This window comes from Variimorphobacter sp. HTMS_6 (assembly GCF_059717775.1).
Window position 1 is genome coordinate 1,707,745 of sequence record NZ_AP046094.1, and the last position, 752,256, is coordinate 2,460,000.

Genomic DNA, 752,256 nt, shown 5'->3' on the forward strand with positions numbered 1-752,256 from the left:
TATATTTTTTTGCCAACCATCACCTGTTTGACTATCATACATAATTAGATAATTTCCAACGGCAACATACTGATATTTAACTGTTGATGGTTGAATTGGTTGTTGTATCGGAGTATTGTTTTTCAATCCATTCGAAATAAAGAATCCTAAAATAAAAAATCCTAAAATTATTGATGCACATATTGCGTTTACCGATTTCTTTTCCATCAAATTTCCTCCACTTTTGTAGTCAATTATTTACATGGCAATATTATACAATTCATATTACTTTCTATCAATGACTTTGTCCAAAACACTAAGGTATTTTAATTGCCAAACACTGATTGGATACTATAAGAATAGGATTTATTATTATACGTTTTATAAATAAAGCTGCTGTATAGCCTTTTTATTTATGCTCTCTTCTAGGTAGACAAGAAAGTAACAAAAACTTGTTTACTTAGGAGGGAGCATATCATGCTATACAACAGCTTACATTATTTACTATGATTTTAGTTTATAAGGATCGATGAATCACATAAGATTTTTAAAATAATCTTTTGCGACTTTAATATCCTCTTTCATCTTTTGAACCAACTCTTCGAGTGAACCAAATTTAAGCTCCGGTCTAATAAAGTTATGAAGCTCTACTTCTATCGTTTTACCATACAAATTCTCATTATAATCAAAGATAAAGGTCTCTACACCAAGCAGTTCTTCTTCCCCGACCGTCGGCTTGTATCCGATATTGGTCACACCCGGGTAGTAAATTCCGTTAATTCTGGATCTAGAAGAGTAGACACCACAGGGTGGTAATAATTTATTGGAGGGGGGAATCAGATTCGTGGTTGGCATTCCTATCGTTCGTCCCAGTTTTCTGCCGTGAACCACTTCACCACGGATGGAATAAGCATGGCCAAGTAAACCATTCACTTTCTCCATCTCTCCTTCTTTAAGTGCCTGACGGATTGAGGAACTACTAATAGTTTCCTTCTTCCACTTAATCTTTTCACTTGCAATTACCTGATATCCGTATACCTCTTCATATTTCTTTAATAAGGCTACATCACCCTTACGATTAACCCCAAAGCGATAATCATTACCTACTACAATCACCTTAGCATCCAACTGACCGACCAGAACATCTCTTATAAAATCCTCCGGCTCCATCGATCTTGTTTTCTCTGTAAATGGACAGGATATTAACACATCAATTCCTGTTCGCTTCATTTTGGCGATCTTCTCTTCTTCTGTATAAATTAATTCAAATTCTTTTTCTGAAAATAAGTTGGAGGGATTTAGTAAAAAACTAAACATAATTGCAGTCAATCCTTGTTTCTTATAAGAAACCACCTGATCAATCAATTGTTGATGTCCCAGATGAAGCCCCTCAAATTTACCCAAGGTAACCGCACTGTTTTTATACTTGAATTTTGTCCCTGATATATATTCCATAGTATCCCCCGACCTTTCTGTTTCTTTCGAATGGTGGAAACATATCACTGAATATCGATTATGCCAAAAACATCTTAACCGGTTTAAAGCGGTTTTCATCCTTATCATATCGATATATTCCTATAAATGTATTATCTTCATCGTAAACTCTTAAATTACCCGCTGATAGTTCATATTCAGGGGGTAATATATTGTCCGTTGTAAATATATTGCCGTTGTTAATTAGCTTTTGAAACTCCTGCTTTACAATAACCTTTTGCAGATTTTTAAATATATCATCAATCACAACTACATACTCTTCGATACGATTATCCTTAACAAGAGCTTCCACATCGGAAAGCTTTAATGCATTCTCTAAACGAAAATTACCAACTGCGGTACGTTTCAGGCTCTTCATCGTTCCTCCACAACCAAGATCTGCACCAATGTCATGAAGAAGCGTTCTAATATAAGTTCCTTTAGAGCAATCCACAGATAACGTAACCTCATGCTCCACCTCATCATGTCCAAGTATGTGAATTGCATGAATCTTAACTCTGCGACGTTCTCGTTCGATCTCCTGTCCCTGTCTGGCCAATTCGTATAATTTTTTCCCGTTAACCTTGATGGCTGAATACATAGGTGGAAGCTGGTCGTATTCTCCTACATAGCTCATGATTGTTTCACAAATACGATTATAGTCTGCGTTCACTTCACTACGCGTAAGTATCGTCCCTGTGATATCCTGTGTATCCGTAGTTATTCCAAGCTTCAGAACCGCCTCATAGGTCTTGTCCTTGTCCGTGATTAAGTCGACCAGTTTTGTTCCCTTGCCAATACAAACCGGTAACACTCCAATTGCATCCGGATCCAAAGTCCCTGTATGACCAATTTTTTTAATTTTTAAGATACCTCTCATTTTTGCTACTACATCATGAGAGGTATATCCTTTTTCTTTATATATATTTATTATTCCGTTAATCAATTGTCTTGCTCCTACCTAATTCCTTTAGCTGAGCTTCAATATGAGGGGTAAGATTATTAATCACATCATGTACGGTACCGGTCATTGTACAGCCAGCGGCTTTAATATGTCCGCCTCCGCCAAAGTAAACCGCAATCTTGCTTACATTTACCTCACCATTTGATCTCATGCTCACTTTGAATTCACGAAAATCTGTTTCATAAATAAATATTGCTACTTCGGTTCCTTTCGTCACTCGAAGTTGATCGATAATACCATCCAGATCAGCAGAGGAAGCTCCATAAAAATCAAGCATCTTTCTACTTAAGGAAGATATAACCACCTTACCATTCATAGCTAGGATGCTTTCCATCAGACAACGACCCAATACCTGATTTTGTATATAAGTTTTTGCATAAAAGGATTCATCAATCAGAGCCGAGAAAGGGATTCCCTTGCTAATTAATGTAGCAGCCACCTGTAATGTCTTTTGTGAAGTGTTCGAATGTTTAAATACACCCGTATCATGAATCAATCCGACATATAAGGAGGAAGCGATTTCCTTTGTGATGCGCTCTTCATCGAATAAATCAAATAGCACTTCACAGGTTGATGAAGCATCGGGAATCACATGGTTGATTCTACCGAAGCTTTGATTACTGATGTGATGGTCAATATTGATTGTTGTTTTAGCTGTATTAAAATATTTTAATGCATTACCCAAACGGTCTAAACTACCACAATCCAATGAAATAAATATATCATACTCTTCATCAGATTCATAAGAATGCTTTATATCCTCTATACCGGATAAAAGACCGAATTCTTTACCGAAATGTTCTAGATAAACATCGATTTGCTGGAGAGCGAATTGATCTTTATTCTGCTTCAGATATAAATAAAGTGCCGTACAGGAACCAATGCAGTCACCGTCAGGTCTTACATGTCCTGCGATTGCTATTTTTTTAGCACCGATTATCTCTGCATTAATTTTATTCATAAGCTATTCATCCTCTTCTTTCGTTAAACCCTCATCGTCGCCATCTTCTTCATCCATACCAGAAGTTGTCTCCGTATCGGTATCAGATAAGTTCTTATTAACTTCATTAATCAATTTTGACATATGAGCGCCATATTCGATGGAGCTATCAATCACAAAGGTAAGTTCCGGTGTGTTTCTAAGATTCAGAGTTTTTGCTAATTGTCCTCTCATAAAAGAGGATGCACTTTTTAATCCACGTAATGTAGAAGTCTTTGACTCATCATCTCCTAAAACACTGATATATACCTTTGCTGTTTTAAGGTCTGGTGCCACCTCAACCGCTACCACGGAGGTCATCGGATTGATTCGAGGATCTTTTATCTCTCTGCTGATTAACGTACTCAGTACCTTTTGTACCTCACCGTTTACTCTTGTGTTTTTAATACTGTTTTTTCTCATATAATCTCCATTCTGTCAAAGCACTGCGAACTTGGGCGTCAGAAGGTACAGCCAAAGCACCCACCCCGTGTTCCGGGTTAGGTGCGCTTACCTGCATTAATTCCTTATAATGAACTATCTAGGTACTTCAACCATTGCATAGAGTTCAACCCTATCGCCTTCTTTAACTTCATTAAATTTCTCAAATACAAGACCACATTCATATCCGGTTGCAACTTCTTTGACATCATCCTGGAATCTCTTTAAAGATGCAAGATTACCATCATAAATCTTTTCGTCGCCTCTGAACACTCTAGCCTTGCTGCCTCTGACGATCTTACCATCGAGAACATAGGAACCTGCTATAGTACCAATTCCTGAAGCCTTAAAGGTCATTCTGATTTCTGCATGACCGGTTACCTTTTCTTCAAAGATCGGATCAAGCATACCCTTCATAGCAGCTTCGATATCATTAATTGCATCATAGATGACACGATACAGCTTTACGTCTACCTTTTCACGATCCGCAGTTTCTTTTGCAGCATTATCCGGTCTTACGTTAAAACCAATGATAATTGCATTCGATGCACTAGCTAAAATAACGTCAGATTCATTTATTGCGCCAACACCGCCATGGATAATACGAACAGCCACTTCATCATTACTAAGTTTTATCAAACTCTGTTTCATTGCTTCAACGGAGCCCTGAACATCAGCCTTAATAATAAGATTAAGTTCTTTAATGTTACCTGCTTTAATCTGTGAGAATAATCCGTCTAAGGATAATTTAGCTTTGGTATCCTCAATTAATTTTTCCTTACTTTGAGTAAGATATGCTTCAGCGATATTTCTTGCTTCTTTTTCATTATTTGTAGCAAGGAATGTTTCACCCGCATCCGGAACCTCATTTAATCCAAGGATCTCTACCGGAGTTGATGGAGTTGCTTCTTTTACACGTCTTCCCTTATCATCCATCATCGCACGAACTTTACCGAAAGAAGATCCAACCGCAATATTATCACCTACATGTAAGGTACCCTTTTGAACTAAGATTGTCGCAACTGGTCCTCTACCTTTATCAAGCTGAGCTTCGATGACAATACCTCTGGCATTACGATTCGGGTTCGCTTTTAACTCACCAACTTCTGCGGTTAGAATAATCATTTCAAGTAATTGTTCAATACCCTCTCTTGTATGAGCAGATACTGGAACAAAGATGGTATCACCACCCCAATCCTCTGCGATCAATTCATATTCGGTAAGCTCTTGCTTTACTCTCTCTATATTAGCACTTGGTTTATCAATCTTATTGATTGCTACAATGATGGACACTCCAGCCGCCTTCGCATGGTTAATTGCTTCAACGGTTTGTGGCATAACACCATCGTCTGCAGCTACAACGAGAATAGCAATATCGGTTGATTTCGCACCACGTTTACGCATGGAGGTAAATGCTTCATGACCTGGTGTATCTAAGAAGGTAATCTTCTCACCGTTTACTTCTACGATATAAGCACCAATGTGCTGAGTGATACCACCTGCTTCTCTCGAAGTTACATTTGTCTCTCGGATTGCATCAAGCAAGGATGTTTTACCATGGTCAACGTGACCCATAACGCAAACAACCGGAGGACGTTTTTCTAAAGTATCCGGATCTTCATCCTCTTCCTTTAATAACTCTTCGACTACATTTACTTTTACTTCTTTTTCTGCAATAATCTCATAATCAAGTGCAATCTCTTCTGCTTCTTCATAAGTGATTTCTTGATTTAAGGTAACTACCTTTCCTGCAAGAAATAACTTTTTAATTAATGCTGCGGAAGGTTTTTTCATCTTATCCGCTAATTCTTTTATCGTAAGAACCTCAGGAATAATAATAACTTTAATCTCATCCTCTACGACCTGTATCGGCTTTGGTTGAATGAACTGACCTTTTCTCGGTGCAGCTTTAATCTTGAGATCCTTATCACGGTCTACAAGATTTCTGTCTTTATAATTCTTCTCTTTATTGATACGATCACGATTTCTCTTGTTGCTGTTATCGTTCTTTTCTGCTACTTTTTGATCAAGAATCTGCTGATCAAAGGTTTTACGCTCGCCAGGTCTTCCTGCCGGTTTTCTACCCTGTGCAGATCTGTTGTAGCTTGGCTTATCGTCATCATCCTTACCCATATCTTCAAAGCCACGAGTTCCATAGCTTCCCGGTCTCTGTCCACCGCTTGGTCTGGAATAACCCTGACCGCCGCCATATCCACCTCTTTGGCCACCCTGGCCACCTTGACCACCTTGTGGTCTATTACCCTGGTATCCGCCACCCTGAGGTCTGTTGCCTTGGTATCCACCACCCTGTGGTCTATTGCCCTGGTATCCTTCACCCTGAGGTCTGTTACCCTGGTATCCCTGGCCCTGAGGTCTGTTGCCCTGGTATCCTTCACCCTGAGGTCTGTTACCCTGGTATCCCTGACCCTGAGGTCTGTTGCCCTGGTATCCGCCACCCTGTGGTCTGTTTCCCTGGTATCCTTCACCCTGAGGTCTATTACCCTGGTATCCACCACCCTGAGGTCTATTACCCTGGTATCCTTCACCCTGAGGTCTATTACCCTGGTATCCCTGACCCTGTGGTCTGTTACCTTGATAACCTTGACCCTGTGGTCTGTTACCTTGATAACCTTGACCCTGTGGTCTATTACCCTGGTATCCTTCGCCCTGAGGTCTATTACCTTGATAACCCTGACCCTGTGGTCTATTACCCTGGTATCCTTCGCCCTGAGGTCTGTTGCCCTGGTATCCCTGACCCTGAGGTCTATTACCTTGGTATCCTTCGCCCTGAGGTCTGTTGCCCTGGTATCCCTGACCCTGTGGTCTGTTGCCTTGGTATCCCTGACCCTGAGGTCTGTTACCTTGATAACCTTGACCCTGAGGTCTGTTTCCTTGATAACCTTGACCCTGAGGTCTGTTACCCTGGTATCCCTGACCTGCTGGTCTTTGACCATTATTATTGTTCTGTCCCTGTTCTCCTGTGTTTCTTAATGTGGTGTTCGGGCCCTGATATTCTGAAGATTCTACAGATGTATTCTGCTGATCTTGAGATCCATGTTGTCCTTGATTCATTACGCCTTGTCCTCCTGCGGGTCTTTGTCCGGGTGCCCCCTGTTGACCTTGTTCAAATGGTCTTTGACCAATTTGTCTTTGTCCCTGTCTATCATTACCTTGGACGGTTGATTGTGCCGGTTTTGGATTGTTTTGTCGGTTGTGCGACGGTGTAGCTGGTTTGTCTGCGGTATGTGGTGCAGATTGATTTCCTGTATGGGAAGCTACCTTGCTTTGTACCGCTTCGTTGGCCGGTTTTGGTGCTATCTGGCTTACTGGCTTTGGCTCCTTCTTTGATTTTACAAAGTGGTTTTTTATATATGCAACTTCGTTATCTTCCAGTGCACTACTGTGTGTTTTTTTCACTCCAAAGCTCTTTTCAACAAAGTCAAGAATGTCTTTGCTTTCAATAGAAGCATGAGTAATATCATTTATCTCATTTTTAAGCTCAAATATTTTCTTTTTTGCCATACTTACTACCTCCGTTCGTATCACCCGTTTTCAGTTGCTTTTCTATTGCATTTGCCAAACCTTTATCAAGCACTGCTAAAGATGCCCTAAACTCTTTACCCATTGCATGACCCAAGTCGTCTTTTATACCAAAAAAGTAAATTGGCACATTATAGTAAGTACACATGTTAGTAAACATTTTTTTTGTATTGTCCGAAGCATCATCTGCTACAATTACTAATGCAGCTTTACGTTCCTTCACAGCCTTTTCAGTAGAAAATTCACCACTTGCTGCATTCCCTGATTTCATCGCAATTCCTAACAGATTAAATATTTTCTTGTTTTCCGGATTCAAGTAAAATCATCTCCTTCTCCAATGTCTCTATTACTTCCTTAGGAATGCTGACTTTAAGAGAGCGCTCAAGTCCTCTGGTTTTAATCGCTTTTTGTAAACAGCTAAGAGAACAGCATATATAAGCGCCACGTCCATTCTTTTTACCGGTGGTATCAATAATTATCTCATCCTCCGGTGTTTTTAAGACACGGATCATTTCTTTTTTCGTTTTCATTTCTCCGCATCCAGTACACATTCTTAATGGTAATTTCTTTGCCATTTATTCTTTCACATCCTTAATTTCACATAAGCTATCTATCCTTTGCATTAGTTTGTGCCGAGGATTTCGCAGGTACAAACTTTTAAATGTGAAAATTGTTTTTTATTTTCACATTAATATCCCATGCTCTGTGATTCACTCTTGATATCTATCTTAAAGCCGGTTAATTTCGCTGCGAGTCTTGCATTCTGTCCTTCTTTACCAATTGCTAGTGATAATTGATAATCCGGCACAATTACTCTAGCACTCTTTTCATTCTCTTCCACAGCTACTGACACTACTTTGGCTGGGCTGAGTGCATTCTCAATTAACTTCTCAGGATCATCGCTCCAGTTTATAATATCAATCTTCTCATTACGAAGTTCACTCACAATAGTGTTAACTCTTGCACCATTCAAACCGACACAAGCACCAACTGCATCAACATCAGGATTGTTACTCCACACAGCCATCTTTGTTCTAGAACCTGCTTCTCTGGAGATACTCTTAATTTCAACGGTACCATCCTGAATTTCAGTTACTTCTGCTTCAAATAATCTTTTTACAAGTTCCGGATGAGTTCTGGATACAGTAATTCTAGGTCCTTTGGTTGTATCCTTTACTTCAAGAACGTATAATTTGATACGATCGGTTGGACGGAACACTTCTCCTCTAACCTGCTCGCTTTCTGTTAATATCGCATCAACTTTACCAAGATTGATACTTACATTATTTCCTACGTAGCGTTGTACGATACCTGTTACGATATCCTTTTCTTTTCCGCTATACTGTGTAAATAATACTTTTCTTTCTTCTTCACGAATCTTTTGAACCACTACCTGTTTTGCTTTCTGAGCTGCAATACGGCCAAAATTTTTCGGAGTTACTTCGATTGGAACGATATCACCTAGTTCTTTTTTCGCATCCTTCATTTTTGCCTGCGCAAGGCTAATCTGCATAACCGGATCAGTAACTTCATCCACAACTTCTTTCATTGCGTATACATTTACCGCACCTGTGATACGATCAATATTAACCTTTATATTATCCGCTCTGCCGTAATTATTCTTACATGCAGCAACCAATGAATTTTCCAATGCCTCAAGTAAAATTTCTTTGCTAATGTCTTTTTCCTTTTCAATTTGATTTAAAGCTTCAATCAGTTCTTTGTTACCATCCATTTTTCAATATCCTCCTTATTTTCATTAGAATTTTGACTTTAGAAGTCAAACGTCAATCTCACAATTGCAATATCAGCACGATTAAATGCTAAAGATGATTCATCTTCTAGCTCTATAGTAATTGTATCCTGGTCAAATGCAGTCAGGATACCGACGAACTCTTTCTTCTTATTAATAGATTTGTATAATTTTAACTCAATTTCTTCCCCGATGCTTTTTTCAAAATGCTTATCTCTCTTTAATTGTCTTCCAAGACCGGGTGAACTCACTTCAAGGATGTAGGAATCCGGAATAAAATCATGCTTGTCAAGTAATTCGCTTAATGCTCTGCTTACAATCTCACAATCATCGATGGAGATGCCTATTTCTTTGTCGATATAAACTCTTAAAAACCAATTTCCACCTTCCTTTACATACTCAACATCATATAGCTCGAATTGATTTTTTGACAGGATTGGTTGTAAAAGTTTTTCTGTCCTTTGTTCATATTCTTCATGTTTTGTCATTCAAATCCCTACTTTCCTACTCAAATCATGTTTACATACAACCGCTAAGCAAAGAATAAGAGTGGACTTTCGTCCACTCCTTAATTAGTCTTATCATTTAGCACATCTGTTATTATAACAAACGTATCCAATAATTGCAAGTATTAATTTTGATTAAATCTCTGAAGGAATTCTTTTGTTCTTTCATTATAAGTATTCACAAATACTTCTTCCGGGGTTCCTTCTTCAACAACCACTCCCTGATCCATAAATATTACCTTATCAGCGACATCTCTTGCAAATGCCATCTCATGCGTAACAATAACCATAGTTATCTTCTCTTTGGCAAGTTCACGAATTACTTTTAATATTTCACCGGTTAACTCAGGATCAAGCGCGGAAGTAGGCTCATCAAAGAAAAGAATACGAGGATTTAATGCAAGCGCTCTGGCGATAGCAACTCTTTGCTGCTGTCCGCCTGACATTTCACAAGGATATGCATTTGCTCGATCCTCCAAATTCATTTTTTTCAACAACACCATCGCCCTATCTTTTGCGGTGTTCTTATCAATACCAAGAACCTTAACCTGTGCATCCATAATATTACGTAACACCGAAAAATGTGGGAAGAGATTGAAGTTTTGAAAAACGAGACCAACATCCAATATGATTTCATGCAAGGCCTTTGAATCAGAATAACCCACTCCTGAAAATGTATCAACCATCTGTTTTCCACAAACCTCGATTCTGCCATTATCTACTCTTTCAAGTTGAGTAAGGCATCTAAGTAAGGTGGATTTACCAGACCCGGACGGTCCGATGATTGCAACCACTTCTCCTTCCTCAACTCCTAGCGATATATCTTTCAGCACCTGGGTGCCGTCAAATTCTTTCTTTATATTATCTGCCTTTAATAACATGATATCCTCCACTTTATCTCGATTATACGAGCTAGTTACGATAATAATCTAATTTTTTCTCAATTAATTTAAAGGTAATCTCAACTACGGTGTTCATAATTAAGAAGAACAATCCGGCAACCATAATCGGAACAATTGAAAAATATTTTGTACCCGCTGTTGCTGCTACACGGTATAACTCAACTACAGAGATAACCTGTGCCAAGGAGGTATCCTTAACCAAGGTCATAAGTTCATTTCCAACGGATGGGATAACTGTTTTTACCACCTGAGGCATAATGATACGAATAAACGTTTGGTGCTTTGTATAACCCAAAACTTTTCCTGCTTCATATTGACCTTTTGCTATAGAAGCAATTCCTCCTCTGAAGATTTCTCCAAAGTAAGCTGCATAATTAATGGAAAAGGCTAATATACAAGGAATCATTCTGTATGGATATTTAATATCAAATAAGTAAGATGGGGCATACATAAAAAATATCAATTGAAGCATCAACGGAGTTCCGCGGAAGATCAACTGATAGATTCGAATCGGTATACTGATAATTCGAAATCTACTTTTCCGCCCTAAGGCCACAAGAAATCCTAATGGTATAGAAAACAGTATCGTTAGAAAAAATATTTCAAGCGTGGTAACGCTTCCTATTAACATGTTATGTACAAGTGTGTCTATCGGCACCTTATCGATCTTCATAAAAATCTCCATTCTATCGAAATATAAAACACAAAGCATCTCTTCATTCACCAAAACTATGTCTCTAAGTTCTTCGATATTTCATTTAAAGTAATAAATAATTCTTTTTTGCATTCTAACACTTTACCATATTACCACAACGTTGCGTCGATTTCAATTCATAAATCTTAAAAACACCGATGTAATATACTGTAAATAATACAACAAAGCTTTATCGATATTATATAAGGAAATGACATTCTCATTCACCAGATATTAAAAAAAATACTTTCTAAATATTATAATTGACTTTTTCATTGTCCATGAATTAAAATAGTTGCATATACAACAGTTGTACATACAACATACAAGGAGGATGTTATGTTTATCACTGATTTATCCATTCTTACAAGATACAGCCGTACATTTTTCGAACGCAGATTACGAGAAATTAATATCGGATTTAACGAGCAACTCATATTACAATATCTTTACAAATGCGAAAATGTGAATCAAGATACGATCGCAAAACATTTCATGTTGGATAAAGGCTCCATCGCAAAAACTCTCAGTAAATTGGAAAAAAAGAAACTGATTAACCGATTGGATAACCCCAATAACAAACGTGAGAAGCTTATCACCATAACAACAGATGCAAAAGAAATAATGGGTCAGGTAGATGAAGAGTTACAGATATGGCATAAATATCTCTTCGAGGGGATAACAAAAGAGGAAATCAACGAATTTAATAGAATTCTCTCAAAGATGTCCTCTAATGCAGTTAAAGTAATAGACGGAAGGAGCATGAATAATGAAGACAATAAAACAAAATAAAAATTTAGGACTGATTGTTGCGGTTTATTTATTAGGTATATTTATGGGGGCGATTGATACCGGTATCGTAACTCCGGCACGAACTGTAATTCAGAATTTCTTAGACGTAGATGCGAATACCGGTATATGGATGATTACGATGTATACCCTTGCTTATGCGGCTAGCATCCCTGTTATGGGAAAACTTGCGGATAAATTCGGAAGAAAATACATCTACCTAGTTAGTATTGCTTTATTTGGCATAGGTTCACTCTTCTGCGGTTTATCCCAGGATTTTAAAAGCTTCCCTATCCTATTAATCGCACGTGCTGTTCAGGCGATCGGCGGTGGCGGAATTGTTCCAATTGCAAATGCTGAATTTGCAACAACCTTTCCGAAGGAAAAACGCGGAATGGCTCTTGGTTTAATCGGCGGTGTATATGGAATTGCAAATATTCTTGGAGCATCTGCCGGAAGTGCAATACTTGATTTGTTTGGAACGAATAACTGGCAGTTTATCTTCTATGTTAATGTTCCGATCACCATATTTATAATTATAGCCGGAATATTGACCTTATCTAATACAAAAGAAGAAAACGTAAAGAAGATTGATTATTTCGGTATTACAATCTTAGTTGTGATGATTCTTTGTCTGTTATATGGACTCAAGAATATAGACTTCTTCAAATTTGGGGATTCCATCACCAGCACCAAAGTCTATCCTTATCTGATCAGTTTTATTGTTCTACTTCCCTTCTTCCTACTAGCGGAGTCAAAAGCAGAGGATCCGGTCATAAACTTAGAATACTTTAAAAAGTTTTCAATCATAGTAACATTAATTTTATCTTTTATCACCGGAGTTATTTTGATGGGTATGATTTTTGTACCACAATTTTCAGAAAATGCTATAAAAATCGCTTCAGGTAAAGGAGGATATTTTGTATTTATCCTAGGGCTATTTGCCGGAATTGGTGCTCCTATATCAGGTAAGTTAATAGATAAATTCGGAGTGAAACCGGTGCTTGGTCTCGGCTTTCTCTTCTCCGGCATCGGCTCATTATTCCTCATTCTTATTACCACAAATTATCCGAACCTTTTAACTGTCTTTGTCAGCCTTATATTCGTAGGTACCGGAATCGGTTTTACTATGGGTACTCCGATTAATTATATGATGCTTGAAAACACAAAGAAAGAAGAAGCGACCTCAGCTCTGGCTACGGTATCCTTAATTCGTTCCATCGGTACTGCGATTGCCCCAGCTATTATGGTTGGATTTATCTCTCATGCCGGTGCATCTATTCAAGGAAATGTAATGGAACTGTTACCAAATGAAATAAATGTTCCACCTCTTCCTTATGCACAGGAATTAACCGATCGGTTTAATGAATTAAAATCAGATCCAAACATGAAGGATAAACTCGCAGGAGTTGAATTCCCGGATCTTACATCGATGGAAACTATTAAATTTAATATGAGCCCTACAAATAGTAAAATTAAAATTCCCGAGAAAACACTTGAACTACTTAAATCCTCTGATGTCACAACCATTACTACAAACCTCAAGACCTTCTCCTCTGCCATCTTTGAATTAATGACACCGGATCTTACCTCAAAGATACAGGACGGAGTACAAACCGGAATCGACAGCTTAGAATCTGGTGTGTCCGGTTTGGATATGGGGATACAGGGTGTCGAGGCAGCATTAATGAAAGATTCTAAAAACACTGGTCTGCAAATGCAGTTAAAATCCATGAAGGCCGCAGAGGCATCCATGAAAGATACAATCAGCAAAATGACTACATTAAAAAATGCAGTACCAAAATCATTTGAAACTGCAAGTAAAGATTATCGAAAGAAAATTGACCAATTGGGCGGTAAGATAGAACAGAAATTCCAAGATACGTTAAACACCGGATTCCAACAGGTTTACCTTACCGTATTAATCTCTTCGATATTAGGAATATTACTACTAATCTTCTATCGACCACTGAAAGAAGAAAAAGCATAGTTCTTCTTATACCAAATTGCAATATCAAAAGCGTGTGAATACAATCCAAGCAAAGTACGAGGTACCTACGGATAATAATCACACGCTTTTATTATAAAGTACAAATGCACCATTACGTACTTCATCCAAGCGGAAGCGTGTTGCGATGAAATATGATTTCTATTGCATCTTCAATAACTATCTAAATTGACGTTTCACTAATTAAATGGCTTTTGACCTCAATTCATATCTATTGAATTGTAGTAACATCCGTTCCAAACCACTTCTTTGAAATCTCAGCAACTTTGCCTTCCGCCTTTAATTCTTTCAACGCATTCCAAACCTTATCGCATAATTCTTGATTACCTTTTTTGAAACCGATTGTATATTTATCCTCTAATAAGGAATCCGCAAGAACTTTATAGTCCTTACCTCCCTCATTGTTCGCATAGTTTGCAACAACGGAGTCCATCAATACTGCATCGGAATTACCGCTATCCAAATCAAGAAGTGCGGTATTGTAGTTATCAAACGGATTGATTTTTCCTAAGGAATCTTTCAGTTCTTTGTTTTCCTGTGAATCTAATAATTCCGCTGCTGCTGATCCGCCTTGTAAAGCAAGTTTCTTACCGGCCATATCTTTAGAAGTTTGGATATTGCTATCTTTCTTTACTACCAATGCAATTTCATTTTTCATATAAGAAGGAGATAACGTCATTTGATCCTCATTATCTTTTGTTACCGAAAGACCGTTCCAGATACAATCAATATTATTTGTATTTAATTCAATCACCTTAGATTCCCATGAAATCGGCTGTGCAACAAATTTCATATTCAATTTTTTACAGACTGCTTTTGCCAAATCTATATCAAAACCTACAATATTATTATTATCATCACGAAATCCCATAGGGGTAAACGTATCATCAAGCCCTACTACCAGCTTATTACCATCTTCTTTTTTACCACATGCGGCTAAACCAAGTACCATAATTGATACCATTATGAAACATAATATTTTCTTCATCTTTATTCCTCCGATTTCCTGTTTTTAACTTTCCCGAATTATCACTTTACCATACTACCATGAGAACGTATATTTTTCAATCATAAATTTCTAAAAATAGTATCAAATATGACTTTGTTGTAAATATAATACATTTCTACAAAAAATCAGCCCTCGGATTAGCATAATACTAATAAAATATTTGCATTATACCTCTCAGAAAGCTGTAGTTTTATTAATGAAATTATTTAAATACTATATCCTTTTAAAAATCCTTGTTATTTACCTAAAATATGCTTTCCTTTATACATAATTTTATAATCACATCGCTCATTGTCAGTCATATTCATATAAGTTCGATAATCCATATGACACTGTTCTAACACTGTTCCACAATGTAAACAAATAGCATCCGGTTTTCTGGAAACCATTCTAAAATTATAGCACTTCGGGCAAATATAAATTTTCAACATTGTTACGTCCCCCCCATTGTGAAATACGCTTAAAATTATACCATAATTAGAAATTAATGTAAACCTTGTCTTACGATACCACATAAAAATTTGTATAATATCGACAACATTTATTGTAGATTAATCACAATTTATATTTAATATTATACTCCTAAAATCACTCTACACTCTTTAGTGATTCCACCATGTCGATTTTTCTCAATTTATAGTACATTGCGAAGTTAACTAATATAGAAAATAATAGCGTAAGGAGAAAGCTGTACACATAGCTGACCCACTTAATATTTCGACCAAACATTAGCATATCGATCTCTGCGGTAATAATCACATAATGATGAAGTATTACCCCCATCAACATCCCAAATAGGGCCCCAATGACAGTAAGAACGATATTTTCTCGGTATACATAAGCTGCCATTTCACTATTATAAAAACCCAACACTTTAATCGTCGCTAGCTCCCTTCTTCGCTCATTGATATTAATATTATTCAAATTATATAGAACGACGAAGGCAAGAGCACCGGCTGATAGAATCAATATCCATACAACAATATTTAAACTTACCATCACATTTGATAACATATTCTGATAATAACTTGTGTAGAATACACCGGTTACCGCCTTATATTGTAATATTTGATTTCCTATATCAAGTTCCTGTTTTTCATTTAGGTTCGGCATCAGAAGAAGAAACTCATTATATTTTACCTCTTTGTTAAAAATGGATTGATATAGTTGTGGGGTCATATACAGATAATGCGCCATATAATTTTCAGTAATACCGGAAACCTTTACTTTTCCTTCCATCCCTCCTTTATTTAATGTGATCATATCTCCTACTTTTCGCTTCAGTTTCTTTGCAATTTGTTCCGTTATTACAACTCCATTGTTACTCAGAGCATGCTCTTTATGACCTACTCGGTTCCTTAATACGATATAGCTTTTTAGCTGAGATGGATGTTCCGGTATATACAAAGATACTGATTTTGTTATCCCATCAGACGTGATATCCACTGATTCATTTCTCATTCTCATCCATGATTTGATTTCGCTTATTTTATCTAGTTCCTGATCTAGCTCCTTTTTCTGCACCGGTGATGCTTTAGAATCAATTGCAACCGACGCATGAAACATCATTATTTCATCAAACTGTCTGGTATAGATAACAAATATGGAATCCTTTAATCCGAATCCAACTAAAAGCAATGACATACAACCGCCAATCCCGATGATTGTCATAATAAAACGTTTTTTGTATCGAAACAAATTTCTTGCAGTTGCTTTCCAGGTAAATCCTAAGTGATTCCATAATAGAGGTATTCTTTCAAAAACAATACGTTTACCAATCTTTGGTGCTTCCGGTCTCATTAGAACAGCAGGCTTAGAAAGCAGTTCCTTATAGCAGGCTAGAAATGTAGCCAATTCGACACATAATACAGCTAGCAAAGTTGCAGAAGCAAAGTAATACATGTTAAATGGAGCAATAATCTCAGGAATATTAGCGTATAGGGTCTTGTAGGCTGTTATGATAACAGTCGGAAGTACCTTTAAACCGACTGCAGCACCGAATAAACTGCCCCCAATTGTCGCGAGAAATGCATAGAGTAGATATTTCATCGCAATTGACTTCTTCGTATATCCCAATGCTTTTAAAACACCTATCTGCATTCGCTCTTCTTCAACCATGCGTGTCATCGTCGTAAGGCTAATTAAAGCTGCTACTAAAAAGAAGATAGCCGGGAATACCTTACCAATAGCACCGATACGATCTGCATTTTGTTCAAATTCAACATATGCTTCAATACTATTACGATCCAGTACATACCATTTTGTTTTTTTGCTTGTTTGAAATTGCTCATCCTCTATAGACTTAACACGATTTACTACGGTTTTCACCTTATTATTGTACTTATCGGTATAAGTTATCAGTTCTTTTGCTCCTTTTACGGATGCATAAATTGTGGAATATGCTTTCATATTAAACACTTCGGGAAGTACTACGATAAAGCTATTAATCTTTCCATTTCCGATTGCAGTAGAGCCACGCTGGAACGATAAATAATATGGGTTCGAAGCCACACCGACAATCGTAAACTCATCATTTTTCAAAGTATCACTTAATTTTTGCTCCGTTCCCGAACTTAATCTTATCTTATCACCCAACTTATATTTTGTGTTACTAATAAAATAAGAGTCTACCATTACTTCATTATTTTTCTCGGGAAATCTTCCCTCTGTCAGTGTATAACGGTTTAATGTTTTAGTTAAAGCATTTACTTTTAGAACCTGCTCACTTCCCCCAACATCACAAAGCACATCAGCCTCATAGGTAGGCTCTACAGCTTCTATGCCCGGAACATCAGAAACCGACTTTACATCTTCCTCGGTCAAACCCATCGTACTAAGGATACGTATGTCCATTAAGTTACTCTTATCAAAGTATGAGTCTGCAGTCAATCTCATATCCGGATTGGTAGCACGAATACCTGCAAAGAATGCAACCCCTAAAGCAACGATCAGGAATATAGAAAGAAACCGATTCAGACTCCTTTTTAACTCCATATAAAAATCTTTCCATAACGCTTTTTTTCTCATAACACTCCTACCATTCTATCTTATCAATTGACAACGGTTCTTCGTTTATCTTTACGTCATGAACCTTTCCATTTTTAATTCTTATTACTCTGTCTGCCATCTGCACCAATGCAGAGTTATGTGTTATTACGATAACTGTCATTTTTCTTTCCCTGCAGGTATCCTGAAGTAACTTCAATATCGATTTACCGGTCTGATAGTCCAGAGCTCCAGTTGGCTCATCACACAGAAGAAGTTTTGGATTTTTTGCTAATGCTCTTGCAATTGCTACACGCTGTTGCTCTCCGCCTGATAATTGTGCCGGAAAGTTGTACATGCGTTCGCTTAAACCCACTTCACTTAATACCCCCTCAGCCTCTAGTGGATCCTTACATATTTGGGTGGCAAGTTCCACATTTTCCTTTGCTGTTAGATTTTGAACTAGATTATAAAACTGAAACACAAACCCAATTTCATCTCTTCGATATTTAGTTAATTGCTTTTCATTAAAATTTGCGATATCCGTACCTGCTACAAACACTGCTCCATCGGAAGTGATATCCATTCCTCCAAGTATATTTAAGACTGTCGTTTTACCAGCGCCGCTTGGACCGACTACAATTACAAACTCTCCCTCCAATATGGAGAATTCTACTCCGTCCAATGCGTGAATTTCAACCTCACCCATTTTATAAGTTTTTCGAACTTTTTCTAGCTTTATAAAATCCTCCATCATTTCATCCTTCCTAACTGTAAATCATTATTTTCCTTCGCAATTTATTTACCTTATCAACCTTAAATTGATAAATGAATTACTTTTTTAATCAAACCACATAAATTACGTTCAAATTTATCCCTGTTTTTTTACTTATATTTTTATATAATTTGCAAATGCTATCAATATCTACAATTATATTATGGACTTTATTACAAAATATATCAGTTAATGATTTAGGAGGTACTTATGCATATCTATAAGATTATCTTTTCATCCTTCGCATCCTTAGGTTCCCTATTTATCTTTACAAAATTAATGGGAAACCGTGAAATGTCTCAAATGAGTATGTTTGACTATGTCAGCAGCATTGCCTTAGGTTCAATCGCCGGAGAGATGGCAGTTATGTCGACCGACAGTATTATGGAGCCGTTTATTTCTATGTTGATTTTTACTATAACAACTATTTCAATCTCCTTTTTAACTTGTAAATCTATTTATTTGCGAAGATTTTTTGAAGGGCAATGCATCATATTATTCCAGGACGGACAGGTATATGAAAAAAATCTACTGAAAGCAAAAATGGACATAGACGAATTTCTCTCTGCCTGCAGAATATCTGGTTATTATGATCTTGAGGAAGTACACACCGTATTTCTTGAAACGAATGGCAAAATCAGTATTCTTCCGGTCGCGTTAAAACGTCCATCCACACCGGAAGATTTGAATCTGAATCCTACACAAAGTTTACCTCTAGCAAATGTCATTATAGACGGCAAGATATTAAATGATAATTTAAAAAGCACAGGCAAGAATGAAAAATGGGTAGATAAGCAATTACAAAGCAACGGTGTTACCGATATCAAGGAGGTTATCCTTGCTACCTATGATTCAACGCAAAACAAACTGAATGTCTACAAAAAATATCATAAAAAGATGCTTCGTGATATCTTTGAATGAGTGGAATTATGGTCATTCTAGGGACGGTAATTGGCCGAGATATACTATTTCACTTTCCGTGACATAAATTTCAAAACATGTTATTTAATCGTTTTGTGATTCCGCGCAAACTCCGCAATAATTTATAATTCACTTATGGTTATAGTTATCGTTATAAAAACATACTATGTTACAAGTTGTTGATTACGAGGATGATCCCGCATATGCTCTCCAAACCGAAAGGAATCTATATAATTATCAGTGAATTCATTGTACTTTTTGTAATAGCCATAATCTCTATTAGTACAGGCGTAAAGCATGACAAAGCTATCTATGCATCTTTATATGATACGGATAAGAAGTTTATTAAATGGGTCAGTTTTGATGTGTCCGAGCGTGCTATGGAGGATGCTTATGATTATGATGTGAAATCGCAGAAGGAAACGGTAAAGCTTCACTGGATCGAACTACTTGCCTATTTAGGCTGCAAATACGGAGGAGATTTCTCCAGTTATCGAAAAAAAAATCTCGATGACCTAGTAAACCAACTCCAAAGTGGAAAAGATACCATGAAGTCCCTAACAGATGGTATGAAGTTTTATAATTATTATTATGAAGCCTATGACGCTGTATTAGGGGGCTTAGTTGGTGATTATAAGATTGAGGTAAAAGACGAATCAGCTCCTGGTGGAAAACGTTGGCAGGATCAATATGGATTAAAAGCATACCTTCCGATTGCAAAAAATTATCCCTATAGTCACTTTGATGACTTCGGTGTATCCAGAAGTTACGGGTTCAAACGGAAACATCTTGGCCATGATATGATGGGTCAGGTAGGAACTCCAATTGTAGCAGTAGAATCCGGTACTATAGAAGCCCTAGGTTGGAATCAATACGGTGGATGGCGAATTGGTATTCGAAGTTTTGATAAGAGGCGTTATTATTATTACGCACATTTACGAAAAAATTATCCATATAACAAAAATCTAAAGGTAGGTAGTATCGTTCAAGCCGGCGATGTAATCGGATATCTTGGACGTTCAGGATATAGCAGCAACGAAAACGTGAATAATATCAACACCCCTCATCTGCATTTCGGACTGCAATTAATATTTGATGAATCTCAGAAGGAAAGTAACAATGAGATTTGGGTTGATTGCTATAATTTGATTCAATTTTTAAGTCATAATCGAAGCGAAACCGAAAAAGGAATCGATACTAAAGAGTACCACAGAGTATATCAATATATCGATCCGATTGCAGAACATTTTATTAATCATAGCATTTATAAGTATGAAGATGATGAATTCAACATCAAGATATATGAATAAATTTACTTAATTTAAGAATTCAAATATCAAAAAGCCATTCCAACTTATCATAACGGATAAATTATTATGATGATAGTTTGAATGGCTTTTATTTATATGCAAAAGTTAATGTTTTGCACTTCTGATATATATAATCTTGGTACACTGAAGTTTTTATTATTCGTTTGACAACCTAATCAAAATTGTTTCTTTATTTTATCTCTTTTAATAAAACACAGAAACGCTAACAACAACGGTATGATATATTCAAACAGCAAGTTCAAATTAACAATAATGACACGGTATAAATAATTAAATTCAAATTGCGTACTGCTTAAATAGTAGGTTAGGTAAAATATCAAAACTGTTAACGGAGCATAAAGATATTTGTATTCTTTTAAGTTAAATAACCATTCGAAACAACGAACCAGAATGATGGCGAATACGCTGATTGCGATGAAATCGGATAAGATACAAATCAGAGTAACCAGCACTTCAAAGCGTTCAAATACATTAAAAAAGGATATACTTTTAACTGTGATATAGAACGGAAACGGTAAGCTTTTTGTTAAGCTGGGACCGGATATGCCAAAGGTTAGTAAGGTTATTATAAATACCAAAACAGTAAATACGCCCATACTAAACCACAATTTTCTTTTCTGCTCCTTCGTTACATTAATACCGAATTTGTCCGCAAAAAATAAAGCAATTATAATATTACCACCGACCGCTATAACATGCTTCGCGCCTATCACCGTATTTTTTAAATGAATTGTTGAAACCGGCAATAAATAGTCCGTACGAATTCTTGAAATCGCACATACAAACAGAATAACAAGTAATAAAATAACGGCTGACAATGCAAGTTCCGAGAAGCGGAATATGGTTTTTATTCCGCGCACTAATGCATAAAAAACCAATAGGGCCATAATTACCATAAAAAAATCAGATCTGGTATTGGGCATCAATGTAAACTGCAAGGTTAGACTATAAATTGTTACCTTTGCAACAATTCCGATTAATATCCATAATAAATAGGCCAGTATTAAGATCTTTGAAAGAAAGGTTCCCACCAGTTGAACCATGATTTCGTATATATTCAGTCCGGGGAATGAATTGATTAACAGTATTACAATCGCTGTTAACGGTATGGTAGCAATCACCGACCAAATCGGACTTAAATAACCACTTCTACCCGCCTCCAACGCTAAAGCCTCGGGTATCTGTCTTAATATCGATGAGATGGAAATAAACAAAAATAGAAATGATACTTGCCTTAATGAAACTTCCCTATTCAATTACTCACCTCATTTCATATATTTTTCCATAACCGAGGAAAGGCTTGGAAGATAAGGATTTAAAATATATAGCACTCCGAGTGATAAACCGAGAACAGAGAGTACAAAATACAGAGCAAGATTTCTTTTTTCCTTTAGCAGCTTGTCTTTTTGCTTTATAAATGTATAAATTATTGTAATTGAAAATATATATATCATACGAACCTCCGATCATCTTTCGCATTATTCTTCTCCTAGGATAAAGGACTTCGTAACTCTGGAATGAATATCAAATACATAATTTATATTTGAAACCTCATCAGACCAATTCTCTTTGATCCCCTTCCATTCAGAGTAATTTTGTTTTTCCACTAATCTGGCCAAATTCAGTATATCAAGCCCATTCTTTTTGGAATAATCAATCGCTTTTTGAAGTGTTCTCTTAATATATCTATTTTGAGCTTTTGTTAACGAACTCAATTGATCCGTTGTAAAGATGTTCTCCTTCGTTAGAACTTCTTTCACCATCGTCTCAAAATTAAGCTTAATTTCAACCGTAATGTCTTCATCTGCTATTTTTGTTTTAAGCTTCGTATTTGTATAAGTGATTAACAAATTGACTTTGTCATCATCTAGATAAACCGGATAATTCCTTATGATATTTCTTATAAAATTCACTCCATCCGAGGTATCTTTATCAAGATAATCCTTAAGTTTGAGTTTATCAAATACTGTATATCCTTTTATCTGAAAGCCTGATTTATCTGCAATCAGATAAGGAATCATTACGCAGGAATAACTTTGCTTTGTATCATTTAACATATTTACAACCGTATTATCCATTCGAGTAAGAAACTCTTTCTGTTTTTGCTCGATCGCCTCTAGATCCTCATGAATGGTTTGTTTATTCTTCTGCCCTTCTTTAATAAATTCGGCGGCGCTTTTACCTTTTATAACATAGATAAGTCCTTCCATCTTAATGGTTTCTTCCCTCGTCAAAAAATCCAAGCTATCCAAAAGCCCTCTACTGGCTGCACCTTCACCTATTAAAAACGTTCCGGTTTGTGCAAGTGTTAAGGATTTTTTGTTTTTGTTTTTTAGATCTTCCAAAGCGGCAAAGGCAGTTTTCCCTTTTCCTTCTGCAATTTTTTCATTGGAAGCACCACCCTTCTCGGGATCAGTACCTCCTCCTACACTGTATAGCGCACTTAATGTGTATTGGCCTTCTGAATAATCAATTCCTAAGGTTAATACCATATCAATCTCATCGATTTCTTTTCTACTGAAATCATGAGTGCATCCTCCAAATAAGAATGTCACTGATAATATGGTTATCATAAATATAATCATCTTTTTCATCTGCAATATGATCTCCCTGTCATTTTTGCTTAATTCGATTTTCCGGCACTATCTTTTGCGGTCTCTTTCTAAAATATTTGATCGGGAAACGGAAAATTGTATCCTTATGATTACTTTCATCAATATCCACAAATGGTGACATATAAGCGATTCCGTAATTATCAAGGCTGCAAAGATGCGTTAATAAAATAATGAGTCCTACTACCAAACCCAGAAAGCCGCTGGTTGCAGCTAATAATGCAAATGCAAATCGAGTCACCCTGATTCCGCTGCTTAAATCCTGATTAGGCAATATAAAGCCAGCGATACCAGCCAATGCAACGATTACTACCACCAATGGAGACACAATATTTGCAGATACAGCAGCCTGTCCAACTACAATACCTCCAAGTATCGACATAGCTGTTCCTACTGCCTTAGGCAATCGAAGCCCGGCTTCAATCAATATTTCAAAAGCTATGAGCAATCCCAGTACTTCTGTAGAAGAAGAAAATGGTACATTCTGTTTTGCTGCCTGAGTGGACAAGGCTAATTGAACCGGAAGCATCTGGTTCTGATATGTGGTTGCCGCGATATAAAAAGCAGGTAGAAATAAAGTTACCAGCATTGCAATATATCGAATCATACGTAACGAAGAACCAACTATAAAATGACTCGCATAGTCATCGGGAGACTGCATAAGCATCGCTAACTGGCAGGGCAACAGATATACAAACGGAATACCATCTACGATGATTGCAATTCTTCCATCGGATAAATTAGCGGAGACACGATCGGGTCTCTGGGTGTACATTATCTGAGGAAATAAGCTGAATTTATTTTCTACCACATACTCTTCAATAAATGCCGGTGTAGATATATTATCAATATTAATCGCCTGTATCTTTTCACGTATAGTGTTCACTGTATCCATATTAGCAATATTACTTACATAACATAAACATATATCTGTTTTCGATACAGTCCCCGCACTCATATGCTCTATTACTAAATATTCTGAGCGTATTCTTCTTCGAATTAATGCCGTATTGATACGCATTACCTCTACAAAAGCATCCTTGGCTCCCTTCATTACTCCTTCTTCTTCCGGTGCGGATATGGATCTCTTCTCAAAGGTTCGTATATCAAAGATAATCGCTTTTTTCTCACCATCAAAGAGAAATGCCACCATACCGCTCATGACCGATTTTAATACCAGTTGATAATCGTTTTCCTCTTGTGTAAATACATGATACGCACCTCCGCTTAGCATATAATCCATAACGGCTCGCTCTGTAAGACATTGCTTTAGGTTACCATCAATTAATATGGATTGTAAGATCGCCTGATCTGTCAGCTGTGAATTGATCAAACCATCTACACAGAATATATGAAAGGTAATATTATTTTGATTGATTTTGATAGGACGAACTAATACATCAGCGCTTTTTGAGAACAGCTCTTTTATTTGCTGTGAATTGATTATTTGTTCCATTCTCATTCCTGCTTTCCAAACTTTGTTTATTACTCAATTATTCTTTCTTCATGAATGAGAATTTATTCATGTTTTATACAATAAAAAAAGGCCCTCATACTCAGAACATATAACACGGTTCTACTCCCACCGCTAATGCTTCTGTTATTGAGACAGCCTTTTTTGTCACATTCATATTTTAGTCTTTTTTACGCCCATGATATTTTCATGATTTTATTTCCCAAAGAAATCTTCTGCGATATCTTTTATATGTACTGGGTGTACCTTCCCCATAGTGATTCTTTTGAGAAAGTATTCTGCTTCCCCTTCATCATCAGTAAGATTTTCGAGGTAACTATAATGATTTTTATCATTGCTTCCCTCTATATAGCATTCTATGCTATAATATGCGTTTTCAAAAATCAATTGATATGTTACTTCTTTATCCTGTGTACTAACTTTTATTACTTTCGATTTAAATGATTGTTCTACCATATAATTCCGCCCTTCTTTATCTTTAGAGAATTGACTATATGAATGTAATGAATGACACTTCCATTATATCAGTAAATCCAATAATTACGAGTGAAATGTTCGGATATTTCTTATGTATATGATGGAATCGGTGGTACCTATTCCCTTGTTTAGCTTATGATGCTAGTTATTTTACCATTTAATCTATAAATTTGAACAAAGTGTATGATTTAATAGAATTTCACCATCTTTTGCAATATGAAACACTTTATCAAAACAAAAAACGGGCATCATTTCTCAACCCGTTTTTTGTTTATTCTATTAAATAGTTATGAATGTTTATTTTATCTCAATTGGTGCTGCTTCTGACATCTGTTTATAGATTTGATACTTTTCTTTTGCATATTGTTCCGCCTGTTCAAATAACAATTCCGCCTGTTCCGGGAATGCTTTTTCCAGAGAGCTATAACGAACCTGTCCCATAATAAATTCTTTAAAGCTTTCCGTCGGTTCCTTCGAATCCAAAACAAATGGATTTTTTCCTTCTACTTTTAATGCTGGATTGTAGCGGAACAGATGCCAATAACCTGCAGCTACAGCTTTTTTAATCGTTGCCATACTTCTACCCATACCCTCTTTAATTCCATGATTAATACATGGTGCATACGCAATCACAATAGAAGGACCGTGATGCTCCTCTGCTTCTCGGAAGGCTTTAACTAGTTGGGTGTTATCCGCATTGATTCCTACCTGAGCAACATACACATTCCCATAGGTCATCATCATTCTTGATAAATCCTTCTTGCCGGCCTTTTTACCTGATGCGGCGAATTTCGCTATTGCTGCGGTAGGGGTTGATTTGGACGCCTGTCCACCGGTATTGGAATATACCTCCGTATCAAAAACCAATACATTGATATCTTCTCCAGAGGCCATCACATGATCTAAGCCACCGTACCCGATATCATAAGCCCAGCCGTCACCACCTAGAATCCATACAGATCGTTTAGTCAGATAATCCTTCTTCTCCTTGATTTCATTAACTAGTTGTTCTATCTCTACATCGGTAGATACAAAACCATCCAACGCATCAATAACCTTTTTGCTGGCTTCCTCGGAACTCTTGCCATCTTCTTTATAATGAATCCAATCATGGAATGCTTCTTTAATATGCTCTTCCACATTCATTCCATTTAGCTTACGCATATTATCATCAAGTTTATTTCGAATTTGCTTTACAGCAAGATGCATTCCGAAACCGAATTCAGCATTATCTTCGAACAAGGAGTTTGCCCAGGAAGGCCCTTTTCCTTCTCGGTTTACAGTATAGGCAGTACTTGGAGCGGAAGCACCCCATATAGAGGAACAACCTGTTGCATTTGCAATCATCATACGTTCACCGTAAAGTTGTGTTAAAAGCTTAATATATGGTGTTTCACCACATCCGGCGCAGGCACCGCTGAACTCAATTAATGGCGTCTTGAACTGACTGTCTTTATATACCTGTCCATATGCTACATCTTTCTTAAATGAAATACTTTCAACTGCATATTTCCAATTCGCTGACTCTTTCTCTAGTTGTGTCTCAATTGGTTGCATAATCAGTGCTTTCCCTTTGGCTGGACAGACATCGGCGCAGTTACCGCATCCAGTACAATCCATCGGACTAATTTGAATCTTATAATTATAACCTTCAAAGTTCTTACCGGTTGCTTTTTTAGTGACAAAGCTCTCTGGAGCCTTGCTTACCTCTTCTTCACTTAACAAGAAGGGACGAATTACAGCATGAGGACATACATAGGAGCATTGATTACATTGAATACAACGTTCTTCAATCCATTCCGGAACATTGACTGCAATTCCTCGTTTCTCATAGGCAGTTGTTCCATTTTCAAAGGTACCGTCTTCCATTCCTTTGAATGCACTAACCGGCAAATCGCCACCTTTCATTTCAGACATGGGCCGCATAATTTTTCTGATAAATTCCGGTTCCTTTTCATCCGTTGTTGTATCAGCCTGAAGATTCGACCATTCCTTCGGTACCTTTACCTGATGGATGGATTTGATCCCTTGATCTACGGCTTCTTCATTCATTTTTACAATTTTCTCGCCTTTTTTACCATATAACTTATTGATTCCTTGCTTTAATTCTTTGATATAGACATCTTCCGGTAATACCTTAGTTAAGTTAAAGAAGGCTCCCTGCATTACCATATTAATACGATTACCAAGGCCGATTTCTCCAGCAATTTTAATCGCATTGATTGTGTAGAACTTGATATCCTTATCCGCAATTTGTTTTTTCATAATTGCAGGTAGATTTTTATCAAGATCATCGCCTTCCCAAAGGGTATTCAAAACGAACACTCCACCTTGCTTAATACTTTGAAGAACGTCATATTTATGCACATAGGACTGATTATGACATGCAACATAATCTGCATGGGATACCAGATAAGTGGATCTAATTGCTTCTTTTCCGAAACGTAGATGGGATACGGTTAAGCCACCGGATTTCTTTGAATCATAATCAAAATAAGCCTGTACTTTCAAATCAGAATTCTCACCGATAATTTTAATTGCCTGCTTATTGGCACCAACCGTACCATCTGAGCCAAGACCCCAGATTTGACATGCAATCATTCCCTCCGGTTCTGCCTGAATCCCTTTAACAGCCTGAAGTGATGTTTTTGTTACATCATCATCAATGCCAATTGTAAACCCATTTTTAGGGGTGTTTTGCTTTAGGTTTTGATATACTGCTGCAATATGGCTTGGATTAGTGTCCTTTGAACCCAGACCATATCGACCACCATAGATTTCCGGTGCATTATCCTTATCTCTATAACATGTGCATACATCCAGGTATAACGGTTCTCCTATTGCTCCCGGTTCTTTCGTTCGATCAAGTACCGCAATCTTTTTCACTGTTTTTGGCATAGCGGACAGAAAATGATCCATGGAAAATGGTCGGTATAAGTGAACCTTAAGTAAACCGAATTTCTCACCCGTCGTATTATAATAATCAATTGTCTGCTCGATTGCCTGAGTAACGGAACCCATCGCTATAATTACATATTCAGCATCACTAGCGCCGTAATAATCAAATAGGCCATAGGATCTTCCCGTCTTCTCTTTTATTTTAGCAAAATACTCTTCCACAACGGGAATAATGTCCTGATAAAACGGATTAGAAGCTTCTCTACCTTGAAAATAGATATCGGAATTCTGTGCTGTACCGCGTGTAACCGGATGGTTTGGTGATAATGCTCTGTTTCGAAATTCCTTTATCGCTTCCATATCTACCAAATCCGCATAATCACGATATTCGAGCACTTCAATTTTTTGAACTTCGTGAGAGCTACGAAAACCATCAAAGAAGTGTAAAAAAGGAAGTCTTCCCTTAATTGCACAAAGGTGTGCAACAGGAGCAATATCTGCAATCTCTTGCACCGACCCTGAGGCTAGCATAGCAAAACCAGTCTGTCTGGTTGCCATAACATCCTGATGATCACCAAATATATTTAATGCATGAGTTGCAATTGCTCTGGCACTTACATGAATTACGCCAGGTAATAACTCACCCGCTGTTTTATACATATTAGGAATCATAAGTAACAGACCCTGAGAGGCGGTAAACGTAGTCGTCAATGCTCCCGCTTGTAAGGAACCATGAAATGCTCCGGATGCACCTGCTTCTGATTGCATCTCGACAACATTGACTTCCTGATCAAATATATTCTTTCTTCCATTCGCCGCCCACTCATCAGTGGACTCTGCCATACCGGATGATGGGGTAATTGGATAGATTGCTGCTACCTCAGTAAACGCATAGGCGGTGTATGCCGCCGCGGTATTACCATCCATTGTCATTTGAATTTTAGCCATATTCTCCTCCTCGAATTATAATTTACTTCCGTTATCAACCCAATCCTTTGCATCGATAACACGCTCTATTGAGGGTTTATTCACATTATCCTCTTGATATCTGGTTGCGGAATTTTGCCATGCAGCGGTATTTTCTTTATTTGTAGGTTTTTTAGCATTCAGCCTTTTGTTATCTCTTCCATCCAAATGTCCTGTTTCCCGTGGTTGCTCATTCTCAGAAGATGAATCCTTCCCGTGAAAATGTTTCTTATTGATTATCATATAACTACCTCCTTTTACAGTTGAACCCGGATTTTACCGGTTCGAATAAAATCTTTCTAATTAACTTCATCATTTTGATTTAATTAATAAATTATTCTGTACCATTGTTTCCTGTTTTTCTTTATCCTATTACTGATTTATATCTGTTTCAGAAATTTTATATATGAAGTAAAAATATATTAATGAGAATATTAATAACTTGATTTACCAATACAAAATTGTATTCTTAAAGTGAAGATATAAGAAATTCATTACAAAAAGTAAAGTTATAAAAATTTATTATAAAAAAGTGAAGTATAAAAATTCATTATAAAAAGACAGGAGAAACAAATTGCTTTAGCAACTTGTTTTTCCTGTCTTTTTATTTTCTAATATTCACTTAATAAGTTCGCATTCTTAAAAATATAAATCTTGTACTATATAATATTTCTTTTGTTATAAAGGTAATAAAAGAACCCAGCAAGTATTATGAGAACACAGAACAAGAAGAAATAGATAAAAAATACATTCTGTATACTTCCCGACAAAATTACAAATGAGCCGATAGTTGCAAGTACCGGAATAACATAACCCTTAAACTTTCCTTTAATGATGCCTTTTTTCGCTAATCTCATTACAGCAATATATAATATGATATATCCTAAGTAACTAACACCGATTGCAATTTCGGATACATCGCTTTTACCTAACATACTATTCTTCATAGTAACATAATGAATCAATAACCATACTAATGATAATGCATAGGCTAAGATAGCAGAATTAAGTGGCATACCTCCTAAAGATTCCTTCTCTTTTTTAAAGGTTTTACTACTTGGAATCATATTTCGTACCGCCAATGAATGAGGCATACGAATAAAACCGAGCACTAATCCGTTTACTGTTCCAAGTACGGATATCACAACAAATGTTAATACTAACTTTGCACCAACTGATCCGAATAAAATCGTTGCAGCAGAAAATACGGAATCATCTCCAAGTTTCATTACTTTATCCGGTCCTAATAAGGAGGATATTCCAACAAAGTAAGCAACATAGGCTATAAGGATTAATAATGGTGAAATTGTAAGTGCTAACGGCAAGTTTCTCTTGCTATTTTTAATCTCATTACTGATACTGGTGGAAACGATCCAACCATCAAAGGAGAAAGCAATCGGCCCGAAAGCTGCAATCCAACCAAAGGAAGAAGTTGCATCTCCAAAGTTTTTTACACTGTCCATTGTCATAGTTCCTGTATTTCCAAAGAATAGTCCTGCTATTGCGATCAATAATAATGGAATTAGTTTAATGAGCATTGAAGCATTTTGAAAATAACCGCCAAGCTTTGCAGATAGAACATTAACAATAAAGAGAAATGTCATACAGATCAGACCAATAAGAATCTGATTTTCAAGTGTTCCCTTGATATTAAATAACATACAGATAAACATACCGGATACCCAGGAGATTACGGCACTCAATGTTGGATAGTACAAAAAAGTCTGAAACCATCCCAATGAACAAGATGGGCCAGTCCCGACGAACTCTTCCATATACGCGATCAGTCCGCCCGGCTTGTCCGTTAAATTCGCTAAAGAAGAAATTGCCAAACAGCCGAATACGATAGCAATTGCAGCAACCGCAAATATAATAACACCTAATAGTACATTTCCATTTGTATAACCTAATACATTGTCTGCTTTAAAAAATACACCGGATCCGATTACAATTCCGGTTATCATGGTTATCGCAGTGAATAAACCATATTTCCTTTTTTCCATAAAGACCTCCGCAAACCGCATATAACGGTGAAATGAAAGGTAATATATTTTTATAATACAAAAATCAATTCCTAGATATTTACATTATTGTTAATATATATTACTCTTTTAATAATATTTATTATATTATTTGTTACTATTTTATAATATTTTAAGAATTTATGCAATTAGAACTTTAAAGCTTTTAATCGGCAAAGCAATATAACGTTATTGATTACATCGTCAATATACATAATGATATATAAGCAAAAAAATGGCGAAACATATATTCAAAAGCAACTGTAGGAAGTGATGATACTTTGGATACTTGGTATGCAGCCTTATGCATATCAAAATACTTCGTACAAGTGATCGTATTGCTTTGATATATGTTTCGCCATTTTAAAAACTTTAATTCGTATATATAATCATTATGTTTTAGAAACAGGGGTTTGGTTGTTAATATTAATATCTTTATTAAAATACTAATTCTTCAAATATCTCTTTTACAGTAGTCATCTTGGTTAATCGATGTACATTATCTCCACAGAAGATTAATCCGTTTTCTATATCTCCAACTACGGCATTCGTTAATGCAGTAGTGATACAGTACGGAGTATCTTTTGGATTACAATGTTCCAGACAATTATAGCATTTTTTTATCGCTACTCTTCCCTTATCTACAGTCTTTAAGAAAGGATTTGCCAATGCTCTTCCAGGCATTCCTACCGGACTAATTACAATCTTAATATCTTCTTCCTTAGCATTCAAATATGCATTTTTATATTCCTGGCTTGCATCACACTCTTCGGTAACAACAAAGCGTGTTGCGATCTGGACACCATCCGCTCCAAGCTCCAGTACATGTTTAATATCCTGCTGGTCAAAGATACCACCGCCAACAATAACCGGTATTTCTCTATTGTATTTTTCTTCAAATTGTTTTTTGCATTCAATAATTCCTCTGATTTCAGTATCATAGTCTAACTCATCAATATGATCTAATTGTTCTTTGGAAAAGCCAAGATGTCCACCCGCACGTGGTCCTTCAATAACTAGAAAATCAGCGGTTGTATTGTATTTTCTATCCCACATCTTAAGAATTACGGAAGTTGCTTTCACGCTAGATACAATCGGTGCTATCTTAGTCTTAAATCCTTTCACAAGTTCAGGCAGGGATATTGGTAGACCCGCGCCCGATATAATGACATCCGCACCGCCTTCGCAAGCTGCCTTAACATATCGATCATATTGCTTCGTTGCTACCATAATGTTCACACCAACGATACCACCCATAGCAATTTCTTTAGCTTTTGCTAAATGCTTCTTTATTGCATTCAAATTACTCTCTATCTGATGCTTATTAAAATCCGGTTCATCATATCCGATTTGTGCAGTTGATAGGATTCCTATCCCGCCTTCCTTCGCTACCGCGCCCGCAAGCTTTGATCTGCTTACACCTACTCCCATTCCGCCTTGTATAATTGGAATTTTTGCAATTAAGTCTCCGATAATCAATGGTTTCATCGTCATGTTAACATCTCCTATTTAATATTTATAAATTACTCAGCTATATTACTTTGATAATCAAACTATTTCCGTTTAATAATCCCGATGTTTCCATCGGTTGGTTTTATTATATAGCAAACAAAGACTCGTTGTCAATATGTTGTAGTATATTTTTCTATTTTATCTAGTTTCAATTACTACATATATCAATAATCTTCCATTCTTTAATTTATAACATGATATTTGCTCATATATTGAAAGGATTATTAAATATAAAAATAGTATTCCCTCGTATTACATCAATAAATTCACGTTTCTTTTCCTTTCATTATCATATATTATTTAGTTCTTTCAATTACTTTAAAATAAATAATTTAAATTGTTTAATTTCGTGTATATTATTTTCACATTGAGACATAATAAATATCAGATACGATGTATGACTTAACTAACTTGAATATCATATACTCGACTTTTTAAGTATCTATCGTATCGAAGCAAGATGAATTCAAAAGAATTCACTTGTAAAAAAAGAATAGATAGTTTGTAATTCGTCTCAGATTACAGACTGCAATTTCTTGAAAGACAGGGAGATGGTTGCTTTTGGACAGTTTATTTAGTTTAATTGAAAGCTTTGGTAATTCCTCAGTTTGAAAGATAACAAGGTGAATTGAAAAAGGCTAATATTCTCACTATCAAATTGAATATTGCTTAAATTGAGACAAAGGAAAAGGCAAGAATACTGGTTTATTCTTGCCTTTTTCATATTTATTTCTGCCTCCAATCATATCCGGTTGGATTCTGAAAGATTCTTATATCAAATTCTTCTGCTATCGATATGATATGATCAAAGATATCTGCCTGAATCATCTCATAGATTCCCCAATCCGTAACAGCTGTAAATGCATAAACTTCAAGAGGTATTCCATTTTCAGTAGGTGAAAGCTGTCGTACCATCCTAGGCATATCCTCCATTAGATCAGGGTGATGGCTTAAATACTGCTGAATATAGACACGAAACGTACCAACATTTGTTAAGTGTCTTCCGTTAACACGGTTTTCGACATCAATTTCCTGCACTTGTCTCTCAAGCGATAACTCTGTTTCTTTTTCGATTATATAATCTCTCAGATATTCAATTTTCTTATACTTGTCAATCATGTCTTGCGTGCAGAATGTAATACTGTTCACGTCAATACTGATTGAACGCTTTATTCTTCTTCCTCCGAATTCGGTCATTCCTCTCCAGTTCTTAAAGGCGTCAGTCACCAAAGCATAGGCTGGTAAAGTTACAATAGTTTTATCAAAATTTTGAACTTTAACCGTATTTAATGTTATGTCTACTACATCGCCATCCGCTCCGTATTTCCCAACTTCAATCCAATCGCCAATCCTTAACATATCATTAGAGGTTAACTGTATTCCTGCGATAAAACCTAATATCGTATCCTTAAATACAAAGGAAAATACAGCTGCTAATGCACCAATACCGCTAAGTAATACGAGAGGATTTTGATCCATTAAGGTACCAACAATTACGATTATAATGACAATATATATAACAATTTTTACAACCTGTAGCAACCCTTTCATCGGTCTGATCTTCGATATCGAATAAGTACTGTAAATATCATTAATTGCATCCAGAAAAGAATTAATAATAAAAACTGCCATCACCATTATGTAGATGACTGCTCCTCTATGCATTACATCCGACACGACTTTATTATGAAATGATGTAGCAAAAAGATAGATAACAATACCCGGTAAAACATTTGCCAATCTGGTAAATACTTTTCTTTTAATCAAACAATCAAACCAAGTGTATCGGTTTCTTAAAATTACTTTTGCAAAAATCTTTAGCACGATATTCTTTGCTACAAAATTAACCACTAAACTAATTAGAATAATGGAAATAACCAATATAAAACAGGACAAATATCCGACCAAATCGTCATTAACATTATTATTTTTCAATAAATCACTTATATAATCCATCATATTACAAAACCTTTCAATCATTCATTTTCACCATCATGTTCCCTAATTTTACTATTGTATATTCGTGATGTCAAACTTCTATTTCTAAATTTTAATTTCACCATATAATTATTTTTCTTAAAGGGTTAGCAATTTGAATTAGAGGAACCTTTCACAGGGTATTAAGTGAAATTTTTACCAGAGAGTTACTATGTTTAATTTGATTTTAATGTAATTACAATAATATTTTGGTATAATATTCCTACAAATATGCTATCTTCTACTATACAACATCAGATAGCATAAAGACTTCTATTTGAGGAACTATAAAGATGTATAGTATTCAGAAACGAGGTGCAGACTATGTGGTTTTCAAAATCACCGATTGATGTATTAAAAGAATTGGCTGTGGATCCGGATGTTGGATTAAGTACCACAGAAGCAAAAAAAAGACTGGAACAGTATGGTTTTAATAAATTAAAGGGCAAGCCCAAGAAAAGTTTATTCGCACTGTTCTTCTCACAATTGAATGATATGTTGATCTACGTTTTATTAGCTTCAGCGGTTATTACTTTTATCATTCATGAATACTCTGATTCCATTATAATTTTATTAGTAGTAATTTTAAATGCTGTAATCGGCGTCATTCAGGAAGCGAAGGCGGAAAAAGCCGTCGAGGCTCTTCAAAAAATGACCACTCCCAAATCCTTGGTAAAACGTGATGGGATAGCGATTGAGATCAATTCCGAAGAAGTTGTTCCCGGCGATATTGTTATACTTGACGCTGGTAGATTTGTTCCTGCTGATATTAGATTATTTGAAAGTGCAAATCTCCAAATCGAAGAATCGGCATTAACCGGTGAATCCGTTCCTTCCACAAAAGATGCTTCAATGATACTGGGTGATCCTAAGACTCCTGTGGGGGATAAAGCAAATATGGCTTTCTTATCTACGCTGGTTACCTATGGTCGTGGAGAGGGAATTGTAGTTGCCACCGCGATGGAAACTGAGATTGGAAAAATCGCCAAAATCCTGGATGCTGAGAATGATGAAATGACTCCTCTTCAAAGAAGACTGGATGAGCTTGGACGTATTTTAGGTTTTCTGGCAATTGGTATATGTGCCTTTATTTTTATCATTGCTTTGATTCAAAAAAGAGATTTATTTGAGATGTTCTTAACGGCAATCAGTCTTGCCGTCGCAGCAATTCCTGAAGGACTTGCTGCCATTGTGGCCATTGTATTAGCAATCGGTGTTACTAAGATGTCAAAAATTAACGCAATTGTAAAGAAGTTACCAGCGGTTGAGACATTAGGCTCAGTAAATATAATTTGCTCTGACAAAACCGGAACATTAACTCAGAATAAAATGACAGTCGTAAAGCAATATACACATAACCATTATACAGACATTGAGGGAGACGCAACGCACCTTACCCCTACACCGGATGAGATGGAATTAATCAAATCCTTTGTTTTATGTTCCGATGCAACCTATGAAAACGGTCAAGGAACCGGAGATCCTACAGAAATCGCTTTAATTATTATGGGAGATAAGTTTGGATTAACAAAACAACAACTAAATCTCTCTCACAAACGAGTTGGTGAAAATCCATTCGACTCAGATAGAAAGTTAATGTCTACATTAAATATAGAAGGAAATGGATATCGTGTCCATACTAAGGGTGCAATTGATAATATTCTAAAAATATCTTCTACCGCCTTAGTAAATGGCTCTATTGTTCCTCTAACTGAAGAATTAAAGAAGGATTATCTTAACATTGCGGAGAATATGTCCGATTCTGCTCTTCGAGTACTTGGAGTTGCATTTAAAAACAGTAATCAGGTGATTCAGCCTGAAGTGATGGAGAATGACCTTACCGTGGTAGGTATTGTCGGGATGATTGATCCTCCAAGGATAGAAGTACAAGAATCAATTCGAGAAGCAAAAATGGCTGGAATACGACCTATCATGATCACCGGTGACCATAAAAATACCGCCGTAGCCATTGCAAAACAGCTTGGAATTGCAGATGGAATTGAACAAAGTATCACAGGTAACGAGATAGACTCCATATCAGATGAGCAATTTGCTGCTGATATTAACAAATACAGAGTATTTGCAAGGGTATCACCTGAGCACAAAGTTAAAATTGTACGAGCGTTTAAAGCTCAGGGTAATATTGTATCCATGACGGGTGATGGTGTGAATGATGCTCCTTCTTTAAAATTTGCTGATATCGGTGTTGCAATGGGTATTACCGGTACAGATGTTGCAAAAGGCGCCAGTGACATGATTCTAACTGACGATAATTTTACAACTATTGTTCATGCGATTGAAGAAGGAAGAAACATTTATAATAACATCAAGAAATCGGTAATATTCCTCCTCTCCTGTAATCTCGGTGAAGTAATCGCCATATTAGTATCAATATTACTAAATTGGCCGGTACCACTGATTGCAACACAGATTCTGTGGGTTAACTTAATAACTGATTCCTTGCCAGCGATAGCGCTTGGTATGGATCCAGGTGATCCAGATGTTATGAAGCAGAAGCCACGTAATCCAAAGGAAAGTTTCTTTGCTCAGGGCGCAAGCTTTCGAGCAATAGTTGGCGGATTGTTAATCGGTATTTTTACATTAATCGCATTCTATTACGGATTATGGGAGCATGGATATCATATGAATACAACGGATATTCCTGATAATGTACTTTCCTATGCCAGAACTATGGCGTTTATTGTATTAGCAGTATCACAGCTCTTCTATTCCTTATCAATGCGAAACTTTAACAAATCCATCGTTAAAATCGGATTATTTTCTAATCCGTTATTAATCGGTGCTATCCTACTGGGTATCATATTGCAACTCGTAGTTATCTATGTACCCTTCCTTGCGGATGCATTCAGCGTTCAGAGTATATCGGTAATTGACGCAGTTATTGTTATAAGCTTTTGCCTCATCCCCTTGTTCGTAAATGAAATTATTAAGTTCTTTACAAAAAGAAAGCTCTAATATAATGTTATATTTCAGTTCCAAACAATAATAAATAAATGAAGGAGCGGTTGCTTGCAACAGCTCCTTCATTTATTTATAACTGGATTCCATACCAGATTATTTTCTTAATCACGGCTTCTTATTATTATATTATTTTATTAGTTGAGCAACAAATCTACCTAGTACTACCCCAATAATACTCAGAAACAAATTTAAACAAATATTTATAGATCCCATCAGGTACTTTCCTTCACTGATAAGATTAACTGTTTCATAGCTGAAGGTTGAAAAAGTGGTAAGTCCCCCCATAATTCCGGTGGTAAGGAATAGCCTAAGATTCGGGGAGATAGAATCCGTTGATATACTTAACTCCATAATAAACCCGATTAATATTCCACCGATTACATTAACAATTAAAGTACCAAACGGAAATTGATTACCGAATAATTTGGGTGAATGATATGATATGACATATCTTAATGAAGCACCGATGAAACCACCGATTCCAACGTATAGTATCTTTAGCATCTATCCTTCCTCCATAACTTCTACTGTCTAGTATGATCTAATTATCATTCTATTTTTACCAGATGACTAATAATCATTTGCATTATAGCAGTTTTAAATCTCTTTCGCAAATCCAAGATTATTTTATAGTAAATTAGTACATTTTTGTAAAATTCCAATAGAGATTTTGTGGTAAATAATGTATAATACAAACATAGGATGATCAGATTATTTAAAGTAATCGAGATTTACAGAATATTTGGGGTAGGAAATGTTTGGAGGTTGAACATGAAGTATTTTGGAGAAGGGTTAAGCGAAAAACACAAGGAATTAAGTAGTATCATTCGTAAAAAAGGACATCTTGATCAAGCAAAAGAATTATTTCTTGAGATTCATAGTAATCTTCATTCCTCATCCATCTCTGCAGGTCATAAGAATGAATACGATGAATTATTAGAAGGATTGAAGGAGAAAGAATATTCAATTATGCCCACCAGCAAGGATGAAACAATTGCATGGGCACTCTGGCATCTGGCTCGTATTGAGGACTTGACAATGAATATGCTGGTCCATGGACAGGATCAGATCTTTAATGATTATTGGAAGCAGTTAATGAATTCCTCGATAACTGATACAGGCAACGCGCTAAATGACGAAGAAATCATGGAATTCAGTAAAAATCTTAATATCTCTAGTCTTTTAGAGTATCGAGATGCAGTAGGCCATCGCACCAGGGAGATTGTCAAAGATCTGGCTGAGGAGGATATGAAGAGAAAAGTATTACAAGATCATATTGATATGATCTTTCAGGCTGGTGGAGTTACTTCTGATAAAGATTCCATATGGTTACTTGACTTCTGGGGTAAAAAAGATGTTGCTGGTATCTTATTAATGCCACCTACTAGACATATGATGCTTCATATCAATGATTGCTGTAAATGGAAAGAGCATATCCGAACAAAAAACAAATACTATCTTCAATAGTGTAAACCAGAGGGGATGTTGCAAAATTAGTAATTTGTAAAAATAATGTTATATTGCCATAATGCACTGATTAGATAACAATATGGATACTGTCCTTCCAACCTGTGTGTAATGTCAATAACATTGTTCCTAGATAGAATTACTAATTTTACAACATCCCCACTTATAAAATCTCTATTAATAATTAAATAGCCTCAGAACCACGTTCGCCTGTTCTAATACGTACCGCATCCTCGACTTCATAAATGAATATCTTACCATCTCCATAATTACCGGTATTGATTTTCTTCACTACTGTCTCAATAATGGTTTCAGCTACATCACTTGGCACAACGGTTTCAACTTTTACCTTTGGTAATAGATTAACATGTGTTTCAGTACCTCTATATATCTGTACATAACCCTTTTGCTTACCGTAGCCCATGATATTACTGATCATCAAACCGCTCGCATTATTCTCATTTAATATGTGTTTTAAATCTTCTAATCTTTCCGGTTTTATTATGATTTCTAATTTTTTCATTGCATCCTCCATTCCGCCGTTATACGGCGCTGATTTAAGTTTATTAAATCGCTTCTATATTTATAAGCTCCCTATTTCTTAAATCTAGCCAACTGCTTCACCGGTGCATTATCCTCAGAATCATAATCAAGTTCGCATTTTACTAACTGAATATCCGGATATCCGAGAACACCCATTTCCGGAATATCAAGACCATCAAGTTCTACTTCAGGTGCAACTCTTAAGCCCCAAACCTTATCAAGTACCTTGAAGAAGATAAAGGATACACCAAAGCCCCATACAAATAATACGATTACTGCTACAACCTGAGCAACAAACTGACCTGCATCTCCAAAGAACAAGCCGGTAACTCCACTATCAATACCGTTTATACCAGCTCCGTAGGAACCATCTGCAAATAATCCCAAGGCTAAAACACCCCATAAACCATTTACACAGTGTACTGATATTGCACCTACTGGATCATCAAGTCTCATTTTATTCTCTACGAATGCTACGGAGAAACATACTAAGATACCTGCTATTAAACCGATTACAAATGCGGATGCTGCATTTACAAAAGCACAAGGAGCAGTAATTGCAACAAGACCTGCAAGAGCGCCGTTCGCCGTCATGGAAGGATCCGGTTTTCCGTATCTTACCCACATATAGAACATAGCTGCTAAACCACCAATAGCACCTGCAATCATTGTATTAGTTGCTACAACGGATAGTCTAAAATCTGATGCATTTAATGTAGATCCTGCATTAAAGGAAAACCAGCAGAAGAACAATACAATCGTACCGATGATAGCCATTGGAATATCATGACCGGGGAATGCTCTGGTGGATCCGTCTTTTTTAAACTTACCGATTCGAGGGCCTATTACAATAGCTCCGGCTAGCGCAAGCATACCACCCATGGAGTGAACAACAGCTGATCCGGCAAAGTCAACAACGCCATGACCCAAACCGAAATTTTTACCAAGCTGAGACAACCAACCTCCGCCCCATACCCAGTTACCGAATAACGGATATAAGAACATGGAGATAAAGAATGATGTGATAACAACTGCAGAATACTTAACACGTTCTGCCATTGCACCGGTAGGAATTGTTACTGTTGTATCCATGAACACCATTTGGAAGAAGAACAATGCATAGATACCAGGATCATAAACACCAAAACCGGATAACATAAAACCCTTATATCCGATGATACCACCGATTCCCGGAATACTTAACATCGCATTCAAAGCACCTCCGCCGGTTCCCAGCCCGGCCGCTCCACCGGAACCACCAAACTGAAATGCAAATCCACATAAGAAATAACCAATTGCACCAACTAAAAATACCATAAAGTTCATTGTCATTGTGTGCGCTGCATTCTTACCACGGCAGAATCCGGTCTCAACCATTGCGAATCCACACTGGAAGAAGAATACCATAAAGCCCGTAATCATTACCCATGTAAAATTAGCTCCATAATAAGCTTTATTTGCTTGAACTGCAACGTCTGCAAGCTTTTCTGTTCCTGTCGCTGCCACATAAGACTGCCCAGTAGGATCGGATGCTCCAGGTCCTGCTTTATAAAAAGCAAGAGCCAAACCAATCGCCAATGCGACAACTACGACTAACAAACCTATAACTTTAGCTGACTTCTTCATAATCATTACCTCCCTGATTAGTTTTATATTTTTTTACACTAATCCACCTATTTCATATAAGCTTGAGCAACATATATCAATCACAAGCTTGTGTGAATTTAAAATAAAATCCACGAAACTACTTCTTTTTTTTCTTTGACTTTTTAAAGTTACTCCATGAAAATTTTGTATTGCTCTTATAAAATTCTATTTTAAAATTGTCTACTTGAAAGTAATATCGTAGTCCAAGATAAGCAACCAATAGACCAAATACAATTCCAGGTACATTCGCATTCAAAACTTTCATTTTAATATCGAACAACACACTATAAGCACTGAAAAATGCACCTAGAAAAACTATTGTTAAAGTTCCGAAATATAAAAGAGCAATTATAATTTTCTTTTGTTTGTTCATGTTAATCCCTATACTCTGACTGTTCATGTTAACACCTCCTATTCCTTTAAATTGATTTCCGTAATGATATTTATTTAGGAAGGGTCGATCTTGCGACTCTTTCATTTCGGCCTCAATGTATTACTTTGAATAAATAAAAAATGGAGCCAAGGGTATCCTTGACTCCATCGTCTTAACGAAATTATTATATCAATTGAAATTTATCAGTGTTCAACTAAGATTTACAATTGATGTATACTATTCAAATGTGCACTATAACATATTTTTTATACTGAGCTTTTATCAGTACCTGTATTGTCTTTGTGATTTTTTGTTTGGTAAAAAAATCACAGTGCAAAGTTTACACCAACAGCTAAATATACTTTGTTTCATAGGAATACTGCACTTTTCAAACAAATAAAAAGAGGTCAAAACTAAATAGTTCTGACCTCATTGTCGCTAATATTTAAACGATTATGCAAATCGTTTTAAGAAATTCTTAATAAGACATTGCCATAATAGCATACATTTTTTAGCATTACAATAGAGATTGTAAAATCTTAACATAATCTTTATACCGAAGGTATTTTACTTCATTCCGGTATAGATCCATACCGCATCTCTTAAAAATGCCGCCATACCAGGCTTCTTCTTATCATAGTATTTTGTAAATCGTTCATCATCAACATACATTTGTGCAAGTCCGGCATGAGCCTCTTTGCTGTATTGTGGCCATGAATAGGATAACCACTTACGATGTAGCTCTGCAACTTTTTGTGCCTCTTCTCCTGACGGATCGCCGCTTTCAAAGGCTACCTCCAAGCAATCCAATACCTCCTGTCCTAATCTCTCGTATTCCTCGTATTCTTCCTTTGTCATATTAAGCATTTTTTGGTTTGATTGGTTTACCCTTTCCTCACCATACTTTTCTCTAATTTCCTTGCCGTATTTTTGCTCATTCTCCTCGACAAGTTTCTTTTTAAATCCTTCAAATTTTTCTATATCACTCATTTGAATTCTCCCTTCCTTATAATCAATTGTTCTTTGAACATTACCAATCAGAATATCTAATTGTTGTTTTTGCGCAAGGAGATCTTCTAGATGTTTCGTTAACGCAGTTATCTCATCAAAGGAATCTTCCGTTATGATATCCTTTATCATATCAAGAGCGACGCCCATCTCTCGATACAGCATAATCTGTTGCAGCCGATCCACTTCCTTTTGACCATAGATACGATATCCTGAAGAATTGACTCTTGCCGGCTTAAGAATTCCAATTTCATCATAATAACGCAATGTTCTGGTGGTAACTCCCGCTAGGGAAGCTAATTTTCTAACTGTGTATTCCATGTTCCAACCTCCTTATACGATGAGTATAAACCTTCACGTTACGTCAATGTCAAGGGATAAATTTTAATTTTTATTAACTTTTTTAATATAGGTAACCAGTAAAATCTCCTATCTGAATACCTGAATAATATATATTTTTTTTATTGATATATTAATGTAAATGCTATAGCAAGGATATATTCTATTTAAACATTGAAAATTTACCATTATTTGGGTATAATCAGATAAGATATTAGTTCAAAAAAGTACAAGGTGTCTTTAAGAATATCCCTCTTCGTTAGGAGTAAATGCTTATGAAAAAGTTTATAGTTATTATTTTAATTATAGTAGCAATTACCATCTTGTTTTTTGGAAAAGATATATATCATAATTCGGCGGATAAATCACATTGGAGACAATTAAGTTCCAACATTAAAGAAGATAAGATAAATAAAGTTATTTTAGATTCAGAACTTGTTGGTCGTGAAAAGAGTGATTTTTTAAGGGATTTAGCTTCCTCAAAATTTTATAAGAGCAATTGGCGTAAAGAGGGGCCTACTGGACAAATTTTCATCATAGTTTTTAAAGATGGCTCGGAGCAATCTTTTATGTATTGGGGAAATGCAATATTTGAAACAACTTATAATAATGGACAATTTCTAATAAAAAGTACTGCAAAGATTGAACAAGTTTTTAAAAAACATAATCTAACTATAAATTGATTAAATACAATGTTCTTAAATAACGATCAAAAAGGACCAAGTAATTGGTCCTTTTAAAATCTAATATTATCAACATATTCTTGAACATAACGCAAGAATAATTCTTTGTGACTAGATATGTTTAAACTCGTGGGATGCTTCTACAAAATTATTCAGCTTCGTCTGAGCCAGTCCACTATCTATTATTTCTTTCGCCAATTGAACTCCCTCTTTTAGAGATGTGGTTTTATCTCCCACCATTAGGGCTCCCGCTGCATTTAAAATTACAGCATCTCTTCTTGGACCTTTGTTCTTTCCGGAGAATACATCCTTGATCATCACTGCGTTTGCTTCGGGTGTTCCGGTGATAATGTCATTTAATTTGCATCGCTTTAAGCCTAATTCCTCGGGTGTGATGATATAATTTGATACCTTACCGTCCTTTAATTCATTGACCGTAGTATTACCAAACAAAGATATCTCATCTACCCCGCCTTCTCCATATACAAATAATGCTTTGGTATAGCCCAGGGAAATCGCCACCTCAGTGACCATATCTAAAAGCTCCGGTTTATATACCCCCATCACATGCCTCGTAGCTGATGCAGGATTAATAAGCGGCCCGATAATTGTATAGAAAATTGTTTTGATTCCAATTTCCTTCTCTGGGTGAATCATTTTTCTCATAACCGGGTGAAATAATGGTGCATATAAAAATGCAATTCCTACCTCTTCAATCAGTTTTGACACACCCTGTGTACTCTGATGAATCTCAACTCCGAGTGCCTCTAACACATCCGCACTTCCGGATAGAGTTACACTGGACTTACTTCCTGTTTTGGCAACCTTGATTCCACCGGCTGCTGCTACAAAAGCACTTGCCGTAGAGATATTGAAGGTACTTAATCCTCCTCCGGTTCCACAGGTATCCATTAGTTCTTCTTTCGTATTCGGCGTGATTTTGATACAGAGATCTCTCATTGCCTTCGCTATGGAAGAGATTTCATCCAAAGATGGACCTTTCATCAATAGTGCAACCTGAAATCCCATAATTTGAATATCATTAAACTTACCATTATGAATTGCTATAATTGTTTGATATGCTTCCTCTTTCGTCAAGCTTTTCCCTGCGTTCAATTTCAATAAGATGTCATCCGCTAAAGCACTCATTACATGATAGCTCCCTTCATACTTCTTACATACTCTTCTACATAAGGAATACATTCTTTACCATACTCCCCTACGATACGAACGATGGCGCTTCCAACTATGACCCCATCGGATATGGATGCCATACTAGAGGCTTGCTCCGGTGTGGAGATACCAAAACCGATTGCACATGGAATATCATTCACTTCTTTTACCACCTTAATCAATTCTCCCACCGCCGAACTAATCTCGGTTCGCTCTCCGGTAACACCCATGGAGGATACGCAGTACAGAAAACCCGTGGCTTCCTTTGCAATCATTCTTACCCGATCATTCGATGTAGGCGCAATCATTGAGATAAAGGTAATACCAAATTTATCACAGTAGGGTAAAAGCTCCTCCCTTTCTTCATATGGAATATCCGGAACGATCACTGCATCAATACTTACTTTCTTACAGTTATTCATGAAGCGTTCCGCCCCATAGGTATAAATAGGATTTGCATAGGTCATAAATGCAATTGGAATATCCGTAATCGTTCGAATTCTCTCAACCATATCAAAGATTTTATCCGTTGTTGTGCCAGAGGATAGCGCTCGGTAATCAGCCTCTTGAATAACCGGTCCTTCCGCAACCGGATCTGAGAATGGGATACCCAGTTCGATTAAGTCCGCTCCGCTCTTTGCCATCATCAACACCAATTGCTCCGTAATCTCCAAATCCGGATCACCGGCTGTAACAAATGGAATAAATGCTTTTTTATTGTTAAATACCTCTCCAATTCTATTCATATATCTGAACCCCCCTATATCTGGCAATCGCCGCTACGTCCTTATCTCCTCTACCGGATAAGTTAATGACGATAATTTGATCCTTTCTCATCGTTGGTGCCAGCTTTCTTGCATATGCAACCGCATGTGCGCTTTCGATTGCCGGAATGATACCCTCCATACGGGATAGGTATTCAAAAGCATCCACCGCCTCTTGATCGGTAACCGGAACATAGGTTGCACGGTTTGTATCATGAAGATTGGCATGTTCCGGACCGATTCCCGGATAGTCCAGACCCGCTGAGATTGAGTGTACCGGAGCAATCTGACCGTATTCATCCTGACAGAAGTAGGATTTCATACCATGAAATATACCCAGAGAACCGGTTGCAATCGTAGCCGCCGTTTTATCCGTATCTGCACCGAGACCGGCGGCCTCACAACCAATTAAAGCAACTTCTTCATCCTGAATAAAATCATAGAAAAGACCCATCGCATTACTTCCGCCACCAACACAGGCAAGCACAGCATCCGGCAATTTTCCTTCCATCTCAAGCATCTGTTGCTTTACTTCTTTTCCGATTACACTTTGGAAATCACGTACGATAATCGGAAATGGGTGAGGTCCCATAACAGAACCAAGGACATAATGTGTATCTTCTACACGCTTTGTCCATTCTCTCATAGTCTCATTCACAGCATCCTTAAGCGTCTGCGTACCTGAGGTAACTGCATGAACCTTTGCTCCAAGTAACTCCATACGGAACACATTAAGAGCCTGACGATCCGTATCTTCCTTACCCATAAAGATCTCACATTCCATACCCATTAATGCAGCAGCGGTAGCAGTCGCAACACCATGTTGTCCTGCTCCGGTTTCAGCAATAACTCTGGTTTTACCCATCTTTTTTGCTAATAATACCTGACCCAGCACATTATTGATTTTATGAGATCCGGTGTGGTTTAAATCTTCCCTCTTAAGATATATTTTGGCACCGCCTAAATCCTTCGTCATCTTATCCGCGTAATATAACAGAGACGGTCTTCCTGCATAATTTTTTAATAAATCATCTAATTCTTTATTAAAGCTTTCATCATTTTTATAAAACTCATATGCCTTTTCTACTTCATTCACGGCATTCATCAATGTTTCCGGTACGTATTGTCCTCCATGTACTCCAAATCTGCCCTTAGACATCATTTCACGCTCCTTACTTTTGTTATAATATCGATAATTTTTTCTTCATCCTTATATCCATCGGTTTCAACCCCACTACTGATATCAATTGCATAGGGCTTCATCTCGGTAATCGCTTGCACAACATTTTGAGTATTTATTCCTCCAGCCAGAAAATATGGCTTAATCCCTTCTTGAATAACGTTCCAATCAAAGGTTTCTCCGCTCCCACCGTACTCACCCTTCTTAAAGGTATCAAGTAGCAGGTATTCTGCATCGATTGACTGTGAAAATATGATATCCTCAGAATTTTGAACCCTTACCGCTCTGATTATAGGATTTGAAAGTCTGTTTTTTAAATGCTTCAGATATTCCTCGTCCTCATCTCCGTGCAATTGAATAATATCTATAATGTTTTGATTACATAAGTATATTATGTTTTCAATATCTTCATTTACAAATACACCAACCGCCTGAATAGTTGGATTTAGTATAGACTTTAACTCACTTGCTTGCTGGATAGTGACCTGACGTTTACTTTTAGCAAACACAAAACCGATGTAATCAGGATATGCTTTGTTGACATATTCAATATCGATTGTTCTAGTTAAGCCACATATTTTAATTTTTGTCATAAATACTCCTTCGGATATTTAAAACTTGTTCCCTGTAATCAATCCCACAACTTATACTTCATACGATATTCTGATTAACTCCGATTCAGCTATATTTTAAGCCGTAGTAGCTGTTCCTTCTTATCAGGACTTCTCATCAAGGTTTCTCCGATTAACACCGCATTTACTCCGGCATTCTTTAAAACCTTCATATCCTGATGTGTTTTGATACCGCTCTCCGCCACAAATAGAATCTCACTCGGAACCAATCCACGAAGTATTACACTGTTGTTTAAATCCACTTCAAAGGTTTGAAGGTTTCGATTGTTCACTCCGATAATTCTGGCTCCTGCCTGCATTGCTGAATGAACCTCTTCCTCCGTATGTGCTTCAACTAGTGCGGATAGCCCTAACTCATCACATATTTTAATATATCGATTTATCGTGTCCGTACTCAATAAGGAACAAATTAAAAGTACCGCATCCGCTCCGATTATCTTTGCTTCATAGATTTGATATTCGTCAATCGTAAAATCCTTACGCAAAACCGGAATATGAACCGCCTTGCTGATTTCAGAAAGATAATTGTTATCCCCTTTAAAGAATTCTGGCTCTGTCAAAACAGAGATCGCATTAGCACCGGCTTCTTCATAATCCTTTGCAATCTGTAGATAAGGAAAATCCTCTGCTATAATCCCTTTGGAGGGAGAAGCTTTTTTCACCTCACAGATAAAAGCAATATTTCCAATCTCACCTTTGGCTTTTACAACTTTATCAATCGATTCTTCAATCAAACTACTTCCTGATTTTAATGTCTTCTCAAACGCAAACGGTTCACGATTATTAAACTCTTTTCTTCCACTATCGTTAAAAATCATCGTTTTGATTTTCTCCAAAGGAAGGTTTTTCTTCGCTTTCTCTACCCGTTCTATGGTTGACTTTGCAATGGTATCTAAAATCATATTCATCCTGTCCTTTCTGAATCAAATGCTCTATTCATTGGATAATTGAATGAATTTATTCAACTGCTCCATTGCTTTACCGCTGTCAATAATATCACCCGCCATCTTTACACATTCTCTCAGTGTAATATTGTTATAGGTCATATAGAGACAAATTGCTGAATTCAATAATACGATATCACGCTTAGGACCCTTTTCCCCACTTAATATTCTTCTTGCAATATCTGCGTTCGTAGCGGGATCTCCTCCGATTAAGTCTTCCGGTTTACAATATTCAAATCCAAACTGATGAGGATCCAGGAAGAAACTATTTATTTTTCCGTTATTGACTTCACACACAGTTGTTTTTGAACACAGGGATACTTCATCTAGTCCGTCGTGACCATGCACGACCATCGCACGCTTTACTCCTAGATTAGCAAGTACATTTGCCATCGGTTCTACAAGATTTTCATCGTATACACCAAGTAATTGAAGATTTGCATTCGCAGGACTTGATAGAGGTCCAAGTATATTAAAGATGGTTCGTACACCGAGTTCTCTTCGAACCGGAGCGGCATATTTCATTGAAGAGTGATAAATCGGAGCGAATAAGAAGCAGATACCGATTTCTTTTAATATCTTTTCGCTTTTTTCAACCGGAATATCAATTTTTACACCAAGTGCTTCTAATACATCCGCACTGCCACATTTACTGGATACGCTTCGATTTCCATGTTTTGCAACAGGAATTCCTGCCGCAGAGATAACTAATGAGGACACCGTTGAGATATTGAATGTGAATGCTTCATCGCCGCCCGTACCTACTATATCAAGAACATCTCCTTCTCTCTTTACCTTTAAACCAATTTCTCTCATACTCATCGCACATGCAGTTATCTCATCAATGGTCTCCCCCTTCATGCGAATCGCAGTGATAAAAGATGCAATTTGTGCATTGGTAGCGTTACCTCTCATAATTTCATCCATAACCTCTCTTGTCATCTCAAGAGATAAATCTTCTTTATTTAATACATTACGAATTGCCTGTTGAATCATATTATCCTCCAATCCACCGCTCAAGGCGATTATCAAAAATTATTTTTTTATATGTCTTCCCCTGTACCAAGTTCTGATTAATTTTTTTCTATTTAATTTTTATATTTAATTTTTCTATTAATTTCTTTCTATTAATATCTTTCTTATTAATAATTTAAATGTATTTTTCAAACTTCACAGATAAAACTTAGGAATTTGTCAACCATAAACACCTTAAATCTTAGTCAACTACATAATCCTTATCTTTAAGAAGTTCTTCATGATGGTATCGCCCATCGGTGTCAGGATTGATTCCGGGTGGAACTGTACACCATACACATCGTATTGTCTATGCTGTACCGCCATGATCTCGCCCTCATCATCCTCAGCGATAACTAATAGTTCATCCGGTAAGCTTTCCTTTTTTGCAATAAGGGAATGATATCTAGCCGCTTGAATAACCGGTGGTAATCCGTGAAAAATCAAACTGCCGTTCGCTACATGAATATTACTTTGCTTGCCATGCATCAGATGCTTTGCCAAAGTTATTTGGGCACCAAACACCTCGCAGATTCCCTGATGACCCAAGCATACCCCAAGGATTGGAACTTCGCCCTTCATCTCTCGAACGACATCCTCACATACGCCAGCATCTTTTGGATATCCAGGTCCCGGTGAAAGAATGATATGTGAGGGCTTTAACCCACGAATCTCTTCTACTGTTAATTCATCGTTACGAATCACCTTTATGTCCGGGTTAATACTTCCCGCCAATTGTACTAGATTATAAGAAAAGCTATCATAATTATCAATTAATAATATCATTATTCATTCACCTCACTTGCCTTCATGATTGCTTCAATTACCGCTTTTGCTTTATTTTCTGACTCTTCATACTCTTTCTCCGGTACACTGTCAGCGACAATACCTCCCCCCGCTTGCACATATACCTTATCATCCTTTTTAACCGCCATTCGAATAGCGATACAGGTGTCCATATTGCCGGTGAAGTCGATATATCCGATTGCTCCGCCGTATATTCCTCTTGGACCTTTTTCTTGCTCTTCTATGATCTCACATGCCCTGATTTTTGGTGCCCCGGATAAGGTACCTGCCGGAAGAATTGCTTCAATCGCATCCAGTGCATCCTTATCTTTTCTCTTTAAGCCCTCCACCTCTGAGGTGATATGCATGATTCTGGAATATCTCTGAATTCTCATATAGTCAGTAACCTTAACTCCTGCGAATTCTGATATCTTACCCAGATCATTTCTTCCAAGGTCAACAAGCATATTGTGTTCGGATAATTCTTTTGCATCCGCTAACAGTTCTTTCTCTAACGCATCATCCTCTTCCTTATCCTTGCCTCTTGGTCTGGATCCGGCTATTGGGAAGGTGGTTAATTTATCATCCTTTAACCTTACTAAAGTTTCCGGAGATGTACTGATTAGCTGTACATCATCATTTTGCATAAATACCATATAAGGGGATGGGTTCGTGGTTCTCAGCACTCTATAAGCATTGAGGAGATTATCCTTATATTCCGTTTCAAATCTTCTGGATATAACCGCTTGGAAGATATCGCCATTCACTATATATTCCTTTGTTTTTTCGACCATCTTGCAATATTCCTCTTTTGTCACATTACAGCGAAAGGATGGTTTTGCTGATGTATATTGTTTAGAAAACGGAGTCAATTCGGTGATAAATCGATGTAAATTCTCAATATCCGAAACCGCCTTGCCATAGTTTTCAAGAACCTTATCCGTCTTCATGTTTACTACAATAGTAATCTTTTGCTTTAAGTGATCATAGGCAATCACTTTATCAAACAACATTAAATCAAAATCATTGAACTCACTGCTTTCCAGTTTCAATACCGGTTCCGCATATCCGATCATCGCATAGGAGAAGTACCCCACAAGTCCGCCGGCAAACGGGGGTAGATCTTTTAGCTTTGGTGCTTTATATTCCTTTAATAAATCTTTTAAGACTTCAAAAGGCTTTTCTGTACGAAATACTTTGTTCTCATGATGATTATCTTCAATCGTAACCACCTTATCCTTACAGGTTACATGAACAATCGGATTAAACCCTAGAAAGGAATATCTTCCCCATTTTTCTCCACCTTCTACACTTTCAAGAAGATAATATCGCCTGCTAATCTCCGAGATTTTTCGTAACAGCGTAATTGGTGTAATGATATCCGCATAGATTTCCTTGCATATAGGAATAATGCTATACTCTTTCGATAAAGCTTCGATTTCTGAACTACTCGGTGTTATCATAGTTTTCACCTTATTTTTCACTGATGGGTGAAAAATTCCTTTCTATATAATTAAGAAATTATTAATGCATCAAATCATTATATTTTCGAAAAAAATATATTCTTGAGCATAAAAAAAAGCCTCTATCCCTGTAATTTACAGGGACAAAAGCTTATACTTCTGCGGTACCACCCGGTTTGGTGTATAATAAACACCCACTCATTTTGCATACCATCATATGCACCCCACTGATAACGGACAGGGTTCCCGTAAGCGCCTACTTTCTAATACGATAGATTTTGGGCTTCCCTCACAAGTCCATTCAGTTTAACTTTCATAACCGCATTCACACCAACAGCGGCTCTCTGGATACAAATAGTAAAACTTACTTCTCTTGTTCATCGGTTTCTTTATTTACACGAATTATAACAATGGACATAATAATTTGTCAAGCATCTATTCCCATTAATTGTTTTACTTTTTTATAAATCAATAATAATAGTATCAATTCTTACCTATATATAAGAGTTATCAAATATATAATAAATCACATTAGAGTTTGTTATAAGCGGAATCATTGACATCCAATAGGAAATACGATATATTTACATCAAAAATCAACCATATAAAGGAGACTATTTATGAGTAAGAAAGTAGCTATTCTCATGGGCAGTGACAGTGATCTTCCTGTTTTAAAAGGAACCATCAATACTCTGAAAAATTTTGGTATCGGTGTTGAGGCACATGTTATGAGTGCACACCGTACACCTTCCCAGGCATGTAATTTTGCTTCCTCAGCAAGAACAAGCGGATTTGGTGTTATCATATGTGCGGCAGGTAAAGCGGCTCATCTTGCAGGTGTAGTTGCAGCGCACACCACATTACCCGTTATCGGTATTCCGATCAAGTCTTCAACGATGGACGGATTAGATTCTCTTCTTTCTACTGTACAGATGCCAAAGGGTATTCCGGTTGCAACCGTAGCAATTGATGGTTCTGATAATGCAGCAATTTTAGCAGCACAGATTCTTGGTGTATATGATGAAGAGCTTGAACAAAAGTTAACGAAAATGAAAAAAGATATGGAAGATGAAGTGGTTGCGAAGGACACGAAGCTTCAAGGCGAAATCTAATGCTATTTAGCATATCATAATCTCCTTCAATTCCCATGTGTGATGGCAGTATTTTCTATCCATTCGTGTTAATATTAAGAACAGATAGGATTCATATACGCATCTTCTATCTGTTCTTTTTTGTCTATTTTTATTGACATGGGTTGCTAAATAAGTTATATTTAAAAAAATTGAGGTGGTTACAATGACTAAAGGCCAATTTGAAGCAAAGCTGAGTGAAGCAGTCAGCAAGTTCGAGTTTGAATACATGGGTCGAGGGCCAAAACTAATACGTACCCATATTATAAATGATATGATACTTATCCGATTAACAGGCATATTAAGTCCTTCGGAACAAAAACTTACCGATAATCTTCAAGGTATTGAGTTATTAAAAAAGGTACGCTCTGCTTTGTTTGAGGGTGGACGCGGATATCTGGAATCATTAATTACCGATATTATTGATGTTAATATTATTAGTACCCATTTTGATATTAGTACAAAAACCGGCGAGAAAATAATTGTCATAACCACAGACCGAAATATTGACGAATTCATTATAACAAAATAGAACGGACGACGAATAAATTAACTTATTAAAAGGTTAAGTTAGAAGTAAGCCGATATCTTAGTTATAGTCTAGGATAGCGGCTTTTTATATAGTAATTCCTTATAATTATTATTTCATTAATAATATCATAAATTTTCAAAGGAGACGTGGATGATGTTAAACTCAAAGGATTATTTGCAGAAACTAAATTTAGACAGCGAAGTAAAAAGCATACTGACAAATAGCAAACGATTGATTTTCCCAAAAACGCGAGCTGAATTAATTGATTTAAGCTTTGGTAATGAAACCTCCGATTATTTTGAAGTTGGATACCCCGTAAAAGAGAAAGGTATTATAATCGAGGCTAATATAACACGTTGTAAAAATGGCGTAGCTATTAATTATACGGAAGATTATATGCGTCGTCGTGACCCTGACAGTCTTGTAATCGGTGATGATAAGGATACCGACAAGCCAAAATACAAAGATCTTTATAATACTGAATTCGAACCATTACGTAAAGAAACTTTTTCTTGGTTATCCGATCAGGATTTAATTATTCTTCCATTTAAAGCAGGTGGTTATGAGTACGGATATGATGCTCTACTTATCGCTCCAGCAAATGCAGCTTTCTTTGCATGCGGTCTTGCAGATTTACAGGGCTTTTTATGCATCGACGAGATCGATGATAATTTTACACCTAAGGCAATTGTTTATCTTGCACCTCCTTTCCGCCACACTCACTTTGATGGAAAGCAGATTGTTGTTCATAACAGACTTGATGAAGTACATGAAATCTTCTCTTACAACCTATACCCAGGCCCTAGTGCAAAAAAAGGTATCTATGGTGTTCTCTTAAATATCGGTGAACGTGAAGGTTGGGTGACTGCCCACGCTTCTACTGTTAAGGTTATTACGCCGTATGATAATGAAATTGTAATCATGCATGAAGGAGCATCCGGCGGTGGTAAAAGTGAAATGATCGAGCCGGCACATAGAGCTGCTGACGGAAGATTAATACTTGGTGAAAATTTAGCAACCGGTGAAAAATATTACTTAGATTTATCCGAATCCTGTGAGCTTCGTCCGGTAACGGATGATATGGCATTATGCCATCCATCTATGCAAAATAACAGCAAAAAATTAGTGGTTTATGATGCAGAAAATTCCTGGTTCTTACGTTTAGATCATGTTACAGAATACGGTACTTCTCCACAGTATGAAAAATTATTCACCCAACCATCTGAGCCATTGGTGTTCTTTAATATTCAAGCAGTACCTAAGTCAACCTGTCTTGTTTGGGAACATACGATGGATTCTAACGGAAAACCTTGCCCGAACCCAAGAGCGATTCTTCCAAGACGTCTCGTTCCTGATATCGTGTCTGAACCGGTTGAGGTTGATGTTCGAAGCTTCGGTGTAAGAACTCCACCTTGTACAAAAGAAACCCCTTCTTACGGTATTCTTGGTATGTTCCACATCCTCCCTCCTGCTCTCGCATGGTTATGGAGATTGGTAGCTCCTCGTGGCTATAACAACCCTAGTATCGTTGGCGGTCAGGGTATGGTTAGTGAAGGTGTTGGTTCCTACTGGCCTTTCGCTACCGGTAAATTAGTAAAGCAAGCAAATTTATTACTTGATCAGATATTACAATCAAGCAGCACTCGATATGTGTTAATTCCGAACCAGCATATCGGTGTATATAAAGTAAGCTTTAATCCACAATGGGTTGCTAGAGAATATATCGCAAGACGTGGTGGCGCAAAATTCAAACAGGAACATTTGAAAGAAGCTCGTTGTACTCTTCTTGGCTATGGCCTTGATTCCTTAAAAGTAGACGGTCAGTATATCCGCAAAGCATTTTTACAGCCGGAGAGACAGCAAGAAGTAGGAAAAGAAGGTTACGATGCAGGTGCTGCTATCCTGATTGATTTCTTCAAGCAGGAGGCTGCTAAGTTCAATACCGAAGAATTAAATCCTCTTGGTAAGCAAATTATTGAATGTTTATTACGTGATGCTCCATTACAGGATTATATTGACTTAATTCCGATGAGATTTTAATTATTAACGTGCGGCCGACGGGCGCACTAATATAAGGGCTGTTGCAAATATATTTGCAACAGCCCTTTCTTCTATCAGAAACATGTTATTATAACATGTAACTCCTCTTCTATTCTTTAATCTTACTATTCTTCTTATAACCGGTTTTTTCCGTTATATCCTCCGTATCCTCCCTTTACATTAATTACATCAAATCCTGCTCGAGACAATGCGCTAACGGCACTCGAACTCCTTCCTCCTGATTGACACATGATATAGTATTTTTTCTCTTTGTTCAGATATTTCGTAGGAGCTGTAAGTAACTGTCCCATTGGTATATTCTTTGCATGTTTAATACTCCCATGCTTATACTCAAATGGTTCTCTAATGTCAATCAAATTGATATCCGGTAAGATCGGATCAATTTCGTTAATATGAACTGAATTTGTGTTTTCTTTTTGGAATAATGTAAACATAAAATTCTCCTTTCAAACGTTCAATATTTATATTCTATAATGAATTTATACCCCAAAATAGATAATAAGTATGTGACAATATTACAAAGGTAAAAATATTGATAAATATTGCGTGCCTTAGCAAAATGCATAATGTTTATAATATTAATTATGCAAATGCACACACATTTTTATACTACCAATTCTGGTAATCCATGTTATAATAAGTCAATATCAAAATGAAAAGAGGTAAAATGCATGAGAAGAAAAGACCGAGAAATAACAGATTTGGATGAAATCCTTAAAATCATGAAAAAATGTGACGTATGCAATATTGCATTCTTTGACAAAGAATATCCCTATATTGTACCGATGAACTTTGGCTTTTCTACCAGAGATGGAGAGACCTCTCTTTATTTTCACTGTGCTCTTAAGGGCAAGAAATTGGACTTGCTGCGTTCTTATCCAAAGGTTGGTTTTGAAATGGATTGTTCCCATAATTTAATTATTGAAGAACTTGATTGTGAATGTACGATGGAATTTGAGAGCATCTGCGGAAACGGAACAATTGAAATTCTCCCGGACGATCAAAAAATTGCAGCTTTAGGAGAATTAATGAAGCAATATAAGAAACAACCAGGCATGAACTTTAATGAAAAATATGTAAAAGCGATAGAAGTGTTGAAACTTACCGTAAATGAGATGACAGGGAAACGTTTGGACCGTAATCATGGATAAGATCTAAAAACACTATAGATAATATGCCTTGGCACCTTTACTATATAACAACCAAGAGACTACGGATTAAGTATATAACCCGTAGTCTCTCAATATATCTATTCTACTATTTCAAGCCCGCCATTGGTACCGATTCCTTCATAAAGAATATTACCTTGACGATCAGAAAATCGCAATTTCACTACTGCATTTGTGCTCTCTGAGATTGTACGGCACATCTGCCCCTTTACAGGTGCGATTATTTTCCCTCCTTCGGTGTATTGAATACTTAAATCCAGTCGAAATCGGCAATCACGCGTAGTAATCCTTAATCTGTTTTTACTGTAGTATAGCATTTTAATCCAGGATCCATTATAAGTGGTAAACATGAATATACGATCCTGATATCGTAGCATTATGATAAATCCAAGAAAGCTTCCCTTCAAAAATGGAACATCCGCAATATTTACCGATAATGATACATCATCTGGCTGAAAGTGATTGGATTGAAACCAAATCCAGGATTTTGGCATGGATTTACCCCAATCCTTTTCAATATACCCGATTCCATCCGTAAAATCGGTGTTTTTCCCGGATATATTAAGATGTCCAATAATTTCATTTTGAATGCTTATAATATCATGATGGCATTCCATACAAGGTAGATATAAGAAAGGTCCCATTACACCGGGACGAAATATCGTTCTTGGGAACTCCATAATGTTACTGAAATACAAATCCCCTTGGATGCTTAACTCTTTTCCATCAATGTTTAATCTAACCCTGCTCTTGGAGAAATAATTTTCGCCTATCATGATTTCGAACTTATCTTCATTAAACTGAAATTCATCGAGCTCGTAATGAAAGTAACTCACGTTGTTATCTGAATCTAATACCTGTATAAAAGCATGTGTATCCCACTCTCCTATTGAAATTCCAGGTATAATCGCATAAGTGTTCTCCATCTTACTATCGGTAATTTTAAAATACCATCCTTCAAAATAATGCTTTTTTTTATATTTTCCTTGAAATATATCCGGATTCAGTAATCTTCTTATACAATACATAAATTTGGGTTCCTTTAATGTAAATAATATAATAACGCTATTAATTAATGCTATTGTTTTTCTGCTTTTGCCAAAGCATCTTCTACGTTTGGAGATTCACCGTTGAAATCTCCACGAATAATCTTTAATGCTGTTTTTTCCGCATATATCTCATCAGCAGTACGAACGCCCCATTTGCGTACAAGAGGTAATATAGGGCACCATCCCTGAAGAGCATGTTGTATCATAAATCCAGCTACTGCACCGGTAACTAAAAACCATGCACGACTCATTCTGACTCCCATATAGGAGCTCAATAACAGTAATAGGGACGCATTCACTTCCAATACACGTTCTGTATCCCATTCCTGATTTAATTGGCTGATTCTCTGTGTTATCTCCGGTTCTTTACAGTTTTTAAATATATTAAGACTGCTCAGAGTTTGATTTCTGATATCCTCGTTAATCTTTGGATCAGTTTTCATCACTACCTTCTGACCGGTCGGAGGTAGAATACATTTTCGTTTCATATCATCACCACCTTTTGTTTTAATCTAGTATGTGTGATATAAACTAAAATATACAAACAGATGTCAGCTATTAAGTAATCTAAGCATCAACGACTACATACAGTTACTTCAGTATGAATGTTTTTCAATTCATAATGCCAACATATTAATAGGAAGATTGATGATTATTACTTAAACAGAATCTTGAAGTTTAAATAAATGCAAAAAATGGCTGTTTCAATTGAAACAGCCATTTGAATATTTAAGATGCTATTTTTGATTCATACGAATCATAATTTTGTAAATACTTAACGTTATCTCTTTCATATGCTCCGACACCTGCTAATATTAGTAGAAAGAATGGCATAGTCTGAACCCAAAGAAGGGTAACATCTGTAATTCCATGTGCTAAAGAAGCTGCAGAGATTGCCAAGATCAATGATGTGATCATCGTATTCTTCTCTTTAAAGCATATTCTGAAAATCTGCTTATATATTTTTGAAAAATACATTACGACCAGTACAGTACCGATTACTCCAAAATTCAATATTGTATCGATATAGATGCTATGGGAATGCGGAATAACCTGATTCAAATAGGAGCTGTGAAACAAATACATATAGGAGTAATATCCATGTCCAAACCAAGGGGTCTGGGCAATAGCTCCTAACGCTTCACCCCATATTTGCTGACGTAATCTTACGGTAACTTCAACATCATTCAATCTCGGAATAATATTTACCCCAAGGAATAATATCAAAAAGCTTCCTAATGCCGCTGCAAAAAGCCATATTGAAAGTAATCTGTGTCTTTTAAGAACAATCAGAAGCACCGCTACTCCAACGAACACTTCCACCCACACAAACATACTCTTACATAAATACATACTGATTAAATTCACGAATGCTACCATATAGTAAAACCATGGATTCTTCTGCTTTGTCAATACTTTGTAGGCACACACTATAATAACCATGCCGACTACTGTACCGAAGTAATTCGGATAAAAGAAGACAGCAGATACTCGACTACTTCCGTTTTCTAAGTCATTCACTAATTTCTCGACAAGAGCATAACCTGCGCTTGTTAAGCTGAAGGTACAGATTAATGTCATTAATCTTTCAAATAACTCTTCCGTCATGATGTTGCGTATATATAATCCTAATACGGCAGCAAAAATCATAACTACGCCGGTCGCAAACCCCGCTAAGTTACGGTAGATTGCCGGTATAATTAATGAATACGCCATGAATATCTTTAGTATCGTGGCACCTTTATTTATAAAAATCATCTGTCGTGTCTGTTTATTTACCATTAAATAGATTGCTAAAAATACAAGTACGATGGTTGACAGTATGTAGGGCATAAAAATTGCAGCAGCTGTATATATTGCAATATTGGCTCCTACAAGAGATACTTCAACTCGCCGTTTGAGTGCTAAATTTTCTATAACAATCATCCTCTTTTCATTTATGATATTATTATGATTATTGAGTTGATAATCATGGCAAAAAGAATGCTAAATTCAGTAAATTGCTCTTTTCGCGGTTGAAATAAGAATGTGTTCCCAACTAAATATGTATTTTAGCACAAACCAACAAAGGAATCAATATTTTTTCTTAAATTAATATTCCAATCTATACATAATAAACAATTGATTGTCATTATTGTTATTTTTGATGTCATTTTCGGGCGAAACGACGATTTCTTTTATGCAAACATTCCAAACATATATTGTTAATTTACCATTTGCAGGAAGTATCTATGAACACTCAAATCATGTGTCAATTCCGGGTGAAATGATGTTACGAGAATATTATCCTGTCTAGCTGCTACGATATTTCCTTCCACCTCAGCAAGAACTTCTACCCCCTTCGATTTGTCTACCTCTTCTATATACGGAGCACGGATGAAGGTCATTGGAACAACTCCGATACCTTTGAACTCTTTCTCAGCACGAAAGCTTCCCAGTTGTCTTCCATAAGCATTTCTTTTTACTTTAATATCCATTGCAGATAAATATTGATGATTGTCATTTGAGATACTCTTTGCTAACAGAATCATCCCTGCGCAGGTTCCGAATACCGGCGTCCCCTCCTGTATCCGTTTTTGCAATACTTCGAATATATCCAGTTCGTGTAACAGCTTGCCGATCACCGTACTTTCCCCGCCTGGAATTATAATACCATCCAGCTCTTCATCCATTATATCCGCTTTTTGCCTTATCTCAACTCCAACTGCTCCAAGTTGTTCGATTGAATGCTTGTGCTCCTCAAATGCTCCTTGAAGAGCAAGAATTCCAATCCGCTTCATATATATCACCTACCTTTTAGATTCCTCTTTGTGCCATCAATAGCTCAATCTCATCCTCATTAATACCAACCATAGCATCTCCCAAATCTTCAGAAAGCTCTGCCAGAATCTTAGGATCATTATAATTCGTTACTGCTTTTACAATAGCCTGCGCACGCTTAGCAGGATTACCTGATTTAAAAATACCGGAACCGACAAATACACCCTCAGCACCTAACTGCATTAAAAGTGCTGCATCAGCCGGAGTTGCTACACCACCTGCCGCAAAGTTTACAACCGGAAGCTTACCATGTACATGAACATATTGAACCAATTCATAAGGAACCTCTAATTCCTTCGCTGCATGGAATAATTCATCTTCTCTTTTATTCTGCAACTCTCTGATCTGTTTGTTGATCAGTCTCATATGGCGCACTGCTTGAACAACATCACCGGTTCCAGGTTCTCCTTTTGTACGAATCATAGAAGCACCTTCCTGAATCCTTCTTAACGCTTCCCCCAAATCCTTAGCACCGCATACAAATGGTACACTGAACTTGGATTTATCAATATGATAGGTGTCATCCGCAGGGGAAAGTACTTCACTCTCATCGATATAGTCAATTTCGATTGCTTCCAGTATCTGTGCCTCTGTAAAATGTCCGATACGTACCTTCGCCATAACCGGAATCGATACCGCTTCCTGAATACCCTTAATCATCTTAGGATCACTCATTCTGGATACCCCGCCTGCCGCGCGAATATCAGCCGGTATTCTCTCTAATGCCATAACCGCACATGCACCCGCTGCTTCTGCAATTTTTGCTTGCTCCGGTGTTGTAACATCCATGATAACTCCACCCTTTAACATTTGTGCCAGGTTTTTATTTAACTCATATCTTTCATTCATAATAATACCTCTCCTTTTATAAAAATAATTTGTAAAATTCTTGTAGTTTTATAAAACTTGATTTATTATAATATTTATCTGGTGTGATTATAAGCATCAGAAATCAACAACTTGATGGTATCAGATTTTAGTACGAAATGGATATTAATCAATTTTGATTTGGGAATATTATCAGATTTCAGAGAGATCATCAGATTCTTGCTGGATTACCAGATTCTTGCAGCATTATTAGATTTTTTGTGGAAAGGAATTGATAAATTATGGAGTTATTAACATTACAATTAGACTCTGATAGTAAAAAGCCTTATTATCAGCAATTATATTCTTATATTAAAACCGAGATTCAAAACGGAAGAATTCCATTCGATACAAAGCTTCCCTCCAAACGTAAACTATCCTCATATCTTGGTATTAGTCAGAATACAATTCAGGCAGCGTATGATCAGTTAATTGAAGAAGGATATATTGTTGCAGTTGAAAAGCGTGGCTTCTTTGTCTGCAAAATTGATTTTCTTCAGCGTTTAAAGGTAAATACCCATAGCTTAGCAGAGGGTAAAACAGAGTCCCAGGAAGCACTGTTTGATTTTACTTATCATGGCGTTGACATGCCATCCTTTCCATTTGATCAGTGGAGAAAACTCATGAAGGATGTGATTAATGAATATGATGAAGAGCTACTTCGACCGGGAGATTCTTTGGGTCTTTATCGTCTGCGTAGTGCTTTATCAGATTACCTTCATCAATCAAGAGGTGTCAACTGTACCCCTCACCAGATCATAATCAGTTCCGGTACGGAGATGTTATTCCAAACTTTGATTCAGATCTTTCACAAGGACAGCACCTACGGAATTGAAAATCCCGGTTACGAAAAGCTGAATCAGCTATTTACAGGTAATCGTGCAAGATTCGTCCCGATCGGGATAGATCAAAATGGAATGGTTGTGGAGGAGATATTAAACAGCAAAGCGAATATCCTATGTATTGCCCCTGCTCATCAATTTCCTTCCGGTGGAATTATGCCAATCAATCGTAGGGTTCAGCTATTAAACTGGGCGAATAATGGAGATGATCGTTATCTGATTGAGGATGATTACGATAGTGAATTCAAATATAGTGGCAAGCCAATTCCGGCTCTTCAAGGACTGGATACAAACGAAAAGGTAATCTATATGGGATCTCTGTCAAAGTCCATCTCCCCCACCCTTCGTGTCAGTTATATGGTACTGCCCACCCATTTGATGAAACAATTCAAGGAGCGGCTGTCTTATATTCTCTGTCCTGTTCCGATTATGGAGCAGAAGGCATTGTGTAGATTTATTGAAGAAGGATTTTTCGAACGACATTTAAACAAAATGAGAACAATCTACAAGAAGAAACGTGATTCCTTAGTAAAAGCCATCACAGATTTGAATTGCGGAATAGAAATTCTAGGCGCGGACGCCGGTCTGCACCTATTAATTAAAGTACCAAATAACATGACGGAAGAAGAACTGATTCAGTCAGCTTCCTCCGTCAGTGTAAAAACCTATGGAATCTCAAAGTATTATTCCGACCGATCAGCCATTGGCTCTTACCCAACAATCCTCCTCGGTTTTGCTACGATACCAGAAAACAGCATTGAAGAGGCGGTGGGGTTATTAAGAAGGGCTTGGTTTTGATCGATTTAAATGTAAATTGCCATCATATCACACACCCCAATATTGCTGTGCAAGTCTCTGTCCCTGATCAATTTTAGCCCATTGCTCTTCTTCGCTCAACTCATTGCCGCCGTCACAAGAAGCAAATCCACATTGGTGTGAAAGAAGTAATCTGTCTTTTGGAATAATTTTTGATGCCTCATCAAGCAGATTTACAACACGGGATTCATCATCCAGTGTACTTATTTTTGAAGACATTAGTCCCAATACAATTTCGGTATTGGGTTTATCCTTGAAGACCTCCAGCGCTTCCAACGAACCGGCGCGGTCATCATCCCATTCCAGAAAAAAGCGGTCATATTTTAGCTGCTTAAGAAACAGATTAGCAATCTTCACATAAGAACCGCCTCCCATGTTACGAGAATCATAATTGCCGCGACAGTTGTGCGTCCAAATCTTCAACCCCAGGCTATGTCCAAAATCGATAACTGTATTATTAATGTCTATGAATTCAGCAGCAAGTGTATTTACTTCCGCTTGATTTATACTCTCTCCCGTAAAAGGTGAGTTAGGGTTATCGTCTGCAAATAACTCCCATAGACAGTCATCAAACTGAAGAATCTTACCACCAGCGGCAGCAAATTCTTCAACGAATTCTATGTACGCTCTCTGCAAACCTGATTTCAACTCCTGTACATTTTTATAAACCGAGTCTTTACCCCCAATATTATCCGACCATGACAACTCGCCGAATATATGGGAAGGAGACGGAACGCATAGTTTTGTTTCATGATCACCGGCAATCGTCTTCAATCTATTATAAATTCCAATAAAGTGATGGTTTTTGCCGCTGAGGGGTCCGGTAATACACAAACCGATGTCTTTACGAGTTTCATACTTTGAACATCCGTCCGTGTCACGGAAAAAGTAGCCATGGTCAGCAATATAACGCCTTACGCCTCCCAACCCCCAAACAAAATCCAAATGCCACATCGATTTCGAAAACTCACCGTCCGTAATGACAGTCAATCCGTGTTCTATTTGTTTTGAAACTACTGCCTTGGTTGCATCCTCCTCTGCTCTCTCATAACCCTCGAAATCCGTATAGAAGGGATACGTAATATTGTCTCGATGCTCAATCTGACGTTTGTAAGAAAGCAAGTTTTCCGGACGAAGAAGACTGCCGACTATTTGAAATTTTTCGCTCATTGTATTATTCTCCTCTCATTATTGTAATCATATAGATTTGATACAATGAGTATACTATAGGCGGAGAAGTTATGGGTAACACTTAAAAAATATGAGGAGTTATAGCTGATAACTATAACTCCTCTTCTATATCAACGCCATATTCTGCAATCACCGCTTTTAATTCATCAAGATACAATATGGTCTGTCTCGTCAGCTGCATATCCTTGTGTGAAATCCAGCCAACTTCAATGGAGTCATCCACAAGAAGTGGAACCGCCATAATATTTTCGCCGTTTAGATCCGCGCTTACAATTCCCGTAGATATGGTATACCCATTTAGACCAATCATTAAATTAAAGATGGTGGCACGATCCCCTACATGGATGTCTTTCTTTGTATACTCTGTGCTAAGGATTTCTTCCGAAAAATAAAAGGAGTTGTAATCACCCTGCTCAAACGAAAGCTTGGGATATTCGGACAGATCTTTTAGCGTTACAAATTCCTTTTTAGCAAGTGGGTTTGTGGTACTAATGAAAACGTGAGGATTAGCGGTAAACAGCGGATGAAAAGCCAGATTATTTTCGCGAAGCAATTTTTGTAATACCTGACGATTAAAATTGTTCATGTAAAGGATACCGATTTCACTGCGCAGATTTTTAACATCTTCAACAATTTCAAATGTTCTGGCTTCTCGTAAGGTATACTCGTATTCTTCCGCATCCGTTTTCTTGACCATATTGACAAATGCATTCACCGCAAATGCATAATGCTGCGTTGATATGGAACACAACCGCCGCGAAGGTTTCTTATTTAGCCATCTTTGCTCTAAAAGTCCAGTCTGCTCAACGACCTGACGGGCATACCCCAAAAACTCCGCACCATCGGTAGTCAGAGATATTCCTCTTGGGGTACGATTAAAAAAATCATGACCGATTTCCGCTTCCAAATCTCGTAGGGCATTTGAAAGACTCGGCTGGGATATAAACAAACGCTCTGCGGCTTTATTGATCGATCCGCAGTTCACCGTTTCAATAAAGTATTTTAATTGTTGTAGTGTCATTCATACCTCTTCTTTCTATACAATATTTTTTAGGTCAATCCGTGCTATTCATACTCTTGTTAAAAACTTCATATCGGCAAAATTCATTCAATCTACAACTTGTACGGTTGCTTATTCGGTTGCTTGTACGGTTATTCAAAACAGAATTCATAAGGCGTCACTCTGATTACTACCAACTCGCACCTTATAATTCATAAGGTGCGAGTTGGTAGACATAATAATTTACCCAAGTTCCACATTTCTACTAATAGACAATATATCCTCACTATCATTTATATCACCGGAAAAGTTAAAATCACCTTAAACACATCTCCATCGATCTCTACCACAAACTTTCCACCACAATTATTGGTAAAGCTTTCAGCAATTGATAACCCTAGCCCACTTCCTTCTGTTGACCTTGATTGATCGCCCCGGTAAAAGCGTTGTAATATCTCATCCTCGGTAAAATTCATCTCATAGGATGAAATGTTTTTCACCAAGAATACGGCCTCTCTTTCTGATCTAGCTAAGTCAATATACACTCTGGTATCCTTTAATGAATACTTCAATGTGTTATCAATGATATTTTGAAAAACACGGTATAACTTTTTACCATCTGATTTAATCATAACTGATTCATCCGGAAGGGTTATTTTAAACTGAATCCCATTATCCACAATCTTGTCATCCAAGTCGGCTAAGGTTTGCTCCGTTAATTTCTTTAAATCAATTAATTCTTCCTCAAGTGTGATATTCCCGCTGGTACTTTTCGCCAGTTCAAACAAATCTGTCACAATATTCTTAAGTCGTTCTGATTTATTCTGGAGAATTGAGATATAATCAACTGCCACTTCTGTCAAGCCTTCTTCTTTTGCAAGAAGATCAATATAGCTAATAATCGAGGTAAGCGGAGTTTTTAGATCATGGGACACATTCGTTACCAACGCGATTTTCATTCGTTCTGATTGCAATTGCTTCGATAATGCCTCTTCAAATTCTTCATCAAGATGCTTATAGATAAGATTATTTCCATTAATCAACCACAATAATAACGAGAACTCCATAAGGAGTGGCATAAAAATCCAGTATGATCTTTGAGCTGCTAGAATCACTATTGCAATCATAATTATGACCGTAAGGATTAGTAGAAGCGATTGTCTATAGTTTAATTTATAGAATGGCTCATCGTTAGAATCATCATCCTCATCAAAGAAATGTAGATATACTGTATGTATCGCTCCAGATATATGTATTACACTTTGATAAACAAAAGAATGTTTCATAAAATTCCTTGTTCGAAACTTTCTTAATATCGATACGATATACACAAAGCTACAGCTTCCTAACATAACAAATCCGATAATTACACCTACTGACACTCTGATAATAATCATTCTATTTTCAGGAAACATGTTATATAAAGAATGACCTATAAACTCAAATAGTTTCTCTACTAATATCATAGAGATGAAATATAGAAGAAATAGTATATCTGTATATAATTTATCCAACCGTATGAATAAATTCCCGAATTTACGTTCCGAATTTCCAACAATAATTATCGTATAACCTAGCAGTGAAAATGCAATTGTACTAACATAAAAGAGACTCAAACCTCCAATGTTATATTTAAGCCCAAGTAACAGACTCCCCGCAGTTATTGCAATAAACAATAATGATAATAATACTTTGACAACTTTAATATTACTTGACTTTCTCAATTTTGTATCCAATACCCCACACCACCTTCAAATAATTTGGTTCTTTCGGATTAATCTCGATCTTCTCGCGGATACGGCGAATATGTACCATTACTGTGTTTTCAACGGAATAGGCCGGTTCATTCCAAACACGTTCATAGATTTTTTCTGCTGAAAATACCGTTCCCGGGTTGGACATTAGCAGCTCCAGAATCTTGTACTCGGTAGGGGTTAACCTTACTTCCTCCCCGTCCTTATACAATAATTTCGCATCGAGATCCAGCAATAAGCCTCCGTTACGTAGTTGATTGGAATTCTTCTGATTACCGGCATCGCCCAGATGAAGATATCGTCTTAGCTGGCTTTTCACCCTGGCGATTAGCTCCTGAGGATTATATGGTTTCGTGATATAATCATCCGCTCCCATGGACAGTCCAAGAATCTTATCACTATCCTCTGATTTCGCTGATAATAAGATAATCGGAATGTTTTTCTGATCCCGAATCTTCATCGTGGCTGATAGACCATCTAACTTAGGCATCATGATATCTAAGAGGATAAGGTGAATCGTTTGATCCATCAGAGTCTCGAGTGCCTCTAATCCGTCATACGCCTTTATCACCTCATATCCTTCTCTCGCAAGAAGCGTTCCAATTGCATTCACGATTTCCTTATCATCATCAACCACCAGTATCTTTTCCATATCCTCTTTATCCCTTTCTCCGAAAGACTATCTGTATTGTAAATTACAAAACTTTCAAAGTTATTCATAAAAATCTTTCAAGTTTCTTAAGATTTCATTTCTTATCTAACTATCTATTTTATATAGATTAGTTTATATAAATAGATTTCTTTTTATAATACAATTCTTTTATAAATAGATTTCTTTTATTGGACTTGTGTCAATAACGTAGACACAAAAAGTTTAACTTCCTATGCAGCAGCGTCATGCACTGCATGAGGAGTCATATTGTTAATTGCACCGTGAATCCTTTTTCGATTATACCAGGATTCGATATATTCAAAGATTGCCTTACTGGCATCATTGAAATCATAGTATTTTTTATGATTGACCTCTTCTTTTTTTAGTAAGGAGTGAAAGGATTCAATACATGCATTATCATAAGGATTGCCTTTCCTGCTAAAGGAATGCACCATTTCCTTTTGGGTTATTAACTCGTTAAATTTCTGACTGGTATATTGTGTTCCCAGATCGCTATGGAGAATAATTCCCTTTGTACTTTTTACATTTAGGCAGGCGTTTTCTAAAGATTTAATTACAAGCTCTGTAGTCATTGAAGTTCCATATGCATAGCCTAAAATCTTTTTGCTGTAGAGATCCATTACAGACGCAAGATAAGTCCAACCATCCTTTAACGTATGAATATAAGTTATGTCAGTACACCATTTTTGATTTATATTGGTTGCTTTAAAATCTCTATTTAAAATGTTCTCTCTTTCTACCACATTTGATTTAGAGGAATGTGGGTGGAACTTTTTAACTACGATAGAGCGGAGCCCCATGGAAGACATATAACGTTGAACTCTTTTAAGACTAATATTTTTACCTCTCATTATCAGTATCTTATGAATTTTGGGAGCTCCATAGCGGCATTTGCTTTCTGAATAAATCTTATGGATTTCTGCCTTCAACTTTTCAGCTTTAATCTGTCGGTTTGAGGGCACATGAACTAGAGCCTTATAATAGGTGCTCCTAGGGAACTTCAAGGCTTTGCATATAAGTTTAACGGTATACTTTGATTTGTATTTTTCGATGAAGGTAACGATTTCTTCTATCGTTTTCTGGCGAATATGGCGGTAGCTTTTTTTAAGATTTCATTCTCCATTTCAAGTTCAGCAATACGTCTTTTCATTTTTTCGTATTCCTTTGAAGTGATTTCTTCCTTCTCAGATACTTTAATTGGAGATGATTCTTTAATCCATTTATAAATCGTTACATTTGCCACACCATACTCACTACTAAGATAGCTAACTGAACTACCTGATTGATACAGATCGATTATCTGTTGTTTGAATTCTTCCGAATAACGGACACCGTTCTTGGACATTGAATAACACACACCTTTCTTGGAACTATTGTAATGTGTTAAACTTTTCGTGTCCACTGTTATATACTAACACCATATATAAACTTGCATTTTAACAAATTTAATTATTCTATATTAAATGGAATCACTTTGAATTCCGGTGAGCTATCCCCTTACTCCTGATCATTTAATTCCTTTTTAATCGTTCTCCAATCCGGAAGAAACTGATCCATATATCCTTTAAATACATGATTATGACTTCTTTCCAACAGATGAACCAATTCATGAATCACCACATACACCAAACATCGGTATGGTTTCTTCGCCAATTGAAGATTGAAGCAAATCCTCCCGGTCCGAACATTACAAGTCCCCCATCTGGTTTTCATATCACGTATTGTAAATCCGGATGCCTTCACACCGATTACTTTCTCGCATTTTTCTATCACTTGCGGCAGCTTGTCCTTTAATTCCGTGCGATACCATTCATTTAGTATCGCTTCACGATACTCTGCGCTGTCAGCACTTCCATTTCTGATAAACAAATTGATGCTCTCACCATCATAATTAACATTACTGCGTATGGAATTCACATGTACGTTAAGAGGAACTCTATTCCCCCATATTGGAATCAGATCACCATCATCATAATTATTATGATTTTTTTCACTTCTTGCAACTACTTTACTTTGGTGCTCAGTTATCCAGTCAACCTTTGATAATACAAAACTCTTGATTTCTCCTTCACTCATCCTCATCGGGGCAGAGATATGTATTCTTCCATTCGGTGGAAGAATTCTTAAATATACATTTTTTATTCTCTTTTTTTCTATCTCAACAGTGAATCCACTAATTATAATCTCTTTCATATCCTTATCTCTTTTCAAGTAATTATTATTGTTATTTCTCCACATATAATCCAGTAACACTTTACCTTATATTTTTTATCTATCTCATTTCAAAATCTATTCAATATCTGCTCTAAATTATCAGTTCTATGTTCACCTAATCAAATTTATCCAATCAATTACATCTGCTCTAAATAAAACTGTACTAATTACGTCTAATCTTATTTTTTTATTTATATATGTTCCTTTTACATCTATTCTTTTAACTTTTTCTTTTCTTAAATCTTTACATCTGTTCAAATACATCTCTTTCATTATACATGAATGCCCATCTTGTTCCAATAAACAATTTAAAAGTAGCATAATTTCGAAGGCTTGTTTAATAAAATTAATTGTTCCCATGATTATTTTACTAATATCTGGTAATAATGAAGCCATGGAGGTGTATGAATGATTACTTTTATAAAGAATTATGAGATAGAAACAATTAAAAAGAAATTTATCCTATTATATTTATTAAATGTTACAGATATTTTATTTACTCTTGTACTTCTACAAACAGGATTTTTCGCGGAAGCAAACTTTTTTATGGTGAAGGCGGTCAGCAGCCCTCTTGCCAGTGTAATGATTAAAGTCATCCTACCTGCGATCCTGCTTTTTTATATCTACCACCGTATGAAAGCAGCTAATTTAGATCAGCTGAAAGCGGCAAACATCGCAGTAAATATATCGCTCTCAATTTATGCATTCGTTAATGTGACCCATCTGGTTTGGGTTTGTCTGTTACCCTATTTCATGAGTATGTATTAAGTTGATAAGCCATCCTCAAAAGTGAAGTCACACTCCCTCGATTAGATGAAACAGTAATTATGATGAGTGCCTATGCCAAATTCAAGTATGCAATATGCAAATTTGCATGCTTTAAACATCTACCAATGATATAAAGGCTGCTGCTATAGTAAGATATGCTCCCTCCAAAGTAAACAATTTTTGTTGTTTTACTTATCTATCTAGAAGAGAACATATCGATTACATAGCAACAGCCTTTCATTTAATTATGTTATGCGATATTGGGAAGTTTTCGAATTAATTCAAATAAATCCTGGTAACTTCCATTCTTAATATGAGCAATTTCCATATTTTCAGGACAAATCAGATAGTCCGTAAGTAAAAATGTATCCATTCCGAGCTCGGCTGCACACATATCTTCCACCACATCATTCCCTATCATGATGCATTCCTCCGGTTTCTTGCCGATAATCTCAAGTACTTCCTTATAATAATCCAAATTCGGCTTTGCGTAGGAACTTACTTCATAAGTAGTAATATGATCGAAGTCCTCCGGATCTAACCCCGCCCAGGTGATTCGCTTGTGTACTGCCACTTTCGGGAATAATGGATTGGTAGCGATCGCAACTGTATATCCCTTATCCTTGAGTAGTTTGATACACTCCCTGATTAGTGGCTCTGTGGATGTGGTTGCTTTAGCAAGTTCAAACTCATTCTTATAAAAATCATCAAATATTTCTTCCAGATTCTTTGCTTCCGTTCTAATCAGTTTTCGGAATTCATTCCAAAATAATGTTTCATTCGTTGTAGTTCCATCATTTTTAATCATGAATTCTGTTCCGACCATTAATGCTTTGATAAATTCATTTGGGTCATAGCCATAGGGGATAATCTTGGCCGCAACCGCTTTAAGATATACCTCAAGAAACTTTTCCGTGCTTTGCATCGGTAAAAGAGTTCCGTCTAGATCAAAAAGAAAGGTATTCATTTTTTCCTCCATTTAGTCTGCTGATTCTATTAATCATTCGCTTAATAGTAAACTTAAATCAGACCCAGTGATTTTTAATTATCTTAACAAATGATGTGTATCAAATCAATAGATTTTTACCAAATTTCAGAATTTTCCCTAATACCTGACAAACACTTTATTGTAGAGAGGTTCTTATCCTTCACTTCCAACATAATATCTATCGTTTTATCCGGAAGTGAATTATAGTAATTTAAGAATTCCAAAACATCAATCATATCAGAATGACTCCCTGGTTTACCACCTTCTTTTTGCTGGGAATAATGAATTTTTTGCTTTCCATCCTTCTTACTCCAACTCCTCGCACAGACAGTAATCCAATCACTATCCTCTTTCATAATAGAAGGTGGATTTATTTTATGATGCAGATTATCAAATACAATAGGGGCACCCACTTCTTCATAAATCCCAACCACTTCTTCTATATTATAATTCGTATCATCATTTTCAATAACCAGACGCTTCTTGATTTCAAAAGGTAATCTATGGTACTCCTTTATAAACCTTTGTATTGAAAGACTTTTGTCTCCATACACACCACCCACATGTAAGATTAATTTTGATTTCTCATTCATGTGAAGCGAAGATAAAAATCGTTCATGATATTCCAAATCCATAACTGCACGTTCCACCACTTCCGAATTTGGAGAATTGATAATCGTATACTGCCCCGGATGCATCGACACCCGTATTCCTGCCCCATTAATCTTTTCACTTAATTGATCTAGTTCTTGTTGAAATTCCTCCCACCAATGAAGTTGATTTACCGGATGGGAGCCAAATGGAATAATATCAGAACTGATACGAAACAGTTTTATATTATTCTCTTTATTATAATCAATGATATTACTGAGCGCCTCCAGATTCATCCGAATTAATTTTCTCAAATGATCGGGTGTTGCATTTTTCAATATACATCTTGATTGTTTTGTATCCGGCACGTCTACTGTCAGACAAGCATAACCGATTGCCATCTTTTTATCTCCTTACTTTAAAAACGTTCTCTTCCATTCCATGTTCGGAGAATAATCTGTGAGATTTTCCATCCCTGCTTCTTCTTTCAGAAGCTTCATTAAGATTTTTTTCTCCTGCTTAGTAAGGAGGGTCATCAATTCCTGAAGTTCTTCTCCATAGAAGCATTCATTCACAATCTCCGACCAATCCTCCATACTGTGAACACATTCCCTGATCCGATTCAGTTTTAACGAAACGGAAGTAATAACCTGAAGTTCATCGATTAGATTTCTTAAATCTTCATCCTCCATTACTGTTTCATTAACCAGTATATCGATTTCCTCCGCTTGGTCTGGGTAAGAAATAAATATTCTATCCAATGTATCATTTTCAAGATTTTTTTCAACCCTTAATGATAAATCTTGAAGCCAAGGCTTTGTGTAGTTTACGGTATCAGAAGCAATATGAAACATTTCAACTAATTTTTCGAATGCCTTGTTTAATTCCTCTTTTCTCTCATCCATGGTTTGATTGGTTAATCTTTTTGTAAGCCATGATACATCCTTCGTTGTTAAGATAAGCTTAGTAGGTTCTACACCACTGATTACGCAACCAAGCGCATTCGTCAATGCAAGCTCGTACAGATTAATCAACATATGTTCACAATCCTTATGAAATGCTTTCATCAACCCACTTATCTCATATTCTGAGAAATTTAATAAAAACATATTCTCCATCTTTAATCGCTTGAGATATTCCAGTATATATTCCACCCCAATTAATCCTTCTACAGAATGTAAAAGCTGATAATCGATACTTCCTGCGATCTCATCAGCTGAATACTCAATATTATAATCATGAAAAAATTCTGGTATTCCTTGTAGAACAGTATCTTCCAGTGCGATGTGATTTACTTTTATCAAATTATTCTGAACCCAACCAAGAAGATCCTTTGCCTCATTCTTAAGCAAATTAATACGATCCATACCGGCATGAAACAGAGTTTTTAGATCTATGTGAGCCATTACATCTATTTTCTCATGCATATCTGGTATTGATTTAAGATACACTCCGAGACTGTATGATATTGAGCGTAAGATATCCTGCGCCTTTTCAACCGGAACTGAAGTACTTTCTCTGTTCGTGTATCGATCAATCTCTTTTGCTAAAAGTTCAACCAAAGAGAGCTGAATCCTCTCAATTTCATTCAAAGTTAATACTTTTCTTTCACTTATTAATTCAAATAAGGACTGAAAATAAGAATCCTGCTTTAATTCAAACTCTTGGATGTAAGTTATTTTAAAAATCTGATTCATTAATATTCCCCCTCATCCCAATCCAAAAAATCAATATAATTATCTTCATATCCGGTGTTTTCACGATAATACTTCTCTCCATAACGAATATCTCTACAGTAATTTTCCAGTGCAGTTGTGCTTAAGTATTCAATAGCGCCATTGCACACATTGTCAAAGTATTTTTTCATCAATTTTATTAATTCATCATCCGTGAGTTCTTCCAATGACTCATTTTTAAAATGATAAAATATATCCTGCAACTGTGACAAAATGTCAAGATAATAGTCTTGATTAATGTAAGGAGAATCCGCAAATTCAAGAATAATCTTTTGAATTACCCCTCCACCAAATTCGATTCTTCCGCTCTGTTGCAAACTTTCCTTACGATGAATTACTAATGTATTGATATCTTCTTCTGTAAGAATTAACCCATACTTTGATGAATAATCATTGCATTTTCTGACCTCTGTAATCATATGTTGGTTTAATAATGAAACCGGTAAAAGCATAAATAAATCATTCATAATAATAACCATGCCCTTCCTTATAACCTGCTAACTTTAAGCCGCAGAAACAAATTTACTTAGGAAAATATTTTTATAATCATTCATAAGTATTTTTAGAATAGGTATTGACAGCAGCAAAGATATATGATATAGTATAGTTGTGATAAAATAGTTATCATTATATACCAGCTGTTTATCTCTAATTATATGCCAATCTATTAATTAAGTCAACGTTTTATTTTTGGCTTTTTTCTACGGATATTCTAATCTTTTTTATCTTTTGAAACCCAACACAAAATTTATTAATTTATGTTTTTGTACGAATTATGACTAGATATTTCTATAATATAAAAGAGTGTTGAAAATAAATAATTATTTTTCAACACCCCTTTTTTTGTCACGTTCTTACTCATATATCACTTTCTCATCCTCCGTATTTAGATCCAGATTAACGTAGTAGGAACTTAAGGCCGTAATCTGAATTACGACTCTACCCTTAATTTTATCCCTATATTTTATTTTTAAATTTTTAAATATATCGTAAAAACTAGCATCTAGTTCAATCTCACAAGAATGATCATATTCGATGATTACCTTGGTTTCACTTTTTGTAATCATTGGAGGTTTATTTATGCTCTTTTTCTGGGTTCCGATCAGTCGTTTCAACGGACTATTCGGAAGAAGAACTTCCTTCGAAAAGGCTTGTTTATCGATTATCAGTTGCCCTCCGGCTAACATATAAGTCATCCCTCTATTACACCTCCTCAAAATCAAGATAATAACCAAAGGTGGCTGGCTTTTTTGAATTCTTCGTCATCACCCATAACGTATTCTGGTTTGCATATGGTGGCGATTCTCCATCACCATCCGTAAATATAATTAATAAAGGGATCTTTCTTTCATCAGCAAGTTGAAAAACAGGTCGAAAATCCGTACCACCCCTCTTTGATCTTTTTTGATTCATTACAAATGAGCCCAGAGGCACTGGTTCTGAACATTGTGTATCAAATCTGGTCACATACATGGAGGTACCGGTAATCTTATTAATTTCTATCAATTCATGATAGAAGGCATTTACCTGAGAATCCGATATCGATCCGCTTTCATCAATTGCGATCAATGCATTGATTCCGACGGAGCGCTTTGTCCCCGGGAGCTCTTCGTATCTTCTGGATTGTCTTTTATAGGATTTCCGCGTGATTATCTTCCCTCGTCCAGTTAAAAATCTCTTTAGTATTACTCTCCAATTAATATGAATATCCTGATATATCTCCTCTATTTGATTCTCCATTCCCTCTGGTACTTCACCCTCTGTTTTTGCATCCGAAAAGTACTGAGCCAAATTATGTTTTAATGCATTTATTTCTATGGAAGTGGCTGATTGCTCTGAGATTTTTTGTACCTGTAGCTGTTGATCTCCTTCCGAGATTAGGATACTGTCCGACGTAGAAGTAATAAAGGATAAAAACTCTTCCGAATCGGTTAAGATCGCATAATAATATTCCGCATTTTCACCTCTCCGAAATGTTCTCTTAAGTTTTTTTTCTATTCTTTCAACAGTCACACATTCCTGGGAGATATATTTTGATGGAAGTAATTCTTGTATAGCCATATCACACGCGACTGACCATAAAATATTCTCACGATTCTCTCTCCGGTATTGATGCATTAATATCACATGAAGTAATTCATGAAGTACGGTTCCGATTTTATCATTATTTGATAAGCTCTGAAACCAGACCGGATTGTAAGATATGATTAAATCGGGAATGGATGCCATCGTGATTGTAGGGATATGGTTATTTTCTACCATCGTAACCGATGAAGCAATATAACCATAGTACGGATACTCTAATAATAGCTTCATAACCACTTCTTGAATACTCATATCGTCTCCTTATTCTGCAAGCATAATATCAATCATCATTTCACTAATCGATGCAAAATTCTCAGACTGCTCCATAAATATCTCAGCGATATCTATTCGTTGTGCGGCCAGATATTTAAAAAATAGAATTTGCAATTCACTCGGTAAATCACCAACGAATGCATCTACATTTTCATACTCTATCTTTTTATTACTAAGGGCAATCACAACCTTTTTAATAATATAATTCAAAATCTCCATCCTCTTTTGTTCAATAAGATGAAGAATATCCAGTTTGACTTCTCTATAATTCGTAAGTAATAACTTCGTTGAAGGAATTTTGATATCTCTATTTTTCAAAAATCCATGGAAGGATGAGGCTGCCTGCGTTCCGACAATACCAGCCACCAACTCACGTAAAAGCCTATCTTCCAGCTTACAATTATTTAAAACCTCCTGTACCTTAGTCCATCCACGTGGAGTTGGATATTTTGATAATGCGGTCGAATCTGCAGCCTTCTTTACAATAAGTAGCATATCTGGACATGCCTGAAGATATGCCAATACATCATCATTCGGATTATTCTTTAGTGAATATAGGATATAATCTTCTAGATCAGCACTAATTTCTATTGAAATAAAACGATCAATCATCGCATCATCCAGAGAATTCACCATATAATTCATGGTATCAGGATTCATCGTGACTCCGATCGCCCAACCTTTCGCGATGTCATGACCGTTTATCTTCTTCTCTAGTAATAACGGATAAAGTACTGATACCGTGTCACTGGGAACTCTATTAATTTCTTCCAATACAAGAATTCCTTTTGGTGGATACAAACCCTCTTTAATCGCTTGTTTTGTTGGCAGAAACTGAGGAGCAAGATAAACCGTAATTCCATGATCCCTATCCTTATCCGGTAACCCCATAAAATCCGGTCCTTCCAGTGCAGCCCCATACAGACTGATATATCCTATCCCCAATTCATTTGTACATTGCAGGTAGGCTGAAGACTTCCCAATTCCTCTTTCACTAACTAATGCAGTGACACAATCGGTATTTAAATATAGTTGCTTAATACATTCTTTCGCGTCATTAATCTTCATCGCATCTCTCCATCTTTATTTTATATTTTTTTGATACTTACGAAATAATACTATTAATCATCACCATTTACTTTTATTACTATATATTTCCTTTATTTTATCCCTGTGATAATTTTATGTCAAACAACATTTTTCTTAAAAATCCATTGAAAATTTAATTCAAAAGCAATTACCAAAAATCTCAAAAAAACTCTTCAAAGGAATTTTCGTCCGTTTGAAGAGTTTTAATTAAGTTCTTACTTATAATAATGCGTCTAGCCCACGTTCCTTTGTTCTGATACGAACACATTCTGTTACTTCACTAATGAATATTTTACCGTCGCCATATTCGCCTGTTGCAGCTACCGATGTAATTAGGTCAATAATCTCTTCTAATCTTTCATCTGGAATTACAAGTTTGACTTCTGTCTTGGGTAAGGTATTCATAATTATTGTGTTACCTCTAATATATTCGGTAAATCCAAATTGATTCCCACAACCGAATACCTGATTAATTGTAATACCATTTATTTTATTCTTCAGAAGAATATCCTTAAGTGGCTCAAGGCATTCCGGTCTTATAATTGCTTCGATTTTTTTCATAAAAACACGCTCCTGTCTAAACCCTATTTAGTCCATTCCGGTAAAGGATGGGTATGCTGATTCACTATGCTCCGTAACGTCAAGTCCAAGTGCTTCTTCTGCCGGCGTTACACGTATCGGCATGAATACTTTAATTACTGATACGATAATGAAGGTTGCAACTGCAGCAAACACAATTGTTATACCGATCGCTATTAACTGTGCTACGAATAATTTTGTTTCTCCAAATACTAAACCATCCCATTGAGCTACCGGATTGATCGATTTTTGAGCAAATAAGCCGGTCGCAATACCGCCCCAGATACCTCCAACACCATGACATCCAAATGCGTCAAGTGCATCATCATAACCAAACTTACCTTTTACCTTTGTAATGAAGAAGTAGCAAAGGGGACTTACTACAGCACCTATAATTAAGGACGCCCATACCGGAACAAATCCAGCCGCAGGTGTAATCGCAACCAAACCAACCACAGCACCGGTAGCCGCACCAAGTACAGTAGGCTTTCCGTGTAAAATCTTTTCAATTAACATCCAGGATAACATCGCAATCGCTGCAGATGTATTGGTAGTAATGATCGCCTGTACTGCTAAACCATCCGCTGCTAATGCACTACCACCGTTAAAACCAAACCATCCAAACCATAAGAGGCCGGCGCCGATTACAACAAACGGAATATTATGTGGTTTATAGGATACAAGACCAAACTCTCTTCTTTTCCCTAATAAAATACAAGCTACCAAACCGGATACACCTGAGCTGATATGAACTACATTACCACCAGCGAAGTCAACGGATCCAAGTTCACGTAAGAAACCACCGTCGCCCCATACCATATGAGCTAATGGATAGTAAACAATGATTGACCAAGCTATTACAAAAATAAACAATGCGGAGAATTTCATTCTTCCTGCAAGGGAGCCACAAATTAATGCTGGCGTAATAATTGCAAACATCATTTGGAACACTGCAAATAACGATTCCGGTATTGTGCTTGAATATGCCTCATTCGGAGTTACACCAACTCCGTTAAAGAACAGATGGTTGAACCCACCGATGATTCCAGCGTGATCCGTACCAAATGAAAGGGAATATCCCACGATAACCCATAACACAGAAGCAACACCGCAAATAAAGAAACATGACATAATTGTGTTTAATGCATTCTTTCTTCTCTCCATTCCAGAATAGAATAATGCTAATCCCGGTGTCATTAAAAATACTAGTGCGGCACACATAATGACGAATGCGCTATTTCCTAAACTGATTTCCATAATAATCCGTCCTTTTCCAGTAGATTTTTATTCGGAGAAACAAATTCAGGTTACTTCTCCGATTGTGCGTTATAACGTACGCAAAAAGGCGACCTCTTTTAGATTGTCGTCTAAAAGAATGATCGCCTTTGATGAATAAAAACTAACATGAATCGACACATATGTCAATTCCTAAATTTATATTTTTTAAAAAAAGTCACAATTTTTATCATTTTCCCTTCAAAATCCAGTCAAATATATTGTATTTTTGTAAATATATGTTTAATTTCATGATTATCTACTTAATATATGTTATTATTTACCATATAGTAATCACAGTAAACTCAAGTTATAGTTGTATTAATTACAAATAGCGTTGTTATATAGGTATGATAAATTTTATTATTTACAATTACTATGTTGTTTCTAAAATGGATACAATTCTGTTCAATGATTCCTCATATTCTTCATCAGAGGAATTTTTAAAAATCAACAAGTCATCAATAACATTTGGGTCATCCAGTAATGTCGGTACGGTGAAATCACAGTCTGCAATATATTCATCCCAGTGCTCTAGCTTCCAGGTATCACGATCAGAATTACGTGCAATCATACGTTGTTTACACACTTCCTTAGCAGTATCAACCCACACTACTACAAGTCTTGCATTCTTCTCTATTAATTTTTCCTTCAGATTATTAATATAATTAATATCTCTAATCTCTTCTGTAAACGGAGCATTAATTAATACAATATCATCATAATCAAGTGCCTCTAACGCTAAAGCTACAACTGTCTCATACTCATAATCCCTGATATTATCTTCGAAGAACTTAGAACTACGGTTATACTCCTCCCCCGCTACTTGAAAGATTTGTTTGGATAATATAATTAAGGTATCTTTATCCAGGTATACCACATGTTTTAATGTTTTAGAGAGTTGCTTAGAGATAAAAGTTTTTCCACACGCCGGTGGTGAAGTAACTAGTATTAATTTTTTCATTGTAATCCTCCATTCTTCCAATATTCGCCTACCATATTAAACACTATACCACTTCATAAAATTGATATCAAGAAGTAAAGCATAACCGGTTAACAAGTGTATGCAAGTGTTTTATTTCAACTATCCAAAATCAAACATATGATTGATCAATACATGAACAAAAGATAGACAACTTTCATTCATGTTTACTTTAATTTATCATATAATGAATTGAATAAACAAGGGAGTTTAACTATGCCAAATAGCAGGGAGGAATCATCTGTCAGGAAAATGATATTAACCGGAACCGGTCAGGTAAAAGCTGATCCGGATATTGCAATACTCCGCTTTGGAGTTCAGACAAATGGGGAAGATGTTACAAAAGCACAATCAGAAAATGCGATGATAAGTCAACAAGTTCTCGACGCGATAAAAGAACTTGGCGTAACAGACATTAAAACTTTTCAGTATCAAATTGAAAAAGTCTATGATTATGAAAACGGACAACGAATAGATAGGGGTTACTCCGTAAGAAATATTTTTGAAATCAGAACAGCTGATTTAGGAAATGTCGGTTCGATTATAGATGCAGCTGTAGATAATGGTGCAAATGTGGTTGATTTAATTACTTTTGATGTCGCAAACCCAGATGTTTATTATCAGCAAGCTCTTACACTGGCATTAAATAATGCATTTCAAAAAGCGAAAACATTATCATCCAGCTTACGAATCATGTTTAATGCAGTGCCGATTAAAATTACGGAAAACACACCTGTGGTTACTCCATTTTCACCCGTATTTGCAGCAAAAGAGGCTTATACTACACCAGTTGAGCCTGGTACGAAGCAGATTGATGCATCCATCACCGTTGAATTTGCTTACTAATATATAATGTCACTCTAGATGTTAAATATAAATTCACGCAAAATCCATAGCTGCTAAGTTATAAAGTCAATATATTATAAATCATAAGGGCCATTATACTTAATTCCAATAAAGAAAGATTCCTTCCGTATCTTGGATATTAAGTATAATAACCCTTTTCTATCAATCATTACTCATTCATAATTGTTATTATTTATTGTTATTATTTAATTTTATTGAATATTAATTTTTATTGAATATTAATTTTTATTGAGTCATTTTTATTGAATATTATTTTTTCAAATCTTTATTTATAACTGTATTTTTATCTTGGTTTTATCTTGGTTTTATCTTGGTTTTATCTTGGTTTATATCTTATCTCAATTCATATTAAGATAATTATCTCAATTTTTTACCTTCAGTTAATAACTGTAGAGATTTTTCAATACGGTTTTGTCTCGTTTCTGCTTTCTTTGCGCCATCAATCCATAAAACGTATTCCCTTTTACCGGTATAAGACAATTTTTCAAAAGTATTTTTCGCTTCGCTATTGGTTAAAAAGGCCTCAACTAATTCCTCAGGTAGCTCAACAATTCTCTCCTCTTCGTCTTTTTCAATGGTTACAAGAATACGATCTCCAAAGCCCTTTCCGATCAACTTGCGGATATCTTTTGTCATACCAAGCATGTAGCATTCACCCATTCTGACAATTGACCCTCGATACTCCACTCCGTCGAATGTAGCTTTCACTTTTACACGTTTGGCTCCAAAGACACGTTCTACGTCAAAGGGAGGTTCTATATATGCTCCATTCATATCCTTATGCTGTTTAATTTCAGCTGAAAATTCCTGTTTCATATGTCAATCTCCATTATGTCACTAATTTATTGGTTGTATTGATTAGTCAATAGGTTTAATACGGTAGGGTTATATGTGATATCCGAATAATTAGAATTATTCGCATTCCCATTCTTCTCTTCTTTTTCATCTTTGTCATCATGCAACAGGATGTCCAAGAACTTTATATAGTCATCATACGAGAAGATGGCATCCAAATCCTGTGTACTATCCACGATATTAGATGAATCCGATCCAAAAAGATATGAATTATTCGTAGCAATCGTTGTTGGAATGGTAACAGAAGCAACATGCAGGGGTTTTGCATCCACAGTATTATCTGAGTCACTTGATTTTGTAGAATAATTATACTTGTCCGATATCTTAACATCAGAATCATTATAATATCCCATAACCTTTTTCACATAATTTTGAGTTTCCTTAAAAGGTGGAATTCCGCCATACTTCGCTACATTTCCGCTACCGGCATTATATGCGGCTAAAGCCAGCTTAATATCACCATCATATTTATCAATTTTTGCAGCAATATATTTTGCACCTGCCATAATATTCTGCTCCGGATCAAAAGCATCCGTAACACCCAAGCCTTTTGCCGTAGCAGGCATTAACTGCATAATACCTTGCGCTCCACAGTGAGAAAGAGCTTTCGGATTAAAGTTAGACTCCTGCTTTCCGATTGCTTTTAATAAATTTACCGGAACGCCATATTTTTCAGCTGCCTTATCAAATATTTGATCCAAACTCTTTGATTCACCTAAATAGGATTCAAAATCTGTTTTCTGGCTACTGACCTTTTGACTACTTTTATTATAATTACCCTGTTCAACATTTGATACACTGTTTATTTTAGCCATAACACCCTCCACTATATCCAATCGTGGCATCACTTTCAATTTAGTATTTGCATTATCACACTTATCCAACATCAATATTAATCCATTACTATAACTTTTTCAAGCCGATTTGATGTTTTTCTACAGATTTAATAAAAAATATTTCAAAAAATGACATTTCACCTCATAATATAGAATTATTATGCTTAAAATAAGTACAGGCTTCCCACATCATGATAAATCATTTTGTAGGAAGCCTGTTATTATTACATCTTTAGCATTAACAAATCCGGATTAATCATACCGAATATCATGGCCACATGTGCTACTACTAAAAATATTCCAACCAATATTGCATGTAATTTTATCTTACCAAGTTGATCTTTCTTTCTTGCTATTAATCCAAGTTCCAGTAAAGTCAGTCCGAAAAACGGAATAATTCCTGCCAAATAAAAACCTACTGCGATCACATCAGCCGGTCCTCTCCATTCGCCTGACTGTGTCAAAGGTATTACTGCATTAATAAACAGATAAACAAAAATACCCATAAAATATAGTCCAGCAAAAATACCAGTTATTTTACTTACCGTTCTTGCCTTACCAGTGAAGTTTCTGGTATAAAGGATCATTAACTCAGTTATTGCAAGTGTCTCAGCACAAATAACCGGTACTGCCATAAAAATCAAAAGATGCCAGGGCTGGCTGGTTGCTAACAACTCCATATAATGTGTCATAGCATTATTCATAAAATTACCTCCATATTTAAAATATGCATTCATTGTAGTCCACTTTTATGGAGATTTTATGGAGAGGTAAAATAAAATAAAATAAAAACTCCTTGATTCATAAATAGATTTACCATATACTAGTCTCTATCAATTGAATAATATTGAATTTATTCAAAATATAACCAATCCCAAGTTAGGAGGTACTTATTATGTTAATGGAACAATTACAGAAAGATATGATCACTGCTATGAAAGCTAGGGACAAGGTTCGTAAGGATGCAATCTCCACCTTGGTCTCTGCGGTAAAGAAGCTTGCTATTGATGAGGGCTGCCGTGACTCCATCCCAGAGGAACTCGTGGATCGCGCTATTCTCAGAGAATTGAAGCTTGTAAAGGAGCAAATGGAATCCTGTCCTGCTGAACGTACTGAATTAAAAGCAGAATATACTGCAACCTTTGATATTATCTCAGAATATGCCCCTACCATGATGTCTGAAGAAGAAATCAGATCATTTATCCTTACTAATTTTTCTGAAGCAGCTGCTACAAAAAATAAAGGCATGATTATGAAAGGTGTAATGGCTGAACTTAAAGGGAAAGCTGACGGAAAATTAATCAACCAAATTGTCGGTGATCTTTGTAAATAATATCGTCATTAGTACACAATATAAATCCTCAGTGAATTAACTTTCGTTAATGAGTATAACGAATAAGATTATCTCATGCGTTAAATCTCTGAGGATTTTGTTCTTTAGCATCTAGTTGCAAATTACCGTATAATCACTTCTTATCTTTGATATTAATATCTTTAATGACATAATAATATAATTTTCTTTATAATATAAGTACATTTTTCGAGTGACTGAATATTATATTGTAGGATATGAAATTTGGTATCCAAATTTTATAATATAAAAAGGAGTCATTATATGAGTAATCTTCATACGAACAATGTAAGTATAGCATCTTATGGTAATCAACCTTGTCCGGGTGGTGAAACGGCTTGTAATGCAGCTGTTCTCAAATCCGATACTCTTACTAATGCAGAAAATTATCCTTGGTTTAAAAAAGAATTTAAACTCCCAAGAGTACTCTCTGAGTTTGTAGTTCAGATCGATACAGAAGCTAAGGTTAAATTAAATGATGTCGCTTATGAGATTAAACGAGTTGAGAAACAAGTATTTTTAACCCAGTGCAGATTCATTCCTCCGACCGATAAGGTTTTCATCGAAGGATATATCAGAAAAAACATTGAATATGCTACAAGACTCTGCTCAAAAGGTCATGGAATCGGTGGCACAATCAGAGATACCACAATACACATTCCTTTTAAAGCATATACAAAGGTTGATTTTGGTTGCACCAAACCTATTATTCATCCTAATCTTCCTCCAATGGTAGCAAGATATTTTGATGAGCATAGAATGGGCAAGAATATTAGAGAAGCTGACAGATCAGACATTGAAATATTCAACGAGCCAGTTTACTGTGAATTAGAGTGGAGTGCTGTATTCGATGCTAATATCGACGACAGAGGAACACCGATTGATGGATTTATTAACGAAGAGGAATTCCAGGAGTATACTGATAAATCTGTTGTTTATCTTTGCATGAAACTTCTTCAAAACCAGCAGGTATGCTTAAGTGACGGACATGGAAAAGAAGAGAGCAGCGATGATTTCCAAACTTCCGATTGGAATTTCCCAATCACTGACATTATTAAAAAAGATAAATACTAATTGCTAGCTGTTACACTTAATGTGTTAAAACGCCCTGCTTCCAATCTTTATCGGAAGCAGGGCGTTTTGTAACTCTTCTATTATTCAATAACCTTAAGATTCTTTAGAGAAAGATCTAGAATCCTGGCGGAATGCGTCAATGCTCCACAGGAGATAAAATCAACACCAATATCAACCAACTGCTCGATTTTTTCCTTTGTTACATTACCGGAGCATTCCGTTTGTGCTAGGTCTCCTACCATTCCCACTGCTTGTTTCATCATCTCGTTACTCATATTGTCGAGCATGATAATATCTGCGCCTCCTTCCAATGCTTCACCTAACATCTCTAAATTTTCAACTTCCACTTCTATCTTTCTTACAAATGGAGCATATTCCTTTGCCATTATAATCGCTTCCTTAACGCCACCTGCCGCATTAATGTGATTATCTTTTAGCAGTATGCCATCCGATAAATTATATCGATGATTATATCCTCCCCCTACTTTCACCGCATATTTTTCAAAGATTCTCATATTCGGCGTAGTCTTTCTGGTATCAAGTAATTTTGTTTTACTTCCTTTTAGCATATCCACTACAATGCGGGTATAACTTGCGATACCGCTCATTCTCTGAAGAAAATTAAGCGCTGTTCTCTCTCCGGATAAAAGAGCTCTAACATCTGCTGATAATTCAGCTAATAATTCCCCGTTTTTTACAGTATCCCCGTCTTTTACAAAAGTGTTTATATTAGCTGTCTGATCCAGTAATGTAAAGACACGCATAAATACGTCAAGCCCTGCGATAACACCATCCTGCTTACATATTAACTGAACGATTCCTCTTTTACTCGTACGAACCACCGCATTCGTTGTGATATCCTCGCCGGTAATATCCTCTTTTAAGGCCTGTAAAATCAAATCATCCGCATTTAATTTTAATGTTATTTCGTTGTTCATGTTGATTTACCCTTTCTATCTCTTTTAATACGATCTCACGATGTTTTCTTCTTAATTGCTCAACATCTCCATAATTCTTAAAATCAATAAATGATTTGGTATCTTTGTTATATGTAAAAGTTGAAGAAATTTGTAATGCTGCTTCCTTGCCAAACACCAAGCTTTCTAATAAGGAGTTGCTGGCTAACCGATTTGCACCATGTACTCCGTTACAGCTTGTTTCTCCTATTGCATATAAACGCTCCATTGATGTTTTACTATATTGATCAACCTCTATTCCACCCATAAAATAGTGCTGTGCAGGTGTTACTGGTATTGGATCCTTTGTAATATTAATTCCCTCTTCCATGCAGCGTTGATATATATTCGGAAAACGCCTGACAATCATATCACCGGATAAATGAGCCAAAGATATCCATACATGTCTACTCTTTTCTTTATTCATCTGTTCCAATATTTTCTGTGTTAGCAGATCTCTGGGTAATAATTCATCCACAAAGCGTTCCTTCTTTGCATTCAACAAGTGTCCGCCCTCGCCTCTCACTGATTCGGATATTAAAAATCTTCTACCCGGAGTATTCGAATAGAGCGTAGTCGGATGGATTTGAATATAGTTAAGATTTCTTAACGAAACCCTATGCTTTATTGCAAGCGCAATTGAATCACCGGTCAGATGAGGGTAATTCGTTGAATCCTGATATAATCCACCAATCCCACCGGTTGCAAGAATCGTATAACTTGCATCCACTCTTAATATTCGATCTTCCTTGGTTCGCAGTATAACACCATTACAACGATTATTGAAACAGATTAAATCCAACATCTCGGTATCTTCTAATATCGTTATATTGCTTCTACCCCTCACCTGGTTGATTAATTTCTGTGTAATTTCCCGACCGGTTATATCTTTATGATATAAGATTCTAGATGTCGAATGTGCACCTTCCTTTGTATATAAAAGTTTGCCGTCTCTTTGTTCAAATTCTACTCCATAACAGATCAAATCATCAATTACTTGAGCGGACTTTCGAATCATCTTTCTCACAGAAGCCGGATTATTCTCATAGTGACCCGCCTTCATTGTATCTTCATAAAAACTGTTAAAATCATCTTCCTGCTTCAGTACACAGATTCCTCCCTGCGCGAGATAGGAATCACTCATCTCAATCGTACTCTTTGTAATCAATGTTATCTTATTATCCTCAGGTAGGTTAAGCGCACAATATAAGCCTGCCACTCCGGTTCCTATAATTACAACATCCGTTTCTATCATCATGATATATCACCTCTTATTTCGCCAATTCAAGCATTCTTTCCAATGGCAAATTAGCCTTGGTGTAAAGCTCCGGCCTTAATTCTACTTCATTATTCATTAGCTCCAGCTGTTCTAATACTTTTTGTACCGTAATTCGTTTCATATTAGGGCAGAACTGTCTATGTCCTACAGAATAGAATTTCTTTTTCGGGTTTTTCAGCTCCAATTCATAAAGTACCCCCATCTCCGTACATATGATAAATGCCTCTGAGCTGCTCTTTGTGGCAAAATCAATAATACCTGATGTACTTCCGATATAATCAGCGATCTCTAATACATCCCAAGTACATTCAGGATGCGCCAGGATTAGTGCATGCGGATGAGCTGACTTTGCCTTTTCAACATTGTCCCTAGAGATACTGGTATGAACATGGCAAAATCCATCATTTATAATAAAATTCTTTTCCGGAACCATATTTGCAACGTAACGACCGAGATTGCCATCCGGAATGAAATAGATATTCTTATTTGGTAACTCTTTCACGATTTTCAACGCGTTTGCAGAGGTCACGCATACATCAGAATGGGCTTTGATTTCCGCCGTCGAATTAATGTACACAACTACAGCCACATCCTCATACTGCTTCCTTACCTCATTAATTTTATCGATATCTGCCATATGAGCCATAGGACAATCCGCATAGCTATCCGGCATAATTACAGTTTTATGAGGGTTTAAAAGTTTTGCACTTTCTCCCATAAAGGATACCCCACAAAATAGTATAGTATCTTGAGGAACCTCCGTCGCAATCTTACTAAGGTAATAAGAATCTCCGACATAATCTGCAAGTGCCTGAATCTCGCCATCAGTATAATAATGTGCCAAAATAACTGCATCCTTTTCTTTTTTTAACTCCTGTATCCGTGTTATGACTGTATCCACTTTATTATCCTCCTTTATTACGGATATTTCCACGATTATAGCACATGAATATCCATCTGACAAGACACATGTAAACTTATTATATTAACAGTAGGGTAAGGAAAGAACGGATTATGCGAAATGTTTCCTTCCAAAACAACAAGCAAAATCGCCAAATGTTAATATAATATATTAGAAGCAAATAACAACTGCATTTAAAACTTTAATGAACAGGCGATAATCCTTCCTGATTATAGAGCCGGGCCTCCTAATATGGCAGCAGATGAAGTAAAAAGAATATCCGCGGGACAGTACTATGTCCCGCGGATATTCTTTTTAATGATAATAAAATTACTTTTTATTCTTTAATTTTGAAGCTTCTATATTCTCAATCACTCTGTATTTCACAATTCTACGAATTAAATCAAGAGGGATCGGTTGATCAATCGGAAACCGAACTGCCCCCTTCGAACTTTTGTATTTTGATAACTCGTCTTGAAATGCGTCAATGCCGCTAGGTGCTGGATAAAAACCAATGTGTTTTTTAAACGCAGCAAAGTGTACCACATAACCATTTAAATAATAACTGGGCATTTGATAACTGATTTTTTCTTCAGCTTCAGGTGCAGCCCCAACGATTATTTCCCTAATCTCCTTCAAGATGTCCTGAATATAAGGCGGAAATTGTTTAATATATTCATCTACATTAGTAAAAGATTTTGTATTCTCATTCATAGTATTTATCCTCCTAGTATGATATGATTTTTATTGATATGTTCTTGCTTAATGAATAAATTTATTTTATCATTTCATATCAATTTCATCAACCATACCGTTAAGCACAGTATTCAACATATAATGCTATTGTAACCTTTAATTTTCTTCTCTTTAATTGACTATATGTCACATCCTCCACAGTACAATCAAGCTTATCACCAAACTCATCATTCGCATCAAATGGAACACTAACAAAATGATTAAAAAACACTTTCTTTTTTACTACATAAATTTTTTTGCTTTTTTTTGAGCAGTTTAAATTAAGATTAATAAATATCAAACCATCAAACAATAACTTTTTTTCTGTTATAATCTGTTCTTGGGTACCTGGTTCCCCTATTGTAATTAATTGATGCTTTAAGATAGATGCGTCAACCTTATCCGCTATTATTTGATTCTCTCCTATGATAGTGCACGGTACTTTGATATGAAAGAACACATTGAAATGAGTAGAGTATTTTGAGGGATTTGGATTATCACGAATAGTTGGTGGTATTGAATTTCTTTCTTCTATAGAAATCCCCTCTATTCCCGTTAATACTATGATACTATTATATGCGATTGTATTCCTTCTAACTACTTTTCTAATATTGGTATTATATATGCGAAGCTACCCTAATTACCAATTTATAATTGTTTAATTTATATCATAACCGGTAGAGTATAATATCATTTCATTTAACTGCATCGACATACTCTTAATTTCATGAATTGCTCTCTTGATTTCAAGTATGTCGCTGTTTTCATTCTCTATCGTGGCCAGAATCTCTTCATTCGAGGCGGAGTGTTCCTCAGATATACTTGCAATATTACCTACCCTCTCCTGTACCTGAATGAAGCGATCCAGAATATTAGCGATTTTTTGTCTCTCTGTTTCCAATAGTTCAAAAGTTTCATTGATTGCACTTTCAACTTCCGAAAAATATTTTACAACTTCATTCAATACTTGATTACCCGCAATAACGGCTTGCTCTCCTTTATTTACTGTATCCACCGCATCTGCGGAGTTTTCCGATATGATATCAGTGATCTCTTGAATCTTTGTAGTAGTTGAGGCACTTTGCTCGGCAAGCTTGCGAACCTCCCCTGCCACAACTGCAAATCCTTTTCCATGTTCTCCTGCTCTTGCTGATTCTATGGATGCATTTAAAGATAAAAGATTGGTCTGTTGCGATATCTGAGAGATTCCCTCTAAAAAGCTGTTAATCACCTCAATATTTGTCTGAAGAACGGTCACGGTAGAAAGAGCAGCACTAACTGCATTATTTATCGTATTCATCTTTTCGCTCATGGCTTTCATCTTTTCAGTGCCACCAGCTACTTTTTTTGATATCAACTTAGAATTTGAGGATATCTGTTTTGAAATCTCCTTCGTTGAATGTACCTCATTGATTGCTTCCGACATGTTACTATTTATTTCAAAAATACTTTCTGCCTGATGACCGGTTCCGACTGCGATTTCATGCATTGTTTTTTTCGTCTCTTGGCTTGACTCTACAATAGAATTCATATTCTGATCTAATTGTGATACATTCTTAATTAAAACCGAAGAGGTATCTTCCACGCCACTGATTGTTATCTGCAGTTTGGATAATAGCTCATTTACCTCTTTTTCTTTCGCTGTTGCCTTTTTAATAATACTACTACCCCAACGATTTGAAAAATAAATCACTAAAAACATACTATTAATCATTAACAACGCGGATAGTAAAAAGCTGACCGGTCTCTCCATATTGAATAGTATCTTGCTATCAATCGAATAAATAACAACATATGTAACATTCAGAATTACGCAATATGAAATTAATAATCTAGAGGAATAATAAAGACATAATATAACGATGGATGCAGAGATTGTGAAATTGGTACTTTGATCCGAAGAATCATCAATTAGTGCCATAACAGAGGCAGCAAGGATAATGATGCTATAGATAAAGCCCTTGACCTGACTGGGTATGGGAATAAAAAAAAGCACTACAACCACAATTGCAGTAGTAAACACAGGAATTGAAAGATCTATTCCTTCGGATATTGTATTTCCAACAAAGTTATAAATCGTAGTAAGCAAGCACACGGCCAATATAATACAGGTTGAGACAAAATCAGCTTTTTTGAAGTTATAAATATTTTTACTCATAATATTCCCCTTTGTACATTTATACTCTCTTTTGTATAGTGTTTCTTACAATATTTGATAAATGTTTTATGCATATATTACCACTACTGGATTACAATGTAAATATTTAACTGTAATAAATTTGTATATTTTTGTATAAAAAAATCGCTGTAGAATATTTTTTCACTAATTATGATTAGGGTGTTCAAAAGTCCTTATAACTTTCGGTTCACTCAAATCATACAGTAAAAAGAATAATTCTACAGCGATTTAGTTACTTATATTTATAGCATTAATCGATAAATGTTTGTTACATCAGTCTCGTTCAATTTTACAAAATTACCTACTGTTCCATTACGAACATCGCCAAAACAAGCGGTATGCGCCATTTTTTCAATATCTTCTTCCTTGGCACCAAGCTCATTAAAGGTCAAAGGCATCCCAATTGAATGCAGAAATCTCTTAAAGTTTTCTATTCCTGCTTTCGCAGTATTTTCAGGATTTTCAAAATCCATCTGACAGCCCCATACACGAACTGCAAGCTGAGCAAATCGATTTACATTATGATTCATGTTATATGCCATCCAAGCAGGGAATACTGCCGCGAGACCGGCACCGTGTGCACAATCGTAAGTTGCTGAAAGCTCATGTTCAATGTCATGACTTGCCCAGTCTTGGGATCTACCCACACCACAGGAGTTATTATGTGCCATCATTCCTGCCCACATAACATTTGCTTGTGCATCATAATTATCAGGATTCTTTACCGCACGCGGTCCTTCTTTGACCATAGTAAGTAATAAGCCTTCGATCAAACGATCTGTAACTTCTACTTCCTTTGTATTTGTAAAGTATCTCTCAAGCAAATGCGCCATAATATCAGTGATACCGCATGCAATCTGATAAGGAGGAAGTGTCTGTGTCAGTGAGGGATTTAGTATTGAAAAGCTTGGACGTAATGCCTCGCCTGACGCTCCACGCTTATACATTCCCTCTTCATTCGTAATAACGGTATTTGGAGAGCCTTCACTTCCTGCCGCAGCGATTGTGAGAATTGTACCGATTGGTAACGCTTTTGTTACAGGTTTTCCTTGATAGAAATCCCAAAAATCTCCTTCATAAACAGTACCCGCTGCAATCGCTTTTGCTGAATCTATGGAACTTCCTCCGCCGACAGCAAGAACAAAATCCACCTTCTCTTTACGGCATAGTTCTATACCTGTATAAACCAAACCACTTCTAGGATTAGGTTTTACCCCTCCCAATTCAACGAACTCAATACCTTCACTGCTTAATGATGCTTTCACTCTATCTAGTAACCCGGAGCGAACAACGGATCCGCCGCCGTAATGAATTAACACCTTACTTCCTCCGAAGCGTTTTACATACTCAGCGGTATTATTCTCTTCTCCCTTACCGAATACAAAATAAGTCGGACTATAAAAAACGAAATTTTCCATTCAAATGACCTTCACTTTCTAAATGTAATAGTTATATTATATATTGAAAAAAGAATAATACAAGTATCTATCCATAAAAAACAAGAAACGACATGAAAAAAGGAACTTCATCTGATAGGGATTCTATTCTGTCGATGCGGAACTTCTATTCTATGCTGCATATAATAGAATTAGAACATAATCAATGATAAACATAATTAGTGATAAACATAATCAGCGATAAACATAATCAGTAAAGAAATTATTGTGAATTTGAAAAACATAATTCACAGGCACTAACCAACACAATGGGCAGGCAGAACTATTACAAAGTGTATGCCTGCTTAGATTAATATGAGGAAGGGTATGGTGATTTTTATGAATCAATTTGGAATGTCATCACAGGGATTACAGTTACTAAGTGAAAATGTTATGAGAGTTGAAAACGCTGTAATTGAGCAGGTAAATGTAAATAATAATAGATCCGGATATATTTTGATATCAATTGGCAATTCGGATCAGAATGGCCAGAATACTCTTGATCAAATCAGGCTAAATATCAGCAGAAATACGATGATCATAAGTGAAAATGGTGAACCTATGAACATAGATGAATTAGCAAATGGAATGCGTATCGATGCTGAATTCTCTTCAGCAATGACCCGTAGTATTCCTCCACAGTCTAATGCTTATCGTATTATCGTATTAGCAAACGAACTCGGTGTAGCTATCACAGTTGATCGTGTAGTAAGTGTAGATACGGATAATGGTTTTCTTACCACAGGTAATCCATATGATATCAACGAACAGTTCATATTTACAATCTCTGAAGACACAACAATAATTGATCAAAATGGTAGGAACATTCCATTAGCCAATGTCCAACCAGGTAAGATGGTGAATGTTGAGCATGCTACGTTCCAGACAATGAGTATTCCCCCTCAAAGCCCGGCTTATTTTGTTCAAGTACTTTGATATAAAAAGAAATATCTACACAATTTTAAAAAGTGATATTGTTTCACACACACTGATTGGAAGAATATACTTTACTCCACGTGTGTAAGAGACAATATCACTTTTATCTAAAATATTGATTTAAGCTGCGTTAATATAAAATCAGTAACACCCTTAGGATTTTGTGCCTTAATGACCGAGTACGCTATCTTAGGAGTAAAGATTTTTGGATAAAATACAAGATATCTGGACTCCCAGGAGGTTGGTCCGTATTTTTTCTTATATTGATGTAAGGTTTTAAACCCATAAAAGTTGTTCAGATTTTCATAAACAAACTCCAATATTTTGCTGGCCCTTTTTCCGTCTTCTGCAACATTTGCTAGTGGCGCAAGACCAAGAGTGCCCCATTTTACTCCTTCTGATTTCATCTGTGCAAATGCTTCTATGGTTATTTTCTCCATAACACCAATCGGTGCATCATTTCTACGTCTTGTCACATCTGCGTAATAACCTTTTCCGCCTTCGAACGGAACAAATACAATAAATCCAAGCATATTGTTTTCATTATCATATGCAGCAAAATATCTTCGATCCATTGGGTTCTCCAAGGATATCGACCCCAACATAAAGCTTAATTCGCTACTCTTTTTATTATCCAGCCATTCTTTCGAAATATGATGTATCTGGCTTTCAATTGCTTTATCCCTTTTCTCATGAGGTTTATACTCCGATACAGTAACTCCATAAGCAGCAACATGATTAATTGCTTGACGTATCTTTGCTGTTTTTTTACCACTAAGTTGATAGTTTTCCAGATCAAACATTGCTTCTTCACCGTATTTTATATACCCAAACCCTAATTGCGAATATAATGTTAGATTATTACCCATGGTTTGACAGAAGCAGATATTTAGCTCATTTTCTTTACAATAGGTTATGAACTCAGTAATGAGGAGCGGCATATCTTCTACTGAGCTGACCGGGTCTCCGGCACATACCGCTACACCGGCAGTTATTACGTAGGTAATTACACCGTCTACATTTTTTCCAAAATAATATTTTTTATCATCTTCCAAGGACACATACGATATCGGATTGTCTGCATATTGATGTAATAGCTTTCTCACCTTCTCTTTATCGATTGCAGTTATAATTGGTTGATAAATTAATGGTTTTAATATAAACGCTAATATTGTTATGATACCAATCCAATTAATCGCAATGGAGGATTTCACAAAGAATAGTTCTCTATTTGATAAATCTCCAAGAATATTCGGGTCAATATAAAATAATGTTTTAAGCGTATAGCGAAATGCACATTCCATATCATGTAATCTTGTTATTCTCATCTTCAATACAAAAATCGTAAAACAAGTATTTAGAAAAACTAGAGCGCACACTAAAAGTGCCATAAGCATTCCATTCCGTAAACTGATTGGGTTGGAGGCTCTCTTAAATTCTTTGTAATTCAACGTCAAAATTAAAATAATGATCAATTCGATAACGGCAATATGCATGGATAACCGGGTATGATTTGTGATATGCATAATAACAGAAGCCACTAAAAAACAAATCGATATTACCCAAGCCATTCGCATTCTTTTGTACAGACGATAACTAATGAAAATGAAACCAAAGCCAACAATAATTGACAACAATCTGTGAACTGCAAGATCCCTAGGTATAAAAAAAGAATAATAATCCTTAACTCGATGTAAGAATTGAAAACGCTGATAAGGCGTAAATAGTATGTTACCCAACCCCAATAATGAATTAAGTATTACCGCAATAATGATTGATATATTCGTAATAATCATACGCTTTGATTTCTTCATATTTTACACATCCTGACTCATAATAATATTAATATAAGTAGATTAGTACTTAATGTTATTTCAGTAGATAGAATAACAATATTTCACAAAAACATGCTTACATAAATTGTTATATTTCTATAGACTTCATATAACTATACACTTTGATGATAAGTTTTTCAACAGAATAAATGAGCTGTTACAAATTATTTATTTTGTAACAGCTCATTTGTCTATCTAAAAATATACTAGATTAGTTTAATATATATTATAGAAAAAGCTTAAATATCGAAAATACTCCAGCAGAGAGTATAATTGTTACCGGGATGGTAATAACCCATGCGGATACCATTCTCTTAGCTGTGCTCCATTTTACACCTTTCACACGGTTAGCAGCACCTACACCCATGATGGATGAAGAAATTACATGAGTTGTACTAACTGGCTGATGCATCAAGGTTGCAACTTGAATGATTATTGTAGAAGATAAATCAGCTGCTACTGCATTTACCGGTTTAAGCTTCATAATCTGAGTTCCGACTGTCTTAATAATACGCCATCCACCAACACTTGTTCCTAATGCCATAGCCATTGCACATGCTATCTGAACCCAGTGCTGGATTGTCATATCTTTTTGATATCCACCAATTACAAGTGCCATCGTAATAATACCCATTGACTTTTGAGCATCATTCGTACCATGGGAAAAAGCCTGTAGTGCAGCAGTTAATATCTGAAACAATCGAAAGCCTCGGTTTGCTTGTCCCAAGTTAGCCTTCTTAAATAGAATCTTAATAATAGAATACATAATATAACCAACCGTAAGTGCTAAAAGCGGGGATAAGATCAGGAATAATATAATTTTTTCAAATCCATGATACTTAATTGCAGTTACACCTGCATCTGCTAATGCTGCACCTGCTAAGGATCCAATCAACGCATGGGAGGAACTACTTGGAATCCCGAAATACCATGTGAACAAGTTCCATACAATTGCGGAGATCATGGCTGCCATCATTATAGCTGTTCCATTTGCCACCGTATTTAAGTCAACAATCTCGCTCGCAATCGTCTTAGCTACACCGGTAAATAATATAGCACCTAAGAAGTTACAGATTGCTGCAAGAATAATTGCATATTTCAGTTTTAATGCTTTCGTTGATACTGTTGTAGCAATTGCATTCGCTGTATCATGAAAACCATTAATAAAATCGAAAGTTAATGCCAGAAGAACAATTACAATAGTAACTAACATATTTGTCCTCCTACATATTCTTCATTACGATAATGTCCAAAGTCTTAGCAACGGCTTGGCATGCGTCAACGGAGCTTTCTAACATCTCATACAGATCCTTAAACTGAATAATTTTAACGGCATCTGTATATTTCGTAAATAGTTCTCTGATTGCCTGACGCTCCGTGCTATCACAGATCTCTTCATGTGTTTTTACATTGATAGTATGTTCTCTGATCTTCTTGATCTGCTTCGTTGCAAGAAGCTCAATTGCAATAAGTAACTCAGAAGTACAAACACCGATGTTCTTTCTGAACTCGAGCATATACTCATCTGCTTCCGTTAATCCGTACATATCAAAATAAATAGCGATTTCTTCTAATTCATCAACAACATCATCCATCTTCTCAGCGATCATTAAAATATCTTCGTGATCAAGTGGTGTAATGAATGCATGATTTAATTCAACGTTCAATGCATGAACTACGGTATCCCCTTTTTTCTCGTAGTCTTTAATCTTTTCAGCAAATACCTTTAGATCAGTCGTTGAAGCAATTTCAAATGTACTGAAGGTATCACCGCACTCTTTTAAATTCTGAGCGATCTCCAATAATAAAGACATAATTTTATCTGGCTTTGTTTTCATAACTTTTCCTCCATTGAATCTTATTCATGATAAGATTAGCATAATGCTATATGTACTTGGCCGCCTTTGGCTCAAATAGCGATGTAACTATTTGAAGAAATACAACCTTAACAATATTATCACACTTATTTTTGAAATTCAATTGTACTTTGTGTTAATTATGAAAAACTTATGTGAAATGTATGTAAAATAATTTCACATTTCTATATGAAAGTGAAAAAAACTATCAATTCATCAATAATTTACATATTTTTGTTTAGAGAAAAAGCATGTTATATCTCATTATTAACAGTCCATTTAATGGTATTTTAACTGATAATTTCATGATATAACATGCTCTATATTAACTGCTTATTCAATTTATAACGATTATTCTTATATCAACAAAGAATATTTAATTATTACATTTTACACATATACCAAAACCTTGTAATGAACACCGCTCTGAATATTCTTAATTACATTCCCCTCAACCGGTCTTCCATCCAAGTAAACCTCTGTTTCCTCGTTGTCTTCTTTTCGAATAATTTTAACATCAAAGATGGCACCACGAAAACTACGTTTTATTTGCGCTGATTTCCATTCGAGCGGTAGCTGCGGATTCACCCTTAATCCATCAACACAGCCCTGTAATCCAAATAACCCATCAATCAGGCAACGATAATACCAAGAAACGGTACCTGTATTGAACAGATGGCTAGATCGTCCTGCTGTTCTAGGTATCTGCCGATATGCTCCACGGTAATAATTTGGAATAAAGACTGGAAGCTGTCCTCTTTGGATAATATCCTCGGTATCAGAGCCTGGTAACATTTTACGTAGTAATCGATATGCATTCTCCTTTTCACCGACATGGTAAAGTGCATAGATATAGAAAGCTGCAGCGTGGTTATACACCGCTCCGTTTTCCGCTGACCCGGGATGCTTTTGCGTAACACGTCCGACATCCTCCCTCATCGACGTATAGGAGGGGGCTAATTTCTCTACTCCATAAGGTGTTTCTAACTGCTCCTTTACTGCACTCAGCAATTTTTCCTTCTGAATCTCATTCGGAGCCCCGCTAAGCAGCGCCCAGCCCTGTGGATTTAAGTATATTTTACCTTCCTTATCATCACTGATGCCGAATACTACATTATCATCAGTAATTCCTCTTGCGTACCAATCCCCATCCCATAAATAGATATTTATGATCTGGTTCATTTGTTCTGCTTCCTTCTGAAAGATCTTTGAAGTTGTTGAATGACCATATTTATCACAGATATCGGCCCATATAATAAGAGCATATGCAGTAGCAATTGTTAACCACCCCGATATCCCTTTGCCTTTATAGCCAACCATATTCATCGGATCACACCAATCTCCCTGACGAATATAATTAAGTCCTCTCTCATCTCTGTCGTTAATCAACCAATCCATACCACGGTTAATATGTTCATATATAGATACGATTTCTGTAGAATCACTAAAAGGTACTTTTTCATCAAGAATGGAATAATCATTTGTCTCCTCAAGATAAGCGCCAAGACAAATGGACAGCCACACACAGTGATCAGAATGAGGTACCTGATTTATATATTTTAACTCCGCATTTTCATGAAGAATAATTCCATCAGGCATAGAGCCGTTCTGCTTTTGCTGACTTAATGCAAGCAAAAAAGCATCTCTGGTAACCTGAGGCTTAATATAGCTCATACCCATATTATCCTGTAGATAATTACGAGTTTGTGGATCCGTTGTCAAACGATTGGTAATTCCATGATAATACATCTGACGTGGTAACCAGTGATTTACAAAGTTATCAAGATCCTTATCCGGAGTATTGATCTCGATGCAACCCACTCCTTCTCCAATATATTCCCTGTATTTTGCAAGCTCAATTTGAAAACCATCTCGTCCGCTCCAATCGCGTTTTTGGAAATATTTCTTTCGTATATTTCCAACCTCTTCTTTATCTTTTGAAGGACCGAATATAAAGCGATATTCCTCTTCCTGCTCCGGTTCCAACTCAAGGCGATATTGCATCACTGCTACAGGCATCTCATAACGAGCATCCCCTTTTGATAATAACTTTTGCTTAACTCCGGTAGGATTCGTGATTCCACCTTCTCCTTCGAACACCTCGTGATTTACTTCCCAGGAATTTGGTTCTGATTCGGCTAATAGAAATGTCTGATCCTTAAATTCCTTTATTGTATAATAATCTGCATATTTTTGATATGGTGTAATGGAAGAGCAAATAATAGCCTGCAAATCTTCATGAAATTCGCCGGATTGGTTCATCCAAGACATATAACCAACTGTAAAATACGGATATATGCTTATTCTACGATGATTCGATGATAAATTTTTAACCTTAATTGTCCAAAGCTCCATCGGATCTTCTTTGGGAAGGCTTAATTTCATCTCGATTTGAATGCCGCCGCTTGCTAACTTCCATATAATATCATCCTTACCTACGGAAAAATTATATTCTTCATAGGGCACCCGCATCGGTTCGTACGGTGCAGAAAACACTTCACCGCTTTCCTCATCTTTAACAAATACAAATCTACCCGGATGATGTGCATAATATGGCTGTTCCGGTTGCATAAAGGTTTTAGCTTCCAGATTCGGAGAATGAGAATATTTTGCAGGCTCCGGTTGCATAAATTGGGCGATTGCATATCCTCTGCAATTTGCCTGTATCATCATGGATTCATTCCATAAAAAACCGGAGGCCTTAGGAAGACTCGTAGGGTCGGTCAATTGATAATATCTATTATCGTCTGTTGCTTTTATCATACTTTACCTCCTGATATATGTGTTGGTTTAAGATCGAGGTAGTAATACCTCGATCGATATACATTACGTGAATATGTTATATAAGTATATATTAACACAGCATATAACCGCCCTTCATAGCAGATACGGCTAACTTGGTATAGACCGCTAATGCTCCTTTTTTGTATTTTGGCTCAGGCTTCTTCCAAGCTGTTTTTCTTAACGTTAAGATTTCATCAATCTCATCTTTGGCACAGGTCTTACCATCCACTCCAATTATATTGATACTTCTTGAAGGGATATCAATCTCGATTAAATCATTTTCCTGAACAAATGCTATTGGGCCGCCTTCACTTGCTTCAGGAGATATATGTCCGATCGCTGGTCCTCTTGTCGCTCCCGAGAATCTTCCATCCGTAATTAATGCGGTAGTGGATGCAAGTTCCGGATCAGATGCAATCGCTTCCGTTGTATAGAACATCTCCGGCATACCGGAGCCTTTGGGTCCTTCATAGCGAATAAATACAGCATCTCCAGGCTTAATATCCTTCTTTAAAACTGCGGCGATGGCTTCTTCTTCACTATCAAACGGTCGTGCTCTAAGTACTACTTGAAGCATCTCTTTTGAGATTGCAGAATGTTTAACAACCGCTCCCTCCGGTGCAAGATTGCCTCTTAGAATTGCAATTGCACCTTCTTTTTGAATTGGATTCTCATAGGATCTTATCACATCTTCCTTATTAATATTTCTTTCATTTAAATATTTGTAACACCTTTCATAAAATCCACTTTTCTTTAAATCTTCCAGATTTTCACCCAATGTTTTACCGGTTACCGTCATAACATCAAGGTGAAGATGCTCTTTAATTTCTTCCATTATACCTGGAACCCCGCCTGCATACCAAAAATACTCTCCTGGGTAAAATCCACTTGGTCTGATATTAAGTATATACGGAATTTTACGATGAATCTCATCAAAGGTATCCGGATTAATGTCGATATCCAGTTCATATGCGATCGCAGGAATATGAATCAAAGAATTACTAGAGCCTGCAATCGCAGCATGTACCATAATTGCATTTTCAAAGGCTTCCTTAGTCATGATCATTGATGGCTTTAAATTCTGTTTAGCTAGTTTAAGCGCAAGTTCTCCTGCCTGTCCGGCATATTTCTTTAGCTCCAGTGCTGTTGCAGGCATAAGAGCGGTTCCAGGCATTGCCATTCCAAGTGCCTCAGCCATCACCTGCATCGTGCTTGCGGTTCCCATAAACGAACATGCCCCACAAGAAGGGCAAGCGTTGTGCTTAAAGTACTCAAATTCCTTTTCTGATATTTCATTTCTCTCAAATTTAGCACTATAAGTTCCGATCTGCTCTAGTGTCAACATATCCGGTCCTGCTTGCATAATACCACCGGTTAAAATCACCGCCGGCATATCAAGTCTTGCAATCGCCTGTAGATGCGCGGGCATACCTTTATCACAGCTGGCAATGAAAACGCCTGCATCAAATGGAGTTGCACCAACATGGATTTCAATCATATTAGCGATATATTCCCTGGATGCTAAAGAGTAATTCATACCGTCATGCCCCTGTGCCTGACCGTCACAGATGTCGGTCGCAAAATACTTCGCCGCTCTTCCACCGTTATCCATAACACCTTGATATGCTTCCTGAACCAAAACATCTAAATGTGCACTTCCGGGATGACTATGTCCAAAGGTGCTTTCAATGATAATCTGTGGTTTTGATAACTCTTCAACTTTCCATCCCATTCCGATACGAAGCGGATCCATCTCCGGTGCCTTCACTCTTAATTCCTGACTTCTTAACATGTTGTGCTCCTTTTTATCATCACTAAATAATGTGATTTTACTAATCCATATATTTTTTTCTATTAAAAAATACGTGTGTTCCATATTATATGATTTTAAAACTCTATTTTTAAATCTTTTCTTTTTACCGGATTACTATGGGACGGACAAATCCATTCAAAATCCATTGTTCTTAATAACTCAACCGATTTTTTTATCGCTGCATGATCCCAATTCATAAAGGAAGGAGTAATTTTAATTACTCCGTGATTGACACGAAATAAATCACCGGTAAATACAGCATTTTTATAATGAAAAATTGTATGACCAGGTGTGTGTCCAGGAGCATGTACCGCATTAATCTCTCCAAATTTATTACATATACTATAATCACCGCTTATGCTTGGTTCCTCTGGATGAATAACGAGTTGTAGGATTCTCTTAATTCCTTCTCGCTTCTTGTCACCTCTTATATATGGGATATCCAGATGAGGCGCCCAAACTTGTGCCTGTGTTTTATCCTGAATTAATTTAACATTACCAATATGATCGATATCATGATGTGTTAACAGTACTTTCTTGATATCCTTAATTGAAACACCCAATTGATTTAATTCCGTAAGTATTTTTGTAGCTAAACCGGGTAATCCGCTATCGATTAAAATCATCTCCTGCCCTTTGACTAGATATACACGACTACCTTTTGAGCAATCAAGTAGAAATATTTCCTCTGTAATCTGCATGTTTCCCCCCCTTTATAGATTTACATTATATATTAGGATAACTTTTACTTGTAGGTTGTCCGGATATAATTAATAGCTTTATATGACAGTTATATCAAATACATATTACCGTATCAATGTTTTATATTATAGTAAAACCATATTATCTTAACCGATAATTCGTGTCCCTGAAACAGAAAGAGGCCTATGCAATTACTCTTGCTAAAGCCCCTTTTATAAACATTTATCTATTGTTAATTTGTTATTTTATTAAATTCCGATTTGTTAAGTATTCATTACCCCAGTTCTTCATAAATGTAATCATCGGCTCAAGACTCACTCCAGTCTCTGTTAAGGAATATTCCACCCTTGGTGGAATCTCATTATAAACCTTACGATCTACCAGTCCGTGTTCTTCCAAGGTACGTAAATTCTCCGTTAACACTTTTTGACTGATACCTCCTACAGACCTCTGTAATTCATTGAAACGCTTTGAACCATCTATAAGATCACGAATAATCAATATTCTCCACTTATTACCAACCAAGGTAATGGTAGCTTCTACCGGACAAGGACAAATCTTTCTCATAGAAACCTCCCTATGTAACAATGTATCTACATTATACACTAATGTAAAATCTACCACAAGTAGAATAAAACAAGTTACCAAACAGTTACCTTATTACATTAAAGTGCGTACTTGTAAATATCTAATTTACATTTATTATAATATTAGAAAATATTTTTGGAGGTTTTCACTATGAAAGAAAAAATTAGAACTCTGCTAGAACGAAGAAGTATCAGAAGCTATAAGGTCGCACAAATTACAGAAGAAGAATTGAGCATCATCTTAGAGGCAGGACAATATGCACCTAGCGGTATGGGAGATTATAAATGGAAGTTTGTCGTTGTACAGCGAGATGGAGCTATGGAGAAACTTCTAGACGAGATCAATCAGGAATTCGGTCTGGGTGAAAATGCGTTCTATCATGCGCCAACCCTAGTTATCGTATTCACTGATAACAATTCCTGTGCCCCAGTTGAAGACGGAAGCCTTGCCATCGGCAATATGTTAAACGCTTCCCATATCATTGGATTAGGCTCTTGCTGGATTCACGTTGTTCCACAGTTTTTCAAGACCGAACGCGGGAGGAATTTACAAAAAGAATACTCCGTTCCTGCCGATTATAGCTGTGTTGGATCCTGTACCATCGGGTATAGTAATATGACTCTACCAGCTCCAAAACCGAGAAAGGAAGATATTATTATCAGAGCATAAAATATGCTACACTAAAAGCTTTTGTAAAAAATGTCATCACAAGATCAACATAATACAAACATGTTTATATTATGTTGATCTTGCAATAACAACTTTATAGCATCATTGAATAATTCTTTCTATATTAGTCCTTCATTTTCTCAAGCCATAATTCATACAGCAAATCAAGATCCTGCTTAAATTCTCTATCCGTCTATGTATCACCTTTTTCTATCTCTTCTAATACTGCAAACGAAAAGGACTGGGCTCCATACTTATTCCACTCTGAATTCATCGTATTATCCAGGCAGCTGTTTGTCATAATCGAGAAATCAAATTTATTCTTTTGGCCTTTTAAATCCTTTGTCGACTTAATCCACATTCGTCCATTTCCATCACATTTAATGCAATAGATTCCCCCAACTACTGTTCTGCTTTTATAATTATCTCTTAATTCCTTTTTTGAAAATTCATTCATAATTCTAGATACCTTTCAGACCCAAAGGCTTTAACCTTAGGTGTTATTTAATACTTAATACATATTATTCTGCAATCAAACTACTTTAATAAATCCATAATCCATGCTGAGTACAATAATAATAAAGCTTACCGCCCTGCTTTACTCCAAGTCTCCCGACAAGTGATCTTGGCAACCTAACGGATGGGGATTGTTCCGGATATAACTTAAAATATAATAAGCGATCACCGTTTACATACGCAACAAAAGAAATATAATGTGATTTGGTCATATCATGTTCAAATGTAATATAATAATCTTCCTCTATTTCATCAATATTAAGGGTATGCTCTTCGCATGCAAGCTGTCCCTTAAGAGGTGTTAGCTTTCTACCACAACAGGATATATTACCATTACCGGAATTATTGATTACATTTCCACAGCTCTGGCATACATAGAATTTAATCCGTTTTAAATTACCGGAATCTGTTATATTATTCTCCAATTCACCCTCCAGTATCTTTTCAATATTTACTTCAAATATATTAGAGAGCTCCTTTAGTAAGGATACATCGGGGCATCCTAAGCCACGTTCCCATTTTGATATTGTTTTATCACTGATACTCATCATGTCAGCGATCTGTTTTTGGGTCATTCCTTTTTCCTTACGAAGTTTGTATAACAACGCACCAACTTTCATACAATCCAACGTTTTGCCCTCCATTACTATATATTAAAATATGAAATCAATACTTTCAATCAACGCTCCGTAGAGTAGGGTTCAATTACTATTTTACTATAAAACATGATACTGATAAAATATAAGGCACTATCAAAATTGTATCCTATAGACTTTAACAAAGTTATAGGAATACCATTTGAACAGTGCCTTACTATAAATCAAGTAAAAATAATTATCATACCAAAAATCACCCCAAGCGTGCCTTATCAAGAGCTTTAAGATCGAACTTTTTCATTTGCAAAAAAGCCTTCGTTATTCGCTGTACTTCCTCTTCCGTTCCTTGCATCAAGATTTCATTCAGATTAGCCGGAACAATCTGCCAGGATACTCCAAATTGATCTTTGACCCATCCACATTGCTCAGCTTCCGGGACAAATGAAAGTTTATCCCAATAATAATCAATCTCCTGCTGATCCTTACAGGGTACCATAAAGGAAATTGCTTCATTGAAGGAAAAATCACCGCCATACCCATGATCCATAACTACAAACTCTGTACCACCGATATTTAATTCTCCGTAATTGATCTTCGCTCTAGAATCCTGCGCCTCCCCTTCAACATAATAGCTGATATGTCCAATCTTCGAATCCGCAAATACGGAATGATAGTATTCAATTGCATCTTTTGCTTTTCCGCACATCTCTTCTGTAAATAACAAATTAGGCCTAATTTTTGCATGTTCGTTCCGATTCTCATTAAACATTAACTGCCAATTCAGTCCGTATTGGTCACTGATCCATGCGTAGTGTTTACTAAATGGATATTCTCCCAGTGGCATGAGCTCGGATCCGCCTTTACGTAGTTCCTTATATAAAATATCTACTTCTTCTGCTGAATCACATCTTATCATAAGAGAAATCGATGGATTAAATTTAAAATATGGCACTGCACTGATCGATGAAAACATCATTTCCGCAAGTTGAAAATCCACTATCTCCGAATCGCCTGATGGTGTATCAGTAATGGTTGTAACATGAAGGATTTTTGAATCCCGAAACAATTTGGTATAACGGGTTACTGCTTCACGTGCTTCTTTGTCATACCATAAATGAGGTATTATTTTTTGCATAGAACAGTCCTCCTTTAAATTATATTTATAGGAACATCATAAGTTAAGCTTTTTTGAATATTCTTTAATTACTGATACAGAATGCTTGAATTTTTCCTGCTCTTCCGGAGTTAAATGAACCTCAACTACGTCTTGTACACCGTTTCGATTTAAGATTACCGGCACCCCACAGAATACATCACTTTCACCGAATTCTCCTTCCAATAAAGTAGAGACGGGGATAATTTTATTTTCATCATTCATGACTGCTTTTATAATTCCCACTACTGCAGTCGCGATACCATAACAGGTTGTGCCTTTTACCTCTAATATATCAAATCCTACTCTGGTTACACGTTTCACGATATCATCCAGATTTGTATTCTTAAATTCTGGATTATCTTCTAAGATATCTGTAAAGCGCTTGCCCCCAACCGTCACATGTGACCAAGGACACATCTGGCTGTCACCATGCTCACCCATCGTATAAGCCTGTACACTTCTTGGATCCACTCCGATTAATTCACCGATAAAATGCTTTAATCTAGCCGAATCCATCGCCGTGCCGGTACCGATTACCTGATTTTTAGGAAGTCCGGATAATTTGTATACATAATACGCAATAATATCCACGGGATTTGATACTACAATAAAATGCCCACGAAATCCGGATTCCATAATTGGTTCTACGATTGATTTCGCAATATTAGCGGATAATTCTAAGGTATCAAGTCTGGTCTGTCCATATTTCGGTGGAGCACCTGCTGTTATTACTACAATATCAGCATCCGCGCAATCTGTTAGCTCACCAACTGATACTTTTACATTACGATTTAAATATTCTACACAATGACATAAATCCATTACTTCACCACGTGCTTTGTCACGATTTATATCTATTATCATAACCTCATCACAAATACCCTGTGTAATCAGGCTAAATGCTGTCGATGAGCCTACCAGGCCTGCACCAACTATTACTACTTTACTACGATTGATTGTCATCTCAGTTTTTCCTCCATATGTCGCATAATCCAATCATTAACAAGCAATATATACTGCTTATTATTACCATTATATAATGCATATATTTAAATTACAAAGTATTTATTATCTTAGTATAATTATTTTTTGATTAGCATAATGTACTTCATATACTGGTAAAAATCAGTTAAAAGTCATATTCTTGACAACAAATCTCCAATGCATTATTATCTTAGCAATATAAACTTTTTGTATTCCTATGGAAAATAGACTGAAAACTATGATTTTACATACTAATATAAGAAAGGGTATGGTTATTTACATGAAATATTCAACATTAGGCACCAACTTCTATGTAGGAACAGAAGTCCCTGTAATTATCAAAGAAGCGAAGTATTGTGAAGAAAATATTGATGACCGGTTTCGACTCATTCTTATATCGAAAGGCTCCGGTATGATTGAAACATCGGATGGATTTACCCCTTTTGTCGCTCCAACACTGTGTTGCCGAAATGAAACAGAAATTTATAAAGTTCACCCATCACAAAAATGCGAAACAGTAGAACTTGTCTTTCATCCCGAATTCCTTAATCCAGCTTATAATTATCAGTCACTCAGACTACAACCAAAGATATACCTGGAGGGAGATCCTCAGGAAGCGGCTTGGATGAATGCATTTACTCAACGAATGTCGCAATATAATGGAATCATGAATATAAATTCCGGTACGTCTCATCGAATTGAAATGATCTTACAACAAATAAAGAAAGAATTAAATGATCAAAGAGACTGGTATTGGCCCTGTCGTACAAGATCTTATTTATTAGAATTATTATTGGTTATTGATCGAATCTACATTGAACCAATTACCGATGAAGCAATTACTATTTCTGATAAGCATCAACACATTAATGATATTATCGTGTACCTACTAAACCACTACCAGGAGAAGCTTCAGCTTCAACAACTTGCAGAGTTATTTAATATCAATCGAACATCGTTAAATGAGAATTTCAAAGAAGCAACCGGATATACTGTCATGAATTATTTGATTCGCTTGAGAATAAATTTGGCGATGGCAATGCTTAAAGATACTGCCCTTCAAGTGTCTGAAATTATGTTCCGTGTAGGCTTTATAAACACCTCACACTTTGTCAGGTCGTTCAAAAAGATAACCGGAATGTCACCCTCCCAATATCGCGAAATACATACCTGGTTATATAAATAAATGAAAAGGCTGTTACAAAATAAATAATTCTATTGGGGAACAACATATATTGATTTATACACAGGTTGGTATACATGTTAATGTTTTGTATTTCCAAACCGAGTGTTATGACAATACATCTTTATCCTACAATTTATTTATTTTGCAACAGCCTCAAATTATGCTTATATTATCTTATATCATTCATTATTGATTTAGTTGAAACAAACTAATATCCTTCGTCATTGATGAAATGGTAAGGTATTTTCCGTCCTTTGATAAATAAGGAGCCATACCATTCACCTTTGGCATCGGAACAGTTTCCCACGTAGCCCCACCATCCTTTGTTGTAATACCTACGAGTTTATAAGTCTTGGTTGTATAGATAATCGTTCCGTTATTCTCATCTTTGAAATTTATCGCTACAGAAGGCATGGAAGACTTATTAATTGCTTCTCCTGACAGATCCAAAGTTTGCTTCGTCCAAGTTTTACAGGAATCGGTTGTTTTGAATAGTGTTCCATCCATACTTACTATATAACCGGTTTTTTCATTCAAGAAATACATCCCTGCGATAAATTTACAATCCTTTGGCAGGTCAATCTCTTTCCAACTCTTACCACCATCCGATGTTACAGCAAGCGCTTCCGGCGCACCTATATACATTTTCTTTTGATCAATTACTGATAAAAATTTGTTATACTGATTGCCGCTTTTTAGAGGAAAATCTCCAAGCTTCGACCATGTTTTTCCATTATCTTTTGAAAACATATTAACGCCAAAGTTTCCGATGGAAACAAGATAAGATTTATCCAAATAATCCAAACCATATCTACACGCCGATGGCTTCACATTGGCATTTGTCCATGTTTTCCCACCATCTGATGTATAACTAACTGCTCCTTCATATCCTACGGTTACACCTTGTGATTCATTCAAAAAGCCAGCATAAAATACAGCGGTTTCTACGGTAGATGCTGATAATAATTTCCACGGTGAATTATCACCACTTTCAGGTGCCTTCGTTGCCTCTACGGGTTTCGTTGGTGTTACATCACCACTCCCCTGAGCTTCCTTTGTTATGTTTGCATTCGTGTCTGCCGTCTCTTTTTTACCACAGGCCAAACCAATTACACTCAGTAATAATACCATACTTACAAAATAAATTAATCTGTTAGTTTTCATAATTACTCCTCCTACTTAGATTTTTAAGATTTAGTAAAACAAATAATTTTATTCAATCACTATGGCAGTTCCTCCCCCTGTGTTAGTGATTATCTATTTAATATTTGTTCCACAAGCATCATATTAAGGAGTTTATCATATGGTCATAAGTAATTGGTTGCTAATATACAGGAAGTATTATACTATTTACAGATTTAATAAGAGCAGTCAAACATGACAAACATTAAGGGCTATTCCAGAATTAAGGTTACTCGAGGATCACTTTTCCTCCAAGTATTTTAATTCTAAAATAGCCCTTTATGATTTTCGTATTTTAGGTAACCGCTTAAAGTTAGAGATAAAATCTAATGATAAGAGTCGACTCATTTTATTAATATAAATTATTTATTTATTTCTTATAAGCTTAGTTATCTGAATGATTATAGTCGGTATAATTGCAAGTAAATAGATGTAACCGATTTGACTTCCCGTAAGGTCAGAAACCGAGAATAGGTTCTGTAAAAACGGAACGAATAACACCAAATTCAATAAAAGTGTACCGATTAAGAACGCCCATAAACTACTCCAGTTTTTTGAAAAACCGATGTGAAAAATAGATCTATGACTTCTACAGTTAAATCCATGGAAAAGTCTTGCCATCGTTAGTGTTGCAAATGCCATCGAGCTTGCAACCAGTTCATTGCCATTTTGATAACCAATATAAAAAGCAATCATGGTACTAACTGCGATCAACCCTCCCTGTGCCAACAGGATCAATAAAAATTCTTTACTCAGAATACCCTGCTTTGGATCTCTTGGCTTTTGAGAAAGCAAGTTATCCTCCGGAGGTTCCATACCGATTGCAATCGCAGGTAGAGAGTCCGTTAATAAATTAATGAATAGTAAATGTACGGGCTTAAACGGAACGGGAAGTGCTAGCAGAGATGTGTATAATACACTTAAAATACCTGCCATATTACCGGACAATAAGAACTGTATTGCGTTCTTAATATTACGGTATACATTTCTACCGTTTGCTACCGCTTTAATAATAGTTGCAAAATTATCATCGGATAAGATCATCGCCGCAGCATCCTTGGATACTTCTGTACCTGTAATACCCATTGCTACACCGATGTCTGCCTTCTTTAATGCCGGCGCATCGTTAACACCGTCACCTGTCATCGCAACTATATTTCCTTTTCTCTGCCATGCTGTTACAATTCGAATTTTATTCTCAGGTGATACCCTAGCATAGACAGAGATATCACTGATTTTTGCATCTAATTCATCTTCAGACATCGCATCCAGTTCTGCACCGGTATACGCAAAATCACCTTCTTCATAAATACCAATCTGTTTTGCAATCGCTACCGCAGTTATCTTGTGGTCGCCGGTAATCATAACCGGCTTAATTCCTGCTCGTTTCGCATCAGCAACAGCAGTTTTTGATTCCTCTCTTGGCGGATCCACCATGGAGATTAAACCGATAAAGGTATAATCATTTTCATTTTCTAGGGTAAGCTCATCCTCCTTACCCACCTCCTTGTACGCAAAGGCAAGGACTCTTAGGCCATTTTCAGAAAACTCCATATTCTTGTCCAGAATATTTTTCTTATCCTGTTCGGTAATATCTCTGATCCCTGTCGATGTACGTATTTTGATGGTACGTTCTAAAAGAACATCAAGCGCCCCCTTAGTAAGTATCGTCGGAATTCCACGTAGCTCATATTTTGTACTCATTAATTTACGATCGGAGTCAAACGGTATTTCTTCCAAGCGAGTCATCATATCACGAATTTCTTCATCTTGAATTTTTACTTTACGAGCCATTTCAAGTAATGCATACTCCGTGGGATCCCCGATTGCAACCCCATTATGAATCGATGCATCATTTGTAAGTATCGCATTATATAGCAAATATCGATGGAGCTGATTCTTTAAATCAATTTCATCAAAGTCCATTGTTTGTTCATCAATGTATATCTGTTGAACCGTCATTTTATTTTGAGTCAAAGTGCCTGTTTTATCAGAACAGATAACAGATACGGAACCTAAACTCTCTACCGCTTTCAATTCCTTAATGATTGCCTGTTCCTTCGCCATCTTCTGTGTACCCATCGCCTGAACGATAGTTACAATAGAACCAAGCGCTTCAGGAATCGCTGCAACTGCAAGTGCAACTGCAAACATTAACGAGTCAAGAATCGGCATTTCACGATACATACTTAGTAAAAATACCACAGCACAGATTACCATGATTACCAACGCCAATTTACTACTGAAATTATCAAGGCTGACCTGGAGCGGAGTCTTCTTCTCCTTCGTATCATTCATTAATCCGGCTATTTTACCAATCTCTGTGTTCATTCCGGTATCTGTTACTACTACGGTAGCACGTCCATATGTTACAAGACTACCGGAATACACCATGTTAATACGATCGCCCAGAGCTACATCCTCGGTAATATCCTTATCACTTTTATCAACATTTGTAGATTCCCCAGTCAGGGAGCTTTCATTAACCTGCAACGAGAAATTAGTAAGAATTCTTCCGTCAGCGGCTACTAAGTCACCGGCATCTAATACTAATATATCTCCAGGAACCACTTCTCTTGCAGGAATTTCAACCTTTTTATCATCTCTATATACTTTTGCATTAGGCGAAGAAAGCATCTTCAGACTTTCCAACGATTTCTCTGCTTTGATATGCTGTATCGTACCTAACATAGCATTCAAAATAATTACTGCAAATATAACAATCGTACTCTCAAGATGTGCTGAGAACATAGATATAATGGCTGCTACAATTAATATTATTACAAGCAAATCCTTAAACTGTTCTAAAAAAACCTGAATAACACTTTTTTTATCAGCTTCTAATAACGCATTTTCACCTTTTTCATCTCGAATTTTTTGTGCTTGCTGCGTAGACAGACCATCTCTTGATACATTAAGATCCTTAAGTATGTCATCTACCGGCATTTTAAACCATTGCTTCATTTATATCCTCCTTGATACCAAATCAAAATTCATACAATTCAAACATTCTTCCTTTATTATTGCCTTTCAGCAATTAATAAATGTATTTCGTGAGCTTTCATTACTAAATAATGCAATCCATTATTGTTAAATTATCAATGAAGGAAATACATTTTCTATGTATCCATTACCATTACACATGTCCGACATAACATAAACTGCTCAGACTTTTTTTATTCTATAGAATTCAATGACTTTATCACTGATTATAAAATCTTTCCTTTAGAACAAAAAAAGACTTTTCATGGATTTATTTTTAAATAAAATAAATCCACTGAAAAGTCTGGTAACCAAAATTTGGCATGTACCTCCAGGCTGTTAAGCCGCATTGTTGGATGGTACATTAAAACTACTCCCTAATACAGATGTGTTTGATGTATTTTCTTTTGTGACCTCATTATATGGTAATTCCATATAGGTGTCAATCAAAATATGCTAAAATAACTTTAAACTTTTTATAAACTACCATATTATCACATTGCTTTTTCATAGTAAATTATTTATCAATAATACTTTTTTATAGATATCGTTGATCCTACTAATAAACTATTTTCAAGCGTTTTGAACATGGTTTTTAAAATGATCAAGGATTGCTTGCCAACCAGCCCTTTGCATTTCAATCGAATTCTCATTCTCAGCGTCAAACACCTCTACTACTTGTGTGACATCGTTTGCTAATTTATGAAAGGTAATATCAACCCTCCTATTATCATCTAGCGTATATGCAATATTTTCATAATTTTTAACATTATCATACGTACCTGAAAAGTCAAAGCCAAAACTGCCATCCTTTGCTTCCATCCGTGAGCAAAAGCGTCCACCCACTCTTAAATCATTTTCCGCTGCAGTAGTATGCCAATCTTCTGAGGCAGTATTCCATTGTTTGATATGTTCCGGCTCAGCAAAGAACTTCCACACTCTTTCAATCGGTGCATTAATTGTTGTTTTTATAGTGATTTGCTCCATGGATGTCCTCCATTCTCTTTTTTATTACATGTTTCCAATAATTATTATACCATGTTTTTCTACAGATATATTTTTTGTATATCCATGAATGCTTTACGAATTAAATTTTATAGTGAATCAAGGAACTGCCTTTTTCCTAGTTCTTCTGTTTTTATATGCAATTAATGCAATTTTTATTGATGAAAATGTTCCTACCGCTGCGTTCCCATAAAAAAAGCCCATAAAAATACCTGCAGGGAGATTACCTCTGTGTGAAAAGAATATTGATATAATAAGCCCGATGATACTAGCTATTGATGGAATAAAGGATCGAGGTATCGGTAAAAGCATCTTAATTAGCTGTGTTATGATTAAAACAAGTGGAACTGCAATAATTGCATCCCAAAAATTAGTATGAATCGTAGGAAAGCTCTCCATGTTTACCTCCTTATATCTAATGATATATTTTCTGTAAATCATGGAGAGCTTATTCATATTTGTTTGACAAATCAATATGTGAATTGCAACGTTACATCGAAGCTGGAATAAAGATATTAAAACTAGAGGCTCTTCGTAGCTATATGACGTATTTCAGCAAGTATTCACTATTTGAATCACCTGCGAAATATGAATATTTATATTTATTTCAAATCTAAACTTCGAACCTTTTCACGAACCCCAAGTACGAAATTCGGAGAAACCGATAGTTCATCCACACCCATTCTTAAAAATTCTTCGGTAAGTGTGGTGTCAGCACCAAGTTCGCCACAGATTCCAACCCAGCAACCACCCTTATGGCCGTTTTCAACCACCATTTTAATCATTCTAAGAACTGCAGGATGATGAGAATCATAGATATGATCTAATCTTGGATTTTGTCTGTCTATCGCAAGTGTATATTGTGTTAAATCATTTGTTCCGATACTAAAGAAATCCACCTCATCCGCCAGCAAATCACTTATCATAACCGCTGCCGGTGTTTCAATCATCACACCCTGCTCTACCTCACGATAAGGAATTCCCTGATTAGTAAGTTCTTCTTTCACTGCCTTCACAATTTCTTTTATTTTTCTGACCTCATCCACTGATATAATCATTGGATACATAATCGAAACAGTACCGTATACACTGGCTCTGTATATTGCTCTAAGCTGGGTCTTAAAGATATCCGGTTGATTTAAACAGATTCGAATCGCACGATAACCCATTGCAGGATTTTCTTCCTTACCAAGGTCAAAATAATCGACCTGTTTATCTGCACCGATATCCAGCGTACGAATAATCACTTTTTTGCCTGCCATATTCTCAAGGACAGTTTTATAGGTTATAAATTGCTCTTCCTCTGTCGGGAATGTATTCTTCTCAAGATATAAGAATTCGCTACGGAATAATCCTATGCCTCCTGCATCATTTTGAAGAACATTAGCAACATCGGATACACTGCCTATATTTGCATATATATCGATTTTTCTACCGTCTTGTGTAATGTTTTCTTTTCCTTTAAGGCTTTGTAGAAGTTCTTTCTTACGCAAATCCTCTTGCTGCCTTGCCAACATAATCTCGGTAATCTCATCCGTAGGCTCTGTGATAAACTCTCCTTGATAGCCATCCACAATCGCATCGATACCATCACAGTTTTCCTCAAACTCCACACCAATCAATGCAGGAATATTCATCATCCTTGCAAGAATTGCAGTATGCGAATTGGTAGATCCTAATCTGGTTACAAAGGCTAGCACCTTGCTTTTGTCCAGTTGGACAGTTTCACTCGGTGCCAAATCCTCTGCTACCAGTATATAAGGTTCATCAGAATGGAAATCCTGTTGCTTACTTCCGGTCAATATCTTTATTAAACGGTTCGATATATCCTTCACATCCGCTGCGCGTTCTCTCATATAATCATCATCCATGGCGGAGAACATTTGTGCAAAGTTTTCTCCCGTAGTTGCAATAGCAAATTCCGCATTAATCTTTTCATTTTCTATGATATGGGTTACGGAATCCACGTAGTCCTGATCTTCAAGCATCATCTGATGAACCTCAAAGATCATGGCATTTGCTTCACCAACTTCAGTGATGGCTTTTTCATATAGTAGCTGAAGTTCCTCTTTTGCTGTGTTAGTGGCTTCCTTCAAACGAAACATCTCAGCCTGTGTATCTGCAATATGCTTTCTAATTACCTGGTCTTCCGTTTTATGAAATACAAGCACTTTTCCAATTGCTATTCCACCGTATACACTTTTTCCTTCATATTTTTGCATACCTGCACCTATTACCTATTCCCCTAATCCACCGTTAATTGCATCGATAATTCGCTTTAAATCCTCTTCTTCTCCTTCACCGTCACACTGGATTGTAACCTCTGTGCCTTGGCGGACGGCTGCAGCCATAATGTTCAAAATACTTTTCAAGTTAATTATCTTTTGATCTACCAGCATCAGTGTATCCGAGGTACAGAGCTTTGTTACTTTGACCAACTCACCTGCCGGCCTTGCATGAATACCACTTTTATTTACAACTACAACTTTTTGACTTACCATACGATCACCCTTCCCAAATAAAACATAACACTACACATTAAAATGTTCAAATAATATTTTCTCTGCTTCCGTATTCCATAAGCCTTTATGTGCCTTACAGCTAGCATCAAGCTTTGCAAATAATGAATCGGTTTTTCCTAATTCTTCAAAGTCTTCAATTGCTGTAAGCGGCATGTCAAACTGTGTATACGTTAATTTCTTTCCACCAGGAATCTTTGGTAGATTGATCGTGGTTTCTGCAACACAATCTAGTCCTCCGATATGTGTTACCATTACAGCTGGATTAATTAATCTTTTAGAGGATAAATCAATCGCCTGGATTAAGTCATCCGTATTACCGCCAGTTGTTCCAAGAACATGGGAACTTGTGTAATGAACATTATACAAATTGATGGATGCAGAAAATTGATTATCGGAGGGCCCTGCAAAAAAGTTCATACATCCATCGAAAGCCAACAATTTATCTCCCATTTCTGCTACCGCTTTGTTCGGGATATATACGAATACATCATCATAGCCATGGCCTTCTGTTATATTCATCAAATGAGCGATTGGATCCTCATAACTTGAGGTATTGACATAGATAAGCTCCACTCCCTTTGCCTTTGCTTCTTCTTCTGAGATTACTTCTCTGGCTCTGGCAATTTTTGCATCATCAATGTCTGTTACAACAATTCTCTTCGGCTTATTCTTAAAACATAATCCGTAGCTAATTGCACCTAATCCCATCGGCCCACATCCACCCAGAATAATGATATTACCGTCTTCTTTGGTTCCCATCGCGTGGTCATAATTCACTTTATTGGTATGATAATTTGCATGATATCCTCCGAGGATACAGCTCATAGGTTCACCTAAGGATGCTTCAAAGTACGAATCACCATCATAGTTAAGTAAACATCCAAGCTCCATAACTTCCTGCGGAATCACACAGTAGGTACACGCTCCACCGAAAAATTCATAGGAATAACCCGGAGAATCAAGTTTCCCCTGATAATTCAAGGCCGGCTGAAGTGCAAACTTTTGACCGGGTTTAAACTGATCCTTCCATTTGTCACCAACCTCTACGATATCACCTGCAAATTCATGTCCGATAATGATTGGATTAGTTGCGATATTTTTTGGTGCTCGCTTATGCTTTACACCCTGATCTACTAATTTATAGGTTGACATACAGATACTATCACTGATTACTTTTACTAGTATCTCATCCTCTTTTATACTAGGTAATTCAAACTCTTCGCATCTAAGGTCATATGCTCCATACATTCTTACTGCTCTTGTTTTCATTTTAATCGCTCCTCTTTTAGTTTATCTATAATCGAATTAAGTTCACTTCTTGCATTAATTGTTCTACTAATTCCTTGGTCGGAGGTTTTGTTCCGATTGTGGTAACCGCGCCCGCACTGGTCGCAACCCCTAATCTGATACATTCACTCATCACAAGACCCCTATCAATTCCATAAGATAGCGCTGCTACCATGGCATCCCCCGCACCGACGGTGGAATGCGCCTCTACTTTCAAACCAGGCACCTTGATTACTTCATTCGGTAGGATAAATAATGCTCCTTCACTTCCAAGTGATATTGCAACGGTTCCAATTCCGGTAGCTTGTAATTTTCTTCCCATATCAATCAAATCAGAATCTTTTGCACTCCCTTTAAATTCAAAATACTGCTCCAATTCAAAGCGATTTGGTTTAATAAAGTCAGGCTTACCATTAAGTGCCTTTACAAATAATTCTCCATCTGCATCGAGAAATACCCTTGCACCCTTCTTCTTTACAATCTCTATGATATTGCGATATATATCTTTATCCACTCCCTGAGGGATGCTTCCGGCTAATACAAAAAGCGTATCCTTATCTGCCAAGGCATCCAACTTTTCAAGCAATTCCTTAATATCTTCTTTTTTGATAACGGGTCCAGGTTCATTGAATTCAGTAACATTTCCTACTGCATCAACAACCTTCATATTCGTTCTAGTCTCGCCATCTACATGAATAAAATCGCTCTTAATGCCCAGCCCTTTTAATCCCTGCTCAATGATATTTCCACCATTACCACCAATAAATCCGGTTGCTATCGTATTACCTTCCAGATGCTTAATGGTCTTTGATACATTAATTCCTTTTCCACCCGGATCAAGAACGGAGGAGGTGATTCGATTTAAGCCGCTATATTGAAACTCCCCGATATCAACGGTCTTATCAATTGCCGGGTTTAGCGTAACTGTAATTATCATTTGCTAATCTTCCTTTCTGGTAATGAACTCGTATACTTCATCCACATTCATGGTTAATAGTTCTTCCACCGCTTCTTCTTCACTTAACTTCGAAGCAATATTTCCAAGAATGTCCAGATGTTCATCTCCCTTTCCAGCGATGGCAATAATGATCTTAGCAGATTCGCCGTTCCAATCAACACCATCCGGTATGGTCATAATGGCAATTCCTGACGCCAGAATTTCTTCTTTAGCACTCTCTACTCCGTGAGGCAATGCAATTCCATTACCCATATAGGTAGCAAACGTTTTTTCCCTTTCGATCATCGCTTCAATATAATTAAAGTTTACATAACCGCTTTCCACTAGCAAATTTCCTAGCTTTTTGATTACTTCCTCGCGTTTATCTTCTTTACTGTTCAATATAATATTTTTTTTCTGAAGTATATCAAGCGATGCGTTATTATCCTTTTTTGCAAAAAACATATTTTTACCTCGATCTTCAATTTTTAGTCTAGTTAATGTTACTAATGTTATAATAATATTGTAATGTGAAAGTAAGATAGTTTCAATTTAAACAAAACGAAGTTTGTCATCATCCGTTAGTGCCATTCGGAAACGCTCTCACTTTTGTTATACTACATCCAGATACTTATTAAAATATTCTTTCATCAGACGGGAAAGTGATCCTTTAATCCGTATATCATCACCTGATTTCACATCCTCTAAAAAATCAGTATCCTTGATAAAATTCTCACTTAAATGCCCTAATAGTTGGCTGTTTTCCTGCTTATTTTCATCATCGGGAATCAGCATAATCACCACTGCTTTGGTTGATTGCATATAAGGATTCATAAATTTGTCGCGATTGTGCGGTACACAAACATAGAACCCCGTCTCAAAGATCCCCTTCACTCTCGCATGCAATAATGCTATTTCAAGCTCGGGTATAATCTGTGTCGCAATTTCCTCCCGTTTTTTTATCTCTATAATGATTCTCTGCTGGCTTTCTTCATAAGGAGTGATTTTTCTTGCAGCAATTTCAAGTATATCTTGAAATTTCACATGTTCATCAATCTCTAGGCAAAAGAAATTACGTAATATTTCTTTAATTCTACCTGCCAAATCATTAATCTTTTCCATCTGTCGTTCAAAGTCCGAATTATTTTCTCTCTTCTTTGAGGTGGATTCATACTTTTGAACTACCTCGTCAATACGTAACAAATCCTCCTCCGGTAATAGTGGATTCACTTGAACAACCTCAACATCCAAGTCCCCAAGCTCTATACTGGATACAAAGAAATCATTCTTTTCCAGTACAAATTGAGTCAAATCAGTCTTAGCGTATGCATTCAGTATTGCTCTGTTCGTTAAAAAATTATGGAGCCTAGAAACCATTAAACGTGAAATTCCGATTCCACTCGCACATACTACTCCGATATTCACCACTCGTTTATTCGTTTTTTCACTCTCGAGTCGAACCATTGCTGCTCCAAAATGAAGCGCAAGAAATCCTACTTCAGTGTCAGGAATCTCACACCCGGTAGATGCTTTCAAGAACCTTGCTACTCTTACACAGCGTTCAAAAACCTCCGCATACGATTCCTTAATTTCTTTTAGATGAGGGTTTTCAATTAGCATATGGTTACGAAGCCTTACCAATGCGGGTCGTAGATGTGTAGCTAATCCCATTACAAATTCTTCATCTGCTTCTAATATACTTGCTAATTGCTCATCATAAGCAACAATCATACCCAGCACCAGCTCATTGATTTCTTGCATATGTTCGTTTGAAATCATATCCGGTGCGGAATTTGTTCGTTGCAGTTTTGATCCCTTTATATGAAGACAGATGAAGGCAATTTCAATATCCGGTATTTCTACTCCAAATTCATTTTCCAGAGAAAATACAATTAATAATGCCAGATTATAATCTTCATCCTGCTTTAATATCTCTAAGAGTTCTTCGTTTTGTTCAATAATATCTCCTGCAATCACACGTTCAATTGCAATTGTCACATGCAAAATCAGACCGATATAAGATTCCTCGGCCAATCTGCTAATTCTTGTATCCGGTATACTTTCAAAACATATTTTCACTCGATGCAGGATATCCTCATTTAACAATTGATACCTGTTTTTGATATTCTTTATTCCCACCGCTTTGGGAGTAGATATTTCCCTTTGCTTATATAGCTGATTCAGGGTTGGAGAATCCATATTCTTAGAGATGAACTCACGGATAGCAAGTCTAATATTCTTTTCTCTTCCCTGTAATGTAACTCCATACCCTTGTTTTCTGATAATTTCAATATTATAGTTCTGAAACCATGGCTCAACACGTTCAATATCCTTACTAATCGTAGCTTCACTTACACTGAATAAATTGGCATAATAATATAGTTTTTTAGGTGTTTGATCTTTTAAAAGCTCAAGCATTAGATTCTTACGACGCTCCGACTTATCAGCAAAATCCATTTTATTCTGATTTTCAAGTTGATTAAGAAGTAATTGCTTTTGATAATGATCTCCTTCCAGCCATATACCTGTACCGGTTTTGGCACATAGATTGATATTATACTTTTTTAGAATATAGCTGATATAATCTAATTCTCTTTGGACGGTTCTCTTACTGATATTAAGTTTTTGAGCAAGATTTTTAACAGGTAATACTTCCCGCTCGGTTAATAGAACTGATAAGATTTGTCTTACACGTGGGGTTAATTCCATCGTAATCACCTATCTCTTCCTAAATTTGATTAAGGTTTAGCACAGTAAATCAATTTACTGTGCTAAACCATATCATCCTTTATTTTACCTCTTTTACTTATGCGTTTTTCAGTGAAGTTACTAACTCATCATATTCCGGAGCAGTCATGAAATTCGTGATAAGAACCAGCTGTGCATTTGGTGCACTATGAGCCGCTCTCTCTTTTAAACTTTCATGAGTAACCACAATTTGAGCATCACCCGGAATAGAGGAAACGGACGCATGTTCTACTGTAATTGAATCCAGTCCTGCTGCTTTTAATTTCTTGCGAAGAATAGTAGCGCCCATTGCCGAGGAGCCCATGCCTGCATCACATGCAAAGATGATCTTATTAATTGTGCCTATCACGCCAGCTGCTAATGTAGGTTGCTCTGTTGTAATTCCTTTTGATTCTGATTTCATACGATCTTTTTTCGCTTTTGCTGCTTCAAAATCGTCATCTTTACCAAACTTCTTAATCAGTGGTATGGATATGATGAAGGAAACCGCGGCTGCGATAACTACTGCAGCTATAACGCCTACATAATTGCCTTTCGGAGTCATACCTAATACAGCGATAATACTTCCTGGAGCCGCCGGTGCGGATAAACCAGCCTTGAATAAAGTTAATGTAAAGATACCACTTGCTCCACCTGCAATCGCTGCTAATAAAAGGGACGGATTCATCAATACGAACGGGAAGTAAATCTCATGAATACCGCCAAAGAAATGAATGATTACAGCACCTGGGGCAGAACCTTTTGCACTTCCTTTACCGACTAAGCAGTATGCTAATAAGATACCAAGACCAGGGCCCGGGTTTGCTTCCATCAGGAAGAATATTGATTTCCCTGCATCTTTTACTTGTGCCATACCCATTGGAGATAGGATACCATGGTTAATCGCATTATTAAGGAACAATACTTTAGCAGGTTCAATAAACACACTTGCTAATGGTAATAAATGATTATCTACAAAAAATTGAACTGCTGCAGCCAAACCATTTGTCAGAGCTAATATCACCGGAGTAAATCCGTAATAAGCTGGTATAACTAAGATTGCACCAATAATACCAATTGAAAAGTTGTTTACCAACATTTCGAAACCGGGAGGAATGTGACCATCCACTAGTTGATCGAATTTTTTGATAACCCAAGCTGCAATCGGAGCTACAATCATGGCGCCAAGAAACATAGGGGAACCGGAAGCAACGATAATACCCATCGTTACGATTACCGCCATTACTCCACCTCTAACATCTGCTACTATTTTACCACCAGTATATGCAATTAATAAAGGTAATAAATATTTAATCATAGGGTCAACTAATGTAGATAATTTATCATTAGGGATCCAACCTGTCTTAATAAATAATGTAGTGATAATACCCCAAGCGATAAATGCACCAATATTAGGCATTACCATTCCGCTTAAAAACCTTCCGAATACCTGAACTCTTTCTTTCATTAAAAATCCTCCCACGAATACATTATGTAATTGCTACTTGCTAACGCTTGGCCAATACGTTATCTTGATGTTTATATTATAAACTTAAACTCTTGTTTCAAGCAATTTAAACAAAACATACTTTGGCACTAAGTGATAGTGCCATAATAACGATAGCTATCATAAGGATTACTGTCCATACGATAGCTATTTAGAAGGATTTATTAAATTATCTACTTTTATTTAGCACTGCCCACTTCCATCGATGGAACAGGATGTAGCTGAAACAGATGAAGTTGTGACTTCCATAAAATCGGTGATTTCAAAAGTTTTTGTTCCATCATCAAGAATGAAGAACGGAATACCGATAGACCCTTTGTTTATGATTGGTTTAAAAATATCTTCATGGTCACGATAGGATAAAAACTCCTTTAAGATTGCAGTACTTTCTGTTATATTGCGGTAATCAAGCTCAATTGCTTGATTTTGAATTATTTGTGTCTTAGCTTCTACACAGTCCGGACAAATCTCCGCACCATACATAATTAACTTCATATGTCTTCCTCCATGTGTTTCATAATAATATCATTGTTATTTCTAATACAGGTCTGTTACTATTTCATACTATAATTTCTGAAGCTACAATAATGTGCGCTAATATTAGCAACCTTTTGGTTGCATGTCAAGAGGAAAATATCAATCGAAATGCACTCCAAAGTAATATAATTGCCATAATCAGGTTCATAATACGGTAATGTTTAATAAATTGTTTTTGTAAAAGCTGCCCTGCTAATGCCCAAGTGATACATCCTGATATCCCAATTACAGTGTTACATACAACACTTACACTCAATAATAGCTTCGAATGAGAATACGGAAGCAAATAACCGGAATATATCGTAATGGCGTAGAGAATTATTTTTATATTGATAAACTGGAGCAAAAAGCCGGTTAAAAAATCTCCTTTTTCATCACTATGTTCCCTTGTCGGTTTACTAAGTAGAATATGCAAAGCAAGCCATATAATATATACTGCTCCTATATATTTTAATATTCCTGCAAATTGTGGAATATATTCGACTAGCTCCATACACAGCAGAGCGCTAAATACCATTACAAGCAAAAAGCCCAAAGCAATTCCAAACAAAGTGTATTTCCCCTTTTTAATACCTTTCCTACTTACTGCATTGAAAGCCAAAATATTATTCGGTCCGGGTGTATACGCTGTTATAAATGCATACGGTAAATAAGCTAAAATAATGTTCATCTTCTTGTCATCTCCTCATTTTTCTAATATAATACAAATTAATATTAATTAAATCAAATTGAAATTATTGAATTAAAACTTCAAAATTTTCGAACCATTAAGGAGAAACTATGGATATTAAATATCTTCATACCTTTAAAGCGATTGTAACAGAAGGTAGCTTTACCAAAGCAGCTGATAAATTAAATTATACCCAATCCACAATTACATTTCAGATGAAGCAATTGGAAGAGTCTCTTTCTATCAAAATATTCGAAAAGATTGGGAGAAACATGGCACTGACAAAAGCAGGAGAAGAATTGATTAATTATGTTGATCAAGTATTAGAATCAATCGAAAAATTGAATGGATTTAGCGAAAATCTTGCTGAATTAAAAGGAGAATTACATATAGAATCAGGCGAAACTTTACTGTGCTATCAGATGGCCCCCGTACTAAAGGAATTTCATCGTCTTGCTCCGAAAGCCAAGTTATATTTACGATCAACGAATTGCTATGAGATACTGGAAAAGGTAAGAACAGGAAAGGTAGACCTTGGTATATTTTATTTGAATGTCTGCGATGCCGCTGATTTTTTGCAAGCTTATCCGATCGGCGAATGTACTATGGATCTCGTCGCTTCTCCACGTATTAAACAAAATTACAGTGATTTCATTTCACCGAATCAAATTATTGATCTTCCATTAATAATCGATGAGCCTGATTGTATCTTTCGACAGATTTTTGAGGGTTATTTGAGCTCGAAGAACATCAAACTTGATCATACAATAGAACTCTGGAGTATTCCAACGATAAAAAATCTTGTAAAAAATGATGTAGGCATTACCTATTTACCATCCTTTACTGTTAAAAAAGAGCTAGATAGTGGTGAATTGTGCAAGATTAACACCGAGCTGGATAATCAAACGCTAGTGGCTGTGTGTGCTCATCATAAGAACAAATGGGTTAGCCCACTTATGAAGCTCTTTATTCAAATCATTACAAGCCGTAATATTATGTGACGATAGGTACTTTACCCTTTAGCATTGCTTTATGTTCATACATCGCCATATCTGCTTTAATGTAAGATGCATAGATACTACTGTTTTCATTTTTTGTATAGAAAGAATAGCCATACGCAAGTTCCATTTTTTCATCACGAAGTATATCAACATTGCTAATCATAATATCCAGGCAATTCAAGGATGTATCAAGCAACGACCTCGAAATCTCTTTACATAGTACGCAGAACTCATCTCCACCGATTCGATATGTTTTTCCGATTCCTAAGAAACTTTCTTCTAAAATTCCTGCCGCATATTTAATAATTTCATCCCCTACTTTATGACCCATCCGATCATTTATTCTTTTTAAATTATTAATATCTACAATCACAATTGCTACATTACAATTTTCCTTGCGTAATTTTTCAACTTCTTGTTCAAAAGCATATCGATTTCTAATACCGGTTTGTATATCATATTTAAATTGTAATTCACGTAAAAATATATAATACATGACCAAGGATATCGCGGCACTCATCCAAATCAACAAAACATTACTAAAGTTAATCTGAACCATAGAACTTATAACCGGAATGATAATAATAACCAGAAGAAACCGTATCTCCTCATCCTCATACTCTAATCTGTTTTTTATAATTGTTATGGTCATAATCGCTAGGTACAACATCGAAACGAATTCAGGGATCAAAAAATATTCACCTCTGGAATAGATGTTATTGGAATCAACATAAAATACCCAACCGGTTTTATAGCTAAGGACACATACTAATATATTTATATATAAGGGTATGATAAACAAACTTTTGAAAAAACTTTTCACCTTTAAGTTGTTATTAAACAGTACCAAAAGAGCAGTTGTAAAAGGACTTAAAGAAAAGCCCAAACAATCAGCAATTCGGTTAGGGACCACCAAAGCCTTATTCCCGGGAACATCCATTAATATAGTTGATATTTCTAATAGAAGTATCATAATAACAACGAAAGACAGCGCTATGTATATTTTGTTTTTATAGTTATTGATAATTATATTTTTTCTCGCGAGCCCAATCGTAAGTGCAACTAGGATTATCGCAAGAAAGTCGATGTAAATCGAAACTGTCATTTTCTTTCCCTCATCTTTTGAATATTAAAATCACATTTAAGGTTCTACGTTATTTATAATTTACAATTTTACCACATTGCAACATTTATTTCCATTATAATGTTATATATTCCATTATAATCTAGAAAACTTCATAACATTCCAATTTGCTCTATTTAAATATATTTTTAGGCACGAAATGAAATTTTCATCATATGATAATACAAAAGATATCATTATTTTAGGTTTCGACTCATATGTTAAATCATTTATATATAAAACCTTACTGTCATATAACATTATGTAGATATTGTAATCGAACATTGCCCCAAAATAAGGAAATCTTTAATGCATATGAATACGATGCATACATTGGATTAAAAAAAGCGCCTAACTCACACAACTGAGTAGCACTTCTTAAATTCGACAATATTTGTAACAATATTGCTTAGAACTTCGTATAATATTACAGAATAATACATTTTTGTAAAGGAGAATTTGCATGGATTTTTTTACCCTATTTCAATATTTTCTCGTACTAATCGTTCCAGGATTCTTAGGAGCATTGGCATATAGTATCGCAGCACGTTGTAGAACAGAAATCAGTATTAAAGTAGCCTTAATCATTGATCTTATTACCTTTATCATCATGATAACCGGTTTGTATTTCTTCCATGGTGTTGTTACAGTTGCCGCTCTAATTATTGAATTTAATTGTCTAAGCTTTACCAGAAGATACGCATTACTTGCTATTGCTATTGCTATCATCATTGGTGTAATTGCAGGTCTCATCAGAAGATTATTCTTCTGGATCAGACGATAACAGAGAATCTCAAGCTAATATACATTAAAACCAACATTTGATAAGGACTCTACAGGTGTATATTATGATTAAATTAGTTAATCATAATATACACCTGTTTCTGCTTTTTATATAAATCTATGCATAAAATTCTATATTTTATAAGCTCAACGAGTTATTTTCCCCATACTACTCTGTGAATATAATCCGTATAGGATAAGATAATTCGAAGCACCTTATCCGAGACGTTTGGCATGGTGTAATCAAGAACCTCTCTGAGTGTTTCTCTTTTTTGCCCTTCTAGAACCTCCAGCACCTGTAGTATCCGTTCTTTCGTTAATCCGCTCATCATAACAATTGCTTCCTCCATCGCTTCCATCCTCTCATGTGATTGTCTAATATTAATGGCTTTAAACCGAAGTATGGAGGATTCTTCACTAATGGTACCGCTATCACTTAATACAACCTTCGCCTTAGTTTGAAGCTTTAGATAATCATAGAATCCGAAGGGCTTCATCGTCCTTATATATGGGTGAAGTGTAATTTCTTTTTCTTTCATCATCGCACGTGTTCTTGGATGGGTGCTTATAATAATCGGTTTATTATATTTCTCGGCAATCCCGTTTAACGACTCTATGATATGATAAAAATTATCATCGCTATTTACGTTTTCTTCCCGGTGCATTGATACAACAAAGTAATCATTCTCATTTAGCTTTAGCCTGTCTAGTATATCGGATTCTTCAATCCCTTTCATTTTGGAATGTATTACTTCATACATTGGACTTCCGGTTTTAATAATTCGGTCCGCCGGAATCCCTTCTCTCAGAAGATACTCTCTTGCGATTGTGCTATAGGGCATATTGATATCCGCAATATGATCAACAATCTTACGATTGCTCTCTTCCGGTACCCTTTCATCAAAGCATCGATTTCCCGCTTCCATATGAAAGATTGGTATATGTTTTTTCTTGGCGGCAATTGCACACAGACAGCTGTTCGTATCTCCGAGGATAAGTAACGCCTCCGGTTTACATTCCTCAAAAACCCGGTCAATCTTAATTAATATGTTCCCAATTGTCTCCATAGGAGTTCCTGTCGCTGTATCCAGATAATAGTCAGGCTTTCTAATATTCAGATCACGGAAGAATACTTCATTTAATTCATAGTCATAATTCTGTCCGGTATGAACAAGAATATGTTCTATCGCTTCACATTCTTCTAATTTATTTATTACTGCGGATAACCGAATAATCTCCGGCCTAGTTCCCACTACCGTCATAACCTTTAATCTCTTCATTGCATTCTCCATTCTATAGCATACGATCACACTTTCATATGGTAAGTATCCGGATGATTCGAATCAAATATCTCGTTTGCCCATATCAGTATGATCATATCCGTGGATCCAATATTTTCGATGTTATGGACGTAACCAGGAGGGATATCAACGACCTCCGGCTCCTCTCCATCCACCATTATCTTAATTACTTTACTTGTATTAATTTTACGAAGCCGAATCACACCCTTACCTGATACAACCAGGAATCGTTCATGCTTTAACTTATGCCAATGATTCCCTTTGATAATTCCGGGTTTAGATCGATTTACCGATAATTGACCAAAGGTTTCCCCTTTGATAAATTCAGTAAAGGAACCTCTCTCATCAATATTCGTCTTTAGCTTATATTTTAATTGTAATTCGGGAAGATAACTGATGTAGGTACTATAAAGCTTCCGAGCAAACTCTTCAGAAAGATTTGGTAATATTTTATTCTCCCTGCTATTTTTGAATGTAAGCATCAAGTCAATTATATATTGCAATGTAGTTGTATAAGTACTTTCAATTTCATGATAACCATATTCATCTTGATCAATAAGCTTTATCATCTCTTCAATCAGATCATCTATGTAAACAAGATTCATGACATGCTGCGGATCGTGGATTGTAATCGGTAAATTATGAATGATATTATAGGATAATGTTGCGACCACGCTATTATAATTTGGTCTGCACCATTTGCCGAATACATTTGGGATACGAAGGATAACAATTCTGGCACTGGTATCCCGAGCATATGTTAAAAGGATCTCTTCCCCGGCTTTTTTGCTCTTACCATACGGATTATCAAGTGTGGCTTGTATACTCGAGGAAAAAACAATCGGACAGCAATTACCTATGTTCTTTAACTTCTCTATCAGCTCTCCGGTAAAACCAGAATTGTTTTGCATGAATTCTCGATTATCCTTTGGACGGTTTGTTCCTGCCAGATGATAGATAAAATCTGCCTCCTTGCAGTATTGATGAAATAATAGGGCGTCCGTATCCTGATCATAAGAATAAACCGTTACATCCTCAAGTAATCTTAGTGAAGCGATTAAATTCTGACCGATAAATCCATTCGCACCTGTAACCAATATGTTCATGTATCATTCCAGCCCTTCCAAATGTATTAATAAATACTTAAATCAAGAGTATCAAAACTCTTATTAACATCTACCTCGCTCCGATTATATTCGTCAATATGAAAGCATTATTTTACCTTAAGAATCGCGATATATATATTCTTAATCAATTTGCTTCCATTCTTCATTTAGGAGTGATAGGATTAGCGAGTCGTTCCATCTTCCATCATAATAGTAATTCTTCCTCAGTACCCCATCCTGGTGGAATCCCAAGCGAAACAACAGCTTCTTTTTTTTGTAATCAAATTCATAGATTTCCGTCCATATTTTATTCAATCCCAATTGATGAAATGCATATTCAAATAGTAAATCACAGCTTTCCTCCGCATATCCCTCATCATCAATATAGGCATTCTCAAAGCCGATGTAGAGGGATAAATCTGCATGTCGGTGAACCCAGTTAATATAGCAGAGCCCCATACACCCTAGCAGTTTGTCATCACTTCTTCTTCGAATGGAAAACATGATTGTGGACGGATCATTTAACACCTTATTTTCAAACCATTTATTTTGGGAATCACTATTTAATTCAAGATATTCCCGAAAATGTTTTTTAAACTTCTCGGTATTTCTCCATTTCATAAGAATATATAGATCTTCACGCTCCACCGCAGTCAGATATACTTTTTCACCCTTCTTCATATTAAACCTCCAGGCTTACTCATGGCTTTTCAAAAATCCATCCATTTAACACATGTGTCTCCATTTACATCTATGCGTAGCTCTTTCCCAATTACTTGATTGATTTCATATGGAGGGATTCCATCCTTTGGAATCGGTCTGAGCGGATATAAATCTTCTTTCTTAATAATAGAACCGGCATTCATATCCTTCGTGTAATACAATGCTCTTCTTTGTATCTTCGCAGATTCCTGTTCATTCTCTTCCACTTTCTTTACTCCGTCTCCCAACGCAGCCCATAATTCCATGGATTGATTCACCATCTCTCTCCAGGTTCTGGGATTCAATGAAAAACGATGATCGGGACCCATTCTATCGTTGTCGTCTGTAAAATGTTTCTCGATAACCCTAGCACCCAGCGTAATCGCACCCAGTACGGTAATATGGTCATTTGTATGATCTGACAAACCGAGAATCAAATTCGGATAAGATGATGCATAAGTTTTTAATACGTTCAAATTGATGGAACGATAATTATCCTGGCTTAAGGTATAGTTTGTATTACACTGCATCAGAATAATATTTTGATTTGTTTTTTGGATAGCCTTTACTGCACGTTTGACATCCTGCATATCGGAAGCACCGGTTGCAAGTAGCACTGGTTTTCCCTTGGCTGCAATATATTCTACGATGTTAATCCATGTTATATCTCCCGATCCGATCTTATAAGCATTTACATATGGCTCCGCTAAATCAACCGAATCAAAATCATACGGTGAAGTCATATATTCTATCTTTATTTCATCACATTTCTCTTTAAGTCTTGTAGTCCATTCTTTTTGTATACTGCATTCTTCATAAACTTCATAAACGGATTTCTTCCAATTCTTTTGATGGGATATCATCCCTCCCAAAGAATCAAACCCTCCACGGCTTACAATTGTAGAAGCCCGAAAGTTTTGAAACTTCGCAGCATCTGCTCCGCTCTCCTTAGCAAGTTCAATTAATCGGAAGGCTCGCTCTATATCACCATCATGATTGGAAGCGATATCTGCTATAAAATACGGCGGGTTATCTTCATCAATAATTCTTGTTCCGATTGTAACCAATACCTGCAACCTCCTAAATGATTATCTAGTTTTTAATCACTTTGTTTTTCCTCTTAGTAAATCCGGAAAATTCTCTTTATATAGTCTCTTAAACTCTGTCACGCTTTCCCTTGGAGTCCTAATATAAATTCCTAAAGCTTCTTTAATCTTCTCATTGCTCAGACCCATATTCCTCGTTCGTGGTGCTTTAAACTTATAATGCTCCATTGAAACCTTGTTAACGGAACCATCAATACCAAACTCCTCCATGATTGCGACTGCGATATCATATTTTGAAATTGATCCGGTACTACAGATGTGGTATACTCCATTTAATTCTCGTTCCAAGCAATGATCCAGTATTTCACCAAGTTCATTTACCAAAATTGGTGAAAAATAAATATCGAAGAACATATTAAGCTCGATATTACTGATTAGCGAGTTCAAGATCCATTCTCCAAAACTACTTTTTTCCCGGTAATTAAAGCCATAGATATTCGTTCTTATAACTAGGTTATGAGGCTCTGACATCAATACTGCCTCTTCCGCCTTCAGTTTCGTTTTACCATATACACTGATTGGTCCCGGAGGATCTGTTTCGAGATAAAGGGAATCTTTTGTTCCGTTAAATACAGCATCGGTAGAGATAAAAACCATCTTGATACCCAGCTCCTTACATATCCAGGCCAGGTTCTTCGTAGTTGTGTAGTTCACTAAAGCAGCGTACTCGGGATTCGCCTCACACTCATCCATATTCACCAACGCCGCACAATGTATTAATACATCCGTTCTATGCTTAATTAACTGTTGTTTAATCAGTTCCATATCTAGTGCAGAAAACACATTCCCATATACCTTTTCCATCTCGATTTCATGAAGATCTACCCCGGCCACGTGATATTTATCCCGTAATAAAAAAGCGAGATTTGAACCCAGCATTCCGGCTATTCCGGTTATAAAGATTGAATTCATACTCAATTCCCCCGCTCATTGAAGTAATCAATCGTCTTCTTTAAAACATCTGCCTGCTTCATCGCATCCTCAATCTTCCAATAATTCGTTTTAAACTGTAAAAGCTTGCCCTGAAGCTCCTCTGCAACCGGACATAGTCCTTTTTGATAGGATTTAAGATTCTTCTGCAAGATAAACTTCTCCCTCCCGAGTAAATTCTGTTCACTCATCATCGGTTCCAGATAAGTCAACTTCCATGCCGCATAGATTCCGTCTCCACCAAATACCAAAAACTGATCACGGAACTCTTTCCAATTGATTGTCGGATGATCCAGCTTTACCACATAGGTCCAATACGTACATTCATACTCTTCTCCTACATATTGCGGCTTAAGCCATGAGGTTCCTTTTATCGCATTCTCATATAGTAAAGCCACAATAATTCTTCTTGCTACGAGTGCCTCCACATTCTCTAACTGCCCTAAAGCAACCGCTGCACATAGCTCCGGCATGCGATAATTCCATCCCATGGAGACATGTCTGGAATAGTCCGGATCTTGAATCGTCTGCTTTGTTATTTTCGCTTTTGTTGCGCCAACAGCAGCATAGCCCAGGGAGCTGACACGTCTCACTCCCTCCGCCAACTCTAATGAGTCCGTTACCACCATGCCCCCTTCTCCACTGGTGATATGCTTTGAGCTTTGGAAAGAATAGCTTGCGATATGACCGAGTGTTCCTACCATTCTACCTTTGTAGGTCCCTAACATACATTCTGCATTATCTTCCACTACAAGTATATGATGTTCCTTTGCAATCTCCATGATTGCATCCATATCAGGAGATAATCCATAAAGAGATACCGTGATAATTGCCCTTGTATTCGTAGTAATTCTATCTTGAATGGATGGCGGAGAAATTAAGAAGGTATCCTGTTCCACATCTGCAAATACCGGAGTCGCATTCGCCTGTAATACTGCAAAGGCGGTACTGGACATGGTAAGAGGTGGTACTATCACCTCGTCGCCTATCCCAATTCCTGCGGCTTCCAGAATTGCATGCAAGGTACAGGTACCATTTACCAGTGCTATTGCATATTTACGATTTAATTTTTCCGCAAAGGAATTCTCAAGTCTTTGCATCATCTGTGCCCCTTTGGAGGAGCGAAATTCCGAATCAAGCACCTCCATAACATAATTTAGCTCATTTCCATAGATTCGTTTTGTTACTTCTGTTTTCCTTTCCGCTTCTATCGATTTTATATAACCTTCATTCCTGATATGTCCCCTATTAATACCAAGTAATTCCGGTTTTTTATCTATCAAACTCAATACCTCCTGCATAGAGAAGATTTCATTCGGTTTTTTATAAAGTTCTTCATAAACCTTATGAATAAAGAGATAGTCCTGCGGTTTATCGATGGTCCAACGCATATAAGATAAGTCCGTATCATTCTCAAAGTTATGCAGTTTGAATAGTTGTGGGTTTTTGTAGAGAAATGGAGTGACATGTTCTTTTTCGGATGGAAGCGTTGCCTCCAAGAAGCATTTTTTCAGTGCATAGAAGGAAAATACCTCAATATCAATTCCTTCCGGATAAGTTGGGTTGATTGTATTACTCACATAATCATAATCATTCTCACGAAAGATGGATATTGCGTTCTCGATTACTTCAGGATCCTTTAGGGGATCATCTGCAGTTACTCGAACAATAATCTTGGCACCGTATTGTTTTGCACAAAGATAGAAACGTTCCAGTACATTAATGTCGCTACCGCGAAAGACATTGATGCCCTTGTCCTTACAGAATAGTTCTACAGGGTCATCCAACTCATTCTCTGTGGTTGCAACTACCACCTCTTGAATCGATGGCACTGCTAATATCCGATTAATAATCTGTTCCAGAATTGTCTTATCCATCATTGGCATTAATACTTTACCGGGCAATCTGGTGGATGCCATTCTTGCCTGAATGATTGCTACTATTTTACCGGTCATACTTCTGCTCCTTTTTATGCACTAATCTATTTTAGACGTTATCTCTTCTCCATTTTAGCGGAGATGCAATATCCTCATTTATATTTTCAAATTCACTTGCTATCTTATTTATAACGATGGAGTCGATTTGTAGTTGAAATGCTTTTAGATTCTCATAAAGCTGAGTCAGATTATCAACACCAAATATCACACTGTGAATTCCCTTTTTTAATTTTATATAATTCACAGCAATTTCACGCCTTGTATAGTGGTATTGTTCACACAGCTTTTGAAATTTGATTATCTCCTTCTGAGCCATAGGTAGCTTCTGCCCCACTTCCTCCGTATCCATCAGCAATAATCCCTGTAGAAAAATACTTCTCACATAGATATCCTGATCAGACTTTCCCATATTTAATAATTTATCAAATCTCCTGTCAAAGATATTACTTGGTATCTGTATAATATCAAGTCCTTGATTGATTGCATACTCTCCATCCTCAGGTTCATATACCGATACTCCTACCTTCGCAGTTAATCCGATTTTCTTTAACTCTAGCAGAGCTTCCATCGCATACTCATCATATAGATACGATGCATTGTGAAATAATAACCCATGTACCTGGTCGATTTTTAATGAATGCAAAGAGTCCCTAAGCATTTTTTTCGTGTATTCTTTATAGTCACCGTGATCCAGATTATCAAATGCGTTATATGGAAGTTTTGATATGACCTGAAACTGATATTGATACTTCCTATTTTCACAATATTCTCCAATAAGTGACTGTGCTTCACCATAACCACTCGCACTATCTAAGTTCTTGATTCCATGCTGATGGGCATAATCAAGGATTGTAAACACTTCTTCCTTACTTGGTTTTCTCTGCCCCTGTATTCCATAATCCAATCCGAATTGAACCGTACCAAGGCATAATTCCATCTATCCACTCCCCTTATCATACCCTCATACCACACTAGAAGAAACCCATTTCTGCTTTGCAGCAAACTGTCCATCCCTCCTGGTGGAATAGGAACACATACTGGTATCAATTGTCTTCTCCTCCACCGAGAAGGTAATAATTCCTTTTTTATAATCGATTCCATCTAGACCCGGGCGACAGATAGTAAAATCCAACACATAATTACCGGCTTTTAATATTGGTGGTAGATTTACTCTCGCAACATATCTGCCGGGTTCCCTTTTATTTAATAAATCTCGGTTCACATCCGTATCAAAGCTATGACAAACAGCTCCTTGATTCTTATAGATGGAAAATCCCAAGGCAACCCCAACCAGAGGCTTTTTGATCTCATATTCCACCTCAAGAATCATCTGTTCAAACACCTCAAATATAGGACAGATGTTTCCTTTCGCATTTAGTAAACTAATGCGGTAAACCTGAGCATATTCCTTCTTCTCATCCTTTTCATATTTAACGTTTGGAACCAGATCAAGAGATTGCTTTTGGCTGATATACTCCTCAATTACATCCTGCGTTTCCCCGACTTTTATTAATTTCCCATGATCGAGTAAGATGCATTTATTACATAGTGCTTTAATCATAGACAGCTGGTGACTCACAAACAAAACCGTTCTACCACCCTGACTGATGTCCCCCATCTTACCGAGGCATTTTTGCTGAAATTGATAATCTCCTACTGCTAAAACTTCATCCACTACCAGTATCTCGGGCTCCAGATGTGCGGCAACAGCAAAGGCTAATCGTACATACATACCGGACGAATACCGCTTTACCGGCGTATCGATAAAACGCTCAATTTCTGCAAACTCTATGATATCTTGTAGCTTGTCATCAATCTCCTTCTTTGACATACCAAGAATCGCACCGTTCAGATACGTATTTTCCCGTCCGGTCAATTCCGGATGAAACCCCGTACCTACCTCAAGTAGACTGGCAATGCGTCCCTTTACATAGATATTTCCGCTGGTCGGTGCGGTAACCCTTGACAGGATTTTAAGTAGTGTGGATTTCCCTGCACCATTCGATCCTATGATGCCTAAGGTATCTCCTTCCTTAATCTCAAAATTAATATTATCAAGCGCAAAAAGCTTTTCATTTTTATCATAACTTACGGATCCGATTTTAAGATTCGGATCCTCTTTTTTTAAAATTCTTGCAAAAAAACTGTTTAAGTCCTGTGATAACGTTCTACCATTAATTGAACCAAGCCGATAGGTTTTGCATAAATCCTCTATCTTAATTACTGAATCACTCATACTATGCCCTCCCCTATACAGTATCCATAAAGGTTTTCTCTACTTTACAGAAGATAGCAACCCCAATAATCAGAACAACCACGGTAACACAACTACTATAGATCAAGTAAGATAGCGGCAAACTGCCTGATCCTAAAAAGGCATATCGGAATATCTCTGTTACTGCGGACATAGGGTTAAGCATAATTATGGATTTATACTTGTCGGACAATCCGGTGATTGGATAGACAATCGGAGTCGCATACATCCATAACTGGATTCCAAACGTCACAAGAATTGTTAAATCGCGATACTTCGTAGTTAGGGAGGATATAATTATTCCAAAACCTAATCCCATTAGAGCAACTAACAAAACCAGAACGGGGGTAATCAAGATCCATAAATTCGGGTGAACCGGCGAGCCAATAATTACATAGTAAACAACAAATCCGACGAGCATTACCAGCTGAATCATGAAGCTAATTAATCCAAAGATCACTGTGGATAAAGGCATGGTAAGGCGAGGAAAATAAACCTTTCCGAATAACACCGCATTGCTGGTAAAGGTTGTGGCAGTGGTGTTCAGGCAATATGCAAAATAAGACCATAGTGTATTACCTGCCATATAAAATAAAAATTGAGGCACATTATCAGTTGGGATTTTTGCTATATTTCCAAAGACAACTGTAAATATTAATACAGTAATTAATGGACTAAGGATAAACCATAGAGGTCCTAATATTGTTTGCTTATACATTGAGGCATAATTTCTTCTTACAAATAATTTGACCAAATCCCTATACTGCCAAAGCTCCTTTAAGTTAATATCAAACCAACCACTTTTGGGTTTAATCACCATCGTCCAATCTTTTGTATTCACCTCATTATTTTGATTGGATAACATCCTTAAGATTTCCTTTCTCAATACAATCCAATATTCCACCTTCAGTAAGATTTATTAATTTAATCCCTTGTTGTTTAAAATTAGTATTTAATAAACGGTAGCTTTTGAATATATGATGCCATTCAAAAAACATATGCTCACAGCTTATAACAATGCTTTCCTGCTTTTCTTTTTCCTTATCCGGAAGACTGTAAGCATAATTTTTTATCTCTTTCTTTTCTCTTCGGTCAATGAAGTTTAATATTCCTGTACAGTCACAACCTAAGAGATAAATCTCCTTAAATCCCATATAGACGGCAATTGATATCGCACTTTGAACAACAGTGCAGTAATACGGAAGAAGCTTACACAAATCTAATTTCATAAATACTAAATCTTCAATTTCGACTCCATTTGTAAAATAATAGATCGGATAATCTTCTTCCAGCCCTTTTAAACTTTTGTTCTGATATCCGCTACCCTCAAGAAAGATTCCCTTAAGTTTCGATTTTGATGTAAGATTCTTGATGATATCCTCCAATTCACCAAAATAATAAGGATCGGAAAACACATGATAATCAGTATGAATCTTGTCAAAATCCTCTTTATAATAGAGATCATTTACCGTGAAAGTAATTTCATCACTCAACTGCGTTAGATCCACCTCAGAGAGGGAAGGACCATTCCCCAATACAAAGCATCTGGAGCCTTTATGAATATTTTTAAGTTCGCTATTCTTTTTTAGAGCAAGACCTAATTTACTCTTCTTTATCAGTTTGTATTTCTTTTTATAGGAACGTTTTTTATAAACTTTATTTGGTAAGAATTTAGAAAGCATCCGATCGATATCATTCATATAACCACTTCCTATCCTCACACAACATAGTTATAAAGTTATAAGAAAAAACTTTTTTTATTTATACCACATGTTGTAACTCCGCGTTATTATAACATATGCTTTTTATATCAATTGTTGAGTAATCCCACTTAATTCATTACACAGAGCGAGGAATTCATTCCCAACATACTCAACTGTGCACTCATAAAATCTTCTACGAATAATTCGGTATTCAATATTCAACTTACGATACCGGATACAGAAATAAACCAGATCATCCAAAGTTCTTCGGTCGACGCTGCTTTCTAATATATTTATGCAACATGGATACCTAGATAAATATTCAAGGCTGGGACAATTCTCCACTTTATACAGATTAACTATTGGCTTACCGGTACTTATATATTCTAATGTTTTACTCGGTAATTGATTGGTAACACTATTACCAAGATTAATCAGGACATGAGCACTCAGTTCTGCATTAATCGCAACTTCTCTTGTGCGCGAACCATAAAAAAAGATATTACTATCTCCTTCGCCCAGATAGGAACTCCATCTTTCTTTGTCCTCTCCGATAATATGTAGTCTTATACGATCCCTCTTCAGATTTTCAAAAATCCGAAACAATACCCTGGGATTTCTGGTTTCCTGATTAAACCTTCCAACGAATACACAATTCACATAATTTCTAGGCATTATAATATCCTCTTGTACTATAGTTTTCCTTCTCTTTTGAACAATCGGAAAATTAAGTACTTTAAACTTGTTAAGATTCATACCGCAATTATCCGCTATAATCTCACGCATAATTGGGGAAGTTACAATGACCTTATCTGCCATCTGGAATACCTTTGATTGAAATTGTTTTAATTCAGCTACAGAATATTTCTTTATATAATAAAAATTCGTTGCAAACGGATCCTGCATATAGATAATCCATTGAAAATTTTTCGGATACTTCTCCAGGTAGTTTATAATTGGTAAACAGGATTCAAAAGGATAGCATACATTGATTACTGCATGAACATGATTTTTTTCGAGAATTTCTTTCAGTCGTGTGATAGAAAAATAGCTCCAATACTTTTTCTGATATTCCTTATGATTAAAGTAGTCACCTAGAATAGCGAATAATAATTTCCCTGCACTGATTAACTTACGCTTATTAATAAATCCTTTTACTTGATTTTTATCAAAGCTCTCCTTAATTCGATGAATCCGAATATCATTCCATTGTTCTTCCTCCTGATTTTGGTCATCTAATTTTAAGGTCAAGACTTCAACTTCATGTCCCATTCTGATAAAAGCTTGTGATAGGTTATTGATAATCGATGAATTCGCGCTAAAGTTTGGGTAAAAATCGTATGTAATAAACAACATTCTCATCTCAATTACCCTCTTTTCACTAGTTTAGAAGCTCCATATAAACACGAATAAGACTCTTTGCAGAATCCTCCCAAGTATATTGCTTTAAAACAGTATAATATCCGTTTTGTGCTATCTGTGCTGCCTTGTCACGATGTTGCATTAGGAAATCCAATTTCTCAAAAATCGCTCCAACATCATGTGGCTCCACTAACATCCCATTAATCCCATCAATAATTATTTCATCAATTCCTTGATATTTGCATCCGATTACCGGTAATCTGCAAGCCATCGCCTCCAGATAAACACAACCTAACGCTTCATAAAATGATGGCATAACAAAGACATCACACTGTTTCATTATTTGTGCGACCTCATCATATTCGATATATCCGATCATTCGAACTATATTCTCCATATTTAGCTCTTTCACCAAAGTACTTAACGAATCTTCTTCAGGTCCATGTCCAACCAAGTATAATTGTATTATTTCGTCCGAATACTTCTCTGTAAGAAGTTTTACTGCATTTATCAAATAATGATTCCCTTTTATCTTCTTTAAACTTGCAACACTGATAATAGTATAATCATCAAATTTTTGAGTAGAAGGAGTAAACAAATTCGTATTCACTCCATTATATACTGTATAAACTCTATCGTTGGTCAAATAATTTCTTGCACGTTCACATACCTTGTTACTCACACCAACTACAGCATCTGCTCTTCCTATCAAAGCTTTAAGCACATGATTACCACGGCGTTGTAATAAACTTACCAAAATTGGAATCGGATAATCATATAGAATGGATAATCCATGGTAATGTATTACCAACTTTTTTTTATATTTTTGAGCAATACCAGTAAAAATTCTTAGTGTAAATTCATCAAACATATGAATTGATATAATATCATACTGATGAAAATCAAAGCTTTTCTCAAAAACTCGAATATTTCTTCTCAATGCAAGATGACTGAATATCTGCTTATAGAGTGTAAAATAATCAGAATAGTACACCGATATATTCGATACTTCTTTTTTAACAATCTTTTCTTTCAGACTGTAGGTATTGATTGGAACAATTACCTCTACCTTATGACCTAAACTTATTAATGCCTGAGCCTGCTGCTGTATAAAGATACAAAATTGAGGTTTATCACTACTAGGATAATAGTTCGATACAAATAATATATTCATATTTACACTCCGTTTAATAAGGAATCCGCACATAATACTGTATACAGTATTTTAACTTAAATTAATTTAATGAGCTTAGGTAACTCAATCCGGCTTCTCTTTCCGATTCAATTATCTTGTTTGGATATGAAAAGTCAATTTCGTCCATAGTGATTTCATCAACGTTGCTAATAATACGATTTTCTAACCCCAAATGTTTTAATAGTCCACTTATACGTGTAGGCGCCGTGTTTCCAAGTATTGAAAAAAATTTTATATTAAACAAACAGGCGAATGCTGTACCATGAAATGACGTGGTAAGCACATACTCTGCATTCTGCAATAAATATATGAACTCTTCTACTTCAGTATCCTTGATATTGATATCTCCTTTGATATGTGTGAACAGCTCCGTTGTTATTACTACGACCTGATATCCGGTAAGCTGTTTTAATCGGTACAAAGCTTTCTTCATGAAAGGGTGACCCGACATCGGATAACATAAAATATATTTTCCATTAATTTTCCTGACTTTTGAAAAATTTCTCCATTCTTGATTTGTTAACAAAAATACCGGATCATAATTTCTCTGTACAATCAGTTTATTCTCTGTCAATTGCTGTATGTATTCCCTAGCTTCCGCCTCTCGCACAGATATTTTATTAAATGGTTTTACCAAATCTCGAATCTGATTCCTATTTTGTCCGGTAATATAACACGATCCCATACTAACAGCATAGGAGATGCGCTTAACATCTGAATCTCCAAAATCCAAAAAAAATTCTCTTCTGATTATAGTTGAAACATTCCATAGCTGGTCACTTCCAGCAATATACCAATCCGCTTTTGGGGGATCATTTTTTAATTCTTCCAGAGTATGATATTCTCTTGTTAGATTAAGCTTATTATAAGTAAACACCTTAAAATGCCGACATCTTTTACGAATCACATGTAAATCAAGCAAAAACTCTGTTAATCGTACTATATTCACAAGAAAAATTTTTGGTGAACTTCCTTTGATATTATGATATAACTTGTTTTTCTCTGAACAATAATCAATGATCACATTATCAATTGACAGCTTTTTTTGGGCTTGCTGAAGAGCGTACGCCTGTAATACGGCACCGTAATTATATACATTATGGTAAGTAATAGTGGCCGTTACCAATTCATCACTCCTTAATACTAAATCATTTACTTTTTAAGAATTGCTTAATCCATCTCGTCTTATAATATACGAAAGTTTTCATTCGATCTTGAACAGTATAATCCGCATATTTTTTACAGATATATTCATAACCATGATTTTTAAAATCTGACCAGAATTGTTCTCTCGTCGAAGGACACTTCGTCGATTGATTTAGATTATTTTGTTCACAATACTCCTTACTGCTTTCAAATACTTCCAATTTATCTTTTACTGATTCGAAGATATCACTTCCCTTTTGTGTATTAACAAATACCAATGAAATTCCTTTATTGTCATCTATCCCTGGTATCGCTCTCTCTACTCCCCAAAAATCTGCAATAGTGATATCTGCGCACCTATTTATAGAAGCATATTTACAACGATAACAACATGGGCGCAATATTAAGTCATTTATGAACAAATTCATATGTAGCTGTGATAACACACTTTTATAATCTTCTTTTCCGGTAGCGAATACATTTTTAGAGGTCATACTATGCCAACCGTTTATTTTAGTACGAAAATAATGCATTTTAATCTCATGTTTTTTATTTTTTACCAGTTGTTTATACTCCCTCCACATCATATCGCTTGGCACACCATGACAAATAATATCGCATAAAACCAAATTTGTGGTATCCTCCCCCACCAGATATCCTCTGAGTCCTGCAATCTGACACGGTGTTCCGGAATACAAAACCATCCTACCCTCCCGTAGATCTTTTTTCACATTAGTAAACGTATATCCCGTATCGCTTTGCACGTATTTGGAGCCCTTCATCTCATCACGCTTTTTCTTTGATTCAGCTCGTTGATGGCATACTTTTAGATTAATGTCAAAGGCAGCTCCATAAATCACCCCATCTTGTTCAAGTATATAATCTGAAATTGCAGAAAACATCCCTCCAGATGTACTTGATAGTCGAACTGTTTCATCCCTATGTTTTACCCCATAGATTCTTTGCTCGTACACTTCTTCTTTCTTTTCTTGAAATATTGGACATACATCAATACACTCTAAGCAATCGATACATTTTTCATTCTCAATTACAGGATGCGAGAAGCCTTCCTCATCCTCATGCATCGTAATTGCTTTCATTGGGCACACATTCATACATGCATTACAACCATAACAATGATTTTTATGATCATAGACCGTTTCCATAACAATTATCACCTATCCTCGGTTTTAACTTTAATTATAAACTATCTATTTTTCACCAATTTCCTTATACTCCTTATACCAATTGTTACCGATTAATTCCGCTTTGCTACAAGGGCCGGTTAGAAACCTATTACTTACTCCATACTTTTTCAAATCCTCTATCAATAATAACAGCCTTCGTACCGCTTCCTGAGCGTTCCACTCATTAAGAATTGTTTCATATGCCCTACGACCAATCGTTTTGCATACGCTCCTATCCTGAACCAATATCATGACTTTTCTATATAAACTGCGTATATCACCATTCCTAAAAATCATTCCGTTTATTCCATCCTTAATTAGATAAGGAGCCGCTCCAACAGCATGACTTGCCACCACAGCGCACCCACTATTCATAGCTTCATTGATTACAGCTCCCCAGCCTTCCTGAAAATCGCTGGTAGAAAGAAAGATGTCTGCTTTTTCCATATTTATTCTGACCAGGTCAGGTGACATTGCTCCTAATAACCTTACTTGATCATTCAGATTGTATTCATTAATCAACCGTCTGATTTCGTTTTCTTTCTCTCCTGTTCCTATAAAATTCATATTAAAATTAATTCCCTCTAGTTTTAACATATGCGCAAGCTTTAATGATAATTCCGGATGTTTCCAATCAATAAATCGCCCACACCAAAGTATTTCTATACGATCTTTTTGTTTTTTACTCATCAAATCCTCTGGATTGTAGTGGAGTAATTCGGGAAAATATCCCCACTTATAACATTTCCCCACATAAGCCCTATGAAGTAATAGATCACTTGAAGTAAATGCGCTTGCACATAACATAAACAGTTTTTTATTATGATAACGATAATAGGTATTCCAGGTGTTCCATACTCCTCTGGGTGATATAAATCTCCATCTTCCTCTTTTGTAAAACCGCTCACTGTAACGAAATGTGATACCCTCCACATTACTATTCATTCTTTCCGTAATATAAATATCCGGCGCGGAGCCTACAATTACAACATCACTTTCCCTTGCAAGGATAAGTGACTTTTCATAAGCTTCTTTATTTTTTATAACAATCAATTCATAGACATGTTCCTCATTAAACTCAAATCCTTGATTTTTGGACCACTCATTAATATCATTCGTTGTGACAAATGTATAATCTTTTTTCAGAATTTGATATGCAGCCTCACTAAACGGAGTCTGATGGTGTGTTAAATAATTTGAGAAAAATGTAACTTTTATTGCTTATCCCTCCATCTCCTTATACTTTGACATATAAATAAGTATACTTATACTTCCTGCAAAAACAGATCCTCCTACCAAGAAAGCTCCTTCTGTACATGCGTGTATAAATATAAACAACAAACCGATATAGGATATAAATGAGACTTTATTCTTAATTCCATTACTAAGTATATTTAAATATGCTCTAATATAATAAATGTAAAAAAGTACTAATCCTACCAGACCAAGTGAAGTTAGAGCGCTTAACACAGCATTGTGCATGTTCGATAACTTGAATTCACCAAACTTCCCCAACAATAACGAATTACTAAGCTCCCTTAGAGCACTGTGAAAGATATTTCCTCTTGATGAGTAATCTGTTTTACCGCGAAACGAAAAGATACTCAGCAGATTATGTTCATATAAAAACGGATAAGCAACTAAGAAGATTGCTGGTAATAAGAGAATTGCAATAACAAAATATTTACTTAACTTAAATTTTTTCTTAAACAAATCGATTAACAATATGACTCCAGCTATAATAATACATGTTCTGGAGCTTGTTTTAATCAGTAGGTACCCTATATAACCCATAAGTGACAATAGTATTAACTTACTAGATTTTTTTTTATAATAGTGAAATGCACATAAAAGTACAATTAGATTAATAATCAAATACATCGCCGTCTGATTCGGATTTCCATAGCCCAAGGTAAGCCAAGCACTTTCTGTTCCTAAATGTTTTTCATATCCTGCATAACTATAACTTGTAAAGGATAATACAGTATATACCACCGAAGTTAAGATATTAATCAGAAATATAAAGTGAATCATCTTCTTTTCCGGTTGTAAATAATCCATATATAGAAAATAGATCGGCAATGATAAGTAACACCATATACGGATAATATAATTATTGACGCCACAATCACTCATCAGTAAAAATGAGACCATCGAAAAACCCATTATAAAAAAAATAGTGATCAATTGATTTGTTTTATATGGTATATAACGATATATATTATCTCGGATAACAAATAATATCGCTATCAGATTACTAAACATAAAACATCTGTTCGCGAGAGAAACAAAAATTGCTATACCGAAAGGCTGAGCGATGAATATCACTAGATTAGATATAATAGTTATATAGAAGCAAATTTTAAATACAGATAACTTTAATAGATCATCCTGTTGTATCATGTTTTTCATTCAAACTCCTACCTTTCAAGCATTTATATTAATAATCATCCCTCTCTTCTTCTATCATCTGTTGATAAATTGCCTTGTAATTCTTAAACATCTCTTCCTTCGAGAATCTTGATTTAATATTTTCAATACAGTTCTGGCTATATTCTAGTTTCCCTTTGGCATGAATCATATTAATCGCTTCAATCAGCTCCTCCATAAGATCCGTCACTAGCACCACTCCGGTATCTGTGTTCATCACTTCTGCACAGGCAGTTGAGTTATATGCAATTACCGGCGTTCCGCATGCCATAGCCTCTGCTGCTGCCATACCGAATGTCTCTTCCTTTGAAGCGTTAAAAAATACATCTGCACAGTTATATATTCGAACCAGTTCCTCTATGTTATCAGTTCGGTTTATGGCAATTATCCTCTCATTTACACATTGATCCGATAACCCTACCATAACTATACGGAAAGGTGGATTCATATGCATGGATAGACCGAGAAATGTAGCCAGACCTTTTTTCTCATTCCAATAATTTGCTACACCAAGAATGATAAATTCCTCCTGTGATACCCCAAGCTCGGATCTCATATTACTTATCACTGGTTTAAATGATTCCAAATCAATCCCGTTATAAATTGTTCGTAAGCGCAACCCCTTCATAAAGGAGCTCTGTGCACACCCCTTCAACCAGTTCGATACACAGATGATGGTAAGATGCTTCAGTTCTGTTAAAGCTTTTCTTTTTTCCTCATAGACCTGATTCGTTGATCTGTTACATATATCTCTTTCTTCGGGCACTAATTTGCAAGTACATTCCGGACATCCAAACTGATAACCATCACAATTAAGTTCTGTAAAATGATAACACCCTCCTGTGAATGGCCAACAATCGTGCATTGTGTATACAACCGGCCTATTATACTCCTTTAAGAATTTCAATAGCATTGGAAAATGGATGCAATTCTGTTGTATGTTATGAAGGTGAATCAGATCCGGTTTAAGCCGCTTTATTTTATTTATAAGCCTTTTTGTTCCCATGGCTGAATGAATGTTCTTTCTTCCAATATAACGATTTAGCGCTCTTCTTATATAGTTCTGTAAGCGGTTCTCTATTTTAAAAGTTCCTTTCGTATTTGTAGAAAATGCAGAATACGCGATGAAGCTTTGAAACTCGTTATTTATTAAATACTGATGAAGCTCCTCTACTAATCTACCCGTACTTCCAATGCCAGAGGTTATATTAATCTGAAGTATCCTCATATCCTTTGGTGGATTTGATAATGCTTGCTTCGCTATACAATTATTTTCAATCACCTCATTAACTAACATATTCATAACTTTGGTGCCCTGTGTCATAGGGCTTTTTTGTTTCAAGATAAATTCACGTTGAAGGTAACCTTTTGAATATATCGCTTCTTTTGGTAAGTTAATAACCGTAAGAATTGCTTCCCTGATACTTTCCTTGGTAAACTCCTTGATATAATACAAATACTCATCATAATCACGCGGAATACCGTCAAGCCGGTACATCATAACCGGTTTTCCGGTCAGCAGATATTCAATTGTTTTAGACGGAAAGGAATACTTCGTATATTCCTGCGTATTTGGTCTTGGGTTTACTAGGATTGTCGCCTGCCTCATCAAATTCTGAATCTCTTCTGTGGACACATACCCAAAGTAATGAATTCTTTGATCCTTCCTGGCTGCTTTTTCAATCTCTTCCTTGTAATCTCCCATTCCGCAAATCCATAGTTCAAGCCCTTCTACCTTAATATCATGAAAAGCACGAATAAGTTTATCAATACCAAATCTTTGGTTGAGCGATCCTGCATAGAATAAAATATGATGATTTTCCTTATATGGATACTCCATCTCCTCCACGTAAGGTTTGCATATTCCTTCTATCACTACATATGGCTTCTCCTGAATAGCCAAAGGATGAACCATATTTTCAGTCAGAAGTATATAAGAATCTGCCCTTTTTGTATAAATATATTGATATTTCTTAATTGTACTGCGAATGAATTCTCTTATGCTATGCGGCTTACATTCATAGCCAAAGGCATATGGTAAATCAGGTACAATAACACAGATTTTCACATTTTTATAAAGCTTTTTTATACTATATAGAGCCCTTAGGTATGGAAGATACATACTATATGTGATAATAACTACTTCCTCATCTGCATTCTTCCTGCACCACTTTTTTACTCTTTTATGAATCTTTATCATTCTTTGCAACTGTTTAATTACCGGAATATTTAAGTACCCAACTTCCTCATCTAATACCCCTTGCTTATGGGACCATCTTTTTGAAGGTAGGAATAATTGATTAAAACAACCGGGAAATGTACCAACAGATAAGGAGCTAATGATTGTAACTGGCTCTTGAAGGAGGGAATCTAATCCGTTTATCAAATTCCATTGATATGCATTCCCTGCTGCCTGTAATCCGCATTTACTTTTCGATAATACGTTATTTTCCTCCTCTTTACGGTATAACAGTCCCAAGAACAAGATTTTCAATATTTCTAATCCTTTCAAGTTTTTATTTATCACTTAATTTATTACATATCTGCTTCGGTATTAGTTGGTGCCAAGGATTTCGCAAACATAAACTTTAGACATAAAGTATATTATTTTCACATTAATTCTTCATATAATTTAATGTAGCTCCTATACGATACCGATTGATCAAACTTTCTGGCTCTTTGAATACAGGCCTCCTTATCAAACGGATGAAGACAGCTCTTTACCACCGCATCGTATAGCTCCTTAAAATTCTCCCGCTCCACTACAATTCCACAGCTCTCATCTACACATTCCGGGCTACCTCCGCTGTTAAAAGTTACAACCCCTGTACCACAAGCTAATGCTTCAATATTCGTCAGCCCCTGTGATTCCTGAAGTGTCGGATTTACAAAGACATCAGCTGCGGTATAAAATTCAGCCAACTCTTTCACATGATTCGTTTTAGAAATACACATAATGTTGGAAGGGAATTGTTTCTTCTGTTCCTCTGAGACACCAACAAGGATTAGCTGATATTCTTCTCCCAGGTATTTTGCTAATCGGATAAAATACTCCACTCCCTTATACTTACCAAACCCATTTGAGACTCCGAGTACAATATATTTCGCATTAATCTTATATTTATTACGAATATCATTATCGACCGGAGTAAAATCATTAAGATCTATGCCGCTTGGAATCATTTTTTTAGGGAACTTATTCAGATAGCTCTCCTTTACCAGATTATTAAGCCACTTAGATGGTGACACGATAATTAGATGCTCGCATCCATGGATCAATCTTTTCTTTGCATGATAATTCCATTTTGAATTATCTAATCCATAACTGCTTGGATACTCCCTCTTTTGAATACATTTATTACAACCTGTTTTCCACATATCACAGCCAACATAATCAAAATGACAACAATGTCCGGTAAATGCCCAGCAATCATATAAACTCCAGATCACAGGAATTTTAATCGCATTCAGAAATTCAAAAAGCAGCTCTATATTGATGTAATATCCGTGCAAATTATGTAGATGAACAATATCCGGTTTGTATTTTATTATCTTATCAATCAGTATTTTTGTAGCTCCACTTGAGGCAAAGCCAGTTTTATCTGTTAAACGGGTATAGATTGCATGTAAATAAACATCCTGGTTCGTACCAATTCTTATGGTATGGATATCTTCAGGTGCCATGCCCCTCCCATATGCGATACAACATTCTTGCCCTTGTTGAATCAATGCTTGATAAAGACCGGTGGTGATCCTACCGGTGCTGCCTATTCCACATACTGAATTTATTTGAAATATCCTCAATCTCATTCCCCCAAGCGGTCTAACTCTTATCAATGGAAGGTTATTCCCCATTAAAATCCTGCATCATATCTACTATCAGATTGCTAACACAACGATTCGGTTCATATATTTCTTCTGCTATCTTTAACGATATCCTTTCCGCTTCTTTTCTCCAGGTTTCCTCCGAATGAATCATGTTGTTTATTATCTCAATTGCAACTTTCGGATTTTCATAACTGAATACATATCCATTCAACCCATTTCTCACCGTCTCCGGATAATTTCCGACATGATTAGATACCAATAACGGTAACCCGGCCCATAATGCTTCGATACTGCTCAACGGGTTAGCATCAGATATTGAAGGTAGCAAAAAGCAATCAGAACCTGAATAATAATTTAATAGCTCTTGCTGTTTTAAATGGCCGATCAGCTTAACATCCAACTGGTTTTGGTGAGCAAACGCTTCAATCTCATTTTTTAAGCTTCCATCTCCCAGAATAATTATGCTTACTAAATGCTTATACTGAGATTGATTTAATAATTCCAGAAATGGAAAAATTCCTTTTTCCTGTATCAATCTTGCCGGTAGGATAAATATGAACTTCTCTATGGGAAGCTTTAAACTTTCTTTCATTTGGATTCTATCAGATTCCTTTCTTGCATAGGCCTGCTTAAAAAGCGTATCATCCACCAGATTTGGAACAAAATAATATTTAATTCTTTTCTGATTATCATAATATGTTTTTCTCTTTTTCACATATTTCTTTATTAGTTCCAGTGATTTTTCTCCCGCAAACCAGAATCCGTCAAAGTGTTTATAGGTATATCCTCTTATCAAATCTCTAGCTTTTAATTTGAATGAATGATAACTACGACTTTCCTCCAGATGAGATTCTGACCAGAAAAGAAGTTTATATTTTAGCTTCCTCTTCATACGAATGGAGCTCAGCACTGAGGGCGAAAGATAACTTCCTGAAGCAACAAGAATATCCGGTTTGATTTCTTCAATCCTCTTTTTGAAATTTTTATTAAAATGCAAATATATATTTTTAAAAGTAATTGTTTTAGATTCTAATAGTTCACTATAACCACCTTTATATTCCTCATAGTGCCAGTGTCTCCCTGGTTCTGTTTCAGCCATAACGAGTACTGAAAAATCCACACCGATCTCCTTAAAACCATCGTATAATTTATCATAGAATACTTTTCTATAGGGGGATAATATATTTGTTAACAACACAACTTTCATTAAACTCACCAGCCCGTATCCAGATTATTATATCGTCGAACTTATTCCCTGTTTTCTTCATTTTTATCACATGCGGACTTAATTCTCTCATACGCAATTTCGGTATTAAAATGTGTAACCAGATAATGTCTGCTATTTTCTTTCATTCCTTCCAGATCTGATGTATGGGTGCATAAATCATCTAAAATCCTTTGATACTCGGTTATATCCTTGCTTTCACACCACCTGCCAAAGCCACCATCCAGAATCGTAACTCCAACATCACTATTTCGATCCGTTGCTGCGAAAATCGGTAGACCATGATTCATATAATCAAGTATTCTGGAGGGATAATTCGGTATGGTAAATCGATGATCCAAAAAGATCAATCCGACATCACAAGCTTCTATGAGCTCACTTAGCTCCTCTTTCTTTCGATAATCGAGTATTGTAGTATTCTTATGATACTCCTTATCAAGCAATTTCAACTTATAAAAATCCGTACCTGATCCACAGATTACAAAATGCCGGTCTTCTTTCATTTCATTGTTTTTTAATATTTGAATAATAAAATCAACATCCTGAGGCTTTCCAAAGTTTCCACAACAGATAAAGATCGTCTTATCCTTTTGCAAGTGGTATTTCTCTCGGTTTCTCATTCTATCCGGATTTTGATATATAATCGGATCAATCGTATTGGGGCAAATCTCCAGCTTTCGCTTATCTATATAATGATAATGTGTATTGATATACTCAATATTTCCTTGTGACATACACCCAATTCGATCAGAGATACAATACAAGCTCTTTTCTTTGTACTGAAAGTACTTTGTAACAATCCACCTCCAACCACTCTTCTTAAGAATCCCAAGATCCAATGCATTCTGTGGAAATATATCCTTCAGCATCAAATATGCATAGGCCTGATCGCGTTTTTTTACATAACGAATCGTGTTCACCAAAGTGATTGGCGGTGTTGCGTATAGAATAAGGTCAAATTTTATATCCCTAACGTATTTTTTCATTGCAAGCTTATATTTGGTTCCAAGTAATAAGGTAGTAATTCCTTTTTCTAACAAATTGGTTTTCGTTATATTACCAGTTCTAATCCGAAGCACGTCGATTCCACATTCCATTGTTTTTTGAGTAGGTAAACCATATCGTCTTTCTCTGGAACATATTACATACACATGATGACCATGTGTTGTAAAGCATCTTAATAAATCAGGATACATGCCCCTCTCCCTTAGATCGGACAACTCCCCAATGGATAAGAATAAAATATTCATATTGCTTGCCCCGTCGAGTACCCCGAGAAGAAGGATAACTCCTGCTTCACATAATCAAGCTGTAACAACTTCTCTTTGATTTGATCCACTTTCAACCTAGTAGTATTATTTGAATTATATTCTTCCTGTGAGGATAGGAGCATACTTCCTTCCACAAAGTACTTATCATAGTTTAAATCCCTCTTATCTGCGGGTATTCGGTAAAAGCCTCCCATATCCTGTGCCACTAAATATTCTTCTTTTGTTAAGAGTGTCTCATATAGCTTCTCACCATGACGCGTTCCGATAATTTTAATCTCTGTGTCAGATTGGAATATCTCTTTTACAGCTTGCGCTAAATCACTGATTGTCGATGCCGGAGCCTTCTGAACCATAATATCCCCCGACTCTGCATGCTCAAACGCAAATAATACCAATTCCACTGCTTCCTCCAAAGACATTAAAAATCTGGTCATATTCGGGTTTGTAATGGTTATTGGCTGGTTATTCTTGATCTGCTCTATAAAAAGCGGAATTACCGAACCCCTTGACGCCATCACATTACCATACCTGGTACCACAGATTAATGTTCGCTCTGCATCTACTATCTTTGATTTAGCGATAAATACTTTTTCCAACATAGCCTTTGATATCCCCATGGCATTAATTGGATAAGCAGCCTTATCCGTCGATAGACATATTACTTTTTTGACTCCATATTCTATGGCAACCGTAAGGACATTGTCAGTCCCCAGAACATTGGTTTTTACCGCCTCCAAAGGAAAGAACTCACAAGATGGCACTTGTTTTAATGCAGCAGCATGAAATATATAATCCACATCATGCATTGCATTCTTGATTGATTGAATATCACGTACATCTCCTATATAGTATTTAATTTTATCCTCTTTATAGTAACGACGCATATCGTCCTGTTTTTTTTCATCACGAGAAAATATTCTGATTTCTTTTAAATCGGTGTTTAGAAACCTCTTAAGAACTGCATTCCCAAAGCTTCCTGTTCCCCCTGTTATCAGAAGTGTCTTGTTCTGAAACATGATTACACCTCCATACGCCTAGCCGGGATACCGATATAGGTGCCCGAAGCTATGATATCTTTTACAACGACTGCACCTGCACCAATCATGCAGTCATTCGAAATATTTATATTATTTTTAACAATACTTCCAATCCCCAACCATGAATTATTCCCAACAGTTACTGTTCCCGCCACATGAACGCCGGGTGATATATGCACATAATCCCCTATGACATTATCATGATCAATCGTGGAACCGGTATTGATAATACACCCTTTCCCGATAGTGGTACAACAGTTGATTACAACACCAGCCATGATGACGGTACCCATACTGATCTCCACTCCCTCACCTATCACAGAACTCGGATGTATTAATATTGGTATATGAGCACCCATCTTCAAAAGCTCTCCCATCAGTTTTTTTCTGATCGCTTGATTACCAATTCCAACGAATATATCATAATCTTTACAATACTGGTAGACGGAGTTAACATTACCAATTATGTCAAATCCCATAATTGATTGAATCGAAGAATTATCATCTAGAAATGCAATCCGATTCCATTTACCCATATTCATTGCGATATCACATATAACTTTACCATGCCCGCTGGCACCAATGATTAGAAGCTGATCTAAATTCTTTATCATATTACAACAACTCCGTTACTGATCATCATGAGCATACTTTTATTCTCTTGTTACTAATTCATTATTACATTATATAATTTTTCTCATCTCTTAACATGACTCCATCAATAATAGACTGAGCATTTCTCTTTAAATGCTCACAATAATCGATTCCGAATTTTTGTTCAACTTTTATAAAGGCCCGATCCATAGTTGGAGGCCTCACAGTCATATTATGACAATCACTTGAAAGTACGTCGATATAGCCACGCTTCATAGACCGAACAATGAGTCCCCAGTTATCCCCTTCAGTAATGGAGGAGGAATTTAACTGAATCACACATCCTAAGTCGATTAATCTCTTTATACTTTTTATACTCTTTTTTACGGAAGGATAACGCTCTATATGAGCAATCACCGGATAAATATTATAGTAACTCATAAAACGTTCTATCAATTCATAAGTTCTGTCGTTCCACTTACTATACGGTAATTCCGTCAACAGGTATCTGGTATCTCCAATGCACAATAAATTTAAATCGGGGTAATGAAATAAATATTCATGCAATACCGTTTCGCTACCGGGTATTAATGATATATTAGCTGCCTTCAATAAAGACATCGATAGATCCCTTCTCTTTACAAAATCCTCAAGTGATAGCTGCGTCGGATTGAAATGAGGAGTACAGACTACTTTGGAGATATTTTGATTCAAAAGAGATTGGATTAGTAACATCGATTCCTCTACTGACTGCGCACCGTCATCAATATTCGGTAAAATATGCGTATGAAGATCAACCATTTTTATTCTTATAGTAATAATACCTAGATCTTGTATTATTACCCCGATCAATCGATACTCCGTTAATAACAAATCCTAATAAATTAGCTTCAGCTAGATGATATTTTGTCATAGCTTTATTAATATTAGGATGCGATGTAACACCTTCTCGTACCACTAAAACTACCCCATCTACACTCTTTGATAAACTGAGCGCATCTGATACAACATTTACCGGCGGGGAATCAATAATGATATAATCATAATTTTTTTCAAGTCGACTAATTACCTCTTCCATTTGTTTACTTCCAAGCAATTCAGAAGGATTTGGCGGTATGGATCCCATTGGAATTACATGAAGATTTTCATATTTGGTTTGCCTTACCGTTTCAAATTCATTTACCATTCCGGATAACACATCACTGATACCAGGCTTACTTTTTATTTTGAAAAAGCTATGGATTTTCCCTTTTCTTAAATCACAATCAAGCAATAACACCTTTGCACCCATTTGTGCAATTGTAATTGCAATATTCGTACTGGTAGTGCTTTTGCCATCTTCAGGCAACGGGCTACTGATTATAACTTTTTTACAACCGGTTTTAAGGACTGTAAATCGAAGATTTGTCCTCAACTCGTTATAGGCTTCACTAACCTCGAATTTCTTTTTCTCATCGAATGCTCCGCCACTATTTCTTGATATATTAGGGCTAGGAATAAATTTTAATAATCCGAATTTTTTAGAATAATCACTGCTATAGCTTGGTATTGCGCCAATAACCGGAATTTTATATTTTCTAATTAAATCCTCGCTGTTTTTTACAGTAATATTTAGGATTTCAAGTAGGAAACATAGCACAATTGAAATCATAAATCCTAAGAAACCGCCGACCATAGTATTTCGGCTAACATCTGGCCCGGATGGCCCAAGTGGTCGATTTGCCGGGTCAACTACGGATATTTTAGCTGTGCTCATAACACTTTTAATCCAGCTTGGCGCAACTTCTTGTATCGCTTTTGCTATATTATAAGAATCATCCGGACTTAGTGAGGTTACACTAACGCGGAATAATTCTGTATTATTTACGATTTCAATATTGGTCATGGCCTGCAATTGATCTGCGTTATAATTTAATTTACCTTCTGTACTGACCTTTTTATAAAAAGCTTTTGTTTTTAATAAATATACATAGGTTTCTGTGATCTGCTGAGCATATGTTAATTGTGTCAAATCCGCTGCTGACTCGTATTGATTTGGATTAACATACATTTGTACACTTGCCGTATAAATTGGTTTTGTTACACGACTGTTGATAAAATAGAACACGGACAAACCCAATAAAGTGAATACAATGATCAGAATAAAACGTTTCATCAACACTGTAATTATATCTCCCAAAGAATACTCCACCTAGTTATCCTCCTTATATCGAGTTGTTAAATAAACCCCTAACAAACAATGGTATTTCTCCATATATCTTATGTTTACGTGAAGTAATGAGTTCCTTACCTTTCAAATTAGTAGAAGAAACATCGATAACAAATAAAAGGTGACAAAAAAATACTGTTGAAAAATTCTAAAATAAAAAGTATTTTTCAACAGCCAAACATTTCAATATTCAATTAATCGGTTTATTCAAAAACCTCCTCCAGTATTCTTCCGTCACATTGGGCAAATTGAAGCCCTAATACTTTAGCCATCGTTGGAGCAATGTCAACCATCTCAATATCTCTTATATCCTGGCCTTTCTTAATTCCCACACCAGATATTATGAAATTACACCGGTAAACGGGTTTCAATGGTAAATACCCGTGGGTCGCGTACCGCTTTCCCAGCTCCTTAAGGTCTATAACCGGTGGATCAATCAAGCTATCTTCAAAACTATATCCCTTCTTTGCCTCCAGCATATATTTTATAGAGGGTTCCACATGTAAATCATCAAGTTCAGGTCTGTTTAATACCCTCTCGATTCCATAGCAATCTTCCTTAATCGCATTCTCTATAATAGAGAGTGCCAGTTTTTCTGCTTCATCATCGCCCTGTTTAAGATGGAGATATGCACTTCCGCCGGCATTTTGAAGATAAGCTCTCCATTTTAATGCGCCATTCTCTTCATATATAAGACCTTTATCTTTTAACAATGTGTTTAAAGCAACTTTATATCTTACATTAATCTGTCCATGATCTCCCAAGATAAGAAAAACAGTATCGTTCCAGATACCTGCCTCTTCCACTGCACTCATAATCTCTCCAATTCTTCGATCCATACGTTCCAATACCTGTACGACCTCCAAACTGTCCGTCCCATTCTCATGCTTTGCATCATCCAAGTCAATCATGTGCATCAAGAAGAGATTTGGTTTATATTTTTTAATTGTTTCAACCGCGCACTTAGTAGTAAAATCATCCAGGTAAGGTTGACTAATTCCCTTTCTGTAACGACCGAATTTCATCTCCATTTCTATGCTATAAAGTGGTGATCCGTTTCTTAATGACTTAAGAATCTGATTTTCATTTTTTATTGCTCTGATTTCAGGAATATTGTAATTAATTGCAGCTTTTCCAGTAACCGGCCATAGTAAGGAAGCCGTTTTCAGCTTATTCTTTCTTGCCTCATCATAAATATTTGGCACCTTAATATCTCTTCGAAACCAAAACCATTGCTGATCCTTCTCTTCCACAAACGGTTGAAAAGAATTATTATGATAAATCCCATGCCGTTGCGGGTACACTCCGGTAACCATAGTGGAATGAACCACATAGGTCAAGGAAGGATAAACACTTTTTAGTTTATTACTATACGATCCATTTTTAAGCAGGCGGGCTAGATTCGGCTGCTTTACAGCATCATCCCAGTTATCTTCTGAAAATGCATCGTAAGAGATTACGATTAGATGTTTTGCTCTTTGTGAATCGTTCAAATTAACTCTCCCTCACCACAGTAATTTTATTAAGGTCCTTCGGTAATATCAAGAATACCAAGAAGCCACAGATAAATAATGGTATGATTGATAGGATACTGAGTCTCGCTTTCCCGGTAACTTGTGTTGTGAAGGCCATAACGGCCGGCCCTATAATGGCTGAAAATTTACCAAAGACATTATAAAAGCCAAAGAATTCATTGGATTTATCCTTTGGTATAATCTTAGCGTAATAAGATCTGCTTAAGGATTGAATTCCTCCCTGCGCCGATCCAATCATCGCTCCGAGGATAAAGATATGCCATACGGAGGAGATAAAAAAAGCCGCGATACAGGATACAATATAGGTCAAGATTCCAATAATAATCATTGTTCTGGCAGAATACTTCTTAGCAAGAGCTCCATAAAGTATTGCACAAGGGAATGCGATTATCTGAATAATTAACAGAATTCCCAGTAAAGTAAATGTACTCAAAGACTCCTGTCCTAAAATAGAGGTTGCATATGGTACCACCATCTTAATAATCGTGTCCACACCATCAATATAGAAAAAATATGCCAGTAAAAATATAAATACATATTTGTAGTGTGTAATATTTTTAAAGGTAATAAATAATCTTTTAAAGCTATTAATTACCGGCTTGGGTTCCGGCTCAATATAAAACTTTTGTTTCACATGTCTAAGTAATGGAATAGTGAAAAGTCCCCACCATAATGCGGTAATAATAAAACCTATCTGATATCCGATTGCTTTGTCCATCCCTAAAACAAAGATAAGCGCAAGGCTAATTCCGAACGGGATTACACTCAATATGTATCCGAATGCAAAGCCATTCGATGAAACCTTATCCATTCTGTCCTCACTCGTTATGTCTACAAGAAAAGAATCATAAAAGATACAAGAACCGGTGAATCCTATCGTCGATAGGATGAAGAATATTATGAGTATTTGCCACTGGCCACTAGAAGGAGGAACAAATGCTAGCGCTCCTGTCATAACGATTCCAAGAATCGCAAAAAAGAGGAAAAAGCGCTTTTTCTTATCCTTATAGTCAGCTATGGTACCCAATATTGGACTTAATATTGCAATTAATATACTTGCGATTGAATTGTAATACCCTAACCCCATACTTCCATTTGTGGTATGAAACATTCCAAAAACGATCGGCAATAACGCAGTAGTAACCGCCATGGAATATGCCGAGTTACCACAGTCATACATAATCCAGGATCTTTCCTCTTTACTTAATTTCATTGGTGTATCCCCCTTCAATAATCATGTCCCTATTATAACATATTTTAACAGGAAGCAAGCAAAATTCGTGTGAAATGTATGCAATTATAAATCTCATCATAGAACCATATCAATCATATTAAAATCCTCTCACTAATACTATTAACAAACAAATACACGTTTGACATATATTGGAATTCATAATAATATATATGTCATACATGTATAGTATGTTTTAACAATCATAAAATGTCATGACGAATTATTCTATTATTATGAAAGGGATGATGAAATGTTAAGCAGACAACACAGACCAAGCAAAGAATTTATTATTATACTTATTCAAATTATATTTATTTTGGCTGTTCTTTCAATCACATTTTTTCTTCTACCTAAATTGAAAACATCATCAAACTTAACTAACAACGCTTTCATTTTGTCCCAACCTATACTATATCCATTACTTAGAAGTATCTCTTATCTATTCCTTGGTCTTGCTTTCACGATTCCAAAGTTACTCGAACACAGTAAATTAAAAATCAACCCATTGTACTTGGTTATAGAAATTCTACTAATTTTGAGCATTATACTTTTTTTCCCACCTTTATATCAAGGAGGGCGTGCTATCATAGCTTATTCTATACGACCGGGTTATGAAAATGTATTAAATGTTCTATGTATAACGGCTGGATATTTTATTATACCAAGTATCAAATCTACTTAACGGTGTAACAGATATTAATACAAGCACAACTATTTCTAATGATAATATTGTGTATAAAACACAAGCTACCCAGTTACTTTCTAAAACAAAGTCATAATCAAGTCAAACAACTCAAAATTATGTAACAATTGTTTATGCTATAATTTACCGCAGATTATTATTACCAATAAATTAATCGATTTCAAGCGCGAATATAAAAAATAAGTAAACGACTATTTATGTGTCAACTTATTTTTATATTCCCATTTTTTCTTCAATAAACGCAAAAATCTTTGGATAATATTGTTCAATTATCTCTGGCGTTGCATTATAGATTTCATGCTTTGAATCAGGAATTATAATCAACTCAGTACAATTCGAATTACGTACAAATCGTCTATGTCCTCCCGGTTTTACGGTTGTGTCTAGACCTGCTTGAAAAAGCAATGTGGGTGTTTTAACTAACCCTGCATTCTTTTGAAGTTTGTTTATCGCCTGTAAACTTGCAAGTACCCATCCATAAGAGGCTCCGTAGGTCTGATATTTCTCATCCTTTAACCGTTTATCAAACATATACCTATATCTTTCCTCAGATAAACAACTGCTTGTTTTAAACACCGGTATACCGTCAAATGCTCTCTGTCCGATTGCATAGGATTCCTCTAATTTTATCAATTTTAATATCCTAACTGCCATTCTGGCGAATGATACAGGAAGTTTCCCAAAATCCATCTCCATCATAGGTGAGGTTAATATTGCACATGAGAAAACATTCGGATGCTCTTCCAGGTATAATGCCCCGATTGCTCCTCCCATTGAATGCGCGTATAGGACGAGCTTCGCCTGTGGTGAATCCTTTAATACGATCTGTGTTATAAATTGATGAAAGTCCCTGACATATTCATCGTAAGATCGTACATGTACTTTACTTTTATCTTCCACTACTCTCCCGGAATATCCGTGACCTCTATGATCAAGGATATAGACAGAATACCCAGCTTTATTGAAGTAATATATCACCTCCTCAAACTTTTTCGTAAATTCACAAAAACCATGTGATATTACAACACGCGCCTTTTCTTCGGGATGATGATAGTATTCATAATAGATTCTACTATCATCATAGCTTTGAAAATAACCCGACTCACAATATTCCTCTAACTCCTTACTGACCTCATTTATCATTCTGTCCTGATACCCATCATCTTTTAGAAATATCATATCTTTAATTTTTCTTGCTGATTTTTCCATACTCACTCACAACCTTACGCCCTAAATCCGGATAATTTGTAATCATTGTATCAATTTCATTTTCACACAATTGTTTCATATCATTCATATCATTCACTGTCCATACACGAAGTATTATTCCCTTCTTCTTACATTCCAGAATAAAATTCGGATATTGCAGATTATAAAGTGCAGGATGCAGCCCTTCCACTCCGTATCTTTTAGCATAATCCGGCATATCAAGATATCCATCTTCATATAAAAAGCCTGTCTCAACCTCCGGATTTCTTTCCTTTAACCTCATGATACTGTAATGATTAAAAGAGGAATAGATAACCCGTTCCTGTAGTCTCATCTTCTTCGTTAAAGCGAGTACTTTCTCCTCCATCTGAGGATAAAAGATAACTCCGTTCTTTAGTTCCACATTAATCAGCAATCCGGTATCATGGATGAGTCGGTAAACTTCCTCCAATTTCGGTATATTAACGATACCGTATTCCGGATAATTCATATTCACATTAAGAACTCTTAATTCTTCATAGGTATAATCTTTCACCCATCCTACATGGTTACTGACTCTGTCCACCGTTTCATCATGAATAACGACTAACTGACCATCCTTTGTCATCTGCACATCCAGCTCAATTCCGTCCGCACCCATATCAATTGCCTTTTGAAACGCAACCAACGTATTCTCAGGAGCATATCCCGAAGCTCCTCTATGCGCCCATACTGTTGTTCTTTTCATCAAAACAACTCCTCATCTATATTAAATATATGCTATTAAACTTAAAAGAATTATATCATATTTTTCCATCCACAACTATCCAAACTCTGATTTTCACTACAAAAAGAGCGTTTCCAAAAATGATTTTTATACTATAGGATTCACTGACACTATCACTTTCCAATATCAAGGTTTCTCCTAAAGAATAAAAATGGTTGCCAAAAATGTCTCCCTAAGGATCAACATTTTCAGCAACCAATTTAATCATAATTGATTATATTACTAATGACGGTGGCGCATAGATACGTGATTTCAATTCACTATCCAACATATATAAACCTTTTGAATCAGATCCGAATAAGTCATATTTCTTAATATTGTCATCCGCATTCTTCTCTTCTTCACCCTGCTCCTTAATAAACCAATCTAAGAATTGCATGGTACGGAAATCTTTATTCTTGTATGCTTCTTCATAAATCTCATTAATGGATGCAGTGATAAACTGTTCGTGTTCAAAAGCCGCAACCAAAGGCTCACGGAAATCATTAAACTTCTGGCTAGGTCCATCAATGGATGAAAATGTAACTTTTTCACCATTATTTAATAAGTACTTGCGGAATAAAAGCGCATGATCCTTCTCTTCCTGAGTCTGTACAAAAAACCAGTTTTCAAATCCCTCAAGACTCTGATCCGCGTAATAATTCGCCATATCGAGGTAAAGATAGGAAGAGTAAAACTCTTTATTAATTTGATTATTTAGCAATTTTGCAACATTTTTGTTTAACATAATTCATCCTCCTTTAATTATATATATCATTCCATACACCTGAAGTCAGACTGATTATTATAGCTCTTTCAACATATCTTCAGGATTTTTTTCTGCATTTACTTTTGTTACTGCTTTAATTATAACCCCATCCTCATCAATAAGATAGGTGGTTCTTACAACTCCCATTGACTTTTTCCCATACATGTTTTTCTCTTTCCAAACATCATACAATTGGATTGCCTCTAGTTCCGGATCTGCCAATAACGTAAAAGTAAGATTGTACTTATCTGCAAATTTTCTATGAGATTCCACGCTGTCTTTGCTAACTCCGACAATCGCTGCACCCTTTTCCCTAAAATCTGGTTGAAGTGTTCCAAACCCACATGCTTGCTTCGTGCAGCCGGGTGTATCATCCTTTGGATAAAAATATAGAATTACCTTTTTCCCTCTTAAACTCGACAAAGTAATTTTTTCACCATCTTGGTTTAATAGCGTAAAATCAGGTGCAATACTTCCTACCTGTAACATACTCATCACCTCCTATATTATCCATTAATCTTCCATCACATAACCGATCTATTTCTACCGTTGTTTTTCGCTTCATATAATTTACTGTCCGCTTTTTCTATTAATTCATTAACCGTTTCCCCTCGGTACACACCAACACCTATACTTACCGAGAAACGAATATTATTAGTGAATGCCCTATTTTCCACTTTTCGCCTTATGTCTTCTGCAATTTGATACCCATCTATTAATTCTGTATCTTTAAGAATAATTAAAAACTCTTCCCCACCATACCGTCCTACGATATCATTTTTTCTCACATTTTCTTTAAGGATTCGTGATAGTTCTTTCAAAATCACATCTCCAATAACATGACCATAGGTATCATTTATCTTTTTAAAAAAGTCAATATCAACAATTAATATTACGAAAGTAGATTTAACCTCATACCACTTTTCTGATTCTTCTTCCAAACACTCGTATAAATATCTATGGTTATACAATCCGGTTAACCCATCTAAAATCGCTTGATTTTTCAAAACATGATTTTGTTCATGGAGCTTATCTTCCGCCAATTTCATTTCTCTAAATATTGTATCAAAGGGTTCTTTTAACCCTTTCACTATAATGCTTTTATATATAAAATAAAAGGAAAATATCTTGAAAAAATGTCCTATCAAATTAGTTATTCCATAATTACTGGTATAAGATGTAAAGGATAATTCGGATAAAATAGCACAAATCATAGATATAACCAAATACATAAATACCGAATTACTGAAATACCTTTTTAACCGAATCAAACTGCTAATTGATAATACCAAAATTAAGCATATAATATACTCACTGATTATTTTAAATGAGGTCAATCCCACTCCCTCAATAAAGCAAACAGGAAAGACTTTCCACACAAATACACTTAATAATAGGAGTGAAGTAATTATAAATCCTACAACAAAAACTAAATTTAAATCAACTTTCTTCTTTATCCTTATTGAGTTAAATGCAATCAATAAGACAATACTTTCAAAATATCTTGCACCAATCCATAATTGATTAGCATAATAATCATAATCTGTAATTACTCCCATACCTTTAAACGATAATGTATGGAACAAATCAATTACTCCGATAAACAAATATGATACTCCGATTATTATCAAGTAATTATTCTTTAAGTACTGATATTAATTCAAAGTTATGATAAATACGGTAAATGCAATAAAAATACTAAAAATTTCAGCCAAGCTATGGAACAAAAGGTAATGATACAAGCTTGTCAAATATAAACCAATTAATACCCCAATCGAAAAGATGATGTTCATCGTGCTTGCTAACTTATTCTTCATCCAATTCCCCCTAAGTACCTTCCCCTATGCACCGTCCCTTAAGCCGTACTTTAATTATCAGATCTCGCAACAATATTCAGGTCATTCTTTTAATATAAATATAGGGCAGATAGCCGTATTTGAAGCGGTTTCTGCCCTATGTCAATGCTTATAGCTAGATTCCTATGATTCGTCACATAAAATACAACCACTAGGGAATTCCGCTGAGCATGCACCTTCTTCCGGAATAGAATATTCCATTAATTCATCTAAAACATCATTTAATCTGGCGTTAATATTATCCTTATTCATCGCAATTCCTCCTTCTTTCAATGTATCTATTTCTATTAATAGATATTGTTATGTGTAATTTAATAATAGTAATTATTACTATGATTATATTATACATCTATTTTTTGGAATTGCAAGCACTTTTTTACTGACTTTTTATAAATTATTTATTATTTATATTATCTCTCCAAAAATGAACTGGTCTCCAATTCAAAACCTTTTTTGCTTTATCATTACTTAAAAGGGTTTGGTAACTATCAAGCGAAATACGTATATCCTTAACTTCAGGAAATTCTGCTTTCATTAGCTCATTATTTTTTATATCCATACTTGTATCATCCGCCGCCAGATTAAGTGCAATGGAACCTAATCCGTTCGCTTCAATTGCCAGTCTACATGCAACAGCAATATCACGTGCGTCAATATAACTCCACAAAATCACTTTACGCTTCTTAGGGTTATGGATAAAATCCGGAAAGTTTTGATACATCTCAGGCGTTATAACATTACCTATTCGAAAAGAGACTACTTGCATACCACATCTGCGGTTAATCATATCGGCATTTTTTTCATTTACAATTTTGGACAGGCCATAGCAATCTTCCGGTAATTGAGGGTGTTCTTCATCGATCGGAACATATTGGGGCATCAGATTCTGCTTGGAGAAGACGATTCCATAAGAGGATTCACTGGATGCTATTACCGCTTTTTTTATTCCAAGATTAGATGCTGCCTCCAGAATATTGTATGTGGACATTACATTGTTTTGAAATGTTACGTCATTTGGATGACTATACGCTACGGGAATTGCAGCGAGGTGAATAACCGCATCCGCACCGGCAAGAGCAGCATAACAGTCGCCGATATTCATTAAATTGACTGTCATAAAATCAGATATACTTTTTTTAGGCTTTGTTATATCAATATTCAAAACCTCATATCCCATCTCTACGAAATGTTCTACCACGTAAGTACCCAAAAGACCACTTCCACCAGTTATTACTATCTTTTTCATAAGCTATTCTCCTAACTTATTATTCATTTTCATAATTATATATTTATTCTTATTCGATAAAAGAATCATATCATATGATTTTAGTGTAAAAAGCTGGCAAACAGCAGTACATTTAATACCGATATAATGATAGCGATTGTACAAAGAGCTATATTGTGCAGAAGGGAGTTCTTAAACTTACCCATAACCTTTTGGGAAGCAGTTAAATAGATTTGTAAAAACACTGTAATCGGCAGCTGTATACTCAAAAGCATCTGGGAATAAACCAACCCTTGGAACGGATTAGATATCACAAAGATGATCAAAGTTGCAATAATTAATGTTACTCCTACCCCTAACTTTGAATGGAAATCCTTGATATCATAGGGTTCTTTGAAAATTCCAGCCATAATACTTCCACCGGAGATTCCTGCCGTAATTGTTGATGATATTCCAGAAAATAATAAGGCTACCCCAAAGACGATACCTGCACCACCTCCAAGAAGAGGTGTTAATAAATTCTGAGCCTGCCCGAGTTCAGTTACCTTCTGATGATTCGCAAAGAATGTTGCTGCTGCCAGGATAATCATGGAACTGTTGATTGCCCAACCGATCAGCATGGATAAAAGGGTATCCGTAAATTCATATTTTAGTTGCTTTTTTATCACCGCTTCATCTTCTTTATTAAACTCTCTACTCTGAATTATCTCAGAGTGAAGAAACAGATTATGTGGCATGACTACTGCTCCCAACACTGACATTATAATCGGAATGGAGTTTTGAGGAATACTTACAGTAAACCAACCTCGAACCGCCTCATTCCAATTTACATGAACAATTGATAATTCATATAAAAAGGAGAAGCCGATAATGGATACAAACCCAATAATAAGCTTTTCAAGCTTTTGATAAGAATTTGCAAATAACATCCAGATAACCAAAGCGAGAACCATTAATGCACCCACCTTAATCGGAATTTTAAATAATAAGTTAAGTGCAATTGCACCACCTAGAATCTCTGCCATAGCGGTAGATATGGAAGCAAGAACCGCAGTCGAAAGTACTGTTCTGCTTACCCATGGTTTTAAGTTTTTTGTAGCAGCTTCCGCCAAACAATCACCTGTAACGATACCAAGATGGGCAACATTATGCTGGAGTAATATAAGCATAATGGTCGATAACGTAACCATCCACAGAAGCTTGTATCCGTAATCTGATCCTGCTGCGATATTCGAAGCCCAATTCCCCGGGTCAATAAATCCCACAGTAACCAGTAATCCCGGGCCAATATATTTAAATAATTCTTTAACACTTAATCTTGGATTATGTTGCGTTGTACTGAATTTATCCTTAATCCAACCCATAAATATCCTCCTTTGCACGAACATGAGGGATAACTTCTTATTCAACTCTGCCCTATGATATTGATTACTTATTGTCTTATTATAACAAAACTTGTAGAAAGTAACAAGATTCGTTCGTGATAACTAATAATTATAAAATACATAAAAATAAAGATGCCATATTCCAAGCATCTTTATTTTATTAATCAATTCATATTTTATGTAGTTTTCAATTTACTTATTACAAATTAATCTTGTTTTGCTTTACCATAACGGAATGGGATTGAGATTTTTTTATTAAAAAATGCGATAATCGGCCCCATAAAAAATGCCGTAAAGACAGTTCCGACACCCACTGTTGCACCCAGTGCAAAGCCCACTGCAGTACAAATAATATCTGTTCCGATTCTGCAATATTGGAATCTTGCAATCTTCTTCTCGGACATAATAAGTGCAACCGCATCATAAGTTGACACTCCCAAATCACCTACAAAATAGAGAGAGGATCCAAAACACATAATTATTATTCCAACAATTAAAAATGCTATCTTTAACGGTAAGGATGGATTCGGAATTAAGGTATCAAATAACCAGGACGAAAACTGTACCACATATCCCAACAAAAAGATATTAATTACTGTACCAAGTCCAATTTTCTTCTTATTAATAAAGAAGATAGCAATTAACATCAATAAATTGAGAATGGAATAAAAGGCTCCGTATCCGATTGAGAACTTCTTCCACACACCATGTGCTAAAACCTGAAATGGATCCATTCCAAAATCAGTAAAGTTGAACATACCAACACTAAATCCTGCAATTAGTACACCAAATACTGTCATGATAATTCTTTTGTTCTTTTCTTTCATCTGTTGTCTCTCCTTGATGTTATATCATTTATGTCATTTTCAAATTTGAAAATATCATCCGTAAACAACAGTTTACCAAAAATACTATTACTTGTCACCATAATTTATTAACTGGATATCATTACAACCTTTATTATCATATGACATTAGTTATCTACTTTCTTTCGTAACATATTTATATTTCTAGATAACACATGATAATACCGATTAAAGTTCCACTCGATCAGTTTATCTTGCAGTGGTTGTGCTAACTCTTCAAATTTCTTATTCTTTAATATTTCCCTAGTTTCTTGCAAAGTTAGCCGTCCAATTTGCTCTTTGTTCCAGAGTCCTATATTCTCCGGGCAGTTTTCTTGGCATAGTTTACATCCCACGATACAATTGTGAAACTCCTGATTGATCCAATCCGGAAATTCTCCATCTGTTTCATTATAAAAGGTAATACATCGATCCCAGTCAATTCTTTCATGATTTCTTCTAATTGCTCCGGTTGGGCAATGAGTTAAACACACCTTACACTTTTCACAACGCTCCATCCTAAGTGTACCGGATAATTCAACATTCTCTGTAAAAATAAGATCAGAAGCAAATACGGTAAGTCTATGACAGGTTCCCATTCCTTCAACATATAGCAGATTATTTCTACCGTATTTTCCAAATCCACTGATCCCTCCCAGTATCTTTTTCGGAAGCACCACCGGGTAGGAATGGATATGATTTGGAACAAATATCTCATCCACGATATTCTTAATGGTGCATAACTGTTGATCTCTTCTGCTATAAACAGGCGGAATATCTGCTTCAATTGTAAACCCATCCTGTTCAACCTCAATATACGTTGGCGGAGATGGCAATGCGATTATAATCAGAGAGTTGATATTATTATCCAGTGAAAAATCAAAATATTGATCTAACATACATTGATACATCATTGAACCGGTCAGCTCTTTCAAGCTATAATCCCATTCGAGTTGTAGGGATTGTAGCACACTACTAGGAAGGATTTTTATCTTTCCACCGATTTTTTGAATCTCACCCTGCAGCCTAGTGATGACACCATCCATCGCCTAACTCCCCTTCCCAATTGTTTCATCTCTGCATACCATACATTTATACTACCTGTAGGTTTACATACACGCATTTAATCAGTCTTATCTACTTCACATAAGGTAAAGCCTCAGTTACCTGAATGCCGACCACCGGCAACGGCAAAAGTACTGCACTGCGAATCTCATCCAGGCTTGCACCATGAACCTTCGCCTGTTCAATATGGAATGGTAATCCACCATACATCTTCGTTGTGACAAGAACCGCAATATAAGCCAATTCATGCTCCTTCTTTGATAAACTACTCTTCTCGGACAATTTATCAATTGCCCCCATAAATGCTTCACCTACACCATTCGTATCTTTCAAAAACATCTCAAAACCATTTGATACATTCATTTTTTTACCTACCTTTCAAAATATGATAATTTGTTACACCTATATAGATGCAATATAATCATCAAAGATACGGTAGGTTTATACTAATTTCCTGAAAAGGTACATATTTTGTTTGGGTGTCAAATTATATACTGTAATTATTCTTTTGCAAAGATTTCTATAACATGATCATACCAATTTTGGGATGGCTTTTGCTCCGGCATATGTAAATACAAATACGATATTTTTCGCCTTACCTCCTCATTAAGCTGATATCCCTTCTCTTCAAAGTTTAATTCTTGAATCAATTGTTTCGTCCTTTGCTGCAACTGTTCTCTCTTTGATGAGAATTCAATCCAAGCCTTGCATGAACAAGGATTGTTTTCATAGAGTAAATTACAATGATCAGAAAAGAACGAATCTATATTCATTCGTGCACGGTAAAGTAACCCTTTCGCCGCCCCTTTTGAAGTGTCCAGAATCTCTGCAACCTGATCAATTGTAAGTCCAAACATATCAACCAATGAAAATGTGATTCTTTGGTTTAAAGACAATCTTCTTACCATAGCCAAAAAGCATCCGTTTTGTAAGCTTTTTATCTCCTCTGCTACGATTACTTCTTCCTCCGGCAACGGAATAACTTGTTTTAGAAATCTACCTTCCCTCTCAAGCTTATCCCAATCTTCCACCAGCACTTGCTCGTACCCTTGCTTTTTACGAATCTTCATCAGAAATTCATGATAACAGATAGTCCGAAGCCATTTTGACAACGCATTCTCATCCTGTAATGTGTATAAATTCCTCCAGGCTTTCACAAAGGTATCCTGTGTAATATCGGCAGCATCATCCGGATGGCAGGACAACTTTAACGCATAATTATAAATGTATCTATAATAATTGTTAAATATCTGAGTAATGTCTTTCATAAATCCTCCATCTTTGCCATAGCAATCTAAATGAATAATATCACCTTGCCACAATACGATTTCTTCCTTCGGTCTTGGCACTATATAAAGCTTCATCCACTCTTTCATACCACTCCTGAAAGGTTTCATTATATCTTTTTTGAGTAACACCGATACTTAAGGTTTGTTTTCCTGTGATCGGGTGATTATTGTTCTCATAATTCAATCTTACATTCTCCAGAACCTTCATTGCCTCTTCCAGCGAGGTCTTTGGTAGAATGATAACGAATTCTTCCCCACCAAAGCGTATCAACCAATCCGTATTTCGTATGCTTTTAGCCGCAATTTGAGCTGCGGTTTTTAACTGATCATCTCCAACTGGATGTCCCCAGGTATCATTAACAATTTTAAACAGGTCTAGATCCATAATCGCCATTGTTAAGCTCAGATTAAATATATCACTTTGCTTCATTTCTTCAAAGATCATACGATCAAGATAATGACGGTTATACAATCCGGTCAGCTGATCTCTCATCGCTTTCTCAATCAAAACTTCATTTTCTATCGTTTTGATTGTAACGTCTCTGGCTGACGCAAAGATATATTGTCCCATACTTAACTGTATTCTCCACTCGAATATTCGGTAAGAACCATTCTTACAGCGAAACTCACTCGTAAATTCCTGAACTTCGTGGAAATCCAGCATTTTATCAAATTCTTCTTTAATCTGATTAATATCGCTTTCTTGAACAAACTCTGCCATTTGTTTTCCTAGCAATTCTTCTTCCTCATAACCAAGTATCTCTTCGAATTTACGATTCACTTTATGAATCTTCATATTCATATCGAAAACACATAGAATATCCATGTTTATGTTTAAAAAGCTGTCGATTACATTTTCCTGAAAATATTCCTTGGTGGTATCACGAAATGTTGTTACTACTCCAATCAAATGCTCATTTTGCGAAATATATGCGGCAGTTCCTTGTATGTATCGTTCCCCTCCATCTTTAGCCAGAAGGATAACATCACGGATATAAACATGACCTCTTTTTGCAATTAACTCCTTACCGATAATTGGCTCGCATTCCTCTCTTGATTGAATCTCGATGGTATGAAATACTTCTCCAAATGGCATTCCTATTGCTTCCTTTGCAGTCCACCCTGTATACCTTTGTGCAAGCTGATTCATAATTGTTATCTTTCCTTGTTTGTCAGTAACAATAATTCCCTCATGAATCGAATAAAGTATGGTTTCAAAAAGCTCTCTTAGTCGGTTTTCTTCGGCCAGTACTTCATTCTTAATAAGATAGGCGTCCTCCAGCTCATCACGGACTGATTGCAATTCCTGCTCATATCGATTTCTCTTCATAACAGTAACCAGTACACATTCAATATAGGTTTTGCCTTCTTTCACATCAAGTTTTCCATTCATCTGAATCGGAACATCTTCCTTATCCTTTGCTTTTAGCGTTAAATAGATTTCCTCCATCTTCCCGACATTCATGATTTGCATAAGGAATAATGAGTGAAATATGATTTTACTGGCTGACGACAAGTAATGGTCAATATACTGACCAACCACCTGTTCCAGTGGGTAATTAATTAGCTCTATAAAATATTCATTCGCTTCAAGAATCTCTCCCTGCTCATTCATAAGCAAATAACCACATGGTATGTGATGCATTCCGTTATCCAAGCTATTCTTCTCCTCTTCTTTAACCTATCTATCAAGTAAACTTCTGACTTCTAAACACAACTCAGCTAACGAACTCTAAGATACACTCTGCAGTGATTTTTGGCATACTTAAATGAGGATAATGACCCCGTGCCTCTATTATTTTTAGTGAACTACTTTTAATATTGTGATTCAAATAGTGCGCAACCTCCACAGGTACGATGCTGTCAACAGAGCATTGAAGAATTAATGTAGGTGTAGTAACCAGACTCAATTCTTTACGGCAATCAGATAAGAAAGTAGCTCTTGCAAAAGTCTTCATTATCCCTGGGTCTTCGCAGGATAAGGAGTCCTTAAGTTGTTCGGCCAATGCCGGTTTATCCGGATTGTCCATTAAAGCTGCAGCATTTGCACTAGCCCACCCTAAAAAGTTCATCTCCATAAATGTTAATATTTCATTAATATCCTGCTTATCAAATCCTCCAAAATAATCCTTGCCATCGTTAATATAACGAGGTGATGGACTAATTAGTACCATCTTTTTAAAATACGTTGGATTGTGGATGGAAGCCAATAAACCAATCATAGAGCTTACTGAATGACCTACAAAAATCGCATCCTTAATTTCTAGCTCATCCAGTATTTCCTCCAGATCCTTCGCATATCCAAGCAAATCAGAATAACGCTTTTTATCATATTGAGTTTTATCCGAATGACCGGATCCAACATAATCATATAGTAATATTTTATAATTTTTCTCTAAAAAAGGCGTAATGGATCGCCATATATTTTGATCACATCCAAATCCATGACCAAGTACAACAGTCTGTTCCCCCGAACCAATTACATTTACATTATTTCTCTTAAGAATGTGATTCATATCTCTTTCCTCATTTTCATATAATTCAGTAAAGTGACTATTAATAACATGCTATGACATGATTATTTATAATGCATCAAACCTTAATATTGATTTTATCATAGTTTATACTTTACTGTAAATGATATGATTTATTAAGCTTTTCTGAAATTCCGATAATTTTTTCATAACACATATTACGAAACAACTGATAGTATTAACGAAAACCATCTTTACCAATGATATACAAAAAAAGCCACGAGCAAAACATCGCTCATAGCTTAAAAAGGTATAAAGTTCGTGCCAAGGATTACTTTATCTTCCACTGTAATTTAATGACAAACAGATCTCCCTCAATCTTAGCTTCAATTGTACCCTTTAACTTTTCTGTTAACACTTTGGCAATCGATAAACCCAAACCTGTACTCTGGGAATTCCTTGTGATATCACCGGTATAAAATCGGTCAAAGATATAGTTGATATCCTCTTCGTTCATGCGATTTTTATCATTACGAAGCTCAATCACACATACTCCATCCTTGGTATACTGAGATATGCAAAAGAATTTATTTGCATATTTTAATGAGTTTTGAACCAGGTTATTAATTATTCGATTGAACTGAATCTTATCCCCAATAATACTGATTGGTTTCTCTTCGATTTGAATCTCCACTTGAATATTTTTCTTAATAAATTCCTGATAATGTGCAACAACAACTTCCTTCAGAATAGGTTGAATCTCTACCAGTTCATGTAGAATCGGATAATCGTCCGCCTCAATTCTTGACAATTCGTAAAAATCCTGAATAAATCCCTGTAAAACCCTCGCTCTTTTACCGATAATCTCTAAATACTCTTTTTTCTCGTCCTGAGTGGTTTCCTCGTCATTTATCAAATCTACAAAACCGATAATCGAAGTAAGTGGAGTTCGAAGATCATGTGAGATATTCTCTATTTCTCTTCGAATCTGCTCTTCTCTTCTCTGATAAGCGATCCTTTCCTCCTGCCTCTTCTTATAGACCAGGTTAATTCGATAAAATAATCTCTCCATCGTGCGATCCATCATCAGCGCTTTTAACTGACGATTGGAATCCTGTGATTTCCCAATCTCATCCATCTGCTTATTTGCATAACGAATAGACCAACATAGGGTAAATAAGCGTGCAGCCAATAAAATACTGATTATAAATAACGCTAAACATACAAATATCATAATGACTGCACCTCCTTCCTGAATATATTAAAAGATAATTACGGTTTAAAAACCAAGTTTTACTATTTATTTTAACATCTTAATCATGTTCTTTATTAAAAATTTTTTTATTTATTTAATTTCTCTTTTTCGAAAAAGAATATATCCGATTACAACAAATACAAACATCTCGACCAAACCAATAATCCAATAGTTTCTAAAGGCGTCCCCACCCCAGGTTGTTGTGTATGAATTACTTTCAAGATTTAATTTTATTGTGCCAATCATGTTATATGGTAGAATTTCAGAAAATCTTTGAACCAACTCAAATTTCATACCCAGTAAATTAGATATTATTGGAATCGCTAATAATACTCCTATTGTAGAAGCTATCGTTGCTCCGGTTCCCTCGAAGATAAATGCAAAACAATTAGACAATCCTATTGAGAATAGGAACAACGGAAGGCATAATAAGCAGACTCTTATGAGTAACTGATAGTTAGAGCCTGTTGAATGTTCCAACAAAATGTATGCTGCAATAATATGGATACCAATTATTACAACAAATGCAATTAATGCATAGATAATTTGTACAATTAATTTTCCAAAGTATATTGTAAATCTTGTCGTACCAAAAGAAATACTATTTTTCATCGTATGATTGTTATATTCATTACCAAAAACATTGGAGGTAACTATAATACATAAGAATAATACAATAACTAGATTTGATACAACCATGCTAAATGAAAAATTGGTACTCGCATATGGAAATGTACTATCTGATAACTTTACTGAAGCCAGTAAAACGCTGGAGCTGATTAATAATAAGGAATTGATTATTAGGAATAAATACGTTCCTTTTGCATGTAAAAGACGATAGAATTCACTCTTGATATATCTACTCATGGTCATTTCCTCCCACTAATTGAATAAAGTATTTCTCCAAATTAATATCACGGACTGAAATTTCATTCAGTGCGATATTAGAATTGACAACCAGCTTGCTGATGATGGATGGCTGATCGAGATATTCATATAACTGAATCGTACCCTCCGGTGTAACCTTATAGTTTATACACCCTAGCTTACTCTCTAATAAAGCCGTCATAGTTTCTACTTTATCCACCTTTAATTCCAGATATTTATTACATTCTTGTGCAAGCTCTTCACTGGACAGCTGCTTTACCATTTTACCATCATGAATAAAACCGTAATAAGTAACCAGATTAGACAATTCTGTTAATATGTGGCTGGATATCAATATTGTAATATTCTTTTCATGACTCAATTTTAATAATAGATTACGAATCTCAACGATACCGAATGGATCCAGTCCATTAATCGGTTCATCAAGGAATAATATCTCCGGCTTATTCATAAGCGCCAAAGCTAGTCCTAGGCGCTGTTTCATACCTAACGAAAAGGTTTGAAACTTCTTATTGCCCACATCCTCCAACCCTACTTCTTCAAGAGCCTCCTGAACACATTGCTTACCCGGAATTCCTCGTTGAATTCGATAATATTCAAGATTTTGTTTTGCACTTAATTTCGGATAAAAGCTTGGTGTTTCTATAATAGCTCCAATCCTTTTGCGCGCCTTACTCAGATCATTTTCCGTAGTTGCTCCGAATAAAGATAGTTCACCTTCTGAAGCAAATGCCTGACCGGTAATCAATCGAAGTAATGTAGTTTTTCCTGCTCCATTCTTGCCGACCAAACCATAGATTTCTCCCTGCTTAAGCTCCATGTTAATGTCATTTAACACAGTCACACTATTATACGTCTTCTTTAAATTTCTGGTTGTTAAAATAATATCCCTCACCTGAAAGCTCCTTTCCAATATTCCATGTTTTCTTAACACCTATCAGTATAGCGATATACTTTTAACAAGTACTTAAAAAAGTTTAAAGAAAGTATAAAGATAAATATTAATTAGATATTCCAGCGAGAAATCTATTTGTAATTTTAAACGATTATCGAAAACATCCTTTCATCCAAGCGAGAGCGTGTTGCAATGAAATATGTATTCGATTATATATTCAATTCAAGATAACCCGAATTGACACTTCATAAGTAAATAGCTTTTGACTCTCTGCCACATTTATTCATTGTCCATCTTAAACCCAATTCCCCATACTGTTTTTATATAGGATTCCTCATCAAAATCCTTAATTTTCTTACGAATATTACTGATATGAACATTAATCGTATTATCTTCACCATAGTATCCGTTTTTCCATATCTCCTGATATAATTGTTCCTTCGTAAAAACCCTATCCGGATAGGTGATTAATTGAAGTAGTATGTCAAACTCAAATGCTGTAAGGTTGATTGCATTCCCTTTCACCAAAGCTGTTCTGGCGGATGGCTTTACGCCCAAATTCTTAAATTTAAATTCGGCTTCCTCTTCTTCCACCTGCTTAAAAGTCTGCGTTCTGCGTAGCAAAGCTTCCACTCTTGCCAATATTTCATCCCGTTCAAAAGGCTTTACAACATAGTCATCTGCACCTTGTTTTAACGCATTGACCTTATCCTCTAACGATCCCTTCGCAGATATTACAATAATTGGAGTATTTCCATCTTTTCTTATTACCCGTATCAATTCTTCCCCGTTCATACCTGGCAACATCAAATCGAGTAGCACTAAATCAAAGGTGCTCATTGATAACAAAAGCTTTGCTTCCGTGCCGGAATATGCACTGATCACTTGATATTTTTCTTTTTCCAGATAGCGGCGTAATATCCGGTTAATATCCTCGTTATCCTCCACCACTAATATATTAACTTGTCCCATAACGTTCCCCTTTTGACTACATAATTATCCATATTATACCTTATATCAAGAGTGATGTAAAATGTGATATTTCAGCACGAAAAAAGCAGATACCTATGTGATAGATAACTGCTTTCAATATTCCAGGACTTAATGTATTAGTTTGGATTTATCACTCTTCGTTATTTTTTAACTGCAATTCCATCAATGCTATATTATTACGAAACTTTCTGGCCATCTCTCTAGTTATCCTATTCTGTTCGAACATTGACTGAATACAATCTCTCTCAATTTGAAAGCCAATTGTGATTAAATCAATCATTTCGGAAGTATTTTCATCCCTTAATTCTTTCCCTCTATCTGAAGATTGACTATTATCCGAAGATATCTCATTTTGTGAGAGGTTATGATTTCCCGGTAAAATCATTCGTTCTTTCAGAAGTATTTTCATCTGTTCCTGTTCTGCAATCCTACGATCAATAATTATGGAACCGTCATTACTCTTCCTATCATATAGTTGTTGTAATACATATTCATTGTTCTTTCTTTTCAGTTCCATAAACTGACGTCTTTCTTTCTCAAACACATCTCTCTGCTTTTGATTCTCTTTCCATTGTTTTGCAAACAGAAGTATGTGCTTTATTAAGCCTTTATTTACTCTTCTTTTTCTACCTCGATTATTCATCTGTCTTAATCTTGATATATAATGTTCCGCTGTTTCTTTTGAGACTTCACCCAGATTTACAAGCTTTAGGGTACTCTCTTCCTCCCATTGAAGTACCAGTTGTTTCATGCTTTTATCTTCATCCTCCAAATGTTTTTGAGTAATTCCATTTTTCCTCAACTGTTCAGCGCGTAACAAATAATTCATCCTTATATTACTTAAATCATACCTGTTCTCATCTGTAATCATATTTTCCAGTTGCTTTAAAACAGATTCCATGATTTCAAGATATGCTTCATTTTCGTTATCATCCATATCCGTTACATCTTTCCTCTTAATTAACAATGGTAATAGGAAATTAGCTGATAATAAGGACAAAAGAATTACACCGCTTGCCAAAAAAATAATAAGATCTCTTTGTATAAAGGAACTACCGTCCGCAAGGACGATCGGAAGGGAAAGACAGGTAGCCAAAGTAACACTTCCTCTAACCCCTGCCATGCTAATGATTAAACTCTCCGATAACTTTTCACGACGATTTGTTGAAAACACTTTTTTATTTCGATCCAGAATAAAGTATGTCCACAAGAACCGGATTATTATCATTCCCATTGTAATCGCAAAGATATAAGCGATGAGCATGTAGATATAAACAGAGCCGCCAAGCCAGATTGTCTTAATAATTAATGGAAATTGCATACCAAGAATTAAGAATACCAATCCATTAAGAATAAAGGCAATGGTAGACCATATGCTTTTTGAAGATATTTTCAAGGTAGCTATTTCCGGATCGATCCTCCTACTCTCAATAGAATGAATTACACCTGATATAACAACTGCCAGTATACCGCTAACACCAGCCTCTTCTGCAATCATATAAATCAAAAACGGAGTCAATATTCCTATCAAGAGGTGAAAAGTTACGCCCTCCATACCAAAGTCACGCACCCATTTTACAATCAGATATTTAACACCGGTTAAAATCGCTCCTAACACCACGCCGCCTATTGCTAAATATAAAAATTCCATACCAGCTTGAATCAATGAAAAACTCCCTGTAAGCATTGCCATAACGGCAAACTGAAAACTTACAATACCGGAAGCGTCATTGATCAATGCTTCCCCTCCAAGTAAACCATTAATTGTATTTGGAATTTTAATTCTATTACCGATGGAACTCACCGCCACAGCATCGGTTGGAGCCAATGCTGCTGCAAGAGCAAAGGATGCAGCCAAAGGAATTGCAGGGATTAAGCGGTGAATTAAATAACCCAAAATTACAACTGAAAATACAACAAGGCCAAGTCCCAAGAGAATAATCGGCTTTTTCAAACGCCATAGCGTCTTCTTATCACATTGCATACTATCATAGAATAGCAATGGTGCCAGGAACAAGATCAAGAACAGCTCCGGTTCCATGCTAAAATGATACATCCATGGAATGAAGGAAAGAATGACTCCAAGGAAAATCTGAACAATCGGGACAGAGAATGCCGGCAATACCCGATTGATAATATTAGATATCAGGATTGCTCCCAACATAAGTAGCACTCCATAAAAAATCTCCATTTTTTTCTCCTCTTGTATGTTTTATAGAATTCAACAATTGATTCATAGGATTAGCTTACTCCACATTTTTAAACTTAATTTAAATAATATTAAGTTATTAAAAATCAAACTTTTTGAAAAGAAAAATAAAACGCAGCCTGCAATCCAAATAATGGGGTGCAAGCTGCATATACTTTTTCTATGTAATAAATGTATTAATTACTTCAATTTCTATGATTCATAATCCTGTCTTTTTGGATTTTTCGGAAACCACCCCTTTTTCACTCTTTCCCTTTGTTCAAACAATTCATGAATACTCCATAGCAAGGAAAAGCCTAACACAGACAAAAGTGTAGAGGTGATGATCTGGTGAATAAATATCGCACTAATCACCGATCCAATGCCCAGGATGAGAAATACCGGCCATACCTTAATACCAAAATAATATTCTGATTTGATCACAACCGGGTGTAACAATCCAATAATTAAAAATGTACAAATTCCAATGATAAGTCCTGTAAAATTCATAGTCAACCTCACAATCTTATTTCATACTAGTTTAATATGTCTATCCTCTGTCATTATTAACAGATTCATTACCTGTATTATATCAAATATATCATTATTATCAAAGTATAATACCTGATTGCTCATCTTATCATCTTATTTTATCAACTCTTTTTAATCATATTGGTTAAAATTGCGCTAACCGAACTCCCAGGTCAAACGCTTTCTCGCAATCAACAGGGAATTGCTCCTCCTTATACTTCGCCTTCGCCGGCTCAGAAAACATGGAGGATTCGTATTTATTATAATCTGTAAATTGATAAGTATTGTAACAATATAACGTTTCCACTGGCATTCCTAACATTCTTTCAAGCGCCTTCTCATGGTATACCATTTTATCTAAATAACCAACACTTAAGGCATGTTCCTCTGTTACATTCATTGTATACAAAAAGGCACTCGGAATTTTCTTTGGAAATACCGTTGGTGTCTGTATACTATAGATAGAATTTGAAAAAAGTAGGCGTTCCAACAATCCCAATATACCTGATGTAATATTTGAGTAGTAGATTGGAGAGCCAAAAATAATCGCATCAGCATCTCTTAATTTTAATAGAACAGGTGACAAATCATCACGCATGGCACACTTACCATACTCACCACCTTTTCTCTTACAGGCGAAGCAACTCGTACACCCCTTAAATTCCAACTCATACAAGTTTATTAACTCTATATCTGCACCTTGTGAAGCTGCTCCTTCTAAAGTGTTCTTTAGAAGGGTTGCTGTATTCCAACTCTTTCTTGGACTTCCATTGACCGCAATTACTTTCATATAATTAACCTCCGACATAAATATCAATGCACTGAACTTATCTGATATAGTTCACAACATCCATCTTTCTCTTCGGCGCAGGTGCGTGTTCTTTTTCTTTGTAGCCGAATGCTACCCCATAAAATGGTTCATAGCCTTCCGGAATTCCCAGTTCCTTAACTTCATCCTCCTCATTAAAGAAGAAACGCAATAAACCGAGCCATACGGATCCGATGTTTATACTTTCTGCTGCAAGTAACATGTTTTGAATTGCAGCTGAGCAATCCACTGACCAAGCAAGGCCATCCTTTCGCCCTGATACAATAATCAAAGTCGGGGCATGATAGGTTAGATGAAAATTAGGATTCGCACTCATTTTTTGCATCCAATCCACACCTGAATTTTCCATTCCTTGCTTTGCAATTATATTAATTTTCTCCATCAACTCTTCGTTCTGAATCACGGTAAAATGCCAAGGTTGGTCATTATGTGCAGTGGGTGCATAAATTCCGGCTTCAATAATTGCATCTATGCTTTCCTGATTAATTTGCTCCTGCCTAAAGTTTCTTACACTTCTTCTGCTTTTGATTACATTTAAGACTTCATTCATAATAAATCTCCTTAACTGTTCAATAGTTCAAATATATTTTAACTATTTCAATATATCACATCCTATGCTATAATACAATGTAGTATTTATCATTTTACCCTGTTACTTCCTGAGATAATCTTGTGAACAAATGATTTTTCTCGATCTGGTATTTGCATGCAGTAAAATGGCTGCAGATTATAGAAAGGTATGGTTATTACTATGAGGGAATTATTTCATCCATCAAAAGACCAATTAAATTTATCAAATATATTAAATGCACTCGGAGATCCCATCCGTTTAAATATTATAAAAACACTTGCACAACAACAAGAAACTACATGCGCTTGCTGTCAGATCGATATGACAAAATCAGCACTATCCCATCATTTTAAAGTACTTCGTGAGGCTGGATTAATTAATGTTAGAATAGATGGAAAGCAACGTTTCTTATCGATTCGATATGATGACTTGGAGAAACGCTTTCCCGGATTGCTAAGTAATATTTTAAAATATCTCTAAATTTTGATACCAATCATTTTCCTTACTAATATTTCAATAGATACATCAACAATATTCAAAGCTTCCGTTACCTTAGGGAGCTTTTTTATTCTTATTATATCATTATTGCAACCATAGACCGTAATATAAATATCTATTCTTCTTATTCATTCTTCTTATTATTTCTTTTGTCTGTTCTGATTTGTCCATTTAATTTTATCTGATCTGTTGTATCTATTCAGATACATTTATACTCGATTTCACCTTTATATATAATTTCCCTTTATATCATCTTAACTTGACATAATAAAATTATGGCGTTATATTTATTACGATTTCGTAATATCCGGATTCGAAATAAACAAAAGGAGGTTTTCAATTGTTTGAATTGTTAGAATTACTGACCAAGGTAAATGCTCAAATATTAAGGGCGTTATCCCCTCTGGTAAAAGAATATAAAGTTTCGGTCAGCGAATTAATTATCTTATGGAAAATCAATAAGAAAGGCCCTTGTAAGATTACAGACTTCGCTTCGGAAACCGGCGTACCGGCCAGTACGCTTACCAGTCTATTTGACCGCCTCGAAACAAAGGAATTAATAACTAGGCTTCACGATCCACAGGATCGACGATGTATTCTGATACAAGGTACCGAGAACTTAAAAAAACTAATCGATACTATTATTAAAAAAGCTGATCAACGGCTAACTCCTATGTTGGACACTCTTTCTCCTGAATTCATTGACCAACTGCAACAGAATTTAGTCATTTTACAGGAACAGCTTAAACAATATGCAATCGATTCAAAATAGATTTCAAATTATTTATCATGATCTGCTAATTGAAAGGAAAATCATTATGACTGATACAAAAACGAACTCAAAATGGGTTTTACCCATATTTATTGCACTAATCGGCGGCTTTATGTCTATTCTCGATTCCAGCATTGTGAACGTAGCCGTGCCAAAAATGATGCAGGTTTATAATTCCTCCGCTAATCAAATTGAATGGGTTATCACTGTTTACATGCTTGCTCTTGGTGTGGTAATCCCATTCAGCGGATGGGCAGGTGACAAATTCGGATATAAAAATCTATATATCTTTGCACTCATTATGTTTACTATAGGTTCCCTGCTTTGTACCCTTAGCTGGAGTGTAAATACCCTTATCATATCCCGTGTTATTCAAGCACTAGGTGGTGGATTGCTTATGCCAACTATGATGACAATGGTAAAAAAAATAGTTCCAAGGGGTAGTTTTGGAACCGCAATGGGTGTGGTCGGTGTTGCTCTATTAATCGCTCCGGCGCTTGGTCCTACCGTCGGTGGTTATCTGGTGGAGTACGCTGATTGGAAATGGATTTTTACGATCAATATACCAATTGGAATTATCGGTGTCCTTCTATCAATACTTTTCTTACCAAGATTCGAAAAATCCAAGGTGGATCGTTTGGATATAGGCGGCGCTATCTCCTCCGTTATCATGCTTTTCAGTTTACTTCTTGCACTCAGCAAAGCAAGTGATTGGGGCTGGACTTCCGGCAAAACACTTCTTCTATTAGCAATTAGTTTGGTAACTTTCGTTGTATTCTTAATATTTGAATTAAACCTTCATAATCCGTTACTTAATTTGAGAGTGTTTCGCTATCGTAATTTTACTGCAGCCAATATAACAACTTTTATCACTACGGTTGGTTTATTCTCCGGTGTATTCTTTGTGCCACTATTTTTGCAAAACATTAAGGGTATGGGCGCCTTAGATACCGGTTTAATTATGCTTCCCGGTGCACTAATCTCCGGTCTTCTCATGCCGATTATCGGGAAACTATATGATAAGGTGGGACCGAAGCCGCTCGCAATATTTGGCATCATCACTCTGGCTTATACCACTTTTCTATTTCATAATATGGACCTTAAGACCAGTAATTCTACCATTGTTTTCTGGTTGATTTTAAGAGGAATTAGTATGAGTTTTGCCGCTGTATCCGCACAGGCCGCTTCCTTAGATTCCGTGTCAAACGAAGAGGTAGGCGGTGCTACCGCGATATCTAATATCGTATCTAGAGTATCGGGTTCACTTGGAATAGCTGCACTTACCAGCATATTAACCGGCAGAGTGACACATCATGCTACAGATATTGCTACAAAAATGGCTTTGGCAGGAACCAATGCTGCTACCCATACTGCTGAAATCAAGGCTATGTCCTTTGTAAATGGTCTGGATGACATCTTCTTGATTGCATCTTGCTTAACACTTGCAGGCTTAATTCCGGCTCTCTTTCTTAAGAAATCCCCCCAGTCAACTTCTGGTGAATTGAGTACAAACGTTGAGGGAATTGCATAAATTATAGTCAATTTATATGAATTAAAGTTTGTTAAAAATAGAAAAACATATATCCGTAGCAGCAATCTCACATGTAGGAAGTACACAGTTGTACCCTAATTCATCATGCGGTTACTATGAATATATGTTTTTTATTTTTATTAAAAACTAAGCTAAGCTATATTCTTCTATCAGATTTATCACGGAGGCAAGTATTTGTGCAGTCATACCCCATATAATACAATTCTCATATCGATAGAATAAGATATCATAAGTACCGCTTGCCCAGGCGTACTCTCTTCCACCCGGTACCAATTCATATGGAAAATCCTCCGGGAGCTGATGCATTAACTTACTATGATATTGCTCCGGTCTATGATAACGAAAGAAGTTCAGTGGAATTTTTATTATCTCCTCTACTTCCTCCGGGCTAAACGTATCTTTGTATTCTTTCACTTCACCGATAAACGGATGAATCGTAATACTAAATGGGGATATATAAACATCTCCAGGACCTAATACCTCAATCTGCTCAGGAAGTACGCAGAGTTCTTCAACCGTCTCCCGCACAGAACATTCCATCACTGATTCCCCACTCTCCAGCTTACCTCCCGGAAAGCAAATCTCTCCCGGCTGGCGTTTTAGGTGGTTTGCTCTCTTCTCAAATAATAAGTACGCTTCCCCATCCATATGAATTATAGGAATCAAAACAGCATAGTGTCTCGCTTCTTCTTCCCCTATCACACCGACTTTGCGGTTCTTAAAATTTTGATTTCCCAGAATGACAGCCTCCTTTTTCCTATGTATACTTTATTAAAGCATACTACAAGATAAAAATAAAGGCATCGTTCCCAATTCATTCTATATTTTCTATCGTTTTTCTCTGATGTTTAATAACTAATACAGTAAACACCAAACAGAAACCATTGATAGCCAACATAATCATTACAGAACTATAATTTAGGAATATTCCGAAAATACCATATGCGATCGGTAATGTTGTATTTCCAATTAAAGATGACAAACCAAACACTCTTCCCATCATATCCTTCGGTGTATAGTATTGAAGAAGGGATTGCCAAAATACCGACGCTCCGGCGATACTTACTCCAATTAAAGCCAATACCGGCATATAGAGAAGAACTGATCTAACGTTCAATAAAATCATCATACTCACTATGATAAAGCAGGTTCCGACTAATGTTATAAATCCTAGCAAAGACTTCTCAGTAATTAAGGGCTTCTTTCTTAACGAAATAATAATTGCCCCACCGAACAATCCAATTCCTAACATCATCTCAAAGTAACCAAGATTATTTACACCGCTACCATTCAAAATTTTTGCCAAGAATGGTATTGCAACTGTTAATCCACCCATAAAAAAATGTACGACTGCGATAACCTTAAGAACCAACTTTATCTGTTTTCGATTTTTAATAAAGGATATCCCTTCTATCATATCTTTCCAGATCTTTTGTTTTTCTAACGATTGTGAACCTGTTCTTTCAACATGAATAAACGTTGTTAAAAGGGCTGATATCATGTATGATACACCATTTATAAAAAACACGCAGGTTGCACCAAGAATACTAACTGAGATAGCTCCCAACAATGGACCGATAAAGGTACACGCACCACCTACCATCTGATTTAATCCATTTGCTTTCGGTAGCTTTTCTTGTTCAACGATATCCGGAGTAAACGCCTGTATGGCAGGATCAAAAAAGGCTGTAACGACAGACATTAAAAACCCTATAACAAATACCTGCCAGATCAGCAAAAAGCCGCCCCAAGATAAATAGGTTATGATGAGAATCAGTACCCCACGTAATATATCCGTTATTATTAAGATGTTTTTCCGTCTTAATCGGTCAGTCAGTACTCCGGCATAAAATCCTAATATAATGCCGGGAAGCACTGACGTCAGTAAAAAGAAGCCCATGATTGATGGTGAATTTGATTTTTGTAAAATCCACCAAGCTAGTGCAATTGCGTAAAATTTATCACCAATTTGTGATATTATTCTTCCAATCCAAAGCAGCATAAAATTTCTATTAATCATATCCTTGCGTCCCTTTCTATTCCTTTATAGAAAAGTGTAAACTATAAACTTATAGTCAGGTCAATGAAAAATATAAAAATTTATTAATCATAAACGAGTTTATTATTCTCTGCTCGCCACTCGTATTTGCGTAATCTCTTCATCAGGTACTCCCAAATACTCTAAAAACATCTGGTGGGATTCCGGTGAATTTTTTTCAAATTGAATATGTAAAAGATCCATTGTTTCTTCATCCAAACCGGCTGACTTTAGAATCGAAACAAAGGTTTTCGTATCTAGCAGAACCCTTTTATCAGCAGGGTAATTCATTTTCAGCATCTCAACGATAAACCTTTGCTGAAGTCTCAAATATCTAACCTCTTGATTTATCTCATCCAAACGTTTTCCTAATATCTCATGTTTCATGCTGTCTTTATCCAGTATCGCTTTGATCTGATTTAATGGAACACCTGCCTCACGAAATGTACATATCTGATTTAACCGATTCCTGTCCTCCTCCGAATACTGTCTGTAATTACCTGATGTACGTTTGAATGCATGTAATAATCCAATCTTATCGTAATATAACAGTGTGCTTCGTGAAAGTTTAAACTCATCGCATAATTTTCCTATGGAATACATGTACACAACCCCTTTTAAGGCTCAATAAATATTCTTCTTATTTCCATTATATACCACTCTCTTAAACTTATCAAAAGAATTGTAAAAAAGGTTGGTGCAAAAACACTTATTGACAATACCATTTCTGTGCTATCTGAACGGATAAGTGTACCCATTTTTTTAGGTTACGTTGAAAGTATTAAACAAAATAAAAAACTGTTGAAAAATGCAACTCCTACGACGGAATATGATTTTACAACAGCCTTTCATATTAATATCAATTAATCACTTCTGTATTCGTTTTCGTTTCTTCAAAATCACTTTAAATCAATATTTAATAGATACGGATCCATCAGAGCATATCGTGGATTCGTAATATATAATTTCACCTGTTTCACATCTCTCTTAGTCAATATATAATTGAAGGTTGTGATGCGGTTCTGATCATCTTCTTCCATCGAAAAACCACACTCTTCCTTATTCGTTAAATCAACACCGACAAATTGCTGTTTTTCATTCAAACTCTTATATTTTAAATTAATTTGTAGATATCCGTATTTATCATCTCCTTGGGCTGGTAATTTCTCCACATCAGTAATGATTGCAGTACCTTGATCAAATTTCACTTCCTTATTCAGCTTAATTGATTCCCCTTCCTTAGGTATCGGAAATGAAAGCTCTCTTTCCTCATCCGTTCCAACTACGACATAAGGGATGGATAACTGATAATCTTTTGCTCCATCACTGACATCTACCTGATAGCTTCCATTCAAACCGGTTCCATAATAATTTGGTGGGTTGCAAGTTTTTACTCCTTTGTCAGTATTTAAAACCATCTTTTTATTAAAATAATTATAATTGAATTCATCTACAAAGCTAATCAATCTATATTTTGATTTATTGGTAGGATATACATTAATACTCAATAAATCACCATCCATAAATGCATCCGTGGTTAGGCTGATGTCATTATGTGTTTGCGTTGCTCCAATATCATTTAAGCTATTGTAATCCTTTATTTTTGTCAATTTAAAAGTCACTTTAAGATTGTAATCCTTACTTACTAATGTTATCTTTTTACCTTCTTTTATATATTTATTATCAATCTGGAAGGAATAATTGCAATTATAAGAAAAGTATGAACCTGAACCACCACTAGTTAATCCACTACCATAACTTTTAATAACTTTAGTATACTTTTTATGATTCATAAGTAGATATACATCTGGAGCATTCAGATGATCCTTGTTTAAGTGACTATCAGAACCATCTATATCAAAGCGCAGAATCATTGTGTTGTCTTTTACAGTTGCATAAAGTACCTTCATAGTGATGTTTTTGTTCTCAACCGTAACCTGTTTCTGTAATTTATACAGTGCATCAGAATTATTTTCTACAATTCCTTCTCCGGGGATTAGTGTTAATATGTCCTGAACCGCAAGGACTACTCTTTCATGATTGATTCCTGCAAACAGCGCAAGTAGAATTACTGCTGCAGCAGCCACAAATCTCTTCCAGTGAAGTTTCTTCCTATCAGATATATAAGAATCTTTATCCTCGTTACGACTTAAATTTTCCTCACCTGGTGGTTCCAGATCAAGCTTTTTAAACGTTAGCTCTTTAATCTCATTTATATATTCCTTACCTGGGAGTTCTTCTGTTAAATTAATCTTATTCAGAAATTTAGACGTTTCCTCTTTATCAAGCTCATCCATAATTGTATAGATTTCCTCCTCTACAGCAGTCTCCTTCAATAAATCCGCACTCCTACGCTCCTTCATGAATTCCACCTCCTAACGTTACTCTAAGTTTACATAGCCCTCTCGATATCTTCTTATCCACCGTATTGTCACGCAAGGTTAACGCTTTTGCAATTTCCTTCGTCTTCTGCCCCAAGTAATATTTCCTTATGAAAATTTCATGATCCGGCTCTCCTAGTGATTCAATTGCTTCCAGCAACCTTTTGTTCTGTTCTTTATGAATGACCTCTTGCTCCGGATTTAGTCTACGATCAACCCAACGATCTTCATTCTCTTCCATCGGAATAAAACGTAAAGAATTTGTTGATAATTTACGGTAAACATCAATTCCACGATGTTTTGCGATTGATGCTAGATATCCCTTAATGGAACCTTTCTCAGGATTCATCTCTTTTACATGATGATAAAACTCCATAAAAACATCACTAACACATTCCTTCACATCCTCTGCTGTACCTACAGAGGAAATTTTAGAATTAACAACACTATAAACTAAACCGGTATATTCTCCTATGATATAATCCATCGCACGGTTCGGATTTACAGTAAGTTCTGATATCAACTCAATATCATTCATTCACTCGCCCCCTTTTCTTTCCTCTTATCTATTAATTCGTAAGAACATATCATAATCTGACGTAGTTTTTAAAGATTGTTGAACTTCAGTTAAGTATTCAATTAAGTTAAGCGAAGTATCATCGAATAACTAATTAATAATTTTTAAACTTATTTATCCAATATAATAAATGTATACTTTAAAATTAGTTTGATTTTCAAAACCAATATTCAGGAATTAATTTCTACATCCCATCATAACAAAAGCTGATACCACTTATCAACAAGTTTGGAATATCATGGGTTCCATAATTCACCACAAAAAAGCTGTTATTAATCTTAAGATTTCTAACGAGAAGAAAATCGTTGAAAATCTTGATAATAACAGCCTCATTTATTGGTTGAAATCAAAGCAACTTATTCTGAATCAGGGTAACATTTCATTGATAAATATTATCATTTATACTACAATCTAACATTTTACTTTCTCAATTCCACTCCCCATTTTGCTAATTCATCAAGAACCGGCATAAGCTTTTTCCCGGCATCCGTTAAGGAATACTCCACATGAGGTGGGATTTCATTATATTGTTTCCGGTTAATGATATTATTTAGTTCCAAATCTTTTAATGAACTTGTCAGCATCATATTCGTTATACCGACAACTCCCTTTCTGAGCTCATTATATCGAAGTGTACCGTTTTGCGACAACACCCATAATATTGGTAGTTTCCACTTTCCTTCAATCACTCTTAGTGCTGATGACACCGGACAATTTACATTATCTATTGAATACGTAATCATTTCTTTCACCACAAATCCTCCATACACATATTTTTCTTCCTTAGTATATATAAACTGCATACTTGTTTTTTTCTATTCAAGTAATATAATTATACATGAAATAAAAAAGGAATCAATATATGGAGGTAATAAAATGAATGAAGTACTAGAATTTTTAAATGATTGTGGAGTATTTTTTATTTCTACCATCGAAGAAAATCAACCAAAGGTTCGACCATTTGGTTTTGTTATGAATTATGAGGGAAAGATAAGTTTTGCGACCAGCAATCAGAAGCCCATTTTTAAACAGCTATCGACTAATCCTAACGTGGAGATTAGTGCCTCCAAGGATGGAAAATGGATAAGATTAAGCGGAACTGCGGTATTTACTACATCAAACGGATCAAAAACGGAAGCGCTTGAATTAATGCCACAATTAAAACAAATCTATTCCGTTGATGATAATATCTTTGAAATTTTCTCATTGGAAAATGCTGTCGCAAATATTTGTAGCTTTCAAGATGGAAGCAAAACAATAAATTTATAATTCAGAGTATTTTACATATTTGTTATTCGATTCAATAACATAGAGGCTGTTAAACAATAATCTTATTATACGAAAGCATCTCTTTCAAAGATTACTGTTAAACCGCCTCTTTTTATTTACCGGAATCAAATTGTATATTCCACCTGGGGCTGAGCACTTGCTAAATGTAATTTCTCAAGTATTTCACCACGGATGGATAAAAACTCATTTGAACCTCGATCCCGTGGATGGGATAATTTTATTGACCTTATTTCACTTATCTTTCCCGGACGAGGTGTCATAATTACAATACGATCACTTAGATAAATTGCTTCATCTACATCGTGCGTAACTAGGATCATGGTTGCATCATTTTCTTTACGAAGTTCCAGTAGCTTATCTTGGATATCGGCGCGGGTGAAGGAATCCAGTGCTCCCATTGGCTCATCGAGAAGTAATGCCTTTGGTTTATTAATCAATGCACGGGCAATCGCTACACGCTGTGCCATACCTCCACTGATTTGATGGGGGTAGGATTTTTCAAATCCATTCAATCCGATCAAATCGATATAATGTGCCACCTGATCTTTATTCTCACGATATATATGTGTTGCCTTTAATCCGGTTGCAATATTTTGTTCCACAGTCAACCACGGAAACAACCCTCCTTGTTGTACTACATAACCTCTTTGTGGATTGGGAGCCGTGATTTCCTGTCCATCCAGTGTCAGTAAACCGGATTCAGGAAGATCCAGTCCTGCGATAAGTCGAAGTAAGGTTGTTTTACCACAGCCTGAGGAACCGATTATCGATACAAATTCACCAGGGCGGATGGTCAAATTGATATCTTTTAACGCCTCCACAAAGTTATCCTTATCATCTATGTAGGTGCGGTTGACATTTTTGATTTCGATTATAGTATCACTGCTCACTGCTCTTCACCAAACCTTTCTGCCACCTTAGAACATGCTTTTGAATCAAGCTTATTCCCTCCATAATTAAACTGAACAAGACTGCCATCACAATAATTGCTGCAAATACCTTATAATACGCACTCCACACCTTGGAAGCATTAATATAGTATCCTAACCCTCCTGGCTGCCCCATCATTTCAGCCATAACAAGTGTGGTGAATGCAAAACCATTCGCGTTGGTGATACCTGAAAATATTTGAGGTAGGGCATGTGGAATCGCTACGTGAAATACAAGGTAAGGAGTCTTAGCTCCAAGCGTCCTTGCCACTTCAAATTGAGTTTTCGGCGTACTTTGAATTCCTTGTGCGGTTAGTGATGCGATGGAGAACCAAGCACAAATCACAATTAAAAATGAAGCCGCAGCAAAAGGAGTCGGAAACAAAGTTAGCGCAAAGGGCATCCAGGCAACCGCAGGAATAACCCCGGTAATTTTAAGAATCGGAAATACCCAGTAGTGAACCTTAGGAAACCACCCAATCAGTATACCAGTACCCACACCGAATATAACGCCGAGGATAAAACCAACGGCAAATAATCGTAGGGAATATAATGTATTCGTCCATATATAGTCACCTTCCATCAGGAATGCCTCGATGATACGAGCCGGTCCCGGAAAGAAAGGCTGTGGAAGAATCAATAATTTTGTGCCAAGGATATCCCATAATGCTAGCGCACCACCGAGAGCAAATCGAAACGGCGCATGTTTTGCAAACTTTATTCTCCTATCCTGATCAAAGAAGGAGTATAAGGCGATGCCTGCATATAAAAGGATAAGAAAACCTAACACGATACGATATGCATCATTAATACTAATAACCAGTGAACCATATGCATAGGAAGTAATTTTTACTTCAGCAACCTGCCTAAATAATATATTAGCCAGTATCGCAATTGCAAAACCGGCGATTGTAAAAAAGGATGCAAGTAGGAACTTTTGAAAGCTCATTTGCTTTTTTTTGTTCCTCCCCTGTTTAATTAGGGGAGGAACAGTAGAATTATTTAATATACTCAAGGATGATGCCTCCTACTGACCAAGTGTCACGTCAACATTTTGATATGCTTTTTTTACAAAATCAGCCGGCTTAGTTTTTAAGTAACCGATATTATAAAGTTCTGTTGAGAAATAATTCACATCAGACTCGACATTTTGTTTATTTGAGTCACGGTCTTCTTTCGACGGATACTCATACGATTTGATTAATGAAACAGCTAGTTCCTTATCTTCTATCTGTGCGTATTTACCATCTATGATAATCTGCACCGTTTCCTCGGGATTCTTAGATATCCAGTCCTGCGCCTTACGATACGCTCTTAACAATGCCGCTACTTTTTCCGGACTGTCATTCAGCACTTTTTCAGACGCATAAAGGAAGCAGCAGTATTTTCCGGCAAAAGTAGGATCCGTGGATAAATCAAAGATAACACGGTATTTTCCGGTCTTTTCCTGAACAGAACCAAATGGATCCCATAATGCGGCAACATCAATATCTCCTTTATTAAGAGCTTCCACTTCCAGATTACCATCATTGTATGGAAGGAATTTCACCTCACCTTTCTCAGGTTTTGCAGAAATTCCATTTTTCTCAAGCCAAACCGAAGCAACCTGATGAGGGGTACCACCAATTTCATCTACACCAATCTTTAACCCTTTGAGATCCTTTACACCCTGAATTTTAGAATCCTTTTTCACAAGGAATTTAATACACCCATTATGTAAACCATCTACAACCTTAACCTTCACATCGTTTTCGATGGACGGGAAGAACTGAAAGTCACCATTTACAATAGGAATGGTACCATTGTTCAAACCGATTTTACGTGTTTCTGCATCAGCAGAGATCAGATTTACATCAAAGCCTTCTTCTGCAAAAAAGCCTTTTTCATATGCGATATAAATCGGAGCACCGCAAAGCGCACCATCTTTACCAGGAATATCAATTTTACCGAATTTAAATTTCTCGGGAGCTTTTGAAGGTGAATCCGTTGCTGCACCTTTTGTTCCCTCTGTTGACGGATTTGGATTATCCGTGGTAACCGGCTTGCCGGAGCAAGCGCTTAATAATGTGGAAAATGCTAATACAAGTACTACTAAAACTGCATAAAGACTGCGATGTTTCATGAATTTCTCCTCCTTAATATTATATTGTTCCTCTTACATATGCTACATTTATTATATATATGTTTAATATGTTTTGGCTTAAAAAAAATTACCCGATCGATTTTTGGAATGCCTGCTCTAAATCCTTAATCAGATCTGTCACATCCTCTAATCCTGCTGATATTCGAATCAAATTCTCCGGAATATCTGCCACCTTCTTCTCATCCGCTAACAATTCACCATGTGTTGTTTGCGGAGAATTAACGATAAGTGATCTTGCATCACCAATATTTACATGGTAATGAAAAAGTTCGATGGAGTTCAGGAAGGTTTCTCGCTGCTCCCCTGTCCCCTTAAAACCAAAGGATAAGATACCGCCCGCTCCTCGTTTGTAGTCCCGCTGATATAAATTATAATACTTGCTACTCTCTAAGCCCGGATAACGAACCCACTCAACCTGAGAGTGATTTAATAGATACTTTGCAAGAGCTAACGCATTCTGTGATTGCTTTGCAAGTCGTTCGGATATTGTCTCTAAGCCAATGATAGCTAAATAGGCATCAAACGGCGATAAAGCGGCACCGAAGTAATTCAAATAGTTAAAGCGAATCCTACTTGTAAACGGGAAATCAGGAAAGATTTCAGGAAAGCTTCTATGATTCCCATCAATATCTCGTAAGGTATAATACTTCTCACTAAATTGAGGGAATCTATCCGTTTGATAATTAAATCTACCTGCTTCTAACACAAGTCCGGCGATCGCATTACCATGTCCGTTCAACCCCTTCGTCGCAGAGTACACTACAATATCAGCACCATGTGCGATCGGGTTATACAGGTATGGTGTAGCCACTGTATTATCGACTACTAAAGGGATTCCATGCTCATGAGCCACTTTCGCGATTGCATCAATGTCAAGTAGCACGGTATTAGGATTTGATATACTTTCTATATATATCGCTTTTGTATCTGGTTTTATCTCCTCACCAAGTCTTTCCGGTGTTTCAATATTCTTCGCATAATCAAATTCGATCCCAAGTTTTGGATATATCTTTTTAAAACTATCCGCGCTTCCGCCATAGAGATAGGGTGAGGTCAGAATTCTTCCCCCTCCTTCTGCTAGATTTAGTAAGGTATAGCTTATCGCTGCCATGCCGGATGCCAGTGCGATTGCCCCTGAGGCTCCGTCCAGAATTTTCACACGTTCCTCCAGTACTCCAACTGTAGGATTTCCTACACGGGTGTAAAGGAAGCCTGCCTCACGAAGTCCAAATAATCCCGCTGCATTCTCTACATCCCGAAAATCATACGCTGCGGTTTGATAAATCGGAGGTGATACCGCATAGTTATGCTCTTTTGGTTCATAGCCCACCCGCAGTCTTTGTGTATCAAATAAATATTGTTCTGCTGACATGATTTTTCTCTCCTTCTTAATAAAAATTTTGCATCGCTCCTGTCACAGTCGCTACACATAATACCCACCGCCTTTCCTACGTTCCATGACCTGCAACACACATATATATGGATTTAATAGTTATCTTTAATTAATAAATCACTCTTTATCAATTCGTCTATAATAAAAGGTATCTCTCCAGTTACTTCAAATACACGCTTATTATGATGAATCATATATTCCACAGCACTTTCTCCAATCTGAACAACAAATATCGCCTCACAATCACTAATAAGAGTAAGAATCAGTTCGAATTTTTTTTCATGAGCTCCCTGCCCTTGATATGAAACTGGTACCTTACGTGATTCAACATACGTTCCTAATGTATCGATATCATAAATCTGCCAATAACGCGCATCCCCAAAATGTTGATCCACCCTGATATTATCATAACTTGCAAATGCTACTCTCATACGATAAATACATGCCTTCCTTTTGCTATTAATTAGTGACTAGGATTTCGCAGGCACAAACTTCAAATGTGAATTATACTTTTCAATAATTCACATTATCTATAGGTCGCCAGAACATTATGATAGATATCCTCAATCACTCTGAGCCCCCCTGAAAATCCTGCATAATTTGTAGTTAATACCAATCGGTAGGGTGTGGGTACCGATGCTGATAGATAATCATATTCCTTCTCTTTCGCCAGTTCTTTATCCCACCCGCTACCGATTATAATACCTCGACCATCATGCTTTAAACCACGTATAACATCCTGAGCTTTGCCGGCATCCGGTTCAAAATAAATCGGAATTTCTCTTTTATCCGAAGTGCTTTGCAGTTCTTTGCGGATATCCTCATGAAATCGTTCCGGAGTATTATCAACCACAAACTGTTCCTTCGGTACGATTCCGACTTCATGAAGTAAGAATTTACTTAAGGCGACTACATATCCGGCATCATGCAATATGTGTACATGATTCGGAAGGCCATATCGAAATTCTAATAAAAATGTTGCTAAATTATCAATCTCTTCATAATAAGCATCCGATTCATGCTTGATAAATGCAAGTGCCTTTTCCTCATCGATATCAGCACCTTGCTCCAGCGCAAATTCCACCACTTGTTTCAAAAATTTCTCTGTCTCATTTGCTCCGATTGGGATATGAGGAAACCAGGTATACTCTTGCTTATATTTACTCTTAAGATTATCTACAATGGGTTTTCCGTACCAAGGACTGACTAATATATTAATATTAGCTCTTGGTATGGATTCCCACTCACGAACACCACCTGATTCCGGACCGAATAAAACATTCACTTTCAATCCAAGCCCGGTTAAAAGGCGTTTATATTCTGACAAATTCCCCTTCCAAAATGGATCTTGATATGGTATGGAGGCAAATAAATTCACTGTATTTGCTTCACTCTTTGGTTTATTATCTACTTCATAAAGAGAAACATATTGATCGATAATCGCATTTACAACAAGACTATGCGCCTCAAAATTACTTGCTTTAAATCCTGCTGTTTCTACCGATACAATTGGTTTTCCCTCCTCTTGAAATTCTCTAACAAGGCTATCAACATCATCTCCAACGATACCTGCCGTACATCCGGTAAGAACCACCTGTAAATCAGTATCCAGTACTTTATATGTATTCGTAATGATCTGACGAAGTCTATCAATACCGCCGAATACAACCTCTTTTTCCGAAAAATTAGTACAGGGTGAAGTGCTTCCTCCCGCATAACCAGTGCTTCGCTCAAAAAAGCCCTGTATCATATCTCCACAGCCTGGTCCTGAATGTAATATCGGTACCGCCTTTGGGATAGCCACAACACTTTGCAGTGCACCGATTGCACAGGTGTAACGCTCTTGTTCTATTATTCCGCTCATTTATTGCTTCCTCCTGTAAGAAAATAGTGCGGCTCCTGATTCAGCCACCATTTTGTATATGGATTAACCGCATGTTTTTCCAGGTTCTTAACAAATTCATCGTTTTCGAGTGTTTCTAAAATACGTTCCCCGTAATTAACCAGCCCTTCATAACCCATTCCATAATGTTCATCCCCAATTAAAAGTGATGGAATTCCAAGCTTAGCGCCCCAAAGTGTCATACCTCCATGGCGAGCCATCAGGATATCCGGACGAATTTTATTTAAGGCATTCACAAGTTCAAACTCTTGTTTGTTGCACACATTGAAATTCGGTACATTACCATAATCATTCACACGTTGAGCCAGTTGATCATTCTCAACACGTCCGCTATCATAAACCGGATCATGATGGAATATCGCTGCACCGGTTGCATCAAGCCCTAACTCACCAAGTATATCAAGTAGTGCGTGGCCATGCGCTGCACCAGCTGTTACATATGCAGTTTTCCCTTTTAACTTCTCACGTAATGCTTCGATTTTAGGTAAGTATTCTTCCTTTTTCTGTGCAATTATTTTTTCAGCTATCTCTTCTTTCCCGAGAGTCTTACCAAGTGCACGAAACCACCTGTCTGTTTGTGCGATTCCATAAGGCGGTGCTGCCGGAATCTCAGGTACACCAAACTCCTGCTCCAGTACCGCACCCAGATAACTGCCAAGGGTAGAACATGCCTGAACCGTTGCTGCTGCTTCTGAAGAATACTTTAATGACTGAGTAGTAGAATAAGGGGTAATATAATTAGGTACAGCTCCAAATGGTTCAAACCACTCTTTGAATATATCGCTGCCCCAAAAGTTTATAACATTGATAATATCTTGACGTCTTTCCCTCGGTTTTTCAATCAGCTTACGTGCAATTCCGTGATATGCTGCATCAAAGCCTGTCGTCCACACACGGGAACGAAACCCTTCACAGAAAATTGCCACAACCGGAATACCTAACTCCTCTTCTGCCTGCTCACACACACTCTCCACATCGTCACCGATAATTCCTGCAGCACAAGTAGTTAAGACAAAAATCGCATTAACCTTTGTTCTCTCATGCACTTCTCTGATCGCTTTTTCCAGTTTCGCATTTCCCCCGTACACAGTATCCTTTTCCTGTAAGTTTGTGGAATAGATTTTACGTTGTGTTGGTTGTTCCACATCTCTTAATGGTGAATTAACTCGATACGTGAACGCGAATTCATGCAGACAGGATGCACAACCAACCGGTCCATGGCTGATAACAGCACCATCCTGGATCAGTATCGTCATGCAAGCAGCTTTCGATGTAGCACAGCCTAAACATTGGCTAAAGGAACGATTTTTATCCTTTAAACCGCATTGTGATTCATTAACCAGATCTTTTGCATCGCCCTGATATCCGGTAATCGAATTAATTCGTATTTCACGAATCTGCACATCTGGTAATGATAGATTAACTTTTGACATATATAAGTGACCTCCTATTTTGCTAGTTGATTTTTTATTGATTTCTAGATGGGTTATTTGTTTATAAGAGAATTATTTATAAATCTAAAATATCATAGTAAACATACATATATTATATGTTTTATATTAGCGCAAGTTTCCATTTTTGTCAAGATAATTTTCCATTAATTACTTGAATTGTTTATCGTGCCCGTATATTACTATTAAATTACTGATATTACAACAAAAGGAGACGCATAGGATATCTTGCCAACTCCTAATACGTCTCCTTGAAATAACTATATTTTTATTATTTATATTATACCTTTTCTTGCAGGACATTTGGTATGATCGGTAAACCATAAACAGCTTTTACAAGCAAAACATTTGTTAATTGATTCGTCATTTAATATATGATTTGGAAAATCCGGATCTGCTAAGATTGCTTTTGCGACACCTATAAAATCAGCATAATCCTTTTCTAATAGATAGCTAATCTGCTCTTTCCTACGTATTTCATTTACTGCAATTATTGGGAGATTTATTTCTTTTTTTATCATGCTCGCACTATAGGTTATCTCGCTACAGGGAAAGTCCTTCGGTAGTGAGATAATTGGCGGTTTCATCCCAAATGATATGTTTAATAAATCAATTCCGGCTGCTTCCAATACCCTCCCGGCCTCAAGACCATTTTCTATATCAGGTTGGCAAGCTCCCATTCTGACACCAATCATGAAATTTTCAGGTGTGTTATTACGTATCTGTGGTATTACTTCTGTCAGTATTCTTGCTCTGTTTTCAATATTTCCTCCGTATTGATCGGTTCTAGTGTTGAACGAGGCATCAAGAAATTTACAAAATGTAAAGCCATGAGCAAAATGAAATTCTACTCCATCATAACCCAATTCTGCTGATGTAATTGATGCTTGAAGCATATCTGACTGAAGCATATTTATCTCATGAAGTGTCATTTCATTAATATCTCTATCACCACCGGATAATTGCAGAACTGCTGTCACACCCTCAGAGTGACAATTAGTAGCGATATCCCTTAATATTTTAGTATTATCCACCGTCCACAAATTGGTCTTATCCATTGCTCCCACAACATATGTACCTTGTACGATGAGTAATCCTACTCCTCCTTTCGCACATTTAGTATAATGCTCCAGATGTTGTTTTCCGTAAAACGAACCATTATCTCCTTGAAAAGAAAATGTATAAACCGGCTCCATAACAATTCTGTTCTTTATCACATTTCCTCTTATTACATACAAATCCTGCGGTTTTGCCATCACTTTGACCTCCTGAAAACACCAATTAATTATATAAAGTTTGAATATATTCTATATAGAATATCACTTAAAGTTAACTCTAAGTCAAGCGATAACTTTATTATGCATTATGGAAAATCTATTTATTTACTCTTTATATTTATTTCAAAATCCATATAACATACAGCTTTATTCAAATATACAGTTTTATTAGTATACCATAGAGATATTACTTTCTGTTACAGAATGAATATTGGGCAGATATTGTATCACTAGTGACAAGCTCTTAAGCGCTGAGTCCGCATCCTTCGCGGAGAGATTTTTATTCTATAGGTTTCGCTGACTTTATCACTTTGCAGTAATTTCATATAGAATAAAAAAGAAACAAATAGGAATCTTGTAACCCACTCCTATTTGTCTCTATATAATAATTTCTGCTTTCCATATATCTAATCTAACCAAGTAATGGTTCTACCTATTTCATGTTATCTCCAAAACGTAGTACAATTTGCCTTATCCTCAATATTGAACTTTATCATATCCTCAAGTAGATTATAATCAAGTGCGATATCCCATGGCATACGAATCAACTGTTTGGTATATTCGTAACCGGCTTGTGCAATTAGATCGGAGAAATGAGCAATACCGGCGCTTTCCGGCGCTACTGCCATATGTTTTTTCGACACACTGAACCCGATAATATAAGTACCATGATCCGTAAACATAGGTTGGTTCCAAGCTATTTTAGGCTCTAGCGATGGAAACTTACTATGAATCCAGTGAAAGACTTCTTCCATCCTAGCACGATATTCCAGGTTGTCTATTGTTAATAAATAATCAGCGAATACATCTATCATTTTGCCTCCCACTTACAACGTACCGGAGATACAATTGCATCTTCCTTTTTCAACTCTTTAAATGCGTTATCTATTTCTTTACGATCTAAACCGGACAACTTCTCAACCTCTCCTGCGCTAACCGGCTTACCTGCAGCTTTCATCACTTCTAATACAGTTTCTTTTGCACTCATATTTCCTCTCCTTGTATAATTCGAGTAGATAATATCTATAGTAACTCATTAATTGTAATATTATTCTCAGCTCTGAATCCAATCAAATCATTTCACCAATTGCTTAGATAACAATCTTCCTATATTCTTAGGAAATAACGAATACATCCAGCATCCTAAACAAAATCCAAGAAGAGATTCCAAACCTGCACAGATCAATAATATGACTAATATAACCGTACCAGCATTAAGTAAATTACCAGCATACAAAATTGCACCTACCATCGAAAATACTACACCGATACGTGCTGCAAATACTTTAGGTGCTCCATCCACCATATTCTTTGATAAATTTAGTCCGGTAACAATTCCTCTTGCCAAGGTTGCTAAAGGGCTATACTTCGGTTTGATAAAGGCCCGAATTATAAAATCTACAGACAATAGTCCACTAATAATTGCTGCTATATTGATTGATATTTGCCATGCTATATATAACGCTGTCCCCGTTATCAACAGAACAAATCCTGCAACCACTCTGGCTGTAGTATTATCACGTTGTTCTCCGGAAATAGGACATGATAAATTAATTCTCATAATATGACCTTCTTTCAAAAATAATTCTAATTATACTATACATATATGTTATATCTATAATTATGTTTTGTCAATCAATTCCTTAAGATTCTTTATCAGATTAATAAAAATACTACTAAACTAAAACATGCTCTGGTTTATTCTATAATGATACAATTTTATCTTCTCTCACATGATTGATAATGCCTTGTCTTATCACACTAGTCTGTCTTTTCAGTATATATAAGAGCCGTTCCTCAGTCATATAACAAATAAAAAATAACATATTTTTGCAAAAACCGATTGACATATACTTACATTCGATATATACTACATTACATAACTAATGTAGTAAAGGTGGTGATAAATTGAAAATAAATTTTGACAGTATAAAACCCGTATATCTGCAAATCGCAGAGGGAATTGAGGATGATATTATATACGATAAGTTGAAAGAAGGAGATGGATGTTACTCTCAACTCGTTATCGCAAAAGAATTGAATGTAAATCCTGCTACTGCAGCAAAAGGGATTAATTTGTTGGTACAAAAGGGGATTTTGGAAAAACAACGAGGGCTTTCCATGGTTGTAGCAAAAGGAGCGAAAAATATATTAATGAAAGAAAGAAAAGAAAGTGGACTGGTAGAGCTCATCGAGCGATTGACAAGTGAAGCAGATATGCTAAAGCTTTCAGAGCAGGAATTAATTGAGTTAATCAAGAATCACTATCAGGGAAGGGGTAAATAGAATGAATGAAATTGTAGTGCAAACAAATAATCTAAAAAAGCAATTTAGTAAAAATACAGCAATAAATGATCTATCAATAGAAATTCCTCAAAATAGTATAACAGGACTGATTGGGCGTAATGGCAGCGGGAAGACAACTCTGATGAAGATCTTATCCGGACAGCTCGAATTAACTTCCGGAACAGCTTCAGTATTTGGTGAAAAACCAATGGATAATATTAAGGTGTTACAAAATCTTATTTATACTTATCATAACTTTGGATATCAAAAAGAATTGAATTTAAAAACCATATTGCAAAACTATGACACGTTATTTCCCAACTTTGATTTAACGTTTGCAAATAAGCTTATGAAATATTTCGAATTAAGCCCTAAGATGAAATATAAGAATTTATCTCAAGGAATGGGTAGTATTTTTAATTTTCTGACCGCCCTCTCCTGCCGGTGTAGTCTCACCATGCTCGATGAACCTGTTTTAGGAATGGATATTACCGTACGACGTGCTGCATATGACATCTTATTAAGAGAATACACCGAAAACCCTCGAACCTTCATCATATCAAGTCATCTGTTTAACGAACTCGAAGGAGTATTATCCGATGTTCTATTGATTGAAAAAGGGGAAAAGGTATTACACGATAATATTGATGAGATACGTCAAAGCGCTTACCGTATCGACGGTGCTGCCCCACTAATAGATACTTTTATTGGGGACAAAAAAGTATTAGAACGACAAAATAGCTCAGTACAAAGCTTCGCTATAATATACGAACCATTAACTCCTTCTGTAAAAGCAGAAATTGATAAAATTGGCTTAACTCTCTCTACGGTACGAACAGAAGATTTGTGTATCTATCTAACGAAGCAAAACAAGGAGGATCAACTACAATGTTTATGGTAAAAGAAGAATTTCAATATGTCAAAAAACTAACCCTTACAAAGATTCGATCCGGGAAAAGAGGATATATCATTTATTTTTCTATTATGTTTTTTATGATGATCAGTAACTTAATTCCATCTATCGTCATGCTTCTCCAAAACAAAAGTTATCCTTCCATTATTCAAATACAAGAATTTTCATCAAGTATTTTTGGGGGCTTAATGGTCGGTTTCATTATTCTTAATATGATATATCGTAAGGAAAATGAATGTATGGCTATTTATCCTCAAACAAACAATACCCGATTTTTATCCTTCGTGTTAGATTCCTACTATTTAACATTCATTGTATCCCTTACGGTTTTGGTTATGTTTCTAATTGATTTTATTACCTTAAGAATCATAGCTTCATTTAGTAAAAATATAATGTTTGCACTGAATTTTGATATTGGATTTGTCTTCGTAGGGTTTTTTACTTTTTTAGTATATTCCTTATTGATTTGTTCCTTGATTATATTAGTAGGAACACTCATACGTAAATTCGGTTTTTATGCAATTATCACACTGTTTGCAATTGGTGCAACATTAATTATTAACATTATCTGGTCTATAAAGAATGTACCGAAGCTTTTGGGATTTTTTATTTACGAACATAATCTCGTATTTTTTTTCCTGAAAGCAATTATTACCTTTTTACTACTCAATTTAATCTTCATCCTAATAAATCACTATACAGTTTACTACAAGACCAATAAAATCAATAAATCGATAGCTATTATTGTAACTACTTTAGTTCTTGTGTTATCAATAGGCTTTACCTTAATCGCCGGATCCGTTTTCTTTCTGTCACCATTCAGTAACAGTATTACCAATGTCGATAATGTAGACTCACCCTTCAAGAGCATAAGCTTTGATCTGTCACAGCTTGACAAAAATAGCACGATCAAAGTAGTAACAAGCAAAAACATTAAAGACTTAGATGAAAGTAGCCATAATCAATATGATATGTATTTTGAAACACAGGATCAAGATTCAATGAAAGTCACCGGAAACAAGCTTACAATATATTATGATTATCCCTTTAAAATAATAAATGGTATCAATATTACCGATTTCACAAAGCCACATTTTTCAGCGAATATGAAAGGCAATACCCTTTATCTAAACTATGAATACAACAAAGATTTAAAATTAGTCATTCAACCGATTTGGGGAATGGCAAGCCAATTCTCAAATTATAAGAATAAAAATGTTACAACTCAATTTTGGAGTCACAGTGAAAGTAGTTCCTCCGGAGGGGTAAACATAATCATTGAATAACAACATAGAACTTGTTTTTATTCTCAAAGGTAAAATATAGCGTGTAATTTATTTATCCATTAGACAGTTTTAATAGATATGCAGTAAAGGGGCTGTTGCAAAACAAAATAGTTTTGTAGCAGCCTCTTTTCTATGCAGAAACAAAAATGCGGATTCCGAAGAATCCGCAAAAGTGGTATAATTAGGTCATGCGAATAACACAATTACACAAGAAAAATTATACCGAACTTAATCAAGGATATCAACTAGTTTTACCATTAAGTTTGGAAGGTTTGATACCTGAAGATGATTCTGTCCGACTGCTGAGCCACATATTGGAGGGATTAGATTACACAGAGTTGTATAAGGCTTACTCTTCTACAGGAAGAAATCCGGCAGTGGAACCACAGACCATGTTCAAGATCATGACCTATGCTTATTCACAGAACATATACTCAACTAGGAAAATCGAAACAGCATGCCGCAGAGATATTAACTTCCGCTGGCTTCTAGCCGGACAGAAAGCTCCTGATCACGTTACTATTAGCCGCTTTCGAAGAAACTATCTATCAGAAGGAGTGGTTGACCGACTTTTTTATCAGATGGTTCTAGTTCTACATGATATAGGTGAAATTCAGTTTGAGAATGCATTTATTGACGGAACAAAAATCGAGGCAAATGCCAATAAATACACATTTGTCTGGAAAAAAGTTATTCTTAAGAATGAAGATAAGATGATGGATAAAGCTATAAAACTGATAGCTGAAATTAATCTGTCAGAAATCAAAGAGTTTTCTTTTTCAAAGGAAACTGCTATTCAAGATATTGAAGGTATTCTTTTATGGTTATATTCAGAAAAAGAAAGCAGAAAAATCCCATTTGTACACGGTATAGGAAAGCGAAAAACACAGGTTCAAAAATGGATTGAGCAATTAGAGGAATATAAGGAACGAAAAGAAAAATACGATATTGGCAAGGAGCTTATGAAAAACCGAAATAGCTATTCCAAAACAGATGAGGATGCAACCTTTATGCATATGAAGGAAGATCATATGCGGAATTCGCAGTTAAAACCCGGGTATAATGTACAAATCGCGGTTGAAAGTGAGTATGTAACAGGAGTAGAGATTTTTCAGGATAGAAATGATGTGGCAACCTTAATTCCCATGTTAAATGGTATGTTGGAAAAGTTGGGACGTAAGTACACGAACCTTATTGCGGATTCGGGATATGAGAGCGAGGAAAACTATCGATATCTAGATAGAGAAAACATTACACCATATATCAAACCTCAAAGTTATGAGATATGGAAGAAAAAAAGCTTTAAGGATGATATCAAAAGATCTGAAAACATGAGATATTTAGAAGAGGCAGATGCTTATGTCTGTGCGAACGACCGAATTTTGTGGCCAGTAGGAATTCATCATAAGAAATCAGCGTCCGGCTATCGCTCCAGACTTACGGTATATGAATGTGAGGATTGCAATGGATGTTCCTACAAGTCCAAGTGTACAAAAGCGCAAGGAAATAGGCGAATGGAGTTATCTAAAACATTTATTAAGGAACGAAAAAAATCCCATGAAAATATAATGACAGATCAGGGAATTAAGTTGAGAGTTAATCGATCCATTCAGGTAGAAGGAGCCTTTGGTGTCCTGAAAAATGATTATGATTTCAATCGATTTTTAACACGAGGTAAAAACAACGTAAAAACTGAGTTTATTCTTCTTTGTTTAGGCTATAATCTCAACAAACTGCATGCAAAAATCCAAAATGGACGACTAGGAAACCACCTACATCCAGTAAAAGAAAGTGCATAAATTCAAGAAAAGTACATATCTTTATTAAAGTCGCGCTAAAACCCAAAAACAGATCTTAGACAAGGACAATCGAAATGATATGTCTTATTTTTTTTGCCTATAAAGAAAGAACGTGCTGCAAAACCATTTATTAAAACAGTTTTGCAACACGCCCTTCTTTACGACAATCAATTAAACTTTCTCAGTTGAAAACAAATTACACACTGACTTGAACACATATCATGTATTAAATATCTTCTCAATCCGATCCACAATGCTAATCCCGTTTATGCGCATCGATTTATATTCAACAACATATTTATTCTCTAAAATAGGAGCACCTTTTTCTCGGTTTTCCTCCAAATAATCCATATCGATATAATAATTGAAATTCAATAACAACACCATCCTGCGCATAATACTTATAATATATTATGCACAGAATAATAAGATGTTAATCGCACCTCTTTACCATATAGGAAGAGGCTTTTATATTTCTATCGATTCTCTCACTAATATTTACTCCAATCGTGGAAGGTAATTTCTCCTTTGTTACGAACTTATTATCACAGATAGCTGCTGCACTCTTTTTTGCCGGCAGATGGTTGAACAAACTAGCATAATCAATTTTGGACATCCTATTCCTCCTTAATTAGTTTAATCAAACAATATTTTGAGTATATGGCTTCAAATACGTTTAAATATGTATAAATTAATTGGCCTGCTTCATCAGCATACAGCTCATTGACATGTATTATTATATATATGCGAACTGTTTTCGAATAATTATGGAATTCTCCTAATTCAAATTCCAAAAACAGATCATTTTCATAACGATATATTTCGTCTTTTTGAATTACGCTCCTAATTTTTTCAATTTCTCGTTGGTGGTATGCCAATTCTTTTTTCATATATGGATCAAATTCCTCTTCCAAAAGAACTGTAATACTCATCCCATCGTAGTTCTTGGTTATAGGCATTAAAACGCTCTTTAGGATATTGGTGTATTCCGGAAGATTTATGGAACTGGATACATAATTTAATGTACTAAGGTAATTGATAATGCTGTCAATATGGCATATATGATCCGTTATGGTTCGAATCAAACTGGTATTAATATTTAGAGACTCTTTTTGACTTTCCGCTAATTTTTCTGTTACCGTTAGTTCGACTCCTTTAGTTCCTATTCGTAACTCCTTTACCTCAAACTGACGAATAATAAAATAATATATAATAATCGATGCGCATAGGAAAACACCAAAGTTAACCAATAATATATATTGCTGCTGATCTATCCCGAATGTATTCGGTTGATAGGTTTTAAAAAACACTTTATAATGGCAAAAATAATACGCCAGGAACAAAACCATCATAAATGTCCAGTACCCATTTTTCAATAATTTCTTTTTGTTAGCTGTGGATATGAACTTGCCCTTACATAAATAACATAAAAACAAGTAAGAGAATAATGCTGTTCCCATAATTGCAATGAAGACGGAAGAAAATATTATATTATCACTAATCAAGTCCTTTATTACACAACCGGCAACCACTCCAAAAGTTGCCGAAATTACAGAAATCGTAATACAATATAAGCATAATTCCTTTCTATGTTTTCTATTCATTTACTCGTCCCCCATTTCAAACCAGGACAATAGTATATATCTCCCTATTATATGTATATGTTTGGCTCATTTCATATATTACTAAATTTTATCGGATGATGATATTAATATTATCATGTTATAAAAAACAATACTTACAAATTTTGATCCTACATGAATTTATTTATTAATTTGTAAAACAGATTATTTTTAACTATTTTTTTAGTTAATTAAAGCCCTACAGATCATTATGAGCCGACCTCCAATCGCTGGATTTTACATTTTAGGGTCGGTTCATAATCTGTAAGGCTTTTTCATTCACCTAATATTTATTTGTAAATCAACACTTTCTCAGGTTTTGTATTATATTCGAAGGTATTCTCTTTAAAATCTTTATCAAACTCGGGATTAAAATAATAGAAGTTTTTGCTATTCATTTTATCTTTCGTCTTCTCGAGTGCCTCTCCAAATCTTTGGAAGTGTACTATTTCTCTGGCTCGAAGAAATTTTAGGGGCTCTTGTATCTCAGGATCAGGAATCATACGAAGCAAATTATCATAGACCGTTCTCGCTTTTTGTTCTGCAGCTAAATTCTCAGTCAGATCTGTAATCGCATCTCCTTTGGATTGAAATTCAATCGCTGTAAATGGCAATGATGAAGCCGCCTGTGGCCAGATAGCTGTGGTATGATCCACATAATAGGCATCAAATCCTGCTTCTTTTGCCTGTTCAATAGTCAAATGACTCGTTAGCTGATATACCATGGCACATATAATTTCCATATGAGCCAGCTCCTCCGTACCGATATCGGTGAGAAGTCCACCCACTTCTTTGATAGGCATGGAATAGCGCTGGGAAAGATATCGCATAGATGCGGATAATTCTCCATCCGGACCTCCATATTGACTTATAATCATTTGCGCTGTCTTAGGACACTGCTTTGTTATTTTCACCGGATATTGCAATCTTTTTTCATAAACCCACATTAAGCACTTGCTCCTTCCCAGGGCAACGGCCCTTCTGTCCAACAGAAAACAGTTTCATTCTGATCCATCGCATCCGGAATACATAATCTGGTTAATGGATAAAACTTCTGAGCAAATTGTTTTCTAATCTGCGCATACTCATCTGTTTTCTGATGATATAAGCGTAATGCTTGCTCATCTCTCTCATGTGTATCCAAATAAAGAGTTAGATCATCCAGCACAAAACCAATCTGATAAATCTTCTCCATCATTGCTTCACGTTCACTTAACGTTGCACTTTGAGTCCCTTGGGCAATTGCACTTTTCGTACGCAAGACACCTTCGGTAGCAAAAAATGGCATATTTAATTCCTGAAAAATCGTACCAATATTCAGAGCTTCTTCATCATTGTATAATGTTCCCCACTTCTGAATAGGTATGTTTGAAATAGCCAAACAATTATCAGACATAAAAAACTCCTTTCCTACAGATACTTATTGTAATCTAATTTTTCTATTTACAAAAAAATAAAATTTTAAGATTACATTGATAGTATCTGCATAAAAGAAGTTTTTACTTTGGTAATCATCAACTGTTATGGATAACTGTTTTTGAAGAGTCTAATCCCTTCATAACATTGATTATTATTAAATTGATTTCTTATTTTAAACTAATCATTTTCCAACAAATGCTCAACAACCTCTTTTTTCTCAAATAATACACATCCACCTTTATGATCTTCCATAAGAACATTCTCCTGTTGAAGCTTTAAAAATAATTTTGAGCATAGCGCCTCCCTCAAGGTAATATCCTTAATGTTTACATCGGAATAAGGTGAGAACGGGCATGGTTCTGCCCCTCCCTGAGAATTTATATGAAAGAACCCTCTTCCGGCTGCAAGGCAACCGCCGGAACTCTTCTCATCCCCCGGAAAAGAAATAACTATGATATTCTCATATTTTTCTCTCAGAATACATAATTTTTCGTTCAGGAAATCTCGTTCTTCCTGTTCCGGCGCCAAAGGAATACTTTCCTCCGTAACCGGAACATACTCTATGTAAAATAATACTTTACATTCATATTTTATTAATTCTTTAATAAATGCATCGGAGGTAACTTCCTTGATATTCTCCTTTGTAACTGTAACCGAGGCACCATATAAAAGATGATTTTGCATCATCTGTTCCATAGCCGTTATTACGCGGTTATAAACACCTAGACCCCGTCGTCCATCTGTATTATCCTGATACCCTTCTATACTGAACACCGGGATTAAGTTTCTTCTATCATCAAAAAGTTTCATATAAGATTCATTAAACATCGTTCCATTTGTGAAGATGGGAAATATAATACTTGGTGTTTTTCCAGCCATTTCAATTACATCCCGCCGAAGCATTGGTTCACCACCCGCCAAAAGGATAAAACCGATTCCTAAAACCTGCGCTTCTTTAAATATTCTAAACCATTCCTCGGCACTTAACTGATCCGTTCCCTCTTTATCGCCACATTGATTATTCGCCCTAGAGTAACATCCAGCGCAATGAAGATTACAACTATTGGTAATACTTGCTATAAGGAATGGTGGAATATTCTCCCCCTGTTCCTTGGCTTTACGACGAAGTTCTGTCGCTTTTTTACTTGCCAAAGCATATTTTCCGATAAATATACTTTCCTTCGGATCCTTCAAGGTAGCACGGATTGCTCGCTTCACAATCGCTTCCACTCCTCTAGATAAATATCGTTCTAAATTAAAATCCTCTGACACAAATCATCCTCCTATACGCTTATATCTTTTTATCATGATATCTACTCAATATGATAAAAATCTCTTCTTATTATGTTATTCATCACGCCCGTACGTTGTCAGCTAAATTAACTTTATATCAATTAAACCATACACCCTATTATTTGTAAAATAATTATTTAAATGGATTGACATTTTGGTCTATAACATATAGACTAAAACAATAAGGTCTATATATTATAGACCAGCGTATTAACCCAATTTATTCAAATTATTAAACAATAAAATGATTCTGTTAATTTATGTGTATTACAATATCTAAGTATATCTAAATTTATGAAAGGGAGGGCTCAGTATATGAATGATTATAAATTATCCCAAAGCGAAACAAGATTTGCTGAATTAATCTGGCAATATGAACCGATTGGATCCGGAGAACTGGTCAAACTTTGTGATAGGGAATTCAACTGGAAGAAATCTACCACTTACACAGTACTGAAGACACTATGTGATAAAGGTATCTGTGTAAATCAGAATGCTATAGTAAATTCCTTAATAACAAAAGAAGAATTATATGCATTACAAAGCAGAGTGTTTGTTGAAGATACGTTTGGAGGCTCTCTTCCAAGATTTTTGACCGCCTTTATCGGTGGCAAAAAGCTCTCAACAAAGCAAGCTGAAGAACTGAAAAAATTGATCGATGATCATAAGGAGGAATAATCATGAATCTATTTCTTACTGTTTTAAATATGAGTTTAACAGCAAGCTATGTCATCATTTTTATTCTATTGATCAGAATCCCGCTCAAGAAGGCTCCAAAGGTAATCTCTTATGCTCTCTGGAGTGTTGCAGCCATAAGATTAATATGTCCATTTTCATTCGAAAGCATCATAAGCTTATTGCCAATGAAGTCCTCTCCAATTCCGTCAGATCTCTTAACTCAACCATCCCCTCAAATCAACAGTGGTAACACAATAATCGATCATTATGTGAATCAGAATATACCGGAAACCGTTTCAAGTATAGGCACTACGATTAATCCCCTTCATCAATTGATACGAATAGCTCTCATTATTTGGATAGTTGTTTTTGGCGCTATGATTATCTATAGCATTGTTTCAATTATTATATTAAAGTATCGACTAAAGTCCGCACAGAATATTATAAGTAATATCTATGAGTCAAGTAATATAAAAACTCCCTTTGTTTTAGGTTTGATACACCCCCGAATATATCTCCCATCAGGACTCAGCCCGGACGAACGAAGCTTTATTATTCGTCATGAACAAACGCATATCCGTAGATTTGACCATATTATGAAACAATTTGCATTCTTGATTTTATGCATTCATTGGTTCAATCCATTGGTATGGTTGGCTTTTGTACTAATGGGAACGGATATGGAATTATCCTGTGATGAACGAGTAATTAAAGTAATGGGTGGAGAAGTAAAGAAAGGGTATTCTTTATCCCTCCTATCTCTTTCAACTGAAAAGCGAATCCTAAACGGTAATCCTCTTGCATTTGGTGAAGGTAATGTAAAAGGACGAATTAAGAATGTACTAAATTACAAAAAACCGAGTATATGGTTAATTACAATTGCTGTACTTGTGGCAACCGGTATTGGTGTTTGTTTACTCGTAAACCCGAAGAACAACCTTTCCACAGAAGGCATCTCCTCCGATGCAAAACCATCCGTAACAATAGAACCCAGTGTTACACCCACCGTCACCGCTACTATTATCCCTACGAAAAGCGCTCCCCTTCTTAAACTGGTAAATCCCTCATTTGCTCAATATAAGTATAAGGATTCCATTGGAGCAGATATGGTAGATATTGACTATGCCTCCGATAACATAGTAATTATTCATGGTTATTTTGGATTGTTTGTATATGATATCAAGTCACAAAAAATGCTCCGAACATTGAATTTAAAAGCAATTAATTGCAATTATACACAGGGAGATGACTATTGCGAAGTATCCGTAAGCCCTGATGGTAACACGATTCTTTTACACCCTATGTCCAGAAAAACGATGTATCTTTATACAGTGTCTGACAACAACTTATTTGAGACGCATTATCAACCTATGAATAATAAATTCAACAACTTTGTTCCAATGGAACAGGTGATACCGATTGAAAAACAGAAGCAGCCTTACAGCTATTCGGCAGTTAAATTTGGAGAAAAAGATTACGGCTATCTCTCCTCCACTAACATCACGATTGGTTCCATCACGTATGAGAGAGGCAATAAGAAGTACCAATTATTTCGTAATCGTTAAGCCATATTCGTTGGTACCACCCTCTCCGATAGTCGCAGCCGGAACGGTCCAATCAGTGCTACACTCGTTCCGGCTGCTTTTTGTCACCCATCCCTGAAAGCATTCCATCTTAGCACTTCTCTTTCAGCGATTTAATAGCAATTATCAACAAGTCTTTAAGCTATACTAATAATATCTGTAAATATTTACACTTATTAATACCCACTTCCACAGATCGTCATCGCATGACCATCACCACGCACGATCACATGAAGATATTGTTCTTCTGTATTGATTCTACTTAAGAAAGGGCGTATTACATCCGCAGTTGACTTCCTTTTTTTCTCTGGATTATGCTTCGCACTAAACATTACTTTTGAATTCAATCCATATTTGAATTTATTAGAATCTGAAGTTTCTTCTTTATTTATTGATTCTAACTTTCCCGTTAAAGTTGATATGGTCGCTTCTTCCTGTTGATTGAACGAATTACTTGAATCCGGTTTCAACTTGTGAAAGCTATTTACCTGCAACTGCACTTTTAGTACGATTCCGGCAATTGGATTATCCTTCGTCCCATAATTATTTGGTTTACTTGCTGTTACATTACAGACAAAATCATAACCTGGTTTTGCAAATATCTCTACTGGTAAAACCGTAACCTCACTCAGATAATTGCTTTTCTCTTCAAGCTCTCCGAAAGAATTATAAGATATATATAAGGTCATTCCCGCGACGATTTCATTATTAATATTCCTAAAGCGAATCACAAAAGGTCCATACTTCATTGCTTTAAATCCTTGCATATCAGACCATGATGTACGCCGTGGTAAAATCGATACTGTTGTTAAATTTAACGTAATATTTGATTTAAGCCTTTTTGTAGACCTTTTACTAACAATTATTTCTTTTGATGGTTTATCAATAGCTGATTTTTTTTCATTTATTTTAATCATTCTTATTGCCCCTTAGATAAAAATTGTTCCCGAGTGACCATGATACGTTGACACCAAACCGAATAATCAAGCAATCATCAAGTACCCATTATTTATTTTATGACAATATTCGACATATGTGAACAACTTAATTCACAAAAAGGCAGAGCCATGTGAACTGTCTCCCAAAAGTTAGACCAAAAATCTAACAATTGGGGGGTCGGTTCACATGGCTCTGCCTTTTTAATACTAATATATTATCCTGCTAGTTCTCTCTTGTTCTCTTTGACATGCTTCATTAATATGATAAAACATATCAATGCAAAGCAATTTAATGCCGGAAAAATTACAACTTCTGCCACACCCATATCTACTTGATTTAAAGCCTGATTGATAATCATCATGCTAATACAGGTTAGCATTGTAATTCCTTTTACGATAATTACACAAGATAAGAGATATCCAAATGGCTTCTTCTTTATTAATAAGATGCCCGACACAAACGCTGTTGGGACAACGATCCCCAAATCCATTCCTTGTATTACCAGGGTAGAATAATGTTCCAGACCAACGGGAACCATTGAATCAAATATTGAAGGTGCCAGCTTTCCTAGCCATAGCATACCAATTGCAAATCCAATGAACAACTGAAATCCGCCCAATAATTTAACCGGTAGTCGCTCACTAAATCGATCTCTGATTCGACTTATATCAAAAGACATAAGACAAAAAATAAAGGCATATAAGCTAAGTGACATCAAAATTACATATATTATAAAAAAGGGATTGTACATCCATAAAAATGTATATGAGATATATGTATATAAAAAGTATCCCACGGTTCCTGTTACAATCAGCCTCGCTCGAAATGACCCCTTATTCAAAAAATATAATGAGATTAAAAGAAGGGGTATCCCTACAATTAGGGTGAATAAATCAGATGCCTTTCCCTGTGCAACTACCGCAATAGAATCATTCTGATATAATCCATATCCATAGATTTTTATAACTTCCCCGTGAATCGACTTAAAATCATGCTCTCCCGCTCCACCCTGAAGAAATAATCCGGATAAACATGCAATAAATGCAAAAATAGCTATTCCAAATATTAGTATATCAATCACTCTATTATTATTTTTCATAATCACACTCCCTAAGATAGATTTAGAGCATCAGCGAATCTCTGAATATTTTCTGTAAGTTTCTTCGGTTCCGGTTTTCCTTCCTTCGCTGTTGCTTTTTTAATTATATTCGTAATCAATTTATGGGAAAATTTCATTTTATCCATCCTTAACTCCCCACCGAAACATTCTTTGATAAATGCGTGCTTTATCAGTTCATCTGAGAATGAGCTGTTTATCACCTGATCAAAACTTTCCGGTGTTCCGCAACAAAGAAAAATCGCAAAACGTTTGTTCAAAAGATTACTCAATTGCTCCGTACAAAACAGTTTTAGCTTCTTCTGTATCTGTCCAACATAAACGGATCCTCCTATTACCACTTGATCAAATGATTCAAGGGCAGGTACCACTTCTTTCATCACATTTACAGCTACAACTTCTCCTTTTAACTCTTTACTCAGATCCTCCACACACTCTTTTGTAAATCCATAAGTAGTTGCAAACAAAATTAAAGTCTTCACTCTTTAATATCTCCTTCCATTGAGTCTTGTTCCATCATCGTTAAGTTTTCCATCATTTTTTTTAATACAATCGCTGCTGATTTGATATCTTCTTCCCTGATATCTCTGAAAAGTGCTTGGGTAAACTGTGCTCCCTTGGGACCTGTTTTTTCCCAAAACTGAGTACTTTCCTCTGTCAACACCAATCTTGTTGCTCTGCCGTCTTTTTTATCCTTCACCAATTGTAGTAATTTTTTCTCCTGTAGCTTCAGCGCAACTTGCTTTACATTTTGATAGGAACTTCCCATCTCCAATGCGACTTGCTTCAGTGTTGGTGGCTGATCGAATAAATTATCAAGGATAATCGATAAAAACCACTGCTTCGAAGTTACCCCGAACTCCTTCAACTCTCGTTCCATTAGCGTATCCATCTTATTGGCTAACATTATTAGCCCTCCAAATATATACTTTTTATCTGGCATCTGTTCAATTTTGCTCATGTTTATCACACCTTCATCATAAAAATAGGTAATACATTATCTATTTAGATAATATATTACCTATTTTACTTTGTCAATATAATTTTGGTAATATCTTTACATTTAAGGTAGTAATCGGTATAACCTCTCTTCTTATAGTCAGCGGATATGAACAAAGCCGAAGAAATACGCTATTTAACGTTAAATTGTATATCGTAATCGTGAATACAACTTATCAAAAAGGGGTAAAAGCATATTCCATATATACTTTTACCCCTTATAATGACTTATTCTATTAGATCCTGTACCGTTAACAACAATACATTAATAACCAACTAGTATATTGTTATATCGTAAACTTACGAATAATAGACTGTAGATCTTGTGCCAAGGATGCCAAATCTTCACTTGATTTTGCAATTTCTTCAATGGAAGAGGTCTGCTCAACCATCGTTGCTGTAACCTGCTGTGTTGATGCAGAATTTTCTTCTGCAATTGCGGATAGATTTTGTAGAGAATCAAGAATTTCAGCTTTCATCTTATCCATTTCCTGCCCAGATACATTTAACTGTTGAACTTTGTTTTCCGCCTCTTTTATCGCTTCCCGAATGGTAAGGTAGCTGTTTTTATTATTTTCAACACTGTCGGATTGTTCCTGAATAACATTTGCCATATCGCTTATGGTTTTTACTGCATCGTGGGAATTTTTCTGTAAATCTTTAACCATTGCATCGATATCCTTCGTTGAAGATGCAGATTGCTCAGCAAGGCGCTTTATTTCTGTTGCAACAACTGCAAAGCCTCTTCCTGCTTCACCGGCTCTTGCAGCTTCGATTGCAGCATTCAAAGCTAATAAGTTTGTCTGGTCTGCGATAGAAGCAATCACATTACTTGCCTCCCCGATTCGTTTTGAGCTTTCATCTGTTTTGATGATCACATCATATATTTCCTTCGAAGCGACATTATTTTCTTCTGTTTTTTCAGATAAATATTCGATCTCTTTTAATCCTGCATTTAATACATCAACTACCTTTTCTGTTGCTACGTTCAGGCTCTTTAAGTGATCCTGATCTTTTTCAATAACATCACCTAATATATTGGCCTTATAGGAACCATCCTCGGTGTATTTTGCTTGCTCAGAAGCTCCTTTTGCGATTTCCTCCACTGTAGTAGATACTTCCTCGGAAGAGCTGGCTGACTGAAGGGAAGTTGCTGACAATTCTTCCGAAGCAGCGGCTAATTGTTCTGACGATCTGCTAATATCGCTTACCACACTTCTAACACTATCCGTTATACTTTGGAGTGCTCTTGATAAGATACCAATCTCATCTTTTTTATTAAGATACTTTTTATCAATGTCTGAAGAGATATCCAGTTTAGCAATTTTCTCAGATAATCCAACCGTTTTAATGATTGGCTTTGTTATACCGTTACCAATGATATAAGTAATAGCAATACTTAAAATCAAGATAATTACTACAACCATAAGAATTTTATCTTGAAGCTTTGGTATAGACGCTAAAACTTCATTTTGATTCGCGGTGATAACAAATATCCAGTCGGTACCCTTGATACTTGCATAACCTGCATATAAATCACTTTTGTTAAAATTATACGCACTTACCCCATTCTTCTCTTTCAATATCTTTGTAAACAGATTTGACAAAGAGGTTAAACTCTTATCTTTTTTTGCTTCTTCAATCGGTGTAAACTGATTCAGTACCTTTTCTTTGTCCTTATGTGCAATTACTGCACCTGTACCACTTATCATATAACCATATCCGTTTATACCATATCCCGTATCCTTAACAAGATCACTTAATGCATTGCCGTCACGACGTCCAATTAATGCTCCCACAATTTTTCCACCCTTTGTGATTGGTGTTGCTACCATAATAACCGGTTCCCCGGTTACCTTACTGATCAGAACGTCGGAGATATTGGTTTCACCGGCCAAAGCCTTCTTGATATACTCTCTATCTGCCAGGTCACTGATTGAACCGTCCGTATATTTTGCTGTTCCGTCTAATTGAACAACTGCAAGATCTAGGAAATCGGTAGATTGTACTAAGTCTTTTAATAATGGAAGTTGACTATTCCATTTCATATCCTGAATTTCATCTAGTTGTGCTAGTATTACCAGCGAACTTTTTAACGTTTCCAAACGACTTGTTGTTAATTTTGCATCTTCACGTGCTAACGAAGAAAGTGATTTTTCCGCTTCATTTTTCAGTGCATCCTCTGAACTCAATAATGCTGTCAGACTTATTGTTAGTGAAGATACTAAAATCAGTAGCGTAAAGAATAGAACTAATTTTGTTTTTATACTATTAAGTTGTATTTTTTTTAATTTAAATTTCATCTCATCTCTCCATTCAAAATTATTTTCCAATAGGATTATCCTTGTTCGCGGTATATAAGATTTACTTTAACGCCATTATGGTGCGCAAGTGTCGGCAAGCTGACACTTTATTCAGTAATGATATAATTAAGCTGTAAATACTTCGTAGATGTCTTTTTCTTTCAGTGCTTTAAAATTAACGATAGTAATAATATTGTCTTTAAATTTCGCAAAGCCGGTAACCAGATGATTAAAACGCAAGGAACCTGCGCTTTCAATATCATCGGAAGTAATATTGATGATTTCTTTTACATCATCAACAATGAAGCCGGTATCTCCGTCATCTGAGATTAGAATTTTTGATTGTTCCAGGTAACCTCTGTCACCAAGACCAAACTTCTCACCCAAATCATATATTGCGGTCACTTTCCCTCGTAGATTGGTAATACCCTTCATAGATCTCGGCATTTGCGGTACTTTACTTATCTCCACTCTATTAATAATTTCACGGATTTCTGAGATTGTTACCCCAAACAATTCATTTCCCAGTTTAAAAACTACAATCTGTCCCTCTAAATTCACTTATTTGTTCTCCTTTCTCAATATTAGTCGACACACATGAAACATACCCGTCGTATAAATTTCTGTTTATATCTCTGAATAATGACCATGATTCTGTCGTAATGGTTTTACTTGAAAAAGCGCACAAAAAACTGCGGCGAAAAAAAGCCGCAGTTAATAAACCTTATGGTATATACTGTGGTAACCTGACTATCATAGTGCATCGCACCTTAGACTCATGGCTTTGCGTCCTTGCCTTTCGGTAAGTTTGCCTTTATCAAGTATTAAAATTTGCATACTAGTACATCAGAACTATATTTTATTCTACACAGGAAGTCAATGGAAATACTGAATAAAATAAATAGTGAATTTTATAAATAATTATAAATTTTATCCATGACAAAGTAATAATTGATAATTTTTCCACAGTAAATCTTTTGTATTTCGACATTATAACCAATTTATTGACAAATCATTTTTATTTTTTATTCCATAATCAATATTCTCGGATCTACTCTCTTTATTCGACCGGATAGTAAATAAGAGAATACAAAAAATATCGCCATCATAAATGCCGCCGGAACCAGAATTCCAATAAAATTCAGATTTCCCGAAAATTTGGATATTCCCATAAATGATAATAAATATCCCATGCATTGATTAAACATCAAAACACTTATCATTACTCCTATCATAGAACTAAGAGCGGCTACCAGTAAAAAGCGAAGCGCAAATTGTATTCGCAGATTCGTGGAGGTAAATCCAATTGCTTTATAGATTCCGTAATCCTGACGTTCCTTTGCAAATATCTTTGTGCATTGTAGGAATATTACAATAACAACAAATAAGATCGATATTCCATACATTAAATACAAGATACCATTCATGGCAGATACGATAGCATCGATACCTCCAAAACCATCGGAAGAACTCTGTACCTCGATTCTATCACCGAAAGTCTTCTTTAATTCATTTACAATTTCACCCACTTTGGTGCTGTCAGCCAGTTTATACTCATTGCTGATGAAATCTGATGTAACAAGTTTTTCGTACCCTTTTTTGTTTAATGCGATATTCATTCCCATATCATTGGCAAATTGATAGATGCCGGATACCATGAATTTTTCCTTTTTCCCTCCAAAGGATAGGGTAACCGTATCCCCTATACCCACTTTTAGATCAGAGGCAATAAACTTTGTTATCAGTATCTCATTATCATACAAACAGGTTCTGCCTTTTAGAATTGTATTAAATTGAGTCGGATCAGAGCACATAAAGCTGTACACCTTACATCCATTAATCAGTAAATAGGAAGAGGATGTCTGATAGGTTTTTTCTATCGTACTTTTTGAATTAATAAATTTCTCCACATCTTTACTAAGACCGGAATCCCCATAATTTACTTCAACATCGCTATTGATGCAGGTGAATAACTGAAGGAGCCCTTTGCCGTCCTTGCCTATTCCACTCCCCATATTACTTATAATAATCAAAAAGAAAATGAGTAATACGGTTATAACCCCAGAACTGATATATTGTTTTAGATTCGATGTTAATTGACGTAAAGCGAGAAGAAGACTCATCCCTCGTTTTCTAATCTTTACTTCTAGGCGGCTAGAAAAATATACAGCCTCCCGCCCTCCTCTAATGGCTTGGATTGGGGTTATCGATGTTATACTCTTTAATTTAAGCAAAACAAACATAGCAATTATCACAAGTATTCCACAGATCGCTCCGAGGCAAGGAATAAGTGCAACTTGATTGGATACCAACAAGCCGGTTACCGATGATGTCAGGTGGTTTACATAAAATATGATAGGAAACGCTACCGGAATCCCTATCAGAGAACCAATAACGGCACTGATCAAATATTGAAGTTCAAAGATCGATTTTATCTTTCCTGCGGAGAATCCAAGTGCTTTCAGTATTCCTAGATTTACGTATTCCATCTCGATACTGCTAGTTATGCTATGACTCATAACAATAACTGCAACAATAAGCAATACAAGGATAAAAGAAACCAAAAGACCACAGAAGATGTTGGTTGTAAGCAACATATATCCTTTTGCCTGGTCGATGCCCAAAGAACTTCGGGCAAATCCACCTACATCTGAGCTTTCATTGATAGACCGCTCAAAATTCATAAAACCTATTTTACTATCTTTCTGTTTAAATATATTAAACACCATACCCTTTGTAATTTCTTTGGATTTACTTTCATAAAGCTTCTCCAAATCCGTGCTGTTCATCAATATATTTTTTATACCCATCATTGCACTTCCACAAAACGGATCTTCCATAAAATATTTTACAGTATACTGCTTCGGTTCCCCACCGGTTTTAAAGGTAATCCGGTCTCCAATTTTGCAATTATATAACGATTTAAAGCTAATTGGCACAGATACTTCCCCCTGCTTTAACTTCTCTGTTTTTTCCAAAAAACCATTTTCCTTTTTATTAAAAACCAGAAACTGAAAGCAATCTTGTTTATCCGGCTGTAATATAACTCCATCGGATGTATATCCGTTCAAATCTTCAACTGTACTGTATACCGCTTGCACCTTTTTGATGGAATCTACATTAGGATTTTTTTGAATCTTTTCCTGGAGTGATTTCATATCTCCATTTGGTACCTTATCATTGTATAAATGAATAATCATGTCTCCATATCCATCTTCTTCTAGCGCTTTTGAAACCCTTTTATCTGTATTGATATATATCGTAAAAACAGTAGTAAGCGCAAGTGAAACGAGAAACATCAATATCATTATTCCAAAAAAACTGCTTTTCTGGTGACGTATATTTGCCTTTAATAACGTTAACTGCTCCATATCGCACCTCCTACCATTCCAAGGAAGAAAGCCAAGCACTTACTTGAATTTCCCTGCTCTTAATATCCTCACCCCAATAGGGAGGAAGGTTCATCTCACCTGTTATTTTACCATCCTCCAGATATAACAGACGTGTTGCGCGTATCGCTGCTTTTAAATCATGAGTAACCATTACGATACTTTGCCCCTCTTCATTTAACGTGGTAAGTAGATTTAAAACATCTTGTGAATTCTTACGATTTAGTGCTCCTGTAGGCTCATCTGCAAATAAAATAACCGGTTCACTTATAATAGATCTTGCAATCGCTGCACGTTGTGCTTCCCCACCTGATACCTGTGATGGAAGACGATCCTTTGCCTCCGATAAACTTACTGTATCAAAAAGTGTTGCTGCCCTACTCTTTACCTGATTCGCGGATCTATTCTTGTTCAAATATCCCGTAACTGTTACATTTTCTAATAGCGTAAGATTACTTACCAGATGCATTTGTTGAAATACGAACCCAAACTTTTCTGCACGGAGCTTGGCCATCTCCTTTTCCTTAAAATGGCTTATGTTTTTATCTCGAAATTTTACTTCCCCCGATGTAATATGATCCATTCCGCTTAAACAATATAGCAATGTTGATTTTCCGGAGCCGGATGCCCCCATAATTACGGTAAAATCCTTCTCGTAAACTTCCATATTCACATTATTTAATACATGATTTTGCCCGCCATTGTTTGCAAAACTTTTGCACAAATCCTTTGCGGTCAATATAGCTTCTTTCATTTTAAGAACCTCCTAATATATTTTCTGATTAACAGCTTACCAGAATAATTATTAAGAAATCTTTAAGACTTCCAAAATATGATCACTTCTAATCCATCCCCACTGTTTTGTAATATAACTTCACCATCCATCTGATTCATGATGTATTTAACAATATATAAGCCAAGTCCGGAGCCTGGCTTTCCTGCTACATTTTTACCACGATAGAATTTTTGATATACGAATGGAACGTCTTCCGGTAATATACCTTGTCCATTATCTTTAATATGAATCTCATAAACCGACTGTGATGCTTCTGTCCAAACTGTGATTGGAGGCAGCGCATATTTTCTGGCATTATTAATAACATTCTCCAGTACCTGCTCCAGACGCTTTCGATCAATCGAAATAATTTTTTTATCTACGTTACCCCGAATAAGGATATCCTTCTGATCTCCGGACATATCCTCCACGGTCTGTAATATCAACTCACTTATCTCACATTCCTCCTTTTGGATTTGTAATTTATCCAAGTCAGAAAGAGAATGTAAAAACAAGTCATTCGTCAGCTTCGTTACCTCATCACATTTTTTCATTAGTACTGATAGATACCTTTCTCTTCGCTGTGGTGAGGAATCCATATTATCCGCCAACCCTTCCGCGTAAGCGCGAATAGATGATATTGGTGTTTTTATATCATGGGATAACGTTGCAATAACTGTCTTGTTGTTCTCAATTGCCTCTTTCTCACAAGCTCTTGCTTTGATAATCTCATTTCTCATATGATCAAAGCTCCAGGTAAATGCACCAAAGAAATTATTTCTTTCATAGCTAAGCTTAATGTCCATATTCCCTTTTGCAATTTCTCCCGCATACTGCTCCAGTTTCTCAAATGGACGTAATATCACAATATACAGATACAAGAATAGGATCATCACAAATAGAACACAACCGATATAATATATCATTATCATGTTTATCCATGGTTTCAAAGTTTCTTTTGAATTATCTGCCATTAGAGATTCTTGTAGAGCTTCAATCTTATCCTTCACCTTCCCATTTACCTCAGTCAATTTTTCGATTTCATTGAGTGCTATTACCTGTTCTCTGTTTTTATTCTCCTTAGGCAGGAAATTGTATTGAATCAAAAAGAAAGTAGTAACTCCGGTAATCATAATTAGAAAAACCGCTACCATCCTTACTACTTTTGCTTTTATTGATTGCTTCATTCCTTCTCCCCTCCATCCAACCGATAACCGATTCCCCAGACGGTTTTAATGATCTCCGGTTTGGAAGGATCGTTTTCAATCTTTTCTCTGAGCCACCTGATATGTACTGCAACGGTTGATATCTCCACGTCGCTGAACGTGCCCCATACTTCTCGTAATAATGTATCCTTATGAATACTCTCATTCGGATGAGCTGCCATATATGCTAGTAATTCAAATTCTTTTAATGAGAGGTTTATTATAACTCCGTCTTTGGTAACCTGGCGATTTTTCATTGATAAGCATACCTCTTTGTTCATACCAAAGACATATACGTCATTATTTTCTTCAAAGCCATAGGTTCTTCTCAGCAATGAATTAACTCTGGATAAAAGCTCCTTTAACGAATAAGGTTTTGCCAAATAATCGTCCCCACCCATATCAAGCCCTTTCACCTTATCATTCTCACTTGTTCTGGCACTCGCAAATATAATAGGAATCGATGAAATTTTTCGCAATTCCTTACATACTTCAAAACCGGTAATACGAGGTAGGTTAATATCAAGCAAGATCAGGTGAAAAGTATTTTTCTCAAGAAGTTCATATGCTTTTTCACTTGTTTCTGCCAAAGTTACTGTATAGCCGTAATCTTCCAGCATATCATAGACGATTCCGGATAAATCTAAATCATCATCCACAATTAAAATATTACGCTTCCTATTAATTTCCTGCATATACTGTTCTCCTTATTAAAGTGGATTGTTCGGTACTTTTATCAGATTTACTATTTTCTTATATTTTATGGTAAATAATTCATTCTGTAAATCATTAATTGATTGACAACAATATTTAAATCTGGTAATATCTCCATATCAAGAGGGAGTAGCTGACATCCGAAAAATGTTTGCGAAGGCGTCAATACGATTATAATTATAGAAATAATAATACTCTAATATAATCTGCCTCGTAACTAAGTAGCAAGACTTTTGTTGTAACGTGAATCAGGGACGTTGCAATCAAGGTCTTTTTTTGTATTCATAAATATAATAAAGGAGGTAATAATGATTAAGTAATACTATTATAATAAGTTATTAACCAATTGATCCCTGATAAATAATTTAAAAAATAAAGGAAATGAACGATGAATGTATCTGAAAAGAATAAAAATTTATCAAAATTGACCTTAGGAGGTATCCTGGTATCATTGGGTGTAGTTTACGGTGATATCGGAACTTCACCGCTCTATGTAATGAAATCTGTCATACATGGAAATGGCGGACTGGAAAACATCTCCGAGAATTTTGTTTTAGGAACACTATCTCTCGTATTTTGGACCATAACAATCTTAACAACAATAAAATATGTAATGATTACATTAAAAGCAGATAATCATGGTGAAGGTGGCGTATTTTCTCTTTACACACTCGTTAGAAGTAAAGGGAAATGGCTAATCATACCCGCCATGATCGGTGGCTCGGCATTACTCGCTGACGGTATGCTGACTCCTGCCGTCACAGTAACCTCTGCAGTTGAAGGCTTGTCTCTACTACCAAGGTTTAGTAATGTTTTTGGTAATAACCAAAACAACATTATTATTGTAGTTGTGATTATTATATTTCTGCTATTTTTTATCCAACATATCGGTACTGACATTATTGGAAAACTATTCGGTCCGATTATGTTTATTTGGTTCAGTTCCCTTGCCATTTTTGGTTTAATTAATATGACCCATGACCTCACACTGTTAAGGGCACTGTCTCCTCATTATGGAATTCAGCTTCTCTTTAGTCCTGACAATAAGCTGGGATTTTTTATACTCGGAAGCATCTTTTTGGCTTCTACCGGAGCAGAAGCACTATACTCTGATCTTGGACATGTAGGAAGAAGGAACATATATTGTACATGGCCTTTTGTTAAAATAAGTCTTTTACTAAATTATTTTGGTCAAGGAGCCTGGATCCTATCTGCAAAAAACAACCCTAGTTTGCATGATAATGCTCATATGAACCCATTTTTTCAGATGATTCCTGAAGGATTCCTAATATTTGGAATTATAATATCTACTTTAGCAGCTATTATTGCATCACAGGCGCTGATATCCGGCTCATTTACATTGGTGTCCGAGGCAATAAAACTGAATCTACTACCAAGATTACACACCTTATACACTTCAACCACGAAGGGACAAATCTATATCCCTTCTATTAATAAAATTTTATTCATCGCATGTATCGGTATCGTATTATACTTTAAGGACTCCGAGCATATGGAAGCTGCTTACGGTTTATCAATTACGGTTACCATGTTAATGACTACAATATTGTTATTTAGCTATTTAAGGAAGAAAAAAACACCACTGCTACTCTCTATCTATGTGCTTTTATTCTTCGGTATATTTGAAAGTTCCTTCTTCTATGCAAATGTAGTCAAATTCATGCATGGTGGATATGTAGCTGTGATTATCGCACTCCTCATTCTTTCAATCATGTTTATATGGTATAAAGCCTACTCAATTAAGGATCGTTTGATTGAAAATGTCCCTATGAAGGATTACGTTGAACAGTTGAATCAATTACGCCAGGATAAAGAACAGCCCAAATATACCACAAATCTGGTTTGCTTAACCAGTTGTAAGGATCCTACCATGATTGATCGTAAGATTATGTATTTTATTCTTGATAAGAGACCGAAAAAAGCCGATGTCTACTGGTTTGTAAACATCAATGTCACGGACGAACCATATCAGGCTGAATATACGGTGGACACCTATGGCACCTCTTATATTGTTAATGTACACTTAAAGCTTGGGTTTAGAGTTGATCAAAAATTAAATGTCTTCTTAAGGCAGATTTCAAATGATTTGGTAGAAAACGGTGAAATCTCCCCTCAACCATGTAAGTACAGTACAATGCCCGAACGAAGAATCGGTGATTTCCGTTTTGTTTTGATTCAAGAAGTACTCTCCCATGAATCCAATCTAAAATTCTGGGATTCATTAATTTTTAAAAGTAGATTATATATTAAGAAATATACCGTAGCACCATCTAACTGGTTTGGTCTTGATACGAGTGAGGTATATATAGAAAAGGTACCTTTAGTTATCGGAAAACAGAGATGTACTAAATTAAAAAGAAGCCCTTCAAAATAATCTAACTAAAGTAGATTATTATAAGCTCTGCTTCTGATTTTATCATCAATATGCACAAGTTAATGTATTGAACGAAATTACAAAACATGAAAACTGTTTCTCAATTCATAGTCATACATAATCTTGTGCATTTGGTGATTGATTATAATATCAAGCTGAACTATTAACTCAGATAATTTATTTGTTTGATTTTACTTTGATGAATTCAATAGGTTCTCCTTTGTCAAATTCTTCAATAACTTATATAACATATCAACCGATTGCTCAATATAGATTTCGGAATTTTTAACATCTTTATCATACAGAATCTTATGACAAGCATCATCGATTAAAAGATTACAATAATGCTTGTAAACTTCCTTTGATTCTTCATCTTTAAATTGAATCTTAAGAATTTCAAAAATTTCCATGACCTTTTCATCACGTTTTTTTTCTTGCACTGCATCAGCAGCTGCAATGTCTTCATCCAAAAGTTTCAGTGCTGTCATATCATCATGAAATAGCTTTGAAAAATTATGGTTGTCCATCATTAATCTCACAAACACTTTAAATAGCTCTTTACTTCCCTTCTCATCTTGTAAATCGAACGAAGCATGCTCAACCCAGAAACCCTTACTTGGTTCGAATATATTTTTGCTGATTCTATTTAATACTTCGATATAGATCTCTTTTTTATCAACAAAATAAGAATAGACCGAACCTGTAGCCACTCCAGCCTTTTTTGCAATATCAGCCGTAGTAATATTGTAATAACCTTTTTCATTAAAAAGTTGAAAGGCTGCGGTCAGAATCTTTTCATACTTTTCAACAGATCGCTTCTGACTAGGCATTCTCGTTTTTCTTTCCATGATATCCTCCTATTGATAACTGCTTATTATAACTATAGTCCTATAAATGATGAATGTCAATAATATGAAACTAATTTCATGTTTTCTATTGACATTTTCTAATTACAGGAATATTATGTGAATATGAAATTAATTTCATATTTCAATATAATAAAAAGCCTATCCGTGCACGGCTTGAGGCTTATTACAGAAACGAGGTAATTATGAACACAACTAAAAAACGATTTGCTTTTATTGCTATTGATATTGCCTGCTTTCTTACGATTTTAGACAGTACGATTATCAATGTATCCCTTCCAAATATGGCGCAACATTTTCACACAACAACTTCAGGTATCTCCTGGGTAAGCACCGCATACTTAATAGTCTTCTCTTCTCTATTAGTTAATTTTTCAAAAATTGCAGATATATATGGAAGAAAAAAACTTTTTCTGATTGGACTATTAATATTCGGTATCTCTTCCGCCTTTTGTGGCTTTGCAAATTCATTAGAGTTACTGATTCTATTTCGTGTATTGCAGGGCGTTGGTGCTGCAATTCTAACACCATTGACCATTCCTCTCGGTATTGAGTTATTTGGGAACGAATCTCTAGGTAAACTATCGGTTATTGTCGGTTTGACTATATCCGTCGCTGCAGCTTCCGGTCCGGTGATTGGAGGTTTACTTAACGAATTTTTTACTTATCGTGCAATCTTTTATGTTAACTTACCCTTTGTAGCTCTTTCGTTCTTTCTCGGTGCCAAGTATGTTAAGGAGTGCTATGATGAAAGTATTAGTAAGAAGATTGATATCCTAGGATGTATCTTGCTATCCATGGCTCTAGGAGGCATAACCTTCATACTGATAAAGGGGAACGAATATGGATGGAGTAGCCACAGAATTATCGGTTTAATCTGCATATCTGCTCTCTCTGCTCTCCTCTTTGGTATATATGAGAGCAAAACAAAAAATCCTATGATAGATTTTAATTTATTTAAAATCCACTCCTTTTCTGCGTCCATCCTATTAATTGCTGTATTTTTTTATGCTTACATGCCAATCACTTACCTGATCAACTTTTTGTTTGAAAATACATTAGGTTATTCTGTACTAAAAGCTGGGCTTTTAATGGGAATCCCCAGCCTTACCGCATTAATTTCAACACCCTTTATGCCCCTTGTTGCAAAAAAACTATCCACTAAGCTAATCTCAACACTAACCGTAATAATTGCAGTAATAGGAAACATTCTATTAGCTTTTATGAATCGTACCAATTATATGGTGATAATATGCATTAGCTTTATTATCATGGGAATAGGTGTTAGGATTGCTACGATACTCTACCAGACTGCATACGAAGAAATCTCTAAGGATAAAAATGCAATTGCATCCGGGATTCAAAACAGCATGCGTCAGTTGACAGCCTGCATTGCCATCGCACTTGTATCCACCTTAAGTACTCATTATACGAATATAGCGATCAATAACACTAAAGCAGAGATGATTCATGAAACAAACGATAACAAGGTGTTAAATCAAAATGTTAAAAGCGATTTTATCACTGCAATAAATCAAACCACCTCCTCAAGTTCCACAGAAAAATCAAAAGAGATGGTTCATAAGCTATTTGTATCTAAGGAAGCAGCGGTTCTAGCCACCCTATCAAAAGAACAACAACCGGAGGTTAAAGCAAGCTTCAAAGTTCAGGAGAATGAATTAAATAAAATACTTGATCATATCAAGCAAGTCAAAATGGACGAAAGCTTTAAGGTGTATAATAAGTGCTTTATCATCACCGGTCTGATTGCCCTCATCGGTTTGTTCGCTGTTCCCTTTAATCATAAAAAATCAATTGTTTCAGCATCTACTGAATTCTCATGATTTTTAATCAGGTAAATAACTAAAATACCCCAAGAATAACAAAACATATTACTTGCATATCGTTATAGAATTTTATATTCAGCATTATTTACGGGTGAATGTCCATAAATTTTTGATTTGATGCTCCAGTGTATCATAATCCCACAGTGTATTGCTTCTCTCTCTGCAATTTGGATCATTCACCCTGATTTTCCCTTCTTGCATTCCAACCAGCACTATAAAATGACCAGCGGTGGTAAAATCTCCAGGTCTTAGACTACAAATAATCGGATGACCATTCTCTAACTCAGATATAATTGCATTTTTGTTTAAACTAAGCTCACGACCCTGTATACCAAAACTTTGACTTCCTTCTGTCATAAGGCTCCATTTTGTTCCGGTTCCTGTAAGATAAAATCCGTTCTTCATCGCATAATCCGCTACTGCATTCGGCGTTGCATCCTTATTCTTAGTCAAACCTACAATGACCATGGATAAGCAGGTAGGAGCACAGCCAGATAATGCTATATCATTATCTCCATAGGCCATATATCCCCATCTAGTATCCCATTGTAATAATAAAGGAAAGTCGCTTGAAATCTCTTTTTTAGTTAATCCTCCTGATACCGTTCCATCCGCTGATAGATATCCTTTTACAAAGTCAATCATCTCAGGGTTATTGCATAAGGATGAAATCAAATCTTTTGGATATGCGCTCCTATTTTCGTAGATTTCCGAAAAATCGGGATAGTTCTCAGAGAGACTTTGTAATCTGCTAACGATTTCATTCTCCTCACGGACCTTTGGAGCTTCAACATTATACTGCATAACCGGATTGCTATCCTGCTCCTGAGGATCTTTATCATTGTTACTTTTCCCTTTATCATCGTTTTCTTCATTACTGATTTCTTCCCTATTCCCCTCTGCTAAAGATGTAATCTTATGTATGAATTTCACTGAAGATATACCCACAAATATCATTACCAATAGAACAAACGTACTTCTTACGATGAATCTAATCAGGCGCGCCCTACGCCTCTTTTTTGCTCTACGCCTTTTTATCTCAATAATTCTTCGTCTCTCCTCCGGACTCATGTGCTCATAATCATACTGTCTGCATCCGTTTTGTCCATTCATCATTTATCCTTTCTGAAGTGCAAGAACTCTTCCCTTGTTTACTGATATCGTATCAAAATTATACAAGTTATGCTTTCGTTTTCTATTCATAAATCCGTAAGTTTTTCTAATGAAAATCTTACAATTTTCTGATAAAGTATCAAATAATTCAGGGCTGATGCAAACCAACACTATGGTTGTTTATACAGCAGCCCTTTGTATTAAATATTTAACTATGTATCTTTTTATCTAATCACTTTCATATAAATTGTGATAAGATTATTACTCTGCTTTTATCTTAAGATTTTTCTCAACTTCTTTCTTAAAATCAGCAATTGCCTGGTTACGGGATTTCTTACCATCCGAATATGCATGAACTTGAGTTAACCAATAGTTATTGATGTCTATATCATCAATTGTAACGTTCGTACCTTTTGCTTTTTCTGCCGCAGGTACAAATATATCAAACATGTTTTGTCCGCCAAGAAAATCCATCTTACCATCAGACCTTTTCATAACTGTAACAGAAGAAACTGTGTCCTTTCTGCCTAAGCCCAATTTGTCATTCGCCCATAAGTACTGCAGTCCTGTATCTGATGTATCCAGCGTCATCCACTGAATGATTTCTCCTACTTCCTTTTTTGCTCTGGTTGCCTTGTTGGCAATCAGATAGGTTCCTGCCCAGAAGAAATTCTCAGGAGGTTCACACACAGCCCAGTCACCATAGGTTCCTTCGCCAACCTTTTTACCACCACAATGCTCCGTAATAACATAGTTCAATAGCCATGACGGTCCAAAAAATCCAAAGATTTTCTTCTTTCCTTTATCCTGCATGTCATTATACCAACCATCGACCCAGCTTCGATTATTATTGGAATAACCATCTTTCTTAATCGTCTTGGCAATATCTAAGAATGCTTCCCGCTTTGGATCTATCGATAGTTTGCCATCAACAACCCATCCACGATCAGCACTGTTTTCCACCGCCTGCCATAAATCATCCGGTCCGGAACAAATCCCATATCCTTTTTTCTTTAACTCTCCCGCTGCTGTTAAATATTTATCCCAACCCGGACCAATCTTTGACTGAATCTCAGCCGGATCATCTGTTCCCCATACAGCTTCTGCGATTGACCTGCGATAGATAAAAGCACCACCGGTCGACTGATAAGTAAGTCCTACAAGTTTATCGTCCTTATTTGTACCAATATCTGTTATATATGGAGGTATGGAAGCTTCTTTTACTAATTTATCTACCTCAATTCCAAGATCTTGGTATGGCGCTGCATATTGACTTAACTCTCCTTGTGTATACTTCAATGTAAAATACATCTCAGTTCCAAAGATATCCGGTGCGTCGGATCCTCCTGCCGCCAGCCCCTGATCAAGCAAATCCTGGTAACTCGATTCTTCATATGATAAATTTTTTACATCAATATTATAATCAAAATTCGGGTGACATTTTTTGAATTCTTTCATTACATTCTCAAGTTCGTTACTATAGCACCATACATTAATTTTTTTAACATTAGGAACCTCAGTTAATTTTATTTCTTTTACTTCATTTGGTGAAATCGTCGGAGTAATGTGCGAACTTTTTATTTTTTCACTACATCCAGATAATACACTGGTCAAAAGAATCAGAATAAACAAAAATAAAGCAATAGATCTTTTCATGGTGATCTCCTTATTTTATATTTTTCTATATGGTTAACTTTTGTCCAATAAACTAGTAAAATCATGTGTGGTATAGCTTTTTTATAAACATTTTTAATAAAATTCACCTTAATTATATGCGATTTCATATGCCATTACAACCACTATTTTCTAAAAGAGTAAAACTCACCTTCCTAATTCCTGCTTCCATTTAATGAAATCTCGTATCACTTGATCAATGAATTTCTCTACCATTTCTGGGGGGAAAAATTCCGCTTTTACCGGCTCCGTCTCAATATAGCGGGTATGATGTTTTTTTAAAAAGGAAGTCAACTCATCTCTTCGAATCTCACAGATAGTTTCTTCAACCGGAAGACGATATTCTCTCATTTTACTCCAAACTGTATTACTCCAAGGCTCTTTATGATAATGCCAAACTGCTATTTTTCCGATTTCTTTGCGATAATCCAAAAACCAGTTATCTCCCATATAATGTTCTTTGAAGTTTTGAATTGGACCCTTATCCCAATGATAATCAAGGAATAGATGAAATAATACACCTACCTCAAATTCACTCTCCCAGTCAATCGTATCCGCCAGCTCGCGAAGTGCCTGCATACGATCTGAACGATCACGAAAATGGGTATGATCCTTAATAATATGATCTTCTATAACATCGGGCGCAACACTCCCTACGTAAAACGCTACATCGGCATTTGATCTATATCTATATGCAGCTAATACATGAACCATAATTGATGACATAATAACCTCCTGCTCACCATGGTGTTTTTTCATTTAATAATTTATTTGTATAATTATATAAGTCACATACTATTATACTATTTTAATATACAATATCATTTAACTTTAATCTGCGCTACTTTTGAGTAATCTCCATATACCACCTTATTTCCAACCTTTGTATAAGCTCTTACTTTAAAATAGTATGTTTTTTTAGTTTGAAGCTTAGTTTTTTTATAACTAACTGTTTTTGCATTTGTTTTAGCTATTTTAGAATATTTTGAATTCTTGCTAGTGGACATATATATTTCATAACCACTAGCTCCTGTTACTTTAGACCATTTTGCTGTAACAGATTTACTTTTTGAAGAAACCGTGACTTTAGAAGTAGACGGCTTTATGACAAACGTAACTCTTTTACTACCACAATAATTGCCTTTACCTGTGATTAAGACTGTAGCAATTCCGGGCTTCGTATTTGAGGAATACTTAATTATATAATTAGAGCTTCCTACAACACTCTTGCCGTTTTTTAGTATTACAGAAGGCTTCCTGGACTTAGAATTATAAATATAGCTACTAGAAGAAAGCGTAACTGACATACTATTGATTGGCATAGCAGTTATCTTCGTTGTAACATTACCATTAACAGTGTTAAAATTCGGCTTAGTTATCATGTAGTAAATCTTATATGTACCGACATTTATTTTGGTTGGTAATACTGACGAATAATTTATGCTATTTAAGGAGTAAACAATATTTGCACCAACCGGAACACTAACAACCGGCCCATGTGATTTACCATCATAATTAACAACGTTTCCCTTTATATTAATACCGTTAAGATTTGCTGGATTAATTGGAAAGGTCTGCGTAAGTGACCCGCTATATTTCCCATTCCCAGTTAGTACCACGTATGCAATTCCTACATTGATATTGTTCTTATAAGTTATCGTATAATCAACATCCTGTTTTAATATTTGATTTTTATATGTCACGGTTACCGGTGGGTTAATTTGTTTTCCCGTATAAGTTATTTCCTTTAAATTCAAGGATATTTCGGTTGAATCAGTAGTAAACACATTACCATTCGATGAACCATCAAGTACAACATCAGGACTAACGACATACCAGTATCTTGTAGCACTATCAATTGTCACTTTTGATCTTGATAACGGAACCCTGGAGGGTGAAACGGCCGGATCAGCACAATAAAACTCTCCGTCTGTATAATCTGTCAATAATATTCCATGGGAAAAATTATAAATCAAAACTCCTTCCGGATGTTCCTTTAGCATATTAATATAGAAATCCTTTATATCTTTGTATACATTACCATAACTTACAGTAATTCCTTCATAAGTATAATTATGATATATGCCTACACCCTCAAGCCATGCGACAGGCCTTAACGACTTCTCCGTTATCTGATCCCAATCAGGATTACCGTTCATCATTGCTGTTCTTCTTAACATCATAACTGAGGATGCCAAGGTACAAGTGTTTTTCTCTTGCTGCATAACAAAAATCGAATCTTGGTTTATATCTTCAAAGCTAGCAGCTTGAGCCTTTGTTGAATTATGTATTATAAGGTTATTTAGGAATAACAATAATATCAAAGAATAAATTATCCTTAGTAATCGTTTTCTACTCATGAATCCTCCAATCATTTTAACCCTTATAAATAGCTTCATCTGTGTTTTTTGTTATGAATCATTTCCAACCGTTTTTCTTCATATCTTCATTATACAATATTTTTAGACAAATACGAACCTTAAATTTGTACTATCTCCTTAAAAATAGAAGTTTTGACTGATTCCGTTATATATTTCTTCCCTGTTACACCAACTCAAATGTTCTTCTGATAAAGCACTAAAAAAAGTATGACCAACTCTTTCTTCTGTGGTCATACTTTTCTTTATTTTTCTATTTTCTACTATCAAGTACAAACATGGAGGCATCCTACCCCATGAATATCTTCTCACCTGCGTAAAAGGTTTTAGACATAGCCACCTCTCAATCTTCACAATGATATCTTATTTATATCATATAAAAGGGATTGAAACCACTCCAAATTTACTATATGATGAGACATTGAATTCTCTAACATTTTTTTGTAGTGAATTGACAATTCGTAATTCCCGTCTATTGAATCTTTTAACAACTGTATTTTGACCTCCGTCTGTTGGATCTGGGTCCTTATTAGACTCTCAAGATCTTTACTGTTATATTCCTTCGCAAATAAAAGAGCGCCATAAAAGGATAAGTTAATATACTCTGACTTTGATCCATATTTGTACATTAATTTTTGAAACGCTTCACTACCTTGCTCTGTAATATTGTAATGATTGCTCTCTCTTAGGTAATCGATAGAATTCACCAAAGTGAGAAACCCCTTTTCTTCAAGTTGTTTAAGATTATAGTAAAAAGAGCCTTTCGTAAAATTCACAATATATTTATAATGTCTTGCCTCCATCAGAGAAAGAAGCTCATAACCATTCGCTCCAGGATTTTGTATAACTAAGCCCAATATCAACAACGGAATCATGATATAACCCTCCTTTATCCCTGAAAGAATACATCTTTTGAAATCTTATTAAGAGCAAAATCCATATGCTTGATAAACATACTTTCTGTTTGTGTATATTCTCTTGCTATCAATCGATTTAGTGTCTCACTCTCATCCGATAAAGGCTCATTTACATTTCTCTTTTTATCAAATGCATCAAAATATCTTAATCCGAAATACCGTTGCGATATCGCATCAATATGAATTCCATCCGGATTTGATGTTAATCCTTCTGCCGTTACAAAATAACAATTAGGTTGTTCTTGTGAAAATTTTTGAAGAACCGTATTCACTTCTTTATGCTCAACACAATGAAGCCCAAAGCCCGATTGACCAAGAAAATCCGGCATACCCCCTATTATGAGCGGAATTTTCGGTACATTAAGTGCTTTTCTTAACTCTCGCATGATTACCAACAACTTATCATAATAAACTTCGTGTTTTCCATCCCTACTATCACTTTCACCCTGATGCCATAATATTCCTGAAAGAGTACTATTCTTCATCGCAAACTTTGCTTCACTAATCGCATGAAGATATAATTCTCCATCCACAGCCCATTCATCCAAAGTGCTACCACCTTCAGCACAAGGTATTAACCCTACCGTATCTTCTGGATATTTTAAACACCATGCATCTGCAAAAGACGCAGCAAGGCTGGCACCCGCAACGGATCGGTCAAAATTCATCGGCTCCACCATCATCTGCCATCTTCCATTACGAAGCATTTTAATTCTTTCATTTATAATAGGAGAAACCTCATTCAAGAAGCCTCTACCAGCCATATTTGATTGTCCAATCATTAAAAAAGATTTTATCATCCTGTTGTCCTCCGTTATATTTATTAGTCTAATTAGACTGTGCTTATGTATTATACTCTAATTAGACTATATGTCAACAGAAACTTATTGGAACACAATCTCCATGCTTTCTATCCTGCATTATGTGGGAATAAAGTGCATTATGATAACGCATAATATCTTAAATAATAATTACAAGAAGAAGGCATTATTTATGAAAAAAATTCTCTATATTATAGCAAACTCAAAAAAAGAAGAGTTATCATCCAGTAGAACGGTAAGCAGAAAATTAGTCAATGCCATCCTCGAAAAAGTACCCGAGATAGAGTTGGAGCAATTAAATCTTTACGAAGATCATATTCCTCAGGTTAAAGGTTGTTATTATGAAAGTAGAAGTGCAATTGTAAGCTCAGAAGCTAGGAGTAAACTTTCGCCAGAAGAACAAAAAGAGGTTTCGAAAATCGAACAACTCTGTGACCAGTTTAGAGCAGCTGATATTTATGTTCTGGCCGCACCGATGTGGAGTTTGTCCTTTCCTGCTCCTGTAAAAGAATATCTGGATTGTATTATCCAAACCGAAAAGACTATATCGTTTAAAAACAATAAACCGTATGGTCTTTTAGATGACAAACAAAGAATCTTTATCTACGTTCAATCATCTGGTGCCAATATCCCTTGGATATTAAAGCCAGCTCTTTCGAAAGGATTAAACTATGTTCATGAAATCATCAAGTTTATCGGTGTCCAGACTTTTGATGAATTATTAGTAGACGGAACTGGAACAACGGAAGAAGAACGTCAAAGTGCTATAAAAACTGCTACTGATAAAATCCCTCAGCTTATTGCAAGCTATTTTAAATGAGTGTCTTTTACGAATATTTCAGAACAAAATATGACCTATAATCAAGGTGTTAACACCAAGACTATAGGTCATATAATGTCCTTTATAATTTTCAAATAATAACGTAATATACGTATTGATAGTTATATTAATACGAAATTGGAATTGATATATTTGTTTTTACAACCAAACATAGCTCTTTACCATTCATAATAATACGAATAATTCACAAATATTTCATAACGATCTGGGACAATATCATTAAAATCTGAATCATATGGGTAACCAAACTCAAGAAAATCTGTTGAACCAGCTTCTTCTACATCTGCATAGTAACTCGTATATCCTATCGCTTTTCCGTCTTTGAAAAACAAAACTCCTATATTTGTGTAATCAGCACTGGCCTTTCCAACATTTGTTACTTGTGCAATGACAGAGTCAGTTCCTAAATTAGAGGTAACTTTGATATCTTTATAATTGCTCATTTTAGAGGATGTAATAGGCTCAATACTATATAAAATTTTATAACTTTTATAACTGAGAGCTTTATAATCTTTATCATAAGGTCCTTGGAAAGATAACACAAACTTAGATCCCCTATCAACGTAGTAGTTGTCGTCTGATGATGTTCCTAACATCTTTCCATTAGCGTCGTAGAAAACTGCAGTTGCTACTACTTTATATGCAAATTTGTAGGAATTATAAATAACTACATCAACCTCGTTGCCTAAGTTATATTCTCTTTTAACCATGGCATTTTGTGCCAGTTGAGCATTGAACACGTCTTTAACGGTTACTTGGCAGCTATATTTTCTATTTGCAACGGTAGCTGTAATTGTTGCAGTACCTGCTTTAATACCTTTTACCAATCCCTTTGAAGTTACTGTAGCAACATACTTGTTACTACTTGACCATAATATCGGTTTTGTAGTTCCGGATAAACTTAGTGTATAGGTCTTACCTTGTTCTACTAAAATAGCTGTTTTACTTATTCTTATTAACGGTACTGTTACTTTACAGATATATTTTTTATTTGATACTGTTGCGGTAATCACTGCTGTTCCGGCTTTAACGCCTTTGATTACACCCTTACTAGTCACTGAAACGACCGTTGGATTGCTGCTTGACCACTTCACTGCTTTTGAAGTGCCAGACATACTAAGTACAAAAGAATTACCTTGCTCAACGGTAAGTACTGTTTTGTTCATCTTGATTACAGGCACTGTTACTTTACAGGTATACTTTTTATTTGATACTGTTGCAGTAATAGTAGCATAACCGGCTTTCATTCCTTTTACCAATCCCTTGGTTGATACTGTTACAACGGATTTATTGCTTGTAGTCCACTTAACTGCTTTTGTAGTGCCTAACATCTTTAATGAATATGTATTATCCGTGTATAATGTTAAAGATGTTTTGTTAAGTTTGATTGTTGCCGCTTCGGCCTTAATCGGTACTATAAGTGATAAGCATAATACGATTAATGTTAAAAAAGATATGATTTTTTTCATATTGCCTCCCCAATAATATTAATTTTAATAATTGATGTATAAAATGAAATTATCTAAATTACATTTTATTACCGTAATTAGTATAAATTAACATATTTATGATGTCAATAAAATTAAGATTATTTTCCTATAGCTTTATTGACATTATTAGCAATTAATTGATCACGTTACAAAAAAACCTACAGTCAGGTTGAATCACCAAACTGTAGGTTCTCTCTTTATTTTTCTTTATTTTTCTTTATTTTTCTTTACTTTACTTTTCTTTTCTTTCTCTTTTCTTTTCTTTCTCTTTACTTTCTCTTTTTTACCGGTATCCAAATTTCACTTCTATAATTTGGATTCTGAGTATCTTTACTCTCATTCCACAGGATTTCCGGACCTTCAACTGCTTCATATCCTGATGACGGAAACCACTCAGAATATATCCTTCCCCATACATTTTGAAGCGTTTCCGGGAAAGGTCCAACTGACTCAAATACAGCCCATGTACCTTCAGTAATAATAAGCTCATCAAATTCGTTTTGTTCATTGCTTGTCGTAGCGACACCGATGTAGTGATCCAGCTCTCCTTTTTCTTCCATTCTACCCTCTGAAAAATTAGTTGAAGCACTGATAATACCATATGGTTCTACATTTGATAATGCTTTCAATTGTTCAATCACTGAAGATGTAAGCTGACCATACATCTTCGTAATCTCAGGATTAGTACCGTTAAACACGATTGGTACTCTTTTCTTAAATCCAAGTAATTTAAAACCTTCTTTTTCAATAATTCGATAATTCATTTCGCATCCTCCATTAATTGATAATCGGAAGGTCATTCTTGGATACGCTTTAAGCTTACTATTCTCACTTCTAGCTTCCGAAGGAAGAATACCATGCATCGTTTGAAATGCGCGAGAAAAGGAATCCGCCGAGTTATATCCATACTTAACAGCAACATCGATTATTCTAGAATCCTTATTCTTCAAATCCAGAGCTGCTAATGTCATCCTCCTTCTTCGGATATATTCTGACAAGCTTATTCCTGATAAGAATGAAAACATCTTCTTAAAATGGAACTCAGAACATAGCGCGATTTTTGACATCTCACTATAATCAATCTCTTCTGCCAAATGATCTTCAATATATGCTAACGCTTTATTCATATTACTGATTGAATCCATCAAACAACCTCCTTTCCTCTCGAATCATATCAAAGATTTCTTTATCTCATCCGACTATTCATGCACAATATTGTCGGGTTTATATGTAATAGTGAAGTTATTATAACGCCTTAAAGGTACAAGGAACGCCCACTACGCATTTACCGCATACATCTGCATCCCTATATTTCTTCTCATTCTTCATGCACATCGTATAGCAGAGAAATCGGTCAAATCCTTGCTCTGTCAAAGCTCCAGTGGGACATTTCTTAACACAGGCTTTGCACTTGCCGGTACGTTTATACAGACACCGCTCTTCCTTAACAACTGAATCTGCCTCAATCGGTAATGTAGTAATAATAGAAAAAAATCTTCCTGCACACCCTTTTTCTGTAATCAACATGTTATTTAGTCCATACGTTCCATGCCCTGCGAGATAGGCAACATGGCGTTGAGACCATCGGCTCATTAACACATCCTCTAGCATTCCTATATCAGTAGGAGCTACTGCACGATATCCAAGTTCCTTAATTATTTCTATCAAATAATCATTCAAATGAAAACTTAGCTCATTTGTTACCAAGTAAGCATTTGCCCAGATTGCAGAAGTTTCCTCCCCTCCAATATTGCTCTTTACCACTTCTTCTCTAAACGGTATAAAGTATGATAACACACTCAACGCATCGGGGAGAAAATCATCAGGGATGTAATGATTCTCTAATACTATCGATTTTAGTCCTTGAAAATTCGGATCCTTTGCATCAGCATACTTAATAATTGGTTCTTGCCATATGTTCTCTATCCCTACCTGAGCACAATATTGTTCGATAAATTTATTCACTGCTGCTTCAATTTTTTTCTTAATCTCTGGTTTAGCACAATCCTCCATATTGTTTCTCCTTGCTTTTATTTAATGCATACAATGAGTACCAATCTTTTATTAGTTAAAAAGTCTATCATCCTAACCTGTCTTTTGCAAGTGGGAATATAATTGCATAATGAGAAGTTATCAATAATATAAGAAAGAGTATTTGCTCATTCTCTTTTGAACAGATACTCTTTCTTTATAATATTGATAATATTCTGGCTATTTTCCTATATATTCTTTGATTGCTTTTACAACAAGAGCGTGATCCTCTTCCTGAGGCAAGCCGGATACTGTAATTGTACCTACCACTCCTACATTATTAATTCTTATCGGAAATGCTCCTCCATGAGCCGCATAATCAAACGAGCTTAATAGATAAGCCTCCTCCATGGTTCTACCGGAATTACGTAAGGTAGCGCCAATATACATTGAACTTTTATTAAACCGGTTAACCACCCGATTCTTACGTATTACCCACTGATCATTATCCGGTCCAGTTCCTTCAAATGCATAATGAAATAACTGATGTCCGTTACGAGTAATGTCAATCGTAATCACTAATCCTTCTGACCTTGCTAATTCCACCAGCTTTAATCCTAATTCCAATGCAGTATTACTATTAAATTCGTTAAACTGTAGTTCTGCTTCTTGTTTCTCTAGAGCATTAATAAACTCTGTGCTATATTCCATACAAGTCCTCCATACTATCAATACTAATTAATTGATTATAAGTACAAATCAATCTTGAGATAATCTTCTATTGTATGACTACCCTACAATAATTTCTTGCGAACAATCTAAATTCAATAATATTTATTTTTAAGAACAATTTTTAGTATACTCTCTATTCTAATGTACGCTGTAATTTTCAAACATCTGTGATAATGCGATGTCAATCAACTTTGCATTATAGTAAGCATCTTCAAATGTTATTAAAGGTTTTTCTCCATTCAAAATACATCTTCCAAATTGCTCAACCTCCAGCATATAGTTATGAGGACAGTGAATATTAATTTCTTCTGTGCCGGAATCTTTTTTAATAATGATTGTGGTATCCCCTTCTGAGTTAAATTGTACCGGAACATGAATGATACCGGTTTCTCCAACAATCGTATATTCGCTTCTTGATGCACAGTTAAGAGCACAATAGGAGACCGCTTTTAATCCTCCTTCAAATTCCATCATAATACAGCTGCTTTCATCCACACCTGATTCCTTCCCGATCTCTCCGGTAGCATATACTTCAATCGGCTCAGAACCGGCAATGTGGCGAATAATATTCAGGTTATAGCATCCCACATCATATGTTGCTCCTCCTGCCAAGGACTTATCCACTCTAACATCTTCTCTATTCTTTAGAAAATAACTAAAATGTGCTTCGATGAATTTCACCTTACCAATTACTCCCTCATCCACTAAGCTTTTTACCTTCTTGGTTAATGGACTTTGGCGGTAAGCAAACGCTTCCATAAGGATTATTCCATTCTGATCGGCTGCCTCATTCATGGCTTTTACTTCTTCTGCACTTATTCCCAACGGCTTTTCACAAAGCACATGCTTTTTCTTTTGTGCCGCTTTTAGTGTCCATTCATAGTGTAATGCATTCGGTAGTGGAATATATACCGCATCTATCTCCGGGTCATCAAGCAAAGCTTCATAGCTGGTGTATCTCTTAACCGGGTTAAATTTATTACAAAAATCATCTAATTTCTTTCCTGCTCCTCTACTGGCTATCGCATAAAGTACTGCATTTTCCGCACTTAATATTCCGGGAATAACTGATTTCTCTGCGATTCCTGCACATCCAAGAACGCCCCAATTTACTTTTATTTTGCTCATTTTTGTCCTTCTTTCTTATGATTATTAAAACGTAACCCATCTCTTCTCTGTATTACTTTGTAATGCCAGTTCAATTACTCTAATGGTATTACGTGCCTGCTGTGCTGATACTGCAAGATCTTCCTTGCCTAGAATTGCATAATATAGATTTCGGTACAATGAACGATAATCACCTGTTTCACTTTCCACTTTTCCAATCATATGAATTCCGTTAGCTATGGTATTAAGCTTACCGTACAATTCCTCCGGCTCCTTGCCCCAATCACTACATTCATTCGGAACCTTCCCTTTGATGAGTTCATCCTCCTGAACATCCAATCCATATTTCACAAAGGAACCATTTCTTCCATGAACACAATAATGTGGACCCTTTTCCTGAATCAGCATACCGGATTTTAATGTAACTTTTAATCCAGGATATCTTAGAATAACCTCGAAGCAATCATCTACCTCAGTTTGAGCTCTCTGCTTGTCCACATATCCAAATACTTCTTGTGGCAGCCCAAATAGAACTAATGCCTGATCAATCAAATGTGACCCCAGATCATACAGCATACCTGAACCTGGTGATGATTTTTGTACCCTCCAGTTATCCCCTGCTTCTGCAGAGTATCGATCATAATGGGACTCATACTCGATTACTTCTCCAAGTAGCTTGCTATTAATAACTGCTTCTACCGTTCTAAAATCACTATCCCACCTTCTATTGTGATTGACAGTAAGTAGTTTTCCGGTCTTGTGAGATATGTCAATCAACTCATCTGCTTCCTTGCTCGTTATGGTAAATGGTTTTTCTACAATAACATGTTTACCACTCTCCATCGCTTTCTTGGCATATTCAAAATGGAAGCGATTTGGAGTTGCGACTACCACCAACTCAATATCTTTATTATTAAAGATATCCTCTACATCAGAAACAATGACTGCCTCCGCATACTTTTTCTTAATATCAGCTATATTGTCCTGTTTTGTTTCATACACCATCTCCAATTTTAAACCGGCCACACTGGTAAGTATAGGCGCATGAAAGATTCTGCCGCCGAAGCCATATCCGATTAATCCTACTTTTACAATTCTCTCACTCATAATAATAACCTTACCTTTCCCTAACCTGTAACTATTAATCCGTAGACACATGTTTCCCTAAGTGTTTGCTTGTGCTGAGGACTTCATAGTCACAAGCTTCATATTTAAAATATGCACTTTAATAAATTACTTAAATTAATATAGTTTGTATATTATGCTTTTGTAACACCTTTAATTTATCTTCTGCTATTCCATGTTCTGAGATAACAACATCCACCTCTTCTAGATCTACGATAGCAGTTACTCCGGTCTGATTAAACTTGGAGGCTTCCGCAATTACAATAACTTCCTGAGCCCTTAAGCTCATTTCTCTACCAATTTCTGCTCTTAAAAAATCCGTACAGGTAAACCCCAGACTTTCCGTAAAACCACTCATTCCAATAAATGCCTTACTGACACATATCTGGCTTAACGCAAGTTTTGCAAGAGGTCCTACCATGGCCTGAGCATCGTTTTGCAAGTTACCTCCCAGTACTGTTACATGCACATTATGATATCCCTTCATTAAACCGGCAATATAAAGTGAGTTCGTAATAATATTCACTTCTCTGTTTTCTGCTAACTCCCTAGCAAATACAGAATTAGTAGATCCTGCCTCAATTAAAATTGTCTCCCCGTCTTCCACAAGCTTTACTGCTTCTTTTGCAAGCTTCAGTTTTTCGTTATAGCGAATCAGCATTCTCTTTTCAATGGAATCGGATGATATCTGCGCAGCACCTCCATGCGTCCTTTTAAGAATTCCGTCATTCTCCATCTGCGATAAATCTTTTCGGATAGTGACTTCAGAGACCTTAAGAAAATCAGAAAGTTCTTTTACCGTCACTTTAGGTTGCTCTGTCAGTATGGAAAATATTTTATTTTGGCGTTCTTTCAAAGAAACACCCCCTCTATCATACTAATAAAATTATACTCCAAGCTTTCATATGAAGTCAATATACTTTCATATGAAAGCAAAATTATACGTTACATAATTATTCAGCGTCAAAACCAATATTAATTACAGTTATTTCATAACATTGTTCAAATACTTACTTACTAATGATTGGCTATGCATAGGTATCTATGATTAATTATGACACTCCTGGGATAAACTAGTAGATAATGCATAAACATAATACAAATTTCATATGAGGTGATGTAATAAATGATATCAGTAAAAGAAAAAATTATAACAAATAAGTTAGAAAAAAAACTTTACAAGAGTTTCTTTTCCAATTTATTTTCTGATTCTTGCTCCGTAAAATTATGGGACGGCGAAGAAATCACCTATGGATCCGGAGATATTAATTTTAGGATTGTTTTAAATGAACCCTTATCGATTTCTGAGATTCTTGCAGATCCGTCATTAACCTTTGGGGAAGCCTACATGCAAAAAAAGCTTGAAATCGAGGGTAATATTCAAAAAGTTATCGAATCCCTATACAGGAATTCAAAAAGTTTTTTAAGGGACAAGGAGAAATACGGCAAACTAATGAACCCAATTAAAAACACACTAAGAAAAAGCAAAGAAAATATAAGCACACATTATGATATCGGAAATGAATTTTACCAGTTATGGCTAGACAAATCTATGACCTACTCCTGTGGTTATTTTACATCAGATAACGATACCCTAGAACAAGCACAAAAAAATAAAGTGGATTATATACTAAAAAAATTAAACTTAAAAGAAGGTAATACTCTACTTGATATCGGGTGTGGTTGGGGTGAATTAATACTAACTGCTGCAAAAAAATATAATGTTAAAGCACTCGGTGTTACACTAAGCCAGGAACAAATGGAGAAAACCAGCAAAAGAATTGAAGAAGAAGGCTTAGAAGAGCTTGTTGAAGTAAAGTTAATCGATTATCGTCATATAAAAAATAACACATTTGATAGAATTGTAAGTGTTGGAATGATAGAGCATGTTGGTAAAGAATATCTTACAGAATATTTTAAAGTCGTAAACTCCTTATTAAACAAAGGAGGGATATCCCTACTGCATAGCATTACAAGCTTTAATGGTGGTAATAATTCATGGATTAATAAATATATATTCCCAGGTGGATATGTTCCATCGGTTAATGAATTAGTAAGTAATATAACATCAGAATCCTTTTACCTCCTTGATGTAGAAAGCCTAAGAAGGCATTATGCACGAACTTTGGAATGCTGGTCTAATAATTATGAGACCGCCTTACCATTGATAAGCAAAATGAAGGATGAAACTTTTATCAGAATGTGGAGACTTTATCTTAATTCTTGTGCTGCATCATTTAACGTGGGTAATATCGACATTCATCAATTTCTATTTTCAAAAGGTGTTGTGGATGAGGTTCCTATGACGAGAAATTATTTGTACCATTAATATTAATGAGAGATAAAACTACTTATCCATTCATGAATTGATAGGTAGTTTTCTTTTTGTTCGTTCTATTCTTAACTATTCTTTCTCACAAATATTTATCCATTCTAGTATTTCATCTTTACCTATCTTTTAGGGACAATTATTTCATATTATAACATCTTTCCTATCACTTCTCAAAATCCACACAATTTAATAATAAGTATTGCTCCATAAATTTTAGGGGTGAATTTTAAGTTATTTTGCAACTTATTGTTATATACAGAATATTTTGTATTGAGGTGGTGAATTTATGATAAGTGATAACATCGACAATACAAACGAAAAATACTATCTAAAAAAAATGACGAATCCCAATGAAATACCTTCAATTATTAAATCTTGTAAATTACTCAAATAAAGCATATACTATTCAAAGGGCTTAGAGTTCTATCTAAGTCTAAGTCCTTTGAAAAAATATTGCTAAGGAGAAACGATATGTATTCTATTAATGAAGTGGCCAACATATGTGATATTTCCCCCTATACCCTTCGCTTCTATGACAAAGAAGGTTTGCTCCCTTTTGTTTCAAGAAATAGCACCGGTAACAGACAGTTTAGTGATGATGATTTAAATGTTATCAAACTGATTTGTTGTTTAAAAAACACCGGTATGCAAGTAAAAGATATTCGAACATATATTAATTTAGCTATGCAAGGAACTGATACCAATGAACAACGTAAGCAGATTATGATTGATCATCGAAAAAATGTTGTAAACCAAATCGATAGTTTAAAGAAAAATTTAAATATTATTGATCTAAAAATTGCTCTTTATGATAATGACGATGGCACTTCCTTTTCAAAGATATTCGCTGAGCAAGAAGCGAAAAAATAATAATCGACGCTTGATATACAAAATTATTTTACAATCAATCAGACCAGTATAACAGCTCATACTTGATGAGCTCATATCCGAATAAGCTTAACTTACCGGATATGAGCTCTTGTTAATTTTGCAAAATAATTAAGATGTATTGGTATTAAAACATAACCTAAGATTTAAAATAATATTGAATACTTTTGTTAGTTAAACTCTACCTTTGTAAGCTTTTCTGATACATTCCATAATTTTTTACCAACCTGAATGTCTTCTGCCTGTGGTGGAACTTTCGCAAAGGTAGGATATCCTCTCGTCTCACTCATTCGGGATGGTCCATAATAAGTTCCTCCTTTTGCCTCAGGAGCTGTTATGGCATAAAGTGAAGGCCATGCTCCATGCGCTGCCGGTTGAAATAAAAAGGAACCAAAGCGTCGAATAATCCCGGCTGCACTATTCCTTCCTGAACCATTTGGGATCAATTCAGTTCTTGATACTCCGGGATGAACTCCTATACTTGTAATCCCCCATCCCTCTTCATCACTACGACGTTGTAATTCTAATGCAAACATTAGACATGCTAGCTTAGACATTGAATACGTTACCATTGGTTTATACTCTTGCTCCGATTGAAGATCATTAAAATTGATTGCACCATCACGATTTGCTACACTACCCAAACTAATCACTCTAGGATTATGCCCATTCTTTAATAGTGGTAACAGGTGCGCTGTCAAAGCAAAATGTCCAAAATAATTTGTACCCATCTGTAACTCAAATCCGTCCGTAGTAACCTTACGCTTTGGTGGATTCATAACCGCCGCATTGTTTACAAGAATATCCAGACTCTTGTGTTCTGCCCTCAGCTTCTTTCCAAATGTTTCTATTGAAGCAAGATCTGCAAGATCAAGTATCTCAAATCGGATTTTACCGGAAGGAATTACCGCCTTAATCTTTCTGATCGCTTCTTCTCCTTTGCTAATATTTCTACCTGCCATGATAACTTCAGCTCCTGCTCTCGTCATCTCCAAGGCTGTTTCATAACCTATACCACCGGTTCCTGTGATAACAACTGATCTTCCTTTTTGTGATGGAATATCTGCTGAGGTCCAATTCTTTTTCATGTGTTCTGCCATAATAAACTACTCCTTATCCTTAATAATGTTAATTTAATATTCATCGCCTACAGTTTAACTATCACGATATTCTAACGAAAACATAAACCAATCCATTTTCGAATGTCTTTTGTTTATGCTATATAAATGGTAGCACTTAGAGATTTATCGATGTCAAGCATATTTATAAATATTATTTTTTTAATAATTCTACATTTTCAATGCGACAAAAACTATAATTTAAAATTATCTTTTTTATAACTATTAGCTCCACTTCTCTTATATATTATCGCGTTTCCAGTTATTTTTTATATTCCCTAACAGAAAGGAATCTCCCAACCATTCTCCACTTAAAAATCATGGTAAAACATTCGTATTTTAATAAGGTACTAAAAAAAGTGGGGAATCACTTAGAGCCATGTCTAAGTGATTCCCCACTTTTTCTCATATAAAATAATAATTTCATATATTATTTTTTAATATGTTTTATCGTATCAAGTTCTTGCACCCATTATTACTCATGTTATATACGCAAGTCTGATGGTTAAACATAGATAAGCTTTACTTCTTCTTTCTGGAACATATAATACTCTGAAGTACGATAAAGAAGCAAAGCATAGCAGCTCTTGTAATCTGGGGCCACCAAGGATCCTGGCTACCAATCGCTGTAACAACCAGCAGTACAATACCACTTGCTAATACACCGAATAATGTACCAAAGATATTACCTACACCACCGGTAAGTAGTGTTCCACCAATGATGGAAGCTGCAATCGCATCCATTTCAAGACCGGTTGCCTGTTGAACGGAACCGGATCTGGTATGGAATAGATACAGGAACCCGCCAATACCTGCAAGAATACCACAGAGTAAATGTGCATAGAACCTGGTTCTCTTTACATTTATACCAAGCATCAGTGCACTTTGAGCATTACCACCTACTGCATAAAAACTACGACCAAGCTTTGTTTTCTTAAGTAACAAAAACATTAAGCATACTATGATAATTGCTACAACAACACCATATTCCAGCTTTGATTGAATAAATCTGCCTCTTCTGTTAACATCCCCTAAAAATGGTATTAGGATTCGGGCACCAGATAATTTCTCAAAACCTGCGTTATGTACCTGTACCTGATTAACTTCAATCAGAGCAACTAACCCTCGCCCCAAGAACATGCCTGCCAAGGTAACAATAAAGGGCTGCATATCTAGATACGCAACAAGAAATCCCTGAAACGCACCGAACGCGATACCAATCGCCAATGCTAACACCAGCGTGGTGAAAAAGTTGAAGTGATAATTATTCAAGCATACGATACAAGAGGTACAAATCAGCGCAGTGGAACCACCTACTGAGATATCAATACTACCTGTTATCATAACAATTGTTAGACCGCACGCGATTACAATCAGCGCAGCATTTTCATTAAAGAGATTGAAAAACATCTGAACTTTGTTAAACCCTTTATCCCCAAGGAATGCTATAGAAAGAGCATAGATTGCAATAAACAGTGATATCGTAATCGTCAATAAAAAAGCAGTATCGGAAAAAGATTCTTTTCGTTTTAACTTGTTTGGAGCGATTATTGCAGAAGCACTACCTTTCGCTTTATTCAAAAATGACATACTAACCACGCTCCTTTCCATCGACTGCAGTCAATTTTGAGGTTTTTACTCGATTAGCAAAAAAGCTTTTGACCACCGGTGTTTGGATCGCTACAAGTACTATAATAATTACAGCCTTGAACACTGGAACGGCATTTGTATTTACATTCAATGTGGTCAACATCGATGTCAACGTTTGAATGGTATATGCTCCGATAATTGAACCTACCATATTAAATTTACCGCCTCCGAGCGAATTACCACCAAGAGCAACCGCTAAGATAACATCCATTTCAATACTAGGTACTATCGTGTATGGATTAATGGTTTGCACCCTGCTTGCCTGTACAAAACCGGCAATACCAACGCAAAGTCCCAATATAACAAATGTCATAAACTTAATCAAGGCGGGATTTAATCCATTCAAGCTTGAGGACTTCTCATTGATACCTACTGCCTTGGTGTACAGACCAAGATTTGTCTTTTTTAACGCAAGGTATGTGACTGCAACAACCCCAATTGTAATTATAATTGGCATAGGAATAGGAAACCCGGGATAAAAGTTACCATAATATCCAAAAGAACTCACCGCCTTCGGTTTCAGTCCACCCATCGCCATGGAGCCTATTGATCGACCTGCCGTAAACAGTATGAGTGTAGCTACCATCGGTTGTATGTTAAATTTCGATACAAGAATACCATTAAATGCTCCACAAGCCATACCGGCAAGACATCCAAGTAAAAGTGCAACAATAACCGGTGCATGTAAGGCAGCTGGTTGAGTCTCGGTTCCGCATAATACACGCATTATCACACCACCAACTATCGCTACGGTAGCACCAACACTAATGTCCTGTCCTCTGGAGGATGACGTAACAAGAGTCATTCCGATTGCAAGGATAACAAGTTCTGTCGCATTGTTAATGATATTGATTAAATTACCTATTAATACAGGATTTCCAGCACTGTCTTTACCCATACTGATTTTAAGAAAACCAGGATTAATAAACACATTAATTAATAATAGAAAAGCCAAAAATGCAATGGGAATAAACAATCTGTGCCTTGTCAATGTGTTAAAAACCGATACGGTTTGATCGGAATCAAGTTTTTTATTATTTCTCGACATTTTGATTTACTCCCCCCGCAATAGTATACATTATTTTATCCTGTGTCATTTCATCACCTTTTAACTCTCCTACTACATTTAGGTCACGCATAACAATCAGTCTGGAACAGGTACGAAGCATTTCCTCAATCTCAGATGAAATGAATGTGATACTCATACCCTCTGAGGCAAGCTTAAGTACCAGTTTCTGTATTTCAACCTTAGTACCGATATCAATTCCGCGTGTCGGTTCATCAAGAATAAGGTATTCCGGGTGTGTAAGTAACCAACGGGCTAGAATAACTTTTTGCTGATTTCCGCCAGATAACGAGTTAATTGGGGTATCCGCAGATGCGGTTTTTATTCCGAGTAATTTGATATACTCATCCGCAAAGGCTTGCGCCTGTGCTTTCGTAAACGGCCTGAAGAATCCTCTCATAACCTGCAATGCAAGTATGATATTATCACGAACGGATAAATCTCCAATAATTCCGTCCCTCTTACGATCCTCCGGAAGATAACCGATCCCTTTCTTCATCGCTTTAATTGGTGAAGTTATATTAATGTTCTCACCTTTGATTTTCAAATTACCTTTCAAGACCTTGTCTGCGCCAAAAATCGCGCGAACACATTCACTACGACCTGATCCTAGCAACCCAGCAAAACCCGTTACTTCACCCTTGTATGCAGAGAAATCGAACGGTTTAATACCGGAAGCACTTGACAGTCCCTCTGTTTTGATGATAATTTCTTTTTCTCCATCGTTGTCGAATCCTGCTTCATTATGTATTTCAGCTAAATCACCAAGTTCCTTACCCATCATCTTGGCAACAAGCTCAACCTTAGGCAAATCCTTTATTTGATATTCCCCAACAAGTTCACCGTTTCGCAAAACTGTAATTTTATCGCATAACTCGTAGACTTGATCTAGGAAATGGGTAACAAAGATGATACCTACTCCTCTTTCTTTCAGCTCACGCATCAGTGCGAACAATTTAGCTACCTCTTGTTCATCCAGTGATGAGGTAGGCTCGTCAAGTATCAACACTTTACAGTCCATATCAATCGCTCTGGCAATCGCCACCATTTGTTGAACTGCTAAAGAGCAGTTTGACAATTGCTGTGTTGGATCTGCCGGTATCCCAAGACCCTTTAGAATTGTTTCTGCTCTATTGTTGTTCTTCTTCCAATCAACCAACATATTATTGGTTCTTCCTATAAATAGGTTTTCAGCAACCGTCAGGTTCGGGCATAATGTAATTTCCTGGTACACTGTACTTATTCCCAATTTTTGAGAATCCTGAGGCGACTTGATTAAAACCGGCTTATCGTGTCCCTTAATACTAATTTCTCCCAAATCCTTCGAATAGACCCCGGTCAAAACTTTAATTAAGGTTGATTTCCCAGCACCGTTTTCCCCCATCAGTGCGTGGATTTCTCCTTCACATAAAGTAAAATCAACATTCTGTAAGGCACGTACACCGGGAAAGCTTTTATAAATTCCTCGCATTGTAAGTACTTTTTCCTGCATAGTAATAATAATTCAACCTCCGTTCAAGCAAGATATCTTAAAAAATGCGCGGTACCAGAATCTGCGAACTATATCCACACATTCGGCGCCGCGCATTTTGGTCAATATCATACCCTATCAATTTGAATGGTTATCGAACGCTTTAATTATGTATTAATAAGGACGTGCATCAACAACTTCTTTTGTGATAGTGTCACAGTCAAACTCTTCCTCAGCAACATAAGCGTTCTTCTCAACAGTCTCGCCAGCTTCCAATTTATTAATAAGCTCAACAATACGAGGTCCATGAAGAGGATTACACTCTACATCAAGGTTGAATTTACCATCAAGAACATTCTGAAGTGCCCACTTATTCGCATCAAAAGCGATAACCTTTACATCGCCTGTCTTACCATATTTAATACCAGCTGCATCCATAGCATCACAAGCACCACGAGCCATGTTATCATTCTCAGCATAAACTACATTGAATTTTGTGCCTTTTGCAATAAGATCAGCAACAGCCTGCTTTGCAAGGTTCTCATCCCAACCCTTCATGTTCTGATTTAATACGATTTTCCAGCCATTCGCTTTTGCACCATCTTCAATTGCTTTGGAACGTCCAAGCTGTGCGGAAGAACCTGTATCACCACCAAGTACTACAATATTACTCTCTTTAAGAGCCTGTTTCTTTAACCAATCTACTGCTTTTTTACCTTCTGCTTCGAAATCGGAACAAACCATTGCAGTGTAAAGATCTTCAGACAGATCAAGCTTACGGTCAGCCATAATAAAAGGTATTCCTGCTTCTTTAGCAGCCTTTGCTACATCTTCCCAACCTGCTGATTGAAGTCCTAATACAACAAGATAATCAACTTCTTCCTGGATAAGCTGCTGTGCCTGAGAAATCTGTTTTGCATGGTCACCCTCACCGTAAACCATTTTCAGTTCAAAACCTGCTTTACCAAATGCATCCTGGAATGATTTTGTGTTAGCAGTACGCCAGTCAGACTCGTTTGCATTTGTCTGAACAACACCAACAACAACTTTTTTATCAGATTTGTCAGGTGCATCCGTTGTTTTACCAGGTGCCTTAGTTACATCACTTGAGGATGCGGACTTATCTTTGCTACCACATGCAGCAAGTGATAATACTAGTGTCAGTACCATAATGATGGATAATAATTTTTTCATATTTTTTTCCTCCAATTTTTATTAACTCATATATCGAGTTTACTGGTATGTACAAGTATAAATGTCCTATACATAGAAAAATACGGAAATTACTCCAGTCATTGTAGTATATTTTACTGCGATTTTTCTTAATAATGTTTTTGGTTAAGATTCTTATGAAATATGTTTGTTTTCTTACGTTTTACTAGTAACTTCTTCCGACACGATCTTTACTTGCATTTTTTGCTTCAAAGACCTTCTCATCTACATAAGATACCTTAGATACTTTTTTCCCTTTTTCCAATCGATCGATAATCTTTGCGATCAAAGGACCTTGTAGTGGGTTACATTCAATATCTACATTAATTAAGCCTTTTTCCATCTTATCAAATGCTTCCGAAACAGCATCAAAGGATATAACCGTTATATCTCCGTTCACTCCACAGGTTAGCCCTGCTTCCTGTATCGCCTCAATTGCACCAAAAGTCATATCATCATTTTGAGAAATCAGGACATCAATATCATGATATTTCTGTAAAAGTTTATACATTACTTCCTTGCCCTTCGCTTTCGTAAAATCACCGTTTTCCCGTGCAAGAACATTCCAGTTTCCATGTTTATCTGCAATATCATTAAAACCACCGGAACGTCCTATCTGCGCTGTGGAATCCGGTGTACCCTGCAGTTCAACTATATTTATGGTGTCAGTATCTCGCTTTTTTTTCTCAAGGTATTGCTCCAGCCACAGTCCAGCCTTCTTGCCTTCCGCATATTTATCCGTGCCCACACTGGCGACGTATAGGTTATTTTTTCTCGTATCAATCATACGATCCACCAGTATTACCGGAATACCTGCTTCCTTTGCCTCCTCCAAAACAGTATCCCAACCGGTCTCCGTCGTTGGCGCTATCACAATATAATCAACCTCTTGAAATATGAAGCTTCTTATATCCTTAATTTGGTTTTCCTGTTTTTGTCTGGCATTGCTAAAGATCAGAGAAAATCCATTCTCATCAGCCAAGGCTTTTTGGATTGATTTTGTATTCGCTGAACGCCAGTCTGATTCTGAACCAAGCTGCGAGAATCCGACAACAATCAAATCCGAATTCTTATCGTCTGCGTTGTCTTTATCGTAATACTGCTGAATTTTTATCGGTCTCAGGCTACAGTTGACAAGGATAATCGGAATAGCCAAAAAAACAACTAATATAATGATGAGTTTTTTATTCATATTAATCCTCCATACTACAAATACCCATGAATATGAGCATCAGCACACTCTTCTTTCAATCAACCTGGCCGGAATCGTAATCGTAATAATTGTGCCTTCCCCTTTTTTGCTCAGGATATCAAGTCCATACATGCTACCATAATTTAACTTGATTCTCTTATTTACATTTGCTAAACCAAAGCCGGTGCTCTGTTCACTACCAGGAACTTCTACTGCTTTTCTTAGCGCCTTTAATTCCTCTTCATCCATTCCTATCCCGTTATCCATAACCTGTAAGCAGATATCTTCACCTTTTTTCATTCCGGTGACAGTTATCTTCCCTCTGGCTCTAAGCATTTTAATCCCATGATATAAGGAATTCTCAACTAGAGGTTGCAAAGTCAATTTAAGGATCTGATAGTGATACAACTCCTGTTCTATCGCAATCTCATAATCTAGAATATCGCAATATCTGGATTGCTGTATCTGCAGATAGCTTTTAATATGCATTTCCTCTTCTAGAATTGATATGAAATCTCTTCCCTTGCTCACTGCTACCCGGAAAAAGTCAGACAGAGATACTACTATATCAATTGCTTCTCTATTCTTATTTCCTTCAATCAACCAGATAATCGTATCAAGTGTGTTATATAGAAAATGCGGATTGATCTGCGCCTGCAATAGCTTAGATTCCATATTCCTTAAGTTTTCCTGTTCCTGTCTGATACTGTTAACCTGCTGTTCTAATTTTATCGCCATATCATTAAAACTATCGGATAATACCGACAGCTCATCATGATTCTCACAGGAGGTTCTTGTAGTAAAATCTCCTTTTGCAACCAAAGCAGTCTTTTCACATAGCATCTTAATAGGTTTTGTAATGCTGTCGGTTAATAGAACATTCATTAAAAAGGATGCAATAATAATAGAAGCCAGCGCAACAATCATCGTCAGAATCACTCTTGTCACCTGTTTGTTCAAACTATGCCTTATCGCTTCAAAGTTCTTTGTTTCATAATAGATGTAATACTGAATTTCTTCTTGGAATAGCTCAGTTAATATATAGATGTCCGACTCCAGCATCTTAATATTTTCTTCATAATGACCCGGATGATCAAGATTTTCCCGAATTTCATTGATTCTATCCTCCAAAGTGTCCAGATTACGAAGGATACGCTTAATCCAACTAAGACTTTCTCTGCTTGTGGTGATCTCCTGCAGCTTTGTAAAACTTATCCTTGCAGCTGATATCAACTCATAAGGATTTTTTAAATCTTGATTGTCATCAATGGAATCAAAAGTTTCAGCTTCCACAACAATCTTGTACATACTTTCGTCCATCTCTTCTTTGAAATTAAGGTTATAACTATTCGCTGAGGTAATTCTGCGCACAATTGTATCATAAGCCGTACTATAATTATGAAGAGCTGTAATCTGGTATACCGAGAGAATAATCATCGGAATGATGACGATAGCTGCTACCAGAATTAATTTTAGCCGCAGTGGGTATTTAATTGGTTTTTCACTTGTATATTTCGTCATTCTTCGCCTTTCCCCTGCAACCTGTATTCAGACGGCGTACAATTTTGTGTTTTCTTAAATATATAGCTAAAATAATGGGAATCCAGATAACCTACCAAATATCCAATCTCTGTAATCTTTCTACCCGAGCATCTTAAATATTCTTTCGCCTTGGACATACGAAGTTCTGTTAAATATTCGATAAAAGTCATCCCAGTCTCCTGATTGAACAATGAACTAAAATAATTCGGACTTATATTCACCTTTGATGCAACCTTATCAAGCGTCAGATCACTGGTAGCATATTTGTAATGGATATATTCCTTGGCCTTTTCAATAAGTCCTGAATATCTTTTTTGACTACTTTTATTACGCAGTTCAATTGCTCCCTTCAGCAGAGTTTTGTAGAATTTACTGCACTCTTCCAGACTGGTAAGCTGTTCCGTGATATCATTCATATTCTTAATACTGTTATCTATCATTTCCTTTGAATACTTAAGATCCTTCAAGAATTTCATGATGGCGGTATATCCATCCATCATAATATACTGGCGAAAAAGCGTAGAGCTCGTGGCTTTTGTATCGAGTCCGTCAAAATATCTGTCTACGAATTCATCCACATCTTGTATCGTACCCCTCTTTAAGAACTCTTCTAAGAGCGTTCGATCCAGCTTCTCAAGATTCAACTCACTAACGTTAACATGATTACCTACTTGTTCATTCATAATCCGTATATCACGGTAAGATAAGAACTGATCCCCACGTTCAAAATACCTTAAAGAAAAAGCCCTATTTGCATCTAAATAAGACTGCTGTATATCACGGATACGGTGAACAACTCTACCAATTCCTCCAAAATAATGCACCCTGTCTTCGCATATATTGATTAACAGATTACAAAGCTCCTGATTTAACGCATTAATCTGATCCTTACTTTCTCCTAATAAAATAAACGCCCAACCATCTAAACCACGCTCAAAAACTTTAATGTCTGGATAATTTCTCAATGCTTCTTGCATTCCTGCTTCACATTGTACTATTTCATTAGAGTATTCATACATATCCTCTTGTACCTTAAATTGAAATAACATAACGCAAAAAACACTTGCTACCATATTGATACCAAGTTCTTCTTCCTGTCCAATAATCTGTGAAAGCGTTAATTTTCCGCTAACTAACGCATTAAAAAAATCTTTTCTTTTCTCGCCCTGTTTTTGATAAACGAGTAGCTGATACTGCTCAAGTATATGTTTTTCTTTTCGTTCCTTTTCAATAGAAGCAGCCGCATTTTTCACAGAAGCCATAAGCTTTGTCGATGTAACCGGTTTCAGGAGATATTCTGTAATTCCAATATCAATCGCCTGCTGAGCGTAAGCGAAATCACTATACCCGCTTATAATAATGATTTTCAGCTGGGGCATCTCCTTTTTTAATAGCTTGCTTAGCTCCAGTCCATCCATAAATGGCATCTTAATATCCGTAATAAGAATATCCGGCTGTTCTCTTAAAATCATAGGATAAGCTAATTCGCCGTCACTTTCATCCCCGGCAATGATAAATCCTTCCTCTTCCCAATGTATATTGTTCTTAATACCTTCTCTAACTACAATTTCATCCTCTACTATAAAAACCTTATACATGTTTCCCCCCGAATACATTTAATATAAAATTTTAAATCATTTTACGTATATAAATAAGGTCGGCTGTAGAAAGTTGCTAAACGTGTTAATTATGTATTTCTAATTATTCTAATCATACCATAAATCTCCACATATTGCGAAATATTTCTGTATGATTATGGCTATACTCTTGGATTAAAAATATTCCCTCCGAAGTTAAAAATAAAAACTCCCAATAATATAATACCTCCACCTACTATTGTTGAAAGTTCCGGAACTTCTTTTGCAAGGATAAAACCTAAGAAACTTGTTAAAAATGGTGTGACAAACATGTAGTTGCTGACCTGAGATGTTTGCTTTGCCTTTGCAAAGGCCATAGACCACGAAACATAGGCAATTGCGCTGGAGAATATACCAAGTATAACAAGGTAAAACAATTGAATCGTCGGAGCATTCGTTACTTCTTTTACTGAAGCAGGAGAAAAAACAGCTAGCAGGATTGTGCCAAAGAAAATCCCATATGCGGATGTTTGTAATGCAGAATATGTTCTAGTTAGCTTACGCTGCAGAAGATTATACAGGCTAAGAGCTAAAGCCCCCAATAATAACCAGAGTAGTCCAATATTAATTGATAAAATCCCATCCATTAGGGTGAGTATTACAACCCCACTAAATTCAATAGCAATTGCAAGCCATTGAAAGAAACGCAGTTTTTCCTTATAAACAAATCGTGCTATTAAAGCTGTGATTACAGGGACAGTAGAAATTACAACACTTCCTGTAGATGCAGTAACCGCTTTTTGCCCTTGATTAAAGGCAATCATATAAAAGAAAAATCCCAAAGCACCCGCAAGTATAAACTGAGGCAAATCTTTTCTATTCGGTAATTTCATCTTCGTTACTATCGCAACAATCAACAGTATAGCGGAAGCAATCACATAACGAAGGAATCCCAATGAAAATGGTGTAAAATATTGTAACGTTAATCTTGTTAACACGTAAGCTAATGACCAAAATATAATAGTGATTATCGCGTAAATGTGGAAATTATTTTTTATTTTCATATATATTCCCCTTCTCAACTTACTATTTTAAGCATTTTATATTTTATATACACTACGGATTATTAAGACTATAAGAACCAATTTCTCATGTCTTGCTATACGCATTTTAGAAATTTTAACATTCGGTAATAGGTCTGTCAATTTCTTTCACATGATTCAATATCTTAGCTTCTGATGAAAAGATATTGAATCACGAGTTATATATTAACACCGGAACAGAAAGATCATCTCTCCTCTACGTGTACTGTATCATGATTAATTTTGTGAGATATTGCATTAATAAGTTCCTCTGTTGCAGGTACTTCCCCCTTGCTGGGAATGCTTGCTTATAAAATCATTAAAGGCTAAAAAAATAAAGCACGTGGCTGACACCACATGCTTTATTTTTTAACTTGAAACAACCAACTTTCATAAATTCAACTACTTCTGAGATTGACGCACAACTTCTTTCGACAATTTCTCTTTCAAGATGTCGAGTGTATGTTCCGCCAGTCTTTCAATATCCTCTTCAGTAAGTCGATATTTACTTGTATCATGCGTCGTTGGCTTCGGTTCAGTTGGTAGAAGGTCAATAATATTGTGATCAATGAGTACGCATGGTTTGTTGCCGGTTCTTTTCATGAGTTTTTCTTCCAGCCCCGGATTATCGTTCATGGCGCCGCCACTGATTGAGACATAAGCGTATTTTATCGGATGCTTTTTAAGAAATCCAAGATACGAGCGGAGAGGAAATGCTGGCTGCCCCATCCATATAGGGGCCACAAATATAATTAGGTCGTAAGACGATAAAACCTGCTCCCCAGGTTGTGTGAACGGTATCCTTCCCAAAAGTAGGTCTATGGCTATTGTCCCGTTTGTGCGTTTTTTTCGTTCTGTCACCCTGATGTGCTCCACCTTCAATTCCTTTGCAATTCGTGTCGCTATGGCTTCGTTATTGCCTGTTAGCGAGTATGATATAATTGCTGTTTTCATTGTTCATCCTCCAATAATTCATCGAGTTACGGTCATTCTACTAAGCCCTTGAGTGTAAACTCCGTAAGGTATTCCTGCAACCGTGGAAAATATTGTAATCCTATCTCTTCCTTATGTGTGTCGAGATTAATAATAGCAACAAACATAGCCATTATTAGCTCACTGTCAATGTCGGTTCTAATTTTCCCTTCGGCTTGCCATGCTTGAATGAGTGCTAAGGTATCCCGATAAAAAAAATCAATCGTACTCAGGCCGTTCTCATCCCTAAATAGGCGTTCAATCTTATCAAAGACATCCCGATTGTACCACTGCGAAAGAATGGAATTAGTCTTAATGCCTTCCATGTTGAGAGCCATTACCTTCTTAATGAGTTCAAAAGGTTCCTCACTCGGGTCGGTGGCAGCCAGTATCCTCTCCTTTAATGCTTTGTTTTCTTCCAGATAAATCTCCATAAATAACTTCTCTTTGGAGGGATAATATTTATAAAATGTACCCACGGCATAACCTGCCATCTTAGTGATATCTGCGACGTTGGTGTCCTTGAACCCAGTACTACCAAAGAGTTCCTTTCCGCAACGAAATAGTACCGCCTTTTTATCTTCCATATTCTAATCTCCATCAAATGTGTCGTGAATTAAAATTAATTCATCTGTTCATATCATAATCCAATAATGAATGAATGTCAATTATATTCATTCATTAATATATTTTTACACAAGATAAATAAAACCCCATAAATTATTGCATAATTGTTCAAAATAATGTACAATTACTTTATATGCACATAAGTTATTGATTAATTGTTATACTAAACCCATCTATAGTGTAATTACTTTCAAATCATGTTTTTATCTGAGAGCAATTTGATTCTGTTAATGTAATTTCATTTTAATTCAGTAAATAATGTAATAATTTAATTGTTTTATAACTATATGTACATAAATTTGAGATAGGAGAACGTGATGAATTTTTCAAACCTAAAAAGTAAACTAACTATTTTTAACACCACGCTGAAGGAAGTTTTTATTTCCTCACTACCTCTTGCAATAATCATTATTATTGTATGTGTTTTTATCGCACCCCTAAACAACAAATCCGATTACATAAAATTGATTGTCGGTTATTTTAGTGTTGTTGTAGGGCAAGCCGTTTTTTTAATCGGACTTAATCTAAGTATTCTTCCGATTGGTATGCTTGTTGGAGGATCACTTATTAAACTAAAAAAAGCCGCTTATATTATATTCTTTGGTTTGGTTTTTGGTCTGCTGGCTACCGTTGCTGAGCCTGCATTGACTGTTTTAGCCAGACAGACGAATATGGTTATGCCAATTATTAATGAGACCATATTTATATGGATTATGGGCTTTGGAATTGGTGCTATGGTTGGCTTTTCCCTTTTCCGAATTATGAAAGACTTCAATATTAAGATAGTTTTTGCTGTTTTGTATATTTTAACCTTTTTGGTACTTATCTTCGTACCCAATGAATTTGTCGCTCTTGCCTTTGATGGAAGCGGTGCAACCACCGGTGACATCTCTGTTCCTTTTATCTTGGCACTTGGTATGGGTATCTCACTTACTATGTCCAAACATAAAAGTAATGATGATACCTTTGGTATCATCGGTCTGGCTTCCATTGGTCCCATACTAGCTTTATCTATCTATGCAATTATCCTTAACATTAATTACAACGGCGTTTTACCTCCAGAGCAACTTTATGCTCCCGGAACTGAGATTACGATTCGTGAAATCCTATCCGGCAATTTAGTGGGAGTTACTCTTGCACTTGTTCCTGTAATCGTAATCTTCCTACCGTTTCAATTCTTTTTGATCAAACAACCGAAGAAGGACTTTATTAATATTCTACTTGGGGCTGGGATTGTATTTGTCGGATTAATGATATTCCTGTCCGGAATAGACTACGGCTTTGCCTTTGCCGGAAAATACATCGGCGAGATTTTTCTGGAAGCTTCTCGCCCAGAATGGTTTAAGTGGCTGTTACTACTCATCGGATACATTCTTGGTGCCGCGATTACTTTATCAGAGCCTGCGGTAACCGTACTCGGAGAACAGCTGGAGGAAATAACGAATGGTCACATAAAAAAGATGACAATACGAATGACTCTTGCAATCGGAATTGGGTTTGCCTCACTACTTGCAATGGTAAAAATTCTGACCGAGGTAAATATCCTGTGGTTTTTAGTTCCTCTCTATGCAATTTCACTTATTATGATGAAATTCACTCCTAAACTATTTGTTGGATTGGCCTTCGACTCGGGTGGTGTATCCGGCGGAGCTTTAACCTCAGCCTTTTTAACACCACTAACTCTTGGTGTAGCTCAAGCGGTAGCTCAGAAATCCACAACAGGAGGACAGTCAATATTAGTAAACGGCTTCGGAATTATTGCATTTATTTCAGTTACCCCATTGATAGCTGTACAATTTTTAGGTATAGTGTATGATATAGCTCTGAGGAAGGTAGAAAAAGCCGAGCAAGAAGATGAGCTTCATGAATTAGAGGAATTGGCTATAATCGCAAATCGAGGTAGTCAATTGGACTCGCAGGGTAATAAAAATATGCATTTAATTAAAAAAGAGGAGGGAACCAATCACCTTGATGAATTCTGATTATTCAATTGATCATTTAACAGTAATTGCTGCAAGAAAATATAAGGATGATATATTGAAATTAATGCTTAACTCAGGTTGCCACCTAATTGAAGTGGTGTATGCCAAAGGTTCTGTACAAACTGGTTATTTTAAAGATATGATAGGCCTTGTTCCTGATGAGAAAAAGATTTTAATTACTTGTTTGGTAACAAGTAACTTAACACCCCAGCTGATGGAACAGTTTATTACAAAGTTAAATTTTAATAGGCCAAATACAGGGATCGCATTTATCGTCCCTGTTGATAAGTTATCCGTATAATAATGGAGGTTAAAAATGACAAACACTAATTTGAAAGCCTTATATATCGTTGTTAATATAGGTTTCGGTGAAAAGATCGTAGAATATATCCGTACGCAAGGCTCCTGCGGGGCTACTATAATCAATGCTCGCCGTTATAGCTTTAAACATCACGAAATAATGGGAATCAGTACCGATAAAGAGAAAGAAATCGTATTAACAATTGTTGATAACGATGCTGCCGACAGAATTATGAGTAGTCTGAAAGAATACAGCGGCTTTAAATCCGAAGCTCATGGTATCTGTTATACCCTACCAGTATCGAACGCAGTAGGCCTTGGTCAATGCAATTATGATCCGTCCGAGAATAAGAAATAGAATGTTCTATAAAGCGGGAGAAGTGTAATGAATGAAATGCATAATCCAATTATCGTAGAGTTTCCATTGAGGGGAGAATGGCTCTCTCCCAACACACCGGGGACTAAAATTCCAAGCCATGGTACGAATCAATTAGGAACTAGATATGCCTACGACTTTATACAGGTCAATTGGGCTAGAAAAGGCTGGCCTGCTTATCGTGCCTCCTTCCTTCATTATCTTCTTTTTGGTCTTCCATTAACCAAATATTACTGTTGGGGGCAAGAAGTATATGCGCCGTGTGATGGAATTATTGTTAAAGCTGAGGACGGTTATAAAGAGCGGGAACGAACAAATCTTTTTTCTGATGCATTCCGTGCTTACAAAAATGCTCACCAGTTCAATTCTGAAAAAGATAACATACAAACAGTTGCGGGCAATTACATTATTATCAAATATAGCAATCAAGTTTATGCTGCACTTGTTCACCTTCAAACAGGCTCGATTCAGGTCTCTCTCGGTCAGCATGTAAACAAAGGTGATCTTATCGGCAGAGTAGGTCATTCCGGTAATTCCTATGCTCCACATATGCATTTTCAGTTGATGGATAGCGTTGATATCTCTACTGCTAACGGATTACCCTGTGCGTTCAAACAATATGAAGTATTCCAAGATGGCGAATGGCAGAGAGTACTTAATGGAATTCCCACAGATAAAGATAGGATAAGGTATACAAAAAGGAACAAAAAATAACTTCTGCCGTTACAAAGAGTTATTTTTTGTTCCTTTTTCACAGATATTGCATAAATTATTTACTCGATCACTCGACCTGTATAAGGTCTCATAATGTAAAATCCATTTAACATAACACTCGGTTTCAGTTCATATACCGGTAAATCCGCAAGCTGTTTTATAATATTATATTGATTAATAGGTAAATCCGAAAAATCATATATGCTATCCATCTTAATCCATTCGAAATTACCCTTGCCGTTCCATGCACCAGTTACATTCATCGCCTGTGGGTATATCATCGGTTGGCATAGATCAGCACCCGGTGCTCCAACCTTAGGGATGTAACGATAACCAAAAATAGTGATATCTTTATATCCAACTTTATATTGTTCTAATGTTTGCATATCCACCGGCTCGATCTCTGTCATTTTCATTCGAAGAAATGCATTTCCATCATGACTGGCATTGGTAAAATATGCTCCCTTAAATACTTGAATATCTAAGATATCAGCACCTATTTTGGGTTGACCATTCTCTTCCCTTCCTCCTAAAATGGGTTGGATACGGTTCTCCCAAATCACTAGGGGAAAGCTACCCTCCATTTTGTCCTTTTTACCATAATATCGTGCAGGTACTTGAACCTGTATGATGTTGTAACCACCTCCGATCAAAAATTCGCAGCCCTTTAACTGGTTATAAGAAATCGTCAACTCCGGTTTTACCAGTTCAAAGCCTTCCGGAAGATAGTCCGCCAGCTTCTTTTCATCTGTTTTGTATGTAAAATTCATGGAGACACAATCATATGTTTTTATCTCTAAATTCTTATCAAAATCTGATCCTCCAAAAAATGGCGGCATACGGTATGTTTTATTCGGGTCAAATACAAACATAATAATAACCATGCCTTTCTACATAGCCTGCAAACTTTGGGCCGCAGGCACAAATTTGCGTGTGAAAAATCTATGATTTTTCACACTAACCTCCTAAAAATTAAATTCATATAATTTATAACCATACTTCCTCAAAATGTACCGTAAAGATTTTAGCCGGATTCTCTGTCTCTGTTACATTCGGTATTTTCTTTCCTTCCAACTCTCCATATCCGTTTGGAACATAGAATGTAAATCTAAGCGGAACCGCACCAGCTTCTATTGCCTCCATATACTTGTTGATAGCATCTAAAACACAGACGGTTTCTTCAATTGGAGGAAGATATTGATTGCCATATTGAAATGGTTCTGATTCAGAATTACTATCACATGATTTTTCGCCAGTAGTATATCCACCTGAATTAAGAACTTTATCTGCATATTGGAATGCGGAACCATACATAGAAGCAAGATTTATCGTGTTAGGCGATTGTGAACCATAAATATTATTTGTCAAATTTGTGTAGATAACCGTGTCCCAACTAGGCCACATTCCTTTGCCATAATACATTTGCGAGAAATACCTGTCTTCCTTGACATTGTCTGCTTGTGACAACTGATATGCAGTATCCGTAAATCCTGACAAAAGACCCTCTTGTAAAAAATCATGACCAAGCTCATTCCAATTCTTTATCGAATATTTTAATAAATAAGCAGGTAAAAAGTAGCTTTTTTTGATGTCACCATAGGGTTGTGTAACAGATAAATAAAAGTTATCTGCTTGATTAAGTAAAAAGGCTGTTTCATAACCGCGTCCCTGCTCCTCATAGTCAATTATGCCATCATGATTTTCATCATAAGTATCCATATATAACTTGTATAGGGTTGATCCAGTAAGTTTATCGCAAGCCTTTGCATAACTCAAGATGGAGCTTTGTAGATCATGTAGAATCGTGTAATAATTATAATAGAGTGCTTTTGTAATCAGCTCTGAGAACACACCATGATCTACTCTCCCAAGATGCCCTTCAATGGATGCCATTGGGGTACCTGTCTGGCTATCCCATCCCGTTACATAATACCCAAGCTGGCCGATTCCTCTACTTTCAGCAAATTGATACAAGTCATAACGAAACAGTGGGGAATCCAAACCTACATCAGAGCATATATTCTTGCCATTGATGACTGCTACCGGTACATGACGAATGAATTCTGTAGGTAGATTTCTTTCCTTCTTTAACTTCATTCCCAGTTGCATCGGAATGGTCTTAAAGCAATATCTCGAACAGAAGTGATCTAACGCCACGCAATCTAGAGAAGACCATATATATCCTTCTGGAACCCGAACACATCTACCATCTGCATTATGACTATAATTGATCATATTGATTGTATCCGTTATATGAATCATAAAAACCTTTTGACTTTGTACTGCCTTTATTACATCAGTCTGTGTTCCGTTCATCCCTTCCGTTTTGTGCATTATATAATTACCATTCTGATCTCTTATGGGAAAGCGAGTATTTTCATCGATATCAAAAACCCAGGGAGAGTGTGGTAAAGCCGTTCTCAAACTCGGATATCCAGTATTTGGAATTTCATATTTTTTTACAGGGTAAAGTCCGATGCCAAGATTTTTTACCGCATTTGTCATCAGATCCTGCGCGTGCATCTTAAGCTTTGGAATACTTACCAGAACACACCCTGGGTAATTCCTCATATCATCTTCATCTTGCGGGTTACCCCCTATTATTACTTTATGTAAGGTAATCTCCTTAAAGTTTACACCTTCCGGAACCGAAATTGTTCTTGCTCTACTAATTTTATCTTCTAGCTTATTCAGATCATATACCATCAAGCGGTTGGCTGATTTACCGGGTGGATAAAAAGTGCCGGCAACGCTATCTTCATACCCCTTCATAGGATCATCGTTATGTGTAACAGGGTGCTGCTCCTTTAGATACCTCCGAACAAAGTAAAACCCTCCTCCACCGTATACATCATCACTACGTCCTTCAAGCACAGCTTCTGTTGTAATCGTCCTCCCCTCAAGTTTCGTTACGACTGCAGACATTACGAAAGTAACACAGGAAGCTTCACCAAATGCCATCTGATGATAACTGATATTTAGTTTGTCATGAAACCACCTCATAACTGCAGCGATTAATGGCCATTCGGTATTAATTATTGCAGCCATACCTTCTCCATGTGTGTGATAATCGATAATCAATGGGTTCACAAAGTTTGGTTTAAAAAATAATTTTTTACCAGCCTTTATCTCTGCTTGTACCTTACACCCAAAATCTGTTTCTCTATTAAGACCTGACAGAGCATAATCCAGGTTTTCATAGATATAATTGATTTTTTGGGTTATTGAATCCCAGGCTGAACAATCGTCCTCATCGATATATTTCTGTAGTAAAATCGGTATATCGGCGTACGCCATGTATGGATCAAGACGTACTCCCGAGATTGCCGCACCACTGGTATCCACACTTCTCATACCTAATGTGGACTCCACTAGTGATATCTTGTCATCTTTCTTAGTCATGGTATTTCACCTATAAATTCGCTCTATATTACTATATTGTATCATTGAACACTCGGTGCATGTCATAATCCACAAAATATATCTTTTTAATTACGATTATACCTTAGAGCATAGTCACTCACTCATTGTTTAAAGATCATGCAATCTTATTTATCATCTTTCGAGCTTTGATAAAAACTCTTCTAACGACTTCATCATATCAATATCCATTCTATTTGCAAGAACGATCAACCACCATATACATTCACTGAGTTTATGTTCTAATTCAGATTCTTCATCTCCCGATATTGGCCATCTCTTTTGTTGTGCCATTGTCAATCTGCCGACAAGTCCTGCATCCGTTAAAAATGCAAGCGCATCCTCCTCGATCGTCCATTCGCTACCATGGTATTGTCTCTCCAAGTTATGGTATTGATCCCTTATACTTATGGAACGATTTATAATATCGCTTAATCTCATATCAATATTATTCATTGTGTCATCCTCGTATTAATATATTTTGATTTCATTAGCTCTTGACCATTAGAAACATATTGAGTACCTTATATATAGAATTTGCTACTTTTGTGTACATAAGTTCCTCTCCTCGTGTTTTTATATCACCTTATTAATTTCAAAAGATGTTTATAAATACTACCTGCGTGTAATCGAATTCAAGAGCTTAATTTGTTTATAGTAATTCCTAATGTATTCTTACCAAAAAATGTTCTTATAACATTTGCTCGCATTTAGTTACTGTAATCTCCATAACTCTAGTTAGAAACGAAAATTTATTCTTCATCCTATCATATTCCGCACCTGTGCTAATAAACTTTGCTGTACCTTCCAATACAAAACCTGTCCCGGGATAATTATTAAAGCCTGTAACATTTTTGCTTCCTAATGCCATTTTAATTTTATTATTTATTAATATGTTTTCCTCTGTTTTACGCATGATACCTGCAGGAATAAGAATACGTTCATCCTCCGTTACCATCAAATATGAGTTCCACTCATTCACGATATGTGGCTCATCTTTGCCCCAAGTTACTATTGTAACTATTCCCTCATTTTTAATAACTTCATAAAATGTCTCTGATAATTTATTTTTTTGTCTATTCATATTATTCACCAGCAATCTCGATTCTTAAGGTTGTTATTTTCTCATTATGAAGTGTAAAGTGAAAGTCAAGCGGAACCGGGCTTCCCTCAAAATCACCTGAAATCGTCCCAGTAACCACCATTTCTTCGTTATTCTCTACACAATTTGTGATTTCCGTCGTTACGTTAGCAGAACGATTCGCCTCCATAATGTATGCACTAACTGCTTTTGATCCATGATACTCTTCTCCGTCATCTACCAGCAAAGCATCCTTTGCAAAGCACTCTTCAAGTAATTCGTAATCATAGACCTCAGAGGCATGATAGTAGTTTAAAATTGTTTGTGGTAAGGTAAATGTTTTCTTTATCATATTTTTTATTCTCCTTAATATTATCCAAATTCTAAGTTTATATTGTTCTGACAATCCCACCATCAATAGTATGCTCTGCTCCAACAATATAGGACGCTCGATCAGACACCAAAAAAGCAACGAGCTCCGCAACATCCTCCGGTGGGTGTTGATGAACCACCGATATTATTTACCAGGATGTCCACGCCTCCAAATTGTTCCAATATATACTCCACGATTTTGGTTGTGCCATTTGGTGTACTAACGTCTGACTGTACAAATAACTTTGGCTCTTTTAAATTATCCGGAGTGGTCCTGGCTGTTGTGATTACTGTAGCACCGGAATTTGTAAGACGTTTTACAATTGCTTCCCCCATGCCACCCTTCGTACCACCCGTTACAAGTACACGCTTTCCTGCAAACTCGTTTGGATCAATTGATATATGATTAAAATTCTTCATGGATAGACCTCCTTATTATGATTTATGAGAATTTATCATAGAAAGATCATATCAAAGATAACCTGACATCATTATGTCAGGTTATCTTTGATATTTTTTATTAATTTGATTTATTTCATTCTTTATCTTATCCCGTAGCTTTAACGGTGCTAATACTTCCATATCAGCACCAAAGGATAGAATATATCGGATTGCCCAATCATTTTCTGGCAAGGTGGTTACAATTGTATAGGAACCATCCTCGTTTTTAGTAATATCTTTTTCATTGAACTCCTCGTATACACGATATGAACCTTTCGCTGATAGATACAAACACACCTGAATCCACCTTTCCTTTCGATTCAAAGGTTCTTCCTTCGTCCTGACTTTAAAGTTTTTTTCAGCGAAACTCTCCTGTGTTATTATGGCATCAGACATTCTTACAATTTTAAAATTTCTTAATGCATTTTTAGTTAGGCAGACTGCTTCCAGATACCAGGCATTTACTTTGAAGATCAATTTAACAGGTTCAACCCTCCGCATGCACTTTTCACCGGATGAATTGATATAATTAAATTCCAGTACTCTCTGGCTTAAGATGGCTTCTTTTATAATTGTAAACTGGCTCCTACTTCTTTCCTCGCTGCCCCACGGGCTGAAATCCACCTCAATCCAATTTGTTAAGTTTTTATTGAACAGATTACTAAATTTGTTTAATATCTTATCTGTCTCCGGTGATTGCGTTATTGATAGGCTTTGCAGTGCATATAATATCTCATCCTGTTCCCGCTCAGATAGAACTGATTTATCAAAAATGTAATTCTCAAGCAGAGAGATCCCTCCACCCTTTCCCTGAGTCGCATAGATTGGTATTCCTGCGGAGGACAGAGTATCAATATCCCGGTAGATCGTTCTTACCGATACCTCAAAATACTCCGCCAATTCCTTTGCAGTTATGGATTTTTTACTGAGTAAAATATATATAATTTCAAAAAGTCTATTTATCTGCATATTATCGTCGAGCATACTTTGTCTCGACTTTCCCTCCTTTTGTATCTTTTTATAACAAGATAGTACTGCATTCTTACATGTATCCAGCAGAACCAAATATCCCAGTTATATTATAACCTAATAATCTGACAGCATCATGTCAGGTTATAAATAAATTTGAGTCGCTAAAGAAAAAACTAAATTCCTTATACATAAAAAGACCGCTCATATTCAAAACACTTGAATATAAGCGGCCTTTTATAAATAATAATTTATCGATTAATACAATAATATGTATTCTATTTATTAATCAATCCGAGCTGAACCATGCTTTTTGCAGTTGCCATAATTGCTTCCTCTGCTGATCTATGCTGCCAGCCAAGTATCTTTTTTGCTTTTGCGTTACTACAGGCAGTGTTTTGTCCTAAAAATGTCGCTGGCATACGCAAATCTTTGTTAAATAATGCAAGAAATTTCACGAGAAAGTTAGGTATTTCTTTCGTGGAGACATTTTTCGCCGTACTTCCTAAGCATCTTTGCAAAATGTTCGCTTCTTCTTTGTAAGTCAGATTTTCACCCGTTGTTGCGAGGAACCTCTCTCCGATGGCCTCCGAACGAGTCATGGCAAGTAAATGTAAGTCTGCGACATCTCGTACATCAACACAATCAAAACCAATTTTTAAAAGGAGTGGCATTTTGCCATTCAACATCGCACGGATTATTTGATTAGAGTGCGAATAGTCCTGTCCAAGTATAGGTCCCATGACCGCTACCGGATTAACAACCGATAACTCCATATTTTCCTGCTTAGCAAACTCCCACGCTGCAAGTTCTGCCATGGTTTTTGAGCGTTGATAAGCATCAATATTACTCGATAAATTCGTCCAATCCTCTTCCGTAAAAATCTCAGGGTGAGATTTATGTCCAGAAAGTATTGCTCCTGAAGCAGAAGTTAGTACTACCCGTTTCACACCCGCTGCTTTCGCTGCCTTCATTACTCGTAAAGTGCCATCAACCGCCATTTTAACCATCTCATCTCCATCATCAGGACGAGTGGCAGGTGTTGGCGATGCAACATGAATAACATAAGTCGCATCAGTTGCTGCTTCCCTCCAGTTATTATCACTTGTCAAATCAGTTTGAATAAAATCTAGATTTGAAAAATCTGTGATACCCCCACATGCAAGCATTGATTTAACCTCATCCTGGCGTGACATTGTACGAAGCGTTGTACGAACGCGGTATCCTTGATTTAAAAGTTTCAAGATTATATGTACGGCAATGAAACCACTTCCGCCTGTCACTAAGACCAACTCATTATCCATTATAAATTCCTCCTTTAACTAATGTTTCACTTGTAACCTCTGTGGCATTAGTATATACTATCATCAGGTTGAAATCAACACAGATACGTTCATCTGTGACAGTCAAGGAGGTATTGTAATGGCAGCTACAAAGCACGCGCAAAACATCAAAAAGGATACAAAAGATTTTATCACAACAGCCATGCTGCAAATGTTAACAACCGAAAAGTTCACGGCGCTGACAGTATCCCAAGTATGCAAACGAGCCGGCGTAAGCCGTATGGCATTTTATCGCAATTTTGACGGACTTGAGCAGATTATATATGAATATTACCAGCCGAAGATTGCGGATGTTTTTCACATTATTCAACAAAGCTCACAATATTCTGTAAAGTTTGATAGCCAGTTAAAGTTCTTTAACACGTTTGGTGATGATATTCTCACGTCTGTTGACCGTGGATTTGAACCAATTATTCAAAAGATTTTCATAGAAGAAATAACTAAATTTTATGCTCCAGATGGCGATGAATACTGGACAACCTTCATGTCGGCCGGTGTTTACGCGATTTGGCGAAAGTGGTTACTGGATGGACAACAAAAGCCGCTCAATGAAATTATGGACTTTTTGAAGCAGTTTGAGACAATATCTGGCACTGTTAGGAATGTCCCAAACTCTAAATAACTTGAGCCACCGTCTTCTGATACTTTCTACCGATATCGATCACTCATATCTTCACTATTTACTTTCTTATTCCATGTTAACTCACCTGTTTCGACCGCTATTTCATATCTTGCAATTTTGTAATTCAGGCGATCCAGGGTTGCATCAATCTGTTTTCTTTGTTCTAGGAGAACTTTCCTCTGATCAATTAACAACTGAAGCCTTGCGGGGATCGTCGAATCACCCCCTTGAAATAACTTAACGTACTCAATCATAACTTCAACAGGAAGTCCTGCACTTCGCATACATATTGCAAGTTCAACCCAGTTTAAATCACTTTTCTGAAAATCACGAATTCCACCTGAAGTACGAGTAACAGGTGGAATCATACCAATACGTTCATAATACCGCAGTGTATCTTGTGTGATATTATATTTGTTACTCACTTCCTTTATTGTCATAATCCTATCCTCTTATATCGCTCCAACAATTTTATGAGGAACATATAATTCTTCTAGAGATTCTATTTCTTCTTTATTTAATAATATATCAAAGCAACCCACTGCATCATCAAAATATTTCGCTTTAGTTGCTCCTATTAGAGGTGAAGTCACTCCTTTGGCTAACTGCCATGCCAAAGCAATCTGTGTCATAGTGCAATTACGTTTTGCTGCCAGCTCGGATACTCTTTTTACGATTTCCATATCAGTATCCTTTGTACTGTCATATTTTCCAATTGCTGTGACATCTGTTTGACTACGCATTGTTTCAGCTGACCAGGGTCTGGTCAATCTTCCTGCTGCGAGTGGGCTGTATGGTGTTAAAACTACTCCTTGTTCCTTGCAAATCGGTATTAATTCTCTTTCATCTTCACGATATAGAAGGTTGTAATGATTCTGCATTGATATAAACTTTGTCCATCCGTTCTTCTCAGCAGTATTTTGAAGTTTGGCAAACTGATATCCATACATAGCTGATGCACCGATTGAGCGAACCTTTCCGGATTGTACTACCTTGTGGAGAGCCTCCATCGTTTCCTCCACCGGAGTATTATAATCAAATCGGTGAATAATCAGCAAATCCACATAGTCCATCCCTAATCGTTTTAAAGAGCCGTCAAGTTCTCTAGGAATTGCCTCTTTTGAAAGATTTCCTTCATTGAAAAAAACCTTTGTTGCAATTACCACATTATCACGTGACGCATTATTCCTAATCGCTTTTCCCAAATACTCCTCGCTAGTTCCTGCGGAATAACAGTTTGCTGTATCAAAAAAATTTATACCAAGGTTCAAAGCATGTTTAATAATTGTCTCACTTTCTGATTGATTCAATGTCCAAGCGTGCATTTTGCTGGCAGGATCCCCAAAACTCATACACCCTACACATATACGGGACACTTCAATTCCACTATTACCTAATTTAGAATATTCCATAACTTTCACCCTTTCATAATCCAGTTTTTTACATTTGATTTTTCTTGCGCCACAGAAGAACCAAATACCGCAAGTCCTTTCTTTATATCACCATCCGTTGTTAGTTTTCGTAAATCTGATTCACAACTTCCCATACCGCTCTCCTCATGAGTACAGAAGGGGTAAATGGTTTTACCAGTAAAGTCATGCCCTTCTAGGAAAGAATATATCGGTATGGGCATAGTATTCCACCAATTCGGATATCCAAGAAAGATCACATCGTAATCAGTTACATTAATATTTTCTGCAAGTTCCGGGCGTGAGTTCGCTCTAAGCTCATCCTGCGCTTCTGCAGTACAGGCATAGTATACCCAAGTATGCACTTTCACAATTCTTAAAATACTCTTTTTACTCTCCCTAATCTTTTGATAATTCGATTGTAATCCTTGGAGCCAACTCCAAGTCAAGAGCAATTTAAATATAAACGTAAAATGCATAATTAATTTCTTCTTTGCAAGGTTAAAGCGAAAATCAAGAATTTACCTTTACATTCAACTTGTGTTTCAAGAAAACCATGGCAAAAAATAAAATACGGGTATCTAACAATTGACATTAATATTCTAATGGATAGCATTCTGATGATAATGGGTATACATGAAGTTCAATAACTATGCTAACTTCCATCTAGATATTAGTTTAATAAATCATATATCAATTCTCATAATTTTATATTCAGAATCTCGAAATCCTGCTGTCGTATATGCCTTTATTGCTGTCTTATTCTCATGATGAACATACAATCTAACTTCCACCGCTTGTTCCTCTTTTGCTTTATGCATTATATCATGCAATAAAAGTTTCATTAATCCCTGTCCTCGTAACTGTGGATCAATATACATGCTTTGTATCCACCAATAATATCCTCCATACCAATCGCTCCATTCCTTGACCACTGAAATATTACCGATAACAGAACCATCTACCTCTAACACCCAATATTTTGCAATACTCTCATCTTCTAAAGCAGTCTTTATTCCATCCAATACTCTAATGTTGTTAATATCTAATCCCTCTGAGTCAATTGCTTCTGCTAAAGTAAAAGAAATTAACTTTTCTAAATCCTCTATCGTTGCTCTTCTGACAATACATTCTTGTTTGTTTGGCATTTGATACTCCCTTCAACTTCACCTGCAATCTATCATGAGAAATATTAAAATGCTATATACCTTTACCTGAAATTTTACAAGCATAATTATCCAGTAACTTTACTGTACTTCTTATATCTTCTTTTGTAGTTTCAGGGTTGATTGAACATATTCTCAAAACTTTTTTCCCTTTGAGTTCCGTTGTAAGTATAGCGGCATACCCATGATTCAAAGTTTCCTGTGAAATTTGTTGATTTAGTATGTCAAGCTTCTGATCTGTTAATCCTGGAGGGGCATACCGAAAATTCACTATGGCTTGTTGGGCGGGAGAGACGATTTCCCAATACTGATATTTTTTTATTTCATCTTCTGCCCATTTCGCCAACTGAAAACCATGTTCGACTGCATTGCTTATGGCATCTGTACCCATAATCTGCATAGTAGTCCACAGCTTTAAAGCTCGTGCTGGGCGTGTCAATTCTGGTCCTAAATCCCAATAATTTACCTGATCATTCTGGGTGGTTGCATCTTTTAGATATTCTGGGTGTGTATCGAAGCAATTAACAAGATTTCTTTTATCTTGCACTAGGACGGCACTACAACCATAAGTCTGCATTAACCATTTATGGGCATCCCAACTGATACTATCTGAACGTTCAATTCCATTCAAAAGTTTTTTATATTTAGATGATGCTAATATAGAAGCACCATACGCACCGTCTACGTGCATCCAAATATTATACTCCTTACAGAGGTCAGCGATTTCATCCAATGGATCAATACTTCCTGTATTAGTTGTACCAGCAGTTGCGATTATAGTAAACGGGATATTCCCTGCAGAAAGATCATCAGTAACTGCCTTTTTTAAAGATGGCATGTCCATATGGAATTCAGTGTCGGTAGGAATTTTTCTGATCTGATTTGCTCTAAATCCAATGATACTTAAACCTTTTGAAACAGATGAGTGTGTTTGTTCTGAAACATAAGCAACCCCCAATCCATAATTATCTTCTGACAATTTTTCATTACGTGCAATGGTCAGCGCGGTGAGATTAGCCATGGAACCGCCAGACACAAAAATACCAGAGGAAGTATTCGGATATCCAGCCTGCTTACACATCCACCTAATCACTTCCTGCTCAATACAACTTGCACTCGAACTCTGCATCCAACTACCAGCATGGGGGTTATAAGAGCTAGTCATAATATCACCAAGCCATGAATAAAGTGATGTCGGACTCGGTATAAATGCAAAACAGCGTGGATGTTGCATGATAGCTTGATTAGAATAGACCTCTGTCATCATTTCATTAACAACCTCCATAACAGGTCGCCCTTCTTTTGGAATACCCATTTTACGTAACTTTGCTATTGTTTCATCTTCTGCAATTTGGATAACTTTTTGAGACTTCATATTTTCATACGAAGTAATAAAAGAATCTGCAAACTCCTGGATTGCTGTACATAATTGCTCATTTTGTGTTCTACCTACTAAATTCATATCCTCATCTCCATGCACGTTTTTTATTAAAACTCATTACCTTGACTTTTTCTTTCAATTAGAATAACATCAGTTTATAGTTTTGTTAAATTCATAGATTTTATAATATTGTTTAATTTTTTTAATAGGTGGAATATTATGGAGATAAGAAACATAACAACATTTCTAAGAGTTGCAGAGTTACAAAATTTTTCATATGCAGCAGAGCAATTAGGATATTCACAATCTGCTGTTACTGTTCAGATTAAGCAACTAGAACGGGAACTTAATATACAATTATTTGATCGAATTGGAAAGCATGTAAAATTAACAGATGACGGTAAGATATTTATTAATTATGCAACTAACGTTCTGAAATCAGTTCAAGAGGCAAAAGACTTTACTAACAAAAATGAAGCGCCATCCGGAACATTACGTATCGGTGTTGCAGAATCTCTTGCTATCAGTGTTTTACCCCCCATTCTTTTAGAATTTCGGAAATTATGTCCATTGGTTAATACAAGTATCATAACAGGGCTTAATACAGAGCTATTTGATATGATTCGGCATAACGATGTTGACATTATTTATTTTTTGGATAAAATAATGTATTCTCCAGAATGGGTAAAAGTTGCAGAGCGACCTGAATCTATCGTTTTTGTTGCGTCCAGTAGACATCCTCTTGCTTTACAAAAAAATGTACCACTTGAAATAATACTTAAGGAGCCATTTATATTAACAGAAAAAGGGTTTAGTTATCGATATGATTTAGAACAAATATTAGCAGCGCAAGGATATGAAATTCATCCGTCTATTGAAATTGGAAACACAGATATAATTAGTAAAATGTTACTTGAGAATGTTGGATTGTCCTTTTTACCATTATATGTTATTCACGATTATGTTAAAGCAGGTATGCTCGCGGTCATTGATACAGATTGCATAGATATTAAGATGTGGAGTCAACTTGTATATCATAAGAATAAATGGATTACCCCACAAATGAAAATATTTATTGATACTATAAGAAAACACATTAGTCAATAAGAGCCATACTTAACATTAATGAAGAGGATTTTTGTAATGAATTACTCGTTTCGCTTACTGATTACTTTCATCCCTGAATTTCGAAACATTATATAACCGATAAAACTTTGACAAAAAAACTAAAGATTTGATACAAAGTAATTTAAAAATTGTTTTAAGTTTATCGATACATTACCATTCACTTAATACCATTCATAGTTACATTCTACAATTTAAGTCTCCCCTTTTTCACTTTATAATTTTTTTATTTATTCTTATAAAATTTTAATTGACTATAAGTGAATGATCATTTATTATAAAACTATATCGAGGTGGCTTATGAGAAGAAAAGATAATGAAAAAGAAAGATGTATCAAAGAAGCGGTTATAAAGCTTATCCTTCAAGAGGGCTTTCATGGAACTTCTATCTCAAAAATTGCTAAAATGGCTGGTGTTTCACCGGCAACCGTATACATTTACTTTGAAAACAAAGAAAATATGCTGCAGGATATTTATAGCGAGTATTCCGAAGAACTCTATGATTATTTGTTAGAGCAAATCAGCCGGGATATGGAGGGTTATCAACTCATTGAAATGCTCGTAAGAAGTTATTACAACTATATATTGGAGCATAGAGAAGTTTTCAGCTTTGTGGAACAGTTCTCCAACTGCCCTTCCCTGGCGAACAGTTGCTCCGGTAAAACAGGAATCTGTAATATCTACACACTGATCACGGAGATGAAGAAGAATCAGATTATAAAAGATTACAATAATGATAATCTGCTGGCGATTATTTTCTATCCGGTAAAAGCGATTGCGACGGATCATCATAAAACGGAGGAAGAACGAGCGCATTTGCTGCAAGAGATGATCAAAATTATACAGACAGCAATTCTTATATAAGTCCTACCTGCGGGATTATTTTGTCGGATAAAATCTTCAAAAAATCTCGCAATTATTTAACCTATAATTAAATGAACATTCACTTATACTCATAGAAAGGATGATATATATGACAAATTTAGATAATAATAATCAAAAGGGAATTGTAATTCCCGTATCAAATACCGTATTATTGCCCGGCGTTGTGACAATGATTTATTTGGAATCACCGGATGAAGCACAACTACGCTACCTAGAAAGCGATACTACTGCAAATATCGCTCTTCCACTCAAACAAAATGTTGACAGCGAAGAACGATTGGAAGAGGATTTTTACAAAATCGGCGTATCTTTTCTCATTAATAACGTTGAGAGGAAGGAAACCGGCGTTCGCCTGACGGTTGAAATCACTGACAGAGTCGAAGTAACGGAACTTCATATTGAGGACGGCATTATACTAGCCGAATACGAAGTAAGCCCGGATATTATAGATTTAGATGAGAAAGCCAATGAAGAAGTTCTTGGCTACTTGAAAAAACTTGTTCGTGAAATCAGCGAAAAATTCCGTGGTGGAGATCAGTACATTAAGATTGTCAATGAATTTGAAGACATCAATACGTTGATTGGATATCTGAGTCAGTTTATGCCATTGTCAAATCAGGCGAAATATGAATTACTCAAGATAGAGTCCTTAAAGGAACGCAGCTTGCATTTCATGGATGTTTTGCTCAAGCAAAAGGAATCCATCGAGCTAAATATGCAGATAAATGAGAAGTTCACCGAGAAGGCGAATAAACATTACAGAGAACAAATGCTTAGAGAGCAGTTGAGAGTCATTCAGGAGGAACTGAATGAGGGTAAACGGGAAACCACCAAGAAGGACAAAGATTATTTAACAAGAATTGAAGAAGCACAGATGCCGGAAGAGATTAAAAATGCTGCTCTAGAGGAATTGGACAAACTGGAATCACAAGGTCCCTCCGGTACAGAGCAGAATGTAATACGTAATTATTTGGAGCTATTAATCCAACTGCCCTGGCAAAAATCAAAGTCCGAGCCTACGAATCTTGAGAAAGCACGCACGATTCTGAATGAACAGCATTATGGCCTTGAAAAAGTAAAAGATAGAATCATCCAGCACTTAGCAGTTTTACAATTGAAGAGAGACAAAAAAGGCTCTATCCTCCTACTTGTAGGTCCTCCCGGTACCGGCAAGACAAGCCTTGGCAAAAGCATCGCAGAAGCGCTTGACCGAGAATATATTCGATTAAGTCTTGGTGGAATTCGTGATGAGGCCGAAATCAGAGGACATAGAAGAACATATATCGGCGCTATGCCTGGCAGAATCCTACAGAGCATCAAAAAAGCCGGATCTACAAATCCCGTTATGATTCTCGACGAGATTGACAAGTTGATGACCGGAGGTTACAGCGGTGACCCCGCCAGTGCTCTTCTTGAGGTACTCGACCCAGAACAGAACAACAGCTTTACTGATCATTATCTGGATTTACCATATGATTTATCCGATGTGTTTTTTATCGCAACTGCAAATTCACTGGAATCCATTCCGGGACCTTTGCTGGATCGAATGGAAGTCATTCAGATCTCCAGCTATACCTCAAACGAGAAATTCCACATTGGCAAGAATCATCTTATCCCATCTGTGTTACAGGATCATGGTTTAACTAAGGAACAACTGGTTATTGAAGATGATGTATTACAGAAAATTATTGGAGATTATACTCTGGAAGCCGGCGTAAGAGGGCTGAAAAAGCAACTGTCTGCACTGGCAAGGGTAACATCGGAGAAAATTGTCTCCGGTACTACTGCCCTCCCCTATACGATTAAAACTGATGAATTGGAAGATATCCTAGGACGACAAGTCTCAAGGCATGATAAGGCACAACAGGATAATCCTCCCGGTGTAGTGACGGGTCTTGCATGGACACCTGTAGGAGGAGAAATCCTCTTCATCGAAGCCACTGATATGCCGGGCGGCGGGGATGTGATCCTAACCGGAAAGCTGGGAGATGTTATGAAGGAGTCGGCAAGAATTTCCCTGAGCCTTTTAAAATCAAGACTTCCGCTGAATACGGTAAACTTCAAAGAACGTGATCTACATATTCACGTTCCCTCTGGATCAGTTCCCAAAGATGGCCCATCAGCAGGTATCGCTTTATTTACAGCATTGGCATCCCTTATCACCGGAATGAAGGTTAATCCGAAAATTGCAATGACCGGAGAGATCACCTTAAGAGGTGCCGTATTACCAATCGGAGGCTTGAAAGAAAAGCTATTAGGTGCACAGCGTGCTGGCATCACGAAAGTACTCATCCCAAAGGATAATGTTACTGATCTAAAGGATGTTCCGGCAGAAGTAAAGGAACAATTGACCATCATCGCTGTTGAAACCGTAGAGGATGTCCTTCGAGAAACACTTGGGATATCACTACCAAGAATTGAACATATTTTCGTGCCACAGGGATCTAGGGATTTTATTCTAAATGAATAATGGCAAACTAGAACGAGAAAAGGATAGTACTTTATGGGTACTATCCTTTTACTTTTAATCCTTTTACTTTTAATCCCTTTAATTGCTCTACTTACGTTATGCATACAGAAATCTATTAGCAAAACTATTAAATGACGATGCAATGACTTTTTGACCTAATGTATTCGGATGAGTTCCATCCTCACAAAGTAACTCTTTGACATTCCCGGACTTTATAAATTCTCCTCTTAAATCAACTAAAGGAGTTTGTGTTTCCAATGCAATTTTTTCAATCATTTTAGAATAATTCTCCTGATGATAGTAAATGTTTTTGATCTCACCTAGCCACATCAGTATATTTTTTTTATTTAAATCTCTGCAAAACCAATTAAAAAAGTTTTGTGGTTCTAACGGAGGTAATGTAGTCAATATTGGCAATATCCCTTTCTTCTTTAACATATCAATGATATCACAATATGTTTCTTTAAATAGTTCAATTGGAGTATTTGGAGAATAAATACCCTTAGGATTTTCCGAAATTGCTTTCCAATTATAATCACAATCATTTCCGCCGTAATCCATTAAAATTGCGTCGCATCTTATATTTTTCTCCAAGCCTTTTTTGAGCATATTTCTTCCTTTTGTTACTGTACATCCAAAGCTCGAATAATTTTTAATTTGAATCGCGTATTTTTTGCTTAGCATTTCTATATCAATATTATTATTAACATAATATTTTTTATTTTCAGGATTAATTTGAATTCCCTTCAAAATCGAATCCCCGTATACTCCTATATTCATCATTTTATCTAGCATATCTTCATCACCCATTTCTTATTACTTTGTTATATAGTATTCATAACTACATGATAAGCTATTCATTATTATTTGTCAAATTATATTTCTACTAGTATTCTACAAAATGATTATACAGATGTTACCGGTAATTTTCAGATCCTTTAAAGAATTCAAAAATTCAGATACCACATAGAAGAGGCTGGCAATTAATTGCCAGCCTCTTCTATGTCTACTAAATAGTTCCTCTCCGTTTCACATTCAAATAGGATACTGCTGATAATGCTGCAACATTACCCTCTCCCGCTGCTTTGATATACTGATATGGTTTTCCAACAACTTCCTTCTTAGTCCAAGCTGTCTGTTTTCTATACTTCAAGCAACTTTAAAATATCTACTTTTGAAATTAGACCAACCGAACGTTTTACTAACTGTCCATCTTTAATAACAAGTAAAGTTGGTATCGAAGATACCCCATACTTTTGTGCCAGTTCCGGTGCTTCATCCGCGTTCACCTTTACAACCTTTACCTGGTTGTTCTCCAGCGCCACTTCTTCCACAATAGGACCAAGCATTTTACATGGTCCACACCAAGGTGCCCAGATATCTACCAATACCGGTATTTCTGCCTGCAAAACTTCCTGTTCGAAATTATTTAAATTGATATTTTTAACTTCCATCTTAATTCCTCCATTATAAATTTTATTTTTTTAATTAAATAGATACTGCAATACATTTCTCCAATTTTCACATTTCACCTTGCTACTCTTTCTGGTTTTGCGCTTTTAAATTGTATGCAATCTTTACAAATACATTGTATACAATTTAATTGCTAATGTCAAGATACTTTTCATAATATATTTAATTAAACATGTGTATCTTCATCAATCATCTTTCTGAATAACAGTAAAAAACTGCCACCAAAGCCTATCGGCTCCGGCGGCAGTTCATATGTATTTTGGGTTAATGTATTTTGGTTAGTCTATAATCCTTTTGCTTTGAGTCCCTTGACTATATCTACATAGGATTCACAAACATCAAACTCCTGAATATTCTTTCTCATCAAGTCAATCATATCTCCATGCGAAACCCCTCTATTTCTTTTTGTTGTATAACACCCCAAATAGTTACCGTGCTTTGATGACTCCACCGTAACAAAGCCATCGTTTTCCCCTTCCTTCGGTGCAATCAACGCATAGCCGATGTTCAAAGGGAATCCAGCACTGAACATACTACTCATTTTCGATGCAATACTTTGATACAGAACTCCTTCTTTATTCGGAACCTTTTCATTAAACTCCGCGCATTTTTCTGTCGTCAAATCATATATTCCGCTAAAAAAATCCGGTGTTTTATCACCAAGTTTTAAATACATTGAGTTATATTTTTTAGCAAATGCAAGCACAAATTTTTCCGGTAATTTCTCTAATATGTTATCAACAAATCTGCAACCTTTATGAGGCGTGCCTATCGAAGTTAAGGAGGCAATATGTTGCTCAATCCCCAAACAGCTGATTGCATATCTTGCATCTAGCCCGCCTTTTGAATGACCAATGATATTAACCTTATCACAGTGTTCCTTTTCCATGATATTAAGAATTTGCTCTTTGATCTCATTTGCACACACTTCCATGGAAGTTGCTGACTGCTGGCTTCCGTAGTAAATAGTTGCTCCGTTTTTAATTAACTCTCGGGGGATTCTTCCCCAATAGTTAAATACCTGCCAGTCCCTCCAGAATATACCGTGTACAAGTAAGATCGGGTATTTTGTTTTGCATATTTCACTTTCTTTTCTTTGGTTATTTAATTCCATCTTTGATACTTCAAAAGTGTATTCTCTACGAACGATATGACAACATTTCCAAAAAAATATTATATTTAATAATGGAATCCACCAAGTGAAAAACAATAATATTTTTAAAGTAATACCTACTTGTGATGATAATATGATAACACGCAATAGTCCATTCCATAGCAGAATTACAATACCGACCAAAGACACTAGGGAATTGATAACGATGGATGGAACTGGAATTATCCCCACTTTATGAGTTAAAAATATGTATAAATATATCAGTAGTTCACATACAAAAACAACAACAGCATTAACAAGCAACTCATAACCACCCATCATGATTGATAAGTTCTTTGTACCTTCTGTCTGTTTAATTGGAGTGATATTATATTTTAGAAACATATCACTGAAGGAATTGTTCATGACGGCAGCATAACTCTGATAATATACTCCTAGTGCATCCGGATTATCCTTATTAAATTCTTTTGCAAAACCAGTTTTAAACTGTCCACATACTTTGTAAAAATCCGGCTTTTTATCGCCGAGTATTCGAAACCACAAATTCGCAAATACTCCTACTATTCTTATTAATACATTTGGTAATTTAAAAATCACATCCATTGTTTTTGATCCATGATGAGGTGTTGCAATAGTAGTCAAGCTTGCAATCTTAGATGACATATCCAGTGTAGAAATTATATATCTTGATTCTAGTCCCCCTTTCGAGTGAGCGACCAGGTTGACTTTCTCTGCACCGGTCTGTGCAAGTACCTTTTCGATTCTGTTTTTTACTACCTCAGCATTATCTTCTATCGTCGCCCAACTATCCTGCTGCCCATAAAATAATCTACAACCATGCTTTGTTAAAACCTTGGGTATTCTCCCCCAATAATTCAGATGTTTTCTATCCCGAAAGCCAGCCCCATGGATTAAAACAACAGGATACTTTGTCTGACATTTATCACTTATGTAATTCAATTTCCCATTTCTCCATTTCCTCGCCTACAGAAGCCGAACAATAACTTCACACCTCGCCCCGCAACATCAATACACCATCTCCAATTGGCTCGGATTAACAGCAATTCCTATTTTGGACACTGATAACGCGGTTTACCTACGCTACCTTTTCCATATTCAATCGCCTCCGTGGGACATTTACAGATACACGCCATACAGTGGGTACATCTCTTGCCCCAAACAGGCTTATTCTCTAATAACTGAATATTATTCAATGGGCATTCTGTGACGCACTTGCCGCAGCTGATGCATTTATTATCAACCCGAAATTTATCTGCCTTAACAATAAAGGGATAAAACCATACATTAACAACCGAGCTTCTTATCTTATCTGATGTAGATGGTATTATGTTCTGAAAATCAGCTTTATTGTGAATTGTTTCTATGCATTCCTTAATATCTGGCTCTGCTCGCTCTATGATCTGTTTTGCTTCTTCCTGTTCCGGAGCCTCATAAAGAGCTATGTAATTTTCCGGCATTACAATACCCTTTACACCGCGAAATAAAAACCGTTTCTTTTTGCACAGCACGGACAAATATTTTTCTGCGTTTCCTATGTCATTTCCACAGGTCAAGATAAAATATGCTGGTATGTTTTCACTAAATTCTGTTCTTTCAATCAATTGTTCAACTACCTTTGGAATTCTCCATGCATAAGTAGGTAATACAAAAACCAGTGGTTTTTGTGTATCAATACGGGAATTATCGTTTGTCTTTATTCTACCGTTTATGGATAGTAGATCATCTTGTAACGCTTCCGCTAGCCTTTTTGCAATATAAGCACTATTACCTGTTCCACTAAAATATAAAATCATAACTCAACACTCCTTTAAGGCACATATGTAAGAGAAATTTTAATTCACATTCATCCGATTGCTTTTTTCCAACAGTAGGAGCTGGAATGAACTCCCTAAATTCATCTGCTATCATACCTTCCAAATCCCTGCTTACTAGCATAAAACCAACATATATTGATAACATCAGGAAAAATTTCTCTTATCTGAATATATCATAAATCATAATTGTATTTTCCGCCAGCGTTTTTATACGACATTAGCTCTGGGAAGCTCGATATTGAAATTCCTTCTTTCATCACACCCTTCATATATGTTCCCTCCTCAATAATGTTAGGCCAGTCTCGGAATGTTTCCCTCCAAAAAGCATACTGTTTTCAAATCTAACCCAAAACACATTATTCGACATTATTTCATATATTATTATTGTAGATCTTTTTCCTAATTTTAATAAGGAGTGATAAATAATGCAAACTGAAATTGAGAAAATTGCTAATTCCAAAATAGATATTAATACCTGTAATCACTTTGTACCTGTACCATTATGTTATCAGGAAACCATATACACTTGTGGCGTTGCTTGCGCTCAATCAATACTTGCAAATTACGGTATCGTATATCGACAGGATACATTGATAGAGTTGTTACAACAAAAGCCAATATTTGGTACAGATTATCATAACATCATTAACTTTATGCAAAAGCTTGGCTTCCAAGCCTCATTTAACATAGATATGAACATCGATATTGTTAAATCTTATATTGACAACAAAATTACTCCTATTCTTATCATACAGGCTTGGAAAGATGACAATATTGACTATGAATTTGACTGGAAAGATAATCATTATGTAATCGCTTGCGGATATGATGATCATAGGATTATATTTATGGATCCTTTTACACTCGGAAACTTTACCTATATTAACAACTCTGAACTTATGAAACGTTGGCATGTAGTAGATCAATTCGGTAATCATAATTACTTCAGTGGTTTAATTATAAAAAATGAAAACTTGCCAATAATATACAATTCCAATATAATAAAGCATCAAGATTAATTATTTAGTTGAAATGATTTTTCTCGAAACTATATTAATATGGCGGGTAAACAGTTACCCGCCATATCTATGTGCAATAAACTTTAATACTCAAAAACAAATCAATACCTGCCGCCCTGAAAATAATCAATCCTCAACATTCTATTTACCCTTAAAAAGCGTCCATGGCTGCGCCGGGCGATCCTCTAGAAAATCTCTCTGCCATTCCCATTGAGGATGTTCCTTTAAAAACACTTCAACATTGAAAGGTATACAGCACGACCTGCCGTATCTCGCCCAAAAAGAAAAATCTTTTACAAGACTGCTTGATACTACTTTACCATCAACTGCACCTCCGGGATTAAAGGGTTTATCTCCTGTCTTGCCGGTATATTCAAAGGGATCAACATCTGAATGCCCACATATCGTACGATTACTTGGTTTGTATATGCCCAAATAAATATCATAATGATCTTCCAACATTAATGCACCATTCTCTATATCGATTTTTCCATAATTATTCTCCAAAAGTTGTTTCCATCTTACTCTTCGTGCTCCGTTCCCTCGTATATCATTATACTCAGTATCCTCGCACTCAAGATTTCTGATTTGAACATCCTCTGCTTCGTTAAATCCACTAAAATATCCATTCTTCAATTTGTCAAAACTGCTGTACGCAAGACCCAATTCAAAGCGAGCAATTTCATTTGTATTGGTATCTCCAAGAAGCCAGCTATTTGCGATTCCTCCATTATTATCTTTTTCCATGATACATGCCCATTCTTCCATTGTCCTTGCATATTGCTTCGCTTTTCGCACACGCGAAAATTCTGGAACTCCACCTTCTTTATAACTACAAAACCCGTTTATCGTAGTAGCAGTACCCATAATTCCGGCACCCGTAATAAAAAAGTCCGACATGCTGTGAATGAATCCAGGAATGCTTTGCATCATTATTCTATATCCATCCGTAGGTATAATATCAAGAATTACATAAAAGTATTGTGCCAAGAAAAAATCCCACCAAGTATTATGCCCCATCACTATTCCATTATCTTTTGTAGCATTTCCTGTGGCGATAAAAGCACTGCAACGCTCCTTTTTATCATTTACCCAACTCTCCATATTACCTTTATGACTTGGCCACCAATAATATATAAGCTCAATATAGCCATTCATCACCAGTAAAGCATCAAATGGAATTTTATAGCCAGCCGCCTCTGCTCCATCTATAATTCCTTGCATCTCTTCAATATATTCCCCATCAATACGAGGTAAAAAGAGCTTATGTGCTACTTCCATAAAATACTGAATATTTTTTCCCGTATTTAAATATGTAATAGAGGCCAAATTATTAAAAACATTTGAAATATCCTTCGCTAGATGATATCCATGTTGAAATCCTCTTTCACAAGGAGTACCTTCAATATGTAAAAAAGTCCAACCATTTTCTCTGAATAAGTACGAACTTGTCATATTAACATCTTTATCATTATTCATGTATACCTCCCACATCACCATTACCCTTAGTTATGAAAACTGTATGCATGAAACAATTACATGTATGTACTGTTATTCACGCCAATCCCCATGATATATTATAGGTGATTCATCTTATAACAGTATATTCCCCTGCTTATTAATTGTTCATGTAAAAAGATACAAACCCTAAAGCAAAATTCCCCCAAACTTTTAGTCTGAGGGAACTTAAAACACACTTCAATATTTATTTTAATTTTTCAAAACCCTTCATATCAATATATAACCAATCTGAATATATTTATCAATGATATTATCTTCAAAGACGTATATATCTATCATTTGTAAAGGATTGATTGAAATTTCTGAAACTCCTTCTCGGTGCAATCGAAATGCTTGTCACCGACTAAAACTCCGATCCATTGGTTAACTTCCTCTCCTAACTCTAATAAATATAACCAAATCGGACTATAAAACGTTGTTCTTGATGATAAAGTAATTATAACAAAAATCCAGTAAATTACAATATAATAGAGTAATTTACTGGATCGTATCGAATTTAACCAAACAATGATAAGAGAATACCTGCAGCCACAGCGGAACCGATCACACCTGCCACATTTGGTCCCATAGCATGCATCAGTAGGTAATTGCCAGGATTGGCTTTCTGTCCTTCAATCTGTGATACACGAGCAGCCATCGGAACAGCAGATACACCTGCCGATCCAATGAGAGGATTAATTTTACCCTTTGTCACCCAGCACATGAACTTTCCGATTAATAGTCCCCCAATGGTACTGAACATAAATGCTACCAACCCAAGTATTATTATTCCTAACGTTTGTGGTTTCAGAAATTCGGAACCGGTTGCCGTAGCACCAACGGTAACACCAAGAAAAATTGTTACAATATTAATTAGTGCATTCTGAACCGTATCGGATAGTCTCTCAACAACCCCTGATTCTCTAAATAGATTCCCTAACATAAGCATCCCAATTAGCGGAGCCACCGATGGTAATAGTAATATACAGAATATTGCTACCGTGATTGGGAAACAGATTTTTTCCATCTTGGATACCGTTCTCAATTGTTCCATTTGTATCTCGTGTTCTTTTTTCGTTGTAAGTAATTTCATAAGTGGTGGCTGTATTAATGGTATAAGAGCCATATATGAATATGCGGCTATGGCAATAGAGGCTAACAAATGAGGAGCAAGCCGGGTTGTCAGATAGATTGCAGTAGGGCCATCTGCACCTCCTATAATTCCGATAGATGATGCCTCTTGAGGAGTAAACCCAATAATATTAGCTATAATAAATGCTATCACGATACCAAACTGTGAGCCCGCTCCAATTAATAAACTGCAAGGACGTGCTATTAACGGACCAAAATCTGTCATAGCTCCAATACCCAAAAATATTAAGGAAGGATAAATCCCTTTCTTAACCCCTAAATATATGTAATATAATAACCCACCGATATCGCTGGAATCGGATGGTGCATCCATTAATCCCGTTAAAGGCAGATTTGCAAGAAGCATGCCAAATGCAATCGGCAATAAAAGGAGGGGTTCAAATTTCTTCCCAATGGCAAGATATATAAGTACGCAGGATACTATAATCATTAGAATGGACTGCCAGGTGAGAGACGCAAATCCAGAGCCAGCTAATAATTTAATAATTGAATCAATAAACATTGTCGATCTCCTTATTTTTTATTTTTATATATCTGTTTTAATTTCTGATTCATGATCTATTCTTTTCTAATCCTCTGATAATATAAGAAAATATCTTTATTAAAACCCAAAGTATACCTAACACAATAAACACTACTACCATAACAAATAAAGCAACAAGAATCGTTTCAGATATTGACATTTTTTCGCCTCTTTTCTATTATCAAATGTATTAAAAAGTATTTTTCGGTAATAAAAAAAGAGAACTTCAATAACGAAGCTCTCCACCCTTTAAGCTCAAAACTTGAAACAGTTTAATAAACTGCCAACCGGATAATACAAATTAATTTTAACATTTAAAAATCAGACTGTCAATTACGATAGATTCATGTTCAAGCACAGTCACCTGAATTCCAAAACTTTTTAATTCCAGTCTTGGGGCATCACTTATTGCTTCTAAAGAATGCTTTGATGCACAACAAACATAAAAAGGAGGGTTTCCTAGTACCGAACCTCCGCTTTCATTTACTTGCAGATTTTCCAACACTTGGAGACCCTCTACTACTATTATTATTATTATTTATTCTGTAACTAATGAATACGCGGAAATTTTACGTATTCTCCAAGTAATCAGCATGGATAATAGGTAAGAAAACACAACGGTTGCAACTCCAAACGAAACTATCCAATATGGATCTACAATAAATCCAGCTTTCATTACACCCATGCTTTTCATGGAAAGTGACATCATCGGGTTTGTATAAAATGCTCCTAGAAGCGTTCCTATTACAGCACCTATAGTGATTGGAATTGTAAAGCTGATGGAAAGCTGATTCATTAATTGATAAGTGGTAAAGCCTATTGCTTTTTGAATTCCAAGCTCCCGTTTTTTGCGAATTACTGAGGAGCTGATAACAAAATATAATACTAAAGTAACTACAAGCAGGGTAATAACTAGCATTGCTAGCCCCATTGCGGCTACTACCTTCTGATAGGATGCCATCCCCTCTGCCATTCCTTTATCGAAATTTACAGCAGTAAGTAACATGCTCTTATCAAATTTACTCTCTAATTTGGTAACGAATTTTTCGGCATCCGTTCCTTTATCTAAATAAATATATAAGGATTGGTGTTTAAAATTTTTGTTCAGCCTTCCATAGTCTTTTGTAAGAATGGAGGTGTTCAGTCCGCCCATCTGAGAACCGTTTGATAAACCAACTACATTAAATTTTTCCTTATTTTCTCCAAAACCAACAGTAACCTTATCACCAATGGTTTTATTCAGTCTTCCTGCTAATATTCCGGCAAGAGTGATTTCATTTTTATTTTTCGGGTATCTTCCTTCATACACCAGTTTTGTCTCTTTTTTATCATAGTTATCCATTACATAAGCTGCAACTTCCATACCATCGACTTTTATTTTCACTTCGTCTAAATACTGTACCTTCCAAACATCGTCCATATTTTTGATGGTTTTTACTGCTTCTGCTTGATCTTTCTCCGGATTAAGCACCGCAATTGCATTGCAAATTTCCATACCTGGAACCTCAGCAAAAGCTTTTGTATCAATTGTTGTATTGTAATACATAATCACGCCAAATACTCCGCTGAATGTAACTGCAATAAGAATAACAATTATCATTACATTTTGTTTCATACTTTGTAATACAGATTTCAATGCTAAAGCAATCGGCAAATTGCGATTAGCCTTTTCTAGCTGCAAGTGATTTCTTTTATACTTGCGAGCAGTGGTTTCCCCACGGAGTGCATGAATAGGACTCAACTTACTGATATGACGTGCTGCTATGAATGCTATGAAAGTAACAATCAATAGTAATATTAAGAATGCTATCCCACTGATGCCGGCATCAAAACCTTGTTCCCATTTAAGCCCTGATTGTTGCTCAAACACTGAGGAGACTGCTGGTAATGTAGGGTAAGAAAGAGCAATCCCAATAAGACTTCCAATACCCGCAATCAAAGAAAACTGGAGTATGACAGAGAGAATTATTTGCTTACTTGTATAACCGACGGATTTTAAGGAACCAATCTTCATGATATCTTCTTCAATGCTGTTTACAATTCTGAATCGAACGACCAGCAAACATACAATCACAATAATCGCTGCAAAAATCACCATCATCGCCGAAACCATGGTTGCCATCATACAACGAGCCATCTGAATCAGTTCTACATCAATAGTAACAAGCATGGTAGACGGATCAGCTGCCATTAACGAAGCTGAATTTAAATCAAGTAAATCACGAATTCCGTTTTCAATGGATGGTACGTTTTTCACATCATCTACATTCGTAAATACTACATGAGTGAGGTATTCGGGTTTATTTAAAATGCCTTTTACCTTCTGATAAGTATCTTTCGGAAGATAAAAGCTGATATATCCGGTGTCTGTAGAACTAAAGTAGACATCTTCGGTATAACCTTTTACGATAAAAGTCATCGATTTATCTTCTTTTGTTTCTTCATCGGTATATTTAAGAACAATTTTGTCATTTAACTGATAGCCGCTGACCGCTTTGAAAATATCCGGAATATAAACAGACATATCTTCGGCCTTCAAATGTTCACCAACGAATTTCCACTTGCTTATATCTCTTTTTTCATCCATATTAGTGAACATGATCGGAAAGGATTTATCCTCCCCTTTGGATAAAATTTTTGCATCAAGCAGTAGACCTTCCAACGTTTGTGTTTGCTTTACATGTTCATTTTTATCAATATAAGTTTTAACCTCATCTTTATATATCTTATCCGGTAATGCAAAATATGCGTCCGATGATTTAAGTTCCTCTTTTAGATTGCTAAAATAACTGCCATAGTTGATTACAACCAAAAGTCCTGCGTTTAAAAGAAGTGCCGCAATGAGAAACATGATCACCAAAGTCGCAGAGGAAGATTTTGTTTTACGTATATTCGCAATTGCTTGCATCCATAATTTCTTCACATTACCACCCCATTTCAGAAAGGAAGGCTTTGAGCTTTTCATGTCGTGTTTTATCTCCACTCACATATTTACCCAAATTGCATTCACCGCTGATTACACCATCTTTTATATAAATGATTCGGTTTCCACGTCTGGCAGAACGTAAATCATGTGTAACCATAATAATGTTTTGACCCTCATTATTGATATCAGTCAAAACATCCAGCACCGCATTTCCCGATGCAGAATTCAATGCTCCGGTTGGTTCATCAGCAAAAACAACCCTGGGTTTATTTATCAAAGCACGAACAATTGCGGCACGTTGATTTTCTCCACCCGAAAGCTGGGTCGGGAACTTTCTCCATATCATTTCAGTTAAACCAACCTTTTGCAGCATTTCTTTCGCATTTGCAATAATAGACTTTTTGTCTCCACTAACCAAAAGACCGCTTGCCAATATATTATCTAAAACACTCATATTTTCTAATAAGAACATTTGCTGAAATACAAAGCCACAGTTTTTCCTACGAAATACAGCCAACTTATCGTTGTTTAAATTAGCAATATCGGCGTCAAAAAAGTGAACGGCTCCGCTTGACGGTCGATCCATCCCGGATAATGCATAAAGTAAGGTGGATTTACCCGCACCCGATGAACCCATAATAACTGTGTAATCACCTTCATAAAACTCGATATCAAGATTTTTTAATACCTGCTGTTCCTGCGTACCTGACTTAAAGCTCTTATTGAGCTTATTGGTCTTTAATATAGTCTTTGCCATTCTTTCTCTCCCTTTAAAAGTTTTTATTAGAGAATGGAATTCTGAAATACAATTCCTATCATTCTTTGATGCTATTCCAACCTCATTACAATAATTACATTATATTGGTAATTGTTAGAATGTAAATAGCTGTCACTTAAGAGGTGAGTTTTTGAAAGTAAGAGGTGATCTTTTGCTTGTGAAAGTATTAAAATAGGCTCCCAAACACCGAAACCTTCCACTAAGTGCGAATCATCAAGCTTGAGAAAAACAGGTTATGGAATAATGATGTAAATGGCTCATTAATAAAAATCTTTCGATACTGCTTCTGTCGCTTTATCAATAAAAGCTGCAATTTTACTGGGACTTTCCTTCATACCGCTATTGACCCACTTTTCTATTACGGCTATCGTGCCATATGCGGTAAATGTATACCAATTATTGAATAACTTTTGATCAATATACTTTTCTTCCTTCTTCCATTTCTCAATATTTAATTCGTGGCTAATATAAAGAATACGTTCTAATACTTCTTTATTTCCATTCTCTGAAAATAATACTCCACATATATTGCTATTTGCTTTTATATACTTGCAAATTTCATATGATAGTTTTCCATAAGTTTCAGAGTTCAAAGTACGTTCCGCAACCTGTTTGATCTCTTCATATAACTCATCTTCAATATTTGAAAGAAGTTCAAACTGATTCGCATAATGTGAATAAAAAGTATTACGATTTATGTTTGCTTTCTTGCAAATATCTGTCACTGTAACTTTGCTGATAGGATGCTCTTTCATCAGTTCCAGTAAACTGTTTTTTATAATCATCTTTGTATATCTCACTCTGTGGTCTGCCATTTCGTATGCCATAATAATAACCATGCCTTTCTACATAGCCTGCAAACTTTGGGCCGCAGGCACAAATTTGCGTGTGAAAAATCTATGATTTTACACACTACCCTCCCTAAACAATTTAGTGAACGAACAAATCTTATCTGATTTGTAAGATATCGAACGTAATGTTATCGAACTGCCTGTTGATTAACTAACACTGTGTAATTATAATATATTTGAACGTTCAACTCAATCATAATTTTAACTGGAGGTACAAACAATGGGAAATATAACGATAGTTCCTGTATGGATTTTTCAAGATATTTTAGTTCTAATCATTGCCGCATTAATGGTCTTCTATATCATTCAAAACGAAGAGCGTCCAAAGATTGTATTAATGCAATTCATAGGTTTTGTCTTTTTCTACGCCGCAGCCTTTGAAAATGTTGCGGTATCTATGGGACTTTTGGGAAATGAAGGTTTTTACGCATATGGGCGTAGTATCCTAATGATTTTCAACATACCATTAACTGTTCCAATTATCGAATTTCTTATCGTTTACTCAACGTTACGTGTTTTGAAGACGATAAATATACCGTCATGGACGAAACCATTCATTACTGGACTTTGTGCTATGATTTTTGACTTTTCACTGGATCCAGTCGCAGTAAAACAGATTTTTCAGACTTCGGAAGGAATCATTGGCAGGTGGAGTTATTACCCGATCCCTGGTGAACCTGTTATATATGGGGAACCTGTTATGAATTTTACTGGATGGATTTATATAGCCGGATACTGGACAGCCTTTATATTAATCGGTGAATGGTGGCATAAAAAGAAAGGCTATAGTACTCTAGTTGGTTATTTATATCCGATATTGGCTTCCATTCTTTCTCTCGTTTGTTTGGTTTCACCTTTATCCAATTTCTTTAATTTTATGGGACCATTTTTCCCCAGAACTTCTAATATGCAATGGGTAATGTTGATTGCACTTTCTGTAATTACAGTGGGAGTTTTAGTGATAGCCTTCGTTAAGTTCTGGGATCGTCGGTTTGTTAGCTCTTTGAATTACAAAAAAGATTTTCCAATCATGTTTACTTTCCTGGGTATTCCTCTGGTTAATACTATATTCTGCATTATTGGAGGGTACACGCAGGTATTATGGCTTGTTATTCTGGCAGAGGTGTTATTATTGCTCGGCTGGTTTGGAATTTATAGTTTGAATAAAAAGTTTTTTCTAAGAAAGTGCTCCTAACAAGTTAGCTAAAGATTTCTATAAGCAAACTGTAAGGGCTTGCTGCCTGTGTAGAACATAACCGCTTAAGGCGGGAATTTAAAAACGGCGGTTTTTTAATAAAGATATTCTATCGAGACAATTGGAATTATACCCCATTTATTAAGGCGTAATTTTAAGCATAAAAAATCCCCTTATATATCAGATATTTATTTCTGACATATAAGGGGACATTAGGGTTATCGATTACTCATCAATCCACTAACAAATCGAACGTTGTCGCTTATCCATATACCACCAAATGAAACTCATTGCATAATGGAATGACTGTGAATATAAAATTCTTCCTGACTTGGCTGATATTGTTTCTCCAAGCTCTCCAAAACAGCGTCAAAGCGCTCAACTTCTTGTTCATCTAACTCAAATACAGGACTCTGACAGTAAACCCACTTTCTTCCGTCCAAGACACCTGATTTGAGTTCTTTTACCATCATTGGTGACGGAAATGTACCATTTTCAAGACAGACATTGTACCTTTTGCAACTCTTAAAACCACGACTAACATAATTATTCGGATTCCCAAATATTACAATTGTATCATAACCTAGTGCAGACGCTTGTTCAAAGGAGTACTCAATTAGTTTTTTGCCATAGCCCATTCTCTGATATTCCGGCAAAATACATACAGGACCGAAAGTAAGGATATCTTTTTCATCCCCAGACTCTTCAATTAGTCGTGCTTTCGTATACATAATATTTCCGATGACCTGATTATCAACCTCAATCACTAGATCCAACTCCGGAAGAAAGTCTTTGTGAGAGCGCATAATATGAACTAAATAATGTTCATTACACCCCGGAATATACAGATTCCAAAAAGCACTCCTTGTGATTTCTTCCACTCTCTCATAATCTGCTTGCTCTTCCTTCCTAATCTTAATAATCTTGTTCATTTCTAGCCCTCCGATAATTTACTTAAGACCATTTTAGATAATGTATATAACAAAATGCCTATGATAACTGATTGAGCTTGCTTTCAGGTTCTTTGCCATTTTGTACACGTTTTATATTATGCACAAAGAAATCATATCTCTTTTTATGGAATTTGAGTCCGTCAGGCATGCCTGCTGTATGAGGTGTAAGTAACACATTATTCAGATTACGAAGCTCACTATCGATTGGAAGAGGTTCCGTTTCAAACACATCAAGGCATGCTCCCGAAATTTCTCCGTTTTTCAAAGCATCTATTAAGTCCTTTTCATTTACAATTCCACCACGAGCGGTATTGATAAATAGTGCTGTATTCTTCATTTTCTTGAATACTTCTTTGTCAATTAGCTTTTTGGTTTGAGGATTCAAGGCTGTATGTACTGTTACAATATCTGATGTGCTTATAAGATCATCAAAATTAGTTATTTGAGCAATCCCATCAGACTGTGCAACAGCATGTCTTGCATAAACCAGCACATTCATATCAAAGACTTTGCAAAACTCGGCTACTTTTTTACCAATAGCACCATAGCCAATAATTCCGATCGTTTTGCCGCTTAACTCACTTCCAGTATAGTACAATTGATTTTGATCTATCTTGCTTTTCATGAAAGTATCAAGAAAAGGTATGTTTTTATAATAAGACAATATTAATGCCATTACGTGTTCGGCCACTGCCTGAGCATTTACTCCTGCCGCATTGGCCGCCCAAATGCCGAGTTGCGTGCAGGCATCAATATCTACATTATCATATCCAGCACCAGTCTGTACTAATTTTAATTGCTTTGCTTTTGAAAGAAGATCGCGGTCAATCTTCACATGTTCAGGTATGATAACTTGACAATCTTCAATATGATGCAGCATTTCTTCCCCTGGCGGAACAATTACGATGTTCCATTCTTTTGGAAAACTTCTTACAATATTCAATTTTGAAATTTCAGTAAAATAGCCGACTATGAGAACTTTCATTACCAAACCACCTTTCATACTTTATATACAAAGAAATTCGTCTCCTTGTATGTAATTGTATCCAAGGATCATCTTTGCCAAGTACTATGAGAAAAACCTAGATTTCAATGTTTTACTCTCCAATTTAGTATAGTTAGTCCTCCTTATATAGTCAAGTTCTATTCCAGATCCTTATTAGCGACCTATTAATTTCCTTTTATTTTCTATGCTCATTTTTAATATAGATGTTAATGACCTCTCCTATCTTCTACATTTTATTCATTAGCAGTGAAATCAGTGGAAAATGCAAGTTCTTTTTGTGCTTCAAGTTCTTCAAGACGATTTGAAAGTGATTGATGGATTGTATTATAAGCTCCACTACCAAGAGCAATTCTTATTGGTGCCGGCTTTTGGTCAGCACTGTCAATCATGACTTTGACCATTCTAGCAGGATCACCACTAGGAACGATCGAACTATCTTCAAAACCGCGTCTTGCATTATGTGCTTGAGAAATCGAGTAGGCCTCTAGCTTTTGACCCAATACTATACTATGATGTGTAAAATTCGTACGTGCTCCGCTTGGCTCCACTATTGTAAGGCTTATGTTAAAAGGAGCGATTTCCTGTCTTACTGCTTCGCAGAAGCCTTCAATTCCCCATTTCGTTGCATGGTAGAGTGACCCTCCAGAGAATGCAGTTTGGCCTGCCGATGATGAGAGCTGAATGATATGCCCTTCTCCTTGAGCACGTAGATACGGTAAGGAAGCTCTAATCAAATGAATAGATCCAAGAAGATTGGTGTTAATCTGATGAGAGATTTGGTCAATAGTTAATTCTTCCGCTGCACCAATAAGGCCATAACCAGCGTTGCTTACAATAACATCGATTTTCCCAAGTTCCTGGAAGGCTTGACCGACAACCTCATAAATGGCTGTTGTATCTGTAACGTCAAGATGAGCCACTTGAAGAAGAGCACCGTATTTATCCTTAAGGTCATCTACTGAATTCATATTGCGAACAGTACCAGCAACTTTATCGCCCCTCTTAAGAAGTTGTTCCGTCATATGACGTCCGAATCCACTGTTAATACCAGTTATAAACCAAGTTTTTTGTCTCATTTCTCTATACCTCTTTCTTATATGATTTAATAGTTTAAACATCAAGTTTGACAACCATATTATCACATGAAAGATAAAAACATTATATAACAATAATATTTAAAACTTGCCTAATTCTGCAAAGGATTAATTCAATGAATTAATGAGAAATAGATTGATTTTTGATATAATATTTACTATAGTTTTAAAAGCTATTATCATTGAATTATAGAAACGAAGTAAGATGTGGAAATTATCAGCAAATAGTTTAAGAATAAAGGCTGGGTGATAAATATATGCTAGAACAAAATGAAAAATCAAAAGAAGAAGTATTATTTGAAGAAAGTAATCTTATTAAGCAAAAGGCATTGCATTCTATAATTGATATGACAGAGAGGATAGAGAAAACGGATGGAAATACCAAAACAATAATCCCATTTTTTTCGTTTACCAGGCACAGTCATGAAATTCCTATCACTCCCGGAGTTATGAAACCTGCATTTAGTATTATTCTTCAAGGAAGAAAGGAGTTTCATTTCGGAGAGGAGACGATACAATTTAATGCAGGTGATTTCGCAGCGTCTATTATTGATATGCCTTTATCCGTACAAGTGATAGGTGCATCAAAAGAGTTACCTTGCATTAGTCTGCGTATTGATTTTACTACAAGCGAAATTGCTTCTGTGGTGATGGATGCTCATATTGAATTTGACATAAAGAATAAGAAACTTTATTTAGGTACATTTGTAGGGAAATCAGATGAGGAACTGTTGGATTTATTTATTAGACTTTTGAAGCTAATAGATCGACCTAAAGATATTTATTTTTTATCGGAGCTTATTAAGCGTGAAATGATTTATCATCTATTGACTGGAGAGTATGGATACTTGTTTTTTCAACAGTTGCTTGCTGACCAGCAAGCAACTGGAATCGGTAAAGCTATCGAATGGATCAAGGAAAATTATACCCATTCCTTTACCGTGGAAGATCTAGCAAAATCAAATAATATGAGTGTATCAGGACTGCACCATAAGTTCAAAGCTGTAACTGCCATGAGCCCCTTACAATATCAGAAAGAGCTTCGTCTTCATGAAGCAAGACGACTCATGCTAAGTGAGTCGATGGATGTTACTACTGCAGCCATGGAAGTCGGTTATGAAAGCTCCTCTCAATTTACTAGGGAATATAAGCGGCTATTTGGACAGCCACCGCTTAAAGATATAAAAGCTTTGCGAAACAGTTTTGAACATGGTGAATTTCAGAGTAGTATTTAAGGTGTATCTTTTATGGTAAGTAAGTTTACACTCTGTAGGTTTTATGCAGTTACCTTAATCATTATTCAGCCATTTCTCGACCTTAGAAAGCAATGCTTCCCGCAACGCAGGGCGGTCATCTCCCGGCAGTTCCTGGTCTATGGTATGATCCTCACTCTCTATCATACTTGTTAACAGCGCATAACTGGGTCGATAGGCATTGGAGGGATGTACCGATGCAGGTGAAACCGGTACAAGGCTATCCTTTTCATATATTGCATCCAGTGAAGCGATTTTCCATATATCCTCCTCCTTAAAAGCCGTATAAACAAGTCGGACATACGATGATAAATCCATTGGAATGCCATCAATCTCTTTTCTGGTCTGTATACACGCCATGCATACTGCAACCGCTCGCTTACCATTGAGCCAGACAAGGGTATTATAGAGCTTGTGCGGTGCAACAGTTTTCATTTTACTGGATGCCTCGACAAAGCCATATCCATCGCCCTTATACCAGGAAATCGTTACTTTTGCATCTTCCGCATAACATTCCTTCAACTGTTCCCATAATGCATTATCACGGCAGAAGCGTTCAAATTCTATCAGTTCCTTAACGGCGAATTTATCAAGGATGACTTCGACTGTATTTGTTTCTGGTTTGCTAAATAGCATAATGACACCTACTTTCTATTTTTTATATTACTGCTTTTCCACTAATCCAGACTCCTTTGACATTCTTTATTGCCTGAATATCCGTCGTGGGATCACCTTCCACAAGGAGTAAATCAGCTCTTCGTCCGGCAACAATAATACCTCTGTCTTTGAGTCCAAAATAATCCGCAGGTTTGCTTGTTGCACTTTGCAGTGCTTCAACTGGGGTCATACCAGCGTCAACCATGTATGAAAGCTCTGCCTGCAAACCAAAACCGTGCGGTATTGCACAAGGAGCTGTTGGGTCATTGTTGGAATCTGTGCCGGCCAGGATATTAATACCTGCTTTGTGAATTGCCGCAACCGACTGCCGTACAAATTCGTAGTGAAACGGTACCTGGGGATTTTGCTTTTTGACTGATTCAACAATGCCTTTCATCATCCCCATTGTCGGCACCGATACGCACCCCTTAGCAGCCATCGCATCTATAATAGGCTGCGGCAAGGGTATTGCAAAAGGAATGTGCGTTAAAACATCCACACCAGCCTCTATGGCGACTTTATAGGATATTGGAGAAACAGCATGAGCAACCACATGTTTATGCTGACGGTGGGCTTCTTCAACTATGGCAATGATAAATTCGAGTGGAAATTCAGCCCCACCACTAACTCCCTGCTCCTCTAAAAGGATCTTTATATAAGCTGCACCTGAGGAAATCTGTTCATTAACAAACTGAATGGCTTCTTGTTTGCTCTTTATTTCTGCATTATCCGGATATCCCATCTTAGTGCGAACATCACTGTTCGGTGGAAACGCCGGCAGATAGCAGCTCTCGATACTTGGTAAACTGGGCTGGTTTCTTAATGCATCGAGAGCAGTAGCAGACCTGGTTGCCATATCCAACATTGTGGTCACACCGCAATGCGCCGCTGCTTCTAAATCCTGCAGTGAGTCAAGATGAACATGTGAGTCGATAAGGCCCGGGAGAAGCGTACAGCCGGTGCCGTCAATGGTAATTTCACCACTTGTTTTGTCCGTAATTAAACCATCTTCAAAGACTACCGTACCTGTCTTTAAGATATTGGTTCCATTGAAAATATTTGCATTCATTATTGCAGTTGATGCCATAATTATACCTCCTAAATTTTTTATAACTGTGCTATCGTACAGTTTCAGCTACATGTATTGCTTGACTGATAATAAATATAATATTACACTATAGGTGCTTCTACAATGTACACAGATTTAATGTTTTTGAATAAATTGTACCTGTGATTGGACTATTGCACAATTAAGGAGGTTTTTATGAATTTTGATCATGATTCAATGGAAATAGACGATTCAAACATAAAAGTTGCGTTATATATGCAAGAACTCTCTGATGTATTTTTCGCAAATAAGAGTTTGCAAACGCTGATAGATAAAGTAAGAAAGATTTTCGGCCGTCCTTTGATGCTGTATGATTCAAGCTTCAAGGTTCTTGCCGCTTCCTTTGATGCAAGTAGTGTATTTCAGTTTGAATATAGCGATAACGGCAGCCAATACCTCAGCAAAGCTTCCGAAGATTTAATTTACTCTAACCATTCACCGGAAGATAAAAAACCAATTTTGTATTTTAGCCGGAAGGATAAGCCCTTGTTCCAAGGAATGCTTCTTGCTTCTGTAAGAATAGACATCATTGAGGTGGCCAGTTTTATTATTCATGAAGGGGGTATAGCCTTTCAGGAAACAGATTATATGCTGCTTGAAAAACTTCGTGCTCTATTAGCTGCCCAACTTCAACGGAATATTCTCTTAAACCTTGATAACAATCATAACCCTGCTTATATTCTTTCCGACCTTATTGAGGGCAAAACGGACGATAATACATTTCTCCATGGTATGAAATCAAACCTAAATTGGATCAGGTCGAATTTCATATACATTTTAGTTATCTGCAGCAGTATGCAGGAAGCATTCGACAGTAAAGTATCCGTTGTTTTCCAAAGATTAAAGTCTTATATTCCGGTGGGGCAGCGTATCATCTATCACTCTGCTATTGTTGCGTTTGTTGACGAAATTCTCTATGAAACGTTGTTTAATTCCCAAAACGGTACTTTTTCCAAATTCATAGAAGAAAACAATTTATATGTAGGAATCAGCCAGAAATTTTCCTCTCTTTCGGAAGCAAAGAAGCAATATCACTATGCACTTGACGCTCTTGAGATTGGCCAGAAGAGACACTCACATTGTACCTGTTTTGACGAATGTACCTTGTATATTATTTCCGATATGATATTCAACAGGTATGATCCCATGGATATCTGCCATCCGGCTGTTATATTGCTAATAAATTATGACAGGGAAAATGGCTCTTCTCTTCTTAACACATTAAAACAATATATATATTTCTCATCCGCACCGGCTGAGGCCGCAAAAGCACTGAATATCCACAGAAACACCTTGTTCTACCGGATAGGGAAAATAAAAGAGATAACGGGAATCAAGTTAGATAATGGTGACGAAAAAAGCCGGATTTTCATGTCTATAAGATTGCTGGAGAGCAAAGACATAATACTATGAATATAAGAATAATAAGGAAACTACTATCGGAGTGCCAACCATTAAGATTTACAGATTTACTTAGCCCTTGTACTTAGCTTCCATTCAAACCAAAACCATTCAAAAATTTTTGAAATTTCCATTTATCTGGTATATCCATTTCCCAAATCAGCAATCCTAAATATTTTTATAATCATTATTGGCTCAGGAAATTCCTGAGCCAAGTACATCCACGCATTACTCAATATAGTAGTCCCCATATCACATTTATAACACCAACTTATATTTGAATTTAGGAATTTTACGAATGCTTAATACGATTGTTATTGCCATTTCACGTCATAAAAATACCAGGCGACTTTCAGTTTAAGCTTAATATCGTTTCTGTCTTGCTCAGTTTTGTCAATTCAACACTTGTCCTCCACAAATCTTTCCTATTTTTTATGTTATAGGAAAGCTCTGATGATTTAATTTCCTTTATACCGTCAAAATATTTCCCTGTAGTTTCATTCAGTTCAGGATTCAAAACAAGAGAAGCTAATGCCTTACCTGACGTTTCGGCAGTGGTGGCATTTTTATTAAACGAAACTAATACTGGAAGTATATATTTAAGTAAGAGTTTCATTATAGGCGGAAACGTGCGGGAAAACCCCGTGCCCGGCATCTGACCCGGATTAAAGGCGTTAACTGTGATACTTTTGTCCGTTTCTTTCTGTATTTTTTCAGCGAGTTCATAGGCACAATAGATATTGCATAATTTTGAAGTTGAATAACGACACTGACCAACTTTAATCATGCTTTCGTTTTGACTCATTTTCTTAGGATAGGCTAACAGCCTCGCGTTCTCATAGACAGGCGGAGCGACGATTGTCTTTTGCGCTGGATCGTGAGTCCCGCTGCTGACAAAGACGATCCGGCCGGAGTCATTCATTATTCCGAGAAGAAGATTGGCGAGTAGGAAATGTCCAAGATGATTAATTCCAAAGGTACTTTCAAATCCATCCTTCGTATAATAAGTTTTATCAACCATAATTAATCCTGCGTTGCAAACCAAAGCATATAGGGGTGGATACTCAGAATTTAGGAATTTTGTTACAAAGGTTCTTACAGATTCCAAGGACTCAAGATCGAGTTCCAGCGATGTTATATTGGTGTTCTTAGTTTCTCTGATTAATGCATTTACCGCTTCGTTTGCTTTAATAGCATTACGGCAAGCGAGTATAACATGATTATTTTTATCGGCTTTGGCAATATTTTTGGCGCATGCGTAGCCCAATCCTGAGTTCCCCCCGGTTATAATAATGGTTTTTTTACTTGAATTCATTTCTTTTAACATGATTTCACTCCTTTTTATCTGAATTACTATCTAATATGTTGACACCGTCAACTTAAGATAAATATATCTCAAACTGTTGACAGTGTCAACATACAATAGTAAAATAAATAAAGAATAAAGACAGAAATGAGGTTAATATGGTCAATAAAAATGATACAAAACAAAAGCTGCTTGATGTCACCAGACAAATGATTGACACCAATGGCATTAACTCCGTCAGTATGCGTGATCTCGGAAAAGAAATGAATTTATCCAGAAGCGCTGTTTATAGACATTTTAAAAATAAGGATGATTTGCTTGCTGCTATCGTAACTGAAGATTTTGATATGCTAATAAGTCATTTTCATAAATCAATTGAAGAAATAGACGATTCCCGAACGCTTTTTTCTAAAATGTTATATACTTTTTATGATTTTAGTATAAAAAATTATGAACATTATCAATTAATGTTCATAAAGCAATGGGATAAGAATCAGTATGAAAATCTACACACCTCAGCTTTTGAATTATTTAGAATCATTTATAACTGCTTTGAAAAAGCACATGGTCAAAAACATACTGTCAGTAAATCACCTAAACAATTAACAGCAATGGGATCTGCATTTATTATTGGTCTTGTTGAACTTAATTCTGCAGGTCACCTGGAATCTGAAAAGGGCTTTGATGATCCAACTGGTTTGATAAATTCATTTTTAGATTTAATGTTAGTTTGAGTTGTAATACATTGAATTCGTTGTATCACCAAATTATATGCTATTTTGGGGGAGTGTACATCCCACCAAACCCTTTTGTCATCAATAAAAACGCTAAAGAATCGGGCTGAATAACGCATCTTTTCAGGCCCGATTCTTGTTTATTTCTCCAAAACCATAACATATTGAGGTTAACTCTATTTCTTGCCATCAAAACCTCAATTCGTCATCATTATTAACGTCTCATCATGTCCTAGTCAGAGCAATATGACTATATTTTTCTCATGTCCCCCTTCTCAAGGGTAAGCTATTTTTCTGTGAAGGGGAACATATTTTTTATCATTCAAAATTCTTCAATTTCAATCTGTCTAGCGTTTATATAGCAAGCAGCACGTCTCCACATGCCTTGAGTATACAATAATGATGCCGTGAAGACCCACTGGTTCCTTGGCGGAGGGGGTATTTTTCTCAAAATGGATCATTGAGATCATTTTTTCGAAACTCAATTACCACTCTTTGAAGACCAAATGACATTTTATATTTGTCTACCCCATATTAAGCACTTACGAATGAAAATCTAATCCCTCTAAAAAAGAGTCTGGGGGTGAACCCAGACCCCACTTATATTTTCCTTACAAATATAAGTAAATTGCATAGACTCCAGATCGAAATTACAGTACACCATTCCGATGGATTGCGTTATGAACTAAAGCTTTTTTATTGTTCTTTTTATTTCATTGAATGTTTTCATTACTGAACCATCGCCCTTTTTCAGAGCCCGACCAGCGTGTGGTGCAAACTGATCTAAAACAGTTTCAGCACCTTTCTTATATCCCACTTTAGTTGCCTCTTTAATTACGTTTTCTAAGCCTGATAAAATTTGCTTTGCTGCACTCATCTCATTTTCTCCTTTCCGGATTATATGCTTCTCGTTCTTTTTCTAAAAGATTTTTAAACTCATCAGCTAACTGATCAGCATATGTTTCACTAATCACTTCCTCATAGCTCTTGTTACAGTTTTGCTTTGCTTTGTTCTTTTTCTTTTTATGATTTGATATGCTAATTATTTTACTCTTTTCCATTGCAATCAACTCCTAACATACAGACTTTTTTTGCTATCACATCACTTTTTATAGCGACTAAGTAAAATTGAATACCCTTGTCCCTTCTCCAAAGTTTTAAGGTTTGTCCACCAAAGATTACCTTTACTAATTTGGTAAGTATCATCAATCAGCATGTTGTTATCATCTAAATTTATAACAGAGACGCCTAACGCTTGAAAGAAGTTGGTGATTTTCGCTTTATTCTCACCTTTTATCGACATAAATAAACCTCCAATCTAATATTTATAATTACATTTTACACATGAAAATTTTTTATGTCACGGAATGCTTTTTTTAAAAAATCCTTTGGTGATTATGATGTTCCAATATGTCATCAATTCCACTAAAACACAAGGGGGTAATCCCTTCAAATAGTTGTTCTAAATACTTTAATGTAGTTAAAAAATCATAACACAACATAGTATCCATCAAAATATGGTAAAGTTTTTTCTGTAGCTTATTTTTTAAATTGTATAATTGTAAACTACTGGTTTCCCTATAATATCCACGACTAATTTTCTCTCGAAGAAATAAGTACTCTGAAGCTTTTTCATAAGAATTAGCATCACCACTCTCTTTATATTCTTCCAGAAATCTCCTTACAATTGTTGATGCTTTTCTTTTATATTTTGAATTGCTCAAGTAAATCTCCCTAAAGTACACTTTAATATCTAATATGTTCTCAGGATTTGCTATTCGCCCACCATACATAGCGAATAACTCAATAGTTTCTTTTGTCTTATCGAGTTTATCTCGGTATTCGTCAATTGTAATTCCTTCTAAGATTATTTCCTTATGCTGCTCTATAGGAATATCACTATATTTATTAACTTTATATGCATTAGGGACAGGATTAAAAAATGCTGAATCTTCATTTTCTTCATCTTCCAACAATTCAATAACAGAAATATACTCTCCAAAGTTATTTCTCTGTGCCAATATGGAAATGAAGATGGCTATTGCTTCATCAAACAGAACCTCGCATCTTTTCTTAAAGAAGTTTTGATTTAAGCCACTTTCAAAATCAATAAGAAAGGATTCGATTTTAGTTACTATTTTAATTTTAATGCTTTCTTGTAAGTCAGGAATTGTAATTACCCAATAATTAATCATTTGCAAAATAGCATCTTGTACTAAGTCAATTGCAAATTCAAGATTGGTAGAATTATTCTCGATTTCCAACTCCTCAATTTGACATCTCATATTTGATATCATTTCTTTTACATTTTGGGGCCTTCTTCGGATAATTTCTCTATGCATATATTTATAAGAGTTGAGTTTTTCCGGAAAATTGCTTGCTTCAGGTTTATTGATGTAGAAAAAGTCAAATTTCCTCCATTTATCATCGATACTTGAATCTTTGTTATCAATAGAAATTTTATTGATATTAGCTATCAACTTATTACCAATCATTCTATTGTTGTTTTTTAAATTGAATATATGATCTAAAAACAAACCAATTTCAACATCATTAAAAGAGCTAATTGGGAAATACTTAAAAATATCTGCCTTAAAAGAGAAGCGCTCTAAATAATCATCTTTTTCAAAGTGCGTTAAAAGGTTTCTTACATTTCTTGCAAATGTATCCTTTTTGTTTAAAAAATCATCCATCTGCTCAATAGTAAGTTCTTCGCAGTCTAAAACCAAAAGTCTACTTTCCACATATTCATCTATATTGAAATTACTGAGACCCAAAATTCACTCCGCCTTTCACGCCATATAATATTCAAAACAATTTATTAATTGCTGATTCCTTTATCATTCCTCAGATCCTTATATTTAGATTCGGTATGTTATTTATTTGTTTTTGGAGCAGTATTTCCGCATATTCATAGATCCAGTTTCAATCAAATATGCGGAATGGGCATATCTATCGATGCTCGTTTATGCCTGGATGCCTTCACCCATACAAGTTGATATATTTTTTCCCAGTATTCAGCTCCGCAACAATTATATATAAGATTTTCAATACTCATAAAAAGTTCCTCCAAGGTAGTCTTTTTTTATCCTACACAGCAACCAATCTTATACTATTTGCCGCTTCTTTGTAAGGTGAATATATTTTTTCTGTAAATATTGAGGGTTTTTCATCTGTTCGCCTTATATCAAGATGTTTAAAGTCGTCAGTAAGGCAACTAAATTTTCTCCTAAAATAAGTTGCCACCTGATCATTTGCGGTTGTGATGAATAATTGAACTCCCATTAGTGATATTTCTTTGAGCATATCAACTAAATTCATAATATGTACATCATCCAAGTTTGCTACCGGCTCATCAAACATCAAAAAGTTAGGTGCATTTTTGGCCGAGAAATGCAGACATAGTGTCACTGCAAATACTAGTGACAATGCTTGACCTGTACTAACATTGCTAATATCAATAGTCTCTTTTGTTGATTTACGTACAAACTTTATCGTACCATCTTCTATAATCAAATCAGTAAATTCCTCTGGTCTATGAATCATTTTAAAGATTCGCTCAATTCGTTTTGCATTTTCCATTATAAATTGTGACATATTATCTTCCAGTGAAGACAAACCTTCAAATGCTTTTATAGCCCTTTCGCACCTTTCTAATCTCGCTTCAGCTATAAAAAGTTCTTCTTTCTTCTTATTAAAATCATTAAGTAAAGATTTTTTATAGATATCATCCTTTTCTCTCTTCAAATTTTCTTCAAATACTTTCTTTAAATTATAAAATGATACGCACCACTCTTTAATATCAAAGATATCTTCAATAGTTTTAAAAACAGATTTTATATCATTTACACATGATACTAGCTCTTTGTACAAAGAAAATTCTACATTAATTTCCTCATAGCGTTTATTAGTTAATTCTTTTGTCACTAGGTCTGCTTCTAATCTTGACAATTCTTTCTCTATCCAACTCTTTTCTTGAAGATTTTCGAACATTTCAGCCTCAGTACTCTCTTGTTTATTCTTTAAATATGTTGAAAAAGAGTTTATAACGAATTGCTTATTAAATTCAAAATAAATGTCTTTTGTCTCTATCTCATTTATAATCTCAATTTTCCTTTTATTTTTTGAAAGAAAGTCTTCAATTGAATTTACTATTTCATCACAGTTCTTAAATAAATTTATTACGTCAGTTACATTTAATTTAATGTCTATTTTTCCAAGCTGTTCAATAAAATCATTTATTTCATTATTCTTTATCCTTCTAATTTCCATATTTTTTAACTCGGACTTTTTGTCTTGAATCTTTTTACTTAATTCTTGCTCCTGTAAAATAATTATCTCCATCTCACTATCAAAATTACTGTTAAGTATAGCTGTATTATTGATTGCTTCTTCTAAACCAGCAGAATTCATAAAATCATTTCCACATAAAGGACATTTAGAATTATCTTTATGCAATAATTGATAATCTTTTGCAAATCTGAAGATATCTGTCAATATTTTTTTTGTTAAATCACTACTATTTTGTTTCTCGCTTAAACTTTGTTTTACTTCATCATGGTTTTTAAGCAAATTTTGATAGCTCAGGGAGGCTTCCTTGCACATTGCATCGATTCCAGGGTCACTTTTCCCTTCATAATATCTTAATTTTTCGAATTCATTAAGAATAGATTTCAATTTATTGCATTTTGATTTCTTGTCATGATATTCAGATATCAACTTATCACGCTCGCTTTGGCTATCAATAGTTATATAGTCTATTGTTGCATAATTTCTACCAATTTCTTCATATTCAGTTTTTAATTTAACTAGCTTATCATATCGGCTTAGATTTAAACTTTTTTTAATTTTTATATTACTAATCTCTTTCTCTTGATTTTCGATTTTCTCTTTATCAATTTGAATTTCATCTTTTTTCAACACAAGATTATTAAATTTCTTCAGAATATCTCTAAAAGTTTTTACCTCTAATGCAAATACGTCTTTATCTAATCTAGAAACGCTGTATTGTAGTGAATCAAGCATGCTAAGCTTCTCATTTAATTTATATCCGACTGGAATTTCTGATAAGAAATTAAATTTGTCATCAAATAATGTTTCAAACGATAGCTCTTCTAAATTCACTCCTGCTATCTTTTTCTCCATCTCTACAACTTCATTTTTTAATTCTTGCTTTTGATTTTTCCAAGTTCTTTTTAGTGTGTTAAATTTCTCATAATAGTTTTGAATATTTTTCCAAGATTGAGTCGTTTCTTCTCCATAAATTAAGTTTTGCAATAACTCATTTAAATCTCTATTATTATTGTATATAGCATTGGGTTGCATATAATTAAAGATTGCAAAGTTTTCAATTAATCTTGATTTAGATCCCGTTGTTGTGGTTCCGTACCAAGTTAAATCCAATTCTCTACTATCTTTAGCTGTTTTTTTCGATGACAATACCACTTCATCACCCTTGCTATTTTCACAAATTACTTTAATAACATCATCTGACTTACTAATACCACTCATTCCTAGTGCTATTGCTTCACATATAGAAGACTTGCCGCTCCCATTAGATCCAGATATTAAATTTACTAGGCTTGGCGAGTATGTGAATTCGCTATTAAAACAGTGTGTTCGATAATTAGAAAAATGTAATTTGTTTATTTGCTGAATAACAAACATATCCTCACTTGAAGAAGATGTTTGGTTCATAATTGGTCTGCCAATCGGTCTGATTGGCTTTGCATTAACAATATATTCTTCTATACTATTTGAATTCATTTTATTATGTATACATCCATTTAACGAGTGTTCATTTAAATAATTATCCCATTCTAAGACAAAATTGGTTTTTATGCTGGTTTTCATTTTCGAATTTACCTGTCCAAAAAAACCATATTCCAAAAAATCTTTTAAATCATCTATTTCAAAAATAAACTTACGAGCATAATTCTCATCCTTTTCAATTTCATAGCCTTCACTTGAAATCATATTCTTATTCTCAACCATAATAAACGCATAAATATTCCACCTAATATCGTCACGATGTGAATAAAAAATATCCGCTATTATATTTTTTTGAAAAAAGTCAAAATTTTTTATTAATAAATCAAATTGAATATCCAAACAATTTATCACTAAATATTTAGCCACAATTTTCTTATTTTCATTGTTTAAATATTTATATGTTGTATAAATTTCAATATAGTTATTCATAAATAATTTTGTTTCAACTTTATATTCATATTTTAACTGAACTAATATTTCATTAATCTTGTTCATATTGACTTCCTCCAATAAAAATCGAAGTGGTATTTCGAGTAAATGTGCTATTTGAAGGTACTATACTTTTTGACTCATGCGGTTTCTTATATGGAATGTATTTACCATCTTTTCTGTAATAAAGTAAGATTTGATCTCTGTTATCTACGTTTGTTGACTGATAAAGAGCGCTATATACTTTTTCTACTGTTTCTATTTGCGTTGCATCGATCACTGCAAATATACCTTTTTTTATTGACCAATTTGAAAATTCTTCTGGAACTATGTTAACGGCTACATTATAAATATTATTACTTCCACATTCGGCTGCATTACAATCAATTTCAAATTTCACATTGTTGGAAAAAACATTCAGTTCATCAGGAATTTCATTTGTTTCAAGAAGTTTTACTAATGTTGAAAAAAGTTCTCTTTTCTTAGAGGTTCTTTCAACACTATCATCATTCATCGCGATTAATGCTCTATTCGAGATTTCGCCATCACATTTCAACTCATTTTTTAACTCCCCGCCCAAACAAATACTCAAAAAATAATCATTATACAACCAAATACATTTATCGTTACAAGTATTGTCTTTGCACTGTTGAAAAAAAAGTGGTCTCAACAGTTTATTATCTGACATATAAAATTGTGATGACTTATCTTCTTCCATACGAAGGCAATACTTTTCGTTTTGTACCCATTCATCCTTCTCGTATTTATACTTCTCTTTAACCACTGGATCAAAATCCGAGGATAATGTTGAATTAACACCAAAGACCTCTTCTTTTTTAACGTAAAATTTTAATATGTTTTCATTATTCGGAAATCTCCATATATTCATATTTTCGTTTGCAAAGTAAGTACATCCTTTAATCTGATTCTTCATTCTATGCATAAAAACTTCTTGATCAGAACAGATGCTTTTTAGATGAGAATGTCCACTCACTCCTAAATAATTATAATATGTATTTCCTGAGTCACTAATTGTAAACGCCTTATCAATTTTTGTTCCTTTTGCCCAGTTGACTACAATCTGCCTTTGTTTACTTATGCTTTGATCACTGGAAATAAAACTTCTGTTTCCAACAAATCTATAATCAAAAGGCTTTGAATTACATTGTGCATTCACCACTAATGGGTGTTTATACTTAAGACTTGTGATCAATTCTGACATAGAAAGTTGAATCGCATCAGCACAAATTAAAGTCACCAGAACATTTTTAGTATCTACTCCACCATTGAGATCAAAAATATATATTGTATTACCTTTTGATAAGTCATCAGCTTCATGCTCAATTCCTCTATCAGCCATATGATTATTTTTCAATTGAATAACTATTGCCAGTGTATTGGCATCCAAACGAAATAGATAAAATAAAGAATTCACGTGTGTACGATAATTGATATTATCCTCAATATTTATATTTATGTCTTCTTTACCATTCAAGAAACTTATGAAGTTAATAAAATCATTTTTACTTATTCCCGACATGCATAAACACCAAAGCTTTGCCATCTCTGGCCATTTTTGTTTGTTATTCACAATTTCTTCCATTATCTTAAATGGTATAGATCCTTCTGGTGTTAAAACTAGTGCAGGTTGCTTGTTTATGACTAGTTCAAAAAAACTGTTCACTTTTTGAAAGTATTTTTCATCATCACAAAATATACCTCTGTCAGCGCTGTATGATAAAACAGCTGACGGTTGAAATTTCATTATATCGTAAAGTATTTCAGAATTAGTTCTATTTACAATTAATGAAACCTTATTATTAGGTAAAATTTCTGATACTTTTGTATATTCTGTCATGCGCCACCCCCTAAATGCTTTTCACCTTAAAAATTGGAGTACAGTATCAACAACATTGTTATTCCTATTGTACTCTTAGGAGAGGCGTAATACAAGAAAAAATATCCATTTAATTGGTTATATTACAAATTACAACATTCTAATCTCAGCCTGCATTACTGCCTCTTCTTCCATATCTCAGAGTGCCTCCATCTCTTCACTGGTTGCCACAGGGAATTCCATGGGTTCTATATCTCCTTGCTGAATAGCCAGATCAGAAATGATCTCCCGGCATAGATTCGATTCACAAATTTTAATTCATTATTTTCTAACTTCAATCTATTTCCTTTCAATCCTAAGCACTTTGTCTTTTCCAACTCTAACCTCTTGAACCATCTTTCTCACTTTTTCTTCTTCATACTCTCCATCACAAATCCTCTTTCTGAGTTCTTCTTTAATCCAGGTTTCCTCAATTGTAGGTGAACATTCACATGCTTCTCGTCCTTTATCCATTCTTGTAGCACACCTGTATACTACTTTCCCTCGCTCTGTACGTCTCCTGAATGAAGCACCGCATTCTTCACAGACCAGAATATTGGCCAACAAATTCTGTCCGTTATATTTCTTTCCACTTGTCTCTATATTTCCATCACTGTTTTTAATGGATCTTTTTCTATGCTTTATTTCACAAGCAGTTTTAAAGAACTTCTCCTTTGAAATGATACCCATATGAGTATCATACACATAGTATCTGGTTCTTTGTCCGTCATTCTTTTCTCGCTTACCACTCAGATAATCCTGTGTATAAGACTTCTGAAGCATACTGTCTCCCATATATTTTTCATTACTGAGCATTCCAAGTATAACTTTCTCATGCCACACGTTATTACCGGTAGCCGTTTTAATTCTCATAGATTCCAACCTGTTCTTTATCTGCCTCAGAGATAAACCCGCCAGATACCACTCAAATATATTTCTTACAACCTCAGCCTGCTCTTTATTGATAACCATTTCTCCATCAATAACGTCGTATCCATAAAAATTCTTGTAATTATTCAATGTTATGCCCTGTTCAAATCTACTTTGGAAACCCCATGCAATATTTTCACTCATATTCCGTACCTCCTCCTGTGCAAATGCTGCGTATATAGTAATTATTTTTTCTGCAACATCATCTGTACTTCTTAAGTCTTCTTTTTCAAACCATACTGCTATTCCTCTTTCTTTTAGTTTTCTGATTGTCTGCAACATATCAACAGTATTTCCAGAAAACCTACTGATAGATTTCGTTATAACGAAATCTATTTCTCCATTCAGTGCTTTCTGAATCATTGTTTGAAAATTCTCTCTGCCCTTAATTCTGCATCTGCTGCCATAATCCATAAAAATTCCTGCAAATTCCCAATCCGCCTGTTCCTCAATATATTTTGTATAATATTCTATCTGCAGATCTATACTGGATTTCTGGCTCTCATATTTGGTACTAACCCTGCAATATGCTGCTACTTTTAATTTTCTGCTCTCTACTTGCTTCTTAGGTACTTCAATTCTTCTGACCTTTTTCATTTAACACCTGCCATTGACTTGCTCGCAGGTATTTATTCGGATTAAAGTGCCTTCAAACCTATCTGCTCACAAATATGTAAAATATAGTTATGTGTATTCACCATGATTCATATATCTTAGCACATTTGTTAATAGCGAATCTCTGCTTCTCCTTTCGAAATAAATTGTATCAAATTCATAATCAATATCAGTATAAGTGTAATAACATGCATGTTATCTGTAACAAATCGTCTTTATGTAAAAAAGAAAAGACATTAACGTATATTTACCCTACGGTACAATCACGCTAATGCCTACTTTAATTCTGTATTATTTACTTATCCGTTATGATATGTCAAATTGGCATAACTTTTCTGCACTTCTGCCTCAGGCTTTCTGCAACAGAGTTATTACCTCCACATGCCCCGTCCAAGGGAACATATCCACCGGCACTGCCTTCACAGCCTTATAACCCTTCTTCGTAATATACTGCAAATCTCTTTCCAGCGTAACCGGATTGCAGGAGATGTAAACCACCTTCTTCGGCTTTAACTGTACCACCGCATCCATAAACTGTTCGGTGCTTCCGCTTCTCGGAGGGTCCATGAATACCACATCTGCGCTTTCCTGTTGCTCTGCCATCTGGCTCATGAATACACCCGCATCATTACTATAGAACTCTATGTTCTTGGCGTCATTTCTCTTTGCATTAATATTCGCATCCTTGACAGCGTCTTTATTCAGTTCCACGCCGATTACCTTCTTTACATGATCGGAAGCGATAATACCGATTGTACCGATTCCGCAATATGCATCAATAACGGTCTCATCACCTGAGAGCTCTGCCAGTTTGATTGCCTTTTTATAAAGTACTTCGGTCTGAGCCGGATTTACCTGATAGAAGGACTTTGGCGAAAGGCGGAACACCTTATTACATAGGCTGTCTTCAATAAATCCTTTGCCATAGATTACCTGTTCCCTGTCACCAAGTACCATGCTTGTCTGTTTGTCATTTACATTAATAACTACGGTTGTAATCTCAGGATGCTTCGCTCTAAGCGCCTTAACGAAATTATTCTTGGATGGAAGAATCGAAGAAGACAGTACCAATACTACCATGACCTCACCGCTGGAATAACCGGTGCGGATTAGTACATGACGAAGTAGACCGTAACCGCTATCCTCGTCATAGGTCTTGATCTTGAAGGATTTTAGCATTCCTCGAATCGTTGCGATAATTGCATCCGCTTTTTCATTGTGAATACAGCATTGCTCTATCGGAACTACACGGTGGGATCCTTCTTCGTATACTCCGGATACCGGATTCCCCTTACGGTCATGATCAAATACCACATGAACCTTATTGCGATAATTTCTTGGGTTCTTCATACCGATAATTGGTTCCACCTTGCAGTACTTGGAGATAAGGCCTTCTACTAGCTTCTGCTTATCCTTTAATTCCTCTTCATAACTTTTCTTTAATATATTACAGCCACCACATTGTCTGATGTAGGGACATTCTCCGGGTTTCAAAAATCTTTTGCTTCTACTTTTACCCGGCATGTCGCCGGTTTCCCTGTTTCTACGATTATCAGTTCCTCTATCTCTATGATTAACGGTTTCCTTATCACTACGATTTCCGATTCCCCTATTACTGTGGTTTGCGCCTTCCTTGTTACCGCGGCTTACTTTCTCACGAATCGAAGTCTTTGTACCCGCAGAGGTTTTCTCTGCACTAGTGGCCGCCCCCTGGCTCTTCTTATGGCTGCCCTTGATCAATCTGCCCTTATTCAGTTTATCCATTAATTCATAGTCCAGATCCTCGAACTCCTCATAGCTGTTCTCATAAGAAAATGTTTTCTTTCCTGCTTTTGCTGTACCATTATCCGATTTATGACTTCTCTCTACTTTTTTAACCGGGATATTATTTTGCTTTTTTGCACCCTGCTTCTTTGTACTCTGTTTTTTCTTTTCACTCATCGTGATTAAACTCCTTCTCCGTTAAATTCCGGTATAAAGCTGTCGCTTGCGGTTTCTCCTTCTTGGATAAACCCGTTCTCAACGCCTATTTCTATTGCATAATCCACTAATTCCTCATATTCCTCATCCGTTATCTTTCGATTAATCTCAGGATAAGCAGTTACGTTCGGTAGTGGTGTATATTGATTCATAATACTGATATAGATTTGATCCCCATATCTTTCATAGAGATATTTAATTATGTTCTTGGAATCCTCCAAATATCCGGGCAATGATAAATGTCTTACGATTACACCCCGAATCATGATGCCTCGCTCATTAAACTCAGGTTCACCAACTTGTCTTACCATTTCAAAAATCGCCCCCGAAGCGTATTCATAGTAATTCCCACACCCGGAATAACGTATTGCAGGCTCCCAACTTATATATTTAAAATCCGGTAGATATACATCGATATATCCCTCCAACAAACGCAATGTCTCTACCTTCTCATACCCACTGCAATTATATACAATCGGTAATGTGAGCCCCTTCTCCCTTGACAAATCAATCGCTTTTATGATTTGGGGCGCATAATGAGTTGGAGTTACAAGATTTATATTATTTGCCCTTTTTCCTTGTAGCTCCAGGAATATGTCACTCAGTCGTTCCACACTAATCTGCTTTCCAGCCACACCATTTGCAATATTATGATTTTGACAATAAACACATCCCATGGAACAGCCGGAGAAAAATACTGTTCCCGAACCTACTTCACCGGATATGCAGGGCTCCTCCCACATATGAAGAGCCGCCCTCGCTACGATAAGCTGTGATGGCACCTTGCAATATCCAATATGACCATTTAATCGATCTACCCTGCATTCCCTTGGACATAGGGTACACTCTTTTAGCATATGCATCGACTGCCTCTCGATACTCATATGTAACCTCCGCGTTCAATCGAAAAGGGGCGTCCAAGTATGATCGGATACGCCCCCTCATTCTACTGTTTTTATTAGAAGTTTTTTACCTTCTATTATTACCGATTTATCTATCAAGATATTAATTCTATCATATTTTATCCTATAATGCAGATAAAATCAAAGAATTTTTTTATTCCTTCTTACTCATATGAATATCTCCATAAATAGATTGAAGCTACGGATGCATATGGGGCATATCGGTTTTTATATACCACGAATTGCTCCTTTGGTAGTTCTGTCAAACTATAAAGCTTCATAATACCTCTCCGGATTGCAATATCACCATAGCTGATAATATTCGGTCTCTCCATACTGTTAAGCAAAAGCATTTCTGCCGTCCAGGGGCCAATTCCATTTAGGGAAGATAATCGTTTTATCACTTCTTTATCCGGTAAATCATACAGTTCATTTAAATCCAGTGCACCATTCATTACCGTTTCTCCGATTCCTTTGATATATTTTGCTTTCGTTGACTGCATTCCACAGAGACGGATATCATCGATAGAGGCAGCTGCGATAATCTCCGGTGTAACGTCCTCAAAACGTTCCTGCATTCTTCCCCATACTGTTCTAGAAGCCTTTAGTGAAATCTGTTGCCCGATAATGGCAAAGACCAGAGCCGGAAACAAGTCAGGTATGATGACTCGTTCTATCTTTCCAATCCGATCAATTGCTTCACCAAGCAACTGATCTACGCTCTTCAGATAGTCCAACTCCTCATCTCCATATTCAAATATCTTCGTTCTCACTGTCTTCATAATCTTCCCCCATCCCTACGAATCAATGTTTTAACTAAGCAATATTTTATTCTACAATACATCATAGTTATCGGAGTGAGCGATTATTCCGCTTAATTCATACTCCCTCAAATTTTTATCCGCAAAGCTTTTAATACTATTTTTCATAAATTCCTTCAAAATAATACAACCTGTTTTATTTACATAAAATGAAATGAACCTCCATTGTTAGATTATTTGTCCAACAAATGAGGTTCACTTCATTACTTATTAAAATAATAATTATCGATAGATTAATTCTCAACAGCAAACTCTAAGATATTTCAAATATTTCAATTAAGATGTTAAATAACATTTAGGTATAAAATAATTGCAAAATAAAATATGTTAAATTCACCATTTTCACGTTATGGTAAATTTACATTTATTATTATGTTATTTTACATGCATGAACTTTCTTGCCACTCCAACGATTGGTCGGAACAGGATTCCTTCCATCTCCTTCTTTACAACACGCAGCTCTTTACGAATCTGTATATTCTGTGGGCAATGGTGCTCACATTTTCCGCAATCCTTACACAAGGAAGCATACGCTGGCTGTTTAGATAAGCTACCCAGTGTTTGCATATATTTGAAGCGACTTCTCTTTTCGTTCAGTAGGTATTTATCATTATAAGCGGAGAAACATCCCGGAATATTCACGCCTGCAGGACATGGCATGCAGTAGCCACAGCCCGTACACGGAACCTTAGTTTTCTCCATCATAACAGTCTTCACTCGATCGAATACACTTAATTCCTCTTCGGATAATGAGTTCGGAAGTACATCGGAGGCAATACGAATATTCTCTGCAAGCTGCTCTTCATCACTCATACCGGACAAAATCACGGTAACTTCCGGATGATTCCATATCCACCTTAGTGCCCATTCTGCCGGGCTCCGATTCGAATCAAATGTTTTAAATTCATTAATTACCTCAGCTGGAAGATTGTTCACTAACTTACCACCGCGGAGAGGCTCCATAACGATAACCGGAATACCAAGAGAACCTGCTAGCATTAAGCCAGATTTGGTTGCCTGATTATTCTCATCCAGATAGTTATATTGAATTTGACAGAAATCCCAAGGATAAGCCTGAAGAATCTCTTCAAAATCCCTTCTTCCACCATGAAAGGAAAAACCAATGTTTTTAATCGTTCCATCCTTCTTCAGCTGCTCCAACCACTCAATCACACCGATGGATACCATTCTGTCAAATGTCGCTTTATCGGTTAACATATGTAGCAGATAATAATCAATGTAATCGGTTTTAAGCCTTGTACACTGTGTTTGGAATATCTTCTTGGCGCCCTCTAATTTACTCACCATAAAGGGTGGAAGCTTTGTTGCGATTTTCACTTTTTCTCTGTAACCATCCGTAAGCGCTTCGCCTAATAAGCTTTCGCTCTTACCACCATGATAAAAGTAAGCCGTATCAAAATAATTCATTCCTTTATCAATCGCATCACGAATCAATGCGATGGATCTTGGCTCGTCAATATTGTTTCCTTTCATCGGAAATCTCATACAACCAAAGCCTAGTATCGATAATTCATCTCCGTTTTTTCCATTTTTTCTTGTTAACATAATCCAGCCTCCTAAAAATAAGTTTATCCCTATATTTAATTTCTAAATTTCAAGCATTATAATGATTTCTTTATTCGAAAATAATACAATATTGTTCGCGTAGCAAAAAATCCAAATTCACAAATTACTAACAGATAAAGAAAACTTAACATTGATATTGGCTTCACATTTGATACTGTCACATTAAATATCATAAGCAGTATATATAACAAACAGACAGGAAAAAAGCAAAGGGCATAAGTTAATGCGAATCTTCTTGCATGTTTGATTCTACTCTCTTTATCACTATAAAACATTGGTGGGGTATCGGTATACTGTTGCCCCCATACATTTAGTGATTGTATTCTACTTAGTGAAGTAAAAAACAGCCGCCATCCGTTTTCTTTATTCAAGTTAAAATACTGCGGATTTGCTTTGTTCTGATAATCCACAAAGTACTTTACCTTCCTTGATTCCCCTTTCATGAAATAAAAACTGTTTCCAATTTTACTCATTCTATAGAGATTATATCCTCTGCTTTCCATAAGCTCAAGCCACTTTTCTGTTTTATCAGGAGCATAAAACCATGCGAGCCTTCTTTTTCTAATCATTTTCTTTTGATGTTTTAATAGCTTTTCTTCCTTTTTACTTAACAAATTATCCTTCGGTATTGTAAAAGATAAGTCGAGAGTATTCCCACAAAGGTTTTCAAGTTGCTTATTTGTTATGCGTAATTTGAAGTATGTATAAATCAACCAAATTACAGATAATACAATTGCTACTTCAACGCATACTCCAATGATATTTCTTATCGTATCCTGATGAGTAACCATTACATCCGATGAATCATCAACAGTCGTTACATCTCCATTTATTATCGATGAGATAACAAAGACTGATAAAACAGCGATCACTAGAATTGGAATACTGGCCATACATATCAATCCCAAAAGTACAAGTCCTACAACGAATTTCATTTTACGATTTTTATCTAAAAATCCTTGATATGAGGGTTTGACCTGTGGATTTTGATTGCTGGTTCTTAATACTTTATAATGACTATCATGATAAACCAGCTCATAACCGTTACTAACTAAGGACGGAGATATCCCATCGTTTGCTTTTCTTTGATATAAAATTCTGTAACGATATGAGGTATGTTCTGTCTCCTTAAAGTAAAATAATCGAGCAGTATAATTAATCCTTACCAACTCATATCCTCTGGCATGCATATAATTCAACCACTGTTCTGTTTTAAGCACATCGTAGCTCCAAAAAGGTCTAAATACTACTTTACTCATTAAAATAATCCTCCTGCGATAAAGTATCTTGATAAACAAGCTTAATACGATCCATTTCTGCACTTAGTAATAACTTTCCTGCGTCAGTTATTTCATAAGTAGTTTTTCTGTCCTTATCCTCAAAAACCGTAATCGTACCCTCTTTTGTCATTTTACCTAAGGTTCCATATACGGTACCGGAGCCGAGTTTAATTCTGCCTTTCGTTAATTCCTCTACATATTTAATTATTCCATATCCATGCCTCGGTTCGTTAAGCGAAAGTAAAATATAATATGCAGTTTCAGACATCGGAACGTGCGCTTTATTTTTCTTCTCATAATTAAACATATACCCTCCAATACATCACAATATGATATGTCACGTTGTGATTATATCACACTGTGACATACCATTCAATACATCACTTTTAATTTTTACCATTTTTAACTTTTCTATCTAAAATTGTAATTTCAGTTGACACATTCGGTCTATCATGATAGACTCAAATCAGATAAGGTTTATTGCGATAAACCAAATATAAAAGAACAAAAGTTTTATTTATACCATCATAATTATCTGTGCACAGTATAACTATAATTTTTATTTTGAAAGGATTGATGAATGGATATGGAGCAATATAAACTATATGACGCAGAATATAAATTCGTAAGTATTATATGGGAGAAGGAGCCCATCAATTCAACTGAGCTGGTTCGTTTATGCACAGAACGCCTCGGATGGAAAAAATCCACTACTTATACCGTACTAAAGAAGCTCTGCACCCGTGACATTCTTCAAAACCAGGATGCGATTGTGACTTCTCTAGTAAAGCAGGAGGAGATTCAAAAATATGAAAGCAATACCGTGGTAGATAAAACCTTCAATGGTTCCCTACCGATGTTTTTAACTGCATTTCTTGATAATAAGAAGTTAACACCAAAAGAAGCAGAGGAATTAATTCGAATTATAGAGGAGGGAACAAAATGACTGAGCTAACCAATCTATTTTTATTCGTTGTATCAATCAGTATTACCGCCTCTATCGTGGTTGTAGGAATTCTGACAGTTCGCGCATTGCTTAATCGATTCCCAAAGAGCTTTTCCTATGCATTATGGCTTTTACTACTCTTTCGCCTCATTTGTCCGGTTAAAATTCCATTCCGGTTTAGCCTAACTGCGTTGCTCCCAGAGAAACTATTCTCACTTCATAATTCTGCACTTAACACACTTCCCTCATTTACGTATCCAGCGACTGTAACGAACCTCCCCACTGATCCTGCTGTTACGAATCCCAACTCAAATATACCGTTTGTGAATAACTCTTCCAGCTCAAATATGGTCGGCTTCCCATTAACCATCACTAATATCCTAGCAATAATATGGCTGATTGGAATGATAGCATTATTGGTTTACAGTGTGTATTCCTATCTCCTGATTAAACGGAAAGTAAAGAGTGCAACTTTAATCCGATATAATATCTACGAAACAGATCAGATAACAACCGCTTTTGTATGTGGATTTATTAAGCCAAAGATCTACTTGCCGATGAACTTAAAGAATCAGAACTACTATTATATCCTAGCCCATGAGCAGGTGCATTTAAGAAGACGTGACTACTTAATTAAACCATTTTGTTATTTACTACTAATCTTTCATTGGTTTAATCCACTGATGTGGCTATCTTTTATTCTTATGAGCAAGGACATGGAGATGTCCTGTGATGAAAAGGTTATCCGATTATTTGGTTACAATATTCAAAAGGATTATTCCTATTCTCTGCTTTCTTTCTCATGCACAGGGAATCGGTTCATATCCTTTAGCCCCTTGGCCTTTGGGGAAAATAATATAAAGTCTCGGATCAAAAACATAATGAAATATAAAAAGCCAGCATTCAGTGTAATTATGCTATCGCTTATTATCGTAATTGCTGCTGCAGTATTACTATTGACAGATTCTGACACGACCGCACAACCTAATACAAAGAATCAAGTAGCCAATGGGAATGAACTCACTGAAAATACCATATCACTTGATACTACCAACTATCAGATAAAATATAACCCCAAAATAATGGATACCATTGAGGATATCTCATCCAAGTCATATTCGGAAGCCATAGCAAATGAGGTGGAGAAAAATTTAACTGCTATCATGTCCTCTCCAACCACCTCCTCCAATCCCTTTGACTATATTAATGCTCATCGAAATGAATACGAATCAATAATCAAACTTGGGGACGAAGCATTGACTTATCTTATGACACAATTAAGAGATCATCATGCCTCAGGGCTTCGTGGTTATATCATCGTTGAGATCTGCAAGGATATGCTTGGTCCCGGCTACTCGGCTCCAAAGGAATATGAAAACCCAGAAGATTGGTATTACAAATTAGTTACGAATCAAAAAATCTTCCTTAGTGACTTTTCCTATGATGGAAACAATCCGATTGAAAAGTTAGTCTACACAGCCTTAATCAATAAATTCGGCAGCTCCAAACAAGGCTTTACCATAGTAGCGCCTAAGATATTCGGAACATATGAGGAGATGGATTATCTCAAGGTCTTTGTCACAGCTGATATATCCACCTTCGAAATATATAATAATAATGTTACGAATAACTCCGGCAGCGTTATTCCGATGTCATTAACCTTTCAGAAGACCCCCTCCGGCAGTTATCGACTTGTAAAACTAGACCAGGCGATGGACGGAAGTTATTTTACTCCTTCGATTAAAAAATTCTGTACAATGCCGGTTTCAAACAAACCGATTAAAGGACTCGCAAATAAAATCATTAATCATTACGGTAACGATAAAGACATCAGGGACTTATTAAACGCCAACCTTAAGAAGCACCTAGCTAAGAATAAGTTAACAGGAATAACCTATTACTCCATATCCGGAGAAAAAATATATACACAGTAAGTAACGTAAGGGAGGGTGACCCAAAAGTCATAAAATGACGTAAGGGACACCCTCTCTTTGTATCTACGCGAAGGTAAAGCTCGTATCAACCCAGCAGAATCAGATACTTACTTTACTCTTTTGTTAATATATCTTGCCATGAATAATGCAAATCCTATAGAGAATATTATAGATACGATCATAATAAGCTTTAATTCATTTGAAGAATTTGTATACGCACTATTATTATTGTGATTTAAATCTGCAATTTTAGCATCGTTCATTTTGGACAAATCACTAAATGTCTTATCAATACCGCTAAAACATATACTTAAAGTTTTATAATATCCTTGCGCCGCACTAACGTTATTTGATTCCAACGACATCTTTATTTGTGAAGCTATAAATCTGATGTTATTATTTTGTATAGTAAATTCATCAATCTTACTTTTCTCTTCTGTAGTACGATCCTGTTTACTATATGTATCGATATCTTTTTTAATCTGGTTAGCAAGCCCTTTCATTTTATCTTCTAAGACAGGTAATTGTGATTTGTCTTGAAGATAAATCAAATCTTGTATGTCTGAACGATAACTTAACAATTGTTTATCAATACGATTAAGTAACATAACATTACTTGTATTCACTTTTTGTATTAGTTTTGAGGTATCGTTAATCGATTTCATGTTATTGATCCCAAGTATACTTGATATAGCTACAAGTACTGATGTGAAGAGAAATGCTAAAAGTAAAGGGTAAGTGACTTTAAAGTTGCGTGTTTTTGAATTTCGTTTTGTCATAAATGCCTCCGGTCATATTTTTGCCTTAATAATCATGTTGTCTGAAACAAGAGTTGATTCTATCATGCTAATGCTTAAATAGCAATACTATTTTTTATTTACCTTATCTCTTAAGAAAGTAAGAACCTGATCTGACCCGATTGTCTTATTGTTACAGAAATAAGCATGAAGATATGCAGAGTTAAAACTTATGCATTATCTTCATGCTTTTGTTTTTTGTTATATGCTATTTCAATAAACTTTTTATCACTCTATATTTACAAACTAGATGAACAGATTTACGTTACTGTCTTCTGCTTCACCGAGGTAGTAGCCTACGCCACCGATTTTTACACCATCGATCAATTCTTCTTGCTTTAATCCCATTACATCCAGAGACATCTGGCAGGCAACAATCTCAATACCGCTATCCATCGCAGCCTGAATGAGTTCTTCCAGAGAGGACACATTCTTATCCTTCATTACCTTACGAATCATTTTTCCTCCCATACCCATCATGTTCATGTTGGACAGCTTGAGCTTCTTACTTCCTCTGGGCATCATCATTCCGAACATACTGTCCATCATGCCTTTCTTAACCTTTACCTTATCTGGCTTGCGAAGGATATTCAGTCCCCAGAAGGTGAAGAACATGGTTACCTTTTTCCCCATTGATGCTGCACCGTTTGCTATGATAAAGGATGCAATTGCTTTATCCAGATCTCCACTAAATACTACCATTGTTTTATTATCTCGAACCACACCATTCTCCTGGCAGTATACGAGCGCCTCATTGCTGCTACACAGTTTTTTGATAAATGCAGTGATATTACCAGCAGATTTACTTAAATCCAATAATTCGTTATTGGTACGTTTGCACCATGCTTTGATATCTTCATAAAAACCCGGATCGGATGCATCCACTTTAAGAATTTGATCTTCCTTCAGACCATCCATTGCTGCTTTTACCTGCATTAGCGGTCCCGGACAGCATAACCCGCAAGCATCCAAGGTTTTATCATATTCACCAGCTTTTCTGGGTGCTTCTACGGAAGCCACATGAACTGTTTGTGTATCCGGATCAATCTCCTCCGCTACCGAGTTCACAGGCTCATAGACTGGCTTAAAGTTAAGCGAGGATATAGATTTATAACCACCTGTTACATTCATTACCTTAAAGCCATGTTGTGTAAGAATTCGATCTGCCACATATCCACGGAGTCCTACCTGACAGTATTCAACGATCATTTTACTGCTATCAAGCTCGGATAATCGATCTCTTAATTCATCCACCGGAATATTAATAGCTCCCTCTACATGACCATTCATATATTCTAGTTCGGTACGAACATCCACCAGGGTATAATCCTGAGGATTTAGTTGCTCCACATCCCCCCAAGTCGCTACGTGGGATCTTCCCTCAAGCACGTTCTGCGCTACAAAGCCTGCCATATTAACTGGATCTTTTGCTGATGAAAATGGAGGTGCATAGGAAAGCTCTAATTCGGTCAGATCCTCTATCGTTCCGCCGAGTCGGATTGCTGTTGCAATTACGTCAATTCTCTTATCCACGCCTTCATAACCAATACCCTGAGCACCTAACACTTTACCTTCTTCATTAAATATTAACTTTAGGGTCATAGGTACCGCACCCGGATAATAGGATGCATGGGATACCGGATGGATAAAGATAGTCTTATAGTCTACATTTGCTTTCTGTAATGCTCTTTCATTCGCACCAGTGCTTGCAGCACTAAGATCAAAAACCTTAATAATTGATGTTCCTTGGGAACCCTTAAACTTGCTGTTTAGTCCGGCTATATTATCCGCGGCGATTCTACCCTGCTTATTTGCAGGTCCCGCCAATGGAATTGCCGTACTATTCTTTGTGACAAAATCCACAACTTCAATCGCATCACCAACTGCATAGATTCCTTCTATATTCGTTTGCATTTTATCATTTACCAGAATATGACCTTTGGGTCCAAATTCTAATCCGCTACCCTGCAGGAACTTTGTATCCGGTGCAACACCGATTGCGAGAATAACCATATCAGTAGTAATCTTTGTAGCACTGCTTAATGTAACTTCAACTTGATTGCCAACTTCACGGAAGGATTTTACCCCATCCTGAGTGATTAAGGAAACTCCGTTATCTACAAGCTCCTTCTCCGTGAGAATTGCCATATCATAATCAAATGGAGCAAGAATATGAGGTGCCGCTTCCACTAACGTTACAGTTAACCCGCGCTCTTTCAAGTTTTCTGCCATCTCAACTCCCACAAATCCTCCACCGATTACGACTGCACTCATCGTACCCAGGCGATCCACATATTCTTTCACCCGATCAGTATCCGGAATATTTCTTAAAGTAAATATCTTATCACTTTCAATTCCAGGAATGTTAGGACGAAGAGCTTTCGCACCGGGGGATAGAACAAGATAATCATAGTTTTCTTCATAGGTGCCTTTTGTTTTGCTATTCACCGTGACAATCTTTTTCTCCGGGTCAATTTTAACTACTTCACTATTATTACGAACATCGATTTGAAATCTCGCTTTCATCGCTTCCGGAGTTTGAACCAAAAGCTTACTGCGCTCTTTTATACTTTCACCGATATAATAAGGCAGACCACAATTTGCGAATGAGATGTACTCGTCTCGCTCAAACATTATAATCTCAGCATTTTCATCCAATCTTCTTAATCTGGCTGCTGTGGAAGCTCCACCTGCCACGCCACCTACTATTAGTATTTTCTTGCTCATAATCGCCACTCCATTCTTTATAGTCATAATTCTTTTTTCAGGTGCCAAAGATATACTTATCACAATTCATACCATAACTTTAGGTATTATATATCAAATAGTTTTTTAAGATTAAGGCTCGCTAACAATACATGCCCAACTCTTGTGTTAGTTTGTACTGAGGATATCGTAGGTACAAACTTCGGTGTATTTTATGTTTTTCAATAATTCACATTCATTACCGTTAAAAATTATTCCTCCGCAGGAAATAATACCGTAATGATTTCTTTCACTTTTTCATTCGTAACCTGATAAAATACTTCAAGCCCTTCTCTTCGTCCCTCAATAATTCCTGACAAGCGTAATTTCTGAAGATGCTGGGATATCGTTGATTGTGGTGCTCCAAGGCAGGATTGCATATAAGTTACATTGCATTCTCCCTTACTTAGCAATCCCCGTATAATACACAACCGAATTGGGTGGGCTATCGTTTTTAATAATTCTGCTGTCTCATTATAATTTTTATAATTCGTATCCATCGTAACACTCCTCTATATTTGTATTCATTATCTTATTTCATATCTCTTTTTTCATAAAATCCAAGTCTATATATTACTATATTCATATATTACGATATATAGAATTAGTTGTCAACGTTATTACCCTGTCCCTATGTGACATTGTCACAGTTCTATATTTATAACTCCTTAGATCTGTGATATTGTACTTTATGAGCAAACATCTTATCCTATGCAACTGTATGAAGTCGTTGGTGCTTAGGACATGTGTTTTATGTCCTTATGCACCACTACGTACTTCATTCAAGCGAGAGCGTGTTGCTTATGATGCATGCAGAAAATACCAATAATTAAGCTTTCAGATATACTGCAACTGCCTTCCAGTTCTCGCTAGGTCGATAGAATAATCCATTCTCTGTAATCGTTATATCAATCTCACTGTCGGAATAAATCTCCGATATCGTGTAAGCCATTCCCTTCGGAAGCCCAATCACACAATTCTCCAGAGGCCCACCAAAAGTATGAATCACAGCATAGGCATCACCGTTCTCCCCGGTTCGCAATATTCCCTGCCAACCGGATGGATGACGATAGCTGGTAATCGGTGTTCCATATCGGTAAGTAAAGCCCTCCTTGATAATTGGTGCAATCCGTTTATAGAAGGAAATCCCCTGATCAATCATCTTCCAAGCTTCGTCTCCGATATCAATCACATCCCCCGATATACACATTCTTCCGAGAAATGTACTTGCTACGGAATAAGCGATACGTTTTATATCATCCTCCCTGCGTATTACCGCCCATATCTGGCTCTGGCAAGGTAAAATCACACGGTGCATATTTGCTGCAATAATCGGAATCTCCTTGCATTCGTGTGCATCAGAAAAGGACGCCATACTGCACGCTCTCATCATGAGCGGTTCCAACCTATGTCCGCCGGAAGCACAATTCTCCAGTGTAATTCCTGGTACTTCTTTCTTTACCTTTTCTATAAATCGATACCCCTCCATCATGTTATCACGAAGTCCTTCGCCTAGCGAATCCGCTCCATCACATCCTATCCCGACGGTTTCGTTATAATCGATTTTCATATACTCAAAACCATAGGTTTTTAGGGTACCAATCACTTTATCAGTGAGGTATTCTTGCACCCAGGGATCTCTCATATCCCAAAAGCGTCTCATAGAAGTCGTTAATACATTCCCATCCCTTCTTAACAGATGCTCCTCCATCTGATAAGCCCGTGATTTTTCTCCGACATTCTCTATTTCAAACCAAATACCCGGTTTCAAACCAGCCTTTTTAATTGCATGTGTTGTTTTAAGCAGCCCTTCCGGGAATAACACTTTTGATACATTATAGTCACCCATAGCTAGATCCCACGGTATCCCATCTTCCCTATACCATCCTGCATCAATTACAAAATAATCAAACCCTTTCCCATTAATCGCGTTTAGAATTCCCATGATGTTTTCGTGGGAAGGGCATCCCCAGGTGGTACAGTATTCATTAAACAGAACTGGTAAGCTCACCTCACACTCCGGACCTTCATCAAAGAACCGTTTTCCTGCATGGGTGAGTCTTTGTGAGATTTTATCAACTCCACCACCCTGACATACGGATAGAATTGCTACCGGTGTACGAAAACTCTGCCTCGGGGCAATTTTTTTCATCCAATGTCCGAATTCTCGATCTGCAATCCCCCCCGACATAGCAAGTCCATCATCTTTACGGTACAGTTCCATCTGCCAAGAAGAATTATGCGCCAACTGTGCTCCCCATAATACTTCATTCTTCCTATCCTCAACGACCAGATACGGGAAATAGTGATTCACTGCCATTGATCCTACCTGTCCGAAACGCTCCGAACGAATCGCATGACCTGCCCAGGAAGGCTCCAATTGCAATTCCTCGACAGATATACTCTCTATCCTTCCCTCCATACTCCATGCACTTCGCAATCTATGTACTATAAGGGAATCATAGCCATCCTCTTCTATAAATGGGGTGATTCCGCCCAATGAAAAGCTCGATATCATCTCAATCGTAGTTGGCTGTTCGCTCAGATTCTTGAATTCAGAGTACATCTCGATACTCTTACTATTATGATACCACAACAAACAGTGCTCAACCTCATAGCCTCTTTGATCAATTACTATGGTTCTTATCTCCGTTCTGTCCATTCGATTAATTTCCTGCTGACTCTTATACCTAAGACGTAAAGTGGACTCACTCTGGTGCAAGGTTCCTCCGCCGGAATATGCCCCACAATAGACATCTCCAACCAATTTCAATTGAACAAACGAATCAATGACTTGATTTTTCTTATCCCATGCTACCGTTTCTGTATGTTCCGGTAACAACATAAGTTCCACATTCTTTGTTTCACTATCCATAAAATACCGAATTAACATATCTCCCAATTGATATTGCTTTAATAATGATACTTCTCCCATAATACCTCCTTGTAAAATACATACTTCTAGCATAATACAAATCCCAACAATTTTTAATGGATTTATGCTACTTATACATAGCATAATGTGATTTATTAATGAGGATAATTACATCACTAAGCTTTATGCCTGCGAAATCACCGGCACATTCCAACATAACTTCATTAACAAAGCAGTATAATAAATGACAGTAATTAACATTCATTGTTGAAAACACTTACGCCTAATGATATAATAATTCTGTAAATATAATCCATTTCGTATTAGGGGGATAATCATGAAGATTCTCGTTGTAGATGACAGTCATTTTAATTTATCTTCCGTTAAGCGTAATCTAGAAGACATGCCAGAACTGACTCAGATATTATTATGCGATGACCCCAGACAGGCGAAATCAATCGTAGATCAGTATAAAATCGATATTCTGATTACCGATGTCATGATGCCGGCAATTACCGGCTTTGACCTATTGGAGATCTTTCGTTCCGATAGTAAATATGATGATATGCCTATCATAATGCTGACTTCATTAATCGATATGGCGGTTTATAAAAAATGTTTCGATTTGGGTGCATTTGACTACATTAATAAACCTTTTAATACAGTAGAGTTACATTCCCGTTTAAAGGTGGCCATTGATGCTAAAAATAAATCCAACAATCTGAAAACCTTACTCGAAGTAACCAGAAAACAAAATGAAGAACTAAAGATTATGAACGCTGAGTTAACCGAAGCCAAATTCAGTCTTGTACAATCTGAAAAAATGGCTGCCATCGGTCAGCTTGCTGCCGGAATTGCACATGAGATTAATAATCCAATGGGTTATATCAGTAGTAATTTTGATATTCTTAAGAAATATTATGTTAGAATGAAAGAATACATGGATTTTTTTAATCTTGAGATAAGCAGTGATGCATTTTCCTGTGTTGACTGTCATGCGATTCATGATTTACAAGCCAAATATGATGAACTAAAGCTGGGCTTCATCGTAAATGATCTCGAGAATATCTTTGGAGATCTATCCGGCGGTATCAAAAGGATCACAGACATTGTACAATCATTGCGAGTTTATGCGCGAACTTCAAAGGATGACGAAAAGGATAGCTGCGTGTTATTGGAGTTAATTCAGCAGGTTATACTTATTATTAAAAATGAAGTAAAATATGTCGCAACTATTAAACTAGATGTTCCTGAGGATATCACTCTTTATTGTAACAGAATCCAGATAGGACAAGTGTTCGTCAACATAATATTGAATGCTATTCAAGCAATTAATACACAAAACAAAGAAACACTAGGAACGATAAAGATAAAGGCAAGATGCATTGACTGTAAAGTGCAAATCGAATTTTCCGATGATGGGCCGGGAATTTCAAAGGATCACTTGCTCAAAATATTTGAACCATTTTTTACCACCAAGGATATCGGTCAGGGTACCGGACTGGGATTAAGTATCTCTTATGATATTATCGTGAATAAACACAATGGAATCTTTGATGTAAAAAGCGAACTCGGGGAGGGAACTACTTTTATCATTACCTTACCAATGATAGCCGCTGAATAAATCTCACGATTACCTAAGATAAATCAGTGTAATTCTTTGGCTGGCATAATATTTATGATTTTGAGGGTGAAATGCATAGCCGTATTGTTACTGATAATACTATCTCATGAAATGAAAGGGTGTAGAGTTTATGAAAACAATATTGATTGTAGATGATGAGGCTCAGATTATTAAAGCCTTGCAAAGAATGTTTATAGACACTGATTATGAGATTTTAACCGCTGAAAACAGCACGGATGCAACAAAGCTGATGGAAACAAAACCAATCGATATGGTAATCAGCGATATGCGCATGCCACTATTTGACGGTTACAAGTTATTAAGTAATATAAAAGAACGATATCCCCATACGATTCGCATCATACTCAGTGGTTATGCGGATGAGAAGCCGATGTTCCGCGCCATCTTGCATAACATCGCAAAATTATATATCTTCAAACCCTGGAATAACACCAACTTCCTGCAGTATATCAACAAAATATTTACTGTGGAGGATACGTTAAATGCAGATGATTTCTCTGATAAAATCGAAAAATCCTGCCCTACTCCATCTGTATCTGAAAAGTGTGATCACTTGCTAGCACTGATTGAAGAGGAAAACATGGATGATTTAATCGATGCAATGGAAAAGGATCTCGAGATTTCCGACCTATTACTGCAAGTGGCAAATTCAGCAGTGTTTGGTGCTATGCCAAACAAAGTGAAGCAGGCAGCTATCTATATTGGATTACTAAATCTTAAGAGCTTTATGAGATGGGCTGTTGTAGTAGATGCGGTTAAACAGGATGGCAATCCTTCGCAAGAACCATCCCTCTTAATGCAACATGCCTACTTAACTAATCGCATCTTCTTATTCTTATATGAGGCATTCCTTCACAAACAACCACCGGAGGCCGCTATGTTCGCCGGATTAATGCATAATATTGGATTACTGCTTTTAGCAAAGGATGACAAAAAGCAGCTTCCACTATTAACAATTCATGATTATAAATTATTAGAAGCAGATGATAACACAAATCTTCACCAGGAAATTGCAGCCCATATTTTAAGCGCTTGGGATCTCCCATACTCTGTCTATGAAGCAGCCTATTACCACCATAATCCTCTAGATGAAAATATTATTCATAAGGAGCTGGTTTGTGCCGTTCACATTGCACAGTCCTATGCATGGAGAGCACTCGGTGATACAGAACTCGAACCGGTTGCACCTGAGGTATTTGATAGCATTAATATCACTATAGAAGATTTTGAAAAACGCTTAGGAAGAATGTTAAAGCAATTAATAACCACCACAAAATAATCGGAACCGAATATACAAAATACTCGTTACAATAAATTAGGGTTGTTGCATTATGCTATCCGCATAAAACCACGTTTTTATGATATAACTCACTTGGAAAAGTGCCCTTCCAAATCAAGTTTTCATATAATATGGTTTTTTGGTGAACTTCTTGCAACAACCCTTATTTTTATTAAAATATATACTCACTTGCAATAGTCATAACATAGCTACTGATGTTTGTGTTTCTTTCTCCAAAGTATTTAGATATTCCATTGCCTCATCCCTATTTGATCCACACATCTCGGTAGAAGGCTTTAAACTACCACATACAGCAGGTCGTGATGAGGTGCCAAATAATTTACACCTATTATCCTCATTAAGCTGAATACATCGAACACCTGGGGGCTTCCCTGAAGGCATTCCCGGAATTGGAGACGATATTGATGGAGCGATACAACATGCACCACATCCTTCTCGGCATGTTACTACTTCTGACATCCTTCCACCTACTTTTCTGAGTGGTTATTCTCCTGTTCTACAGCAGCATGGGCAAGAAGATTTAAGTAATTCCATGGTCTATTAAAATGAGGCTGAAAGAAGAAATCTACATATGCGAGATCTTCAATCGTCATGTTATTCTGAATCGCTAAGGACAAAGTATTCGCAGACTGAGTAATATCATATTTTGACATTACCTGGCCACCAACAATACGGTTCGTCCCTACCTCATATACTAGCTGCATCAAAAGTTCTTCCGTTGTCGGCATAAACTCAGGTCGATAATTATCCTTTACAACTACTGCCCTAACTTCCAAATCAAAGGATGGAGCACTGGTCACGGTAACACCGGTTGATGCAATGTTATATCCAAATAATCTCAAACCGGAGGTTGCCTGCGTGCCACGGTATTTCACTTTAGGTTCTACGATATTCTTACCAATCAACATACCCATACGAACGGCATTGGTCGCAAGAGGAATATAGGCATTACCACCGTTCGGGTTATACTTAACAGCACAACTGTCTCCAGCTGCAAAGATATCTGGATTACTGGTTCTCATGTATTCATCCACCAGAATTGCACCATTCGGTAGCATATCTACTTTACCTTTTAACAGTTCATTATTCGGACGGAAACCAACACAAAGGATAACTAAGTCTGCCGGATATTCTCCTTTGTCTGTCCTTACAGACTTTACGGCTCCCTCTTCATCCGCATCAAAGCTTTGAACCGTCTCACCCAATGCAAGTACAATTCCACGATTTCTTAAATCATCTTCTAGTACATCGGTGAATTCTTTGTCCAGGTATTTATTCAGTATACGATCCAATCCGTCAATTAAGGTTACTTCCTTACCTGACTCCTTAAATGCTTCTACTAATTCGATTCCTATATAACCTCCACCAACGATTACCACTCTTTTTGCATCTGTTGATTTTTTAATGATCACATTAGCCTGTTCGAAATTTTTGCAAAGAAGAACGTTCTTACTATCAATTCCTGTGATCGGTGGAATAATCGGCCAAGAGCCGGTTGTATTCACAAGCTTGTCATAAGGAACTACAACCTCTTCCTTTGTATCCAGATTTTCAGCAATTACAATTTTTGCTTCAGTGTCAACACCCTTCACATCATGCTTCATATGAACTTTAGCTCCTAAAGACTCAAGCTCAGTCGGGTTAGAGTAGAAAAGTCCGGCAGGATCTTTCACCACTCCTCCCACATATAAAGCAATACCACAGGATAAAAAGGATATATTATCATTTCTTTCAAAAACAGTTATTTCTGCATTCGGATTTTCTTTTAAAATTGTTTTAACAGCACTGGTACCTGCATGGGTACATCCAATTACAACTACTTTCATCTAATCCTCCAATCTTCATTCACTACTGTAGAAACTCTGGCAGTGTTTGAACAAAATTATTTCTTAATAATAGTAATTATTACTGATATTTTATATTATATATCATTCGTATCTATTTGCAAACAACTTTTTGTTAAAAAATGAAAATTTTTTAATCCTACACTATATGCATTTTTTTCTATAGTATTCACTATTATTATCCTTCTATAATTACCAGATCTTATTATAAATAAAAAAGATGCATTAAGACATAAACAGTATGTCTCAATACACCTTTTTCTAATATGAGCACTAAAATTAGATAGTTGAAAAATTGAAATTTTACTACTTTGAAGCACGTATCTATCTTACTTCGTGTGATTTTATTCTATATGAATATAGATAAAATGTTTCAAATATATGTAGATATCAAAAATGATATAATTATCGAACTCAGTTACCTTGTAAAAACCATTCTTTTTTAAGATAAATATTTATATAAACAACTCCCCGTCATCAAAGATAAATCATTTCATACTTAAAAAGAATTTAACAAACAAGAATATAACTGAGTATTTTACAACAAATCCATTGCAACTAATTTTTAACCCGCAGTTCTCTCCCCAAAGCCACAGAGTGCAAAGGATTGGTAATCAATTTGGCAAAGCAACGTTACTAAAACGATTTCGTAATGTAATTCTGAATATTATTTACTTATTATAGAAATTATTACCATAATAATCAAACATATTAATTAAATACTGATAAATCATCCAAAGCAACTCTTCAAGGATTACAAAACTTTCAAAATTCGTAATAATTCACATCGCTTTTTACATTTTTATCTTAAACCTTTTCGTAACTTTTTGCAAGTATTATTTGCATTTTTTTATATTTTCTTACTTAATCGTTTTCGTAAAACACGAAATTTCACTTAACATTTTATAATAATTACTTAAATAACATCAAAAAGTGTCTTCGACACTCTCGGCTTCCCTGCCCCTCATTCATGAGTGAGCCAGGGTTTCGGCCGCGATGTGCAGGGGCACGTCTTTTTCGTCTTACTCCATTTATTAACTTTCGTATATGGTTGCTACATCATGTATTCTACGCTTCATTTCTGTGCGGATATGTAACGGCTCTAAACACTCGCATTTATCCCCAAAACTAAAAAGAATATTGTAATAGTATTCGTTCTCTATGAAAGGAAAATTAACAATGTAATGCTCATCACCGTCTAGCGAAAAGTGTTCATAAGTGCAATAATCAAGTACCCTGTCCATGACAGATTTATGAATACGGATTTTGATTTTTGTTTGCATAGTTGCCAGAATATCAGTAAAATCTAACTGCGGTTTTTGATAATCTCGTGGCGTAAAAAATTCCTCTTGTATTTGTAGGTTTGATGTGCGGGATAGTTTGAACAAGCGAAAATCATTTCTTTTATGGCAATACCCTTGCAGGTACCAATGACTACTTTTTAATACAAGCTGATACGGCTCGGCTGTTCGTGCGGTTTTATTTCCGTAGCGGTCAGCATATTCAAACGAAAGTAACTTGCTTTCCTGTAAAGCTGTTTTGATAATTTCTAAATATGGTTGTATGTTCCTGTTGCCCATCCACGGACTTAAATCTATATATATTTGATTTGCTTTTAATTCAATGTCTTTCGCTCTGTCGGCGGGGATAAAACTCTTGACTTTCGCAAGGGCGTTTACCAGTTCATCACCTCGTATCATGCCCGAAAGACTGGAAAGCCCCATCAAGATAGCGGAAAGATCCCCAGTCGAAAAAACCTTTCTATCAATCTTGTATTTCTGCATGATTTCAAAGCCGCCGCCCACTCCCGATGCCCCGCGAACAGGAATACCCGCCATGTTGATCGTGTCTATGTCGCGGTAGATTGTACGGGGTGAAACTTCAAACATATCTGCTAACTCCTGTGCACCTATACGTTCTTTATCAAGGAGTATCATAATAATGCTGACAAGCCTGTCAACTTTCATCTCATAGCCTCCTTCTAAAATTTCTTTTAATCATTATAGATTGTTGCCATACTATTGTCAACAATTATAAGGTATACTAAAAAAGTAACAAATCAATGTACCAATTAGGAGGAAGCGCTATGCAGAAAAAAGCCTTAGTAATAATCGATATTCAAAACGATATAACAAAGAATTACAAGGATGTTATTGACAACATCAACAAAGCGATTGACCTGGCAGTCAATATGAATATTCATGTTATTTATATAAGGCATGAAAACTTATCAGCCGGCACGAGGACTTTTAAACCCAATACACATGGGTCTGAATTAGCTTCAGACTTGAAAATAGTATCAAAAAATGTTTTTACAAAATACAAAGGAAACGCATTAAGCTGTGAAGAATTTACAGACTTTATTAGTAAAAATGAAATATGTGATTTCTACATAGCAGGTGCAGATGCTGTTGCTTGTGTTAAATCAACCTGTTACAACTTACGCAAAGCAAATTATGGCGTTGAAGTTCTCTCAGATTGCGTTACCAGTTATGATAAAAGGAAAATTGACGAAATGCTATGTTATTACGAAAGTAAAGGTAGTAAAATTATTTGTTTGAATGACCTATTAATTTAAACTCTTTCCGTATTAACCGCATAGCGCGGCTGGCGTATACGGAGACCTTTCATTTAAAGAGAAAAAAAAAAAAAAAAACGATTATACGCAATGCAACCAGCGCGAAAATCGTTTTTTTCCAATACATTTTAACATAATTAGCTCATTTTTACATCTAGTAACTCGTATAGTTCCTTCAAACATCTGATTTCATGATGAACTGTCACAGAGGATAACTTATCTAATCCATTTGGATTAAACCAGCAGGTAGCGATTCCCGCATTATTTCCTCCTTGGATATCAGAAGATAATGAATCACCAATAATAATTGTATGTTCTGCATCAAAGTCCTCGATTCGATCAAAACAGTAATCAAAATATTCTTTCATCGGCTTCTGGTAACCCGTTTCTTCCGATACAAATATTTTTTTAAAGTAACGGTCTAGTCCCGAATCTTTTAATCTTCTTAATTGGGTTTCGGTCACACCATTGGTCACAACATACATCACATAATGAGGATGTAGAGCTTTTATAACCTCCTCCGCATGCTCGATAAAGAAATGCTGCATTCCAAGAAGATCCTGATAGTCATCTTCAAAGGCAATTCCGTCATCTTCTATCCCTATCTGCTGAAACAACAGCCCAAAGCGGGAATAGATCACTGTTTTACGATCCATCTCTCCAAGCTCATACTTCTTCCATAAATCCTTATTAATCTTTTCATAAATCTGAAAAATCTCATCATTTAATGGATATCCGTATTTTCGAAATGCTGCATTTAATGCCTCTTTTTCGCAGGCATCAAAATCAAATAAAGTATTATCCGCATCAAATAAAAGAATTTTATATTCTCCCATGTCAATCTCCAATCTGTTTTCTTTCGTGATACTATTATATCAAAAAAGATAATGTTTACAACCTTGATTAGTCCCATCACCATGAGATGATTTAAAATACTGGGTAATATCTTTCTATCTGTTATGCCAATTAGCATGTTTAAAGCCTAACAGATTCTTGGTAATCCCTCTCCATATAATACATCGATGCTCCGAAGTCCCTGGAGCCTGGTTTTCATTCTCACACCCTTGCCCTCTAGTACCGTACCGATTATCGCAGCATTTTTACCATATCGATTTTTTCGAATAATCTCGAGCGCCTTCTCTGCCTGTGCAGAAGGAATTACTACAATCATTTTCCCTTCATTCGCCATATAAAGAGGATCCAGACCTAATATATCGCAAAATCCCTTTACTTCATCACTTACGGGCAAGCTTTCTTCCCATATCTCAACCGCACAATCGGAGTGTTCTGCTGCTTCATTTAATACAGTTGCCAGACCGCCGCGGGTAACATCCCTCATGCAACGAATATTAATCTTCTCTTTTATCAAACTTTTTACAATGGAAGACAGAGGTGCACAATCGCTTTTAATTGCATTATCAATTCCCATACGCGAAGACAAAATTGCAGCGTGATGTTCCCCGAGATTACCGGATAAGATAACCGCATCCCCTACCTTACAATTTGATATACTAACTCCACTCTTTACAACTTCTCCCACTCCGGAGGTATTGATATAAATTCCTCCCTTGCCTTCAATAACCTTCGTATCCCCTGCCACAATTTTAACCCCGGCTTCCTTCGCTGCCTGTGACATGGATTTTACGATCTTTTCTATTGTATCAAGTTCAGCTCCTTCTTCAATAATAAAGCCGGCTGTCAGATATTTGGGTACCGCTCCCATCATTGACAAATCATTTACTGTACCGCATACCGCAAGCTTACCGATATCCCCTCCCTGAAAAAAGAGCGGTGTCACCACAAAAGAATCAGTGGTATAGGCAATTTTCCCTTTTACGTTCAAAACCGCTGCATCCTCTAGCTTATTTAATGTTTTATTATCAAAATACTTCAAAAAGATATCACTAACCAAATTACTGGTCTGTTTACCACCGCTGCCGTAAGACATATCTATCTTCATATTAGTCACCACGCCTTTCAAATGTTCTTGTACCAGATTCCACAGGCACCTTCTGATGATACCATGCAGGGTCCCACCGCACTCATTGGGGTACATACTTTTTTAAAAAGCCCACAATCTATCGGTTGAATGCGACCAAGTATTACATCGGTACATCTACAACCATTCGGTTGCTTCTCTTCTTTAAATTCGTACTCACTTCCGGCATCATAAGCCTTATACTCATTGCGCAATCTCAGTGCTGAACCTTCAATCACACCGATCCCTCTCCAGCTATCATCCACACTTTCAAAATAATGCTCAACTAGATCCATCGCCTTCGTATTTCCTTCTGTTGTCACTACACTCTGATATCGGTTCGTCACCAACGATTGCCCAGTTTTAATCTGAGTTATGATGTCATACACCGCTGCCAGAATATGCTCGCCTTCAAAACCTGCTATGACAAATGGTTTATGATATCGTGTCGCAAGACTTTCATACGCCTTACTTCCAATTATCGCACTAACATGTCCGGGACTTAAAAATGCATCAATTCCCTGCTCATTCTCACAGATAAAGGTTAATGCAGGTATAATGGTTTTTAGCGAGGTCAGGAGTTTTAAATTTTTTATGTTCTTAGTGAGGATTTCCTCCATCATTAAAGCGTAAATCGGAGTAGTTGTCTCAAAGCCGATTGCCGCAAATACATATTGTATATCGGGTCTATCCTGCGCCTTCGTAATCGCTCCAAGCGGTGAATATAATATCTCCACCTTTGCACCAATTGCTTTTGCCTCCGTCAAGGAGTACTCCCTTCCTTTTACCTTCATCATATCTCCAAAGGTAAGTACGCAGTGATTCTCAAGTCGCGATAATTCCACAAGCCGATCAATATAGGATGTTGAGGTTACACAAACAGGACACCCAGGCCCCGATATCAGCTGTATCTTCGGCGACAACAAACTGCGAATCCCATTCTTGAAGATACTCCCCGTATGAGTCCCACACACCTCCATGATTTTCACCGGTTTTCCATCATAATTCTTTAATTCATCTTTCACTTCCAATAGAGTCTTCATCTGCATCCTCCTGAAGTTCTGAAAATATCTCTAGAATCTCCTCAGCCATATCCTGTTTCATCACTTCGATTACAACACCAGCATGCACCAGCACATAATCACCAATCTCAGCACTGACCAACCTGATATTCACCTGAGTAATATTATTCATGATATTAACCTTGGCTATATCCCCATTTATTTCAATTATCTTACCGGGTACTGCCACACACATAAGCACCAACCTTTCCCTATACAAGCGTCGTGTCAAATTCTTTTACGCATCCTTTTACAAATTCATTTATGAGATATAAGCACATCACTTTACATTGCTCTATTTATTACTTGGATTGCAGCCTAAATATTACTTATAGTTAATCGCCCTGGCAACTGCTCCAATAATTCCGTAGTTGTTTTATTGCCCTCCAGATATTCTTTACCAAGATATACCTGACCTAGGCTAATTGCACCATCATTGGGTGGTACCGCCATATTGGTATACACACAAAAGCCTTTCTCTCGTAATAGCAGCAACGTTCTCTCCGTTATTACAGAATTTTGAAATACTCCACCACTGATAGCAACAGTATTACATTTATGCTTTTCTCTTAATATCTCACAGATAGCACTGATACTTTCCGCTAATGCATAGTGAAAGCCCAATGCCAACGCACCAGTTGAACAATCTGTCCTTAGAGAGCAAAGGTCTGATAAGAGCGAAGAAGGATCTAATTCCAATATCCCCTCACTCTTCGTAATTGCTAATTCAAGTTTAATTGGCTTAATCAAATTTCTCTTTGCCAAAACTGCTTCTTTCTCAAGTAATGCAGCACATTCTCCTTCGTAGCTGTTTTCCTGCGCAATTCCAAGAATGGATGATACCGCATCAAAAAATCGCCCCATACTGGAGGATAGGATTGTATTAATCTTTAGGTCAAGAAGTGACTGTATTAAATCCTTCCTCTCATCTCTCACAAATTCACCAAGGTTATAATTCATCAGGAAGCAGGAAGCTGTTTTTTTCGCATCCTTCATCGACTGATCTCCGCCGATCATCGGGGTATATTTTAAATGTGCTTCTCTGGTGAAATGATTCCCCTCGCATACCAGGAATTCACCACCCCATATATTGCCGTCTGTTCCAAAGCCGGTTCCGTCAAATGCAATCCCAATCACTTTTTCATGTAAATCATGCTCTGCCATGACAGAAGCAATATGCGCATGGTGGTGTTGAATAGAGATAACCGGAAGTCCAAGCTCTTTTGCGAAACGAACAGAATAATAATTCGGATGCATATCACATACCACCAATTGAGGGTTGATTTTTAATAAGGATATCAAATCCTCATACGCCTTTTGATACTCTTTCATAACATTCAGTTCTTCCAAATCACCCAAATATTGCGATACCACTGCGTTACCGTTCTTATATAAACAAAATGCTGCCTTCAGATCTCCTCCAGCCCCAAAGATAGCATGCTTTGCTTCATCGCTCTTTGGTGGTAAAAATACAGGATAGGGTACAAATCCGCGACTTCTTCTTATCAACTGCGGTTTTCCATCAATTATCTTCGCCACCGAATCATCCACGGTTCGCACGATTTTTCTGGTATTGTACAACACTCCGTTGAGATATGGAGATTTCAAGGAGCACATCTTATCATCATCCTTAATAATCGGCTGGTTTGACAGGTTTGCACTTGTCATAATTAACGCTCCACATTCCCGTGTTAATAGTATCTGCAGTGGTGTATACGGTAAAAAAGCACCGCAGTAGATACTTCCCTTATTTGTAGACGGAGCCATCGTATCTTCGTGCATATATAGCAGAACAATTGGGCGGGCATTGGTTCGTAATAATGCTTTTTCTTCCTCAGATACAATACAGAAATCCTCCAGCCCGGAGATGTCCGGAAACATCACCGCGAAGGGCTTCTCTTCCCTTCCCTTTAGCTTTCGAAGATTCTTCACTGTTAGTTCGTTATACGGCGAGCATACAAAGTGATAACCTCCAATTCCCTTTACCGCAACGATCCCGCCATCTTTTATAATAGAAATCGCTCTAGATAGAGCTTCTTCATTGTCATATTGATGCCCGATCCATTCTTTATCCTGCATATCATATTTCCATCGAACATCACCTAAGGAATACATATCATTCTTGCTCTGTTCAGATGAATTAATTTTAATTGTTTTTTGAATACACGTGGAATTATTTATTGATTCTTGGTTGACTTCTTGGTAAATCAGATATGGTCCACAATCATTACAGGATATTGTCTGTGCATGAAATCGTCTTGTATCAGGGGAGATGTATTCACTCTCACAAGATGGACACATCCTAAAGTCCACCATTGTAGTTGTGTCCCTATCATAAGGCACCCGTTCCATAATCGTATATCTTGGCCCACAGGACATACAACTTATAAACGGGTTCCCATAACGACGATTCGATGGATCATTAAGCTCCTCCATACAGACCCTGCAAACCGGTAGGTCCGGTGGTAGAATTGCTACTTCGTCACTGGTCCCGCTTATTATAATAACAAATTCCTCTGTCTGCTTCTCCAGTTTTACCTTAATCTCATCAATTCCAACCTTTTCAATACCAATCTCTTCTATTTCAATCTCTTCTATTTCAATCTCTTCTATCTCAATTTTCACAATCTCAACGCCTATGCTTTGCAGGTTCTTCAGCTCTTTTATAAATCCATTCAGATTCTCTTCTTTTGACTGAACCATAATATCAACATAACCGCCTACATTGCGAACATGTCCTTTCACATTCCACTTTTTCGCAATATGATAAACAAGGGGCCGAAATCCAACCCCTTGTACAATTCCATACACTTTTATTTTTTTTGTAATTATTTTATTTTTTCCATTATCCATGATACAATCTGTTCGAAGCCCTCTCCTGTTTTTCCGGAAACTTTTATTACGGGTGCAGTCTTATTTAACGCCCTTACACCTTTCATAAAAAAGTCTTCGTCAAAGTCTATATAAGGTATTAAGTCACATTTATTGATTAAAATCACATCCGCCTTTTCAAATGCTAACGGGTATTTGTAGGGCTTATCACTACCTTCTGTTACAGTAGAAATCAACATTTTTGCATGTTCACCAATCATAAATTCTGCCGGACATACAAGATTTCCAATATTCTCAATAAAGAGAACGCCATCGGTAAGTTTTAGCTCATCTACCGCATTACCAATCAAAGGGGAATCCAGATGACAAGCTCCACCCGTATTGATCTGAATTGCCTTCACTCCAAGTGACTGCAATGTCTTCGTATCAAAGTCCGCTTCGATATCTCCTTCAATTACATAAGGGGTTACCCCTTGAAGACGTTTTATAATATTAATTAGGGATGTTGTCTTACCTGCTCCCGGAGCTCCCATCACATTAATTGCATAAATCCCTTTTTGTGTTAACGAGGAATTAATCTGCGCAGCTACCTCGTCATTTTTATCATAAACGGATTGCATGATTTCAATTTCTTTATTTTCTGACATAGCAAACCTCCTCTATACTTCGATTGACTTAATGTAAAACTCCTGTCCGATGTCAGTTGGCATACCCTCTCCCTTACAGATAGGACACTCAAAGGTAAAGGGTTTTCTGATGAATAGTTCCCCGCAGTTATTACATTTTAACTTAGGTACCACGCGCTCAATATTGAGTTTTGCTTTTTCACATAGACTACCCTCAGCGATAATATCAAAATACAGTTCAATTGAACTTGCCACATAACCGGAATAATCACCAACCACCAGATTGATGACTTTCACCTCGGTTACATCATATTTGTTTGCGTATTCATCAGCTATCTCAATTATTCTTTGGGTAATTGGGTATTCATGCATTTAATATATTCATCCTTTACACTACCGTCAGACGGTGCAGTATACTGATTCCCCATCGAGAGACATTTTTTCGGACACACTTCATTACAATATTGACATTGAATGCATTGAAGCCGTTCTATGCTCCATGAGGATTTACTTTTATCTACAGTGATTGCACCGGTCGGACAACGTTTTTGACATATACCACAGAATATGCAATCATCAATAGAAATATCAACCTTTCCTCTTGTGCGGTCAAATTTTTCTTTTTGCTTCATCGGGTACAATACGGTGTATGGCCCATGAAACAAGTTTTTAAAGAGTGTCTTTGACATGCTTAATATCGACATACTTACCTCCATGCTCCCCCTAATTAAAGGAAGCGCTTTTTCTTTCCCAATTTATCTTTCAGTACAACTAATGCATGGGTCAATTGTCAGTACTAATATCGGAACGTCTGCAAGGGAACACCCTTTTAACGTTTCAAGCAATGCTGGAACATTTGCAAAGGTAGGAGTTCGAACTCTCAGACGATCAAGATATTTCGTTCCATTCGCTTTTGCATAATACACTACCTCCCCGCGCGGTTGTTCTACACGCATAAAATGTTCTCCATTTGGATTACCCGTTACTTTCACCTTAATGTCACCCTCTGGAATTTGAGCAATGCACTGATGAATCAAATCAATAGCCTGAAACATCTCCTTAATTCTGACATTGGTTCTGGCATAGGAATCTCCTGCTTCATCGATAATTGGTTCGAATTTTAACTTACCATACACAGCATATCCGGTCGATCTAAGATCCGAATCCACACCGCTAGCTCTACCCATTGGTCCTACTGCCCCGAGTTCAAACGCCTGTTGCTTCGTTAATACGCCAACTCCTTTGGTACGTAATTTTACTGAGGTATCATTTAAGAATACATTCGTAACTTCCTTTAATTCTTTATTCATACCGGATAATATCTTATCTATCTTTGATAAAGTCTCTGCAGAAATATCCTTTCTTACCCCTCCAATATCGCATACAGAGAAGATGACTCTTCCTCCGGTCGTCTCTTCGAAGATATCAAGCACTTGCTCTCTCATTTTCCAGGACTGCATGAATAAGCTCTCAAAGCCGAATGCATCTGCGAGTAAACCAAGCCATAAAAGATGGCTATGAAGTCTTGACAACTCCGCCCAGATTACTCTTAAATACTCTGCACGTTCCGGAACTTTTACATCCATGATATCTTCAATCGCCATGCAGTATCCCATGCCGTGCATAAAGGAACAGATTCCACATATTCTCTCAGCTACATAGGTATATTGCTGATAATCCTTTTTTTCTACCAGCTTTTCTAATCCTCTATGTATATATCCAATTCTAGGGATTGCTTCTACAACTGTTTCATCCTCAAGTACTAAATCGAGATGAATCGGTTCAGGAAGAACCGGATGCTGTGGTCCAAAAGGAACTACGGTTCTATTACCCATTACTCCTCCTCCTTCTTCCGAAACGGTGTTTTCACCGAAATCTTATATAACGTGTCGTTGAAGTCAAGATTTATCTTTACTATCTTCGCTCCAAACAGCTCATTAATTTCATTCTCATATAAAAATGAATATGGATATTGTTCGCTAATACTGGGTATCTCTGTCTGATTATCCGTATTAATACGAAGGTTAATCAAATCATAATCCTTATCAAAGGAATAGCTGAGTTCTAAATCATCTTTATTCGTACAGGTTATTGCAACCAGACGATATCCAGAGTCTTTTAATTTTGATACTTCCGACAATAATTCATTCGGAGTAACCGGTTGTATTGTTTGGTAACTCATATCGAACCTCCATACTCATATATTAATTCGCAATCTTTTTACGATTTATTTGCTTTGCTTCTAACGCAGCAAGTCCCCTAACCACACCATCAATAATTGCTTCAGGACGAGCGGCACAACCGGGCACATATACATCTACCGGTAAAACCTTATCCACTCCGCCAACCACATTATAACATTCTGCGAATATGCCACCTGAGGTAGCACAGATTCCGACTGCTACAACCACTTTTGGCTCCGCCATCTGCTCATAGAGTTGCTTTACCACAGGTATATTCTGTTCATTCACACTTCCGGTTATCAATAAGATATCCGCATGCTTTGGGTTACCCGTATTGATGATACCAAAACGTTCTACATCATATAAAGGAGTTAAACATGCCAAAACCTCAATGTCACAGCCATTACAGCTAGAACCGTCGTAATGTAATATCCATGGTGATTTTTTTATACTTTTCATAGAAACCTCCATCTATTTAGCACTCGCAAAAGCGCTATTTCGCTTCTGCCGGTTGGCTTAGTTGAACTATAAGTACTAGCGAAATAGTGATAATATAAATAAATTAGCCGTCCCCATTATCGCCGTAACAATCCATGCTGAGTTAAGTGCCTGTTGCCATTTTAACCTAGCCACCGCATTATCAATCAGTATTTCAAGAAAATAAATCACTGCACAAACCAAAACCGCTATCACATGACTAATCGGCGTTGCAGTAGCAAAAAAGACGTATACCAAAGTTAAAGCAATGATTGTTTCATACCAGTGAGTCACTTCTATCACTGCCAGATCCTTACCGGAATATTCTGTTGTAATACCTTTTACAATCTCTTGATGCCCATGATGAGACATACTAAGATCAAAAGGAGATTTTCTTAATTTGAATGCAATGATAAAGATTAAACCGATAAATACTCCGGGTAGATAGATAATTGCCGGTTTATCATTAGCTATGATTTCTTTGACAAAAAAGCTTCTATTTGCATAATACAAACCGATACAGGTCAACAAAACCATTGGTTCATACGCCATAATCTGAAGCAATTCTCTCTCCGATCCAATCGTACTGTAGGGTGAATTAGAGGCATATCCGCCTAATACAAAAAATACTGACCCTAATGTTAATGCAAAGATCGCAAGCAGAATATCTCCGCCGGTTAGCAGGATTATTGTTGTAAATACTGCAAAGATTAATGAAACATAAACAAAAAATCGGTGCATTGAATTCACTTCAATGGATTCCTTGCTGATTAGTTTGAACACATCATAAAACGGCTGTAATACCGGTGGTCCCTGCCTTCCCTGTAATCTCGCCGATATAACACGGTCAACACCGGTTAAAAATCCACCAACCAAAGGTGCGAAAATGATTATTCCTAAAACCAATAATATTGTAATTATCATATTAAATCATCCCCCCTAACAGAAATATCACTCCAATTACCAATGTTATAATCGATAAGATATTACTCCAAAAGGTTAACCTCTTCGTTCCAAAGTAACTCTCCATATACCAATTTCTCAGTTCTACTTTACGAGTTGTTCCGATTGAGCCGTTGAAGGTTTCATTATCACCGGTGTTCTCGCCTGCCATATAGATCGGTGCTTTTCTTCGCTTATCATTTTTATAAATAGGAATAAAGCTCAATGGTAATATAATTAACATACTAAGCATGATTAACATTAATAAAACGTTACTATCCCCAATCGGAGTCAACGCTTCATTACCGAATATGCCTGACAGATATGGAATCAGTACATATTTAGAGATAATTGGAAATCCAAAGCATGACAACACAACCATTATTCCAAGAATAAAAATCGGTATACTTTCATCCAAATGAAACGCTTGTTTCACACGATCTTTCATATTTGCATTTGACACTAGCTTACCCATCCATTTTGTCCAATAGAATAAAGTAGCTGCACTACCATATGCAAGAATTACCACCGTCAAAATATCGTTAGAATCAATAAATGCTTTCATAGCAACCCACTTTGATATCAACATACCAAATGGTGCCAGGAACATTCCTGCGATACCAATTAACATAAATATTGCCAACCTTGTGGACACTCCCATAAGAATATCCATATTCTCTACATCCCTGCTTCCAATCTGATTTTCAGCTGAACCAACCGAAATAAATAATAGAGATTTCGATACAGCATGAAAGATTATCAATAAAATTGCAGCCCATATTGATTCCTGTGAACCAACACTGGCACATATTACTATCAATCCCAGATTAGCCAAGGTAGAATATGCCAAGATTTTTTTAGCATCACTTTGAGAGATTGCCATCAGCGAACACGCCAGGAAAGTGATTCCTCCTACTAGTGTTACTGATTTTCCCACATAAGTGCCTCCAATCAAAGGAGCTAAACGAATCAAGAGATATACGCCTGCTTTTACCATCGTAGCAGAGTGGAGTAAAGCAGAGGTTGGAGTCGGTGCAACCATCGCTCCAAGTAACCAAGAGGAGAACGGTAACTGCGCTGATTTGGTCAAAGCTGCGAATGCTAATAAGAACGCCGGAATAAGCACCATTGTCTCAGGATTCTTACTCACTAATTCAGATAATTCCAATGTATGAAACTGAGTTCCAATCCATACAATTGCAACCGCAAAAGCAAGACCTCCTCCTAAATTTATAACCAAAGCACGAAACGCATTGTTTCTTGCTTCCGTTGTCTGTGTATAACCGATTAAAAGGAAAGAACATAGAGTTGTAAGCTCCCAGCAGAAATACAGCCAGGTCAGATTATTACATAATACTAATCCGAACATTGCAGATAAAAACAAGAAAAGAATTGCAAAAAAGAAACTCTTTCTCTCTTTATATTCCTTATGATGCTTATGATAGTCTTTCATATAACCAACTGCATATAGACAAATAAGGCTACCGACCAGCCCGACAATCAGTACCATAATAATGGCAAGTTTGTCCAGAACAATTGCAGTTTTAACTTCAATTCCTTCTTTTTGAGTAAATTCAAAGAATAAAATCAATACGGTTTGAACGAAAGAAAAAGCTGACACAAGATATTTCTTGCTTTTGATACCAACTGTGATAATAAATATTGCTACCAATACCTCAACAACTGCCAATACAAGATCAATTGTTTCTTCATGCGGATAGGTAAAGGTTATTCCATTATTAAAATGTAGATATGTAACTGTTACGGTTAATGCAGCAGTTCCTACAGCACTGATTCTAACCAACATATTCCTAACTTTGTCATTACGAACCAGGAAAATAATCAACGCTGCTACCAATGGAAATAAAATCAATACAGAGATTTCATTCATAATTTAGTCACCTTGCCCAATTATTTTTATTATTTTGCGTAATTAATCATACAATTAAGACATCTCTATGTAAATGATATACAACCACTATGTGAAAATTATTGATTAATTCACGTCAATTTTATCTCACTATGATGTATATTGTCAATGATTGTTTTTTTATAGACAATTCCACAATTTTACCCAACTTGCCCGGCATATCTACCAATTATTGCCCAATTATCTGTACCTTTAAAATAGCATCTGTAATTTGCAAAATACCAAAATAACCTAAGGAAATACTTGATAAATCGAATAATTGGTTATATAATAAGATAAAATAATACAAGAAAACTTGTATAACTATTTCAGCAATGATAAAAGCTACGATTCCAGAATTGCTTCAGAGAGCCGGTGGTTGGTGTGAACCGGTGTAACAAGGGATCTTTCCACTTTTTGAGCTGCCGGCGATGAGTCGGAAGGTCAGTACCCTTTATCGTACTGTTGAGTGGTCGGGTAAATAGCCCGGCAATTTGGGTGGCAACGCGGAATCCTTTCGTCCCATGTTATATATGTGGGTTGATAGGATTTTTTTAATTTATAGGTTTGAGCGTCAAAAAGCCTTTAGACCCAAAATAAAAAGCTGAATGTTCAGCAAAATGGAGGAAACAATGTTAGATTTAAAATTTGTCAGAGAAAACCCTGAAATCGTAAAACAAAATATTCGTAATAAATTTCAGGACAATAAGCTTCCTTTCGTTGATGAAGTAATCGCCCTCGATGCAGAAAGCAGAAACGCAAAGCAGGAAGCAGATAATTTAAGATTTGAAAGAAACAAGATCTCAAAGCAGATCGGTGGACTCATGGCACAGGGCAAAAGAGATGAGGCAGAAGATTTAAAGAAACAGGTAACAGCTGATTCCGAACGTTTAGCCGAATTAGAAACAAAGGAAAATGAGTTACAGGATAAAATCAAAAAGATCATGATGACCATCCCTAATATCATTGATCCTAGCGTTCCGATTGGTAAGGATGATAACGAGAATGTTGAAGTACAACGCTATGGTGAACCGGTCGTTCCTGATTTTGAAATTCCATACCATACTGAAATTATGGAAAAACTTAACGGTATTGATCTTGATAGTGCAAGAAAAGTAGCAGGTAACGGCTTCTACTACCTTATGGGTAATATTGCAAGACTCCACTCGGCTGTTCTCTCCTATTCAAGAGATTTCATGATAGACCGCGGTTTTACCTATTGTATTCCGCCTTATATGATTCGTAGCGAGGTTGTTACCGGAGTTATGAGCTTTGCTGAGATGGAAGCTATGATGTACAAAATCGAGGGGGAAGATTTGTTCCTCATCGGTACCAGCGAACACTCCATGATTGGTAAATATATCGATACGATACTCCCTTCCGACACCTTACCTCAGGCTTTAACCAGCTACTCTCCTTGTTTCCGTAAAGAAAAAGGTGCACACGGCTTAGAGGAAAGAGGCGTATATCGTATCCATCAGTTCGAAAAGCAGGAAATGATCGTAGTATGTAAGCCAGAGGACAGTATGGCATGGTTTGATAAATTGTGGCAGAATACAGTAGACTTATTCCGCACTTTAGACGTACCGGTAAGAACGCTTGAATGTTGCTCCGGTGACCTTGCAGATCTGAAAGTAAAATCCATCGACGTGGAAGCATGGTCCCCTCGCCAAAAGAAATACTTCGAGGTAGGTAGCTGCTCAAACTTAGGAGATGCACAGGCACGTCGCTTAAAGATTCGTGTAGTTGGTGAAGACGGTAAGTACTTCGCACACACATTAAATAACACAGTTGTTGCTCCTCCAAGAATGTTAATCGCTTTCCTTGAGAACAACCTCAACGAAGATGGTTCTATCAATATCCCGGTTGCACTTCAGCCATATATGGGCGGCCAGACCGTAATCAAATAAATCTGTGCCAAAAGCAACATGATTGAACAACAGAAAAATACAATATAGTTTAAAAACGGCTTATCATTTGAGATCGCAATCCCATGATAAGCCGTTCTTAAAACTATTGTTAATTATATTACTCCATTCTTGGCCACAACAAACTTCATAATCGGTTTATTAACGAATTATAATATTATTTTATCTACTATGAGTTGCGAAATGCAGAAATACCCTTATATAATAGTAGGGAAGTAAATTCGGCCATCTGCTCGGTCGATTCAATCATTCCATCCTGCAACCACTTCTGTACCACATTTAACGCCCCAGTTACTGTGAAGCTTTGAAGATATTCCGAGGTTCTTGTATCAATATTTTTATAATTCTTCAGTTCAGTAATGGTTTTCTGCTGCGCCAATCGCATGATTTCTCTCTGAAAGTCAGGATCTCCGTTATCACCCAACAGCACTTTACATAATTCTGCATTCTCCGCTACGTACATAAGAATTTCATTCAGCCAATTAACGGATTCCCTATTATGCCTTTGAAAGCATTGACTTTCAATTTGTCGTTCAAATTCGGATATCACCTCTCGTTCCAACTTTTTTAACAAGTCAAATTGATCCGTATAATGGGCATAGAAGGTGCTTCTATTAATATCAGCTTTCTCACACAGCATTTTTACGGATATTTTTGAAATAGGATACTCTCTCATCAAATCCACTAAACTGTTTCTTAACAGCATTTTTGTATACTTTATTCGCCGATCAACTTTTTCACTGTTCATCTTTACCTCCATTCATGCGCATGATTTATGCGCAGAGTAAAAGATTTATCTTTCACTCTTCATTCTCTCCTTTATCCACCCTATGAAATCACAATAAACATAGCTGGATCTAATTATAAATTTTTTATTAATAACCAACATTTCTTTTTAAAATGTGGAGAATTCCTCATAAAAAATAATACTGATGGTTGTAAACCGTCTCTGTGTGTATTATATTTCATAATTGATGATAAATCAACACTCTGTTGTTTATTAATGGACATCAGTTGGTTTACAGCTTGATAATGAAAGGAGTTAATACATGAAACACATTCTAAAATATCGCTGGTTTATCTTAGCATTCTGGCTGATTGCAACATTCTTGCTTACGTTCTTTCAACCTGATGTGAATGCAATACTGAGACAGCGAGGACAAACACCAATCGGAAACGACAGTCCTTCAGCGATGGCAGACTCACTACTCAGTAAAATGGAAACGACGAAAGGTACGAATAACATCTTAGTATTCTATAATAAAAATAAAATTACAAATGATGAGATGAAGCAAATCGAAACCGCAGTCAATTCAATTAAGGATCAAAAATCCAATCTTAGCATGGATGAAATTATTGATCCCTTTAATATTCCCGAAGCAAAAGAATCTTTAATCTCTAAGGACGGTACCACTCTCATGGTCAGCTTCAAGCTCGACAAACAGAAACGTGAAGTGGATGATATTCAATCTGCAATTAATAGTAAGTTAACGAATGTCACTGCAGAACACTATCTTACCGGAGCAGATTTCATCAGCAATGATTATCTGAAGGCCTCCACCTCGGGTGTTGAAAAAAGTGCGGTTTTAACCGTTATCTTTATTTTGTTAATATTGATCATTATGTTCCGCTCTGTAATTATTCCTTTTGTGTCACTAATTGCAGTTGCCTTTTCCTATTTAACATCAATGGGCATCGCGGCTCAGTTAATTGATAAATTTAATTTCCCTGTCACTACACTTACTCAAATGCTACTTGTATTGATTTTGTTTGGTATCGGTACAGATTACAACATCCTGCTATTTAATCGTTTTAAAGAAGAACTTTATAACGGCTTATCCGTGGATGATGCCATTATCAAAACCTACAAAACAGCGGGTAAAACGATTGCATTCAGTGTACTAACCATATTAATCGCCTTCTTCAGTTTAATATTCTCTGAATCTCCCGTATATAAATCGGCGGTTGTTGTTGTTATCGGTGCAACCATGCTATTGCTTGAGATTCTTACATTGACACCATTTGCTATGAAGATCTTAGGTGCGAAATTATTCTGGCCTTCTAAGAGTACCACCGGACACAAGGAAAGCAAAACATGGGATAAAATTGCCAGCTTATCTACAAGACATCCAGTAATATCCGGCTTGGTTATTGCTTTGATTATAGGAACCACTGTAATCTTCCACCAACAAAAACTTAACTTTGATACAATCAGCGAGCTCGGTAATTCATATAACTCAACCAAAGGCTTCTCTATTGTATCCGACCATTTCGGCAAAGGGCAAGCAATGCCAGTTACGGTTGTTATCGAAACAGATAAAGCACTTGATAATAATGAAGGCTTAACCGTTATCGACGATATTACTACCAGACTTCAGAGATTGAAAGGTGTCTCCAAGGTGTCTTCCGCTACACAGCCGGAAGGAAAACAAATCGAGAATTTTTACATAGGTAAAAATATGGAGACAGTAACCGACGGCTTATCCCAGACAAAGGGCGGCGTAAACGAAATATATGACGGTTTAAAATTAGCCCAGGATAAATTATCCGACTCTGATTTTTCTCAGGTAAACAAGATGACTGACGGTACCAAGGATCTAAAAAACGGAGTGTCCTCTTTAACCGACGGACTAAAGAAAATCAAAAACGGCATCAATAACGGTTCCACCAATTCAGAATCTATTTCAAACGGTTTATCTCAGATACACGATAATTTAAAAACGATGAATGGTGCCATAACCGCTTTATCGGATGGCTATACCAAAATGCAGGCAGGATATGTTCAAATGGGAGCAAATTATCAGGGTGCTTCCGCAGCGCTGCTAGGTGTTAAAGATGCATTAAACCAGATGAAGTTAATGGTAGGAGGATTATCCGCTTCCCATCCAGAGCTTAAAAGTGATCCTACCTTTATCGGATTGCAACAAACCATCGACGGAATATTACTAAACTTAAAGGATGTTACTCCTCAGGGCATTCAAATCTTAAATAAAAATTATAACGCAGTTACCTCTAACTTTGATGTTGTTAATAAGAATTTAATTAAAATAAATAACGGTTTAACTCAGATTGTAGCTGGGCTTGAAAAACTCGAAAGTGGTCTTAACCAGGCTTCAAATGGTATGACTACCATCATTACTAATATGGAAAAAGTCACAAACGGTCTTGGCGATATGGAAAAAGGTCAGAAGTTATTATCAGATGGTTTAGCTGGTTTTGGTGATTTCGGCACAAAGCTCTCCGATGTAAACGACGGCTTAAAACAAATCTCCAATGGACTTGACCAAACAAACAACTTCCTTACCCAGCTCAATTCCAGCAAGACCTTTTATATTCCAAAGGAAGCGTTAACGGATGCGAACTTTAAGAAAGCACTCGACATGTATATGTCTAAGGACAGAACCATTACGAAGTTGACGGTAGCACTTAATGATGATCCTTATGCGAAGGATTCCTTAAGCACTGTTACCGCAATCAATAAAACTGTATCAGGAGCATTAAAGGGCACCGTGTTAAACAATGCAAAAAGTGGGGTATCCGGACCAAGCGCTACAACAAACGATACCAATAATATCCTGAATCGAGACTTAAATAGAATGATAATCATCGTATTAATCGGTGTGTTCCTTATTCTACTACTTGTAATCCGTTCCTTCTGGACACCAGTTTTCATTACATTTGCACTGGTAGGTTCGTATTACATTGCAATGTTTGTAATAAACACTATATTTATTAATATACTTGGATACGCCGGAATCTCATCATTTGTACCGTTCTTCGCCTTTATTGCTATCGTATCTCTGGGCGTTGACTATAGTATCTTCTTGATGATGCGATTTAAGGAATATCCGGATTTATCACCACAGGAGGCAATTATTACCGCCTGCAAGCATATCGGCGGCGTTGTATCCGCAGCGGCTATTATTCTTGGTGGTACGTTTGCAACACTGATGCCATCCGGTCTCATTCTTTTAATCGAGCTTTCAGTTGCAGTTATTACAGGATTATTGGTTCTTTGCTTTATTATGCTTCCTGTCTTCTTGCCAGCAATGATTGCTCTTCCGGAAGGCATTAAAGATAGAGCTCATAAGCGTCACTAATATCGTTGTTATACAAAACATTAATACACACTTACTCAAATTTCTAGTAATGCGAATCACATAAGTGGATTAAGTTATCATTAGATTTATACAAGCAAAAGAAGAACGCCTATAAGAAGGATATTTCCTCTACAGGCGTTCTTTTTATATATACTTTATATATGCTTTATTTGCTACGATCATTGCTGACTCATCGATTGAACTACCCTCTATAAATCAGAGAATTGAATCTTATCATTTCTATCACAACTTCAGATTATGTCTGAACTTCCCCCATACAAATCGTTGAAAGTATTGATATGCCATGTCAAAGATTAGAATAGCTCCCTGACCACCTACCACCATCGTCAATATAATTCTTTGATCAATCGTACCGGCAAAGAATAGTTTGGGTAGGAATATCACAGCCGGTATATACATCAGATTAAATACAACGTATTTTATAATCCAACTCACTTTTCTTCGGCTAGCAGGGTTCTTCATCATCAATAACTTATCATAGGAGTATTCAATAATAAGAAGATACATTCCCATTGCACTATAAGTGATACAATATAATTTATTCGGTGCCAGAAGCAAACCAAGGATCAGCCCTGCAAGATAAAATCCGAATGCGAATCGGATATTGGTTTCACGAAAGGCAATCCCGACACAAAAGGAAGCTGCTGCCAACAAAAATAACGTATTAAATTCCAAGATACCGCTTAAAATAATCAAAACTACACATATGGATAATAAAAGACCCAAAAAAGATAATTTTTTCGCATTTAAATGCACGGTATTATATCTCCTCCCATACACTCGCAACAGGAATCCGCGCACCATAAATCACAGCAAAGATTACCTGTTCCGAAGCCTCTTCCATAACCTCCGCCAGCATTGCCTCCACCGTAGGTACCGTAACCACCGTAGCGATTATTCTGATATTGTTGCCCTTGAGACTGCATATGATTTAAAAAATCACGATACTCCTGATTGTCCGGCTCCATATTTACCGCCTGTCTGGCATGATCAAACGCCATAACATTATTTCCGACACCGGCATTGGCTACCGCGCTATAGTAATACCATCTGCCGTTACGAAGTGGAATACGTGATAATGTCTTCAAAGCTTCCATATAGTTTCCGGCATTGATGTAATTAAAAACCATTCTCATCTCATCAGTTTCATTATTTGCGGAGCTGTTAACGCCACTATATCCGTTCTCTCTCTCCTGCATAATTTGGCTATAAGCTTCCTGAACTTCCTTGAATTTTTCCTCTGCAAGCCCTGATAGAGGATTATTCACATAGGAATCCGGGTGATATTTTCTGCTTAATTCTCTATAAGCCTTTTTAATTTCTTCATTTGATGCATTAGGTGATACGTCAAGTATCTTGTACGGATTCGTTATCATTTCCTTGTTCCTTCCTTTTTAATCTATCATCATGTATTTTATTATATTTCGTCCAAACTCCCTCATAAAGAATATTTCGAATAATATCCACATCCACGAGGCATGGCAGCTTCTCAAATTCATTGGTGCATTGCGCTATCATCATATTCAGAAGATTGCCGCAATATTCATCAAATGATTCACTTTCGAACTTTTCTACAAATGGGTTGTAACTTCGTTTTTTTATATCCTTCTCAACATCATCATAAGCATCTAATATATAGATAAATTTTCCCATATAAAAACCTACATTTCTTAGGCTCTGCTCCCACATATCCTGTTGATAGACAAACAGTTCTGACATCAGATCCCCAAAGCATCCGGCCACTGCATCAATATCAGTATCCTTCTTTCGTTCACATTCTTGTAAGCGTGTCAAACACTCTTGAATCCTTAAACATTGTCTTGGATATTTCTTTTCAATTTTTCGATAGTTATGTTTAATTATCTTTGCACCTGCAAGTCCCATTACGCTTTTCTCATCCTGCCAGTCATCTAACAAATGATGGTAGGTAAGTGCTATATTCATATCTGCAACATATTCCGTTATTTCATTACAAAGAGTATCATGCTTACGAATCGGATGTGTGATACATCGATTCTTCTCCCTTGTGGTATCTGACTCATATAATGAAGTGAGTAAAAGAATCAAAAAAGTCATATCATAGGACAATGTCATCTGTCCAAATCGACCGTATTTCTCTTTCAGTGTCTTACACAAACCACAATAATAAGCCTTATATTTATAAAAGTCCTTCATTTTCAATTCCGGCTTATTAATTACTACATATCCAAACATGTGTCCTCCGTTAAATCATTACGTTACTTCGATAATCGCATCAGTAATATCCGAAGTAATCCTTCGAATTGTATAAGTATATCATAAATTCCTCATAATGAAAATGTTTCCGGAAAATATCATAAACTTTTAATAATTTACATCAATTCCTGCACATATTTTACGCGTATATAAAGTTAGAGCCTAGGATTACACAGCCAAAAACTTTGTGGAGATGTTGCAAAATAACATTATTCTTTCAAATTATTATTTTGCAACATCCTCTTCTTTCATTATATTATAATTTTATAAGGGTGGTTGAACGATGATCCCTCAGGATCAACAATTACAACCACCCTTATTTTAATTGAGAACCTAGTATACTAATTAATTCTGGATACTATTTTAATCATGATTGTTAATCTACTAACGTTTGCCCTTATCATAAGGAATCCCTTCCGCCTTTGGAGCACGAGATCTTTTCGATGTAAAGATTAAGACCAACATCGTAGCCACATAGGGAAGCATCTTATAGTAGGTCTGATTAATCCCTAGATTATTTAGGTAAGGGATTAATGCCACCGAGTAAGCAAGTGTTCTAAGGAACGCAAAGAATAATGCGGCAAAAAGAATTTGAAGCGGTTTCCATTGTCCAAAAATCATGACAGCTAACGCAAGGAAGCCGAAACCTGCTACGCCGGTATGGCCGTTAACATTACCATCCATAATCCCAACCGAATAAAAGAATCCGCCGATACCACCTAATAAACCGGATATTCCGACACCGCTGTGTCTCATCAGATATACATTAATGCCAACCGAATCCGCTGCATGGGGATGCTCCCCACAGGAACGTAACCTTAATCCAAACCTCGTTTTATAAAACAAGATAACAGCTATGATTAAGAATAGTAATCCAATATATACCGTAATATATGTCTTTTCAAAAAACAGTGGTCCAATAATCGGTATTTCACTCAAACCCGGTACCTCTTTAATATAAAAATTAACGTTATTTGTAATACCATCACTGTTAAATTTCATTTTACAAAACAATAGGACTACTGCTGGAACAAACATATTTAGTGCTGTACCTGTAATGGTTTGATCCGCTTTCATATTAACGGCTGCGAACGACAAAAGCATAGAATAACATATACCTGCTATGGCAGCTACCAACATACTGATTAATAAGATAAGCTGAGGATTTAATGATGCTCCCTCGATAAAATGCACGGTAATACAACCAAAGAACGCTCCAAATAACATAATACCTTCCAGTGCGATATTTACAACCCCGCTGCGTTCGCTAAACATACCTCCAAGTGCAACCAAAAGTAAAGGAACAGCAACAGGTAGCATATTCTGAATTAAGTAGATAATCGTATTCATCGTTTTTGCCTCCTTACTCTCATCAACATAGCAAAGGCTGAGAAATATATAATTACAGCAATAACAACGTCTATGATTTCCGGTTTATAGCCATAGAAGACACTAACCAATGTTCCACCACGTTGAATATGAGAGATAAATAATGCGGAGAAGATGATACCAATCGGATTGGAGCTACCTAATAATGCTACCGCAATACCGTTAAAACCGTTCGCTGCGATGATATTAACCGGCTCATAGGTCATACTGCTACCTGCTATCGCAGAGGGCGCCAATATTGCGAAGGCACCGCCAAGACCGGCTAGTCCTCCCGCTATGATCATCGTCAATATAGTATTCTTCGTATCATTCATACCTGCATATTTACTAGCATGCTTATTAAAACCGGTGGCTTTGAGTTCATAACCAAAGGTCGTCTTATTCAATACAACAAATAAGATGATCGCGAATGCTATCGCAAAAATTATCCCAAGATTCACATTTGAATTTGTGACGCCAAGTGAAGGAATCTGAGCAGATGAAGGTAAATATGCGGTTCTTGTCATATTCGGAACATACATCTTTGGATTATTGATAACAAACATATCCACCAGATACATACCAATATAGTTAAACATAATTGAAGTAATTACTTCATGAACGTTTAAGGTTGCTTTTAATAATCCAGGGATAAACCCCCATAACATTCCACCGAGCATTCCTGCAAGAATACATACAAGCCAATGAATTCCGGCGGGCATCTTCCACATAAAACCAGCATATAGCGCAAAGAACATACCAAACGTATACTGACCGGAAGCACCAATATTAAATAACCCCATTTTAAATGCAAATCCAACGGATAAACCTGTCATCAGGATTGGTGTGGCATAATAAAACACATCTCCCAACCGTCCAAATCCTCCGAATAACATTGTAGTAAATCCATAGAATGAATTCGCCGGGCTTGCAAATAGCATAACAAAAAAACCAAAGATAAGACCAAGTGCGATCGCCAATAAAGCTGCTGATATTGCCGCCACTCCTTTACTTTTCAACAGCGTATCCGTTTGTGTTTTCAGTTTTGGAGAAATTATATTATTTCGCATATGAATTCTCCTTTACATTTCTTTTTGCACCGGACATATATAGCCCCAGTTCTTGTATTGTAGTTTCCTTCGGATTTAGCTCACCGACGATTTCCCCTTCATACATAACAAGGATACGATCACTGACATTCATGACCTCCTCCAGTTCAAAGGACATTAAAAGTACTGCTTTGCCTTGATTTCTGGTTTCAATCAGTTGTTTATGAATAAATTCTATCGCTCCTACATCAAGTCCTCTGGTCGGTTGTACCGCGATTAGTAGTTTATGCTCCTTGTCAATCTCCCTAGCTATAATAGCCTTCTGTTGATTACCACCTGACATTCCTCTGGCTATGGATACCGGACCATGCCCACTTCTTACATCATATTGTTTGATTAATCCTTCCGCATAAGTTCTAACTTCTCTATTATTTATAAATCCTGCTTTTTGAAACCTCGGCTGCCAATACCTTTGTAAAACGATATTTTCTTCCAGCGTGTAATCAAGAACTAAACCATGCTTATGCCTGTCCTCCGGTATATGGCTCACACCAAGCTTCGACCTCTCCCTAATCGGCAATTTCGTAATATCCGTACCCGCCAAGGATATCGACCCATACTTCACCTTCTCAAGACCTGTAATAGCAGCAATTACTTCTGATTGACCATTACCCTCAATGCCGGCAAGACAAACAATCTCCCCTGCTCTTACGAAAAAGGTAACATCCTTTACTGCATTTTTCTTACTAATTTTCGAGGTCATCGTTATCTCTTTTACAGATAACACTTCTTCCCCTATCCTAGGCTCAGTTTTATCAACACGAAAGCTGACATCGCGTCCAACCATCATTTTTGACAACTCTTCCTTCGATGTGTTCTTTATATCAACAGTGCCAATATACTGACCCTTCCTCAATACCGTACAGCGATCTGCCACAGCCATAATCTCGTTTAGTTTATGAGTTATGAACAAGATGGATTTTCCTTCCTTGGCAAAACCACGCATAATTCCAATTAAATCCTCGATTTCCTGCGGTGTTAAAACCGCTGTTGGTTCATCAAATATAAGAATTTCATTTTCACGGTAAAGCATCTTTAATATTTCAACTCGTTGCTGCATTCCGACTGAGATATTCTCAATCACCGCATCCGGATCAACTTGTAATCCATATTGCTTGCTGAGCTGGATCACTTTTTTACGCGCTTCCTGCTTCTGTAAAAATCCCATTTTATTCGGCTCAACACCAAGAATAATGTTCTCCAGTACTGTAAAAATCTCTACCAGTTTAAAGTGTTGATGAACCATGCCGATTCCTAAACGATTTGCATCGTTTGGATTATTAATTGCTACCTTTTCACCATTCTTCCTAATCTCACCCTGTTCCGCCTGATATAGCCCGAACAAAACACTCATTAGGGTTGATTTTCCGGCGCCGTTTTCTCCCAGAAGAGCATGAATTTCTCCTTTGCGTAATTGAAGGGTTATATCATCATTTGCTTTAAACCCACCAAATTCTTTTGTAATGTGAAGCATCTCTATAATATAATTTTCCATAATTACCTCACTCATTGTTTCATTTATAACCCTTCATTACGATCATCGTGCCTGAACAGTAACCTTTACTAGACCTAGCCCGTTCTTAAGCTCATCTGAAGTAGCAACGCCACTTGCGTCTTTGATTTTTATCTCTCTGACAGGTTTTGCCGAGCCATTGGCAAGAGTAGCATATACTGCGTCATAAGCAGCCTTGTCAAATGTCTTAAATCGGTCGAAAGCATTTCCCTTTGCTTCACCGATAACTTCCGTAGGAAGACTGACACCATTATTTGATGCATTGAATATAGTAGTTTTACCTGCATAGGTGTTCCACGAATTATTTTTATATATTGATTCAAGAACAGAGATAACAGAAGCACCCAGTCCCTTCATCGCAGATGTAACAACGGTATCACTGTCGTATCTTTGGTCAACGTCTACACCGATCACCTTAGTGCCTGATTCTTTTGCTGCTGCCATAACGCTCTTTCCAACAGATCCTCCGCAGGCAAAAATTACCTGAGAACCTTCCTGATACATCGTCTTAGCAAATGCTTTATTCGTATCATTTTCTTCAAAGTTACCCGTATAATGATAGATAACAGATACCGCGCCATCCCCTAACCCTAGTTCCTTCGCTGCAGCTTCAGCTCCCTGTAGGAACCCGTAACCATAAGCTTGCACCGCCGGTACTGCCATACCACCCATAAAACCTAATTTTGTATAGCCATCCTTTACAATTGCATAACCTGCAAGGTAACCGGACTGTTCCTCCGCATACATAACGCTAGCTACATTGGATTCTGTTTTGAATGTCTTGTAATCTGCTGTATGAGGCGCACCATCAAGAAGGATAAACTTAACATTCGGATACTTCGTCTGTGCCTGATAAACAGGTACTTCAAATAAGAACCCGGGTGTTACTACAACCTTTGCTCCCGCTGTAACGGCAGAATCAATAGCCGCTAGATATCCCGCATCATTTGCTTCCTCAGGTTTAAAATATTTATGGGAAATTTTATTGTCTTTTGCAAATTTATCAAGACCTTCCCATGAACCCTGATTAAAGGATTTGTCATCGATATTACCCTTATCGGTAATAAGTGCGATTTCAGAGTTTTGTTTAGCACCACACCCTGCGAATAAAGCACTGACTAAAGTTAGTACCAACATAATTGATATGATCTTCTTCATATAAAATCCCTCCCATATTTATTTGCGGATAGCCGCACGAATAGTTAATTTTCATTCATTTTTATCATCAAATCCATAATGAATGATTGCACATAGTTAGTGCAATAAAGGTTATAAATATAGCATGTTCATCTAGTAGATTTTTATTACAGAAGGAATAATTTACTTTCCAATCTGCTTAATGTTATATTTTACACCTATTTTAATAAATTATTGATTCGCACAATTTCATAATTTCAAAGCACTTTATTGCCTTTACTTGTTTTCTTGTATGCGTTATACTGTTTTAGAATAAAAAGTTTGATTTATGTGTCATAAGACAGATTTAGATTAAGGTATGAATATGAGTATACATATACATCTGACTCGCCTTTCCCTCATGCGGTATAAGACAACCGCAATTGGCCGGTTTTTGCATCTGCATATATCTACACTCATATACGATGATTAATACTGTGAGTGACCTATGACACACTAAACAAAATTACGTTTATGAATACATATTTTTTTGATATTTGGAATTGAAAGAGAGGGTTTTGAGTTATGAAAATAGTAATATTGGCGGGTGGAACCAGTTCTGAGAGAGATGTTTCCCTAGTAACGGGAACAATGATATATAAAGCAATGAAAAACACCAGTCATCAGGTGATTTTATTGGATGTTTTCTTTGGTTATGAGGGAGATACCGATAACGTATTTGATATAGAGAAGGATTGGGCAAAAAATATCAGCGGAGTAAAGGAAAGCAATCCGGATATTGATGAAATCAAGGCACTGCGCAAAGGTAATCCGAACAATTTCTTTGGCCAAGGCGTAATTGATATCTGCAGTATGGCAGATATCGTATTTCTTGCTCTACATGGCGAAAACGGGGAAGACGGCAAGATACAGGCCTCCTTTGATTTGATGGGTATTAAGTATACAGGAACTGACTATACGAGTAGTGCCCTTGCGATGGATAAGGCCATCTCAAAAGAAATCTTCTCCTGTTATAACATCCCCACACCAAGCGGAATTCACGTAAATAAAGGTGAGGCATTTGAATGGAACACCTTCCCCTGTGTCGTTAAAGTGTGTAACGGTGGATCCAGTGTCGGTGTGTCCATAGTAAACTCATCAGCGGAGATGGATCAGGCACTTACTGATGCCTTTACTTTCGGTAATGATGTTATCATCGAGCAATATATCAAAGGACGTGAATTCTCAATCGGTGTAATTGACGGAAAAGCGCTCCCAATTATTGAAATTGCTCCACTTGTTGGATTTTATGATTATAAAAACAAATATCAAGCCGGTAGCTCTGTCGAAACTTGTCCCGCTGTACTAAGCGAAGATATCACGCTTAAGATGCAGTCAATTGCAGAAGATGTATTCAATGCATTAAGATTAAAAACCTATGCACGTGTCGACTTTATGTTAAGCGAGCAAAACGATATTTACTGCTTAGAGGCAAATACACTACCCGGAATGACTCCTACCTCTCTTCTTCCCCAAGAGGCAAAGGCTATAGGGATCGACTTTTTAACTCTATGTGAAAAAATCATTGAAGTATCCTTAAAGAAATACAAATAATACTACGAAGCAGTCACCTTTTGGTAACGTTATTGCTCTGTATTCGATAGATAAACATACCTAAGAATAAAATAATGGGTTAATGAAAAAAGAATGGAGAACAGAATGAAGAATATGACTCTGAAGCATATCGCCAATGCTTGTAACGGACAGATTTTCGGCGATTATGACGCAAATAAAGAGATTAATGGCGCCGTAGTAGATTCGCGTAAAGTTGAAAAGGATTTCCTATTCATCGCTACCGTCGGAGAACGTGTGGACGGCCATAATTATATAAATACTTCGTTTGATCTTGGAGCTCTTGCAACCATCTGTGAAAAGATTCCAGAAGATTCGAAGGGTCCCTGTATCTTGGTTGAGAACAGCTTTGACGCACTAAAGCAAATTGCCACCTGGTATCGCTCCCAGCTTGATATCAAAGTGGTTGGTATTACCGGAAGTGTAGGTAAGACAACCACGAAGGAATTTATCAGCAGTGTTCTGGAGCAAAAATATCAGATATTAAAGACTGAGGGAAATTTTAATAATGAAATCGGCCTTCCGTTAACCATATTAAGAATTCAAGATTATCATGAGGTAGCTGTACTTGAGATGGGAATCAGTGATTTTGGTGAAATGCACCGCTTAAGTAAAATTGCAAAACCTGATATCTGCGTATTAACAAACATCGGACAATGTCACCTTGAAAATCTCGGTTCCAGAGAAGGTATTTTAAAAGCAAAAAGTGAAATATTTGATTTCATGAATGAGAATGGTAATGTATGTATTAATGGTGATGATGATATGCTGCTTACGATTCAAGAGGTCAAAGGGAAAAAACCGATTAAATTCGGACTACATCCCGGCAACGACGTGTATGCAACAGATATTACAACACACGGCTTGTTCGGTAGCACCTGCTCCATTCACATCGATTATAAGGATAGCAATTCAGATCAGACTACACCAAATCAGATATTACATACCGATGTACCCCTGCCCGGTGAACATATGATTCTGAATACACTGGCTGCAACCTCTGTCGGCACTCTTCTCCATATGACGACAGAAGAAATCACCGCGGGGATACAAGAAGTGAAGCCGGTAGGTGGCAGAAGCAATATCATAAAGAAGGATCACCTAACTATCATTGATGATTGCTATAATGCTAATCCAGTCTCAATGAAAGCAGCAATCGACTTACTAGGCAAGGCTGACACCCGAAAGGTTGCGATACTCGGAGATATGTTCGAGCTTGGTGAAAAAGAACAGGAGCTTCATTCTGAGGTTGGCGCTTATGCAAGCGATAAGGTTGATGTACTCCTCTGTATCGGTGCTCTTTCCCACAACATGTATCAAGGTGCATTGGAAGTTGCGAAGAATTTTTCCTCCCATTGTGAGATTGAGTACTTTGAAACCAGAGACGATATGATAAATCACCTGGATGATATACTTAAGATTGATGATACAATCCTTGTGAAAGCCTCCCACGGAATGAAATTTGAAGAAGTTGTTACGCACCTGAGTAGATAAAAAAGTTTGCAAGAGATATTATATGTAGTATATATAGGATTTTGTTCTGACGTAGGCAGATAAATATATTATGTATAAATACGTTTCGTACAGAGTGTGCAATATCTTTATCACTTTACAATAAAAGGAACTATTGAAAAAGTAAGAGCTGGTGCTCATAGGATTTCTTTTTGAAACAATACATTGATACAAATCTATGTATTGTTTCAATCAAGATATCCTTTGAGCGTCAGCTCTTATACTTTTAGAAATCCATCAAACAATATATCGCTTTTTCATTCAACCATTACTCTTACACGTTTGATTTTATATTGATGAATGTTATTTTACCTTACACCACACAATCGCATAATCACTATAAACCTTGACGCCACTTACTATCTTATAAGTTGTAATTTTAAAGTAATATGTAGTTTTAGACTTTAATTTACCTACTGTAATGCTTGACAAATCCTTCGTATATGCTTTTATCATTGTTTTTTTCGTAAATTCCATATTGGTAGACATTTCTACTTGATAATACTGTCCTTTTATTTTTTTCCAACTAATTGTTGCCTGATTCTTCTTACCTTTCACACTCACCACATCCGGTGCATTAGGATTCTTGTACCACACAGCATACAAAGTAGTATTCGAAGCCAGATTTTTTACTGGCTGCTTATTTTTGTACACTACTTTCCCCTTTGGTGACGTTGCCCAGCCAAGGAAAGTGTAATCAACCCTTGTAAACACGGATCCATTCAGGTTCTGACTCTTATTTCTTAATAAGGTTTGATCCTTCATCGTTCCGGAACCGCCATTTTTATTGAATTTAACCAAGTACCGGTCCACATTAAATTGTATGCTTAGGGTTTTACTATTGTAGCAGCTATCGCCGTTTTTTGTAATAATTATCTTAAAGGTGCCATAGCCTTTTGCGGTCACCTTACCCAAAGCATCCACCGTAGCGACCCCTGAATTACTTGATTGGTAGCTTATCTTTCCTGACCCATTTCCACCATATACACCTAGATTAAATGATTTTCCATTATAGATATCTCTTGGCAGTTTACTAATTTTTAATTCACTTTGATTTGCCTTCGTCATGGTTATTTGAAGCCTTGTGGTTTTCCCTCGGTATGTCACTAACAGACTCTGAGCACCAATCAATTTTGAACTATAGCCGCTTACCATGTTTGCTGTAATCGCAATGTCCTTCTTGGTTCCATTATTATAGGATATTGTAATCAAAGCCCCATTCAAATTCAGATTTTCACCATATACATATCTTATTTTAGTCGGTAGCTTTTTGATTACGATACCAGTTTCTGATGGTGCAATAACCGTCACTTGAAAACCTGTAGTTTTCCCATTATAAGTCACAGCTACTGTCTGAGTTCCTATTTTGTTCGAATCATATTTGGAGAGCATGATACCGGTAACACCTATCTCCTTCGTTGTATTGTTATTATAAGAAACAACAAGCACTCCTCCTGTAGGACTTATTCCTTCCCCCTGAAGGTACTTGGTTTTAACCGGGTTACTCTTTATCTTTATTCCGATCACAGACGGGGTTAAGACTGTAACCGGAAGCAAAGTAGTCTTCCCTTGATAAGTCACCAACAGCTTCTGACTTCCAATTACGTCAGAATTATAACCTGTAACCATTGACGAGGTAATCGCAATCTCTTTTTTCACTCCATTATTATATTCAACTGTTAATATTGCTCCTGCTAGATTTAATGCTTCACCTTGAAGATAATTTATTTTACTCGGTTTTGACTTAACTGTAATATTGGTTACTGAAGGGGCTATAACGGTCACACGGAATGTTAATGCCAGCCTTTGATAGGTTAATGTTACTGTTTGATCTCCAATTTGATTTACATTATAACCACTTATCATATCAGGGGTAATGTCAATATCCTTAGTAGATAAGTCGCTGTATATAGCAGCAATCTTTCCTCCGGTAAGATCGAGTGGCTGACCTTGTAGGTATTGATTTTTAGTAGGCAACGCTTTCCAATCAATTTGATTAGCTATAAGCTGGAATGCATAATTATTATTTTTCGCATGTGCTTGAGCAACAGAGTTTTGATCACCATATATAATAAATGATTTAGAAACATTATAAAATGCGGAATTACTTATATAAGTCACACTGTTCGGTATGTAAACACTCTTTAGCGATTCACAATTTAAAAATGCACATACATCTATAGATGTAACACCCTTCATAATAATCACACTATTCAACGCTCTACACTCTGCAAACACTCTATATCCTATCATTGATACGCTTCCAGGAACCGTTATATCTTTTAAGGATTTGCAGCCAAAAAACGCATAATCATCTATGACAGAAACTGAATTTGGTATTTTAATGGCTGTCAGGAATTTATTATTATAAAATGCACTGTCCCAAATATACTGCACCCCATCAGGTATATTGTACTCCACAAGCATACTACCTGGAGGAAAAGTCACTAGTTCTGTTTTATCCTTGCTTAACAATACTCCATAATCATCCGAACAATATGAAACATTATTTGGATCTACCCCTATTTTTGTTAATAAATTGCATCCATCGAATGCATTATTCTCGATATATTCTACACTTCTTGGAATATTAATTTTTGTAAGTGATGTACATCCTGAAAACACATACTCATCAATCCATAATACACTATCTGGAATAACTATATCGGCTAAAGAAATACAGCCGTTAAAAGCATAGCGATCAATATACAATATAGTATTTGGTAAGTTCACTTTTCTCAAAGAAGTGCAACCGGAAAATGTTGATTTCTCTATATAGTCTATACTGCTTGGTATACTTATTTCAGTTAACGAGGTACATTTTGAAAATGCATACATATCAATATATGTCACCCCATATGCAATATTGATATCCGTTAATCCACTGCACTCTTCAAAGGAACCAAATCCTATATAATCAACACTATTTGGAATACTAATTTTTGTCAACATAATACACCCTGAAAAAGCTCGGTCTCCGATTACACTGAGAGTATTTGAAAATTTTATACTCATTAAATTCTTACAATTATAAAAACAATAATCACCTATACTAGTAACATTATTGGGCAATTCGATTTTTTTAAGAAGAACGCATGAATCAAAAGCATCCTTTCCTATTGCTGAAAGCTGATCGGATAGTTTTATACTAAAAAGATTTCCACAATTATAAAAAGCTTTGTCATCAATGTACATAACACTATCCGGTAAATTAATATCAGTGAATGATAAGCATTCCTCAAATGCACTTTCTCCTATTCGGATCAATCCATCTGGCATTTCTAAATTTTTTAATGATTTACAGTTTTTAAATGCACCTTCTCCAATTCCACTAACACCGATTGGTATATTTACATTATTTAATTTAGAACAGTCTTTAAACATCTCTTCACTAATCATCGTTACTTTATTAGGTATGTTGAAATTGGTTATTCCATTGCAATTTGCAAATGCACGAACACCAATTTCTTTTACACTATCGGGTAATTCTATACTGAGTATTCCGCTGCTTTCAAAAGCAGAGCCGCCTATACTTATTAAATTATCAGGCAGTATTAATTCAGTTAAAGTAATACAACTATCAAATGCCGATTTTCCAATTTTAGTAACACTATCCGGAATAATGATATTTTTTAATTTAGCACATCCGTAAAATGTAGAATCTTCAATACTACTAATACCATTAGGAATACTAAACTTTTCTAACGCACTACAATATTCAAATGCTCCTACCCCAATTCTTGTTATTCCACTTGGCATTTTAATACTTGTTAATCTAGTACAGTTTTTAAACATTCCCGAACTAATTTGAGTCACAAGATTTGGTATGGTGATACTTGTTAAATTATAACAATTTCCAAAGGCACTATCCCCAATACTTGTTACACTATCAGGAATATAAATACTCATTAAGGAATCACAGCCCCAAAATACATATGAACCAATATTGGTGACGCTATTTGGTATAATAATCTCATTTAATTTATCACAGTTTTCAAATAAATTATTCTCCATTGAAGTTATTCCGCTTGGTATCGTAATACTTGTAAAGCTGTCACATCCAGAAAAAGCAAATGACCCTATACTGATTAAGCTACCAGGCAAGGTTACATTCTGTAGCATATCGCAAGCATGAAATGCATAATTTCCAATACTCATTAATGAATTTGGTAACTGAATACTAACCAAAGCACAACCGTTAAATGCATAATTTCCAATACTGGTCACCGTATTCGGTATATTAATATTAGCTAACGAATCACATGAAGCAAAAGTAAAATCATTGATCGTAGTTAGATTTTCGGGCAGTGTAATATTTTTTAATTTACCACAATTATAAAATGCATTTTCACCTATACTTGCTACACTATTTGGTATTACTACTGTCTCCAGTTTATCGCACCAGTAAAATGCTTTATCTCCTATGCTTACCAAACCATCCGGTAAGCTTATACTGGTAATTTCGTCACTACTAAAAGCATAATCTAAAATACTTGTAACCGGATGTCCATTAATTTGATTCGGAATGATAAGTTCCTTAGCCGTTCCATGATTACCACTTATCGAAACCTCTGTTCCGTTATCAACCCATGAAACTCCCTCCGGTGTAGTCCCCGTGGTATTTGCATATGTAGTAAATGGTTTCGTAATAAACACCAAAGCAAATACGAATATAATTAATCCGATCTTTTTCATCTAAGCTTCCTCTCCACCTTAAAATACCAAATTTGTCTCATTATTTATATCGTCAATACATGATTCCATTTATTCAAGCTTAAATATCTTATTAATCAATCTATTATAGCTTCTTCTATTTTACTATATTAAGGAAATGTTTACAATAAATTTGGATAGAATTTGGCTAATCAGCCCACATGTTAACTATTTACATATCGCCCACATTATGGTATATTTAACCAAATGGAGTTTTCTTCATTTTATACTATAGTTTGCAACGGCTAAGCCGGGTATTTATTCCTCTCATATGAATGGAGGAATTTATGCGAAAAATCAAGAATATCTTTATTCCAATCTTTTTAAGTCTTGTTCTAGTTTTCACTTTAATCAGTTATCGTCCTGCATCCGCTTCCACTTCCACCCCATTTTCTTTTGTACTTTTATCCAAATATAATGCAACGATGGATATCGGAGATCAACTAAATATTATTGCAATCTCATCGAACGGAAAGAAACCCACCTGGAAAAGCAGTAGTTCAAAAATTGCTTCTGTAAATACATATGGTATCGTAACCGCGAAAAAGGCAGGCTCCGTCTGGATTACTGCTAAAATCAAGGATGCAGAAGCCTCTTGTTATATCACTGTGAATAAGACCAAGGTGGTTATTAACTACTTATCTGTATCAAAAGAACGTGGTGAGACTTTTCGATTAAGCGCAACCACCTCTAACAATTCTGATGTCACCTGGAAAAGCACAAAGAGAAGCGTCGCAACAGTGAATGAATATGGTACCGTAACAGCTCTTAAGCCTGGGGTTACTGAGATTGTTGCAACCGCTGACGGTACTAGTGCGGTCTGCAAATTCACCGTACTATCTCCCACTGTAAGTCTGAACAAAACATCCGTATCGCTCTACCGCGGTCAAACTTTCCAATTGACCGCAAATGTATCATCCAAGATATCTCCCACCTGGAAAACGAATAAGAAAAGTGTTGCGATAATCAGTAAAACAGGAACAGTAACAGCACTAAAGCATGGAACAGCAACGATTACTGCAACCGTGGATAAAGTTGCGGTTGAATGTAAGGTTACTGTACTATCTCCCGTTATCACATTAGATAAAACAGAAATAAAATTAAAAAAAGGAGGTACTACGACTATTACAGCCACAGTATCCTCCAAAAATACACCTGTTTGGTCTACCAGTAACACTAAAATTGTTTCGATTAATTCCAAAGGTGTAATAAAGGCATTGCAAAAAGGCAAAGCCTATCTATATGCTACGGAAGACGGAACAAAGGAAAAATGCACCATCTATGTAACCGAATAATTTTCTAATTGGGGAATAAATATTGCAAACTATAGTATTACATCATTTCTTTTTTAAATCAAGCTCTTAATAACTCAAAAATATATTTCTCTTCAATCGGTTCACTTAACAAAAATCCTTGGATATAATCACAATCATGCTCCGTTAAATATTGCAACTGCTCCTCCCTCTCAACTCCTTCTGCTACCACTTCAATTCCAAGCTCATGGGAAAGGGTGATGATAGAACCAACAATCTGATTCAAGGAATTTGGAGCAACAATCTTGTCTATAAAGGTCTTGTCTATTTTTAATACATTAATCGGTAACATTTGAAGATAATTCAGAGAGGCATAACCGGTACCGAAATCATCTAGTGCAATACGTATTCCTAAATCCCTTAATTGATGAATTACATCAATCACAAGTTCCGGAAATGAAATAAATACGGATTCAGTAATTTCTAATTCAAGGTTATTGCTGTTAAATCCCGTTTTCTCCAATACCCTTTTAATCATGGGAATGAAGGAAGGCTCCAGTAGTTGAATTACAGATATATTCACCGAAACCACTGCAGTCATATCAAAGCGTAACTTAAATTCTGTAAATTTCCGAAGAACGGTTTCCAATATCCATTCCCCGATTTCGACAATTAAACCTGTCTCTTCGGCCACGGGTATGAATTCTCCGGGGCTGATTAGTCCCATCTCGGGGTGTTTCCAGCGAACAAGCGCCTCATAGCCTCTTAACCGCGTTGAACCGCTTATATATTGAGGCTGAAATACCATATATAATTCTTCATTTCGAACAGAAGTCATCAAACCATTCTCTAATCTAACCCTTTTAATCAGTTCCTCCTGCATCTCCTTTGTGTAAAAGCGAAATTCATTCTTTCCTGAGTTTTTCACTTTGGATAACGCAATATCAGCATTCCGAAATAACTCCTCCGCATTGATTCCATCTTCGGGATATTTTGTAATACCAAAGCTTGCTCTGATATAAAACTCTTTACGATGTACAAAAAACGGTTCCACCAATACATTGCGAAATTTATCCAGATAGTGCATCAGCTCCGCTCCCTGAATGTTACGCCTTATGAGAATGACAAATTCATCTCCTCCCACGCGTCCTAGCAGATCTTCCTTATGACAACAGCTTTTCCAACGTTCCGCTACTTGTTCCAAAATCTCATCGCCAATGCTGTGCCCCATGGAATCATTAATTTTTTTAAAATTATCCAAATCCAAATAAACAAGAATAAAGCTGTTATGTATTGATGAAATATTATTTGTTAATAACTCAATTTGATCCAGCATCATTTTTCTATTAGGCATCGCTGTCAGATCATCATAATACGCTAGCTTATGTAGCATTTCTTCATTCTTCTGAACGATTCTACTATATTCAATAACTTTTCTAATCTGCTTATTCAATCGGTTTTTATACTCTGATATAATTAATATAATTCCGATTGATGTAACTGCCAGTATATTTCCCGGTAAAGCAATCATATTTTTTTGAAAGATTACCGAAAACAATGTAGCTACGCAGGTATAGCCACATAATATTACTGCAACCAGATTACTGCGTTTAATGGGACTTAGTGTTAACAATATCACTGCAATTACCTGTCCCTGAGCTATGATCCCAGTAAATGCATCTTTATGCATCTTAAGTCCCAAGATAAATAGATCATATCTTGATTGATTCTGGGATAGCTTCATCACCTGATAATTTAGAAGTACATAAGTGAAGATACAACCCCAAAAAAATACCCAATTGATAAAGCTTGTTTTATGATGCGGGTATAATACATCTAATTTTTCAAAATGTTCCTTATTTGACTCAACCCTCATAAGCAATTTATCCTTTTCTTGGTAATTTCTCTCACAAATGCATAATAACACAATGGTCGTGTTATGTCTACATATTTTTCCATATATTGCCATTCACATATTTTGATTGATACCACTTCTTTCCTTTGATATAATTAATAAATCAATGTATGGGGTGAGTAGGATGAATTTATCACATTTAAGAACAAATAAAAATTATTATTTCTCGATTATCAAGCAGGATTGGCTGAAGTCAGAGGATTGTTTTCCTGATTTTTTAACTTCGATCCCAAAAGAAGCCCAAGTATGTAATGAGCAATTTCTTGATGCTTACTTGAAACGATTTCAAAAACAGCTTGGGCGTTTTCATTCACTCCCATTCTTAAAAAAGTATTGGAAACGTAAAACATTGAATATGTTTCAAGATTTTTTACATAAAGAACAGATTTTTTCCGTTCATCAGCATATGACATCGGAAAACATTCAGAATTTTCAAATAGAGATGATGGATTTTATGCAAGAAGTTAGAACTTTTGCACCGGAGCTTTCCTTCGAAGATATTGGACAAGCCGCCAGAAATTATATTGTCTATGCTATGTTTAAGGTCATGCATAAGGAATACTCCAGCTTTAATAAAGCTGCCTTTGGATACAGTATGCTTTATCCCTTTACTGATAATTATATAGATAGCAGGTCTATCACCCCTCAGGATAAAAAGGCCTACAATCAGCTTATCCATGATAAAATAAAAGGAATACCAACGAATCCTACCTCAACTCATCACCGTAAAACCTGTGAGTTAATCAAAGCCATTGAATCCTTATATCCCCGCGATAATTACTCAGATATCTATGAATTATTATTACAAATGCTCGATGCACAGGAATTAAGTTTAAAGCAACAACACAGGGATCTTTCGTTAACCAAGGAAGAACGCCTCGATATCTCCGTATATAAAGGTGGAATCTCAGTTTTAATTGATCGATACTTTGTTAAGAAAGAATTAACCGAAAAAGACATTCTCTTTTATCTTGGATTTGGATTTTTCCTTCAACTGGCCGATGACCTTCAAGATATTAAGGAAGATTCCTCAAAGGGACACAGTACGCTTCTTACCTACGATACCACAAGTAATGAAGTTGAAAAGCTAGTAAATAAAATATTACATTTTCTACATCACATAACAAAGGATTACCAACCGGATAATATTGCCTTTAAAGAGTTTGTGTTATCAAGTAGTTATCTGTTGATCCTTTCCTCCGTTATCGGTAGCAAAGAATTCTTTTCTCAAAACTATCTTAACCGATTGAGCACTTATCTTCCGGTAAGTCAAATATTCTTAGAGAAATTATTGAATAATAAACCGGAACAAATGGATGCCCAATCTCAAGAACAATATATGCGCAGATTGGATGAACTGATTCGCTAAAATAGTACACAAAAGGGCTGTTGCAAAAGAAAATAATAATTTTGCAACAGCCCTTTTTTATCATTCATATATCTATTCTTATTTAAACTGATGATGACCAAGCTTAAAGGTATAACCTTTGATTTTATTACTGAATGAATGATATTTACTAAAGTCTTTCTTCTTACCATTCACGGTGATATATTTCTGACCATTTAATGCTGCTTTCGCTGCCTTAATACAATCCTTTTCCTTCGCTGATGTAAAACCACCCTTATCATAATCTGCCAACGCTTTCTTTAATGACCCGCTTCTTACAGGGCTGAACTGGCTTTTCTGATAAATAACACTTTTAACTGAATTCGGATAACGCTTTGATCTTACTCTGTTCATAATTACAATACCAACTGCTAATTTTCCGTTATATGATTCCGAACCTGCTTCACAGTATATAATGGTTGACATTAATCTTAAATCTGCTGCTGTATATTTGACAGTTTTCTTTGCTGTTGATTTGGTAGTTTTGGATGCTGCTTTCGTAGTCTTTGCAACTTTTGTTGTCTTAGTTGCTTTTTCCTGTGAAGTTTTAGAAGTTGTAGCCGCAAATGCAGATTCATTCGTAAGGCTAAATACTAATATGCTGATAAACATACACAAGAGAATTTTTCTAAGTTTCATGTTACACTCCTTAAGATAGTCAGCTATATAAATATAACAAAGACTATTAATTTTTTAAAACAAATTCTTTAAGTTTTTAACATTTAGTTAACAACCTTGTAATAATTATACCATATAAATTTAAAATATCAAGCATTTTCTTTCATTTTGGCTTACTTTTAACTAAAAGTGTAATATTTACCAGTTGAATTTGTTATGAAATTGTTAAATCATTACTGATATTGGAAAACAAAAACGGACAAAAAAATAATAATTACATCTCAGAATAAAGTTATATAACTCGATTCTTTCATATAATTATTATTTTGTAATAGCCATTTACTAATCAGAACTTAAAATCCTACAAATTTCAAGTTTTACGCTAACTTCTTCTTGCGCGTAAAGAAAATTGATAATAAAATACTGCCGACCAGAATTGTAAAGATAATCGCAAGTGAAGCAATAATCGATATTTCAATATGGAAAAACAGGATTAATAGTTTTACACCCGTAAAGGTTAGAATTAATGCAACACCGTATTTTACATAAGCAAACTTCTCGTGTAAGCTTCCTAATAAGAAATATAAGCTTCTCAGTCCCATAATCGCAAAAATATTAGAAGTATAAACAATAAATGTATTCGTTGTTATTGAAAATATCGCAGGTATTGAATCTATCGCAAACAAAATATCTGTAAACTCAATCAATATTAAGATAGCAAATAACGGAGTTGCAACTAACTTGCCTTTCTCACGAAGAAAGAATTTTTCTCCCTCCAATTGATCGGAAACAGGAATAATCTTACCAAGTAGCTTTAGCACTTTGCTATCCTTTAAATTACCATGCTCCTCTTTTTTTAGCATCATTCTCAAACCGCTGATAATTAAGATTGCACCAAATATGTATAAGATCCAGTGGAACATATTTACTATGGTAACACCGAGCATTACGAAGATTAATCTCAAAATCATCGCACCAAATATACCATAATTCAGTACTCTCCGTTGATATTCCGATTTTATTCCAAAAGCTGTAAACACCATAATGAACAAAAAGAGGTTATCAATGCTTAAACTTAGTTCAATCATATATCCTCCCAAAAATTGAAGAGCATTTGCTTCCCCTTGTACCATTAAAATACCAATGTTAAAACATAGTGCCAATCCAATCCAAATCAATGCTCGGAACAACGCTTTCTTTGTTGACATAATTCATCCTCCACTTTTTTATTCACAACAAACTAATGCTACCTATTACGCCATAAAATAAGAAAAGACCTTTAACATAACCCAAAACTGAGCTATGCTAAAGGTCTTGCTTTCCATACAGGAGTATAAAGCCAGGCAATCGTTGCCGGTTGTTGACTTTATAACTTTTAAGCTACTCCCCTTTATATAACAAACATATTCTATATGATACATATCTCTTGTGTCAATATAGAAAAACATAATTTAACCATATCTTAATAAATGATACTTCAATTAACGTTGATAAAATCTATTTTTTCTATGTTATTCTTACTTTTTTCAAAAATCAGTCATTAAATAATTATTACTTTATAATATAATTATGCTATGTTTTTTGTTTTTATGACGATTGTGCAAAATAAACAATAAAAGAAACATTTATTACCATTAATATTATTTTGTTTAGACATATTAATTAATTATTTCTTTTTATTTGTAATATTCTTATAAATATAGTATAACTATTATATAAGGTTTTTTATAAGAAAGGAGATTTTCAATGTTTACTACAATTTTAGCATCAGGTTCAGAAGCAGACCTACTTGTTCCTACCCTACATGGATACCATCAGACTTTTTTAATGATTGGTATTGTTATTTGTTTGTTAGGAATATTATTCGGAATCTTACAATTCTTATCTATCAAAAAGATTCCTGCCCATAAGGCTATGCTTGACGTATCAAAGACAATCTATGAAACTTGTAAGACCTACTTAATTCAACAAGGAAAATTCCTACTCATCTTATTCTGCTTTATCGCTGTTTGTATCGCCTTTTATTTTGGCTACTTAAACGGCAAAGGAGTGGGCGGCACTGTCTTCATTCTCTTCTGTACTGTTCTCGGTATGTTAGGATCCTATAGCGTAGCTTGGTTCGGAATGAGAATCAATACATATGCGAACAGTCGAATGGCTTTCAACTCTTTAAAACGTCAACCGATGAAATTAATGCAGATACCGATGAAGTCCGGTATGAGTATCGGTGTATTATTAATCAGTGTAGAATTAGCCATGATGCTCATCATCCTTCTATTTGTTCCATCCGATCTCAAAGGTGCAAGTTTTATCGGCTTTGCAATCGGTGAATCTCTCGGAGCAAGTGCATTACGTATTGCTGGTGGTATCTTTACAAAGATCGCTGATATCGGTTCTGATTTAATGAAGATTTTCTTTAAGATAAAAGAGGACGACCCTCGTAACCCAGGTGTTATCGCCGATTGTACCGGTGATAATGCAGGTGATAGCGTTGGACCTACAGCAGATGGTTTTGAAACCTATGGTGTAACCGGTGTTGCTCTTATTTCCTTCATCTGCTTAGCAGTTGGTACGAAATTAAGCGGTGCTGACCAGACATTATTACAAACAAACCTATTAACTTGGATCTTTGTAATGAGAATATTAATGGTTATTTCCTCCGTAGTTTCCTTCTATATTAATAATGCTGTTAGTGTTGCACTTTACGGCAAAAAAGATAATATTGATTTTGAACGTCCTTTATCCAATTTAATTTGGATGGCTTCTATCTTCTCCATTATTATCACTTTTATCGCAAGTTATTTCTTAATTGGTCCTAGTACCGAAGTAGCTAAGCTTGGAACACACGGTGATTATTTATGGATCGTATTATCCGCTATTATCAGTTGCGGTACATTAGGAGCTGCTTTAATTCCCGAGTTTACCAAACTCTTTACAAGCGTAAAATCCGCTCACGTAAAAGAAACAATCAATGCTTCCAAAGAAGGTGGTGCATCCCTTAATATTCTTTCGGGATTTGTAGCTGGTAATTTCAGTGCATTCTGGATTGGCTTTGTATTTGTAATTTTAATGTTAATAGCTTATTTTGCAAGTACCTTCGGATTAGATAGCCTCATGATTTATCCTTCCGTATTTGCTTTTGGTCTCGTTGCTTTTGGTTTCTTAAGTGTTGGTCCTGTCACGATTGCTGTAGACAGTTATGGTCCGGTAACAGACAATGCTCAGTCTGTTTACGAACTTTCTTTAATAGAAGAAGTTCCTGACATCGCGAATGAAATTGAAAAAGAATTCAAGTTTAAACCTGATTTTGAAATGGCAAAAGAATATCTGGAAGCAAACGATGGTGCAGGTAATACCTTTAAGGCCACCGCAAAACCGGTTCTGATCGGTACTGCAGTAGTAGGTGCAACTATCATGATCTTCTCCTTAATTCTTATTATCCAGAAGACATTAGGTGTTGAACCAGAAACGATCTTAAATCTTTTGAATCCTTACACAATCCTTGGCTTTATGTGTGGTGGTGCTGTTATCTACTGGTTCACCGGTGCTGCTACTCAGGCAGTTTCCACAGGAGCATACCGTGCCGTTGAATATATTAAGAAAAACATCAAGCTTGATGAAAATGCAAGCCAGACCGCTGCAATTGAATCCTCCAAGGAAGTTGTTAAGATTTGTACTCAATATGCACAAAAGGGTATGTTAAATATATTCATTGCGATATTCTCATTTGCTTTGGCTTTCGCATGTATTTTCACTCAGTCTTTAGACGGAGTTAAAACTGCATCTTTCTTTATCTCCTATTTGATTTCCATCGCTACCTTCGGTTTATTCCAGGCAGTCTTTATGGCTAATGCAGGTGGATGTTGGGATAATGCGAAAAAAGGTGTTGAGGTGGATTTAAAAGAAAAAGGTACTCCTTTACATGATGCATGTGTTGTTGGTGATACTGTTGGTGATCCATTTAAGGATACTTCCTCCGTAGCATTAAATCCAATTATCAAGTTCACAACCTTATTCGGTACTCTTGCAATGGAAATTGCAATCTCCGATAAATTCCAGGCTCAAGCACCATATGTTGGTGTATTCTTCCTGATTGTTGCACTTGTATTTGTATGGCGTTCCTTCTACGGCATGAAGATTTCAAATGCAAAATAAATCTTAACCGATTTACCTTAAAAGGGCTGTTGCAAATTTAATTAATTTGCAACAGCCCTTTTTTAATTAAATAAATCCATTATTATTACATCGTAATCTGCCAACCGATCAACTTTCTTTATCTTCTTAAGAAATTTTTCATTATCAGTTACAGTAGGAAGCATGAAAATCCATAATTCTTTCATTTTGAAAAGAACATTGCGATCCCCTGATAGCGTATTCTTATAATCATGATATATTCGATCGTGGAATTCTTTTATAAGTTTTTTCTCTATTCTCGTACCATTCTTTAATTCAGAAACCAATCCCGGGTTGGCTAGCAGCCCACGTCCGATCATAATAGAATCTACACCCGGACATTCTTCCACGAAGGTATTAAAATCATCTATACTACAAATATCCCCATTATAGCATACGGTATTTTTGCTAAGTCGAATCCCCTCTTTGAACATCGTCATATTGGGTTTATTCTTATAATAATCCTCTCTAGTTCTAGCATGAATGATCAATTCCTGCATAGGGTATTTATTATACAGTTCAATTAACGCATAAAATTCATCCGGATCACTGAATCCAAGTCTAGTTTTTATTGAAATATTCGGACCTGACGCTTCAAAGATTTCATCCAAAAACTCCTCTAATTCTTTTGGCTTACGCAAAAAACCGGAACCTCTAAATTTTGAAACTACTGTTCCGGAAGGGCAACCAAGATTTAAATTAACTTCTTCATATCCCAATTGACCCAAAAAACGGGATGTATGTATAAAATCTTTCGCATTATTCGTCATGATTTGTGGTACTAAATTTATGCCGACGTTATTCTCAGGTAAGACATCCTTCAATTCCTTATTCCTTAATTTTGCTTTCTGATTTGGTACTACAAAAGGTGAAAAATATTTATCGATGTGATTAAAATAACTATGATGTGCATTGCGATATAAATATCCAGTTATGCCTTCAAGTGGTGCAAAGTAAAATCTCATGTGTTATAAACTCCTTATCCATTGTTACTTATATGTTCTAATTTTTCTAAGCGTTCTTACCCATTTTCGCTATACTTCCTGTTCTCGTTATTCATATTTGTTCTCGTTATTCATATTTGTTCTCGTTATTCTTATTTGTTCTCGTTATTCTTATTTTTCTCGTTATTCTTATTTGTTCTAGCTGTTCTTGACTATTCTCACTGTTCTTACTCTCTCATCTTTTCTAGTAGCTCTTCAATCTTCGGTGTACATCTTCTTCCACCGCAAGGACCGGAACCTGCTCCGGTAGCTTTTCGCACTTTCTCAATTGTATCAGCTCCATTTTCTATCGCTTTTTTTATGGTAGATCTGCTAATTCCTTTACAGATGCAAACCTTTGTCATTTTATCTAAGATTTCTTCATTCAAATCTCCCATAAAGTTACTCCTTTTAATACAGATATTTTTATTATATATGATATGACCTAAAATACAAAATAATTTTTGACAAAACTATTTTTCACCACACCACTTTTCACCAAATTGTAACTTCTTATTCTACAAATTGTTTCCTTATAACATGTTTTTATACTATTGACATTTAATAATTCCCTTTCATTTTTTACTATAATTATTAAATATTACCAATTCGCTTACATATATAATGAAATATTTGGGAATTATTTAGATTTTCAGGTAATATTTTTTACAATATTAAAAAATTTTATGTAGAAATTGATCATTATATGTGCTATACTTTTCGAGATAACAATTAAGGAGGGTTTCAATCTTGGAAAACAAAAAAATCATTCAAGTCGAGGATAAGGTGCCGTTGAATCTTGCGATTCCGCTATCCCTACAACACATGTTCGCTATGTTCGGAGCATCTGTATTAGTACCTATTATCTTCCAAATCAATCCATCAGTCGTACTGTTAATGAACGGTGTCGGCACTCTTTTATTTATTTTAATCACCAAGGGCAAAGCTCCCGCTTATCTGGGTTCAAGCTTTGCTTTTCTTATGCCCGCAGGTGCGGTAATAACTTCATTAGGTTACCGATATGCTCTGGGCGGCTTTATCGCCGTAGGTATCGGACTTTGTATCCTATCCGCAATCATCTACAAATTCGGTGTAAAGTGGATTGATGTTGTACTACCGGCTGCCGCGATGGGTCCCGTAGTTGCACTCATTGGTATGGATCTTGCTCGAACTGCAGCGTCTACCGGTCTTGTTGTACCAACCGACAAAGTTCCTGTTGTTCAGCCAAACAATGTCATTGTATTTATAGTAACCTTATCTGTTGCAGTATTAGGTAGCGTTCTATTCCGTAAATTCTTTGCTGTTATTCCAATTCTAATTGCGATTGTTGCGGGATATATCACTGCTATATTCGCACACGTAATTAAAGTTAAAGATATCACAACAGCATTACAAACTAATCTATTCGTTGTACCCAACTTCCAATTACCTCAGTTTAACTTAACAGCGATCATAACAATCATACCGGTAATATTAGTACTTGCATCCGAGCATATCGGTCATCAGATTGTTACCAGTAAAATTGTTGGCAAGGATTTAATCAAAGATCCCGGCTTACATCGTTCCTTATTTGCAGATGGTATCTCCACCACTCTCTCCGGTTTTGTTGGTTCCGTACCGACTACCACCTATGGCGAGAACATTGGTGTTATGGCTATTACAAAAGTGTACTCAGTTAGAGTAATCGGAGGCGCAGCCATTATCTCTATGTTAGCATCCGTTATCGGACCGGTATCCGCATTAATCCAAACCATTCCGGGTCCCGTTATTGGCGGTATCTCCTTCCTTTTATATGGTTTGATTGCTGCTTCTGGTATCCGTGTTATGGTAGATGCTCAGCTTGATTTTAGTAAGAGCCGCAATCTGACACTAACATCTGTTGTATTTTTAACCGGTTTATCAGGTGTATCCATTCCGATTAGTGCTGATGGTAAAGTATCATTATCAGGTATGGTACTTGCTACTATCGTTGGTATGTTAATGTCCTTACTATTCTGGGCATTTGATAAGGCAAACCTATTAAATGACAAAGAATAGTTCGTACTTATATGTATTAACTTTGTTGAATACAGTCCATATATAAACAACCTAACTTATGCCACAATATACTCTGTCACTGTGTATTGTGGCATATTACTTATTCCAAGTGATATCTATAATAACTATTATCTTCCCCGTTCGAGTAGCTAACTAACACATTAAATCAATCCATCATGTCAGTAGTAATCCTTATCAACCATTAACCCTTCCGATTATTCTTTCTTATTAATCAACCACAATATTTAAGTTAGTTACATCTATTATCCGTTATTCTCATCCTTTTGTTCTCATCCCTTTATTCTCATTCTTTTATTACCATCACTTTATTCTCATCCCTTACTCTCTATGCATCCTAATATGTGCGCAAATAGTTTTCATATAGCGCTGTTTATACTTCACAAAAATTATCAGTAACATATTTTCCTTATATCAGTTCAAAGGTAGGAACCGACATGAATCAGAAGCCAAAAAAAATGAATTAATCCAATCACAATATAACAAACAGAGCCCTTTACCGAAGATATCCATCCGATAAAAGGCTCTAAATATTATTTTATCCTGCTAAATTCATATCATTACATATCAGTTTAGCTAATCTTAAAGAATCTGATTGCATCTTCAAGCTTTCTAGCATCTTCTTCAAGAACCTTTGCAGCAGCTTGTAGATGTTCAACGGAATCAACCTGGTTTAATGCAGTTGCATTAACTTCTTCTGAAGAAGCTGTTGTTTCTTCTGTTACCGCCGAGATATTTTGAATAGCACTCAACGTATCATCCTTCGCTGACTCAATTGTTTTGAGACGTTTTAATATATCATTTAAGTTAAGAGCTAAGTCATTAACATGACTGCTGATATTATCAAATACCTGAACCGTCTTTGCTAATGCTTCTGTCTGAGAAGCCACAATACTTTCTGCTCTTTCTGCAGTGCTAACCGTTACTTTATTTTGATTATCTATGTCTTTTACGGTATTTTGAATTTGTTTTGCCGCATTTACACTCTGATCAGCAAGCTTCCTGATCTCTTCAGCAACTACTGCAAATCCTTTACCTGCTTCTCCTGCTCTCGCTGCTTCTATCGAAGCATTCAATGAAAGTAGATTTGTCTGAGAAGCGATATTATCAATGATGTTTACAAAACCTTCAATCTTCTTAGATTGTACTTTAAATTCCTGAATCTTATGAATGACATCCTGAGTAATCTCAGAAGTTGCTTTGGATTTATCATTTAATTCATCAATAATATTCTTACCTTCACTAGCTACCACCTGAGTATTATTTGCAATCTGCTCAATCTCATTGGTATTTGTATATACCTGGTTGATCTGATCGGATAGATTTGACATCTGAACCAAACAACGTTCAGCATCTTCTGCCTGCTGAACAATACCCTGTCCTATCTCATCAATCGTACGGGAAATTCCCTTTGTTGCATATAATAAATCACTAGCCGTAGATGATAAGCTTTCTGCTGAACCACTAACTGTTCCACCAACGTCCTGAACTTCACCAATCAAGGTACGCATTCCCTTCATCATATCGGTAATACCGGATGATAACGCATGGAACTCGTCCTTTCTCTTGGTATCAAAGTGAGCAGTAAGATCACCCTGAGCCACCTGGGCAATTGATCTATTCATAACACTGATAACTCTTGTTACACCACCTGCGATAATAACAACAATAATTATTGCAAATAAACAGGATAACCCAACAAAAATAATACTTGTTACTTTCATTGCTGTAATCTGACCTAATATAGTGGACTTTGGAATCAATGCAACCACCATACCATCAGTATCTTTTAACTTACTATAGACAAAAGCATATGTTTTTCCATTATATTTTTCATATGTAAAATCACTTTTTTTGTCGTTCTTTAAAGCTTCTTTATAATATGGTAATTTTTTAAAAATATCCTTCTGATCCTTACCTGCTATTGTTTCTCTTCCATCATTAGAAACATATGCTAATATACTGTTTTTTCCCAGATTATACTGTGATAATGTATCTGTAAGTCCTTGTTTAGAAACATCAATTACAATAAATCCACTGGCACCGGTCGATCTTCGAATAATCGAGGTAGCATAATCATCAGAATTATATGCATCACCACTTGCCAATAATATTTTATCCATGTCTGGATGTTTTCCCATCCAAACAAATTGAGATTTCTTTTCTTTAAGTCGGTCACTTACCTCTGATTTATATATTTTCTCATATAAATAGTCATTCAAAGGACCTGCAGTTGAAATATCAACACCGTTTACACCGATCAAATGAATGTTTGAAATAAAGCTATTCATCTGTTTGCCCAGAGAAATTCTTTGATTGAGGTCTTCAAGCGCCTTTGAGGATTTTTTACTGATATTGTAATCATCTCTGAAAAAATCGTTAACCTTAACATCCAACGACAGCTCCATAGTTGATTTATCAATCATTACAAAACCAAGATTTAAATATGTACTGATTGCATTTACGGTATCATTCGCTCTCTTTTCATAAGTATCTTTTAATGCAGATTCTGAACTACGGTATGAATATACACCATAGAAAGCTAATAAAGCTACTGGAACCATCAAACCGATTGCCAATTTCAACTTAATACTTTGAAATCTGTGCAAAAATGTTGCATTCACCTTTGTTTCCGTCATATTATCATCAGTAATTGATTTCTTCGGAATCATTTTGCTGACTTTAGAAAACGCAGTGTGAATTTGTTTCTTTAAACCTCTTAGTGTTTTCTGTAAAACTTCAAGAGGTTTCGTAATACTTCCTTTATCCTTTTTCATGCTCATAAGCATCCCCCGTTTCAATATTACTGACTTCTTTAATTTTAACATCGAGCGAGTATTAAATCAAGGCATATTAGATTCATTTCTGTGATTATTAGATGAATTTCGTCATTTTTTATAGCCTATTTAGAATATTTTACACAAGGAAGATGGTAATTCTGCTATATATAGACAAATTATTCGAAGTTAAGCAACAAGCAGAAATTTTTGATTCATGATACAATCTAGGCTGTTGCAAAATAATAATTACAAAGTTTTTACTTTGAAAGGTTTTCCTTATTCAAATGCTTATCATCCATGAGTTGGCCCTTTATTCTTTCACTCATGTGCTCCTTCAGGTAAGATTTCTTAACTGGTAGTTTATTCTGATAATCACTACGAATCTGATTATTTACCCTTGTAATTTCTTCTCTCAAATCATTCGCCGATAATCTTATGCCCCCTTGGCCCATAATAATCATTTGCTCTAAAGCATCTGAAGTTGCCACATATACTCGGTACTTCTTACCGATATCATGTGTTATCTTCTCGATATATTGATCCGCTGTTTCCGCTTCTTTTGTATAAACCACATCAATATTATGATATTTCAGTATTACTCCTAACCCACCCTTTACTTTATAAGCATCAAATACTAGAATTACCTTACATTTTTTATAGCCCTGGTAATTGCAAAGGATATCCATCAGTTTTATTCTAGCTCCATCCATATTATCCTTAGCTAAATCACTTAATTCCTCCCAGGAAAATATAATATTATAACCATCCACCAGCAGATACTCCGGCAACCTCTCTTTGATATCACTCGTTCTATGAGCAATATTTTGATCCAAAGTATTGCTTTTTTCATATCCAAATCTATTGCTAGAATGCTTTATCGTTTGCTTTATGGATCCGAAAGTTCGAGCAAATATTTCTTCCAATTCTTTATCCTCTTGCCATGAATCCTTCACGGAATTTCTTACCTGCACGCGAGCCGGAACATCTCTATCCTCATTCGAATTAATCTGACCTTCCATTCCATTCATTATCTTACTGCTATCCAAGTGCATGTATTTCTCGACTTTATCCCATTCAACCACAAAGCCCGCACCATGAGCACAAAATACCGAGCTTGTTGGATTATTTATATCCTTCTCACTATCATATTGTATCCGTTCTAGTACTTCTATGGTATTATGACACGGAAGATATCCCCTTAGGGATAAGAACAATCTTCCCATTCCCTTCGTATAGGCAGTTACTTCTGTCTGGTAACTACGCATCGTCTCGACCGGTGCATATCCGGTAATAATTGTATGTTCACCATCCGTCTCCGGTGAATGAAAGCTTCCACTCATGCGTTGAACATCAGAAATTGCCCTACCTAAATTTATTGTAGGTATTTCCATGCGGAAATTATAATATGGTTCTAAAAGGATACTCTTTGCTTTTTTCAATCCCTGTCTTACTGCCCTGTAAGTTGCCTGCCTAAAGTCACCACCCTCTGTATGTTTTAGGTGGGCGCGGCCAGCTATTAATGTAATCTTCATATCAGTAATGGAGGATCCGCTTAATACACCGGGATATTCTTTTTCCTCCAGATGAGTTAATATAAGTCTTTGCCAGTTCCGATCCAGCATATCCTCACTGCAATTAGTAGAAAACACCAGCCCTCCTCCGGGTTCATTGGGCTCCAGCAGTAAATGTACTTCCGCATAATGTCTTAACGGCTCAAAATGTCCTACCCCAATAACAGGCTCCTGTATTGTTTCTTTATAAACGATATTTCCTTGGCTAAATTCAACCGCAACTCCAAAACGCTCCATTATGATGCGCTTTAATATTTCGATTTGAACCTCACCCATCAACTTAATATGAATTTCTTTTAGTTGTTCAGACCAAACGATATGCATAAGAGGATCTTCTTCCTCCAGTGCTTTTAATTTCGAGAGAAAATGAAAGCTGTCACAATCCTCAGGTAACACGATTTGATAGCTTAGTACGGGTTCCAAAATAGGCAATTCTGTTCCAACTTCTATACCGAGGCCTTGTCCCGGATACGTTTTAGTTAACCCGGTTACAACACATATTGTTCCTGCCTGTGCTTCTTCAACCGTATCATATTTCACACCGGAATAAATTCGAATCTGATCTACTTTTTCCTCCCAGATATCATCAGCTGAATTAATACGGTCATTTCTATCACTGTTACTGAGTAGAGTCTTAACCCTTAAGGCCCCCCCTGTGATCTTCATATAGGTTAGTCTTCCACCCTGCTCATCCCTGCCTATCTTATATATCTTTGCACCGAATTTTTCCGGATAGCTTACTACCTTTGTATAAGTAATTATCCCATCCAAAAAGGACTCTACGCCATCCATTTTAAGTGCAGAGCCAAAATAACAGGGATATATTTTTCGCTCCTTGATTAGTCCCTGGATATCTTTATCAAATATCTCTTCCTCGTTTATATATTTTTCAAGCAAAGCTTCATCGAATACTGCAATGTTTTCTTGCCACTCCTTTGAACCCTTATCTGAGCTAAAATCTATACATGCATCACTTAGAAGTTTATTCATCTCGTTGATTAAGTTCACCTGGTTCGTTCTCTCCAAATCCATCTTGTTGATAAACAAAAAGGCTGGAATCTGATACTTTGCAAGAAGTCTCCATAAGGTTTGCGTATGACCTTGAACTCCATCTATTCCGCTAATAACAAGTATAGCATAATCAAGAACCTGTAGAGTTCTTTCCATCTCCGCAGAAAAATCAACATGCCCGGGTGTATCCAACAATGTGATATTTATATCTCGGTAAACCAATTCTGCCTGTTTTGAAAATATGGTAATCCCACGTTCGCGTTCTAGATCGTGGGTGTCTAGAAATGCATTTTTATGATCTACTCTTCCCAGTTTTCTGATGCTCCCGGCTTGATACAACAAACTTTCTGCTAATGTTGTTTTCCCCGCATCTACATGAGCTAATATTCCGATAACTAGTTTTCGCATTCTTTATCTCCTGTGTTACTTTTTTAATGTTCATTTTCTTTAAAGTATAATACGTATAATACTACTATCTTAAATTATATAATAACGCAAAGCAAGGTATAATATAAGAAAAATGAATCCACAAGTCGGCGAAAACCAATCAAGTGGATTCATTTTTTCAATAACTATATTTATATATACAATTTTAATAGAATTCTAAATACACCAGATTGACATTAACTGGATCGTACTGTGTATTATAATCTTAACAGTTGAATTAGCGCCTGCGGTATTGCTCCAAGCGCATATTGCTTTTCTACCGCACCAATATCAAAAGCTGCCTTAGGCATACCATATACCACACTGGTTTTTTCATCCTGGCCGATTGTTTTTGCACCTTTTCTTCTCATGGACATTAACCCTTTTGCCCCGTCATATCCCATACCGGTTAGTATAACGCCTACAGCATTTGTTCCAGCCTCTTTGGCAACGGATTCAAACAACACATCTACTGATGGACAATGCCCATTCACTTTATCTGAGTTGAACACTTCCACTTTATACTTATCGCCTATCTTCTTCAATCTCATATGTTGATTCCCCGGTGCAATCAAAACTTTACCGGTTTCAACATAATCACCATTTTCTGCCTCTTTCACATTAAGTAATGTTTGATTGTTGAGCCGTTCAGCAAACATTTTTGAGAACATGGGAGGAATATGCTGTACAATTACAATTCCCGGTATATTCTTTGGTAATTGCATTAACACACTACATAACGCTTCGGTTCCACCTGTTGAGGCACCCATAGCAATTACTCTTTCCTTATGGAAGTTGGAATGAGCAACTACGTTACCTGGCTTAACCTGCTCCGAAGTTTTTACATTCGAAGAGGCAGCAATTTTGATTTTAGTAATCAACTCCTGTATAAATATCTGAATATTATTCGATGTTTTATCTACTGGTTTCGCTGCAAAGTCAACCGCTCCGGCATCCATTGCATCAAATACATTATCCGATATTCCGCTTACCATTATTACCGGAATTGAATATTGCGGCAACAATCTTCTGATAAATTCAATCCCGTTCATTTTTGGCATTTCAACATCGCAGGTCATAACATCCGGCTCGAACTCCAGTATTTTATCCCTTGCTTCAAACGGATCTGTAGCCTTAGCAACAACTTCAATATCACTGTCCGCACTAATCCCCCTGATAATTGCTTCGCGAAATACAATACTGTCATCTACTACCAACACTCTAATTTTTCTTTTTGCCATATCTACACCAAATCCCTTTTTTTCGATAGAGTTCTTTCCCTTAATGTAATAGAGGTCGTCGATATACCGACGGCATAACATACTCAAAGTCTGAGCAGCTTCTATTGATTGTTTCTGAATGTCCCAAAAACAAATACCCGCCAGGTTCCATCGCATCATAGAATTTTCGTATTAATCTATCCCGTGTTTCATTGTCAAAATAGATCATAACGTTTCTGCAAAAAATTACATGAAGTTTCTTCTTGAAAGGAAATACATTCTCCATCAAGTTAAACTTACGAAAGAGAACCTCATTTTTTATTAATGCATTAACTATATAATTCTCATTATCATATTTTCGAAAATAATTCTGCTTCCACTGCGGTGGTAACGGTTTAATTCTTTCAGAACTATATATCCCCGTGGAAGCAATTTCAAGTACACTTTCCGATATATCTGTTGCGAGTATCTTCTTGTCCCATAACAATTTGTCTGAACCGAAGAATTCATCCAAAATCATTGCTATCGTATATGCCTCTTCACCGGTTGAGCTTGCAGCACACCATATCCTTAAATCCTTATTCTGGACTGTGGCTTTCAAGTACGGTAATATTTTATCTTGAAAATATTTAAAATGATCTGCTTCTCTCATAAAATATGTATGATTGGTTGTGACTTTATCAATCAGAGTAATCGCTGCCTGACCGGTTATGTCAGAAACAACATAATCATAATAATCATCAAAATTATCAAACCCTGAATCCGTCAAGACATTTTGCAGCCTACCCAAAAACATAACTTTCTTTTCTTTTTTTAGATTAATCCCATAATTTTTCTTAATGTATCCAGAAAACTTACTGAATTCTTTATCTGTTATATCAATCATAATTTCCTCTTTAAATAGTAGGATAATTGTACAAAGGTACAATTAAGGTTAGTACGGATTATCGTTATTCCTGATTATCCATGTAGGTACTCGTATATCAACCACGCCAGCTTATTTGACATTTTCATTACCTTTGTATTAACAAGGACCTTTGCTACACATTATAACAAAAGTCCTTATTGATTGCTATTAGTTATTACGTATTTTAGTATTTTCCAAAGTCCTGATCACCAAGGTTGATTTTTTTAACATTCTTTTCTTTCTCATAGGTAGCTTCAGAACCTGTTCTATTTTTATTTTCTTTCGGTTTATATTCTGAAATCGCAGAATTTTTATTCAACTTTCTCACTTTGAATCTTGCAACCTGATCCTCAAGTAATACTGCCTGACTTGCCAACTCTTCACTTGCAGCAGCACTTTCTTCTGATGTAGCTGAATTTGTCTGAACAACTGTTGTAACTTGAAGAATACCTTGATTAATTTGCTCAATTCCTGCTGCCTGTTCATCAGAGGCTATGGAGATTTTACCAATCAATTCAGCAACATCAGCAATACCACCCACAATCTTATCAAGTGCAGAAGCGGTTTCATTTGCTATCTTTGTACCACCTTCTGACTTCTTAATGGATCCTTCAATCATGGCAGTTGTTTCCTTCGCAGCATTGGAGGAACGAGCTGCAAGATTACGAACCTCTTCTGCTACTACTGCAAATCCTTTTCCATGTTGTCCTGCTCTGGCCGCTTCTACTGCAGCATTCAGTGCAAGAATATTGGTTTGGAATGCAATATCATCAATTACTTTAATGATTTTTGAGATATTCATGGAAGCATCATTGATGTCCGCCATTGCGTTTAGCATCTCTTTCATATGTTCATTACCAACAACCGCGCTGGTTTTGGCGGTATCTGTGATCTTATTTGCTTCTCTCGCATTTTCTGCATTTATTCTAGTCTGTGAAGCAATCTCTTCAATTGATGCGGATAGCTCTGCTATAGAACTTGCTTGTTCGGTCGCTCCTTGGGAAAGTGCTACACTCGAATCCGATAACTGGGTTGATCCTGCTGATACCTGTTCTGCTGCTACGCTAATATTGGACATTACCTCATTCAGGTTATCCGTCATCTTACGGAAGGCATCTGCAAGCATTCCAATTTCATCTCTAGAGTTATGTTTAATCTCAACATTCAAGTCACCCTCAGCTACTTTATTTGCAACCGCAACTAATTTTATAACAGGCTTGCTGATAATACGTGATATCACAATTCCAAGAACTACAGCTAATACTACTCCAATTACTACAATTACAATAACTATCATATTAGTAGTTGCCGCCTCGTTGGAGTATTGTTCCGATAAAATCTTGCCATTCTCATTCTTTAATTTAAAAAGGTCATTAATATTGTTCATAACTTCAGTCACTACCTTAGCACTGGAATCAGCCTGAAGAACCGCTACCGCATCCTGTATTTTGCCATCAACTGCATCCTTCACGATTGAATCCTGAAGTGGTTTATAATTTTCTAACGCCACCTTCAGCTTTGCATAGACTTCTTTCCCTTCCTGTGTTTGAATGGAATCTTCAAATATATCTAAAGATTGATTCATCGAATCATAATATTTATTTATTTTTTGGTTGATCACCTCACGTTTATCCGCATTTTCTTCAATTACAATATTCCTTAACTCCACTCTGATTTGGTGAAAGTTAATCGAAACATTTGCAATATCACCTAACGGAACACCATACTCCCGATAAAGAGCCGTGTATTTCTTATCTGTTTGATCCATGTTATAAAAACCAATGAAGCCTATGATTGCTGTTATTAAAGCAACCACAATAAACCCGGTGATTAATTTTGCACTTATTTTCATATTATTATACCACTTCATATATAAATCCTCCTGTTATTCAACCATCTTCTTTTGTAAGTTAATGATTAGGGTGGTACTGCTCCACATCCTGCTCATTTATCAATTTATCACAATCTAATAATAATTTAACATCACTTCCAACCTTACCAATTCCCTTAATATAGTGATTTCCGCCATTATTAATATCCGGAGGGGGTACAATATCTTCTTCCGGTATCGTCAAAACTTCCGACACACTATCAACGATAAGTCCGATTGAATTATCACCAATGTCGATCACCACTACACAGGTTCTGTCATTATAATCGATCCACTCCTTTTTGAAGCGTAGCCTAACATCCATAACTAGGATTATCTTACCTCTTAAATTAATAATACCTTTTATGTAGTCAGGCAGTTCCGGAACAACTGTGATTGGTTGTATTCCGATAATTTCAGTTACATACTTAATCTCTATACCATATACTTCTTCCCCTAATTGAAATGTCAGAAATCTGCCCCTTTGAGTATCCTCTTCTTCCGTTCGTTCTAAATCAACATTTTCACTCTGTTGCATACCTAACTCACTCCTTTCTTTATCCGTAATATTTTAACCAATTAATCAGAAATGGGTTGCATTCCGAATTTTGATAATACTTCTACTAGTTTCACTGTATCAATTGGTTTTGCGGCATATGCATCACAGCCTATATCAAAGGATGTTTGAACCAATTTAGTTTCTGCTAGTGCCGTCGTCATTATAATTTTTGATCGTTGATCACTCGTAATTCCCTTTTGTGCTTCCAAATCACGTATTGATTTTAACACCTTAACACCATCTACTTTTGGCATCATTATATCCAAACATATCAAATCATAATGTTTATCATCTTTTATGGATATTAAGAATGCATCAAGTGCTTCCAAACCATCAACTACCAAGTCACATTCACCATAACGGCTCAAGAACTTGAATAAAAATTTTCTACTAACTAAATCATCCTCAGCGACTAAAATTCTCATTAACTTAGTACCTCCTTATTTGCCTTTGTTTCATATTAGTAAGTAATAAAGCCTGATATCATGCTATTTATGTTTTTGGCTATTTCCTCCAAATTACCACGACGTGCAGAAAGCTCAATTTTAAAAGATAAATCCTTCAGCTTTATCAGATCCAACTCCTTTGATTTATTTCTAATAGAATGTGCTAATTCTTCTATTAGCATAAAATTTTCCTGCTTCATAGCAGATTCAATTAATTGTATCTTATCCCTCAATTCACTCAGTATATCTTGGGGAAGTTGATCAAATACATTATCTTTCTCTTCTACATACTGCACTTCTCCATTCTCATTAATAAAGATTGCATCCAAAATCAAACTATCATTTTTACCGAATATCGTAATCATATTATCAATCGTATAAAAAAGCTGATTCATATCAATTGGCTTCGATAAATAAGCATCCATTCCCATTGATAAGAATTTTTCTTTATCTCCCTTTAAAGCATAAGCGCTTATAGCGATAATCGGTGTATACTCCCCTCTCTTCTCCATGCCCCGAATCGCTTTGGTGACTTCTATCCCATTCAATTTTGGCATTTGTATATCCATTAATACTAAATCATACTTATTCTTCTTATAAAAATTCAGAGCTTCCAGTCCATCAGAGGATACATCTACGCAATAGTTTCTTTCATTCAACATCTTAATCATAACCTTCTGATTTACCACATCATCTTCCGCTAGTAAGATTTTCAGTGGTTTGTTATCATCATTGATTTTGATTTGTTGATGCACTCGATTTTCAGTCGCTTGTCCGATATAAAATGGAAGTGAAAAACGAAATGTACTTCCTAGTCCTTTTTTGCTTTTTACTGTAATAGCACCGCCCATTAATTCTACTAGATTCTTAGATATTGCAAGCCCCAAACCGGTACCACCATATTTTTTCGTAAACGACTGTTCTACCTGATTAAAACTTTGAAATAGCTTGTTCATATCATCAGCCGAAAGGCCAATTCCGGTGTCCTTAATGCTAAACTCCACAAGTATTTCCTTTTCTTCTTTTTTTACCGTTTTTATAGAGAGCTCCACACTTCCCTTATGAGTAAATTTAACCGCATTACTAAGTAGATTATTTATAATCTGCCTTAGTCGGTTCGGATCTCCAACGATATATCGTGGAATCGAAGATGAAAAACAGTAAATCAGATCTAATTTTTTTTCTTCTACTCGAGGTGTATAGGATTTCACTAAATCCTCAATCAGTTCCTTCATGTCGAAAGTTACATTTTCAATGGATAGTTTACCAGCTTCCATTTTTGAAAAGTCTAAAATGTCATTAATAATATTCAGCAAGGAGTTAGCACACTTTTTAGCTGTTTCTAAGTTATCTCTTTGCTCGAAATTCAAATCCGTCAGCAAAGTCAAATCCACCATTCCCATCATTCCGTTGATAGGGGTTCTGATTTCATGACTCATATTAGCAAGGAATTCGCTCTTTGCTCGATTCGCAGCCTCAGCTGCTTCTTTGGTAGATATCAGCTTGAGCTCTGACTGCTTCTTTTCTGTGATATCTGAAATAATTGTCACAATATCATCCTTGTAAGGGCTATATATTGAGATTGATAGCCACTTATTATGAGTTGGAAGGAAGTAATTATCTATATTGATTTGTTCTCCTTTTATAATCTTATCGAAATTAATCTTAATGATTTCATTCAACATATTGTGAAATAACTCAGAATCGTTTTTCCCAATTATATCATCCTTCGTGATATTAAAAAGAAGCTCAAATGCCCGGTTCACTTCTACAAAGCGCATATCGACCGGATTATGATTATCATCATAGATTAACTGAAAATATGCATATGCACTCTTCAAACTCATAAATAGATAATAATATTTGTCCTGATTAATTCTAATATCCTGTTCTGCTTTTTTTCGTTCTGTAATATCTCGAACAATGCTAAACAAAATTCTTCTGTTCCCTATATTCATTCCCTGGGAGCTGACTTCAACCTGAAATTTACTTCCGTCCCTCCTTTTATGCTCCGTCTCGAAGAAAATACCACCTTGATCAGCTTTATCCAATTGGAGCTTAGTATATCCCCAGTCTTCTCTAATCCTCCGGACATTCATGCCCTCAAATTCTTCTTTGGTATAACCATAGGCCTTTACTGCTGAATTATTTGCATCAATTATATACCCGTCCAGGTCTAGCAAAAAGATAATATCTCTGGCATTATCGATAATCTTACGATAACGTTCTAGTATCTCCTCTGCTTCTTTCAGCTCCATGATATCGGTCATGGTCATAATACAATTTATTTTGTTATTTTCCATAAGTGGTGCAACACTTACCAATAACCAACTGTCCTTTATTTCACCATTTTTATTCAGCGTTTTATTGACCTCAAATTTGTCGCTTGCCTTTCCTTCATGAATAACCATTGTTATGGCTTTATTTAGCTCACAATCCTTACAGTTTAGGCCAAAGCCGCAGCCTTTAGCATTATTATTGCTATTAGAGCATCCGAAACCGGTTCCGAAATACTCTCCGATCACATTATCTCTGGTATTATCAATCATCTGAAGAAATGTATCATTCGCTTCAACAATCTTAAAATTCTCATTTAGCGTCAACATCCCTACCGGTGCGAAATCAAAGATAGTTTTAAAGTTCTTTCTCTCTTTGATACGTTCGATTTCCATGCTTTTTATTTTAGAAATATCACGAAGTATCACAACTACTCCAACAATGTTTTGACTCTTATCTTTTACGGTTGAAAAGGTTGCCGAGATATATTTCATGCTATTTTCTCTTGTATAAATCACAGTATTATTCTGTAACCCTTTCACTTCGTCTTGCTCAATCACATATGAGATCGGGCTCTGTACTCTATCCTTTGTATCAGCAATATAAAACTGTATTACATAATCAAAGCTTTGTTGAATTACTTCTTCTGCATTAATATCTAAGATCTGCTCCGCGGTGTGATTCATGTATAATATCTTTCCGTCCAAATCTGTTGAAATTACACCATCTCCGATACATGCCAAGGTTGCCGCTGCAAGTTCCGGCGTATTGATATCCATATTTTTTAAATCCACTTAAGCACCTCCATTATCAGTATCGGTGTTGATTTATCATCATAGTCTCTCTGTTACATATGAATTAGTCCGAGAACATCCAATATCAGACTTATACTTCCATCTCCAAGCAAAGTACAGCCAGCGAGACCTTTTATTTTATAATTGTCCAACAAATACTTCGGTAGAACCTTAACAACAACCTGTTGTTGACCGACCAGTTCATCTGCAAATACACATACGGTATGACCATCCTGTTCAACAACGATAATGATACCTTCCGTTAAATCAGTAATACTTGTTTGAATATTGAACTTTTTATGTAATCGTAATACAGGGAAACATTGTCCTCGTATTAAAAGCATCTCATTGCCGTCAGGATCAGTTATAAGATTTTGTTTTAGTGGTCTGAGTGATTCTTTTATCGAGGCAGTGGGAATGGTATAGTTGGATTTTCCTACTTTAAGATTCATACCGTCGATAATTGCTAAAGTCAAAGGGATTGAAAGTGTGATTGTTGTTCCTGCATATGGGACGCTGTCCACGGATAATGTTCCGCCTATTGCCTCGATATTCTTTGATACAACATCCATTCCAACTCCGCGGCCTGAATACTCGGATACATTATCCTTCGTTGAGAATCCGGGTAATAGGATAAGACTAAATATTTCGCGCTCCGTCATCTCCTCCGGCTTTTTGGTCAACAGATTATGTTCCATCGCTTTTTTGATGATTGTATCCTTGTTCAGTCCTTTTCCATCGTCCTTGACGATAATCAGTACGTCACTTCCGGAATTCTTTGCCTCTAGCGTCAGTGTTCCAATCTTATTCTTACCGGCATGGATTCTATCCTCCACTGATTCAATCCCATGATCGAGTGAATTACGAACCAAATGCATCAATGGATCCGATATATGCTCAATAATATTTTTATCAACCTCGGTTTCTTCACCGATAATTTTTAACTCAACTTCTTTTTTAAGCTGTTTCGACATATCCCTTACGATACGATTCATCTTCTGAAAGGTTGGAGCTAAGGGTACCATTCGTATAGACATTACAATGTCTTGCAATTCACTGGTTATTTTATTCAATTGTTGCGCAGATTTATGAAAATTATGTAGTTCCAATCCCAATAGTTCAGGATTTTGCGTTACCATCGCTTCTGCAATCACCATCTCTCCAACCAAATCCATTAGTTTGTCCAATTTTGCTACACTGACACTTATGATACTTTGGACGTTTGTATGATGATTTTTATCACTCTCTTTATAAGAAGTATTCGTATCGTTCGCCTTGATAATCCCAGGTGTCTTTACCGGATTTTCTTTCACAACCAATTCGTCTTCCACCGGTTTTGATGATTTCACGCGGTCATATTCTTCCTCATCCGTCAATCTAGTCAACTGCAAGGATTCTAAGAATATCGTTTGCTGAAAAAACTCATCCATTTCCTCATAGGTATGATTTGACTTAAGATAAATTGTAAATCCACTTTGTTGAATGGTTTCTATCGTATCTTCATTATCTATAATATCCACAGGAAAATAGAAAAACTCTTCTGTTAAATCCTTCAAGTTATGGATGATGGTATATGCTCTAATATTCTCCATCTCACATCCTTCTTCAAAGAATATAACCGCTTTATAAGAATGTTTGTAGTCCTGAGTTTTCACCTTGTCATGACTGATATAATACTTTTGATCTTTACTTTGCGATTTCTTCTCAGGTTTCGTCTCTTCATAAAAACCATTATCACTTTTTAAGTCAGATAAAAAGCATTTTAATTCTTCTATCATGGAAGATGCATCACCATCCGGAGCATCTCCATTTTTTATCTTTTCTATTTCAACTTTAATAAAATCAATACCATCCAGCACAAAATCCGATAATAAAGAATAATTTAAACGCTCCGGATTTTTTTCACGGATAAAGTAAAATATATCTTCCATTTTATGAGCTAGTGTTGAAATATTATGAAACATCATGATAGCAGATGAGCCTTTTACGGTATGCATTATTCGGAAAATCTCATTTATTGCTGCGGATGTAAAAACACCTTCTTTTTCACTGGTCAATATAGATTGCTCCAATTGTTCAATCATTTGCGAAGTTTCAAATATGTACATATCTAGCATAGGTTCATTAGCGAATTGTCCTGACATTTTATACCTCCAGCTCGATCAATTTATAATTTTAATATCTTCTTAATCTTAGCAATCACATCATCATCCTTGAACGGCTTAACGACAAATGAGGTTGCACCGCATATAATTGACTCCTTCACCATTGCCTCATCACCTAGCGCTGAAACCATAACCACTTTCGCTTTTGGATCATGTTGTTTAATTAATTTTAATGCTTCTATTCCAGTCATATCTGTCATAGTAATATCCATCGTTACCAGATCAGGCTTAATTTCTTTATATTTTGCAAAAGCTTCTATACCATTTGATGCTTCATAGCACTCTATATCTTCCAACCTCTCCAATAAAAGTCTAATCGTAAGTCTCATGAATGCAGCATCGTCAACAACTAATACCTTTTTCATTGTTCATCCTCCGGAAAATAGTTTATATATGATAAGTCAAAAACAACATATCCATTAATTTTTTTATTTCTCAAAATAATTTTACTTAAGTACACTCACCTATTTCTTAAAGTAAGCACGTAGAATCAAATCTAAAGCTGACATTGTTTTCTCAGTTAGTGAAAACGATCTATCATTTATTCTCCATCTCAAACATGTTTCCAAAACGATTCCAAAGATCAAATCAACTAAATCATTTGAATTCACATCTACTAATAATTCACCATTCGCTTTTGCATCATCAACAATCTTTTTAATAAATGACAGTCGATTGTTCAATATCTTGTTCACTTTATAGGTAAGATCGTTATCATATCGGAACACATCAAACAGTTGTGTGATCGAGGTGAGTGCAGGATAATTCTCGTAATATTCAACCGTAGTACGTATTAAATACTGCACGGAGCCGTAAGAATTAAACTTCTTCATCATTACAGATTGAAAAAGATCCTCATCAAATTTCGCATAATAATCCAGCACCGCAATAAGCAAATCATTTTTATTCTTAAAATGGCGAAATAATGTTGCCTCAGAGATACCTTCTCTTTTCGCTATCTCACGTGTTGATAACCCTTGGATGCCCAAATCATCAATAATATCAATTGTTGTAATAATCAAACTATCTTTTCTATGTATTTTAAATTCCTTCATGCTATCTCCTACCGTAGTAAACACTCACTCCTGTTGTAATTGTTAAAAAATATTTGTCAATACCGTATAAGTTATTGACAAATATTGTTATAATGTTATATCCAATCACTTCACTAAAAGAAATCTACCATAAACTACCTCTATCATTGGATAAATCATTTTATTGGTAATATATTACCACATTATTCTATAAAATAAAACATTTTTCTACATTATTTTCGACACAACACTACTTTTTTCTATTTTTCAATAGGTAAGTCTACTCATAAATCAAATTCCATCCGCATGATCTAATCTTTTTTTCTATATTCATTAGGCGATTTTCCGATGATTTTTCTGAAGTTACGATTGAAAGATCTTAAGTTATTATAGCCACAATTGACCGCAACATCCCCGATTGGTTGATTTCCATTCTCAAGGATATAGCAGGCTTGCGATATCCGATAATGATTTAGATATTCAGTAAATGTCATTCCCATTAACTTAACGAATAATTTTGAAAGATAAGGATAATCATATCGTAAATACTTTGCCACTGACTTTAGGGTACAGTCATTCGAATAATTCTGTTCAACATAAAGCAGAATCTTATAAAGAACCTTAGCTTGAGGCGTTTGTTTGACGGGTATGAAGTCGCTCTGATCAATTAATTCAGAACAAACCGTATATAGAAAGCTTTTCTGACTATAAATTGATTTCAATTTATCAAAATCAAGATCCCCTTCGTAATGCAACACATTATTCGCGGGTACAAGTCCTTTATAATTCATATAAAAATCACCGATTAGTTCCGGTGAAAATAATACTATAGTTATTTCAGATGTATCATGTGTTTTAAATTCATGCATTTGATTTGAGAATACGAAAGCGAGATCATGCTTATTCAAATGAAACTCCTCCTGATTTATCGTTACAGATAAATTGCCTTCATTTACATAGATTAGTTCATATGCTCTATGAAAATGCAAGGGAAAGCTGTAATTCTTAAGTGGGTAATACCATATAAACTCTTTTTCCGCTACACCATGTTTCTCAAAGAAAACCATTTTATCTTCCTCCTAATTGTACTTCGTTATTATTTATATTTTATAAAGTATAATTTCTTGTATCCTCTAAGCCTTTTCGGTCAACAAAAACACTAATATTGTCTCAAATTATACTACAGAATGAATAGAACTCATAGACATATATAATTATAATTATCTCAGATCAATTTAAAGGAGGCAATTATCAATGGAATATCATGTATCAAAAAACGGTTCCGACCAAGGTCAAGGAACCATTCAAAATCCATTTCTAACCATAAATAAAGCAGCATCCATCGCTGTAGCAGGTGACACAGTTACGGTTCACGAAGGTACCTACCGTGAATGGGTGAAACCGAAATATAAAGGATTAAGTGATAAAAGAAGAATCACTTATCAATCAGCTGAGGGTGAGAAGGTTGTTATAAAAGGTTCAGAACATATCAAAAGCTGGAAGCATGTCGAGGGCAATGTATGGAAGACCGTTTTACCTAATAGTTTCTTCGGAGATTTTAATCCATATGAAGAAATTATATTCGGTGACTGGGTCGTTACAATAGAGGAGAGAAAACACCTTGGAGAGGTATATCTCAATGGCATGTCCTTCTATGAAGTAAATGAATACGATAAGCTAAAGAACCCTACTCCAAGAACAGAAGTCCATGATTTTTGGAGAAAAGAAATGGTTCCTGTTCATAATGTTGAGCAGACAAAATATGTCTGGTACACAGAAATGGATGTTGATAACACAACAATTTTTGCTAACTTTCAGGGCGCAGATCCAAATGTTGAATTAGTTGAAATCAATGTTCGTAGATCCTGTTTCTATCCGGAAGCCACCGGCATTGATTATATCACAGTAAGAGGATTCGAGATGGCGCAAGCTGCTTCACCATGGGCTCCTCCAACCGCTGATCAACCGGGTCTTATCGGTGCAAATTGGAGTAAGGGCTGGATAATTGAGAATAATATCATTCATGATGCAAAATGCAGCGCGGTCAGCTTAGGAAAAGAATCTTCCACTGGACATAACTACCGTACAATTCGCAGGGACAAGCCGGGCTATACCTATCAGCTTGAAGCGGTATTCACTGCTAAACAAAATGGATGGAGCAAAGAAAAGATTGGTTCTCATATTGTACGCTATAACACGATCTATGATTGCGGACAAAATGCAATCGTCGGTCATTTGGGATGTGTATTCAGCGATATTCATCACAACCACATCTACAATATTGATTTAAAACGCGAATCCTATGGTTATGAAATTGCAGGCATTAAATTCCATGCAGCGATAGATGTCCAGATCCATCATAACAAGATTCATGATTGTTCGTTAGGTATCTGGTCCGACTGGGAAACCCAGGGTACCAGAATCAGTAAGAACTTATTTTACAATAACCAAAGAGATCTCTTTGTAGAAGTTAGTCATGGACCATATGTGGTAGATCATAATATTATGACTTCCGACTATGCTCTGGATAATTTCTCTGATGGTGGAGCATATATCAATAACCTAATCTGCGGTAAGATGAGACAGGAAAAAGTATTGGATCGAGCTACGCAATACCATGTGGTACACAGCACCAAAGTAGCCGGCTTCTCCTTTATCTATGGTGGAGATGACCGCTTCTACAATAATGTCTTTGTTGGGGCAGAAGGGTTAGCGGGTGTTGGCACCGCTCAGTACAATCCATACACTGCTTCTCTGGAAGAATTTATCGATGAGGTTCATAAAACTCATGGAGATCATGAAGCATTTTTCTCAGTGGAACAACCGGTTTATATCAATAATAACGCATACCTCAGCGGAGCAGAATCTTTTGACCGCGAGCAAAACAAGCTGATTGATTCCAATTTTAATCCGAATGTTGCCATCAAAGAAGATGGTGATGATGTTTATCTTTCCATTGATCTACCGGAAAGCTTCCATAGTATATTAGGTGAGATTCACTCCACTGCCACTCTACAACGGGTTCGTATCGTAGATGCAGAATATGAAAGACCGGACGGAAGTGTGCTGGTTCTTGATACTGATTACTTTGATCAAAAACTCGAGGCTCAATCTCCTCTTGGACCGATCGCTACTTTGAAACCGGGCAAAAACTATATTAAAGTCTGGTAATATATTATTAAATCAACTAACTTTTGATTTCCACCTCGGACTAATCCAAAAAAGAAGCTGCTGCTAAAGAGTAATTCATAAGGAGTATCCCTTAATAGAATTATCATCTAAGCAGCTTCTTTTTGCTATCCTTTTTTTTATCCTTTATTTATCTTTTTTGTTATCCTTTATATCATATAGTTTATGATCCTACTAAAAATATCGTATAGAAAGAGAATTTATTTACATATCAATATTCAAAGTTATTTTTCTATTCCGATTCTAGCAGATATCCCTTTATCAAAAGGATGTTTCACCTTCACGATTTCTGATTCGTAGTCAGCAAGTTCAATTAGCTCACTCTGTGGATTCCTTCCCGTCATTACCACCTCAAGCTCTTCCGGTTTGTTGCGAAGAAATTCTAAAAAGGAATCACAATCAATCAAATTGTAATTATAAGCCCCGATGATTTCATCCAGAATAAGAAGCCCTGCCTCTTCCTTCTTCGCTGATTCAATCACCATTTCTAGATAATGAGTATAAACCTCTTTTGCTCTCTTTTTCGTCTCATCATTCATTCTTGAGTAAAAGCCAAAGGTTTCACCACATAAAAGGAGGGATACCCCCTCCAGCTCACGAAGTATACTTAATTCACTTGATTTATTGTCTTTTAAAAACTGAGCAAATAATACTTTGCCGCCACTTCCGATAAAACGAACACTGAGTCCTATCGCAGTCGTTGTTTTTCCTTTGCCATCACCAGTATAGATATGAATTAATCCCTTCATGCTACTATCCTTGCCTTTCTACATGCCTTTTTCCCATAGAAACTCACCCTTTACAATATAAGTAATGCAATCATACAATCAAACTATAAAATACAGTTTTTGTTAAGCTCCATCCTCCATGATTCGATAAATAGCCGCCATATCAAGATGTTTTCTTAACGAATCCGCTAATATATCATATTGAACTTCCTTATAATCCTTGTAATCGGTTACAGATAAACGATCCGAATTAAGTCCTTTCTCCTGAGCAAGACAGCTTATCAGCTTGCTAGTTGTGGAGCTTTGATCAAAGATTCCGTGAATATAGCTTCCATATATGTTATTATAACTTGCTCCATCTAACTTATCCATACTGTCAATCTGATTCGTTAATGAAGTTAATGAGGACAATTCTTCCTTCATCGTAGAGATACCCATATGAATTTCATATCCTTCAATTATTTCACCGGACAATTCTTTTAGTATTCCCCCCAGCTCAAGAAATCTACCCTTCACTCTCGTCCTTACCTTTTCTTCTTTGAACACAGTATCAATTGGAATCAGGCCTATTCCCTTGATTGTAATGCCTTCTTCCGCGCCGACCTCATCTGCGATGTTTTCTCCCAACATCTGAAAGCCCCCACATACACCAAAAATCACTTTATTCTTAGATGCTGATCTTTTTATAGCTGCTTCCAGCCCACTCTGTCTTAACCAGAGCATATCCTTTGTAGTATTCTTAGTTCCCGGTATGATAACCATATCCGGATCCTTCCAGTCTGATACCCTATCCACATATCGGAGGGATACCCCTTCCATTCGTTCCAGAATATTAAAATCCGTAAAGTTCGAAATCCTTGGCAATCTTACTACTACAATATCGATTAGGCCAATTTCCTTCTTCGTATGAAATCGCTGTGAAAGGCTATCTTCATCCTCAATATCTACATGAATATAGGGTGTTACACCTACAACAGGTATATTGGTACGCTCCTCCAACATCACTGTCCCCGGGTCAAGTATCGACTTATCACCTCGAAACTTATTGATAATTAATCCTTTGACCAGCCTCTTCTCATCTTCCTCTAACAATTCCATCGTACCAACCAATTGAGCGAATACTCCACCACGGTCAATATCCCCTACTAATAACACAGGGGCTTTTGCCATCTTTGCCATTCCCATATTAACGATATCTTCTGATTTTAGATTTATTTCTGCCGGACTTCCGGCTCCTTCTATCACAATGATATCATATTCTTCCTCTAATTGGTGATATGCCTTTAGCACATCGGGAATTAATTGTTTTTTATAGCGAAAATAATCCACTGCGCTCATATTCCCTCGTACTTCTCCGTTTACTATCACCTGAGAACCGGTATCAGTAGTTGGTTTTAATAAGATTGGATTCATTCGAACCGACGGCTTAATTCCTGCTGCCTCCGCCTGCATCACCTGGGCACGCCCCATCTCCAACCCTTCTTCAGTGATAAAGGAATTAAGTGCCATGTTCTGGGATTTAAATGGTGCAACACGGTAACCATCCTGTGCAAAAATTCTGCATAGTCCCGCGGTAATCAGGCTTTTCCCCACATTGGACATCGTTCCTTGTATCATGATTGACTTTGACATCCGATCACCTCCTTCAATACTTGAACTAAATATTCATTTTCCCTGTGGGTTCGAATAGCGATTCGATAATACCCTTCCTCTAACCCAGGGTAATTACTACAATCCCGAATCATCACTTCTTTGGCTAGACATCTTTCATACAAACCCTGCTTCGCCTGAAAGAAGATAAAATTAGTCCAGGAAGGATAAACCTTACACTCTAGTTTTTGAAGCTCCCCAATCAAATATTCTCTCTCCACTCTAATGATCCGGAGTGATTGCTTTACGTACTCTTTTTCTGATAAAGCTGCGATTCCTGCCATTTGAGCAGGAATGGATACACTCCAAGGCTGCATTACCTGCTTCATTCTTTCTAAAAGTTTAATATCGGAGCATACCCCATAGCCAAGTCTGAGTCCTGCCATAGAATAGATCTTAGTAAATGCTTTTAGAAGGAATAAATGCTTCGTCTGATTTACTTCTTCCATAAGTGAATAATCCATACTACTCCTTACAAAATCCATAAAGCACTCATCCACCACCAACTTAACATCACAATTGTTACATTGATTTAACAGCTTTTTCAAAAAGGTTTTCTGTAATAGAACTCCGGTTGGGTTATTCGGATTACAGAGGAATAGAATATCAATATCTTCCGTAATCAAAGGTAAGAAGTCCTCTTGTAGGTAAAACTCCTCCTCTTCCTTTATAATTACATACTGTACCTCACAACCCACAGTTTTTAATGCCTGCTCGTACTCATAAAAGGTAGGGATTGGGATAAGTGCTTTCTTAGGCTTAATTGCTAGCGCTAGGGAGAAGATTAAATCCGCAGCTCCATTTCCACAAATAATCTGATCATACGGTAAACCAATTGAGGCTGAGATTGCTTCCCGCAGCTTAACACAATCCGGGTCAGGATAACAATTTGACTCCTTCACTCCATCGCACGCGGCTTGGATAACCCGCTCCGGAATTCCTAACGGGTTTATATTTGCAGAAAAATCATACTTCACATTATTTTGATAGACATCGCCACCGTGCTTGTACATCTTGTTCTCCTTATCATTTCCTATGTAAATAATAAAATTTGTCCTATAGAATTTTTTAATGATTTTGTATATAAAGAATTTTATAGTATGCTTCATTCACATCTCATTTATTTTAAGGAAAATTTCAGTTACCAATGAAATATTTTCACCGATTCTTTCGTTAATTATATTTAATCACAGGTAAATTCAATTTATTTTACACAGATGATATATTGTATAATCAACCGAATTCCACAAAACAGGATTATTCCAATTATAGCAGTAAGATATAGAAGTTCATTTGCTCTCTTAATATCTTTTTTCTCCACCTCTCGAATTGGGTCACCAATGGTTTGCTTATGATGCAACACTCCAAAATAATAGGCATCGCCGCCCAGTTGGATCTCTAGTGCCCCTGCTGTTACCGCCTCAGTGTGGGCGGAATTAGGGCTTGAATGATGGTGTCTATCCCTATGGTACATCTTCCATGCATTCGCCGGATGATATCTCTTAACAAATGCGGCAAAAATCATCAGATAAGCAGCTATTCTGGCAGGAATATAATTAAGAACATCGTCTAATTTTGCTGCTGCCCGCCCAAAATAAAGATATTTCTCATTCTTATATCCCACCATGGAATCCATTGTGTTCACTGCTTTATATAAAAATCCCAGTACAGGACCACCAATTGCCAAATAAAACATAGGAGCAATGCTTCCATCCGAGGTATTCTCCGCCACAGTCTCGACTGTCGCCTTGATCATTCCTTGTTCGGATAGATTTTTAGTGTCCCTGCCGACAATCATAGAAACTGCTGTTCTTGCACCCTCCACATCATCCCTCATCAATGCATCATGAACCTTCATACTCTCATCCTTTAGGGACTTAGTGGCTAGTAGCTGTGCACAGAATAGTATCTGTACCACCATACTGATATAGGGATTAATATGATTAAGTACAACTATCAAAGCAAGTGGGATTGCAACTGTTATTACAATTACCACAACTACAAGAAACACTCCGGCAATCAGTTCCCCTTTCTTATTCTTAGGGAAAATCTTTCTCAAATATCGGCTGGCAAGCGTAATCAAATTCCCTATTCCACGAACCGGATGCCAGAGCCAGTGGGGATCACCAATGATCAGGTCTAAAAGGAAGCCACATATCAATACGATTACGATATCATACATAAATTCATTATTCTCCCTTCCTCTAGATCAAATAATCCGACATATCCACCTCCGTTATCCACAAGCCAATGATAATACTGGTGCTGCTCATCGCTGAAATGTTCTAAAATACTCATAATGGTGCCACCGTGAACGATTAAAGCAATGCTTTGGTATTCCTGTTGCATGCAATATTTGATGACTTTTAAAAACCCGCTTATCGACCGGGCTTTAAATTCCTTCAAATCCTCTCCTCCTGGAAATGGCATCGTTGCATTACTATCAATCCAATCCTGATAAGCATGATTATCGGACATCTCAAGGTAGTTCTTATTCTCAAACTCACCGAAATCACACTCTTTCAGCTCCTCATATACATGAAACATCCGATCCGGATAGATTAGCTCAGCTGTCTGGCAACATCGAATCATCGGACTTATAAAAACAGCATCCACTTTAGGATAATGGTGTTTACTCTTCTCATTAACGCCGGTCTCACTAAGCGGTTCATCCGTACTTCCGATGTAGCGCTTTGACAGATTTCCTTCCGTGGCAAAGTGACGGATTAACACTACCTCAATCATGCTTGATCACCATCCCTATACCATTCATAACCCGGTGTACTTCCTTCGCTTCCTGTGCAAGTCTGCAACAAATTCTTCCGGTTATCTCTCTATACCTTCTATCATAGGGCTCTACAGGAACTACGCCACATCCAAGCTCATCTACTACGATAATGATGGATGGATTTTTCTCAATTATCTGATCGATCAACGGATCCAGATCTCTCTCCTCCTTCAGCATACGGTCAATCCATAAGTGAAAATGATTTACAATTGGTTTACTTAATAACTCCTCCAAGAAACACTCTTCTCCTCTTTCTACATCCTTCTCATTCATTCCAGTCTTGGTCAGTATATATTCTAATTTACCCTGATAAGCGCCTCCGCTAATTAACCACATAACTTTCCTCCGATTACCACACATATTACAAGTACAAGTTCACATAGTTGCAGGAAATACCCTGCCACATCTCCGGTAATACCACCGAATTCCTTCCTAGACATAAGATAATAATAAAGATAGGTAATTGCTAAACCGATTAGACAAAAAACTCCCAAATATGGATGAATGATGACCATTAATGCCGCACATACCACGATGTATCCCATCATTACATAAGCGGTCACTCTCTTCTTTGCCTCATTCGAGAACATGGCTACCAGTCCGCTGTTCTTTGCCAGAGGGAAGGTAACAACGGATAGACCGCTTAACGCCCTGGACAGAACAAATCCAATTACCAGAAGTGGAAGCACTTCCTTATTCACCTCATACCAGAATCCAAACGTGATCAGATAATATGCCACACATGATATAACTGCAAACGCTCCTGAATTCGGATCCTTCAATATTTCTAACTTCTTCTCCATCGGTTGATAGGAACGAAGTGCATCCGTTGTATCCATAAACCCATCCATATGGATTCCACCTGTAATTATTAATGGAAGGATTATGATGACCACGGTATACAAAATATGGCTCACATCTAGCATACCTGCGATGTAATCCCACAGATAAAGTACACCTCCGATAACCGCACCAATGACCGGGAAGAAACACATTACATATCTCATGTTTTCCTTTGACCAATCCACTCTTGGCATTGGTAATTTTGAATACATCCCGAATGCAATAATAAAACTCCTTATGATACGCATCATACTTCCTGCCTTTCATTTGTTTCTTTATCTCATTTTTTCTTTCTTCCATACAACAGGAATTCCATGAACTACTTCGATTACCTGATCTGCCCTGGTACCGATTCTCTGGTTGATTATACCTAACACATTCATATATTCCAGTGTTGTAGAATCATAGGTAATGCCATCTTCAAAGATGTTATTTGTCACAATAACCAGATTCTCAGACTGACGAATTAAACCTTCTACCCCCGATAAAACCTCTTCGATTGTATTGCCTGCAGCACCGTAAGCCGAGAACATCTCATTTGCAACCAGATTCGACATACACTCTAATAGAATAGAGGAATGTGGGGGTATTGTAATCTTCTTCAGACCGAGAAAGCATTCTATCGTAGAAAAATCCTTGCATTCCCTCATCTTCTGATGCTTCTTGATTTTGATTCTGGTTTCCTCATCAAAAGGTTGCATGGTAGCAATGTATATCAAAGAGCTTTCTTTGTCTTTTGACAATTTCACTATATGATTTTCTGCATATTCTGATTTACCGCTGCCGCTCCCACCGATTATCACTGATATCATAAATCTAGCCATACCTTTCCTTATGAATTATTTATTATATAAAAGTCTTATTCTACTTACAATTATAATGGTTGATATGCTTCTATCTCGATTTCTTCAAAGGTACTCATTTCCCGGTACACCGCTAATGCCATATCCAGTAATGGATATAGCGCTATCGCACCGGTACCTTCGCCAAGACACATATCACATGTAAGGAACGGGCTTATTCCAAGCGCATTTAATGTTAACATTCCTGCGTTTTCCTTGGATACATGGGACGGGAGGATATAGTCACTCACCTTTTGTTCTATCCTTGTAGCAACCAAAGCGGCGACCGAAGAGATAAATCCATCGACCACTATGGGTACGTTTGCCGCTGCCCCACCTAGATATAATCCTACAATTCCGGCGATATCAAATCCGCCTACTTTAGCCAATACATCTAAAGGGTCATTTTTATCCGGAATATTTTTCTCAATAGCCTGCTTAATAACCTTGACTTTTCTTATTAAGCCCTCATCTGTTAACCCTGCTCCCTTACCTGTAACCATTTCCACCGGCACATCCAAAATAACAGCTGCAATTGCGCTACTTATCGTCGTATTTCCAATTCCCATCTCGCCGGTCGCTATGATTTGGTATCCCTGTTCCTTTAATTTGAACACGATATTAATACCTACCTCAATTGCCCTTATAGCCTGTTCCCTAGTCATAGCAGGTTCCCGTGCAATATTCCCGGTACCATAAGCAATCTTATTATGATTCCCCAATCTGGTATCACGATTTATTCCGATGTCTACTGGATATACATCCGCTCCTGCCTGCCTTGCCATTACGCAGGCACAGGATTTCATGTCAAGGAAATTCTCCGCTACAATTGCGGTAACCTCACTTCCGGTCTGTGTGACTCCCTCCTTCACAACACCGTTATCTGCACACATGATTACAAGTGCCTTTTTATTTAATTCTATCTGTGTAGAACCAATAATTCCGGCAATCTTAATTATCCCTTCCTCCAGCTTACCCATACTATGTAATGGTTTTGCGATACTATCCCATCTATGTCTACAGTTTGTCATCGCATGTTTATTTGAACCTTCAATCTCATTCAATATATCTTCAAATTTTTTCAAGAGAGCCTCCGCCTTCTGTTTTATTTCATTCATGATATTCCCTACACTTTTCTAAGAATCGGTAGGGCACTTGTGGATTGGAATAATAATAAAGATGGGGAAAGCCTAATGCCATCGTATCGCTACCATGAATACAGTTCCACTGAGTGTCTCGATTTGGTTTACGGGCAGTTAGAGATGAGCCCAAAGATGTACTTTCAAAATAATGAAACTCATGTCCTCTGACGCTTTCCCCTGTCTTAAATAGAAGCTGATCGTGATTTGCGCTTAATTCAATATATCCAAAACGGTTCAATCGATTTGTCTTATACACCTCTCCATCAATTACACCTACCATCGGATATCTCTGACCTTCAATATTCTCCATACTACGATGCAGATACATAAAGCCTCCACACTCCGCAATACAAGGTAAGCCGTTCATCATTGCTTCTTTTATAGATTCCTTCATCGACACATTCTCACTCAGCTGCTTTGCGGCTAATTCCGGATACCCTCCGCTAAGGATTAATCCCAGTACTCCTTTCGGAAGCTCTTTGTCATACATCGGGGAAAACTCTACAAGCTCTCCTCCCATATCCCGAAGTAGTTGAAGATTATCTTCATAGTGAAAGCAAAACGCTTCATCCATCGCTACTGCAATTCTGACGCTTCCCTCTATCTTCGGTACAACGGGATCTTGATAAGTTAGTTCCGATGTATGATCTGCCAATTCGAGGATCTCATCGATATCAAGCGTTTGCTCTAATATCCGTGCCAATTCATTTAACCTATATTTATAATCCTTCACTTCTTCCGGTAAGACCAACCCCAAATGTCTGCTTTCAATCACAAGATTTGCCACATGTGGAATATACCCCAGTACACGAACGGATAGCTCCTCTTCAATCATTCTCTTGATATCTCCATATAACCGTTCCGAAATCCTGTTAAGAATCACCCCTTTAATATGGCTATCCTGTTTAAAGTTCAGAAATCCCTGAATAATGGGTAATATGGATAAACTCATCCCTTTACAATTTATCACTAGTATAACCGGAGTATCCGTGATCTTGGCCATCTCATAGGAGGATGCCTGATCGGATGTGGAGGAAAGTCCGTCATAAAAGCCCATCACACCTTCAATTACCGAGATCTCACATTCTCCCGCAGTTCGTGCAAATAGATACCTAACCGTATCTGCATCGGTAAAAAAGCCATCCAGATTTTTCGATTTTGCACCGATAACCTTCGTATGAAACATCGGATCGATATAGTCCGGACCACATTTAAAGGCTCCGGTCTTCAGTCCACGATTAACCAAGGCCTGCAAAAGCCCGCAAGTAACCATGGTTTTACCGCTTCCACTCGAGGGTGCACTAATCATTATTCTTGGTAGTTTCATGTAGAATCCCTCCTTCCTATCTGATAATTATTCTTATATCATTATTTATAATAATTCTCTGCCTAAAGCATCCAATCCTCTAATTCTATGCACTTTTATCCAATATGAATAGGTTGATATATTCATTTTTTTGGTTGGAAGACACAACAAAAGGGCTTAAATCGGAATAATTTAATTATTCCAATCAAAGCCCGACTAAAATTATATTAATAATGACAATGATATTTGAATCCTGTCTTTTATTCTGCCGGAATGATCTAATTCATAGAAGGTAAGATCACCTGTCATAATGTGCTCCTTCTGCTCCCGCTTCCCTCCGAAGTGTAGCAAAACAAATATATATGGCAGGTTTCCTGACTTACGGTTATCTTACTTACTGCGGTCTTCTCAGATCCAGGCAATCCTTTCAACCGAAACAATGTTTCCGGCAAATGATTGAAGCTCTACCTTTCACCAATGACTAATTCATACAGCTTTCAAACCGTTTACAGTAGCGGGGGCTGTTGTGGACTTAAACCACATTCCCTTTTAACTTTTTGCAAAGCACCATATTGTAATTCAATATTATATCGGTTCTTATCCTATATTGCAAGGAATCATAGATTTTTCTTTCTACGAAGATATCATAATATCACTCTTTACTTTTTCGTTGGATCTACAGCGGTCTTCACCGTCTCGAATTTATCCCTTGAGATATGACAATATCCAGTTGGATTCTTATCAAGATATTTTTGATGGTATTCCTCCGCTTTATAATAATTTGATAGAGGTTTTACTTCAATCGCGATCTTTTCCTTATATTTTTTCTGCAGTTCCCGGATGGATTCTATTATCACCTCTTCATCCTGACTATCCACATAATAGACACCGGTACGATATTGCACCCCGCTGTCTCCGCCTTGTCGGTTCACGCTTATAGGATTGATTACATCATAATAAAGATTCAGTACAAATGGTAACCCAATTACACTACCATCATATTCCACCTTAACAGTTTCCGCATGGCCTGTGTTGTTATGGCAAACCTCTTCATAAGTTGGATTCTTTGTATTTCCATTGGCATAGCCTACTTCTGTGAATAATACCCCTTTCACATTCTGAAGATACTGCTCAGTACCCCAAAAGCATCCTCCTGCCAAATATATTGTTTTAGTCATAATGATTCTCCTCTCGTAATTTATTAGCATTATTCATCTTAAGGGATTTGTTTATACCTAATTGTTTTTATTACCTCATCGACGAATCACATATATTATGTATGGGAATACAATGCATTTATAAGTTGTATTATATCATAGCACTATATTTTATTTCAATTACTGCTTTCACAAAATCTTTCCAAGGCTTCAAGTACTATTAACAGTTAGTTGAAGTACTATAGTTTATATTTCAAATTGTATGGAATATCATTTGAATTCTGGGCAATATTTAGTTTTCCATAAATCATTTAATTCTGATTTTTACATCTGCTAACGCACCTTGTGTATTGTAACAAGGAGGGTTTCCCGTCGTGAGGTTCACCAATGTAGGTAAGTGACATAGATCCGCAGGAAGTGATACGATTTACTCCTGCCTTATAAAACAAATCGGTTAACTCTTCATACTCATTCTCACTACATGCTAAGCCTACCGTTTGAAGATGCCCCTTATGTATTCTTAATATCTTCATGATTTCGTCTCGCTTAATTGGCATAAGCCAAATGTTACGATATAAAGGAGATGCCTTTAACGAAGGTTCCACATCAATCATAATGCTAAAATCACGTTCCTTACCCTCCACCAGTTTTTGTGTTCCCTCGATTTCTTCGAGCTTGATCATCTCTTTCGTCCAGGTCACCTCTGCCTGCTCATGAATCCCTAATGGTTGAGGTGGATACATTTCCCCCGCTGAGTACAATGCTTCTTTTAATTGAAATGCGCTCTGTTCGAGCAAAGCGATATCATCTATTTCAATAAACAGACACTGCGGAGAGCTGCAAAATTGCTGATCACTTAAGCAAATCTCATGCGCTAATTGCTGAAATGCATTCTCCATATGTTCTCCCGGTGTCATATAAGCAAAACTAATTCGGTGTCCCCATTCAATGATTGGCAAACTGGGAGGTGCGATCATTCGTATACCGCTAATCGCCTCATCAGAGCCCCATACGATAATAGCGTCAGCCACATCTCCGAATTTCTTTATCGTGTCGGTATCTCTTGACGAGATGTCAAAAACATAAATATATGGTTCTAACCTAGGTTCAATTTTCACGAGTTGTTTTAGCAGTTGAAACGAGATGCCTCCTTCATAGGATGGTAGCTTTAATATATTGATATTACCGGACAACAAACCTTCCAACACACTTAATACGGACAGTGCAACCACATTTCCTGCTCCGATATGTATGATTACTCCCATCGGCTGTTGGCGTTCCTGAATATTTTTCTCAACATCTCTCCACCTATAAAAATCATTTCCTAATTCTCGCTCGATTTTGAGTGTCAGCGCTTCCGGAGTAAGTCCATCACGAATCGTATTAATTAAGTCCTCTGCTTTCCAGCTACTCATCCCCATCTCAATCAACTGTTGATGAAATGCTTCAAAATCAGTTTGCTCCACTAATATCTTAATTGCATTGATTACCATATGAGTGTCCGGCGGACCCAGCAATAAATCTTTATTCAGTGTCTCTTCAAGTTTTAAAAGATAATGATTCCGCTCATCTTCTGAAATCACTTTCCCTCGAAAGATATGCTCCATATTATTTCCTCGCCTTTCTTCAACCAGCAAATTATATAACAAATAAATATCTCATATCCTGATTTTCGCAATTTAATTCCCCATTAGTTCAGAAGCGGAAGTTGCACAGGTTCTAGCATCTTTAGTTCCTGCTCTGCCAATTATCTCAAAATACGGTGTGGTAATCCCGCATCCGCATTTACTTCCATCCCTTAGAACTGCCATATCTCCCATAATTACGGAGGAAAGTGGCATGGAGGATACCAGAGGGCTGATAAAGTTTAGAAATCCTGGTTGATCATATCCGAGCGGTTCCAGTGTCTGTACATCTCGAATTACTACCCTGCTCCAAATCGGTACATGCATATGATGATTACAGCACTCCGGATAAGCCACACTATGCTCTACAGCACTATAGAAATCCCTACAATTTTTTGCCGGAATGCCTAGCATTTCCTCAATTAATGCATGAAGGTCTTCTTTTTTAATAGCAATATCATTAAACTTTTTCCATCCCCCACCGGTAAATACAATTGATTTTTTATTTAACTTTAAAGGTTTTATCTTCATTTCCTTCATCGTTGATAACAACATATAAAGATAAGATGGGAATCCCATTATACGAACAGGAAGCTTCTGTTTATCATATTTTATCAGTGCATTCATAATACCGAAATAATCGATCCGATATTCCTCCCCCATCGGTCTGAGCGCGAAAAATTTATGCAGTGCAGGAGCCAAACGTGTCATACCGGTAAGAACCTTAACATTCCCCATATCATTACCGGTCTTTGGCTCATAACCAAGTAATAGATAATTCGTCGGAATAACCGAAACAAACTTATGATAGAACATTGACTTAATAATCATTTTTGTACCAAGTTCCACAGTTCTTTTATCAAGAAAGATTTGGCTTTTCTGACCGGAGGTTCCTGACGAGGTTGCATGAACCTCTACCTCTTCCTCCTTAATACTTTTCACCTCATGTTTTTTAAAATAATCCACCGGAATGGGCGGTATGTCTACAATATCATCTATCTCTTTTATCTGCTCCGGATGAAATCCTTTTTTCTTGATCAGTTCATGATAGAATTCGCAATGCTTATCATGATAATCGATCGATTCCCTCATAGCTGCTAGGAATAATTCCTCGCTGCCTTGCTGGTCATAAATCTTTTTATATTGAAATAACCTCTCTCTTGCCTCCATACTCAACCCCCTTTGAATTCCTTAACCTTTTGGGCATACGAACTCAATATCCCATGCAGAATTATAACATATTTTCCCTTATTCTACAATGTGTCCTATTCTGGTGTTTGTATAGCAAAACTAAATAAACGATGTTAATTTCTCCTACACCTTGAAAAGAGGTGAGAGAAACCAAACACCGTTAAGCAATTTATTTCTGCGTTTGTTATCTTATTGTTTTAATCTATCTCGAATAATGTCTATCAGCCTAACTTACATGATAACGTCCCTTAGGCACAATAAAGGGCGAACCGGATACAGGGTCTTTAATTACTGCGCAGTCCAGTCCATAAACTGTTTTTATCAACTCCTCGGATATTACATCGTCCGGAGTCCCTTGCGCTACTAATTTGCCCTGATGAACCGCGAATATGTAGTCCGCATATCTTGCAGAAAGATTGATATCATGGAGTACCATAACAATCGTAGTTCCTCTCTTGCGATTTAAGTCCGTAAGCAAATCAAGAATTTCAACCTGATAAGCGATATCTAAGAAGGTTGTAGGTTCATCAAGCAGAAGGATATCGGTCTGTTGCGCTAATGCCATGGCAATCCATACTCTTTGACGCTGACCACCGGAAAGCTCATCCACACAGCGGTCACCAAGCTCCGTGATGCCCATGATTTCTAATGCTTCTGCTACTGCTTCATAATCTTCTTTATCCATTCCCTTTAAAAAGGTCTGATATGGAAAACGTCCGCGTGCCACCAGATCAGATACCATAATTCCCTCCGGTACAACCGGGGACTGTGGTAATAACCCTAACAGCTGAGCTAATTTTTTTGATGGAAAGGAACTGATCTTTTTACCATCCAATACGGTATCGCCCGAGGTAGGCTTTATCAGACGAGCCAATGTTTTTAGTAACGTTGATTTACCGCACGCATTTGCCCCAATTATTACACTGATTTTATTACTTGGAATAGCAACATCAATCCCATGAAGTATTGTCTTATTCTCATAGCCTGCTTGAAGCTTTCGTCCCTCAAATTCATGTATCTTATTCATGCTGCACCTCCTGCGCGATTCATTCGTATCAATAAAACAAGTAGATATGGAGCACCCATAATTCCGGTAATAATTCCAACCGGGAATCGAACGCTGAATGCAAATTGTCCAATCAAATCTGCTCCAAGTACCAACGCCGCCCCCACTAAAGCAGATGGGATCGCATTGGATACTCCGGTACCTACTAACCTTCCGGCAATTGGACCTGCTAGAAAGGCTACAAATGCAACCGGTCCTGTAACTGAGGTGGAGAAAGCAATTAAAAATACCGCACTCAAGACCAGAATAATTCGAGTGATATCCGTTCGTACTCCCAATGTAATTGCCGATTGATCACCCAACTCCAGGATTATTAAATGTCTACCCATCAGAATAATGATACTTCCAAAAATCATTACTACCACAAACAAAACCGGAATATTCTTCATCTGCATTCCATTCAGACTTCCGCTCATCCAACGTAGAGCAGCCGGAACATCGTATTGGTTTGCTCTCAGTAATAAAAAGGAAATCAAAGCATTCATCATCGCCTGAATTCCAATTCCGATCAAGATTAATCTTCCTCCTGAAAAGCTTCCACCTCTAGAGAGAAAATATATAATTCCTGCAATAAGTAAACCAAAAACTACAGCCGCTATGGATACCACAGTTCCGCTAATTCTTAAGATAAGAATGCAAAAAACAGCCGCCACGCTGGAACCCGAAGTTACTCCGATAATATCAGGACTGGCAAGCGGATTCCTTAACATGGTCTGAAATGTATTCCCTGCTATACCAAATGCAATACCAACCAGTAATCCTGCCAACATTCGCGGTAAACGAATGCTTCCAATTGCAAAGGATGCTCCCTGAATCTGTTCTCCGAATATTACCCGAATCACTGTGGATAAGGAATAGTTAATATTGCCGAATCGCAGCATCGCACCGGAAAGTACTAGCACCAATACTGACAACAATACTGTCACCACCAGCCATCTTGTTCTTCTTCGAAAATAACCTTTTTTTAATATATTAATATTCTTCTCCGTCATATGGATCGTACCTTTGCTCTCATTGCTATAATTATTAAGATCGGTGCACCGAAAAATGCAGTAATAATACCAGCCTCAAGCTCCCCGGGAGTTCCGATTAGCCTTCCGACAATATCCGATACAGTAAGTAAAACTGCACCGCCAACCGCTGACATCGGAACCGTATATCTCATATCAGGTCCACAGATTAATCGCATTGTATGTGGAATCATAAGCCCAACAAATCCGATGGGTCCTGCCAATGCAGTAGTAGCTCCGCAAAGTATTACACCCGCCATCGCAGTAATTAATCGAATTCTTCCGGTCTTCACTCCCAAGCCTGTTGCCATCTCATCACCAAGTGCCATTGCATTCAGTGCAGGTGTAGCCAAAATACCCACTACAATTCCTCCAATTAAAAACGGTGAAACTGTAATAATTCCTTCCCATGTCGCACCGCTGACACTTCCAACCTGCCAGAAGCGATATGAATTCATTACTTCCGTTCGTGGTAATATGATAGCGCTTACCAAAGAGGATAATGCTGCACTGGTGGCTGCTCCGGCTAATGCAAGCTTAATTGGTGTAGCACCTCCGCGTCCGAGTGATCCGACGCTATATACAAAAAGAGCGCTGAGTCCTGCTCCAAGTAATGCAAACCATAAGTATTCACTTGATGATCCGATATGAAAAAATGCAATACCACTAACCACAAATAAAGAAGCTCCTGTATTCACGCCCAGTATACTGGGATCTGCTATCGGGTTTCTTGTGATTGCCTGCATAAGAGCGCCAGAGACTCCTAAGGAGGCTCCGGCAATCAAACTGAATACGGTTCTTGGAATTCGTTCCCGTACTACTAATGCTTTAATAGATGTATCATCACTTTGAAACAAGTACGTAATCACTTCATTGAATTTTATGTAACGTGCACCAAACGCCAATGAGGCTAAGATACACAACGTTATGCTGATCGTACCGGTTATTGCCAGTATCATTATTTTTGACTTTCTCATTGAACTTTATCAGCTGCCTCTCCGATTCGTTTCAAATATTCATCAATAGTAGCAGGTATCGATAACGCACTTGGTGTTCCAGATGCTGCTAACGGTGTTCCATCCTCAATCAATGTTACGGAACCCCTCTTCACCGCCGGAATCGTACCAATAAGCTTGTCCTTCTGTAATGCCTTTAACAATTTATCATCGCCATAAGCAACAATAACATCCACATCCTTTAATACATCTACATTCTCCGCACTGAGCTCGAGTGCAAATGTTTTGTTATCCTTTGCGAGGTTTAATACACTTTCAGGGAATTTCATACCCAAATCAGTTAAATATGCTGCACGTGGATCTGCAGGCAGATATACATAGAATTTACCCAGATCAGCAGGATTAAAATAGAAGAATGCTGCTGATTTTCCTTTCAGCTGTGGATACTCAGAAGTCTTATCCGTAATCAATTGTTCCAGTTTTTTAACAAGCTCTTCTCCTTCTGTCTTCATACCCATACCGGTTGCATCCATCACTATCTGATCACGCCAATAAGTCTGCCATGCCATAGTCGGATATGCTACCACAGGCGCAATTGCGCTTAACATATCATATTCTTCCTTCGTTATACCGGAATAAGCTGCTAAAATTACATCCGGTTTTGCATTGCTTACCGCTTCATAGTCTAAGCCATCTGTATCATTAAATAGTACCGGTTTATCTACACCAAGTTTCTTAAAGCCTTCAGCAGTCCAAGGTAGTAGCCCGCTATTATCAATAACACCATAATTTGCTTTGGATACACCAACCGGAACAACACCGAGAGCTAAAGGTACATCTTGATTTGCCCAAGAAATTGTAACTACACGTTCCGGCTTCTCTTTAATCACCGTTTCACCAAAAGCATGTTTTATTGTAATCGGATATTTTGTTACCACATCATCCTTTGATGTCTCTTCTTGTTTTCCTGTTGGAGTTGCCTCTGTTGTTTTATCACTATCATCCTTTGTGCTAGTTTTAGAATTTGAGCAAGCGGTTAAAAACATTGCTAATACCATAACAAAAATGATGCTTATTTTGCTGAATTTCATATGTACTCTCCTTTAGTCTCATTCTTAGGTAATGCAATTTATACGGCCAATATATTTTGCCACCTAACGCTTCGTATGTATTCGATCGTTTGTTCAAGAACGAAAGTAGCATATAACAGAATCCCTCCCTTGTCAAGCTATTTGATAATGATTATCAAAATTAATTAATTTTTCTAGAAAAAGAACAGCCCCGATCACTTTTTCAATCACGGCTGTCCTATCTTTTACATATTTTTTCTCTATCTTTATATCCCGTTCTATAAGCCTATAATTCCAGCCCTTTGCTTAAATTTACAATAAAATCCTGCACATTTGTGACAATTCCTCTTGCAGCCAGACTTCCTCTGTCCGCAAGCTTATTCACTGCAAATTCCGATATATCAACACAGTAAAAATACACCTGGCGTATTCTTCCCTCTTTATCGACTCGGTAGGATGGAGTCATATTGCCTGTTGCAATTGTATGGAGCATCGTCGCCATACAAATCACTGTTGTTGCCTCTCTAATCTGATTTCTCATCGCATCCTGCGCTTCATATACATCTGCATGAACTGGCGGAAGAGGACCATCATCACGAATGGAACCTGCTAACACATAGGGAACCGAGTGTTTTTCACACTGGTATATAATTCCATTATCAATCTTCTCTTCTCTGATAAAATCCGCAATGGTGCCGTGGTATTTCACTCTGTTGATTGCATCCAAGTGATTATAGTGACCATTCGGCTGGCTTTCCTGTGTGTAAATATTCTGACCAAGCGCGGTTTTCAGATAAGCCGCCTCCAAATCATGCGTTGCCAATGCATTTCCGGCTAATAGTGCATCTACATAACCGTTCATGATTAATTTGGAGAATGCATCTCTTGCATCATGGTCAAAGGCAAAGGCCGGTCCCATAACCCAAACCACTTTACCATGTTCCTTCTCATGGCGAAGTAGCTCATATATCTCATCATAATCTCTGGAAAATGCGGTTTCTCTTGTTCTGCTTTGGCGAAAAGCAAACACATCCTGTCCCGCTTTTTTCTCATGAAAACCATTCGGATATACATAGATCCCATCCTCACAGTTCTCCGTTCTTCCGGTCACTACTAAATCGCCTTGTTTAAGTAATCGAAACTCCTTAATCTGAATTTCTCCACCTTCATATACCGGCACGCAATCCATTCTACTTTCCTTTGCTAAGATCCAATTTCCACCTATCTTAAAATACTCCGGAAAGATACTCATCGCATGATAATTCTCCGGAGCAACCTGATCCTTTGGCGCCTCCTTTAATAATACTTCAGGCGCATTGACAAACATCTCCTGTGTAAAATCCGGCGGTGTAAATTCACGTAAATGAAAACTCATCTTTTAATCTCCTTTTATTGTATATATATTGTTAATTAATTTCTTTAATACGATCACTGATTTTTCTTTATTTATTTTGAAATATATTCCATATATCCATTTACAAACAAAAAAGTGTTACCCCTCCTACCTTCAAAGACCTACGGTAGAAGCAATAACACTTTTTTTCTTTATCCGGTGACAAAGATATGTTTTACTATATAATCAAATCATAACACAAAAGTCCAAAATTTACCTTGTAAATTTTCATCTTTTTATTAATATTATACTTCCTTAGATAAAAACAAAGGTATAAGGCATAAATTTGAACAGGGATGTATATAGTACTCCTTTTAAGTCTACATAGTGAAAGAGAATAAAGCATTTAAAAATAAATTTATTTTCGTATTATTGAATTTGCTAATGCATTTAAATCTTCACAAGGCTGATATTTTGTTTTATATCCAACATTGTTAAGAACTAAAAACGGATTACAAGCCCTTATTATTATAATCTCACCGTTCTTTTTAGTAATTGTATATAGTACAGATTGACCATCATATTCTCCCCATGAATGATCTTTTTTGTAGACTACAACTTTATTTAAAATCTCTACCAATTTTTGAATCTGTATGCTATCTGTTACCTCTTTCTTTGTATTGGGTGGTTGTACTAGCACCTCGACTTTTATAACATCTTCAGTCTGTAAAACTTTAAATGGTTTCTTTCCTAATATACTTAATGATAAAACTACTAAAATTATTATTACCGCACATATCAAGGACAGAATAATTACCTTTTTCAAAATACATACCCCCCTACTCTAAAAGAATTTGATATTAATATTAATCAGACGAAATTTCTTAGAATTTGGTTCTCTATATTAAATAGAGTAATTTTTCTCTGACTTGCTTTTAGCGTACATCTATTATGAACTATTTCATTTAACAATGAGACATATTATAATTTTTTAAACATCCTTCTATAAATCGTGTCAATAAGACGATCCGGTAACAGTTCCATCATAGCCAGAAGCTTACCTGTACCGACTCTGTAACGAAGCTTCGGACGCTTTGCCTCCATTGCCATTATTACTGTTTTGGCTAGCTTGTTCGGATCATTTTTCTGATTTAGCTCCATGGTCATCATTGGTTTCATCTTTGCTAACAACTTTTTATAATATTTTGTTTGACTCATGGATTGATCAAAATAATCATTGATTTGATGGGTGAGCTGTGTCTCATAAGCACCCGGTTGAATCTTAATGACTGGGATATTAAAATATAACAACTCACGACGAAGACTGTCATTATAAGCCTCAACCGCATATTTTGACAGGATATAGGGTCCCGCAAAAGGCTGCGGGGTCATCCATCCGGATTCTGAGCTGCAATTTATAATACGACCTTCTCCTTTATGTACCATTTCAAAAAATGTGTAGTTAATCCTCACCATACCGGTAACATTCACTGCCAAAAGCTTTTCCACCGCTGAGACACTATCTCCTTCGATCAAAGAAGTAAAATAGGATAAGCCCGCAAAATTTACGATTGCATCCAGCTTATCGGTAACATTTTGCACTGCTTTATAGGCAGCGTCTATGCTTTCCTGATTCGTTATATCTACTCTGAGTGGTATAATATTTGGCAAATCACTCAGCGAAGCCAGTATAGAGTCCTTCGTTCCAAGTGCAAACACAGTCCACTGATTCGTTTGTGATAACGCCCTAATACAGTGTGAACCAAGTCCTCCAGTCGCTCCTGTAAACAACGCATACTTCATAATCTTTCCTGCCCTTCTCACCAATATTTTCTTCATATCATTTTATCAATTACATCCATTATACCATTTATTGCTTCTTTTATCTGTGCTAAATCAAGAATTTATTGATATTTCATTCCATAAATATGTTAAATATTGTTAGTAAAAAGTACTTTTCTTGTTAAAAGATAAGTTTTTGCCAAGAATTAAGAAAATCATATCAATATTTAAGAAGTAAATTAGAAATAATTATGATAACATGAAGTCAGTACAAAAATATAATAATGGAGATATTACTATGGAAAATAATTCAAAACAGAATCAGCCTTTAGTTACTAATATTTACACAGCCGACCCTTCCGCACATGTTTTTGATGGTAAGCTTTATATCTATCCTTCTCATGATTTAGATCATGACGGTCCTGATAATGACAACGGTGATCAGTACAAGATGGAGGATTATCACATCTTATCCATGGATGATGTTGATGCGCCATGTGTAGATAACGGTGAAGCCCTTCATATGAAGGATATCCCATGGGTTAGCAAGCAGATGTGGGCTCCCGATGCAGCTTATAAGAACGGTACTTATTATCTATTCTTCCCTGCAAGAGACAAGGACGGTATTTTCCGTCTTGGTGTTGCAAGCAGCAAAAACCCAGCAGGTCCTTTCAAAGCAGAACCTGATTATATCCCGGGAAGCTTCTCAATCGATCCTGCTGTTCTCGTTGATGATGACGGCAGATCCTATATCTACTTTGGTGGTCTATGGGGCGGTCAGTTAGAAAAATGGCAGACAGGTACCTATGTACCGGATGCAGAAGGCCCAGCAGCTAATGAACCTGCAATAGGACCTCAGGTAGCTGAGTTAAGCGATGATATGCTTACTTTTAAAAGCGCACCACAGGAGATCCAGATTGTAGATGAGGATGGTAATCCTTTAACTGCAGGCGATGAAGATAGAAGATATTTTGAAGGCCCTTGGATGCATAAGTACAACGGATATTACTACTTATCCTATTCCACAGGCAGCACTCATTATCTTGTTTATGCAACCAGCAAAAATCCTCAGGGTCCTTTCACCTACAAGGGCAGAATCCTTGAGCCGGTTATTGGATGGACAACTCATCACTCCATCGTTGAGTTCAAGGGCAAATGGTATCTCTTCTACCACGACAGCTCCTTATCCGGTGGTGTAAATCACAAACGTTGTGTTAAATTTACCGAACTTCACTACAATGAAGACGGTACCATTCAGACAATCAAGCCTTACGAGAACTAATCACATTTAGGAAGTTGTTGTATCTCTTCCCATAAATTTCATAAAATATTGTTTCTTATTAATGGGAACACAGTGATTTTCTAAATAAATCATTGTGTTCTCATATTGTATTTTGTAAATTACAGATTCGTATTGTTAAGTTCTCCTCTTTTGTTCCAATCTATAAGTTATCATCGGTAAGATATTTTTCATAAAACCGAGGTACAAATCCATGATCTCTTTTTTGTTCATTATTCGATTTAGCCAATGTTTCATTAATATTATAGCCTCCGGTAACCGGAATGAATCTCAAATGCTTGAATTTGATTGCCTGTTTCGGACAGGCGTAAACACATCGCAAGCAGCTGTTACAGGACATCTTGAATTTAATCTTATTTCCGGAATCATGGATATTTTGAGCCGGACAATTATGAATACAGTGACCGCATTTTGTACAGGAAGAATTCACATACATATCCCTACCAATCAGGTTTATGAATATTGATGAGAATCTGGATATAAATCCCATTTTTATTCTTAGTCCTAAACCGGTTTTATAAAATTTTCTTTCCCCATCTATAAGTTCCTGACACATTAAGCCTGTTTTTCGTTGGCATGTTTGATAAAGTCCATGCACAATCTCATCGTCAAACTTTTTGACCCAATTACTACAAAGTGAAAATAACCTTTCGTAATACACATCATATCCTTTTGATTTAAGACGACGTATTGAGGATTTTGATACATTAAAATTTATTGGCGCAACCCCTCCTGCTGTGCGAAAGAGAAACACCTTTTTATCCTTCTGTTTTGGAAGAGTTTTTATAAATTTCATCACCAGCTTTGGTGTTGAGTATCCGATCACTTGGCTACCTATTCCTATCAAATCATATTCTTCAACTGAAATATCTTTTTTATTTTTCAAAATATCCTCGATTTTTATTAAATCTACAACTAATTGTTTCTCTCGAAACTGTTCGCTAATCATATTTGCAATTATTTCTGTATTTCCGGTACCCGAAAAGTAAAAAACCCCGATTGATTTCATATTTACCCCCTTTAATCAAATCACTGTTACGTAAGTTATTCTAAATTTTTTTACTTACCCTCATTTTTAATTGATCTAAACAACAAATCCATTGTGTATGTGACAAATGCATCTTCTTCCAATTTAAAATTCTCTAGATATGTTTCACCGGTCACAGAGAGCTGATTAAAAAAACCGGTCATCATAAAGATCAAACTAAAAGATGCCATCGCCGCATTAACGTTCTTATCTATACTTCCATCTTGAATACCTTGCGCAAGGGATGCACTTACTGATTCAAACAATTTCTGATTATATTGAAGTAGCTCCTTTTCTCGATCGCTGTTTGAAGCTGCTCCCTTTCTTACGTGACCGATATAGCCCATCAATTTTAACATGGTTGGATTCTCTTTAAAAAATCTATAGTATCCAGCACTTGATTGGTAAACCTTCTTATATCCCGTAGTCTCTCGCTCCGACGCTTTTGATATATAAACTGAAAGCTTTTTGAAACCCTTAAGTGCTACTGCAAAATATAAATCCTCTTTGTTCGTAAAATACTGGTAGAGGGTTTTTCTTGTAAATTGCGCTGCAGTTGCAATTTCTTCCATCGAAGTAGCATCGTAACCCTTCTCACAGAATATCTCTTCTGCTGCCTGTAAGATTTCTTCCTCTCTCATTTGTTTTTCTCTTTCTTTTCTTGTTAATCGCTCCACTTTAATCTCCTTTATATTCTGCCATACTAAGCTTATATCCGTTTCATACTATTAATTCGTTACATACAATTTATTATATACACATTGTGTATACTTTTTATACTCTCAGCATACACAATGTATACTATCCTGTCAAGACAAAAAAATGCATCCAATTAGTGGATGCATTTTTTATGACTATGTAATTTTATTGTTACTGCTAACACATGAGATTTATTTTTATCTTATATATCCCCTATATCAAGAAGAGTCCTACGACAATCGTTGCAGCCATACCACATAATACCGGAATTAAATTCTTTCTTGCAAGATCGGTTGCTTCTACACCACAAATTGCTGCTACTGGAATTACACCCCAAGGGATAATCGTTCCACCACCAACCCAAACAGTAATAATCTGGCCAAGTGCTGCAAGTGATGCAACGTTAACGTGACCTACTGATGCGAAAGTCTGTGCAATGGAACCAACTAACGGAAGACCTGAGAAGCCGGAACCGTCTAGACCGGTTATAAACCCAACGGATGAAGTTGTTAAAATCATGGTGAACTTTGATAACGGAACATGAACTGAGAGCCAAAGACCAATGTCATTTAAGATACCTGGTGCATCAGGGCTTAAAACTTTCTGTGCAAATTCCTGGCTTCCTAAAAAGAAGAAAGCAGCTATAACAATAACCGGTGCAAAGATCTTCATTGCAAATTTGAAGCCTTCCTTTACATGATCCGTAGTTATCTCCAATGCCTCCCCTAACCCTTTATCCAAAATTGTGATCAAACAGGTCAGGATCAGTGCAGTACCAGCCACAAGAGCAGTTGCATCTCCACCCTTGATATCAAACTTTACCATCGCAATGATGTCAACGATAAATGCAAGTGGCATAAAAATCGCAACAAATAAAGCAAGCTTTGGTTTTTTCACTTTTTTTAATACTAGTTCTTTTTTCTCTACCGTCTTAGTTACTTTATTCGCCTTCGTCTCTTTCACCATCATAAAGAAGGCTACTCCTGCTGTAACAACTGACATCGTAATCCACAACGGAATACTTGCTTTCATCACGGCACTCGGATCAACGCCCGCCGCCTTCGCTGTGATAGAAGGCGCCCCCTGGATAACAAAGTCGGAGGATAATCCGATACCGTGTCCAAATATATTCATCGAAACCGCTGCCCAGATTACAGGAAGTCCAACCTCTCCCGCTACCGGAAGAAGGAGTGCACCAATCAACGCTACTGCCGGAGAAGGCCAGATAAACCAGGATACGATTAACATAGTAAAACCGATAATCCAAAAGGCTGCTTTGTTGTTTTTTATAATCTTTCTGACTGGATGCATCATAATCTCGTCTGCTCCCAATGAAATCATTGCTTTGGACATTGATACAACCAGTGCAATAACTACGATGATACTTAACAGTTCCGTAAATGAACTAATAACCGCATTATTTAAAATCTGAACTGATTTGATTACATTTCCCGTATAAATAAATCCAATTACCAAGATACCTGCGATACAGGGAATTACAATTTCTTTCTTAAACAGTAAAGCAATAAGGATAATTAAGGTGATGATAATAAATGCAATATGCAATGTGGTTAGTTCCATACACGCTTCCTCTCTTTCTTGTTATCTTTTCGGTAAAGACATTACTTTCTTATATCATTACAAGGAGAAAACATTCCAAAGACCTTCATTTTTAATGTTTTCCTCAATTTTCTTTATGTCTGTCTCATATAAACCTAGCTTTTTCATATGATCAAATAGTACGGAACCTGAGAACGTGTATTTTTTACCGAGTCCCTCTTTTGTTTCCATTTCTTCATTCACATAGGCAATCGCTTCCCCAACTGCTGTTTTTCTTGATAATTCAAGTAAAGGTTTGTCCTTTAAAAATCTTGTACAATTATAACCCGCAAGAACTCCTGTCACAATCGCTTCGGTATGCCCTACTAAAAGTCCTGCTTTTTCACCTGCACAAAATAGGTTCTTTATACCTAATACCTTTAGGGCATTCGTTCTTGGAGACATATCAAAATATCTCATAGAATTACCCTTCCCTCCGGCATAAGGATCTTCGTAGCGAGCATTTTCAAAACCAGGTATTTTATGAAGCTTCTCTAGAGTATAATAAGGTGTCATTAATTTTGCATGACCGGTGTCAAGTAAGATTACATTTTCCGCAAATTCTTTTAATGCATATTGTTGACAGGCTTTTACGCTTAAATGATTCTCTATTAGATCTTCAGGTAACGGAATTACAGCAACGCCGGTGTTGTTCAAGGTTTCAACGATTTCAGGTGAGAGAGATTCTTTATATAATTTACAAGAACCACTCATCGCTCCAATGGAATCATCCGCCTTTTTTCCAGTCTTCTCTGTTACACCACAGATTCCGGCAAGACTAACACGTCCGCCGTAACTTGGACATCGAAGTACGCACATCGCACATCCATTACCATATTTACCACAGTTATTCATCGGTCCTGCGGTACCGGTAGTATCGATAAATGCATCTCCCTCATAAACAGAACCCTCTGCTGTTTCAATACTCTTGATTACTCCATCAACTACTTTTGCCTTTATCACCCTTTCTTGAAGTTTAACTTCTACTCCTATCTCTTCGAGATATTTTTTTATCGCAACGGGTGTTTTTGCTATGTCATATAAACTAGCATGTTCATGACCCGGAAAGCTTATATTAGTGTGACGACAGTTCTCATCAATGATTTTGAAGATTTCTCCTCCGCCCATTGCTATCATTTCTTCCGTCGCTGTAAATCTTCCGTTATTTCTCATAATTCCGCCAACTAGGCCTGTTCCTAGGAGCGCATCCGTTCTTTCTAATAAGAGAACCTCAACTCCCTGTAATCTTGCTGAATAAGCTGCGGAGCATCCTGCCCATCCGCCTCCAGTAATAATGATTTTCATTGCATCGCCGCCTTTTCAATTTTATTCTTAAATACGTTTGCCATATTACTACACTAAAATGCATGATATACAAAAAAAACATAGATTGCAATATGATTCTCCTGCATATTTGCTCTATTACCAACATTCTATTCTAAAAGAAGAATTATGTCCATAGTGTACTAATTATTATAAGAATAGTGGACATTGTGTCCATTTTAAGAATAATTCTCATTGACGAAAGGATTGATTAGGCTGTATGCTAATAATGACAGGAGGGGTGGAACATTATGAGCTTATTGATTAGACATATTGTTGAAAACCAGCTATTAAAAGGTGTAAGGATGGTTGCAGGTTTTTCTGGTGAAGAAAATGTAGTATCCTGGGTCAATGTAATGGAGATCTTAGATTCACCGGAATCGGTGCAGCGAGGTGAATTACTGGTAACAACCGGATTCAATCTCCAAAACCAGGAGTTATATTCAAACCTAATTGAGACTCTGAAAAGTAACGGGGTCAGTGGAATTGCAATCCAACCTGGTTATTACATTAATGAAATTCCGGAATATATCCTTCAAGAATCAGATCGCCTTGGTTTTCCTGTTCTAGAGATACCAAAAGATTTGACTTTTTCCGCAATACTGCGTATTCTGATTCAGAAAATTAATATAGGAAAATTAGAAAATGAAATCTTTGATGAAGCCACAAAAATGTTGCTTCAACATACGAATGAAGCATTAAAATCCTATTCTTTGAGACTGTTTGATGAAGATACCGCCAGCGTTGCTTATCTTTTTTATGTTCAACCGATTAATCAATATGCGGTCAGTGACACCACTGCTACCAGCTGCATGAATCGAATCAAATCCTATTTAGACGACCGAGCAGACGATTGTGAATATATCTCTGCTAAAAATGGTGCAGCGGCCTTCCTTATACTATTTGAAAATGAAACCAAATACCTATCCATGATTTATGATTTTAGTATTGAGCTCACCTTCCTATCAGAACAGCAAGGACTGAATTATTATGTAGGAGTCGATCGAATTAAATCCTTAAAATCATTAGGACTTGCTTTTGAGCATGTATTTGAATGCAATGAATTGTTAAAGCATATTCATGCTAAAAGAGGTGTTTGTTCCTTTGACAATATGACATTTATGAAAATGTTCGGGGTTCTTCATCAGAACGAGCACTCTTTTGTGTCTGATAATCAGGCGCTTCAGATACTCCTTAACTATGACAGAATTAACAATACAAATTATGTTCAGACATTACGTTTTTATCTTGCTGATAACTGTAACGCATCAAAAACCGCCTCAAGGCTTTATATCCATAGGCATACCCTGCAAAAGCGTCTAGACAAAATTAAGGATCTATGCGGAATAAGTACTGATGATTATTATGCAAGATTGTACATGTCAGTCTCCTTGCTGTTTCACGATTATTTTGCACTCTAAGCAATCATTACAATAATAATTTCAACAAGGATAATTGTGCTTTTTTCATAACTACTCTTTTTAATATTTGAATATAAAGATATGCGTATTAATTATTGATTTGGTAAAATCATAATGATGCGCTTTTTTTGCACAATTTGTTTTGCCCTAATATTAGAAATTCTTCTTTTTATTACTGATTTGGGAATTATGTGCATATGAATTATTAGTTTATTTCGATACTATTTTATCGCTTAAGCCGTTGACTTTTTTTCGCAAACTGATATAATACAATGCATGGAGTTTAGTGCTTTGAAGTGTTGATACATTGAAGTTTTGATGTCTTGAAGCTTTGAAGCAGTAAATCGCAACACTATAAATCAGGAGGAATTAATTTATGAAAAAAGTTCTTGCTCTCATGCTTTCGTTAGTACTGGTTATGAGCTTAGCTTCCTGCGGTACGACTGAGAAAAAAGACGATACTGCAAAATCCGGTTCTAACGGTTCCAAAACTACATATAAGGTTGGTATTGTCCAGCTTGTACAGCATCCTGCTCTTGATGCAGCAACAAAGGGCTTTAAAGAAGCACTAAAAAAGAAACTTGGTGATAAAGTTGTATTTGATGAACAAAATGCATCCGGTGATTCCGCTACCTGTTCCACCATCGTCGGTCAATTTGTGTCCGGTAATTATGATTTAATTCTAGCAAATGCAACTCCTGCTCTTCAGGCAGCTGCTTCTGCAACAAATAAGATCCCGATTCTTGGCACTTCCATCACTCATTACGGTACTGCACTGGATATTGATAATTGGACCGGTACAACAGGCCTCAATGTATCCGGAACCTCCGATCTTGCTCCGCTTGACAAACAAGCTGAAATGATTAAAGAATTATATCCGAATGCGAAAAAAATCGGCATCCTATACTGTTCTGCAGAGGCAAATTCAAAATTCCAGTCCACCACCATTCAGAAATATCTGAAGGATCTCGGTTTTGAAAGTAAAGAATATACCTTTGCTGATTCTAATGATGTAGCAGCCGTTACGAAGGCAGCTTGCACTGACAGTGATGTAATCTATATCCCAACTGATAATACTGCTGCTTCCTGTGCCGCAACAATCAATAATGTCGCAGAACCAGCTAAAGTTCCGATTATCGCAGGCGAAGAAGGTATCTGTAAAGGCTGTGGTGTAGCAACCTTATCCATTAGTTATTATGATTTAGGATATACCACCGGTGAGATGGCTTATGATGTTCTGGTAAACGGTGCGGATGTATCAAAAATGGAAATCAAATATGCACCGAAATTCACCTATGAATATATGGCTGACCGAGCTGAAAAGTTAGGTGTGAAGATACCTTCCAACTATGAGGCAATCAAGGCTGAATAATTCAGAAGGATAAGATATTAATCGTAGGGGTGCCAATCAACCGGTACCCCTACTTATTTGCGATAACCGTAGGAACTTACCATATATCTTCCTAACGGTTTACTTACTTTTTTAAAGGAGGAAATTTAATGAGTTATTTTGCTTCACTTGACCCAGGTGTTCTCTTGGATTCCTTTCCGCGTAATATCTCTCAGGGTATCATAATGGGTATCATGGCACTCGGTGTTTATGTTACCTTCCGATTATTAGACTTTGCGGATCTTACTGTCGACGGTTCTTTTACCACCGGTGGTGCGGTTACGATTATGCTGACAATCGCTGGTGTTCCAATTCCGATTGCACTATTCATAGCTGTACTTGCCGGTTTAGTAGTAGGAATGGTTACAGGATTATTACATACAACCTTAGGAATACCGCCTATTCTTGCAGGTATCTTGACACAGATTGCACTATATTCCGTAAATTTACGCATCATGGGAATGGCATCTAACAAACCGTTAAATGTCAATAAATATATTCCTTTGCTTTCCTTAAGGAATCCTCTTCATGCAATAATTATAAGTTCTATATTTGCACTTATCCTGATTGTTATCCTGTATTGGTATTTCGGAACAGAGCAGGGCAGCTCCATTCGTGCAACCGGAACAAATCCATCAATGAGTAAAGCGAACGGTATTAATATTAATTTTACCAAAGTTCTCGCTTTGGCACTTTCAAACGCTATGGTGGCTATGGCAGGTGGCCTATTGGTTCAATATCAAGGTTTTGCTGACATCCAAATGGGACGTGGTGCCATTGTTACCGGTTTAGCCGCAGTCATAATCGGCGAGGTGCTGGGTGATGCTATTTTGGGAAAACGTATGAATTTTGCTTTTAGACTTATATTCGTGGTAATCGGTAGTATTATTTATCAAATTGTAGTAGCAATTGTATTATGGCTAAAGCTGAATACTAACGATCTAAAACTATTTTCAGCGATTATCGTTGCCATCTTCCTTGCGGTTCCTTATCTCCAGCAAAAGAAAAAGAATTCCTTTGGCCGTACCGCGAAGAAATCTTTATTTGCAATTAAGTCACATCAAGAGAAGGAGGCAAATTAATATGCTAGACATTATCGATATTCATAAAACCTTCAATGCTGGAACAATAAATGAAAAGATTGCTTTAAATGGAGTTAATCTTCATCTGAATGCCAGTGATTTTTGTACGATAATCGGTGGTAATGGTGCGGGGAAATCAACTACTCTAAACGCGGTAGCTGGTGTATGGCCGGTGGATCAGGGCGCTATTCTGCTAGATGGCAATAACATTACCGGTTTACCAGAGCATAAAAGAGCAGCCTTCCTAGGGCGTGTTTTCCAGGATCCTATGACCGGAACCGCAGCTAATATGGAGATTCAGGAAAATCTGGCTCTGGCATATCGTCGCGGAAAGAGCAGAACTCTTAGTTGGGGAATTAAGAAATCAGAAAAAGAGAAGTATTTTGAATTACTTAAAATCTTAAATCTTGGTTTGGAAGATCGCCTTACCTCAAAAGTAGGATTATTATCCGGTGGACAAAGACAGGCGTTAACTCTGTTGATGGCTACCTTACAACAACCAAGGCTTCTGCTCCTGGATGAGCATACCGCTGCTCTGGATCCGAAAACCGCAGAGAAAGTACTCCAGGTTACTGATAAGATTATTGCAGAAAACAATCTGACCGCATTAATGGTTACTCATAATATGAAGGATGCCATTGCACATGGTAATCGTCTCATTATGATGCATGAAGGTAAAGTAATTCTTGATATCTCAGGCGAAGCCAAGAAAAATCTTACTGTAAAAGATTTGATGCTTGAATTTGAAAAAGTATCCGGGGAAGAATTCTCTAATGATAAAGCAATACTTGCTTAATATATAGAAAGCATATAAGAGCTGTCGCTAACTATTAATCCTTCAGGCAACTAAGCCTATTAAGTGATTATTAATTTGCCACAGCTCTCTTATTATATTAACCTTCAAATAATAATATGAACTTTTCATAGCTCTTTTTCGCCTTCTCCTCCTGCTCCGTTTCGTTCATATGTTGTGTGGCCATATCGCTCAGCATTATTACTAATTCATTCATAAAAGCTATTATTTTTTCAACTTCTTTAAAACATAATATAGGAATACCATTTATTAGAGATGTGATTCTTTCCTGATCAAAACTACGCTTGATTAACATGTTTTTTATTGAGTTAGCCTCTTCATATTCTGTCAAAAACTGTCTAAGAACTATATAAGCGAAATCTTTGTTCTTAATTCGTATTGGAATACGGTACTTCATCAAGCCATTCGGGCAAAATAACAAATTCTCTCCGTAGTCACTGAATCTCGCACATGTTTCTTTACAAAGAATTTGCATACGAGGATCTTTACAAATAATTTCTTTACATAAGTCAATACAAGGCGAATAAGATATTATTTCACCTTCAGTATCAAATAGAGTAATTGGTACATGTATATCTTGATATAATTGATCCATATATTTTTCCAATAAATTTAAATTTATTAAATCACTCAATCTTTCCTTTGAGAATAAGGATTGTTTCATCATATTCGCTCACTTTCATTAATCCCAGAATAGATCAAGATTTCTATTCCATTTCTATCAGACAACATTTTAAGAATCTATCAAATTGCAGCTCTATTGCTTCTTCCTTTATCGCTAACCCTGACAATATCATTTCATATATTATATTATCTTGAAATTGCCTAAAGTAATGATAAAGGTATTCCAAATCCTTATTGCTATAGGAAATATGTTTTGATAGACAATGTTGCATTATAGGAGATAACAAATCAAACTCATCGGATTGATATAATTTATAGATTTCTCTTGCTTCTGTAACCACTTCATCAGGTGCAAATACACGATATCGCATAATAAATTTATGAATCACACAATTATTAATACAGGATTTTATACCACTTCGAAAAACTAAAAACAGTTGCTCTTGATAAGATAAATCTCTATTGAGCTCAATGATTTCTCTCGTCAATGCTAACTGTCCCTCAAGGATCGAAGCATAAATTGCTATAAACATATCTTTCTTCGATTTATAGTAAAAATATAATGATGCCGCTTTAATTCCAATTTCATCACTTACTTTTCTCATATTGGTTCCTTCATATCCTTTTTCAAGCAAATGAATGAAGGCTATTTGATTAATCCGATCCAATGTTGAAGTCTCTTTTTCAATAGTTACATCCATAGTTTCCCACCCCTTTCCCTAATATTTGATGTTTTATCGGGTGATTAAACAGAGTAATATCAGAGAATATACCACCTAACACTCGTTAGGTAGATTATACTATTTTTTGCCACCTTTTTCAATATTTATAAAATTTTCTTAATCTTTAGCAATAGAGATAAGGATTGAACAGAAAAACCATATAAATATAATTAGCATTTTGCCCCACAAAAAATAGCACGCTGTATTACCATTAATAACCTAGTAATACAACTTGCTATTCAATAATTTTATTCTACCATGTTACCTGAGAATATTCGGTTTACACGCATGATAAATTCATCCACATCTATCGGCTTTGTTATATAATCATCCATCCCAGACTGAATGCACTTCTGTCTATCCTCCTGTTGTGCATAAGCTGTCATCGCAACAATTGGAATATGGGCATATTTCAATTCCTCCTTAATTCTTTTTGTTAATTTATAACCATTAATATCTGGCAATTGAATATCCATTAAGATTAGATCCACGTTATTATTTTTAAGTATTTTGTCAACCTCTGATCCGTTATATGCGGTAATTAATTGGTATCCCATCTGAGCAATAATCATCTCCATAACATTTTGATTTGTTGCACTATCATCAATGCTAAGAATTGTTTTCATTTCTTTTTTAGAGTATGATTTTTTTTCTTTATATATTATGGTACTGTTATTCATAACATTACTATTAAGCTCATGGCAGTTTTCATAAGCACAACGAAATGTAAAAGTACTTCCCTGCCCTTTTATACTTGTGCATTTAATTGTACCGTTCATTGCTTCAGCGAATTTTTTCGCAATCGTTAATCCCAATCCGGCTCCTCCATATTTCTTATCAAGTCTGAAGTCCGCTTGAGAAAACATATCGAAGATGAACTCTGTCTGCTTATCACTAATGCCGATACCTGTATCACTCACAATAATTTCTATTATATTATTCTCCAACTCTTTCTCCACAAGCTTCGTTTTCAGTGAAATTCTGCCACTTTCCGTAAACTTAATTGCATTCGATATAAGGTTATTTAATATTTGACGAATCTTTTGAACATCTCCCAACAATTTATCGGGAATTTTCGAATCCAGGTAATACCCAACCTCAATGCCTTTTTCATTCGCTTCTATTGTTAGGTCGTTAAAGCATTCCTGCAGCATAAGTTTCAATGAAAAGCAAGTCTTTTTCACTTCTATCTGGCCATACTCCACCTTAGAGATATCTAGAATATCCGTAACGACACCTTTTAGGGTAATCGTTGAAGTTTCCAATACACTGATAAGCTTATGGTAATCATCATCAATCGATGTTTTATTCTTTAGCAATCGGGAGGAGACTAATATTCCATTCAGTGGAGTTCTGATTTCATGGCTCATATTTGCCAAAAAGATACTTTTCGCATTTGTTGCTTTTTGTGCTTCATCAGCTAAAATCGCCATTCTTTCATTGCTTTCCTTCAGTCTTTCCTCAATCTGTTTTCGATCCGTTACATCCTCATGAGTACCGATTATTCTTGTCGGGTTCCCTTTTGAATCATAGGACTGAATTGTACCCTTTGTCCTTAACCACCGATAGGAGCCATCCCCTGCCAGTATTCTGTACTCTATCGTAATTTTTATATTTTCCTCAATTGCTTTATAATACTGATTTTTAATATACTGGGTATCATCCGGGTGAATTAGCTTAAACCAATCTTTGTAGGCATTTGCCAAAACTTCCTCTCCATAACCGAGCATCGCTCCCAAATCATAATTTGATTTGTAACTTAAACCATCTTTATATTCATAATCCCATATACAGAATTGTCCCCCTTCAAGCGCAATCATTGCTCTTTCCTGGTATTCTTTAATTTCGTCCTTCATTTTAATTAATTCTGATAAATCACTATATACACCGATAAAACCTATTATTGTTTTATTACTATCCGTAATAGGCGAATAGGATACGGATAATTTAACGATATGTCCGTCTTTATGGATTCTGGACGTCTCAACATGTTCGATTGTCTTCCCCAACCATAAAATTTCTTTTATTAATTCCATTTCTTTCTTCCGGTCATTAGGTATAAATTTTTCAATGGGTTTTCCTATGATTTCACTACCTATATAGCCAAGTCTTTTTTCCGCAGCTTTATTCCATATCGTTATGCAAAAGTTATGGTCAACCCCTATAATTGCCTCATCCACAATATCCAATGATACATCAAATATTCTTGCCTTCTTATCCATTAACTCCATCTGTGATATATCTTGAATCACACTGATGACATAATTTCCTTTGCTTTTCATGGTGGTCACGGAGCGAATCTTAACATGCGCTTGTGTACCGTCTTTTTTCAAATGAACCGCTTCAAACTCCAAGCTATTTTTAAGCGCCTCATCCAATTGTCTTCGAACAATAAATTCATTATCCTGTTTGCGAAGATCATATATATTCATATTGATTAATTCATTATAATCGTAACCATAATATTCAAGAGCTTTTGAATTAAAATATTCAATTTTTCCTGATACATTAATTATCAAAACAATATCTAACATATTGTCAAATATTATTTTAAACCAGTCCAATTCTTTCTTTTCCATGTTTTGCCCCCATCCTACGATTATTTATCAAAAGTATTCATTCCCAATTTATGCATACATCATAATATCTCGATACGTAGATATTATACACGCTCCGCACGGCCTGATGAACATATTTTTTAATTGAACTTTACAAAAAAATCTATCAAAACAAACATTTAAATTATACTTTTCAGATAATAATTCGTGCAATTATTATCTTCTCCATAAACTAATAATAACTACTCTCATACCATTTTGATAATGCGCATTTTTTTACGCACACCTTATCTACTTAATATTTATTTGAAAAAATATTAAATAAAGTATTATGCTAATAATATAATAGAAATAAAGAAGAAGATAGTGTGATTTATGAATATATCGGAGAACGAAAAAATATATGGAAATAGCTATGCAGACTTTTTTGTGGAATATTTTGGAATACAATCTTTACTGGATCAATATAAAGATAATGCTGTTCGTATAGTTAATTTTTTTACTGCTGTTGTATATCTTCCGGTAAGTGAAATGTTATCTGATACCTTAGTGAAAGCGAACTATTCCATACCCGCAATCTATGGATTAACAAATGATACTTCACAGGAAACCTCAGGGATTGTCAAATTACGTAACATGCCTACTTTCAATTTGCGTGGTAAAGGTGTATTGATTGGATTTGCCGATACAGGAATTGATTATACGAATCCCGTGTTCCAAAACATGGATAAAACCACTAGAATAGCTGCTATCTGGGATCAGACGATAGAAAGCGATCCAACAGCAACAAATATCCCCTACGGAACAGAATATTCCAGCGAGGCTATCAATCGGGCTTTAATTAGTGATGATCCTTATCAAATTGTTCCTTCCAAAGATGAAGTAGGACACGGTACGATGGTAGCAGGAATTGCAGCCGGCAATGAAGTACCTGAAAAAGGATTTTACGGCGTTGCTCCGGAGTCCGAATTGATCATGGTAAAACTTAAGCCTGCCAAGCCTTATTTAAAGGAGTTTTACTGTATTCCCGAGAACCATATCTGTTTTCAAGAGAATGATCTCCTCTTTGCACTGCAATATTTATTAAACTACGCAAGCTATGTAAATAAACCCATCGTTCTGTGTATATCCTGTGATACCTCCAGGTACTCTCGCGATGGAAAAGATTTATTAAGCAGCTGGTTATCACTACAGGCAAGCTATCCAGGCATCGCCGCTCTGGTACCTGCCGGTAACGAAGGCAGTGCCCGTAGACACTATCATGGAATAATCAATGAATCACCAGGTTATGATACGGTTGAGCTTAACATACCACAAGGTGAAACCGGCCTAACTATGGGTATGTGGGGTTCCTCGCCAAATATCTTCACCATCGATATCATCTCTCCTTCTGGAGAGTATATACCCAAATTAATGGTTAAGTTAAATGAAACTCTGGAGGTTCGATTTGTATTTGAGTCTACAATTATTTATTTACATTATCAAATCGTAGAATCGGATACCGGAGACCAGATGATTTTCCTACGCTTTGTTAAACCCGCGAAGGGAATATGGAAATTCAATGTATACGGAAAAGGATTATTCCCGATGGACTTCAATATCTGGTTACCAATGAATGAATTTGTGTTACCGGATACATATTTTATCCGTTCTGACCCATACACTACACTTTTATCACTTTCCTGTTCTATCATACCAATCACAGTTACTGCCTACAATGCAGCCGATAACTCTCTATTTATCGACGCAGGTTTAGGATACACTCGAAATGATATGGTAAAACCGGATATAGCTGCACCTGGGGTTAACATACTTAGTCCCAGTATAAATCAAGAATTTATTCGTGTCTCTGGAACAAGTGCAGCGGTTGCTCACGCCGCCGGTGTGGCAGCTATGCTTATGCAGTGGGGAGAGGTTGAGGGAAAGTATCGTAACATGAGCACTCAGGATATCAAAGTGTTTATGACACGGGGAGCTCGTAGAGCGACGGATGATATTTATCCTAATAAAAATTGGGGTTATGGAATTCTTGATATCTTCAATGTTTTTGAAAGTCTTAAAAGAGGATAATTCTAAAGAGTAATGATGTCATAACAATCGGATGGGGATGATAAGATATGATACAGGATGATATATATAAAATAACAAGCAATGATTTTATGGATATTATAATTCGATATAATAATAACTCAAATTATTTAAAACCTTTTGAAAAATATACCATTCAAATTATGAATGAAGCTTATGCTATAATTTACATCCCCGTATCGGATCTAGCTTCCATCTCCTTACAAGATATAGGCTATTACTCCATTCCAAACTATTATGCTCTCACTGACGAACAGAGTCTAGATGCATCCGGTGTTCAAAAATTAAGAAGAATTCCATCAACAAATCTAACTGGTAAAGGTGTTATCATCGGAATTATTGACACCGGTATCGACTATACGAATCCTGTATTTATAAACAACGAAGGTAACACTCGTATCATATCAATATGGGATCAAACCATAGAAAGTAACAATACTCCGGTTGCTGTATATCCGACCTATTATGGAACCGAATTCTCAGCAGAACAAATCAATCAAGCGCTAAGAAGCTCAAATCCGTTAAGTATTGTTCCCAGTGTTGACGAAAATGGCCACGGGACAATGTTAGCTGGTATTGCAGCTGGATCTGAAGATAAGACTAATTATTTTAGCGGGGTAGCACCTGGAGCAGAATTAATGATCGTCAAATTAAAAGAAGCAAAAAACAGTCTTAAAGATCTATATTTTATTCCCCAAAATATCAATTGCTATCAGGAAAATGATGTTATGTGGGGGCTTCAATATATTCTATATACTGCAAGATTATTAAATCGTCCGTTAGCAATCTGTATCGGTTTAGGAACTTCACAGGGTGCACATAATGATTATGGTTTACTAAATACTGCCGTAAATCTAGCAGCTGATACTCCACAAGTTGCAGTAAGTGTTTCCGCCGGTAACGAAGGAGGCCTCAAAAGGCATTTTTTTAGTGAAGTAAGTCCTACCGGTGGACCAATCACCGTAGAATTAAATATAGCAGACAATGAATACGGATTTACTATGGAGCTATGGGGCGATCCACCCATGATATACACCATGAACATCCTGTCACCCTCCGGGGAAAAATTTGCAGTCTATGCCTACAAGTTAACACAATCACAAATCGTAAGATTTATATTTGATCCAACCATAATTCATATAAATTTTGTGTTAATTGAACAAATTACAGGTAAAGAGGTAATTATTCTCCGCTTTGAGAAACCATCGCCAGGCAGCTGGCGTTTTGAAGTATTGGGCAAAGGAAATGTTAAAGGTGCTTTTCATATGTGGCTTCCGGTAAGTAATCTCATATCAAAAGATACTTATTTTGTGAACGCCACCCCCTACACAACGATTACTTCCCCAGGCAATTGCTCTTCATGTATTACCGCAACTGCTTATAATTCCATCAACGGTACCCTATTCAATAATGCAGGGAGAGGCTTTTCTACTTCTAATATCATCAACCCTGATTTGGCGGCTCCTGGGGTCAATATTTTAGCTCCTACCCTCAGACATGAATTCACTAGAATAACGGGAACAAGTGCTGCGGCGGCTCATACAACCGGAATCACTGCACTATTACTGGAGTGGAGCGTTGTAAAAAACAATTACCCCGATGTTGATACGGTGAGCTTAAAGAAATTTCTGATACGTGGGGCGAAGAGGGATAGCAGATTAACATACCCAAACCCCGATTGGGGGTATGGCATTATCGATGTATTTAATACCTTTGATGTATTACGTACCATTATTTAGGATATCATGATATCCAGACAACGAAAGAAAATCTGTTACAATTGACTCTTCAACCCTCATGGTTTAAAAAATGAATCAATTGTAACAGACCGTCACAAACATTTCTCAATTATAGTAGCACATTATTTACTCTTTTTACTTTTTATTCGTGATTTTATACTTTTCCCCTGAATCATCATAAGTGATCCATTCACCCATAGGTTCTCCTTTTTCAAAATGCCCCGAACGTTTTATTGTACCATCCGGACGATACCATTCCCACTCAAGACTAATAGAATACAAACTTAACCTCATAAAACTTCATTTATTACTTACAGAGTATTTTTAATTTCATTATTTTTTCAAAATCCTGCATTTTTTCTAGCGTATAAAATTGAAAGGTGCAGGGTTTTGATTTACCGACATTCTTTGTCTCTTTGATAAATTCCACGGTTTGTGGGTTTAAGTCCAACTCATAAATCCGGTCGTTATATTTCTCCGGTAAATAAATAGTAGCTTGAATGTAGCCCTTCCAAGCTGACATCCAAATTATTGTCCTCTTTTTCTTTTGTACCTTGCATAACCAGGCTTTCCCATCCTTATAATAACGCCATTCATGATCCATTCCATGATCGACAAATAATTTTATAAGATACTCATAGGGTCCATAGCCATCACAAAGTGCATTCTTAATCACTTCATCGGTAGGATAAATATTCTCATCTGTTAAATCCATTACTGATTGAATCGATTTCATACTGTTCTCCTTTGCAAAGTTCTAGATATTTACATGTTATTTTGAATACCTATCGCCTCAAAAAATATCTTAATAAGTAAAGTATAATAATTGGTTCAATATTTTTCAATAAAAATCCATATTTATCCTACTGTTTTAATAATTCACATGGTGATAAGTATAAATTATAACAGCCATCCGAATATAAAATCTTCGAATGGCTGAATTTAATATACCTTTTTTATTATATTTGACTATGAGAGAAAAATTGTTTTTGTTGCAACATTTTCACAAAAGGAATAATCATGCTCCACAAACAAAATTGTCGGTTGGATCTCAGTAAGCAATTCTTCTAGCTGCATACGCGAGATAATGTCTACAAAGTTGAGTGGTTCATCCCAAATATACAAGTGAGCTTTTTCACATAAGCTTTTTGCAATCAATACCTTTTTCTTCTGTCCTCCACTGAAATCCTCCATACTCTTATCAAATTGCTCTCTGGAAAAATCCAGTTTTCGAAGAATCGATTTGAATAAACTCTCATCAATCTGATGATTGTACGCATATTCTGATAATCTTCCCATCAAACCGGTGGTATCTTGGGATACATAAGATATAATTAGCTGATCATTCTTTCTAATGACCCCTTGATATGGAATATCTTCTCCCAAAAGAAGCTTTAATAAGCTCGATTTACCACTACCATTCTTGCCCTGTATTACAATTCGTTCTCCTTTGTCGATATCAAAGCTTATCCCATCACAGATAACCCTGTTATCATAAGTGATGGATATATCAATCAGCTCAACAAGTTTATTGTCATGAAAGGATAATGGGAACAGTTCCAGTCTCTCATTGGATTCAATATTCTTCAGTAATTTTGATTTTTCCACTATCATGTTTTGCTGTCTTGATTCGATATTCTTGGCTCTCTTCATCATTTTAGCAGCTTTATGGCCAACATATCCTCTATCAATTTTACTTCCGGAGTTGTTACTGCTAAACTTGCTTCGCTCTACATTATCAGACCAGGAGGAAGTGCGTTTAGCTGAAGCTGAAAGTCTGCTAATATCCTTCTTAAGCTTCTCGTTTTCTGCTAGTTCGAATGAATCCTGCAGTTCCTTATTATTCCACCAGGACGAAAAATTCCCCTTCTGAATCTCAATGTTGGTTTTATTGATTGAGAGGATATGGTCAATACTGTGATCCAAGAAAAATCTGTCATGCGATATTAGGATAAACCCCTTTTTCTTTCTCAAATACTCACTCAGTTTTTTTCTACCGTCTACATCCAGATGATTTGTCGGCTCATCGATTAACAAAAAGGAATTTTGTTTTAAAAACATCCCAGCTAATAACGCTTTGGTTTGCTCTCCTTTTGATAGGGTAGAGAACTGGCGATAGAACACATCTTCGTTCATATCCAGCAACGACAACTCTTTTATAATCTCCCAGTCCATCGAGTTCGGGCTAATCTCACGTATAATATCAATTGTGAAGTTCTCCTTCTCCTGCACTTCATATGGGAAATATTCAAAGGTAACGTTTGAGGTAATACTTCCTGAATACTCATATTTTCCTTGCAAGAGATTAAGGAAAGTAGTTTTCCCTCTACCATTCCTTCCGGTAAATCCTAACTTCCAATCGGTATCGATTTGAAAGCTGACGTTTTCAAATATATTATCATAACTTCCTTCATAAGCAAAAGTTAAGTTAGAAACATTTATTAAAGACATATTTTCGTCCTCCTTAAGTAATATATATTTAATCACAAAAGTCGGATTATATGGCGACATTTACCTTCATATAATTATCGCCGTTTTATCCGCTTTTATATGAAGAAAATCAGGTGAGATTAACGTAAATATGCTTATCATAGAAGCACCTCCTTATAATTAAAATGAGCTGCAAGAATGAATTATTCTTACAGCTCTAAATTATACATGGTTAGTAGTATAGATATACCCAGTATAGATAAGAGAAATCAGAACAATTTTCTTGCATAGCCATAACAAAAGCAAGTAGATACGATCTACTTAATTACGCTTGTATGAAACTAAAATTAGCAAGAAAAATTGAACATCTTTTCACCTCGATTATTTATTTTTTATCATTATACTTTAATCCCCAAGAAAAATCAACCTCAGTATTGCAAGTCATTTATGAATGTCTTTTCCAATTAATCTGTCATTCACCATGCTGTGTGTGTAAATCACTTCATATCTCCAGATCTAAAACTGTGATATCACTTGCCCTTCCACCGACTTTAACTTTTATAATTTCTTTGTTTTGTATGGTAAGTGATACTCTGATTTCTGAGGGTTTATTCATTTTTTCTCCTTGATTAATGAGGACATTCTTTGCCTGTTGTTCATTAATGAGCCCGTATTGATACAGAAAACAACCAAGTGCTCCGTTTGAAGTTCCGGTGGCTGCTTCTTCCAGTATATCATATAACGGTGCAAAGTTTCTACAGGAAATGTTATTACTTTCTTCTATAGCAAATACGTGATATCCCACTACATTGTATTTACGGCTGATGTGTTTAATTTTTTCAAAATTAGGTATAATTGAGTCAAGTATATGGATATTATTTACCGGTATTATAATATCTCTTAATCCGGTTGATACCACCTGAAGCGGAATATTCTTTAAAAATTGTGTTCTTTCAATATTTAGGGAATCTGCGATCTCACAGGCATCAACAATATCAGAAAACATCGGCGAAGGCTGATCCATCATAACAGAGTCATTTTGAATTTCTATCCCTAAAACTCCTGCTTTTGTTTCTTGCCGGTAACTGCCCGGCTTTACAATTCCTAATTCCGCTATAGCTGAAGCTGTTGCGATTGTAGCATGACCGCATAGATTCACTTCTTCTACCGGTGTGAAGAATCTCAATCTATAATCTGCACAATCTGATTTTAGTACAAAGGCTGTTTCGCTAAAACCTAACTTTGCAGCGATCTTTTGCATCTCTTCTTCGGATAGAGAATCCGCATTGATAACAATCCCAGCTACGTTCCCTCCTTCCGGAGTTTTTATAAATGCATTTACTTTATATACTCTAATCTTCATACATATACCATTCTCTCCTAAACTAATCAGTCATTCTTGAGCAAGACAGTAATATAGATATCTTCAAGGTAATGCGTTATTACTTTCTTTTTACGCTACCTTATAATGTATAAGGTAGGGGATGTTGCAATACAAATAATTTGGAGGAATAATGTTATATTGCCATAATGCACTGTTTGGAAAACATGAACGCTATTCTTCCAATCTGTGTGTGAGGCAAATAACATTGTTCCTTAATAGAATTATTTGTTTTGCAACATCCCCTTAAATAGTAAAAAGGATTACTGTATAAGATACCGATCTATACAGATTTCGTTTCCATTTCTAATAATTGATATTGTTATAATACACTCTTAAGGAAGTTGATTGCTTTTTCATTCTTGGGATTTTCAAATACTTCTTGCGGAGTTCCTTCTTCCAGTAGCATTCCATCCGCCATGAAAACAACTCTGTCAGCAACCTCACGGGCAAATCCCATCTCATGTGTAACTACAAGCATCGTCATTCCCTGCTTTGCAAGAGATTTCATAACATTAAGTACTTCTCCAACAAGTTCCGGATCTAAAGCACTGGTCGGTTCATCAAAAAGCATTATCTCGGGCTCCATCGCTAGCGCTCTTGCAATTGCAACACGCTGTTGCTGTCCACCGGATAATTTTGATGGATATTCGTTTAATTTATCCGAAAGTCCTACTTTCGCGATTAAATCCTGTGCTAGTTTTATCGCATTATTTTTTGACTTTTTACGAACAGACATCGGAGCAATCATAACATTCTCCAGTACCGTTTTGTGAGGAAACAAATTAAATCTCTGAAAAACCATACCCATTTCCAAGAGCATTGCCTTTTGCTTGTCAGCAGCAATCCTATGTATTGTTCTATTATGTTCTCTATGAAGAAACAATTCATCATTTATGAAGATCTTACCACTGGTAATCTTCTCTAATTGGTTTAAGGAACGAAGATAAGTAGATTTACCGGCACCGGAAGGCCCAATGATACAGATAACCTCGCCCTTCTTTACTTCCAGATTAATATCTTTAAGCACTTCCAGCGTTCCGAACGACTTGCTAACATGCTCTGTTTTTAAAATATATTCATATTCACTCATAGCTGCCTCCTATTCATAAATTGAGAGTTTCTTCTCAACTTTGCCAAAGATATATGTAAATATCGCAGTTATGATCAGATAAATGATAAGTGCCGGAATAAATACCAAATAATTACCTTCACTTGTCATAATTGTTTTTGAAATCGTCGTGATATCCATGAGTGAAATCGCAAATACCAACGAAACATCTTTTATCATCATAACGAATTCATTACACAGAGGTGGAATCATTCTTCGAATTGATTGAGGAATAATTATCTTGCCCATCGTCTGTCCGTAACTCATACCCAACGCTTTTGCTGCTTCATGCTGTCCTTTATCGATGGATTGTATCGCTGCACGAACAATCTCTGCACAATAGGCAGCTGAGTTTAAGGAAAAAGCAATTAAGGCTGCTAAGAACGCTCCCTTATACACTGCTTCGCCATCTACATTACTGAACAATCCACTCCAAGAAAATCCAAAGATCTGCGGTATCGAGAAATAAACCACAAAAAGTTGAATCAGTAATGGCGTTCCTCGAAAGAAAAAGATATACGCACTACTTAGTTTGCTGATAACGATATTCTTCGAGATTTTGCCTAGTGCTAAAAACACACTTAACACAAAACCAATTACAATGGACAAGGTGGTAAGTAGTAAAGTAAGCTTTGCTCCATGCAGTAGATTTTCACCACAGCCAAGCATTCTATATGTATAATTAACCATCTGACCGCTAAACTTGGCAACTCCCTTATCCGCTTTGTAAATCTTATCACCAAACCCCAGATAAGATTCTTTAACCGCCTCTGCTCCAGCTGTTGAGAAAGAGATGTAATTTATCACACCCAAATCATTATACGTGGTTGTTAAACGTTTAATCTTACTTTTGTTATCTTTTTCAATTAACTGATGAACTTTTGTAGATGCTTGATTTAACATTTCATTCTTCGATGGCTTCATTAAGGAAAGGATCACTATTGCAGCCAAAGTCGCCAATACGATAATGGCAACTATTTTTGATGAACGTTTCCATTTTTTAATGTCAACTATTCTATTTATAATCTTCATCCTTTATACCTGCTAACTTGCTTTTTATAGTGTATATTTATTATTTTGTGGACTTAAACCAAGCTGCATAATTGTCGTCAAGGAACCCTTCAGATTTTAAATCTGCAACTGCTTTATTTATCGCTGATTGAAGTGCGGTATTATTCTTACCCATTGCAACACCGAATTGTTCCGGCTGGCTGTCATCCTGGAAAGCCTTTATATACTTATCCGGAGATTTTGCAAGATATCCATCTGCAACAGTAGAATCTACAACAACTGCGTCTACTTCTTTATTCTCTAACTGGGTGAAACAGGTAGTAACCTTTTCATTTGCAGAGATTGTACACTTAATGGTACCTGTGCTTTTAAGATCAGACATCTTTACATCCGAGGTGGTTTCTTTTTGAACAGCGAGTGTCATACCATCTAAATCTGTAAAACTCTTGATTTTACCTGTAAAATCGGGGCGTACCACCACTGCCTGGTAATTGTTTATGTACGGATCAGAGAAAAGCATGGTTTCTTTTCTATCATTGGTTATCGTTACTGCAGAAATTACTACATCATAATTCTTGTCGATACCTGCGAAGATACCATCCCAAGCAGTATTAATGAAGTTAACTTTTAAACCGAGTTTATCTGCAACTGCAGTTGCAAAGTCAACATCAAAACCAACTGGTGTTTTACCGTCTTCCGCAAAATCTTCAAACGGAGGATATCCTATCTCCACACCAACGGTTAAGGTTCCATCTTGCTTAAGCTTTACACCTGACATATCAATCGGTGCTGTAGTCGGAGTAGTTGCTGCATCCGTTGCTGCTACTGTTGGAGTTGTTCCTGTTGCCGGTGTATCTGATTTGTCTTTTGTACCACAGCCTACTAATGAAAATACCATCGTTGTTGCTAATGCAAATGCTAAAAATCTTTTTTTCATAATTTTTCCTCCTAAAAAAAATAGGAGTCCCACTAATCTTAGTCAAACTCCTTTGCCATAATGAAAAATTAGCACATCTTCTTTTCTCTGTCAATAGATATTAGGAAAAATACTTTATAAATTTAATTTGATGCAGTGGGACAACTTTAAAATTTTAATCTATTGCATCCCTAAATCAAAAAAATATGCTGATTTAGGTTAATTTTTATAAATTTAGGAATTATTCTATCTGTTTTGTACATGAATGATTCCATACTCATTTTAGGAACAATTCCATCTTTTTCACTTCAATCGAGTTTCCATTCTTAACAACCCCCATCTATTTTCCGAAAGGAATAACCCTACCAATATCAGTCCGGCACCGAAAACTGCTAATCCCGTCAGCTGCTCATGTAAAATCAACCTAGAGGTAATAACTGTTATCACCGGAACCATGTAGATATAGATACTTGTTCGTACCGCTCCCAATATTTTCACTGCATAATTCCACGTTACAAAGCAGAGTGCTGATGCCCCTATTCCAAGAAATGCAATGTTTAATATATTCACCGGCTTCATGAATGCCTCCGGTTTAAACTCAAAACCAAACAGAAACATGGCAGGAATCATACTAATAATTCCATAAACAAAGGTTCGTCGCGTTGCCTGAATGATGTTGTAACCATATCCACTGATTTTCTTAGTAAGTACAGAATAGCAAGCCCATACGAACGCTGCCAATAGAGCCAAGATATCCCCTAAAGGATTAAGATGAACTTTTGATCCATTAAAGCTGACAAAATATATTCCAATCATTGCGATTACGAATCCAATAAAAAAGTTAATGTGTAAATCATCTTTATTTTTTAAGAATATTCTTGATAATATTGCTGTAAAAAATGGTGCAACCGTAATAATCACTCCTACATTGGAAGCTAATGTATAAGTCAAAGCAATGTTCTCAAGCATATAGTACATGCAAATTCCACAAATCCCTGCAAGTATAAACGTTACTTCATGTCTTCGATCCGTAATCTTCATCCTTACAGGATACGCTGCAAGTAAGATAAACAATCCAATTATAAAACGATAAAACAGTATCTCCATTGGTTGAAAATCACGTAATAATATCTTCGTAGATATATAGGTAGTTGCCCATAATACTATGGTAAGAAACGCTAACATATGTCCTTTTGAATCTTCATTTTTCATCATGCCACTCCTGCTTTGACTTATTCTCTTTGTTTAGAAAGATTTCCCGGTATGTTCCTGGCGTTAACCCAATAAACATATTAAAGAAATTAGTGAAATGACTTTGATCTGAAAATCCGGTCTTAAGTGCAACCTCAATCGGTGCAATCCCTTGCTCTAGCAAATACTTTGCCTTATTCACACGTACCGTCTGAAGATATCGATAAGGAGTCACACCCTTCCCCTTAGTAAAGGCTCGCAACAAAGTCGATTTGCTTAGATTTGCGCATTTACACAACTGTTCCAAATAAATAGGTTCCGTATAATGCTGCTCCATGTAATTACAAGCTTCTTCTATTTCTTTTGAGCATTCCGGGATACAACTGTCAAAGGATTGGCCATACTTTTCAACAATTCTACTGATCATTAACAGAAGGTATTCTTCTTTCTCAAACTCATACATCCCCTCCATTATGGTTTTATGTAGTAATTGAATATAACAAGCTAATTCCTCATCCCTTACGACATTTACTGAAAATCCCGGCAATTCCTGCTTACCGGTTAGTTCTTCGGTCAAATCCATCATAACCTGTTTCGAGATATTGATCCCTCTATAACTCATCGGTCTCTCACCGAATTGTGCGCAGGCATGATTGTCCCCAGGATTAAATAGAATAATATCTCCTTGATTGACTGTATACACCTTACCCTTTGTTGACAACTGACGCTGCCCATCTTCCATATACCCTATCACAAAGTATTCATGAAAATGATTAGGAAAACCTTGAACGACCCCACCCAAATGATAAGCCTCTATTCGTAAATCTTCATCATAACAAATTGTACGTGTTTCTTTCTTCATTCTAATACCCTACCCCTTCAACAACTATGTATCACTTCAAACAATTCCAGCAACCTCCTGCTGATTTCTTTATCATTGTATCTCTATTCTATCATCATTTCTTGTATAATATCTTCAATAGTGGATTATTTTTGAAGATTTTTCCAACTGAAAAAGAAAGCGCAATATTCTCATATTTTCCAATCGAGCAAGAAAATGAGCGTCCCACGGTTTCGTGTTACGCTCATAATTAAAGTTTTATAATAAAATCTTTTTTATCTCATCCAGACCGACTCTTGTAATGAAATCAAAAAATGTCTCCTCACTTTGGCGTCCGTTTTTGAAAAAAAGTAAAATCCTTTCAATCGCTATATGTGCTTCGGTTGATTTCACACGATAACCTAAGCTTTCCGCAAACCTTCCTTCGTCTTTTAAAGAACCGCCCACCCAGATTGTAAAGCCTTCTTCCGTTCCTTGATCCGTTTTAACCAGTGCTCCTTGCAAACTGATGTCTGCAATTTGTTTCTGTCCACAGGAATTCGGACACCCTGTAATATGAATTCGAACCGGTGCATCAAGCTTTACATTGGTCTCAAGATATTCGATGATATTTGCTGCCCTTTTCTTTGTTTCTACAATGGCTAAGTTGCAGTACTCCTTCCCTGTGCAGGCAATCATGTATCCTGCAAAGGCCTCCGGATTTGGGGGAAACCGTTTAAATATATCCTCTTCTAATAAAGATGGTAGTTCATCGTTATCAATCCCAGATATAATAAGATTTTGTGATAATGTAGTTCTAAGCGAACCATCTCCGTATTCTTTTGCAATCTCACCTAACTGCAACAACTCATCAGCAGCAATCTCACCAAGCAAAACCAGAATACCGATATAACTTTTGTTCGCCTGTTTTTGAGGATGGACACCATAAAAGTAGGAGGCGTTCCAATCAATCAGTTTATTCTCACCACTATTATCCATGGAACCGATCAATTCTATCAATTTATCTTTAAACCGTTCAGCACCCCAATCTGCCATTAAAAACTTCAACCTGGAATGATTTCTTTTTTCTCTGTAACCATATTCTCTAAATATTGTACACACTCCGACTGCTACTTTTAATACCTCATCCGGTTTAACAAATATGTCTAACCTTTGTGCCATCATAGGATTTGCAGATAATCCTCCACCAACCCATACGTGAAATCCTAGAGTAATAGTACCATTTATCACCTTAGTAGCAGGTGTGAAAGCCAAATCATTAATTCTTGCATGTGCCGGATTATTGATACTGCACGATATTGATATCTTAAACTTTCGAGGAAGATTAGAAAATTCTTTGTTCAGTAGAAAGAAGCGGTTTACCTCCTGCACAATGCTTGTTGTGTCTATTAGTTCATCCTTATCAATCCCTGTGAGAGGATTACCAACAATCGTTCTTGGACAATCGCCACAGGCTTCAAAGGAACTCAATCCACATGTTTCTAGTCTATTAAATATCTCCGGCAAATCTTCAATTTGAATCCAGTGAAATTGTATCGCCCCTCTTGTAGTAATATTCGCCATTCCGCGGCCAAAATCTTTTGCAATTCCTGCTAAGACTTCAACTTGGTTGTGATGAATAATCCCTGAATTAATTCGGACTCTAAGCATAAAATAACCGTTTCTAGGTTTTTGTTCATATACTCCGGCCCATTTGAACCGGTTCATATCCTCCGGTGTAATGGAAGAATATCCTTCCTTAGAATATTTATCCACAATTGTTGTTATTACATCCAACCCATCTTTTATAAGCTTGATATGCTCCACATCATTTAAATTGTCTTTGTTCGACCAGTTTGCTTCATAAGCCATATAGATACCCCTGCCTTTCCTCAGATTTTCTTAAGTATCATTGAAGCTTACCATAATAATCAAAATATTGATGTTGCTCAGGCTACACATTTATTTGTACTATAAATTTAAATAAGTGTTCTTAACTAGTAATGCATCTTTTTCCACCAATGGGCCTTCTAATATCACGCAACCCTTCACCTCAAAGTCCTTTAATGCTTTTAAGCAATCTACATAATTGAAATCACTTTCCATAAGAGGAAGATGATGTTTTTCACCCTTTTCATTATAATGGATTCCTCCCAGATGAATATGCATATCATCTAGTGCATTTCTTCCGAGCTCATCCTGAATGTATTGCAATATCTCAGCAAAATCCTGATATGTTTTTAATGCTCCATTTCCTCGTGCATGTACATGTGCAAAATCGATACAGGGTTTACAGGTTTTAACCTCTTTACAAAGAGAAACCAGCTCTTCTACCGTACCGAATTGAGTTCCCTTGCCAGTCGTCTCAAGTCGATAGTCAATTCCGTTATCCGGAAGCTTGCGTAAGTTTTCTCTGATCCTCTGATATGTATCTTCTTTTGAATCCTTAAGATAAAATCCGGGATGAAAGATCAAGCTACGTCCTTCAACCATGGATAGTCCTTCAACACCTTTAATAATTCTTTGGATGGACTGTTCCTGCTTATCTATATCCTCCGCATTCAGGTTAACATAGTAGGATCCATGTGCAGATAGATAGAAATCATTCTCCAACTTATTTTTCAAAATGTTGTCCTTATTCTTCTGAGTAACATTAACACTACGAACAAATAGTAGCTCCATCGCATCCAACCCAATTGATTTCGCGTACTGAATCCCTAAAGCATAATTCATATTTTTCAACTCACTATAGATGGGAAGTCCTGATATTCCAAAAAGTAGTTTCTCCACTCATTTACTCCATTTCTGCCTTTTATTTACGTCTGTATTATAGTATATGAGCATCATTATGCTCTTCCTGTAAAATTTAGTCCAACCGTGCCAATTAAAATCATTGTTATAAATATGATCTTAGGTAAGCTTAATGATTCCTTAAAGCATATCACTCCAATTACTTCAATTGCTGTAATTCCAAGCCCTGACCATATTGCATAAACCACACCAATATCTAAACGTTTTAGTGTCATTGATAAGAAAACCAGACTTAGTACATAGGAAGATAACATAATAACAGTTTTAAAGTCAATTAGGTTGTGAATCACTTTAAGCAACGACGTTCCTATCACTTCAAAAATAATTGCTAGGCATAAAAACAACCAACTCAATCTACCACCTCGATTCATATTATCGTTTATTCCAAATATCGTAATTCTTTTTCCCAATTGTATCATTGCCCTTTAAATGCGTCAAATTCTTTCCCCTAGTGTTGCAAATTATATATTTCCATTCAGCAATGTAACATTGTGTCATATTTTGTCATATCATGAATTGTAATATGATTTTCGTAATCATATTGCTAAGAAAATTGGAGAGGTGTTTCAAATGAGTGATTTTAAGAATAGTTCATCTAAAGGTTATTCGTATTACAAAGTTAGTTCCAAATCAGGCAGCAGTTCAAGTAGATCTGATTACAGCAAAAACTATAGCAAGAGCAAATGCCATAAGAAATCATCTAAATGTTATTGCTTGCCCTTTGATATATCTTATTTCAAGCCTTATTTAGATTTTGCAAATACTCCAAACTGCAAACCTTATAGTAAATCATCAAGTAGTTCCTATAGTAGCTCCAGCGATAATTCCTCTAGCAAATCCTATAGTAGCTCTTATAGTGATCCATTTAGTAAGTCAGAAAGCAGTAAGTCCTATGGTTCTGACAGCAGTATTTACAAGCCTTGTGGCAGCTCCTCCAGTAAGTCTTCCGACTCTGACAGCAGCATCTACAAGCCTTGTAGTAGTTCCTCCAGTAAGTCCTCCGGTTCTGACAGCAGCATCTACAAGCCTTGTAGTAGTTCCTCCAGTAAGTCTTCCGACTCTGACAGTAGCATCTACAAGCCTTGTAGTAGTTCCTCCAGTAAGTCCTCCGGTTCTGACAGCAGCATCTACAAGCCTTGTAGTAGTTCCTCCAGTAAGTCCTCCGGTTCTGACAGCAGCATTTACAAGCCTTGTGACAGTTCCTCCAGTAAGTCCTCCGGTTCTGACAGCAGCATTTACAAGCCTTGTGACAGTTCCTCCAGTAAGTCCTCCGGCTCTGACAGCAGCATCTACAAGCCTTGTGACAGCTCCTCCAGTAAATCCTCCGGTTCTGACAGTAGCATCGACGTATCAGATAGTAGTTCATATAGCAAACCAAGCCATCACGGCTGTCACAAACCAGCTCATAAGCCTTGTCACAAACCTTACGAACCTTGGAGCAAATCATCAGTAAGTAGCTCACACAGTGGTTCACACAGTGGTTCACACAGCAGTTCACACAGCGGCTCACACAGCAGTTCTCACAGTGGTTCTTCCATCAAATCAGGTAGTAATACGATTAGCGATTCCGAAATCACTTCAACGGCTGGAGCAAGCGGAATAGATGTTAAATCACTTAGTGAGGATTTAGCTCTCATTATATCAAACTATTTTGCTAATAAGCCAATTAAGTAACCTCATGATAGGCTAGATAATATGGATAAATATTTTAGAGTCAATGATAATGTAAATGGCTACTATATCCAGAAAACGATCGGGGAAGGGCGATTCGGAATTGCGTATTTGGCAATAAACGATAGATATGAAAAATGTGTGGTAAAGCAATTAAAGAGAGAGATGCTGTCACAAAGCAGACAGAAGTTGTTCTACGAAGAAATGATATTAAGGCGTTTAGATGACCCACGATTCCCAAAGTTCATCTCAAAATTTCGGGATAATTATCGAGAGGGTTATATCTTAGAATATATTGAAGGTCAGGTATTTAACAATCTAGTCAAAAAACTTGGTTATCGATTCACAAGACGTGATATCTATGCTGTTGCAACCCAGCTACTTGATATCACGAATTTACTACACAGTAACAATATTATTCACCGCGACATCAGACTTCCAAATGTTATCTTAAAAAATGACAAGGACTTAGCATTAATAGATTTCGGATTAGCAAGATTTATAGATAGTGATAGACATTCAAAACAGGTAGATTACTGGTATATAGGTGATTTTCTGATATATCTGTACTATTCGAGCTATAGAGGTAATAATCGAACGAACAGACCCTGGTATAAGGAGCTTGATCTAAATTACGAAGAAATTAAGTTTTTAAAGAAGCTTATGGGAATGGACGGTTACTATCATAATAGCGAAGAAATAAGAACACAGCTGGATAAATTGAAAATGATGTATTAATCCAGGCAAATCAAATGTCTGTAGTGCATCTTTATTCGAAAAGTAAACTTATTGCATTGGAGAAATTATTATGCCAAGAATGATTGAGTTAGTAAAAATATACCCTGAAAGTTTCAGGGCGAATATATATAATGTGAAACCTTTTCGAATGATTGGACTAATAGATGTAAGTATAAAATATCCTTATGGAGTTGAGCGGGTAACATTAGCTTATTATCGATCATCAGGTACAAATAACGGCAAAATCAAAGGTTTGTGGTATCCGATTGTTGGTATCAAAACCAGGGATGGTAGTTTTACCGAATTTACACAATACTTGAATTTTGTTTTGTCAAATACTACAAGAAGCCGTCGAGCAAAAAGAGGATGGCTGGCGAAATCCTTATTCTTCGGACATCGCTATTCTGAACGTGTAAAAATCAGAGGTTTTTCAAATGGAAGTCATTACGAATTCCTGCGTGGCACTGGCAAAATTTTAAGAGAATTGTATCAAAACAATCGCTTTGTACTGATAAAGTCATTAAACGCAAGGGAATTAAATCGCATTGTTACCTCAAAAGAAATATATCCTAATAACAACCATACACAACGAGAAAACTATGAGCGATATATCAGCGATATTTTTAATGATTATCAAAGATAAATACTATAACGGGGCCACCACATGTTTGTGGGGGCCCTGTTATTCATTTCTTTTATCTGTTTATCTCTATTCACGGTACTTTTTAAAAAGCAGCGATGCGTTATGACCACCAAAACCGAATCCATTGGAAATCGCATAATTTACTTTATAATCCATTCCTACATTAGCCACGTAATCCAAATCACAATTCTCATCCTTCACATTCTGGTTAATTGTAGGAGGTATCTTTCCCTCCTCTATCACCTTTAAAGTAATGATAGCCTCAACCCCACCTGCTGCACCAAATAAGTGACCCGTCATCGATTTCGTAGCATTAACTTTTAACTTATAAGCATGAGCTCCAAAGACTTCTTTAATAGCTTTTGTTTCTGAGACATCACCCTCAGGTGTTCCTGTTGCGTGAGCATTCAGGTAATCAACATCTTCTGAGTCTATATTTCCCATATTTATCGCTATATTCATTGCCTTTGCTGCGCCGTGGTAATCCGGACTAGTTATATGACTTGCATCCGTTGTAGAGCCATACCCTACTATCTCACCTAATATTACTGCGCCACGCTTCCTCGCATGCTCTAATTCTTCTAAAAACAGAATTCCTGCGCCTTCTGACATAACAAATCCATCCCTCTTCTTATCAAACGGTCTGGAAGCTTGCTCCGGATTTTCGTTATTTGTAGACATTGCATGCATATTCGAAAATCCAGAAAAGGAAAGGGTGTTGATCGCTGCTTCTGCCCCACCAGCGATTACTGCATCCGCATAACCGTGCTTAATACTCAAAAACGCTTCACCGATTGCTTGATTAGAAGTTGCACAAGCCGAAACTGGTGAGTAACTTGCTCCCTGAAAGCCGGTCTTGATTGCTATAATCCCTGCTGCCATATTGCTGATCATCATCGGTACCATGAAAGGAGAAACCCTACGGGCTCCTTTGTTTAAATAAATCTCATGATTATTAAGAAGCGTATTAATGCCACCTATCCCTGAGCCAACATAAATTCCTACCCTGGCTTTGTCAAATGAATCCTCCATTACATTTGCCATAACTAAAGCTTGTTTCGCCGCAGCATATGCATATTGGATAAATAAATCATACCGACTGATTTCCTTCCTATCAAAATATTCTTCGGCTGGAAAGTTCTCAATAAAGCCAGCGATACGAGACGCAATCGTTTCAAAGGAAGGCTCAAGAATCTTTTTAATTCCACTCTTTCCCTCAAGAATATTTTTCCAAAAATCATCGACATTATTTCCTAACGGTGAGATCACTCCATAGCCGGTAACCACTACTCTATTCATACTTTTACTCCTTCTTAGTGAAAATCCATTTATTTTATCAAAGCAATATAATAGTTAAAATCCAAACCGATTTCTTACTTTAGCGATTCATAAAATTGATTTTTAATACTGCTTAAAGTTTCCTCAAAGAATTCTTCACCTAATATTCTTCGATAATGTAACGCACCTTTTACAGCCATCAATGTATTCATTGCGATATCTACTCTCTCACTTTCATTCGTATACTCCTTTACAAGTAGTTGAAATAAATTAAGTTCGCATTCACTGACCTCTATGATTTTACTACGAAGCCTGGTTGCAATATTTTCATAGTCAGATTGTAGGCTTAAGATCGGGCAAACCTCATCCTCTCTTATTGTATTAACTCTGGTTTTAATAAAATACCATGGATGGCCGCTACCACTTTTTATATCCTTCTGGCAGCTCTCGTAGCTTTTATATAGACCCTCGATTAGTCTGTCACAAACAGCAATACCAAGATCCTCTTTTTTCTCAAAATGATAATGAACAGCTGCCTTTGTTGTCTTCATTTCCTTAGAAATATCATCATAACTAAAGGAAGAAAACCCTCTCTGTTTTATGAGGCGCAGTGCATAATTCGTTATCTCCGCTTTTTTACCGGACATAAAATCACCTCCAAATATTAAACTTACCAACTAGTAAGTAAGTTGTTTTATTCACTTTACCATAAGCTAATTCATAAAGCAAGCTGGAATTTCGATATTGCAAAACAACAGATTTCACAAACAAAAACCTACTTCAGATCTTAAATGTGATTTAGTCACATTCAAAGAACCAAAATCTTTATATATTTGAGTAAAAGTTATACTTAATTTTTAAAAAGATATGGTATAATTGAAGGACGTGATAACAAAACTTTATCTATATTAAGAATAGCAAATAGTAAATCACGTAAGGAGAATATGATGTCAATCCATGTTGTAAATGAAGCAAAAAGATGTTTAAACTGCAAAAAACCGTATTGTAGGAGTGGATGTCCGATTAATACACCAATCCCTCAAATGATTGAATATTTCTTACAGGGTGAATTAATGAAATCCGGAGAAATGATATTTGAAAATAATCCCCTTTCCATAATTTGTTCCTTGATCTGCGATCATGAGAAGCAGTGTGAAGGTCATTGTATCTTAAACAAAAAAGGGTCGCCGGTACATATCAGCTCTATAGAGAATTATATCTCCGATGTATATTTTGATCGAATGAAGATAGAACTTCCAGAAAAAAATAGCATGAAAACAGCGATTATCGGTTCCGGTCCTGCCGGAATTACCATTGCAATTTTATTAGCAGCAAAAGGATATGATGTAACCATTTTTGAATCAAAAGAAAATATCGGAGGTATCCTTCGCTATGGAATTCCTGAATTCCGCCTTCCTAAATCGATTCTAGAGCGGTACAAAGAAAAATTAATTAAGATGGGGATTAAGATTCGTCCAAATACCGTGATCGGATTGACTATTAATATTGATGATTTGATTGATGACGGTTACCATTCCATATTTATAGGAACCGGTGTATGGAGACCGAATAAGCTTCAGATCAAAGGTGAAACTTTAGGTAATGTTCATTATGCGATAAATTATTTAACCAATCCGGATGTCTATAATCTAGGTGAGAATGTAATCATCATCGGAGCCGGAAATGCAGCGATGGACGTTGCAAGAACCGCCATTCGTAAAGGCAGCTACAATGTCACTGTTTACTCAAGAACCACTGTGCCTCATGCGAGTCCGCGTGAAGTGGAATATGCTAAAATCGATGGCGTAGCCTTTGAATATGATGTCACACCAGTAGAAATTACAGAGAATGGCGTATCTTTCCGAAAAGTAAGACTAGATGATCAGGAAAATGTAATCTGGGAGGATGAAGAAACCTTCTTTCGCCCCGCTGATTCGGTTATCATCTCCATAAGTCAGGGTCCAAGGAACAGGATTGTATCCACTACATCAGGTATTGATGTAGATAAAAAGGGGCTTGTTGTCACAGACACCTCCGGTAATACGACCAGAGCAGGTGTATATGCCTCCGGAGATGTTGTGCTGGGAGCAAAAACTGTGGTTGAGGCAGTGAAATATTCAAAAGCTGTGGCTGATGAGATGGATGCCTACATGCAATCTTTGATAAAGTAACTATTAATTACTGTGTAAATATCATTTTACTAAAAGTGGGATGTTGCGTAATAAATTCTATTATAGAATTATTATGCAACATCCCACTCTGTTAATCTAAATACCTATTTCAATTAATATCTTAATAAGCATTACATTATACGATTCAAATTAATGTCTCGTATATTTTGCTCTGAATTCTGTAGGTGTTTCTTCCCGTACTTTTTTAAAGGCTCTACTAAAATAATTACCATCACTAAAGCCGGTATCCATTGCGATTTGAATTATTGTTTGGTCAGTTTCTAATAATAATTGAGTTGCCCTCTGAATACGCAAACGATTCAGATAGTCCATAGGAGAATAACCCGATATGGACTTAAACACTCTGGAAAAATGGATCAGGCTAAGGTGAGAAACCTCCGCCAGTTCATTTAACGTAATCTTGTCCGACATATTCTCTTCCATATAGGCAATTGCTCCTCGGATCTGTTCTAATCTTCTATAATGCATATCCAGATCATTTTGATTCGGAATTAATTTAATATATTCGCGTAGCAAACAGGTTAATAACTGATATGCGTAACCTCGAACCGCCAATTCATATCCAGCCTTGTGTTCTCGGTATTCTTTTATGATATTAGTAACACAGGTCAGTATCACGTTATCGCTCTTAATGATATTAACAAACAACATATGATTTTTCAAAAATGACTCTGCGTACATTGACTGATGCAGATCTGCTTGATTTCCGATCAGTAAAACAAGGTCGAGCTTTATTAAATCATAATCTAGCTCTGAACCGGGATTAACTCCTGCGTGTATCTCATTTGGATTAACAATTAATAATTCCCCTTGATTTGCTATAAATTCTTGTCCTGTGCATTGTAAAACCAGACTTCCAGTTCTGATATACATCAAAATAAGCTGTTCATGCCAATGGGGAGGGAATATCATACCACTTTCTGCAAAGGTACAATGCTCCACATATATCGGTACATTTAACTTATTTTCATCACCATGTCCATACATATTCTCATCAATAATTAAATTCTTTCCCATTCCTTACTCCATACGATAATATTGTGCTAGTAATTGATAGAATCATACATGAACGAACTCTTATTTGTCAATATACTGAATACATCGATAGTCACACATAAATACAACGAAATAGGAGAAATCATATGAATAAGATAACCGTATTAAACGGCGGACCACACAAAACCGGTAAAACCATGACACTTGTAAATGAAGTATTAAAACCTTTTAGCAATAAGAATGTAAAAATCAAAATCCATCACATTAATTCCATGTCAATCACCGGATGCCAGGGTTGTTTTGGTTGCAAAAAGGATGGAATCTGCGTGTTGAATGATGATATGCAGGAAATATATCAGGACATTGAAGAATCAGAAAGTATCATCTTTGCCACTCCGGTTTATATCTGGCAAATGACCGCACAGACAAAGCTGGTGATTGATCGCCTCTACGCATATATGAAACAGGATTATACCAGTTTTCTTGCTCCTGGCAAAAAGGTGATTTTCGTAGCCACCTTCGGTGGTGGAAGCTTTGACCAATATCATAGTTATTTTGAACAAACCTGCAAGAGCCTCTCGTTATTGGGCTTTGGAGATTATAAAGTGCTCCTCACCGGTGGCTTAAAGGATTCATCCGATCTCATAAGTCGTGCTGATGTTTTATCCGATGCAAAATCAATTGGTGAATGGCTTTCGGTAATTTATTGAAAGTCGAATTTTCCATCATTCTTCTCTTCCAAAACTTTGATTCCGTGGTAAACCAACCAATTTAATGGTGTTTCTATCCCAAGTTCCTTACCAAGCCCGACAATCTTACCCGAAAACATCTCGATTTCAGTCTTGCGGTTTCTCAAAATATCCTGTAGGGTGGAGGGTTTATTTAACGGAGGTAATATCTTAATGGTATTCTCCTGGCGTTCGATATCCTCCTGCCCTAATTCAATACCTAGGCGATTTGCAATTCTCACAACCTCCCACATCATATTCCGTCTGATTTCATTTGCATGGTCACTCACCTGAAAGGCTCCGAAGGGTACTCCTAACAGTGCGCAGGTCATATTTTCTCCAATGTTGCACATGTATTTGAACCAAAGACCTTTTAACATGTCTTTTTCAATTCGATAGCTTATTTCACACACATCAAATAACGCTTTAATATCTTCTACCCTTTCCGTTAATTCTTCATTCTTTGCTTCTCCAAAATGAACCTTACCAAAGCTTGGATCATAATCAGCCACTCCATTCTCCATAGAGATGGACACTCTCATGTAGGAATACAATACGTGCTCCCAACCATATACTTTCGCAATTCTTTCTTCACTATCAATTCCGTTCATCACACATAATATCTGTGTATGAGACCCGACCTGATTATGAATATCTTGAATAGCCTGAGTTAATCCGGTGTCTTTCACCGATATAATAATTAGATCTGCCGGATCACCCGTCAAATCAGGGGTAATAATATTAAAATGATGCTTTACTCCATTCACAGTAATACCTTGTGTTTCAAGACGCTCCTTACGCTCTCCTGCTGCTAAAACTCTAAATTCATTTCCGAGGTATGTTTTAAATTTTGGTGCAAAAAACACTCCCATCGCTCCTAAACCGATCAAGGTTACCTTTTTAATTTTCTTCATAAATACTCCCTCTTTTCCAAATGATAACTATGCCGTTTTTGAAATTGTATCCTTTTGATTCCGGATTGTCAAACCGTCAAAAGTAAACATTTAATGGTTTGGGCATCGTATGCCCTAAATTAATCAAAATAGCTTAACTTATTATGTAGATACTGATATAATAATAAAACATCAAAACATAATGTATATATAATTCAAATAACGTCAATAACTATTCCTTATGAAAATATGCACTACTTAGCCAGCAAAACGATTGTTTACGGAGGAAAAAAACGCATGAAGCATGTTATGAAAATAATTCTAATGATATTTGGTGGAATCTTTTTGGCTCTCGCTATAATTGGTCTTTTTTTACCGGTATTTCCCACAACACCTTTTTTACTTCTATCCGCATCCTGCTTTATAAGAAGCTCCCAAAAAGCATATCGTTATATCATGACGAACAAGTACTTCGGAAAGCATATTTATCAATATCGTATTACAAAAGCAATTCCCTTGCTTTCCAAAGTATCCGCACTGACCGTATTATGGGTTTCTATCCTGGTATCAGCCATTTTCTTCCCTATCATCTGGGTTAAAATATTATTATTGATTATTGCCTCAGGAGTAACGATTCATCTTATACTTATAAAAACAATGTCGAAGGAGGACAAGCATAATTTTGAAAGAGAATATCAAAGTTTTCTAGAACGCAATCGCATGGAAACTCCTCAAAAATAGTTTCTTTATGATATCAAGAAGTTTTTTGACAGCCTAAGCCACTCTATGGTATATTAACAGTATAGCCAAGCTTTAATCATAATAGGAAGATGAAATGGGGATTTTGTATGAAGAAAAAAACTGTCGTAGTCGCTTTAGGTAGAAACGCATTCGGAACCAGTTTTCCGGAACAGAAAAAATCAATCATTAATGCTGCTCAGGCAATTGCCGATTTGGTAGAGGATAAATACAAGGTTATCATCACACATAGTAATGGTCTTCAGATTGGAATGCTTCACAGAGCAATGACAGAATTAAATCGGTTGGATGATACTTATACCGTTGCCCCTATGTCGGTTTGCGGTGCATTAAGCCAGGGATATATCGGATACGATTTACAAAATGCAATTCGAACCGTGTTATTAGAACGTGGTATCTTTAAACCGGTATCAACGATTATTACACAAGTTCGTGTGGATACTTTTGATCCTGCATTCCAACATCCTACAAAAATCATCGGACGTCTTATGACGAAGGAAGAAGCAGATGAAGAGATTAAAAAAGGTAATTATGTAACAGAGGTAGAAGGCGGTTATCGTCGTCTTGTAGCTACTCCAAAGCCAATTGACATCTATGAAATCGATGCAATCAAAGCACTGGTTGAATCTGATCAGCTTGTAATTGCTTGTGGTGGCGGCGGAATTCCTGTACTTGAACAGGGTACGGTTCTACGTGGTGCAAGTGCGGTTATTGAAAAAGATTTGGCAAGCGAGAAATTAGCTGATATGTTGGATGCTGATATATTGTTATTCTTAACCGGTGTCAATAAAGTTGCACTTCAATTCGGCACTGATAAAGAAGAGACTTTAGATACACTATCCATATCTGATGCGAAAAAATATATTGAGGAAGGGCAATTCCCTAATACTTCAATGCTTCCGAAGATAGAGGCAAGTATCGAATTCATCTCTAAGAAGGAAGGCAGAAAAGCGGTTATCGGTCATCTAAACAATGCTCGTCAATGTTTAACCGGCCAGGGTGGCACAATTATAACACCGTAATCATAACCTTACTTAGTAATCATTACGAACCCGTTTAGTTGAGTACATAAAATACTTAGCAATCATATGTTAATAAATTATCGGTAAACTATGAGTTACTTATATAAATATAGAATAGGAGCTGTAGTAATTGTTATCTTAAGAAATCACTATCCTTAAGAATAATCCAATCACTACAGCTCCTATTTCTATCTATTCTGGAAAAGATCAAACAAATAAGAATCCTTTCACATTCTATTCCGTAACCGGATTAACTTCATCCAGCTTCCACATATGCTTACATTGTCGAAAGAATAAGCACACTCCTACTCCGAGTAAGCCTATGATAAAATATAACACGGCTGCACCAGTTCCCTTACCCTGACCAAACATATGGACGAGAATGCTGTCTACCGATACATGGCTCATCAATGGCTCAAATACATAATCCACCAAAAATCCACCTAAGAAATATCCAATCGGAATCGTAAAAAACTGCAACGAATTTCGAATCGAATAAATCCTGCCCTGCATATGAACTGGAATATTGCTCCGTAATAATACATCCAAATTGGCGCCCATAACCGGAATTACAATCCATCCCAAAAAGCCACCCAAGCACCATACCGGTACATTATTGCCAAAAGCAAGCAAAAAGTTTTCTGTCCCCATCGAAAAGAGTAAAGTGTTGCATATGATACGAACTCTACTCTTTGGTGCCTTGCTAAAGGTAACGAATATACTGCCCAGAATATTTGCGATTCCGGCACAGGCATTCTCTGCTCCAAGTGCAAAGTTACCGCCGCCCTTCCTAGACAGAAGCATTGCCGGCAGTGCCGCTTGATAAATGGACGCGATGAGATTAATTGCTGCCAAAAAGAGAATCACCTCTACTATCCCTCTGTTCTTTTTCATAAAACCAAGACCTGATTTTGCTGCTTGCAGAATAGTTTCCTTTTTCTCACTTTGAGAAACCACTTCAGGAATTTTTATAAAGCCTGCGAGTGTAATAAATGCGATCAAAAAGGTACATAAGTCAATTACGATCACAGCTTTTATTCCTGCGAACGCCATAATCGCTGTAGCAATTACCGGTGTCATAATCGTGTTAAGTGAATTAGTAAAGGAACGCATCCCGCTTACCTTTTGGTAGTACTTCTTTGGAACCAAAAGTGTTGTTGCCAATTCCGATGAGGGCTGCTGAATGGTATTCATCAGACCATTAATCGCATTGATGGTGAACAAATGCCACATTTCTAGCATTCCTGTGTACATCAGTATAACAATTACTACAGTACAAACCGCAGCAACACTATCGCAAACAAGCATCGTTACTTTTTTATTCCATTTGTCGCTTAATGATCCTGCAAAGATACTAAATATCACATAGGGTGCATAGGTACAGATTGATAACAGTGCGGAATCCAATGCGGATCCATGCTGTTGGTACACCCAAATAATCAATACAAAACTTGTCATAGCACTGCCTAAGGCAGAGAATGACTGTGTTAACCATAATAAAATAAATGTTTTTAATTCTTTATACATTCGATTTTGCTCCTTATATTATAATTCGTAAGTTGCAAAATCTGTGCGGACAAAAGCTTTTAAATCACAACACGTTTTCTCTCGGTGTGTGAACTTTGTTTTTTCATTATCTCCATGCAAATATGTCCGCCATCAGACTCTGCATGGAGCATTTGCAGTGCATAACTTCATAATTTTTTCCTTTCCTATTCTTTATTTAATGAAATAGTTTATCCCATTGAATATGTTCATTTAAAATTGCTACAAACTTTTCTAATCCAATTCGATCAACTTCATCAAATCTGGATTTTACAGGGCTGTCGATATCCAACACCCCAATTAAATTATCATTCTTAACAATAGGAATTACAATTTCGGATGCAGAAGCTGCATCACAGGCGATGTGACCTGGAAACTCATGTACATCCTGAACCAATACAGTTTCCCTGTTTTTCGCTGCGGTACCGCAAACTCCTCTTCCCATCGCAATTCTTATACAGGCCGGTTTCCCTTGGAAAGGGCCTAGTATCAATTGATTTTCCTTATATAAATAAAAACCAGCCCAGTTTAATTCACCCATACTATGATATAAAAGTGCCGCGCTGTTCGATATATTCGCTAAGGCGTCCGTTTCATCTTGAATCAATCCCAATAAGGAAAGACAGATTTCATGATAATCTTTATTTCTGTATGCCATGTATAGCCTCCACTTGTGTCAAATTCATTAAATTCCTATAATAATTATACACAATGGATGGATAATAGCAAGTACCAAGAAACATACTACTGCACTATACCGATACCGAAGCATTAAGCTCGTTATCAAGCAAACAGAAGAATTGTTTAATCTTCTCCTTATCCTCAGAACCTCCATATAAATTACTGCTAAATGTAATCTTATCCTCGAAGGTGCTTAATGCTATCTGAAAATGAGGTTTATATTTTATGGAGCCACACACAAATGCATTCTTTATTTTAGAACCTTGAAAATGCAATAATTTTGAATCAATAATACCGATATTGGTCATGCCAATGTATGGATTTTTCAAATTCTTTTTTATGATAGAATAACTTTTCGACTGATTGAGTATTTTAAACGGGATTTCTAACTTAAGAAATCCGTTCATACCCATATATTTGTCTTTGTTTCTTTTCATCGCCTGATTGATCTGAGATAAAGTTGTTTGGAAATCATCCTCCTCATTTACACTCGCTTCCGTAATGATGGTAGAAGAATAATTCGTCAGAACATCTGTAGGATTTTCCTTTAAGTATTTTCTCATATCAATCATAATCGCTATGTTCAGTGGCTTCCCGTTTTGCTTCATCATATTAGATAATGCGCGATAATATGCAGTAAGTATCGTATCGTTTATCGTGACGTGATTTTGCTTACAATAATCATATATGCCTCGAAAACGATCTTCTGACAATTCATATGTCAAGATAAAGGGGGATGTGTTTTCCTTATTACTTTCCAATAATTGACTTTGATTTTTTTGATTACTCTCTGCGTTTTGCAAAAACAAAAGCTTTAGCTTATGAAAAAAGCTAAACTGTGAGGTTAATTTATTTATACCGCGATCCCCGTTGATGATAACATCCGGTTCATAATCAGAATGTTCCATTAGATTAGAATAAATGCTAGCAAATAGGTACATACATTGTTTTAATCCTGCTCCATCACAAACCATATGATTTAGTATTATCGATAAAGTATCCTCCTGTGCCCGGTATAAACACATTCTTATCTGTGGCCCCGATATTTCATTCGTTTTTGAATAAGTAAACGCCTCCAGCTCTTCTTTACTCTGAACTATTACAAGCACTTTATTTACATCAATCCCACTCAAACTTTGCCAATAAGAGTTGCCCTTATTATGACAAAACCTACAATTCAAAATCGGGACTGTTTTCAATAGAAGGGTTATTGCTTGCTTTAAGATATCCACATTCAGTTGATTTTCGAAATAAATCACCGAATGTAGTTGATGATCGTTATAACCGGTCTCCTTAAACATATATTGAACTTTATCAAATATTTCTGCTTTATATCTCATCGATCTCCTCCACATCTCTTGCTATAAATATCTATTAATTCATAGTATGGAAACAGTAATCTTTTGTTTCACTTTTGCATGATGAAAACGATAAATCTAGTGAAGTAGGAGTTTTTCTAGTATCAAGTTTTTTAATAATTATTTATACCAATACTTTTTACTAAAACTTATATATGTCTTTACTCTACAAACATTACAGTAAATATTCCTAGAATTTATTATTGTGTAATTTTTGATATAGAAGGGAATCTTCATCATAAGGCTTCTTATCCTCAGCAGGATAGCCAATTGCTATAATATTTTCAACGCTGAATTGCTCCGGAATCGCAAGTAATCTCTTGATATAGCTTTCGGTACTCTCTAATTCTGAATAAACGCGATTTCTAACCTGAATCCAGCATGAACCCAACCCAATGTCTTGTGCAGTTAATTGAATTAAGGTTGATGCAATGGAAGCATCCTCAACCCATACATCACTCTCTTCCCTATCCGCAATCACTACTATTGCAAGAGGTGCTCCCTCTATAAAACGGGGTCCGGGATTTCTACACAGGGATAATTCCTGTAATAGTTTCGTGTCAGTAACCGCGATGAAATGCCAAGGTCTGATTGATCTTGAGGATGGGGCTAACAACGCAGCTTTTAATAGAAGCTCAATTTTCTCCTGCTCTATTTTTTTATCCTGATATTTTCGTATACTTCTTCTAGCCTTTAAGATATCTAACAGCATATCAATCTCTCCTTATGATCTTTATTCCGTAACTAGCACATTACATACATCTACCCAATCCTTCGATGCAGAATGATGTTCCAACTCATCTAGTGATAACTCTACCGCACTCTGGCTGCTTCCTGCTGCCGGATATATAACCTCGAAACGATTTAATGATACGTCTAAATATACTTTTACATTAGAATTGATTGCAAATGGGCAAACCCCTCCCGGTTTATGACCGATATAGCTTTCAACAAGCTCGCCAGGTATCATTTTTGCTTTTTGCCCAAAAGTAGTTTTAAACTTTTTATTATCCACTCTTGCATCACCGGCGGTCACTACCAAGATTGCCTCCTCCCCTAGTAAAAAGGACATGGTCTTGGCGATCTTTTCCGGTGCACAACCAATTGCATTCGCGGCCTGTTCAACCGTGGCTGTAGACTGTTCCATTACTTTGATCCTACTTCCCATTCCTACTTGATCAAAGTACTTTTTTACTTTCTCAAATGACATGTTATACACTTCCTTACTTTTTGCTATTAAGGATATCCCTAACAGACAAAAATGTCAAATAAATCCTACATCAATTGTCCTATCTAGTTGCTAAGAACAATTTTGGGAATGGACTTTTGAAAAGATGTTCTAGTTTACTAGAACTTCTACGGCCTCCATGTTAGCTTGATTTATAAGAACGCTCAAGAATTCCTAAAGCAATATATGGAACGCTTCGGCGGCACAAGTGACGGTGATGTGGGCATAGAAGATAAATCGTATATATAAATATTGATTTTAGACGAACTACAGATGTATAATATTACCATATATTTAATTGTACAAACTTTGTCATTCTAAAGAAGCTCATATTAGTGGAGGGAAAATGAAAAAAGCAGAAAAGATACTAGAGAATTTGTCCTTAATTTTGATTGTAGTTGCATTGATATTATTTTGGATAATTGACAATAAAACAAAACAAATCGATTTTCACACTGGAATTGTCATAATAACTTTATTCATAATTACATTTTTAATAAATTGAATAGGCTACAATAAACTGGACAGTTTTTTTAAGGGCATGTATGATTTACTTAATAATGAAAGGAAGTGCCCTTATGTCCAATAACAAAGAACCTAGATCTCGCCGCACATTTACCCCTGAGTTTAAAACTCAAATGGTTCAGTTATATCACAGCGGCAAAAGAAAATGTGATATCCTCAAAGAATATGACCTTGCGGCATCTCTGCTAGACAAATGGATACATCAATCTGAGACATCTTGCTCCTTTAAGGAGATAGACAACCGGTCACCTGAGGAAAATGAACTCATAGCTCTCCGTAAACGCGTTGCACAATTAGAAATGGAGAACGATATTTTAAAACAAGCAGCGCTGATCATGGGACGAAAATAAATGTGATTAAGAATAATCTTCACAAATATTCGGTATCAGCACTGTGCAAAGTCCTGCAAATAGCTAAAAGCACTTACTATTATGAATCAAAGCAAAAAGCCGATGAGAGTACACTAACCTCTGAAATAGTTGATATATTTAAAGGTAGCCGGAATAACTATGGGACTCGAAAAATCAAGGTTGAGCTAAAGAAACGAGGCTACCAAATTTCAAGACGACGTATCGGTAGGATTATGAAACAGGAAGGCTTGGTATCTAAATATACTGTAGTGCAGTTTAAGCCACACCATGATAAATGTAATGAATCTAAGGTGGCTAACTTAGTTGACCGTAAATTCAGCAATCAGCCAATATATAATATAGTAGTAAGTGACTTGACTTATGTCCGTGTAGGCATGAGCTGGAACTATATCTGTGTACTAATTGACCTGTTCAACCGAGAAATCATAGGATATAGTGCTGGTCGTAGGAAAGATGCCATCTTGGTGCATAGGGCATTTGCAAATGTAAAAACCAATTTAAAACAGATCCAAATTTTCCATACTGATAGAGGAAATGAGTTTAAAAATCAATTGATTGATGATACCTTGAGCACTTTCAGCATAGCCCGTTCTCTTAGCATGAAGGGCTGCCCTTATGATAATGCTGTGGCTGAAGCCACCTTCAAAATTATAAAAACTGAGTTTGTAAACGGAGAGACTTTTAATACTTTAGAAGAGCTTAATTACAAACTAGCTGATTATGTGAACTGGTTTAATAATCACAGGATTCATTCATCACTTGATTACAAAACACCATATCAGTACAAGCTGGATAACCTTAAAAAAGTTGTCTAATTTACTGTTGACGATTCAAAATTTATATATAGATGTAAAAAACAGAGAATACACTACTAAAACCTTAATTGTAATTGCTGATGTTGTTGAAATAACAACATTTATAACAGTATGCTATTTAAACTTTAAACGAGTTGATAGTTCAAACATTAACCTAGTAATGCAAAGAGTAAACACTATTACACTTTTATTTCTAATTATAACTTTTGTTTCATTAATAAAAAGTATATTAAAAAACCAGAGATTTGAAAAAAAGGATAAAAATGAATTATATCACATCCACCCCAACCAGTGCCGGAACACTTTCCACAAGAGGTAAGATGCGCATACTGTTTAATGGAAATTGAATGTCATAGTTTTTATTCCCAAGCTCAATTACCGAATTGATTCTATCCTGCAATTGAACCAGTTCATGACCGGATTCAATCATGGGCACGATTATTTCAAAGATTGCCTGTTCGTTTGTCTGTTTATACGCCAATATATTGGTCTCCCTCTCCTGCGTAGTCAGAGCAAGAATCGCTTCGTCAGGTTCATTCTGGATTCTAATGTATTTATCCGCATTATCGGGATGTTGTGTTGCCATACTATAAGGTATTTTTCTCATTTAGGTGCTCCTTTGCATTGTTGTAACACAAAAAGAGCCAATAACAAAAAGATCCCAGGTAAAGGATTTTTGCTATTGGCTCACTATTGACTGGTTTTAAACCGTTCAATCAGTCTTCCAATTACTTTATAATTAATTTTAAAGATTTTTCAAAATGTATGATTGATATTATCTATCATATTAGTTGGTAGTATATACCTTACTATCACCTTGCGTTAGCAACCCGGAATCCATCACATATACGGAATTGCCATATTGTACCGTATCTAGTTCATGGGTCACCATGAGTATTGCTGTGTTATTTTTTGCGATCTGACGAAACAGCTGCATAATATCAGCCGTCGATTGTACATCCAAATCTCCAGTAGGTTCATCTGCGATTAATATTGATGGATCATTTATTAAGGCTCGAGCTATCGAGACTCTTCGTAGTTCTCCTCCGGATAATTGTTTTGGGAATGATTGCGCCAAATGTGATATGCCTACCTTCTCCAACAAATCAAAAGCCTTATCTGTCGCTCTTTTCTCCCTTTTAAAGAAATAATATGGAAGTGCAACATTATCAAGTACCGAAAGATTTGAAAGCGCACTATATCCTTGAGGAATATATCCGATTTTTGAATTACGATATAGGGATATTGCTTTATCATTTTTAAACTGAATATCTTGCCCTTCTACTTCAACAGTACCAAAGGTTGGTGTTATCAGACCAGCAATCATGTTTAATAATGTACTTTTACCACTACCGGATTTTCCGATTATACTGACAAATTCACCGGAGGATACTGAAAGATCTGCATGATCTACAGCCTTAAATGAAGAGGCCCCTCTTTTATATTCCTTTGTTAAACCTTTAATATTAAGAAGCATCTTATTCCCCCTCCCGCATCGTTATATAGGTTTCCGCCCTGCTGATCTTTACAGCAGAGTATATGGAGGTCAGCGGACCGATTACGATTGATAGCACCAAGCTGAATACAAGGATTGTGAGAATCACATTGTTATGTGGTTGTAGATATGGTAGTTTCAGCTTATCTCCGATATAAGTACTGAACGGAAAGATACAAAGGGAAGCTAACCCTGTGCCCGTAACAGCGCCCGCAATACTGATTAGAATTGATTCCGTTAAAAGGATTCCGATTAATTTCTTCCTTGTTGCTCCTAATACCCGAAATACAGCAAACTCCTTTTTACGTTCATTAATTGTTACGGAGAATATAATTAATAAGATAAAAACCGTTATTACCCATAATGCAACCGAGAATATTTGTATATAGACAACCAACGTATCCAAACTACCAGAAAGGCTAGATAGCATCTTCTGTGGCACGATTACCTGTACATTCGGAATGGTGGTACGAATACTTTTTGCAACCACATCCACATCCGCATTCTTGTCTATTTTAACAAGTACTGTTGATATGGATTTACCCGGTTGTTGCTCATCAAGAAACTGCATTCCGGCTTCTTTGGCTTGTGAAAATAGTTGCTTCATCGTATTCATATTCATAAAAACGGTGGAATCCAAACCCGTTGATGTTTTCTCAAGGCGTGCCGCAATCGGATATTTGTGATTGTAAAACTTTAATGCATTATTCTTTTCTGGTTCTATATCACTTCCTATAATCAGTTCACCATCCTTAGGCTTTTTCTTAAAAGTATGTGATATCCATGGTTGAATGGTAAAATCCGAGGTCGGATCAAATCCGACTAGTTGAACTGCACTAGTACAGCATTCCTTTGAAAGAGAAGTAAGAAAAAACTGGGATGACACTTTTTCTACCCCCTTAACCTTTTTTACTTCCTGTAGCACGGATTGGTTAAAATAAAAATAACTTGGCTCTCCTTGCAAAAGAACCCCCTTGGTCTTTGCTTCATATCCCTTTGGTACCACCATCAGGTCGGCACCAAACCTTTTCTCCGTACTGCTCATTCCATTTTTCAAACTTACGGTAAGAATGGAGCCTCCAAACAATATAAATGCAAGAATGCCGACAACGACACCAAGACATATACTTCGAAAGTATTTTCTTTTCAAATTATAGATAGCGAGTCGTCCTGTAGTTAATGGTGCCTGCTTCATACGATTGCCTTTCCTTTATTCTGAGATTTATATAGATAAATTATATTAATGATTGCCGTTACGAAAACCACACTACCTAATATTGATAACGCCGGCAAGGTGAGCGAGCGGCATTGTGAATGTGTATGTTTGCATACACCGATCAACACATTTGGTATCAATAGTGCTAATAATCCGATAAATGCCAGTGAGATATGTATTCCAATTCTTATCTGCGGTGATTGCAATGCAATTAATAGAAAACCTAGAATCACTACTAGGATTCCAATTCCAAGTTCTGCTCTTGCTGTCCAGTGACACGTCATAACCATATTAGACCCCATATCCATAGAAGCGTTCGCACCACTATCTTTCGATGCATCCACTTTTGTATCATCTGTTTTTGTGTCATCCATTTTCATATCAGATGTTTTACAAGCATCCTCGCTATTAATCATTGTATGTACCCCGCACACTGGAATTATTGTAATTGGGCCAAATGCTATAAGTACCCCCAATACAATAAATAAAATTCCGGAAATCAACCTGTTCTTCATAAACTACCTCCTTATAATTTAATATCAGCAAATCATTATAGACTATGTCTATATGTTTACTATGTTTTATTACGGAAATAATAACAAAATTTTCCTCATATGTCAATCTAAAATATATGGAGAATTTATGGATAAATTATAAATTTTATATAAATATAATTATTTTTATATAAACCAATATATCTTATTAGTTTTACTGACGAAAAACAGAAGTTCCTTACCCACTAAAATTAGGCAAGGAACTTCATTGCTCTATATTCGTAATCCAGTGAAACATAATTCCTAGTAATAAACTTTAATCACAGTTTGTAACAGATATCCTATTCTTTATATGATTAAAAGTATCTAACGGATATAAATAGAATTTACGATATAATCACTTATTTTTTGAAAGTTCGCAACATCCCCACTATCACCACTTACAATTAAGACCTCATAATGATCCAAAGCAAATGAATAACAAGTTGCTGTTAATTTTTCGTCCTGGCGTTTCACGTTCAAGACTGTTTTTAGAGCATAACCAAAGCTGTAAAGTGAATCTCTCTGTGTAAAACTAGATAAAAAAGAACCTAATTTTTTTCGAAACAAAGACTCTTCCACATTACCCATGAACTTCTTCTTTGCAGTATAATAATCAGAAGAGCAATTCTTTTGATTCGTGATTGTTATTTCAATATTACTACTAATCTTTTTATTAGAAGCGCTGTTTGGAATCAAAGTGTAATCCCCGCTTTTCGTTTGCTCAACCTTCCATTCGGTGGGTACTACAAAATGAACCTGATTAAATATAACTTCCTTTGCTTTAAATAGTTTCGTATTTAAATAAGGATTCTTATTATTAATTGCTGATACCAAGTATTTATAGAGATTGGTTCCATCCGCTGCGGTGATGACTGAATTACCAGAGGCCTTAACGCTTAGAACACCCTTTTCATTAACATCAATAGCAGTTTTATTGGAAGATGACCATATGAAAGAACCCGTACTTCCGGTAGGAAGTGGTAATTTTGTAGTTCTATCTCCCACAAAGGTAAAAAATCCACCTTGTGTAATGCCTCTCATCTCACTTACCGTTACTTCACATTTATAGTCTATACCATCCACTCTACCCGTAATTATAGCTTGACCCTTATTTATCGCAGTAATCCTACCGTCTATAGATACATAAGCTATCTTTGGATTACTTGAACTCCAAACAGCACGATATTTTACCCCTTTAAATTTTAACGCCTTACTTTCCCCCTGAATAAGTTTTATGCTGGTGTAATCTAAAGCTATCTTTTCATTCACTGTCACCTTACAGATATATTTTTTTCCATGGATGGAGGCAGTGATTATTGTACTCCCTGCTTTATGAGCAGTGATCGTTCCGGAGGCATCGACTGTTGCAATATTCTTATCCTGTGTACTCCAAGAGGCTTTCGTTACAAGGCCTGTTTTCTTACCTTTTATTCTTATAAAATTTTTCTTATCCATATTCAAAATTATCGATGAATCACTGATTTTCGTCTGCTCAACCACAATAATGTTTTTCTTTAACTTTTTGCCGTTTACTTTCGCGGTAATTGTGGCTTTTCCGATTGCTATTGCTTTGGCTTTACCTTTAGTATCTACTTCCACATACTTTTTGTTACTTGATGACCAGGTCACTTTCTTCTTTGTGCCTATGACTGCAAGCGTTGTTGTTGATCCGACCTCCAAAGTTGTCAATTTGGCCTGAATTGAAATTCCGGCAGCCTGTGCTGACAGTGTGTTATTCTGGTTCAGAAACGTCTGTGATGTAAACAGAGAGGAAACCAAAATTACCGTTAGCATACATGATATCCATTTCTTCAAAATTTTCTCCTCTAAAATTATTAACCTCATATTATTATAGAAGACAAGATATCATTCTAGAATATAAAACAAGAAAAATATGATACTTTATGGTTTTAACTTAGAGGATCAAAATGGAGGAGGCTAGAACTAGCCCCCCCCGCTTATTAAAGCATTCTACAAGTCTTCTGTTTATTCTTCGAGTAACATTACTATTTTATAAAGCTGCTTTATTATCTACTAGTATTATGCTCCTTCTAACATATCCCTTGAACGATATCCAATATAACCAAGAAACATCATAACAAAACTAATTACTAACATCGTAAAGAAAATTACTCCATCGAACTTATCCACCGGCATATGTGGAACCCAGCTTTGCACTGCTGTTTTTGAAAACCAATCCGGCAAATCTAGGATACCTCCAAAGTAGTTCAGTGCAAAGGAATATCCCAAATACGCATATATCACTTTACCTAACTTCGGCGCCCACCCCAAAGCCAACGCGGCAAGCCCAATAAAGAATAAAACAGATGGTAGGAAGTTGTAGCCTGAGGTTATGAATGTGCCTATCTCCATAGAGGAGCTACCACCCATTGCAGAAATCGCAGTGCCACCCAGACTGACTGCAGCGAGCAAAATACCAACCACTCCGGCAACAACCGCCAAGATTATGCTGACCCAATAAATCTTAGCGCGGGTTACTTTTGTAGCAAATAGCTGACTCATATGCAAACGTGCTTCTTCGGCAAATAGCTTATTTACGATAGCAATTGGTAATATGGATACCAGTGCAATCATTACCATCATAATTGTACCTGTAAATGATTCTTCGATGGAAACTCCGGCCATAGTAAACATCTTTTTCATCATCTCATTGCCGTTAAGAAAAGTCTGCATATTTCCATATATTGATCCATAAGCTGCACCCAATATCACAAAAGCGACTAACCAACTAATTATAACACCTTTGTTAATCTTGAAAAAGAATCCCGGAACGGATAATAAAGATTTCTTTGCAGTTCCACGGCCTTCTCTCTCAGGCAAGTAACCTCTACCCATATCACGGCCACCTTCTAGGGCAAATGCAATGACAACAGCAAGGATACTGAATATAATTCCATAGAGCAACGGAATCCAATTGTTATTCGTAAAAGGATAGGTTAGATAAGTCCAACCCATAGGATTTACCATGGATAAATCAACATTCGATACATCCGTACCTGCTCGAAGAATATAAAGCAATCCTACGATGCCAAGCGAGGAACCGGTTGCACCTGAGGAAGTCGACATAATCTGTGCCATAATTAATGCAATCACACCACCTAGTATACCGGCCAATCCGATGGAAGCACCGAACAAAAAGGATCCTTCTGCATTAATTGTATCAGCTCTAAAGCTAATCATGATGAAACCAATAACAACAGCTAATAATACATTGATCAGTATGACTTCAGTTATAACTGCAAGTGAATTAGCCTGACGTCCTACCTGGAAGGAACGCACTAACTCAGTAAGGCCATGATCTTCCTCCTTGCGTGTGTGGCCTACCACATGTAATGCAGCCAGTATCATTGCAAATAATCCGCAGAATAACAGCATCTCATTTGAATACATCGCTCCAAGTGTATAATCAACACCAGACTTTACAGGAGAAGGACCTACCATTGAAATCATAGCCGGATTTTGGAGTGTTTCAAACATACCGACCAAACCCTGACCCTTCGTCATTTCTTCAAAGGCAGGTACATACGCACCGGAAAACAGCCCTAGTCCTGCTACCCAGATTAATATTTTTTTCCAATCACGTTTTAGGTACTGCACAAATAGTACAAACCAACGAGCAAATTTTTCGTTCATTTTAATTTCCTCCAATCGACCTTAGACTTCATAATGACGCATAAATAAGTCTTCTAACGTTGGTGGAACAGCTTCAAACTTTGTAACACCTAACTGGGTAGCTTTGGTTAAGATATCACTGATGTAATTGTTGTCCGCTGAAAAAGTAGCCTGATGCCCTTTTTGTTTAAAATCATGAACACCGTTAACGGATGCCATCTCCTCTACATTGCCTTTTGTTACAACAGTTACTGTTGAACGGGTAAGGTGACGCAATTCATCTAAGGTCCCGGTTTCAACAACCTTTCCCGCTCGTATGATTGCCACCTTATCTGCTAATCTCTCAACCTCACTTAGTATATGAGAGGATAATAAAATCGCCTTTCCGGCTTTCTTAATCTTTTCTACTTCCTCCTGGAATACCGCTTCCATCAAAGGATCAAGTCCTGATGTCGGTTCATCAAAGATATACAAATCAGAATCAACGGATAACGCCGCGATCAATCCTACTTTCTGGCGATTTCCTTTTGAATAGCCCTTAGCTTTTTTCTTTGGGTCCAGTTCAAAGCGTTGAATCAAATAGTCACGTTTACTCTTATCTCCGCCACCATGCAGTTTTATAAATAAATCAATGATTTCCCCTCCGGTTAAGCCTCCCCATAAAGATATATCTCCCGGTACATATGATATCCTCTTATGTATCTCAAGACTATCCTTCCATACATCCTTGCCAAATATCTTGGCTTCACCGCCATCACGATTAATAATACCCAGTAAAGTTCGAATTGTAGTTGATTTACCTGCGCCATTTGGTCCTATGAATCCTACAACCTCTCCGGCGTTCACAGTGAATGTTACATCATGTAATGCTTTGAACTTACCGAATTTTTTTTGCAATCCTTGCACTTTTACAATTTCTTCTTTCATAATAAAACTCCTTCTTAGAATAATTTGAAATAGTTTTATAACGTGCTTTCCAGTTTAAAACCCAACTTTAGATTTTTATATTATGAACTATTCTTTAATATAAAGTTCACTTTATTTTACAATTCGTATAGTTTTAAACCAAAGTTCATTTATTGGTTCATCTTATATCATTTTAATCCATTCGTCAATACTGATATTTAATTTTTTTAAACTATTATGCTCTTGATAATTCAAAACTACTGCTATATAATAAAATAACGAAGATTATGAACTATTTTTATATTATTAGTTCTTTTTATGGCTAATAATATTAATATTGAAAGAAGGTAATTCAATGAGCGGATACGAAAAAAGAACACAGGAAAAGAAAAAACTGGTTTTAGATGCAACCTTTCAATTGATGAATAACGAATCCGGCGTAGATAATTTAACTATTGATGAGATTGTTAAATTATCTACGGTGGGTAAAACTTCTATATTTAAGTATTTTGGCAGTAAGGATAATTTGATTCAAGAAGTGTATCAATATTATTTAGCTGAGATGATGGAATCTGCCTATGCAATCATGCGTGAAAACAGACCTTTCGAAGAAACCATTATTGCTATGACTGAGAATAAAATCAATCATCAAAGAAAAATTAGCAAACAATTTTATATGGATTTAATGGCCTTTGTAACAAAAAAAGATAATAATGGCTTATCTACCATATTAGAACAATACACCAAAGAAAGCTTTGGTATCATGCTTGACCTATTCCATCGAGGTCGTAAAGAAGGTAAGGTTGATTTAAGATATTCGGATGAATTTCTAATACTGTACTTTCAAGCACTTGTAGAAGGAATTAGTAATCCATATATATATGAACGAATTCTTCCTTACACTGCTGAATGGTCCACCATGATGATAAAAGGATTTGCTCCTAGTCATAATGCATAATTTATAACGAGAAATCCAGATATTTTCTACGATGATAACGTTGACTAATCAACCAAATGTTTCTATAATATAGTTGATTAGTCAACCAAGGAGGTACTCATAATGGATATAAGTCAGATGAATCTGCTTATGATGAACAATAAAATATTCAGATACTCACAGGCTTACCTCGACAAAGTATTGAAAAAATATGAACTTAGCAGCGGTGCTTTTCGTTATCTATTCGTGCTGGAAAAGCAGGAAGGAATATCCCAAAATGAAATCAGCCATAATATCGGCAATGACAAAGCCATGTCTGCTCGCATGATTACAAAGCTTATGGAGTCTGGGTATATAGAGCGATTACCGAGTGAGGATGATAGCCGCGCTTACCAATTATATTTGACTGCTAAGGCGAGAGAAGTCATACCAAAAGTACGAGCAGAAATTACTATTCTTATTGACCTTATGACAGAAGGGTTGACTGAACAAGAAAAGGATCAGATGATGAATTCCTTATTTAAAGTATTTAACAACACCCATAAATTGAATGGGTAAGGAGGTAATGACATGAATCAGACACAAAAAGTTAATAAATGGACAGTGCTATCCATTGTTATAATATCAACATTTATGGCCACTCTTGATGGTAGTATTGTCAATGTTGCTTTACCAAGCATGACAAAGGCACTTAAAGTAAGCACATCCGGGATTCAATTTGTGGCTACCAGCTATTTGATCGTAATCGCGGGAGTAATCCTGGTATTCGGAAAACTGGGTGATATGCTTGGCAAAACCAAGATGTTTACCCTAGGTATCGTACTATTTACGATTGGTTCCTTATTATGTGGATTAAGTAACTCCTTTCCGATTTTAATAGTCGCCCGTATCGTTCAGGCAGTCGGTGCTGCAGGTACGATGGCAAATAGTCAGGGAATAGTTACAGAAGCCTTTCCGCCGAATGAACGGGGTAAAGCTCTGGGCTTTGTAGGAACCGCAGTTGCTCTCGGTTCATTAGTGGGTCCAGGCCTTGGAGGCATCATTGTAGGTGCCATCGGTTGGGAGTATATCTTCTATATAAATGTACCGATTGGAATTATTGCAACGATTGCAGCGATTAGGCTACTACCCAAAACCAGTAAGAATGGTAATCAAAAACTTGATGTATCGGGGTCTCTCCTATTCCTTATTGCAATCGTACCTCTGTTTGTGGCATTGAATGAGGGAATTCGTGTAGGATTTACTAATCCCCTTATATTAAGCGGATTTGGTATCTCCGTAATTGCATTCATTGCATTCCTCATACTCGAGCGAAGAAAGAATGATCCACTTGTTCAGCTTAGTATGTTTAGCAATCGGTTGTTTTCCCTTAGCATCTTTTGTGGCTTTATCAGCTTTGTTGCGATATTCTGCCATAATATCCTTCTACCGTTTTACTTACAGGATGTGCGGGCCTACTCTCCATCCTTCTCCGGCATGATTATGATGGTATATCCATTAATATTAACAGCGGTTGCACCATTAAGTGGTCATCTCTCTGATAAAATCGGTTCAGAAGTACTTACTTTCTTTGGATTATTATTAGGAAGTATCGGTTTATTCCTGATGGCTACCATTGGAGCAAACTCCTCGCTTCTATATTTAATTATCATCATTGCAATTATGTCAGTGGGTATGGGTATGTTCCAGTCACCAAATAATTCTCTGGTCATGTCCACAGTAAGCCGGGATAAGCTTGGTGTAGCAGGAAGCATTAATGCTTTAATTCGAAATGTCGGTATGGTGTGTGGAATCGCACTCGCTACTACTCTATTATACAGCATGATGAGTTATCAAATCGGCGAACGCGTAACAAACTACATACCAGGAAGAAGCGATGTCTTTATCTTTGGCATGCGTATTGTTTATCTGGTTGCAGGTGCAATCAGTTTACTCGGCGCACTCTTAACGTTACTACGTATGAATTCCAAAAAGCAAAACAGTGTCATACAAGAAGGTATCGAATAGGATTGTATAGAATAAGAATATATAGAAGTCCCTTTCAATCGTGTATATTTCGTCATGATTGAATAGGGACTTTTCCAATCATATCACAAATATTCAAACCAAACTTTTCGTTTTATAGTCAAAACGCACAATTTCGCTAAATCAGTGATCTCCGATTTCCTGCATAAATCTCACAACATAAAGCAGTATTTTGGAACCTTATTTATAATAAATAGATAAATCTTCCTGTTTTTCTCTATTAATTAGCACTTTTTTCCTCGACAAAAATGCTGTATAATAGAAAAATAGATATTGACTTTATATTATTGATACAATATAATGAAATTGTTAAAAAATTAACAATTGTCCTAACTTAAATGGAGGTAATCATATGGCTAAAAAAGAAAATGCAATAAATATTGCGGCAGAGAATAACAACAACGTAATCGATACAGTTGATGCCCTTCTGTCTAAAATGGAAAAAATGCGTGAAGCTCAAAGAATATTTGCAACATATACTCAGGAACAGGTGGATAAAATCTTTTTCGCAGCATCCGTTGCTGCTAATAAACAGAGAATCCCTCTTGCTAAGATGGCTGTAGCAGAAACTGGTATGGGTATTGTTGAAGATAAGGTTATTAAGAACCATTACGCAGCTGAATATATTTACAACGCGTACAAGGATACAAAAACTTGTGGCGTTATCGAAGAAGATCTTGCTTATGGAATTAAAAAAGTAGCTGATCCAATCGGTTTAATTGCAGCAGTTATCCCTACTACGAATCCTACTTCAACTGCAATTTTTAAAACATTAATTTCATTAAAAACTAGAAATGCAATCATCATTTCCCCTCATCCTCGTGCAAAGAACTGTACAATTGCTGCTGCTAAAGCTGTTTTAGATGCTGCTGTTGCTGCAGGTGCTCCGGAAGGAATCATCGGATGGATTGATGTTCCATCCCTCGAGTTAACCAATGAGGTTATGAAAAATGCAGACACAATCTTAGCTACAGGCGGCCCTGGAATGGTTAAGTCAGCCTATTCTTCCGGTAAACCGGCATTAGGCGTTGGCGCAGGTAATACTCCTGTTATCATTGATGATACAGCTGATATCAAAACTGCAGTTAGTTCCATTATTATTTCTAAGACATTTGATAACGGTATGATTTGTGCTTCCGAGCAATCTGTAACCGCATTAGAGAATGTTTACGATGAAGTAAAGAAAGAATTTGAGTTCCGCGGCTGTTACTTCTTAAAGCCTGATGAAATAGAGAAGGTTAGAAAAACCATCTTAATTAACGGTTCATTAAATGCTAAAATCGTTGGACAGAAGGCTCATACAATTGCTAAACTTGCTGGTGTTGAAGTTCCTGAAACCACAAAGATCTTAATCGGTGAAGTGGAAAGCGTTGATATCTCTGAGGAATTTGCACATGAGAAATTATCTCCTGTATTAGCATTATACAAAGCAAAGACTTTTGATGAAGCAATTGAAAAAGCAGAACATTTAGTTGCTGATGGTGGTTATGGTCACACTGCTTCCTTATATATAAACACAAACGAAAAAGAGAAATATGATAAATTTGCAGCAGCAATGAAAACTTGCCGTATCTTAATCAATACTCCTGCTGCTCAGGGTGGTATCGGTGATCTTTATAACTTTAAGTTAGCACCTTCCTTAACATTAGGTTGTGGTACTTGGGGCGGTAACTCCGTTTCTGAGAATGTTGGTGTAAAACACTTAATTAATATAAAGACGGTTGCCGAAAGGAGAGAAAATATGCTTTGGTTTAGAGCACCTCAGAAAATTTACTTTAAGAAAGGATCTATGCCGGTTGCTCTTGATGAACTCGGAACTGTTATGGGCAAAAAGAAAGCTTTCATCGTAACCGACTCCTTCTTATTTAAAAATGGTTATGTGAAACCAATCACAGATAAATTAGATTCTATGGGTATCACTCATACTTGCTTCTACGATGTAGCCCCTGATCCAACTCTTGCATGTGCAAAAGAAGGTGCTGACGCAATGCGTTCCTTCGAACCTGATGTTATCATCGCTTTAGGTGGTGGTTCCGCTATGGATGCTGCTAAAATCATGTGGGTTATGTACGAGCATCCGGAAGCTGACTTCTTAGATATGGCTATGCGTTTCATGGATATTCGTAAGAGAGTATATACCTTCCCTAAGATGGGCGAGAAAGCTTACTTTGTAGCTATCCCAACCTCCTCCGGTACAGGTTCTGAGGTAACACCTTTCGCAGTTATTACCGATGAGACTACAGGCGTTAAATATCCGTTAGCAGATTACGAATTACTACCTCACATGGCAATTATTGATACAGATAATATGATGAGTCAGCCTAAAGGCTTAACCAGTGCTTCCGGTATCGATGCTATGACACATGCACTTGAAGCATATGCATCTATGTTAGCAACAGACTACACTGATGGTTTAGCATTAAAAGCGTTAAAGAACATCTTCAAGTTTTTACCGATTGCTTACAACAATGGATCTGACGTAAAAGCAAGAGAAAAGATGGCAAACGCTTCTACTATCGCTGGTATGGCTTTTGCAAATGCTTTCCTTGGTATCTGCCACTCCATGGCTCATAAATTAGGTGCTTTCCACCACTTGCCACACGGTGTTGCTAATGCATTATTAATCGAAGAGGTTATGAAATTCAACATCAGCGAAGCTCCTACAAAGATGGGTGCATTCTCCCAGTATGAATACCCTAATGTTCTTGAGAGATATGTTGAAGTCGCTAACTTCATCGGAATCTCCGGTAAGGATGACATGGATACTTTCAATAAATTAATCGTTGCAATCGGCGACTTAAAAGAAAGTGTTGGTATTAAGAAGACAATTAAGGAATACGGAGTTGACGAAAAAGCATTCTTAGAGTCTCTTGATGAGATGGTTGAGCAGGCATTCGATGATCAGTGTACCGGTGCTAACCCAAGATATCCGTTAATGAGCGAATTAAAAGAGATGTACTTAAAAGTTTACTACGGTAAATAATTAATTATATAAACGCTTTGTACCTAAGCAAATGAAATACCCAATCACATAGAGAGGATACCCTCAAGGATTTGATTTAATGTTCAATCCTACAGAGGGTATCCTTTCTTTTTCTGCATTTATAATATATTATTATCTATTCTCTAGAACAATAGAGCCTAAATAATAATGTCCATTTCTTTCATATAACATTGTGTATTTTGCACAATTCATCATGCAAATTTCGTCATATTTATTCGAAAATGCATATACTTTTCTTTTAATATGTAGTAAAATAAAGGTAACACCAAACAATGGCAAAATTTGAAAGGGGAAATAACAATGAAGCTTGAACAAGTCTTAGCAACAAGAAACAAAAAAGCAATCTACAAGGAAGATGATTTAGCAATAAAGGTTTTTGATCAGGATTATCCGAAATCTTCAGTCTTGAACGAAGCATTGAATCATACCCGTGTAGAAGAAACTAATTTAAAAATTCCGCAGATTCGCTCCGTAAGTAATATCGATGGTCGCTGGAGCATCAGTATGGATTATATACAGGGGCAAACCCTAGAACAAAAGCTAAAGGATAATCCGGAGAAGACCTCTGAGTTATTGGAACTGTTCGTTGATCTCCAGATTAAGATGCATTCTAAATCAGCTCCTCTACTCAACAAACTAAAGGATAAATTAGTACGTGTTATTCAAAATACGGATGAATTGAATTCAACTACAAAATATGAATTATTATCCGTGCTTGATAGCATGCCAAAACATACAAAATTATGCCATGGGGATTTTCTACCTTCCAATATTATAATCAACGAATCCGGTGCTTATATCTTGGATTGGTCCCATGCTACTCAAGGAAATGCAAGTGCCGATGTGGCAACTACTTATCTCAAAATGATGCTCTATTACCCAGAGCTTGCAGATTCATATTTAAAACTTTTCTGTTTTAAGAGCAATACTGCATTACCATATGTTCAAAAATGGATTCCGATTGTGGCAGCACAGCACTTAACTAAGGCAAAAGAACCGGAGAAAGAAATTCTTCGTCAATGGCTGGATGTTCTTGATTATCAGGGTTAATCTAGCATAGTGAAAACGAAATCGTATCAAATAAAACCGGTATATCGTATAGCCATCGATTTGGCATTCGATATACCGGTTATTTTTAAGAGATTAATTATATCTATTTATTCAGTGAATACATCAAGTAGACAATAACACGGTTAAACAGCTTCCGTCCCACTGTGTATGAACAAGCACCCAACAACCCTTCCAAAATCTTGACTGAGATCTTAGATGCTAGCTGTTATGTTATAATCTCTTATATTAACACTACTTATAAAATATCAATATGTTCTCCCGCAAGTGCCTTATTCATACTTCTAATTGCACAAAACTTACCACACATAGAACAGGTATCCTCATGCTCCGGTTTTCTTTCCTCACGAATTCTTTTTGCTGTATCTGGATCAATTGCACATTCCCACTGTGTCTCCCAGTCAAACTCTCTTCTTGCATCCGCCATACGATCATCGATATCTCTGGCGCCTTTTACACCCTTTGCGATATCAGCCGCATGTGCTGCTATTTTGGAGGCAATAATACCCTGCTTCACATCCTCAAGATTTGGTAATGCCAGATGTTCAGCCGGTGTGACATAACATAAGAATGCTGCTCCGGCAGAGGCTGCAATTGCACCTCCAATCGCTGATGTAATATGATCATATCCTGGTGCAATATCTGTTACCAATGGTCCTAATACATAAAAGGGAGCACCGTTGCATATGGTTTGCTGGATCTTCATATTTGCTTCAATCTGGTCCAGAGGCATATGTCCGGGTCCCTCAACCATAACCTGTACATCCTTTTCCCAGGCTCTTTTTGTTAATTCTCCGAGTCTAACGAGCTCTTCAATCTGACATACATCTGAAGCATCTGCAAGACATCCGGGTCTGCATGCATCTCCCAGTGATATTGTGACATCGTATTCGCGACAAATATCCAGTATCTCATCATAATATTCATAAAACGGATTCTCTTCTCCTGTCATGCTCATCCAGGCAAATACCAGAGAACCTCCACGAGATACTATGTTCATTTTTCTCTTATGGTTCTTAATCTGATCAATCGTTTTACGTGTGATACCGCAGTGCAGGGTTACAAAATCCACACCATCTTCTGCGTGAAGGCGAACCACATCAATAAAATCCTTTGCTGTTAATGTAGATAGATCTCTTTGGTAATGAATTACGGAGTCATAGACCGGTACCGTTCCAATCATTGCCGGACATTCAGAGGTAAGCTTTCTTCTAAATGGAATTGTATTCCCATGTGAGGATAAATCCATTATGGCATGCGCCCCCATATTAACCGCTTCCATTACTTTCTTCATCTCCAGATCGTAATCCTTACAGTCCTTTGACACACCCAGATTAACATTTATCTTTGTTTTCAGCATGGAGCCTACCCCTTCCGGCTCAATGCATTTGTGGTTTTTATTCGCACAGATTGCTACTTTACCTGCTCCAACCAGGGGAAGCAGCTCTTCTGTCGTCATCTGCTCCTTTTGCGCCACCTTTTTCAATTCCTCCGTTACAATCCCTTTTCTTGCAGCTTCCATCTGTGTTGCATAGTTTTTCATGATCTAATATCCTCCAATTTTTTATTTTCATGATTTGGTGAAAGTCAATGAATAAAACAATATTTCAGATACATTTCTTTGCCCGCATAGATAGAAAATTGATTAACACTTTGAATAAGAATGTATGTAATGATGACATGTAAGCATAAAAAAATACACGTACACCAAGGAAAGTATACATGCATAGTCAGCTAAATATATCTCTACGTTGGCATTATCCAAATCAGATTATGGGTCTAAGCGATACAGCTTACTCTCAGCCTGCTTAATGCAAGCTCCCCTTTTTATATTCTATATCATACCAGTATTACCTAAATGAGTCAACAAGTAAAAACAAACCTGACCCTATGTTGTCAGGTTATGGATGATATACTATTATAAGATATAATAACTCGCTATGAAACACAAAACGGAGGGAAAAATGATAACAAACACATTACTCATCAAATTAAATGAAAATGAAGAGATAGAAAAAACAAAATCGGCCCTATTAAGCATGAAAGGAAAAATCACAGTCCTGAAGTACCTACAAGTAGAGACAGATATTCGGAGAGGAACATCCTCTTATGATATTCTATTAATCACTAAATTCAATACAATGAAGGACATGGAATCTTATTTGTCTAATCCCGTTCATCTAGAAGTTTCAAAATATATTGCAACAGTAATGGTATCCGGTGCCTCTGTATGCTATGAAGATTAATTTTTTCACTAATTAGCCATATTACAAATATCGTCATGTACTAATTGCATTATCTGATTTATAATTATATTCAGATTCATTTTTGATAAAATTTAGGGGAATAATAACTCTATTATCATTAATGCAAATCTTAATAGTGTATAATGATTTTATATTTAATATGGAGGTACCACTATGTCCTATGTTGTTGATTTTAAAAATGTATCCACTGTTGGCCTTGAATCTTCTCCCGTAGTTGATGCTCTGGCTGGTTTGCGTGCGAATGAGGCACGTTATTATATGAATAAATACAAGCATGAATTTACAGTAGTACCGGCTAGTGAGAGCCAGGATACTATCGATTATGTAAACCACATTCTAAAAACGGAACGTAATATTGAATTTGCTGCAAAGCCACTCGAAACATCAAGTTTTCAAGTAGAAAATCTTAAAATGGCGTATGTCTTTTATGAAGATGGTCTGGCCGTAAATGTAATGTATACAATTGATGATTCAAAGAAAAGAGCGGTTGGTTTTAAGCTTTCGGAAGGAATGGAAATACCGAAGGAATTAGAGGAAAAGTTTAAATTTGCAAGACAAAAATCTAAACTTGCCGGAACCATCCGCGGGTCTTTCTTTGTAATTAAAGGGGAGTATTAATACTCCTCTTAGGTAATATATTTATTAATGCCTCATCAGACTATAACAGATATCTGCCATCTTTTCATCACTTTCTTTAAGTCCGTCCTTTACCCACTCGATCAGAACTTTATATAGCCCACCGGCAGCAAACTCGATTAGGTACCGCCCTCTATCTTGGTATTCTCCGGTGTCACATACAATATTTCTTGATAGGGAATGGAAAAACTCAATGCATCTCTCTAAGATCAGATGACTTAAGTTTGATCTTATTAAGTTTGTGACCAATCTTTCCTGCTTTCTAAAATATGCAAAAAACATACGTATACTATCCTTATCATAATCATGTATATTTTTTATTACCGCATTGGAATAATCCTCAAACAGCTCATCCAGATAATTATTGATGACATCTTCTAATATAGCATAATGCCTATAAAACGACATGCGGGATACTCCTGCCTTTTTAGTAACCTCAGTAATTGTAATCTCCTTGAAATCCTTCTTTTCCATAAGTATCATCAGTGCTATAAAGATACTTTCCTTTACTATCGTACTTTGCACATTTTTTTTCTTAATCATATACATTTTCTCCGTTTTTGTAACACTTGATTATTGTTCTATTGATAAATCTATTTAGATACATTATACTGTGCTCTATTCCATGTTACAAGTGTAACAATTAAATTAAAAATAACTTTTTGGAGGAATGTATGAAAGTATTATATTATACTGCAACCGGTAACTGCTTATATGTGGCAAAACGTTTTGGTGGAGAGACTTACTCTATTCCGGCACTGTTAAAAAATGAGGATTTTACTATTGAAGACGATATCATTGGGATCGTATTTCCGGTGTACAATATCAGTGTACCGAAGCTTGTGGAAGAATTTTTAGATAAAGTGAAACTGAAAGGCAAATATATATTTGCTATAGCAACCTACGGAATGGTTGCCGGAGGCGTAACAAGACATCTCCTAGAAATCGGGAAAAGGAATAATATTCATTTCTCCTATATTAATGAGCTCATAATGGTTGATAACTTTCTACCTGGCTTTGAGATGAAAAATCAGGTCGATGGGCTCGGGAAGAAAAATGTTGAGGGGAATATTGATCAAATTATTCAGGATGTAAGAAAGAAGCGCTTATACCTGAAAAAACACTCAATCCTTGTGGTTCCCCTCAGACATATGTTTTCTAAATTGAATCATGATAATTTTGAGAAGGATTTTTACACGGAGGACAGCTGTAATGGCTGCAAGACCTGTGAAAAAGTCTGCCCTGTGAACAACATTAAAGTCGATAGTAAGCCAGTATTCAATCAAAATTGTCAACATTGTCTGGCATGTATTCAGAATTGCCCTACGAAAGCAATACATCATAAAAAAGAAAAGAGCAGTGAACGATTTCGTAATGAACATATTAGCTTAAAGGAAATCATCAATGCGAATGAATAAGCTCCCCATTCCGATCAAAGATATATCATAAATATTATTCAGAGGTAATACTGATATTATTTCCTTTTCCACTTAAGAAAAGCTGTCTGGGAGGCTCTTGGGAAGAGAATTGCATAGGTGACAGAACGGCTGCATAACTTCCTGCGTTGGTGATAACAATTACATCACCACATTGTAGCTTCGGTAATACGATATCTTTTGCGACAACATCGGTTGCTGTACAAAGATTTCCGACTAAGGTTACTTCCTCTGTCTCTAATTCCTCCGTTAGAGTTATTATTTCAAAGGACTTTGCTCCCGTAAAGAGCGGTTCACTGGCATTTAGTGTTCCGCTCTCATGATAACTCATAACAAGCTGAGCGATTGATGGACGGATAAAGCCATTGAGTGTGTTTTTCAGAATTAAATATGTCTTTCCATGGGATATCTTCTTATCGACTACCTTAGTAACATACACTCCACTTTTCCCAACGACATACCGACCGGTTTCTATATATACATTCAGGTTGGGGAAGCGTGACTTGAACTGTTCAATCATAGAGGAGGTTATTCCTCCCAGATAAATCGTGTCCAGTGGTGTATCCTCCGCAGTGTATGGGATGCCGATTCCTGAGCCCATGTTAAGGAATTGCAAAGGTTGATCCATAATACTTTGAAATACTTCTGCAAGTTTTAATAGTTTCGCATAATATCGCTCCAACACTCCCGCATCTAATTCCTGACTTCGGATGTGCACATGTAATCCAATTATTTTTATGTATTGTAACTTTTTCAAATTCGGTATTTCTTCAAAAAGCAGCTCTTCATCAATGCCAAACTTCGAAGCACTCCCCCTATTTGTGTAGAATGAAAAATCAGGATTCACCCGAATTCCGATCTCAGCTATCACATTCATGTCTTGTGCTACCTGATGTATTAGCATAATTTCGTTCAAACTGTCTGCAATAATTGTAGATACTGCGATGGTTTCTTCTATATCTTTTTTGGTTTTACCAGGGGCTGAGAATTGTATCATATCTTTTGATACACCATTCTCTTTCCCCATCATGACTTCTGCAACACTTGCTGCATCTACCCCGAATCCCCCTGATAATACGGATTTTACAACAAATGGATTTGAGTTGGTTTTAATGGAATATAGGAAATCAACATTCTTAAAATCCCGCTTCAAACGCCCAGTGTTTTCGAGGATAACATTTTCATCGTACAAATAAAAGCTATCGTAAAATTGAGACTGATCCAGTATAACTTGCTTATTAAACATAATCCACTCCCCTTCCTAAATCTATATCACAATACCGTCGCAATGGTCTATCTCATGCTGTATAATCTGGGCAATCCAACCAGAATACTTCTGTCTTTGACTGTTCCATTGTGCATCCAAGTATTCAACCTCTATCTCTTTGTACCGAATTGTCTTTCTTACTCCGGTAAGTGATAAACAACCTTCTTCGGTTTCATATGAACCTGTTTTCTTGACAATGACCGGGTTTATCATTGGAACATTTGCAAACCCCATACTTACAGCAATAATTCTTTTCTTTACACCAATCATATTAGCAGCCATACCAACGCAACCTGCTTCATTGCTTTTTAGTGTATCTAATAAATCCTGAACAACATATATATCGTCTTTTGTAGCATAATCTGATTTCTGATTGAGAGAGAATATATCCCTCATGATTGGTTTTATCATAACTTTTGTTCTCCTAGTTCTATAATTTCTGAAAGCATATTCTGTAATTAATCTTACAATGGCTGTATGTGAATGAATGATTCATTCATCCCTTTGAATTAGCTGACTTTGTTCATTAAAAAATGTTTTATATCCTAACTGAACAAATAGTATCACGGACAATGAGACACTACCCATTATACCAAGCATAATTGCAATTTGGTATTCAATCGCTGTTACGGGCGAGGTGCCAGACAATATCTGTCCCGTCATCATTCCCGGTAAAAATACAATTCCCATACCAACCATGGAATTGATGGTAGGTAGGATAGCGGAATCAAATGCATTATTAACGATATGCTTTGATGCCATCTTTGGAGTTGCACCAAGCATCAATGCTCCTTCTACTAAATGTCGTTGTGTTTGAATTCCATCAACCAAACGCCCTACCCCCAAAGAGATACCTGTCATAGAGTTACCAATAAGCATCCCTGCAATCGGTATAAAATACCGTGCATTATACCAAGGCGTAATATGGACTACGATAAAAAGGAAATACAATAAACAACTTACTGTACCTCCAACCATTGATATTGCAATGATTTGCTTCAGCTTTCTAGATAGTCTCGACTTGTTATGTTTAATAATCGTGTATATAGAGAAAATCTCCATCGCAATTATGAAAACAACCGTATAGATTGGTGACGAATTATTAAAAATATATTCTAGCACATATCCTGCAAGAATAAGCTGAATCGTCATTCTTATACAAGATATTAAAATTACTTTTTCTCTAGGAATTCCTCTTATCTTAACAATAACCAATAAAATCAGAACAAACAGGTATGCAGCAACCATTTGCCATATCTGCAAATTAATTACCTCGTTCATCGGATACCCTCCATTCATTCACTACTTTACCTTGATTTAGCTCAATCATATGCTCAGCATACGTTTGAGCAATATTTTTAGAATGAGTAACCATGATTAAAGTTTTATTGGCTTCTTTTATATAAGAAACAAATTTATCTATAATAATCGATTCTGTATCGTCATCAAGAGCAGAGGATGGTTCATCTAGGAGAAACACATCAGGATCTAGTAAAATTAATCTTCCTAAAGCAAGACGTTGTTTTTCACCCCCAGATAGTTTTTCACTATCAATACCTAGTTCTTTAATCAAATGCACCATTTTTAAAACATCAAAAAGATCTTCATCACAAACGATTGGTTTCTCAGCAAACTTCAGACCAATTAAGAGATTATCCCTAACAGTTCCGGGGAATATAGTAGGAAACTGTGGGAGCATTACAACCTTTCTCCTTAGCTCCACTGATTCGATTGTAGTAAGGGAATGGTCGTGGAATAAGATCTCACCACTATCACAACTAATAAGTTTATTAAGAAGGCGTAGCAATGTGGATTTACCGCTTCCACTCTCTCCAACAATGCATGTGATCTCATGATGTTTAATTGAAAGATTTTTCAAATCAAGAATATGTTTATATTTTACATTTTTTAAGTTGAATATTATAATCCCTCCTTAATTAAAGATCTCATTCATAGTTAAGATCTTAGTATTTTTAATGTACCATAAAAAAAATTGGAGTGATACAAAAAATATGAAATTTCACAGCAACTTTACAATACTTTGCACTCACCACGGTTATTTGTTAAGTTTTCTATAAAAGAAAGCATGCGATCAAAATGGATCGCATGCTTTTTTTATGAATTAATTAGAATTGCAAATTTCATTTGGGTACTACCTATACTTACATTGGTTCATATAGAATATACTTTACATTTTTCCTTTTTCAAAAATAATCGTGCCATCCTCTAAAGACATTTTAGTTAACTGATCTACATCAAATTTGTAATTAGTAAGGTAATGCATTAAGTTACTATAGTTTTCTTCATCCCAAACCGTATGCTGATTAATATGTTTCTGATACTGAAAGGTAGGCGAGAATTGTAGATAAATATCATACTTATTCGCCTCTTTCATACCGCCAAAATTTGATACTTGCAACATATCCTTTGTTCCATCTACATATGTTGCGATAAACGTAGGCGTATGTTTATCTTGATGACTTAACGCTTTTTCTATACTATCAGAAAGTAAACTGTCTTTTTTCAAAAGAAAACCATATGGACTGAACGATACGGAAGATTTTTTATCTGCATACAAATAATTTTCTGGTTCAGTGACACTTATTCCGCTGATCTCAGCGTATGCTCCCTCCATCTTGACTACTAATTTATTTTTTGAATTTATTAAAGAAGGACATATTCCTGAAATAGTATATCCATAAGGTTTGGTAATCTCTTTTATGCCTTTCATATTCCGCGTTTGATTAATCGATAGAGAATTAATTTCGTGATATTTGTTTTCATCCTGCCAATATAATGTAATTGAATCATCTATCATAACGTTTTTACCGGCGTCATCTTTTATGGATACCAATATATAGAAGAAACCGTTGTTATCCATAGTATACTCTTGAACCTGTAACCGGTATTTCCCCAGTGCAATCGATTTGTTTTGATTAAGCACTTCTTCTTTTTGTTTCTCTATTACTTTTGCCTCTTGTGTATCATTATTTTCTTCTTTTCCAGAAAACATTTGCTTACTCCACATGTTCCAGCTAACCTTTCCTGAAGCAACTGATATCGTAGTAAAACCAATCAACAATACTAGACAAGCAACTGCAACATAAGTTCCATAACGTAAGATAGAAGAAATGGCTTTACGTTGTCGTTTACTGTATGAGTCAAATTGTATAGAATTTGTATCATCTACTCCATTTTCTGACTGCCACTGGTGAAGGATCTGTTTCCCATGAACCTTGTCAGTTTTCATTTCCTTTAATTCTTGATTGATTATATTTTTTATTATTTTATGGTTCATCTTTTACTCCTTTCATTTTTTTGAAGAGAGGTATTCTTTCAATCGTTTTTTCCCTTGATGAAGCCGATAAGCGACAGTTGTCATACTCTCTCCGGTTATTTTCGTAATTTCTCGGAGTTTCAGTTCTTGATAATAGTGCAAAAGAATTACTTCTCGATACGGAGTATCTAATGTCATAATTGCTTGTGATACAATACTCTTCTCAATTAATAGTTCGATCTCATCAACCGATTTTACGGTAAGCAATGATGCTTCTGGCGAAAAATCCACCGGCTTATTCTTCTGTGCTAAAATTACAGTCTTACATACATTAATTGCAATTCGTGTTAACCATGTTTTTTCAGTGGAATTTCCTTGGAACTGGTGAATACTCTTGGTCACCCGAAAGAAGGTCTCTTGCAACGCATCCTCTGCCAATTGATAATCCTTCAGATACAAATAACACAAACGAAGAATCTCATCACTATGAGACTGATAAAGTTCTTCAATACGCACAACGTCTAAATTCTTTTTTTCATGGGGCATGTCCAAATCATCTTCTTGTAAGCTAATTAATACTTCCATTACATTCCTCCCTTCTTTCAAGAATTCTAAATAGCTATTTAGTGATATTACATATATTAGACTCTTAAAATTAATATTTTTATAGTTGATATATTCTTTTCTTTAAAGTTTTCTTTAAAGCTTTCTTTACGTTATTTTATTTTTTTATTTAAAATTTTCTTAACTTTAAAGTTTTTTCATTCATTTACTGATATAAATCAGCACTCAGTTCCCTTAAAGTCTTCTCTTCTGTTACCGTATAATTTTTACCTTCTTTTTTAATTATTTTCTTTTCACATAGTTCTGAAAGTGTGCGAAGTAAATGTCGATAACTGGTACCAAGTAATTCAGCGATCTCTGTCAGATTTTCATCAAATTGTATTACCGTCTTTTTTTTGCTATTCTCTGATGAATTAATAATTATTCTTTCTCCTGCTGTATAGATATAGCTTGCCAGTCGATTCTCCAATGGATATAAGAGATTAATTGAGCTATTATTCGAGCATCGGTTTAGCTTTCCGCCCAATGAAGAACAGATATAACGAAGAAACTTTGTGTCTTCAAGTAGGTACTTTCTAACATTATTATAGGAAATTCCGATACAGAAAGTATCTTCAATTGCCTGGACATTTGTCACTGCATTTACTGAATCCACTGCCTCCAAATCCCCTAGTACTTTAAAACCTTGGTAAAAACATAATAGCAGGGATTTTCCATTACTTAATGAAGTGAATACCTTCGCTTTTCCCTCGGTCAGAAACAACAGATAAGGAATTTCCTCCCCTTCCTTTAACATAAACTCATTCTTTTTGAACAATAACAGCTCCATCCAAGGGGTCATATCCTCCGAAAAAATATTATTTATATTATATTGACTGATGTAACTTATTAGCTTTTCTTGGTCTTTCACTTTGATCATGTTCTTTCAACTCCTTCTTCAAACATCTATAGTTTAGGATACGCATTAAATTTCTCAGACTTCGCCAAATAATTTTGAACAATGGTTACCAGTAGCATAGTAATATCTAATTGTTGATATAAAATTGTAATTATATAATCGTTAAATTTTTAATCTGCTTTCTTCCCCAAGTATGACATATGTCATATTATCTTTCAATCAATTCATGTTATAGTAAACACGAAAATAACAAAACATATAAAATCAAGTATCAGTGATTTTATTAATGAGGAGGATGTATGAACTATATTATTTCGCTATTCGTTGGTGCCATAACATCAATTATGATATTTTTTAATGGAAGCCTATCGGACATCTATGGAAATCCCTTGTCAACTGTGTTAATTCATTTGTCCGGTCTAATCGCTATCATTCTTATTCTGATACTGACAAAATCCCGTTTAAAACTTCCAAAAGGTATTCCTCTTTATCTGTATAGCGCCGGTTTTGTAGGAATAGGAACCGTAATGTTAACAAATCTGTCTTACCTGACGTTGGGTGTTTCACTATCACTGGCTCTTGGACTACTTGGTCAGACAATATTCTCATTACTCACGGATCATTTTGGCCTGCTCGGAATGAAAAGATTAAAGATGGATCCGAAAAAGTTAATCGGGCTTGGGATTATCGGAATTGGAATCTGTATTATGGCTTTGAGCTAATGGAATGATATTTTAATTTTATTTATACCGAAAGGAGTTTTATATGCTATTCATTTATTTGATTTTATCTATTCTTGCTGGTGTTACTGTAGTCCTAGGGCGAATTCTGAACGCCAATCTTGCACAAAAGATAGGAACAGTACAGGCAACTGCTATAAATTATGTCGTAGGAATATTCTTTTCTTTCTTATTCCTATTGTTTGTAAGTAAGGGGTTGGATATCTCTTCTCCAGCTAAAGCAGTTCCTCTGTGGGCGTATTGTGGTGGAATTCTGGGAGTAGCCGTTATCATGATTTCTAATTACACCACACCAAGGGTTCCGGTGTTTTATCTTACTCTTTTAGTATTCCTAGGACAGTTAAGCGTAGGAATTTTAATAGATTGGCTGATCACTAAGGACTTTTCTACCGGAAAACTGATTGGAAGTCTATTTGTTGTTGCCGGTTTCACCTATAATCTATTACTGGATAAGAGATCTGCGAAGACACAGAAAAGAGAAGTTACGGAAAAAGAGAATAATTGTTAAAAATAAAATGAATTTAATTTAGAAAAAGAACCACCTTACCGAGTTCAAAAAATTCTGTAAGTTGGTTCATTTTATATCCTTTTAATAAAAATCGACTCTAGAATTATGCTTTCTTCTCACTAAGTTTAGATAACAACTTATCCAGATAGATTGACTTGAATTGCTTACTTGCCATAACCTGCTTTAGCGGTGGTAATTTGAGAATTACACCGAACACTGCTGCCATCGCACGATGATTTGCAAAAGCCTGATTATCGAAGATTAGGTTTTGTAGAGTTCCTTTTTCAATAGCCTGTAATACAAAACGATGGGTACTATTCACCGGTGTAATAACTTCTATCTTTCTTCTCTCTAATTCAATGGCATTCTTGTGACAACTTCTCACACATACTCCACAGCCAAGGCATACTTCTTTATCTACCCGTGCTACTTTCTTTCCCTCTTTGGTTTTCTTCATCGAGATTGCTAATACCGGACAGACCTTTTCACATTTCCCACATCCAACACATTCATGTGATATCTTAGGGATATAATTGGTCGTTGCTACCGGTTGCATTGGGCTGAATTTTCTGGCTGCTTGCAAAGCTTCACAACAACAACCACAGCAATTACAGATAAAAGCAGGATCTTCTCTAACATTTTCACCAATCTGAACCAAATTAGCTGCATAGGATCGTTCCAATACATCCATTGCCTCTTTTTTATCTATCAATCTTGCGTGTTGGCCATGCTCTGCAAGTGAGCGGGCTACATTACCGAAGGTGAGGCAAACATCTAGTGGAGCATCTATCTCACATGGATGACCTGCATGAAGCATCTTGTGTCTACAATAACAGGTTCCAAGACCAATATGAGAAGCTTCATCAATGATATGACTTGCTCTTTCGTAATCTAAAATATGAATTGTGTTTTCATTGGTAAGTACAGGCTCCTGTACATATACTCGTCCAAGATGCGTCTCCGTCGCATAGAATAAATCCTTCACAAACTCCTCTTCCACATTCATATATTGATAATATAATTCACTCAGATATTTCTGATCGATATCGCCTCGTGTACGCATCAGTGCAAACTCAATAAACCCTGCCATCGGCGGTGGCATAACGAATTGTCGTTCCCCATTATGATAAGAATCCACCAGTAGCGCCTTCTCACATAGACGCTCTAAGAATGCTTCTGCCTTCCCTTCACTGGTATGCCATATTTTTGCTGCTTTCTTTGCCGTAAAGGGGCGAACCGGCAATAATGAAACCCATTTTGCCTCTCGTTCTGTATACAGCACCTGCAAAATCTTATATAAACTTTCCGTTGCGGGCGCTCCTTGTGTAAACCAATTAATTCTTTCTTCCAAATTCTTATAGGCATCTTTACTTGTAATATGTCCCATATTTCACCTTCCTAACATGTAATTTTAATTATACCTATAATTGCTACAGGTATACAAATATTATCCATATAAATCAAGTTTCTTCCATCGATTATGGCTCCATTTACAGTCTACCTCCTAGGATACCGGCTAGTAATTGTATCCCCTTCTCCATCTGTTCCATGTCGGTATTGCCATAGCCAAATAATAACGAATTTCCTATTCCACAACATGAATCTGATGGTATAAAATGCTTATCTATTGTGGATATATCAATATGTGACCTTTTAATCTGATCCATCCTATTATCATCAAAGGTAATATTCTTAAATGTTGCTACTAGATGCATTCCAGCCTGCGCACCGGTAATTATAACTTGATCGCCAAAGGCTTTCTCAAGTAACCCAATCAGATAATTTCTCCTCTTTAGGTATAATCTTCGCATCTTGCTAATATGACGTTCAAAATGACCCACTTCTATAAACTTTGCTAATGCAATCTGTTCAAAATTAGGAGAGTGTAAATCAGCTACATACTTAATATCTTCAATTTCCCGAAGCAAATTATCAGGTAAAACCATGTATCCGATTCTTAATGAAGGCATTAGTGTTTTTGAAAATGTTCCAACATAGATTACCTTACCTGGATCTAAATATTGCATCGCTTGAACCGGATCGCCAAAAAAGCGAAATTCACTATCATAGTCATCCTCCACAATAAAGGTATCATGGTTTTGAGCATATTGTATCATTTCAATCCTACGGTTAATCGGAAGTACTACTCCCGTTGGAAACTGATGACTGGGTGTTGTAAATATTAATTTTGGAGGGTCGTTCGGTAATTCAAAAGTAACCATTCCTGTTTCGTCAACCCGAATTGACTTCACTGTAACTTGATTGCTCATTAATGTATGAAGAATTCCATGACTAAGCGGATTTTCAACAAGTACATATTCCCTCTCTTGTACAAGTTGACATAATAATGAAAATGCTTGTGCAGCACCATTTGTAATCAATATATTATCTGGTGATGTGCACACACCCCTGACCCGTTCTAAATATTTTGCCAGTTGTGTACGCAATTCATAATTTCCAAATGAGTTTTGATAGTCCAACATCTTTGTGTTCAAATTCAGGATACATTCTTTATAGATTTGTGCCCATTTATTAATAGGGATACTGTCCAAATCCGGTATACCGGTACGAAAAGATATTGTCTCTGCTTCGTCTCGCCTTATCTGTGTAGTAGCATTTACTCGAATATTCTTCTGTTCAAAATGGGTTCCTTTTGATATATAAGTACCGGAACCGCTTTTCGTGTAAACATATCCTTCTGCTATTAATTGTTCATAGCAATCCAGTACTACATTCCTGGCAACATTTAACGCTTTTGCCAGTTCACGGGTTGAGGGAAGCTTATCCTCTGATTTTAATTTGCCGCTCATAATTAATTCTTTGTAATGGGTATATAACTGCTTAGATAAAGATATTTTAGAATTTCTATCGATATTAATAAAATTCACATTACTCCTCCTGCTGCCAATACCTACAAATCATGGCCTCAGCACAAATCCAGATACTTTACAAAGTGGTCCCTATAAAATATTCATAATGTGGCACTTTTATCAACCACTTTATCATGTTACATTATACCATATCAGTCAACAAAATACATTACGAGGTGAAAATCTATGAATACAATAAGTTTTCTAATTACATCCATTATCATCATTCTACTGCCGGGTACCGGTGTTACCTATACCCTTTCCGCCGGATTGACAAAAGGGAAAAGAGCCAGCATAATTGCCGCTCTAGGGTGTACAATCGGTATTATTCCACATCTTAGTGTGAGTATTGCACTTTCATCATTAATTATGAATATGAATGTGGTTGCTTTTCTCATCCTGCAGTTTATTGGAGTGTTATATTTATTATATCTAGGAATCAGTATGATTCGTGCAAAATCAAACTTGAAACTAAGTGAGCCCAAATCCGAGAAAACGAGTACAATTATTCGCAGTGCTATTTTGATTAATTTACTTAATCCAAAGCTTACGCTATTCTTTTTCTCATTCTTACCACAATACGTAAAAGCGACCAATCACAACTATGTGGCTGAGTGCATGTTTTACGGATTTCTCTTTATGATACTTTCTCTTATAATCTTTATCGGCTATGGATTACTTGCCGGACTTTCTAATATATTCTTTATGAAATCTCCAAAAAGAATATCTGTTATGGAAAAAATATTCGGTATGATCTTTATCGTTTTTGCCATTCAATTAGCCTATAGTTCAATTTAATCATTTTATTGATTGATAAATACATATCGTATTCCTCAATTCCTTTGCCTCGTATAAAGCCTGATCCGCACTAATAAATAATCGGGCTGAGTTTCCATCCGCTGTATAACGAGCAAGGCCGAAGCTGACGCTGATATCCAACATGGGGTATTTCTTAGAATATACTTCTATTAATTCAGATTGAATGTTTTCGCAGGTCGATACCGCCTCGTCCATTGCAATATTCTCAAATATCAAACAAAATTCATCCCCACCATATCGAAAAACAGATGACCCCCGACAATGTTCCTCTAGTAGTGTTGCGAATTCGAACAAGCAATTGTCTCCGACCAAATGACCCAATTGATCATTTACACTTTTAAAATTATCAATATCTGCTATTCCAAATATGTAACTGGCTGATGCTTCATTCATTTCCATAACTCTCATAGCATCATATAGTGCTTTACGATTTAGTACCCCTGTCAGTTCATCTATTCTTAACCTTTGCTCGAGTCCCACTCTCTCCATTTCCTTTTGAATACTAGCCTCATTCTTTTTATAAATAAAACTAATTTTTACAAGGCAGACCGTTGAGGCAGCAATTATGATGAAAAGTGAAATCAGAAATTCACTCAGTCGCTGTGTACTGTGGTATACGCTAGGCTTATCAGCATCCCATTTGATAAATAATTCAGAGAATATCAGTGCTACTAAACTCAGCAATACCGTAATACCGGTTACACGATAACTAGCGTATATCGTCGTTAATATAATAGCAAAAATAAATAGATAGTATGTTGCAATAAATGCATTATGAACGGTGAACAAAACAAAGCATATCATAACAAGATTAATAGATATCCCGTATATTTTCTGGTCCTGCGTTAACTTCTTAGATCTCATAATCAGAGTATCACCAATAATAAAGAGAAAGTTCACTATACTTGGCGCGATAATGAACTTTAGAATATATCGATTTACTGATGTTGACAGCATATCTGAATTGGTCAATAGCACGGACATCAAACACTCCACCAGAAGAGCGAATGCAAACAGGCCTATCGAGATTTTGTACTGAAAGACAAGCCAATCGTTGTCTATCTTTTTATATTCTTTTCTAATTTCTTCAATAACAAGTTCATCTAGTTTGTTGTTATTCATGTAAGTTATTCCGGTTAATCCCCGGCTCCTTCGTAAAATTAATATGGAATTATTATAGAACCATAGTTACTAATCTGCAAGTATATATTGGTAATTTCATAAGTTACGTAGCAACCGCGGATAATTTTTTTAAATCAGATTTTCAAACTTCATAATTTGTTTTAACTTTATTACGTCATTCTCTGTTACGTGAGGCATCGGGAAAGTACAATAATCTTGTACCGGAATCCCGCGAATGGCCATCGCCTTCTTAATATATGGAACAAATGGTTTTCCAACCTGATATATTCCCATAAGTCGATCAATTTTTTGCTGTATGGTAGCCACAAGATTCATGTCATTATCCTTAAATGCGTTAACCCAACCGCTGCAAATCTCCGGTGCAAGATTGGATAATCCTGCGATACATCCATCTCCTCCTGATATTACATTATGTGCAAAATTATCATCAAACCCAGAATAAATCTTAAAATCAGGGTATTCCGGCTTGATTAATTTGATTAATTCTCTGGTATGATCCATCCCTGCTATCGTATCCTTAATACCAACAATGTTTTTATGCTTTCTTACAAGATTCAGTGCCACCATAGGCGAGATCTCATATCCCGTACGATCAGGAAAATTATAGAGATACAAATCAATCGGACATTCCTTTGCCAAATAATCATAATAGTCCTCTACACTTTGATCTGTATGATTGAAATAAAAAGGTGAGACAACGACCACACCATCTGCGCCCTGTTCATAAGCATAATTTGACAACTCAATGGTTTCATTCACATCCATGCTGGCAGTACCTACCAACAGCTGGACCCGTTTATTAATATGACTAGCAGCTACACGAATTAACTCTTTTTTCTTCTCAGTGGGAATTGCAAAAAACTCTCCGATACTTCCCAGGATCAAAATCCCATTCACTCCACCTTGAATCAGGTAATCATAGAGATTTTTCTGTGCTTCATGATCCAAGTTTCCTTCGCTATCAAACGTGGTAACCGCAGGGGTTATATAACTTGCTTTCATCCTCTCACTCCTGTTCTTAATTAATTAGTAACCTGCACCTTCCATCGCCGAAAGGGCCGAATCTGTATAGCGTTTAAACAATCCTCTTCTGGCAGGCCTTGGAATAATGCCATTTTTTTGTTTTCTTTCTTCAAATATACGATTAACTTCTTCAAGAGAGGTCTCAACACCTGCAATACCAACTACATTGAGGCGTCTATTCTCTATATCATACTCGATGAGATCACCTGTTTCTACATATGCTAAAGGTCCCCCTGCAGCCGCTTCCGGTGATACATGTCCTATGGCTGCCCCACGTGTTGCTCCTGAAAACCTTCCATCCGTCACTAGTGAAACTGTTCCGTTGAGTCGCTTATCACAAACAATCGCTTCTGTCGTCATTAACATCTCAGGCATGCCACTACCTCTAGGTCCCTCATAGCGAATCACAATAATTTCTCCTGGATTGATCTCACCATTAACCACTGCGTGGAACGCTTCTTCCTCGGCGTTATATACTCTTGCAACTCCTTTATGTTTGCGAAGATTCTCTGCACAAGCCGAATATTTCACTACTGAGCCTTCCGGTGCGATATTTCCTTTTAATATAGCAATCGAGCCGATTTCTTTTACTTTTTCCATCGGAATAATAACATCCTCTCTTTTCAAACCATAGTTTGAGAGATATCCCAAGTTACGATTAAAGAAATTGTCTTTTTGCAACTCTTCTAGGTTCTCTCCCAACGTTTTTCCTGTTACTGTCATCACATTTAAATCCAAATAATCTTTTAACATATATTGAATCATAGGTATTCCACCTGCAAACCAGAAGGATTCGGTTAATTGAACGCCTCCCGGATAGATATTTCCTAAGTGTGGAATCTTATGATTGATTTCATCAAAAAGCTCCGGCGTCAGTATAATTCCAAGTTCTCTAGCGATGGAAGGTAAGTGTATCGTTGCATTGGTAGAACCACCAATCGCGCTATGAACAATGATCGCATTGACAAATGCTTCCCTGGTCATAATCTTACTTGGGGTCAATTCCTTACCCACCAACTCCATAATTTTTCTTCCTGCTCTACGGGAATAGGATAAAATATCTCGCATGGTTGCAGGTACTAAAGCGCTTCCTGGCAATGCCATTCCCAGAGCCTCTGCCATACACTGCATGGTACTTGCTGTTCCTAAGAAAGTACAAGCACCTACCGACGGACATCCTGTTAGTTTATAGTCTCTAATTTCCTGTTCACTGATTTCTCCTTTACGCTTTTGTCTTAGAGAAATGTCTCCGGCTACCAAAGATGTAGTCATATTAGGGCCCGGTCTCATACTACCCCCAGGTATAAATATTGTTGGGATGTCCATTCTGGCTGCTGCCTTCAAGTGAGCGGGAATTGATTTGTCACAAGAAGAGGATAAAATCATTCCATCCCAAGGAACTACGCTTGCATGCACCTCCACCATATCACAGATAGCCTCACGTGATGCCAATATTATATTCATCCCATTATGCCCCTGGGCACAACCATCACATACATCCGTAGCATGAAACTGAGCAGGATAACCATCACACTCAAACACTCCATACTTTGCCTGTTCAGCCAGCTGGTTAAGATGAGTACTTCCAGGATGACTGTCGCCATATACATCTTCTATCAATATCTGAGGTTTTTTTATATCTTCTTCATCCCATCCTGACCCTAATTGTAATGCATCAAACTGAGCCCAAAGCAAGCGCTCTGAAGCGCTCTTTTGCAAAATATGCTCCATATCATCCCACTTCTCCCTATTTATTATTTTGAAATGAATCGTTTAGATCTTCCATATGTTCATCCATAATACTTCTTGCTTTTGAAGCATCACCACTTTTTATCGCATCCAGCAATAGTTTATGATAATATAAACCTGCGCTATTGCCCCTTTTCATAACAATTTCAGAAAATGCTCTGCGTAAAACATCATTTATAATATAATAGATTTGAAGGATTATAGAATTCTTCGCTATGTCGGCGATTGTAAGATGAAAGTTCAAATCAGCCTCTGAGAACTGTTGCAAATCTTCCTTTACCTGCTCCATCGTAGAATATGCTTTCTCCAATTTTTCAATATCTTCTGATGTTGCTTTCATCGCAGCCAGCTCCGCTACTTTTCCTTCCATAACTCTACGAAACTCTATAATTTCTTGCAAAGAGTTCTCATTGAGATAAGCCATCGGGATTAACTGGTTCATCGATATACCAGGTGCTACATCTCTTACAAAGGAACCTTCCCCTAACTTTGTTTCTATTAATCCTAGCGCAGTAAGTTTTTGCAGTGCATGGCGCACCGTAACACGGCTTACATCAAAGGATGTAGCCAATTCATTCTCTGAAGGTAATTTTTCTCCCCTTCTCCATTCATTCATAAGAAGTTGTTCTTTTAATTGCTCAAACACCTGGTCACTTACGCTTTGACGCTTTATTTTCCGAATTGCCATAGAAACATCCCTCTCAGCTATATACTTGTTTGTTGTGTACCTGTATTACAGGTTCGATAATATTGTACTCGTCATTAGGTAGAATGTCAACCATCCCATTTAATGACGAGCCGATTTTAGTCAGTTTATCTCTTCTTTAATTCTTATTAATACAGATCTATTTCATCGCACGAGCAGACTTTACCAATTCTAGGGAAGATATAGTTGCATACATAATCATGTTCTTCCCTCGTTGATGCTGCCATTGCATCTTCTACAAATATCTGATTATATCCATGTTGATATGCCTCTCTTGCTGTAGTATCTACGCCAATAGAGGTCGATACTCCACACAATACAATTGTATCAATTCCCCTTCGTCTTAATTGTAAATCTAGATCAGTACCATAGAAAGCTCCCCATTGTCTTTTTGTCATCACATACGAACCGTTAACCTGTTCCAATTCCGGAATTAGGCTGTCCCATCCTTCCGGTAATTGCATTGGTTTCATTTTTATATCCGCATCCGGTCTTAACATGTCAACACCATCGATTGTAGATACTCGAACTAATATAATAAATCCATTCTTATCTTCAAATTTTTTTACTAGTTTACAGGTATTTTGTATTACCTGGGAAGAACTGTAGGGTGCTGATTCTCGTTTTATAATCCCCTTTTGCAAATCAATAACAACGAGAGCTGCATTTTTTGCTAATATCCTATTCATTTCATTCTGTACTTTTATATTATCCATAATAATTACCATTCCCTTTCATAATAAATTGCATCCTTCAAACTTCAGCTATTAATTTAGCTTTTTATATACGGTAAAATAAACCCAAACCGCATTTAATAATAGTAATGCACTTGTTACATAAAACACCTCGCGAATACCCCAATATGCTGCCACCTGCCCTCCAAGAACAGCACCTCCAAACACACCCAAATATCCGGCTGACATATTTAAACCAAAAATTCTACCGGTCAGTTTATTCGGGGTTATTTTCTTAATCAAAATATTAACAGAAGGATTTAGACCTCCTATGGTTAACCCCAACAGGAAACGAAGCCCCATCAACTCCCATGCATTTTTTACAAAAGCTTGTGGAATATAAACTATTCCGGCTACTATCAGGGCGGTTAATATGATTTTATGAGCTCCAATTTTGTCGGATAACTTACCTAATCTGGGCGCTGCCACAATATTAGCCAAACCGGATGCCGAAAAAGTCAATCCGGCAATTAACGCAATATGCCCCGCATTCATCGTTAATTTTGATACATACACAGTTACAATCGGTTCTATTGTATATACTGCTAATGTCATGACAAAGAAGGTAATAAATAATGTTATGGTAAGACTCTTTTCAGGAACACTATTCCATATCTCCTTCATGCCAAGTACTTTCTTATCAGAGCGAACAAAAGTTTCTTTTACAAATAATGCGGTGATTGCAAATGAGACTAATAACAACAATCCTGTCACAAAAAACACCGGTCGAAATCCAAAATTATCTCCAATAAATCCACCTATTGTAGGTCCTAGTAAGGATCCTGCTATATTCGCTGTTGATATCGTTCCCAACGCATATCCTGCATGCTCTTTGTCTGTTTGTGTAGCAATCAAAGTTGTACATGCCGTTCCATATCCGGTAATCGCTCCCTGAAGCAATCTTAATCCGATTAGAACGTATACATTTGGCGCAATACCCATACAAAAAATAATAACTCCCATGCCCATGCTCGCTCGTAACAACATAGGCTTTCGTCCTACCTTATCCGCTGCCATTCCCCATATAGGTGAAAAAATAGCAGAAATGATAAAAGTGCTTCCAAAGGCAATTCCTGAGAGCTGAGCTACCGATGATGGATTATTCACACCTAAATGCTTTATGTATAATGGTAGTACCGGAGCTATTTGGCTCATACCCACTCCTGTTACAAACATCCCAAACCAACACACAATTAAATTTCTTTTCCATATCGGCATGATATTAACCTCCTTATCTTTCTCCACTTTATGATAATTTACGTGAAGAATAATAACGAATTATAAACTCAAAGTATGCCATATTCCATGCATAATACTATTTTACATGGACATTTCTGCCACGAAATCAGAAGGGCTCACTCCCTCCATCTTTTTAAACATTCTACTAAAGTAAAATTCATCAATAAATCCAAGTTCTCTTGCCACTTCTTTTACATTTTTATCTCCGTCAAGGAGATATTCTTTTGCCCGATCTATCTTAATTTTATTAAAATACTCAATCACCGAATATCCGGTATGTTCTTTAAAGCTTCTAGACAAATAGGAAGAGGATAGTTTTACCATTTCAGAAAGTTCTGTTAACGTAATCTTGCTATTTATATTTTGATTCATATACTCAATTACTTTCTCAATTTTTATAGAATTAGAATAATTATTATTTTGTTTTCTATTATTTCGATATATTGCTATGAATAATTGTTCCAGTAATGATCTTGATATAAATTCATATCCCGGTAATTTTGCATTCCAGGTATCCACCAATTTTTTAAAGCCTTCTTCAACATTATAATAATCCCCAATTCCTTGTGCTGATTGAAATGGAAGTTTGTCAATTCCTTTGCTTACTTTCCATTTAGCATCAACGAAATCCACATTAGCAAAATTAAAATGAGTAGTAAGGAAGCATTTTGGTCTAAAAATATCAATATCAACTGAACACATTTCGTTTGGACTAACATATAATAAAAAGCTCTCTTTGAATTGATATTTCTTTTTCTCTATTGTAATGGTTCCCTTTTCGGCCTTTATAAAAATTAGTCCATGTTGTTGAATTACTCTCTTGAACAATCTGTGATACTGTTCTATATCTTGAAATTTCTTGCTCTTGCAATAATGAATTTGAAAAAAGAGATTCCTTATATTCATTTTTTCCTCCACAAATTAAGTCTTATACTACTAACACAGCAAATGCGTTAAAATCGTTCAATCATATTTTATCACACTATTTCAAGAAAAAAAGATGCTGCTTAAACCAAACTTGGTATCGCAACATCTTATTATATTAATATAAATCTTTCCACCAAACCTCTTCTATATAGTACAGCTAGAACAAATATATTCTTATTTGCCTTTTGTTTCAATCACTTTTTCATCAATTCCTCTAGTTTAATATAAGGATTGCGATATCTTTTTTTCCCAACGGTCAGTTTCAAATAATCAATTGAATTACACGGACATTGATTGATGCAACCAAAACACTGCTGGCAGTGATGATGCCACTTTGGCGCACCATTTTTAAGCGTAATATTATTCACGAGGCAAACTCTGGTGCATAGCCCACAACCGGTACATGCGTTGTTTGTCTTAAATGTAATATCCATGATAGGTATAAGTGGTGCAAGGAGTCTGTTAAGGATGGATGTCTTGACAATACATTCTTTTCTGGAACCACTTTCAATTTTGGATGCTTCTCCTGTTTTCATGTCTGTAACTATTTGATCAACCTTTGTTTCAGCTTCTTTAAATATATGCTTTATTTCATCCGCTTCTACGGTAAATTCTACAATAAAATTTGAAGGAGTTTTGATAGAATACCCTGCGGTAAGGTGTAATCCTTTTGCTTTTAGCTTATTTTTAAGCAATAATAGGCTTCCTGCTACTGTTCCACCATTCACTGCCAGGGCAACAATTCTTTTATTTATCATTTGCTTTGAACGTTTTTTTATGAAACTCCTAACAATTGGTGGCAAACCAAACATATATACTGGAAACACGAGCACAATTGTATCCGAATCTGATTTAATTCCTTCCTTGATTGCGGTAGTCATCGGAATTAATTGAACATCATCAAGTCTAGAAGCCAGCTCTTTTGAAATCTTAAGGGAATTACCTGTTCCGGTGAAGTAATAAATGCTTATACTCATATTTGCATCTCCTTTGTAGTTTCCGTATTACTTGTCTCCGCCCATCCTAGCTTATTTACCATACTTGTAATTAAACCGATTAGCATTTCTCTATCATGATCATTGTCAAGTAAGGTTAGGACTTGATGCCATATTTCTCTCTCCGCTTTCTCATGTTCGGCATTGAGTCGAATTCCTGATTCCGTTAGTTCCAGCCCGTATGAATGCCTGTTTTTTTTACTTATAATGCGCACTATTAGTTTCTTTTCTTCCAACCTATCGATAACACTCGTGAGCGTGCTTCCGGGTATGGACAAAAGGGCACTAATTTCTTTAATAACAAGATCAGGTTTTAAACGAACAACCTTGATAACGTTTAGTTCAGTGCTGGTGATACCCTGCGGATATAGTTCCCTCATAGATATTTGATAATCTTTATAATGCTTTAATATCTCATGCATAAGGTAGTCCAGTTGATCGATGTGCTCTTGTTTTACTTCATTCATAATTAATCTCCATGTTTTAACCGATATAGTATTGATTCGATATCGAATCTTTTCTATATCATTATAAATATTCTTTTTTATAATGTCAACATAAAAAAGACGCCATAGCTACTGCATTTATGTACTGCAGATACTAGTGCGCCTTTCAACTTGTTATCGATTATTTTTTCTTTATTAAAAGTCCAACTATCATTCCAATTAACATACCAAAACATATTCCATAGGTAAGAGAAACCGAACCGAATGTAGGTATAAAAGCTGACCCAATCGCCACTCCGGTACACATACCCAAACTCATTCCATATGACATATAATTCTCAAATTGATCTTCTTCTTTTTCTGCTTTTTTCTCTTGAACTTTATTGATCTCTTGCTTTTTGTTCCTCTTGGCAAGTATTGTTAATGTGATAGCTATTGTTATTCCTATTACTATCCATGGTAATGCCATACTAATAAAATATATCATAAAATCACCTCCCATTTTATAAAAATTCTATGTTTATCCTCTATTTTTATACGGTTAAATGTCTATGCAATTTAATTATTTATTCTTATTTACAGGGAGTAACATGATAAAGGTTAATGGTTAATTCAAAATATAAGTGCTTTACATAATTAAGTTTCTATAAGAATTAACATCATTGCATAAATTGCAGCTATGAATTATGATATATCTTATTACTTAACAAGGAGGACTATAATGACTGTAGTAAAAAACCCAATCCTAAAAGGCTTTAATCCCGACCCATCCATATGCAAAGCAGGTGATGATTATTATATCGCAACCTCTACCTTTGAATGGTTTCCGGGTGTTCAAATTCATCATTCCAAAGACCTGATTAACTGGGAGCTTATAGCTCACCCACTAAACAGAGTATCTCAACTAGATATGCTTGGTGTCCCTGATTCAGGCGGTGTCTGGGCTCCATGCTTATCCTATCATAATGGCATCTTCTATTTAATTTATACGATTGTTAAAAATACCGGTCATATTAAAGACACCCATAATTATATGGTAACCTCAACGGATATCTGCGGTGAATGGTCTGAACCGATTTATATGAATTCCAGCGGTTTTGATCCCTCCTTATTTCATGACGATGATGGCAAAAAATGGTTTGTTAACATGATATGGGATACCCGCATTGGCAAGAATCCTTTTGCCGGTCATCTACTTCAAGAATATGATGACGTGAAAAAATGTCTGGTTGGTCCGATTATAAATATATTTAAAGGGACATCGTTAGGCTGCAGTGAAGGTCCACATATCTACAAGCGGAATGGTTACTACTACTTATTGGTAGCGGAAGGTGGTACCAGTTATGCTCATGCCGTAACTCTGGCACGTTCAAAGAATATCACAGGTCCTTATGAGGTTCACCCAAATAATCCGATACTCACAGCCTCTGGCAGCGATATACACAAGGTACTGCAAAAAGCCGGACATGCCAGTATTGTGGAGGGTCCAAATAACGAATGGTTTATGGTTCATTTATGTGGAAGACCACTTCCCGGCACCGACCGTTGTATTCTAGGTAGAGAAACTGCTATTCAAAAGATAGAATGGCGTGATGATAATTGGTTGTATTTATCAAACAGCGAAGATAAGTTGCCTGCATGGGATATCGAGATTAATGTGGATGATAAATCAGGCCTGAAAGAAAATACTTTAATTTCTGAATACGACGAGTTTGACTCTTCTACCTTAGATATCAATTTCCAATCCTTAAGAATACCGGCACAAAGCTTTATGTCTCTTACTGAAAGGCCAGGCTTCCTTCGATTATATGGCAAGGAATCCTTCTTCTCAAAGTTCTCACAGAGCATGATTGCAAGAAGACAGCAGAGCTTCGTATATACTGCTGAAACCTGTCTAGAATTTGAACCTGAAACCACTCTGCAGCTCGCAGGTCTTATCTGTTATTACAATACAGAGAATTTCTATTATTTAAGAGTAAGCTATGACGAAGAGTTGGGTGGTAAATGCATTGGCGTAATGGCCTGCATCAACAATAATTTATCCGAATCAATGCAACAGGATGATAATATTCTGATCGAAGGTGCAAAATCCATCTACTTAAAAGCTGAGGTTGACCATTGTGAGTTAAGATTTTTCTATGCCGTTAATAAAAATGAGTGGATACCTATCGGTAAAATATATGACGCCAGCACAATATCCGATGATGCGATCCAGGGCTCCTGGGCATTTACCGGGGCATTTGTCGGCGTAGCCTGCCAGGATATTGGTGGCACCAATAAACATGCTGATTTTGATTACTTTTCATATAAGGAAAAATGCTAAGACGTCATACGTCTTTGAGGAATTCTATAAAAAGTCGTTAAACCTAATGAGGTCTTAACGGCTTTTTGTTAAATAGGAGTTTGAAAATGTGATATGCTGCAATTATTACTTTATTCTAATTTAGTATAACAATTCGGCAGCCCATTCTCACGTTTTTCAACATCAACTCTTCTTCTTAGTTCATTTATGATTTCTGCGGCGTTGGGCGAATTGTAAATTTCAAGCTTCGAATCAACTAATTTTAGATTTTCATTAAGAGTATTAATTTTGTTTATTATTTCATTCCGGTGAGCTGAGAATAATTCTCTTCTGCACTCTATAGTCTCAGCACCTTCCATACAATAATCAATATACTTTTTTATATCTTTAATTTGCATACCTGTATTTTTCAAACAACATATTGTCATAATCTGATTAATGTCTGATTCAGTAAACATTCTAATTCTCGATTTATTTCTCGAGACAAATGGTAAGAGGCCTGCTTTGTCATAAAAACGAATTGTAAATATAGAGAGTCCTGTGATTCTTGATACATCTTTTATTGTATATGTCATTTAAAAACCCCTTCAATAATTTCATAATATTTTACTAAAACACTTGACCTAGACATAACTCTAGGTATTAGCATGATTATAAATCTTAAAAGATTAATAATCAAGTGGCTAATATTTGTTGGAGGTAGAAAAATGACAGAAAATGTTTTAGTAACAGGTGGTACAGGCTTTGTAGGAGCACAGATAATTCTTCAATTATTGCAAAAAGGTTACAACGTTAAAACCACACTTCGCTCAATAAGCAGTAAAAACAAAGTAATCGATACTATGAAATCTAACGGAATTTTGAACTTAGACAATCTTACATTTGTTGAAGCTGATTTATCAAAAGATGATAATTGGGATGAAGCAATGAAAGGTTGTGATTATGTTTTAAGCGTAGCTTCTCCGGTTTTTATGACGATACCAAAAGATGAAAATGAAGCAATTCGACCTGCTGTGGAGGGCATTATTCGCATACTCAAAGCAGCTCGCAATTCAAGTGTAAAGCGTGTGGTAATGACTTCTAATTTTGGTGCAGTCGGTTTCAGTAATAAAAATCCTGATATTGCTACAACTGAGAATGATTGGACAGATCCAAATGAAAAAGGGTTATCCGTTTATGAAAAATCGAAACTTTTAGCGGAACGTGCTGCGTGGGATTTCATACGAAAGGAAGGTGGTGGCTTAGAATTTGCTACGATTAATCCCGTTGCTATATGGGGTCCTGCACTAAGCCCTCACATCTCCGGAAGTTTTGAAATTCTAAAACACCTATTAGACGGTACTATGAAAGCCATTCCCAATATTCCGTTGAATCTTGTGGATGTTCGGGATGTTGCTGATTTGCATATCCGTGCTATGACAAATCCTAATGCAAATGGACAACGATTTATCGCATCAGCGGATGGTCAAATAACTATGCCTGAGATTGCATCGTTTTTAAGAATCAAAAAACATAACGTTTCAAAAAATGTTTCCTCAAAAACAATACCAAATGCGTTTATTTTGTTAGGTAGTTTGTTCAATAAGCAATTGAAAGAAGCAATGCTGTTATTGAAGATGAGCCGCAATGTAAGCAATGAAAAAGCAAAGAAACTGCTGGATTGGAAGCCAATTGCAAATAATGACGAGGTGATTCTTGCCTCAATAGACAGTATGATTAAATTCAATATTATCTAATGAAGTAACTCACACAACGAAAGGCAAATTTAATATTCATCAAAAACTAAATGAATAGAGATTAAAAAACCATGCCAATTTGTATATAAACAAAATGGCATGGTGTATTCAATGACTTATAAAAATATAATTCTTATTATATACTACCAGAAACACTGTCTTCTATTTTTATATTATTCATTAGCTTCCTGATTTATCACCCTCGATTTTCCACGCTTCCATCTCTTCGCTTATTGTAACAAAACCAAACTTTTCATACAGTTTAACCGCTTTGTCATTACAAGCAGCAACCGTCAATAAAATCGGCGTCCGTTGAGTTTGCTGAAGTTTTCCTACAACAAATTCCAATAGCTTGACTCCATAACCTTTACCCTGAAACTGTGGGGCGACCATTACTCTTTCAATTTCATAACAATTTTTCTCTTGGTTGTGGTATATTCGGATGCTTCCGACAAGCTCATTATTATCAAACCAAAGATACGTTTCGCGTTTTTGAATTTCATCAAACGGGAAAAATTGACGTATATTGCTATGCATTTTTTGAAATAACTCAACGAATATTTCATTACCAACTCTTTGATAAATATCGTAATATTTGTCTTCAAACAAAGTTAACTTTGGCTCTAAATCTGAAGTGACAGCACCGCCTCTATACTCCATTCTTGTAAACCAAGCGTATACCATGTCATTTAATTCATCAATTCGAATTGGATAATTTTCTTTCATCTTGATTCCTCTTTTTTCATCTATTCATGTTAAAGATAGCACCAGTTTCTGAACGTTAATGAATACATTAGTAATTATAAATTATAGGAGATAATAAGATAAAATTTCAATAATCTTTTTATTGTCCGATTGAGAAATTTTACTGTACCTCACTTTTGATTTCATTATATTAATCCTTCTCGTCCAATCTCTTTATAATAGTTTCTTAGGATTCGAAACCGATGATAATTAGCCTGTCTTTCTGATTCCTCATCGTTTTGGTCATAGTCATTTAACCACTGAAAATAATGAGTAAGTTCATGTACATAAGAGCCAAATATTTCTTCTAAAGTCCAGTTGTGCTCACCATGTGCAACTGGAATTTTAATAATTGGATATCTCTTCCTGAAATATTTAAATATTCCATAGGTCCATGTTCCATTACTCATTTTCACCATTTCAGCATTAATCAAATAAACCCTTACCTGAACAGGAAAATCAAAATGCTTTAATAGCCAGTTATTAAATTGCACAAACTCATCCTTTATATTTTGTGAAACATCAATTTCTGAATCTAGAAAGATTCCTTTCTTTTTGCCTTCATCAAATTTCTTCCACTCTTTGCATTTCCACGGATTCATAAACAAAGCATCCTCACTATCACCCATTAACTATTTTATCAATTTATATATTCTTAATAAAACCATATAGATAAATAATACCATATTTTAATAAATCATTCAAAAAATATAATTTATACCGAATTCACCTTACACTATTCGTTTTTATGACGGGATATCTTCTCTCGAACACTAAAAATAGAGTTTCCCTGTATTGAAACCTCCTCTCATATTTATCCGCGGAAGCTCCACTACCTGGAAACCCTTCATTACTGTTATGTTGCCCTTTCTCCATCGATACTAGCTTGCAATTCGTTAAGGCCTCAGCGTTTTTTAAACTGAAAATTATTTACTTCTCCTAAAAAAAATAACTCTTTTCAATTAATAATAACCTCCAAATTCAATTTAATTCATATTAGGGTTATCTCTGCAATCAGTTCTCAAAATAGTCTCCCTGTTCAAGATCAGTGATTAGGGTAGGATGAACTAGTCTCCAACCTAGGAGCTCTTGAGTCTGTTCACTCGACCTTGGCATGTCTAGCGCTGCAATAGGACCAAGAAAACCGAAGTGAGCCACTGCCTCCTCGCGTGAAATACTGACTACAGGTATGCTAAGATGGCGTCCGATTACATTGGCGATATCCAGAAATGGAATACCCTCATCTCCAACCCCATCTAGCTTTGATCCTGCCGGTGCAGTTTCCAATGCCAAACGGAAAAGGCGTGCCGCATCGCGTCTATGTACCGCCGGCCATCGGTTGGATCCATCTCCGATGTATGCAGAAAAACCTTTTTCACGGGCAATATTGATCAGTCGTGGAACAAACCCCTTATCGCCATCTCCATGCACAGACGGTGAAAGCGACACGACTGATGCCCGCACTCCACGGTTTGCAAGCGCTAAAGTAGCGTTATCTGATGCTGTCCCATTTGCATGGGCTGTCGTCAAGAATGGCTTTCCAGTGCCCTCAAGCACCTCCCCAATTGCCTCAATTGCTTGTAAATCCGTGTCAAGTGAAGCTGCAAAGTCCGAGAAATCATGCTTAAATGCCAAATGTATAACACCATCTGCCATAGCAGCTCCACTACGAAGACTATCTAAATCATCAAGCGAACCGTAGTGAACTTCGGCTCCTGCTTCTATTAATTTTAATCCACCCTTTTCTGAACGTGTTAAACCGATGACTTTATGTCCAGCATCAATGAGTTCACGGACAACTTCAGAACCAATATAACCTGTTGCTCCTGTTACAAATACACGCATAAAAATCCTCCTATATTATGATATAATTATTATAAGTTACATATTATATATTTTGTAACTTGTAAATTGATAGTACCATAAAACATTAAAAATTACAATATATTAATTTTGTAACCTGTCACAATATTCTTTTTAAGATAATATAATATAGTTCTAATATGACTGTTGATATATAAGTACATGTCGTTCTCTTTTTCGATTTATTCATGCTTATTAGCGTATAATCATAGCAAAAGCATAAATAAATAATGCCCTTAAAAATCCGATTGGAAGTTAAGGGCAAAAAATTGATATTTCTTATTCGAGGCTTTATATAATTTAGGTAAAACCTCAGGCTATCTCTTATGTTGAATATCGAAGAGACAAGTATTAGATTCCATACGTATACAATTCATTTATTCGAATTTTTAAGTCCTCTTATTAGAAGATTTACAACAGAATCAATGTTTTGCTTTCGATTAGCAACTTCGAATGAATTTGGATGAATAAAAACGCTAGTTGCAAGATACACCGTCACCGCTGCTTGATATGGGGATTCTTCAAAGAATATACCTTCAGCAACTCCTTGTTCTATAATCTCTTTAATACTATGAATCCCCGCTTCTTTACTTTTTTCTATTACTTCCATTGAACTTTGAGCGAGTTTCAGATAATTTGCAAACATTTCTGGATCATTAACAGCACTATGTCGTTTCGCTTCCGCAAATTCCACAAGTATACGAAAAAGTTTAATATCAGCGGGATTATCTTCTAATAAAATATCCTTTGAAGTAGCATGCAAATTTGAAAGCCAACGTTCTGTAACGGCATTCCATAGGTCAGTTTTCCCATTATAATATCGGTAAAGGGCCGCATGGCTAACATTTAATGATTTAGCTACGTCAGTAATATTTGCTTTCTCCGGCCCAAAACGACGAATAATTTCTTCTGTTGCATTAAGTATTATTTCTTTATCTAACGAGATTTTATCCAAAATCATCACCTCTCGTACTATACAGTAAAATAGTCTTTCTTTTTTTTATATATCAATTATACCACTGCTTGTTTGTGGTTTCAAGTTATGTAATTTGTAACCATAGTCAAGAACAACTTTTTACTGACATTATTTACAAGATTCTTATTTTATAATATAATCTCCGAATAATTTTCTCACCTCCATTTAATATGCGGATGGATTTGACTCAATTTTTCGTATCCCCCAAGGAATTCTTTACGTCCATAATATTCCAAACTTTTAATATTACTTTAAGAATTTTAAGCACTCTGAGATATCTTTTCCTCTTGTTTTATTCATGTTCCTGAATAATCAACAAATGCTTCAATATCTTTTCTCTGATTCCGATCCAAAGAACGATTCCTACCACAGCTGTTATTCCTTCTGATATGGTCATCGCCCAAATAACACCATTCACAGCAAATAACATATTTCCAATAATAAGAATTGGTATAAAAATCAAACCGCGAAGTATTGACATTACTGTTGATTGAACAGCCGTTCCAAACGCCTGGAATATTCCTGTAAATATACCTGATAAAGCTGCAAAGACGGTAGAACAAAGCTGTGCCAATAGTATTCGCTGCCCAATTTGAATCACCTTTGGATCAATGCTAAAGATCCCAATAACCTGTGATTTTAAAGCTAGCAGAATTACTGACATTGTTACTATAATACCCAGCATATACACTATAGTTTTCTTAATAATCTCCATTAATCGCTTGTTGTTTTGAGCAGAATATGCATAAGCAATTAAGGGAACTGCTCCCATGGCAAAGCTCATACTAATAAAATCAATAATCTGAATGATTCTCTGAGAGATACCAAATCCAGCTACAACACTATCCCCATAAATCATCGAATAATTGTTATATAATAGACTTGTAATTACCATAAACCCATCTAGTAAAAATGCTGAAACACCAACTTTCAGAATATTCGCATAAATCTCCCTACTAGGCTTAAATTCATTAATTGATATACTCTGGACACGACTTTTTTTCTGAAGGTAATACATGTACCATACTACTGATGTCACGTTACCGAGCACTGTAGCTAATGCAGATCCCATAACATTCATGTGAAGTACAAAAATAAAAATTGGATTCAATACGATATTAATTACAACTCCTGATATCATACCAATCATTGATGCTGTGGATGCTCCCTCTGCCCTAACTGCTTCTTCGAGAGATATACTGGCAATGACAAATGGTGAACCAAGGATGAACATTAAGAGATAGTTCTTTGTATGTACAAACGTCTCTCCATTAGCTCCTAACATCCCCAAAATGGATGATAAAAATGGTAGACAAATTGCCATAAAAACAACACCCATAATCATTGACGACCATAAATTAATGGAACTGACTTGTTTCGCACGGTCAATATTCTTTTCACCTAAAAGTCTTGAAATGAATGTACCTGAACCCACACCAAACAAATGTCCAAATGCCATCAGAACACATGAAAACGGTAATGCCAAAGTAACTGAAGCCATCATTGCCGTATTATTCAACTTTCCAATAAAATAGGCATCTGTAATATTATAAATAATTGTAGCAATAAAGCTTAACATCATCGGGATTACCATGTGCATAATAGCTTTTGAAACTGGTGCCTTCTCTAAATAATAAAGTGATTTTTGATCCATATTTTCCATAATAAATACTCCTTTCTATTCATTTTGCGCAAAAATCGGCGCAAAAAAATAAAGGCGCTGACTTTATAGGTCATTTGCGCAGCGCCTTCATATATTATGCTGCTAAAAACTGATTACTCGTAATCTGATTTTCTTTGTTGTCCGGTAGAATTATCTCCATAATAATGGTTCTTTTCATGCCAAGCATCAAAATGCTTTTTCCCCGTTCTTCATAACCGGGGATTACTTAACCTGTCGAATGGAATTCCGTCTCTCCTACGAAGATCAAAGTTGGGCTTTGACTGTTCATCGTCAACCTGTAACTCTAATGTCCTAATAATTTTATCTAAATAATTGCTCATGTTTTGTTGTTCATCATCATTCAAACATTCAAACACCTTATCAAAGCTAAATTCTTGTTCCGTTGATTCCGCAGTTGCTTCTTCTCCTTCTTTGGTCAGCTTGATATTTAAAACACGGCGGTCGGTTTCCGAAGGTGTCCTGTTTATATATCCTTTCTTTTCAAGCTTTGTAAGAAGTTCACCTAACGACTGTGGCCTCATTTCAAGTAAATATGATAATTCCTTTTGACTGATCTCTGGTTTCATCTTAAGAATGCTTAAAATTCTTCCCTGTCCCTTTCGTGGATCTCCCATCGGTCCAAAATTCATATGGTTTTGTTGGTGATACTTATGAAGTAACCACTCAACACGTGTCAACTGCATAATTAAGTCAAATTTTTGTTCTTGCATAAACATTCCTCCTTTTTATGTACAAATTTCAAAAGGTACCTTATATATTTATATTATACAGGTACCTTATATATTTGTCAACACACTTTTAAAGGTACCTTTCTATTATATCTTTACTATCCATATTGAATTCGAAAATACTATTAATCATGGTCTATAAGTTCTTTATAATCAAACCAACCTTATCATTCCGTTTTATTTCTGGTACACAGCAAAAAGAGACCATTCATTCTCAATTAGCTTGAAAACGAATGGTTTCGCGATCTGTTCCTATTTAGTTGAATAATAAAAAACAGTAAAATGTTAACTTTATTTTGATGTGTTCCCGGACACCATATCAAGAACCTCTGACACGTTCACACCATCAGAAATCCAATTCTTGCGTTGGATTCCCTTTCTCGGTCCCTTTGTGAAAACTGGTAAAACCTCTCAAAATGTCGAAAATCAAGGATACTAATGTATTGCTTGCAATACATTGATATTATTTACGATGTAGTAGTACCACGGTCTCCACGTGCATTGAATGCTGACGGTAAGTTATTGATGTAGTGAAGTTTACCTTTTTGCCATGAGGAAGGCATAACTGCCTTCTTTATTAAATTATTTATTTGCATTCTTACCCAATCTCTAAGAATATTACGCCTTCTCAGACTCATTTCCTCTTCAGAATAATATTCTTCAACAATTGAAATTATTGTTTCAAAATCAGGCAATTCCTCTCTCCTATTTTGTTGGTATCTGCCTCAAAACCTTTTAATAAATTTTCTATTGTTATTATATTCTAAAGATTATTTCACATATATAATAATATTCAAAGTAAAGCAAGAAAGTCTATTATACACTTTAATCCATTGATTTCGAATCAAACGGATTCATTCTTCCAATATTTTTTCTTTTGTTCCTCTGTTAAAGAATCCGCAAATTCTTCCTTCATCTTAAGAAAAATTTGAAAGTCCATTAATATAATATAAAGTACTGCTCTATGCTCAAATTCATCTCGGGTTAACGGCTGAGGACTCACCTTAAACTTTAATAATAAAGTCTCCTCCATAAGTAATAATCCTTTGGCATTTTGGGATTCAGATAAAGTCTTGGAAATACTCCTAATAAAATCTGCCACTTCATGGGATTGGTGAGTAACCGTTGTGAGATTTTCTATTTTTTCGTAGATTTCTTTCAAAACTTTAGACTGTTGTTTCCTCATTTCCATATACTCAATATAATACCGAGTCTCCTGAAAAAAGGTATTATTCATATTGGTATACGCTTGTTGAAGGCCAATGGAAATGTGCTCTTTTAACAATGCCAGGTTGTTGTCATTATAGTCAGAATTATCCTCCTTCAGGAGTTTATCAGCCATCTGTGACAGAATAGACTTCAAATCCGCTTCAATGATGCGTTGTTTTTTGCGTATGTGCATTACATTGCTTGGGATATATAGATTCAATAGAATTCCAATACCTGCTCCTATCAGTAATAAAAAAGCTTCATTTGCAATCATGGCTACCGACATATCTTTTTCTAATAAATAGTGCGAAGCCAATACTGCATTCATTGGAATAGCATCATACATTTTAAAATAATAGCATGTGCCGGAAAATATTAGTAAAAAAATCCCATAAGCGATAGGGGTATAGGATAAAGTTGAAAATACAATTAACACTATGATAACAGACAGAATAAAGGCAGCAATTCTCTTAACTGCAATAAGCAAGGTTGCCTTTTTGGTATCCTGTAACGTTAAAAGCGTAATAATTCCTGCTGAAACAGCATAATTCAGTCCTAAAGTATATGCAAACATAATTGCAGCAGCACTACCAACAGCTATTTTCGCTACTTTTATATATTGATTCATATTCTCCCTCTCCTTCACTACAGTAAGGTCATCAATGCTAATATAATGATATACTTCCTAATAATACTGCTAAAAATCATAGATGTATGCGTATATTCTAGTAGCATGTATCATATTTTATGTTTTTTGGTTATACAAACCACTCAACTTTCATTTTCTCACACTCAAAAAGTATTTATAGATTTTAATAAGATAAAATTATAGAGCTTCATAATGTAAAACCATCTTCATAAACTATATCAATAATTTTCCTTATAGTCAAAAAACATGTGATATTACTTTATGTTAATGTTTGAATTATGTTAATGTTTGAATTATGTCCATAATTAATATATACTTTAATTCGTTTCGTCTTATAAAACTAATATGAAATAGGATGGATATTGTAAGCCTTACAACATCCATCCTAATCACTCAACCATATCGTTATCTATCCAATCTCATCAAACATACCAGAAAAACAACTTGTTAACTTATAATTTTTCCTTTCGATACGTTCCCGTACACAACCTTTTGGCGTTAAATTCACCTATTCAGAAATAAAGTTATTTCAAAAACTCTGTATTTATGCTGATTTGAGAGACATCACACCCTTGACATCAATACTACCGTCTCCACATGCCTTGAAGCGACAATAATGATGTCGTGAGAACCTGGTGGGTCCTTGGAGTCAGGGTATCTTTTAAGTTAAAATGTTATATTCCACAATTTCAATATGTACTCTAGTGCTATGCATACTATTTTACCTTGCATGTTTCAATATATATATCGTATAATTCGTTTTATTACCCTACTTGACTAATCCAGTCTCGTATATTTGTACCGATACGTTCTATATCGCGCTTTCCCAATTCACCACTATGCATAATAACATTTCTAGAACGTTCTAAAGTTTGTATTATCTGTCTAGCCCAATCAATTGATATGATATGAACTTCAAATAAGTCGTAATTTTGTTGCATTATTGATATCAAATCACCAAATTCCGTATAATTAATCATAGAATCTCCACGTGGTGTATGCCATTTTATTTTCTCTTCTTCTTTTTTACGTGTTTCTGCAACCTTTCTTATTTTTTCAGATACACATTCTTCCCACCAATTCTCTCCCTTATACTCTAATAAAATCTTAACAATAAACTGTCTTACCATATTTTCAAAAGCTGCAATTGCAGTGTAAATAGTTGCCATTTCCTTTGCCCTGTTTACACATTCATCATCTAATAAATCAAGAGATAAGCATTTAATATATTCTTGTGCCAAAGCATCAGAAGATGAATGCTTACTGACAACACCCGAACCTTCTAAAGCAACTTTTGTCAATTCACCACGCATTATAAAGGAATATAATTTATCTTCCATAAAATCCACCTACATTAAATGATTTTTTAGACTTTGAAAAATAGCATCATAAACAGCCATATTTGTAGTTTCCGGCAAATGAATTTGAATATTATAATGCAAATTCATGTCATTTTTTGATTTGGTATATACTTCAGGTTTGTGAGTATGCTCTACTTCTTCTTCATTCTTATTTTGAACTGATTTTTGAGTAACAGAGGACTTGCTAATAATTTTTTGATCCCAATCAGCATAATTACATAGAACTCTAAAAGTTAACGCCATACATTCAATAACCTTGTCTCCTTTTTGTCCCTGTGTTATTGTACGAAGTTTATTTTTTATTTCTTCATTTGTCATATTCTGAGCATCAGTACGTAAATCAAACAGATCTTTATAAGCAATTTGAATGCGTTGAGCCATAATTACTTTAGATTGAGTTTGATCTAGAAAATCATAGTAAACTTGTGTTGGTACACCACTCTCATCAATCAATCCTAATCCTTTGAAAACTCCAACCATAAGCCTATCATTACTACTTTTAAATCCTAAATCTTCTAGAAATTTTACGTTAAATCTTTCAGGAGCTCTAGCACCTAAAATAGAATTAATAATTGCCTCAAAATTCTTAGTAGTATTCAAATACGATGTAATAACAGCCATTTATATTTCCTCCTTTATTTAACATTATTTATTATTCCTCTCAACAATACTTAAGCTAGAATTTATATGTAGATAAATTCCATATGATAAAACTTATTTATAAGTCAATATTTAACCTTATTCTTTTTTATTTTCCCAAATCCTTCTTATCAAAAAATAGTACTATATTGTAGTAAACTCACCAAATATATTTTCTCATTTTGATGAATTATAAAATATTAAATAACTTTTTAGTGGAAATTCTTGTATATTTATTATATGTCTATAAAGTAAATTAATCAAGTATTTGCATTATTGAATTTCATATTTTCTGGTTAAATACCTTACATAATTCAGAAACAAAAAATGCGTGTTGCAAAACTGTTTTAATAAATGGTTTTGCAGCACGTTCTTTCTTTATAGGCAAAAAAAATAAGACATATCATTTCGATTGTCCTTGTCTAAGATCTGTTTTTGGGTTTTAGCGCGACTTTAATAAAGATATGTACTTTTCTTGAATTTATGCACTTTCTTTTACTGGATGTAGGTGGTTTCCTAGTCGTCCATTTTGGATTTTTGCATGCAGTTTGTTGAGATTATAGCCTAAACAAAGAAGAATAAACTCAGTTTTTACGTTGTTTTTACCTCGTGTTAAAAATCGATTGAAATCATAATCATTTTTCAGGACACCAAAGGCTCCTTCTACCTGAATGGATCGATTAACTCTCAACTTAATTCCCTGATCTGTCATTATATTTTCATGGGATTTTTTTCGTTCCTTAATAAATGTTTTAGATAACTCCATTCGCCTATTTCCTTGCGCTTTTGTACACTTGGACTTGTAGGAACATCCATTGCAATCCTCACATTCATATACCGTAAGTCTGGAGCGATAGCCGGACGCTGATTTCTTATGATGAATTCCTACTGGCCACAAAATTCGGTCGTTCGCACAGACATAAGCATCTGCCTCTTCTAAATATCTCATGTTTTCAGATCTTTTGATATCATCCTTAAAGCTTTTTTTCTTCCATATCTCATAACTTTGAGGTTTGATATATGGTGTAATGTTTTCTCTATCTAGATATCGATAGTTTTCCTCGCTCTCATATCCCGAATCCGCAATAAGGTTCGTGTACTTACGTCCCAACTTTTCCAACATACCATTTAACATGGGAATTAAGGTTGCCACATCATTTCTATCCTGAAAAATCTCTACTCCTGTTACATACTCACTTTCAACCGCGATTTGTACATTATACCCGGGTTTTAACTGCGAATTCCGCATATGATCTTCCTTCATATGCATAAAGGTTGCATCCTCATCTGTTTTGGAATAGCTATTTCGGTTTTTCATAAGCTCCTTGCCAATATCGTATTTTTCTTTTCGTTCCTTATATTCCTCTAATTGCTCAATCCATTTTTGAACCTGTGTTTTTCGCTTTCCTATACCGTGTACAAATGGGATTTTTCTGCTTTCTTTTTCTGAATATAACCATAAAAGAATACCTTCAATATCTTGAATAGCAGTTTCCTTTGAAAAAGAAAACTCTTTGATTTCTGACAGATTAATTTCAGCTATCAGTTTTATAGCTTTATCCATCATCTTATCTTCATTCTTAAGAATAACTTTTTTCCAGACAAATGTGTATTTATTGGCATTTGCCTCGATTTTTGTTCCGTCAATAAATGCATTCTCAAACTGAATTTCACCTATATCATGTAGAACTAGAACCATCTGATAAAAAAGTCGGTCAACCACTCCTTCTGATAGATAGTTTCTTCGAAAGCGGCTAATAGTAACGTGATCAGGAGCTTTCTGTCCGGCTAGAAGCCAGCGGAAGTTAATATCTCTGCGGCATGCTGTTTCGATTTTCCTAGTTGAGTATATGTTCTGTGAATAAGCATAGGTCATGATCTTGAACATGGTCTGTGGTTCCACTGCCGGATTTCTTCCTGTAGAAGAGTAAGCCTTATACAACTCTGTGTAATCTAATCCCTCCAATATGTGGCTCAGCAGTCGGACAGAATCATCTTCAGGTATCAAACCTTCCAAACTTAATGGTAAAACTAGTTGATATCCTTGATTAAGTTCGGTATAATTTTTCTTGTGTAATTGTGTTATTCGCATGACCTAATTATACCACTTTTGCGGATTCTTCGGAATCCGCATTTTTGTTTCTGCATAGAAAAGAGGCTGCTACAAAACTATTTTGTTTTGCAACAGCCCCTCTTAAACTATATATATTTCTTTTAACAGGCAAACTATCTTGTTACGCTTTAAAATAGTAAAATAGATAAAACTGAAGCCAATAAGTTTAAAATAAATTTTTGTTGCATTATATAAGAAGGTTATTTCAATAATCCAAGACTTTCCTTCCCAATTAAATCTAATTCCTCATTATCAGGTTCGGCCTTATCTCAATCACCGTCATAATTTTGGAGAAAACTATATAATAATTCTAATTGTAGTCATCTTCCTTCATAAACTGAAGATAATATTCCTGTCAAATGGTTTACCATATATTATTTATTTAGGGTCTTCATATCTTCTTGTGTTAATTTGCCATCAACATGCATAATTCACCACCCGAATAATTTTTTTGATATATTCACTGATAGTTCGAACATCTACATTGTAAAGCACCACCATCATATTTTGTGTCAGACATGTATTTTCATCTTCATAGTACATTTCCATGCTGTCAGTCTTATCTCAACCGCTGCGACAAAGTCAAGTATTCTACTGTTGAACTATGAATGGTGATTTCATCTTTCTTTTTTTGGCATGGTGGCCTCCAATTCATTAATAATTCTAATCGCAGTGTGTTCGCATCTGAACTATTCCAACGCCTGATTTCCATATATTGATTAACTAAGTTAAGGAATGTTACCATTTCAAACCAATCCAATCTTTTGTTATATTTTCATGCTGGTTGAATTTATCTACTATAAGTCGCAAATTATCCTTACTTGCTTTAAAATTGCTATCAACTTCAACCTCAATTTCTTTAATTCTATTTGCTAAAATAAAATTATCAATTTTTTCTTTAATCCTAAAGCATTCATATGACCAACTTGCATTGTCATAGTATAAAACATATCTACCTTTAATTGACGAATCTATAAAAAATACATATCCAAACTCATACCCTAGAGAATTCTTCTTTTTCACCCTAATAAATGTGACAATATCTGTATCGAGCAATAATGTCTTAATAATATCCTCGTGTGAATTACTGCTATCATCTATTAGAAAAAATTCAAAATCATCATAATTTCTCAGCTTTATTTGACCATCATTTATTTCTCTAAATTTACTATCATAAACATGTAGAGTTTTATCTTCTGCTCCTTCTGTTTCCTTTTTATAATTTTCCCAATAGCTAGATGAATTTTCATTATCAGAACTGTTATACAACTCTTTTATATACTTTTCTTCGAATATATCATAGTCTACCATTAATTCATCTTCTTTCAGAATAATCCAATTTTCGGTATTGGCTGCATGAGACTTCAAAATATACAAAATCAATTCCTGTAACTGGATATTTTTAAAAACAGAAAATTCTTCAGAACAAATTTGTTTTAAATTATTTAGATCGATGCTATTACCAATAATTCCTCTTTTCAAAACCTTATTCAAGACTGACACAAGTATTTCTTTTACGAAATCATCCAGCTCATCACAACTATTTACAAACTCGACCAGTTTAATATAATATTTAGCTTTAAGCAAGAGAAATTTATCTCTATATCCAGCATCCAAATCCGCATATACATTTCTAAATATACCTTGGTTCAAATAATAATTTGTTTCAAGAGTGACACTTGAACAAATATCATTGTAAGAAATATCTTTAAACAAGCGAAAGGAAGCAGCCCTTAAAAAATATTTTTTATCAAAATAGGCTGCAATATTATCGCATGCATTTCCGCATATTATATGATAATACTGAGATATATTGATCAAAAAAATATTAGTTGATTTTCCAGATGTTAAAAATGATTTATACTTGTCAAAAATATTGTCCAAAAAGTCCACATTATGTTTATCAATTTCATCAAATATAAATACTAATTTCTTCCCACTTACTTCGTTTACTTTATCAATTAATAATCCAAATGCCGTCTTTCTTTCAAAATAGGCAGTTACTCTCTGTTGGAAAAATTCCTCTGTTTTATCTTTTTTTGAAACAAGAACTTCTTTCAATCTTGCCTGAATACTTGACTTAAAATTAATCAGCTTAAGTGGCATACAGAAATCAGCAACAAAATCAGCAATGCCCTCACTCTCTTCTTGAACACTTTCTAAGGCTGTTACTTTATAGACATTTGTTGCGCAAAAAGTTATTTCTCTTATTAATTTATTAACCTCTTTAGATAATTTGTCATCTAATGTTATTTTACTGCTATCCAATATTTTCTTTAGTTCGTTTATAATAAGTGTTAGCAAATCTGCTTCTTCATCAGCTATGGAACAGTCAATTTTTACAACTAAGTTTTTTTCCAAGTCTGCCGCTAGGTTTACCAAAGAACTTTTACCACACCCCCTAACTCCTCCCAATAGAATATTTTTGGTAAACTTCCCATTTAAATCTTTTCGTACACTTGAATAAATATGCCTCTGAGCATCATCAAACTCGTATAATATTCTATCTGACGGATTAATTTTTGGGTCTAATTCAGTATTTCCTTTACCTATGTAATTTTTCCTTTTTTGCATTTTATTCCTCTCGCTCTATAGAAAGAATCAACTTGTAAGTGCTTCGGTTTACTACATTAATACAATGCTTTTTCTTTCACTACCTCGATGCTGTTTTTACATATGCTACAAGTTCAACAAATAAATTCTTGTCATATGGTCTTATATTTCTTAAGTTAATATAATTCCATATGGAATATTATAGCATATATTGCCATATTATCTATTGATAATCCTAAATTTTTATAATACAACAACTTTTCATGATAAACATTATACAGTATATATTTAACGATTTAATATCATTTACTTTTCAATAGAAAAAGGACATGAGATTTTTTGAACTACTCTCATGTCCTCAATTTTATAAATTTTTCAAATTTATTTTTCCAATAATTTTAACTGTTTTTCTTTTGCAAAAGAACTATGGTTTCAACATGCACCGTTTGAGGGAACATGTCCACTGCACATACCTTATCCACCTTATATCCCTTTTCCTGCAACACTTCGAGATCCCTCACCAGTGAAGTTGGCTTACAGGATATATACACGATTCGATCAACTCCAAAATCGATAATCTTATCCAAAGCCTTTGGATGAATGCCGTCTCTTGGCGGATCAAGAACGATGATGTCCGGTTTATCTGTTAAGGAATCAATCACCTTAAGCACATCGCCTGCGATGAATTCACAGTTGGTTAATCCGTTCAGTGAAGCATTTTCTTTCGCAGCTTCGACCGCTTCTTCAACGATTTCAACACCGGTTACCTTCTTGGCAACAGGTGCCAAAAGCTGAGCGATTGTTCCGGTTCCGCTGTATAAGTCAAATATCGTACGTTCCTTTGTCTCACCAACATATTCCCTAGCTTTGGAATACAGTACTTCTGCCCCCAGAGAATTGGTTTGAAAAAAGGAAAAGGTTGAAATCTTAAAGCGCAGTCCAAGCAGTTCCTCATAAATATAATCTCTACCATAGAGCATCACCATACGATCACATTTTACAACATCAGCCTGGCTGTCATTATAGGTGTGAAGAATTCCTGCGATGCTTCCTGCTAACGGTAATTCACGTAACTTAATTGCTAAGGATTCAAAGATATCGACAGCATCCTCTTTGTGACCTTCATCCTGCAAATTTCGTCCATCCTCCTGTGTGGTTGTGATGATATTTACCAATATCTCACCCGTCTTTACTGCCTTTCTGACAAGGAGATGTCTGAGATAACCTTGATGGGTTACTTTATGAAAATAGTCAAATCCTTTTTCTGTGCAATAATCTAATACACAGTTAAGGATTAAATTGAAATCTTTATCCACAATTTGGCAATCACTTACAGTAATAATATCATGGAAACTGCCTTTTTTGTGTAAACCTAACGCTAGTGGGCCATCCTTTAACTCATCACCAAAGGAGAATTCCATCTTGTTGCGGTAGCAAAATTCCGTCGGGCTTCCCAATATGCCTTCAAAGGTATAATTCTCACAAACCTGATCAATCAAACGTTTTACCTGATTCATCTTCATATCCAACTGGCTATCATAGGACATTGTCTGATAAGTACATCCACCGCAGTCACCGAAGTTCTTGCAGGATTTGTCCCTATTTTCCAACGGTGATTTTTCCAGAACTTGCTGTAACTTACCCTCTGCTCTCCCAGCTCTTTTCTTATTGATAGCAAAGGATATCTTTTGTCCCGGCATACCGTTCTTAACGATAACCTTCTCGCCCTCAACCTGCAAAACCGCCTTATTCGGAAAATCCACTCTGCTTACTACACCTTCGTATATCTGTCCTTTTTTCATCTATGTTATTGATTTGTCATAATAGACAAACCGTTCCTCCTTTTAGTCAACTCCATTAATTATACCTCGTATCATTATAAAGAGAAATGCTTGGTTTGTCTACCTTCTTACATCATGCATTTAGAACAATTTTATCTATCTCTTTTTTAGCCTCCTGAACCTGTTGGTTGTTTTCCTTCTTAATCACTTCTAATTTTGATAAAACAATCTCGATTTTGTTCAACACTATTTGCACACTTTCCTGTGACTCATGGATTTTCGATTGCATACACCAATCTGCAACGAGTCCATCAAACACAAAATCAGCGAACTTTCCAAAGCCATCCGTATTGATGTTAATTTCTTCTGTTATATGAATATCAGCTAATTCTGTACGAAATGAAATTAATGCTGACTGTGCTTCTCCCACGGCTTCCTTCGCCTCATCGATACGGGAATGCTTTACCATATCAGTCATCAATCCGCCACCGATCATATCCAATGTACCCCAGCCTTCTGCACTCTCTAAACTCTCAGTTGCGCTTTTCAAATAATATAATGCTCGTCTGCCTGCATCAATCGCTTCATTAATCTCATTCCCTTGATTATTCAATATATTTAGCCGAGTATTCATATCAATAAGTTTCTTTGCTGTTAATGAATTCTCTGACAAAAGCAACTCTTTTTTGCTTTCTACCAGCTGGGTATAACGAGTACTGCAACCTTTAAACTTAACCAATTCTTCCTCCAGAGCAGAAATCTCATCCTCTATCAACTTCAAATCCGCTGTAGCTTGATCATATTTTAACCTTGCAGCCAATGCCTCTTGTCTCTCCTTAGATAAACGACCTTCTATATCTCCCAAAAACGAATGAAATATATGAGATAAGCTTTTCCCCTCCAGCTTATCTACATCCATGTCTTCCTTCTTTAAAATCTCAGTTAATTCCGAGACCTTGCTGCTAATCTCCATCCTTTGTTTCTTTAATTCAGTTAACTTACTCTCGATTTTTTGCATACTTAATACTTCTTGTTGTGCTTCTAGCAACTGTTGACTAATCAATTGATGCATTCTCTCTCCCTCTACTACTTGCATATCTAATGCTTAGTTTTATAATATTTTCTATATTTTACCATATGAAGTAAAATCAAGCATTAAATCTTCTATAAAAAGTGATTGGATTTTGATTAGAACTTGTATTTTTTGTTTTTTTAAGTTATAATTGTTACTGTTTGTTTATGTAATATTTAATAGGAACTATTATGGCGATTCATATTGTATAATTTTCCCTGTTAATAGGAAACAATTCTATCACGAAACAATATATTAGTCGATTCAATTACAAATCTTTATCTAGTTTTATCCAAAATGTAGAATCAATTGATAATATTGTTTGTAAATACGTCAAATGACACAAAATTCTCTTTACTTTACAACTCTACAGTGTTAAAATCTTGATATATATTATAAGTAATATCACGCTATGAAAGGAGTCCTACCGATGAGCAAGAATATAAAAACTACAGCCGTTGACCATCTATTTGATGCTATATTAAGTTTAAAAAATCCGGAGGAATGTTATACATTTTTTGAAGACATCTGTACTGTGAATGAATTATTATCATTATCACAACGATTTGAAGTAGCAAAAATGCTTCGTAATCATAACACTTATTTGGAAATCGCCGAGAGAACAGGTGCTTCAACAGCAACAATCAGTCGCGTGAATCGTTCCTTGAACTATGGTAATGATGGTTACGATATGGTATTTTCCAGAATGGCTGATTCGGAATCGGAAAACATTGAACAAGAATAATTGAATTTTTAATTAGATAACAAAGGGCTGTTGTATTATACCATTATATTTGAAATGGTATAATACAACAGCCCTTATTAATTTGAATAACTATTATATATTATCAATATATTCCTAATTTCTTTTTTACTTCGTCCTATTTTCCAGCTTCGGGTTTCGAAGGTTTTTTTACAGCCTTATTTGCAGTCTTTACTGTTTCTTTGTTTGCAGTCTTTGCTGTTTCCTTCTTCGACTCCGGCCTTGTTCCTCCCATTAAGCAGTCATCGATCATCTTCTCTATCATATGCTTTCTCATATATACATCAAAGCATAACATACTGATGAAGGAAAATGTCGTAAGGAAGTCCTGATCCTCCTTATTGGTTACCCCCGCAAAAGACTCCTGTGCCTTTGTCATCTTACGCACGATATCCTTTGTCAATGATTCCGTTTGCTCTTTCTCTAATCGGAATATCTCTTCATAAATCGTCTCAAGCTTTACACTTGAGCCTTCCTTATAATAGCGTTCCGTTAACGGATTAAAGATACTCTGTATATCACTGATGGATAAGATATTCTTAAAATAATAGATAAATATCAAAAGCAACATATGCTCCTTGGTATATTTCTTTTTGTTGGGCGGAGGCAACAGTTCATTCTTTGTGTAGTTATTTATCATAGTTTTTGTCAAAAGCTTATCTTCGCTGTATCTCTTGGAGGATTTCAGATGCTTGTCCATGAACGTAGTAACTTGATCCATGTACAGGTCAATATTCGGAATATCGTCCGGCATGATATATTTTACATTCTCTAAACTGCTAATTAAATCTTTGATATACTCTTCTTTCGTCGTTTCCACTCCCATCACCTCTGTTATATTATATAGTACTAGAAACTAGATGTCAAAGTAAAAATAATTAGTTAAAAGGTAAAACAGTCTAGATGACCGGTATTATTATCCCAATATATAGTGTATATTTCTGCTCTTAATCTCCCTCATGTTTCACAGATCTTTCAGTTTTTTACTTAACTTTTGGTTATTTTTCAAGGATTGATACTTCCCCCCTCCCATGCTATAATAAACATATGTTTGTGGTCAGTATGAAGATAATGGAAACTGACCCATCTATAACACAGGATAGGTAGGTATATATAATGAGTATTTATGATACGTTAAATCCCGAACAAAAACGGGCAGTATTTCATGATAAAGGTCCACTATTAATATTAGCAGGTGCAGGGTCAGGTAAAACCAGAGTATTGACCCACCGAATCGCATATCTGATCGAGGAACGAGGGGTAAATCCATATCATATCCTGGCGATTACCTTCACCAACAAGGCCGCGCGTGAGATGAGGGAACGTGTGGACAAGATTGTCGGCAACGGTTCAGAAAACATCTGGGTTAGCACCTTCCATTCTACTTGCGTCCGTATTTTAAGAAGATATGCGGATTTCATCGGTTATTCCAGAAGCTTCACTATATATGATTCGGACGACCAAAAGACCTTAATGCGTGAAATCTGTAAGTACTTGAAGATTGATACAAAGAAGACGAATGAGCGAAGCATCTTATCCGTTATCTCTAAAGCGAAAGACGAACTGGTTACACCGGAGGAGTTTTCCCGTATCTCTCAAAGCGATTTCCAACAAGCAAGGTACGCACAGGCTTACATCGAATATCAAAAGAGGCTTAAAGCCAGCAATGCGATGGATTTTGATGATCTGATTATGAAGACTGTAGAACTCTTTCAATCTACACCTGAAGCATTGACCTATTACCAAAACCGCTTCCGTTATATTATGGTGGACGAGTATCAGGATACCAATACTGTTCAGTTCCATCTAATTCGCTTACTTGCTTCCGGTTTGAATGATTATGGTGACCGTGAATATAATCTCTGCGTCGTTGGTGACGATGATCAGTCCATATACAAATTCCGAGGAGCTAATATCTATAATATATTAAACTTTGAGAACACATTTCAGAATACGAACGTAATTAAACTAGAACAAAATTACCGATCTACTAAGAATATTCTGAGTGTAGCGAACGAGGTAATCTGTAATAACCAGGGACGTAAGGAAAAGGCTCTTTGGACTGATAACGAAGACGGTGATCCTGTATTCTTCACTCAGTTTGATAATGATTTTGAAGAGGCTGATAATATTACCTCCGAGATTCGCAGAGCGGTAGAAAATGGAGACGCCTCCTATCATGACTTTGCTATTCTATACCGTACGAATGCACAGTCAAGGCAATTTGAAGAAAAGCTCGTAAGAAAAAATATCCCATATAAGATTATTGGTAGTACAAACTTCTATTCCCGTAGAGAGATCAAGGATATCTTGGCTTACCTAAAGACAATTGATAACGGTTTGGATAATATCGCTGTAAAGCGTATTATCAATGTACCAAGACGTGGTATTGGTCTTACAACCGTGGATCGAGTGAATGATTATGCCATCAATAATGAAATCAGCTTCTATGATGCTCTCACCCGTGCTCAACATATCCCAGGCCTTGAACGAACCGCATCAAAGCTTATGCCTTTTGTTAGCTTGATTGAAGGATTAAAGTCACGACTTGGGCAAGATGGTTATGCACTAAAAGATCTAATTGATGATATACTGGATGCTACCGGATATTTAAAGGAGTTAGAAGAGGAAGGTGCCGAAGAATCACAAGAAAGAATATCTAATATTAACGAACTTGTGAATAAGATGGTATCTTACGAAGAAGATAGCTTGGAGCCGCCTACCCTCAGCGGATTTTTAGAAGAAGTTGCACTGGTTTCTGATATCGATAATCTGGATGAAGACGCAGATAAAATTGTACTTATGACCCTTCATAGTGCGAAGGGCTTGGAATTCCCGTATGTATACTTATGTGGTATGGAGGAAGGGGTTTTTCCTGGATATATGTCCATCTTCTCCGATAATCCGCAAGAAGAGATTGAAGAAGAACGAAGACTCTGTTATGTAGGTTTTACCCGTGCGATGAAAAAATTAGCACTTACTGCTGCTAAACAGCGCATGCTTCGTGGCGAAACTCAATTTAATCGACCTTCCCGTTTTATCAATGAGATCCCTCGCTACTTACTTAAGATGGAATTGCCAGGGCCAAAGAAATCCTCCTATTCCTTCAAAGATACCTCCACAACGTCTTCAAGTACACCCTCTTTCGGTAAGAACTTTGCAGATTCCGATCTGTTTGACAAACCGACGGCGGGAAACTATAAGCAGCCACAAAGGGATCATAAGCCATTTATATCTCCAACAACAAAGCAGTTTGAAGGAAATAAGATGGTAACCTTGGATTATGGTGTTGGCGATACCGTAAAGCATATTAAGTTCGGTGTTGGACTGGTTATCGATTTAACAAAAGGCGGTAAGGATTATGAAGTTACCGTTGATTTCCCGAAGTTTGGTACCAAAAAGCTATTATCTACTTTTGCAAATCTAAAAAAAATTGATTAATTTGTATTATTGCATAATTCTCTCAATAATGCTTATTATAATATTATATTGTTATCAATTGTGATATTATTATCACTATATATTGATAAATAGCACTAATACGAATGAAACTTCATCTATTATGCGATACTGATATAGTATGGAGTTTTGTCAAAATAAACGAGAAGGGACGTGTTATCATGAGTAATAAATTTGAAGAATTCTTAAGCGCTATGAAATTAGGTGAACTGATGCACAGAAAAGATCCTTGTGAGAAGAAAAGACATATTATTATGTGTGTTCTCGCTGTCATTGGAGCTGTAGCCGCAGTAGCTGCAATCGCGTATGCGGTATACAGATACATGAATCCGGATTATCTGGAAGACTTCGACGACGATTTTGATGATTACGAAGATGATACAGACGATACTGCAGGGGATGACGATTCCGGTTCAGAAGCATAGCAGGAATATATGAAGCTGTCACATCAACGGTTTTTTAACCGTTGATGTGACAGCTTCTTTTTCACTCTCATAAAACACATAGCTAGTCGTTGGATAATAAAACACTCCTGCTTCTTCGTTACCTTCAACGATAAATCCCACAACCTATATCGGGCGCCCTACATATACTTATTATTTATCATTCACAACATTAACCTAAATCGTGTGTGCTTTATTCATCCATAAAGAGATCGTTTGACGCCGTCGGTTCTTAGGTTGAGACAGAGGTTTTTTCTGGCTCAACCTTAGTACCGTTACGTGCGTCAACGAGCGAAAGCGTATCTCTGGTGGATAATAAATCACACACGATTCTTCGATACCTACAACGATAAATCCCACAACCTATATCGGGCGCCCTACATATACTTTATTGTTTATCACTTAGCCGCCTTGTTCGCGAAATCGGTGTTCACAATTGCGTTATAAGGAGCTTTCTCCTTGATCACGCCACCATCACTCAGAATATCCTGTAATAAATTGAAGCTGCCTTCTTCGAATACGAGATTGTCTTTCCAGGTCTCTTGATTATAATATCTTGTTACAATTTTAACCAATGTGTCATACTTCGTCTCCGAAAACTGTGGTTGAATAATCTTTGCAATCTCTTCCGGTGTGTGTGACTGTACATAATTAAGTCCCTTCTGAATCGCATTGGTAAAATCCTGAATTACTTCCGGATTCTTCTGAATATAGCTCTTCTTTGCAGAGAATGCGGTGTATGGCACCTTTCCGCTTTCTACACCAAGAGATGCAACAACATTGCCGTCACCCTGTAACTCCAAGCTGGTTGCTGCAGGTTCAAATTCCACGGTATAATCGCCCTGGCCTGAGGAAAAAGCCTGCGCCGTTGATCCAAAATCTATATTTTGAATAATCTTAAGATCTGATTTTGGATTAATTCCATTCTTCTTTAAGATATACTCAAATATCATCTCCGGCATACCACCTGCCCTACCTCCGATAACTGTCTTTCCTTTTATATTCCCCCAGGAGAAGTTCTCGTCTTTATTTCTGGATACCAGGAAATTTCCAGCCCTCTGTGTCAATTGAGCAAAGCTTACCACATAATCCTTTTGCCCTTCATTATAGACATAGACAGTAGCTTCCGGACCCATGAATCCGATATCACAGTTACCACTGAGTACCGCTGTCATAGTTTTATCCGCACCGAGTCCGTTAACCAACTTCACTTTTAGTCCCTCGTCCTTAAAATATCCCTTCTCTATAGCCACGTACATTGGAGCGTAAAAAATAGAATGTGCTACTTCATTCAATGTAATCTCTTTTAATCCACTACTTTTCCCGCAACCGGTAAATAATGTTGAAAGTAAACCAAGAATAATCAGTACGCTTATCAATTTTCTCTTCATAAAAACCTCCCAGTAGCCATCCGGCAGTACAGATAGTGATAGGATTAATCACTACTATGATGTTACATATTTATACATAGCATAGGAACTTTATGAAACAAATTAACAAAAGTCAATTCTCACTGCCCCTTCTCTGTTCCACCTTCTGAGTTTTAATTCTCTACAATATATTCAAGGACAATTCCTTACGTGTCAAATAAAGCCATTGTGTATACTGGTTTTCCATTAAGAGAATCATTAAAATATTCCTCTTCTTTATCTGAAATATTTAAGATCACCATACATGATCTCATATACAAAAAAGACACGGATAAGATTACTGATTTCCACGTCATACAACTGGTACGTATTTGAAATCACAATAATTTATCCATGTCTAATAATTTATTATTCTATTTTCACTGATGGTAACAATCTATTATTAATCTTATTCGTAGGTAGTACCATAATTCGATATAATATCATAGTCTGATTATATCAAACATCCTTGTTATCATTTGTTTTTCATAGCCAGGTTATAAACGCATTATTATTAATTCGTTATATCCAAGTTTCAAGCATCTTCTGCTTATTAATTCTTCTTAGCCAGCGTAATTTTTATTACCTTTTCTTTATACACTCCGCTTGACTTTTGTTGGATTTTTAAACTGATGGTCTGACCAGCCTTCTTATATCCCAGTATATTTGCCAAATCATCAATCGTCTTTACTTTTACCTCGTCTATACCGGTAATAATATCACCCTGTTGTAATCCTGCTTTTGCAGCCGGGGAATCCTTAAGAACATCATTTACATAAACACCGATTGGCATATTAAAACGATCTGAATCCTCTTCTGTTATATTTTGAGCAGTTTTTGCTTTAATTCCTAGAAACCCCTGCTCATCCGCTGATACCGCTTGACGGTTAATTAATTCGTTCATCATGGGAACAGCTGAAGAAATTGGAATTGCATAACCCATTCCTTCCACTTCCTGGGAAGCATATTTTACGGAGTTAATACCGATTACTTCTCCCTTTGTATTGAGAAGTGCTCCACCGCTGTTGCCTGGGTTTATTGCTGCATCAGTTTGAAGTAATGTCATGGAGTTATTATCAATTGTTACTTTTCTATTTACCGCACTGATGTAACCAACGGTTACGGATTGGCCATAGCCTAATGCATTGCCGATTGCAATTGCCATATCACCGGCCTTAACCTGATCTGACTTACCAAGTACTGCAACCTTAATCGTTTTTAAAGTTTCAGAAGTTAATTCATTTGTATTAACTGATAGGATTGCTAAGTCCGCATTTGCATCTGCTCCTTTGATTGCGGCTGAAGCTTTTTTCCCATTTGAGAATACTATCTGCACAGTGGAAGCCCCATTTACAACATGATTATTTGTTACAATCAAAAGTTTGGAACCATTCTGTCCAATAATAATACCGGAGCCACTGCCTTGGACCGGTTGGGTAATTTCTCTGCCAAAAAAGTCTACGCCGGTTTGAGTGGAAGAAGCATTTATCGCAACGATAGAAGGCATTACATTCTCAACTACACCAGATACATCAGTAACTACCGCCCCATTCGCGGAGGTATTGGAAGGAACTATCGTATCCTTATCCCCTGTTGTTTCTTTTACTTCTGCAATTTTATTCGAACCGAAATTCAATCCATGACCGGTAGCATCCATCACAAAAAAGTATCCCTGGAAAACTGCTCCGGCTACAAGACCAAATGCCATCGCTGCTGCAATAAATCGAAATGATTGAAAAAGCTTGCCTCTTTTTCTTGGCTTCTTTGGTTTCAAATTGTTTTCTTCTACTGTGTTATGCATTTGGTCAATTTCTTGTCCCTGATAATGCTCTATATATGGATCATGGCTATTGAAAACCGTGTATTCATTGTTACCAGCAAAATCATCAGGGCGGTTGTTGTTTGATTCGTTATTCATGTAAAAACTCTCCTTTCAAATGCTCAAGATTTATTATTAAAATAATTATTATCTCGTTTTGATAAGAACAGTTTAACAACAAATTATGTTCACTTTGTGTTTAGAATTTGAAAATTTTTTGAAGAAATATTATGTTCTTTATCTAACCGGGATATAACAACCCAAAATTTTCAACTCTGTAGTCTCTTCCTTGATGCAATAAATAGCATTTTTAATGGAAGGGGAATCAAGATTTCCCTCAACATCTATGAAAAAACGGTAAGCAAATGCTTTCCCTTGGATCGGTCTTGATTCTATCTTTGTCATGTTCACATTATTATAAATAAAATGCGAAAGTATATGATATAAGGAACCGCTCTTATCCGGATGTAATAGTTCAAGGCATATGCTGGTCTGTTCCGCTTCCTTTAAAAACATTTTCTTTTTTGATATTATAATAAATCTTGTGGAGTTACTATCTTCGTTATTAATATTCGTACAAAGTGCGCTTAATCCGAGACTTTCTCCTGCTCTTTTACTTGCGATTGCTGCCTGGGTGATATCTTGATCCTCAAGAACAAGCCGTGCACAGCCTGATGTACTGCCCCATTCTATCTTCTTCATCTCCGGATATTCTTTTAAGAATTCCGAGCATTGGAGGAGTGGTTGCGGATGTGAATACACTTTTTTGATGTCAGAAAGTTTTGAGCCAGCCAAACCCCATAAATAATGTTCAATTTTTACTACATGCTCTCCAATGATAAAATTATCATATTCTGCCAGAAGATCAAAGATATCCGTAATTGATCCGGTTGAAGAATTTTCAATCGGTAACACTCCAAAATCCACTTCTTCATCCTTCACACTTTGCATAACCTCCTTGAAGGTTTTCATTGATATTCCATCTACTTCACTACCGAAGTATTCTAACATGGCTTGCTCCGTGTAGGATCCAATCTCACCAAAGAATGCTACCTTACTCTCATCTGTTGCCGTGAAAGAGCTCGTCTCCTTCGCTCCCAAGCTCTCCATATTATCTAACAATGTATACTGTAATCTACGGCTTAACGACATAATTTGCTTAAATAGATCCTCAATTGCTCTCTTATTAAATTCATTGTCCGTCAAAGAGGTGAGGGAAGCTATCTTCTCTTCTTCTCTGGTTGCATCAAAGATAGGTTTACCAACGCTTCGTTTATAATCAGCGATATCCATCGCTAGCTTCATACGCGTTTCAAATAATTCTACGATCTTTTTGTCTACCTCATCAATTTTCTTTCTGCTTTCAAGTAAATCAATAACCATTGTAAATACCATGCCTTTCATCATCGCACGCAAACCCATATTTAATTCCAGAATGCGTATCGAACATTCTTTTTGAAACTTATCGTCTTAAGAACAAATCATTTGACTTATTATACTATCATAAACGAGACGATGCAACAAAGAGTATGTAATATATAGGCATTTTTCACCGCTATCTTACTGGTTGCATATTTATTTCGGTCGATATATAATTAAAAATAAGATTTTATATCATAATGCATCTAGGATTGACGATGCTAAATAATGATAAGTACTTTTAATGCTATAATCAATCTTCGTAGTTTTTAGGATTATATATAAAATCAAGGAGAAATGTGTCACAATACAAGGAGGTAGCAATGCTTAAATCATTAAAACGAGTACTAATTGTACTCTTCCTGCTCACAGTTGTGTTTATTTTGGGAGCATATTTTTTTACAAGATATCATACCTATTTTAATAAAGATACCCACATCGGTAATACCTCTGGTAATATTTATAATGGAGGATTGTTTAGTCAAGTGGGCGATAATATATATTTTAGCAATGATTATGACCGCGGAGCGCTATACAGTATGAACGATGTTTGCGAAAATATTAAGAAAATCACGGATGATCCTGCTGTTTATATTAATGCTGATAAGCACTATGTTTATTATATCAAAGCGGACAGTAATATTGAGAACAGTAACAACGCACCCATCCGTTATAATAATGGTGGCGTTTACCGAATTGATAACAACGGTAATGGATTAATCAGTTATACAGCAAACCCAAGCTCTTATCTCATGCTAAAAGGTAATTTTTTGTATTATCAGCAGTATAATGTTGATCAAGGAACTACAATGGCACGTGCAAAACTTAATCAAAAGGATGAACGAGTATTAACGCATACTCCGGCTATCCCTTTCGCAGTAATTAATAATATGTTATATTATTATGATGCTGCAAAGAATAATCAAATTGTGGGAATCGATTTATCCAGCTATACCACACACCTAAAATTTAAAGGAACTTATAAATATCCTATATACTTCGGTAAATATATCTATTATATCAACCCATCACAAAACAATCGTATTTACCGCATGAAAAAAGATGGAACAGCACCCGAATTAGTCATTAACGAGTCCTGCTCCACCTATAATATCACCAAATCCGGACAATATCTGTATTATCAGGGTAAGGCTAATAATGGCAATAAAATCAGTCGTATCAACTTAGAAACCATGAAAAAGGAAGTTGTAGTGAAAGGCGATTATAAAAATATATTTATCACCTCAAACTATGTATTCCTAAACAATTCAAAACATACAAAAATCTATAAACTATTAGCAGATGGCGGCAATGATATCTCCGAATTGATTCCGACCAAATAATTAGTCGTTATCCTGCTGATTAACATAGGAACGGATCGCTCCCAGATAGGATAAAGAGCCATAGGATAAAATGACGTCCTTATCTGACGATCGTTCCAATGCAATATCAACTGCTTTTTCAGCAGTGCCTGCATCAATCACTTCCCCATCGGTATAATTCTTAGCCTCTTTCGCCAACTGCGAGGAGGCTAATGCTCTGTCATTATTCGGTGACAAGGTTATAATGATATCTGCTAAATCCGCGGTTAACTCTAGTATCTTCTTATAATCCTTATCTGCCAGAACTCCTATGATAAATATTTTTCGCTGATTAGAAAAATATCTTTTAATGGAAGCTCGTAACGCAAGAGCTGCCTCTTCGTTATGTGCACCATCCAGTATAAAATAAGGTGATTTCTTAATCACTTCAAATCTTCCACTCCATACGGTATATAGTAAACCACCCTGAATAGAGCTTTCCTCAATAGTATATCCAATATGTGAAAGCTGCTTCACTGTATCAATTGCCAAGATTGCATTCTTAATCTGATATTCTCCGAGCAAACTTATCTCATATCTCATGCCGTGGTAGGTAAAAGTTGTTTTTTCAGGAAGGTAATGAATATCACCCACCTCACCTGGATCAGATAGTATCATTACATTATTCCATCCCTTACATACATCACGGATCACATTGATAATCTCAGGGTTATCATTGCAGGTAATTACCCTCGCACCCTTTTTTATGATTCCCGCCTTTTCATATACGATTTGGCCTAAGGTATCACCAAGATACTGCATATGATCCATACTAATCGAAGTTATCACATTTAGTAATGGGGCGCGAAATATATTCGTTGCGTCCAGTCTTCCACCTAGACCCACTTCTATCACCGCAAAATCTACGTTCTGCCAAGTCAAATAAAGCAAAGCCATCGCAGTCTCTATCTCGAAAGAAGTCGGGTGAGGCAGTCCCTCATGAACCATCTTTTCACAAATCGGTTGAATAAATTCAATTGCCGTTGTAACTCCCTGTTCTGTCAATAATTCACTATCCCACCTTCTCTGATCCAGTGGACGATTAATCTGAACCATCTCTAGATAATTGAACACCGCAGGGGAATGATAACGTCCAACATGATAGCCCTGAGCAGCCAATATTCCTGCGATAAATGCGGAGGTGGATCCTTTTCCGTTTGTTCCTGCAACGTGTATCACCTTTAGCTTATCCTGAGGATTACCTAACCTCTTTAATAACTCTGTTATCGTATCTAATCCCAGTTTGCTACCGTATTGATTTGAATTGTTGATAAACTCTCTCGCTTCATTATAAGTCATAAAATCACTCCGATTTCATTATTTCTCATTCACAACTTGGAAGATAAAAAACTTAAGATAATAGGATTCATCTGCCGCCCATAGAATTGGGTGATCCGGAGCCTGTGTTCTGTACTCCACCTGGCGAATTCTTTTCTTTACATTTTTTGCAGCCTGTCCGATTGTTTCGGCAAAAAGTTCCGGCGTCATAAAGTGGGAGCAGGAACAGGTAGCAAGATATCCTCCATCCTTCACCAGCTTCATCCCCCTAAGATTAATCTCACGATATCCTTTGATTGCATTCTTTACTGAATTCTTGGACTTTGTAAATGCAGGAGGATCAAGGATAACCACATCAAACAGCTCTCCCTTTTTTTCGTACTCCGGTAACAAATCAAACACATCTGCAGCGACAAATTTTACGGTTGATGATAAATTATTGAGTGCAGCATTCTCAGTGGCCTGCTTGACACCAAGCTCTGAAGCATCTACTCCGATTACTTCCTTTGCTCCACCTAGACCGGCATTTAATGCGAAGGAACCGGTATGGGTAAAGCAATCAAGCACTCTAGCATCTTTACAAAGCTTACCGATTGCTGCTCTGTTATATTTTTGATCGAGGAAGAAGCCCGTCTTTTGTCCCTCTGCAACATCCACATAATATTTTACGTCATTCTCTACAATAAGAACTTTAGTGTCAAAAGGTTCCCCGATAAAGCCTTTGATTCGTTCCATTCCCTCATTCGTTCGAACTTTAGCATCACTTCGTTCATAAACACCACGGATTATAATTCCATCCTGTATTAATTCAGATTTAAGGATATCTATGATCTCCTGTTTCATTCGATCAATTCCCAGTGCAAGTGATTGCACGACCAAAACGTCGGAGAATTTATCCACTACCAAACCAGGTAGAAAATCAGCTTCACCAAATATAATACGGCAGCTGTCCGTATCGACGGTTTTCTTACGATAATCCCATGCTGCTTTTACCCTCTTCTCAAGAAATTCATGGTCGATTTCCTGTCCTTTCACTCTAGACATTACCCTTACTGTTATCTTAGAATTCGTGTTAATAAATCCGCATCCCAGATAGTAATCATCAAAATCATGTACATAGACCAAATCACCGTTCTCAAACTCTCCGTTAATCTGATCGATTTCATTATCAAAAATCCATAGACCGCCACCCTTAAGCGATCTTGCCTGTCCTTTTTTTATCTTTACAATTGCCTTATTATTCATAGTTGCCTCCAATATTAAATTTTGACCGATAGCTATCTACCCGGGTCAACTATAGCTTAATTCATTTATATCACATAAAACTTAGGATGTCTGCCCTTTGTTGACTCCGAACACAAAGAAGGGCGTGCCGTATGTGCTTGACACGCCCCAATCATTATTTTATTATACTTTCACTTCGTTATGTGAATGTTTTTTAAAGATGTACAACTTACTAAATACATAATTCAAAATAATGACGAGTACTGCTAGGGATGCTTTTACTGCAAGATTGTGAAAATGTAGCTTCTTGACAAAGTAAAACATACCAATCTGCTCCACGCCTAATGTTACTAACCTGGCGGCAAAGAATTTGATGATACTAATAGCTTCATCTAATATTCCTGAACTCTTTGCTAGAAATACGCCAAGCTTATTCACCACATAAGCGAAGGAAACCGCGATAACCCAGGCCCATACATTGGCCGTAAGAAAATGCATACCCATCTTACATAATCCAATATAACTGATAAAATTTACGGCAGTTGTCAATCCTCCTGCAATTATATAAGTTATCGTCTCTCGGTTTACCAGCTTTTTATATAGCTTACCGATTAGTCCTTTTGAGGAATTTATCTTCATATCTGCCTCCAATTTTAGTAACAGTAGAAATATGCTTTATCTATTTTAGCACACTAATCCAAATCAAACAATCCTCTTCTTACTAAAATAAAGTCAAGCTTCGATGACAATGTTCTAGGCACACCCGTTCCATACGTTAGTGTTGCATGTAAACTAAGCTTTGTAGCAAAGTTTGTGCTAGATAGCATCTTATTATTCTGAAGATCTGATAACGGGATATCAATATAATATTCTGTACCACTATTCACGATATCTCCCAAGGAATTTGTACTAACAACAGATCCATTGCTGACTCGATGGGCTTTGATATCATTAATCCTACTCTCAACTTGTTCCCCATTTACTGTGTTTACTGCATAATAGCTCATCGTAATCGTCTTATTCAAAAGAACATTATTATCATAAACACGAAACTTTATTCTCTGAAACTCTGCATTATCATTCCCTTTTTGTACATCCTTACCAACAGCACTAGCCGTATTATAGATATCATAATCTACATAAACATAATTCACATTATTGCTGTCTTTTGAAATATTTTTATTTGTTATCTCTATCTCAATTTGTTTTGCAGAAGCATTATAAGCAGCAATCATCGTATTCACGAATAATTTTGCCTCAACCTCTGAGATGGATTTATCATGACCCATACCAGAGTAAGTGATGTTTCCAAGGTTATAGATATAATAATTATTGCGAGTATCATTTGATGCAGTACTATAATACTTATTAGCAGTGCTATTATTCAAACAATACCATACCACTATATTCTTATTATCCAAATCTAATTGATAATATTGGGAATGAGTGGGAGCCGGAGTAAAGCTGTCCGGTATTTCATAAGGATATTTTGTTAACTGTCCGTCATTTGTTTTTGTTACTACATCTGCAATTTGCCAACTCTGCCCTGGTGTTGCATTTTTATTACTAGCATATTGGACGATACCGCTATCCGCATATCGATCCAAGGCTCCGGTCGAATATCCCTGAATATAACCGGAATAGTCATCTCTGGTTGATGCATAATCCTTATTTGCATCCTTTCTGTTATCTGCTGTTTTATATTCACTTGTTGCTCCAAAGCGATCCATACCAAGAATATCTCTAAAATATTGATTAATATAATATCCTCTAAGATCTGATGAGGCAGGATTATTTACATAAGAAGTCGTATCATGTGTAAATAGTACCGTTCCTCCCTGGTTAATAAACTCCTTAATGTTGCTTAAAATATATGGATCTTTAATATCGTTATACATATCTGCAAAACCAACCACAATCATATCAAAGTCATACACACCATCTTTGTCATCATCAAATCCGTCAATACCGCCGGATGATAATACATCGTCATCGTCATCATCAGATAGGATATATGGAATCGTCTTCTTTGTTGCATTTAGGTCAGTTAAGAAAGAAGAAATTGTTACCATCTTAATACTGATATCAAAATTATTAAGTGCAGAGATATATTTTTTAACGGTAGCATTATTCAAATCTAATCCATCCGAAGATGATGATTTTATTTCCAAAATATTCAAATGTGTTTTCGCGTTCGGCTTAATTGCACTATAATTAATAACCGAATCTCTGACTTCTCCATCCGGATAATTATTCGATGTAATTTCCAGCTTCCAAGGTACAATACCGGTATAGCTTACCTCCATATTACGTGTTAACGTATAATTCACACCCGGTTTTAACGAATCAAATTCCTCATCTTTGCCTTGATCATTTTTAATACTCAGATTCGCGATATTTTCTTTGGAGGAGTCATATCGACCATCTGCATTCACGTCGATATACAACTTAGCCGTATAGGTTGCTGTGGAATCATCGGTATCTTTGATATAGAAATTGTATTTTAACGTCCGATAATCCATATTATTACCATTAATATAGATCTGGGAATCCGGTAGGTTTTCGTTCCCTGTCTTTGTTTTATCCTTATAAACCATCGGATAGCAATTCAAGGGATTAAGCGTATTCTGCTTATTACCAAAAACAATCTTACAGGTAATCTGATTTAATATATTTTCTAATGCATTCGTATTAATTCCATCTGCATAGAATACCTTCGAATTTGAGACCCTTCCCAAATCCGCCAAATCGTAAATAAATGAATTCGGATCAATCTTGGCAGTGTTAATGGAAGATTTACTGTTGGAGTTATAAAAACCATTATCCAGAATAATTGGATTACCGGCTGTCATAAAGCTTCTTAGTTCATTTAGCTTTCGCTTCGTAATATCATTACCTGATTGACGATAAACATCAATAGGATCATTCTTACCCGGCAACCCTCTGAATTTATCATTTGCCATCTTAATTGTATCACCATTATGGCTATATATTCTACCATCCATATTAGGATCATTATATACTGTAGCGCCATTCGAAAGTCTCATAGATCCTGTTCTTAACCCGAAAAGCACCAAGTCATATGTAGTATTCAAATCCTCGATCTTACCAATGAACTCGCTTGAAGTCATCGTTGTAACATTTATTGTGCCACCAAAGTTCGGGAAGAACTTCTTAAAGTACTGATTTGCATAAGCACCTCCGTCCCAGACGAAATCTTTACTAGGCTCTACCTCAAGAATACGAATTGTTGTTTTCGTATAAACCGATGTTTCATTATTTACAAGGAAACGAATTGCCATCGATGGGGAGATTGATCCGGAGGACATATTATAATAATCAAATGCATTTTGACGATAACTATTATAACCTATAATCGGTTTTACAAAATCCTGCGTTAAGCTCTTGTCACCATTGTAAGAATAGTAATTATGTCTTACTGAATCATTCGATGCTCCAGCATCTACAATAACCCTATAATTATCAATTCCAATCGTTGTCCATAAACTATTGTCGAAGGAACCGCTTGGTTTTGTGAATAGATTATATGGAAGGAATGTATTAATCCCCCATAGTGCGGCACTTTTCGGAGTTTTAATATCATATACAGTACTACTGGTATAAGTGCTATCTTGATCGATATAATAACCGGTTGTTAAATTCACACTACCATTCATTACCATGGTGGTACCATTTTTCACACGAACAGATTTAACTAATCCTGTTTTTATATATTCATTATAAAATTTTGCTGGCTCCATTTGTTGCATTATCATATAAAGCTTAGTAATATTAGTCAGATATCCTTTCGAACTCATCTCTGAGGACGGAACTGTCTCTCCTTTTAGATATTTCTTCGTCGGAGTAATTGATCCAGTATAACTGTTATCTTCCGTAAATACGGTAACATCAAAGATAATCGGAGCAATACGGTCATCCACAGAAGCTTTTCTTAAAATCTCTTGGGTTGTTTCCCAGGTTAAATCATTATTTTGAAAACCACTAGGCCTAGGACTCTTTTTTAATGAACTATTATATATTTCCCATCGATCAACATAACCCGTATCATGGGTTTTCGGTGATATGCTTATTAAATCAGCTCGATCAATTAGTCCGAAATTACATTGCAGATTTAAATTCTGAGGAGTAATTGTGATGACTAATATTTTATAATTATCAATCTTGTCCGCGTCTGTTAATTCCAAGACATTCTTTTTAAAATATTCATTGTTTGTATAGGTATAACTGTCACGGCGATATTTTGTTACTGCTTTCGTGTATTTATAATAGGTTTCTCCAGCCTGATAATTTTCAGGTTGAGTACTATTCGGATCCCATGAATTTTTAGCAAATACCCAGACATAATCTCCTTTTTCCTTTTTGTAAGAAGTTGCAGTCTTTCCGTCGGCAGATAGAGTTATTGTAAAATCTCCTGTTCCGGCACTAACTTTTTTGAAAAATCCATATTGGTTTGTAGCAGATATATACCAGTTGCCAAACCCATTTTTAGGATCAGGGGTAGCACTACCGATATCAATGGTATACTCTTCAATTTGTTTTGTTTTAATTAAATTCGTATAATCAACATTACCATAATTCTGATTATAAGCCAACTTATCCATCGGAATAGGTTCACAACCGCCGATTGTATAGCCAATTTCTGCATACCCTTCATAGGGAACGATCTCTAGAATAATAAACGGATTGGAATCAGTTCCCTTCGCTCCCTCACCGGAAGGCAAATCGATTTGCTTATCCGATCCTAATATGGCTGCTGCCGAAGCATGCGGCTCACTTTTAGAGGCAGACTGAAAACAAAGGTTCCATATAACCAATGATGCTATAGAAATTATAACAACCCCAACCCCGATTATAATTTTCTTCATATCAAATCCCTCATTTCTATCAATTAAATCAACAGTTCGACCCGTATATCTGATTAATCTTAGAACCTTATATTTCTATCTCAACCCCAGAATACTTTTATTCCGGTTCATGCATTTTATTACGAAGTGCTATGGTATGTGTAGAAGAATAACTAGCCGTATCATTCACCATTTTAATCTTGAGCTGAACTTCATTCTCGGTTTGGTTCTGTGTCAATAAAAACTCTGATACATAAGAAGACATAATATTATCTTTTTTAATGTAATCGTCTGCGGCAAGTGAGCTAATCTGCGATTTTATAAAACCATCTTTGATATAAATACTGTGAGCGCTTTTTTCAAAAAAGATAACATTAATATCCATGCCTGAATATATTACATATGCCGTAATATCCGGCGAAAGTGTTTTCTGCTCCAGCCAATAGCCTTCAATAATGATATCATCAAGTTGATTTGTAACAGTTTGTGAGATCATCTGAAGCTTAATCTCCTTTGAAGCAAATTTATAATTTTTAGATCCAACAGAGATAAACATTCCTACCATGGAGATCACAATTACTGATATCAACATTGCTACCATTAGCTCTACCAAGGTTAATCCTTTATTATTCTGCTTTAAACTCTGCTTAAATGATGGTGAATGATTCCATGTCCGTATGACAGGAGCATTTACCATATTTTTTGCTGTTCCCATCAACAACATCTCCTCTTTGCATTGCAATTTATATTATTTTGTCTAATCTAGCAATCCATTTCAACTTCAAATCATTCAACATAATGATTCCCGGTCATTGTAATCATATTTATCGTGCTCTTCTTGGCTCCACTATTTACCACAATCTGTTTACAAAGACTTGAAAACGCACCGGATGCTGGGTTAAAGTTAATTAACAATACCGGGTTGCTCACACCGATTGTAAGAGGATCTGTTCCATCTGATTTATTGGAATATGTAATAGAGATATCTTTATCCCCAAGCTTCTTCTCATATATATTTGTCTTTACAACGCTTGTCCAGTTACTCTGCGTAAGTTGAACCGTAGATGTAACAAGGTACATCATATAAGCTTGATCATGTGTATCCCACTCTATGGCAAGATAACCGTATGGGTAAGCCTTACTTATCGTTTCAGCTTGGAGTTTGCTTAAAGATGAATCAATTCTCTCAGTTACCTTATCTACATTAGCATGTGATAAATACTTTAGAGACATTGTAGCTCCACCCGCAAGTACAGCAATTATTGTAATAACCACGATGAGCTCAATTAACGTAACGCCTCTGTTATCTCTCATGCCTACTTCCTCCGGTCAGGTTAATTTTTTCTCCAATTTTCATAAGATATTAATTGTGCTATGTTTAGTGAACCCCAATCTTCTTGTGTATTATCTGATTTATTAAGATCTATAAAATAATCATATAGATCCGGATTCGCATCTAATATCATATTGATCAGGTTTGGGTTACATGTTACATCTGCACCCGATAACATATTTACCTTCCCACCTGCAATGATTAATCCGGTAAAGTCATACTTAACATCAACATCTCCGGTAGCAATGATTATTCCTTGCTTTCCCATGTCGTTCAAAGAATAATTTCCATTTACAATTGTGACGCTGTATTGTGTTATTCCGTCCGGCAGCGTACCGTTTGGAATATTCTTCAAGGTACCATTATCTGAGTCTTTCTTTACCTTCTTTACATTTACAACATTTTCAAATACTGATTTCGAACTAATAACATTCTTTTGTAAGGTATGTGATAAATTATTATACTGTGTACCATATGTATTGTCATATTCAATATTACTGCCCTTAACTACCTTCGCATCATCATTATAGGTAATCAGGTTTCCCGCCGAGATATAAGTTCCAGGAACCGAATTAATGATAATCTTTCTAATCGGGAAATTATTATATATTTTATCCGGATAACATATATTAAAATTCTTAAAATATGTAGTTGCCAGCCTGTCCGATTTAAACTTAAGGTAATAATATACTACATTGGCATCATTACCAAACTTATAAAACACACAGGTAACCGGATCATTCAAATCTACATAATAGGATAGTTTGCTCTCTTCTCCACTGATTGCTTCATTGTTAAATATAATATCATCAGATGTTATCTGATACATAGGTGTACCATTATTATAATAAGTGGTATACTCACTCCAACTAACCGGATTATGTCCGACAGCTATCAAATTAGATGGCACCATATACGCGGTTTGACTGCCTTTTACCGATAAGGATTCACCAGTTTGTACATCCTGGTTCGCGCCAGCTGACGCGCCCACGGCATCATCAGGATCATAAGAAACATATCCGTTATTAAAGCTGATATAAGCTCTTCCTGCCAAAGAAAGCTTTGTGAGCAAATCCAATTTTAGATTTGCATTCGCCATATTAACGGTAATCGCACTGTTCGTATTGGCGGCAGTACCACGGCTATATCCATAGTATTCTCCCGATAAAGTTATATTGCTATTATATGCATCAACAACTAAATCATCTTGAACAAAGGTTTTCCCTGTTATATTTAATTCCGTATAAATATTAGGCTGATCCATCTTGCTTGTTTGGGAAGTCACCAGGTTCTTAGCCCATATTTCATAGGCGGAGGAACTGATATTTAACCTGGCTTTATCTTTAATCGTGATATCTCCGGCTGAAATTACAGTACCATTTTGAATTGATAACGTATTTGTTTCATTACTTACATTAATACCGTCTGCTCCTGCATAAACACCGCCGGTGATCACATGGGAACTCGTTGTTGCCCATAAGCCTTGATTTGCTATCACTGAATAATTTATGTATGGTTTGCTATCTACCGCTAATAATGGTGATATCAAAGAGGAAGATGGCATTGCAATCTTAATATCTGAAGATACTGATGTTACAAACCCTTTATTATAATTGATTACCTTTATGCCGGTTATCGTGATACTTTTCCCATCCGTAACTACAAAACCTAACTTACCATTCGGTTTGGTCGATATCACTTTAGCACCATTTCCGGTTACATCATTAAATTTCATTTCCTTCAGATATACCTGATTGAATCTGTTACAAAGCACTTCGCTAAAATCATCCACTCCCAACTTATCCTTCATCCCCTCCACAAAAGTGTTTTGGAATAAAGCTTCTCTTGTTGAATCATCGGTCGAGGAGAATTTACCAAGCGCTGTTTCATAGGCTGTAGCAATTGAGGAAGCCACGTCTTCTGTCAGGCTAACCTTTACCTCATTCAACGCTTGTTCCGCTGAATAAAAAGTTTGTTTGGATTGTCGACTAATCTTTTTCATCTCCACATTGGTAAGAGCAGCTGAAATCACTATCGTCCCTAAGGTTGCGATAAAGACAAAACTAATAATAACAAATATTAATGACGCACCTTTATTATTTAACCGAACACGTTCCGATTGCTTCATAATTAATTCTCCTTCGCGGACTGAAAGGTTACATATGCTTTATCAAGGACTTGGGATGCTAGGGTTCCCTCAGGATAAACTGCTACGCTTATATCATAAATTCGGTGATTTTTATTCTGTAGGGTATAAAGATTTTTATTGGAAGCGGCAACACTGTTAATCAAAGTCCCCTGATAATTCGTAAATATTGTTGACACTCCACTGTTTGTATCATTCGTTGACACATTTATATTGGTCGCTAAATTACTTTTTTGATTCACTAGATAAAAATTAATCTTTGTACCATTGTTGTTAATCTTAATTACATCATTTCCGGTAAACATAGAAGGAGTGTAAAAGAAATAAACATTTCCGTCTAATGTTGCTCCCTCCGGTATCAAAGTAGATCCATTAAACACGCTGGTAGAATCTGTGTAAGTTTTCTCCAGTGATCCGCTGCCTATCTTAGCACTATAACTCACGTTACACTTCACGTTCAATGATGAGGTTAAGTTATCCTTAAGTACATTCAACGTAATTACTTTATTTGTTGCATACTTAATATCATCACTTAAGGAAGATGCAGGATCCACCGGAGTTGGAAGACCACCTAAAAATCCTAGGTACTGTGATATAAAATTCGTATATGCGATCGAATCATAATCATTCTTTAGGTCAACGATTGTAACTTTATTTGCATCTAATTTCATCAAATTCGGCATCTCGTAATTATTCATTGTTTTATCATATTTTGTATCACTGTATATCGAAGTATCTAATTTAACCATAACATCAAAAGACGTTCCACGATCTTTCACATTCTGAATTGCTAAATAATAAGAAGTTCGATTCGGAGTAGACAGATATGCAGGAGTCGCCGGTTTGAATTTGGAATCACTAATCATGTATTCCGAATAGCTATTATTTTGTAAATTATAATAACCATTTACCCCATCATTCAGATTACTGCTGATAATCTTAAAGTCCGTTCCATGGAATTGATTAATTGTATCTTCTAGTGTCATGGTTTCCAGTGATTCTAATATATTCTGCGCAAGCGTGGAAGCTTTCTGGTCCTTGCTTGTCTTCGCATTCACTTTGGTAACGGTGGCAAAAGTGTTCATTGCAGTGACAAACAATATTGCAAGAATTACGATACTTACCAACACTTCTACCAAAGAAAATCCTTTGTTATTCTGCAATTTCACTTTTACACCTCCTATCATTTCTTATGTCTATAACGAAATCTCTTCCTGTTCATCGTGGCCTGTTCCATATTGGACATTATATTCGTTTATTCTTGATTATCACTTTGCTTCTTCGAGGGAACCTCTATTGTTCCGAATACATTCTTTGATCCTATGCTAAGACTATTGATTTCGGGTGCCTTATACTTTACACCCTCTCCTACCACATGATACATATTAATTGCCATGGTTCCGGATATATTACCCGTTTCTGTATCATATGACAATGAAACATCTCCGACATTGCATTTTTCAGGATAGTTACTTATATAATTCAAGCATTTTTTATAGCTTTCATATGTAGAGCGGAAGGTTAGGTTCATCGTCACTTTATAACCTTTAAGATTTTTTAACGCTTCCAGCTTCTTAGTATCCACTTTAATCTGAGTTGTATCAGTTTGATTATCTCCGGTCGCTTTTGATAATTCATCACCCGCTGCCTTTACATTTGGATCGTTCGGTTGCTGATCCACTGAATTTGTTCCGTTAAAGAGATAAACCAGGTCTGTAAATGCTACCGAATTAACCTCAATTGCTGTATTATCCACAAGATTTTTTACAAACATAACACTTTTCTCATCCGTTGCTCCGTTCCCGTAGGATGCAAGCTTTTGATTATATTGCTGTTGTAAATCATCATTTTCTTTCTCTATCTTTTCCTTGTCATTGATCTTCTTCTGAAGATCATCATGTCTAACCTCTAATTTGTCTATCTCGGCGTTTATTGTGTCCGCTTTTTTCATATTATTGCTATAAACAAAGTAATAGCTTACCCAAAGAAATGCCAGAGATAGTACGATCAATAATAGTTTAATATCTTTTTTGGAAATCTTAATATTCTTCATACTATTTCGCCTCCTCTGCAATATCTTTCGGTATCGAATAATCTGCGGTTACAGAAAAGCTTAATTTAGGTATTCCGACATTATCCTTATCCTCCGCAACACCGGCTGTTCTTACCTTCTCAAGTAGATTTATAGTCTTTAATTGAGTTAATGTCATAGCACAGGTTTGCATTGAATCTACCGTAAAATTAATGGTAACCTCCGAACCGGTGACCGTAATGGAATGAACCGTTGCCTCAGTTGGAAGCTTCTCCTCCAATTCATTAATCAGCGGGAGTAGCTGCTCATCACTGTTATAAGATAGGATTTTAAGTGTATCAAAACCGGTGATTCTATCCTTTAAATCCAGGTTTTTCGAATATATCCCATTTATACTGCTCATTTTATTAATTTCTGATGTTAGTCTCACTTGTTCGTGACGTGCCGAAAATAATTGCTGTGCAGAAACTAACCAAAGAACAATTGATGTCAATGCCACGAGCGAACTGATTGTTATAACGGCAACCATATCATTCTTCCTAGTTACTTTCTCCATATACTTCTTAGCAACCATTCCAATTGGTGATATACTTGCACCGCTGACTGCTATAAAATCATACTTTGTAAAATCATTCGCCGCCTTTTCATTCGCAAAGGTAACACCTTGAAAGGACAGAACTGTTTTCGCTTCTATACCGACTTCATTCCCAAATAATCTCTCCAAACCAAGAATCTGTGCACCCTGACCGGTTAAAACAATCGATCTGATTCTGTCATCCTTTTTCTTGGTACCATAATAGTCCACTACTCGTACCACATTACTAATTAAATAGCGTAAGGATTCGGTAATCTCTACAGAAGGTTCCAACGATACCTCCTCGCCATCTTCATTCGGATTATAGTAAATCTCTCTCTCAGAAAAATTACTGTTTATATAGGGTTTTTCTTTCAAAGCTACGAAAGCATCTTCCGGTTTAATATTTAATTGTTTGTTTTCACTCATTGCAGTAAGAATCGAATCATATCCATAAGGAATTACTCTTTGCAATTCGAGTACATCTTTTTTAATTACATTGACCATCGTACTTTGCTCGTTAATCTGAACAAACATACTTGTGTCATTCGTTGCCTCATGTTGATAAATTTGGAAAACACTATTACCGACATAATCAATGGACGCTACCTTCAACTTCAGGATTTCAGCCAATCGATAATATGCCATTAATAAATTACTATGTACTGCCAAAACCAAAAGTCTATAATTCTTAAGTTCCTTTGTATTTATCTTCTCCATTATAATATAGGAGAGGGTGTATTCCTTCACATCAATCGGAAAATAATCCGTTGCATTTGCTTCTATTACATCCTTAATCTTGTTTTCTTTTACAAAGGGAATAATCACTTCACGATTTACAATTTTGGATGAGGATATCGTAAATACCGCTTGAGTAAGTCGAATTCCTTCCTTCCTGATTGCCGCACTGATAGAAGAAGCTACCGCTTCAACATCCTTGATATACCCGTCCTCCACAGCATCCACTGGTGTATTAATTACTATAGTCTGAAAGATTTTCGGATTCTTCTGATTTAAATTTACGACACAAATTTTAGTAATCTTTGCCCCAATCTCAAAGTTTAACACTTTTGTACCCATAAAGCCTCCATTCTGCACCTTGGCAGCTCTCATATCTAAATTGTATTATTGTAGGTTATAGCGTATTGTAATTATTCCATACATTTATATAAATGCACGTAGATACCAATTGATTAGTTGGTCTCCATAAAGCATCGCAATTAGGATACCTGCTGATAAATAAGGTCCCATTGCCAGCACTCGATCTGCGTGACTTATTTTCATTCTCGTTATGTGTATGATCGAACCGATTAAACATCCAAGGAATAAAGCTAGCAATATATTCTTCCATCCAAGAATTGCTCCCGCAACTGCCATTAGTTTAATATCTCCACCGCCTATGGCATTACCATGGGTTAATAAAAAAATAAGATATAATAACCCACTAACACAAAAAAAGCCAATAAAGTATAGTCCCCAATTGCGGTAATCTAGTCCAACCCTTATCAGCCCTGCCACTAACAGAAATAAATTTATTTTTTCCGGTATTTCATATGTTCTAAAATCGATTACACTTAGTGCAACTAGTGCGGATGCAACAAAGCAGAATAATACGCTCGTCAAATGATAGTTGAATGATCTTTCTGCTACTCCCGGCAACCCTCTTGTAAGAAATATAAAAACATAAATGATTCCGTTGAAAAACTCAATCAGTGGATACTGAATACTGATTGATTCACCACAATTTCGGCATTTTCCTTTTAATAAAATATAACTAAATACCGGAATCAAATCCCGGCTTCTTAAATTTGCGCCACATCCCATGCAATGAGACCTGTTTTGTACAACGCTTTCCCCGCGAGGTATTCTATAAATACATACATTAAGAAAGCTTCCTATGAGAATACCGTATATTAATATGATAGCAGAAATTATTATGCTTACCGTCATAGGGTTCTCACTTTCTGAGTTTATTCGTAGTAAAATGCTAGGTATAAAGATAATTATTCTCTACAGGAGCTAAGCTCCTGTAGAGAATAATTGATTCATATATTAGTTACTTGAAACTGCTTTGAGCGTACCGATTTGGACTGTTATTTTACCGCCTGCATTCGTTATCTTCAAGCCGGCAGCATCTTTACCCTTAGCGGATTGACATTTGCCTGTAATACCAGCATCATCTTGCATGTCGGTAGCTAATAATTCTTTTATAGCAGTCGCTAATGTAGCGTTATCCGTTGTAATTCCTGCCAATGTCTTATTTGAGAAATCCGCTACAGTAGCTTCTGATGAAGCAACTGCTGTATGTACTGCTGTAAGTACAGTCTGCTCAACCTGAATATCCCTAGACTCTCTGGCCTTCTCCACATACTTAATGACCTGAGGTGCTAATGCGCCAATCAAGACTGCCATAATCGCCATAACTACGATTAATTCAACTAACGTAAAACCTTTGTTATTCTTCTTTTTGTTCATAAAATATCCCCTTTTCTTATAGAAATTTTTAATTTCTTGTTATATTAGTAATTGCTCTCCACAATTAATAATTTCATTTATTTACGTGTTCTCTACAGAACTGTATATCGATAGCATTGGCTGGAAGATTGCACCAAGTATTACACTAACGATTAATGCCAATACAATAATCATTAATGGTTCCATAACAGCGACTAAACTTGCTGTTGCTGTCTCAACTTCTTCCTCATAGTACTCCGCCGCTTTGACAAGCATTTTCTCCAGATTACCGGTTTCTTCCCCAATCTCTGTCATATTGTATAACAGTGGTGGAAACACACCTGACTTCTCAAGAGGTTGTGACAGAGGGATACCCCTCTCAATCTCAGCCTTCGCATCCGTTAAGGCCTTTTGAATTACTACATTCTTAATTCCTCTTGTAGTAATAGCTACTGCATTCGGTAAAGTAATACCGGATGAGATCAAGGAACTCATTGTTCTACTAAAATTACCACAAGCAGATTTTACTGTAAGTGCACCAAACAGAGGTATTTTCAATGCTATTGCTGAGAATATTTTACTTCCCTGTTCGGAGTGAGCAAAAATTCTTATTAAAACTACAGCCAAAACAACAACAAATAATAATATGTACCAATAATGTACAAAAAAATTGCTTACATTTACAACTCCGACAGTAAGCGGTGGGAGCTTTGTTCCCATATCGCTGAACATACTAATAAAATTCGGTATAACGACCATCATCATGATTACGATAACACCAATTGCAACTGCACAGACAAATGCCGGATAAATCATTGCCTTAGCAACTACACTCTTTAATTTAGCGCTTTTTTCAAAATATGTAGACATTCTGTTAAAACAGGTTTCTAAGCTACCGGATGCTTCTGCTGCTTCCACCATACTGATAAGTATTGGCGGGAATACATCCTCCCTTGACTGCATCGCATGTGCTAAGGTATCACCTTTTTCTATCGATATCTTAACTTCAATAATTGCCTTTGCCAGTTTTTTATTCGTTGTCTGCTCACCCAACATGTCCAATGCTCGAATGATTGGAATACCTGCGGAGATGATACTATAAAATTGTCTGCAGAACACCGCAATGTCTTTCGTCTTTATTCTGGGACTAAATCCAAAACTGATATCTTTATTTAACAGATTTTCTTCCACCACCTTAAGTGGTAGCTTTCCCTCCGCCTTTAATGAAAGTACAGCACTTTCCTTGGAGGTAGCTTCGACGGATCCCTTAATCTGTTTTCCTTTATCATTAACAGCAGTATATTGATAATTGGCCATTGACTAATCCTCATCTTCTTTGTAAATCTATAGTAGGAGCAAAACATATTGCGCTTTTATAATATACATCAATTACCATTATTTGTCAATAAATGGTTTATATATATATATTATTCCATTTACCTTATATATCCTACTATATTCCTATTGACTTGTCAACTTAAATGATTTTCCGTTCCAAATATGCACTATCTGTCGCATAAGATAACGCTTTTTCCGAGCTTATAATCCCTTTTAGGAAAAGCTCTAATATGGAATCATCCATCATCTGCATTCCCATCTTCTTATTAATCTGAATAATTGAATTAATCTGGTGTGTTTTTTGTTCTCTGATTAAATTACGAATCGCTGGCGTAACATGCATCACCTCAAAAGCAGCCACCCTACTCTTACCATCGAAGGTAGGTATTAATTGCTGTGAGATTACACACTCTAGTACTGAGGCTAACTGAATTCGAATCTGTGGTTGTTGATGAGGTGAAAATACATCTATAATACGATCAATTGTATTCGCTGCTCCGGTGGTATGGAGGGTTGAGAAAACCAAATGTCCAGTCTCTGCTGCTGTAATTGCAATTGATATGGTATCAAGATCGCGCATCTCACCTACAAGGATGACATCCGGGTCTTCACGCATAGCCGAACGAATTGCAGCCGAGAAGCTTTGGGAATCCAAACCGATTTCTCTTTGGTTTACGATTGCTTTCTTATGTGAATAAAGGTACTCAATCGGATCTTCCAATGTGATTACATGGGAATTATAATTTGCATTTATAATATCAATTAGGGATGCCAATGTAGTTGATTTACCACTTCCGGTCGGCCCAGTTACTAAAACCAATCCTTTTTTCTTTTTGGTCAACTCTACAACGGAAGAAGGGAGGGACAATTCTTGTGGTTTTGGTATGTTGGTTGCTACCAAACGAATAACCGCTGCATAAGAACCTCTCTGGCGGAACACATTTACACGATAACGTCCCACTCCGGGAATAGAATAAGATAAATCCACCTCACCTTTTTCAATAAATACATCTTTCGTGTATTCTTGCATAATCGGTGTAATCAATTCTTCGGTATCTGCCGGTTTCAATAGTTCCTCAGATAGTGGTACCAAGCCGCCATTCACACGGCAAGTCGGTGCAACACCTACCGTGATGTGCAAATCGGAAGCTCCAAGCGATTTTGCTTGCATTAAATAATCATTGATATGCATCTTATGTCTCTCCTTCTATTTGCAATTAAATCTCGTCCATGGTCAATCTCTTCATCTCAGAAATCGTTGTGATACCTTGGAGCACGTATGTCTTCGCACTTTCTCTTAATGTATGCATCCCTTCTCTTAACGCAGCTTCCTGAATGTCGGCTGCAGATCCGTTCTTATTAATAATATCTTTTAAATTATTGGTAATCGGCATAATTTCATAAATACCAATTCTACCAAGATAACCTGTTCCGTTACACAAATTACAACCGCATGGTTCATATATCTGAACTTCCTGTTCTGTTTCCATTCCTAAGTATTGTTTTTCTAAACTCGTAACAATATGTAGTTGCTTACATTCACATAATCTTCTCACGAGTCGTTGTGCAATAATGCCAATGGTAGCATCCGCTATCAAATACGGTTCAATTCCCATATCTGCTAAACGAGTTACCGTACTGGCGGCGCTGTTCGTATGAAGTGTACTTACTACAAGATGTCCGGTAATGGATGCTTTTACGGCAATCTCAGCAGTCTCAGAATCTCGTATCTCACCAATCATGATAATATCAGGATCCTGTCTTAAAATAGAACGTAGTACATTTGCAAATGTCATGTCTGCTTTTACATTTACCTGCACTTGATTTACTCCATCGATATTCGCTTCCACCGGATCTTCTACCGTTATGATATTTACTTCATTCGTATTCAATTCACTAATCGCAGTATATAATGTAGTGGATTTACCACTTCCGGTAGGTCCTGTTACGAGAAGCATCCCGTGAGGGTGTGACAAGAGCTTATCAAATTTCTGAAGATCCTCCTTATTTAGTCCCAGTTTTTCTTTGGATCTATTTAGTGTCTTCTTATCCGTTATTCTCATTACGACCTTTTCTCCATACACTGTAGGAAGTATGGATACACGAATATCGTATTCTCTTCGATCTACGACAATCGTAATTCGGCCATCTTGAGGCTTTCTCTTCTCGGAAATGTCCAGCTCGCCCATAATTTTAATTCTTGCAACTATCGCCTGTAATAATTCCACTTGATAGGTCATTGCTTCCGCAAGCACACCATCTACACGATAACGAACTCTGATTTTATTCTCAAGTGCTTCAATATGTATATCACTTGCTCGTTGACGTACCGCTTGTTCAATTATGGAGCGCACCAGAATAACAATAGGTGAATTATTCAGATCTGCTTCATAGGCGGCATTCTGTTCCTCCTCATGTTGAAGAGTCTGTTGTCTTGTTTGAGAATATTGATCCGCTACTTTTTGAATCTCTTCCTGACCGTAATATTTATCAATCGCTGCAGCGATATCGGTAGGCGTCGCAATAACAGGTTCGATTACATGATTCGTTAAGATTCCCAAGTCATCGATAGCGATAATATCCATCGGATCAGCCATCGCCACCCTTAGAACATTCGGATTCTTTGAATTATAAGCAAATGGGATTAATGAGTGTTTTCTGAGTACTGACTTATCCATCATTAGCTTCAATATCTCATCCGGGATGCGAATAGCTGACAATTGAACTACTTCATACTGTAGCTGATCCTTCAGTGCAAAAGCAATCTGAAGCTCATTGGTATATCCCAGGTCAATTAGCATCTCACCAATCTTCTTCCCGCGATTCCCCTTTTGTTTATCCAATGCGGACTTCAACTGATCTTGAGTGATGACTGAAGCATCGACCAACAAGTCGCCCAGCTTCTTCCTTTTTCTATCTCTATTATCCATTATTATCTTCTTTCTGTATATTTTGTCGAAATATATAGTAAATTAGTATCATATATTGTTTAATTCTATTATAAATGATTAACGATTTATGTCAATAATCAATAAGATATTTTACATTTCTAACGTATGTATCACATATTCTCATATTCTCTAATTGTGCGCTGTTTTAATTAATAAATTGCCAGCATATTACAAAGTAGGTTACTAAACTGGCTTCCATCATCTTTCTATCAATAATCCGAGAAATTAAATTGTAATTTCATATAATATCGTGTAAAATTATAAATCGCAACGGTTTAAATTGAAATTATAGATTTATAAATAGAAGGAGTTCTTAAAGAATGAGTATATTAAATGTTACCAACCTCAGCCACGGTTTCGGAGATCGAGCGATATTTCATGATGTATCCTTTCGTTTATTGAAAGGTGAGCACATCGGCCTGATTGGCGCAAATGGCGAGGGTAAGTCCACTTTTATGAATATTGTTACCGATAAATTAATGCCGGATGAGGGTAAGGTAGAGTGGTCAAAGAATGTTCGTGTTGGATATCTTGATCAGCATGCAGTTTTAGAAAAGGGAATGACACTTCGAACTGTTCTTCAATCAGCATTTGCCCACCTATTTGAATTAGAAGAAAAAATGAATCAAATCTGCGATGCCATGGGAACTGCAGATGGTGATGAGCTTCAGGCAATGTGTGATGAAATGGGTGAAATCCAGGATATCTTGGCTATGCATGATTTTTACATTATTGATAGTAAGGTGGATGAAATCGCTCATGCACTTGGACTTGACGACATTGGTCTTGAATGCGATGTAACAGATCTAAGCGGTGGTCAGAGAACAAAATTATTACTTGGTAAACTTTTGCTTGAAAAACCTGATATTCTACTTCTTGACGAGCCGACAAACTATCTTGATGTGCAGCATATTGAATGGCTGAAACGTTATCTTCAAGATTATGAGAACGCATTTATCTTAATATCCCATGACATTCCTTTTCTCAACAGTGTAATTAACATCATCTATCATATGGAAAATCAGGAATTAAATCGATATGTCGGTGATTACGATAAATTCATGGAAGTTCATGAGATGAAGAAAGCACAGCTGGAGGCAGCTTACAAGCGTCAGCAAAAGGAAATCGAAGAACTTGAGGACTTTGTTGCCCGTAATAAAGCACGCGTCTCCACGCGTAATATGGCAATGTCTCGTCAGAAAAAATTAGATAAAATGGAAGTAATCGAATTGGCAAAGGATAAACCCAAGCCGGAATTCAACTTTAAAGAAGCGCGTGCTGCAGGACGCTACATCTTCCAAACTGAAGATCTGGTTATCGGATATGAGGAACCACTCTCCTCTCCACTGACCTTATCGATGGAGCGTGGAGACAAGATTGCGCTGGTCGGAGCAAACGGTATCGGTAAAACCACCCTTCTCAAGAGCATCCTTGGATTAATCCCATCACTTAGTGGTCACGTAACCTTAGGTGATTACCTCTATACCGGATATTTTGAACAGGAGATGGCACCGGGCAACACCAGTACCTGTCTTGAAGAACTGTGGAAGGAATTCCCGGGATACACACAATATGAGGTTCGTTCCGCTTTAGCAAAATGCGGCCTTACCACCAAGCACATCGAAAGCTTGGTTCGAGTATTAAGCGGTGGTGAGCAGGCTAAGGTTCGCCTCTGTAAATTAATCAACCGTGAAACAAATATTCTTCTACTCGACGAGCCTACGAACCATTTGGATGTAGATGCAAAAGAAGAACTAAAGAGAGCCTTACAGGCATATAAGGGCAGTATCTTAATCATATGCCATGAACCGGAATTCTATGAAGGCCTTGCAACCCAGGTTTGGGACTGCTCAAAATGGACAACGAAAAAATAAGAAAGTGCTGAAGGATACTAGAAGGATATATGTAATGTGATACCCTTCCAGTATCCGATTCAGTCTTCGATGTCCTAAGATGATTACTAAAAAATTTGTTTTCTTATTATCTAAAAACATTTCACTTTAAACTAATTAATCAACGTACATAAATCATAATAGTAAACCAAAACCTAATTATATGTAATGATTAAGTCTAAACCCGAATGTCCTATTTTCAATTAAATAACTATACAAGATATATCTTCTTCAAAAACTCCAACCCAGTCTTGGTTTTAAATATCTTGTTCCTTATGCTTTCTATCGCTACCACAGACATCTCGTCCTCACTGATATTAACAAGAAAATCAGCTTCCACAAGGATCTGGTAGTCCAAGCCGTGGATATCATGATAGGTATGATGATGTGCGATTAAGTAGCATACTCTGGAGATGAATTTTTCATCATACCCTAAACCAGCCAGCATCTCCTTTGCAATCGGCGGCCCCTCAATCTGCTGGTACTCTCCTGCACTGCTTTGATATTTTTCTTCACTTATTTTAATTCCGATATCATGCACTACAGCTGCAACTTCTAGAATTTCCTGTAACTCATCATCCATCTTCTCTACTTCGCCAATCGCTTTGGCGAAGCCGTACACCTTGAGAAAGTGCTGAATTCTTCTAGCATCACCGGAATAATAGGTAATCATACTATTAATTACTTCCCCTGTTTTTTTCATAATACTAATCGCCCCTCCTCACACCTAGGTTCTTTTTGTGAATTCCCTTTTACACTTCGGACATGTAATACATATCTTACCTTTATCCCTTGGCACACGAATTGTTTGTTTGCATTGTGGACAGTGGTAATATTTGTGTGTTTTGGTTCCGATTAAAGACAACTTGATTTGCTTCAGCTTATTTCTAAAGGCATACGACATTCTATAATAGACCATATTTTCCTGTGATCTCTTTTGAATATTTTTAGAAAGGATACGAAACAGGGCAATTGCAAGTAAAATATAGGACAATGGATAGAGCGGGATAAACCTTGTAAATGATCCAAGAAGAGATATAGCCAACGAGATTATAATAAGAGCTCTCCCCAACTGATCAAAGCCATATCTTCCATACATAAATCTTCTAAGTTGATTCATAGATCCTCCTAATATATTGAATTCATAATTTATTGGTTTCACTAATCATACAATAGATATTACGTTTTTCCCATTAAAATTCTATTAATTTTTTATTTTATAGAAATTAAGCAAGCCGGCACAACCCCTAAAGGTCGGCCGGCTTATACTATAACTCAAAACATTCTTTCAATTTCTTTAGCGCCTTTTTTTCAATTCTGCTGACATAACTTCTTGATATGCCAAGCATTCCTGCTATTTCTCTTTGGGTTATTTCCCTTCGATTGCTTAAGCCATACCGTAAACAGATTATTTCTCGTTCTCTATCCGTTAACACTTTCCCGATAATATGATACAGTTTTTTAATATCATCTTCTAACATTATATTTTCTACAATGTCTACATCTGTTTCTTCAATGATATCTAAAAGATTTATTTCATTACCTTCCCGATCAGATCCGATTGGATCATACAAATAAACTTCTTTTGCTAACCTCTTACCGCTTCTAAGCATCATTAACAGCTCATTGTCGATACACCGGGAGGCGTATGTTGCAAGACGAATTCCTTTCTCGTCATCAAAGGTATCAATTGCTTTTATTAATCCAATTGTACCGATAGATATCAAATCATCTGTTTCTTTATCAGCCATATTATATTTTTTTACAATATGAGCGACTAATCGAAGGTTATGCTCGATTAATTTATCTCTGGCCTCTTTATCGCCTTCCTTGCACCGTCGTAGATAGTCAGATTCTTCTTTGGTGCTTAACGGTTTTGGAAACGATTTCATGAAGATAAGCACCTCAATGCCTAAGGATTCAATAATATATTATGAATGTGATTGACATAAAGTGCCTATCCCTCTTAAAAAAGGACAGAAGGACTTACTTTTTTCTATTTATGGACAGATAAGGGAAGTGATATGGTCACCGAAGTACCCTTTCCTATGTCACTCTGAACATGAATGGAACCTTGATGCATTTCGATAATATTTTTGGAGATTGCTAATCCCAATCCACTCCCAATTGATTTTGAATCGATTTTATAGAAGGAATTCATGATATACTCTAAGTTCTCTGCTGCGATCCCTATCCCCTGATCTGTTATAGTTATCTTCACCTCATGTTCATTCACAACTTGAATTACATTAATTACATCATTCTTGCCTGAGAATTTTATTGCATTATCTAATATATTTATTAACACCTGTTTTAATTTATTTGCATCAGCAGGAATCATAATCTGTGAGGTTTCCAGATACAGGTGTATCTCTTTTTCTTCTGCTTTTTTCCGAAATTGTAATACCACTTTACGTATCAAATCATCGACCTGTACATTAGAAATGTTCAAGTTCATTCGATCAGACTGATACTTAGAGAAATCCAATAAATTCTCCACCAGACTAATCAGCCGTTCGGATTCAGTATCTATCATTGACACACCAAATTGGTATTCTTCCTTCGTTATCTCATCGGGATTACGTAAAATCTCAATCCAGCCCTTAATACCGGTAAGAGGCGTTCTAAGCTCATGCGATATCGATGATATAAAGTCATTCTTCAACCGATCGGCTTTTAATATCTCATCCCCCATATAGTTTAATCTACTTGCAAGCTCGCCCAACTCATGAGGGTAGATATTATCAATTCTATCCTTGTATTTTCCCTCCGCCATCTTTTGGGTAAACTGAACAATCTCTTTTAGTGGCCTTACAATTGAATTGCCCAAATATAAGCTTATAAAAAATACAACACCCGCAACTAACATACATACAAAGAGTCCATAACCAACTAAATTCCTTATCAGACTATTAACATTTGTTAGTGACGTGCTGTATCTCAGCACCCCAATCACTTGATCATCGTAGACCAAAGGGGAGTAAAATACCAGTATTTTTTCATTAGTTAATGCATTATTTTCAATATTATAGACCGTTTTAAAACGATAAATAAGAGGATCAATAGAATAGCTGGTTTTTCCGAAAAAACCGGTTGAAGATTGTATCAATTCGCCCTTTTTGTTCAGCAAACTTAATTCCGCATCTTTATACAGATATTCACGGATTATATCATCACTATATGTGTTCAGCTCTGATCCGGTATAGTCAACCTTATTGCTCCACACAGGGTCGACCACTTCGGAATATGATTGAAATGTATTCGCAATACCATGGTAGTAATATTGCTTTAACCCCATCCAAAAGATAACCATAACAAGACCTAAGGTTAATAATATTATTATCATAAAATATAATGTGATTCTTCGCTTCATAGGCTTAATCCTTCCACTGATAACCATATCCCCAAATTGTTATGAGATGTTTCGGATCAGAAGGATCAAGTTCTATTTTTGTACGAATCCGTCTAATATTTACATCAACCACCTTAAAATCACCAACGTAATTGACTCCCCATATTTCATCAAGTAATTCATCTCTTGTGTATACCCGGTTTTTATTCGTCATAAACAAATAAAGAATGGAATATTCCGTTGGGGTTAGTTTGATTTCTGCATTATCAGATATCAAGCTTTTTTTAGTCTGATCCAGCTGTAAGGTTCCTACTTGAATCGTAGTGAGCTCTTCTTTCCTTTGAGCATATTCAATTCTTCGAATCAATGATATAATTCTTGCATCTAATTCCACCATACTAAATGGTTTAACAATATAATCATCTGCGCCCTGAATAAGCCCCTTGACCTTATCCTCATCCTGTGATCTGGCTGTCAGCATAATTATGCCAACTGACCCGCTGACTTTTCTTATCTCTTCACATACTTTATATCCATCGATACCCGGAAGCATTAAATCAAGAAGTACGATGTCAATATCATTCGCACCAAATATTGTTAATGCTTCCTCACCATTTTCTGCTTCATAGATCTTATAATTTTTCTTTCTTAAATTAAGACATACAAAACTTCGTATCGATAATTCATCTTCTACAACAAGTATCGATTTCATGATTTGCTCCAGTCTGTGCCTATTTCAAATCTTCTGCAAACAAATGAAAATTATCTATAGATATTGGCATATCCTTTTTGCTCTCTGTATAGAAAACCAGGTTCTTATTTTCACCAAGTTTTAGTCCGGTTCCATTATATTTTTCTTTATCAACCCAATTCACATTGAATACAATCTTCTGTGTATCCGTTGATAATAAATTTATTCCGTTATCAAGTTTCTTAATGGTTACTTTATTATACCATTCTTTTGGAATGTTTATATAAAAGTGATACATATCATTATTATATCTCTGCGCAATTGTCTGCTTTGAACCATCCACTTTGTAATCATTGTAGGTATATATAAATGGAATCTCTGCCATCGCAGCATCTTCATATCCTTTCGGAATGTACATCCCACCGACCTCTATTACTCCGTCATGATTAATATCTTTACTATAGAGAGGATATTCTTTTAGTAATACACCATCAAATTCATTGCCGACTAATACAAGTTTCCCATTATCATAAGAAATTATTTCAGTAAGCATGGAGTGAGCTCCTACTCCACTATCAATAAATACAGCATTCTTACCATCTGCTAATTTACCATTTACAATATTCTCATGATATGCATCAGCATTAAGAATTACAGAGGATTGTTTTTTAAGTTGTCCCTTATCATATTGATAAAGAGTAGCCTTCTGCGAACTACCAACTTCTCCGCTTAGTAGCAATATCTCTGGGTTTTTATCCCCATTATAGTCATTTACATCAATCCACTCATAACTATCATCTACTTTGGTAAATAATTGATTATTTTTGAATTCATAAATTTGGAGCTGTTTCTTCGCGTCTGTATCTGCGATACCCACTCCAATAATCAATTCTTTATCTCCATCTTTATTTAAATCGTTAATTTTAAAATAATCTACATAGGTTAAATTTGTTGAGATATCACTGATCTTTTTCCAAACCCCATTCTTTTCTTGTAAAACCATAATATGCACAGGTTTGTTCTCATTCATATCACGGTACAACACGATACCCTCTTGAGTCCCATCCTGATTCAGATCCTCCGTAAAGATTGACTGCTTTGGCTCTGAGAACTTTGCAGTTGCAAGCTCGAATCCTTTTGGCAATAACTGATTTAATGTCTCTTTTAGATTTTCTTGCCTTTCATTTGATAATTTGGGAGTATTTATAAAACTTACGCTATCATCCATACTTCCGCAACCAGATAATGCAAGTGACATCCCAGCAAATACACCTATTAATAATTTCTTCTTCAACCTCATTTTTAATTTCCTTTCCTGCTATTTATTATAATCATAAATAGAGTATATATAAAATTTTTCAAAAGAGGGTTACAAAAAAGTTACAGTTTTTAACCACATCAGACAAAAGGTCCTCTATTATTGCAATCTTGCTTAAGTTTTACTCTGCTGTATTTAAGCGTGGTTTAAACAACCATTTTAACTTTGTCTCGGAAATAATAACGGCTGATAGGATAAGAAGACATCCTATTACAACTCTGCTTGTAACCGGATCATGTACAATTAGAATGGAGAACACACTTCCAAATACAGATTCCATAGACATCAATACCGCGGCTGTTGTTTCATCCGTATATTTCTGTGATACGGATTGAAGAAAGAAAGCCGCCGAGGTAGCGAATACACCAAGATATATTACACTAATCCAGCTATTACCGGCAGCACTAATGTGGTAATCCCCAGTTACTAATACTGATAACATAGAAAGCACAAATGCCACAATCATCTGGATAGCTGTTAGTGCCATGGCATCATGTCTTTTCACAAATTCTCCGGTAAAAAAGATATGTAACGCAAAGCCCACCGCACATAGCAGAGTTAATACATCTCCATATCCCAGCATCAGATTTCCTTGCAAAGATAATACCGCAAAACCGATCATTGCTAGAATTGCGCCATATACGCTGAAGCGATCTACTTTCTTTTTATATATTACAAAAGCAATGAATGGAACAATCACCACATTGGTAGCAGTTAGAAATGCATTCTTTGAAGGGGTGGTATGTTGTAAACCTACGGTCTGCAAAACGAAACCAACAAACAAAAAGAGCCCTAATATCAAACCTGCCATTAAGGTTTTCTTATTCACTTTCTTTAATTTCTTATATGCAAACGCTCCCATAATGACTGCCGCAAGAAAAAATCTCACGCACAATATTTGAAGTGGAGACATGTCATTCAGAGCAACCGCATTGGCTACAAATCCAAACCCCCACATTACGGCAACCGTTAACAGTCCAATCAATCCTAAGTGTTTTTTCATACTATTTTCTCCCATCTTATTAAACTATGTACAAAAGCGGAAAGAGTTACTCTTTCCGCCTAATAATATCATATCCTTCAAGCTTTGTTCCAAAATCAACATAGATGATCTGTCTAGGATGCGGGCAACTCTCCATCTCCTTACCATCCTTATCAGTAATTCTCTTAACAGTAACTGTGATTGTGTCTCCATTTGGTTTAATGATTTCTACTGATTCACCCACACTGAATTTATTCTTCTGTTCAAGTTCATAGAGACCATCCTTCTCCCCTGCAATTGTACCCAGATAGGTATAAGCCTTCTCATAGGTATTATGATCGTATATTTGATCCTCATGCTGCGGTTTCCCAAAGAAAAACCCGGTAGTAAACTGTCGATTCACACCCTTACGTATCTCCTCCATATATGCAGCTTTATTTGCCTCGTATATAGCCGGATCCTTAAAATAATCATCAATCGCTTTACGATAAGTTCTAGCAACTGTGGCAACATATAATGCTGTCTTCATCCTACCCTCAATCTTAAAGCTGTCAATTCCCGCTTTTACAAGTTCCGGAATATATTCAATCATACATAAATCTTTGGAATTAAAGATATAGGTTCCACGCTCGTTCTCTTCAACCGGTAGATACTCGCCCGGTCTGGTTTCTTCTACAATGTGATATTTCCATCTACAGGAATGTGTGCAGGCTCCCATATTCGCATCTCGTCCGGTAAAATAATTACTCAGAAGACACCTTCCCGAATAAGCAATACACATCGCCCCATGAATAAATGTTTCAATCTCCATTCCAGTAGGAATATTCGCTCTTAACTGCGATAGTTCCTCCATCGATAATTCTCTAGCGGATACTACTCTAGTAGCTCCAAGTCTATGCCAGAAACGATAGGTTTCATAGTTCGTATTATTTGCCTGGGTACTGATATGAAGTTCAATCCCCGGTAATTCCTCCATAGCTATATTATAAACACCCGGATCCGATACAATTAAAGCATCCGGACGAAGCTCTCCAAATTCCTTTAACTCTTGAAAATACTTGCGTATCCCATTAATATCCTGATTATGCGCTGTAATATTCGCTGTTACATAAACCTTTTTACCGTGCTGATGGGCGAATTCAATTCCCGCCTTCATATCCTCCATCGAAAAATTCTTGGCCTTCGCACGAAGTCCGTACATGTCACCACCGATGTAAACTGCATCCGCTCCGTACATCACTGCAGTCTTTAATGTTTCCAGATTACCTGCAGGTATCAACAATTCCGGTTTTTTTATTTCTTCAAGCATTTTATACCTCATTCCTAAGTAAATCTATCCTAATCGGTGACTCAGTGCTATGCCATCACCGATTGGTAATATTGCTGTTTCTAATTCCTCCATATGAGTAATCGTATATAGATACTCCCTCATTCTGGAGTGAATTGTTCGATCCCTTCTGATGATGCTATATCTTGAATTGGTAACCGTTCCATCCTGTAATACATTATCCGTTACAAGTAGCCCTCCAACTTCAAGCAGCTTCATAATCTCCGGTAGAAAGCTCATATATTGAGCCTTGGCAGCATCTAAGAAGATAAAATCATATTGCTTACTCTCTTTCGTTAATGCCTTTAGTTCATCAAGTGCTTCCCCTTCACGTAGGGTAATCTTATCCTTATACGGAAACGTGGAATCGGTTAGATTTTTTCTCGCCTCAACAAGGCGCATCTCAACCTTTTCTATCGTAGTAATTTCACATTCTTTACAAGTATATTCACTCATAAAGAGGGCGGAAAAGCCAATGGCTGTTCCGACCTCCAGAATTCGTTTTGGTTGTTTCATTTGCAGCAAAAACTTTAATATTCCTTGTGTATCCTTCTTAATGATAGGAACATAGTTTTTTAATGCAACTTTTTCTAACTCAAGAAGCTCAGGAGTAATCTCTGTTGCCAATGAATTAATATAAGCTGCGATTCTCTCGTCTACTATCATGTTTTCATATGCCTTTCCAACTTACTTGGTTTGGTTATCGGATTTTGGCGTGGAAGTATCTCCCTTCCCCTTATCACTCTTCACATTCTTCGCATTCTTCTCTTTCGTAGTCGAATTTGAAATGTCAGTAATTACATTCAAGATATCATCATATGTCATGGAATTATTGATTTTATATGTTCCAGGCATAATCACTGCTTCTTGAAGCTTTGTTTTTAGATAGAATACAAACTTATTCTCAATGGCACGCTCATTTTCAAGCTTTGCTGCTACATCCATTGAAGAATCACCCTTTTGAATCTCTACAGTGAGATTCGTACCGGGAGCCTCCTGTACTGTTACCGGTCCAAAAAACTGATAAGTAAAATCATACGTAAGCTTGCTGACATTAATGATTAAAAATGCCACTAACGCATAAAATCCAAGATTTAAAAGTAATTTAAATACATTACCTATTACTTTTAATGATAATTTTTCCGATGTGTTTTTAATCGCCATAAACCGCCTCTCTTACTTATGATTTCTGCTTTTATTCTATCTCCATGATAATTGGCAGAATCATAGGATTTCTCTTCGTCTTCTTCCAGATAAAATCACCCAACGAATCTTTAATTTCATTCTTCATCTTATTCCAGTCAGCATTGCTTCTACTTAAACTCTTCTCCAAAGCACGCTCAACAACAACACGGGCTTCCTCCATCAGATTCTCTGATTCTCTTACATATACAAAGCCTCTGGATACGATGTCAGGCCCCGAAAGAATCTGATTGCTGAATTTCTCTAAGGATATCACTACGATGATCAAACCATTCTCGGATAGGAGCTGTCTGTCACGTAGTACAATATTGCCTACATCACCAACGCCAAGGCCATCAACAAGAATACCCTGTGCCGGTACTTCACCGGTTATTCCGGCTCTCTCACTAGATAAAGTGAGAACATTACCGGAGGATAGGATAAAAATATTATCCTTCGGAATACCTAATGTTTGTGCCAGCTCAGCATGACGAATTAAGTGTTTATATTCCCCATGAACCGGAACAGCATACTTTGGTTTAACCAAAGAATAGATTAATTTAATTTCTTCCTGGCAGGCATGACCGGATACATGGGTATCCTGATAGATTACTTTTGCACCCTTCATGGATAATTCATTAATTACCTTTGACACTGCTTTTTCATTACCAGGTATCGGAGTAGAACTTAAAATCACGACATCTCCCGGTTTGATTGTTACTTTTTTATGAATGGAAGCCGCCATACGTGGTAATGCAGCCATGGATTCTCCCTGACTTCCCGTCGTAATCAGTACCAGCTGTTCATCAGAATAATTCTTCATCTGTTCAATATCAATCAACATATTATCTGCCATCTTGATATATCCATGCTCCACTGCGGTCGTAATAATATTTACCATACTACGGCCTTCAATCACTAATTTTCGATTATATTTTGTCGCAGAATTGATAATCTGCTGAATACGATCAACATTGGATGCAAACGTTGCAACAATAATTCGTTGCTTTGCATTGTCAGTAAATATGGTATCGAACGTCTTTCCTACTGTACTTTCTGACATTGTATATCCGGGACGCTCTACATTGGTACTATCACAGAGTAATGCGAGTACTCCTTTTTTACCAATCTCTCCGATTCGTTGCAAGTCAATTGGCTGGCCAAAAACCGGTGTATAATCCACCTTAAAATCTCCTGTATGGAATAAAATACCCGCCGGTGTAAAGATTGCAAGCATTGCTGCATCTGCAATACTATGGTTTGTCCGAATGAATTCAATACGAAAACATCCCAAATTAATGGACTGACCATATTTGATAACTTTACGTTTTGTGCTTTTTAGCAGATTGTGTTCCTTTAACTTTGTTTCAATAATTGCTGTGGTAAGTCTGGTAGCATAAATCGGAACATTAATCTCCTTTAATATATACGGTAATGAACCAATATGATCTTCATGTCCATGGGTAATAACAAAACCCTTGACTTTACTAATATTGTCTTTCAGATATGTCACATCCGGAATTACCAAATCAATTCCGAGCATGTTGTCCTCTGGAAAGGATAATCCACAATCTACAACAATAATGGAGTCCTCATACTCAATTGCAGTGATATTCATACCAATCTGCTCTAATCCGCCTAACGGAATAATCTTGACACCGTTTATATTAGTCGGTGTACTTGCTACTTCAACTGTCTGTTCCTGTTCCTTGTCTTTTTGTTTTTCTTTCAAAAATTGCACCTCCAATGGTTTAATATGTACTAATTTATCCATTAACTAAGTGCATACGATATGATGCTTTTCAATAATATGCCATATAATAATATAGCGATGTTTCAAATTGAATCGCATGTAAACCAAACCGCGTAAACGGCTTTATGTTCATTCATTAGATTGAATAGTTTTATTACTTAAACAATTTTTACAATGACCATATAATTTCACCTTATGATCAACAACTTCAAACCCCAAAGCATCTTTGATTCGAGTTTCCAAAATCTCCAATAAATCATCTTGAAAAGCATAAATGCTTCCGCAGTCCAGGCATATCAAATGATGATGATGGTGGCTAGTATCCGTTTCATTCATTTTACTGATTTCATATCGTACATAGCCATCATCCAGAATTAATTTATCAATCAAATTTAAATCTGATAACATTTGAATTGTCCTGTAGACGGTTGCCATTCCTATATCGGGATATTTTTCCTTAACAAAATCATATATCTCTTCCGCTGTCAAATGTATCCCCGGTCTGCTACTCAAAACTTCCAATATAGCAACTCGTTGAATAGTTACCTTGAGTCCGTTCTGTTTTAATAACGCTTTGAACTGTTCCTGTGTATCAGGCATCTCATCACCTATTTTCATCTAATCATATCTATGCAATTATGATAATTCTATATCATCCAATAACTCTTTAAAAATTCCCGCCACGAGTTCCAACTCGTGATCGTCTTCTACTATATCATAAATCGCTTCTTCATCCGTTTCTTTCGAAATATCCTTCAGAATTAGCGCCTCTGCATCTTCTTCCTCTTCACTGTCCGTACTAACCAATAGATAATCACTCCCACCAAGTCGAGTCTGTTCGATTACCTGAAATGTAACCTCTTCCCCATCCTCCGTAGTAAAAACAATCTCATCGGGCTTATTGCTCATATTCTCCTCCTTGATGTATATCAACATCGTTCTCTTTCTTCTCAAAGCTCAATTTATCAAGGTATCCCTGCAGAATCAATACTGCAGCAAGCTTATCCACTACTTTTGCTTTTTCTTCATAATTCATTCGGGTCTGAGATAATACCTGATGAGCTGCTACTGTTGTAAGTCTCTCATCCCAAAGTATCACCTCAAGCCCTGTTCTTTGCCTGAGTTTTTCCGCGAACTCTTCTGACTTTACTGCTCTCTCACCGACCGTGTTGTTCAAATGTTTCGGATATCCTAAGACAATCGTACCTACTTCATACTGTGCTATTAATTCTTCTATTCTAGCTAAGGTCTGACGTAATTTATTCTCCTGCTTACGGCGAATCACTTCAATACCCTGCGCAGTCAAGAAGAGTGCGTCGCAAATTGCTACGCCCACTGTAACAGAACCGTAGTCCAGTCCCATAATTCTTTTCACTAAAAATCTCCATTCCTGTTACACGACCAATTTATGGCTGTAACTGTAAAAATCCGATGCATGAAACAACATCATGCCTTCTTCTGTTTATTATTTACTCGAACTGATGTCTTTATCAATGTAATAACGTAACAATTCTTCAATAATTTCGTCACGTTCTACTTTCATGATCAGACTCCTGGCTCCTTTATGACTTGTTATGTAGGTTGGATCTCCAGACATAACATATCCTACGATTTGGTTTAGTGGATTATATCCTTTTTCAGTTAAAGCAGCGTATACAGTCCTTATAACGTCACTTACAACGATCTCTTTATCCTTATGAACTCTAAAATATTGAGTATTGTTTATTTTTTGCATTGAATCACTTCCTCTTTCACCGATAGTCTGCTACAATTTACCGTCTATTGTTATTATTATATTAATATATTTATGGAAAAAATTCAATGCATTATTTCACAAAGCAGAATTTCTTCTGTTAATTTATTACATACCTTGACTTTTTTTATCCGATTTGACAAATCCTGATTACATTCTACGGCCATTTTTAAATATCTTTCCGTATGTCCTATCTGATATTTTTTATCCTCTATCGTAACCTCTTCTTCAAAAAGTACTCGTTCCATTCTGCCCATAAAATTAGCTTTATATTCGTCTGACATCTGAACTGCGATCGAAATCAATTCGTTGCTTCTCTTTGTTTTAATATCCTCCGCAACTTGATTCTGCATCACAGCTGCTTTTGTACCGGCTCTTTTTGAATATTTAAATACATGGATTTGGTAAAAACCTACCTTGCGAACAAAATTTTTCGTTTCTTCATATTCATCCTCAGTTTCCCCAGGGAATCCTACGATTATGTCCGTTGTAAATGCGGGAAGTTCAAAGTAGCGTTTAATCAGCTGTACTCGTTCATAGTATTCTTCAGAATTATATTTACGATTCATTCTGCTTAACACGGTATCGCTGCCACTTTGTAAGGATAAATGAAAATGAGGACAGAACTGCTTCACCTTACTGATTACTTCTAAAAACTGCTCCGTTATAATTCTGGGCTCCAAGGAACCTAATCGTATCCGCTCTATACCAGGAGTCATACCGATTTTACGAATCAGTTCCGCTAAAGGCTCACTATTTATCTCTGATCCATTTTCCTGCTTCTCTCCATTAAAATCACTTCCATAAGAGGAGATATGGATACCAGTTAGTACTATCTCTTTATATCCTTTCTTAACAAGCTCACTAATCTCACTCAGAATCTCTTCTTCTCTTCTACTGCGAACCCTTCCCCTTACATACGGGATAATGCAGTAGGAACAAAAACGATTACATCCATCCTGAATCTTAATAAAGGCTCTGGTCTTCTCCATGGTAGTAATAACATTCAATTCCTCATATTCCATTTGCTCATTAATATCAACAATAAGTTCTTCCTTCTCATTGGTACTCTTGCAGCGTTCTACCATCTGAACGATATCACCCTTTTTATTGTTGCCTACTACCAAGTCTACAGCGCTATCCGCTAACAACGCTTCTTCCGATGCCTGTACATAGCAACCTACCGCAGCAATAATTGCCTCCGGGTTTCGTTTTTTCGCCTGATGTAGCATCTGACGGGATTTTCGATCTGCAATATTGGTTACAGTGCAGGTATTTACAACATAAACATCCGCTTTTTCTTTAAATTCGATTATATCATAACCGGCTGCCTCAAACATTCCTCTCATCGCTTCTGTCTCATAGGAATTTACTTTGCATCCGAGGCTTAAAAATGCTGCCGTCTTCTTCATGTACGTGTGATTCCTTTCTTAAAATCATAAACTTTTATTTCATTCCGATTTATCTAAAAATTCTTTCCTGTCATATACAACTTTTCCTCATATTTTTATGAACTTTGTATATTGACTTTTAATTTGCTAAATTATAGTATATACATATATATAATTTAAGGAGGATTTTTTATGAAGACAGTTAAAATATCATTAAATTCAATTGACAAGGTTAAAGCTTTCGTAAACGACGTTACAAAATTCGATACTGATTTTGATTTAGTATCCGGTAGATACGTAATAGATGCAAAATCCATCATGGGTATTTTCTCTCTTGACTTATCTAAACATATTGATTTAAATATCCATAGTGACGAGAATTTAGATTCCGTTCTTGCAATCTTAAAACCTTATATCGTTGACTAATTACTTTTTAAAAAGGTCGCCCAATGAATGGGCGTCCTTTTTTTTACAACAAATCTCTATTTATCTACCCTACTTGTACCACTTCAACTGTATTTAAAGCAGTTTCTATCATTTCATTAATCTTTTCATCCAACTTCTTCTCAGAATTATTAATCACCTTAATGCTAGGTCTAGTTACCGGATGTTTTGCTACGAATATCGTACAACAATCCTCAAATGGTAAGATAGAAGTTTCAAAGGTATCAATCTTTTGAGCAATCTCTACAATATCCTTTTTGTCAAATGCAATCAACGGACGATAAACAGGCATGTTGCATACCTCATTGGTTGCTGCAAGGCTATACATCGTCTGGCTAGCTACCTGACCGATGCTTTCACCGGTAATCATTCCGAGGCAATTTTCCTGCTCCGCTAAACGCTCCGCAATCTTCATCATATATCTTCTCATGATAATAGTCAATTCTTCGTGAGGGCATTGATCATATATATATAATTGAATATCAGTAAAATTCACTACGAAGAGCTTAATTTTACCGGTATATTTTGAGATTTTCTCTGCGAGATCTACCACTTTTTGCTTTGCTCTGTCACTGGTATATGGCGGTGCATGAAAATAAGTCGCAGACAAGGATACACCACGCTTTGAGATCATATATCCTGCCACCGGACTATCGATACCACCGGATAACAATAACATAGCTTTGCCGTTCGTTCCAACCGGCATTCCACCCAGACCCGGAATTACAATCGAATATACATAACACTTTGAACGCACTTCAACCGTGAAACGAACCGAAGGATCATGTACATCAACCTTCATCTCAGGAAATCTTTTCAAGAGATAGGAACCCATCTCAATGCATATCTCCGGTGAGGTCAATTTATACTTTTTATCTGCACGCTTTGCCTCCACCTTAAAGGTGATATTGCGATCCGGATACATTGCCTCCACATAATCGCCTACTCCTTTGGTTAATGCCTCCCATTCTGAGCTTTCAAGCACAGCCACAGGACAGAAGGAAGAGATGCCGAATACCTTAGATATCGCTGAAACAGTTTCTTCATAATCATATCCATCTGGACATTCTACAAAGATTCTTCCCTGTTCCTTGCTTACCATAAAATCTCCCAATGGTTCTAATGCTTCCTTAACCCTATCCCTTAAGGCGTTCTCAAAGAGATAACGATTGTTCCCCTTTAATCCTATTTCTGCGTACTTAATTAAAAATGCTTTAAACATATTGTCCTCCAGTGTAAATTAATGCTCTTCTTGAGCTTAGTGGCTTGTACTATTTTCTAGTATATCTTCTTAAAATCGGAACAATCTGACGCAGTTGTTCCAATGTATATTCAATCTCTTCTTCATTCGTTAATTCCGACATCGAAAATCTTATCGTTGATTCCATCAAATCCTTAGGTAATCCAATCGCTGTTAATGTAACGCTTGGAGTCGGATGATGGGAGCTGCATGCTGATCCGGAAGATACATATATCCCTTTATCCTCAAGAGAATGCAGTAACACCTCACTACGCACTCCCTGAAAGCTTACATTCATAATATGTGGAGCTGTAATCTTGAGTTGCTCCATCTCAAAATCCTTCGTACACTCCAGGGGGAGTCCGTTGATTGTAACCCCATCTATCTCAGAAACACCCAGAAGGAACTTCTGTTTTAAATGATACATCCGTTCTATTTTGATATCAAAATCCTGATACAGCTCACTAACCGCTTGTCCAAGGCCTGCGATTCCAGACACATTCTCTGTTCCTGAGCGTAGCCCTCTTTGATGACCACCGCCGAATAACACCGGTTTTATTTTTACTTTCTCATTCACGTATAAAGCACCGACCCCTTTGGGTCCATGTATTTTATGTCCGCTAAAGGATAAGAGATCAATTCCCATTCTCTTTGGATGTATTCTGTATTTACCAAATGCTTGAACTGCATCCACGTGGAGAATTAGATCCTTCTTACGTGACTTAAGCTGTGTTGCAATCTCTTCTACATCCTGCACAGACCCAATTTCATTATTCACATACATAATTGATACCAATATTGTGTTCTCTTTCACCAGTTCATACAGTTTTTCTTTGATTAATCTACCGGTGGAATCCACCGGCGCAAAGCTGATTTCAAATCCGTTCTCTTCAAGGTATACCAAGGTCTGGTGAACAGACGGATGCTCTATTCTAGAGGTTATAATATGATTGCCACGACGCTTGTTAGCCATCGCAACACCAATCAACGCCAAATTATTTGACTCAGTACCTCCTGAGGTAAATAGAATTTCCTTCGCCTCTACCTTTAGACTATTTGAGATAATGGAAGATGCATCCTTCATATACTGTTCTGCCTTAACGCCCATGCGATGCATGGAAGAAGGATTGCCATAATCCTCACAAAGCGCCTTCATCATAATATCTCTGACTTTATCCGTTGCTCTAGTTGTTGCTGAATTATCTAAGTATATCTCCATTTGTAACTCCATTCTGCCATTTGGTTCTATTCTTTTGAAGTATTTTTAAAACAGTATAAGGGTTGACGCTCATTTCTCCCTCCTTCGTATCCGTATTGACATAGATACCAAGGTGTAAATGAACATCAAACTTACCCTTCGTTCCTTCAGGACCATATCCGGTATCACCCATAAATCCAAGTAATTGTCCGGCTATGACCTTATCTCCTGCTTTCAATTCCGGAGCATAAGAATCCAAATGTGCATAATAAAAATAACCATTATGGGGAGATCGGATTCCAACGCGGTAACCGCCCTTATCCAGCCATCCCATCTTCTCAACTACTCCATCCGTGATACTTACCACGGGGAAAAAGCCTCTTTTATTATTAGAAGCCATGACATCTGTACCTTCATGTGTCCGATTCCCACCATAAGTCCGTGGCTGACTCCATGAATCAACGTAGAAGATATCGGCACTTTGATTTTCGATTGTCGGAATCGGAAAGTAAACCAAGTCCGATAAAATCGCCTGATTGTACTTGTATAATTCTATAAATTTTGAATTCTGTACTACTCTACCGATACCACGATAAAAGGTATACTCATCCATCAGATCATGTTTCTTTAACTGATACTTATTTTCCATCATGCTAAAGGTAAGATATCCGATTTGATTAACGTATTCATTATTTTTCAGCACCGAATGTTTCTTAATTACATCCTCAGCTCTTTTATTTGACTGATTTAATAGCTCTTCATTCAAATAATAACTTCGATAATTATCATAGTCAATATCCTGTGAAGTTATTCCCTTGATTTTATATTCAGAATCTAATAGTCTCAGCTCATAACCGAATATCACCAGCACTATACTTAGCACTGCTAACACAAACAGAATTTCACTACGTAATGGCCTTTTATCATACTTCATGCGCTTCATTATCATTGTCTCACACTCCTCTAGTTCTCCATTATCCCTTTACCGGTAATATATTACTGCGGAATAATTGGACACCTAATTATATGGTAATATGAGTTGCAATATAACAAAACGCATGAAACTATTGTTATTTTCAATTAATTACTAATTCGTAGTTGAATCTGTTTTGTTTTTCGCAGAGGTATTATCCGTACCTTCTGATGCAGGTGTTGGTGTTGGATCATCAAAAATAAAGTTATGAAGCGCTACAATATTCTTTGGAAGATCGGGAACCACAACATCCATACCACGTATTTTAATTCCATCCTGAAAGGCACCATCAACCGGAATACGTAACTGTTGAATCGTCTGAGTGTTCATACCCATATCAATAAATGAATTTAACAATCCCTGGAATGTCTCGTTATTTATATCAGTTGTAATCATGTGAAGGAAGTCAACCATCATGGCTGCAAGCTCTGTTTTACTTTTAGCCTTGCATTTTTCAAATATCGCATTGAGAACAATTCTGTGTCTGTCTGTACGTCCATAATCATCGTTTCTTCCCGTAATAGTGGAGGTATGTCGGATACGAGCATATCCGAGTGCCTGATTTCCATTAAAGTGATTTAAACCTGCTTTTACATTTCGATACTTCTTATTTGAGATATAATTCGTGGTATTTAAATACTCTGCTTCATTCGGTTTCAGAGTAACATCGATACCTCCAATACGATCAATAATTTTTTCAAAGTTATCAAAATTTACTTTCACACAACCGTCCAGTTTAATATCAAAGTTTAACGCAATTGTCTCATAGAGGAGATCCAAACCGCCCTTAGCATAAGCCGAATTCAACTTATTATCGTTATAACCGGGAATTTGAACATAACTATCTCTCATTAATGAGGTGAGTTTTAAAGTCTTATTCTTTGTATTCATTGTTGCGATAACAATAACATCCGTGTGCCCGCGTCCATCAGCCATCCCGATAGCTTCTTCTCCGAGTAAAAGAATGTTATATACACCATCTTCATGTCTTCCTTCTCCAGGATGGGAAGGCCATGTAATAGTTGCCGGATCCACTTCAGGTGCATCGGAATTCTTATCTTCTTCATCAATAACGTCTTCATCCGTTGCCACATTTGAATTATCGTCAAACTTATGCGTCATCCCACTCCATAAGGCACCGCTAAGATTAACACCCATCTTTACTAAGAGATTATTACCCGGAGGTGTAAATACCAGAAACACTCCAATCAAAAGAACGGTTAGTAATGTAGCTCCGAATCCGATTAATACTTTTTTCAACTTCTTCTTCTTTTTACCTTGCTCCGTGGATATTACGATCTCATCGCTAATCTGCTTTGCCAGAGAAGATTTAATGTCCTGTAATTCATCTTCAATTTCTTCGTCTTCTAGCACGTTAGGTGTATCGACTAATTTTGAAGATGGATTATTTTGTGCATCGTTTATTACTTTCATATCTTCTGACTGAACATCTTGAACAGCACCTTCTACCTGCTTTTGCACGTCTTCCTGTGAAAAAACATCTGTATCCCCCAATGCCTTTTCAATATTCTTACTAAAGTTTTCACTGAATTGCTGATCATCGAAGTCAAATTTGGAATTATCCTTACTCATGTTTTCATCTCCTATTTCATTACTTATCCCCAAGCAACCCCATTATAGTAACCTTGAACGTGAGAAATTTACGCAATAATTCTTTCCTTTAAAACTTTTTCCAAGAATTGATAAACCCTGATTGTAGAGGAGATACTTGCATTTTCCTCTATCGTATGCACTTTAGTGATATCAGGTCCAATGGAAACGATATCAATTCCCGGCATCTTCTCATAGATCAATCCGCACTCAAGTCCGGCATGAATGGCTTCTACTTTCATATCGTGGCCATACATCTCGTTAGAGAGCTTCTGAAAATGATTACGAAGTGGCGATTCCTTTTGGAATTCCCAAGCGGGATATTCCGCACGAACCATATAATCCCCTCCCAGAAAACTGGTCATATAGTTCAGTTTATTACTAATAAAATGTTTGTAGCTACTTTTGGAACTACGTACCGAGGTACAGAATTCCACGATGTCTTCTGATGTCTTAAATATACCAAGATTTAATGAACTTTCAACTAAACCTTCAATATCCGAACTCATTGTTTGAACTCCATATGGCATGTTAACAAGGAAGAACAACATCTTCTCATAGGAAACAGGATGTAATACCTCTATGGTGTCATCTCCCATATCCTCAACCGAGAAATTCATATCCGGTTCACTCGTTGCCAATTCTTTTTGATATTTCTGCATGAGCTCGGTAATATCCTTCTTTATACACTCGTACTCTGAATTCAAATCGGTTGCAGGAGCCTCATCCTTCACAGGTATTAATATATCAGCGTTGGCCTCACGAGGAATAACATTATCCTTAAAGCCGCCCTGCATATCAATTAATCCATAAGCATGCATCTCACGCAAATCAAATAGTAATCTTCCCAATAACTTTGTGGCATTCGTACGATTACAGCCAATCTCTATACCGGAATGTCCACCTTTTAAACCGCCGATACTGATTTTTACTTTTTTACCGTAATCTGACACTCTTTTTATTGAAAGCGTACTGGTACCGGTAAGTCCGCCAGCACAGCTGCAAAGTAAGTATCCTTCTTCCTCTGAATCAAGGTTAATCATATATTTTCCTTGAAGCTTGGACAAATCAAGCATCTTCGCCCCAAACATTCCTACTTCTTCATCGGTTGTAAGAATTGCCTCAATTCTTGGATGCTCTAAGCTATCATCAGCCAATACAGCCATAATATATGCTACTGCGATTCCATTATCGGCACCTAATGTTGTGCCATCTGCATGCAGAAGATCGCCTTCCACAATTAGTTTGATCTCATCCTTTAAGAAATCATGAGTATGTTCCTTTCGCTTTTCACACACCATGTCCATATGACCCTGAAGTATTATCGCCGGCTCATTCTCATATCCTTTAGAAGCATTTTTTATTATGATAACATTGTTCGCTTCATCTTGTGTATATTCTAAATTATGCTCTTTCGCGAAGGTAACCATATAATCACTGATTGCCTTTTCATTCCCGGAACCCCTTGGTATTTTTGAAACCTCACTAAAATACTTAAATACTCCTTTATAGTCCATCTGTGCTAAGCGATCGTCCATTGCAACTCATGCCTTTCTAATTAATATTGTTATTTTACTGAATACTTGTGAAAGAACCGTGAACTAAAGCGATTGTCATAAAATACACTTTAATAGACGACAATGTCTTTAGCCCGGTTCATATATTTTATATAATAGATCTTTAGTTTTTAAAGCTGTGAATTGGTGCAGGTATTCTTCCTCCACGATTGATGAATGCATCACATCCAAACGGATTTACCTTCATAACCGGTGCATAACCTAATAAACCACCGAACTCTACACGGTCACCAACGCTTTTTCCTATTACAGGAATAATACGTACTGCTGTTGTCTTTTGATTAATCATACCAATTGCCATCTCATCCGCAATGATACCGGAGATTGTTGTAGGTTTAGTATCTCCAGGAATTGCAATCATATCCAGACCAACGGAGCATACACAAGTCATTGCCTCTAATTTTTCAATTGTCAAAGCTCCAATCTCAACCGAATCAATCATTCCCTGATCTTCACTGACAGGAATAAAAGCTCCGCTTAAGCCACCCACATAAGAGGATGCCATAACACCACCTTTTTTCACCTGATCATTTAATAAGGCTAAAGCCGCAGTAGTACCGGGAGCACCTACATACTCTAATCCGATCTCTTGCAATATCTCTGCCACACTGTCACCGATAGCCGGTGTTGGTGCGAGGGATAAGTCAATGATTCCAAACGGAATATCTAGTAATCTGGAAGCTTCCTGCGCTACCAGCTGACCAACACGGGTAATCTTAAATGCGGTCTTCTTAATCGTCTCACAAAGAGTCTCAAAGTCAGCACCACGAGCACTTTCCAATGCTACTTTTACAACACCTGGTCCGCTGACACCCACATTAATAACTGCATCTCCTTCGGTAACACCGTGGAATGCACCCGCCATAAATGGATTATCATCCGGAGCATTACAGAATACAACTAATTTGGCACAGCCGATGGAGTCCTTTTCCTTCGTAAATTCTGCGGTTTCAATAATAATCTCTCCAATAAGCTTAACCGCATTCATATCAATACCTGTTTTTGTCGAACCTACGTTAACGGAACTGCAGACGCGCTCTGTTTGACTGAGAGCTAACGGAATCGATTTAATCAAGAGTTCATCACTTACCGTCATTGCTTTACTAACAAGTGCAGAGTAGCCACCGATAAAGTTTACACCTACCGTTTTAGCTGCTCTGTCCAGAGTTTTCGCAATCGTAACATAATCCTCAGAAGTCTTACATGCGGATGCACCTACCAAGGAAATTGGGGTGATGGAAATTCTTTTATTTACGATTGGGATACCGTATTCTCTTTGGATCTTATCACCGGTTGAGACCAAATCCTTAGCTACCGTAGTGATTTTATCATATATTTTACGATTTAACTCGTTTAAATCAGGATCTGCACAGTCAAGTAGACTAATACCCAAGGTTATAGTTCTAACATCTAGATTCTCTTGCTCAATCATCTTATTAGTTTCGATGACTTCATGTATATTAATCATATTTCCTCCATTTCAGTACGTTCTGTGAAGTGGATTTTTTTCCATTATACGACAGAATCACAGTCTCACGATTCTTATCCTATCATATAAATGTCACATCACGTCGTCCTATTTGTCAAATAGTTGTATTATATTCTGTGCATCTTATCAAAGATATCCTCGCGTTGAGTTTTAATGATAACGCCGATCTCTTCTCCCATCTTACCTAATTCATCTGATATTTCATCAAATTCCTTATTAACATTTGTCAAATCCACAACCATCATCATATTAAAGAAGCCCTGTACGATTGTCTGGGATATGTCTAAAATATTAATACGATTATCAGCAAGATAAGTACAAACCTTCGCTATAATTCCTACAGTATCCTTACCTACTACTGTTACTACCACTCTCTTCATGCGAGAAATCCTCCTTTATATTAGGAACTGAGCCATTACCTTAACACAGTCCGTTTTATCCAAGTAATAAAAATGTATAAAATCTATAGTCAATTATATCCATAATCACACATGATAACAGATTATTAATATAATAGAAAGTACCAAATCAATTTAAATTTTAACCATATCATAAATATTATTAAATAAAATCCATGAAATTTATTCAAAACCTCTAATCTCACCTAACGATTACCACAAAAAGCCTAAGCCACTACCTAAAGCAAGATCATCTCAGAAGGCTGTTCCCTATGTGCAACCACTACGTTTTGAGCCGAAAAATCGGTTCCACGATTCATTAATTCGCAGCATACCGTCTCATATGCCAACTCTTCATAGTTATTTTCCTTGCTAAGATGCGCTAGCAAAATATGTTTTAAATTAGGGTGAATCAACTTGCTGATCAAATCTGCTGAAGTTTCATTGGATAAGTGACCACGATCCCCTAAAATTCTCTGCTTTAAATAATACGGATATTTACCAACCAACAACATATTCACATCATGGTTTGCTTCTATAAATAAAATCTCGGAAGAGTCCAGTTTAGATAATATGTAATCGTCATACTTTCCTAAATCTGTTGCTAATCCTATCTTATGTCCTTCTGACCTCATTGTATAACAAACCGGATTTGAAGCATCATGGGAAGTAGAAAACGGTTCTACCTCAATATCATTAATCATAAAAGCCTCATTCGGTTCTATATGATGAAACAACTCCTCCGAAATTGCTCCCAGACTCTTAATGTTCTGAATGGCTTTCGCTGTTTCATAAGTGGCATAAATTGGTATGTGATAACGACGTGCAAGGATACCAAGCCCCTGAACGTGATCCGAATGCTCGTGAGTAATTAGGATGCCCTGTATCGTATCCGGCATAATATCAATACCGCTTAATCCATTCTCTATTCTTTTCGCACTTACACCAGCATCCACTAAAAGGTTTGTCTGATTACTACCTACATAGATACAGTTTCCGCTGCTGCCACTTGCAATACTGCATAATTTCATGTCGATTTCCTACTCTCATCTATATGGGCTATAAAGCGCAGCCTACTACTAAATATTATCTAAATGAGTATCCCTCATTTCAAGATTTTTGTCAAGAAAATTTGAAGAAGTTGTGAATTACGCTTGGGGAGGGCTGGTGAGATGGGATAGGTTGTGAGGTAGGGGGAGGGAGATGGATATGGCATGTATTTCGGATGAAGTTTACATCCTTGCGCTTTCGTCCGCGACAGTTATGACATGTAAACATGTCAACCTGTCTCGGACTTACGCTTAGGATGACTTCATACGAAATACATGTTCCATACTCCATCTCCCTCCCCCTACCGCAAAGTCTACGAACAAACCAGAAAAGATTTGACTAAATCTAGTTTACTAATTATTCAAATTTGGTTCTTTACTTTACTAACTTATCTTTACATATTATAACCCAGCGCTTATCACCGTAAGCAACATAGAGTACTTTCTCGGTATATCACAGACTCAAAAACAGGACTTGCCTTAAGCAAGCCCTATTTTGTAAAACGGGAGGAAATACTCTATTAAATATGAAATAAACCGCTATCGCTATTACTCCGTCTTACCGCCTTCAACCACGATCTGGTCTGCTGTAAGGTCAGCCGGGAAGCTATCCTTTAAAGTAGTATCATAGATCTTGTGGAAGAACTGCTCGTCATTTAACTTACCTTTGATTAGATTATTTACATAATCTAATAATTCTTTATTCCCTTTCTTAACAGCTCCGGCGATAAAATCTTTGTTTCCTAATTCTTTAATACCTACGGTGTAGCCGGCGTTCTTTTTCGCCCAGGAAAGTAATAAGGTATTATCCTGTGCAAATGCGTCTGCTCTACCTGTTGTTAATGCCTGGTAACCATCTGTAATTGCATCAATTTTAAGTAGTTTTACATCCGGTGCATTCTTCGTAAAGTATGCATCTGCAGTCGTACCGGTGTTTACAGCAAGTGTTTTACCTTTTAACTGGTCAACCGATGTGATTGGTGTTTTATCACTAGAAACTACGCCGATAGAAACCTTCTCATAAGGAAGTGTAAAGTCAACATCTTTTGCTCTGTCTTCCGTTACAGTAAAGTCTGCCAGCTGTAAATCTACCTTATCTGTCTGTAGATAAGCAATTCTGTCACCAGGGTTCATCGTTACCCAAGTAATTTTCTTCTCATCACCAAGAAGCTCTTTTGCAATTCTCTTACCTAATTCAACATCATAACCTTTGAATGTTCCATCAGCATCCTGGTAGCAGAACGGTGCATCATCAGAGAAGATACCAATCTTGATTGTACCTGCTTTCTTAATTGCGTCAATTGAGCCAGGTGCACTCTTATCATCAGATTTTGAAGAGCAGCCAACGAGGCCTACCACTAATACCAAACTCATAAGTAATACTAAAACTTTTTTCATCCTTATCTCTCCTTTAATATTGATTTATATAAAATATTTTCATATTAAATATTTCTACTTCATTTTAAAGCACAAAATCCTGATTAATATTTAAAAATCTCTTCGCTTCCTCTGTCTCCGGTGTACTAAAGAACTTATCCGGCGTATTTACTTCAAGGATTTTTCCATTTTCCATAAATACAATCTTATCCGAAACCTTTTCGGCAAATTCCATCTCATGTGTTACTATGATTAGGGTAAGTCCGTGGTTCTTAAGACCTTTGATAACATCCAGTACTTCTCTTACCATCTCAGGATCTAATGCAGCTGTAACCTCATCAAACAGGATAATCTCCGGATTCATACATAAGGCTCTGCATATAGCGACTCTTTGTTTTTGTCCACCGGACAGTTCTCTCGGATAAGCGTATTTCTTTTCCGATAAGCCTACCCGTTCCAAGAGTTTTAACGCTTCTTCGGTGGCTTCCTTTTTACTTCTCTTCTCCACTCTCATAGGTCCCAGAATAATATTATCAAGAACAGTCATATGTGGGAAAAGATCATAGCTTTGAAATACCATCCCAATTTTTTTTCTTACCTCTATCCAGTCCGAATAATTGGCTCCGGGTTTGGTAATCAATTCATCATTTAGATAGATTTCTCCGGAATTAATCTTCTCCAGACCGTTGATACATCGTAACATGGTGGATTTTCCGCATCCGGAACGGCCTAGTACTGCTATGATTTCACCTTTATTGATATCGAAATTGATATCATTTAAAACTAGAGTTTTATCAAACGATTTCTTTAGATTTCTTATTTTCAAATGCATATTTCTTCTCCTTGAATTATTCAATTATGAAATCACTGAAACTTTTTTCTCCAAAAATCTTGCAAGTAGTGATAACGGGTAACAGAGGCAAAAGTATAAAATCAACAAGAACAAATACATTGTAAAGGAAATGATGCTGTTCGGATTGTTGTAATAAACTACCTGTATCACACTCTGCGAAACTTTTAACAGCTCCGGAACTCCAATCAAGAATATCAGAGTCGTTGTCTTAATCAAGCGAGTCGCCAAATTGACAATTGATGGTGTCACTCTGATTATGATCTGTGGAATTAACACATACGTGTACATCTGTCTTTTTGATAAACCAATCGCCATACTTGATTCAAACTGGTTAATCGGAAGACTTTTAATATAACTTCGAACTAAATCTCCTATTTCAAAGGAACCCCATAGGGTAAAAACCAGTAATGAAATTTCAACATTGTCGGTTTGAATTTTAAAGATATAAGACAAACCAAAGAAGAAAATAAACAGCCAAATAAGCGGGTGAATCAAGCGAAAAGCTTCTAAAAATATTCTCAATATAATATTTAGGAGCTTATTCTTCGAGGTCATAAGCACACCTAATATAAACCCGAATATTATTGATAAAACCAATGAAATTCCTGCTATTTTAATAGTAATCAGCATACCTCCCATTAATCTTGGAAGGGCTTTTATTATGTAATCAAGACCCAAATTCTGCAAAGCGAACCTTCCTTTCTAATCTGGAGAATATAAATGACATCGGTATCAGGATGATTAAGTAACTAATGACGGTCATTGCTGCAACCGGCATAATCAGATCTGCTCTCAAGCTAATGATTGCAAATGCTTGATATACGATTTCCGGTAACAGGATAATCTTCATAGCAGAAACTTCCTTTGTCAAAAATATTGCATTATTGTTGAGTGCCGCTATTGAGATTACAATCGCCTGCGGTATGATCAGAAAAACGATGGTGTCAAACTTTGATAGCCCAATTGCAGAAGCAAGCTCCCTTTGATTTCTTGGGATTGCTTTAATTCCCGAATAAATTGCCTCACACATATATGCACCTCCCAAAAGGGATAATACAATTACGGAGCACATGTAACTATCCAGCTGAACGAAGATTTTTGGTAATCCATAAAAGATGAAGTACGCCTGTATCAAAGATGGAGTATTTCTAAAAAACTCTACATAAATATGAATGATGGTTTTAAGAATGGGTACTTTATAAAACAATGCGATGCTGAATAATAATCCGATTGTGAATGCTATAACAATGGATATTAACGCAATTACAACTGTTACAAGGGATGCTTTTGCGAAAATAGGAAACAAATCAAAAACGCTGTGAATTTGCATACATATTACCTCAATTTTTAGTTTAATAAAAATGATAACGAACGATTAATCTTAGTTTTAGCAGCTGCAAACCGACTATTCATATAATTCATATAAATCATATATGTTTTATGTTATTTATTATAATTCAATTTTTCCTTTTGTCAATACTTTTTTTAGAATATTTTTAGAATTATTAATTCCTATTTATATCGAATAACCGGTTCCATTAATATATCGAAATACAGCATAAAGGGCCGATACGAAAGATTCATTTTACACAGGATGAAATCCTTTAAATTAATCTTTTACCGCCCCTTAATATGATATTAGTGTATAATTTCAACCCTTTCATATTGTAAATGTGGTTGCACGCAACTCATGGTATAGTCAATCCAGCATATAATTTAATATTTAACATAAATGATTTTAATTAGGAATTTTTATAAAGATTTTTACTGAAATAACGATCTCCTCGATCTGGGAACAAGGTAACAATCGTTCCCTCCCCGATTTTGTATGCCAACTTCATTGCACCGGCCAGTGCTGCTCCTGAGGAGGAACCGACAAACATCCCTTCTTTCCTCGCAAGGATACGGGCACCTTCAAAAGCCTCCTGATCCGATATTTTAATCACCTCATCTACCAGCTTCATATCCATGGTATCAGCGATAAAATCATTTCCGATTCCTTCTATATTATAATCACTATGTTTTCCGCCTCCCATTGTGGAGCCGACTGGATCAGCCAGTATCCCTTTTACGTTTGGTATCTTTTCTTTTAAATATTTAACGATGCCTGAATATGTCCCTCCACTTCCTGCTCCTGCGATGAAGTAGTCAAGCTTTCCATCCAAATCGTCATATATCTCTCTTCCTGTTGTCTCATAGTGTGCCAATGGGTTTGACGGATTCTCAAATTGCTTTAAAGATACCGAGTTTGGAATTTCATTTAATAATTCTTTGGTTTTCTCCTCTGCTCCAAGCATTCCATTTTCTCTTGGTGTATTAATGATTGTAGCTCCAAGTGCTCTTAGTAAAACCTGCTTCTCTTCTGAGAATTTGGTTGGAACAACAAAGATGATGTGATATCCTTGATTTAAAGCAGCCATCGCAATACCCAGCCCGGTATTCCCTGCGGTTGCCTCAATAATAGTTCCCCCGCGCTTTAGAATCCCCTTGCACTGTGCATCGCGAAGCATATATACCCCAATCCGATCCTTAACACTACCGGAAGGATTCCAATACTCTAATTTGGCAAATAATGAAACCTGTTCCGGTACATCGATATGATTTAGCTTTACAAGTGGAGTGTTTCCGATTAATTCTTGAATATTTTCATAATACATAACTATTCGCCTCCAATCTCATAAGATATTATTCTATTTTTGCCTGTTTTATTGCATGTTGCAAATCCTCCAGAATGTCATTACCATCTTCAATCCCGACCGATAAACGAATCAGAGCATCCGTAATTCCTACCTTTTTTCTTATTTCTTCAGGAATCGATGCATGCGTCATTGAGGAGGGGTGACAGATTAACGATTCCACCCCGCCAAGACTTTCTGCTAAAGCAATAAGTTCAAGTCCATCATAGAATTTTCTGATATCAATTCCATCCTTAAGCTCAAAAGCTATCATAGCTCCCGGACCGTTTGCCTGTTTTTGTTGAATAACATACCCAGGGTCACTTTGTAGACCCGGATAAAATACATTTTTTATATCTTCTTGGTAGCTAAGCCAATTTGCAATTTTTATAGCATTCTCCTGATGACGATCCATTCTCACTCCTAATGTTTTAATCCCCCGAATCAGTAAAAAGGAATCAAACGGTTGAAGTATCCCTCCAGTAGCGTTCTGAATGAAATATAATCTCTTTGCGAGTTCCTCATCCTGAACAACCGCCAGCCCCGCAATCAAATCACTATGTCCGCCTAAATACTTGGTTGCACTATGAACAACGATATCAGCTCCCAGCGTTAAAGGCTTTTGCAAATACGGCGTCATAAAGGTATTATCCACAATCAAAAGCTTCTTATATCGGTGTGTAAGCTCTCCAACCGCCACAATGTCAGTGACAGTCATCAGAGGATTTGCAGGGCTTTCAATAAATACGGCCTTTACATCACTTGTAATGGCGTGTTCCAGTGCATCCAGGTTTGTTGTATCTACTATCTCATAGGATATTCCAAAGGGACGAAAGATTTTATCAATCACTCGAAATGTTCCACCATATACATTTTCAGATATCAGTATCTTATCACCTGTTTCAAATAACTGAAGAACTGCTGTTGTTGCGGCCATTCCAGAAGCAAATGCAAATCCGAACCTCCCCTCCTCTAGATCTGCGATCAAATTCTCCAAAGCCTCTCTCGTCGGATTGGCAGTTCTTGAATATTCATATCCCTTATGTTCACCTAGATGTACCTGCTTATAGGTGGAGGTTTGATAAATAGGGACATTGACTGCACCTGTTGTATCATCTCCATCCGTACCACCATGAATTAGTTTCGTTAAAATACTCTTATAATGACTCATACCCTTCTCCTTTTCTGAACTACTTATTGTTTTTGCAGCAACAAAATCAACAAATAAAAAACAGGTAGCAGCAATGCACCTGTTTACCTATTTTGTCTTCCAAACAAAATATCTTTTTGTTTATGAAAAGTCCGGTTTCGCAAACGAAAGGAATAACAGGTCAAGATTTATTTATTTTTTCTTGCCTGCGACAACAACCCGAACTATAATTGTACATTCGCTCCATCTGCTTCATTTTCATTCCTACTTTTCATAGATATTTACTATACAATATATATATTCAATTCATAAAAAAATGTCATCATTTTTAATTTAATTATTTTATATCGCAATAGAATAAACCCTAATCAAAGATAATGTAACCACCTTTCCTCCAATAATTAATTATACAAAGTTTTCACCTTGCTAATATTAAAATTATTAGGTATTTGCATACGAACTCCGAACAATATAAAGCGCTAATTGCAACCATTTCTATTGCAGGTTTTTGCCATTTTCTATATACTTAATAAAGTATTAATCAAAGCACCAAAGTTATCTCGCACAACGATGAAGTAAGGAGTTTTTCATGAAGGTAGTTGTATTTGAAGTAGAATTATTAGGGTCAAAGGAAGAGGATTGGGAAAAGTTAAAGGAGCATCCGAAAGTGACTTCTTTTACCAAGCACGTCAATGTCAGTGAGTCTGAAATTATAGACAAAGCGAAGGATGCGGATATGGTCATCACCAATTGCGGAACGTATCGTGCAGAAACACTGTCTGCCTTACCCTTTCTGAAATATTTAGGGGTTATGACCACCGGTTATAACCATGTTGATTTAGATCTGGCACATATGAATAATATTATCGTAACCAATATCCCTGCCTATGGAACGATGTCAGTAGCGCAGCATGTTATGGGTCTATTGCTGGAGATCTGCTGTAAAGTAGGATTTTATAATGAGGCGGTAAAAAGAACCTTTTGGCAGGAGGAAGACCGGTTTATGTTCCGTATCGGGCGTCAATTTGAATTATCCGGAAAGACGATGGGAATATTTGGCCTAGGAAATATCGGCTTCGCTGTAGCAAAGATGGCTCAAGGCTTTGGTATGAATGTTATCGCTTATTCTCGTTATAAAAATCCGGCGTATGAGAATAACTCTATCGAATATATAACCAAGGATGAGCTCTTTGCCCGTTCGGATGTTATCTCGTTGAATGCATCTCTCTCAGAAGATACTTACCAAATAATTAATGATGAAACTATCTCTAGAATGAAACAGGGTGTCATCATCTTGAATACCGCCCGTGGGGAAATGATTGACGAAGAAGCTCTTGCACGAGGAATTTATAACGGAAAGGTTTATGCCGCAGGTCTTGATACACTTTCGGAGGAACCGCCAAAGCCCAGTAACCCGTTGCTCGGTTTACCACAGTGTATTATCACCCCACATATGGCTTGGTCTACGCAAGAAGCCATGAAGCGAATTATTCAAACCTCTATTGACAATGCCCTTGCATATTTAGATGGAGCACCAATCAATGTTAGATAGCGAAGGAAGTCATTTGTGTGGCTAAAGTAACGTGACTCTCTTCCTATGATATTTGAACAAATCTAAAAAAGACTGTCCCGGAATAATCACATTTCCTGAATCAGTCTTTTTCTTTCATATTATGCTTCCTTGCCGGTTTTTTTCTCTGTAAAATAATAGACAAGTGCCAATAACGGTAGTATTATCCCGAGGATGGAAGCCAAATTCCATCCTCCTATTGAGTAAGCCCAACCACCCAAGGAGGAACCCACTGCGCCACCGATAAAGAAAACTGCCATAAAGATGCCATTAACCCTACCCCTTATGTCATCTCCTAATGCATAAATTGCCTGTTGCCCTAATACCAAATTACCGGACACGGACATATCAAGAATAATAGCCGCTGCACAAAACAGCACCAAGGATAAAAGGTGATAACCTGAAGCAACATGAGTTAACCCAAAGGCAGTTACAGCAAATAGGAACGCACACCCTGTAAGCTTATGACTCATTCCCCGATCGGCCAACCTGCCTGCAATTGGTGCGGCGATCGCACCTGCTACTCCAACAAAACCAAAGACTGCAATCTCTTTTTGAGATAAGCCGAAATGCTCGGATAACCAAAGTGGTACAACCGTCCAAAAAAGGCTGAAGCTACTAAATAGCGCCGCCTGATAAAAAGCTCTTCTACGCAAAACAGACTTTGTTCGAAAAAGTATAAACAGAGATTTTATGATATCCTGATAGCGATCCTGAGAACTAGGAATCCGTTTCGGTAAAAATCGTATCAATGATATCATTAAAACTACTAACAACCCGGCGGATAGAAAGAATATCGCTCTCCATCCCAAGAGATCCGTAACCATACTTGCCACAGGTCTAGCAAGCATAATTCCAAGGAGTAGACCACTCATAACCTTCCCAACAATACTTCCTCTTAATTCCGGTGGTGCCATATGTGCAGTTAACGGAACCAAGATCTGTGCCGCAACCGACCCCAGTCCAATTAATATTGCTGCCGAAAAGAACAGGATGGAATTCATGGCAAGCCCTGCTCCGATCAATCCGATCACCGCCATAATTAATACACTCAATACTAATCTTTTATTCTCCACCAAATCACTAAGCGGGACGATAAGCAGCAATCCTGCTGCATAACCCAGCTGAGTCATCGTAACGATAAACCCGGCAACGCCCGCTTCTATTCCGGTGGAATGACTAATTGGTCCGACCAGCGGCTGTGCATAGTAGAGATTCGCAACAATAATTCCACAGGCTGCTGCCAAAAAGAATACCAGCCAGCGTGGTATAGTCACTTTTTCTTCCTTCATTCTTTTCATAATAATACTCATCCTTCCTTACAATAAGATACTCACGAATCTGTTTACTGTTTCGTTAACAGTGATCTTTTGCCTTTTCATATATTTATTAAACGTTACGTTCATTAAATATATAATATACGTAACGTTTAGAAATGTCAATGCTTTTTTTTTTATAAAGAATGTTATATAATAACTTTATTATTTGTAATTATTTACATGTTCTATCAACACAACAGGAGGAAGTATATGGATAAGAAGTTAGGCCGTCCCCGCAGTGAGGAGACAAAAAAAGCCATCCTTACGGCAGCCTATGAGCTACTATCGGATAATGGCTATAACGCTATTACAATAGAAGGGATTGCCGCCCGTGCGGGGGTCAGCAAAGCTACCATATATAAATGGTGGCCGGGAAAAGCAGCTGTGGTACTAGATGGTTACTTCGCTGCTACACAATTGGTGATGCCGGTTCCTGATACCGGATCTATCGAAGAAGATCTGTATATCCAAGCCCGTAATCTATCCGCCTTTATTACCGGTGCCCAGGGCAAGATGATTACGGAACTCATTGGTGCAGGGCAATTTGATCCTGCTATTGCAGAAGAATATCGCAAGCGTTTTTTTATACCAAGACGTTCCTTAGCAAGAATCATACTTGAGCGTGGTATCGCGCGGGGTGAGCTCCGCGCTGACCTGGATATCGAGCTTGGAATCGACATCCTATTTGCTCCGTTATTCTATCGTCTATTGATTACGGGAGAACCGATGGATTCCAACTATATTAAAGATCTAATTCAAAAAGTTCTGCAAGGACTTCGCAAATAATTGGTTACTTGTCAAATGAAAGGCTGCAAAACACGCAGCCTAAGCACCAGCGACTTCATATAGTTGCTACAGAATATATGTTTTGTATTACTCTGTATTAACTTAATCTTGTGCATCTTGACTATAAATTTTTGAATATAGCTTTAGACACCTAAAACAGAAATGCCTAATTTCGCTATATGGGAGCGAAATTAGGCATTCTGTCTAACGATATCTATAAGGGGTATGGGGAAGGCTTTATTAATATAATATTCTTATGCTTCATTTACCGGTTCTTTATTTGCGCCTAATCCAATCAAATAATCTTTATACCAGTAATCTAGAGTAATAATGTGATTCATGATCCATTGAACCATTTTAACTAACAATTGCTCGAGGAACTTTTTCCTATCCTCTTTGGCCTCTTTAAAGTTGATAGTTAGTAAGTATTTTCTAAAGTTATCATGCGCTTGTTTATGTACTTCATAATCCGGATAATTATACTTCTGAAAAAGTGTTTCCTCTGTTTGAAAATGGTAATCGGTATAGTCAATTAGTTCTCTTACAATTTTCAAAATATCATTATCCGAATGAGTATCATTTTCAATCATATCATAAATGCGATTGGCTAAATTAACCCATTTTTTATGTTGATTGTCTATTGAACCTATACCCAGTTCCAATTCTTTTTTCCATTCAAACATATTCTTGCTCCTTAACTCCGGTATAATCACCTAGCGATGTATTTACATAAACGTTATCATTTCTACCTGCTTTGTCCTATTATCCGTCATCAGCTATTTTTCACTCCGTAATAAAGCTATAACCCTTCACTACTATGTTATAATAATTCTAATATTTATATGTCTTAATTTATTATATATCATATTTCGTTTAATTTCAACATTTTTCCATATTTTATTCTTGATATTTCGACACAAAACTACAGATCAAACATCGAACAAATGATAGTTCGTATATTTGATCTGCACTATGATTAAGATATTTACTTTGATATAAAGAAATTTTTCGTCACGATTATTCCAAGAATTATGTATCTTTCTTAAAACTCAATTCTTTTTGGGAAAGCTTCCTCTTTCATAATACCCCACATCCTATCTATGTAAGATAGGGTGTAGTAGTTCTCATAATAATGATAATAGAATGCTCCCTTAAGTGTCATTTGATAAGTTCCGTTATCCTCTGTGATAAAACCTAACCTCTTGGCTATCCAAAACTCAAGCCCATATCGCTTTCTTAACGGTACTTCAAAGAATTTCTCAAAATCTGCGGCATTCACCTGAGTACTATATGCAGTCCAGAATAAATAATAAATCATACGCTGTCTCGTAGTAAAACGTATCGTCAAGGAGGTGGGAAGCGACTTATCCTCAATTCTCCTTTGATATTCTTCAGTATCAAAGGTATTGACCTTAAATTGATTCTTAAGTAGCGTGGTTGCCGAACATCCAAAGCCCAGGAAGTTATCCCTTGTCATGGAGGAATACTTCGCATATTCATTCTTAGAAAATGTCCAGATGGAATCCCTTTTATAACCTTTCTCCTGACAGTATAATGTAATCTGATCAAGCAACCTGCGTTTGTCCTTTTTTGCCATCGTAGTTACCGTACTATTGGTAAATGTAAAATCGATGAACGGATATATCGCAATATGATTCGCACCGCTTGAAAAAGCGGTATCAATATCCGCCTTCAGATCTTCTACGTTCTGATCCGGAAGCGCGAAGATAAAATCCATGGATACCGTCTCAAAGGGCACTTGTTCAAGAGCCTCAGCAAGTTTTTTATAGTTACATTCACTCCTGCCCAACACAGACAGGAACTTACTTTGAAAAGATTGTATCCCAATACTTATCTTGGTAACACCCGCACTCTTTAACGCAAGTAACAGCTCCGCTGTTACATTATCAGGATGCAACTCCAGTCCGATGCCCTCAGTAATAATAAAATGCTCCTTGATTGCTTCGATAATCTCATTCAATCGATCCACTGCAAGGGCAGGCGTTCCTCCTCCAAAATAAAGGCTGGTTACTGTTTTTTTCTCACTTATACAGCTTCCGACCATATGGATTTCTTCAATCAGGTGATCAATGTAACGATTACATTTCTCCTCTTGATAAATCTCCTTACAATAAGGGCAAAAAGCACATATCCTTGTACAGAAAGGGATGTGAACATATAGTCCAAGATTATCACATTCGCCATATTCCAGCTGGGTATCGTATTTATTTGTAAAAACAAACGGCTTTATCGTTCTCGTTAACCACATTCTCGTTAGTGAAGTTATTATACTCATAATCCCCCTATATGTATCTCAGATATGTTCTTAGCATATCTGCCATAATCTTGATATGTCCGCTAAATAACAAGGTATATTCCGCCACAAAAAAGTATCCACACTTTTCGCATAAACCAGGTATATCAATACAACGCCCGCAGGTACTGAGCTTCCCGTTCTCCATTACAACACACTGATGACAAGGTGTAGGGAAGTTATTTGAGACCAGATAAGGAAATGCACTTTTTAGATTAAATACCGGGGCTCCTTCCTTCATCTGTTCCGTGATCACATCGCAACATTCCTGTTTCTCATTCCTTGATAACGCCAGCTCCTCCGTATCGGGATACGGTGTATGAAAGTTAAATGACACCGCTCTTACATTCTTCTTTCCTTTCGCGAGTTGACATACCTCCTTAATTGTATCCTTATTGATCTGATTTACCGCCATATAAAAACAGATATTATCTGAGGTTGCATGTTCGATGTTATTCATAATCAAATCAAAGGTATCGCCACGAATATCATTATGCTTCTCCTTATTCCCGTCGACACTAAGAAGTATCAAGTCAGCCTCCGGCAAATCCAGTTTAAAGGTTCCATTCGTAACTGTATTCACAATCAGAAAACCCATCCTCTTAGCTTCAATCACCAAATCTCTTAGCGTCTTGCCGTTATCCTTCCATAAAAATGTCTCCCCTCCGCAGAAAAAGAGGATTCTTACGCCCATATCATAGAGTTGCTTCATCTCTGAATGAATCTGCTCATAAGGATGGATCACACCGGTGATATTATTCACCGAACAATGTTTACAGGTCAGATTACATTGATCCGTTAGAATGATGGTACCTAGAATGGGTAATTTCTTTTTAAATAAAACTGTCTTTATGCCAAACCCTGCAAAGTATAAAAATGATGATAGTTTCAAGTATTTTCTCCTTTTGCATAATTTCATTTATGAGGAAACTTTTTCATAGAGTGTATGTTTATATTAAATTGCACTTTACGCTCAATTTAATCAACTATTTTATTATACATTTATATGAAATTTAAATCTTAATCGCTTCTATTCGTTTATATAGAAGCTGCATGCTCACGTGAAATATTTCGATAAACCGTTGGAGACATTCCTCTTTTTGCAGTAAATTGCTTAATAAAATAGGTATCATATTCAAAGCCGGTGGAGCGTGCGATTTCATTTAAACTCATATCCGTATGAATCAAGAGATCTCCCGCCACCTGCAGTCGATAACGTAGCAAATATCCCATAGCCGTGCATCCACACCTCTCCTTGAATAATTGGTTTAGTGATACACGATTCAAATGTACATGATTAGTCAAATCCATTAAGGTAATTTTTTTAGAATAATTGGTAAATATATAATCAATCACAATATCAACCGGTGATTTTTCATTAATACGATTCAGATTCTCAAGCATACCTAGTATTTGTATTAGGTGTTTTTTAATCCGGCATGCCCATAACCCGTCACTTTGTGCGGATACTTCCATTCCAAGAACAAAGAACCATTCAAACAATTGCGGGTAAGCTTTTTCTGACACATATGGGATACCGGTTTGCTCCTTATCTCTACTGAATAGTGAAAGGCCTGTTTGTATCCTTAAAGCAGTGGATGCATCATATTGCGAATCTGATACCCTCGTACTCTTAAGAAAATCAGTATGAAAGCAAAATGATTGTGCACGAACGTCAACCCTTTCTGATATCGTTATCGTGTCCACTTCAGATAAACATAATATCCCGGGTGCTGTAACTTTGAATGGACGATGATTCAATATCCCGTTTACCGTTCCATTTGTAATAAATATCAATGAAAACCTCTCCGGATATGGAAGCGAACTCAGATCTTCCGAAGGTATAAATTCAATATCTACCGTTCTATTTTTAAAACAGTCAAACTGAGGCATCGCTGTCTCCTTTCAACAGATAGTATAGTGAAATGCTTCATATATGACATTGTAACATATCCTCTTGATGATACACTACTATTATACATTAGTTTTGAAAGGAGTATTAATATGGCTGTGCAACGATTTACGATTCAAGCCTCCGATGAAGTACTGGAGGATCTTAATTACCGATTAAAACATACTCGTTTCCCAAAGCAAGCTGCTCATAATGAATGGGAACGCGGTACGGATGCAGCATATATGCAGTCATTTCTATCCTATTGGCGGGATGAATATAATTGGAGAGAACAAGAAGAAAAGTTAAATTCTCTTAACCATTTCATATGTAACATCGATGGGATAGACGTGCACTTTGTGCACGAACGTGGTCGCGGTCCCAATCCTATCCCCATTGTATTAACACATGGTTGGCCTGACAGCTTCCTTCGATATGAGAAAATCATCCCTCTTTTGACTGACCCTGCACGATATGGTGGTGATTCTGCTGATTCATTTGATGTAATCATTCCTTCCCTACCCGGCTTTGGTTTTTCAAGTCAATCTTCATCTAAGCTTATGAATAATGATTCCATCTCAGAATTATGGGTGAAATTAATGACCGAAGAACTCGGATATCATAAGTTTGCCGCGGGTGGTGGAGATATGGGCTCCGGCGTTACAAGATACTTAGCTTTCAATCATCCTGACCATCTTATCGGAATACATCTAACCGATGTCGGTATCATAAGATCGCTTATGACCGCGAATGATCCATCTCGATTAACCGAAGAAGAATTGCAATATAAGAAAAATGCACAGGATTGGATTGCAAAGGAGGGCGGATATATGTCCATACAATCAACAAAGCCCCAAACTTTATCCTATGGAATCAGCGATTCTCCTATTGGCTTGTCAAGTTGGATCTTAGATAAATTCCATTCCTGGAGCGATTGTCAAGGTGATTTAGCCAATCGCTTTACTATGGATGAACTTCTTAATAATATTATGCTCTATTGGATTGCGAATTCCTTCGCATCATCAGCCAACCGATACTATGATAACTCATCCTTGCCACCGATTGGTAAAATCGATGTGCCGACAGGTATAGCGCTCTTCTCGGGGGATGTTCTACCTCCTCCAAAGGAATGGGTAATGCGAAACTTCAATCTTACCCAGTGGAGTACTATCACCGGCGGCGGACATTTTACAGCAATGGAAGAACCCGAACAATTTGTAGAAGATATACGTAAGTTTTACAGGCCGCTGAGGAGCAAATGATTTATAATTCTATTTAGGTCGTTGACGAGGAACTTGAGCTGGCAGCGACAGATGCTGCTACAGCTGCGCAGGTTGCTGCCTGTTGTGCTACGATTATTGAAATCGTGCTGTTCACTGCTGCTGACTGCATCACATTACTATCAATGTATCCGGTTTGAGCCAATATTCCGGCATGCATTAATCTCTGTTTGGCAGAAACCGAGCTAAAGAAACCAAAGCCCTTTTGATTCGAGAGCCAGTTGTTAATCTCAACAATATCATGAATCATTCCATCCTTTGATCCCTCTGATAAAGCCAGCACGCCTAAGGTTGGGAGTTCATAGGAAGTGCCGTATTTATATCCTGCTGCTTTTAAGCCATCAAATAGCCCCATTGTTTTACTGCATTTTACTTCAGGAGCCCCTTGCCCAATCGCCAATACATGACTGAGTGATTGCACTGCATTTGCGGAGAAAAAATATGGTTTTAAAAATCTATAACAGGCTTCCATATCAACAATTAACTCATCATCTGATTTCTCGGATAATGCCAGCAATGCGCAATCGGAGCTATCTTCTCCTGATGTAAGAAATGGATGCTCTGACTTGATTCGGTTATATATTCTTCTCGTTCTCGCAGCTATCTCCTCATATTGACTCGGATCAGCCAATTGTGCAATGACCATCGCGGTCAATGGCAGATAAGTTGTGCTCCAAAAGTCCTTCTTTAACATTTGATATACGATTAATCCGTTATCCATTGTTAACCGAGGATTAACGCTGCTTGCAACCATGCTTACAATCGGAGACCTTGCAGTACTACGAAAATTCGAGAAGACTCCGACCTTTTGATTTAACTGTTCCTTACATTTCATCAGCTCGGATACATTCACCAATTTTCCTTTTGATGTATAGATTCCTGCACATGACAAATTGATCAATCCGCCATCCCAGCTAAATACCGATTTAATTCGCTCCTTATTCTCCAGTAATAGCGAACAGTTTTTTAATGTATGTTCATTCATGAATAGTTCTCCTTATAAAAAGATGTGGGCTGTAGCAAAATAATAATTCTATTTAAGAAAGAAGATATATTGCCTGACACGAAAATCAGTTTATGGCAATATAATATGATTCCTAACAATTATTTGTTTTGCAACAGCCCTTATTCGCCCCAATTATCATTCTGAAAATTATGCTCTAACCAGAGAGTACATTTTCATATCAAGTACTTCTCCATTCTTTACAGCATTGTTTCTTAAGGTTCCCTCTAATTCAAAACCACTCTTCTCAAGAACCCGGCAGGAGGCTACGTTATCCGCAAACGGTTCTGCGAAGATACGTATAATATTAGTATTGTTAAAAATATAGTTACAGATTTGCTTTACTGCACTTGTTCCAATTCCTTTTCCCCAATGGCGATCTGAGATATAATATCCCATCTCAGCTGTTCTTGAATGAATATTATCCTTACGGAACACCCCAATGCTCCCTACGGCTTTATCATCCACAGTAATTGCAAATGAGTACGTCGTATCATCATCTGCATTAAGCATCGCCATAATGAACGCTCTTGCATCATCCTCTGTATAAGGATAAGGTATTCCATCTCTCAAATTATCGAGAACCTTCTTGTTATTCACTGCTTCGGCAAGACTAGCTGCATCCCAAATTCTCCATCTACGTATTTTGCACTCCATAATTACCCTCCCAGTTCTTTATATCGTGTTTAAAATGATTCCTTTCACCATTTTATCACTTTTTGGGAATTCCGTAAATATTTACCTTGTATAAATATGGACAAAAATTACTTTTAGTAGTCGATTATATAGCCTAAAATCTCGATTCAAATACGTGATTTACCACAAAGAAAATCAGGAATATTAGGCAATTTGACTAATTACCACAAATTAACAACATTGTGACTTAAGCCATATATTATCAAATTTTTTCGCCGCTTCCTCTTTTCTTATGTATAAGAATGTTGATCCTCTCTTTCGATATGTACATTGGTTTTTTTAATAACATACTGAGCATTCTTGAAATCGTGAAAGTGAAATTTTTATATTTACATCAATCTTATAATCTACATTCAAGCTGACAATCACAAGGTTCTTTTTCAACATGTTCTTTGTTATATTCATCTGCTTCCACACATCCCACCGCTCGGTAGAATGCCTGACTTTCTAAGGAAGAATGTGCAGATATGTATAATTTTTTAGCTCCACGCTTTTTCGCCCAATCTTTTGCCCTTTGAAACAATTCTTTTCCAATCCCTGACCCTCGCAAATCTTCAGAAACATGAATCATGGATAAGTCCATATATTGATTATAACTTCCAAATAGCGTAGGTTCTACCGATGCAAATCCCTTAAGCATATTCTCCACAAATACACCTATTACATACCCATCAATTTGAATTGTATTTCTTAAAGACTGAACTAAATCTTCATATTCCTCTTCTGTCCAATCATCAATAAAAGAGATATTCTTAATTACCCAGACTTCATTTTCTTTTCGCCAACACTTGGTAACCTTTTGCCTTCTAATAAAGTTGGAAAATAGTTCTCTGTTTATTTCATCCAATCTTAATTCTTGGTATCTTATCATTAAATTAACCTCTCTGAATAGATAATTTTAAGCATTTGCAAAACACCCAACGCTTATGTTCATGCTCATAAAAATACGTTTGGTTATTAATAACATACTTGTACATTCTTAATGAAACAAACAGATTCATCCCTATCAATATACTTCCCGTAATTCTCGGTGATCTTATATCCATTATGCTGATAAAAATGTACAGCAGTTACATTTACTTTTCGTGTTTCTAATACTACAAAATCATATCCCAAACTATGAGCTTCCTGTTCTAGTGCGGACACAATTACTTTGCCAATTCCTTGTCCATGTATTCTGGAATAGACGCGTTTTATTTCTGCAATATCGTGAGTAAACTCACGTATAGCTCCACATCCAACGGCTTGACCATCTAGATATGCAATAAAAAATGCTGATCGCGGATTTTCCATCTCATCAACCTGAAAGCTTCCTTTTCCGCTACTACCTGTAATCTTTTTCAACTCCGCAGACAATTCCAGAATAAGCTGTTTTGCTTCACTTGAATGTATTGATGCTTTACGGATAATAAACATAAGCCACCTCATAACTATGATCTTAAACAAACTCACATAATAATTTCAGAGTCAAAATTCCGTTCTTGAAAATGGATCAACATCAGGAGCTATAATTCCTTTTACATAACCATAATTAATGGGGTAGTACATATCCGGATACTCTGGATGGTATGTTCCCATTGGACGATCAACCGTTACCGTTACAATTTCCCCAATCATGTTCAACCCCCACAAATTATAATCAATGTTTCATATACATCATTCACCCTTATAATATCCCACTCTATCCTCTGTTTTATAGATTTGATTTATACCCATTCCAAACACACCTACCTTATTTGAGTCAGGATAAAAAGCTATATCAATATCATTCTCTGTATCAAAGTCTATGTATACAAGCATATCTGTTGGCGAGTTATTCGTTAATTTATGGGCTCCTTTTTCATTTGCCGGAAAAAACAGAAAATCACCCGGTGAAACCTGCTTTATGCCTGTAGGTGTAGTTAATTCTCCGGTTCCCTTGATGATATAAAATACTTCTTCATTTTTAACATGGTAGTGATAAGGATAAGCGGATTTGCCTGGTGGAATCTCATAAATTGAAACTTTACATTGTTTTGAATTCTCACTGGTTACAAGCTCTTTTTTGTAGTACTCATATCCTTCGTGTTCGCTTTTATGTTTACTCTCAATTTCATTGATCTTTATCTGTTTTATTTCTTGCATCATACTCCTCCATAACAAATAAATATTTCATAATCACTTACTTCAATTAACCACTTTGAGCTTAACTTAAATTGGATAGTTTTCTAACAGCCATTTTGCAACGCCATTCTGATAATTACTTTCAATGATACCGGTTGCAACATCTTTCAAATCATTTACTGCATTTTCTACTGCGTAGCTTTCATCTGATATTTCAAACATCGGAATATCATTCAACGCATCGCCAAAGGATACAATCCTAGTAAAACCACCTAGTTCTTTCAACTTTAATATGGCATTTGCCTTACTTGCTGCTTTAGGCATAATCTCACACCAATATTCTTCGCGATATAATTCTTGTTGTATTATACAGTTAAAACGAGAATCATTTTTAAAATTATCATAAATTGCTTGAAGCTCCTCTTTCTCTCCTATACAAGTGACGTAAAATACGTATCCCTGGTATAGGGTTTCATGGTTTAACAAAGGGTTTAACCGCTTATCGCCTTCTCGCAAGTTTAAGTATCTTAACATACCGTCATTTTCTTTTCCCTTCATCCATGATACTTTTTCATATCCATCGATAAAGGAATATACAAGAGGAAGAATCTCTCTTGACGTCAGATAATCGGCAATGTTTTGTTTTTCTTCTTTGGTGAATAGATTAGAAAACAGGATCTTTCCTGATGATTCAAAAACAAATGCTCCATTATATGCAATAATCGGAAGGTTAAGATTCAGCCCATTGACCGCAACCGAAGCTGACACCCGTGACCGAGCAGTCGCATAGGTGAAAGGCATATCGTTTTGAATGAGCTCATTTAATATATCCAAACTAACTTGACTAACTTTATCATTCCGATCAAGTAACGTCCCGTCCAAATCTGACACATATAATGTTTTCAGAAAGTATCCCTCCTTGAATGTTTCCCAACGTAATTCAGCTTCTTGATTTCATATTCACTCAGTAAATCTCACTGATGCTTTATAATCAGTTACAATTGTTTCTTCTTAGTATTTATTAATATTTATTAACCCCACATAATTGCTTAAAAATACTTGTCATATTCCCCTACCGGAATCGGATGCTCCAACCCTAAAACCCTTGGCCACATTCCAGTATCATCAATAACAAATCCCATGATCATTCCCATATGAGTATGTAAATGTCTCATTTGTGCCAATATCAATGTAAACCTTGTGTATTCACAAGCTTCGGGATATTTCAATAATTGCTCATCAGTCATTGAAAAGAGATATTCATTTATTTTCTGTTCAATATTTATGTAATAACTAATAATCTCATCCCGTGACAACTCTTTCCTTGAGATTATATCAAGATTATTCAAGTCATTTTCATGGATCTCGGGCTCCTGATAATTCTTATCCCTGGGATTAACAAACCATAAATCTAGTGAATGAAGCATATGATAAATATGTTTCCAACAAGGCATCTGACAATATTCTTTATTCCATAATTCCTCGGGAACACAATTAATGACATTCTTAACTTCCCATAGTGCCCTTTTTGTCTGATCGATAATAATATCTACATAAGCATTTTGTTCCATATACATCCCCTCTCCACTTATATATTCTTACATGTTCCCCATAATATATTCTTATATAATCTTATTAAATCAGGCGCACCTAATAGAACTTGTCGTGCATTGTGATTAACTATAATGAAAGCTTAGTGGTTATATCCCGAACTTCCTAGGACAGACCACCCTGCAAGTGTTGCAGTCAACGGTGTCAAATCCACGTTCTGTTTTACCATAGGTATGCTGGCGACAAAGCTTCTGATTCACAGTTCCCTCTTCGATTGCATGTACCGGACACGCAAGAACACATTTCATACAACTTTCTAGGCAGATATCCTTACACAGCTCATCGTGTTGTAGATCTAAATCAGTCAGAATCACTCCGATTGTCAGTAGGTTTCCATATTGGGGATTAATAAGCAAGCTATTCTTACCAATTACTCCAAGACCAGACAAAACTGCAGCATGCTTCATAGAAAGCATTCCTTTTCCTGTTAAAGTTTCCTCTTCCCAATATTCATAAGGAGAGTCACATGGCAATGGTATCGCTGTTGCACCACATTCTTTTTCTAGGAGTTTCGCTCCTTTTAAGGCTATTCGGTCTACCTCTGTACAAATGTATGTATTATAATGACCATAAATCAAACGTGATTCCACCTGAGTTAATCCCTTTGGTAACGATACCCCAAATGCAATTACTGATTTGCAATCTTTATAAATGTCAGTCGGTGAAAATCCTTTGGGAGCACCATCAAATCTTCGGATATCTCCAATGCCACACACATCTGCCCCACAGGATAGAACAAGCTGCTTAATTAAATCCTCCATCGTACACCCTCTTTCTGTTAAGGAATTATGTTAATACCATGCCATTCACATCGCATTGACCATACTTATTAGTGCCTACCGCAATTATTGTTCCGAAAGATTTTAAACCAACGGTATGACAGCAGCTACTTTCACAATATTGCTCCAACCACTTACGCTGCATTCTCCCTAATGCATATCCTCTTACATTATAAACCAATCTAATTTTTATTAATCTTCCAACTACGCAAAGTTTTACTATGCTTCCAAAATTTTATCTCAATACTTTTAGCATGGTTTATTGTGATAATTTGTGCATATGTAATAGGATCTACCTCAAGTGTTATCTCCGATCCGCTTTCTGTTGTACCGGTAATATATGCTTTCTGTCCGTAGCCAATCTTTTTATTAACTACTTTAGATTTATCTGAAATCATTAATGATGTAGTGTTTGTTCCATCTATTATATCTCTGCTTATTGTTACAACATGTTTTCCACCTTGAAACATTAGATAAACAGTTATTATAATTAGAAAAATCACAAAAACGAGCTCTGATTTTTTTTCAACTATAATCTTTCTACATATTATTTTCTGAATTATTCCAAATACCGTTATAAAAAGACATATCCCAATTATGAAATACAGAAATGGAAAATATGCCTTAGTAAATAAGGCGAATTTTCCGTCAACTTCGTTTGTGGAAGTATAAAACAACAAGCTAACAAAAAACGTAGAATATATAATATAGTCTATTACTTTTTTCTTCTTATCATTGTTTTTCTTCAAAATGCTTCTCCCCCATAAGTCATCTATCCCTTACCTCCCTAATTGGTAACTGACTATTTCCTCTCCGGTAAGACACTTTCTTAATTTTATTGTTGCACCGTCTGTTTTTAATCCGGTAAATTGATCCAGCATTATTAATATTGCAGTGTTAAATATTTCACCTTCAAGCGCACCTGTTAATGCTATGTGTGGTGACCAACGATCAGAGGTGTATAGATCCAAGGATATGTTCCCAATATTACTCAATACACTGCAATTCCTTTTATCATATCACATATAATCCTATAATCCTCAATATGAACTAATATCAAATCTTTGTTATTCCCCATCTAATATTTGCTTTTGAACCTTCTTACTAAAACTATGTAATACCGTATCATATGCATGATCAATCATATTCAAAAGCTCTTTTTCCGGAAAATCTTTCAGGTAAATTGTGTTCCAATAAGGCTGGTGTACGGGCGGACAATGATAACCTCTGACTACCTGTTCAGGATAAACCATGCGATAAAATTGACCTGCCTCCGCGGTGCATTTTAGCGTTATCTTAAAATCATCTTCCTGTGGATAAATCTGAGCAAATAACTTTTTATTCAATTTATAACAGATCGGGATATCTCCAAACGGATAATCTTCGTATGCTTTATATTTACTCATGCAATATGTTTTTATATCTTCTAATAACATGGTTCACCTCTTCCGATTTAGTATCAACCAAATTACTATTTACCCATTGATATGAGAATGCCTTTTCATAAAGCTCTCTTGTTCGACTAGCATCTCCATATGATATACAATCATCTGCATAGCATAGTGTTATGAAAGGTTCTGTCATAGATATTTGGTCTGGTAAAAGTTGCCACACTTTATAAGTACTACTTCCAAACTCTTCGATATTTATCTTGTTCTCATTATATATACCTTTTAGATTTTCTAAAAGAATCGATCCTAATATATTATAATCAGGTATAATCTTCTCATGAAAAATATAATCATTTACAATATTATTAATTTCGTTAATATTACCATTGCAAAATTCAAGATCTAAGAGTAATCTGTTGTCTCCACTATTCAGAAAACAATTGTCTATATACTCACTAAAATTTTGGAATGACACAAGTTTTGTCTTTAAAAGAATAATGTACACTAGTATTGTTTCTATCATAATTACATCTCCAGGTTCAAATAATGTCTACTTACATCATATTCATTTTATTAATCTTTAGAAATAATGAGATTTTAAGACTTAAAAGCTCTCAACAACCTTTTTTATACTTTTATTAACATTTGTATTATAAACTCCGCCATGGTAGCAGATTATTTTTTCAATATCATAGTTTTGAAGATTACGTATTGAATCTTGTGCATCCTTCATGTTTAGAACATACTGTGGCATAGCCATGCATAAATCTCCATTTTCAACAACCAAGGCATCTCCTGTAATAAGTGTCTTTTCATTTTGTACGTATAATGAGATATGACCCAGCATATGTCCCTTCGTATCTACAATCATGATATCACCGCAAACAGAAAGAATATCTCCAGTATTTATCAATAATTTTTTGCTTTATCTTCTATCATGCGCAACTTACAACGTCTTATTTATTATTTTGGAAGTAAACATCAAACCAACTCTTGTTAAGCTCTTAGTATCTTCTCCATCGCTTTCCCTTTTGCTAATTCATCGACTAATTTATCAAGATACCGAATCTTTCTCATGGTTTCATCTTCTATCTCCTCAACTCGGTATCCACAGATTACTCCTTTGATCAGTGAGGCATTCGGATTCATATGGGGTGCTTGTTGAAAGAACATTTCTACATCTACCTCTTTCTCAATTTGTTGCTGCAAAGATTGTTCATCATAACCGGTAAGCCAGAATATGATTTCATCCACTTCCCATTTCGTTCTTCCTTTTCTTTCTGCTTTTTGAATATATAATGGGTATACACTTGAAAAATTCATTGTAAAAATACGTGGTTTCTCCATATAGAACTCTCCTTCGTCATAATAAAGTACTAATAATCAAAATTTAGTTATACCTAATGCTTATTTTTAAGCAATTAATTTTTCTAATCCCAGAGAATTGTTATGACCAAACGAATTAATAATTATTAATCCCACTCTCAATTCTATCTTCAAGATATTCTCTCGCGATATTCATCGCATGAATCATGGGCTCAAGGCGCTTGAATTGCGTACCCCCTGTCTCATATTTCGACTGAGCTTTTGAGGTCTTACTTATGATTGATACGATGGGAGGTAGTGCCTCCTCCAGCTCTTTCTTTGTATATGTGCTCATATTATCACCCTTCAAAAGTGTTTTAGAGATATAGAGTGCTTTTATTCTATTCTTGAGTAGAGAATGCTGTGAAGATCCTTCAGAGAATTTCAACTGCATCTTTTCACATTTTGTAATAGTGGTAGTTATCAACGCAACTGCATTCCCCACTTCGCTTTCAGAGTATTTATTCATGTCCTCTCCTTGTCCTATACTACTTCTTAACCGAGAATAATAAATGTGGCATATCTATGCCTCTATAATGCTTCACAAACTTATCAATACAAGTCATTCCATTGTGTATTGCTACATTTTGTGACGCTATATTAGTATCTCTTATTATAGAATATACTTCCTTCGCATTCAACTTTTCAAATGCATATTCCTTACAAGCAATTGCTGCCTCACACGCATATCCCTGATGCCAGTACTCCTTTTTAAATAGATAACCAATTTCCAGAATCTTAGTATCCTTATAACCCTGCATCGTCAATCCACATTGCCCAATCATGATACCGGATTCTTTCAGAACGACAGCCCATAACCCAAAACCAACTTCATTATAACGTACCAGCTGTTTGTCAAGCCATCCTTGAACTTCATCCAAGCTAAATGCTCCCTCATAGGCATACATCACCTCGTAATCCTGCAAGATTTTGCTCAGATCTTTAAAATCTGCTTGCGACATTTCTCTTAAAATCAATCTTTTGGTTTCGATTATCATATTTTAAATCTCCTATAAATTATTTAAATAATACTATTGGGATCATCTTCACACCGAATAATGTGATGGGTATTATTATGGTTTCCTACCAAGTGCTATGTCTATTGTATCATATATCGTAATAAATCCACCGTTGTCATGTATAATCTGTTTTACCTCATCAAAAAGTTTTAACCTTGTTATTTCTTCCAGCGCGATATGATCGGAGTATGTCCCTAGTAACCGGATATATTCTTCCGCTGAAAAGCTTCTTGTCCTACGGTAAAGGTTATAACTGATATCGGTAAATCCGTATTTGCGTGCGGTGTTTGCCATCTTCATCGCATCTTCTTCCGAGTATTCGCCGGGGGCCATAGAACCCGGTATATACTTCGCATATATTTTTTCAAATGCTGTATGTATTTCATTACGTTCTTTATCTTTGTATGGATGATTTGCAAATCGTGCAAAGACCCCACCACTTTTTAACATATTATAGACCTTTGGATACCCAGCTTCTTCTGGAATCCAGTGAAATGCTGTTGCTGAAAAGATAAGATCGAAAGAATTTGGAGCAGATTTATAATCTTCAAATGCAATATTTTCAACACAAAATCTATGATACTCTTTGTATTTTTCCCTCGAGTACTTAGCTAAATTATCACCTAGTTCTATTGCTACTAAATTACAGCCTGTTTCCAATATGGGTAAAGTAGCTTGTCCAGTACCAATCCCGATTTCAAGAACATTACTATATTGATTAATTTTAATTTTTTGAAAAATATCATCGTATAATTCTTTCGGATAAGTTGGTCGCCACTTATCGTATTCTACGCAAACTTCATTAAATGTAGTTTCCAGCCCTTTAATCCCTGACATAATGACACCTCCCTTTGTACTGCAATTCCATAATTGTTCCGATATTTATTCTATAGTCGTATGATACATCCTTGTCATATGCCCATTATTTTCTTCTACCATACACATAAACTTCCAGCCACACTTTTCGTAAAAATTAGTGTGTTCGGTAATCAAATATACATCGGTGCAGTCCATCGATGCCAAATCCTTGCACACAAAATCCAGCATTTCTTTCGCGATTCCTAGCTTTCTATAATCCTCTTCTATGTACACCGCACAAATATTAGGAGTCAAATCATTTCTTTTATGAAAATCATTCTCTATCACTCCTAAACCGCCGATAATTTTATCATCCTTCAGAACTAGATACCACTGTGGTATGCAACCTTGTTTTTTCTGACATTCCTGAATACTTTCCAAATATACTTCCTTTGGAACCTGCCATTTTTCAAAAAACCATTTTGCAGCCTGTTCACTTAACTCAGGAGCTTCTCTTAATACTACGATTTTAAATTCCTCTCTCACCATAAATCTCTCCTATATCTGTAATTATATGCTCGAGTAGATTATAGATACTCTACTTCAAATTCATTCGTTTCATGTCCAAATACTTTTTTTATATTTGGATATTTTCTTAAGAATTCGCATAGTTTCAAAAAACTTTCACGTCCCTTTACGGAATTTGCAGAGAACGCCCCTGTTTCGACGCCCAATTCAAAACCTTTTCTTGTGATGCAGGCATCTCCGGTAACTAATACTTGCATTTCTGTTCCATTGATTATATATGACGTATGTCCCTTCGTATGTCCCGAGGTACATACAGCCCATAGTGAACCATCTCCGAATATATCTATGCATTTACCCAATATAGGCATATCGTTCCCTGAAGAAAAGTCAAATTCAATTAACTTTGATTTGTTTTCTAAGAAAGCGGAGTATACAAACGGAAATTTGCCTGTCTCGCATTCACCTTTGCCATACATAAATGGTATATCATCCGGTAACAATGGAGCACCTGATGCATGCTCATGTGTATGCGTTAAAAAAACACCACTTAAGTAAATAGATTTATCTATTAGCTGTTTCTCAATCCCTTCATTTGAAGATTCCTGAAAGTAGCGATTTTTAAAATACTTACTTTTAAATAAACCTTTAAAACTGCCACCCGGTTTTTGAGAAAAGGAACTGTCAAATCCGGTATCAATTAAATAATCACCATACTTATCATGACTAATTACATGTGCTAAAACCGGTATCTTGGCGAAACCCTCACACAACTGTGCAGCTTTAGGGTTGTTTAGATTTATCAACCCGGATACTTTGCTAATGATATTGCCTGTATTCAGTGTCTCAATCCTTATCGGTGCAGGGTTTTTAAATACGGATTCCCAATCTGCGAATTCCGATTTATTTATAGAATAAGTTTGGGTGCTCAAAACTTTATTCATAAACTCCTCCATAACAAAACAAATTTTTACGCTTGAAATGAACCGATTTCTACCAGATTTCCTTCCAGATCAGCAATATAACAAGTGCGTTGTCCCCAAGGCTCCGTTGTAGGTTCAAGTATTCCAAACCCATCTAGCTTCATAATGACCCCTCCAATACTTTCAAAGGTTTTTGTTATATCTATAAAACACCCTTAACTTCTTTCCAATCAACAAGAAGATTGTATCTCTTTGTATTAAAGCGCAACACGCAGTAACCAGGATCGTCCGGACCGCTGAAATGACCTTCAAGTCCCTGATACCACATTTCTTTTTTTATCTCTGGATCAGTCAATACCTCTATTGTTCCCACTAATGTAATGTTATGGTCTATTGCATCAAAGCAAACACTTGCTCGGTTGCACTGCTCAATCCGCTTAGTTTTGTCACTGCCAAGTCCGGTACAGAATGTAATCCAATTTAATCCTTCTGCCTTCGACACAGATATCGTTGAAGTAGTTGGATAGCCATCTTGATCAATCACTGCTAATACACAGTAACATTCATTCCCTCCCCCTGTCTTACTTGCCACAATTTCTGCTGCTTTAGCGATTATTTCTTCATTCATCTTGATTTCCTCCAATTTAATCAGATTTACTTTACGGTTCGATTATGAATTATTACAAATGAAAACTCACTTTTTTACTTTAGAACACCTTATTATTCTACTTAGCAATTTCTTATAAGAACTATTCCTTCAAGAATATTTTAATTTCAATTTTAATCCATTTGTTTTTTGTTTCCTTTGATACTATTCTGCCATAAAGTAACTTCCCTGCATCCAATAACCGAGAAAAAATAACGTTATCCTGCTTCGGTATATAACCAATCTTGATACCATTGGTATTTCTGATCATAATTGCCTGCTTATCATATTGATTATCCGGTTCACGGAAAAAATCCAATTTTTCACCTAATTGTAAATATGGTTCCAACTCTTCAATGCCCTCTATGTGGCTTGTCCCTGCAACATGAGTATCAAATAAGTAAATTTCCCGTTCAAATGGCTTTGGAATGTCAATATCCCCGCCCTTTCCATGTAGTAAGCTAACCAATTGTCCACCACTTGGATTTATCAATTCATTCATATATTCACCTCAACATTTCTTTGATTCTATCAGAGTATATCTTAATTTTCTCTTCATGCTGATTTAGAATGTGCCTTAGTTCAGCTTTATATTTTTCTCTTTTCACCGTATCTTCAACGATTTCTTTGACTGAATATGGATATTTCATTTTTATTTCAACTATACTATCCCGTATTCCCTGTAGCATTCGTGTTAGCCGTTCTTTCTCTTTCATCATTTGCACCAATGCAGATTCATCTTCCTCCGGATAAACAGGTTGAAGCAGCATCTCGTTTATTATTCGGAGCGTATACAAATCACAATTTTTATACGCATTAACAGCATTCATGAACATTCCCATCTCTGCTTCACTTAAATCAGGATGTAAATCCGGATGAAGGGCTTTCACAATCTTACGATATAACTTCTTAAGCTCACGTGTCTCCTCTTCATTCAAAAGTTCTAATTGGCTACGATGAATCATTTCATTCATTTTATTCATTTGAGATTCTAAAGCTTTCTGATACTCCGAAAACTCAAAATCTAATGTTTTTTCGATTTTAGAAAGAACGATTTTTTCCTGGCGATTTTTCTTCGCTTGAATCAGTTCGATTTTTCGCTTGAGGCGTAAAGCTGTACACTGTCTTTCGTAAACCTTATACTCCAAGCTACCAAAGGTTAGCAAATATGACATTTCGATATTTTTACATGTTATATAAAGTAGCTCATCACGTTCTAAAACAAGAATGGATAATTGAATACGCAGTGATTCAATTTCTTTTTTCATTTCTTCATATTCAGGAAATAAAATAATATTACTTGAATTACTCTCTTGCTTATCATCCATATTCTTTATCCTTTCTTGTAATGTATTACGAAACGAAAACCCTTATCATATGTAGTGTTATTCCTTAATAAAAACTCCTACCAAAACCATAATGAACCCTATCAATACAATAAAAAATTCACCCCCTCCATTAAAATATTGACTCAACCCTATTTCCAGATTAATATAAATTCCAGCTAACATTAAGGCTAAGCCTAATCCAATTACTTTTAAAGATTTGTTTTTCATTACTACACCCTCCTAGCTTTTACAGCTCAATTAAAATTGCTTAATAATAATGAGAAACTCTCTCTTCACTATCCTTCATTATTTATCAATGCATGGAATCACCATCTGCATCAACAGACCAGTTTCGTCGTTCATTGGATTTTCAGGTATACTTTCAACATACCCTTGTGCCACAAAATTTGCAGTTACCGCCAGACAGATTGCGTCTACTATGTCATCTATATTGCATTTCATACTTTTCGCCATAGATGATATTTTGATCAAGGATAATTCCGGTATATAGCCTGCCAATAGATTAATTCGTTCTTCCATACCATCTATTTCAGATTTCTTCGATAGCATGGTTCTTGCGTTCAGCCTAGCAAAGCAAACTTCGGGGTGACTTTCTTTTATAACATTTTTAAAAGCCGGATTCTTCTGAAGGAATATATCCACTTCTCTCATCTTAGGAATAATTCCAACCGTCAAAGGTGTGAACTTCTTTCCCAATATCCTCTCATTCTCCTCATATGCTTCACCAACCGTACCAGCATATACAGCTTGTCTACATGGAGCCGGGAATATCGTTGATGCTCTCTCTTTAATGATTCGTCTGGCGTAGGTATCCGGGCGAATATGATCTTTACCACTTGGTAGCCCAATCACCATATCTACGAAGAATTCATCAAAATCAGGGTATACATTTACAATATCATTGATATGATTAAACTTATTTATCACTAATTGACCATATTTAATAACTGCTGCAATCCATCCGCCCTTACATCCATCTACACCGATACTTATAACGTTTTCACTGATATTTATCACTGCAGAGGTCTTCCGGTCAGGTTGCTTTAATCCCATTCCATATATCTTTACCTGCTCGATCATATGTCCAATATTACCTTCACCCGCAAACCTACTGCTATCAAAGTAATCCTCATCCACGGACAGCCACTCAAGAGGATGTGCTTCCTCAGTTAATACGATGTCTTCACTGATATTGCCAACATATACTTCTACATAACAGTCTTGATTATAATATGTAAAATCCATCATATGGTTTAACTGAATCGAATTAGTATCAATCCCAGTTTCTTCTCTTAATTCACGGTATGCTGCCGAAAAACCATCCTCGTTTTTCTCTATTTTTCCACCCACCAGGTTGTATAGTCCCTTGTAGGGATTCTTTGTTCGTTTGCAGCAAAGTAATTTTTCACCATTCAGACTAAATACCATAATACAGTTGTATCCTTGCATATTGCCTCCTGTTCCGTCGATAAGTCATATATTTATTATTTCAAATAAAATTGAGCTTTATCTATTATCTTAATTCTAATGCTTTCAACTGGAGATGACTCATTTCTTAGGTAGATAAGATTATCTCCATCTATTTAAAATACATAAATGCGCTTAGTTTCTGTTATCATAGGTTAATATATCATCATTAAATAAATACGTTCCAGAAAATTCATTTCGGAACCTACTACTTGTCATATCGCCCAAATCAATTTTCCCAACAATCATATAGAACATATTGGCGGTTCACCAATATATTTCGAAAAAACATCTACATAACGAGAACCAAATGAAACACTTGTGATATCAGTGTAATGAATTTTGAGTGGTTCTTCTTGCCAGATGCCATTTGCATCAAATTGAAAGAAAAAAGCAAAACGCTTAAAAACTTTATCAATTCTTCCTATCGAAAACTCCCATTCTTCATCGTCAAGACTTTCTTTTTCAACTATTATGTTTTTATTTAACTTTTTTAATGAATTAAACACGGTTTCCCAACTTGTAATATCTATATCGGGGGATTGAATATTATCAATAATCCCTTCCTTTCTTAAGATTTCAATACATTTATCATTTTTGATTTGTAGATCTTTTAAGTCTACATACCTTCGAACTGAATATCCATCAAGTATAAAATCATCTTCCTCTATGCCTAAAAATAATTTATCATTGCTAATAAGCGGATAATAATACCAGTAATTTTTATCATATCTAAAAAACATTCTACACAGATTTCGTTGATCAATGCTAATATTAACTATTTCTTTCATCTTTGTCTTTGTCATTATTAAATCTCCTTTTGGGATCAACATAATTGTAAACTATTACAAATCAAATTGAGCTCGCCGTCTTTAAGTCTTCCAGCCTTTTTGCCCGTACATAAGCTTCTTGTAAAAATTCAATCGCCGTCAAATCCTTATAATCCCAGTTCATTGCCTCGATCGCAATTGCGCCGGAATATCCTATCTCTGCAATGTTCTTCATCGCTATGTTCCAATCGATTGGTCCGTCAAAGGGTAGCTGATGCTGACCATATTCTCCACCAATATCATGTAAATGCAATGCCATCAACCTGGAACCATATGTAGATAAGAAATTTTCCTTCGGATCGTAGTTGTAATGATGCCCGCAGTCATAACAGAATCCAATTCGCGAGGAATCCACTTGCGCCAATATATATGATAAATTAGTTCGGTTCCTCAAATTCTCCAAAGCAACATTTACTCCAAGATTTTCCGCTTTTTCTGCAATTCTTTTCATTCGATCCAACCCTAATGTATTATATGGATAATCCTCATTCGGAAGGTGTACCACCATGGTTGGAATTTCATATCCAGCACAATCAGAGATACATTGTATATAACATTCCAATAAACCCTCACCATCTAGATTGTCCTTCCATAGATCATTCTGATGCTGGACTGGTGTATGAATATTCTCAATAAAAAGCCCTGACTCTCTTGCTAACATAGGCCCATTGCGATAATCATTATACCCGAAGGCATCACGACCAAACCCGTTACTCCACCATAATAATACGCCATCAAATCCTGCTTCTTTAATTAACTGATAACGCTCCTCTATGGGCAATTCATAACCAAACCAATCATATATTGTAATCACTAGGTTCTTCCTTTCTAGCTTATATGGTAAAGACTGACTACATTATTTTTTATTAAGCTTTTCAACATTTATAATAAATGCATTTTTCCAAAGTACTGCATTCACGATCAAAGCAATCACAATATAAAAATATGTTCCATAATTAATCAACAACGATAGATAATGAAGCCCAGCGAGAATAGCTAGTCCGAACATCAACAACATATTTAAAACAACATTACCTTGTTTCGCATCCTCAAAGGACACTGAAAAAGGCAGATACTTATCATTTATCATGAAGAACACGATATTAAATAGCAGCATATTCAACAAGATGATAAGCATTTCTGGGAGGATTCGGACTCCAAAAATTGCTGTAAAGATGATTGCCTGTACTAGAAAGAAAGGAAAAAATAACCGTATCAATAAAGCCTTCATCGTACCTCGGAAAACCGGTGTTACATTACTGATTGGAAGGGTCTTATAGACCCATGCTCCTTTATATGAGGAGGAATATCGAATCATAAGTAATACGGATGGCAGCATCATTCCGCAGAAATAGATGAAGAAATATGATCGTCCCTTTGAGGCTTCCTTAATACCGGAATCCAATATCTCTTGAAAGAGAAAGATGAAAGGCAATGCGATGGAAAAACCTAAGGAAGGGTATACTTTTAGCTTAAACTCTCTTTCATTTTTCATCATATCGGAGGCAAAACGAAAGAAGACCCTTTCCTCCCTGTTTCTGCAAAATATAGTCGAAAGTAACTGGCCAGGTTTTTTTGTCTCTTTTTTATGTTTGGCGGAATAATTACTTAGCTTCAGAAGATATTTTTCAAAATATGATGAAACGGAACTGTATAAAATAAGCGCTATAATTGGAACGACGACTGCTAACGCCGTAAAAATAATATAGGTATTCGTTACTTCTGATGTTTTTAACATCTCGAAGGGTGCCGAGTACCAAACGGGAACAAGTAAATATTGCCACCATTTCGGAACGAAGGTTATATGAAGATCTACGATATTGAACAACCTTGAAACCAACTGATAGCCTATCATAATGACTAAAGACAGGACAATCTGAACATAGTTAATTATGTCTTTTAGCTTTTCACCGTCAAAGAACCTAAGAACCAGGAAATATATGAAGGAGGTCATTACAATACAGAACATATCCAGGAATATGATTGATACTATAAACATAAGGAAAAATATCGGTCCATGTTTTAATAAACTTACCATAAGCGCTGGCCCTGCTAAGACAAAGGATATTGAGAACATATAATATGAAACATGAAGTGTTTTCGCTAACCTTAATGTTTTGGGGTTCACCGGCTTTGTCCCCAAGATATTTCTATCCTTTATATCTAATAAAACTGTTGAAAAATCCGATATTAAGGAGGACATAATAAAAAACATCATAATCGCGAAAACAATACTCATCTGATAGATATAACTGCTGTTCATTAATACAAAGGGAATCATTATTATTCCCATAAAAAGATAAATGCCCAAGGACTTAAGAAAATTATTGTTGCTTTCCGTAGTCGTTTTCTTATTGTTATTAAATAAAGTTGATACTCTTCTGCCGTCCATAGTCAGCTTCACTTGTAAAATCTTTCTCAGAACAAAGTAGTTATAACCGAATTTTTCAAAAACCGTACGAAAAATATCCATAAACTTAAGAATTCTAAAATCTTTCATAGTATTATACCTCTTCCACGATTGCTACGAAATCTTTTGCAATTGCTTCATAGCCGTCGAACCCGGTAATCTGGTTAAAGATCTGCTCAAGTGAATTCTCATGTGAGAACTTTTTAAGTTGACTAAAGCTTCCATCTGCTACAACCTGTCCATTATTTAATAAAATAATACGATTACTGATCTTTTCAACCACATCCATGATGTGGGAGGAGTAGAATATGGTCTTACCCTGTCTGGATAGCTGTGACATGATTTCCTTTACCACCATGACGCTATTCGCATCCAAACCACTCAAAGGTTCATCAAAGAACAAAATCTCCGGATTATGTATCAAGCTTGATATAATCAAGACCTTTTGCTTCATTCCTTTCGAAAAAGAGTTAATCCTTGAATCATAGGCATCCAATATCCCAAATAAATCCATGAGGCGTCGCGCCTTGCTATCAGCCTTTTCAAACGTAAGGCCATACATCTCACCAATAAAAGTAAGATATTCTCTTGCCGTCAAATTATCGTATATATCTGCAACTTCAGGAACATATCCGATTTTTCTCTTGTACTCCGTTCTATCCTTTGAGATATCCTGCCCTAATACCTTAACCTCTCCATAATACCCCTCAACGATACCCAAGATAATCTTTATCGTTGTACTTTTACCGGCTCCGTTCGTACCAATATAGCCGATTATTTCCCCTTTATGAATATTAAGGTTAATCCCTTTAAGAACTTGGTTTGATCCATAGTACATACGAAGGTCATTGACCTCCACGGTTACATCATTCATCATAATAAATCTCCCTCTTATTGGAAATATTTATGGAAAGAATAACATATTCGCTAACAATATTCAACTTTTCCCAGGTGGTTTTAATCAAGAATTAATCATCTCTTTGACTTCTAAACTATAAACTATCTAATTTCTATTTTCTCACTCATAATAAAATTATATATTGTCTAAGAATAAGGCTTTATTTCATTAATATAATCGGAAGTTTATGAAATTCTTAATTTTCGAATAGTCATCTGTTGTAATTCCATAATAACAAATATCGTGATAACAATTATTTATCTTTGCGAAATGCTTAAGCACACCTTCCCGCAACAAACCGGACTTTTCAAGCACTCTGCAAGATGCAGTATTTTGTTCATCCGCTAACGCTTCGACTCTTTCAAACTTCATATCATTAAAAGCATACTTAATTAAGACTTTTGTTATTTCTGTAGCATAGCCTTTGTTCCAAAAGCAAGGCAACAAATTATAACCAATTACACAACGATTTGAATCATGATTAACCGAGATAATACCAGCCTCACCAATATAGTTGTGATTTCTTTTTTCAAATAAAGCACAAAAACCGAATTGATTCGTTTCTCGCATCGTTATTAGTTTTTCAAGTTCCTCTTTTGCTTGAATCAATTCGGTTAGAGGAATATATGTAGAATATGTCCAAACATCTTTGCAAGCTTTTAAACTAAAGTAATTTTCCAAATCATCTATCTCATAATTTCGAAGATGCAAGCGTTCTGTTTTGATATTCATTAATATCTCCTTTCGTTCCAATCTGAATAGAGAATCAATTAAATTTTTGACATTTTTAAGCTAATAATATATATTTCAGAACTTGTTAAAACTTTTTATATTCTTTCTAAATCACATGGTATTGTTTTAACGGGATACCACTGAAATGACCCACCAAAATAACGGTGAAAAGATTCAATTGCAAGATTTCTATTTTTATAAAGACTATCACAAATATAGCTCTTTCCCTGAAGTTCAATCATCCATAGAAAGCCTTCATCATCGGAAAGTTTAATTAAATATACAGCTTTGGGGTCAATAAAAACTCTTGAATATTTAGTGCTGTCAGATGAGATCACATAAAAAGGCCCGGATTCATTTTTATTACAATAGTTTATTTGTTCTTTAGTCAAAATACTCTTTAAAATATTTGTAATATAAATAGACCGGAACTTATCGAGAAGCATATAGAATATATCAAAACTAGCCTCTTCATTTTTATTATTTTTATTCAAAATCATGTTCTTCCAGCCAGAAGTAGACTCAGAAAAATCGTAGAAATGTGCTACATAGTCGTTAAAAAAACGAAATGGAATAGGTAAAAATTCATCATAGCCATCATCAATGCCAAGTATATGGGATGTATACGCTGCACCTGATAAGAAAGCATCTAATACTGTTATGCTCTTGATACCCATATATAATCCAGGTCTTTCACGTACTCCATCCATAATATCATAAAAAAACACGATGCCCCCTCCTTTATATCTTTCAATAATTCCTCGCGCTCAAAAAAGATCGCAAACCATTACATATCTGTTTGATATTTATATCTAACAATACCAAATGTTTCTGTTATATATATAGAAAACAACCGAATGATTTGATTTTATAACTATTCTTCCTTCTCTGATTTTACATAATAACTTTTTCTTATCAAATCTAGACTTTTATCGTTTTTAGCTTCTTGTGATGGATCACCGGCTATCCCTGCTTTTAAATAGAGGGATACATAATCTCCACTTTCTGCAAAGCTTTGCGCCTTTGATGAATAACTCGAACTTGTATTTTTATCTATTGTTAATTTGAATAGTTTATCGTTATATAAAACTTTTCCATTCTCGTCAACAAAAATTATCTTTGAATTCTCATGAATTCTTCCGCTTTCAACATTTCCATGTATAACAATTCCAACTTCGTTTTCAACCTCTCCTATGTCAAATCCAAAATCTTTGGTCATATATGCATTTTTGATTTTCAGTCTAAACGGCTCTTTTGATAAGTCCATTTTGTCTTTTATCTGAGTATCTTCTGCAAATGAGCAAGCTGCTGCAATTGTAACCACAACAATTAACATCGCTGTTATCTCAAGTATCTTTTTCATAAATTGAAATCTCCCATCATTTTCGTAAGTTCAACAAAGTTATTAACTACATTGCCGTTATATTGAACATCTCTGCTATTAAATAAAACTGTATTCATTCCAACCTTCCCTGCAGCTTCCAGATTCCTTTCTCTGTCATCTACATAGATGCAATCTTCTGCCTTACAACCTAATTGCTCAATTGTATGCTGAAATATACGCTCATCCGGTTTTTGAATCTTCAGATCACCGCTGATACTTATCACATCAAAATATTTATTGATATCAAATTTTTCTCTAAGATATTTACTCCATCTACTCGAATCATTGGATATGATAGCCAAGCCATATTGTTTTCTCATCTCAGTAATAAAATCCAGAAACCCATCGTTTAGTTCTATAGTATCCAAATAATCCTTTTCGATTGTCTCAACATCACCTTGAAATCCGATTGCTTCCCATACCTCAAGCGAGGTTAATTCTCCTACATCAGCCTTAAACCAAGGTGTATATATTTCTTCTGGAGTTAATTCAGGAAATGAACTCTGAACATAAGGAACAAAATCCTCTCCTGTCTGTTTAATTATTACTCCATACATATCTAATATAATTGCTTTCAAAATTCACATCCTTTTCTGCAAATTTAATAGCCAATGCAAACTGTTTTTAATTTAATCACCTCGTAAAATAATTTGAAGCTCACCCCTGACATTGGAATTTGGCAAGCTTCATACTTAACTCAAAGTAGTTGGTTATGAATATTTGTGTAATAATTCTTTTGGAATATGGCAGTAGTCATTAGGGCAGCGATCTAATCGATCTTGATGTTCCTCTGCACTCTTAACGTAATTCATAAGTGGAAGGATTTCCACTACGATTTTATTCCTATCTGCTCTTTTTGCTATATAATTCTTGGCATCTTCCAAATGTCGAGGTACTTTACTATATACGCCTGTACGGTATTTTTCCCCTACATCATTGCCTTGTTTATTCAAACTGTAAGGATCTATAATCTCAAAAAAATAATTCATCAGTTGAGAAATTGTTACAATTTCAGGATCAAATTCTGTTTTCACGCATTCGGCATAACCATCATACTCGCCTTTGAGAGTATTGGAATATCCATTTGCTCGTCCTGCTTCCGTATTAATTACACCTTTTAATGTTTTAATAAATGCTTGTACTCCCCATAAACACCCACCTGCAAAATATATCGTCTCAACCATATCATTCACCTATTTTCTTTTATCAAATATCATAATTATCTCTTTGCTTATCTACTTACAATGTTACTGTCATAAACATAATGGAAAAATGGAATTCTCGGAAGTTATCGCTTTTACCTTTACTTTAGAAATCTCAATTTACATCTATTCTATATACTCTGGAATCCTCTCCATGCATATCTTTCATCATTTGATAGAATGTGTATCCGTATTTTTCATATAGTCCAATCTCACCAGTCGATATAAAAAGCTGTGTGGCTCCATCACTTTTGGAAGTAGCATAAGCAAAATCTAAAAGGATTCCCGCATATCTATATCCCCTATATTGAGGGAAAGTATATACAAATCCAATCCAAGGACTAAGCTCGGTGCCTCTGACATCGTCCACCTCCGCTAGCGTACAGAATGACACTAACTGCCGATTATCAGTCAGCATAAAAACTTTCGTTGCCTCACCACAAAACTCTTTCAACTCATTTTTACTCAATAAGTCATACAGATATTGTCCTGCTCCCCAGTCGCTCTTTTTAATTTGATCTAACCAATAATCTTTATCTTCTAAGCTAAAAAATTCTTTAACTATCATTATACTCCCTTCTGTAACCTATGACCGTTCCATTCATCCCTATTCTTCTCACTTGATTACTTGCCATCAATATTACAAAAATACGGACCACAATCCCCTTCATGTGTATGAACATATGTCCAAGATATACTTTTATCAACTATATAAATATCTTCCTCACTACTAAAGTCTTCTGCCTTAATATCCTTCAAATAATTTAGTTTTAACAATATATCATCATGCTGGTAGAATGCATAACATTCGTCTTTTTTTATATTATTAAATGCTTCCATAGCCTCATTTTTTTCAAGGTGATCAACCTTATGGTAACTAAAAATATGCCACAAGTATTGGTCTATATATATTTTATTCTTCTCAGATTTATTAAGATTCCCTGCAAACTTTTCTTGCCACTGTTCACGAAAATGCATTTCTGTATTATTAATAACTTCAACAGATACATTCTTTAATTCTAATTTATCTTTTAAATCCAATATTCAACCTCCATCAAAAATGCTCATTTCGCCTTAATCACCAACTACGAATCTCTATTACTTAAACCATCCATTTGCCTAATAAATATAATGAGAAGTTGAATTCTTTTGTAAAATTATTCAAATTAATTTATTCTTCTTATATTTCATTAGATATAATACGTATCTTCAAAATATGAAACTGAGTCAATTATCTTTTTAAAATAGTCATTAACTAATGCCCTCATTGCTATGCATTCAGTTTCATAATGACCTAGACCAATTATATTAATACCCAGTCTTTGTAAATCTCCGAAAAAATTATTGTTCCTTTTTATGCTGTCTTTCCCTCTAAATTCGGATATTCCTGTTATGTACGTATCAACTCCATTATTTTTTGCCAGTTTTATAATTTCAATAATATTACCTCCATCAGGTGAGCAACATATCATATTAGGTTTTATTTCTGAATATTGATAAAATGATACATTTTTTGATAACTTATTTATTTTATCAAAAAAATTGATTAATTCAGATTTATTCATCTTCCCTCCTATTGATGTTTTAGTTCACAACAATAAACAACAGCGAAACTCTGTTCTTATACTTAATCAAACTATCCAATAACATAAAGAGAAGTTCAATTATTTATTCAAATTATAATCTTCATAATTCCTCCTATATAATAAGAATTATTAACTAATTAGGATTAATGCGAAGTATATCTGCCTTTATAAGGATTTATAGAGTTTAATATCACATAAAATATCTTCGTGCTGTTTACAAAACAATTCTGGCATATTATCCAAGGAAAAATATTTTAGTTCTAGAGTTTCTTCTCTATTACAAAATATTTGACCACCTATCACATTAAGTTCATATGTTATGCATATACTTTGAGCCTGATCACCGTTTGGATATTCTATACTATAATCAGTATATATTCCAATAAGATTATTCACTTCAACATCTAAACCAGTTTCTTCTTTTACTTCTCTAATTGCAGCCATTTGAGGCGTTTCTCCAAGTTCAATTGCCCCACCAGGGAAACCCCACTTATTACTATCACCTCGCTTTTGCAGTAATACTTTTCCATTTTCATTAAAGATACAACCACTTGCAAAAATAAGAATAATCTTTTCGTGTCCTACTTTACTTCGAATCCATTTTATATAATTTTGATTAGTTTCCATATTACAATTTCCTATTCTAAATTTAAAAATATATTGGTTTTGGAAAAAATTGCAAATCAAATATCTATCCATTATAAATTATGTGAAATTACAACGAGACAACAAAAAAATTTACTATTCCTTATAAGCATCAATAATGATGGATATCATTCCTAATTTACCATCTTGGTTTCTTGTATCAAATCTAAGTGACCTGCTAATTAAACCTTGTTCAGGACTCCAGTAATTAAAATGAAATCTTCCGTTTTCATCGCAATATTCAAGCAAGTCTACAGAAAATCCGGCTCTTTCAAAAACGTCTATTAACGTCTTATAATCATAAAAAACCTTATGTGTAAATTCTGGATGATCCTCCCCCCTGGTCCTCCAGGTTTACACATATTATAATACCATTGATTTTTGAAATATATATCCGGAACAGCTAAACGAATATATCCACCTGGTTTTAAAAATTTATAAATATTCTTTGCGGCTTCTACTCCTTCTTCGAAGCTCAAATGTTCAAATACATGTTCAGCTAAAAAAGCGTCTACTGATTCTACATGTTTAAATAATTTGTAAAAATCATTTGGTTGTAACAAATTCAGCTCATTTTCTTGTGTTGAAGTCCAACTATCTAAAGAAGTATTTCCTGCTCCAATAATTATTCTTGTCATTATAATAACCGACTCCTTGAAATTTTTCATGTATACAATGTTTCACATATCATAATGCTCCATAACCATTCCTCCGATAAGAATGGTCTGTTATGATATTATACATTAATCATAAACCCACCCTTATCTATTTAATATTTTGTTAATAGTCTTCATCCATTTGGTATTTATAATAAAATTATTGAACTGCCGTTTTCTATGGGTTAACTTATGTCTTTTAAAATAGCTTTATTGTTATGTTAGAATTAATCTAACTATTAATTAATTTTGCATGACGCTTCTTTACGGAACCCAATTTAATTTAATTATCTATTTATATAGCACCTCAATTTCAAATTGCTAGAGAGTTTATCATATACGTTGTCATAAATATCCGTGTCACCATAGTATGAGAAATCATTATTTATATTCTTTTTGTGTAGCCATTCCGCAATGGTTTTTAAATCTTTAACGATATCCATCTCACTATTAATATATTCGTTTGTTAATTTTTCTTTAGTAGTTAATTTTAAGCGAAACGACTTAAGCTCTGAAATATAGGAATTAATTAAAAGCCTTGTTTGGAAACCACCATCCGAATCAACTTTCTTGTCTCCTCTATTCTGCTCAGTTAGCATTGCACCTTCATAATAAATTTCAGCCTCTCCAACCCCTTCTATTATATTATTAAGCATTTCTAAATCCTTGATATTTCGCAGATCTGGAGGAGTTGCGAGAAGAGCATTGCCGAACAGAATTTGATGATTATACATTTTTGTCTCCGAAGAGTTCATTAATTTTCTTTCAAATTCTTTGACTTTTATTTGTTGATATATATTGATTCCTATGGAAACCAATAAGAGAATACAAACAACTTTGATTAAATATGACTTCTCAATATTTTTAAAAATCTTTAACAATAAAGGTACCTCCAGAATGTAATATTTTTAATATTTAATAAATAATCGTTTTTTCTCAATTGATATAGCGAACCTTTAACCGCTCACCACATTATACCATATTATCCCACTAATCTACAACCTAAACCCCCGCCAAAGACTACCTTGAATACTACGTCTAAAAAGAAAAAGTAAATTCCTATTCATCATTTCGAATTCAATCACTTATACATATTTTTATAAACACTTGTCCTGACACTTCTAAATTACATCGCTTCCTTAGTAACCATCACGTTTTAATATTGCTTCAATCTTTCGCGCATCCAACATTGTTTCCGCTTGTACCGTTTCTGCTACGTTGTATTCCAAATCAAAGTTTGCTGGATCGCCGTAATAAGCAAATGGTCTAAAACTATCCTGAGGTGTCAAGGTTTTCGCTACATCGGTACGAACTTTCTCTGGGAAAAAGGTGACCATTTGAGCGGTTTCTATCGCACCGGCATGGTAATCAGGCTCAAATCGTTCTTCTCTTGATGGAGGGTATACGATATCATGCTCTACCTCAATCCCCAATTCCCACATGAAATATACTTTAAAATCCGTAGCCAGATTTGCCTCAGTTATCGCATCTTTAATCATCTGTATATGTACCGGGTCACCATGGGCATTCTGAATAAATACTCTCCGAAAGCCCCAGCTTTTTAACGAGGCTAATATATCGATTAATAACGCTTTCATCGTCTCTGGGCGAACCGAAAATGTGCCTGCGAATTCAGCTACATCATTGCTAATTCCCCAATACATCGGAGGAGTTATGATGGATGAAATCCCTCTCACTGCTAATTCTTGCTTTAAGAATCGGCAAAGTATTGTACTGAGGTAAAAATCCGCGGACAAATCCATATGTGGTCCATGCCCTTCTACAATACCAATCGGCAACAAAACAACTGCTCCTTGATCTGCTTCTTCTTGCACTTCCTGCCAAGTCATCTCAACCATTGTTTCCTTAAAAACCGAAAAATCCTTCTGAACTCCATAAGGTATCTTCTGTTCCAATCAATATCCCCTCCTTTAATATAGTTGTGAATCGTTTCAAAATATTGTTATCTCTATCACCTAAAGTATTCCACCAAGTGATAATAAGAAAGCGCTACACTTAAGTATATTATACTTTAGCTAGCGCTTTCCCTCAACTCATTTAACAATTTTTAACAGACAATCCTCATTATGATATTGTGATTGTTCTATTTATAGATAACGTCTATAAAATCGACCTCTTAATCCAATATAATAAAACAATATAATCCCCCAGTACAACACTGTCACTACCACTGAATTATATAATACCGTCAAAACAGTAATATCCCACTCCAGCGTGTTCCCAATATTAATCGAGATGCCAAACCCAATCGCTATCACGCTACCAAGTAAGATCGGTGCAATCATAATCAGCTTTAATTTTGTATATAAATACCTCTTAATCTGTTTTGAGGTTATGCCTACCGTTGACAGCGTAAATATCTTTTTCTTATCCTCCTCTTGATCCGATAATACCTTAAAATACACCAGTACACAGATCGCTACCACAAAGAATAGACTAATAAAAGACATGACAAATAGTGCAAATCCACCCACTTGTCTGTTATGTTCATATTGCCGGTATTTGGATACCAACTCAAAACCATAGTACTTTTGATTAATTTCCTGTACAACCTTCGGCTGATGTTCATTCCAGAATTGATAAGAGGCTCCAACTGCCTGCTCTAACATCTCTATCGCCTTGCCGCCTTCCCTCCAGTCCTCATATCGAACCATATGAATTTTACCTTTGTTCAACTTCTCTGTTTCATTCGAGAGTTTGGAGTAATCTTCACCATTCACAAGAATTAATACCGGCTGCCCGAATGCATATCGATAAAATATCTTATCCCGAATCGTGTCGGCTTTCTTATAGGAGTAAATATATTGATTATCCTTAAGTTGTACTGTGTTCTTGAATAGATCCTGTCCACCCGGTTGACCGCTATAATCTACCACAACTGAGCTACTCGGTACTATGGAATAATCACGGTCAAATATTTGATTGAATTCATCAACGGACACTACGGGTACCCAGCGATTTGGTCTGTGACTTTCAGGTTCTATATTCTCCGCTTCCAGATATACAACATCGAGGGTGGCCTTTTGCAATATCTTTGCTTCGGTATTTGAGAGAATCTTATCATAATCAATTCCCTTTAAATAATCCAGACCCTCCGATTCCTTAAGCATCACATCGTAACTTTGCTCCTTTTCTACCATTAGATAACTTTGACTATATAATGTGTATGACATGGAGGTGAACATTACACCGCCAAAACTTAAGATACATAACAAGAATATTATCGTACGATTCTGTTTATATCTGTGGGAGAATTCAGCCAGGTTTAACAGATTTTTATTGTAACTCTTTCCGCTTCGATTCACAAAAGAATACAACAGAAGGCTAAAGTTATGAACCAGAAGATAAATTCCGATTAAGCAAAGTACAAATGCTAAAAGACTTGTTTTCTTCATATTGGTGACATGCCCCGGATCATTATTATAATAATAAAGCACCATGAGGGTGAAAACTATCAATATTATTCCGAGTACACCAAACAGCAAGCTTCCGGTAGCTTTCAACTCTCTTTGTCTGTTCTCCTTTACCAAAGAAACCACACTTAGCTTTCGTGTCTTAATTAAAGTCATAAGAACAATCATGCAAAATGCAGGAACAAAACAGACTGCAGTTAATAGAAAGCTGCTCAAGGTGAGTGTAAATTTGATATTTTCTATTCCTAGTATTCTAGTAGTCATCAAGAAGAATAGCTTTGAAAAGATACCTCCCGTAATAAATGCGCTGAACAACGATATTAGATAGATAATCGTGTTTTCAAAGAATACCATCTTCCTGACATCTTTATAAAGCAGACCATACGATAATAATATTCCAAACTCACGGAATCTGGTTTTTGAAAATTGATTATGAGAATAACCAAGCAGTAAAAAAGCAAATACAATAGTTAGAATCCACCCAATCATAATAATTTGCTTTACACCAGGAGTGGTCTGCTGATCAAAATCAGGAGTAAACCAAATCGAAGTGAACAGAAAAAACACTGTCATTGAGAAAAATACGCATAAGTAATATACCAGATATCTTCGAACATTAGCGAGAAAGTTTTTAAAGACCATTTGTCTAAACGTCATAATCATTTTCCTCCAATGCAGCCAAATTATCCATTATCTGTTGGAAATATGATTTTTCGTTTTCTTTATACAGTTGTGTTTTAATCCGCCCATCTTTGATAAAGGATACTTTATCAGAATAGCTTGCGGCTAACGGATCATGTGTTACCATTAGTATCGTGATACCATTCTCCTTATTTGCTCGCTTTAGGCATTCCAATACATTCCTGGAAGCCTTAGAATCCAGACTTCCAGTAGGTTCGTCGGCGAATAATATTGAGGTTTTGTTGATTAAAGCTCTACAAATGGCCGCACGCTGCTGCTGTCCACCTGATATACTGTAGGGATACTTGTCCTTCACCGAGTCAATTCCAAATTGCTGCAATAACTGATCTGCTTGCTTATTCATATCCACTACATTTTTATTATCGAGTATCATAGGGAGCATGATATTTTCTTTTATCGTAAGGCTATCTAATAAATTATATTCCTGAAAGACGTAACCAATATTGGAGCGTCGAAAGATGGATAGCTGATCTTTTTCCAACTCTGTAATATTCATACCACGTATGAATACTTCTCCTGAGGTTGCACTATCAAACCCGCTTAATATGTTCAACAGTGTACTCTTACCACTGCCGGATGGCCCCATGACAGCTGCAAACTCTCCTTCGTCCAATCTAAAATCAATATAATTTAATGCCACAGTCTCTGCATAATCCTTGCCTCCGCCGTATACCTTGCTAATATTGTCAGCATTTAATAACACCATGTAATTGTCCTCCTATCATAATCTGAACACATAATTTGCAGCTATGTTACAATACCTTCAAACTAATACACCAAATAGTAAGCTGTTTTCATTAACAAGGTGTTGCTATATCGCTACAATGATATTCAAATTATAGAGCAATCAAAAGAGAATGACAAAAATCCCATCTTAAGATAAAATTACATTTTTGTAAGATAAGTGATGGAAACCTTTGTCCCCTTACCTACATGTGAGGTAATTTCAATCTTATGATTTAATTCCTTCGCTATTCTTTGACAAATGTATAGACCGATTCCCGACGCTGATTTTACCTGTCTTCCGTTCTCTCCGGTAAAGAATGGCTCAAAAACTCTTTTTAAATCCGATGAAGAAATACCAATTCCGTTATCCTCAATTTCTAATAGAACGCTATCTTTTCTCTTTTTAATTCGAAAGGTAATAGCTCCCTCTCCATCATGAGGACTGTATTTCATTGCATTCGATAGGATCTGCTCTATGATTATTCCGTTCCATTTTCTATCCGTTAAGATATAGACTTCTTGCTCGTCAGATATTATCTTAGGATATACGTTATTGAGTATAAAGCTATCTTTTCTGATATTTATTTTATCTCGTAGCAAGGAGGTTAATTCTACATCTTCTATCCGATAATCATTAGGGAAATAATCCAGTCGGAGGTAGCTTAAGATTTGATCCAGATTTTCATTGATTACTTTATTTTCATGGTCAATTTTCTTATAGATCTCTATACTGCTTTCTCCATTGTTCCTATGATCTTGAAGCATCAGATCAATAATTGATGATGGTGTTTTAATATTATGTACAATTTGAGAGATGATTTTGTACTTTTCGTCATTGTGTCGTCGTAGCTCATGCTCCTTCTGTGTATTCCTTCTCATAATCTCTGTCATAACCTTCACTGCATCGCGCTGTTGATGAGTTAGGCCAGAAACTTGTGCAGCATCAGTAGGTGCGCCCGCTTTTATAGCTTTTAGCACAGAAGCAAACCGGAAATAATTAATAATCTTGATGAGAAGAAAGATGAAAAAAGCAAAACTAGACAAAAGAAGGGCATATAGAATGTCTGTTTTTCTACCAGACTCAAGATAGGATGCAAATAAAAGTAAGAACACCCCCAGATAAAAAAAGAAGGCGTATAGAAAGATATCCTTAAGAAATTCTTTAAGAAGTTTCAGCTTCATGATAAGCCTCCATCCAATAAGTAATAAGCATATATCCGTACCCTCTTTTTGTACTGATTGCATCCAAAATCCCAATTTGGGTTAATTTACTTTTGATACGGGATATATTAACGTTTAGCGTATTATTATCAATAAACTCAACATCATCCCATAATTCTCTTAATAATGTCTCTCGTTCCACAAAACAATTAATATGTTCCGTGAGACATTTTAATATTTTAAACTCATTTTTTGTAAGCTCACAATACTGTCCTTTAAAGCCCATGCGAATATTTGCAAGGTCCAGTGTGAAGTCCCCAAATACCTCTACATTTTTTTCTCCAATGTATTCTCCATACGTTCGTCTTAAGCAAGCTGCGATTTTTGCTCTTAATACTTCCATGCTAAAAGGCTTCGTCACGTAGTCATCCGCTCCGAACTCTATCCCCATCACTTGCTCTACCTCACTATTTCTGGCTGAAAGGATGATAATCGGAACATTACTCTGTTTTCGAACCCTTTTACAAATCTCAAATCCATCCATATAGGGGAGATTAATATCGAGAATTATAATATCCGGTTTTTCTAAAAGCAACGCATTAACGATATTCTTAAAATCAATTAGTTCCGATACGATATAATCGTATCTTCGCAACATATCGGATATTAATTCTCTCAGCCCTGTATCATCTTCAACAAGTGCAATCTTATTCATCTCGTTTCTCCCAACACATCAATCCATACTTCGTAAAGAACATCACTCGCATAGTAACAAATCTTAACGAAGTAACGGCATACTCCCCATCAGCTTATTTACTTTCTTCTTGTCTCCACAAACTGCAATACCCATATAACATAACTCTTTCTCCGGCGTGGCTGACATTCTGGTCACAAAATCCGGATAGGAGTTGCAGCTTTGTGCCACATTTGTAAAGTCTACAACAATCAATTCCATAAACTCTTCTTCATATAATCTGGTACGGATTGATTTAATCAATTCTTTTGTTCCTTTTAATATCGGAATCGGCGTTGCCACGATACCCAAATGAACATTACCATCCTGATCTGTAAAATCTTCTCCGACGATATCCGGGTTCTTTTTTCCGAGTGTAGTTCCAAGTATTGCTGCTGTATTTGCAATCAAACCAATCGGTAGTTCTTCATCAATCACCACAACACATTTGTTTTTTTGAATATCCATTCTTTCGCCCTCTTTCTAATATTTTAAATAAATGCAATATCACAAATTCAGGCTTTATTTTATAATAAATAGATCATAAATACTTGTAAGATATCTTCAAATTAAATAATAGCAAAATACGATAAAAATCATCTTTGTTAAACATTTTGACGTATGTCATATTACTATTTCATTTACTTTATATAATAAATAAATGCTAATCAAGTTTTAATAATTCATCTATCTGACTCTCTAGTTTCTTCACATCTCCCACATTCTCCACTACCTTCTCAAACTTCGCACGGAAGGCCTCCTCTTTACTCTGATTAGAGAATATGGAGTCAATCTTCTCATCGGAGTAGCTTCGACTAGTTTTTAATCTGGTTCTGCGCTCCTGTTCCGGCGCATGTACATACCACACTTCATCACAGATGTAGTCATATCCAGCCTCTATCATTAGTGCCGTCTCGACTATAAGATAAGGATGTGTTCCCTGCTCACGCATGTTTTGTATCTCTGCTATCACTGTTTTTAACACCTTTGGATGTGTGATTTCATTGATCTTAAGGCGCTTTTCGCTATCATCAAATATTACGGCTGCAAGCTTTGCTCGGTCTATGGTCATATCCTCTGCAAGAATCTCAGTTCCAATATACTCCACAACCTCTATATAGCTGTCTCCACCCGGTTCCATCTGTTTCTTTGCGATTGCATCCGTATTCAGTAAATATGCTCCGTATTTTTTCTCTAGGATCTCTGCAACCAGTGATTTACCGCTGCCGATTCCACCTGTTAATCCGATTACTTTCATAATGTGTCACCTTTATATTATTTGTATCTATTTTCGTAATTGTTTTGCATTGTACTTATTGCAATCTTACCATATTGGGTAATTACCTACTTCGCCTCGAACCAGTTCTTGCCTTCCTTTACTTCTGCTTCCAATACCACTGATAGCTCTGCTGCTCCCTGCATCTCTTCCACGATGATCTTTGATACTTGATCCACTTCATCCTTATGTGTTTCTACTAATAGCTCATCGTGTACCTGTAGGATGAGTCTTGATTTATAATTTTCTTCCTTCAGTCTCTGATTTACTCGGATCATCGCAATCTTAATAATATCTGCTGCAGTACCCTGAATCGGGGAGTTCATAGCAACACGCTCACCAAAGGAACGCTGCATAAAATTACTGGAGCTAAGCTCAGGTATCGGTCTTCTACGACCAAACAACGTCGTTACAAAGCCCTGCTCCTTCGCATCTGCAACCAATTGATCCAGATAAGCCTTAACCTTTGGATAGGTTTCAAAATACTTTTCAATATATCGCTCAGCTTCCTTACGGGTAATATTCAAATCCTGACCAAGTCCAAAAGAGCTGATGCCGTATACGATACCAAAGTTTACTGCTTTTGCGCTGCTTCTTTGTGCGGAGGTTACCTCTTCAAAGGGGATATGGAACACCTCGGAAGCGGTAATACGATGGATATCCTCTGCTTCTTTATATGCATTAATTAATCTTTCATCTTCCGACATATGAGCTAACACACGAAGCTCGATCTGAGAATAATCCGCATCTAGGAATACATATCCCTCTTCCGGTATGAATACCTTACGTATCTGTCTTCCAAGCTCCATACGAATCGGGATATTCTGAAGATTCGGATCCGTACTACTAATACGACCGGTCGCCGCAATCGTCTGATGGAATTTTCCATGGATTCGTCCATCCTCACCAATATAGCCGGCAAGTCCATCTGCATATGTGGATTTTAGCTTCGTCAGCTGACGGTATTCTAGTATCATCTTTACTACCGGATGCTCCGCCTGTAGCTTCTCTAAGATATCCGCAGAGGTGGAATAACCTGTCTTCGTCTTTTTCCCGAAAGGAAGTCCCATTTTCTCAAACAGAATCACACCAAGCTGCTTCGGGGAGTTGATGTTAAACACCTCTCCTACCTGCTCATAGATCCCCTTCTCGAGACGTTCAATACCCACCGCGAGATTATCACCATATTCTTTCAATGCTTCTTTATTCACATGAATACCACGTACCTCCATATCATAGAGGGAATAAATTAACGGCATCTCTATTTTATCGAATAATTCTGACATACCGGAGGCATCCATTCTCCCGCGAAGCTCCTGCGCTGCACGATGTGCAATATAAGCACTGTAGCAAGCAAACTGAAGAAATACATCCTTTTTCTCCTCGATTGCCTCCGCCAGGGAGGTTTTACCAAGCAGATCTTCTCTGGAGGGAACTGTCATGCCAAGGTAATCCCTCGCGATATCATCATAGTGATAAGTATCCGTTAGCGGATTTAACAAATAAGCGGCAATTGCGCTATCGAATATATCATTCTTCTCACTAACCTTTAGGTAAGGGAGCTGTTCCTTTAATCCAATCACACTGATTCGATGTCCTGCATGAGCCAACTCTGCTGCCTTATCACATAGATACTCGGGCGTCATAAAGCCACCACATTTGATAAAATATACCTTATCCTCCGCTTTACAGACTGATATACCAAGCAGATTTCCCTTCTCTATCACGATCTTCAAACCAATTGCTGCTTCACTTTTCTGACTAAGCAGACCAAATATCTGATCTACCTCACCCAAATCTTCCACAAAGCAGAAGGTTTCCTCAATTCCAGTGGTATGACTCACCTCTTCGTCCTGCTTTAACTGAAAACGTGAAATCAGATTTTTGAATTCCAATCGTTTAAACAAAAGATAAACCTGTTCATTATAAATATTGCTTAAATCCGCGTTCTCTATATTAAACTCAATCTCACAATCCGTGCATATAGTTGCCAGCTTCTTTGATAAAAAAGCAAGCTCCTTATTCTCTCTCAGATTCGTAGTTGCCCGATTTGCCGGCAACTCATCAATATGCTCATAGATATTCTCTATAGACTGATATGCCTCAATTAATTTTCCTGCTGTCTTTTCGCCGATTCCCGGTACCCCTGGAATATTATCGGAAGTATCGCCCATCAGACCCTTAAGATCGATGAACTGCTTCGGGGTAACATGGTACTTTTCATAAACATCGGCTGCTAAGTAGTCCTCAATCTCCGTGCCGGTTCTCTTTGTCTTAGGAATACGAATTTTAATCTTCTCACTTGCAAGCTGCAACAAATCCCTGTCACCGGATACAAGTGATACGTCATTCCCCGCCTTCTCAGATTGAACCGCCAAAGTACCAAGAACATCGTCTGCTTCAAAGCCCGGCTTCTCAATCACAGTGATGTTCATCGCTTTTAGCACTTCCTTCATCACCGGAACCTGCGCTCTCAGTTCATCCGGCATACCTTTTCTTGTCCCCTTATAAGCGTCAAACATCTCATGGCGGAAGGTCGGATGACTGGTATCGAATGCAACCGTCAAATAATCCGGTTTCTCCTCCTCAAGTATCTTAAACATAATATTAATAAACCCAAGCACCGCATTCGTATGCTCCCCCTGTGCGGTGGTCAAATCCGGTAACCCATAAAATGCCCTATTCAATATACTATGTCCGTCAATTAATACAATCTTTTTACTCATGCTGTGTTTCGTCAGATAAAATGCTTGTCCAACGAGACCTCCTTCCTATCCTTATCTAAAATCTATATTTACTTTCAGTACTTAATCTTTATTTTTCTGTGTTCCTCTTCGCTAGATAATATCTGATTGTAAGATATATTTCGCATGGATATATCTTACAACATTACCACTAACCTTATACTTATCAGCATAACGGAAAGTAGATAAAAAATCTAGTATTATCTAAAAATATAGTAATAGCCTCCAAGTTACTCCTCCATATTTTAGGAACATTTTCCACAAATTATTTTCTTCTCAAAATACATTTTCATACTTGAAATATAAAATATATTGTGTTAGAATGAACTTCGTTACCAATGCGGATGTGGCGGAATGGCAGACGCAGCAGACTCAAAATCTGCCACTCGCGAGGGTGTGAGGGTTCGAGTCCCTCTATCCGCAGTAATCTAAAATTGCATATATTTTGCAGTGTTTAATGTTCTAGCAGGACACATCATACTTTTACTGGATTTTTCAGTAGTCTGATGTGTCCTGTTTTTGTCGCTCGCCATGTATTTTTTCATCATGTTACTCTTATAGTAATACTCTCTTCTTAATTACAATAGGATATGCAATTGATCAATCAAATCTTTGAAGCTGCAGTATATGAATCTCTTTATAATTCAAAGAGCTATCTGTTGACTTTTGTTAATATAAGCCATATAATATTTAACCTCGCAAGAATTCGATTTATGTCGACACCATATTTGAGTTGAAAGGATATTACTATGCACATTACATTTCAAGAATTATCAGAAGCGCATCAAAAACCGGTCATTGATATTTACAATCATTATGTAAAAACAGGGACTGCAGCATTTCCACCTGAGCCAGTATCGTATGATTCATTTAGCAGATTTTTAAGTATTGCTAAAAATTATCCAGCCTACGCTGTTACGAATGAAAACAATTTAGTTATTGGATTCTGCATGTTAAGTGAATATATACCACATAGTACCTTTAACATAACAGCAGCATTAACATATTTTTTATCACCTGAATATACAGGAAAAGGAATTGGGAGTATGTGTATTAAAAAATTGGAAGAAGAGGCCAAGAAAAGAAATATTACAAATCTGATTTCTGATGTTTCTTCTGAAAACACTGGAAGCATTAATTTCCACAAAAAACACGGATTTACTGTAATAGGGGAACTAAACAATATTGCAACGAAGTTTGGACGTGATTTTGGACTGATATTAATGCAGAAAAAGATATAAGTAAAAAGGCTTATGTCGTCATTTTATTGATTACATAAGCCTCAGTTTTTCATAAATTTAGGATATTCTCTAGATTTATTCTTATGATTAATGAATTCTCTATTGCAATTCACCGCGAAGCATTACCTTTTCCAAAACGAACTGATCGGATGTGATTAATAAATCCGCTGTCTTTCCAACCTCTATACTCCCAACCCTATCGTCCGCGTGAATTGCCTTAGCAGGATAAAAGGTTGCACTAAGTATCGCTTGTTCCGGGCTAACACCGCTTTGAATACTATATCGCAGAGCCTCAAATAGATTCGTGGTTGAGCCTGCTATGGTACCATCGGATAGTACAGCCTTTTTATTATTTACCGTGACCTTCTGTCCTCCAAGCTCATATTCTCCGTCCGATAAACCGGCTGCACTCATCGAATCCGAGATTAATATAATCTTATCGCCAAAAGCTTTAAAAACCAATCGAATGACTGAAGGGTGAACATGGATACCATCGCATATCAACTCTGCATTTACATTACAATCTGATGCTACCCCGATTAAGCCGGGTTCCCTGTGATGCATGCCGTTCATCCCATTAAACAGATGTGTGATATGACTGGCACCGCAATCAACTGCTTTTTTGCCTAATTCATAATCGCAGCTAGTATGCGCTAAGGATATCACCTTATCCTTGTGATAGGTTTTGATAAAATGAAATGCACTCTCAAGCCTTGGATCCAAATTTACAATCCGAATGTTGTGATTCGCGCACGCATCCAGCTCTTCAAAGAGTTTTTCATCGATACTTGCAAGAAGCTTTTCATCATGCGCTCCTTTTTTATCAATGCCTAAGTAAGGTCCTTCCATATTAATACCAAGAATCGTACTGCCCTCTGAGCTTGTATTCATCGCTGTACGAATTACGGTCATTGCTCTTTTATGCTTCTCATGCTCCATCGTAATGGTTGTGCCTAAAACCGATGTTACACCCTGTTGTGCATAATATCTGCGCATTAATTCGATTTCATCAACGGATGCGATTGCAAAATCATGCCCAACACATCCATGCGTATGGATATCGATTAAGCCTGGAATAATCAACTTATCGCTGCAGTCATAATAACCATCCCCATCAATACAATCGGATATTTTGGCGATTTCACCATCCGTTACTTGAAGATCAAGTCTTTGGAAGCATCCCATATAAAATATCATAGCATTTTTTAATATCATATCCTTATCCTCATTAATATCATCTTCAAATCATCACTCTACCTTATTTACCTTTTGACCTGTATTACATCTTTCAGTTATGTAAGTCCTAACATACATTTTACAGTGAGTAACAAACATGATTCCTGCACGTAATATTCTGTATCCTTAGCAGATTACTGCCTCTGCAAAATACTCCGGAAGATGAAAATCAGGTCTAGGGCTATCGATTGGTGCATAGCTTGCATAATGCTCCAGCTCAGCATCTTCACATATCTTGTAGAAATTGCAGGTAAAATGATCATTCTTTTTCAATGGCTCCATCTCATATAACTCCGTGATTAATCCCATCGGAATCTGTAATAAAGCGCTCCAAAACTCTTCCTCGATTGATACATCACATTGAGCTGTTTGATTCGTTATTTGTTTTAAAAATTGACGATTTCCTTTATTCCCGAATTGGCTTAGCATTGCACTATTCGCATTCATCTCAAAATTAACATATCTCTGTTCTCCGCTATCCGGTGAAAAATCAAAGAACGCTTCCACCGCACTATCCTTATAAACGGGATCGTCCCTATGTTGATAATGACGTAGAGGATTTTTTTCTTCCACTGTTATGGATACGATAAATCCGAACCCTTCCAAATATCCCATTCTTCCATATGCTTTTGGCCGGTAACTGCCTAACCATTGATAATGATCGATTTGAAATATATCGCATTGATCAATCTCTTCCACTCCTGTAATTCGTTTCACATAGTATGGCATGTAAACCTCCTATCATAGTAATTTTTTCATATTTATTGATAACCATTCGGATTATTCTTCTGCCATCTCCAGGAATCCTCACACATCTCGTTGATATCTCTGCATGCCTTCCACCCGAGTTCTTTTTCCGCTAAAGAAGCATTAGCATAGCACATAGCAATATCACCCGGTCTACGGGGTTTTACTGTATATGGAATATCTTTTTCACAAACCTTTGAGAATGCTTTAATCATCTCAAATACACTGTAGCCAACCCCGGTACCGAGGTTATAGACACGAACCTTAGGCTCTTCCTCCATCTTACGAATCGCTTTTACATGTCCTGCAGCAAGATCCATAACATGAATATAGTCGCGAACACCACTTCCATCATGCGTATCATAATCGTCACCATATGCACCAAGAACCTTTAACTTCCCAACTGCGGTCTGAGTGATATAAGGCACCAAATTATTCGGAATACCATTAGGATTCTCACCAATTAATCCGCTTTTGTGTGCTCCAATCGGATTAAAATAGCGAAGAAGAATCACATTCCATTCCGGATCTGAAACATGAAGATCACCAAGAATTTCTTCCAGCATCAACTTAGTTCTTCCGTAAGGATTCGTGGCAGAAAGCGGAAAATCTTCTTTAATTGGTACTGTTTCCGGATTCCCATAAACGGTTGCAGAAGAGCTAAATACGATTTTTTTCACGCCAAAGTTTTTCATAACCTTTAATAACACCAATGTTCCGGTAATATTATTTTGATAGTATTCCAACGGTTTGGCAACAGACTCTCCAACCGCTTTGAGTGCAGCAAAGTGAATTACTGCATCGATATTCTCCTTCTGAAACACCAGGCTTAAATCTGCCTCATCACATATATCAACTTTATAAAACGTTATCTCTTTCCCTGTGATTTTCATAACTCTACGAATTGATTCCTCACTGGAGTTACATAGATTATCCAAAGCAATAACATCATATCCGGCTTCAAGAAGCTCTATACAGGTGTGGCTTCCTATGTAGCCCGCTCCTCCGGTTACTAATATCGTCATAGAATCCCTCTTTTCTTTATTTTGCGTATACTTTATATTTATCAACAATCAGTTTCATCGCTTCCCATTTTCTTTCCATATCTTTAACAAGCTTTAGCTGTGTTCTGCAACGATCCAAATTATGTTTTTCTCTGTGAATTCTGAAATAATTATCTCCTTGCAAATAATCGGTTAAAAATCTCATTCCACATTCCATCGTCATCGTCTTTGCTCCCATTGGCAGCATTTCCACTTCTTTCTCAGTAATACTTCCCTCACAACCTTCTAAAAAGCCTCTTGTATATGCTTCAAACAAATTTAAATCCAAGGTTACCTTAGATAAGTCCGTCTCATCTTCCGCGGCAGTATTTGCACCAAAGCGAATGGAATCACCAAAATCAAAAATTGACAGGCCTGGCATTATGGTATCCAGATCGATAACACAGATTCCTTTTCCGGTCGTATTATCCATCATGATATTATTGAGCTTTGTATCGTTATGGGTGACCTTAAGGGGCAGTTCTCCCTTTTTTAGAAGCTCCATACAGGTTTCCATCTCCTGCTTATGCTGGCGCAGGAATTCAATCTCTTCGCTAACCTCACAAGCTCGATTGTAGATATCCTTCTCCACCGCCTCTTCGAATACCTCGTAGCGGGCAGGTGTATTATGAAAATCAGGAATGGTTTCATATAAACTTGATGCATCAAAGTCTTCCAGTAACTTTTGAAAATGTCCAAATGCTAATGCGCTCTGATAAAAATCCTCTGGTTTCTCCACCTGTTCATAGCAAACCGTATCTTCAATAAATTGATATGCTCTCCAATACGAACCGATACTGTCAACATAAAAGGTCTTTCCATCTTTTGTATTTACCACGTTCAATGTCTCACGGTTTACATCTCCATTTGCTTCAGTAATCTTTCCTCTTAAAAATGAGGTTACTCCGCATATATTCTTCATTAATTTAGCTGGGTCTTTAAATATCTCATGATTCATCCTTTGCAGAATGTATTTTTCAACCGTTCCATCTTCTCTTCGGAATCGAATAAGGAAGGTATCATTAATATGTCCATGGCCATATCTGGCATGATCCATATATTCACCATGAAATACAATTCCCTCAATGGCCTCATCTATTTTTACACAATATTCTTCTCTTGTCATAATCGCTGCCTCCATTTCTTTTCTAATTCCACAGCTGTTCCGGATACAATCCATTATGCTTCATATCACGAATGGCATCTTCAACAACTTGTTTATCTTCTTTGTAGGTAACCCCATACCATTTATCCTTCGATTCCAGTACCGATACGGTTGCTTTACCATCAGATAAAAGTTCACCTACAACAGCAGGTAAAAAATATTCCGATTTCAACGGATTATTCACGGCATCCTTCTCCAGAAAGCTTATAAACTTATCTTTCAGTACAGTAAGGATGCTCTTATGGAATCCCCATAAGTTCATAGAAACCGTACTGGTAAGTGGAATCTCTGCCCAACTTTTACCGTCATCTTCAGTAAATGCAGCAGCATTATCACGCTTTTCTATGTGTGTTCGTTCAGTGATTCTCTCCAGAAAGCCGTGTTCATTCACCTCACATACACCTCTCGCAACATGCCCATGTTCCGTTAATGTATTCTCTAGTACATACCCAACCATACTGTAATGGGAGGCATCCTGTTCATTTTCATTTATCAATTGGTCATATATCATAGAAAAAGCATGGCTGCCATAATAATCATCGGCATTAATCACTGCAAATGGTCCATCAATGATGTCGATACAACTTAAGATTGCATGTCCGGTTCCCCAGGGCTTTACCCTACCATTTGGCACATTTAATCCATCCGGCAGATTATCAAGCTTCTGATACGCATATTCTACTTCAATATATTTTGATATTCGATCACCGATTCTTTCTTTGAATTCGATCTCAATTTCGGGCTTTATAATGAATATCACCTTTTTAAAACCTGCTTTCATCGCATCATAAATCGAAAAATCAATAATAAGATTCCCCTGCTCATCTACAGGATCGATCTGCTTTAGTCCACCATACCTGCTGCCCATGCCGGCAGCCATTATTACTAATACCGGTGTTGTCATCCTCATTCATCCTTTCTGACTTCTATTCGATAACCAACTCATATTGCTCTTATTCCATATACGATTGATTTTATATTCTTAATTACATAACCCTACTGAATTCATATTACAATTAAGGGTTGAAACATCTATTGTTAATAGCGCATCCTCATCTGCCACAACGATAAGATTCTTATGGAGCTGTAATATGGAAGCCGGAACCTCCGGAGAGATTGGTCCAGTTAAAGCGCTCGTCAACGCTTTTGCCTTATCCTTCCCGCTAACCACCAGCAGAATCTTCTTTGCCTGCATAATCGTATGAATTCCCATTGTATAGGCATAATGAGGTACTATTTCACCTTCTTCGAACAACCTTGAATTCGCTTCTATTGTACTTTGTGCTAATTTCACACAATTGGTTCCTTTTTCAAATTTATCACTGGGCTCATTAAAACCTATATGACCATTATGACCCAGCCCCAGTAGCTGCAAATCTACACCGCCCAATTCCTGAATTACCTTATCATATCTCTTGCACTCATATTCCGTATTTTCTTCCATTCCGTTTGGAAGATATGTATTTTCCTGCTTTACATTCACATGCTGAAATAAATGCTGTTTCATATAGTACCGATAGCTTTGTTTGTTATTCTCTGATAGTCCTTTGTATTCATCCAAATTAACCGTTTTGATTTCCGCGAAATCAAGGTCACCCTTTTGATACCATTGAATTAAGTGCTGGTATATTTGAATTGGAGTGGATCCTGTTGCCAGACCCAATACACTACCAGGATTGATAATCATCTCAGCTGATATAATATTAGCTGCTTTACGACTCATTTCATTATAGTTTTTCACTTGATAGAGTGTCATAGTAATATCTCCTATCATAATTTCATACGTTTTGTAGTAAGTAGTTTAATTGTCGGTTCAAAAAACGCAGAACAAATCAATTTCTATTAGCGTAATACAGGCCACTAGTGATGTAATAATCGATTAGTGGCCTGTTTAATTATGGATACTTACTTATTCTTCGCTAAATACTCATCCATCTGTTTTTGAACCTCAGCTATATATTTGTCGATTCCGGCATCCTTGAGCTTCTGAATCGCCTTCGGATATTCTTTATCAAAATCTGCGAAACCATATAATATAGGATCTAAATCTTTCTTTGCAATTTCTCCTACCGCTGTCTCGATGTCTTTTACATTTGCATTATTAAAACGGAATCCGATTGATTTTGCTTCGATCGCCTTATCATCCCATTTTTGATATTCATCAATATAAGCCTGGCTGATTTCCGGTGCAAAGAGCTGGTAATTCTCATTACGGAACATCCACTCATAGAAAAAGTCACTCTTTGTGATTCGTTCAATTCTATCGTTAACTATCTTGTAGTCCTTATCCTTCACACCATATAAAGAGAAAAGATAGTTATCCTGTGATTTGTACATCCAATTTAAGAACTTCATTGCGCCTTCCGGATTCGGAGCAGTCTGTGGGATACAAAGCACTTCACCGCCTGTCGCAATTACATAACGTGGTTCATCCGGTTTTAATATATAGGATTTTAGTTTTGCATTCGGAGCATTTGCCTTCACACTGTCAATGATCTCATTCTCTTTCCCTAAAGAACCTTCTACCCACAAATATAAGCCTGTCTGCATACGGGAATCGCGCTCATTATATTTGATTGTCAGATCATCGGAATACAGTCCGGAATTATACATATCACGATTGTACTGTGCTACCTTTTTGAATGCATCTGTTTCATAATAGTCGTATACTTTATTCGTATTCTCACCGTAAACTGCAAGATCACCGTTAGCTACCCAGTTAAGCTGTTCATCTGCGAATCCTCTAGTCAAAGGTTTAAAAATCGGATCTGCAGGTCCTTTCATCTCCGGGAACTTCGCTTTGGCTTTTTCTGCAAATGTCTTTAGATCTTCCGGTGTCTTGATTTCGTGCATTCCTACTGCTTCCAGAATATCTTGGCGAACACATACCAACTGGAACATACCGGAGGACGGAGCATATGCAGTTGGGATACCATAGATTTTTCCGTCAATTGAACTTCCTTTAAGCTGTTTTTCAGGAAGAACCTTCAGCATATCCTGTCCATATTTGTCTATTAGATCATTCATAACCATTGCCTGTTTCTTGTTAACAAAAGTAGCAAGATCAGGAAGACCATCCCAGTATAGATCAATTGGTTCATTTGCTGCCAGCATAATATCCTTTTGCTCCCAGTACTGATCCCATGGAACATAGATCATTTTGACTTTCAACCCGAGGTCATCTTTCATCTTCTTAGCAAATTCGTTGCCCATAAAATCTGTCATTCTTTCGCTTTCATCGCCGGGATACAGAATCGTAACGGTGTCTTTTGATCCACCCTTTTTTCCACATCCACTCAACAGGCTAAGTGCTAATACAATTGTTAACATAATACATAAAAACTTTTTCATAGCATCCTCCTTATTTTTATTTTAAGCCGCTTATCCGGCTGAAAAACATGAATTATATTATACCTACTCTTTTACTGCACCGGTCATAATGCCTTGGACAAAATACTTCTGTACCATAGGATACAGGAATAAGATAGGACCGATTGTGATAATTGTTACCGCCATCTTCACTGTTTCAGCTGGTAATGCGATACCAGCTGTGGCACCGGCAGGAATACGTCCGGAGCTAATTGCATTGACATTGGATAATATGGTATATAAATAATATTGAAGAGGGTACAAGTTCTTATCATTGATAAAAATCAATGCATTCCACCAATCATTCCAATATTGCAGCGCATACATTAATCCAACCGTTAATACAGCTGTTTTAGAAAGTGGCATTGCAATGATTCGGTAAACTCTAAAATCACCTGCTCCGTCAATCTTTGCCGCTTCGTATAAGGATGGTGAGATGCTTGAGAAATATGTCCTCATCAAAAACATATTCCATACACTAAAGACGGAAGGCAGTATCAAGGCCAGGATATTATTCTTAAGTCCATAATAATTTACACAAACCACATACCATGGAATCAGTCCGGCAGAAAATACGATAGTAAAATTACAGATGAAAGCAATAACATTTCGATACTTTAAGCTCTTTATTGATAATGCGTAAGCCATCATACTGGTAATAAACATTGCACTAAGTGTACCCACCACCGTTACAAATATTGTCACGATATAGGATTTAAAAATCTGTGCACCACTATTGGAAAATATATATTGATATGTATCAAAAGTAGCCTTTTGTGGAATTATGTTATATCCATTCTTTACTATCTCATGCTCGGAAGACAAAGACACACTTAAGGTAAGTAATAAGGGATAAATACAGACGATTCCGAGTAATCCGATAAATAAATAAGCAAATATTGTAACACCGCGATCTGTAAGTGATATTTTTCTCTTCATCAGAAAAGCCCCTCCCCATCATTCATCTTTTTAGCAACCTTGTTTGCTATCATTACCAAAATCAGTCCCATGATAGACTGGAACAGGCCTATCGCTGTCGAGTAAGAAAAGCCCATCGTTCTCATTGTCTGATATACATAGGTATCAATAACCGTTACAGCATCCATAAGCACCGGATTGTTACCAACAATACCGTATATCATACCAAAGTCACCATAGAAGATACGCCCTATGCACATTAATGTAAGGATCACTGCCGTCGGTTTTAACATAGGGATTGTCAAATGTATAATTCTCTGGATTTTTCTTGCTCCATCCACTTCTGCTGCTTCATACAAAGAACCATCAAAGTTTGCCATCGCAGCCATATAGATGATGGAATTATAACCGCACCATTTCCACGTATCCGCAAAGATTATGATACCCTTCCAGTACTGAGGCTCTCCATACCACTTCACAGGCTTCATGCCCAACTGAACCAATATATTATTTACAACACCTACATCTGTGGAGAAGAAGCCGTAAATAATTGCTCCAACTACAACCCAAGATATAAAAAACGGAAAAAACATAAAGCTTTGTGTTAATTTTTTAAATACTTTACTACGGATTTCATTGAAAAAGATTGCTACACTGATTGGAACAATTAAACCTAATATAATGTTAAAAAAGTTAATAAATAATGTATTATAAATTACTCTCCAACCCATGCTGTGACTGGAGAAGAAAAATTTAAAATTATCCAGTCCAACAAATTTACTTCCAAATATTCCATCAACCACATTAAAATCAGTAAAAGCCATCCATGTTCCCGCAAAAGGAATATAGCAGAACATGATTAAGATAATGAGGCCGGGGACACACATGAGGTAGAGCTGGCGGTTTTTCTTTATTTCTTTCATAAATCCGCCTTTTCTATTTCCCATCATATAACTGTCATTCTTTTTTTCTTCCATTGCTTTCATTCATCTCACCACTCTTTGCCTATGATAGTTAAGCCTTAAGTAACTGTTTCTTTAATTCATCCAAATCAATAATACTTCCGGTAGTTCTTGATAACTCTGCAGCATAGGCCATGATATGACTTTCGACCGATTGCTTGATTGATGATTTACTAATATCCACATCTGTTTCAATCATCTCCAGAAAATTGTCCATCAGCAATGAATCTCCGCCACCATGTCCGCTGTACACCACACCCGGATGAATTACTTCCTGCTTATATTCATCTACCATATTGGAGGTAAATCTTGTAATTTCGATTATATTGGCATTATCATCTCCACGAATTTCCCCATTCTCACACATAATCTTAATGGTTCGACTCATCTTATTAGTAAATCCACTTAGGTTAAAGCTAACTGTTACGCCATTCTTAAATTCAATTAAAGCTACCTGATTATCACAAACATCGTTATCACATCGATATACACAACGTCCATATGGACTATCTTCCAACGCTTTCTTTAGCCCATCCTCTGATTGATCCTGTGTAATCATGGTTGCCGGCCAGTTTCCTCGAACAGGAAGATATGTCTTAATTGCATCAAACCGACATTCCTCTGCCACTTTACAGGTCAAACAACGTTCTGAACTATTCTCCGGTGCATTCTCTTCTTTAAAATACTTTAGGCTGCCAAAAGAAGTAATTCGCTTGGCTTCACTGTCTGCCAGCCAGGTGAGTATATCCATATCATGGCAGGATTTTTGCATTACCAAAGGACTTGTTAAATCGCTTCTTCTCCAGTTTCCTCTGACAAAGGAATGAGCGATATGGAAGTTTCCAACATTCTCATTATGTTGAATACTAATTACCTTACCAAGATCTTTGCTATCCAGTATTTTTTTAATACTACTGAAGAAATTCGTATAACGCAAAACATGGCATACAATTACTTTACAGCCCTTTTCATCCGCTTTTTTCTGAATCTCCAAAGCTTCGCTCGGATTTGGTGAGATCGGTTTTTCAAGAAGAATATCATATCCCATCTCTAATGCTTCCATTGTCTGTTTGTAATGATCCTGATCCATGGATGCTATTATTAACGCATCGCCTATCTTGCCCTGTTGAAAGAATTCTTCGGTAGAGGTGAATTGCTTCTCCTTGGGTATGCCGAATTTTTCAACTGCAGCCCTTCTCCTATTATCATCAGGCTCAACCACTGCAATGATTTCTGCTTTTTCTGATTGAAAAGCATATTCTGAATATATCATTCCTCGTTGTCCTGCACCAATTAACGTCAACTTCAATTGTATAACCTCCTATGTATTATGATTCTTTAAAATGATGCTGCCTCTTTACGAATAAAATGGCAATCGTCAACAAAAGTCCTGTAAATAGAAATATAAATTGCATGTTTGATATCTCAAATAGATAAAACTTAATCTTAATTGTTTGTAATTTTTTATACGCAATGGATCCCATCAGTGCGCCTACAAAACTAATCACGCAAGCAACCGCTGAGGTGATACCGAGATATGCGGTTTTTCCTGATTCCGGTGATAGATTATACTGCAAATTCGTTGATGCCATTGCAAATGCTCCATTACAGCTAGTGAGTGCAACCTGAAGAAAGAACACGAGCACCAAAGCATTATTAGGTGTGACCATAACCCAACCAAGATAGCAGAATATAATGATTCCTCCGCTTATCTTCAACAGATGAAACCACGAAGTGCGATCTGCCAGTCTTCCCCACAGATAGATTGATATCATTCCGATAATATTGCCACATACGCTTACTCCTGATAGATAGGAGTAGCTTAGATGTAGAATTGATATCATATAAACTGGTATAAACGACACGGAAAACTGGACAGCAAAGCTCCATACACTTAAAAATACTATAATTTTTCTATAATTCTTATTTCTTATCGGCATTCTGATCAACCGCAGAAGGCTCTGCTTTATCGGTTCTCGCTTTATAAGGGGTTCATCAATCTGTGAGATTAATACAAAGTCAACCACCGAGATGAATAAAGCAATACCAAACATAATACTAAATCCTATATAAGCCTTATCAATCGCATGGTAATAGTCCATCATAAATCCAACCCCAATTGATACAACCGACACACAGAACATACTAGCTATATCCTTAATTGCAAGAAATTTACCACGCTTTTGGTCGGGTGCAACACTTAAATACCACTGACTTAATCCGGGTGTAACAAAGCCCGCTATCATAAAGCTTATCGTATATATAATCATGATGATTGTTAGTCTTAGCTCTCTCTCTTCCACCAGCTTTGGAACTAATATCAAGGTACCCACGGAAAATCGAAATAAAAAACAGCTAAGACAAATCAATAATTTGCGATGTTTCAGTCGCTCAAATATGTAGGGAGAAAGCATCTGCATGATACACCCAAGCTGAGGGATAGCCCCCATTATCGTACAATATTGTTCCGATGCTCCCAGATAAACCAGGTAGCCGATAAGGAAGGTGCCTGAGGTAAGGGTATTAATAATCCCTGCACTCGGCCCGGATAATATCATTGTGATTTGACTTCTTTTAAAATCCTGCTCCGATAATTTCTGACTGTAAAAGAATTTCCGCTGAATATGCTGTTGAATTTTTGTCGCCATAGTTTAACTTGGTACCTTGGGATCCTCTAAAGGATAATAACCCTCCGGATAAAAGTGATTCCAGATCTCAAACAGTTCTTTCCTCTCTTTTATATCAACTTCTATCTCTCCAAGCGGATAAAAACCGTGCTCTTGCACGCCCTCTATATTGAGCTTCATCGGAGTATCCTCATCAAAGAATATACCGGTATACAGTGAGTAAATTCCCGGCTCCATAACCGGTAAATGTATGATTTCATTATGCGTGATGTCACCCGGTCTCCACACACCGCAGTCTATATGTAAATCTAAGATATATTCCAATTCAGCTTTTTTCAGTTTAACCTTCAGTTCAAAACTTGTATAACAAAGAGCAGATCCATCATTCACAACCCAGTAACGAATGGGCAAAGCTCCTCCAACGGATATCTTCTTCGGATAAGTCACTCTTCGAAGTGTATAACTATATCCGATATCAATCGGGGCATCAGCATATGCTACATGCCATCTCTTGCTTTCCCTTAATACATTTTCACCAACTTCACCTTCAGGCTGAAGAAGTATAGGAGCGTTCTCCCAGGTTTTTTGCAGCCCATATCTTGCAAAATCCTCACAAACTTCAATCCAGTTTGTTTCATTACAGGCTACCGTTAATCCGAATTCCACCTTCTTATTCTTTAGATAAGTAATTAATTCTTTATCCTTAAGATCCGCTATAATCGGTATCTCTTCAAAAGCATCAATATAAGCCTCCCAGATGTCAGTTGAACTGTTTTGTGAAGCTATCATGACTCCAGCCAGGTACCGTTCCTTCTTAAGACTGCTGCCAATTCGGCGAATCAAACGGGAGAAGCACCTGTTTTCAGAACCATTCACCCACATAGGGGCATTTGGCACTATGATAAGCACCGGATTCAATGTCATCTTTATTTTCTCTTTCAACCCGTCAAGCTGATAGATTCCGCGCTCCTTTTCAAGTTCATCCCATGAATATCGTAAGTATGTAGCATAACCACGGCCAATATTCTCCTGCAGTTTATCCGTAGGCTTAAGTCTGATAATCTCCGACTCATAAGGGCTGTAATTCTCTAGCGAATATTTACCCACAATCTGTCCCCCTTATTTTAGATGGCTGTCAACTACAGTCATAAATTTATCGATATCTTCTTTTGTAACATACGTGTTTTGTGTTACCCGATTCACATCTTCCTTTAGTACAATCATACTCATTGTATTAAAACGCGCTCCGGTCTTCATATAGGCTGCTGCTGCTCTCTGAAGTGAGGACTTAAGCTCAACTTGTTCAGGATCCGCCTTCCAATCACCGAAGGCTTCATAACGAAGCATCCCATCCCCTTCCTCAATCGGATAGAGATAGAATTGTCTTTGTACCTTGATTATATTACTTGTTTCATTATCAAGAATTAGTGATAATCTAGAATCGTATAACCAGCTTTCACTCCAAAATCCTTTAATATTTAATTCCGGGAAATATTTCTTATAGAATTCAATCGCCAATTCCATCGAATTCTTCAATCTCTCCGGATTATAGCCGGGGCCTGCGGGCACATGAAGTGCTAGGAGGGTATCCCCCTTTTCAAGTGCTATATCCCACTCAATTTTCGTAATTGTAATCGGGTTTTCTTCAACAAAACCCATTGGATTAATCAGATTAGCGGTAATCATGCTGTCATCTTCTTTCCATACGGAGACGAACTTACCTTTTTCATCAAACACCTCATTTATGCCATTCACCTGACCATCTCTGCGGAACTCTTCCTCCGCATCCCTCAGTGCAATTACTTTACCTGTGGTTCGATTTCTAAACATCGTAAATGAATCTCCGAATTTGTATGGAATAAATAGAAACCGATCCATCTGAAAGATCGAACAAGTGTAAAAATTCATATCCCATGGAAAATCACTTACTTTTGTATCACCCTTCTTGATTAATTTTGCAAATTGATTTTTCATTGGGCGATACGGAATATCCGAGTAATACTCCTCCAAAACGCCTCGTTCCTGCAGCATCCCCATAGAAGGTTGCACGCATGCCAGTAGCAGAAGGAAGGAATAAAGCTCTTTCCCAACTACCAAGCAAGACGGAGTCAATGAAATATAATTATCAGTATCACAGCGATTTCTTGCTGAGCACATATCCCATACTAAAAATTTTGTAAAATGAAATAATATATTATCCTTTTCAATCGCTTCTACTCCGGTCAAAAGTAATCTACTTTGTTCCTCCGGAACGAAAAAACGTTCTAATGTATCCTCTAGAAATCCTCTATCAATCAGATGTTTTTCCTCCGTCGCCTGATAAAGTTTATAATATTTATCCAGTCCCTCCGGCAGATTGTCAAATCCACAATAGTTTACACATTCTTCGAATTCATATAAATTCATAGTAAGCCTGACCCTCCTTAATTGATTTTAATGGTACCCATTTTATAATAACCATCCTTTTCACCTGCGATTGCAAGCTTTACATTACCAATCTCCTTAATTCCAGTTTCAATTCCAATGAGAAGATCATATTCTCCTGAGGTAAGTTCTGGCGGAATAACAAATTCCTCTTCCCAAAGTATATCCATATCCGGTAACCAGTTCCTGATATCTGTTTTACTTATAAAGGTATGGGAACCGCTTTCGTTTACCAATCTTATCACCAATGGGTAATTATGATAAATAGGTGCAACACCCACGTTTGCCCATAAAGCACTGATAAGTAGCTTCTGTTTTCTTTCAACCGTTGCATCACATACGAACTTGCGTAGTTCAAAACGGTATCCCATACGATTTAGCCATCCTAGAACTTTCTCTTTCCAAGCTTCGGGCACCGTTGTACCCTTACTGTTGAAGGAGGAGATGTGCCATTTTAGAGATTCCTCAATGATATAATCGATATCCCACCCCTGTAGGTACCAGTCATTCATATGCCAGCAAGCTTCAAATACAATGGGTGCCTTCTCCCACGCATGCTCCATATGGAAATTACAGATATTTTCAGGGTAGAAATCCTCCATATGAGACCATTCCACACCGTGAAAACCGCCCATATCACCGAGGCAATCTACTCGAAAACCAATTGTTTCACTACGCTCACTTATCACACCAATCGATTTCGGATCATGAAGCAGCGCCTGTAACGGGGTTATTTTAAAATTATCTATGTAAGCATCTGAGATGCATCGAATCTTTTCTATGTCTACAAATTCCGTTCCTCCGCCTTCACCCCATGCTCCAACCATTGCCATGTCTACCGAGCTGATGATAGGATGACCGTCAAAGTGCTTTGCAAATTCACGAATGAAAGTAGACCAATAATTTGCATACGGGGAAACATTGGGATCTACTTTCCAAAAAGGAAATTCCGGCTCTTCCTTCCATTCACTTCGAAACCAATCTGGAATATCCTCTTCTTCATCAAGTGCATAGGGGGAGCAGCGTACAATTGCAGTACATCCAAGGAATTTTGCATATTCCAGCTTCTTCTCCAAAACCTCCCAATGATATTCGCCTTTCTTGGTTTCGATATCTTTCCATCTTACACCGCAGTAAAAAACCTTACTGTCCGGATGATTCCAGGTTTGACTATCGGGGGTAAATTTAAATCGTTCCACTTGCTCCCCTCTGTTATCGCTTACTGATGATATGTCTTCGCCAATCAGTCCCGGTGCAGCTATAAATCCAATCCCGGGATTCGTAAGCATGGAATCAATAATAACCGGATAAGTAATCAATTTCTCTGTCATAATTTATCTCCTTAGTCGGTATAACTTTTTTGAAACAAGATGCAACCACTGGTTATAAAATAATCTGTCATTTTCTTTAACTTATCTACGTTAAATCCAAGTGCCTTTGACAAGCAATCATAACAGGACAACTTGCCAATATGCTTTCCTAGTAACTTTAGATTTAACGCAATCTCCTCATTACTGACTTTACAATCGCAGCCATGACAATGTACCACTTTCATAACTCATTCTCCTTTACTATCCTGCATGACAATTTCAATATACTGCAATTCTTCACTAAAAGGTAATTTGTTACGTAATGTTACGTTTGTTTACTAAACTTCTTGATGTGATTATAACATCCTGTAATCGTTATGTAAATAGTTATTTTCCATAATAAGCACATTTTTTACAACGTCATAATTCAATGATTGACAGAAAGGCACTATTATAATTATAATCATATTAATATATTTACTTTTACTTATTTACTAAACAAAGCGTAAATACAATCCGCATGCACGTAAAGTCCACCGGATTAAGTGATTCTTCAAAGAGGGAGATTATAAATATGAGTACAATACGAGACGTGGCAAAACTGGCTGATGTATCGGTCGCCACAGTATCACGAGTATTAAACAATGATACACAATATAAAATGACGGATGAAACCCGTTCAAGAGTGTGGCAGGCAGTGACCCAGTTAAATTATAAAACAAAGGTTCATGCAAAATCCGCAGCCAACGATGATGCAAATCAACGTAACAATAAAAGCTCACAGAAAATTGGGTGTATTCTTAGCGTCACAAAGGATAAATATAACGATCCTTATTTTATGTCCATACTGTCAGGTATCGAAGCGCAGCTGAAGGAGAACGGCTACGAATTATCCTTTATTAAAACCGGTGCGGAACTAGAGGATAAAAAAGTATTGTATAGCACGTTCGGCGAATCAATCAGTGGATTAATCCTTATGGAGTCCTTAAGTAGTGATACCTACCAATTTATACGGAATCAAGTTCCTAACATTGTTGGTATCGATACCAAATGGGAAGATATTGATAATGTGGGATATGATCATTACAATGTATCGAATATCGCGGTGCAACACCTCATCGCAAAGGGACATAAAAAGATAGGCTATATCGGCGGCAGTGGTATTACAAGGAATATTAAAGAAAGTCTCCGATATCGTGGGTTTTATTCTTCCCTCCATGCTGCAGGCTTAGAAGTCAACCCAGATTGGGTCATTGACTGTGCCTGGGATGAAGAGATCTGCTACACTGAGGTGGGACGTTTATGCAAGGAATCCAACTACCCTACTGCTTTCTTTGTAGCCAGTGACTTGATGGCGATGGCCGCATTAAGCAGCTTATATAATAATGGTATCTCCGTACCGAATGAAGTGGCCGTCGTTGGATTATCGAATATAGAAGTATCAAAGTACTCCAATCCTCCATTGACTACAATTGAGATACCCACGAAGGAAATCGGTATGGTTGCTGTCGATTTGCTAATTTCAAGATTAACCGGATATAAGCTTCTTCCCAAAAAACTATTTCTTCCAATCAACCTAATTCAGAGAAGTTCCACGTAACAAATCTTCTGATAATACATCATCTGTGTCGAAATAAGTCGTATGCATTTATAAAAATAGAGCTGTTGCAAAATAGTAATTCGTAAGGCAATATCTTTTTCCTAAATTGAATTATTTATTATACAACAGCTCTTGGTTTTTCTTATATACCATCTCACTTCACTGTCTCCAAATACAGCTTCATCTGCTTCGCTAACAATTTTCCTCCCAGCCTATTGGGATGAAGGTTATCTACAGTCAGCTTCGATATGGTTTCGTCATTAAAGTCACTATAACGGAATAAATCCAAATATGGTATTTTATAATAAGCGCAAATATCGATGATTGCATTCACATAATCTTCTAAGGTATACCCAATATCATTCGGCTTGTTATAGGATGGACTTAAACTTGTGGCTTCTCTTTTTATTGGTGTAAAGAATACAATGCAGATATGCGGATTTTGCTTCACAATCTCCTCTATCAACCTCTTAGCATAACCATAGAAACTAGGTACTCCAGAACCATCACTCATTGAACCTAATGGCGTATTTTTACCAAAATCATTCGTACCCGCAAAGACAGTTACAAGATCATAGTTTTTTAAGGATTCCATTGATAAAGGGAGAGTCATATCTACCATACATTTGCCACTCAACCCTGCATTATAATACGAGGAGAATCCACAATATCGATTCAAGTACTTCGTATATTTGTTTTGATATGTAATGCTATCTCCGATTGCATACCACTTTTTCCCCTTCCAGTGTTGAGGCACTGTGATTTCATTACGCTTAATTAACATAACCGAACCGGAAGATACCAGGGTAACAAGTATGATGATTAATACCTGTGCTATGATTTTTTTATATTTCATGTTATTCCTTCTTTCAAACATTCTAAGGTTATGTAAAACTTCCATCTTCTATCATTTGATTCAAATTTCTCTCTTTATATCTTTAATATTATTTACCTACTGGTAAAATAATTTATGTTTTCCTCTATCAAATAAACCCTTATATAAAAAGCGACTGCTTTCTCATTTACGAAACGCGAATGAAAAAACAGTCTCTTAATCAATTCATCTTAAAAATATTTCTTGTTACCCCACAGGTTACTTTTCTTCAAATCCAAATATTCATTGTAAGCACGCTCTAATATTTGTTTTTCATTTGCGAATTTCAACATGTGATATGCCTCATGAAATTTGTAGTAACCGGAGTCCATAAAAAACTCTTCCCGTTGTGGTTTGCTGTAATAGCTATCAGACATCATTAAATACCAATGAACATCCTTTAATACTGTATTCTGAGGTGTGCTAAAAGAATATTGACTTTTTCCGATATATTTGATAATGGAAGCATTCGTACCCGCTTCCTCTAATACTTCTCGTATCGCGGTTTCTTTATATTCTTCTCCTTCTTCAACGGTCCCTTTCGGTAAAACCCACCCTTCATATTTGTTCTTATAATTTTTATACAGTAATAAAATCTTTCCTCTGAATATAACTACACCACCACAGCTCGTTGCTTCTACCATCGCAATTCCTCCTGCTATTCGGTGTACCATCTATACTAATTAGCAGTATACATCAATTTGCATAAGTTTTCAAGGCATTTTTATTGAAAACCAACAAACATCACTAACAGCACACGGTAATACTCACTATTTAAAGTATGCTTGAAATATCTTTTTTGCGATTGGTACTGCATATTCACTTCCTGTTCCTACATTCTCTACGATTACACTGACTGCAATCTGTGGATTATCATAAGGTGCATATCCAACAAACCATGCATGTGCACTTCCGCCGCTGTTATCGGCTGATCCGGTTTTACCGGCTACCTTCTGGTTTATATTCCTAAGCTTCTTGCCGGTACCATCCGTAACTACACTTCTCATCATTTTACCGATAAAGCCTGATTCCTCGGGTGTCATCGGTTTCCCATACATTTGTGCCGAATAATGCTTTACAATATTGCCGTTTTGATTCTCGATACGATCAACAACATATGGTTTCATCATAACACCACCATTGGCAATGGCAGAAGTAATCATCGCATTCTGCAAAGGAGATATCAACGTATTGCCCTGACCGATTGCAGTCTGCATTCCTTCCTTTACCCCCGATACTCCCTTTTTTAGGGTGAACTTGCTGATACTACTCTGCATCTCTACCGGTAGCTTTTGATTAAATAAAAAGCTTTGACATAGGTTATAGAATGAATCATAATTCAAACCTTTGCCGATATTGGAAAATGAGGTGTTACAAGATTTTGAAAATGATTCTAAAAGATCGACCTTTCCATGCACCTTCCCGTTATAACAATGAATAACCATCTTCTCATATTCAATGCTTCCGTCGCAGGTATAGGAATATTTTTCATAATCTTTTGGATTTTCCCTCATATATTCTAAAGATGTTAATATTTTAAATGTAGAACCGGGTGGATACAGTCCCTGAGAAGCACGATTTAATAACGAGGCCTTCGTATCTTCATCCGCGATTAGCTCCTTCCAATCTTCATCTACTTTATTCGGATCGTATGCCGGTTTTGATACCATTGCCAATATCTTACCGGTGGAGGGCTCCATCACTACAACGGCACCTCGATAGTCGCCCAATGCGTCATATGCTACCTGTTGAAGATCTGTTTTTAATGTTGTCACAACATTATCTCCAGGGCTCTTATCTCCGACAAGATCATTATACATCACTTCAAATGCATTTACGTTCGAGGTTAGAAGCCGAATGTCTTCCGACTCTTCGATTCCTGTTTTCCCTTTGGAAGTTCTGCCTATTACGTGAGCAAAAGCATCGCCATAAGGATATTCCCTTTTCTCTTTTCCTTCGTTGTCAACCACGGTCTTAGCCAGCACTTCGCCGTCAGAGGCCAAAATATCTCCTCGAACCACTCTCTTCGCTAAAATATCCTGACGTTTATTATAAGAATTATTAATTACTTCTGAACTACGAAAGGATATGAAATATACAAAATATCCCATCATAAACACAAACAGTCCGAGGAAGATATATATGATCATATAAACTGATCTTTTTGGATCTCGATCCGCATTTATTTTCATTCCATCTCCTCCATTTCTGATTCTTCGTCGTCATCCGATTCTTGATTTTTCTTACGTTGCTTGCTCTTTATAAAGATACCTTGAAGAATCATGAACATGATAACCGTAACAAATACGGAACTTCCTCCCTGACTTAATAGTGGAAGGGTAACACCTGTGGAAGGAATGAATTTGATTACACCTCCCACGGATAAGAATACCTGGAAGGCAAACATAACAGAATAACCAATTGATAACAAACGGTAGAATGGATCCTCCAGTTCTAGTGCAATATTTATCATCATCATAAAACAGCTGATATAAATCAGTACAACACAGATAGCAAATATACCACCGAGTTCCTCCGATATTGCCGAAAAGATGAAATCACTTTCTACAACAGGAATGGAGGTCGGAAGTCCACGATTAATCCCCATTCCAAGCCATCCACCGGTACCTATGGCAAATAATGACTGCGCAATCTGGTACCCCTCTTTATCAATATAGCGGAAGGGATTCTGCCATGCTATAACACGCACCCTTACGTGATTGAATAGTTCATATGCAACATATGCTGCTCCACTTCCTGCGATAAGACCTGTTACTAATAAAAGTGGTCTAGAAGTTGCAGCATATAACATAAATAAGTATGTTACAAAAAAGATTAAGGCTCCACCTAAATCTCTTTGTAAAACTAATATAATGACATTCAACCCTGCCATAGCAGAGATCCAGAAGAGCTTTCTAAGCCCTATGTCATTGCGTAATAAGGATGCAATTGAGAATACAAATAATAGCTTAACGATCTCCGACGGCTGAATTGAAACATTAAACACAGTAATCCAGTTCGTTGCACCAAAGCTCGTTCTGCCCAATACTAATACAATCAATAAGATACCAATCCCGGTTATCCCAAATATCCATCCTAAGTTTTTTAATATTGTAATCTTAAATATAACAAAAGGTACAATTAGTCCGGCAATTAAAGATGCCCCCACAATCATTACCTGTTTTATTGCATTCTCGTAAGATAATCTTGTCAATACGATAAAGCTTACTGCTAAAAGCATCAGCATATTTCGAATTAACAGTCTTGATATCTTCGGATAGAGTATGCGATAGATTAACAAGACCATCACAAACATAAACACTTCAACTGCATATAATTGAATCAGTTTTAATGAATTCTCCTGCACAATCAAAGTTGCAGAACCCACAAGATGTACCATAATAATCATAAATGACATAAAATGATATGCTCGTCCCTGTTCTTCTTTGCTCTTATATCCAAATACCCGAAAACAGTAAAATGTATATACACAGATCAAAACCAGCATAAAATACTTAATCAGCTCTACAATCAGACTCATCGCATCACCTTCCTTTCTCATCGTATTCAGCCACTTGCGAAACCACCTAGTTGATATTATTGATTAAAAATCACTATTTATTACTCCACACCACGCTTAAAATGCCCGGTGGTATACTCTCCAATTGCATTCTCGGTAGGTTGCATACCATGATAAAAGGTATCCATCATACATTGCATCACCGCATCCACTTCCTCTTCAGATTCAAACGTAAAATCAATACGTATGGAAGCAGGATTTAAATTCTTGATATCCGATTGATATTTATGCAGTGACATCGGCTGACCGTTATATATTGTATTATAGCAGCCCGGGCAATTGGTTTGGAGTAAGAACTTCTTTCCAAGGCGATCCACCAGATAACCTTTGTTATTATTTTTTGATTTTGTACAGCCGGAGGTACTCTCATGTAGACACTGTGCAGAAATCATCATAGGTAGGTATCCGTATACCAGCAATTCACAGTCACTGATCACTAATTGCTTTAATTCCTGATAATTCATCTCAAGCGGAGCCGTCATATGAGTAACTCCATTCTCTCTCCAAAAATCTTTCGCTTCCCGATTAAAAATATACATATTATGATTCAGAATAATATCCTTAGTGGTATCCCTATCCCTCATTAACGTTTTAATCAGCTCAAATTCTTCAAGATTCTTAACTACAAATCCAGCGATATTATCATTTGTAATTATTCCACTTATTTCCTTTTTTAATCTATCATAGACCGATTGTCTACAGATGTGGGGCAATGATAGGTAAAATTGCTTTCCCACGCGGCTTGCCTGATCGGACATCTCTAATATGGAATCTGTCGCAAGAAAATCGTATTCCGCATAGATTCGATTTACTTCTGGAACACGTATCACCTTCTTAAACTGTTGCATTGTTTGCACCGCTACACTTACTTGATATGGAGAAGCGTTTGACACTGAATCTATCCTTTTCACGGTTGGCTCCGATTTTTGATCAACATTAGCCAAAAAATCTTTACCCCTACGATAGCTACTTATCATATTCTGCTCTAGCATACTGATTGCATCCCTACGTAACTCATTCAGCCATGCTACAGGAACAAATATATTCTCTTCCATATCTATCTGTAATTCCTCGAAATAAAACAAGGTATCACCGGTTTTCATAAGAGGCGCCTCTAACTTTCCCATCGTCATTGGCTGCTTCATCGCTTCCTGCACTGCTTTCTGGTATGCTGTTGCAGAAAAGTTCTGATAGGATACCGTTAATTCAAGCCTCTGACCAATTTTTGCAGTCAGCTGCCCTTTCATTCCAAGCCTTTTATCCTCGTTAACATAATTCCTTGATAGGTTCTCTAACAAAGAATTATTCTTTGTGCGATATACCATATCTCCAACCGCAATGACCGGTAATCTTCCGGCTGTCGCATTTTTCGAACCCTTTTCCGATTTTGATTTATCAATTCTTCGTCCTACGTTCGTAACTAAGGCTTCCCCGGAACGGTGCGCATCCTTCACGGTAAAATCATAGCCTTCCTCTTTGGTATGACGAATCTCCAGGATATCTTGTGCATTAATATCTTCCGTTAATTTTATCGTAACCTGGCTACTCTTAATCTGAGATACCTTACCTACATAAACTCCACTGTGATTTGGACGATATAGGGACATCATACTCTTACCATGATAGTTTTTCCCATAGCCGGTAGAAAATCCGCCTCGGTTATATACATCCTGTAGCATAATCATATCCTGGCGAAACATATCCCCGGACAATATCTTCTGATAGCCTTCTTTACCCTGTTCAAAATAAAGATCGGTATATTTCCGGTAAAGATGTGATACTGCCGCTGCATACTCCGGACGTTTCATTCTCCCCTCAATCTTAAAAGAGTGGATGCCTGCTTGCACAAGCTCCGGAATCAATTCAATTGTATTAATATCCTTCGGACTTAGAAGATACTTTTCTTCTCCTGAAGAAAGCTTTTTTTGATCCGAATAGTAGCTGTAGGGCATTCTACACGGCTGTGCACATCTGCCACGATTACCGCTTCTACCTCCTATGATACTACTCATTAGACACTGACCGGAATAGCAGTAACAAAGTGCGCCGTGAACAAAGGTCTCAATCTCAAGATCTGTATTTTCACTAATCTTCTTAATCTCTTTTAAGCTCAGTTCTCTGGAGGTCACAATTCTGGTAACTCCAGAATCCTTCAGCATATTCGCACCTTGTGCCATCGTTAATGTCATCTGTGTACTTGCATGAATTGGAAGCTGCGGAAAATGTTTATGAATAAAATGCATTACACCAGCATCCTGAACGATGACAGCATCCAGCCCTTGAAGGTAGAATTTTTCCAGATAACCATAGAGCTTGTCCGTTAATTCCTTTTCCTTCAATAAGGTATTCACTGTCAGATATAATTTCTTATCCCTTGTATGCGCCTCATCAATTGCACGAAGAAGAGTGTCTTCATTCAGATTATTCGCATATGCTCTTGCACCAAAGCTGCTGCCACCAATATAGACGGCGTCACAACCCGCATTCATCGCTGCCTTCATTCCTTCGTAGGAACCGGCCGGTGCAAGTATTTCTATTTTATTTTTCATGACATATATGCCTTTCCTTTATATCAGTCAACTATTTTTACTATTTGCTCATTTTTAATTCAGTTTACAATTTAATTATACGGTAAGCTTTGCTAAACTCTTTCTTATATCTATAATCCTTCAAATTATAACACTTTAATTGATAATTATGCTTGCTGATAACTCTTTATAAATTAGCGGATATTGTTCTTCGCTAATTTTGTTTATAGAATTATAAATATAAAAGGCTGTCCCCTCCTGATCAGTAGCGCTCTTTGCAGTACTTACAGTAGCTATATGGACAGCCTTATTCTTTCTTTATCTTTTCTTATCTGCATCTCCTAACTCGGTCTCCAGTCGAATCATCTTCTTCTGCGCCTCATAAAGCTCTTTCTTTAATTCCTCCAAGTCTCTCTCTGTCGAAAGCAGCTTAGATTGAATTGCGATTGCTTCATGCTTCAAATCAAATATCTCATTGCTCTTCAAGTCAGAATCTGCTTGAAGTTCCTTCATTTTGTCCACAGTTTTAAAATAATCATCGGCTATGTTAATCTGCATTAATATGTTCTTAAGCTCTGCATCCATAAACCGATAAGCGTCTTTATTTCGAAAATCCATATGCTTACTATTTATGTAGGAAGCAATCTTCTGGAGATATTCTTCCCCCTCGTATCCACTTAAGGTATATCTCTTGTTATTAATAATAACTTCAATATCGTGATACTGATCCATAAACCTTTTCCCCCTACATTAATAGGAATTCACAAAATAAAATAATCAAACCTATTATAACTTATGTTAACCTAGTTGACAAGTTTGTTATAGAAAGTTTTATAAAGGCTTACTAACTCTACGACATTGGAAGCCCCATATGCTTATAAGCTAAATCAGAAGCAACCCTTCCCCTTGGTGTTCTTAAAATCAATCCATTTTGAACCAGAAAAGGCTCATATACTTCTTCAATTGTACCTACATCCTCGCCGATCGTTGTCGCCACCGCCTCAATTCCGACTGGACCACCACCAAATTTTTCGATCATAGTAACTAATATCTCACGGTCGATATGATCCAGACCCAGCTTGTCCACTTCTAATAAATCAAGAGCAAAACCGGCCACTTCCTTGGTGATTCTACCATCATATTTCACCTGTGCAAAATCACGCACTCTTTTTAACAGGCGATTCGCAAGACGCGGTGTTCCTCTGGAACGGCGTGCCAGTTCAAGCGCACCCTCTTGATCTATCTCAACCTGAAGTACATGGGCAGACCGAATAATAATATGTGTTAATTCTTCGATTGTATAAAAGTCCATACGATTTACAACACCAAAGCGATCACGTAGAGGTGGTGTAAGCATACCTGCTCTTGTTGTTGCACCCACCAGGGTAAACTTCGGCAAATCAATTCGTATGGATTTTGCTGCTGATCCCTTCCCGATGATGATATCGATTACGAAATCCTCCATCGCAGGATAAAGAAGCTCCTCTACCTGACGATTGAGTCGATGAATTTCATCGACAAACAGGAGATCTCCCTCCTGCAGATTATTCAATATAGCGGCCATTTCTCCAGGCTTTTCAATGGCGGGGCCTGAGGTGATTTTAATATTTACCCCCATCTCATTGGCAATGATACCTGCCAACGTGGTCTTACCAAGACCGGGTGGTCCAAAGAGCAATACATGATCTAAGCTTTCGTTACGTTGCTTCGCCGCTTCGATATATATTTTTAGATTATCCTTAACCTTGGCCTGTCCAATATAATCTTCAAGCATCTGCGGTCTGAGCGTTCCCTCAAATCGATTATCCTCTTCGGTAAATTCAGTTGTTATCAAACGTTTTGCCATAATCTCTCCAATGTGACTTATCCTATATATTTTCTATTACCTATCGATCAAACTACATCTACATCTTTTTCAAACAAAGTTTTAGTATTTCCTCAGATGTCATACCTTCCACGATCTCCACCTTATTCACGATCTTTAATGCATCAGATGCAGAGTATCCAAGCACAGTTAAAGCCTGAACTGCTTCATCCTTTAGGTTCATCACAGTGGAACCGTTATATTGCCCGGCCTGATTCATCAACTTTTGTTCGAAAGCGTTCTCCAACTTGAATTTATCTTTTAACTCCAGAATCAGCTTTCCAGCGGTCTTATTCCCGATGCCCGGTGCTTTCGATATCGTCTTAACATCATCAGCTAGTACCGCGAAGCGTATATCATCCGCAGAGATAAAGGATAGGATTCCAAGAGCTCCTTTGGGTCCGATACCGTTAACGGTTATCAACAACTTAAACATCTCTAAATCATCCTTCGTCAGAAACCCAAATAGTCCGATTGCATCTTCCCTGACATGTAAATAGGTGTAAAGCTTAGCCGTATTACCAACTGACGGAAGCTGCATAATAGCGGAAGTGGGTAACGAAACCTCATAACCAATATTCCCCACCTCTAGCACAACATAATTTTCTTTTATTTCCGCTAATTCTCCTTTTAGATACCCTATCATATTGCACCTCTTCTATGTACTGTTATCATTTCACACAGCAAAATCATCTTATTCGAGCTTTCGCTGTTATGTTCTATCGTTACTCCTGTTAACTTTTTTCCGAAGCAGTACAAAACTTAACCCTTCTGAATTAATCCTTAAGCCTCTCAAAATGCCCTCTTGCTATATTCAACCTTCCTTCTTGAATATAGTTGAGCACCTCAAAAGCAGTTATCCCCAATGCTTCCGATATTTGTAGCGCATTACTGTTCGGGTATTCCTTAAGATACGCTTCGATATCATCAAAATGGTCCTTGTCTAGTTGTTTACATGCTTCACAGCTATAGGCCTTAAGCCGTGACATAAAAATCTTATGGCAATGCTTGCATACATTCCTATACATTAAGAAACTCCTTTCCGGATAAAATGTGATTGTTACATTAAAGTAGAAAATACATTTAATATCTTCTGATAGAACTTGATATAAAATGGTCTGTTTTTCCATTCCTCGTAAGTAACCTCATGACACTGTTCCATCGTAGCCAACAAATCTTCTCTAACGGTGTTAATGGTTTCCTTATCACACATCCACACTCCACATTCGTAATGAAGATGGAAGCTACGATAATCCATATTGATGGTACCGACGATACCACAGTCCTCATTAATAATGGTTTTCGCGTGAATAAAGCCGGGCGTATATTCAAAGATACGTACACCCGCCGCCAACAGCCTGCCATAGTTATAATTGGTAAGTATTTTTACATTCTTTTTATCCGGGATAAACGGAGTGATAATACGTACATCGATTCCACTAATTGCAGAAGTCACCAATGCGTCACGCATATCATCTTCAATTATAAGATAAGGTGTCGTAATGTACAATATCTTCTTCGCATAATAAATGGTTTGTTTATATGCATTCTCCACCGGGTTCTTCGGATTGTTCGCCGGACCATCTGCAATAACCTGGCAATATACATCATTTTCTTCAAATTTAACGGTCGGGCGATATGGATTATAATCCATTGGTGGTTGCTCCACACATACCTCCCACATCTGTAGGAAGGTTACCGTTAATCCCCATACCGCATCGCCTTCTATTCGAACCGCATTATCCTTCCAGGTTCCGAAGCGTTGCACCAGATTCACATACTCATCCGCCAGATTCATTCCACCGGTAAATCCGACATTACCATCTACTACAATGATTTTCTGGTGAGAGCGGTAATTCATATAGAGCTGATCCGTATATCTATATATCGGATTAAATACGCGAACCTTGAACCCTTCATTTTCCAAACTCCTCTTAAAATGTCTCGGTGTCCGAAGCATCGCACCGAAATCATCATACATAAAGAGAACCTCAACCCCTTCCTTAATCTTTCGAACGAGCTTGTCATGGATACGTTTCCACAATACACCCTCACCGATGATAAAGAAGTTCATAAGAATGAATTTTTCCGCTTTATCTATTTCATTTTCAATTGCCGCAAACGCATCTTCACCCATTGGGTAATAATCTACCTTATTATTCTTGTAAAGCGGATATCCGTTAGACTCCAGGTATCTTGTAATTCTACTCTTCGTAGGATATCGTTCCGAAAATCCCTCCATCACTTCATTGTCATATTCGATGAACTTATTCCCTCTTTGTATCTTACTTAGTATGGATTGATCAATTTTTTTCCTGCGCATATTACCCCATAACACAAACATAATATGACCGGTGATCGGAAGCGCTGCGATAATACATACCCAACTGATCTTATAAGAAGCATTCCTGTTATCATTCACCAAACCGATTACGATGATGATACTTAAGATTTGAACACCTGTATATATATAAAGAGTATATTCCCTTACCACGAGAGTTAAATAGATAATTACCGTAAACTGCACCAAAACCAGTAATCCTACCAGTGAGCCACGCAAAAATCCACTCAGATAACTCTTAATTCTTCCTGTAACTTCCTCTCTTAAGTCTTTTACCTCATCTCTTATGTCCTTACCCAATTCAAGTACTCCCTTCCTGTTCATCTTCTCACGTACATCGCCTAAGGCCTCTTCCATTTTGCTAATTCTCATCGTAGGAAAGGCTTTTAGGAGACGAATATGAGACTTGTGAAGTTTTATGTTCTGATATCGTCTAAAAAACTCTCTCATCTTTAAATCAATCTCACGTTTAGACATCTTTAGTTCTGCAATACTAAGACGCTTGTTCGGTTTTCCATTGCTTAATCTATTCTCTAATGCTTCCTTTACTTCAATGAAAACCCCTAGCATTCGAAGATTCGAAATCCTATCCTTAAGCTCATCGCGTGTTTCATATATTTTAACTGAACCAACAAATTCTGTTATATCTTGTCGCAGACTAAGTATTTTAATAAGTAATTTATCAAATTTCACAGTAAATGTGATTGCAAACGTAACATCTAACAACAAAAGTATTACCAACACATATCCAATAATTTCACCGATTTCTCTAGGAATTATACCAATCATTGAATTAATCCAAGGTTGTAATATTTGTATCATAATCAGTGCAAGCATTCCCCAGAACAAGGATACAGGAAGGCATATTCTCCCTTTTATATTCAAGGGGATTGCACTATAATCCCACCATCTGGTTCGAAATACAAGCTCCATTATGATTGAAGTAAAATACTCTAGAAGGGTTGCCAAGAACATACCTCCCAAAAATATAAAAAGCCAGTTATCTCTAACATCCCAAAAGCCAAGATAAACAAACAGGGCTCCGAATCCATAGATTGGAATAACCGGGCCGGTTAAAAACCCTCTGTTAATCAAAGTCTTCTTTTGAACAGACATAAGAATGCTTTCATAAATCCAACCAATTGTCCCATACATTATAAACATATAAAAAACATAATACAAATCCATTCCAAAAAGCCTGCTATTCCACATTCCGAACATCCCCCCATAGTAATGCCAGACTTCGATACATTATAGTTCTTCTTCGTTTCAATCCTCTTATCTCTTTCCAGCTTATCATACTTATGATACAATTGGTCAAGTAGAAGAAATAGATTCATTCATATATAATCATTTTTATTGTTAATTGACATTCTAACACAAAAAGGAAAGGAGGAAAACCCTTGATAACTAGACAATTTTCGATAAACCAGACTCCTCTATATCCCTTCGAGCTGCAGTACGATATAAATAGGATTGCCTTCTTTGATATTGAAACCACAGGTTTTGCTGCGGATACCACTTATCTTTACCTGATTGGCTGTGCTTATTATCAGGATTCCTCCTATTATCTCATACAGTGGTTTTCTGAAGGAATAAAGGATGAGTCCTTGTTGTTACATGCATTTTTTGACTTCATAAAGACTCATGACATATTAATTCATTACAATGGGAACGGATTTGATATCCCCTATCTTCAGCGTAAATGTGAAGCACTTCACCTGGAGTATTCCTTTGACGATATTACGAGTATTGATTTATACAAACGTATCCTTCCCTTCAAGAAAATATTCCAGCTTAAAAGCTTAAAGCTTAAATCTTTGGAACAGTTTTTAAAAATTTCGCGAGAGGATACGTTTGATGGGGGAGAATTAATCCAGGTATATTCCAGCTTCCTGGGTAAAAGAAATTTTGAAAATCTTTGGCGCATGCGCAACCCGGGGCTTTCCCTCTCAGTTCCTACCGAATCAGAGGAATTATTAAATCAGCTACTTCTTCATAACGAGGATGATATTAAAGGATTAATCGATATTAGCACAATTCTACATTATGCTGATTTATTCGAGAAGCCGATACATGTCTATCAAGCTACTGTGGATGATGATATCTTAAAGATTCATTATGAGATAACCGGCAACCTTCCTGTGCCGATTACCTTTGGTACGGATCTTGCTCTCTTAGCTGCATACGAAAACAAAGCAGTGCTTCAGATACGTATCTACGAAGGTGAATTGAAGCACTTTTATGAGGACTACAAGGATTACTATTATCTTCCGGCTGAAGATTATGCCATTCATAAAAGTCTAGCCACCTATGTAGACAAGGATTACCGCGTCAAGGCAAAGCCCGCAACCTGTTATACCCGAAAAGAAGGCATCTTCGTACCTCAATATGAGGCTTTGATTACTCCAAATTTTAAATTCAATCACCATGATAAGCTATCCTTCCTTGAGGTTCACACTGATTTTCTATTACAGGAGGAGAATTTAGAGTTATATGTTAAAAGCATGATGGGGTGGATGTTGAGTAAATAACAAGAGAAAAAATGTAATATATTCCTTGTATTTATGCAATCATCCACATATAATGACATAGTTCAACACATTTTGGCACCTTTCGAATATACTGTTTAGTATAAGACATTAAAGGAGGTATTCATATGTGCTGTTGTCGTAGACGTAGACGTAGAAGACGTTGTTGCTGCTTTTTTTAGATGCCTGTAATTTAGATGCTGATCATTTCACAGAATAAGCCTTAGCACACTTTTGCGATGTGCATAGTCAGTGAAGTTGATAATCTTCATTAGGCTTGAGTGTGCCTCTGGCATGAAGTTTATAAACAAGAAGCTGAAAGACCTTGCCCTTAACTGTGGCAAGGTTTTTCTATTTCTTGAAGTAATGTTCTCAGAAAAAGTCCAAATCTTTTCCGATATTGAGTATATCCAACAGATAATGCACGACCTAGAACAACAAGTTATTATCTTACATAAACACCTGACTTATTGTGTCCGAAAATGGGTATATTAGAAATAATATGTAAAAAATTAATGAAAACTATTGCCTATTCTATTTAAGAAAGATATTATGAATGAGGTAAATAGTAGGGAGATACAAAGGGGTATCTTCTATTTTGCTATTTATAAACTATTTAATCAAAGGAGATTAAAGAATGAAGTACGTTGACGAGATAATGGATCTGGTGGTTAAGAAAAACCCAGCAGAACCTGAATTCCACCAAGCAGTAAAAGAAGTATTAGAGTCATTAGCTACTGTAATTGAAGTTAATGAAGAGAAGTACAGAAAAGAAGGACTTCTCGAAAGACTGGTAGAGCCTGACAGACAGATTAAATTCAGAGTACCGTGGGTCGATGACAGCGGTAAAGTACAAGTAAACACAGGTTACCGTGTGCAATTTAATAATGCGATAGGACCTTACAAGGGTGGATTACGTTTACATCCATCCGTTAACATCGGTATTATTAAATTTCTTGGTTTTGAACAAATCTTTAAGAATTCACTTACCGGACTACCGATTGGCGGCGGTAAGGGAGGATCTGATTTTGATCCCAAAGGGAAATCTGACCGTGAAGTATTAGCATTCTGTACAAGTTTTATCACAGAATTATACAAATATATTGGTGCCGATGTTGACGTTCCGGCAGGCGATATTGGTACCGGCGCAAGAGAAATTGGTTATATGTTTGGTCAGTACAAGAAAATTACCGGTTCTTACGAAGGTGTATTAACTGGAAAAGGATTAACTTATGGTGGATCCTTAGCAAGAACAGAAGCAACCGGTTATGGATTACTGTACTTGGTTGAAGAGATGTTAAAATGCAACGAAAAAGACATTAAGGGTAAAATCTGTACGGTATCCGGTTCCGGTAATGTTGCAATCTATGCTATCTTGAAGGCTGCTCAATTAGGCGCTAAATGTGTAACCTGCAGCGACTCTAACGGTTGGGTATATGATCCGGATGGTATTGATGTAGCTGTACTGAAGGAACTAAAGGAAGTACAAAGAGCTAGATTAACAGAATACAAAAAACACAGACCAAATTCAGAATACCACGAGGGCAAAGGAGTATGGACAGTGAAGTGTGATATTGCCCTTCCTTGTGCTACTCAGAACGAACTTCATCTTGATGATGCCAAAGCACTCGTTGGTAACGGATGTTTCGCAGTAGCGGAAGGTGCTAATATGCCTACAACCTTAGAAGCCACAAAATACTTCTTGGATAATAAGGTATTATTTGCTCCTGGTAAGGCTGCTAATGCAGGTGGTGTTGCAACATCCGCTTTGGAGATGACCCAAAATAGTGAAAGATTAAGCTGGACATTCGAAGAAGTTGATGCAAAATTAAACCAAATCATGATTAACATATTCCATAGCATGGACGACGCTGCGAAAAGATATAATGTAGTCGGCAACTATGTAGTTGGTGCTAATATTGCAGGCTTTGAAAAAGTAGCAAATGCCATGATGGCTCAAGGAATCTGGTAGAATATAAATAACATAAGCGATGAAGCATAGCAATCGCACACTAAAAACAGCCATCCGGGTATTCGGATGGCTGTTTTATTCATCATTCTATATTTATTTATAATGAATCTTTTTCATTAAATAGCCTTCATAATCACCTATCCCTACGATTAAGTATCTAGATCTATCATTTTTCCAATTCCAGTAAACATAAAAATCTTTATCTCGAACTAATTCTTTAGATCCATCATATATTTTCACAGCAGGTAGTTTATAAACAAAAAACCAAACCATTTTCTCTTCTTTACCACCAATATGTATGGATAAACTTTTAATATTTTTAGGCTGAGAGTAGGAATAACTGATGTGATGTAGTTTTGCATATCGCTGTGCTTCACTACCCTTCTCACAATTTATTCTAACGCCCGGAAGCAATTCTTCATCAGGATCAGGTTCAAACGGATCAAAATATTTCGTATTCACATAACCAATAGCAAATTGCCCAATACTTTGAACATTGGAAGGAATCGTTACATTCTTTAACTTGGAATTATAATAAAATGCATTATCACCAATACTAATCACACTATCCGGGATTATAAGTTCCTTGATTTGAAGGTGTTCGAAAGCTTTTGCACATATACTTACTGTATCTTTCTTAAGATTCAATTTTTTAACACTTTTCGGATCTCCTTGATATTTATATGCCACCCTACCCGCATAAACTATCCCATTCTGTTGTTTCACCCATGCTGTATCATCAAATGCACCTTCCCCAATATAGGTAACACTATCAGGTATCGATATATAAGACAATTTTCTGCGATTATTAAATGCGTTATAATTAATTACAATTAACCCTTTCGGTAATTCTATTTTCTTTAAAGGATCGTCTGTTATATCTCTACCATACATAGAAAAGGCACCAGAACCGATATATTTTAAATTATCAGAAAAGTCAATTTGCCATAGGTTATTGCAACGTCCAAATGCATTATCCGCTATTATCGTAACATTATTCTCCATTTTAAGTTCAACAAAATTCGTAGTTACACCTTTATATCCATATAACACATTATCAATATATAAAACTCCATCTGGATGCCCCTTATACCAAGCTGTATTATCAAAAGCATTACCACTTATGCTTTCAATCGAATCCGGAAGACTGATTTTCTCTAAATTATGACAGTTTACGAATGCTTCCTCGTAAATATGCTTAACACCATTTTGCAACGTTACACTTTTTAGTTTTTCACTTGCAATCCTGCTAACTCCTATAACACTACCCGGAATTGTTATATTTTCTACATTAGCACTTGTAAACAGCTCATATTTTCCATAATCCGGAAAATGTTTTCCAATATATGATACAGTTTTACCATCTATGTTATCAGGCAAGCTAAGTGAAGTAGCTTGACCATAGTAGGCACACAATGTAATGGTTCCATCGTTATTATCGGTATATTCAAAATCTCCACTTCGTATTTTCTTTTCAGAATCCAAATCGGGTACATCCTTCTCTACAGGGGAAATGTATTCAAACTCTTCCTTCGGAATCTTGTCTGTAGTAAATCGATTTAGCAAAACTGCAATAATGATGCATGCCGCTATCATAAAAATACCAGCCGTTATAATTTTCACCTTCATAAATTCTTATTCTCCTCTTATTCCACCGTACTCCTTTGTGATTGAATTTGTAACTCGCTTTATATAAGAATCGTAAATAGGATATTCAACCTTTAATTTTCTGATCGAGGTTTTCTTTTCATTATATAATATTTTCCATATAAAGGCAATACTACTATTAAAGAGCATGAATCTTAGATTTAATCGTCAATGAAAAAAGACCCTTCGGGAAAACCCGAAAGGCCTTGGTTAATTTAATTATTCTGCGGAAGCGATGATTTCTTTCTTGTTGTAAGAACCACAAGATTTACATACTCTATGAGGAACCATAAGCTCTCCACATTTGCTGCATTTAACTAAGTTAGGAGCAGTCATCTTCCAGTTAGCTCTACGGCTATCTCTTCTACCTTTAGAATGTTTACCCTTAGGACAAATAGACATTGTTACACCTCCTTAAAATTCTTGAAAATATCTCGGATTACTGACATTCTGGGATCATAATTATAAGTATCACAGTCACAAGATTTGTCATTCAAATTAGTTCCACAATTTTTGCAAATTCCTTTGCAATCCTCACTGCATAACAGTTTCATAGGAAAACCAATTAATATTTCATCATAAATCAATGTGTCTACATCCAGATTGTATCCAATAATATAATTTGTTTCATCCAAACCCTCTGCTCTTTCCTCATCTGTGAGGCCAAAATCAACCTCTTTCTGAATCTCAATATTCATCGGATATATCATATCCTTTAAACATCTGCCGCAGAACAGGGTCAGAGAAATATTCGTACCGCCCTCAATTAAAACCCTCTTGCTACCAAGATTCGTAATCGTCAGGCTCACAGGTTCCTTATGAGCGAACTCATAAGTTGTTCCCATATAATCGAAACCTTCCAATTCTATAGGGGCATTGATTTGTACTACCTTATCATTAGTAGTCATTATTTCTGACAAAGATATTAGCATTTAATCTCTCCGAATATTCACTGCATGATTAAGAACTCAGTGGGTGAGTTCTTTACGCACTTCTTGTATTATACCTACTGTGTTATTATTTGTCAACGATAAAATAAGAATTCTGCACAATTTGACCAGATTCTAATTTATAGTATTTTATTTTGCTAAAGCAACTGTTTCACGTGCAATTGCTAATTCCTCATTGGTAGGAATGATGCAAACCTTAACTTTAGAAGAGGTAGTAGTAATCATAGTCTCTTTACTCTTTGTACAGTTTGTAGCTAAATCGATTGTAATACCTAAGTAGCCAAGGTACTGGCAAACCCATTCTCTTACTCTCCAGTCATTCTCGCCAACACCTGCTGTAAATGCAATTACATCAACACCGTTCATTGCTGCAACATAGCTACCGATATATTTTGCTACACGGTAAGTAAATACGTCAAATGCAACAATCGCATTCTGGTTACCAATATCCATTGCATCATTGATATCACGGAAATCACTGGATACAGAAGACATACCCTGAATACCGGATTCCTTATTTAATACGTTCATGATCTGATCGATTGTTTTATTTTCCTTCTTAGCAATGAAATCAATGATGGAAGGATCGATATCACCACTTCTGGTTCCCATTACAAGACCTGCAAGAGGAGTGAAGCCCATGCTGGTATCTACAGATTTACCATTTAATACTGCTGAGATACTTGCACCGTTACCAAGATGGCAAACAATAATTTTAGAATTATCAATATCAAGACCGCAGAATTCTGCAGCTCTTTTTGATACAAAGCTATGGCTTGTACCGTGGAAGCCGTATTTACGGATTTTATAATTATCATAGTATGCCTGAGGAAGTCCGTATAAATAAGCCTTTGGAGGCATTGTCTGATGGAATGATGTATCGAATACTGCAACCATAGGAACTTTTGGCATTAAATTCTTGCATGCACGAATTCCGATTAAGTTAGCTGGATTATGAAGAGGTGCTAAATCGTTACAAGCCTCAATACCTGCAATTACTTCTTCGTCAATAATTGTAGAAGTAGCAAACTTCTCACCACCATGAACAACTCTGTGACCAACAGCACCGATTTCATCTAATGAAGAGATTACACCATATGTTTCATTGGTTAATGAATCAAGAACCAATTTAATTGCATCCTGGTGACTTTCCATATGCTTCTCAATTACGATTTTCTCTCCGCCGTCAGGAGCATACTTTAAGTAAGCGGTTTCCTGGCCAATTCTCTCGCAGATACCAACTGCTAAAGCTTTCTCAGTCTCAGAATCGATCAACTGATACTTTAATGATGAACTACCACAATTAATAACTAAAACTTTCATGAATACTTACCTCTTTTCTATTATTAACATGTTAATTGTAAATGCTTCCATGTTATATCACTATACCTGTTATCTGTTTTATTGTTTAATAGGGCGAATTATTGAGCAGCTGCCTGTACTGCGGTAATTGCGATAACTCCTACGATATCGTCTGCGGTACAACCTCTAGATAAATCATTAACCGGTTTTGCAATACCTTGTGTAACCGGACCATATGCTTCTGCTTTTGCAAGTCTCTGTGTTAATTTATAACCGATGTTACCGGCATCAAGATCAGGGAAAATAAGAACATTGGCTTTACCGGCAATATCACTGCCAGGAGCTTTGGAAGAGCCTACACTAGGTACAATTGCTGCATCCAACTGAAACTCACCATCAATTTTAACATCAGGATATAATTCTTTAGCGATCTTAGTAGCTTCAACTACTTTATCAACATCCGGATGAGCTGCACTGCCTTTTGTTGAATGGGAAAGCATAGCAACGATAGGTTCTGTACCAACTAAAGTTTTAAAGCTTTTTGCACTGCTGCCTGCAATTGCTGCTAATTCTTCAGCATTTGGATTTTGTACAAGTCCACAATCGGAATAGATGAAAGTTCCGCCTTCACCAAACTCACAATTAGGAACAACCATTACGAAGAAGGAAGAAACCAACTTTGTATTTGGAGCTGTTTTTAAAATCTGTAAAGAAGGACGAAGTGTGTCAGCTGTGGAGTGAACTGCACCTGATACCATACCATCTGCATCTCCTGCCTTTACCATAGTAACAGCAAAGTAAGGATAATCCTTTGTTAATAACTCCTTTGCCTGATCCGGTGTCATGCCCTTGCTCTTTCTAATTTCAACAAGAAGATCAATGTAACCTTGAAGTTTATCCGTATTATTTGGATCAATAATAGTTGCTTTGGAGAGATCTAATCCTTCTCCAACCTTTTCAATTGCTTCTTTGTTACCAACTAAGATGATTTCTGCAACACCCTCTGCCAAAATTCTACTAGCAGCTTCTAAAGTTCTTCTGTCATCAGTTTCCGGCAATACAACAGTCTTAATATTTTGTTTCGCTCTTTCTTTAATCGTGTCAATAAAACCCATGGTGAAACTCCTTCCTAAGCATCTATATTTTTTATCTGATTAATAGTGATTCTAGTGTAAAATACACTGTGGTCAAAACAGATGTCATATGTTAAAAATTGCGCCATATCACGACGACATATGGGATCTGTTTTTGCCACATAATAAAACTATCACAGGAACCAATATTAAACCCAATCATTCTAATTATATGACAAATTAATTGTAGATACAAGAACAGAATGTTGAAAATTGTTGAACTTTTTTTCAGTATTTTTAGTCATTTTAACGATAGGAAATCAGTATTGTATATTTTAGATTATTTCACCAATCAGTAGCGTTTAGTCATTCTGATTTATATTTTGCAAAAACCCAACAAAAACAGTTGAATTGACGGTATTTCATATCAATGCTAATATAAGAATAGAAGACGAAAAAAGGAGTCATTTATTACATGAAAACAGTTGGTTTGATCACGGAATATAATCCATTTCATAATGGTCATAAGTATCATATCGAGGAAGCGAAACGCGTTACCGGCGCAGATTATGTCATCGCTGTTATGAGCGGTGATTTCGTTCAAAGAGGAGTTCCTGCTATTATTGATAAATACCATCGTGCTGAGATGGCACTTCGTTACGGTGTCGATCTCGTATTTGAACTCCCTGTCTGTTATGCTACCTCAAGTGCAGAATACTTTGCTCATGGTTCTGTATCCCTTCTGGACAAATTAGGAATCGTCGATTATGTCTGCTTTGGGAGTGAATGCGGGGATATCGATATACTCCGGGAGGCTGCCACATTTTTATTAAATCCCCCTAAGGCTTTTGAAAAATATCTACAGGCATATATCAAGGATGGCATGACTTATCCTGCTGCTCGCTTAAAAGCATTAAAACTCTATCTGAAGAATCAACAGCTGCTCAATGCAGATGCACTGTCACAAGCACTGACTGAGCCGAACAATATCCTAGGAATCGAATATATGAAGGCTCTATTGCGTCTGAATTCAAGTATCACCCCCACCACGATTCAACGCATCTCAGCTCACTATCATGACGAGAATCTTGGAGATATAAATCCTACCCTCGCACCGCATCCAATAGCAGAAGTATCAGTAGGAGCAGATTCCTCCCCGTTCCAGGTTATCAGTTCCGCAACAGCAATCCGAAAAGCGATACAACGTGATGCTGACGATGTCAAAGATTTTAATGAAATGCAGCATAGCGTTCCAGACAATGTTTATCAACTATTAAATGAAAATTACCATAAAACATATCCAATCACCGAGGATGATTTCTTAAGTAATATAATCTACAAATTAATGTCCGAGGATTCTACATCCCTTACTAAGTATCAAGATATGACAGGCGATCTGGCAGATCGAATCAAAAATCTATCTGGCTATTATTCAAGCTTTCGTGATTTGACCGGAGATATTAAAACCAAAAACATGACCCTGACCAGAATAAACAGAGCAATCCTCCATCAGCTTCTTGGTATTAAAACGGATGCCATAGAGGCGTATAACATGAACGGTTATGTCCAATATGCTAGGGTGCTCGGTATCAAGAAGAATGCATCCCATCTTCTTAGAAGGGTAGAAAAAAAGCAAAACATCCCTATCATTACAAAAGTATCGAAGGCCGACCGGGAGCTTACTCCTCTGGGCAAACAGATGTTAAGCGAGGATTTATTTGCTGCGCATCTTTATAACCAAGCAGTATATACAAAGTTTGGAACAACTACCCGAAATGAATACCAGCATGGTATTATTCTTCTGTAATGATTTTGTATAAGAATCAAGCATTTGAGCCTTCCAATCTTTGCTCCATGTTGCACCCGTTACAGCTGGCGCAATTTGCACAGGGATTAATTCCTGATTTGCGATAAGGTTGGATGATGAACTCATAGTGGCTGATATCCAATGCATTTCCTTCATTAAACCGAACATAATCCTTATCAAATTCAATCTTTAATGGATGAAACCAAACTTCCTCCTGGTCTTCGTCCAGCTCTTGATGAGGTGAAAAGGTTAGTTCAACTTTCGTGTGAATATTTTTAACAATAACCTTCTGATTCGAGGTGGCCAAGGCTTGCAATTCACCTTCCTTTGAAAATATCAACGAATTCTGATCACCTAGTATCCCGTTCGCATTCTCATCATAAGCAATCAGGGAACCAATTGGCGAGTGAATTAGTGTATGTGTGGCCGGTTCGATCGACTGAATAGAACCATCCGCATAAAACGCTATCCCTATTCTCACCGCCATGCCACCCAGAGGTGTTTGAATTTGAACTATTTCCCTCGGCCAGAATGTTAAACTTTTAATCGATCCATTTTTATAAAAATGTACTGAGATTGCTTTTGTAACAATCTTTCCGCAACTCAAATCAAAGGTATCCTCCGTAGCTAATTGATACTCATCTTCTTCCTCCCAGTAAGCAGTAAGGTTTCCATTTAACGGAAATAATCGTTTCATGGCTCCACATTCGTAGAATGTGATTAATTCTGCCTTTCTCATCCCAATTGGAGTGTTAATCACCATTTGTTCATTAAGTGCTATTCTTCTTAGTGTTCCGTTCTCATAGAACGACAGCGAGGAGATGTATTTCTTCCTATGATGGGTAAATTCATATTGAGGAATCAGAACACCATAGTCAGTATTAATTTCTATTTTATCCTCAATCATACACTCCTTTAGATTGCCATTATGATATTGTGTGTGTTCTCCCAGATAATTTATGTCTCCGTATTTTGTTGTATAGCTCATAAAATCAACTCCTTCTTATTAAATCAACGAATGACTTATATCGGCATTATGAATACTCGGTATTCATAATCGTTTAGTCTGATTACAGTTGCATGTAGATTCATTGGAATCAAATCCGTATCAAACCAGCGTGGGACATGGTCACAAATAATCTCCAAACTACGAAATTCTCTCTTTTTAAGAAAAGGCATCAATAGCTTTTTTGAAGTCAGAGAGCAGTCTAGATTAAGTGCTGTCTTCAAATTAAGAAAATATACTCCGACCTCCTCCGTAGGATTGATATACATATCCGGTGAAAGCTTCTTTGCTGCAGGCTTATCAGGCTTCTGCGTCACTTCATTATAAATAGAATCCAAAAACGCCTCGGGTATTCCATCCGCTTCAAAGCTCTCAAACCCATGCGCTTCAAGAACATAATAGAGCTGACCTGCAATTGCCTTTCCGACAAACACCTTACAACCCTCTAGCTTCTGCACCATCTCCTGAATATACCGCCTAATCCCGGAAATACTCTTGTTTTCTCCAACCTCGAAAGGATTCTCACTGATTACCAACCAGTCATTCTCCCTTTTATCGTAGATACGCACAATCCCTTTTTCACCTGGTAAGGCAGTAACTCCATCCTCATTCACATACACTGCTATCATAGCGGCAATCCTCCATATAAAAAACAAACCATAACAATAGTCTATTCTCCATCGAAAGATAAGAAAGCCATTTATTATGGTTTTATATTATTGGTTACAGTTTTGATTTGAAACAATTAATGTTTATGACATAATCATACATTACATATTTTGGATTTGCAATACATAAAAATGTAAAAAATCAGCATCACATTCGCAAATTGATTATACAATTTTACTTACTAATCTGTAATAATATCTAATCTCATCTGCATTGATTTGCTCTGATAATCAGAAAAACCCTTCTTTACATACAACGGATACCCTGCCTTTGTCGCCATAAGATCAAGATAGGAAAGATTTAAACTCTTTGCATCCTCCATTACCATATCCATCAACTTACCGGCCAATCCAAGTCTGCGATACTCCGGCTTCGTATACACATTAAGTATATTCCCGATCTTGCCTGTCAAAAAGCTTGGATTTGCCGGTTTTTCCAAAACGACAAGGAATACACTTGCAACAATAATGCCCTGATTCGCTACTATGTATGCAATAAAATCCTTCTCCAGGTGCTCCTCATAATACCGTGGCAGCTGCTCGCATAAAGCATCCAACTGTTGCTTCGTCATCTCTTCAAAATCTTCCCTCAAATAAGCTAAACGTATCCCCACCAGCTCCTGAATATCCGCATGGTTCGCTTTCCTAAACTCCATCCTGTTCTCCTCTCATGTCACAACAAAAATAGTATATCAATCATGCCCTTAAAACATCACTCTAGAGCTTTTGTCCCTGGCTTTGTCCCTGTTTACCTTCTTATGCTTTTGGCACTTAACTTCGTGCGAAGCTATGTACAAAGGATTTGTACTTAGCTTTGCTCATAGGTCTTTTCCCTTGGCTTTTGTCCTTGCCTTTTGTCCTTGCTTTTGTCCTTAGCTTTTGTCCTTAGCTTTTGTCCTTAGCTTTTGTCCTTAGCTTTTGTCCTTAATTTTTGTTCTTGAATTCTGTTCTTGATTTTAGACCTAGTGCGGGAGTTAGGGTAGGGAAAAGGAATATGTTTTTCATATGCTGCCAGGCTCCGTCTTTCGTCCATGATAGGCGGACATGAATAATGTCCGCCTATCATGGACAAAAGACGAGAGGATGTAAGCGGCATCTGAAAAACATACCTTTCCCTACCCTGAACTCCCTCATAACCTACCCTCGTACACACTTCATGAACACTCCTTGACACTTCCCTGACACTCCCTGACACTCCCTGAACAAGCCCTAACAAAGCTACTGCAAAAGCTCCTCCATTTGCGTAAGCAACTCCTCAAAAAGCTTAAGTGCCTGCGTAACCGGTTCTTTTGTACTCATATCAACACCTGCTCCCTTAAGAAGCTCAATCGGGTAATTAGAGCTGCCGCCGCTTAAGAATTGGATATAATCCTTAACTGCTTGCTCTCCTTCATTTAGAATTCTTCTGGACAGTGCAATCGCTGCGGAATATCCGGTCGCATACTGGTATACATAGAAGGCATTATAAAAATGAGGGATTCTCGCCCATTCCATATCAATTTCAGAATCAATTACAATATCCTCACCAAAGTAAGCAACATTCAAATCGTGATATATCTTGCAGAGAGCATCCGCTGTTAAGCTCTCTCCGTTCTCCACCATCTTATGGGTAATCATCTCAAATTCCCCAAACATCGTCTGGCGGAATAATGTACCCTTAAATTTTTCAAGAAAATGATTGATCAGATAAGCCTTTTCCTTCTTATCATTCGTATTCTTTAGCATGTAGTCTATCAAAAGCGATTCATTACAGGTGGAAGCCACTTCTGCTACAAATATTTTATATCCGGCATAAACAAACGGCTGAGTTTTATCTGAGTAATAACTGTGAATCGCATGGCCCATCTCATGTGCCAAAGTAAATACATTACTCAAGGTTTCATTATAATTAAGTAACACATATGGATGTGTTCCGTATGCACCCCAGGAATACGCACCACTTCGTTTATTTTCATTTTCATAGATATCAATCCACCGATTGTTATATCCTTCATTTAATACTTTTCGATAATCCGCTCCTAACGGCTGCAAACCATTTGCAACTATTTCTTTTGCCTCCTCAAACGGAATCTCCATCTTAACATCTGCTACTAGCGGAGCATATAAATCATACATATGAAGCTCATCCACACCAAGCAACTTCTTGCGTATGGCTACATAACGATGCATCAGTCCCAAATTCTCATGTACCGCTGCGATTAAATTTTTGTATACCTCAGTAGGAATATTTGCCGAATCCAAAACTCTCTCTAATGTGCTGCTGTACTTACGTGTCTTTGCAAAAAACACCTCCTGCTTTACATTCGAACTAAAGGAAGCTGCTAGAGTGTTTCGAAAGCTATTATACGTTGCATATACTCCTTCAAAAGCATCCTTTCTCACTCTTCGATCAGAGCTTTCCAGCATTTGACCATATCTGCCATGTGTAATTCTTACTGACTCCCCATTCTCATCCTTAATTTCGGGAAATTTGATATCCGCATTATTAAACATCGAGAAGATATTATCGGATGCTTCAGCAATTTCACCTGCATCGGCCAATAATTCTTCCATCTCCTTCGTTAAAATATGAGGCTTTAAGCGAAGAATATCCTTTAAATAGAACTCATATAATTTTAATTCTTCATTTTCACGCCAAAATTGTACCAGTATATCCTCTGGTATCGATAAAATCTCCGGAGTAGCAAAGGCTAATGCACTGCTTACCTGAATGGATAAAGCATTTGCCTTATTCGCCAAGTCCTGATAGATTGCATTCGCTGTATCCTCGTGGCTCTTCTGATTGGCATATACGTAAACACGCTCTAATAATTTACCAATTTCATCAGATATCTGTAGGAAACTTAATAGTAACTCACCTGATTTTGAAAGTCGTCCCTGATATTCAGCTGCTTTAGTTATCAGTTCCTTCAACTGGTCATATTCAGACTGCCATAAATCATCTGACGCAAATAAATCCTCAATCGCCCATTTATGTTTTTGATCTACTTCTAAACGTTTTGGTAATCCCATCTTTGTGCTCATAGTCAAATCTCCTTTTTCCTTTTCTATCATAAATTGGATATCCTTTCAATAGATTATAATAAACTCTACTCTTGTCTTCAAGAAGAAAATAGTTTTGATAGGATGGACTTTGCTTTATATTATAAATTCCGTGTAACATTCTCTCTTCCGATTAAAGTTCTGCAGATTTTAATGAAAGGCTCGGCAATTATTATGAAATTGATTCAATTGAACAAAAACAATTTTATTAAAGGATTAATTCTATTATTTTTAGTTGCTATGTTAGTATTTCCCGGTGCATCCTTTCAAGGAGCCAGCTCCGGTCTTTTGTTGTGGTTTCATAATGTATTACCGAATCTCCTTCCCTTTATCATCCTTTCCAACCTCATGGTGCGATTAAATATCACGAGACAAATCAGCCGATTGTTCTATCCGATTTTTGGAAGAATCTTTGGTATCAGCTGTGAAGGGTGCTATCCGATCATTATTGGCTTTCTCTCCGGAATTCCAATGGGAGCAAAAACCACTGCTGATTTAGTAAATGACCGAAAAATCACTACGAGGGAAGGACAATTCCTATTTTCCATGTGCAATAATGCAAGCCCAATGTTTATTATCGGATATATTTCCATTACTCAGCTCAAACAACCACAGATGAATTATGCGCTTTTCGCAATCATTTATGGCTCTGCAATCATAAGCGCTGTAATATATCGATCCTTCACTAAGCTAGCATCAAAAAAAGATTCTAATTTGACTGAGAACACTGTCGGAATCGCATCAGCCAATTCGAAGCCCTCACGCTTCTCCTTCGCAGTTTTAGACAGTTCCATCATGAATGGTTTTGAAATTGTTACCAAAATCGGTGGCTATATCATATTATTCTCCATACTCGCACAAATTATCAAAGGATTCGGACCGGATACCGGATTTATTAAGGCATTTATCGTAGGTATATTCGAAATAACGACCGGCATCAGCCAAATTTGCATTACAAATTTGGACATAAATACAAAAATAGTCTTGGTATCGGCACTTACCTCTTTCGGAGGGCTATCTGGATTAGCTCAAACCAAAAGTGTACTGGGAAACACAAGACTATCTATAAGTTCGTATTTAATTGTTAAGCTACTCAGTGCTTTGCTTGCAATGTTGTTTGCATGGATCTATCTAACTATGTATCCAATTATGTAGCTAATCTACATCTTTCAAGAAGGTGTTCTCGTCAAAATCAAACTCTTCTTCTGGCTCTTGCACTTCTTGCTCAGCAGGGCTGACTGATACATTACTCAGACGATATAACTGATCGTTAAGCTCCTTCTTATTACTGCTAACAACCTCAAGATTATTCTTTAAGGTTCCAATATAGCTATCATATTTGGAAGCTGCGCTCTCATATGCTGCTGCCAAGATACGTTCTACATCTGCTAGCACATCGTTTGAGTATGCCAATGCACCTGTTCTGAGCTGTTCTGCTTCTTCAATCGCTTCCCTACGTAAACGGTCTGCTTCCTCAGAGGCCTGCATTATCATCTCATTTGCCTGATAATATGCCTGTTGCATGATTTCATGCTCGTTAAGCAAATCCTTTGCCTGCTCTCTGGTTTGAAAGAGGATTCCCTCTGCTTTCTCTTCTGCATCAGCGATAATTGCATCTCTATTTGAGATAATTTTTTGATAACGCTTAATCTCATCCGGAGTTCTTAATCGAAGCTCGTCCAGCAAATCATAAAGCTCATCTTTGGGTACAATTACCTTGGTGCTTGATAACGGCTGCATTCTGCAGCTTTCTACGAATTCATAAATATCCTCTATTAACTGTTCAATTCTGCTTGCTCCCATTTCAAACACTCCTTATTTTTTATATTTATCGTATATTGACTGTTTAATACAAGTTGGTACAAACTGACTGATATCCCCACCGTAGGTTGCTATCTCCTTCACCGTACTGGAACTCACATAGGAATATTCCACACTGGTTGTAAAGAATACAGTATCAATCGCTTCGTTCAGTTTATGATTTGTCTGTGCAATCTGAAGTTCATATTCAAAGTCTGTAATCGCTCGTAGCCCTCTTACTATAATAGAAGCATTCTTCTCAACCGCAAAATCTATAAGCAATCCATCAAATGCTTCCACTTGAATATTTGTCGCTTTTGATTGTTCACGTACCACTTTTTGAATCAGTTCTACTCGTTCCTCCGATGTAAATAAAGGCTTTTTTGAACTATTCTTTAACACTCCGATAATTAATATATCAAATAATCCGGACGCTCTGTTGATAATGTCCAAATGTCCCAACGTAATCGGGTCAAAGCTACCGGGATAAATACCTATCTTCATAGTTACCTCCATCATGCCATAAAACAACATTGAAATAAATAGACCATTCCCTCTATTTTTGCAAATAAATAAGGTCTATCTCATCTCAAGGAATACATGTTGGTTTGTTTTATATTCTTTTCTTTTAAAGATACGGAACTTCGTATCCTCCAAATAATCAAACTCAGTCTTTAAAGATGCTTCAACTACAATAATTGTGTCGCAATATATAATGGACGAGTTCTGTAATGCGAGAAGCATGTCCTTTTCTATAAGATTATTGTAAGGAGGATCCATAAAAACCACATCAAACACTTTGCCTTTAATCTCCAACATGCGGATTGCTTCTATTGCCTTATACGGCAAAACTTCAGCATCCTTTTCAAGTTTTGTTGTTTTTAAATTTGCTTTTATACAATTTAACGCAGCTTTATTATCCTCTATAAAAGCCGCATATTTTGCGCCTCTTGATAAAGCTTCAATGCCAATTGCTCCGCTCCCTGAAAAGACATCTAAAAAATCTACGTCTGCAAGGTACGGACTTAATATATTAAACAATGTTTCTTTTGTCTTATCAGTGGTCGGTCTGGTATCAAAACCTTCCGGTGTAATAAGCTGTAATCTCCTTGCTTTACCTGCTATTACTCTCATACTTTTCTCCGAAATTATTAATATTTGAAGTTTTTATCAATAAGCTAAGTTTATCTTATCCATACGAATATTTCAATGTTTTTTTATAATTTTTATTTCTACTGCATTATCATTTCTATTCAAATTAATACCATCCATTCTCTTTCCATACATGGATGAGTATCATAGGAACAATAAGAAAGCGCCGCTTATATGCGACGCCTTCTTATTTAATATCCTTTATTTTATTACTTCGTTTTTATTACTTTATTATTTTCCTGCGATTCTGTTTTCATAATCCTGAATCATTTTTTTAACCATATAACCACCAACTGAACCGTTTTGTTTTGATGTCAAGTCGCCGTTATAACCTTGCTTTAAAGGCACACCAATTTCGTTAGCAACCTCATACTTAAAACGATTTAATGCTTCCTGTGCTTCGGGTACTGAACTATTTCTTCTTGACATATAAACTCCTCCATTTCATATTTTGAAATTCTTCAAAATAGTTGTGTTGTTGTTTGTGTTATTGTAATCATCTCGTTGAATTGTTTTTATCAAACATTTCATCAAGTAATTACGTTAATATTATGTGCAAAAAGAATCAAAATACACGGATTTTATAAAATTTTTAATTGTAATTTTTGGATATATGTCGATTTTTAATCCAAAATTTTCATCATTCCGTCTTATGGCGAAATCCCTGGTGATACAACAGGGGTAAGAGTTGGCGTTGGTGTTGGTGAAGGTGTTGGTGTTAGAACTGTAAATGTACACTGCACAGTCGCCACATTACCGACTGTATCCTTCGCTTCATAAGTTACAAGGTAGGATCCGTCCTTGTTTTTCTCATATTTTACGGTAAGTTTAATCTTATCCGGTTTCGTATAATTATCAGTCACGGTGATTCTCTTAAGCAAATCAGGTTTGTTTGGGACTTCTCCCTGTTTTAATACCCCATTTATAGCACCTACGATCACCGGAGGTTTCCTATCGATATTAACTTTTGCTGTTTTCTTCGCTGTCGGTCCTTTTCCTGCACTTGCTTTATACTCTATGTAATATAAATCATTATTTTTCTTTGTGATTTTAACTTTGATAAGTTTTTTATCTAATTTAAAGCCGGAACAATAAGCATTTACTTTCTTAAGAGCGTAACTTTTATCAATGATAACATTTGCTCGAACCACCGCATCCTTTATTCCTTTAAATGTCGGCGCCACTTTGTTCTTATCAACTGTAATTGTTATGGTTTTTGAGATGCTTTTTTTTAACTCATCCACTACAGAGTATTTAATTCGATAAGTTCCTGGAGTACTCACATCGACATCACCGGACACTTTAATCTTCTTTGTTATATTAGCTCCTACTGTAGATTTTGCTTTCACATTCTTTAATAGATCCAGATCTTGATTCCACTTAATTTTCATATTTTTAATGCCGGTTATTACAGGCTTTTTTTTCAAAAATGGATTTCTTTTATCCGGATCAGTAGGATCCCAACGTACATTGGAAGCAATCTTGATTGGCGTTGGTTTTCCGAGTGGGCCGGGACTTTTTTTGTCATCATATATCACGACCGTTGTTCCTACTGAACAATTATCATAAATCCACTTGGCATCCCTAACCATAAGCCTAACACATCCATGTGAAACCGCAGATCCAAGTTTATTGAATTCCCTCGTGGCAAGATCAGCGGGATTATTATCATAATAGTATACGGAATGGAATAACATTCCGCCGTGTATTCGAGTGGAATATTGTCCCCACACATCATTCATTAGTATTTTCCATCGGTATTTTGCCTTCGTCTGGTAGGTTCCTTTTTTTGTCTTACCATCTCTACCTACAGAGCACAACATCGCTCTGACCGGTTTTGAATACTTTCCCTTACTGTCCTTTGCATATACTGTCACAGTATTAAAAGATCGATTTATCTTAATCAGATATGGATTTTTCTTTTGTTCAGCATATGCCCTGTGAGCTCCCACGAATGAAATCGCTACAAGAATCCCCACAATCAGCACGAGCAAGTGTAACTTTCGTAAATTTTTAATAAATAGATGCATACTGACACTCCTTAAGTCTTAAGTTAGTAACTAATTGATGTACACTCGTAGTTTTAATACTAATTAGCGTGGTCATATCACAAGTTATCCAGTCAATATACACATGGCTATGTAAAACTTGAGAATCACAAAACATATATTCTAAAGCAACTGTATGAAGTTGATGGTGTTAAGGCTGCGAAGTTTGCAGCCTTATGCACCACTACGTATTTCATCCAAATGAGAGCGTGTTGTTTTTGAAATATGTTTTGTAATTCCATTAAAATTTTAATTTATGCATATTAACGATAATATCTCAGTATCTGACTTTGACTCCTAATTAGTATTTAATTTCTACAATGTAAGTCTCATAAGCTTTATCCTTTATTGAAGAATTATCGTACACTACATCTCCAAGACTCTTGAGTAATTCATCGTTGATTTTCGGAAATTTCTCCTTCTCCAGTTTACCCATATATATATAGGATACGTTATACTGCTTCAACAAGCTCATTATAGTATTTTTGTCAGTTGAGGTATAGATTGTCTCAATATCTGCTGCTCTTTCGTCCAGTTTATCAGTATCGGACTTCCATAACCATTCATGTGTTCTCCAACCCAATATCGTTGGTAGCCCGGTCATAACTGATACTCGTTGATAATCTGTATAGCTGTCACCATTCGCTTCCAGTACTACAGGCATGCCTTTGACATTCTTATTTAACCAGTCAATCGCGCGGTCATCATCTTTAAAGGTTGTCTGCATAAAGGTCGTACAATCAATTCCTTTATATCCTTTTTTATCAAATATATTACCATACCAGGAATGGACTGCATTCTGTATATAACAGACTGACATCAAAAATAATACAAAACCAATGATGGCAACCTTTCTCTGTCTCCACTTTTCGCCGTAAATAATTAGTCTTGTAAATATATAACCAAAGGATAATCCAAACATAATAAATGCCTGGTAGGTTAACTTAAACATGGTATTTGCTCTTTTGTAATCACCACTGTATATATCTTGAATATAGATAATTTCCGGAAGAAGAACCAATCCAATGGCGCATAAACCAATCGTAATGATAAATAAATCAGAAACCGGAAGCGATTTCATGAACTGAGCAAGCGCTGACTGTTTTGATTCCTCTGAGTTCTCCTGTGTATTGCTCTGCGCTTTTTCTTTCGCTTTTTTTCTGCTAAAATTTGAAACAGCAAAGCACAAGAATGCAAATACCATAAAGACTGGTAATCCCCACAGGATAATCAGCTGATTAAGTGGAGTATGCGCTACACATAGCATCGGTGCTGTTGATATCTGATCAAAATTAATGGTGAACGGAAGAGAAACTATTTCTGAGAATGCAACTACTAGTAATCCTTGAAGAGCAGTGATTCCCAATGCTTTTCTTTTAAAATTATATACAATCAAATTCGTAAATAGAATAACTGCACCCGAAACGATGAAATAAATCGGAAAATCCCAAAAATTAGTTGTATGGAAAAGCCCGATGAAAAACGCTACCATAAGAATGGATGGGTTACATATTTCTCGTACCAATGATAAGGATTCATTCTCTTTTTCTTTTCTGGTACACATCCATGCAAATAGAATGGCAAGTATCGTTATAACAAACATAACATTCACAACATGGGCGTGAAGATCTCCCAGTACGAAAGAATAGGCCGGGAATTCATGAATGGTTTTATCATGAGTCTCCGGATGATATCCGATGAATCTTGTTGCATCCGGAAACCAGTAAGGTGTTTTATCTACTTTTAAACCAAAAAACTTTTGAAACCATGGTTGAAACCAATGATAAGTAGGGTAATGCATATTACCGGCTACGCAAACTGCAATACCACCGATCATACCGCTAATGAATGAGATAGTGGAATTCACCTTACCACGGAATTTACCAAATTGATTGATCACATTATAAATTAATGAATACGGAAGCACAAATGCAAATGTACCAACCATCATCAGCATTAGGTTATATCCAAGTGAAACCTTAACTGCAGAAAGCTTTGTCAAAAAAGTTGCATAAAACTGTCCGACATAATAATAATTTAACTTGGTACCGGAAAACCAAAAATCCTGCGGAGGCATAAAATCACTACGCATCATGCTGGTCATAAAACCATAATCCATAAATTTCTCCGTACCATATGCTTCCGGTTTAAATCCTCGCACATAGGTAAAGAGTAAAAACAGGGCAAAGAATAAGAGCTCCTCAAATATAATATGATCCCATTCTCTGCTTTTAATATCAAAAATTGCATAATGTTTAGATTTATCACCACGTTGCTTCTTGATAAATAGAAATAGAAGTCCGATATTACAGAGCAATCCTATTATCACACTAATCACACAAGAAAGCGGTGTGAATTTTAATATATGCAAGGTTGATAAAAACCATAGTATATAGCCTGTTAGTGCCAGACCAATTGCTTTTGAAAATAAATATCCCTTATCATGAAATGACGGAAACAATAATGATGCAAGCGGAATATAAATAATACCTATTCCTGCTAATACTGCCCACCATTGCAGAAAAGCATCAAAATCACCTTGAAGAAGCACTTTCCCAAGAACGAATAAAAACCCCGCGATTATCAAATAGATAATTTTTTTAATCATGAACCCACCTCTTTAATTACTTAATTAATTGATTTATCTTTCTAAAATCACTGAATGCTTTTTTACCGATGCGAATTATTTTTCTCATATTAATAGAATTCACACCACCCTGCCTTGGTCGAAAGGTTACCGGAAGGTATTTTACCTCAAGTTTTTTCTTGGCATAAATAACAGATAATACAACATTCGATAAATTAAAATCCTTCGGAATCATATTGATGTATTTCTTTAAAGTTGTTGCTTTCATTAGTCGAAACGGAGTATTTGCATCTTTGATATTCACATGAAAGCATAGTCTTAAAACAGTTTTTAACGTCTTCGTTACAAATACTCTGGAAAATCCGTCCTGTCTTCCTCTTCTGTGACCAATGACCATATCATATTCTTCTCTCAAATCCCAGAATGGCCAAAATTCCTCCGGTAAGGTCTGTCCGTCAGAATCAGTTTGGAACACATAATCCGCTCCAGCTTCCAGCGCATAATTATATCCGTATAAAACAGTTGCACCATGTCCACCATTCGGTTTTGTAATTGGTTCGAATGCTTCCAGATTCTTCGCTTCCTCCTGCATGATACGATAAGTAGAATCTTTACTGCCATCATCAATAATCACTAGCTTGCTACCATTGCCTATCTCTTCAACAATTGGATACCAATCTCTTATTACTGATTTTACATTAGCTTCTTCATTATAAGCCGGGATCACGATATATAATTTATCCACTTTCCCTTCCTCCATTCTGCCTTATCGGCATAAATCAAGCATTCATCTATTTTCTTTTTTCATATTCATTATTATCAAACCACTTTTAATGTCATTTTATCGGCTTGCTTGTATCATAGATATCAGCTCCATCTTTTCCGTCCCCGATACCATATACTCTTTGATATGTTGCTTTGATATTCTCTTCATTTACAGAAAAGTCCTCATTATTGCGACACTCTGCATCAACAACAATATAGTTAATATGATTTTCCTCCACTAACTTCTTGAGTTCCTGTGGTGATGTAGCTTCAAACATTTGCTTTACCTTATGTGTACGGGTATCCGTATCATAACCGGCTGACCAAGGAAAATACGGCCATCCTTCATAAAGCATCGCGCCCCCTAACACCACTTGATTTAAAGAATAATTTGAAGTCAGGAATAAATCTTTGGAATCTGTGTTTGTATTGATCCACTCAGTAAGCTTGGAATCAAGATCAAGAACGATTGCTGTATCAGGACGATTCTTATTCAGAATGGTATAAAAATCGTAAATACCAGTGGCAGTCAGCGATATAATTAAAAGTACACCGACTAACTTCGCGATAATATCCTTTTGGTCTAGTATTTTTACTACAAAGCTTGCGGCAAAAATTCCAAGTAGAATACAACTCATCATAATGTATTTATGATTTACCGTCACATCTACAGTAAGAGATACAGTAAATGCAAATAATAACGGCAACGTAAAAGCAAGGATCAAAAATCTTCTGGCTCCTCTTTCTATACAAAGTGCACCGATTATTACGAGAGGAAGGATTCCAAGTAATTTATCAAGGTAAGACGCTACACCAAATATCGTCTTATTCTCAGCAATAAAACCAAATAAGTAGCTGGTGGTAACAGGTGCATCATGGATAAACAATTTTGTCTGAAGCACTGCCATCAATACCGTAACTACGGCAACGATCGCATATTCAAATCTTCTTTTTGATAAAATAGCCATTACAAACAAAATCAGCAAACAACATACCTGTGCTGCTCCATGAAAAAATGCGATACTTCCAAGCAATATTGCGGCGGATAAGGTGGTACGCACATCCTGAACCATCCACGCCTGCTTTGTCAAAAATAATATCTTAAACTTCTTTATCCAATTACGAGATTTACTTTCTTCACTCCTTTGAGCTTTCAAATCATGAAACATATCGAATAATAGCGGCATAAAAAGGATAAGCACAAAAAACATAACCGCCAAACCGAATGCAAGATGACGCTGGTTACAATAAACATTCAGATTCCACAAGCCCCAATTTTCATTCGTAGTATCCGATATGAACTCAGTATTTTGCGATAAGGTTTTTAATACATCTGTTCCCTGTGGTATATTTGACAAAAAGGTAAATAACGTCTTGGAGCTTCGGAATGCAAAGAACAGACAGGATAATATACCTACGGTTATCTTACCTGTTATCTTAACTGCTAATACATACAGCAGCATAAAAGCAGCAATAAAGCTTATCATGCTTTCAATATTGAAAGCAAAATCGATTCTCATTCCCAGATACTCTAGATTACCGGTCAAAAACTGGAACATAAAATGATATCTAATATCCTGCCCTGCATAATGAACGTATTGGGTTGGAAAGTTGTTCCCATAGGAAAAGGAGCGTATCATTCCGACATGGGGAGAAAAATCACTAAATACTGATACACCCACATAGAGATTATGTCCGCTTACAAAAAAAGTAGTCCACATCAAGATACCGGCCAGTAACGTAATTGCTATCACCAATGCAAGTTCAATCTTTAATGTTTTTTTATTATCACATAGCATCGGAAATGTTTTATTCTTTTTATATTGGTGAAAAAATGCTAACACTGTTACGAACAATCCAATCGGAAGTACAATACAATTTGCATAGAATAATGGCTCGGCTCTGTCACCAAACAGGTATGCAATAAGATATGTTGGCCAAGTCATTGCCAGCGTTCCTGTGATATACCAAGCAGGAAGAAGTAATAAATATGGACTAAGATTAATCCTACGTCCTGCATAATCTTCCCTGGTGAGCGAAGATAAGTTTGGAAATGCATACGTACAGATTGCCCAACCAACTGTAAAACATAAAATGAGATAAAATAGTCCAAGCATAATTAGTCCACCTTGCCTTCCTTATCATACTCACCACCATGTATGAGGTTGTCCAGATTTATCTTATGCTTGTCATCTCCTTTAACACATTTGGAAACCAGATATCTTGGTCTTCCCTTCACTTCCTTATAAATTTTAGTCAAATAGATTCCAATCATACCCAAACTTATCATAATCGAACTTCCAATTATTAACAGCAACAGGATTACTGTAGTAAAACCACTAGTAGCATTCCCAGCAAATTTCATATAAAGAGTCTGTAAACCAAGAATAATTGCACCAAAAAACATTACAATACCAAGTATCGTAATACAATGAAGAGGCACTGAGGTATAGGATGTAATTGCATCCACAGCCAACCGAATCAAACGAACCAATGACCACTTCGTTTTACCATTCACACGTTCTGCCACATCAAAATCAATCTGCTTCCTGTCAAATCCCACCCAGGCAGTCATCCCACGAAAAAACAAAGCACGTTCCGGCATTTCCTTCCAGGCTTCAACTACCTTACGATCCATTAATTTAAAATCAGATGCTTTTCCAAGATTAATATCAGAAGTTCGATATATAATATAGTAGAAGAATTTTGCACATGTTTTATAAAATTTATTCTCATTTCCTCTAGAGTTCTTAATACCTTCCACAACATCAAAGCCCTCTTCTCTCCAGGCTTTTACCATCTCCGGTATAATCTCCGGGGGATGCTGCAAATCGGCATCCATTACTAATACCATGTCACCGTCCGCGTATTCAAGTCCGGCACAGAGCGCGGACTCCTTGCCGAAATTCCTGCTCAATCTAAGTGCTGAAACATTTCCCAGCTCCGAAGTTAACTTCTTCATCTCTTCCCATGAATTATCCCTTGATCCATCATCAACGAGTACGAATTCATGTATGATATTATTTTTATTAAGGATCTCACTGATTGTAGTGATGGAACTTCGAATATGGCTTCCCTCCTGATATACGGGAATAACCAACGATAATTTTGAATCGTGCGTTCTATCCATATCTGTGCTATAAATTTTGGTTCCCATACATTACCTTCTTTATCAACTTTTAGCTAAACAGCTGTTCCTATTATACATGATTTCCTTTGGTTTTACCATGTTTTTGTAATATTTTCATAAATTTACACAGTTTGGACACAAAGCTATAATGTATTATTATTACGGTTTAATATCTTATCCTCGAGTGATGGGTTTTCCTGAAATATCTTGTCTACTTCTTTATCCGAAAGATTTTTCACCGCATCTGACGCAGCCTTTAATATGCTTGCATCGGTGAAAATATCTCCTAATTTGAAATCCATTTCTCCACTCTGTCTAATTCCAAAAATATCTCCAGGTCCTCTGAGCTTTAGATCCTCGCTCGCAATAAAAAAACCGTCATTTGATTTATTTAATATCTCCAGTCGGTCCCGGGCATCACGGTTACTGCTGCCACAGATAAAGATACAGTAGGATTGATGGCTTCCTCGTCCGACACGCCCTCTTAGCTGATGTAGCTGAGCTAGCCCAAAGCGCTCCGCATTCTCCACCATCATCACCGTGGCATTCGGAACATTCACTCCAACTTCTATTACCGTTGTTGATACGAGTACCTGAATGTCTCCATTTGAGAATCTATCCATCACTTCATTTTTATTCTTTGGCTTCATTTTACCGTGTAGATACTCTACCTCAACACTAGGAGCGAGCGCTGATCTCAATGTTTCAGTATATTCAATAACATTCTCCGCCTCAATTTCTTCACTCTCTTCCACCATTGGACAGATTACATAGACCTGTCTTCCTTCCGAAACCTGATTATTAATAAAACGATATGCAGTTGGACGATAATTCGTATCCACCACACAGTTCTTAATCGGTAAGCGCTGTGCCGGAAGCTCGTCCACTACGGAGATATCCAAGTCTCCGTATAAAATAATCGCCAGTGTTCTTGGAATCGGTGTCGCACTCATAACCAGCACATGTGGATTCCCGCCCTTATTCATAAGTGTCTCTCTTTGCTTCACACCAAAACGGTGCTGCTCATCCGTGATTACCAATCCAAGATTATCATATTCCACCTTCTCCTGAATGAGTGCATGAGTTCCTACAATAATATCCACTTCATGTGTTTTGATTTTCTCATAAGCGATGCGTTTTTCCTTCGCAGTTTGTGAACCAACCAGCAAACAGACACGAATTCCGAAGGAAGAGAGCATGTCCTGTAAGGATTTATCATGCTGTTTTGCCAATACTTCTGTAGGGACCATAAAGCATGCCTGGTAACCATTCTTCACCGCCATAAGGAGTGCCAGAATCGCTAATATCGTTTTACCGCATCCAACATCACCCTGTATTAAGCGGTTCATCACATATTCACCATTCAGATCCTTCTTTACTTCCTCCCATACACGCAGCTGCGCATTCGTTAATGGATAAGGAAGAGAACCAATCAGCTCATCACAATCGTTCCCCTCTCGCATACGCTTATCCGATAACTGGATAATCTTTTTTTCCTTCAACTTTCGCAAAGCCAATGTATATAGAAAGAACTCATCAAAAACAAGTCTTTGTCTGGCCTTCATCATCCCATCTCTATCTTTTGGAAAATGCACTTCCTTCAATGCCTTGGTGCGTTCCATCAGCACAAGCTCCTTCACAAGAGGCTTCGGGATGTAGTCCTTTGCGAAGGTTAGTTCGCTCAATGCCAGTTTCATAGATTTTGAAATCAAGGTATTTGTCAATCCTTCCGTAAGCGGATAAATCGGTTGTAAAATCTTAAGAAGGCGGTAATAATCCTCTCTTTGGTATATGGAGGGCTGTTCTATCACCACAACTCCGTTCTTTCGGATTGCTTTCCCTCGGAATATGTAATGAAAACCAGAACGTAATGTTTTCTGCAAAAACGGCATATTAAACCAGGTCAGATTCACTACTCCGGAGGAGTCCTTCACCTGTGCATTCAAAATCTGAAGATTTTTTATTTTCTTTATCTTGGGAGAAGCTTTTAATGATGCTTCTATTGCTACTGTCATACCTTCATTGATCGAGGAGATTGCAATCGGACGTTCAAACTCCTCATATCCTCTTGGGTAATGTTCCACCAAATCCTGCACTGTCTCTATACCTAGTTTATAAAAGAGCTTTTCCGTTTTCTCGCCTATCCCTTTTATCACAGTTATCTTATCCAATGCTTCCAAGCTCTCACCTCCATTGTCAATTAATTTATATATTACAGCTTATAATTTCACATTGATTTTATTATAAACGATACCATTTCATAAAAAAAGAAAATATTTTAAAATTGCCTATTGACTTTCCAAAATTTCCATTGTATTATTGTATTAACTTCTTAATACAGTAATACACCAGCAATATAGAAAGGAGCTCCAAATTATGAAATGGGAACTTAATACTGAACGACCTGTATACGTTCAATTAATCGAACAAATTCAGGCAGGCATCATATCAGGAAATTTTAAACCAGGTGATAAGCTCCCCTCGGTTAGGGATTTAGCAGCAGAAGCCATGGTAAATCCAAACACAATGCAAAAAGCATTGTCAGAACTCGAGAGAACCGGACTGATTTATACCAACAGAACCAGCGGCAGATTTATCACCTCCGATGACACTATGATTAAACAACTTAAGGGGTTATCTGCAAGAGATCTGGTAGAAGAATTCGTCACAAAGATGAAACAACTGGGTTACGAACCGGATGAAACATTAACTATTGTAACAGAAGTTATCAAAAAAGAAAAATAAGCGTTTAAGCAGATGGGAGAAAGTAGAATGAGTGCTATATTAGAATGTAAAGCATTAACCAAACAGTTTGGCGGTCTGAAAGCTTTAAAATCCATTGATCTCACATTAGAACGAGGTCGTATCATTGGATTATTAGGACCAAATGGAAGTGGGAAATCCACATTAATCAAATTAATAAACGGACTTTTAGTTCCAAACGAGGGAGAAATCCTTGTCAACGGATCAAAACCTGGACCAGAGAGCAAGAAAATTGTATCATACTTACCAGAGAGAACATATTTACCGGAATGGATGAAGGTATCCGATACCATCGAATTTTTTGAGGATTTTTATAATGATTTTGATAAGAAGAAAGCTTATGATATGTTAACCAGGCTTCAACTAGATCCTAATCGTAGATTGAAGACATTATCCAAAGGTACAAAAGAAAAAGTGCAATTAATACTAGTCATGAGTCGTAATGCTGATCTCTATTGTCTGGATGAACCCATCGGAGGCGTAGATCCGGCTGCAAGAGATTATATCCTTAACACCATCATCTCCAACTATAACGAGAATGCTACCGTACTAATCTCCACTCACCTGATCTCAGATATTGAACAGATTCTTGATGAGGTGGTATTTATCAAAAACGGTAACATCACACTTCAATCAACCGTGGACGATATTCGTTCTAAAGAAGGCAAATCCGTAGATTCATTATTTAGGGAGGTATTCAAATGTTAGGAAAATTATTTAAGCATGAATTTAAGGCAACCTCAAGATTGCTGCTGCCTGTATTTTTAATCTTAGCTGTATTTACTTTAATGGATCGAATTGTATTAAGCCTTGATATATTCCATGGTGCATTAGCATTCATCCCCGGAATTATAACCTTTGGGTTTGTTCTGAGTGTTATCGGCGTATTTGTAGTAACCTGTGTAATTATTGTTTATCGTTTTTATAAAAACCTAGTAAAGGATGAAGGATATCTCATGTTCACCTTACCAACGAAACCTAGTCAATTAATCATTTCGAAATTAATTGTCGGATCGGTATGGACAATAGTTTGTTTTCTTGCTTTGACATTGGCTATATTCATTGTGGCTACTTTTAAAGTATCACCTGATGAAATAGTTACCGGATTCCATACATTTTTCAGAGAATTCTTCAACCAATTAGACGGCGATGGCGTTCTGTTAATTATAGAATTACTTGTAATTATATTATTCGGATTGATTAATAATGTCCTACTAGTTTATGTCTCCATCGCTTTAGGTCAATTATTTAATGGTCATAAATTATTAGGTTCCATTGTAAGCTATATATGTATCAATATTGGTTTGCAAATCGTAACCGGGGTAATAACAGCAATTGTTGGAATTGTATTTAAAGATTCATTTGAATCCATCACATCCATACCACGTTTGCTCTTACCGGGTACAATCGTTATGTTATTAGTACTCAATGTAGTATACTATTTTGTTACTGATTTAATTTTTAGAAGAAAACTCAACTTAGAATAGTAATTGATCAGGCGAATAAGTAGTGCTTTTTTATAAGAAAGGACGCAATATGAAAAAAGTTCTGTTACCATTTTTATTAGTTCTTATTCTTTTATTTACCGGTTGCTCAACCTCCATTCAAATCGGAGCGATCGAAAGCAATTCGAATCATGAGTTTCACGCTTCCTACTATGATTTAAGCGGTTCCAAAGTAAAAAAAGTTACCGTAAAAGAAGGGAAACCACTTGATATATCAATGAATATTGTAACCAAAAAAGGTACCCTCGATGTTCTCATCTACAAGGGCAAAAACGATAACCAATATGAGGGGCATGCCCTTGCCACAACTTCTTCAAAAGTTACGCTATCCGATCCAGGTACCTATACCATTAAGGTCATGGCAAAGAAACACCGCGGTAGTTACACTTTTAAGTGGTAGACGGAATTCATTTACAATTTCAAACATAATAATATAATCACAAAATACAAAGAGGAAAAGTTCATGTGCAAATATAAAGTATTCACTTGGCGATTTGATTTAAATAGCTCCGAAGAATTAGAAGACACTTTAAATGGTTATGCAAAAGAAGGTTGGAGAATATTCAACATCATATCAAATGTTAAAGGAAGTGGAGGAGTCATATTTTCTTCGGTTGATGGCAATGAAGCTACCTTTATTCTTGAAAACAACGTATAAATATTTTGAATTGATATACTTATTCAATCATAAAGGGCGCTACACAAAATGTGTGGCGCCCTTTATGATTGAATCTTATCTTAATCTTCTGTCTTCAAAACGGCTCATCGCCTGCAAACAATAAAGTAGTTCATGTATTCGCTTATCTAATGGACCATCCTCTACTGTGCAGTCAAGAGATACCGCCATATCATTAATTAATCGGTCGTTCAGATGTTTTATGTTCGAGGATAATACATCAAGTTTTTTACTATAAGATGGAGCATCCAGAAACTTCATTAATAACAGATTTACAGACTCATTTGTACCAGAAAATTGTTCTGCATTACTCACAGTGTTAGTTTGAATTACCTCCCTATTCTGCGAAGTAAAGTTTTCTTCAATCGTCTGTACGATTTTCCCTTCTTGTTCCTCACCAGTCAACACTGATTGATTCATGGATAATACAGTGTAATTTCTTGTATCTTCCGTCAAAGAATTCTGTTGGGCAGGATGTCTCTCGTCCTGTCTGTGATGTTCATAATCAACTACAATTTCTGTCTGAGTTTCTGTTCCAATACTTTCCTCTTCAAGTATTCTCAGCTCAAAGCGGTATTTTTGTTTCACCTCAGGATACTTACTGCGATCCACTTCGCTCACAAACATCTCCAGAGGCCTTACATATGTTTTAAAATCTCCATAAAGCGCCTGATATACAACCATCCGCTCACCTGACTCACTGTCAATTGCCACTGTGATAATCTGATAAAGCTTGTCCTTAAAATGCTGATATATTTCGCCCGGCTTTGGCATGCGTGTTAATTCCATGCTTCTCATCCTTTCCCTTTGAAAATATATAAACCTTTACATTAATAGATTGTGAAGTATTCCAACCTTTTATCAACAAATCTGTTTTATTCTGCCTGTTTTATCCACGATTATGTAAGAATTAAGAACAGTAACCGTCACTTATCCACATTAATCGTTCTATAAAGGGATTTCTAAAAGATAAAATAGTGGCTCGCTTTTAATCGAACCACTATCTAGAAGTACCCTTTATCGTGCTATACCGTTATTTAATTATTCCACTGATAATACATAGTAATAAATTGGCTGTCCACCATAGTGAACCTCAACATCCAAATTCGGATATTTATCCATGATTACTTCTGCAAGTGATGCTGCATCCTCTTCTTTCACTTCTTCACCATAATACAGGCTAATCAGTTCGGAATCTTCATTTGCTAAACAATTAATCAATTCAACTGTAGTCGAATTTACTGCTTCCCCTACAGCAAGAATAGTCTTATCGCCAATACCCATGATATTCCCTTGCTTTATCTCTTTCCCGTCAAGGCTGGTGTCACGTACTGCATAAGTAACCTGTCCTGATTTAACTCTTAACATCTCTTCTGTCATTCTGGCAGCATTATCTTCCGGAGATTTATCATAAACAAAGTTTATAACCGCTGTAATACCCTGTGGAATTGTTTTTGAAGGAATTACATAGATATTTTTATCTTCTGTAAGATGCTTCGCTTGCTCCGCTGTAAGGATGATATTACCATTGTTCGGTAATATGAATATGTTATCTGCATGAACTTCACTAATCGCATTTAACATATCCTCCGTACTTGGATTCATGGTCTGACCACCTTTGATGATATAATCCACACCTAGTCCGGTAAAAATCTCATCCAAGCCTTCACCCATAGATACCGCAATAAAGCCAGCCTTCTTACGAGGTTTTTCAGGAGTGACCTTTTCTTCCATCTTCTCAGTTTTAGTAGATTTTGCAGCTTCCAAAGCTAATCTTTCGTTATGCTCTTCTCTCATGTTGTCAATTTTCATTCTGGATAACGATCCATACGTTAACGCCCTTTGAATTGCAAGACCAGGATCGTTCGTATGTACATGTACTTTAACGACATCATCATCCGAAACAACTACAATAGAATCGCCGATTGACTCGAGATACGCTTTAAACGTTTCTTCTGTCTTTTCATTATATTCTTTTTCTACATTAATAATAAATTCAGTACAATACCCGAATTTGATATCGTCTGTTGATATTCGATCTCTACTCGCACCAGCTGTTGCTGTGCCACCGGACATAAGATTTGATAAAGACACTTCTTTGCCGATTAATGCATCAAATGCACCTTTTACGATTTCTAACAATCCCTGACCACCTGAGTCAACTACTCCAGCTTCCTTTAAAACCGGCAACATATCCGGTGTACTCTTTAGTACATCTTCCATATGATCGATTACTTCTCGGCAAAAATATACTAAATCTTCTGTCTCAGATACAAGTTCCGATGCTTTCTCCGCACCGCCCCTTGCTACTGTAAGAATAGTTCCTTCTTTCGGTTTCATAACTGCACGATAAGCAGTTTCTGTTGCCTTTTGTAATGCATTTGCCATAATTGTAACATTTATTTCATCGTACTCTTTTATTTCCTTAGAGAAACCACGGAATAACTGGGACAGAATAACACCCGAGTTACCTCTTGCTCCGCGAAGAGATCCACCTGATATCGCTTTTGCAAGTTCCTCTAAAGTAGGATTTTCAAGATTATTAACTTCCTTTACCGCTGACATGATCGTTAAGGTCATGTTAGTACCTGTGTCTCCGTCCGGTACAGGGAAGACATTTAATTCATTAATAATCTCTTTCTTTGCTTCTAAGGATGCAGCTCCTGCAAGAAACATCTTCTTCAGAGTTTTTGCATCTATCGTTTTCATTACCACCGGTTTTTCCTCCTTAAACGTTGTTCATCTCAAAATCAGTCAATTACTCTGACGCCTTCAACAAAAATATTGATCTTTTTCACTTCAAGGCCTGAGAATTCTTCAACATTGTATTTCACATTGCTAATTAAGTTATCAGCAACTGCTGAAATGCTTACACCATAGGATACGATAATATGCAGGTCAATCGTTAATTTATTTTCATCAATTAATACATTAACACCGTGACTTAAACTATCACGTTTTAATAATTTTACGATGCCATCCTTCATATTGATGGACGCCATTCCTATAACACCAAAGCATTCGATCGCGGAAGCTCCGGCATACTTTGCCAATACATCGTTATCAATCAATATCTCACCAATCTTTGTGTTCATATGTCCTTTCATATTAACCCTCCTATCTAATACCTATGTCTTATTATAGTATACCCATAAATGTACCGAAGAAAAACAATTGGTTTGTTTTCGTAAGCACCCATACAGTAAACTTATTAATTCATTCTTTATAATTCAATTATAATACATAATTCGTGTTAAGCATAGAACCTCTTGCATAATATATATTACTAATATCATTGATTGGAAGTGACAATTATGAAGAGAATGCTTGGGTTCATCCTATTTTGGATTGCCATCGGTATGACTATTATGCTGTTTATCACAAACGGCATCTTAGCAATATGTATTATAATTCTGTGCCTACTTCTTGGTTATAATCTTTTCTGCTGTTAATACACTCATTCAAACGTTGTCATATAACAATCAAATCTTACTCTTGTCCAATAGAGTAGTTTTATAAGAACAAAGCTCCGGGTGCGATTCATCCCAAATGTTCTTTCCCGGAAAAAAAAAGCGGGTGTCAAGATCCCCTGACACCCATCGTTTTTCCTTATGCGCGTTCTACTTTACCGGATCTAAGACAGGAAGTACAAACATACATTTTTCTTGCTGCACCGTTAACCTTAACTTTCACAGATTTTACGTTGGATTTCCACATCTTATTAGATCTTCTATGAGAATGACTCACAGCGATTCCAAAGTGAGCACCTTTATCACATATTGAACATTTAGCCATCAAAAGCACCTCCTTAGATACATAATATAGAACCAAATGGCCCTACAAACATTAATATTCTATCAGAATATAAAATATATTGCAAGAAGAATTTTGCTTATTTGTCAACTCAAATAGTTAAAAAACACTATATATTGGAATCTGATTGGTTTTTTATGACCTCTTCTACCTTATCGTCGATATCATCTTTCTTCTTATTCATCTTTCCGGTAAACTTATTTATTAAATCCGGAACCATGTCAAGGATCTTAGTAACACTATCCTGTTCTTTAATATTAACCAGCTTCGAGCTTCCATTTTGAATCACTAATACAGAACTAGGAGATATCTTACCGCCCATACCACCACCAGCGTTATTCTTCTTCTCTCCTGCAAAAGCACCGGCGCCTACACCGAAGCTAACCTCTACCAGCGGAAGAATGATGGTACTATCATCTACTTTAACTGCATCGCCAACCACTGTTTTTGACGTAATAAAACTGTCCATTCCACGGAATAATGATTCTACGGTTGAATTAAAATTATTATCTGCCATTTATAAAGCCTCCTTTAATATTTGGAAATTATTCTTTAACTGCTTGAACCTTTTATCCAATATAAGTTTAACCACTAATATAAGTACTGTAATTAATCTTATTCTTCCTCTGGCATCATGCTTCCCTTCCAATACCTTATTTTCAAAATCCGGAATAATCTGTATCTTATCCCCGTATAGGCTGTACAAAAACCCTACAGCACCCAATGCCTGACCTGTACTGCATGGATCACCCGTACCAAACACGATTTTGGATTTCAGCTTCGTCGGCAAGATATGTTTTAGTAACTTTTTTAGAGTGGTAAAAGTAACTCGAAATCCTTCTTTATTCAGCTCATTTTTCAAAAAATCCAAAATCAAATTCACTTTATGAGTAATATCTTTTATTTTTTGAAACCACTTTATTATTTTTGCTTTGATTCCTTTAAAAAATGCAACAATACGTTGTTTTATTACAATTATTTTATTTTTGATACGAAGAAAGAAACTACTAATCTTATTTAAGATTGATTTTTTATTGGCTTGCTCTTGTTCTTCGGACTGATTCCGGCCGGTGGTCTGATTCACATACGGTAACATAGGCTCCTCTAATAAAGATTCCGGTAATGTAGGCTCCGATGTTGAAATTTTGTAATCCTCTATGTTTGGAGCGGTTATTTCTTTAGGCTTATTATGGTGAGCGATATCAACACTCTGACCTTTCGTTACTGATACCTTTTTAGAAACAGGCTTTGCCTTTCTGTTCCGTGATTTTTTGCGAGATTTACTCCTCCTGCTCTTTTTCACTTTCGGATTCAGATTATCATACAGGGTAATCCACAACACTTTCATACGCAGGTGAAGCTCACCTTCCACAAAAGAAGCGTTCACTCGTATAATATGCAATAACCAGCTCACTCTTGCCGCGATATATAATTTTTCATCTCCATGTTCTGCTTGAACACGATATCGAATCGGTACAATCAATACGGTTAACAGGATTAATAAAAACAACCCAATGATAACCAATAGTGCAATACCGATTATTTTCAATATCAGTAGGATTATAGAAAGCATTCATCAACCCTCGCCTGTCTTAATAATCGATACAATCATATGATAATGCAAAATTACCGGAACTCAATCTTATGTAAAATAAGTTCTTACATTAAACTCTCCGGTCTTGTGATACACCTCCACAAGCATCTTCTCAACTAATGAAAGTGCTTCCTTCCTTCCCCTTGCAAGACCTACAATACGAACCTCGGATTTTTTATAAAATGGAAACAATAGTTCGTTTGCATCCAAAATATCAAACAGATTGTCCTGTTGGGAAGCGAAAGTAATACAGTATACGTCAAAGGTGACCTCACTGTTATTAATTGAGGTAATTACTTTATCTTTTTTCTTTTTCATTTTATCGCCTACATACAGGCGTGAAGTCCATGAAATCATTCGATACCCTTACCTTTATCATACAATTTCCGTCAAGTATAGTATACCACAAATTACCATGTTTAATACAGACCTATTCGGACATTATTTCACGAATTATTTCCATGCATGCAACTTTTTCATAAATATCTGTGCATCGTTCCAAACTATATCGAACATAATCCATTACTTCTTTATGATCACGAAAGAATACCGGAACTTTATTGATCGTATTCGCCATAATTGCACGGGTAATCATTCGATCCTGCCCTTTAAACAGTTCCGTTAACTCCTGTTCCAGCTTACGGGCTTCTCCAGCCATCATGGTTTCATCAATGGTCACTACCTCATTTTTTTCTTCCAAATCCACGAACAAGCTATTTGAGAGAAGGTTCTGAGAACGTTTTAATACATTCATGGGAGTTTCAAGCATCAAGCTTTTGACCAAGCTAACATGGTTCTGAGTCACTTCATAAAATGCACCTTCTAATTTATCTGTTTCAAATAGTAATTGCTCCTGTACTCCTTCCAAATCACTAAATTCATCCAAAATACTATCAAAGATATCCTTCTTCTCCTTGGTAACAAAGACAGTATTAATATCGCTGATGATTTTTAACGCGGCTTTTCCTGCACTATCCGGAACATCATCCGCAGCTTGTACCATTCCTGCATATGGGAAGCATAGTAGTGATGCATAAACGTCATTCACAATCTCTTGAAGTGCATAATATACACTAGTTTCTGTCTCTAGGATTAAAGTTGCAAGCTGAAGTGTATTCTTCGCGCTGACAAACATCTCACGAGTAAGATTTTGGTAATCTAAATGTGACAACTGCTCTTTCTTCTCCCATAGTTCCGGGTATTTGCTGTCCATATTTTCAACTTTAAATAACATGGCAGAGGTACGTAGCATATATAAATAAGACTCCAGAGATGATGTATCCCCTCCAAGATAAGGTTTTATGCTATCTCTTAATATATCAAAATACTTTTGTTTTGTAATTCGTACCGGCAATTGCCCAATCATTTCTTTAATCTTTTCATTGATGATAAAGTTATCTTCGGTGTCAAATATGAAGTTTAGGATTTCTCTTGCTAGCTCATCCTCATCAACAAACTCCACTTCCTCCTTAAACCGATATTCGATTCGATTTAGAATGTATTCATAGATTTGAAAGGTATCCGCATAGGTGGTTAACGCTTCCATATGCTTCATTATATTATTACGAATTGTATCAAGCGCTATAATTGCTTTCTCTCGTTCACTGCCTGCACAATTTCCTACAATGTTATCACATATAATACCATTCACTTGGTCGATATAATCTAACGCATCTTTACTCCAGGTATTTTCATCATCATAATATGCTTCATAGAGTGTAAAATAATGCATCGCAAGACGTACCTGCGCTGACTCATGATATTGATTTGCCATGTAGTTAAATAATTGCGGGATATTCTCCTCTAGGGATTTCCCCTTTTGAACATCCTGACTAATCTGTTTGATTCTTTTGTCCATAATACTTACCATCCTGTTCCTATATCATTTCTAATCTTTGTATATCATCTGAATTACTCTATATTATAGCAGTTAATTCCTAAATAAACCAGTAATTTGACATCTTTTATGGTTAATTGAGAATAAGGGGCTGTTTCAAATATATCTTGAAGCGACCCCCTGTAATTTATAACTATTTGTAATTATATTCAAAGTAATAATATTTGTCTATCCTCGTGTTAGTGGCGCTTTTGAATTATGCTTTCGCACCCCTTTGTGTAAGTTTATGCCGAGAATTCGCAGGCACATACTTCGTATGTGTTTATACTTTTTTGTAATCCACATTAATCTTTATGAACATGTTCATGAGTAAACAAATGATCCATACAATATTCATAGTTTCCGTCACATTTTGAGCAAAAGCGGAATTCCAAATTATCTCCGTCTAACTCCGTTCTTCCACAAACTGCACATTTATGTCTGGTTACGACGTTACGTCCCTGAAACTGTACTACATTTCCTTCACTTTTTGCCTTGTTCACCTGTCTTCGATAAGTTGCCTTGCGCTTTATCTCACCCGGAGAGATTCTGTGATAATTTCTCGTTGCAAAGAAGAAAAGCAAAAAGTTTGCAATTGATGCCACCATCGGGATAATCATTAAATAATTATGAACACGTATATACATCAAGATATTAAAAATATAAAACAATCCAAAGAACCAGGCCACATACTTTGCTTTCAGCGGGATTAAAAAGTATAAGTAAATCGGGGAGTTTGGATATATAGCCGCAAACGCAAAAAACAAGGTTTGACAAATCACATCCACACAGGAAGGCCATCCGCCCACAAATCCAAGCATGTAAAATATCCAGTAACCCAGTATATTAAACAAAACACCTACAAGGAGATAAAGATTCAAACGGAATGGACCCCAAGCATTCTCCAAGGATTCTCCGAACATATAATAAATATACACAGTAATTGCAGTCCAAAAAATACTTTTCATATAGGAAATCGGTATAATGAATGTAATCAATCTCCATACTTGACCATCTGCTACCTTACTAAAATCCAATGCAAGGAAATTGTCATATACACCCGGTGCAAGCATTTCAAGAAACAATCCCACTGCATACAGAACCACTACATATCTCATGATACCTCTAATTGCATAACGTCCTAATTTTCTTTCTAATCTATCAAGTAAATTCATTCCAAACCTCCATATTGCTACTTCACGCCTCAATTTCCCAAATGAAATTAGAAATATTACATGCGCTAACCTCAGGGTTCATTTATAGGTGAAATTAACACAACTGATACAATAAGTACTTTGTATCCGTCAAAGTATTATTAAAACACCTTCTTTTTTCGAAATATCAATATTATAATAGCTGCCACCAAAAGAGCAGAGCAAACTACAATATAAAATCCTAATCGATTATGCATTCCTGGTATAATATCAAAGTTCATACCATAGAAGCTTGCAAACATCGTAGGAATTGATAGTACAATCGTAACTGCTGCCAAGAACTTCATTACGATATTCTGGTTATTGGATATAATTGATGCAAAGGCATCCATCGTACCACTTAAAATCCCACTATATATATTAGCCATCTCAATCGCCTGTTTATTCTCAATAATCAAATCCTCCAAAAGATCTTCATCCTCTGGATAATGTTTTATGCTTTCAAGCTTTAACATCTTCTCAAATACCACTTCATTTGAACGTAAAGAGGTAGTGTAATATACAAGACTCTTTTCTAACTCCAAAAGTTCAATCAGCTCACTGTTTTGGGTTGCAATGTGTAGCTTTCTTTCAATCTCGTCACTCTTTCGATCAATCGATCTCAGGTTCTGAAGATAGGTCGATGCATTACGGTACAGCATTTGAAGAATAAAACGGGTTTTCTTAAAGGTATAAAAATCTCTTACACGACCGTCGATAAAGCATTTTAATACCGGAGTTTCCTCCAAACAAACCGTAATAATCCAATCCTTCGCAACAATAATTCCAAGAGGAATCGTAACATAACGATCCTTATTATTTCTTTTCTCCAACGCTGGGATATCTACAATGATTAAAGTGTAATTATCCTCCACTTCGATTCTCGCACGCTCTTCTTCATCGAGCGGGGCTCTGAGATGATCAATCTCAATTCCGGTTGCTTCAGCTACTTCCAATAATTCTGTAGCAGAAGGATTCGTCATCGCAATCCAGCTACCCTCTGTAATTTCTGTCATTCTCTTTAATGATCCGTCTGCTGTTTTAAAAATGTCGATCATAATAGCTCCTTTCCCCTGCGCACAGCAGTGGAAATATATGCATTACAATCAAAGGGTGAATTCTTCACCGGTAAGCATAGTAAAACCACTGCTGATAGCAGTATCTGTTAAATTTTCTTTTTTACTCTCTTTCTTACGACTATCGGGGCCGGCTTCCATCCTTACCACATCCTTTTATCTTGAATTTATTTTCTTTGTTACATTAGGCAATTTAATCACCAATAATTCTAACTAATTATATGTTTTTCTATATCCTTTGTCAAACAAAACAGCTGGTAAAATATTTACAGTACCCAAATCAGCTTAAACACTTAGTTTCTGTCACTTCTTACTATATTATATTACCACAATACATATATGGTTAATTTCTAATTCCAACCCAATATAATGTATATTTTTACAAATCTTCAAGACACATGGATTAAAAATCTTGAACTTCCCTAGCATGTATCGTATAATATATAAGTATGTATACATAAAGATTACTAATGAGTTAAGTGTAGAGATGCACTTTTCATTATGGGTATATGATGCCAATTTAAGTTTGGGAGGTCATAATGTTAAATAAATTAGGAATTGACATCGGTTCAACCACGGTCAAGATTGTCATAATAAACGAAAATGGAGAACTCCTTTTTTCCGATTATGAACGCCACTTCGCTAATATCCAGGAAACATTGGCAAGTTTAATAAAAAAAGCTTCTGATTCGCTCGGCGAGATTACAGTATATCCTGTCATCACCGGCTCCGGCGGATTAACTATATCAAAGCATCTAGATATTCCTTTCGTGCAAGAAGTTGTAGCGGTATCCACATCGTTACAGGACTATGCTCCACATACCGACGTAGCAATTGAGTTGGGTGGCGAAGATGCAAAGATCATCTATTTCACAAACGGAATCGATCAGCGTATGAACGGTATTTGTGCTGGCGGCACCGGGTCCTTTATTGATCAGATGGCAAGCTTACTCAAGACAGACGCAGCCGGATTAAATGAATATGCAAAAAGTTATCAAGCGATTTATCCGATTGCTGCCCGCTGTGGTGTATTCGCTAAAACAGATATTCAACCATTAATCAATGAAGGTGCAACAAAACCTGATTTATCCGCATCCATATTCCAAGCGGTTGTTAATCAGACAATCAGTGGTCTCGCGTGCGGTAAACCAATTCGCGGAAATGTAGCATTTTTAGGCGGCCCGCTTCATTTCTTAACAGAATTAAAGCAAGCCTTCATCCGTACATTGAATTTGACGGATGATGAGATTATTTCACCCGAACATTCTCATCTGTTTGCCGCGATCGGCTCTGCAATGAATGCAAATCCAGAGATTTCAAAAACATTGTCCGAGCTACACGAATTACTTTCAAAGGGCATTGAGATGGATTTTGAAGTACACCGAATGACCCCTCTTTTTAATAACGAAGAAGAATATGAAGAATTTAAAAAGAGACATTCCTTACATAGTGTGAAAAAGGGAAATCTATCCGAATATAAAGGCAACTGTTTCCTTGGAATTGATGCCGGTTCAACTACCACGAAAGTTGCATTAGTAGGGGAAGATGGTTCCCTTCTCTATTCCTTTTACAGCAGTAATAACGGTAGTCCGTTAAAAACAGCAATCCGATCCATTAAGGAGATCTATGACCTCCTTCCGGATGGTGTCAAAATTGTACGATCCTGCTCCACTGGTTACGGCGAAGCATTAATCAAGGCTGCCCTGATGCTTGATGAAGGTGAAGTTGAAACAGTAGCTCACTATCATGCTGCTGCATTCTTTGAGCCAGATGTTGACTGTATTCTTGATATCGGCGGACAGGATATGAAATGTATCAAAATAAAAAATCAATCCGTAGATAATGTCCTCTTAAATGAAGCCTGCTCCTCAGGTTGTGGCTCCTTTATCGAAACTTTTGCCAAATCTCTGAATTATGAAGTGCAAGAATTTGCCAAGGTTGCTCTTTATGCAAAAAATCCAATTGACCTTGGTACCCGTTGTACCGTATTCATGAACTCCAAGGTGAAGCAGGCACAAAAGGAAGGCGCAACTGTTGCCGATATTTCCTCCGGTCTTGCTTATTCGGTTATTAAGAATGCATTATATAAAGTTATTAAGATCACAAATCCGAAAGATCTCGGTAAAAAGATGGTTGTTCAAGGCGGTACCTTTTATAACGATGCCGTACTGCGAAGCTTTGAAATCATCTCCGGTTGCACTGCGGTTAGACCCGATATAGCCGGAATCATGGGTGCTTTCGGTGCTGCTTTGATCGCCAGAGAACATTTTGACGGAGAAGACAGCTCCATGCTGACAATCGATCAGATTAATGAGTTAAAATTCGAAACTACGTTAGCAAGATGCAAGCGTTGTACGAACAGCTGCTTATTAACAGTCAACAAGTTTACTGGAAACAGACAATTCATCACCGGTAATCGTTGTGAGCGTGGTTTAGGTAAGGAAAAGAATGTGGATAATATTCCAAACCTATTCGAATATAAATTACAACGCTATTTTGATTACACAAGCCTTACTGCTGAGGAAGCAACGAGAGGAGTAGTTGGTATCCCCCGTGTACTTAACCTGTATGAGAACTACCCGTTCTGGCATACCTTTTTCACAAAGTTGGGATATCGTGTGGTACTATCTCCTACCTCTAACCATTCCATCTATGAGCTGGGTATCGAGTCAATTCCAAGTGAGTCAGAATGCTATCCGGCAAAGCTTGCGCACGGACATATCAAATGGTTGATTGATAAAGGAATAAACTATATCTTCTATCCAAGCATTCCTTACGAGCGAAAAGAAGTCGATGGTTCAAACAACCACTACAACTGCCCGATTGTTACCTCTTATCCAGAAAATATTAAAAATAATGTAGAAGAGCTTAGAGATTCAAAGATTCAGTTTGAGAATCCCTTTATGTCATTTGAAAGCAGCGATATTCTATACAATCGTTTACATGAATTATTCCTAGGTAAATCCGGCATCAACACCTCTGAATTAAAAGAGGCATTTACCAGCGCATGGAAAGAATTGAACACTGCAAGACAGGATATGAGAAAAAAAGGTGAGGAAACCATGGCATATCTACATGCCTCCGGCCGCAAAGGCATCGTACTTGCCGGTCGTCCTTATCATATTGATCCCGAGATTCACCATGGTATTCCCGAATTAATTAATTCCTACGGTGTTGCTGTTCTCACAGAAGATTCCATCTCACACCTTGGTCAGATTGATCGCCCGACTATCGTTATTGATCAATGGATGTATCACTCCAGATTATATGCCGCTGCTTCATATGTACGAACTCAGCCAAATCTAGAGTTAATACAATTAAACTCTTTTGGTTGTGGTCTGGATGCGGTTACAACCGATCAGGTTAATGATATACTAACAAAATCAGGTAAGATATATACTGTATTAAAGATAGACGAAGTAAATAACTTAGGTGCTGCAAGAATTCGTATCCGTTCCCTGTTATCTGCAGTACGAGAACGCGAATCAAAGCATATTGAATCACAGCAGGCATCTTCATCTCATCATAGAGTAATTTTTACTGAAGAGATGAAGGAAACCTATACAATACTTGCACCTCAGATGTCTCCGATTCATTTTGATTTATTACAACCGGCTTTAAGAAGTGGTGGCTATAACGTAGTTGTTCTTCCGAATGATAATCGTCATGCAGTGGATGTCGGTTTACAATTTGTTAATAACGATGCCTGCTTCCCTTCCCTTATGGTTGTTGGTCAGATTATGGATGCTTTGCTATCCGGAAAATACGACTTAAATAAGGTTGCCGTTATGATTACTCAGACCGGTGGTGGTTGTCGTGCTACTAACTATATCGGATTCATCCGAAGAGCGTTAGAAAAAGCAGGCATGCCTCAGATTCCGGTAGTTTCCCTCAGTGCCTCAGGCCTTGAGAAAAACCCTGGTCTCAAAATCACACCGAAACTTCTTATGAGAGCAATGCAGGCGCTGGTTTACGGCGATGTGTTTATGAGAGTTCTTTACCACACTAGACCTTATGAAAAAGTAGCCGGTTCCGCAAATGAGCTTCATGCTAAATGGCGTACAAAGTGTATCGAGAGTTTAAAAACAGGTAAATGGGGCGAATACAAGCGTAACCTTCGTGGAATTGTAGAGGATTTCGATAATCTCCCTCTTCATGAAGATTTAAAGAAGCCAAGAGTTGGTATTGTAGGAGAAATCTTAGTAAAATTCCTTCCTGCTGCGAACAACTATCTGGTAGAACTACTTGAAGCAGAAGGTGCTGAAGCGGTATGCCCGGACTTAATTGACTTCTTCTTATATAGTGCTTATAACAGTAATTTTAAAGCCAGATACCTTGGTAAGAAAAAATCAAGTGCACATATTAGTAATACTATCATCTGGGCGCTGGAACAGCTTCGTAATCCGGCTAAAAAAGCGTTAGCTAAGAGTAAACGCTTCACCCCTCCGGTTCCAATAAAGGATCTTGCAGAATATGCAGAACCGGTAGTATCCACGGGTAACCAGACTGGTGAGGGCTGGTTCTTAACCGGTGAAATGCTTGAATTGATTCATAGTGGCGTGAACAACATCGTTTGTACTCAGCCTTTTGCATGTTTACCGAATCATATCGTTGGAAAGGGCGTAATCAAAGAATTACGTAGACAGCATCCCGAGGCCAATATCGTAGCAATAGACTATGATCCAGGTGCCAGCGAAGTAAATCAGCTAAACAGAATCAAATTAATGCTTTCCACCGCGGTAAAGAATATGAACAAATAATTAATTGAAACTTATCATCTTAAATTATTAATACAGGGTAGATACAATATGATGCGACAGAAAAACCCGTCGACATCGTTTCGACGATGATATTTGTATCTACCCTGTACGTGTTTCTACGTGTAACATTGTGTTAAAAATAATATATAAGAATATAAGGGGGAATGTTGTAAATGTTTAAAAACCGTAATGGTCAGTTGCGATCCGGATGGAAAATCGCAATTATGATGCTTATCACTATCTTTGTGATAATTATTAGTGGAGTTGTCGTATATATTTTCCAATCAATTCGTGCTATTTCAAAATCCATGGTAGACGGATCAGTTGATATGGAAAAGCTAACGAATATAATTGGGGCAGATCGTACTGCACAAATGATTACAATGGGATTACAAGAAATCATGATGATTCTTGTTCCCATTATTATATGGAAATTCTTCATAAAGCGCACCCTATCGAACATGGGCTTAACCTCACTGAAGAAGAATTACAAGGATATGATTGTAGGATTGCTTTTTGGCATTATATCAATCAGCCTTGTATTTGTATTGCTCATCCTAAGTGGTAATGCAAATGTCACAAAATGGGCACCTAGTTTTTCTGTAGAGCAGCTTATTTATATTCCAATCTTTATCTCCGTTGGTTTTGCAGAAGAGATTTTCACCCGTGGTTATATAATGTCAACACTTCGCCAAACCGGTAGTGCCCGTGTTGCTGTGCTTGTATCCTCTGTAATATTTGCATTAATGCATGGTATGAACACCGGAGTAAGCCCGTTGGCTTATCTTAATCTCGCATTAGTTGGGATCCTATTCGCTCTTATGTATCTAAAATCTGGTAATCTATGGATGTGTATCGGTTATCATATAACCTGGAATTACTTCCAAGGTAATATTTATGGATTTAAAGTGAGTGGCGAAACAACCAAAGGAATCCTAACTACGGATTTCCCTAGAGCAAATCTATTCAACGGTGGTGCATTTGGACCCGAGGGCGGCTTATTCGTTACCATCATTATTCTTCTTGGATTGTTCTTTGTTCTACGTTATTACAGAAACAGTACGTTTGATTTCATCGCTTCGGATAAGATTGTTAAGAAGCGTGATATAGTAACAGCGGCATCATCCGTTACGAAAGAATCGTAATTGTTGATTTTAGGATAAAAAGTACAGACTCTTCGATACATAAAAGAGCGATAGCAGTATGTCTAGTTGATTTTTTCAGATTAACTGAACATACTTTATCGCTCATTTTATTTTCAAATTTCACAACCATTATAACCAACAGGCTAGGCGTACCCACTTTCTAACAGACAAATGTTATAACTACTTATTTTTTCTTATTGCAACCGCAACCATTCTCTTCTGATGAGTCTATATTCTTTTTCCCATCTGGCTTCGTTAACTCCTCCGAAAACTCACTGGAATAGCTTTCACGAAATCTCATTTGGTTATTTGGCTTATCATTTTTCTGGGTCTTACCCAATATCTTCATGATAAAATATATCACTCCAAATAATATTGTTATGATTACACCTGCAATTAAACCCGATGCCTGTTCAGAGATAAAAGGCATGCTCGCAATGATTACAATAATGCTGATTAATGCAATCCATGATGTATACGGATAACCTGGCATCTGACAATGACCATTTGGCGGGCATCCACTATTCTTTCGAAAACGTATATGAGTCGCAACGATAGCTGCATACGTTAGAAGTGTGGCAAATCCACCGGAACTGATAAGGAATATATATGCATTGGGGAATAATAATCCTAACCCAAGTCCTACCAGCATGGCTACGCCCGAGAAGATAATTCCTCGATAAGGAATATCTCTTTTATCTTTAATCCATTTCGGTGCATTTCCGTCATCCGCAATCGACCTCATCATACGACCAAGTCCAAACATTGATGCTAACATCGTTGATAGAATTGCCGATACTAATACAAAGTTGATAATCTGCCCTGCCCAGCTCATACCCCAGCGGCTAAGTGCTGCTACCATCGGACTCACGTCGGTTGTAACCTGGGATGTTGGTATTAACGGAAGTAAGGCAGCCGCAGATAAAATATATAATGCAACTAAACTGATAACCGTATACATAATTGCTCTTGGAATTGTCCGATGTGGATCCTTTGCTTCTGATGCAGCCAGACCGATGATTTCAAAACCTGCATAGGAAAAAATTACAATCAACATACTTCCTGCTATACTTTTAACACCACCGGGCATAAGAGACTCCGTCGCTAATGCACCTCTCCCTATCGCTCCATGGTTACCGATTGCCCCAACTATAAGAAGAAAGGCAAGTAAAATAAATGCTACCACCGCAAGTACTTTGACTAAAGACAGACTACTTTCTAATTTACTAAGCTTATCTGCCCCCAACAGATTAATCAGTGTTACCGCAACAATAATTAATGTTCCCATAAACGGAATTGAAATACGTGGAAACCATTCTTTAATAAGAATAGATGCTGCTGTCGCCTCACTGGACATGGCAAATATCATACCAATCCAATATACCCAACCAACCACAAAGCCAGCTCCCGGACCGAATACCTGCGCTGTAAAGCTGTAAAATGATCCGGAATTTGGATTTGCTACCGTCATCTCCGATAAAGCAAATAGGATAAAATAAACCAAAATACCACCCAAGATATATGCTATCACGATAGCAGGTCCTGCTGCTTTTACCGCAACGGAAGAACCCAGGAAAAAGGAACCTCCAATTACACAACCCAATGCCATCATTGTTAGATGCCATGCCGATAAGCCTTTTTCATGCTTTTCCATATTGTCTCCTCCAAGCTATTTTCTATAAATCACCGAGAAACATGTCTGTAAGTTTCTTTATATCCTTAATGAACATAATATAAATAACGTAAACAAAAGATTCTTTAACGTTATTATTCCTTGATTTATAAAATAAATACTGCTTGAGGATTGCTATATAATGACAACTTAATGCGTGGTCCATAAAAACTAAAATGCACAAATTACGCCATCTGTGATGATGACATAATTTGTGCATTTGGACTGAACTATTCTTTATGTTCTATCAATTATGCATGATATTGCTTTATTAAAATTTTCAAAAAATACAATCAACCAATTGAGTAGATATCTTTAATGATAAAATCACCTCAATCGATCTGCCAATCAATCGGCTCAATTCCGTTTGATACCAGGAATTCATTCACCTTACTGAAATGTTTACAACCCAAGAATCCTCGATAAGCCGATAAAGGGCTCGGGTGAGGTGCTTCTAATATCAAATGCTTTGGATTGGTTAACATGGACTTCTTCATCTGAGCGGGTTTGCCCCATAGAAGGAACACAACCGGACAATCCTGTGCATTGACGGCCTGGATAACCGCATCGGTAAACTTCTCCCAGCCCTTGCCGTGATGGGAATTTGCCTGGTGAGCACGAACTGTAAGTACGGTATTCAACAATAAGATGCCTTGTCTGGCCCATTTTTCCAAGTAGCCGTGCTTCGGTATGTAACAACCCACATCCTGGTTTAACTCCTTATATATGTTTACCAATGAAGGTGGAATGTCTACCTGTGGCTTAACGGAGAAGCTTAATCCATGAGCTTGTCCTTCATTATGATAGGGATCCTGACCAAGAATTACTACCTTAACCTGACTTAACGGTGTAAAGTGAAAGGCATTAAAGATATCATCAGAATTTGGATACACCACTGTATTCCCATATTCCGATTTTACAAACTGATCAAGCTCCGTGTAATATGGCTTTTTAAATTCTTCGCCTATTGACGGAAGCCAATCATTATTGATCATACTCAAATTATATCCTCATTTCAATTTAAATTCTTACGCTTACACCTTTACCACTGAGATAGTGTTTTAAATCCATTATTTCCATTTCTTTATAGTGGAATAAGGAAGCTGCTAAAGCCGCATCTGCTTTCCCTTCCGTTAATGCATCATAAAAATGATCCATCGTGCCTGCTCCGCCGGACGCAATTACCGGAACCGGTACATTTTCCGAAATCACTCTTGTCAAGTCTAGATCATATCCATCTTTTGTACCGTCACAGTCCATGCTGGTAAGAAGAATTTCTCCCGCGCCCAATTCACAGGCCTTCATCGCCCATTCAACGGCATCTATTCCCATATCAACACGTCCGCCATTCTTATAAATGTTCCAGCCGGTACCGTCTGCTCTTCGCTTTGCATCGATTGCAAGTACTACACATTGGCTTCCGAATTTATCCGCTGCTTCACTGATTAAGGTAGGATTTAGGATGGCTGCCGTATTTACAGCGATCTTATCCGCTCCTTCTCTTAATATCAGCTTAAAATCATCAACTGTTCGGATTCCTCCACCCACGGTAAAAGGAATAAATACAGTCTCAGCAACTCTACGTACCATATCAAGCTTTATCGTTCTGGCATCTGATGAAGCAGTGATATCTAAAAATACGAGTTCGTCTGCGCCTGCCTTGTCATATGCAGCACCTACCTCAACGGGATCTCCTGCATCACGCAGATTTACAAAATTAATCCCCTTTACAACACGACCATTATGAACATCCAAGCATGGAATAATTCTTTTTGTAAACATGTAACCTCCATTCCTACGCATATTTAGCGTATCCATTCCGAATTATAAAGCAGCAAAGTTCTTCAGTATTGTTAGTCCAACGTCACCGCTCTTCTCAGGATGAAATTGGCATGCATATACATTATCTTTTTCTATAGCTGCATGAATCAATGTACTGTAGTGAGTGGTAGCGGCAACATCCGCTTCCTCTTTGGCTTTTAAATAATAGGAATGTACAAAATACACATAAGATCCGTCAGGAATCCCTTTAAACAAAGTTGCATTCGAGTTGAATGAGAGAGAATTCCATCCCATATGAGGTATCTTTAATCCTTCACAATCCGGTATTTTAAGAATGTCACCCTTGATTATCGACAATCCCTCCACACCTTCACATTCATCACTTCGTTCAAATAAAAGCTGCAGCCCTAAGCAAATACCAAGAAATGGAGTGCCTTTGGAGACTACTTCTTTAATTGTATCAACTAATTGATAATGATGTAGTTTATTCATTGCATCACCAAAGCTTCCGACACCCGGAAGGATAACCTTATCTGCATTCAATAACTGCTCTTTATCTCTGGTTATTACGGCTTTTTCTCCTAAGTGAATTAAAGCTTTTTCAACGCTTTTTAAATTACCTGCATCATAATCAATTATTGCTATCATTCTTCTTCATCCCTTTACTTTGCAAATTATCTTTATTTTCTAAAACAACATCATATACTTTTAAGCTGTATTCCTTCATATTCTCAATTTTTATCATGCTCATCGCTTGCTTTTCCGATAGATTGAATACTCTTTTCAGTTCAGCCAGAATCTGTACTCTTACATAATTCATATCAGTCTTAATACCCAGCATATCGGCAAGTTTAATATATTTATCATATCTTTTCAATCCTTTTAACAAAGAATCTAATGCCTGCGGATACTCCTTTATCATATAATAATTATTATAAGAGTTTAGTTCCTTATTTACAAACATAACCGTTTTTATTTTTTCGTAGAGCTGGATATCTTCATCCTTAATATCTACGCCATACACTTCATAATATGCTTGAGTATATTTCTGCTTATCAAAATAATTTGATGCATGTTTTATAGAAATCGAATAATTTACTGTATTAGAACCTACATATAATAATAAAGCTAATAGTCCGAAGAATACAAATACAATTGCGGCTCCCATGCGATTAATTCTTCCGACATCTTCATCGATTTCATCAATCACCTGCATTAATTCTTTCTGCTTTTTCTCTTTCGGCTTCTTTACTTTTTCCTTTTTCTTTTTATTTTTATTCTCAGTGCCTTCTTCATCCTCTTCGGAATCGTTACTACCGGCCTTCTTTTTATCTTTCGATTTTTTCTTGGCTTTGGGTTCCTTTTCCTTTTTAGGCTTTTCTTCAAGCGGCTCTAGCCCAGATGTTTCTGCAAATAGGTCATCTTCATTCTCATTGGTCTTAGAATTTTCATCTTTAACATTACCAAACAAACGCTGAAACCAGCTTTTTTTTGGCTGTTCTTCGGAATCATCCACTTCAGCTTTCACTGATTTATCATTTTTGCGTTTTTTCTTTTCCTTCTTTTTCTTGCCTTTTTTTTCTTTCTCTTCTTCTAACTTCCCGAATATCTCATCTTCGTTGAGATTTGGATCATTTAAATTTGATACCGCTTTTAATGCATCAGAAAATACCTCTCCCACATCCGAAGGGGCATCACCTTTCTTCTTATCTATTTCGCCATTCATTAATTCCTCAATTGCTTTTACATCCTCGGCAACCGGATCATCGGAAGAGATCTGATTTAATAAGGATAGTAAGTCATCCGATTCATTTTCTTGACTAAAATCATTCTCAGACTCATTATTCTCAAGCTCTTTCTGCCTTCCAGCCAAATCCAAATTATCAGGAATTTCGTTGCTGGTATCTTCTATTGGTTGCTCTCCCGAGAAGGCATCCAAACCATTCAATAAATCGTTAAAATCTGCATCATAATCATCTTCTTGACTATAATTATCTATTTCTTCCTCATTCACGTTATTGTCACCAAAGTCTTCATTATTGTTTTCAGTAGAAAGGTCTTCCCCATGCAATTCTTCCTTATAAGCTTCTTCCTCATCTATATCAGCTGTGGAAGCAACCGCTATATCAGAAAAGCTATCATTATCTAAAAGTGGATTTATTTCAGAAGGCATATCCTCTTCAGCATAAATATCCTTATCATCAGAACTATCATCATCTGAATAATACTCCGCTTCTGTAGCGCCGTCTTCAGTGGATATCTCTGCGTTGGTTTCCACATTTTCTTTCTCTGACGAATCATCTACACTTGCAAATGCTCCATCCTTACGCAGCTGATCATGAGTCGGAATTGAATAACCGAATAAATCTTTGTCACTGATGATATCATTCATATCAAAATCTGATAAATCTTCATCAAAAGAGAGCTGATCAAAATCGCCCAGATCAAACTCATCCCCTTCCTCAACCCCTTCATATCCGGAGTATTCGTTCGTAGGAAGCTTCTCTGAACCTATATCCTGTGATGATATTTCCTGCGACTTATTATAAATCGCCTCCGTATCAGGCTCGGTGTTTTTAACGGAATTTAATAAGCTATCCAGGTAACTCTCGTTGGATCTAGCATCCTCCTTCTGTTGACAGCTATCACAATATTCTTTTCCATTTGGTATTTCTGTTTCACACATTTTACATTTTGCCATTCAAGCACCGTCCACTTAATTGATAATTAATAAATATTAATCCGGATTAATGGATTGAAATAACTTGATATAATCTACCAGTTCAACCTTGTTATCATCCTTCAATATATATCCTGTCACAAATTCAGAATGTTCCTCTTCGGAAGTGTATGTAATAATATCCGCTTCCGATTGTCTGTGGATTCCATTCACCCCATCCACATGAATTGCAATATTTTTATCTCCAAAACCAGTATTAATAATCATTTGGCTTTTCAGTTCTGCATCACTAACCAAATCAAAGCACTTATTAAAATCTATAACTGTAATGATAAAATCCCTCGGCATAATAATTCCTTCAACAAAAGGATGTGCATGTGGTACAGGGGTAGGTTTTGATGTATAAGATAGAATTTCTCTAATCTCATCAACACCGATTCCATACTTATTTCCACCTGCTCTAAACTCAAGAATCTCTATTTCCTTTAACGCACTTTCATTCATTATATCCATTTCCATAAGTTCCCCTCCAATAAAGGATATTTGCTCATTTCGTCACGTTTTGATTATAATTTACATAAATCCGTATAATTCATTATAGTGTCAATCTCACTATTTGTAAAGTGCAAGGTAATAGGAAAAAGGAAATGTATGTATATCAAATATTATAATTTTACAATATTGATATCGGCACCATATTCATAAACCTTTATACTGAATTTCACCTATACATTGGGGTAACATGATAACTAGGTTTCGTATAATACACGCTTTTCGTTGTTGCAATATGACATATATCAATAACTTAAAAGGGATGTTGCAAAATAATAATTCTATGAAGGAACAATATTAATTGCCTCACATACAGATCGGAAGAACAACATTCATATTTTGTATTTCGTAATCGTACATAAAAGTTCGCCTTCAAAATACAAAATATGAATGTTGTCTTCCAAACAGTGCATTATGGCAATATAACATTATTCCTACGAATTATTATTTTGCAACATCCCCTAACGGTTCTTCAGTCATTTATTCAGATAATATTCTCTTTAAGAATTCCTTTGTTCTATCCTGTGTTGGATTGTTAAATATCTGTTCCGGTGTTCCTTCTTCTGCAATAACACCCTTATCCATAAATACAACTCGATTTGAGACATCTCTTGCAAAACCCATCTCATGCGTTACAACAAGCATTGTTAATCCGGTTTTAGCCAGTTCCTTCATTACATTTAATACTTCACCTACCATCTCAGGATCAAGTGCTGAAGTAGGCTCATCAAATAATAACACGTCAGGTTCCATGGATAATGCTCTTGCAATCGCCACTCGCTGTTTTTGACCACCGGATAATTGCTTCGGTTTAGCGTTAATAAACGTATCCATTCCTACAACGGTTAGATATTTCATTGCAACTTTTTCCGCTTCCGCTTTGGAACGCTTTAATACCTTAATTTGTCCTACCATACAATTACTGAGTACATCATGGTTATTAAATAAATTAAATTGCTGGAACACCATACCCAGTTTTGTTCTATACTCATAGATATCATGCTTATCATCTAGAATATTTTCACCGTTATAAACAATCTCTCCGCCACTTGGCTTTTCAAGAAGATTGATACAACGTAAAAGTGTTGATTTACCGGAGCCGGAAGCACCAATAATGCAAACAACCTCACACTTATCTACTGAAAAATCAATATCCTTAAGAATCTCATTTTGACCAAAGGATTTGCTTAAGTGTTTGATATCAATTACTTTTTCCATATTACCCTCCCTCTATTATACCTGCATCTGGTTGCCCGGAATCACTTTATAGCTGTCCGGTCCGTCTAATTTACGTTCAATCAGACGTAAAATACGGGTAACTGTAAGAGTCATAATTAAATAAATAATACTTGCAATGGTGAAAGGAACAAAGAAGTCATAGGTATTACTTACGACGGAACTTGTCTGGAAATACAGTTCGGATACAGCGATAACATTTAATACAGAGGTATCCTTAATATTAATAACGAACTCATTACCAAGAGCCGGTAAGATATTACGTAACACCTGCGGTAACACTACATTCATCATGGTCTTAGCATGATTCATACCAATCGCATGAGCTGCTTCAAACTGTCCCTTATCGATGGAGATAATTCCACCGCGAACAATCTCTGAGGTATATGCACCGGTATTAACGGATACGATAAATAGTGCTGCAACCGTTGTATTCATATCGATACCAAACATAATAGCTGAACCGTAGAAAATAACCATCGCCTGAACGATCATTGGAGTACCTCGGAACAACTCTACATAAACCGTAATAATAGCGAATATGAACTTTAAGACATATCTTTTTACACCTTTATCCGGAACCGGTATTGTTCTTATCGTGCCAACGCCCAAGCCGATCACCGATCCGATTATCGTACCAATGATTGATATGAGTAAGGTTAACCCGGCACCACGAAGGAATAAAGGGTAATAATTCACAAATGTATCAATAATTTTTTGTAACATATAAATCTACCAAACCTTTCTTTCTAAGGATCTTGAATATTTAACAAGAAAAAGGCTGCCCCAAAGATGTAATGTGTTTTGGGACAGCCTCTGAATTTACATCATTATTTTCCTGATGGTTGATTTTTAATTGCTGTATCCATGATTTCTTTGCGTTCTTGTTCTGATACGCCTGCTAATACTTCATTAATCGTATCCGTAAGCTTACTCTTCTTCTTAAGACCAACCGCAATTGCAACATCTTCTGGTGAAGCTTTGAATCCCTTGTCTCCAAATTGAACCATGGCAAGCTTTGGATTTGCTGTGGATGCACTTACCCCTTCCGGATATTCGGATACATACCCGTCGATTTTGCCTGCTTCGAGAGATACTCTCATTGCTGAGAAATCTTTCATCGCTGTTTGTTTTTTGACACCGTTAATCTGATCGATTACTGTATAATGAAACGTTCCTAACTGTCCGGTAATCTTTGCTCCGTTAAAATCTTGAATAGAGGTTGCTTTCTCATAAGCGCCGCCCTTTTGTACTACCATAACAAGATTAGAAGTATAGTACTTGTCTGAGAAATCAATTGATTTCATTCTCTTTGCTGTCGGGGACATACCTGCAATAATTGCATCAATCTTTCCTGATTGCACAGCTGGTAATAAACCTTCCCATTGTGTCTTCACAACAACAAGTTTCTTACCTAACTTGTCCGCGATTTTCTTCGCAATCTCTACATCATATCCGCCCGCAAATTCTTTTGTACCTTGAATCGGAACACCACCATTTGAGTTATCAACTTGAGTCCAGTTAAATGGTGCGTATGCTGCTTCCATACCTACTTTAAACGTATTGTCATCCTTTTTTGCACAACCTGCTGCAACAATAGTTGTAAACATAGCAAGCACAATTAATAATGATAATTTTCTCTTCATATCATCTTCTCCTCCAAATATAAAAAATAAATCTCTGTAAATCATAAACCATTTCTGACCAGCATAAGTTTTTCTCGCTTTGCATAAAAAACCGCTATGGAATTCCCTGCTTGTGGTGGATGCGTTCTCAATGAAAAAACCTGAGTCTCCTCAGGTTAAACTTTGATGTCTAACTTACTATGCAACGCTAGTCTTTCTCATGTCACTAGTTTACAATATAGTCTGTTATCTGTCAATTGCAAAAAACAATATAGAGTTAAATAAAAATCTTTTATTTATTACCTAATCCCCTTATTTTCGGCTCCTCTCAAAATCCTTTGAAATGGTATTATTTTATACTTAATCTTTACTTTATATCAACTAAAATGTAAAGATCTACGAGATGTTCCGTTTCTCTATTAGAATCATCCATATTCACAGAATTTGCTATCAAAGTCAACACAGCTTTATTATTCTGCTTGTTAAATGTCATTTCTTCATTGGTAGCTATTGTTTTTTCGGTTGAATCATTGAATTTTGCAAAAATTTCCTTAACTTGATAAGAGATCAGCTTTTTATTGTCCTGCTCTATGACAATACTCTTATCCCGATATTTCCCTTCCGCCTTAACAGAATATACTTTGTTATTATAGTTGAAATTACCAAGTAAAACATCATCATCTTTTGTGTTAATATATGCGGTTATCAGATAATCATATCCACTTATCGAAATCGGTATATTTTTTTCTCTTGAGATATCAATATATTTATTGTTACTTTTATCATATCCGTATTGATCAAATCCAAATACTGCTGCAAAATCCTCGGATTTCTGGTAGGTTGAAAGCCAGGGTATTCTTTTCAATTCATCTACTCGATCCAAATAGGCTACTGAGGAGGTAATAATCTTCTTATCTTTTTCAGACACATCGGAGTTTGCTACTATTGTCCCTTCTTTTAACATATCATTTTTAATAAGCACTTCCTTTAAACGAGAGGATTGCACGTTCGAACTCAGGGTAAAAGCATCTATTGGTGGAAGTATCGATATAATTGACAAAGCGATCAAGACAGGTGCGATGATACCATTCTTTCTTAAAGGTGCTAAGGAAAAGACAAACCCGGCTACCACAGCAAATACACCGAACAAAATACTATAATAACGTCCATAAGTAACTCCCACATCATTTATTTTCATAATTGATGATAATGTTTGAAACAGAACTACCGGTATTAGGATCTTTGGAAAAATTAATCGAAAATATTTTATTATTACATTTTCTAGATTGCAGGCAAGTAAGTAAACGAGAATCATCGTTAAGGAGTAGGAAACCAAAAGTGGTTCCATCAGACTATCCGTCCAGAACTCTCCAGTTATATTGATCAATATATAGATCAGTAATATAATAGTGAAGATTATAGTAATAGGAACTATAATATAGGAGATTAAAACCTCTAAAAACTTCGATGATGAAATATGCTTCTCTGTTCGTTCTTCTTCCCCTATTTGATATCTCGGAATTAAACTCAAAAAATAAATTGGAGCCAGAATCACAAATACAATTGTTGCGGAATATTCATAACCTAAGTCATCTAGTGGTAGAATTAACTCGCTAAATGTAGCAAGAATCAACACAACTCCAAGATAAAGAACACCGGTAAAGAAAATTGATAAAAAGAAGGCTTTAAACGTGGCCATAAAGCTTTGATTTATATTATATTTGCTACGCATAACCGGTATCCATAGAAAAAGAATGAACAGAATAAAGAATAACACTTCTGTTCGGATGAATACTCTCGTGCCATTAAAATTCATATTATGAATAGCCAGATAATAAATCAAAACCGATAACACAGCGATTCCCATATAAATGAATCGATAAATCTTCGATGAAAATAACCGTTCAAATATCATCTGACCTATCGCACTCACCATTGCTCCAAGTAAAAAAGCAACAAAAAGTTTGGTAAATAGCTGCGGGTTCTCTTGTACTCCTGAATTAAACTCGTCATATATCATCTTCCCAATAGCCATCCAGTTCATAACAGCCGCTATTACTAATAAGAGAACTGTCATAGGAAAACGCAAAACTGTATCAGTTATATTCTTCCATCTCGTTCCTAACATTGAAGTAATGTTCAAATTTTTTCCGTCCTTTCTACTCAGTACAAACAAAAGAGCTTTTGCTAAATAGATTATTCCCTAAAAGCAAAAGCTCAATTATATTACGCAAAAATATTCCACTTAATACATTCAAAATTTTCAGATATCGAACAAAATACTGCTCAATTATTAACCTTCGGTTTGTTCTTCTCTTGCATTCTCATCCATAACTTTTTGCTGAACATCGGATGGTGCCTGTTCATAACGTGCAAATTCATATTCAAACTCACCACTGCCACCCGTCATAGAACGAAGATCTGTAGAATAACCATACAGTTCCGACATCGGAATATCTGCTTCGATCTCCTGCTTGCCTCCTGCTATCGGATTCATACCGAGAACCCTACCACGCCTTTTATTCAGATCACCCATGATATCACCGGTGAACTTGTCCGGAACAGTGACCTTTAACGATGCAATTGGCTCAAGAAGAACTGGGGATGCTTCCATAAATCCTTGTTTAAATGCTTGTATCGTTGCCATCTTAAATGCCATTTCTGAAGAATCAACCGGATGATAAGAGCCGTCCACTAAGGTTGCTTTTAGGCCAACCACTGGATATCCGGCTACCGGTCCCTTTACTACAGAATCTGCAATTCCTTTTTCCACCGCCGGGAAGAAGTTTCTAGGAACAGAACCTCCAAAGATTTTCTCTTCAAAGATAAAAGCCTTCTCGCTGTCACCCGAAGGTTCAAACTCAATATGAACATCACCGTATTGACCATGGCCTCCGGACTGTTTCTTATATTTACCCTGTACACGAACCTTCTTGCGAATCGTTTCGCGAAACGGTATTCTTGGCTTCATCACTTCAATATCTACTTTATACTTTGATAAGAGTTTATTCACAACTACATCTAATTGCTGATCACCGATACCATATAATAAAGTTTGTCTATTCTCTTTATCATTTATTAATTTTAAGGTTAAATCCTCATCCATTAGTTTACTAAGGGCCTGTGAAACCTTATCATCATCGCCCTTGTTTTTCGTCTTAAAGCGTTGATACGTATAAGGCGTTGCAACCGATATGCGTTCATAACTAATCGGGTTTGCTTTCGTTGACAATGTGTCTCCGGTTACAGTTTCACTTAATTTTCCGAGAGCACCAATATCACCTGCATGAAGCTCCTGAACCTCAATCTGCTCCTTACCTCTTAATACATAGAGGCGATTGACTTTTTCTTCTGACTCCTTGTCCGTATTAAATATAAGCGAATCTGACCTTATCACACCAGAGCAAATCTTGAATAATGAGAACTTACCGATAAATGGATCGGCAATCGTCTTAAACACTCTCGCTGAAAACGCCTTTGATGAATCATAATCTCCAGCAAATTCACTACCGGTTTTTGTATTGGTTCCGCTTACCTTCATCTTTGTTGGGTCGGGAAAGTATTTTTCGATCGCTTGTAATAACATTGTTGTACCCTGGGCATGTACACCGGAGCCCATCATAACCGGTACAACGGAGCCATCTATTACATTATTTCGAAGTGCAACAGAGATCTCTTCCTGTGTAAACTCTTCACCTGCGAAGTACTTTTCCATCAATTCCTCGCTGGTTTCAGCAACTGCATCCAGTAAAGCTTCTCTGGTTTTCGAAAGATTTTCCTTGCTATAATCGGGAATCTCACATTCTTCATAATTACTGGCAATAGTAAACTTTCTTCCCGCCATCTTTACAACATTAACGAATCCTACAAATTTTTCATTTTCTCGAATCGGAATATGAAACGGTGCTATCTTCTTACCATAAAGTTCTGTTAATCTCTCCACCACTTCACGATAGCTTGCATTATCATCGTCCATATCTGTTACAAAAAATATCCTAGGTAAACTATACTTTTCACAGAATTCCCATGCCTTCATTGTTCCGACTTCCACTCCTGCTTTTGCCGAAACCACAATGACTGCTGCATCGGCAACTGCCAAAGCTTCCTCTACTTCTCCGACGAAATCAAAATACCCCGGAGTATCAAACAAATTAATTTTGATATCCTCAAATAGTATCGGCACTACCGTAGTGCTGATGGAGAATAATCTCTTTTGTTCTTCCTTGTCGTAATCACTGATTGTATTTCCCTCTTCTACTTTTCCCTGACGTTTGAGTATTCCTGTTGTATACGCTATGGCTTCGACTAAAGTAGTCTTACCACAGCCACCGTGGCCTAACAAAACAACATTGCGGATCTTTTCTGAAGTGTAAACATTCATAAGCTTTCCTCCAATACGCGAATAGTAAGTAGGTTATCTGGGTTAACAAATTTTCTGATAATTCGATGAATTTGTTAGTAAATACATATAATCACCCATAAATACTTCTTAGTATATTTTACTAGAAGTGAATTTGTTTTACAATAGTTTTTTGGAAATATTGACATTTTACTTTCTTTTCCACTTTAAACCGTAACACTTTAAAGTAATAGAGTATTGACACCGGGAATCATTCAGAGTATAATTTCAAATCAAGATATCGATGCTATAAAGAATGATTGATCTTTGATTTAATATATTTATGTAGCATTAATTATAAATCGGAGTACTATTTACAACGAAGTAAATGTCCGATACATATCAATTTATTGAAACAAGAAAGGATGAAAATGTATGATTATTGTTATGAAACCTCATGCGAAAGCAGAGTCAATCGAACAAATTAAAAATATTATTGAAACGAATGGACTTGATGCTCACATCTCCGCGGGTAAGGAAGTTACTATCATTGGGGTTGTTGGTGACAAGTCTAAACTTTTGGATCAGAACCTTGAAATATTTGAGGATGTAGAACGTATTGTGCCTGTAACTGAGAGCTATAAACTGGCGAACAAGAAGTTCCACCCGGAGCCTTCTATCGTTAAGGTTGGAAATGTGTCAATTGGCGGAGATTCTATGATTGTAATGTCAGGTCCCTGCGCGGTAGAGAGCAAGGAGCAGCTTCTAGCCACCGCTCATGCGATCAAAAAGGCAGGTGCTCACATTCTCCGAGGTGGCGCTTTCAAACCTAGAACCTCTCCCTACGCTTTCCAAGGACTTGAGGAAGAAGGACTTCAATATATGAAAGAAGCCAGAGAAGAAACCGGTCTTCCTGTTATCTGCGAAGTAACCAGTTTAAATGCAATCGAGGCAGCAGTAAAATATGTAGATATGCTTCAAATCGGAGCCAGAAACATGCAAAACTTTTATCTATTAAAAGAAGCCGGAAAGTCAGGTTTACCGGTACTTTTAAAACGTGGTTTGTCCGCAACCATCGATGAATGGTTGAATGCTTCCGAATATATTATTGCGGAAGGTAACCCAAATGTAGTATTATGTGAACGTGGTATACGTACTTTTGAAACGGCGACCAGAAATACATTAGACATCAGTGCCATTCCGGTTATTAAGGAAAAGAGCCATTTACCGATTATCGTAGACCCTAGCCATGCAACCGGTGTTCGTGCTTATGTGAAACCTCTTGCAAAAAGTGCTATCGCAGTCGGGGCTGACGGTTTGATGATTGAAACTCACCCTAATCCTGCTGTCGCATTATCGGATGGTCCACAATCTCTTAACTTTGATCAGTTCGAGAAATTGATGAAAGAGTTATCCCCTCTTGTGGAGCTCATGGGAAAGAAATTTTAATATAAAACATAAAAATCAGGAGGTATTCATGAACGATTTAGAAAGTGATTTTAAGAGCGAATTTAAAATTGGTTTTGTTGGATTTGGATTAATCGGCGGTTCCATCGCCAGGGCATTAAAAAAGATAGACAGTAGTTTCTATCTCTTCGCCTATGATTATCACAAAGATAAACCAAGCGCCGATTTATTGGCTGCTCAATCTGATGGAGTGCTGAATGCAATTACCAGTTCTCTAGAGGAACACTTTCCCGAATGTGATCTTCTGTTTTTATGTGCCCCTGTCCTATCAAATATCAATTACTTAAAGCAATTAAAGCCCATATTAAAACCCACCTGCATCTTAACCGATGTGGGTAGCGTTAAGGGTAATATCCATACGGCTGTAAAAGAGCTTGGTATGGAGGCTCAGTTCATTGGAGGACATCCGATGACAGGCTCTGAAAAAACCGGTTACCTAAACTCCTATGCATTGCTGATGGAAAATGCCTATTACATACTCACACCTTCTCAAACTGCACCAGAGAAAATGGTAACTCTTCTACACGGTTTGGTTGAAAAAATGGGTTCTATTCCGATTGTTCTTGATCCTTATGAACATGATAAAATCACCGCTGCCATCAGCCATGTTCCACATATCATTGCTGCTCAGCTTGTAAATCTTGTTCGAGAATCTGATGATGAGACGGAGAACATGAGGGCACTCGCTGCCGGAGGTTTCAAGGATATTACACGTATCGCTTCCTCCTCCCCGATTATGTGGCAGAATATTTGTTTAACAAACGCCAAAGATATCAAGAATCTTCTGGATCGCTATATTGCTTCCTTGCAGGAGGCCTCCAACGCTCTTGTTCATATGGATGAAGATTATTTGTACAAGATGTTTGATGCGGCCGGAGAGTATCGCAGTGCGATTCCAAACAAATCCATTGGATTAATGAAGAAAATGTTTGAAATCTATTTGGATATCATGGACGAGGCTGGTGCAATCGCAACGATAGCTACTCTATTAGCAAGCAACCAAATCAGCATTAAAAATATCGGAATTATTCATAATAGAGAATTCGAAGAGGGCGTACTCAGAATTGAATTCTATGGAGAGGATGCGCAAGAAAAAGCTGTTTCTCTTCTTGCACGTTATAATTATCACATCTACGAACGAAAATAATTGTTTTACTTGAAGATATAAGTATATATAGTTATAAAATATTATTATGAGGAATTCTTAAAATATTAATATATAGTAAATTATTATTTTTCAAAATTATTTTAGTATATGTTGATTTTATTAGTCCATTTTACAAATTACAAATCATTAAATAGTTTGCTTCATTATTACCTCTATCAATAATAAATGTTAGGAGAATACACGATGATATTTCAAAAAGGCGGGCCCTTAAAAGGAACAGTTACAGTACCAGGAGACAAATCCATATCGCACCGTGCTGTGATGTTTGGTGCCTTGGCAGAAGGTACAACCGAAGTTACTAATTTTCTACAAGGTGCGGATTGTCTATCAACAATACGTTGCTTTCGCCAGCTAGGAATCGATATCATAAATAATGCCACTAAGGGTCAAGTAATCATTCATGGCAAAGGGCTGCACGGACTGACTAAGCCGAAGGATATGCTTGATGTAGGTAATAGCGGAACTACGATGCGACTCATCTCCGGTATCCTATCCGGTCAGCCGTTTTCCGTAACACTAAACGGGGATGAATCCATTCAAAAGAGACCAATGGGTAGAATCATGAATCCACTTACCTTGATGGGTGCAGATATTAAGAGCCTTAACGGGAATGACCGTTCCCCTCTTATTATAAATGAATCTTGTGAATCACAATCAAGATTAAAAGGTATCCAGTATATCTCCCCGGTTGCATCCGCTCAGATTAAATCAAGTGTACTTTTAGCCGGACTATACGCTGAAGGGGAAACCTCTGTCACTGAACCATCACTATCCCGAAATCATACTGAACTTATGTTAACTGAATTCGGCGCTAATGTCACATCGAGCGGAAACACTGCAACTATACAACCAAATCCAAAGTTAATCGGAAGAAAAATCAATGTTCCCGGCGATATCTCCTCTGCTGCCTACTTTATCGTAGCCGGTTTAATTATCCCAAACTCAGAAATCGTGATAAAAAATGTTGGGATTAATCCAACAAGAGATGGAATTATCCGTGTATGTCGCCAGATGGGTGGGGATATCCGTCTTGAAAATGTAATTGATAATGGAGGAGAACCGGTTGCTGATATCGTCGTAAAGCATAGCGAACTTCATGGCATCGAGATTGGTGGCGATATCATTCCTACCTTAATTGACGAGATACCAATCATTGCAATACTGGCTTGCTTTGCTAAGGGTCAAACAATTATCAAGGATGCAGCAGAACTAAAGGTTAAAGAATCCAATCGTATCGATGTTATGGTTGACAACCTCTCAAAAATGGGGGCAGATATCGTAGGCACTGAAGATGGAATGATTATTACCGGAGAAAAGACGCTACATGGTGCGACGATTGAAAGCAAAGTAGATCACCGAATCGCAATGAGCTTTGCGATTGCAAGCTTGCTAGCAGAGGGTGAGACCAATATCCTCGAAGCAGAATGCGTTGACATCTCTTATCCGAATTTTTATAGCGATTTAAAAATGCTTCAGTAAGAATTGACAAACCAAAGGGGCTGTAGTTAATTATAATTCAACTACAGCCCCTTCATTCATGACTTTCTGTTAATAGCAAATCATAAATTTGGTTTTTCTCGTTTGTCTCTAGTAAGTATTCTAAGGAGTATCATACAACATCATTTTGACAAATATTCTTCAATTTCCATCGCTCTATCACTTATTTCCTCGGGAATGGCATCCTCTTCAACATCCGGATATCTTCCATGTTGTTGATAAAACAATTCATGCTCAATACTATTTTTAACTTGTGGTCTATCTTCTGATCTATACTGTGCTTTGACATGTGGATGTTTTGATTGAAGGTCTACTTCCGATTTAATATCCATGATTTTAATCATATCATTCATCCCCTTCCAAAATTTTATCTATCATTATTATCCACATTCCCAATCAAATATATTCAATTATTTATAATTTTTTCACAATATTGTATTTATATTTTATATTTTTTACAGCATATTTACCAATGATAATGCTATTTCGTTCATTATTCCACCCTAAATATGCAAACGAATCGTTATCACTCAATCTATATCTATCGATCACTCCAAATCATAAAGAAGTATATGCACTGACAAAAAATATGGGATATAACTTTAGTCACCACCAAAGTTATATCCCTTAGATTCCTTTATAATCTGATTAATAACCGAATGATCCAAGTAAGGATTCGTCATTCTCAATCCAATCATTTACTTCTATTACACGGAACTCATCCTTCGAATCGCGGATAATCACTCTATCAATACCGGCATTGATTACCAAACGTTTACACATCGAACAACAGCAGGAATTCTCAATATAAGCTCCGGTTTTTACTTCAGTACCTGCCAGATAAAGAGAACTGCCAATCATCTTATCCCTTGATGCACTAATGATCGCATTTGCCTCAGCATGAACACTTCGACAGAGCTCGTATCGTTCCCCTCTGGGTATATTCATTTTCTCACGCACACAGGTTCCAAGATCAGAGCAATTCTTTCTTCCTCTTGGTGAGCCTACGTAACCCGTTGAAATAACTTCATCATTTTTTACAATAACAGCTCCATAATGTCTTCGAAGACAGGTTCCTCTTTTTGAAACCACCTCCGCTAAATCCAAATAATAATTTGCCTTTTCTCTTCTTTCCATGGGAGTTCCTCCTTTGCAAATGATACCAAAACTAAAATTCAATTCATCTATAACTGATATTACTATGAGTTTAAGCAGTTGTAAATCTTTTTTCTTTACGGAATTATGATTTATACTTATAACATTACGTATGGAAATCAATAAAATATCTTTTCCTAATTAAATTAATTCCAAAAGTATGTAGCATTAATATTTATTATCTTAATGAATCTAATTTTATATATTTGATAGTGTATTTTCTTTCTATCTGTAATCGATCATTCTCAGTTGGTGTGGTCGCTATAAATTCCTTTGGTATCTCCGAATTATATGGATACATGATGCTTCTATGATCTCCAATAGGCAGGATATGACCCGGAATTGGATGATCCAGTCCTAAACAGTGTCCTAACTCATGACAAGCGGTTCTGGTAGCTCTCGGTAATAATAAATCTGTTTTCATAACAACAATACAATTTGTCCAATCACAAATTGGTCGAACTCCTAACTCGGTTGCCGGTGTTTGAATACCATTTAACTGCTTATAAAACATTGTATAGGCTAGCGCAGTCGGTGATATCGGTTGTGGGAATGACCGTAATGCCCGAAACATAACAGTTGCATTTGATGCATTGTATACCCGAATAAATTTAACCTTGGCATTAGGTGAATTCTTCTTTGTAGCATCTATCCATGAACTGATTGCAGATAAAATTGCTTGCACATATATAATATTATTCGCTGTTGCCTCTATAAAGTAGGTACAACTTGATACGCCGTTCCAACCTTCCAAATTAGAATCATAAATATAGTCTACATAATTTATGGCTACTTCTCTCCCTTCACGTACACCCTATGAAATATAATTAATTTCACTTTCAAATGGATATATTTTATCTAATTCTACGCAGAGATATCGTCAACTATTAATATTTTTTTCTTATGCAATTCCAGTTATGTTGTATTTGATATCGAAAAAAACTCACCATTATAATCATACAAGTGTAAGACATTATATATATAAGATTAAGGAAATAAACAAGTTCAAGCCAGTTATACTAATTTAAGATGTTCATATTAGTTCGAGATATTCATACTAGTTCGAGATATTCATACTAGTTCGAGATATTCATACTAGTTCGAGATATTCATACTAGTTCGAGATATTTTTTATAAGTTCTAGATAATCATAAAGCGCGTCGTAAAATCCATGAATAGATTTTGCGACGCGCTTTTTATAGTTTTATAACTTTAATGCTTATTTATTAATTACAGATTTCTGACTGCTAATAATACAAAGTTAAGAATAAATAATGCCGTGAATACATAAATAATCGGATGTATTTTCTTTACCTCTTTTTTAAGAACAGCAATTAATACATAACTGATAAAACCAAAAGCAATACCGGTTGTAATACTATAGGTAAATGGCATTAGTGCGATGGTAAGGAATGCAACTGCTGCAACGCTGAAATCTTTCCAATCAATCTCACCAACAGAAGACATCATGAGGATACCAACTACTACAAGTGCAGGAGCTGTTGCAACACCAGGTACCCATCCTAGTACCGGAGAGAGTACAAGGCAGCACAAGAATAGAAATGCTGTTACTACTGATGTCAAACCGGTTCTACCACCGACAGAAATACCTGCTGAACTTTCAACATAGGTTGTTGTATTGGATGTACCAAAGAACGCACCAACGATTGTAGCACTAAGATCAGCAAATAATGCTTTGTCCAAACGAGACTTAATTCCCTTACCTTCTAACATGAGCTTCTCATCTTCCGCATCAAAGATGCCGGAGCGACGACCAGTACCGATGAAAGTACCAAGGGCATCAAAAATATCAGTAAGTACAAATGCAATAATAGCAGTTAATGCAAGGATAAGCTTATCTCCACTAGCAAACAAGCCACTAAAGTCCATCTTAAATGCAGTATGTTTTACAGATGCAATTGAATCTAACACATTAGGACCGTTCGTTACAGCCCCGATTAAATCTTGCCAATTCTTTCCATGTAAACCTAACTCATTTGGTGAAACGTTAAAAACGACCATTTCAATCCATGCAATCGCTGTTGTTGCAGCAATACCAATCAAGATAGCAGCTTTTACTCTTAATACCATCAGTATAAGAATTAGAACAATACCAATTAATGCCAACTGTACAGCCTTATTAGAAAAGTTAACAAGTGCAGGAACTGCTGATGAACTAGCGACTACTGTTGCATCAGCTGGAGTTTTACCAAAAAATTGATAAGTACCAGGGTCACTTGTGAATTTTAATAATCCACAGTCCTTAATACCTATGTATGCAATGAATAAACCAATACCACCACCAATTGCTTTTTGCAATACAGATGGCATGGAACGGATAATCATTTTACGAAGTCCTGTTACTGTGATGATAATATTAACAACACCACAGATGAATACCATAGCTAAAGCTTGTTGCCATGTGAATCCCATAACACCACATACAGTAAAGGTAAAGAATGCATTCAACCCCATACCAGGAGCTAGTGCATATGGTACATTAGCAAACAGCGCCATAACTAAAGTTCCAACTACTGTAGAGATAATTGTTGCAACAAAAATTCCTGTTGGGTCAAATGGGTTGGCTTCAGTACCTGCTAACTTTAAAATATTTGGATTTACGAAAATAATATAAGCCATTGTAAAGAAAGTAGTAATACCAGCGATTACCTCAGTACGAACATTAGTGCCGTATTTCTTTAGCTTAAAGAATTTTTCCATGGTTACATCTCCTAATATAATTATTATGAAAAACCTCTGCCAACAAAAAAATAGATTGAAACAGAGTTTCAACCTATCGTAGAGTCGAACTCAAAACTTCAGTCTTGGAATCTGAAATCTGAATTCTAATCCGATAGTCGGGTAAGTAACGGTTACCCGGTAGAAACTGCCGACCCATAAACGTCAGCGATATATCGAAACTATTTAATTAAGGCGGGATTTTTCCCAACCATATTATAGTACAGCTTGTACTTTTTTGCAAGCAAATAAAAGGATAAAATTAATACCATTTTTACCAAATATTTAGAATTAGTTTAAATAAATCTTAGAATTAGTTTATTTTTGATACTTTTATGCTCAATATTCCTTGCTTCTACTAGTATTGTAATTATAATGAGTTAGTTTTTAGGCTGCTGTGTAACATAATAAAAGGTCAAAACAATTCCATTCAGTGAAAGTTTCAACCTTTTATCAGGTTAATTTTTATCAAGTTAATTTTTATCAGGTTAAATTTTATCAAGTTAATTTATGAAGTTAATTTATGAAGTTAATTTATAAAGAAGTATTAGAAATAAAGCAATGTCATAACCCAAGCTCCTAATGCTATACTCGGTGCAAAAGCTAGCTCCTTTTTCATCCTCATCTTTTTTATATGAACATGCTTCAGATTGAAAAGTAAGAACAGACATGAGGATAAAACATTATGAAGCAATAATATAGTAATGGTCAATTCCTGATATTTAAAGCCTAAAAGTAACAATGCCACGTTAAGAAAAATCCAGGTATCTCCCAACCCAAACATATTTTTTAAACTGAGAATGATTAAGAAGAATAAGTAGATAGTAAGGCCAATGAGGCGCTCAAGAGATGGTTTAGAAAGAATCAAACCGACTAATCCAATGATAAAAAAGAGAAAGCATAACATTCGATAAACCTTCATGGTTTTATAATCAATCCATGCCGTTATATATAGATAACATAAGAAAAGGCTGGTATACATCTGATGGAAATTCATCTGTCCTTGATTCTTATAGAACAGTAAAAGCTCTGTAACAAACAAAAATGCAAAAAGGTAATTGCTATCTTGTCTAGTAAAATGAAATGAAAGGTCATCATCATATTTATTAAGAACTTTTAGTGAATAAAAGCTTAAGACTGATAGACTCAGAGGGAAAAGAATAGAAAAAAATAAAATTGAAAAATAGCTTATCATCATATAGGTTCCTGTAATTTCATAATCAATGTGAACGTATCCGTGTATGGATATTACTGAGACTTCGAAGTCTTCTCACTTCCAATTCCGTATACACTGTTTTCCATTCCGTTTTCCGATATGCCGTAATCTCAACAGGATATCGTCCTTCTTGGCAAATAATTGGAACTTGAAACAAATGTGTTATCGAATCCGATTCTTCGGGTGTTAACAGATATTCTGCTTCTTCAATCTCACCGCTTTCAGTAAATGTACTGTCAAAAACGATATGAACTTTATCCACATATCCGGTCAAAGAAATCATAATTCTCCCCTGCTGCCCTGGTTCAAATATTGGTTCAAAGGGATCTTCCAAGCTTTTTGCTACCGCTGTTACTGTAAAGTCTGATACCGTGTTGTCCGATATTTCCTTAACATTTCCTGCGTTATCTATCAGAAAAACTGTGACATCTAATACTGGAGCGCTTTGTAGTGCTTCGGTTAATGTAACATTAGCTGCATAAATTTTATTTTCATTAATCGGATCTAAGTCCTGCATTACGTAAGAAGCCAAGTTATCTTTATCCTTAATTTTCACATAGACTCTACTAATACCCGATAACTCTTCAACAATGTCATAAACATTAATTGACATCATGGAACCAATTCTTTGCTTTGAAACTTTGGCTGTCGGAGCAGTTTTATCAATCAAATATTGACCACTTGTTATAAGTGAAACATTAGTAGCCCCATCAGTAACTTCAGCCTGTATCAAATCAAATCCCTCTGCTGTCACACTAATACTGGAAGGATTTTTACCTTCAATGTTTTTCCATCCACCATAACTTTTTCCTTTATCGCTGGATAAACGATATCGCCACCTAACGACACCGCTTCCTACATCTCCGGGAGTAAATGTTGTGGATATATTGGTATTTCTCCAAACACAATTATTCGGTAAAAAGCTTCCGGTTGGTAAGACTTTATCAAATTGATAGGTACCGCTGGTAACCAATGACGTGTTAGCTGGATTTGCATAATCTGTGACTTCACATTGGACTTTAAAGGTTTTTGTTGTATTTGAGGGGGTGTCAACTAAAATATTTGATGTTGTGTCACCGATGACTAAATTACTCCAGGCTTCTGTATCAAAGGTTCCATCACTTGATATGCGGTATCTCCACTGTTTGACCCCACTGCCAACATCACTTGGATCAAAGGATACCGTAAGGCTTTTATTTTGCCATGTATGAGTATTTGGCGTAAACATGCCGGACGGTTTCGTTCTGTCAAATTGATAATTATTACTTATGATTGTTGAATAATTGCCTGCTTTATCCTTAACCGTACACTGTAACTGGTACCATATCGTCGCACCTTCCTGACAACTTAATGGTATTGCCTTTAACGAATCACCTTTTACTGTAGTTGCTTCTGTTACTGTAGACCATGCAGTCCACGAAGAACCTTTATTTTGTGATGAGCGGATTTGATATGTCCATTGAGCCACTCCACTTAATGCATCATATGGATCAAAGTAAACATTACACGATGCTGCACTACTCCAATCTAAACTATTAAACACAGCTCCGCTCGAATTCTCAAATTGCCCTGTAGGTTTGGTTCGATCAATATAATAAACACCGCTTGTAGATTCACCCACATTTGCAGGAGTAGCATGATCAGTAACTTCTGCTCTAAGAACGATCCGACCTTGAGCTGTTAAGTTCCAGGTATATGATGTAGCGGTACTCGTTCCGCCATAATCAGTAAATGTAGTTCCTCCATCCAGTGAATAACACAAGCGAAAACGATCTACACCACTTCCAAAAACGTCATCTTTCGGTGTGACTACAACATTATAAGATAGCTCATTCGTCCATGAAGTACTGGTATTCGGTGAAAATGTTGCATATGGTTTTGTTCTGTCAAATTGATAATATCCACTTGTAATAGTAGATGAGTTTCCTGCTTTATCCTTAACCGTACATTGTATCTGATAACATATATTCGCATCCTTCGGAGGATTTAATAGAATTGCCTTAGTTATACCCCCATAAACAGTAACAGGATCAGACCAAGCAGTCCATGAAGTTCCTTTATTCTGAGTCGACCGTACTTGATAACTCCAGACATCTACTCCACTTAATGCATCACTCGGGTCAAAATAAACATTACAAGATGCTAAACTACTCCATGTCAAGCTATTAAATACGGCGCCACTAGCATTTTCAAATTGCCCAGTTGGTTTTGTTTTGTCAATCAAGTAATTGCCGCTCGGTATCGTAGTTGTATTTCCAACGTTATCCATAACCACATATTTGATTCTACGCCAACCTTCCGCTTCTAACTCCGAATCATTATATTTTTCTTCTGTGTAAAGATGCTCGGCTCCTGTACTATCCCAATTCCAAGTAGCTCCTTGGTCGGTACTTGTTCCATTATAGCGTGTATATTTATATACACCAGATTGAGAATCTGAAGGAGTAAATTGAACAGGCACTGATTCATTTGTCCATAATGCCGAAGGTGGTTTATAAACACCAGTAGGACCATTACCATCCGCCGCTACATTAACACTGTCTGCATCATCATAATCCCCGTTCAAAATGGAATCTGACATATGATTATAGGCATCTGTTCGCTTGGTAGTAGTTTTCATGCTAGTACCATTATAAATCCTTGCTCTTGGCTGAAACTTAATTATGTCATCATTTTTATCTAGTTTAAATGATGCATTCGTTGTCATTACATCAAATGTACTATTTATTGTTGAAGACCAGTTTTGTATCGTTGTTCTTATATCACTTACGTTAGCTTCTTCCTCATTATAGCTAGGCTTACCAATTGATATATTATTTCCTAATGGAATCAAAAAGAAATATTGGTTCAACCACTGTTGAGTATGTCCCGGTGTTACATCTACGGTATGAATCCAATTCAAATTAGGCTGAAAATTATCGGATTTATACCAAGCTGTGGAAACTTGTTTTAGATTAAACGCTACACCTAAACGAGTATAATACAGTTTCTTTGACGAATTATAATATCTACCATCAGAAGGGATGATACTACTTGTAAAATCAAGAGTTACTGATTTAAACCCTATTTTTGCCCCTATTCCTTCTATTTCAAAATAATTAGCAAAAGAAGATTTGGTTTTCTGTGACCATCCTACACCACAATTTATAATTGCATCTTGAGATCTATATATATCACCCGCATAGGAATTGGTACCATCCCCATTTTCATACATTTTACCAAAATCACCGCTTTCATTTGTTGTAATAATTGCATCAAAGTAAAATACCGGTTTTTGGCTATTTCTTGTAAAACCATTATAATGATCTATTACATCCGAATTTAAATCTGTATTATTAGAAGAACGACCTCCATGTGCAAGTATCATATAGTTAATGAGATCTGTGTAATCTATTCTATATAAATTGTATTTATATCCATCAATCGCTTGATCTGTGTTTCCTACTCTTTTTATACATTTACCGCCTATTTTTGCATTTGCAGTATGTTTATCTTTATCAGTAATTTTAAAACCTAATGTTTGAAATCTAATCCCACTGCTTGCTGCTTTCGCTTTTGTACAAAAATAGTATGCATCATCTACCCATTTAATAGCTTTCCCATCACCATCACAATATTTATTATAAAAATCATATGCACTTAATGACGTATCCGCATATACAGGGCTTGGCCTAGTTGAAAGTACTATTATAACAAACAAAAAGACAGGTATTGTTATCCTTTTAATCCACTTAATAATATAATTCAAAAATATCAATTCCCTTCTACGTTTCTAAATGATTATTTTACTACACATACATAACGATGACATTTCAAATTATTCTTCTCAGTGAATGTGATTCTCACAATTGCAATTTCATCACGTTCCGGATAATGTCCAATGCTTGTTTCAATTGAATCCAATATCTGAACCATTGGACATCGTTCTGCTACAATAATTTCTACAAATTCATACTTTGAATTCCATTTAATATCACCGCACGCATATTGTTTCGCTACCTTTTCACATTCACTACTCCAAGTGTATTTCGTATTAAAATTACGTCTGTGTTCGATTATGTAAGGAAGTTGATTCTTCAAACTCACAAGCGTGTTTTTATCAACACTTTTAACTATTCCTAACGAGGAGTTGTTTGAAGCAAAATGCTTTGGATCAATCAAATTCGACGGCTTCGTTGAACCTGGTTTTTTCGTTGTTACATACTTTGTAGTAACGTAAGCTGTTTTATTCTTATAGATAATCCTTGTCCAACCATTATTCGTAGTACCGGTTCTCTTTAATGAGGTTCCCTTCTTCAGCGATCCTAACTTCTTTGAAGTAGAGGTAAAGCTTGAGTACACATTTACTTTTCCTGTAGTATAAACCGTATCTTTTTTCTTTGTCACTTTTAAAACTTTTACCTTACTGGTCGTAATATAAGCTGTCTTATTTTTATATGTAACCTTTGTCCAGCCGTTGTTCGTGACACCTGTTCTTTTAATGATTACTCCTTTTGAAACTGAGCCAATCTTCTTTGATGCTGAGTTATAGCTTACATATAAACTTACTAATCCGGTTGTAAATATGGTATCTTTTTTCTTAGTTACTATAATAACTTTTACATATTTGCTTGATACATAAGCTGTTTTGCTTTTATAAGTAATTCTTGTCCAGCCATTATTAGTAACTCCGGTTCGTTTTATGACGGTACCCTTTTTCAAGTTTCCGAGCTTTTTAGTAGTTGCCGAGTAGCTAGCACGTATATTCGCTGAGCTCGTTACAAATACACTGTCATTTTTCTTTGTAATCTTTACAGCTGCTTGTGCACTTTCACCGTTCAAAGCTACGGATACGACCATGAAAAGCACTAATACCATTGATAAAATTTTCTTACCCATATTACACCCTACTTTCTTTTGTTATTGTAAATATATTCTAATAAATTCCAGAAAGATGTTCAAGTAAAATTAAATAATATTTGATTTAAACTGACATTATTCTACCTTAATACCTATAATTACATTTAATATTTGCTTTTTACTTAATATCACAAGTAAATTTTATAATTTAAATTTATTCACCTTGCTTACACGAACTTCCCCTAATGTTATTTTTTCATTAAATTCTTTTACTTGATCTCGATCTATGATAATATTCAAAATAACCGCAGAAGGTTGCTTCTGTGTTTTCTCTATCCTTTGTCCGTTCGTATCAAATACTTTCTCTACATATGCGTAATCAAGTACTTCCGTGTTGATCTTATTTGCACTGTTTACCACAGCGATTTGTATGATATCCCCTTGTCTTATAATCCCTCCTACCACTTGAGAAAGATCAGAAGCTTCAAAGCTTATTTCCACCGGATTTTTAATATCTTGTAGTATACTACTTTTTTTCAAAAGACGTGCTTTGGAGATTATTTCTCCCTCATGGAACGAACTGCCAGATACCGTTCCGATTATATTATCATATGAATCCAATGTATCATTCGATTTGAGGCTTGCCGGAATTTCATCTAGATAAAAATATTTTTTTATATTCTCTTTTGTGAATTCCGTATTACTTTCAATACTACATTTTGCTCTTAAAAGCTCACAATGCTCATAATCATTTAACAATGATTTTTCTATATTGATTAGGCCGATGTAAGCTATCACTGCGAGTAGGAAGCTAAATAAGAATTTTTTAATTGAATGGCTTGATTTATCACTCTTACTTTTACGACTTCTCTTTAATTTCTTACGAAATATTGGGATTCCCCCTTCCTTATCATTCTTGATCAACAATATCAATGCATCCCTCTTTATACACATAATGGGAGTTATTCATGAAACCTTTGATTGTAAAACCAACTCGGCTGTATATCGTAGTATTCGTTATAATCACGCCGTCCGGAGTTTTTAATACACCTAACTGTCCACACCAATTAATGGTCTCTGTCACTGCTATTCCATTGATTAAGCTTCTTCGAACCTGAGTGATATTTGAATCCACGACATTGTAAACCGAAAATTCAATGATGTCGATACTAGATTGAATGTATTCCGTATTCATCGGTTTTCTATCCTCAGATAACCTCAAATTATCTATCAGCGCTTCTTCATAGGCAAAATAGGATGTATTAAAATCTCTAATTTGAATAGTACCAAAGCTATTGTATTTATCTTTATCTATCTGTGCTGCTGCCAAATTCGATAAAGATACTGCATCCTGAATGTCTTCATTTACAATTCCGACGTGTTTCATTTTGATTACAAAGGATGCCAACAAACATACCAATCCGATCAGTGCTAAAAAGAATATATAATATAACATACCGGATCCATTATCTTTTTTCATACAATCACACTTACCACTTCTACTTTATTAGTTCTTGGCTGTTGATGACTTATGTATTTTTACCGGTATCAGTTTACTCGCTTTTGATAAATGCATCCAACTTTCCATTTGAAATGTTTTAATTTCCAAACTACCGTTTATATTTAACAGAATTTTATCCCCATAATTGACCGGTTCCTTTGTAGTACCTGCTAAAGATATGTCAGTAAGTCCTTGATCAGTCAGATCTTTCACTAAATTAGTTTGATCCTCCTCACCAAGATATCCGGTTGATTCCATCCTTAAAATATATTCCCTGCCTATCATCTCAACTTTTGTCTTTTTATCCAGATCCGAATACCAGTTCATCATGATAATGCATATGATTGTAACAATAACCAAAGCTACCATAACATATACAAACTCAATCATGCTGCCTTGATCTTTTTTTAATAAGCACTTGTAATCAATCTTTTTCATCGACATTCTCTCTGTACCTGTTTTAATCATCAGCTAAACAAACCATCAATTTCTGTAGTAGCTTTTGTCATGATGGTTGAGATAATTGTAGAGATCTGCGTTCGAAAGATTAGTAACAGAGTTACTGCCACAACTACCAGCCCAATTTCTGCGATAATTTCCTTCCCCCCGCAATCTTTTTTCATAAAAACTTTTTTAAAACATGTAAAATTCTCCATTACTTTCTGCTTCTTAACTAACAATTTGTACATAACTTTAATCCTTTCATGGTTTTTAATTTTCTATTTGGATCTCTTAAGGAAACATAAGCTTCTTTCGCATAAAACAACAGATTTAATAGGATGAAATTCCATTCCCTATCTCCAAACACAAATAATACAAACAAATACTAATCATCCCCACAAAGAAAAGCAGCTGGAACAACTGAATTATCCGCTCCAACGATTGTCTTTCCTTCATACTAATTGATTTTTGAACATCAATAATTTGATTTGACATATCCTCTAGAATTTGCACACTTTTTCCGCTTTCCAATGATTGCTTTATAATGATGCAAAACGAATCTATATAGCCGTTTTTAAACTGTAAGTTAAATTCATCAATTGCTTCATCTATGTTGGCATTCGCGATTATATTGCTGGTAAGTTTTAATAGAGCTGATTTTAAACGTTCTGACTGAACAGATAGATAACACTCTCCTAGAGCTTGTACCAAGTAAACATTTGCTTTGGTTTGTATACGTAATGTGTCATAGATTGATCGTATATCTCTCTCCATCTTATCGTTATCCTGACTATTTGACAGTTTAATTAATAAGTCAAATAGTACAAACCCTAAAAACCATAAACCTAGTCCGGCAATAATCCCTCCTGTCCTTAATCCAGCAATCATTAGTAAGAAGGCAGAAGTTAATTTAATTCCAAAATAGTTGATAGGATCCACTTTTCCGTGAAACATAAACTTTACACCATACTGCGTCAGATAAGCATCTAATTTATCATAGTTCAAAAATTCAATATAGGTTTTTCGCATAGATTTTTGCAATCTTGATTTCGCGAGGCGCTGGAGTTTTACTGATTTTTCTTTGATTGGATAGTTAATAAAAAAACGTCCTATTATTAGTGCAATAATGATTAATATCACTGTTTTACAATATAAAATATATTGATATAAGATTAACCCTCCTCTCTATTTATCAATCGAAAGCAATACCCAAAATCCCAGGAACAATACCACAATACAATACCCTAATATCATGTTTCCGATTAAAGAATAAAATAAGACGTTGACAATTCCGATCTCGCTAAAACTATCTAACATGTTTATAATAAAGATGCCACAAAGTAAAATGATAAACATCTCAATCCTGCTGTTTTTAATCAATGCCCTTCTCTCTTCTCTAGCAGCAATGTACTCACGAAGCATTTTACGGCTGTCCTTAATGATTTCTTCATAATTGGCCTCATAACGAGAGCATATTTCAATGTTTCTGATAATTTCCTTGAATTTTTCTAGTTCAATTTTATGTTCCAGGTTTAATAAAGCTTTTGATACATCTCCGGATGAACGAGCTTCTATAACACATGCTTCTACTGCATCATGTAATGGATTGTTCAAATATGGATAAACTTTATTCAGTATAGTAATAATATCGTGATTGGTTTTGCTGTAATTCTCTAGAAGATTGGTAAACTCTAGAATGTTTTTTTCAGTTGCCCTGTAATTGATGCCGGACATAAGATATAGAATTAGATATGATAGAAATAATATAATTAATCCTACCATTAAAGATATGATTGGTGAATCTGTAAATAGGGCAACCCCACCCGTAAATGCCAATATAACAGTAAAAGTTATCACTAAGTACGTTCCTGTATTCAAAAAGGGGATTCTTGATGTAATCCCGCTCCGATTAATGAGCAAATCCATCCTTCTTAGAAAATATACTTTTTCTTTTCTGCCTTCCTCTTCTCGATAGCGTTTATCCTCCTCCTCTCGTAACAGTGCTTCCTTCTTTGTACGTTTATATAACTTTCTTAAAGTCAAATGAGGAATCTTTTGTTCTATAAAAATCTCATAGATTTTACAGCAAACAAGATAGATAAGTAGTAATAGTACCAATCTGTATGCAAAAAGCATAAATAATCTCCCTTCCGATATAACCAATTCCTAGAAGATTCTGCGATAACCAATATTATGTAAGTCATCATTCCAGCCTATGATTTCTGATATCTCAGTTACTTTAAAGTCTTTCATAAAAACTACAGTGGATAATGATGCTAACATCTTTAATGCATCCTCTTTACTGTAATCACTTTCGTACTTGATAAAATCTGCTATCTTATCAAGAGCTTGCAACGAACTATTGCTATGTATACTACACATAACTTTATGCCCAGTATAACTAGCATTAAGAAAATAAAGTGCTTCACCACCTTTGATTTCTCCGATAATGAACCAATCCAAATCGGTCAGCAACCCGTTGATTGCCAGATCCTTTAATGTATATTGGATCTTTCCTTCACCTTTGGAGATAATCACTTTTTGAAACATTAAATCAGGATGAGTCCTTGAATAAAGCTCCTCACTTTCTTGAATTACTAATCCACTTTCATCATGAGGAATACATTCTAGCAAAGCATTCATCAATGTAGTTTTTCCGGAGGCGCCTTTCCCACAGAATACGATACCTTGCTTTTTCGCGACCGCATCCTTAAGGTATGAGGCAATATCCTCCGTTAAAACTTCCATTTGAACCAAATCAGATATCAGCAATTTCTTTTTAGGTATTTTCCTAATATGTAGATACGGAGTATTCGTTGAATTAACAAATGAAGTAGAAATATTAAAACGAAGGATGAAATTAGGATTGCTTTCTTTGTCAGTGAATATCTGTATTGCATTAATATCGCTCAGATTTGTTTTGTTTTTCACGGCGACCATATCCACAAAACGCTTGTAATCATATTTACTTCTAAACTTCACATCAGAATCTGATCGCCTGCCAAGTTTTTTTATACGCACATTATTCTCGCTGATTACTTTAATATCGGAAATAGAAGGATCATTAATTAAATCATCTAGGATATAGTACCCCCATAAGAATTTTTCATAATGTTCCCAAACCTGCTGTGACTTAGATGGATCCACATGACGTGACTTCAAAAAACCAATTACATCTGTCTGAAATCTCTCTTTTGATTTAATACCACGATTCACCAAATTCAATGACTTGGTATCTACATTGGTAAAGTATTCTATTAGGTCTTCTAAAATTTGCTCCTCATCGTTTAATTCTTTAGTATTTATATCATTATTCATTATCATACCTCTCTAGCTGCTGGGTAAATTATCAAAGGATTAATACTTTCTAAATGCAGAACTCCCCTAAAGAATATAAAATTGAAAACGGTACTAAAATTCTACTAATCATAGCATTTTCTTTTGTCTTTACCAAATGTGCTGCTTTTTTAATAATCAGATAAGCAGCTTTTTTTATTGAATTAATATAGAAAAAATGTGGAGATTCTTTTATGCTAGAATAATTTCCACGAACAAACTCTACAACTGAGCCGGTTGAAAATGCAATTTGATACGAATTATTTGGGGGAATAGGGATAATATCTTCAATAGGAATTTGATACATCTGAGCAATCCGTTTATATTTTAAGTATAAGCGGCTATCATAATTACTGATAATGAAGACTGACTTTGAAAATAATGATGAATAGTTATGGAAAAAATCGTCTAAGACGCTTTGGTCTTGACATAAATTCACTACAATTAGATCTGATTCGTCTAAGATTGTTTTGGTACTAAGATTATTACTGCTGGCGGTATCAATAAAACATATATCTGCGTTCTCCTCAACCAGCCGAAATAACGTCTGAACACAATAATTGAATTCATAATCAAATATTTCGCTATGTATCACTCTAGTTTGTGGAATGTAGTAAAGATGCTCTTGGATTACCTCTTTCAAATGTAACTTCAAAAGTTCCGTATTCATAGCTCCTCTGTATATTTTTCGTAAGAGCCCTTCAATACCTCCACCATCATAATAATTGGTGCCAACTTCATTCACTAAATTGATTTTATCATCCCTTAGGTATGCTCTCCCTAGGTTTGAGTTTCGAAGATGATTTTCCAATACAATTACCGAATATGGATAACGTATTACACTGGCTACAGAGATAGCAGCCATATTAGCAGACACATTACACTTTTCATTCGCAATGCTCCAAAATGCTATTTTCAAATAATAACCTCCTCTACAAATTAATTAATGGGAAATAGTTCTGATTTACTTTGAATTGCAATATTTAGATAATTTTAGAAGTTATTTCTATAATAAATTAAGCATGCATATTTGTAAACATTTTTATCACATTAAAAATCAACAGACTTTTTGTATATTTTTGTCTATATTTAACATATCAATCCATACGATTTATGATTGTTAAGATCGCAATGCCCCTATAAATAAGAGAATTTTTAAATTTGGAATCATTTAATACCAGAACAAATTCTGTATCCAAATACAACAAAAAAACCCAAAGCATTAAGCTTTGAGCTGAGTTATTTCTTATTCAATTGACTTTATCTACACACGAAAATGTTCCATCCATTACGAACGTTTTGTTCGTTTTACTGTTAAACCTTTTAAGGTCAAGCCCTCGACCTATTAGTAACAATCAGCTACATACGTTACCGCACTTCCACCTTTGTCCTATCTACCTGGTAGTCTTCCAGGGGTCTTACTAGCTTATGCTATGGGATATCTTATCTTGAGGGGGGCTTCACGCTTAGATGCCTTCAGCGTTTATCCCTTCCAAACTTGGCTACTCGGCCATGCCATTGGTATGACAACCGATGCACCAGTGGTTCGTCCAACCCGGTCCTCTCGTACTAAGGTCAGCTCCTCTCAAATATCCTGCGCCCACGCCGGATAGGGACCGAACTGTCTCACGACGTTCTGAACCCAGCTCGCGTACCGCTTTAATGGGCGAACAGCCCAACCCTTGGGACCTACTACAGCCCCAGGATGCGATGAGCCGACATCGAGGTGCCAAACCACTCCGTCGATGTGAACTCTTGGGAGTGATAAGCCTGTTATCCCCAGGGTAGCTTTTATCCGTTGAGCGATGGCAATCCCACTTTATACCACCGGATCACTAAGTCCTACTTTCGTACCTGCTCCACCCGTCGGTGTCACAGTCAAGCCTTCTTCTGCCTTTGCACTCTTCGAATGGTTTCCAACCATTCTGAGAAGACCTTTGAGCGCCTCCGATACCCTTTCGGAGGCGACCGCCCCAGTCAAACTCCCCACCTGACATTGTCCACCAGCCGGATTACGGCTGAATGTTAGAAATCCAGTAACACAAGGGTGGTATCCCAACAGTGGCTCCATTGTAACCAGAGTTACAACTTCACAGCCTCCCACCTATCCTGTGCATGCATTACCGGATCCCAGTATCAAGCTAGAGTAAAGCTCCATGGGGTCTTTCCGTCCTGGCGCGGGTAACCAGCATCTTCACTGGTATTTCAATTTCACCGGGTGCATTGTCGAGACAGTGCCCAAATCATTACGCCTTTCGTGCGGGTCAGAACTTACCTGACAAGGAATTTCGCTACCTTAGGACCGTTATAGTTACGGCCGCCGTTTACTGGGGCTTAAGTTCAAAGCTTCGGATTGCTCCTAACCTCTCCCCTTAACCTTCCAGCACCGGGCAGGCGTCAGCCCATATACTTCACCTTACGGTTTTGCATAGACCTGTGTTTTTGCTAAACAGTTGCTTGGGCCATTTCTCTGCGGCCTACTTGCGTAGGCACCCCTTCTCCCGAAGTTACGGGGTTATTTTGCCGAGTTCCTTAACAATGCTTCTCCCGTCGGCCTTAGGATTCTCTCCTCATCCACCTGTGTCGGTTTACGGTACGGGCTTACATAGAACAATAGCGGATTTTCTTGACGGCATGGGTTCGGAAGCTTCACTACTTTAAATTCGCTCCTCATCACACTTCAGTAACATCCGGGGGATTTGCCTCCCAGACTAACCTTTGTGCTTGAACCGGTTTTTCCATTCCCGGCTCTTCCTACCCTTCCGTGTCCCCACAGTTCTGTCTATATAAGGTACAGGAATATCAACCTGTTGTCCATCGACTACGCCTTTCGGCCTCGCCTTAGGTCCCGACTTACCCGGGGCAGATCAGCTTTACCCCGGAAACCTTGGATATTCGGCCTAGAAGATTCTCACTTCTATCTCGCTACTCATTCCGGCATTCTCTCTTCTTAAATCTCCACGCCTCCTTACGGTAACGCTTCGTCGTTTTAAGAATGCTCCTCTACCAATTACACACGTAGTGTAATTCCACAGCTTCGGTGACGTGTTTTAGCCCCGGACATTTTCGGCGCAGGACCTCTCGACTAGTGAGCTATTACGCACTCTTTGAATGTATGGCTGCTTCTGAGCCAACATCCTAGTTGTCTTCGAAATCCCACATCCTTTTCCACTTAACACGCACTTTGGGACCTTAGCTGGTGGTCTGGGCTCTTTCCCTTTTGACTACCCAACTTATCTCGTGCAGTCTGACTCCCGATAAACAATTATACGGCATTCGGAGTTTGATATGCTTCGGTAAGCTTT

The 752,256-nt window shown here is 36.4% G+C and carries 686 protein-coding genes, 1 tRNA gene, 1 rRNA gene, 2 pseudogenes, 5 riboswitches and 3 other annotated features (2 of these 698 cut by a window edge); of the genes and pseudogenes, 118 read left to right on the plus strand and 572 right to left on the minus strand.

The genetic code is table 11. The features are described from left to right. The 12 genes from AC6IWN_RS07680 to AC6IWN_RS07735 form a co-directional block, all read right to left on the minus strand. Positions 1 to 207: the 5' portion of a hypothetical protein gene (locus tag AC6IWN_RS07680; RefSeq protein ID WP_497991789.1), read on the minus strand. The gene continues 60 nt to the left of window position 1, outside the view; the window shows 207 of its 267 coding nt (coding positions 1-207); it begins with the start codon at positions 205 to 207; its stop codon lies beyond the left edge, outside the window. 306 nt (positions 208 to 513) lie between these two features. Beyond that, the gene (locus AC6IWN_RS07685) at positions 514 to 1,434 is read right to left on the minus strand and encodes a bifunctional riboflavin kinase/FAD synthetase (RefSeq protein ID WP_497991790.1); all 921 of its coding nucleotides are present in this window, start codon (positions 1,432 to 1,434) and stop codon (positions 514 to 516) included. A 58-nt stretch (positions 1,435 to 1,492) separates the two neighbouring features. Continuing rightward, complete coding sequence (gene truB / locus AC6IWN_RS07690) at positions 1,493 to 2,398, minus strand: tRNA pseudouridine(55) synthase TruB (RefSeq protein ID WP_497991791.1); 906 nt, start codon at positions 2,396 to 2,398, stop codon at positions 1,493 to 1,495. Next, positions 2,391 to 3,377 (minus strand): DHH family phosphoesterase, encoded by a 987-nt coding sequence (locus AC6IWN_RS07695; protein WP_497991792.1) that lies wholly within the window; start codon positions 3,375 to 3,377, stop codon positions 2,391 to 2,393. Before AC6IWN_RS07695 ends, truB begins: the two co-directional genes overlap by 8 nt. Positions 3,378 to 3,380: 3 nt before the next feature. After that, positions 3,381 to 3,818, minus strand: a complete 438-nt coding sequence (rbfA, locus tag AC6IWN_RS07700; RefSeq protein ID WP_497991793.1) for a 30S ribosome-binding factor RbfA — start codon at positions 3,816 to 3,818, stop codon at positions 3,381 to 3,383. Between the two features lie 114 nt (positions 3,819 to 3,932). Further along, positions 3,933 to 7,358 carry a translation initiation factor IF-2 gene (gene infB, locus AC6IWN_RS07705; RefSeq protein ID WP_497991794.1) on the minus strand — a complete coding sequence of 1,142 codons (3,426 nt, stop codon included), beginning with the start codon at positions 7,356 to 7,358 and terminating at the stop codon, positions 3,933 to 3,935. After that, the gene (locus AC6IWN_RS07710) at positions 7,336 to 7,647 is read right to left on the minus strand and encodes a L7Ae/L30e/S12e/Gadd45 family ribosomal protein (protein WP_497992187.1); all 312 of its coding nucleotides are present in this window, start codon (positions 7,645 to 7,647) and stop codon (positions 7,336 to 7,338) included. The genes infB and AC6IWN_RS07710 overlap by 23 nt, the downstream gene beginning before the upstream one ends. A gap of 16 nt (positions 7,648 to 7,663) precedes the next feature. Further along, entirely contained in the window at positions 7,664 to 7,951 is a 288-nt protein-coding gene (rnpM, locus tag AC6IWN_RS07715) for an RNase P modulator RnpM (RefSeq protein WP_497991795.1), read from the minus strand. Between the two features lie 113 nt (positions 7,952 to 8,064). Then, positions 8,065 to 9,111, minus strand: coding sequence for a transcription termination factor NusA (nusA, locus tag AC6IWN_RS07720; RefSeq protein WP_497991796.1), 1,047 nt, complete (start codon positions 9,109 to 9,111; stop codon positions 8,065 to 8,067). A 38-nt stretch (positions 9,112 to 9,149) separates the two neighbouring features. Next, positions 9,150 to 9,617, minus strand: coding sequence for a ribosome maturation factor RimP (rimP, locus tag AC6IWN_RS07725; protein WP_497991797.1), 468 nt, complete (start codon positions 9,615 to 9,617; stop codon positions 9,150 to 9,152). Between the two features lie 143 nt (positions 9,618 to 9,760). After that, positions 9,761 to 10,519 carry an amino acid ABC transporter ATP-binding protein gene (locus AC6IWN_RS07730; protein WP_497992188.1) on the minus strand — a complete coding sequence of 253 codons (759 nt, stop codon included), beginning with the start codon at positions 10,517 to 10,519 and terminating at the stop codon, positions 9,761 to 9,763. A gap of 28 nt (positions 10,520 to 10,547) precedes the next feature. Continuing rightward, positions 10,548 to 11,210 (minus strand): amino acid ABC transporter permease, encoded by a 663-nt coding sequence (locus tag AC6IWN_RS07735; RefSeq protein WP_497991798.1) that lies wholly within the window; start codon positions 11,208 to 11,210, stop codon positions 10,548 to 10,550. 360 nt (positions 11,211 to 11,570) lie between these two features. Between AC6IWN_RS07735 and AC6IWN_RS07740 the strand changes: the two genes are divergently transcribed. Both AC6IWN_RS07740 and AC6IWN_RS07745 read left to right on the plus strand, forming a co-directional pair. Further along, entirely contained in the window at positions 11,571 to 12,023 is a 453-nt protein-coding gene (locus AC6IWN_RS07740; protein ID WP_497991799.1) for a MarR family winged helix-turn-helix transcriptional regulator, read from the plus strand. Further along, positions 12,001 to 14,010, plus strand: a complete 2,010-nt coding sequence (locus AC6IWN_RS07745; protein ID WP_497991800.1) for an MFS transporter — start codon at positions 12,001 to 12,003, stop codon at positions 14,008 to 14,010. The genes AC6IWN_RS07740 and AC6IWN_RS07745 overlap by 23 nt, the downstream gene beginning before the upstream one ends. Positions 14,011 to 14,239: 229 nt before the next feature. Here AC6IWN_RS07745 and AC6IWN_RS07750 read toward each other — a convergent pair whose 3' ends face one another. From AC6IWN_RS07750 to AC6IWN_RS07765, 4 genes are all read right to left on the minus strand, one after another. Next, positions 14,240 to 15,016 (minus strand): transporter substrate-binding domain-containing protein, encoded by a 777-nt coding sequence (locus AC6IWN_RS07750; RefSeq protein ID WP_497991801.1) that lies wholly within the window; start codon positions 15,014 to 15,016, stop codon positions 14,240 to 14,242. A gap of 257 nt (positions 15,017 to 15,273) precedes the next feature. Then, entirely contained in the window at positions 15,274 to 15,468 is a 195-nt protein-coding gene (locus AC6IWN_RS07755; protein WP_497991802.1) for a DNA-directed RNA polymerase subunit M, read from the minus strand. 157 nt (positions 15,469 to 15,625) lie between these two features. Beyond that, positions 15,626 to 18,064, minus strand: coding sequence for an ABC transporter permease (locus tag AC6IWN_RS07760; protein ID WP_497991803.1), 2,439 nt, complete (start codon positions 18,062 to 18,064; stop codon positions 15,626 to 15,628). Positions 18,065 to 18,071: 7 nt separating this feature from the next. Next, positions 18,072 to 18,776, minus strand: coding sequence for an ABC transporter ATP-binding protein (locus AC6IWN_RS07765; protein ID WP_497991804.1), 705 nt, complete (start codon positions 18,774 to 18,776; stop codon positions 18,072 to 18,074). 231 nt (positions 18,777 to 19,007) lie between these two features. Between AC6IWN_RS07765 and AC6IWN_RS07770 the strand changes: the two genes are divergently transcribed. Continuing rightward, positions 19,008 to 19,718, plus strand: coding sequence for a DUF421 domain-containing protein (locus tag AC6IWN_RS07770; protein WP_497991805.1), 711 nt, complete (start codon positions 19,008 to 19,010; stop codon positions 19,716 to 19,718). Between the two features lie 203 nt (positions 19,719 to 19,921). Continuing rightward, a complete protein-coding gene (locus AC6IWN_RS07775) occupies positions 19,922 to 21,028 on the plus strand; it encodes a M23 family metallopeptidase (RefSeq protein WP_497991806.1) in 1,107 nt (368 codons plus the stop codon). A 176-nt stretch (positions 21,029 to 21,204) separates the two neighbouring features. Here the strand turns inward: AC6IWN_RS07775 and AC6IWN_RS07780 are convergent, their stop codons facing one another. From AC6IWN_RS07780 to AC6IWN_RS07825, 10 genes are all read right to left on the minus strand, one after another. Then, positions 21,205 to 22,305 (minus strand): GerAB/ArcD/ProY family transporter, encoded by a 1,101-nt coding sequence (locus tag AC6IWN_RS07780; protein ID WP_497991807.1) that lies wholly within the window; start codon positions 22,303 to 22,305, stop codon positions 21,205 to 21,207. Positions 22,306 to 22,314: 9 nt separating this feature from the next. Beyond that, positions 22,315 to 22,503 (minus strand): hypothetical protein, encoded by a 189-nt coding sequence (locus tag AC6IWN_RS07785; protein ID WP_497991808.1) that lies wholly within the window; start codon positions 22,501 to 22,503, stop codon positions 22,315 to 22,317. Between the two features lie 24 nt (positions 22,504 to 22,527). After that, a complete protein-coding gene (locus AC6IWN_RS07790) occupies positions 22,528 to 23,643 on the minus strand; it encodes a Ger(x)C family spore germination protein (RefSeq protein WP_497991809.1) in 1,116 nt (371 codons plus the stop codon). 19 nt (positions 23,644 to 23,662) lie between these two features. Next, a complete protein-coding gene (locus tag AC6IWN_RS07795; protein WP_497991810.1) occupies positions 23,663 to 25,117 on the minus strand; it encodes a spore germination protein in 1,455 nt (484 codons plus the stop codon). A gap of 213 nt (positions 25,118 to 25,330) precedes the next feature. Then, complete coding sequence (locus AC6IWN_RS07800; RefSeq protein WP_497991811.1) at positions 25,331 to 25,591, minus strand: DUF6514 family protein; 261 nt, start codon at positions 25,589 to 25,591, stop codon at positions 25,331 to 25,333. 318 nt (positions 25,592 to 25,909) lie between these two features. Next, a complete protein-coding gene (gene nifJ / locus AC6IWN_RS07805) occupies positions 25,910 to 29,458 on the minus strand; it encodes a pyruvate:ferredoxin (flavodoxin) oxidoreductase (RefSeq protein ID WP_497991812.1) in 3,549 nt (1,182 codons plus the stop codon). 15 nt (positions 29,459 to 29,473) lie between these two features. After that, positions 29,474 to 29,719 carry a CDIF630_02480 family spore surface protein gene (locus tag AC6IWN_RS07810; protein ID WP_497991813.1) on the minus strand — a complete coding sequence of 82 codons (246 nt, stop codon included), beginning with the start codon at positions 29,717 to 29,719 and terminating at the stop codon, positions 29,474 to 29,476. Between the two features lie 416 nt (positions 29,720 to 30,135). Continuing rightward, complete coding sequence (locus tag AC6IWN_RS07815) at positions 30,136 to 31,479, minus strand: APC family permease (RefSeq protein ID WP_497991814.1); 1,344 nt, start codon at positions 31,477 to 31,479, stop codon at positions 30,136 to 30,138. Positions 31,480 to 31,935: 456 nt separating this feature from the next. After that, on the minus strand, positions 31,936 to 32,991 hold the full coding sequence (locus AC6IWN_RS07820; protein WP_497991815.1) for an NAD(P)H-dependent flavin oxidoreductase: 1,056 nt from the start codon (positions 32,989 to 32,991) through the stop codon (positions 31,936 to 31,938). Between the two features lie 744 nt (positions 32,992 to 33,735). Further along, complete coding sequence (locus AC6IWN_RS07825) at positions 33,736 to 34,989, minus strand: mechanosensitive ion channel family protein (protein ID WP_497991816.1); 1,254 nt, start codon at positions 34,987 to 34,989, stop codon at positions 33,736 to 33,738. 321 nt (positions 34,990 to 35,310) lie between these two features. Here AC6IWN_RS07825 and AC6IWN_RS07830 point away from each other — a divergent pair, with 321 nt between their 5' ends. After that, entirely contained in the window at positions 35,311 to 37,962 is a 2,652-nt protein-coding gene (locus AC6IWN_RS07830) for a cation-translocating P-type ATPase (RefSeq protein WP_497991817.1), read from the plus strand. Between the two features lie 132 nt (positions 37,963 to 38,094). On the opposite strand, the gene crcB is transcribed toward AC6IWN_RS07830, so the two are convergent. Next, positions 38,095 to 38,472, minus strand: a complete 378-nt coding sequence (gene crcB / locus AC6IWN_RS07835; RefSeq protein WP_497991818.1) for a fluoride efflux transporter CrcB — start codon at positions 38,470 to 38,472, stop codon at positions 38,095 to 38,097. Between the two features lie 267 nt (positions 38,473 to 38,739). Between crcB and AC6IWN_RS07840 the strand changes: the two genes are divergently transcribed. Then, the gene (locus tag AC6IWN_RS07840) at positions 38,740 to 39,435 is read left to right on the plus strand and encodes a DinB family protein (RefSeq protein ID WP_497991819.1); all 696 of its coding nucleotides are present in this window, start codon (positions 38,740 to 38,742) and stop codon (positions 39,433 to 39,435) included. A gap of 184 nt (positions 39,436 to 39,619) precedes the next feature. On the opposite strand, the gene AC6IWN_RS07845 is transcribed toward AC6IWN_RS07840, so the two are convergent. From AC6IWN_RS07845 to AC6IWN_RS07860, 4 genes are all read right to left on the minus strand, one after another. Continuing rightward, positions 39,620 to 39,958, minus strand: a complete 339-nt coding sequence (locus AC6IWN_RS07845) for a P-II family nitrogen regulator (protein ID WP_497991820.1) — start codon at positions 39,956 to 39,958, stop codon at positions 39,620 to 39,622. A gap of 71 nt (positions 39,959 to 40,029) precedes the next feature. Further along, positions 40,030 to 41,604: an ammonium transporter gene (locus AC6IWN_RS07850; RefSeq protein WP_497991821.1), complete on the minus strand. Its 1,575-nt coding sequence runs from the start codon at positions 41,602 to 41,604 to the stop codon at positions 40,030 to 40,032. Positions 41,605 to 41,722: 118 nt separating this feature from the next. Continuing rightward, the gene (locus AC6IWN_RS07855; RefSeq protein ID WP_497991822.1) at positions 41,723 to 42,025 is read right to left on the minus strand and encodes a hypothetical protein; all 303 of its coding nucleotides are present in this window, start codon (positions 42,023 to 42,025) and stop codon (positions 41,723 to 41,725) included. Between the two features lie 540 nt (positions 42,026 to 42,565). Then, positions 42,566 to 43,327, minus strand: coding sequence for a MerR family transcriptional regulator (locus AC6IWN_RS07860; RefSeq protein WP_497991823.1), 762 nt, complete (start codon positions 43,325 to 43,327; stop codon positions 42,566 to 42,568). 293 nt (positions 43,328 to 43,620) lie between these two features. On the opposite strand from AC6IWN_RS07860, the gene AC6IWN_RS07865 reads away from it, so the two are divergent. After that, positions 43,621 to 44,028 carry a hypothetical protein gene (locus AC6IWN_RS07865; protein WP_497991824.1) on the plus strand — a complete coding sequence of 136 codons (408 nt, stop codon included), beginning with the start codon at positions 43,621 to 43,623 and terminating at the stop codon, positions 44,026 to 44,028. Between the two features lie 111 nt (positions 44,029 to 44,139). Here AC6IWN_RS07865 and trpD (AC6IWN_RS07870) read toward each other — a convergent pair whose 3' ends face one another. From trpD (AC6IWN_RS07870) to trpE, 8 genes are all read right to left on the minus strand, one after another. After that, a complete protein-coding gene (trpD, locus tag AC6IWN_RS07870) occupies positions 44,140 to 45,177 on the minus strand; it encodes an anthranilate phosphoribosyltransferase (protein WP_497991825.1) in 1,038 nt (345 codons plus the stop codon). Continuing rightward, the gene (gene trpA / locus AC6IWN_RS07875) at positions 45,177 to 45,947 is read right to left on the minus strand and encodes a tryptophan synthase subunit alpha (protein ID WP_497991826.1); all 771 of its coding nucleotides are present in this window, start codon (positions 45,945 to 45,947) and stop codon (positions 45,177 to 45,179) included. Before trpA ends, trpD (AC6IWN_RS07870) begins: the two co-directional genes overlap by 1 nt. After that, on the minus strand, positions 45,940 to 47,124 hold the full coding sequence (gene trpB / locus AC6IWN_RS07880; protein WP_497991827.1) for a tryptophan synthase subunit beta: 1,185 nt from the start codon (positions 47,122 to 47,124) through the stop codon (positions 45,940 to 45,942). Before trpB ends, trpA begins: the two co-directional genes overlap by 8 nt. Then, complete coding sequence (locus AC6IWN_RS07885) at positions 47,124 to 47,738, minus strand: phosphoribosylanthranilate isomerase (protein ID WP_497991828.1); 615 nt, start codon at positions 47,736 to 47,738, stop codon at positions 47,124 to 47,126. Before AC6IWN_RS07885 ends, trpB begins: the two co-directional genes overlap by 1 nt. Before the next feature lie 89 nt (positions 47,739 to 47,827). Continuing rightward, positions 47,828 to 48,679, minus strand: coding sequence for an indole-3-glycerol phosphate synthase TrpC (gene trpC, locus AC6IWN_RS07890; protein ID WP_497992189.1), 852 nt, complete (start codon positions 48,677 to 48,679; stop codon positions 47,828 to 47,830). A gap of 30 nt (positions 48,680 to 48,709) precedes the next feature. Continuing rightward, positions 48,710 to 49,717, minus strand: coding sequence for an anthranilate phosphoribosyltransferase (trpD, locus tag AC6IWN_RS07895; protein ID WP_497991829.1), 1,008 nt, complete (start codon positions 49,715 to 49,717; stop codon positions 48,710 to 48,712). Between the two features lie 228 nt (positions 49,718 to 49,945). Then, positions 49,946 to 50,521 carry an anthranilate synthase component II gene (locus AC6IWN_RS07900; RefSeq protein WP_497991830.1) on the minus strand — a complete coding sequence of 192 codons (576 nt, stop codon included), beginning with the start codon at positions 50,519 to 50,521 and terminating at the stop codon, positions 49,946 to 49,948. After that, a complete protein-coding gene (gene trpE, locus AC6IWN_RS07905; protein ID WP_497991831.1) occupies positions 50,521 to 51,984 on the minus strand; it encodes an anthranilate synthase component I in 1,464 nt (487 codons plus the stop codon). The genes AC6IWN_RS07900 and trpE overlap by 1 nt, the downstream gene beginning before the upstream one ends. Before the next feature lie 136 nt (positions 51,985 to 52,120). Beyond that, positions 52,121 to 52,374 (minus strand) — a binding site (T-box leader). 230 nt (positions 52,375 to 52,604) lie between these two features. On the opposite strand from trpE, the gene purE reads away from it, so the two are divergent. The 3 genes from purE to AC6IWN_RS07920 all read left to right on the plus strand — a co-directional run bounded on the left by purE (position 52,605) and on the right by AC6IWN_RS07920 (position 55,686). Then, a complete protein-coding gene (purE, locus tag AC6IWN_RS07910; protein WP_497991832.1) occupies positions 52,605 to 53,096 on the plus strand; it encodes a 5-(carboxyamino)imidazole ribonucleotide mutase in 492 nt (163 codons plus the stop codon). Positions 53,097 to 53,280: 184 nt separating this feature from the next. Beyond that, the gene (locus AC6IWN_RS07915) at positions 53,281 to 53,646 is read left to right on the plus strand and encodes a Na-translocating system protein MpsC family protein (protein ID WP_497991833.1); all 366 of its coding nucleotides are present in this window, start codon (positions 53,281 to 53,283) and stop codon (positions 53,644 to 53,646) included. A gap of 150 nt (positions 53,647 to 53,796) precedes the next feature. Beyond that, positions 53,797 to 55,686, plus strand: a complete 1,890-nt coding sequence (locus AC6IWN_RS07920; RefSeq protein ID WP_497991834.1) for a DUF4914 family protein — start codon at positions 53,797 to 53,799, stop codon at positions 55,684 to 55,686. A gap of 134 nt (positions 55,687 to 55,820) precedes the next feature. Here AC6IWN_RS07920 and AC6IWN_RS07925 read toward each other — a convergent pair whose 3' ends face one another. Further along, entirely contained in the window at positions 55,821 to 56,141 is a 321-nt protein-coding gene (locus tag AC6IWN_RS07925; RefSeq protein ID WP_497991835.1) for a rhodanese-like domain-containing protein, read from the minus strand. A gap of 237 nt (positions 56,142 to 56,378) precedes the next feature. On the opposite strand from AC6IWN_RS07925, the gene AC6IWN_RS07930 reads away from it, so the two are divergent. Further along, complete coding sequence (locus AC6IWN_RS07930) at positions 56,379 to 56,858, plus strand: pyridoxamine 5'-phosphate oxidase family protein (protein WP_497991836.1); 480 nt, start codon at positions 56,379 to 56,381, stop codon at positions 56,856 to 56,858. A 98-nt stretch (positions 56,859 to 56,956) separates the two neighbouring features. Here AC6IWN_RS07930 and AC6IWN_RS07935 read toward each other — a convergent pair whose 3' ends face one another. From AC6IWN_RS07935 to pdxS, 5 genes are all read right to left on the minus strand, one after another. Further along, entirely contained in the window at positions 56,957 to 57,904 is a 948-nt protein-coding gene (locus tag AC6IWN_RS07935) for a tocopherol cyclase family protein (protein ID WP_497991837.1), read from the minus strand. Between the two features lie 50 nt (positions 57,905 to 57,954). Then, positions 57,955 to 58,413, minus strand: coding sequence for a hypothetical protein (locus tag AC6IWN_RS07940; protein ID WP_497991838.1), 459 nt, complete (start codon positions 58,411 to 58,413; stop codon positions 57,955 to 57,957). A gap of 241 nt (positions 58,414 to 58,654) precedes the next feature. Further along, the gene (locus AC6IWN_RS07945; RefSeq protein WP_497991839.1) at positions 58,655 to 59,851 is read right to left on the minus strand and encodes an O-antigen ligase family protein; all 1,197 of its coding nucleotides are present in this window, start codon (positions 59,849 to 59,851) and stop codon (positions 58,655 to 58,657) included. Positions 59,852 to 60,129: 278 nt separating this feature from the next. Then, a complete protein-coding gene (gene pdxT, locus AC6IWN_RS07950; RefSeq protein WP_497991840.1) occupies positions 60,130 to 60,705 on the minus strand; it encodes a pyridoxal 5'-phosphate synthase glutaminase subunit PdxT in 576 nt (191 codons plus the stop codon). 16 nt (positions 60,706 to 60,721) lie between these two features. Next, positions 60,722 to 61,594: a pyridoxal 5'-phosphate synthase lyase subunit PdxS gene (gene pdxS, locus AC6IWN_RS07955; protein WP_497991841.1), complete on the minus strand. Its 873-nt coding sequence runs from the start codon at positions 61,592 to 61,594 to the stop codon at positions 60,722 to 60,724. Between the two features lie 260 nt (positions 61,595 to 61,854). Here pdxS and pdxR (AC6IWN_RS07960) point away from each other — a divergent pair, with 260 nt between their 5' ends. After that, positions 61,855 to 63,252 (plus strand): MocR-like pyridoxine biosynthesis transcription factor PdxR, encoded by a 1,398-nt coding sequence (pdxR, locus tag AC6IWN_RS07960; RefSeq protein ID WP_497991842.1) that lies wholly within the window; start codon positions 61,855 to 61,857, stop codon positions 63,250 to 63,252. A 27-nt stretch (positions 63,253 to 63,279) separates the two neighbouring features. On the opposite strand, the gene AC6IWN_RS07965 is transcribed toward pdxR (AC6IWN_RS07960), so the two are convergent. From AC6IWN_RS07965 to AC6IWN_RS07990, 6 genes are all read right to left on the minus strand, one after another. Further along, positions 63,280 to 64,440 (minus strand): cobalamin-independent methionine synthase II family protein, encoded by a 1,161-nt coding sequence (locus AC6IWN_RS07965; RefSeq protein WP_497991843.1) that lies wholly within the window; start codon positions 64,438 to 64,440, stop codon positions 63,280 to 63,282. A 112-nt stretch (positions 64,441 to 64,552) separates the two neighbouring features. Then, positions 64,553 to 65,482 carry a LysR family transcriptional regulator gene (locus AC6IWN_RS07970; protein ID WP_497991844.1) on the minus strand — a complete coding sequence of 310 codons (930 nt, stop codon included), beginning with the start codon at positions 65,480 to 65,482 and terminating at the stop codon, positions 64,553 to 64,555. A gap of 272 nt (positions 65,483 to 65,754) precedes the next feature. Further along, complete coding sequence (locus tag AC6IWN_RS07975) at positions 65,755 to 67,197, minus strand: sensor histidine kinase (protein WP_497991845.1); 1,443 nt, start codon at positions 67,195 to 67,197, stop codon at positions 65,755 to 65,757. Further along, positions 67,169 to 67,867, minus strand: a complete 699-nt coding sequence (locus AC6IWN_RS07980; RefSeq protein WP_497991846.1) for a response regulator transcription factor — start codon at positions 67,865 to 67,867, stop codon at positions 67,169 to 67,171. The genes AC6IWN_RS07975 and AC6IWN_RS07980 overlap by 29 nt, the downstream gene beginning before the upstream one ends. Before the next feature lie 230 nt (positions 67,868 to 68,097). Then, positions 68,098 to 69,233 (minus strand): IS3 family transposase gene (locus AC6IWN_RS07985; RefSeq protein WP_497987882.1). Its coding sequence is split into 2 segments (ribosomal slippage): positions 68,098 to 68,987 and positions 68,987 to 69,233, totalling 1,137 coding nucleotides; the frame shifts between segments, so codons are not numbered across the junction. Positions 69,234 to 69,385: 152 nt separating this feature from the next. Further along, positions 69,386 to 70,081 (minus strand): M48 family metallopeptidase, encoded by a 696-nt coding sequence (locus AC6IWN_RS07990; RefSeq protein WP_497991847.1) that lies wholly within the window; start codon positions 70,079 to 70,081, stop codon positions 69,386 to 69,388. Between the two features lie 429 nt (positions 70,082 to 70,510). On the opposite strand from AC6IWN_RS07990, the gene AC6IWN_RS07995 reads away from it, so the two are divergent. Beyond that, positions 70,511 to 70,870, plus strand: a complete 360-nt coding sequence (locus AC6IWN_RS07995) for a DUF5658 family protein (RefSeq protein ID WP_497991848.1) — start codon at positions 70,511 to 70,513, stop codon at positions 70,868 to 70,870. Between the two features lie 250 nt (positions 70,871 to 71,120). Here AC6IWN_RS07995 and AC6IWN_RS08000 read toward each other — a convergent pair whose 3' ends face one another. From AC6IWN_RS08000 to AC6IWN_RS08045, 10 genes are all read right to left on the minus strand, one after another. Further along, positions 71,121 to 71,837, minus strand: a complete 717-nt coding sequence (locus AC6IWN_RS08000) for an HAD family hydrolase (protein WP_497991849.1) — start codon at positions 71,835 to 71,837, stop codon at positions 71,121 to 71,123. 116 nt (positions 71,838 to 71,953) lie between these two features. Then, positions 71,954 to 72,850 carry a UV DNA damage repair endonuclease UvsE gene (gene uvsE / locus AC6IWN_RS08005; RefSeq protein WP_497991850.1) on the minus strand — a complete coding sequence of 299 codons (897 nt, stop codon included), beginning with the start codon at positions 72,848 to 72,850 and terminating at the stop codon, positions 71,954 to 71,956. A gap of 12 nt (positions 72,851 to 72,862) precedes the next feature. Next, complete coding sequence (locus AC6IWN_RS08010) at positions 72,863 to 74,146, minus strand: DUF6179 domain-containing protein (protein WP_497991851.1); 1,284 nt, start codon at positions 74,144 to 74,146, stop codon at positions 72,863 to 72,865. After that, entirely contained in the window at positions 74,146 to 74,652 is a 507-nt protein-coding gene (locus AC6IWN_RS08015; RefSeq protein ID WP_497991852.1) for a DUF6323 family protein, read from the minus strand. The genes AC6IWN_RS08010 and AC6IWN_RS08015 overlap by 1 nt, the downstream gene beginning before the upstream one ends. Before the next feature lie 387 nt (positions 74,653 to 75,039). Beyond that, complete coding sequence (locus AC6IWN_RS08020; RefSeq protein WP_497991853.1) at positions 75,040 to 75,381, minus strand: hypothetical protein; 342 nt, start codon at positions 75,379 to 75,381, stop codon at positions 75,040 to 75,042. A gap of 7 nt (positions 75,382 to 75,388) precedes the next feature. After that, positions 75,389 to 76,522, minus strand: a complete 1,134-nt coding sequence (locus AC6IWN_RS08025) for a vWA domain-containing protein (RefSeq protein WP_497991854.1) — start codon at positions 76,520 to 76,522, stop codon at positions 75,389 to 75,391. A gap of 9 nt (positions 76,523 to 76,531) precedes the next feature. Beyond that, positions 76,532 to 77,611 (minus strand): P-loop NTPase family protein, encoded by a 1,080-nt coding sequence (locus tag AC6IWN_RS08030; RefSeq protein WP_497991855.1) that lies wholly within the window; start codon positions 77,609 to 77,611, stop codon positions 76,532 to 76,534. 240 nt (positions 77,612 to 77,851) lie between these two features. After that, positions 77,852 to 78,193, minus strand: a complete 342-nt coding sequence (locus tag AC6IWN_RS08035; RefSeq protein ID WP_497991856.1) for a P-II family nitrogen regulator — start codon at positions 78,191 to 78,193, stop codon at positions 77,852 to 77,854. Positions 78,194 to 78,220: 27 nt separating this feature from the next. After that, a complete protein-coding gene (locus AC6IWN_RS08040; protein WP_497991857.1) occupies positions 78,221 to 79,468 on the minus strand; it encodes an ammonium transporter in 1,248 nt (415 codons plus the stop codon). Between the two features lie 394 nt (positions 79,469 to 79,862). Then, complete coding sequence (locus tag AC6IWN_RS08045) at positions 79,863 to 80,450, minus strand: P-loop nucleotide/nucleoside kinase family protein (protein WP_497991858.1); 588 nt, start codon at positions 80,448 to 80,450, stop codon at positions 79,863 to 79,865. 234 nt (positions 80,451 to 80,684) lie between these two features. On the opposite strand from AC6IWN_RS08045, the gene AC6IWN_RS08050 reads away from it, so the two are divergent. Continuing rightward, entirely contained in the window at positions 80,685 to 81,314 is a 630-nt protein-coding gene (locus AC6IWN_RS08050) for an SIMPL domain-containing protein (RefSeq protein WP_497991859.1), read from the plus strand. Between the two features lie 378 nt (positions 81,315 to 81,692). Here the strand turns inward: AC6IWN_RS08050 and AC6IWN_RS08055 are convergent, their stop codons facing one another. The 3 genes from AC6IWN_RS08055 to AC6IWN_RS08065 all read right to left on the minus strand — a co-directional run bounded on the left by AC6IWN_RS08055 (position 81,693) and on the right by AC6IWN_RS08065 (position 83,730). Further along, complete coding sequence (locus AC6IWN_RS08055; RefSeq protein WP_497991860.1) at positions 81,693 to 82,151, minus strand: DUF1905 domain-containing protein; 459 nt, start codon at positions 82,149 to 82,151, stop codon at positions 81,693 to 81,695. Positions 82,152 to 82,177: 26 nt separating this feature from the next. Next, positions 82,178 to 83,005, minus strand: a complete 828-nt coding sequence (locus tag AC6IWN_RS08060; RefSeq protein WP_497991861.1) for a lytic transglycosylase domain-containing protein — start codon at positions 83,003 to 83,005, stop codon at positions 82,178 to 82,180. A 245-nt stretch (positions 83,006 to 83,250) separates the two neighbouring features. Next, positions 83,251 to 83,730, minus strand: a complete 480-nt coding sequence (locus tag AC6IWN_RS08065; protein WP_497991862.1) for a DUF6803 family protein — start codon at positions 83,728 to 83,730, stop codon at positions 83,251 to 83,253. A 191-nt stretch (positions 83,731 to 83,921) separates the two neighbouring features. Between AC6IWN_RS08065 and AC6IWN_RS08070 the strand changes: the two genes are divergently transcribed. Beyond that, a complete protein-coding gene (locus AC6IWN_RS08070) occupies positions 83,922 to 84,359 on the plus strand; it encodes a GatB/YqeY domain-containing protein (RefSeq protein ID WP_497991863.1) in 438 nt (145 codons plus the stop codon). Positions 84,360 to 84,641: 282 nt separating this feature from the next. Then, entirely contained in the window at positions 84,642 to 85,451 is an 810-nt protein-coding gene (locus AC6IWN_RS08075) for a CsxC family protein (protein WP_497991864.1), read from the plus strand. Positions 85,452 to 85,531: 80 nt separating this feature from the next. Here the strand turns inward: AC6IWN_RS08075 and nadC are convergent, their stop codons facing one another. From nadC to AC6IWN_RS08110, 7 genes are all read right to left on the minus strand, one after another. After that, the gene (nadC, locus tag AC6IWN_RS08080) at positions 85,532 to 86,389 is read right to left on the minus strand and encodes a carboxylating nicotinate-nucleotide diphosphorylase (RefSeq protein WP_497991865.1); all 858 of its coding nucleotides are present in this window, start codon (positions 86,387 to 86,389) and stop codon (positions 85,532 to 85,534) included. Continuing rightward, positions 86,352 to 87,665, minus strand: a complete 1,314-nt coding sequence (locus tag AC6IWN_RS08085) for an L-aspartate oxidase (protein WP_497991866.1) — start codon at positions 87,663 to 87,665, stop codon at positions 86,352 to 86,354. Before AC6IWN_RS08085 ends, nadC begins: the two co-directional genes overlap by 38 nt. A 13-nt stretch (positions 87,666 to 87,678) precedes the next feature. Continuing rightward, positions 87,679 to 88,587 (minus strand): quinolinate synthase NadA, encoded by a 909-nt coding sequence (gene nadA / locus AC6IWN_RS08090; RefSeq protein WP_497991867.1) that lies wholly within the window; start codon positions 88,585 to 88,587, stop codon positions 87,679 to 87,681. Positions 88,588 to 88,784: 197 nt separating this feature from the next. Beyond that, a riboswitch (NiCo riboswitch) is annotated at positions 88,785 to 88,880 on the plus strand. Positions 88,881 to 88,917: 37 nt separating this feature from the next. Beyond that, positions 88,918 to 89,301, minus strand: coding sequence for an iron chaperone (locus tag AC6IWN_RS08095; protein WP_497991868.1), 384 nt, complete (start codon positions 89,299 to 89,301; stop codon positions 88,918 to 88,920). A 100-nt stretch (positions 89,302 to 89,401) separates the two neighbouring features. Next, a complete protein-coding gene (locus tag AC6IWN_RS08100; protein WP_497991869.1) occupies positions 89,402 to 89,782 on the minus strand; it encodes a hypothetical protein in 381 nt (126 codons plus the stop codon). Positions 89,783 to 89,980: 198 nt separating this feature from the next. Further along, the gene (locus tag AC6IWN_RS08105) at positions 89,981 to 91,480 is read right to left on the minus strand and encodes a methyl-accepting chemotaxis protein (protein WP_497991870.1); all 1,500 of its coding nucleotides are present in this window, start codon (positions 91,478 to 91,480) and stop codon (positions 89,981 to 89,983) included. A 263-nt stretch (positions 91,481 to 91,743) separates the two neighbouring features. Further along, positions 91,744 to 92,919: an iron-containing alcohol dehydrogenase gene (locus AC6IWN_RS08110; RefSeq protein ID WP_497991871.1), complete on the minus strand. Its 1,176-nt coding sequence runs from the start codon at positions 92,917 to 92,919 to the stop codon at positions 91,744 to 91,746. Positions 92,920 to 93,264: 345 nt separating this feature from the next. Here AC6IWN_RS08110 and AC6IWN_RS08115 point away from each other — a divergent pair, with 345 nt between their 5' ends. Continuing rightward, the gene (locus AC6IWN_RS08115; RefSeq protein WP_497991872.1) at positions 93,265 to 93,873 is read left to right on the plus strand and encodes a hypothetical protein; all 609 of its coding nucleotides are present in this window, start codon (positions 93,265 to 93,267) and stop codon (positions 93,871 to 93,873) included. Positions 93,874 to 93,980: 107 nt separating this feature from the next. Here AC6IWN_RS08115 and AC6IWN_RS08120 read toward each other — a convergent pair whose 3' ends face one another. The 7 genes from AC6IWN_RS08120 to AC6IWN_RS08150 all read right to left on the minus strand — a co-directional run bounded on the left by AC6IWN_RS08120 (position 93,981) and on the right by AC6IWN_RS08150 (position 103,430). Beyond that, positions 93,981 to 95,687 carry a bifunctional lysylphosphatidylglycerol flippase/synthetase MprF gene (locus tag AC6IWN_RS08120; protein ID WP_497991873.1) on the minus strand — a complete coding sequence of 569 codons (1,707 nt, stop codon included), beginning with the start codon at positions 95,685 to 95,687 and terminating at the stop codon, positions 93,981 to 93,983. A gap of 247 nt (positions 95,688 to 95,934) precedes the next feature. Continuing rightward, complete coding sequence (locus AC6IWN_RS08125; RefSeq protein WP_497991874.1) at positions 95,935 to 96,921, minus strand: inorganic phosphate transporter; 987 nt, start codon at positions 96,919 to 96,921, stop codon at positions 95,935 to 95,937. Positions 96,922 to 96,931: 10 nt separating this feature from the next. Next, on the minus strand, positions 96,932 to 97,546 hold the full coding sequence (locus AC6IWN_RS08130) for a DUF47 domain-containing protein (RefSeq protein WP_497991875.1): 615 nt from the start codon (positions 97,544 to 97,546) through the stop codon (positions 96,932 to 96,934). Between the two features lie 408 nt (positions 97,547 to 97,954). Beyond that, positions 97,955 to 100,327, minus strand: a complete 2,373-nt coding sequence (locus tag AC6IWN_RS08135) for a GH36-type glycosyl hydrolase domain-containing protein (protein WP_497991876.1) — start codon at positions 100,325 to 100,327, stop codon at positions 97,955 to 97,957. A 91-nt stretch (positions 100,328 to 100,418) separates the two neighbouring features. Next, the gene (gene ilvD / locus AC6IWN_RS08140) at positions 100,419 to 102,140 is read right to left on the minus strand and encodes a dihydroxy-acid dehydratase (protein WP_497991877.1); all 1,722 of its coding nucleotides are present in this window, start codon (positions 102,138 to 102,140) and stop codon (positions 100,419 to 100,421) included. Positions 102,141 to 102,235: 95 nt separating this feature from the next. Further along, complete coding sequence (locus AC6IWN_RS08145) at positions 102,236 to 102,862, minus strand: MBL fold metallo-hydrolase (RefSeq protein WP_497991878.1); 627 nt, start codon at positions 102,860 to 102,862, stop codon at positions 102,236 to 102,238. Between the two features lie 241 nt (positions 102,863 to 103,103). Next, positions 103,104 to 103,430: a winged helix-turn-helix transcriptional regulator gene (locus AC6IWN_RS08150; protein WP_497991879.1), complete on the minus strand. Its 327-nt coding sequence runs from the start codon at positions 103,428 to 103,430 to the stop codon at positions 103,104 to 103,106. Between the two features lie 171 nt (positions 103,431 to 103,601). On the opposite strand from AC6IWN_RS08150, the gene AC6IWN_RS08155 reads away from it, so the two are divergent. After that, entirely contained in the window at positions 103,602 to 104,120 is a 519-nt protein-coding gene (locus tag AC6IWN_RS08155) for a nitroreductase family protein (protein WP_497991880.1), read from the plus strand. 193 nt (positions 104,121 to 104,313) lie between these two features. Here the strand turns inward: AC6IWN_RS08155 and AC6IWN_RS08160 are convergent, their stop codons facing one another. The 4 genes from AC6IWN_RS08160 to AC6IWN_RS08175 all read right to left on the minus strand — a co-directional run bounded on the left by AC6IWN_RS08160 (position 104,314) and on the right by AC6IWN_RS08175 (position 107,351). Beyond that, positions 104,314 to 104,577 carry a GIY-YIG nuclease family protein gene (locus AC6IWN_RS08160; protein ID WP_497991881.1) on the minus strand — a complete coding sequence of 88 codons (264 nt, stop codon included), beginning with the start codon at positions 104,575 to 104,577 and terminating at the stop codon, positions 104,314 to 104,316. Positions 104,578 to 104,662: 85 nt separating this feature from the next. Further along, positions 104,663 to 105,265, minus strand: coding sequence for a helix-turn-helix domain-containing protein (locus AC6IWN_RS08165; protein ID WP_497991882.1), 603 nt, complete (start codon positions 105,263 to 105,265; stop codon positions 104,663 to 104,665). A gap of 220 nt (positions 105,266 to 105,485) precedes the next feature. Further along, a complete protein-coding gene (locus AC6IWN_RS08170) occupies positions 105,486 to 106,367 on the minus strand; it encodes a VOC family protein (protein WP_497991883.1) in 882 nt (293 codons plus the stop codon). Positions 106,368 to 106,403: 36 nt separating this feature from the next. Beyond that, positions 106,404 to 107,351 carry an L-lactate dehydrogenase gene (locus AC6IWN_RS08175; protein ID WP_497991884.1) on the minus strand — a complete coding sequence of 316 codons (948 nt, stop codon included), beginning with the start codon at positions 107,349 to 107,351 and terminating at the stop codon, positions 106,404 to 106,406. Positions 107,352 to 107,652: 301 nt separating this feature from the next. On the opposite strand from AC6IWN_RS08175, the gene AC6IWN_RS08180 reads away from it, so the two are divergent. Then, positions 107,653 to 108,558 (plus strand): helix-turn-helix domain-containing protein, encoded by a 906-nt coding sequence (locus AC6IWN_RS08180; RefSeq protein WP_497991885.1) that lies wholly within the window; start codon positions 107,653 to 107,655, stop codon positions 108,556 to 108,558. Between the two features lie 186 nt (positions 108,559 to 108,744). Here AC6IWN_RS08180 and AC6IWN_RS08185 read toward each other — a convergent pair whose 3' ends face one another. The 13 genes from AC6IWN_RS08185 to AC6IWN_RS08245 all read right to left on the minus strand — a co-directional run bounded on the left by AC6IWN_RS08185 (position 108,745) and on the right by AC6IWN_RS08245 (position 123,914). Then, the gene (locus AC6IWN_RS08185; protein ID WP_497991886.1) at positions 108,745 to 109,722 is read right to left on the minus strand and encodes a WD40/YVTN/BNR-like repeat-containing protein; all 978 of its coding nucleotides are present in this window, start codon (positions 109,720 to 109,722) and stop codon (positions 108,745 to 108,747) included. A 384-nt stretch (positions 109,723 to 110,106) separates the two neighbouring features. Then, positions 110,107 to 112,704, minus strand: a complete 2,598-nt coding sequence (locus AC6IWN_RS08190) for a cation-translocating P-type ATPase (RefSeq protein ID WP_497991887.1) — start codon at positions 112,702 to 112,704, stop codon at positions 110,107 to 110,109. Positions 112,705 to 113,295: 591 nt separating this feature from the next. Then, the gene (locus AC6IWN_RS08195; RefSeq protein WP_497991888.1) at positions 113,296 to 113,709 is read right to left on the minus strand and encodes an SRPBCC family protein; all 414 of its coding nucleotides are present in this window, start codon (positions 113,707 to 113,709) and stop codon (positions 113,296 to 113,298) included. A 117-nt stretch (positions 113,710 to 113,826) separates the two neighbouring features. Continuing rightward, positions 113,827 to 114,126 carry a hypothetical protein gene (locus AC6IWN_RS08200; protein ID WP_497991889.1) on the minus strand — a complete coding sequence of 100 codons (300 nt, stop codon included), beginning with the start codon at positions 114,124 to 114,126 and terminating at the stop codon, positions 113,827 to 113,829. Between the two features lie 203 nt (positions 114,127 to 114,329). After that, the gene (gene ptsP, locus AC6IWN_RS08205; protein ID WP_497991890.1) at positions 114,330 to 115,949 is read right to left on the minus strand and encodes a phosphoenolpyruvate--protein phosphotransferase; all 1,620 of its coding nucleotides are present in this window, start codon (positions 115,947 to 115,949) and stop codon (positions 114,330 to 114,332) included. A 15-nt stretch (positions 115,950 to 115,964) separates the two neighbouring features. Further along, positions 115,965 to 116,228, minus strand: coding sequence for an HPr family phosphocarrier protein (locus AC6IWN_RS08210; RefSeq protein ID WP_497991891.1), 264 nt, complete (start codon positions 116,226 to 116,228; stop codon positions 115,965 to 115,967). 30 nt (positions 116,229 to 116,258) lie between these two features. Further along, entirely contained in the window at positions 116,259 to 117,518 is a 1,260-nt protein-coding gene (locus tag AC6IWN_RS08215) for a zinc-binding dehydrogenase (protein WP_497991892.1), read from the minus strand. A gap of 25 nt (positions 117,519 to 117,543) precedes the next feature. After that, the gene (gene pfkB / locus AC6IWN_RS08220) at positions 117,544 to 118,473 is read right to left on the minus strand and encodes a 1-phosphofructokinase (RefSeq protein ID WP_497991893.1); all 930 of its coding nucleotides are present in this window, start codon (positions 118,471 to 118,473) and stop codon (positions 117,544 to 117,546) included. A 3-nt stretch (positions 118,474 to 118,476) separates the two neighbouring features. Then, complete coding sequence (locus tag AC6IWN_RS08225) at positions 118,477 to 118,938, minus strand: PTS mannitol transporter subunit IIA (protein WP_497991894.1); 462 nt, start codon at positions 118,936 to 118,938, stop codon at positions 118,477 to 118,479. A 147-nt stretch (positions 118,939 to 119,085) separates the two neighbouring features. Further along, the gene (locus AC6IWN_RS08230) at positions 119,086 to 121,182 is read right to left on the minus strand and encodes a BglG family transcription antiterminator (RefSeq protein ID WP_497992190.1); all 2,097 of its coding nucleotides are present in this window, start codon (positions 121,180 to 121,182) and stop codon (positions 119,086 to 119,088) included. Between the two features lie 97 nt (positions 121,183 to 121,279). Next, complete coding sequence (locus tag AC6IWN_RS08235; RefSeq protein ID WP_497991895.1) at positions 121,280 to 122,668, minus strand: PTS mannitol transporter subunit IIBC; 1,389 nt, start codon at positions 122,666 to 122,668, stop codon at positions 121,280 to 121,282. A gap of 222 nt (positions 122,669 to 122,890) precedes the next feature. Further along, positions 122,891 to 123,202 carry a glutaredoxin gene (locus tag AC6IWN_RS08240; RefSeq protein ID WP_497991896.1) on the minus strand — a complete coding sequence of 104 codons (312 nt, stop codon included), beginning with the start codon at positions 123,200 to 123,202 and terminating at the stop codon, positions 122,891 to 122,893. Between the two features lie 127 nt (positions 123,203 to 123,329). Continuing rightward, positions 123,330 to 123,914, minus strand: a complete 585-nt coding sequence (locus AC6IWN_RS08245) for a LysE family transporter (protein ID WP_497991897.1) — start codon at positions 123,912 to 123,914, stop codon at positions 123,330 to 123,332. A 110-nt stretch (positions 123,915 to 124,024) separates the two neighbouring features. Between AC6IWN_RS08245 and AC6IWN_RS08250 the strand changes: the two genes are divergently transcribed. Further along, the gene (locus AC6IWN_RS08250) at positions 124,025 to 124,915 is read left to right on the plus strand and encodes a LysR family transcriptional regulator (RefSeq protein ID WP_497991898.1); all 891 of its coding nucleotides are present in this window, start codon (positions 124,025 to 124,027) and stop codon (positions 124,913 to 124,915) included. On the opposite strand, the gene AC6IWN_RS08255 is transcribed toward AC6IWN_RS08250, so the two are convergent. Beyond that, on the minus strand, positions 124,908 to 126,020 hold the full coding sequence (locus tag AC6IWN_RS08255; protein ID WP_497991899.1) for a GGDEF domain-containing protein: 1,113 nt from the start codon (positions 126,018 to 126,020) through the stop codon (positions 124,908 to 124,910). The genes AC6IWN_RS08250 and AC6IWN_RS08255 overlap by 8 nt on opposite strands. A gap of 481 nt (positions 126,021 to 126,501) precedes the next feature. Here AC6IWN_RS08255 and AC6IWN_RS08260 point away from each other — a divergent pair, with 481 nt between their 5' ends. After that, positions 126,502 to 126,822 carry a hypothetical protein gene (locus tag AC6IWN_RS08260; protein ID WP_497991900.1) on the plus strand — a complete coding sequence of 107 codons (321 nt, stop codon included), beginning with the start codon at positions 126,502 to 126,504 and terminating at the stop codon, positions 126,820 to 126,822. A 154-nt stretch (positions 126,823 to 126,976) separates the two neighbouring features. On the opposite strand, the gene wecB is transcribed toward AC6IWN_RS08260, so the two are convergent. The 50 genes and pseudogenes from wecB to AC6IWN_RS08510 form a co-directional block, all read right to left on the minus strand. Beyond that, a complete protein-coding gene (gene wecB, locus AC6IWN_RS08265) occupies positions 126,977 to 128,101 on the minus strand; it encodes a non-hydrolyzing UDP-N-acetylglucosamine 2-epimerase (protein ID WP_497991901.1) in 1,125 nt (374 codons plus the stop codon). A 26-nt stretch (positions 128,102 to 128,127) separates the two neighbouring features. Further along, a complete protein-coding gene (locus AC6IWN_RS08270; protein ID WP_497991902.1) occupies positions 128,128 to 129,228 on the minus strand; it encodes a polysaccharide biosynthesis C-terminal domain-containing protein in 1,101 nt (366 codons plus the stop codon). A 141-nt stretch (positions 129,229 to 129,369) separates the two neighbouring features. After that, the gene (locus AC6IWN_RS08275; RefSeq protein WP_497991903.1) at positions 129,370 to 129,909 is read right to left on the minus strand and encodes a GNAT family N-acetyltransferase; all 540 of its coding nucleotides are present in this window, start codon (positions 129,907 to 129,909) and stop codon (positions 129,370 to 129,372) included. Between the two features lie 29 nt (positions 129,910 to 129,938). Beyond that, positions 129,939 to 130,997, minus strand: a complete 1,059-nt coding sequence (locus AC6IWN_RS08280; protein WP_497991904.1) for an N-acetylneuraminate synthase family protein — start codon at positions 130,995 to 130,997, stop codon at positions 129,939 to 129,941. A gap of 36 nt (positions 130,998 to 131,033) precedes the next feature. Next, positions 131,034 to 131,948 (minus strand): SDR family oxidoreductase, encoded by a 915-nt coding sequence (locus AC6IWN_RS08285; RefSeq protein WP_497991905.1) that lies wholly within the window; start codon positions 131,946 to 131,948, stop codon positions 131,034 to 131,036. A 2-nt stretch (positions 131,949 to 131,950) separates the two neighbouring features. Next, positions 131,951 to 133,921: a DegT/DnrJ/EryC1/StrS family aminotransferase gene (locus AC6IWN_RS08290; protein ID WP_497991906.1), complete on the minus strand. Its 1,971-nt coding sequence runs from the start codon at positions 133,919 to 133,921 to the stop codon at positions 131,951 to 131,953. A 31-nt stretch (positions 133,922 to 133,952) separates the two neighbouring features. Beyond that, positions 133,953 to 134,840, minus strand: coding sequence for an aldo/keto reductase (locus AC6IWN_RS08295; protein ID WP_497991907.1), 888 nt, complete (start codon positions 134,838 to 134,840; stop codon positions 133,953 to 133,955). A 24-nt stretch (positions 134,841 to 134,864) separates the two neighbouring features. Beyond that, positions 134,865 to 136,139, minus strand: a complete 1,275-nt coding sequence (locus AC6IWN_RS08300) for an ABC transporter ATP-binding protein (RefSeq protein ID WP_497991908.1) — start codon at positions 136,137 to 136,139, stop codon at positions 134,865 to 134,867. A gap of 13 nt (positions 136,140 to 136,152) precedes the next feature. Further along, a complete protein-coding gene (locus tag AC6IWN_RS08305; RefSeq protein WP_497991909.1) occupies positions 136,153 to 137,043 on the minus strand; it encodes an ABC transporter permease in 891 nt (296 codons plus the stop codon). Continuing rightward, on the minus strand, positions 137,003 to 137,857 hold the full coding sequence (locus AC6IWN_RS08310; RefSeq protein WP_497991910.1) for a 6-hydroxymethylpterin diphosphokinase MptE-like protein: 855 nt from the start codon (positions 137,855 to 137,857) through the stop codon (positions 137,003 to 137,005). The genes AC6IWN_RS08305 and AC6IWN_RS08310 overlap by 41 nt, the downstream gene beginning before the upstream one ends. A gap of 105 nt (positions 137,858 to 137,962) precedes the next feature. Then, positions 137,963 to 139,222, minus strand: coding sequence for a glycosyltransferase (locus AC6IWN_RS08315; RefSeq protein ID WP_497991911.1), 1,260 nt, complete (start codon positions 139,220 to 139,222; stop codon positions 137,963 to 137,965). 19 nt (positions 139,223 to 139,241) lie between these two features. Next, positions 139,242 to 140,396, minus strand: a complete 1,155-nt coding sequence (locus tag AC6IWN_RS08320; RefSeq protein ID WP_497991912.1) for a glycosyltransferase family 4 protein — start codon at positions 140,394 to 140,396, stop codon at positions 139,242 to 139,244. Between the two features lie 61 nt (positions 140,397 to 140,457). Next, positions 140,458 to 141,543, minus strand: coding sequence for a polysaccharide pyruvyl transferase family protein (locus AC6IWN_RS08325; RefSeq protein WP_497991913.1), 1,086 nt, complete (start codon positions 141,541 to 141,543; stop codon positions 140,458 to 140,460). Positions 141,544 to 141,565: 22 nt separating this feature from the next. Further along, positions 141,566 to 142,729 carry a Coenzyme F420 hydrogenase/dehydrogenase, beta subunit C-terminal domain gene (locus tag AC6IWN_RS08330; RefSeq protein WP_497991914.1) on the minus strand — a complete coding sequence of 388 codons (1,164 nt, stop codon included), beginning with the start codon at positions 142,727 to 142,729 and terminating at the stop codon, positions 141,566 to 141,568. 45 nt (positions 142,730 to 142,774) lie between these two features. Further along, on the minus strand, positions 142,775 to 143,803 hold the full coding sequence (locus tag AC6IWN_RS08335) for a glycosyltransferase family 4 protein (RefSeq protein WP_497991915.1): 1,029 nt from the start codon (positions 143,801 to 143,803) through the stop codon (positions 142,775 to 142,777). 168 nt (positions 143,804 to 143,971) lie between these two features. Then, positions 143,972 to 145,162, minus strand: a complete 1,191-nt coding sequence (locus tag AC6IWN_RS08340; RefSeq protein ID WP_497991916.1) for an O-antigen ligase family protein — start codon at positions 145,160 to 145,162, stop codon at positions 143,972 to 143,974. 28 nt (positions 145,163 to 145,190) lie between these two features. Next, a complete protein-coding gene (locus tag AC6IWN_RS08345) occupies positions 145,191 to 147,674 on the minus strand; it encodes a glycosyltransferase family 4 protein (RefSeq protein WP_497991917.1) in 2,484 nt (827 codons plus the stop codon). Positions 147,675 to 147,790: 116 nt separating this feature from the next. Further along, the gene (locus AC6IWN_RS08350; RefSeq protein ID WP_497991918.1) at positions 147,791 to 148,984 is read right to left on the minus strand and encodes a glycosyltransferase; all 1,194 of its coding nucleotides are present in this window, start codon (positions 148,982 to 148,984) and stop codon (positions 147,791 to 147,793) included. Positions 148,985 to 149,024: 40 nt separating this feature from the next. Further along, the gene (locus AC6IWN_RS08355) at positions 149,025 to 150,215 is read right to left on the minus strand and encodes a glycosyltransferase family 4 protein (protein ID WP_497991919.1); all 1,191 of its coding nucleotides are present in this window, start codon (positions 150,213 to 150,215) and stop codon (positions 149,025 to 149,027) included. Positions 150,216 to 150,256: 41 nt separating this feature from the next. Further along, on the minus strand, positions 150,257 to 151,483 hold the full coding sequence (locus AC6IWN_RS08360; protein ID WP_497991920.1) for a glycosyltransferase family 4 protein: 1,227 nt from the start codon (positions 151,481 to 151,483) through the stop codon (positions 150,257 to 150,259). Beyond that, on the minus strand, positions 151,480 to 152,520 hold the full coding sequence (locus AC6IWN_RS08365; RefSeq protein ID WP_497991921.1) for a polysaccharide biosynthesis protein: 1,041 nt from the start codon (positions 152,518 to 152,520) through the stop codon (positions 151,480 to 151,482). Before AC6IWN_RS08365 ends, AC6IWN_RS08360 begins: the two co-directional genes overlap by 4 nt. A gap of 2 nt (positions 152,521 to 152,522) precedes the next feature. Beyond that, positions 152,523 to 153,155: an acetyltransferase gene (locus tag AC6IWN_RS08370; protein ID WP_497991922.1), complete on the minus strand. Its 633-nt coding sequence runs from the start codon at positions 153,153 to 153,155 to the stop codon at positions 152,523 to 152,525. Between the two features lie 64 nt (positions 153,156 to 153,219). After that, entirely contained in the window at positions 153,220 to 153,987 is a 768-nt protein-coding gene (locus tag AC6IWN_RS08375; RefSeq protein ID WP_497991923.1) for a tyrosine-protein phosphatase, read from the minus strand. After that, positions 153,929 to 155,326, minus strand: coding sequence for a tyrosine-protein kinase domain-containing protein (locus AC6IWN_RS08380; RefSeq protein ID WP_497991924.1), 1,398 nt, complete (start codon positions 155,324 to 155,326; stop codon positions 153,929 to 153,931). The genes AC6IWN_RS08375 and AC6IWN_RS08380 overlap by 59 nt, the downstream gene beginning before the upstream one ends. 221 nt (positions 155,327 to 155,547) lie before the next feature. Further along, positions 155,548 to 156,837: an alkaline phosphatase family protein gene (locus AC6IWN_RS08385; protein ID WP_497991925.1), complete on the minus strand. Its 1,290-nt coding sequence runs from the start codon at positions 156,835 to 156,837 to the stop codon at positions 155,548 to 155,550. Position 156,838: 1 nt separating this feature from the next. Beyond that, the gene (locus AC6IWN_RS08390; protein WP_497991926.1) at positions 156,839 to 158,092 is read right to left on the minus strand and encodes an MFS transporter; all 1,254 of its coding nucleotides are present in this window, start codon (positions 158,090 to 158,092) and stop codon (positions 156,839 to 156,841) included. 937 nt (positions 158,093 to 159,029) lie between these two features. Then, on the minus strand, positions 159,030 to 160,025 hold the full coding sequence (locus AC6IWN_RS08395; protein ID WP_497991927.1) for an alpha/beta hydrolase: 996 nt from the start codon (positions 160,023 to 160,025) through the stop codon (positions 159,030 to 159,032). Beyond that, the gene (locus AC6IWN_RS08400; RefSeq protein WP_497991928.1) at positions 160,000 to 160,752 is read right to left on the minus strand and encodes a glycerophosphodiester phosphodiesterase; all 753 of its coding nucleotides are present in this window, start codon (positions 160,750 to 160,752) and stop codon (positions 160,000 to 160,002) included. Before AC6IWN_RS08400 ends, AC6IWN_RS08395 begins: the two co-directional genes overlap by 26 nt. A 253-nt stretch (positions 160,753 to 161,005) precedes the next feature. After that, positions 161,006 to 161,518 (minus strand): ferritin, encoded by a 513-nt coding sequence (locus AC6IWN_RS08405; RefSeq protein ID WP_497991929.1) that lies wholly within the window; start codon positions 161,516 to 161,518, stop codon positions 161,006 to 161,008. 57 nt (positions 161,519 to 161,575) lie between these two features. Beyond that, entirely contained in the window at positions 161,576 to 162,028 is a 453-nt protein-coding gene (locus AC6IWN_RS08410) for a peroxiredoxin (protein ID WP_497991930.1), read from the minus strand. Between the two features lie 35 nt (positions 162,029 to 162,063). After that, a complete protein-coding gene (locus AC6IWN_RS08415) occupies positions 162,064 to 162,588 on the minus strand; it encodes a GGDEF domain-containing protein (protein WP_497992191.1) in 525 nt (174 codons plus the stop codon). A gap of 33 nt (positions 162,589 to 162,621) precedes the next feature. Continuing rightward, a pseudogene (locus tag AC6IWN_RS08420) lies at positions 162,622 to 163,182 on the minus strand (membrane-associated sensor domain-containing protein); the annotation flags it as partial. A gap of 12 nt (positions 163,183 to 163,194) precedes the next feature. Continuing rightward, entirely contained in the window at positions 163,195 to 163,356 is a 162-nt protein-coding gene (locus AC6IWN_RS08425; RefSeq protein WP_497991931.1) for a hypothetical protein, read from the minus strand. A 162-nt stretch (positions 163,357 to 163,518) separates the two neighbouring features. Beyond that, complete coding sequence (locus tag AC6IWN_RS08430; protein ID WP_497991932.1) at positions 163,519 to 163,647, minus strand: hypothetical protein; 129 nt, start codon at positions 163,645 to 163,647, stop codon at positions 163,519 to 163,521. Between the two features lie 142 nt (positions 163,648 to 163,789). Next, the gene (locus AC6IWN_RS08435; protein ID WP_497991933.1) at positions 163,790 to 164,641 is read right to left on the minus strand and encodes an NAD-dependent epimerase/dehydratase family protein; all 852 of its coding nucleotides are present in this window, start codon (positions 164,639 to 164,641) and stop codon (positions 163,790 to 163,792) included. Positions 164,642 to 164,721: 80 nt separating this feature from the next. Next, entirely contained in the window at positions 164,722 to 165,984 is a 1,263-nt protein-coding gene (locus tag AC6IWN_RS08440; RefSeq protein ID WP_497991934.1) for an Nramp family divalent metal transporter, read from the minus strand. A 227-nt stretch (positions 165,985 to 166,211) separates the two neighbouring features. Further along, positions 166,212 to 166,832, minus strand: coding sequence for a YczE/YyaS/YitT family protein (locus tag AC6IWN_RS08445; protein WP_497991935.1), 621 nt, complete (start codon positions 166,830 to 166,832; stop codon positions 166,212 to 166,214). Positions 166,833 to 166,978: 146 nt separating this feature from the next. After that, positions 166,979 to 167,896 (minus strand): 4Fe-4S double cluster binding domain-containing protein, encoded by a 918-nt coding sequence (locus AC6IWN_RS08450; RefSeq protein WP_497991936.1) that lies wholly within the window; start codon positions 167,894 to 167,896, stop codon positions 166,979 to 166,981. A gap of 91 nt (positions 167,897 to 167,987) precedes the next feature. Continuing rightward, positions 167,988 to 168,278: a carboxymuconolactone decarboxylase family protein gene (locus AC6IWN_RS08455; RefSeq protein ID WP_497991937.1), complete on the minus strand. Its 291-nt coding sequence runs from the start codon at positions 168,276 to 168,278 to the stop codon at positions 167,988 to 167,990. 137 nt (positions 168,279 to 168,415) lie between these two features. Further along, positions 168,416 to 169,291 carry an RNA polymerase sigma factor gene (locus tag AC6IWN_RS08460; RefSeq protein WP_497991938.1) on the minus strand — a complete coding sequence of 292 codons (876 nt, stop codon included), beginning with the start codon at positions 169,289 to 169,291 and terminating at the stop codon, positions 168,416 to 168,418. Further along, positions 169,224 to 170,861 (minus strand): diguanylate cyclase, encoded by a 1,638-nt coding sequence (locus tag AC6IWN_RS08465; RefSeq protein WP_497991939.1) that lies wholly within the window; start codon positions 170,859 to 170,861, stop codon positions 169,224 to 169,226. The genes AC6IWN_RS08460 and AC6IWN_RS08465 overlap by 68 nt, the downstream gene beginning before the upstream one ends. A gap of 61 nt (positions 170,862 to 170,922) precedes the next feature. After that, entirely contained in the window at positions 170,923 to 171,720 is a 798-nt protein-coding gene (locus AC6IWN_RS08470; protein ID WP_497991940.1) for an alpha/beta fold hydrolase, read from the minus strand. Between the two features lie 289 nt (positions 171,721 to 172,009). Then, positions 172,010 to 172,912 (minus strand): sensor histidine kinase, encoded by a 903-nt coding sequence (locus tag AC6IWN_RS08475; RefSeq protein WP_497991941.1) that lies wholly within the window; start codon positions 172,910 to 172,912, stop codon positions 172,010 to 172,012. Between the two features lie 111 nt (positions 172,913 to 173,023). Further along, positions 173,024 to 173,800, minus strand: coding sequence for an ABC transporter permease (locus AC6IWN_RS08480; protein ID WP_497991942.1), 777 nt, complete (start codon positions 173,798 to 173,800; stop codon positions 173,024 to 173,026). Beyond that, positions 173,793 to 174,716, minus strand: coding sequence for an ABC transporter ATP-binding protein (locus tag AC6IWN_RS08485; protein WP_497991943.1), 924 nt, complete (start codon positions 174,714 to 174,716; stop codon positions 173,793 to 173,795). Before AC6IWN_RS08485 ends, AC6IWN_RS08480 begins: the two co-directional genes overlap by 8 nt. Positions 174,717 to 174,995: 279 nt before the next feature. Beyond that, positions 174,996 to 175,688 carry a response regulator transcription factor gene (locus AC6IWN_RS08490; protein ID WP_497991944.1) on the minus strand — a complete coding sequence of 231 codons (693 nt, stop codon included), beginning with the start codon at positions 175,686 to 175,688 and terminating at the stop codon, positions 174,996 to 174,998. Positions 175,689 to 175,839: 151 nt separating this feature from the next. Next, positions 175,840 to 177,900, minus strand: a complete 2,061-nt coding sequence (locus tag AC6IWN_RS08495) for a Na+/H+ antiporter (RefSeq protein ID WP_497991945.1) — start codon at positions 177,898 to 177,900, stop codon at positions 175,840 to 175,842. Between the two features lie 210 nt (positions 177,901 to 178,110). After that, on the minus strand, positions 178,111 to 178,407 hold the full coding sequence (locus AC6IWN_RS08500) for a DUF4491 family protein (RefSeq protein ID WP_497991946.1): 297 nt from the start codon (positions 178,405 to 178,407) through the stop codon (positions 178,111 to 178,113). A gap of 166 nt (positions 178,408 to 178,573) precedes the next feature. After that, positions 178,574 to 179,218: a flavodoxin family protein gene (locus AC6IWN_RS08505; RefSeq protein ID WP_497991947.1), complete on the minus strand. Its 645-nt coding sequence runs from the start codon at positions 179,216 to 179,218 to the stop codon at positions 178,574 to 178,576. 37 nt (positions 179,219 to 179,255) lie between these two features. Further along, the gene (locus AC6IWN_RS08510; protein ID WP_497991948.1) at positions 179,256 to 179,807 is read right to left on the minus strand and encodes a nitroreductase family protein; all 552 of its coding nucleotides are present in this window, start codon (positions 179,805 to 179,807) and stop codon (positions 179,256 to 179,258) included. Between the two features lie 201 nt (positions 179,808 to 180,008). On the opposite strand from AC6IWN_RS08510, the gene AC6IWN_RS08515 reads away from it, so the two are divergent. From AC6IWN_RS08515 to AC6IWN_RS08525, 3 genes are all read left to right on the plus strand, one after another. Beyond that, a complete protein-coding gene (locus AC6IWN_RS08515) occupies positions 180,009 to 180,308 on the plus strand; it encodes an ArsR/SmtB family transcription factor (RefSeq protein ID WP_497991949.1) in 300 nt (99 codons plus the stop codon). Positions 180,309 to 180,666: 358 nt separating this feature from the next. Further along, a complete protein-coding gene (locus AC6IWN_RS08520; RefSeq protein WP_497991950.1) occupies positions 180,667 to 181,098 on the plus strand; it encodes a MarR family winged helix-turn-helix transcriptional regulator in 432 nt (143 codons plus the stop codon). 46 nt (positions 181,099 to 181,144) lie between these two features. Continuing rightward, positions 181,145 to 182,629, plus strand: a complete 1,485-nt coding sequence (locus tag AC6IWN_RS08525) for an MDR family MFS transporter (protein ID WP_497991951.1) — start codon at positions 181,145 to 181,147, stop codon at positions 182,627 to 182,629. Positions 182,630 to 182,776: 147 nt separating this feature from the next. Here the strand turns inward: AC6IWN_RS08525 and AC6IWN_RS08530 are convergent, their stop codons facing one another. The 6 genes from AC6IWN_RS08530 to AC6IWN_RS08555 form a co-directional block, all read right to left on the minus strand. Beyond that, positions 182,777 to 183,352, minus strand: coding sequence for an NUDIX hydrolase (locus AC6IWN_RS08530; protein ID WP_497991952.1), 576 nt, complete (start codon positions 183,350 to 183,352; stop codon positions 182,777 to 182,779). A gap of 112 nt (positions 183,353 to 183,464) precedes the next feature. Then, a complete protein-coding gene (locus tag AC6IWN_RS08535) occupies positions 183,465 to 184,670 on the minus strand; it encodes an MFS transporter (protein ID WP_497991953.1) in 1,206 nt (401 codons plus the stop codon). Between the two features lie 102 nt (positions 184,671 to 184,772). Then, positions 184,773 to 185,291 carry a MerR family transcriptional regulator gene (locus tag AC6IWN_RS08540; protein ID WP_497991954.1) on the minus strand — a complete coding sequence of 173 codons (519 nt, stop codon included), beginning with the start codon at positions 185,289 to 185,291 and terminating at the stop codon, positions 184,773 to 184,775. Positions 185,292 to 185,587: 296 nt separating this feature from the next. Beyond that, positions 185,588 to 187,051: a hypothetical protein gene (locus AC6IWN_RS08545; RefSeq protein ID WP_497991955.1), complete on the minus strand. Its 1,464-nt coding sequence runs from the start codon at positions 187,049 to 187,051 to the stop codon at positions 185,588 to 185,590. Further along, the gene (locus AC6IWN_RS08550; protein ID WP_497991956.1) at positions 187,038 to 187,607 is read right to left on the minus strand and encodes a sigma-70 family RNA polymerase sigma factor; all 570 of its coding nucleotides are present in this window, start codon (positions 187,605 to 187,607) and stop codon (positions 187,038 to 187,040) included. Before AC6IWN_RS08550 ends, AC6IWN_RS08545 begins: the two co-directional genes overlap by 14 nt. Positions 187,608 to 188,065: 458 nt before the next feature. Then, positions 188,066 to 188,389, minus strand: a complete 324-nt coding sequence (locus AC6IWN_RS08555; RefSeq protein ID WP_497992192.1) for a winged helix-turn-helix transcriptional regulator — start codon at positions 188,387 to 188,389, stop codon at positions 188,066 to 188,068. Between the two features lie 133 nt (positions 188,390 to 188,522). On the opposite strand from AC6IWN_RS08555, the gene AC6IWN_RS08560 reads away from it, so the two are divergent. Continuing rightward, complete coding sequence (locus AC6IWN_RS08560) at positions 188,523 to 188,915, plus strand: pyridoxamine 5'-phosphate oxidase family protein (protein WP_497991957.1); 393 nt, start codon at positions 188,523 to 188,525, stop codon at positions 188,913 to 188,915. 125 nt (positions 188,916 to 189,040) lie between these two features. On the opposite strand, the gene AC6IWN_RS08565 is transcribed toward AC6IWN_RS08560, so the two are convergent. The 11 genes from AC6IWN_RS08565 to AC6IWN_RS08615 form a co-directional block, all read right to left on the minus strand. Further along, the gene (locus AC6IWN_RS08565; RefSeq protein ID WP_497991958.1) at positions 189,041 to 189,826 is read right to left on the minus strand and encodes an ABC transporter ATP-binding protein; all 786 of its coding nucleotides are present in this window, start codon (positions 189,824 to 189,826) and stop codon (positions 189,041 to 189,043) included. Then, a complete protein-coding gene (locus AC6IWN_RS08570) occupies positions 189,816 to 190,880 on the minus strand; it encodes an ABC transporter permease (RefSeq protein WP_497991959.1) in 1,065 nt (354 codons plus the stop codon). The genes AC6IWN_RS08565 and AC6IWN_RS08570 overlap by 11 nt, the downstream gene beginning before the upstream one ends. Positions 190,881 to 190,892: 12 nt before the next feature. Then, positions 190,893 to 191,987 carry an ABC transporter substrate-binding protein gene (locus tag AC6IWN_RS08575; RefSeq protein WP_497991960.1) on the minus strand — a complete coding sequence of 365 codons (1,095 nt, stop codon included), beginning with the start codon at positions 191,985 to 191,987 and terminating at the stop codon, positions 190,893 to 190,895. Positions 191,988 to 192,075: 88 nt separating this feature from the next. Continuing rightward, a complete protein-coding gene (locus tag AC6IWN_RS08580; protein ID WP_497991961.1) occupies positions 192,076 to 193,380 on the minus strand; it encodes an O-acetylhomoserine aminocarboxypropyltransferase/cysteine synthase family protein in 1,305 nt (434 codons plus the stop codon). 113 nt (positions 193,381 to 193,493) lie between these two features. Next, a complete protein-coding gene (locus tag AC6IWN_RS08585; protein ID WP_497991962.1) occupies positions 193,494 to 193,832 on the minus strand; it encodes a NifB/NifX family molybdenum-iron cluster-binding protein in 339 nt (112 codons plus the stop codon). 95 nt (positions 193,833 to 193,927) lie between these two features. Continuing rightward, positions 193,928 to 195,265 carry a nitrogenase component 1 gene (locus tag AC6IWN_RS08590; protein WP_497991963.1) on the minus strand — a complete coding sequence of 446 codons (1,338 nt, stop codon included), beginning with the start codon at positions 195,263 to 195,265 and terminating at the stop codon, positions 193,928 to 193,930. Next, positions 195,262 to 196,737, minus strand: a complete 1,476-nt coding sequence (locus tag AC6IWN_RS08595; protein WP_497991964.1) for a nitrogenase component 1 — start codon at positions 196,735 to 196,737, stop codon at positions 195,262 to 195,264. Before AC6IWN_RS08595 ends, AC6IWN_RS08590 begins: the two co-directional genes overlap by 4 nt. Positions 196,738 to 197,030: 293 nt before the next feature. Then, positions 197,031 to 198,011: an oxidoreductase gene (locus AC6IWN_RS08600; protein WP_497991965.1), complete on the minus strand. Its 981-nt coding sequence runs from the start codon at positions 198,009 to 198,011 to the stop codon at positions 197,031 to 197,033. A 464-nt stretch (positions 198,012 to 198,475) separates the two neighbouring features. After that, on the minus strand, positions 198,476 to 198,847 hold the full coding sequence (locus tag AC6IWN_RS08605) for an iron chaperone (protein WP_497991966.1): 372 nt from the start codon (positions 198,845 to 198,847) through the stop codon (positions 198,476 to 198,478). Beyond that, positions 198,844 to 199,020: a hypothetical protein gene (locus AC6IWN_RS08610; protein ID WP_497991967.1), complete on the minus strand. Its 177-nt coding sequence runs from the start codon at positions 199,018 to 199,020 to the stop codon at positions 198,844 to 198,846. Before AC6IWN_RS08610 ends, AC6IWN_RS08605 begins: the two co-directional genes overlap by 4 nt. 87 nt (positions 199,021 to 199,107) lie before the next feature. After that, complete coding sequence (locus AC6IWN_RS08615) at positions 199,108 to 199,593, minus strand: DUF4395 domain-containing protein (protein ID WP_497991968.1); 486 nt, start codon at positions 199,591 to 199,593, stop codon at positions 199,108 to 199,110. A 347-nt stretch (positions 199,594 to 199,940) separates the two neighbouring features. On the opposite strand from AC6IWN_RS08615, the gene AC6IWN_RS08620 reads away from it, so the two are divergent. The 4 genes from AC6IWN_RS08620 (at position 199,941) to AC6IWN_RS08635 (ending at position 204,316) form a co-directional block, all read left to right on the plus strand. Next, positions 199,941 to 200,318, plus strand: coding sequence for a GntR family transcriptional regulator (locus AC6IWN_RS08620; RefSeq protein WP_497991969.1), 378 nt, complete (start codon positions 199,941 to 199,943; stop codon positions 200,316 to 200,318). A gap of 1 nt (position 200,319) precedes the next feature. Next, positions 200,320 to 201,219 carry an ATP-binding cassette domain-containing protein gene (locus AC6IWN_RS08625; protein ID WP_497991970.1) on the plus strand — a complete coding sequence of 300 codons (900 nt, stop codon included), beginning with the start codon at positions 200,320 to 200,322 and terminating at the stop codon, positions 201,217 to 201,219. Then, positions 201,207 to 202,517, plus strand: a complete 1,311-nt coding sequence (locus AC6IWN_RS08630; RefSeq protein WP_497991971.1) for a hypothetical protein — start codon at positions 201,207 to 201,209, stop codon at positions 202,515 to 202,517. Before AC6IWN_RS08625 ends, AC6IWN_RS08630 begins: the two co-directional genes overlap by 13 nt. Before the next feature lie 188 nt (positions 202,518 to 202,705). Beyond that, the gene (locus AC6IWN_RS08635; RefSeq protein WP_497987278.1) at positions 202,706 to 204,316 is read left to right on the plus strand and encodes an IS1182 family transposase; all 1,611 of its coding nucleotides are present in this window, start codon (positions 202,706 to 202,708) and stop codon (positions 204,314 to 204,316) included. Between the two features lie 219 nt (positions 204,317 to 204,535). Here AC6IWN_RS08635 and AC6IWN_RS08640 read toward each other — a convergent pair whose 3' ends face one another. The 6 genes from AC6IWN_RS08640 to AC6IWN_RS08665 form a co-directional block, all read right to left on the minus strand. After that, positions 204,536 to 204,691: a hypothetical protein gene (locus AC6IWN_RS08640; RefSeq protein ID WP_497991972.1), complete on the minus strand. Its 156-nt coding sequence runs from the start codon at positions 204,689 to 204,691 to the stop codon at positions 204,536 to 204,538. 58 nt (positions 204,692 to 204,749) lie between these two features. Continuing rightward, complete coding sequence (locus AC6IWN_RS08645) at positions 204,750 to 204,932, minus strand: hypothetical protein (protein ID WP_497991973.1); 183 nt, start codon at positions 204,930 to 204,932, stop codon at positions 204,750 to 204,752. 1 nt (position 204,933) lies between these two features. Continuing rightward, on the minus strand, positions 204,934 to 205,920 hold the full coding sequence (locus AC6IWN_RS08650) for a hypothetical protein (protein ID WP_497991974.1): 987 nt from the start codon (positions 205,918 to 205,920) through the stop codon (positions 204,934 to 204,936). A gap of 308 nt (positions 205,921 to 206,228) precedes the next feature. Further along, positions 206,229 to 206,885, minus strand: coding sequence for a manganese catalase family protein (locus AC6IWN_RS08655; protein ID WP_497991975.1), 657 nt, complete (start codon positions 206,883 to 206,885; stop codon positions 206,229 to 206,231). Further along, a complete protein-coding gene (locus AC6IWN_RS08660) occupies positions 206,885 to 207,334 on the minus strand; it encodes a spore coat protein CotJB (RefSeq protein ID WP_497991976.1) in 450 nt (149 codons plus the stop codon). Before AC6IWN_RS08660 ends, AC6IWN_RS08655 begins: the two co-directional genes overlap by 1 nt. A gap of 200 nt (positions 207,335 to 207,534) precedes the next feature. After that, entirely contained in the window at positions 207,535 to 208,629 is a 1,095-nt protein-coding gene (locus AC6IWN_RS08665) for a radical SAM/SPASM domain-containing protein (protein WP_497991977.1), read from the minus strand. A 336-nt stretch (positions 208,630 to 208,965) separates the two neighbouring features. Between AC6IWN_RS08665 and AC6IWN_RS08670 the strand changes: the two genes are divergently transcribed. Beyond that, positions 208,966 to 209,328 (plus strand): BlaI/MecI/CopY family transcriptional regulator, encoded by a 363-nt coding sequence (locus AC6IWN_RS08670; protein WP_497991978.1) that lies wholly within the window; start codon positions 208,966 to 208,968, stop codon positions 209,326 to 209,328. Positions 209,329 to 209,330: 2 nt separating this feature from the next. Continuing rightward, on the plus strand, positions 209,331 to 210,893 hold the full coding sequence (locus tag AC6IWN_RS08675) for a M56 family metallopeptidase (RefSeq protein ID WP_497991979.1): 1,563 nt from the start codon (positions 209,331 to 209,333) through the stop codon (positions 210,891 to 210,893). Here the strand turns inward: AC6IWN_RS08675 and AC6IWN_RS08680 are convergent. The 11 genes from AC6IWN_RS08680 to AC6IWN_RS08730 form a co-directional block, all read right to left on the minus strand. After that, positions 210,876 to 211,001 (minus strand): hypothetical protein, encoded by a 126-nt coding sequence (locus AC6IWN_RS08680; RefSeq protein ID WP_497991980.1) that lies wholly within the window; start codon positions 210,999 to 211,001, stop codon positions 210,876 to 210,878. The genes AC6IWN_RS08675 and AC6IWN_RS08680 overlap by 18 nt on opposite strands. Positions 211,002 to 211,087: 86 nt before the next feature. Further along, positions 211,088 to 211,828 (minus strand): hypothetical protein, encoded by a 741-nt coding sequence (locus AC6IWN_RS08685; RefSeq protein ID WP_497991981.1) that lies wholly within the window; start codon positions 211,826 to 211,828, stop codon positions 211,088 to 211,090. A 236-nt stretch (positions 211,829 to 212,064) separates the two neighbouring features. Then, positions 212,065 to 212,949: a hypothetical protein gene (locus tag AC6IWN_RS08690; RefSeq protein ID WP_497991982.1), complete on the minus strand. Its 885-nt coding sequence runs from the start codon at positions 212,947 to 212,949 to the stop codon at positions 212,065 to 212,067. Positions 212,950 to 212,960: 11 nt separating this feature from the next. Next, on the minus strand, positions 212,961 to 213,449 hold the full coding sequence (locus tag AC6IWN_RS08695) for a flavodoxin domain-containing protein (RefSeq protein ID WP_497991983.1): 489 nt from the start codon (positions 213,447 to 213,449) through the stop codon (positions 212,961 to 212,963). After that, positions 213,446 to 213,928, minus strand: coding sequence for a MarR family winged helix-turn-helix transcriptional regulator (locus AC6IWN_RS08700; RefSeq protein WP_497991984.1), 483 nt, complete (start codon positions 213,926 to 213,928; stop codon positions 213,446 to 213,448). Before AC6IWN_RS08700 ends, AC6IWN_RS08695 begins: the two co-directional genes overlap by 4 nt. Before the next feature lie 325 nt (positions 213,929 to 214,253). After that, positions 214,254 to 216,269, minus strand: a complete 2,016-nt coding sequence (locus AC6IWN_RS08705) for a methyl-accepting chemotaxis protein (protein ID WP_497991985.1) — start codon at positions 216,267 to 216,269, stop codon at positions 214,254 to 214,256. Between the two features lie 126 nt (positions 216,270 to 216,395). Then, complete coding sequence (locus tag AC6IWN_RS08710) at positions 216,396 to 216,830, minus strand: chemotaxis protein CheW (protein ID WP_497991986.1); 435 nt, start codon at positions 216,828 to 216,830, stop codon at positions 216,396 to 216,398. Positions 216,831 to 217,006: 176 nt separating this feature from the next. Continuing rightward, positions 217,007 to 217,092, minus strand: a riboswitch (cyclic di-GMP riboswitch). A gap of 202 nt (positions 217,093 to 217,294) precedes the next feature. Beyond that, positions 217,295 to 219,640, minus strand: coding sequence for an ABC transporter permease (locus AC6IWN_RS08715; protein WP_497991987.1), 2,346 nt, complete (start codon positions 219,638 to 219,640; stop codon positions 217,295 to 217,297). Between the two features lie 10 nt (positions 219,641 to 219,650). Continuing rightward, positions 219,651 to 220,412, minus strand: a complete 762-nt coding sequence (locus AC6IWN_RS08720) for an ABC transporter ATP-binding protein (protein ID WP_497991988.1) — start codon at positions 220,410 to 220,412, stop codon at positions 219,651 to 219,653. A gap of 62 nt (positions 220,413 to 220,474) precedes the next feature. After that, positions 220,475 to 221,620: a HAMP domain-containing sensor histidine kinase gene (locus tag AC6IWN_RS08725; RefSeq protein ID WP_497991989.1), complete on the minus strand. Its 1,146-nt coding sequence runs from the start codon at positions 221,618 to 221,620 to the stop codon at positions 220,475 to 220,477. After that, positions 221,617 to 222,333 carry a response regulator transcription factor gene (locus AC6IWN_RS08730; protein WP_497991990.1) on the minus strand — a complete coding sequence of 239 codons (717 nt, stop codon included), beginning with the start codon at positions 222,331 to 222,333 and terminating at the stop codon, positions 221,617 to 221,619. The genes AC6IWN_RS08725 and AC6IWN_RS08730 overlap by 4 nt, the downstream gene beginning before the upstream one ends. A 407-nt stretch (positions 222,334 to 222,740) precedes the next feature. On the opposite strand from AC6IWN_RS08730, the gene AC6IWN_RS08735 reads away from it, so the two are divergent. Then, on the plus strand, positions 222,741 to 224,747 hold the full coding sequence (locus AC6IWN_RS08735) for a KUP/HAK/KT family potassium transporter (RefSeq protein ID WP_497991991.1): 2,007 nt from the start codon (positions 222,741 to 222,743) through the stop codon (positions 224,745 to 224,747). A 191-nt stretch (positions 224,748 to 224,938) separates the two neighbouring features. Here the strand turns inward: AC6IWN_RS08735 and AC6IWN_RS08740 are convergent, their stop codons facing one another. Then, positions 224,939 to 225,595 (minus strand): TetR/AcrR family transcriptional regulator, encoded by a 657-nt coding sequence (locus tag AC6IWN_RS08740; RefSeq protein ID WP_497991992.1) that lies wholly within the window; start codon positions 225,593 to 225,595, stop codon positions 224,939 to 224,941. Between the two features lie 203 nt (positions 225,596 to 225,798). Between AC6IWN_RS08740 and AC6IWN_RS08745 the strand changes: the two genes are divergently transcribed. Next, complete coding sequence (locus tag AC6IWN_RS08745; protein ID WP_497991993.1) at positions 225,799 to 227,457, plus strand: DHA2 family efflux MFS transporter permease subunit; 1,659 nt, start codon at positions 225,799 to 225,801, stop codon at positions 227,455 to 227,457. Between the two features lie 84 nt (positions 227,458 to 227,541). Here AC6IWN_RS08745 and AC6IWN_RS08750 read toward each other — a convergent pair whose 3' ends face one another. From AC6IWN_RS08750 to AC6IWN_RS08775, 6 genes are all read right to left on the minus strand, one after another. Beyond that, a complete protein-coding gene (locus AC6IWN_RS08750; protein WP_497991994.1) occupies positions 227,542 to 228,576 on the minus strand; it encodes a C39 family peptidase in 1,035 nt (344 codons plus the stop codon). A gap of 258 nt (positions 228,577 to 228,834) precedes the next feature. After that, positions 228,835 to 230,229 carry an ABC transporter substrate-binding protein gene (locus AC6IWN_RS08755; RefSeq protein ID WP_497991995.1) on the minus strand — a complete coding sequence of 465 codons (1,395 nt, stop codon included), beginning with the start codon at positions 230,227 to 230,229 and terminating at the stop codon, positions 228,835 to 228,837. Between the two features lie 165 nt (positions 230,230 to 230,394). Further along, positions 230,395 to 230,973 carry a hypothetical protein gene (locus AC6IWN_RS08760; protein WP_497991996.1) on the minus strand — a complete coding sequence of 193 codons (579 nt, stop codon included), beginning with the start codon at positions 230,971 to 230,973 and terminating at the stop codon, positions 230,395 to 230,397. Between the two features lie 95 nt (positions 230,974 to 231,068). Beyond that, the gene (locus tag AC6IWN_RS08765) at positions 231,069 to 232,607 is read right to left on the minus strand and encodes a fibronectin type III domain-containing protein (protein WP_497991997.1); all 1,539 of its coding nucleotides are present in this window, start codon (positions 232,605 to 232,607) and stop codon (positions 231,069 to 231,071) included. Positions 232,608 to 232,975: 368 nt separating this feature from the next. Further along, the gene (locus AC6IWN_RS08770) at positions 232,976 to 233,500 is read right to left on the minus strand and encodes a PadR family transcriptional regulator (protein WP_497991998.1); all 525 of its coding nucleotides are present in this window, start codon (positions 233,498 to 233,500) and stop codon (positions 232,976 to 232,978) included. Between the two features lie 14 nt (positions 233,501 to 233,514). After that, complete coding sequence (locus AC6IWN_RS08775; protein ID WP_497992193.1) at positions 233,515 to 234,339, minus strand: sialate O-acetylesterase; 825 nt, start codon at positions 234,337 to 234,339, stop codon at positions 233,515 to 233,517. Between the two features lie 145 nt (positions 234,340 to 234,484). Between AC6IWN_RS08775 and AC6IWN_RS08780 the strand changes: the two genes are divergently transcribed. Then, positions 234,485 to 235,183: an FMN-dependent NADH-azoreductase gene (locus AC6IWN_RS08780; protein ID WP_497991999.1), complete on the plus strand. Its 699-nt coding sequence runs from the start codon at positions 234,485 to 234,487 to the stop codon at positions 235,181 to 235,183. Positions 235,184 to 235,362: 179 nt separating this feature from the next. On the opposite strand, the gene AC6IWN_RS08785 is transcribed toward AC6IWN_RS08780, so the two are convergent. The 7 genes from AC6IWN_RS08785 to AC6IWN_RS08815 all read right to left on the minus strand — a co-directional run bounded on the left by AC6IWN_RS08785 (position 235,363) and on the right by AC6IWN_RS08815 (position 242,485). Then, complete coding sequence (locus tag AC6IWN_RS08785; protein ID WP_497992000.1) at positions 235,363 to 236,673, minus strand: Ig-like domain-containing protein; 1,311 nt, start codon at positions 236,671 to 236,673, stop codon at positions 235,363 to 235,365. Between the two features lie 290 nt (positions 236,674 to 236,963). After that, positions 236,964 to 237,839, minus strand: a complete 876-nt coding sequence (locus AC6IWN_RS08790; protein ID WP_497992001.1) for an AraC family transcriptional regulator — start codon at positions 237,837 to 237,839, stop codon at positions 236,964 to 236,966. A gap of 100 nt (positions 237,840 to 237,939) precedes the next feature. Next, positions 237,940 to 238,707, minus strand: coding sequence for a hypothetical protein (locus tag AC6IWN_RS08795; protein WP_497992002.1), 768 nt, complete (start codon positions 238,705 to 238,707; stop codon positions 237,940 to 237,942). A gap of 198 nt (positions 238,708 to 238,905) precedes the next feature. Continuing rightward, positions 238,906 to 239,376: a heme-degrading domain-containing protein gene (locus AC6IWN_RS08800; protein ID WP_497992003.1), complete on the minus strand. Its 471-nt coding sequence runs from the start codon at positions 239,374 to 239,376 to the stop codon at positions 238,906 to 238,908. Between the two features lie 159 nt (positions 239,377 to 239,535). After that, positions 239,536 to 240,525 carry a Gfo/Idh/MocA family protein gene (locus tag AC6IWN_RS08805; RefSeq protein WP_497992004.1) on the minus strand — a complete coding sequence of 330 codons (990 nt, stop codon included), beginning with the start codon at positions 240,523 to 240,525 and terminating at the stop codon, positions 239,536 to 239,538. Positions 240,526 to 240,549: 24 nt separating this feature from the next. Beyond that, the gene (locus AC6IWN_RS08810) at positions 240,550 to 241,611 is read right to left on the minus strand and encodes a Gfo/Idh/MocA family oxidoreductase (RefSeq protein WP_497992005.1); all 1,062 of its coding nucleotides are present in this window, start codon (positions 241,609 to 241,611) and stop codon (positions 240,550 to 240,552) included. A 130-nt stretch (positions 241,612 to 241,741) separates the two neighbouring features. Then, positions 241,742 to 242,485 carry a DeoR/GlpR family DNA-binding transcription regulator gene (locus AC6IWN_RS08815; protein WP_497992006.1) on the minus strand — a complete coding sequence of 248 codons (744 nt, stop codon included), beginning with the start codon at positions 242,483 to 242,485 and terminating at the stop codon, positions 241,742 to 241,744. A gap of 270 nt (positions 242,486 to 242,755) precedes the next feature. Between AC6IWN_RS08815 and AC6IWN_RS08820 the strand changes: the two genes are divergently transcribed. Together AC6IWN_RS08820 and AC6IWN_RS08825 are read left to right on the plus strand one after the other, a co-directional pair. Continuing rightward, positions 242,756 to 243,958: a class I SAM-dependent methyltransferase gene (locus tag AC6IWN_RS08820; protein ID WP_497992007.1), complete on the plus strand. Its 1,203-nt coding sequence runs from the start codon at positions 242,756 to 242,758 to the stop codon at positions 243,956 to 243,958. Positions 243,959 to 244,432: 474 nt separating this feature from the next. Beyond that, positions 244,433 to 244,831, plus strand: a complete 399-nt coding sequence (locus AC6IWN_RS08825) for a MerR family transcriptional regulator (protein WP_497992008.1) — start codon at positions 244,433 to 244,435, stop codon at positions 244,829 to 244,831. Positions 244,832 to 245,019: 188 nt separating this feature from the next. On the opposite strand, the gene AC6IWN_RS08830 is transcribed toward AC6IWN_RS08825, so the two are convergent. From AC6IWN_RS08830 to AC6IWN_RS08880, 11 genes are all read right to left on the minus strand, one after another. Beyond that, a complete protein-coding gene (locus AC6IWN_RS08830) occupies positions 245,020 to 245,949 on the minus strand; it encodes an SDR family oxidoreductase (RefSeq protein WP_497992009.1) in 930 nt (309 codons plus the stop codon). A gap of 540 nt (positions 245,950 to 246,489) precedes the next feature. Further along, positions 246,490 to 247,557, minus strand: a complete 1,068-nt coding sequence (locus tag AC6IWN_RS08835) for an ABC transporter permease subunit (RefSeq protein WP_497992010.1) — start codon at positions 247,555 to 247,557, stop codon at positions 246,490 to 246,492. 1 nt (position 247,558) lies between these two features. After that, positions 247,559 to 248,665, minus strand: coding sequence for an ABC transporter permease (locus AC6IWN_RS08840; protein ID WP_497992011.1), 1,107 nt, complete (start codon positions 248,663 to 248,665; stop codon positions 247,559 to 247,561). Continuing rightward, on the minus strand, positions 248,652 to 250,154 hold the full coding sequence (locus tag AC6IWN_RS08845; RefSeq protein ID WP_497992012.1) for a sugar ABC transporter ATP-binding protein: 1,503 nt from the start codon (positions 250,152 to 250,154) through the stop codon (positions 248,652 to 248,654). Before AC6IWN_RS08845 ends, AC6IWN_RS08840 begins: the two co-directional genes overlap by 14 nt. Before the next feature lie 174 nt (positions 250,155 to 250,328). Beyond that, positions 250,329 to 251,348 carry a substrate-binding domain-containing protein gene (locus tag AC6IWN_RS08850; protein WP_497992013.1) on the minus strand — a complete coding sequence of 340 codons (1,020 nt, stop codon included), beginning with the start codon at positions 251,346 to 251,348 and terminating at the stop codon, positions 250,329 to 250,331. A 184-nt stretch (positions 251,349 to 251,532) separates the two neighbouring features. Next, positions 251,533 to 252,558 carry an ABC transporter substrate-binding protein gene (locus AC6IWN_RS08855; RefSeq protein ID WP_497992014.1) on the minus strand — a complete coding sequence of 342 codons (1,026 nt, stop codon included), beginning with the start codon at positions 252,556 to 252,558 and terminating at the stop codon, positions 251,533 to 251,535. A gap of 39 nt (positions 252,559 to 252,597) precedes the next feature. Beyond that, positions 252,598 to 254,079: a sensor histidine kinase gene (locus tag AC6IWN_RS08860; RefSeq protein WP_497992015.1), complete on the minus strand. Its 1,482-nt coding sequence runs from the start codon at positions 254,077 to 254,079 to the stop codon at positions 252,598 to 252,600. After that, the gene (locus AC6IWN_RS08865; RefSeq protein ID WP_497992016.1) at positions 254,076 to 255,698 is read right to left on the minus strand and encodes a response regulator; all 1,623 of its coding nucleotides are present in this window, start codon (positions 255,696 to 255,698) and stop codon (positions 254,076 to 254,078) included. The genes AC6IWN_RS08860 and AC6IWN_RS08865 overlap by 4 nt, the downstream gene beginning before the upstream one ends. A gap of 161 nt (positions 255,699 to 255,859) precedes the next feature. Beyond that, on the minus strand, positions 255,860 to 256,741 hold the full coding sequence (locus tag AC6IWN_RS08870) for a DMT family transporter (RefSeq protein ID WP_497992017.1): 882 nt from the start codon (positions 256,739 to 256,741) through the stop codon (positions 255,860 to 255,862). A gap of 420 nt (positions 256,742 to 257,161) precedes the next feature. After that, on the minus strand, positions 257,162 to 257,713 hold the full coding sequence (locus AC6IWN_RS08875) for a flavodoxin family protein (protein WP_497992018.1): 552 nt from the start codon (positions 257,711 to 257,713) through the stop codon (positions 257,162 to 257,164). A gap of 32 nt (positions 257,714 to 257,745) precedes the next feature. Next, positions 257,746 to 258,318, minus strand: coding sequence for a TetR/AcrR family transcriptional regulator (locus AC6IWN_RS08880; protein ID WP_497992019.1), 573 nt, complete (start codon positions 258,316 to 258,318; stop codon positions 257,746 to 257,748). Between the two features lie 357 nt (positions 258,319 to 258,675). Between AC6IWN_RS08880 and AC6IWN_RS08885 the strand changes: the two genes are divergently transcribed. From AC6IWN_RS08885 to AC6IWN_RS08900, 4 genes are read left to right on the plus strand one after another with little or no spacing between them, the layout of a single operon-like run. Then, on the plus strand, positions 258,676 to 260,340 hold the full coding sequence (locus tag AC6IWN_RS08885) for a DUF1538 domain-containing protein (protein ID WP_497992020.1): 1,665 nt from the start codon (positions 258,676 to 258,678) through the stop codon (positions 260,338 to 260,340). Continuing rightward, positions 260,327 to 260,641 (plus strand): hypothetical protein, encoded by a 315-nt coding sequence (locus tag AC6IWN_RS08890; protein ID WP_497992021.1) that lies wholly within the window; start codon positions 260,327 to 260,329, stop codon positions 260,639 to 260,641. The genes AC6IWN_RS08885 and AC6IWN_RS08890 overlap by 14 nt, the downstream gene beginning before the upstream one ends. A 15-nt stretch (positions 260,642 to 260,656) precedes the next feature. Then, positions 260,657 to 260,998: a hypothetical protein gene (locus tag AC6IWN_RS08895; RefSeq protein WP_497992022.1), complete on the plus strand. Its 342-nt coding sequence runs from the start codon at positions 260,657 to 260,659 to the stop codon at positions 260,996 to 260,998. A gap of 27 nt (positions 260,999 to 261,025) precedes the next feature. After that, positions 261,026 to 261,730, plus strand: coding sequence for a M23 family metallopeptidase (locus AC6IWN_RS08900; RefSeq protein WP_497992023.1), 705 nt, complete (start codon positions 261,026 to 261,028; stop codon positions 261,728 to 261,730). 59 nt (positions 261,731 to 261,789) lie between these two features. On the opposite strand, the gene AC6IWN_RS08905 is transcribed toward AC6IWN_RS08900, so the two are convergent. The 9 genes from AC6IWN_RS08905 to AC6IWN_RS08945 form a co-directional block, all read right to left on the minus strand. Beyond that, positions 261,790 to 262,614, minus strand: a complete 825-nt coding sequence (locus tag AC6IWN_RS08905) for an acetoacetate decarboxylase family protein (protein WP_497992024.1) — start codon at positions 262,612 to 262,614, stop codon at positions 261,790 to 261,792. 103 nt (positions 262,615 to 262,717) lie between these two features. After that, complete coding sequence (locus tag AC6IWN_RS08910) at positions 262,718 to 265,132, minus strand: DUF362 domain-containing protein (protein ID WP_497992025.1); 2,415 nt, start codon at positions 265,130 to 265,132, stop codon at positions 262,718 to 262,720. Between the two features lie 153 nt (positions 265,133 to 265,285). Next, entirely contained in the window at positions 265,286 to 265,606 is a 321-nt protein-coding gene (locus AC6IWN_RS08915) for a hypothetical protein (RefSeq protein WP_497992026.1), read from the minus strand. A gap of 235 nt (positions 265,607 to 265,841) precedes the next feature. Further along, positions 265,842 to 266,234, minus strand: a complete 393-nt coding sequence (locus AC6IWN_RS08920; protein ID WP_497992027.1) for a pyridoxamine 5'-phosphate oxidase family protein — start codon at positions 266,232 to 266,234, stop codon at positions 265,842 to 265,844. A 1-nt stretch (position 266,235) separates the two neighbouring features. Beyond that, positions 266,236 to 266,583, minus strand: coding sequence for a nuclear transport factor 2 family protein (locus tag AC6IWN_RS08925; protein WP_497992028.1), 348 nt, complete (start codon positions 266,581 to 266,583; stop codon positions 266,236 to 266,238). A gap of 37 nt (positions 266,584 to 266,620) precedes the next feature. Beyond that, positions 266,621 to 266,743 (minus strand): SDR family oxidoreductase, encoded by a 123-nt coding sequence (locus tag AC6IWN_RS08930; RefSeq protein ID WP_497992029.1) that lies wholly within the window; start codon positions 266,741 to 266,743, stop codon positions 266,621 to 266,623. Next, a complete protein-coding gene (locus AC6IWN_RS08935) occupies positions 266,685 to 267,023 on the minus strand; it encodes an SDR family NAD(P)-dependent oxidoreductase (RefSeq protein ID WP_497992030.1) in 339 nt (112 codons plus the stop codon). Before AC6IWN_RS08935 ends, AC6IWN_RS08930 begins: the two co-directional genes overlap by 59 nt. Before the next feature lie 81 nt (positions 267,024 to 267,104). Continuing rightward, the gene (locus AC6IWN_RS08940; RefSeq protein WP_497992031.1) at positions 267,105 to 268,028 is read right to left on the minus strand and encodes a helix-turn-helix transcriptional regulator; all 924 of its coding nucleotides are present in this window, start codon (positions 268,026 to 268,028) and stop codon (positions 267,105 to 267,107) included. A 263-nt stretch (positions 268,029 to 268,291) separates the two neighbouring features. Continuing rightward, positions 268,292 to 269,317, minus strand: a complete 1,026-nt coding sequence (locus AC6IWN_RS08945) for an SDR family oxidoreductase (RefSeq protein ID WP_497992032.1) — start codon at positions 269,315 to 269,317, stop codon at positions 268,292 to 268,294. A gap of 118 nt (positions 269,318 to 269,435) precedes the next feature. Between AC6IWN_RS08945 and AC6IWN_RS08950 the strand changes: the two genes are divergently transcribed. Next, positions 269,436 to 269,978: a TetR/AcrR family transcriptional regulator gene (locus AC6IWN_RS08950; RefSeq protein WP_497992033.1), complete on the plus strand. Its 543-nt coding sequence runs from the start codon at positions 269,436 to 269,438 to the stop codon at positions 269,976 to 269,978. A gap of 26 nt (positions 269,979 to 270,004) precedes the next feature. Here AC6IWN_RS08950 and AC6IWN_RS08955 read toward each other — a convergent pair whose 3' ends face one another. The 5 genes from AC6IWN_RS08955 to AC6IWN_RS08975 all read right to left on the minus strand — a co-directional run bounded on the left by AC6IWN_RS08955 (position 270,005) and on the right by AC6IWN_RS08975 (position 274,015). After that, on the minus strand, positions 270,005 to 270,418 hold the full coding sequence (locus AC6IWN_RS08955) for a MerR family transcriptional regulator (protein ID WP_497992034.1): 414 nt from the start codon (positions 270,416 to 270,418) through the stop codon (positions 270,005 to 270,007). Between the two features lie 12 nt (positions 270,419 to 270,430). Continuing rightward, positions 270,431 to 271,390, minus strand: a complete 960-nt coding sequence (locus tag AC6IWN_RS08960; protein ID WP_497992035.1) for an aldo/keto reductase — start codon at positions 271,388 to 271,390, stop codon at positions 270,431 to 270,433. Between the two features lie 5 nt (positions 271,391 to 271,395). Continuing rightward, complete coding sequence (locus tag AC6IWN_RS08965; RefSeq protein WP_497992036.1) at positions 271,396 to 271,866, minus strand: flavodoxin; 471 nt, start codon at positions 271,864 to 271,866, stop codon at positions 271,396 to 271,398. Positions 271,867 to 272,073: 207 nt separating this feature from the next. After that, positions 272,074 to 272,535, minus strand: coding sequence for a GNAT family N-acetyltransferase (locus AC6IWN_RS08970; protein ID WP_497992037.1), 462 nt, complete (start codon positions 272,533 to 272,535; stop codon positions 272,074 to 272,076). A 52-nt stretch (positions 272,536 to 272,587) separates the two neighbouring features. Beyond that, a complete protein-coding gene (locus tag AC6IWN_RS08975; protein ID WP_497992038.1) occupies positions 272,588 to 274,015 on the minus strand; it encodes a pyridoxal phosphate-dependent decarboxylase family protein in 1,428 nt (475 codons plus the stop codon). A 138-nt stretch (positions 274,016 to 274,153) separates the two neighbouring features. Between AC6IWN_RS08975 and AC6IWN_RS08980 the strand changes: the two genes are divergently transcribed. From AC6IWN_RS08980 to lon, 3 genes are all read left to right on the plus strand, one after another. Next, positions 274,154 to 275,041, plus strand: coding sequence for a LysR family transcriptional regulator (locus tag AC6IWN_RS08980; RefSeq protein WP_497992039.1), 888 nt, complete (start codon positions 274,154 to 274,156; stop codon positions 275,039 to 275,041). Between the two features lie 318 nt (positions 275,042 to 275,359). Then, entirely contained in the window at positions 275,360 to 275,923 is a 564-nt protein-coding gene (locus AC6IWN_RS08985; RefSeq protein ID WP_497992040.1) for a TetR/AcrR family transcriptional regulator, read from the plus strand. Positions 275,924 to 276,032: 109 nt separating this feature from the next. Next, a complete protein-coding gene (gene lon, locus AC6IWN_RS08990) occupies positions 276,033 to 278,414 on the plus strand; it encodes an endopeptidase La (RefSeq protein WP_497992041.1) in 2,382 nt (793 codons plus the stop codon). Between the two features lie 96 nt (positions 278,415 to 278,510). On the opposite strand, the gene AC6IWN_RS08995 is transcribed toward lon, so the two are convergent. From AC6IWN_RS08995 to AC6IWN_RS09015, 5 genes are all read right to left on the minus strand, one after another. Beyond that, a complete protein-coding gene (locus AC6IWN_RS08995; RefSeq protein WP_497992042.1) occupies positions 278,511 to 279,209 on the minus strand; it encodes an SGNH/GDSL hydrolase family protein in 699 nt (232 codons plus the stop codon). Positions 279,210 to 279,423: 214 nt separating this feature from the next. Beyond that, positions 279,424 to 279,567 carry a hypothetical protein gene (locus tag AC6IWN_RS09000; protein ID WP_497992043.1) on the minus strand — a complete coding sequence of 48 codons (144 nt, stop codon included), beginning with the start codon at positions 279,565 to 279,567 and terminating at the stop codon, positions 279,424 to 279,426. Then, a complete protein-coding gene (trxA, locus tag AC6IWN_RS09005) occupies positions 279,557 to 279,868 on the minus strand; it encodes a thioredoxin (RefSeq protein ID WP_497992044.1) in 312 nt (103 codons plus the stop codon). Before trxA ends, AC6IWN_RS09000 begins: the two co-directional genes overlap by 11 nt. A gap of 302 nt (positions 279,869 to 280,170) precedes the next feature. Then, a complete protein-coding gene (locus tag AC6IWN_RS09010) occupies positions 280,171 to 281,961 on the minus strand; it encodes an esterase/lipase family protein (RefSeq protein ID WP_497992045.1) in 1,791 nt (596 codons plus the stop codon). 107 nt (positions 281,962 to 282,068) lie between these two features. Further along, positions 282,069 to 282,815 (minus strand): EFR1 family ferrodoxin, encoded by a 747-nt coding sequence (locus tag AC6IWN_RS09015; RefSeq protein WP_497992046.1) that lies wholly within the window; start codon positions 282,813 to 282,815, stop codon positions 282,069 to 282,071. Positions 282,816 to 283,261: 446 nt separating this feature from the next. On the opposite strand from AC6IWN_RS09015, the gene AC6IWN_RS09020 reads away from it, so the two are divergent. Next, positions 283,262 to 283,855: a cysteine peptidase family C39 domain-containing protein gene (locus AC6IWN_RS09020; protein ID WP_497992047.1), complete on the plus strand. Its 594-nt coding sequence runs from the start codon at positions 283,262 to 283,264 to the stop codon at positions 283,853 to 283,855. 141 nt (positions 283,856 to 283,996) lie between these two features. Here the strand turns inward: AC6IWN_RS09020 and AC6IWN_RS09025 are convergent, their stop codons facing one another. The 6 genes from AC6IWN_RS09025 to AC6IWN_RS09050 form a co-directional block, all read right to left on the minus strand. Then, the gene (locus tag AC6IWN_RS09025; protein ID WP_497992048.1) at positions 283,997 to 285,334 is read right to left on the minus strand and encodes a C45 family autoproteolytic acyltransferase/hydrolase; all 1,338 of its coding nucleotides are present in this window, start codon (positions 285,332 to 285,334) and stop codon (positions 283,997 to 283,999) included. A gap of 538 nt (positions 285,335 to 285,872) precedes the next feature. After that, positions 285,873 to 287,009 carry a sodium ion-translocating decarboxylase subunit beta gene (locus tag AC6IWN_RS09030; RefSeq protein ID WP_497992049.1) on the minus strand — a complete coding sequence of 379 codons (1,137 nt, stop codon included), beginning with the start codon at positions 287,007 to 287,009 and terminating at the stop codon, positions 285,873 to 285,875. Positions 287,010 to 287,266: 257 nt separating this feature from the next. Further along, positions 287,267 to 287,319: a sequence feature (sodium ion sensor (DUF1646 type); this cis-regulatory element may regulate processes involved in with the transportation of sodium ions), on the minus strand. Positions 287,320 to 287,337: 18 nt separating this feature from the next. Beyond that, positions 287,338 to 287,535, minus strand: coding sequence for a hypothetical protein (locus tag AC6IWN_RS09035; RefSeq protein WP_497992050.1), 198 nt, complete (start codon positions 287,533 to 287,535; stop codon positions 287,338 to 287,340). Positions 287,536 to 287,568: 33 nt separating this feature from the next. Continuing rightward, positions 287,569 to 289,995, minus strand: a complete 2,427-nt coding sequence (locus AC6IWN_RS09040) for an ABC transporter permease (protein WP_497992051.1) — start codon at positions 289,993 to 289,995, stop codon at positions 287,569 to 287,571. Continuing rightward, positions 289,955 to 290,713: an ABC transporter ATP-binding protein gene (locus AC6IWN_RS09045; RefSeq protein WP_497992052.1), complete on the minus strand. Its 759-nt coding sequence runs from the start codon at positions 290,711 to 290,713 to the stop codon at positions 289,955 to 289,957. Before AC6IWN_RS09045 ends, AC6IWN_RS09040 begins: the two co-directional genes overlap by 41 nt. A gap of 281 nt (positions 290,714 to 290,994) precedes the next feature. Next, complete coding sequence (locus tag AC6IWN_RS09050; protein ID WP_497992053.1) at positions 290,995 to 291,561, minus strand: TetR/AcrR family transcriptional regulator; 567 nt, start codon at positions 291,559 to 291,561, stop codon at positions 290,995 to 290,997. 244 nt (positions 291,562 to 291,805) lie between these two features. Between AC6IWN_RS09050 and AC6IWN_RS09055 the strand changes: the two genes are divergently transcribed. Then, the gene (locus tag AC6IWN_RS09055) at positions 291,806 to 292,780 is read left to right on the plus strand and encodes a hypothetical protein (RefSeq protein WP_497992054.1); all 975 of its coding nucleotides are present in this window, start codon (positions 291,806 to 291,808) and stop codon (positions 292,778 to 292,780) included. A gap of 287 nt (positions 292,781 to 293,067) precedes the next feature. Here the strand turns inward: AC6IWN_RS09055 and AC6IWN_RS09060 are convergent, their stop codons facing one another. The 3 genes from AC6IWN_RS09060 to AC6IWN_RS09070 form a co-directional block, all read right to left on the minus strand. Beyond that, complete coding sequence (locus tag AC6IWN_RS09060; protein ID WP_497992194.1) at positions 293,068 to 293,703, minus strand: GNAT family N-acetyltransferase; 636 nt, start codon at positions 293,701 to 293,703, stop codon at positions 293,068 to 293,070. Positions 293,704 to 293,770: 67 nt separating this feature from the next. Further along, complete coding sequence (locus AC6IWN_RS09065) at positions 293,771 to 294,718, minus strand: NAD(P)-dependent oxidoreductase (protein WP_497992055.1); 948 nt, start codon at positions 294,716 to 294,718, stop codon at positions 293,771 to 293,773. Positions 294,719 to 294,972: 254 nt separating this feature from the next. Beyond that, entirely contained in the window at positions 294,973 to 295,815 is an 843-nt protein-coding gene (locus AC6IWN_RS09070) for an SDR family oxidoreductase (protein WP_497992056.1), read from the minus strand. Between the two features lie 275 nt (positions 295,816 to 296,090). Between AC6IWN_RS09070 and AC6IWN_RS09075 the strand changes: the two genes are divergently transcribed. Further along, entirely contained in the window at positions 296,091 to 297,068 is a 978-nt protein-coding gene (locus AC6IWN_RS09075; RefSeq protein WP_497992057.1) for an AraC family transcriptional regulator, read from the plus strand. Between the two features lie 54 nt (positions 297,069 to 297,122). Here AC6IWN_RS09075 and AC6IWN_RS09080 read toward each other — a convergent pair whose 3' ends face one another. Beyond that, positions 297,123 to 297,722 (minus strand): nuclear transport factor 2 family protein, encoded by a 600-nt coding sequence (locus AC6IWN_RS09080; protein WP_497992058.1) that lies wholly within the window; start codon positions 297,720 to 297,722, stop codon positions 297,123 to 297,125. Between the two features lie 22 nt (positions 297,723 to 297,744). After that, the gene (locus AC6IWN_RS09085; protein WP_497992059.1) at positions 297,745 to 298,830 is read right to left on the minus strand and encodes an amidohydrolase family protein; all 1,086 of its coding nucleotides are present in this window, start codon (positions 298,828 to 298,830) and stop codon (positions 297,745 to 297,747) included. Positions 298,831 to 299,007: 177 nt separating this feature from the next. On the opposite strand from AC6IWN_RS09085, the gene AC6IWN_RS09090 reads away from it, so the two are divergent. Then, positions 299,008 to 300,264, plus strand: a complete 1,257-nt coding sequence (locus tag AC6IWN_RS09090; protein WP_497992060.1) for a PucR family transcriptional regulator — start codon at positions 299,008 to 299,010, stop codon at positions 300,262 to 300,264. A gap of 340 nt (positions 300,265 to 300,604) precedes the next feature. On the opposite strand, the gene AC6IWN_RS09095 is transcribed toward AC6IWN_RS09090, so the two are convergent. Then, positions 300,605 to 301,579, minus strand: a complete 975-nt coding sequence (locus AC6IWN_RS09095; protein WP_497992061.1) for an SDR family NAD(P)-dependent oxidoreductase — start codon at positions 301,577 to 301,579, stop codon at positions 300,605 to 300,607. A gap of 137 nt (positions 301,580 to 301,716) precedes the next feature. Between AC6IWN_RS09095 and AC6IWN_RS09100 the strand changes: the two genes are divergently transcribed. Continuing rightward, positions 301,717 to 302,292, plus strand: coding sequence for a TetR/AcrR family transcriptional regulator (locus AC6IWN_RS09100; protein WP_497992062.1), 576 nt, complete (start codon positions 301,717 to 301,719; stop codon positions 302,290 to 302,292). A gap of 685 nt (positions 302,293 to 302,977) precedes the next feature. Here AC6IWN_RS09100 and AC6IWN_RS09105 read toward each other — a convergent pair. The 13 genes from AC6IWN_RS09105 to AC6IWN_RS09165 all read right to left on the minus strand — a co-directional run bounded on the left by AC6IWN_RS09105 (position 302,978) and on the right by AC6IWN_RS09165 (position 318,791). Continuing rightward, entirely contained in the window at positions 302,978 to 303,169 is a 192-nt protein-coding gene (locus AC6IWN_RS09105) for a hypothetical protein (RefSeq protein ID WP_497992063.1), read from the minus strand. 1 nt (position 303,170) lies between these two features. After that, complete coding sequence (locus AC6IWN_RS09110; RefSeq protein ID WP_497992064.1) at positions 303,171 to 303,353, minus strand: hypothetical protein; 183 nt, start codon at positions 303,351 to 303,353, stop codon at positions 303,171 to 303,173. Between the two features lie 41 nt (positions 303,354 to 303,394). Next, positions 303,395 to 303,595, minus strand: a complete 201-nt coding sequence (locus AC6IWN_RS09115) for a hypothetical protein (RefSeq protein WP_497992065.1) — start codon at positions 303,593 to 303,595, stop codon at positions 303,395 to 303,397. A gap of 73 nt (positions 303,596 to 303,668) precedes the next feature. Beyond that, a complete protein-coding gene (locus AC6IWN_RS09120; protein WP_497992066.1) occupies positions 303,669 to 305,069 on the minus strand; it encodes a hypothetical protein in 1,401 nt (466 codons plus the stop codon). A 313-nt stretch (positions 305,070 to 305,382) separates the two neighbouring features. Next, the gene (locus AC6IWN_RS09125; protein WP_497992067.1) at positions 305,383 to 308,559 is read right to left on the minus strand and encodes an AAA family ATPase; all 3,177 of its coding nucleotides are present in this window, start codon (positions 308,557 to 308,559) and stop codon (positions 305,383 to 305,385) included. Beyond that, positions 308,546 to 310,351: a hypothetical protein gene (locus AC6IWN_RS09130; protein WP_497992068.1), complete on the minus strand. Its 1,806-nt coding sequence runs from the start codon at positions 310,349 to 310,351 to the stop codon at positions 308,546 to 308,548. Before AC6IWN_RS09130 ends, AC6IWN_RS09125 begins: the two co-directional genes overlap by 14 nt. 318 nt (positions 310,352 to 310,669) lie before the next feature. After that, positions 310,670 to 311,896 carry a recombinase family protein gene (locus AC6IWN_RS09135; protein WP_497992069.1) on the minus strand — a complete coding sequence of 409 codons (1,227 nt, stop codon included), beginning with the start codon at positions 311,894 to 311,896 and terminating at the stop codon, positions 310,670 to 310,672. Between the two features lie 366 nt (positions 311,897 to 312,262). Beyond that, positions 312,263 to 313,855 (minus strand): 23S rRNA (uracil(1939)-C(5))-methyltransferase RlmD, encoded by a 1,593-nt coding sequence (rlmD, locus tag AC6IWN_RS09140; protein WP_497992070.1) that lies wholly within the window; start codon positions 313,853 to 313,855, stop codon positions 312,263 to 312,265. A gap of 5 nt (positions 313,856 to 313,860) precedes the next feature. Continuing rightward, positions 313,861 to 314,778 (minus strand): radical SAM protein, encoded by a 918-nt coding sequence (locus AC6IWN_RS09145; protein WP_497992071.1) that lies wholly within the window; start codon positions 314,776 to 314,778, stop codon positions 313,861 to 313,863. Positions 314,779 to 314,960: 182 nt separating this feature from the next. After that, positions 314,961 to 315,578 carry a DNA-3-methyladenine glycosylase family protein gene (locus AC6IWN_RS09150; protein WP_497992072.1) on the minus strand — a complete coding sequence of 206 codons (618 nt, stop codon included), beginning with the start codon at positions 315,576 to 315,578 and terminating at the stop codon, positions 314,961 to 314,963. A 414-nt stretch (positions 315,579 to 315,992) separates the two neighbouring features. Further along, positions 315,993 to 317,183: an aldo/keto reductase gene (locus AC6IWN_RS09155; RefSeq protein WP_497992073.1), complete on the minus strand. Its 1,191-nt coding sequence runs from the start codon at positions 317,181 to 317,183 to the stop codon at positions 315,993 to 315,995. A gap of 56 nt (positions 317,184 to 317,239) precedes the next feature. Beyond that, positions 317,240 to 318,463, minus strand: a complete 1,224-nt coding sequence (locus AC6IWN_RS09160) for a DUF2812 domain-containing protein (RefSeq protein WP_497992074.1) — start codon at positions 318,461 to 318,463, stop codon at positions 317,240 to 317,242. Further along, positions 318,456 to 318,791 (minus strand): PadR family transcriptional regulator, encoded by a 336-nt coding sequence (locus AC6IWN_RS09165; protein ID WP_497992075.1) that lies wholly within the window; start codon positions 318,789 to 318,791, stop codon positions 318,456 to 318,458. The genes AC6IWN_RS09160 and AC6IWN_RS09165 overlap by 8 nt, the downstream gene beginning before the upstream one ends. A 279-nt stretch (positions 318,792 to 319,070) precedes the next feature. Between AC6IWN_RS09165 and AC6IWN_RS09170 the strand changes: the two genes are divergently transcribed. Together AC6IWN_RS09170 and AC6IWN_RS09175 are read left to right on the plus strand one after the other, a co-directional pair. After that, a complete protein-coding gene (locus AC6IWN_RS09170; protein ID WP_497992076.1) occupies positions 319,071 to 319,430 on the plus strand; it encodes a BlaI/MecI/CopY family transcriptional regulator in 360 nt (119 codons plus the stop codon). Then, the gene (locus tag AC6IWN_RS09175; RefSeq protein ID WP_497992077.1) at positions 319,427 to 321,364 is read left to right on the plus strand and encodes a M56 family metallopeptidase; all 1,938 of its coding nucleotides are present in this window, start codon (positions 319,427 to 319,429) and stop codon (positions 321,362 to 321,364) included. The genes AC6IWN_RS09170 and AC6IWN_RS09175 overlap by 4 nt, the downstream gene beginning before the upstream one ends. A gap of 107 nt (positions 321,365 to 321,471) precedes the next feature. Here the strand turns inward: AC6IWN_RS09175 and AC6IWN_RS09180 are convergent, their stop codons facing one another. The 4 genes from AC6IWN_RS09180 to AC6IWN_RS09195 all read right to left on the minus strand — a co-directional run bounded on the left by AC6IWN_RS09180 (position 321,472) and on the right by AC6IWN_RS09195 (position 327,841). Continuing rightward, a complete protein-coding gene (locus AC6IWN_RS09180; RefSeq protein WP_497992078.1) occupies positions 321,472 to 322,143 on the minus strand; it encodes an MCP four helix bundle domain-containing protein in 672 nt (223 codons plus the stop codon). 264 nt (positions 322,144 to 322,407) lie between these two features. Then, on the minus strand, positions 322,408 to 324,888 hold the full coding sequence (locus tag AC6IWN_RS09185; RefSeq protein ID WP_497992079.1) for a CoA-disulfide reductase: 2,481 nt from the start codon (positions 324,886 to 324,888) through the stop codon (positions 322,408 to 322,410). Positions 324,889 to 325,118: 230 nt separating this feature from the next. Then, positions 325,119 to 325,406 carry an ArsR/SmtB family transcription factor gene (locus AC6IWN_RS09190; protein ID WP_497992080.1) on the minus strand — a complete coding sequence of 96 codons (288 nt, stop codon included), beginning with the start codon at positions 325,404 to 325,406 and terminating at the stop codon, positions 325,119 to 325,121. A gap of 329 nt (positions 325,407 to 325,735) precedes the next feature. Beyond that, complete coding sequence (locus AC6IWN_RS09195) at positions 325,736 to 327,841, minus strand: glycoside hydrolase family 36 protein (protein WP_497992081.1); 2,106 nt, start codon at positions 327,839 to 327,841, stop codon at positions 325,736 to 325,738. A 277-nt stretch (positions 327,842 to 328,118) separates the two neighbouring features. Between AC6IWN_RS09195 and AC6IWN_RS09200 the strand changes: the two genes are divergently transcribed. Further along, complete coding sequence (locus tag AC6IWN_RS09200; protein ID WP_497992082.1) at positions 328,119 to 329,405, plus strand: ATP-binding protein; 1,287 nt, start codon at positions 328,119 to 328,121, stop codon at positions 329,403 to 329,405. Between the two features lie 130 nt (positions 329,406 to 329,535). Further along, complete coding sequence (locus AC6IWN_RS09205; RefSeq protein ID WP_497992083.1) at positions 329,536 to 330,705, plus strand: response regulator; 1,170 nt, start codon at positions 329,536 to 329,538, stop codon at positions 330,703 to 330,705. Between the two features lie 198 nt (positions 330,706 to 330,903). On the opposite strand, the gene AC6IWN_RS09210 is transcribed toward AC6IWN_RS09205, so the two are convergent. The 3 genes from AC6IWN_RS09210 to AC6IWN_RS09220 form a co-directional block, all read right to left on the minus strand. Beyond that, positions 330,904 to 331,185, minus strand: a complete 282-nt coding sequence (locus AC6IWN_RS09210; RefSeq protein ID WP_497992084.1) for a YkgJ family cysteine cluster protein — start codon at positions 331,183 to 331,185, stop codon at positions 330,904 to 330,906. 8 nt (positions 331,186 to 331,193) lie between these two features. Further along, entirely contained in the window at positions 331,194 to 332,552 is a 1,359-nt protein-coding gene (locus AC6IWN_RS09215) for an FAD-dependent oxidoreductase (RefSeq protein ID WP_497992085.1), read from the minus strand. Between the two features lie 1,052 nt (positions 332,553 to 333,604). After that, on the minus strand, positions 333,605 to 334,537 hold the full coding sequence (locus AC6IWN_RS09220) for a helix-turn-helix transcriptional regulator (RefSeq protein ID WP_497992086.1): 933 nt from the start codon (positions 334,535 to 334,537) through the stop codon (positions 333,605 to 333,607). A 119-nt stretch (positions 334,538 to 334,656) separates the two neighbouring features. Here AC6IWN_RS09220 and AC6IWN_RS09225 point away from each other — a divergent pair, with 119 nt between their 5' ends. Next, positions 334,657 to 335,148 (plus strand): cysteine hydrolase family protein, encoded by a 492-nt coding sequence (locus AC6IWN_RS09225; RefSeq protein ID WP_497992087.1) that lies wholly within the window; start codon positions 334,657 to 334,659, stop codon positions 335,146 to 335,148. A gap of 137 nt (positions 335,149 to 335,285) precedes the next feature. Here the strand turns inward: AC6IWN_RS09225 and AC6IWN_RS09230 are convergent, their stop codons facing one another. The 13 genes from AC6IWN_RS09230 to AC6IWN_RS09290 all read right to left on the minus strand — a co-directional run bounded on the left by AC6IWN_RS09230 (position 335,286) and on the right by AC6IWN_RS09290 (position 347,138). Next, positions 335,286 to 335,984 carry a YjjG family noncanonical pyrimidine nucleotidase gene (locus AC6IWN_RS09230; protein ID WP_497992088.1) on the minus strand — a complete coding sequence of 233 codons (699 nt, stop codon included), beginning with the start codon at positions 335,982 to 335,984 and terminating at the stop codon, positions 335,286 to 335,288. A gap of 146 nt (positions 335,985 to 336,130) precedes the next feature. Further along, positions 336,131 to 337,108, minus strand: a complete 978-nt coding sequence (hypE, locus tag AC6IWN_RS09235) for a hydrogenase expression/formation protein HypE (protein WP_497992089.1) — start codon at positions 337,106 to 337,108, stop codon at positions 336,131 to 336,133. Between the two features lie 17 nt (positions 337,109 to 337,125). Beyond that, positions 337,126 to 338,169 carry a hydrogenase formation protein HypD gene (gene hypD / locus AC6IWN_RS09240; protein WP_497992090.1) on the minus strand — a complete coding sequence of 348 codons (1,044 nt, stop codon included), beginning with the start codon at positions 338,167 to 338,169 and terminating at the stop codon, positions 337,126 to 337,128. Beyond that, positions 338,141 to 338,383: a HypC/HybG/HupF family hydrogenase formation chaperone gene (locus tag AC6IWN_RS09245; protein WP_497992091.1), complete on the minus strand. Its 243-nt coding sequence runs from the start codon at positions 338,381 to 338,383 to the stop codon at positions 338,141 to 338,143. The genes hypD and AC6IWN_RS09245 overlap by 29 nt, the downstream gene beginning before the upstream one ends. Before the next feature lie 122 nt (positions 338,384 to 338,505). Continuing rightward, a complete protein-coding gene (gene hypF / locus AC6IWN_RS09250) occupies positions 338,506 to 341,040 on the minus strand; it encodes a carbamoyltransferase HypF (protein ID WP_497992092.1) in 2,535 nt (844 codons plus the stop codon). After that, positions 341,016 to 341,666, minus strand: coding sequence for a hydrogenase nickel incorporation protein HypB (gene hypB, locus AC6IWN_RS09255; RefSeq protein WP_497992093.1), 651 nt, complete (start codon positions 341,664 to 341,666; stop codon positions 341,016 to 341,018). The genes hypF and hypB overlap by 25 nt, the downstream gene beginning before the upstream one ends. Positions 341,667 to 341,678: 12 nt before the next feature. Then, positions 341,679 to 342,017: a hydrogenase maturation nickel metallochaperone HypA/HybF gene (locus tag AC6IWN_RS09260; protein WP_497992094.1), complete on the minus strand. Its 339-nt coding sequence runs from the start codon at positions 342,015 to 342,017 to the stop codon at positions 341,679 to 341,681. Further along, complete coding sequence (locus AC6IWN_RS09265) at positions 341,987 to 342,349, minus strand: 4Fe-4S dicluster domain-containing protein (protein WP_497992095.1); 363 nt, start codon at positions 342,347 to 342,349, stop codon at positions 341,987 to 341,989. The genes AC6IWN_RS09260 and AC6IWN_RS09265 overlap by 31 nt, the downstream gene beginning before the upstream one ends. A 51-nt stretch (positions 342,350 to 342,400) precedes the next feature. Further along, on the minus strand, positions 342,401 to 343,480 hold the full coding sequence (locus AC6IWN_RS09270; protein ID WP_497992096.1) for a hydrogenase large subunit: 1,080 nt from the start codon (positions 343,478 to 343,480) through the stop codon (positions 342,401 to 342,403). Further along, positions 343,480 to 343,827, minus strand: coding sequence for an NADH-quinone oxidoreductase subunit C (locus AC6IWN_RS09275; RefSeq protein ID WP_497992097.1), 348 nt, complete (start codon positions 343,825 to 343,827; stop codon positions 343,480 to 343,482). The genes AC6IWN_RS09270 and AC6IWN_RS09275 overlap by 1 nt, the downstream gene beginning before the upstream one ends. Positions 343,828 to 343,849: 22 nt before the next feature. Then, on the minus strand, positions 343,850 to 344,287 hold the full coding sequence (locus AC6IWN_RS09280) for an NADH-quinone oxidoreductase subunit B family protein (protein WP_497992098.1): 438 nt from the start codon (positions 344,285 to 344,287) through the stop codon (positions 343,850 to 343,852). Positions 344,288 to 344,362: 75 nt separating this feature from the next. Further along, positions 344,363 to 345,229 (minus strand): respiratory chain complex I subunit 1 family protein, encoded by an 867-nt coding sequence (locus tag AC6IWN_RS09285; RefSeq protein WP_497992099.1) that lies wholly within the window; start codon positions 345,227 to 345,229, stop codon positions 344,363 to 344,365. Between the two features lies 1 nt (position 345,230). After that, entirely contained in the window at positions 345,231 to 347,138 is a 1,908-nt protein-coding gene (locus AC6IWN_RS09290) for an NADH-quinone oxidoreductase subunit 5 family protein (protein WP_497992100.1), read from the minus strand. 344 nt (positions 347,139 to 347,482) lie between these two features. After that, positions 347,483 to 347,684 (plus strand) — a binding site (T-box leader). Between the two features lie 104 nt (positions 347,685 to 347,788). Here AC6IWN_RS09290 and serS point away from each other — a divergent pair. Next, a complete protein-coding gene (gene serS, locus AC6IWN_RS09295) occupies positions 347,789 to 349,066 on the plus strand; it encodes a serine--tRNA ligase (protein WP_497992101.1) in 1,278 nt (425 codons plus the stop codon). A gap of 187 nt (positions 349,067 to 349,253) precedes the next feature. On the opposite strand, the gene AC6IWN_RS09300 is transcribed toward serS, so the two are convergent. Beyond that, on the minus strand, positions 349,254 to 349,832 hold the full coding sequence (locus AC6IWN_RS09300) for a TetR/AcrR family transcriptional regulator (RefSeq protein ID WP_497992102.1): 579 nt from the start codon (positions 349,830 to 349,832) through the stop codon (positions 349,254 to 349,256). 301 nt (positions 349,833 to 350,133) lie between these two features. Between AC6IWN_RS09300 and AC6IWN_RS09305 the strand changes: the two genes are divergently transcribed. Continuing rightward, positions 350,134 to 353,184, plus strand: coding sequence for an MMPL family transporter (locus AC6IWN_RS09305; RefSeq protein ID WP_497992103.1), 3,051 nt, complete (start codon positions 350,134 to 350,136; stop codon positions 353,182 to 353,184). A 243-nt stretch (positions 353,185 to 353,427) separates the two neighbouring features. Here the strand turns inward: AC6IWN_RS09305 and AC6IWN_RS09310 are convergent, their stop codons facing one another. The 7 genes from AC6IWN_RS09310 to AC6IWN_RS09340 all read right to left on the minus strand — a co-directional run bounded on the left by AC6IWN_RS09310 (position 353,428) and on the right by AC6IWN_RS09340 (position 360,588). Continuing rightward, positions 353,428 to 353,961, minus strand: coding sequence for a hypothetical protein (locus AC6IWN_RS09310; protein ID WP_497992104.1), 534 nt, complete (start codon positions 353,959 to 353,961; stop codon positions 353,428 to 353,430). Continuing rightward, positions 353,952 to 354,581, minus strand: a complete 630-nt coding sequence (locus tag AC6IWN_RS09315; RefSeq protein ID WP_497992105.1) for a J domain-containing protein — start codon at positions 354,579 to 354,581, stop codon at positions 353,952 to 353,954. Before AC6IWN_RS09315 ends, AC6IWN_RS09310 begins: the two co-directional genes overlap by 10 nt. Next, positions 354,553 to 355,419, minus strand: a complete 867-nt coding sequence (locus tag AC6IWN_RS09320) for a DUF5685 family protein (RefSeq protein ID WP_497992106.1) — start codon at positions 355,417 to 355,419, stop codon at positions 354,553 to 354,555. The genes AC6IWN_RS09315 and AC6IWN_RS09320 overlap by 29 nt, the downstream gene beginning before the upstream one ends. A gap of 405 nt (positions 355,420 to 355,824) precedes the next feature. Beyond that, positions 355,825 to 356,790 (minus strand): ABC transporter permease, encoded by a 966-nt coding sequence (locus AC6IWN_RS09325; protein WP_497992107.1) that lies wholly within the window; start codon positions 356,788 to 356,790, stop codon positions 355,825 to 355,827. Next, positions 356,787 to 357,878: an ABC transporter permease gene (locus tag AC6IWN_RS09330; protein ID WP_497992108.1), complete on the minus strand. Its 1,092-nt coding sequence runs from the start codon at positions 357,876 to 357,878 to the stop codon at positions 356,787 to 356,789. Before AC6IWN_RS09330 ends, AC6IWN_RS09325 begins: the two co-directional genes overlap by 4 nt. Next, the gene (locus tag AC6IWN_RS09335) at positions 357,868 to 359,412 is read right to left on the minus strand and encodes an ABC transporter ATP-binding protein (RefSeq protein ID WP_497992109.1); all 1,545 of its coding nucleotides are present in this window, start codon (positions 359,410 to 359,412) and stop codon (positions 357,868 to 357,870) included. The genes AC6IWN_RS09330 and AC6IWN_RS09335 overlap by 11 nt, the downstream gene beginning before the upstream one ends. 42 nt (positions 359,413 to 359,454) lie before the next feature. Next, the gene (locus AC6IWN_RS09340) at positions 359,455 to 360,588 is read right to left on the minus strand and encodes a BMP family lipoprotein (protein ID WP_497992110.1); all 1,134 of its coding nucleotides are present in this window, start codon (positions 360,586 to 360,588) and stop codon (positions 359,455 to 359,457) included. A gap of 543 nt (positions 360,589 to 361,131) precedes the next feature. Between AC6IWN_RS09340 and AC6IWN_RS09345 the strand changes: the two genes are divergently transcribed. Beyond that, positions 361,132 to 362,160, plus strand: coding sequence for a D-alanine--D-alanine ligase family protein (locus tag AC6IWN_RS09345; RefSeq protein ID WP_497992111.1), 1,029 nt, complete (start codon positions 361,132 to 361,134; stop codon positions 362,158 to 362,160). Positions 362,161 to 362,265: 105 nt separating this feature from the next. Then, positions 362,266 to 363,672, plus strand: a complete 1,407-nt coding sequence (locus tag AC6IWN_RS09350) for a UDP-N-acetylmuramoyl-tripeptide--D-alanyl-D-alanine ligase (protein WP_497992112.1) — start codon at positions 362,266 to 362,268, stop codon at positions 363,670 to 363,672. Positions 363,673 to 363,993: 321 nt separating this feature from the next. Here AC6IWN_RS09350 and AC6IWN_RS09355 read toward each other — a convergent pair whose 3' ends face one another. Then, a complete protein-coding gene (locus AC6IWN_RS09355) occupies positions 363,994 to 368,385 on the minus strand; it encodes a leucine-rich repeat protein (RefSeq protein WP_497992113.1) in 4,392 nt (1,463 codons plus the stop codon). Positions 368,386 to 368,690: 305 nt separating this feature from the next. Between AC6IWN_RS09355 and AC6IWN_RS09360 the strand changes: the two genes are divergently transcribed. Further along, positions 368,691 to 369,698, plus strand: a complete 1,008-nt coding sequence (locus tag AC6IWN_RS09360) for an Ig-like domain-containing protein (RefSeq protein ID WP_497992114.1) — start codon at positions 368,691 to 368,693, stop codon at positions 369,696 to 369,698. A gap of 58 nt (positions 369,699 to 369,756) precedes the next feature. Here AC6IWN_RS09360 and AC6IWN_RS09365 read toward each other — a convergent pair whose 3' ends face one another. After that, positions 369,757 to 371,532, minus strand: a complete 1,776-nt coding sequence (locus AC6IWN_RS09365; protein ID WP_497992115.1) for a putative bifunctional diguanylate cyclase/phosphodiesterase — start codon at positions 371,530 to 371,532, stop codon at positions 369,757 to 369,759. A gap of 163 nt (positions 371,533 to 371,695) precedes the next feature. On the opposite strand from AC6IWN_RS09365, the gene AC6IWN_RS09370 reads away from it, so the two are divergent. After that, complete coding sequence (locus AC6IWN_RS09370) at positions 371,696 to 372,940, plus strand: hypothetical protein (protein ID WP_497992116.1); 1,245 nt, start codon at positions 371,696 to 371,698, stop codon at positions 372,938 to 372,940. 78 nt (positions 372,941 to 373,018) lie between these two features. On the opposite strand, the gene AC6IWN_RS09375 is transcribed toward AC6IWN_RS09370, so the two are convergent. After that, on the minus strand, positions 373,019 to 373,597 hold the full coding sequence (locus AC6IWN_RS09375; protein WP_497992117.1) for a cell wall hydrolase: 579 nt from the start codon (positions 373,595 to 373,597) through the stop codon (positions 373,019 to 373,021). Between the two features lie 356 nt (positions 373,598 to 373,953). Continuing rightward, complete coding sequence (locus tag AC6IWN_RS09380) at positions 373,954 to 374,784, minus strand: TerC/Alx family metal homeostasis membrane protein (RefSeq protein ID WP_497992118.1); 831 nt, start codon at positions 374,782 to 374,784, stop codon at positions 373,954 to 373,956. A 538-nt stretch (positions 374,785 to 375,322) separates the two neighbouring features. Between AC6IWN_RS09380 and AC6IWN_RS09385 the strand changes: the two genes are divergently transcribed. Continuing rightward, positions 375,323 to 377,731: a sodium-translocating pyrophosphatase gene (locus AC6IWN_RS09385; protein ID WP_497992119.1), complete on the plus strand. Its 2,409-nt coding sequence runs from the start codon at positions 375,323 to 375,325 to the stop codon at positions 377,729 to 377,731. 62 nt (positions 377,732 to 377,793) lie between these two features. On the opposite strand, the gene AC6IWN_RS09390 is transcribed toward AC6IWN_RS09385, so the two are convergent. Together AC6IWN_RS09390 and AC6IWN_RS09395 are read right to left on the minus strand one after the other, a co-directional pair. Then, a complete protein-coding gene (locus AC6IWN_RS09390; protein WP_497992120.1) occupies positions 377,794 to 378,714 on the minus strand; it encodes a tRNA dihydrouridine synthase in 921 nt (306 codons plus the stop codon). Between the two features lie 206 nt (positions 378,715 to 378,920). Next, positions 378,921 to 379,130 (minus strand): (2Fe-2S)-binding protein, encoded by a 210-nt coding sequence (locus AC6IWN_RS09395; RefSeq protein WP_497992121.1) that lies wholly within the window; start codon positions 379,128 to 379,130, stop codon positions 378,921 to 378,923. A gap of 352 nt (positions 379,131 to 379,482) precedes the next feature. Here AC6IWN_RS09395 and uraA point away from each other — a divergent pair, with 352 nt between their 5' ends. Further along, entirely contained in the window at positions 379,483 to 380,769 is a 1,287-nt protein-coding gene (gene uraA / locus AC6IWN_RS09400) for a uracil permease (RefSeq protein ID WP_497992122.1), read from the plus strand. Positions 380,770 to 381,359: 590 nt separating this feature from the next. On the opposite strand, the gene AC6IWN_RS09405 is transcribed toward uraA, so the two are convergent. The 12 genes from AC6IWN_RS09405 to AC6IWN_RS09460 all read right to left on the minus strand — a co-directional run bounded on the left by AC6IWN_RS09405 (position 381,360) and on the right by AC6IWN_RS09460 (position 398,914). Continuing rightward, the gene (locus tag AC6IWN_RS09405; protein ID WP_497992123.1) at positions 381,360 to 383,570 is read right to left on the minus strand and encodes a methyl-accepting chemotaxis protein; all 2,211 of its coding nucleotides are present in this window, start codon (positions 383,568 to 383,570) and stop codon (positions 381,360 to 381,362) included. A 254-nt stretch (positions 383,571 to 383,824) separates the two neighbouring features. Then, positions 383,825 to 386,557 carry an NYN domain-containing protein gene (locus AC6IWN_RS09410; protein WP_497992124.1) on the minus strand — a complete coding sequence of 911 codons (2,733 nt, stop codon included), beginning with the start codon at positions 386,555 to 386,557 and terminating at the stop codon, positions 383,825 to 383,827. 236 nt (positions 386,558 to 386,793) lie between these two features. Then, positions 386,794 to 387,816, minus strand: coding sequence for a protein-glutamate methylesterase/protein-glutamine glutaminase (locus AC6IWN_RS09415; protein ID WP_497992125.1), 1,023 nt, complete (start codon positions 387,814 to 387,816; stop codon positions 386,794 to 386,796). Between the two features lie 40 nt (positions 387,817 to 387,856). Continuing rightward, positions 387,857 to 388,681 carry a CheR family methyltransferase gene (locus AC6IWN_RS09420; RefSeq protein ID WP_497992126.1) on the minus strand — a complete coding sequence of 275 codons (825 nt, stop codon included), beginning with the start codon at positions 388,679 to 388,681 and terminating at the stop codon, positions 387,857 to 387,859. Between the two features lie 205 nt (positions 388,682 to 388,886). Beyond that, on the minus strand, positions 388,887 to 390,572 hold the full coding sequence (locus tag AC6IWN_RS09425) for a methyl-accepting chemotaxis protein (protein WP_497992127.1): 1,686 nt from the start codon (positions 390,570 to 390,572) through the stop codon (positions 388,887 to 388,889). Between the two features lie 40 nt (positions 390,573 to 390,612). Beyond that, positions 390,613 to 391,110: a chemotaxis protein CheW gene (locus tag AC6IWN_RS09430; RefSeq protein ID WP_497992128.1), complete on the minus strand. Its 498-nt coding sequence runs from the start codon at positions 391,108 to 391,110 to the stop codon at positions 390,613 to 390,615. A 41-nt stretch (positions 391,111 to 391,151) separates the two neighbouring features. Then, a complete protein-coding gene (locus AC6IWN_RS09435) occupies positions 391,152 to 391,556 on the minus strand; it encodes a response regulator (RefSeq protein ID WP_497992129.1) in 405 nt (134 codons plus the stop codon). Positions 391,557 to 391,591: 35 nt separating this feature from the next. After that, positions 391,592 to 394,648: a PAS domain-containing hybrid sensor histidine kinase/response regulator gene (locus tag AC6IWN_RS09440; RefSeq protein WP_497992130.1), complete on the minus strand. Its 3,057-nt coding sequence runs from the start codon at positions 394,646 to 394,648 to the stop codon at positions 391,592 to 391,594. A gap of 53 nt (positions 394,649 to 394,701) precedes the next feature. Further along, positions 394,702 to 396,792, minus strand: coding sequence for a chemotaxis protein CheW (locus AC6IWN_RS09445; protein ID WP_497992131.1), 2,091 nt, complete (start codon positions 396,790 to 396,792; stop codon positions 394,702 to 394,704). A 23-nt stretch (positions 396,793 to 396,815) separates the two neighbouring features. After that, a complete protein-coding gene (locus AC6IWN_RS09450) occupies positions 396,816 to 397,178 on the minus strand; it encodes a response regulator (protein WP_497992132.1) in 363 nt (120 codons plus the stop codon). Positions 397,179 to 397,277: 99 nt separating this feature from the next. Next, positions 397,278 to 397,868: a TetR/AcrR family transcriptional regulator gene (locus AC6IWN_RS09455; RefSeq protein WP_497992133.1), complete on the minus strand. Its 591-nt coding sequence runs from the start codon at positions 397,866 to 397,868 to the stop codon at positions 397,278 to 397,280. A gap of 290 nt (positions 397,869 to 398,158) precedes the next feature. Further along, positions 398,159 to 398,914, minus strand: coding sequence for an AraC family transcriptional regulator (locus AC6IWN_RS09460; protein ID WP_497992134.1), 756 nt, complete (start codon positions 398,912 to 398,914; stop codon positions 398,159 to 398,161). A 187-nt stretch (positions 398,915 to 399,101) separates the two neighbouring features. Between AC6IWN_RS09460 and AC6IWN_RS09465 the strand changes: the two genes are divergently transcribed. Beyond that, entirely contained in the window at positions 399,102 to 401,018 is a 1,917-nt protein-coding gene (locus AC6IWN_RS09465; protein ID WP_497992135.1) for a hypothetical protein, read from the plus strand. 242 nt (positions 401,019 to 401,260) lie between these two features. Here the strand turns inward: AC6IWN_RS09465 and AC6IWN_RS09470 are convergent, their stop codons facing one another. From AC6IWN_RS09470 to AC6IWN_RS09565, 20 genes are all read right to left on the minus strand, one after another. Further along, the gene (locus AC6IWN_RS09470; RefSeq protein ID WP_497992136.1) at positions 401,261 to 401,785 is read right to left on the minus strand and encodes a cob(I)yrinic acid a,c-diamide adenosyltransferase; all 525 of its coding nucleotides are present in this window, start codon (positions 401,783 to 401,785) and stop codon (positions 401,261 to 401,263) included. Between the two features lie 102 nt (positions 401,786 to 401,887). Next, positions 401,888 to 403,396, minus strand: coding sequence for a cobyric acid synthase (locus AC6IWN_RS09475; protein ID WP_497992137.1), 1,509 nt, complete (start codon positions 403,394 to 403,396; stop codon positions 401,888 to 401,890). Then, positions 403,378 to 404,427 (minus strand): pyridoxal phosphate-dependent aminotransferase, encoded by a 1,050-nt coding sequence (locus tag AC6IWN_RS09480; protein ID WP_497992138.1) that lies wholly within the window; start codon positions 404,425 to 404,427, stop codon positions 403,378 to 403,380. Before AC6IWN_RS09480 ends, AC6IWN_RS09475 begins: the two co-directional genes overlap by 19 nt. 191 nt (positions 404,428 to 404,618) lie before the next feature. After that, entirely contained in the window at positions 404,619 to 405,596 is a 978-nt protein-coding gene (gene cbiB / locus AC6IWN_RS09485) for an adenosylcobinamide-phosphate synthase CbiB (protein WP_497992139.1), read from the minus strand. Continuing rightward, positions 405,581 to 406,159, minus strand: a complete 579-nt coding sequence (locus AC6IWN_RS09490) for a histidine phosphatase family protein (protein WP_497992140.1) — start codon at positions 406,157 to 406,159, stop codon at positions 405,581 to 405,583. Before AC6IWN_RS09490 ends, cbiB begins: the two co-directional genes overlap by 16 nt. Then, entirely contained in the window at positions 406,152 to 406,538 is a 387-nt protein-coding gene (locus AC6IWN_RS09495; protein WP_497992141.1) for a bifunctional adenosylcobinamide kinase/adenosylcobinamide-phosphate guanylyltransferase, read from the minus strand. The genes AC6IWN_RS09490 and AC6IWN_RS09495 overlap by 8 nt, the downstream gene beginning before the upstream one ends. After that, positions 406,529 to 407,296, minus strand: a complete 768-nt coding sequence (locus AC6IWN_RS09500) for an adenosylcobinamide-GDP ribazoletransferase (RefSeq protein ID WP_497992142.1) — start codon at positions 407,294 to 407,296, stop codon at positions 406,529 to 406,531. The genes AC6IWN_RS09495 and AC6IWN_RS09500 overlap by 10 nt, the downstream gene beginning before the upstream one ends. A 24-nt stretch (positions 407,297 to 407,320) precedes the next feature. Beyond that, positions 407,321 to 407,869, minus strand: coding sequence for a bifunctional adenosylcobinamide kinase/adenosylcobinamide-phosphate guanylyltransferase (locus AC6IWN_RS09505; RefSeq protein ID WP_497992143.1), 549 nt, complete (start codon positions 407,867 to 407,869; stop codon positions 407,321 to 407,323). Positions 407,870 to 407,919: 50 nt separating this feature from the next. After that, positions 407,920 to 409,005: a nicotinate-nucleotide--dimethylbenzimidazole phosphoribosyltransferase gene (gene cobT / locus AC6IWN_RS09510; RefSeq protein WP_497992144.1), complete on the minus strand. Its 1,086-nt coding sequence runs from the start codon at positions 409,003 to 409,005 to the stop codon at positions 407,920 to 407,922. Next, positions 408,998 to 410,356, minus strand: coding sequence for a cobyrinic acid a,c-diamide synthase CobB (locus AC6IWN_RS09515; RefSeq protein ID WP_497992145.1), 1,359 nt, complete (start codon positions 410,354 to 410,356; stop codon positions 408,998 to 409,000). Before AC6IWN_RS09515 ends, cobT begins: the two co-directional genes overlap by 8 nt. A 326-nt stretch (positions 410,357 to 410,682) precedes the next feature. Next, positions 410,683 to 410,922, minus strand: a riboswitch (cobalamin riboswitch). 72 nt (positions 410,923 to 410,994) lie between these two features. Continuing rightward, positions 410,995 to 411,513: a peptide-methionine (S)-S-oxide reductase MsrA gene (gene msrA / locus AC6IWN_RS09520; RefSeq protein WP_497992146.1), complete on the minus strand. Its 519-nt coding sequence runs from the start codon at positions 411,511 to 411,513 to the stop codon at positions 410,995 to 410,997. Positions 411,514 to 411,803: 290 nt separating this feature from the next. After that, positions 411,804 to 413,099, minus strand: a complete 1,296-nt coding sequence (locus AC6IWN_RS09525) for an acyl-CoA reductase (RefSeq protein WP_497992147.1) — start codon at positions 413,097 to 413,099, stop codon at positions 411,804 to 411,806. Between the two features lie 72 nt (positions 413,100 to 413,171). Continuing rightward, the gene (locus AC6IWN_RS09530) at positions 413,172 to 414,287 is read right to left on the minus strand and encodes a LuxE/PaaK family acyltransferase (RefSeq protein ID WP_497992148.1); all 1,116 of its coding nucleotides are present in this window, start codon (positions 414,285 to 414,287) and stop codon (positions 413,172 to 413,174) included. A gap of 247 nt (positions 414,288 to 414,534) precedes the next feature. Then, positions 414,535 to 415,335 (minus strand): ABC transporter ATP-binding protein, encoded by an 801-nt coding sequence (locus tag AC6IWN_RS09535; protein ID WP_497992149.1) that lies wholly within the window; start codon positions 415,333 to 415,335, stop codon positions 414,535 to 414,537. Further along, on the minus strand, positions 415,332 to 416,366 hold the full coding sequence (locus AC6IWN_RS09540; RefSeq protein ID WP_497992150.1) for a FecCD family ABC transporter permease: 1,035 nt from the start codon (positions 416,364 to 416,366) through the stop codon (positions 415,332 to 415,334). The genes AC6IWN_RS09535 and AC6IWN_RS09540 overlap by 4 nt, the downstream gene beginning before the upstream one ends. Then, entirely contained in the window at positions 416,363 to 417,361 is a 999-nt protein-coding gene (locus AC6IWN_RS09545) for a FecCD family ABC transporter permease (RefSeq protein ID WP_497992151.1), read from the minus strand. Before AC6IWN_RS09545 ends, AC6IWN_RS09540 begins: the two co-directional genes overlap by 4 nt. After that, positions 417,358 to 418,431, minus strand: coding sequence for an iron-siderophore ABC transporter substrate-binding protein (locus AC6IWN_RS09550; protein WP_497992152.1), 1,074 nt, complete (start codon positions 418,429 to 418,431; stop codon positions 417,358 to 417,360). The genes AC6IWN_RS09545 and AC6IWN_RS09550 overlap by 4 nt, the downstream gene beginning before the upstream one ends. A gap of 265 nt (positions 418,432 to 418,696) precedes the next feature. Further along, positions 418,697 to 419,785, minus strand: a complete 1,089-nt coding sequence (locus AC6IWN_RS09555) for a putative NPN-dependent ornithine cyclodeaminase (RefSeq protein ID WP_497992153.1) — start codon at positions 419,783 to 419,785, stop codon at positions 418,697 to 418,699. Between the two features lie 376 nt (positions 419,786 to 420,161). Beyond that, a complete protein-coding gene (locus AC6IWN_RS09560) occupies positions 420,162 to 420,569 on the minus strand; it encodes a hypothetical protein (protein WP_497992154.1) in 408 nt (135 codons plus the stop codon). Positions 420,570 to 420,724: 155 nt separating this feature from the next. After that, entirely contained in the window at positions 420,725 to 421,546 is an 822-nt protein-coding gene (locus AC6IWN_RS09565; protein WP_497992155.1) for an SDR family NAD(P)-dependent oxidoreductase, read from the minus strand. A gap of 277 nt (positions 421,547 to 421,823) precedes the next feature. Here AC6IWN_RS09565 and AC6IWN_RS09570 point away from each other — a divergent pair, with 277 nt between their 5' ends. Next, positions 421,824 to 422,807, plus strand: a complete 984-nt coding sequence (locus tag AC6IWN_RS09570) for a glycoside hydrolase family 43 protein (protein WP_497987183.1) — start codon at positions 421,824 to 421,826, stop codon at positions 422,805 to 422,807. A gap of 160 nt (positions 422,808 to 422,967) precedes the next feature. Here the strand turns inward: AC6IWN_RS09570 and AC6IWN_RS09575 are convergent, their stop codons facing one another. The 4 genes from AC6IWN_RS09575 to AC6IWN_RS09590 form a co-directional block, all read right to left on the minus strand. Next, entirely contained in the window at positions 422,968 to 423,834 is an 867-nt protein-coding gene (locus tag AC6IWN_RS09575) for an EFR1 family ferrodoxin (RefSeq protein WP_497987184.1), read from the minus strand. Positions 423,835 to 423,884: 50 nt separating this feature from the next. Beyond that, on the minus strand, positions 423,885 to 424,529 hold the full coding sequence (locus AC6IWN_RS09580) for a TetR/AcrR family transcriptional regulator (protein ID WP_497987185.1): 645 nt from the start codon (positions 424,527 to 424,529) through the stop codon (positions 423,885 to 423,887). Between the two features lie 235 nt (positions 424,530 to 424,764). After that, positions 424,765 to 426,132: a citrate transporter gene (locus tag AC6IWN_RS09585; protein WP_497987186.1), complete on the minus strand. Its 1,368-nt coding sequence runs from the start codon at positions 426,130 to 426,132 to the stop codon at positions 424,765 to 424,767. Between the two features lie 57 nt (positions 426,133 to 426,189). Further along, entirely contained in the window at positions 426,190 to 427,455 is a 1,266-nt protein-coding gene (locus tag AC6IWN_RS09590) for an FAD-dependent oxidoreductase (RefSeq protein WP_497987187.1), read from the minus strand. Positions 427,456 to 427,724: 269 nt separating this feature from the next. On the opposite strand from AC6IWN_RS09590, the gene AC6IWN_RS09595 reads away from it, so the two are divergent. The 4 genes from AC6IWN_RS09595 (at position 427,725) to AC6IWN_RS09610 (ending at position 432,162) form a co-directional block, all read left to right on the plus strand. Next, the gene (locus AC6IWN_RS09595; protein WP_497987188.1) at positions 427,725 to 428,894 is read left to right on the plus strand and encodes a PucR family transcriptional regulator; all 1,170 of its coding nucleotides are present in this window, start codon (positions 427,725 to 427,727) and stop codon (positions 428,892 to 428,894) included. A 376-nt stretch (positions 428,895 to 429,270) separates the two neighbouring features. Next, positions 429,271 to 430,266, plus strand: a complete 996-nt coding sequence (locus AC6IWN_RS09600; RefSeq protein WP_497987189.1) for an ABC transporter substrate-binding protein — start codon at positions 429,271 to 429,273, stop codon at positions 430,264 to 430,266. A gap of 128 nt (positions 430,267 to 430,394) precedes the next feature. Then, the gene (locus AC6IWN_RS09605) at positions 430,395 to 431,366 is read left to right on the plus strand and encodes an ABC transporter permease (protein WP_497987190.1); all 972 of its coding nucleotides are present in this window, start codon (positions 430,395 to 430,397) and stop codon (positions 431,364 to 431,366) included. Between the two features lies 1 nt (position 431,367). Continuing rightward, entirely contained in the window at positions 431,368 to 432,162 is a 795-nt protein-coding gene (locus AC6IWN_RS09610) for an ABC transporter ATP-binding protein (protein WP_497987191.1), read from the plus strand. 97 nt (positions 432,163 to 432,259) lie between these two features. Here the strand turns inward: AC6IWN_RS09610 and AC6IWN_RS09615 are convergent, their stop codons facing one another. The 3 genes from AC6IWN_RS09615 to AC6IWN_RS09625 all read right to left on the minus strand — a co-directional run bounded on the left by AC6IWN_RS09615 (position 432,260) and on the right by AC6IWN_RS09625 (position 436,105). Next, positions 432,260 to 432,847, minus strand: a complete 588-nt coding sequence (locus AC6IWN_RS09615; RefSeq protein WP_497987192.1) for a PocR ligand-binding domain-containing protein — start codon at positions 432,845 to 432,847, stop codon at positions 432,260 to 432,262. A gap of 40 nt (positions 432,848 to 432,887) precedes the next feature. After that, complete coding sequence (locus tag AC6IWN_RS09620) at positions 432,888 to 433,505, minus strand: TetR/AcrR family transcriptional regulator (protein WP_497987193.1); 618 nt, start codon at positions 433,503 to 433,505, stop codon at positions 432,888 to 432,890. A 269-nt stretch (positions 433,506 to 433,774) separates the two neighbouring features. Next, positions 433,775 to 436,105 carry a PAS domain-containing hybrid sensor histidine kinase/response regulator gene (locus AC6IWN_RS09625; protein ID WP_497987194.1) on the minus strand — a complete coding sequence of 777 codons (2,331 nt, stop codon included), beginning with the start codon at positions 436,103 to 436,105 and terminating at the stop codon, positions 433,775 to 433,777. A gap of 354 nt (positions 436,106 to 436,459) precedes the next feature. Between AC6IWN_RS09625 and AC6IWN_RS09630 the strand changes: the two genes are divergently transcribed. Further along, positions 436,460 to 438,154: a S8 family peptidase gene (locus tag AC6IWN_RS09630; RefSeq protein WP_497987195.1), complete on the plus strand. Its 1,695-nt coding sequence runs from the start codon at positions 436,460 to 436,462 to the stop codon at positions 438,152 to 438,154. A gap of 47 nt (positions 438,155 to 438,201) precedes the next feature. Continuing rightward, the gene (locus AC6IWN_RS09635) at positions 438,202 to 439,911 is read left to right on the plus strand and encodes a S8 family peptidase (protein ID WP_497987196.1); all 1,710 of its coding nucleotides are present in this window, start codon (positions 438,202 to 438,204) and stop codon (positions 439,909 to 439,911) included. Positions 439,912 to 440,046: 135 nt separating this feature from the next. Here AC6IWN_RS09635 and AC6IWN_RS09640 read toward each other — a convergent pair whose 3' ends face one another. The 12 genes from AC6IWN_RS09640 to AC6IWN_RS09695 all read right to left on the minus strand — a co-directional run bounded on the left by AC6IWN_RS09640 (position 440,047) and on the right by AC6IWN_RS09695 (position 451,935). Continuing rightward, the gene (locus AC6IWN_RS09640) at positions 440,047 to 440,193 is read right to left on the minus strand and encodes a hypothetical protein (RefSeq protein WP_497987197.1); all 147 of its coding nucleotides are present in this window, start codon (positions 440,191 to 440,193) and stop codon (positions 440,047 to 440,049) included. 25 nt (positions 440,194 to 440,218) lie between these two features. Next, positions 440,219 to 440,647, minus strand: a complete 429-nt coding sequence (locus tag AC6IWN_RS09645; RefSeq protein ID WP_497987198.1) for a DUF3788 family protein — start codon at positions 440,645 to 440,647, stop codon at positions 440,219 to 440,221. Positions 440,648 to 440,880: 233 nt separating this feature from the next. Continuing rightward, positions 440,881 to 442,362 (minus strand): Lsa family ABC-F type ribosomal protection protein, encoded by a 1,482-nt coding sequence (locus AC6IWN_RS09650; protein WP_497987199.1) that lies wholly within the window; start codon positions 442,360 to 442,362, stop codon positions 440,881 to 440,883. A gap of 481 nt (positions 442,363 to 442,843) precedes the next feature. Beyond that, complete coding sequence (locus tag AC6IWN_RS09655; RefSeq protein WP_497987200.1) at positions 442,844 to 443,704, minus strand: PhzF family phenazine biosynthesis protein; 861 nt, start codon at positions 443,702 to 443,704, stop codon at positions 442,844 to 442,846. Between the two features lie 340 nt (positions 443,705 to 444,044). Next, on the minus strand, positions 444,045 to 444,815 hold the full coding sequence (locus tag AC6IWN_RS09660) for an amino acid ABC transporter ATP-binding protein (RefSeq protein ID WP_497987201.1): 771 nt from the start codon (positions 444,813 to 444,815) through the stop codon (positions 444,045 to 444,047). Positions 444,816 to 444,824: 9 nt separating this feature from the next. Further along, positions 444,825 to 445,865, minus strand: coding sequence for an amino acid ABC transporter permease (locus AC6IWN_RS09665; protein ID WP_497987202.1), 1,041 nt, complete (start codon positions 445,863 to 445,865; stop codon positions 444,825 to 444,827). 40 nt (positions 445,866 to 445,905) lie between these two features. Beyond that, positions 445,906 to 446,781, minus strand: a complete 876-nt coding sequence (locus AC6IWN_RS09670; protein ID WP_497987203.1) for a transporter substrate-binding domain-containing protein — start codon at positions 446,779 to 446,781, stop codon at positions 445,906 to 445,908. 282 nt (positions 446,782 to 447,063) lie between these two features. Continuing rightward, entirely contained in the window at positions 447,064 to 447,972 is a 909-nt protein-coding gene (locus AC6IWN_RS09675; protein WP_497987204.1) for a DMT family transporter, read from the minus strand. Continuing rightward, entirely contained in the window at positions 447,962 to 448,813 is an 852-nt protein-coding gene (locus tag AC6IWN_RS09680) for a helix-turn-helix domain-containing protein (protein WP_497987205.1), read from the minus strand. Before AC6IWN_RS09680 ends, AC6IWN_RS09675 begins: the two co-directional genes overlap by 11 nt. Positions 448,814 to 449,050: 237 nt before the next feature. Beyond that, a complete protein-coding gene (locus AC6IWN_RS09685) occupies positions 449,051 to 450,643 on the minus strand; it encodes a nitrite/sulfite reductase (protein WP_497987206.1) in 1,593 nt (530 codons plus the stop codon). Positions 450,644 to 450,742: 99 nt separating this feature from the next. After that, positions 450,743 to 451,561, minus strand: coding sequence for a TIM barrel protein (locus AC6IWN_RS09690; RefSeq protein ID WP_497987207.1), 819 nt, complete (start codon positions 451,559 to 451,561; stop codon positions 450,743 to 450,745). A 56-nt stretch (positions 451,562 to 451,617) separates the two neighbouring features. Beyond that, on the minus strand, positions 451,618 to 451,935 hold the full coding sequence (locus AC6IWN_RS09695; protein ID WP_497987208.1) for a DMT family transporter: 318 nt from the start codon (positions 451,933 to 451,935) through the stop codon (positions 451,618 to 451,620). A 217-nt stretch (positions 451,936 to 452,152) separates the two neighbouring features. Here AC6IWN_RS09695 and AC6IWN_RS09700 point away from each other — a divergent pair, with 217 nt between their 5' ends. The 3 genes from AC6IWN_RS09700 (at position 452,153) to AC6IWN_RS09710 (ending at position 454,634) form a co-directional block, all read left to right on the plus strand. Beyond that, the gene (locus AC6IWN_RS09700) at positions 452,153 to 453,256 is read left to right on the plus strand and encodes a hypothetical protein (protein ID WP_497987209.1); all 1,104 of its coding nucleotides are present in this window, start codon (positions 452,153 to 452,155) and stop codon (positions 453,254 to 453,256) included. Between the two features lie 21 nt (positions 453,257 to 453,277). Further along, the gene (locus tag AC6IWN_RS09705; RefSeq protein ID WP_497987210.1) at positions 453,278 to 453,991 is read left to right on the plus strand and encodes a serine/threonine protein kinase; all 714 of its coding nucleotides are present in this window, start codon (positions 453,278 to 453,280) and stop codon (positions 453,989 to 453,991) included. A 70-nt stretch (positions 453,992 to 454,061) separates the two neighbouring features. Next, positions 454,062 to 454,634 (plus strand): hypothetical protein, encoded by a 573-nt coding sequence (locus AC6IWN_RS09710; protein ID WP_497987211.1) that lies wholly within the window; start codon positions 454,062 to 454,064, stop codon positions 454,632 to 454,634. A gap of 66 nt (positions 454,635 to 454,700) precedes the next feature. Here the strand turns inward: AC6IWN_RS09710 and fabF are convergent, their stop codons facing one another. Together fabF and AC6IWN_RS09720 are read right to left on the minus strand one after the other, a co-directional pair. After that, complete coding sequence (gene fabF / locus AC6IWN_RS09715; protein ID WP_497987212.1) at positions 454,701 to 455,933, minus strand: beta-ketoacyl-ACP synthase II; 1,233 nt, start codon at positions 455,931 to 455,933, stop codon at positions 454,701 to 454,703. Between the two features lie 74 nt (positions 455,934 to 456,007). Beyond that, positions 456,008 to 456,559 (minus strand): TetR/AcrR family transcriptional regulator, encoded by a 552-nt coding sequence (locus tag AC6IWN_RS09720; protein WP_497987213.1) that lies wholly within the window; start codon positions 456,557 to 456,559, stop codon positions 456,008 to 456,010. A 267-nt stretch (positions 456,560 to 456,826) separates the two neighbouring features. Here AC6IWN_RS09720 and AC6IWN_RS09725 point away from each other — a divergent pair, with 267 nt between their 5' ends. Further along, positions 456,827 to 458,083, plus strand: coding sequence for an NAD(P)-dependent oxidoreductase (locus tag AC6IWN_RS09725; protein WP_497992195.1), 1,257 nt, complete (start codon positions 456,827 to 456,829; stop codon positions 458,081 to 458,083). Positions 458,084 to 458,233: 150 nt separating this feature from the next. Here AC6IWN_RS09725 and AC6IWN_RS09730 read toward each other — a convergent pair whose 3' ends face one another. Continuing rightward, positions 458,234 to 459,121, minus strand: a complete 888-nt coding sequence (locus AC6IWN_RS09730) for a helix-turn-helix domain-containing protein (RefSeq protein ID WP_497987214.1) — start codon at positions 459,119 to 459,121, stop codon at positions 458,234 to 458,236. 125 nt (positions 459,122 to 459,246) lie between these two features. Between AC6IWN_RS09730 and AC6IWN_RS09735 the strand changes: the two genes are divergently transcribed. Then, positions 459,247 to 459,810: a flavodoxin family protein gene (locus AC6IWN_RS09735; protein ID WP_497987215.1), complete on the plus strand. Its 564-nt coding sequence runs from the start codon at positions 459,247 to 459,249 to the stop codon at positions 459,808 to 459,810. Here the strand turns inward: AC6IWN_RS09735 and AC6IWN_RS09740 are convergent. After that, on the minus strand, positions 459,804 to 460,742 hold the full coding sequence (locus tag AC6IWN_RS09740) for a ketopantoate reductase family protein (protein ID WP_497987216.1): 939 nt from the start codon (positions 460,740 to 460,742) through the stop codon (positions 459,804 to 459,806). The two genes, AC6IWN_RS09735 and AC6IWN_RS09740, sit on opposite strands and share 7 nt — an antisense overlap. Positions 460,743 to 461,018: 276 nt before the next feature. On the opposite strand from AC6IWN_RS09740, the gene AC6IWN_RS09745 reads away from it, so the two are divergent. Next, positions 461,019 to 461,462, plus strand: a complete 444-nt coding sequence (locus AC6IWN_RS09745) for a YbaN family protein (RefSeq protein WP_497987217.1) — start codon at positions 461,019 to 461,021, stop codon at positions 461,460 to 461,462. A gap of 107 nt (positions 461,463 to 461,569) precedes the next feature. Then, a complete protein-coding gene (gene arcC, locus AC6IWN_RS09750; protein ID WP_497987218.1) occupies positions 461,570 to 462,502 on the plus strand; it encodes a carbamate kinase in 933 nt (310 codons plus the stop codon). A 234-nt stretch (positions 462,503 to 462,736) separates the two neighbouring features. On the opposite strand, the gene AC6IWN_RS09755 is transcribed toward arcC, so the two are convergent. From AC6IWN_RS09755 to AC6IWN_RS09775, 5 genes are all read right to left on the minus strand, one after another. Beyond that, the gene (locus AC6IWN_RS09755) at positions 462,737 to 464,029 is read right to left on the minus strand and encodes an MFS transporter (RefSeq protein ID WP_497987219.1); all 1,293 of its coding nucleotides are present in this window, start codon (positions 464,027 to 464,029) and stop codon (positions 462,737 to 462,739) included. 196 nt (positions 464,030 to 464,225) lie between these two features. Continuing rightward, positions 464,226 to 464,705 (minus strand): GAF domain-containing protein, encoded by a 480-nt coding sequence (locus AC6IWN_RS09760; RefSeq protein ID WP_497987220.1) that lies wholly within the window; start codon positions 464,703 to 464,705, stop codon positions 464,226 to 464,228. Positions 464,706 to 464,799: 94 nt separating this feature from the next. After that, positions 464,800 to 466,068: a condensation domain-containing protein gene (locus AC6IWN_RS09765; protein ID WP_497987221.1), complete on the minus strand. Its 1,269-nt coding sequence runs from the start codon at positions 466,066 to 466,068 to the stop codon at positions 464,800 to 464,802. Between the two features lie 208 nt (positions 466,069 to 466,276). Beyond that, positions 466,277 to 466,798 (minus strand): nitroreductase family protein, encoded by a 522-nt coding sequence (locus AC6IWN_RS09770; RefSeq protein ID WP_497987222.1) that lies wholly within the window; start codon positions 466,796 to 466,798, stop codon positions 466,277 to 466,279. A gap of 21 nt (positions 466,799 to 466,819) precedes the next feature. Next, positions 466,820 to 467,296, minus strand: a complete 477-nt coding sequence (locus AC6IWN_RS09775; protein ID WP_497987224.1) for a YbaK/EbsC family protein — start codon at positions 467,294 to 467,296, stop codon at positions 466,820 to 466,822. Positions 467,297 to 467,660: 364 nt separating this feature from the next. Here AC6IWN_RS09775 and AC6IWN_RS09780 point away from each other — a divergent pair, with 364 nt between their 5' ends. Together AC6IWN_RS09780 and AC6IWN_RS09785 are read left to right on the plus strand one after the other, a co-directional pair. Then, a complete protein-coding gene (locus AC6IWN_RS09780) occupies positions 467,661 to 467,819 on the plus strand; it encodes a hypothetical protein (RefSeq protein ID WP_497987225.1) in 159 nt (52 codons plus the stop codon). 73 nt (positions 467,820 to 467,892) lie between these two features. Continuing rightward, positions 467,893 to 469,025 (plus strand): IS3 family transposase gene (locus AC6IWN_RS09785; protein ID WP_497987226.1). Its coding sequence is split into 2 segments (ribosomal slippage): positions 467,893 to 468,160 and positions 468,160 to 469,025, totalling 1,134 coding nucleotides; the frame shifts between segments, so codons are not numbered across the junction. A gap of 268 nt (positions 469,026 to 469,293) precedes the next feature. Here the strand turns inward: AC6IWN_RS09785 and AC6IWN_RS09790 are convergent. The 7 genes from AC6IWN_RS09790 to AC6IWN_RS09820 form a co-directional block, all read right to left on the minus strand. Next, on the minus strand, positions 469,294 to 469,632 hold the full coding sequence (locus AC6IWN_RS09790) for a phosphoenolpyruvate carboxylase (RefSeq protein ID WP_497987227.1): 339 nt from the start codon (positions 469,630 to 469,632) through the stop codon (positions 469,294 to 469,296). 180 nt (positions 469,633 to 469,812) lie between these two features. Beyond that, positions 469,813 to 470,502, minus strand: a complete 690-nt coding sequence (locus AC6IWN_RS09795) for an ABC transporter ATP-binding protein (RefSeq protein WP_497987228.1) — start codon at positions 470,500 to 470,502, stop codon at positions 469,813 to 469,815. Between the two features lies 1 nt (position 470,503). Continuing rightward, complete coding sequence (locus tag AC6IWN_RS09800; RefSeq protein ID WP_497987229.1) at positions 470,504 to 471,715, minus strand: ABC transporter permease; 1,212 nt, start codon at positions 471,713 to 471,715, stop codon at positions 470,504 to 470,506. After that, on the minus strand, positions 471,712 to 472,251 hold the full coding sequence (locus AC6IWN_RS09805; protein WP_497987230.1) for a DUF4418 family protein: 540 nt from the start codon (positions 472,249 to 472,251) through the stop codon (positions 471,712 to 471,714). Before AC6IWN_RS09805 ends, AC6IWN_RS09800 begins: the two co-directional genes overlap by 4 nt. Before the next feature lie 345 nt (positions 472,252 to 472,596). Beyond that, the gene (locus AC6IWN_RS09810) at positions 472,597 to 474,087 is read right to left on the minus strand and encodes an Ig-like domain-containing protein (protein WP_497987231.1); all 1,491 of its coding nucleotides are present in this window, start codon (positions 474,085 to 474,087) and stop codon (positions 472,597 to 472,599) included. Between the two features lie 225 nt (positions 474,088 to 474,312). Continuing rightward, positions 474,313 to 475,926, minus strand: coding sequence for an ABC transporter permease (locus AC6IWN_RS09815; RefSeq protein WP_497987232.1), 1,614 nt, complete (start codon positions 475,924 to 475,926; stop codon positions 474,313 to 474,315). Between the two features lie 21 nt (positions 475,927 to 475,947). After that, complete coding sequence (locus tag AC6IWN_RS09820) at positions 475,948 to 476,832, minus strand: ABC transporter ATP-binding protein (protein WP_497987233.1); 885 nt, start codon at positions 476,830 to 476,832, stop codon at positions 475,948 to 475,950. 334 nt (positions 476,833 to 477,166) lie between these two features. On the opposite strand from AC6IWN_RS09820, the gene AC6IWN_RS09825 reads away from it, so the two are divergent. The 5 genes from AC6IWN_RS09825 (at position 477,167) to AC6IWN_RS09845 (ending at position 483,827) form a co-directional block, all read left to right on the plus strand. Continuing rightward, positions 477,167 to 477,769, plus strand: a complete 603-nt coding sequence (locus AC6IWN_RS09825) for a TetR/AcrR family transcriptional regulator (protein WP_497987234.1) — start codon at positions 477,167 to 477,169, stop codon at positions 477,767 to 477,769. A gap of 102 nt (positions 477,770 to 477,871) precedes the next feature. Beyond that, a complete protein-coding gene (locus AC6IWN_RS09830; RefSeq protein WP_497987235.1) occupies positions 477,872 to 478,306 on the plus strand; it encodes a MarR family winged helix-turn-helix transcriptional regulator in 435 nt (144 codons plus the stop codon). A gap of 12 nt (positions 478,307 to 478,318) precedes the next feature. Then, positions 478,319 to 479,755, plus strand: coding sequence for an MFS transporter (locus tag AC6IWN_RS09835; protein WP_497987236.1), 1,437 nt, complete (start codon positions 478,319 to 478,321; stop codon positions 479,753 to 479,755). A 370-nt stretch (positions 479,756 to 480,125) separates the two neighbouring features. Further along, a complete protein-coding gene (adhE, locus tag AC6IWN_RS09840; RefSeq protein ID WP_497987237.1) occupies positions 480,126 to 482,756 on the plus strand; it encodes a bifunctional acetaldehyde-CoA/alcohol dehydrogenase in 2,631 nt (876 codons plus the stop codon). Between the two features lie 321 nt (positions 482,757 to 483,077). Further along, entirely contained in the window at positions 483,078 to 483,827 is a 750-nt protein-coding gene (locus AC6IWN_RS09845) for a phosphotransferase family protein (protein ID WP_497987238.1), read from the plus strand. 256 nt (positions 483,828 to 484,083) lie between these two features. On the opposite strand, the gene thiC is transcribed toward AC6IWN_RS09845, so the two are convergent. Further along, positions 484,084 to 485,388 (minus strand): phosphomethylpyrimidine synthase ThiC, encoded by a 1,305-nt coding sequence (gene thiC / locus AC6IWN_RS09850; RefSeq protein WP_497987239.1) that lies wholly within the window; start codon positions 485,386 to 485,388, stop codon positions 484,084 to 484,086. Between the two features lie 183 nt (positions 485,389 to 485,571). Further along, positions 485,572 to 485,680: riboswitch (TPP riboswitch) on the minus strand. A gap of 129 nt (positions 485,681 to 485,809) precedes the next feature. Here thiC and AC6IWN_RS09855 point away from each other — a divergent pair. Both AC6IWN_RS09855 and AC6IWN_RS09860 read left to right on the plus strand, forming a co-directional pair. After that, positions 485,810 to 486,091: a Dabb family protein gene (locus tag AC6IWN_RS09855; RefSeq protein ID WP_497987240.1), complete on the plus strand. Its 282-nt coding sequence runs from the start codon at positions 485,810 to 485,812 to the stop codon at positions 486,089 to 486,091. Positions 486,092 to 486,265: 174 nt separating this feature from the next. Beyond that, positions 486,266 to 486,730: a DUF8821 family protein gene (locus AC6IWN_RS09860; RefSeq protein ID WP_497987241.1), complete on the plus strand. Its 465-nt coding sequence runs from the start codon at positions 486,266 to 486,268 to the stop codon at positions 486,728 to 486,730. Between the two features lie 24 nt (positions 486,731 to 486,754). Here the strand turns inward: AC6IWN_RS09860 and AC6IWN_RS09865 are convergent, their stop codons facing one another. Beyond that, entirely contained in the window at positions 486,755 to 487,291 is a 537-nt protein-coding gene (locus tag AC6IWN_RS09865) for a TetR/AcrR family transcriptional regulator (RefSeq protein WP_497987242.1), read from the minus strand. Positions 487,292 to 487,422: 131 nt separating this feature from the next. Here AC6IWN_RS09865 and AC6IWN_RS09870 point away from each other — a divergent pair, with 131 nt between their 5' ends. Next, positions 487,423 to 488,166, plus strand: coding sequence for an EFR1 family ferrodoxin (locus AC6IWN_RS09870; RefSeq protein WP_497987243.1), 744 nt, complete (start codon positions 487,423 to 487,425; stop codon positions 488,164 to 488,166). 34 nt (positions 488,167 to 488,200) lie between these two features. On the opposite strand, the gene AC6IWN_RS09875 is transcribed toward AC6IWN_RS09870, so the two are convergent. From AC6IWN_RS09875 to AC6IWN_RS09905, 7 genes are all read right to left on the minus strand, one after another. Beyond that, positions 488,201 to 489,430, minus strand: coding sequence for a diaminopimelate decarboxylase family protein (locus AC6IWN_RS09875; protein WP_497987244.1), 1,230 nt, complete (start codon positions 489,428 to 489,430; stop codon positions 488,201 to 488,203). A gap of 21 nt (positions 489,431 to 489,451) precedes the next feature. After that, positions 489,452 to 489,862, minus strand: coding sequence for a peptide deformylase (locus AC6IWN_RS09880; RefSeq protein WP_497987245.1), 411 nt, complete (start codon positions 489,860 to 489,862; stop codon positions 489,452 to 489,454). Positions 489,863 to 489,943: 81 nt separating this feature from the next. After that, positions 489,944 to 490,732: an ABC transporter permease gene (locus AC6IWN_RS09885; RefSeq protein WP_497987246.1), complete on the minus strand. Its 789-nt coding sequence runs from the start codon at positions 490,730 to 490,732 to the stop codon at positions 489,944 to 489,946. Further along, a complete protein-coding gene (locus AC6IWN_RS09890) occupies positions 490,716 to 491,330 on the minus strand; it encodes an ABC transporter ATP-binding protein (protein ID WP_497987247.1) in 615 nt (204 codons plus the stop codon). Before AC6IWN_RS09890 ends, AC6IWN_RS09885 begins: the two co-directional genes overlap by 17 nt. 309 nt (positions 491,331 to 491,639) lie before the next feature. After that, positions 491,640 to 492,749 carry a hypothetical protein gene (locus AC6IWN_RS09895; protein ID WP_497987248.1) on the minus strand — a complete coding sequence of 370 codons (1,110 nt, stop codon included), beginning with the start codon at positions 492,747 to 492,749 and terminating at the stop codon, positions 491,640 to 491,642. 12 nt (positions 492,750 to 492,761) lie between these two features. Further along, on the minus strand, positions 492,762 to 493,313 hold the full coding sequence (locus AC6IWN_RS09900) for an RNA polymerase sigma factor (protein ID WP_497987249.1): 552 nt from the start codon (positions 493,311 to 493,313) through the stop codon (positions 492,762 to 492,764). A gap of 184 nt (positions 493,314 to 493,497) precedes the next feature. Then, positions 493,498 to 494,211: a cyclic nucleotide-binding domain-containing protein gene (locus AC6IWN_RS09905; protein ID WP_497987250.1), complete on the minus strand. Its 714-nt coding sequence runs from the start codon at positions 494,209 to 494,211 to the stop codon at positions 493,498 to 493,500. A gap of 278 nt (positions 494,212 to 494,489) precedes the next feature. Here AC6IWN_RS09905 and AC6IWN_RS09910 point away from each other — a divergent pair, with 278 nt between their 5' ends. Beyond that, positions 494,490 to 494,912 (plus strand): DMT family transporter, encoded by a 423-nt coding sequence (locus AC6IWN_RS09910; protein ID WP_497987251.1) that lies wholly within the window; start codon positions 494,490 to 494,492, stop codon positions 494,910 to 494,912. 43 nt (positions 494,913 to 494,955) lie between these two features. Next, positions 494,956 to 495,438: a DMT family transporter gene (locus tag AC6IWN_RS09915; protein WP_497987252.1), complete on the plus strand. Its 483-nt coding sequence runs from the start codon at positions 494,956 to 494,958 to the stop codon at positions 495,436 to 495,438. Between the two features lie 103 nt (positions 495,439 to 495,541). Here the strand turns inward: AC6IWN_RS09915 and AC6IWN_RS09920 are convergent, their stop codons facing one another. After that, a complete protein-coding gene (locus AC6IWN_RS09920) occupies positions 495,542 to 496,825 on the minus strand; it encodes a 4Fe-4S dicluster domain-containing protein (RefSeq protein ID WP_497987253.1) in 1,284 nt (427 codons plus the stop codon). Positions 496,826 to 496,928: 103 nt separating this feature from the next. Next, complete coding sequence (pdxR, locus tag AC6IWN_RS09925; RefSeq protein WP_497987254.1) at positions 496,929 to 498,326, minus strand: MocR-like pyridoxine biosynthesis transcription factor PdxR; 1,398 nt, start codon at positions 498,324 to 498,326, stop codon at positions 496,929 to 496,931. 168 nt (positions 498,327 to 498,494) lie between these two features. Between pdxR (AC6IWN_RS09925) and AC6IWN_RS09930 the strand changes: the two genes are divergently transcribed. Next, positions 498,495 to 499,106 carry a LysE family translocator gene (locus AC6IWN_RS09930; protein WP_497987255.1) on the plus strand — a complete coding sequence of 204 codons (612 nt, stop codon included), beginning with the start codon at positions 498,495 to 498,497 and terminating at the stop codon, positions 499,104 to 499,106. Here the strand turns inward: AC6IWN_RS09930 and AC6IWN_RS09935 are convergent, their stop codons facing one another. The 10 genes from AC6IWN_RS09935 to AC6IWN_RS09980 all read right to left on the minus strand — a co-directional run bounded on the left by AC6IWN_RS09935 (position 499,107) and on the right by AC6IWN_RS09980 (position 508,576). Next, entirely contained in the window at positions 499,107 to 500,249 is a 1,143-nt protein-coding gene (locus AC6IWN_RS09935; RefSeq protein WP_497987256.1) for a GGDEF domain-containing protein, read from the minus strand. 129 nt (positions 500,250 to 500,378) lie between these two features. Beyond that, entirely contained in the window at positions 500,379 to 501,272 is an 894-nt protein-coding gene (locus tag AC6IWN_RS09940; RefSeq protein ID WP_497987257.1) for a dihydrodipicolinate synthase family protein, read from the minus strand. Positions 501,273 to 501,296: 24 nt separating this feature from the next. Beyond that, on the minus strand, positions 501,297 to 503,024 hold the full coding sequence (ilvD, locus tag AC6IWN_RS09945; RefSeq protein WP_497987258.1) for a dihydroxy-acid dehydratase: 1,728 nt from the start codon (positions 503,022 to 503,024) through the stop codon (positions 501,297 to 501,299). Positions 503,025 to 503,040: 16 nt separating this feature from the next. Next, entirely contained in the window at positions 503,041 to 503,730 is a 690-nt protein-coding gene (locus tag AC6IWN_RS09950) for a FadR/GntR family transcriptional regulator (protein WP_497987259.1), read from the minus strand. A gap of 146 nt (positions 503,731 to 503,876) precedes the next feature. Continuing rightward, positions 503,877 to 504,464 (minus strand): isochorismatase family protein, encoded by a 588-nt coding sequence (locus AC6IWN_RS09955; RefSeq protein WP_497987260.1) that lies wholly within the window; start codon positions 504,462 to 504,464, stop codon positions 503,877 to 503,879. A 51-nt stretch (positions 504,465 to 504,515) separates the two neighbouring features. Then, positions 504,516 to 505,700, minus strand: coding sequence for a multidrug efflux MFS transporter (locus AC6IWN_RS09960; protein WP_497987261.1), 1,185 nt, complete (start codon positions 505,698 to 505,700; stop codon positions 504,516 to 504,518). A gap of 102 nt (positions 505,701 to 505,802) precedes the next feature. Beyond that, complete coding sequence (locus AC6IWN_RS09965) at positions 505,803 to 506,627, minus strand: helix-turn-helix domain-containing protein (RefSeq protein WP_497987262.1); 825 nt, start codon at positions 506,625 to 506,627, stop codon at positions 505,803 to 505,805. 215 nt (positions 506,628 to 506,842) lie between these two features. Continuing rightward, positions 506,843 to 507,625, minus strand: coding sequence for an EFR1 family ferrodoxin (locus tag AC6IWN_RS09970; RefSeq protein WP_497987263.1), 783 nt, complete (start codon positions 507,623 to 507,625; stop codon positions 506,843 to 506,845). Beyond that, complete coding sequence (locus tag AC6IWN_RS09975; protein WP_497987264.1) at positions 507,622 to 508,110, minus strand: MarR family winged helix-turn-helix transcriptional regulator; 489 nt, start codon at positions 508,108 to 508,110, stop codon at positions 507,622 to 507,624. The genes AC6IWN_RS09970 and AC6IWN_RS09975 overlap by 4 nt, the downstream gene beginning before the upstream one ends. Before the next feature lie 160 nt (positions 508,111 to 508,270). Continuing rightward, positions 508,271 to 508,576 (minus strand): hypothetical protein, encoded by a 306-nt coding sequence (locus AC6IWN_RS09980; protein WP_497987265.1) that lies wholly within the window; start codon positions 508,574 to 508,576, stop codon positions 508,271 to 508,273. Between the two features lie 234 nt (positions 508,577 to 508,810). On the opposite strand from AC6IWN_RS09980, the gene AC6IWN_RS09985 reads away from it, so the two are divergent. Next, positions 508,811 to 510,412 carry a glycoside hydrolase family 43 protein gene (locus AC6IWN_RS09985; RefSeq protein WP_497987266.1) on the plus strand — a complete coding sequence of 534 codons (1,602 nt, stop codon included), beginning with the start codon at positions 508,811 to 508,813 and terminating at the stop codon, positions 510,410 to 510,412. Positions 510,413 to 510,522: 110 nt separating this feature from the next. On the opposite strand, the gene AC6IWN_RS09990 is transcribed toward AC6IWN_RS09985, so the two are convergent. Further along, positions 510,523 to 510,966 (minus strand): MerR family transcriptional regulator, encoded by a 444-nt coding sequence (locus AC6IWN_RS09990; protein ID WP_497987267.1) that lies wholly within the window; start codon positions 510,964 to 510,966, stop codon positions 510,523 to 510,525. Between the two features lie 132 nt (positions 510,967 to 511,098). On the opposite strand from AC6IWN_RS09990, the gene AC6IWN_RS09995 reads away from it, so the two are divergent. Then, entirely contained in the window at positions 511,099 to 512,127 is a 1,029-nt protein-coding gene (locus tag AC6IWN_RS09995; RefSeq protein ID WP_497987268.1) for an SDR family oxidoreductase, read from the plus strand. Between the two features lie 180 nt (positions 512,128 to 512,307). Here the strand turns inward: AC6IWN_RS09995 and AC6IWN_RS10000 are convergent, their stop codons facing one another. From AC6IWN_RS10000 to AC6IWN_RS10070, 15 genes and pseudogenes are all read right to left on the minus strand, one after another. Beyond that, positions 512,308 to 512,853 (minus strand): GNAT family N-acetyltransferase, encoded by a 546-nt coding sequence (locus AC6IWN_RS10000; RefSeq protein ID WP_497987269.1) that lies wholly within the window; start codon positions 512,851 to 512,853, stop codon positions 512,308 to 512,310. 164 nt (positions 512,854 to 513,017) lie between these two features. Next, complete coding sequence (locus AC6IWN_RS10005) at positions 513,018 to 513,473, minus strand: hypothetical protein (protein ID WP_497987270.1); 456 nt, start codon at positions 513,471 to 513,473, stop codon at positions 513,018 to 513,020. 412 nt (positions 513,474 to 513,885) lie between these two features. Then, complete coding sequence (locus tag AC6IWN_RS10010) at positions 513,886 to 514,401, minus strand: Rossmann-fold NAD(P)-binding domain-containing protein (protein WP_497992232.1); 516 nt, start codon at positions 514,399 to 514,401, stop codon at positions 513,886 to 513,888. A gap of 108 nt (positions 514,402 to 514,509) precedes the next feature. Continuing rightward, positions 514,510 to 514,716: pseudogene (locus AC6IWN_RS10015) on the minus strand (NmrA family NAD(P)-binding protein); the annotation flags it as partial. A gap of 391 nt (positions 514,717 to 515,107) precedes the next feature. Continuing rightward, positions 515,108 to 515,689: a TetR/AcrR family transcriptional regulator gene (locus tag AC6IWN_RS10020; protein ID WP_497987271.1), complete on the minus strand. Its 582-nt coding sequence runs from the start codon at positions 515,687 to 515,689 to the stop codon at positions 515,108 to 515,110. 313 nt (positions 515,690 to 516,002) lie between these two features. After that, positions 516,003 to 517,373 carry an MATE family efflux transporter gene (locus AC6IWN_RS10025; RefSeq protein WP_497987272.1) on the minus strand — a complete coding sequence of 457 codons (1,371 nt, stop codon included), beginning with the start codon at positions 517,371 to 517,373 and terminating at the stop codon, positions 516,003 to 516,005. 209 nt (positions 517,374 to 517,582) lie between these two features. After that, complete coding sequence (locus tag AC6IWN_RS10030; protein ID WP_497987273.1) at positions 517,583 to 518,104, minus strand: MarR family winged helix-turn-helix transcriptional regulator; 522 nt, start codon at positions 518,102 to 518,104, stop codon at positions 517,583 to 517,585. 485 nt (positions 518,105 to 518,589) lie between these two features. Further along, positions 518,590 to 518,817: a hypothetical protein gene (locus AC6IWN_RS10035; protein ID WP_497987274.1), complete on the minus strand. Its 228-nt coding sequence runs from the start codon at positions 518,815 to 518,817 to the stop codon at positions 518,590 to 518,592. Between the two features lie 149 nt (positions 518,818 to 518,966). Beyond that, the gene (locus AC6IWN_RS10040; RefSeq protein WP_497987275.1) at positions 518,967 to 519,959 is read right to left on the minus strand and encodes an aromatic acid exporter family protein; all 993 of its coding nucleotides are present in this window, start codon (positions 519,957 to 519,959) and stop codon (positions 518,967 to 518,969) included. Positions 519,960 to 520,744: 785 nt separating this feature from the next. Further along, entirely contained in the window at positions 520,745 to 521,320 is a 576-nt protein-coding gene (locus AC6IWN_RS10045) for a Swt1 family HEPN domain-containing protein (protein WP_497987276.1), read from the minus strand. A 9-nt stretch (positions 521,321 to 521,329) separates the two neighbouring features. Continuing rightward, positions 521,330 to 521,962 (minus strand): DUF5343 domain-containing protein, encoded by a 633-nt coding sequence (locus AC6IWN_RS10050; protein WP_497987277.1) that lies wholly within the window; start codon positions 521,960 to 521,962, stop codon positions 521,330 to 521,332. A gap of 499 nt (positions 521,963 to 522,461) precedes the next feature. Further along, a complete protein-coding gene (locus AC6IWN_RS10055; protein WP_497987278.1) occupies positions 522,462 to 524,072 on the minus strand; it encodes an IS1182 family transposase in 1,611 nt (536 codons plus the stop codon). Positions 524,073 to 524,831: 759 nt separating this feature from the next. Next, positions 524,832 to 526,667 carry a DUF815 domain-containing protein gene (locus tag AC6IWN_RS10060; RefSeq protein WP_497987279.1) on the minus strand — a complete coding sequence of 612 codons (1,836 nt, stop codon included), beginning with the start codon at positions 526,665 to 526,667 and terminating at the stop codon, positions 524,832 to 524,834. Positions 526,668 to 527,044: 377 nt separating this feature from the next. Further along, positions 527,045 to 528,448: a 23S rRNA (uracil(1939)-C(5))-methyltransferase RlmD gene (gene rlmD, locus AC6IWN_RS10065; RefSeq protein ID WP_497987280.1), complete on the minus strand. Its 1,404-nt coding sequence runs from the start codon at positions 528,446 to 528,448 to the stop codon at positions 527,045 to 527,047. A 112-nt stretch (positions 528,449 to 528,560) separates the two neighbouring features. Next, the gene (locus tag AC6IWN_RS10070; protein WP_497987281.1) at positions 528,561 to 529,499 is read right to left on the minus strand and encodes a hypothetical protein; all 939 of its coding nucleotides are present in this window, start codon (positions 529,497 to 529,499) and stop codon (positions 528,561 to 528,563) included. 430 nt (positions 529,500 to 529,929) lie between these two features. On the opposite strand from AC6IWN_RS10070, the gene AC6IWN_RS10075 reads away from it, so the two are divergent. After that, a complete protein-coding gene (locus AC6IWN_RS10075) occupies positions 529,930 to 530,244 on the plus strand; it encodes a YerC/YecD family TrpR-related protein (RefSeq protein ID WP_497987282.1) in 315 nt (104 codons plus the stop codon). A gap of 136 nt (positions 530,245 to 530,380) precedes the next feature. On the opposite strand, the gene AC6IWN_RS10080 is transcribed toward AC6IWN_RS10075, so the two are convergent. Then, the gene (locus AC6IWN_RS10080) at positions 530,381 to 531,088 is read right to left on the minus strand and encodes a DUF1836 domain-containing protein (RefSeq protein ID WP_497987283.1); all 708 of its coding nucleotides are present in this window, start codon (positions 531,086 to 531,088) and stop codon (positions 530,381 to 530,383) included. Between the two features lie 290 nt (positions 531,089 to 531,378). Here AC6IWN_RS10080 and pcrA point away from each other — a divergent pair, with 290 nt between their 5' ends. Next, the gene (gene pcrA / locus AC6IWN_RS10085; protein ID WP_497987284.1) at positions 531,379 to 533,703 is read left to right on the plus strand and encodes a DNA helicase PcrA; all 2,325 of its coding nucleotides are present in this window, start codon (positions 531,379 to 531,381) and stop codon (positions 533,701 to 533,703) included. 179 nt (positions 533,704 to 533,882) lie between these two features. Next, entirely contained in the window at positions 533,883 to 534,146 is a 264-nt protein-coding gene (locus tag AC6IWN_RS10090; RefSeq protein WP_497987285.1) for a DUF4366 domain-containing protein, read from the plus strand. Positions 534,147 to 534,164: 18 nt separating this feature from the next. Here the strand turns inward: AC6IWN_RS10090 and AC6IWN_RS10095 are convergent, their stop codons facing one another. From AC6IWN_RS10095 to AC6IWN_RS10110, 4 genes are all read right to left on the minus strand, one after another. After that, entirely contained in the window at positions 534,165 to 534,287 is a 123-nt protein-coding gene (locus AC6IWN_RS10095) for a hypothetical protein (protein WP_497987286.1), read from the minus strand. A gap of 275 nt (positions 534,288 to 534,562) precedes the next feature. Next, positions 534,563 to 535,555, minus strand: coding sequence for an ABC transporter substrate-binding protein (locus AC6IWN_RS10100; protein WP_497987287.1), 993 nt, complete (start codon positions 535,553 to 535,555; stop codon positions 534,563 to 534,565). Positions 535,556 to 536,126: 571 nt separating this feature from the next. Next, a complete protein-coding gene (locus tag AC6IWN_RS10105; RefSeq protein ID WP_497987288.1) occupies positions 536,127 to 537,491 on the minus strand; it encodes a S1C family serine protease in 1,365 nt (454 codons plus the stop codon). Between the two features lie 138 nt (positions 537,492 to 537,629). After that, the gene (locus AC6IWN_RS10110) at positions 537,630 to 538,814 is read right to left on the minus strand and encodes a chorismate mutase (protein WP_497987289.1); all 1,185 of its coding nucleotides are present in this window, start codon (positions 538,812 to 538,814) and stop codon (positions 537,630 to 537,632) included. A 320-nt stretch (positions 538,815 to 539,134) separates the two neighbouring features. On the opposite strand from AC6IWN_RS10110, the gene AC6IWN_RS10115 reads away from it, so the two are divergent. Next, positions 539,135 to 540,154, plus strand: coding sequence for a DUF5050 domain-containing protein (locus AC6IWN_RS10115; RefSeq protein ID WP_497987290.1), 1,020 nt, complete (start codon positions 539,135 to 539,137; stop codon positions 540,152 to 540,154). Here the strand turns inward: AC6IWN_RS10115 and AC6IWN_RS10120 are convergent, their stop codons facing one another. The 15 genes from AC6IWN_RS10120 to AC6IWN_RS10190 form a co-directional block, all read right to left on the minus strand. Continuing rightward, the gene (locus tag AC6IWN_RS10120) at positions 540,155 to 541,471 is read right to left on the minus strand and encodes a bifunctional folylpolyglutamate synthase/dihydrofolate synthase (protein WP_497987291.1); all 1,317 of its coding nucleotides are present in this window, start codon (positions 541,469 to 541,471) and stop codon (positions 540,155 to 540,157) included. It abuts the gene before it with no gap. 18 nt (positions 541,472 to 541,489) lie between these two features. Next, the gene (locus tag AC6IWN_RS10125; protein WP_497987292.1) at positions 541,490 to 542,695 is read right to left on the minus strand and encodes a class I SAM-dependent rRNA methyltransferase; all 1,206 of its coding nucleotides are present in this window, start codon (positions 542,693 to 542,695) and stop codon (positions 541,490 to 541,492) included. A 162-nt stretch (positions 542,696 to 542,857) separates the two neighbouring features. Further along, the gene (locus AC6IWN_RS10130; protein ID WP_497987293.1) at positions 542,858 to 543,313 is read right to left on the minus strand and encodes a GtrA family protein; all 456 of its coding nucleotides are present in this window, start codon (positions 543,311 to 543,313) and stop codon (positions 542,858 to 542,860) included. Between the two features lie 53 nt (positions 543,314 to 543,366). Then, positions 543,367 to 547,560, minus strand: a complete 4,194-nt coding sequence (locus AC6IWN_RS10135; protein ID WP_497987294.1) for a DUF5057 domain-containing protein — start codon at positions 547,558 to 547,560, stop codon at positions 543,367 to 543,369. A gap of 97 nt (positions 547,561 to 547,657) precedes the next feature. Beyond that, entirely contained in the window at positions 547,658 to 548,254 is a 597-nt protein-coding gene (locus AC6IWN_RS10140; RefSeq protein ID WP_497987295.1) for a PilW family protein, read from the minus strand. A 71-nt stretch (positions 548,255 to 548,325) separates the two neighbouring features. Then, complete coding sequence (locus AC6IWN_RS10145) at positions 548,326 to 548,853, minus strand: pilus assembly FimT family protein (RefSeq protein ID WP_497987296.1); 528 nt, start codon at positions 548,851 to 548,853, stop codon at positions 548,326 to 548,328. A gap of 20 nt (positions 548,854 to 548,873) precedes the next feature. Further along, positions 548,874 to 551,000: a hypothetical protein gene (locus AC6IWN_RS10150; RefSeq protein WP_497987297.1), complete on the minus strand. Its 2,127-nt coding sequence runs from the start codon at positions 550,998 to 551,000 to the stop codon at positions 548,874 to 548,876. Positions 551,001 to 551,002: 2 nt separating this feature from the next. Continuing rightward, positions 551,003 to 552,187, minus strand: coding sequence for a type IV pilus modification PilV family protein (locus tag AC6IWN_RS10155; protein WP_497987298.1), 1,185 nt, complete (start codon positions 552,185 to 552,187; stop codon positions 551,003 to 551,005). An 86-nt stretch (positions 552,188 to 552,273) separates the two neighbouring features. Beyond that, the gene (locus tag AC6IWN_RS10160) at positions 552,274 to 553,071 is read right to left on the minus strand and encodes a hypothetical protein (protein ID WP_497987299.1); all 798 of its coding nucleotides are present in this window, start codon (positions 553,069 to 553,071) and stop codon (positions 552,274 to 552,276) included. Between the two features lies 1 nt (position 553,072). Then, the gene (gene pilM / locus AC6IWN_RS10165; RefSeq protein WP_497987300.1) at positions 553,073 to 554,704 is read right to left on the minus strand and encodes a pilus assembly protein PilM; all 1,632 of its coding nucleotides are present in this window, start codon (positions 554,702 to 554,704) and stop codon (positions 553,073 to 553,075) included. Positions 554,705 to 554,788: 84 nt separating this feature from the next. Then, complete coding sequence (locus AC6IWN_RS10170) at positions 554,789 to 555,574, minus strand: prepilin peptidase (RefSeq protein ID WP_497987301.1); 786 nt, start codon at positions 555,572 to 555,574, stop codon at positions 554,789 to 554,791. 102 nt (positions 555,575 to 555,676) lie between these two features. Continuing rightward, positions 555,677 to 556,099, minus strand: a complete 423-nt coding sequence (locus tag AC6IWN_RS10175) for a type II secretion system protein (RefSeq protein ID WP_497987302.1) — start codon at positions 556,097 to 556,099, stop codon at positions 555,677 to 555,679. 81 nt (positions 556,100 to 556,180) lie between these two features. After that, positions 556,181 to 557,395 carry a type II secretion system F family protein gene (locus tag AC6IWN_RS10180; RefSeq protein ID WP_497987303.1) on the minus strand — a complete coding sequence of 405 codons (1,215 nt, stop codon included), beginning with the start codon at positions 557,393 to 557,395 and terminating at the stop codon, positions 556,181 to 556,183. Positions 557,396 to 557,555: 160 nt separating this feature from the next. Beyond that, positions 557,556 to 558,608: a type IV pilus twitching motility protein PilT gene (locus tag AC6IWN_RS10185; protein WP_497987304.1), complete on the minus strand. Its 1,053-nt coding sequence runs from the start codon at positions 558,606 to 558,608 to the stop codon at positions 557,556 to 557,558. Positions 558,609 to 558,633: 25 nt separating this feature from the next. Continuing rightward, complete coding sequence (locus AC6IWN_RS10190; RefSeq protein ID WP_497987305.1) at positions 558,634 to 560,346, minus strand: GspE/PulE family protein; 1,713 nt, start codon at positions 560,344 to 560,346, stop codon at positions 558,634 to 558,636. A gap of 341 nt (positions 560,347 to 560,687) precedes the next feature. Here AC6IWN_RS10190 and AC6IWN_RS10195 point away from each other — a divergent pair, with 341 nt between their 5' ends. Beyond that, complete coding sequence (locus tag AC6IWN_RS10195) at positions 560,688 to 562,241, plus strand: ABC-F family ATP-binding cassette domain-containing protein (protein ID WP_497987306.1); 1,554 nt, start codon at positions 560,688 to 560,690, stop codon at positions 562,239 to 562,241. Between the two features lie 229 nt (positions 562,242 to 562,470). Here AC6IWN_RS10195 and AC6IWN_RS10200 read toward each other — a convergent pair whose 3' ends face one another. The 16 genes from AC6IWN_RS10200 to mtaB form a co-directional block, all read right to left on the minus strand. Continuing rightward, complete coding sequence (locus AC6IWN_RS10200) at positions 562,471 to 562,962, minus strand: HD domain-containing protein (RefSeq protein WP_497987307.1); 492 nt, start codon at positions 562,960 to 562,962, stop codon at positions 562,471 to 562,473. Positions 562,963 to 562,986: 24 nt separating this feature from the next. Next, positions 562,987 to 563,379, minus strand: coding sequence for a hypothetical protein (locus AC6IWN_RS10205; RefSeq protein ID WP_497987308.1), 393 nt, complete (start codon positions 563,377 to 563,379; stop codon positions 562,987 to 562,989). A 148-nt stretch (positions 563,380 to 563,527) separates the two neighbouring features. Next, on the minus strand, positions 563,528 to 564,151 hold the full coding sequence (gene sigK / locus AC6IWN_RS10210) for an RNA polymerase sporulation sigma factor SigK (protein WP_497987309.1): 624 nt from the start codon (positions 564,149 to 564,151) through the stop codon (positions 563,528 to 563,530). A gap of 104 nt (positions 564,152 to 564,255) precedes the next feature. Then, complete coding sequence (locus AC6IWN_RS10215; protein ID WP_497987310.1) at positions 564,256 to 565,632, minus strand: sensor histidine kinase; 1,377 nt, start codon at positions 565,630 to 565,632, stop codon at positions 564,256 to 564,258. Positions 565,633 to 565,636: 4 nt separating this feature from the next. After that, positions 565,637 to 566,323, minus strand: a complete 687-nt coding sequence (locus AC6IWN_RS10220; RefSeq protein WP_497987311.1) for a response regulator transcription factor — start codon at positions 566,321 to 566,323, stop codon at positions 565,637 to 565,639. 19 nt (positions 566,324 to 566,342) lie between these two features. Further along, a complete protein-coding gene (locus tag AC6IWN_RS10225) occupies positions 566,343 to 567,602 on the minus strand; it encodes a hypothetical protein (protein ID WP_497987312.1) in 1,260 nt (419 codons plus the stop codon). 139 nt (positions 567,603 to 567,741) lie between these two features. Next, on the minus strand, positions 567,742 to 568,623 hold the full coding sequence (locus AC6IWN_RS10230; protein WP_497987313.1) for a DMT family transporter: 882 nt from the start codon (positions 568,621 to 568,623) through the stop codon (positions 567,742 to 567,744). Between the two features lie 46 nt (positions 568,624 to 568,669). Further along, positions 568,670 to 569,911, minus strand: a complete 1,242-nt coding sequence (locus AC6IWN_RS10235) for a peptidase U32 family protein (RefSeq protein WP_497987314.1) — start codon at positions 569,909 to 569,911, stop codon at positions 568,670 to 568,672. Between the two features lie 24 nt (positions 569,912 to 569,935). Then, on the minus strand, positions 569,936 to 570,595 hold the full coding sequence (locus tag AC6IWN_RS10240; RefSeq protein ID WP_497987315.1) for an O-methyltransferase: 660 nt from the start codon (positions 570,593 to 570,595) through the stop codon (positions 569,936 to 569,938). A 21-nt stretch (positions 570,596 to 570,616) separates the two neighbouring features. Then, positions 570,617 to 571,093, minus strand: a complete 477-nt coding sequence (locus AC6IWN_RS10245) for an endolytic transglycosylase MltG (RefSeq protein WP_497987316.1) — start codon at positions 571,091 to 571,093, stop codon at positions 570,617 to 570,619. A gap of 31 nt (positions 571,094 to 571,124) precedes the next feature. Then, positions 571,125 to 572,777, minus strand: coding sequence for a ribonuclease J (locus tag AC6IWN_RS10250; protein ID WP_497992196.1), 1,653 nt, complete (start codon positions 572,775 to 572,777; stop codon positions 571,125 to 571,127). 216 nt (positions 572,778 to 572,993) lie between these two features. Then, positions 572,994 to 573,482, minus strand: a complete 489-nt coding sequence (locus AC6IWN_RS10255) for a Fur family transcriptional regulator (protein WP_497987317.1) — start codon at positions 573,480 to 573,482, stop codon at positions 572,994 to 572,996. Positions 573,483 to 573,500: 18 nt separating this feature from the next. Further along, positions 573,501 to 573,773, minus strand: coding sequence for a DUF1292 domain-containing protein (locus AC6IWN_RS10260; RefSeq protein ID WP_497987318.1), 273 nt, complete (start codon positions 573,771 to 573,773; stop codon positions 573,501 to 573,503). Continuing rightward, positions 573,763 to 574,227 (minus strand): Holliday junction resolvase RuvX, encoded by a 465-nt coding sequence (gene ruvX / locus AC6IWN_RS10265; protein ID WP_497992197.1) that lies wholly within the window; start codon positions 574,225 to 574,227, stop codon positions 573,763 to 573,765. The genes AC6IWN_RS10260 and ruvX overlap by 11 nt, the downstream gene beginning before the upstream one ends. A gap of 102 nt (positions 574,228 to 574,329) precedes the next feature. Next, a complete protein-coding gene (locus AC6IWN_RS10270; protein ID WP_497987319.1) occupies positions 574,330 to 574,599 on the minus strand; it encodes an IreB family regulatory phosphoprotein in 270 nt (89 codons plus the stop codon). 83 nt (positions 574,600 to 574,682) lie between these two features. Continuing rightward, positions 574,683 to 576,029, minus strand: coding sequence for a tRNA (N(6)-L-threonylcarbamoyladenosine(37)-C(2))-methylthiotransferase MtaB (gene mtaB / locus AC6IWN_RS10275; RefSeq protein ID WP_497987320.1), 1,347 nt, complete (start codon positions 576,027 to 576,029; stop codon positions 574,683 to 574,685). 171 nt (positions 576,030 to 576,200) lie between these two features. Between mtaB and AC6IWN_RS10280 the strand changes: the two genes are divergently transcribed. Beyond that, positions 576,201 to 576,434, plus strand: a complete 234-nt coding sequence (locus AC6IWN_RS10280; protein WP_497987321.1) for an HPr family phosphocarrier protein — start codon at positions 576,201 to 576,203, stop codon at positions 576,432 to 576,434. Positions 576,435 to 576,498: 64 nt separating this feature from the next. Here the strand turns inward: AC6IWN_RS10280 and thiI are convergent, their stop codons facing one another. The 14 genes from thiI to AC6IWN_RS10350 form a co-directional block, all read right to left on the minus strand. Then, positions 576,499 to 577,674, minus strand: coding sequence for a tRNA uracil 4-sulfurtransferase ThiI (thiI, locus tag AC6IWN_RS10285; protein WP_497987322.1), 1,176 nt, complete (start codon positions 577,672 to 577,674; stop codon positions 576,499 to 576,501). A gap of 49 nt (positions 577,675 to 577,723) precedes the next feature. Beyond that, positions 577,724 to 578,911, minus strand: a complete 1,188-nt coding sequence (locus AC6IWN_RS10290; protein WP_497987323.1) for a cysteine desulfurase family protein — start codon at positions 578,909 to 578,911, stop codon at positions 577,724 to 577,726. Beyond that, positions 578,892 to 579,839 carry a M23 family metallopeptidase gene (locus AC6IWN_RS10295; protein WP_497987324.1) on the minus strand — a complete coding sequence of 316 codons (948 nt, stop codon included), beginning with the start codon at positions 579,837 to 579,839 and terminating at the stop codon, positions 578,892 to 578,894. Before AC6IWN_RS10295 ends, AC6IWN_RS10290 begins: the two co-directional genes overlap by 20 nt. Positions 579,840 to 579,977: 138 nt before the next feature. Next, complete coding sequence (locus AC6IWN_RS10300; protein WP_497987325.1) at positions 579,978 to 581,456, minus strand: LCP family protein; 1,479 nt, start codon at positions 581,454 to 581,456, stop codon at positions 579,978 to 579,980. A gap of 68 nt (positions 581,457 to 581,524) precedes the next feature. Continuing rightward, positions 581,525 to 583,012, minus strand: coding sequence for an aminoacyl-histidine dipeptidase (locus tag AC6IWN_RS10305; RefSeq protein WP_497987326.1), 1,488 nt, complete (start codon positions 583,010 to 583,012; stop codon positions 581,525 to 581,527). Between the two features lie 142 nt (positions 583,013 to 583,154). Continuing rightward, positions 583,155 to 584,519 (minus strand): PFL family protein, encoded by a 1,365-nt coding sequence (locus tag AC6IWN_RS10310; protein WP_497987327.1) that lies wholly within the window; start codon positions 584,517 to 584,519, stop codon positions 583,155 to 583,157. A gap of 128 nt (positions 584,520 to 584,647) precedes the next feature. After that, entirely contained in the window at positions 584,648 to 584,920 is a 273-nt protein-coding gene (locus AC6IWN_RS10315; protein WP_497987328.1) for an ACT domain-containing protein, read from the minus strand. A 257-nt stretch (positions 584,921 to 585,177) separates the two neighbouring features. Continuing rightward, positions 585,178 to 585,969: an MBL fold metallo-hydrolase gene (locus tag AC6IWN_RS10320; protein WP_497987329.1), complete on the minus strand. Its 792-nt coding sequence runs from the start codon at positions 585,967 to 585,969 to the stop codon at positions 585,178 to 585,180. A gap of 567 nt (positions 585,970 to 586,536) precedes the next feature. Then, the gene (locus AC6IWN_RS10325) at positions 586,537 to 587,385 is read right to left on the minus strand and encodes a transporter substrate-binding domain-containing protein (RefSeq protein ID WP_497987330.1); all 849 of its coding nucleotides are present in this window, start codon (positions 587,383 to 587,385) and stop codon (positions 586,537 to 586,539) included. A 64-nt stretch (positions 587,386 to 587,449) separates the two neighbouring features. Beyond that, positions 587,450 to 588,196, minus strand: a complete 747-nt coding sequence (locus tag AC6IWN_RS10330; RefSeq protein WP_497987331.1) for an amino acid ABC transporter ATP-binding protein — start codon at positions 588,194 to 588,196, stop codon at positions 587,450 to 587,452. 24 nt (positions 588,197 to 588,220) lie between these two features. Then, positions 588,221 to 588,904, minus strand: coding sequence for an amino acid ABC transporter permease (locus tag AC6IWN_RS10335; protein ID WP_497987332.1), 684 nt, complete (start codon positions 588,902 to 588,904; stop codon positions 588,221 to 588,223). Further along, positions 588,885 to 589,547, minus strand: coding sequence for an amino acid ABC transporter permease (locus AC6IWN_RS10340; RefSeq protein WP_497987333.1), 663 nt, complete (start codon positions 589,545 to 589,547; stop codon positions 588,885 to 588,887). Before AC6IWN_RS10340 ends, AC6IWN_RS10335 begins: the two co-directional genes overlap by 20 nt. Positions 589,548 to 589,959: 412 nt before the next feature. Further along, complete coding sequence (locus tag AC6IWN_RS10345) at positions 589,960 to 590,874, minus strand: PLP-dependent cysteine synthase family protein (RefSeq protein WP_497987334.1); 915 nt, start codon at positions 590,872 to 590,874, stop codon at positions 589,960 to 589,962. Between the two features lie 28 nt (positions 590,875 to 590,902). After that, positions 590,903 to 592,063, minus strand: coding sequence for a trans-sulfuration enzyme family protein (locus AC6IWN_RS10350; protein ID WP_497987335.1), 1,161 nt, complete (start codon positions 592,061 to 592,063; stop codon positions 590,903 to 590,905). A 568-nt stretch (positions 592,064 to 592,631) separates the two neighbouring features. Between AC6IWN_RS10350 and AC6IWN_RS10355 the strand changes: the two genes are divergently transcribed. Then, on the plus strand, positions 592,632 to 593,594 hold the full coding sequence (locus AC6IWN_RS10355) for an NAD(P)-dependent oxidoreductase (protein WP_497987336.1): 963 nt from the start codon (positions 592,632 to 592,634) through the stop codon (positions 593,592 to 593,594). A gap of 119 nt (positions 593,595 to 593,713) precedes the next feature. Here the strand turns inward: AC6IWN_RS10355 and AC6IWN_RS10360 are convergent, their stop codons facing one another. Beyond that, entirely contained in the window at positions 593,714 to 594,913 is a 1,200-nt protein-coding gene (locus AC6IWN_RS10360; protein WP_497987337.1) for an MFS transporter, read from the minus strand. A gap of 228 nt (positions 594,914 to 595,141) precedes the next feature. On the opposite strand from AC6IWN_RS10360, the gene AC6IWN_RS10365 reads away from it, so the two are divergent. Then, positions 595,142 to 595,717, plus strand: coding sequence for a TetR/AcrR family transcriptional regulator (locus AC6IWN_RS10365; RefSeq protein WP_497987338.1), 576 nt, complete (start codon positions 595,142 to 595,144; stop codon positions 595,715 to 595,717). A 254-nt stretch (positions 595,718 to 595,971) separates the two neighbouring features. Here AC6IWN_RS10365 and AC6IWN_RS10370 read toward each other — a convergent pair whose 3' ends face one another. The 4 genes from AC6IWN_RS10370 to AC6IWN_RS10385 all read right to left on the minus strand — a co-directional run bounded on the left by AC6IWN_RS10370 (position 595,972) and on the right by AC6IWN_RS10385 (position 599,924). Beyond that, positions 595,972 to 596,400 (minus strand): bacteriohemerythrin, encoded by a 429-nt coding sequence (locus AC6IWN_RS10370; protein WP_497987339.1) that lies wholly within the window; start codon positions 596,398 to 596,400, stop codon positions 595,972 to 595,974. 359 nt (positions 596,401 to 596,759) lie between these two features. Beyond that, a complete protein-coding gene (locus tag AC6IWN_RS10375; protein WP_497987340.1) occupies positions 596,760 to 598,013 on the minus strand; it encodes a coproporphyrinogen-III oxidase family protein in 1,254 nt (417 codons plus the stop codon). A 7-nt stretch (positions 598,014 to 598,020) separates the two neighbouring features. Beyond that, a complete protein-coding gene (locus tag AC6IWN_RS10380) occupies positions 598,021 to 598,923 on the minus strand; it encodes a radical SAM protein (protein WP_497987341.1) in 903 nt (300 codons plus the stop codon). 146 nt (positions 598,924 to 599,069) lie between these two features. Next, positions 599,070 to 599,924: a helix-turn-helix domain-containing protein gene (locus tag AC6IWN_RS10385; protein WP_497987342.1), complete on the minus strand. Its 855-nt coding sequence runs from the start codon at positions 599,922 to 599,924 to the stop codon at positions 599,070 to 599,072. 111 nt (positions 599,925 to 600,035) lie between these two features. On the opposite strand from AC6IWN_RS10385, the gene AC6IWN_RS10390 reads away from it, so the two are divergent. After that, entirely contained in the window at positions 600,036 to 601,184 is a 1,149-nt protein-coding gene (locus tag AC6IWN_RS10390; RefSeq protein ID WP_497987343.1) for an epoxide hydrolase family protein, read from the plus strand. A 13-nt stretch (positions 601,185 to 601,197) separates the two neighbouring features. Here the strand turns inward: AC6IWN_RS10390 and AC6IWN_RS10395 are convergent, their stop codons facing one another. The 49 genes from AC6IWN_RS10395 to polA all read right to left on the minus strand — a co-directional run bounded on the left by AC6IWN_RS10395 (position 601,198) and on the right by polA (position 637,978). Further along, entirely contained in the window at positions 601,198 to 602,187 is a 990-nt protein-coding gene (locus tag AC6IWN_RS10395; RefSeq protein ID WP_497987344.1) for a DUF4003 family protein, read from the minus strand. 168 nt (positions 602,188 to 602,355) lie between these two features. Beyond that, a complete protein-coding gene (locus tag AC6IWN_RS10400; protein WP_497987345.1) occupies positions 602,356 to 602,862 on the minus strand; it encodes a GNAT family N-acetyltransferase in 507 nt (168 codons plus the stop codon). Positions 602,863 to 603,241: 379 nt separating this feature from the next. Then, entirely contained in the window at positions 603,242 to 603,772 is a 531-nt protein-coding gene (locus AC6IWN_RS10405; protein ID WP_497987346.1) for a GNAT family N-acetyltransferase, read from the minus strand. An 86-nt stretch (positions 603,773 to 603,858) separates the two neighbouring features. Beyond that, entirely contained in the window at positions 603,859 to 604,317 is a 459-nt protein-coding gene (locus tag AC6IWN_RS10410) for a GNAT family N-acetyltransferase (protein WP_497987347.1), read from the minus strand. 51 nt (positions 604,318 to 604,368) lie between these two features. Next, positions 604,369 to 604,518, minus strand: coding sequence for a hypothetical protein (locus tag AC6IWN_RS10415; protein WP_497987348.1), 150 nt, complete (start codon positions 604,516 to 604,518; stop codon positions 604,369 to 604,371). Between the two features lie 39 nt (positions 604,519 to 604,557). Then, positions 604,558 to 605,025, minus strand: a complete 468-nt coding sequence (locus AC6IWN_RS10420; RefSeq protein WP_497987349.1) for a cupin domain-containing protein — start codon at positions 605,023 to 605,025, stop codon at positions 604,558 to 604,560. 66 nt (positions 605,026 to 605,091) lie between these two features. Continuing rightward, positions 605,092 to 605,895, minus strand: coding sequence for an HAD family hydrolase (locus tag AC6IWN_RS10425; protein ID WP_497987350.1), 804 nt, complete (start codon positions 605,893 to 605,895; stop codon positions 605,092 to 605,094). Between the two features lie 158 nt (positions 605,896 to 606,053). Continuing rightward, positions 606,054 to 606,575 carry a hypothetical protein gene (locus AC6IWN_RS10430; RefSeq protein ID WP_497987351.1) on the minus strand — a complete coding sequence of 174 codons (522 nt, stop codon included), beginning with the start codon at positions 606,573 to 606,575 and terminating at the stop codon, positions 606,054 to 606,056. Between the two features lie 129 nt (positions 606,576 to 606,704). Beyond that, positions 606,705 to 607,376 carry an epoxyqueuosine reductase gene (locus AC6IWN_RS10435; protein ID WP_497987352.1) on the minus strand — a complete coding sequence of 224 codons (672 nt, stop codon included), beginning with the start codon at positions 607,374 to 607,376 and terminating at the stop codon, positions 606,705 to 606,707. 25 nt (positions 607,377 to 607,401) lie between these two features. After that, positions 607,402 to 607,539: a hypothetical protein gene (locus AC6IWN_RS10440; protein WP_497987353.1), complete on the minus strand. Its 138-nt coding sequence runs from the start codon at positions 607,537 to 607,539 to the stop codon at positions 607,402 to 607,404. 37 nt (positions 607,540 to 607,576) lie between these two features. After that, positions 607,577 to 608,143 (minus strand): hypothetical protein, encoded by a 567-nt coding sequence (locus AC6IWN_RS10445; RefSeq protein WP_497987354.1) that lies wholly within the window; start codon positions 608,141 to 608,143, stop codon positions 607,577 to 607,579. Positions 608,144 to 608,173: 30 nt separating this feature from the next. Next, entirely contained in the window at positions 608,174 to 608,389 is a 216-nt protein-coding gene (locus AC6IWN_RS10450) for a hypothetical protein (RefSeq protein WP_497987355.1), read from the minus strand. A gap of 72 nt (positions 608,390 to 608,461) precedes the next feature. Then, positions 608,462 to 608,830 (minus strand): MmcQ/YjbR family DNA-binding protein, encoded by a 369-nt coding sequence (locus tag AC6IWN_RS10455; protein ID WP_497987356.1) that lies wholly within the window; start codon positions 608,828 to 608,830, stop codon positions 608,462 to 608,464. Next, positions 608,793 to 609,308: a hypothetical protein gene (locus AC6IWN_RS10460; RefSeq protein ID WP_497987357.1), complete on the minus strand. Its 516-nt coding sequence runs from the start codon at positions 609,306 to 609,308 to the stop codon at positions 608,793 to 608,795. The genes AC6IWN_RS10455 and AC6IWN_RS10460 overlap by 38 nt, the downstream gene beginning before the upstream one ends. A gap of 81 nt (positions 609,309 to 609,389) precedes the next feature. Continuing rightward, entirely contained in the window at positions 609,390 to 609,698 is a 309-nt protein-coding gene (locus AC6IWN_RS10465) for an MBL fold metallo-hydrolase (protein WP_497987358.1), read from the minus strand. Positions 609,699 to 609,781: 83 nt separating this feature from the next. Further along, a complete protein-coding gene (locus tag AC6IWN_RS10470; RefSeq protein WP_497987359.1) occupies positions 609,782 to 610,132 on the minus strand; it encodes a DUF2200 domain-containing protein in 351 nt (116 codons plus the stop codon). Between the two features lie 115 nt (positions 610,133 to 610,247). Continuing rightward, on the minus strand, positions 610,248 to 610,619 hold the full coding sequence (locus tag AC6IWN_RS10475; protein WP_497987360.1) for a hypothetical protein: 372 nt from the start codon (positions 610,617 to 610,619) through the stop codon (positions 610,248 to 610,250). Between the two features lie 19 nt (positions 610,620 to 610,638). Beyond that, a complete protein-coding gene (locus AC6IWN_RS10480) occupies positions 610,639 to 611,148 on the minus strand; it encodes a GNAT family N-acetyltransferase (RefSeq protein ID WP_497987361.1) in 510 nt (169 codons plus the stop codon). A gap of 75 nt (positions 611,149 to 611,223) precedes the next feature. After that, the gene (locus tag AC6IWN_RS10485) at positions 611,224 to 612,006 is read right to left on the minus strand and encodes a class I SAM-dependent methyltransferase (protein WP_497987362.1); all 783 of its coding nucleotides are present in this window, start codon (positions 612,004 to 612,006) and stop codon (positions 611,224 to 611,226) included. Positions 612,007 to 612,051: 45 nt separating this feature from the next. Beyond that, positions 612,052 to 612,516, minus strand: a complete 465-nt coding sequence (locus tag AC6IWN_RS10490; protein WP_497987363.1) for a GNAT family N-acetyltransferase — start codon at positions 612,514 to 612,516, stop codon at positions 612,052 to 612,054. Positions 612,517 to 612,554: 38 nt separating this feature from the next. Further along, entirely contained in the window at positions 612,555 to 613,436 is an 882-nt protein-coding gene (locus AC6IWN_RS10495) for an MBL fold metallo-hydrolase (protein ID WP_497987364.1), read from the minus strand. Positions 613,437 to 613,617: 181 nt separating this feature from the next. Then, positions 613,618 to 614,043 (minus strand): pyridoxamine 5'-phosphate oxidase family protein, encoded by a 426-nt coding sequence (locus tag AC6IWN_RS10500; protein ID WP_497987365.1) that lies wholly within the window; start codon positions 614,041 to 614,043, stop codon positions 613,618 to 613,620. A 121-nt stretch (positions 614,044 to 614,164) separates the two neighbouring features. After that, positions 614,165 to 614,563: an HIRAN domain-containing protein gene (locus AC6IWN_RS10505; RefSeq protein WP_497987366.1), complete on the minus strand. Its 399-nt coding sequence runs from the start codon at positions 614,561 to 614,563 to the stop codon at positions 614,165 to 614,167. A gap of 4 nt (positions 614,564 to 614,567) precedes the next feature. Beyond that, on the minus strand, positions 614,568 to 615,389 hold the full coding sequence (locus AC6IWN_RS10510) for a J domain-containing protein (RefSeq protein WP_497987367.1): 822 nt from the start codon (positions 615,387 to 615,389) through the stop codon (positions 614,568 to 614,570). 57 nt (positions 615,390 to 615,446) lie between these two features. Then, complete coding sequence (locus AC6IWN_RS10515) at positions 615,447 to 615,617, minus strand: hypothetical protein (protein WP_497987368.1); 171 nt, start codon at positions 615,615 to 615,617, stop codon at positions 615,447 to 615,449. A gap of 78 nt (positions 615,618 to 615,695) precedes the next feature. Continuing rightward, entirely contained in the window at positions 615,696 to 616,859 is a 1,164-nt protein-coding gene (locus tag AC6IWN_RS10520; RefSeq protein WP_497987369.1) for a DUF429 domain-containing protein, read from the minus strand. 263 nt (positions 616,860 to 617,122) lie between these two features. After that, positions 617,123 to 617,683 (minus strand): hypothetical protein, encoded by a 561-nt coding sequence (locus tag AC6IWN_RS10525; protein ID WP_497987370.1) that lies wholly within the window; start codon positions 617,681 to 617,683, stop codon positions 617,123 to 617,125. A 46-nt stretch (positions 617,684 to 617,729) separates the two neighbouring features. Next, a complete protein-coding gene (locus AC6IWN_RS10530; protein WP_497987371.1) occupies positions 617,730 to 618,521 on the minus strand; it encodes a sugar phosphate isomerase/epimerase family protein in 792 nt (263 codons plus the stop codon). A 42-nt stretch (positions 618,522 to 618,563) separates the two neighbouring features. Beyond that, the gene (locus tag AC6IWN_RS10535) at positions 618,564 to 620,207 is read right to left on the minus strand and encodes a hypothetical protein (protein WP_497987372.1); all 1,644 of its coding nucleotides are present in this window, start codon (positions 620,205 to 620,207) and stop codon (positions 618,564 to 618,566) included. A gap of 4 nt (positions 620,208 to 620,211) precedes the next feature. Beyond that, positions 620,212 to 620,994 (minus strand): ABC transporter ATP-binding protein, encoded by a 783-nt coding sequence (locus AC6IWN_RS10540; RefSeq protein WP_497987373.1) that lies wholly within the window; start codon positions 620,992 to 620,994, stop codon positions 620,212 to 620,214. Positions 620,995 to 621,183: 189 nt separating this feature from the next. Continuing rightward, positions 621,184 to 621,747 (minus strand): GNAT family N-acetyltransferase, encoded by a 564-nt coding sequence (locus AC6IWN_RS10545; RefSeq protein ID WP_497987374.1) that lies wholly within the window; start codon positions 621,745 to 621,747, stop codon positions 621,184 to 621,186. A 95-nt stretch (positions 621,748 to 621,842) separates the two neighbouring features. Beyond that, positions 621,843 to 622,475 carry a hypothetical protein gene (locus AC6IWN_RS10550; protein WP_497987375.1) on the minus strand — a complete coding sequence of 211 codons (633 nt, stop codon included), beginning with the start codon at positions 622,473 to 622,475 and terminating at the stop codon, positions 621,843 to 621,845. A gap of 146 nt (positions 622,476 to 622,621) precedes the next feature. Continuing rightward, positions 622,622 to 623,110, minus strand: coding sequence for a hypothetical protein (locus tag AC6IWN_RS10555; RefSeq protein WP_497987376.1), 489 nt, complete (start codon positions 623,108 to 623,110; stop codon positions 622,622 to 622,624). Then, complete coding sequence (locus tag AC6IWN_RS10560; protein WP_497987377.1) at positions 623,107 to 623,709, minus strand: HAD family hydrolase; 603 nt, start codon at positions 623,707 to 623,709, stop codon at positions 623,107 to 623,109. Before AC6IWN_RS10560 ends, AC6IWN_RS10555 begins: the two co-directional genes overlap by 4 nt. Positions 623,710 to 623,841: 132 nt before the next feature. Further along, complete coding sequence (locus AC6IWN_RS10565; RefSeq protein WP_497987378.1) at positions 623,842 to 624,315, minus strand: peptide-methionine (S)-S-oxide reductase; 474 nt, start codon at positions 624,313 to 624,315, stop codon at positions 623,842 to 623,844. Between the two features lie 133 nt (positions 624,316 to 624,448). Continuing rightward, a complete protein-coding gene (locus tag AC6IWN_RS10570) occupies positions 624,449 to 624,901 on the minus strand; it encodes a GNAT family N-acetyltransferase (protein WP_497987379.1) in 453 nt (150 codons plus the stop codon). A 56-nt stretch (positions 624,902 to 624,957) separates the two neighbouring features. Continuing rightward, positions 624,958 to 625,374, minus strand: coding sequence for a DUF4275 family protein (locus AC6IWN_RS10575; RefSeq protein WP_497987380.1), 417 nt, complete (start codon positions 625,372 to 625,374; stop codon positions 624,958 to 624,960). Positions 625,375 to 625,523: 149 nt separating this feature from the next. After that, positions 625,524 to 625,898 carry a Nif3-like dinuclear metal center hexameric protein gene (locus tag AC6IWN_RS10580; protein WP_497987381.1) on the minus strand — a complete coding sequence of 125 codons (375 nt, stop codon included), beginning with the start codon at positions 625,896 to 625,898 and terminating at the stop codon, positions 625,524 to 625,526. Positions 625,899 to 626,084: 186 nt separating this feature from the next. Further along, positions 626,085 to 626,546, minus strand: coding sequence for an NUDIX hydrolase (locus AC6IWN_RS10585; protein WP_497987382.1), 462 nt, complete (start codon positions 626,544 to 626,546; stop codon positions 626,085 to 626,087). A 302-nt stretch (positions 626,547 to 626,848) separates the two neighbouring features. Continuing rightward, a complete protein-coding gene (locus AC6IWN_RS10590; RefSeq protein WP_497987383.1) occupies positions 626,849 to 627,202 on the minus strand; it encodes a class I SAM-dependent methyltransferase in 354 nt (117 codons plus the stop codon). Between the two features lie 305 nt (positions 627,203 to 627,507). Continuing rightward, positions 627,508 to 628,101: a hypothetical protein gene (locus AC6IWN_RS10595; protein WP_497987384.1), complete on the minus strand. Its 594-nt coding sequence runs from the start codon at positions 628,099 to 628,101 to the stop codon at positions 627,508 to 627,510. 258 nt (positions 628,102 to 628,359) lie between these two features. Then, complete coding sequence (locus AC6IWN_RS10600; protein WP_497987385.1) at positions 628,360 to 629,136, minus strand: creatininase family protein; 777 nt, start codon at positions 629,134 to 629,136, stop codon at positions 628,360 to 628,362. A gap of 192 nt (positions 629,137 to 629,328) precedes the next feature. Further along, a complete protein-coding gene (locus AC6IWN_RS10605; protein ID WP_497987386.1) occupies positions 629,329 to 631,311 on the minus strand; it encodes an FtsX-like permease family protein in 1,983 nt (660 codons plus the stop codon). Further along, positions 631,301 to 632,062 (minus strand): ABC transporter ATP-binding protein, encoded by a 762-nt coding sequence (locus AC6IWN_RS10610; RefSeq protein ID WP_497987387.1) that lies wholly within the window; start codon positions 632,060 to 632,062, stop codon positions 631,301 to 631,303. The genes AC6IWN_RS10605 and AC6IWN_RS10610 overlap by 11 nt, the downstream gene beginning before the upstream one ends. Before the next feature lie 179 nt (positions 632,063 to 632,241). Beyond that, positions 632,242 to 633,264 carry a sensor histidine kinase gene (locus AC6IWN_RS10615; protein WP_497987388.1) on the minus strand — a complete coding sequence of 341 codons (1,023 nt, stop codon included), beginning with the start codon at positions 633,262 to 633,264 and terminating at the stop codon, positions 632,242 to 632,244. Continuing rightward, a complete protein-coding gene (locus AC6IWN_RS10620; protein ID WP_497987389.1) occupies positions 633,245 to 633,958 on the minus strand; it encodes a response regulator transcription factor in 714 nt (237 codons plus the stop codon). The genes AC6IWN_RS10615 and AC6IWN_RS10620 overlap by 20 nt, the downstream gene beginning before the upstream one ends. Positions 633,959 to 634,021: 63 nt before the next feature. Continuing rightward, complete coding sequence (locus AC6IWN_RS10625) at positions 634,022 to 634,444, minus strand: DUF2000 domain-containing protein (protein WP_497987390.1); 423 nt, start codon at positions 634,442 to 634,444, stop codon at positions 634,022 to 634,024. A gap of 196 nt (positions 634,445 to 634,640) precedes the next feature. Next, positions 634,641 to 635,234, minus strand: a complete 594-nt coding sequence (gene coaE, locus AC6IWN_RS10630; RefSeq protein WP_497987391.1) for a dephospho-CoA kinase — start codon at positions 635,232 to 635,234, stop codon at positions 634,641 to 634,643. Positions 635,235 to 635,320: 86 nt separating this feature from the next. Next, positions 635,321 to 637,978, minus strand: a complete 2,658-nt coding sequence (polA, locus tag AC6IWN_RS10635; RefSeq protein WP_497987392.1) for a DNA polymerase I — start codon at positions 637,976 to 637,978, stop codon at positions 635,321 to 635,323. A gap of 358 nt (positions 637,979 to 638,336) precedes the next feature. Between polA and AC6IWN_RS10640 the strand changes: the two genes are divergently transcribed. Together AC6IWN_RS10640 and AC6IWN_RS10645 are read left to right on the plus strand one after the other, a co-directional pair. Continuing rightward, a tRNA-Leu gene (locus AC6IWN_RS10640) sits at positions 638,337 to 638,419 on the plus strand. A gap of 326 nt (positions 638,420 to 638,745) precedes the next feature. Then, positions 638,746 to 639,237, plus strand: coding sequence for a GNAT family N-acetyltransferase (locus AC6IWN_RS10645; RefSeq protein ID WP_497987393.1), 492 nt, complete (start codon positions 638,746 to 638,748; stop codon positions 639,235 to 639,237). A gap of 99 nt (positions 639,238 to 639,336) precedes the next feature. Here the strand turns inward: AC6IWN_RS10645 and nagA are convergent, their stop codons facing one another. The 15 genes from nagA to AC6IWN_RS10720 all read right to left on the minus strand — a co-directional run bounded on the left by nagA (position 639,337) and on the right by AC6IWN_RS10720 (position 655,283). After that, positions 639,337 to 640,452: an N-acetylglucosamine-6-phosphate deacetylase gene (gene nagA, locus AC6IWN_RS10650; RefSeq protein WP_497987394.1), complete on the minus strand. Its 1,116-nt coding sequence runs from the start codon at positions 640,450 to 640,452 to the stop codon at positions 639,337 to 639,339. Positions 640,453 to 640,599: 147 nt separating this feature from the next. After that, positions 640,600 to 641,202, minus strand: a complete 603-nt coding sequence (locus AC6IWN_RS10655; protein WP_497987395.1) for a carbohydrate-binding family 9-like protein — start codon at positions 641,200 to 641,202, stop codon at positions 640,600 to 640,602. A gap of 32 nt (positions 641,203 to 641,234) precedes the next feature. Next, on the minus strand, positions 641,235 to 642,245 hold the full coding sequence (gene galE, locus AC6IWN_RS10660; RefSeq protein ID WP_497987396.1) for a UDP-glucose 4-epimerase GalE: 1,011 nt from the start codon (positions 642,243 to 642,245) through the stop codon (positions 641,235 to 641,237). Between the two features lie 16 nt (positions 642,246 to 642,261). After that, positions 642,262 to 643,389 (minus strand): phosphotransferase enzyme family protein, encoded by a 1,128-nt coding sequence (locus tag AC6IWN_RS10665; protein WP_497987397.1) that lies wholly within the window; start codon positions 643,387 to 643,389, stop codon positions 642,262 to 642,264. 22 nt (positions 643,390 to 643,411) lie between these two features. After that, positions 643,412 to 644,332, minus strand: coding sequence for a nucleotidyltransferase family protein (locus AC6IWN_RS10670; protein WP_497987398.1), 921 nt, complete (start codon positions 644,330 to 644,332; stop codon positions 643,412 to 643,414). A 78-nt stretch (positions 644,333 to 644,410) separates the two neighbouring features. Further along, positions 644,411 to 645,184 carry a glucosamine-6-phosphate deaminase gene (nagB, locus tag AC6IWN_RS10675; RefSeq protein WP_497987399.1) on the minus strand — a complete coding sequence of 258 codons (774 nt, stop codon included), beginning with the start codon at positions 645,182 to 645,184 and terminating at the stop codon, positions 644,411 to 644,413. A 149-nt stretch (positions 645,185 to 645,333) separates the two neighbouring features. Beyond that, complete coding sequence (locus tag AC6IWN_RS10680) at positions 645,334 to 646,779, minus strand: ABC transporter substrate-binding protein (protein ID WP_497987400.1); 1,446 nt, start codon at positions 646,777 to 646,779, stop codon at positions 645,334 to 645,336. A gap of 63 nt (positions 646,780 to 646,842) precedes the next feature. Continuing rightward, positions 646,843 to 647,736, minus strand: a complete 894-nt coding sequence (locus AC6IWN_RS10685; RefSeq protein ID WP_497987401.1) for a carbohydrate ABC transporter permease — start codon at positions 647,734 to 647,736, stop codon at positions 646,843 to 646,845. Then, a complete protein-coding gene (locus AC6IWN_RS10690; protein WP_497987402.1) occupies positions 647,736 to 648,701 on the minus strand; it encodes an ABC transporter permease in 966 nt (321 codons plus the stop codon). Before AC6IWN_RS10690 ends, AC6IWN_RS10685 begins: the two co-directional genes overlap by 1 nt. A gap of 28 nt (positions 648,702 to 648,729) precedes the next feature. Next, positions 648,730 to 649,986, minus strand: a complete 1,257-nt coding sequence (locus AC6IWN_RS10695; protein ID WP_497987403.1) for a Gfo/Idh/MocA family protein — start codon at positions 649,984 to 649,986, stop codon at positions 648,730 to 648,732. A gap of 19 nt (positions 649,987 to 650,005) precedes the next feature. Next, entirely contained in the window at positions 650,006 to 651,325 is a 1,320-nt protein-coding gene (locus AC6IWN_RS10700) for an MFS transporter (protein WP_497987404.1), read from the minus strand. A gap of 3 nt (positions 651,326 to 651,328) precedes the next feature. Next, positions 651,329 to 652,411: a hypothetical protein gene (locus AC6IWN_RS10705; RefSeq protein ID WP_497987405.1), complete on the minus strand. Its 1,083-nt coding sequence runs from the start codon at positions 652,409 to 652,411 to the stop codon at positions 651,329 to 651,331. A 12-nt stretch (positions 652,412 to 652,423) separates the two neighbouring features. Further along, complete coding sequence (locus tag AC6IWN_RS10710; RefSeq protein WP_497987406.1) at positions 652,424 to 653,710, minus strand: hypothetical protein; 1,287 nt, start codon at positions 653,708 to 653,710, stop codon at positions 652,424 to 652,426. A gap of 17 nt (positions 653,711 to 653,727) precedes the next feature. Further along, entirely contained in the window at positions 653,728 to 655,059 is a 1,332-nt protein-coding gene (locus AC6IWN_RS10715; RefSeq protein WP_497987407.1) for a DUF4832 domain-containing protein, read from the minus strand. Between the two features lie 11 nt (positions 655,060 to 655,070). After that, the gene (locus AC6IWN_RS10720) at positions 655,071 to 655,283 is read right to left on the minus strand and encodes a hypothetical protein (protein WP_497987408.1); all 213 of its coding nucleotides are present in this window, start codon (positions 655,281 to 655,283) and stop codon (positions 655,071 to 655,073) included. Between the two features lie 329 nt (positions 655,284 to 655,612). On the opposite strand from AC6IWN_RS10720, the gene AC6IWN_RS10725 reads away from it, so the two are divergent. After that, positions 655,613 to 656,638, plus strand: a complete 1,026-nt coding sequence (locus tag AC6IWN_RS10725) for a LacI family DNA-binding transcriptional regulator (RefSeq protein WP_497987409.1) — start codon at positions 655,613 to 655,615, stop codon at positions 656,636 to 656,638. Between the two features lie 154 nt (positions 656,639 to 656,792). On the opposite strand, the gene AC6IWN_RS10730 is transcribed toward AC6IWN_RS10725, so the two are convergent. The 10 genes from AC6IWN_RS10730 to cls form a co-directional block, all read right to left on the minus strand. Beyond that, the gene (locus AC6IWN_RS10730; protein WP_497987410.1) at positions 656,793 to 657,494 is read right to left on the minus strand and encodes an SGNH/GDSL hydrolase family protein; all 702 of its coding nucleotides are present in this window, start codon (positions 657,492 to 657,494) and stop codon (positions 656,793 to 656,795) included. A gap of 209 nt (positions 657,495 to 657,703) precedes the next feature. Further along, positions 657,704 to 658,156: an NUDIX hydrolase gene (locus AC6IWN_RS10735; protein ID WP_497987411.1), complete on the minus strand. Its 453-nt coding sequence runs from the start codon at positions 658,154 to 658,156 to the stop codon at positions 657,704 to 657,706. A 126-nt stretch (positions 658,157 to 658,282) separates the two neighbouring features. After that, positions 658,283 to 659,704: a peptidoglycan D,D-transpeptidase FtsI family protein gene (locus AC6IWN_RS10740; protein ID WP_497987412.1), complete on the minus strand. Its 1,422-nt coding sequence runs from the start codon at positions 659,702 to 659,704 to the stop codon at positions 658,283 to 658,285. Then, entirely contained in the window at positions 659,701 to 661,074 is a 1,374-nt protein-coding gene (locus AC6IWN_RS10745; RefSeq protein WP_497987413.1) for an FtsW/RodA/SpoVE family cell cycle protein, read from the minus strand. The genes AC6IWN_RS10740 and AC6IWN_RS10745 overlap by 4 nt, the downstream gene beginning before the upstream one ends. Before the next feature lie 59 nt (positions 661,075 to 661,133). Next, the gene (locus tag AC6IWN_RS10750) at positions 661,134 to 663,641 is read right to left on the minus strand and encodes a U32 family peptidase (RefSeq protein WP_497987414.1); all 2,508 of its coding nucleotides are present in this window, start codon (positions 663,639 to 663,641) and stop codon (positions 661,134 to 661,136) included. A gap of 297 nt (positions 663,642 to 663,938) precedes the next feature. Next, positions 663,939 to 664,352 carry a cell division protein ZapA gene (locus tag AC6IWN_RS10755; RefSeq protein WP_497987415.1) on the minus strand — a complete coding sequence of 138 codons (414 nt, stop codon included), beginning with the start codon at positions 664,350 to 664,352 and terminating at the stop codon, positions 663,939 to 663,941. 118 nt (positions 664,353 to 664,470) lie between these two features. Then, positions 664,471 to 665,466 carry a Holliday junction branch migration DNA helicase RuvB gene (gene ruvB / locus AC6IWN_RS10760; protein ID WP_497987416.1) on the minus strand — a complete coding sequence of 332 codons (996 nt, stop codon included), beginning with the start codon at positions 665,464 to 665,466 and terminating at the stop codon, positions 664,471 to 664,473. Positions 665,467 to 665,524: 58 nt separating this feature from the next. Continuing rightward, positions 665,525 to 666,130, minus strand: a complete 606-nt coding sequence (gene ruvA, locus AC6IWN_RS10765) for a Holliday junction branch migration protein RuvA (protein ID WP_497987417.1) — start codon at positions 666,128 to 666,130, stop codon at positions 665,525 to 665,527. Positions 666,131 to 666,260: 130 nt separating this feature from the next. Then, positions 666,261 to 666,512 carry a hypothetical protein gene (locus AC6IWN_RS10770; RefSeq protein ID WP_497987418.1) on the minus strand — a complete coding sequence of 84 codons (252 nt, stop codon included), beginning with the start codon at positions 666,510 to 666,512 and terminating at the stop codon, positions 666,261 to 666,263. Positions 666,513 to 666,544: 32 nt separating this feature from the next. Beyond that, entirely contained in the window at positions 666,545 to 669,037 is a 2,493-nt protein-coding gene (gene cls, locus AC6IWN_RS10775; RefSeq protein WP_497987419.1) for a cardiolipin synthase, read from the minus strand. Positions 669,038 to 669,228: 191 nt separating this feature from the next. On the opposite strand from cls, the gene AC6IWN_RS10780 reads away from it, so the two are divergent. Further along, on the plus strand, positions 669,229 to 670,359 hold the full coding sequence (locus AC6IWN_RS10780) for a ribonuclease H-like domain-containing protein (protein ID WP_497987420.1): 1,131 nt from the start codon (positions 669,229 to 669,231) through the stop codon (positions 670,357 to 670,359). A 634-nt stretch (positions 670,360 to 670,993) separates the two neighbouring features. Further along, on the plus strand, positions 670,994 to 672,328 hold the full coding sequence (gene gdhA / locus AC6IWN_RS10785) for an NADP-specific glutamate dehydrogenase (RefSeq protein ID WP_497987421.1): 1,335 nt from the start codon (positions 670,994 to 670,996) through the stop codon (positions 672,326 to 672,328). A gap of 93 nt (positions 672,329 to 672,421) precedes the next feature. Here gdhA and AC6IWN_RS10790 read toward each other — a convergent pair whose 3' ends face one another. From AC6IWN_RS10790 to pta, 5 genes are all read right to left on the minus strand, one after another. Then, a complete protein-coding gene (locus AC6IWN_RS10790) occupies positions 672,422 to 673,957 on the minus strand; it encodes a leucine-rich repeat domain-containing protein (protein ID WP_497987422.1) in 1,536 nt (511 codons plus the stop codon). A 237-nt stretch (positions 673,958 to 674,194) separates the two neighbouring features. After that, positions 674,195 to 674,377, minus strand: coding sequence for a 50S ribosomal protein L32 (rpmF, locus tag AC6IWN_RS10795; protein ID WP_497987423.1), 183 nt, complete (start codon positions 674,375 to 674,377; stop codon positions 674,195 to 674,197). A 2-nt stretch (positions 674,378 to 674,379) separates the two neighbouring features. After that, positions 674,380 to 674,907, minus strand: a complete 528-nt coding sequence (locus AC6IWN_RS10800; RefSeq protein WP_497987424.1) for a YceD family protein — start codon at positions 674,905 to 674,907, stop codon at positions 674,380 to 674,382. A gap of 147 nt (positions 674,908 to 675,054) precedes the next feature. Continuing rightward, a complete protein-coding gene (locus AC6IWN_RS10805; RefSeq protein ID WP_497987425.1) occupies positions 675,055 to 676,248 on the minus strand; it encodes an acetate kinase in 1,194 nt (397 codons plus the stop codon). 98 nt (positions 676,249 to 676,346) lie between these two features. Further along, complete coding sequence (pta, locus tag AC6IWN_RS10810; protein ID WP_497987426.1) at positions 676,347 to 677,342, minus strand: phosphate acetyltransferase; 996 nt, start codon at positions 677,340 to 677,342, stop codon at positions 676,347 to 676,349. A gap of 433 nt (positions 677,343 to 677,775) precedes the next feature. Here pta and AC6IWN_RS10815 point away from each other — a divergent pair, with 433 nt between their 5' ends. Beyond that, a complete protein-coding gene (locus tag AC6IWN_RS10815; protein WP_497987427.1) occupies positions 677,776 to 679,107 on the plus strand; it encodes a tRNA(Met) cytidine acetate ligase in 1,332 nt (443 codons plus the stop codon). A 16-nt stretch (positions 679,108 to 679,123) separates the two neighbouring features. Here AC6IWN_RS10815 and AC6IWN_RS10820 read toward each other — a convergent pair whose 3' ends face one another. The 4 genes from AC6IWN_RS10820 to pepF form a co-directional block, all read right to left on the minus strand. After that, a complete protein-coding gene (locus AC6IWN_RS10820; protein WP_497987428.1) occupies positions 679,124 to 680,095 on the minus strand; it encodes a hypothetical protein in 972 nt (323 codons plus the stop codon). 35 nt (positions 680,096 to 680,130) lie between these two features. After that, entirely contained in the window at positions 680,131 to 680,742 is a 612-nt protein-coding gene (anfO, locus tag AC6IWN_RS10825; protein ID WP_497987429.1) for a Fe-only nitrogenase accessory protein AnfO, read from the minus strand. A gap of 221 nt (positions 680,743 to 680,963) precedes the next feature. Continuing rightward, on the minus strand, positions 680,964 to 681,437 hold the full coding sequence (locus AC6IWN_RS10830) for a GNAT family N-acetyltransferase (RefSeq protein ID WP_497987430.1): 474 nt from the start codon (positions 681,435 to 681,437) through the stop codon (positions 680,964 to 680,966). Between the two features lie 562 nt (positions 681,438 to 681,999). Continuing rightward, the gene (pepF, locus tag AC6IWN_RS10835) at positions 682,000 to 683,805 is read right to left on the minus strand and encodes an oligoendopeptidase F (RefSeq protein WP_497987431.1); all 1,806 of its coding nucleotides are present in this window, start codon (positions 683,803 to 683,805) and stop codon (positions 682,000 to 682,002) included. 171 nt (positions 683,806 to 683,976) lie between these two features. Here pepF and AC6IWN_RS10840 point away from each other — a divergent pair, with 171 nt between their 5' ends. Then, positions 683,977 to 684,978 (plus strand): nucleoside recognition domain-containing protein, encoded by a 1,002-nt coding sequence (locus tag AC6IWN_RS10840; RefSeq protein WP_497987432.1) that lies wholly within the window; start codon positions 683,977 to 683,979, stop codon positions 684,976 to 684,978. Here the strand turns inward: AC6IWN_RS10840 and AC6IWN_RS10845 are convergent, their stop codons facing one another. The 10 genes from AC6IWN_RS10845 to recG all read right to left on the minus strand — a co-directional run bounded on the left by AC6IWN_RS10845 (position 684,979) and on the right by recG (position 697,485). After that, entirely contained in the window at positions 684,979 to 685,626 is a 648-nt protein-coding gene (locus tag AC6IWN_RS10845; RefSeq protein WP_497987433.1) for an HrpE/YscL family type III secretion apparatus protein, read from the minus strand. 12 nt (positions 685,627 to 685,638) lie between these two features. Further along, the gene (gene coaD / locus AC6IWN_RS10850; RefSeq protein ID WP_497987434.1) at positions 685,639 to 686,127 is read right to left on the minus strand and encodes a pantetheine-phosphate adenylyltransferase; all 489 of its coding nucleotides are present in this window, start codon (positions 686,125 to 686,127) and stop codon (positions 685,639 to 685,641) included. A 75-nt stretch (positions 686,128 to 686,202) separates the two neighbouring features. Beyond that, the gene (gene rsmD / locus AC6IWN_RS10855) at positions 686,203 to 686,757 is read right to left on the minus strand and encodes a 16S rRNA (guanine(966)-N(2))-methyltransferase RsmD (RefSeq protein WP_497987435.1); all 555 of its coding nucleotides are present in this window, start codon (positions 686,755 to 686,757) and stop codon (positions 686,203 to 686,205) included. Between the two features lie 249 nt (positions 686,758 to 687,006). Beyond that, positions 687,007 to 687,204: an alpha/beta-type small acid-soluble spore protein gene (locus AC6IWN_RS10860; RefSeq protein ID WP_497987436.1), complete on the minus strand. Its 198-nt coding sequence runs from the start codon at positions 687,202 to 687,204 to the stop codon at positions 687,007 to 687,009. A gap of 221 nt (positions 687,205 to 687,425) precedes the next feature. Continuing rightward, positions 687,426 to 688,805, minus strand: a complete 1,380-nt coding sequence (locus AC6IWN_RS10865; protein ID WP_497987437.1) for a L,D-transpeptidase family protein — start codon at positions 688,803 to 688,805, stop codon at positions 687,426 to 687,428. Positions 688,806 to 689,124: 319 nt separating this feature from the next. Further along, positions 689,125 to 691,431, minus strand: coding sequence for a DUF2298 domain-containing protein (locus AC6IWN_RS10870; protein WP_497987438.1), 2,307 nt, complete (start codon positions 691,429 to 691,431; stop codon positions 689,125 to 689,127). 16 nt (positions 691,432 to 691,447) lie between these two features. Further along, positions 691,448 to 692,155 carry a glycosyltransferase family 2 protein gene (locus AC6IWN_RS10875; protein ID WP_497987439.1) on the minus strand — a complete coding sequence of 236 codons (708 nt, stop codon included), beginning with the start codon at positions 692,153 to 692,155 and terminating at the stop codon, positions 691,448 to 691,450. A 91-nt stretch (positions 692,156 to 692,246) separates the two neighbouring features. Continuing rightward, positions 692,247 to 694,292 (minus strand): hypothetical protein, encoded by a 2,046-nt coding sequence (locus AC6IWN_RS10880; protein WP_497987440.1) that lies wholly within the window; start codon positions 694,290 to 694,292, stop codon positions 692,247 to 692,249. Positions 694,293 to 694,294: 2 nt separating this feature from the next. Then, a complete protein-coding gene (locus AC6IWN_RS10885; RefSeq protein WP_497987441.1) occupies positions 694,295 to 695,332 on the minus strand; it encodes a glycosyltransferase family 2 protein in 1,038 nt (345 codons plus the stop codon). Between the two features lie 116 nt (positions 695,333 to 695,448). Beyond that, on the minus strand, positions 695,449 to 697,485 hold the full coding sequence (gene recG / locus AC6IWN_RS10890) for an ATP-dependent DNA helicase RecG (RefSeq protein ID WP_497987442.1): 2,037 nt from the start codon (positions 697,483 to 697,485) through the stop codon (positions 695,449 to 695,451). A 196-nt stretch (positions 697,486 to 697,681) separates the two neighbouring features. Here recG and AC6IWN_RS10895 point away from each other — a divergent pair, with 196 nt between their 5' ends. The 5 genes from AC6IWN_RS10895 (at position 697,682) to AC6IWN_RS10915 (ending at position 700,231) form a co-directional block, all read left to right on the plus strand. Continuing rightward, positions 697,682 to 698,050 (plus strand): GntR family transcriptional regulator, encoded by a 369-nt coding sequence (locus AC6IWN_RS10895; RefSeq protein ID WP_497987443.1) that lies wholly within the window; start codon positions 697,682 to 697,684, stop codon positions 698,048 to 698,050. A gap of 27 nt (positions 698,051 to 698,077) precedes the next feature. After that, complete coding sequence (locus AC6IWN_RS10900; protein ID WP_497987444.1) at positions 698,078 to 698,776, plus strand: ABC transporter ATP-binding protein; 699 nt, start codon at positions 698,078 to 698,080, stop codon at positions 698,774 to 698,776. Continuing rightward, positions 698,770 to 699,555, plus strand: coding sequence for a hypothetical protein (locus AC6IWN_RS10905; RefSeq protein ID WP_497987445.1), 786 nt, complete (start codon positions 698,770 to 698,772; stop codon positions 699,553 to 699,555). The genes AC6IWN_RS10900 and AC6IWN_RS10905 overlap by 7 nt, the downstream gene beginning before the upstream one ends. A gap of 49 nt (positions 699,556 to 699,604) precedes the next feature. Beyond that, on the plus strand, positions 699,605 to 699,973 hold the full coding sequence (locus AC6IWN_RS10910) for a hypothetical protein (RefSeq protein ID WP_497987446.1): 369 nt from the start codon (positions 699,605 to 699,607) through the stop codon (positions 699,971 to 699,973). A gap of 63 nt (positions 699,974 to 700,036) precedes the next feature. Next, positions 700,037 to 700,231, plus strand: a complete 195-nt coding sequence (locus tag AC6IWN_RS10915; RefSeq protein ID WP_497987447.1) for a DUF4177 domain-containing protein — start codon at positions 700,037 to 700,039, stop codon at positions 700,229 to 700,231. Positions 700,232 to 700,306: 75 nt separating this feature from the next. On the opposite strand, the gene AC6IWN_RS10920 is transcribed toward AC6IWN_RS10915, so the two are convergent. The 10 genes from AC6IWN_RS10920 to AC6IWN_RS10965 all read right to left on the minus strand — a co-directional run bounded on the left by AC6IWN_RS10920 (position 700,307) and on the right by AC6IWN_RS10965 (position 709,783). Beyond that, the gene (locus AC6IWN_RS10920; RefSeq protein WP_497987448.1) at positions 700,307 to 701,038 is read right to left on the minus strand and encodes a DUF1653 domain-containing protein; all 732 of its coding nucleotides are present in this window, start codon (positions 701,036 to 701,038) and stop codon (positions 700,307 to 700,309) included. A 252-nt stretch (positions 701,039 to 701,290) separates the two neighbouring features. Beyond that, the gene (locus AC6IWN_RS10925; RefSeq protein WP_497987449.1) at positions 701,291 to 702,964 is read right to left on the minus strand and encodes a DAK2 domain-containing protein; all 1,674 of its coding nucleotides are present in this window, start codon (positions 702,962 to 702,964) and stop codon (positions 701,291 to 701,293) included. 35 nt (positions 702,965 to 702,999) lie between these two features. Beyond that, entirely contained in the window at positions 703,000 to 703,356 is a 357-nt protein-coding gene (locus AC6IWN_RS10930) for an Asp23/Gls24 family envelope stress response protein (RefSeq protein WP_497987450.1), read from the minus strand. A gap of 502 nt (positions 703,357 to 703,858) precedes the next feature. Further along, positions 703,859 to 704,044 (minus strand): 50S ribosomal protein L28, encoded by a 186-nt coding sequence (rpmB, locus tag AC6IWN_RS10935; protein WP_497987451.1) that lies wholly within the window; start codon positions 704,042 to 704,044, stop codon positions 703,859 to 703,861. 127 nt (positions 704,045 to 704,171) lie between these two features. Beyond that, positions 704,172 to 704,579, minus strand: a complete 408-nt coding sequence (locus AC6IWN_RS10940) for a GerW family sporulation protein (RefSeq protein ID WP_497987452.1) — start codon at positions 704,577 to 704,579, stop codon at positions 704,172 to 704,174. Beyond that, positions 704,580 to 705,635 (minus strand): DUF2953 domain-containing protein, encoded by a 1,056-nt coding sequence (locus AC6IWN_RS10945; protein WP_497987453.1) that lies wholly within the window; start codon positions 705,633 to 705,635, stop codon positions 704,580 to 704,582. It abuts the gene before it with no gap. 69 nt (positions 705,636 to 705,704) lie between these two features. Further along, positions 705,705 to 705,974, minus strand: coding sequence for a hypothetical protein (locus AC6IWN_RS10950; RefSeq protein ID WP_497987454.1), 270 nt, complete (start codon positions 705,972 to 705,974; stop codon positions 705,705 to 705,707). Positions 705,975 to 706,086: 112 nt separating this feature from the next. Further along, positions 706,087 to 707,514 carry a hypothetical protein gene (locus AC6IWN_RS10955; RefSeq protein WP_497987455.1) on the minus strand — a complete coding sequence of 476 codons (1,428 nt, stop codon included), beginning with the start codon at positions 707,512 to 707,514 and terminating at the stop codon, positions 706,087 to 706,089. Between the two features lie 323 nt (positions 707,515 to 707,837). Continuing rightward, positions 707,838 to 708,707, minus strand: a complete 870-nt coding sequence (locus tag AC6IWN_RS10960) for a hypothetical protein (protein WP_497987456.1) — start codon at positions 708,705 to 708,707, stop codon at positions 707,838 to 707,840. 140 nt (positions 708,708 to 708,847) lie between these two features. Then, positions 708,848 to 709,783, minus strand: a complete 936-nt coding sequence (locus AC6IWN_RS10965; RefSeq protein ID WP_497987457.1) for a magnesium transporter CorA family protein — start codon at positions 709,781 to 709,783, stop codon at positions 708,848 to 708,850. A 557-nt stretch (positions 709,784 to 710,340) separates the two neighbouring features. On the opposite strand from AC6IWN_RS10965, the gene AC6IWN_RS10970 reads away from it, so the two are divergent. Together AC6IWN_RS10970 and AC6IWN_RS10975 are read left to right on the plus strand one after the other, a co-directional pair. Then, positions 710,341 to 714,561 (plus strand): acyl-CoA dehydratase activase-related protein, encoded by a 4,221-nt coding sequence (locus AC6IWN_RS10970; protein WP_497987458.1) that lies wholly within the window; start codon positions 710,341 to 710,343, stop codon positions 714,559 to 714,561. Between the two features lie 173 nt (positions 714,562 to 714,734). Beyond that, positions 714,735 to 715,706, plus strand: a complete 972-nt coding sequence (locus AC6IWN_RS10975; RefSeq protein WP_497987459.1) for a CPBP family intramembrane glutamic endopeptidase — start codon at positions 714,735 to 714,737, stop codon at positions 715,704 to 715,706. A 184-nt stretch (positions 715,707 to 715,890) separates the two neighbouring features. Here AC6IWN_RS10975 and AC6IWN_RS10980 read toward each other — a convergent pair whose 3' ends face one another. The 11 genes from AC6IWN_RS10980 to fusA all read right to left on the minus strand — a co-directional run bounded on the left by AC6IWN_RS10980 (position 715,891) and on the right by fusA (position 729,634). Then, the gene (locus tag AC6IWN_RS10980; RefSeq protein WP_497987460.1) at positions 715,891 to 717,360 is read right to left on the minus strand and encodes an amino acid permease; all 1,470 of its coding nucleotides are present in this window, start codon (positions 717,358 to 717,360) and stop codon (positions 715,891 to 715,893) included. 350 nt (positions 717,361 to 717,710) lie between these two features. Continuing rightward, positions 717,711 to 718,379, minus strand: a complete 669-nt coding sequence (ung, locus tag AC6IWN_RS10985; RefSeq protein WP_497987461.1) for a uracil-DNA glycosylase — start codon at positions 718,377 to 718,379, stop codon at positions 717,711 to 717,713. A gap of 19 nt (positions 718,380 to 718,398) precedes the next feature. Continuing rightward, positions 718,399 to 719,160, minus strand: coding sequence for an imidazole glycerol phosphate synthase subunit HisF (gene hisF, locus AC6IWN_RS10990; RefSeq protein WP_497987462.1), 762 nt, complete (start codon positions 719,158 to 719,160; stop codon positions 718,399 to 718,401). Between the two features lie 42 nt (positions 719,161 to 719,202). Then, complete coding sequence (gene hisH / locus AC6IWN_RS10995) at positions 719,203 to 719,808, minus strand: imidazole glycerol phosphate synthase subunit HisH (RefSeq protein ID WP_497987463.1); 606 nt, start codon at positions 719,806 to 719,808, stop codon at positions 719,203 to 719,205. Next, positions 719,792 to 721,861 (minus strand): hypothetical protein, encoded by a 2,070-nt coding sequence (locus AC6IWN_RS11000; RefSeq protein WP_497987464.1) that lies wholly within the window; start codon positions 721,859 to 721,861, stop codon positions 719,792 to 719,794. The genes hisH and AC6IWN_RS11000 overlap by 17 nt, the downstream gene beginning before the upstream one ends. Before the next feature lie 36 nt (positions 721,862 to 721,897). Further along, entirely contained in the window at positions 721,898 to 722,359 is a 462-nt protein-coding gene (locus tag AC6IWN_RS11005; RefSeq protein WP_497987465.1) for a chemotaxis protein CheW, read from the minus strand. Positions 722,360 to 722,872: 513 nt separating this feature from the next. Beyond that, positions 722,873 to 723,610, minus strand: coding sequence for an amino acid ABC transporter ATP-binding protein (locus AC6IWN_RS11010; RefSeq protein WP_497987466.1), 738 nt, complete (start codon positions 723,608 to 723,610; stop codon positions 722,873 to 722,875). 15 nt (positions 723,611 to 723,625) lie between these two features. Continuing rightward, the gene (locus tag AC6IWN_RS11015) at positions 723,626 to 724,354 is read right to left on the minus strand and encodes an amino acid ABC transporter permease (protein WP_497987467.1); all 729 of its coding nucleotides are present in this window, start codon (positions 724,352 to 724,354) and stop codon (positions 723,626 to 723,628) included. A 104-nt stretch (positions 724,355 to 724,458) separates the two neighbouring features. Then, positions 724,459 to 725,274, minus strand: a complete 816-nt coding sequence (locus AC6IWN_RS11020) for a transporter substrate-binding domain-containing protein (RefSeq protein WP_497987468.1) — start codon at positions 725,272 to 725,274, stop codon at positions 724,459 to 724,461. A gap of 346 nt (positions 725,275 to 725,620) precedes the next feature. Then, entirely contained in the window at positions 725,621 to 727,396 is a 1,776-nt protein-coding gene (locus AC6IWN_RS11025) for a DUF4153 domain-containing protein (RefSeq protein WP_497987469.1), read from the minus strand. A gap of 150 nt (positions 727,397 to 727,546) precedes the next feature. Beyond that, positions 727,547 to 729,634 (minus strand): elongation factor G, encoded by a 2,088-nt coding sequence (gene fusA / locus AC6IWN_RS11030; RefSeq protein WP_497987470.1) that lies wholly within the window; start codon positions 729,632 to 729,634, stop codon positions 727,547 to 727,549. Positions 729,635 to 730,027: 393 nt separating this feature from the next. Between fusA and aroF the strand changes: the two genes are divergently transcribed. From aroF to aroA, 3 genes are all read left to right on the plus strand, one after another. Further along, complete coding sequence (gene aroF, locus AC6IWN_RS11035) at positions 730,028 to 731,041, plus strand: 3-deoxy-7-phosphoheptulonate synthase (protein ID WP_497987471.1); 1,014 nt, start codon at positions 730,028 to 730,030, stop codon at positions 731,039 to 731,041. A 28-nt stretch (positions 731,042 to 731,069) separates the two neighbouring features. Continuing rightward, positions 731,070 to 732,206, plus strand: coding sequence for a prephenate dehydrogenase/arogenate dehydrogenase family protein (locus AC6IWN_RS11040; protein ID WP_497987472.1), 1,137 nt, complete (start codon positions 731,070 to 731,072; stop codon positions 732,204 to 732,206). Between the two features lie 204 nt (positions 732,207 to 732,410). After that, positions 732,411 to 733,706 carry a 3-phosphoshikimate 1-carboxyvinyltransferase gene (gene aroA / locus AC6IWN_RS11045; protein ID WP_497987473.1) on the plus strand — a complete coding sequence of 432 codons (1,296 nt, stop codon included), beginning with the start codon at positions 732,411 to 732,413 and terminating at the stop codon, positions 733,704 to 733,706. A gap of 140 nt (positions 733,707 to 733,846) precedes the next feature. Here the strand turns inward: aroA and AC6IWN_RS11050 are convergent, their stop codons facing one another. The 16 genes from AC6IWN_RS11050 to AC6IWN_RS11125 form a co-directional block, all read right to left on the minus strand. Next, the gene (locus tag AC6IWN_RS11050) at positions 733,847 to 734,068 is read right to left on the minus strand and encodes a hypothetical protein (protein ID WP_497987474.1); all 222 of its coding nucleotides are present in this window, start codon (positions 734,066 to 734,068) and stop codon (positions 733,847 to 733,849) included. A gap of 304 nt (positions 734,069 to 734,372) precedes the next feature. Beyond that, positions 734,373 to 734,861 (minus strand): dCMP deaminase family protein, encoded by a 489-nt coding sequence (locus tag AC6IWN_RS11055; RefSeq protein ID WP_497987475.1) that lies wholly within the window; start codon positions 734,859 to 734,861, stop codon positions 734,373 to 734,375. A 196-nt stretch (positions 734,862 to 735,057) separates the two neighbouring features. After that, positions 735,058 to 735,633: a zinc metalloprotease gene (locus tag AC6IWN_RS11060; RefSeq protein ID WP_497987476.1), complete on the minus strand. Its 576-nt coding sequence runs from the start codon at positions 735,631 to 735,633 to the stop codon at positions 735,058 to 735,060. Between the two features lie 476 nt (positions 735,634 to 736,109). Next, positions 736,110 to 737,600, minus strand: coding sequence for an NCS2 family permease (locus AC6IWN_RS11065; RefSeq protein ID WP_497987477.1), 1,491 nt, complete (start codon positions 737,598 to 737,600; stop codon positions 736,110 to 736,112). Between the two features lie 114 nt (positions 737,601 to 737,714). Further along, a riboswitch (purine riboswitch) is annotated at positions 737,715 to 737,817 on the minus strand. 348 nt (positions 737,818 to 738,165) lie between these two features. Then, positions 738,166 to 738,813 carry an A24 family peptidase gene (locus AC6IWN_RS11070; RefSeq protein WP_497987478.1) on the minus strand — a complete coding sequence of 216 codons (648 nt, stop codon included), beginning with the start codon at positions 738,811 to 738,813 and terminating at the stop codon, positions 738,166 to 738,168. Positions 738,814 to 738,838: 25 nt separating this feature from the next. Then, the gene (locus tag AC6IWN_RS11075) at positions 738,839 to 742,582 is read right to left on the minus strand and encodes an Ig-like domain repeat protein (protein ID WP_497987479.1); all 3,744 of its coding nucleotides are present in this window, start codon (positions 742,580 to 742,582) and stop codon (positions 738,839 to 738,841) included. Between the two features lie 32 nt (positions 742,583 to 742,614). Further along, positions 742,615 to 743,712 (minus strand): SH3 domain-containing protein, encoded by a 1,098-nt coding sequence (locus AC6IWN_RS11080; protein WP_497987480.1) that lies wholly within the window; start codon positions 743,710 to 743,712, stop codon positions 742,615 to 742,617. Between the two features lie 162 nt (positions 743,713 to 743,874). Further along, positions 743,875 to 744,606 (minus strand): hypothetical protein, encoded by a 732-nt coding sequence (locus AC6IWN_RS11085; protein WP_497987481.1) that lies wholly within the window; start codon positions 744,604 to 744,606, stop codon positions 743,875 to 743,877. After that, positions 744,584 to 745,153, minus strand: coding sequence for a hypothetical protein (locus AC6IWN_RS11090; RefSeq protein ID WP_497987482.1), 570 nt, complete (start codon positions 745,151 to 745,153; stop codon positions 744,584 to 744,586). Before AC6IWN_RS11090 ends, AC6IWN_RS11085 begins: the two co-directional genes overlap by 23 nt. A 27-nt stretch (positions 745,154 to 745,180) precedes the next feature. Further along, on the minus strand, positions 745,181 to 745,612 hold the full coding sequence (locus AC6IWN_RS11095) for a hypothetical protein (RefSeq protein ID WP_497987483.1): 432 nt from the start codon (positions 745,610 to 745,612) through the stop codon (positions 745,181 to 745,183). A gap of 29 nt (positions 745,613 to 745,641) precedes the next feature. Beyond that, positions 745,642 to 745,863, minus strand: coding sequence for a hypothetical protein (locus AC6IWN_RS11100; protein WP_497987484.1), 222 nt, complete (start codon positions 745,861 to 745,863; stop codon positions 745,642 to 745,644). A gap of 82 nt (positions 745,864 to 745,945) precedes the next feature. Continuing rightward, positions 745,946 to 746,569 carry a type II secretion system F family protein gene (locus tag AC6IWN_RS11105; RefSeq protein WP_497987485.1) on the minus strand — a complete coding sequence of 208 codons (624 nt, stop codon included), beginning with the start codon at positions 746,567 to 746,569 and terminating at the stop codon, positions 745,946 to 745,948. Positions 746,570 to 746,800: 231 nt separating this feature from the next. Further along, a complete protein-coding gene (locus tag AC6IWN_RS11110; RefSeq protein ID WP_497987486.1) occupies positions 746,801 to 747,751 on the minus strand; it encodes a type II secretion system F family protein in 951 nt (316 codons plus the stop codon). Between the two features lie 30 nt (positions 747,752 to 747,781). Beyond that, positions 747,782 to 748,933: an ATPase, T2SS/T4P/T4SS family gene (locus AC6IWN_RS11115; RefSeq protein WP_497987487.1), complete on the minus strand. Its 1,152-nt coding sequence runs from the start codon at positions 748,931 to 748,933 to the stop codon at positions 747,782 to 747,784. 49 nt (positions 748,934 to 748,982) lie between these two features. Beyond that, positions 748,983 to 749,870, minus strand: coding sequence for a hypothetical protein (locus AC6IWN_RS11120; protein WP_497987488.1), 888 nt, complete (start codon positions 749,868 to 749,870; stop codon positions 748,983 to 748,985). Positions 749,871 to 750,276: 406 nt separating this feature from the next. Then, a 23S ribosomal RNA gene (locus AC6IWN_RS11125) occupies positions 750,277 to 752,256 on the minus strand (it continues 923 nt past the right edge of the window).

Coding starts and splice junctions, on each gene's coding strand:
- AC6IWN_RS07685 (WP_497991790.1), bottom strand. CDS start 1,434: ATGGAATATATATCAGGGACAAAATTCAAGTATAAAAACAGTGCGGTT.
- AC6IWN_RS07695 (WP_497991792.1), bottom strand. CDS start 3,377: ATGAATAAAATTAATGCAGAGATAATCGGTGCTAAAAAAATAGCAATC.
- rbfA (WP_497991793.1), bottom strand. CDS start 3,818: ATGAGAAAAAACAGTATTAAAAACACAAGAGTAAACGGTGAGGTACAA.
- infB (WP_497991794.1), bottom strand. CDS start 7,358: ATGGCAAAAAAGAAAATATTTGAGCTTAAAAATGAGATAAATGATATT.
- AC6IWN_RS07710 (WP_497992187.1), bottom strand. CDS start 7,647: ATGAAATCAGGGAATGCAGCAAGTGGTGAATTTTCTACTGAAAAGGCT.
- rnpM (WP_497991795.1), bottom strand. CDS start 7,951: ATGGCAAAGAAATTACCATTAAGAATGTGTACTGGATGCGGAGAAATG.
- nusA (WP_497991796.1), bottom strand. CDS start 9,111: ATGGATGGTAACAAAGAACTGATTGAAGCTTTAAATCAAATTGAAAAG.
- rimP (WP_497991797.1), bottom strand. CDS start 9,617: ATGACAAAACATGAAGAATATGAACAAAGGACAGAAAAACTTTTACAA.
- AC6IWN_RS07735 (WP_497991798.1), bottom strand. CDS start 11,210: ATGAAGATCGATAAGGTGCCGATAGACACACTTGTACATAACATGTTA.
- AC6IWN_RS07740 (WP_497991799.1), top strand. CDS start 11,571: ATGTTTATCACTGATTTATCCATTCTTACAAGATACAGCCGTACATTT.
- AC6IWN_RS07745 (WP_497991800.1), top strand. CDS start 12,001: ATGAAGACAATAAAACAAAATAAAAATTTAGGACTGATTGTTGCGGTT.
- AC6IWN_RS07750 (WP_497991801.1), bottom strand. CDS start 15,016: ATGAAGAAAATATTATGTTTCATAATGGTATCAATTATGGTACTTGGT.
- AC6IWN_RS07755 (WP_497991802.1), bottom strand. CDS start 15,468: ATGTTGAAAATTTATATTTGCCCGAAGTGCTATAATTTTAGAATGGTT.
- AC6IWN_RS07760 (WP_497991803.1), bottom strand. CDS start 18,064: ATGAGAAAAAAAGCGTTATGGAAAGATTTTTATATGGAGTTAAAAAGG.
- AC6IWN_RS07765 (WP_497991804.1), bottom strand. CDS start 18,776: ATGGAGGATTTTATAAAGCTAGAAAAAGTTCGAAAAACTTATAAAATG.
- AC6IWN_RS07770 (WP_497991805.1), top strand. CDS start 19,008: ATGCATATCTATAAGATTATCTTTTCATCCTTCGCATCCTTAGGTTCC.
- AC6IWN_RS07775 (WP_497991806.1), top strand. CDS start 19,922: ATGCTCTCCAAACCGAAAGGAATCTATATAATTATCAGTGAATTCATT.
- AC6IWN_RS07785 (WP_497991808.1), bottom strand. CDS start 22,503: ATGATATATATATTTTCAATTACAATAATTTATACATTTATAAAGCAA.
- AC6IWN_RS07790 (WP_497991809.1), bottom strand. CDS start 23,643: ATGAAAAAGATGATTATATTTATGATAACCATATTATCAGTGACATTC.
- AC6IWN_RS07795 (WP_497991810.1), bottom strand. CDS start 25,117: ATGGAACAAATAATCAATTCACAGCAAATAAAAGAGCTGTTCTCAAAA.
- AC6IWN_RS07800 (WP_497991811.1), bottom strand. CDS start 25,591: ATGGTAGAACAATCATTTAAATCGAAAGTAATAAAAGTTAGTACACAG.
- nifJ (WP_497991812.1), bottom strand. CDS start 29,458: ATGGCTAAAATTCAAATGACAATGGATGGTAATACCGCGGCGGCATAC.
- AC6IWN_RS07810 (WP_497991813.1), bottom strand. CDS start 29,719: ATGATAATCAATAAGAAACATTTTCACGGGAAGGATTCATCTTCTGAG.
- AC6IWN_RS07815 (WP_497991814.1), bottom strand. CDS start 31,479: ATGGAAAAAAGGAAATATGGTTTATTCACTGCGATAACCATGATAACC.
- AC6IWN_RS07820 (WP_497991815.1), bottom strand. CDS start 32,991: ATGACGATGAAACCATTGATTATCGGAGACTTAATTGCAAAAATTCCA.
- AC6IWN_RS07825 (WP_497991816.1), bottom strand. CDS start 34,989: ATGATTGAAAGGTTTTGTAATATGATGGATTATATAAGTGATTTATTG.
- AC6IWN_RS07830 (WP_497991817.1), top strand. CDS start 35,311: ATGTGGTTTTCAAAATCACCGATTGATGTATTAAAAGAATTGGCTGTG.
- crcB (WP_497991818.1), bottom strand. CDS start 38,472: ATGCTAAAGATACTATACGTTGGAATCGGTGGTTTCATCGGTGCTTCA.
- AC6IWN_RS07840 (WP_497991819.1), top strand. CDS start 38,740: ATGAAGTATTTTGGAGAAGGGTTAAGCGAAAAACACAAGGAATTAAGT.
- AC6IWN_RS07845 (WP_497991820.1), bottom strand. CDS start 39,958: ATGAAAAAATTAGAAATCATAATAAAACCGGAAAGATTAGAAGATTTA.
- AC6IWN_RS07850 (WP_497991821.1), bottom strand. CDS start 41,604: ATGAAGAAGTCAGCTAAAGTTATAGGTTTGTTAGTCGTAGTTGTCGCA.
- AC6IWN_RS07855 (WP_497991822.1), bottom strand. CDS start 42,025: ATGAACAGTCAGAGTATAGGGATTAACATGAACAAACAAAAGAAAATT.
- AC6IWN_RS07860 (WP_497991823.1), bottom strand. CDS start 43,327: ATGGAATACACAGTTAGAAAATTAGCTTCCCTAGCGGGAGTTACCACC.
- AC6IWN_RS07865 (WP_497991824.1), top strand. CDS start 43,621: ATGAAAAAGTTTATAGTTATTATTTTAATTATAGTAGCAATTACCATC.
- trpD (WP_497991825.1), bottom strand. CDS start 45,177: ATGAGTGCTTTAGCGGATGACATCTTATTGAAATTGAACGCAGGGAAA.
- trpA (WP_497991826.1), bottom strand. CDS start 45,947: ATGAATAGAATTGGAGAGGTATTTAACAATAAAAAAGCATTTATTCCA.
- trpB (WP_497991827.1), bottom strand. CDS start 47,124: ATGTCTAAGGGCAGATTTGGAGTACATGGAGGACAATACGTACCGGAA.
- AC6IWN_RS07885 (WP_497991828.1), bottom strand. CDS start 47,738: ATGACAAAAATTAAAATATGTGGCTTAACTAGAACAATCGATATTGAA.
- trpC (WP_497992189.1), bottom strand. CDS start 48,679: ATGATTTTAGATACCATTGCAAAGTCAACCATAGAACGGGTAGAGAAA.
- trpD (WP_497991829.1), bottom strand. CDS start 49,717: ATGATTCAACAGGCAATTCGTAATGTATTAAATAAAGAAGATTTATCT.
- AC6IWN_RS07900 (WP_497991830.1), bottom strand. CDS start 50,521: ATGATATTATTAATTGATAATTATGATAGCTTTTCTTATAATCTAGTA.
- trpE (WP_497991831.1), bottom strand. CDS start 51,984: ATGATAACACCGAGTAGTTCAGAAATCGAAGCTTTATCGAAAGAGTAT.
- purE (WP_497991832.1), top strand. CDS start 52,605: ATGAGTAAGAAAGTAGCTATTCTCATGGGCAGTGACAGTGATCTTCCT.
- AC6IWN_RS07915 (WP_497991833.1), top strand. CDS start 53,281: ATGACTAAAGGCCAATTTGAAGCAAAGCTGAGTGAAGCAGTCAGCAAG.
- AC6IWN_RS07920 (WP_497991834.1), top strand. CDS start 53,797: ATGATGTTAAACTCAAAGGATTATTTGCAGAAACTAAATTTAGACAGC.
- AC6IWN_RS07925 (WP_497991835.1), bottom strand. CDS start 56,141: ATGTTTACATTATTCCAAAAAGAAAACACAAATTCAGTTCATATTAAC.
- AC6IWN_RS07930 (WP_497991836.1), top strand. CDS start 56,379: ATGAGAAGAAAAGACCGAGAAATAACAGATTTGGATGAAATCCTTAAA.
- AC6IWN_RS07935 (WP_497991837.1), bottom strand. CDS start 57,904: ATGTATTGTATAAGAAGATTACTGAATCCGGATATATTTCAAGGAAAA.
- AC6IWN_RS07940 (WP_497991838.1), bottom strand. CDS start 58,413: ATGAAACGAAAATGTATTCTACCTCCGACCGGTCAGAAGGTAGTGATG.
- AC6IWN_RS07945 (WP_497991839.1), bottom strand. CDS start 59,851: ATGATTGTTATAGAAAATTTAGCACTCAAACGGCGAGTTGAAGTATCT.
- pdxT (WP_497991840.1), bottom strand. CDS start 60,705: ATGAAGCGGATTGGAATTCTTGCTCTTCAAGGAGCATTTGAGGAGCAC.
- pdxS (WP_497991841.1), bottom strand. CDS start 61,594: ATGAATGAAAGATATGAGTTAAATAAAAACCTGGCACAAATGTTAAAG.
- pdxR (WP_497991842.1), top strand. CDS start 61,855: ATGGAGTTATTAACATTACAATTAGACTCTGATAGTAAAAAGCCTTAT.
- AC6IWN_RS07965 (WP_497991843.1), bottom strand. CDS start 64,440: ATGAGCGAAAAATTTCAAATAGTCGGCAGTCTTCTTCGTCCGGAAAAC.
- AC6IWN_RS07970 (WP_497991844.1), bottom strand. CDS start 65,482: ATGACACTACAACAATTAAAATACTTTATTGAAACGGTGAACTGCGGA.
- AC6IWN_RS07980 (WP_497991846.1), bottom strand. CDS start 67,867: ATGGAAAAGATACTGGTGGTTGATGATGATAAGGAAATCGTGAATGCA.
- AC6IWN_RS07990 (WP_497991847.1), bottom strand. CDS start 70,081: ATGAAAGAGATTATAATTAGTGGATTCACTGTTGAGATAGAAAAAAAG.
- AC6IWN_RS07995 (WP_497991848.1), top strand. CDS start 70,511: ATGATTACTTTTATAAAGAATTATGAGATAGAAACAATTAAAAAGAAA.
- AC6IWN_RS08000 (WP_497991849.1), bottom strand. CDS start 71,837: ATGAATACCTTTCTTTTTGATCTAGACGGAACTCTTTTACCGATGCAA.
- uvsE (WP_497991850.1), bottom strand. CDS start 72,850: ATGGCAATCGGTTATGCTTGTCTGACAGTAGACGTGCCGGATACAAAA.
- AC6IWN_RS08010 (WP_497991851.1), bottom strand. CDS start 74,146: ATGAATCAGATTTTTAAAATAACTTACATCCAAGAGTTTGAATTAAAG.
- AC6IWN_RS08015 (WP_497991852.1), bottom strand. CDS start 74,652: ATGAATGATTTATTTATGCTTTTACCGGTTTCATTATTAAACCAACAT.
- AC6IWN_RS08020 (WP_497991853.1), bottom strand. CDS start 75,381: ATGACTTATATGTTAGCCGGAGGGCAACTGATAATCGATAAACAAGCC.
- AC6IWN_RS08025 (WP_497991854.1), bottom strand. CDS start 76,522: ATGAGTATTCAAGAAGTGGTTATGAAGCTATTATTAGAGTATCCGTAC.
- AC6IWN_RS08030 (WP_497991855.1), bottom strand. CDS start 77,611: ATGAAGATTAATGACGCGAAAGAATGTATTAAGCAACTATATTTAAAT.
- AC6IWN_RS08035 (WP_497991856.1), bottom strand. CDS start 78,193: ATGAAAAAAATCGAAGCAATTATAAGACCGGAATGCCTTGAGCCACTT.
- AC6IWN_RS08040 (WP_497991857.1), bottom strand. CDS start 79,468: ATGGAAATCAGTTTAGGAAATAGCGCATTCGTCATTATGTGTGCCGCA.
- AC6IWN_RS08045 (WP_497991858.1), bottom strand. CDS start 80,450: ATGAAAAAATTAATACTAGTTACTTCACCACCGGCGTGTGGAAAAACT.
- AC6IWN_RS08050 (WP_497991859.1), top strand. CDS start 80,685: ATGCCAAATAGCAGGGAGGAATCATCTGTCAGGAAAATGATATTAACC.
- AC6IWN_RS08055 (WP_497991860.1), bottom strand. CDS start 82,151: ATGAAACAGGAATTTTCAGCTGAAATTAAACAGCATAAGGATATGAAT.
- AC6IWN_RS08060 (WP_497991861.1), bottom strand. CDS start 83,005: ATGGCTAAAATAAACAGTGTATCAAATGTTGAACAGGGTAATTATAAT.
- AC6IWN_RS08065 (WP_497991862.1), bottom strand. CDS start 83,730: ATGAATAATGCTATGACACATTATATGGAGTTGTTAGCAACCAGCCAG.
- AC6IWN_RS08070 (WP_497991863.1), top strand. CDS start 83,922: ATGTTAATGGAACAATTACAGAAAGATATGATCACTGCTATGAAAGCT.
- AC6IWN_RS08075 (WP_497991864.1), top strand. CDS start 84,642: ATGAGTAATCTTCATACGAACAATGTAAGTATAGCATCTTATGGTAAT.
- nadC (WP_497991865.1), bottom strand. CDS start 86,389: ATGAACAACGAAATAACATTAAAATTAAATGCGGATGATTTGATTTTA.
- AC6IWN_RS08085 (WP_497991866.1), bottom strand. CDS start 87,665: ATGATGATAGAAACGGATGTTGTAATTATAGGAACCGGAGTGGCAGGC.
- AC6IWN_RS08095 (WP_497991868.1), bottom strand. CDS start 89,301: ATGAATGAGAATACAAAATCTTTTACTAATGTAGATGAATATATTAAA.
- AC6IWN_RS08105 (WP_497991870.1), bottom strand. CDS start 91,480: ATGAGTAAAAATATTTATAACTTCAAAAAAGCTGATTTTGTCTCAACC.
- AC6IWN_RS08110 (WP_497991871.1), bottom strand. CDS start 92,919: ATGGAAAATTTCGTTTTTTATAGTCCGACTTATTTTGTATTCGGTAAG.
- AC6IWN_RS08115 (WP_497991872.1), top strand. CDS start 93,265: ATGGTGATTTTTATGAATCAATTTGGAATGTCATCACAGGGATTACAG.
- AC6IWN_RS08120 (WP_497991873.1), bottom strand. CDS start 95,687: ATGAAGAAATCAAAGCGTATGATTATTACGAATATATCAATCATTATT.
- AC6IWN_RS08125 (WP_497991874.1), bottom strand. CDS start 96,921: ATGTTAGTTACTATTGTAATTGTTCTTCTGGCATTAACTTTCGATTTT.
- AC6IWN_RS08130 (WP_497991875.1), bottom strand. CDS start 97,546: ATGAAAACAAAGCCAGATAAAATTATGTCTTTATTATTGGAGATCGCT.
- AC6IWN_RS08135 (WP_497991876.1), bottom strand. CDS start 100,327: ATGATAAAAGCAACAGACGATAATAGATATTATCAATTGACCGACCCT.
- ilvD (WP_497991877.1), bottom strand. CDS start 102,140: ATGTTAAGAAGTCAGGAATTAAGAGTGAAGGCACCGGAGATGGATCCG.
- AC6IWN_RS08145 (WP_497991878.1), bottom strand. CDS start 102,862: ATGCAGATTACAGAGGAAATATTTCTACTTGATTGCTCAAAAGGTAGT.
- AC6IWN_RS08150 (WP_497991879.1), bottom strand. CDS start 103,430: ATGAGAAAGATTTGTCCTTGTCCGGTAGAAGCTACCATTACCTTGGTT.
- AC6IWN_RS08155 (WP_497991880.1), top strand. CDS start 103,602: ATGAAAGAAAAAATTAGAACTCTGCTAGAACGAAGAAGTATCAGAAGC.
- AC6IWN_RS08160 (WP_497991881.1), bottom strand. CDS start 104,577: ATGAATGAATTTTCAAAAAAGGAATTAAGAGATAATTATAAAAGCAGA.
- AC6IWN_RS08170 (WP_497991883.1), bottom strand. CDS start 106,367: ATGCAAAAAATAATACCTCATTTATGGTATGACAAAGAAGCACGTGAA.
- AC6IWN_RS08175 (WP_497991884.1), bottom strand. CDS start 107,351: ATGACAATCAATCGTAGTAAAGTAGTAATAGTTGGTGCAGGCCTGGTA.
- AC6IWN_RS08180 (WP_497991885.1), top strand. CDS start 107,653: ATGAAATATTCAACATTAGGCACCAACTTCTATGTAGGAACAGAAGTC.
- AC6IWN_RS08185 (WP_497991886.1), bottom strand. CDS start 109,722: ATGAAAACTAACAGATTAATTTATTTTGTAAGTATGGTATTATTACTG.
- AC6IWN_RS08190 (WP_497991887.1), bottom strand. CDS start 112,704: ATGAAGCAATGGTTTAAAATGCCGGTAGATGACATACTTAAGGATCTT.
- AC6IWN_RS08195 (WP_497991888.1), bottom strand. CDS start 113,709: ATGGAGCAAATCACTATAAAAACAACAATTAATGCACCGATTGAAAGA.
- AC6IWN_RS08200 (WP_497991889.1), bottom strand. CDS start 114,126: ATGGAGAGCTTTCCTACGATTCATACTAATTTTTGGGATGCAATTATT.
- ptsP (WP_497991890.1), bottom strand. CDS start 115,949: ATGCAAAAATATGAAGGAAAAAGTGTATACGGTGGAATAGCAATTGGA.
- AC6IWN_RS08210 (WP_497991891.1), bottom strand. CDS start 116,228: ATGGTAAGTCAAAAAGTTGTAGTTGTAAATAAAAGTGGTATTCATGCA.
- AC6IWN_RS08215 (WP_497991892.1), bottom strand. CDS start 117,518: ATGAAAACAAGAGCAGTAAGAATGTATGGAGCATATGACCTTAGATGC.
- pfkB (WP_497991893.1), bottom strand. CDS start 118,473: ATGATAATTACAGTTACGCTAAACCCGGCAATTGATAAGACCGTTGAT.
- AC6IWN_RS08225 (WP_497991894.1), bottom strand. CDS start 118,938: ATGTTTTTTGCAAAAAAGGATAATAACGCATCGCTTGATATACTTCAG.
- AC6IWN_RS08230 (WP_497992190.1), bottom strand. CDS start 121,182: ATGGAATTAACCCCACGTGTAAGACAAATCTTATCAGTTCTATTAACC.
- AC6IWN_RS08235 (WP_497991895.1), bottom strand. CDS start 122,668: ATGAAAGAAAGAGTTCAGGTATTCGGAAGGTTTTTAAGCGGAATGGTA.
- AC6IWN_RS08240 (WP_497991896.1), bottom strand. CDS start 123,202: ATGAAGTTAATTATGTATGGTGCGGAGATTTGTCCGGACTGTGTAGAA.
- AC6IWN_RS08245 (WP_497991897.1), bottom strand. CDS start 123,914: ATGAACATTATTTTAGCTTATTTACCGTATGCATTTATAACAGCGTAT.
- AC6IWN_RS08250 (WP_497991898.1), top strand. CDS start 124,025: ATGGATATTAAATATCTTCATACCTTTAAAGCGATTGTAACAGAAGGT.
- AC6IWN_RS08255 (WP_497991899.1), bottom strand. CDS start 126,020: ATGACAGTTTCGATTTACATCGACTTTCTTGCGATAATCCTAGTTGCA.
- AC6IWN_RS08260 (WP_497991900.1), top strand. CDS start 126,502: ATGGATTTTTTTACCCTATTTCAATATTTTCTCGTACTAATCGTTCCA.
- wecB (WP_497991901.1), bottom strand. CDS start 128,101: ATGAAGAGATTAAAGGTTATGACGGTAGTGGGAACTAGGCCGGAGATT.
- AC6IWN_RS08270 (WP_497991902.1), bottom strand. CDS start 129,228: ATGAACATATTGGTTACAGGTGCGAATGGATTTATCGGTCAGAATTTA.
- AC6IWN_RS08275 (WP_497991903.1), bottom strand. CDS start 129,909: ATGAAGAAGGGTGAAAAAGTATATCTGACTGCGGTGGAGCGTGAAGAT.
- AC6IWN_RS08285 (WP_497991905.1), bottom strand. CDS start 131,948: ATGAATTCAATCTTTATAACCGGAATAGCCGGAATGCTGGGTTCAAAT.
- AC6IWN_RS08290 (WP_497991906.1), bottom strand. CDS start 133,921: ATGACCGGTAAAATAGTAGCAATCATTCAGGCAAGAATGGCATCCACC.
- AC6IWN_RS08295 (WP_497991907.1), bottom strand. CDS start 134,840: ATGGAATTATGCCTTGGTACGGTTCAATTCGGATTGGATTATGGAATA.
- AC6IWN_RS08300 (WP_497991908.1), bottom strand. CDS start 136,139: ATGAGTGATTCAGTAATTAAGATAGAGGATTTATGCAAAACCTATCGG.
- AC6IWN_RS08310 (WP_497991910.1), bottom strand. CDS start 137,857: ATGAATGATATCGATCGGATGCTTTCTAAATTCTTACCAAATAAAGTT.
- AC6IWN_RS08315 (WP_497991911.1), bottom strand. CDS start 139,222: ATGAGAATGTTGTTTATTACATACGATTTTTACCCAAACTTTAGCGCG.
- AC6IWN_RS08320 (WP_497991912.1), bottom strand. CDS start 140,396: ATGAATATATTATTTGTATCGAACTATTATCCTAGTAGTGATAAACCT.
- AC6IWN_RS08330 (WP_497991914.1), bottom strand. CDS start 142,729: ATGGAAACGGTCTATGATCATAAAAATCATTGTTATGGTTGTAATGCA.
- AC6IWN_RS08340 (WP_497991916.1), bottom strand. CDS start 145,162: ATGAAAAACATGATACAACAGGATGATCTATTAAAGTTATCTGTATTT.
- AC6IWN_RS08355 (WP_497991919.1), bottom strand. CDS start 150,215: ATGAAAGTTGTGTTGTTAACAAATATATTATCCCCCTATAGAAAAGTA.
- AC6IWN_RS08360 (WP_497991920.1), bottom strand. CDS start 151,483: ATGAATATTTTATTCTTATCCATTGGGGAGTTGTCCGATCTAAGGGAG.
- AC6IWN_RS08365 (WP_497991921.1), bottom strand. CDS start 152,520: ATGTTTCAGAACAAGACACTTCTGATAACAGGGGGAACAGGAAGCTTT.
- AC6IWN_RS08370 (WP_497991922.1), bottom strand. CDS start 153,155: ATGATAAAGAATTTAGATCAGCTTCTAATCATTGGTGCCAGCGGGCAT.
- AC6IWN_RS08390 (WP_497991926.1), bottom strand. CDS start 158,092: ATGAAATTAAGTAAAGAGGAAAGATCCTGGATTATGTATGACTGTGGT.
- AC6IWN_RS08395 (WP_497991927.1), bottom strand. CDS start 160,025: ATGGAAAAATCAGCAAGAAAAATTAAAGATATGATATTTCTAAAAGAT.
- AC6IWN_RS08400 (WP_497991928.1), bottom strand. CDS start 160,752: ATGAAAAGAACAACAGTATGGGCGCATAGAGGAGCTTCGGGATATGCT.
- AC6IWN_RS08405 (WP_497991929.1), bottom strand. CDS start 161,518: ATGTTAAACAAAAATGTTGCAAAATTGCTAAATAATCAAATTAATAAA.
- AC6IWN_RS08410 (WP_497991930.1), bottom strand. CDS start 162,028: ATGTTACAGGTAGGAAGTATTGCACCTGATTTTACGCTATTAAACCAA.
- AC6IWN_RS08415 (WP_497992191.1), bottom strand. CDS start 162,588: ATGAAATTGGCGGAAGATAAGCTCCATGAACAAAATCATGTTTTGAAA.
- AC6IWN_RS08425 (WP_497991931.1), bottom strand. CDS start 163,356: ATGAAGAATAAGTTAGCAAGCACGATGAACATCATCTTTTCGATTGGG.
- AC6IWN_RS08430 (WP_497991932.1), bottom strand. CDS start 163,647: ATGAATAAGGATAATATTAACGCCAGATTAAATGATGTTTTAGATGAA.
- AC6IWN_RS08435 (WP_497991933.1), bottom strand. CDS start 164,641: ATGAAAAAGATAGTAATAACTGGTGGAAGTGGTCTTTTGGGTACTTAC.
- AC6IWN_RS08440 (WP_497991934.1), bottom strand. CDS start 165,984: ATGGGTTGGATTAAGGATAAATTCAGTACAACGCAACATAATCCAAGA.
- AC6IWN_RS08445 (WP_497991935.1), bottom strand. CDS start 166,832: ATGAAAGAAAAGAACAAAAGAATTATCATGACAGTATTTGGTGTACTA.
- AC6IWN_RS08450 (WP_497991936.1), bottom strand. CDS start 167,896: ATGGATGGTGTCATCACTAGGCTGCAGGGTGAGATTCAAAAAATCGGT.
- AC6IWN_RS08455 (WP_497991937.1), bottom strand. CDS start 168,278: ATGAATGTATCAAATGGTTTTGAGATGTTTTTGAAAGATACGAATGGT.
- AC6IWN_RS08460 (WP_497991938.1), bottom strand. CDS start 169,291: ATGAAAGAGTGGATGAAGCTTTATATAGTGCCAAGACCGAAGGAAGAA.
- AC6IWN_RS08470 (WP_497991940.1), bottom strand. CDS start 171,720: ATGAATCACATTCTTAAGAGAAATAATGTAAATGTAATTGGTTCGGGG.
- AC6IWN_RS08475 (WP_497991941.1), bottom strand. CDS start 172,912: ATGATATTTGTATGTTTAGCGTTATTTATAATCAGTATTTTATTGGCT.
- AC6IWN_RS08480 (WP_497991942.1), bottom strand. CDS start 173,800: ATGAGTAGATATATCAAGAGTGAATTCTATCGTCTTTTACATGCAAAA.
- AC6IWN_RS08490 (WP_497991944.1), bottom strand. CDS start 175,688: ATGGGACAAGTTAATATATTAGTGGTGGAGGATAACGAGGATATTAAC.
- AC6IWN_RS08495 (WP_497991945.1), bottom strand. CDS start 177,900: ATGGAGATTTTTTATGGAGTGCTACTTATGTTGGGAGCAATCCTGATA.
- AC6IWN_RS08500 (WP_497991946.1), bottom strand. CDS start 178,407: ATGAATTTTACAGGACTTATCATTGGAATTTGTACATTTTTAATTATT.
- AC6IWN_RS08505 (WP_497991947.1), bottom strand. CDS start 179,218: ATGAAAGTAATTGCGGTCAATGGAAGTCCAAGAAAGAGTTGGAATACA.
- AC6IWN_RS08510 (WP_497991948.1), bottom strand. CDS start 179,807: ATGAATGAAGTCTTAAATGTAATCAAAAGCAGAAGAAGTGTAAGAAAC.
- AC6IWN_RS08515 (WP_497991949.1), top strand. CDS start 180,009: ATGAGGGAATTATTTCATCCATCAAAAGACCAATTAAATTTATCAAAT.
- AC6IWN_RS08525 (WP_497991951.1), top strand. CDS start 181,145: ATGACTGATACAAAAACGAACTCAAAATGGGTTTTACCCATATTTATT.
- AC6IWN_RS08535 (WP_497991953.1), bottom strand. CDS start 184,670: ATGATTAATAGAAATTTTATGCTGCTTTGGATTGGAAGAATAATATCA.
- AC6IWN_RS08540 (WP_497991954.1), bottom strand. CDS start 185,291: ATGTATTCCATAGGAAAATTATGCGATGAGTTTAAACTTTCACGAAGC.
- AC6IWN_RS08545 (WP_497991955.1), bottom strand. CDS start 187,051: ATGAAGGAGCGTAGGAGTGCGGATTTATTGAAGGAGACTGCTGTAGAG.
- AC6IWN_RS08550 (WP_497991956.1), bottom strand. CDS start 187,607: ATGAATGATATTGAGTTGATATCAGAACTTACTGTAAATCCGAACCGT.
- AC6IWN_RS08555 (WP_497992192.1), bottom strand. CDS start 188,389: ATGATTACGTATTCAATAGATAATGTAAATTGTCCGGTGTCATCAGCA.
- AC6IWN_RS08560 (WP_497991957.1), top strand. CDS start 188,523: ATGAATGAAGTACTAGAATTTTTAAATGATTGTGGAGTATTTTTTATT.
- AC6IWN_RS08575 (WP_497991960.1), bottom strand. CDS start 191,987: ATGAAACATCGCAGTCTTTATGCAGTTTTAGTAGTACTTGTATTAGCA.
- AC6IWN_RS08580 (WP_497991961.1), bottom strand. CDS start 193,380: ATGTCAGCAGAACAATATTTATTTGATACACAAAGACTGCGGGTGGGC.
- AC6IWN_RS08585 (WP_497991962.1), bottom strand. CDS start 193,832: ATGAGAGTAGCATTTGCAAGTTATGATAATATCAGGGTGGATCAACAT.
- AC6IWN_RS08590 (WP_497991963.1), bottom strand. CDS start 195,265: ATGAGCGGAATAATAGAACAAGAGCGTTACACCTGTGCAATCGGTGCA.
- AC6IWN_RS08595 (WP_497991964.1), bottom strand. CDS start 196,737: ATGTCAAAAGTTAATCTATCATTACCAGATGTGCAGATTCGTGAAATA.
- AC6IWN_RS08600 (WP_497991965.1), bottom strand. CDS start 198,011: ATGGCAAAACCGCAGGATTTGTATGTAATAAGAGGAAATGTGATAAAG.
- AC6IWN_RS08605 (WP_497991966.1), bottom strand. CDS start 198,847: ATGATAGATGTATTCGCTGATTATTTATTAACAATAGACAACCTGGAA.
- AC6IWN_RS08610 (WP_497991967.1), bottom strand. CDS start 199,020: ATGAGTGCAAAAGAAACTGTATTAGAAGTGATGAAAGCTGCAGGTAAG.
- AC6IWN_RS08615 (WP_497991968.1), bottom strand. CDS start 199,593: ATGAGAATTAATTTATCATGTCCTATTTCCGGAGAACAACGTGATAAT.
- AC6IWN_RS08625 (WP_497991970.1), top strand. CDS start 200,320: ATGAATGAAATTGTAGTGCAAACAAATAATCTAAAAAAGCAATTTAGT.
- AC6IWN_RS08630 (WP_497991971.1), top strand. CDS start 201,207: ATGTTTATGGTAAAAGAAGAATTTCAATATGTCAAAAAACTAACCCTT.
- AC6IWN_RS08635 (WP_497987278.1), top strand. CDS start 202,706: ATGCGAATAACACAATTACACAAGAAAAATTATACCGAACTTAATCAA.
- AC6IWN_RS08645 (WP_497991973.1), bottom strand. CDS start 204,932: ATGTCCAAAATTGATTATGCTAGTTTGTTCAACCATCTGCCGGCAAAA.
- AC6IWN_RS08650 (WP_497991974.1), bottom strand. CDS start 205,920: ATGAATAGAAAACATAGAAAGGAATTATGCTTATATTGTATTACGATT.
- AC6IWN_RS08655 (WP_497991975.1), bottom strand. CDS start 206,885: ATGTGGGTTTATGAAAAAAGATTGCAATATCCGGTGAAAATAACAAAG.
- AC6IWN_RS08660 (WP_497991976.1), bottom strand. CDS start 207,334: ATGTCTGATAATTGTTTGGCTATTTCAAACATACCTATTCAGAAGTGG.
- AC6IWN_RS08670 (WP_497991978.1), top strand. CDS start 208,966: ATGAATGATTATAAATTATCCCAAAGCGAAACAAGATTTGCTGAATTA.
- AC6IWN_RS08675 (WP_497991979.1), top strand. CDS start 209,331: ATGAATCTATTTCTTACTGTTTTAAATATGAGTTTAACAGCAAGCTAT.
- AC6IWN_RS08680 (WP_497991980.1), bottom strand. CDS start 211,001: ATGGAATGCTTTCAGGGATGGGTGACAAAAAGCAGCCGGAACGAGTGT.
- AC6IWN_RS08685 (WP_497991981.1), bottom strand. CDS start 211,828: ATGATTAAAATAAATGAAAAAAAATCAGCTATTGATAAACCATCAAAA.
- AC6IWN_RS08690 (WP_497991982.1), bottom strand. CDS start 212,949: ATGAAAAATAATAATAGAGTGATTGATATACTAATATTTGGAATAGCT.
- AC6IWN_RS08700 (WP_497991984.1), bottom strand. CDS start 213,928: ATGAGCAAAATTGAACAGATGCCAGATAAAAAGTATATATTTGGAGGG.
- AC6IWN_RS08705 (WP_497991985.1), bottom strand. CDS start 216,269: ATGAAATTTAAATTAAAAAAAATACAACTTAATAGTATAAAAACAAAA.
- AC6IWN_RS08715 (WP_497991987.1), bottom strand. CDS start 219,640: ATGGAGCAGTTAACGTTATTAAAGGCAAATATACGTCACCAGAAAAGC.
- AC6IWN_RS08720 (WP_497991988.1), bottom strand. CDS start 220,412: ATGAAAGAAGCTATATTGACCGCAAAGGATTTGTGCAAAAGTTTTGCA.
- AC6IWN_RS08725 (WP_497991989.1), bottom strand. CDS start 221,620: ATGAAGCAATCAATAAAAGCAAAAGTAGTAAGGATGGTAGCGGTTTTT.
- AC6IWN_RS08730 (WP_497991990.1), bottom strand. CDS start 222,333: ATGCAGGAAATTAATAGGAAGCGTAATATTTTAATTGTGGATGATGAT.
- AC6IWN_RS08735 (WP_497991991.1), top strand. CDS start 222,741: ATGAATGTATCTGAAAAGAATAAAAATTTATCAAAATTGACCTTAGGA.
- AC6IWN_RS08740 (WP_497991992.1), bottom strand. CDS start 225,595: ATGGAAAGAAAAACGAGAATGCCTAGTCAGAAGCGATCTGTTGAAAAG.
- AC6IWN_RS08745 (WP_497991993.1), top strand. CDS start 225,799: ATGAACACAACTAAAAAACGATTTGCTTTTATTGCTATTGATATTGCC.
- AC6IWN_RS08750 (WP_497991994.1), bottom strand. CDS start 228,576: ATGATGAATGGACAAAACGGATGCAGACAGTATGATTATGAGCACATG.
- AC6IWN_RS08755 (WP_497991995.1), bottom strand. CDS start 230,229: ATGAAAAGATCTATTGCTTTATTTTTGTTTATTCTGATTCTTTTGACC.
- AC6IWN_RS08760 (WP_497991996.1), bottom strand. CDS start 230,973: ATGTCATCAATTATGGTTCATGTATTAGCTGCATATAGATATAGATCA.
- AC6IWN_RS08765 (WP_497991997.1), bottom strand. CDS start 232,607: ATGAGTAGAAAACGATTACTAAGGATAATTTATTCTTTGATATTATTG.
- AC6IWN_RS08770 (WP_497991998.1), bottom strand. CDS start 233,500: ATGATTCCGTTGTTGATATTGGGCTTAGTTATACAAAATCCTGGAGCG.
- AC6IWN_RS08780 (WP_497991999.1), top strand. CDS start 234,485: ATGATAACGCATAATATCTTAAATAATAATTACAAGAAGAAGGCATTA.
- AC6IWN_RS08785 (WP_497992000.1), bottom strand. CDS start 236,673: ATGAAAAAAATCATATCTTTTTTAACATTAATCGTATTATGCTTATCA.
- AC6IWN_RS08790 (WP_497992001.1), bottom strand. CDS start 237,839: ATGGATTCAATCAGTAATATGAATAAAGCGTTAGCATATATTGAAGAT.
- AC6IWN_RS08795 (WP_497992002.1), bottom strand. CDS start 238,707: ATGGAGGATTGTGCTAAACCAGAGATTAAGAAAAAAATTGAAGCAGCA.
- AC6IWN_RS08800 (WP_497992003.1), bottom strand. CDS start 239,376: ATGGAATATAGCACAGAGTTTATTAATGCTCTAGAGAAACAAGAAGCA.
- AC6IWN_RS08805 (WP_497992004.1), bottom strand. CDS start 240,525: ATGAGCAAAATAAAAGTAAATTGGGGCGTTCTTGGATGTGCAGGAATC.
- AC6IWN_RS08810 (WP_497992005.1), bottom strand. CDS start 241,611: ATGAGTGAGAGAATTGTAAAAGTAGGATTAATCGGATATGGCTTCGGC.
- AC6IWN_RS08820 (WP_497992007.1), top strand. CDS start 242,756: ATGATATCAGTAAAAGAAAAAATTATAACAAATAAGTTAGAAAAAAAA.
- AC6IWN_RS08825 (WP_497992008.1), top strand. CDS start 244,433: ATGTATTCTATTAATGAAGTGGCCAACATATGTGATATTTCCCCCTAT.
- AC6IWN_RS08830 (WP_497992009.1), bottom strand. CDS start 245,949: ATGGCAGAACACATGAAAAAGAATTGGACCTCAGCAGATATTCCATCA.
- AC6IWN_RS08835 (WP_497992010.1), bottom strand. CDS start 247,557: ATGTCATTTTTGAATAAAGCGAAAGGTAGTGCTTCTGCAATAATCGCT.
- AC6IWN_RS08840 (WP_497992011.1), bottom strand. CDS start 248,665: ATGTCGAGAAATAATAAAAAACTTGATTCCGATCAAACCGTATCGGTT.
- AC6IWN_RS08845 (WP_497992012.1), bottom strand. CDS start 250,154: ATGCGAGGAATTTATAAAAGCTTTCCCGGTGTACGTGCCTTACAGAAT.
- AC6IWN_RS08850 (WP_497992013.1), bottom strand. CDS start 251,348: ATGAAAAAATTATTATCCATCATTATGGTACTGACACTAGTATTATCA.
- AC6IWN_RS08855 (WP_497992014.1), bottom strand. CDS start 252,558: ATGAATAAAAAACTCATCATTATATTAGTTGTTTTTTTGGCTATTCCG.
- AC6IWN_RS08860 (WP_497992015.1), bottom strand. CDS start 254,079: ATGACGAAATATACAAGTGAAAAACCAATTAAATACCCACTGCGGCTA.
- AC6IWN_RS08865 (WP_497992016.1), bottom strand. CDS start 255,698: ATGTATAAGGTTTTTATAGTAGAGGATGAAATTGTAGTTAGAGAAGGT.
- AC6IWN_RS08870 (WP_497992017.1), bottom strand. CDS start 256,741: ATGAAAATAAAAAATAATTTCCACATTTACGCGATAATCACTATTATA.
- AC6IWN_RS08875 (WP_497992018.1), bottom strand. CDS start 257,713: ATGAAAACAGCAATTATATCATACTCGCTAACAGGCAATAACGAAGCC.
- AC6IWN_RS08880 (WP_497992019.1), bottom strand. CDS start 258,318: ATGGAAGATAAAAAGGCGGTACTATTTCGTTGCGGAAAGGAACTCTTT.
- AC6IWN_RS08885 (WP_497992020.1), top strand. CDS start 258,676: ATGAATTTTTCAAACCTAAAAAGTAAACTAACTATTTTTAACACCACG.
- AC6IWN_RS08895 (WP_497992022.1), top strand. CDS start 260,657: ATGACAAACACTAATTTGAAAGCCTTATATATCGTTGTTAATATAGGT.
- AC6IWN_RS08900 (WP_497992023.1), top strand. CDS start 261,026: ATGAATGAAATGCATAATCCAATTATCGTAGAGTTTCCATTGAGGGGA.
- AC6IWN_RS08905 (WP_497992024.1), bottom strand. CDS start 262,614: ATGGTTATTATTATGTTTGTATTTGACCCGAATAAAACATACCGTATG.
- AC6IWN_RS08910 (WP_497992025.1), bottom strand. CDS start 265,132: ATGACTAAGAAAGATGACAAGATATCACTAGTGGAGTCCACATTAGGT.
- AC6IWN_RS08915 (WP_497992026.1), bottom strand. CDS start 265,606: ATGAATAATATTGATATGAGATTAAGCGATATTATAAATCGTTCCATA.
- AC6IWN_RS08920 (WP_497992027.1), bottom strand. CDS start 266,234: ATGAATAGACAAAAAAATAAATTATCAGAGACATTTTATGAAGTTATT.
- AC6IWN_RS08925 (WP_497992028.1), bottom strand. CDS start 266,583: ATGATAAAGAAAACATTTACCTTACCACAAACAATTTTAAACTACTAT.
- AC6IWN_RS08935 (WP_497992030.1), bottom strand. CDS start 267,023: ATGAAGAATTTTAATCATATATCAATTGATCCAAACGAGTTTGCAGGA.
- AC6IWN_RS08940 (WP_497992031.1), bottom strand. CDS start 268,028: ATGCTCGACGATAATATGCAGATAAATAGACTTTTTGAAATTATATAT.
- AC6IWN_RS08945 (WP_497992032.1), bottom strand. CDS start 269,317: ATGGATAATGAGTTGGTCTTAGTGACAGGCGGAAGTGGTTTCATTGCC.
- AC6IWN_RS08950 (WP_497992033.1), top strand. CDS start 269,436: ATGGCAGCTACAAAGCACGCGCAAAACATCAAAAAGGATACAAAAGAT.
- AC6IWN_RS08955 (WP_497992034.1), bottom strand. CDS start 270,418: ATGACAATAAAGGAAGTGAGTAACAAATATAATATCACACAAGATACA.
- AC6IWN_RS08960 (WP_497992035.1), bottom strand. CDS start 271,390: ATGGAATATTCTAAATTAGGTAATAGTGGAATTGAAGTGTCCCGTATA.
- AC6IWN_RS08965 (WP_497992036.1), bottom strand. CDS start 271,866: ATGCATTTTACGTTTATATTTAAATTGCTCTTGACTTGGAGTTGGCTC.
- AC6IWN_RS08970 (WP_497992037.1), bottom strand. CDS start 272,535: ATGCCAAACAAACAAGAATGTATTGTCAGAAGAGCAACGATAGAGGAT.
- AC6IWN_RS08975 (WP_497992038.1), bottom strand. CDS start 274,015: ATGAATTTAGTAGGTAGAACACAAAATGAGCAATTATGTACAGCAATC.
- AC6IWN_RS08980 (WP_497992039.1), top strand. CDS start 274,154: ATGGAGATAAGAAACATAACAACATTTCTAAGAGTTGCAGAGTTACAA.
- AC6IWN_RS08985 (WP_497992040.1), top strand. CDS start 275,360: ATGAGAAGAAAAGATAATGAAAAAGAAAGATGTATCAAAGAAGCGGTT.
- lon (WP_497992041.1), top strand. CDS start 276,033: ATGACAAATTTAGATAATAATAATCAAAAGGGAATTGTAATTCCCGTA.
- AC6IWN_RS08995 (WP_497992042.1), bottom strand. CDS start 279,209: ATGCTAGATAAAATGATGAATATAGGAGTATACGGGGATTCGATTTTG.
- trxA (WP_497992044.1), bottom strand. CDS start 279,868: ATGGAAGTTAAAAATATCAATTTAAATAATTTCGAACAGGAAGTTTTG.
- AC6IWN_RS09015 (WP_497992046.1), bottom strand. CDS start 282,815: ATGATTTTATATTTTAGTGGAACAGGTAATAGTGCTTATATTGCAAAA.
- AC6IWN_RS09020 (WP_497992047.1), top strand. CDS start 283,262: ATGCAAACTGAAATTGAGAAAATTGCTAATTCCAAAATAGATATTAAT.
- AC6IWN_RS09025 (WP_497992048.1), bottom strand. CDS start 285,334: ATGAATAATGATAAAGATGTTAATATGACAAGTTCGTACTTATTCAGA.
- AC6IWN_RS09030 (WP_497992049.1), bottom strand. CDS start 287,009: ATGTTTATTGATTCAATTATTAAATTATTAGCTGGCTCTGGATTTGCG.
- AC6IWN_RS09040 (WP_497992051.1), bottom strand. CDS start 289,995: ATGAAAAGCTCAAAGCCTTCCTTTCTGAAATGGGGTGGTAATGTGAAG.
- AC6IWN_RS09045 (WP_497992052.1), bottom strand. CDS start 290,713: ATGGCAAAGACTATATTAAAGACCAATAAGCTCAATAAGAGCTTTAAG.
- AC6IWN_RS09050 (WP_497992053.1), bottom strand. CDS start 291,561: ATGGCATACGAAATGGCAGACCACAGAGTGAGATATACAAAGATGATT.
- AC6IWN_RS09055 (WP_497992054.1), top strand. CDS start 291,806: ATGGGAAATATAACGATAGTTCCTGTATGGATTTTTCAAGATATTTTA.
- AC6IWN_RS09065 (WP_497992055.1), bottom strand. CDS start 294,718: ATGAAAGTTCTCATAGTCGGCTATTTTACTGAAATTTCAAAATTGAAT.
- AC6IWN_RS09070 (WP_497992056.1), bottom strand. CDS start 295,815: ATGAGACAAAAAACTTGGTTTATAACTGGTATTAACAGTGGATTCGGA.
- AC6IWN_RS09075 (WP_497992057.1), top strand. CDS start 296,091: ATGCTAGAACAAAATGAAAAATCAAAAGAAGAAGTATTATTTGAAGAA.
- AC6IWN_RS09080 (WP_497992058.1), bottom strand. CDS start 297,722: ATGCTATTTAGCAAACCAGAAACAAATACAGTCGAAGTCATCCTTGAT.
- AC6IWN_RS09085 (WP_497992059.1), bottom strand. CDS start 298,830: ATGGCATCAACTGCAATAATGAATGCAAATATTTTCAATGGAACCAAT.
- AC6IWN_RS09090 (WP_497992060.1), top strand. CDS start 299,008: ATGAATTTTGATCATGATTCAATGGAAATAGACGATTCAAACATAAAA.
- AC6IWN_RS09095 (WP_497992061.1), bottom strand. CDS start 301,579: ATGTTAAAAGAAATGAATTCAAGTAAAAAAACCATTATTATAACCGGG.
- AC6IWN_RS09100 (WP_497992062.1), top strand. CDS start 301,717: ATGGTCAATAAAAATGATACAAAACAAAAGCTGCTTGATGTCACCAGA.
- AC6IWN_RS09105 (WP_497992063.1), bottom strand. CDS start 303,169: ATGAGTGCAGCAAAGCAAATTTTATCAGGCTTAGAAAACGTAATTAAA.
- AC6IWN_RS09110 (WP_497992064.1), bottom strand. CDS start 303,353: ATGGAAAAGAGTAAAATAATTAGCATATCAAATCATAAAAAGAAAAAG.
- AC6IWN_RS09115 (WP_497992065.1), bottom strand. CDS start 303,595: ATGTCGATAAAAGGTGAGAATAAAGCGAAAATCACCAACTTCTTTCAA.
- AC6IWN_RS09125 (WP_497992067.1), bottom strand. CDS start 308,559: ATGAACAAGATTAATGAAATATTAGTTCAGTTAAAATATGAATATAAA.
- AC6IWN_RS09130 (WP_497992068.1), bottom strand. CDS start 310,351: ATGACAGAATATACAAAAGTATCAGAAATTTTACCTAATAATAAGGTT.
- AC6IWN_RS09135 (WP_497992069.1), bottom strand. CDS start 311,896: ATGAAAAAGGTCAGAAGAATTGAAGTACCTAAGAAGCAAGTAGAGAGC.
- rlmD (WP_497992070.1), bottom strand. CDS start 313,855: ATGAGTGAAAAGAAAAAACAGAGTACAAAGAAGCAGGGTGCAAAAAAG.
- AC6IWN_RS09145 (WP_497992071.1), bottom strand. CDS start 314,778: ATGAGTATCGAGAGGCAGTCGATGCATATGCTAAAAGAGTGTACCCTA.
- AC6IWN_RS09150 (WP_497992072.1), bottom strand. CDS start 315,578: ATGAAGACAGTGAGAACGAAGATATTTGAATATGGAGATGAGGAGTTG.
- AC6IWN_RS09155 (WP_497992073.1), bottom strand. CDS start 317,183: ATGTTAACAAGAAAAAATGGAAAAAACGGAGATGAATTATCGATACTA.
- AC6IWN_RS09160 (WP_497992074.1), bottom strand. CDS start 318,463: ATGAGTAAAGTAGTATTTAGACCTTTTTGGAGCTACGATGTGCTTAAA.
- AC6IWN_RS09165 (WP_497992075.1), bottom strand. CDS start 318,791: ATGTTTAATTATGAGAAGAAAAATAAAGCGCACGTTCCGATGTCTGAA.
- AC6IWN_RS09170 (WP_497992076.1), top strand. CDS start 319,071: ATGGAGCAATATAAACTATATGACGCAGAATATAAATTCGTAAGTATT.
- AC6IWN_RS09175 (WP_497992077.1), top strand. CDS start 319,427: ATGACTGAGCTAACCAATCTATTTTTATTCGTTGTATCAATCAGTATT.
- AC6IWN_RS09180 (WP_497992078.1), bottom strand. CDS start 322,143: ATGACAAAACGAAATTCAAAAACACGCAACTTTAAAGTCACTTACCCT.
- AC6IWN_RS09185 (WP_497992079.1), bottom strand. CDS start 324,888: ATGAGCAAGAAAATACTAATAGTAGGTGGCGTGGCAGGTGGAGCTTCC.
- AC6IWN_RS09190 (WP_497992080.1), bottom strand. CDS start 325,406: ATGGATACGAATTATAAAAATTATAATGAGACAGCAGAATTATTAAAA.
- AC6IWN_RS09195 (WP_497992081.1), bottom strand. CDS start 327,841: ATGGGAGAAGTATCATTATTAAAGCAATATCAATTGGGAGATATGTTA.
- AC6IWN_RS09200 (WP_497992082.1), top strand. CDS start 328,119: ATGAAGATTCTCGTTGTAGATGACAGTCATTTTAATTTATCTTCCGTT.
- AC6IWN_RS09205 (WP_497992083.1), top strand. CDS start 329,536: ATGAAAACAATATTGATTGTAGATGATGAGGCTCAGATTATTAAAGCC.
- AC6IWN_RS09210 (WP_497992084.1), bottom strand. CDS start 331,185: ATGTCAGAAGTAGTAACATGCCGAGAAGGATGTGGTGCATGTTGTATC.
- AC6IWN_RS09215 (WP_497992085.1), bottom strand. CDS start 332,552: ATGAAAGTAGTTGTAATTGGATGTACCCATGCAGGTACCAGTGCTGTT.
- AC6IWN_RS09220 (WP_497992086.1), bottom strand. CDS start 334,537: ATGAAAGTTGACAGGCTTGTCAGCATTATTATGATACTCCTTGATAAA.
- AC6IWN_RS09225 (WP_497992087.1), top strand. CDS start 334,657: ATGCAGAAAAAAGCCTTAGTAATAATCGATATTCAAAACGATATAACA.
- AC6IWN_RS09230 (WP_497992088.1), bottom strand. CDS start 335,984: ATGGGAGAATATAAAATTCTTTTATTTGATGCGGATAATACTTTATTT.
- hypE (WP_497992089.1), bottom strand. CDS start 337,108: ATGAAGATAGATATGTCTTACGGCAGCGGTGGTAAACAGACCAGTAAT.
- hypD (WP_497992090.1), bottom strand. CDS start 338,169: ATGAAGACTCTATTGGAAGTGAAAGATGAATTAAAGAATTATGATGGA.
- AC6IWN_RS09245 (WP_497992091.1), bottom strand. CDS start 338,383: ATGTGTGTGGCAGTACCCGGTAAGATAATTGAAATAAATGGGGATATA.
- hypF (WP_497992092.1), bottom strand. CDS start 341,040: ATGGATAATGGAAAAAATAAAATAATTACAAAAAAAATAAAAGTGTAT.
- hypB (WP_497992093.1), bottom strand. CDS start 341,666: ATGTCAGAAAATAAAGAAATTGAAATCATGCAATCCGTTTATGATAAA.
- AC6IWN_RS09260 (WP_497992094.1), bottom strand. CDS start 342,017: ATGCATGAATACCCAATTACCCAAAGAATAATTGAGATAGCTGATGAA.
- AC6IWN_RS09265 (WP_497992095.1), bottom strand. CDS start 342,349: ATGTCGATATTAAGCATGTCAAAGACACTCTTTAAAAACTTGTTTCAT.
- AC6IWN_RS09270 (WP_497992096.1), bottom strand. CDS start 343,480: ATGGGTAATAGAACCGTAGTTCCTTTTGGACCACAGCATCCGGTTCTT.
- AC6IWN_RS09275 (WP_497992097.1), bottom strand. CDS start 343,827: ATGAGTTACCAAACAATACAACCGGTTACTCCGAATGAATTATTGTCG.
- AC6IWN_RS09280 (WP_497992098.1), bottom strand. CDS start 344,287: ATGAAAAGTATAAAAAAATCACCATGGATATTACATTACGACGGTTCT.
- AC6IWN_RS09285 (WP_497992099.1), bottom strand. CDS start 345,229: ATGATAATTACAATATTATTGGTTTTAGGAATAATCATTTTCGCACCT.
- AC6IWN_RS09290 (WP_497992100.1), bottom strand. CDS start 347,138: ATGAATGAAATCTCTGTATTGATTTTATTTCCATTGGTAGCAGCGTTG.
- serS (WP_497992101.1), top strand. CDS start 347,789: ATGTTAGATTTAAAATTTGTCAGAGAAAACCCTGAAATCGTAAAACAA.
- AC6IWN_RS09300 (WP_497992102.1), bottom strand. CDS start 349,832: ATGAACAGTGAAAAAGTTGATCGGCGAATAAAGTATACAAAAATGCTG.
- AC6IWN_RS09305 (WP_497992103.1), top strand. CDS start 350,134: ATGAAACACATTCTAAAATATCGCTGGTTTATCTTAGCATTCTGGCTG.
- AC6IWN_RS09315 (WP_497992105.1), bottom strand. CDS start 354,581: ATGATAACGAATCCGTACAAGATACTTGACGTATCACCTAATGCATCA.
- AC6IWN_RS09320 (WP_497992106.1), bottom strand. CDS start 355,419: ATGTTTGGATATGTAGTAATTAATAAGCCGGAATTGAAAATGAAGGAC.
- AC6IWN_RS09325 (WP_497992107.1), bottom strand. CDS start 356,790: ATGAATACGATTATCTACTTAATTCAGAATATGCTACCTGTTGCTGTT.
- AC6IWN_RS09330 (WP_497992108.1), bottom strand. CDS start 357,878: ATGCGAAATAATATAATTTCTCCAAAACTGAAAACACAAACGGATACG.
- AC6IWN_RS09335 (WP_497992109.1), bottom strand. CDS start 359,412: ATGGAAAATTATATTATAGAGATGCTTCACATTACAAAAGAATTTGGT.
- AC6IWN_RS09340 (WP_497992110.1), bottom strand. CDS start 360,588: ATGAAGAAGATCATATCAATTATGTTGGTACTAACTTTAGTCAGTGCT.
- AC6IWN_RS09345 (WP_497992111.1), top strand. CDS start 361,132: ATGAAAATAGTAATATTGGCGGGTGGAACCAGTTCTGAGAGAGATGTT.
- AC6IWN_RS09350 (WP_497992112.1), top strand. CDS start 362,266: ATGAAGAATATGACTCTGAAGCATATCGCCAATGCTTGTAACGGACAG.
- AC6IWN_RS09355 (WP_497992113.1), bottom strand. CDS start 368,385: ATGAAAAAGATCGGATTAATTATATTCGTATTTGCTTTGGTGTTTATT.
- AC6IWN_RS09360 (WP_497992114.1), top strand. CDS start 368,691: ATGCGAAAAATCAAGAATATCTTTATTCCAATCTTTTTAAGTCTTGTT.
- AC6IWN_RS09365 (WP_497992115.1), bottom strand. CDS start 371,532: ATGAGGGTTGAGTCAAATAAGGAACATTTTGAAAAATTAGATGTATTA.
- AC6IWN_RS09370 (WP_497992116.1), top strand. CDS start 371,696: ATGAATTTATCACATTTAAGAACAAATAAAAATTATTATTTCTCGATT.
- AC6IWN_RS09375 (WP_497992117.1), bottom strand. CDS start 373,597: ATGAAACTTAGAAAAATTCTCTTGTGTATGTTTATCAGCATATTAGTA.
- AC6IWN_RS09380 (WP_497992118.1), bottom strand. CDS start 374,784: ATGTCAACAAAGAAAGCGTTGTTCCGAGCATTGATTTGGATTGGATTG.
- AC6IWN_RS09385 (WP_497992119.1), top strand. CDS start 375,323: ATGTTTACTACAATTTTAGCATCAGGTTCAGAAGCAGACCTACTTGTT.
- AC6IWN_RS09390 (WP_497992120.1), bottom strand. CDS start 378,714: ATGAGATTTTACTTTGCACCACTTGAAGGCATAACTGGATATTTATAT.
- AC6IWN_RS09395 (WP_497992121.1), bottom strand. CDS start 379,130: ATGGGAGATTTGAATGAAGAAATCTTAGATAAAATGACAAAGGTTTGC.
- AC6IWN_RS09405 (WP_497992123.1), bottom strand. CDS start 383,570: ATGAGCATGAAAAAGGATAAAGGAAGTATTACGAAACCTCTTGAAGTT.
- AC6IWN_RS09410 (WP_497992124.1), bottom strand. CDS start 386,557: ATGCGAAAACTAGTTATCGGAATATTAGCTCATGTAGATGCGGGGAAA.
- AC6IWN_RS09415 (WP_497992125.1), bottom strand. CDS start 387,816: ATGGCAAAAAGAAAAATTAGAGTGTTGGTAGTAGATGACAGTATTGTA.
- AC6IWN_RS09420 (WP_497992126.1), bottom strand. CDS start 388,681: ATGATTGATATAACAGATAAAGAATTCAGTAAGTTTTCTGGATACATT.
- AC6IWN_RS09425 (WP_497992127.1), bottom strand. CDS start 390,572: ATGAAGTGGTATAATAATATGAAAATAAGTGCAAAATTAATCACCGGG.
- AC6IWN_RS09430 (WP_497992128.1), bottom strand. CDS start 391,110: ATGCAACAGAGTGAAAATGTTGATTTAGAACGAACGGAAGAAGAGGAT.
- AC6IWN_RS09435 (WP_497992129.1), bottom strand. CDS start 391,556: ATGAGAATTTTAGTCGCTGAGGATGATTTAGTTAGTAGAAAATTTTTA.
- AC6IWN_RS09445 (WP_497992131.1), bottom strand. CDS start 396,792: ATGTCAGGACAATTCGCTAATGAACCTATGCTAGATATGTACATATTT.
- AC6IWN_RS09450 (WP_497992132.1), bottom strand. CDS start 397,178: ATGAAAAAGGTATTAGTTGTTGACGATGCTGCATTCATGAGACTTACG.
- AC6IWN_RS09455 (WP_497992133.1), bottom strand. CDS start 397,868: ATGAAGGAATTTAAAATACATAGAAAAGATAGTTTGATTATTACAACA.
- AC6IWN_RS09460 (WP_497992134.1), bottom strand. CDS start 398,914: ATGGTTTTCTTTGAGAAACATGGTGTAGCGGAAAAAGAGTTTATATGG.
- AC6IWN_RS09465 (WP_497992135.1), top strand. CDS start 399,102: ATGGAATATCATGTATCAAAAAACGGTTCCGACCAAGGTCAAGGAACC.
- AC6IWN_RS09470 (WP_497992136.1), bottom strand. CDS start 401,785: ATGAAGGGATTAATTCATATCTATACTGGTGATGGCAAAGGAAAAACA.
- AC6IWN_RS09475 (WP_497992137.1), bottom strand. CDS start 403,396: ATGTCAAAGTCAATCATGATACAAGGAACGATGTCCAATGTGGGGAAA.
- AC6IWN_RS09480 (WP_497992138.1), bottom strand. CDS start 404,427: ATGTACAAGCACGGTGGCGATGTCTATCAAAATAATGTGAAGTATGAT.
- cbiB (WP_497992139.1), bottom strand. CDS start 405,596: ATGTATGATATCGTAATCGTATTGATATGTGGCTTCCTTTTAGACCTG.
- AC6IWN_RS09490 (WP_497992140.1), bottom strand. CDS start 406,159: ATGATTGAGGTAGTGTTAATCCGTCACTTTGCCACGGAAGGAAATCTG.
- AC6IWN_RS09495 (WP_497992141.1), bottom strand. CDS start 406,538: ATGTGGTTAATTAGCGGAGGCGCTTATCAGGGTAAATTAGAATATATA.
- AC6IWN_RS09500 (WP_497992142.1), bottom strand. CDS start 407,296: ATGATGCGTATCATAAGGAGTTTTATTATTGCATTCGGGATGTATTCA.
- AC6IWN_RS09505 (WP_497992143.1), bottom strand. CDS start 407,869: ATGGCTAGATTTATGATATCAGTGATAATCGGTGGGAGCGGCAGCGGT.
- cobT (WP_497992144.1), bottom strand. CDS start 409,005: ATGAATGAAATAAAACAGAAGGCGGAGGCTCTCTTGAAAAAATTTGAA.
- AC6IWN_RS09515 (WP_497992145.1), bottom strand. CDS start 410,356: ATGAAACTACCAAGAATAATGATTAGTGCACCCTCGAGTGGAAGCGGT.
- msrA (WP_497992146.1), bottom strand. CDS start 411,513: ATGACTAAAACAATATATTTGGCAGGAGGATGCTTTTGGGGTACTGAG.
- AC6IWN_RS09525 (WP_497992147.1), bottom strand. CDS start 413,099: ATGGAGCATATCTTTCGAGGGAAAGTGATTTCAGAAGATGAGCGGAAT.
- AC6IWN_RS09530 (WP_497992148.1), bottom strand. CDS start 414,287: ATGGAGGCAAGAGAGAGGTTATTTCAATATAAAAAGATTTATGACCAG.
- AC6IWN_RS09535 (WP_497992149.1), bottom strand. CDS start 415,335: ATGAATAAGATACATGAATTTGAGGGACGAAAGCTTCAAGCAGGCTAT.
- AC6IWN_RS09540 (WP_497992150.1), bottom strand. CDS start 416,366: ATGACGGAGAAGAATATTAATATATTAAAAAAAGGTTATTTTCGAAGA.
- AC6IWN_RS09545 (WP_497992151.1), bottom strand. CDS start 417,361: ATGAGAAAGTCAAAAATAATGATACTGGCAATAACCGGTACGATCAGC.
- AC6IWN_RS09550 (WP_497992152.1), bottom strand. CDS start 418,431: ATGAAATTCAGCAAAATAAGCATCATTTTTGTTATGGTATTAGCAATG.
- AC6IWN_RS09555 (WP_497992153.1), bottom strand. CDS start 419,785: ATGAGTTTTCATTTACGTGAATTTACACCGCCGGATTTTACACAGGAG.
- AC6IWN_RS09565 (WP_497992155.1), bottom strand. CDS start 421,546: ATGAAGTATGCGTTGTTTACAGGAGCGACTGGAGGACTTGGTTCACAC.
- AC6IWN_RS09570 (WP_497987183.1), top strand. CDS start 421,824: ATGGAAAATAATTCAAAACAGAATCAGCCTTTAGTTACTAATATTTAC.
- AC6IWN_RS09575 (WP_497987184.1), bottom strand. CDS start 423,834: ATGAAATCAATCGGGGTTTTTTACTTTTCGGGTACCGGAAATACAGAA.
- AC6IWN_RS09585 (WP_497987186.1), bottom strand. CDS start 426,132: ATGGAACTAACCACATTGCATATTGCATTTATTATCATCACCTTAATT.
- AC6IWN_RS09590 (WP_497987187.1), bottom strand. CDS start 427,455: ATGAAAATCATTATTACTGGAGGCGGATGGGCAGGATGCTCCGCAGCT.
- AC6IWN_RS09595 (WP_497987188.1), top strand. CDS start 427,725: ATGAGCTTATTGATTAGACATATTGTTGAAAACCAGCTATTAAAAGGT.
- AC6IWN_RS09600 (WP_497987189.1), top strand. CDS start 429,271: ATGAAAAAAGTTCTTGCTCTCATGCTTTCGTTAGTACTGGTTATGAGC.
- AC6IWN_RS09605 (WP_497987190.1), top strand. CDS start 430,395: ATGAGTTATTTTGCTTCACTTGACCCAGGTGTTCTCTTGGATTCCTTT.
- AC6IWN_RS09610 (WP_497987191.1), top strand. CDS start 431,368: ATGCTAGACATTATCGATATTCATAAAACCTTCAATGCTGGAACAATA.
- AC6IWN_RS09615 (WP_497987192.1), bottom strand. CDS start 432,847: ATGATGAAACAATCCTTATTCTCAAAGGAAAGATTGAGTGATTTAATA.
- AC6IWN_RS09620 (WP_497987193.1), bottom strand. CDS start 433,505: ATGGATGTAACTATTGAAAAAGAGACTTCAACATTGGATCGGATTAAT.
- AC6IWN_RS09625 (WP_497987194.1), bottom strand. CDS start 436,105: ATGGAAAAGAAAGAATTGGACTGGTTTAAAATAATATTTGACAATATG.
- AC6IWN_RS09630 (WP_497987195.1), top strand. CDS start 436,460: ATGAATATATCGGAGAACGAAAAAATATATGGAAATAGCTATGCAGAC.
- AC6IWN_RS09635 (WP_497987196.1), top strand. CDS start 438,202: ATGATACAGGATGATATATATAAAATAACAAGCAATGATTTTATGGAT.
- AC6IWN_RS09645 (WP_497987198.1), bottom strand. CDS start 440,647: ATGAAATCGATTCAATCAGTAATGGATTTAACAGATGAGAATATTTAT.
- AC6IWN_RS09650 (WP_497987199.1), bottom strand. CDS start 442,362: ATGTCTTTAATAAATGTTTCTAACTTAACTTTTGCTTATGAAGGAAGT.
- AC6IWN_RS09655 (WP_497987200.1), bottom strand. CDS start 443,704: ATGAAGATTAGAGTATATAAAGTAAATGCATTTATAAAAACTCCGGAA.
- AC6IWN_RS09660 (WP_497987201.1), bottom strand. CDS start 444,815: ATGAGTGAATATGAATATATTTTAAAAACAGAGCATGTTAGCAAGTCG.
- AC6IWN_RS09665 (WP_497987202.1), bottom strand. CDS start 445,865: ATGAAGATTATAAATAGAATAGTTGACATTAAAAAATGGAAACGTTCA.
- AC6IWN_RS09670 (WP_497987203.1), bottom strand. CDS start 446,781: ATGAAAAAAAGATTTTTAGCATTTGCATTAGCAACAACGATGGTATTT.
- AC6IWN_RS09675 (WP_497987204.1), bottom strand. CDS start 447,972: ATGAAAAATGAAGATTCAAAAGGACATATGTTAGCGTTTCTTACCATA.
- AC6IWN_RS09680 (WP_497987205.1), bottom strand. CDS start 448,813: ATGAAGAAAGAAACACGTACAATTTGTTATGATGAAGATTTACGAATA.
- AC6IWN_RS09685 (WP_497987206.1), bottom strand. CDS start 450,643: ATGGCTTATGAAGCAAACTGGTCGAACAAAGACAATTTAAATGATGTG.
- AC6IWN_RS09700 (WP_497987209.1), top strand. CDS start 452,153: ATGAGTGATTTTAAGAATAGTTCATCTAAAGGTTATTCGTATTACAAA.
- AC6IWN_RS09705 (WP_497987210.1), top strand. CDS start 453,278: ATGGATAAATATTTTAGAGTCAATGATAATGTAAATGGCTACTATATC.
- AC6IWN_RS09710 (WP_497987211.1), top strand. CDS start 454,062: ATGCCAAGAATGATTGAGTTAGTAAAAATATACCCTGAAAGTTTCAGG.
- fabF (WP_497987212.1), bottom strand. CDS start 455,933: ATGAATAGAGTAGTGGTTACCGGCTATGGAGTGATCTCACCGTTAGGA.
- AC6IWN_RS09720 (WP_497987213.1), bottom strand. CDS start 456,559: ATGTCCGGTAAAAAAGCGGAGATAACGAATTATGCACTGCGCCTCATA.
- AC6IWN_RS09730 (WP_497987214.1), bottom strand. CDS start 459,121: ATGGGAAAGAATTTAATTATTGATGAGAATATGTATGGACATGGTGAT.
- AC6IWN_RS09735 (WP_497987215.1), top strand. CDS start 459,247: ATGAATAAGATAACCGTATTAAACGGCGGACCACACAAAACCGGTAAA.
- AC6IWN_RS09740 (WP_497987216.1), bottom strand. CDS start 460,742: ATGAAGAAAATTAAAAAGGTAACCTTGATCGGTTTAGGAGCGATGGGA.
- AC6IWN_RS09745 (WP_497987217.1), top strand. CDS start 461,019: ATGAAGCATGTTATGAAAATAATTCTAATGATATTTGGTGGAATCTTT.
- arcC (WP_497987218.1), top strand. CDS start 461,570: ATGAAGAAAAAAACTGTCGTAGTCGCTTTAGGTAGAAACGCATTCGGA.
- AC6IWN_RS09755 (WP_497987219.1), bottom strand. CDS start 464,029: ATGTATAAAGAATTAAAAACATTTATTTTATTATGGTTAACACAGTCA.
- AC6IWN_RS09760 (WP_497987220.1), bottom strand. CDS start 464,705: ATGGCATACAGAAATAAAGATTATCATGAAATCTGTCTTTCCTTATTG.
- AC6IWN_RS09765 (WP_497987221.1), bottom strand. CDS start 466,068: ATGAGATATAAAGCAGAAATATTTGATAAAGTTCAATATATGTTTAAG.
- AC6IWN_RS09770 (WP_497987222.1), bottom strand. CDS start 466,798: ATGCTGTTAGATATCTTAAAGGCTAGAAGAAGTATACGAAAATATCAG.
- AC6IWN_RS09775 (WP_497987224.1), bottom strand. CDS start 467,296: ATGTCATTTGAGAAAGTAAAAAAGTACTTTGATCAAGTAGGAATGGGA.
- AC6IWN_RS09780 (WP_497987225.1), top strand. CDS start 467,661: ATGAAAAAAGCAGAAAAGATACTAGAGAATTTGTCCTTAATTTTGATT.
- AC6IWN_RS09790 (WP_497987227.1), bottom strand. CDS start 469,632: ATGAGAAAAATACCTTATAGTATGGCAACACAACATCCCGATAATGCG.
- AC6IWN_RS09795 (WP_497987228.1), bottom strand. CDS start 470,502: ATGCTTCTTAATATTAAAGGTTTAACAAAGGAATATAAAAGAGGGGCC.
- AC6IWN_RS09800 (WP_497987229.1), bottom strand. CDS start 471,715: ATGAAGCAGGCACCATTAACTACAGGACGACTCGCTATCTATAATTTG.
- AC6IWN_RS09805 (WP_497987230.1), bottom strand. CDS start 472,251: ATGAAGAACAGGTTGATTTCCGGAATTTTATTTATTGTATTGGGGGTA.
- AC6IWN_RS09815 (WP_497987232.1), bottom strand. CDS start 475,926: ATGAACGAAAAATTTGCTCGTTGGTTTGTACTATTTGTGCAGTACCTA.
- AC6IWN_RS09820 (WP_497987233.1), bottom strand. CDS start 476,832: ATGAAAGAAGAAATTGTAAAAGTGCAAGGATTGCAAAAAAAATTCGGT.
- AC6IWN_RS09825 (WP_497987234.1), top strand. CDS start 477,167: ATGAGCGGATACGAAAAAAGAACACAGGAAAAGAAAAAACTGGTTTTA.
- AC6IWN_RS09830 (WP_497987235.1), top strand. CDS start 477,872: ATGGATATAAGTCAGATGAATCTGCTTATGATGAACAATAAAATATTC.
- AC6IWN_RS09835 (WP_497987236.1), top strand. CDS start 478,319: ATGAATCAGACACAAAAAGTTAATAAATGGACAGTGCTATCCATTGTT.
- adhE (WP_497987237.1), top strand. CDS start 480,126: ATGGCTAAAAAAGAAAATGCAATAAATATTGCGGCAGAGAATAACAAC.
- AC6IWN_RS09845 (WP_497987238.1), top strand. CDS start 483,078: ATGAAGCTTGAACAAGTCTTAGCAACAAGAAACAAAAAAGCAATCTAC.
- thiC (WP_497987239.1), bottom strand. CDS start 485,388: ATGAAAAACTATGCAACACAGATGGAAGCTGCAAGAAAAGGGATTGTA.
- AC6IWN_RS09855 (WP_497987240.1), top strand. CDS start 485,810: ATGATAACAAACACATTACTCATCAAATTAAATGAAAATGAAGAGATA.
- AC6IWN_RS09860 (WP_497987241.1), top strand. CDS start 486,266: ATGTCCTATGTTGTTGATTTTAAAAATGTATCCACTGTTGGCCTTGAA.
- AC6IWN_RS09865 (WP_497987242.1), bottom strand. CDS start 487,291: ATGATTAAGAAAAAAAATGTGCAAAGTACGATAGTAAAGGAAAGTATC.
- AC6IWN_RS09870 (WP_497987243.1), top strand. CDS start 487,423: ATGAAAGTATTATATTATACTGCAACCGGTAACTGCTTATATGTGGCA.
- AC6IWN_RS09875 (WP_497987244.1), bottom strand. CDS start 489,430: ATGTTTAATAAGCAAGTTATACTGGATCAGTCTCAATTTTACGATAGC.
- AC6IWN_RS09880 (WP_497987245.1), bottom strand. CDS start 489,862: ATGATAAAACCAATCATGAGGGATATATTCTCTCTCAATCAGAAATCA.
- AC6IWN_RS09885 (WP_497987246.1), bottom strand. CDS start 490,732: ATGAACGAGGTAATTAATTTGCAGATATGGCAAATGGTTGCTGCATAC.
- AC6IWN_RS09895 (WP_497987248.1), bottom strand. CDS start 492,749: ATGAACCATAAAATAATAAAAAATATAATCAATCAAGAATTAAAGGAA.
- AC6IWN_RS09900 (WP_497987249.1), bottom strand. CDS start 493,313: ATGGAAGTATTAATTAGCTTACAAGAAGATGATTTGGACATGCCCCAT.
- AC6IWN_RS09905 (WP_497987250.1), bottom strand. CDS start 494,211: ATGATCAAAGTGAAAGACCAAGAAAAGCTAATAAGTTACATCAGTCAA.
- AC6IWN_RS09910 (WP_497987251.1), top strand. CDS start 494,490: ATGAACTATATTATTTCGCTATTCGTTGGTGCCATAACATCAATTATG.
- AC6IWN_RS09915 (WP_497987252.1), top strand. CDS start 494,956: ATGCTATTCATTTATTTGATTTTATCTATTCTTGCTGGTGTTACTGTA.
- AC6IWN_RS09920 (WP_497987253.1), bottom strand. CDS start 496,825: ATGGGACATATTACAAGTAAAGATGCCTATAAGAATTTGGAAGAAAGA.
- AC6IWN_RS09930 (WP_497987255.1), top strand. CDS start 498,495: ATGAATACAATAAGTTTTCTAATTACATCCATTATCATCATTCTACTG.
- AC6IWN_RS09935 (WP_497987256.1), bottom strand. CDS start 500,249: ATGAATAACAACAAACTAGATGAACTTGTTATTGAAGAAATTAGAAAA.
- AC6IWN_RS09940 (WP_497987257.1), bottom strand. CDS start 501,272: ATGAAAGCAAGTTATATAACCCCTGCGGTTACCACGTTTGATAGCGAA.
- ilvD (WP_497987258.1), bottom strand. CDS start 503,024: ATGGAGCATATTTTGCAAAAGAGCGCTTCAGAGCGCTTGCTTTGGGCT.
- AC6IWN_RS09950 (WP_497987259.1), bottom strand. CDS start 503,730: ATGGCAATTCGGAAAATAAAGCGTCAAAGCGTAAGTGACCAGGTGTTT.
- AC6IWN_RS09955 (WP_497987260.1), bottom strand. CDS start 504,464: ATGGATAATATAAAAGTACAGAATGAAATGAATAGGATATTAGCAAAA.
- AC6IWN_RS09960 (WP_497987261.1), bottom strand. CDS start 505,700: ATGCCGATATGGAAAAGAAATTTAATTGTGTGTTGGTTTGGGATGTTT.
- AC6IWN_RS09965 (WP_497987262.1), bottom strand. CDS start 506,627: ATGAATATAAGGAATCTCTTTTTTCAAATTCATTATTGCAAGAGCAAG.
- AC6IWN_RS09970 (WP_497987263.1), bottom strand. CDS start 507,625: ATGAGTATAAGCATTTATTACTTCACCGGAACAGGTAATTCCCTTAAG.
- AC6IWN_RS09975 (WP_497987264.1), bottom strand. CDS start 508,110: ATGAATGAAGTAAAACAAGAGCACATCGATCAACTGGACTACCTTATG.
- AC6IWN_RS09980 (WP_497987265.1), bottom strand. CDS start 508,576: ATGATATATTTTATTAGTATGGCATTACCATGGATAGTAATAGGAATA.
- AC6IWN_RS09985 (WP_497987266.1), top strand. CDS start 508,811: ATGACTGTAGTAAAAAACCCAATCCTAAAAGGCTTTAATCCCGACCCA.
- AC6IWN_RS09990 (WP_497987267.1), bottom strand. CDS start 510,966: ATGACATATACAATAAAAGATGTATCAAGAATCACAGGACTCTCTATA.
- AC6IWN_RS09995 (WP_497987268.1), top strand. CDS start 511,099: ATGACAGAAAATGTTTTAGTAACAGGTGGTACAGGCTTTGTAGGAGCA.
- AC6IWN_RS10000 (WP_497987269.1), bottom strand. CDS start 512,853: ATGAAAGAAAATTATCCAATTCGAATTGATGAATTAAATGACATGGTA.
- AC6IWN_RS10005 (WP_497987270.1), bottom strand. CDS start 513,473: ATGAATCCGTGGAAATGCAAAGAGTGGAAGAAATTTGATGAAGGCAAA.
- AC6IWN_RS10025 (WP_497987272.1), bottom strand. CDS start 517,373: ATGGAAAATATGGATCAAAAATCACTTTATTATTTAGAGAAGGCACCA.
- AC6IWN_RS10030 (WP_497987273.1), bottom strand. CDS start 518,104: ATGCAAGAACAAAAATTTGACTTAATTATGCAGTTGACACGTGTTGAG.
- AC6IWN_RS10040 (WP_497987275.1), bottom strand. CDS start 519,959: ATGAATCAATATATAAAAGTAGCGAAAATAGCTGTTGGTAGTGCTGCT.
- AC6IWN_RS10045 (WP_497987276.1), bottom strand. CDS start 521,320: ATGGAAGATAAATTATATTCCTTTATAATGCGTGGTGAATTGACAAAA.
- AC6IWN_RS10050 (WP_497987277.1), bottom strand. CDS start 521,962: ATGGCTGTTATTACATCGTATTTGAATACTACTAAGAATTTTGAGGCA.
- AC6IWN_RS10055 (WP_497987278.1), bottom strand. CDS start 524,072: ATGCGAATAACACAATTACACAAGAAAAATTATACCGAACTTAATCAA.
- AC6IWN_RS10060 (WP_497987279.1), bottom strand. CDS start 526,667: ATGCAAAAAAGGAAAAATTACATAGGTAAAGGAAATACTGAATTAGAC.
- rlmD (WP_497987280.1), bottom strand. CDS start 528,448: ATGAAAAAAGGACAGATATACGAAGGTGTAGTAAGCAGAGTGGATTTT.
- AC6IWN_RS10070 (WP_497987281.1), bottom strand. CDS start 529,499: ATGCATCAATTGATTAGTCAACAGTTGCTAGAAGCACAACAAGAAGTA.
- AC6IWN_RS10075 (WP_497987282.1), top strand. CDS start 529,930: ATGAGCAAGAATATAAAAACTACAGCCGTTGACCATCTATTTGATGCT.
- AC6IWN_RS10080 (WP_497987283.1), bottom strand. CDS start 531,088: ATGGGAGTGGAAACGACGAAAGAAGAGTATATCAAAGATTTAATTAGC.
- pcrA (WP_497987284.1), top strand. CDS start 531,379: ATGAGTATTTATGATACGTTAAATCCCGAACAAAAACGGGCAGTATTT.
- AC6IWN_RS10090 (WP_497987285.1), top strand. CDS start 533,883: ATGAGTAATAAATTTGAAGAATTCTTAAGCGCTATGAAATTAGGTGAA.
- AC6IWN_RS10100 (WP_497987287.1), bottom strand. CDS start 535,555: ATGAAGAGAAAATTGATAAGCGTACTGATTATTCTTGGTTTACTTTCA.
- AC6IWN_RS10105 (WP_497987288.1), bottom strand. CDS start 537,491: ATGAATAACGAATCAAACAACAACCGCCCTGATGATTTTGCTGGTAAC.
- AC6IWN_RS10110 (WP_497987289.1), bottom strand. CDS start 538,814: ATGGGTTTGCGTGCGATGATGAAAGGCATGGTATTTACAATGGTTATT.
- AC6IWN_RS10115 (WP_497987290.1), top strand. CDS start 539,135: ATGCTTAAATCATTAAAACGAGTACTAATTGTACTCTTCCTGCTCACA.
- AC6IWN_RS10120 (WP_497987291.1), bottom strand. CDS start 541,471: ATGACTTATAATGAAGCGAGAGAGTTTATCAACAATTCAAATCAATAC.
- AC6IWN_RS10125 (WP_497987292.1), bottom strand. CDS start 542,695: ATGAATAATAAGGCAATTGTAAAGATAAAAAAAGGACAGGCAAGATCG.
- AC6IWN_RS10130 (WP_497987293.1), bottom strand. CDS start 543,313: ATGAAGATAAATTCCTCAAAAGGACTAATCGGTAAGCTATATAAAAAG.
- AC6IWN_RS10135 (WP_497987294.1), bottom strand. CDS start 547,560: ATGAAGAAAATTATAATCGGGGTTGGGGTTGTTATAATTTCTATAGCA.
- AC6IWN_RS10140 (WP_497987295.1), bottom strand. CDS start 548,254: ATGGGAACAGCAAAAAATATGGTAAATGCTCCTGTCATACGGACATGG.
- AC6IWN_RS10145 (WP_497987296.1), bottom strand. CDS start 548,853: ATGAGAGATAACAGAGGCGTTACGTTAATTGAGCTCATCGTGGTTATT.
- AC6IWN_RS10150 (WP_497987297.1), bottom strand. CDS start 551,000: ATGAAGCAATCGGAACGTGTTCGGTTAAATAATAAAGGTGCGTCATTA.
- AC6IWN_RS10160 (WP_497987299.1), bottom strand. CDS start 553,071: ATGAAGAATATTAAGATTTCCAAAAAAGATATTAAACTATTATTGATC.
- pilM (WP_497987300.1), bottom strand. CDS start 554,704: ATGGGTACAAAAGTGTTAAACTTTGAGATTGGGGCAAAGATTACTAAA.
- AC6IWN_RS10170 (WP_497987301.1), bottom strand. CDS start 555,574: ATGACGGTAAGCATAATAATTTCTGCTATCATATTAATATACGGTATT.
- AC6IWN_RS10175 (WP_497987302.1), bottom strand. CDS start 556,099: ATGAACAAAAAGAAGAATAACAAAGGTTTTACGTTAGTTGAATTAATC.
- AC6IWN_RS10180 (WP_497987303.1), bottom strand. CDS start 557,395: ATGGCCAATTATCAATATACTGCTGTTAATGATAAAGGAAAACAGATT.
- AC6IWN_RS10185 (WP_497987304.1), bottom strand. CDS start 558,608: ATGCATATCAATGATTATTTAATGCAAGCAAAATCGCTTGGAGCTTCC.
- AC6IWN_RS10190 (WP_497987305.1), bottom strand. CDS start 560,346: ATGGATAATAGAGATAGAAAAAGGAAGAAGCTGGGCGACTTGTTGGTC.
- AC6IWN_RS10195 (WP_497987306.1), top strand. CDS start 560,688: ATGAGTATATTAAATGTTACCAACCTCAGCCACGGTTTCGGAGATCGA.
- AC6IWN_RS10200 (WP_497987307.1), bottom strand. CDS start 562,962: ATGAAAAAAACAGGGGAAGTAATTAATAGTATGATTACCTATTATTCC.
- AC6IWN_RS10205 (WP_497987308.1), bottom strand. CDS start 563,379: ATGAATCAACTTAGAAGATTTATGTATGGAAGATATGGCTTTGATCAG.
- sigK (WP_497987309.1), bottom strand. CDS start 564,151: ATGAAATCGTTTCCAAAACCGTTAAGCACCAAAGAAGAATCTGACTAT.
- AC6IWN_RS10215 (WP_497987310.1), bottom strand. CDS start 565,632: ATGAAGCGAAGAATCACATTATATTTTATGATAATAATATTATTAACC.
- AC6IWN_RS10220 (WP_497987311.1), bottom strand. CDS start 566,323: ATGAAATCGATACTTGTTGTAGAAGATGAATTATCGATACGAAGTTTT.
- AC6IWN_RS10225 (WP_497987312.1), bottom strand. CDS start 567,602: ATGAGGTTGAAGAAGAAATTATTAATAGGTGTATTTGCTGGGATGTCA.
- AC6IWN_RS10230 (WP_497987313.1), bottom strand. CDS start 568,623: ATGAAAAAACACTTAGGATTGATTGGACTGTTAACGGTTGCCGTAATG.
- AC6IWN_RS10235 (WP_497987314.1), bottom strand. CDS start 569,911: ATGCTTGAAGAAATAAAAAAACCGGAATTGTTGATACCTGCAGGTAAT.
- AC6IWN_RS10240 (WP_497987315.1), bottom strand. CDS start 570,595: ATGATAGTAGACGAGAGAATCGCAGCTTATATTAATTCATTGGCAACA.
- AC6IWN_RS10245 (WP_497987316.1), bottom strand. CDS start 571,093: ATGGCGATTAAAAACACATCGGAAAAATTATCATTAAAAGTAATAGGT.
- AC6IWN_RS10255 (WP_497987317.1), bottom strand. CDS start 573,482: ATGAAAATAGGTGATGAGATGCCTGATACACAGGAACAGTTCAAAGCG.
- AC6IWN_RS10260 (WP_497987318.1), bottom strand. CDS start 573,773: ATGAGCAATAAGCCCGATGAGATTGTTTTTACTACGGAGGATGGGGAA.
- ruvX (WP_497992197.1), bottom strand. CDS start 574,227: ATGGGACTGGACTACGGTTCTGTTACAGTGGGCGTAGCAATTTGCGAC.
- AC6IWN_RS10270 (WP_497987319.1), bottom strand. CDS start 574,599: ATGCAAAAAATAAACAATACTCAATATTTTAGAGTTCATAAGGATAAA.
- mtaB (WP_497987320.1), bottom strand. CDS start 576,029: ATGAAGAAGACGGCAGCATTTTTAAGCCTCGGATGCAAAGTAAATTCC.
- AC6IWN_RS10280 (WP_497987321.1), top strand. CDS start 576,201: ATGAAGACAGTTAAAATATCATTAAATTCAATTGACAAGGTTAAAGCT.
- thiI (WP_497987322.1), bottom strand. CDS start 577,674: ATGTTTAAAGCATTTTTAATTAAGTACGCAGAAATAGGATTAAAGGGG.
- AC6IWN_RS10290 (WP_497987323.1), bottom strand. CDS start 578,911: ATGGAGATATACTTAGATAATTCAGCAACAACTAGAGCAACGGATAAA.
- AC6IWN_RS10295 (WP_497987324.1), bottom strand. CDS start 579,839: ATGATAATGAAGCGCATGAAGTATGATAAAAGGCCATTACGTAGTGAA.
- AC6IWN_RS10300 (WP_497987325.1), bottom strand. CDS start 581,456: ATGAGTAAGGATAATTCCAAATTTGACTTCGATGATCAGCAATTCAGT.
- AC6IWN_RS10305 (WP_497987326.1), bottom strand. CDS start 583,012: ATGGACGATCGCTTAGCACAGATGGACTATAAAGGAGTATTTAAGTAT.
- AC6IWN_RS10310 (WP_497987327.1), bottom strand. CDS start 584,519: ATGATTAATATACATGAAGTCATCGAAACTAATAAGATGATTGAGCAA.
- AC6IWN_RS10315 (WP_497987328.1), bottom strand. CDS start 584,920: ATGAAGAGAGTGGTAGTAACAGTAGTAGGTAAGGATACTGTAGGAATT.
- AC6IWN_RS10320 (WP_497987329.1), bottom strand. CDS start 585,969: ATGAAATTATGCAGTATTGCAAGTGGCAGCAGCGGAAACTGTATCTAT.
- AC6IWN_RS10325 (WP_497987330.1), bottom strand. CDS start 587,385: ATGAAAAAAGTTTTAGTATTACTTATGAGTTTGGTATTAGTGGTAGGC.
- AC6IWN_RS10330 (WP_497987331.1), bottom strand. CDS start 588,196: ATGCATTTGAAAATAAGAAATCTAAAGAAATCGTTTGATAAAACTCTA.
- AC6IWN_RS10340 (WP_497987333.1), bottom strand. CDS start 589,547: ATGCAAATTCACAGCGTTTTTGATTTGTTTCCTATTTTCGCAAAAGCA.
- AC6IWN_RS10345 (WP_497987334.1), bottom strand. CDS start 590,874: ATGTATTATGAAAATATTCAAGAATTAATCGGAAACACTCCACTTGTA.
- AC6IWN_RS10350 (WP_497987335.1), bottom strand. CDS start 592,063: ATGAGTCATTATAAGAGTATTTTAACGAAACTAATTCATGGTGGTACG.
- AC6IWN_RS10355 (WP_497987336.1), top strand. CDS start 592,632: ATGAAGGTAGTTGTATTTGAAGTAGAATTATTAGGGTCAAAGGAAGAG.
- AC6IWN_RS10360 (WP_497987337.1), bottom strand. CDS start 594,913: ATGAAAAGAATGAAGGAAGAAAAAGTGACTATACCACGCTGGCTGGTA.
- AC6IWN_RS10365 (WP_497987338.1), top strand. CDS start 595,142: ATGGATAAGAAGTTAGGCCGTCCCCGCAGTGAGGAGACAAAAAAAGCC.
- AC6IWN_RS10370 (WP_497987339.1), bottom strand. CDS start 596,400: ATGTTTGAATGGAAAAAAGAATTGGAACTGGGTATAGGTTCAATAGAC.
- AC6IWN_RS10375 (WP_497987340.1), bottom strand. CDS start 598,013: ATGAGTATAATAACTTCACTAACGAGAATGTGGTTAACGAGAACGATA.
- AC6IWN_RS10385 (WP_497987342.1), bottom strand. CDS start 599,924: ATGCCTCAGTTTGACTGTTTTAAAAATAGAACGGTAGATATTGAATTT.
- AC6IWN_RS10390 (WP_497987343.1), top strand. CDS start 600,036: ATGGCTGTGCAACGATTTACGATTCAAGCCTCCGATGAAGTACTGGAG.
- AC6IWN_RS10395 (WP_497987344.1), bottom strand. CDS start 602,187: ATGAATGAACATACATTAAAAAACTGTTCGCTATTACTGGAGAATAAG.
- AC6IWN_RS10400 (WP_497987345.1), bottom strand. CDS start 602,862: ATGGAGTGCAAAATACGTAGATGGAGAATTTGGGATGCAGCTAGTCTT.
- AC6IWN_RS10405 (WP_497987346.1), bottom strand. CDS start 603,772: ATGATAAGATACCAAGAATTAAGATTGGATGAAATAAACAGAGAACTA.
- AC6IWN_RS10410 (WP_497987347.1), bottom strand. CDS start 604,317: ATGTTTATTATCCGTAAAGCATCAATACATTCAAGTGAAGCAAAACAG.
- AC6IWN_RS10415 (WP_497987348.1), bottom strand. CDS start 604,518: ATGATTGGGGAAATTGTAACGGTAACGGTTGATCGTCCAATGGGAACA.
- AC6IWN_RS10420 (WP_497987349.1), bottom strand. CDS start 605,025: ATGCAAGAAATAAAACAGATAAAGATCAATGAAATTGAGAGTAAACAT.
- AC6IWN_RS10430 (WP_497987351.1), bottom strand. CDS start 606,575: ATGGAACAAAATGCTTATGTAGATATTATTATCGATCAGACAAAAAGG.
- AC6IWN_RS10435 (WP_497987352.1), bottom strand. CDS start 607,376: ATGGAGGATTTAATTAAGCAGCTTGTTCTATCCTGTGGGGCAGATGTG.
- AC6IWN_RS10440 (WP_497987353.1), bottom strand. CDS start 607,539: ATGCAGCGTAAGTGGTTGGAGCAATATTGTGAAAGTAGCTGCTGTCAT.
- AC6IWN_RS10455 (WP_497987356.1), bottom strand. CDS start 608,830: ATGTTATTAGAAGATATAAAAACATATTGCATGAGTAAATATAAAGCA.
- AC6IWN_RS10460 (WP_497987357.1), bottom strand. CDS start 609,308: ATGATAGAAACAATACTAGTGTACATTATTCTTTTAAAGACAAAACTT.
- AC6IWN_RS10470 (WP_497987359.1), bottom strand. CDS start 610,132: ATGGAGAAACCACGTATTTTTACAATGAATTTTTCAAGTGTATACCCA.
- AC6IWN_RS10475 (WP_497987360.1), bottom strand. CDS start 610,619: ATGAATAAATACTCTGAAAGCGAAGTGGGGAATGCAGTTGCGTTGATA.
- AC6IWN_RS10480 (WP_497987361.1), bottom strand. CDS start 611,148: ATGATAATCGAAACCAAAAGATTGATTTTAAGAGAAATGTCGCAAGCA.
- AC6IWN_RS10485 (WP_497987362.1), bottom strand. CDS start 612,006: ATGTCAGGGATTAAAGGGCTGGAAACTACATTTAATGAAGTTTGCGTA.
- AC6IWN_RS10490 (WP_497987363.1), bottom strand. CDS start 612,516: ATGGTGAGAGAGGAATTTAAAATCGTAGTATTAAGAGAAGCTCCTGAG.
- AC6IWN_RS10495 (WP_497987364.1), bottom strand. CDS start 613,436: ATGAATAAAGTTTTGAGCACCCAAACTTATTCTATAAATAAATCGGAA.
- AC6IWN_RS10500 (WP_497987365.1), bottom strand. CDS start 614,043: ATGAATGAAGAAATAATCGCTAAAGCAGCAGAAATTGTGGCAAGTAAG.
- AC6IWN_RS10505 (WP_497987366.1), bottom strand. CDS start 614,563: ATGAATGAATTGATAAATCCAAGTGGTGGACAATTGGTTAGCTTACTA.
- AC6IWN_RS10510 (WP_497987367.1), bottom strand. CDS start 615,389: ATGGATGATAAGCAAGAGAGTAATTCAAGTAATATTATTTTATTTCCT.
- AC6IWN_RS10515 (WP_497987368.1), bottom strand. CDS start 615,617: ATGAAAAACAAATCTTTAAAAGTAATTGGATTAGGCTTAGCCTTAATG.
- AC6IWN_RS10520 (WP_497987369.1), bottom strand. CDS start 616,859: ATGCAAGGATACAACTGTATTATGGTATTTAGTCTGAATGGTGAAAAA.
- AC6IWN_RS10525 (WP_497987370.1), bottom strand. CDS start 617,683: ATGACAAAGACAAAGATGAAAGAAATAGTTAATATTAGCATTGATCAA.
- AC6IWN_RS10535 (WP_497987372.1), bottom strand. CDS start 620,207: ATGAAAGATTTTAGAATTCTTAAGTTTATGGATATTTTTCGTACGGTT.
- AC6IWN_RS10540 (WP_497987373.1), bottom strand. CDS start 620,994: ATGATGAATGATGTAACCGTGGAGGTCAATGACCTTCGTATGTACTAT.
- AC6IWN_RS10545 (WP_497987374.1), bottom strand. CDS start 621,747: ATGAATATCAAAACAGAACGCTTGCATCTTCGAAATTATGAGATAGAT.
- AC6IWN_RS10555 (WP_497987376.1), bottom strand. CDS start 623,110: ATGAAAAAGATACTTGAGATAACAGCGATGTTAATTGTTGTGGTTACA.
- AC6IWN_RS10565 (WP_497987378.1), bottom strand. CDS start 624,315: ATGGTTGAGACGATATATTTTGCAGGTGGGTGTTTATGGGGAGTACAA.
- AC6IWN_RS10570 (WP_497987379.1), bottom strand. CDS start 624,901: ATGATAGTTAAAGAATTTTTTAGCTTAGAAGATAAAGATTATTGGTTA.
- AC6IWN_RS10580 (WP_497987381.1), bottom strand. CDS start 625,898: ATGAATAAATCTGAATTAATCAATTTTTTTGATAAAATAAATAAGTTA.
- AC6IWN_RS10585 (WP_497987382.1), bottom strand. CDS start 626,546: ATGGAAACTAATCAAAATTATATAAAATGGATTCGAAGTAAAGTAGGA.
- AC6IWN_RS10590 (WP_497987383.1), bottom strand. CDS start 627,202: ATGACAAGAATAATTATTGGAGCAGGAAATACTTCTTTAGATAGTTGG.
- AC6IWN_RS10605 (WP_497987386.1), bottom strand. CDS start 631,311: ATGACGTTTAGACAAATGGTCTTTAAAAACTTTCTCGCTAATGTTCGA.
- AC6IWN_RS10610 (WP_497987387.1), bottom strand. CDS start 632,062: ATGGTGTTATTAAATGCTGACAATATTAGCAAGGTATACGGCGGAGGC.
- AC6IWN_RS10615 (WP_497987388.1), bottom strand. CDS start 633,264: ATGAAGCTGAAACTTCTTAAAGAATTTCTTAAGGATATCTTTCTATAC.
- AC6IWN_RS10620 (WP_497987389.1), bottom strand. CDS start 633,958: ATGAATAAGATTGCACTTGTTGAAGATGATACAGGGCTGAGAGAATTA.
- AC6IWN_RS10625 (WP_497987390.1), bottom strand. CDS start 634,444: ATGGATATTCAAAAAAACAAATGTGTTGTGGTGATTGATGAAGAACTA.
- coaE (WP_497987391.1), bottom strand. CDS start 635,234: ATGAAAGTAATCGGATTAACAGGTGGAATCGGCAGCGGTAAATCACTG.
- polA (WP_497987392.1), bottom strand. CDS start 637,978: ATGAGTAAAAAGATTGTATTAATTGACGGACATAGTATATTGAATAGG.
- AC6IWN_RS10645 (WP_497987393.1), top strand. CDS start 638,746: ATGCACATTACATTTCAAGAATTATCAGAAGCGCATCAAAAACCGGTC.
- nagA (WP_497987394.1), bottom strand. CDS start 640,452: ATGATATTAAAAAATGCTATGATATTTTATATGGGATGCTTCCAAAGA.
- AC6IWN_RS10655 (WP_497987395.1), bottom strand. CDS start 641,202: ATGCCATACTATGTGAAACGAATTACAGGAGTGGAAGAGATTGATCAA.
- galE (WP_497987396.1), bottom strand. CDS start 642,245: ATGACGATATTAGTAACCGGAGGAGCGGGCTACATAGGAAGCCACACC.
- AC6IWN_RS10665 (WP_497987397.1), bottom strand. CDS start 643,389: ATGACAAGAGAAGAATATTGTGTAAAAATAGATGAGGCCATTGAGGGA.
- AC6IWN_RS10670 (WP_497987398.1), bottom strand. CDS start 644,332: ATGACAACACCGGTATTAGTAATAATGGCTGCCGGCATGGGCAGCAGG.
- nagB (WP_497987399.1), bottom strand. CDS start 645,184: ATGACACTCTATCAAGTGAAAAACTATAATGAAATGAGTCGTAAAGCA.
- AC6IWN_RS10680 (WP_497987400.1), bottom strand. CDS start 646,779: ATGAAAAAGTTTTTATGTATTATGTTAACAATTGTATTAGCACTTAGC.
- AC6IWN_RS10685 (WP_497987401.1), bottom strand. CDS start 647,736: ATGAAGAGAAAAATATCACTTACAGATCGCGGTGTTACAATATTTGCT.
- AC6IWN_RS10690 (WP_497987402.1), bottom strand. CDS start 648,701: ATGAAAGCAATGGAAGAAAAAAAGAATGACAGTTATATGATGGGAAAT.
- AC6IWN_RS10700 (WP_497987404.1), bottom strand. CDS start 651,325: ATGGCGACAAAAATTCAACAGCATATTCAGCGGAAATTCTTTTACAGT.
- AC6IWN_RS10710 (WP_497987406.1), bottom strand. CDS start 653,710: ATGAATTTATATGAATTCGAAGAATGTGTAAACTATTGTGGATTTGAC.
- AC6IWN_RS10715 (WP_497987407.1), bottom strand. CDS start 655,059: ATGACAGAGAAATTGATTACTTATCCGGTTATTATTGATTCCATGCTT.
- AC6IWN_RS10720 (WP_497987408.1), bottom strand. CDS start 655,283: ATGAAAGTGGTACATTGTCATGGCTGCGATTGTAAAGTCAGTAATGAG.
- AC6IWN_RS10725 (WP_497987409.1), top strand. CDS start 655,613: ATGAGTACAATACGAGACGTGGCAAAACTGGCTGATGTATCGGTCGCC.
- AC6IWN_RS10730 (WP_497987410.1), bottom strand. CDS start 657,494: ATGAAATATAAAAAAATCATAGCACAGGTATTAATCATCATACTTGTT.
- AC6IWN_RS10735 (WP_497987411.1), bottom strand. CDS start 658,156: ATGGTAGAAGCAACGAGCTGTGGTGGTGTAGTTATATTCAGAGGAAAG.
- AC6IWN_RS10740 (WP_497987412.1), bottom strand. CDS start 659,704: ATGAAAATAAATGCGGATCGAGATCCAAAAAGATCAGTTTATATGATC.
- AC6IWN_RS10745 (WP_497987413.1), bottom strand. CDS start 661,074: ATGAGAAAGGAAGGTGATGCGATGAGTCTGATTGTAGAGCTGATTAAG.
- AC6IWN_RS10750 (WP_497987414.1), bottom strand. CDS start 663,641: ATGAAAAATAAAATAGAAATACTTGCACCGGCCGGTTCCTACGAAGGA.
- AC6IWN_RS10755 (WP_497987415.1), bottom strand. CDS start 664,352: ATGGATCAGTATCACGATATTGAAGTTATTATTAATAACAAGAGATAT.
- ruvB (WP_497987416.1), bottom strand. CDS start 665,466: ATGGCAAAACGTTTGATAACAACTGAATTTACCGAAGAGGATAATCGA.
- ruvA (WP_497987417.1), bottom strand. CDS start 666,130: ATGATAGGGTATCTAAAAGGAGAATTAGCGGAAATAAAAGAAAATTAT.
- AC6IWN_RS10770 (WP_497987418.1), bottom strand. CDS start 666,512: ATGTATAGGAATGTATGCAAGCATTGCCATAAGATTTTTATGTCACGG.
- cls (WP_497987419.1), bottom strand. CDS start 669,037: ATGTGGAATAGCAGGCTTTTTGGAATGGATTTGTATTATGTTTTTTAT.
- gdhA (WP_497987421.1), top strand. CDS start 670,994: ATGAAGTACGTTGACGAGATAATGGATCTGGTGGTTAAGAAAAACCCA.
- AC6IWN_RS10790 (WP_497987422.1), bottom strand. CDS start 673,957: ATGAAGGTGAAAATTATAACGGCTGGTATTTTTATGATAGCGGCATGC.
- rpmF (WP_497987423.1), bottom strand. CDS start 674,377: ATGTCTATTTGTCCTAAGGGTAAACATTCTAAAGGTAGAAGAGATAGC.
- AC6IWN_RS10800 (WP_497987424.1), bottom strand. CDS start 674,907: ATGCTAATATCTTTGTCAGAAATAATGACTACTAATGATAAGGTAGTA.
- AC6IWN_RS10805 (WP_497987425.1), bottom strand. CDS start 676,248: ATGAAAGTTTTAGTTATTAATTGTGGTAGTTCATCATTAAAGTATCAG.
- pta (WP_497987426.1), bottom strand. CDS start 677,342: ATGGGTTTTATTGACACGATTAAAGAAAGAGCGAAACAAAATATTAAG.
- AC6IWN_RS10815 (WP_497987427.1), top strand. CDS start 677,776: ATGAAAACAGTTGGTTTGATCACGGAATATAATCCATTTCATAATGGT.
- AC6IWN_RS10820 (WP_497987428.1), bottom strand. CDS start 680,095: ATGAGCTATACAACAAAATACGGAGACATAAATTATCTGGGAGAACAC.
- anfO (WP_497987429.1), bottom strand. CDS start 680,742: ATGATAGCAGTGTATGTGAATGAGGATGGAGTTACTGCCTTACCAGGT.
- AC6IWN_RS10830 (WP_497987430.1), bottom strand. CDS start 681,437: ATGGAGTTTAGGAAAGCGAACCATGCGGATATTCAGGAGCTGGTGGGG.
- pepF (WP_497987431.1), bottom strand. CDS start 683,805: ATGAGCACAAAGATGGGATTACCAAAACGTTTAGAAGTAGATCAAAAA.
- AC6IWN_RS10840 (WP_497987432.1), top strand. CDS start 683,977: ATGAAAGGCTCGGCAATTATTATGAAATTGATTCAATTGAACAAAAAC.
- AC6IWN_RS10845 (WP_497987433.1), bottom strand. CDS start 685,626: ATGGGAGCAAGCAGAATTGAACAGTTAATAGAGGATATTTATGAATTC.
- coaD (WP_497987434.1), bottom strand. CDS start 686,127: ATGAAGATAGGTATTTATCCCGGTAGCTTTGACCCGATTACGTTGGGA.
- rsmD (WP_497987435.1), bottom strand. CDS start 686,757: ATGAGAGTAATAGCAGGTAAAGCAAGGAGATTACAGCTTATTACACCG.
- AC6IWN_RS10860 (WP_497987436.1), bottom strand. CDS start 687,204: ATGTCAAGAAGAAATAGTTCAGTACCCGAAGCACAGGAAGCATTAAAT.
- AC6IWN_RS10865 (WP_497987437.1), bottom strand. CDS start 688,805: ATGCATCTATTTATTAAAAATTTACGAAAGTTACACTTGCTCGTGCTG.
- AC6IWN_RS10870 (WP_497987438.1), bottom strand. CDS start 691,431: ATGATTAAAAAAATTATCTATTTGATAATCGCGGGGTTTTTATTCGTT.
- AC6IWN_RS10880 (WP_497987440.1), bottom strand. CDS start 694,292: ATGCTTGGACTATTTTATCTCATTTTATGTTTTACAGTTGGTTGGGCA.
- AC6IWN_RS10885 (WP_497987441.1), bottom strand. CDS start 695,332: ATGGGAACCAAAATTTATAGCACAGATATGGATAGAACGCACGATTCA.
- AC6IWN_RS10895 (WP_497987443.1), top strand. CDS start 697,682: ATGAAATGGGAACTTAATACTGAACGACCTGTATACGTTCAATTAATC.
- AC6IWN_RS10900 (WP_497987444.1), top strand. CDS start 698,078: ATGAGTGCTATATTAGAATGTAAAGCATTAACCAAACAGTTTGGCGGT.
- AC6IWN_RS10905 (WP_497987445.1), top strand. CDS start 698,770: ATGTTAGGAAAATTATTTAAGCATGAATTTAAGGCAACCTCAAGATTG.
- AC6IWN_RS10910 (WP_497987446.1), top strand. CDS start 699,605: ATGAAAAAAGTTCTGTTACCATTTTTATTAGTTCTTATTCTTTTATTT.
- AC6IWN_RS10915 (WP_497987447.1), top strand. CDS start 700,037: ATGTGCAAATATAAAGTATTCACTTGGCGATTTGATTTAAATAGCTCC.
- AC6IWN_RS10920 (WP_497987448.1), bottom strand. CDS start 701,038: ATGGAATTAACACGCATGCCAAAGCCGGGCGAAATATATCAGCATTTT.
- AC6IWN_RS10930 (WP_497987450.1), bottom strand. CDS start 703,356: ATGAAAGGACATATGAACACAAAGATTGGTGAGATATTGATTGATAAC.
- rpmB (WP_497987451.1), bottom strand. CDS start 704,044: ATGGCTAAATGTTCAATATGTGATAAAGGTGCTCACTTTGGAATCGCT.
- AC6IWN_RS10940 (WP_497987452.1), bottom strand. CDS start 704,579: ATGGCAGATAATAATTTTAATTCAACCGTAGAATCATTATTCCGTGGA.
- AC6IWN_RS10945 (WP_497987453.1), bottom strand. CDS start 705,635: ATGCTTTCTATAATCCTACTGATATTGAAAATAATCGGTATTGCACTA.
- AC6IWN_RS10950 (WP_497987454.1), bottom strand. CDS start 705,974: ATGAAAAAGAAAAAAGATAAAGTAATTACCTCAATTAATAACAGTGAG.
- AC6IWN_RS10955 (WP_497987455.1), bottom strand. CDS start 707,514: ATGGACAAAAGAATCAAACAGATTAGTCAGGATGTTCAAAAGGGGAAA.
- AC6IWN_RS10960 (WP_497987456.1), bottom strand. CDS start 708,707: ATGAATTTACTTGATAGATTAGAAAGAAAATTAGGACGTTATGCAATT.
- AC6IWN_RS10965 (WP_497987457.1), bottom strand. CDS start 709,783: ATGATCGACATTTTTAAAACAGCAGACGGATCATTAAAGAGAATGACA.
- AC6IWN_RS10970 (WP_497987458.1), top strand. CDS start 710,341: ATGTTAAATAAATTAGGAATTGACATCGGTTCAACCACGGTCAAGATT.
- AC6IWN_RS10975 (WP_497987459.1), top strand. CDS start 714,735: ATGTTTAAAAACCGTAATGGTCAGTTGCGATCCGGATGGAAAATCGCA.
- AC6IWN_RS10980 (WP_497987460.1), bottom strand. CDS start 717,360: ATGGAAAAGCATGAAAAAGGCTTATCGGCATGGCATCTAACAATGATG.
- hisF (WP_497987462.1), bottom strand. CDS start 719,160: ATGTTTACAAAAAGAATTATTCCATGCTTGGATGTTCATAATGGTCGT.
- hisH (WP_497987463.1), bottom strand. CDS start 719,808: ATGATAGCAATAATTGATTATGATGCAGGTAATTTAAAAAGCGTTGAA.
- AC6IWN_RS11000 (WP_497987464.1), bottom strand. CDS start 721,861: ATGGCAAAATGTAAAATGTGTGAAACAGAAATACCAAATGGAAAAGAA.
- AC6IWN_RS11005 (WP_497987465.1), bottom strand. CDS start 722,359: ATGGAAATGGATATAATGAATGAAAGTGCGTTAAAGGAAATAGAGATT.
- AC6IWN_RS11010 (WP_497987466.1), bottom strand. CDS start 723,610: ATGGAAAAAGTAATTGATATCAAACACTTAAGCAAATCCTTTGGTCAA.
- AC6IWN_RS11015 (WP_497987467.1), bottom strand. CDS start 724,354: ATGTTACAAAAAATTATTGATACATTTGTGAATTATTACCCTTTATTC.
- AC6IWN_RS11020 (WP_497987468.1), bottom strand. CDS start 725,274: ATGAAGAGAAAATTATCATTATTAATTGTGCTTGCTATGTTTACAACT.
- fusA (WP_497987470.1), bottom strand. CDS start 729,634: ATGAATGTTTACACTTCAGAAAAGATCCGCAATGTTGTTTTGTTAGGC.
- aroF (WP_497987471.1), top strand. CDS start 730,028: ATGATTATTGTTATGAAACCTCATGCGAAAGCAGAGTCAATCGAACAA.
- AC6IWN_RS11040 (WP_497987472.1), top strand. CDS start 731,070: ATGAACGATTTAGAAAGTGATTTTAAGAGCGAATTTAAAATTGGTTTT.
- aroA (WP_497987473.1), top strand. CDS start 732,411: ATGATATTTCAAAAAGGCGGGCCCTTAAAAGGAACAGTTACAGTACCA.
- AC6IWN_RS11050 (WP_497987474.1), bottom strand. CDS start 734,068: ATGATTAAAATCATGGATATTAAATCGGAAGTAGACCTTCAATCAAAA.
- AC6IWN_RS11055 (WP_497987475.1), bottom strand. CDS start 734,861: ATGGAAAGAAGAGAAAAGGCAAATTATTATTTGGATTTAGCGGAGGTG.
- AC6IWN_RS11065 (WP_497987477.1), bottom strand. CDS start 737,600: ATGGAAAAATTCTTTAAGCTAAAGAAATACGGCACTAATGTTCGTACT.
- AC6IWN_RS11070 (WP_497987478.1), bottom strand. CDS start 738,813: ATGATAAGCTATTTTTCAATTTTATTTTTTTCTATTCTTTTCCCTCTG.
- AC6IWN_RS11080 (WP_497987480.1), bottom strand. CDS start 743,712: ATGGGTAAGAAAATTTTATCAATGGTATTAGTGCTTTTCATGGTCGTA.
- AC6IWN_RS11090 (WP_497987482.1), bottom strand. CDS start 745,153: ATGAAAAAAGATAATGGATCCGGTATGTTATATTATATATTCTTTTTA.
- AC6IWN_RS11095 (WP_497987483.1), bottom strand. CDS start 745,612: ATGAAAAAGATTGATTACAAGTGCTTATTAAAAAAAGATCAAGGCAGC.
- AC6IWN_RS11100 (WP_497987484.1), bottom strand. CDS start 745,863: ATGTACAAATTGTTAGTTAAGAAGCAGAAAGTAATGGAGAATTTTACA.
- AC6IWN_RS11105 (WP_497987485.1), bottom strand. CDS start 746,569: ATGTTTCACGGAAAAGTGGATCCTATCAACTATTTTGGAATTAAATTA.
- AC6IWN_RS11110 (WP_497987486.1), bottom strand. CDS start 747,751: ATGCTTTTTGCATACAGATTGGTACTATTACTACTTATCTATCTTGTT.
- AC6IWN_RS11115 (WP_497987487.1), bottom strand. CDS start 748,933: ATGAATAATGATATAAATACTAAAGAATTAAACGATGAGGAGCAAATT.